Annotated in this window: 801 protein-coding genes, 7 tRNA genes, 11 pseudogenes and 2 riboswitches (2 of these 821 cut by a window edge); of the genes and pseudogenes, 472 read left to right on the top strand and 347 right to left on the bottom strand. The window is 72.4% G+C overall.

Annotated elements, in window-relative coordinates; genetic code table 11:
* Positions 1 to 272 carry the start of a helix-turn-helix domain-containing protein gene (locus OG896_RS15590; protein WP_329365946.1) on the bottom strand. It extends 964 nt beyond the left edge of the window, so only the first 272 of its 1,236 coding nucleotides appear in the window; the start codon lies at positions 270 to 272; its stop codon lies beyond the left edge, outside the window.
* A 547-nt stretch (positions 273 to 819) separates the two neighbouring features.
* On the opposite strand from OG896_RS15590, the gene OG896_RS15585 reads away from it, so the two are divergent.
* From OG896_RS15585 to OG896_RS15575, 3 genes are all read left to right on the top strand, one after another.
* Complete coding sequence (locus OG896_RS15585) at positions 820 to 1,002, top strand: hypothetical protein (RefSeq protein WP_328467855.1); 183 nt, start codon at positions 820 to 822, stop codon at positions 1,000 to 1,002.
* Positions 1,003 to 1,229: 227 nt separating this feature from the next.
* The gene (locus OG896_RS15580) at positions 1,230 to 3,185 is read left to right on the top strand and encodes an alpha/beta fold hydrolase (protein WP_329365943.1); all 1,956 of its coding nucleotides are present in this window, start codon (positions 1,230 to 1,232) and stop codon (positions 3,183 to 3,185) included.
* Positions 3,172 to 3,747 carry a hypothetical protein gene (locus OG896_RS15575; protein WP_329365941.1) on the top strand — a complete coding sequence of 192 codons (576 nt, stop codon included), beginning with the start codon at positions 3,172 to 3,174 and terminating at the stop codon, positions 3,745 to 3,747. The genes OG896_RS15580 and OG896_RS15575 overlap by 14 nt, the downstream gene beginning before the upstream one ends.
* Position 3,748: 1 nt before the next feature.
* Here OG896_RS15575 and OG896_RS15570 read toward each other — a convergent pair whose 3' ends face one another.
* The 6 genes and pseudogenes from OG896_RS15570 to egtA form a co-directional block, all read right to left on the bottom strand.
* Complete coding sequence (locus OG896_RS15570; RefSeq protein WP_329365940.1) at positions 3,749 to 4,558, bottom strand: class I SAM-dependent methyltransferase; 810 nt, start codon at positions 4,556 to 4,558, stop codon at positions 3,749 to 3,751.
* Positions 4,559 to 4,648: 90 nt separating this feature from the next.
* Complete coding sequence (locus tag OG896_RS15565; RefSeq protein ID WP_329365939.1) at positions 4,649 to 5,479, bottom strand: SAM-dependent methyltransferase; 831 nt, start codon at positions 5,477 to 5,479, stop codon at positions 4,649 to 4,651.
* A 100-nt stretch (positions 5,480 to 5,579) separates the two neighbouring features.
* Positions 5,580 to 6,566, bottom strand: coding sequence for an L-histidine N(alpha)-methyltransferase (gene egtD / locus OG896_RS15560; RefSeq protein ID WP_402447361.1), 987 nt, complete (start codon positions 6,564 to 6,566; stop codon positions 5,580 to 5,582).
* A gap of 375 nt (positions 6,567 to 6,941) precedes the next feature.
* Positions 6,942 to 7,481 (bottom strand): annotated as a pseudogene (locus OG896_RS15555) (hypothetical protein); the annotation flags it as partial.
* Positions 7,481 to 8,983 (bottom strand): ergothioneine biosynthesis protein EgtB, encoded by a 1,503-nt coding sequence (gene egtB, locus OG896_RS15550; protein ID WP_329365937.1) that lies wholly within the window; start codon positions 8,981 to 8,983, stop codon positions 7,481 to 7,483. The gene egtB and the pseudogene OG896_RS15555, both read right to left, overlap by 1 nt.
* Positions 8,984 to 9,001: 18 nt before the next feature.
* On the bottom strand, positions 9,002 to 10,333 hold the full coding sequence (egtA, locus tag OG896_RS15545; RefSeq protein WP_329365935.1) for an ergothioneine biosynthesis glutamate--cysteine ligase EgtA: 1,332 nt from the start codon (positions 10,331 to 10,333) through the stop codon (positions 9,002 to 9,004).
* Positions 10,334 to 10,751: 418 nt separating this feature from the next.
* Between egtA and OG896_RS15540 the strand changes: the two genes are divergently transcribed.
* The 4 genes from OG896_RS15540 (at position 10,752) to OG896_RS15525 (ending at position 15,441) form a co-directional block, all read left to right on the top strand.
* Positions 10,752 to 11,771, top strand: coding sequence for a polyprenyl synthetase family protein (locus OG896_RS15540; RefSeq protein WP_328467869.1), 1,020 nt, complete (start codon positions 10,752 to 10,754; stop codon positions 11,769 to 11,771).
* A 332-nt stretch (positions 11,772 to 12,103) separates the two neighbouring features.
* Positions 12,104 to 13,384, top strand: a complete 1,281-nt coding sequence (locus OG896_RS15535; RefSeq protein WP_329365933.1) for a LolA family protein — start codon at positions 12,104 to 12,106, stop codon at positions 13,382 to 13,384.
* Positions 13,385 to 13,436: 52 nt separating this feature from the next.
* Positions 13,437 to 14,456 (top strand): ABC transporter ATP-binding protein, encoded by a 1,020-nt coding sequence (locus tag OG896_RS15530; protein WP_329365931.1) that lies wholly within the window; start codon positions 13,437 to 13,439, stop codon positions 14,454 to 14,456.
* On the top strand, positions 14,443 to 15,441 hold the full coding sequence (locus tag OG896_RS15525) for an ABC transporter permease (RefSeq protein ID WP_329365929.1): 999 nt from the start codon (positions 14,443 to 14,445) through the stop codon (positions 15,439 to 15,441). Before OG896_RS15530 ends, OG896_RS15525 begins: the two co-directional genes overlap by 14 nt.
* Here OG896_RS15525 and rarD read toward each other — a convergent pair.
* The gene (gene rarD, locus OG896_RS15520) at positions 15,431 to 16,468 is read right to left on the bottom strand and encodes an EamA family transporter RarD (RefSeq protein WP_329365928.1); all 1,038 of its coding nucleotides are present in this window, start codon (positions 16,466 to 16,468) and stop codon (positions 15,431 to 15,433) included. The genes OG896_RS15525 and rarD overlap by 11 nt on opposite strands.
* A gap of 121 nt (positions 16,469 to 16,589) precedes the next feature.
* On the bottom strand, positions 16,590 to 17,450 hold the full coding sequence (locus OG896_RS15515; protein ID WP_329365927.1) for an SDR family oxidoreductase: 861 nt from the start codon (positions 17,448 to 17,450) through the stop codon (positions 16,590 to 16,592).
* A 107-nt stretch (positions 17,451 to 17,557) separates the two neighbouring features.
* Between OG896_RS15515 and OG896_RS15510 the strand changes: the two genes are divergently transcribed.
* On the top strand, positions 17,558 to 17,920 hold the full coding sequence (locus OG896_RS15510) for a winged helix-turn-helix transcriptional regulator (protein WP_329365925.1): 363 nt from the start codon (positions 17,558 to 17,560) through the stop codon (positions 17,918 to 17,920).
* Between the two features lie 90 nt (positions 17,921 to 18,010).
* Here OG896_RS15510 and OG896_RS15505 read toward each other — a convergent pair whose 3' ends face one another.
* The 3 genes from OG896_RS15505 to OG896_RS15495 form a co-directional block, all read right to left on the bottom strand.
* A complete protein-coding gene (locus OG896_RS15505; protein ID WP_329374031.1) occupies positions 18,011 to 19,021 on the bottom strand; it encodes a 2-oxoacid:ferredoxin oxidoreductase subunit beta in 1,011 nt (336 codons plus the stop codon).
* A 130-nt stretch (positions 19,022 to 19,151) separates the two neighbouring features.
* Positions 19,152 to 21,182, bottom strand: a complete 2,031-nt coding sequence (locus OG896_RS15500; RefSeq protein ID WP_443057251.1) for a 2-oxoacid:acceptor oxidoreductase subunit alpha — start codon at positions 21,180 to 21,182, stop codon at positions 19,152 to 19,154.
* A 230-nt stretch (positions 21,183 to 21,412) separates the two neighbouring features.
* Positions 21,413 to 22,072: a response regulator transcription factor gene (locus OG896_RS15495; RefSeq protein WP_328474390.1), complete on the bottom strand. Its 660-nt coding sequence runs from the start codon at positions 22,070 to 22,072 to the stop codon at positions 21,413 to 21,415.
* A gap of 160 nt (positions 22,073 to 22,232) precedes the next feature.
* Here OG896_RS15495 and OG896_RS15490 point away from each other — a divergent pair, with 160 nt between their 5' ends.
* Both OG896_RS15490 and OG896_RS15485 read left to right on the top strand, forming a co-directional pair.
* Positions 22,233 to 23,189, top strand: a complete 957-nt coding sequence (locus tag OG896_RS15490) for a quinone oxidoreductase family protein (protein ID WP_329365921.1) — start codon at positions 22,233 to 22,235, stop codon at positions 23,187 to 23,189.
* Positions 23,190 to 23,258: 69 nt separating this feature from the next.
* A complete protein-coding gene (locus tag OG896_RS15485) occupies positions 23,259 to 23,807 on the top strand; it encodes a GNAT family N-acetyltransferase (RefSeq protein ID WP_329365920.1) in 549 nt (182 codons plus the stop codon).
* 206 nt (positions 23,808 to 24,013) lie between these two features.
* Here OG896_RS15485 and OG896_RS15480 read toward each other — a convergent pair whose 3' ends face one another.
* Positions 24,014 to 24,544: a GNAT family N-acetyltransferase gene (locus tag OG896_RS15480; RefSeq protein WP_329365918.1), complete on the bottom strand. Its 531-nt coding sequence runs from the start codon at positions 24,542 to 24,544 to the stop codon at positions 24,014 to 24,016.
* A 52-nt stretch (positions 24,545 to 24,596) separates the two neighbouring features.
* Here OG896_RS15480 and OG896_RS15475 point away from each other — a divergent pair, with 52 nt between their 5' ends.
* Positions 24,597 to 24,935, top strand: a complete 339-nt coding sequence (locus tag OG896_RS15475) for an MBL fold metallo-hydrolase (protein ID WP_329365916.1) — start codon at positions 24,597 to 24,599, stop codon at positions 24,933 to 24,935.
* A gap of 33 nt (positions 24,936 to 24,968) precedes the next feature.
* Here OG896_RS15475 and OG896_RS15470 read toward each other — a convergent pair whose 3' ends face one another.
* A complete protein-coding gene (locus OG896_RS15470; RefSeq protein WP_443057049.1) occupies positions 24,969 to 26,318 on the bottom strand; it encodes a sensor histidine kinase in 1,350 nt (449 codons plus the stop codon).
* 183 nt (positions 26,319 to 26,501) lie between these two features.
* Complete coding sequence (locus OG896_RS15465) at positions 26,502 to 27,710, bottom strand: sensor histidine kinase (protein WP_329365914.1); 1,209 nt, start codon at positions 27,708 to 27,710, stop codon at positions 26,502 to 26,504.
* A 294-nt stretch (positions 27,711 to 28,004) separates the two neighbouring features.
* On the opposite strand from OG896_RS15465, the gene OG896_RS15460 reads away from it, so the two are divergent.
* From OG896_RS15460 to OG896_RS15400, 13 genes are all read left to right on the top strand, one after another.
* Positions 28,005 to 28,394 (top strand): NADH-quinone oxidoreductase subunit A, encoded by a 390-nt coding sequence (locus OG896_RS15460; protein WP_328467895.1) that lies wholly within the window; start codon positions 28,005 to 28,007, stop codon positions 28,392 to 28,394.
* The gene (locus OG896_RS15455) at positions 28,385 to 29,104 is read left to right on the top strand and encodes an NADH-quinone oxidoreductase subunit B (RefSeq protein ID WP_329365911.1); all 720 of its coding nucleotides are present in this window, start codon (positions 28,385 to 28,387) and stop codon (positions 29,102 to 29,104) included. The genes OG896_RS15460 and OG896_RS15455 overlap by 10 nt, the downstream gene beginning before the upstream one ends.
* Positions 29,101 to 30,039 carry an NADH-quinone oxidoreductase subunit C gene (locus tag OG896_RS15450; RefSeq protein WP_329365910.1) on the top strand — a complete coding sequence of 313 codons (939 nt, stop codon included), beginning with the start codon at positions 29,101 to 29,103 and terminating at the stop codon, positions 30,037 to 30,039. Before OG896_RS15455 ends, OG896_RS15450 begins: the two co-directional genes overlap by 4 nt.
* Positions 30,036 to 30,998, top strand: coding sequence for an NADH-quinone oxidoreductase subunit NuoH (nuoH, locus tag OG896_RS15445; protein ID WP_328467901.1), 963 nt, complete (start codon positions 30,036 to 30,038; stop codon positions 30,996 to 30,998). The genes OG896_RS15450 and nuoH overlap by 4 nt, the downstream gene beginning before the upstream one ends.
* A 3-nt stretch (positions 30,999 to 31,001) precedes the next feature.
* Positions 31,002 to 31,640 (top strand): NuoI/complex I 23 kDa subunit family protein, encoded by a 639-nt coding sequence (locus OG896_RS15440; RefSeq protein WP_329365908.1) that lies wholly within the window; start codon positions 31,002 to 31,004, stop codon positions 31,638 to 31,640.
* Entirely contained in the window at positions 31,637 to 32,266 is a 630-nt protein-coding gene (locus OG896_RS15435; protein WP_329365906.1) for an NADH-quinone oxidoreductase subunit J family protein, read from the top strand. The genes OG896_RS15440 and OG896_RS15435 overlap by 4 nt, the downstream gene beginning before the upstream one ends.
* On the top strand, positions 32,266 to 32,658 hold the full coding sequence (gene nuoK / locus OG896_RS15430) for an NADH-quinone oxidoreductase subunit NuoK (RefSeq protein ID WP_328467907.1): 393 nt from the start codon (positions 32,266 to 32,268) through the stop codon (positions 32,656 to 32,658). The genes OG896_RS15435 and nuoK overlap by 1 nt, the downstream gene beginning before the upstream one ends.
* On the top strand, positions 32,655 to 34,682 hold the full coding sequence (locus tag OG896_RS15425) for an NADH-quinone oxidoreductase subunit 5 family protein (protein WP_329365904.1): 2,028 nt from the start codon (positions 32,655 to 32,657) through the stop codon (positions 34,680 to 34,682). Before nuoK ends, OG896_RS15425 begins: the two co-directional genes overlap by 4 nt.
* Positions 34,683 to 34,689: 7 nt before the next feature.
* Positions 34,690 to 36,255, top strand: coding sequence for a complex I subunit 4 family protein (locus OG896_RS15420; RefSeq protein WP_329365902.1), 1,566 nt, complete (start codon positions 34,690 to 34,692; stop codon positions 36,253 to 36,255).
* Complete coding sequence (locus OG896_RS15415) at positions 36,255 to 37,910, top strand: NADH-quinone oxidoreductase subunit N (RefSeq protein WP_329365900.1); 1,656 nt, start codon at positions 36,255 to 36,257, stop codon at positions 37,908 to 37,910. The genes OG896_RS15420 and OG896_RS15415 overlap by 1 nt, the downstream gene beginning before the upstream one ends.
* A 161-nt stretch (positions 37,911 to 38,071) precedes the next feature.
* Positions 38,072 to 38,932, top strand: a complete 861-nt coding sequence (htpX, locus tag OG896_RS15410) for a zinc metalloprotease HtpX (RefSeq protein WP_329365899.1) — start codon at positions 38,072 to 38,074, stop codon at positions 38,930 to 38,932.
* A complete protein-coding gene (locus OG896_RS15405; protein ID WP_329365898.1) occupies positions 38,929 to 39,321 on the top strand; it encodes a YccF domain-containing protein in 393 nt (130 codons plus the stop codon). The genes htpX and OG896_RS15405 overlap by 4 nt, the downstream gene beginning before the upstream one ends.
* A 111-nt stretch (positions 39,322 to 39,432) precedes the next feature.
* The gene (locus tag OG896_RS15400; RefSeq protein WP_329365896.1) at positions 39,433 to 39,960 is read left to right on the top strand and encodes a peroxiredoxin; all 528 of its coding nucleotides are present in this window, start codon (positions 39,433 to 39,435) and stop codon (positions 39,958 to 39,960) included.
* Between the two features lie 169 nt (positions 39,961 to 40,129).
* Here OG896_RS15400 and OG896_RS15395 read toward each other — a convergent pair whose 3' ends face one another.
* The 3 genes from OG896_RS15395 to OG896_RS15385 all read right to left on the bottom strand — a co-directional run bounded on the left by OG896_RS15395 (position 40,130) and on the right by OG896_RS15385 (position 45,055).
* Complete coding sequence (locus OG896_RS15395; protein ID WP_329365895.1) at positions 40,130 to 43,879, bottom strand: caspase, EACC1-associated type; 3,750 nt, start codon at positions 43,877 to 43,879, stop codon at positions 40,130 to 40,132.
* Positions 43,876 to 44,289, bottom strand: coding sequence for a hypothetical protein (locus OG896_RS15390; protein ID WP_329365894.1), 414 nt, complete (start codon positions 44,287 to 44,289; stop codon positions 43,876 to 43,878). The genes OG896_RS15395 and OG896_RS15390 overlap by 4 nt, the downstream gene beginning before the upstream one ends.
* A gap of 277 nt (positions 44,290 to 44,566) precedes the next feature.
* Positions 44,567 to 45,055: a YajQ family cyclic di-GMP-binding protein gene (locus tag OG896_RS15385; RefSeq protein ID WP_328467921.1), complete on the bottom strand. Its 489-nt coding sequence runs from the start codon at positions 45,053 to 45,055 to the stop codon at positions 44,567 to 44,569.
* 209 nt (positions 45,056 to 45,264) lie between these two features.
* Between OG896_RS15385 and OG896_RS15380 the strand changes: the two genes are divergently transcribed.
* Together OG896_RS15380 and OG896_RS15375 are read left to right on the top strand one after the other, a co-directional pair.
* A tRNA-Tyr gene (locus tag OG896_RS15380) sits at positions 45,265 to 45,346 on the top strand.
* A 107-nt stretch (positions 45,347 to 45,453) separates the two neighbouring features.
* Positions 45,454 to 45,951: a hypothetical protein gene (locus OG896_RS15375; RefSeq protein ID WP_329365892.1), complete on the top strand. Its 498-nt coding sequence runs from the start codon at positions 45,454 to 45,456 to the stop codon at positions 45,949 to 45,951.
* Between the two features lie 60 nt (positions 45,952 to 46,011).
* Here the strand turns inward: OG896_RS15375 and OG896_RS15370 are convergent, their stop codons facing one another.
* Both OG896_RS15370 and OG896_RS15365 read right to left on the bottom strand, forming a co-directional pair.
* On the bottom strand, positions 46,012 to 47,316 hold the full coding sequence (locus OG896_RS15370; RefSeq protein WP_329365889.1) for a HEAT repeat domain-containing protein: 1,305 nt from the start codon (positions 47,314 to 47,316) through the stop codon (positions 46,012 to 46,014).
* Positions 47,317 to 47,492: 176 nt separating this feature from the next.
* On the bottom strand, positions 47,493 to 47,714 hold the full coding sequence (locus tag OG896_RS15365; RefSeq protein ID WP_329365887.1) for a DUF6011 domain-containing protein: 222 nt from the start codon (positions 47,712 to 47,714) through the stop codon (positions 47,493 to 47,495).
* 79 nt (positions 47,715 to 47,793) lie between these two features.
* Here OG896_RS15365 and OG896_RS15360 point away from each other — a divergent pair, with 79 nt between their 5' ends.
* On the top strand, positions 47,794 to 48,336 hold the full coding sequence (locus tag OG896_RS15360; RefSeq protein ID WP_329365885.1) for an AAA family ATPase: 543 nt from the start codon (positions 47,794 to 47,796) through the stop codon (positions 48,334 to 48,336).
* A gap of 80 nt (positions 48,337 to 48,416) precedes the next feature.
* Here the strand turns inward: OG896_RS15360 and OG896_RS15355 are convergent, their stop codons facing one another.
* The 4 genes from OG896_RS15355 to OG896_RS15340 form a co-directional block, all read right to left on the bottom strand.
* The gene (locus tag OG896_RS15355) at positions 48,417 to 49,079 is read right to left on the bottom strand and encodes a hypothetical protein (RefSeq protein ID WP_329365883.1); all 663 of its coding nucleotides are present in this window, start codon (positions 49,077 to 49,079) and stop codon (positions 48,417 to 48,419) included.
* Positions 49,080 to 49,370: 291 nt separating this feature from the next.
* Complete coding sequence (locus OG896_RS15350) at positions 49,371 to 50,429, bottom strand: ABC transporter substrate-binding protein (RefSeq protein WP_329365881.1); 1,059 nt, start codon at positions 50,427 to 50,429, stop codon at positions 49,371 to 49,373.
* A 114-nt stretch (positions 50,430 to 50,543) separates the two neighbouring features.
* Positions 50,544 to 51,548: an ABC transporter permease gene (locus OG896_RS15345; protein WP_329365879.1), complete on the bottom strand. Its 1,005-nt coding sequence runs from the start codon at positions 51,546 to 51,548 to the stop codon at positions 50,544 to 50,546.
* Between the two features lie 29 nt (positions 51,549 to 51,577).
* On the bottom strand, positions 51,578 to 52,375 hold the full coding sequence (locus OG896_RS15340) for an ABC transporter ATP-binding protein (protein WP_329365877.1): 798 nt from the start codon (positions 52,373 to 52,375) through the stop codon (positions 51,578 to 51,580).
* A 279-nt stretch (positions 52,376 to 52,654) separates the two neighbouring features.
* On the opposite strand from OG896_RS15340, the gene OG896_RS15335 reads away from it, so the two are divergent.
* From OG896_RS15335 to OG896_RS15315, 5 genes are all read left to right on the top strand, one after another.
* Complete coding sequence (locus OG896_RS15335) at positions 52,655 to 53,935, top strand: transposase domain-containing protein (RefSeq protein WP_329365875.1); 1,281 nt, start codon at positions 52,655 to 52,657, stop codon at positions 53,933 to 53,935.
* A 281-nt stretch (positions 53,936 to 54,216) separates the two neighbouring features.
* A complete protein-coding gene (locus OG896_RS15330) occupies positions 54,217 to 57,369 on the top strand; it encodes a sensor histidine kinase (protein ID WP_329365872.1) in 3,153 nt (1,050 codons plus the stop codon).
* Between the two features lie 72 nt (positions 57,370 to 57,441).
* Positions 57,442 to 57,864 (top strand): roadblock/LC7 domain-containing protein, encoded by a 423-nt coding sequence (locus OG896_RS15325; protein WP_328468007.1) that lies wholly within the window; start codon positions 57,442 to 57,444, stop codon positions 57,862 to 57,864.
* Positions 57,865 to 57,913: 49 nt separating this feature from the next.
* On the top strand, positions 57,914 to 58,273 hold the full coding sequence (locus OG896_RS15320) for a DUF742 domain-containing protein (protein WP_402447201.1): 360 nt from the start codon (positions 57,914 to 57,916) through the stop codon (positions 58,271 to 58,273).
* A gap of 52 nt (positions 58,274 to 58,325) precedes the next feature.
* Complete coding sequence (locus OG896_RS15315) at positions 58,326 to 59,093, top strand: class I SAM-dependent methyltransferase (protein WP_329365869.1); 768 nt, start codon at positions 58,326 to 58,328, stop codon at positions 59,091 to 59,093.
* 119 nt (positions 59,094 to 59,212) lie between these two features.
* Here OG896_RS15315 and OG896_RS15310 read toward each other — a convergent pair whose 3' ends face one another.
* Positions 59,213 to 59,875, bottom strand: coding sequence for an NAD(P)H-binding protein (locus tag OG896_RS15310; RefSeq protein ID WP_329365866.1), 663 nt, complete (start codon positions 59,873 to 59,875; stop codon positions 59,213 to 59,215).
* Between the two features lie 9 nt (positions 59,876 to 59,884).
* Positions 59,885 to 61,240 carry an amidohydrolase family protein gene (locus OG896_RS15305; RefSeq protein ID WP_329365864.1) on the bottom strand — a complete coding sequence of 452 codons (1,356 nt, stop codon included), beginning with the start codon at positions 61,238 to 61,240 and terminating at the stop codon, positions 59,885 to 59,887.
* A 367-nt stretch (positions 61,241 to 61,607) separates the two neighbouring features.
* On the opposite strand from OG896_RS15305, the gene OG896_RS15300 reads away from it, so the two are divergent.
* The 8 genes from OG896_RS15300 (at position 61,608) to OG896_RS15265 (ending at position 66,894) form a co-directional block, all read left to right on the top strand.
* A tRNA-Thr gene (locus tag OG896_RS15300) sits at positions 61,608 to 61,680 on the top strand.
* 46 nt (positions 61,681 to 61,726) lie between these two features.
* Positions 61,727 to 61,799 (top strand) — tRNA-Met (locus tag OG896_RS15295).
* An 84-nt stretch (positions 61,800 to 61,883) separates the two neighbouring features.
* Complete coding sequence (gene rpmG, locus OG896_RS15290; RefSeq protein ID WP_004571794.1) at positions 61,884 to 62,048, top strand: 50S ribosomal protein L33; 165 nt, start codon at positions 61,884 to 61,886, stop codon at positions 62,046 to 62,048.
* A gap of 248 nt (positions 62,049 to 62,296) precedes the next feature.
* A complete protein-coding gene (locus OG896_RS15285) occupies positions 62,297 to 62,788 on the top strand; it encodes a MaoC family dehydratase N-terminal domain-containing protein (protein ID WP_329365862.1) in 492 nt (163 codons plus the stop codon).
* Positions 62,788 to 63,216 (top strand): MaoC family dehydratase, encoded by a 429-nt coding sequence (locus OG896_RS15280; protein ID WP_329365861.1) that lies wholly within the window; start codon positions 62,788 to 62,790, stop codon positions 63,214 to 63,216. The genes OG896_RS15285 and OG896_RS15280 overlap by 1 nt, the downstream gene beginning before the upstream one ends.
* 363 nt (positions 63,217 to 63,579) lie before the next feature.
* The gene (locus OG896_RS15275; protein ID WP_329365859.1) at positions 63,580 to 64,125 is read left to right on the top strand and encodes a TetR/AcrR family transcriptional regulator; all 546 of its coding nucleotides are present in this window, start codon (positions 63,580 to 63,582) and stop codon (positions 64,123 to 64,125) included.
* 119 nt (positions 64,126 to 64,244) lie between these two features.
* A complete protein-coding gene (locus OG896_RS15270; protein ID WP_329365857.1) occupies positions 64,245 to 65,738 on the top strand; it encodes a DHA2 family efflux MFS transporter permease subunit in 1,494 nt (497 codons plus the stop codon).
* Between the two features lie 100 nt (positions 65,739 to 65,838).
* A complete protein-coding gene (locus OG896_RS15265; RefSeq protein ID WP_329374027.1) occupies positions 65,839 to 66,894 on the top strand; it encodes a UDP-N-acetylmuramate dehydrogenase in 1,056 nt (351 codons plus the stop codon).
* A 168-nt stretch (positions 66,895 to 67,062) separates the two neighbouring features.
* On the opposite strand, the gene OG896_RS15260 is transcribed toward OG896_RS15265, so the two are convergent.
* On the bottom strand, positions 67,063 to 68,097 hold the full coding sequence (locus tag OG896_RS15260; RefSeq protein ID WP_329365855.1) for an adenosine deaminase: 1,035 nt from the start codon (positions 68,095 to 68,097) through the stop codon (positions 67,063 to 67,065).
* Between the two features lie 140 nt (positions 68,098 to 68,237).
* Positions 68,238 to 69,488, bottom strand: a complete 1,251-nt coding sequence (locus OG896_RS15255; protein WP_329365853.1) for a pyridoxal phosphate-dependent aminotransferase — start codon at positions 69,486 to 69,488, stop codon at positions 68,238 to 68,240.
* A 163-nt stretch (positions 69,489 to 69,651) separates the two neighbouring features.
* On the opposite strand from OG896_RS15255, the gene OG896_RS15250 reads away from it, so the two are divergent.
* The 3 genes from OG896_RS15250 to nusG all read left to right on the top strand — a co-directional run bounded on the left by OG896_RS15250 (position 69,652) and on the right by nusG (position 71,182).
* Positions 69,652 to 69,724: transfer RNA gene (locus OG896_RS15250), tRNA-Trp, on the top strand.
* Between the two features lie 106 nt (positions 69,725 to 69,830).
* Complete coding sequence (gene secE / locus OG896_RS15245; protein WP_202235495.1) at positions 69,831 to 70,112, top strand: preprotein translocase subunit SecE; 282 nt, start codon at positions 69,831 to 69,833, stop codon at positions 70,110 to 70,112.
* Between the two features lie 89 nt (positions 70,113 to 70,201).
* Positions 70,202 to 71,182, top strand: a complete 981-nt coding sequence (nusG, locus tag OG896_RS15240) for a transcription termination/antitermination protein NusG (protein WP_329365851.1) — start codon at positions 70,202 to 70,204, stop codon at positions 71,180 to 71,182.
* Positions 71,183 to 71,294: 112 nt separating this feature from the next.
* On the opposite strand, the gene OG896_RS15235 is transcribed toward nusG, so the two are convergent.
* From OG896_RS15235 to OG896_RS15225, 3 genes are all read right to left on the bottom strand, one after another.
* The gene (locus tag OG896_RS15235; protein ID WP_329374025.1) at positions 71,295 to 72,032 is read right to left on the bottom strand and encodes an SGNH/GDSL hydrolase family protein; all 738 of its coding nucleotides are present in this window, start codon (positions 72,030 to 72,032) and stop codon (positions 71,295 to 71,297) included.
* Between the two features lie 352 nt (positions 72,033 to 72,384).
* Positions 72,385 to 73,047 (bottom strand): DUF1707 SHOCT-like domain-containing protein, encoded by a 663-nt coding sequence (locus OG896_RS15230; protein ID WP_329365850.1) that lies wholly within the window; start codon positions 73,045 to 73,047, stop codon positions 72,385 to 72,387.
* 47 nt (positions 73,048 to 73,094) lie between these two features.
* Positions 73,095 to 73,745, bottom strand: coding sequence for a hypothetical protein (locus OG896_RS15225; protein ID WP_329365849.1), 651 nt, complete (start codon positions 73,743 to 73,745; stop codon positions 73,095 to 73,097).
* Between the two features lie 228 nt (positions 73,746 to 73,973).
* On the opposite strand from OG896_RS15225, the gene OG896_RS15220 reads away from it, so the two are divergent.
* The 7 genes from OG896_RS15220 to OG896_RS15190 all read left to right on the top strand — a co-directional run bounded on the left by OG896_RS15220 (position 73,974) and on the right by OG896_RS15190 (position 77,592).
* On the top strand, positions 73,974 to 74,837 hold the full coding sequence (locus OG896_RS15220) for a helix-turn-helix domain-containing protein (RefSeq protein WP_329365847.1): 864 nt from the start codon (positions 73,974 to 73,976) through the stop codon (positions 74,835 to 74,837).
* Between the two features lie 5 nt (positions 74,838 to 74,842).
* Positions 74,843 to 75,067, top strand: coding sequence for a DUF397 domain-containing protein (locus OG896_RS15215; RefSeq protein ID WP_329365845.1), 225 nt, complete (start codon positions 74,843 to 74,845; stop codon positions 75,065 to 75,067).
* Between the two features lie 91 nt (positions 75,068 to 75,158).
* Entirely contained in the window at positions 75,159 to 75,428 is a 270-nt protein-coding gene (locus OG896_RS15210; RefSeq protein ID WP_329365843.1) for a DUF397 domain-containing protein, read from the top strand.
* A 92-nt stretch (positions 75,429 to 75,520) separates the two neighbouring features.
* Positions 75,521 to 75,733: a DUF397 domain-containing protein gene (locus tag OG896_RS15205; RefSeq protein ID WP_329365840.1), complete on the top strand. Its 213-nt coding sequence runs from the start codon at positions 75,521 to 75,523 to the stop codon at positions 75,731 to 75,733.
* 136 nt (positions 75,734 to 75,869) lie between these two features.
* Positions 75,870 to 76,532, top strand: coding sequence for a hypothetical protein (locus tag OG896_RS15200; protein WP_329365838.1), 663 nt, complete (start codon positions 75,870 to 75,872; stop codon positions 76,530 to 76,532).
* Positions 76,533 to 76,978: 446 nt separating this feature from the next.
* Complete coding sequence (locus tag OG896_RS15195) at positions 76,979 to 77,341, top strand: hypothetical protein (protein ID WP_329365836.1); 363 nt, start codon at positions 76,979 to 76,981, stop codon at positions 77,339 to 77,341.
* The gene (locus OG896_RS15190) at positions 77,338 to 77,592 is read left to right on the top strand and encodes a type II toxin-antitoxin system RelE family toxin (protein WP_329365834.1); all 255 of its coding nucleotides are present in this window, start codon (positions 77,338 to 77,340) and stop codon (positions 77,590 to 77,592) included. Before OG896_RS15195 ends, OG896_RS15190 begins: the two co-directional genes overlap by 4 nt.
* Positions 77,593 to 77,653: 61 nt before the next feature.
* On the opposite strand, the gene OG896_RS15185 is transcribed toward OG896_RS15190, so the two are convergent.
* On the bottom strand, positions 77,654 to 78,070 hold the full coding sequence (locus OG896_RS15185) for a VOC family protein (protein ID WP_329365832.1): 417 nt from the start codon (positions 78,068 to 78,070) through the stop codon (positions 77,654 to 77,656).
* A gap of 127 nt (positions 78,071 to 78,197) precedes the next feature.
* Between OG896_RS15185 and OG896_RS15180 the strand changes: the two genes are divergently transcribed.
* The 13 genes and pseudogenes from OG896_RS15180 (at position 78,198) to OG896_RS15120 (ending at position 95,154) form a co-directional block, all read left to right on the top strand.
* Positions 78,198 to 79,247, top strand: a complete 1,050-nt coding sequence (locus OG896_RS15180) for a helix-turn-helix transcriptional regulator (protein ID WP_329365830.1) — start codon at positions 78,198 to 78,200, stop codon at positions 79,245 to 79,247.
* Positions 79,248 to 79,374: 127 nt separating this feature from the next.
* Complete coding sequence (gene rplK / locus OG896_RS15175) at positions 79,375 to 79,809, top strand: 50S ribosomal protein L11 (RefSeq protein WP_103886934.1); 435 nt, start codon at positions 79,375 to 79,377, stop codon at positions 79,807 to 79,809.
* 111 nt (positions 79,810 to 79,920) lie between these two features.
* Positions 79,921 to 80,646, top strand: a complete 726-nt coding sequence (gene rplA / locus OG896_RS15170) for a 50S ribosomal protein L1 (protein ID WP_202235500.1) — start codon at positions 79,921 to 79,923, stop codon at positions 80,644 to 80,646.
* A gap of 213 nt (positions 80,647 to 80,859) precedes the next feature.
* Entirely contained in the window at positions 80,860 to 81,738 is an 879-nt protein-coding gene (locus tag OG896_RS15165; protein WP_329365828.1) for a hypothetical protein, read from the top strand.
* Positions 81,735 to 82,649: a hypothetical protein gene (locus OG896_RS15160; RefSeq protein WP_329365827.1), complete on the top strand. Its 915-nt coding sequence runs from the start codon at positions 81,735 to 81,737 to the stop codon at positions 82,647 to 82,649. The genes OG896_RS15165 and OG896_RS15160 overlap by 4 nt, the downstream gene beginning before the upstream one ends.
* A gap of 414 nt (positions 82,650 to 83,063) precedes the next feature.
* A complete protein-coding gene (gene rplJ, locus OG896_RS15155; RefSeq protein WP_329365825.1) occupies positions 83,064 to 83,606 on the top strand; it encodes a 50S ribosomal protein L10 in 543 nt (180 codons plus the stop codon).
* A 127-nt stretch (positions 83,607 to 83,733) separates the two neighbouring features.
* Entirely contained in the window at positions 83,734 to 84,120 is a 387-nt protein-coding gene (gene rplL, locus OG896_RS15150) for a 50S ribosomal protein L7/L12 (protein ID WP_328468062.1), read from the top strand.
* Between the two features lie 556 nt (positions 84,121 to 84,676).
* Complete coding sequence (rpoB, locus tag OG896_RS15145) at positions 84,677 to 88,162, top strand: DNA-directed RNA polymerase subunit beta (protein WP_328468064.1); 3,486 nt, start codon at positions 84,677 to 84,679, stop codon at positions 88,160 to 88,162.
* A gap of 92 nt (positions 88,163 to 88,254) precedes the next feature.
* Entirely contained in the window at positions 88,255 to 92,154 is a 3,900-nt protein-coding gene (locus tag OG896_RS15140) for a DNA-directed RNA polymerase subunit beta' (RefSeq protein WP_328468066.1), read from the top strand.
* Positions 92,155 to 92,416: 262 nt separating this feature from the next.
* On the top strand, positions 92,417 to 93,961 hold the full coding sequence (locus tag OG896_RS15135) for an MFS transporter (protein ID WP_329365821.1): 1,545 nt from the start codon (positions 92,417 to 92,419) through the stop codon (positions 93,959 to 93,961).
* Between the two features lie 11 nt (positions 93,962 to 93,972).
* Positions 93,973 to 94,605, top strand: a complete 633-nt coding sequence (locus OG896_RS15130; RefSeq protein WP_329365819.1) for a TetR family transcriptional regulator — start codon at positions 93,973 to 93,975, stop codon at positions 94,603 to 94,605.
* An 80-nt stretch (positions 94,606 to 94,685) separates the two neighbouring features.
* A pseudogene (locus tag OG896_RS15125) lies at positions 94,686 to 94,784 on the top strand (DUF1707 SHOCT-like domain-containing protein); the annotation flags it as partial.
* A 211-nt stretch (positions 94,785 to 94,995) separates the two neighbouring features.
* A complete protein-coding gene (locus tag OG896_RS15120) occupies positions 94,996 to 95,154 on the top strand; it encodes a DUF4190 domain-containing protein (RefSeq protein WP_329374023.1) in 159 nt (52 codons plus the stop codon).
* A 55-nt stretch (positions 95,155 to 95,209) separates the two neighbouring features.
* On the opposite strand, the gene OG896_RS15115 is transcribed toward OG896_RS15120, so the two are convergent.
* From OG896_RS15115 to OG896_RS15090, 6 genes are all read right to left on the bottom strand, one after another.
* Positions 95,210 to 96,355 carry a M48 family metalloprotease gene (locus tag OG896_RS15115; protein WP_329365818.1) on the bottom strand — a complete coding sequence of 382 codons (1,146 nt, stop codon included), beginning with the start codon at positions 96,353 to 96,355 and terminating at the stop codon, positions 95,210 to 95,212.
* Between the two features lie 36 nt (positions 96,356 to 96,391).
* Positions 96,392 to 96,883, bottom strand: coding sequence for a Pycsar system effector family protein (locus OG896_RS15110; RefSeq protein ID WP_329365816.1), 492 nt, complete (start codon positions 96,881 to 96,883; stop codon positions 96,392 to 96,394).
* Complete coding sequence (locus tag OG896_RS15105; RefSeq protein WP_329365814.1) at positions 96,880 to 98,022, bottom strand: PE-PGRS family protein; 1,143 nt, start codon at positions 98,020 to 98,022, stop codon at positions 96,880 to 96,882. The genes OG896_RS15110 and OG896_RS15105 overlap by 4 nt, the downstream gene beginning before the upstream one ends.
* Positions 98,023 to 98,194: 172 nt before the next feature.
* Positions 98,195 to 100,306: a hypothetical protein gene (locus OG896_RS15100; protein ID WP_329365812.1), complete on the bottom strand. Its 2,112-nt coding sequence runs from the start codon at positions 100,304 to 100,306 to the stop codon at positions 98,195 to 98,197.
* Complete coding sequence (locus tag OG896_RS15095; RefSeq protein ID WP_329365810.1) at positions 100,303 to 101,217, bottom strand: hypothetical protein; 915 nt, start codon at positions 101,215 to 101,217, stop codon at positions 100,303 to 100,305. Before OG896_RS15095 ends, OG896_RS15100 begins: the two co-directional genes overlap by 4 nt.
* Positions 101,218 to 101,377: 160 nt before the next feature.
* The gene (locus tag OG896_RS15090; protein ID WP_329365809.1) at positions 101,378 to 102,112 is read right to left on the bottom strand and encodes a Crp/Fnr family transcriptional regulator; all 735 of its coding nucleotides are present in this window, start codon (positions 102,110 to 102,112) and stop codon (positions 101,378 to 101,380) included.
* 362 nt (positions 102,113 to 102,474) lie between these two features.
* Between OG896_RS15090 and rpsL the strand changes: the two genes are divergently transcribed.
* The 4 genes from rpsL to tuf all read left to right on the top strand — a co-directional run bounded on the left by rpsL (position 102,475) and on the right by tuf (position 106,831).
* Positions 102,475 to 102,846, top strand: coding sequence for a 30S ribosomal protein S12 (gene rpsL, locus OG896_RS15085; protein WP_014144289.1), 372 nt, complete (start codon positions 102,475 to 102,477; stop codon positions 102,844 to 102,846).
* A 2-nt stretch (positions 102,847 to 102,848) separates the two neighbouring features.
* Complete coding sequence (gene rpsG, locus OG896_RS15080; protein WP_073492360.1) at positions 102,849 to 103,319, top strand: 30S ribosomal protein S7; 471 nt, start codon at positions 102,849 to 102,851, stop codon at positions 103,317 to 103,319.
* A 38-nt stretch (positions 103,320 to 103,357) separates the two neighbouring features.
* Positions 103,358 to 105,487: an elongation factor G gene (fusA, locus tag OG896_RS15075; RefSeq protein ID WP_329365808.1), complete on the top strand. Its 2,130-nt coding sequence runs from the start codon at positions 103,358 to 103,360 to the stop codon at positions 105,485 to 105,487.
* A 150-nt stretch (positions 105,488 to 105,637) separates the two neighbouring features.
* Entirely contained in the window at positions 105,638 to 106,831 is a 1,194-nt protein-coding gene (tuf, locus tag OG896_RS15070) for an elongation factor Tu (RefSeq protein ID WP_329365806.1), read from the top strand.
* Positions 106,832 to 106,907: 76 nt separating this feature from the next.
* Here the strand turns inward: tuf and OG896_RS15065 are convergent, their stop codons facing one another.
* The 3 genes from OG896_RS15065 to OG896_RS15055 all read right to left on the bottom strand — a co-directional run bounded on the left by OG896_RS15065 (position 106,908) and on the right by OG896_RS15055 (position 111,055).
* Positions 106,908 to 108,707 (bottom strand): hypothetical protein, encoded by a 1,800-nt coding sequence (locus OG896_RS15065; RefSeq protein ID WP_329365804.1) that lies wholly within the window; start codon positions 108,705 to 108,707, stop codon positions 106,908 to 106,910.
* Positions 108,704 to 109,411: an ABC transporter ATP-binding protein gene (locus OG896_RS15060; RefSeq protein ID WP_329365802.1), complete on the bottom strand. Its 708-nt coding sequence runs from the start codon at positions 109,409 to 109,411 to the stop codon at positions 108,704 to 108,706. The genes OG896_RS15065 and OG896_RS15060 overlap by 4 nt, the downstream gene beginning before the upstream one ends.
* Before the next feature lie 219 nt (positions 109,412 to 109,630).
* Complete coding sequence (locus OG896_RS15055; RefSeq protein ID WP_329365800.1) at positions 109,631 to 111,055, bottom strand: ricin-type beta-trefoil lectin domain protein; 1,425 nt, start codon at positions 111,053 to 111,055, stop codon at positions 109,631 to 109,633.
* A 561-nt stretch (positions 111,056 to 111,616) separates the two neighbouring features.
* On the opposite strand from OG896_RS15055, the gene rpsJ reads away from it, so the two are divergent.
* From rpsJ to truA, 32 genes are all read left to right on the top strand, one after another.
* Positions 111,617 to 111,925: a 30S ribosomal protein S10 gene (gene rpsJ / locus OG896_RS15050; protein WP_014144312.1), complete on the top strand. Its 309-nt coding sequence runs from the start codon at positions 111,617 to 111,619 to the stop codon at positions 111,923 to 111,925.
* Between the two features lie 14 nt (positions 111,926 to 111,939).
* Complete coding sequence (gene rplC, locus OG896_RS15045; RefSeq protein ID WP_103886919.1) at positions 111,940 to 112,584, top strand: 50S ribosomal protein L3; 645 nt, start codon at positions 111,940 to 111,942, stop codon at positions 112,582 to 112,584.
* 5 nt (positions 112,585 to 112,589) lie between these two features.
* Complete coding sequence (rplD, locus tag OG896_RS15040) at positions 112,590 to 113,252, top strand: 50S ribosomal protein L4 (protein WP_328468086.1); 663 nt, start codon at positions 112,590 to 112,592, stop codon at positions 113,250 to 113,252.
* Complete coding sequence (rplW, locus tag OG896_RS15035) at positions 113,252 to 113,614, top strand: 50S ribosomal protein L23 (protein WP_402447255.1); 363 nt, start codon at positions 113,252 to 113,254, stop codon at positions 113,612 to 113,614. The genes rplD and rplW overlap by 1 nt, the downstream gene beginning before the upstream one ends.
* A gap of 47 nt (positions 113,615 to 113,661) precedes the next feature.
* A complete protein-coding gene (rplB, locus tag OG896_RS15030; protein ID WP_202235516.1) occupies positions 113,662 to 114,498 on the top strand; it encodes a 50S ribosomal protein L2 in 837 nt (278 codons plus the stop codon).
* Between the two features lie 12 nt (positions 114,499 to 114,510).
* Entirely contained in the window at positions 114,511 to 114,792 is a 282-nt protein-coding gene (gene rpsS / locus OG896_RS15025) for a 30S ribosomal protein S19 (protein ID WP_202235517.1), read from the top strand.
* A 47-nt stretch (positions 114,793 to 114,839) separates the two neighbouring features.
* On the top strand, positions 114,840 to 115,187 hold the full coding sequence (gene rplV / locus OG896_RS15020; RefSeq protein ID WP_328468094.1) for a 50S ribosomal protein L22: 348 nt from the start codon (positions 114,840 to 114,842) through the stop codon (positions 115,185 to 115,187).
* Positions 115,187 to 116,026 (top strand): 30S ribosomal protein S3, encoded by an 840-nt coding sequence (gene rpsC, locus OG896_RS15015; RefSeq protein ID WP_328468096.1) that lies wholly within the window; start codon positions 115,187 to 115,189, stop codon positions 116,024 to 116,026. The genes rplV and rpsC overlap by 1 nt, the downstream gene beginning before the upstream one ends.
* A 5-nt stretch (positions 116,027 to 116,031) precedes the next feature.
* Positions 116,032 to 116,451, top strand: coding sequence for a 50S ribosomal protein L16 (rplP, locus tag OG896_RS15010; protein ID WP_093786106.1), 420 nt, complete (start codon positions 116,032 to 116,034; stop codon positions 116,449 to 116,451).
* On the top strand, positions 116,451 to 116,675 hold the full coding sequence (gene rpmC, locus OG896_RS15005) for a 50S ribosomal protein L29 (RefSeq protein WP_328468099.1): 225 nt from the start codon (positions 116,451 to 116,453) through the stop codon (positions 116,673 to 116,675). Before rplP ends, rpmC begins: the two co-directional genes overlap by 1 nt.
* Positions 116,675 to 116,965: a 30S ribosomal protein S17 gene (gene rpsQ, locus OG896_RS15000; RefSeq protein WP_328468101.1), complete on the top strand. Its 291-nt coding sequence runs from the start codon at positions 116,675 to 116,677 to the stop codon at positions 116,963 to 116,965. The genes rpmC and rpsQ overlap by 1 nt, the downstream gene beginning before the upstream one ends.
* Positions 116,966 to 117,081: 116 nt before the next feature.
* A complete protein-coding gene (gene rplN / locus OG896_RS14995; RefSeq protein ID WP_103886911.1) occupies positions 117,082 to 117,450 on the top strand; it encodes a 50S ribosomal protein L14 in 369 nt (122 codons plus the stop codon).
* Positions 117,451 to 117,453: 3 nt separating this feature from the next.
* Entirely contained in the window at positions 117,454 to 117,777 is a 324-nt protein-coding gene (rplX, locus tag OG896_RS14990; RefSeq protein ID WP_328468103.1) for a 50S ribosomal protein L24, read from the top strand.
* A 1-nt stretch (position 117,778) separates the two neighbouring features.
* Positions 117,779 to 118,360, top strand: coding sequence for a 50S ribosomal protein L5 (gene rplE / locus OG896_RS14985; protein WP_329365791.1), 582 nt, complete (start codon positions 117,779 to 117,781; stop codon positions 118,358 to 118,360).
* 2 nt (positions 118,361 to 118,362) lie between these two features.
* On the top strand, positions 118,363 to 118,548 hold the full coding sequence (locus tag OG896_RS14980; protein WP_093713218.1) for a type Z 30S ribosomal protein S14: 186 nt from the start codon (positions 118,363 to 118,365) through the stop codon (positions 118,546 to 118,548).
* A 130-nt stretch (positions 118,549 to 118,678) separates the two neighbouring features.
* Entirely contained in the window at positions 118,679 to 119,077 is a 399-nt protein-coding gene (gene rpsH / locus OG896_RS14975) for a 30S ribosomal protein S8 (protein WP_328468109.1), read from the top strand.
* Positions 119,078 to 119,098: 21 nt separating this feature from the next.
* Positions 119,099 to 119,638 carry a 50S ribosomal protein L6 gene (gene rplF / locus OG896_RS14970; protein ID WP_328468111.1) on the top strand — a complete coding sequence of 180 codons (540 nt, stop codon included), beginning with the start codon at positions 119,099 to 119,101 and terminating at the stop codon, positions 119,636 to 119,638.
* A gap of 2 nt (positions 119,639 to 119,640) precedes the next feature.
* On the top strand, positions 119,641 to 120,024 hold the full coding sequence (gene rplR / locus OG896_RS14965) for a 50S ribosomal protein L18 (protein ID WP_328468113.1): 384 nt from the start codon (positions 119,641 to 119,643) through the stop codon (positions 120,022 to 120,024).
* Between the two features lie 42 nt (positions 120,025 to 120,066).
* On the top strand, positions 120,067 to 120,672 hold the full coding sequence (gene rpsE / locus OG896_RS14960; RefSeq protein WP_031524774.1) for a 30S ribosomal protein S5: 606 nt from the start codon (positions 120,067 to 120,069) through the stop codon (positions 120,670 to 120,672).
* Positions 120,672 to 120,854, top strand: coding sequence for a 50S ribosomal protein L30 (gene rpmD / locus OG896_RS14955; protein WP_031524772.1), 183 nt, complete (start codon positions 120,672 to 120,674; stop codon positions 120,852 to 120,854). The genes rpsE and rpmD overlap by 1 nt, the downstream gene beginning before the upstream one ends.
* A gap of 2 nt (positions 120,855 to 120,856) precedes the next feature.
* The gene (gene rplO / locus OG896_RS14950) at positions 120,857 to 121,309 is read left to right on the top strand and encodes a 50S ribosomal protein L15 (RefSeq protein ID WP_402447262.1); all 453 of its coding nucleotides are present in this window, start codon (positions 120,857 to 120,859) and stop codon (positions 121,307 to 121,309) included.
* A 194-nt stretch (positions 121,310 to 121,503) separates the two neighbouring features.
* On the top strand, positions 121,504 to 122,820 hold the full coding sequence (gene secY / locus OG896_RS14945) for a preprotein translocase subunit SecY (RefSeq protein ID WP_328468115.1): 1,317 nt from the start codon (positions 121,504 to 121,506) through the stop codon (positions 122,818 to 122,820).
* Positions 122,820 to 123,491: an adenylate kinase gene (locus OG896_RS14940; protein ID WP_329365785.1), complete on the top strand. Its 672-nt coding sequence runs from the start codon at positions 122,820 to 122,822 to the stop codon at positions 123,489 to 123,491. Before secY ends, OG896_RS14940 begins: the two co-directional genes overlap by 1 nt.
* A 154-nt stretch (positions 123,492 to 123,645) precedes the next feature.
* Positions 123,646 to 124,482 (top strand): type I methionyl aminopeptidase, encoded by an 837-nt coding sequence (gene map, locus OG896_RS14935; protein WP_329365783.1) that lies wholly within the window; start codon positions 123,646 to 123,648, stop codon positions 124,480 to 124,482.
* A gap of 198 nt (positions 124,483 to 124,680) precedes the next feature.
* On the top strand, positions 124,681 to 124,902 hold the full coding sequence (gene infA, locus OG896_RS14930) for a translation initiation factor IF-1 (protein ID WP_003956442.1): 222 nt from the start codon (positions 124,681 to 124,683) through the stop codon (positions 124,900 to 124,902).
* 42 nt (positions 124,903 to 124,944) lie between these two features.
* Positions 124,945 to 125,058, top strand: coding sequence for a 50S ribosomal protein L36 (gene rpmJ / locus OG896_RS14925; RefSeq protein WP_003956441.1), 114 nt, complete (start codon positions 124,945 to 124,947; stop codon positions 125,056 to 125,058).
* A gap of 187 nt (positions 125,059 to 125,245) precedes the next feature.
* Positions 125,246 to 125,626 carry a 30S ribosomal protein S13 gene (rpsM, locus tag OG896_RS14920; protein ID WP_328468121.1) on the top strand — a complete coding sequence of 127 codons (381 nt, stop codon included), beginning with the start codon at positions 125,246 to 125,248 and terminating at the stop codon, positions 125,624 to 125,626.
* Between the two features lie 69 nt (positions 125,627 to 125,695).
* On the top strand, positions 125,696 to 126,100 hold the full coding sequence (gene rpsK, locus OG896_RS14915) for a 30S ribosomal protein S11 (RefSeq protein WP_006376016.1): 405 nt from the start codon (positions 125,696 to 125,698) through the stop codon (positions 126,098 to 126,100).
* A gap of 26 nt (positions 126,101 to 126,126) precedes the next feature.
* Entirely contained in the window at positions 126,127 to 126,753 is a 627-nt protein-coding gene (rpsD, locus tag OG896_RS14910) for a 30S ribosomal protein S4 (protein ID WP_328468123.1), read from the top strand.
* Positions 126,754 to 126,883: 130 nt separating this feature from the next.
* Positions 126,884 to 127,906 carry a DNA-directed RNA polymerase subunit alpha gene (locus OG896_RS14905; RefSeq protein ID WP_093786121.1) on the top strand — a complete coding sequence of 341 codons (1,023 nt, stop codon included), beginning with the start codon at positions 126,884 to 126,886 and terminating at the stop codon, positions 127,904 to 127,906.
* Between the two features lie 201 nt (positions 127,907 to 128,107).
* On the top strand, positions 128,108 to 128,629 hold the full coding sequence (rplQ, locus tag OG896_RS14900; RefSeq protein ID WP_329365777.1) for a 50S ribosomal protein L17: 522 nt from the start codon (positions 128,108 to 128,110) through the stop codon (positions 128,627 to 128,629).
* A gap of 186 nt (positions 128,630 to 128,815) precedes the next feature.
* The gene (gene truA, locus OG896_RS14895) at positions 128,816 to 129,691 is read left to right on the top strand and encodes a tRNA pseudouridine(38-40) synthase TruA (protein ID WP_329365775.1); all 876 of its coding nucleotides are present in this window, start codon (positions 128,816 to 128,818) and stop codon (positions 129,689 to 129,691) included.
* 52 nt (positions 129,692 to 129,743) lie between these two features.
* Here truA and OG896_RS14890 read toward each other — a convergent pair whose 3' ends face one another.
* Positions 129,744 to 131,258, bottom strand: coding sequence for a hypothetical protein (locus tag OG896_RS14890; RefSeq protein WP_329365773.1), 1,515 nt, complete (start codon positions 131,256 to 131,258; stop codon positions 129,744 to 129,746).
* A gap of 76 nt (positions 131,259 to 131,334) precedes the next feature.
* On the opposite strand from OG896_RS14890, the gene OG896_RS14885 reads away from it, so the two are divergent.
* The 4 genes from OG896_RS14885 (at position 131,335) to glmM (ending at position 135,945) form a co-directional block, all read left to right on the top strand.
* Entirely contained in the window at positions 131,335 to 132,957 is a 1,623-nt protein-coding gene (locus OG896_RS14885) for an ABC-F family ATP-binding cassette domain-containing protein (protein WP_329365771.1), read from the top strand.
* A gap of 413 nt (positions 132,958 to 133,370) precedes the next feature.
* Entirely contained in the window at positions 133,371 to 133,814 is a 444-nt protein-coding gene (gene rplM / locus OG896_RS14880) for a 50S ribosomal protein L13 (RefSeq protein WP_103886886.1), read from the top strand.
* Between the two features lie 39 nt (positions 133,815 to 133,853).
* Positions 133,854 to 134,369 carry a 30S ribosomal protein S9 gene (gene rpsI / locus OG896_RS14875; RefSeq protein ID WP_328468134.1) on the top strand — a complete coding sequence of 172 codons (516 nt, stop codon included), beginning with the start codon at positions 133,854 to 133,856 and terminating at the stop codon, positions 134,367 to 134,369.
* Between the two features lie 217 nt (positions 134,370 to 134,586).
* The gene (gene glmM, locus OG896_RS14870; protein WP_329365767.1) at positions 134,587 to 135,945 is read left to right on the top strand and encodes a phosphoglucosamine mutase; all 1,359 of its coding nucleotides are present in this window, start codon (positions 134,587 to 134,589) and stop codon (positions 135,943 to 135,945) included.
* Positions 135,946 to 135,990: 45 nt separating this feature from the next.
* On the opposite strand, the gene OG896_RS14865 is transcribed toward glmM, so the two are convergent.
* The gene (locus OG896_RS14865; RefSeq protein WP_329365765.1) at positions 135,991 to 136,965 is read right to left on the bottom strand and encodes a DUF389 domain-containing protein; all 975 of its coding nucleotides are present in this window, start codon (positions 136,963 to 136,965) and stop codon (positions 135,991 to 135,993) included.
* A 99-nt stretch (positions 136,966 to 137,064) separates the two neighbouring features.
* Complete coding sequence (coaA, locus tag OG896_RS14860; RefSeq protein ID WP_329365763.1) at positions 137,065 to 138,066, bottom strand: type I pantothenate kinase; 1,002 nt, start codon at positions 138,064 to 138,066, stop codon at positions 137,065 to 137,067.
* Positions 138,067 to 138,271: 205 nt separating this feature from the next.
* Between coaA and OG896_RS14855 the strand changes: the two genes are divergently transcribed.
* Together OG896_RS14855 and OG896_RS14850 are read left to right on the top strand one after the other, a co-directional pair.
* Positions 138,272 to 138,640, top strand: a complete 369-nt coding sequence (locus tag OG896_RS14855; RefSeq protein ID WP_329365761.1) for a holo-ACP synthase — start codon at positions 138,272 to 138,274, stop codon at positions 138,638 to 138,640.
* 116 nt (positions 138,641 to 138,756) lie between these two features.
* The gene (locus tag OG896_RS14850; protein WP_329365759.1) at positions 138,757 to 140,196 is read left to right on the top strand and encodes an NAD(P)H-hydrate dehydratase; all 1,440 of its coding nucleotides are present in this window, start codon (positions 138,757 to 138,759) and stop codon (positions 140,194 to 140,196) included.
* On the opposite strand, the gene OG896_RS14845 is transcribed toward OG896_RS14850, so the two are convergent.
* Positions 140,193 to 141,170, bottom strand: a complete 978-nt coding sequence (locus tag OG896_RS14845; RefSeq protein WP_329365756.1) for an RNA polymerase sigma-70 factor — start codon at positions 141,168 to 141,170, stop codon at positions 140,193 to 140,195. The genes OG896_RS14850 and OG896_RS14845 overlap by 4 nt on opposite strands.
* 861 nt (positions 141,171 to 142,031) lie before the next feature.
* Between OG896_RS14845 and alr the strand changes: the two genes are divergently transcribed.
* The 4 genes from alr (at position 142,032) to OG896_RS14825 (ending at position 145,576) form a co-directional block, all read left to right on the top strand.
* Positions 142,032 to 143,189: an alanine racemase gene (gene alr / locus OG896_RS14840; protein WP_329365754.1), complete on the top strand. Its 1,158-nt coding sequence runs from the start codon at positions 142,032 to 142,034 to the stop codon at positions 143,187 to 143,189.
* 131 nt (positions 143,190 to 143,320) lie between these two features.
* A complete protein-coding gene (locus tag OG896_RS14835) occupies positions 143,321 to 144,589 on the top strand; it encodes an alpha/beta fold hydrolase (RefSeq protein WP_329365752.1) in 1,269 nt (422 codons plus the stop codon).
* 11 nt (positions 144,590 to 144,600) lie between these two features.
* Positions 144,601 to 145,209, top strand: a complete 609-nt coding sequence (tsaE, locus tag OG896_RS14830; protein WP_443057044.1) for a tRNA (adenosine(37)-N6)-threonylcarbamoyltransferase complex ATPase subunit type 1 TsaE — start codon at positions 144,601 to 144,603, stop codon at positions 145,207 to 145,209.
* Between the two features lie 190 nt (positions 145,210 to 145,399).
* A complete protein-coding gene (locus OG896_RS14825; protein WP_329365751.1) occupies positions 145,400 to 145,576 on the top strand; it encodes a hypothetical protein in 177 nt (58 codons plus the stop codon).
* A 10-nt stretch (positions 145,577 to 145,586) separates the two neighbouring features.
* Here OG896_RS14825 and OG896_RS14820 read toward each other — a convergent pair whose 3' ends face one another.
* Positions 145,587 to 146,105 (bottom strand): hypothetical protein, encoded by a 519-nt coding sequence (locus tag OG896_RS14820; protein ID WP_329365749.1) that lies wholly within the window; start codon positions 146,103 to 146,105, stop codon positions 145,587 to 145,589.
* A gap of 147 nt (positions 146,106 to 146,252) precedes the next feature.
* On the opposite strand from OG896_RS14820, the gene tsaB reads away from it, so the two are divergent.
* The 4 genes from tsaB to OG896_RS14800 are packed head-to-tail and all read left to right on the top strand — an operon-like array spanning position 146,253 to position 148,939.
* Positions 146,253 to 146,918 (top strand): tRNA (adenosine(37)-N6)-threonylcarbamoyltransferase complex dimerization subunit type 1 TsaB, encoded by a 666-nt coding sequence (gene tsaB, locus OG896_RS14815; RefSeq protein WP_329365747.1) that lies wholly within the window; start codon positions 146,253 to 146,255, stop codon positions 146,916 to 146,918.
* Between the two features lie 47 nt (positions 146,919 to 146,965).
* Positions 146,966 to 147,517, top strand: coding sequence for a ribosomal protein S18-alanine N-acetyltransferase (gene rimI, locus OG896_RS14810; RefSeq protein ID WP_329374016.1), 552 nt, complete (start codon positions 146,966 to 146,968; stop codon positions 147,515 to 147,517).
* Between the two features lie 25 nt (positions 147,518 to 147,542).
* Positions 147,543 to 148,682, top strand: a complete 1,140-nt coding sequence (tsaD, locus tag OG896_RS14805) for a tRNA (adenosine(37)-N6)-threonylcarbamoyltransferase complex transferase subunit TsaD (RefSeq protein WP_329365745.1) — start codon at positions 147,543 to 147,545, stop codon at positions 148,680 to 148,682.
* Positions 148,679 to 148,939, top strand: coding sequence for a hypothetical protein (locus tag OG896_RS14800; RefSeq protein ID WP_329365743.1), 261 nt, complete (start codon positions 148,679 to 148,681; stop codon positions 148,937 to 148,939). Before tsaD ends, OG896_RS14800 begins: the two co-directional genes overlap by 4 nt.
* Here OG896_RS14800 and OG896_RS14795 read toward each other — a convergent pair.
* The gene (locus OG896_RS14795; protein ID WP_329365741.1) at positions 148,929 to 150,122 is read right to left on the bottom strand and encodes a class I SAM-dependent methyltransferase; all 1,194 of its coding nucleotides are present in this window, start codon (positions 150,120 to 150,122) and stop codon (positions 148,929 to 148,931) included. The genes OG896_RS14800 and OG896_RS14795 overlap by 11 nt on opposite strands.
* 245 nt (positions 150,123 to 150,367) lie before the next feature.
* Here OG896_RS14795 and groES point away from each other — a divergent pair, with 245 nt between their 5' ends.
* Positions 150,368 to 150,676, top strand: coding sequence for a co-chaperone GroES (gene groES / locus OG896_RS14790; protein ID WP_033177833.1), 309 nt, complete (start codon positions 150,368 to 150,370; stop codon positions 150,674 to 150,676).
* A gap of 134 nt (positions 150,677 to 150,810) precedes the next feature.
* Positions 150,811 to 152,433, top strand: coding sequence for a chaperonin GroEL (gene groL, locus OG896_RS14785; RefSeq protein WP_329365739.1), 1,623 nt, complete (start codon positions 150,811 to 150,813; stop codon positions 152,431 to 152,433).
* 119 nt (positions 152,434 to 152,552) lie between these two features.
* Here the strand turns inward: groL and OG896_RS14780 are convergent, their stop codons facing one another.
* The 4 genes from OG896_RS14780 to OG896_RS14765 form a co-directional block, all read right to left on the bottom strand.
* On the bottom strand, positions 152,553 to 153,326 hold the full coding sequence (locus OG896_RS14780; RefSeq protein WP_329365737.1) for an SDR family NAD(P)-dependent oxidoreductase: 774 nt from the start codon (positions 153,324 to 153,326) through the stop codon (positions 152,553 to 152,555).
* 46 nt (positions 153,327 to 153,372) lie between these two features.
* Entirely contained in the window at positions 153,373 to 154,026 is a 654-nt protein-coding gene (locus OG896_RS14775; RefSeq protein ID WP_329365736.1) for an MOSC domain-containing protein, read from the bottom strand.
* Positions 154,027 to 154,043: 17 nt separating this feature from the next.
* The gene (locus OG896_RS14770; RefSeq protein WP_329365734.1) at positions 154,044 to 154,820 is read right to left on the bottom strand and encodes a GNAT family N-acetyltransferase; all 777 of its coding nucleotides are present in this window, start codon (positions 154,818 to 154,820) and stop codon (positions 154,044 to 154,046) included.
* Positions 154,821 to 155,069: 249 nt separating this feature from the next.
* Complete coding sequence (locus OG896_RS14765) at positions 155,070 to 156,143, bottom strand: aminotransferase class V-fold PLP-dependent enzyme (RefSeq protein ID WP_329365732.1); 1,074 nt, start codon at positions 156,141 to 156,143, stop codon at positions 155,070 to 155,072.
* An 84-nt stretch (positions 156,144 to 156,227) separates the two neighbouring features.
* Here OG896_RS14765 and OG896_RS14760 point away from each other — a divergent pair, with 84 nt between their 5' ends.
* The gene (locus tag OG896_RS14760; RefSeq protein WP_329365730.1) at positions 156,228 to 157,256 is read left to right on the top strand and encodes a LysR family transcriptional regulator; all 1,029 of its coding nucleotides are present in this window, start codon (positions 156,228 to 156,230) and stop codon (positions 157,254 to 157,256) included.
* Positions 157,257 to 157,597: 341 nt separating this feature from the next.
* Here the strand turns inward: OG896_RS14760 and OG896_RS14755 are convergent.
* A pseudogene (locus tag OG896_RS14755) lies at positions 157,598 to 157,879 on the bottom strand (WhiB family transcriptional regulator); the annotation flags it as partial.
* A 514-nt stretch (positions 157,880 to 158,393) separates the two neighbouring features.
* Between OG896_RS14755 and OG896_RS14750 the strand changes: the two are divergent.
* The 4 genes from OG896_RS14750 (at position 158,394) to OG896_RS14735 (ending at position 163,408) form a co-directional block, all read left to right on the top strand.
* Positions 158,394 to 159,005, top strand: coding sequence for a response regulator transcription factor (locus tag OG896_RS14750; protein ID WP_003948568.1), 612 nt, complete (start codon positions 158,394 to 158,396; stop codon positions 159,003 to 159,005).
* Positions 159,006 to 159,637: 632 nt separating this feature from the next.
* Positions 159,638 to 160,255, top strand: a complete 618-nt coding sequence (gene shbA, locus OG896_RS14745) for an RNA polymerase sigma factor ShbA (RefSeq protein ID WP_328468178.1) — start codon at positions 159,638 to 159,640, stop codon at positions 160,253 to 160,255.
* Between the two features lie 351 nt (positions 160,256 to 160,606).
* Positions 160,607 to 162,106, top strand: a complete 1,500-nt coding sequence (gene guaB, locus OG896_RS14740; protein WP_329365728.1) for an IMP dehydrogenase — start codon at positions 160,607 to 160,609, stop codon at positions 162,104 to 162,106.
* A gap of 180 nt (positions 162,107 to 162,286) precedes the next feature.
* Entirely contained in the window at positions 162,287 to 163,408 is a 1,122-nt protein-coding gene (locus OG896_RS14735; protein WP_329365726.1) for a GuaB3 family IMP dehydrogenase-related protein, read from the top strand.
* Between the two features lie 101 nt (positions 163,409 to 163,509).
* On the opposite strand, the gene OG896_RS14730 is transcribed toward OG896_RS14735, so the two are convergent.
* Positions 163,510 to 164,151: a hypothetical protein gene (locus tag OG896_RS14730; protein ID WP_329365724.1), complete on the bottom strand. Its 642-nt coding sequence runs from the start codon at positions 164,149 to 164,151 to the stop codon at positions 163,510 to 163,512.
* 187 nt (positions 164,152 to 164,338) lie between these two features.
* Positions 164,339 to 165,625 carry a nucleotide sugar dehydrogenase gene (locus OG896_RS14725; RefSeq protein WP_329365723.1) on the bottom strand — a complete coding sequence of 429 codons (1,287 nt, stop codon included), beginning with the start codon at positions 165,623 to 165,625 and terminating at the stop codon, positions 164,339 to 164,341.
* A 326-nt stretch (positions 165,626 to 165,951) separates the two neighbouring features.
* On the opposite strand from OG896_RS14725, the gene OG896_RS14720 reads away from it, so the two are divergent.
* From OG896_RS14720 to OG896_RS14695, 6 genes are all read left to right on the top strand, one after another.
* The gene (locus tag OG896_RS14720) at positions 165,952 to 167,658 is read left to right on the top strand and encodes a glycerol-3-phosphate dehydrogenase/oxidase (RefSeq protein WP_329365720.1); all 1,707 of its coding nucleotides are present in this window, start codon (positions 165,952 to 165,954) and stop codon (positions 167,656 to 167,658) included.
* Positions 167,659 to 167,718: 60 nt separating this feature from the next.
* Positions 167,719 to 169,491 (top strand): serine/threonine-protein kinase, encoded by a 1,773-nt coding sequence (locus OG896_RS14715; protein ID WP_329365717.1) that lies wholly within the window; start codon positions 167,719 to 167,721, stop codon positions 169,489 to 169,491.
* A gap of 181 nt (positions 169,492 to 169,672) precedes the next feature.
* The gene (locus OG896_RS14710; RefSeq protein ID WP_329365715.1) at positions 169,673 to 171,520 is read left to right on the top strand and encodes a serine/threonine-protein kinase; all 1,848 of its coding nucleotides are present in this window, start codon (positions 169,673 to 169,675) and stop codon (positions 171,518 to 171,520) included.
* Between the two features lie 150 nt (positions 171,521 to 171,670).
* On the top strand, positions 171,671 to 173,827 hold the full coding sequence (locus tag OG896_RS14705; RefSeq protein ID WP_329365713.1) for a protein kinase: 2,157 nt from the start codon (positions 171,671 to 171,673) through the stop codon (positions 173,825 to 173,827).
* A gap of 274 nt (positions 173,828 to 174,101) precedes the next feature.
* Positions 174,102 to 175,739, top strand: a complete 1,638-nt coding sequence (locus OG896_RS14700; RefSeq protein WP_329365711.1) for a succinic semialdehyde dehydrogenase — start codon at positions 174,102 to 174,104, stop codon at positions 175,737 to 175,739.
* Between the two features lie 38 nt (positions 175,740 to 175,777).
* Positions 175,778 to 177,673, top strand: coding sequence for a GMC oxidoreductase (locus tag OG896_RS14695; RefSeq protein WP_443057250.1), 1,896 nt, complete (start codon positions 175,778 to 175,780; stop codon positions 177,671 to 177,673).
* 335 nt (positions 177,674 to 178,008) lie between these two features.
* On the opposite strand, the gene OG896_RS14690 is transcribed toward OG896_RS14695, so the two are convergent.
* Positions 178,009 to 178,275: a chorismate mutase gene (locus OG896_RS14690; protein WP_329365707.1), complete on the bottom strand. Its 267-nt coding sequence runs from the start codon at positions 178,273 to 178,275 to the stop codon at positions 178,009 to 178,011.
* A gap of 387 nt (positions 178,276 to 178,662) precedes the next feature.
* Between OG896_RS14690 and guaA the strand changes: the two genes are divergently transcribed.
* Both guaA and OG896_RS14680 read left to right on the top strand, forming a co-directional pair.
* Complete coding sequence (guaA, locus tag OG896_RS14685) at positions 178,663 to 180,267, top strand: glutamine-hydrolyzing GMP synthase (protein ID WP_329365706.1); 1,605 nt, start codon at positions 178,663 to 178,665, stop codon at positions 180,265 to 180,267.
* A gap of 207 nt (positions 180,268 to 180,474) precedes the next feature.
* Positions 180,475 to 180,948: pseudogene (locus OG896_RS14680) on the top strand (DoxX family membrane protein); the annotation flags it as partial.
* Between the two features lie 37 nt (positions 180,949 to 180,985).
* Here OG896_RS14680 and OG896_RS14675 read toward each other — a convergent pair.
* Both OG896_RS14675 and OG896_RS14670 read right to left on the bottom strand, forming a co-directional pair.
* Positions 180,986 to 181,213, bottom strand: coding sequence for a hypothetical protein (locus OG896_RS14675; protein ID WP_329365702.1), 228 nt, complete (start codon positions 181,211 to 181,213; stop codon positions 180,986 to 180,988).
* Positions 181,210 to 182,679: a PspC domain-containing protein gene (locus OG896_RS14670; RefSeq protein WP_329365700.1), complete on the bottom strand. Its 1,470-nt coding sequence runs from the start codon at positions 182,677 to 182,679 to the stop codon at positions 181,210 to 181,212. Before OG896_RS14670 ends, OG896_RS14675 begins: the two co-directional genes overlap by 4 nt.
* A 156-nt stretch (positions 182,680 to 182,835) precedes the next feature.
* Between OG896_RS14670 and OG896_RS14665 the strand changes: the two genes are divergently transcribed.
* Both OG896_RS14665 and OG896_RS14660 read left to right on the top strand, forming a co-directional pair.
* A complete protein-coding gene (locus tag OG896_RS14665) occupies positions 182,836 to 184,137 on the top strand; it encodes an ATP-binding protein (protein WP_329365699.1) in 1,302 nt (433 codons plus the stop codon).
* Complete coding sequence (locus OG896_RS14660; RefSeq protein WP_328468210.1) at positions 184,134 to 184,817, top strand: response regulator transcription factor; 684 nt, start codon at positions 184,134 to 184,136, stop codon at positions 184,815 to 184,817. The genes OG896_RS14665 and OG896_RS14660 overlap by 4 nt, the downstream gene beginning before the upstream one ends.
* A gap of 43 nt (positions 184,818 to 184,860) precedes the next feature.
* Here OG896_RS14660 and OG896_RS14655 read toward each other — a convergent pair whose 3' ends face one another.
* A complete protein-coding gene (locus OG896_RS14655; RefSeq protein ID WP_329365696.1) occupies positions 184,861 to 185,178 on the bottom strand; it encodes a hypothetical protein in 318 nt (105 codons plus the stop codon).
* A 275-nt stretch (positions 185,179 to 185,453) separates the two neighbouring features.
* Between OG896_RS14655 and OG896_RS14650 the strand changes: the two genes are divergently transcribed.
* On the top strand, positions 185,454 to 186,485 hold the full coding sequence (locus OG896_RS14650; protein WP_329365694.1) for a hypothetical protein: 1,032 nt from the start codon (positions 185,454 to 185,456) through the stop codon (positions 186,483 to 186,485).
* 82 nt (positions 186,486 to 186,567) lie between these two features.
* On the opposite strand, the gene OG896_RS14645 is transcribed toward OG896_RS14650, so the two are convergent.
* Positions 186,568 to 187,788: a MerR family transcriptional regulator gene (locus tag OG896_RS14645; RefSeq protein WP_329365684.1), complete on the bottom strand. Its 1,221-nt coding sequence runs from the start codon at positions 187,786 to 187,788 to the stop codon at positions 186,568 to 186,570.
* A 7-nt stretch (positions 187,789 to 187,795) separates the two neighbouring features.
* Entirely contained in the window at positions 187,796 to 188,416 is a 621-nt protein-coding gene (locus OG896_RS14640; RefSeq protein WP_329365682.1) for an HAD family hydrolase, read from the bottom strand.
* A 316-nt stretch (positions 188,417 to 188,732) separates the two neighbouring features.
* Between OG896_RS14640 and OG896_RS14635 the strand changes: the two genes are divergently transcribed.
* A complete protein-coding gene (locus OG896_RS14635) occupies positions 188,733 to 189,641 on the top strand; it encodes a transglutaminase-like domain-containing protein (protein WP_329365681.1) in 909 nt (302 codons plus the stop codon).
* 122 nt (positions 189,642 to 189,763) lie between these two features.
* Complete coding sequence (locus OG896_RS14630; protein WP_329365675.1) at positions 189,764 to 190,600, top strand: class I SAM-dependent methyltransferase; 837 nt, start codon at positions 189,764 to 189,766, stop codon at positions 190,598 to 190,600.
* A 4-nt stretch (positions 190,601 to 190,604) separates the two neighbouring features.
* Here the strand turns inward: OG896_RS14630 and OG896_RS14625 are convergent, their stop codons facing one another.
* A complete protein-coding gene (locus tag OG896_RS14625) occupies positions 190,605 to 191,864 on the bottom strand; it encodes an NlpC/P60 family protein (RefSeq protein ID WP_329365673.1) in 1,260 nt (419 codons plus the stop codon).
* A gap of 318 nt (positions 191,865 to 192,182) precedes the next feature.
* On the opposite strand from OG896_RS14625, the gene OG896_RS14620 reads away from it, so the two are divergent.
* Positions 192,183 to 192,542, top strand: a complete 360-nt coding sequence (locus tag OG896_RS14620; RefSeq protein ID WP_329365671.1) for a hypothetical protein — start codon at positions 192,183 to 192,185, stop codon at positions 192,540 to 192,542.
* A 5-nt stretch (positions 192,543 to 192,547) separates the two neighbouring features.
* Positions 192,548 to 193,345, top strand: a complete 798-nt coding sequence (locus OG896_RS14615) for a class I SAM-dependent methyltransferase (RefSeq protein WP_329365669.1) — start codon at positions 192,548 to 192,550, stop codon at positions 193,343 to 193,345.
* 106 nt (positions 193,346 to 193,451) lie between these two features.
* Here the strand turns inward: OG896_RS14615 and OG896_RS14610 are convergent, their stop codons facing one another.
* Together OG896_RS14610 and OG896_RS14605 are read right to left on the bottom strand one after the other, a co-directional pair.
* Complete coding sequence (locus OG896_RS14610; protein ID WP_329365667.1) at positions 193,452 to 194,525, bottom strand: C40 family peptidase; 1,074 nt, start codon at positions 194,523 to 194,525, stop codon at positions 193,452 to 193,454.
* Positions 194,526 to 194,532: 7 nt separating this feature from the next.
* Positions 194,533 to 194,687: riboswitch (cyclic di-AMP (ydaO/yuaA leader) on the bottom strand.
* Between the two features lie 191 nt (positions 194,688 to 194,878).
* Positions 194,879 to 196,006 carry a C40 family peptidase gene (locus OG896_RS14605; protein WP_329365665.1) on the bottom strand — a complete coding sequence of 376 codons (1,128 nt, stop codon included), beginning with the start codon at positions 196,004 to 196,006 and terminating at the stop codon, positions 194,879 to 194,881.
* Positions 196,007 to 196,262: 256 nt separating this feature from the next.
* Between OG896_RS14605 and pcrA the strand changes: the two genes are divergently transcribed.
* Positions 196,263 to 198,719: a DNA helicase PcrA gene (gene pcrA, locus OG896_RS14600; RefSeq protein WP_329365663.1), complete on the top strand. Its 2,457-nt coding sequence runs from the start codon at positions 196,263 to 196,265 to the stop codon at positions 198,717 to 198,719.
* Positions 198,720 to 198,898: 179 nt separating this feature from the next.
* On the opposite strand, the gene OG896_RS14595 is transcribed toward pcrA, so the two are convergent.
* Together OG896_RS14595 and OG896_RS14590 are read right to left on the bottom strand one after the other, a co-directional pair.
* Entirely contained in the window at positions 198,899 to 200,377 is a 1,479-nt protein-coding gene (locus OG896_RS14595; protein WP_329365661.1) for a M23 family metallopeptidase, read from the bottom strand.
* 139 nt (positions 200,378 to 200,516) lie between these two features.
* The gene (locus tag OG896_RS14590) at positions 200,517 to 201,542 is read right to left on the bottom strand and encodes an esterase/lipase family protein (RefSeq protein WP_329365659.1); all 1,026 of its coding nucleotides are present in this window, start codon (positions 201,540 to 201,542) and stop codon (positions 200,517 to 200,519) included.
* 362 nt (positions 201,543 to 201,904) lie between these two features.
* Between OG896_RS14590 and OG896_RS14585 the strand changes: the two genes are divergently transcribed.
* Positions 201,905 to 202,312 carry a cobalamin B12-binding domain-containing protein gene (locus OG896_RS14585; RefSeq protein WP_328468237.1) on the top strand — a complete coding sequence of 136 codons (408 nt, stop codon included), beginning with the start codon at positions 201,905 to 201,907 and terminating at the stop codon, positions 202,310 to 202,312.
* A 42-nt stretch (positions 202,313 to 202,354) separates the two neighbouring features.
* Here the strand turns inward: OG896_RS14585 and OG896_RS14580 are convergent, their stop codons facing one another.
* Together OG896_RS14580 and OG896_RS14575 are read right to left on the bottom strand one after the other, a co-directional pair.
* Positions 202,355 to 203,914, bottom strand: a complete 1,560-nt coding sequence (locus OG896_RS14580) for a DUF5691 domain-containing protein (protein ID WP_329365656.1) — start codon at positions 203,912 to 203,914, stop codon at positions 202,355 to 202,357.
* Between the two features lie 116 nt (positions 203,915 to 204,030).
* Complete coding sequence (locus OG896_RS14575; RefSeq protein WP_329365654.1) at positions 204,031 to 205,383, bottom strand: SWIM zinc finger family protein; 1,353 nt, start codon at positions 205,381 to 205,383, stop codon at positions 204,031 to 204,033.
* 159 nt (positions 205,384 to 205,542) lie between these two features.
* On the opposite strand from OG896_RS14575, the gene OG896_RS14570 reads away from it, so the two are divergent.
* The 5 genes from OG896_RS14570 to sucD all read left to right on the top strand — a co-directional run bounded on the left by OG896_RS14570 (position 205,543) and on the right by sucD (position 213,100).
* Complete coding sequence (locus OG896_RS14570; protein WP_329365653.1) at positions 205,543 to 206,727, top strand: ATP-binding protein; 1,185 nt, start codon at positions 205,543 to 205,545, stop codon at positions 206,725 to 206,727.
* Entirely contained in the window at positions 206,724 to 209,471 is a 2,748-nt protein-coding gene (locus OG896_RS14565) for a DUF5682 family protein (protein WP_329365651.1), read from the top strand. The genes OG896_RS14570 and OG896_RS14565 overlap by 4 nt, the downstream gene beginning before the upstream one ends.
* Complete coding sequence (locus OG896_RS14560) at positions 209,468 to 210,718, top strand: VWA domain-containing protein (protein WP_329365650.1); 1,251 nt, start codon at positions 209,468 to 209,470, stop codon at positions 210,716 to 210,718. The genes OG896_RS14565 and OG896_RS14560 overlap by 4 nt, the downstream gene beginning before the upstream one ends.
* 303 nt (positions 210,719 to 211,021) lie before the next feature.
* Positions 211,022 to 212,194, top strand: coding sequence for an ADP-forming succinate--CoA ligase subunit beta (gene sucC, locus OG896_RS14555; RefSeq protein ID WP_329365648.1), 1,173 nt, complete (start codon positions 211,022 to 211,024; stop codon positions 212,192 to 212,194).
* A gap of 21 nt (positions 212,195 to 212,215) precedes the next feature.
* Positions 212,216 to 213,100 carry a succinate--CoA ligase subunit alpha gene (sucD, locus tag OG896_RS14550; protein ID WP_329365645.1) on the top strand — a complete coding sequence of 295 codons (885 nt, stop codon included), beginning with the start codon at positions 212,216 to 212,218 and terminating at the stop codon, positions 213,098 to 213,100.
* A gap of 34 nt (positions 213,101 to 213,134) precedes the next feature.
* Here sucD and OG896_RS14545 read toward each other — a convergent pair whose 3' ends face one another.
* Entirely contained in the window at positions 213,135 to 214,559 is a 1,425-nt protein-coding gene (locus OG896_RS14545; protein WP_329365643.1) for a hypothetical protein, read from the bottom strand.
* A gap of 155 nt (positions 214,560 to 214,714) precedes the next feature.
* Here OG896_RS14545 and OG896_RS14540 point away from each other — a divergent pair, with 155 nt between their 5' ends.
* Positions 214,715 to 216,763, top strand: coding sequence for a cell division protein PerM (locus tag OG896_RS14540; protein WP_329365641.1), 2,049 nt, complete (start codon positions 214,715 to 214,717; stop codon positions 216,761 to 216,763).
* A 43-nt stretch (positions 216,764 to 216,806) separates the two neighbouring features.
* On the opposite strand, the gene OG896_RS14535 is transcribed toward OG896_RS14540, so the two are convergent.
* Positions 216,807 to 217,688 carry a hypothetical protein gene (locus OG896_RS14535; protein WP_329365639.1) on the bottom strand — a complete coding sequence of 294 codons (882 nt, stop codon included), beginning with the start codon at positions 217,686 to 217,688 and terminating at the stop codon, positions 216,807 to 216,809.
* A gap of 237 nt (positions 217,689 to 217,925) precedes the next feature.
* On the opposite strand from OG896_RS14535, the gene purN reads away from it, so the two are divergent.
* Both purN and purH read left to right on the top strand, forming a co-directional pair.
* Complete coding sequence (gene purN / locus OG896_RS14530) at positions 217,926 to 218,549, top strand: phosphoribosylglycinamide formyltransferase (RefSeq protein ID WP_328468259.1); 624 nt, start codon at positions 217,926 to 217,928, stop codon at positions 218,547 to 218,549.
* On the top strand, positions 218,546 to 220,129 hold the full coding sequence (purH, locus tag OG896_RS14525; protein WP_329365638.1) for a bifunctional phosphoribosylaminoimidazolecarboxamide formyltransferase/IMP cyclohydrolase: 1,584 nt from the start codon (positions 218,546 to 218,548) through the stop codon (positions 220,127 to 220,129). Before purN ends, purH begins: the two co-directional genes overlap by 4 nt.
* A gap of 506 nt (positions 220,130 to 220,635) precedes the next feature.
* Here purH and OG896_RS14520 read toward each other — a convergent pair.
* Entirely contained in the window at positions 220,636 to 221,316 is a 681-nt protein-coding gene (locus tag OG896_RS14520) for an RDD family protein (protein ID WP_329365636.1), read from the bottom strand.
* Between the two features lie 201 nt (positions 221,317 to 221,517).
* Between OG896_RS14520 and OG896_RS14515 the strand changes: the two are divergent.
* The 5 genes and pseudogenes from OG896_RS14515 to OG896_RS14495 form a co-directional block, all read left to right on the top strand.
* Positions 221,518 to 222,394, top strand: a pseudogene (locus OG896_RS14515) (bifunctional methylenetetrahydrofolate dehydrogenase/methenyltetrahydrofolate cyclohydrolase); the annotation flags it as partial.
* Between the two features lie 12 nt (positions 222,395 to 222,406).
* On the top strand, positions 222,407 to 222,823 hold the full coding sequence (locus OG896_RS14510) for a DUF3017 domain-containing protein (RefSeq protein ID WP_329374014.1): 417 nt from the start codon (positions 222,407 to 222,409) through the stop codon (positions 222,821 to 222,823).
* A 663-nt stretch (positions 222,824 to 223,486) separates the two neighbouring features.
* Entirely contained in the window at positions 223,487 to 224,344 is an 858-nt protein-coding gene (locus tag OG896_RS14505) for a helix-turn-helix transcriptional regulator (RefSeq protein WP_329365634.1), read from the top strand.
* 240 nt (positions 224,345 to 224,584) lie between these two features.
* A complete protein-coding gene (locus OG896_RS14500; RefSeq protein ID WP_329365632.1) occupies positions 224,585 to 225,574 on the top strand; it encodes a malate dehydrogenase in 990 nt (329 codons plus the stop codon).
* A gap of 519 nt (positions 225,575 to 226,093) precedes the next feature.
* Complete coding sequence (locus OG896_RS14495; protein WP_329365630.1) at positions 226,094 to 227,599, top strand: LCP family protein; 1,506 nt, start codon at positions 226,094 to 226,096, stop codon at positions 227,597 to 227,599.
* 30 nt (positions 227,600 to 227,629) lie between these two features.
* Here the strand turns inward: OG896_RS14495 and pdxR are convergent, their stop codons facing one another.
* Complete coding sequence (gene pdxR / locus OG896_RS14490; protein ID WP_329365628.1) at positions 227,630 to 229,114, bottom strand: MocR-like pyridoxine biosynthesis transcription factor PdxR; 1,485 nt, start codon at positions 229,112 to 229,114, stop codon at positions 227,630 to 227,632.
* A 49-nt stretch (positions 229,115 to 229,163) separates the two neighbouring features.
* Between pdxR and OG896_RS14485 the strand changes: the two genes are divergently transcribed.
* A complete protein-coding gene (locus OG896_RS14485) occupies positions 229,164 to 229,676 on the top strand; it encodes a carboxymuconolactone decarboxylase family protein (protein ID WP_329365625.1) in 513 nt (170 codons plus the stop codon).
* Here the strand turns inward: OG896_RS14485 and OG896_RS14480 are convergent.
* From OG896_RS14480 to trpS, 3 genes are all read right to left on the bottom strand, one after another.
* Positions 229,654 to 230,532: a hypothetical protein gene (locus OG896_RS14480; RefSeq protein ID WP_329365624.1), complete on the bottom strand. Its 879-nt coding sequence runs from the start codon at positions 230,530 to 230,532 to the stop codon at positions 229,654 to 229,656. The two genes, OG896_RS14485 and OG896_RS14480, sit on opposite strands and share 23 nt — an antisense overlap.
* A gap of 478 nt (positions 230,533 to 231,010) precedes the next feature.
* On the bottom strand, positions 231,011 to 231,583 hold the full coding sequence (locus tag OG896_RS14475) for a 2'-5' RNA ligase family protein (RefSeq protein WP_329365621.1): 573 nt from the start codon (positions 231,581 to 231,583) through the stop codon (positions 231,011 to 231,013).
* A 129-nt stretch (positions 231,584 to 231,712) separates the two neighbouring features.
* Positions 231,713 to 232,726, bottom strand: a complete 1,014-nt coding sequence (trpS, locus tag OG896_RS14470) for a tryptophan--tRNA ligase (protein ID WP_329365619.1) — start codon at positions 232,724 to 232,726, stop codon at positions 231,713 to 231,715.
* Between the two features lie 189 nt (positions 232,727 to 232,915).
* Between trpS and rocD the strand changes: the two genes are divergently transcribed.
* Positions 232,916 to 234,172, top strand: a complete 1,257-nt coding sequence (rocD, locus tag OG896_RS14465; RefSeq protein WP_402447374.1) for an ornithine--oxo-acid transaminase — start codon at positions 232,916 to 232,918, stop codon at positions 234,170 to 234,172.
* Between the two features lie 507 nt (positions 234,173 to 234,679).
* Here the strand turns inward: rocD and OG896_RS14460 are convergent.
* Complete coding sequence (locus OG896_RS14460) at positions 234,680 to 235,441, bottom strand: decaprenylphospho-beta-D-erythro-pentofuranosid-2-ulose 2-reductase (RefSeq protein WP_328468289.1); 762 nt, start codon at positions 235,439 to 235,441, stop codon at positions 234,680 to 234,682.
* A 16-nt stretch (positions 235,442 to 235,457) separates the two neighbouring features.
* On the bottom strand, positions 235,458 to 236,825 hold the full coding sequence (locus tag OG896_RS14455) for an FAD-binding oxidoreductase (protein ID WP_329365616.1): 1,368 nt from the start codon (positions 236,823 to 236,825) through the stop codon (positions 235,458 to 235,460).
* A 288-nt stretch (positions 236,826 to 237,113) separates the two neighbouring features.
* Here OG896_RS14455 and OG896_RS14450 point away from each other — a divergent pair, with 288 nt between their 5' ends.
* From OG896_RS14450 to OG896_RS14435, 4 genes and pseudogenes are all read left to right on the top strand, one after another.
* Positions 237,114 to 237,623, top strand: a complete 510-nt coding sequence (locus tag OG896_RS14450) for a phosphatase PAP2 family protein (protein ID WP_329365615.1) — start codon at positions 237,114 to 237,116, stop codon at positions 237,621 to 237,623.
* Positions 237,620 to 238,573, top strand: a complete 954-nt coding sequence (locus OG896_RS14445; protein ID WP_329365613.1) for a decaprenyl-phosphate phosphoribosyltransferase — start codon at positions 237,620 to 237,622, stop codon at positions 238,571 to 238,573. The genes OG896_RS14450 and OG896_RS14445 overlap by 4 nt, the downstream gene beginning before the upstream one ends.
* 118 nt (positions 238,574 to 238,691) lie before the next feature.
* Positions 238,692 to 239,195, top strand: a complete 504-nt coding sequence (locus OG896_RS14440) for a GtrA family protein (protein WP_329365611.1) — start codon at positions 238,692 to 238,694, stop codon at positions 239,193 to 239,195.
* Positions 239,183 to 240,007, top strand: a pseudogene (locus tag OG896_RS14435) (YihY/virulence factor BrkB family protein); the annotation flags it as partial. The gene OG896_RS14440 and the pseudogene OG896_RS14435, both read left to right, overlap by 13 nt.
* 43 nt (positions 240,008 to 240,050) lie before the next feature.
* Here OG896_RS14435 and OG896_RS14430 read toward each other — a convergent pair.
* Complete coding sequence (locus OG896_RS14430) at positions 240,051 to 241,502, bottom strand: D-alanyl-D-alanine carboxypeptidase (RefSeq protein WP_443057040.1); 1,452 nt, start codon at positions 241,500 to 241,502, stop codon at positions 240,051 to 240,053.
* Positions 241,503 to 241,641: 139 nt separating this feature from the next.
* Between OG896_RS14430 and OG896_RS14425 the strand changes: the two genes are divergently transcribed.
* Positions 241,642 to 241,956 carry an SCO4848 family membrane protein gene (locus OG896_RS14425; RefSeq protein ID WP_329365609.1) on the top strand — a complete coding sequence of 105 codons (315 nt, stop codon included), beginning with the start codon at positions 241,642 to 241,644 and terminating at the stop codon, positions 241,954 to 241,956.
* A gap of 38 nt (positions 241,957 to 241,994) precedes the next feature.
* Here OG896_RS14425 and OG896_RS14420 read toward each other — a convergent pair whose 3' ends face one another.
* From OG896_RS14420 to OG896_RS14410, 3 genes are read right to left on the bottom strand one after another with little or no spacing between them, the layout of a single operon-like run.
* Positions 241,995 to 242,468, bottom strand: a complete 474-nt coding sequence (locus OG896_RS14420; protein WP_329365607.1) for a hypothetical protein — start codon at positions 242,466 to 242,468, stop codon at positions 241,995 to 241,997.
* 3 nt (positions 242,469 to 242,471) lie between these two features.
* Positions 242,472 to 243,782, bottom strand: coding sequence for an AAA family ATPase (locus OG896_RS14415; protein WP_329365605.1), 1,311 nt, complete (start codon positions 243,780 to 243,782; stop codon positions 242,472 to 242,474).
* Between the two features lie 26 nt (positions 243,783 to 243,808).
* Positions 243,809 to 244,630, bottom strand: a complete 822-nt coding sequence (locus OG896_RS14410; RefSeq protein WP_329365603.1) for a helix-turn-helix domain-containing protein — start codon at positions 244,628 to 244,630, stop codon at positions 243,809 to 243,811.
* Positions 244,631 to 245,589: 959 nt separating this feature from the next.
* Between OG896_RS14410 and OG896_RS14405 the strand changes: the two genes are divergently transcribed.
* Together OG896_RS14405 and OG896_RS14400 are read left to right on the top strand one after the other, a co-directional pair.
* Positions 245,590 to 247,983 (top strand): DNAJC11 domain-containing protein, encoded by a 2,394-nt coding sequence (locus tag OG896_RS14405; protein WP_329365601.1) that lies wholly within the window; start codon positions 245,590 to 245,592, stop codon positions 247,981 to 247,983.
* Positions 247,984 to 248,123: 140 nt separating this feature from the next.
* Positions 248,124 to 249,902, top strand: coding sequence for an enoyl-CoA hydratase-related protein (locus tag OG896_RS14400; RefSeq protein ID WP_329365599.1), 1,779 nt, complete (start codon positions 248,124 to 248,126; stop codon positions 249,900 to 249,902).
* A 57-nt stretch (positions 249,903 to 249,959) separates the two neighbouring features.
* On the opposite strand, the gene OG896_RS14395 is transcribed toward OG896_RS14400, so the two are convergent.
* The 4 genes from OG896_RS14395 to OG896_RS14380 form a co-directional block, all read right to left on the bottom strand.
* Positions 249,960 to 250,772 carry a TetR/AcrR family transcriptional regulator gene (locus OG896_RS14395; RefSeq protein WP_329374008.1) on the bottom strand — a complete coding sequence of 271 codons (813 nt, stop codon included), beginning with the start codon at positions 250,770 to 250,772 and terminating at the stop codon, positions 249,960 to 249,962.
* A 19-nt stretch (positions 250,773 to 250,791) separates the two neighbouring features.
* A complete protein-coding gene (locus OG896_RS14390) occupies positions 250,792 to 251,367 on the bottom strand; it encodes a thiol-disulfide oxidoreductase DCC family protein (RefSeq protein ID WP_443057039.1) in 576 nt (191 codons plus the stop codon).
* A gap of 157 nt (positions 251,368 to 251,524) precedes the next feature.
* Positions 251,525 to 251,947, bottom strand: a complete 423-nt coding sequence (locus OG896_RS14385) for a hypothetical protein (protein ID WP_328468322.1) — start codon at positions 251,945 to 251,947, stop codon at positions 251,525 to 251,527.
* Between the two features lie 341 nt (positions 251,948 to 252,288).
* A complete protein-coding gene (locus tag OG896_RS14380; protein ID WP_329374005.1) occupies positions 252,289 to 255,006 on the bottom strand; it encodes an MMPL family transporter in 2,718 nt (905 codons plus the stop codon).
* Positions 255,007 to 255,180: 174 nt separating this feature from the next.
* Between OG896_RS14380 and OG896_RS14375 the strand changes: the two are divergent.
* Positions 255,181 to 255,888, top strand: a pseudogene (locus OG896_RS14375) (response regulator transcription factor); the annotation flags it as partial.
* A gap of 206 nt (positions 255,889 to 256,094) precedes the next feature.
* Positions 256,095 to 257,741, top strand: coding sequence for a sensor histidine kinase (locus OG896_RS14370; RefSeq protein ID WP_329365597.1), 1,647 nt, complete (start codon positions 256,095 to 256,097; stop codon positions 257,739 to 257,741).
* 72 nt (positions 257,742 to 257,813) lie between these two features.
* Here OG896_RS14370 and OG896_RS14365 read toward each other — a convergent pair whose 3' ends face one another.
* The gene (locus OG896_RS14365; protein WP_329365595.1) at positions 257,814 to 259,028 is read right to left on the bottom strand and encodes an MFS transporter; all 1,215 of its coding nucleotides are present in this window, start codon (positions 259,026 to 259,028) and stop codon (positions 257,814 to 257,816) included.
* Between the two features lie 86 nt (positions 259,029 to 259,114).
* On the opposite strand from OG896_RS14365, the gene OG896_RS14360 reads away from it, so the two are divergent.
* Positions 259,115 to 259,729, top strand: coding sequence for a MarR family winged helix-turn-helix transcriptional regulator (locus OG896_RS14360; protein ID WP_329365593.1), 615 nt, complete (start codon positions 259,115 to 259,117; stop codon positions 259,727 to 259,729).
* Positions 259,730 to 259,763: 34 nt separating this feature from the next.
* Here the strand turns inward: OG896_RS14360 and OG896_RS14355 are convergent, their stop codons facing one another.
* Positions 259,764 to 259,916 carry a DUF7737 domain-containing protein gene (locus OG896_RS14355; RefSeq protein ID WP_329365591.1) on the bottom strand — a complete coding sequence of 51 codons (153 nt, stop codon included), beginning with the start codon at positions 259,914 to 259,916 and terminating at the stop codon, positions 259,764 to 259,766.
* Between the two features lie 221 nt (positions 259,917 to 260,137).
* Between OG896_RS14355 and OG896_RS14350 the strand changes: the two genes are divergently transcribed.
* Together OG896_RS14350 and OG896_RS14345 are read left to right on the top strand one after the other, a co-directional pair.
* Positions 260,138 to 260,530, top strand: a complete 393-nt coding sequence (locus OG896_RS14350; RefSeq protein ID WP_329365590.1) for a hypothetical protein — start codon at positions 260,138 to 260,140, stop codon at positions 260,528 to 260,530.
* Positions 260,530 to 262,986 (top strand): DUF4132 domain-containing protein, encoded by a 2,457-nt coding sequence (locus OG896_RS14345; RefSeq protein ID WP_329365588.1) that lies wholly within the window; start codon positions 260,530 to 260,532, stop codon positions 262,984 to 262,986. The genes OG896_RS14350 and OG896_RS14345 overlap by 1 nt, the downstream gene beginning before the upstream one ends.
* 76 nt (positions 262,987 to 263,062) lie before the next feature.
* Here the strand turns inward: OG896_RS14345 and OG896_RS14340 are convergent, their stop codons facing one another.
* From OG896_RS14340 to OG896_RS14320, 5 genes are all read right to left on the bottom strand, one after another.
* The gene (locus OG896_RS14340; protein ID WP_329365586.1) at positions 263,063 to 263,836 is read right to left on the bottom strand and encodes a succinate dehydrogenase iron-sulfur subunit; all 774 of its coding nucleotides are present in this window, start codon (positions 263,834 to 263,836) and stop codon (positions 263,063 to 263,065) included.
* Entirely contained in the window at positions 263,836 to 265,590 is a 1,755-nt protein-coding gene (gene sdhA, locus OG896_RS14335; RefSeq protein WP_329365584.1) for a succinate dehydrogenase flavoprotein subunit, read from the bottom strand. Before sdhA ends, OG896_RS14340 begins: the two co-directional genes overlap by 1 nt.
* A 28-nt stretch (positions 265,591 to 265,618) precedes the next feature.
* Positions 265,619 to 266,101: a succinate dehydrogenase hydrophobic membrane anchor subunit gene (locus tag OG896_RS14330; RefSeq protein ID WP_328468341.1), complete on the bottom strand. Its 483-nt coding sequence runs from the start codon at positions 266,099 to 266,101 to the stop codon at positions 265,619 to 265,621.
* Positions 266,102 to 266,104: 3 nt separating this feature from the next.
* Positions 266,105 to 266,485 (bottom strand): succinate dehydrogenase, cytochrome b556 subunit, encoded by a 381-nt coding sequence (gene sdhC / locus OG896_RS14325; RefSeq protein ID WP_202235655.1) that lies wholly within the window; start codon positions 266,483 to 266,485, stop codon positions 266,105 to 266,107.
* A gap of 159 nt (positions 266,486 to 266,644) precedes the next feature.
* Complete coding sequence (locus tag OG896_RS14320) at positions 266,645 to 267,202, bottom strand: 2-oxo-4-hydroxy-4-carboxy-5-ureidoimidazoline decarboxylase (protein WP_329365578.1); 558 nt, start codon at positions 267,200 to 267,202, stop codon at positions 266,645 to 266,647.
* Positions 267,203 to 267,579: 377 nt separating this feature from the next.
* Here OG896_RS14320 and OG896_RS14315 point away from each other — a divergent pair, with 377 nt between their 5' ends.
* The 3 genes from OG896_RS14315 (at position 267,580) to OG896_RS14305 (ending at position 271,283) form a co-directional block, all read left to right on the top strand.
* Complete coding sequence (locus OG896_RS14315) at positions 267,580 to 268,251, top strand: RNA polymerase sigma factor (protein WP_443057038.1); 672 nt, start codon at positions 267,580 to 267,582, stop codon at positions 268,249 to 268,251.
* A gap of 9 nt (positions 268,252 to 268,260) precedes the next feature.
* Entirely contained in the window at positions 268,261 to 269,331 is a 1,071-nt protein-coding gene (locus tag OG896_RS14310) for a hypothetical protein (RefSeq protein WP_329365576.1), read from the top strand.
* A 371-nt stretch (positions 269,332 to 269,702) separates the two neighbouring features.
* Positions 269,703 to 271,283 carry an acyl-CoA mutase large subunit family protein gene (locus OG896_RS14305; protein WP_329365574.1) on the top strand — a complete coding sequence of 527 codons (1,581 nt, stop codon included), beginning with the start codon at positions 269,703 to 269,705 and terminating at the stop codon, positions 271,281 to 271,283.
* Positions 271,284 to 271,491: 208 nt separating this feature from the next.
* Here the strand turns inward: OG896_RS14305 and OG896_RS14300 are convergent, their stop codons facing one another.
* The 3 genes from OG896_RS14300 to OG896_RS14290 form a co-directional block, all read right to left on the bottom strand.
* Complete coding sequence (locus OG896_RS14300) at positions 271,492 to 272,181, bottom strand: TetR/AcrR family transcriptional regulator (protein WP_329365573.1); 690 nt, start codon at positions 272,179 to 272,181, stop codon at positions 271,492 to 271,494.
* A 97-nt stretch (positions 272,182 to 272,278) separates the two neighbouring features.
* Positions 272,279 to 273,649, bottom strand: a complete 1,371-nt coding sequence (locus OG896_RS14295; RefSeq protein WP_329365571.1) for an alpha-2,8-polysialyltransferase family protein — start codon at positions 273,647 to 273,649, stop codon at positions 272,279 to 272,281.
* Positions 273,649 to 274,686 carry a glycosyltransferase family 2 protein gene (locus OG896_RS14290; RefSeq protein ID WP_329365569.1) on the bottom strand — a complete coding sequence of 346 codons (1,038 nt, stop codon included), beginning with the start codon at positions 274,684 to 274,686 and terminating at the stop codon, positions 273,649 to 273,651. Before OG896_RS14290 ends, OG896_RS14295 begins: the two co-directional genes overlap by 1 nt.
* 185 nt (positions 274,687 to 274,871) lie before the next feature.
* Between OG896_RS14290 and OG896_RS14285 the strand changes: the two genes are divergently transcribed.
* The 5 genes from OG896_RS14285 to OG896_RS14265 all read left to right on the top strand — a co-directional run bounded on the left by OG896_RS14285 (position 274,872) and on the right by OG896_RS14265 (position 281,843).
* Positions 274,872 to 276,179 (top strand): DUF6716 putative glycosyltransferase, encoded by a 1,308-nt coding sequence (locus OG896_RS14285; protein WP_329365567.1) that lies wholly within the window; start codon positions 274,872 to 274,874, stop codon positions 276,177 to 276,179.
* 226 nt (positions 276,180 to 276,405) lie between these two features.
* The gene (locus OG896_RS14280; RefSeq protein WP_329365565.1) at positions 276,406 to 277,737 is read left to right on the top strand and encodes an acylneuraminate cytidylyltransferase; all 1,332 of its coding nucleotides are present in this window, start codon (positions 276,406 to 276,408) and stop codon (positions 277,735 to 277,737) included.
* A 134-nt stretch (positions 277,738 to 277,871) separates the two neighbouring features.
* Complete coding sequence (locus tag OG896_RS14275; RefSeq protein WP_328468362.1) at positions 277,872 to 278,804, top strand: N-acetylneuraminate synthase family protein; 933 nt, start codon at positions 277,872 to 277,874, stop codon at positions 278,802 to 278,804.
* A gap of 92 nt (positions 278,805 to 278,896) precedes the next feature.
* The gene (locus OG896_RS14270) at positions 278,897 to 279,955 is read left to right on the top strand and encodes a hypothetical protein (protein WP_329365563.1); all 1,059 of its coding nucleotides are present in this window, start codon (positions 278,897 to 278,899) and stop codon (positions 279,953 to 279,955) included.
* 460 nt (positions 279,956 to 280,415) lie between these two features.
* Positions 280,416 to 281,843, top strand: coding sequence for a glycosyltransferase (locus tag OG896_RS14265; protein ID WP_329365561.1), 1,428 nt, complete (start codon positions 280,416 to 280,418; stop codon positions 281,841 to 281,843).
* A 61-nt stretch (positions 281,844 to 281,904) separates the two neighbouring features.
* Here OG896_RS14265 and OG896_RS14260 read toward each other — a convergent pair whose 3' ends face one another.
* Positions 281,905 to 282,759 (bottom strand): DUF3152 domain-containing protein, encoded by an 855-nt coding sequence (locus tag OG896_RS14260; protein ID WP_329365559.1) that lies wholly within the window; start codon positions 282,757 to 282,759, stop codon positions 281,905 to 281,907.
* Positions 282,760 to 283,036: 277 nt separating this feature from the next.
* On the opposite strand from OG896_RS14260, the gene OG896_RS14255 reads away from it, so the two are divergent.
* The 12 genes from OG896_RS14255 to OG896_RS14200 all read left to right on the top strand — a co-directional run bounded on the left by OG896_RS14255 (position 283,037) and on the right by OG896_RS14200 (position 296,759).
* Positions 283,037 to 283,717 carry a response regulator transcription factor gene (locus tag OG896_RS14255; RefSeq protein ID WP_329365557.1) on the top strand — a complete coding sequence of 227 codons (681 nt, stop codon included), beginning with the start codon at positions 283,037 to 283,039 and terminating at the stop codon, positions 283,715 to 283,717.
* Positions 283,718 to 283,742: 25 nt separating this feature from the next.
* Entirely contained in the window at positions 283,743 to 285,230 is a 1,488-nt protein-coding gene (locus OG896_RS14250; RefSeq protein ID WP_443057249.1) for an ATP-binding protein, read from the top strand.
* A complete protein-coding gene (locus OG896_RS14245; RefSeq protein WP_329365553.1) occupies positions 285,227 to 285,823 on the top strand; it encodes a hypothetical protein in 597 nt (198 codons plus the stop codon). The genes OG896_RS14250 and OG896_RS14245 overlap by 4 nt, the downstream gene beginning before the upstream one ends.
* 262 nt (positions 285,824 to 286,085) lie before the next feature.
* Positions 286,086 to 286,604, top strand: a complete 519-nt coding sequence (locus OG896_RS14240; RefSeq protein WP_329365551.1) for a MarR family winged helix-turn-helix transcriptional regulator — start codon at positions 286,086 to 286,088, stop codon at positions 286,602 to 286,604.
* Complete coding sequence (locus OG896_RS14235) at positions 286,595 to 287,842, top strand: MFS transporter (RefSeq protein ID WP_329365549.1); 1,248 nt, start codon at positions 286,595 to 286,597, stop codon at positions 287,840 to 287,842. Before OG896_RS14240 ends, OG896_RS14235 begins: the two co-directional genes overlap by 10 nt.
* 317 nt (positions 287,843 to 288,159) lie before the next feature.
* Positions 288,160 to 289,467, top strand: a complete 1,308-nt coding sequence (locus OG896_RS14230; protein ID WP_402447426.1) for a M20 family metallopeptidase — start codon at positions 288,160 to 288,162, stop codon at positions 289,465 to 289,467.
* A gap of 154 nt (positions 289,468 to 289,621) precedes the next feature.
* Positions 289,622 to 290,650, top strand: coding sequence for a BMP family lipoprotein (locus tag OG896_RS14225; protein ID WP_328468381.1), 1,029 nt, complete (start codon positions 289,622 to 289,624; stop codon positions 290,648 to 290,650).
* 306 nt (positions 290,651 to 290,956) lie between these two features.
* A complete protein-coding gene (locus tag OG896_RS14220; RefSeq protein WP_329373999.1) occupies positions 290,957 to 292,567 on the top strand; it encodes an ABC transporter ATP-binding protein in 1,611 nt (536 codons plus the stop codon).
* A complete protein-coding gene (locus OG896_RS14215; RefSeq protein ID WP_329365547.1) occupies positions 292,564 to 293,679 on the top strand; it encodes an ABC transporter permease in 1,116 nt (371 codons plus the stop codon). The genes OG896_RS14220 and OG896_RS14215 overlap by 4 nt, the downstream gene beginning before the upstream one ends.
* Positions 293,676 to 294,968, top strand: coding sequence for an ABC transporter permease (locus OG896_RS14210; RefSeq protein WP_329365545.1), 1,293 nt, complete (start codon positions 293,676 to 293,678; stop codon positions 294,966 to 294,968). Before OG896_RS14215 ends, OG896_RS14210 begins: the two co-directional genes overlap by 4 nt.
* Entirely contained in the window at positions 294,965 to 295,462 is a 498-nt protein-coding gene (locus OG896_RS14205) for a cytidine deaminase (protein ID WP_443057035.1), read from the top strand. The genes OG896_RS14210 and OG896_RS14205 overlap by 4 nt, the downstream gene beginning before the upstream one ends.
* A gap of 13 nt (positions 295,463 to 295,475) precedes the next feature.
* Positions 295,476 to 296,759 carry a thymidine phosphorylase gene (locus OG896_RS14200; protein ID WP_329365542.1) on the top strand — a complete coding sequence of 428 codons (1,284 nt, stop codon included), beginning with the start codon at positions 295,476 to 295,478 and terminating at the stop codon, positions 296,757 to 296,759.
* 99 nt (positions 296,760 to 296,858) lie between these two features.
* Here OG896_RS14200 and OG896_RS14195 read toward each other — a convergent pair whose 3' ends face one another.
* Complete coding sequence (locus tag OG896_RS14195; protein WP_329365540.1) at positions 296,859 to 297,641, bottom strand: alpha/beta hydrolase; 783 nt, start codon at positions 297,639 to 297,641, stop codon at positions 296,859 to 296,861.
* Positions 297,642 to 297,741: 100 nt separating this feature from the next.
* Here OG896_RS14195 and OG896_RS14190 point away from each other — a divergent pair, with 100 nt between their 5' ends.
* Complete coding sequence (locus OG896_RS14190) at positions 297,742 to 298,905, top strand: adenosine deaminase (protein ID WP_329365538.1); 1,164 nt, start codon at positions 297,742 to 297,744, stop codon at positions 298,903 to 298,905.
* A gap of 92 nt (positions 298,906 to 298,997) precedes the next feature.
* Positions 298,998 to 299,309 carry an ATP-binding protein gene (locus tag OG896_RS14185; RefSeq protein WP_329365536.1) on the top strand — a complete coding sequence of 104 codons (312 nt, stop codon included), beginning with the start codon at positions 298,998 to 299,000 and terminating at the stop codon, positions 299,307 to 299,309.
* Between the two features lie 250 nt (positions 299,310 to 299,559).
* On the opposite strand, the gene OG896_RS14180 is transcribed toward OG896_RS14185, so the two are convergent.
* From OG896_RS14180 to OG896_RS14165, 4 genes are all read right to left on the bottom strand, one after another.
* Entirely contained in the window at positions 299,560 to 300,057 is a 498-nt protein-coding gene (locus OG896_RS14180; RefSeq protein WP_328468395.1) for a VanZ family protein, read from the bottom strand.
* Between the two features lie 134 nt (positions 300,058 to 300,191).
* A complete protein-coding gene (locus OG896_RS14175; protein ID WP_329365534.1) occupies positions 300,192 to 300,863 on the bottom strand; it encodes a hypothetical protein in 672 nt (223 codons plus the stop codon).
* Positions 300,863 to 302,521: a HAMP domain-containing sensor histidine kinase gene (locus OG896_RS14170; protein WP_329365532.1), complete on the bottom strand. Its 1,659-nt coding sequence runs from the start codon at positions 302,519 to 302,521 to the stop codon at positions 300,863 to 300,865. The genes OG896_RS14175 and OG896_RS14170 overlap by 1 nt, the downstream gene beginning before the upstream one ends.
* Positions 302,518 to 303,195 (bottom strand): response regulator transcription factor, encoded by a 678-nt coding sequence (locus OG896_RS14165; RefSeq protein ID WP_328468401.1) that lies wholly within the window; start codon positions 303,193 to 303,195, stop codon positions 302,518 to 302,520. The genes OG896_RS14170 and OG896_RS14165 overlap by 4 nt, the downstream gene beginning before the upstream one ends.
* 404 nt (positions 303,196 to 303,599) lie before the next feature.
* On the opposite strand from OG896_RS14165, the gene OG896_RS14160 reads away from it, so the two are divergent.
* On the top strand, positions 303,600 to 304,379 hold the full coding sequence (locus OG896_RS14160; protein ID WP_329373995.1) for a SigE family RNA polymerase sigma factor: 780 nt from the start codon (positions 303,600 to 303,602) through the stop codon (positions 304,377 to 304,379).
* 115 nt (positions 304,380 to 304,494) lie between these two features.
* Here OG896_RS14160 and OG896_RS14155 read toward each other — a convergent pair whose 3' ends face one another.
* The gene (locus tag OG896_RS14155) at positions 304,495 to 305,145 is read right to left on the bottom strand and encodes an ATP-binding protein (RefSeq protein ID WP_329365528.1); all 651 of its coding nucleotides are present in this window, start codon (positions 305,143 to 305,145) and stop codon (positions 304,495 to 304,497) included.
* A 111-nt stretch (positions 305,146 to 305,256) separates the two neighbouring features.
* Here OG896_RS14155 and OG896_RS14150 point away from each other — a divergent pair, with 111 nt between their 5' ends.
* A complete protein-coding gene (locus OG896_RS14150; protein WP_329365526.1) occupies positions 305,257 to 305,649 on the top strand; it encodes a hypothetical protein in 393 nt (130 codons plus the stop codon).
* Between the two features lie 65 nt (positions 305,650 to 305,714).
* Here OG896_RS14150 and OG896_RS14145 read toward each other — a convergent pair whose 3' ends face one another.
* Genes OG896_RS14145 through deoC form a run of 3 tightly spaced genes read right to left on the bottom strand, consistent with a single transcriptional unit; the run spans position 305,715 to position 309,094 of the window.
* Positions 305,715 to 306,617: an aldehyde dehydrogenase family protein gene (locus OG896_RS14145; RefSeq protein ID WP_402447437.1), complete on the bottom strand. Its 903-nt coding sequence runs from the start codon at positions 306,615 to 306,617 to the stop codon at positions 305,715 to 305,717.
* Positions 306,614 to 308,104 carry an aldehyde dehydrogenase family protein gene (locus OG896_RS14140; RefSeq protein WP_329365524.1) on the bottom strand — a complete coding sequence of 497 codons (1,491 nt, stop codon included), beginning with the start codon at positions 308,102 to 308,104 and terminating at the stop codon, positions 306,614 to 306,616. Before OG896_RS14140 ends, OG896_RS14145 begins: the two co-directional genes overlap by 4 nt.
* 6 nt (positions 308,105 to 308,110) lie before the next feature.
* Entirely contained in the window at positions 308,111 to 309,094 is a 984-nt protein-coding gene (gene deoC, locus OG896_RS14135; RefSeq protein WP_328468411.1) for a deoxyribose-phosphate aldolase, read from the bottom strand.
* A gap of 718 nt (positions 309,095 to 309,812) precedes the next feature.
* On the opposite strand from deoC, the gene OG896_RS14130 reads away from it, so the two are divergent.
* The 11 genes from OG896_RS14130 to OG896_RS14080 all read left to right on the top strand — a co-directional run bounded on the left by OG896_RS14130 (position 309,813) and on the right by OG896_RS14080 (position 324,793).
* Positions 309,813 to 310,487, top strand: a complete 675-nt coding sequence (locus OG896_RS14130; protein WP_329365522.1) for a PH domain-containing protein — start codon at positions 309,813 to 309,815, stop codon at positions 310,485 to 310,487.
* Between the two features lie 236 nt (positions 310,488 to 310,723).
* Positions 310,724 to 311,116 (top strand): DUF1508 domain-containing protein, encoded by a 393-nt coding sequence (locus OG896_RS14125; protein ID WP_329365520.1) that lies wholly within the window; start codon positions 310,724 to 310,726, stop codon positions 311,114 to 311,116.
* 122 nt (positions 311,117 to 311,238) lie between these two features.
* A complete protein-coding gene (pstC, locus tag OG896_RS14120; protein WP_329365518.1) occupies positions 311,239 to 312,258 on the top strand; it encodes a phosphate ABC transporter permease subunit PstC in 1,020 nt (339 codons plus the stop codon).
* Between the two features lie 90 nt (positions 312,259 to 312,348).
* Complete coding sequence (gene pstA / locus OG896_RS14115; protein WP_329365517.1) at positions 312,349 to 313,878, top strand: phosphate ABC transporter permease PstA; 1,530 nt, start codon at positions 312,349 to 312,351, stop codon at positions 313,876 to 313,878.
* A complete protein-coding gene (locus OG896_RS14110) occupies positions 313,875 to 315,572 on the top strand; it encodes a phosphate ABC transporter substrate-binding protein PstS (protein ID WP_329365516.1) in 1,698 nt (565 codons plus the stop codon). The genes pstA and OG896_RS14110 overlap by 4 nt, the downstream gene beginning before the upstream one ends.
* Positions 315,569 to 318,064, top strand: a complete 2,496-nt coding sequence (locus OG896_RS14105) for a hypothetical protein (RefSeq protein ID WP_329365515.1) — start codon at positions 315,569 to 315,571, stop codon at positions 318,062 to 318,064. Before OG896_RS14110 ends, OG896_RS14105 begins: the two co-directional genes overlap by 4 nt.
* Positions 318,065 to 318,333: 269 nt before the next feature.
* Positions 318,334 to 319,437 carry a substrate-binding domain-containing protein gene (locus tag OG896_RS14100; RefSeq protein WP_329365514.1) on the top strand — a complete coding sequence of 368 codons (1,104 nt, stop codon included), beginning with the start codon at positions 318,334 to 318,336 and terminating at the stop codon, positions 319,435 to 319,437.
* A gap of 85 nt (positions 319,438 to 319,522) precedes the next feature.
* Complete coding sequence (locus tag OG896_RS14095; RefSeq protein WP_329365513.1) at positions 319,523 to 320,650, top strand: hypothetical protein; 1,128 nt, start codon at positions 319,523 to 319,525, stop codon at positions 320,648 to 320,650.
* 114 nt (positions 320,651 to 320,764) lie between these two features.
* Entirely contained in the window at positions 320,765 to 322,240 is a 1,476-nt protein-coding gene (locus OG896_RS14090) for a hypothetical protein (protein ID WP_329365511.1), read from the top strand.
* 532 nt (positions 322,241 to 322,772) lie between these two features.
* Positions 322,773 to 323,723 carry a sortase gene (locus OG896_RS14085; protein WP_329365510.1) on the top strand — a complete coding sequence of 317 codons (951 nt, stop codon included), beginning with the start codon at positions 322,773 to 322,775 and terminating at the stop codon, positions 323,721 to 323,723.
* A 110-nt stretch (positions 323,724 to 323,833) separates the two neighbouring features.
* Entirely contained in the window at positions 323,834 to 324,793 is a 960-nt protein-coding gene (locus OG896_RS14080; protein ID WP_329365508.1) for a phosphate ABC transporter ATP-binding protein, read from the top strand.
* 58 nt (positions 324,794 to 324,851) lie between these two features.
* Here OG896_RS14080 and OG896_RS14075 read toward each other — a convergent pair whose 3' ends face one another.
* From OG896_RS14075 to OG896_RS14065, 3 genes are all read right to left on the bottom strand, one after another.
* Positions 324,852 to 326,534 (bottom strand): phospho-sugar mutase, encoded by a 1,683-nt coding sequence (locus tag OG896_RS14075; protein ID WP_329365506.1) that lies wholly within the window; start codon positions 326,532 to 326,534, stop codon positions 324,852 to 324,854.
* Between the two features lie 117 nt (positions 326,535 to 326,651).
* Entirely contained in the window at positions 326,652 to 327,461 is an 810-nt protein-coding gene (locus OG896_RS14070; RefSeq protein WP_328468437.1) for a purine-nucleoside phosphorylase, read from the bottom strand.
* Between the two features lie 184 nt (positions 327,462 to 327,645).
* A complete protein-coding gene (locus OG896_RS14065; RefSeq protein ID WP_328468439.1) occupies positions 327,646 to 328,083 on the bottom strand; it encodes a gamma-glutamylcyclotransferase in 438 nt (145 codons plus the stop codon).
* Positions 328,084 to 328,435: 352 nt separating this feature from the next.
* On the opposite strand from OG896_RS14065, the gene OG896_RS14060 reads away from it, so the two are divergent.
* The 6 genes from OG896_RS14060 to OG896_RS14035 all read left to right on the top strand — a co-directional run bounded on the left by OG896_RS14060 (position 328,436) and on the right by OG896_RS14035 (position 334,452).
* Entirely contained in the window at positions 328,436 to 329,884 is a 1,449-nt protein-coding gene (locus OG896_RS14060; protein ID WP_329365503.1) for an NAD(P)H-quinone dehydrogenase, read from the top strand.
* Positions 329,885 to 330,015: 131 nt separating this feature from the next.
* Positions 330,016 to 330,345, top strand: coding sequence for a hypothetical protein (locus tag OG896_RS14055; RefSeq protein ID WP_329365501.1), 330 nt, complete (start codon positions 330,016 to 330,018; stop codon positions 330,343 to 330,345).
* The gene (locus OG896_RS14050) at positions 330,345 to 331,853 is read left to right on the top strand and encodes a C2 family cysteine protease (RefSeq protein WP_329365500.1); all 1,509 of its coding nucleotides are present in this window, start codon (positions 330,345 to 330,347) and stop codon (positions 331,851 to 331,853) included. Before OG896_RS14055 ends, OG896_RS14050 begins: the two co-directional genes overlap by 1 nt.
* Positions 331,854 to 331,981: 128 nt before the next feature.
* Complete coding sequence (locus OG896_RS14045) at positions 331,982 to 332,578, top strand: hypothetical protein (RefSeq protein WP_329365498.1); 597 nt, start codon at positions 331,982 to 331,984, stop codon at positions 332,576 to 332,578.
* 262 nt (positions 332,579 to 332,840) lie between these two features.
* Positions 332,841 to 333,338: a hypothetical protein gene (locus OG896_RS14040; RefSeq protein WP_329365496.1), complete on the top strand. Its 498-nt coding sequence runs from the start codon at positions 332,841 to 332,843 to the stop codon at positions 333,336 to 333,338.
* A gap of 187 nt (positions 333,339 to 333,525) precedes the next feature.
* The gene (locus OG896_RS14035; protein WP_402447458.1) at positions 333,526 to 334,452 is read left to right on the top strand and encodes a DeoR/GlpR family DNA-binding transcription regulator; all 927 of its coding nucleotides are present in this window, start codon (positions 333,526 to 333,528) and stop codon (positions 334,450 to 334,452) included.
* Positions 334,453 to 334,574: 122 nt separating this feature from the next.
* Here OG896_RS14035 and OG896_RS14030 read toward each other — a convergent pair whose 3' ends face one another.
* Complete coding sequence (locus OG896_RS14030) at positions 334,575 to 335,231, bottom strand: TetR/AcrR family transcriptional regulator (RefSeq protein ID WP_329365492.1); 657 nt, start codon at positions 335,229 to 335,231, stop codon at positions 334,575 to 334,577.
* Positions 335,232 to 335,351: 120 nt separating this feature from the next.
* On the opposite strand from OG896_RS14030, the gene OG896_RS14025 reads away from it, so the two are divergent.
* Positions 335,352 to 336,866: an MFS transporter gene (locus OG896_RS14025; RefSeq protein ID WP_329365491.1), complete on the top strand. Its 1,515-nt coding sequence runs from the start codon at positions 335,352 to 335,354 to the stop codon at positions 336,864 to 336,866.
* Between the two features lie 129 nt (positions 336,867 to 336,995).
* On the opposite strand, the gene OG896_RS14020 is transcribed toward OG896_RS14025, so the two are convergent.
* Positions 336,996 to 338,756, bottom strand: a complete 1,761-nt coding sequence (locus tag OG896_RS14020) for an acetyl/propionyl/methylcrotonyl-CoA carboxylase subunit alpha (RefSeq protein ID WP_329365489.1) — start codon at positions 338,754 to 338,756, stop codon at positions 336,996 to 336,998.
* A 437-nt stretch (positions 338,757 to 339,193) separates the two neighbouring features.
* On the opposite strand from OG896_RS14020, the gene OG896_RS14015 reads away from it, so the two are divergent.
* On the top strand, positions 339,194 to 339,631 hold the full coding sequence (locus OG896_RS14015; protein WP_329365487.1) for a hypothetical protein: 438 nt from the start codon (positions 339,194 to 339,196) through the stop codon (positions 339,629 to 339,631).
* A gap of 117 nt (positions 339,632 to 339,748) precedes the next feature.
* On the opposite strand, the gene OG896_RS14010 is transcribed toward OG896_RS14015, so the two are convergent.
* From OG896_RS14010 to OG896_RS13995, 4 genes are all read right to left on the bottom strand, one after another.
* Entirely contained in the window at positions 339,749 to 340,360 is a 612-nt protein-coding gene (locus OG896_RS14010; RefSeq protein ID WP_328468462.1) for a Maf family protein, read from the bottom strand.
* A gap of 42 nt (positions 340,361 to 340,402) precedes the next feature.
* A complete protein-coding gene (gene mmpB / locus OG896_RS14005; protein ID WP_328468464.1) occupies positions 340,403 to 340,537 on the bottom strand; it encodes a morphogenic membrane protein MmpB in 135 nt (44 codons plus the stop codon).
* 170 nt (positions 340,538 to 340,707) lie between these two features.
* On the bottom strand, positions 340,708 to 340,923 hold the full coding sequence (locus OG896_RS14000; RefSeq protein WP_443057033.1) for an acyl-CoA carboxylase subunit epsilon: 216 nt from the start codon (positions 340,921 to 340,923) through the stop codon (positions 340,708 to 340,710).
* A 44-nt stretch (positions 340,924 to 340,967) separates the two neighbouring features.
* On the bottom strand, positions 340,968 to 342,557 hold the full coding sequence (locus OG896_RS13995; protein WP_329365484.1) for an acyl-CoA carboxylase subunit beta: 1,590 nt from the start codon (positions 342,555 to 342,557) through the stop codon (positions 340,968 to 340,970).
* A 184-nt stretch (positions 342,558 to 342,741) separates the two neighbouring features.
* Between OG896_RS13995 and OG896_RS13990 the strand changes: the two genes are divergently transcribed.
* Positions 342,742 to 343,614 carry a biotin--[acetyl-CoA-carboxylase] ligase gene (locus tag OG896_RS13990; protein WP_329365482.1) on the top strand — a complete coding sequence of 291 codons (873 nt, stop codon included), beginning with the start codon at positions 342,742 to 342,744 and terminating at the stop codon, positions 343,612 to 343,614.
* Between the two features lie 100 nt (positions 343,615 to 343,714).
* Positions 343,715 to 345,154 (top strand): adenylate/guanylate cyclase domain-containing protein, encoded by a 1,440-nt coding sequence (locus tag OG896_RS13985; RefSeq protein WP_329365480.1) that lies wholly within the window; start codon positions 343,715 to 343,717, stop codon positions 345,152 to 345,154.
* A gap of 62 nt (positions 345,155 to 345,216) precedes the next feature.
* Here the strand turns inward: OG896_RS13985 and OG896_RS13980 are convergent, their stop codons facing one another.
* The 5 genes from OG896_RS13980 to OG896_RS13960 all read right to left on the bottom strand — a co-directional run bounded on the left by OG896_RS13980 (position 345,217) and on the right by OG896_RS13960 (position 347,770).
* Positions 345,217 to 345,630 (bottom strand): NUDIX hydrolase, encoded by a 414-nt coding sequence (locus OG896_RS13980; protein ID WP_329365478.1) that lies wholly within the window; start codon positions 345,628 to 345,630, stop codon positions 345,217 to 345,219.
* A 185-nt stretch (positions 345,631 to 345,815) separates the two neighbouring features.
* Positions 345,816 to 346,322, bottom strand: a complete 507-nt coding sequence (locus tag OG896_RS13975) for a DUF6907 domain-containing protein (protein WP_329365476.1) — start codon at positions 346,320 to 346,322, stop codon at positions 345,816 to 345,818.
* Positions 346,319 to 347,185 carry a helix-turn-helix domain-containing protein gene (locus OG896_RS13970; RefSeq protein WP_329365475.1) on the bottom strand — a complete coding sequence of 289 codons (867 nt, stop codon included), beginning with the start codon at positions 347,183 to 347,185 and terminating at the stop codon, positions 346,319 to 346,321. Before OG896_RS13970 ends, OG896_RS13975 begins: the two co-directional genes overlap by 4 nt.
* 83 nt (positions 347,186 to 347,268) lie before the next feature.
* Positions 347,269 to 347,370, bottom strand: a tRNA-Cys gene (locus OG896_RS13965).
* Positions 347,371 to 347,374: 4 nt separating this feature from the next.
* Positions 347,375 to 347,770, bottom strand: a complete 396-nt coding sequence (locus tag OG896_RS13960) for a hypothetical protein (RefSeq protein WP_329365473.1) — start codon at positions 347,768 to 347,770, stop codon at positions 347,375 to 347,377.
* A 268-nt stretch (positions 347,771 to 348,038) separates the two neighbouring features.
* Between OG896_RS13960 and OG896_RS13955 the strand changes: the two genes are divergently transcribed.
* Both OG896_RS13955 and OG896_RS13950 read left to right on the top strand, forming a co-directional pair.
* Positions 348,039 to 348,713, top strand: a complete 675-nt coding sequence (locus OG896_RS13955) for an XRE family transcriptional regulator (RefSeq protein WP_329365472.1) — start codon at positions 348,039 to 348,041, stop codon at positions 348,711 to 348,713.
* Positions 348,714 to 348,727: 14 nt separating this feature from the next.
* Positions 348,728 to 348,814: pseudogene (locus tag OG896_RS13950) on the top strand (tat (twin-arginine translocation) pathway signal sequence domain-containing protein); the annotation flags it as partial.
* Between the two features lie 193 nt (positions 348,815 to 349,007).
* Here OG896_RS13950 and OG896_RS13945 read toward each other — a convergent pair.
* Both OG896_RS13945 and OG896_RS13940 read right to left on the bottom strand, forming a co-directional pair.
* On the bottom strand, positions 349,008 to 350,162 hold the full coding sequence (locus tag OG896_RS13945) for a GGDEF domain-containing protein (protein ID WP_329365470.1): 1,155 nt from the start codon (positions 350,160 to 350,162) through the stop codon (positions 349,008 to 349,010).
* Positions 350,163 to 350,262: 100 nt separating this feature from the next.
* A complete protein-coding gene (locus OG896_RS13940) occupies positions 350,263 to 351,078 on the bottom strand; it encodes an enoyl-CoA hydratase-related protein (protein WP_329365468.1) in 816 nt (271 codons plus the stop codon).
* Positions 351,079 to 351,256: 178 nt separating this feature from the next.
* Between OG896_RS13940 and OG896_RS13935 the strand changes: the two genes are divergently transcribed.
* Positions 351,257 to 351,925: a hypothetical protein gene (locus tag OG896_RS13935; protein ID WP_329365466.1), complete on the top strand. Its 669-nt coding sequence runs from the start codon at positions 351,257 to 351,259 to the stop codon at positions 351,923 to 351,925.
* 24 nt (positions 351,926 to 351,949) lie between these two features.
* Here OG896_RS13935 and OG896_RS13930 read toward each other — a convergent pair whose 3' ends face one another.
* From OG896_RS13930 to OG896_RS13915, 4 genes are all read right to left on the bottom strand, one after another.
* Positions 351,950 to 352,504 (bottom strand): GNAT family N-acetyltransferase, encoded by a 555-nt coding sequence (locus OG896_RS13930; protein WP_329373989.1) that lies wholly within the window; start codon positions 352,502 to 352,504, stop codon positions 351,950 to 351,952.
* 22 nt (positions 352,505 to 352,526) lie between these two features.
* Positions 352,527 to 353,255 carry a lasso peptide biosynthesis B2 protein gene (locus OG896_RS13925; RefSeq protein WP_329365464.1) on the bottom strand — a complete coding sequence of 243 codons (729 nt, stop codon included), beginning with the start codon at positions 353,253 to 353,255 and terminating at the stop codon, positions 352,527 to 352,529.
* The gene (locus OG896_RS13920; RefSeq protein ID WP_329365463.1) at positions 353,248 to 355,065 is read right to left on the bottom strand and encodes an albusnodin/ikarugamycin family macrolactam cyclase; all 1,818 of its coding nucleotides are present in this window, start codon (positions 355,063 to 355,065) and stop codon (positions 353,248 to 353,250) included. The genes OG896_RS13925 and OG896_RS13920 overlap by 8 nt, the downstream gene beginning before the upstream one ends.
* A gap of 85 nt (positions 355,066 to 355,150) precedes the next feature.
* On the bottom strand, positions 355,151 to 355,318 hold the full coding sequence (locus OG896_RS13915; protein WP_443057032.1) for an albusnodin family lasso peptide: 168 nt from the start codon (positions 355,316 to 355,318) through the stop codon (positions 355,151 to 355,153).
* 197 nt (positions 355,319 to 355,515) lie between these two features.
* On the opposite strand from OG896_RS13915, the gene OG896_RS13910 reads away from it, so the two are divergent.
* Both OG896_RS13910 and hutH read left to right on the top strand, forming a co-directional pair.
* The gene (locus tag OG896_RS13910; protein WP_329365462.1) at positions 355,516 to 356,823 is read left to right on the top strand and encodes a helix-turn-helix transcriptional regulator; all 1,308 of its coding nucleotides are present in this window, start codon (positions 355,516 to 355,518) and stop codon (positions 356,821 to 356,823) included.
* Between the two features lie 126 nt (positions 356,824 to 356,949).
* Positions 356,950 to 358,506, top strand: a complete 1,557-nt coding sequence (gene hutH / locus OG896_RS13905; protein ID WP_329365460.1) for a histidine ammonia-lyase — start codon at positions 356,950 to 356,952, stop codon at positions 358,504 to 358,506.
* 170 nt (positions 358,507 to 358,676) lie between these two features.
* Here the strand turns inward: hutH and OG896_RS13900 are convergent, their stop codons facing one another.
* Together OG896_RS13900 and OG896_RS13895 are read right to left on the bottom strand one after the other, a co-directional pair.
* Entirely contained in the window at positions 358,677 to 359,621 is a 945-nt protein-coding gene (locus OG896_RS13900) for a glycosyl hydrolase family 18 protein (RefSeq protein ID WP_329365458.1), read from the bottom strand.
* A gap of 322 nt (positions 359,622 to 359,943) precedes the next feature.
* Complete coding sequence (locus tag OG896_RS13895) at positions 359,944 to 360,285, bottom strand: hypothetical protein (RefSeq protein ID WP_329365456.1); 342 nt, start codon at positions 360,283 to 360,285, stop codon at positions 359,944 to 359,946.
* A 393-nt stretch (positions 360,286 to 360,678) separates the two neighbouring features.
* Here OG896_RS13895 and OG896_RS13890 point away from each other — a divergent pair, with 393 nt between their 5' ends.
* The gene (locus OG896_RS13890; RefSeq protein WP_329373985.1) at positions 360,679 to 362,007 is read left to right on the top strand and encodes a L,D-transpeptidase; all 1,329 of its coding nucleotides are present in this window, start codon (positions 360,679 to 360,681) and stop codon (positions 362,005 to 362,007) included.
* 138 nt (positions 362,008 to 362,145) lie between these two features.
* Here OG896_RS13890 and OG896_RS13885 read toward each other — a convergent pair whose 3' ends face one another.
* Together OG896_RS13885 and xylB are read right to left on the bottom strand one after the other, a co-directional pair.
* On the bottom strand, positions 362,146 to 363,261 hold the full coding sequence (locus OG896_RS13885) for an ROK family transcriptional regulator (RefSeq protein ID WP_329373983.1): 1,116 nt from the start codon (positions 363,259 to 363,261) through the stop codon (positions 362,146 to 362,148).
* 216 nt (positions 363,262 to 363,477) lie between these two features.
* Entirely contained in the window at positions 363,478 to 364,890 is a 1,413-nt protein-coding gene (xylB, locus tag OG896_RS13880; RefSeq protein WP_329365454.1) for a xylulokinase, read from the bottom strand.
* A 92-nt stretch (positions 364,891 to 364,982) separates the two neighbouring features.
* Here xylB and xylA point away from each other — a divergent pair, with 92 nt between their 5' ends.
* From xylA to OG896_RS13865, 3 genes are all read left to right on the top strand, one after another.
* Positions 364,983 to 366,164, top strand: coding sequence for a xylose isomerase (xylA, locus tag OG896_RS13875; protein ID WP_328468500.1), 1,182 nt, complete (start codon positions 364,983 to 364,985; stop codon positions 366,162 to 366,164).
* A gap of 352 nt (positions 366,165 to 366,516) precedes the next feature.
* Complete coding sequence (locus OG896_RS13870) at positions 366,517 to 367,992, top strand: ABC transporter permease (RefSeq protein WP_329365451.1); 1,476 nt, start codon at positions 366,517 to 366,519, stop codon at positions 367,990 to 367,992.
* Between the two features lie 204 nt (positions 367,993 to 368,196).
* On the top strand, positions 368,197 to 368,880 hold the full coding sequence (locus tag OG896_RS13865; protein WP_329365450.1) for an ABC transporter ATP-binding protein: 684 nt from the start codon (positions 368,197 to 368,199) through the stop codon (positions 368,878 to 368,880).
* 46 nt (positions 368,881 to 368,926) lie between these two features.
* On the opposite strand, the gene OG896_RS13860 is transcribed toward OG896_RS13865, so the two are convergent.
* Positions 368,927 to 369,277, bottom strand: coding sequence for a winged helix-turn-helix transcriptional regulator (locus tag OG896_RS13860; protein WP_329373981.1), 351 nt, complete (start codon positions 369,275 to 369,277; stop codon positions 368,927 to 368,929).
* 287 nt (positions 369,278 to 369,564) lie between these two features.
* Here OG896_RS13860 and OG896_RS13855 point away from each other — a divergent pair, with 287 nt between their 5' ends.
* Positions 369,565 to 370,260, top strand: a complete 696-nt coding sequence (locus OG896_RS13855) for an NADPH-dependent F420 reductase (RefSeq protein ID WP_329365448.1) — start codon at positions 369,565 to 369,567, stop codon at positions 370,258 to 370,260.
* A 120-nt stretch (positions 370,261 to 370,380) separates the two neighbouring features.
* The gene (locus OG896_RS13850) at positions 370,381 to 371,547 is read left to right on the top strand and encodes a cystathionine gamma-synthase (protein ID WP_329365446.1); all 1,167 of its coding nucleotides are present in this window, start codon (positions 370,381 to 370,383) and stop codon (positions 371,545 to 371,547) included.
* Between the two features lie 139 nt (positions 371,548 to 371,686).
* Here the strand turns inward: OG896_RS13850 and OG896_RS13845 are convergent, their stop codons facing one another.
* From OG896_RS13845 to OG896_RS13835, 3 genes are all read right to left on the bottom strand, one after another.
* A complete protein-coding gene (locus OG896_RS13845) occupies positions 371,687 to 371,884 on the bottom strand; it encodes a hypothetical protein (protein ID WP_329365444.1) in 198 nt (65 codons plus the stop codon).
* On the bottom strand, positions 371,881 to 372,405 hold the full coding sequence (locus OG896_RS13840; protein ID WP_329365443.1) for a sigma factor-like helix-turn-helix DNA-binding protein: 525 nt from the start codon (positions 372,403 to 372,405) through the stop codon (positions 371,881 to 371,883). The genes OG896_RS13845 and OG896_RS13840 overlap by 4 nt, the downstream gene beginning before the upstream one ends.
* Positions 372,406 to 372,496: 91 nt before the next feature.
* Positions 372,497 to 373,009 (bottom strand): MarR family winged helix-turn-helix transcriptional regulator, encoded by a 513-nt coding sequence (locus OG896_RS13835; RefSeq protein WP_328468514.1) that lies wholly within the window; start codon positions 373,007 to 373,009, stop codon positions 372,497 to 372,499.
* 201 nt (positions 373,010 to 373,210) lie between these two features.
* On the opposite strand from OG896_RS13835, the gene ilvA reads away from it, so the two are divergent.
* The 3 genes from ilvA (at position 373,211) to OG896_RS13820 (ending at position 376,591) form a co-directional block, all read left to right on the top strand.
* Positions 373,211 to 374,431 (top strand): threonine ammonia-lyase, encoded by a 1,221-nt coding sequence (gene ilvA / locus OG896_RS13830; protein WP_329365440.1) that lies wholly within the window; start codon positions 373,211 to 373,213, stop codon positions 374,429 to 374,431.
* A gap of 214 nt (positions 374,432 to 374,645) precedes the next feature.
* A complete protein-coding gene (locus OG896_RS13825; protein WP_329365438.1) occupies positions 374,646 to 375,731 on the top strand; it encodes an ATP-binding cassette domain-containing protein in 1,086 nt (361 codons plus the stop codon).
* A complete protein-coding gene (locus OG896_RS13820) occupies positions 375,728 to 376,591 on the top strand; it encodes an ABC transporter permease (protein ID WP_328468520.1) in 864 nt (287 codons plus the stop codon). Before OG896_RS13825 ends, OG896_RS13820 begins: the two co-directional genes overlap by 4 nt.
* A gap of 157 nt (positions 376,592 to 376,748) precedes the next feature.
* Here the strand turns inward: OG896_RS13820 and greA are convergent, their stop codons facing one another.
* Positions 376,749 to 377,246 (bottom strand): transcription elongation factor GreA, encoded by a 498-nt coding sequence (gene greA, locus OG896_RS13815; RefSeq protein WP_328468522.1) that lies wholly within the window; start codon positions 377,244 to 377,246, stop codon positions 376,749 to 376,751.
* 379 nt (positions 377,247 to 377,625) lie between these two features.
* Between greA and OG896_RS13810 the strand changes: the two genes are divergently transcribed.
* A complete protein-coding gene (locus OG896_RS13810; RefSeq protein WP_329365436.1) occupies positions 377,626 to 378,147 on the top strand; it encodes a hypothetical protein in 522 nt (173 codons plus the stop codon).
* Between the two features lie 60 nt (positions 378,148 to 378,207).
* Here OG896_RS13810 and OG896_RS13805 read toward each other — a convergent pair whose 3' ends face one another.
* Complete coding sequence (locus OG896_RS13805; RefSeq protein ID WP_329365434.1) at positions 378,208 to 378,636, bottom strand: DUF4307 domain-containing protein; 429 nt, start codon at positions 378,634 to 378,636, stop codon at positions 378,208 to 378,210.
* Between the two features lie 130 nt (positions 378,637 to 378,766).
* On the opposite strand from OG896_RS13805, the gene mca reads away from it, so the two are divergent.
* The gene (gene mca, locus OG896_RS13800; RefSeq protein WP_329365432.1) at positions 378,767 to 379,639 is read left to right on the top strand and encodes a mycothiol conjugate amidase Mca; all 873 of its coding nucleotides are present in this window, start codon (positions 378,767 to 378,769) and stop codon (positions 379,637 to 379,639) included.
* A 38-nt stretch (positions 379,640 to 379,677) separates the two neighbouring features.
* Positions 379,678 to 379,896, top strand: a complete 219-nt coding sequence (locus OG896_RS13795) for a hypothetical protein (RefSeq protein ID WP_443057031.1) — start codon at positions 379,678 to 379,680, stop codon at positions 379,894 to 379,896.
* Between the two features lie 18 nt (positions 379,897 to 379,914).
* Here OG896_RS13795 and OG896_RS13790 read toward each other — a convergent pair whose 3' ends face one another.
* The 4 genes and pseudogenes from OG896_RS13790 to OG896_RS13775 all read right to left on the bottom strand — a co-directional run.
* Complete coding sequence (locus OG896_RS13790; protein ID WP_443057248.1) at positions 379,915 to 383,091, bottom strand: tetratricopeptide repeat protein; 3,177 nt, start codon at positions 383,089 to 383,091, stop codon at positions 379,915 to 379,917.
* Between the two features lie 462 nt (positions 383,092 to 383,553).
* Positions 383,554 to 385,002: an RNA polymerase sigma factor gene (locus OG896_RS13785; protein ID WP_329365430.1), complete on the bottom strand. Its 1,449-nt coding sequence runs from the start codon at positions 385,000 to 385,002 to the stop codon at positions 383,554 to 383,556.
* 123 nt (positions 385,003 to 385,125) lie between these two features.
* On the bottom strand, positions 385,126 to 385,482 hold the full coding sequence (locus tag OG896_RS13780; protein WP_329365429.1) for a YciI family protein: 357 nt from the start codon (positions 385,480 to 385,482) through the stop codon (positions 385,126 to 385,128).
* A 211-nt stretch (positions 385,483 to 385,693) separates the two neighbouring features.
* Positions 385,694 to 385,786: pseudogene (locus tag OG896_RS13775) on the bottom strand (Uma2 family endonuclease); the annotation flags it as partial.
* Between the two features lie 165 nt (positions 385,787 to 385,951).
* Between OG896_RS13775 and OG896_RS13770 the strand changes: the two are divergent.
* A complete protein-coding gene (locus OG896_RS13770) occupies positions 385,952 to 387,985 on the top strand; it encodes a thioredoxin domain-containing protein (RefSeq protein ID WP_329365427.1) in 2,034 nt (677 codons plus the stop codon).
* 56 nt (positions 387,986 to 388,041) lie between these two features.
* Here the strand turns inward: OG896_RS13770 and OG896_RS13765 are convergent, their stop codons facing one another.
* From OG896_RS13765 to trhA, 3 genes are all read right to left on the bottom strand, one after another.
* Positions 388,042 to 388,671: a TetR/AcrR family transcriptional regulator gene (locus OG896_RS13765; RefSeq protein ID WP_329365426.1), complete on the bottom strand. Its 630-nt coding sequence runs from the start codon at positions 388,669 to 388,671 to the stop codon at positions 388,042 to 388,044.
* Positions 388,672 to 388,676: 5 nt separating this feature from the next.
* Positions 388,677 to 390,353, bottom strand: coding sequence for an MFS transporter (locus OG896_RS13760; protein ID WP_329365424.1), 1,677 nt, complete (start codon positions 390,351 to 390,353; stop codon positions 388,677 to 388,679).
* 183 nt (positions 390,354 to 390,536) lie between these two features.
* Positions 390,537 to 391,235 carry a PAQR family membrane homeostasis protein TrhA gene (trhA, locus tag OG896_RS13755; RefSeq protein ID WP_329365422.1) on the bottom strand — a complete coding sequence of 233 codons (699 nt, stop codon included), beginning with the start codon at positions 391,233 to 391,235 and terminating at the stop codon, positions 390,537 to 390,539.
* 238 nt (positions 391,236 to 391,473) lie between these two features.
* On the opposite strand from trhA, the gene OG896_RS13750 reads away from it, so the two are divergent.
* Positions 391,474 to 393,357, top strand: a complete 1,884-nt coding sequence (locus OG896_RS13750; RefSeq protein ID WP_329365421.1) for a phosphoenolpyruvate carboxykinase (GTP) — start codon at positions 391,474 to 391,476, stop codon at positions 393,355 to 393,357.
* A 108-nt stretch (positions 393,358 to 393,465) separates the two neighbouring features.
* On the opposite strand, the gene OG896_RS13745 is transcribed toward OG896_RS13750, so the two are convergent.
* Entirely contained in the window at positions 393,466 to 394,677 is a 1,212-nt protein-coding gene (locus OG896_RS13745) for a pyridoxal phosphate-dependent aminotransferase (RefSeq protein ID WP_329365419.1), read from the bottom strand.
* 115 nt (positions 394,678 to 394,792) lie between these two features.
* On the opposite strand from OG896_RS13745, the gene OG896_RS13740 reads away from it, so the two are divergent.
* Positions 394,793 to 397,060 carry a KAP family P-loop NTPase fold protein gene (locus OG896_RS13740; RefSeq protein WP_329365417.1) on the top strand — a complete coding sequence of 756 codons (2,268 nt, stop codon included), beginning with the start codon at positions 394,793 to 394,795 and terminating at the stop codon, positions 397,058 to 397,060.
* A 31-nt stretch (positions 397,061 to 397,091) separates the two neighbouring features.
* On the opposite strand, the gene OG896_RS13735 is transcribed toward OG896_RS13740, so the two are convergent.
* Both OG896_RS13735 and OG896_RS13730 read right to left on the bottom strand, forming a co-directional pair.
* Positions 397,092 to 398,684 (bottom strand): N-acyl-D-amino-acid deacylase family protein, encoded by a 1,593-nt coding sequence (locus OG896_RS13735; protein WP_329365415.1) that lies wholly within the window; start codon positions 398,682 to 398,684, stop codon positions 397,092 to 397,094.
* A gap of 118 nt (positions 398,685 to 398,802) precedes the next feature.
* Complete coding sequence (locus tag OG896_RS13730) at positions 398,803 to 400,086, bottom strand: alanine racemase (protein ID WP_329365413.1); 1,284 nt, start codon at positions 400,084 to 400,086, stop codon at positions 398,803 to 398,805.
* Positions 400,087 to 400,355: 269 nt separating this feature from the next.
* Between OG896_RS13730 and OG896_RS13725 the strand changes: the two genes are divergently transcribed.
* The 3 genes from OG896_RS13725 to OG896_RS13715 all read left to right on the top strand — a co-directional run bounded on the left by OG896_RS13725 (position 400,356) and on the right by OG896_RS13715 (position 402,891).
* A complete protein-coding gene (locus tag OG896_RS13725; protein WP_443057247.1) occupies positions 400,356 to 401,468 on the top strand; it encodes a sugar kinase in 1,113 nt (370 codons plus the stop codon).
* Positions 401,465 to 402,346: an IclR family transcriptional regulator gene (locus tag OG896_RS13720; protein WP_329365410.1), complete on the top strand. Its 882-nt coding sequence runs from the start codon at positions 401,465 to 401,467 to the stop codon at positions 402,344 to 402,346. Before OG896_RS13725 ends, OG896_RS13720 begins: the two co-directional genes overlap by 4 nt.
* Positions 402,347 to 402,447: 101 nt before the next feature.
* On the top strand, positions 402,448 to 402,891 hold the full coding sequence (locus tag OG896_RS13715; protein WP_328468562.1) for a RidA family protein: 444 nt from the start codon (positions 402,448 to 402,450) through the stop codon (positions 402,889 to 402,891).
* 121 nt (positions 402,892 to 403,012) lie between these two features.
* On the opposite strand, the gene OG896_RS13710 is transcribed toward OG896_RS13715, so the two are convergent.
* Positions 403,013 to 404,437, bottom strand: a complete 1,425-nt coding sequence (locus tag OG896_RS13710) for a chitinase (protein ID WP_329373977.1) — start codon at positions 404,435 to 404,437, stop codon at positions 403,013 to 403,015.
* A 362-nt stretch (positions 404,438 to 404,799) separates the two neighbouring features.
* Here OG896_RS13710 and OG896_RS13705 point away from each other — a divergent pair, with 362 nt between their 5' ends.
* The 11 genes from OG896_RS13705 (at position 404,800) to OG896_RS13655 (ending at position 414,213) form a co-directional block, all read left to right on the top strand.
* Positions 404,800 to 405,648, top strand: a complete 849-nt coding sequence (locus tag OG896_RS13705; RefSeq protein WP_329365408.1) for a hypothetical protein — start codon at positions 404,800 to 404,802, stop codon at positions 405,646 to 405,648.
* Positions 405,649 to 405,660: 12 nt separating this feature from the next.
* Complete coding sequence (gene cpaB, locus OG896_RS13700; protein WP_328468566.1) at positions 405,661 to 406,395, top strand: Flp pilus assembly protein CpaB; 735 nt, start codon at positions 405,661 to 405,663, stop codon at positions 406,393 to 406,395.
* A 118-nt stretch (positions 406,396 to 406,513) separates the two neighbouring features.
* Positions 406,514 to 408,103, top strand: coding sequence for an AAA family ATPase (locus tag OG896_RS13695; RefSeq protein ID WP_329365406.1), 1,590 nt, complete (start codon positions 406,514 to 406,516; stop codon positions 408,101 to 408,103).
* On the top strand, positions 408,100 to 408,687 hold the full coding sequence (locus tag OG896_RS13690; RefSeq protein WP_329365405.1) for a TadE/TadG family type IV pilus assembly protein: 588 nt from the start codon (positions 408,100 to 408,102) through the stop codon (positions 408,685 to 408,687). Before OG896_RS13695 ends, OG896_RS13690 begins: the two co-directional genes overlap by 4 nt.
* Complete coding sequence (locus tag OG896_RS13685) at positions 408,684 to 410,018, top strand: CpaF family protein (protein ID WP_328468573.1); 1,335 nt, start codon at positions 408,684 to 408,686, stop codon at positions 410,016 to 410,018. The genes OG896_RS13690 and OG896_RS13685 overlap by 4 nt, the downstream gene beginning before the upstream one ends.
* A gap of 53 nt (positions 410,019 to 410,071) precedes the next feature.
* Complete coding sequence (locus OG896_RS13680; RefSeq protein WP_329373975.1) at positions 410,072 to 410,992, top strand: type II secretion system F family protein; 921 nt, start codon at positions 410,072 to 410,074, stop codon at positions 410,990 to 410,992.
* 22 nt (positions 410,993 to 411,014) lie between these two features.
* Positions 411,015 to 411,905 (top strand): DUF5936 domain-containing protein, encoded by an 891-nt coding sequence (locus OG896_RS13675; RefSeq protein WP_329373973.1) that lies wholly within the window; start codon positions 411,015 to 411,017, stop codon positions 411,903 to 411,905.
* Positions 411,906 to 412,093: 188 nt separating this feature from the next.
* Positions 412,094 to 412,348 (top strand): hypothetical protein, encoded by a 255-nt coding sequence (locus OG896_RS13670; protein WP_329373971.1) that lies wholly within the window; start codon positions 412,094 to 412,096, stop codon positions 412,346 to 412,348.
* Positions 412,349 to 412,350: 2 nt separating this feature from the next.
* Complete coding sequence (locus OG896_RS13665) at positions 412,351 to 412,932, top strand: pilus assembly protein TadG-related protein (RefSeq protein WP_329373969.1); 582 nt, start codon at positions 412,351 to 412,353, stop codon at positions 412,930 to 412,932.
* 32 nt (positions 412,933 to 412,964) lie between these two features.
* Entirely contained in the window at positions 412,965 to 413,543 is a 579-nt protein-coding gene (locus OG896_RS13660; RefSeq protein WP_329365403.1) for a hypothetical protein, read from the top strand.
* 7 nt (positions 413,544 to 413,550) lie between these two features.
* Complete coding sequence (locus tag OG896_RS13655; RefSeq protein WP_402447513.1) at positions 413,551 to 414,213, top strand: OmpA family protein; 663 nt, start codon at positions 413,551 to 413,553, stop codon at positions 414,211 to 414,213.
* Between the two features lie 132 nt (positions 414,214 to 414,345).
* On the opposite strand, the gene OG896_RS13650 is transcribed toward OG896_RS13655, so the two are convergent.
* Positions 414,346 to 414,696, bottom strand: a complete 351-nt coding sequence (locus OG896_RS13650) for a DUF192 domain-containing protein (protein WP_329365401.1) — start codon at positions 414,694 to 414,696, stop codon at positions 414,346 to 414,348.
* 67 nt (positions 414,697 to 414,763) lie between these two features.
* Here OG896_RS13650 and OG896_RS13645 point away from each other — a divergent pair, with 67 nt between their 5' ends.
* Positions 414,764 to 415,483 carry a prepilin peptidase gene (locus OG896_RS13645; RefSeq protein ID WP_329365399.1) on the top strand — a complete coding sequence of 240 codons (720 nt, stop codon included), beginning with the start codon at positions 414,764 to 414,766 and terminating at the stop codon, positions 415,481 to 415,483.
* A gap of 149 nt (positions 415,484 to 415,632) precedes the next feature.
* Here the strand turns inward: OG896_RS13645 and mgrA are convergent, their stop codons facing one another.
* Entirely contained in the window at positions 415,633 to 416,676 is a 1,044-nt protein-coding gene (gene mgrA / locus OG896_RS13640; RefSeq protein WP_329365398.1) for an L-glyceraldehyde 3-phosphate reductase, read from the bottom strand.
* A 214-nt stretch (positions 416,677 to 416,890) separates the two neighbouring features.
* On the opposite strand from mgrA, the gene OG896_RS13635 reads away from it, so the two are divergent.
* The 4 genes from OG896_RS13635 to OG896_RS13620 all read left to right on the top strand — a co-directional run bounded on the left by OG896_RS13635 (position 416,891) and on the right by OG896_RS13620 (position 421,950).
* Positions 416,891 to 417,652: an isoprenyl transferase gene (locus tag OG896_RS13635; protein ID WP_328468587.1), complete on the top strand. Its 762-nt coding sequence runs from the start codon at positions 416,891 to 416,893 to the stop codon at positions 417,650 to 417,652.
* A 171-nt stretch (positions 417,653 to 417,823) separates the two neighbouring features.
* A complete protein-coding gene (locus OG896_RS13630) occupies positions 417,824 to 419,143 on the top strand; it encodes a PhoH family protein (RefSeq protein ID WP_328468589.1) in 1,320 nt (439 codons plus the stop codon).
* A 419-nt stretch (positions 419,144 to 419,562) separates the two neighbouring features.
* On the top strand, positions 419,563 to 420,246 hold the full coding sequence (locus tag OG896_RS13625) for a transglycosylase SLT domain-containing protein (RefSeq protein ID WP_329365396.1): 684 nt from the start codon (positions 419,563 to 419,565) through the stop codon (positions 420,244 to 420,246).
* Between the two features lie 135 nt (positions 420,247 to 420,381).
* The gene (locus tag OG896_RS13620; RefSeq protein ID WP_329365394.1) at positions 420,382 to 421,950 is read left to right on the top strand and encodes an AI-2E family transporter; all 1,569 of its coding nucleotides are present in this window, start codon (positions 420,382 to 420,384) and stop codon (positions 421,948 to 421,950) included.
* Positions 421,951 to 422,004: 54 nt separating this feature from the next.
* Here OG896_RS13620 and OG896_RS13615 read toward each other — a convergent pair whose 3' ends face one another.
* The 11 genes from OG896_RS13615 to OG896_RS13565 form a co-directional block, all read right to left on the bottom strand.
* A complete protein-coding gene (locus OG896_RS13615) occupies positions 422,005 to 424,494 on the bottom strand; it encodes an ABC transporter permease (protein WP_329365392.1) in 2,490 nt (829 codons plus the stop codon).
* Positions 424,491 to 425,159: an ABC transporter ATP-binding protein gene (locus tag OG896_RS13610; RefSeq protein WP_329373965.1), complete on the bottom strand. Its 669-nt coding sequence runs from the start codon at positions 425,157 to 425,159 to the stop codon at positions 424,491 to 424,493. The genes OG896_RS13615 and OG896_RS13610 overlap by 4 nt, the downstream gene beginning before the upstream one ends.
* Before the next feature lie 59 nt (positions 425,160 to 425,218).
* On the bottom strand, positions 425,219 to 425,743 hold the full coding sequence (locus OG896_RS13605; protein WP_329365390.1) for a PadR family transcriptional regulator: 525 nt from the start codon (positions 425,741 to 425,743) through the stop codon (positions 425,219 to 425,221).
* 98 nt (positions 425,744 to 425,841) lie between these two features.
* Positions 425,842 to 426,069: a toxin-antitoxin system HicB family antitoxin gene (locus OG896_RS13600; RefSeq protein WP_329365388.1), complete on the bottom strand. Its 228-nt coding sequence runs from the start codon at positions 426,067 to 426,069 to the stop codon at positions 425,842 to 425,844.
* Between the two features lie 15 nt (positions 426,070 to 426,084).
* A complete protein-coding gene (locus OG896_RS13595; protein ID WP_329365386.1) occupies positions 426,085 to 427,029 on the bottom strand; it encodes an SPFH domain-containing protein in 945 nt (314 codons plus the stop codon).
* A gap of 229 nt (positions 427,030 to 427,258) precedes the next feature.
* Complete coding sequence (locus tag OG896_RS13590; protein WP_329365385.1) at positions 427,259 to 428,716, bottom strand: catalase; 1,458 nt, start codon at positions 428,714 to 428,716, stop codon at positions 427,259 to 427,261.
* A 201-nt stretch (positions 428,717 to 428,917) separates the two neighbouring features.
* Complete coding sequence (locus OG896_RS13585) at positions 428,918 to 431,131, bottom strand: SpoIIE family protein phosphatase (protein ID WP_329365383.1); 2,214 nt, start codon at positions 431,129 to 431,131, stop codon at positions 428,918 to 428,920.
* A 67-nt stretch (positions 431,132 to 431,198) separates the two neighbouring features.
* Entirely contained in the window at positions 431,199 to 431,897 is a 699-nt protein-coding gene (locus tag OG896_RS13580; protein ID WP_443057028.1) for a class I SAM-dependent DNA methyltransferase, read from the bottom strand.
* Between the two features lie 304 nt (positions 431,898 to 432,201).
* A complete protein-coding gene (fomD, locus tag OG896_RS13575; protein ID WP_329365381.1) occupies positions 432,202 to 432,888 on the bottom strand; it encodes a cytidylyl-2-hydroxypropylphosphonate hydrolase in 687 nt (228 codons plus the stop codon).
* 23 nt (positions 432,889 to 432,911) lie between these two features.
* Positions 432,912 to 434,309 (bottom strand): class II fumarate hydratase, encoded by a 1,398-nt coding sequence (locus OG896_RS13570; protein ID WP_443057027.1) that lies wholly within the window; start codon positions 434,307 to 434,309, stop codon positions 432,912 to 432,914.
* 235 nt (positions 434,310 to 434,544) lie between these two features.
* Entirely contained in the window at positions 434,545 to 434,943 is a 399-nt protein-coding gene (locus OG896_RS13565) for a hypothetical protein (RefSeq protein WP_329365380.1), read from the bottom strand.
* A 140-nt stretch (positions 434,944 to 435,083) separates the two neighbouring features.
* Here OG896_RS13565 and OG896_RS13560 point away from each other — a divergent pair, with 140 nt between their 5' ends.
* Positions 435,084 to 435,482 (top strand): YybH family protein, encoded by a 399-nt coding sequence (locus tag OG896_RS13560; protein WP_329365378.1) that lies wholly within the window; start codon positions 435,084 to 435,086, stop codon positions 435,480 to 435,482.
* A 40-nt stretch (positions 435,483 to 435,522) separates the two neighbouring features.
* On the opposite strand, the gene OG896_RS13555 is transcribed toward OG896_RS13560, so the two are convergent.
* From OG896_RS13555 to OG896_RS13525, 7 genes are all read right to left on the bottom strand, one after another.
* Complete coding sequence (locus OG896_RS13555) at positions 435,523 to 436,698, bottom strand: methyltransferase domain-containing protein (protein ID WP_329365376.1); 1,176 nt, start codon at positions 436,696 to 436,698, stop codon at positions 435,523 to 435,525.
* Positions 436,699 to 436,966: 268 nt separating this feature from the next.
* Complete coding sequence (locus OG896_RS13550; RefSeq protein ID WP_329365374.1) at positions 436,967 to 437,800, bottom strand: helix-turn-helix domain-containing protein; 834 nt, start codon at positions 437,798 to 437,800, stop codon at positions 436,967 to 436,969.
* Complete coding sequence (locus OG896_RS13545; protein WP_329365371.1) at positions 437,790 to 438,311, bottom strand: DUF6879 family protein; 522 nt, start codon at positions 438,309 to 438,311, stop codon at positions 437,790 to 437,792. The genes OG896_RS13550 and OG896_RS13545 overlap by 11 nt, the downstream gene beginning before the upstream one ends.
* Positions 438,295 to 438,507, bottom strand: coding sequence for a hypothetical protein (locus OG896_RS13540; RefSeq protein ID WP_329365369.1), 213 nt, complete (start codon positions 438,505 to 438,507; stop codon positions 438,295 to 438,297). Before OG896_RS13540 ends, OG896_RS13545 begins: the two co-directional genes overlap by 17 nt.
* A 182-nt stretch (positions 438,508 to 438,689) precedes the next feature.
* The gene (locus OG896_RS13535; RefSeq protein ID WP_329365367.1) at positions 438,690 to 439,937 is read right to left on the bottom strand and encodes an amidohydrolase family protein; all 1,248 of its coding nucleotides are present in this window, start codon (positions 439,935 to 439,937) and stop codon (positions 438,690 to 438,692) included.
* Positions 439,938 to 440,016: 79 nt separating this feature from the next.
* Entirely contained in the window at positions 440,017 to 441,447 is a 1,431-nt protein-coding gene (locus OG896_RS13530; RefSeq protein ID WP_329365365.1) for an MFS transporter, read from the bottom strand.
* A gap of 321 nt (positions 441,448 to 441,768) precedes the next feature.
* Positions 441,769 to 443,325 carry an amidase gene (locus OG896_RS13525; RefSeq protein ID WP_329365363.1) on the bottom strand — a complete coding sequence of 519 codons (1,557 nt, stop codon included), beginning with the start codon at positions 443,323 to 443,325 and terminating at the stop codon, positions 441,769 to 441,771.
* Positions 443,326 to 443,497: 172 nt separating this feature from the next.
* Here OG896_RS13525 and OG896_RS13520 point away from each other — a divergent pair, with 172 nt between their 5' ends.
* Positions 443,498 to 444,502: an Lrp/AsnC family transcriptional regulator gene (locus OG896_RS13520; protein ID WP_329365361.1), complete on the top strand. Its 1,005-nt coding sequence runs from the start codon at positions 443,498 to 443,500 to the stop codon at positions 444,500 to 444,502.
* 44 nt (positions 444,503 to 444,546) lie between these two features.
* On the opposite strand, the gene OG896_RS13515 is transcribed toward OG896_RS13520, so the two are convergent.
* The 3 genes from OG896_RS13515 to OG896_RS13505 form a co-directional block, all read right to left on the bottom strand.
* Complete coding sequence (locus OG896_RS13515) at positions 444,547 to 444,771, bottom strand: DUF397 domain-containing protein (protein WP_329365359.1); 225 nt, start codon at positions 444,769 to 444,771, stop codon at positions 444,547 to 444,549.
* Positions 444,768 to 445,604 (bottom strand): helix-turn-helix domain-containing protein, encoded by an 837-nt coding sequence (locus OG896_RS13510; RefSeq protein ID WP_329365358.1) that lies wholly within the window; start codon positions 445,602 to 445,604, stop codon positions 444,768 to 444,770. The genes OG896_RS13515 and OG896_RS13510 overlap by 4 nt, the downstream gene beginning before the upstream one ends.
* Before the next feature lie 359 nt (positions 445,605 to 445,963).
* Entirely contained in the window at positions 445,964 to 447,619 is a 1,656-nt protein-coding gene (locus tag OG896_RS13505; RefSeq protein ID WP_329365356.1) for a fumarate hydratase, read from the bottom strand.
* Positions 447,620 to 447,876: 257 nt separating this feature from the next.
* Here OG896_RS13505 and OG896_RS13500 point away from each other — a divergent pair, with 257 nt between their 5' ends.
* Together OG896_RS13500 and OG896_RS13495 are read left to right on the top strand one after the other, a co-directional pair.
* Entirely contained in the window at positions 447,877 to 448,596 is a 720-nt protein-coding gene (locus OG896_RS13500; RefSeq protein WP_329365354.1) for a DUF1707 SHOCT-like domain-containing protein, read from the top strand.
* A gap of 427 nt (positions 448,597 to 449,023) precedes the next feature.
* On the top strand, positions 449,024 to 449,377 hold the full coding sequence (locus OG896_RS13495) for a WhiB family transcriptional regulator (protein ID WP_402447546.1): 354 nt from the start codon (positions 449,024 to 449,026) through the stop codon (positions 449,375 to 449,377).
* A gap of 80 nt (positions 449,378 to 449,457) precedes the next feature.
* Here OG896_RS13495 and OG896_RS13490 read toward each other — a convergent pair whose 3' ends face one another.
* Complete coding sequence (locus OG896_RS13490) at positions 449,458 to 450,855, bottom strand: hypothetical protein (RefSeq protein ID WP_329365353.1); 1,398 nt, start codon at positions 450,853 to 450,855, stop codon at positions 449,458 to 449,460.
* Positions 450,856 to 451,336: 481 nt separating this feature from the next.
* Entirely contained in the window at positions 451,337 to 452,368 is a 1,032-nt protein-coding gene (gene glpX / locus OG896_RS13485; protein ID WP_328468631.1) for a class II fructose-bisphosphatase, read from the bottom strand.
* A 215-nt stretch (positions 452,369 to 452,583) separates the two neighbouring features.
* On the opposite strand from glpX, the gene OG896_RS13480 reads away from it, so the two are divergent.
* Positions 452,584 to 453,066, top strand: a complete 483-nt coding sequence (locus OG896_RS13480; RefSeq protein WP_402447665.1) for a DUF4245 domain-containing protein — start codon at positions 452,584 to 452,586, stop codon at positions 453,064 to 453,066.
* 98 nt (positions 453,067 to 453,164) lie between these two features.
* On the opposite strand, the gene OG896_RS13475 is transcribed toward OG896_RS13480, so the two are convergent.
* From OG896_RS13475 to xseA, 3 genes are read right to left on the bottom strand one after another with little or no spacing between them, the layout of a single operon-like run.
* A complete protein-coding gene (locus OG896_RS13475) occupies positions 453,165 to 453,407 on the bottom strand; it encodes an exodeoxyribonuclease VII small subunit (RefSeq protein WP_328468635.1) in 243 nt (80 codons plus the stop codon).
* 10 nt (positions 453,408 to 453,417) lie between these two features.
* A complete protein-coding gene (locus OG896_RS13470) occupies positions 453,418 to 453,801 on the bottom strand; it encodes a cupin domain-containing protein (protein ID WP_329365350.1) in 384 nt (127 codons plus the stop codon).
* Between the two features lie 50 nt (positions 453,802 to 453,851).
* Entirely contained in the window at positions 453,852 to 455,063 is a 1,212-nt protein-coding gene (gene xseA / locus OG896_RS13465; RefSeq protein ID WP_329365348.1) for an exodeoxyribonuclease VII large subunit, read from the bottom strand.
* 59 nt (positions 455,064 to 455,122) lie between these two features.
* On the opposite strand from xseA, the gene OG896_RS13460 reads away from it, so the two are divergent.
* Positions 455,123 to 456,118 (top strand): 4-hydroxy-3-methylbut-2-enyl diphosphate reductase, encoded by a 996-nt coding sequence (locus OG896_RS13460; RefSeq protein WP_329365346.1) that lies wholly within the window; start codon positions 455,123 to 455,125, stop codon positions 456,116 to 456,118.
* A 30-nt stretch (positions 456,119 to 456,148) separates the two neighbouring features.
* Complete coding sequence (gene ppgK / locus OG896_RS13455) at positions 456,149 to 456,886, top strand: polyphosphate--glucose phosphotransferase (protein WP_328468643.1); 738 nt, start codon at positions 456,149 to 456,151, stop codon at positions 456,884 to 456,886.
* Here the strand turns inward: ppgK and OG896_RS13450 are convergent.
* Entirely contained in the window at positions 456,807 to 457,418 is a 612-nt protein-coding gene (locus OG896_RS13450) for a DUF6542 domain-containing protein (RefSeq protein WP_329365344.1), read from the bottom strand. The two genes, ppgK and OG896_RS13450, sit on opposite strands and share 80 nt — an antisense overlap.
* A 211-nt stretch (positions 457,419 to 457,629) precedes the next feature.
* On the opposite strand from OG896_RS13450, the gene ychF reads away from it, so the two are divergent.
* Positions 457,630 to 458,718 carry a redox-regulated ATPase YchF gene (gene ychF, locus OG896_RS13445; RefSeq protein ID WP_329365342.1) on the top strand — a complete coding sequence of 363 codons (1,089 nt, stop codon included), beginning with the start codon at positions 457,630 to 457,632 and terminating at the stop codon, positions 458,716 to 458,718.
* A 516-nt stretch (positions 458,719 to 459,234) separates the two neighbouring features.
* Here the strand turns inward: ychF and OG896_RS13440 are convergent.
* The gene (locus tag OG896_RS13440) at positions 459,235 to 460,089 is read right to left on the bottom strand and encodes a helix-turn-helix transcriptional regulator (RefSeq protein WP_329365341.1); all 855 of its coding nucleotides are present in this window, start codon (positions 460,087 to 460,089) and stop codon (positions 459,235 to 459,237) included.
* A gap of 187 nt (positions 460,090 to 460,276) precedes the next feature.
* Between OG896_RS13440 and OG896_RS13435 the strand changes: the two genes are divergently transcribed.
* The 3 genes from OG896_RS13435 (at position 460,277) to OG896_RS13425 (ending at position 461,682) form a co-directional block, all read left to right on the top strand.
* Positions 460,277 to 461,059, top strand: coding sequence for an SDR family oxidoreductase (locus OG896_RS13435; RefSeq protein ID WP_329365340.1), 783 nt, complete (start codon positions 460,277 to 460,279; stop codon positions 461,057 to 461,059).
* Between the two features lie 181 nt (positions 461,060 to 461,240).
* Complete coding sequence (locus tag OG896_RS13430) at positions 461,241 to 461,456, top strand: 4-oxalocrotonate tautomerase family protein (RefSeq protein ID WP_329365338.1); 216 nt, start codon at positions 461,241 to 461,243, stop codon at positions 461,454 to 461,456.
* A 91-nt stretch (positions 461,457 to 461,547) separates the two neighbouring features.
* Positions 461,548 to 461,682, top strand: a complete 135-nt coding sequence (locus tag OG896_RS13425; protein WP_329365336.1) for a hypothetical protein — start codon at positions 461,548 to 461,550, stop codon at positions 461,680 to 461,682.
* Between the two features lie 370 nt (positions 461,683 to 462,052).
* Here OG896_RS13425 and OG896_RS13420 read toward each other — a convergent pair whose 3' ends face one another.
* Positions 462,053 to 462,901: an MmyB family transcriptional regulator gene (locus OG896_RS13420; RefSeq protein WP_329365334.1), complete on the bottom strand. Its 849-nt coding sequence runs from the start codon at positions 462,899 to 462,901 to the stop codon at positions 462,053 to 462,055.
* A gap of 68 nt (positions 462,902 to 462,969) precedes the next feature.
* On the opposite strand from OG896_RS13420, the gene OG896_RS13415 reads away from it, so the two are divergent.
* Positions 462,970 to 463,953, top strand: coding sequence for an aldo/keto reductase (locus OG896_RS13415; RefSeq protein WP_329365332.1), 984 nt, complete (start codon positions 462,970 to 462,972; stop codon positions 463,951 to 463,953).
* A gap of 152 nt (positions 463,954 to 464,105) precedes the next feature.
* Here the strand turns inward: OG896_RS13415 and OG896_RS13410 are convergent, their stop codons facing one another.
* A complete protein-coding gene (locus OG896_RS13410) occupies positions 464,106 to 465,482 on the bottom strand; it encodes an MFS transporter (RefSeq protein ID WP_329365330.1) in 1,377 nt (458 codons plus the stop codon).
* An 86-nt stretch (positions 465,483 to 465,568) separates the two neighbouring features.
* Between OG896_RS13410 and OG896_RS13405 the strand changes: the two genes are divergently transcribed.
* Positions 465,569 to 466,483 (top strand): LysR family transcriptional regulator, encoded by a 915-nt coding sequence (locus tag OG896_RS13405; protein WP_329365329.1) that lies wholly within the window; start codon positions 465,569 to 465,571, stop codon positions 466,481 to 466,483.
* A gap of 532 nt (positions 466,484 to 467,015) precedes the next feature.
* Positions 467,016 to 467,366, top strand: a complete 351-nt coding sequence (locus OG896_RS13400; RefSeq protein ID WP_329365327.1) for a LysR family transcriptional regulator — start codon at positions 467,016 to 467,018, stop codon at positions 467,364 to 467,366.
* A gap of 95 nt (positions 467,367 to 467,461) precedes the next feature.
* Here the strand turns inward: OG896_RS13400 and OG896_RS13395 are convergent, their stop codons facing one another.
* From OG896_RS13395 to OG896_RS13380, 4 genes are all read right to left on the bottom strand, one after another.
* Positions 467,462 to 468,154 (bottom strand): SDR family oxidoreductase, encoded by a 693-nt coding sequence (locus OG896_RS13395; protein ID WP_329365326.1) that lies wholly within the window; start codon positions 468,152 to 468,154, stop codon positions 467,462 to 467,464.
* A gap of 234 nt (positions 468,155 to 468,388) precedes the next feature.
* Positions 468,389 to 469,171, bottom strand: a complete 783-nt coding sequence (locus tag OG896_RS13390) for an antibiotic biosynthesis monooxygenase (protein WP_329365325.1) — start codon at positions 469,169 to 469,171, stop codon at positions 468,389 to 468,391.
* 133 nt (positions 469,172 to 469,304) lie between these two features.
* Positions 469,305 to 470,435 carry a ferritin-like domain-containing protein gene (locus OG896_RS13385; protein WP_329365323.1) on the bottom strand — a complete coding sequence of 377 codons (1,131 nt, stop codon included), beginning with the start codon at positions 470,433 to 470,435 and terminating at the stop codon, positions 469,305 to 469,307.
* 27 nt (positions 470,436 to 470,462) lie between these two features.
* Positions 470,463 to 471,263, bottom strand: a complete 801-nt coding sequence (locus OG896_RS13380; RefSeq protein WP_329365321.1) for a DJ-1/PfpI family protein — start codon at positions 471,261 to 471,263, stop codon at positions 470,463 to 470,465.
* A gap of 269 nt (positions 471,264 to 471,532) precedes the next feature.
* Here OG896_RS13380 and OG896_RS13375 point away from each other — a divergent pair, with 269 nt between their 5' ends.
* The 5 genes from OG896_RS13375 to OG896_RS13355 all read left to right on the top strand — a co-directional run bounded on the left by OG896_RS13375 (position 471,533) and on the right by OG896_RS13355 (position 475,883).
* The gene (locus OG896_RS13375; protein WP_329365319.1) at positions 471,533 to 472,300 is read left to right on the top strand and encodes a cupin domain-containing protein; all 768 of its coding nucleotides are present in this window, start codon (positions 471,533 to 471,535) and stop codon (positions 472,298 to 472,300) included.
* Between the two features lie 74 nt (positions 472,301 to 472,374).
* A complete protein-coding gene (locus OG896_RS13370; RefSeq protein ID WP_329365317.1) occupies positions 472,375 to 472,920 on the top strand; it encodes a DJ-1/PfpI family protein in 546 nt (181 codons plus the stop codon).
* Between the two features lie 290 nt (positions 472,921 to 473,210).
* Positions 473,211 to 473,942, top strand: a complete 732-nt coding sequence (locus tag OG896_RS13365; RefSeq protein ID WP_329365315.1) for an HAD family hydrolase — start codon at positions 473,211 to 473,213, stop codon at positions 473,940 to 473,942.
* 26 nt (positions 473,943 to 473,968) lie between these two features.
* On the top strand, positions 473,969 to 474,634 hold the full coding sequence (locus OG896_RS13360; RefSeq protein ID WP_329365314.1) for a type 1 glutamine amidotransferase domain-containing protein: 666 nt from the start codon (positions 473,969 to 473,971) through the stop codon (positions 474,632 to 474,634).
* A 307-nt stretch (positions 474,635 to 474,941) separates the two neighbouring features.
* Positions 474,942 to 475,883: a LysR family transcriptional regulator gene (locus OG896_RS13355; RefSeq protein WP_329365312.1), complete on the top strand. Its 942-nt coding sequence runs from the start codon at positions 474,942 to 474,944 to the stop codon at positions 475,881 to 475,883.
* 126 nt (positions 475,884 to 476,009) lie between these two features.
* Here OG896_RS13355 and OG896_RS13350 read toward each other — a convergent pair whose 3' ends face one another.
* Positions 476,010 to 477,554 carry an MFS transporter gene (locus OG896_RS13350; RefSeq protein ID WP_329365310.1) on the bottom strand — a complete coding sequence of 515 codons (1,545 nt, stop codon included), beginning with the start codon at positions 477,552 to 477,554 and terminating at the stop codon, positions 476,010 to 476,012.
* 148 nt (positions 477,555 to 477,702) lie between these two features.
* Complete coding sequence (locus OG896_RS13345) at positions 477,703 to 478,611, bottom strand: oxidoreductase (protein ID WP_329365309.1); 909 nt, start codon at positions 478,609 to 478,611, stop codon at positions 477,703 to 477,705.
* 171 nt (positions 478,612 to 478,782) lie between these two features.
* Between OG896_RS13345 and OG896_RS13340 the strand changes: the two genes are divergently transcribed.
* From OG896_RS13340 to OG896_RS13310, 7 genes are all read left to right on the top strand, one after another.
* A complete protein-coding gene (locus tag OG896_RS13340) occupies positions 478,783 to 479,667 on the top strand; it encodes a LysR family transcriptional regulator (protein ID WP_329365308.1) in 885 nt (294 codons plus the stop codon).
* Between the two features lie 471 nt (positions 479,668 to 480,138).
* Positions 480,139 to 481,350, top strand: a complete 1,212-nt coding sequence (locus OG896_RS13335; protein WP_329365306.1) for an ROK family transcriptional regulator — start codon at positions 480,139 to 480,141, stop codon at positions 481,348 to 481,350.
* On the top strand, positions 481,347 to 482,228 hold the full coding sequence (locus tag OG896_RS13330) for a carbohydrate ABC transporter permease (RefSeq protein ID WP_329365304.1): 882 nt from the start codon (positions 481,347 to 481,349) through the stop codon (positions 482,226 to 482,228). The genes OG896_RS13335 and OG896_RS13330 overlap by 4 nt, the downstream gene beginning before the upstream one ends.
* Positions 482,225 to 483,109, top strand: a complete 885-nt coding sequence (locus OG896_RS13325; RefSeq protein ID WP_329365302.1) for a carbohydrate ABC transporter permease — start codon at positions 482,225 to 482,227, stop codon at positions 483,107 to 483,109. Before OG896_RS13330 ends, OG896_RS13325 begins: the two co-directional genes overlap by 4 nt.
* A gap of 10 nt (positions 483,110 to 483,119) precedes the next feature.
* Positions 483,120 to 484,427, top strand: coding sequence for an ABC transporter substrate-binding protein (locus tag OG896_RS13320; RefSeq protein WP_329365299.1), 1,308 nt, complete (start codon positions 483,120 to 483,122; stop codon positions 484,425 to 484,427).
* Positions 484,428 to 484,511: 84 nt separating this feature from the next.
* Entirely contained in the window at positions 484,512 to 485,630 is a 1,119-nt protein-coding gene (locus OG896_RS13315; RefSeq protein WP_329365297.1) for a glycoside hydrolase family 15 protein, read from the top strand.
* Positions 485,627 to 487,873, top strand: coding sequence for a glycoside hydrolase family 31 protein (locus tag OG896_RS13310; RefSeq protein WP_329365295.1), 2,247 nt, complete (start codon positions 485,627 to 485,629; stop codon positions 487,871 to 487,873). The genes OG896_RS13315 and OG896_RS13310 overlap by 4 nt, the downstream gene beginning before the upstream one ends.
* Before the next feature lie 228 nt (positions 487,874 to 488,101).
* Here the strand turns inward: OG896_RS13310 and OG896_RS13305 are convergent, their stop codons facing one another.
* A complete protein-coding gene (locus tag OG896_RS13305; protein WP_443057246.1) occupies positions 488,102 to 489,883 on the bottom strand; it encodes an alkyl/aryl-sulfatase in 1,782 nt (593 codons plus the stop codon).
* A gap of 331 nt (positions 489,884 to 490,214) precedes the next feature.
* Here OG896_RS13305 and OG896_RS13300 point away from each other — a divergent pair, with 331 nt between their 5' ends.
* From OG896_RS13300 to OG896_RS13270, 7 genes are all read left to right on the top strand, one after another.
* Positions 490,215 to 491,291, top strand: a complete 1,077-nt coding sequence (locus OG896_RS13300; RefSeq protein ID WP_329365291.1) for a hypothetical protein — start codon at positions 490,215 to 490,217, stop codon at positions 491,289 to 491,291.
* 93 nt (positions 491,292 to 491,384) lie between these two features.
* Positions 491,385 to 492,086 (top strand): GAP family protein, encoded by a 702-nt coding sequence (locus OG896_RS13295; RefSeq protein WP_329365289.1) that lies wholly within the window; start codon positions 491,385 to 491,387, stop codon positions 492,084 to 492,086.
* A gap of 49 nt (positions 492,087 to 492,135) precedes the next feature.
* Positions 492,136 to 492,546 carry a YidH family protein gene (locus OG896_RS13290; protein WP_329365287.1) on the top strand — a complete coding sequence of 137 codons (411 nt, stop codon included), beginning with the start codon at positions 492,136 to 492,138 and terminating at the stop codon, positions 492,544 to 492,546.
* Between the two features lie 12 nt (positions 492,547 to 492,558).
* Positions 492,559 to 494,250 carry a SulP family inorganic anion transporter gene (locus tag OG896_RS13285; protein ID WP_329365286.1) on the top strand — a complete coding sequence of 564 codons (1,692 nt, stop codon included), beginning with the start codon at positions 492,559 to 492,561 and terminating at the stop codon, positions 494,248 to 494,250.
* 5 nt (positions 494,251 to 494,255) lie between these two features.
* Complete coding sequence (locus tag OG896_RS13280; RefSeq protein ID WP_329365284.1) at positions 494,256 to 495,542, top strand: DUF2254 domain-containing protein; 1,287 nt, start codon at positions 494,256 to 494,258, stop codon at positions 495,540 to 495,542.
* Positions 495,543 to 495,629: 87 nt separating this feature from the next.
* Positions 495,630 to 496,103 (top strand): very short patch repair endonuclease, encoded by a 474-nt coding sequence (locus OG896_RS13275; RefSeq protein ID WP_329365282.1) that lies wholly within the window; start codon positions 495,630 to 495,632, stop codon positions 496,101 to 496,103.
* 11 nt (positions 496,104 to 496,114) lie between these two features.
* Positions 496,115 to 497,464: a DNA cytosine methyltransferase gene (locus OG896_RS13270; RefSeq protein WP_329365281.1), complete on the top strand. Its 1,350-nt coding sequence runs from the start codon at positions 496,115 to 496,117 to the stop codon at positions 497,462 to 497,464.
* Here OG896_RS13270 and OG896_RS13265 read toward each other — a convergent pair.
* Genes OG896_RS13265 through OG896_RS13255 form a run of 3 tightly spaced genes read right to left on the bottom strand, consistent with a single transcriptional unit; the run spans position 497,392 to position 501,436 of the window.
* On the bottom strand, positions 497,392 to 498,291 hold the full coding sequence (locus tag OG896_RS13265) for a DUF6339 family protein (RefSeq protein ID WP_329365280.1): 900 nt from the start codon (positions 498,289 to 498,291) through the stop codon (positions 497,392 to 497,394). The two genes, OG896_RS13270 and OG896_RS13265, sit on opposite strands and share 73 nt — an antisense overlap.
* A complete protein-coding gene (locus tag OG896_RS13260) occupies positions 498,288 to 499,292 on the bottom strand; it encodes a hypothetical protein (protein ID WP_329365279.1) in 1,005 nt (334 codons plus the stop codon). The genes OG896_RS13265 and OG896_RS13260 overlap by 4 nt, the downstream gene beginning before the upstream one ends.
* On the bottom strand, positions 499,289 to 501,436 hold the full coding sequence (locus OG896_RS13255) for a helix-turn-helix transcriptional regulator (RefSeq protein WP_329365278.1): 2,148 nt from the start codon (positions 501,434 to 501,436) through the stop codon (positions 499,289 to 499,291). The genes OG896_RS13260 and OG896_RS13255 overlap by 4 nt, the downstream gene beginning before the upstream one ends.
* Before the next feature lie 138 nt (positions 501,437 to 501,574).
* Here OG896_RS13255 and OG896_RS13250 point away from each other — a divergent pair, with 138 nt between their 5' ends.
* The 4 genes from OG896_RS13250 to OG896_RS13235 are packed head-to-tail and all read left to right on the top strand — an operon-like array spanning position 501,575 to position 513,847.
* A complete protein-coding gene (locus OG896_RS13250; RefSeq protein WP_329365276.1) occupies positions 501,575 to 506,824 on the top strand; it encodes a DEAD/DEAH box helicase in 5,250 nt (1,749 codons plus the stop codon).
* A complete protein-coding gene (locus OG896_RS13245; RefSeq protein ID WP_329365274.1) occupies positions 506,821 to 508,740 on the top strand; it encodes a UvrD-helicase domain-containing protein in 1,920 nt (639 codons plus the stop codon). Before OG896_RS13250 ends, OG896_RS13245 begins: the two co-directional genes overlap by 4 nt.
* Positions 508,737 to 511,985 (top strand): helicase-related protein, encoded by a 3,249-nt coding sequence (locus OG896_RS13240; protein WP_329365273.1) that lies wholly within the window; start codon positions 508,737 to 508,739, stop codon positions 511,983 to 511,985. The genes OG896_RS13245 and OG896_RS13240 overlap by 4 nt, the downstream gene beginning before the upstream one ends.
* On the top strand, positions 511,982 to 513,847 hold the full coding sequence (locus tag OG896_RS13235) for a DUF1998 domain-containing protein (protein ID WP_329365272.1): 1,866 nt from the start codon (positions 511,982 to 511,984) through the stop codon (positions 513,845 to 513,847). Before OG896_RS13240 ends, OG896_RS13235 begins: the two co-directional genes overlap by 4 nt.
* A gap of 79 nt (positions 513,848 to 513,926) precedes the next feature.
* On the opposite strand, the gene OG896_RS13230 is transcribed toward OG896_RS13235, so the two are convergent.
* The 5 genes from OG896_RS13230 to OG896_RS13210 all read right to left on the bottom strand — a co-directional run bounded on the left by OG896_RS13230 (position 513,927) and on the right by OG896_RS13210 (position 518,539).
* Entirely contained in the window at positions 513,927 to 514,976 is a 1,050-nt protein-coding gene (locus tag OG896_RS13230; RefSeq protein ID WP_329365271.1) for a DNA cytosine methyltransferase, read from the bottom strand.
* 154 nt (positions 514,977 to 515,130) lie between these two features.
* Positions 515,131 to 516,153: a DNA cytosine methyltransferase gene (locus OG896_RS13225; protein WP_329365269.1), complete on the bottom strand. Its 1,023-nt coding sequence runs from the start codon at positions 516,151 to 516,153 to the stop codon at positions 515,131 to 515,133.
* Between the two features lie 298 nt (positions 516,154 to 516,451).
* Positions 516,452 to 517,270 carry an SAM-dependent methyltransferase gene (locus OG896_RS13220; RefSeq protein WP_329365267.1) on the bottom strand — a complete coding sequence of 273 codons (819 nt, stop codon included), beginning with the start codon at positions 517,268 to 517,270 and terminating at the stop codon, positions 516,452 to 516,454.
* A 154-nt stretch (positions 517,271 to 517,424) separates the two neighbouring features.
* Complete coding sequence (locus OG896_RS13215) at positions 517,425 to 517,676, bottom strand: DUF397 domain-containing protein (protein WP_329365264.1); 252 nt, start codon at positions 517,674 to 517,676, stop codon at positions 517,425 to 517,427.
* Entirely contained in the window at positions 517,673 to 518,539 is an 867-nt protein-coding gene (locus OG896_RS13210) for a helix-turn-helix domain-containing protein (RefSeq protein WP_329365261.1), read from the bottom strand. Before OG896_RS13210 ends, OG896_RS13215 begins: the two co-directional genes overlap by 4 nt.
* Before the next feature lie 309 nt (positions 518,540 to 518,848).
* On the opposite strand from OG896_RS13210, the gene OG896_RS13205 reads away from it, so the two are divergent.
* Together OG896_RS13205 and OG896_RS13200 are read left to right on the top strand one after the other, a co-directional pair.
* A complete protein-coding gene (locus OG896_RS13205) occupies positions 518,849 to 519,301 on the top strand; it encodes an ATP-binding protein (RefSeq protein ID WP_329365259.1) in 453 nt (150 codons plus the stop codon).
* A 138-nt stretch (positions 519,302 to 519,439) separates the two neighbouring features.
* Positions 519,440 to 519,820: a hypothetical protein gene (locus tag OG896_RS13200; protein ID WP_329365257.1), complete on the top strand. Its 381-nt coding sequence runs from the start codon at positions 519,440 to 519,442 to the stop codon at positions 519,818 to 519,820.
* Positions 519,821 to 519,862: 42 nt separating this feature from the next.
* Here OG896_RS13200 and OG896_RS13195 read toward each other — a convergent pair whose 3' ends face one another.
* From OG896_RS13195 to OG896_RS13160, 8 genes are all read right to left on the bottom strand, one after another.
* Positions 519,863 to 521,941 (bottom strand): TOMM precursor leader peptide-binding protein, encoded by a 2,079-nt coding sequence (locus OG896_RS13195; RefSeq protein WP_329365255.1) that lies wholly within the window; start codon positions 521,939 to 521,941, stop codon positions 519,863 to 519,865.
* The gene (locus OG896_RS13190) at positions 521,934 to 523,355 is read right to left on the bottom strand and encodes a hypothetical protein (protein WP_329365253.1); all 1,422 of its coding nucleotides are present in this window, start codon (positions 523,353 to 523,355) and stop codon (positions 521,934 to 521,936) included. Before OG896_RS13190 ends, OG896_RS13195 begins: the two co-directional genes overlap by 8 nt.
* Entirely contained in the window at positions 523,352 to 524,860 is a 1,509-nt protein-coding gene (locus OG896_RS13185; protein ID WP_329365251.1) for a hypothetical protein, read from the bottom strand. The genes OG896_RS13190 and OG896_RS13185 overlap by 4 nt, the downstream gene beginning before the upstream one ends.
* Entirely contained in the window at positions 524,857 to 526,053 is a 1,197-nt protein-coding gene (locus tag OG896_RS13180; protein WP_329365249.1) for a thiopeptide maturation pyridine synthase, read from the bottom strand. Before OG896_RS13180 ends, OG896_RS13185 begins: the two co-directional genes overlap by 4 nt.
* Before the next feature lie 81 nt (positions 526,054 to 526,134).
* Positions 526,135 to 527,076 carry a lantibiotic dehydratase C-terminal domain-containing protein gene (locus OG896_RS13175; protein ID WP_329365248.1) on the bottom strand — a complete coding sequence of 314 codons (942 nt, stop codon included), beginning with the start codon at positions 527,074 to 527,076 and terminating at the stop codon, positions 526,135 to 526,137.
* On the bottom strand, positions 527,070 to 529,937 hold the full coding sequence (locus tag OG896_RS13170; protein ID WP_329365246.1) for a lantibiotic dehydratase: 2,868 nt from the start codon (positions 529,935 to 529,937) through the stop codon (positions 527,070 to 527,072). The genes OG896_RS13175 and OG896_RS13170 overlap by 7 nt, the downstream gene beginning before the upstream one ends.
* Positions 529,937 to 531,346, bottom strand: coding sequence for a hypothetical protein (locus OG896_RS13165; protein ID WP_329365244.1), 1,410 nt, complete (start codon positions 531,344 to 531,346; stop codon positions 529,937 to 529,939). The genes OG896_RS13170 and OG896_RS13165 overlap by 1 nt, the downstream gene beginning before the upstream one ends.
* Entirely contained in the window at positions 531,343 to 532,362 is a 1,020-nt protein-coding gene (locus OG896_RS13160) for a hypothetical protein (protein WP_329365242.1), read from the bottom strand. The genes OG896_RS13165 and OG896_RS13160 overlap by 4 nt, the downstream gene beginning before the upstream one ends.
* Positions 532,363 to 532,585: 223 nt before the next feature.
* Between OG896_RS13160 and OG896_RS13155 the strand changes: the two genes are divergently transcribed.
* The gene (locus tag OG896_RS13155; RefSeq protein WP_328468733.1) at positions 532,586 to 532,777 is read left to right on the top strand and encodes a thiomuracin/GE37468 family thiazolyl RiPP peptide; all 192 of its coding nucleotides are present in this window, start codon (positions 532,586 to 532,588) and stop codon (positions 532,775 to 532,777) included.
* A 150-nt stretch (positions 532,778 to 532,927) separates the two neighbouring features.
* Here OG896_RS13155 and OG896_RS13150 read toward each other — a convergent pair whose 3' ends face one another.
* The 8 genes from OG896_RS13150 to OG896_RS13115 all read right to left on the bottom strand — a co-directional run bounded on the left by OG896_RS13150 (position 532,928) and on the right by OG896_RS13115 (position 542,811).
* On the bottom strand, positions 532,928 to 533,425 hold the full coding sequence (locus tag OG896_RS13150) for a hypothetical protein (RefSeq protein WP_329365241.1): 498 nt from the start codon (positions 533,423 to 533,425) through the stop codon (positions 532,928 to 532,930).
* A 1-nt stretch (position 533,426) separates the two neighbouring features.
* Positions 533,427 to 536,798 (bottom strand): CHAT domain-containing tetratricopeptide repeat protein, encoded by a 3,372-nt coding sequence (locus OG896_RS13145; protein ID WP_329365240.1) that lies wholly within the window; start codon positions 536,796 to 536,798, stop codon positions 533,427 to 533,429.
* Positions 536,788 to 537,774, bottom strand: coding sequence for a hypothetical protein (locus OG896_RS13140; RefSeq protein ID WP_329365238.1), 987 nt, complete (start codon positions 537,772 to 537,774; stop codon positions 536,788 to 536,790). The genes OG896_RS13145 and OG896_RS13140 overlap by 11 nt, the downstream gene beginning before the upstream one ends.
* 125 nt (positions 537,775 to 537,899) lie before the next feature.
* Positions 537,900 to 539,465: an AAA family ATPase gene (locus OG896_RS13135; RefSeq protein WP_329365237.1), complete on the bottom strand. Its 1,566-nt coding sequence runs from the start codon at positions 539,463 to 539,465 to the stop codon at positions 537,900 to 537,902.
* A 145-nt stretch (positions 539,466 to 539,610) separates the two neighbouring features.
* Entirely contained in the window at positions 539,611 to 540,225 is a 615-nt protein-coding gene (locus OG896_RS13130; protein WP_329365235.1) for a hypothetical protein, read from the bottom strand.
* Positions 540,222 to 540,455 carry a hypothetical protein gene (locus OG896_RS13125; protein WP_329365234.1) on the bottom strand — a complete coding sequence of 78 codons (234 nt, stop codon included), beginning with the start codon at positions 540,453 to 540,455 and terminating at the stop codon, positions 540,222 to 540,224. Before OG896_RS13125 ends, OG896_RS13130 begins: the two co-directional genes overlap by 4 nt.
* Entirely contained in the window at positions 540,452 to 542,224 is a 1,773-nt protein-coding gene (locus OG896_RS13120; RefSeq protein ID WP_329365231.1) for a hypothetical protein, read from the bottom strand. Before OG896_RS13120 ends, OG896_RS13125 begins: the two co-directional genes overlap by 4 nt.
* Positions 542,225 to 542,277: 53 nt before the next feature.
* On the bottom strand, positions 542,278 to 542,811 hold the full coding sequence (locus OG896_RS13115; RefSeq protein ID WP_329365230.1) for a hypothetical protein: 534 nt from the start codon (positions 542,809 to 542,811) through the stop codon (positions 542,278 to 542,280).
* Positions 542,812 to 543,033: 222 nt separating this feature from the next.
* Here OG896_RS13115 and OG896_RS13110 point away from each other — a divergent pair.
* Positions 543,034 to 543,765, top strand: a pseudogene (locus OG896_RS13110) (caspase family protein); the annotation flags it as partial.
* Between the two features lie 404 nt (positions 543,766 to 544,169).
* Here the strand turns inward: OG896_RS13110 and OG896_RS13105 are convergent.
* The 7 genes from OG896_RS13105 to OG896_RS13075 form a co-directional block, all read right to left on the bottom strand.
* Entirely contained in the window at positions 544,170 to 544,400 is a 231-nt protein-coding gene (locus OG896_RS13105) for a hypothetical protein (protein WP_329374595.1), read from the bottom strand.
* A gap of 727 nt (positions 544,401 to 545,127) precedes the next feature.
* The gene (locus OG896_RS13100; protein WP_329365229.1) at positions 545,128 to 549,597 is read right to left on the bottom strand and encodes a CHAT domain-containing protein; all 4,470 of its coding nucleotides are present in this window, start codon (positions 549,595 to 549,597) and stop codon (positions 545,128 to 545,130) included.
* A gap of 50 nt (positions 549,598 to 549,647) precedes the next feature.
* A complete protein-coding gene (locus OG896_RS13095; RefSeq protein ID WP_329365227.1) occupies positions 549,648 to 550,301 on the bottom strand; it encodes an RES family NAD+ phosphorylase in 654 nt (217 codons plus the stop codon).
* Positions 550,302 to 550,304: 3 nt separating this feature from the next.
* Positions 550,305 to 550,988, bottom strand: coding sequence for a hypothetical protein (locus tag OG896_RS13090; protein WP_329365225.1), 684 nt, complete (start codon positions 550,986 to 550,988; stop codon positions 550,305 to 550,307).
* Positions 550,985 to 552,163: a hypothetical protein gene (locus tag OG896_RS13085; RefSeq protein WP_329365223.1), complete on the bottom strand. Its 1,179-nt coding sequence runs from the start codon at positions 552,161 to 552,163 to the stop codon at positions 550,985 to 550,987. Before OG896_RS13085 ends, OG896_RS13090 begins: the two co-directional genes overlap by 4 nt.
* Positions 552,164 to 552,265: 102 nt before the next feature.
* Entirely contained in the window at positions 552,266 to 553,462 is a 1,197-nt protein-coding gene (locus OG896_RS13080) for an ROK family transcriptional regulator (RefSeq protein WP_329365221.1), read from the bottom strand.
* Between the two features lie 51 nt (positions 553,463 to 553,513).
* A complete protein-coding gene (locus OG896_RS13075; RefSeq protein ID WP_329365219.1) occupies positions 553,514 to 557,092 on the bottom strand; it encodes an alpha-N-acetylglucosaminidase TIM-barrel domain-containing protein in 3,579 nt (1,192 codons plus the stop codon).
* 535 nt (positions 557,093 to 557,627) lie between these two features.
* Here OG896_RS13075 and OG896_RS13070 point away from each other — a divergent pair.
* The 7 genes from OG896_RS13070 to OG896_RS13040 all read left to right on the top strand — a co-directional run bounded on the left by OG896_RS13070 (position 557,628) and on the right by OG896_RS13040 (position 566,383).
* Positions 557,628 to 558,482, top strand: coding sequence for a heparin lyase I family protein (locus OG896_RS13070; RefSeq protein WP_329365217.1), 855 nt, complete (start codon positions 557,628 to 557,630; stop codon positions 558,480 to 558,482).
* Between the two features lie 178 nt (positions 558,483 to 558,660).
* Entirely contained in the window at positions 558,661 to 560,685 is a 2,025-nt protein-coding gene (locus OG896_RS13065; RefSeq protein WP_329365215.1) for an outer membrane protein assembly factor BamB family protein, read from the top strand.
* A 161-nt stretch (positions 560,686 to 560,846) separates the two neighbouring features.
* Positions 560,847 to 561,944 carry a substrate-binding domain-containing protein gene (locus OG896_RS13060; RefSeq protein ID WP_329365212.1) on the top strand — a complete coding sequence of 366 codons (1,098 nt, stop codon included), beginning with the start codon at positions 560,847 to 560,849 and terminating at the stop codon, positions 561,942 to 561,944.
* 113 nt (positions 561,945 to 562,057) lie between these two features.
* Positions 562,058 to 563,362, top strand: coding sequence for an ABC transporter substrate-binding protein (locus OG896_RS13055; protein WP_329365210.1), 1,305 nt, complete (start codon positions 562,058 to 562,060; stop codon positions 563,360 to 563,362).
* A gap of 142 nt (positions 563,363 to 563,504) precedes the next feature.
* A complete protein-coding gene (locus OG896_RS13050) occupies positions 563,505 to 564,401 on the top strand; it encodes a carbohydrate ABC transporter permease (RefSeq protein ID WP_328468771.1) in 897 nt (298 codons plus the stop codon).
* On the top strand, positions 564,398 to 565,345 hold the full coding sequence (locus OG896_RS13045) for a carbohydrate ABC transporter permease (protein ID WP_329365209.1): 948 nt from the start codon (positions 564,398 to 564,400) through the stop codon (positions 565,343 to 565,345). Before OG896_RS13050 ends, OG896_RS13045 begins: the two co-directional genes overlap by 4 nt.
* Before the next feature lie 405 nt (positions 565,346 to 565,750).
* Positions 565,751 to 566,383: a cyclase gene (locus OG896_RS13040; RefSeq protein WP_329365207.1), complete on the top strand. Its 633-nt coding sequence runs from the start codon at positions 565,751 to 565,753 to the stop codon at positions 566,381 to 566,383.
* Positions 566,384 to 566,493: 110 nt separating this feature from the next.
* Here OG896_RS13040 and OG896_RS13035 read toward each other — a convergent pair whose 3' ends face one another.
* Complete coding sequence (locus OG896_RS13035; protein ID WP_329365205.1) at positions 566,494 to 568,746, bottom strand: RICIN domain-containing protein; 2,253 nt, start codon at positions 568,744 to 568,746, stop codon at positions 566,494 to 566,496.
* A 559-nt stretch (positions 568,747 to 569,305) separates the two neighbouring features.
* Between OG896_RS13035 and OG896_RS13030 the strand changes: the two genes are divergently transcribed.
* The 4 genes from OG896_RS13030 to OG896_RS13015 all read left to right on the top strand — a co-directional run bounded on the left by OG896_RS13030 (position 569,306) and on the right by OG896_RS13015 (position 576,024).
* A complete protein-coding gene (locus tag OG896_RS13030) occupies positions 569,306 to 570,652 on the top strand; it encodes a ricin-type beta-trefoil lectin domain protein (RefSeq protein ID WP_329365203.1) in 1,347 nt (448 codons plus the stop codon).
* A 279-nt stretch (positions 570,653 to 570,931) separates the two neighbouring features.
* Positions 570,932 to 571,876 carry an ABC transporter ATP-binding protein gene (locus OG896_RS13025; RefSeq protein ID WP_329365201.1) on the top strand — a complete coding sequence of 315 codons (945 nt, stop codon included), beginning with the start codon at positions 570,932 to 570,934 and terminating at the stop codon, positions 571,874 to 571,876.
* Positions 571,873 to 573,264 (top strand): ABC transporter permease, encoded by a 1,392-nt coding sequence (locus OG896_RS13020; protein ID WP_329365199.1) that lies wholly within the window; start codon positions 571,873 to 571,875, stop codon positions 573,262 to 573,264. Before OG896_RS13025 ends, OG896_RS13020 begins: the two co-directional genes overlap by 4 nt.
* A gap of 6 nt (positions 573,265 to 573,270) precedes the next feature.
* The gene (locus tag OG896_RS13015; RefSeq protein WP_329365197.1) at positions 573,271 to 576,024 is read left to right on the top strand and encodes a phosphoesterase; all 2,754 of its coding nucleotides are present in this window, start codon (positions 573,271 to 573,273) and stop codon (positions 576,022 to 576,024) included.
* A 151-nt stretch (positions 576,025 to 576,175) separates the two neighbouring features.
* Here the strand turns inward: OG896_RS13015 and OG896_RS13010 are convergent, their stop codons facing one another.
* Complete coding sequence (locus OG896_RS13010; protein WP_329365195.1) at positions 576,176 to 578,476, bottom strand: ATP-binding SpoIIE family protein phosphatase; 2,301 nt, start codon at positions 578,474 to 578,476, stop codon at positions 576,176 to 576,178.
* 284 nt (positions 578,477 to 578,760) lie between these two features.
* Here OG896_RS13010 and OG896_RS13005 point away from each other — a divergent pair, with 284 nt between their 5' ends.
* Positions 578,761 to 579,294 (top strand): EF-hand domain-containing protein, encoded by a 534-nt coding sequence (locus tag OG896_RS13005; protein WP_329365193.1) that lies wholly within the window; start codon positions 578,761 to 578,763, stop codon positions 579,292 to 579,294.
* Positions 579,295 to 579,441: 147 nt separating this feature from the next.
* Here the strand turns inward: OG896_RS13005 and OG896_RS13000 are convergent, their stop codons facing one another.
* Positions 579,442 to 580,416, bottom strand: a complete 975-nt coding sequence (locus tag OG896_RS13000; protein WP_329365191.1) for a methyltransferase domain-containing protein — start codon at positions 580,414 to 580,416, stop codon at positions 579,442 to 579,444.
* 314 nt (positions 580,417 to 580,730) lie between these two features.
* Between OG896_RS13000 and OG896_RS12995 the strand changes: the two genes are divergently transcribed.
* The 3 genes from OG896_RS12995 to OG896_RS12985 all read left to right on the top strand — a co-directional run bounded on the left by OG896_RS12995 (position 580,731) and on the right by OG896_RS12985 (position 587,195).
* A complete protein-coding gene (locus tag OG896_RS12995; protein ID WP_329365190.1) occupies positions 580,731 to 583,037 on the top strand; it encodes a carbohydrate-binding module family 20 domain-containing protein in 2,307 nt (768 codons plus the stop codon).
* A 151-nt stretch (positions 583,038 to 583,188) separates the two neighbouring features.
* Positions 583,189 to 586,284 carry a glycoside hydrolase family 15 protein gene (locus OG896_RS12990; protein WP_329365188.1) on the top strand — a complete coding sequence of 1,032 codons (3,096 nt, stop codon included), beginning with the start codon at positions 583,189 to 583,191 and terminating at the stop codon, positions 586,282 to 586,284.
* A gap of 128 nt (positions 586,285 to 586,412) precedes the next feature.
* Positions 586,413 to 587,195, top strand: a complete 783-nt coding sequence (locus OG896_RS12985; RefSeq protein WP_328468798.1) for a ferritin-like domain-containing protein — start codon at positions 586,413 to 586,415, stop codon at positions 587,193 to 587,195.
* A gap of 93 nt (positions 587,196 to 587,288) precedes the next feature.
* Here the strand turns inward: OG896_RS12985 and OG896_RS12980 are convergent, their stop codons facing one another.
* Entirely contained in the window at positions 587,289 to 587,780 is a 492-nt protein-coding gene (locus OG896_RS12980; protein ID WP_328468800.1) for an 8-oxo-dGTP diphosphatase, read from the bottom strand.
* Positions 587,781 to 587,975: 195 nt separating this feature from the next.
* Between OG896_RS12980 and OG896_RS12975 the strand changes: the two genes are divergently transcribed.
* The 6 genes from OG896_RS12975 (at position 587,976) to OG896_RS12950 (ending at position 596,573) form a co-directional block, all read left to right on the top strand.
* A complete protein-coding gene (locus tag OG896_RS12975) occupies positions 587,976 to 588,494 on the top strand; it encodes a DinB family protein (RefSeq protein ID WP_329365186.1) in 519 nt (172 codons plus the stop codon).
* 26 nt (positions 588,495 to 588,520) lie between these two features.
* Entirely contained in the window at positions 588,521 to 589,543 is a 1,023-nt protein-coding gene (locus tag OG896_RS12970) for a DUF4190 domain-containing protein (protein ID WP_329365184.1), read from the top strand.
* A gap of 208 nt (positions 589,544 to 589,751) precedes the next feature.
* Positions 589,752 to 590,504, top strand: coding sequence for a GntR family transcriptional regulator (locus tag OG896_RS12965; RefSeq protein ID WP_328468808.1), 753 nt, complete (start codon positions 589,752 to 589,754; stop codon positions 590,502 to 590,504).
* A 322-nt stretch (positions 590,505 to 590,826) separates the two neighbouring features.
* Complete coding sequence (locus tag OG896_RS12960) at positions 590,827 to 591,015, top strand: SPOR domain-containing protein (protein WP_328468810.1); 189 nt, start codon at positions 590,827 to 590,829, stop codon at positions 591,013 to 591,015.
* Positions 591,016 to 591,131: 116 nt separating this feature from the next.
* Positions 591,132 to 593,783, top strand: a complete 2,652-nt coding sequence (locus tag OG896_RS12955; protein ID WP_329365181.1) for a SpoIIE family protein phosphatase — start codon at positions 591,132 to 591,134, stop codon at positions 593,781 to 593,783.
* A 237-nt stretch (positions 593,784 to 594,020) separates the two neighbouring features.
* Positions 594,021 to 596,573 carry a SpoIIE family protein phosphatase gene (locus OG896_RS12950; RefSeq protein WP_329373958.1) on the top strand — a complete coding sequence of 851 codons (2,553 nt, stop codon included), beginning with the start codon at positions 594,021 to 594,023 and terminating at the stop codon, positions 596,571 to 596,573.
* Between the two features lie 62 nt (positions 596,574 to 596,635).
* Here the strand turns inward: OG896_RS12950 and OG896_RS12945 are convergent, their stop codons facing one another.
* The gene (locus OG896_RS12945; RefSeq protein ID WP_329365179.1) at positions 596,636 to 597,352 is read right to left on the bottom strand and encodes a PspA/IM30 family protein; all 717 of its coding nucleotides are present in this window, start codon (positions 597,350 to 597,352) and stop codon (positions 596,636 to 596,638) included.
* 140 nt (positions 597,353 to 597,492) lie between these two features.
* Positions 597,493 to 599,691, bottom strand: a complete 2,199-nt coding sequence (locus tag OG896_RS12940) for a TPM domain-containing protein (protein ID WP_329373956.1) — start codon at positions 599,689 to 599,691, stop codon at positions 597,493 to 597,495.
* Between the two features lie 645 nt (positions 599,692 to 600,336).
* Here OG896_RS12940 and OG896_RS12935 point away from each other — a divergent pair.
* On the top strand, positions 600,337 to 602,439 hold the full coding sequence (locus OG896_RS12935; protein ID WP_329365177.1) for an ATP-binding protein: 2,103 nt from the start codon (positions 600,337 to 600,339) through the stop codon (positions 602,437 to 602,439).
* Complete coding sequence (locus OG896_RS12930) at positions 602,436 to 604,004, top strand: ABC transporter substrate-binding protein (protein WP_329365175.1); 1,569 nt, start codon at positions 602,436 to 602,438, stop codon at positions 604,002 to 604,004. Before OG896_RS12935 ends, OG896_RS12930 begins: the two co-directional genes overlap by 4 nt.
* Positions 604,005 to 604,057: 53 nt before the next feature.
* Here OG896_RS12930 and OG896_RS12925 read toward each other — a convergent pair whose 3' ends face one another.
* From OG896_RS12925 to OG896_RS12910, 4 genes are all read right to left on the bottom strand, one after another.
* On the bottom strand, positions 604,058 to 604,831 hold the full coding sequence (locus OG896_RS12925) for a succinate dehydrogenase/fumarate reductase iron-sulfur subunit (protein ID WP_328468822.1): 774 nt from the start codon (positions 604,829 to 604,831) through the stop codon (positions 604,058 to 604,060).
* Positions 604,828 to 606,747, bottom strand: a complete 1,920-nt coding sequence (locus OG896_RS12920; protein ID WP_329365171.1) for a fumarate reductase/succinate dehydrogenase flavoprotein subunit — start codon at positions 606,745 to 606,747, stop codon at positions 604,828 to 604,830. Before OG896_RS12920 ends, OG896_RS12925 begins: the two co-directional genes overlap by 4 nt.
* Position 606,748: 1 nt before the next feature.
* On the bottom strand, positions 606,749 to 607,543 hold the full coding sequence (locus OG896_RS12915; protein ID WP_329373954.1) for a hypothetical protein: 795 nt from the start codon (positions 607,541 to 607,543) through the stop codon (positions 606,749 to 606,751).
* A 274-nt stretch (positions 607,544 to 607,817) separates the two neighbouring features.
* Positions 607,818 to 608,105 (bottom strand): hypothetical protein, encoded by a 288-nt coding sequence (locus OG896_RS12910; protein ID WP_329365169.1) that lies wholly within the window; start codon positions 608,103 to 608,105, stop codon positions 607,818 to 607,820.
* A 413-nt stretch (positions 608,106 to 608,518) separates the two neighbouring features.
* On the opposite strand from OG896_RS12910, the gene OG896_RS12905 reads away from it, so the two are divergent.
* The 12 genes from OG896_RS12905 (at position 608,519) to OG896_RS12850 (ending at position 624,551) form a co-directional block, all read left to right on the top strand.
* The gene (locus OG896_RS12905; protein ID WP_329365167.1) at positions 608,519 to 610,339 is read left to right on the top strand and encodes an ABC transporter family substrate-binding protein; all 1,821 of its coding nucleotides are present in this window, start codon (positions 608,519 to 608,521) and stop codon (positions 610,337 to 610,339) included.
* A gap of 224 nt (positions 610,340 to 610,563) precedes the next feature.
* Complete coding sequence (typA, locus tag OG896_RS12900) at positions 610,564 to 612,429, top strand: translational GTPase TypA (protein ID WP_328468830.1); 1,866 nt, start codon at positions 610,564 to 610,566, stop codon at positions 612,427 to 612,429.
* A 391-nt stretch (positions 612,430 to 612,820) separates the two neighbouring features.
* Entirely contained in the window at positions 612,821 to 614,455 is a 1,635-nt protein-coding gene (locus tag OG896_RS12895) for a peptide ABC transporter substrate-binding protein (RefSeq protein ID WP_329365164.1), read from the top strand.
* A 78-nt stretch (positions 614,456 to 614,533) separates the two neighbouring features.
* Positions 614,534 to 615,457: an ABC transporter permease gene (locus OG896_RS12890; protein ID WP_329365162.1), complete on the top strand. Its 924-nt coding sequence runs from the start codon at positions 614,534 to 614,536 to the stop codon at positions 615,455 to 615,457.
* Positions 615,450 to 616,382: an ABC transporter permease gene (locus tag OG896_RS12885; protein WP_329365160.1), complete on the top strand. Its 933-nt coding sequence runs from the start codon at positions 615,450 to 615,452 to the stop codon at positions 616,380 to 616,382. Before OG896_RS12890 ends, OG896_RS12885 begins: the two co-directional genes overlap by 8 nt.
* Before the next feature lie 11 nt (positions 616,383 to 616,393).
* Positions 616,394 to 617,419, top strand: coding sequence for an ABC transporter ATP-binding protein (locus tag OG896_RS12880; protein WP_329365158.1), 1,026 nt, complete (start codon positions 616,394 to 616,396; stop codon positions 617,417 to 617,419).
* On the top strand, positions 617,412 to 618,515 hold the full coding sequence (locus OG896_RS12875; RefSeq protein ID WP_402441906.1) for an ABC transporter ATP-binding protein: 1,104 nt from the start codon (positions 617,412 to 617,414) through the stop codon (positions 618,513 to 618,515). Before OG896_RS12880 ends, OG896_RS12875 begins: the two co-directional genes overlap by 8 nt.
* Positions 618,516 to 618,792: 277 nt before the next feature.
* A complete protein-coding gene (locus OG896_RS12870; RefSeq protein ID WP_329365156.1) occupies positions 618,793 to 620,433 on the top strand; it encodes a peptide ABC transporter substrate-binding protein in 1,641 nt (546 codons plus the stop codon).
* Between the two features lie 67 nt (positions 620,434 to 620,500).
* A complete protein-coding gene (locus OG896_RS12865) occupies positions 620,501 to 621,424 on the top strand; it encodes an ABC transporter permease (protein WP_329365154.1) in 924 nt (307 codons plus the stop codon).
* The gene (locus OG896_RS12860) at positions 621,417 to 622,415 is read left to right on the top strand and encodes an ABC transporter permease (protein WP_329365152.1); all 999 of its coding nucleotides are present in this window, start codon (positions 621,417 to 621,419) and stop codon (positions 622,413 to 622,415) included. The genes OG896_RS12865 and OG896_RS12860 overlap by 8 nt, the downstream gene beginning before the upstream one ends.
* An 11-nt stretch (positions 622,416 to 622,426) precedes the next feature.
* Complete coding sequence (locus OG896_RS12855; RefSeq protein ID WP_329365150.1) at positions 622,427 to 623,497, top strand: ABC transporter ATP-binding protein; 1,071 nt, start codon at positions 622,427 to 622,429, stop codon at positions 623,495 to 623,497.
* Positions 623,466 to 624,551, top strand: coding sequence for an ABC transporter ATP-binding protein (locus OG896_RS12850; RefSeq protein ID WP_328468847.1), 1,086 nt, complete (start codon positions 623,466 to 623,468; stop codon positions 624,549 to 624,551). Before OG896_RS12855 ends, OG896_RS12850 begins: the two co-directional genes overlap by 32 nt.
* Positions 624,552 to 624,693: 142 nt before the next feature.
* Here OG896_RS12850 and OG896_RS12845 read toward each other — a convergent pair whose 3' ends face one another.
* From OG896_RS12845 to OG896_RS12820, 6 genes are all read right to left on the bottom strand, one after another.
* On the bottom strand, positions 624,694 to 625,893 hold the full coding sequence (locus OG896_RS12845) for an ABC transporter ATP-binding protein (protein ID WP_329365147.1): 1,200 nt from the start codon (positions 625,891 to 625,893) through the stop codon (positions 624,694 to 624,696).
* 21 nt (positions 625,894 to 625,914) lie between these two features.
* Positions 625,915 to 626,985, bottom strand: a complete 1,071-nt coding sequence (locus OG896_RS12840) for an ABC transporter ATP-binding protein (RefSeq protein ID WP_443057022.1) — start codon at positions 626,983 to 626,985, stop codon at positions 625,915 to 625,917.
* A gap of 52 nt (positions 626,986 to 627,037) precedes the next feature.
* Positions 627,038 to 628,015, bottom strand: a complete 978-nt coding sequence (locus OG896_RS12835) for an ABC transporter permease (protein ID WP_329365145.1) — start codon at positions 628,013 to 628,015, stop codon at positions 627,038 to 627,040.
* Positions 628,016 to 628,151: 136 nt separating this feature from the next.
* A complete protein-coding gene (locus OG896_RS12830; protein ID WP_329365144.1) occupies positions 628,152 to 629,909 on the bottom strand; it encodes an ABC transporter substrate-binding protein in 1,758 nt (585 codons plus the stop codon).
* A gap of 100 nt (positions 629,910 to 630,009) precedes the next feature.
* On the bottom strand, positions 630,010 to 631,044 hold the full coding sequence (locus OG896_RS12825; RefSeq protein WP_329365142.1) for an ABC transporter permease: 1,035 nt from the start codon (positions 631,042 to 631,044) through the stop codon (positions 630,010 to 630,012).
* A 541-nt stretch (positions 631,045 to 631,585) separates the two neighbouring features.
* Positions 631,586 to 633,811 (bottom strand): S9 family peptidase, encoded by a 2,226-nt coding sequence (locus OG896_RS12820; RefSeq protein WP_329365140.1) that lies wholly within the window; start codon positions 633,809 to 633,811, stop codon positions 631,586 to 631,588.
* Positions 633,812 to 634,071: 260 nt separating this feature from the next.
* Here OG896_RS12820 and OG896_RS12815 point away from each other — a divergent pair, with 260 nt between their 5' ends.
* The 4 genes from OG896_RS12815 to OG896_RS12800 all read left to right on the top strand — a co-directional run bounded on the left by OG896_RS12815 (position 634,072) and on the right by OG896_RS12800 (position 638,338).
* A complete protein-coding gene (locus OG896_RS12815) occupies positions 634,072 to 634,266 on the top strand; it encodes a hypothetical protein (RefSeq protein WP_328468859.1) in 195 nt (64 codons plus the stop codon).
* 84 nt (positions 634,267 to 634,350) lie between these two features.
* Complete coding sequence (mshB, locus tag OG896_RS12810; protein WP_329365138.1) at positions 634,351 to 635,247, top strand: N-acetyl-1-D-myo-inositol-2-amino-2-deoxy-alpha-D-glucopyranoside deacetylase; 897 nt, start codon at positions 634,351 to 634,353, stop codon at positions 635,245 to 635,247.
* A complete protein-coding gene (locus tag OG896_RS12805; protein ID WP_329365136.1) occupies positions 635,244 to 635,681 on the top strand; it encodes a DUF6113 family protein in 438 nt (145 codons plus the stop codon). Before mshB ends, OG896_RS12805 begins: the two co-directional genes overlap by 4 nt.
* Positions 635,682 to 635,833: 152 nt before the next feature.
* Positions 635,834 to 638,338 carry a hypothetical protein gene (locus tag OG896_RS12800; RefSeq protein WP_329365134.1) on the top strand — a complete coding sequence of 835 codons (2,505 nt, stop codon included), beginning with the start codon at positions 635,834 to 635,836 and terminating at the stop codon, positions 638,336 to 638,338.
* A 103-nt stretch (positions 638,339 to 638,441) separates the two neighbouring features.
* Here OG896_RS12800 and OG896_RS12795 read toward each other — a convergent pair whose 3' ends face one another.
* From OG896_RS12795 to OG896_RS12780, 4 genes are all read right to left on the bottom strand, one after another.
* A complete protein-coding gene (locus OG896_RS12795; protein ID WP_329365132.1) occupies positions 638,442 to 639,407 on the bottom strand; it encodes a hypothetical protein in 966 nt (321 codons plus the stop codon).
* Between the two features lie 13 nt (positions 639,408 to 639,420).
* Positions 639,421 to 640,578, bottom strand: a complete 1,158-nt coding sequence (locus tag OG896_RS12790; RefSeq protein WP_329373947.1) for a sensor histidine kinase — start codon at positions 640,576 to 640,578, stop codon at positions 639,421 to 639,423.
* 139 nt (positions 640,579 to 640,717) lie between these two features.
* Positions 640,718 to 641,458 carry an ABC transporter permease gene (locus OG896_RS12785; RefSeq protein WP_329365130.1) on the bottom strand — a complete coding sequence of 247 codons (741 nt, stop codon included), beginning with the start codon at positions 641,456 to 641,458 and terminating at the stop codon, positions 640,718 to 640,720.
* Positions 641,455 to 642,426 carry an ABC transporter ATP-binding protein gene (locus OG896_RS12780; protein WP_329365128.1) on the bottom strand — a complete coding sequence of 324 codons (972 nt, stop codon included), beginning with the start codon at positions 642,424 to 642,426 and terminating at the stop codon, positions 641,455 to 641,457. Before OG896_RS12780 ends, OG896_RS12785 begins: the two co-directional genes overlap by 4 nt.
* 195 nt (positions 642,427 to 642,621) lie before the next feature.
* Between OG896_RS12780 and OG896_RS12775 the strand changes: the two genes are divergently transcribed.
* Positions 642,622 to 642,951 carry a nuclear transport factor 2 family protein gene (locus tag OG896_RS12775; protein ID WP_329365127.1) on the top strand — a complete coding sequence of 110 codons (330 nt, stop codon included), beginning with the start codon at positions 642,622 to 642,624 and terminating at the stop codon, positions 642,949 to 642,951.
* A 58-nt stretch (positions 642,952 to 643,009) separates the two neighbouring features.
* Positions 643,010 to 643,615, top strand: a complete 606-nt coding sequence (locus tag OG896_RS12770) for a response regulator transcription factor (RefSeq protein ID WP_328474462.1) — start codon at positions 643,010 to 643,012, stop codon at positions 643,613 to 643,615.
* A 163-nt stretch (positions 643,616 to 643,778) separates the two neighbouring features.
* Here OG896_RS12770 and OG896_RS12765 read toward each other — a convergent pair whose 3' ends face one another.
* Positions 643,779 to 644,681 (bottom strand): transglutaminase-like domain-containing protein, encoded by a 903-nt coding sequence (locus OG896_RS12765; RefSeq protein WP_329365126.1) that lies wholly within the window; start codon positions 644,679 to 644,681, stop codon positions 643,779 to 643,781.
* A complete protein-coding gene (locus tag OG896_RS12760; RefSeq protein ID WP_443057020.1) occupies positions 644,678 to 645,673 on the bottom strand; it encodes a GNAT family N-acetyltransferase in 996 nt (331 codons plus the stop codon). Before OG896_RS12760 ends, OG896_RS12765 begins: the two co-directional genes overlap by 4 nt.
* A gap of 108 nt (positions 645,674 to 645,781) precedes the next feature.
* Here OG896_RS12760 and fdxA point away from each other — a divergent pair, with 108 nt between their 5' ends.
* Positions 645,782 to 646,102 carry a ferredoxin gene (gene fdxA / locus OG896_RS12755; protein WP_033319951.1) on the top strand — a complete coding sequence of 107 codons (321 nt, stop codon included), beginning with the start codon at positions 645,782 to 645,784 and terminating at the stop codon, positions 646,100 to 646,102.
* A 109-nt stretch (positions 646,103 to 646,211) separates the two neighbouring features.
* Positions 646,212 to 647,318: a succinyldiaminopimelate transaminase gene (gene dapC / locus OG896_RS12750; protein WP_329365122.1), complete on the top strand. Its 1,107-nt coding sequence runs from the start codon at positions 646,212 to 646,214 to the stop codon at positions 647,316 to 647,318.
* A 123-nt stretch (positions 647,319 to 647,441) separates the two neighbouring features.
* Here the strand turns inward: dapC and OG896_RS12745 are convergent, their stop codons facing one another.
* Positions 647,442 to 648,395: a heavy metal transporter gene (locus OG896_RS12745; protein ID WP_329365121.1), complete on the bottom strand. Its 954-nt coding sequence runs from the start codon at positions 648,393 to 648,395 to the stop codon at positions 647,442 to 647,444.
* Positions 648,396 to 648,576: 181 nt separating this feature from the next.
* On the opposite strand from OG896_RS12745, the gene dapE reads away from it, so the two are divergent.
* The 3 genes from dapE to OG896_RS12730 all read left to right on the top strand — a co-directional run bounded on the left by dapE (position 648,577) and on the right by OG896_RS12730 (position 651,680).
* Entirely contained in the window at positions 648,577 to 649,644 is a 1,068-nt protein-coding gene (gene dapE / locus OG896_RS12740; protein ID WP_329365120.1) for a succinyl-diaminopimelate desuccinylase, read from the top strand.
* 109 nt (positions 649,645 to 649,753) lie between these two features.
* The gene (locus OG896_RS12735; protein WP_329365118.1) at positions 649,754 to 650,833 is read left to right on the top strand and encodes an alpha/beta hydrolase; all 1,080 of its coding nucleotides are present in this window, start codon (positions 649,754 to 649,756) and stop codon (positions 650,831 to 650,833) included.
* Between the two features lie 16 nt (positions 650,834 to 650,849).
* Entirely contained in the window at positions 650,850 to 651,680 is an 831-nt protein-coding gene (locus tag OG896_RS12730) for a TIGR00730 family Rossman fold protein (RefSeq protein WP_329365116.1), read from the top strand.
* Between the two features lie 29 nt (positions 651,681 to 651,709).
* Here OG896_RS12730 and folP read toward each other — a convergent pair whose 3' ends face one another.
* Entirely contained in the window at positions 651,710 to 652,522 is an 813-nt protein-coding gene (gene folP / locus OG896_RS12725) for a dihydropteroate synthase (protein ID WP_329373944.1), read from the bottom strand.
* Between the two features lie 159 nt (positions 652,523 to 652,681).
* Between folP and OG896_RS12720 the strand changes: the two genes are divergently transcribed.
* Positions 652,682 to 653,179, top strand: a complete 498-nt coding sequence (locus OG896_RS12720) for a cell division protein DivIVA (protein WP_329365115.1) — start codon at positions 652,682 to 652,684, stop codon at positions 653,177 to 653,179.
* Positions 653,172 to 653,759, top strand: a complete 588-nt coding sequence (locus tag OG896_RS12715; RefSeq protein WP_329365114.1) for a DNA-3-methyladenine glycosylase I — start codon at positions 653,172 to 653,174, stop codon at positions 653,757 to 653,759. Before OG896_RS12720 ends, OG896_RS12715 begins: the two co-directional genes overlap by 8 nt.
* A gap of 51 nt (positions 653,760 to 653,810) precedes the next feature.
* On the opposite strand, the gene OG896_RS12710 is transcribed toward OG896_RS12715, so the two are convergent.
* On the bottom strand, positions 653,811 to 654,593 hold the full coding sequence (locus tag OG896_RS12710; RefSeq protein ID WP_329365112.1) for an enoyl-CoA hydratase-related protein: 783 nt from the start codon (positions 654,591 to 654,593) through the stop codon (positions 653,811 to 653,813).
* Positions 654,594 to 654,839: 246 nt separating this feature from the next.
* Here OG896_RS12710 and OG896_RS12705 point away from each other — a divergent pair, with 246 nt between their 5' ends.
* The gene (locus OG896_RS12705) at positions 654,840 to 655,007 is read left to right on the top strand and encodes a DUF3117 domain-containing protein (RefSeq protein WP_073493047.1); all 168 of its coding nucleotides are present in this window, start codon (positions 654,840 to 654,842) and stop codon (positions 655,005 to 655,007) included.
* Between the two features lie 54 nt (positions 655,008 to 655,061).
* Here the strand turns inward: OG896_RS12705 and OG896_RS12700 are convergent, their stop codons facing one another.
* Positions 655,062 to 655,730 (bottom strand): O-methyltransferase, encoded by a 669-nt coding sequence (locus tag OG896_RS12700; RefSeq protein WP_329365109.1) that lies wholly within the window; start codon positions 655,728 to 655,730, stop codon positions 655,062 to 655,064.
* A 162-nt stretch (positions 655,731 to 655,892) separates the two neighbouring features.
* On the opposite strand from OG896_RS12700, the gene sigE reads away from it, so the two are divergent.
* The 4 genes from sigE to OG896_RS12680 all read left to right on the top strand — a co-directional run bounded on the left by sigE (position 655,893) and on the right by OG896_RS12680 (position 658,968).
* Entirely contained in the window at positions 655,893 to 656,654 is a 762-nt protein-coding gene (gene sigE / locus OG896_RS12695; RefSeq protein WP_329365107.1) for an RNA polymerase sigma factor SigE, read from the top strand.
* Positions 656,651 to 657,511, top strand: a complete 861-nt coding sequence (locus OG896_RS12690; RefSeq protein WP_329365104.1) for an anti-sigma factor family protein — start codon at positions 656,651 to 656,653, stop codon at positions 657,509 to 657,511. The genes sigE and OG896_RS12690 overlap by 4 nt, the downstream gene beginning before the upstream one ends.
* A gap of 163 nt (positions 657,512 to 657,674) precedes the next feature.
* Positions 657,675 to 658,193: a sec-independent translocase gene (locus OG896_RS12685; protein ID WP_329365102.1), complete on the top strand. Its 519-nt coding sequence runs from the start codon at positions 657,675 to 657,677 to the stop codon at positions 658,191 to 658,193.
* Between the two features lie 160 nt (positions 658,194 to 658,353).
* Positions 658,354 to 658,968: a hypothetical protein gene (locus OG896_RS12680; RefSeq protein ID WP_329365100.1), complete on the top strand. Its 615-nt coding sequence runs from the start codon at positions 658,354 to 658,356 to the stop codon at positions 658,966 to 658,968.
* 58 nt (positions 658,969 to 659,026) lie between these two features.
* Here OG896_RS12680 and OG896_RS12675 read toward each other — a convergent pair whose 3' ends face one another.
* The 3 genes from OG896_RS12675 to OG896_RS12665 are packed head-to-tail and all read right to left on the bottom strand — an operon-like array spanning position 659,027 to position 662,258.
* Positions 659,027 to 660,196, bottom strand: coding sequence for an Mrp/NBP35 family ATP-binding protein (locus OG896_RS12675; protein ID WP_329365098.1), 1,170 nt, complete (start codon positions 660,194 to 660,196; stop codon positions 659,027 to 659,029).
* 33 nt (positions 660,197 to 660,229) lie between these two features.
* Positions 660,230 to 660,850 (bottom strand): DUF1003 domain-containing protein, encoded by a 621-nt coding sequence (locus tag OG896_RS12670; protein WP_329365096.1) that lies wholly within the window; start codon positions 660,848 to 660,850, stop codon positions 660,230 to 660,232.
* Positions 660,840 to 662,258: a magnesium transporter MgtE N-terminal domain-containing protein gene (locus OG896_RS12665; RefSeq protein ID WP_329365095.1), complete on the bottom strand. Its 1,419-nt coding sequence runs from the start codon at positions 662,256 to 662,258 to the stop codon at positions 660,840 to 660,842. Before OG896_RS12665 ends, OG896_RS12670 begins: the two co-directional genes overlap by 11 nt.
* 176 nt (positions 662,259 to 662,434) lie before the next feature.
* On the opposite strand from OG896_RS12665, the gene OG896_RS12660 reads away from it, so the two are divergent.
* Positions 662,435 to 663,157 (top strand): hypothetical protein, encoded by a 723-nt coding sequence (locus OG896_RS12660; protein WP_329365093.1) that lies wholly within the window; start codon positions 662,435 to 662,437, stop codon positions 663,155 to 663,157.
* A 53-nt stretch (positions 663,158 to 663,210) separates the two neighbouring features.
* Here OG896_RS12660 and OG896_RS12655 read toward each other — a convergent pair whose 3' ends face one another.
* From OG896_RS12655 to OG896_RS12645, 3 genes are all read right to left on the bottom strand, one after another.
* The gene (locus OG896_RS12655) at positions 663,211 to 663,762 is read right to left on the bottom strand and encodes a hypothetical protein (protein WP_329365091.1); all 552 of its coding nucleotides are present in this window, start codon (positions 663,760 to 663,762) and stop codon (positions 663,211 to 663,213) included.
* 28 nt (positions 663,763 to 663,790) lie between these two features.
* A complete protein-coding gene (locus OG896_RS12650; RefSeq protein ID WP_443057018.1) occupies positions 663,791 to 664,726 on the bottom strand; it encodes a DMT family transporter in 936 nt (311 codons plus the stop codon).
* A 64-nt stretch (positions 664,727 to 664,790) separates the two neighbouring features.
* Positions 664,791 to 665,936 (bottom strand): magnesium and cobalt transport protein CorA, encoded by a 1,146-nt coding sequence (locus OG896_RS12645; RefSeq protein ID WP_328468917.1) that lies wholly within the window; start codon positions 665,934 to 665,936, stop codon positions 664,791 to 664,793.
* A 420-nt stretch (positions 665,937 to 666,356) separates the two neighbouring features.
* On the opposite strand from OG896_RS12645, the gene OG896_RS12640 reads away from it, so the two are divergent.
* The 4 genes from OG896_RS12640 to OG896_RS12625 all read left to right on the top strand — a co-directional run bounded on the left by OG896_RS12640 (position 666,357) and on the right by OG896_RS12625 (position 669,549).
* Positions 666,357 to 666,944 carry a suppressor of fused domain protein gene (locus OG896_RS12640; RefSeq protein WP_329365089.1) on the top strand — a complete coding sequence of 196 codons (588 nt, stop codon included), beginning with the start codon at positions 666,357 to 666,359 and terminating at the stop codon, positions 666,942 to 666,944.
* 72 nt (positions 666,945 to 667,016) lie between these two features.
* Positions 667,017 to 667,655 (top strand): DUF6758 family protein, encoded by a 639-nt coding sequence (locus OG896_RS12635; RefSeq protein ID WP_328468920.1) that lies wholly within the window; start codon positions 667,017 to 667,019, stop codon positions 667,653 to 667,655.
* 194 nt (positions 667,656 to 667,849) lie between these two features.
* Positions 667,850 to 668,713, top strand: coding sequence for a PHP domain-containing protein (locus tag OG896_RS12630; RefSeq protein ID WP_329365086.1), 864 nt, complete (start codon positions 667,850 to 667,852; stop codon positions 668,711 to 668,713).
* A gap of 227 nt (positions 668,714 to 668,940) precedes the next feature.
* Positions 668,941 to 669,549, top strand: coding sequence for a MarC family protein (locus OG896_RS12625; protein ID WP_328468924.1), 609 nt, complete (start codon positions 668,941 to 668,943; stop codon positions 669,547 to 669,549).
* Between the two features lie 97 nt (positions 669,550 to 669,646).
* Here OG896_RS12625 and OG896_RS12620 read toward each other — a convergent pair whose 3' ends face one another.
* The 3 genes from OG896_RS12620 to OG896_RS12610 all read right to left on the bottom strand — a co-directional run bounded on the left by OG896_RS12620 (position 669,647) and on the right by OG896_RS12610 (position 672,783).
* Complete coding sequence (locus OG896_RS12620) at positions 669,647 to 669,787, bottom strand: hypothetical protein (RefSeq protein WP_200823142.1); 141 nt, start codon at positions 669,785 to 669,787, stop codon at positions 669,647 to 669,649.
* A 93-nt stretch (positions 669,788 to 669,880) separates the two neighbouring features.
* Entirely contained in the window at positions 669,881 to 670,810 is a 930-nt protein-coding gene (locus tag OG896_RS12615; RefSeq protein ID WP_329365082.1) for an alpha/beta fold hydrolase, read from the bottom strand.
* A 275-nt stretch (positions 670,811 to 671,085) separates the two neighbouring features.
* A complete protein-coding gene (locus OG896_RS12610; RefSeq protein WP_329365080.1) occupies positions 671,086 to 672,783 on the bottom strand; it encodes a DEAD/DEAH box helicase in 1,698 nt (565 codons plus the stop codon).
* Positions 672,784 to 673,194: 411 nt separating this feature from the next.
* On the opposite strand from OG896_RS12610, the gene OG896_RS12605 reads away from it, so the two are divergent.
* On the top strand, positions 673,195 to 673,935 hold the full coding sequence (locus OG896_RS12605; protein WP_328468929.1) for a ferritin-like fold-containing protein: 741 nt from the start codon (positions 673,195 to 673,197) through the stop codon (positions 673,933 to 673,935).
* Between the two features lie 719 nt (positions 673,936 to 674,654).
* Here OG896_RS12605 and OG896_RS12600 read toward each other — a convergent pair.
* The 4 genes from OG896_RS12600 to OG896_RS12585 form a co-directional block, all read right to left on the bottom strand.
* Positions 674,655 to 674,927 (bottom strand): hypothetical protein, encoded by a 273-nt coding sequence (locus OG896_RS12600; RefSeq protein ID WP_329365077.1) that lies wholly within the window; start codon positions 674,925 to 674,927, stop codon positions 674,655 to 674,657.
* A 290-nt stretch (positions 674,928 to 675,217) separates the two neighbouring features.
* Positions 675,218 to 675,448 (bottom strand): DUF3107 domain-containing protein, encoded by a 231-nt coding sequence (locus OG896_RS12595; RefSeq protein WP_329365075.1) that lies wholly within the window; start codon positions 675,446 to 675,448, stop codon positions 675,218 to 675,220.
* A 191-nt stretch (positions 675,449 to 675,639) separates the two neighbouring features.
* Positions 675,640 to 676,314, bottom strand: a complete 675-nt coding sequence (locus OG896_RS12590; protein ID WP_328468953.1) for a TetR/AcrR family transcriptional regulator — start codon at positions 676,312 to 676,314, stop codon at positions 675,640 to 675,642.
* Between the two features lie 191 nt (positions 676,315 to 676,505).
* Complete coding sequence (locus OG896_RS12585) at positions 676,506 to 676,865, bottom strand: hypothetical protein (RefSeq protein WP_329365073.1); 360 nt, start codon at positions 676,863 to 676,865, stop codon at positions 676,506 to 676,508.
* A gap of 167 nt (positions 676,866 to 677,032) precedes the next feature.
* Between OG896_RS12585 and OG896_RS12580 the strand changes: the two genes are divergently transcribed.
* The 7 genes from OG896_RS12580 (at position 677,033) to moeZ (ending at position 686,480) form a co-directional block, all read left to right on the top strand.
* Positions 677,033 to 678,076, top strand: coding sequence for an alpha/beta fold hydrolase (locus OG896_RS12580; protein ID WP_329365071.1), 1,044 nt, complete (start codon positions 677,033 to 677,035; stop codon positions 678,074 to 678,076).
* A gap of 8 nt (positions 678,077 to 678,084) precedes the next feature.
* Positions 678,085 to 679,578, top strand: a complete 1,494-nt coding sequence (locus tag OG896_RS12575; protein ID WP_329365069.1) for a DUF3152 domain-containing protein — start codon at positions 678,085 to 678,087, stop codon at positions 679,576 to 679,578.
* Between the two features lie 239 nt (positions 679,579 to 679,817).
* Positions 679,818 to 681,470: a DUF3492 domain-containing protein gene (locus tag OG896_RS12570; protein WP_329365067.1), complete on the top strand. Its 1,653-nt coding sequence runs from the start codon at positions 679,818 to 679,820 to the stop codon at positions 681,468 to 681,470.
* Between the two features lie 731 nt (positions 681,471 to 682,201).
* Positions 682,202 to 683,047: a hypothetical protein gene (locus tag OG896_RS12565; protein WP_329365065.1), complete on the top strand. Its 846-nt coding sequence runs from the start codon at positions 682,202 to 682,204 to the stop codon at positions 683,045 to 683,047.
* A 245-nt stretch (positions 683,048 to 683,292) separates the two neighbouring features.
* Positions 683,293 to 684,195 carry an NAD-dependent epimerase/dehydratase family protein gene (locus OG896_RS12560; protein ID WP_328468965.1) on the top strand — a complete coding sequence of 301 codons (903 nt, stop codon included), beginning with the start codon at positions 683,293 to 683,295 and terminating at the stop codon, positions 684,193 to 684,195.
* 130 nt (positions 684,196 to 684,325) lie between these two features.
* Positions 684,326 to 685,165, top strand: a complete 840-nt coding sequence (locus OG896_RS12555) for a spherulation-specific family 4 protein (RefSeq protein WP_329365061.1) — start codon at positions 684,326 to 684,328, stop codon at positions 685,163 to 685,165.
* A 136-nt stretch (positions 685,166 to 685,301) separates the two neighbouring features.
* Positions 685,302 to 686,480 carry an adenylyltransferase/sulfurtransferase MoeZ gene (gene moeZ / locus OG896_RS12550; protein WP_103884379.1) on the top strand — a complete coding sequence of 393 codons (1,179 nt, stop codon included), beginning with the start codon at positions 685,302 to 685,304 and terminating at the stop codon, positions 686,478 to 686,480.
* A gap of 114 nt (positions 686,481 to 686,594) precedes the next feature.
* Here moeZ and OG896_RS12545 read toward each other — a convergent pair whose 3' ends face one another.
* Complete coding sequence (locus OG896_RS12545) at positions 686,595 to 687,683, bottom strand: hypothetical protein (RefSeq protein WP_329365058.1); 1,089 nt, start codon at positions 687,681 to 687,683, stop codon at positions 686,595 to 686,597.
* Complete coding sequence (locus OG896_RS12540) at positions 687,671 to 688,342, bottom strand: hypothetical protein (protein ID WP_329365056.1); 672 nt, start codon at positions 688,340 to 688,342, stop codon at positions 687,671 to 687,673. Before OG896_RS12540 ends, OG896_RS12545 begins: the two co-directional genes overlap by 13 nt.
* A gap of 309 nt (positions 688,343 to 688,651) precedes the next feature.
* Between OG896_RS12540 and OG896_RS12535 the strand changes: the two genes are divergently transcribed.
* On the top strand, positions 688,652 to 689,224 hold the full coding sequence (locus OG896_RS12535; RefSeq protein ID WP_329365054.1) for a hypothetical protein: 573 nt from the start codon (positions 688,652 to 688,654) through the stop codon (positions 689,222 to 689,224).
* A gap of 86 nt (positions 689,225 to 689,310) precedes the next feature.
* Here the strand turns inward: OG896_RS12535 and OG896_RS12530 are convergent, their stop codons facing one another.
* Positions 689,311 to 691,983 carry a lysylphosphatidylglycerol synthase domain-containing protein gene (locus OG896_RS12530; RefSeq protein WP_329373940.1) on the bottom strand — a complete coding sequence of 891 codons (2,673 nt, stop codon included), beginning with the start codon at positions 691,981 to 691,983 and terminating at the stop codon, positions 689,311 to 689,313.
* Between the two features lie 554 nt (positions 691,984 to 692,537).
* On the opposite strand from OG896_RS12530, the gene OG896_RS12525 reads away from it, so the two are divergent.
* The 6 genes from OG896_RS12525 to nudC all read left to right on the top strand — a co-directional run bounded on the left by OG896_RS12525 (position 692,538) and on the right by nudC (position 703,748).
* Positions 692,538 to 692,993: an MGMT family protein gene (locus OG896_RS12525; protein ID WP_402442623.1), complete on the top strand. Its 456-nt coding sequence runs from the start codon at positions 692,538 to 692,540 to the stop codon at positions 692,991 to 692,993.
* A gap of 226 nt (positions 692,994 to 693,219) precedes the next feature.
* A complete protein-coding gene (locus OG896_RS12520) occupies positions 693,220 to 696,636 on the top strand; it encodes an ATP-dependent helicase (RefSeq protein ID WP_329365050.1) in 3,417 nt (1,138 codons plus the stop codon).
* A 143-nt stretch (positions 696,637 to 696,779) separates the two neighbouring features.
* Positions 696,780 to 697,565, top strand: coding sequence for a hypothetical protein (locus OG896_RS12515; protein WP_329365048.1), 786 nt, complete (start codon positions 696,780 to 696,782; stop codon positions 697,563 to 697,565).
* A 73-nt stretch (positions 697,566 to 697,638) separates the two neighbouring features.
* The gene (locus OG896_RS12510) at positions 697,639 to 701,088 is read left to right on the top strand and encodes a UvrD-helicase domain-containing protein (RefSeq protein ID WP_329365046.1); all 3,450 of its coding nucleotides are present in this window, start codon (positions 697,639 to 697,641) and stop codon (positions 701,086 to 701,088) included.
* Between the two features lie 130 nt (positions 701,089 to 701,218).
* Positions 701,219 to 702,664, top strand: a complete 1,446-nt coding sequence (locus tag OG896_RS12505; protein WP_329365044.1) for a M20/M25/M40 family metallo-hydrolase — start codon at positions 701,219 to 701,221, stop codon at positions 702,662 to 702,664.
* 136 nt (positions 702,665 to 702,800) lie between these two features.
* The gene (gene nudC, locus OG896_RS12500; RefSeq protein ID WP_329365042.1) at positions 702,801 to 703,748 is read left to right on the top strand and encodes an NAD(+) diphosphatase; all 948 of its coding nucleotides are present in this window, start codon (positions 702,801 to 702,803) and stop codon (positions 703,746 to 703,748) included.
* A gap of 58 nt (positions 703,749 to 703,806) precedes the next feature.
* Here nudC and OG896_RS12495 read toward each other — a convergent pair whose 3' ends face one another.
* The 7 genes and pseudogenes from OG896_RS12495 to OG896_RS12465 form a co-directional block, all read right to left on the bottom strand.
* Complete coding sequence (locus OG896_RS12495) at positions 703,807 to 704,667, bottom strand: SAVMC3_10250 family protein (protein WP_329365040.1); 861 nt, start codon at positions 704,665 to 704,667, stop codon at positions 703,807 to 703,809.
* Between the two features lie 133 nt (positions 704,668 to 704,800).
* Entirely contained in the window at positions 704,801 to 705,358 is a 558-nt protein-coding gene (locus OG896_RS12490) for an isochorismatase family cysteine hydrolase (RefSeq protein WP_329365038.1), read from the bottom strand.
* A gap of 170 nt (positions 705,359 to 705,528) precedes the next feature.
* A complete protein-coding gene (locus OG896_RS12485; protein ID WP_329365036.1) occupies positions 705,529 to 706,014 on the bottom strand; it encodes a MarR family winged helix-turn-helix transcriptional regulator in 486 nt (161 codons plus the stop codon).
* A gap of 124 nt (positions 706,015 to 706,138) precedes the next feature.
* On the bottom strand, positions 706,139 to 706,276 hold the full coding sequence (locus tag OG896_RS12480; RefSeq protein ID WP_329365034.1) for a hypothetical protein: 138 nt from the start codon (positions 706,274 to 706,276) through the stop codon (positions 706,139 to 706,141).
* A pseudogene (locus OG896_RS12475) lies at positions 706,273 to 706,641 on the bottom strand (GrpB family protein); the annotation flags it as partial. The pseudogene OG896_RS12475 and the gene OG896_RS12480, both read right to left, overlap by 4 nt.
* 361 nt (positions 706,642 to 707,002) lie before the next feature.
* Complete coding sequence (locus OG896_RS12470) at positions 707,003 to 707,626, bottom strand: RraA family protein (protein ID WP_329365032.1); 624 nt, start codon at positions 707,624 to 707,626, stop codon at positions 707,003 to 707,005.
* 128 nt (positions 707,627 to 707,754) lie between these two features.
* Entirely contained in the window at positions 707,755 to 708,009 is a 255-nt protein-coding gene (locus OG896_RS12465; RefSeq protein ID WP_329365030.1) for a mycoredoxin, read from the bottom strand.
* A gap of 297 nt (positions 708,010 to 708,306) precedes the next feature.
* Between OG896_RS12465 and OG896_RS12460 the strand changes: the two genes are divergently transcribed.
* From OG896_RS12460 to OG896_RS12440, 5 genes are all read left to right on the top strand, one after another.
* Positions 708,307 to 710,541, top strand: coding sequence for an ATP-dependent DNA helicase UvrD2 (locus OG896_RS12460; RefSeq protein WP_329373938.1), 2,235 nt, complete (start codon positions 708,307 to 708,309; stop codon positions 710,539 to 710,541).
* 137 nt (positions 710,542 to 710,678) lie between these two features.
* The gene (locus tag OG896_RS12455; protein ID WP_402441977.1) at positions 710,679 to 711,062 is read left to right on the top strand and encodes a hypothetical protein; all 384 of its coding nucleotides are present in this window, start codon (positions 710,679 to 710,681) and stop codon (positions 711,060 to 711,062) included.
* A 194-nt stretch (positions 711,063 to 711,256) separates the two neighbouring features.
* The gene (locus OG896_RS12450) at positions 711,257 to 711,628 is read left to right on the top strand and encodes a WhiB family transcriptional regulator (RefSeq protein WP_402442625.1); all 372 of its coding nucleotides are present in this window, start codon (positions 711,257 to 711,259) and stop codon (positions 711,626 to 711,628) included.
* Positions 711,625 to 711,966, top strand: a complete 342-nt coding sequence (locus OG896_RS12445; protein WP_329365029.1) for a hypothetical protein — start codon at positions 711,625 to 711,627, stop codon at positions 711,964 to 711,966. The genes OG896_RS12450 and OG896_RS12445 overlap by 4 nt, the downstream gene beginning before the upstream one ends.
* A gap of 168 nt (positions 711,967 to 712,134) precedes the next feature.
* A complete protein-coding gene (locus tag OG896_RS12440) occupies positions 712,135 to 712,353 on the top strand; it encodes a hypothetical protein (protein ID WP_329365027.1) in 219 nt (72 codons plus the stop codon).
* A 1-nt stretch (position 712,354) separates the two neighbouring features.
* Here the strand turns inward: OG896_RS12440 and OG896_RS12435 are convergent, their stop codons facing one another.
* Together OG896_RS12435 and OG896_RS12430 are read right to left on the bottom strand one after the other, a co-directional pair.
* Entirely contained in the window at positions 712,355 to 713,704 is a 1,350-nt protein-coding gene (locus OG896_RS12435) for an ABC1 kinase family protein (protein ID WP_329365026.1), read from the bottom strand.
* 22 nt (positions 713,705 to 713,726) lie between these two features.
* Entirely contained in the window at positions 713,727 to 715,259 is a 1,533-nt protein-coding gene (locus OG896_RS12430; RefSeq protein ID WP_329365024.1) for a ThiF family adenylyltransferase, read from the bottom strand.
* A 274-nt stretch (positions 715,260 to 715,533) separates the two neighbouring features.
* On the opposite strand from OG896_RS12430, the gene OG896_RS12425 reads away from it, so the two are divergent.
* The 4 genes from OG896_RS12425 (at position 715,534) to OG896_RS12410 (ending at position 719,505) form a co-directional block, all read left to right on the top strand.
* Complete coding sequence (locus OG896_RS12425) at positions 715,534 to 716,145, top strand: M48 metallopeptidase family protein (RefSeq protein ID WP_328469012.1); 612 nt, start codon at positions 715,534 to 715,536, stop codon at positions 716,143 to 716,145.
* Between the two features lie 197 nt (positions 716,146 to 716,342).
* Positions 716,343 to 718,034 (top strand): TerD family protein, encoded by a 1,692-nt coding sequence (locus OG896_RS12420; RefSeq protein ID WP_329365020.1) that lies wholly within the window; start codon positions 716,343 to 716,345, stop codon positions 718,032 to 718,034.
* Between the two features lie 6 nt (positions 718,035 to 718,040).
* Positions 718,041 to 718,724 carry an AIM24 family protein gene (locus OG896_RS12415; RefSeq protein WP_328469016.1) on the top strand — a complete coding sequence of 228 codons (684 nt, stop codon included), beginning with the start codon at positions 718,041 to 718,043 and terminating at the stop codon, positions 718,722 to 718,724.
* A 16-nt stretch (positions 718,725 to 718,740) separates the two neighbouring features.
* On the top strand, positions 718,741 to 719,505 hold the full coding sequence (locus OG896_RS12410) for an AIM24 family protein (RefSeq protein WP_329365018.1): 765 nt from the start codon (positions 718,741 to 718,743) through the stop codon (positions 719,503 to 719,505).
* A 137-nt stretch (positions 719,506 to 719,642) separates the two neighbouring features.
* Here OG896_RS12410 and OG896_RS12405 read toward each other — a convergent pair whose 3' ends face one another.
* Both OG896_RS12405 and OG896_RS12400 read right to left on the bottom strand, forming a co-directional pair.
* A complete protein-coding gene (locus OG896_RS12405) occupies positions 719,643 to 720,173 on the bottom strand; it encodes an NUDIX hydrolase (RefSeq protein WP_329365016.1) in 531 nt (176 codons plus the stop codon).
* A complete protein-coding gene (locus OG896_RS12400; RefSeq protein WP_329365014.1) occupies positions 720,170 to 721,717 on the bottom strand; it encodes a zinc-dependent metalloprotease in 1,548 nt (515 codons plus the stop codon). The genes OG896_RS12405 and OG896_RS12400 overlap by 4 nt, the downstream gene beginning before the upstream one ends.
* Positions 721,718 to 721,916: 199 nt before the next feature.
* Here OG896_RS12400 and OG896_RS12395 point away from each other — a divergent pair, with 199 nt between their 5' ends.
* The 4 genes from OG896_RS12395 (at position 721,917) to OG896_RS12380 (ending at position 725,132) form a co-directional block, all read left to right on the top strand.
* Positions 721,917 to 723,020, top strand: coding sequence for an SDR family oxidoreductase (locus tag OG896_RS12395; RefSeq protein ID WP_329365012.1), 1,104 nt, complete (start codon positions 721,917 to 721,919; stop codon positions 723,018 to 723,020).
* Between the two features lie 103 nt (positions 723,021 to 723,123).
* The gene (locus tag OG896_RS12390) at positions 723,124 to 723,609 is read left to right on the top strand and encodes a molybdenum cofactor biosynthesis protein MoaE (RefSeq protein ID WP_329365010.1); all 486 of its coding nucleotides are present in this window, start codon (positions 723,124 to 723,126) and stop codon (positions 723,607 to 723,609) included.
* A gap of 179 nt (positions 723,610 to 723,788) precedes the next feature.
* Positions 723,789 to 724,049, top strand: coding sequence for a hypothetical protein (locus OG896_RS12385; protein ID WP_329365008.1), 261 nt, complete (start codon positions 723,789 to 723,791; stop codon positions 724,047 to 724,049).
* 9 nt (positions 724,050 to 724,058) lie between these two features.
* On the top strand, positions 724,059 to 725,132 hold the full coding sequence (locus tag OG896_RS12380) for a YlbL family protein (RefSeq protein WP_329365006.1): 1,074 nt from the start codon (positions 724,059 to 724,061) through the stop codon (positions 725,130 to 725,132).
* 78 nt (positions 725,133 to 725,210) lie between these two features.
* Here OG896_RS12380 and OG896_RS12375 read toward each other — a convergent pair whose 3' ends face one another.
* Positions 725,211 to 725,771: a PPA1309 family protein gene (locus OG896_RS12375; protein WP_328469033.1), complete on the bottom strand. Its 561-nt coding sequence runs from the start codon at positions 725,769 to 725,771 to the stop codon at positions 725,211 to 725,213.
* A gap of 132 nt (positions 725,772 to 725,903) precedes the next feature.
* On the opposite strand from OG896_RS12375, the gene OG896_RS12370 reads away from it, so the two are divergent.
* From OG896_RS12370 to OG896_RS12350, 5 genes are all read left to right on the top strand, one after another.
* Positions 725,904 to 728,936: a UPF0182 family membrane protein gene (locus OG896_RS12370; RefSeq protein WP_329373934.1), complete on the top strand. Its 3,033-nt coding sequence runs from the start codon at positions 725,904 to 725,906 to the stop codon at positions 728,934 to 728,936.
* Positions 728,937 to 728,978: 42 nt separating this feature from the next.
* Positions 728,979 to 729,055: transfer RNA gene (locus tag OG896_RS12365), tRNA-Met, on the top strand.
* Positions 729,056 to 729,309: 254 nt separating this feature from the next.
* Positions 729,310 to 731,181, top strand: coding sequence for a tetratricopeptide repeat protein (locus OG896_RS12360; RefSeq protein WP_443057014.1), 1,872 nt, complete (start codon positions 729,310 to 729,312; stop codon positions 731,179 to 731,181).
* A gap of 455 nt (positions 731,182 to 731,636) precedes the next feature.
* Positions 731,637 to 731,713 (top strand) — tRNA-Met (locus OG896_RS12355).
* Positions 731,714 to 731,938: 225 nt separating this feature from the next.
* Positions 731,939 to 733,210, top strand: coding sequence for a HEAT repeat domain-containing protein (locus OG896_RS12350; protein WP_329365004.1), 1,272 nt, complete (start codon positions 731,939 to 731,941; stop codon positions 733,208 to 733,210).
* Here the strand turns inward: OG896_RS12350 and OG896_RS12345 are convergent.
* Positions 733,176 to 733,586: a Fur family transcriptional regulator gene (locus OG896_RS12345; protein ID WP_329365002.1), complete on the bottom strand. Its 411-nt coding sequence runs from the start codon at positions 733,584 to 733,586 to the stop codon at positions 733,176 to 733,178. The two genes, OG896_RS12350 and OG896_RS12345, sit on opposite strands and share 35 nt — an antisense overlap.
* 154 nt (positions 733,587 to 733,740) lie before the next feature.
* Between OG896_RS12345 and OG896_RS12340 the strand changes: the two genes are divergently transcribed.
* Positions 733,741 to 735,201 carry a catalase gene (locus OG896_RS12340; protein ID WP_329365000.1) on the top strand — a complete coding sequence of 487 codons (1,461 nt, stop codon included), beginning with the start codon at positions 733,741 to 733,743 and terminating at the stop codon, positions 735,199 to 735,201.
* A 109-nt stretch (positions 735,202 to 735,310) separates the two neighbouring features.
* Here OG896_RS12340 and OG896_RS12335 read toward each other — a convergent pair whose 3' ends face one another.
* Entirely contained in the window at positions 735,311 to 735,703 is a 393-nt protein-coding gene (locus tag OG896_RS12335) for a CBS domain-containing protein (protein WP_328469041.1), read from the bottom strand.
* A gap of 127 nt (positions 735,704 to 735,830) precedes the next feature.
* Positions 735,831 to 736,628, bottom strand: a complete 798-nt coding sequence (gene hisN / locus OG896_RS12330; RefSeq protein ID WP_329364998.1) for a histidinol-phosphatase — start codon at positions 736,626 to 736,628, stop codon at positions 735,831 to 735,833.
* Positions 736,629 to 736,823: 195 nt separating this feature from the next.
* Here hisN and OG896_RS12325 point away from each other — a divergent pair, with 195 nt between their 5' ends.
* A complete protein-coding gene (locus tag OG896_RS12325) occupies positions 736,824 to 737,378 on the top strand; it encodes a TetR/AcrR family transcriptional regulator (protein WP_329364997.1) in 555 nt (184 codons plus the stop codon).
* A 180-nt stretch (positions 737,379 to 737,558) separates the two neighbouring features.
* Here OG896_RS12325 and OG896_RS12320 read toward each other — a convergent pair whose 3' ends face one another.
* The 4 genes from OG896_RS12320 to OG896_RS12305 all read right to left on the bottom strand — a co-directional run bounded on the left by OG896_RS12320 (position 737,559) and on the right by OG896_RS12305 (position 741,324).
* Positions 737,559 to 737,882, bottom strand: coding sequence for a DMT family transporter (locus OG896_RS12320; RefSeq protein WP_328469047.1), 324 nt, complete (start codon positions 737,880 to 737,882; stop codon positions 737,559 to 737,561).
* Between the two features lie 104 nt (positions 737,883 to 737,986).
* Positions 737,987 to 738,988, bottom strand: coding sequence for a ribosome small subunit-dependent GTPase A (gene rsgA, locus OG896_RS12315; RefSeq protein ID WP_329364994.1), 1,002 nt, complete (start codon positions 738,986 to 738,988; stop codon positions 737,987 to 737,989).
* 8 nt (positions 738,989 to 738,996) lie between these two features.
* Positions 738,997 to 740,355: a 3-phosphoshikimate 1-carboxyvinyltransferase gene (gene aroA, locus OG896_RS12310; RefSeq protein ID WP_329364993.1), complete on the bottom strand. Its 1,359-nt coding sequence runs from the start codon at positions 740,353 to 740,355 to the stop codon at positions 738,997 to 738,999.
* A 255-nt stretch (positions 740,356 to 740,610) separates the two neighbouring features.
* A complete protein-coding gene (locus tag OG896_RS12305) occupies positions 740,611 to 741,324 on the bottom strand; it encodes a M50 family metallopeptidase (RefSeq protein ID WP_329364991.1) in 714 nt (237 codons plus the stop codon).
* Positions 741,325 to 741,525: 201 nt separating this feature from the next.
* On the opposite strand from OG896_RS12305, the gene OG896_RS12300 reads away from it, so the two are divergent.
* The 7 genes from OG896_RS12300 to def all read left to right on the top strand — a co-directional run bounded on the left by OG896_RS12300 (position 741,526) and on the right by def (position 747,514).
* On the top strand, positions 741,526 to 742,341 hold the full coding sequence (locus tag OG896_RS12300; RefSeq protein ID WP_329364989.1) for an SOS response-associated peptidase: 816 nt from the start codon (positions 741,526 to 741,528) through the stop codon (positions 742,339 to 742,341).
* A 91-nt stretch (positions 742,342 to 742,432) separates the two neighbouring features.
* Positions 742,433 to 743,092: an alpha/beta hydrolase family protein gene (locus OG896_RS12295; RefSeq protein ID WP_329364988.1), complete on the top strand. Its 660-nt coding sequence runs from the start codon at positions 742,433 to 742,435 to the stop codon at positions 743,090 to 743,092.
* A gap of 418 nt (positions 743,093 to 743,510) precedes the next feature.
* Complete coding sequence (locus OG896_RS12290) at positions 743,511 to 744,143, top strand: sigma-70 family RNA polymerase sigma factor (RefSeq protein WP_328474474.1); 633 nt, start codon at positions 743,511 to 743,513, stop codon at positions 744,141 to 744,143.
* On the top strand, positions 744,140 to 744,460 hold the full coding sequence (gene rsrA / locus OG896_RS12285) for a mycothiol system anti-sigma-R factor (protein ID WP_329364986.1): 321 nt from the start codon (positions 744,140 to 744,142) through the stop codon (positions 744,458 to 744,460). The genes OG896_RS12290 and rsrA overlap by 4 nt, the downstream gene beginning before the upstream one ends.
* A gap of 270 nt (positions 744,461 to 744,730) precedes the next feature.
* Positions 744,731 to 745,639 (top strand): HD-GYP domain-containing protein, encoded by a 909-nt coding sequence (locus OG896_RS12280; protein WP_443057012.1) that lies wholly within the window; start codon positions 744,731 to 744,733, stop codon positions 745,637 to 745,639.
* A gap of 125 nt (positions 745,640 to 745,764) precedes the next feature.
* Complete coding sequence (locus tag OG896_RS12275) at positions 745,765 to 746,769, top strand: tetratricopeptide repeat protein (protein WP_328469062.1); 1,005 nt, start codon at positions 745,765 to 745,767, stop codon at positions 746,767 to 746,769.
* A 121-nt stretch (positions 746,770 to 746,890) separates the two neighbouring features.
* Positions 746,891 to 747,514 (top strand): peptide deformylase, encoded by a 624-nt coding sequence (gene def, locus OG896_RS12270; RefSeq protein ID WP_329364984.1) that lies wholly within the window; start codon positions 746,891 to 746,893, stop codon positions 747,512 to 747,514.
* Between the two features lie 35 nt (positions 747,515 to 747,549).
* Here def and OG896_RS12265 read toward each other — a convergent pair whose 3' ends face one another.
* From OG896_RS12265 to OG896_RS12230, 8 genes are all read right to left on the bottom strand, one after another.
* Complete coding sequence (locus OG896_RS12265; protein ID WP_329364983.1) at positions 747,550 to 748,341, bottom strand: hypothetical protein; 792 nt, start codon at positions 748,339 to 748,341, stop codon at positions 747,550 to 747,552.
* Positions 748,342 to 748,541: 200 nt separating this feature from the next.
* The gene (locus tag OG896_RS12260; protein ID WP_329364982.1) at positions 748,542 to 749,195 is read right to left on the bottom strand and encodes a hypothetical protein; all 654 of its coding nucleotides are present in this window, start codon (positions 749,193 to 749,195) and stop codon (positions 748,542 to 748,544) included.
* A 177-nt stretch (positions 749,196 to 749,372) separates the two neighbouring features.
* Entirely contained in the window at positions 749,373 to 749,684 is a 312-nt protein-coding gene (locus OG896_RS12255; RefSeq protein ID WP_329364980.1) for a hypothetical protein, read from the bottom strand.
* Positions 749,685 to 749,707: 23 nt separating this feature from the next.
* On the bottom strand, positions 749,708 to 750,433 hold the full coding sequence (locus OG896_RS12250) for a hypothetical protein (RefSeq protein ID WP_329364978.1): 726 nt from the start codon (positions 750,431 to 750,433) through the stop codon (positions 749,708 to 749,710).
* On the bottom strand, positions 750,433 to 752,553 hold the full coding sequence (locus OG896_RS12245; protein ID WP_329364977.1) for a hypothetical protein: 2,121 nt from the start codon (positions 752,551 to 752,553) through the stop codon (positions 750,433 to 750,435). The genes OG896_RS12250 and OG896_RS12245 overlap by 1 nt, the downstream gene beginning before the upstream one ends.
* A 212-nt stretch (positions 752,554 to 752,765) precedes the next feature.
* Complete coding sequence (locus tag OG896_RS12240) at positions 752,766 to 753,842, bottom strand: ribonucleotide-diphosphate reductase subunit beta (RefSeq protein ID WP_443057245.1); 1,077 nt, start codon at positions 753,840 to 753,842, stop codon at positions 752,766 to 752,768.
* Positions 753,842 to 756,448, bottom strand: a complete 2,607-nt coding sequence (locus OG896_RS12235; protein ID WP_443057010.1) for a ribonucleoside-diphosphate reductase subunit alpha — start codon at positions 756,446 to 756,448, stop codon at positions 753,842 to 753,844. Before OG896_RS12235 ends, OG896_RS12240 begins: the two co-directional genes overlap by 1 nt.
* Before the next feature lie 189 nt (positions 756,449 to 756,637).
* Positions 756,638 to 756,700: riboswitch (cobalamin riboswitch) on the bottom strand.
* Between the two features lie 186 nt (positions 756,701 to 756,886).
* Positions 756,887 to 757,024: a hypothetical protein gene (locus OG896_RS12230; protein ID WP_328469078.1), complete on the bottom strand. Its 138-nt coding sequence runs from the start codon at positions 757,022 to 757,024 to the stop codon at positions 756,887 to 756,889.
* Positions 757,025 to 757,113: 89 nt separating this feature from the next.
* Between OG896_RS12230 and OG896_RS12225 the strand changes: the two genes are divergently transcribed.
* Positions 757,114 to 758,079 (top strand): helix-turn-helix domain-containing protein, encoded by a 966-nt coding sequence (locus OG896_RS12225; protein WP_329373926.1) that lies wholly within the window; start codon positions 757,114 to 757,116, stop codon positions 758,077 to 758,079.
* 121 nt (positions 758,080 to 758,200) lie between these two features.
* Here the strand turns inward: OG896_RS12225 and mctP are convergent, their stop codons facing one another.
* The 3 genes from mctP to OG896_RS12210 form a co-directional block, all read right to left on the bottom strand.
* Entirely contained in the window at positions 758,201 to 759,841 is a 1,641-nt protein-coding gene (mctP, locus tag OG896_RS12220) for a monocarboxylate uptake permease MctP (protein WP_329364971.1), read from the bottom strand.
* The gene (locus OG896_RS12215; protein ID WP_329373924.1) at positions 759,838 to 760,032 is read right to left on the bottom strand and encodes a DUF3311 domain-containing protein; all 195 of its coding nucleotides are present in this window, start codon (positions 760,030 to 760,032) and stop codon (positions 759,838 to 759,840) included. Before OG896_RS12215 ends, mctP begins: the two co-directional genes overlap by 4 nt.
* 259 nt (positions 760,033 to 760,291) lie before the next feature.
* Positions 760,292 to 761,062, bottom strand: coding sequence for a GntR family transcriptional regulator (locus OG896_RS12210; RefSeq protein WP_329364969.1), 771 nt, complete (start codon positions 761,060 to 761,062; stop codon positions 760,292 to 760,294).
* 316 nt (positions 761,063 to 761,378) lie between these two features.
* Here OG896_RS12210 and OG896_RS12205 point away from each other — a divergent pair, with 316 nt between their 5' ends.
* From OG896_RS12205 to OG896_RS12190, 4 genes are all read left to right on the top strand, one after another.
* Positions 761,379 to 762,674 carry an extracellular solute-binding protein gene (locus OG896_RS12205; RefSeq protein WP_329364967.1) on the top strand — a complete coding sequence of 432 codons (1,296 nt, stop codon included), beginning with the start codon at positions 761,379 to 761,381 and terminating at the stop codon, positions 762,672 to 762,674.
* A 96-nt stretch (positions 762,675 to 762,770) separates the two neighbouring features.
* Positions 762,771 to 763,790 (top strand): carbohydrate ABC transporter permease, encoded by a 1,020-nt coding sequence (locus OG896_RS12200; protein WP_329364964.1) that lies wholly within the window; start codon positions 762,771 to 762,773, stop codon positions 763,788 to 763,790.
* Positions 763,787 to 764,614 (top strand): carbohydrate ABC transporter permease, encoded by an 828-nt coding sequence (locus OG896_RS12195; RefSeq protein WP_329364962.1) that lies wholly within the window; start codon positions 763,787 to 763,789, stop codon positions 764,612 to 764,614. Before OG896_RS12200 ends, OG896_RS12195 begins: the two co-directional genes overlap by 4 nt.
* Positions 764,611 to 766,149 carry a glycoside hydrolase family 3 protein gene (locus OG896_RS12190; RefSeq protein ID WP_329364960.1) on the top strand — a complete coding sequence of 513 codons (1,539 nt, stop codon included), beginning with the start codon at positions 764,611 to 764,613 and terminating at the stop codon, positions 766,147 to 766,149. Before OG896_RS12195 ends, OG896_RS12190 begins: the two co-directional genes overlap by 4 nt.
* Before the next feature lie 126 nt (positions 766,150 to 766,275).
* On the opposite strand, the gene nagB is transcribed toward OG896_RS12190, so the two are convergent.
* Positions 766,276 to 767,061, bottom strand: a complete 786-nt coding sequence (nagB, locus tag OG896_RS12185; RefSeq protein WP_329364958.1) for a glucosamine-6-phosphate deaminase — start codon at positions 767,059 to 767,061, stop codon at positions 766,276 to 766,278.
* Positions 767,062 to 767,196: 135 nt separating this feature from the next.
* Between nagB and OG896_RS12180 the strand changes: the two genes are divergently transcribed.
* Positions 767,197 to 768,273 (top strand): SIS domain-containing protein, encoded by a 1,077-nt coding sequence (locus OG896_RS12180; RefSeq protein ID WP_329364956.1) that lies wholly within the window; start codon positions 767,197 to 767,199, stop codon positions 768,271 to 768,273.
* Between the two features lie 67 nt (positions 768,274 to 768,340).
* On the opposite strand, the gene OG896_RS12175 is transcribed toward OG896_RS12180, so the two are convergent.
* The gene (locus tag OG896_RS12175) at positions 768,341 to 769,123 is read right to left on the bottom strand and encodes an SDR family oxidoreductase (RefSeq protein ID WP_329364954.1); all 783 of its coding nucleotides are present in this window, start codon (positions 769,121 to 769,123) and stop codon (positions 768,341 to 768,343) included.
* Between the two features lie 154 nt (positions 769,124 to 769,277).
* On the opposite strand from OG896_RS12175, the gene OG896_RS12170 reads away from it, so the two are divergent.
* Together OG896_RS12170 and OG896_RS12165 are read left to right on the top strand one after the other, a co-directional pair.
* Entirely contained in the window at positions 769,278 to 769,871 is a 594-nt protein-coding gene (locus tag OG896_RS12170) for a TetR/AcrR family transcriptional regulator (protein WP_329364952.1), read from the top strand.
* 346 nt (positions 769,872 to 770,217) lie between these two features.
* Complete coding sequence (locus OG896_RS12165) at positions 770,218 to 771,669, top strand: sensor histidine kinase (protein ID WP_329373922.1); 1,452 nt, start codon at positions 770,218 to 770,220, stop codon at positions 771,667 to 771,669.
* 160 nt (positions 771,670 to 771,829) lie between these two features.
* On the opposite strand, the gene OG896_RS12160 is transcribed toward OG896_RS12165, so the two are convergent.
* Together OG896_RS12160 and OG896_RS12155 are read right to left on the bottom strand one after the other, a co-directional pair.
* On the bottom strand, positions 771,830 to 772,087 hold the full coding sequence (locus tag OG896_RS12160) for a WhiB family transcriptional regulator (protein WP_037913060.1): 258 nt from the start codon (positions 772,085 to 772,087) through the stop codon (positions 771,830 to 771,832).
* A 324-nt stretch (positions 772,088 to 772,411) separates the two neighbouring features.
* Positions 772,412 to 773,380: a diacylglycerol/lipid kinase family protein gene (locus OG896_RS12155; protein ID WP_329364949.1), complete on the bottom strand. Its 969-nt coding sequence runs from the start codon at positions 773,378 to 773,380 to the stop codon at positions 772,412 to 772,414.
* A 48-nt stretch (positions 773,381 to 773,428) separates the two neighbouring features.
* Here OG896_RS12155 and OG896_RS12150 point away from each other — a divergent pair, with 48 nt between their 5' ends.
* The gene (locus OG896_RS12150; protein WP_329364947.1) at positions 773,429 to 773,890 is read left to right on the top strand and encodes a hypothetical protein; all 462 of its coding nucleotides are present in this window, start codon (positions 773,429 to 773,431) and stop codon (positions 773,888 to 773,890) included.
* A gap of 336 nt (positions 773,891 to 774,226) precedes the next feature.
* Here OG896_RS12150 and OG896_RS12145 read toward each other — a convergent pair whose 3' ends face one another.
* The 4 genes from OG896_RS12145 to OG896_RS12130 all read right to left on the bottom strand — a co-directional run bounded on the left by OG896_RS12145 (position 774,227) and on the right by OG896_RS12130 (position 777,551).
* Positions 774,227 to 775,207, bottom strand: a complete 981-nt coding sequence (locus OG896_RS12145) for an RNA polymerase sigma factor SigF (protein WP_329373920.1) — start codon at positions 775,205 to 775,207, stop codon at positions 774,227 to 774,229.
* Between the two features lie 226 nt (positions 775,208 to 775,433).
* The gene (locus OG896_RS12140) at positions 775,434 to 775,847 is read right to left on the bottom strand and encodes an anti-sigma regulatory factor (protein WP_093740726.1); all 414 of its coding nucleotides are present in this window, start codon (positions 775,845 to 775,847) and stop codon (positions 775,434 to 775,436) included.
* A 155-nt stretch (positions 775,848 to 776,002) separates the two neighbouring features.
* Complete coding sequence (locus tag OG896_RS12135; protein ID WP_329364945.1) at positions 776,003 to 776,584, bottom strand: GNAT family N-acetyltransferase; 582 nt, start codon at positions 776,582 to 776,584, stop codon at positions 776,003 to 776,005.
* Positions 776,585 to 776,636: 52 nt separating this feature from the next.
* Complete coding sequence (locus tag OG896_RS12130) at positions 776,637 to 777,551, bottom strand: 1-aminocyclopropane-1-carboxylate deaminase/D-cysteine desulfhydrase (protein WP_329364943.1); 915 nt, start codon at positions 777,549 to 777,551, stop codon at positions 776,637 to 776,639.
* 208 nt (positions 777,552 to 777,759) lie between these two features.
* Here OG896_RS12130 and OG896_RS12125 point away from each other — a divergent pair, with 208 nt between their 5' ends.
* Positions 777,760 to 778,653: a MurR/RpiR family transcriptional regulator gene (locus OG896_RS12125; protein WP_329364941.1), complete on the top strand. Its 894-nt coding sequence runs from the start codon at positions 777,760 to 777,762 to the stop codon at positions 778,651 to 778,653.
* A 131-nt stretch (positions 778,654 to 778,784) separates the two neighbouring features.
* Here the strand turns inward: OG896_RS12125 and OG896_RS12120 are convergent, their stop codons facing one another.
* Positions 778,785 to 780,806 (bottom strand): N-acetylmuramoyl-L-alanine amidase, encoded by a 2,022-nt coding sequence (locus tag OG896_RS12120; RefSeq protein WP_329364939.1) that lies wholly within the window; start codon positions 780,804 to 780,806, stop codon positions 778,785 to 778,787.
* Between the two features lie 218 nt (positions 780,807 to 781,024).
* Between OG896_RS12120 and OG896_RS12115 the strand changes: the two genes are divergently transcribed.
* Both OG896_RS12115 and trxA read left to right on the top strand, forming a co-directional pair.
* Positions 781,025 to 781,444 (top strand): MerR family transcriptional regulator, encoded by a 420-nt coding sequence (locus tag OG896_RS12115; RefSeq protein ID WP_329364937.1) that lies wholly within the window; start codon positions 781,025 to 781,027, stop codon positions 781,442 to 781,444.
* Positions 781,445 to 781,560: 116 nt separating this feature from the next.
* The gene (gene trxA, locus OG896_RS12110) at positions 781,561 to 781,875 is read left to right on the top strand and encodes a thioredoxin (protein ID WP_329373919.1); all 315 of its coding nucleotides are present in this window, start codon (positions 781,561 to 781,563) and stop codon (positions 781,873 to 781,875) included.
* 106 nt (positions 781,876 to 781,981) lie between these two features.
* Here the strand turns inward: trxA and sodN are convergent, their stop codons facing one another.
* Positions 781,982 to 782,377 (bottom strand): superoxide dismutase, Ni, encoded by a 396-nt coding sequence (gene sodN / locus OG896_RS12105; RefSeq protein ID WP_103884447.1) that lies wholly within the window; start codon positions 782,375 to 782,377, stop codon positions 781,982 to 781,984.
* A 134-nt stretch (positions 782,378 to 782,511) separates the two neighbouring features.
* Here sodN and sodX point away from each other — a divergent pair, with 134 nt between their 5' ends.
* The gene (gene sodX / locus OG896_RS12100) at positions 782,512 to 782,937 is read left to right on the top strand and encodes a nickel-type superoxide dismutase maturation protease (RefSeq protein WP_328469130.1); all 426 of its coding nucleotides are present in this window, start codon (positions 782,512 to 782,514) and stop codon (positions 782,935 to 782,937) included.
* Here sodX and OG896_RS12095 read toward each other — a convergent pair.
* On the bottom strand, positions 782,841 to 783,473 hold the full coding sequence (locus OG896_RS12095) for a CGNR zinc finger domain-containing protein (protein WP_329364926.1): 633 nt from the start codon (positions 783,471 to 783,473) through the stop codon (positions 782,841 to 782,843). The two genes, sodX and OG896_RS12095, sit on opposite strands and share 97 nt — an antisense overlap.
* An 82-nt stretch (positions 783,474 to 783,555) precedes the next feature.
* Between OG896_RS12095 and OG896_RS12090 the strand changes: the two genes are divergently transcribed.
* A complete protein-coding gene (locus OG896_RS12090; protein ID WP_329364924.1) occupies positions 783,556 to 784,338 on the top strand; it encodes a class I SAM-dependent methyltransferase in 783 nt (260 codons plus the stop codon).
* 134 nt (positions 784,339 to 784,472) lie between these two features.
* Here OG896_RS12090 and OG896_RS12085 read toward each other — a convergent pair whose 3' ends face one another.
* The 3 genes from OG896_RS12085 to OG896_RS12075 are packed head-to-tail and all read right to left on the bottom strand — an operon-like array spanning position 784,473 to position 787,276.
* Entirely contained in the window at positions 784,473 to 785,225 is a 753-nt protein-coding gene (locus tag OG896_RS12085) for an amino acid ABC transporter ATP-binding protein (protein ID WP_329373917.1), read from the bottom strand.
* A gap of 52 nt (positions 785,226 to 785,277) precedes the next feature.
* Positions 785,278 to 786,300: an amino acid ABC transporter permease gene (locus OG896_RS12080; RefSeq protein ID WP_329364922.1), complete on the bottom strand. Its 1,023-nt coding sequence runs from the start codon at positions 786,298 to 786,300 to the stop codon at positions 785,278 to 785,280.
* A 1-nt stretch (position 786,301) separates the two neighbouring features.
* The gene (locus OG896_RS12075) at positions 786,302 to 787,276 is read right to left on the bottom strand and encodes an ABC transporter substrate-binding protein (protein WP_329364920.1); all 975 of its coding nucleotides are present in this window, start codon (positions 787,274 to 787,276) and stop codon (positions 786,302 to 786,304) included.
* Between the two features lie 422 nt (positions 787,277 to 787,698).
* Between OG896_RS12075 and OG896_RS12070 the strand changes: the two genes are divergently transcribed.
* The 3 genes from OG896_RS12070 (at position 787,699) to OG896_RS12060 (ending at position 790,690) form a co-directional block, all read left to right on the top strand.
* The gene (locus OG896_RS12070) at positions 787,699 to 788,913 is read left to right on the top strand and encodes an NAD(P)-dependent malic enzyme (RefSeq protein ID WP_329364919.1); all 1,215 of its coding nucleotides are present in this window, start codon (positions 787,699 to 787,701) and stop codon (positions 788,911 to 788,913) included.
* A 179-nt stretch (positions 788,914 to 789,092) separates the two neighbouring features.
* The gene (locus tag OG896_RS12065) at positions 789,093 to 789,647 is read left to right on the top strand and encodes a Uma2 family endonuclease (protein ID WP_329364917.1); all 555 of its coding nucleotides are present in this window, start codon (positions 789,093 to 789,095) and stop codon (positions 789,645 to 789,647) included.
* An 80-nt stretch (positions 789,648 to 789,727) separates the two neighbouring features.
* Positions 789,728 to 790,690 (top strand): zinc-binding dehydrogenase, encoded by a 963-nt coding sequence (locus tag OG896_RS12060; RefSeq protein WP_329364916.1) that lies wholly within the window; start codon positions 789,728 to 789,730, stop codon positions 790,688 to 790,690.
* On the opposite strand, the gene OG896_RS12055 is transcribed toward OG896_RS12060, so the two are convergent.
* The 3 genes from OG896_RS12055 to OG896_RS12045 all read right to left on the bottom strand — a co-directional run bounded on the left by OG896_RS12055 (position 790,680) and on the right by OG896_RS12045 (position 793,005).
* A complete protein-coding gene (locus tag OG896_RS12055) occupies positions 790,680 to 791,735 on the bottom strand; it encodes a PadR family transcriptional regulator (RefSeq protein ID WP_329364915.1) in 1,056 nt (351 codons plus the stop codon). The genes OG896_RS12060 and OG896_RS12055 overlap by 11 nt on opposite strands.
* Before the next feature lies 1 nt (position 791,736).
* Positions 791,737 to 792,672, bottom strand: coding sequence for a DUF4097 family beta strand repeat-containing protein (locus OG896_RS12050; protein WP_329364914.1), 936 nt, complete (start codon positions 792,670 to 792,672; stop codon positions 791,737 to 791,739).
* 150 nt (positions 792,673 to 792,822) lie between these two features.
* Positions 792,823 to 793,005, bottom strand: coding sequence for a DUF6104 family protein (locus OG896_RS12045; protein WP_328469150.1), 183 nt, complete (start codon positions 793,003 to 793,005; stop codon positions 792,823 to 792,825).
* 470 nt (positions 793,006 to 793,475) lie between these two features.
* Here OG896_RS12045 and OG896_RS12040 point away from each other — a divergent pair, with 470 nt between their 5' ends.
* The 12 genes from OG896_RS12040 (at position 793,476) to fxsT (OG896_RS11985) (ending at position 815,364) form a co-directional block, all read left to right on the top strand.
* Positions 793,476 to 795,563 carry a VMAP-C domain-containing protein gene (locus OG896_RS12040; protein ID WP_329364910.1) on the top strand — a complete coding sequence of 696 codons (2,088 nt, stop codon included), beginning with the start codon at positions 793,476 to 793,478 and terminating at the stop codon, positions 795,561 to 795,563.
* A gap of 36 nt (positions 795,564 to 795,599) precedes the next feature.
* Entirely contained in the window at positions 795,600 to 796,622 is a 1,023-nt protein-coding gene (locus OG896_RS12035; RefSeq protein ID WP_328469154.1) for an AAA family ATPase, read from the top strand.
* Between the two features lie 7 nt (positions 796,623 to 796,629).
* Positions 796,630 to 800,205 carry an SAV_2336 N-terminal domain-related protein gene (locus OG896_RS12030; RefSeq protein WP_329364907.1) on the top strand — a complete coding sequence of 1,192 codons (3,576 nt, stop codon included), beginning with the start codon at positions 796,630 to 796,632 and terminating at the stop codon, positions 800,203 to 800,205.
* A 271-nt stretch (positions 800,206 to 800,476) separates the two neighbouring features.
* Positions 800,477 to 800,680, top strand: coding sequence for an FxSxx-COOH cyclophane-containing RiPP peptide (gene fxsA, locus OG896_RS12025; protein ID WP_328469158.1), 204 nt, complete (start codon positions 800,477 to 800,479; stop codon positions 800,678 to 800,680).
* Between the two features lie 263 nt (positions 800,681 to 800,943).
* Positions 800,944 to 802,203 carry an FxsB family cyclophane-forming radical SAM/SPASM peptide maturase gene (locus OG896_RS12020; protein WP_329364904.1) on the top strand — a complete coding sequence of 420 codons (1,260 nt, stop codon included), beginning with the start codon at positions 800,944 to 800,946 and terminating at the stop codon, positions 802,201 to 802,203.
* The gene (locus tag OG896_RS12015) at positions 802,200 to 803,717 is read left to right on the top strand and encodes an aKG-HExxH-type peptide beta-hydroxylase (RefSeq protein ID WP_329364902.1); all 1,518 of its coding nucleotides are present in this window, start codon (positions 802,200 to 802,202) and stop codon (positions 803,715 to 803,717) included. Before OG896_RS12020 ends, OG896_RS12015 begins: the two co-directional genes overlap by 4 nt.
* A gap of 96 nt (positions 803,718 to 803,813) precedes the next feature.
* The gene (fxsT, locus tag OG896_RS12010) at positions 803,814 to 806,822 is read left to right on the top strand and encodes an FxSxx-COOH system tetratricopeptide repeat protein (protein WP_329364900.1); all 3,009 of its coding nucleotides are present in this window, start codon (positions 803,814 to 803,816) and stop codon (positions 806,820 to 806,822) included.
* Between the two features lie 57 nt (positions 806,823 to 806,879).
* Positions 806,880 to 807,257 (top strand): CU044_2847 family protein, encoded by a 378-nt coding sequence (locus OG896_RS12005; RefSeq protein WP_328469166.1) that lies wholly within the window; start codon positions 806,880 to 806,882, stop codon positions 807,255 to 807,257.
* Complete coding sequence (locus OG896_RS12000) at positions 807,254 to 808,324, top strand: AAA family ATPase (protein WP_329364897.1); 1,071 nt, start codon at positions 807,254 to 807,256, stop codon at positions 808,322 to 808,324. Before OG896_RS12005 ends, OG896_RS12000 begins: the two co-directional genes overlap by 4 nt.
* A complete protein-coding gene (locus OG896_RS11995; RefSeq protein ID WP_329364895.1) occupies positions 808,321 to 810,303 on the top strand; it encodes a magnesium chelatase in 1,983 nt (660 codons plus the stop codon). The genes OG896_RS12000 and OG896_RS11995 overlap by 4 nt, the downstream gene beginning before the upstream one ends.
* Positions 810,290 to 811,756, top strand: a complete 1,467-nt coding sequence (locus tag OG896_RS11990; protein ID WP_329364893.1) for a CHAT domain-containing protein — start codon at positions 810,290 to 810,292, stop codon at positions 811,754 to 811,756. Before OG896_RS11995 ends, OG896_RS11990 begins: the two co-directional genes overlap by 14 nt.
* Entirely contained in the window at positions 811,753 to 815,364 is a 3,612-nt protein-coding gene (fxsT, locus tag OG896_RS11985; RefSeq protein WP_329364890.1) for an FxSxx-COOH system tetratricopeptide repeat protein, read from the top strand. Before OG896_RS11990 ends, fxsT (OG896_RS11985) begins: the two co-directional genes overlap by 4 nt.
* A gap of 175 nt (positions 815,365 to 815,539) precedes the next feature.
* Here fxsT (OG896_RS11985) and OG896_RS11980 read toward each other — a convergent pair whose 3' ends face one another.
* The 4 genes from OG896_RS11980 to OG896_RS11965 form a co-directional block, all read right to left on the bottom strand.
* Complete coding sequence (locus OG896_RS11980; RefSeq protein WP_329364888.1) at positions 815,540 to 819,412, bottom strand: multifunctional oxoglutarate decarboxylase/oxoglutarate dehydrogenase thiamine pyrophosphate-binding subunit/dihydrolipoyllysine-residue succinyltransferase subunit; 3,873 nt, start codon at positions 819,410 to 819,412, stop codon at positions 815,540 to 815,542.
* A 236-nt stretch (positions 819,413 to 819,648) separates the two neighbouring features.
* The gene (locus tag OG896_RS11975) at positions 819,649 to 820,845 is read right to left on the bottom strand and encodes a HAMP domain-containing sensor histidine kinase (RefSeq protein ID WP_329364886.1); all 1,197 of its coding nucleotides are present in this window, start codon (positions 820,843 to 820,845) and stop codon (positions 819,649 to 819,651) included.
* Positions 820,842 to 821,555 carry a response regulator transcription factor gene (locus OG896_RS11970; protein WP_329364884.1) on the bottom strand — a complete coding sequence of 238 codons (714 nt, stop codon included), beginning with the start codon at positions 821,553 to 821,555 and terminating at the stop codon, positions 820,842 to 820,844. The genes OG896_RS11975 and OG896_RS11970 overlap by 4 nt, the downstream gene beginning before the upstream one ends.
* 74 nt (positions 821,556 to 821,629) lie before the next feature.
* Complete coding sequence (locus tag OG896_RS11965) at positions 821,630 to 822,406, bottom strand: spermidine synthase (RefSeq protein WP_329364882.1); 777 nt, start codon at positions 822,404 to 822,406, stop codon at positions 821,630 to 821,632.
* Between the two features lie 146 nt (positions 822,407 to 822,552).
* Here OG896_RS11965 and OG896_RS11960 point away from each other — a divergent pair, with 146 nt between their 5' ends.
* Together OG896_RS11960 and lon are read left to right on the top strand one after the other, a co-directional pair.
* A complete protein-coding gene (locus OG896_RS11960; RefSeq protein WP_329364880.1) occupies positions 822,553 to 823,497 on the top strand; it encodes a class I SAM-dependent methyltransferase in 945 nt (314 codons plus the stop codon).
* Positions 823,498 to 823,936: 439 nt separating this feature from the next.
* On the top strand, positions 823,937 to 826,360 hold the full coding sequence (gene lon / locus OG896_RS11955; protein WP_329364878.1) for an endopeptidase La: 2,424 nt from the start codon (positions 823,937 to 823,939) through the stop codon (positions 826,358 to 826,360).
* Positions 826,361 to 826,524: 164 nt separating this feature from the next.
* On the opposite strand, the gene OG896_RS11950 is transcribed toward lon, so the two are convergent.
* The gene (locus OG896_RS11950; RefSeq protein ID WP_329364876.1) at positions 826,525 to 827,415 is read right to left on the bottom strand and encodes a lysozyme; all 891 of its coding nucleotides are present in this window, start codon (positions 827,413 to 827,415) and stop codon (positions 826,525 to 826,527) included.
* Positions 827,416 to 827,681: 266 nt separating this feature from the next.
* Here OG896_RS11950 and OG896_RS11945 point away from each other — a divergent pair, with 266 nt between their 5' ends.
* Complete coding sequence (locus OG896_RS11945; RefSeq protein WP_329373915.1) at positions 827,682 to 828,104, top strand: MarR family winged helix-turn-helix transcriptional regulator; 423 nt, start codon at positions 827,682 to 827,684, stop codon at positions 828,102 to 828,104.
* A gap of 367 nt (positions 828,105 to 828,471) precedes the next feature.
* On the opposite strand, the gene OG896_RS11940 is transcribed toward OG896_RS11945, so the two are convergent.
* The gene (locus tag OG896_RS11940) at positions 828,472 to 829,227 is read right to left on the bottom strand and encodes a protein phosphatase 2C domain-containing protein (RefSeq protein WP_329364874.1); all 756 of its coding nucleotides are present in this window, start codon (positions 829,225 to 829,227) and stop codon (positions 828,472 to 828,474) included.
* 333 nt (positions 829,228 to 829,560) lie between these two features.
* Here OG896_RS11940 and OG896_RS11935 point away from each other — a divergent pair, with 333 nt between their 5' ends.
* The 5 genes from OG896_RS11935 to OG896_RS11915 all read left to right on the top strand — a co-directional run bounded on the left by OG896_RS11935 (position 829,561) and on the right by OG896_RS11915 (position 835,594).
* Complete coding sequence (locus tag OG896_RS11935) at positions 829,561 to 832,539, top strand: nitrate- and nitrite sensing domain-containing protein (protein ID WP_329364872.1); 2,979 nt, start codon at positions 829,561 to 829,563, stop codon at positions 832,537 to 832,539.
* An 89-nt stretch (positions 832,540 to 832,628) separates the two neighbouring features.
* On the top strand, positions 832,629 to 833,084 hold the full coding sequence (locus OG896_RS11930; protein ID WP_329373914.1) for a roadblock/LC7 domain-containing protein: 456 nt from the start codon (positions 832,629 to 832,631) through the stop codon (positions 833,082 to 833,084).
* Positions 833,085 to 833,182: 98 nt separating this feature from the next.
* Entirely contained in the window at positions 833,183 to 833,530 is a 348-nt protein-coding gene (locus OG896_RS11925) for a DUF742 domain-containing protein (RefSeq protein WP_329373912.1), read from the top strand.
* Positions 833,511 to 834,119 (top strand): GTP-binding protein, encoded by a 609-nt coding sequence (locus tag OG896_RS11920; protein ID WP_328469194.1) that lies wholly within the window; start codon positions 833,511 to 833,513, stop codon positions 834,117 to 834,119. The genes OG896_RS11925 and OG896_RS11920 overlap by 20 nt, the downstream gene beginning before the upstream one ends.
* Positions 834,120 to 834,328: 209 nt before the next feature.
* Positions 834,329 to 835,594, top strand: coding sequence for a styrene monooxygenase/indole monooxygenase family protein (locus OG896_RS11915; RefSeq protein WP_329364870.1), 1,266 nt, complete (start codon positions 834,329 to 834,331; stop codon positions 835,592 to 835,594).
* An 8-nt stretch (positions 835,595 to 835,602) separates the two neighbouring features.
* Here the strand turns inward: OG896_RS11915 and OG896_RS11910 are convergent, their stop codons facing one another.
* From OG896_RS11910 to OG896_RS11900, 3 genes are all read right to left on the bottom strand, one after another.
* Complete coding sequence (locus OG896_RS11910) at positions 835,603 to 836,961, bottom strand: C40 family peptidase (RefSeq protein ID WP_329364868.1); 1,359 nt, start codon at positions 836,959 to 836,961, stop codon at positions 835,603 to 835,605.
* Between the two features lie 306 nt (positions 836,962 to 837,267).
* The gene (locus tag OG896_RS11905; protein WP_443057009.1) at positions 837,268 to 838,914 is read right to left on the bottom strand and encodes a chitinase; all 1,647 of its coding nucleotides are present in this window, start codon (positions 838,912 to 838,914) and stop codon (positions 837,268 to 837,270) included.
* A gap of 146 nt (positions 838,915 to 839,060) precedes the next feature.
* A complete protein-coding gene (locus OG896_RS11900) occupies positions 839,061 to 839,315 on the bottom strand; it encodes a hypothetical protein (RefSeq protein WP_328469200.1) in 255 nt (84 codons plus the stop codon).
* Between the two features lie 103 nt (positions 839,316 to 839,418).
* On the opposite strand from OG896_RS11900, the gene OG896_RS11895 reads away from it, so the two are divergent.
* Complete coding sequence (locus OG896_RS11895; protein ID WP_329364866.1) at positions 839,419 to 840,126, top strand: TetR/AcrR family transcriptional regulator; 708 nt, start codon at positions 839,419 to 839,421, stop codon at positions 840,124 to 840,126.
* A gap of 377 nt (positions 840,127 to 840,503) precedes the next feature.
* On the opposite strand, the gene OG896_RS11890 is transcribed toward OG896_RS11895, so the two are convergent.
* On the bottom strand, positions 840,504 to 841,394 hold the full coding sequence (locus OG896_RS11890) for an AurF N-oxygenase family protein (RefSeq protein WP_329364865.1): 891 nt from the start codon (positions 841,392 to 841,394) through the stop codon (positions 840,504 to 840,506).
* A gap of 254 nt (positions 841,395 to 841,648) precedes the next feature.
* Here OG896_RS11890 and OG896_RS11885 point away from each other — a divergent pair, with 254 nt between their 5' ends.
* The 3 genes from OG896_RS11885 to OG896_RS11875 all read left to right on the top strand — a co-directional run bounded on the left by OG896_RS11885 (position 841,649) and on the right by OG896_RS11875 (position 845,326).
* Positions 841,649 to 842,776 carry a ferritin-like domain-containing protein gene (locus OG896_RS11885; protein ID WP_329364864.1) on the top strand — a complete coding sequence of 376 codons (1,128 nt, stop codon included), beginning with the start codon at positions 841,649 to 841,651 and terminating at the stop codon, positions 842,774 to 842,776.
* A 108-nt stretch (positions 842,777 to 842,884) separates the two neighbouring features.
* Positions 842,885 to 844,123, top strand: coding sequence for a CapA family protein (locus OG896_RS11880; RefSeq protein WP_329364862.1), 1,239 nt, complete (start codon positions 842,885 to 842,887; stop codon positions 844,121 to 844,123).
* A gap of 183 nt (positions 844,124 to 844,306) precedes the next feature.
* The gene (locus OG896_RS11875; protein WP_402442076.1) at positions 844,307 to 845,326 is read left to right on the top strand and encodes a polysaccharide deacetylase family protein; all 1,020 of its coding nucleotides are present in this window, start codon (positions 844,307 to 844,309) and stop codon (positions 845,324 to 845,326) included.
* On the opposite strand, the gene OG896_RS11870 is transcribed toward OG896_RS11875, so the two are convergent.
* Both OG896_RS11870 and OG896_RS11865 read right to left on the bottom strand, forming a co-directional pair.
* Positions 845,304 to 846,794, bottom strand: coding sequence for a penicillin-binding transpeptidase domain-containing protein (locus OG896_RS11870; RefSeq protein ID WP_329364860.1), 1,491 nt, complete (start codon positions 846,792 to 846,794; stop codon positions 845,304 to 845,306). The genes OG896_RS11875 and OG896_RS11870 overlap by 23 nt on opposite strands.
* The gene (locus OG896_RS11865; RefSeq protein WP_329364858.1) at positions 846,791 to 848,332 is read right to left on the bottom strand and encodes an FtsW/RodA/SpoVE family cell cycle protein; all 1,542 of its coding nucleotides are present in this window, start codon (positions 848,330 to 848,332) and stop codon (positions 846,791 to 846,793) included. The genes OG896_RS11870 and OG896_RS11865 overlap by 4 nt, the downstream gene beginning before the upstream one ends.
* Before the next feature lie 175 nt (positions 848,333 to 848,507).
* Here OG896_RS11865 and OG896_RS11860 point away from each other — a divergent pair, with 175 nt between their 5' ends.
* Together OG896_RS11860 and OG896_RS11855 are read left to right on the top strand one after the other, a co-directional pair.
* A complete protein-coding gene (locus OG896_RS11860) occupies positions 848,508 to 849,182 on the top strand; it encodes a pentapeptide repeat-containing protein (RefSeq protein ID WP_329364857.1) in 675 nt (224 codons plus the stop codon).
* A gap of 176 nt (positions 849,183 to 849,358) precedes the next feature.
* On the top strand, positions 849,359 to 849,823 hold the full coding sequence (locus OG896_RS11855) for a hypothetical protein (protein ID WP_329364856.1): 465 nt from the start codon (positions 849,359 to 849,361) through the stop codon (positions 849,821 to 849,823).
* Between the two features lie 130 nt (positions 849,824 to 849,953).
* Here OG896_RS11855 and OG896_RS11850 read toward each other — a convergent pair whose 3' ends face one another.
* Together OG896_RS11850 and OG896_RS11845 are read right to left on the bottom strand one after the other, a co-directional pair.
* Positions 849,954 to 850,190, bottom strand: a complete 237-nt coding sequence (locus tag OG896_RS11850; RefSeq protein ID WP_329364854.1) for a hypothetical protein — start codon at positions 850,188 to 850,190, stop codon at positions 849,954 to 849,956.
* A 147-nt stretch (positions 850,191 to 850,337) separates the two neighbouring features.
* Positions 850,338 to 851,345: a helix-turn-helix transcriptional regulator gene (locus OG896_RS11845; RefSeq protein ID WP_329364853.1), complete on the bottom strand. Its 1,008-nt coding sequence runs from the start codon at positions 851,343 to 851,345 to the stop codon at positions 850,338 to 850,340.
* 210 nt (positions 851,346 to 851,555) lie between these two features.
* Here OG896_RS11845 and OG896_RS11840 point away from each other — a divergent pair, with 210 nt between their 5' ends.
* Both OG896_RS11840 and OG896_RS11835 read left to right on the top strand, forming a co-directional pair.
* Complete coding sequence (locus tag OG896_RS11840) at positions 851,556 to 852,701, top strand: Gfo/Idh/MocA family protein (RefSeq protein ID WP_329364852.1); 1,146 nt, start codon at positions 851,556 to 851,558, stop codon at positions 852,699 to 852,701.
* Between the two features lie 191 nt (positions 852,702 to 852,892).
* On the top strand, positions 852,893 to 853,324 hold the full coding sequence (locus OG896_RS11835) for a hypothetical protein (RefSeq protein ID WP_329364851.1): 432 nt from the start codon (positions 852,893 to 852,895) through the stop codon (positions 853,322 to 853,324).
* Positions 853,325 to 853,735: 411 nt separating this feature from the next.
* Here the strand turns inward: OG896_RS11835 and OG896_RS11830 are convergent, their stop codons facing one another.
* Both OG896_RS11830 and OG896_RS11825 read right to left on the bottom strand, forming a co-directional pair.
* Positions 853,736 to 854,680 carry a 5-dehydro-4-deoxyglucarate dehydratase gene (locus OG896_RS11830; protein ID WP_329364849.1) on the bottom strand — a complete coding sequence of 315 codons (945 nt, stop codon included), beginning with the start codon at positions 854,678 to 854,680 and terminating at the stop codon, positions 853,736 to 853,738.
* Positions 854,681 to 854,883: 203 nt separating this feature from the next.
* Positions 854,884 to 856,035 carry a right-handed parallel beta-helix repeat-containing protein gene (locus OG896_RS11825; RefSeq protein ID WP_329364847.1) on the bottom strand — a complete coding sequence of 384 codons (1,152 nt, stop codon included), beginning with the start codon at positions 856,033 to 856,035 and terminating at the stop codon, positions 854,884 to 854,886.
* Positions 856,036 to 856,265: 230 nt separating this feature from the next.
* Here OG896_RS11825 and OG896_RS11820 point away from each other — a divergent pair, with 230 nt between their 5' ends.
* From OG896_RS11820 to OG896_RS11805, 4 genes are all read left to right on the top strand, one after another.
* Positions 856,266 to 857,612: an ABC transporter substrate-binding protein gene (locus OG896_RS11820; RefSeq protein WP_329364845.1), complete on the top strand. Its 1,347-nt coding sequence runs from the start codon at positions 856,266 to 856,268 to the stop codon at positions 857,610 to 857,612.
* A gap of 105 nt (positions 857,613 to 857,717) precedes the next feature.
* A complete protein-coding gene (locus OG896_RS11815; protein WP_329364844.1) occupies positions 857,718 to 858,680 on the top strand; it encodes a carbohydrate ABC transporter permease in 963 nt (320 codons plus the stop codon).
* 5 nt (positions 858,681 to 858,685) lie between these two features.
* Positions 858,686 to 859,561, top strand: coding sequence for a carbohydrate ABC transporter permease (locus OG896_RS11810; RefSeq protein WP_329364843.1), 876 nt, complete (start codon positions 858,686 to 858,688; stop codon positions 859,559 to 859,561).
* A gap of 69 nt (positions 859,562 to 859,630) precedes the next feature.
* On the top strand, positions 859,631 to 860,314 hold the full coding sequence (locus tag OG896_RS11805; protein ID WP_329364841.1) for a hypothetical protein: 684 nt from the start codon (positions 859,631 to 859,633) through the stop codon (positions 860,312 to 860,314).
* Between the two features lie 88 nt (positions 860,315 to 860,402).
* On the opposite strand, the gene OG896_RS11800 is transcribed toward OG896_RS11805, so the two are convergent.
* The gene (locus OG896_RS11800) at positions 860,403 to 861,119 is read right to left on the bottom strand and encodes a type 1 glutamine amidotransferase (protein WP_329364839.1); all 717 of its coding nucleotides are present in this window, start codon (positions 861,117 to 861,119) and stop codon (positions 860,403 to 860,405) included.
* A gap of 369 nt (positions 861,120 to 861,488) precedes the next feature.
* Here OG896_RS11800 and OG896_RS11795 point away from each other — a divergent pair, with 369 nt between their 5' ends.
* Positions 861,489 to 862,964: a polysaccharide pyruvyl transferase family protein gene (locus OG896_RS11795; RefSeq protein WP_329364837.1), complete on the top strand. Its 1,476-nt coding sequence runs from the start codon at positions 861,489 to 861,491 to the stop codon at positions 862,962 to 862,964.
* A gap of 51 nt (positions 862,965 to 863,015) precedes the next feature.
* On the opposite strand, the gene OG896_RS11790 is transcribed toward OG896_RS11795, so the two are convergent.
* Positions 863,016 to 864,290: a sensor histidine kinase gene (locus tag OG896_RS11790; protein WP_329364834.1), complete on the bottom strand. Its 1,275-nt coding sequence runs from the start codon at positions 864,288 to 864,290 to the stop codon at positions 863,016 to 863,018.
* Complete coding sequence (locus tag OG896_RS11785; protein WP_329364832.1) at positions 864,287 to 864,949, bottom strand: response regulator transcription factor; 663 nt, start codon at positions 864,947 to 864,949, stop codon at positions 864,287 to 864,289. Before OG896_RS11785 ends, OG896_RS11790 begins: the two co-directional genes overlap by 4 nt.
* 148 nt (positions 864,950 to 865,097) lie before the next feature.
* On the opposite strand from OG896_RS11785, the gene OG896_RS11780 reads away from it, so the two are divergent.
* From OG896_RS11780 to OG896_RS11750, 7 genes are all read left to right on the top strand, one after another.
* Entirely contained in the window at positions 865,098 to 866,138 is a 1,041-nt protein-coding gene (locus OG896_RS11780) for an ATP-binding cassette domain-containing protein (protein ID WP_329364829.1), read from the top strand.
* The gene (locus OG896_RS11775; protein ID WP_329364827.1) at positions 866,135 to 867,724 is read left to right on the top strand and encodes an ABC transporter permease subunit; all 1,590 of its coding nucleotides are present in this window, start codon (positions 866,135 to 866,137) and stop codon (positions 867,722 to 867,724) included. The genes OG896_RS11780 and OG896_RS11775 overlap by 4 nt, the downstream gene beginning before the upstream one ends.
* Complete coding sequence (locus OG896_RS11770) at positions 867,721 to 868,647, top strand: ABC transporter permease (protein WP_329364826.1); 927 nt, start codon at positions 867,721 to 867,723, stop codon at positions 868,645 to 868,647. Before OG896_RS11775 ends, OG896_RS11770 begins: the two co-directional genes overlap by 4 nt.
* A 241-nt stretch (positions 868,648 to 868,888) precedes the next feature.
* Positions 868,889 to 870,076, top strand: a complete 1,188-nt coding sequence (locus OG896_RS11765; protein ID WP_329364824.1) for an ABC transporter ATP-binding protein — start codon at positions 868,889 to 868,891, stop codon at positions 870,074 to 870,076.
* The gene (locus tag OG896_RS11760) at positions 870,073 to 870,834 is read left to right on the top strand and encodes an ABC transporter permease (RefSeq protein ID WP_329364822.1); all 762 of its coding nucleotides are present in this window, start codon (positions 870,073 to 870,075) and stop codon (positions 870,832 to 870,834) included. The genes OG896_RS11765 and OG896_RS11760 overlap by 4 nt, the downstream gene beginning before the upstream one ends.
* 14 nt (positions 870,835 to 870,848) lie before the next feature.
* Entirely contained in the window at positions 870,849 to 871,499 is a 651-nt protein-coding gene (locus OG896_RS11755; protein WP_402442639.1) for an ABC transporter permease, read from the top strand.
* 206 nt (positions 871,500 to 871,705) lie between these two features.
* On the top strand, positions 871,706 to 873,835 hold the full coding sequence (locus OG896_RS11750; protein ID WP_329364818.1) for a protein kinase domain-containing protein: 2,130 nt from the start codon (positions 871,706 to 871,708) through the stop codon (positions 873,833 to 873,835).
* Between the two features lie 15 nt (positions 873,836 to 873,850).
* Here the strand turns inward: OG896_RS11750 and OG896_RS11745 are convergent, their stop codons facing one another.
* The 3 genes from OG896_RS11745 to OG896_RS11735 all read right to left on the bottom strand — a co-directional run bounded on the left by OG896_RS11745 (position 873,851) and on the right by OG896_RS11735 (position 876,205).
* A complete protein-coding gene (locus OG896_RS11745) occupies positions 873,851 to 874,351 on the bottom strand; it encodes a DUF1990 domain-containing protein (protein ID WP_329364816.1) in 501 nt (166 codons plus the stop codon).
* Between the two features lie 77 nt (positions 874,352 to 874,428).
* Positions 874,429 to 875,286, bottom strand: a complete 858-nt coding sequence (locus OG896_RS11740; protein ID WP_329364814.1) for a maleylpyruvate isomerase family mycothiol-dependent enzyme — start codon at positions 875,284 to 875,286, stop codon at positions 874,429 to 874,431.
* Between the two features lie 211 nt (positions 875,287 to 875,497).
* The gene (locus OG896_RS11735; protein ID WP_329364812.1) at positions 875,498 to 876,205 is read right to left on the bottom strand and encodes an NAD(P)-dependent oxidoreductase; all 708 of its coding nucleotides are present in this window, start codon (positions 876,203 to 876,205) and stop codon (positions 875,498 to 875,500) included.
* Positions 876,206 to 876,323: 118 nt separating this feature from the next.
* Here OG896_RS11735 and OG896_RS11730 point away from each other — a divergent pair, with 118 nt between their 5' ends.
* The gene (locus OG896_RS11730; RefSeq protein WP_329364810.1) at positions 876,324 to 877,064 is read left to right on the top strand and encodes a TetR/AcrR family transcriptional regulator; all 741 of its coding nucleotides are present in this window, start codon (positions 876,324 to 876,326) and stop codon (positions 877,062 to 877,064) included.
* 113 nt (positions 877,065 to 877,177) lie between these two features.
* On the opposite strand, the gene OG896_RS11725 is transcribed toward OG896_RS11730, so the two are convergent.
* The gene (locus OG896_RS11725; RefSeq protein WP_329364808.1) at positions 877,178 to 878,107 is read right to left on the bottom strand and encodes an NADP-dependent oxidoreductase; all 930 of its coding nucleotides are present in this window, start codon (positions 878,105 to 878,107) and stop codon (positions 877,178 to 877,180) included.
* A 73-nt stretch (positions 878,108 to 878,180) separates the two neighbouring features.
* Between OG896_RS11725 and OG896_RS11720 the strand changes: the two genes are divergently transcribed.
* Entirely contained in the window at positions 878,181 to 878,564 is a 384-nt protein-coding gene (locus tag OG896_RS11720; protein ID WP_329364806.1) for a winged helix-turn-helix transcriptional regulator, read from the top strand.
* A gap of 99 nt (positions 878,565 to 878,663) precedes the next feature.
* Here OG896_RS11720 and OG896_RS11715 read toward each other — a convergent pair whose 3' ends face one another.
* Positions 878,664 to 880,511: an FG-GAP-like repeat-containing protein gene (locus OG896_RS11715; RefSeq protein ID WP_329364804.1), complete on the bottom strand. Its 1,848-nt coding sequence runs from the start codon at positions 880,509 to 880,511 to the stop codon at positions 878,664 to 878,666.
* Positions 880,512 to 880,589: 78 nt separating this feature from the next.
* On the bottom strand, positions 880,590 to 881,354 hold the full coding sequence (locus tag OG896_RS11710; protein WP_329364802.1) for a hypothetical protein: 765 nt from the start codon (positions 881,352 to 881,354) through the stop codon (positions 880,590 to 880,592).
* A gap of 402 nt (positions 881,355 to 881,756) precedes the next feature.
* Here OG896_RS11710 and OG896_RS11705 point away from each other — a divergent pair, with 402 nt between their 5' ends.
* Together OG896_RS11705 and OG896_RS11700 are read left to right on the top strand one after the other, a co-directional pair.
* A complete protein-coding gene (locus tag OG896_RS11705) occupies positions 881,757 to 882,854 on the top strand; it encodes a hypothetical protein (RefSeq protein WP_329364801.1) in 1,098 nt (365 codons plus the stop codon).
* Positions 882,855 to 882,898: 44 nt separating this feature from the next.
* Complete coding sequence (locus OG896_RS11700; RefSeq protein ID WP_329364799.1) at positions 882,899 to 883,396, top strand: hypothetical protein; 498 nt, start codon at positions 882,899 to 882,901, stop codon at positions 883,394 to 883,396.
* A 65-nt stretch (positions 883,397 to 883,461) separates the two neighbouring features.
* Here OG896_RS11700 and OG896_RS11695 read toward each other — a convergent pair whose 3' ends face one another.
* The 3 genes from OG896_RS11695 to OG896_RS11685 all read right to left on the bottom strand — a co-directional run bounded on the left by OG896_RS11695 (position 883,462) and on the right by OG896_RS11685 (position 886,404).
* Positions 883,462 to 884,991 (bottom strand): NHL domain-containing protein, encoded by a 1,530-nt coding sequence (locus tag OG896_RS11695; protein ID WP_329364797.1) that lies wholly within the window; start codon positions 884,989 to 884,991, stop codon positions 883,462 to 883,464.
* Positions 884,992 to 885,160: 169 nt separating this feature from the next.
* Complete coding sequence (locus OG896_RS11690; protein WP_329364794.1) at positions 885,161 to 885,832, bottom strand: hypothetical protein; 672 nt, start codon at positions 885,830 to 885,832, stop codon at positions 885,161 to 885,163.
* Entirely contained in the window at positions 885,829 to 886,404 is a 576-nt protein-coding gene (locus OG896_RS11685) for a DUF6907 domain-containing protein (protein ID WP_329364792.1), read from the bottom strand. The genes OG896_RS11690 and OG896_RS11685 overlap by 4 nt, the downstream gene beginning before the upstream one ends.
* A gap of 441 nt (positions 886,405 to 886,845) precedes the next feature.
* Here OG896_RS11685 and OG896_RS11680 point away from each other — a divergent pair, with 441 nt between their 5' ends.
* The 3 genes from OG896_RS11680 to OG896_RS11670 all read left to right on the top strand — a co-directional run bounded on the left by OG896_RS11680 (position 886,846) and on the right by OG896_RS11670 (position 888,268).
* Positions 886,846 to 887,709: a helix-turn-helix domain-containing protein gene (locus tag OG896_RS11680; RefSeq protein WP_329364790.1), complete on the top strand. Its 864-nt coding sequence runs from the start codon at positions 886,846 to 886,848 to the stop codon at positions 887,707 to 887,709.
* Positions 887,688 to 887,903, top strand: coding sequence for a DUF397 domain-containing protein (locus tag OG896_RS11675; protein WP_329364788.1), 216 nt, complete (start codon positions 887,688 to 887,690; stop codon positions 887,901 to 887,903). Before OG896_RS11680 ends, OG896_RS11675 begins: the two co-directional genes overlap by 22 nt.
* Positions 887,904 to 887,992: 89 nt before the next feature.
* Positions 887,993 to 888,268, top strand: a complete 276-nt coding sequence (locus OG896_RS11670) for a DUF397 domain-containing protein (protein ID WP_329364786.1) — start codon at positions 887,993 to 887,995, stop codon at positions 888,266 to 888,268.
* A gap of 60 nt (positions 888,269 to 888,328) precedes the next feature.
* Here the strand turns inward: OG896_RS11670 and OG896_RS11665 are convergent, their stop codons facing one another.
* Positions 888,329 to 888,895 carry a TetR/AcrR family transcriptional regulator gene (locus tag OG896_RS11665; protein WP_329364784.1) on the bottom strand — a complete coding sequence of 189 codons (567 nt, stop codon included), beginning with the start codon at positions 888,893 to 888,895 and terminating at the stop codon, positions 888,329 to 888,331.
* Positions 888,896 to 889,046: 151 nt separating this feature from the next.
* Here OG896_RS11665 and OG896_RS11660 point away from each other — a divergent pair, with 151 nt between their 5' ends.
* Positions 889,047 to 890,516, top strand: a complete 1,470-nt coding sequence (locus tag OG896_RS11660; RefSeq protein WP_329373907.1) for a DHA2 family efflux MFS transporter permease subunit — start codon at positions 889,047 to 889,049, stop codon at positions 890,514 to 890,516.
* Positions 890,517 to 890,785: 269 nt separating this feature from the next.
* Here the strand turns inward: OG896_RS11660 and OG896_RS11655 are convergent, their stop codons facing one another.
* A complete protein-coding gene (locus OG896_RS11655; protein WP_329364782.1) occupies positions 890,786 to 892,447 on the bottom strand; it encodes a TlrC/CarA/OleB/SrmB family ABC-F type ribosomal protection protein in 1,662 nt (553 codons plus the stop codon).
* Positions 892,448 to 893,091: 644 nt separating this feature from the next.
* Here OG896_RS11655 and OG896_RS11650 point away from each other — a divergent pair.
* The gene (locus OG896_RS11650) at positions 893,092 to 893,631 is read left to right on the top strand and encodes a class IV adenylate cyclase (protein WP_329364780.1); all 540 of its coding nucleotides are present in this window, start codon (positions 893,092 to 893,094) and stop codon (positions 893,629 to 893,631) included.
* Positions 893,632 to 893,714: 83 nt separating this feature from the next.
* Here the strand turns inward: OG896_RS11650 and OG896_RS11645 are convergent, their stop codons facing one another.
* The 6 genes from OG896_RS11645 to OG896_RS11620 all read right to left on the bottom strand — a co-directional run bounded on the left by OG896_RS11645 (position 893,715) and on the right by OG896_RS11620 (position 898,860).
* Positions 893,715 to 894,260 carry an HAD domain-containing protein gene (locus OG896_RS11645; protein WP_329364777.1) on the bottom strand — a complete coding sequence of 182 codons (546 nt, stop codon included), beginning with the start codon at positions 894,258 to 894,260 and terminating at the stop codon, positions 893,715 to 893,717.
* Between the two features lie 27 nt (positions 894,261 to 894,287).
* Positions 894,288 to 894,899 carry a class I SAM-dependent methyltransferase gene (locus OG896_RS11640; RefSeq protein ID WP_329364775.1) on the bottom strand — a complete coding sequence of 204 codons (612 nt, stop codon included), beginning with the start codon at positions 894,897 to 894,899 and terminating at the stop codon, positions 894,288 to 894,290.
* A gap of 58 nt (positions 894,900 to 894,957) precedes the next feature.
* Positions 894,958 to 895,872, bottom strand: coding sequence for an aminoglycoside phosphotransferase family protein (locus OG896_RS11635; RefSeq protein ID WP_329364773.1), 915 nt, complete (start codon positions 895,870 to 895,872; stop codon positions 894,958 to 894,960).
* Positions 895,873 to 895,964: 92 nt separating this feature from the next.
* A complete protein-coding gene (locus OG896_RS11630) occupies positions 895,965 to 896,714 on the bottom strand; it encodes a hypothetical protein (RefSeq protein ID WP_329364770.1) in 750 nt (249 codons plus the stop codon).
* 173 nt (positions 896,715 to 896,887) lie between these two features.
* The gene (locus tag OG896_RS11625) at positions 896,888 to 897,517 is read right to left on the bottom strand and encodes an HAD-IA family hydrolase (RefSeq protein ID WP_329364768.1); all 630 of its coding nucleotides are present in this window, start codon (positions 897,515 to 897,517) and stop codon (positions 896,888 to 896,890) included.
* Positions 897,514 to 898,860, bottom strand: a complete 1,347-nt coding sequence (locus OG896_RS11620) for a helix-turn-helix domain-containing protein (RefSeq protein ID WP_329364766.1) — start codon at positions 898,858 to 898,860, stop codon at positions 897,514 to 897,516. Before OG896_RS11620 ends, OG896_RS11625 begins: the two co-directional genes overlap by 4 nt.
* A gap of 346 nt (positions 898,861 to 899,206) precedes the next feature.
* Here OG896_RS11620 and OG896_RS11615 point away from each other — a divergent pair, with 346 nt between their 5' ends.
* From OG896_RS11615 to OG896_RS11595, 5 genes are all read left to right on the top strand, one after another.
* Positions 899,207 to 899,785 (top strand): toll/interleukin-1 receptor domain-containing protein, encoded by a 579-nt coding sequence (locus tag OG896_RS11615; RefSeq protein ID WP_329364763.1) that lies wholly within the window; start codon positions 899,207 to 899,209, stop codon positions 899,783 to 899,785.
* Positions 899,786 to 899,947: 162 nt separating this feature from the next.
* Positions 899,948 to 901,387 (top strand): TIR domain-containing protein, encoded by a 1,440-nt coding sequence (locus OG896_RS11610; protein WP_329364761.1) that lies wholly within the window; start codon positions 899,948 to 899,950, stop codon positions 901,385 to 901,387.
* On the top strand, positions 901,384 to 903,195 hold the full coding sequence (locus tag OG896_RS11605) for an SPFH domain-containing protein (protein WP_329364760.1): 1,812 nt from the start codon (positions 901,384 to 901,386) through the stop codon (positions 903,193 to 903,195). Before OG896_RS11610 ends, OG896_RS11605 begins: the two co-directional genes overlap by 4 nt.
* 106 nt (positions 903,196 to 903,301) lie before the next feature.
* Positions 903,302 to 904,486 (top strand): DUF2332 domain-containing protein, encoded by a 1,185-nt coding sequence (locus tag OG896_RS11600; RefSeq protein ID WP_329364758.1) that lies wholly within the window; start codon positions 903,302 to 903,304, stop codon positions 904,484 to 904,486.
* A 52-nt stretch (positions 904,487 to 904,538) separates the two neighbouring features.
* Entirely contained in the window at positions 904,539 to 905,396 is an 858-nt protein-coding gene (locus OG896_RS11595; protein ID WP_329364757.1) for an alpha/beta hydrolase, read from the top strand.
* Here the strand turns inward: OG896_RS11595 and OG896_RS11590 are convergent.
* Both OG896_RS11590 and OG896_RS11585 read right to left on the bottom strand, forming a co-directional pair.
* Entirely contained in the window at positions 905,384 to 907,669 is a 2,286-nt protein-coding gene (locus OG896_RS11590; RefSeq protein WP_329364756.1) for a tetratricopeptide repeat protein, read from the bottom strand. The two genes, OG896_RS11595 and OG896_RS11590, sit on opposite strands and share 13 nt — an antisense overlap.
* Positions 907,666 to 908,079 (bottom strand): hypothetical protein, encoded by a 414-nt coding sequence (locus OG896_RS11585; RefSeq protein ID WP_329364754.1) that lies wholly within the window; start codon positions 908,077 to 908,079, stop codon positions 907,666 to 907,668. The genes OG896_RS11590 and OG896_RS11585 overlap by 4 nt, the downstream gene beginning before the upstream one ends.
* A gap of 171 nt (positions 908,080 to 908,250) precedes the next feature.
* On the opposite strand from OG896_RS11585, the gene OG896_RS11580 reads away from it, so the two are divergent.
* Positions 908,251 to 908,469 (top strand): DUF397 domain-containing protein, encoded by a 219-nt coding sequence (locus tag OG896_RS11580; RefSeq protein ID WP_329364752.1) that lies wholly within the window; start codon positions 908,251 to 908,253, stop codon positions 908,467 to 908,469.
* 44 nt (positions 908,470 to 908,513) lie between these two features.
* Positions 908,514 to 909,695, top strand: a complete 1,182-nt coding sequence (locus OG896_RS11575) for an MFS transporter (protein WP_329364750.1) — start codon at positions 908,514 to 908,516, stop codon at positions 909,693 to 909,695.
* A gap of 89 nt (positions 909,696 to 909,784) precedes the next feature.
* On the opposite strand, the gene OG896_RS11570 is transcribed toward OG896_RS11575, so the two are convergent.
* Entirely contained in the window at positions 909,785 to 910,387 is a 603-nt protein-coding gene (locus tag OG896_RS11570; protein WP_329364748.1) for a TetR/AcrR family transcriptional regulator, read from the bottom strand.
* Positions 910,388 to 910,574: 187 nt separating this feature from the next.
* Between OG896_RS11570 and OG896_RS11565 the strand changes: the two genes are divergently transcribed.
* The gene (locus OG896_RS11565; protein WP_443057006.1) at positions 910,575 to 911,450 is read left to right on the top strand and encodes an NAD(P)H-binding protein; all 876 of its coding nucleotides are present in this window, start codon (positions 910,575 to 910,577) and stop codon (positions 911,448 to 911,450) included.
* Between the two features lie 679 nt (positions 911,451 to 912,129).
* On the opposite strand, the gene OG896_RS11560 is transcribed toward OG896_RS11565, so the two are convergent.
* Positions 912,130 to 912,606, bottom strand: coding sequence for a MarR family winged helix-turn-helix transcriptional regulator (locus OG896_RS11560; RefSeq protein ID WP_329364747.1), 477 nt, complete (start codon positions 912,604 to 912,606; stop codon positions 912,130 to 912,132).
* Positions 912,607 to 912,674: 68 nt separating this feature from the next.
* On the opposite strand from OG896_RS11560, the gene OG896_RS11555 reads away from it, so the two are divergent.
* Positions 912,675 to 913,598, top strand: coding sequence for an alpha/beta hydrolase (locus OG896_RS11555; protein WP_329364745.1), 924 nt, complete (start codon positions 912,675 to 912,677; stop codon positions 913,596 to 913,598).
* A 784-nt stretch (positions 913,599 to 914,382) separates the two neighbouring features.
* Here OG896_RS11555 and OG896_RS11550 read toward each other — a convergent pair.
* Positions 914,383 to 915,255 carry an alpha/beta fold hydrolase gene (locus OG896_RS11550; protein WP_329364743.1) on the bottom strand — a complete coding sequence of 291 codons (873 nt, stop codon included), beginning with the start codon at positions 915,253 to 915,255 and terminating at the stop codon, positions 914,383 to 914,385.
* 200 nt (positions 915,256 to 915,455) lie between these two features.
* Entirely contained in the window at positions 915,456 to 916,022 is a 567-nt protein-coding gene (locus OG896_RS11545) for a hypothetical protein (protein ID WP_329364742.1), read from the bottom strand.
* Positions 916,023 to 916,183: 161 nt separating this feature from the next.
* Between OG896_RS11545 and OG896_RS11540 the strand changes: the two genes are divergently transcribed.
* From OG896_RS11540 to OG896_RS11515, 6 genes are all read left to right on the top strand, one after another.
* Positions 916,184 to 916,963, top strand: coding sequence for a VOC family protein (locus OG896_RS11540; protein ID WP_329364740.1), 780 nt, complete (start codon positions 916,184 to 916,186; stop codon positions 916,961 to 916,963).
* 366 nt (positions 916,964 to 917,329) lie between these two features.
* Positions 917,330 to 917,860 carry a SigE family RNA polymerase sigma factor gene (locus OG896_RS11535; RefSeq protein WP_329364737.1) on the top strand — a complete coding sequence of 177 codons (531 nt, stop codon included), beginning with the start codon at positions 917,330 to 917,332 and terminating at the stop codon, positions 917,858 to 917,860.
* Positions 917,857 to 918,372, top strand: a complete 516-nt coding sequence (locus OG896_RS11530) for a PASTA domain-containing protein (protein WP_329364735.1) — start codon at positions 917,857 to 917,859, stop codon at positions 918,370 to 918,372. Before OG896_RS11535 ends, OG896_RS11530 begins: the two co-directional genes overlap by 4 nt.
* A gap of 66 nt (positions 918,373 to 918,438) precedes the next feature.
* Positions 918,439 to 918,651 (top strand): hypothetical protein, encoded by a 213-nt coding sequence (locus OG896_RS11525; RefSeq protein WP_329364733.1) that lies wholly within the window; start codon positions 918,439 to 918,441, stop codon positions 918,649 to 918,651.
* A gap of 77 nt (positions 918,652 to 918,728) precedes the next feature.
* Positions 918,729 to 919,502: a VOC family protein gene (locus OG896_RS11520; RefSeq protein WP_329364731.1), complete on the top strand. Its 774-nt coding sequence runs from the start codon at positions 918,729 to 918,731 to the stop codon at positions 919,500 to 919,502.
* Positions 919,499 to 920,269, top strand: a complete 771-nt coding sequence (locus tag OG896_RS11515; protein WP_329364729.1) for an alpha/beta fold hydrolase — start codon at positions 919,499 to 919,501, stop codon at positions 920,267 to 920,269. Before OG896_RS11520 ends, OG896_RS11515 begins: the two co-directional genes overlap by 4 nt.
* A gap of 61 nt (positions 920,270 to 920,330) precedes the next feature.
* Here the strand turns inward: OG896_RS11515 and OG896_RS11510 are convergent, their stop codons facing one another.
* Complete coding sequence (locus OG896_RS11510; RefSeq protein WP_329364727.1) at positions 920,331 to 920,837, bottom strand: DinB family protein; 507 nt, start codon at positions 920,835 to 920,837, stop codon at positions 920,331 to 920,333.
* A gap of 192 nt (positions 920,838 to 921,029) precedes the next feature.
* On the opposite strand from OG896_RS11510, the gene OG896_RS11505 reads away from it, so the two are divergent.
* Positions 921,030 to 921,905, top strand: coding sequence for an ABC transporter ATP-binding protein (locus OG896_RS11505; RefSeq protein ID WP_329364725.1), 876 nt, complete (start codon positions 921,030 to 921,032; stop codon positions 921,903 to 921,905).
* Positions 921,902 to 922,746, top strand: the 5' portion of a protein-coding gene (locus OG896_RS11500) for an iron-siderophore ABC transporter substrate-binding protein (RefSeq protein WP_329364723.1). 175 nt of this gene lie beyond the right edge of the window; the window shows 845 of its 1,020 coding nt (coding positions 1–845); it begins with the start codon at positions 921,902 to 921,904; its stop codon lies off the right edge, out of view. Before OG896_RS11505 ends, OG896_RS11500 begins: the two co-directional genes overlap by 4 nt.

The raw sequence follows: 922,746 nt of genomic DNA, 5'->3' as shown, positions 1-922,746 counted from the left end.
TCCTTGTCCTCCTCGGCGACCGCGGGGTCGATGCGCGCGGCGATATGCACGCGTTCACGCACCGGGCTACCGGTCGTGAGCTGCCGTACCGGCAGGTCCAGGGCGTGCGCCAACCGGTCGATCTCGGCAAGGGTGACCTGCGCCCGCGTGCCGAGCTCGATGCGGTGGAGGGTCGGCTGGGAGAGACCGGCGAGTTCGGCGAGGGCCCGCTGGCCGTATCCGGCCCGCTCGCGCTCACGGCGGATTCGCCGTCCCACAGCTACCAGATCCACTGAGCACCTCCTTGCTTGAATCAATTCTACTTCGGTGATTCACGCTGTCCATCCGTATGTCTACCAGGGGGGTACGACAGCGCGTGTGCCGGTCGTGTCGTGAGAGGGCGGCGTCGTGCGCCCGAGCGTCAGGCAAAGGCGGGGGCGAGGCGGCGTCAACTCAGATGAATATCAAGTTGTTTGTCGTTCACATCAGTTGACCTTTGCTCGGCGGGTGGGCGATGCTGAACGGCGTCGCCGCCGGCAGCCCCTCCGCCGTACGGCGAGGGGACGCGGAGACGCGTGACGGGCACGGAACGTGCAGGGAGCGGCAGGAGCGCGCCCCTCGCCGGTCGCGCGGCCGCCGCCGTGGACGCGTCCTGTGTACGGTCCGGCCACGGCGCGACCGCACCGCCGCTCCTCGGCCGGGCCCGACCTGGGCCCACCCGGCCCCACGTGGTCGGAGCCGGTCCGGGACCGGAATCCGCCGGCCGGAGCCGGGAGCGGTCCGGGTCCCGACCGCAACGGCGGCCGGCCACCCCGGCCGGCCACGACCGAAGGAGAACCCGTGTCCCCTCTCGCCGCGAAGGCAAACGACAGCACCGCCCTGGCCGCCGTCCCGCTCCGCGCCACCGACGTCCAGCGGCTGGCCAACACCGAGGTCGCGCCCATCCTGTCCGTCGTCCTGGTGACCTGCTCCGTCAGCGTGTCCATCAGCGTCTCCGGCGGGACCGAGCCGACGGGCATGTAGCGGCGGGCCCGCCGTACCGGGCCGGGCGATGCCACCCGGCCCGGTCCGGCGTGCAGCTCCGATCGCGTGCGCGGAACGTCGGCGTCCTCCCGCGTCCTCCCGCCAACACCCGGCAACTCCCGCCCCCGCCAAGCTCCTTGCGGCCCGGGCGAACTCCCAGCCGAACTCCCAGCCGAACTCCGAACTCCGAACTCCGAACTCCGAACTCCGAGTGAAGGGGAAGACCCGTGCCGAGACTCCGGCGGATGCTGCGTGCCGCGGTGGCACCTCCCACGGTCGACCGCGGCACCGCGCTGACCGTCATGGAACGGCTCGGCGCGGTCAACCACCTGGTGGCGAGCCTGGAGTACCTGGTCACCCCCGAGGACCGCCGCCCCGGCGGCCTCAACGACTGGCAGGTCGCCCGGGGCCAGTTCGCGCGGTGGCCGCGCCCGGCCCGTGCCGCGCTCGACGTGGTGGGCCGGCCCGCCGTGACGCGCGCGCTGCACGGCGCCCGCGTCGCCGCGGCCGGCGCGCTGCTGCTGCCCCTGCCGCGCCGTGGCCGGCTGGCGGCCGACCTGGTGCTCACCGCCGCGTCCCTCGCGCTCTACCCCCGCAACCACTACGGCACCGACGGGGCCGACCAGGCCGCCTTCCTCGTGCAGACCGCGGCGGCGGTCGGGCGGGCCGCGGAGGACCGGCCCCGTACCGTCGACGCCTGCCTGTGGTTCGCGGGAATGCAGTCGGTGCTCTCCTACACCGCCTCCGGCTGGGTCAAGGCGTCCAGCGAGACCTGGCGCAGCGGCCGCGCCCTGCCCGGCATCCTGCGCACCGTCTCCTACGGCGAGGAGCGCGCCTGGCGGCTGGTCCGCGACCACCCGCGCGCCGCCAAGGCGGTCTGCACCTGCGTGGTGGCCCTCGAATCGTCGTTCCCCGCCGTCCATCTGGCCCGCGGCCGGGCGGCCAGGCCGATGGTCGCCGCCGCGGCCGGCTTCCACCTCGCCAACGCCGGCGTGATGGGCCTGGGCCGCTTCCTCACCGGCTTCTGCTCGCTGCACCCGGCGGTGCTGTACGTCACCGGCCCGCGCGAACGTGTCCTCGCCGACGGCCGGGTGCAGCGGCGCGACGACACCTTCCCGGTCGCCGCGGGCGCCGCGCTGGCCGCGGCCCTGACCGCCGGGGCGCTCGTCCACGCCAGGGACCGGCGGACCGTGCTGCGCGGCCGTGGCGACGAGCGGCGGTTCACCACCGCCGCGGGCACCACGCTCGTCCACCGCCGGATCGACCCACCCGGTGGCCGTCCGGCCCCGGACACCCCGGTCGTGGTGGTCAGCGGAGCGCTCGCGGAGTCCCCCGAACGGGCCGAGTGGCTGGTCCGCGAACTCGCCGAACGGCACACCGTGGTGACCTACCACCGGGCCGGCCAGGCCGGTAGCGCCGCCGTGCGCGGGCCCCGCCCGGGCACCGGGCTCGACGGCGCCGCGGCCGACCTCGCCGACCTGGTCCGCCACACCGCGGCGGGCCGGCCGGCCGTGCTCGTCGGCCACGGCCTGGGCGGTCACATCGCCGCGTCCGCCGCCACCCGCCTGGACGGGCACCTGTCGGGCCTCGTCCTCGTCGACCCCCACCACCCCGACGACGCCCCCCGCCAGGACCCGGACGCGGGCGACGGCGCCGCGGGCGGTGGCGGCGACACGGGCGGCGGCGGGGCAGGCGGTGGCGGTGACCGTGGCCGCGACCCCGATCACCGCGAAGTCACCGCGCTGCTGGACCAGATGGCCGTCTCCCTGCGCCTCGGCCTGGGCCAGCTGCTCCGCGACCCGGACTGGCTGCGCCTGCTGCCCGAGGACGTCCGCGGCCTCGCCCGCGCACACTACCGCGACGCCGCCGGCTGGAACGCGGCGCGCCAGGAGTGGCGGGCACTGCGCGCGGCGCGGCGGCGGACGGGTACGGCCGCCGTCCCGGCCGCCGCCGTGCCCACCTGCCTGATCCTGTGCGAGCCGGGCGGCCCGCCGCCCGACGCCAGGCGCGCCCTCCAGGAGGAGTACGTGCGCCGCGCCCCGCACGCGGTCGTGCACGCCGTGGACGCCCCGCGCGAACAGGTCCTCGCCGCCCGGGCCTCCGCCCGCGCCGTCGCGGAGTTGGTGGCTGGGGTCGCCGCGGCGAGCCTCCCGCGGGGGAGGGCCGCCGATGTCCCCGCTTAGCGGTGGAGGGCCGGCCGGCGGGCGGGACCTCGCGGGCGCGGCGGCGATCGCGGCGCTCGCGGCCTGGTTCGCCGCCACCGTCCTGAGCCAGCACCCGCGCCCGGAGTTCAACCGGCTCGCCGTCCTCGACGGCACCGGCGCCGTCATCCCCAACTGGCGCTTCTTCGCGCCCGAGCCGGCCCGCCACGACTTCCATGTGCTGTTCAGGACCGAGGACGCCGAGGGCCGGGCCACCCCGTGGCAGGAGGGCTCCGCGATCACCCCGCGGCGACCGCTGCACATCGTGTGGTTCCCCTCCCGCCGCCGGGAGAAGGCGCTCTACGACCTGTGCCACGAACTCGTGGCGGTCATGCGGCAGTTCGGCGGCGACCTGACCCTCGCACCGGCCTACCGGATGCTGCGCAACTCCGTCGCCCGCACCGTCTCGAGCCTGCCCGGGGACCCGCCTCGCGGCTTCCAGTTCGTGGTCGCCCGGCACACCGGCCACGACCCCGGGCACGACCCGGACTACCTCTTCGTCTCGCCGTACATCCCCTACACCCCGGACGCGCCCTACGCGTGAGTCAGGACGTGGTCGCCCAGGCCAGCAGCGCGGCGTGCGGCAGGGACAGCGCGCCGTCCCGGGTGCGGAACTGCGCCGACAACTCGTCGTAGTGGCGGCGTACTTCCGCGACGGTGCCCGGGGGAAGGGCGTGCAGGATCTGGCCGATGGTGGCGATCCCGGCGGCCGGACCCGACCACCAGACGTCGGGGTCGACCACGTGGTCCCAGCGCAGCGTCGTACAGCGGGCCCCGGTCAGCCCGGCCGCCGTCAGCAGTCCGGCCAGACCCTCCTCGGTGCGGGGGAAGTCGTCCTCGGCGGCGAGCGCGGGTACGGAGGACGGCCGGGCGGCGCCCGCCGCTTCCAGGGCACGGCCCAGCAGCGCCTGCCCGGGGGCGGGCGGCGCGGCCCAGATCGTGACCGCGACCCGGCCGCCGGGGCCGGCCACCCGCCGCAGGTCGGCGAGCGCCGCCGCCGGGTGCCCCACGTGGTTGAGCACGAAGTTCGCCACCACCGCGTCGAACTCGCCTTCCGCGAACGGCAGTCCGGGCAGCAGCCCGTGCCGCACATCCGCTTCCGGCACCGCTCGCGTCGCCCGCTCGACCATGCTCGGCTCCGCGTCCACCGCGCAGACCTCCGCGCCGCGGCGCACCGCCAGCGCTGCCGCGGTGCCGGGCCCGGTGCCGACGTCCAGCACCCGCACGCCCGCGCCCACCCCGGCGGCGTCGAGCAGCTTGGGCACGGCGTGCGCGCACAGCATGCCGAAGCTCCGCGCGTACGCCTCCGCCCGGCCGGCCCATGCCTCCCGCTCGAACGCGTCGAAGTCGCCCACCGCACACCTCCGTGCCGTACCGAACTGGTCCCCGAACGCCTGTGGTTGATCACTTTAGAGGAGGGATACGACACTCCACGCCACTCGCGTTCAACCCCGCTCGGCCACCAGGAACGCGCCCTCGGCCGGACGTTCGGACCCCCGCCCGTACGCGGCCGCCAGTGCCGCCTTCCCGTGCGCGGTGACCGTCCAGCCGTGCCGGGTCAGCCACGCGTCCGGCGGTTCGGCGAGGCCGCCCCGCCACAGGTCGCTGATCGGCCGGAACTCGTCCCCGGTGCGGGTCTGCCGGACCATCCGCGCCAGCCCGCCGCCGTGCGTGAACGACAGCACGCTGCCGGGCGCGGACAGGTCGCCGACCGTACCCAGCACGGCCGCCGCCTCGTCGGCCGTCAGATAGACCAGCAGCCCCTCCACCAGCCACGCAGTGGGCGCCGCCGGGTCGAACCCGGCGGTCCGCAGCGGCCCCGCCCACTCCCCGCGCAGATCCACCCCGACCACGGCCCGCCGGCAGCGCGGCACCGCGCCCGCCCCGGCCAGCACCTCCTCCTTGAAGCCCACCATGTCGGGCAGGTCCAGCTCGAACACCCGCAGCCCGTCCGGCCATTGCAGCCGGAACGCCCGCGTGTCCAGCCCCGCCGCCACCAGCACCACCTGCGCCCGGCGGCCGTCCGCGACCGCTGCGCGCAGGTAGTCGTCGAAGAACCGCGTGCGCAGCACCACCTGTTCGGCCATCACCCGCCCGGTCGGCGACTCCCCGCCGGGCCCGTCCGGCGGCCGGCCCGCCGCGTCCGCCGCCCGCACGAACGCCGCGGCCAGCGGGTCGTCGAACAGCCGGTCCGCCCGCCGGCTCTCCGCCGCCCGCACCCGCGCGGTCCCGATCGCGGTCCGCCCCACACCCGCCGGTACTCCCGTCCGCTCCATGCCCGGCCAACTCACGCACCCCGCCCCGGTGTTCCCGTCGGAGGACCGGAACATCGGGGCGGGGGAGCGGCGGGCGGGTCGAACGGCCCTGCCGGGCAGGTCAGTTGGGGACGGCGAGGAGGAGGGCGAAGCGGGCGGCGGGGTCGGTCCACCAGTGGCGGACGGTGAAGCCGCCTTCGTGGAGTTCGGCGGTGAGGGACTCGCGGCGGAACTTGCAGGACAGTTCGGTGCGCACGTCCTCACCGGCCGCGAGGTCGAAGGAGAGGTCGAGGTCGGGGATCTTGACGGTCTGCGCGACCCGCGACCGCAGGTGCATCTCGATCCGCTCGTCCTCGGCGTTCCAGACGGCGACGTGCTCGAACGCGTCCGGGTCGAAGTCGGCACCGAGCTCGCGGTTGAGGACGTGCAGCACGTTCTTGTCGAACTCCGCGGTGACGCCTGCCGCGTCGTCGTAGGCGCGGACCAGCACCGCCGGGTCCTTGACCAGGTCGGCGCCGAGCAGGAGCACGTCGTCGCTGCTGAGCGAGCGGGCGAGGGTGCGGTAGAAGGCGGCGCGCTGCGGGCCGTCGAAGTTGCCGATGGTGCTGCCGAGGAAGGCGAGCAGGCGCGGGCCGGGTTCGTCGGAGAGCGGGATGCCGCCCTCGAAGTCGGCGACGGTGGCGGAGACGGTCAGCCCCGGGTAGTCGGCGCAGATCGCGCGCCCGGCCTCTTCGAGGGCGGAGGCGCTGACGTCCAGGGGCGCGTAGCGGCGCAGGGTGCCGGCGGCGGTGAGGGCGTCGAGCAGCAGCCGGGTCTTGCGGGAGGAGCCGGAGCCCAGCTCGATCAGGGTGGCCGCGCCGGTGGCCGCGGCGATCTCCGGCGCCCGGCGGACCAGGATCTCCTGCTCGGCCCGGGTCGGGTAGTACTCGGGCAGCCGGGTGATCTGCTCGAACAGGTCGCTGCCGCGCTTGTCGTAGAACCACTTCGGCGGCAGGGTGCGCGGGGCGGCGGTGAGGCCGCCGGTCACGTCGGCGTGCAGCGTGTCGGTGAAGTAGCCGGCCGGAAGCCGGTCGTCGAGGGTGAAGCGGCTCTGGTTCTCGGCGCTCATGAGGGTGGTGTCCTTGCGTTCGGGGCGCAGCGCGATGACGCGGACGCCTTCCGGGGTGGCCAGGAGCAGGGAGCGGTCGGGGACTTCACGCCATTCGCCGAGCAAGTCCCCTGCCGCGTCGTCGGGTTCGGACGCGACGACCACCGCGCCCGGACCGAGCCGGTACCAGAGCGTGTCGCCCCACGCGCTGGCGGCGATGGTACGGCCGTCGGTGAGCAGGAAGTTGAGCCGTGCGGTGGGCCGGGCGGCGGCGACCTCGCGGACCACCGCGGCCAGCGCGCCGCCCGGCGGCTCGCCCCGGCGCAGCCGGCCCGCGAGCATCGCCCACAGCAGCGCGGAGTCCGAACGCGCTTCCAGGGCGAGCAGTTCGGCCGGGTCCAGCCCGGTCGGCAGCCGGGTCCAGTCCGGCACGGCGCCGTTGTGGCTGAAGAGCCAGCGCCCGTCCCGGAAGGGCGCGGCCGCCGACTCGTCGGGCGTGGTGCCCTCGGTGGCCGACCGCACCGCGGCCAGGACGGCACCGCTGCGGATCACCCGGGCCAGCTCGGCGAAGTTCGGGTCGGCCCAGACCGGAAGCGCCCGCCGGTAGCGCGCGGGCACGGCCGGCCCCTCGTCGCCGGGCCGCTCGGGACCGGGCGAGCCGTCCGCCGGCGGCGGCCCGTACGACACGGGCGCACCGGGCTCAGTGGGTCCGCCGGGCTCAGCGGGCCCAGCGGGCTGACCGGGCACACCGGGCCCACCGAGCACGCCGGGTGAGGGCTCCGGCGGGTACCAGCCGACCCCGAACCCGTCGGCGTTCACCGTGCCGTGCCGCTGCCGGCGCGGCTGCCAGGACTGCTCGTACAGCCCCCGCGGCGGCTCGACGAGCAGCCGCGCCAGCGTCAACGGCGGCCCCACGTAAGCGAGATGGCGGCACATCAGGCGGCCCCTCCGCCCGCCGGACCCGAACCGCCGTGATCCGCGGCCGCGTCCGCCGGGCCCGTGACGTCCCTCGCCGTGCGGAACCCGGCGAAGATCTGCCGCCGGATCGGGTAGTCCCAGTTCCGGAAGGTGCCGCGGCAGGCCACCGGGTCCACCCCGAAGGCGCCCCCGCGCAGCACCTTGTACTCCGGGCCGAAGAAGACCTCGGAGTACTCCTTGTAGGGGAACGCGGCGAAGCCCGGGTAGGGCGTGAAGTCCGAGGACGTCCACTCCCACACGTCGCCCACGAGCTGCCGGGCGCCGCTGGGCGCCGCGCCCTCGGGGTAGCTGCCCACCGGGGCGGGCCGCAGATGGCGCTGGCCGAGGTTGGCGTGCTCGGGACCGGGGTCGGCGTCGCCCCACGGGTAGCGGCGCGAGCGGCCGGAGAGCGGGTCGTGCCGCGCCGCCTTCTCCCACTCCGCCTCGGTCGGCAGCCGCCGGCCGGCCCACCGCGCGTAGGCGTCGGCCTCGTACCAGCACACGTGCAGCACCGGCTCGTCGGCCGGCACCGCCTCCACGTGACCGAACCTGCGGCGTATCCAGCGGTCGCCGTCGCGGGACCAGAACAGCGGCGCGGTGAGCCCCGCGTCCTGGACGTGCCGCCAGCCCTCGGGCGTCCACCACTGCGGGTCGCGGTAGCCGCCGGCCGCGATGAAGTCGGCGTACCGCGCGTTGCTGACCGGCACGGTGTCCAGCCAGAACGGCGCCACCGGCACCTCGTGCGCGGGCAGTTCGTTGTCCAGCGCCCACGGCTCGGTGCTGGTGCCCATCGTGAACGGGCCGCCGGGGACGAGGACTTCACGCGGCAGCGCGGCCGCGTCGGCGGGTGCGGGCGGCGGCGCGGGCGCGTCCAGCACGGCCGGCCCCGACCTCAGCTGGTGGGTGGCGAGCATCGTCTCGCCGTGCTGCGCCTCGTGCTGGGCGAGCATCCCGAAGACGAAGCCGCCCGCCAGCAGCCGCTCGGGGTGCGCCGGGTCGGTGTCGATGCCGGCCAGCACGTCGAGGGTCTCGTCGCGTACCTCGGCGACGTAGCCGCGGGCCTCCGCCGGGCCGAGCAGCGGCAGCGCGGGGCGGTCGGCGCGGGGGTGCCGGAACGCGTCGTAGAGGTGGTCCAGGTCGGGCCGCACCCCGGTGCGCCGACCCGCCTCGCGGATCAGCCACAGCTCCTCCTGGTTGCCGATGTGCGCCAGGTCCCACACCAGCGGCGACATCAGGCGGGAGTGCTGGGCGACGAGGTCGTCGTCGGTGACGGAGTCGGTGAGCAGGCCGGTACGGTGCCGCGCGGCCTGAAGCGCGGCGAGCGCGCGGGTGGCCGGGTCGGCGGGCGCCGCGACCGGCCCGCCGCTCGGAGCCGCCGGGTTCTCCGGGGCTGGAGTGGCGGAAGGGTCTGATGAGTCGGATGCGGCTGAAGTGGTCCGGTTTTCGGCAGTGTTGCGGTGCGGAGTGCGAGGGTCTGTCACGACTAGCCTTCCGGAGGGTCAGGCGCGGCTCAACGCGTCCAACTGGTCGTGGGCCGGACATCGGCCGCGTTCTGGATAGCGCTCGGCGAAGTCGGAGACGGCCCGCCGCAGGGTCGGGGAAGCGCCGGGGCGCGCGAGGGCGCTCTCGGCGGCGGCGAAGCAGGCGCGGGCCGCCTTGGCCAGTTCGGGGTCGGCCAGGCCGACCCGGGCGGCGCGACGCCAGACGAGATCGGAGGGGAGAGGGTCACCATCCGTGCTGAGCGGTTCGGTGGCCGCGTACGCGGTCTCGGCGGCGACCGGATCGTCCAACAGGGTTGCCGCGAGCACGGTCGGCACGATCCACTGCTCGCCGTCCTGCGCGTCGGTCATCCGCAGCTCCAGCCAGCCGCGCGGGCGGACCGGCGGGAAGAGAGTGCTGAGGTGGTAGTCCAGATCGGCGACGGTGGGCCGCCGGACCCCCGGGGCGCCGCGCACCCACTGGCGGAAAGTGAGCCCAGGAGGCGCGGACCAGTCCTCAAAAGCAGCTCTTACCGTGCCGACGTTCGAGCCGAGGTCAGAGCCGGATTCCGAGTCTGCGCACTCCTGGCGGATGCACAGCACCCTGGCGTCCAGGGCGTACCGCGCCCAGGCGGCCCGCGGGTCCTCGTCCAGCCCGTCGTGGTGCGGCTGCCGGGTCCTGCCGGGGTCCATCAGGGCCCAGTTGGCCTGCCGGGTGGACACCCAGCCGGTCGGGCGGCCGTCCCGGAAGGGCGAGTTCGCGAACGCCGCGACCATCACCGGGCCGATCCGGTGGGCGAGCGCCCAACGCCTGCGGTAGCCGGCCACGCCCTCGCTGTCGTCGCCGCTGTCCAGGTTGACCTGCAACGACGCCGTGCGGCGCATCATCGTACGACCCCAGGGGCCCTCGCGGTCGAAGAAGCGTTCCATCGCCCGGTAGCGGGGATGGTCGAGGACCCGGGGCGGTTCGCGGTGGGGGTCCATGCCGTGTCCGACGAGCACCAGTCCGGCTCGTTCGACGGCTTCCCTGAGGGTGGCGAGGTCTTCTGCCATCGCCTTCACGCACCCCGCGAGGGTGGGTGCGGGTGGAGAGCTCAGCTCCACCTGGCCACCCGGTTCACGGGTGAGCCTGCTGCCCCGGGGCAGTGCCCCTGGGGCCTCGACCGGCGCGAGCGCCGCGTCCAGTCGTTCGACGGGTATCAGTTCGCGTGGATCGGAGCGGTCCTGGACGAGCCACTCCAGCTCCACGCCGGTCCGCTCGGGCGGGCCCGTCTTGAAGCACACCCCGCGTACGTGGGCTTCCGCCCCGTCCTCGGTGAGGTCTTCACCACGGTCGGCACGCTTGGTAGCCATCGGTCCACCTCCTCAGTTCTTCTGTCGGGTGTTCATCCGAAGCGAGGACATGTCACATGTTGCTGTCGAGAGTGTAGTTCGCCATGGTGCGTGGCGGTCTTACGTAATGATGAACGGGCATGCGGTCAAGCATTCGATATCGGCCGAGTATTCCCCTGTCCGCGCGCTTCACTCTTTCGTGTGGGTCATATATGAATAAACCAGGTGATCGGGATTATACGGGCGGTGATCGTCCGTAGCTCGTCGCAGGGCGATGCCCCGGCGGTGATCAACACCTGACCGGCTACCCTGCCGGTAGGAGCAGTCGCAGGTCCCCGTCCCCGGATGGAACCCGCGGAAGTGCCCCGGTCGTCGTAGCCGCGTAGCCGCCCAAGCCCAGACCCCGCCAGATGCCAGACCAGCGACAGGAGTACCCCTCGTGACCGTCGTCGGGCCCTTCGGGCTGAGCGTGTGGGACGAGAACCTCGATGCCGACGTCCAGGCTGGTCTCGCAGCCGTGGAGGAAGGGCTGCTGGAGGCGACCAAGAGCGACGTCCCCTTCATCACCGACACGGCCAGACACCTTCTGCAGGCCGGCGGCAAGCGCTTCCGGCCACTCCTGGTGATGCTCGGGGCCCAGTTCGGCGACCCGCACGCGCCCGGCGTGGTGCCGGCCGCCGTCGTCGTGGAGTTGACCCACCTCGCCACCCTCTACCACGACGACGTCATGGACGAGGCGGACGTACGGCGCGGGGTGCCCAGCGCCAACTCCCGCTGGGGCAACTCGGTTGCCGTGCTCACCGGCGACTTCCTCTTCGCCCGCGCCTCCCACATCCTCGCCGACCTCGGACCGGAGGCGGTGCGGGTGCAGGCCGAGGCGTTCGAACGGTTGGTCACCGGGCAGATCATGGAGACCGTCGGCCCGCGCGACGGCCGCGACCCGCTCGACCACTACCTGGAGGTCATCGCGGGCAAGACCAGCTCGCTGATGGCGGTCTCCGGGCGGTTCGGGGCGATGATGTCCGGCGCCGACGAGTCGGTCGTGCACGTCCTCACGCAGTACGGCGAGCGGATCGGCGCGGCGTTCCAACTCGCGGACGACGTGCTGGACATCGCCAGCGACAGCCACGAGTCGGGCAAGACGCCCGGGACGGACCTGCGCGAGGGGATTCCGACGCTGCCGGTCCTGCACGTGCGCAGGTGGCACGCGCAGGGGAAGGGGTCGGCGACGCCGGAGGACCGGCGGCTGAACGAACTCCTCGACGGTGACCTCACGGATGATGTGCTGCACGCGGAGGCGCTGCGCCTGCTTCGGGCGCATCCGGCGTTGGAGCAGGCTCGACGGGACACGGTGCGGTACGCGGATGAGGCGCGGGCGGCGCTGGCGCCTCTTCCGGATCTTCCCGCGAAGGCGTCTTTGGCGGCGCTGTGCGATGCGGTGGTCCACCGCGCCGGTTGAGGGGGCCCAAGGCTCTCCAGGGCGGGTGGTTCCGTCGGTTGGGGGACCGCCTCTCGGTGGTGGGTGGTTGCGCGCGCAGTTCTCCCCCGGGGCTTCGCCTGGGTGGTGTCCCCACGCGCCCCTGGGTGGTGCGGTTCCCTCCGTGAAGAGGGGCACCCACGGAGGGAGTGTCATACCGGGGGCGTAGGGAGGGGCGCGACCCCGGAGGGATGCGCGGGGGGCGGGGGTTTGGTCGTATGGGGGTGCCCCATTTCACGGCGGACTGGGCGACAATGGCCCGGGTAGTGGGACACGTGCGAGTAGGCCGCCGCTCACGACGGAGGTAGGACGCAATGGCACTGATCCAACCGATCGGGCGACCCGAACCGGACGAGCCCGACGAACCGCGTGGCCGCGGCCGGAAGATCGCGCGCTACACCGTGCCGGTCGCCGTGGCGGGCGTGGCGGTGGCGACCATCACCCTGGTCCCGGCGCTGGCGGACGCGGGCGACCCCTCGCTGCCGAAGATCACCACCCAGCAACTGCTGACGAAGATCGCGGCCTCGAACACCCGGACCGTCGACGGCACCGTGAAGGTGAGCACCGACCTCGGCCTGCCCGACGCGCTCTCGGGGGGCGCGGCGGGGAGCCTGCTGTCGGGCGCGGGCGGCGCCGGCAAGGGCGGTTCGTCCTCGGCGGCGCCGCAGAGCCGGCTCGCCCAACTGCTCGCCGGCACCCACCAGCTGCATGTCTCGGTCGACGGCCCGGACCGGCAGAAGGTCTCGATCATCGAGCCCACCGCCGAGTACAGCGTCATCCACAACGGCACCCAACTGTGGGCGTACGACAGCGCGTCCGACCAGGCGTACCACTCGGCCCTGCCCGCGGCCGCGCCGGACCAGCAGCCGTCGCAGCTGCCCGAGGGCGTGCCGACCACCCCGCAGGCCGCCGCCGAGCAGGTGCTGAAGGCGGCGCGGGGCATCGCCTCGATCACCGTCGACGGCACCGCACGGGTGGCCGGCCGCAGCGCGTACGAACTGGTGGTCACACCCGAGCACGCCGACACCACCACGGTCGGGAGCATCCGGATCGCGGTGGACTCCTCCACCGGGGTGCCGCTGAAGTTCACCCTCGTCCCGAAGGGCGGCGGCAAGGCGGTCTTCGACATCGGCTTCACCAAGGTCGGTTTCGGCGCGCCGGCCGCGAGCACCTTCTCGTTCAGCCCGCCCAAGGGCGTGAAGGTGACCGAGGGCAAGACGTCCGGCGCGCGCCCCGGCGACGTCGGCAACGGTTCGCAGAACTCCGTGCCCGGCGCCGCCGAGCCGACCGTGCTCGGCACCGGCTGGGACTCCGTCGCGGTGATCGACACCGGCGCCCTGGCCTCCGCGGGCAAGGCGGCGGACAGCGGCGCGGGCTTCGGCTCGGACGGCAAGGGCAAGGCCGGTTCCGGCCCCGGCGGCGGCGACCCGCAGTCCCTGCTCAACAGCTACGGCACCAAGGTCACCGGCTCCTTCGGCAGCGGCACGGTCTTCCACACCCGCCTGGTCAACGTGCTCCTCACCGACAAGGGCAAGCTCTACGTCGGCGCGGTCACCCAGTCCGCGCTGACCGCGGCGGCCGACGCCGCGAAGTGACGCGTGCGGCCGGACCCGGGCGGGCAGCGGACCGGGGGAGCGAGGGAGCGTGATGGCGAAGCCGGCCCAGGCGGCGGCGCGGGACGAGTCGGCGGCGCGGGTTGAGACGGGGCCGCGGGCTGAGGCGGAGGCCCCGGGCGAGGTCGTGATCGAGACCCGCGGCCTCGCCAAGCGCTACCACGGCACCCTCGCCGTCGACGGCCTGGACCTGCGGGTGCCGCGCGGCAGCGTCTTCGGCTTCCTCGGGCCGAACGGCTCGGGCAAGACCACCACCATCCGGATGCTGATGGGCCTGATCGAGCCGACCGCGGGCACCGCCCGGGTACTGGGCCGCCCGATGCCGCGCGCCGCCCGCTCGGTGCTGCCCCGGGTCGGCGCGCTCATCGAGGGCCCGGCGCTGTACGGCTTCCTGTCCGGCCGCGACAACCTGCTGCGGTACGACGCGGCCGACCCGACCGCCGACCCCCGCACCCGCCGGGCCCGGGTCGGCGCCGCCCTGGACCGGGTGGGGCTGGCCGCGGCCGCGGGGAAGAAGGCCAAGCAGTACTCGCTCGGCATGAAGCAGCGCCTCGGCCTTGCCGCGGCGCTGCTCCAGCCGCGCGACCTGCTGGTGCTGGACGAGCCGACGAACGGCCTCGACCCGCAGGGCATGCGGGAGATCCGCGCCCTGGTCAGGGAGTTGGCCGCCGACGGCACGACCGTCTTCCTCTCCTCGCACCTGCTGGACGAGATCGAGCAGGTCTGCACGCATGTCGCCGTGATGGCCCGCGGCCGGCTGATCACGCAGGGACCGGTCACCGAACTGTCGGCCGGCAGCCGCGGGCGGCTCGCCGTCATCACGCCGGACCCGGCCGACGCGACCCGGGTACTGGCCGAGCACGGCGTGACCGCCCTGGCCACCGACGGGCAGCGCGTCACCGGCGAACTGCCCGCCGACCCGCCCGACCTCGCGGAGCTGAACGCCGCCCTGGTCGCGGCATGCGTCCGGGTGCGCGGCTTCGGCCTCGAACGCGGCTCGCTGGAGGACGCGTTCGTGGCGCTGACCGGGGAGGGCTTCGATGTCGCGGGCTGAGACGGCACCGGAAGGCGCCGGCACGGACACGGCTACGGGCGCGGGTACGGATACGGATACGGGTGACGGTGCCGCGCGGGACCGTACCGCTCGGAACCCCACCGCGCCGGAGCCGGACCGCGGCTCCCCCCGGGCGCCGCGGCTGCTGTGGTCCCTCGGGTTGTTCCGCTCCGAACTGGTCACCGTGTTCCGGCGCTGGCGCACCCTCGCGCTCTTCGCGGTGCTGGCGGGTGTGCCGGTGCTGGTGGGCATCGCGGTCCGGATCGAGACCCGCCACGGCAGCACGATCAGCGGCGGTTCCAACGGCGACGGCGGCCCCGCGTTCATCCAGCAGGTCAGCAACAACGGCCTGTTCCTCGCGTTCACCGCGCTCGCCGCCACCCTGCCGTTCTTCCTGCCGATGGCGATCGGCGTGGTCGCGGGCGACGCGATCGCGGGCGAGGCGAGCGGCGGCACCCTGCGCTACCTGCTGGTCGCGCCCGCCGGGCGGTCCCGGCTGCTGCTGGCCAAGTACGCCTCGGTGCTGGCCTTCTGCCTGGTGGCCACGCTGGTCGTCGCCGTGTCGGGCCTGGTCGTCGGTTTCGTGCTCTTCCCGGTCGGCGACGTGACCACGCTGTCCGGCACCACCCTCCCGCTCTCCCAGGGCATGCTGCGGGCCCTGCTGATCGCGGTCCTGGTGGCCGGGTCCCTGGTGGGCATCGCCGCGCTCGGGCTGTTCGTCTCCACCCTCACCGACAGCGGGATCGGCGCCATGGCGGCCACCGTCGGGCTGCTGATCACCGTGCAGATCGTGGACACGATCCCCCAGCTGCACGCGGTCCAGCCGTACCTCTTCCCGCACTACTGGCTGAGCTTCGCCGACGTCCTGCGCGACCCCGTGCCGTGGGACGCGATCGGGAAGAACCTCGGCCTCCAGGCCCTGTACGTGGCCGTGTTCGGGTCGGCCGCGTGGGCGCGCTTCACCTCGCGGGACGTCACCGCGTAGCCGGGCCGGCGGTCGTCGTCGGGTTCGCGGGACCGCTCGCGCTCTCGTTCCCGTCCGCGGGTCCCTCCGCGGGTCCGTCCGTGGGCTCGGCCGCGGGTCCGGCCGCGGGTCCGTCCGTGGGTCCGGCCGCCGCGCCGGCGAGCGCGAGCCGGCCCCGGCGGGCGGTGCGCAGGGCGTCCCAGGTGAGCACCGCCAGCGCGGCCCAGACCAGGAAGAACCCGGCCCACCGGTCCGGCGGCATCGTCTCGTGGAAGTACAGCACCCCGATCAGGAACTGGGAGACGGGGGTGAGGTACTGCATCAGGCCGATCGTGGAGAGCGGCAGCCGGGTCGCGGCCATGCCGAAGAAGATCAGCGGTATCGCGGTGACCAGCCCGCAGGCGGCGAGCAGCGCGGCGTGCCCCGGACCGTGGTGGGTGAAGGTCGAGTGCCCCTGGGCGCCCAGCACCATCAGGTAGGCGAGCGCCGGCAGGAACTGGACGCCGGCCTCGGCGGCGAGCGACTCCAGCCCGCCCATCGCCACCTTCTTCTTGATCAGCCCGTAGCCGCCGAAGGAGAAGGCCAGGGTGAGCGCGATCCACGGCAGCCGCCCGTAGCCGACGGCCAGCACGACCACCGACAGGCAGCCGATGCCGACGGCCGCCCACTGCACCGGCCGCAGCCGCTCGTGCAGCACCAGCACGCCGAGCGCGATGGTGACCAGCGGGTTGATGAAGTAGCCGAGCGCCGCCTCGACCACATGGCCGGCGTTCACCGCCCAGATGTACACGCCCCAGTTCACCGTGACCGCGGTCGCCGCCGAGGCGATCAGCGCCATCCGCCGCGGCTGCCGGACCAGTTCGGCGATCCACGCCCAGCGGCGCAGCGCCAGCAGGATGACGGTGGCCACCCCGAGCGACCACACCATCCGGTGCGCCAGGATCTCCAGGGCCCCGGCCGGCTCCAGCAGCGGCCAGTACAGCGGGAAGAGGCCCCACAGCCCGTACGCCGCGAAGCCGTAGCCCAGTCCCACCCGCTGCTCGCCCATTCGCCCGCCCCTCCCGACGCCGCACGGCACTGCCGACGTTAGCGGGCGGCGGCTCGGCCTGTCATGGCCATATCGAACTGTGGTCATGACAGGCCGGGTGCCGCACAGCGAGGGGCGAGGGTCAGCCCTTGAGCGCGGCGGCCACCGACTGCGGCATCGGCGTGGTCGGGCGGCCGATCAGCCGGGACAGCTCGCCGCTGGTGCCGGCGAGCAGGCCGCGCCCGATCGCCCGGTCGACGTCGACCAGCACCTCGGCGAACGACGCCGGCAGGCCCGCGCCGACCAGCACGTCCAGATACTGCTCGGACGAGACGTTCTGGTAGACGATCTCCCGGCCGGTCGCCGCCGAGACCGCCGCCGCGTACTCCGCGAAGCTCCACGCGGTGTCGCCGCTCAGCTCGTACACCTTGTTCTCGTGGCCCTCGCCGGTGAGGACCACGGCCGCCGCGGCCGCGTAGTCCGCCCGCGCCGCCGAGGCCACCCGGCCCTCGCCCGCGCTGGCGACCACGGCGCCGTGCTCCAGCACCGTGCCGAGGTTCTGCGTGTAGACCTCGGTGTACCAGCCGTTGCGCAGGAAGGTGTGCGGCAGCCCCGAGTCGAGGATCAGCTGCTCGGTCAGCTTGTGCTCCTCGGCGAGCGCGAAGTCCGCCGCCGGTCCGCCCAGGATGCCCGTGTACGCCAGCAGGCCGACCTCCGCCTCGCGTGCGGCGTCCACCACGGCGGTGTGCTGCGGCAGCCGCCGGCCGACCTCGCTGCCCGACACGAACAGCACCCGGTCGCCCGCCTTGAACGCCTCCTTCAGCGTCGCCGGCTCGTCGTAGTCCGCGACCCGCACCTGCACGCCCTTCGCGGCCAGGTCGGCCGCCTTGCCCCGGTCCCGTACGACCGCGGCGACGTCCCCCGCCCCCACTCCGCGCTCCAGCAGGTCCTCGATGACGAGCCGGCCCAACTGCCCGCTGGCCCCGGTGACGACGATGCTCATGCTGTTGCTCCCGTTCTGCGGTGATATGCGGATCTCTCCGGCTTCCCCGCCACCGTAACGCGAACACTAACTGTGGGAAAGTACCTACCTTGGCGTACGGTACCTACATGAAGGTAAGTGAAGCGGCCAGGGCCGGCTGTCCCGAGCGGGCCGTCCTCGAACACGTCACCAGCACCTGGGGCGTCCTCGTTCTCGTCCAGCTGTCCGACGCGGGGACCCTGCGCTTCAGCGAGCTGCGCCGGCGGATCGGCGGGGTGAGCGAGAAGATGCTGGCGCAGACCCTGCGGACCCTGGAGCGCGACGGTTTCATACGCCGCCGGGCCCGCCCGGTGATCCCGCCCCACGTCGACTACGACCTCACCACGCTCGGGGTCCAGGTCGCCGAGAAGGTCGGCGCCCTCGCCGAGTGGACCGCCCGGAACGTCACCGCCGTCACCGCGGCCCAGCAGACCTACGACGCGGCACTCTGACGCCACGCCGGAACGCGACCGCCCCGCGGTGCCGGGCGGTGCCGGCGGGGCGGGGCAGGTGCGGAACGGGGCGGGTTCAGCGCGCTGGGGCTAGTCGGTGACGGTCCAGGTGTCGGTGCCCGCGAGGAGGCCGGCGAGGTCGCCGGGGCCCTGGCGGGTGGTGGCCGCTTCGAGCTGCTCCGCCATGTCCGTGTCGTAGACGGCGCGGGTGGTGTCGCGGAAGACGCCGATCGGGGTGGCGGTGCCGGGGCCGAAGGCGGTGCCGTCGGTGAGGCGGGACAGGGCGAAGGCGTTGGTGGGCGAGGGGGAGTGGGCGTCGTGGACCAGGACGTCCGCCTCGTTCTCGGCCGTGACGTCCACGATGCCGAGGTCACCGGTGCGCGGGTCGCGGACGATGCCGCGCGAGCCCTCGGGGCCGAAGCGGACGGGCGCGCCGTGCTCCAGCCGGATCAGCGCGCTCTCCGCGGTGCTCTTGTCCTTGAGGACGTCGAAGGCGCCGTCGTTGAAGATGTTGCAGTTCTGGTAGATCTCGACGAGCGCGGTGCCCTCGTGGACGGCGGCGGCGCGCAGTACCGACTGGAGGTGCTTGCGGTCGGAGTCGATGGTGCGGGCGACGAAGGAGGCTTCGGCGCCGATCGCCAGCGACAGCGGGTTGAACGGGGCGTCGAGGGAGCCCATCGGCGTGGACTTGGTGATCTTCCCGACCTCGGAGGTGGGGGAGTACTGGCCCTTGGTGAGGCCGTAGATCCGGTTGTTGAAGAGCAGGATCTTCAGGTTCACGTTGCGGCGCAGCGCGTGGATGAGGTGGTTGCCGCCGATGGACAGCGCGTCGCCGTCGCCGGTGACCACCCACACGCTCAGGTCGCGCCGGGAGGCGGCCAGGCCGGTGGCGATGGCCGGGGCGCGGCCGTGGATGGAGTGCATCCCGTAGGTGTTCATGTAGTACGGGAAGCGGGAGGAGCAGCCGATCCCGGAGACGAAGACGACGTTCTCGCGGGCCAGGCCCAGCTCCGGCATGAAGGACTGGACGGCGGCGAGGATGGCGTAGTCACCGCAGCCGGGACACCAGCGCACCTCCTGGTCGGACTTGAAGTCCTTCATGGTCTGCGGGCCGCCGGCCTTGGGCACCAGCGACAGCGCCGTCGCGCCGGCGAGCGGCCCGACAGCGGCGCCGGCGGACGCACGTACGGAGGCGCCGGCGGCACCGCCGGCGCGTGTGGCGGCGGGAGTCTCAGACATCCGCGTTCTCCTTCGCGATGGCCTGCGCCAACTGCTCGGCCTTGAACGGCAGTCCGGTCACCTGGGTGTAGGAATGGGCGTCCACGAGGTACTTCGCCCGGAGCAGGTGCGCGAGCTGGCCGAGGTTCATCTCCGGCACCAGCACCTTGTCGTACCGGGCCAGCACCGCCCCGAGGTTGGCCGGGAACGGGTTGAGGTGGCGCAGGTGGGCCTGCGCGACCTGGCCGCCCTCCCGGCGGATACGGCGGACCGCGGCGGTGATCGGCCCGTAGGTCGAGCCCCAGCCCAGCACCAGGGTCCGCGCCGAGCCGCCGGGGTCGTCCACCTCCAGGTCGGGCACCGCGATGCCGTCGATCTTCGCCTGGCGGGTGCGGACCATGAAGTCGTGGTTGGCCGGGTCGTACGAGATGTTCCCGGTGCCGTCCTGCTTCTCGATGCCGCCGATGCGGTGTTCGAGGCCCGGGGTGCCGGGCACCGCCCAGGGTCGGGCCAGGGTCTCCGGGTCGCGCAGGTACGGCCAGAAGCTCTCCGTGCCGTCGGCCGCGGTGTGGTTCGGGCCGGACGCGAACTCCACCCGCAGGTCCGGCAGTTCGGCGACGTCGGGGACGCGCCACGGCTCCGACCCGTTGGCGAGGTAGCCGTCGGAGAGCAGCATCACCGGGGTGCGGTAGGTGATCGCGATCCGGGCGGCCTCCAGCGCGGCGGTGAAGCAGTCCGCGGCGGTGGCCGGGGCCACGATCGGCACCGGCGCCTCGCCGTTGCGCCCGTACATCGCCTGGAGCAGGTCGGCCTGCTCGGTCTTGGTCGGCAGGCCGGTGGACGGCCCGCCGCGCTGGATGTCCACCACCAGCAGCGGCAGCTCCAGCGACACCGCCAGGCCGATCGTCTCGGACTTCAGCGCCACCCCGGGCCCGGAGGTGGTGGTGACCGCCAGCGACCCGCCGAACGCGGCGCCCAGCGCCGCGCCGATGGCCGCGATCTCGTCCTCGGCCTGGAAGGTCCGCACGCCGAAGTTCTTGTGCCGGCTCAGCTCGTGCAGGATGTCCGAGGCCGGGGTGATCGGGTAGGAGCCGAGGAACAGCGGCAGCCCGCTGCGGCTCGACGACGCGATCAGGCCGTAGGCGAGCGCGAGGTTCCCCGAGATGTTGCGGTAGGTGCCGGCCGGGAAGGCGCTGGCGGCGGGCGCGACCTCGTAGGAGACCGCGAAGTCCTCGGTGGTCTCGCCGAAGTTCCAGCCGGCGCGGAAGGCGGTGACGTTCGCCTCGGCGATGTCCGGCTTCTTCGCGAACTTCTTGCGCAGGAAGGACTCGGTGCCCTCGGTCGGGCGGTGGTACATCCAGGAGAGCAGGCCCAGCGCGAACATGTTCTTCGCGCGCTCGGCGTCCTTGCGGGCCAGGCCGCTGTCCTTCAGCGCCTCCAGGGTCAGCGTGGTCAGCGGCACGGGGTGCACCGCGTACGCCGCCAGCGAGCCGTCCTCCAGCGGGCTGGCGGCGTATCCGACCTTCGCCATCGCGCGCTTGGTGAACTCGTCGGTGTTGACGATGACCTCCGCGCCCCGCGGCAGGTCGGCCAGGTTCGCCTTCAGGGCGGCCGGGTTCATCGCCACCAGCACGTCGGGGGCGTCACCCGGGGTGAGGATGTCGTGGTCGGCGAAGTGCAGCTGGAACGACGAGACGCCCGGCAGCGTGCCCGCGGGGGCCCGGATCTCGGCCGGGAAGTTCGGCAGCGTGGACAGGTCGTTGCCGAACGACGCCGTCTCGGAGGTGAAGCGGTCGCCGGTGAGCTGCATCCCGTCACCGGAGTCGCCGGCGAACCGGATGATCACCCGGTCGAGCCGACGGGTCTCCTTGTCGGAGGTGCGCTGTTCCCCGCGCTCCGCGAGCCCTCCGCGCTCTTCGAGCTCCCCGAGCTCCCCGAGTTCCTTGAGGCTCCCGAGCGCTTCGGCTTTCCCGACCGGGGAGCCGAGAGCGGTACCCGGGCCCTCGTGTTCCTCGTTGATGGGGCTGCTGACCTGGCTGGTCACTGAACGGACCTCCTTCGCGGCGGCACGGCGCAGAGCCTGTCCGGTGGCCTCCGCCCGGGTGGCACCCGACAGGCTCTCACCGGTCATCGTACGTCGGTAAGGGTCGCCTTCCCGGTACGTCCCGGCATCTGGTAGCCGGGCGCACGGTGGTGCCCGCACCCGGCTGCCCGCCCCTGCGCAGCGCTGTTGCCCGTCCCGCCGTCAGACGGCCGGTCGGCGATTCCGGAAATTCACGAGTTCAAATAGGTCAGCACCGCCAGCACCCGGCGGTGATCTCCCTCACTCGGCGCGAGCCCGAGCTTCAGGAAGATGTTGCTCACGTGCTTCTCCACGGCGCCGTCGCTCACCACGAGCTGCTTGGCCACCGCCGAGTTGGTCCGGCCCTCGGCCATCAGGCCCAGCACCTCGCGCTCGCGCGGGGTCAGCCCGGCCAGCACGTCCTGCTTGCGGCTGCGGCCGAGCAGCTGCGCGACCACCTCGGGGTCCAGCGCGGTGCCGCCCTCGGCGACCCGGACCACCGCGTCCACGAACTCGCGGACCTCGGCCACCCGGTCCTTGAGCAGGTAGCCCACCCCGCGGCTGCTGCCCGCCAGCAGCTCCGTCGCGTACTGCTCCTCGACGTACTGCGACAGCACCAGCACCCCGACGCCCGGGTGCTCCTTCCGCAATTGCACGGCGGCGCGCACCCCTTCGTCGGTGTGCGTCGGGGGCATCCGCACGTCGGCCACCACCACGTCGGGAGGCGCGCCCTGGTCGGCCAGTTCGCGCACCGCCTTGATCAGCCCCTCGGCGTCGCCGACCCCCGCGACCACGTCATGACCCCGGTCGGTCAGCAGCCGGGTCAGTCCCTCCCTGAGCAGTACCGAATCCTCGGCGATGACGACCCGCACTCTGTCCTCCACGGTCTTCAGCTTCCCCCGTCCGAACCGACTCCCCCAGCATCCCAGCATCGGCGGCCCAATGAGGAATACGGTGCGGGGTGGGCAAGGTTGCGCCCGGCGATCAGAGGCAGCTGCCCATGCGGGCGGGGGCCCAGGGAGAGGAGAACGTGTGCGCGCGGTCGGTTTCGACGTCATCGGCGGTCCTGAGGTGCTCAAGCCCGTGGATCTGCCCGCCCCCGTGCCCGGCCCCGGTCAGCTCCTGGTCCGGGTCGCGTACGCGGGCGTCAACCACGACGAGATGCGGCACCGGCTCGGGGACTTCGGCACGCCGCGGCGCACCACCGTGCCCGGCTTCGAGGTCTCCGGCGAGGTCGCGGCGGTCGGCCCCGGCGTGACCGGCCTGGCGGTCGGCGAGCAGGTCGCCGCCTACCTCCCCGACGGCGGCGGCTACGCCGAGTACGCCCTCGCCCCCGCGGACTTCGCCTTCCCGCTCGACGGGATCTCGCTGCGCGACGGCGGCGGCGCCGGCCTGACCCTCACCGCCGCTTACGGCATCCTCGCCGGCGCCGCCCGGCTGACCGCGGGCGACACCGTGCTGATCCACGCCGCCGCCGGCGGCATCGGCTCGGCCGCCGCGCAGATCGCCCGCGCCCTGGGCGCCGCGGCGGTCTACGGCACGGTCGGCTCCCCGGCGAAGGCCGAGTACGCCAAGCGCTTCGGCTACGACGCGGTCCACCCGCGGGACGCCTTCGCCGAGGCGGTCCGCGAGGTCGACGTGGTGCTCGACCCGATCGGCGGCCCGACCCGGCTCGCCTCGCTGCCGCTGCTCGCCCCCTTCGGCCGCCTCGCCCTGTACGGAGAGGCCGCCCGCCACCCCGACCTCACCCTCCCGCTGCTGCCGCTGTGGCAGAACAACCGCTCGCTGGCCGGCTACCACATCGCCGACCTCGCCCGCCGCGCCCCCACCGCCGTCCGCTCGCACGCCCTGGCCGCGCTGTCTCTGCTGGCCTCGGGCGCGATCCGGCTCGACGTCACCTCGGAACTCCCGCTCGACCGGGCGGCCGACGCCCACGAGGTCCTGGCGGCGGGCCGCGGCACCGGAAAGGTGCTGCTGCGGGTCGCGTAGCCTCCGATGAAGCCGGCGGTCCGCGACGAGGCGGCCGGCGTACCGAGCCGATCGACCCGGGAGTTGGGCATGGAACGCGTGACGGAGCGGCTTCTGCTCCGGGGGTGGCGGGACGAGGACCTGGTCCCGCTGGCCGACATCTACGCCGACCCGGAGGTGATGCGGTTCATCGGCGCCGGTGCCACCCGCACCTACGAGCAGACGGCCGCGAGCTTCGCGATGCTGCGGCAGGAGTGGCGGGACCGCGGCTACGGCATGTTCGCCGTCGAGGTCCGGGCAACCGGTGAGCTGGCCGGCTGGGTCGGCATGACGGTGCCGGCCTTCCTGCCGGAGATCCTGCCCGCCGTGGAGATCGGCTGGCGGCTGGGCCGGGCGCACTGGGGGCGCGGATACGCCACCGAGGCCGCGCGCGAGGCGCTGGCGTACGGCTTCGACGAGGCCGGCCTGGACCGGATCGTCAGCGTCTGCAACGTGGAGCACCACGCGTCGCGGCGGGTGATGACCAAGCTGGGCATGGTGCTCGACCGCCGCACCACGGTCCCCGCGCACGGGACGCCGGTGGACGTCACGGCGATCACCCGGGCGCAGTTCACGGCGGCGCGGGCCGCCGGGGCGTGACGCGGGCCCCCGGCGGCCGGGTTCCGGCGGCGGGGCGGCAACGGCGCCGCCCGGGTGGGCGGTTGGCGCGCCTGCGGCCGGACCCGCTCGATCGCGGCGAGGTCGATGGCCGGGGCGTCCCGCGCCGGGCGAGCCGGACCGGCGCCGACGGCCGGGCCGGGGCCAGTCCGTGCGGTCTTGCCGGCGTACCCGCCGGCTCGCCGTCCTTACCCGGTCGCCGCCGTGAGGTCGTGGGCGAAGGTGACGCGGTCCAGGCCGGGGCCGTCGTAGTCGGGGTGGACCGAGGGGGCGGCGTCGGGGGAGCCGGGGAGTTCAGTGAAGCCGATCCGGGTGTGGAAGGCGCGGGACGCGGCGTTCGCCGGGCTGGTGATCGCGTGCACCTGACGGCAGTGGCGGGCCCGGGCGAGGGCGAAGAAGCGGTGGTAGAGCGCGGTCGCGATGCCACGGCCGTGCAGCGCCGGATCGACGCCGACGAAGTGGATGTAGGCGATGTCGGGCCGGTCCTGGGAGAGGAAGCCGACGAGGAACGCGGCGAGTTCGCCACTGGGGCGCTCGGCGACATGGCTGGTGCCGGTGAAGTGCTGGAAGTACAACCGCGGCAGCAGCAGGGCCCGCTCCCGTGACCCCGTCTCGCCGCCCAGCCCTCCCCACCACTGGTCGAGTACGGCCAGTACCCGTGCGTGGTCCTCGACGCGGGGGTGACGCAGGGCCAGCCCGCCGGGAAAGTCGTCGGTCATCCCTCCAGTCTCCCAGCAACCCCCGCCGAGCGGCGCGCCGGAACCCGTGGGCGTGGACGATCGGCGCCCGGCACCGCGCCCGCACCCCGCGCCCGCCCCCTCACCCGCACCTCCTCACGGCGGGCGGACCCTGACCGTGCTGCACCTGCCCGGCCACACCCCCGGGTCGGTCGCCCTGCTGGAGGAGCACACCGGGACGCTCCACTCCGGTGACGTCGTGTACGACGGCCACCTCGTGGACGACCTGCCCGAGTCGGACCCGGCGGCCTACCGCCGCAGCCTGGAGGTCCTCGCCCGGCTGGACGTGGCGGTGGTGCACCCGGGCCACGGCCGCAGCTTCGACCGGGCCCGGCTGCGCCACATCGTCACGCGCCACCTCGGCGGGCGGTAGCCGGGCGGACTCCCCCCGGCCGGCCGCGGCCGGTCACACCCGCCAGGGCAGCTCCGCCGCGATCCGGGTGGGACCGCCCGGCGGGGAGTCCACCACCAGCACCCCGTCGACCGCGTCGAGGCGCTCCGCCAGGCCGGCCAGGCCCGAGCCGGCGTCCACCGACGCCCCGCCGCGGCCGTTGTCGTAGACGTGCAGCATGAGCCGGTCGTCGGTCTGCCAGACGTCCACGGAGGCGCGGGAGGCGCCGCTGTGCTTGCTGACGTTCTGCAGGAGTTCGGAGACCGTGAAGTAGGCGATGCCCTCGATCGCGGGCACCGGCCGGGCCGGCAGGTCGACGGTGACCGAGACCGGCACGGTGCAGCGGGCGGCGACCGCCGAGAGCGACGGGCCCAGGCCGCGGTCGGTGAGGATCGCCGGGTGGATGCCGCGGGCGAGGTCGCGCAGCTCCTGGAGGGCCACCTTCACCTCGCCGTGTGCCTCCTCGACCATGGCCGCGCCGGTCTTCGGGTCCTCCAGCAGCTTCTCCTTGGCCAGGCCCAGGTCCATGGCCAGGGCGACCAGCCGGGCCTGGGCGCCGTCGTGCAGGTCGCGCTCGATCCGGCGCAGGTCCGCCGCCGCGGTGTCCACCACCGCGCCGCGGTCCGACTCCAGCTCGGTGACGCGGTCGGCCAGCCGGGACGGGCCGAGCAGCCCGCTGACCAGCATCCGGTCCACGTGCGCCATGCCCCGCACCACCCACGGCAGCAGCGCCACCAGCGCCAGCCCGATCACCACGCACAGCAGCAGGTCCGCGGGGGTGTGCAGCCACCAGCCGTGGTGGCGGTCGCCGTCCCCGTAGACCTGGAGGCCCTGCCGGCCGAAGTAGACCGGGAAGACCCAGCGCCACAGCGGGTAGGTGAGCAGCCCCCAGCCGTAGGTGAAGAAGCTGATCGACACGCAGAAGGTGAGGACGCCCCACGGGAAGTGCAGCAGGCAGTAGATCGCGTGCCGCCAGTTGACGCCGCTGCCGAGCTGGCCGCCCAGCCACGGGAGGAAGCCGCGGCTCTTGGTGCGGACCGGGCCGGGCTCCTCGACGTCGAGCCAGAGCAGCGAGCGGGCCCGCGCCCGCTCGACGTAGCCGACGGCCCGGCAGCCGCCGAGGGCCAGCACCAGCACCGGCAGCCCGATGAAGGTGATCAGCAGGCCGGCGCCCAGCGACAGCATCGTGACCGTCCACACGAAGCCGATCAGGCACATCGGGAGGTTCAGCAGGAGGTACGCGAGTTCCCGCCAGGTACGCGCCTCGACGGGCGCGCGCAGTGCGGTGGGCAGCCGGTGCTCTCGCTCGGCCGGCTGGTTGCCGTACGCCATGGTCGGGACCGTCCTTTCGGTACTGCTGGTCATACCGACCACAGTGCCCGGGCCGGAGGCGCGCGCCCATGGTGCGGATCGGCGTCTTGGGGGTGGGGATTTCCCTACCTATCGCCGAGGCGTGCCGCTGCTCCACGCCCGCGGGCCTGCCCTCACTGCCCTGCCGGCGCGGCCCTCGCGGCACTGCCCGGCCGGCGCGGCCCTCGCGGCACTGCCCTACCGGCGCGGCGCGGCCTGCGTGCCGAACTCCCGGTCCCGCCACGGCAGCTCCGCCGTCACCATGGTCGGCCCGCCCACCGGAGAGGCCACCACGAACAGGCCGTCGACGGAGTCCAGCCGCTCCGCGAGCCCGGCCAGGCCGGACCCGGAGCTGACGTCCGCGCCACCCTGCCCGTCGTCGCGCACCTGGATCATCAGCCGGTCGCCCGAGTGCCACACGTCGACCGACGCGGTACGGGCCCGGCTGTGCTTGCTGACGTTCTGCAGGAGTTCGGAGACCGTGAAGTACGCGATGCCCTCGATCGCCTCGGCGGGCCGGGCCGGCAGGTCCACGGTGACCGAGACCGGCACGGTGCAGCGGGTCGCGACCGAGGACAGGGCCGCGTCCAGGCCGCGGTCGGTGAGGATCGCCGGGTGGATGCCGCGGGCGAGGTCGCGCAGCTCCTGGAGGGCCACCTTCACCTCGCCGTGCGCCTCGCCGACCATCTTCGCCGCCGCCTCGGGGTCCTCCAGCAGCTTCTCCTTGGCCAGGCCCAGGTCCATGGCCAAGGCGACCAGCCGGGCCTGGGCGCCGTCGTGCAGGTCGCGCTCGATCCGGCGCAGGTCCGCCGCCGCGGTGTCGAAGACCACCCCGCGGTCGGACTCCAGCTCCGCGATCCGCTGCTCCAGCTCGTCGGAGGGCTGGAGCAGCCCGCGGGCCAGTGCCCGGTCCACCGTCGACATGGCCCTGGCCAGGTAGGGCAGCACCGGCCACAGCACGAACAGCGAGGTGAGCGTCACCGCGAAGGTGACGATGCCCCACGGCAGCCGGATCGAGAAGTAGAGCGCGTGCCGCCAGGCCACCGGGTCCTTCAGCGACGCCCACAGCCAGGGCAGGAACCCGCCCAGCGTCTTCTTCCGCAGCGGCCGCGGCTCCTCCACGTGCACCCCGAGCAGCTTGCGCACCCTGGCCCGCTCCAGCTTGCCCAGCAACCGGCAGCCGCCCAGGCCGAACGCCAGCAGCGGCAACCCGATCACCGTCACGGACAGGCCGGCGCCCAGCGACAGCGTGGTCACCACGTAGATGAAGCCGATCAGCGACATGAAGAGGTTCAGCAGGAGATTCGCGATCTCCTTCCACGTCACGGCGTCGAAGGCGAACCGGGCCGGGGGCAGCGGTTCGGACGTCGAGGTCGCGGAGCTGCGCGGGGCGGGCGAGGTGTCCATGGGTCAAGCCTGCCGTTCCGGCGGGGGCCCGCGCCATGGGGTGCGCGCTCCGGCGTGTGGTGGGGTTATCCCCCGTATCCGCTGGAAGCGGCCCGGCGGTGCGGGTTGAGTGCATTCGCCGGGGCTCGTCCCGGGGCTCGCACCGCGGTCCCTTCGGCCGCCCGCCGCGGTCCGGCCGCCCTCTCCTCCGTCATCCGTGGACGGCTGCGTCCGCCGGTGGGACCAGGGCCTAGACTCCCTCCGTATAAATCGTCTAAAGATCCATCCGGATCGCTGGACATCGCTGGTCAACGAGTGAACGAGGGGCGGACGGACGTGGACTACTTCCACGGCTACTCGGTCGTCGGTCTGGTCGCGGTCGTCGGCGTGCTCTTCGTGACGGTCTCGTTCACGGCCGGGCGGCTGCTGCGGCCTGACGTGCCGACGCGGGAGAAGCTGCTCACCTACGAGTGCGGCGTCGACCCGGTCGGCGAGGACTGGGCGCACACCCAGATCCGCTACTACGTGTACGCGTTCCTCTATGTGATCTTCGCGGTGGACGCGATCTTCCTCTTCCCGTGGGCGACGGTCTTCGCGGCCCACGGCTTCGGCGGCACCACGCTCGTCGAGATGTTCGTCTTCCTCGGCTTCCTCGCGGTCGGGCTGCTCTACGCGTGGAAGAAGGGCGTGCTCGAATGGACGTGACCCTGCCCGACCCGGCGCAGCCGGCCCCGCCCAGGGTGGCACTGCCCGAGCCCCGCCGGCTCGGCCCGCTGGCCCGGCTGGCGCCCGAGCCGATGAAGGTCGTGCTCAACTGGGGCCGCCGCTACAGCCTGTGGGTGTTCAACTTCGGGCTCGCCTGCTGCGCGATCGAGTTCATCGCCGCGTCCATGGCCCGGCACGACTTCATCCGGCTCGGCGTGATCCCGTTCGCGCCCGGCCCGCGCCAGGCCGACCTGATGGTGGTCTCCGGCACGGTCACCGACAAGATGGCGCCCGCGGTGAAGCGGCTGTACGAGCAGATGCCCGAGCCGAAGTACGTCATCTCCTTCGGCGCCTGCTCCAACTGCGGCGGCCCGTACTGGGACTCGTACTCCGTGACGAAGGGCGTCGACCAGATCATCCCGGTGGACGTCTACGTGCCCGGCTGCCCGCCCCGGCCCGAGGCGCTGCTCCAGGGCATCCTCAAGCTCCAGGAGAAGATCGCCCGGGAGTCGCTGGGCGAGCGGTACGGCCACGGGCCGGCCGCGCGGCCCTCGACCGCCGCGCTGACCAGCGGCCTCGTCACACCGCCGCCGCCCCCGGCGCCGTCGCCCCCGCCGGCTGCCTCGGACTCACCCGGGGACGGCTCGGGGAACGCCGGCCCGGGGAACGCCGGCCCGGAGGCGGACGGACCGGAGGCGGGGGAGCGGTGAGCGCCTTCGAGCAGCTCCCCGAGGGCGCGGCCGAGGTCTTCGGCGAGGGCGCGACCGCCGAGGAGGCGTACGGCCTGCTCACCGTCGACGTCCCGCCCGCCGGGTGGGTGGCGGCGCTGACCGCGGCCCGGGACACCCTCGGCTGCACCTTCTTCGACTGGCTCAGCGCGGTGGACGAACCCGGCACCGGCTTCCGGGTGTGCGCCCATGTCGTACGGCTCGAACGCGGCGTCGGGCGGCTGCTGGTGCGGACCACCGTGCCGCACGACGCGGCCGAACTGGCGACCGCGACCGGGGTCTACGCGGGCGCGGGCTGGCACGAGCGCGAGACCCACGAGATGTTCGGCGTCGCCTTCACCGGGCACCCGGGGATGGCCCCGCTGCTGCTGCCCGAGGAGTTCGAGGGGCACCCGCTGCGCAAGGACTTCGTGCTGGCCGCGCGGGTGGCCAAGGCGTGGCCGGGCGCGAAGGAGCCGGGCGAGTCCCACGACGGCGGTCCGAAGCGGCGGCAGATGCTGCCGCCGGGCGTGCCGGACCCGAACGAGTGGGGCCCGTTGAAGGGCCAGCTGCCGCCGGCGCCGGCCCGCCCTGCGCGGCGCGCGGGTGCCGCGGGTGCGGGTGCTGGTGCGGGTGCCGCGGGTGCGGGGGAGCGGCCCGCCCGCAGGACCCGCAGCGCGGGCGACGGCTCGGCGAGCCAGACCCCGTCCCGCCCGGCCCGGACACCGCGCCCGGCCACACCGGATGCGCCCTGGCAGAAACCGGCGGAGCAGCCTCCGGCGGACCAACCGCCCGCCGAGCAGCCCCCGGCCGAGCAGTCTCCGGCGGAGCAGCCACCCGCCGCGCAGCCCCCGGCGCCGCCCGCCCGTGACGAACCCCCCACCGCCGAACCGCCCACCGCCGAACCGCCCACCGACGAAGGAGGCCGTACCCCGTGAACGACACGCTCCATGTCGTCCTGCGGCTGGTCGCCGTCCTCGTCGTGTTCCTGGTGCTTCCGCTGGTGGTCGGGCAGACCGAGCACAAGGTGATGGCGCACATGCAGGGCCGGCTCGGCCCGATGTACGCCGGCGGCTTCCACGGCTGGGCCCAACTCGTCGCCGACGGCGTGAAGTTCGCGCAGAAGGAGGACGTGGTCCCGGCCGACGCGGACCGTCGGATCTTCCAGCTCGCGCCCGCCGTCGCCCTGTTGCCGTACCTCCTGGTGCTGATCGTCATCCCGGTCGGGCCGCACGGCTTCGTCGGGGAGGCGATCGACGCCGGGCTGTTCTTCGTGCTCGCCGTGATGGGTGTCGGCGTGCTCGGGTCGCTGATGGCCGGGTGGGCGTCGGCGAACAAGTTCTCGCTGCTCGGCGGTCTGCGCACGGCCGCCCAGCTGATGGCGTACGAACTGCCGATGCTGCTCGCCGCCGCGTCCGTGGCGATGGCCGCGGGCACCTTGTCGCTGCCGGGCATCGTCGAGTCGTACCACTGGTGGTGGACGCTGTGGCAGCTCATGGGCGGCCTGGTGTTCTTCACCGCCGGGCTCGCCGAGTTGCAGCGGCCGCCGTTCGACATGCCGGTGGCCGACTCGGAGATCATCTTCGGCGCGTACACCGAGTACACCGGGCTGCGCTTCGCGCTGTTCCTGCTCGCCGAGTACGCCGGGATCGTGGTGCTGTGCGCGCTGACCACGGTGCTGTTCCTCGGCGGCTGGCACGGGCCGTGGTCGGGCAGCGTCGGCTGGCTGTGGACGCTGCTGAAGACCGGCGTGCTCGCCTTCGTGGTCATCTGGCTGCGGGTGAGCTACCCGCGGCTGCGCGAGGACCAGTTGATGAAGTTCGCCTGGACCGTGCTGATCCCGATCTCCCTCGTCCAGATCGCCCTGACCGGCGTCGTCAAGGTGGTGACCTCGTAAGCCATGCCTCTTCCCGGCTCCGGTCTGGCCAAGGGCCTGGCCGTCACCCTGCGCACGATGACGAAGAAGACCGTCACCGCCCGCTATCCCGACGCGCAACCCGAACTCCCCCCGCGCAGCCGCGGCGTGATCGCGCTGTTCGAGGAGAACTGCACGGTGTGCATGCTGTGCGCCCGTGAGTGCCCCGACTGGTGCATCTACATCGACTCGCACAAGGAGACGACGCCGCCCGCCGCGCCCGGCGGCCGTGAGCGCAGCCGCAACGTGCTGGACCGCTTCGCGATCGACTTCTCGCTGTGCATGTACTGCGGCATCTGCATCGAGGTGTGCCCGTTCGACGCGCTGTTCTGGTCCCCGGAGTTCGAGTACGCGGAGACCGACATCCTCGAACTCACCCACGAACGCGACAAGCTGCGCGAGTGGATGTGGACGGTGCCGGCGCCGCCCCCGCTCGACCCGGCGGCGGAGGAGCCGAAGGAGATCGCGGCGGCCCACAAGGCGGCGGAGAAGGCGGCGCAAGCGGCGGCGCAGGAAGCGGCGCAGGAAGCGGCCCAGGCGGCGGCTGAGGCGGCGGACCGGTCCGCGGACCAGGCTGCCGACCAGGCCCAGGCGCCCGACGAACCCGGGGAGGACGCGTCGTGAACGTCCACCACAGCGCCCTCGCGCACCACGGCTTCCTCTCGCCCACCGGTGTCGAGATCACCTTCCTGCTGGTCGGCCTCGCCACCCTCGGCGCGGCCGTCATCACCGTCACCACCCGGCAACTCGTGCACGCGGCACTCTGGCTGGTGGTCGCGCTCGGCGGCATCGCGGTGGAGTACCTGCTGCTGACCGCCGAGTTCATCGCCTGGGTGCAGGTGCTGATCTACGTCGGCTCGGTCGTCGTGCTGCTGCTGTTCGGGCTGATGCTCACCCGGGCGCCGATCGGCCACTCGCCCGACGCCGACTCCGAGAACCGCTGGGTCGCCCTCGCGGTGGCGGTCGCCGCCGCGGCCACCCTGGTGTGGGTGGTGGTGGACGCCTTCCGCAGCACCTGGATCGACGTCCACCACGCCGCCGGGCAGAGCGCCACCAAGGTCACCGGCACCAGCCTCTTCCGGTTCTGGGTGCTGCCGTTCGAGGCGCTGTCGGTCCTGCTGCTGGCCGCCCTGGTCGGCGCGATCGTGCTGTCGAAGCGCGGGCCCGACGCGGTGCCCCCTGGCGGCGCGAACGGCCCGGCCGTACCCGGCTCCGGCGGCCCCGCCGCCCCGAACGGCAAGGACCGCTGATGCACCTCGTCTACCCCGCCGTGCTGGCCGCCCTGCTGTTCTGCGTCGGCCTGTACGGGGTGCTCGCCCGGCGCAACGCGATCCTCGTCCTGATGTCCGTCGAGCTGATGCTCAACGCCGTCAACCTCAACCTCGTCGCCTTCGACACCTGGCTCGGCGACCGGCTGCACTCCGGGCAGGCGCTCACCCTGTTCACCATCACCATCGCCGCCGCGGAGATCGGGATCGGCCTGGCGATCGTGCTGCTGGTGCACCGCAACCGCGGCACCGCCGACATCGACCGCCTCACCGACCTGGCCGACCCCGGGCAACCCCTCGGCGTGCCCGGGCCCCCGGAACCGGGCCCGGCCACCGCCTCCGGCCACGACGAGAAGGCAGAGGCCACCGCGTGACCCTGACCGCCCTTGCCGCGCTCGTCCCCGCACTGCCCTTCCTGGGCGCGGCCGCCGGACTCCTGCTCGGCCGGCGCGCACCCGGCTTCGTACGCCCGCTGGCGGTGCTGCCGACCGCGGTCTCCTTCGTGCTCGCCGCGATCGTCGCCGCCCGGCAGGGCACCGGAGCGGCCACCGACGCCTCGCACCGGCTGACCGTCACCGGCTCCGTGCCGATCGACCTCTCGCTGCACCTGGACGGCTTCTCCGTCCTGATCGCGCTGCTGGTCGGCCTGGTCGCCACCTGCGTGCAGGTCTACTCCGTCTCCTATCTGCGCGACGACCCGCGCTACCCCTCCTACGCGGCCGTGGTCTCGCTGTTCACCTCCGCGATGCTGCTCGTCGTCTACTCCGGCGACCTGATGGTGCTGCTGGTCGGCTGGGAGGTCATGGGCATCTGCTCCTACTTCCTGGTCGGCCACTACTGGGAGACCGAGGCGGCCCGCTCGGCCTCGATCAAGGCGTTCCTGGTCACCAAGCTCGGCGATGTGCCCTTCCTGATCGGCGTGTTCGCGCTCGCCGCGGACGCCGGCACCTTCCGGATCAGCGGCATCCTGCACGCCGCCGCCGACGGGCGGCTGCACCACCCGACGGTGGTCGCGCTGCTGCTGCTCGCCGGCGTGGCCGGCAAGTCCGCGCAGTTCCCGCTGCACACCTGGCTGCCCGACGCGATGGCCGGCCCCACCCCGGTCTCCGCGCTGATCCACGCCGCGACCATGGTGGCCGCCGGCATCTACCTGGTGGCCAGGCTGCTGCCGGTGTTCACCGCGTCGGCCGCCGCGCTCGTCGTGCTGGCCGTGATGGCCGCGGTGACCATGGTCGGCTCGGGCCTGGCCGCGCTCGCCCAGGACGACATCAAACGGGTCCTCGCCTACTCCACGATCGGCCAACTTGGCTACATGGCGGGCGCGCTGGCCGTCGGCGACCGCGACGCCGCCGTCTTCCACCTCCTGTCGCACGGCGCGTTCAAGGCGCTGCTCTTCCTGGGCGCGGGCGTGGTGATCCACGCGGCGGGCACCAACTCGCTGACCGCGATGTCCCGTACGGGCGGGCTGCGCAAGCGGGTGCCCGACGCGATGTGGACGATGGCCCTCGCGCTGGCCGCGCTCGCCGCCCTTCCGCCGCTGTCCGGCTTCTTCTCCAAGGAGTCGGTGCTGCGCGCCGCCGAGCACGCCTCCTCCGGCGACACGGCGCACGTGCCGTCGGCGGTCGGCTGGACCGTGCTGGTCGCCGGGCTGGCCGCGGCCGTCCTCACCGGCGCCTACGCCACCCGCCTGTTCCTCCTCGCCTTCCTCGGCAACGGCCCGGCCGCCCCCGACCACGGACGGCAGCCGTTGCCGATGACCGCCGTGCTGTGGGTGCTGGCGATCCCCACCCTCGCCTTCGGCGGGCTCACCTACCGCAAGCTGCCCGACTGGTTCGGCGGCGGCACCCCGCTCGGCCCGACCCTGGTCACCTCCCTCCTCGGCACCGGGCTCGCCCTGGTGGGCGTGCTGATCACCTACGGGGCCTGGAAGGCGGTCGCCGCCACCCGCCGGGCCGTGCCGATCGGCGCGGTCGTCTCCGAACCGCCCGGCACCGGCAGCGCGCTCACCGACCACCTGGACGCGGACTCCGAACCCGCCCTGATCGAGGCCGAGGCCGAGGACAGCCACAAGGAGGTCTACGGCGACGTCGCCACCGCGCACGACCCCGGCGACCCGGGCCGGCTGCTGCTCGGCCCGCTGCACGCATCCGCCGCGCACGGCTTCCGCCTCGACGCCCTCTACACCGCGGTGTTCGTCCGCCCGGTGCTGGCCGCGGCCGCGCTGGTCCGCTTCCTGGACCGGGACGTCGTGGAGACCTGGGTACGCGGCGCCGCGGGCACCCCGAACCTGCTCGGCGCGGCCGTCCGCAAGGCCCAGACCGGAAACGTCCAGACCTACCTCAGCGCGCTGCTGGCCGGTGCGGTCGTCCTCGCCGTCCTCGTCGCCGTCGGAGGCTGAGCCCGAAGTGAACGACACCGCCCTTCAGTACATCCTCGCGGCGATCCTCGTGCTGCCGCTGCTCGGCGCGGTCGGCGCCCTGCTGCCGCCTCCGCCCGGTCTGCGCGGCCGCGGCCCGGACCAGGCGGTGCTGCGGCACGGCGTGACCGTCACCGGTGCGGTGCTGGTCCTCGCGATCGTGCTCGCCGCCGGCTTCGACCACGACCACCCGGCGAAGATGCAGGCCACCACCGACCTCAACTGGATTCCCGCGCTGCGCATCCACCTCCACCTCGGTGTTGACGGCATCTCGCTGCCCCTGCTGGTGCTGACCGCGTTGCTGACCTTCCTGTGCGCGCTGTACTCGTACTTCAAGATGCCGGACGGCCCGCGGCCCCGGGCCTTCGTCGCGCTGCTCCTGCTGCTCGAAGGCGGCACGCTGGCCAGCTTCGCCGTCCTCGACCTGATCCTCTTCTTCCTCGCCTTCGAGACCGTGCTGGTCCCGATGTACTTCCTCATCTCCCGCTGGGGCGGCGCGAACCGGGAACGCTCGGCGCTGCGCTTCATCGTCTACACCCTTCTCGGCTCCGTGATCATGCTGCTCGGCCTGCTCCTCATCGGGGTGAAAGCGGGCACATTCGACATGGTGGCACTCGCCACTGACAACGGGTCACACCTCAGTCACACCACGCAACTCGTCGCGGTCCTCGCGATCGGTCTCGGCCTCGCCGTGAAGGCCCCGATGTGGCCGCTGCACAGCTGGCTGCCCGACGCCCACACCGCCGCCCCCACCGTGGGCTCGGTGCTGCTCGCCGGGGTGCTGCTGAAGATGGGCACCTACGGCCTGGTCCGCGTGGTGCTGCCGATCGCGCCCGGCGGGATGCGCACCTTCGCCCCGTACCTGGCGGCCTTCGCGGTCGTCGGCATCATCTACGGCTCGCTCGCCTGCCTCGCCCTGGTCCGGCAGGGCAACGGCGGCGACCTCAAACGGCTCATCGCCTACTCCTCGGTCGGCCACATGGGTTTCGTGCTGCTCGGCATCGCCTCCATGAACCCCACCGGCGTCAACGGCGCCCTGTTCGCCAACGTCGCCCACGGCCTCATCACCGGCCTGCTCTTCTTCCTCGTCGGCGCCCTGAAGGACCGCTACGGCAGCAGCGACCTCGACCAGCTGGCCGGCCGCACCGGCGCGGCCCTCTACGGGCGGGCGCCCCGGCTGGGCGGACTGCTGGCCTTCGGCGCCGTCGCCTCGCTCGGGCTACCGGGCCTGGCCGGGTTCTGGGGGGAGATGCTGGCGATGTTCGGCGCCTTCAAGCCCGGCGCCGGGCTCAGCCGTCCGGCGTATCTCACCTTCACCGCCGTCGCCGCCTTCGGCACCCTGCTGACGGCCGCCTACCTGCTCACCGTGGTCCGCCGGATGTGCATGGGCGACCGCGACACCGCGCGGGCCCAGCCGGCCCTGGCCGACGTACGCGGCTACGAGTTCGCCGCGTGGACACCGCTGGCCGCGCTCACCGTGCTGGCCGGGCTGTGGCCCGCGCTGCTGCTCGGCCTCACCGATCCGGCCGTACGCTCCCTGCTCGGAGGAAGCTGATGACCTCCCTCGGCGCGATCCCCGCCGCGCTTCCGGGTGCGATCGCCACCGCGGGCCCCGCCCACAGCCCGGCCCCCGGCCTGGTGCACGGCCCCGGGTTCGCGCTGGCCTCCTCGCTGACCGAGTCCGTCGACTGGAGCGCGGTCGCCCCGGCCGCGATCCCGGCCGCGCTGGCCGTCGTGCTGCTGGTCGCCGACCTGTTCCTGCCGCCGCGCCGCAAGCAGCTGCTGGCCTGGGTGACGGTCGCCGGGCTCGCGCTCGCGCTGCTCTCCCTGATCCCGCTGCGGGCCGGCCACCACGCCACCTTCTGCCGTACCGACGTCACCGGTGGCGGCTGCTCGTACACCGCCGACCGCTTCGCGCTCGTGGTGCAGGTGCTGGTGCTCGGCGGGGCGCTGCTGACCGCGCTGCTGTCCGCGCCCGCGGTCGAGGAGGAGCTGCCGGCCGGCGAGTTCTGGTTCCTGCTGCTGGCCTCCGCGGCCGGCGCCACCCTGCTGCCCGCCTCCCGCGACCTGGCCACGCTGATCGTCGCGCTGGAGGTCACCACGCTGCCGTCGTTCGCCCTGGTCGGGCTGCGCCGCGGCGACCGGCTGAGCAGCGAGGCCGCGCTGAAGTTCTTCCTCACCTCGGTGACCGCCACCGCGGTGTCGCTGCTCGGCGTCAGCTTCCTGTACGCCACCACCGGCACGCTCTACCTGGACCGGATCGGCCGTACGCTCGGCCACGAACCCGGCCAGCTGCACACCCTCGGCAAGGCCGGTGCCGCCCTGACGCTGCTCGGCTTCGCCTTCAAGCTGGCCGTGGCGCCCTTCCACTTCTGGGTGCCCGACACCTACGCGGGCGCCCCGCTGCCGGTGGCCGCCTACCTCTCGGTGGTCGGCAAGGCGGCCGGTTTCTCCGGCCTCATCCTGCTCACCACGCTCGCCTTCCACCCGTACGCCGGCACCCTGGGCCCGGCGATGGGCGTCCTCGCCGCGCTGACCATGACCGTCGGCAACGTCGGCGCCCTGCGGCAGCGGCCCGACGCCGAGCGCGGCGCCGTACGCCTGCTGGCCTGGTCGTCGATCGGGCAGGCAGGCTACCTGCTCGTGCCGCTCGCCGCCGAGGCCGCCGGCCGCCCCGCGGGCTACCACGTCGGCACCACCGTGGCGTACGCCCTGATGTACGCGGTGGTGAACCTCGGCGCCTTCGCCGTCGCGGCCCTGGTCAGCCGCGGTGCGCCGCGCGGCCGGCTGACGGACTACCGCGGCCTGTACGCGTCCCGGCCCGCGGCCGCCCTCGCGCTCGCCTTCTTCCTGCTGTGCCTCGCCGGGCTGCCGCCCGGGCTGATCGGCCTGTTCGCGAAGGTGGCCGTCTTCTCCACGGCCGTCGACGCCCAGCACGGCTGGCTCGCGGTGATCATGGCCGTCAACGTGGCGATCGCCCTCGTGTACTACCTGCGGTGGACGGCGCTGCTGTTCGGACGCGCGAAGAGCGGGCAGGAAGGGGACATGGACGGCACGGTGGGCACGGTGGGCGACGCGGCGGGCCTCGCGACGGCCGCACGTACGCCCTTCGCCCTGGCCGCCGCCATCGCGCTCGCCGCGGCGGCCGGCGTGGTGCTGTCCGGCGCGCCCCAGATCGTGCTGCGCTACGCGGAAGGGGTGCTGCTGTGAGCGCCGCCGCGGGCGCCGCAGGTGGGACGGGTCGCCGACGCGGATCGGACGGTAGCGCTGCGTGCGCGCGGGGGAACCAACGGCGTCCGAGTCGCGTTGACCAGTGCAGGAGGTTTTCCTGAAGGGGGAGATCCCCCCGACGCACACTTTGGAGGGCGCACGTGCACCGCCGGCACAACGGGCTGAAGACCGCCGTACTCCTCGGCGGGCTGTCCGCACTCATCCTGGTCATCGGCGCGTTCTTCGGCCGGACCGGGCTCATCGTGGCGCTCGTCATCGCCCTGGGCACGAATGCGTACGCGTACTGGAACAGCGACAAGCTGGCGCTGCGGGCCATGCGCGCGCGCCCGGTCAGCGAGTTCGAGGCGCCCGAGATCTACCGGATCGTGCGCGAGCTCTCGACGGCCGCCCGCCAGCCGATGCCGCGGCTGTACATATCGCCCACCGAGGCGCCGAACGCGTTCGCCACCGGCCGCAACCCGCGCAACGCGGCGGTCTGCTGCACCGAGGGCATCCTGCAGATCCTCGACGAGCGCGAGCTGCGCGGAGTGCTCGGCCACGAGTTGAGCCACGTCTACAACCGGGACATCCTGATCTCGTCGGTGGCGGGCGCGCTCGCATCCGTCATCGTCTTCGTGGCGAACTTCGCCTGGCTGATCCCGATCGGCCGCTCCGACGACGACGACGGCCCCGGCATCCTCGGCATGCTCCTGCTGATGATCCTCGGCCCGATCGCCGCCTCCGTGATCCAGCTCGCCGTCTCCCGCTCGCGGGAGTACGAAGCGGACGCCTCCGGTGCCCGCCTCACCGGCGACCCGCTCGCGCTCGCCTCCGCGCTGCGCAAGCTGGACGCCGGCACCCAGCAGCGCCCCCTGGCGCCCGAACCCCGGCTGGAGACCACCAGCCACCTCATGATCGCCAACCCGTTCCGCCCGGGCACCGCCTCCAAGCTGTTCTCGACCCACCCGCCGATGGCAGAGCGCATCTCGCGCCTGGAAGAGATGGCAGGTCGTAACCGATGAAGACGATCCTGAACGTGATCTGGCTCGTGCTGTGCGGGCTGTGGATGTGCCTGGGCTACTTCCTGGCCGGGCTGATCCTGTGCATCACCATCATCGGCATCCCGTTCGGCATCGCGGCCTTCCGGATCGGCATCTACGCCTTGTGGCCCTTCGGCTACACGGCGGTCGAGCGGCGCGACGCCGGAGCCGGTTCCTTCGTCGGGAACGTGCTGTGGCTGATCCTCGCCGGCTGGTGGCTGGCACTCGGCCACATCGTCACCGGGATCGCGCTGTGCGTCACGATCATCGGCATCCCGTTCGGCCTCGCGAACTTCAAGCTGATCCCGCTGTCGCTGATGCCGCTGGGCAAGGAGATCGTGCCGACCGATCAGCCGTTCGCCACGCGCTGAGCGGGCGCGGGACGGGGCGACCTACGGCGGGGCGCGGGGTCGGGCGTGCGGTGAACGGACCGTCGCCCGGGCCCGTACTCTCCTAGTCCAGCCCTTACCGAGGAGATCGCGATGACCCTGCAAGTCGGCGACAAGGCACCGGACTTCACCCTCCCCGACCAGTCGGGCACGGGGGTGACGCTCAGCGAGCGGCTGCGGGAGAAGGTCGTCGTCCTGTACTTCTACCCCAAGGACAACACCCGCGGCTGCACCGCCGAGGCGTGCAGCTTCCGCGACGGCTACGAGAGCTTCACCGACGCCGGTGCCGAGGTGATCGGCGTCAGCTCCGACACCGTCGAGTCGCACGAGAAGTTCGCCGGGCGGCACGAACTGCCCTTCACCCTGCTCTCCGACCGCGACCGCGCGGTCCGCAAGCAGTACGGCGCCACGACGCTCGGCGTCGTCCCCGGCCGGATCACCTTCGTCATCGACCAGGACGGCACCGTCCGGCACGCCTTCTCGTCGATGATGAACATCGGCGGGCACGTGGACGACGCGCTGGCGGTGGTGAAGCGGTTGCAGGGGGAGGGCGCCGCCGCGGGTGAGGGCTCAGGTCCGGGTGCAAGCGCCGGCTCGGGCGAGGCCGGGAGCGGGGAGTAGCGGAGCGCGGAGGCGGAGACGGAGGCCGGCGTGGGTGCGTGGACGCCCAGCCGGCATCTCGCGCCGCCTAGCTCGTGCGCTTTCGCAGCTCAGCGCCATCTCCTGGCGCGGTTCGTAACGCGTGATCGCCACGGAACCACGACTCCGGGGTGATCACGGCGTTGAGCCTTCAGGGGCGTGGTGGACGAGGTAGTCCGATCGTGTGGTCGTACAGGTGCCAGGCGGGTACGCGCAGAGCGCCACCGCCACCGCCGTCTCCGGTCGCGAGTAGTTGCCGCCGCCGGAGCATCAGGCGGAGATGACGGCCTGCGTCGGTCGCGACGTCGTGTCCGAGGTCGAGGAGAACTGCCCGCGTACTCTGATCGCTTCGGGTCACGGCATCGGCTTGGTGGCCGTTCACCGCGGCATCGAGCTCGACGGTCGATCCGGGTTGGCTGGACAGCAGGGTGTACAGCCGTTTCAGCAGTTCGTTGTATCCGTCGTGGTCGGCTCGGTCGGGCGCCTCCGTTGACGCAGAGGCCCGGAACAGGGCAGCGCCGATTCCGCCACGTTGCTGCCAGAGGCCGGCATCGCCAACGACGATCAGGTGTGAGCGAGCACGGGTGATGGCGACGTTCCACAGGTTGAGCTGTCGGTCGATCCAGCCGATCGCACCGGGGTGCATCCCCTCACCCGCGACCAGGGAGAAGATCACGACGTCGCGTTCGCCACCCTGGAAGGTGTGGACCGTTCCGGTGCGGACCCGCTCCGGATCGTAATCACGGAGGCGCCGCTGCAGCGCTTCCTCCTGGGCCTTGAAGGGGGTGACCACCCCGATGGATGCTTCGGGAGGCAGATCTTGGAGCAGGCTCCGGACGAAGCTCGCCACCTTGGTGATCTCGCCCTCATTGACCCAGGAGCTACCCGAGCGTGGCCTTGCAGCCGGAGCTCTGACATCTGACCAGAAGAGCGCTGGTCGGTCCAGCGACGGGCGCGATCGGACGTCAGTGAGAACGGTCAGCTGGCCGTCGTAGAAGAGACGGTTGGAGACTGCGGCGATCGCTGGATGGCAGCGGAAGTGCTCGTCCAGGAGCATGCTCGTGCCTGCGGCCCGCTCTGCGGCGTGGAAGGCACTGTGTCGCCGGTAGGCGAGCTGGTGGCGCTCGAGCCAGTCCGAGCGTAGACCGCTTCCCCGCCGGATCACCGATTCGTGCTCCGGGCCGATCTTGGCGATGTGCGGAAGTTGCATGGCATCGCCGATGATCAATGCTCGACGTGCCCGAAACAGCAGGGGAAGTACATGGGGGATGGCACACTGGCTGGCCTCGTCGACGATCACCAGGTCGAAGAGGGCGGCATCCGGCGGGAAACGCCGGGCAGAGAGGCTGGTCACCGCCCATCCTCGAACCGAGGGCAGCACGGACTTGACCGCGGGCCAGTCACTCCCGCTGGCGTCGCGAGCGGTCAGCAAACCCATGATCGCCTGCCGCCCGGTACGGGCCGCCGTCCGTACCGCGCTGTCGAGCAGTATGCCGCTGGCCGAGCGCACCCCTGACTCGACGTTGTCGAGTTTCTCGGTCAGCAGGGCGTCGTCCAGGACGGTCGATGTGCGCTCGCGTCCTCTGCGCCAATCCTGTTCGGTCGTGGCGAAATCCGCCAGAGCAGAGCAGACTTCGGCGGTCGGCCGCCCGGCGGGCGCGATCCCGACCCGGCGCAGCAACCGCTTGCGGCGCCTTTCGCCGAAGAACCAGGCACGTGCCAGTCCTGCAGCTTGACGGGCCAAGCGCTCCGGATCGTCAACACCCAGCAGCTCGACCAGATCGCGGACCGGGGTGCCGAGTCGATCAGCATGCTGTTCTCGTGCCTCGCCAGTCCGGCGCAATGCACGCTCGGCACTTGCGATCCGGGCGAACTCCTCCTGTAGCTGGGAAAGTTGGTCGGCCGCGACGTCGACCGCCAACTCGGCGGTCTTGGTATTGCGTTCCGGCGCGGGAACCTCCAGCAGCTTGCGCAGAGTCGCGGCTTCGATCTCCCGGTAGTCGACCTCACGCCCGGTCGACCCGGTGCGCACGACGCTTCCCGGCGAGTGCTGTTCGCAGCGTCGCCAGACCTCGTCCACAGCCTGGTTGTTGGTGGAGGCGATCAGCACCCGCTCGCCAGCTGCCAGGGCCGTGGCGACGAGGTTGGCCACCAGCTGGCTCTTGCCGGTTCCGGGGGGTCCGGTGGCCACGGTGAGTCGACGCGTCATCGCCGACCGCAGTACGGCTGACTGCGCCTCGTTGGAGGGCAGCGGTGTCACCAGCCGGACCGATTCCGGTTTCCGCTCGTCGGACGCGGAGCGTTCTTCGGGTATCGGGGAGAGCGCTGCGAGCGAGGTCCGCCCGATCTCGGAGATCTTCTTGGCGATGCTGTCGAAGTCGGCCAGCAGCTTCTTGGTTGCCTTCGAGTCCCGGGGTGCCAGGAAGAGCACGGCGGAGTTTCGTGCACCATTGCCTGGTGTGCGGATGTCGATCCGGTCGGCCAACTGATCGGGGCGAGGCTCTTGGACGCAGGGAAGCTCGTACTCCTGCATCAGGAGATTGTGGACGTCCACGGCCATTCGGTCATGCTGCCCCGCGTGCCAGGTGGGCTGGTAGGTCTCCGAGAGTTCTGCGGCTTCCTCTTTGCCGAGCCATTCCTCGGCGAAGCGTGGATGCGGGACGACCGGCCCGTAGGGCTTCAGGCGGGGGCTGCCCTCGTGGTGCACCACCTCGACTCGGCGCACCAGGAGCGGAGCGAACTTCGGGGCGGACCAACTCCTGCCGTTGCGCGGGCCGTTGATGAGAACAGCGGGGTAGCCGGCCCAGAGGTCGGCATCCTGGGCTGCGGCGGCCTCGATCAGGTCCGCAGCCTCGGAGGGTACTTCGGTGCAGTCGTCCTCATCCAACTCGCCGGACAGCAGGCGCTCTGATCCGGTGAGGCAGACGTACGAGGTGCCGTGGTCGTGAACGGACATGAGCGGAGTGTCTGCCTCGTCCGACAGCACGCACTCCCGGTAGTAGGTGAGGAGTTCGGACCAGCCCGGCTGGCTCCGGCCCGGCGTTGCCGCCTTGGGGCTCTGCGTGGTCGAAGGAGTCTGGGAGGGAGCCCGCCGGGTGAAGGGTGCGAGTCGCGGAGCGCTGCCGACAGGGCAACTGGCGAGGATCATCCGATCGTCGACGCCGTGGGCTGACTTGACCGGAATCTGGCTTGATCCCTTGGCGCGCATGCGTCGGTTGACGTAGTCGAACAGCTCGCCAACGGAGACTTCGCCGGTCCCGCTCTTGCTGACCTTGCCGGTCCGCAGGGCTTCGACGACCTCCGCAGTGAAAGCCGACGGCTCGACTACGCCATTGGTCTGGGCGCCGCTGTAGGAGTCCTCACCCGCTCGTGAGGATGAGAGCACATAGACACCGTGGCTGCGCAGTGGTGAGTCCTCGCCGGACTTCGCGGCCGCAGGAGCGGACCGATCCGTTGTTCGCAGGCCGACCGCGAAGCCACCGCTCCGGCAGCAGTCGATCATTACGACCTTCTGCCTCGCCCAGCAGGCTTCCAAGCGCTCGTTGACGAAGCCCGCACCGACCGCGGTCGCGGCGACCCGGTCGTAGTCGGTGTCCTTGGCTACGAAATGGAATTCGCCGCCCGCGCTGGCGGAGAGCCTGGTGCCGTGACCGGAGATGTAGAGCAGCGCAAGTTCGTCCTGATCACAGCCTTCGAGGAACTCGCTGATCTCGTACTGCATGTCGTCCGCGGTGAGGTCGGCGGCCGTCTTCACGGAGACGAAGGCGCCGATGCTGCGGTGCTCGAGCACTTGTGCCAGGTGCCAGATGTCGGCCTGGGTGGACGGCAGGGAGCCGAAGCGGCCGTCATCGTAGTTCTCGTTGGCGATCAGCAGCGCGCGGCGGCGCACCAGGCGGGTCACTCCTGCCCGCCTTCAGGAGCGGCGGGCTCGTCGGCATGGTCGAGGAAGGCGCGAATGATGCGCTCCTGCGCGTCGTCGGGGCGACCGGTCACGGTGATTGACCGGTCTCCTTCGGTGATCTCCACCTTGCGGTGGCGGTCCTTGGCGCACCATTCCTTGATCAGCTCGATCAGGACACGCGAGGCCGGCCTGACCGCTGCAGCCGCAACGCCAAGCGCGGTGATCTCCGAGACCACTCCGCCTTTACGGCCGTCATGCGTGGGTGCGCCTTCCTCGGCGGTCAGGAACGTCGTCTCGGCGGCACCAGCCCGGTGGAGTGCGTCTTGCAGATCCCGGGTGAGGCGTTCCTGGCGGAGCGTGTCGCCGTCGGCGAGCACCTCCAGCCGCCACAGCGGTTGCTCCTGACTCACGCTGTCCCCCTTGCTCGATGCCGGCAGGCGACTTGACGGGCTGAGGACAGGTTACGCCGACGGTTCATTCTGGGTGATCAGCCGATCACTGGCTGATCCGCCATCGACGTCCAGAGCCAAGCCCTCCGAGGCGTCGACCGTTCTCGACACCTACGCCCCCTGCGGCCCAACGACGAGGGCACAGCGAGGGCGGCGGTGGAGTCGGTCCTCGCCGGAATGCCCTCGTTGTGCCCTGTGGCCGCCTAGCTGACGCGTTTCCGCAGGTCAGCGCAGTGTTCTAGCGGTAGTTGACGAACTGGAGCGCGAAGTCCAGGTCCTTGCCCTTGAGCAGGGCCTGCACGGACTGGAGGTCGTCACGGCTCTTGGAGCTGACCCGCAGCTCGTCGCCCTGGACCTGCGCCTTGACGCCCTTCGGGCCCTCGTCCCGGATGATCTTCGCGACCTTCTTGGCGTTCTCCTGGGAGATGCCCTCTTCGATCGTGGCGAAGATCTTGTACTCCTTGCCGGACAGCTGCGGCTCGCCCGCGTCCAGCGACTTCAGCGAGATCCCCCGCTTCACCAGCTTGGTCTCGAAGACGTCCAGGATCGCCTTCACGCGCTCCTCGGAGTTCGCCTCCAAGAGGATCTTCTCGCCCGACCAAGCGATCGACGCGCCCACGTTCTTGAAGTCGTAGCGCTGCGAGATCTCCTTGGCGGCCTGGTTGAGGGCGTTGTCGACCTCCTGCCGCTCGACCTTCGAGACGATGTCGAAACTGGAGTCGGCCATCTTCAGTGGGCTCCTTGACTGTGTTCATCGGTACGTCGGTTCCATCACTTCCGCGACGGCCCAACCCGGCACCGCCACCGGCCCAGCCTAGTCACCCGCGCCCCCGATGCCCTGATCAATCCGGTGGCGAACCACCCCTCTGCATCAGGTATCGTTTACCCCGTCGCCACGACCCCCGGCCCCCCAGGCCGGCCCGAGGCACATCTCATGGCGGTATGCCCGAGCGGCCAATGGGAGCGGACTGTAAATCCGTCGGCTTAGCCTACCGTGGTTCGAATCCACGTGCCGCCACACCATGAAGAGGCCCCTCACCTGCGCTCGCGCGGGGGAGGGGCCCTTTGGCGTATCGGGGCTCCTCCCGGCTCGCCGTGGGGGTCGGCCCACCGCATCCTGGGTCCATGAGCGAGCCAACGCCGGGGCAGGACCCCGGTCCGGAGCGGAAGGAGCCCCGCGGAGGGCCAGCCGCGGGGCCGGCGCCCGAGCCGCACGGACATGTGCACCCTCCTCCGCCGCGAAGGAGGCGGAAGCGGCCGTGGGTCCTGCTCGCCGCGGCCGTGGTCTTCTTCGGCGGCATCATCGCCATCGCGGCCGTCGTCCGCGGTGACGCGGGCAAGTCGGTCACCGTGAGATACCGCGTCACTGGCACCGCCCGCGACGTGACCATCGGGTACCCCACCTGGCACGACGACACCATCTCGACGACCAAGGTGACGGCGAAGACGCTGCCGTGGCAGAAGGAGTTGACGACGAAGAGTTTCGTCAAGGGCGGCTCGCTCTCCCTGACCCTGGGACCGGGCGGCGGCACGGCGACCTGTTCCGTCGTGGTCGACAACGGCAAGGCGCACACGGCCACCGCGACCGGCCCCTCCGCGACGGTCGACTGCAACGGCTTCTGACCCCCCCACCCCTCCGGTCCCGATCCGAACGCCCGTGGCACGGAACGCCCTGCCCGGCCTTCAGATGCCGTACGCGCCCGGCGGCACCCCGTGTGCCGCCGCGTACGGGGTCAGCGCGATGACCCCGGTCCCGCGCGAGGGCGTGTCAGGCCCGATGGCGGGTTCGAGGGCGAGCGGGCTCACCCCCAAGGTGCGGGCGATGTCCGGTGCCATCTCGTACGCCTCGTGCGTCCACGTGTCCTCGTCCTCCTCGCTCTCCTGGGCCGGGTCCCATTCGGGCCGCAGGCCCACTTTCGTGCGGTGCTCACGTTCGAACGCGAGGGGCTCGCCGAGGGTCAGCAACTCGTCGTCGGCCTCGCCCGATTCGCAGTAACGCCGCACCACGGCGCCGCGCTCGGCGACGAGCCAGGCGGAACCGTCTCCCTGGCCTCCCCAGTAGTACGCCTGGGCCTGGCCGTAGCGTGCGCTCAGTTCGGTGCACAGGCGCAGGACGTCCGCGCTCCGCTCCTCGTGGCACGGGCTGCACCATGCGCCGAGGACGAGGGTCCAACCGTCGAGCTCAGGGGTCACGAAGACCCGGGAGTAGGCGGAGTCGTCGTGGCAGTGGCCGTCGGAGTCGATGACCTCGTGGGCGAGCTTGAAGGTCGCGGGCCTGGGGCCGGTCAGGCCCAGGGCCGCCATGACTCCTGCCTGGTCCCCACTCGGAACGGCGATCCAGTGGTTCCAGCAGGCCCAGATCCCCGTCGGTCTGTCGTCCCGGAGCCTGATCCTGATGAGCCGTTCGACCGCGGCCACGTCAGCGGCGGACAGCGCCGCCTCCCCGCCGATGTCCGCGAGCACGGTCAGCGCCCGCGCCCGCAGCCGGCCCGGTCCGCGCCTGCGGATGTCCTGGAGCAGCGGTACCACCTCCTGCCCGTGGTGGACCAGCAGGAACTGCGCCTTCCTGGCGATCTCCGGGTCCGGGTCGGCGAGCAACGGCAGCACGGACGGGAGTGCGGTCCGCCCGGCTTCGTCGCATCCCCGGACGCCTTCGACAGCCGCGGCCCGGATGAACGGCTCGTTGCTCGCGAGCGCCGTCCGGTAGTGGTCGAGAGCGGCCGGGCCGAAGGAGGAGAACGCGTAGCCCAACCGACTCCGGGACGCCTCGGCAGGCGCCGACCGGAATCCCTGCCACAGTCCCTCCAGCGCCCCGCTGCCGATCCGTTGGAGCACTTCGCGGATCTGCCGCGGCCCCACCGGGGAGTCGCCGTCCGCCAGTTCCCGCACCAGCGGCTCCACCGCTTCCGCGCCCAGCGCCACCAGGGCGTTCGCGGCCGCCTCACGTGTGTCGTCCGACGCGAGGCCCCGTATCGGATCTGTCGCCACTCCGGCCCCCTCTGCCTGCCCGTGATCGTCCCCGGCTTCAGCATCGCGCACGGGTCCGACACTCGGCCGCCACCGATTCCGCCACCGCCGCTGACCCCGATGTCGCTGTGACCGTCGGGGCAGAGGAGACCGGCTCCGACGAGCGCGGAGGACCCCGGAGAACCGGTGCGGCGGGCTCAGAGGCCGGGGATGCCCTCCTGGTCGACCTCGAACCGGCCGGGGCGCCGCACACTCGCGTTCCCGCCCAACTTGCGCCGGCAGTTCTCCCCGAGCCCCCATGCGCGGCTCTCCGCGTCGGACAGCGGATGCCCGCACATGCCGCAGAGCACCACCCGCCGCCCGGCAGCCGCCAGTTCCTCGTCGGTGGCGAGGCCGGGGAGCGGGGCGTCGGAGGGCATGAGGACAGTGTGCGCGATACCCCGGCCGCCGCGGGAATCCGGTCGCGCCGGACGGGTGGTGCCTGGCAGGCTCGGCGGCGTGGATCACGCGGAGGTGTTGCTCATCGGCGGGCGGGCCGGCGTCGGGAAGTCGACGGTGGCGTGGGAGGTTTCGGCGGGCCTGCGGGGAGCGGAGGTGCCGCACGCGGTGGTGGAGGGCGACTTCATGGGGCAGGTGCACCCGGCGCCGGAGGGGGACCCTGACCGCTCGCGGATCACCGAGCGCAATCTGGCGGCGCTGTGGGCGAACTACGCCCGGCTCGGCTACCGGCGCCTGGTCTACACGAACACGGCGAGCGTGCTGCCCGAGTCGGCCGCGATGTTCACCCGCGCGATGGGCGCGGACCTGCGGATCGTACGGGTCCTGCTCACCGCGTCCGACGCCACCGCCACCGCGCGGCTGACGGGCCGCGAACTCGGTTCGGAGCTGGAGCGGGAGGTGGGCAACAGCATCCGCAAGGCCCGCCTCCTGGACGAGCGGACCCCGGCGGACGCCGTACGCGTGGCCACCGACGGCAGAACGGTCACCGACATCGCCCGCGAGGTGCTCGCCGCCACGGGCTGGATCACCGCGCGGAGTTGACGGGATCACCGCGCGGAGTTGACGGTGGCCGCGCGGAGTTGCCGGCGCCGCGCGGAGCTGGCAGCGCCGCACCGCAGGTCTCAGACGGGCGTGCCGCCACCGGTGCTGACGGTGTGGCGGACCTTGTCCACGGCCTTCTGGTAGAGCGCGGAGGCGAGTTGGGGCGAGTCGCCGGCGATCTGGAAGAACGTGTAGCCGACCAGGACCGGGCCGACGCGCCCGAACGCCATGTACCCGTTGACCTGCACGCCGCTCAACTTCCCTTCCATACGCGTCGCCGTGCTCTCGCCGCCGCCGAAGTGGATCGGCTTCAGGGTGAGGGCGAGCCGGGTGCCGCCCTCGGTGAGGGTGAGGTCGCGGCAGGAGGTGAGCGCGGCCTTGGCCCGTGCGTAGACGGCGCCCTCCTTGGCCGACGTGCCCGCGGTCAGCTCTTCGCTCAGCAGCGGCCCGGTCTGGCCGCCGCTGAAGTCGGCCTCCTGCGTCCCCGCTCCGGGCGGCGCTTCCAGCACCTTCACCAGCGCCGGGCAGCCGGAGATCCCGTCGCCGCCGACGCCGCCACCGCCGCCGGTCGAGTCCGCACCGCTCAGCCCGGTGTCCCCGGGGGTCAGCAGCGCCGCCTTCAGCTCGGACGGGCTCGGTGCCGGCCCCTCGCCGCTCCGCGCCCCGGTGGCGGCCCCCGCGGTGTCGGCGGCCACCGTCCCGCCGAGGACGGCCGCAGCGGTGAGCACCGCGGCCGTACACATCAGACGGTTCCTGCGCACCCCGTGTCGACGACGCGTCCCCAGCATGGCGTCTCCCTAGGACTCGGCACCCGGTCCACCTTCCCGGCCAGTGTGCGCCGACCCCCGCCGCACCGCATTGTCAGAGCCCCCGGCCGCCCGGCCGCCTGGGTTCATGACACTCCGTGACGGTACGGTCGCCCCGGTCGCGGCCACCTGTCTTCTGGCTGACGGCCCTGACGGCCCTGACGGCCCTGACGGCCCTGACGGCCCTGACGGCACCGGCGGCCCCGGCGGTTCTGACGGCCCCGTCGGTCAGGACGCTGACTTCTCCTGCGCCGCCTTCTGGACGTACTCGTCGGTGTAGGTCTTCGCCAGGTCGATCTTGTGACCCTTGACGGCCGGGTCGATCGCGTTCAGCACCCGCAGTACGGTCTGCGGCGCGTCGGCCGGCATCTGGCCGGTGGGGTTGTACATGCCCATCTCGTTGGCCAGCGCCTGGATGTACTGGTCCTTGCCGCTGCCGGAGTAGAAGTCGGCCGGGACCTGGGCGGTGATCTGCGCGGCCGAGTGCGACTCCATCCACTGGAGCGTCTGGTAGATCGCGTTGACCATCTTCTGCGTGGTGTCCTTGTGGCTGTTCGCCCACGCCGTCTGGACGGTCAGCGCGGTGCCCGGGTACGGGCCGCCGAGGGCGGCCTTGGTGCCGGCGGCCGTGCGCATGTCGGCGACGATCGTGCCGAGGTGCTTCTTCAGCAGGGTCGAGATCGTCGGTTCGGTGGTGACACCGGCGTCGACCCGGTTGTGCTGGAAGGCCGCCACGAAGGTGGGCCCGGCGGCCACGGCCACCAGATGGGTCTGGGCCAGCGGGATGTTGTTGTGGACCGCCAGGTAGGAACCGATGTTGGAGCTGGCCGAACCGAGCGAGGTCACCCCGACCGTCTTGCCCCGCAGGTCCGCCGGGGACTTGAGCGACTTCTCGTTCGCGCGGGTCATCTCGACCATGCCGGGCGCCTGGAGCAACTGGACGACCGCTTCGGTGTTCTTGCCCTTGGCCTGGAGGTCGAGGTTGTGGTCGAAGAACCCGATCATGCCCTGGACGTCGCCCTTGAGCAGCGCGTCGGAGACCTGCGGGGTGCTCTGCAGGTTGTCGATCTTGACGTCCAGCCCCTGCTTCGTGAAGTAGCCCATCCGCTCGGCCAGGATGAGCGGGAGGTAACTCTGGTTCGCCTGGTTCGACAGGGCGATGGTCACCTTCGTCAGGGAGCCCTCGCTCGCCGCGTCAGTGCTGCCGGACTTGTCGTCCGAGCAGGCCGTCACCCCTGTAGCCAGGAACGTCGTCGCGGCTATGAGAACGATCTTCTTGCGCCACATGAGCCTTGCTTTCTTCTCGGGAGCGGACGCGCCGCCGGCCGTCTTCGGCCGTGCCGCGTTCCGCCGGTCATTGCGGGGTGGACATGCGTCAGGGAGTTCACGTCGATCGCCGGGTCAGGCTCCCGCGCCGGACCGCTGCGGACGCGGTTGCCACCGCAGCAGGCGCCGTTCGAGGAGCGTGATCAGGCCCTCGGCGGCCAGGGCGAACGCGGCGGTGATGACCAGGCCCGCGTAGACGCCGTCGGGGTCGAAATTCGCCTGCGCCTGGAAGATGAGCAGCCCGAGGCCCTGCTGCGCCCCGAGCAGTTCCCCCACGATCGCGCCGGTGACCGCGAAGCCGAACGCGACGTGCAGGCTGGTGGTGATCCAGCTCAGCGCGGACGGGACGACGACCTGCAGGGTCACCTTGGCGTTCCCGGCGCCGAGGATGCGGGCGTTGGCGATGAGGTTGCGGTCCACCTCGCGGGCGCCCTGGAAGGCGTTGAAGAACACGCCGAAGAAGACCAGCACCGCCGACAGCGTGACCTTGGAACTGATCCCGAGGCCGAACCAGATCGCGAACACCGACCCGAGCAGGATGCGCGGTATCGAGTTCAGCGTCTTGATATAGGGAGCGAAGACGTCGGCCAGGAAGCGCAGCCGACCCAGCAGGATGCCGAACACGACGCCGAGGGTCACGCCGATCCCGAAGCCCATCAGCGTCTCCTGGAGCGTCACCCACACCTGGTCCCACAGCGAGCCCTGCGAGGTGCCGTGGCGTACCCAGTCCCACAACTTCGAGCAGATGCCGGACGGTTCGCCGGTGTAGAACCTGTCGATCGTTCCCGCCGAGGCGAGCCACTGCCACAGCCCGACGAACAGGGCGAGGACGAGGACCCGGGTCAGGTTGACCAGCACGTGGCGCCGCAGCCGTTGCCGCCGGGCCGTGGACCCGGTTCGGGCCTCGCTCTTCGACGGTTCGGTGCGGGCGGTGCGGTCCGCGGCGTCACCTGCGGCATCACCCGTGGCTTCCCCCGCGACGTCGCCGGCCGCGTCACCGGTCGCGCCCTCGGCCGTACTGGTGGTGTCGGGATCGGCGTCCGCCGTATCGGCAGTGGACCGGGGACCGTGCACGTTCATGCGCTCTTGCCTCTTCCGGCGGGGGTGGGTCAGGCCGCGGTCTCGGGCGTCGCGGTCACGGTGCGGCGGTAGGCGACCTGGACCTCGTCGCGCAGCGATTCCCAGATCCGCTCGTGGAGCTTGACGAAATCGGGGGTGTGCCGGATCTCGCGTGGATTCCTCGGCCGGGGGAGGTCGATCTCGAAGGTCTCCTTCACGGTGGCCGGTCCCGCCGTCATGACCACGACCTTGTCGGCGAGCGAGATCGCCTCCTCCAGGTCGTGGGTGACGAACACCACCGACGGGCGGGTCTGGTCCCACAGGGAGAGGAGCTCGTCCGACATGATCTGGCGGGTCTGCACGTCCAGGCCGGCGAACGGCTCGTCCATGAGGAGCACGCGCGGCCGGTTGATCATCGTCTGGGCGAGTGCGACCCGCTTGCGCATCCCGCCGGAGAGCTGGTGCGGGTGGTACCGCTCGAACCCCGTCAGGCCCACCCGGCCTATCCAGTCGGTGGCCTCGGCGTGTGCCTCCCGGCGTGACGCGCCGCGGAAGCGGGGGCCGGCCGCCACGTTGCCGAGCACCGTCTTCCAGGGGAACACCGCGTCGGTCTGGAAGACGAAGCCGACGTCCTTCCCGATGCCGTCCACCGGGCGGCCGTCGATGAGCACCTCGCCGGTGTCCGGCCGGTCCAGGCCGCAGATCAGCGACAGCGTGGTCGACTTACCGCAGCCGGTGGGACCGACGACCGCGGTGAACTCGCCGGCCGCCACCGAGAAATTGACGTCGCGCAGGACATCGTGATTGCCGCCCTGCGGCGTGTTGAAATGTTTGGTCACATTGCGCATCACGATAGGAGGCGTCGTCGGTTGCGGCGATGTGACCGACCCATTGGTGTCTGCACGCTGGGATTCGCTTGTCACGCGAGTGAGGCTGCCAGAACCCGGCGCGGGACAACAACCTCGCCGAACAAGGGTCCACTGACTTAAGCGCGGGCAGGGCGCCTATCTGCGGCTCCTCTCCGCACGACGACCTCCCCGTGTCCGGAGAAAATCCGCAAAGTGTGCTTTCTGTGCATTGTCGACGATGGTTAGACGCGGCGCGTTCTTCGGAGGTAACTTCTAGCGATGACGTTCCGTTATCTCGGCATACCGTCTGAAACCCCCCTTCCGGACCGGCTTGCGCTGCGCATGCTCGTACAGACTTTCCGGCCGGAACTAATGGATCGGCTGGTGGACAAAGCCGAGCGGAGAGAGCGCCGCAGACGGCTGCTGCCCGCGCGGCTCATGATGTATTTCGCTCTCGCGATGTGGCTCTTCGGGACCTCTTCCTACGAGGAGGTGCTCGCCAAGCTGACCGGCGGCCTCCCGGAGATGTTCCAGGACGCCGGTGACCTGGCCTCCGCCGCCGCGATCGCCCGGGCCCGCATGCGGCTGGGCGTCGAACCGCTCAAGGAACTCTGCGCCCACGTGGCCGCGTCGGCCGGGCAGCCGGGACCGCCGGGCACCGAGCGGGTGTTCGCCTTCGAGAGCGTCGCCATGGAGGTGCCGGACACGCCCGCGAACCGGGCCGCGTACGTGCTGCCCGGCGTCGACGGGGAGGCGACGGGCGAGGCGACGGGGGACGGCGAGCGCGGCGACGGCGCCGACCGCGGCGACCGGACGAAGAGACCTACGAAGGGCCGCGCCCTGGACGTGTGGCTGGTCTCGCTCACCGAGTGCCGGATGTGCCTCTCCGTCGCCTCGGCGATCGCCCCCAGCCCGGAGTTGGGCATCGAGGGCATCATCGCCGAATGGCCGCACGACCTCCTCGGCGCGGGGGCGCTGGTGGTCGGCGAACGTGAGGCGGTCCCCACGGCGATGTGGAACGCGCTGGCCGCGGCCGGCGCCCATCAGATCTGGCGGCTGGACGGCCGCACCGACACCGCGCACCTCCTGCCGGTGGTGCGCGCGCTGCCAGACGGGTCGTACCTGTCGAAGCTGCCGCCGGACGGCCGGGCCGCGGGCGCGGAGCCGGGTGCGGAGTTGGGGACGGAGTTGGGTGCGGAGTTGGGTGCGGGGGCCCTCGTCCGCGTGGTGCCGTGCGGACCCTCCGCTTCCGCTCCCGGCCGGTCGCGGGGACCGGCCGGGAGCGCTCCGGTGCTGGTCACGTCGTTCCTCGACGATTCGGTGACGGCGGGCGAGATCACGGCCCGGCACGAGAGTGTGGCGGAGATGTGCCGAAACGGTGTCGGCCGGTTCGCCGATCAGATCGCGGGGCTGCGGGTGGTATTGCGGTCGAAAAGTCCCGAACTCGTCCGGCAGGAAATATATGCGATGCTCTGCACGTATCACGCCGTCGGGCACCTGCTATCCCCGATGCATTCGGCGGACCAGCTTTCGGTCGAAGCGCGCGGACGGACGGTGTGACCGGGGGAGACCTCTTAAGTCAGTAGCGAGATCCTTTGCTCCCGCGGGCGTGCGTGTGCTGCAATGAGGTCCCCGACCAGCGCGCGGAAGTAACGCGCCGGCGACTTGGTGTGTACCTGAGTCGAGCGCTTGTTGTGGTGAACCGAATGACCGAGCGCCGCCGCGTCATGCTGCGACGTTATGAGGGTTGAGGGTTAGTAAATGGAAGACCAGGGGCCTCGCGAAGCCGGCTATCCGTTGACGTGCGGGGACCGCTTGGCGCAGCACAATGTGGCGATGCCGTGACAACGGCACGGAGATCCCGTTCCGCTTCCGCACCGAAGTGGATCACCGCCACCGGCGGAAAGGTCCTCGCCCGGCTGCACGTCAAGCGCCACCTGGGCGACTGGCGGCTCCGCAGCCGCATGCTGGTCCTGGTGCTGGTCCCGCTGATCGCGATCATCCCGCTCGTCGGTGTGCGCGTGGTCTCCGAGGTCGGCAGCCTCCGGTCCGCGGCGCACATCCAGGGGCAGACGCAGCTCGCCCGGCAGATCTCCACCCTGGTCGGCGCGCTCGACGACGAGCGCGACCTCACCGAGGTCGCGCTCAACGGGTCGGGCGTCGCCCGGGACAAGGAACTGACGGCGGCCCAGCGGACCACCGACGCGCAGGTGCGGGAGTTCGACGAGAGCCTGCGCCGGCAGCAGGACAGCGTCGACGCCCTGCCCGCCATGGTGCGCCAGCTCGGCGCGCGCGGGGAGGCCCGGCTCGGTGACCTGAGCCCGCTGCGTGCCTCCGCGCAGGGCCTCGCGGCCGGCGCCGGCACGCCGACCTTCAGCGCGTACAGCACGATCATCGGCGACCTGCTCGACTTCAGCGACCAGCTCGCCGCGGTCAGCTCCGATCACACGCTCGGCAGCCTGGTCGCCACGCTCTCCTCGATCGAGCAGATCGAGCAGCAGACGTCGAGCGAGCGCGGCTACCTCGTAGACGTGCTGGACAGCGGCGGCTTCACGCTGGAGCAGAAGGAGAACATCGAGCAGGCGCAGTTCGAGACGGCCGGCGACGCGCTCGCCAACAACGCGCCGACCTCGCTCCTCAACCTGTACCAGTCGACGGTCAGCGGCGACAAGGTCGGTGCGGCCGACGGCACCGTCCAGGCGGTCTCCACCGCCGCGCAGGAGGACATCCCGCTCGCCGACCTGGGGATCAGCAAGGCCACCGCGTTCAACCAGCTGACGGACAAGCTCGACGCGGTGCGGATCGTCAAGCGGCAGGCCGTCGCGGACATGAACGACCGCGCCTCGCACCTGCTGTCGGCCGGGCGGACCCAGCTCTACGAGAACATCGCGATCATCGTCGCGGTGGTCGCGCTGTCCTTCCTCGGCGCCCTGGTCCTCGCCAGGTCCGTCGTACGCCCGCTGCGCCGGCTGCGCGTCTCCGCGCTGGACGTCGCGGACAACCGGCTGCCCGAGGCCGTGCGCCGGCTTCGTGACGTGGAGCCCGCGGAGACCGACGAGCCGGTGCAGGTCCAGCCGATCGAGTTGCAGACGCAGGACGAGGTCGGCCAGGTGGCGCGCGCCTTCGACCGCGTGCACTTCGAGGCGGTCCGGCTCGCCACCGAGCAGGCGAGGATGCGCAGCAACGTCAACGCGATCTTCACCAACCTCTCGCGCCGCAGCGAGAGCCTGGTGCTGCGGCAACTCCAGCTCATCGACGACCTGGAGAACAGCGAGCAGAACCCGAGCCAGCTCGCCAGCCTGTTCCAGCTCGACCACCTCGCGACCCGGATGCGCCGCAACAACGAGAACCTCCTGGTGCTCGCCGGCGAGGAGCAGAGCCGCCGCTGGAACCAGCCGGTGTCGCTGTTCGACCTGGTCCGCGCCGCCACCGCCGAGGTCGAGCAGTACGAACGCGTGATGCTGTACGAACTGCCCGACGTGGCGGTGGCCGGCCATGCCGCGACCGACGTCGTCCACCTGGTGGCCGAACTCATCGAGAACGCCACCGCGTTCTCCGGCCCCGAGACCCAGGTGCTGGTGGGCGCCAAGATGCTCACCTCCGGCGATGTCGTGCTGGACATCGCGGACGCGGGCATCGGCATCCGGCCCGAGGAGCTGAACCGGATCAACCGGCGGCTCGCCGAGCCGCCCGTGCTCGACGTGGCGACCTCCCGCCGGATGGGTCTGTTCGTCGTCGGGCGGCTGGCGGCCAAGTACGGCATCCAGGTGCGGCTGACCGGGTCCGGCCGGACCGGCCTCAACGCGCTGATCCGGATACCGCCGGCCCTGCTGCTGCCGGTCAGCGAGATCGACGCGGGCATGGGACCGGCGTTCGACCAGGCCACCATGCGCCCCGGCCCGTACGACCTCCCCGAGCCCGGCACGCTCCCCGCCCGGGGCCCGTCGGCGGCGGTCGGCGACCCGCGGTTCGGCGACCCGCGGGCCACTGACCCGCGGTTCGGCGACCCGAGGTTCGACACTTCCTACGGTCCGGCGGTGGAGACCGGTGCGGGCGCGCGGCGCCTTGAGGAGGCGCCGTCCGGGCGCCACTCGGGTCCGCCCGACGGCGGCTTCCCGTGGTTCAACGAGGAGGAGCAGGCGGCGGGGCAGTCCGGCCACGGATTCTCCTGGTTCGCGCAGCCGGTCGAGGAGCACCCGCTTCCGGGCGGTATGGACGGCCGGCCGGCGATGGAAGGACCTCCGCAGGCCGGGTCCCACGTGGCGGGCAGTCACGCGGCGGGCACCCACGCGGCGGGCGCCCGCATACCCGACGCGCCGCAGGCCGGCCGGCACGCGTACCCGGACCCGGCGCCCGGCGGCCACGGGTCCGAGCGGCTGCCGATCTTCGAGTCGACGAGGTCGGGGTGGCCCGGCCAGGAGAGCGGCCAGGGACAGCCGGACCGCGGGCAGCCGACCCGTGGTCTGCCGGACCCCGGCCGGCCGGCGATGGGCGGGCCGCAACCGGCGCAGCCCGGGCCCGCCCCGCTCCCGCAGCGGCCCCAGCCCCAACCCCCGCGGTCCGCGCAGCCCCAGCCGCAATCCCAGGCACAGCCGCAAATCCAGCAGTCCGCGCAGCCGCAGCCCCAGCCGCAGCCTCCCCGGGACGGCGCCCACCCGTCGCCTTCGTGGGCGCGGCCCGACACCAGCCCGCGCCCCGGGGCCGGCGGAGAAGCCGGGCCGTCGACCGGCGGTTCGGTGGTCGGAGGTTCGACCGCTCAGGGACTGCCCCGGCGCGTGCCCTTCGGCAACCTCGCCCCCGGCGCGGGGGCACGCGACAGGGCGGCACAGCCGCACGCGGCGCCGGTCGCACCGCGCCAGGCCGACCTGATGCGAGAGCGGCTGTCGAGCTTCCACCAAGGCGTCAGGCGAGGGAAGGACGGCACCGAGCGCGGCGACGGGTCCGAGCGTGACGACGGGCGCGGCCGGTCACCGGGCGGATCGGGTCCGGTATGAGCGGGTCGCCGTCCCCTCTGCCCGCAGCGCCCTCGGCCGATGTCCCCCGCAGCATAGGAAGCAGCCACACCCATGAGCGATCTGAGCACCGAAGCGCAGAACCTGAACTGGCTCATCGCCAACTTCGTCAAGCAGGTGCCGGGGGTCGCGCACGCGGTGGTCGTCTCCTCGGACGGAGTTCAGCTGCTGGCCTCGGCGTCCATGCCCAAGGACCGGGGCGACCAACTCGCCGCGATGGCCTCGGGACTGGCGAGCCTGACGCAGGGGGCGGCCACGCTCTTCGAGGCCGGCGCGGTCACCCAGACCGTGGTGGACATGCTGAACGGTTTCCTCTTCCTGACCTCGATCAGCGACGGCTCCGTCCTGGTGGTGCTCGCCGCGCCCACCTGCGACATGAAGGTCGTCGGTTACGAGATGACCTTGCTGGTCGAACGGACCGGCGACGTGCTCACCCCCGCCGTGCGCCGAGAGCTGCAGAGCGCGCTGGCCGGCTGAGGCCCGGCGCGATCAGCCGTCCGCGTCACACCCGGAAGGATGTGCGTTCGTGAGTGCAGACCGCAGGCGCAACTCGTCGCCCTTCGTACGCCCGTACGCCGTCACGCGCGGACGCACCACGGCGCGGACCGACTTCGCGCTCGAGGCGCTGGTCAGCACCACCGCACGCGCCTGGGAGAACGGGGTACGGCTGTTCCCCGAGCAGCAGGCGATCTGCCGGCTGTGCCTGAACCTGACCTCGGTGGCCGAGATCTCCGCGCTGCTGCACATCCCGCTCGGCGTCACGCGCGTCCTGGTGGGCGACCTGGCCGAGAGCGGCCTCGTCAACGTCCAGCAGCCGGGCCATGAGGGGGGACGGCCGGACGTCACCCTGCTGGAGAGGGTGCTCACCGGCCTGCGCGGCCTGTGAGTTCCCGCCCGGCGCCCACCTTCCCGGGCCACGCGACAACCTAGGGAGTGCCATGTCCCAACTGCCCGAGCTCGCGGTGTCCTTCGGTGCCGCGGCGCAGGACTACGACCGCTACCGGACGGCGCCGCCGGCCCAGGCGCTCGACTGGCTGCTGCCCGCGGACTGCGCCTCGGTCCTCGACCTGGGCGCCGGCACCGGCCTGCTGACCCGTCAACTCGCCGACCGCGCCGCCGAGGTCGTGGCGGTCGAGCCCGACGCCCGCATGCGCGAGGTGCTGGCCGCCGCCTGTCCGCGGGCGACGGTGCTGGAGGGGACCGGCGAGCACATCCCGCTGCCCGACGCCCGGGTCGACGCGGTCACGATCTCCGCGGCGTGGCACTGGATGGACCCGGCGGTCGCGCTCCCGGAGATCGCCCGGGTGCTCAAGCCGGGCGGGACGCTCGGCATCCTGTACACGCGCCGGGACCGGCGGGTGCCGTGGCTCGACCGCCTGGACGCCTACGTGCACGACGAGATGGGGACCGACGACCGGGTCGGCGACCTGATCGGGCGGATGAACGACGGGCCGTGGCTGCCGGACGGCGTGCCCTTCACCGAACCGGAGCCCCACGCCGACACCTGGACCGCCGCGATGAGCGCCGAGGAGGTGACCGCCATGTTCGCCACCTACAGCAGGTTCATCGCGCTGCCGGCCGACCGGAAGCGGGAACTGGCGGCCCGGATCGAGGCGAAGGTCCGCGAGACGGCGGAGATACGGGACGACCTGGTCCGGCTGCCCCTGGTCTGCTACTCCTGGCGCACCCGGCGGACCGGCTCCTGACGCGCGGACCCTTCCTGGAGCGCGCACAGTCCCCCTGACTCAGGGACCCTCTCCTGACTTAGCGGGGCTCCGGACCGCGTGACCCGGCCCCTGACTCCCGCCGACTCCCGGTCACGGCACTAGCTGCCGGACGCCACCGCGCGCACCGCCTCCGCCACCGGGTCGGGCCCCGCGATCAGCTCCAGGGTCAGCCCGGCCGTGCCCGGCACCGTCAGCAGCTCCGCCAGCACCGCCGCCACGTCGTCCCGCGGCACCGAGCCGCGCCCGGTGGACGCGGCGAGGTGGACCCGTCCGGTGCCGCTGTCGTTCGTCAGGGCACCCGGGCGCAGGATCGTCCACTCCAGCCCCTTCCGGGCCCGCACCGCGTCGTCCGCCGCGCCCTTCGCCCGCAGGTATGCCGTGAAGACCGGGTCCACACCGGTCGCCTCCGCGTCCGCGCCCATGGACGAGACCACCAGGAAGCGCCGTACCCCGGCCCGCTCGGCCGCGTCCGCGAGGAGCACGGCCGCGCCCCGGTCCACCGTCTGCTTGCGCTCCGCCCCGGAGCCCGCGCCGGCGCCCGCCGCGAACACCGCCGCGTCGGCGCCTTCCAGCACCGCCGCCACCTGCTCCAACGTCGCCGACTCCAGGTCGAGTACGACCGGTTCCGCGCCCACCGCCCGCAGGTCGTCAGCCTGGGCGGCGTTCCGGATCAACCCGGCCGCGCTGTCCCCGCGCCCGCTCAGCAGCCGTTCGAGCCGCAGCGCGATCTGTCCGTGTCCACCAGCGATCACCGTACGCATGCCGCGACGCTACGCCTCGCGGTGCGCCTGACGCGGGAGGTCGAGGGTCGCGTCGCCCGCCGAGTCGCAGTACTCGCGTACCGCGCTGGTCCGGGAGACCACCCGGCCGCGGTGGATCACGATCCGGCTGTAGGCCAGCGAGAGCACGCCGGCCAGGCTCTCCCCGCGCACCGCGAGCAACTCGGCCGGGAAGCCCGCCTCCACGCGTACCTCCGGCAGCCCGAGCACCGCCCGGGCCTCGGCGCTCACCAGGTCGTACGCCCGCGGGGGAGGGCACTCGCCGTGCGAGGCCAGCAGGTAGGCCGCCTCCAGCGGGTCGCCGCGGCCGACCGGGTTGGCCAGGTCGCAGAGCGCGCCGCTGCCCGCGGTGACCCGTACTCCCGCCGCGCGCAGCGCGCGGACGGCGGTGAGCGGCGCCAGCGGGCGGACGGAGGCGGCGGCACGGGCGGCCGGGGTGTCCGGCGCGGGCGCGCAGCGGTCCAGGGCGCCGCAGCCGCCCTGGGGGAGTGCGACGACGGAGACGCCCGCGGCGGCCAGCCGGTCGGCGGTGCGCGCCACCCCGTCAGGACCCTGCGCGGCCAGGCCGTGGCAGGGGCCGAGGGTGACGCCGGGCCGCAGCCCGCCGGCCATCGCGGCCAGCCGGGCCATCCGCGCCGGGTCGTCGGCGGCGGTGTGCAGGTCGACCGGCAGCCCGAACTCGGCGGCCAGCGCCAGCACCGCCTCGGTGTAGCCGCTCGGGTCCGGGTCGAGGTCCGGGCAGCCGCCCACCGCGGAAGCGCCCATCTTCAGCGCGTCCCGCAGCATCGCCAGGCCGTCCGCCCCCGCGGCGCCGGTCAGCACCCTGGGCACGGCCACCGCCTGCACGTCGAGCAGCCCGCGCAGCGACTGCCGGGCCTGGAGCACCGCCTCCAGCGAGCGCAGCCCGCGGACGTCGCCGATCCGTACGTGGCTGCGCACCGCCGTGGCGCCGTGGCCGAGTTGGAGCAGCGCGGCCTCGGTGGCGCGGCGCTGGACGTCCTCGGTGTCGCCGGAGGGCGGGCCGCCGGCGGTGAGCGCAAAGTCCAGGTGCGCGTGCGGCTCGGCGGGCGCGGGCAGCAGGAGGTAGCCGCGCAGGTCGATCCGGGCACCGCGCTCGATCCGGCCGCCCCGGTCGGGACGGTCGGGACGGTCGGGGGTCCGCTCGCCGCCGAGGCCGCCGCCGCGGTCGGGGCGTTCCGCGGACACGGCGAGGCTGCCCGCGGTGCCCACGGCCTCGATCCGCGAGCCGCTCAGCCGGACGTCTACGGTCCGGCCGTCGGTGAGGCGGGCGCCGCACAGCAGCAGGGTGGCGGTCTCCGCGGTGGTGCCGCGGGAACTGTCGGTCATCGCGCTCCTCCGGTACGGGCCTTGCGAGCGGTGGGAGGCAGGATCACGGGACAGGAAGACGGACGATCATCTGCAGATCACGGAAGATGATCGGTGAGCAGGACATACGGCATGATCACGCACTCCGAGCGTAGGGCGCCGGACGGCGAGGTCCTGGCAGGAGCGCATTAGTCGTACCGGCCGGGGTCGCGCCAAACGTCCTGCGCACGGGCCGGTTCACCGGCCGCGCACCGGCCTGGGCGCGGTACGCGAAAGGGTGCCGACAGGCCCCGGGCGAGGCGCGGTTCGGGTGTCCGCCAGGTCCGATGTGCCCTGCCGGATACGGATTTCACGTATCGCTGCGGAGCGTGTAATGTCTTCCTCGCTCGCCCCAATAGCTCAGTCGGTAGAGCGTCTCCATGGTAAGGAGAAGGTCTACGGTTCGATTCCGTATTGGGGCTCTGATGGATCGCACCCCCGTCGTTTCGGCGGGGGCCGGTTCGTCGAGGCGGCGTAGCTCAGTCGGTAGAGCAAGCGGCTCATAATCGCTGTGTCACCGGTTCAAGTCCGGTCGCCGCTACTCTCCGTAGCCGATTGCGGGTTCGGTCCCTCGATCGGCTACTCTTTCTGTGTTCATAACACCCGTTCGTCAAGGAGCACTCACGTGGCCGCCACCGACGTCCGCCCTAAGATCACGCTGGCCTGCGTGGAGTGCAAGGAGCGGAACTACATCACCAAGAAGAACCGGCGCAACGACCCGGACCGTCTTGAGATGAAGAAGCACTGCCCCCGCTGCAACGCCCACACCGCGCACCGCGAGACCCGCTGACCCAGGCGGTCCCTCTCCCAGTGCCGCCGAGGCGGGGCTGTTCGCGGCAGGCCGCCGGTACCCTACGGTTCCGGCAGACCGCGACTTCGGGCTCCGCAGCGGCGGAAGCCCGGGCCAAGTCCGGCTGAAAGCTTTACCGTGAGGCCGTTCCCGTATTCCGGGGGCGGCCTCACGGCATGTCCCGACCCGCGCCGGCTCCCTCGCGCCGACCGCACTCCCGCCGACCCCATCCGTATCCGGAGGTAACGATGGCCCTCGACCCGTCCTTCGTGGGGCGGAGCTATCCGCCCAGTAGCGTCTACGAGGTCGGCCGGGAGAAGATCCGCGAGTTCGCCGAGGCGATCGGCGACCCGAATCCGGTGTACGTCGACGCCGACGCGGCCAAGGCGCTCGGCCACCCCGACGTGATCGCGCCGCCGACGTTCCCCTTCGCGATCAGCTACAAGGCGGCCGGCGTGGTGGTCCGCGACCCCGAACTCGGCCTCGACTACAGCCGGGTGGTGCACGGCGACCAGAAGTTCTCCTACCGCCGTCCGGTTCGGGCCGGCGACCGGCTCACGGTCACCTCCACGATCGACACGATCAAGTCCCTTGCGGGCAACGACGTCATCGAGATCCGCGGGGAGATCCACGACGAGTCCGGCGAGCACGTGGTGACCGCCATGACCAAGCTGGTGGCCCGCGCGGCCGAGCCGGACGACGCCGACGTGAGCGGCAGCGACAAGAGAGGGGACGTGTGATGGCCGCGGCAATCGCCTACGACGACGTCGAGGTCGGTACCGAGCTGCCCGCCCGGGAGTTCCCGGTCAGCCGGGCGACCCTCGTGCAGTACGCCGGCGCCTCGGGTGACTTCAACCCCATCCACTGGAACGAGAAGTTCGCCCGCGAGGTCGGGTTGCCCGACGTCATCGCGCACGGCATGTTCACGATGGCCGTCGCCATCCGTGTCGTCACCGACTGGACGGTCGATCCCGGCGCCGTCGAGGAGTACGGCGTCCGCTTCACCAAGCCGGTCGTCGTCCCCAACGATGACCAAGGCGCCACCGTGCACGTCGCCGCGAAGGTCGCGGCCAAACTCGATGACCGCCGCGTCCGGATCGACCTCGTCGCCACCTCCGACGGCCAGAAAGTCCTCGGCATGTCCCGTGCGGTGGTCCGCCTCACCTGACCCCCGGGCGCCCCCGCCCCCTCCGCCGAAGTCCCACCCCCCGGTGCCCGGTGCGGTGCCCTACGGTTCGTCCCCGGCTCACGGCCGGTGGTGGGTTGCCCCGTTCCCGGGGTGGCTGGATGCCGCGGAGGAGCCGCACATCCCCAGGGGCGCGGGGAACTGCGCGACAAGCCCACCACCGGCAGGCGGGCAAGCACGCACCGCACGGGGCACCCACCCAGAGCCGGCGGTCAGACGAGGACGAGGCAGCCACCCCGCAGGGGACCACACGGAACCACGACGGCGCACCCCCTCCCCGCCGACACCCCACCCGCCGAGTTGACTAGTAAGTGATTGACCACTAACTTAGTCCCCATGGCAAGGATGAGCGCCGAAGACCGACGCGCCAGCGTCATCAGCGCGGCAATGAGCGAGTTCGCCCAGGGCGGCTACAAGGGCACGTCCACCGAAGCGATCGCCCGCCGCGTAGGCGTCTCCCAGCCGTACCTGTTCCGCCTGTTCCCCAACAAGCAAGCCATGTTCATCGCGGCCGCCGAACAGTGCCTCACCCAGACCCGCGAGGTCTTCGCTCACGCCGTGGAGGACGTCCCCATCGAGGGGCGGCTGCCCGTGATGGCCGCGGCGTACCAGCAACTCCTCCGGGACGACCCGGAGAAGCTGCTGATGCAGATGCAGATGTACGCGGCGGTCGCGGCGGCCGAAGCCGCCGGCGACCACGACTTCGGCTCGACCCTCAGGACGTCCTGGCAGCAGATGTGGGACGAGGTCCGCACCGCGCTGGGCACGGACATCGACGAGACGACGCAGTTCTTCGCGTACGGAATGCTGATCAACACCTTCGTCTCGTTGGGCTTCCCGCCGGGTCACCGGAACTGGGAGGGCTTCTACGTGGAGGCGAGGCCCGAGTGACCGGGGCCGAGCGGCCCCGGTGCCGGCGGGCATATTTTTTTGACCTCGTAACTTAGTGACCAATAACTTACTATCGAGCGCGGCACCTACTGCCGGCGAACGCAACAGGGGGTAGCACGATGAGTACCGCAGAGCAGCAGCCGCAAGGCCGTACGGAGGCACCGGCACCGGACGGGAAGAAGGGGCCGGGGCTCGGGTGGGCCCTGGTCATCACGAGCGTCGCGGGTTTCATGGCCGCGCTGGACAACCTGGTCGTCACGACCGCGCTGCCCTCCATCCGCAAGAGCCTCGGGGGAGCGCTGTCGGACCTGGAGTGGACGGTGAGCGCGTACACCCTCACCTTCGCGGTGCTGCTGATGTTCGGCGCCGCGCTCGGCGACCGCTTCGGCCGGCGCCGGCTCTTCCTCGTCGGGATCACCATCTTCACCGGCGCGTCGGCCGCCGCCGCGCTCTCCTCCGGCATCGACGCGCTGATCGCCGCACGGGCGCTGCAAGGCGTGGGCGGCGCGATCATGATGCCGCTCACCCTGACCTTGCTGACCGCGGCCGTCCCGAAGGAGAAGCGCGGGATGGCGTACGGGATCTGGGGTGCCGCCAACGGCCTCGCGGTCGCCTGCGGCCCGCTGATCGGCGGCAGCCTCACCCAGCACATCTCCTGGCACTGGATCTTCTGGCTGAACGTCCCGATAGGCCTGGCCCTGCTGCCGCTGGCCCGGCTGAAGCTGCGCGAGTCCTACGCGCCCGACGCCCGGCTGGACTTCCGCGGCACCGTACTGATCAGCCTCGGCCTGTTCGGCATCGTCTACGCCCTGGTCAGCGCGAACGACCACGGCTGGAGCAGCGCCCGGGTGCTGGCCGGACTGATCGGCGGCGGCATCCTGGTGGCGGCGTTCGTCCGGCACGGCTTCACCGCGAAGCGGCCCATGGTGCCGATGCGGATGTTCGCCAACCGCGGCTTCGCGGCGACCAACGCGACCAACATGCTGATGTTCATCGGCATGTTCGGCTCGATCTTCCTGCTCAGCCAGTTCCTCCAGACCGTCGTCGGGTACGGACCCACCGAGGCGGGGCTGCGGATGCTGCCCTGGACCGGCATGCCGATGATCGTGTCGCCGTTCGCGGGCTACCTCGCCGACCGGATCGGCGGGCGGGTGGTCGTCGCCACCGGGCTGGCCTTCCAGGCCATCGGCCTCGGCTGGTACGCGTCGGTGGTCTCGACGGACGTCTCCTACGCCGCGCAACTGCCCGCGCTGATCATCAGCGGCGTCGGGATGGCGCTGTTCTTCGCCCCCGCCACCACCCTGATGATGGGCGCGGTGAAGGAGTCGGAGCAGGGCATCGCCTCCGGTACGAGCAACTCGCTGCGCGAGGTCGGCGGGGCGCTCGGCATCGCGATGCTCAGCACGATCTTCTCCTCGCACGGCGGCTACCAGTCCCCGACGGCCTTCGTGAACGGCATCACCCCGGCCCTGTGGGTCGGCGCGTCGGTCCTGGCGCTCGGGATGGTCGCGGCGCTGTGCAACCCGACGCGTCGGGCGCTCGCCGCGAAGGGCGAGGCGCCGGGCGCGGAGGGCCCGCGGGACGCGGCCGAGCCGGAGCTGAGCGCGCGGTAGAGGTAGATCCCGGCCCGGGGGCAGCCGGACACGGAGCCTGCGTTCCACGCGGGGAACAGAACGTTCCTCGCGGGGAACGTAGGCTTTCCGCGTGGATGTCGTGGATACAACGGAGAACGCCCGGCTCGCGCCGCTGACCACCTTCCGGTTGGGCGGCCCGGCCCGGCGGCTGGTGACCGCCAGGACCGACGAGGACGTGGTCGCGGCGGTACGCGAGGCGGACGCGCGCGGCGAGCCGGTCCTGCTGATCGGTGGCGGCAGCAACCTGGTGATCGCCGACGAGGGCTTCGAGGGCACCGCCGTCCGGATCGCCACCCGGGGCGTGGAGCTGCAGGGCACCGCCCTGGAGCTGGCGGCGGGCGAGGTGTGGTCCGACGCGGTGACCCGGACCGTCGAGGCGGGCCTGGCCGGGGTGGAGTGCCTGGCCGGCATCCCGGGCTCGGCCGGTGCGACACCGATCCAGAACGTGGGGGCGTACGGCCAGGAGGTGTCGTCCACGATCACCGAGGTGGTCGCGTACGACCGGCAGCGCGGCGAGGTCGTCACGCTGCCGAGCGCCGAGTGCGCGTTCGCCTACCGGTTCAGCCGTTTCAAGGCGGACCCGGCGCGGCACGTGGTGCTGCGGGTGCGGTTCGCGCTGGAGGACGCGGGCGGGCTGTCGGCGCCGCTGAAGTACGCCGAGACCGCGCGGGCGCTCGGCGTCGAGGCCGGCGACCGGGTGCCGCTCGGCAGGGCCCGCGAGACGGTGCTGGCGCTGCGGGCGGGCAAGGGGATGGTGCTCGATCCCGCGGACCACGACACCTGGTCCGCCGGGTCGTTCTTCACGAACCCGGTGCTGAGCGCGGCCGAGCACGCGGAGTTCCTGGTGCGGGTGAAGGAGCGGCTCGGCGCGGAGGTCATTCCGCCCGCGTATCCGGCCGACGCCGACCATGTGAAGACCTCCGCGGCCTGGCTGATCGACAAGGCCGGGTTCACCAAGGGGTACGGCACCGGGCCGGCCCGGATCTCCACGAAGCACACGCTGGCGCTCACGAATCGTGGTGCGGCCACCACGGCTGACCTGCTGGCGCTCGCCCGTGAGGTCCGTGACGGCGTCCACGACGCGTTCGGCGTCACGCTGGTCAACGAGCCGGTGTTCGTCGGCACGGCTCTCTGATCGCCGGGGCCTGATCGCCGGGGCCTGACCAGCGGGCCTTGACCGCCCCGGGCCGCCCCGTCCTGCCGGTTCCCGCACCTCGCGGTCGTGACGGGTTGCGCGCGCGGTTCTCCCCCCGGAGCCTCGCCTGGGAGGTGCCCCCACGCGCCCCTGAGGGACCCCGGAGGGTCAGGGGGCCGCCCACTGGGTGATGCCGGACAGGAGTCGGTCGCGGACGTCCTTGGGGGCACGGGAGGCGCGGACCGACTGGCGGGCCAGCTCCGCCAGTTCGGGGTCGGAGAAGCCGTGGGCGTCGCGGGCGAGGTCGTACTGGGCGGCGAGGCGGGAGCCGAAGAGGAGGGGGTCGTCGGCGCCGAGGGCCATGGGCACGCCGGCGTCCCAGAGGGTGCGCAGGGGGACGTCCTCGGGTTTGTCGTAGACGCCGAGGGCGACGTTGGAGGCCGGGCAGACCTCGCAGGTGATCCCGGAGTCGGCGAGGCGGCGCAGCAGGTAGGGGTCCTCGGCGGCGCGGACGCCGTGCCCGACCCGCTGGGCGTGCAGGTCGTCGAGGCAGTCGCGGACGCTGGACGGCCCGGACAGCTCGCCGCCGTGCGGTGCGGCGAGCAGGCCGCCCTCGCGGGCGATGGCGAAGGCCCGGTCGAAGTCCCTTGCCAGGCCGCGCCGTTCGTCGTTGGACAGGCCGAAACCGATCACGCCCTGGTCGGCGTAGCGGACCGCGAGGCGGGCCAGCGTGCGGGCGTCCAGCGGGTGCTTCATCCGGTTGGCGGCCACGATGACGGCCATGCCCACCCCGGTGTCGCGGGAGGCGGTCCGCACCGCGTCGAGGATGATCTCGATGGTGGGGATCAGCCCGCCGAGCCGGGGCGCGTACGAGGTCGGGTCGACCTGGATCTCCAGCCAGCCGGAGCCGTCGGCGGCGTCCTCCTCCGCGGCCTCGCGCACCAGCCGCTGGATGTCCTCGGGCGTGCGCAGGCAGGAGCGGGCGATGTCGTAGAGCCGCTGGAAGCGGAACCAGCCGCGCTCGTCGGTGGCGCGCAGCTTCGGGGGTTCGCCCGAGGTCAGCGCCTCCGGCAGGTGCACGCCGTGCTTGTCGGCCAGCTCCAGCAGAGTGGCGGGCCGCATGGACCCGGTGAAGTGCAGATGCAGATGTGCTTTGGGCAGCTCGCGGATCTCGCGTGCCGTCGTCCCTACCTCGCGTGCCATCTGTAGATCCTGCTATACGTCGGCCCCCGCCCGGAACCATTTTCTCCGAACGGGGGCTTGCCCGAAAACGCGAACGGGTGCGAACGGGCACGGAAGGCGCGCGGAACGCGCCCGGAAGCGGAGGGCGCCGAAGCAGCGGACTAGTCGGTGGCCTCGCCGAGCAGCTTCTGAATCCGGGAGACGCCCTCGACCAGGTCCTCGTCGCCGAGCGCGTAGCTCAGCCGCAGGTAGCCGGGCGTGCCGAACGCCTCACCGGGCACCACCGCGACCTCGGCCTCGTCGAGGATCAGGGCGGACAGCTCCACCGAGGTCTGCGGGCGCTTGCCGCGGATCTCCTTGCCGAGCAGGGCCTTCACCGACGGGTAGGCGTAGAAGGCGCCCTCGGGGACCGGGCAGAGCACGCCGTCGATCTCGTTGAGCATCCGGACGATGGTCTGCCGGCGGTGGTCGAACGCGGCGCGCATCTCGGCGACCGCGGACAGGTCGCCGCTCACCGCGGCGAGCGCGGCGACCTGCGCCACGTTGTTGACGTTGGAGGTGGCGTGCGACTGGAGGTTCGCGGCGGCCTTGACCACGTCCTTGGGGCCGACGATCCACCCGACCCGCCAGCCGGTCATCGCGTACGTCTTGGCGACGCCATTGACCACCAGGCACTTGTCGCGCAGCTCGGGCACGATCGCGGGCAGCGAGGTGAACTTCGCGTCGCCGTAGACCAGGTGCTCGTAGATCTCGTCGGTGAGCACCCACAGGCCGTGCTCGACCGCCCAGCGGCCGATCTCCTCGGTCTCGGCCTCGCCGTACACCGCGCCGGTCGGGTTCGACGGGGAGACGAAGAGCAGCACCTTGGTCCGCTCGGTGCGGGCCGCCTCCAGCTGCTCGACCGACACCCGGTAGCCGGTGGTCTCGTCGGCGACGACCTCGACCGGCACGCCGCCCGCGAGCCGGATCGACTCGGGGTAGGTGGTCCAGTACGGAGCGGGCACGATGACCTCGTCGCCCGGGTCGAGGATCGCGGCGAACGCCTCGTAGATCGCCTGCTTCCCGCCGTTGGTGACCAGGACCTGCGAGGCGTCCACCTCGTAGCCGGAGTCGCGGAGCGTCTTGGCGGCGATGGCGGCCTTCAGCTCGGGCAGGCCGCCGGCCGGCGTGTAGCGGTGGTACTTCGGGTTCCGGCACGCTTCCACGGCCGCCTCGACGATGTAGTCGGGGGTGGGGAAGTCGGGCTCGCCGGCGCCGAAGCCGATCACCGGACGCCCGGCGGCCTTGAGGGCCTTGGCCTTGGCGTCCACGGCCAGCGTCGCGGATTCGGAGATCGCCCCGACGCGGGCCGATACCCGCCGGTCGGTGGCGGACGGTGCGGAGGGTGTGGCGGAGGGAGTGGCTGCGCTCATGACTGCATCGTCCCAGACCCGGCCCGGGCCCGGCACCTGTGTTGGCCGGGCCCGTTCGGCTCTTTCGGGTGCAAGGCGTTCGACGGGGCGGCCCGGACCACGTACACTCATCGGTCGGTGGCCTTCCCGTCGTACCGTTGCGGTACGTTGGGGGTGTCAGCGTAGGGTCGTAGCTCAATTGGCAGAGCACTGGTCTCCAAAACCAGGGGTTGTGGGTTCGAGTCCCTCCGACCCTGCTCCACACGTCCGACGGTGGGCGTGGGCGCAGGTAGCAGACAGAAGCACTCGCCGTACCGCGCGACGGGCGCGGCATGGCCACGACCCGGAGTCAGGTGAGGACGAGTGACTGAGATCACGGACTCCGTTGAGGTCCCTGCTGAGGACGACAAGGAGACCGACAAGAAGCCCCGCCGCGGTGGTAAGCGCGGCAAGAAAGGCCCGCTCGGTCGTCTCGCGCTCTTCTACCGTCAGATCGTCGCCGAACTGCGCAAGGTCGTCTGGCCGAGCCGCAATGACCTGTCGACGTACACCACTGTGGTGATTGTGTTCGTTGTCGTCGTCATCGCGTTCGTCAGCGTGGTTGACTACGGTTTCGAGAAGCTTGTCTCGTACGTCTTCGGATGAGCCTTCCCTCGTAACCGCGGCCCGCTCCGGATTCCACGGCGGCGAGCCGTATGTCCCACCCTTTGAGAAGTCAGGAAGAAGCAGTCACCGTGTCTGACCCGAACGTGCACGATGCCGACGTCGCCGACGAGTCCGTGCAGGACGAGGACTCCGCACTCGACATCGTCGACGCTGCCGACGGCGACATCGACGAGGCCGAGGCTGCGGACCTGGCCGCGGGGGAGCCTGCCGAGCAGGGCGCGGTGCACGACGTGGACCCCGAGGCCCCCGAGAAGGCCGAGGAAGCCGCTGACGACGACCTGGGCCAGGCGGACGCGGTAGCCGCGAACGCCGCCGCTCACGCCGAAGAGGCTGACGACGAGGCCGAGGACGAGGTCGAGGACGACGAGGCGGAGGACGGCGCTGAGGACGACGCCGACGCCGAGGAGGCCGCTGACGCTGCCCCCGCCGCCGAGCCGGTCGACGCGGTCGCCGCGTTCCGCGAGGAGCTGCGCACGCTGCCCGGCGAGTGGTACGTCATCCACACCTACGCCGGCTACGAGAACCGCGTGAAGTCCAACCTTGAGCAGCGCGCCGTCTCGCTCAACGTCGAGGAGTACATCTACCAGGCCGAAGTGCCCCAGGAAGAAGTAGTCCAGATCAAGAACGGCGACCGGAAGACCATCCGGCAGAACAAGCTCCCCGGCTACGTTCTGGTTCGCATGGACCTCACCAACGAGTCCTGGGGCGTCGTCCGCAACACCCCCGGCGTCACCGGCTTCGTCGGCAACGCCTACGACCCCTACCCGCTGACGCTGGACGAGATCGTCAAGATGCTCGCCCCCGAGGTGGAGGCCGCGGCCGAGGCCGCCGCGATCGCCGAGGGCACCGCCCAGCCGCGCAAGGTCGAGGTCCAGGTGCTGGACTTCGAGGTCGGCGACTCGGTCACCGTCACCGACGGCCCCTTCGCCACCCTCCAGGCGACGATCAACGAGATCAACCCGGACTCCAAGAAGGTCAAGGGCCTGGTCGAGATCTTCGGCCGCGAGACCCCGGTCGAGCTCAGCTTCGACCAGATCCAGAAGAACTAGCCCCACCCGCCTTCCGAAAGAACCCCCGGCCCACGGATTTCCGTAGCCCGGGGGTTCTTTGGCGTGCGGGGGTTCTTCGGGTGGCGCGTGGGCGGTCAGGACGCGTGGGTGGTCAGGAGGCGTCGGTGGTCAGGACCGGGAGGTAGCCGTCGGCGTGGCCGGTGGCGGTGGGGTGGTAGGACTCCCAGGTCGGGCTGATGACCAGGGAGTGCAGCCAGTCGTCGCCGGAGCACAGCTCGTGGCCGTTGAAGGTGGTGCGCACGTCGCCGAAGGTGAAGCCGTGCGCGGCGGCGCGGGCGGCGATGGTGGAGTCGATCAGGTCGGCGGCCTCGTTGAGCTTGTTGTGCTTGGTCGCGCTGAGGCCGAGGCAGAGCGTGTTGAGCTTGTACAGGTGCGGGTAGTCGAGGACGACGACCTTCGCGGAGGGCGCCTTCGCGCTGATCGCGCTGTAGACGGCGTCCAGCCGGCCCGGAAGCGTGTTCTGGATGTAGCTCTCGGCGGTGTTGACCCGGCTGACGCAGGTGTCGTCGGACCCGGTCACGCAGGTGGTGATCACGTCGGAGAAGCCCGCGTCATCGCCGCCGACGGTGACGCTCACCAGACCGGTCGAGGCGTTCAGAGAACCGAGCTGGTTGTTGATCACGTCCGTGGTCACCGCACCGGAGCACGCGGCGAACGTGAACGAGGACGGGCTGTGCGCGCCGGCCCACAGGGCAGGGTAGGCGCTGTTGCTCCGGTGGCAGTCACCACTGGAACTGATGTAGTTTCCGGCGCCGTTGCCGGCCGCGTACGAGTCGCCCAGTGCGACGTACGCCGGTCCGGCAGCTTGCGCAGGGGCCGCCAGCAACATCGCTGCCACCAGGGCGAATGCCACGGCGGCAAGGGCGGTCAGGGACTTGGTCAGTCTCACGAAACCTCCAAGGGCAGGATCGCTGCGACACCTTGGTACCGCGCGGTAGCTTCGCTTGGGAAGTGTCCATGCCAAGAATTCTCCCCGCGTAGACCTGAGTGTCAGTCAGTGGTACCCGAGAAGCAGGTGTGTTGGGGAGCGGCACGTGAGACGCGTGGGGGCGCACTGGGGTGTTAGGGGGTCGTGCTGGGGTACGGGGTTGCGGCAGGGCGATGCCGGGCGCCGTGCCGAAGGTTCAGCCTGGGGTGCGAGGTTGTGGGAATGCGCCAAAGGGCGGCGCCGTGCCGACGGTTCAGCCGTCGGTCCGCTGCTTGCGGCGGGAGACCACTTCGGTGAACGACCGCCGGGGCGGCCGCGCGGTGATGTCGCCGCCGCGGGACTCGCCGGCAAGCCGTACCCGCAGGATCGTCGGGCTCTCCGGCTCGGCCGGGCGGATCTTGATCTCGCCGCTGCCGCGTTCCAGCCCGTCGGTGTCGACGACGATCCCCGGCCTGGTCACCAGCAGCAGGTTCCCGCCGACCCGCAGATTGAGGTCCACGTCAAGGGTGTTGTGGGTGATGACCGCGTCCGTGAAGTCGAGCTTCGCCTCGCAGAACATCAGACGGATCTCCATCCGGCGCGGCACCAGCCAGCGGCCGGCCCGCGAGACGTCCCCGAACCGCTGGTCGATCCGGATCAGCTCGGCGGCCTGAGGCGGCATCCCGTCGGAGGGCAAATCCGCGGTGAGCCGGGCGAGTTCGCCGACGGTGCGCGAGGACAGCGCGGCGTCCAGCCGCTCGTCCAGCTCCTCCGCGGTGATCCGCCCGTCGCCCGCGGCCACTTGGAGGATCTCCACGACCTGGTCCCGTTCCCGATCGGACGCCCGCAGATCCGGTGCCCGCAGGTCCGGCGCCCGCAGGTCCGGCGCCGCACTTCGCCCGGGTACTCCATCGACGGGCCCGGCTTCATCAGTCATGCGGGCAATTCTGCTGCGCGGACCGAGGCCCGGGCAACGTACGGCGTTCAGGTGCAGCGGGTGAGTTCCAGGGCGAGTTGGGAGGCGAGGAACCAGGGAGCCGCCTCCCGGTCGCCGTAGGGCATGTACGTGTCCGCGGAGTTGACCAGGGCGCCGGTGGGGGAGGGGGTGACGAAGCCGCCGAAGACGCCCCAGACACGGGGTTTGCGGGAGCGGACGTAGAGGGGCGCCGCGAGGTGGGGGCAGTGGCGTACGGCCAACTCCGCGCAGGGGTGGCAGATCGGCGGCTTCGTGGTCAACGTGCCCTCGATCGGCTCCGGTTCGGCGCAGCCCTCCTCTCCCGGCGGCGCGGCCGGCATCAGAAAGAGCCAGCCCTTGGCCGTACGGTCCGCCGGCCCCCCGCACACCTGGCACAACTTGCACAGCGCGGCGACCCGTTGGCGGTGGGAGCTCATCGCGCGGTAGTCGGGCCGCCCGACCCCCACGGCCTCACCCATCCGGGCCCACAGCACCCCGTGCCCGTCCCGATCCGCGGCGACCTCGTCCTCGTACGCCAACCCCGAACCGTCCGGCTTCACGACCAGCCCCGCGGTGCTGACGGATTCCCCGCTCCAGCGGGCCACATACGGCACGGGCAGTTCCCGGGGCCCCCACGTAAGGAGGCCGGGCGGGGCGGAAGTGGTCGCGGTACGGGGCATGGGTAGCTCCTTTGTGCGAGGGCGGCTGGGTGGCTTTCGCGGGGTGCGTGACCTCCGACCCCTCCAGACTGCGCAGTTTGCGATGGGCGGCGCAACGAAATCCGCTCGTTTCACTGCGAAGCGCATAGTCGGTTGCATATGCTCTACGTGACTCGTTAAGTGCTCTGCGTCAGATTCGTCGGGCTCGCGGAGCGTTCGACTGCACTCACTGCTTGGGGAGGACGACTCATGGCGGCGCCAACAGGGCCCACTGTTCGACGCGTACAACTAGGCGCGGAACTGCGTAGGTTGCGCGAGAAGGCCGGGCTCACCCTGGTCGACGCTGTGGATGGACTGGCCCTGTCAACCACGAAGGTCCATCGTGTGGAGAACGGCCTGACCGCGTTCAAGTCGACTGCCGAACTGCGTCTGCTGCTCGATCGCTACGGCGTTGAGGACGAAGAGGACATCGAGTTCCTGGTCGAGATCCAGCGGGACTCGCTCAATCGCGGTTGGTGGTCGCAGTATCGGAGTGTGCTGCCGTCCGGCATGGAGATGTACGTCGGTCTGGAGACCGGCGCGCGCACTATCCGGGCATGGCAACCAACCGTGGTGGTGGGCCTCTTGCAGACCGAGGGTTATGTCCGCGAGATGCTCCAAGCGGCGAAGCCCGTTGAGGAAACGACGACCGAGTTCGTCGAGCGCATGATCCAACTGCGGATGGAACGCAAGGAGCGGCTGATCGGCAGGGCCAACGGCCTGGAGCTGTGGGCCATTGTGGACGAGGCCGCGTTGCGCCGGGTGATTGGCGGACCGGACACGATGCGGGAGCAGTACGAGGAGATCATCCGCTTGACGAAATTGGATAATGTGACGGTTCAGATCCTCCCGCTGGCCAGCGCCACCTATCGCTCCAGCGTCAACTTCACCCTGCTGGAGTTCGGCGATCCGAAACTCACGGTTGTTCAGACCGACGTGCCGGAGGGATCGAACGTCAGCGACAAGGACACGACGACTTGGGCCTACACCCGCAGGTTCGACGCTTTGCGAGCTGGCGCCCTGCCTCCGGGCGAGACGCCGACCTTCCTGCACCGACTAGCCGGAAAGATCTGATCACTATGACGCACCGCACGGCCCCTGACCTCGCGCTCGACGTTGACTGGTTCACGTCGTCCTACAGTCAGGAACAGGGCAACGCCTGCATAGAGGTCGCCGATCTCGCCCCCACCGGGCAGGTGGCCGTGCGGGACTCGAAGGACAAGGCCGGCCCGGCCCTGTTCTTCCCGACGGAGTCGTTCGCCGCGTTCGTGGATGCCGTGCGGGACGGTAGTTTCGGCGCTTGACCGTAGGGCCGGATCTGGCCTAGGTCCGGTGCGTGACCCGACCTCACACTGTGGGGGCGGGTCATTTCGCATGCGGATCGAGGAGGTCGCGGTGCCTAAGCGCGTCGCTCCTGAAGGCGCCTGGTTCAAGTCGTCCTACAGCGGAGAGACGGGCAACAACTGCGTGGAGGTTGCTGCCTGGTTCAAGTCCTCCTACAGCCAGGAAACGGCCAACGCCTGCATAGAGGTCGCCGATCTCGCCCCCACCGGGCAGGTGGCCGTGCGGGACTCGAAGGACAAGGCCGGCCCGGCCCTGCTCTTCCCGACGGAGTCGTTCGCCGCGTTCGTGGCTGCCGTGCGGGACGGTTGTTTCGACGCTTGATCGGAGGGCCGAATCCGGCCTCGTCCGGTGCGTAGCCCGCCCTCACACTGTTGGGGGGCAGGTCAGTTCGCATACCGATCGAGGAGGTCGCGGTGCCGAAGCACGTTGTTCCAGAGGGCGCCTGGTTCAAGTCGTCCTACAGCCAGGACAACGGCACCAATTGCGTCGAGGTCGCCGATCTCGCCTCCACCGGGCAGGTGGCCGTGCGGGACTCGAAGGACAAGGCCGGCCCGGCCCTGCTCTTCCCGACGGAGTCGTTCGCCGCGTTCGTGGCTGCCGTGCGTGGTGGGCGGTTCGGCGGCTGAGCCGCTCGGGAAGCGCCCCCTCCCTTCCACTTTCCGACAACTGCCCTCCCAGAACAAGACTGCAGTTTTCACGGTCAAACCAGGACACTTGCTCGCGGGGGCGGTGGCACGCGCCGCTTCCGACGGGAGGTGCCGTATGGCAGAGATCTGGGACCCGCACGGCAGCCTGCACCGGATGCTGTGGATCGGGGGAGCGCAGTGGTGCGGGAAGAGCACCGTGTCCGAACTCCTCGCCCGTGAACTCGGGTTGACGGTGTACCACTACGACTACCACGATGCTCGCGGCCACCAGGACCGCAGGGTCGCGCGGCGGGTCGCGCGGGGGGAACCGCTGGGGGAGCGGACACCCGACGAGAGGTGGGTGGGCCGGAGTCCGCGGGAGATGGTCGAGGAGACGCTGGCCGGGTTCCCGGTGCGGTTCGCGTGGGTGCTGGACGACCTGCGCGCGCTGTACACGGGCCGCCCGGCGATCGCCGAAGGCTGGGGGTTGCGGCCGGAGTTGGTCGCGCCGCTCCTCGACTCACCCGGGCGGATGGTCGTGCTCGTCCCGACGGAGGACTTCCGGCAGCACCAGATCCGTACGTTCCCGCGCGCGGGCCGGCTCGGCGTTACAGTCCGCGACCCCGACCGCGCGCAGGCCAACCGGGTCGCCCGTGACCGTATGGTCGCCGAGGACGCGGCTCGCCACGCCCGCCGGCTCGGCATCCGCGTCATCGAGATCGACGGCTCGCTCGACGCAGTGGGGGTGGCCGCGGAAGTGGCCGAGCAGTTCGCGCCGTACCTGGAGCTGTACGCGTAGGGCTGCCGGTTGTCGGAGGTCGCGTTGCGGCGGGCCGGTCGATGACCCGAGGCTGACGTGGTGCCGCCGTGGTGAAGCGGAACGTCTACTTCACGGCGCGCCGTCGGCGCGTTCGGCGAACAGGTGGTCCGCAAGGTGCGCGCGGGCTTTCCGTACGGTCACCGTGTCCTCGGTCGTGGAGTAAGCGTGCGCGCATCCGTGTACACGGGCTTCGGTGTGCGTGAGCTGTGGCCGAGTCCTTCGCTAGGTGAGCCAAGAGGCTCGGAATAAGGCTCTCATAGTCTAGAATGTGTGCCACGCCGTGGCGGCCATCCGGCAGTTCGGCCGTGTTGATCCGCGTGGGCCGGAAGTCGGCTCCGCTCACGGCCGACCGGCACACTGGAGGAGCCTTGAGATCGATGATCGCGCCATCGGAGAATGGTGCGGGCGGCGAGCGGGAGGACCACATGCCTGAGACGGATGCCTGGCGGGAAGCCGTTCGGGAGGCGGCGGAGGAACTCGGGCACCGTGACCCGGGTATCCCGCGCACCGTCGCCGGCATCCAGGATGCCTTGCGGCAAGAGCTTCGCGACGAGTTCCTCGCGGAGTTGGGGGCGCTGTCCGACGGTGTCCCCTTCGAGGTGTTCCTGGACCACTGGTGGACGCAGGTCGTGGTGGACGCCGCCACCGACGAGCAGGGCCGGGATGCCGCGCTGGATTTCGCGGACCTGGCGGTGTCGCTGCGCATCCTGAGCGACGGGCGTCCTCCGGTGCCCGCGGCCGAGGTCGAGGCCCTGATCAATTCCTTCGGCACGGCGGAGGCCCAGTGAGGTACACGATCATCTGGGAACGCGCGGCCAAGGACGGGATCAACCGACTGCGTCAGAGGGACGGCGACGCGGTGAAGCCGTTCGTCCGGGCCATCAACGGCTTAGCCGTGAACCCGGAGCCACCGGAGAGCAGCAAACTCGGCGGGTCGCGCGTCCGTCGGCTGCGCGTCGGCAGATACCGGGCGACTTACGAAGTCGACGGCGACAGGATTGCCGTTCACCTGGTCCTGGTGGGCAGCGTCCCCGCGTAACTGCCCTTCGGGCGCAGGAGTCAGGGTGGAATCCCGCCTCGGCCCAGCCGCACCCGGGCCGCTACTCCCCGGACGGCCGGCCGAACTTCGCGAGGGCGGCGTCGGTGACGGGGGTGAAGAAGTTGACGAGGTTGCCGTCGGGGTCGCGGAAGAGGAGTGCGCGGTTGCCCCAGGGCATCGTGGTGGGCTCGTTGACGAAATCCGCTTCGTCGATGAAGCCGGCGAGGTCGCGGTAGATGGCGTCCACGTCGTCGACGAGGAACTCGATGATGACGCTGCGGTTGGCGGCGGGCTCGGCGGAGCCGGGGGCGAAGAGGGGGACGGTGCGGGTGCTGCCGATGGCGAGGGTGGCCGCGGAGGTGCGGATCTCGGCGAAGTCCTCGGTGGCCCAGTCGGCCGGTACCCCGGTGACGCGCTCGTAGAAGGCGACGAGGCGGGCGATGTCGTGGGTGATGACGCGGATCGAGACGAGGTTCATGGGGTCGCTCCGTAAGTAGTCGGGGGCCGTCGGTGGCGGCGGGTTCGGCACCGGTCGGTGCCCCTGACCACACGCTAGGACGGATACCGGGCAGAATCCGCCCGCTATCCGGGGGAGAATCGGGGGCATGGCCCGACCCATCGCCCGCGTGCTCACCCTGCTGGAACTCCTCCAGTCCGGCGGCATCCGCACCGTGGGCGAGCTGGCCGACCGGCTCGGCGTGGACGAGCGCACCGTGCGGCGCTACGTCGACCACCTGCTCGACCTCGACGTGCCCGTCGAATCGGTCCGCGGCCGCTACGGCGGCTACCGGCTCGGCCCCGGCTACCGCATGCCCCCGCTCATGCTGAACGACGACGAGGCGCTCGCCGTACTCCTCGGCCTGGTGGCGGGGCGCCGGGCCGGCCTGACCACGGCCGCGGGTGCGGGCGCGGGCGCGGGCGCGGCGAGCGAGGCGGCGGCCGGCGAGACCGCGGCGGCCAAGATCCGGCGGGTGCTGCCCGAGCGGCTCCGGGCCCGGCTCGACACCGTGCTCGGCTCCCTCGCCTTCACCGGGCCGGGCGGCGAGGAAGCGGCGGTGCCGGACACCACCGTCCTGCTCGCGCTCGCCGACGCGGTGAGCCACCACCGCCCGGTCGCCCTCCGCTACACCACCGCCGGCGGCCGGCGCGGCGAGCGCACCCTGCGCCCGTACGGCCTCGTCGCCCACGCGGGCCGGTGGTACGTCACGGGCGCGGCCGAGCCGAGCGGCGAGGACCGTACGTTCCGGTTGGACCGCATCGCGGACGTACGCACCCTGCCCGGCGCGTTCGAGCCGCCCGCCGACGTCGATCCGGCCGCGCGCGTGCTGACCGGCCTCGCCACGGCGCCGTACCGGTACGAGGTGGTGCTGCGGATCGCGGGCACCACCGAGCAGATCCGCACCCGCCTGCCCGCGTCAGTCGCGGTCGTGACGGCGCCGCCGACCCCGCCGACCTCGGCGAGCGGCCCGGACGACCCCGCCCACTGGCCCCGCGTCGAGCTGCACGTGGAACGGCTGGACTGGCTGCCCGGCGTACTCGCCTCGCTCGACCTGCCGTTCGCCATCGAGCGCCCCGACGAACTCCGCGCCCTGGTCACCGCCCTGTCCGACCGCCTCCACCACTCGGCCCACCGCCCCCCGCCCGGGGTGACGTAACCGCATCGCGGCCGCCGCCGCATGGTGCCGGGGCTTACGATTTCAGGGCGCGCCCCGATACCCGCTATCGTGGTGCGGTATGCCTGCTCGCAGGCATGAACACTCTCAACAAGACCCGGAGAGAGCAATGCCTCCCAAGAAGAAGAAGGTCACGGGGCTGATCAAGCTCCAGATCAACGCCGGTGCGGCCAACCCGGCGCCGCCGGTGGGCCCCGCGCTGGGCCAGCACGGCGTGAACATCATGGAGTTCTGCAAGGCCTACAACGCGGCCACCGAGTCGCAGCGCGGCATGGTGATCCCGGTGGAGATCACGGTCTACGAGGACCGTACCTTCACGTTCATCACCAAGACCCCGCCGGCCGCGAAGCTCATCCTGAAGGCCGCGGGCGTGGAGAAGGGCTCCGGCGAGCCGCACGTCAAGAAGGTCGCCTCGCTCAGCCGTGAGCAGGTGCGGGAGATCGCCACCACCAAGCTCCCCGACCTGAACGCGAACGACCTGGACGCCGCGGAGAAGATCATCGCGGGTACGGCTCGTTCCATGGGCATCACCGTCCAGGGCTGACGCCTCGCTCACGGGTACCCGCCGACGCGGCGGCCCGGAGCACCCCCCGGCAGTGAGTGGCAGGGCCTGCTCGGCTCGGACCACGACTCCAAGACAACGTAGGAGCAGCAAGTGAGCAAGCGCAGCAAGTCTCTCCGCGCTGCGGACGCCAGGATCGACCGGGAGCGCGTGTACGCGCCCCTGGAGGCCGTCCGTCTCGCCAAGGAGACCGCGACCACCAAGTTCGACTCGACCGTCGAGGTCGCCTTCCGCCTGGGTGTGGACCCGCGCAAGGCCGACCAGATGGTCCGTGGCACCGTGAACCTTCCGCACGGCACCGGCAAGACCGCCCGGGTCCTGGTCTTCGCGACCGGTGACCGTGCTGCGGCCGCGGAAGCCGCGGGAGCCGACATCGTCGGCTCCGACGAACTGATCGACGAGGTGTCGAAGGGCCGGCTCGACTTCGACGCCGTCGTCGCCACCCCGGACCTGATGGGCAAGGTCGGCCGGCTGGGCCGCGTGCTCGGCCCGCGTGGTCTGATGCCGAACCCGAAGACCGGTACGGTCACCCCGGACGTGGCGAAGGCGGTCACGGACATCAAGGGCGGCAAGATCGAGTTCCGCGTCGACAAGCACTCGAACCTGCACTTCATCATCGGCAAGGTCTCGTTCGACGAGACCAAGCTGGTGGAGAACTACGCGGCGGCGCTGGACGAGGTCCTGCGTCTCAAGCCGTCCGCGGCCAAGGGCCGTTACATCAAGAAGGCGGCCGTCTCCACCACGATGGGCCCGGGCATCCCGCTCGACTCGAACCGCACCCGCAACCTCCTCACCGAGGAGGACCCGGCCGCCGTCTGACGGCAGCCAGGTCGCGCGTCAGCGCGGTAGCCGGGTCCCCGCCCGGCCGCACCAGTGGCACCAACCGCACCACGGCACCACCGCAGCACCACGGCGCCCCGCTTCCCCCGGTATCCACCGGGCGGAGCGGGGCGCCCGCCGTTTACAGTGGGGCGCTCACCCGTGACGCAGGGGCACGGGGAGCATGGGGCAACCAGGGGTGGGGACCACGCGATGAGATCAACCACGGCTGTCTGCTGCGCTGTCGCCGCGGCAGCACTGCTCGCCACGGCAGGCTGCGGCGGCACCACGCACCACGCGGCGGGGGACCGCCACACGGCCGCGGCCCCCGCGAAGGGCGCGGCGAAGGACACCGGGACCACGCCCCCGGCCGGCGACAGCGCGGCGAGGGCCGCCCTGACGGCAGCGGCAAAGCTGGCGGAGTCGAAGAAATCCGCGGACATCACGCAGACCATGGACCTGTACGGCAAGCGCACGTCGGCGAAGGGCAGTTACACGTGGGGGACCGGCGAGGCGCGTAGCGACACGATGGTCGATGCCGCCAAGCTCGGCTTCCAGAAGCTCGTCCACACCGATCAGATCGAGGCGCGGCAGATCGGCACCGCCACCTACTACCGCATCGACCCGCAGCCCAGCGGCCCGCTCCAGGGCAGGCACTGGCTGAGGATCGACCTGTCGGCGTACCTGGGCGCGGCTGCGGCGAACACCGACGCCGAGGACGCGGCCAAGGGTGATCCGGCCGTCGCGCTGCGCCGGCTCGCGGCCTCCACCGATCTGCGGACGGTCGGACCGGCGACGGTCGACGGCAGGCGGACGACGCACTACCGCGGCCACGTCCCCGCGTCCGCGGCCATGAAGAAGCAGGGCCTCGTGGAGCCGCCGCTCGAGGACGTGTGGCTCACGCCCGACGGCACGCTGGTCCGCGTCCGGCAGGACGTCAGCTCGGTGATCACCACCCTGGACTTCACCAGCTTCGGCGGGGTCAAGGAGATCGCGGTTCCGCCGGGCTGGGACACCGCCGACAGGACCGACGAGGTCGCGGCACAGCGCCAGAAGGCGCTGCACCCGTCGACCCCGGGCGCGACGTCGTGAGAACCGCCCGCGCCCTCCCGCTCGCCCTCACCGGCACCGCCGTCGCCCTCGCCGCACTGACGGCCTGCGCCGGATCGAGCAGCCCCGGCAACCGCGCCCACACCGGGCAGCCGACCGCGGCCACGTCCGCCGCTCCGTCGTCCCACCCGGCTCCCCGACCCGCCTCCGCCGTGGCCGCGCTGAAGCAGGTCCAGGCCCGGCTCGCCCAGGTGCACTCGGTGCGGGAGGACTCCTCCGACGCGTCGGGCGCCCTCAGTTGGCGGGAGAAGGGGGTGAGCGACTGGTCGCACGGCACCGTCGACGACACGGTCGTGACGTTCACCGACTCGGTCGAAAAGGCCGTCCTTCAGCAGTTCGGCGTGAGCCACAGCCTGGAGACCAGGTCGGTGGCGGGCACGAGCTACGTCCGCATCGGGCCGCAGGAGGCGGCGAAGAACGGCGGCCGGACCTGGGCGAGGTCGGCGGGCGGCGTGGGGGCCTTGGCGATGCTCCAGACGGTTCCCCAGCAGGGAGACGCCGGCCCCGCGGGGATCGTGTCGAAGCTGCTGGCGGTGCCCGGCGTGCACAGCGTGGGGACCGAGACCGTAAGCGGTGTGCGGGCGGTCCACTACACCGGGACGCTGACCGCGAAGCCGCCGACCCGCGACGCCGACGGGAAGCTGGTCATGGCCCCGGACACCCTGCATCAGGACATGCAGGCGGCCAACCTCACCCGGGAGAAACTGGACGTGTGGGTGTCGGTCGAGGGGCCGGACAAGGGACTGCCGGTCCAGGAGTCGCTGTACGGCACGGCGCCGCACCACAGCAGCGACACGGTCTCGATCCTCGCCCACTACTCTGGCTTCGGGCTGAAGGTGCACGTGGTCGCGCCTCCCGCGAAGGACTGCGTGGACGCCTTCGCGTTGCGGTAGCCGGCCGCGAACGACCGTACTCCGCCGGGGCCCGCGGCCTGTTCCGTACCGGCCCCGGCGGAGGCGGAGGCGGAGGCGAGGTGCTCCGGGGCGGCGCCGTTCCCGTGCCGGGCGCCTCGGAAACCCTTGTCGAAGAGAAGGATTTGCCCGACGGGCTCCCGCTCCCGTACTCTCAGCACGAAGCCAAAGACCGCAGGTTGTCGTCGTGCCCGTCATCGGGTGGGGCGGCCGAAGGAATCCGCTGAGTGCGGACGGCCCGCGTAGGTGATCGGACCAAGACCTCCGGAAGTGCTGAAGCACTTTCGTCGAGTTCCGCCCCGTGCGCCTGCGCTCGGGGCGTTTGTGTTGTCGCGCCAGTCACGTCCCCTTCGTCAACCGGGCGGTCCGCAATCACCCGGAAGGAGGCCGAGACTCATGGCGAGGCCCGACAAGGCTGCCGCGGTTGCCGAGTTGACGGATCAGTTCCGCTCCTCGAACGCCGCAGTGCTGACCGAGTACCGCGGTCTCACCGTGGCGCAGCTCAAGACGCTGCGCCGTTCGCTCGGTGAGAACGCCACGTACGCCGTGGTGAAGAACACGCTGACCAAGATCGCGGCCAACGAGGCCGGGATCAGCACGCTCGACGACCTGTTCGCAGGTCCGTCGGCCGTCGCCTTCGTGACCGGTGACCCGGTCGAGGCGGCGAAGGGTCTTCGCGACTTCGCCAAGGACAACCCCGCTCTCGTCATCAAGGGCGGTGTCCTTGACGGTAAGGCGCTGTCCGCCGACGAGATCAAGAAGCTTGCGGACCTCGAGTCCCGCGAGGTTCTGCTCGCCAAGCTGGCGGGCGCCATGAAGGCCAAGCAGTCCCAGGCTGCCGCGCTCTTCCAGGCGCTCCCGTCGAAGTTCGTCCGCACCGCGGAGGCGCTTCGGGCCAAGAAGGCCGAGGCCGAGGCAGAGCAGGGCGGTGCCGAGTAACTCGGCTCGCACAATGACCGCCGCCTGACCCGTATCCGTACGGAGCGGGAGCGGTCGCCGCGGGCCCGATGTATGCCCGCCGACATGTACACCACGGCACCAGCCGAATGAATGGAAGGACGCCATCATGGCGAAGCTCACCCAGGACGAACTGCTCGCCCAGTTCGAGGGCCTCACTCTCATCGAGCTCTCCGAGTTCGTGAAGGCGTTCGAGGAGAAGTTCGACGTCACCGCCGCCGCCCCGGTCGCCGTCGCCGCTGGTGGTGGCGCTGCCGCCGCCGTCGCCGACGCGCCGGAGGAGAAGGACGAGTTCGACGTCATCCTCACCGCCGCCGGTGACAAGAAGATCCAGGTCATCAAGGTCGTGCGCGAGCTGACCTCGCTCGGCCTGAAGGAGGCCAAGGACCTCGTGGACGGCGCCCCGAAGCCCGTCCTGGAGAAGGTCACCAAGGAAGCCGCGGAGAAGGGCAAGGAAGCCCTCGCGGGCGCCGGCGCCTCGGTCGAGGTCAAGTAACACCTCACCGCGCTTCTGCTCCACCCGCCGTAGGGCGGCCACCCGATCGGGTGGCCGCCCTCGGTCGTTTTCGATCTCCGCGAGGCTTGGGCCTTGACGGATGGCACGCAGCGCGCAATTCTCAGGACGCGCTGCCACACGCGGTCACCCGATCCCGCACACATCCGCCGCACACTTCTTGGCGAGCCGGATGCATGGATCGTCGGCGAACCGGGAATGGATGCGATGGTGGTTGAGTGACCGGTTCCGGCCGGGCGCGCAGCAGGCAGGACAGGATGACGGAAGCGGCACCCGGGCTCCGAGGGCCGGGCGACGCGGACGATGAGACAGGCGGAGGGGGCGACGATTCGGTACTCCGAATCTCAGCCTGGACATCAGTGGGCCAAGTGGCTACACTGACCCTTTGCGCTGCCTGTTAGCTGCTGCCTGGCCCGTCACCAGGGGTATGCCCGTGTCCGAGCACTCGTGAGGAAGCCTGTCATCAGGGCTTTTCTCTTCCGCTCGGGTTCGGTCCGGTACGCGCGTAGTGAGTCCGAGCCCTCGGAAGGACCCCCTCTTGGCCGCCTCGCGCAACGCCTCGACCACCAATTCGAACAACGGCGCAAGCACCGCCCCGCTGCGCATCTCTTTCGCGAAGATCCGTGAACCGCTCGAAGTTCCGAACCTCCTCGCGCTCCAGACCGAGAGCTTTGACTGGCTGCTCGGCAACGCCGCGTGGAAGGCCCGTGTCGAGGCGGCCCTGGACAGTGGGCAGGACGTCCCCAGGAAGTCCGGTCTGGAGGAGATCTTCGAGGAGATCTCCCCGATCGAGGACTTCTCCGGGTCGATGTCCCTCACGTTCCGTGACCACCGCTTCGAGCCGCCGAAGAACTCGCTCGACGAGTGCAAGGAGCGCGACTTCACCTACGGCGCCCCGCTCTTCGTCACCGCCGAGTTCACCAACAACGAGACCGGCGAGATCAAGTCCCAGACCGTCTTCATGGGCGACTTCCCCCTGATGACGAACAAGGGCACCTTCTGCATCAACGGCACCGAGCGTGTCGTCGTCTCGCAGCTGGTCCGCTCGCCGGGTGTCTACTTCGACAGCTCCATCGACAAGACCTCCGACAAGGACATCTTCTCCGCCAAGATCATCCCGTCCCGGGGTGCCTGGCTGGAGATGGAGATCGACAAGCGCGACATGGTCGGTGTCCGCATCGACCGCAAGCGCAAGCAGTCGGTCACCGTCCTGCTCAAGGCGCTCGGCTGGACCACCGAGCAGATCCTCGAGGAGTTCGGCGAGTACGAGTCGATGCGCGCCACCCTGGAGAAGGACCACACCCAGGGCCAGGACGACGCGCTGCTGGACATCTACCGCAAGCTGCGCCCGGGCGAGCCGCCGACGAAGGAGGCCGCCCAGACCCTGCTGGAGAACCTCTACTTCAACCCGAAGCGCTACGACCTGGCCAAGGTCGGTCGCTACAAGGTGAACAAGAAGCTCGGCAGCGACGCGCCGCTGGACGCCGGCGTGCTCACCACCGACGACATCCTCGCCACGATCAAGTACCTGGTGAAGCTGCACGCCGGTGAGACCGAGACGGTCGGCGAGTCGGGCCGGTCGATCATCGTCGAGACCGACGACATCGACCACTTCGGCAACCGCCGCATCCGCAACGTCGGCGAGCTGATCCAGAACCAGGTCCGTACGGGTCTCGCCCGTATGGAGCGGGTCGTGCGCGAGCGCATGACCACCCAGGACGTCGAGGCGATCACGCCGCAGACCCTGATCAACATCCGGCCGGTCGTCGCCTCCATCAAGGAGTTCTTCGGCACCAGCCAGCTGTCCCAGTTCATGGACCAGACGAACCCGCTGTCGGGCCTGACGCACAAGCGCCGGCTCAACGCGCTCGGCCCCGGTGGTCTGTCCCGTGAGCGGGCCGGCTTCGAGGTCCGTGACGTGCACCCGTCGCACTACGGCCGGATGTGCCCGATCGAGACGCCGGAAGGCCCGAACATCGGTCTGATCGGCTCGCTCGCCTCCTACGGCCGGGTCAACGCGTTCGGCTTCATCGAGACGCCGTACCGCAAGGTCGTCGACGGCCAGGTCACCGACGACGTCGACTACCTGACCGCCGACGAGGAGGACCGCTTCGTCATCGCGCAGGCCAACGCGCCGCTGACCGAGGAACTGCGGTTCGCCGAGTCCCGCGTGCTGGTCCGCCGCCGTGGCGGCGAGATCGACTACATCCCCGGCGACGACGTCGACTACATGGACGTCTCGCCGCGCCAGATGGTGTCGGTCGCGACCGCGATGATCCCGTTCCTGGAGCACGACGACGCCAACCGCGCCCTGATGGGCGCGAACATGATGCGCCAGGCCGTGCCGCTGATCAAGGCCGAGGCGCCGCTGGTCGGCACCGGCATGGAGTACCGCTGCGCGGTCGACGCCGGCGACGTGATCAAGGCCGAGAAGGACGGTGTGGTCCAGGAGGTCTCCGCCGACTACGTCACGGTCACCAACGACGACGGCACGTACACCACGTACCGGATCGCCAAGTTCTCCCGCTCCAACCAGGGCACCTCCTTCAACCAGAAGGTCGTCGTGGACGAGGGCGCCCGCGTGGTGGCCGGCCAGGTGCTCGCCGACGGCCCGTCCACGGACGAGGGCGAGATGGCCCTCGGCAAGAACCTGCTGGTCGCGTTCATGCCGTGGGAAGGCCACAACTACGAGGACGCGATCATCCTGTCGCAGCGCCTCGTGCAGGACGACGTGCTCTCCTCGATCCACATCGAGGAGCACGAGGTCGACGCCCGCGACACCAAGCTGGGCCCCGAGGAGATCACCCGGGACATCCCGAACGTCTCCGAGGAGGTGCTGGCCGACCTCGACGAGCGCGGCATCATCCGGATCGGTGCTGACGTGGTGGCCGGCGACATCCTGGTCGGCAAGGTCACCCCGAAGGGCGAGACCGAGCTGACCCCGGAGGAGCGGCTGCTGCGCGCGATCTTCGGCGAGAAGGCCCGCGAGGTCCGCGACACCTCGCTGAAGGTGCCGCACGGCGAGGTCGGCAAGGTCATCGGCGTGCGCGTCTTCGACCGTGAGGAGGGCGACGAGCTGCCGCCCGGTGTCAACCAGCTGGTGCGCGTGTACGTCGCGCAGAAGCGGAAGATCACCGACGGCGACAAGCTGGCCGGCCGGCACGGCAACAAGGGCGTCATCTCCAAGATCCTGCCGGTCGAGGACATGCCGTTCACCGAGGACGGCACCCCGGTCGACATCATCCTCAACCCGCTCGGCGTCCCGTCCCGGATGAACCCGGGCCAGGTGCTGGAGATCCACCTCGGCTGGCTCGCGAAGCAGGGCTGGGACGTCTCCGGTATCGCCGAGGAGTGGGCCAGCCGGCTCGACGCCATCGGCGCCGGCCGGGTGGAGCCCGACACCAACGTGGCCACGCCGGTCTTCGACGGCGCCCGCGAGGACGAGATCGTCGGTCTCTTCGAGGCCACGGTCCCCAACCGCGACGGCGACCGGATGGTGAAGTCCTCCGGCAAGGCCCGGCTCTTCGACGGCCGCTCCGGCGAGCCGTTCCCGGAGCCGATCTCCATCGGCTACATGTACATCCTCAAGCTGCACCACCTGGTGGACGACAAGCTGCACGCGCGCTCCACCGGTCCGTACTCGATGATCACCCAGCAGCCGCTGGGTGGTAAGGCGCAGTTCGGCGGGCAGCGATTCGGCGAGATGGAGGTGTGGGCGCTGGAGGCTTACGGCGCCGCGTACGCACTCCAGGAACTGCTGACCATCAAGTCCGACGACGTGCTCGGCCGCGTGAAGGTCTACGAGGCCATCGTCAAGGGCGAGAACATCCCCGAGCCCGGCATCCCCGAGTCCTTCAAGGTGCTCATCAAGGAGATGCAGTCGCTCTGCCTCAACGTGGAGGTGCTGTCCAAGGACGGCATGTCCATCGAGATGCGGGACACCGACGAGGACGTGTTCCGTGCGGCGGAGGAGCTCGGCATCGACCTGTCCCGGCGCGAGCCGAGCAGCGTCGAAGAGGTCTGACGGGCCGGCCCGTCCGGTCTCCAGCCGGACGGGCTCTCCCGCGACCCGTTCAGACCATTTGAGAATCAACCCTGAGAGGGATTGACGACACAGTGCTCGACGTCAACTTCTTCGACGAGCTGCGGATCGGCCTGGCCACCGCGGACGACATCCGGACCTGGTCGCACGGCGAGGTCAAGAAGCCCGAGACCATCAACTACCGCACCCTCAAGCCGGAAAAGGACGGGCTCTTCTGCGAGAAGATCTTCGGCCCCACCCGGGACTGGGAGTGCTACTGCGGCAAGTACAAGCGCGTCCGCTTCAAGGGCATCATCTGTGAGCGCTGCGGCGTCGAGGTCACCCGCGCCAAGGTGCGTCGTGAGCGGATGGGCCACATCGAGCTGGCCGCGCCGGTCACCCACATCTGGTACTTCAAGGGCGTGCCCTCGCGCCTGGGGTACCTGCTCGACCTCGCCCCGAAGGACCTGGAGAAGGTCATCTACTTCGCGGCGTACATGATCACCTGGGTGGACGACGAGCGCCGCACCCGCGACCTGCCCTCGCTGGAGGCCCAGGTCTCCGTGGAGCGCCAGCAGGTCGAGCAGCGGCGTGACGCCGATGTGGAGGCCCGGCAGAAGAAGCTGGAGGCCGACCTCGGCGAGCTGGAGAACGAAGGCGCCAAGGCCGACGTCCGCCGCAAGGTGCGTGAGGGCGCCGAGCGCGAGATGAAGCAGCTGCGCGACCGCGCCCAGCGCGAGCTGGACCGGCTCGACGAGGTGTGGGCCCGCTTCAAGAACCTCAAGGTCCAGGACCTGGAGGGCGACGAGCTGCTCTACCGTGAGCTGCGCGACCGGTTCGGCACGTACTTCCAGGGCTCGATGGGTGCCGCGGCGCTGCAGAAGCGCCTGGAGTCCTTCGACCTGGACGAGGAGGCCGAGCGCCTCCGCGAGATCATCCGCACCGGCAAGGGCCAGAAGAAGACCCGCGCCCTGAAGCGGCTCAAGGTGGTCTCCGCGTTCCTGCAGACCACCAACAAGCCCGGCGGCATGGTGCTGGACTGCGTCCCCGTGATCCCGCCGGACCTGCGTCCGATGGTCCAGCTCGACGGTGGCCGGTTCGCCACCTCCGACCTGAACGACCTGTACCGCCGTGTGATCAACCGCAACAACCGCCTGAAGCGCCTGCTCGACCTCGGTGCCCCCGAGATCATCGTGAACAACGAGAAGCGGATGCTCCAGGAGGCCGTCGACGCGCTCTTCGACAACGGCCGCCGCGGCCGCCCGGTGACGGGTCCCGGCAACCGTCCGCTGAAGTCGCTCTCCGACATGCTCAAGGGCAAGCAGGGCCGGTTCCGCCAGAACCTGCTCGGCAAGCGCGTGGACTACTCCGCGCGTTCGGTGATCGTCGTCGGCCCGCAGCTCAAGCTGCACCAGTGCGGCCTGCCCAAGGCCATGGCGCTGGAGCTCTTCAAGCCGTTCGTGATGAAGCGCCTGGTGGACCTCAACCACGCGCAGAACATCAAGTCGGCCAAGCGCATGGTCGAGCGCGGCCGCACGGTCGTGTACGACGTGCTGGAAGAGGTCATCGCCGAGCACCCGGTGCTGCTGAACCGTGCGCCGACCCTGCACCGGCTGGGCATCCAGGCGTTCGAGCCGCAGCTCGTCGAGGGCAAGGCCATCCAGATCCACCCGCTGGTCTGCACCGCGTTCAACGCGGACTTCGACGGCGACCAGATGGCCGTGCACCTTCCGCTGTCCGCGGAGGCGCAGGCCGAGGCCCGCATCCTGATGCTGTCCTCGAACAACATCCTCAAGCCCGCCGACGGCCGCCCGGTCACCATGCCGACCCAGGACATGGTGCTCGGTCTGTTCTTCCTGACCACGGACTCCGAGGAGCGCGAGGTCAAGGGCGAGGGCCGGGCGTTCGGCGCCACCGCCGAGGCGATCATGGCCTTCGACGCGCGTGAGCTGTCGATGCAGGCGCGGGTGGACATCCGCTTCCCGGTGGGCACCGTCCCGCCGCGCGGCTGGACCCCGCCGGAGCCGGTGGAGGGCGAGGAGCCGTACCAGGTCGGTGACAGCTTCCGGCTGCGCACCACCCTGGGCCGGGCGCTCTTCAACGAGCTGCTGCCCGAGGACTACCCGTTCGTGGACTACGCGGTCGGCAAGAAGCAGCTCTCCGAGATCGTCAACGACCTCGCCGAGCGGTACCCGAAGGTGATCGTGGCGGCGACGCTCGACAACCTGAAGGCGGCCGGCTTCCACTGGGCGACCCGCTCGGGCGTCACCGTGGCCGTCACCGACATCGTCGTGCCCGAGGCGAAGAAGGGCATCATCGCCTCCTACGAGGCGCTCGACGAGAAGGTCCAGAAGCAGTACGAGCGCGGCCTGATCACCAAGCAGGAGCGCTCGGACGAGCTGATCAACATCTGGACCAAGGCGACCAACGAGGTCGCCACGGCGATGAACGCCAACTTCCCGAAGACCAACCCGATCTTCATGATGGTCGACTCGGGTGCCCGCGGGAACATGATGCAGATGCGTCAGATCGCGGGTATGCGTGGTCTGGTGTCGAACGCCAAGAACGAGACGATCCCGCGTCCGATCAAGGCGTCCTTCCGCGAGGGCCTGTCCGTGCTGGAGTACTTCATCTCCACCCACGGTGCCCGTAAGGGTCTGGCCGACACCGCGCTGCGTACCGCCGACTCGGGTTACCTGACCCGTCGTCTGGTGGACGTCTCGCAGGACGTGATCATCCGCGAGGAGGACTGCGGCACCGAGCGCGGTCTGAAGCTGCGGATCGCCGAGCGGGCCGAGGACGGCACGCTGCGCAAGGCGGAAGACGTCGAGACCAGCGTGTACGCGCGGATGCTCGCCGAGGACGTCGTGGTGGACGGCAAGGTCATCGCCCCCGCCAACGTCGACCTGGGCGACGTGCTCATCGACCAGCTGCTGCGGCACGGCGTCGAGGAGGTCAAGACCCGCTCGATCCTCACCTGCGAGTCGGCCGTCGGCACCTGCGCCTACTGCTACGGGCGCTCGCTGGCCACCGGCAAGCTGGTGGACATCGGCGAGGCGGTCGGCATCATCGCCGCCCAGTCGATCGGTGAGCCCGGTACCCAGCTGACGATGCGTACCTTCCACACCGGTGGTGTGGCCGGTGACGACATCACGCAGGGTCTGCCGCGTGTGGTCGAGCTCTTCGAGGCGCGCGTGCCCAAGGGTGTCGCGCCGATCTCCGAGGCGGCCGGCCGGGTCCGGGTCGAGGAGACCGAGAAGACCAAGAAGATCATCGTCACCCCGGACGACGGTGCCGACGAGATCGCCTACCCGATCTCCAAGCGCGTCAAGCTCCAGGTCGGCGAGGGCGATCACGTCGAGGTGGGCCAGAAGCTCACCTACGGCGCGACCAACCCGCACGACGTGCTGCGCATCCTCGGCCAGCGCCAGGTCCAGATCCACCTGGTGCAGGAAGTGCAGAAGGTCTACAACTCGCAGGGCGTGTCGATCCACGACAAGCACATCGAGATCATCATCCGGCAGATGCTGCGCCGGGTGACGATCATCGAGTCCGGCGACGCGGAGCTGCTGCCGGGCGAGCTGGTCGAGCGCGGCCGGTTCGAGACCGAGAACCGTCGCGTGGTCTCCGAGGGCGGTCACCCGGCCTCGGGTCGTCCGCAGCTGATGGGTATCACCAAGGCCTCGCTGGCCACCGAGTCCTGGCTGTCGGCCGCCTCCTTCCAGGAGACGACCCGGGTGCTGACGGACGCGGCGATCCACGCGAAGTCGGACTCGCTGCTGGGTCTGAAGGAGAACGTCATCATCGGCAAGCTCATCCCGGCCGGTACGGGTCTGTCCCGCTACCGCAACATCCGGGTGGAGCCGACCGAGGAGGCCAAGGCCGCGATGTACTCGGCCGTCGGCTACGACGACATCGACTACAGCCCGTTCGGCACCGGCTCCGGCCAGGCGGTGCCGCTGGAGGACTACGACTACGGCCCGTACAACGGCTGAGTGGTGGGCCTGACGGTCTGAAGGACCGCGGTACGAAGGAAGGGCGGTCGCCCCGGGACTCCGGGGCGGCCGCCCTTCTCGTGTGCCCGGGGGGCGCGCGTGGGGCTGTGTGGGCCGTGCGTGGCGCCGTGCGTGCGGCCGGGCCGGCCGGTTGGGCCCGGGGTGCCGTCGGGGCGGAGATAGATGCGTGTTACCGTTATCTCCGTTGTCATCATCTGATGACATCAGTGGGTGACAACCGACCCGGGAGAGCGACGGCATCGTGTCGATCAGCGGAGACATAGCAAGCGGGCCCGCCGGGCCCGGGGCCCTACCGCGCGGGCTGCGACTGCGCCTGCTCGGGCCGACCCTGGTGATCGTCGGCTCGCTGATGTCGGTCGTCTCCAGCCTGGGCGCCCCGCTGATCCCCACCATCGCCCACGCCGACGGCGTCTCGCTGAGCACGGCTGAGTGGCTGCTGACCATCACGCTGATGACCGGCGCGCTCGCCACGCCCCTGATGGGCCGGCTCTCCGACGGGCCCCGGCAGCGCGAGGTGATCCTCGCCGCGCTCGGCTCGGTGGTGGCCGGCTGCGTGGTCGCCGCGCTCTCCAACGGCTTCGCCATGCTGATCGTGGGCCGCGGCCTGCAAGGGGTGGGGCTTGGCCTGCTGCCGGTGGCGATGGCCGTCGCCCGGCGCAACCTCGCGCCCGAGAAGTCACGGCAGGCGATCGCCACGCTCTCGGTCACGGCCGCGATCGGCGCCGGGCTCGGCTACCCGCTGACCGCGCTGATCGCGGAGACCTTCGACTTCCGGGGCGCGTACTGGTTCGGCGCGATCACTGTCGGCTGCGCGTTCCTGCTCGCCGCCTTCGTGCTGCCCGGCCGCGCCGAGGTGCCCACCCGGCGGTTCGACACCGTGGGCGCGACCCTGATCAGCCTGGTCGTCGTCGGGCTCTCGGTGGCGCTCAGCGAGGCGGGCGGCTGGGGATGGACGTCGGCCCGCGCGCTGGGCCTCTTCGCCGGCAGCCTGGTGCTGCTCGCGGTGTGGATACCGTACGAGCTGCGCACCACCGACCCGTTGATCGACCTGCGGCAGGTCAAGAACCGCTCGGTGCTCACCGCCGACACCGGCGGGTTCCTGATCAGCGTCGCGATGTACCTGCTGCTGCCGGTCGTGGTGGAGTTCGTCCAGGTCCCGGCGTCCCAGGGCTACGGCTTCGGGGCCTCGCTGGTCGTCTCCGGCCTGGTACTGGTGCCCTACGCGGTGACGAACTTCGTGGCCAGCCGCTTCCTCGGGATGTACGAACGCCGGTTCGGCACGCGGAGCATGATCCCGCTCGGCTCGCTGATCTTCGCCTTCGGCACCGGCTTCTTCGCGCTGGAGCACTCGCACCTGTGGGAGGCGTTCGTGGTCTCCGGGATCGCCGGCTTCGGCATGGGGTTCACCTACGCCGCGATGCCCGGCTTCATCGTGCGCGCGGTGCCGGCCGGCGAGACCGGCAGCGCGACCGGCTTCTACCAGGTGCTGCGCAGCATCGGCCTGACGCTCGGCAGCGCGCTGTCGGCGGCCGTGCTGATGGCGCACACCCACGCGGGGAGCGCGCTGCCGGAGGTGTCGGGGTTCCGGATGGCCCTGATCATCGCGTCCGCGCTGGGCGTGGCCACGGCCGTCATCAGCTTCGTGCTGCCCGGGCTGGGGGCCGGCCGCCGGGTCGCGTCGGGCGCCCCGGCCCCGGCGGCGGTCGTCCCTATGATGGAGGAGGAGGCCGAACTCGCCGGCTCCGGCTACATGACCGTCGACGACCGGACTTCTGACACCCGCTGAGGAGGACCAGGGTGAGCGCCGAGCACGCGGTGCCCGAGCGGCCGCGGGCGGGCCGGGCCCGGGACGCCGCCGCCAGCAAGCAGGCCCTGCTGCGGGCCGCGCAGGAGCTCTTCGGGCAGAAGGGCTTCGAGCGCACCACGATCCGGGAGATCGGCGAACGCGCCGGTGTGGACGCGGCGTTGATCGCCCGCTACTTCGGCAACAAGGCGGAGCTGTACGTCGCCGCGGTGGTGGCCGAGGACGCCGCCGCGCGCATGCCGGCCGACTTCCGGGGGCTGGCGCAGATCACCCACACCCTGGTCACCAGGTCCGACGAGCGCGGGCCCGGCCCGATCCTCCAGGCGCTCATCCGGTCCGACACCTCCCCGGAGATCCGGGTGGCCGCCGGTGACCGGATCGCCCGCCGCGTCGTCGAGCCGCTGGCCGCCGACCTCGCCGACCGGGACCTGGACCGCGCCCGGCTGCGCGCGGAGATCGCCGTCTGCGCGCTGTACGGCATCAGCCTGGGCCGCTCGCTCGGCTGGTTCGAGGAGATCCGTTCGGTCCCCAAGGACGAACTGGTCGCCCTGGTCACGGAAGCGCTCAGCGCGCTCGCCACGCCGGGAGCCGATGAGGAGCCGGGCGGCGTTCCCGGCGACGGCTAGCCGTCGCCCGCCGTCGCGCGATTCCCGCAACCGCACCGCGATTCCTCCCGCGGACCGCCGTTTTGGGGCATCCTGGAGGCATGCTGGCCGGTGACGCGGATCGTGAGCACGCGGTGGACATCCTCAAGGAGGCGTACACCGAGGGCCGGTTGAGGCCCGAGGAGTACGACGAGCGGATCGGCTGGGCGTACCAGGCACGCACCTACGCCGACCTCGACCGCATCACCGCGGACATCCCCCACGCTCCGGCGCACCGGGCCCCGCCGCAGCCGTATCCGCCCGTCCCCCTCACCTTCGCGCCGGTCCCGCGCACCAACAGCGCGGCCACCGCCGCCCTGGTCTGCGGCATTCTCGGCTTCCTGACCCTGCGTCACCTCGCTTCCGGCGGTCATCTGCGGCCACGTCGCCAGGGGCCAGATCCGCCGCACCGGCCAGCACGGCGACGGGCAGGCCACCGTCGGCCTCGTCCTCGGCTACCTCGGCCTGGCCGGCCTGCTCGCCTTCATCAGCCTGATCGCCGTCCTCCTCGCCTTCGCCCCAGGCCCCTGACACCGGTCCCCTGACGCCGGGCGGCCGCCCCCCTCCGGCGGCCGCCCGGCGCCGATCAGCGGGCGGGCTCCAGGTAGGGCCGCAGGTGGTGCAGCCGGGTGTGGTAGTCGGGGTGCGAGGACAGCAGCCTGGTGAGCAGACCGCCTTCCGTGGTCGCGGCCGTCGCGCCGTGTGCCGGCAGGGCGAGGGTTGCGGTGCGGGGGTCCCGACGGCTCTGCGACTGCATGGTCTGGAGGACCTCCGCGAGCATCGGCCCGAAACCCAGCGCTGCCGCGTGCTGGTCGGCGCGCAGCTCGGCGCGGCGGCCGACGGCCGCCAGCAGGTACGGGGCCACCAGCAGCGGGAGCACGACGAACCAGTACGACACGGCGAGCGCCACCACGAACCCGGCCGCCATGATCAGCAGCAGGAACGTCAGGCAGCCGTTGACCCGCCGGAAGAAGCGCGCCACCGCGCGGACCGCGGCCCAGGCCAGCCGGCCCGGCGTCGCGTACCACTGGCCGAGCAGCGACGACCAGGCGTGACCGCCGGTGTGGTGGCTGAGCTCGTGGGCCAGCACGGCCGCGAGCTGGCCGTCGGGCAGGGTGAGGGAGAAGCGGGTGACGCCCACGATGTGGCCCGCCGCCGAGAGGGCGTTGAGGTCGTCGCGGTCCTCGACCCACAGGTGGTACGCGCGGCCCTCGACGCCGGCCAGCGCGGCCACCTTTCGCCACTGCGGCTCCAGCCGGTGCCACTCCGACGGGGTCGGATAGCGCAGTCCCAGCAGGTGGCGGGCGATGAAGCTCTCGGTCGGCGGGTGGAAGACCAGGGCCCCTGAGGCCAGCCAGGCGGCCACGATCACCCAGTCCGCGCGGGGGAGGACGGCGTGCGCGATGCCGGCGACGAGGATCAGGCTCACCAGGAAGCTCGGCAGGTGGAGGAGGAGCTGGCCCAGCGCGGTGGCGTCCGCTCCGCGCTGCCGCCTGGTGAGGTGCACCCGCCCCGGCGCGGCACCGGCCGTCCACGGCTGCTGCTGCCGCGGAAACGGTGGAACGACGGGTCCGGGGGGTGGCGCGGCCGTGGTGGTGGCCGTGGAGGGCCGCGGTGGCAGGCCGCCGGGGTAGGGAGGCGGCGATGGCCGGGCGCCCGTGGGGTAGCGCGGCGGCATGGATGGGCCGCGGCTGTCGGGCGGGTCGTCGTCGGTGGCGGACGGGGTGGTCATGCGATGTGCCTTCCGATCGGGCGTCGCGGGTGTCGGTCAGCCGAGGAGCAGGGCGCTGGGCAGCAGCACCGCGCCCGCGGCATAGGCGATCAGCCCCACACGTATCCAGGTGTGCTTGGTGCCGACGATGCGGCTGGTGGCGGAGAGGGCGTCGATCAGGCCCGCGTCCGCGGCGGCGTCGGTGTCCGCCAGCGCGCGCGGCAGCACGTCCTGGGCGACCGCCCGCCGGATGTCGTCGAAGTAGGTCAGCGGGCGGCCCGGGGCCCACAGGTCGCTGCCGTAGCGGGGTGTGATCGCCAGCAGCAGGGCCAGCAGGCAGCCGGCGAGCGACGCGATACCGGACCACCACAGGAACTGGTCCGCGGTCGCCAGCCGGGTCGGCGTCCAGCCGTGGGCCGCCAGCAGCGCGCCGACCAGGCCCGCGGTCATGCTCAGCGCACCGAGCAGGACCGATGCCTTGTTGTCGGCGTGGGAGATCTCGGAGCGCAGCTCGGCGAGTAATCGTTGGCCCGCGGTGGCGCTGCTCACGACTCGCCCGTTTCCGGCTCGTTCGGGCCGCTGGGTCCACTCGGCTCGCTGGACCCATGGGGCCCGCTGGGCGGTGGTGCGTCGTGGGGTCGGGTCCACGGCAGCACGCCGGGCATGGGCGGCGGGGCCTTGGTGGCGCCCGGCAGATTGCGGGTGAGCACCTCTTCGATGATCTGGGCGGCGTGCTTGTTCATGTCCTCACGCTGGTACTCCTCCAGGCCGGCGCTCTTGAGCACGTCCAGGGCGACGTTCACCTGGCTCTGGATGAGGGCGAGCTGGTCCTGGCGCAGGCTCTCCATCACCAGCCGGGAGTCCTCCGGGTGCCGGGCGAGGTGGAACGCCCAGGACCGCACGCCCTCCTGCTGGAGGTAGTACTGGTAGAACTCGATCTTCTCCGCTTCCAGGCTCTGGCGTTCGATCTCCCCGCGCCCCTTGAGCATCGCCAGCTCGTGTTCCTGCTCGGCCTGAGCCGTCGTGCGTTCCGCCTGGAGCCGGCTCTCGCGCATCGCGAGCGCGTGCGAGGCGCTGAGCTTCTCGTCCGCGTAGCGCGTCTGGCGAAGCTCGCGCTGGTGTGCCAGCGCGTCGTCGTCCACGTGCAGGCGCAGCATCCAGTCCACCCGCAGCCCGGCATCGCCGCCCAGCGGCCCGGTCGTCTCGACGGCGCGCCGCACGGCCTGTTCGGCGGCTGAGGAGCGGTCGATCGGCAGTGCCCGGGTGTGCGGGCGGGCGAGTTCTTCGAAGCGCCGTTCCAGCAGCGTCGGCACGTGGCGCTCGCCGCTGGCGACGAAGAGGTCGGGCCGGACGACCTGCCAGCTCAGCTCCAGTTCCGCGGTGAAGTGGAAGGCGTCGTTGTCGCTCGGCAGGCGCAGCGAGGACGCGCAGCGGTGGATGCCCACGTCCACCTCGTACACGGCGGAGTACCGCTTGGTGGCCATCTCCGAGCGGGTCGGCCGGTGCGGTGGCATGAAGACGTCGTAGCCGCCCTTGCCGGTGGTGAACACCAGGGCGTTGTCGATCCGGCTGTAGAGCTTGCGGTACTCGAATCGGGCGAGTTGGCGCACCACCAGGACCGGGTCGGACAGATCGCTGTGTCGGTCGGCGCCCTGGTCCCAGTCCGGGGGGCGGCGGAAGTCCGCCATGGTTCGTCGCTCCTTGTCGTCGCGGGTGGCGAGGTGTCGGGATGTCGCGGGGGTCGGCGTGCCGTGCGCGGTCTTCGTCGTCGTTCGCCGGTGCGGTCGTGCCGTCGTGCCGTCGTGCCGTCGTGCCGTCGTGCCGTGGTGCCGTCGTGCCGTCGTGCCGTGCGCTGCCGCGCTACAGGGCGGCGAGCAGCCGGCCCGCCACTTGCGGCGGTTGCCCGCCGTGCGGTGCCGGCAGCGTGCGCAGCAGGTGGCTGAGGCGCTTGCGGTCGTCGGCGGTCACCGCGATCGCCGGGAGCAGGCCCAGCAGCGCGGACTCCACTGTCGGGTCGGTGTCGGCCTGATGGACCCAGCGGCGAAGCGCCTGCAACGCGTCGCCGGTGTACGACAGGTCGCCGAGGGCGGCGCGCCACAGCGCCGAGAGGTGCCGGTCGTCCGCCGTGCCGCCCGACGCCGCCGCTTCGGCGTGCCAGCGCAGGAGGAGCAGGTCGTCGGTGTGCTCGCAGGCGAGGACGAACGCACGAAGCGTGACCCGGCGTACCGGTGGCTTGTCGTGGACCAGTTCGGCCAGTTCGGAGAGCACCCGGCTGCGGGTGTCGGCCGCCGGCGCGGTGAGCAGCAGGGCGATCGACTCGGCGATCTGCTCGGCCTCCTCGTCGTCGCCCTCGGCCCGGGCCGCGTCCGCGAGCGCTTCCAGCGCCTCTTCGGGCATCTCCGCACCCACGAGCGCGTACGCGCGGATCGCCGTCCACCGCAGTCGCTCGTCGGGCTGCTCCCGGTCACACCAGGCCCGCAGGATGCTGGGCACGTTGGGGGCGCCCAGGCTGTGGGCGAGGGCGAGGGTGTTGGCCGCGACGAGGCAGAAGCGGTACCGCCTGGCACCGGCCCAGCCGTGCACGAGAAGCGCCATTGCCGAGGGCAGGTCGGCGTAGGTCAGCACCGCCGCGGTCACCGCGGCGCGGGTACGGACCAGTGGACGGCCGTCGTCCGCGAGCCGGCGCAGCCAGTGGATCAGGGCGGGCCGGGCGGACGGGTAGCTGGTCCACACCTCGCGCAGGAGCACGATCGCGGCCAGCGGCTCCTCGAAGCGGGCCTTGTACTGGCTGACCGGGCCCCACTCGGTGTGCTCCATCTCTTCGTAGCCGCGCGCGCGGGCCAGGCGCAACCGCTTGGTGATGGAGGTGCCGAAGACCGGGATCAGCGGCCGGACACCGGGGTGTTCGGTCCGCTGGAGAGCCGCGTGCAGCTCGTCGCTCAGCTCTGCGGCCAGGGCATAGGGGGCCTCGTCGAAGGCGGCGAGCGCGATCAGGAACGCCTTGTCGCGCAGCGGGGTCTCCTCGTCCCCGAACCACTCCTGCACCTGGTCGGTAACGGCAGCGGCCTGGAAGGAGCTCAGTGTCTGCTCGGTCAACTCGCCGCGGGCGTAGGCCGCCAGTGCCTCCGCGAACCTGGCGGCCTCGCGAAGCTGGTGGTGGCCGTGGGCGACGAAGTCCTGGGCGGGCTCCAGCGCGAGCAGCATCCGCTCGCGCTGCGCGTCGCCGACACGCCGAGCCAGGTGGGCTCGCAGGACGGCATCCGGAGCGGGCGGCTGCCAGGGCATCGGCCGGACCCCGGACAGCGAAGCCGCCAGACCGATCGTGACCACGAGATAGGCGTCCTCCTTCACCAACTCCTCCCGGACACCGAGCAGGTCGATGTCCCGCAGCGGATGGTCCCGGTCGGTGGTCAGGTCGCACAGCAGGTATCCGCGGGCACCCGCGCCCAGTTCGTCCTTGAGCGCCGTGGGCCGGGTCTTCGGGTCGAGCGCGCGGACGGGAGCCGCGCCCAGCGTGTGCAGCAGCATGAGCGCGGCGCTGCGGCGGCCGGTGTAGGGGGCGCCGGACAGCACGAGCACGCGATCGTCGCGCAACCGGGCCAGGGCGGCGTCGACGTGTTCGGTGTCGGCGACGAACACCTCGGCCAGTTCGGCCAGTTCGGACGGCGGGAGCTCGCCGGAGGTGTGGGTGGAGGAGCCGAGGCGGAAGTGGTTCTCGACCTTGCTGCCCATGATCAGGTCGCCGTGCAGCCGGCCGCCGGTCATCCCGATCTGGTCGCCGGCGGTGAGTCCGCCGCCGAATGCGGTCGGGGCGTGCAAGTACAGCTCGCGGCGGGCGACCCAGGGGTCCTGCGGGCGGTCGTCCTCCTCGGCGGGCTGGTCCTCGCCGGCCTCCTGCTCGTCAACCGGCGGCTCTTCCGGCTGCGGCTCTTCCGGTGGGTCCGGCCGGTCCTTGGCGTGCGGCTCGCTCATCGGCGCTCGCCGCCGGAGTCCCGGTGGACGCTGCCCATGATCACGTCGCCGGTGACCTGGCCACCGCTCACGCCGATCTGGTCTCCCGCGACCTGGCCGCCGCCGAAGGTCTGGGAGCCGCCGTCGAAGGTGAAATGGACGCCGACGTCAGCGGCCTGGGGGCGCCGCCGGGGCTGTGGCTGCGCCTGTTCCCCCGGTTCCGCCCGTTCCCCCGGGCCCACCCGTTCCTCCGGGCTCACCCGTTCCTCCGGCAGCGCCGGCTCCCCCCGCGCCCCCGAGCGCTCCCTCCCCACACCGGCGTCGTCGCGGTCGCCGCCGTGCCCGCCGGGCACCGGTCCGTACAGCCAGGCGTCCAGCCGGTCCTCCTTCACCGCCACGGCGACGCGATGGAACTCCTCCTTGGCCAGGCCCCGATGGCCGTGCCGGACCACCCCCTCGTAGACCGGCGCCGAGACGCACAGCACGCAGTCGGCCGTCTCCCGCTGCCGTAGCGCCTCCCGCAGGACGTCGGCGTCGAGCAGCCGGCACGCCTGGTTGAGGTCGTGGCCGACGAGACCGCCGACCGTGCTGCCCTGCGGATCGTGCGCCACCTCGCCGGAGGCCAGCACGATGCGCAGCCGCATCTGGGTGCTGCTGGCGGCGAAGCGGTTGTAGGCGCGAAGCGCGTCGGGTGTCTCCTTCAGCAGCGCGCGCAGCAGCCGGGCCTTCGAGACGTCGCCGCTGATCAGGATGATCAGCCCGTCGCCGCGGTCCTCGCGGTACTGCTGGGTGCGCTCCACCCCGGCCGCGGCGAGGCTGTCCGCCACGACGCTGTCGAGGCCGCGCCGCAGGAACGCCTGCTCCATGTCGTCCCGCCGGCTGAAGCGCTCGATGTCGAAGAGCAGGATGGTGCGGTTCACGGGTTCGGTCATGGCCGCCTCTCACGAACTCGACTGTGCGTGCCGACTCTCCCGCACCGCACTGACAGTCGGGAGGGACGCCGACACAGACGATCTGTGACCGAGTGCACACAACGGGGCTCCGGCCTGTGGCAGCCGCCGTCCGCTGCTCGCCGCTGCTCGCCGAGACCGACTACTCGCCGCGGCCGATCCGGCGCAGTTGTTCCGGCCGGACGATGATCAGACTGCGGCGGCTGGTGCGGACGATGCCGCGCTCGCGCAGGTCCTTGAGCAGCCGCGCGACGGCCTCGCGGGAGGCCCCCACCGAACCCGCCAGATCGTGCTGGCTCAGGCCGGTGGTCAGCCGCAGCCCTTCCGGTACCTGCGTGCCGTGGGTGCGGGCCAGTTCCAGCAGCAGGATGGCCAGCCGCTCCCGTACCCCGAGGGCGCCGAACTCCACCCGCCGGCGGTCGCTGGCCCGGGTGCGGTCGGCGGTGAGGCCCAGGAGCTTCAGGGCGATGGCGGGTGAGGCGGCCAACTGGGCCAGGAACCGGTCGCGTTCGACGGTGACCGCGTTGACCTCCTCCAGCGCGGTCACGGTCGCCGAGCGTGGCCGCCCGCTGACCGCGGACGCCTCGCCCACGATGTCGCCGGGGCCGCGGAGGGCGAGCAGCGCCTGGTATCCGTTGACCGCGGAGCGCGTGACCTTGGTCCAGCCGGTGAGCACCAGCAGCACATGGGCGGCCGGCTCGTCCTGGTGGACGAGGGTCGATCGCGCGGGGTAGACGAGCGGGCGGCCGAGGGCCAGCAGCGCGACGCGGTCGTCCTGCTCCAGGCGGGCCAGGAAGGGAATCCGGTCGTCCAGCGTGCTGGGCTGCTCCGCCCAGCCGGGAGAGGTGCTTCGGCCGGCGTCACCGGTGACAGTCATGAGCGAAGCTCCCCCGAATCGCGGCGGTACGAGGCCGCAGCACCCTAGCGCAGCGCGCGGCCCCGGGGAGCGGAACGGCGTCGGCGGGCGGCCGGTGGAAGCCGCCTCCACCAGGGTCAAGGGGTGAGGTGCATTTGTTTTGACCGTAGCCGATGCGGTAGGTACGCTCTCATCTTGTGCCTGGGGTGTGCCCGGGTCCTTGTGCGTGCCATGTGACCGGACGAGGACACCGAGGCCGCGGCGCCCGACCAAACGCACTTTCCGTTCCTTCGGATACGTGCGGGGTCCGCGACACACCCGACCGCGTGGGTCGGTCCCCAGGTTAGTTTTATCGAGATCGGCACACAGAAACCGGAGAAACGGTGCCTACGATCCAGCAGCTGGTCCGAAAGGGCCGGCAGGACAAGGTCGAGAAGAACAAGACGCCCGCGCTGAAGGGTTCGCCCCAGCGCCGCGGCGTCTGCACGCGTGTGTACACGACCACCCCGAAGAAGCCGAACTCGGCTCTCCGTAAGGTCGCGCGTGTCCGTCTGACCAGCGGTATCGAGGTCACTGCCTACATCCCGGGCGAGGGCCACAACCTTCAGGAGCACTCCATCGTGCTCGTGCGCGGCGGCCGTGTGAAGGACCTGCCGGGTGTTCGCTACAAGATCATCCGCGGTTCGCTCGACACGCAGGGCGTGAAGAACCGCAAGCAGGCCCGCAGCCGCTACGGCGCCAAGAAGGAGAAGTAAGCATGCCTCGTAAGGGCCCCGCCCCGAAGCGCCCGGTCATCATCGACCCGGTTTACGGCTCCCCGCTGGTGACCTCGCTGGTCAACAAGATCCTCCTGCACGGGAAGCGCTCCACCGCCGAGCGCATCGTGTACGGCGCTCTCGAGGGCGTGCGCGAGAAGGCCGGCGCCGACCCGGTCATCACGCTCAAGCGCGCTCTGGAGAACATCAAGCCGACCCTTGAGGTCAAGTCCCGCCGCGTCGGCGGCGCGACCTACCAGGTGCCGGTCGAGGTCCGTCCGGGCCGCCAGAACACGCTGGCGCTGCGCTGGATGGTCGGGTACTCCCGCGCCCGTCGCGAGAAGACCATGACCGAGCGACTGATGAACGAGATCCTCGACGCCAGCAATGGCCTCGGCGCCTCCGTGAAGCGCCGCGAGGACACGCACAAGATGGCCGAGTCCAACAAGGCCTTCGCGCACTACCGCTGGTAGTCACCACCCCCATCGAAACCGAGAGAAGACTGAGCCACATGGCCACCACTTCGCTTGACCTGGCCAAGGTCCGCAACATCGGGATCATGGCCCACATCGACGCGGGCAAGACGACGACCACCGAGCGGATTCTGTTCTACACCGGTGTCTCCTACAAGATCGGTGAAGTCCACGACGGCGCTGCCACCATGGACTGGATGGAGCAGGAGCAGGAGCGCGGCATCACCATCACGTCGGCCGCGACGACCTGTCACTGGCCGCTCGACGATGTCGACCACACCATCAACATCATCGACACCCCCGGCCACGTCGACTTCACCGTCGAGGTGGAGCGTTCGCTGCGCGTCCTCGACGGCGCCGTGACCGTGTTCGACGGTGTCGCCGGTGTGGAGCCGCAGTCCGAGACGGTCTGGCGTCAGGCCGACCGTTACGGCGTGCCCCGCATCTGCTTCGTCAACAAGCTCGACCGCACCGGCGCGGAGTTCCACCGCTGCGTCGACATGATCGTGGACCGCCTCGGCGCGGTGCCGCTGGTCATGCAGCTTCCGATCGGCGCGGAGGCCGACTTCAAGGGCGTGGTCGACCTCGTCCAGATGAAGGCCCTGGTCTGGTCGCTCGAAGCGACCAAGGGCGAGATGTACGACGTCGTCGACATCCCGGACACGCACGTCGAGGCGGCCGAGGAGTGGCACGGCAAGCTGCTCGAGGCTGTCGCCGAGCACGACGACGAGATGATGGAGCTGTACCTGGAGGGCCAGGAGCCCACCCAGGAGCAGCTGATGGCGGCCATCCGCCGGATCACGCTCGCCTCCAAGGGCAGCGCGGACTCGGTCACCGTCACCCCCGTGTTCTGCGGCACCGCGTTCAAGAACAAGGGCGTGCAGCCCCTGCTCGACGCGGTCGTGCGCTACCTCCCGTCGCCGCTGGACGTCGAGGCCATCGAGGGCCACGCCGTCGGTGACGCCGACGAGATCATCAAGCGCAAGCCGTCGGACGACGAGCCGTTCTCCGGTCTCGCGTTCAAGATCATGAGCGACCCGCACCTGGGCAAGCTCACCTTCGTCCGGGTCTACTCGGGCCGCCTGGTGTCGGGTACAGCGGTGCTGAACTCGGTCAAGGGCAAGAAGGAGCGCATCGGCAAGATCTACCGCATGCACGCGAACAAGCGTGAGGAGATCGAGTCGGTGGGCGCCGGCGACATCATCGCCGTGATGGGTCTGAAGCAGACCACCACCGGTGAGACGCTGTGCGACGACAAGAACCCGGTGATCCTGGAGTCGATGGACTTCCCGGCGCCGGTGATCGAGGTCGCGATCGAGCCCAAGTCCAAGGGCGACCAGGAGAAGCTGGGTGTCGCCATCCAGCGGCTCTCGGAGGAGGACCCCTCCTTCCAGGTCCACTCGGACGAGGAGACCGGCCAGACCATCATCGGCGGCATGGGCGAACTGCACCTCGAGGTGCTGGTCGACCGGATGCGGCGCGAGTTCCGGGTCGAGGCCAACGTCGGCAAGCCGCAGGTCGCGTACCGCGAGACCATTCGCAAGACGGTCGAGCGCATCGACTACACCCACAAGAAGCAGACCGGTGGTACCGGTCAGTTCGCCAAGGTGCAGATCATGCTGGAGCCGCTGGAAGGCGGCGACGCGACCTACGAGTTCGTCAACAAGGTCACCGGTGGCCGCATCCCCCGCGAGTACATCCCCTCGGTGGACGCGGGTGCGCAGGAGGCCATGAAGTTCGGCATCCTGGCCGGCTACGAGATGGTGGGCGTCCGCGTCACCCTGCTCGACGGCGGCTACCACGAGGTCGACTCCTCCGAGCTGGCGTTCAAGATCGCCGGTTCGCAGGCGTTCAAGGAGGGTGCCCGCAAGGCGAGCCCCGTGCTTCTCGAACCGATGATGGCCGTCGAGGTCACCACCCCCGAGGACTACATGGGCGACGTCATCGGCGACCTCAACTCCCGCCGTGGCCAGATCCAGGCCATGGAGGAGCGCAGCAGCGCCCGGGTCGTCAAGGGCCTGGTTCCGCTGTCGGAGATGTTCGGCTACGTCGGTGACCTGCGGTCCAAGACCTCGGGCCGGGCCAGCTACTCCATGCAGTTCGACTCCTACGCCGAGGTTCCGCGGAACGTCGCAGAGGAGATCATCGCGAAGGCCAAGGGCGAGTAGTACCCCTCGGTACCTCGTTTAGGCTTGACAGCAGGCTTTCGGGGTGTTTCCGGCACAATGTGTCGGAAACGCCCCCGGGTCGGCATTCCAGCAAAGATCACCTGGCGCCGATGAACCAAGGCGTACAGATCCACTCCCAGGAGGACCCCAGTGGCGAAGGCGAAGTTCGAGCGGACTAAGCCGCACGTCAACATCGGCACCATCGGTCACATCGACCACGGTAAGACCACGCTTACCGCGGCGATTACCAAGGTGCTGCACGACGCGTACCCGGAACTCAACGAGGCTTCGGCCTTCGACCAGATCGACAAGGCTCCTGAGGAGCGCCAGCGCGGTATCACCATCTCGATCGCGCACGTCGAGTACCAGACCGAGTCGCGTCACTACGCGCACGTCGACTGCCCCGGTCACGCGGACTACATCAAGAACATGATCACCGGTGCCGCGCAGATGGACGGCGCGATCCTGGTGGTCGCCGCGACCGACGGCCCGATGCCGCAGACCAAGGAGCACGTGCTGCTGGCCCGCCAGGTCGGCGTGCCGTACATCGTGGTGGCCCTGAACAAGGCCGACATGGTGGACGACGAGGAGATCCTGGAGCTCGTCGAGCTCGAGGTGCGCGAGCTGCTCTCCGAGTACGAGTTCCCGGGCGACGACCTGCCGGTCGTGCGCGTCTCCGCGCTCAAGGCCCTCGAGGGCGACAAGGAGTGGGGCGAGAAGCTGCTCGGCCTGATGAAGGCCGTCGACGAGTCGATCCCCACCCCCGAGCGTGACGTCGAGAAGCCGTTCCTGATGCCGATCGAGGACGTCTTCACGATCACCGGTCGTGGCACCGTCGTCACCGGTCGTATCGAGCGCGGTGTGCTCAAGGTCAACGAGACCGTGGACATCATCGGCATCAAGACCGAGAAGACCACCACCACGGTCACCGGCATCGAGATGTTCCGCAAGCTGCTCGACGAGGGCCAGGCCGGTGAGAACGTCGGTCTGCTGCTTCGCGGCATCAAGCGCGAGGACGTCGAGCGCGGCCAGGTCATCATCAAGCCGGGCACGGTCACCCCGCACACCGAGTTCGAGGCGCAGGCGTACATCCTGTCCAAGGACGAGGGCGGCCGCCACACGCCGTTCTTCAACAACTACCGCCCGCAGTTCTACTTCCGTACCACGGACGTGACCGGCGTGGTGACCCTCCCCGAGGGCACCGAGATGGTCATGCCGGGCGACAACACCGCCATGACGGTCTCGCTGATCCAGCCGGTCGCCATGGAGGAGGGCCTGAAGTTCGCCATCCGTGAGGGTGGTCGTACGGTGGGCGCCGGCCAGGTCACCAAGATCAACAAGTAAGTCCTGCGGGCTCGTCGAGCCGTAGCCGAGGTGCCCCACTCCGCTTGGAGTGGGGCACCTTCTTGCGTGCGGAGGGTCAGCGCAGGAGCTTGTTCGCTGCCGCGCTCGCCGCGTAGGCGATGGCCGCCGTGAGGAGCACCGTGACCGTCAGCACGGTGGCGGGGGCGCCGTGGGAGAGCGTGAGCGCCAGTACCGTCACCGCGACGAGCGGCCCGGCCGCGTACCACGCCAGGTAGATGAGGGGCCCGGGGGAGCCGATGGGGGAGCCGCCGCCGAGGAACATGAGCTGGGTGCGGGCGGGGCCGCGGCAGGCGCCGTAGAGCGCGGCGGCGGTGAACGGGAAGGCGCACAGCGGCAGGTAGAGCAGGGCGATCGGGGCGCCGTGCAGCGCGAAGGGCACCGCGGCGAGCAGGCCGAGGACCGCGCCCACGACGGCCGGCACGATGCCGTGTTGCAGCATGAGGCTGCGCAGCCGGTACGGCGACCAGGCCGCGCGGCGCAGGTCGTCGGTCTCGACCCGGGCGGACTCGGCGAGCGCGCCGACCGCGAGGTAGCCGCAGACCAGGCCGACCACCAGGCCGACCGGCCGCCGCTCGCCGCCGAGGTCGGCGCCGAGCCCGGCCGCGGTCGCGGCGGCGGCCGTCCACAGCACGGCCCGGCCGACCCGGCCGGGCGCGCGCAGCAGCGTCAGGGCGTCGCGCCAGACGACGGCGAGGTGCCGGGCCCAGCGCCCGCGCGGGGGCGGCAGCCGGACCATGCGGGTGGCGTCACCGCCGCCGGCCTCCAGCAGGGCGAGCTTGGCGGCGCGCAGTTCGAGCGACCAGGCGACCGAGGCGACGGTGGTGGCGGTGGCGGCCCTGGCCCGCAGTTGCCCGGTCGGTACGGCGGCGGCCTCGCGGTGGGCGAGCACGACCGCGGCGGCGGTGGCGGCCAGCAGCAGCGCCAGGGCGGCCGGCCAGCCCGGCACGCTGCCGCCGCAGGCGCGGACCACCGGCTGGGCGGCCCAGCCCCACGGCCCCGACCACAACTCGACCCACTCCAGCGGCCGGACCCGGTGCCCGGAGCCGGCCAGCCCGGTCTGCGCGCCGAGCGCGGCCAGCAGCAGGACGGCGGGCGCGGTCCAGCGCCGTACGGTCCTGGCGCGGTCCGGGCGGCGCTCCACGGCCATGCCGAAGGCGACCGCGAGCAGGGGCAGGCAGACGGCGGCGGGCAGCGCGGCCGGCAGGGCCTCGCCGATGGACGCCTGGCCGGTGACGCGCAGCGCCACCGCCCCCGCGACGCCGCCGAGCACGCCGGGGATCAGCGCGAGCCAGGCGGAGAGCCGGAACCACGGCCGCAGCACCGCCGCGCGCCGCACCGGCTGCGCCAGCAGCCAGCCCACGGCCGGGCCGGGCAGCACCACCGGGCCGCGCCACAGCGCGTCGCGGGCCGAGACCAGGAACAGCAGCAGGCTCAGCGCGGTGAACAGGGCGGGCAGGCCGCGGGTCAGTCCGGCGCCGAAACCGCCGTAGTCCGTCCCTTCGTCGAGGCCGCGCAGGAAGTGCACGGCCAGCCCGCTGCCGTAGCCGACGACGGCGAGCAGCACGGAGTAGAGCAGCACCGCCAGGTCGCGGCCCTGCCGGCGGCGGTGGGCCTTGCGCTTGGTCCGCAGCCAGGCGAGCGTCTCGGTGGTGCGGTCGTCGTCGGCCTCGCTCCAGCCGCCGGAGGCGTAGGTGTCGGGGTCGTCGGCTGCCGGGTCGTCGGGTGCGAGCTCGCCGGGTACGGGGCTGTCGGGTACGGGGCTGTCGGGCGCGGGGCTGTCGGTCATGTCGGCGTCGTGGTCCGCGAGTCCGGGCCCCTCGGGGGTGTCCGCCGAGGCGCGGCTGCTGCCGGTCATGCGCCCGCGCCGAGCTGCCGCAGCACGTCGGCCGGCGGGCCCTGGGCGGCGACCCGGCCGTCCTCCAGGGCGACCAGGTGGTCGGCGACCGCCTCGGCCAGCTCGGCCTGGTGGGTGGCGAGCAGCACCGCCACGCCGCTCTCCTTCTCGGCGACCAGCAGTTCGGCCAGCCGCTGCCGGGCGTCGGGGTCGAGCCGCTGCTCGGGCTCGTCCAAGACCAGCAGGTCCCGCGGGCGGACCAGCGCGGCGGCGAGCAGCAGGGACTGCATCTGGCCGGAGGACAGGGCGCCGGGCAGCGCGTCCGCGTGGTCGGACAGCCGGCGGTCGGCGAGCACCTGGTCGATCCAGCCGGCCGCGTCGTCGACGGCGTGCGCGACCGTCACCAGTTCCAGGTGCTCGCGCACGGTGAGGTCGGGGTAGCAGGCCACGGTGTCACCGACCACGGCGACCCGGGCGCGTACCTCCGGGTCGTCCTCGCTGATCGGCCGCCCGGCGAAGAGCGCCTGGCCGCTGGTGGGGGCGTCGCGGCCGGACGCGATCCGCAGCAGCGTCGACTTGCCCGACCCGTTGTGCCCGAACAGCGCGGTGCACTTCCCGGCGGTCACATCCAGGTCCAGCGGCAGCAGCGCCTGCCGCTTCCCGTAGTTCCTGCTGACCTTCCGCAGACGCAGCAGGGCACCCGAACCCTGGGCCTTCACCGCCATCGCGGGCCTCCCTGCACTAGGTGGATTCCCGTGACCCTAGTACGGCCGGCTGCGCAGGCGGCGGGGCGTGTCAGTTTCGCGACCGGCCGCCCCCGGTGCGGAGCGGTCGCCCGGCGAGCGCCGGACCGGGCATCGGTGCGGGCCGGTGCCAGTCATGGCCCGACACCCACAGCGGTGTGCCGAGGACGCCGGCCGCATGTCGCCGGGCCTTCCGCACCCTCACGGTTTGGCCCGGACCCACTTCTGGTTGGAGGTGCCGGCGCAGTCCGCCAACTGCAACTTGGTCCCGTTGCCGGTTCCCTTGTTGACCGCGGCCACGCACTTGTTGGCGAGGATGCTCACCAGATCGCCGCCCGTGGTGGTGTTGAGGGTCCACACCTGGGCCGGGCCGCCGTTGCAGTTGGCCAGCTGGACCGTGGTGCCGGCGGCCGTGTTCGCGTTGGCGACGTCCATGCACAGTCCCAGCGAGTGGATGGTGCCCCGGTAGTCGGCCTTCCCGTCCAGGACGAAGGTCCACTGCTGCCAGGCGGCGCCGCTACAGTCCCACAGCTCCAGCGGCTTGCCGTCCTTGCCCCCCGGCGCGACGCCGTCCGTCACCGTGATGCACCGGTGGGAGCCCTGGCCGACCAGCTCGACGGCCGAACTCCCGCTGGCGGGCGGCGTCGTGTGCTTGGTGCCGCTGCCGCCCCCACCGCTGCTTCCGCCGCCGTGGCCCCCACCGCTGCTTCCGCCGCTGCCGCCTCCGCCGCTGGTGCCGCCGCCTCCGCGGGCCGGGGTGTCCTGCGGGGTGGTGGGCGCCGCCGCACTCGGGGTGGTGGCGGCCGGCTGCGGCGGCGCGGGCGCGGAACTCGGGCTGGGGAGCACACTCGCGGTGCTCTGCTGGACGAGTGGCGTGGCCCGGCTGCTGAGGGCGGGCGCATGGGTGAACCAGAGCGCGACGCCGACGATGACGAGCCCCAGGCAGAGGGTGAGGGCGGTGAAGAGCCAGCGGGGCAGGACGCCGCGCTGGACGTAGGCGCCGTCCACGGTCAGCGGGCTGACCCCCGAGCGGGACACCGACAGCCGGTACGGCCGGTTCTGCTTGGCGCCGATCCAGATGATCTGGCGGGGCTTCAACGTGGCGGCGACGAAGGCCGCTCGGCCCGGCTCGATACGGACGTTGGACGGGACGATCTCGTAGCCGAGCTGGTCGCCGTTGTCCTCGCCGTTCACGGAGGCGGTGAGGGCGGTGTTGCCGAGGTTGTCGACAGCCAGCTTGGGCCGTCCCCGGAAGCGCCCCTTGACGGTGTGCGGGACGAGTTCCGCGCGCACCTCGACGAACGGCGTCACCGTGATGTTGCCCTCGGGGACGGTGGTCGCCTCGGGCTGCTCGGACGGGGTGATCTGCACGGCGTAGGGGTGCGGCCCGGCGGTGGCGTCGGGGGTGCGGGGCGGCGCGACCGTGAGCTCGACCGTGCCCGTGGTGCCCGGGTAGAGGCGGAGGGTCGCCGGTTCGGCGGTGATGTAGGGCGCGAGGTCACCGACGACGGTGAAGCGGTACTCGTCGACGACGTCGCCGGTGTTGCGGATGCGAAGGCGCACGGCCGCGGTGCTGCCCGCGTCGACAGTCGTGGACGGGGGCTCCAGGGAAGTCCATAGGCTCACCTTGGAAAGTTACCCGGGCGGGCGGGTATCGGGACAGAGCGCCAATAGGCCACGATTCGCGCCTCAAAGCGCCTGCCGCGCGCCCCTGTTGACCGCCGCCCGCGCGGGCGGGGCGGACACCGGCGAGGCGACGGCCCCGCGCGGGCGGTGATCGGGACCTGTCCGGACCCGCCCCGCCCAGGTTTGGGTGTTCCGGGCCACGGGGTAAGCTACCCGGCTCGATTGGCGTCCGGTGCGTCCGGTATGGCAGACTACCCAAGTTGCTCGGTCGAGCGCCGATGTTGCGCGCCTCCCGTCGGGAGGACCGGAAGCGAGTCCCACAGTACTCGTCGTCCTTATCTGCCCTCCGGGCAGCGCTGGGGCGGACGTACGGGAATCTTCCGGGAAGTGTCAACGCGGCTCCGATCAGGCATCCGGTGGGTGAGATCTCCCACGCAAATCCCTGGTGCAGGGCCTTTCCGCATGCGGAAAGTCATGTGCGAGAGACGCGACACGCCCGACCGCGTGGGTCGGACAAGCGGATGCCAGAGCGTAAAAAGAGACAAGGACTACGGAGTAGCCATGGCGGGACAGAAGATCCGCATCCGGCTCAAGGCCTACGACCACGAGGTCATCGACTCTTCGGCGAAGAAGATCGTCGAGACGGTGACCCGTACTGGTGCGCAGGTCGCGGGCCCGGTGCCGCTGCCCACTGAGAAGAACGTGTACTGCGTCATCAAGTCGCCGCACAAGTACAAGGACTCGCGCGAGCACTTCGAGATGCGCACGCACAAGCGCCTGATCGACATCCTCGACCCGACGCCCAAGACCGTTGACTCGTTGATGCGCCTGGACCTGCCGGCTGGCGTCGACATCGAGATCAAGCTCTGAGAGGCGCGGAGAAGATGACCAAGCAGATCAAGGGCATCCTGGGCGAGAAGCTCGGCATGACCCAGGTCTGGGACGAGAACAACCGTGTCGTCCCGGTGACCGTGGTCAAGGCCGGCCCGAACGTTGTGACCCAGGTGCGTACGAACGACGCCGACGGCTACGAGTCGGTCCAGCTCGCCTTCGGCGAGATCGACCCGCGCAAGGTGAACAAGCCCCTCAAGGGCCACTTCGCCAAGGCCGACGTCACCCCGCGCCGCCACCTCGTGGAGCTGCGCACGGCCGACGCCGCCGAGTACACCCTCGGCCAGGAGATCACCGCCGAGGTGTTCGAGGCCGGTGTCAAGGTCGACGTGACCGGCAAGAGCAAGGGCAAGGGCTTCGCCGGTGTCATGAAGCGCCACAACTTCAAGGGCCTCGGCGCCGGCCACGGTGTCCAGCGCAAGCACCGCTCTCCCGGCTCCATCGGTGGCTGCGCCACCCCGGGCCGCGTGTTCAAGGGTCTGCGTATGGCGGGCCGCATGGGCAACGAGCGGGTCACCACCCAGAACCTGACCGTTCACGCCGTTGACGCGGAGAAGGGCCTGCTGCTCATCAAGGGCGCGGTTCCCGGTCCGAACGGCGGCCTCGTCCTGGTCCGCAGCGCGGCCAAGGGGGCCTGAAGGATATGAGCACCAGCATCGACATCCTGTCGCCCGCGGGCGACACCGCCGGGACCGTAGAGCTCCCGGCCGAGATCTTCGACGCCAAGGTCAGCATCCCGCTGATCCACCAGGTCGTCGTCGCGCAGCTTGCCGCGGCCCGCCAGGGCACGCACAAGGTCAAGACGCGTGGCGAGGTCCGCGGTGGTGGCAAGAAGCCGTACCGCCAGAAGGGCACCGGCCGCGCCCGTCAGGGCTCGACCCGCGCACCGCAGTTCGCCGGCGGTGGCGTCGTGCACGGCCCCGTGCCGCGCGACTACTCGCAGCGCACGCCCAAGAAGATGATCAGGGCCGCCCTGCGCGGTGCCCTGACCGACCGCGCCCGGCACAGCCGTATCCACGTCGTGACCGGCATCGTCGAGGGCGAGACGCCGTCGACCAAGGCCGCGAAGACGCTGCTGGGCAAGATCAGCGAGCGCAAGAACGTGCTGCTCGTCGTCGAGCGGGCCGACGAGGCCGGGTGGCTGTCCGCCCGCAACCTCCCCCAGGTGCACATCCTGGAGGCCGGCCAGCTCAACACGTACGACGTGCTCGTCTCCGACGACGTGGTCTTCACCAAGGCCGCCTTCGACCGGTTCGTCAGTGTCCCCGGTACCGGCGCCGCCGAGACCGAAGGGAGCGACGCCTGATGGCCGAGCAGACCGAACTGACCGAGGTCACCGACCAGGTGCCGGCCGCCTCGATCACCAGCAAGACCTTCACGGACCCGCGCGACCTGCTGATCAAGCCGGTCGTCTCCGAGAAGAGCTACGCGCTGCTGGACGACAACAAGTACACCTTCGTCGTCGACCCGCGCGCCAACAAGACCCAGATCAAGCAGGCCGTCGAGGCGGTCTTCCAGGTCAAGGTCACCGGGGTCAACACGATCAACCGGCAGGGCAAGCGCAAGCGCACCCGCACCGGTTTCGGAAAGCGCGCCAACACCAAGCGCGCCATCGTGACCCTTGCCGAGGGCGACCGCATCGACATCTTCGGCGGCCCGGTCTCCTAACGGGGATCGGTTCGAGTCGAAGTCCGGAATATTCCGAGGACTGAGAAATGGGTATCCGCAAGTACAAGCCGACGACCCCGGGCCGTCGTGGCTCCAGCGTCGCCGACTTCGTCGAGATCACGCGGTCCACGCCGGAGAAGTCGCTGGTCCGCCCGCTGCACAGCAAGGGCGGCCGTAACAACGCCGGTCGTGTGACCGTTCGCCACCAGGGCGGTGGCCACAAGCGCGCCTACCGAGTGATCGACTTCCGTCGGCACGACAAGGACGGCGTGCCCGCCAAGGTCGCGCACATCGAATACGACCCCAACCGCACCGCGCGCATCGCGCTGCTGCACTACGCGGACGGCGAGAAGCGCTACATCCTCGCCCCCGCCCGCCTGCAGCAGGGCGACCGGATCGAGAACGGCCCCAGCGCCGACATCAAGCCGGGCAACAACCTGCCGCTGCGCAACATCCCGGTCGGTACCACGATCCACGCGATCGAGCTGCGGCCCGGTGGCGGCGCCAAGATCTCCCGCTCCGCGGGCGCCTCGGTGCAGCTGCTGGCGAAGGAAGGCAACATGGCCACCCTTCGCATGCCGTCCGGCGAGGTCCGGATGGTCGACGTCCGCTGCCGCGCCACCATCGGTGAGGTCGGCAACGCCGAGCAGTCGAACATCAACTGGGGCAAGGCCGGCCGCATGCGGTGGAAGGGCGTTCGCCCGACCGTCCGCGGTGTCGCCATGAACCCGGTGGACCACCCGCACGGTGGTGGTGAGGGCAAGACCTCCGGTGGTCGCCACCCGGTCTCGCCCTGGGGTCAGAAGGAGGGTCGTACTCGTTCTCCCAAGAAGGCGAGCAACAAGTACATCGTCCGCCGCCGCAAGACGAACAAGAAGCGCTAGGAGCGGGTTTAGATGCCGCGGAGTCTCAAGAAGGGGCCCTTCGTCGACGACCACCTGATCAAGAAGGTGGATGTCCAGAACGAAGCAGGCACCAAGAACGTCATCAAGACCTGGTCCCGCCGCTCGATGATCGTCCCGGCCATGCTGGGCCACACGATCGCGGTGCACGACGGCCGTAAGCACGTCCCGGTGTTTGTCACTGAGTCGATGGTCGGCCACAAGCTCGGCGAGTTCGCGCCGACCCGCACCTTCCGCGGTCACGAGAAGGACGACCGCAAGGCGCGGCGTCGCTGACCAGCGGCGAGAAGCGACCGACCATGACAGACACTGAAGGGACAACCATGGAAGCCAGGGCCCAGGCGCGGTACATCCGCGTCACGCCCATGAAGGCCCGCCGCGTGGTGGACCTCATCCGTGGCATGGATGCCACGGAGGCTCAGGCGGTCCTGCGTTTCACGCCGCAGGCCGCGAGCGAGCCGGTGGGCAAGGTGCTCGACAGCGCCATCGCCAACGCCGCGCACAACTACGACCACACGGACGCCGAGTCGCTGTTCATCAGCGAGGCGTACGTGGACGAGGGTCCGACCCTGAAGCGGTTCCGGCCGCGCGCCCAGGGCCGCGCCTACCGCATCCGCAAGCGGACGAGTCACATCACCGTGGTCGTTGCCAGCAAGGAAGGGACCCGGTAATGGGCCAGAAGGTTAACCCTTACGGGTTCCGGCTCGGCATCACCACGGACTTCAAGTCCCGGTGGTACGCCGACAAGCTCTACAAGGACTACGTCAAGGAAGACGTCGCCATCCGCCGGATGATGACGCAGGGCATGGAGCGGGCCGGCATCTCCAAGGTGGAGATCGAGCGCACCCGTGACCGCGTCCGCGTCGACATCCACACCGCCCGGCCGGGCATCGTCATCGGCCGTCGCGGCGCGGAGGCCGACCGTATCCGCGGTGACCTGGAGAAGCTGACCGGCAAGCAGGTCCAGCTGAACATCCTCGAGGTCAAGAACCCCGAGATGGACGCGCAGCTGGTGGCCCAGGCGGTCGCCGAGCAGCTCTCCTCCCGGGTCTCCTTCCGCCGTGCCATGCGCAAGAGCATGCAGGGCACGCTGAAGGCCGGCGCCAAGGGCATCAAGATCCAGTGCGGTGGCCGTCTCGGCGGCGCCGAGATGTCCCGCTCGGAGTTCTACCGCGAGGGCCGGGTGCCGCTGCACACCCTGCGGGCGAACGTGGACTACGGCTTCTTCGAGGCCAAGACCACCTTCGGCCGGATCGGTGTGAAGGTGTGGATCTACAAGGGCGACGTGAAGAACATCGCCGAGGTCCGCGCCGACAACGCCGCGGCCCGTGCCGGCAACCGCCCGGCCCGTGGCGGTGGCAACGAGCGTCCGCAGCGCCGCGGTGGCGAGCGCGGCGGCCGTGGTCGTCGTCCCCAGACGGACGGTGCCGCAGCGGCCCCCAAGGCCGACGCGCCCGCTCCTGTCGAGGCGGCGGCTCCGGCTGCTGAGACCCCCGGAACGGAAGGCTAAGTACCATGCTGATCCCCCGTAGGGTCAAGCACCGCAAGCAGCACCACCCCACCCGGCGCGGTATGGCCAAGGGCGGCACGGAGCTGGCGTTCGGCGAGTTCGGCCTGCAGGCCGTCACCCCCGCCTACGTGACCAACCGGCAGATCGAGTCCGCTCGTATCTCCATCACCCGCCACATCAAGCGTGGCGGCAAGGTCTGGATCAACATCTACCCGGACCGCCCGCTGACGAAGAAGCCGGCCGAGACCCGCATGGGTTCCGGTAAGGGTTCGCCGGAGTGGTGGATCGCGAACGTCAAGCCCGGTCGGGTGATGTTCGAGCTGTCCTTCCCGAATGAGAAGGTTGCGCGCGAGGCGCTCACTCGTGCCGCGCACAAGCTTCCGATGAAGTGCCGCATCGTGCGGCGCGAGGCAGGTGAGTCGTGATGGCGGCCGGTACCAAGGCGACCGAGCTGCGCCAGCTTGGGGACGAGGACCTCGTCGGCAAGCTGCGTGAGGCCAAGGAGGAGCTGTTCAACCTCCGCTTCCAGGCGGCCACCGGACAGCTTGAGAACAACACCCGGCTCAAGACCGTCCGCAAGGAAATCGCCCGGATCTACACCCTCATGCGTGAGCGTGAGCTCGGCATCGAGACGGTGGAGAGCGCCTGATGAGCGAGAAGAATGTGACTGAGACCCCCGCCAGTGACGCGCGCGGCTTCCGCAAGACCCGTGAGGGTCTCGTGGTCAGCGACAAGATGGACAAGACCGTTGTGGTCGCTGTCGAGGACCGCGTGAAGCACGCGCTCTACGGCAAGGTCATCCGCCGCACCAACAAGCTCAAGGCACACGACGAGCAGAACGCCGCAGGCATCGGCGACCGCGTCCTCCTGATGGAGACCCGGCCGCAGTCCGCGACGAAGCGCTGGCGTGTCGTGGAGATCCTCGAGAAGGCCAAGTAACCCAGTAATTCCTGCGGGGATTCCCTCGCAGGACGGTTCCGCCAGGCTCGGCGGGCGCCACGCAGGTCAGCTTGCGTGGCGCCCGCCGGGAACCGGCAGACAAACAGGAGACAGACGTGATCCAGCAGGAGTCGCGACTTCGTGTCGCCGACAACACTGGTGCCAAGGAGATCCTTTGCATCCGTGTTCTCGGTGGTTCGGGTCGCCGCTACGCGGGCATCGGTGACGTCATCGTCGCCACCGTCAAGGACGCGATCCCCGGTGGCAACGTGAAGAAGGGCGAGGTCGTCAAGGCGGTCATCGTCCGGACCGTCAAGGAGCGCCGTCGCGCCGACGGCTCGTACATCCGCTTCGACGAGAACGCCGCCGTGCTTCTCAAGAACGACGGCGACCCCCGCGGCACCCGTATCTTCGGCCCGGTGGGCCGTGAGCTGCGCGAGAAGAAGTTCATGAAGATCGTCTCGCTCGCGCCGGAGGTGCTGTAACCGATGAAGATCAAGAAGGGCGACCTGGTCCAGGTCATCACCGGCAAGGACAAGGGCAAGCAGGGCAAGGTCATCGTGGCCTTCCCCCGCGAGGACCGGGTCCTGGTCGAGGGTGTCAACCGGGTCAAGAAGCACACCAAGGCCGGCCAGACCGACCGCGGTTCGAAGACCGGCGGGATCATCACCACCGAGGCGCCGATCCACGTCAGCAACGTGCAGCTGGTTGTTGAGAAGGACGGCAAGAAGGTCGTGACCCGCGTCGGCTACCGCTTTGACGACGAGGGCACCAAGATCCGCGTTGCCAAGCGGACCGGTGAGGACATCTGAGATGACTACTGCAACTTCAGGTGCCGCTACCACCAGCACCGCTCCGCGTCTCAAGACGCGCTACCGCGAGGAGATCGCGGGCAAGCTGCGTGAGCAGTTCGACTACGCGAACGTCATGCAGGTCCCCGGTCTCACCAAGATCGTGGTCAACATGGGTGTGGGCGACGCCGCCCGCGACTCCAAGCTGATCGAGGGCGCGATCCGCGACCTCGCCACGATCACCGGCCAGAAGCCGCAGGTCACCAAGGCCCGTAAGTCCATCGCGCAGTTCAAGCTGCGTGAGGGTCAGCCGATCGGCGCGCACGTCACGCTGCGCGGTGACCGGATGTGGGAGTTCCTGGACCGCCTGCTGTCGCTGGCGCTGCCGCGTATCCGCGACTTCCGGGGCCTGTCGCCGAAGCAGTTCGACGGCCGGGGCAACTACACCTTCGGTCTCACGGAGCAGGTCATGTTCCACGAGATCGACCAGGACAAGATCGACCGGGTCCGGGGCATGGACATCACCGTGGTCACCACGGCGACCAACGACGACGAGGGTCGTGCCCTCCTTCGTCACCTCGGCTTCCCGTTCAAGGAGAACTGACCGTGGCGAAGAAGGCTCTGATCGCTAAGTCGGCTCGCAAGCCCAAGTTCGCTGTGCGCGCGTACAACCGCTGCCAGCGCTGTGGCCGGCCGCACTCCGTCTACCGCAAGTTCGGCCTGTGCCGCGTGTGCCTTCGTGAGATGGCCCACCGTGGCGAGCTGCCGGGCGTGACCAAGAGCTCCTGGTAGTCCTCTCCCGGACATCAGGACCCGATCCACTACGCCGTAGGTCCCCGCACCACACCCGCTCCCGGCTCAAGCCGGGGGAGAGGGACGGAGCAGACAGGAAACCCCGGCGAGAGAGGCCCAGGGCCAACTCATGACCATGACCGACCCCATCGCAGACATGCTGACCCGTCTGCGGAACGCTAACTCGGCGTACCACGACGAAGTCGGGATGCCGTTCAGCAAGATCAAGTCGCACATCGCGGAGATCCTCCAGCAGGAGGGTTACATCACCGGCTGGAAGGTCGAGGAGGCCGAGGTCGGCAAGAACCTCATCCTCGAGCTGAAGTTCGGCCCCAACCGCGAGCGCTCGATCGCCGGCATCAAGCGGATCAGCAAGCCGGGTCTTCGGGTCTACGCAAAGTCCACCAACCTGCCTCGGGTGCTGGGCGGCCTGGGCGTGGCGATCATCTCCACGTCGCACGGTCTGCTCACCGGCCAGCAGGCGCAGAAGAAGGGCGTGGGTGGGGAAGTCCTCGCCTACGTCTGGTAACCGGGAAAGAGAGGTAGAGCAATGTCGCGCATCGGCAAGCTGCCCATCTCGGTTCCCGCCGGAGTGGACGTCACCATCGACGGCCGCACGGTTGCGGTGAAGGGCCCCAAGGGCTCCCTCACCCACACCGTTGCCGCGCCGATCGAGATCGCAAAGGGCGAGGACGGCGTGCTGCTGGTCACCCGCCCCAACGACGAGCGTGTCTCGAAGGCCCTGCACGGCCTGTCCCGCACGCTGGTGGCGAACATGATCACCGGCGTGACCGCGGGCTACAGCAAGTCCCTTGAGATCAGCGGAGTCGGGTACCGCGTCCAGGCGAAGGGCTCCAACCTGGAGTTCGCGCTGGGATACAGCCACCCGATTCTCGTCGAGGCCCCCGAGGGCATCTCCTTCAAGGTCGAGTCCCCGGTGAAGTTCTCCGTCGAGGGCATCGACAAGCAGAAGGTCGGCGAAGTGGCCGCCAATATCCGCAAGCTGCGGAAGCCTGACCCGTACAAGGCGAAGGGCGTCAAGTACGCCGGCGAAGTCATCCGCCGCAAGGTCGGAAAGGCTGGTAAGTAGCCATGGCATACGGTGTGAAGATCGCCAAGGGCAAGGCGTACAAGGGTGCGGCGCTCAAGCGGCGCCACATTCGGGTCCGCAAGCGCGTCAACGGTACGACCGAGCGCCCGCGCCTGGTGGTGACGCGGTCCAACCGCGGCATCGTGGCGCAGGTCATCGACGACCTCGCGGGCCACACGCTCGCGTCGGCGTCGACCCTCGACGCGTCCATCCGCGGCGGCGAAGGCGACAAGAGCGCCAAGGCGAAGCAGGTCGGCCAGCTCGTGGCCGAGCGTGCGAAGGCCAAGGGCGTCGAAGCTGTCGTATTCGACCGTGGCGGCAACCAGTACGCTGGGCGGATCGCCGCCCTGGCGGACGCCGCCCGCGAAGCCGGTCTGAAGTTCTGACCGGTTCCGTTAGCTAGCGGATAACGAAGAGAGGTAATTCCAATGGCTGGACCCCAGCGCCGCGGAAGCGGTGCCGGTGGCGGCGAGCGACGGGACCGTAAGGACCGGCGGGACGGCGGCCAGCAGGCCGAGAAGACCGCCTATGTCGAGCGGGTCGTCGCGATCAATCGCGTCGCCAAGGTTGTGAAGGGTGGTCGTCGCTTCAGCTTCACCGCGCTGGTCGTGGTGGGCGATGGTGACGGCACCGTCGGTGTCGGCTACGGCAAGGCCAAGGAGGTGCCGGCCGCCATCGCCAAGGGTGTTGAGGAGGCCAAGAAGCACTTCTTCAAGGTCCCCCGTATCCAGGGCACCATCCCGCACCCGATCCAGGGCGAGAAGGCCGCGGGCGTCGTCCTGCTCAAGCCGGCTTCCCCCGGTACCGGTGTGATCGCCGGTGGCCCGGTGCGCGCCGTGCTGGAGTGCGCGGGCATCCACGACGTGCTGTCCAAGAGCCTCGGCTCGGACAACGCGATCAACATCGTGCACGCCACGGTGGCCGCGCTCCAGGGCCTTCAGCGGCCCGAGGAGATCGCCGCCCGCCGCGGTCTGCCGATCGAGGATGTCGCGCCGGCCGCGCTGCTGCGCGCCCGAGCCGGGGTCGGTGTGTGATGGCGCGCCTGAAGGTCACGCAGACCAAGTCCTACATCGGCAGCAAGCAGAACCACCGTGACACCCTGCGTTCGCTCGGGCTCAAGCGCCTGCACGACGTCGTGGTCAAGGAGGACCGCCCGGAGATCCGCGGCATGGTCCACACCGTCCGCCACCTCGTCACGGTCGAGGAGGTCGACTGATCATGGGTGACAACCCGATCAAGGTGCACAACCTCCGTCCGGCTCCGGGCGCCAAGACCGCCAAGACCCGTGTGGGTCGCGGCGAGGCGTCCAAGGGCAAGACGGCCGGTCGTGGTACCAAGGGCACCAAGGCCCGTTACCAGGTTCCGGAGCGCTTCGAGGGCGGGCAGATGCCCCTCCACATGCGCCTCCCGAAGCTCAAGGGCTTCAAGAACCCGTTCCGCACCGAGTACCAGGTCGTCAACCTGGACAAGCTCGCCGCCCTCTACCCCGAGGGTGGTGAGGTCACCGTTGCCGACCTGGTCGCCAAGGGTGCCGTGCGCAAGAACCAGCTCGTCAAGGTGCTCGGCGCCGGCGACGTCTCCGTGGCTCTGCAGGTGACCGTGGACGCGGTCTCCGGCTCCGCCAAGGAGAAGATCACCGCGGCCGGCGGTACCGTCACCGAGCTCGTCTGAGCCGGATGTGCAACCCGACCGGGGACGCCCAGTACCTCAGGGCGTCCCCGGTCGTTCATTTCTGTGAATTTTCCCTGGCCGATGGGTCATTCCTACCGGGGCCACGTCGCCGGTAAGGTGGCCGAGCCCCTATCCGTCAGAAATCTCACCAGAGACCGTCCTTCCGCCGTGGCGCGGGGGGTGCAGGAGGCACCGTGCTCACCGCGTTCGCCCGGGCGTTCAGGACGCCCGACCTGCGCAAGAAGCTGCTCTTCACGCTGGCCATCATCGTGGTGTACCGGCTGGGCGCGCACGTCCCGGTGCCCGGTATCGACTTCGGCGTCGTCAATGACTGTGTGAAGCAGACGAAGGGCAACAACAGCCTCTTCGGTCTGGTCAACATGTTCAGCGGCGGAGCTCTGCTCCAGCTCACCATCTTCGCGCTCGGGATCATGCCGTACATCACGGCGAGCATCATCCTGCAACTGCTGACCGTGGTGATTCCGCGGCTGGAGGCCCTGAAGAAGGAGGGGCAGGCCGGCACCACCAAGATCACGCAGTACACCCGGTACCTGACGGTCGCGCTGGCGATCCTGCAGGGCACCGGTCTGGTGGCGACCGCCCGCTCCGGCAACCTCTTCTCGACCTGCTCCAAGGGCAACGACATCGTCCCGAACCAGTCGATCTTCACCACCGTCACCATGGTGACCTGCATGACCGCGGGCACCGTGATGATCATGTGGCTGGGCGAGCTGATCACCGACCGCGGTATCGGCAACGGCATGTCGATCCTGATGTTCGTCTCGATCGCGGCCGGCTTCCCCGGCTCGCTGTGGGGCATCAAGGTCTCCGGCACCATCGCGGGCGGCTGGGTCGAGTTCCTCGCGGTGATTCTGATCGGCCTGGTCATGGTCGGCCTGGTGGTCTTCGTCGAACAGGCCCAGCGCCGTATCCCGGTGCAGTACGCGAAACGCATGATCGGCCGCCGGTCCTACGGCGGCACCTCGACGTACATCCCGCTCAAGGTGAACCAGGCCGGTGTGATCCCGGTCATCTTCGCCTCCTCGCTGCTCTACATCCCGGCGCTGATCGTGCAGTTCTCCGGGTCGACGGCCGGCTGGGCACAGTGGATCGAGCGCAACTTCACCAAGGGTGATCACCCGGCGTACATGGCCGCGTACTTCCTGCTGATCGTCTTCTTCGCCTTCTTCTACGTCGCGATCTCCTTCAACCCCGAAGAAGTAGCCGACAATATGAAGAAGTATGGTGGGTTCATCCCGGGTATCCGGGCCGGTCGCCCCACCGCTGAATACCTGAGTTACGTGCTCAACCGCATCACGTGGCCCGGTTCGCTGTACCTGGGCCTGATCGCCCTCGTTCCGACGGTCGCGATCGCGATCTTCAACGGGAGCAACGGCAACTTCCCTCTGGGTGGCACCAGCATCCTCATCATCGTCGGTGTGGGTCTGGAGACCGTGAAGCAGATCGAAAGCCAGCTCCAGCAGCGTAACTACGAAGGGTTCCTCCGCTGATGCGTATCGTCCTGGTCGGGCCGCCCGGCGCAGGCAAGGGAACGCAGGCCGCGTTCCTCGCCAAGAACCTCTCGATCCCGCACATTTCCACGGGCGACCTGTTCCGCGCCAACATCAACCAGGGCACCGACCTGGGCAAGCAGGCGAAGGCGTACATGGACGCCGGCGACCTGGTGCCCGACGAAGTCACCATCGGCATGGCCGAGGACCGGCTGGAGCGCCCGGACGCCGCCGGCGGCTTCCTGCTGGACGGCTTCCCGCGCAACGAGCACCAGGCGCGGGCGCTGGACGCCTACCTGGCCCGGCACGACATCGCGCTCGACGGCGTGCTGGACCTGGAGGTCCCGGAGGAAGAGGTGGTCAAGCGGATCGCCGGCCGCCGGATCTGCCGCAACGACAGCGCGCACGTCTTCCACGTCGAGTACAAGCAGCCGAAGACCGAGGGTGTCTGCGACGAGTGCGGCGGCGAGCTGTACCGGCGTGACGACGACGCCCCGGACAAGGTCCGCAACCGGCTGGAGATCTACCACCGCGAGACCGAGCCGATCATCGACTACTACAAGAAGCAGGGCCTGGTGGTGACGATCTCCGCGCTCGGCGCGGTGGCCGACGTCACCGGGCGGGCCATGGCGGCCCTGCGCGCGGACGCGGACAGCGAGCAGAGCGCGTAGCCCACCTGGTACCGGCCCGGCCGGTACGCGTACCTCCCACGGCCGTGGTGCCCCGACGGGCGCCACGGCCGTATGGTTGGTGGAGGCAAGGACTTACCGCAGCAACGACTTACGGCAGTAGCGACTCACGGCAGCAAGGAAGGCATCAGCCGCGATGGTGGAGCTGAAGACCCCGGAGCAGATCGCCAAGATGCGGGAGGCCGGTCTGGTCGTCGCGGCGATCCACGAGGCGACCCGGGCGGCGGCCGTACCGGGCGCCAGCACCAAGGACCTGGACGAGGTCGCCGCGAAGGTGATCGCCGACCACGGCGCCAAGCCCAACTTCCTGGGCTACGGCGGCTTCCCCGGCAACATCTGCACGTCGGTCAACGACGTGGTGGTGCACGGCATCCCGGACGCCGTGACGGTGCTCAAGGACGGCGACATCCTCGCGATCGACGCGGGCGCCATCGTCGACGGCTGGCACGGCGACGCGGCCTTCACCTGCCTGGTGGGCACCGGACACGCCCCGGAGCTGGCCGAGTTGAGCCGGGTCACCGAGGAGTCCATGTGGGCCGGCATCGCCGCCTTCCGCAAGGGCAGCCGGCTGGACGACATCTCGCAGGCGGTCGAGTCGTACATCCGCCGCCAGCCGCGGCCGTCCTCGGGCAAGTACGGCATCGTGGAGGGGTACGGCGGCCACGGCATCGGCACCCAGATGCACATGGACCCGCACGTGCTCAACTACGTCACCAAGAAGCGCGGCCGCGGCATCCGGCTGGTGCCCGGGCTGTGCCTGGCGATCGAGCCGATGGTGACACTCGGCACACCGCACACCCACGTGCTGGAGGACGAGTGGACCGTCAAGTCCGACGACGGCTCCTGGTCCGCGCACTGGGAGCACACCATCGCGCTCACCGAGCAGGGCCCGCTGGTGCTCACCGCCCCTGACGGGGGCAAGGCCAAGCTGGCGGAGTACGGCATCACCACCGCCCCCGACCCGCTTCGTTAGCGCCTTCTCGACTCCGGCCGGCTGAACCCGTCCTTCGGCTCGCCGGCGAGGGGTGGCCTCCGCGCGTAACGATCACGCTCGGTGGGCATACATCTCGATTCGTGTTTCAGCGGCGCTTGCCGTAGACTCATATGTCGGCCCCGCGTGTCTTCCGGCATGTCCGGAGCCGACCCCGGTAGCCGATCCCGAAAGCAGGACATGGCCAAAAAGCAAGGCGCCATCGAGATCGAGGGCACCGTGATCGAGTCTCTGCCGAATGCGATGTTCAAGGTGGAACTGCAGAACGGTCACAAGGTCCTCGCGCACATCAGCGGCAAGATGCGGATGCACTACATCCGAATCCTTCCGGATGACCGGGTCGTCGTGGAGCTGTCTCCCTACGACCTGACGCGCGGACGGATCGTCTACCGATACAAGTAACCCGCTTGTAGATCTCACCACGACCCGGAGAACCTCAGTCCCATGAAGGTCAAGCCGAGCGTCAAGAAGATCTGCGACAAGTGCAAGGTGATCCGCCGTCACGGCCGGGTCATGGTCATCTGCGACAACCTGCGCCACAAGCAGCGCCAGGGCTGACGCCCGCCGACCACCCCTGCACCAGCAGAACTTCGCGCGACGCACCACGCGTACATACGCAGTTCCCATCCCCGTCCGGTACGGGGATGACACCCCCGGTGGAGGCCGGGGACCCGTTCCGTACCTGGTACGGCGGAAGGGAACCCGGAACTGCGGAAGACCTCCGAGAACACCAGGAGCCAAGCACATGGCACGCCTTTCAGGCGTTGACCTCCCGCGCGAGAAGCGCGTGGAGATCGCCCTCACCTACGTCTTCGGCATCGGGCGCTCGCGCGCCCAGGAGATCCTGAAGAACACCGGTGTGAACCCCGACACCCGCGTCCGCGACCTTGCCGAGGAAGACCTCGTCAAGATCGGCAAGTGGGTCGACGAGAACTACACGACCGAGGGTGACCTCCGCCGTGAAGTCCAGGCCGACATCCGCCGCAAGGTCGAGATCGGCTGCTACCAGGGTCTGCGCCACCGTCGGGGCCTGCCGGTCCACGGCCAGCGCACTCACACCAACGCCCGCACCCGCAAGGGCCCGCGTCGCGCCATCGCCGGTAAGAAGAAGCCGGGCAAGAAGTAGTCCGACAGCCAGACCCCATCAGCGGTCTTCGCTGTAGGACCGATCACCTCCACCGGGAGAAGTTGACACATGCCTCCTAAGGGCCGTCAGGGCGCAGCCAAGAAGGTGCGCCGCAAGGAAAAGAAGAACGTCGCTCACGGGCACGCCCACATCAAGAGCACGTTCAACAACACCATCGTCTCGATCACCGACCCTGCCGGGAACGTGATCTCCTGGGCCTCCGCCGGTCACGTCGGCTTCAAGGGCTCGCGCAAGTCCACCCCCTTCGCCGCGCAGATGGCCGCCGAGTCGGCTGCCCGCCGCGCGCAGGAGCACGGCATGCGCAAGGTGGACGTCTTCGTCAAGGGTCCCGGCTCCGGCCGCGAGACCGCGATCCGCTCCCTCCAGGCCACCGGCCTCGAGGTGGGTTCGATCCAGGACGTCACCCCGACCCCTCACAACGGCTGCCGCCCGCCGAAGCGCCGCCGCGTCTGACCAGCTGATACAGGAGAACTGAGACAATGGCGCGTTACACCGGGGCCGACTGCAAGCGATGCCGTCGGGAGAAGCAGAAGCTCTTCCTCAAGGGAGCTAAGTGCGAGAGCGCGAAGTGCCCGATCGAGATCCGTCCTTACCCCCCGGGTGAGCACGGACGCGGGCGCACCAAGGACAGCGAGTACCTTCTCCAGCTTCGCGAGAAGCAGAAGTGCGCGCGTATCTACGGTGTCCTCGAGAAGCAGTTCGTGAACTACTACAAGGAAGCGAACCAGAAGACCGGCAAGACCGGTGAGAACCTTCTGCGCATCCTCGAGACCCGCCTCGACAACGTGGTGTACCGGGCCGGCTTCGCCAAGTCCCGTGACCACGCCCGTCAGCTGGTCCGGCACGGACACATCACCATCAACGGCCGCAAGACCGACATCCCGTCGGCGCGCGTGGCCGTGAACGACATCGTCGAGGTCCGCGAGCGCTCTCGTAACCTGACCCCGTTCGCGGTGGCGCAGGGCGAGGCCGGCGACAAGACCGTGCCCGCGTGGCTCGAGTCGAACGCCGGCAAGCTGCGGATTCTGGTGCACAGCATGCCCGAGCGCCAGGTGATCGACACCCAGGTGCAGGAGCAGCTCATCGTCGAGCTCTACTCGAAGTAGTAGTCGAGTAGAAGTTCGCAGGTGGGGGGTGGTGCGGCGGCCGTTTCACGACGGTTTCGCCGCGCCACCCGTACCCTCGTAGTACAGGGGGCGTCAAATAGCGGGCGCCCACGACTGAAGGACCGAACACATGCTGATCGCTCAGCGTCCCTCGTTGACCGAAGAAGTCGTCGACGAGTTCCGCTCCCGGTTCGTGATCGAGCCGCTGGAGCCGGGATTCGGCTACACCCTCGGCAACTCCCTGCGTCGTACGCTCCTCTCCTCGATCCCGGGTGCGGCTGTCACCTCGATCCGGATCGACGGGGTCCTGCACGAGTTCACCACCGTGCCGGGCGTCAAGGAGGACGTCACCGACCTCATCCTCAACATCAAGCAGCTCGTCGTCTCCTCGGAGCACGACGAGCCGGTCGTGATGTACCTGCGCAAGCAGGGCCCGGGTGTGGTCACCGCCGCCGACATCGCGCCGCCGGCCGGTGTCGAGGTGCACAACCCCGACCTGGTGCTGGCCACGCTCAACGCCAAGGGCAAGCTGGAGATGGAGCTGACCGTCGAGCGCGGTCGCGGCTACGTCTCCGCGGTGCAGAACAAGCAGCAGGGCCAGGAGATCGGCCGTATCCCGGTCGACTCCATCTACAGCCCGGTGCTCAAGGTCACCTACAAGGTCGAGGCGACCCGTGTCGAGCAGCGCACCGACTTCGACAAGCTGATCGTCGACGTCGAGACCAAGCAGGCCATGCGGCCGCGTGACGCCATGGCGTCGGCCGGCAAGACCCTGGTCGAGCTGTTCGGCCTGGCCCGCGAGCTGAACGTCGACGCCGAGGGCATCGACATGGGTCCGTCCCCGACGGACGCCGCCCTGGCCGCGGACCTGGCGCTGCCGATCGAGGAGCTGGAACTCACCGTCCGCTCCTACAACTGCCTCAAGCGCGAGGGCATCCACTCGGTGGGAGAGCTGGTGGCCCGCTCCGAGGCGGACCTGCTCGACATCCGCAACTTCGGTGCCAAGTCGATCGACGAGGTCAAGGCGAAGCTGGCCGGTATGGGCCTGGCCCTCAAGGACAGCCCGCCCGGATTCGACCCGACCGCCGCCGCCGATGCCTTCGGCGCCGACGACGACGTGGACGCGGGCTTCGTGGAGACCGAGCAGTACTGACCGTCTCCGACGGTTGACGTGTGACGTGCCCCGAAGGGGCGCGTGGGGATACCTCCCGGGCCGCCAGGCCCAGGGGGAGGACCCCGCGCCCCTTCGGGGAGCCCCGAGGCGCGAGCCTCGGGTACTGACGAGCCGGCGGCCGCCGGCTCGCACTGACATCGGTACCTGACACGGCCGGTGCAGCGTAGAAGGAGAAGGACCATGCCCCAGCCCGCTAAGGGCGCCCGTCTGGGCGGGAGTGCCGCGCACGAGAAGCTGCTGCTCGCGAACCTCGCGAAGTCGCTCTTCGAGCACGGCCGGATCACCACCACCGAGGCCAAGGCGCGCCGGCTGCGCCCGGTCGCGGAGCGGCTGATCACGAAGGCGAAGAAGGGCGACATCCACAACCGTCGCCAGGTGCTGCAGCAGATCACCGACAAGGGGATCGTGCACACCCTCTTCACCGAGATCGCGCCGCGGTACGAGAACCGCCCGGGTGGCTACACCCGCATCACCAAGATCGGCCCCCGTCGCGGCGACAACGCCCCGATGGCGGTCATCGAGCTGGTGGAAGCCCTCACCGTGCAGCAGAACGCGGTGGGCGAGGCCGAGGCCGCCACCAAGCGCTCCGCCAAGGACCGCGCCGGTGACGAGGCCCTGGCCGACGTCAAGAAGGACGCGCCGGTCGAGGACGCCGCGCCCGAGGCCGACGCGGCCGCGGACGAGGAGTCCAAGGACGCCTGAGCGTCCTGACGGTTCCCCGGATCTCCGAGGACCGACGAGCGGGCCCGCACCCTCCGGGGTGCGGGCCCGCCGCCGTATGGCGAGGGTGAGGGCGGTGCGCGCCGTGGCGTGGGCGCGGGCCGAAGCAGGTGGCACAGGCACCGGACGGGGCACCGGACCCGGGGCACGAGGCGCGAGGAGCGACGGGTGAGCGAGGGGCCGGCGGCCGGATTCGTACGGGTCAGGTTGGATCTCGGGTACGACGGGGCGGACTTCTCCGGGTGGGCGAAGCAGCGCAGCCGGCGGACGGTGCAGGGGGAGCTGGAGTCGGCGATCGGCACGGTGCTGCGGCTGCCGGACCCGGTCGAGCTGACGGTGGCGGGCCGCACGGACGCGGGGGTGCACGCGCGCGGGCAGGTGGCGCACGTGGACCTGCCGGCGGAGGTGTGGGAGCGGGAGAGCGGGAAGCTGCGGCGCCGGCTAGCCGGGCGACTGCCGTGGGATGTGCGGGTGTGGGGGGTGGCGCGGGCGCCGTCCGGGTTCGACGCGCGGTTCTCGGCGGTGTGGCGCCGCTACGCGTACCGGATCGGGGACCACCCGGGCGGGGTGGACCCGCTGCTGCGCGGCCATGTGCTGTGGCACGACCGCCCGGTGGACGTGGACCTGATGAACGACGCCGCGAAGCTGATGCTCGGCGAGCACGACTTCGCCGCGTACTGCAAGAAGCGGGAGGGCGCGACCACCATCCGCACCCTGCTCGACCTGTCGTGGGAGCGGACCGCGGACGGCCTGGCGGTGGCGACCGTACGGGCCGACGCCTTCTGCCACAACATGGTGCGGGCGCTGGTCGGCGCGATGATCCTGGTCGGCGACGGGCACCGGCCGGTCGGCTTCCCGGCGGAGGTGCTGGCCGGACGGGAGCGGCACTCGGCGGTCAACGTGGTGCGGCCGCACGGACTGACGCTGGAGGAGGTCGGCTACCCGGCGGACGAGCTGCTGGCCGCGCGCAGCCGGGAGGCCCGCAACATGCGGACGCTGCCCGGCTGCCTGGAAGGACCCGGGGTGCCAGGGCCCGCGGTGTGAGGAGCTGGGGTGTAAGGACCCGCCTCCTGGAGGTGGGTCCTTACCCGCGTCCTTACTGCTTGTTCGCCTGGGCCTGCGCCGCGTCGCGGCCGCGCTGGACGATCCGCTGGAAGGCGAAGTCCGAGGCGTCGTTGGCGGCCTGGGTGCCCGTGGTGTTGCCCGTGGTGAGGGTCTTGCCGTTCTTGAAGCCGGCGATCGCGAAGTAGGCGTACCGGCCGACCGAGTTCGAGGTCATCTGGCAGGCCACGGCGTGGCAGAAGTCGGAGATGCCGCCGCCGTTGAGCGGGGCGACGTACTGCGCGACGTTGTGCACCTTGGTGGCGCGCGCCTCGTCCGCGAAGACCGCGACGCCGACGGTGACGGCGATCTGGCCGTTGGTGTACGTGGCGCGCAGCAGCTTGGTGCAGCCGTTGGAGGCGAGCACGCCGGACAGCTGGCCGCCGGCCGCCGAGGAGCAGCTGGTGGTGCTGGCGCTGTTGGTCTTGACGTAGGTGCGGCCGCCGAGCACGAACTGCTTGCCCGGGAAGAGCGACGCCGGGGTGATGGGCGCCTTGTCCTTCGCCGCCGTGGAGAGGAAGTCCAGCGGGTTCGCGGGCGGCGGCGGGGCCACCGAGGAGAACGACGGCTCGGGCGGCAGCGGCTTCTGGCTGGCCGTGCCGCTCCCCGACGCGCTCGGGTCGGCGATGGCGTGGCCCGAGCTCTTGCCGGACATGACCACGGCGGTGGCCACACCTCCGGCTATCACCGCCACCGCGACGATCCCGCCGACCAGCATCATGACCCGGCGCCGCCGGGCCGCCCCGCTGGCCTGCTCCTCGGCCAGGGCGCCCCAGTCCGGCGTCCCCGGCTCCGAGGCCGGGCCGGGCCCCCTCGCGGGTGCCGGGCCGGTCGAGGGCGCCCCCGGCCCGGTGCCGCCGCCCGCGCCGGGACCACCCGGAGCGCCCGGCCCACCGGTGCCTTGCGGGCGGGGGAAGCCGTATCCGCCCTGGGAGGCAGGGGGTGCGGCGGGGTTGCCCGCGGTTCCGGGGGGCTGCTGCTGGGGGAAGCCGTATCCGCCCTGGCCGCCGGGAGGTGTGCCGGGGTTGCCCTGGGCGGGGGGTGGCTGCTGTTGCGGGAAGCCGTACCCGCCGGCCGGCTGGCCCGGCCGGCTCTGAGGGCCGCTCTGGGCGGGGCCGGGGTTCTGCGCCGGGCCGGGGTATTGCGCCGGGCCGGGGTTCTGGGCCGGGCCGGGCGGCGCCGGGGCGGCCTGCGTGGGGGTGTGCGGGGGCTGCTGCCCCGCGGCTGCCCCACCACCGGGCCGGCCAGGGCCTCCGGGGCCATCGGGGCCGCCCGGCCGGAAGCTGTAGGGGCCGTCGGGGGTGGCGCCCCCGGGTGCCGTGGCGGCAGGGCCCTGGGGGTCCTGCTCCGCCTCCTCCCGGGGCCGCGCGTGCTGCGGCGGGCCTGCGAAGCCGCGCCGGGGGTCGGATGTGCGGGAGGGGATGACACGTCCCTCCAGGACCTCGCGGGGGCCGTCGGAGGCTTGGTTACGGGGTTCCTGCGGGGGCTGCTGCCCCGGCCCTTCACTCATGTGGCGCATCATATTGCCGCCGAGGCCCCGGAAAAGGACTTGGGGCAGGTCCGTGGAGGCAGGGAGAATCCGGGCCATGGGTCATGTGGAAGCCGCGCACATCGAGTACTACCTCCCGGACGGCCGGGCGCTGCTCGGCGACGTCTCGTTCCGGGTCGGCGACGGCGCCGCGGTGGCCCTGGTGGGCCCCAACGGCGCGGGCAAGACGACACTGCTGCGGCTGATCTCCGGCGAGCTGAAGCCGCACGGCGGCACCGTCACCGTCAGCGGCGGCCTCGGCGTGATGCGGCAGTTCGTGGGCAGCGTCCGCGACGACCGCACCGTCCGCGACCTGCTGGTGTCCGTCGCGCACCCCCGTATCCAGGCCGCCGCGAAGGCCGTCGACGCCGCCGAGCTGGCGATCATGGCGCAGGACGACGAACCCGCGCAGATGGCGTACGCCACGGCGCTGAGCGAGTGGGCGGAGGCGCGCGGGTACGAAGCGGAGACGCTGTGGGACATGTGCACCATGGCGGCGCTCGGGGTGCCGTACGACCGGGCGCAGTGGCGCGAGGTGAAGACGCTCTCCGGCGGCGAGCAGAAGCGGCTGGTGCTGGAGGCGCTGCTGCGCGGCCCCGACGAGGTGCTGCTGCTGGACGAGCCGGACAACTACCTGGACGTGCCGGGCAAGCGCTGGCTGGAGGAGCAGATCGCGCAGACCCGTAAGACCGTGCTGTTCGTCAGCCACGACCGCGAGCTGCTGTCGCGTACCGCGGAGAAGATCGTCAGCGTGGAGACGGGCCCGGCCGGGTCCACCGCGTGGGTGCACGGCGGCGGGTTCGACACCTTCCACGAGGCCCGCAAGGAGCGGTTCGCCCGGTTCGAGGAGCTGCGCCGCCGCTGGGACGAGGAGCACGCCAAGATCAAGGCGATGGTGCTGCGGCTGCGGCAGCAGGCGGCCATCAGCCCCGACATGGCCTCCCGGTACCACGCGGCGCAGACCCGGCTGCGGCGGTTCGAGGAGGCCGGCGCGCCGCAGGAGCCGCCGCGCGAGCAGGACATCCGGATGCGGCTCCAGGGCGGCCGGACCGGGGTGCGCGCGATCACCTGCGAGCAGCTCGAACTGACCGGCCTGATGCGGCCGTTCGACCTGGAGGTGTTCTACGGCGAGCGGGTCGCGGTGCTGGGCTCCAACGGCTCGGGCAAGTCGCACTTCCTGCGGCTGCTGGCCGGGGACACGTCCGTCGCGCACACCGGGGTGCACAAGCTGGGCGCCCGGGTGGTGCCCGGGCACTTCGCGCAGACCCACGCCCATCCCGAGCTGACCGGCCGCACCCTGGTGGACATCCTGTGGGCCGAGCACGCCCGCGACCGCGGCCGCGCGATGTCCGTGCTGCGGCGGTACGAACTCGAGCGGCAGGGCGACCAGCCCTTCGACAAGCTGTCCGGCGGCCAGCAGGCCCGCTTCCAGATCCTCCTGATGGAGCTCCAGGGCACCACCGCGCTGCTGCTGGACGAGCCGACGGACAACCTGGACCTGGAGAGCGCGGAGGCCCTCCAGGACGGCCTGGAGGCGTACGACGGCACGGTCCTCGCGGTCACCCACGACCGCTGGTTCGCCCGCGCCTTCGACCGCTACCTCGTCTTCGGCTCCGACGGCCTGGTCCGCGAGACGGCGGAGCCGGTCTGGGACGAGCGCCGCGTGGACCGGCCGCGCTGACCCCCCGGGGGTGGTGCGTTCTGTCGGTCGAGGGACCACCTGTCGGTGGGTGGCTGGTCGCGCGGTTCCCCGCGCCCCTGGGTAGGTGCGGCTGCTCCCGGCCTGCCCCACAGCGCCGCGCAGCCCACCAGCGGCAGGTGGTCCCTCGACCGACAGCACCACGCACCCTGGAGGGTCGCCCCCGGCCCCCGCAGGGGATCGTTTTGACCCGGCAGGGACCACACGGGTATTCTGCGATGTCGTTATGCGTATTGGCTTGCTCTATCTCACGTGAGAGGCCCTTACGCCGGTCCACCGGGCCGATGACCAGCGGTAGGCCCATGGGTTGCGTCCCCTTGTGTCTCCAAGGCTGTCGTGATCGCCGGGTGGCCTTGTCAGGACCAACTCACCGAAGATAGCGAAGGCTAACGACCGTGCGTACGTACAGCCCCAAGCCCGGCGACGTTCAGCGCCAGTGGCATGTCATCGACGCGCAGGACGTCGTCCTGGGTCGCCTGGCCACCCAGGCCGCGACTCTCCTGCGGGGCAAGCACAAGCCCATCTACGCGCCCCACGTCGACACCGGTGACTTCGTCATCATCATCAACGCCGACAAGGTGCACCTGTCCGGGAACAAGAAGACCCAGAAGATGGCCTACCGCCACTCCGGGTACCCCGGCGGCCTGCGCTCCGTGCGCTACGACGAGCTGCTGGCCAAGAGCCCGGAGAAGGCCGTCGAGAAGGCCGTCAAGGGCATGCTCCCCAAGAACACCCTGGGCCGCCAGATGCTCACCAAGCTGAAGGTCTACTCGGGCGACCAGCACCCGCACGCTGCCCAGCAGCCGGTGCCGTTCGAGATCACCCAGGTCGCGCAGTAGTCCCGGCCACCTGCTACCAGAAAGAATCTGAGGAGAATCGTGGCTGAGACCACCGCCGAGACCGTCGTCGAGGGCGAAGAGTCCTACGACGAGATCACGACCTTCGAGTCCGAGGCCGTCGAGGGGGAGTACACCTCCGAGTCGCTCGCCTCCCGCTTCGGCGACCCGCAGCCGGCTGCCGGCACCGGCCGCCGCAAGCGCTCGATCGCCCGCGTCCGGATCATCCCCGGCAGCGGCAAGTGGAAGATCAACGGCCGCACCCTTGAGGGCTACTTCCCCAACAAGGTGCACCAGCAGGAAGTCAACGAGCCGTTCAAGGTGCTCGAGCTCGACGGTCGCTACGACGTCGTCGCCCGCATCTCCGGCGGCGGCATCTCCGGCCAGGCCGGTGCGCTGCGCCTGGGTGTCGCCCGCGCGCTCAACGAGGCGGACGTCGACAACAACCGCGGCCCGCTCAAGAAGGCCGGCTTCCTGACCCGTGACGACCGCGCGGTCGAGCGGAAGAAGGCCGGTCTGAAGAAGGCCCGCAAGGCGCCGCAGTTCAGCAAGCGCTAGTCGTCCCGACGGGGGAGTCGGGCGTTCCGCTTCACCCCCGTTCGGCGCGCAACGCAACGCCCCGGAGGCACATCGGTGCCTCCGGGGCGTTCGCATGATGAGCTAGGGGCGTATATGTGTGCTTGTACGACCCAGCGGCACCGCGACACCCAGCAGTACCGCGGCACACCGCAAGCACCGCAAAGCAGAGCCGCCGCATCGCATCGGAGGAAACACTGTGGGACGACTCTTCGGCACCGACGGGGTGCGGGGCATCGCCAACGCCGACCTGACCGCGGAGCTGGCGCTCGGGCTGTCGGTCGCGGCGGCGCATGTACTGGCCGAGGCGGGCAGTTTCGCCGGACACCGGCCGGTGGCCGTGGTCGGGCGCGATCCGCGTGCCTCGGGTGAGTTTCTGGAGGCCGCCGTGGTGGCCGGCCTGGCCAGCGCGGGCGTGGACGTCCTGCGCGTCGGTGTGCTGCCCACTCCCGCGGTGGCGTATCTCACCGGCGCGCTGGGCGCCGACCTCGGCGTGATGCTCTCCGCCAGCCACAACGCGATGCCGGACAACGGCGTCAAGTTCCTGGCCCGCGGCGGCCACAAGCTCGACGACGAGCTGGAGGACCGGATCGAGTCGATCTACGAGGAGCACCGCACCGGCGCCCCGTGGGTCCGCCCGACCGGCGCCGGCGTCGGCCGGGTCCGCGACTACGACGAGGGCTTCGACCGCTACGTCGCCCACCTGGTCGCGGTGCTGCCGAACCGGCTCGACGGCCTGAAGATCGTGCTCGACGAGGCGCACGGCGCGGCCTCCCGGGTGTCGCCCGAGGCGTTCTCCCGGGCCGGCGCCGAGGTGATCACCATCGGCGCCCAGCCCGACGGCCTCAACATCAACGACGGCTGCGGCTCCACCCACCTCGACCTGCTCAAGGCCGCCGTGGTCGAGCACGGCGCAGACCTGGGCATCGCCCACGACGGCGACGCCGACCGCTGCCTGGCCGTCGACGCGGCCGGCGAGGAGGTCGACGGCGACCAGATCCTCGCGGTGCTGGCGCTGGCGCTGCGCGAGCAGGGCACGCTGCGGGAGAACACCGTGGTCGCCACGGTGATGTCCAACCTCGGCTTCAAGCTGGCGATGGAGCGCGAGGGCATCACCTTCGTGCAGACCGCGGTCGGCGACCGCTACGTGCTGGAGGCGATGAAGGAGCACGGCTACGCGCTCGGTGGCGAGCAGTCCGGCCACGTCATCGTGCTGGACCACGCCACCACCGGCGACGGCACCCTGACCGGGCTGCTGCTGGCCGCCCGGGTCGCCGCCACCGGCCGTTCGCTCGCCGACCTGGCCACCGTCATGCAGCGGCTGCCCCAGGTGCTCGTCAACGTCCCCGACGTCGACAGGAGCCGGATGTCCCGCGCGCCCGAACTGGCCGTCGCCGTCACCGAGGCCGAGGCCGAACTCGGCACCACCGGACGGGTCCTGCTGCGCCCCTCGGGCACCGAGCCGCTGGTGCGGGTGATGGTCGAGGCCGCGGACATCGACCACGCGCGCACGGTGGCCGGCCGGCTGGCGGACCTGGTCAAGGCGACGCTCGGGTAGTGCCCGGGCCCGGCGGACGGGTACGCGTACGGGCCCGGCGGAAGGTCAGCGCGGGGCCCGGCCCGGGCCGCGCCGGGTGAACAGGCCCTTGGGATACCGCTGCACGTTGCTCGCCCAGTACCACTTCTGGGCGAGCAGCGTCAGCGTGCCGGCCATCGCGATGCCCGCCAGGTTCAGCGCGAGCTGCACGGTGGAGCCCCAGACCTCGTGCCAGTCGGTGTACGAGATGGCCAGCGCGGCGTTCGCGGCGGCCGGCACGGTGGTCACCGAGATCGCCACGCCGACCAGCGCGCCGGACTTCGCCGACGTCAGCGACAGTATTCCGGCGATTCCGGCGAGGAAGGCCACCATGAAGGAGTCCGCGGTCGGCTGCCAGATGAACTGGGTGGCCGGGTGCGGGGCGGAGAACTTCGCCTGGGTGAACAGGCCGACGGCGTTCAGGATCTCCGCGAAGGCGCCGGTGAGCAGCACCGCCAGCGGGAAGCCGATCAGCAGCGCCACCAGCGAACGCCGGGCCAGCGCCGCGTCGCGCCGGACCAGCGACGTGCAGAACCCGGCCAGCGGGCCGAACTCCGGGCCGACCACCATCGCGCCGACGATCAGGATCGAGCTGTCCAGCATCACGCCGTAGGCGGCGAGCATGGTCGCCACCGTCAGGAACGCCAGATAGGTGACGGTCAGCGAGGACTCCTCGTGGGTCTCCTCGACCAGGGACTCCCACAGCACGGCGTCGGCGCCCTCGCCCGGTGCCTCGTCCTCCGCCCGGTCGGCGCTCTTCGAGAGCGTCAACTCGACCGGCTCCACCGAGATCGAGCCGGTCTCGCTGATGCCGAGCTCGCGCAGCGCGGCCAGCAGCGGGTCGGCCGCCTCGCGGGCCACCTCGCACGTCAGCAGGTCGCCGGGCGGGTCGAGCGCGGCGCCGCGCAGCCGGGTCAGGTGGGTGGCGCCGACGGTGTTCCGTACCAGGTCGCAGACCTGCTCGGTGCGGTCGGACGGCACGATCAGCCGCAGATGAAGCACGGGTTGCTCTCCGTCGGGTAGCGCGGGGTGGGAGGGCCGGGGGGCGGGTCCGCCGCAGTGGGGCGGGGTGGTTCTGGGCGGCTGCCGGGCGCCGGCCGGTCAGAGCTTGCGCAGCCTCAGCCGCTGGACCTTGTGCCCCTCGCCCTTGCGCAGCACCAGCGTGGCGCGGCTGCGGGTGGGCAGCACGTTCTCCTCCAGGTTCGGCTGGTTGATGGTCCGCCACATCAGCCGGGCGTAGTCCAGCGCCTCCTCCTCGGGCACCTGGGTGTACTTGCGGAAGTACGAGTCCGGGTTCTGGAAGGCGGTCGCGCGCAGCTTGCGGAAGCGGTCGAGGTACCACTGCTCGATGTCCCCGGTGCGCGCGTCGACGTACACGCTGAAGTCGAAGTGGTCGGCGAGGCCGATCCGGGTGCGGCCGTCCTTGCCGGGCAGCGTGGGCTGGAGGACGTTGAGCCCCTCGACGATCAGGATGTCCGGGCGGCGCACGGTCAACCGCTCGCCGGGCACGATGTCGTAGCTCAGGTGCGAGTAGACCGGCGCGGTGACCTCGGGGCGGCCGGACTTCACGTCCACGACGAAGCGGGTGAGCGCGCGGCGGTCGTAGGACTCGGGGAAGCCCTTGCGGGCCATCAGCCCGCGCCGCTCCAACTCGGCGTTGGGCAGCAGGAATCCGTCGGTGGTGACCAGTTCCACGCGGCGCGGGGGCCGCACGGCGCCCCCGGACGGGGCCTGGGGGAGGGCGAGCAGGGCGCGCAGCACCCGGGCGGTGGTGGACTTGCCGACCGCGACGCTGCCGGCCACCCCTATCACGAACGGCGTGCCGGGCTGCACGCCGGCCGGTCCGGCCGCCGCGCCGAGGAAGGTGTTGAGTGCGCCGCGCAGCCCGCTGTGCGCGGCGATGTACAGGTTCAGCAGCCGGGACAGCGGCAGGTAGACGTCGACCACCTCCTCCAGGTCGACGACGTCGCCGAGCCCGCGCAGCCGCTCCACCTCCTCGGCGGTGAGCGTCAGCGGCGTATGGTCGCGCAGCGCGCTCCACTGGGCGCGGGTCAGGTCGACGTAGGGACTCGTGGCGGCGGCGAGCGGCGGCGTGGTCGGCACCGGGCCATTGTCCAGTGGCCGCGGGCCGGCGGTGCCGCGGGGGCGGGTGCGGACGGCGTTCAGGTCGCCCGCCGCGCCCTAAGCTGACCTCCATGGACGGCAGCACGCGGCAGGGCGGTCCGGTCGGGACGGCGCCCCGGACCGCATCCCGGACCGCATCCCGGACGGCACTCGGTACGGTCCCCGGCACCGCAGCGGGCGCGGCGTGATCGTCGGCGTCGGCATCGACGTTGCCGAGATCCAGCGCTTCGAGGCGGCTCTGGCCCGCACCCCGGGCATGGCCGGACGCCTCTTCACCCCGGCCGAGTTGCTGCTGCCCTCCGGCGCCCCGCGCGGGTCCGCCTCGCTGGCGGCCCGCTTCGCCGCCAAGGAGGCCCTCGCCAAGGCGCTGGGCGCGCCCGCGGGCCTGCAGTGGCTCGACGCGGAGATCACCACGTCCCCGGCCGGCCAGCCGCACCTCGCCGTCCAGGGCACCGTCGCCGCCCACGCCGCCGCTCTCGGCGTCCGCAACTGGCACGTCTCGCTCTCCCACGACGCGGGCATCGCCTCGGCCGTGGTCATCGCCGAGAGCTGAGACCGCGACGGCTCACCTCGGCCGGGCCCCGGAGCGGGCACCACGGGTCGGCTTGGCGTGGCAGGGAGTTCGGCTGCTCCGTAAGCTCGGGAGGGGCGCCGAGCGGAAGGTTGCTGATGAGGTACGGGCACAGTGTGGAGACCGTGCGGCGGGGCGAGGCGGCGCTGATGGCGCGGGTGCCGGAGGGCGCGCTGATGCAGCGCGCGGCGGCCGGGCTGGCCACCGCGGGCGCGGACCTGCTGGGACGGGTCTACGGAGCGCGGGTGGCGGTGCTGGTGGGCAGCGGCGCGAACGGCGGGGACGCGCTCTTCGCGGCGGCGCGGCTGGTCCGCCGGGGCGCGGCGGCGACCGCGGTGCTGCTGAACCCGGAGCGGGCGTACGCCGAGGGGCTGGCGGCGTTCCGGGCGGCCGGGGGACGGGCGGTGACGGCGGACGAGGGTGCGCGGGCCGTCGCGCGGGCGGACCTGGTGCTGGACGGCGTGACCGGCATCGGCGGCAAGGGCGGGCTGCGGCCCGAGGCGGCCGACCTCGCGCGGGCCGCCCAGGACGCGCGGGCCGCGGTGCTCGCCGTGGATCTGCCCAGCGGGGTGGACGCCGACACCGGCGAGGTGCACGGCCCGGCGGTGCGCGCGGACGCGACCGTCACGTTCGGCACGTACAAGCCCGGGCTGCTGATCGACCCGGCGGCGGGGTTCGCCGGGGCGCTGCGGCTGGTGGACATCGGCCTGGACGGCGACCTCGGGGCGCCCGAGTTGGCGGCGCTCCAACACGCCGACGTGGCCGCGCTGCTGCCGCGGCCGAGCGGGGAGAGCGACAAGTACCGGCGGGGCGTGGTCGGGGTGGCCGCCGGGTCGGAGCGGTACCCGGGCGCGGCGGTGCTCGCGGTGTCCGGGGCGCTGCGCGGCGGCGCGGGCGCGGTGCGGTACGCCGGGCCCGGCGGGGCGGCGGTGCTGGCCCGGCACCCGGAGACCCTGGTGTCGGCCGGATCACCGCGCTCCGCGGGGCGGGTGCAGGCGTGGGTGGTCGGGCCCGGGCTCGGCGACACCGCGGACGCGCACACCGCGGTGGGCGACGCGCTGGCCGCGGACGTGCCGATCCTGGTCGACGCGGACGGGCTGCGGCTGCTGACCCCCGAGGCGGTCCGGCGGCGTACGGCGGCCACCGTGCTGACCCCGCACGCCGGGGAGGCGGCGGCGCTGCTCGGCTGGGCGCGCGAGGAGGTGGAGGGGCGGCGGCTGCACGCGGTGCGCGAGTTGGCCGCGCGGTTCGGGGCGACCGTGCTCCTCAAGGGCTCCACGACCCTGGTGGCCGACCCGGACCCGGCCCGCCCGGTGCGGGTCAACGCGACGGGCAGCGCGTGGCTGGCCACGGCCGGCAGCGGCGACGTGCTGTCCGGGCTGACCGGTTCGCTGCTCGCGGCCGGCCTCGCGGCCCAGGACGCCGCCTCGGTCGGCGCCTACCTGCACGGCCTGGCGGCCAGGCTGACCGAGGTCCCGCTGACCGCGCTCGACCTCGCCGACGCGCTGCCCCGCGCCTGGCGGAACGTGTCGGGCTAGGGCTTGCCGCCGTCAGACCCGGGGGACCAGGTCGCGGTCGGGTCGCCTGGTCCGCGCAGCCCGCTCAGCTTGTCGGGGTTGACCTGGAAGCGCAGCTCGCTGATCAGGCCGTCGGTGACTTCGAAGGTCAGCGCGCCGACGGGGTGGCCGCCGAGGGTGAACAGCACGCCGGGCTGCCCGTTGATGCCGGCCGCCCGCACGACGACGTCGGCCAGTTCCGGCTTGGCGAGCACCCCCAGCATCCAGCGGGCGACGCGGTCGGGCCTGCGCAGCGGCCTGGTCGCCGCGGTGACCTTTCCGCCGCCGTCGGACCAGGAGGTCACGTCGGGCGCGAGCAGTTCCATCAGCGCGTTGACGTCGCCGCCCGCGCTGGCGGCGAGGAACCGCTCGGTCAGTTCCCGCCGCGCCGCCTGGTCGACGTCCTCGGTGTCGTAGCGGGGGCGGCCGGCCTGGACGTGGTTCCTGGCGCGGTGTGCGGTCTGCCGTACGGCCGGCTCCGTACGGTCCAGGAACCCCGCGATCTCGCCATAGCCGTAGCCGAAGACGTCGTGCAGCACGAACACCGCCCGCTCCAGCGGGCTCAGCGACTCCAGGACCACCAGCATCGCCATCGACACCGAGTCCGCGCGTTCGGCGTGTTCGGCCGCGTCCGGGCTCGCCAGGCCGGTCAGCAGCGGCTCCGGCAGCCACGGTCCGACATACGTCTCCCGGGTGGCACGCGCCGACGTCAGGCGGTTCAGGCACAGATTCGTGACGGTGCGCACCAGATACGCCGTCGGGCGCTCCACCCTCGTACGGTCCACCGCCGCCCACTTCAGCCAGGCGTCCTGCAGCACATCCTCCGCGTCCGCCACGCTCCCGAGCATCCGGTACGCCGTCGAGAAGAGCAGCGCCCGGTCCCGGGTAAACGGCTCCACCGCCGCCCCCCCGACCACCTCGCCCTCCCCCGACTCCCCCTCAAAAAACCCGCGCATACGCCCACGCTATCCCGACCCCCGAGCAACCGGCCCCCGGCGGGTATCTGGGGCAGGCCCGGGTGAGCCGCACTTATCCGGGGACGCGGGGAACTGCGCGCGCAACCGGTCACCGGCGGGTGCTCGGCGGCGAAGCCGGAACTGTCGCGGCGGGGTGCCGGGGGACCCGCGGGTACACGCGGCGAGCAGCCACTCCCCAGGGGCGCGGGGAACTGCGCGCGCAACCGGTCACCGGCGGGTGCTCGGCGGCGAAGCCGGAACCGTCGCGGCGGGGAGCCGGGGGACCCGCGGGTATACGCGGCGAGCAGCCACTCCCCAGGGGCGCGGGGAACTGCGCGCGCAACCGGTCACCGGCGGGTGCCCGGCGCCGAGGCCGGAACCGTCGCGGCGGGGTGCCGGGGGACCCGCGGGTATACGCGGCGAGCAGCCACTCCCCAGGGGCGCGGGGAACTGCGCGCGCAACCGGTCACCGGCGGGTGCTCGGCGGCGAAGCCGGAACCGTCGCGGCGGGGTGCCGTGGCCCGTTTCTGCGGCGGGAGCCGAATTGCGGGGTGCCGTCGCCCGTTTCTGCGGCGGGAGTCGAATTGCGGGGTGCCGTCGCCCGTTCCTGCGGCGGGAGCCGAATTGCGGGGAGCCGTCACCCGTACCCGCGGCGGGAGCCGAATTGCGGGGAGCCGTCACCCGTACCCGCGGCGGGAGCCGAGCTGCGGGGTGCCGTCACCCGTACCCGCGGCGGGAGCCGAACCGCGGGGCCCGGGCCTGCGACACTTGCACGTGCGCAACGCGCAAAACCGCACCCGGACCGACGCCCGACAAGAAGATTCCGCACCGCACCCACAAGTCACCGCAAGGACCACCGCCATGGACACCGACTCCGCCGTCGCCCCCGCGCTTCGCGCCACCGCACGGATCGACCTCGCCGCGCTCCGCTCGAACGTGGCCGCGCTGCGCGCGCACGCGCCCGGCGCGGCGTTCATGGCCGTGGTGAAGGCGGACGCGTACGGCCACGGCATGGTGGCGTGCGCGCGGGCCGCTCAGCAGGCCGGCGCGGAGTGGCTCGGCGCGGCCACCCCGCAGGAGGCCCTCGCGTTGCGGGCGGCCGGCCTCGGCGGCAGGGTGCTGTGCTGGCTGTGGACCCCCGGAGGGCCCTGGCAGGAGTGCGTGGAGGCGGACATCGACGTGACGGTCAGCGCCCGTTGGGCGCTCGACGAGGTGGTCGCGGCGGCCCGCGCGGCGCACCGCACCGCACGGGTCCAGCTCAAGATCGACGCGGGCCTGGGCCGTAACGGCGCGCAGCCCGCCGACTGGCCGGACCTGACCCGCGCGGCACGCGCCGCCGAACGGGCCGGCGCGATCCGCGTCACCGGCGTGTGGTCCCACTTCTCGTGCGCCGACGAGCCCGACCACCCCTCGATCGCGCGCGAGCTCGGCGTGTTCCGTACCGCCCTCGCGCAGGCCGCGGAGGCCGGGCTCGACCCGGAGGTGCGGCACCTGGCGAACTCGCCCGGCACGCTCACCCTCCCCGAGGCCCACTTCGACCTGGTGCGGCCGGGCGTGGCGATGTACGGCATCTCGCCGGTGCCGCAGATCGGCGGCCCCGCGGACTTCGGGCTGCGCCCCGTGATGACGCTCGCGGCCCGGCTCGCCTCGGTCAAGCGCGTCCCCGGCAACCACGGCGTGAGCTACGGCCATATGTACGTCACCCCGGGTGAGACCACGCTTGCCCTGGTCCCGCTGGGGTATGCAGACGGTGTACCGCGGCATGCGTCGGGCAGCGGCCCGGTGCTCGTGGCCGGCAAGTGGCGGACGGTGGCGGGACGGGTGGCGATGGACCAGTTCGTGGTGGACCTCGGCGGCGACACCGCGGCGCCGGGCGACGAGGCGGTGCTCTTCGGTCCGGGCGACGCGGGCGAGCCCACCGCCGAGGACTGGGCGCGCGCCTGCGGCAGCATCGCGTACGAGATCGTCACCCGGATCGGCCCGCGGGTGCCGCGCGTGTACGTGGGCGAGGTGGCATGAGCGGCCAGGCCCAGGGGGCGCGGTCGGCGGGCTTCCGCGCGCCGGCGTGCATCGATCGGGTCCAGTGCGCCCCCACGTCCGGCCGGCCCGGCCGGAGTGCCGCCTCCGCACCGACGGGGAGTGGCTGACCGATGGCGGAGGGAGCGGGGATGAAGTGGGAGCGGGCCGGGCTGGTCGGCGCCGCGATCGGCGTGGTGGCGGCCGGCGCGGCCGCGGGCGTGGCGATCGAACGGGCCACCGTCGGCCGCGGGATGCGCCGCCGCGCGCAGCTCGCGCTCGATGCCGCGGGCCCGTACGGCAGCCTGCGCGGCACCCCTGGCGTCGCGGTGGCCGAGGACGGCACCGAGCTGTACTACGAGGTGGACGAGCCGCCGCCCGCACCGGAGCCGGAGAGCCCGCCGCCACCCGCCAGGTCCGCCCGTCCCGCCAATCGCGGCTGGCTGCGCGCCCGCCGCGCCGAGTCCGACGCCGAGTCCGGGGCCGGGCCGGAGGCCGAAGGGGCGCCGCAGCCGCCGGTCACCGTGGTCTTCTCGCACGGGTACTGCCTCAACCAGGACTCCTGGCACTTCCAGCGGGCGCTGCTGCGCGGCGCGGTGCGGGCGGTGTACTGGGACCAGCGCAGCCACGGCCGCAGCGAGCGCGGCCGGGACCAGCTCGCGGGCGAGCCGGCCACCATCGACGAGCTGGGCCGCGACCTGAAGGCGGTGCTCGACGCGGCGGTGCCGCAGGGCCCGGTGGTGCTGGTCGGGCACTCCATGGGCGGGATGACGGTGATGGCCTTCGCGGACCAGTTCCCGGAGTACGTCCGCGAGCGCGTCGCCGGAGTCGCGCTGATTTCCACTTCGGCGGGCAAGCTCGCCGCGGTGCCGCTGGGTCTTCCCGCGGTCGGCGCGCGGGCCTTTCGGGCGCTCGCGCCCGGCATGCTGCGGGTGATGGGCCGCCAGGCGGAGCTGGTGGAGCGCGGTCGGCGGGCCACCGCCGAGCTGTTCGCCGGCGTCATCAAGCGCTACAGCTTCGGTTCCAGCGACGTCGATCCGGGCGTGGCCCGCTTCGCCGAGCGGCTGATCGAGGGCACCCCGATCGACGTGGTGGCCGAGTTCTACCCGGCGTTCACCGAGCACGAGAAGAGCGAGAAGCTCGCCGCGCTCGCCGGCCCGCCCGCGCTGGTGCTGGCCGGCGACAAGGACCTGCTGACGCCGAGCGCGCACAGCGCGGACATCGCCGAGAAGCTGCCCGGCGCCGAGCTGGTGGTGGTGCCGGGCGCCGGTCACCTCGCGCTGCTGGAGCAGCCCGAGGTGGTGGGGGCCGCGCTGGCGGGGCTGATCGCGAAGGCCGCGGACGGCGTGCGCGCCCCCGTACCGCAGCGGCTGCGCGACCTGACGGCCACCATCGACGCGTAGCATTCGCCTTCATGGGCAAACCGCACGACCCTTATCCCGCGGCCGCGGGCACCGCAGAAGACGCGCACGCGGTCCGGATCACCGTACGCACCGCGGATCACATGCGTGAGCTGGGCAGACGGCTCGCCGCGCTGCTGGTTCCCGGCGATCTGGTGCTGCTCACCGGTGAGTTGGGCGCCGGCAAGACCACGCTCACCCGCGGGCTGGGCGAGGCGCTCGGCGTGCGCGGCGCGGTCACCTCGCCGACGTTCGTCATCGCCCGGGTGCACCCCTCGCTCACCGGCGGACCGGCGCTGGTGCACGTCGACGCGTACCGCCTCGGCGGCGGCCTCGACGAGATGGAGGACCTGGACCTCGACGTCTCCCTGCCGGAGTCCGTGGTGGTGGTGGAGTGGGGCGAGGGCAAGGTCGAGGACCTGTCGGACGCGCGGCTCCAGGTGGTGATCGGCCGCACGATCGGCGAGGAACGGGACCACGCGGCGGGCGGGGAGCCGCCCCACCCGGGCCCGGACGACGCCCTCGGGCCGGAGCCGGAGGGCGCCGACGACACGCGCGAGGTGACCGTGATCGGAATCGGGCCGCGCTGGGTCGGGCAGGACCTCACACCGCTGGTCTTCTGAGCGGCCGAGCGAGCGGCCGACCGAGCGGTCCGCCGAGCAGTCGGACCCGCGGTCGGCCATGCGGTCCGCCGAGCCGGAGGTTACGCCGACAGGCTGTCGGGAAGATGTTGCGCGAGGGTGGGTGGCCGTGGTGTGCTGGTAGCGGACACCTGCTTAGGGTTGCCTAACTTCTCTTCCCGGGGAGGCGCGCATGACGGCCCACGACGACGCTGCTGCACAGGCCCCGGCGCCTGCTGTGCCCAGGGTGCCCACGGTGCGGGACGTCCTCGCGTCCTGCGCCGCCGCGCGCACCGTCTCCACCGCTCCCTGCGACCCCGCCGAGCGGTCCGAGGACGAACCGGCCGACGGCCCGGCCCCGTCCGCGTAGGTTCGCGGGACTACGGCACCACGGCCACGAGGGAGCCCATGGGCGCGTGCCGCCAGAGCGCGGCGGCGTCGGAGGGCGCCTCGCGCATCACGGCGCCGGGAGCGCCCGCCCCCGCCCCCGCGTCCGCACTGGAGCCGAACCCGACGTTCGCTCCGTTGGTGGACGCGAACAGCACCACCTCGCCGCCCTCGCGGGCGAAGACGCGGTGCGTGCCGCGCGCGGGGGCGACGGTGCCGCCGCGCACCCCGTAGGTCCGCAGCACACCCTCGTGCGCGTCGACGAGCCACACCCGGTGCCGCCCGAGGCTGTAGACGACCCGGGCGCCGTGCCCGGAGCCGGCGGGGAGCGCGGTGGGCGCGGGGTCGGGGGAGGCGGCGGAGCCGGGCGCGGAGGTGGCGGTCCTGCCGGGTGCGGCGCCCGGGTGGTGCCGCGGCGGCGCGCCCACCGCGGCGGCCGTGAGCATCCCCACCGTCGCGAGCGCCGCCGCGAGGAACCCGGCCGCCGCGACCCCCGAACTGATCCGCACCACGGCCGCCGTCCTCCCGCCGGATCGACGTGCCGCCGAACCGACTGTCATATACGTGTAATGAGGCTTTTGTCGGAATTGAAAGTAGCAGTCGCACCGCTCGCCCCCCTGGCGCCCCGCCGCGCCCCGCGTGCGCCGTAGGCTGGGGGCGTGCTGCTGCTTGCCTTCGACACCGCCACACCCGCTGTCACCGCCGCCCTGTACGACGGGGAGAGGGTGCTCGCCGAGTCCACCGTGATCGACGCGCGCAGGCACGGCGAACTTCTCGTACCCGCCGTCGACCGGGTGCTGGGCACCGCCGGCCGCGCCCTCGCCGATGTCACGGGCGTGGTCGTCGGCACCGGCCCGGGCCCGTACACCGGGCTGCGGGTCGGCCTGGTCACCGCCGCGTCCTTCGGCGACGCCCTCGGCGTTCCGGTGCACGGCGTCTGCACGCTGGACGGGCTGGCCTGGGCGGCCGGCGAGGCGGGCCTGGACGGGCCGTTCGCGGTGGCCACCGACGCGCGCCGCAAGGAGGTGTACTGGGCGCGGTACGACGGCCCGCTGCACCGGGTGGGCGAGCCCGCCGTGGACCGCCCGGCCGACATCGCCGCCGAAGTCGCGGGGTTGCCCGCGGTCGGCGCCGGCGCCGCGCTCTACCCCGACGTCTTCACCGACCACCGCCCCGACCCCGCGCACCAGTCGGCCGGTGCGCTCGCCGCGCTCGCCGCCCACCGGCTGGCCGCGGGCGAGACGTTCCCGCCGGCCCGGCCGATGTACCTGCGCCGGCCCGACGCCCAGGTGCCGGCCGGCTACAAGGCGGTACTGCCGAAGTGACCGAGCGAACCGGCGGCGCCCCCGCGGGCGGCGCCACCCTGCGCGCCATGCGCTGGTGGGACCTGGACGCCGTACTCGCCCTCGAACACGAACTCTTCCCCGAGGACGCGTGGTCGCGCGGCATGTTCTGGTCCGAACTCGCCGATGCCCGGCACCCGTCCGCCAGCCGCACCTACGTCGTCGCCGAGGAAGCCGTCGAGGAAGCCGTCGAGGAAGCCGTCGAGCAGGCCGGGGCGCAGGCCGCCCCGGACCCGCCCGGCGCCGCCCCGGCCGGCACCCCGCGGATCGTCGGCTACGCCGGTTTCGCGGCGATCGCCGGCACCGGCGACGTGCAGACCATCGCCACCGCCCGCGACCAGTGGGGCAGCGGCCTCGGCGGCCGGCTGCTCACCGAGCTGCTGCGGGCCGCGACCGCCGCCGAGTGCCACGAGGTGCTGCTGGAGGTGCGGGTGGACAACGCCCGCGCCCAGCGGCTCTACCAGCGCTTCGGCTTCGAGCCCATCGGCGTGCGCCGCGGCTACTACCAGCCCGGCAACGTGGACGCGCTCGTGATGCGGCTGGCCGATCCCGCGCAGACCTTCGCCGCCGACCTTCGTTGAGGAATTCTGAGGATCTGAGGAACTGATGGCTGACGAACCCCTGGTCCTGGGTATCGAGACCTCCTGCGACGAGACCGGCGTCGGCATCGTCCGCGGCCACACCCTGCTCGCCGACGCGGTCGCCTCCAGCGTCGACGAGCACGCCCGCTACGGCGGGGTGGTGCCCGAAGTCGCCAGCCGCGCGCACCTGGAGGCGATGGTCCCCACCATCCAGCGCGCCCTGAAGGACGCCGGGGTCAGCGCCCGCGACCTCGACGGCATCGCGGTCACCGCCGGGCCCGGGCTGGCGGGCGCGCTGCTGGTCGGCGTCTCGGCCGCCAAGGCGTACGCCTACGCGCTCGGCAAGCCGCTGTACGGGGTCAACCACCTCGCCTCGCACATCTGCGTCGACCAGCTCGAACACGGCGCGCTGCCCGAGCCGACGATGGCCCTGCTGGTCTCCGGCGGCCACTCCTCGCTGCTGCTCGCCCCCGACATCACCAGCGACGTCCGCCCGCTCGGCGCGACCATCGACGACGCGGCCGGCGAGGCGTTCGACAAGGTCGCCCGGGTGCTCGGCCTCGGCTTCCCCGGCGGGCCGGTGATCGACCGCTACGCCCGCGACGGCGACCCGCGGGCGATCGCCTTCCCGCGCGGCCTGACCGGCGGCCGCGACCCGATCTACGACTTCTCCTTCTCGGGCCTGAAGACCGCCGTCGCCCGCTGGGTCGAGGCGCGCCGCCGGGACGGCGAGGACGTACCGGTCGCCGACGTGGCGGCGTCCTTCCAGGAAGCCGTGGTCGACGTGCTGACCCGCAAGGCCGTCCGCGCCTGCAAGGACAACGGCGTCGACCACCTGATGATCGGCGGGGGAGTGGCCGCCAACTCCCGGCTGCGCGCGCTCGCCCTTCAGCGGTGCGAGGACGCCGGCGTCCTGCTGCGGGTGCCGCGCCCCGGGCTGTGCACGGACAACGGCGCCATGGTCGCCGCGCTCGGCGCCGAGATGGTCGCCCGCGGCCGCTCGGCCTCCACCCTGGACCTGCCGGCCGACTCCTCGCTGCCGGTCACCGAGGTCTCGGTGCCCGGCCACACCCACGACGAGCAGCACCCCCACGACCACGGCCACGCACATCCCCACGACCACGACCATGTGCACGAGTTGAGCAAGGACAACCTGTACGGATGACCGTCACGCTGATGTGGGAGGCGGCCGCGGCCGACGACCGCGGCGCCGAACTCCTGGACTGGGCACGGCGGCAGGAGCTGTCCGGCGCGCCCGAGCGGGTGGAGTACCTGACCGCGCCCGGCGACCGGGTGCTCGTCATCACCTGGTGGGACGCGCCCTACGGCGCCGAGCTGCCCGAACTCCCGGACCCGCCGGCGGAGTTGGTCCGCCGTCAGGTGCACCGCTGGCGGTTCGTGTCGGTCGCGGTCAGACCCTGATCCGGCCGTCCCACGCCACCGGCTCGCCGACCAGCATCGCCGGCGCCCCCGCCATCCGGGTCAGGAACACCGTCGCCTCGTGCGGCCCCCGCGGCCGTACCCGGCGCCTCAACTCCTCGGGTTCCATGGCGAATCCGCGCTTCTTCACGGTCAGCCGCCCCACCTCGCGCTCCCGCAGCAGCGCCTTGAGCCGCTTGAGCCCGAACGGCAGCGCGTCCCGGATCTCGTACGCCGCCGCGTACGGCGTCGGGTGCGGCGCGTCGCCGGTCACGTACGCGATGGTCGGGTCGATCAGCCCGCCGCCCACCTCGTCCGCCACCAGGGCGACCAGGTGCGCGCGGATCACCGCGCCGTCCGGCTCGTACAGGTACCGCCCCACCGGCCGCACCGGCGGGTCCGGCGGCAGGCCGCGCGCGGCGAGGTCCGCCCCGCCCGGCAGCAGCGTGGCGCGTACGGTGCCGGGCGCGGTGCCGAACCACAGCGCCGCCTCCTTCACCTCGCCCCGGTCCGAGACCCACTCCGCCTCCGCGTCCTGGGGCACCGCCTCGTGCGGGATGCCCGGCGCCACCTTCACCGCGGCGTGCGGGACGGTGCGTGCCGCCGCCAGCGCCCAGGACAGCGGCGGGGAGTACGCCTCCGGGTCGAACGTGCGGCCCCGGCCCGAGCGGCGCGCCGGGTCCACGAACACCGCGTCGTACCCGGCGGTGTCCACCTCCGCGACGTCCGCGCAGCGCACCTCGATCCGGTCGGCCAGGCCCAGTCCGTCGGCGTTCGCCCGGGCCACCGCGCAGGTGAGCGGGTCGCGGTCCACCGCCAGCACCTCGATGCCGGCGCGGGCCAGCGCGACCGCGTCGCCGCCGATGCCGCCGCACAGGTCGGCCAGCCGCCGTACGCCCAGCGCGCGGAAGCGCTCCGCCCGGTGCGCGGCGACCGACGCGCGGGTCGCCTGCTCGACGCCGTCGGGCGTGAAGTACATCCGCGCGGCGTCCTCGGCCGCGAACTTCGCCGCGGCGCGCTGCCGCAGCCGGCTCTGCCCGAGGGCGGCGGAGACCAGCGCGATGTCGTGGGTGCGCCGCAGCCGGGTGGCGGCCGCCAGTTCGTCGGCGGGGTCCAGTTCACGCAGCTCGGCGAGCAGGGCCTGCCCCTCGGGGGTGAGCAGCGCGTCGAAGTCCTCGGGATTCACCCGCCCATTGTCCGCGCCCCGGGCGAACCCCCTTGGACGGGGCCGCGGGTACACCCGTATGTGCGGCGCCGCTGGCACTCCGCTTGACCGAGTGCTAAGCGCGTCCTAGTCTCGGTTCTGGCACTCGGCACCGCTGAGTGCCAGAACTCAGCGACGGGCAGGTCCGGCACCCGCGACGACGGGCCTACCAGGTCGCCGACCCAGACAGACACTCCCGTGAGCCCTTTGAAGGGGGAGGTCGGATCGTGACGACCGCCAGCACCAAGGTTGCCATCAAGCCGCTTGAGGACCGCATCGTGGTCCAGCCGCTCGACGCCGAGCAGACCACGGCCTCGGGCCTGGTCATTCCGGACACCGCCAAGGAGAAGCCCCAGGAGGGCGTCGTCCTGGCCGTGGGCCCGGGCCGCTTCGAGGACGGCAACCGGCTGCCGCTCGACGTCGCCGTCGGCGACGTCGTGCTCTACAGCAAGTACGGCGGCACCGAGGTGAAGTACAACGGCGAGGAGTACCTCGTCCTCTCGGCCCGCGACGTTCTCGCGATCATCGAGAAGTAATTTTCCGGCTTCACCACCAGCCGTGATCCCGCCCCGGATTCTCCGCGCCCTCTTCCGGCCGGGGCCGGGGCGGTTTCGTTGACCGTCCTCACTGACTGACGACGACATACGAGTAGACGAGGTAGTTCGCAGGCATGGCCAAGATCCTTAAGTTCGACGAGGACGCCCGTCGCGCCCTTGAGCGCGGTGTCAACAAGCTCGCCGACACCGTGAAGGTGACCATCGGCCCCAAGGGCCGCAACGTCGTGATCGACAAGAAGTTCGGCGCCCCGACCATCACCAACGACGGCGTGACCATCGCCCGCGAGGTGGAGATCGAGGACCCGTACGAGAACCTGGGCGCCCAGCTCGTCAAGGAGGTGGCGACCAAGACCAACGACATCGCGGGTGACGGCACCACCACCGCGACCGTGCTGGCGCAGGCGCTGGTCCGCGAGGGCCTGCGCAACGTCGCCGCCGGCGCCTCCCCCGCCGCGCTGAAGAAGGGCATCGACGCGGCCGTCAAGGCGGTCTCCGACGAGCTGCTCTCCTCCGCCCGCGCGATCGAGGGCAAGGAGGACATCGCCGCCGTCGCCGCCCTGTCCGCGCAGGACAAGCAGGTCGGCGACCTGATCGCCGAGGCGATGGACAAGGTCGGCAAGGACGGTGTCATCACCGTCGAGGAGTCCAACACCTTCGGGCTCGAGCTGGACTTCACCGAGGGCATGGCCTTCGACAAGGGCTACCTGTCGCCGTACTTCGTCACCGACCAGGAGCGGATGGAGGCCGTCCTCGACGACCCGTACATCCTCATCCACCAGGGCAAGATCGGTTCGATCCAGGACCTGCTGCCGCTGCTGGAGAAGGTCATCCAGGCCAACTCCTCCAAGCCGCTGCTGATCATCGCCGAGGACGTCGAGGGCGAGGCGCTCTCCACCCTCGTGGTCAACAAGATCCGCGGCACCTTCAACGCGGTCGCGGTCAAGGCCCCCGGCTTCGGTGACCGCCGCAAGGCCATGCTGGGCGACATCGCCACGCTGACCGGCGCCACCGTCATCGCCGAGGAGGTCGGCCTCAAGCTCGACCAGGCCGGTCTCGACCTGCTGGGCTCCGCCCGCCGGGTCACCGTCACCAAGGACGAGACCACCATCGTCGACGGTGCCGGCGACAAGGCCGAGATCGAGGGCCGGGTCGGCCAGATCAAGGCCGAGATCACCACCACCGACTCCGACTGGGACCGCGAGAAGCTCCAGGAGCGCCTCGCGAAGCTGGCCGGCGGCGTCTGCGTGATCAAGGTCGGCGCGGCCACCGAGGTCGAGCTGAAGGAGAAGAAGCACCGCCTGGAGGACGCGATCTCCGCGACCCGCGCGGCCGTCGAGGAGGGCATCGTCTCCGGCGGTGGCTCCGCGCTCGTGCACGCGGTCAAGGTGCTCGGCGACAACCTGGGCAAGTCCGGCGACGAGGCCACCGGTGTCGCCGTCGTGCGCCGCGCCGCGGTCGAGCCGCTGCGCTGGATCGCCGAGAACGCCGGCCTGGAGGGCTACGTCATCACCTCCAAGGTCGCCGAGCTCGACAAGGGCCACGGCTTCAACGCCGCCACCGGCGAGTACGGCGACCTGGTCAAGGCCGGCGTCATCGACCCGGTGAAGGTCACCCGCTCCGCCCTGGAGAACGCGGCGTCCATCGCCTCCCTGCTGCTCACGACCGAGACCCTGGTCGTCGAGAAGAAGGAAGAGGAGCCGGAGGCCGCTGCCGGCGGTCACGGCCACAGCCACTGACGCACACCCGCGTCCGAGGCCCCTTGAGGCCCCGAGGGCCCGCCACCCCGTTCACGGAGTGGCGGGCCCCGGTCGTTCCCGCGGGCGGGTTCCCGCGGTGGCCTGCCCTCGCCGCGCGGTCAGCCCTTCGGGTCGAACCGGCCGGTCCGGCTGGAGGCCGCGCCGAAGAGGGCCGGCGGCACATGGCGGGCGAGCGAGACCGCCACCTTGTAGCGGGCCGACGGCACGCTGATCGTGCGGCCCCTGGCCAGGTCGCGCAGGGCGGTGGCGACGACCGCGTCCGCGTCGAGCCAGGCCCACGACGGCAGCCGGGAGGCGTCCATGCCGGCCCGGGCGTGGAACTCGGTGCGCACGAACCCCGGGCACAGGGCGAGGAAGCGCACCCCCGAGCCGCGCAGTTCGTGCGACAGCCCTTCGGTGAACCGCACCACCCACGCCTTGCTCGCGCCGTACGTGCCGCGCGGCACGTAGGCCGCGACCGAGGCGACGTTCACCACGAAGCCGCGCCGCCGCTCCCGCATCCCCTCCACCGCGGCCGTGGTCAGCCGCAGCACCGCCTCGCAGTGCACCTTGATCATCCGCACCTCGTCCTCGACGGGCACGTCGAGGAACGTGCCGCCGTGGCCGAACCCGGCGTTGTTCACCAGCACGTCCACCGGCCGGGCGGAGTCGCGCAGCCGCGCCTCGACCGCCTCGATCCCGGTGTCCGTCGCGAGGTCGGCGGCCAGCACCTCCACCTCGACGCCGTGCCGCTCGCGCAGGTCCGCCGCGAACCGGGCGAGCCGGTCGGCGTTCCGGGCGACCAGCACCAGGGCGTGATCGTCGGCGGCGAGCCGGCGGGCGAAGGCCGCGCCGAGGCCCGCGGTCGCCCCGGTCACCAGAGAAGTCGTCATACCGCCACCCTAGAAGGGCCGGGCCGCGCCTGGCGCCCCGCCGCGGTCAGCGGTCCAGCCGCCGCCGGATCTGCGCCCGGTCCGCGGCCGGGAAGGCGGCCAGGTCGACCAGCAGCGGCAGCAGTTCGGGCTCGCTGGTCACCGCGCGGAACGCCACCGCCACGGTCACCTCGTGCGCCGGCCGGTCCACCACGTCCACCGCGTCGCCCGCGCTGACCTCGCCCGGCTCGATCACCCGCAGATACGGTCCCGGCCGCGCGGCCCGCACGAACCGCCGGGTCCACCCGCCCTCCGCCAGCCATCCGGCGAAGGTCGCACACGGGATGCGCGGGCAGGACACCTCCAGCAGCGCGGAGCCGATCCGCCAACGCTCCCCGATCAGCGCCGCGTTGACGTCGATCCCGGCCGTGGTCAGGTTCTCCCCGAAGGAGCCGTTGGGCAGCTCCCGGCCCAACTCCTGCTGCCAGCGGTCCAGATCCTCCCGGGCGTACGCGTACACGGCCTGGTCGTCGCCGCCGTGGTGCTTCACGTCGTACACCCGGTCACCCGCGAGCCCGACCGCGCCGGTTCCCTTCGGACCAGGCGCCGCCACGGCCACCGGACCGGGCACCGGCTGCTTGTCGATGCCGGTCGCGGGCAGCTGCTTCCACTGATTCGGCTGCGGCCGACCGATGTTGACGGTCAGCACCTTCCGGTCCATCGCCCGCCGCCCCTTCGTCAGTCCGCCGCGAGGATGTACGGCGTGGTGACGGCCAGCGCGGCGAAGCCCAGCCGCTCCAGGATCGGCCGGCTCTGGTCCGAGGCGTCCACCTGGAGGTAGCGGCAGCCGCGCGCGGCGGCGATACGGGCGCGGTGCGCGACCAGCGCGCGGTAGACGCCGCGGCCACGCCACTCCTCGACGGTGCCGCCGCCCCACAGGCTCGCGAACTCCGTGCCCGGGTGGAACTCCATCCGGGCGCCGCACACCGGCCGCTCGCCCGCCATCGCCACGGTCATCTCCACGTCGGGACCGCCGACTTCGGCCAGCAGCCGCTCCCTCAGGCGGGCGGATTCCGTGCCGAACGCCTGGTCGTGCACGTCCGCGATCAGGTGCACGCCCGCCGCGTCCGTCACCGGCTCCAGCCGGACCCCCTCCGGCACCGGGGTGTCCGTCGGCAGCGCCGCGATCTCCGCGACCATCAGGGTCTCCGGGGGTTCGGCGACGAACCCCGCGGCGGTCAGCCGCTCGGGGAGGTCCGCGGGCAGGTCGTACGAGTACAGCTTCCACTCGAACTCGCGGCCCTTGCCTTCGGGGGAGCGCAGCCATGTCCGCTGCGCGGCGATCGCCCGGTCCGCCTTCGCGCCCTCCTCCGCGGTGAACCCCGACCACACGACTCCGGCCCACCCGTTCGGGCCGTCGCCCTCGACCAGGCGCACGACCCCCTCCGCCGTCACCGGTCCCGCCCCCCGCCGGATCTGGCCGTCAAACGTCTTCCGCAGCTGCCCCATGTCCATCCCCGCACTCTAGGGGGCCCCTGTCCCCCCGGGCTGCCCCTTTTTCCCCGTCCCGGGACCTCGCGGCCGGTGGGTGGTTGCGCGCGCCGTTCTCCCCTAGAGCTCCGCCTGGGAGGTGCCCCCACGCGCCCCTGAGTAAGTGCGGCTCGCCGCGTGCTCGCCCCGGGGGACCCGGGCACGTCCGCGCAACCGGCCACCGGGAGGTGGCCGGAGCCGACAGCACGAGGCACCCCGGGGGTCAGGGGCCCCTCAGGGAGCAAGGGCGTTCAGGACCCGCTCCACGTCGGCTGACGTGTTGTGGAGGTGGACCGCCAGACGGATGGCGCCGAGGGGCGCGGAGAAACGGATGCCGGCGGCGGAAAGGCGGCTCGGGTAGGAGGAGGGCGCCCCCGGCACCGAGACGATCGCCGAGTCCCCCGGCACCGCGGGATACCCGAGCGCGGCGAACCCTTCGCGCAGGCGCGCCGCGAGCGCGAGGTCGTGGGCGCGGACGGCGTCCACGCCCAGCTCGGCGAGGAGCGAGAGGGACGCGGCGGCACCGACGAACGGCAGATACGCCGGGCGGGAGTCGAAGGCGTGCGCGGCGGCCGCGAACCGCTCGATCGGGCCGTAGCAGTTCGCCCAGCGGTCCGCCGCGGCGTACCACCCGGCGGAGCCGGCGGACAGGGCGTCCTCCGCCCCTTCCCGCACCGTGAGGAAGCAGGCCCCGTGCGGGCTCACCAGCCACTTGTAGCCGTGGGCCACCACGAAGTCGTAGTCGTCGGCGCACAGCGGCAGCCACCCCACCGACTGGGTGCCGTCGATGAGGACGCGGGCCCCGGCCGCCGCGGCGGCCGAGCGGATCGCCGGGAGGTCGGCGACCCGGCCGTCCGCGGACTGCGCGCCGCTGACCGCGACCAGCGCGGTGGAGGGCCGGACCGCGTCGGCGATCCCCTCCAGCGGCACCAGCCGCAGCTTCAGGTCCGCGCGGGCCGCGAAGGGCTGGACCAGCGAGCTGAAGTCCCCCTCGAAGGCGACCACCTCCGCCCCGGCGGGCAGCGCGGCGGCGATCAGGCCGACCGCCTCGGCGACGGTACTGGCCAGCGCCACCCGCTCGACGGCGACGCCGACCAGCCCCGCGTACGCGGCCCGCGCGGCGGCCACCGCGGCTTCGTATCCGTCGAGGTCGGGCCGGCCGGCCGCCCACGCGTCGACGGCGGACCGCAGCGCGGCGGCGGTACGGGCCGGCGCCAGCCCGTGGCTGGCCGTGTTGAGGTACCCGGGCGCGATCCCCGCGTACTCGGAGCTGACGATTTCCTGGAAGCGGGAGGCGTCGGTGTCCATGACTCCTGAGCCTGACGGCTCCTCGTCCCAAAGTCCATCAACGATGTCTGTCGTGTGCATCCAAGCTCCGCTTATGGTTGTGGGGTGATCGAGGCACGACATCTACGAGTGCTGCGCGCGGTGGCCCGTACCGGTTCCTTCTCCGCCGCGGCCCGCGAACTGGGCTGTACCCAGCCGGCGGTGAGCCAGCAGATGAAGGCGCTGGAGGGCGCGGCGGGCACCCCGCTGCTGGTCCGCGGTGCCCGCGAGATGCGGCTGACGGAGGCCGGCGAGGTGCTGGTGCGGCATGCGGCGGGCATCCTCGCCGGGCTGACCGCGGCCGAGGAGGAGGTCGCGGCGATCGCCGGGCTGCGGGCCGGACGGGTCCGGCTCGCCTCCTTCCCCTCGGGCAGTTCCACGCTCGTGCCGGCCGCGGTGGCCGATCTGCGTGCCCGCCATCCGGACACCCGCGTCTCGCTGGTCGAGGCGGAGCCGCCCCGGTCGGTGGAGATGCTGCGGGCCGGCGACTGCGACATCACGCTCGCCTTCCGGTACGTGGACCTGCCGACCCCGGCCGAGGAGTCCTGGTCGGACCTGGTGGTGCGCCCCCTGTTCACCGACCGCCTGGTCGGCCTCGTCCCCGAGGGCCACCGGCTGGCGAAGGCGGGAACGCAGACGGGGGCGGAGCCGGGAGCCGGGACGGAGAGCGGGGCGCCGACAGCGGCGGTGGCCGACACGCGTGCCGCCGCGGGCCCGCACGGCTCCCGCGCGGGCGGGGCGCCCGTGCCGTACGCGGAGCTGGCCGCCGAGCAGTGGATCGCCGGCTGCCCGCGCTGCCGCCGACACCTGGTCGAGGTCTGCGAGCGGGTCGGCTTCACCCCCCGGATCGACTTCGCGACCGACGACTACCCGGCGGTGGTCGGCCTGGTCGCCGCCGGTCTGGGCGTGGCCGTGCTGCCCGAACTCGCCCTCGCGGCGGTGCGGACCGACGGGGTGGCCGTGCTGGAGATGGCCCCCGCGGTGGAGCGCGAGGTCGTGGCGCTCACCCTCCCCGACCTCGCCCACGTACCGGCGGTGGACATGATGCTCACCCGGCTGAGCCGGGCGGCGCTTCGTTCCCGAGTCCCCCGATGACCCCCCTCCGATGACCGAGCCCCCCGACACCCCCGGCGGGGCCCGTGGGGACCCCGTCTGAAAAATCGATTCTTCGGAACGGTCGCGGTATCCCGCGGTCAGTAGATGCGCACCGGTTCGGTGTCGCGGTCGGGCTCCATGCCGAGGTCGGGCTCGCCGTCGTACGGGTCGTAGTCGTCGTGGGCGTCGTGGCCGGCGTGCGGGCCGTCCTCGTCGGCGTCCGCCGCGGCTTCGGCGGCGTCGGCCTCCTCCAGGTCCGCGTCGGCATAGCGCTCGTACCGCTTGCGCTCGCGGTCCCGCTCACGTTCGCGCTCGCGTTCGTCGTCGTCCCGGTCGTTGGCGCGGTGGCGCGAGCGGCCCATCATGGCCTCGCGCTCGTCCTCGGTGAGCCCGCCCCACACTCCGTACGGCTCGCGTACGGCCAGTGCGTGGGTGGCGCACTCCGCGCGGACCGGGCAGCGCATGCACACCTCCTTGGCGGCGGCCTCGCGCGCGCTGCGGGCAGCGCCGCGCTCGCCCTCGGGGTGGAAGAACAGCGAGCTGTCGACGCCGCGGCAGGCGGCGACGAGCTGCCAGTCCCATAGGTCCGCGTTCGGGCCGGGAAGGCGGGAGAAGTCTGCCATTGCTCATCCCCTCGAAGCGTGGGTGACGGCCTGGGAGGTCGGCTTCGCTCAGCCGTACGTCCGACCGTACATCTACTGTCGTAGTAGATGTAAATATGACTCATCGCCAATCTAGCGGCGATTACCCCACGCACCAGAAAAGAGCCGCCAAACAGTGCAAATTCCGGCATAAGACCCGTTTGGCAGAATTCGCGAACCCGATCGCTGCGCCGCGCGGGTGGCGCGTCACCCCTCGCGCGGCTGAACCAGGCCGCCCGTCGCCTCGGAAATCACGGCCGCCTCGCCCATCTGACCTGCGACATGGTCGATCCGTACACGCATGATCACGTAGAGTGCACACGACTGCGATCCGACGTCGTAACTCTTTCGGGTGAGGGTCGTTGAGTGTGGCGGAAGCGGTTGGCGGGATCACGTGATTCGGGCACTTGCCCGAGCCGTCAGCCCCAACGGTGAAGATTCGTACTTCGTACAGCCTGGAGGCACAAGTGACGCGGTTCAGCTGCGGAGGGCGGTCATGACTTCCGTCCTCGTCTGCGACGACTCCCCGCTCGCCCGAGAGGCCCTGCGCCGCGCGGTGGCCACCGTGCCCGGCGTCGAGCGCGTTACCACCGCGGCCAACGGCGAGGAAGTCCTCCGCCGCTGGGGTGCCGACCGCTCGGACCTCATCCTGATGGATGTCCGCATGCCCGGCCTCGGCGGCGTGGAGACGGTACGGCGGCTGCTGTCCGCCGACCCCGGCGCCCGCATCATCATGCTCACCGTCGCCGAGGACCTGGACGGGGTGGCGCTCGCCGTGGCGGCCGGCGCCCGCGGCTACCTGCACAAGGACGCCTCGCGCGCCGAACTGCGGGCCACCGTCACCCAGGCGCTCGCCGACCCGACCTGGCGGCTCGCCCCGCGCCGGCTGCGCTCGGCCGAGATGGGCGCCGCGCCCACCCTGACCGCCCGCGAGATCCAGGTGCTCGAAGGGATGAGCCACGGCCGCTCCAACGCGGAGATCGGCCGCGAGCTGTTCCTGTCCGAGGACACCGTCAAGACGCACGCCCGACGGCTGTTCAAGAAGCTCGGTGCCTCCGACCGGGCGCACGCGGTCGCCCTCGGCTTCCGCTGGGGCCTGGTCCGTTAGGGCCGTGTCCCGGTGGGTGTCGGCGGGTCCATTCGGTCGCCCGGACCCCCGGCCGACCTCGGCGAACTCCCGTGGAACTGCCGCGGGAACGCCGGGAAGTCACCGGCGGGTCCTCGGTTTCCCGGGGGAGGACGCATGCTTGACGTATGGACTTCCTCGGGGATCGGTGGGGGCCGGGTATGGCGGAGATGACGGCGGCGGGCGCGCGAGCGCGGCCGTCCGTGCCCGCTCCCGGTGTGAACGGCGGGCCTGACGCCGTGCGGAGCGCGCCTTCCGGTGCGGCTTCCGCGGCTTCGGCAGCCTCGGCTGCTCCGGCGGTGCCGGGCGCCGTGCCAGGCGCGCGGTCGTCCGTTGCCGCGCGCGGCACTTCGTCCGGGGCGCCGTCCGCGGCGCGGTCCGGAACCGGGTCCCCGGCAGGGGCCGGAACCGGGGCCGGAACGGGCGTCGCGACCAGCGTCGCGACCGGCGTCGCAACTGGCGTCGCGACCGGGTCCGATGCCGCGGGCGACTCCGTCCCGGAGGCCGGGTCGGGGGCTCCGTCGGATGCCCTGCCGGGCGGACCGCATAACGCTTCGGTGCAGAAGTACGGCCGCGATGCGGCGAATCGTCCGGTGGCGAGGCACCATGGGGGGATGCGTGACGACGACCCCCCGGCCATCGGTGCCCTCGTTCGTCGCGCGGTCGACGGGGATCAGCGGGCCACCCACGACCTGCTCGCCGCCGTTCACCCCCTCGCCGAGCGCTACTGCCGGACCAGGCTGTCCCGTCTGCCCGGTGACGCGCGGCACTTCGTGGACGACCTCGCCCAGGAGGTCTGCCTCGCGGTGCTGTGCGCGCTGCCCCGCTACCGCGACCTCGGCCGCCCGTTCGAGGCGTTCGTCGTATCGATCGCCGCGCACAAGATCGCCGACCTCCAGCGGGCCGCGATGCGCGGCCCCGGCGCCGCGGTGCCGTCCGACGAGATGCCGGAGAAGCCGGACGACTCGCTCGGGCCCGAGGAGCGCGCGCTGCTCAACAGCGACGCGGCGTGGGCCCGCAAGCTGCTCGCCCGCCTCCCCGACCACCTGCGCGAGCTGGTGCTGCTGCGGGTCGCGGTGGGCCTGAGCGCGGAGGAGACCGGGCAGGTGCTGGGCATGTCGCCGGGTGCCGTCCGGGTCGCCCAGCACCGCGCGCTCAGCCGGCTGCGGGCGATCGCGGAGGAGTCCGGCGCGGTGTCGGCCGAGACGGACGCGTCGGGCCTGAGCGCGTAGCCGTTCCGGGTACAGCGGTCTGAGCGGGTTCAGCGGTTCCGGGGCCGACCGGCGGTCCGGGAGGGTCGCTCGGGTTGAGTCGTTCCGGGGTGAGTTCCCGGGTCGGTCGTTCCCGCTCACGCGTTCCGGGGGCGCTCGTTGCCGCTCCCGCGTTCCCGGGCGGCCGTCCGCGGGCGGCTGTTCGCGGGGAGCCGCCGTTCCGGGGCCGGGGCGCCCGCGTCCCCGGGCGGTGCGAGCGACGCGCGGGGGTGGCGAAGCCGACAGACCGGGCGGCTCCGGGCGGTCAGGGGAATAGCGGCAAAGCCACTACCATTGAACAACTCGCCGGGCAAGACCATTCGGGAAGGTGTCATGTCGCTGAACGCCGACGGAGTAGCCGAGAAGTTCGCCACGCTCGGGCTCACCTACGACGATGTGCTGCTGCTCCCGGGGGCGTCCTCGGTGCTGCCGCACCAGGTGGACACCTCCTCCCTGATCTCGCGGAACGTCCGGGTGAACATCCCGCTGCTCTCCGCCGCGATGGACAAGGTCACCGAGGCGCGGATGGCGATCGCGATGGCCCGCCAGGGCGGCGTCGGCGTGCTGCACCGCAACCTCTCGGTCGAGGACCAGGTCAGCCAGGTCGACCTGGTCAAGCGCTCCGAGTCCGGCATGGTCACCGACCCGATCACGGTCCGGCCCGACGCCACCCTCGGCGAGGCCGACGCGCTGTGCGGCCGGTTCCGGATCAGCGGCGTGCCGGTCACCGACGAGGCCGGGCGGCTGCTCGGCATCGTCACCAACCGCGACATGGCCTTCGAGTCCGACCGCAACCGCCAGGTCCGCGAGGTCATGACCCCGATGCCGCTGGTCACCGGCAAGGTCGGCATCTCCGGCACCGACGCGATGGCGCTGCTGCGCCGGCACAAGATCGAGAAGCTGCCGCTGGTCGACGACGAGGGCCGGCTCAAGGGCCTGATCACCGTCAAGGACTTCGTCAAGGCCGAGCAGTATCCGCACGCCGCCAAGGACGCCGAGGGCCGGCTGCTGGTCGGCGCGGCCGTCGGCGCCAGCCCCGAGGCGCTCGACCGGGCCCAGGCGCTGGCCGCCGCCGGTGTCGACTTCCTGGTGGTCGACACCTCCCACGGCCACAACAGCAACGCGCTGGACTGGATGGCGAAGATCAAGTCCAGCGTCCAGGTCGACGTGGTCGGCGGCAACATCGCCACCCGCGACGGCGCCAAGGCGCTGCTCGACGCGGGCGTCGACGGTGTCAAGGTCGGTGTCGGCCCCGGCTCGATCTGCACCACCCGGGTGGTCGCCGGCATCGGTGTGCCCCAGGTCACGGCGATCTACGAGGCGGCGCAGGTCTGCATCGACGCCGGTGTCCCGGTGATCGGCGACGGCGGCCTGCAGTACAGCGGCGACATCGGCAAGGCGCTGGCCGCGGGCGCGAGCAGCGTCATGCTCGGCAGCCTGCTGGCCGGGTGCGAGGAGTCGCCCGGGGAGCTGCTGTTCATCAACGGCAAGCAGTTCAAGTCCTACCGCGGGATGGGCTCGCTCGGCGCGATGCAGTCGCGCGGGCAGGCCCGGTCGTACTCCAAGGACCGTTACTTCCAGGCCGACGTCTCCTCCGACGACAAGCTCGTTCCCGAGGGTGTCGAGGGGCAGGTCGCCTACCGCGGTCCCCTCTCGGCGGTCCTCCACCAACTGGTCGGCGGGCTGCGGCAGACCATGGGGTACGTCGGCGCGGCGGGCATCGCCGAGATGGAGTCCAAGGGGAAGTTCGTCCGCATCACGGCCGCGGGGCTCAAGGAGTCCCACCCGCACGACATCCAGATGACCGTCGAGGCCCCCAACTACCACGGCTGAACCCGGACGGGACCGCCCGGGTCGCCTGGTTGCCGATCTGCCCGGACCTTGCGGTCCGGGGGTGGCCTGTCGCGCAGTTCCCCGCGCCCCTGGATCACTGCGGCTGCTTCCGGGGCAGGCAACCCACCCGGGGGGACCCGTCATACTGGGCTGCGCAGGACGTACAGAGAGGCGTAGGACGTGACTGAGATCGAGATCGGGCGGGGCAAGCGGGGCCGCAGGGCGTATGCGTTCGACGACATCGCCGTGGTGCCCAGCCGGCGGACCCGGGACCCCAAGGAGGTCTCGATCGCGTGGCAGATCGACGCCTACCGGTTCGAGCTGCCGTTCCTGGCCGCGCCGATGGACTCGGTGGTCTCCCCCGAGACGGCGATCCGGATCGGCAACCTGGGCGGCCTCGGGGTGCTGAACCTGGAAGGGCTGTGGACGAGGTACGAGGACCCGGAGCCGCTGCTCGCGGAGATCGCCGAGGTCGACGACTCCCGGGCCACCGCGCGGCTCCAGGAGATCTACGCCGCGCCGATCCGCGAGGAGCTGATCGGCCAGCGGATCAAGGAGGTGCGCGACGCCGGGGTGACCACGGCGGCGGCGCTGTCGCCGCAGCGTACGGCGCAGTTCTCCAAGGCCGTGGTGGACGCGGGCGTCGACCTGTTCGTGATCCGCGGCACCACGGTGTCGGCCGAGCACGTCAGCGGGTCGCACGAGCCGCTGAACCTGAAGCAGTTCATCTACGAGCTGGACGTGCCGGTGATCGTCGGCGGCTGCGCCACGTACACCGCGGCGCTGCACCTGATGCGGACCGGGGCCGCGGGCGTGCTGGTCGGCTTCGGCGGCGGGGCCGCGCACACCACGCGGAACGTGCTGGGCATCCAGGTGCCGATGGCGACCGCCGTCGCGGACGTCTCGGCGGCCCGCCGGGACTACATGGACGAGTCCGGCGGCCGGTACGTACACGTCATCGCGGACGGCGGCTTCGGCGCGAGCGGCGACCTGCCCAAGGCGATCGCGTGCGGCGCGGACGCGGTGATGATGGGCTCCCCGCTGGCCCGCGCCACCGACGCGCCCGGCCGCGGCTTCCACTGGGGCATGGAGGCGGTCAACACCGAACTGCCGCGCGGCAAGCGGATGAACCTCGGCACCGCCGGGACCACCCAGGACATCCTGCTCGGCCCGTCGCACGCCCCTGACGGCTCGATGAACTTCTTCGGCGCCCTGCGCCGCTCGATGGCCACCACCGGCTACTCGGACCTGAAGGAGTTCCAGCGCGTCGAGGTCACCGTGTCGCCGACCCACCACCGCTGAGGCCGGGAGCGCCGGAGCCGGAGCCCCCGACCGGGAGCACACGAAGGGGCCCGTACCGCGTCCGCGCGGTACGGGCCCCTTCGTCATGCGGTGGTGGCGGCTCAGCTTTCGCCCATCCGCTTGGCCAGGCCGAAGGCGGCGAGCGCGGCGAAGATCAGGAAGAAGACCCGCATCGCGCCGAAGTCCGACTTCCACGCCTTGAAGAGGGTGCCGAAGTGGTGGAAGAGCAGCTGGCTGACGGAGAGGTCCCCGCCCTGCTGGCTGATGTAGTGGCTGATGACCAGCGCGCCGCCGAAGATCTCGCCGAACATCACCGAGAGCAGCGCGAGCACGATCGCCACGAACGGGAGCGCGAGGTTGCGGCCGCCGACCTTGCCCATCGCGACGCCGATCAGCGCGCCGACCGCGAGCGCCGCGTAGCGGAACTCGACCGTGGTGCCGTCGCTCTTGGCCATGGCGCGCAGCAGCCCGCCGTAGGCGAGCGCCGCGACGATGGCGACCACGACGCCGGCCACGATGCCCAGGCCCACGTTGTCGCGGTGCTGGGCGACCGCCGGCGGCGGGTAGGCGTTCGGGTTGAAGGCGGGTGCGGCCTGCGGAGCGCCGTATGGGTTCTGCGGCTGGTTCTGCGGCTGGCCGTACGGGCTCCCGGCCGGCGGCTGGCCGTAGGGGCTGCCGGGCGGCTTCGGGGCGAACGGGTTCTGGCCGGACGGCTGTTGCGGAGGTGGGAAGTTGGCGCTCACGAAAGGTTCCCCCGGGGACGGAAGCGGGTATCGCACAAGGTTGCGCAGGTGCGAAACAGTGACGCCGAAATCTAGCAGGGGGGGATGACAATCGGACAAGATGCTTCATCTGCTCGTTACAGGACCACGACAAGTGTGCGCAACCTCCGCCCCACGGGACCCTGTTGTCCCGTCCCGGGCCCGGGGCCTACAGCCGGGCCGCCGCTCCCGCGGGGGTCGCGCCCCTGGTGTCCAGCAGGAGTTGGGCCTTGACCGCCAGCCCCTGGAGGTCGTAGGTGCGGTGGTGCTGGAGCAGCAGCGTCAGGTCGGCGTCGGCGGCGGCCTCCCACAGCGAGTCGGCGCGCGGCACCGGATGGTCGAGAACGCGCCACTGCGGCACGTACGGGTCGTGGTAGCAGAGTTGGGCGCCCAGTTCCATCAGCCGGGTGCCGATCTCCCGGGCCGGCGCGCCCTCCTGGTCGGCGAGGTCCGCCTTGTAGGTGACACCGAGCAGCAGCACCCGGGCGCCGCGCAGCGACTTGCCGTGCTCGTTGAGCAGGGCCGCGGCGCGCTGCACCACGTAGCGCGGCATGCGGCCGTTGACCTCCTGGGCGAGTTCGACCATGCGCAGCGGGTGGCCGGGGGTGCGCGGGCGGCCGGTGCCGCCGCCGGTGCCGGTGGCGAAGTGCGGTGCCGCGTTGGGGTCGAGGGGCACCGCGTGGCCGCCGACGCCGGGGCCCGGGCGGAACGCCTGGAAGCCGAACGGCTTGGTCTCCGCGCAGCGGATCACGTCCCACAGGTCGACGCCGAGGTCGTGGCAGTAGACCGCCATCTCGTTGGCGAAGGCGATGTTGACGTGCCGGTAGTTGGTCTCCAGCAGCTTGACCGCCTCGGCCTCGCGCGGGCCGCGGGCGCGTACCACCCGCTCGCTCAGCCGGCTGTAGAAGGCGGCGGCCGCCTCGGTGCAGGCGGGAGTGAGGCCGCCGACCACCTTGGGGATGTGGGAGAGCGGGAAGTCGCGGTTGCCGGGGTCGAGCCGGCCGGGGGAGTAGGCGAGGTGGAAGTCGCGGCCGGCCCGCAGCCCGCCGGCCTCGATCAGCGGCCGCAGGTACTCCTCGGTGGTGCCCGGGTGCACCGCCGACTCCAGGACGACGGTGGTGTGCGGGCGCAGGTGCCCGGCGAGCGCGCGGGCGGCGGCGGCGATCGCGGTCAGGTCCAGCGCGTGGTCCTCGCCGAGCGGGGTAGGAGCGCAGATCACAGCGGTTCTGACCCGGCCGAGCACCGCGGGGTCGCTGGTCGCGCGGAAGCCGCCGGCCAGCATCCGGCGCAGTTCGGCCGCGGCCAGGGTGCCCGGCGGCACCCGGCCGGCGTTGATGTCGGCCACGACGGCCGGATCGGGGTCGTAGCCGATGGTGCCGATACCGGCGGCGGTGGCCGCCTGCGCGAGGGGGAGACCGGTATGGCCCAGTCCGAGTACGGCGAGGTCTGCGGGCATCGTTGCGGGTCCTCTCCCTGGAGCCGACCCTCGGTGAGACACACAAAGAGGCTCACAGATGGTTTTAAAACAGGCTAACCAGACAAATCACTGATATGACCACACGGCGCGCCGGGCAGCGCTGGCCGGTCGGCGCGGGTGCGGTCACTATCGAGAGGGAGCGGGTAGGTACGCGGCGGCCCGGTCCGACCGCGCCACCAGCCGCGGAACGCGCTGTGGCGGCGACGCCACGGCACCGATCGGCAGGCGGCAGCGCGACACCGCGCGACAGCGAGCGACACCGAGACACCGAGCGACACCGCAGCGACGCAGTCACGGAGGCACGGATGCGTACGACATCACTCGGCCCGGCGGAAAGGGCCCAGGCTCTCGCCCGGATGGCCGAGCACGAACTGGACATCCTGGTCGTGGGCGGCGGCGTGGTCGGCGCGGGCACCGCGCTGGACGCCGCCACCCGCGGCCTGTCGGTGGGCCTGGTCGAGGCCCGCGACTGGGCGTCCGGCACGTCGAGCCGGTCGAGCAAGCTCATCCACGGCGGCCTGCGCTATCTGGAGATGCTGGACTTCGCCCTGGTCAGAGAGGCGCTGAAGGAGCGCGGCCTGCTGCTGGAACGGCTGGCCCCGCACCTGGTCAGGCCGGTGCCGTTCCTCTACCCGCTCCAGCACAAGGGCTGGGAGCGGCTCTACGCGGGCTCCGGCGTGGCGCTCTACGACGCGATGTCGATCTCCTCCGGGCACGGCCGCGGCCTGCCCGTCCACCGCCACCTCAGCCGCAAGCACGCGCTGCGGATCGCGCCCGCGCTGCGCAAGGACGCCCTGGTCGGCGCCCTGCAGTACTACGACGCCCAGGTCGACGACGCCCGCCTGGTGATGACGCTGGTGCGCACCGCGGCGTCGTACGGCGCGGTGGTGGCCAACCAGGCCCGCGTGGTCGGGTTCCTGCGCGAGGGCGAGCGGGTGGTCGGCGCCCGGGTCGAGGACCTGGAGGCCGGCGGCGAGTACGAGGTCAGGGCCCGTCAGGTGGTCAACGCGACCGGGGTGTTCACCGACGACACGCAGGCCCTGATCGGCGAGCGCGGCCAGTTCCACGTCCGCGCCTCCAAGGGCATCCACCTGGTCGTGCCGAAGGACCGCATCCACTCCAGCACCGGGCTGATCCTGCGGACCGAGAAGAGCGTGCTCTTCGTCATCCCGTGGGGCCGGCACTGGATCGTGGGCACCACCGACACCGACTGGGACCTGGACAAGTCGCACCCGGCCGCCTCCAGCGCCGACATCGACTACCTGCTCGAACACGTCAACTCGGTGCTCGCCACCCCGCTGACCAGGGACGACGTCCAGGGCGTGTACGCGGGCCTGCGGCCGCTGCTGGCCGGCGAGTCCGACGCGACCAGCAAGCTGTCCCGCGAGCACACCGTCGCCCACCCGCTGCCGGGCCTGGTGGTGGTGGCCGGCGGCAAGTACACCACCTACCGGGTGATGGCCAAGGACGCCGTGGACGAGGCCGTGCACGGCCTGGACCGCAAGGTGGCCGGCTGCTGCACCGAGGAGGTGCCGCTGCTCGGCGCCGAGGGCTACCAGGCGCTGTGGAACGGCCGGGCCCGCACCGCCGCCCGTACCGGCGTGCACGTCGCCCGGGTGGAGCACCTGCTCAACCGGTACGGCACGCTCGCCGAGGAGGTGCTGGCACTGATCGACGAGGACCCCGCGCTCGGCGAACCGCTGCCCGCCGCCGACGACTACCTGCGCGCCGAGATCGTCTACGCGGCCCAGAGCGAGGGTGCCCGTCACCTGGAGGACGTGCTGACCCGCAGAACGCGTATCTCGATCGAGACCTTCGACCGCGGCACCGGAAGCGCGCGCCCCGCCGCGGAGTTGATGGCACCCGTGCTGGGCTGGGACCAGGCGCAGATCGACAAGGAAGTCGAGTACTACGAGAAGCGGGTCGAGGCCGAGCGCGAGTCGCAGCTCCAGCCCGATGACCAGACCGCGGACGCCGCTCGGTTGGGCGCGCCCGATATCGTGCCTCTCTAGGCGCCAAGTTCGCCTGGGCGCAAGACGGGAGGCGCCCGCGGGGGACCGGAAGGGCACGACATGAATGGGGCCGGACACGGCGACGAAGGGCGGCTCGTCGCGGGCCGCTACCGGCTGCTCGAACGCATCGGCCGGGGTGGGATGGGCACGGTGTGGCTGGCCGAGGACGAACTCCTCGGCCGGCGGGTGGCGGTGAAGAAGCTGCACCCGCCGCAACCGCACATGGACGACGAGGAGATGGCCACCCTCTTCGAGCGCACCAGACGCGAGGCCCGGGCCGCCGCGCGGATCAGCCATCCCAACGTGGTGGTCGTGCACGACGTGGTCGACGACGCCGGGCTGCCGTCGATAGTGATGGAGTACGTCCCCTCGGTCACCCTGGGCGAACGGCTCAAGGCGCAGGGCCCGTTGGAGCCGGCCGAGGCCGCCCGGGTGGGCCGCGGCATGGTCGCCGCGCTGCGCGCCGCCCACCGCGCCGGGGTGCTGCACCGCGACGTGAAGCCCGGCAACGTGCTGCTCGGCGAGGACTCCCGGATCGTCCTCACCGACTTCGGCATCGCCCAGGCGTCCGGCACCTCGACCCTCACCCGCACCGGCGAACTCATCGGCTCCATCGACTTCCTGAGCCCGGAGCGGATACGCGGCGTCCTGCCCGGGCCCGAGTCGGACCTGTGGGCGCTGGGCGCGACCCTGTACCAGGCGGTCGAGGGCATCTCGCCGTTCCGCCGCCCCACCGCGATCGAGACCGCGTACGCCATCGCCGAGGAGCCGCTCGAACCGCCGGGCAAGGCCGGGGTGCTCGCCGACCTCATCGCCGGACTGCTCGTCAGGGACCCGCAGCAGCGGCTGTCGGCCGAGGATGCCGAGCGGATGCTGCGGCTGCCGGCCGCGGAGACGGACACCGCGGAGGTGGAGCGCGAGCGGTTCGGCGCCGAGCAGTCGCCCCGCACCGGGACCACCGTCGTCACACCGCTGGGCACGGCCACGGCGGCCGGCCCGCAGCAGGGCGCGGACGCCGCTCAGGAGCACCCTGGCGGTGCTGCGGGAGCCGCGGGCGGCCCGGGGGCGCCGCCCGGCCCGGGGGAGCCCGAGCCGGGCGGGCTGGGCCGGGACGACGACACACCGCGGAGCCCGCAGCACAGCGACTCGCTCGCCTCCCACCGGTCGGGCACCGCCCCGCGCCGCCGGCGCCGCGCCCTGCCGTGGATCGCGGCCGTCGCCGTGGCCGCCCTGGCCGCCGGCGGCGCGCTGTACGCCGTCCACCGCTCCCACAGCGGCGGCGCGGACGACTCCGCCGTCGGCAGTCCGACACCGACCGCTCCGACCAGCGCCCCGGCTCCCACCACGGCCCCCGCGCCGACCACACCGCCGCCGCCGAAGCTCCCGGCCGGCTACCGGCTCGCCACGGAGCAGCACGACGGCTACGACTACTCCTTGCCCGTGCCCGAGGGGTGGACCAGGTCCACGCCGAACGGCAGCGACGAGGTCGACTGGCTCACCGCCGACGGGCTGGTCGGGCTGAAGGTCAACGCGCTGCCGTTCGGCAGCACCGACCCCCTGGAGCACTTCGAGGAACTGGAACCGCAGACCGAGAAGCAGGTCGACGGCTACCACCGCAAGCGGATGGACCGCACCCTGGTCCTCGGCGAGCGGGCCGCGCTGTGGGAGTTCACCTTCAAGGGCAAGATCCGCGACTGGCACGCCATCGACATGGGCTTCGGCAAGCCGGGTGGCACCGAGTACGCGATCTACCTGTCGGCCCCCGAGGCCCAATGGCAGCAGTGGCTACCGGTGTTCAACAACGCCGTCGCCGGATTCCGGGCCAAGGACTGACCTGCGGGGTTCGCAAGCACCTTCCCCGTTCGGGGATGATGGGTAGCCGAACCGCCCGACAACCGCCGCCGGTGAAGCCGTTGGCGGCTGCCGCCATCCGGCACGCGCGCAGGCGAGCACCGGTGCGCGCCGCCACCCCGGGAACCAGGCACCCACCCGGAAGACACGACAGAGGGATTCCATGAGCGAGGACGAAGGTACCGACGGACGCCTGCTCGCCGACCGGTACCGCCTCGGTGGCGTGCTCGGCAAGGGCGGCATGGGCACCGTGTGGCGCGCGGTCGACGAGACGCTCGGCCGCAGCGTCGCCGTGAAGGAGCTGCGCTTCCCCGGCAACGTGGACGAGGACGAGAAGCGCCGGCTGGTCACCCGCACCCTGCGCGAGGCGAAGGCCACCGCGCGCATCCGCAACACCGGCGCCATCACGGTCTTCGACGTCGTCAAGGAGGACGACCGGCCGTGGATCGTCATGGAGCTGGTCGAGGGCCGCTCGCTGGCCGACGCGATCCGTGAGGACGGGCCGCTCTCCGCCCGGCGCACCGCGGAGATCGGCCTGGTGCTGCTCGACGTGCTCAAGGCCGCGCACGCGGAGGGCATCCTGCACCGCGACGTGAAGCCGTCCAACGTGCTGCTCGCGGAGACCGGCGACGACGAGGAGGGCCGGGCCTCGGGCAGCGGGCGGGTCGTGCTCGGCGACTTCGGCATCGCGCTGATCGACGGTGACCCGTCGGTGACGTCCACCGGCATGCTCGTCGGCGCGCCGTCGTACATCTCGCCCGAGCGGGCCCGCGGCCAGAAGCCCGGCCCGCCCGCCGACCTGTGGTCGCTCGGCGCGCTGCTGTACGCCTCCGTCGAGGGCCACCCGCCCTACGACAAGGGCTCCGCGATCGCCACCCTCACCGCGGTGATGACCGAGCCGGTCGGGCCGATGCGCAACGCCGGGCCGCTCGCCGAGGCGATCAACGGGCTGCTGGTCAAGGACCCGGACCGGCGGCTGGACGACGCGGGCGCGCGGCGGCTGCTCAACGCCGTGGTGAACGCTCCGGAAGAGCCGGTCGAGCCGGCCGCCGACCCGACCAGCGTGATGCCGATGCCGTCGGTGCCACCCACCGTGGGTACCGCGATCGACCCCCAGCCCGTGCCGACGGACGCGCCGCCCGCCGCCCGCAAGGCCGCGATCGACCAGGCCAGGGCACGCGAGGCGCTGCGCGCGCTGCGCAAGGCGACCGACCGGAAGGTGCCCGCGGGAGCGGGTGCGGCGGCCCCGGCCGGACCGGCGCGCGCGCCGCTGAGCGACGTGGTGCCGCGCCGCACCATGGTGATCGTCATCGCCTTGGTGGTGCTGGCGCTGCTGGGCACCGTGATAGGCATCGCGATAGCCAACTCCGGTGGCGGCGACGGCAAGAGCGGCAAGGGCGCGTCCGGCGGCTCGCCGAGCACATCCGCCCAGGGCACCGACGAGAACGCGGCCAAGGAGAAGGGCCAGAGCCAGGACCCCGACGGCGCGGCCGGGTCGCCCAGCACGGCCGGCACGGCCGCCTCCACCACCCCGCCGGCCGCCGGGTCCGGCACCGACGCCCTCCCCCAGGGCTGGCACACCTTCAAGGACTCCGAGGGCTTCTCGATCGCGCTCCCCGCGGGGTGGAAGCGGGTCGGCGACGACGGCTACGGCGTCGGCTCGCGCTTCAAGGGCAGCGGCGGCGAGAACCTGCTGGTGGACTGGACCCACAGCCCGGGCAAGAGCGCCCTGCACAACTGGCAGGTCTCGGCGGCCGCCGCGCCCGGGCAGATGAAGAACTACCACCAGATCAAGGTGGCTTCCGCGGACTACCGTGACTACGACGCCGCCGACTGGGAATACACCCGGCAGCAGAACGGCAAGGCCGTACATGTCCTGAACCGCGGCATGGTGACGGACAAGAAGCACGGCTACGCCCTGATGTACACCACCCCGGCCGGCGCGTGGGGCAGCGACGTGAACCAGCACAGGCTCACGACCTTCTTCAGTACCTTCAAACCGGCCAAGTAGGCGGGGCGAAGCACGTAAGGTGAGTGCGTGTGGACTGTCCGCAGCCGGATACGGACCGACTCGCCGTCGGAAGTGTCCGGACCTGAAAGGGCCTGACCGTTTCGGGTGCGCGGGCGGATGAGCGAACGGGCGGGCCGGAAGGGGGGCGCCGTGGAGGAGTACGCAGGACGGGTGCTCGCTGAGCGCTACCGGCTGCCCCGGCCGCCCGCCGACGAGTTCGAACTCGTCGAGAGCCGCGCCTTCGACACCTACAGCGGCCAGGAGGTCCTGGTCCACCAGGTGCTGCTGCCCGAGGTGGTCAGTGCCGACCCCGGCGAGGAGGGCCCCGGCGGGTCCGACGGCGCCGAGGGGCTGGACGAGAGTGCCCGGCGCGCCCTGGAGGCGGCCCGCACCGCGGCCGCCATCCCCGACCACCCGCGGCTGGTCCAGGTCTTCGACATCTTCGTCGAGGACGGCAGCCTGTGGATCGCGAGCGAACTGGTGTCCGCCCGGTCGCTGGCCGCGTTACTCGCCGAGCGCCCGCTGGACGCCTACCGCGCCGCCGAGGTCGCCTCCGACGTGCTGACCGCGCTGCGCGCCCTGCACGCCACCGGCTGGACGCACCGCAACGTCACCGCGAGCACCGTGCTGGTCTGCGACGACGGCCGCGCGATGCTCGCCGGCCTGGCCGCGGGCGCCGCCCAGGAGGCGCTGTGCGGATACGACCCGGTGCCCGAGCAGGTGCTCGCCGGCGGCACCGACGCGGACCCCGACGACTGGCACGGCCCGCGGTCCGCGCTGGAACAGGAGCGGGCCCGGCAGAACCGCATCACCGTGGTCGGCGCCGTCACCGAGCGCTGGGCGCCCGAGCAGGCGCACGAAGTGCACGAGAACTGGCGGCTGTCCCCGCCGGTCGGCCCGGCCGCCGACCTGTGGGCGCTCGGCTCGCTGCTGTTCCGCAGCGTCCAGGGCCACCCGCCCTTCCCCGAGGAGAGCGCGGCCGAGCTCGTCCAGCTGGTCTGCGCGGAGCCGCCGGCCTTCGCCGAGGAGTGCGGCCCGCTGCGGCCGATCGTGGAGTCGCTGCTGCGCCCGGACCCCGAGGAGCGGCCGGAGGCCGAGGAGCTGGGCGGCTGGCTGCGCTCGCTGATCCGCTCCGCGCCCGAACCCGACCTCGGCGTCAGCACCGTGCAGGTGCCCACCGACCCGGCGAAGCTGCCGGTGAAGCGGCGCCGGGGCGAACTGGTCCGGCGGCGCCGGCGGAAGGCGGCCGCCGAGGAGGCCGGCGCCCCGCACCGCAGGCACGCCCGCGGCAAGCAGGCCAAGGTGGGCCGCCCGCCGAAGCCGCCCAAGCCCGCCAAGCTGCCGAAGGCGCCCGGTGCCACGACCGCCCTCGGGATGTCCGGCACCGGTCCGGCCCCCGCCGCGCCGGTCGCGCCGGCCGCGTCGATGGAAGCGACCCGCCCGGCCAAGGCGGCCCGGCAGCCGCGCCCGTCCGTGCCGGCCCAGCCCACCGCCGGCCGTAGCGGCCCGCGCACCGCGGCCCGCCCGCACATCCACGAGGAGGACGTCGTCTACCGGCGTCCCGACGGCAGCGACGACTCGCCGCGCCGGCTCGGGGTGCGCTTGCTGATCGCGGTGCTGGTGATCCTCGCGGCCGCGGTGGCGTACGCCCTGCTGGTGATGCCGCACCGCGGCGACTCCTCCGACGGCGCGAAGGCCGACCGCAGCGTGCCGGCCCGGATGCCGAACCCCGGTGCGGGCAAGGGCGACGGCAAGGGGGACGCCTCCACGGCGCCGTCCACCGGCACCTCCGCGCCCGCCGGCAAGTCCCCGACCAAGCCCGCGAAGACGGCGCCCGCCTCCCCGTCGGGACCCGCGCTCGGCCCCGGCTACGCGCTGCGGCACGACACGGCCGGCTTCTCCGTCGCGGTGCACACCGGCTGGCAGCGCTCGGGCCCCAACGCCCAGGACGAGGTCACCTACTCCGGCGACGACCTCCAACTCACCGTGGTCCCCGGCCGCGACAAGTCCTCCGCGCGCGGCACCGACCCGGTCGCCTACCAGCTCAACGAGCCGGAGCTGTCCGACTTCCGCTCCTCGTCCTGGTCCTCCGCGTCGGGCCTGCAGTCCCTGACGCTCGACGGCCACCCGGCGGCCGAGGGCGAGTACACCTACCGCAACTCCAGCGGCCAGGGCGTGTACGCGCGGAACCTCGCCATCCTGATCGACGGGAAGTACCACATCGTGCTGGTCACCGGCCTGGACAACCAGCGGGCGGCGGTCCAGCAGGCGTTCGACAAGGCCGTCCAGACCTACACCGCGAACTGACCCCGGCCCGGCCCCAGGCCCGACGGTCCGTCAGCCCGCCGCCCGTCCGCGGTTCCGCTCGTTCGCCGGTCCGTGCGTGCGCCCGCCGCCGGTCGTTCGCCTGCCGTCCTTCCGTTCGCCCGCTGGACCGTCGTCCGTCCGCCCGCCTGTTCGACCGTGCTGACCTGCGAAGATCACCACGATGCCATTGCGCGCTGGCGTGGTTGCAGAAGTCACGGAGAAAAAAGCTACTGATGGGTACCCACGGCGGGCCGGTCGCCGTACCCTCACCGGCATGACGGATTCGCCGGAAAGCGTGACACGCAGTGCCTCCCTCACCGACGGCAGCACCGACAACCCCGTCGCGCCGCAGCCCGCCACCGCACGCGGCCCGCGGGATGTCGTCACCCCCGACCTCGTCGCCCGGCTGACCCGGGGCGTGCTCGGCTCCGGCCGCACCGCCGGCCACACCCCGCTGACCGGCGACAAGCTCGCCGACCTGCCGGAGGCCACCCCGGACGACGTCGCCGAGGCGTACCGCCGCGCCCGCGCCGCCCAGACCGGCTGGGCGGCGACCTCCGTACGCGAGCGCGCCCGGGTGCTGCTGCGCTTCCACGACCTTGTGCTCGCCCGGCAGGCCGAAGTCCTCGACCTGATCCAGCTGGAGACCGGCAAGGCACGGCTGCACGCCCACGAAGAGGTGCAGGTGGTCGCGATGGCCGCCCGGCACTACGGCTTCAAGGCGCCCGCCTACCTCAGGCCGAAGCGGCACACCGGCGCCGTGCCCACCCTCACCAAGGCGCTCGAAGTGCGCCAGCCGCGCGGGGTGGTGGGGCAGATCGCGCCCTGGAACTACCCGCTGGAGCTGTCCGTCGGCGACGCGCTGCCCGCCTTCGCGGCGGGCAACGCGGTGGTGATGAAGCCCGACACCGAGACCGCGCTGACCGCGCTGTGGGCCCGCCGGCAGCTCATCGAGGCCGGGCTGCCCGAGGACGTCTGGCAGATCGTGATCGGGGACGGCCCGGTGGTCGGCCCCGCGGTGGTCGAGCACGCCGACTACGTCTCCTTCACCGGCTCCACCCGCACCGGCCGCGAGGTCGCCCAGCGCGCCGCCGCCCGGCTGGTCGGCGCCTCGCTCGAACTCGGCGGCAAGAACGCCCTGCTGGTGCTGCGCGACGCCGACCTGGACCGGGCCGCGGCCGGCGCGGTGCGGGCCTGCTTCGCCTCCGCCGGGCAACTGTGCATCTCCATCGAGCGGTTGTTCGTGCACGAGTCGGTCGCCGACGCCTTCACCGCGAAGTTCGTCGAGCTGACCCGCTCGCTGCGGCTCGGCACCGCGCTGGCGTACGGCGCGGGCATGGGCTCGCTGGTCGGGCCGCGGCAGCTCGACGTGGTCACCCGGCATGTGGACGAGGCCCGGGAGAAGGGCGCCACGGTGCTCACCGGCGGCCGCCCGCGCCCCGACATCGGCCCGTACGTCTACGAGCCGACGGTGCTGACGGGCGTCGAGGCCCCGATGGCGGTGTGCGCCGAGGAGACCTTCGGCCCGGTGGTGTCCGTCTACCGCTTCCACGACGAGGACGAGGCGGTCGAGCGCGCCAACGCCACCGAGTACGGCCTCAACTCCAGCGTGTGGACCCGCGACGTCCGCCGCGGCACCGCGCTCGCGGCCCGGCTGCGCTCCGGCACGGTCAACGTCAACGAGGCGTACGCGGCGGCCTACGGCAGCGTGCGGGCGCCGATGGGCGGCATGAAGGACTCCGGGCTCGGCCGCCGGCACGGCTCGGAGGGCATCGTGAAGTACACCGAGGCGCAGACCATCGCGGTGCAGCGGCTGATGCCGATGGGCCCCGCGTTCGGCATGAGCGACGAGAAGTACGCGGCGCTGCTCAACGCCTCGCTGCGGCTGATGAAGGGGCTGCACATCCGCTGAGCGCGGCCCGGCTCCCGACCGCGCCGGTTTCCGACGTGATCCGACCCGACCCGACCCGCTCGACGACCGATCATCCTCCGGAGGACCAGGTGGCACAGGAAGACGGCTACGACTACGACGTCATCGTCGTCGGATCGGGCTTCGGCGGTGCGGTGTCCGCGCTGCGGCTGACCGAGAAGGGCTACCGGGTCGGCGTGCTGGAGGCGGGCCGCCGCTTCACCCGCGAGGAGCTTCCGAAGAACTCCTGGGACGTGCGCAACTACCTGTGGGCGCCGTCGCTCGGCCTCTACGGCATCCAGCGCATCCATGTGCTGGGCAAGGTGCTGGTGCTGGCCGGCGCGGGCGTCGGCGGCGGTTCGCTGAACTACGCCAACACGCTGTACGTCCCGCCGGCCGCGTTCTTCCAGGACCGGCAGTGGGGCGCGATCACCGACTGGCAGCAGGAGCTGGCGCCGTACTACGACCAGGCCAAGCGGATGCTCGGGGTGCGGCTCAACCCGACGATGACGCCGTCCGACGTCCATCTGAAGTCCGCCGCCGAGAAGATGGGCGTGGGGGAGAGCTTCCACCTCGCGCCGGTCGGGGTGTTCTTCGGCGACGGGCGGGACGCCTGCGGCGGCGAGGGAGCCGGCGGCGCGGGCGACGGGACCGGCGGGCCGGGCGCGGCGCCCGGCGAGGAGGTCGCGGACCCGTACTTCGGCGGCGCCGGGCCGCGCCGGCGGGCCTGCGTCGAGTGCGGCGAGTGCATGACCGGCTGCCGGCACGGCGCGAAGAACACGCTCAACGAGAACTACCTCCACCTCGCGGAGCGGGCCGGCGCCGAGATCCGGGCGATGACCACCGTCGTCGAGCTGGCCGACGACCCGGCGGGGGGCTACCGGGTCACCACCGTGCCCACCGACCGGCGCAGGAAGGGCGCCCGCGGCGTGCTGCGGGCCCGCCAGGTGGTGGTCGCGGCCGGCACCTACGGCACCCAGACGCTGCTGCACGCCATGCGCGACTCCGGCCGGCTGCCGCGGATCTCGGCCCGGCTGGGCGAGCTGACCCGGACCAACTCCGAGGCGCTGGTGGGCGCGCAGACCTCCGCGTCCCGCTACCGCAAGCGCCACCCGGACCGCCCGCTGGACTTCACCCGGGGCGTGGCCATCACCTCGTCGGTGCACCCGAACGACCACACCCACATCGAGCCGGTCCGCTACGGCCGCGGCTCCAACGCGATGGGCAACCTGTCGATCATGGCCGCGCCGTACCGCGGGAAGCTGCCGCGCTGGGCGGAGTTCGCGGTCAACTACCTGCGGCACCCGGCGGTCGCGTTCCGTTCGCTGTCGAACTTCCGATGGTCGGAACGGACGATCATCGGACTGGTGATGCAGACCAGCGACAACTCGCTGACCACCTACCGCAAGGACAAGGGCCTGGGCAAGGGGCTGCTGACGGCACGTCAGGGCCACGGCGCCCCGAACCCCGTGCACATCCCCGAGGGCGCGCGGGCGGCCGAACTGATCGCCGAGGAGATCAACGGCTTCGCGGGCAGCAACGTCGGCGAGGCCACCGACCGGCCGATGACCGCGCACTTCCTGGGCGGCTGCCCGATCGGCGCGGACGCCGACCACGGCGTGATCGACCCGTACCACCGGCTGTTCGGGCATCCGGGCATCCATGTGGTCGACGGCGCCGCGGTCTCGGCGAACCTCGGCGTCAATCCCTCGCTGACGATCACCGCACAGGCCGAACGGGCGATGTCGCTGTGGCCGAACAAGGGCGCGGCGGACCCGCGGCCGTCCCAGGGCGAGGCGTACCGCAGGATCGCCGCGGTCGAGCCGGAATCCCCGGCGGTGCCGGCGGACGCGTTCGGCGCGCTGCGGCTCACGCTGCTGCCGATACCCCGAGTTCCTCGGGCGGAAGAAGCGCCGCGGGTGCCCAAAACGCCCTGAACACGCTGTAATGTGTCACTCGCAGAGCGGCCGGTCCCGGGCGTCCCCGGGAACCGACCGCCTCTTTAGAGTCGTGACCGGGCTGCTGTCCCCTGCCGTCCGGCCACTCGCACCGATGCGAGGTCCCACGGCGGCCACATTGCCGCGGCCGCCTCATCGCACCGGCTCACACCCCGCCTAGCTGCGTCTAGGCGGTGTCCATTTCCACGCGTGGTGTTGGGTTACCGCCCCTGGCTGGCACGGACATCACCTCCAACGAAGGGGCCGTCGGCCGGTCACGTGCCGTTCGGGTGATCCCCCTCGAAAGGGGAACCTCGCCCGTCGCGGTCATACCGTCATACCCGACCCCGGCCCAGTTCCAGCAGGGTCATCGCGAGCGCGGTGCCGGGGCGGCCGAGGGTGTCGCCGTACGCCCGCAGCACCTCCATCTCGCGGGCCAGGTGCAGCCGCCGGCCGCCGGCGCCCATCCGGGCCCGCTGCACCTCCTGCGACACCGCGACGCGCTGCCGGACGAGTTCGATGATCCGCGCGTCGAGGTCGTCGATGCGCTGCCGGGCCTCGGCGATGATCTGCTCGGTGTCGGAGGGAAGGGTCTCGGTCACGGTCTGCTCCTCGGGTCGGTGGCACGTCGGTCACGACCCGGGCCGCGGTCCGGGGAAACGACAGGCGCCCCGGGCCGAGTGGCCCGGGGCGCCTGGAGGTCGCTTGCGTCAGCTCACGCGACGCGACCATGGCAGCCGGACCAGCCGGTGCCATAGGTAAACGCGAAGGTGTGCGTGTGCATGGCGCCCAGTATGGACCACCGACCGGGTGCGCGCGCAAGGCGGTGCGCGGGCGGTGCGGTGGGGGCTGCGTCGGACGGTGTGGCTCTGGGCGCGCGGGGCGGGGTGGCGGGCGGAAGCGGCTTGGGCGGCGGGCACCGTCGGGGGAGCCGCCCGGCGCTGGGTAGACTGGCGGCACACTCCCGCACCCTCGCCGGAAGGCCGCCCGTGTCCTCAGCGACCCCAGCCGACCCCGCTCCCGACGGCGCCGCCGCCACCGACACCGTCCTGGTCGTGGACTTCGGCGCGCAGTACGCCCAGCTCATCGCCCGCCGGGTGCGCGAGGCGCGGGTCTACAGCGAGATCGTGCCCTCGTCCATGCCGGTCGCCGAGATGCTGGCGAAGCGGCCGAGCGCGATCATCCTGTCCGGCGGCCCCTCGTCGGTCTACGCGCCGGGCGCGCCCAGCCTGGACCGCGAGCTGTTCGAGGCCGGAGTACCCGTCTTCGGGATGTGCTACGGCTTCCAGCTGATGGCCACCTCACTCGGCGGCACCGTCGACAACACCGGCGCCCGGGAGTACGGCCGGACCGCGCTCGAGGTCTCCAAGCCCGGCTCCACCCTCTTCGAGGGCACCCCCGCCCAGCAGTCGGTGTGGATGTCCCACGGCGACGCCTGCTCGGCCGCGCCCGACGGCTTCACCGTCACCGCGAGCACCGACGTCGTCCCGGTCGCCGCGTTCGAGAACGACGAGAAGCGGCTGTACGGCGTGCAGTACCACCCCGAGGTGATGCACTCCACACACGGCCAGCAGATCCTGGAGCACTTCCTCTACCGCGGCGCCGGCATCAAGCCGGAGTGGACCACCAGCAACGTGGTGGACGAGCAGATCGCCGCGATCCGCGCCCAGGTCGGCGACCGGCGGGCGATCTGCGGACTGTCCGGCGGGGTGGACTCCGCGGTCGCCGCCGCGCTGGTGCAGCGCGCCATCGGCGACCAGCTGACCTGCGTCTACGTCGACCACGGCCTGATGCGCAAGGGCGAGACCGAACAGGTCGAGAAGGACTTCGTGGCCGCCACCGGGGTGCGGCTGAAGGTCGTCGACGCCTCCGAGCGGTTCCTCGCCGCGCTCGCCGGGGTGTCCGACCCGGAGCAGAAGCGCAAGATCATCGGCCGGGAGTTCATCCGGGTCTTCGAGCAGGCGCAGGCCGAGATCATCGCCGAGGCGCCGGACGACCAGCCGGTGGAGTTCCTGGTGCAGGGCACCCTCTACCCGGACGTGGTGGAGTCCGGCGGCGGCACCGGCACCGCCAACATCAAGTCCCACCACAACGTGGGCGGCCTGCCCGAGGACCTCCAGTTCGCTTTGGTCGAGCCGCTGCGCAAGCTCTTCAAGGACGAGGTGCGGATGGTCGGGCAGGAGCTCGGCCTGCCCGACGAGATCGTCCAGCGGCAGCCGTTCCCCGGCCCGGGCCTCGGCATCCGTATCGTCGGCGAGGTCACCAGGGACCGCCTCGACCTGCTGCGCGAGGCCGACGCCATCGCCCGCGAGGAGCTGACCGCGGCCGGCCTGGACCGCGACATCTGGCAGTGCCCGGTGGTGCTGCTCGCCGACGTCCGCTCGGTGGGCGTCCAGGGCGACGGCCGCACCTACGGCCACCCGGTGGTGCTGCGGCCGGTCTCCTCCGAGGACGCCATGACCGCCGACTGGTCCCGGCTGCCGTACGACGTGCTGGCCCGGATCTCCACCCGGATCACCAACGAGGTCGCCGACGTGAACCGGGTCGTGCTCGACGTCACCAGCAAGCCGCCGGGCACCATCGAGTGGGAGTGAGCGGGCGCCGCCCCCGGACGGTCTCGCGCCAGGGGGCGGTCCGCTGCGGCAGCAGCTGCGGCAGCAGGTGCGGCGGCCGGTGCGGCGGGCCGGGAAATGTCCCGCCGGGTTGAGTCACAGCCCGCCGGTATACGTATGACCCCCTGACGCCGCTGCAACGGAAGACGACTTCCACCCCACCAAGAGCGGCGGGAGAGGCGGGAGACGATGCTGGAGATGTGGCGGGAGACCGCACGTCGCTACGCACTGCTGCCGTTGCGGATCTTTCTCGGTGTGACGTTCACCTACGCCGGGCTCGACAAGCTGACCAGCAACACCTTCTTCACCGACTCGGCGAACGGCTCGCTGCTGCAGACCCTGCACGGCGTGCGGGACTCCGCGGCGATCCCGGCGATGGTCGACCTCGCGCTGAAGGCACCGCACGGCTTCGGATACGCGATCGCGCTCGGCGAGCTGGCGGCCGGTCTCGGCGTGCTCTTCGGGCTGCTCGGCCGGGTCGCCGCGCTCGGCGGCGCGCTGATCTCGCTGAGCCTGTGGCTGACCGTGAGCTGGTCCACCACGCCCTACTACTACGGCAACGACCTCGCCTACCTGATGGCCTGGCTGCCGCTGGTGCTGGCGGGCACGCCCTACCTGTCGCTCGACCTGCTGATCAGGAAGCGGCGCACCGGTGCGGGCGCCGGCGCCGCCGTCGCGGGGGCGGCCGGACCCGCGGCGGCTACCGCCGAGGGGATCGACGCTTCCGCAGGGCCCGTACGGTCCGCACCCCCTGCGTGACGACCCCCGTCGCCACCACCAGGCCGAGGCAGGTGCCCGCGACGGGGATCGACAGGTTGGGGTCCGAGAGGTTCCCCACACCGGCCACGTCGAGGAAGAAGGCCACCGCCAGGCCGATCAGGACCAGGCCCATCACCAGGGCGGTCGGTTCAAAACGGTGCCGCTTCACCGGACCACCCGCAGATCTCCGACGCCGACCTTGACTGTGAGGTCGATGGTGCCGGTCGACGGGGTGCCCGGCCTCGGGCTGTAGACCTCGGTGTCGTGGGTGCCGCTCCTGATGTTCACTCCGCTGTGGCTCTTTCCCGGCAGCAGCACGTCGCCGACGCCGATGTGGTAGGTCAGGACCACCGTGGCGTTCGGCGGCAGCTTCACTTCCGCCTCGCCCACGTGCACGTCCAGCCGGGTGCTGACCGTGCGGTTGCCCAGGGACACGGTCCGCAGGTCGAGGACGCCGTCGCCCGCGCCGCGCACGTACGACGGTTGGATCGCGGTCGTGGTGGTCGGGGTCCAGCGGCTGGTCCACCCCTCCTGGTCCTTCGGCAGCGAGGCGGCGCCGATCAGGCCGGCGATGGTCAGCAGCGACCAGAACGCGGTCAGGCCGCGCGGCCGCCCCGCGAAGGACGCGATCAGGTAGGCCACGCCGAACACTCCCAGCGCGGACGCCAGTCCGATCTCCACGCTGCTGCCCACCGACGTCCGGTGCACCGCCACGCAGGTGCCCACGCCCGCGGCCGTCGCCGCCAGCAGGAAGGCCACCAGGCCGAACGGCCACTGGCGTTCCTTGCGGGTCTTCCTCTTCCGCTCCCGCCACGCCTGCCGGTCCGCCGCCTGGTACGGCCCGTCGTCCGGGCCCCACAGGTAGGGCGGCGCCTTCGTCAGCGGGTCGCGCCACCAGGACGGGGCGCTGCCGGGCTCGGGCGGCGCCTGCGCGGCGGGCGGTGCGTCGGCGACGGCGCTCGCCGCCGCGAGCGGGGTCTCGCCGGCCGCCTGCATCCTGGTCCGCTGCTGCGACCAGTACACGGCGGCCACGGTGGCGGCCAGCAGGATCAGGGAGAACGCCTGGTTGGCGCCGTTGCCGAGCATCGAGGCGTACAGACCGCAGCCGACCAGTGCCATCAGCACGGCGGTCAGCGGCGCCCCCTCGATCCGGCCGGAGAGCAGGCGGTGCGCCTCGCTCTCCTCCTCGTCCTCCTGCGGGATGACCAGCCAGCCCAGGCCGTAGATGATCAGACCGATGCCGCCGGTCAGCGCGAGGACGGCGAGCACGATACGGAAGATGACCGGGTCGACGCCGAAGTAGCGGCCCGCGCCGTGGCAGACGCCGGCCAGCACCTTGTCCTTGCCGTGGCCGCGCCGGAGTTGCGGGCGGCTGTCGTCGGAGGTGCCCTCGCCGTCGCCGTCCTTGCCGTCGTCCCCGTGCGAGGCGCGGGTGCTGCCGGACCGCGTGCCGGTGTCCGTGCCGCCCGCGTCGGTGCCGCGGTCGTCCCGGGTCGCGCCGGCCGGCCGCGGGGCCTCGTCCGCGGGCGAGGGGGGCGGCGCACCGGCGCCCTCGTCCCGAACCTCGCCGCGGACCTCGTCCCGGTCCGTGGCCCGGTTACGGGCCGCGCTCGTCTCGGTGGGGTCGTCGGTCATGGACACCATGGTCGCCCGTCCGCCGCCGTACCGGCACCCGCCCCGACCCTGGTACGACCCTGATCCCGCCCCGGACGCTCCCTGGGGGTCGGGCCGGGCAATCCTCGGGGGTTCACCCTGATGCCCGCGAGGACGTGCTTGTGTGACGATCGGGGTATGTCAGCCAGCACCCCGCCGCCGCCCGGACCGTCCGGCGGCGTCTCCGGAGCGTCCTTCCTCACCCCGCCCGAACCGGCGGGGTCCGGTGTGCGCAAGCTCTACCGCAGCTCCGAGGGCCGGATGGTCGGCGGGGTGGCGCGCGGGCTGGCCGGCCACCTCGGGCTGCCCGTGCTGTGGGTACGGGCCCTGTTCGTGCTGCTCGCCGTCTTCAACGGCATCGGCATCCTGCTCTACGCGGTGTTCTGGTTCTTCGTGCCGCTCGGCGTCGGCGGTGTCTCCGAGGCCAAGGAGCCGCGCGACGCCCGGTCCTGGCTGGCGGGCAAGCGTCCGGACAAGGGTCAGATCATGGCCCTGATCGCGCTGGCCGGCGGCACCGGCATCCTCGTGGACAACCTCAACCTCGGCGCGGCCAACCGCGCGGTGTGGCCGCTGCTGCTGATCGGCGCCGGCGTCGCGCTGGTGTGGCGGCAGGCCGACAACGCCCGCAAGGCGCGCTGGGTCGAGATGAGCCACGGCAAGCGGTTCTGGCCGCTGGTACGGGCCGCGGGCGGCATCGTGCTGGTGATCGCCGGGGTGACCGGCTTCATCGTGGTGCGCGGTTCCGGCAGCCACCTCGGCGGCATCCTCCAGGCCGCGCTCGCCGTGCTGGTCGGGGTCGCGCTGATCGCCGGGCCGTATCTGGTGCGGATGACGCAGGACCTGTCCGCGGAGCGGCTGATGCGTATCCGCGCCCAGGAGCGCGCGGAGGTCGCCGCCCACGTGCACGACTCGGTGCTGCACACGCTCACGCTGATCCAGCGGCACGCGGAGGAGCCGCGCGAGGTGGCCCGGCTGGCCCGGGCCCAGGAACGCGAGTTGCGCGCCTGGCTCTACCGCCCCGAGGGCACCGGCCGCGACGACGAGCCGACCACGCTCGCCGACGCCGTACGGGCCGCCGCCGCGGAGGTGGAGGACGCGCACGGCGTGCCGGTGGAGGTGGTCTGCGTCGGCGACTGCCCGCTCGACGAACGGCTGGCGGCGCAGATGCAGGCCGCGCGCGAGGCCATGGTCAACGCGGCGAAGTACGGTGGCGACGGCGCGGTCCAGGTCTACGCCGAGGTCGAGGAGGCGAAGGTGTTCGTCTCCGTACGCGACCACGGTCCCGGTTTCGACCTCGACCAGGTTCCCGGCGACCGCATGGGCGTAAGAGAATCGATCATCGGACGGATGCGGCGCAACGGCGGCGAGGCCCGGTTGCGGGCCGCGCCCGGCGGCGGCACGGAAGTCGAACTCGAGATGGAGAGGGTGGCGGTGGCATGACTACGCCCACGGGAGACGAACGACGGGTCCGGGTGGTCCTCGTCGACGACCACCGCATGTTCCGCACCGGGGTGCAGGCGGAGATCGGCGTCACCGCGGAGACCGGGGTCGAGGTGGTCGGCGAGGCGGCCGACGTGGACCAGGCGGTCACCGTCGTCAACGCGACCCGGCCGGAGGTGGTGCTGCTCGACGTCCACCTGCCCGGCGGCGGCGGGGTGGAGGTGCTGCGGCGGTGCGCGGCGCTCAGCGCGGACCCGGACCGGCCGGTGCGCTTCCTCGCGCTGTCGGTGTCCGACGCGGCGGAGGACGTGATCGGCGTCATCCGCGGCGGCGCGCGCGGCTACGTCACCAAGACCATCACCGGACCCGACCTGGTCGACTCGATCTTCCGGGTGCGCGACGGCGACGCGGTCTTCTCGCCCCGGCTGGCCGGCTTCGTGCTGGACGCCTTCGCCTCCACCGACGCCCCGCCCGTCGACGAGGACCTGGACCGGCTCACCCAGCGCGAGCGCGAGGTGCTGCGGCTGATCGCCCGCGGCTACGCCTACAAGGAGATCGCGAAGCAGCTGTTCATCTCGGTGAAGACCGTCGAGTCGCATGTCTCCGCGGTGCTGCGCAAGCTCCAGCTCTCCAACCGGCACGAGTTGACGCGCTGGGCGACCGCCCGGCGGCTGGTCTGAGCGCGCGGGTCGCGAAGAGCGGGCCGGGCCGGGCGGCGACGGCTCACTCGTCCTCGTCGGTGGGCCAGACCAGGACGTAGTTGGGGGTGTGCGCGGTGCGCTCCTCCACCGGGGTGTGCACGGAGTCCATGGGGACGTCGTCCGGCACTGCGCAGCGGCTGAGGTGGATGCCGGTCAGGCACCCGTCGCACCAGAAGGACGCGTAGCCGACGCGGTCGGCGGGCAGACCGCAGAAGGTCAGATTCAGCTCGCGGGCACCGCAGTTGGGACAGCGGACGTCCGGCGCCGTGCGCGGCAGCCGGTCGTAGCGCTGCTGGAAGGCTGCCATCCAGTCGCCCCAACTCGCCTTCAGGGCTTGCATCGGTGGTTCTCCCGTCGGGTCGGCTCATCGGGCGAGCGTAGACACTACGCCGGTGCGGGGCGGCGACGGTCGGAATGCCCGAACCGTGACCTTCGGCGGCGCGGGGAACGGCGATTGGTCATTTATGCCGGACAAGTTCTCACAGAAACTTCACAGCTCGTGCAACGTGTGCGGGCGCGGGCCCGTCAAGCAGGGTGAGCCACAAGGCTCTTGATTCCTCTCGTCACGGCGGCCGGGCCTCCCGGCCGCCGTGACGCTGCTCAAGCGGAGAATCCATGCGTATACGCGCAACCGCGGCCGTCGCAGTCGTCTCGGGCGCACTGGCCCTGACTGCCGTCGCGATCCCGGCCGCACAGGCGACCGGCGCTTCCGGCGCTTCCGGCGCTTTTCCGGCCCACGGCGGCTGGGCGTCCGCCCACCGGTTCGCGGTGGGCACCTCGGCCGCCGGGCCGGAGGCCAGGTCCGCCGCCAAGCCGGCGGTGAAGGAAGCCACTTCGGCCGCGACTTCGGCCGCTGCCTCGGCCGCGACCGCCGCCGCCGAGCCGTACCCGCTCGCCGTGACCTTCTCCCAGCTCAAGGTCGACAACGGCAAGCCGGCCGTGGTCGTCGGCACGACGAACACGGTGCACGTGCCCTTCAGCTTCACCCTCACCGCCACGAACGTCGACGTCCGCGCCGCCGACTTCTACGCCGGCGTCGACCTCTACCGCGGCTCGGCGAACACCCCGAGCAACGACCTGTTCGGTGACAACCCGCCGAAGTGCAGCGTCACTTCCTCCACCAGCTCCGCGAACTCCGTGGTCACGGTGGAGAGCTGCAAGGGCACCGTGGACATCTACCCGGGCCAGGACCTCACCTTGAAGGACGCGGGCACGGGCTGGCACTCGGTGGCCTGGGCGGTCGCGCTCAACGGCCAGGACGGCGACAACCCGGACCCGAGCAAGATCGGGCAGGCCGCGCTCACCGGCCAGCACGCGCCGGCCATCCAGCGCTACGCGACGCTGACCGCGAGCGCCAAGCCGAAGCCGGTGAAGAAGGGCGGCACCGTGACCGTCACCGGCAAGCTCAGCCGCGCCAACTGGGACACCCACAAGTACGCCGGCTACACCGGCCAGCCGGTCAAGCTGCAGTTCCGCAAGAAGAACAGCAGCACCTACACCACGCTCAAGACGGTGAAGACCGACAGCCACGGCAACCTGAAGACCACCTACAAGGCGACGGCCGACGGCTACTGGCGGTTCTCCTTCGCCGGCACGTCGACCACCCCGGCGGTCTCGGCCGCGGGCAGCCACGTCAGCCTCAAGTGAGCAGGGCGCCCCGGCCGGTTGACGGTCCGGGGCGCCCCTGAGGTGATTCCTGACGGATTCCTGACGGGAGTCCTGACGGAAGTTACGGCGTGGCGGGGGCGACCACGTCCGCCACCACGCAGCTCACGTTGTCGGGGCCGCCCGCGCCGTTCGCGAGAGCGATCAACGCGCGGGTGGCCTCGTCGGGTTCGGCCTCCTCCATCAGCACCCGGCGGATGTCGGTCGGCTCGGCGACCACCGGCAGCCCGTCGGAGCACAGCAGGTAGCGGTCGCCGGGCCGCGGGGCGTGCAGCTTCAGGTCGGCGGTGGGCGGCGGGCCGTCGGACAGCAGTGCCCGCAGCAGCAGGGACCGGTCCGGGTGGGAGGCCGCCTCGGCCTCGGTGAGCCGGCCGTCGTCGATCATGGACTGCACGAGGGTGTGGTCGTGGGTGATCCGGAACAGCTCGCCGTCGCGCAGCAGATACGCCCGGCTGTCGCCGATGTGCACCAGGGCGAGGTGGGTTCCGGTCCACAGCATGGCGGTGAGCGTGGTGCCGACGGGGGCCGTGCCGGGTGCGGGTGGTGCGGGTGGTGCGGACGGTGCGGATGCCGGTACGGGTGCGGGTGCCGCGGTCCCGACCGCGCGGGCCGCTGCCTCCACCGCGTCCTGGAGGACGTTGAGCAGGTTGCCCGGCGGGAGCGGTGCGCCCGTGTCCAGGTCGGCGAGCGCCTCGATCGCGGCCGCGCTGGCCGGGGCGCCGGCCGGCCCGAAGCCGTCGGCGACCGCGAGCAGGCGGTCGCCCGCGTACACCGCGTCCTGGTTGCCGGGCCGGACCAGACCGGTGTCGGAGCGGGCGGAGTAGCGCAACGTCAGAGTGGTGTCGGGCATGGGTGCGTTCCCTTCTGAAGGGCCAGGTGTTCGGGGGCCGTGCTCTTGGGTGTCGGGCGTTTGGGTGTCGGGCGTTTGGCGGCCGGCTGCTCCGGCGTCCGGCGCGCGGTCGAGGTGGGCGAGCAGGAAGCCGGCGAGGTCCCGCCGCGCGGCGGTCTCCGCCTCCACCTGCGCCCAGTACCCGCGTATCTCCTGGGCGGCGGCCGCCTCGGTGGCGCACGCGCACACCCGCTGGATGCGGGCCAGCGGCATGCCCAGCCGGCGCAGCCACGCCACCAGCCGGGCCCGTTCGAGCTGTTCGGGGGCGTAGAAGCGGTAGCCGGTGTCCGGGTCCACCCGGGCCGGGGGGAGCAGTCCGAGGTCGTCGTACAGCCGCAGCGCCTTCGGCGAGAGCCGGGCCGCCTTCGCGAAGGCGCCGATGGTCAGCAGGTCCATGCCCGGGTCAGGCCGCGGCCGCGACGTGGGAGGCGATCCGCTCCCGCGTCGTCGCGTTGTCCGTGTGCAGCACCGCCGACATGCCGAGCGCCTGGGCCGCCTCGACGTTCGCCGCCAGGTCGTCCACGAAAAGGCAGTCGGCCGGGCGCGCCCCCAGCCGCTCGCAGGTCAGCGTGAAGGCGCGCGGATCGGGCTTGGACCACCCGATCTCGTGCGAGTAGACCACCGCGTCCGCGCTGCCCACCAGCGCCGCGAAGCCGTACCGCTCCTCCTCGCGCTCCCGGGCGCCGACGAAGCTGTTGCTGAGGATGCCCAGGGTGCAGCTGCCCTGCAACTCCCGTATGTACGAGATCAGTTCGGTGTTCGGCGTGCCCAGGTACCCCGTCCACAGGTCGGCGAAGAACGCGTCGGTCCGGGCCGGGTCGAGGCCCAGCTCGGCGCTGACCGCGGCCCGGGTCTCCGGCTCGGTCATGGCGCCGGACCCGCCCGCCGTCCACACCTCCTCCAGCCGCTGGTCCACCGCGCCGGCCGGCAGCCCCAGCCGCCGCTCCCAGGCGGCGTCCCAGCCGGTGCGCGGGGTCAGTTCCAGCACCCCGCCGATGTCGAGGATCAGGCACGCAGTGGTCATCCCGGTCGTCCTTCCGATGCGTGGCCGGGCGGGCGGCCCGGGGAACCGGCCTGGTCGGCGGCCGGTACGACCACGATGGGCCCTGTCCCAGGGGGAAGGTCAAGCACGGCTCTGTGGGGCGCCCGGTCGCCATCCGGTGGGCGCCCGGCCGATGCGTGCCCTCGGGCCGCCCCCGGATCGGCCTCGGGCCGGCCTCGGCCCAACCCCTGGACAGTGCGGCCCGGTTTTTGGCACGGTGGGGTGCGCCGACCCACCCTTCGAAAACGTGGCCGATGGTCGACGTCACAGTCGAATGCCGCAGGCAGGGGGCTCCACCATGACCGCAGACCGCCTCGCCCCAGAGGAAGCCGCCTTCTACGCCTCGCAGAGCAGCTTCTCCGACCCCGGCGAGCTGGTCGGCTGGTACACCGACCTCCCCAGGGACGTCGGCGAACTCGCCCGGGTGGTGCGGGACGTGATGGTCCACCGGGTCGAGGGCGGCCAGTTCGGGGTGCCGATCGCCGAGGACCGGATGCGCGACGACGCGGAGACCCGCTACGTCGACGACATCCTGCGGCTGGTGGTGAACCGCAACGGCGCGCCGCTGGTGGAGCGGCGGGAGTTCGCCGACCGGTTCGTGGGGATCTGCCGCGACTTCACCCTCCTGCACGTCTCCCTGCTGCGCCACGTCGGCATTCCCGCGCGGCTGCGCTCCGGGTTCGCCGACTACTTCGGCGACGACGGGTTCCACTTCGACCACGTCGTCACCGAATACTGGGACGACCAGCGCGGCTGGCTGCTGGCCGACGCCCAGATCGTCGACCCCGAGCGGTACTCGATGCCGTTCGACCCGACCGATGTGCCCAGGGACCGCTTCCTGGTCGCGGGCAAGGCGTGGCAGCTCATCCGCGCCGGCGGGGCGGACCCGAAGTCCTTCGGGCTCCACCTGCCGGAGGGGCCGATGGTGGGCGCGTGGTTCGTGGCCGGCAACGTCAGGCTCGACCTGGCCGCCCTCAACAAGGTCGAGACCCTGCTGTGGGACGTCTGGGGGACCGGCGCGGGGTCGGACGACGAGATGGGCGACGAGATCCGCGACCTCTACGACACCGCCGCCCGCGTCACCGGCGACGAGGTGCCCTTCGCCGAGGCCCGCGCGCTCTTCGCGGAGCACGACGGGCTGCGCACGCCGTCCACCGTGCTGTCTCTGGCCCCCTTCAACGGCCCCAGCCGGGTCGCCCTGCGCTGACGGTCCGCTCTGCGCTGAAGACCGGCCTGCGCTGACGGCCGGCCCCGCACTGACAGCCGACCCGGCGCGCGGGTCCGGCCGCCGGTGATCCTCGCCTCCCACCCGACAGAGAGGTACTTGACATGGTTCAGGTGTACGAGGACCGGCGGCTCGCCGGCTCCTACCACGCGGGAAACGACATGCCGGACGCTTCGCTCCGCGCCTGGGCCGGACTGATCGCGGACTGCGCTCCCGTCCCGGCGCCGCGCGTGCTGGAAGTGGGCGCCGGCACCGGCATGTTCGCGGCGGCGCTGGCCCGGTGGACGGACGCGCGCCTCGTGGTGGGCGTCGAGCCGTCGCCCGCGATGCTCGCCGAAGCGCATCGGCTGCACCCGGCCGCGCACCGCCCGGACCGCCTGCACTTCGCGGCGGGCCGCGCCGAGGCGGTGCCGCTCCGCCCGCGCTCGGTCGACCTCGCCCTGCTCTCGCGGGTGATCCACCACCTGCCCGACCGCCGCGCCTGCGCACGGGAGTTGGCGCGGGTGCTGCGGCCCGGCGGGGTGGTGGTCGTCCGGACCACCTTCCGGGAGCGGCTGGACGCCGTCGTCTACACCTACTGGCCGCGGCTGCTCGACATCGACCGCGTCCGTTTCCCCGCGGAGGCGGACGTCCGCGCGGACTTCGCGGCGCACGGGTTCGACGTCGTACGGATCAGCTCGCACGCCGAGCCGGTCGCCGCAGGCCTGCGGGCGTACCACCAACGGCTGGTGACGCGCCCGCAGTCGAAGTTCACCCACCTCACCGAGGCCGAATTCGCCACGGGGCTGGCCCGGTTGGCCGCTGACGCGAAAGCAGAAGCCGAAGCCGAAGCCGAGGCCGAAGCCGCAGCCGCAGCCGGAGCCGGAGTGGACGCCGAGCCGCTCGTACGGCCGCGCCCCGTGTCGGAGCGCTACGACGTGGCGGTGTTCCGGCTCCGTTAGCCGGTCACGCGGGGCGGGTGGCGCCGGCGAAGGGCATCTCGGAGATGGGGGCGATCCGGATCGGGGCGCCCGGGTGCGGGGCGTGGATCATCTCGCCGTGGCCGATGTAGAGGCCGACATGGGAGATGCCGGAGTAGAAGAAGACCAGGTCGCCCGGGCGTAGTTCGGACTCGGCCACGCGGGTGCCGGCGTTGATCTGGGTGTAGGTGGTGCGCGGCAGGGAGACGCCCGCGGCCCTCCACGCGGCCTGGGTGAGGCCGGAGCAGTCGTACGAGCCGGGCCCGGTGGCGCCCCAGACGTAGGGCAGCCCGATGGCGCGGTAGGCGAACGCGACGGCCTGGGCGGCGCGCGCGGAGGGTGCGGGCGAGGCGTCGAGCGGCGGCCGGGAGGTGCCGCGGGTGGCGGTGCCCGAGCCGGGGGCGCCGGAGCGGTTCGCGTCCGCGCCGCCGTCGGAGCCGTCGACGGTGGCGCGCTGGGCCGGCGTGAGGGAGTCCAGCAGCACCTGCGCCTGGTGCAGCGCGGTCTGCACGGTCCGCTTGCGGTCGGCGAGTTGGCCCTGTGCGGCCTTGAGGGTGGCGAGCTTGCCGTCCGCCTCGGCGCGGGTCTGCTCGATGTCCCTTCGCTGCCCGGCCAGTTGGGCGAGCGTGGCGGCCTGCCGGTCGCCCATCCGGTCCAGCGCGCCGACCTGGGCGAGGTACGTCTCGGGCGAGGAGCTGAGCGCGAGTTGCAGGGCGGGGTCCAGCGTGCCGGAGCGGTACTGCGCGGTCGCGATCGAACCCAGCCGGTCCCGGGTCGTGTTGAGCTGCGCGGTCTTGCGGGCCAGCTCGGCCTGGAGGTCGGTGACCGCCGCGCGGGCGGTGGCGGCCTTCTGCCGCGCGCCGTCGTACTGCTGCGTCGCCGCCTCCGCCTGCTGGTAGAGCGCGTCGACCCGCGCCTTGACCGCCGTGACGGAACCGGCCGGGCCGTTCGCGCCGTTCGGGCCGTTCGCGCCGTCGGCTTCCTTCGCGCCGTCCGCGCCGTCCGCTCCGGACGCCGTCGTGGCGCCGGCGGCCGGGCCCGGTTCGGCCTGCGCACTCTCGCCGAGCAGGCTGACGGACGCGGCCGACACCAGCGCCAGCGACAGCGCGGCGCGGGCGGTCGCCCGTGAGACGAGCGGTGGCCGGGCGGCGGTGCGGTCCGTGGCGCGGTCCGTGACGCGGTCAGCGGTGCGGGCGGCGGGGACCGGGCCGCGGCGGTGGCGACTCCGGCGACTGTGCGAGGCCATGCGGCCGTCACTCCTTCGGCAGGGCGGGCCCGGCGGCGCCGCGTTACGGGGGGACGCGGCACCGCCGGACGTCGGCAGGGCGGCCGTGCCGCCGACGTACCGACGGCGAAGGGAACCGGCCACCTGCCAGTGACGCTAAACCTGCCCCGGGGGCCGTCCGGGGCAGGTGTCCGGGACTGCCCGCTTTCCGCCGCGGCCGACCGGATTCGACCGCCGTTCGACGGGTGACCCGCCCGCATCCGGGCGCCCGCCGACCGAAGCCCGCGATACGGCACCCCGCCCGCCGCGCGCTGCTATAAGCGCCGTAGGGTCCGGCCCATGGACACCCTCATCAATGTCTTTGTCGGGCTGCACATCATCGGCATCGCGGCGCTGCTGGGCGGCTTCCTCACCCAACTCAAGGCGATGGGCCGGGGCAGCGCCGAGCCGCGGTTCGTGCCCGGCATGCTCTACGGGGCCGGCACGATGCTCGTCACCGGGGTGGCGCTGGTCGGCCTCGCACACGCCGACGACCGGCACCTCAGCAACGTGAAGCTGGGCATCAAGCTGGTCGTGCTGCTGGTGATCCTCGGGCTCGTCTACGTCAAGCGCGACGAGGAGAAGGTCGACGCGGCCTCCTTCGGCGCGGTCGGCGGCCTGACCGTCGTCAACATCTTCATCGCCGTGCTCTGGACCTGACCGCGATGACCGGCATCTCCTACGACCGCGCCACCGCCGAGCAGTACCGGCTGGCCCGCGAGGTCCCGCGCGCCGGGCTGGCCGCGTGGCGGGCGGCGATCGAGGCGGCGGTCGAGGCAACGGCTGAGGCGGCGGTCGAGGCGACGGCTGAGCGCACCCCCGGGCTCACCCCCGGGACGACCGTGCTCGACGTCGGCGCCGGCACCGGCGGTTTCGCGGCCGCGCTGCACGACTGGTTCGGCGTCCACGTCGTGGCGGTCGAACCGGCCGAGGCGATGCGCGCGCTCATCCCGCGGGCCCCCGCGACGGACGGCCGCCCCGGCATCGAGGCCCTGGCCGGCCGGGCCGACGCGCTGCCGGTGCCGGACGGCGGCGCGGACGCGGCCTGGCTCGGCTCGGTGCTGCACCACATCCCCGATCTGCCCGCCGCCGCCCGCGAGTTGCGCCGCGCCCTGAAGCCCGGCGCGCCGGTGCTGATCCGCAACCTCTTCCCCGGCCGGGCCGACCGCGACCTGCGGGTCCGCTTCTTCCCCGAGACGGTGGCGGAGATCGACGGCTACCGGACGGTGGACGGCGTCTGCGCCGACTTCGCGGCCGCCGGGTTCGTACGGCGCCGACTGGTCGCCGTACCGCAGGAGAGCGCGCCGAGCCTCGGGCACTACGCCCGCCTGCTGCGCCGGGACACCGACTCCAAGCTGCGGGCGCTGAGCGACGAGGACTTCGAGCGCGGCATGGCACGGCTGCGGGCGGCCGATCCGGCGGCGCCGGCGACGAGCTGGATGGACCTGCTGGTGCTGGCCTGAGCCGGGGGGTGGGGCACGAAGGCCATGAGTAAGGGCCGGTCTCCTGGAGACCGGCCCTTACCCATTACGTGCTGACGTGGCCTGCGTTCAGCCGCCGCACGCCCGCTTACGCGATGCGGCGGGCCGCCGCGAACGGCATCCAGTCCATCGGGGCGACCTCGACCGTCGCGCCCGTGTGCGGGGCGTGCACGATGTTGCCGTTGCCGATGTAGATCCCGACGTGGCTGATGCCGGAGTAGAAGAACACCAGGTCGCCCGGGCGCAGATCGGCCTTGGAGACCGCGGTGCCGTCCTTGACCTGGTCCCAGGTGGTGCGCCCGATGGTGATCCCGGCGGCGTGGTAGGCGGCCTGGGTCAGCCCCGAGCAGTCGTACGAGTCCGGGCCGGTGGCGCCGCGGTAGTACGGCTTGCCGCGCTGGGCGAGCGCGAACTGGATCGCGGCGGCGGCGCGGCCGGACGCGGGCCCGTTGTACTTGTAGGTCGAGCTGGAGCCGGACGACGAGGACGAAGACGAGGACGACGAAGAGGTCGACGTCTTGGGCTGCATCGCGGCGAGCTTCCTCTTCTGCTCCGCGTTGAGGCTGTTGAGCAGTTTCTGCGCGGCGGCGAGCTTCGTCTGCAGGTTCTTCTTCTGCGTGGCGAGCGTGCTCTGCGAACCGGTCAGCTTCTTGAGGCTCGCGGTGGCCTGGGCCCGCTGGACCGACGCCTGCTCCTGCTGGATCTTGAACGTCTTGAGCGCCTGCTCCTGAGTGGCGGTCATCCGGTCCAGCAGGTGGTTCTGCGAGAGGAAGCTCTCCGGGTCGTCGGAGAAGAGCAGCTGCGTGGTGGCACCGAAACCGCCGGTGCGGTACTGCTCGGCGGCGAACTGCCCCAGCACCCGCCGGGACTCGTTCATCTGCTGGGTCTTGTCGGCGACCTGGGCGAGCAGCTGGTTGGTCTTGGTGCGCTGCGCCGCCGTGTCCTCCTGGGCCTGGTCGTACTTCTGCGTGGCGACCTCGGCCTGCTCGTTCAGCGAGTCGACCTGCTTCTTGACCTCGGCGATGGAGGGCTTCGCGGGCGCCGCGTTCGCGGTCTCGCTCATCAAGGTGACCGAGGCCAGGGCCGCGGTGGTGATACCGACGGCGGCCCGTGTGCCGGTCGACGCGAGTATCGGGGTACGCGGCTTGCGATGCGACGCCAAGGAGACGACTCCTTCCGGGTACCGCCGACCGGGTTAGCTGACGGGTTCGGGCGGGGAAGGTCGCCCTACGGGTCGAACGCTCGTCGCGTCCACCCCGATTCACCCCAAAGTGCCTGTGGGTCCCCGGTTCCGGCCGCCGGCCGGATTAGGCGGAGATGGTTCGCTGCCGGACCTTCGCCGACGGGAGGCGGACCACCTAGCGGGCTACCGTAGTCAACTTCGCCGGGTCTTGGGAAGTTTGGATTGCAATGTGACCGAAATCGCTTTGTGACCTTGGGTTTTGCCGGATACTTCGCCCCGGCGCCTTATCGGTCATCCGGGTCATCCGGTGGCGACCCGGTCGGGATGCTCCATTACGGACGGACAGCCCCGTAGAAGGGCATCTCGGTGATCGGGGCGATCTTCACCACGGTGCCGGTGTGCGGGGCGTGGATCATCTCCCCGTTGCCGATGTAGAGGCCGACGTGGCTGACGTCGCTGTAGAAGAAGATCAGGTCGCCCGGCTGAAGGTCGGCCTCCGACACCCGGGTGCCCACGTCCACCTGGTCGTAGGTGGTGCGCGGCAGGTCGATCCCGGCGGCCTTGTAGGCGGCCTGGGTCAGCCCCGAGCAGTCGTACGAGTCCGGGCCGGTCGCGCCCCACACGTACGGCTTGCCGATCTGCTTCCGGGCGAAGGCGATGGCCTGGTCGGCGGCCGAGGAGTTGACCGGCGCGACGGGCGCGTCGGTGCCCTTGGCGGCGGCGGCCTTCGCGGCGGCCTCCGCCTTCTGCTTCTCCTGCGCGGCGAGCTTCTTCGCCTTCTCCTTCGCCTCGGCCTCCTGCTTGGCCTGAAGCTCCGCCAGCCGCTTCTTCTCCTGCGCGTTGAGGCTGTTGAGGAGCTTCTGCGCCGCGCCCAGCTTCGTCTGCACGTCCTGCTTGGCGGACTTGAGCTGCCCCTGCTGCGCGGTCAGCGAGGCCAGGCTCTTGGCCGCCTCGATCCGCTGCTGGGTGACCGCGACCTGCTGGGTCTGGTAGTTCTCGACCGCCGCCTGCTGCCGCTTGCCCATCACGTTGGCGAGGTGGATCTCGTTCGCGAGGTCCTGCGGGTTCTCCGACAGCAGGTAGCGGGTGGTGGTCAGGTCGCCGCCGCTGCGGTACTGCGCCGCCGCGAACTCGCCCAGCACGCGCCGCGAGTCGTTGAGCTTCTGCGTCTTCTGGGCGACCTGCGCGAGCAGCTTGTTGACCTTGGTGTTCTGCTGGTCGGTCTGCTCCTGCGCCTGGTCGTACTTCTGGGTGGCGGCCTCGGCCTGCTGGTTGAGGGAGTCGACCTGCTTCTTGACCGTGCTGATCGACGGCTGCCTGGGCTTGGTGGGAGCGGGGGTGGCGCTCGCGCTCTCGCTGAGCAGCGTCACAGTGGCCAGTGCCGCCGTGGTGAGCCCCACGGCGGCACGCGGACCGGGGGTGCTGAGTAGCGCGGTACGAGCCTTACGGTGCGTCGCCATGGCGCGCGGACTCCTCTCGGACGCTGCCGGTTCCGGCTGGTGCGGCACGCTAGCCAACGCCCGGCGCGCCTGGGAAGGGCGATGTCCGATAGGCCCGATACCTTTTCGTAATCTTTTGCCGAAGCGGCGCGGTCGTCACGCAGCGTGGTAATCGGGCTACCCGGGAGGCCGCTTTCCGGCAGGCCCGGGCGCCGAGCACGTGGACTTCGGCGGACGGCGGTGGACTGTCGGTGCGGGCGCCTAGACTCGGGAGGCGATGAGCAGCCTCTTTGACGACAACTTCCTGGCCGGTATGGACGCGGCCCACGGGCCTTCCGACGGCGAGCAGCCCCCGCCGCCGGAGGACGGCCCCGGTGGCGAGGACGTCCCGCACGACCTGTTCCAGGGGCGGTACGACAGTCCGCCCGCGCACGACGCGCACTACCGCAACGGCGCGGCGCGTCCCGTGCTCGACCCCGCGCAGCTCCTCGTGGGGCTCAACGAGCAGCAGCGCGCCGCCGTCGAGCACCACGGCGGGCCGCTGCTCATCGTCGCCGGCGCCGGCTCCGGCAAGACCCGCGTGCTCACCCACCGCATCGCCCACCTGCTCGGCGCCCGCGGCGTCCACCCGGGCGCGATCCTCGCCATCACCTTCACCAACAAGGCCGCGGGCGAGATGAAGGAGCGCGTCGAGGAACTGGTCGGGCCGCGCGCCAACGCCATGTGGGTGTCCACCTTCCACAGCGCCTGCGTGCGCATCCTGCGCCGCGAGTCCAAGACGCTCGGCTTCACCTCGTCGTTCTCGATCTACGACGCCACCGACGCGCGCCGGCTGATGGCCCTGGTCTGCCGCGACCTGGACCTCGACCCCAAGCAGTTCCCGCCGAAGTCGTTCAGCGCCCAGGTCTCCAACCTCAAGAACGAGCTGGTCGACCACGAGACGTTCGCCGCCAAGGCGGAGAACCCCTTCGAGCGGAAGCTCGCCGAGGCGTACGCGATGTACCAGGCCCGGCTGCGCGACGCCAACGCGCTGGACTTCGACGACATCATCATGACCACGGTCAACCTGCTCCAGGCGTTCCCCGACGTCGCCGAGCACTACCGGCGGCGCTTCCGGCACGTCCTGGTCGATGAGTACCAGGACACCAACCACGCCCAGTACACCCTGGTCCGCGAGCTCGTCGGCACCGGCGACGAGGCCGCCGAACTCTGCGTCGTCGGCGACGCCGACCAGTCGATCTACGCCTTCCGCGGCGCGACGATCCGCAACATCCTCCAGTTCGAGGAGGACTACCCGCAGGCCCGCACCATCCTGCTGGAGCAGAACTACCGCTCCACCCAGAACATCCTCAACGCCGCCAACGCCGTCATCGAGCGCAACGCCGGCCGCCGCGCCAAGAACCTGTGGACGGAGTCCGGCGAGGGCCCCGTCATCACCGGCTACGTCGCCGACCAGGAGCACGACGAGGCGCAGTACGTCGCCGAGGAGATCGACCGGCTCACCGACGCCGGCGACGCCCGCCCCGGCGACGTCGCGGTCTTCTACCGCACCAACGCCCAGTCCCGTGTCTTCGAAGAGATCTTCATCCGGGTCGGCCTGCCCTACAAGGTCGTCGGCGGCGTCCGCTTCTACGAGCGCCGCGAGGTCCGTGACGTCCTCGCCTACCTGCGCGTCCTCGCCAACCCCGAGGACGCCGTGCCGCTGCGCCGCATCCTCAACGTACCCAAGCGCGGCATCGGCGAGCGCGCCGAGGCGATGATCGACGCGCTCGGCCGGCGCGAGCGGATCTCCTTCCCGCAGGCCCTGCGGCGGGTCGACGAGGCGTACGGCATGGCGGCGCGCTCGGCCAACGCGGTCAAGCGCTTCAACACCCTCATGGACGAGCTGCGCACCGTTGTGGAGTCCGGCGCGGGCCCGGCCGTCGTCCTGGAGGCGGTGCTGGAACGCACCGGCTACCTGGCCGAGTTGCAGGCGTCCACCGACCCGCAGGACGAGACCCGGGTCGAGAACCTCCAGGAACTCGCCGCCGTCGCGCTGGAGTTCGAGCAGGAGCGGGAGGGCGAGGAGACCGGATCGCTCGCCGAGTTCCTGGAACGCGTCGCCCTGGTCGCCGACTCCGACCAGATCCCCGACTCGCCCGAGGGCGAGGAGGACACCGGCGGCGTGATCACCCTGATGACGCTGCACACCGCGAAGGGCCTGGAGTTCCCGGTGGTGTTCCTCACCGGCATGGAGGACGGCGTCTTCCCGCACATGCGCGCCCTCGGCCAGGCCAAGGAGTTGGAGGAGGAGCGCCGGCTGGCCTATGTCGGCATCACCCGCGCCCGCCAACGGCTCTACGTCACCCGGTCGATGATGCGCAGCGCCTGGGGCCAGCCCTCCTACAACCCGCCCTCCCGCTTCCTGGAGGAGATCCCCGAGGCGCTCATAGAGTGGAAGCGGACCGGGCAGTCCTCCGGCGGTGGCGCCGGGTCCAAGGCGGCCGCGTCCGTCGCGTCCTCCATCGGCGCCCGCGGGCGCTCCGGCACCGGCGGGTTCGCCACGAAGCGCTCCGTCGGGGACCGGCCGGTGATCTCGCTGAGCGTGGGAGATCGCGTCACCCACGACCAGTTCGGGCTCGGCACCGTGGTCGCGGTCACCGGGCGCCCCGGTGACGAGAAGGCGACGATCGACTTCGGGGACGAGCGGCCCAAGCAGTTGCTGCTGCGCTACGCGCCGGTGGAAAAGCTCTAGCGAAGGTAAGGGGGCTCCCTCCGTGCCTGGCGCGGGAGGAGCCGCACTTGCTCAGGCGCGCGCGGGGGCACTTCCCCTGGCTCCGCCGGGGGCACCCCCATCCAGGCCAAGCTCTGGGGGGAGAACGGCGCGGCAAGCCACCCGCTCAGCGCAAGGTCCCTCGACCCGTGGAACCGGGACTACCTCGGGTCCAGCCCGTGGGAGAGAAGCCAGGGGAGGGGGTCGATGGGGGTGCCGCCGTGCGGGCGGACCTCAAGGTGGAGGTGCGGCCCGGTGGTGTTGCCGGTGTTGCCCGAGTAGGCGATGACCGTCCCGGCCTTGACCGTGCCGGAGCGGATCTTCGTGCTGCTCAGGTGGCAGTACCAGGTCTCCGTGCCGTCGGGCGCGGTGACGATCGCCATGTTGCCGTACGAACTGTTCCACTGGGTGCGCACGGTGCCGTCGGTCACGGCCATCACCGGGGTGCCGACCTGCACCGGGAAGTCGATCCCGGTGTGCAGCGCCATCCAGTGCTCGCCGGACTGCCCGAAGTACGCGCTCAGCCCCTTCTGCTTCACCGGCAGCACGAACTTCGGCCGCAGCGCCTCCTTGCGGGCCGCCGCCGCCTCCGCGGCCTTCTTCGCCGCGGCCTGCCGGTCCTTGAGGTCGACCCGCTCCTGGGAGCGGCTGGCGCGGCTGGCGAAGTCGTCGGCGTCCCGGCTCACTCCGGACAGCTGCCGGTCGAGCTGGGTGGTCGGAGCCTTGCCCGCGGCCTCGTCGGTCGTCGTCCTCGAGGTGTCCCGGGCGACTCCGACCCCGCCGAACGCCGCCGCACCGACCGCCGCCACGCCCATCACGGCCACCGACGGCACCCCGACGGTCAGCAGCGCCGAGCGCTTGGCCGGCTTTCGGCGGCGGCTGCGCGCGGTGGGCACCTCGTCGTCGGTGAAGTCGTGCCGTACGGGTTCGTCGTCGTCGGGCGTGCCGAGCGCGAACTCCTCGCCGAGCAGCGCGGTGTCGTCGGGCGCCGTCTCGGGCGCGACGGGCGACACGGTCGCCATCGTGGCCGTGGCAGAGCCCGGTTCCGCGGCCGGCTGGTAGCCGGACCCGTACGCGGTGGCGGAGTAGCCGGCGGGCGCTTCGTACGCCTCGGAGGTCGCGAACGGCGCGGACACCTGCTCGTAGACGCCGGTGTCGCCGCTGCTGTCGTACCCGTAGCCGTACCCGTAGGCCGGGTAGGCGCCGGACTCCCACTCCTGCTGCTGCGGGTAGGCCGGCTGCTGGGTGGTCTGCCAGGCGGTCGTGTCGTACGTGCCGGTGTCGTAGTACGTCGTACCGGTGCCGGTCGTGGTGCTGGTCGCGGCGTACGGGTCGTACGTGGAGAAGCCGCCGGTGTCGTAACTGCCCGTGTCGTAACCGCCGACGGCGTACGTGCCGGTGTCGTACCCGTTCGGGTCGTAGCCGGGCTGCGGCTGCTGGGCCGCGCCCTGGTCGTAGCCGTAGGCGTACTGCTGGTCGTACGGGGCGGCGGCCTGCTGCGGGATCTGGGCGTAGCTGTAGCTGCCGGTCGTGTCGTCCGCGTAGGTGGTGCCGACGGTCGGGTAGGAACCCGAGGAGTAGGCGTCGTACGCGTGGGCGTCGTGGTCGGAGGCGTACTCCGACGGGTGACGTTGGTTCACCGCCAGCTTCTCTTTCGCCTAGGCAGCAGGAGAATTAGCGGCGACTGTAGCCCTCCGTACCGGCTGCGGACAATCTTCTGGCCGGACCTGGCGCCCGCCTTGCCCGGTGTTCGGTTGATATTCGACCGTTATGTGTCCGTTATGCGGCGTCGATCGCGTCGGGCAGCGGCCCCGGACCGGACAGTGCCTGCCTGATTTCGGCGGCCACCGAGCCGTGCACGGGGAGGGCGAGGTGGCCGATCCCGCGCACCTTGATGTTCGCGGTGGAAAGGTCCGGGTGTTCGAGGCGCGCCGACTCGGCGGGGATCATGAACTCGTCGAGGTCGCTCCAGAAGGCCACGAACCGGGTCCGGCAGCCCGGGGCGGGGCCCGCCAGCTCCGCCAGCACCGGCGAACCCGGCCGCATCTGGCGGGCCAGCGGGTGCGGTGCGAGCGCGGGCACCGCGCGCGTGCCGGAGTGCGGGGTGCCCATGGTGACCAGGTTGCGCACCCGGGCGTCACCGCCCAGGCACTGGACGTAGTAGCGGGCGACCAGGCCGCCCAGGCTGTGCCCGACGATGTCCACCTGCGCGTGCCCGGACTCGGCGCAGACCCGCTCGATGTGCGGGCCGAGCATCGCGGCGGCGGTGCGGATGTCGCCGGTCAGCGGGGAGTAGTTCAGCGCCTGGACGCGGGTCCAGCCGTGCCGCAGCAGCGAGCGGCGCAGCAGGGTGAAGGCCGAGCGGTTGTCGACGAAGCCGTGCAGGAGCAGGACCGGGGGCTGGTCGCGGCCTTCGGAGGGGCCCTCGGAGGGGCCCCGCCCGCGGCGCTCGGTGCGGCTCTCGGCGGGGAGCGGTGTGGCGCCGCGGGGGCGCCGTGCGCGGGTGGCCCCGGAGCTGTCGGAGCTGTCGGAGCTGTCGGAGCCGTCAGGGCCGTCCTGGTCGTCCGGCGGGCGCGGTGGCGTGGGGATGCGCTCGGGCAGTATTCCGGTCGGATACAGCAGCAGGTGCCCGGCGAAGAGGGCGAGGTCGATGGCGGCGACCTTGGCCAGCTCGGCGCTGTGCCCGCTCCACAGTGAACTGGTCCACAGCGCGTGACCGGGGATGCGGTTCCAGTGGCTGTCGCCGGGGGGCTCCTCCGGTGTCGGCCCCGGCTCCGGCTCGCTTTCCGAGGACTGGGCTGCCATGGCCCACCTCCCGTCGCGGCGCCGCGGGGTCGTCGTCGACCCCGGGTGCCCTCAGCGGGAGCCGGAGCGGATGCCGCACCGCCGCGCCCTGCGGCTTGATACGCGGTGATGCGGCGTCCTGGCTGCGGCTCTCGAAGGAACGAGCCGGGCGTCCCCGCGGCTCCCGGCGTGTCCCGCGCCGGCCGCCGTGGGCAGCCCCGACCCTTTGGTGAATGTGTCCCACTGTGTGATTTCCCCCTCCCCGCCCCACGTAAAACTGTCGGGTGCGGCGCGTGGGCGCTAACGTTCGTTTACGCGGTACAGCTCGCTCACTCTGCGCCACCGCACCCGGTGTGCCGCATCCCATGATCATGGAGGCAGTTATGGGAGTGTCCGGACCGATCCGCGTGGTGGTCGCCAAGCCGGGGCTCGACGGCCACGACCGCGGAGCCAAGGTGATCGCGCGTGCGCTCCGCGACGCCGGCATGGAGGTCATCTACACCGGGCTGCACCAGACGCCCGAGCAGGTGGTGGACACCGCGATCCAGGAGGACGCCGACGCGATCGGGCTCTCCATCCTCTCCGGCGCCCACATGACGCTCTTCGCCAAGGTGGTCGAGCTGCTCCGCGAGCGCGACGCCGCCGACATCAAGGTCTTCGGCGGCGGCATCATCCCCGAGGCCGACATCCCCCCGCTCACGGAGCTGGGCGTCGCCGCGATCTTCACCCCCGGCACGTCCACGGGCGAGGTCGTGGCGTGGGTCAAGGCGAATATCGGGCAGGCCGCCTGACGGGACCCTCCGGGGCGCCTCGCTCTGGCACCCCTGGGCACGTCAGGCCGCCCCCAACTCCTCGGCCATCAGCGCGCGCAGGCGCAACGTGGTGGTCAGCCGCTGGAACGCCTCCGACCAGTAGGCGGTTGCGCCGGGGGAGCCGTTGGGGGCCTCCTCGGCGGCGGCGCTGAGGAGGGCGACCTGCTCGGCCGCGGCGGGGTCGAGGCAGCGTTCGGCGAGGCCCATCACCCCGCTGAAGCTCCACGGGTAACTCCCGCCGTCCCGGGCGATGTCGAGCGCGTCGACCACCGCGCCGCCGAGCGGCCCGCTCCACGGCACCGCGCACACCCCGAGCATCTGGAACGCCTCGGACAGACCGTGGGCGGCGACGAACTCCGCGACCCAGCCGGCCCGTTCGTCCACCGGGAGGATCGCCAGCAGCTTCGCGGGGTCGCCGATCGCCGCCACCGGACCGCCCCGCGCGGACGGGGCGCCGAGCAGGGCGCGGGCCCAGGCGGCGTCGCGTTGGCGTACGGCCGCTCGGCACCAGGCCGCGTGCAGGTCGGGCTGCCAGTCGTCCAGCACCGGGAGGGCGACGATCTGCTCCGGGGTGCGCCCGCCGAACCGCGCCGGCCAGGTCGACAGCGGGGCGGCGTCCACCAACTGGCCCAGCCACCAGGAGCGTTCGCCCCTTCCGTTGGGCGGCTTCGCGGCCACCCCGTCCCGCTCCATGGCCGCGTCGCACTCGTACGGCGCCTCGACGGTGATGCCGTCGGGGCCGAGCGACACGCAGCTACGGGCGCGGGCCGCCATCCGCCCGGCCAGCGCGGAAGCGGGCAGCGCGGAGAGCAACTCGGCTGCCGTGGCACGTACGTTGCGGCTGCGGTCCGCCAACGAGGACTCCAGGAACGGTTCGTCCGACGGAGACAGGCCGGTACGCAGCGCGTCCATGAACATCAGCCGGTCCTCGGCGCGTTCGCTGCGCCAGGTGGAGACGAGCAGGGCCAGCGCGCCCGCCGCGTCGGTCTGGCGCAGCCGGGTCAGCAGGGCGACCCGCTCGGCGAACAGGCCCTCATCCCAGAGCCGTTGTTGTGCCGCCTCGTCGCCGGCCGCTGACGCCGCACCCACCGCGCCGCCGCCCGCCCGCAGCGCGAACTTCCACTCCGGGTTCAGCTCCGCCAGCCACAGCGCCCGCGGGCCCGCGAACGCCAGGGCGTCCGCGCGCAGGTCCGTGCGGGCCCGGGCGATGTCCAGGAGTGCGGGCAGCAGCGCGGGGGGTGCGGCGAAGCCGCGGACGCGGGCCGTCGCCAGCCACTGCGGCAGCAGTTCCAGCAGGTTGGGCGCTGTGCCCTGCCGGCTGCGGCCGGTCTCGGTCAGCATCATCTCCAGCCGGCGCCGGGCCGCGTCGGGCAGCTCCGGGCGCGGGTCCGGCGCCACCGTCTTCGGCCGCTGCCCGGCGACCCCCGGCCGCAGCCCGGCCCGGCGCCGCACCACGCCCACCGCGGCGGCGTCCAGCAACCCGACCGCCGCTTCCTCCGCGTCCCCCACGACCCCCGTGGGCCGGCGCCGCTCCGTGCCCAGCAGCGCGCTGCCCACCAGGTCCTCCCACGTCCCACCCATCGGGTTCCCCTTCCTGTCCACTGCTTGCGTCTCAACAGGGCCGGTGCTGCGGTCTCTTCGGTCTCCCGGGTCTGCCGGGTCTCCTCCTCGGTCGCGCGGCGGGCGCGCGGCGGCGGTCAGGGCAGGACGGGGGTGGGCGTGGGCGTGGACGGGGACCACGCGGTGAGCGGCTTCGCCCCGGTGGGGGTGAGTTCGGCGAAGAGGGTGAGCGGGTGTCCGCCGGACAGGGCGGCCAGGCGCCAGGGCGCGGGGCCGTTGAGCGGGATGGCGTCGGTGCCCGCCGCGTCGGCGAGTTGCCAGCGGTCGGGCCCGGGTATGGGGACGACGTCGCTGAGCAGGACCGGCCAGGCGTCCAGCCAGGGGTCGTCGGCGAGGGCGGCGCCGTACGCGTCGAGCGCCGGGCCGATCGGGGTGCCGGGCGGGACGGCCGCCGGGGGAGTGGTGGTGGTCCCGTGCGGGCCGAGCGCGGCACGGAGCGGGACCGCCGACGGGTGGTAGGCGAGGTCGGCCTCGATCATGACGCCGACCGGCAGGGCGAGTTGGGGCGCGCGGCCGGCGGCTCCGAAGGACAGTACGAGGGCGAACCGCCCGGCCGCGCTGTCGCGCAGCCAGATCCGGCGGGTCGTCAGATCCTCGGTGGTGTCGTACTGGGCGAGGACCAGCCAGTGCCCCCGCACGGTCGGCCCCGCGAGCAACTCGGCGCTGTCCACGGTGAATCCGACCCGCGCCCGCACGGTGTCCACCAGCGGACCCGGCAGGCCCTCGCGGCCGAGGAACCCGCGGGCGAGCAGGTGCAGCAGCGCGGTCTCCTCCAGCATGCGGGACGGCCAGTCACCGCCCGACGCCGGTATCGCGCCCAACTCCCGCACCCGCGTGGCCAGTCCAGGCGCCTGGGCGTCCACCATCCGGGCCGCCGTCTCGTCGAACGAGCGGTGCCCGGCGCGGTCGGCCCCGGCCAGCCCGCCGCGCAGCAGATCGGCGAGCCGCTGCTCCAACTCGGCGGCGCCGCCCTCGACCCGGACCGCCCGCCGGTCGGCCCGCCGCCTGGCCGCCTCCGGGTCCGCGGGCCCGGACGCACGCGGCGCACCGGCGCCGGCGGCATCGGCCTCCTCCTTCTTACGCCGCGCGGCCACCCACTGCTCCACCCACTCCGGCTCCGAGCCCGCCGCGCCGGCCGTCGCCATCGGCCCGTCCGCGCCGCCGGCCCACAGCAACAGCAGCGCCAGCGCGTGCTTGCATGGGAACTTCCGGCTCGGGCAACTGCACCGGTACGCGGGCCCGCGGGTGTCCACCGCCGTCTGGTACGGCTTGCTGCCGCTGCCCTTGCACAGCCCCCACACCGCCGTGCCCGCCGTCCCCGTGCCGGACCACGGCGCGGGCGTGGCGAGCTTCGCGCCGGCCTTCCGTGATGCGGCGTCAGGCGCGAGCGCGAGCACCTGATCCACCGTCCACCGCGTTTCCGTCTCCATGCCACAGACCGTAGAACCCGCCACTGACAATCGTCATGACCTGCGGAAATAGCGCTGGGTGACCGATTGTCAGTGGTCGGGTGCATCGTGGAGACCACACCGAACGAGCACGGGGCCGAAGGGTCCCGCGCAAGCGAGTGGGGGAGAACCGTGTCGCTCATGTCCGAAACCAGCAGCACCACCGCCGGTCCCGAGCCGGTCGCGCCCGGCGGCGGCTCCGGCACCGCTCAGGCCGGTCCTGACGGCAGTGCCGCGCCCGGCTTCGAGCAGGCCCTGCGGCCGCACGCGGAGGACACCTTCGCGGGAGAACTCGCCGCGCTCGCCGCCGCCGACGACCGCACCCGCCCGGCCCGCTGGAAACTGTCCCCGTGGGCGGTCGCCACCTACCTGCTCGGCGGCACCCTCCCGGACGGCACCGCGATCACCCCGAAGTACGTCGGCCCGCGCCGCATCGTGGAGGTCGCCGTCACCACCCTCGCCACCGACCGCGCGCTGCTGCTGCTCGGCGTGCCCGGCACCGCGAAGACCTGGGTCTCCGAACACCTCGCCGCCGCGATCAGCGGCGACTCCACCCTCCTGGTCCAGGGCACCGCGGGCACCCCGGAAGAGGCGATCCGCTACGGGTGGAACTACGCACAACTGCTCACCCACGGCCCCACGCCCGACGCCCTCGTGCACAGCCCGGTGATGCGCGCGATGGCCGAGGGCCGGATCGCCCGGATCGAGGAGCTGACCCGCATCCCGGCCGACGTGCAGGACACCCTCATCACCATCCTCTCCGAGAAGACCCTGCCGATACCGGAGTTGGGCACCGAGACCCAGGCCGTGCGCGGCTTCAACATGATCGCGACCGCCAACGACCGCGACCGCGGGGTCAATGAACTGTCGAGCGCCCTGCGCCGCAGGTTCAACACCGTGGTGCTGCCGCTGCCCGCCACCGCGGAGGAGGAGGTGGACATCGTCTCCCGCCGGGTGGACCAGCTCGGCCGCGGCCTCGACCTGCCCGCCGCCCCGCGCGGCGCCGACGAGATCCGCCGCGTGGTCACCGTCTTCCGCGAACTGCGCGGCGGCGTCACCGAGGACGGCCGCACCAAGGTCAAGTCGCCCTCCGGGACGCTCTCCACGGCCGAGGCGATCTCCGTCGTCACCGGTGGGCTCGCGCTCGCCGCGCACTTCGGCGACGGGGTGCTGCGCGCGAGCGACATCGCCGCCGGAATCCTCGGCGCGGTCGTCCGCGACCCGGCCGCGGACCGGCTGGTCTGGCAGGAATACCTCGAAACGGTGGTCCGCGGGCGCGACGGCTGGAAGGACTTCTACCGGGCCTGCCGCGAGGTGTCCGCATGACCGCCCCCGGCGGTGAGGCGGTCGCGGTGCGGTCGGCCGCCGTCATGGCCGCAGCCACGGCCTCTGTCGAGTCCGCCGCGCCGGATGCCGCACCCGCACCCGACGTCGTGGCCGGCGCGGTCACCGGTCCGTCCCCGTCGCGACTGCCCGCGGCCCGGCGCGTCCGGGCCGCCCGCGGCGCGGACGACGTGCTGCTGCTGGGGGTGCGGCACCACGGACCCGGTTCGGCGCGGGCGGTGCGTGCCGCGCTGGACGCGTACCGCCCGGCGGCCGTGCTGATCGAGGGACCGCCGGAGGCCGACGCGTTGACCGCGCTGGCCGCGGACCCGGCGATGCGGCCCCCGGTCGCGCTGCTCGCCCATGTGGCCGACGATCCGGCGCGCGCCGCGTTCTGGCCGTTCGCCGAGTTCTCCCCCGAATGGGTGGCGATGCGGTGGGCGGCCGAGGCGGGCGCCGCCGTACGGTTCATCGACCTCCCGGCCGCGCACACCCTGGCCCTGCGCGCGGCCGACCCGGCCGAGGACACCCCCGCCGATCCCGCACCCGAAGCCGATCCCGCACCCGAAGCCGATCCCGCACCCGATTCCGGTTCCGAAGCCGCGCCCGATTCCGGCTCTGATTCCGGCTCCGACGCCGCGGCCGTACGGATCGACCCGCTGGCCGTGCTCGCCGAGACCGCGGGGTACGACGACCCGGAGCGCTGGTGGGAGGACGCGGTCGAGCACCGGGGCGGCGGCGCGGACGACACCGACCCGCTCGCGCCGTTCGCCGCCGTGGCCGAGGCGATGGCCGCGATCCGGGCGACCTACGGCGACGGCGGCGACCCGCGCGACCCGCTGCGCGAGGCGCACATGCGGCTGCGGCTTCGGGAGGCCCGCCGGGCGTACCCGCGCACCGCCGTGGTGTGCGGCGCCTGGCACGTCCCGGCGCTCGCCGCGCCCGTCCCGGCCACCGCCGACCGGCAGCTGCTCAAGGGCCTGCCGAAGGCCAAGGTCGAGACGACCTGGGTGCCCTGGACCCACCGCAGGCTCGCCCGGGCGGGTGGATACGGCGCGGGGATCGACTCGCCGGGCTGGTACCAGCACCTGTTCACCGCGCCGGACCGCCCGGTCACCCGGTGGATGACGAAGGTCGCCGGGCTGCTGCGTGCGGAGGACCTGCCGGTCTCCTCGGCCCATGTCATCGAGTCGGTGCGGCTGGCCGACACGCTCGCGGCGATGCGCGGCCGCCCGCTGGCCGGACTCGGCGAGACGGTCGACGCGGTGCGGGCGGTGATGTGCGACGGCTCGGAGGTGCCGCTCGCGCTGATCCGGGACCGCCTCGTGGTCGGCGACGTGCTCGGCGAGGTCCCGCCGGACGCCCCCGCGGTGCCGCTCGCCCGCGATCTCGCCCGCGAGCAGCGCCGGTTGCGGCTGAAGCCGGAGGCCCTGGAGCGCGAACTCGACCTCGACCTGCGCAAGGAGACCGACGCCGACCGCAGCCGGCTCCTGCACCGGCTGCGGCTGCTGGGCATCGACTGGGGCGAGCCGGGCACCGGGCGAGGCGGCAAGGGCACCTTCCGGGAGACCTGGAAGCTGCGCTGGGAACCGGAGTTGGCGATCCGTGTCGCCGAGGCCGGGATCTGGGGCACCACGGTACGGGCCGCGGCCGGCACCCGCGCCCAGGAGGTGGCGGTCGCCGGGGCGACACTCGCCGACGTCACCTCGACCGCCGAACTGTGCCTGCTGGCCGGGCTGTCCGACGCCTTGCCGACGGTGATGCGAGTGCTCGCCGACCGCGCCGCGCTGGACGCGGACGTCGCCCACCTCGCGGCGGCGCTGCCCGCACTGGTCCGCGCGGTCCGGTACGGAGACGTCCGCGGCACCGACTCCGCGGCCCTCGCCCGGGTCGCGGCCGGGCTCGCCGAGCGGGTCCGGATCGGCTTCCCCCCGGCCTGCGTCAACCTCGACCAGGACGGCGCCGCCGCACTGCGCGCCCACATGGACGAGGTCCACCGTGCGATCGCCCTGCTGCCCGAAGCCGAATCCGAGCACGGACCCGAGCGTGTGACAGAGCGCGGACACGAGCCCAAATCCGGGCAGGTAACCGAGCCTGCGGAGAAGGCGGAGCCCGGGCCCGCCCCCGAACCCGGACCGGCGCCCCCTTCCACCGGCGGCCTGCGGGACCGGTGGGCCGGGATGCTGCGGGCGCTCGCCGAGCGGGACGGCGCGGTGCCGGGGCTGCTGCGCGGCGCCGCCGCCCGGCTGCTGCTGGACGAGGGCCGGCTGGACGCGGCCGAGGCGGCCCGGCTGATGGGTCTCGCCCTCTCGCCGGGCACCGGCCCCGCGGAGGCGGCCGGCTGGGTCGAGGGCTTCCTCGCCGGCGGCGGGATGCTCCTCCTGCACGACGAACGGCTGCTCGGCCTGGTGGACGGCTGGCTGGCCAGGGTGCCGCAGGACGCGTTCACGGACGTACTCCCGCTGCTTCGGCGGACGTTCGCGGAGTTCGAACCCGGAGTGCGGCGCTCGGTCGGCGAGTTGGTGCGGCGCGGACCGGCCGCCGTACACCGGCCGCGGGCGGCGGCGGACGGCACCGGGGAAGCGGGGCTGCCCGGCTTCGGCCCCGACCTGGACCGGGCCCGCGCGAACACCGCGGCCAGGACCGTACGGCTGCTGCTCGGCCGCGCCGGGACCACCGGCCCGGCCGAACTGGAGGACGACCAGGACCCGGCGGAGCCGGACGACCGAGGGGGAGCGCACGCATGACGCACACACCACACCCGACCGGACCCGGCACCAGCACCGGCATCGACACCGCACCCGGCACCGGCATCGACACCGCTTCCCGCCCTCCGTATGCCGCCGATGCCGACGAGCGGCTGCGGCGCTGGCGGCTCGTCCTCGGTGGCGGCGCGGCCGAGGGGACCGGTTGCGAGCTGAGCGGCCGGGACGCGGCGATGGACCGTACGCTCGGCGCGCTCTACGGCGGCGGCAGGTCCGGCCAGGGGGAGAGCGGGGGAGCGGAGCGGTCGGCCGGCCTGGGTGGTTCGGCGCCCCGGGTGGCCCGCTGGCTGGGTGACATCCGGACCTACTTCCCCAGTTCCGTCGTCTCGGTGATGCAGCGCGACGCGATCGACCGGCTCGGCCTGTCCGCGCTGCTGCTGGAGCCGGAGATGCTGGAGGCGGTCGAGGCGGACGTCCACCTGGTGGGCACCCTGCTGTCGCTGAACCGGGCGATGCCGGAGACCACCAAGGAGACCGCCCGGGCGGTGGTGCGCAAGGTGGTGGCTGACCTGGAGAAGCGGCTCGCGACCAGGACCCGGGCGACGCTGACCGGAGCGCTGGACCGTTCGGCGAAGACCTACCGGCCGCGCCACCGCGACATCGACTGGGACCGCACCATCCGGGCCAACCTCAGGCACTACCTGCCCGAGCACGGCACCGTCGTGCCCGAGCGGCTGGTCGGCTACGGCCGCGCGGACCAGGCGGTGAAGAAGGACGTCGTGCTGTGCATCGACCAGTCCGGCTCGATGGCCGCGTCCGTCGTCTTCGCCTCCGTCTTCGGCGCCGTGCTCGCGTCCATGCGGTCCATCGACACCAAGCTCGTGGTCTTCGACACGGCCGTGGTCGACCTCACCGACGCGCTCGACGACCCGGTGGACGTCCTCTTCGGCACCCAGCTCGGCGGCGGCACCGACATCAACCGCGCGCTGGCGTACTGCCAGTCGCTGATCACCCGGCCGGCCGAGACCGTCGTGGTGCTGATCAGCGACCTCTACGAGGGCGGTATCCGTGACGAGATGCTCCGGCGGGTCGCGGCGATGAAGGCGTCCGGTGTGCAGTTCGTGGCGCTGCTCGCGCTGTCCGACGAGGGCGCACCGGCATACGACCGGGAGCACGCCGCCGCGCTCGCCGCCCTGGGCGCCCCGGCCTTCGCCTGCACTCCCGATCTCTTTCCCGAGGTCATGGCCGCCGCGATCGAGAAACGTCCCCTCCCCATACCGGAAGCCTGACTCCCCGGGCACCCCCTTCCGTGCGGCGGGGCCACTCCTCGGCAGGCTGTGACCGTTCTCACCGCCTCCATGTGAGGCACGATTTAGGACGTCACGGCCCACGGCGATAACCTGCAAGACGGACATGCCGCGTACTCGGTCACCGTGTGCGCTTCCCTTGTGACTGCGCACAGTCGCCTTGCCCGTAGCGGCACGCCCAGCCGATCAGGCGGCGCTGTACTTCCGGCGGCAGCCGCCTGCGAGACGCTGAATTCCGGGCCCCCGCCCGAGGAATCCAGAAGACCATAAGGGAGACGGACGCGCGTGGACCTGTTCGAGTACCAGGCGAGGGACCTCTTCGCCAAGCACGGTGTACCGGTGCTGGCCGGTGAAGTCATCGACACGCCTGAGGCGGCGCGCGAGGTGGCGGAGCGGCTGGGCGGCCGGGCGGTCGTCAAGGCACAAGTCAAGGTGGGCGGCCGCGGCAAGGCCGGCGGTGTGAAGCTCGCCGCGGACCCGGCCGACGCGGTGGCGAAGGCCGACGCGATCCTCGGCATGGACATCAAGGGCCACACGGTCCACAAGGTCATGCTCGCCCAGACCGCGGACATCAAGGAGGAGTACTACGTCTCCTTCCTGCTGGACCGCACCAACCGGACCTTCCTCGCGATGGCCTCCGTCGAGGGCGGCGTCGAGATCGAGGTCGTCGCCGAGGAGAACCCCGACGCGCTCGCGAAGGTCCCGGTCGACGCGCTGGAGGGCGTGACCCCGGAGAAGGCCGCCGAGATCGTGGCTGCCGCGAAGTTCCCGGCCGAGATCGCCGACCAGGTCGCGGACGTGCTCCAGCAGCTGTGGACCGTCTTCGTCAAGGAAGACGCCCTGCTGGTCGAGGTCAACCCGCTGGTGAAGACCGGCGAGGGCAAGATCGTCGCGCTCGACGGCAAGGTCTCGCTCGACGAGAACGCCGCCTTCCGGCAGCCCGAGCACGAGGCGCTGGAGGACAAGGCCGCGGCCAACCCGCTGGAGGCCGCCGCCAAGGCCAAGGGCCTGAACTACGTCAAGCTCGAAGGCCAGGTCGGCATCATCGGCAACGGCGCGGGCCTGGTCATGTCCACCCTGGACGTCGTCGCCTACGCCGGTGAGGCGCACGGCGGCGTGAAGCCCGCCAACTTCCTCGACATCGGCGGCGGCGCCTCCGCCGAGGTGATGGCGAACGGCCTGGAGATCATCCTGGGCGACCCGGACGTCAAGTCCGTCTTCGTCAACGTCTTCGGCGGCATCACCGCCTGCGACGAGGTCGCCAACGGCATCGTGCAGGCCCTGGCGCTGCTCGCCTCCAAGGGCGAGGAGGTCACCAAGCCGCTGGTGGTCCGTCTGGACGGCAACAACGCGGAGCTGGGTCGCAAGATCCTCTCGGACGCCAACCACCCGCTGGTGCAGCGCGTCGACACGATGGACGGCGCGGCCGACAAGGCCGCCGAGCTGGCTGCGAAGTAAGGGAAGAGGACTCAAGACACCATGGCTATCTTCCTGACCAAGGACAGCAAGGTCATCGTCCAGGGCATGACCGGCGCCACCGGCATGAAGCACACCACCCTGATGCTGGGCGACGGCACCAACATCGTCGGCGGCGTCAACCCGCGCAAGGCCGGCACCACCGTCACCTTCGAGCAGGGCGACGTCCCGGTCTTCGGCTCCGTCAAGGAGGCCATGGAGGCCACCGGCGCGGACGTCACCGTGATCTTCGTACCGGAGAAGTTCACCAAGAGCGCGGTCGTCGAGGCGATCGAGGCCGAGATCCCGCTCGCGGTCGTGATCACCGAGGGCGTCGCCGTCCACGACACCGCCGCCTTCTGGGCGCTCGCCCAGTCGAAGGGCAACAAGACCCGGATCATCGGCCCGAACTGCCCCGGCCTGATCACCCCCGGCCAGTCGAACGCGGGCATCATCCCCGGCGACATCACCAAGCCGGGCCGGATCGGCCTGGTCTCCAAGTCGGGCACGCTGACCTACCAGATGATGTACGAGCTGCGTGACATCGGCTTCTCGTCCGCGGTCGGCATCGGCGGCGACCCGATCATCGGCACCACGCACATCGACGCGCTCGCCGCGTTCGAGGCCGACCCCGACACCGACCTGATCGTGATGATCGGCGAGATCGGCGGCGACGCCGAGGAGCGGGCCGCGGCCTACATCGAGAAGAACGTGACGAAGCCGGTCGTCGGCTACGTCGCGGGCTTCACCGCGCCCGAGGGCAAGACCATGGGCCACGCCGGCGCCATCGTCTCCGGCTCCTCCGGCACCGCGCAGGCGAAGAAGGAGGCCCTGGAGGCCGCGGGCGTCAAGGTCGGCAAGACGCCGTCCGAGACCGCGCGGCTGGCGCGGGCCATCCTGGCGGGCTGACCGAACCCGCCACCGGGCCCGGACCGGGCCCGGCTCAGTGGTTCACGGCGGCGCGGGTCCGCTTCCCGGAAGGGAGCGGACCCGCGCCGCCGTGCTGTGCGGGGCCGGGCCGGTCGCCACTCCGGGCGGGAGCGTGCGCGCCCGGGCCCGACTGCCGTGCACGGTGCGCCGATTGGTGCGCCGGGGTGAGGATCACCGCGACCGTGGTGGCCGCCGCGATCGCCGCGGTCAGGGCGTACGCCCCGACGGTACGATGCCGCGCCCCGCGCTCGCTCGCGGCCCGCACGCCGTCGGGGAGGTCCGGCGGCTCGGCGACGGAACCGGAGTTCGAGCCCGAGTCCCCGCCGGGGCCGGCGTCCGCGCCAGCGCCGGAGTCCGGGCCGGAGTCCGGGACGGCGCCGCCGTCGAGCAGTGCGCTGAGCCGCGCCGGCAGCACCTCCTCCGCGAGGTCCGGTACGGCTTCGGTCAGCGTCTCGCGGGCCGCGATGATCCGGGCCGCGGCCGCCTCCTCGCTGGCCTCCACCTCCGCTGCCGCCGCCGGCAGATCGAGCCCGAGCCCGTCGTGGAGCAGGAGCGCCTTGCGCTGGGTCGGGCGGAGCGTGAGCAGGGCTGCCGCCAGCGGGTCGTCGGGGGTACGCGGCCGGGTCCGGTGCCCGCCCGCCCACGCGGGCACCCACCGCTGCCAGGGCGCCAGCGCGTGGTCGTACGCGGCCGCGCGCAGCCAGCCCACCGGGTCGCTGTCCCGCGCCACCTCGGGCCACCGCTGCCAGACCAGGTCGTACGCGTACGCCACGGACCTCCGCGCCTGGGACGCGTCACCGGTGAGCAGGTCCACCTGGCGCAACAGGGCGCCGGCGGCATGCCGGTAGAGGGCGTCGAAGGCGTCGTCGGGGGTGGCATCGGCGGGAAGGCCGAGGTCCGGTGCCGGGATCGGGGCGGGGGTGGGCGACGCGGCTTCGGATACGTACGGTGCGGACGCGGGCGCGGATTCGGGCGCGGATTCGGGTGCGGGTGCCGTCACCACCTCGGCGTCGAACGGCACTTGAGGTGCCGTCAGGGTGGCGGCGCCGATGGCGGTCGGAGCGGCGGCCGCCACGAGTGCAGCGGACCGGGGGGCCGTACGGGCTGCCGCGCCCGCGCCCACGGGGGTCCTGGCGGGGCCGCCTGCCGCGCGGGGTGCGCGGGTGTCCGCGCCCGCGTACGTGCGGTTGCCCGCGACCGCCGCCTTCTTCCGGTCGGCTTCCCGGCCGGCCTTCCGCCCGCCGCGGCCCGCCCCCGGGCCCGACCCGGCGGTGGCGGCCTTGTCCGTGCCCTGACCGTCGTCCGCGGCGGGCGCCGTGCCCTGACCATCGCCTGCGGGCGTACCCGTGCCCGCGGGCGCCGCCGGGCGGGTCGAGGGGCGGGGCCGGGCGGACCTGGCCGCGGCCGACCGTTTGCGGGACTTGCGCCGCGAACTCATCGGACCGCCTTCCGCCGGGCCCCCGCCGCACCGGTGGCGTCCATCCGTTGACATGACGGTCCGAAAAAATGACACATAGGGCACATCATGGCCGACACGTCGGCTTTTCGCCTTCTCCCGGGGCGAAACGGGTGTTCCTGTCACCATGGGTGGCCGTGACGCAGACGAGCGAGCCGCTGACCGCTTCCGTATCCGCCCCGCCGCCGCGCTGGGCCGCGCTCCGCGTGTCCGCGCTGGCCGCGGGCGCGGTCGCCGCCGGGCTGGGACTCGGCGGGATCGCCGCCGCCGTGCTGATGCTGTGGATCGGTTCGCCCTTCCCCGACACCAGTCTCGGCGGCGCCCTGCACGTGGGCGCCGACCTGTGGCTGCTCACGCAGGGCGCGGACCTGGTGCGTACCGACACGCTCTCCGGCGACCCCGCGCCCGTCGCCGTGGCGCCGCTGCTGCTCAGCGTGCTGCCCGCGTGGCTGGTCTTCCGCGGCACGTCCTCGGCCGTGGCCGCCGCGGTCGACGGCAAGGACGCCGACGGGCCGGAGAGAGCCACCGGCGAAGACGGCTCCGACGGTCACGCGGGCGCGAGCGGCCCGGCTGCCCACGGCGGCTCGCCCGGCTCGCCCGGCGACGACCCCGACGGACGGCTCACCGGCTCGGCCCGGCTGCGCGCCGCCGCCGCGGTGACCGGGTGGGTGCTCGCCGGCTATCTCACCCTCGCCGCGATCGTCGTCGTCTACGCCACCGGCGGTTCCGTCCACGTCGATCCGCTCACCGCCCTGTACGTGCTGCTCTTCTCCGGCACCGCGGCCGGCTGCGGGGCGTGGGCGGGCTGCGGGCGGCCCGGGCCGGAACGGCTGCCGCTGGACCGCTTCCGCGGCGCCCGCCTCCACCGGGTGCACCGGGCCTACGCCGAGGAGGTCGGCGCGGCGGTGCGGGCCGCGGCCATGGCCGGCGCGCTGCTGGTGGCCGGCGGCGCCCTGATCGGCGCGGCCGCGCTGGTCTGGCACATGGGAGCGGTCGGCCAGACGTACCAGCAGCTCAGCGCGCCGCTGGTGGGGCGGGTCTCGGTGCTGCTGCTGGCCGTCGGCCTGGTGCCCAACCTCGCGGTGTGGGCGGCGTCGTACGCGCTCGGGGTCGGCTTCGCGGTCGGCACGGGCACCTCGGTGGCCCCGACCGGCGCCTCCGGCCACCTGCTGCTGCCCGGTTTCCCGCTGCTGGCCGCGCTGCCGGACCGCGGTACGTCCTGGGTCGGCTGGACCACGCTCGCGGTCCCGGCGCTGGTCGCGCTCGCGGTGGCGTGGTTCGTCGGGAACGACGCCTGGCCGGTGTGGAGCACGGTCCGTGTCACGGCCGGGGCCTCGCTCGTGCTGGGCGCCGGGTTCGCGGTGCTCGCCGCGTGGTCGGGGGGTGCGCTCGGCCTGCGCAGGCTCGCGGACTTCGGGCCGGCCTGGTGGCTGGCGGGGGCCGCGGCGGCCGGGTGGACGCTGGTGATCGCGGTGCCGGCCGCGCTGGTGCTGCGCTACCACGTGGCCCATCCGCCGCACCCGTGGCGGTCGTTGGTCGGTGAGCTACGGGTGCCCCGGCCGCGGATGCCCGACGTGTCGTGGGCGCGGCTGCGCAGGTCGGCGGGGAGCGGTACCGGCGAGCAGGGCCCGAGCGAAGCGGTGTCTCCGGCGCCCCCGGGCCCGCCGGCGCAGGGCGCCCCCGCGTTCGTGCCGAAGCCGGCCCCGTCCGCGCCGACCGCCTTCCCGCCGCCGCTGCCCGGCCTCGCCCCGACGCGGTCCGACCCGCTGCCGTGGCCCAACCCGGCCCCGTTGCCGCTCTTTCCGCCACCGCTGCCCGACCTGCCGCCCTCAGCGCCCCCCGCGCCTCCGGCCCCGCCCGCGGCCCCGCCGACCCCGGTCCCACCCCGTCCGGCCGACCCGCCCGCGGAACCGTCCACCCGTTCCGGAGCCGAACCGCCCGTGCAGGAGCCCGTGAAGTCGCCCGCTAATCCGCCCGAGCAGGAGCCCGTGAAGTCGCCCGCGGAACCACCCGTGCAGGAGTCCGTGAAGTCGGCCGCGGAACCCCCCGGGCAGCAGCCGGCCGCTGACCCACCCGCAGAGCCGGCCACCGATCCGTCCGCGGATTCACCCGCCGAGCCCTCGGTCCCACCGGCGCCGCCGGCCGAACCCCCGCCCGCCGGGCAGCCCGAACCCGACGGGCTCTAGGCCCGACCCCTGAGCGATGGCCGGACGGCGCCGGCCCTGGCGGTCAGTCCCGCAGGGCGGGCAGGCCGCGCAGCGGGGAGGGCAGGAGTTTCTGGCAGGCGTGCGAGGCCGGAGCGGTCAGCGCGTCCGACTTGCAGTCGTAGTAGTCGCGGTAGGCGATCTGGAAGCCGTAGGTGGCGCCGACGATCGCGAGGGTGAGCGCACTGGTGATGACGCCGGTCCAGGCCGCCGTGAGGAAGGAGCGCTGGGCGTCCGGGCCGGGCGCGGGCGGCGCCGGGCGGGGGGACTGGGTGGCGTCGGCGAGCGCGGAGGCGGCCTGGGCGCGGGCCTTGGCGCGGTCCTCGGGGGACATCCGCAGCGCGCTGACGCCCCAGTAGAGGGCGAGCGCGCCGAGCAGCAGACCCAGCGGGGTCCAGCCGAGCAGCGAGAAGATCAGCCCCCAGCCGCCGCAGATCAGGGCGTACCGCGAGCGGCGCTGGGCCGGGTCGGTCGGGTCGAAGCGCGGGCCCTGGCCCTGCGGCCCGGTCGGTCCCTGCTGGTCCCCGGGTCGGCGGGCGAACGGGTCCGGCCGGCCGGACTGCGGCTGGCGGCTGCTCCACTGGTGGCCCCACGCCTGCGGGGCGCCGTGCGGGTGCTCCGGCCCGCCCTGCTGCCCGTGGTCGCCCGAGCCGTGGTCACCTGAGCCGTGGTCGCCCGAGCCGCCACCGGAACCGGTGCCGCCCGAACCCCCGGAGCCGGACCCGGAGCCGCCGGACCCACCTGCCCCGCCACCCTGATGCCCGGGGTCGCCGGAGGGCTGCCTGGGCTGCCACGGGCGGTCCGGGGCACCCTCGGGCGGGGGCGCGAACGGGTTGTCCCGCCGATCGCCCTCGGGCGCGCGCAGCGCGAGTTCAATGCGGCCGCTGCTCATGATGTGATGCGCCATCCCCTTGGGCTCGACTCCTGTCGCGTACGTGTTCTCCCCCAGACGCTACCGCCCGCAGGCTCCCCCGTCCCGTGGGGGCCGTCCGGAGTGCCGGTATCGTTGCTGACGGTCGGCGCACTCGTAGGGTTCCCCGAATTCGAGCGGCCCCGGTCTCATAGAAACATCCAAGCAGCCCGAAATACAGCCGCCAGGGTCCCCGTTCGCGGGATTCCCGCACGCCCGAGAGAGGCCCCCTCCGTGGCCGCCCGCACTCCTGCTCGTCTCGTCGTCCTCGTCTCCGGTTCCGGCACCAACCTCCAGGCCCTGCTCGACGCCATCGACGCCCACCCGGCGTACGGCGCGCGGATCGTGGCGGTCGGTGCGGACCGCGAGGGGATCGCGGGCCTTGAGCGGGCCGAGCGCGCCGGGCTGCCCACGTTCACCGTGCGGGTGCGGGACCACGCCGACCGGGCCGGCTGGGACGCCGCGCTCGCCGAGGCCACCGCGGCGTACGACCCGGACCTGGTGGTCTCGGCCGGCTTCATGAAGATCGTCGGCCCGGCGTTCCTGGCCAGGTTCGGCGGCCGGTTCGTCAACACCCACCCGGCGCTGCTGCCCAGCTTCCCCGGTGCCCACGGCGTGCGGGACGCGCTCGCGTACGGCGCCAAGGTCACCGGGTGCACCGTCCACTTCGTCGACGACGGCGTCGACACCGGCCCGGTCATCGCCCAAGGCGTGGTCGAGGTCCGGCCGGACGACACGGAGGAAGCGCTCCACGAGCGCATCAAGGAAGTCGAGCGACGGCTGCTCGTCGACGTGGTGGGACGCCTGTCGCGTGACGGCTACCGCATTGAGGGACGAAAGGTTTTGATTCCGGCATGAGCGCCACCTCCCAGGACACCCCGCAGGACCGCGGGACGCAGCGGCCCATCCGCCGCGCGCTGATCAGCGTCTACGACAAGACCGGTCTGGAGGAGCTGGCCCGCGGCCTGCACGCGGCCGGCGTCGAACTGGTGTCGACCGGCTCGACCGCCGGGCGGATCGCCGCCGCCGGCGTGCCCGTCACCAAGGTCGAGGAGCTGACCGGCTTCCCCGAGTGCCTGGACGGCCGGGTGAAGACCCTGCACCCGCGGGTGCACGCCGGCATCCTCGCCGACCTGCGGCTGGAGGACCACCGCAGGCAGCTCGACGAGCTGGACGTCAAGCCGTTCGAGCTGGTCGTGGTGAACCTCTACCCGTTCCGCGAGACCGTCGCCTCGGGCGCGAGCCCCGACGAGTGCGTCGAGCAGATCGACATCGGCGGCCCCTCCATGGTCCGGGCCGCCGCCAAGAACCACCCCTCCGTCGCGGTCGTCACCAGCCCCGCCCGCTACGCCGACGTGCTCGCCGCGGTGGGCGACGGCGGCTTCGACCTCGCCGCCCGCAAGCGGCTGGCCGCCGGGGCGTTCCAGCACACCGCCGCGTACGACGTGGCCGTGGCCTCCTGGTTCCTGGACGGCTACAGCGCCGACGACGAGTTCCCCGCCTTCACCGGCGCCACGTACACCCGCCTCAACACCCTTCGCTACGGCGAGAACCCGCACCAGGGCGCGGCGATCTACACCGACGGCAGCGGAACCGGCCTGGCGGGCGCGGAGCAGTTGCACGGCAAGGAGATGTCGTACAACAACTACGTCGACACCGAGGCCGCCCGCCGGGCCGCCTACGACCACGACGGCGTCTGCGTGGCGATCATCAAGCACGCCAACCCGTGCGGGATCGCGGTGGGCGCCGACGTCGCCGACGCGCACCGCAAGGCGCACGCCTGCGACCCGCTCTCCGCGTTCGGCGGGGTCATCGCGGTCAACCGTCCGGTGTCCGTGGCCATGGCCGAGCAGGTCGCGGAGATCTTCACCGAGGTGATCGTCGCCCCCGCCTACGAGGACGGCGCCGTCGAGGTGCTGGCCCGCAAGAAGAACATCCGCGTGCTGCGCTGCGCCGACGCGCCCGCCGCCACCACGGAGCACCGCCCGATCGAGGGCGGCGTCCTCGTGCAGGCCAAGGACCGGCTCCAGGCCGACGGCGACGACCCGTCCACCTGGACCCTCGCGACCGGTGAGCCGCTGTCCGCCGCCGAACTGGCCGACCTCGCGTTCGCCTGGCGGGCCTGCCGGGCGGTCAAGTCCAACGCGATCCTTCTGGCGAAGGACGGGGCGACCGTCGGGGTCGGCATGGGGCAGGTCAACCGGGTCGACTCGGCGAAGCTGGCGGTGGAGCGGGCCGGGGTGGAGCGCGCCGCGGGTTCCTACGCCGCCTCCGACGCGTTCTTCCCGTTCCCCGACGGGCTTGAAGTGCTGACCGCCGCCGGCGTCAAGGCGGTGGCCCAGCCGGGTGGGTCCATCCGTGACGAGGCGGTCGTCGAGGCTGCGAAGAAGGCCGGGGTCACCATGTACTTCACGGGTACCCGCCACTTCTTCCACTGACCTCGCGGGGGCGGTGCCCCTGACCCCCCGGGTGCCCCGCTCCCGCCCGTCTCGGGACCACCTCCCGGTGAGTGGCTCGTCGCGCCGTTCCCCGCGCCCCTGGGACGGTGCCCCTTGCGGTCGTGCCTTCACCTTGCGGTGCGTTGTGGCCGGTCGCGCAGTTCCCCGCGCCCCTGGGTATGTGCGGCTCCCGCCGCGAAAGGAGCCGCACCAAGTGAGGCGCGCTGTGCAGCGGAGGCGCGCCACAAACAAGGGGCGCGGGGAACTGCGCGACCAGCCCATGACCGGGGGGAGGTCCGGGGAGCCCCCGCAAGGGGCAGACTGTGCGGACGCTCAGCGCGTCAACGGAACGGGCTCAAGCACACGGGAGGGGGCGCCCCCGAAAGGAGCGAGGTTCGTTCCACGGAAGAGCCGCACAAGCCCAGGGGCGCGGGGAACGGCGCGACGAGCCACCCACCGGGAGGTGGTCCCGGAACCGGGGGTCCGGGGGCACCCGGTGGGTCCGGTCAACCGTTGTCACGGATAACCACGGTGTGGACCATTTTGTCCGCCCAGGTCTGGTGCTTCTCGTCCCAGAGGGGCCAGAGGAAGCCGAGGCAGCAGGGCAGCGAGTCGAGTGCGTGGAGGATGCGGCGGCCGAAAGCGCGCCAGAACCCGAGCGCGGAGCCGTCCGCCTCGCGCAGGAGCCGGATGCCGACGATGCGCTTGCCGGGGGTCTGCCCGGTGCGGCCCTCGCGGTAGGCGAGGAAGAGGAGCGCGGCGAGCGACAGCAGCGCGCCGACGAGCATGAGCATGGCCGAACTGGTGGGCACGCTCGGGGTGGTGCACTGCGACCGCGGGATGTCGTGGTCGTCGCAGGTGTTCCACGCGTCGACCAGCTTGCTCGCGAACCGGCCGTAGCCGGCGAAGAACAGGCCGCTCGGTATGAGGTTGAACATCAGCCCGTCCAGCAGCATGGCGCCGAGGCGGGCGCCCCAACTGGCCGGCGGCGGCATGCCGGGCGGGAGGTTGCTCGGGGCCGGGTAACCGTACGGACCTGCCTGGTAGCCGGGACCGGCACCGTAGGGCTGGCCGCCCTGGGGGTACGGACCCGGTCCGTACGAGGGTTGGCCGGCCGACGGCGGTTGCCCGAAGGGCTGCGGAGGCGGGTCACCGTACGGGTTGGCAGGACCGGGGGGCTGGCTCACGAGCGGATTCCTTGGCAGCAGGGGACGGGCGTGCGCGCACATCGTCGGGCCCGGGCGGGGGAGCGCGCAAGGGGCAGGCTTGCCCGGTTTGGCCGGACCGGTCTCGTTCCGCGCCGCGCCCGCAGGCCCTGCGGAGCCCGCCCGGTGTCCGGTTCGCGGGCGGATTGGTCGCCCGCCGGGCAGATCCGCGAGTATGGAGCCATGACCGCCCAGATTCTCGATGGCAAGGCCACGGCCGCCGCGATCAAGTCCGAGTTGACCGTCCGCGTCCAGGCGCTCAAGGACCGCGGTGTCCAGCCCGGTCTCGGCACCCTGCTGGTCGGTGACGACCCGGGCAGCAAGTGGTACGTCGCGGGCAAGCACCGCGACTGCGCGCAGGTGGGCATCGGCTCCATCCAGCGCGAACTGCCGGACACCGCCACGCAGGAGGAGATCGAGGCGGTCGTCCGCGAGCTCAACGCCGACCCCGAGTGCACCGGCTACATCGTGCAGCTGCCGCTGCCCAAGGGCATCGACACCAACCGGGTGCTGGAGCTGATGGACCCGGAGAAGGACGCGGACGGGCTGCATCCGATGAGCCTGGGCCGCCTGGTGCTCGGCGTTCCCGGGCCGCTGCCCTGCACGCCCAACGGCATCGTGGAGCTGCTGCGGCGGCACGACGTCGAGATCAACGGTGCGCATGTGGTCGTGGTCGGCCGTGGCATCACCGTCGGGCGGTCGATCGGGCTGCTGCTCACCCGCAAGTCCGAGAACGCCACGGTGACGCTCTGCCACACCGGGACCCGGGACCTGTCGGCGCAGTTGCGGCAGGCCGACATCATCGTGGCCGCGGCGGGCGTGCCGCACATCGTCAAGCCGCAGGACGTCAAGCCGGGCGCGGCCGTGCTCGACGTCGGCGTCAGCCGTGACGAGAACGGCAAGATCGTCGGCGACGTCCACCCGGGTGCCGCCGAGGTCGCCGCGTGGCTCTCGCCGAACCCGGGCGGGGTCGGGCCGATGACCCGCGCGCTCCTGCTCCAGAACGTCGTGGAAGCGGCCGAGCGCACGGCGGCGGGCCATGTCGGCTGAGGCGGCGGGCCTTCCCGCGGAGGTGCCCGACGGCACCGCGCGTTCCGTGCCGCGCGAGCCCGGCGGGCGGCCCGAGGCCACGCGTGGCATCGCCCGGCCCGAGGGTGGGGGCCGTGCGGCCGGCAGCGACGCGCCCGCGCCCGCCCGGCAGTGGCCGATCATCGTGGTCATCGCCGGGGCGATCATCGGGCTCATCGTCACCGCGGCCGGGGCGTTTCGGGCCGGCACGGTCCTGATCGGGGCGTCGCTGCTTCTGGGTGCCGTGTTGCGCTGGGCGCTCACCGCTGTCGGGATGCTCGCGATCCGCAGCAGGTTCACTGACGTGATCACCTACGGGATTCTCGGTGCGGCGATCGTTCTGCTCGGGCTCATGGCCCAGCCGGACCCCCTGATCCGGATTCCGTTCCTGGAGGACGTCATTCACTTCTCTGTGCGCTGAGCTTGGCCCTGTCCCCCCGAAGTGGGTGGTCCTGTCGGTTCCGGGACCACCCCCCGGTGGGTGGCTTGTCGCGCCGTTCCCCGCGCCCCTGGGTGACTTGCGGGTCTTCCGGGGAACGAACCTCGCTCCTTTCGGGTGCCCCCTACCGCGTTCTTGAGCTTGTTCTGTTGGCGGGCTTGACACCCGCAGGGTCTGCCCCTTGCGGGGGTCGCCGGATCTTCCCCCGGTTGATGGCTGGTCGCGCCGTTCCCCGCGCCCCTTGTTTGTGGCGCGCCACCGCTGCACAGCGCGCCTCAGTTGGTGCGGCTCCTTTCGCGGAAGAACCCGCAGCTTCCCAGGGGCGCGGGGAACTGCGCGACCGGCCACAACGCACCGCAAGGTGAAGGCACGACCGCAAGGGGCACGGTCCCAGGGGCGCGGGGGACTGCGCGGTCAGCGGGTTGCCGGACGGCGGGCGGGGGCAGGCTGACAGCGCGGGGTGGCGGAGCCGGGGGAGGGGCGCCCTTGGGGCGCTCGCTTAGCACGGTGGGGGCTGAAACGGTGGGGGTCGGGGGAAAGTCGTCCGGTTGAGGGAACGTCGTCCTAGCGTGGCCGGGAAACGGGGTCGGGTGAGGGCGAGGGGTTGCCGTGGGGCAGTGGGAGCCGTTGGCGCACCGTATTCCGATGGACGTGCGGCGGCTTGCCACGCAGCTTCGCCGGATGAAGGACCGCAGCGGCCTGACGGTGCCCGCGTTGGCCGCGCGGACCGCGCAACCCGTGGAGACGTGGGAACGGGTCCTGGCCGGACGGCAGTTGCCGCCGCTGGACGCGGTGGAGGTGCTGGCCCAGGCGAGCGGAGCGGACTACGCCCGGGTCGGCGAGCTGTGGCGGCTGGCGGAGAAGGCGAGCACCGGTACGGGTGACCGGGGCAGGGGCAAGGCGGTGCCGCACCCCGACCCGCTGGACCCGCTCGGCGCGGAGGAGGGGCTGCCGGGGCGCCGCCGGCAGTTCCTGCTGCTGGCCACGGTCGCCCTGCTCGCGGTGGGCGCGCTGACCGCGGTCCTGCTGACGGCGGGACCGAGCACCGGCCGGGCCCCCGCGGGACAGGCGGACCCGTCGCTGACGGCGCCCGCCGCACCCGGCGCCTCCGCACCGGCCCACGGGCACGGGGGCGGCGGCACCCCGCGGTCGCCGGGCCCGGGCGGCACCGCCACCGCGGGAACGGGCGACCAGAACCCCGGGGGCGTGGACCAGCCCCTCACCGGCGGCGGCGAACCGTCGGCGTCCGGCGCGGGCCCGAACGGATCGACGGGCTCGGCCGGAACCTCCGCCACCGGCACCCCGGGCGGCAAGGGCGCCCCCGCCACGACCCCGCCCGCGGCGGGCGCGAACGGCGGCGCGGGCGGCGGCACCGCCACGGGCGGCGGCTCCGCCGACCCGCCCTCCGCCCCGCCCACGAGCGCCGGCCCGACCCCGGACCCCAGCCCGTCCCACTCCCCGTTCTGCCTCGGCCTGATCCTGCTCGGCGTGTGCGTCGGCTGACGATCCGGCTGACGGCGCCGCGCCGTACGACCCGGCCCCGTACGGCGCACGTACCGCCGTCGGTGACCCGGGCCACAGGAGGCAGCGTCATCTCCGCGCGCGGCGCGCGATAGCCTGGCGACTGGCTCTCTTGACGCCGAGAGATCCACGTTCGGGGCCGCTCGGGCCACTGCCGGGGCGACCGAGTACCCGCCAGTACCACCCGCAGCACCACCCGAAGCAGAAGGCCAGGAGAAGGCAATGACTCGCACTCCCGTCAACGTCACCGTCACCGGAGCGGCCGGCCAGATCGGCTACGCCCTCCTCTTCCGTATCGCCTCGGGCCACCTGCTCGGCGCGGACGTGCCGGTGAAGCTCCGGCTGCTGGAGATCCCGCAGGGCCTCAAGGCGGCCGAGGGCACTGCCATGGAGCTGGACGACGCCGCCTTCCCGCTGCTGCACGGCATCGACATCTTCGACGACCCGAACGCCGCGTTCGACGGCGCCAACGTGGCCCTGCTGGTCGGTGCCCGCCCCCGCACCAAGGGCATGGAGCGCGGCGACCTGCTGGAGGCCAACGGCGGCATCTTCAAGCCGCAGGGCAAGGCCATCAACGACCACGCGGCCGACGACATCAAGGTCCTGGTCGTCGGCAACCCGGCGAACACCAACGCGCTGATCGCGAAGTCCGCGGCCCCCGACGTACCCGCCGACCGCTTCACCGCGATGACCCGGCTGGACCACAACCGCGCGCTCGGCCAGCTCGCGAAGAAGACCGGTGCGGCCGTCGCGGACATCAAGCGCGTCACCATCTGGGGCAACCACTCCGCGACCCAGTACCCGGACGTCTTCCACGCGGAGATCGCGGGCAAGAACGCCGCCGAGGTGATCAACGACGAGCAGTGGCTCGCCGACACCTTCATCCCGACCGTCGCCAAGCGCGGCGCGGCCATCATCGAGGCCCGCGGCGCCTCCTCCGCCGCCTCGGCCGCCTCCGCCGCCCTGGACCACGTGCACACCTGGGTGAACGGCACCGCCGACGGCGACTGGACCTCCATGGGCATCGTCTCCGACGGTTCCTACGGCGTCCCGGCCGGCCTGATCTCCTCCTTCCCGGTGACCACCAAGAACGGCTCGTACGAGATCGTCCAGGGCCTGGACATCAACGCCTTCTCCCGGCCGCGCATCGACGCGTCGGTGCAGGAGCTGGCGGAGGAGCGCGACGCGGTCCGCGGTCTCGGCCTGATCTGATCCACCGGGGGCCGCCGGACCGGCACGCCTCCGGTCCTGGCGCCCGGCACGCCGGTTCCGTATGGCCCCGCCACTCATCCGTTGAGGGGCGGGGCCGTACGCGTCCGCACCCCCGTGGCGCTGTCGGGTTGGTCACAATGCCTGGGCGATACAGGCGAATCGCCCCCAAATGACCACCCCGAATGTGGAGACGGGGTGAAGGAACGCTGTGAAGTCGTGAGCGGACTGCAACCCGGCGCGGGTTTGGTGGGTCTCTGTTGGCGTTCCTGCCAGGTGTGTTCCGTTCGAGGTTGCGGGGAAACGCGTATGACCAGGTCCTCCAGTGGTTCGCGGAGGCACGCCCCGGGGCGCCCGGGGAGCGGCGCCGTGCCGGGGGCCGGCGGGGCGCCAGAGGACGGCACGCCGCCCGGGGCGGGTGCGCCGGGGCCGGCCGGCGGCGGGCGTGCCGCGGCTCGCAGGAGCCAGCGGAGGCGGGGCAAGCGGGGCGGCCGGCGGGCCCTGAAGATCGTCGGCCTGACCATGGGGTTCGTGCTGCTGCTCGGCTGCGGCGCCGCCGCCTACGCGTATTTCAAGCTGTCCGGCAACATCAAGTCCGACGACCTGTCCGCCAACGGCAAGAACGGCGCCGGCACGGAGAAGCCGGACGCGTTCGGCCGCACCCCGATCAACCTGCTGGTGATCGGGTCGGACCAGCGCACCGACGCGGGCGACAAGAAGCTCGGCGGCGCCGCCGACTCCAGCGGCGCCCGTGCCGACGTGGAGATGGTGGTGCACATATCCGCCGACCGTTCCAACGCGACCGTGATGAGCGTCCCCCGCGACCTGGTCGCCAGCTGGAGCGGCTGCCACGACAAGGGCCACCCCAGCATGGGCCCGCAGACCGACCAGAAGATCAACGCGGCGCTCAACGGCGGCCCGGGATGCAGCGTGGACGCCGTGCACCAGCTCACCGGGATACCCATCGACCACTTTATGATGGTCGACTTCAAGGGGGTGGTGAAGATGTCCAACGCGGTCGGCGGGGTGCCCGTCTGCGTCGACAACAACGTCTACGACCCCTACAGCCACCTGAAGTTGAAGAAGGGCAACCACGTGCTCAAGGGCGACGCGGCCCTGGAGTTCCTGCGTACCCGGCACGGCTTCGGCGACTCCAGTGACAGCCGCGGCCGCACCGTCGCACAGCACATCTACCTCAACTCGCTGGTCGGCACCCTCAAGAGCCACGGCACGCTGAGCAGTCCGACCAAGCTGTGGAAGCTCGCCAACGCCGCCACCTCCGCACTGACCGTGGACAACGCGCTCGACACGCCGACCAAGTTGATCGGCCTCGCGAACGACCTCAACAAGGTCCCGCAGAACCGGATCACCTACGCCACCCTGCAGACCTACGACACCAAGGTGAACGGCGTCGACGAGACGCTGATCAGCAAGCCGAGCGCGCCCGCGCTGTTCCGTACCATCATCGACGACCAGTCGCTCACCACGGGCAGCGGCGCGAAGACGAAGGCGGCGGCCACGCCGACGGTGGCGCCCGGCACCATCGCCGTGCAGGTGCAGAACGGCTCGCGGGCCATCGGCCGGGCCGGCGCGATCGCGCAGGAGCTGATCGGCAAGGGCTTCAGCCCGCAGACCAGCTCGGGTGACGGCCCGGACACCACGACCACGTCGCTCAGCTACCCGGCCGGCGAGCAGGCGCAGGCCCAGACCGTCGCCAAGGCGCTCGGGCTGCCGTCGAAGGCGGTCAAGCAGGGCACCGGCAACGGGATCGTGCTGCTGCTCGGCACCGACTGGACCACCGGCACGGTGTACCCGGGCGGCAAGTCCGCCTCGACGCCCTCCGACAGCAAGGCAGCGCTCGAGGGCGCCAACTCCAAGCTCAGCAAGTGCGCGCAGGTCAGTACCTTCGACGATGTCATCGGCCTGAACGCGGCCGGGCAGCCCACCTCCTCCGACCACACCTACGGCAGCACCTCGCCGACCCACGCCTACGCACTGAGCCCGAACATCAAGGACTCGGCGCCGTAAGGGCGTCGGGGCGCCGGTGGCTGGTCCAGGTCAGCCGCAGAACTCCGCGAGCACCTCGCACAGCAGGTCCAGCGCCCCGCCGAACGCGTGCTCGGGCGGGGTGGCGTAGCCGATCACCAGCGCGGGTCGGGCGGCGGTACGGGCACCCAGCAGGTCCAACCCGCCCAGCGCGAGACCGCGTTGCCGGGCCCGCTCGGTCAGCTGCTCCAACGGGCCCGCCGTCGGCGGGAGTTCGACGACCGCGTGCAGCCCGGCGGCGATGCCGGAGACCCGGACCGACGGCACCCGCTCGCCGAGCGCGGCCACCAGCCGGTCCCGGCGGGCCCGGTAGCGCAGCCGCATCCGCCGCACGTGCCGGTCGTGCGCGCCGGACCCGATGAACTCCGCGAGCGTCAACTGGTCGAGCACCGGCGAGTGGTGGTCGGCCATCCGCTTCTCCCGGACCACCGCGTCCATGAGGTGCGGCGGCACCGTGATCCACGCCAGCCGCAGCCCGGGCGCCAGGCTCTTGCTCGCGGTGCCTGCGTACACCACGTGTTCGGGCGCCAGGCTCTGCAGGGCGCCGACGGGCTGGCGGTCGTAGCGGAACTCGCCGTCGTAGTCGTCCTCGAAGACCAGGCCGCCGGTGGCACGAGCCCAGTCGACGACCGCGGTGCGGCGCGCGGGCGACAGCGGGACGCCGGTGGGGAACTGGTGCGCGGGCGTGAGCAGCACCGCGTCCACGGTGCCGTCGAGGCGTTCCACCCGGGCGCCGTCGCCGTCCAGCGGCAGCGGTACGGTCTCCAGCCCGGCGGCCCGCAGCAGCGTGCGGGTGTCGGGGAAGCCCAGCTCCTCCACCGCGATACGGCGCCCGCCGCGGGCGCGCAGCACCCGGGCGAGCAGGCCGACCGCCTGGACGAAGCCGGTGCAGACCATCAGCAGTTCGGGGTCGGCCCGCACGCCCCGCACCCGGGCCAGATACGCCGCGAGCGCCTCCCGCAGCTCGGGCCGCCCGCGCGGGTCGGAGTACCCGAACGCCTCGCTCGGCGCCGCGGTCAGCGCCCGGCGTGCGGCGGCGCCCCAGGCGGCCCGGGGGAAGGCGGAGACGTCCGGCGAGCCGGGCCACAGCGAGTACGGCAGCCGTACCGCGTCCGGCACCATCCCCGGCGGCCCCTCGGCGGCGCGCGCCCGGGCGGCCCCGGCCCGTACCGGCGGCGTGGCCTGGCGCGCCGCGACCGCCGTGCCCGACCCCTGCCGCGCGGTCAGCCAGCCCTCCGCGACGAGCTGCCCGTACGCGTCCGCCACCGTGTTCCGCGCCAGGCCCAGATCGCGGGCGAGCGCCCGGCTCGACGGCAGCCGCGTGCCCGGCGCGAGCCGCCCGTCCCGCACCGCCTCGCGCAGCGCCGCCTCCAGCCCCGCCCGCGCCCCCGCCCCCTGATCGCGCTGGGCGGCGAGGTCGAGCAGCAGGTCGTATCCGCCCGCGCGGCCAGGCGCGGCGCGGCGCCCCTGCTCCCCGGAAGTGGCCCGTGCAGTCATACGGCAAGTGGACCACGGGACGGAGCCACTTCGCGGCTACGTTGGCGGTATGAGCACTTCCGAGCAGACCTCTTCCGCCCCGGCCCCCGGCGCCGCCGGTGACGCCACCGTGGCCCCGCCGCCGCGCCGGATCGACCTCAACGACAAGGCGCCGGACTTCTACCAGGCGATGTTCGCGCTGGACAAGGCCGCGTCCGCCGGGCTCGACCCGGTCGTGCGCGAGCTGGTGCGGGTGCGCGTCTCGCAGCTCAACGGCTGCGCGTACTGCGTCGACAAGCACAGCGCCGACGCCCGCGGGCTGGGCGTCACCGAGCAGAAGCTCACCGGGCTGACGGTGTGGCGCGAGACCCCGTTCTTCACCGCGCGCGAGCGCGCCGCCCTCGCGCTGGCCGAGGCCGTCACCGAACTGGGCGCCCACGGTGTCCCCGACCCCGCCTACGACGGTGCCGCCGCGCTCTTCGACGAGGACGAGCTGCCCCGGCTGATCGCCCTGTGCGTGACGATGAACGCCTGGAACCGGATCGGCGTGACCTGCCGGCTCAGCCCCGTGACCCGAGCCTGACGCCCTGCGGCTCGGCGTCGGCGGCCTCCGCCGGCGCCCCGCCCTCCCCGTAGCGGGCCAGCGCGAGCCCGCCGGCCACCGCCAGCACGAACCCCGTGACGGCCGCCGGGGCCCAGCCGGCCCGGGTCCTGTCGTGCAGCGCGAGCACCCCGACCAGTGCGGGGCCGACCGTCTCGCCCAGCACCATCCCCGCGGTGGCCGCGGTGACCGAGCCCTGGTGCAGCGCCGAGGTCAGCAGCAGGAAGGCGGCGCCGCCGCCGACCAGCAGGGCGTACGACGCCGGGTTCGTGACCAGCGCCCGCGCCGTGACCGGGTCGAGCAGCCGCACCGCGACCTCCACCACGCCGAAGCCGAAGCCCGCGCCCAGGCCGAGCAGCGCGGCCCGGAACCGCTGCGGCAGCCTCCCGGCGGGTAGCGCGCCCAGCGCCAGTACCGCGAGTGCGGTCGCCAGGATCGCCCAGCGCAGGGTGCTGCCGCCGTGGCCCGAGCCCTCGCCGCCCGAGGCCAGCGCGAGCAGGGCCAGCCCGCCGCAGACCGTGGCCACCCCGGCCCACTCGCCGCGGGCGAGCCGCGTGCCGAGCAGCGGGCTCGCCAGGACCGCGGTCACCGCGAGGCTCGCGGCCAGCGCGGCGCCCACCGTGTACACCGGCAGGCCGCGCAGGGCGATGACTTCCAGTACGAAGCCGGCGCAGTCCAGGGCGAGGCCGGCGATGTACGGGGTCTGGCGGGCAGCGGCCACGAGCAGCCCCGCGGCGCCGCGGCCCTCTCCCGCGACCCGTGCGGCCATCGCTTGCAGTGCTGTTGCCGCGCCGAAACACACCGCGGCGCCGAGCGCCGCGACCAGTCCGATCCCCATTCGCCGATGTTACGGCGCCCCCGACCCCCCGGGTGCCCCGGTCCCGCCCGTCTCGGGACCATCCCCCGGTGGGTGGCTTGTCGCGCCGTTCCCCGCGCCCCTGGGCAACTTGCGGGTCTTCCGCGGAACGAACCTCGCTCCTTTCGGGTGCCCCCGTACTGCCTCCTCGGCCGGGTTCTGTTGGCGCGTTGAGCGTCCGCAGAGCTTGCCCCTTGCGGGGGTCTCCGGATCTTCCCCCGGTGAGGGGCTGGTCGCGCAGTTCCCCGCGCCCCTTGTTTGTGGCGCGCCTCCGCTGCACAGCGCGCCTCACTTGGTGCGGCTTTTTTCGCGGAGGGAGCCGCACATACCCAGGGGCGCGGGGAACTGCGCGGCCAGCCACAACGCACCGGCACTGTGAACGTGGCGGGCAAGCACCCCGAAGGGTCGCGGGGAACGGCGCGGGGACCCACCAGCGGTCCGGGGTGCCCGGGGGGGCTCGTTACCGTGGGGCGGTGACGCGGCGGCCGTGTTGGTGGGGGAGCGGGGGGAGGTCTTCCGCGCCGAAGGGATAGACGCGGAGCTGCCGCCAGACGTCGTCGGGGCCCTGTTCGTAGAGGGCGAAGCCGGACGCGGTCCACTCGGCGGCGAACCCCGCCAGCTCGGCCTGCGCCCGATCCATCGCATCCTCGGCGATGCCGTGCGCGATGGTGACGTGCGGGTGGTAGGGGAACTGGAGCTCGCGGGCCACCGGCCCGGACCGCACCTGCTCCTGGAGCTCACCGCACGCGGCATCCCCCTCGGCGATCCGCACGTAGACCACCGGGGAGACCGGCCGGAAGGTCGCGGTGCCGTCGAGCCGCATCACGAACGGCCGCCCGTACGAGGCGACCCGGGAGAGGTGCCGGCCGAAGCCGGGCAACTCCTCGCGGGCCACCTCCGTCGGCGGGAGGAGCGTCACATGCGTGGGGATCGCGAAGGCCGCGGGGTCACCGAACCCGGCCCGCCGCTCCTGCAACAGCCGTCCGTACGGCTCCGGGACCGCGATGGACACGCCGATGGTGGTGGTACCCACTGCGTTCACCTCTTTCCCGGGTCGCCTCACGGTCGTGCTCGTTCGTCCTGCTCAGTGTCGCGCGCATGCCGAGGAACCGGACAGCGACGTGCGTCACAACCCGATCCACCCGGCCGTACGGCCGGTACTTCAGTGCTTCGCCGGCAGGAAGCCGATCCGGTCGTACGCCAGCGCCAGCGTCTCGGCGGCGACGGCCCGTGCCTTCTCGGCTCCCTTGGCCAGAACGGAGTCCAGCGTCTCGGGGTCTCCCAGATACTCCTGCGTGCGCTCGCGGAACGGTGTGACCCACGCCACGAAGATCTCCGCGAGGTCGGTCTTGAGCGCACCGTAGCCCTTGCCCGCGTATCGCTCCTCGAGTTCGGCGATTCCGGTGCCAGTGAGGGCGGAGTGAATCCTGAGCAGGTTGCTGATGCCCGGCTTTTCCGTTTCGTCGTACCGGATGACCGTGTCGGTGTCCGTGACCGCGCTGCGGAACTTCTTCGCCGACACCTTCGGCTCGTCGAGCAGGTTGACCAGACCCTTGGCGGAGGCCGCGGACTTGCTCATCTTCGCGGTCGGGTCCTGGAGGTCGTAGATCTTCGCGACCTCGCGCACGATGTGGGCCGCGGGCAGGTTGAAGGTCTGGCCGAACCGCCCGTTGAACCGCTCCGCGAGGTCCCGGGTCAGCTCGATGTGCTGCCGCTGGTCCTCGCCGACCGGCACCGCGTCGGCCTGGTAGAGCAGGATGTCGGCGACCTGGAGGATCGGGTACGTGAACAGGCCCACGGTGGTGCTGTCGGCGCCCTGCCGGGCCGACTTGTCCTTGAACTGCGTCATCCGGGACGCCTCGCCGAAGCCGGTGATGCAGTTCATCAGCCAGCCGAGCTGCGCGTGCTCGGGCACGTGGCTCTGCACGAAGAGCGTGCAGCGCTCCGGGTCCAGGCCCGCGGCCAGCAGCTGCGCGGCCGCCAGCCGGGTGTTGGCGCGCAGCGTCGCCGGGTCCTGCGGCACGGTGATCGCGTGCAGGTCCACCACCATGTAGAAGGCGTCGTGGGTGTCCTGCATCGCGACGTACTGCCGGATCGCACCCAGGTAGTTGCCCAGGTGGAACGAGCTGGCAGTGGGCTGGATGCCGGACAGGGCACGAGGTCGCAGGTTGGCCATACCTCCATTCTCTCAGGCCGCGGGCCCGCGCCCACACCCCCGGGCGATGCCGTCGATCCTTCGACGCACGGGCGGGTCCGCGGGAGGTTTCACCGGGACGGCGGTGAGCGACGATAGAAACGAGGGCACCACCCCCGCCCCGCTCCAGGCCCGGCCTGGCTCCTGACGCATGACGAACGGAGTACGCACGTGACGAACGACGAACCCGGCACCTCGGCTTCCGGCAGCGCCCCGGCTCCCGACAGCACCACGACCGACCGTGAGATCGCGGTCGTCGAGGAGTACAGCGCGCACAACTACCACCCGCTGCCCGTCGTCGTCGCCTCCGCCGAGGGCGCGTGGGTGACCGACATCGACGGCCGCCGGTACGTCGACATGCTCGCCGGGTACTCGGCGCTCAACTTCGGCCACGGCAACCCGCGGCTGATCGCCGCGGCGAAGGCGCAGCTGGACCGGGTGACGCTCACCTCGCGGGCCTTCCACCACGACCGGTTCGGCGAGTTCTGCCGGGGGCTCGCCGAGCTGTGCGGCAAGGACATGGTGCTGCCGATGAACACCGGGGCGGAGGCGGTGGAGACCGCGGTGAAGACCGCCCGCAAATGGGGATACCAGGTCAAGGGCGTGCCGGACGGCCGGGCGAAGATCGTCGTCGCCGAGGGGAACTTCCACGGCCGCACCACCACGATCGTCAGTTTCTCCACCGATCCCGAGGCCCGCGCGGACTTCGGCCCGTACACGCCGGGCTTCACGATCGTCCCGTACGGCGACCTCGCCGCGATGGAGGCCGCGGTCGACGACGACACCGTGGCGGTGCTGATCGAGCCGATCCAGGGCGAGGCCGGCGTTCTCGTGCCGCCGCCCGGGTACCTCGCCGGGGTGCGGCGGCTCACCCGCGAGCGCGGGGTGCTCTTCGTCGCCGACGAGATCCAGTCCGGCCTCGGCCGCACCGGCCGCACGTTCGCCTGCGAGCACGAGGACGTGGTTCCCGACGTCTACGTCCTCGGCAAGGCGCTGGGCGGCGGGGTCGTCCCGGTCTCCGCGGTGGTCGCCTCCCGGGACGTGCTCGGGGTCTTCCACCCGGGCGAGCACGGCTCCACGTTCGGCGGGAACCCGCTGGCGTGCGCGGTGGGCATCGAGGTCGTCGACATGCTGCGGACCGGGGAGTACCAGCAGCGGGCCGCGGAACTCGGTGACCACCTGCATCGCGAGCTCGCGGCGATCGCCTCCGGCGGGGCGGTCACGGCGGTGCGCGGGCGCGGGCTGTGGGCCGGGATCGACGTCGATCCCTCCCTCGGGAGCGGGCGCGCGCTCACTGAGCGGTTGCTTCGGCGGGGGGTGCTCGCCAAGGACACCCACGGGTCCACGATTCGGCTCGCGCCCCCGCTGACCATCTCCAAGGAGGATCTCGACTGGTCTTTGGGGCGGCTTCGCGATGCCTTGACCTGACCCCCCGCAGCGGGTAGTCCCGCCCGTCCCGGGACCATCTCCCGGTGGGTGGCTTGTCGCGCCGTTCCCCGCGCCCCTGGGTAACTTGCGGGTCTTCCGCGGAACGAACCTCGCTCCTTTCGGGTGCCCCCTACCGCGTTCTTGAGCTCGTTCTGTTGGCGGGCTTGACACCCGCAGGGCCTGCCCCTTGCAGGGGTCGCCGGATCTTCCCCCGGTGAGGGGCTGGTCGCGCAGTTCCCCGCGCCCCTTGTTTGTGGCGCGCCCCCGCTGCACAGCGCGCCTCACTTGGTGCGGCTCTTTTCGCGGAGGGAGCCGCACATACCCAGGGGCGCGGGGAACGGCGCGACAAGCCACAGCGCGCCGGCACTGTGAACGCGGTGGGCAACCACCCCGAAGGGGCGCGTGGGGGTACCTCCCAGGCGAAGCTCTGGGGGAGAACGGCGCGAGAAGCCACCCACCGGGGGGGTGGTCCCGGGACGGCGGGGGCGGGGACCCCGGGGGGTCCTGTTACCGCGGAGTCGTGATGCGGCGGAAGAGGGGGCGGGGGAGGTGGCGGAGGGCGGACATGACGGGGCGGAGCCGGCCCGGCACCCAGATCACCTCGGCCCGGCGCCGCAAGCCGGACTCGATCGCGGCGGCAACCACCTCGGGTGTCGTGGCGAGCGGCGCGGCGGGCAGATGCGCCGTCATCCGAGTCCGCACGAATCCGGGCCGTACCGCCATGACATGGACCCCGCAGGGGTGCAGCGCGTCGCCGAGCCCCTGGGTGAACGCGTCGAGCCCGGCCTTGCTGCTGCCGTAGATGAAGTTCTCCCGCCGGGCGCGCTCCCCGGCGACGGAGGAGAGGACGACGAGGGAGCCGTGCCCCTGGCGCTGGAGCGCCGCCCCGCAGATCAGGGACGCGGAGACCGCCCCGGTGTAGTTGGTCGCGGCCACCCGTACGGCCGACAGCGGCTCCTGCTCGTCGCGCGCCTGGTCCCCGAGCACGCCGAAGGCGACCAGCACCATGTCGATGTCGCCCTCGGCGAAGACCTTGCCGAGGACCTCCTCGTGCGAGCCCGGGTCGAGCGCGTCGAAGCCGGTGACGTGCACGTCGGCGCCGAGCGCGGACAGCTCGGCCGCGGCGGCGTCCAGCGCGGGGGAGGGCCGCCCGGCCAGGTGCACCCGCCGGGTCCTGCGGGCGATCAGCCGCCGCGCGGTGGCCAGCCCGATCTCGGAGCCGCCGCCGAGCACCAGCAGGGACTGGGGAGCCCCGAACGCGTCCTTCATGAGCGAACTCCCTACGTCACAGCGCGAGCCGCCGCGCCAGGTCCGAGGTGATGGCGCCGCGCGGGTCGTAGCGGGCGCGCAGGGAACGGAAGTCGTCCAGCCGCGGGTACATCCGGGCGAGCATGTCGGGCCGCAGCCGGGAGTCCTTGGCGAGGTAGACCCGGCCGCCGGCGGCCGCGACCGCCTCGTCGAGCTCGTCGAGGAGCGCGCCGAGCCCCGGCAGCCCCGCGGGGATGTCCAGCGCGAGGGTCCACCCGGCCATCGGGAAGGAGAGCCAGCCCGGATCGCCCGACCCGAACCGTTTGAGCACCGCGAGGAACGACGGGCAGCCGCGGGTGCTCAGCCGGCGCACCACCGAGCGCAGCGTCTCCTCCTGGCCGTGCCCGACCACGAACTGGTACTGCACGAAGCCGGCCCGGCCGTAGACGAGGTTCCAGTCCGGCAGGCCGTCCAGCGGGTGGAAGAAGGTGGCGAGCTTCTGGAGCTGGCCGCGCCGCTCGCGGGGCGCCTTGCGGTACCAGAACTCGTTGAACAGCCCGACGGTGGTGCGGCCGAGCAGCCCGTCGGGCGCGGGGCGCGGCGGGGCCGGCAGCCGGCGCGGGCGGAACGCGAGGGGGGCGCGGCGGGCCCGCTCCGGCAGCGCTTCGAGCGGGGCGTGGTCGCCGCGGGTGAGCACGGCCCGGCCGGTGCGGGCGCCACGGGCGAGCAGGTCGATCCAGGCCACCGAGTAGCGGTAGTGGTGGTCGGCGGCGGTCATCCGGGCCATCAGGTCGTCCAGGTCGGTGGCCCGCTCGGTGTCCACGGTCATCAACGACGTCTCGACCGGCAGCAGTTGGATTGTGGCGGCCAGCACCACCCCGGTCAGGCCCATCCCGCCGGCGGTCGCCCAGAACAGCTCCGGCTCCGCCTCCGGGGTCACCAGCCGGGTCTCGCCGTCGCCGGTCAGCAGTTCGAAGGCGAGCACGTGGCGGCTGAAGGAGCCCGAGACGTGGTGGTTCTTGCCGTGGATGTCGGCGCCGATCGCGCCGCCGACGGTGACGTAGCGGGTCCCGGGGGTGACCGGCACGAACCAGCCGAGCGGCAGCAGCACCTCCATCAGCCGGTGCAGCGACACCCCCGCGTCGCACGTGACCACGCCGCCGACGGCGTCGATCTCGTGGATACGGTCCAGCGCGGTCATGTCCAGCACCGCGCCGCCCGCGTTCTGCGCCGCGTCGCCGTACGCCCGGCCCAGGCCCCGGGCGATGGCGCCGCGGCCGTCGCAGGCCCGTACCGCCTCGACGACCTCCTCGTACGTGCCCGGGCGCAGCAGCCGGGCGGCGGTCGGGGCGGTGCGGCCCCAGCCGGTGACGGGGGTGGTGGCCGGCGCGAGCGGTACGGGCATGTCCGTGAACGTACCGCCGGCCAACCCGGAGGAATGCCCTATTGGGTGAGGTTCGACGGTATATGCGGCTTTTCTCACCGTAACGGTCGATCGGGAGGGGTAAGCGCGAGTGCCGCACGGTAAGCATTCGCAGTCCGATGGCCGAATCGTATGACTCACGCGCCGTGCGCGACGCGCACGGCGCACGCGACCCAGGGGACCCAGGGGGCGTGCACCCCGCACGCGACCCGGGGGGCGCGGCCGGCCATCGGCGCGAAGCCCGACCGAGGAAGCGAGGAGGTGCGGCCGGTGTTCCGCCCGGATCACGACCTGCTGACCGTGCTGCGCGGCTGCGGCCGGCAGCCGTACGCCGCCGCCGCGGCAAGGGGGCTATCGATGGCCGGCGAGCACGGCGCGGTCTGGCTCGCCGCCGGGCTGGCCGGCGCGGCGGCCGACCCGGCCCGCCGCGGCGCGTGGCTGCGCGCCACCGCCCTGGTGGCCGCCTCGCACGCCGCGAGCATGGCCGTCAAGCGCGTGGTGCGCCGCCCGCGCCCGCAACTGCCGCCCGGCGCCGCGCCACTGGTGCGCACCGCCGGCCGGCACAGTTTCCCCAGCTCGCACGCCGCCTCCTCCGCCGCCGCCGCGCTCGCCTTCGGCGCGCTCGCCCCGGCCGCGCCCTTCCGCCCGCTCGCGACCGCGATCTGCCTGTCCCGGCTGGTCGCGGGCGTCCACTACCCGACCGATGTCGCCTTCGGCGCGCTGCTCGGCGCGACCACCGCCCGCCTCGGGCGGGACTGGACCCACAGGGGTGTGCGATGAGTGAACCCGCCACCGTCATCGAGCAGTCGGCGCCGCCGGCGCTCGCCGTCCCCGGCACCGGCTGGACCCTCGCCACCGGGCTGCTGCGGGCCGCCCGGCCCCGGCAGTGGGTGAAGAACGGGCTGGTGCTCGCCGCGCCGTTCGCCGCCGCCCGGCTGCTCGACCTCGACGAGGCGATACGGCTGGCGACCGCGCTGGTGCTCTTCATCGCCTGCTCGGCCGCGGTCTACCTGATCAACGACGCCCGCGACGCGGAGGCGGACCGGGCCCACCCGGTGAAGTGCCGCCGCCCGGTCGCCAGCGGCCAGGTCCCGGTCTCCGTCGCCTACACCGCCGGCGGCCTGCTCGCCGTCCTCGCCCCCGCCGTGGGCGCGCTCGCCTGCAACGGCCACACCGCAGCGCTGCTCGCCGCGTACGTGGTCATGCAACTCGCCTACTGCCTGCGGCTGAAGCACATGCTCGTGGTCGACCTCGTCATCGTCACCACCGGCTTCCTGATGCGGGCCATGGCCGGCGGGCTCGCCCTGAACATCGATCTCTCCCGCTGGTTCCTGATCACCTCCGGCTTCGGCGCGCTGTTCATGGTCGCCGCCAAGCGGTACTCCGAACTCGTCCTGATGTCGCAGCGCGACGGCGACCTGACCGCCACCCGCGCGCTGCTCGGCGAGTACACCATCGGCTATCTGCGGTTCGTCTGGCAGCTCGCGGCGGGCGTGGCCGTGCTCGCCTACTGCCTGTGGGCGCTGGAGAGCAGCGGCGGCGAGCACGGCCTGCTGCCCTGGCGGCAGTTGTCGATGGTCCCCTTCACCCTGTCGGTGCTGCGTTACGCGGTCTTCGCCGATGTCGGCGCCGCCGGTGAGCCCGAGGACGTGGTGCTGCGCGACCGCCCGCTGCTGGTGATCGCCATGGCGTGGAGCGCGCTGTACGTGCTCGCGGTGGTCAATTCGTGAGGCGGCGGGTGGGGCGGCCGGTGGGGCGGGTCTCGTCGTGCGCGGGCTGAGGGGGTCCGCGCGGCGCGAGGTGAGGGGGGCCGCGCGGCGCGAGGTGAGGGGGGCCGCGCGGCGCGGGATGTGGCCGGAGTTGATGGGGTTCGCGCTGGCCGGAGGGGCCGCGTACGCCGCCGACCTTGGGCTGTTCGTGTGGCTGCGCGGGCCGGGCGGGATGGGGCCGCTGACCGCGAAGTCGCTGTCGTTCCTGGCCGGCTGCTCGGTGGCGTACCTCGGCAACGCGCTGGGCACCTACCGCGGTCGCGGCCCGGTCCGGGGCAGCCGGGCGCGGCGGTACGGCGCCTTCTTCGCGGTGAACCTCGCCGGGGCGCTGGTGCAGTTGGCGTGCCTGGGCTTCTCGCACTACGTCCTCGGCCGCACCTCGGCGCGCGCCGACGTGGTCTCCGGCGCGGGGGTCGGGATGGTGCTGGCCACCGCGCTGCGGTTCTGGGGCACCCGGACGCTGGTGTTCAGCTCCGCCGCCCGCGGGGACGGGCCCGGCCGGCGACGCCCGGACGAGGGACCCGCGCAGCCCGCGGGCGTGCAGGCCACGGGGGAGGGTAGCCGCCCGACATGGACTGGTTGACCCGGCTGCCGTGGATCGGCCCGCACATCGCGCGGGCGATGCGCACCCACGCGTGGCGGGCGTTCGCGCACCTGCAGACCGTGCACTGGACGCGGCTGGCCGCCGCGATGACCTTCACCAGCTTCCTGTCGCTCTTCCCGCTGCTCGCGGTGGTCGCCGCGGTCGGCGCCGCCACCTTGTCGGATCACCAGCTCGACACGCTGGAGCACAAGATCTCCCAGCAGATCCCCGGCATCGCCGACAAGCTCGACATCAACAGCCTGGTCTCCAACGCCGGCACCATCGGCGTGGCGGCCGCCGCCGCGCTGGTGTTCACCGGTATCGGGTGGGTCGGCTCGCTGCGCGACTGCCTGCGCGCGGTGTGGCGCAAGGACGACGAGGAGCGCAACCCGGTCAAGGCCAAACTCTTCGACGGCGGGGTGCTGCTGGGCCTGGGCGCGGCCGCGCTGGTCTCGCTCGCGGCCTCCGGCTTCGCCACCGCGGCGGTCAACTGGACCGCCGACCGGGTCGGCCTGGACCACCACGGCCCGGGCCGGGTGCTGCTCACCGTCGTCGGCTACGTGCTGGCGATCGTCGCGGACTTCCTCATCCTGGTCTACCTGCTGACGCTGCTGCCCGGCGTCGACCCGCCCCGCCGGGCCGTCGCGGTGGCGGCGCTGATCGGGGCGGTCGGCTTCGAGATGCTCAAGGTCGGGCTGAGCGGCTATCTGCGCGGGGTCGCGGGCAAGAACGTCTACGGCGCCTTCGGCACCCCGATCGCCCTGCTGCTGTGGTTCAACTTCATGGCGAAGCTGCTGCTGTACTGCGCCGCGTGGACCGCGACGCAGTACGGCGAGGTGGCGCCGCGGGGCGCGGTCAGTGCTTCCGGGGGGAGCGGGGACGGCGCCGGATCGCCGGGCGGTCCGGAGAAGTCCCTGGCTGCTGCGCCTTCGTCTGCCCCTGCGTCTGCTCCTGTGCCTGCTCCTGATCCGGCGCGGTCCGCTGAGCGGGGGGAGACGCCTGGAGCGGAAGGTCCCGCGCCGCGCTCGGGCTCGCACCGCTGGGAACCACCGCGGACGGAAGCGGACGGCGACGCCGCACGACGATGATCACCGCGGCCAGTACCACCAGGGTCGCGGCGGTGATCCCGGCCGCCGTCCACAGCCCGCGGGACGACGAAGAGGAAGAGGACGACGCGGCGGCGACCGCGGTCCGCCCGTCCGTCGCGACGGACGACGGCGCCGACGTCTTGGACGCGGGCACCTGGCTCAGGGGAGGCACCAGGGTGCCGACCGGCTTGACCGTCGGCGCGGCCTTGAAGCCCCAGTCCAGCAGCGATGCCGCCTCGCGGTAGACCGCGTTGTGCCCCGACACCGCCGGGTCCGGGTGCATCACGGTGACCAGCAGCTTGCGCCCGCCGCGTTCGGCGACCCCGGTGTACGTGGCGCCGGCGTTCGTCGTGTCGCCGTTCTTCACCCCGGCGATGCCCGGGTACGGTTTCACGTCGTAGTCACCGCTGAGCAGGCGGTCGGTGTTCTGGATCTGGAAGGTCTCCCGGGTCTTGCCCGGCTGGCCCTTCTTGGGGTGCTTGACCTTCTTGTAGTCGCCGGGGAACTTCGCGGTGACCGTCGAGCAGTACTCGCGGAACTCGGGGAGCTGGAGCCCCGCGCGGGCGAACAGCGTCAGGTCGTACGCGCTGCTGGCCTGGCCGGGCATGTCGTAGCCGTCCGGCGAGACCACGTGGGTGTCGTCGGCCTGGAGTTCGTGCGCCTCGGCGTTCATGTCGGCCACGGTCGCCGGGACGCCGTGGTTCATCGCCGACAGGACGTGCACCGCGTCGTTGCCCGAGCGCAGGAACACCCCGAGCCACAGGTCCTTCACGGTGTAGGTCAGGTTCTCCTTGATCCCGACCAGGCTGCTGCCCTCGCCCATGCCCTTCAGGTCCGAGGGCACCACCTTGTGCACGGTCGACGCTGGCAGCTTCGGTATGAGCATGTCGGCCAGCAGCATCTTCAGGGTGCTGGCCGGGGCGAGCTTCCAGTGCGCGTTGTGCTCCGCGAGGACGTCGCCGGTCTCGGCGTCCGTGACGATCCACGAACGCGCGGTGATGCCCTTCGGGAGCGCGGGCACACCCGCGGCCGCGTTCACCTGCGTGCCCGGCAGGCTCAGCCGGTCGCCGCCGACCTTCGACATCACCGCCGGCGGGCTGGGCGTCTTCGGCTTGGCCGGCGCGGCCTGCGCGGTGCCGGCCAGCACGGTCCCTCCCAGCAGGAGGGCGGTCAGGGACGCCGCGGACGCTTTCAGGGCTGAGGTCACTGTCTTGGCCACCCGCAGAACGTACCGGGCCCGGCCGCCCTCCCGCGCCCCCGGGCCCCGCGCCCGTCACGTGACCCTTCGCACGCTCGCCGCCCGGAACCCCCGCACCCCGCCCGTCATCCCTCCCGGCAGCCCGCCCATACTGGTACGTATGAAGCTCAGCCGCCGCGTCTCCTGGTTCCTGGTCGCCTTCGGCGTGTGGTCCTGGATCGTCTGGACGACCTTTGTGAAGAATCTCTGGAAGGACACCAGCGGCCTCGCCTTCCACCACGGCGACCACTCCCACCCGACCGCGTACTTCTGGATTCACCTCGCCCTCGCGATCACCTCCACGATCCTCGGCACCGCGATCGGCGTCCTCGGCATCCGCGGCCTGCGGGCGCTGCGCCGCGAACGGGACCGCGCGGCGGGCGAGCAGCCGCAGGACCTGCGGGAGCAGCAGTCCGAGCGGGCAGCCGCCCGCTGATCCCTGATCGACGGGTCAGTGGCGGGTCGGCGCCGAGGTCACGCGTAACAGGACAGCAGCTCGTCCAGCGTCCAGATGGTCGCCTCCACCCCGGACGTACGGTCCAGATAGCGGTCCCGCTCGATCAGGATGTTCAGGTCGCCGCAGCCGAGCCCGTTGGAGGCGTGCTCGACCAGCGTGCTGCCGGTGCGGCCTCCCTGGATCAGCGCCTGCAAGTGCGCAGCGCCCCACTCTACCTCGTTGAGCGCCCAGGGAGCGTCGCCCTTGACGACCGCACGCAGCATCGCCGCGAAGAGCTCGGCACAGGTACGCCGCTGACGGCCGTCGGCGAGCTGGGCTATGTGGTTGCCCGTCTCGATGATCGCGGTCACCGGGAGCAGCAGGTCGCAGTCGCGTGCCTCACGCTTGGCCTGGTACTCCTCGACCACTTTCGCGTGATCCTGGCACTTGCCGGGGATCTTCAGCAGGTTGCAGAGGACGGAAGTGTCGACGAACTCGACCCTGCGTGCCATACGTCACCCGATCCCCAGCAGCCGGTCGAACTCGGTGTAGTCGCGATCGCGGGGCGGGCGGGTTTCGAGGCGTCCCCGCGTGACCACCTCGCCGAGCGAGCCCGCTGCCATGGCCGCGGGATAGCCGTCGAGTTCGGTGAGCCGGGTCAGGCGGCTGGTCCCCGTGTCGGGATCGCGCCAGCAGACCACCACGCCCTCGTGATCCTCGGAATCGAGTGCGGAGAGCAGCGCCGGGCTGTGCGTGGTGATGAGCACCTGGGTGCTGTTGGCCGCACCGGCCTGGCGGACCAGCCCGAGCACCTCGGACGCCTGGGACGGATGGAGGCCGTTTTCCAGTTCCTCGATCACCAGCATCAGCGAGCGTTCGTCCCGCTCGGTGGTGGAAGGCCCCAGGTCGAGCCCGCCACCACCGGTGAGGAGCGAGGTCGTGATGGCCAGGAAGCGGAGCATCCCGTCGCTCATCTCCCGGGCGGGTGTGAGGCCGAGCGGGCCCTCGTTGAGCGCGATCATGACGTCGCCGAGTTCGGAACGGGTGACCGCGAGTGTCTCGATCTCGTGATCGGCGAGGCCGCGCAGCAACTCCACCAGGCGCCCGAAGAGGGGCCCGTCGGTACGCTCGATGTTCCCCACCGCGGCCGACAGGTTCTCGGCGGTACGGCGCAGGCTGCTGTCGCGTGAGGGGACGTACTGGCGCATGAGGTGGGGGACGGGGTCGAGGTGGAAGACGCCCTCCAGCGTGGAGATCATCGTCTCGGCGCACCGCACGGCGTACTTGCCGCCAGGCGTCTCACCGTCGACGCGCAACGGGAGCTGCGCCGTCAGAAGGCGGGAGCCGCGGAACCGGAGTTGCGGGTCCCGGCCCGGTTTTCCGTTGTGCCAGGTGGCCACCACATCGCCGTGCTCCGCGTTCGACTCGCGGCTCACCAGCATGTCCTGGCGGCCGTCGTCGGTCCGGGCCGTCAGCCGCTCCTCGATGATCTGCACCTCGGGCTCGACCTGGACGGTCACATCGAGCTGGATCGGTCCACGCTTCGTCCGCACGCTGCACCCGAGCGAGAAACGGTCGGAGCCGTGCGGGACGCACCCTGCCAGTCCGCCCCGGACCGCGCCTTCCGGACCGCGCCGGCTCTCCAGCGCCTCGGCGATGTCCTCGCCCCGGGCGAGCCGGGACAGCACTTCGAGACCGTCGAGCGCGTTGGACTTCCCGCTGCTGTTGCGACCGATGAGAGTGGTCAGCGGGGCAAGGGGGAGGACCTGGTCGCGAAAGCTCTTGAAGGCGGTCAGCCGCACCTCTTCGATGCCCTGGACGTTCACGCGATTCAAGCTACCCCAGCGGGTCATCAGGCGGCCCTTTCCGTGGGGGGTGGGGTGGGGCGGCAGTCGGCGCAGCGGGTGGTGGGGTCGTGGGTGCGGAAGGCGCGGTCGCAGCCGTCGCAGGTGTGGAGGGGGGCCGGGCGGCCGGTTGGCAGGGGTGCGGGTGGGAGTGGGGGTGGCAGGAGGGCCGTCAGGCGGTGGGCGAGGAAGCGGCCCGGGTGGTGGACGGGGCCGTGCGGCAGGCCGGAGGTCAGGGCGCGGGTGACCTGGTCCGGGTCGGCGAGGCGCTCCAGCCAGGTGTCCACGGCGGGGACCAGGCGCGCGATGTCGCGGGCGGGCAGCAGCAGGCGGGGGTCGGCGAGCCGCAGCCGGGCGAGCAGGTCGGCGGCGGGTCCCCGGGTGGGCGCCCGCACGGGCTCCTCGGCGGGGATCGGCGTCGGGCGGGCCGTGGAAGTCGGCACGGGTGCTTCCGGGCCGATGCCGCCTCCTCTGCCTCCTCCGCTCGGTCCGCCTCCTCCGTCCGGTTCGGGCGGCTGCGGGGGCCAGGGGTGGCCGGGCTCCGGGCGGTCGTACGCGATCGTGCGGCTGGCGAACCGGCCGCCGCCGATCAGGAAGCGGCGCCGCTCCAAGTAGCCGGTGGCGACAAGCTCGTTGAGCGCGCGGCGGATCGTGATCTCGCCCTCGGGGAAGCGTGCGGTGAGCGCCTTCACGGTCACCGGGGCACCGTCGGGCAGCGACAGGATGTACACGCCGAGCCCGATCGCGAGGGCGGACAACCCGGTGTGCTGGGCCAGGTGGTTGCCGATCACCGTGAAGTTCTCGGTGTGGCGGTGCCGGACGTGGATCACCCCGGAGTACGGAGTGCCGTCGGGGAGTGGGGACGCGGACAGGGGCGCGTTAGACTGAGGGTCAGCCATCGGGAAGGTGTGTCTTCCTGGTTGGTCAGGCCCTCGGACCAGGATTGCCGTCCTGCCGGGGGCCGAAGTCGTTTCGGTGGGTGGGGCGCTGCCGGTGGTGCGGAGTGGCGGCGCCGTTAGCGGCGACCGTACCGCATCCATCCGACAATCCTGACGGTATGTCACCCGTTCGGGTTAATGGTCGGATGCGGGCCGGGGGAGCCCCGACTGCGGGGACGGCAGGGGTGGTTGGTGGTTCTTTCACCTGGTCCTTTAGGTACCTCGCGACCGGCCGGTACCGGGGCCACCGCAACGTGTGCGGCCACGCCCCGGACGTGGATCGCCGCCGCGAACTCGCTACGGACGCGCCCCCTGCGGGCCTTCGTCCATGACCACTTCCGCCCGCACCGTCTTGCCGACCTCGCGCGACGAGACACCCCACGCCCGCGCCGGCGCCTGCACCGGCAGCAGCCCGCGTTCGGGCCCGAGGCATGGGCCGCGTTCGTCGCGTACGCCGCCGAGCGGGCCCGAGCGCAAGGGCGTCAAGTGCCGGACGGGTCCGCCCGAGAGGTGAGTTGAACGTTTCAATCACGTCAGGTGTGACCGGGTGAGGTCGCACGGCGAGGCGCGGCGTAGACGACTTCCTTCCTGGGCATTGCCCGGATCGAAAGCACGGGTCTAACCTGGCGCACGAGTTGAACCGAATCAACTGCACCGGGTCGTCTCCGCGTGCCGTCCAGCGTCCGATGCCGACGAAGGAGCGGGACGGACGGTGCCCCGTGTCGGGTTCCGTGACGGGTTCCGTGTCGGGTTTCGCGACGGCGCCGGGACGACGGCCGACACGGACGACCGTTCGCCTGCTCGGCTCGCCGCTTCGTCGCTTCGCCGCTTCTCCGCCAGGAGGCACCCGTATGGTCACGCGCAGAACGTTCCTGTCCGGCTCGGCGGCCGCGGCGGTGGTCGGCGTCGGTGCGGAGCCCGCTGCCGCCGAGGCCCGTACGCCGGCGGGCGCCGGGTCGATGCGCCCGATCGACCGGCAGGCCGTGGTGGCCCGCCACCGCGTGGTCCGCGGGAAGCTCGACACGCAGAGCCCCCTGCAAGTCGGCAACGGCGGGTTCGCGTTCGGCGTCGACGTCACCGGGCTGCAGACGTTCGTGCCGTTCAACACCCTGTCGGACTGGGGCTGGCACAGCTTCCCGCTGCCGCCCGGCCAGGAGCCGTCCGACTTCCGCGGCCAGGTCTGGGACACGCACGGCCGGCCCGTCGACTACCCCATTCCCAACCCGGACCAGCCCGAACTGTCGGCGTGGCTCTACGCCAATCCGGCCCGCCTCAACCTCGGACGTATCGGCATGGAGCTGACCATGCCCGACGGCCGCGCGGCCACCGCCGACGACCTCACGGCCGTCCACCAGGAACTCGACCTGTGGACCGGCGTCCTCGACAGCCGGTTCGAGATCGCGGGCGAACCGGTCCACGTCCGTACCTGCTGCCACCCCGACCACGACACGATCGCCGTGCAGATCGACTCGCCGCTCGTCGCCACTGGGCGGTTGGCGGTGCTCCTCGACTTCCCGTATGCCGACGGGCAGGAGTTCGCGGCGTACGTCGGTAACTACGGTGCACCGGACGCCCACACGACGACGGCGACGACGCGCGGGCACGACCGCGCCGACCTCACGCACCGGCTGGACTCCACCGAGTACCACGTCGCGCTCGCCTGGGAAGGCCAGGGCGCGTTCACCGCGCTGGGCGCCACCACCGGCGAACTCGCCATCCGTACCGCGCGGTACGGCACCGACGGCCACTGGGCCGACGTCACCGGCATCCTCGCGCCGCTCGTCGCGGACGACTCGCTGACCCTGCTGGTCAACTACCTGAACCTCGGCGACCCGGCGCCCGGCCAGGCCAAGCGCCTGGAGGTCGGCTACACGTACGCGGGCCAGGACCACGACATCGTCGTCCCCGACGGCCAGACCCTGTCGATCGGAGCGGCGGCCGACCGGCACCGCTACCGCCTCGCCGCCGGCGGCCGTACCGACCGGCTGCGGTTCACCTGCACCTACGCGCCCACGCCGGTCGGATCGGTGCCGACGTCGAGCGCGAGCTTCGCGGCGAGCACCCGGGCCTGGCGCCAGTACTGGCTCTCCGGCGGGGCGATCGACCTGTCCGCGAGCACCGACCCGCGCTGGGAGGAACTGGAGCGGCGCGTCGTGCTCTCCCAGTACCTGATGCGCGTCAACGAGGCGGGCTCGCTGCCGCCGCAGGAGGCCGGGCTCGTCAACAACGGCTGGAACGGCAAGTTCCACATGGAGATGTACTGGTGGCACGGCGCGCACTGGGCGCTGTGGAACCGCTGGCCGATGCTCGACCGCAGCCTGGACGTCTACGAGCGCTTCCACCGGTCGGCGCGTGAACGGGCGCAGTTCCAGGGCTTCGGCGGCGCGCGCTGGCCGAAGTGCACGACGGCCGACGGGCGCGAGTCGCCGCACGTCATCCACGCCCTGCTGGTGTGGCAGCAGCCGCACCCGCTCTTCCTCGCCGAGATGGACTACCAGGCGCACCCCGACGAGAGCACGTTGCACAAGTGGCGCGACATCGTCTTCGACACCGCCGACTTCCTTTCCTCCTGGGCCTTCTGGGACGAGGCCACGAGCCGTTACATCCTCGGCCCGCCCATGTACGTCGTCTCGGAGAACACCGACCCGAGGACCACGCAGAACCCGACGTTCGAACTCGCCTACTGGCGCTTCGGGTTGCGGATCGCGCAGCAGTGGCGCAAGCGCCTCGGCCTGCGCGACGATCCGCGGTGGCAGCGCGTCCACGACAGGCTCGCGCCGCTGCCGGCGCAGGACGGGGTGTACGTCCTGCACGAGGGCGTCCAGGACATGTGGACGCAGTGGAACTACGAGCACCCGGCCCTGATCGGGCCGTACGGCTGGCTTCCGGGCGACGGCGTGGACGTGCCCACGATGGCCCGCACCGCCGAGAAGGTCTTCACCGGCTGGCAGTTCGACCAGACCTGGGGATGGGACTTCCCGATGCTCGCGATGTGCGCCGCGCGGCTCGGCCGCCCCGACGACGCCGTGGACTTCCTGCTCCACCCGGCCGCGGGCTTCCAGTTCGACGACGCCGGCCTGGCCACCGGCGGGCCGTTCCCCTACTTCCCCAGCAACGCCGCGCTGCTGTACGCCGTCGCCTTCATGGCCGCAGGCTGGGACGGCGCCCCCGACCGCCACGCCCCGGGCTTCCCGTCCGACCGGAGCTGGTCGGTGCGCTTCGAAGGGCTGCAGTCCGCCTTGTGAGTTCAGGGCCGAGGGGCGCACCACCGGTCAGGTGATTCCGGGGGCGGGTCCGGGCGGTTGGGCGGGTCGCCGCGCCTGGCACGGTCCATGATCGCCTACGCCGACATCTCGGCCTCGGCTGTCGGCGGACGGAGGCGGTCATGGACATCCTGCTGGTGGCGAGCGCGTTCAACAGCCTGACGCAGCGCGTGTTCGCGGAGTTGGGGGACCGCGGGCACCGGGTGGCGGTGGAACTGGCGCTCGGGGACGAGGCGTTGCGCGAGGCCGTCGCGAGCCACTCGCCCGAGCTGATCGTCGCACCGATGCTCAGGACGGCGATCCCGCGGGACATCTGGTCGGCGTACACCTGCCTGATCGTCCACCCGGGCCCGGTGGGGGACCGCGGACCGTCGTCGCTGGACCGGGCCGTCACCGAGGGGGCCGAGGAGTGGGGGGTGACGGTCCTCCAGGCGGTCGCCGAGATGGACGCGGGCGACGTGTGGGCGTCGGTGGCCTGCCCGGTGCCCCCGGTCGGCAAGAGCGACCTGTACCGCAACGAGATCGGTGACGCGGCGGCCCGAGCGGTGATGCTGGCGGTCGAGCGCGTCGCCGCCGGGAGCTATGTGCCGCGCCCGCAGCAGGCAACTTCCGCAACTTCCGCAACTTCCGCAGCTCCCGCAGCTCCCGCAGCTCCTGGTGCCGAAGGGCCCGCCGAACCCGCCGCCGCCGGACCGGGGGCGCCGCGGTCCCGGCCCTACCTCGACCAGAGCGAGCGGCGGATCGACTGGACGGCGGACCCCACCGAACTGGTGGTGCGGAAGCTGCGGGCGGCCGACTCGCAGCCCGGCGTGCTCGACGACCTGCTCGGGGTGCAGTGGTACCTGCATGGCGGGCATCCCGAGGACGTCCTGCGCGGGCGCCCCGGGACGCTGCTGGCCACCCGTGCCGGAGCCGTCTGCCGTGCGACCGTGGACGGAGCGGTGTGGCTTCCCGAACTGCGGCCCCGCCGCAAGCCGGGCGGGCCCGCCACCTTCAAGCGGCCGGCCGTACTCGCCCTCGGGGACCGGATGCCCGCGCTGCCCGAGTCCGCCGTCCCGCTGTGGCTGCCCCGGGAGCGGCGGACGTACAGCGACATCCGCTACGAGGAGGACGGGCAGATCGGTTTCCTGCGGTTCGCCTTCCCCGGCGGCGCGATGAGTACCGACCAGTGCCGGCGGCTGCTCGCCGCCCACCGTTTCGCCTGCTCGCGCCCGACCACCGTGCTGGTGCTGGGCGGCGCCAGGGACTTCTTCTCCAACGGCATCCACCTGAACGTGATCCAGGGCGCCGCTGACCCGGCCCAGGAGTCCTGGGAGAACATCAACGCCATGGACGACCTCGTCGAGGCGCTGCTGACGACCCCGGACCGGCTGGTCGTGGCCGCGCTCGCCGGTAACGCGGCAGCCGGCGGAGTGCCGCTCGCGCTGGCCGCGGACGAGGTCTGGTGCCGCGCCGGGGCCGTGCTCAACCCCCACTACCGCCTGATGGGGCTGCACGGTTCGGAGTACTGGACGTACACGCTGCCCCGCCGGGTGGGGGACGCGCAGGCCGAACGGCTCATGCGGCAGGCCCTGCCGGTGACCGCCGCCCGCGCGCGCGACCTCGGCCTCGTCGACCTCGTGCTCGACAGCACACCCGCGCAGTTCGGTGCGGCCGTCGCGGAACGTGCCGCACGTCTGGCGTCGGCGCCCCGCACGCAGCAGCGCGTCGTCGAGAAGAAGGCGCGGCGGGAACGGGACGAGGAGACGCTGCGGGCCCACCGCGAGCGGGAACTGGCCCGGATGCGGCAGACCTTCTTCGACCCGGACGCGCCGTACCACGCGCTGCGCAGTGCCTTCGTCACCAAGCAGCGCCCCGCGCGGACCCCTGAGCATCTGCGCTGCGGGAACACGGCGGACTAGGGCCGGCCGCAGGCGGGTCGGGCGCCGGCGGCGGGTGGGTCGGGCGCCGTTCGGCGGTCAGGCGCGGCGTTTGCGTCTACTGGTGGGGGTGGGCGGCTTCGGTGGGGTGGGGAGGGGGGTTTTGCCGATGGTGGGGAGGATGAAGTCCTGGATCAGGCCCTTGGCGTCGCGGACCAGGGGGCGGAAGGCCCGGTAGCGGGAAAGGGTGATGATCCGGGCGACGAACGGGGTGGAGCGGCGGACGAACTCGCGGGTGCGGGCGGTGTCCTCGGTGCGGTCGAAGACCCAGTACAGGACGACGACCATCAGGTGCAGCCACAGCAGGTCGGGGAGGAGTTCGGCGAGTTCCGCGTCGAGTTTGGGGGCGAGGTCGGAGCCGGTCAGGACGTCGCGGAAGAGGGCGACGGCGGTCTCGCGGGCCGGGTGGGACTCGTTGGAGAACGGGCTGAGCGAGCTGTCCGGGTCGGCGGCGGTGCGGAAGAACTGCGCGGCGAACTCGTGGTACTCCGCCGCGCAGTCCAGCCAGGAGGCGAGGGTGATCTCCAGGCGCCGCGCGAAATCCCGCTCCCCCTCCATGCGGGATGTCGCGTCGCGCGCGTGGTCGTGCGTCATCAGGTCGTAGAACCCCTGGATCAGGAATTCCTTCGACTCGAAGTAGTAGTACGCGTTGCCGACCGAGACCCCGGCCTCCTGGGCGATCGCCCGCATCGTGGTCTTGTCGTAGCCGCGCTCCTGGAACAGCCGCATCGCCGTGGCGAGGATCAGCGCCCGGGTCTGCTCGCTCTTGCCCGTCTTCGGCCTGGCCCGGCCGCCGGGCAGCGGCTCGGCCTCGCCGGTGTCGGCGGCCTTCGCGGTGGTGCGGTCGTTCATGTCCTCCACCCGGGTGAGCCTATCCGGGGGCGGGGCCGCAGCCGTCCGTGCAGGTGCCGTCGTGCTCCCCGGCGCCGGTGCGGGTGCCGGTGCGTGAGGTGGGCGCGGAGTCGGGGCCAGGCTCCGGGTTCGGCTCCGGGCTCGGCCCGGGCGCCTGGCTCCATCCGGTGACCCGGTCGTACGTCCAGCCGGGCGCCATCCCGTACGTCACCTTCCCCGGCGGCCTGGCCGGCCGGTGGGCGAGCGCGCCGTGGCTGGTCGTACCGCGGTACTTCGCCGCGCTGAGCACCGCGGCCCGGGCCAGCCGTCGCCCGGCCGGCCTGGTCAGGGTGTGCGCGAACTCGCGGTGCCCGGCCAGCGCCCACAGGCAGACGATGAACGCGTTGTCGCCCCGGTAGACCTGGCCCTGGTCGCCCACCGCGGTGATCTCCTTGGCCGTGGCGGCGTGGTCCAACTCCGGGAAGCGGCGCAGCGCTTCGCCCGACCCGGTGGGCACCAGGTCGATCGGCACGAGCTGCCGCTGCCGGGCCAGCCAGTCCGCGACGAACGAGCACAGCTTGCAGCGCGGGTCGTACAGCACGGTCAGCCCGCGCAACGGCCGGCGGGGGATCGCCCGGCGGGGGACCGGCCGGCGTCCGCTCCCGGTCGCGCTCCCACTCCCGCTCCCGGTCCCACTCCTGCTCCCGGTCACGCGTGCCGCGGCCGGCGGCCGGTACGGCTCCGCCCGGCGGGCCGCGGTGTCGGCGGCCATCTCAGGCCCCCGCGGGCTTGGGCGCCCACGCGGTCGGCGTGGTGTCGTCCGGCTCGATCGGCGGGTACTGCTCGCGGTCGCTCAGGCCGCGCCGCCGGAAGCGGTTGAGGACGTAGACGTTGCCCAGGTGCATGGCGCCGAGCACCAGCAGGACGACGCCGAGCTTGACCGACAGCGCCTCGAAGACCTCACGGGCGTCCTCGATGGTGTCGGTGGTCTTCAGGTAGAGCGCGACGAAGCCGAGGTTGACCAGGTAGAAGCCGACCACCAGCAGGTGGTTGACCGCGTCGGCCAGCTTCTCGTCGCCGTGCAGGACGTCGGACAGGAAGAGCCGGCCGTTGTGGCTGAGCGTCCGGGCCACCCAGACGGTCAGCGTGACGCTGATCGCCAGGTAGATCACATAGGCGAGGACGGTGAGGTTCATGACGCATTCCACCCCTGGGAGAGTGCTCTTGAACGTGTTCAAAACTCTGACAGCAAGGATGCTAGCCCTGTTCTTGAACGTGTTCAAGACTGCCAAGTGCCGTCACTGCGGGACTGGGTGACGGAGTGACGGTCTTGCCGGGTGGCGGGGCGGGGCAGACGAAAGCGGCCCGGCTCCTTCGGGGAGGGAGCCGGGCCGCGTCGGGCGGGTGCGGGAATGCCGCGCCGAGGTGGATGGGCGCGGGAATGCCGCGCCGAGGGACGAGGCGATCGAGCGCGGTCGACCGTCGACACCGGGTCCAAGTGCCCGGAGGCGAGACAGCGGTTGGGAAGGGGGGCCGTTCAGTCGGAGTGGGCGAGTTCCAGGTCGACGTCTCCGTCGCCGTCGCGTTCGTGGTCGGTCAGCCGGACGGTCGCGGGGAAGGGCGGGTAGCCCATGGTGAGGAGGGTGTAGCTGCCCGGGTAGAGGTTGGCGAAGGCGTAGGAGCCGTCCTCGGCGGTGCGGGCCTCGGCGACCTGGTGGCCGTCGGCGTCCCGCAGGACGACCTTCGCGTCCTCGACGGGGCCGCCGTCGGCGCGGCGTACGGTGCCGGTGAGCGAGCCCGTGCCGGTCAACACCAGGTCGCAGTCGACCTGGTGGCCGGCGGTGAGCACGCTCGCGGTCTGCGGGTGGTGCCCGGGGGCGCCCGCCACCAGGACGTAGGAACCGTTGCCCGGGGCCGGCAGCGAGAAGGCGCCGTCCGGGGCGGCCTGGGCCCGGGCGGCCTGGCGGCCGTCCGAGGCGATCAGGGTGAGCTCGGCGCGCGGCACGGGCAGCCCGGCCGCGCCGGTCACCCGCCCGCGCACCAGCGGACCGGGGGCCGGGGTCGGGCCGTCGTCCGGGGCGACCGCGACCCCCGGCGCGGCGGCGGTCGCGAACCCTTCGGCCTCTTCCTCGGCCGGCTCGACCGCCAGATGCGGCAACCGCTTGTCCAGCCACCTCGGCAGCCACCAGTTGGCCGGGCCGAACAGGTGCATCAGGGCCGGCACCAGCACCGTGCGCAGGATGAAAGCGTCCAGCGCCACCGCCCCGGCCAGACCGATGCCGAACATCGCCAGCACCCGCTGGCCGCTGAGCACGAAGGCCGCGAAGACACAGATCATGATGACGGCCGTGGAGTTGATCACCCGGCTGGTCTCGGCGAGGCCGACCCGTACCGCCCGCGCGTTGTCCCGGGTGTGCACCCACTCCTCGTGCATCCGGCTGACCAGGAACACCTGGTAGTCCATCGACAGGCCGAAGAGCAGCGACAGCATGATCACCGGCAGGAAGGCGTCCACCGGTCCCGCCCGCCCGGCGAGCGCGCCGCCCCAGCCCCACTGGAAGACCGCGACCAGCACCCCGAAGGAGGCCGCGGCCGCCACCAGGTTCATCACGGCAGCGGTCAGCGGCACCACCAGCGAGCGGAACGCGAACAGCAGCAGCACGAAGCCGAGCGCGATGATCACCCCGATGAACAGCGGCAACTTGCCGTACAGCACCGTGGAGAAGTCCTCGAACATCGCGGTCTGGCCGCCGACGTACGCCCGCATGGTGCTGCCCTTCTCGGCCGCGGGCACCACGTCGTCACGCAGGTGGTCGATCAGGTCGGACGTCGCCTTGTCCTGCGGGGAGGTGGTCGGCACCGCCTCCACCAGCGCGACCTTCTGGCCGGCCTTCATCGGCATCTGGGCCGCGTAGGCGATGCCGTGGGTGGCGCGCAGATGCGTCACCAGGCCGTCCAGCGCCGCCTGGTCGCCGGCGGACGGCACCTCGGCGAGGATCGTCAGCGGGCCGTTGAAGCCGGGCCCGAAGCCCTCGGCCAGCATGTCGTACGCCTTGCGGGTGGTGGTGCCGGCCGGGTTGTTGCCCTGGTCGGAGGAGCCGAGCCGCAAGGACAGCGCCGGGATCGCCAGCGTCGCCATCACCACGACCGCGACCGCCGCGAGCGAGCGCGGGTGCCGCTGGAGGAAGCCCGACCAGCGCGCCGCCGGGCCGTTGACCTGCTCGACCTGCGGCCCCGACGCGGCCAGCGCTCGCCGCTGCCGGCGGCTGAGCACCCGCAGGCCGAGCAGGCCGAGCAGCGCGGGCAGCAGCGTCATCGCCGCCGCCACGGTGATCACGACCGTCAACGCGGCCGCCACCGCGACACCGTTGAGGAAGGTCAGCCGCAGGGTGAACATGCCCAGCAGCGCGATGCACACCGTGCCGCCCGCGAACAGCACGGCCCGCCCTGAGGTGTTGAGGGCGACGACCGCCGCGTCCTCCGGGCTGCGGCCGCGCAGGATCGCCCGCCGGTGCCGGGTGACGATGAACAGCGCGTAGTCGATGCCGACGCCCAGCCCCACCAGCGTCGCCAACTCCGGTGCGAAGTCGGCCACATCCATGCCGTGGCTGAGCAGGATGATCGCCGAGGACGCGATGCCGATGCCGAACAGCGCGGTGACGATCGGCAGCAGCATCCCGAACAGCGAGCCCAGCGCCAGGAAGAGCACCACCCCGGCGGCCGCGATGCCGATGCCCTCGGCGAGTTCGGGCAGCGGCTGCTCGGCCTGGGCCGGCTTGGCGCCGCCGACCTCGACCCGCAGCCCGGGCGCCCGCGCCGCGTGCGCGGTGTCGATCAGCGACTGCGCCTGCCCGTTGGACAGTTCGCCGCCGATCTTGGTGTACGTCACGGTGGCGTACGCGGTCCGGCCGTCCTTGCTGATCTGCGCCGCGCCCGCCGGGTCGTACGGGCTGACCACCGCACCGACGTCCTTCTGGTGCGCGATCCGCGCCAGCGCCGGGGTGATCCGCTGCCGCACCTGGGCGTCGCGCACCGAACCGGAGTCCACGTGCCACACCACGGTGTCGGCCTCACCGGACTGCTCGGGCACCGCCTTGCCCATCAGGTCGAGCACCTTCGCGGACTCGGTGCCCTTCAGCGAGAACGCGTTGGAGTACGCGTCCCCGGCCATCCGGCCCGCGCCGCCCACGATCAGCAGCGCGGCCGACCACAGCAGGATCACCCACCACTTGTGCCGGAAGCACCAGCGCGCCACACCCGCCACGTCACATCCCCCATCGTCGGTCGACGTCGCATCCGAACCCCGAACGGCCCGTCCCTTCAGCGTCCGTGGCCGCGCACCCCCTCACCAAGCCGAACCGCGTTCTCTCAAGGAACTCCAAAGTTCGCCGCCGTCCGCCCGCCACACCGCCCACGGATACTGAGGGGCATGGACGCCACCGTGCTCATCGTCGAAGACGAACCCGGTATCGCCGACATCCTGCGAATCACCCTGAAATACAACGGATTCACGGTATACGAGGCGGCCACCGGCCGGCAGGCGCTGGCCGCCGCCCGGGAGCACCGGCCGGACCTGGTGCTGCTCGACGTGATGCTGCCCGACGGCAACGGCTTCGAGGTGTGCCGGGCGCTGCGCGAGGAGCGCGCCGCCGAAGGCGCGGGGCCGGACGGCGACCGGACCGACGCGCCCGCGGTCATCTTCGTCACCGCCCGCGACGCCCCGCGCGACGTCGTGGCCGGACTCGCCCTCGGCGGCGACGACTACATCACCAAGCCCTTCGGGGTCGACGAAGTGGTGGCCCGGGTGCACGCGGTGCTGCGCCGCACCCGCCGCGACCCGCTGCCCGCCGCGCGGGTGCTGCGCCACGGCGACCTGGAACTGGACGAGGCCACCTACACCGTCCGCCGAGCCGGACAACCGGTCGAACTCACCCCCACCGAGTACAACTTGCTGCGGCACCTGCTGCGCAACGCCGGCCGCATCCTCACCAAGGAACAACTCCTCCAGCACGTCTGGCGTTACGACACCGCGGTGTCCTCCACCGTCGTGGAGACGTACATCTCCTATCTGCGGCGGAAGTTGGACCGGTTCGGGCCGCCGCTGATCCAGACCAGGCGCGGGGTCGGCTACGGCATCTGCACGGCGCCGGGCGCGGCCCGCGATGTCCTTCGGTCGGGTGACCCGCGTCAAGCAGGTGACGGGCGTCAGGCCGGTGACGCGGGGCACGCCGATGGCGGGCGTCGGTCCGGCGACACGCGTCGAGCCGGGGACGCGTCCGGCGACGTGTCCGGCGACATGTCCGGGGACCTGTCCGGGGACCTGCCTGGGGACGGCGGTGCGGCGTGAGGGCGGCGGCGACGGTGTGGGCGCGCTGCGGGTTCTGGCCGCGCCCGCACTCGCTGCGCGGCCGGTTCACCATCGCCAACGTGCTCTTCCTCGCGGTCGGGCTGGTGCTTGCCGCGGCCGCGAGCATCGCCGCCACGTACGTGGTGCTGGTCGGCGAGATCGACGACTCGTTGAAGTCGTCGCAGTCGACCATGGCGCACGCCTCCCTCGACGCCAGCGGGCTACGGCAGTTGTGCACGCTCGCCGACGTGCTGGGCGGCAAGGGCGGCGGCTCGGCGGTGGCCAGGACGTTCCAGCAGGACCTGCTGATCGTGCTGGACCCGCACGGCAGGCCGGCCACGATCTGCCAGAACGGCGCGACCCCGGTCGACGCCGAACAGCGGTCCCTGGCAGCCGCGTTGCCTGACCCGCGGAAGCTGGCGAGCGGGGGCGCGGTGACCGTGCACGGCGGCGGCAGGAAGTACCGGGTGGTCGGGGTGCGGCTGGCCGACGGCACCATCGTGGTGCGGGGCATGCGGCTGAGCGGGGTGGACCACGCGGTCGGCGAGCTGCTGGTCGTGGAGGGCTGCGTCGGGGTGGTGCTGCTGACGCTGCTCGCGGCCGGCTCGCTCACCGCCGCCCGCCGGCGGCTCAGCCCGCTGGAGGACATGGTGGAGACCGCCTCCGCGATCTCCGAGGGCGACCTGTCCCGGCGGGTGCCGGAACCGACCGCCCGGCACGGCTCGGAGGAGGTCGAGCAACTCAGCGGCTCGCTCAACGCGATGCTCCAGCAGATCGAGACCGCGCTCACCGACAGCGAGCGCGCCACCGCCCAGTTGCGGCAGTTCCTCGCCGACGCCTCCCACGAACTGCGCACCCCGCTGGCGTCCGTACGCGGCTACCTCCAGCTGTACGAGAAGGGCATGCTCGACGCCGACGAGCAGGACCGGGCGCTGCGCCGGGTCTCGGCGGAGGCGTTGCGGATGAGCCGCCTGGTGGACGAACTCCTGGCGCTGGCACGGCTGGACGACCGCCCCGCGCTGCGGCTCGGCCCGGTCGACCTCGCCTGCCTGGTCCGGGAGGCCGCCGCCGACCTGGCCGCGCAGCAGCCCGAACGGCCGCTGACGATAAGGGTGTTGGCTTCTCCCGCGACGGTCGCTCCCGCAGCGGTCGCTCCCGCAGCGGTCGCTCCCGCAGCGGTCGCTCCCGCGACGGTCGCTCTTGGGGTGGCCGGCGCCGGAGCGCCCGACGCCGGAGCGGCCGGCGCCGAGACGGCGGACGCGGACCTGCCACCGGTCCTCGGCGACGAGGCCGGGCTGCGGCAGATCATCGGCAACCTGCTGGGCAACGTCCGCGTGCACACCCCCGCGGACGCCCCGGTCACGGTGGAGGTCGCCGCCCACGGCACCGACGAGGTACGGCTGTCGGTGAGCGACCGCGGCCCCGGGCTCGCCCCTGCCGATGCCCGCCGCGTCTTCGACCGCTTCTTCCGGGCCGCGCCCGACCGCGCCCGCGACACCGGCGGCGCCGGCCTCGGCATGTCCATCGTGCACGCGCTGGTCCAGGCCCACCACGGCGAGGTCACCGTGCGGACCGCACCCGGCCGCGGCCTGACCGTGGAGGTCACACTGCCCGCGGTGAGCAGGCAACTCGCGCCCGCGTGAAGGCGAGTGCGCGGACCGGGCCGCGGGCGGGGGGGCCTGAACCGTTCCGCGCGCGGGGGGAGCCCGGGGCGCTCATGCGGCGGGCACCGGCTCGGCCGGCAGCGCGCGGGCGGCGCGGACCCCGGGCACGGCCGCGGTGCCCAGGCACGCGGCGGCGACGAGGGCGGCCGAGACGTACAGGGGCGCGGCCGGGCCGAAGGAGTCGGCGGCGAGCGGCGCGACGGCGTACCCCACGGGCATCGCGGCCAGCGACAGCAGCCAGTCGTACGACGTGACGCGGGCGAGCACCCCGGCGGGCACCGACGCGTAGACGTAGGTCTCCCAGACCGGGGTGAGCAGGCCGAGCGCTGCCAGGGCGAGGCCGTAGGAGGCGACCAGCAGCCACGCGGGCGCGCCGGCGGCGAGCAGCGCCAGCGGCAGCGCGTACGTGGCCAGGCCGAGGTTGCCGGTGAGGATCGGGCGGCGCAGCCGGACGCGGGAGGCGAGCAGCGAGCCGAGCAGCAGACCGACCGAGCCGGCTTCCAGGACCGCCACCCAGACCCCGTCGCCGCCGGCCTCGCGGTGCACCACGAGCGGGCCGAGCGTGGCCAGTACGGCCGCCGCACCGTTCCAGATCCCGTGCGCCACGAGGCTGGTCCAGTACCAGTCGCGGGAGCGCACCTCGCTCCAGCCCTGGACCAGGTCCTTGCGGATCGACCGCCGGGGTATCCGCTCGCGCCGCACCCGGATCACCGCGAGCATCGAGGCGCTGGCCGCGAAGGACGCCGCGTCCAGTACGAAGGCCCAGCCGGGTCCGGCGGTGAAGATCAGCGCGCCCGCGACGGCCGGGCCGGCCAGCCGGGTGGCGTTCGCCGCCGAGGCGGTCAGCGCGTTGGCCCGCAGCAGGCCGGCGGCGCCCACGGTGCCGTTGATCAGCGGCCCGGTGGTCGGCATCGCGAAGGCGGAGGCGGTGCCGCCGATCGCCTCGGCCACCGCGATGTGTGCCAACCGCGGTGACCCGCCGATGAGTTCGAGGCCCACCAGGAGTTGTGCGGCGCACCGGACCAGGTCCGTGACGAGGGCGACCTTGCGTGCGTCGAGCCGGTCGGCGACCACCCCGCCCAGCGGGAGCAGCAGCAGGCGCGGCACCATCGCGCAGCCCAGCACGAGGGCGAGCGCGGAGGGCGAGCCGGTGGCCCGGCTGATCGCGATGGCCAGGGCGGCGGGGACGACGGCGTCGCCGAGCGCGGACAGGGTGCGTCCGGCGAACAGCAGGCGGAAGGCGCGGAGTCGGAGGGGGTGCGTCACGTCCGCAGGGTATTTCGGCATCGAATCTTTCGTCAACGAATATTTCGCTGACGATGGACTACGGTCGACCGGCATAGGATGCCGCCATGACCCCCGCCTCCGACGTCCCGCCCGGGCCGCCCGGGCCACCCGCGCTGCCCGCGGCGCCCGCGCGTCCCGCGCCGCCCGCTCCGGCGAAGCGGCCCCCGCGCGCCGGGAGTGCCGCCCGGGACTGGACGGACGGGCACGTCGCGCGCTGGGAGCCGGTGCTGCCCGGCCTCGACCCCGACATCGAGGGCGCGGTCACCCGGGCCAAGGCGCTCACCGACCACCTGCGCCGGGTGCGGGAGCGCTCGCTGGTCGACTTCGGCCTGCACAAGCACGAGTTCGACACGCTGCACACCCTCGCCGGCCGCGGCGGCCGCGCCGCCCCCTCCGAACTCGCCGCCGACCTGAAGATGGCCCCCGCCTCGATCACCGGGCGCCTGGACGGCCTGGAGCAGCGCGGGTTCGTGCGCCGCAGCCACTCCGCGGAGGACCGCCGCCGCGTCGACGTCGAACTCACCGAGGAGGGCCGCGCCGCGTGGCTCGGCGCGCTGGACGTCGTCGGGCACGAGGAGTACCGCCTGCTGGGCACCCTCAGCCCCGCCGAACGCCGCACCCTGTCCGACCTGTTGCGCCGGATCATGGTCGTGGCCGAGGACCCGGACGACGGGTCGTAGGCACACCCGGACCCGGGGGCCAGGCGCGCGGGACTCAGACGGACGCTGCTGCGCGCGGCAGTTGGCGCAGGGTCGACGGATCGGTGATCGACGCGTCGTCCGCCAGCAGGAACGCCTTGGAGAGCGCCACCGCCAGCAGCCCGCCGTCCTCCTCGAACGGCAGGAGCAGCCGGGCGGGCGCGCGCACCGCCCGCACGTCGACCGGGTCCGGCTTGCCGTCGCACAGCCGGTCGTGGAACCAGCGGGCCGCCGTGCGCAGCTCCGGGTCGTCCGGACCGGCGGTCAGCCGCCCGACGGCGGCAGGCTATGCGCGGCCACCGACACCGACCACCGGCAGTGGCCGGCCGCAGCAGCCACCGACTTCCGCTGCCAGGAGGCGTGTCGGTGGGGGCATCTAGGGTCGGTTCCATGGCAACGGTGACCTTCGTCGACGAGACGACATCCGGTGGGCGGAGCGGCTCCTGGGGGCTGGAGATCGCGGAAGAACGGCTGACGGTGGGGGAGTTGATACGCAGGAGGGTCTTCCAGGAGGTCGCGGAGTACCACGCGGCCGGGTCGGAGGTCTTCCGCGGCCTCGTCCAGCCGTCCGACGCCGAAGTGGCCCTGAACGGCTACCGGTTGCGCACCCCGCGCCGGATCGACCCGGAGCAGCAGTACGAGTTGGCCCGCACCGCCTTCGGGCGCAACGGCTTCCTGGTGCTCGTGGGGGACCGCCAGGTCGAGGAGTGGGACCAGGAGATCGACCTGCCGCTCGGCACCGAAGTGGTCTTCCTCAAGCTCGTTCCGCTGGTGGGTGGCTGATGGCGGTCTTCGGCGAACTCGTGGTGGAGGTCCGGCGGCACGCCGCCGAGCGGAACATGGGCCTGCTGGCCGGCACGCTGGTGCGGGCGGTCACGCAGTCCGGCCGGCTGTACCCCGGCATGGAGAAGCCGATCGAGGCGGTCGGGGAACTGCCGGACGACGACCGGCGCCGCCTGGTCGGCGCGCTGGTCGACCGGCACCGGGCCGGCGCCGACACCGACGAGGTCCGCGACCTGGTGCTCCAACTGGTGACCCTCCTCGCCCAGGGCCTCGGCGAGGACACCCTCGCCACCGAACGGTCGCTGCGCCTGGACCGGTACGCCCACACGCACAGCGTCTGGTACGGCGACGAGCTGGCCGTCCTGGTGGCGGCCGAACTCGCCGCCGGGCGGACCCTGCCGCCCCCGGTGGTCGGCGTCGTACGGCGCAGCGCCCTGGTCGCCTACCGCAGCGGCCCGCTGTCCGCGCTGGCGAAGAACCTCGCCGAGCCCGCGCTGAACATCGGTGAGCCCTGGGCCGAGGCCGCGCTCGCGGATGCGGCCGAACTCGGCCCGTCCTGGGTCGAACTGCTGCGGCACGCGGCCACCGCGACCGCCGCGCGGCCGAACGGGGCCTGGGAGAAGAAGGGCCGCGCCCTGCTCGACCCGCTCGACCCGGACGCCGTACGGGCCCGCGTGACCGGCTGGCTCGCCCGGGTCGGCCGCCCGCGCACGCTGCCGTACGAGGAGCAGGCGTACGCCCCCGCGCAGAACGACCTGTTCGACCCGTACAACGCCAACGCGCTGCGCGGCCTGACCTGGCTGCTGTCGCTGCTCCCGCCGCACCCCGACACCGCCCGCGCGCTCGGGCGGCTGGTCGAGACGTCGCTGCGCAAGGTGCCCGGCACCGGCCCGCGCAACCCCAAGGTCGCCAACGCCGCCGTGCTGGCGCTGTCCAGGACCGAGGGCGAGGCCGCGCTCGCCGAACTCGCCCGGCTCGCCTCCCGCGTCACCTTCAAGGGCACCCTCAAGCAGCTCGACACCGCGCTGGAGACCCGGGCCACCGCGATGGGCCTGAGCCGCGAGGAGGTCGAGGAACTCGCCGTCCTCTCCTACGGGTTGACCGAGGTCGGCCGACTGCCGCACGAGCACGGTGAGTTGGCGGTGACCGCCGGGAAGGCGGTACTGACCTGGCGGAACGCCGCCGGCAAGACCGTGAAGAGCCCACCCGCGCCGCTGAAGCGGGAACAGCCCGAGCTGATCGCCGAGTTGAAGGCGTCCGCGAAGGACATCGACAAGATGCTCAGCGCGCAGGCCGAGCGGCTGGACCGGCAGTTCCTGGCCCGCCGCACCTGGGCGTACGCCGCGTGGCGCGCGAGCTACCTCGACCACCCGCTGGTCGGCACCCTCGCGCGGCGCCTGCTGTGGACGGTCGACGGCCGTGCCTGCGGCTGGGCGGACGGCGGGTTGCGCACCCTCACCGACGACGCGCTCGGCCCGGTGGACGCCGCCGCCACCGTCGAGCTGTGGCACCCGGTGGGGCGGGAGCCGGCCGAGGTGGTCGCCTGGCGGGACTGGCTGGAGCGGCACGAGATCACCCAGCCGTTCAAGCAGGCCCACCGCGAGGTGTATCTGCTCACCGATGCCGAACGCGCCACCCGGACGTACTCCAACCGGTTCGCCGCGCATGTGCTGCGCCAGCACCAGTTCCACTCGCTGGCCGCGGTCCGCGGCTGGCGCAACAAGCTGCGGCTGATGGTCGACGACACCTATCCGCCCGCCGTGCGCGAGCTGCCGCGGTGGGGACTGCGGGCCGAGTACTGGATCGAGGGCACCGGCGACGAATACGGCGCGGACACCACGGAGTCCGGGTCCTACCTGCGGCTGAGCACCGACCAGGTGCGCTTCTACCCGGCCGGCGCGCCGGAGAACTGGGCGCACGCCGGCGGCGGCGGTTACGGGCAGGGCCGGCGGCAGACGCCCGCCGAGGCGCTGCCGCTGGAGGAGGTCCCCGCGCTCGTGCTCAGCGAGGTGCTGCGCGACGTGGACCTCTTCGTCGGTGTGGCCAGCGTCGGCAACGACCCCACCTGGCAGGACGGCGGCCCCGGCGGCCACTTCCAGGCGTACTGGCACAGCTACAGCTTCGGCGAGCTCTCGCAGACCGCCGAGAGCCGTCGCGACCTGCTCACCCGGCTGGTGCCGCGGCTGGCGATCGCGGACCGGTGCAGCGTGGAGGGCCGGTTCCTGCACGTACGCGGCGAGCGGCACACGTACAAGATCCACCTCGGGTCCGGGAACATCCTGATGACGCCGAACGACGCGTATCTCTGCATCGTGCCCACGTCCGCGCCGGGCGCGCCCGGTGTCGGCTACCTGCCCTTCGAGGGCGATCGCACCCTGGCGGTGATCCTCAGCAAGGCGCTTCTGCTCGCCCGCGACACGGAGATCACCGATGCGACGACCCTGAGCCAGCTCTGAGCCGACGCCGAACCCCTGGTGTGCTCGGCTCCTTCGCACGGAAGGAGCCGAGCACACCAGGGGCGCGTCAAAAGGATCAGAAACGGCGGGTGATCAGGGCGCGCTTGACTTCCTGGATCGCCTTCGTGACCTCGATACCGCGCGGGCAGGCGTCCGTGCAGTTGAAGGTGGTGCGGCAGCGCCAGACCCCGTCCTTGTCGTTGAGGATCTCCAGCCGCTGCTCACCGCCCTCGTCGCGGGAGTCGAAGATGAACCGGTGCGCGTTGACGATCGCGGCCGGGCCGAAGTACTGCCCGTCGTTCCAGAAGACCGGGCAGGCCGACGTGCACGCGGCGCACAGGATGCACTTGGTGGTGTCGTCGAACCGCTCGCGGTCCGCCGCGGACTGCAGCCGCTCGCGGGTCGGCTCGTTGCCCGTGGTGATCAGGAACGGCATCACGTCGCGGTACGCCTGGAAGAACGGGTCCATGTCGACCACGAGGTCCTTCAGCACCGTCATGCCCTTGATCGCCTCGACGGTGATCGGCTTCTCCGGGCTGACGTCCTTGATCAGCGTCTTGCAGGCCAACCGGTTCTTCCCGTTGATCCGCATCGCGTCCGAGCCGCACACGCCGTGCGCGCACGAGCGGCGGAAGGTCAGCGACCCGTCGATCTCCCACTTGACCTTGTGCAGCGCGTCCAGCACGCGCTCCTTGGGGTCGACCTGGATCTGGTAGTCGACCCACTCGGCCTCCGCGGAGACCTCCGGGTTGAACCGGCGCACCCGCAGGGTGATCGCGATCAGGTGGTTTCCGGTGACCTCGGCCGCGTCCAGGGCCGCCGAGTGCTTGTCGACCGTCGGGGTGCTCATCAGTACTTACGCTCCATCGGCTGGTAGCGGGTCTGCACGACCGGCTTGTAGTCGAGGCGGATCGACTCGGAGCCGTTCGCGTCCACCTCGCGGTACGCCATCGTGTGCCGCATGAAGTTGACGTCGTCGCGGGTGGGGAAGTCCTCGCGGTAGTGGCCGCCGCGGGACTCCTTGCGGGCGAGCGCGGAGACCGCCATCACCTCGGCGAGGTCGAGCAGGTTGCCCAGCTCGACGGCCTCCAGCAGGTCGGTGTTGAACCGCTTGCCCTTGTCCTGGATGGAGACGTGCAGGTAGCGCTCGCGCAGCTCGGCGATCTTCTCCACCGCGGTCTTGATGGTCTGCTCGGTGCGGAAGACCATCACGTTGGCGTCCATGCACTCCTGGAGCTCCAGGCGCAGTTCGGCGACCCGCTCGTTGCCGGTGGAGTTGCGCAGCCGCTCGACCTGCGCCTCGACCCGCTCGGCCGGGTTCTCCGGCAGCGGCACCAGGTCGTTGGCGTGGGCGTACTCCGCGGCGGCGATGCCGGAGCGGCGGCCGAAGACGTTGATGTCCAGCAGCGAGTTGGTGCCCAGCCGGTTCGCGCCGTGCACGGAGACGCAGGCCACCTCGCCGGCCGCGTACAGGCCCGGCACCACGGTGGTGTTGTCGGAGAGCACCTCGCCCTGCACGTTGGTGGGGATGCCGCCCATCGCGTAGTGCGCGGTGGGCTGGATCGGGATCGGGTCGGTGTACGGCTCGATGCCCAGGTACGTGCGGGCGAACTCGGTGATGTCCGGCAGCTTCGCGTCCAGCTGCTCCGGCGGCAGGTGGGTCAGGTCGAGGTAGACGTGGTCGCCCTCGGGGCCGCAGCCGCGGCCCTCGCGGATCTCGGTGTAGATCGCGCGGGAGACGACGTCGCGCGAGGCGAGGTCCTTCATGACGGGCGCGTACTTCTCCATGAAGCGCTCGCCGTCCTTGTTGCGCAGGATGCCGCCCTCGCCGCGGGCACCCTCGGTGAGCAGGATGCCCATCCGCCAGATGCCCGTCGGGTGGAACTGGAAGAACTCCATGTCCTCCAGCGGCAGCCCCCGTCGGTAGATCGCGGCCTGGCCGTCGCCGGTGAGGGTGTGCGCGTTGGAGGTCACCTTGAAGAACTTGCCGGTGCCGCCCGACGCGTAGATCACCGCCTTCGCCTGGAAGACGTGGATCTCACCGGTGGCCAGCTCGTACGCCACCACGCCGGACGACCGCTGCACGCCGTCGACCTCGGTGAGCAACTGGTCCAGGACGTAGAACTCGTTGAAGAACTCCACGCCCTCCTTGACGCAGTTCTGGTAGAGCGTCTGGAGGATCATGTGGCCGGTGCGGTCCGCGGCGTAGCAGGAGCGGCGCACCGCGGCCTCGCCGTGGTTGCGGGTGTGGCCGCCGAAGCGGCGCTGGTCGATCCGGCCTTCGGGCGTCCGGTTGAACGGCAGGCCCATCTTCTCCAGGTCGAGGACCGCGTCGATGGCCTCCTTCGCCAGGATCTCGGCGGCGTCCTGGTCGACCAGGTAGTCACCGCCCTTGATCGTGTCGAAGGTGTGCCACTCCCAGTTGTCCTCCTCGACGTTGGCCAGTGCGGCGGCCATGCCGCCCTGGGCCGCGCCGGTGTGGGACCGGGTCGGGTAGAGCTTGGTCAGGACGGCGGTGCGGCTGCGCTTGGTCGACTCGATGGCCGCGCGCATACCCGCGCCGCCCGCGCCGACGATGACGGTGTCGTACGTGTGGAATTGCATGGGGGTCGCTTCCCTGTCCGGCCCTGGCCTAGCGGATGTTCGGGTCGAAGGTGAAGATCACCAGCGACCCGAGCGCGATGGTGAACGCCACAGCGGTGAACAGAATGGTCTTGAGCCAGACACGGGTGTTCGGCTGCTCGGCGTAGTCGTTGATGATCGTGCGCAGGCCGTTGCCGCCGTGCAGCATGGCCAGCCAGAGCATGGCCAGGTCCCAGTACTGCCAGAAGGGCGACGCCCAGCGGCCCGCGACGAACGCGAAGCCGACCTTGGTGACACCGCCGTCGAGCACCAGCTGGATCAGCAGGTGGCCGAGCACGAGCACCACGAGCACCACACCGGACAGCCGCATGAACAGCCAGCCGTACAGCTCGAAGTTGGTGCGGCCGCGGCGCGGCGTGCGCTTGGTCCTGGCCCGCGGCGGCTCGATCACCGGCGCCGGGTTCTCCGGGCTGTAGGAGATGCTGGAGCCGGTCAGTTCGACGGCGTCCTTGGGGGAGACTTCAGTGGCCATGGGTCAGCTCCCGAACAGGACTCGGGCGGCGTGGCCGAGTACCGGGTAGATCGCGCCGAGCATCAGGACGATCCACAGGCCCATCACGGTCCAGAACATCTGCTTCTGGTAGCGGGGGCCCTGGGTCCAGTAGTCGACGGCGATGATCCGCAGACCGTTCAGCGCGTGGAAGAGGATGGCGGCCACCAGGCCGTACTCCAGCAGGCTGACGATGGGCGTCTTGTAGGTCGCCACGACCTTGTCGTAGTCCTCGGGCGATACGCGCACGAGCGCGGTGTCGAGGACGTGGACGAACAGGAAGAAGAAGATGAGGACACCGGTGACTCGATGAGCCACCCACGACCACATGCCTTCCCGGCCGCGGTACAGCGTTCCAGCCGGCACGGAAAATACCCTCCGGGAGCGGGACGAGGGCTGCCGGCTTCTTGTCGGTCACGCCCGGCCGGGTACGGTCCACCGGCCCCGGCCATCGTAGCGACGTGACCTGTGCCTCGTACTGCGGGGTAGTGCTTGTGTGATCGATCCCGCACGGTCGGGTGAACGCTACGGCCGGTGCGCGTCCACCAGGGCGGACGGTCGGAGGGTGCCGGGACCCGCTGCCAGCCGCAGCAGCCGGGCCCGGGTGATCCGCCTCAACTGCTCGGCGGTGACGGCCGACTCGTGGTCCGCGTCGTGGCCGAGCCGGGTGCGCAGGCTGGCCATGGTCTGGTCGAGGGCGGCGGCCGGGTCGGCCGCGTCCAGGGCGATCACGAAGACATGGCCGAACTTCGCCTCGTAGGCGGCGTGGGCGGCGCGCAGCGCGGTGTGCACGGCGAGCCCGCCGCGGTCCGGCAGCGGGGTGGTGTCCTCACCCAGCAGCGCCTCGGCGACATCGGCGGGCGCCAGGTCGTACGCCGCCTCGTCGGCCGCGGCGAGCAGCGCCTCCACCGTCGGGTACGGGCGGTGGGTGGCCATCCGGCGGGCCCAGCGGTGCGAGCCGCAGCAGGTGAGCAGGGCCGTCTCGGCGTCGGCGGCGGGCACGCCGTTGAGCAGGCTCAGCCCCTCGGGCGGCGTGTCGCTGGACAGCGGGGCTCCTGGATCGCGAGGCGGTCGCGCCGGCACGGGGGGTCGTACGGCGCGCGGTTCGGGACGCGGGGCGAGGCGCGTGACAGGGGGCGTGACATGGGGCGTTACGGAGGGCACGGCAACTGTAGACGCGGCTGGGGCCCGATCGGTTGGCCCGATCTGCGAATTCACCCGTACGAGCAAGGGGCGCGGGGTGGACCCGGGCGCGGCGCGATCGGGAGACCGGGTCCGGTGCGGCCGGTTCGCTGCGGTCGGTCCGGCGTGACGACGGCCGGGGGCCGCCTCCCCCCACAGGAGCGTCCCCGGCCGCCGACTTGTACGGCGTATGCGGGACCGAAAGTGTCACCGGCCGTCATGGGGCAGGATGGTGGCTGTTCACGGGGGACCAGGGGGTCGAGGGGGCGGGGCCGGACGTGGATCTGGAGACCGCGGTGAGCGCGGCGCAGGGCGGTGACGAGACCGCGTTCAGGGTCCTGTACCGCGCGGTGCAGCCGCAGTTGTTGCAGTACGTACGCAGCCTGGTCGGCCCGGGCGACGCGGAGGACGTCGCCTCGGAGGCGTGGCTGCAGATCGCCCGCGACCTGCCGAGCTTCCGTGGCGGCGGTAGCGGTATCCGCGGTTGGGCGGCCCGGATCGCCCGCAACCGGGCGCTGGACCACATCAGGGCGCGCAGCCGCCGCCCGGTCGCCGGGGCGGGGGTGGACGAGCTCGTCGCGCTGCCGGGCCGGGCCGACACCGCGGGCGAGGCGCTGGACGCGGTCGCCACCGACCGCGCGCTGGCCGCGATCGTGGCGCTGCCGCGCGAGCAGGCCGAGGCGGTGCTGCTGCGGGTGGTGATGGGCCTGGACTCCACCAGCGCGGCCCAGGTGCTGGGCAAACGCGCCGGCTCTGTGCGGATGGCCACACACCGGGGGCTGCGCAGGCTGGCCGAACAGCTCTCGGTGGTGCGCGAGGACCGGGAGGATGGTGCCCGCGGGGCCGGCGGGGAAGCAGTGGGGGAACCGGAGGGGGAAGCAGAGGGGGGAGCGGCGGTGCGGACCGGCGCGACGTTCTCCGCGCCCACGGCAGGCCCTAGGGCCCGATGAGGAAGTGGCATGAGTGACGACGGACGGGCGGCGGGGGTCCCGCGCCCGCGGCGGCCCGAACGACCGCCGGGCGCGGGCGGGATGGGCGATTCGTGCTGTCCGGATGCTTCGGACGGTTGGGGTGGCCCTGACGGTTCGGATGGTTGGGGTGGTCCGGATGCTTCGGATCATTCGGACGGCTGGCGCGACTTCGGCGGCCCGGACGTCCTGGCCGGATTCGGCGGCGCCGGGTTCGGCGGCGGGCCCGGACGGCCCGAGGCGTCCGGCGGCCGCGCGGACTGGCTGACCGGCGACGCTGCGGAGGCGCTGCTGTCCGGCCGCCGGGTGCCGCTCGCGGACCGCAGGGCGGCGGGCGAGGCGGAGCGGTTGGCGCTGCTCCTGCTGGCGGCCGCGGCGGACCCGGGCGTCCTCCACCCGCTCGACCCGGGGCGCGAGGAGGCGGCCCTGGCCGCCTTCCGCGCGGCGCGCGCGGCGGGCCTCGGGTCGGCCGAACCGATCCTCGACGGGGTGCCGCCGGTGCCGATCGCGGGCGGGCCGGTGCCGGGCGGGCCTGCCGCGGGCGACGCGCTGCCGGAGCCCGTGGTGGTGGGCGGACGCGCCGCGGACCAGGTCCGCGCCGGGTCCGTACGCTCCGCGCGCCTCGTGCCGGTGCGGCGGACGCGGAGCGGGCGCTCCACCCGGATCGTGCTGGCCGCGGCGGCGTCGGTGGTCGCGCTCGGCGGGGTCGCGGTCGGCGTGGCGGCGACCGCAGCGCGCGGCGGCGGCCGGGAGCCGGTGCGGCCGGCCGGCAGCAGCGCGCCCGTGTCCGTCGCGTCGGACGGTTCCGGCCCGCCCGACACCGGCGTCTCGGGTGCCACCGGCCGGCGCGCCGTGATCCCCGGGGAGGTGCCCGACCCGGCCCGTACGACGCCCGGCCCGCCCGCGCGTACCGCCCTGCCTCCCGACGCGGACCGGGACACTCTCGTGCCGCCGGGACACGGCGACCACGGGCGCGGGAAGGGCGCCGCGAACCGCCTGAAGCACGGCCGCCACAAAGGCTGGGGCCGCGGCCACGCGGTGGCGTCGGGCGCGGCGCGCTGACCCGCGGCGGACCGCCCGTCCGCGGCGGTGGGTGACACTTCCGGGGCTCGCGCCGCCGTAAGGAGTGGGCCGACTGGTCATCGGCCCGGTGGACGCCGGCTCTCCCCGTGCCGGTGTCCACGACACAGAGCGCGGCCGGGTGCGTTTTTCCCCCTGCCCGGCCGCGCTCGCCGTTCGCGGGGCGCCGCGAGCGTCGCGCGGCGGGCCCCGGCGCGCAGCGCGCCCACTCCGGCGACGCGCGGCATCCGTCCCCTTTCGCTCCCCACGCCGTAAGGTCCGTGGGCGAGCCGGTCTGTTCACGCGCCCGCCACCCCACGTGGCGCGGACGCGGGCACACCCCCACCGAGCCGGCGGAGGCGGAGGCGGAGAGCATGACGCGCGAGTCGGAGTCCGGTCTGCCGATCGAGCCGGTGTACGGCCCGGAGGACCTGGACGGCTGGGGCCCCGCCGAGCGGCTGGGCGAACCCGGCGGGTACCCGTTCACCCGCGGTGTGTACCCGTCGATGTACACCGGCCGGCCCTGGACGATGCGGCAGTACGCCGGGTTCGGCACCGCCGCCGAGTCCAACGCGCGCTACCGGCAGCTCATCGCCCACGGCACGACCGGCCTGTCGGTCGCGTTCGACCTGCCGACCCAGATGGGGCACGACTCCGACGCCCCGATCGCGGCCGGCGAGGTCGGCAAGGTGGGTGTGGCGATCGACTCGATCGACGACATGCGGGTGCTCTTCGACGGCATCCCGCTGGACCGGGTGTCCACGTCGATGACGATCAACGCGCCCGCCGCCCTGCTGTTGCTGCTGTACCAACTCGTCGGCGAGGAGCAGGGCGTGCCGGCCGGGAAGCTCACCGGCACCCTCCAGAACGACGTGCTCAAGGAGTACATCGCGCGCGGCACGTACATCTTCCCGCCCAAGCCGTCCCTGCGGCTGACCGCGGACATCTTCGCCTACTGCCGGGCGGAGATCCCCCGCTGGAACACCATCTCGATCTCCGGCTACCACATGGCCGAGGCGGGCGCCTCGCCCGCGCAGGAGATCGCCTTCACGCTCGCCGACGGCATCGAGTACGTCCGCACCGCGCTCGCCGCCGGGATGGACGTCGACGACTTCGCACCGCGGCTGTCGTTCTTCTTCGTGGCGCGCACCACCATCCTGGAGGAGATCGCGAAGTTCCGTGCCGCCCGGCGCATTTGGGCGCGGGTGATGCGCGAGGAGTTCGGGGCGAGGAACCCCAAGTCGCAGATGCTGCGCTTCCACACCCAGACCGCCGGGGTGCAACTCACCGCGCAGCAGCCCGAGGTGAACCTGGTCCGGGTCGCCGTGCAGGGCCTGGGCGCGGTGCTCGGCGGCACCCAGTCGCTGCACACCAACTCCTTCGACGAGGCCATCGCGCTGCCCACCGACAAGTCCGCGCGGCTCGCGCTGCGCACCCAGCAGGTGCTCGCGTACGAGACCGACGTGACCGCCACCGTGGACCCGTTCGCGGGCTCCTACGTGATGGAGCGGATGACCGACGACGTCGAGGCCGCCGCGCTCGAACTGATGGGCCGGATCGAGGACGCGGGCGGCGCGGTGCGGGCGATCGAGCGGGGCTTCCAGAAGTCCGAGATCGAGCGGAACGCCTACCGGATCGCCCTGGAGACCGAGGCGGGCGACCGCGTCGTGGTCGGCGTCAACCGCTTCACGCTCGACGAGGAGGAGCCGTACGAGCCGCTTCGGGTGGACCCGGCGATCGAGGCGCAGCAGGCGGCGAGGCTGGCGAGGTTGCGGGCCGAACGTGACCAGGGCGCGGTCGACCGCGCCCTGTCGGTGCTCTGCGAGGCGGCGGCCGGCACGGACAACGTGCTCTACCCGATGCGGGAGGCGTTGCGCTGCCGCGCGACCGTGGGGGAGGTCTGCGACGCCTTGCGCGGTGTGTGGGGGACGTACGTCCCGACGCCGGCGTTCTGAGGGTGCGCGGGGGAACCAGGGGGATCGGGGAACCAGCGGCGCGGGGAACTGCGCGCTCAGCCGTCGTCGTGGCGCGGGTCGCCACCGGCCCAAGGGGGCTGTCGCTGTCGTAGCCGGGCCCCCGGCCGGTGGATGGTTGCGCGCGCGCTTCCCCGCGCCGCTACGGGTCAAATACACCTAGGGGGCGCTCCCGAAGGGGCGAGGCGGGTCAGCGCGTGGCGTACGTCAGGACGCGGTCGCCGAGGAGGGACTCGACGGAGTCGAGGAGGGCCAGCGCGTCTTCCGCCACCGTGCCCGGAGGGCACCCCGCCCGGGAGCGCTCACCGATCTCGCGGAAGAGCTGCTCCTGCGCCCAGCCGAGCTGGGAGGCGACCAGGCGCGGCGTGGGGTCGCCCGGCTCCGCACCGGTCTCGCCGGCGAGCGTCTCGGCGAGCGCGTCGACCATCTCGCGGGTGGTCGAGTCGAGGCGGGCGGAGAGCGTGGGCTCGGCGCGGACCATCTCCAGGAAGCGGGCGAAGCCCTGGGTGAGGCCGACCATGCGGTCACCGTGCCGCAGCTCGCCGCGCAGGGTGGCGAGGACGGCGCCGGCGGCGGACTGCCCGGGCGGGCGGTCCCGGACCATCTCCACCATCCGCTGCGCGGACGCCTCCTCCGGGTAGAAGACCAGGTCCTCCTTGGAGGGGAAGTACGTGTAGACGGTGTTCACGGACACTTCGGCGGTGCGGGCCACCTCGGCGATCGTCACCCGGGCGAAGCCGTGTTCGAGGAACAGCCCGGTGGCCACCTCCGCGATGTGCCGCCGGGTCTGGCGCCTCTTCTCGTCGCGCAGGCCGACCGCGAGGATCGCCTCGGCGCGCGTCGGCTGTTCGCGCAGACTCCCACGGGTGATGTCGCTCACTGTTCCATCGTAGGGCAGGGCGTATGAGCTCCCGTGTCCGTTAATCGGGGCGCCCGGCCGTCGGCGGCCAGGCACCCCGAGATCATCCGGCGACCGCCTACCCGAGCGCGGCCTTCTTCAGTGCGCGGGCGCCGCGGGCCACCTGGCGGACGGCGCGCACCCGCGGCACCAGCGAGCGTCGGGCCGGGAGCGCGCCGGGCAGGCCGAGCGAGGTCAGCCGGCGGCGCTTGAAGTACGGCGCGACCCCGGAGCCGAGGTGGTCCTCGAGCCACGCCTCGGCCTCCGCCCGCAGGTGCGGGTACGCCTCGGCCTGCATGCAGTAGCCGACGGCGTGCAGCAGCGGGGTGAGTTCGGTGTCCACCTGCCGCGGCGAGGGCGGGGTCCAGCCGCGTACCGCGTCCGGGTCGGACACCTCGGGGAGGAGCGCGTGCACGAGGGTCACCGGCACCCGGTTGCTGTTCTGGTACGGCGAGAGCCGGTCGAGCAGCAGCTTGGTGCCGCTGCGGGCGACCGGGATGCCGTAGAGCGCGGACGCGGTCAGCAGCGCGGTGGAGAAGCAGCCGGCCACCAGGGCGGGGCGGGCCCGCTGGTAGACCACCTCGGCGAGCACCGGGGAGTCCAGCACGGTCAGTTCGGCGCCGAGCTTGCGCGCCTCCTCCCGCAGCGGCTCCAGCCAGTGCGAGGGCGCGGTCGGGTGCGGCTTGAAGACGAGCCGGCGGTGGCCGAGGGCGACCGCGCCGCGCACCAGGGACAGGTGCAGCTTCTCCTCCTCCTCGACGCTGAGGATGCCCAGCGCCGAGAGGTACTGGCCGAGCAACAGGGCCGCGTCGCGCGGCAGTTCGTCCACCGGGTCCGGGCCGATGCCGTGTCCGCGGGTGGCTTCGGCCACCTCGGCGAGCACCTTCGTGAACTCCGAGCTCGGCACCACCCGCGAGGGCACGCCGAACTCGCTGAGCAGCAAGGGCTCCAGGCCCGGCACCAGGTCGAGGTGGAGCAGCGCGTCGATCCGGGTGTCCACCAGCAGCCCGAGCTTGTTGCGGGTCGGGCCGTACGACATCAGGCCGTCGGCGTAGACGGTGATCGGGGCGCCGGTGAAGACCTGTGCGAAGGAGAGCGCGGGCGCGACCTGGATGGACTCCACGACCAGGTCGAGGTCGTCGTCGCCGAGCTGCCACAGCTGCCGGAAGTACCGGTCCCACATGGGGACTTCGTCGGTGCGCGGGGCCCAGCCGCCGGGGTGCATCGGGCGGATCGCGTCGTTCCAGGACACCACCCGGTCGAATCGGGTGCGCAGCGGCTCGAAGCCGGGCGCCCGGTCCGGGGCGTCGTGGGTCTCGGGTACGGCGGCGTTGTTGCTGACCACGAGGATGCGGCGGTCGGCGGGCGGCACGGAGCCGGCGTCGATCGCGGCGGCGAGGGTGGCGATCCCGTACAGGGTCGAGGCGAGGAGGAGCTGGGTGCGGGCCATCACGCGACCGCCGATCCGCTGGTCGCGTTGTCGCGTACGTCGGCGTCGCTGTCCGCGGCGGGGCCGGAGTGGTCGGCTCTGGCCGCGGTCCGCCCGCGCAACCGGCGGACCCGGGCGCTGCGTTCGGCATCCATCGAGTCCAGCGCGTCGGCGAGCAGGTCCGCGGGCAGCCGGCCGAGCGCGGCGGCGGAGAGCGTCTTCAACTGCCGGGCCAGCGCGGGCTCGAACCGGTCGATGTTGTCGAGGTGGTGGGCGATGATCGCGCAGTAGGTGCGGATCGCCTTGGGCAGGAACCGCTCCTCGTCGGGGTCTCCGGCGAGTTCGGCTATCACCTGGTCGAAGGAGCGGACGAAGTCCAGCTGCCGCTCGTCGCCGATCTGGGTGAGCGAGGTGTTCACCCCGCGCCGGTAGTGCACGCCCAGCAGGCCCACCACCGCGCAGGACCTGGCCTCCCGGTGCAGCCGCCAGATCCACGGCCGGTCCTCGGCGGTGCGCAGGTGCGCGGGCATGTGCACCAGGCCCTGCTCGACGATCCGGCGGTGGTAGGCGCCGGCCCAGGAGTAGGGGTAGTCCACGAGGGTCGGGCGGTCGGCGGGCAGGATCGCGGCGCGCGGGTCGATCCGGGCGTTGCGGCGGCCGTGCGGGGCGCGGATCACGTTGCGGCTGGACCCGGTGCACTGCACGTGGTCGGTGCGCAGGAAGTCCACGTCCAACTCGTCCATGGCGCGCACCAGTTGCGGCAGGTAGCCGGGGGCGAGCCAGTCGTCGCCGTCCATGAAGGTCAGATACTCGCCCCGGGCCTCGTCGATGCCCGCGTTGCGCAGAGCCGCGACACCGGTGTGGTCGCGGCGGATGATCCGGGCGCCCGGCAGCGAGCCGGCGCCCTCTTCGAGGAGTTGCGGAGTCCGGTCGGTCGACCCGTCGTCCATCAACAGGAACTCGAAGTCGTGCCGGGCGTTGGCACGCAGACTCCGCAGCGCATCGGGGACGAATGGCTGCACATTGAAAAACGGCACGATGACGGAGAGCTTGACCACCCGATTACCTTAAGCCGCCGTTCGGCTCGGTACTTTGCCGATTGCGTACTTCCAGGTAAACGGAATATGGCGAGCAGGTGATTCACTCGCGACGGATGACCACTCGCAAAGTAGCGGCATTCTGTTTACCTGCCGTTGGCCTTCGATTAGCCCATTCCACCCACCCGCTTCCTACTGTCTGCGATGTGCCAGAACGTACGTCAGGGCCCTTGCGGGTCACGGTGATCGCCGATTCGGACACCCGCTGGAAGTGGGGTGCGCTGACCGCGCGCCGGATCGCCCCGGATGCGCGGCTCGACGCCCGCCTCCTGCGCGGCCGTGCCACGCCCACTCCGCGCCAGCTCGCCGAACTCGGAATTCCCGCCGACTCGATGACCGAGCAGACCGCCGCGGAGATCCTCGCCGAGACCAGCGCCGACAACTGCGATGTGCTCGTCATCTCCTGCGTGGGCGGCACCATCCAGTGCTTCCTGCACGGCTTCGACCGCGCCTGGCGCGGCCACCCGCGCCGCCCGGTGGTGGTCACCGGCTACGTCGGCGTGGTCTACGAGAAGCTCGCCGACGGCCTGCTGCTGCGGGCCGGCGCCGACGTGGTGCTCGCCAACAGCACCGACGACGCGCTGCGGTTCCGTTCCGTGTACGAAGGGGTCGGCTTCCCGACCGGCGCGATCGTGGAGACGGCGCTGCCGTTCCTCGACGGCGCACCGTACCGGCCCGACGGCAGTCGGCCGTTCACCGTCACCTTCGCCGTGCAGCCGTCCGCGCCCGCCGAGCGCCCCGAGCGGCTGTACCTGCTGCGCCGGGCGGTCGAGCACGCCCGCCGGCACCCCGAGCGCGAGGTGCTGGTGAAGCTGCGCAGCATGCCCGGCGAGCAGACCACGCACATCGAGGAGCACCCCTACCAGCACCTGATGGAGTCGCTGGAGCCGCCGGCGAACGTCTCGCTGGTCTACGGCGCGATGGGCGAGGTGCTGGACCGCACCGACCTGCTGGTCACGGTCAGCTCCACCGCCGCGCTGGAGTCGCTGCACCGCGGCATACCCACCGCCATCCTCACCGACCTGGGCATCCGCGAGCCGCTCGGCAACCACCACTTCCTCGGCTCGGGCTGCCTCGCCTCCTGGGACCAGCTCGACGACGGCGAACTGCCCAAGCCCGACCCCGAATGGACCGCCGCGCACGGCGTGGCCACCGGCGACCCGTACGCCGACCTGCGGGCCCGCGTCCAGGGCTTGGTCGCCGCCGGCCGGCTGCCGAGGCTGACGCCGTACTACACGCTGCGCACCGCCCCCGGCTACCTGCCGGGCATCCTCGCCCGGCAGGGCCTGGACCCCGAGGGGCTGCCCGCCGTGCGCGCCGCAACCGCCGGCGGAGCCGGCAGCAACCGGGTGCGCAAGGCCGCCCGCCGGGTGCTGCGCAAGTCCGCGCGCACCGCCTACCGCCAGGGCGTGCAGCGCGTCGCCCCGGCCATCCGCCGCTGGGGCCAGCTGTGAGCCGGCCAGCGGTGGGCCGGCCCCGCACCGCGATGCCGACGCCCGCGATCCCCGCTGGACGGCGGCCTGCTGGACGGCGGACCGCGGGACGGCGGACCGCGGGACCGGTGCGGAACGGCGGCCGCCCGGCCGCCGGCGCGCCCCTCGACCCCCGCACCGCACGCGCCCTCGCGGCGCACCATGCCGCGACCGCGGCCCGTATGACCCCCACGACAGGAGCCGCACGATGACCCAGACCATCACGCCGGCGGGGGAGCCACCCCGCGCCCCGGCAGGCGACGCCCGGGTCCTGGCCGTCATCCCCGCCCGCGGCGGCTCGAAGGGCGTGCCGGGCAAGAACGTGGCGACGGTCGGCGGAGTGCCGCTGGTGGCCCGGGCGGTACGCGCCTGCACCGCCGCCCGCCGGATCAGCGCGATCCTGGTCTCCACCGACGACCCGGCGATCGCCGAGGTGGCCCGGGCGGCCGGCGCCGAGGTGGTGCTGCGGCCGGCCGCGATCGCCGGCGACACCGCGACCAGCGAGGCCGCGGTGCTGCACGCCATGGACGCGTACGAGGCGATGAGCGGCGCCGCCGCCGACGTGGTGCTGCTCGTCCAGTGCACCAGCCCGTTCATCACCGGCGACGAACTCGACGGCGTGATCGAGGCGATCACCGACGGCGGCGCCGACACCGCCCACACCGTCGCCCCCTTCCACGGCTTCGTCTGGCGTGCGGACGGGGCGGACGTGCCGGACCTGGCCGCGGGCGCGAACGCGGGCGCCGGCATAGCCGCGGGAACCGGCACCGCGACCGCCGGCGCCGGTTCCGGCACCGGCGCGGACTTCCGCGGCAACGGCGTCGGCGTCAACCACGACAAGGCCACCCGCCCGCGCCGCCAGGACCGCCCGCAGGACCTGCTGGAGACCGGCGCCGCCTACGGCATGCGCGCCGACGGCTTCCGCGCCGCCGGCCACCGCTTCTTCGGCCGCACCAGCCTGGTGTGGACCGACCCGGCCCGGGTGCTGGAGATCGACGAGCCCGCCGACCTGGACCGGGCCCGGGCGCTCGCCCCGGTGCTCGACGCCGGCGCCACCACCCCGCGCCGCGACGACGTGGACGCGGTCGTACTCGACTTCGACGGCACCCAGACCGACGACCGGGTGCTGATCGACTCCGACGGCCACGAGGCGGTCACGGTGCACCGGGGCGACGGCCTCGGCATCGCCGCGCTGCGCCGCGCGGGCGTGCCCGTACTGATCCTGTCCACCGAGACCAACCCCGTCGTGGCCGCCCGCGCCCGCAAGCTCCAGGTGCCGGTGCTGCACGGCATCGACCGCAAGGACCTCGCGCTCAAGCAGTGGTGCGAGGAGCAGGGCATCGCCCCCGAGCGGGTCCTGTACGCGGGCAACGACGTCAACGACCTGCCGTGCTTCAGCCTCGTCGGCTGGCCCGTCGCCGTGGCCGGCGCGCACGACGTGGTGCGTGCCGCGGCCCGCGCGGTGACCAGCACGCAGGGCGGGTACGGCGCGATCCGCGAGATCGCCGCCTGGCTGCTCGGCCCCACGCTCGCCCGCTGAGCCCGCCACCTCGCCTGGCCCGCCAACCCGCTTGCCCCGCACCGGACTTGTCCCCTTTCTCGTCCGCCTTCTCGTCCCCGGGCCATCCGGCCCGTGCCACCCCCCTGTCCCAACCCCGTAGTGAAGGAACAGCCGTGACCACCTCCCTCCCCGCCAACCTCCGCGCTGTCGGCTCCCGCCACATCGGCAACGGCCAGCCCGTGTACGTCACCGGCGAGATCGGCATCAACCACAACGGCGACCTGGAGAACGCGTTCGCCCTGATCGACGCGGCCGTGGCCGCGGGCTGCGACGCGGTCAAGTTCCAGAAGCGCACCCCGGAGATCTGCACCCCGCGCGACCAGTGGGAGATCGAGCGCGACACCCCCTGGGGCCGGATGACCTACATCGACTACCGGCACCGGGTCGAGTTCGACGAGGACGGCTACCGCGCGATCGACGAGTACTGCCGCAAGCGGGGCATCGACTGGTTCGCCTCCCCGTGGGACGTGCCGTCCGTGGAGTTCCTGGAGAAGTTCAACGTGCCGGTGCACAAGGTCGCTTCGGCCTGCCTCACCGACGACGAGCTGCTCCAGGCGCTGCGCGCCACCGGCCGTACCGTGGTGCTGTCCACCGGCATGTCGACGCCGAAGCAGATCCGGCACGCGGTGGAGGTGCTCGGCAGCGACAACATCGTGCTGTGCCACGCCACTTCGACCTACCCGGCGAAGCACGAAGAGCTCAACCTGCGCATGATCAACACCCTCCAGTCCGAGTTCCCGAACGTCCCGGTCGGCTACTCCGGCCACGAGGTCGGCCTGCAGACCACGCTCGCCGCGGTCGCGCTCGGCGCGGTCTTCGTGGAGCGGCACATCACCCTCGACCGCGCCATGTGGGGCTCGGACCAGGCCGCGTCCGTCGAGACCCAGGGCCTGGAGCGCCTGGTCCGCGACATCCGCATCATCGAGACCTCGCTGGGCGACGGCGTCAAGAAGGTCTACGACGGTGAGCTGGGCCCGATGAAGAAGCTGCGCCGGGTGCCCGGGGTGGTGGCCGAGTCCGAGCAGTCGGTCGACGCCACGGTCTGAACGGTCCGCTGCCCCGCGCCCCCGGGTTCGCCGAGGGGCGCGGGGCGGAGTTGACGGCGGGATCGTGCACCCGCCCACCGAAAGGAACCCTCATGGCCGACCGGCCCGCCCCACCGGGTGCCGTCGCGCTCGTCGAGTCGCCCGTGCAGCTGCTCAACGTGCTGGAGTGGGGCCACGTCCGCCCGCCCGCCGCACCCGGTGAGCGCGCGGAACCCCTCACCATCGTGGTGCTCTCGCCCGCCGACCCCACCAGCCGGGGCCAGTTGAAGCGGATGGCCGAACTCGCCCGGGACGAGGGCGCGTTGGTGCGGTGGTACGAAGCGCGGGGCGGCCGCGGCGGGTTGCTGCGCACCGCGTGCGCGCTCGCGCCGACGCTGCTGCGGGTGCGGCGGCTGGTGATCGGCGACCCGTTCTCCCGGCTGGTCCAGGTGCTGCTGCCGCTGTGCCGGGCGAAGGACATCACGGTGGTCGACGACGGCACCGCGACCATGGAGTTCACCGAAATCCTGGCTCGTGGCGGGAAGTTGGTGCGCTGGCACCGCAGCGGGCGGCGCCGTTCCCCGGCGGACGTGGCCTTCGGCGTCTTCGCGCGCACCGCGCGGCGCCGGCTCACCCCCGGCCGGCGGCACCGGATCGAGCTGTTCAGCGCGATGCCGGCCACGCCGCCGCCCGGGATGGCGGTGCGGGCCAACCGGTTCGCCTGGACCCGGGGGCGGTTCGGGCCGCCGCGGACGCTGGCCGGTACCGACCTGATCGGCACGTCGCTGGTTGAGACCGGTGTGGTCGATCCCGAGCGGTATCTCGCGGTGGTGCGCGGGCTGGCCGAACGGCACGGTGCCCGGCGGTACTTCGCGCATCGGCGGGAGGCGCCGGCCAAGTTGCATCGGCTCGCCGCGGAGACGGGGCTGGAGATCGTGCGGCCGGACCTGCCGCTCGAACTGGTCGCTCGGCGCGGGCCGATCGGGCGGTCCGTGCTGTCGTTTCCTTCGACGGTCGTCCACACGTTGCCGCTGGCGCTGGCCGGAACCGGGGTGACGATCACCGTCTGCGACATCGATCAGGAATGGCTCACCACGGCGGCTTCGCCCCGCGCCCACACCTTCCTGTCCGACATCACGGACAAAGCCCGCACCCTCCACAACCTGACGTGACCAGGGCGCCCCGACCCGCCCGGGGTGCTGTGCCCTGTCGGTTCAGGGACCACCTGCCGGTGGGTGGCCGCGCGCGCGGTTCTCCCCCAGAGCTTCGCCTGGGTGGGAGCCCCCCGGCGGAGCCAGGGGGAGTGCCCCCACGCGCCCCCGGGTTGGTGGCCCTCTTTTCGCGGAGGGAGCCGCACACATCCAGGGCCGCGGGGAACGCCCCCAGAGGGGGTACCCCCCCAGCGACCAGCCACAGCGGACCGCGAGGTCCCGGCACTCGCAGGACGGGGCAGCCCGGAGGGGACCCCACCCACCGGCTGGTGGTCCCTGAACCGACAGGACGGGGAAACCCGGGGGGTCGCGTTCGTTCACTTGGAGGGGGTCGGATACGGGAATGGCGGAGCCCTCAGCCCGGCCGACGCTGCGCGTGGCAATCGTGACGGATGGTGTGTTGGACGGTGACTCCCGAGCCATGCGCGTGGCGGCGGCAGCCGACTCCGCGGGGTACGGCGTCACGCTGATCGGAGCGGGCCCGGCGACCGCGGCCCCGCGGGGCGTGGCCGTACGCGAGGTGACCGTCGGCTCCCCGCTCGGCGGCTACCGGGAGCGCCGCCCGCGCCCGGGCCTGCGCTGGCCGCTGGCCTACCGCGGCGCGGAGTCGTACGAGCGCCGCACCGCCCTGCTCGCCGCACACCGCTCCCTGCACGCCACCCGCGCCGCCGAACTGGACGTGGTGCACCGCCCGTTGCCGCTGCAAGCGTTCGCCAGGGCCGGCCACGGCCTGACCGCGGTGCGGCTGGCGGTACGGGCCGGGTGGACCGGACTGCGGGCCGCGCAGCACCGCGCCGCGGTGGAGCGCCGCCGTACCCCGGACGCACGGCTCGACGACCTCGTCGCCGAACTCGCCCGCCTGCTGCGCGGACGGCGGGCGTGGCGGCGGCTGGACCCGGGCCTGCTGGACCAGGAGATCGGCTACGGGCCGGTGCTCGACGAGGTCCGCCCGCACCTGATCCACGCGCTCGGGCACCGCGCGCTGGCCCTGGCGATCCGGGCCGCGCTGCGCGCGGAGGGCGCCGGGCACCGGATCGAGGTGGTGTGGGACGCGCCGCCGCGTATCCCCGCCGCCACCCGCCGGGCCGCCGTCGCCGACGACGCGCTGCTGCGCTCGTACGCCCGCGAGGCCGACGGCGTGGTCACCGTCGGCGACCGCCTCGCCGGCGAACTGCTGGTGCGCCACGGCCTGTCCACGCTGCCCACGGTGGTCCGCAACACCCCGCCGCTGGCCCGGATCGCCGACCGCCGCGACTCCGGCGTACGCGCCCGCTGCCGGCTCGGCCCCGAGGTGCCGCTGCTGGTGCACGCCGGTCCGGTCACCCCCGACCGCGGCCCGTTCACGGTCGTCGAGGCGCTGCCCAAGCTCTACGACCTGCACGCCGCGTTCGTGGTGCCCGACCCGGACCACCCGCACCTGGCGGAGTTGCGGGACCGCGCCGCCCAACTCGGCGTGCACGCCCGCCTGCACGTGGTGCCGTACGTCCCGGTGCCGGAGGTCCCCGCGTTCCTGTCCTCGGCCGACATCGGGGTGCTGCCGGTGCACCAACTCCCGCATCATCAGACGGTTCTGGCCACCCGCTACTACGAATACGCGCACGCCCGGCTGCCGGTGGTCGTCTCCGACGTGCGGGCGATGGCCGCGGCCACCCTCGAAGTCGGCAACGGCGAGGTCTTCCGGGCCCGCGACACCGCCGACTTCGTGCGCGCGGTCGGCGCGGTGCTCACCAACCCGCGCCGCTACCGCAAGGCGTACGACCGGGTGGAGGTGCTGCGCCAGTGGTCCTGGCAGACCGAGTCGGCGCCGCTGCTCGACCTGTACGCCCGGCTGCTCGGCCCGTTGCGCTGACCGGTGGCCCGGGCCGTTGCGCTGACGGGTGGGCGGGTCCGCCCGGCCGGCCCCGGCGTTCTCAGGCGACCGGCGGGCCCTGGATGTAGTGGCCGTCCGTGTCGTACGGCCAGGCGTTGGCCTTGCAGCCGTGCAGGCCGTCGATCTGCTGCATCATCACGGGGGCGAGTTTGCCGGGGCCGGGGCAGCCCTCGTGGCCGTGGCCGATGCGGTGGCCGACCTCGTGGTTGATGATCAGGGCGCGGTAGTCGTGGATCGGGCCGCTGAACTCGGGCGAGCCGAGGAGCCAGCGCTTGAGGTTGACCACGACGGTCGCGCCGACGTCGCAGTTGACCTCGCCGTGGGTGTGCAGGCCGGCGGCGCCGCAGATCTTGTCCACCGTGTCGGGGGTGGCGATCTTGATGACGAAGTCGGCGGGGCCGGAGGAGACCAGCTGGAAGCCGTCGTGGCCGTCGTCGGTCCAGCCGCGCGGGTCGGCGAGGATGCCCTGGATCTCCTTCGCAGCGGCCGCGGAGGCCACGCCCGTGCCGCCCTCGACCTGCACTTCGTAGCGGCGGATGTTGCCGTGCCCGGCCGCCTTCGCGGAGGCGTCGGCGGTGCTGAAGTCGCCCGAGCCGTGTTCCGGGACCGTGGGCGTACCGGGCTTGGCCGGGGAACTCACGGCGGGGGAACCCGCGGCGCGAGCGGCCTTCGACGGTGCGGGCTCGCCGGCACCGCCCGTGGCCGCGCCGGTCGGGACGCCGCCGGCGGTCGCCGAGGTACCCGCGTGGGCCTGCCCGCCCGAGCGCACCGTGACGAGCGTCACCCCGAGCAGCGCCAGGAAGATCAGCCCGAACAGCAGGTACGCCCCGCGGCCGAGGGACGTCCTCCCGCCGCCGTGCGCGCCGGCCCCCCGCTTCCGTGCCCTGCTTCCCATTCCCGGTCCTCTCCGATCGACGATGCCGCGGCGCGCGCCGGCGGTGCGAAGGGGGAGGGGGGCCTGGCAACCGCGCACCGTGCGTGCGGACTTCAGGCTCGCGGCCGTAGATGATGACGCTTGGCCCATTCGGTCACGAACGCGTCACGACCTGTCGGATGTCGCCTGCTGGGGGCGGTTGGCGGGTCCGCGATCCATGTGACCGTTCTGCAACAGTTGACGCGCGAAGGGGGTCCGGCCGGGCCGCCCGCCGGAGGGCGTGCACATACTGATGCGCGTGTCCCGCGTCCTGCTGATCGAAGACGACCCCGCCGTGCGGCGGGGCCTGGAGTGGGCGCTGCGGCACCGCGGGCACACCGTCACGGCCGCGCCCACCGGCGAGGAGGGCCTGGCCCTGCTCCGCCCGCACCGGCCCGACGTGGTCGTGCTCGACCTGATGCTGCCCGGCATCCCCGGGCTCGACGTCTGCCGCCGGATACGCGAGAGCGACCAGGTCCCGATCATCATCGTGACCGCCCGCGGCGACGACGTGGACGTGGTGGTCGGGCTGGAGGCGGGCGCCGACGACTACGTGGTCAAACCGGTGCGGGCCGGCGTGCTGGAGGCCCGGATACGCGCGGTGCTGCGCCGTACCGCCCCCGATGCGACCGGCAGCACCCGGCCGGTCCCGCGGACGTACGGCGACCTGGTCGTCGACCGCGCGGCCATGGTGGTCACGCACCGCGGCGAGCCGGTGCCGCTCGCCCCGTCCGAACTGCGCCTGCTGCTGGCCCTGTCGGCCTCGCCCGGCCAGGTGCTCAGCCGCCAGCAACTGCTGGAGCAGGTCTGGGAGCACACCTACCACGGGGACGTCCGGCTGGTGGACGCCTGCGTGAAGCGGCTGCGCGGCAAGCTCGGCGACAACCCCGGCTGCATCGAGACCGTACGCGGTTTCGGCTACCGCTTCCGCGCGGTGTGAGGGCGGCCGGACGCCCATGGTCAGGATGCCCGGCGCGGTACGCAGCCTGCGCTTCCGCCTCGTCGCCGGCTTCGGGCTGATCGCCGTGGTGAGCGCGCTCGGCACCGGCGCCCTGACCTTCCGCGAGGCCCGTACCGGGGTGCTCCAGCAGAGCCAGGACACCGTCGTCAACCAGTTCCGGGACAGCGTCGACGCGTTGACGCCCGGCATCCCGTCCCGGCCCCGACTGCCCGAACTGGCCTCGCTGGTGGACAACCTCGCCTCGACGCACCGCTCCCAGCACTGGCGGGTGCTGGCCACCTACGGCGACCTGCGGGCCCCGTCCCGGGCCGGCGACTCCTTCCCCGAACTGACCGCGTCGCTGCGCCAGTCGGTACGCACCCGCCAGGTGGCCGTCTTCCAGCGCGTGCACACCGGCGGCGGCTCCTCGCTCGTGGTCGGCCTGCCCGTCGTCTACGGCGCCGGCGACGGCACCCGGGTCGGGTCCGGGCTGGCGCTCTACCTCGTGGTGCCGCAGACCACCGAGCAGCGCTACGTGACCGCGCTGGTCAGGGCCGTCGAGCGCGCGGCGCTGCCCGCGCTGTGCCTGGCGGTCCTGCTGGCGCTGTTCGTCGCCCGCGGCGTGCTGCGCCCGGTCCGCGCGCTGCGCCAGGCGACCCGCAGGATGGCCGCCGGGCACCTCGACACCCGGCTCAGCGTCAACGGCTCCGACGAACTCGCGGACCTGTCCACGGCGTTCAACGAGACGGCGGTCGCGCTGGAGCGTTCGGTGTCGGAGCTGCGCCGGATGGAGGCCCAGGCCCGCCGGTTCGTCGCGGACGTCTCGCACGAACTGCGCACGCCGCTGGCCGCGATGTCGGCGGTGACCGACGCGCTGGACGAGGAGGCGCCGCGTCTGGAGCACGGCACCGCCGAGGCCGTCCAGCTCATCAGCGAGGAGACCGAGCGGCTGGTCCGGCTGGTGAACGACCTGATGGAGGTCTCCCGGTTCGACGCCGGCGCGGCCGAACTCCACCTCGACGAGATCGACCTGGCCGAGTCGGTGCGGCGCACGCTGGCCGCGCGCGGCTGGCAGGACCAGGTGGTGCTACGGCTGCCCGCGCCCGGGGAGTTGCGGATGCCGGTCGACCCGCGGCGCTTCGACGTTGTGGTGGCCAACCTCGCCGGCAACGCGCTGCGGCACGGCGCGGCCCCGGTCACGGTGTCGCTGGAGAAGGGTTCTCACGGGCCGGACGGTCGGGGCGGCGGGTGGGTGCGGCTGGTCGTGGCCGACCGCGGGCCCGGGATCGCGCCGGAGGCGCTGCCGCACGTCTTCGACCGCTTCTACAAGGCGAGTTCGGCGCGGACCCGGAGCGAGAGCAGCGGACTCGGGCTGGCGATCACCGCGGAGAACGTGCGGCTGCACGGGGGCCGTATCCGCGCCGACAACGCGCCCGGGGGCGGCGCCGTCTTCACGGTGGACCTGCCGGGCCCGCGGGACGGGTCCGCCGCGCGCCCCGGGCGGGACGCGTGAACGGGCCCCGCGCGGGCGCGATGACCGCGCTCGGGGCCGCGGCGGCCGTACTGCTCGCCGGCTGCGGGGTGCCCACCACCGGCGTCGTCGACGTGGGGGAGCCGGCGAACGGGCTCGCCACGGCGCCGGCCGCACGCTCCGAGGCGGTCGCCTTCTTCCTGGACGGCGAGCGGCTCCAGGCGGCCGGGCTCAATGTGTCGGGCGAGTCCGATCCGGTGACCGCGGCGGTGGACCTCCTCTTCGCCGGCCCCGCCGCGGTGGGGCGGCCCGACCTCACGACACGGCTGCCCCAGCCGCCGGTCACCGCCGACGTGCGGACGGAGGGCCGTACGGTCACGGTCCGGCTGCCCGCCGGCGTGCGGCGACTCGACCCGCTCGCGATGCGGCAACTGGCGTGCACCGTCGTGGTGGCCTTCCCCGCGGCCCTGTCGCTACCCGCATGGCCCCCGCCCTCGGGCGAAGCCGCACCTCAGCCCACCACGGCACCCGTCCGGGTCGAGGTGACCACCCCCGGCTGGCATCTCGCACAGACCGCCCCCACCTGCCCCCCACCCTCCCTCCCCTTCGCCACCTCCACCAAGCCCCCTTCGTAGCCCTATCGCCCTCTGAGGTTCAGCCGCGCGCGACGGCCTCGTACGGATGGACCCGCGCGGACGAGGACAGTACGAGCGCGAAGGAGCCGAGCGATCTCCCCAACGGCGAGCGGAGTCGAACGGACCTCGACACTGTCCGCCGCATGAGCGCGTTGGAGGAATCACGTCGACCCCGAGCAGGCCGTGCCTTCCGGGCGGACGCTCCCGCACGGCCCCGGAAATGTTTTGACGGTGCTTATATAAGTGCTGTTACATCGTGGGCATGGCGAGCAGAGAACCGGCGACCGGCCCCGCGGCGTACGACCCCTCCGAGGAGAGCGTGTGGCGGCCGCTGCGGCTGCTGCTCGGCTCGATGGACGACGACATCGCCCGCGTCTACGCCGACGCCGCGCTCGACGGCATCCGGCCCACCCATGTGATGGAACTGCTGCGGCTGCACGCCCGCGGCCCGATGACCATCACCGAGCTGGCCGCCTCCGTGCACCTGACCCACTCCGCGGTCAGCCAGAAGGTCGCCGCGCTGCGCAAGGCCGGGATGGTCCGTACGGTGCCCGGGGCGGACGCCCGCACCAAACGGGTCGCCCTCACCGCGAAGTCCCGCCGCATCATGCCCCGGCTGGCCGCGGAGTGGCAGGCCACCGAACAGGCCCTGGTCGAGCTGGAAGCCGAACTGCCGTACCCGCTCAGCCGGGTGGTGGCCGACATCGGGCAAGCCCTGGAGCGCCGCAGCTTCCACGACCGGATCACCGCACTGCTCGCGCGGGACCCGGCATGGCAGTGAGGCACCTGCTGGTCGACACCACCCCGCTGCGCGTCTCCCCGGCGTTCCGGCGGCTGTGGACCGGCCGCGCGCTGTCCGGCTTCGGCGGGCAGATGACGCTCGTCGCCGTCATGTACCAGGTGTGGCAGTCGACCGGCAGCACCGTGTGGACCGGCGCCGTCGGCCTGGCCCAGGCGATCCCGGTGGTCGCCCTCGGCCTGCCGGCCGGCGCGGTCGCGGACCGGGTGGACCGGCGCCGGCTCTGCCTGGTGATGGCCGTCGGCCAGGCGGCCTGCTCGGTGCTGCTCGCCGTCCAGGGGCTCGGCGGGCGCTTCCCGGCGGCCGCCGTGCTCGGCCTGGTCGCCGTGCAGTCGTCGTTCGGCGCGTTCTCCGGACCCGCGTCCGGCACGTTCCTGCCCCGGCTGCTCCCGAAGGAGTCGCTCGCCGCCGGACTCGCCCTGAACCGGGTCGCGTTCCAGGGGCAGATGCTCCTCGGCCCCGCGCTCGGCGGCCTGGTGATCGGCGCCTGGGGCGTCGGCGGCTGCTACCTGGTCGACGCGCTCTCCTTCACCGCCGGCCTCTACGGCCTGATCGGGCTGCCCGCGATGCTCCCCGGTGACGAACCGGCCCGGCCCGGACTGCGCGGTGTCGCCGACGGCCTGGCCTTCCTCGCCCGCACCCCGGCGGTGCGCGGCGCCCTGCTCACCGACCTGGCCGCCACCGTGCTGTCCATGCCGATCAGCCTCTTCCCGCTGGTCAACGCCGAACGCTTCGGCGGCAACCCGCGCACCCTCGGGCTGTTCCTCACCGCGGTCGCGGTCGGCGGGATCGGCGCCTCCGTGCTGTCCGGGTCCTTCACCCGGCTACCGCGCCCCGGCCTGGTGATGCTCTGCGGGTCGGCGCTGTGGGGCGTCGCGCTGACGCTCTTCGGCCTGTCGACGCGGCCATGGGTGGGGCTGGCCTGCCTGGTGGTGGCCGGCGCCGCCGACACGGTCGCGGTGGTCTCGCGCGGCACCATCGTGCGGCTGCACACCCCGAGCGCGCTGCTCGGCCGGGTCGGCGCGGCCGAACAGATCGTCGGCCAGGCCGGCCCGGACCTCGGCAACATGCGCGGCGGCCTGGTCGCGCACGCCTGGTCGGGTACGGCCGCGCTGGTCAGCGGCGGCGTCCTGTGCGTGGCCGCGGTCGCGATGGTCGCCGCGCGCACCCCGGGCCTGCGCCTGGCCCCCACCCACCCGGTCGACGCCCCTACGACCTGACCCCCGCTGGCACCCGGCCGCCCCCGAGCCCGGCGCCACCCCCGAGCCCCGGCCGCCCCGAGCCCGGCGCCACCCCGGAGACGTGCCCGGCCCGCGCCCGGACGCGCGCCCCGCCGTCCGGCCCCGTTCGCGCCCCCATCCCCGCCCCCGTTCCCGCCACATCGCTGTAACACCGGAGCCGTAAGGTGTGGGGCCGCACGTGTGAGGCGCCCTCAACGGTGCCGCGTTGCCTCGCGTCCACTCGTTCGTTGAGCGACTATGGATGTGTTCATGCCCGAACCCCAAAAGGGAGGGCATACCCCAGAGGATGACCAGGTATGCGCCGATCGGGCGACTCTTTCTCCTCCCAGCCGACACCGTCAAACATCATTTTTTCCCGATCACCCGATGAGGAGCAGGTCGTGGGGCATACCCTGAGCCGGGTGGAAGACTCACCCGCAGCGCCGTCCGGCGCGCATGCCGAGGCCGTACTGACCGATGCGCTGCGTGCCGAACTGATCGCTTTCCGCCGCGACCTGCACCGCCACCCCGAGCTCGGCCGGCAGGAGTTCCGTACCACCGAGCAGGTCAGAGCCCGCCTGGAGCGGGCCGGGCTGAGCCCGCGCGTGCTGCCGGCCGGCACCGGACTGGTCTGCGACATCGGCTCCGCCGACGACGGCCGGCCGCGGCTCGCGCTGCGCGCCGACCTCGACGCGCTGCCGGTGCCGGACACCAAGGCGGTCCCGTACCGCTCCACCGTCGAGGGCCGCGCACACGCCTGCGGGCACGACGCGCACACCACGATCGTGCTCGGCACCGGCCTGGTGCTCGCCGAACTCGACCGGCAGGGGCGGCTGCCGCGCCCGGTGCGGCTGGTCTTCCAGCCCGCCGAGGAGGTCATGCCCGGCGGCGCGCTCGACGCGATCAAGGCCGGCGTGCTCGACGGGGTGGAACGCATCCTCGCGGTGCACTGCGACCCGAAGGTCGAGGTCGGCCGGATCGGGCTGCGGGTCGGCCCGATCACCTCGGCCGCGGACAAGCTGAAGCTGTCGCTGGACGGCCCCGGCGGCCACAGCGCGCGGCCGCACCTGACCACCGACCTGGTGATGGCCACCGCGAAGCTCGCCACCGAACTGCCGGCCGCGCTCGCCCGCCGGGTCGACCCGCGCTCGGGCCTGAGCATCGTGTGGGGCCGGATCGAGTCCGGGCACGCGGCGAACGTCATCCCGCAGCACGCCGAACTCGAAGGCACCGTCCGCTGCCTGGAGCTGGGCGCCTGGCACGACGCCCCCGACTTGGTGCACGAGGTGATCGACCAGGTCGCCGCGATGTACCGGGCCAAGTGCGAGATCACCTACCAGCGCGGGGTGCCGCCGGTGGTCAACGAGGCGACGTCGGTGGAACTGCTGCGCGACGCCATGGTGGGCCGGTTCGGCGCCCACAGCGTGGAGGACACCGAACAGAGCCTGGGCGGCGAGGACTTCTCCTGGTACCTGGAGCACGTGGACGGCGCGCTGGCCCGGCTCGGTGTGCGGCCGGTCGGCGACACCGCCAAACGTGATCTGCACCAGGGTGACTTCGACATCGACGAGGGCGCCATCGCGGTCGGCGTGGAACTGTTCACCGCCGCTGCGCTGCTGTCCTGACTGGCGGTGAAGCCCCGGCTACCGGGGCTTCACCTGGTCGAAATGCGTCGATCCGATAACGGGTCTTCATGCGGTCTTTACCTGGGATCTACGCGCGTTAAGCTCCGGCTTAGCCAGCGCCGGATGGGGCGCTTTCGAACTGAAGGGGACCCTCTTGCGCCGGGTATCCAAGATCGCTGCCGCGGGCGTGGTGTCCGCGGCCCTCGCGCTGACCGCCACCGCCTGCGGCAGCAGCTCCACCGACAGCGGCAGCAAGGACAAGGGCGTCGGCATGGCCTACGACGTCGGCGGTCGTGGCGACCACTCCTTCAACGACTCCGCGGCCCGTGGCATGGACAAGGCCACCAAGGAGTTCAAGCTCGGCGAGAAGGAGCAGACCGCCAGCCAGGACGAGACCGAGTCCGACCGCGAGGAGCGGCTGGACCAGCTCGCCGGGGCGGGCTACAACCCGGTGATCGCGGTCGGGTACACCTACGGCGACGCGGTCACCGCGATAGCCAAGAAGTACCCCGACACCACCTTCGCCATCGTCGACTCCGTGGTGGCCGCGAAGAACGTCGACAGCATGGTCTTCGCCACCGAGCAGAGCTCGTACCTCGCCGGGGTGGCCGCCGCGCTGAAGACCAAGACCAACAAGGTCGGCTTCATCGGCGGCGTGCACAACACCCTGATCGGCACCTTCCAGGCCGGCTTCGACCAGGGCGTCAAGGACACCAAGCCCTCGGTCCAGGTCACCGACCAGTACCTGTACGAGACCGACTCCAAGGGCTTCGCCGACCCGGCCGCCGCCACCGGCAAGGCCAAGGGCATGCTCGACAAGGGCAACGACGTCATCTACACCGCGGCCGGCCTGTCCGGCGACGGTTCGATCCAGACGATCGCCGGCAAGCCCGGCACCTGGGCGATCGGCGTCGACTCCGACCAGTACCAGGACCCGGCGCTGGCGAAGTACAACAAGCAGATCCTCACCTCGGCGGTGAAGAACGTCGATGTGGCCGTGTACGACCTGATCAAGTCGGTGCACGACGGCAAGCCGAAGACCGGCACCAACACCTACGACCTCGCCAACGGCGGTGTCTCGCTGTCCACTTCGGGTGGCTTCATCACCGACATCCAGGCGCAGCTCGACGCCGCCAAGCAGAAGATCGTCTCGGGGGCGATCAAGGTCAAGTCGACTCCGTGACCCACCCCGGGGTCACGCGGTGGCCCACCCGGGTCGCTCGCTGACCCGCTCCGGGTGAACCGGTAGTCCACGGCAGGACCGCAGCGCGGAGGCTCGGCAGGGGGGTTGCTCCGGCACCCCCTTGCCGGGCCTTCCTCTTGCCGTTCCCTTGCCGTCTCGTTGCCGTGGCTGCCCGCCTGCTGTGGATCTCTGCCGCAACGCGCGTAGATTCACCTCGGCGCGATACCTTCACCCCCACGTTCTGCCCGCCCGAGCTTTCCCCGAGGGGAGTGCGCCATCAACGCGTCCACGAGTCCACCCGCGCCGATCCCGTCGCAGCCGCCGCAACCCGGCAGCGCGGCCGCGGTCGAGCTGCGCGGCATCACCAAGCGCTTCCCCGGGGTCGTCGCCAACCACGACATCGACATCACCGTGCGCGGTGGCACCGTGCATGCCCTCGTGGGCGAGAACGGCGCCGGCAAGTCCACCCTGATGAAGATCCTCTACGGCATGCAGAAGCCGGACGAGGGCACCATCGCGATCAACGGCGAGCAGGTCTCCTTCGGCGACCCGGGCGCCGCGATCGCCCGCGGCATCGGCATGGTGCACCAGCACTTCATGCTCGCCGACAACCTGACCGTGCTGGAGAACATCGTGCTGGGCAGCGAGAAGCTGCACGGCATCGGCGGCCGGGCCAAGGCGAAGATCACCGAGATATCCGACGCGTACGGCCTGGGGGTGCGGCCCGACGTCCTCGTGGAGGACCTGGGCGTGGCCGACCGCCAGCGGGTGGAGATCCTCAAGGTCCTCTACCGCGGCGCCCGCATCCTCATCCTCGACGAGCCCACCGCGGTCCTGGTGCCGCAGGAGGTCGACGCGCTCTTCGAGAACCTGCGCGGGCTGAAGTCCCAGGGCCTGACGGTCATCTTCATCTCGCACAAGCTCGGCGAGGTGCTCTCGGTCGCCGACGAGATCACCGTCATCCGGCGCGGCACCACCGTCGGCAGCGCGGACCCCGCGCACACCACCGCCAAGCAGCTCGCCGAACTGATGGTCGGCAGCGAACTGCCCTCGCCGGAGACCCGCGAGTCCACCGTCACCGACGAGGCGATGCTCAGCGTCGCCGGCCTGCGGCTGGCCGCGGTCGACCCGGAGGGCGTCGAGCGCATCCTGCTGGACGACGTCGGGTTCACCATCCACAAGGGCGAAGTGCTCGGCATCGCGGGCGTCGAGGGCAACGGCCAGGCCGAACTGGTCGAGGCGATCATGGGCATCCGCGCGCTGGACGCCGGTTCGCTCGTGCTGGACGGCCGGGACATCACCACCGTGCCGACCCGGCGCCGCCGCGAGGACGGCATCGGCTACATCCCCGAGGACCGGCACCGGCACGGCCTGCTGCTGGAAGCGCCGCTGTGGGAGAACCGCATCCTCGGCCACGTCACCGAGCAGCCCAACAGCCGGGGCTTCCTGATCGACCCGGCCGCCGCCCGCCGCGACACCGAGCGGATCGTCCGCGAGTACGACGTGCGCACCCCCGGTATCGAGGTCACCGCGGCCTCGCTGTCCGGTGGCAACCAGCAGAAGCTGATCGTCGGGCGCGAGATGAGCCACCTGCCGAAGCTGCTGATCGCCGCGCACCCGACCCGGGGCGTGGACGTCGGCGCGCAGGCGCAGATCTGGGACCAGATCCGCGAGGCCCGCCGCGAGGGCCTGGCGGTCCTGCTGATCTCCGCGGACCTGGACGAGCTGATCGGCCTGTCCGACACGCTGCGGGTGATGTACCGGGGCCGGTTGGTCGCGGACGCCGATCCGTCGACGATCACCCCGGAGCAACTGGGTTCGGCGATGACCGGCGCCGCGTCCGGCCACCTTGAGCGGCAGACCGGGGACGCCGGTCCGGCCGGAGCGGCCGAGCCGGCCGGGGGAGAGGACCGATGAAGAAGTTCGACAAGGACCGCGCCCTACTGGGGATCGCCGCGCCGGTGCTGGCCGTGGTCAGCGCGCTGGTGGTCACCGCGCTGGTGCTGCTGGCCACCGGCAAGGAGCCGTTCCACGCGTTCAACGTGATGGCCACCTACGGCAGCAAGTCCAACAGCCAGGTCTACATCCTCAACAAGGCCACCACGTACTACCTGGCCGGCCTCGCGGTCGCCGTCGGCTTCCGGATGAACCTGTTCAACATCGGTGTCGACGGGCAGTACCGGCTGGCGGCGTTCTTCGCGGCCGTGGTCGGCGGCGCGCTGTCCATCCCGGGCATCGTCGAGGTGCCCGTGATCATCCTGACCGCGATGGCGGTCGGCGCGGCGTGGGCGGCGATCGCCGGCGTGCTGAAGGTGACCCGCGGGGTCAGCGAGGTCATCTCCACGATCATGCTGAACTCGATCGCGGGCATCGTGATCGGCTACTTCCTGCAAGGCGGCCGGCTCGGCGTGCTCGACAAGAACGCCAACATGGTGTCCACCAAGCCGATTCCGGTCTCCAGCCACCTGTTCAGCTTCAAGACCGCCACCGATCCGATCTTCGGCTTCATCGTCTTCGCGGTGCTGGCCGGCGTCGTCTACTGGTTCCTGCTCTCCCGCACCCGCTTCGGCTTCGACCTGCGGGCGGTCGGCCGCTCGGAGTCCGCGGCCGAGGCGAGCGGGGTCAGCGTCAAGCGGATGGTGATCAGCAGCATGCTGATCTCCGGCGCCATGGCGGGCCTGGTCGGCATGCCGACGCTGCTCAACCAGTCCTACGACTACGGCACCGACTTCCCGACCGGCATCGGCTTCACCGGGATCGCGGTCGCCCTGCTGGGCCGCAACAACCCGATCGGCATCGGCGTCGGCGCGCTGCTGTGGGCGTTCCTCGAACGCTCCTCCGCGGGCCTGGAGTTCCAGGGGTACGACAAGGAGATCGTCGGCGTCATCCAGGGCGTGATCGTGCTCGCGGTGGTCATCGCGTACGAACTGGTGCGCCGCTACGGCCTCACCCGGCAGCAACGCCAGGTCGGCGCGGAACTCGCCGCGGCCGGCGCGGGCAGTGACGACAAGCAGGAGGTCGCGGCATGAGTGCCACCACGACTCAGACGCCGCCGCCCGCCGCGCCGCGGGTGAAGCCCGCGGGCCGGGCGAACGGGCGGATCAAGCTCACCCTGCCGGTGGTCCTGCTGATCATCGCGGGCGCGCTGATCGCGGTCTCCGCGGTGCGCGCGGTCACCGGCGCGGAGGACGTCACCTCCTCCGGGCAGGTCGCGGGCGCGCTGGCCAGCGCGGTGCCGATCGGCCTGGCGGGCCTGGCCGGCCTGTGGTCGGAACGGGCCGGGGTGGTCAACATCGGCCTCGAGGGCATGATGATCCTCGGTACGTTCTTCGGCGCGTGGGCGGGCTGGCAGACCAACGCGTGGGTCGCGGTGCTGGCCGGCGTCCTCGGCGGCGCCCTGGGCGGCCTGGTGCACGCGATCGTCACCATCACCTTCGGGGTGGACCACATCGTGGCCGGTGTCGCGATGAACATCCTCGCCGCCGGCGTCACCTCCTACCTCGCCAAGCGCTGGTTCAACGTCGGCGAGGCCGCGCGCAAGGGCGGCACGCCCAAGCAGTCGCCACAGCTGGACAACGCCAAGCAGTTCACCGTGCCCGGCCTCTCGCACTGGCTGGACAGCGTGGAGAAACACCACTGGTTCGTCATCTCCGACCTCGCCGGGATGATCGGCGGCCTGGTGACCGACATCTCCGCGATCACGCTGCTGGCCATCGTGCTGTTCGTGGCGACGTTCTTCATCCTGTGGCGCACGCCGTTCGGGCTGCGGCTGCGGTCCTGCGGCGAGAACCCGGTGGCCGCCGAGTCGCTGGGCGTCAACGTCTACACGTACAAGTACGCCGCGGTGATCATCTCCGGCGGGCTCGCCGGACTCGGCGGGGTGTTCCTCGCCATGAGCACGCACTTCTACCTCGAAGGGCAGACCGGCGGCCGCGGCTACATCGGTCTGGCCGCGATGATCTTCGGCAACTGGCGGCCGGGCGGTCTGGCCATGGGCGCCGGGCTCTTCGGCTACGCCGACAGCCTCCAACTGCGCAACGGCGGCCCGTCGGTGCACGCGCTGCTGCTGCTGATCGCGGTGCTGCTGCTGGCCATGGCGGTGTGGAAGTTCTACCGCGGCGCGCGGATCGGCGCGGCCGTGGCGCTGGGCTTCGCGGTGCTGCTGGCAGTCTGGTACATGCTGACCGACTCCGTGCCCGACGAGATCGTGGAGGGCACGCCGTATGTCGTGACGCTGCTGGTCATGGGCCTGTCGGCACAACGGCTACGGATGCCGAAGGCGGACGGCCTCCCGTACCGGAAGGGGCAGAGCGGATGACGGACGACACCGGAGGACCGGCCGAGGGCGGGTTCGACGGGCGCGGCGGGGCCGGGCCGCTGCCGGGGACCGGCGCGCTGCCGGCCGCCGCGGCGGTGCCCGGGCCCGACGTGGACTGGAAGGCGCTGCGCAGCGCCGCCCGGGAGGCCATGGAGCGGGCGTACGCGCCCTACTCGGGCTTCCCGGTCGGCGCGGCCGCGCTCACCGACGACGGCCGCACCGTGGTCGGCTGCAACGTGGAGAACGCCGCCTACGGGGTCGCGCTGTGTGCCGAGTGCGGGCTCGTCTCGGCGCTGCACGCCTCCGGCGGCGGCCGGCTGGTCGCCTTCTCCTGCTCCGACCTGCGCGGCGACCTGCTCATGCCGTGCGGGCGCTGCCGGCAACTGCTGTGGGAGCACGGCGGCCCCGAAATGCTCGTCGACACCCCGCGCGGGGTACGGCCGATGAGCGATGTCCTGCCCGACGCCTTCGGACCCGAAGACCTCAACCGCTAGGAACCCCCGTTTCATGGACGCCATTTCCGTCATCCGTGCCAAGCGCGACCGCGGCCGGCTCGGCGACGAGCAGATCGACTGGGTGATCGACGCCTACACCCGCGGCGAGGTCGCCGACGAGCAGATGTCGGCGCTGGCCATGGCGATCCTGCTCAACGGCATGGACCGGGCCGAGATCGCCCGCTGGACCGCCGCGATGATCGCCTCCGGCGAGCGGATGGACTTCTCCGGGCTGGCCCGGCCCACCGCCGACAAGCACTCCACCGGCGGGGTCGGCGACAAGATCACGCTGCCGCTGGCACCGCTGGTCGCCGCCTGCGGCGCGGCCGTGCCGCAGCTGTCCGGGCGCGGCCTGGGCCACACCGGCGGCACCCTCGACAAGCTGGAGTCCATCCCGGGCTGGCGGGCCTCGCTCGGCAACGACGAGATGCTCGCGGTCCTCGCCGACGTCGGCGCCGTGATCTGCGCCGCCGGGGACGGGCTGGCGCCGGCCGACAAGAAGCTGTACGCGCTGCGGGACGTGACCGGGACCGTCGAGTCGATCCCGCTGATCGCCTCCTCGATCATGTCCAAGAAGATCGCCGAGGGCACCGGCGCGCTCGTCCTGGACGTCAAGGTCGGCTCCGGCGCGTTCATGAAGTCCCTCGACGACGCCCGCGAGTTGGCGTCCACCATGGTCGGGCTCGGCACCGACCACGGGGTGCGCACCGTCGCGCTGCTCACCGACATGTCCACCCCGCTCGGCCGCACCGCGGGCAACGCGCTCGAAGTACGCGAGTCCGTCGAGGTGCTGGCCGGCGGCGGCCCCGCCGACGTCGTCGAGCTCACCCTCGCGCTCGCCCGCGAGATGCTCGACGCCGCAGGGCTGGCCGACGCCGACCCCGCCAAGGCGCTCGCCGACGGTTCCGCGATGGACGCGTGGCGCCGGATGATCAAGGCGCAAGGCGGCGACCCCGGGGCCGCCCTGCCCGTCGCCCGCGAGCAGCACGTCCTGGCGGCTCCCGCGAGTGGCGTTCTCACCGTGCTCGACGCCTACGCCGTCGGCGTCGCCGCCTGGCGGCTCGGGGCCGGCCGCGCCCGCAAGGAGGACTCCGTCCAGGCGGGTGCGGGTATCGAACTGCACGCCAAACCGGGTGATGTGGTCACCCAGGGCGCCCCTCTCCTCACCCTCCACACCGACACCCCGGAGAAGTTCGAGGGCGCCCTGGAGGCGTTGAACGACGCCTTCTCGATCGCCCCGGCCGGCACGTCCTTCACCCCGCCGCCGATCGTCCTCGACCGCATCGCCCGCGCATGACGGTGTGCTGACCCCCCGGGCTGCCCGTCCACGCCGTCACGGGACCGCGAGGTCCCGTGGCACGCGGGACGGGGCAGCCGGGCGGGTCGGGGGCGGGCTTCACGCCCTCAGGGAGCGGCCGAAGCCCGAGGCCAGGGGCATCCGCAGACCCAGGGGCGGCGGAGCCGCGAGCGCGTCGGCGACGGGACGCGCGAAGGGCCGCTCCAGGAGGGAGCCGAGGACGAAGTCCGCGGTGAGCGCGAAGACTTCCGGCCGGTGGTGGTGCAACCCGTGCCCATCGGTGTGCACCTCGAACCTGCACACCTCGCGGTTGACCTTCTTCGCCCGCTCGGCGAGCCCGTACGACAACTCCGGGTCGGTCGTGGCGTCGTCGGTGCCGTGCACGATCAGCACCTGCCGCCCGTTGAGCTGCTTCACCGGCTCCGGCTCGGGCCCCTCCGGCAGCCAGGGTGCGAGCGCGACGACGGAACGCACGGCGGAGTGCCCGCCGGCGTGGAGTGCCGCCCGCGCGCCCATGTCCAGCCCGACCAGGCACACGGGCACGTCGCCGTAGCGGCGCACCGCCTCGCTGACCGCCCACTCCGCGTCCTCCGCGGGGTGCGCGTGGCCGCCGTTCCAGCCGCGGAAGCGGTAGTGCACGACGTGCGCCGCCACCCCGTCGGCCGCGCCGGCCCGTACGAGGTGCCGGGCCAGCGGCCATATCGCGGCCGCGGCCATCGGAGAACGCCGGCGGGTGCTCAGCGCGTTGCCGCCCGGCAGCGCGAGCACCACCGCGCGTACGGTCGGCACTTCGGCACGCTGCTCGCGCTGCCGGGGCACGAGACCGGGTGCGACCTGCCGCCCGAGTCGCGCGCCACGTGCCGGTAATGCTTGCGAAGCCATGGCGCAACGATGGCAGACAGGAGGGTGTGCGTTCGATGGCCAAGCGGAAAATAGTTGGCCCGAACACGATATCTACGCGCGTAGGGGCTATCGTTCGGTCATGGAGAACGCCACACCGAACCTCCCCGCGGGGGAGCAGATCCGCCGTGCCCCGAAAGTCCTGCTCCACGACCACCTCGACGGCGGGCTGCGGCCCGGCACGATCGTGGACATCGCGCGAGCGACCGGATACCGAGCGCTGCCCGAGACCGACCCGGACAAGCTCGGCCGTTGGTTCCGCGAGGCGGCCGACTCCGGCTCCCTGGAACGCTATCTGGAGACGTTCACGCACACCTGCGCGGTGATGCAGACCCGCGACGCGCTGGTCCGGGTCGCGGCGGAGTGCGCCGAGGACCTGGCCGCCGACGGCGTGGTCTACGCCGAGGTGCGGTACGCCCCCGAGCAGCACCTGGAGGGCGGGCTCACCCTGGAGGAGGTCGTCGAGGCGGTCAACGAGGGCTTCCGCGAAGGCGAGCGGCGCGCCCGCGAGGATGGCAACCGGATCAGGGTCGGCGCCCTGCTGACCGCGATGCGGCACGCCGCCCGCTCCCAGGAGATCGCCGAACTCGCCAACCGCTACCGGGACCTGGGCGTCGTCGGCTTCGACATCGCCGGCGCCGAGGCGGGCTTCCCGCCCACCCGGCACCTGGACGCGTTCGACTACCTCAAGCGCGAGAACAACCACTTCACCATCCACGCCGGCGAGGCGTTCGGGCTGCCGTCGATCTGGCAGGCCCTCCAGTGGTGCGGCGCGGACCGGCTCGGCCACGGGGTGCGGATCATCGACGACATCACGGTCGACGACGACGGCGTGCACCTGGGCCGGCTCGCCTCCTACGTCCGCGACAAGCGGGTGCCGCTGGAGATGTGCCCGACCTCCAACCTGCAGACCGGCGCGGCCTCCTCCTACCGGGAGCACCCGATCGGGCTGCTGCGGCGGCTGCACTTCAGGGTCACGGTCAACACCGACAACCGGCTGATGTCCGGGACCAGCATGAGCGAGGAGTTCGCCCACCTGATCGAGGCGTTCGGATACACCTTCGACGACATGCAGTGGTTCACCGTCAACGCGATGAAGTCCGCGTTCATCCCTTTTGACGAACGACTCGCCATGATCAACGAGGTGATCAAGCCCGGATACGCCGAACTCAAGGCCGAGTGGCTGTTCGCACCGGGTGTCGCCGTACCGCCCGTGGCCAGCGGTTCCGCCGCCGGGCGGGGCTGATCGGAGCGGTGGCGCGGCGTGACCCGCCAAAAGGTCACGGCCGCGCCATGCCGCTTGCACACGACGCGTTCGGCTGACTACGTTCCGACGTCATGCAGACCCTCACCAAGAAGACCCTCACGACCGCCGCCCTCGGCCTGGCTGTCACCGCCGCCGCGGCCGGTACCGCCTCCGCCGCCGGCCTGGTGCAGTCGAGCGACGCCCTCGCGCCGGTCGGCTCGGCCGCCAACCTGGTGCCCGGTGCCACGTCCACGGTGTCCGGTGCGCAGACCGCGCTCAGCAACGGGACGACAGCGCTGCCGACGGGTTCGGCGAGCAACCTGCTGCCGTCGAACAACCACGTCTCGGGCAACTCCCTCGGCCCGGCCACCGGCCTGCTCGGCGGGCTCCCGGTCGGGGGCTGACCGCTTCTCGGGGTGCCCTGACCCTCCCGGGCGCCCCGGTCCGCCGGTTGCGGGACCTCGCGTCCGGCGGTGGCCGCTCGTGCGCCGCGCTCCGCGCTCCTGAGTCCGTGGCCGTCCTTCCGTGGAAGGACGGCCACGGCAGGAGGCGCGGAGCGCTGTGCTTTCCGAGCTTTCCGAGGGCTTCGCGCGCACCCGGGCGACCCGCGCACCTTTGCCGCAGCGGACCCTGGCGGTCAGCCGACCCTGGCGGTCAGGGCACGCTCGCGGGCACGGGCTCGCGGGCCGGGGGAGCCGGCTCGGTCGTGCGCAGGAGGCGGCGCCTGGCCGCGGGAACGACCAGCAGGTGGGCCGCGGCGACGCCCACCGTGTTGAGGATCAGCGCGTCGATGTCGAAGATCTGCCCGGGAACCATCGTCTGGGAGAACTCCAGCAGCATCGACACCATCAGACCGGCGAAGACCGTACGGACGAAGGACGCGAGCGCCGACGCCTCCGCGCGCCCGCCGGCCATCGGCAGCAGGACGCCGAGCGGCGCCAGCAACCCGAGCCCCGCGCCGAGCCGCTGGGCGGCCTCGACCGGGCCTCTCGCGAGGTCGTCGCGGATCGTGTCGAGCGGCCGCAGGTTGGGCGCGGACACCCAGGCCACGTAATGCGGCCGCAGCAGCAGCCACCCGATCAACACCAGATACGCGGCGGTGAGCAGCAGCCCGGCCGCGCGCACCCTGAAGACGAAGCCGTCGTGCCGCACGTTCTCGATGACGTCCGGGCCGTGCGTGCCGGTTCCCGTTCCGCTACCGCGACACGCCTTTCACCTGCGTGATCCCGATCACAAGGTGCTCCCGGGACCGGCGGGCGACGCCCCGCCGCCCCGCGCCCGGGCGGTCAACTGACGGGCGTGCCCGCGCTGTCCGCCGCGTCGGAGCGGGTGCGCAGATCCGGCGTGCACGTGTACGAGCGCAGCTTGCTGTCCGGCCCGGGGCCGCCGAGGACCACCGAACCGCCGGGCGAGATCAGCGGATCGGCGGCCAGCGTGCAGACGATCTGGGCGAGCGCGAAGGACGGCAGGTCCTGCGGCCGGTCGTTGAGCAGCAGCGCGTCCTTGTGGTCGCCCTGCCCGGTCGCGAAGACCTCAAGGGTGCCGGGCACCGCCGTGGAGAACCCGCCCTTGCTCTCGGCGGTGCGCGGGCTGATCTGGAGCTGGGCGAGGAGCAACCTGACCTCGTTGAAGCGGTCGATCCGGCCGTCCCGCACTTCGACGCTGCGGCTGACCGGTGTGACCTGGGTGTTGCAGACCAGGTAGATCTTCTCGGCCATCGCGTCCGGTCCGGGGGTGGCGGGCGCCTTGGGCGGCGCGCAGGCCACCCGGGAGGGCGCGGGGCCGTCGTCCACCGGCACGGTGGTGGTGCGGATGCCGCACCCGGCCAGCGCGGTCAGCGCGGCGCACGAAGCCGCCAGAACGGCCACGGACCCGCGCGGGGTGCGTATCCGGCCACCGGGGCGCACCCGCCGCCCGCCGGGCCGTGTGGCGCCCGCCGGAGCGTTCCTCGCCGTCATCACGCGCTCCCCGCCGGCCCGTCGGTGCCGCCCGCGCGGTCACCCGCGCCGTTCCTGCCGGCCGAGCCGGCGGTTCCGGCCCCCGCGGGCCCGTCGCTCCCGCCGTTCCCGCCGCCCGCCCGGCTCGCCTCGGTGGCGCCGCTCGGGCCGCGCCCACCGCCGCCCGCGCCCTCCGCGCCGTCCTCGCCCTCGTCCGCCCGCGGCCGTACCGGCATGCGCAGCGTGAACACGGCGCCGCCGTGCGGGCCGTTGGCGGCCGTGATGTCGCCGCCGTGGATGTGGGCGTTCTCCATCGCGATGGACAGGCCCAGGCCGCTGCCCTCGGAGCGGGCCCGGGAGGCGTCGGCCTTGTAGAAACGGTCGAAGACGTGCGGCAGCACGTCCTCGGGGATGCCGGGGCCGCGGTCGGAGACCACGATCACGATCTCGCCGTCCTCGCCGCCCTCCCGGCGCAGGGTGACCCGTACCGGGGAGCCGCCGTGCTTGAGCGCGTTGCCGATCAGGTTCGCCATGATCACGTCGAGCCGGCGCGGGTCGATGGTGGCCAGCAGCCCGCGCGGCGCGTCCAGTTCCACCGAGTCCAGCCAGGCCCGCGCGTCCATGCACGCCATGATCATGTCGGCGACGTCGACCTCGTCGACCCGCAGCTTCGCCGTCCCGGCGTCGAACCGGGTGACCTCCATCAACGTCTCCACCAGTTCGTTCAGCCGCCGGGTCTCGCTGACCACCAGCCGTACCGCCGGGGCGATCATCGGGTCCAGCGCGTCCGCCTCGTCCTCCAGCACGTCGGTGACCGCGGTGATGGCGGTCAGCGGGGTGCGCAGCTCGTGCGACATGTCGGCCACGAAGCGGCGGCTGGCGGCCTCGCGGGCCCGCAACTCCTCGACCCGGCCCTCCAGCTGCTCGGCGGCGTTGTTGAAGGTCCGCGACATCTCGGCGAGTTCGTCGGTGCCCGACACCTTCAGCCGGGTGTCCAACTGCCCCTCGCCGAGCCGCTTGGCGGCCTCGCCCAGCCGCCGCACCGGGCGCAGCACCGCGGAGCCGGCCGCCTGCGCCAGCAGGGCCGCGCCGATCAGGGCCAGCAGCGTGGCGATGCCCAGCGACCACGCGAGCGAGTTGAGGTCCTTGCGCTCGGCGTCCAGGGACTTGAGCATGTAGCCGGTCGGGCCGTTGTCGTTGATCCGCGCGCCCGCCACCAGATAGGGGTGGTCCTCCAGCGAGATCCGCTCCCAGTGCAGGTGGTAGCGGTCGTCGTCCTTCGTGTGCTTGGTGTTCACCGCCCGCACCAGCGACGCGGGCACGTCGTCCATCGAGAACGTGCTCCCGTCCGACTGCTCCGCGCACCGCCCGTCGGCCGAGGAGTCGATCAGGATGACCTGATACGTGTCCGGGCCGCCGATCCGGTTCGCGGCCATGCCCAGCGACTCGCAGGTCGGCTGCACCGGCAGCGAGGCGGCGTTGCGCTGCAACGAGTCGCGGAAGTCGTCGAGCGCGCTGTTCTGCGCCCGCGTCAGCACCGCGTCGCGGTTGAGCCAGTACGCGATGCCCGACACCGACACCGCCGCGGTCAGCGCCACCAGCGCGAACACCGCGATCAGCCGCAGCCGCAGGCTGGTCCAGCGCAACAGCCAGAACGGGCTGCCTTGGGCACGGCTCACTGAGGCGTGTCCAGGCGGTAGCCGACACCACGGACGGTACGGATCAGGGTCGGCGACGACGGTACGTCCTCGATCTTCGCGCGTAGCCGCTGCACGCAGGCGTCCACCAGCCGCGAGTCGCCGAGGTAGTCGTGCTCCCACACCAGCCGCAGCAGCTGCTGCCGCGACAGCGCCTGGCCCGGCCGCCGGCTCAGCTCCAGCAGCAACCGCAGCTCGGTCGGCGTGAGCTGCAGGTCCTGGCCGTCCTTGGTGACGGTCATCGCGCTGCGGTCGATCACGATCGCGCCGAACGCGGCCGAGTCGGTGCTGTCGCGCTCGCCGCGCCGCAGCACCGCGCGGATACGCGCGTCCAGCACGCGCGGCTGCACGGGCTTGATCACGTAGTCGTCGGCGCCGGACTCCAGGCCCACCACCACGTCGATGTCGTCGCTGCGCGCGGTGAGCAGGATGATCGGCAACTGGTCGGTGCGCCGGATACGCCGGCACACCTCGAAGCCGTCGATCCCGGGCAGCATCACGTCCAACACGATCAGGTCAGGGCGCTGCTCCTTGAGCAGTCTCAGCCCGTCCTCGCCCGTCGCAGCGGCCACCACGCGGTGACCCTGACGGGACAGGCCGAGTTCGAGACCCGTACGGATGGCGTCGTCATCCTCGATCAGCAACAGGAAAGGCACGGGCGCCATTGTTGCCTACCCGGGCAGGTGAGCGGGAAGGGGTCTCGCGGCATGGTTGTGCTCTCGTTGCAGACGGTGCCCCGTTTTCCGGTTGGGCACCGTCGTGGGTCGAGCCCACCGAGCGGCACCGAGACAGCCGGTCCGGGAGGTCCCGCACATACCCAGGGGCGCGGGGAACCGCGCGACCAGCCCCTACGGGCAGGTGGTCCCTCGACCGACGGAACGGGGCACCCGGGCGGGTCCGCCCAGCCACTTCGCGGGAGCCTCTGTGACGGGTCTGTGACACTCGGCGGACAGCCCGATGAAACTGGCCCGGCAGTCTTATGCCCATCGGAAGAACGCGACGCCACAAAGGCATCGACGCCGAAGACCACGCGGCAGGTTCCACCAACGGGGGCGCGATGATGAACGCACTGCACAGCACCACCACAACCGCAGTTCACACCGCGCACGCGCACCCCGGGTTCCGGGCCACGGAGATGTCCGGTGCTGCGAGCGGACGGGGGTACGTTCGCAGCACCGGACGCGCGACCACCTACCAGGCGCCCCGCCCGCGCCCCGCGCACATCGCGCCGGTCGACTCGGCGGAGCCCACCGACACCGCCACCGCGCCCGGCGCGGAGCGGGTGCCGGCGCAGGCCGGTACGGCACACTCCGCCGAGGCGGAGGCCGCGTTCACCGCATACGTGCAGGAGCGCCGGGCCTCCCTCTACGCCACCGCCTACCACCTCACCGGTGACCGTTTCGCCGCCGAGGACCTGTTGCAGAGCGCGCTGTTCTCCACGTACCGCGCCTGGGACCGGATCAGCGACAAGGCGGCCGTCGGCGGGTACCTGCGGCGCACCATGACCAACCTGCACATCAGCGCGTGGCGGCGGCGCAAGCTCAACGAGTACCCGACGGAGGAGCTGCCCGAGACGGTCGGCGACACCGACGAGATGGGCGGGACCGAGCTGCGGGCCGTGCTGTGGCAGGCGCTCGCGCGGCTGCCCGAGCAGCAGCGCACCATGCTGGTGCTGCGTTACTACGAGGGGCGTACCGACCCGGAGATCGCGGACATCCTCAACATCAGCGTCGGCACCGTGAAGAGCAGCATCTGGCGGTCGCTGCGGCGCATGCGGGAGGACGAGGCGCTGAGCTTCGGGCACAGCGAGGAGGACGCTTTCGGGGAGCTCGTCGCATAGTCCGGGGGGACACGGGGGACTGGGCCGGACGGCACGGAGGGGTGCCGTCCGGCCCTTACCCGTGCGTGCGGCGCCCCTGGCTGCCGGGTGGCCCGCGGGCGACCCCGGGGAGCGGTCAGCTGGGGACGGACGGCGCCGTGGTGGTGGTGCGGGCGGGCCGGGCGGAGTCCATCGCGGCGATACGGGAGAGGGTCTCGCGCTGGTCGCACGGCGTGCAGCCGAACCCGACCTGGCGCCCCACGATCGCGCGCTCCGCGCGGAAGAGGTGCCAGCCGCGCCGCATCAGGAAGCGCACCGACTTGCGCCCCTCGCGCAGGTCGCGCAGGAAGCGGCGCCACGCGGTCGTCGCGGGACTGCCGCGCAGGCAGATCGCGTCGGCCAGCAGCCCGAGTTCGCGGCAGCGCCCGACGATCTCGGCCGCGAAGATGCCCTCGGCGACGAAGTAGGGCGCCCCGGCGAGGTCCAGCCGGCTCCATCCGCTGATCGCGCTGGCCGAGATGTCGTAGCGCGGGGTGTCGGCGCTGCCGCGTTCGCACAGCTCGCCGATCGCGGCGACGGCGGCGTCCGCGTGCCAGGAGCCCGGCGCGTCCCAGTCGACCGCGTCGCCGCCGGGCAGCAGCGGGAGGGTCGGGTCGCCGTCCTCCTTGTAGAAGTCGTCGAGCGCGAGCACCGGCAGCCCGGTGCGGGCGGAGAGCGAGGACTTGCCCGAGCCGGACGGCCCGGCCAGCAGGATCACACGGGAACGGGGAGGTGGACTCACGGACAACGATTCTCCCGCAACCCCGCCCGGAGGGATGACCCGCGGTATGACAACTACCGTTCGCGGTCATTGCGTTACGCTGCGACAGCAACCACTACGTCGACAGGAGCCCGTTCCATGCCCTCGCTGCGCACCGCCCTCGTTCTCACGCTGACCGCCGCGGCGGCCGCGGTCGCCGTACCCGCGGCCACCGCCGTCGCCGCGGACGCCCCGGCGACGCTGCCCGACCTCCAGGGCGCCACCGGCACGCTCCCCACCTCCGGGATCACCTCCGCGCTGCCCACCCAGTCCGTGACCGGCGCCCTCGCCGACGGCGTCGCCCCCGTCCGCGACCTCAAGCTCGACCCGCTCAACAACACCACGGTCGACCCGCTCACCAACGGAGTCGGCTCCCAGGTCGCCGACTTCCGTCCCGTCTCCACCACCGACGCCACCGCCCCCCTCACCAACGGCGGCTCCCTGGGCACCCTCCCCCTCGTCGGCCCCGTCACCGGAGCCGTCACGCGCTGACGCCGGGAAGCGCGGCGCCGTCCTGCCGAGCCCGAAGGGACCCGCGGGCGCGGGGACCTGAGGTGTCACACCCCCATGGGGTGCCAGACCGTTTTGGTCTCCAGCCAGGCGGTCAGGCGGGAGGTGCCCGGGTCGGTGAGCCAGTTCTCGGTCGGGGAAGGGCGGCGGACGCGTTTGAGGTTGTCGGCCGCGGCGGCCTCGAGTTCGGCGGCGAGTTGGGGGGACGCGCCGGTGAGGTCGATCGCGTTGACGTCCTGGTGGGCCGCGAGGGGCGCGGCGATCTCGGCGGTGCGGCCGGAGAGGATGTTGACGACACCCGCGGGGACGTCGGAGGTCGCGAGGACCTCGCCGAGGGAGAGCGCCGGCAGGGGCGCGTGCTCGGCGGCGACCACGACCGCGGTGTTGCCGGTGGCGATCACCGGGGCGAGCACCGAGACCAGCCCGAGCAGCGAGGAGTCCTGGGGGGCCAGCACGGCGACCACGCCCGTCGGCTCGGGTGTGGACAGGTTGAAGTAAGGACCGGCAACCGGGTTGGCACCCCCTACCACCTGAGCGATCTTGTCCGTCCAGCCCGCGTACCAGACCCAGCGGTCCACCGCCGCGTCCACCACGGCCGCCGCCTTCGCCTTGGACAGCCCCTCGGCGTCGGCGACCTCGCGGACGTACTGCTCCCGCCGCCCCTCCAGCATCTCCGCGACGCGGTACAGCACCTGCCCGCGGTTGTACGCGGTCGCGCCCGACCAGCCCGCGACCGCCTTGCGCGCGGCGACCACCGCGTCCCGCGCGTCCTTGCGGGAGGCGAGCGGCGCGTTCGCCAGCCACGCCCCGCCGCCCCGGCCACCCTTGGAGTCCGTCACCTCGTACACCCGGCCGCTCTCGGAGCGGGGGAACTTGCCCCCGACGTACAGCTTGTAGGTCTTGAAGACGCTCAGCCGCGCCGCGCCTTCAGAACGCTCGGACACCGTCATCGGTCGAGCTCCCCTTCTTCCTCGCCACGCCCGCTCGTCGACTCGCCCGGCTCGGCGAGATACGCCGCCAGGCCGTGCCGGCCGCCCTCCCGGCCGTAGCCGGACTCCTTGTAACCGCCGAACGGTGAGGTCGGGTCGAACTTGTTGAACGTGTTCGCCCACACCACCCCCGCCCGCAGCTTGCTCGCCATCGACAGGATGCGCGAGCCCTTCTCGGTCCAGATCCCCGCGGACAGCCCGTACGGGGTGTTGTTCGCCTTCTCCACGGCCTCGGCGGGCGTGCGGAAGGTCAGCACCGACAGCACCGGGCCGAAGATCTCCTCCCGGGCGATCCGGTGCGCCTGGGTCACCCCGGTGAACAGGGTCGGCGCGAACCAGTAACCGGACTCGGGCAGTTCGCACCGCGGCGCCCACCGCTGCGCGCCCTCCGCCTCGCCCGCCTCGGCGAGCGCGGTGATCCGGGCGAGCTGCTCCGCGGAGTTGATCGCCCCGATGTCGGTGTTCTTGTCCAGCGGGTCGCCGACCCGCAGGGTGCTCATCCGCCGCTTCAGCGCGTCAAGCACCTCCTCCTGCACCGACTCCTGGACCAGCAGCCGCGACCCGGCGCAGCAGACATGGCCCTGGTTGAAGAAGATCCCGTTGACGATGCCCTCGACGGCCTGGTCGACCGGGGCGTCGTCGAAGACGATGTTCGCCGCCTTGCCGCCCAGCTCCAGGGTGACCTTCTTCCGGCTGCCCGCGACCGTACGCGCGATCGCCTTGCCGACCTCCGTCGACCCGGTGAAGGCCACCTTGTCCACGCCCTCGTGCGCGACCAGCGCCGCGCCCGCGTCGCCGTAACCGGTGAGGATGTTGACGACCCCGCGCGGCAGGCCGGCCTGGCGGCACACGTCCGCGAAGAACAGCGCGCTCAGCGGGGTGGTCTCGGCGGGCTTGAGCACCACGGTGTTGCCCGCGGCCAGCGCCGGCGCGACCTTCCAGGCGAGCATCAGCAGCGGGAAGTTCCACGGGATGACCTGCCCGGCCACGCCCAGCGGCCGCGGGTCGGGGCCGCAGCCGGCGTACGCCAGCTTGTCCGCCCACCCCGCGTAGTAGAAGAAGTGCGCGGCGACCAGCGGCAGGTCCACGTCGCGGGTCTCGCGGATCGGCTTGCCGTTGTCCAGCGACTCCAGCACCGCCAGTTCCCGCGAGCGCTCCTGGAGGATGCGGGCGATCCGGAACAGGTACTTGCCGCGCTCGGCGCCCGGCAGCGCCGACCACGTGCCGAACGCCTTGCGCGCGGCCCGCACCGCCCGGTCGACGTCGGCCTCGCCGGCGTGCGCGACCTCGGCGAGCACCTCCTCGGTGGAGGGCGAGACCGACTTGAAGACCCGGCCGTCGGCGGCCTCGGCGAACTCGCCGTCGATGAACAGCCCGTACGAGGGCGCGAGGTCGACGACCGCGCGGGACTCCGGCGCGGGCGCGTACGCGAACTTCTGGTGTGCCATGAGGGATCAGTCCACCGTGACGTAGTCGGGACCGGAGTACCTGCCGGTGCTGAGCTTCTGCCGCTGCATCAGCAGGTCGTTGAGGAGGCTGGAGGCGCCGAACCGGAACCACTCCGGCGACAGCCAGTCGTCGCCGAGGGTCTCGTTCACCATCACCAGGTACTTCACCGCGTCCTTCGCGGTACGGATGCCGCCGGCCGGCTTCACCCCGACCTGGACGCCGGTGGCCCGGCGGAAGTCGCGGACCGCCTCCAGCATCACCAGGGTGTTCGGCGGAGTGGCGTTCACCCCGACCTTGCCGGTGGAGGTCTTGATGAAGTCCGCGCCCGCCAGCATCGCCAGCCACGAGCAGCGGCGGATGTTGTCGTACGTGGACAGCTCGCCGTTCTCGAAGATCACCTTCAGGTGGGCGCGGGTGCCGTCGGCGCGGACGCAGGCCGCCTTCACCGCCTGGATCTCCTCGAACACGTCCAGGTAGCGGCCGGACAGGAACGCGCCGCGGTCGATCACCATGTCGATCTCGTCCGCGCCCGCGGCGACCGCCTCCGCGGTGTCGGCGAGCTTCACGCTGCGCGCGGCGCGGCCGGAGGGGAAGGCGGTGGCCACGGCGGCCACGTGCACCTCCGGGCCGCCCGCCGCGGCCAGCGCGTCCTTCGCGACGCCGACCATGTCGCCGTAGACGCAGATCGCCGCGACCCGCGGGGCGGTGCGGTCGGTCGGGTCGGGCCGCACGCCCTTCGCGCACAGGGCGCGGACCTTTCCGGCGGTGTCCGCGCCTTCCAGGGTGGTCAGGTCGATCATCGAGATCGCCAGGTCGATCGCGTACGCCTTCGCGGTCGTCTTGATCGAACGCGTACCCAGGGCTGCCGCCCGCGCTTCCAGGCCGACGGCGTCCACGCCGGGCAGGCCGTGCAGGTAGCTGCGCAGGGCCTGGGGGGAGGAGGTCACGCCGTGCAGGTCTGAAGGGGGCGGGAGAACTTCGGAGGACATGGTCACCACATCACCATATCTACGCGCGTAACCTCCCCGCCAGTCCCTGCGGGCGGCCGGGCGGGACCGAAGGTCCCTGACCGTGCCGGCCGTATGCCGGACCTTCTGCGGGGTGGGGGGATTCCGGCTGTTGTGGGTGGTGTTGCGGGATTGCGGGTTTTCGGTGGGGTGGTGGGGGTCCGGCTGTTGTGGGTGGTGTTGCGGGATTGCGGATCTTCTGTGGGGTGGGGGGCCGACTGTTGTGGGTGGGTGCCGGCCAGATGTCGGACCTTCTGCGGGGTGGGGGTCCGGCTGTTGTGGGTGGATCTTCTGTGGGGTGAGTGGGATGCCGCGGAGGGTGCGTGGTGCTGTGGTGTGCCGGACCTTCGGCCGGTGGGTCGCCGGTCGTGCAGTCCCTCCCCCAGGGCTTCGCCTGGGTGGTGCCCAGCGCCCCTGGCAATGCCGCGGGTCCCCCCGGGGCAACCACGTGGGAAGCCGCACTTACCCAGGGGCGCGGGGAACTGCGCGACCGGCCACGACCCTGCCCGACTGTGGACGCGGTGAGCAACCACCCCAAAGGGGCGCGGGGAACTGCGCTCCCCCAGCGCTTCGCCTGGGCGGTACCCCCATCCGCCCACCACTCAGAGGTGGTCCCTGAGCCGACAGAACGGGGCAGTCCGGGGGGTCAGGCTCGCTCGGTTCGCACGGGGGGTGGGGGGATCAGGCAGAATCGGAACTTATGACGAGTCCCAAGAACGACCGCTCGGGGACGGCCACCGCCGGAGACGGGCAGCCGAAGTACGCCGACCGGGCCTACCGGTCCGTCGCCGGAGTCGTCGGCGGTGTGCTGCTCCTCGTACTCGCCGGCTGGCTCGGCGGCGACGCGGTCGCGCGCGGCACCGGCCACACCCCGTGGCTGGCGCTGGCCGCCCTGCTCTGCGCGGTGCCGCTGATCATCGCGTTCAGCCTCCGCCCGGTGGTCTACGCGAACGACGACCGGGTCCGGGTGCGCAACCCGTTCCGTACCATCACGGTCCCGTGGTCCGGCGTGGACAGCATCCGCTCGGCGTACTCGACCGAGCTGCTGGCCGGCGGCCGCAAGTTCCAGATGTGGGCGATCCCGGTGTCGGTGCGGGCCCGCAAGAGCGCCGCCCGGCAGACCGCCCGGGCGCAGTCCGGCGACCCCCGTGAGTCGGTCGGTGTGATGCCGCGCCGCCACCCCGGCCAGCCCGGCGCCGACGGCACCTTCCGCGCGCCCTCCGACCGCGCGGTGAACGAGCTGCGCGAGCTGGCCGACCGGCACCCGGTGAAGGACGACGAGCGCCCGAACCCGGTGATCCGCTGGTGCTACGAGATCATCGCGCCCTCGGTGGCCGGCGCGGTCGTGCTGATCGTCCTCGCCGTCATCGGCTGACGTCCGGCCGCCCCGGGAAGGCGAGGCGCCCCCGGCCGGAAAGCCCATACCGTGCGGTCCTTACGGTCCGTGAACGAGGGGCAACTTCGCGGTGAAGTATCCCGCGGTGATCCTGTGAAGCCCCACTGAGTCAACCTTTCGCAAATACATTGCCGGTGCCGTGCGCGGTGCTGCGTGCGGCCCGTGCCGTGCGTGAGGTGCAGGGGCGGGGGGAGCCGACAGGGGCGGGTGGGGCGATGACCGGCGACAGCCGGGAATTCGGGGTCGGTGGCATCGGAACCCGGTGCCGGATCGACATCGACGAGGACGGTCGGTACGCGTGGCGGCTGACCGCCAGCAACGGGCGGGTGATCGCGCACGGCGCCACCAGCCATCCGGACGACCGGGCGTGCCGGGCGGCGTTCGAGGCGCTGTGCGAGCAGGCCGCGCTGCTCACCGGCAGCGTGCAGCACGCGGCGGAGTCCAGCGGCTGGGTCTGGCGATTAAGGGACCGTGACGGGCACCTGCGGGCGGTGTCCGCGCGGGCGTACGAGCGCCACTCCACCTGCCAGGCCGCGTACGACCGGTTCCGGGTGCTGCTGGTCGGCCTGGGCGCCGTCGAGTCCGTGCCGTGGGGCGACGTGCACTGAGCCGCCCGGCGGGGCGGCGGCCGGCCGGGGTTGAACGCGGGTGAACGGAAGTTGCCCCTACGGGTGCTGTCGTTCACACATCCGTGCGGGCCCGGCCATGGCACACCGTGAGCGTTCGTGCGGTGACGATACGAACGCAGGCTCGACCGGCCGGGCCGGACGGCGCCGAGGACCGGGCCCGCCGGCTGCACGCCGACTCCGGCCTGCCCGACCGGCTGTTCCGGGGCGTCGCCCGCGGCGGCGGCGGGCTGGTGCTCGCGGTGATGCTGCTGGTCGGCGGCTTCCTGCTGTACCGGGCCTGGCAGGCGCTGCGCCGGGCCGGCTTCAGCTTCCTGACCACCGCCGCGTGGGACCCGGACGCCGGCCACTTCGGGATCGCCGCGGTGCTCACCGGCACCGTGCTGATCGCCGCGGTGGCCGTGGTGATCTCGGTGCCGCTGGCGATCGGCACCGCGCTGTACATCGCCGAGTACGCGCCGGCCCGGCTGCGCCGCACCCTGGTCAGCGTGGTCGACCTGATGGCGGCGGTGCCGTCGGTGGTCTACGGGCTGTGGGGGCTGTTCTTCCTTCAGGGCAAGGTGATCGGCCTGTCCCGGTGGCTGTCGACGTACCTCGGCTGGTTCCCGCTGTTCAAGGTCGACGGCGCCGACCCGCACGACCCGCTGGCCACCGCCACCGTCTACACCGCGTCCACGTTCATCGCGGGGATCGTGGTGGCGATGATGGTGACGCCGATCATCTGCTCGGTGATCCGCGAGGTCTTCTCGCAGGCCCCGGTCGGCGAGCGCGAGGGCGCGTACGCGCTGGGCGCCACCCGCTGGGGGATGATCCGCTCGGTGGTCCTGCCGTTCGGCACCGGCGGCATGATCGGCGGCACCATGCTCGGCCTCGGCCGCGCGCTGGGCGAGACGATCGGCGTCTACCTGGTGATCTCCCCGGTGTTCGCGATCCAGCCGCACATCCTGCAGAGCGGCACCAGTTCGGTGTCGTCACTGATCGCGCTGCGGTACGGCGAGGCGAGCCCGTTCGGGATGTCCGCGCTGATGGCCGCAGGGCTCGCGCTGTTCCTCATGACGCTGGTGGTCAACTTCGCCGCGTCCTCGATCGTCGCCCGCAGCCGTTCCGGTGCCACCGCCGAGTAGCCGGCCGCGCGGTCCGGCCCGCGCGGCCGGCCGCGCCGCCCGGCACGCGAGCAAGCCGAACGACCGGCGCCGTCAGGAGAGGCAATCCGCATGACCACGGACACCACCAACGCCGCCACCGAGGCGGCGCCCGGCCCGCCCGGCGCCCTGCCGCCGGACCTCGCCGCGCCGCCCGCGGCCACCACCACCCTGCCGGGCCCGGCCGGGCCGGCCGCCGAACGGCGCCGCTCCACCAGCACGGTGCGCCGGACCGACGTGTTCTCCGCGGTCGGTGCCGCGGCCGCGTCGCTCGCCCTGACCTGGCTGTTCTTCACCCGCCTCGCGCCGTTCAGCGGCGGCCTCGGCTTCGTGGTGTGCGCGTACGCGCTGTTCCTCGCGCTCTACGCGCTGCTGGTGTCGTACGACGAGGACGGTCCCACGGTGCGCGACCGGATCGCGTCGGCGATCGTGCACAGCCTGGCCGTCCTCCTGCTGGTCGCGCTGGGCTTCGTGCTCGTCTACACGCTGTGGTCCGGCCGCGAGGCGCTGCCGCACCTGAACTTCTTCACCCAGGACATGCGCAAGGCCGGGCCGCTGGACCCGCTGAGCGTCGGCGGTATCCGGCACGCGATCGTCGGCACGCTGATCCAGATCGCCATCGGCCTGGTGCTCACCGTGCCGGCCGGCCTGCTGTGCGCGGTGTTCCTCAACGAGGTGCCCGGCCGCTACGCGCGCTTCGTGCGGACCGTGGTCGAGGCGATGACCGCGCTGCCGTCCATCGTGGCCGGCCTGTTCGTCTACGCCACCGCCATCCTGGCGGTCGGCCTGGACAAGTCCGGCTTCGCGGCGGCGCTGGCGATCTCGGTGATGATGCTGCCGATCATCATCCGGGCGTCCGACGTGGTGATCCGGCTGGTGCCGGGCACCCTGCGGGAGGCGTCGTACGCGCTGGGGGCGCCGCGCTGGCGCACGGTGTGGCACGTGGTGCTGCCGACGGCCCGGTCCGGGCTGACCACCGCGGTGATCCTGGGCACCGCCCGCGGCGTCGGCGAGACGTCCCCGGTGCTGCTCACCGCGGGGTTCACCGCGGTCACCAACTACCAGCCGTTCCACAACCCGATGGTGTCGCTGCCGCTGGCCGCCTTCGAGTTCGTGCAGTCGCCCCAGCCGGCGATGATCGCCCGCGGTTTCGGCACCGCGTCGGTGCTGGTGGTGCTGGTGCTCGCGCTGTTCGTGGCGGCCCGGGTCGTCGGCGGGCGCGGACCGGGCGAGTTGACCCGGCGCGGCACCCACCGGCGGGTGGTCGCGTCCCGGCGCGACCAGGAGCGGTTCGCCCGGCGGGCGGCGACGAGCGCGGGCGGACGGGCGGAAGCGGGCGAGGTACGGACCGAGGCGCTGTGGCGGACCGCGCGGGCCGGCTCCGCCGCGCCCGCCGTTCGCGCCGCGCCGGGCGACCCGGGTGAACCCGGCGGCCCGGGTGAACCCGGCGCCTCCACGGCACCTGGCGCCTCCTCCGTGCCGACCGTTCCAGCCGCGCCCGGCGGCCCGGACACCCCACGTCCCCCCGACACACCAGCCACCACCGATCAGGACCAGGAACACCCCGACCAGGGCACCGCACAGGGAGTTGACGGATCGTGAGAAGGATTCGGGCGGCGGCAGCGGCTCTCGCGCTGCTGATCTGCTCGCTGCTGGTCCTCGGACAGGGCCCGACCGCCTCGGCGGCCACCTACGCGCGGATCAGCGGCGCGGGCTCCACCTGGAGCCAGAACGCCATCGACCAGTGGCGCCGCAACGTCACGCAGTACGGCATGACCATCGACTACGCCGGCACCGGCTCCTCCGACGGGCGCCAGCAGTTCCGCAACGGCACCGTCGACTTCGGGGTGTCCGAGATCCCGTACGGGATGACCGAGTTCGGGGTCCGCGAGGCCCCGCCGACCCGCGGCTACGCCTACATGCCGATCGTGGCCGGCGGCACCGCGTTCATGTACAACCTGCAGATCGGCGGGAAGCGGGTCACCAACCTGCGGCTGAGCGGCGACACCGTCAGCAAGATCTTCACCGGGAAGATCACCAACTGGTCGGACCGGCAGATCGCCGCCGACAACCCCGGCCTGACCCTGCCCAGCCGCAAGATCATCCCCGTGGTCCGCTCCGACGGCTCCGGCACCACCGCCCAGTTCACGCTGTGGATGTCCAAGGAACACGGCGCCGTCTGGAACGACTACTGCCGGCGCGTCGACAAGCCGGTGCCCTGCGGCCTGACGTCGTACTTCCCGACGGTCCCCGGCTCCGGCTTCATCTCGCAGTCCGGGTCGCTCGGGGTCTCCGGCTACACCCGGCAGAACTACGCCGACGGCGCCATCACCTACGTCGAGTACTCCTACGCGGTGACCACCGGCTTCCCGGTCGCCAAGATCGAGAACGCGGACGGGTACTACACCGAGCCGACCGCCTCCAACGTCGCGGTCGCGCTGACCCAGGCGCAGATCAACGACAACAAGAGCTCGTCGCAGTACCTGACGCAGATCCTCGACAACGTCTACCACTACAAGGACGCGCGCACGTATCCGCTGTCCAGCTACAGCTACATGATCCTGCCGACGAAGGTGGAGGACGGCCTCACCACCGACAAGGGCAGGACGCTGGGCGCGTTCGGCTACTACTTCCTGTGCGAGGGCCAGCGGCAGGCCGAGCCGCTGGGCTTCTCGCCGCTGCCGATCAACCTGGTGCAGGCCGGCTTCGACCAGCTCAGACGGATTCCCGGGGTCGAGGTCCAGAACATCAACCTCAAGGGCTGCGACAACCCGACCTTCTCCACCAACGGCACCAACACCCTGGCGAGGAACGCGCCGTTCCCCAAGTCCTGCGACAAGGCCGGGCCGACGCAGTGCTCCGACGGCACCGGCGGTGCGAGCAAGACCAGGACGCCGGTGAAGTCGTCCGCGTCGGGCGGCAACTCCACGGCCGGCTCGGCCTCGGGCGGCGGCGCGAACAGCGCCGGCACCGGCAGCAGTTCGGGCACCGCCTCGGGAAGCACCGCGGGGGCGGGCCCGGCGGGCGGCACCTCGGGCGGGGGCACCGCGACCACCACGGCCGGCGGCACCTCCGGCGGCGTCGACCCCGACACCGGCCAGGCGATCGGCGACGCCGGCGGCTCCGGCGACGGCGGCCAGGACATCGCCGCATCGACCGTGCCGGTGGGCGCCGACTCGTTCTGGGGCCTGCGGACCTGGCTGATGGGCCTGTCCGCGCTGCTGCTGCTCCTCGTCGTGATCGCCCCGCCGGCCGTCGCCCGCCGGCTCACCGCCAGAGCGGGAGGGCGCAAATGACCGCGCGCGACACCCGACCCCGGGCGAACCGGGGGCTGTTCGTACGCCTCGGCGGGCTGGGGTGCGCCCTGCTCGCCGCCGTCGGCCTGGTGCTGCTGCCGCTGCCGGCGGCCGGCACGGCGCACGCGGACGACGCCGGCAGCGGGTCCGCCGTGACGAAGTCCGGTACGAAGGGCACCTGGGACGACTTCACCTCTCTGAAGGTGACCGTCGAGCAGACCAGGGAACTGCGCGGCCAGGGCCTGAAGGTCAACTGGACCGGCGGCGCCCCGACCGCCATGGCCGACTCCAGCAGGTACGGCTACAACTTCCTCCAGATCATGCAGTGCTGGGGCGACTCGCCGGACGGACCCACCCGCGAGCAGTGCGAGATGGGGACGCCGTCCGGCGGCATCGGCCCGTCCCAGACGGCCAGGCGCGAGGTCGGCTTCACGGTCGGCACCGGGCGGTACGACCCGCAGGAGACGACGTACACCAGCGGGCAGCAGACCCTGCCCTTCCAGCCGGTGAAGGGCGCCGCCACCACCAACATGAACACGTACTTCAGCACGTTGACCAGCAACGAGCAGGACTACGCGCCCACCGGGGCCGACGGCACCGGCTCGGTCGTCTTCAGCCTGACCGACGCGGACTACCTCGGCTGCGGGCAGGTGCTCAAGGACGGCGTGCCGCCCGAGCCGTGCTGGCTGGTGGTGGTTCCCCGCGGCACCCACGAGCCCGACGGCTCCACCCCTGACCTCGGCGACGGCGGCCTGGTCACCTCGCCCCTGTCGGCGACGAACTGGGCCCAGCGGATCGTCTTCCGGCTGGACTTCGCACCGGTCGGCGCCTACTGCCCGATCGGGCAGAAGGAGCGGATGACCACCGGGTCCGAGCTGGCCGACGAGGCGATCACCTCGTGGCAGCCGACGATGTGCACCGAGGACAAGATCACCTTCGGCTACGAGTTGCAGAGCGACGATGTCGGCCGCGGCCAGATCGCCCACCCGAGCGACGGCTCGGCGGGCCTGGCCTTCATGGAGTCGCCGATCTCGCCGCCGCCGGACGGCCCGGCGATCGTGTACGCGCCGGTGGCGGTCTCCGGCCTGGTGATCAGCTACAACGTCGAGGTCGCGGGGTCGACCAAGATGGTGCCGAGAATCCGGCTGGATGCCCGGCTGGTCGCCAAGATGCTGACCCTTTCCTACCAGTGGGACGTGCCGGGGCCGGACATCCCGCGTGGAAAGCTGTCGGCGCAAAACGCGGAGGGTCTTTCCAAGGACCCGGAGTTCCTGAAACTCAATCCGGATCTCGGGAACGACCCGGGTTCCAGCCAGATCGAGGGTATCGCGCTCCCGCAGAGCTCCGGCGACTTCACCGCGGAACTATGGCGCTGGCTGCGTTCCGACCCGGACGCGAAGAGTTTCCTGGCGGGAAAGCCGGACCCTTGGGGAATGACGATCAATCCCTATTTCCTCTCGTTGAAACCGGCCACGTCCGCCATCGCGGACTACCCGAGGCCCGATCCGACGTCGTACACGCCGTCCGCCCAGTACCCGAACCTGCTGATCGACAGCACCGCGACCAATCCGTACAACGCCGACCTGCACGGCGACGCGACCAGGGTGCTGTCCGCGGCGCAGCCCGGCGCGACGGGCGCGGACCTCACCGCCCAGCCGCCGAAGCTCCAGACCGGTATGTCCCTGCCGGGGAAGTTCTTCTCCTTCGGTGTGACCGACGCGGCCACCGCCTCCCGCTACCGGCTCGGCGTGGCCGAACTGCTCAACCCCGCCGGCCAGTGGGTCTCCCCGACCACCGACGCCCTGACCAAGGCGGTGGCGGGCTGGAAGGCCGGCTCCACCAAGGGTGTGCTGGACGCGGACCCGGGGCTGAAGACGCCGGGCGCCTACCCGCTGGCCACGGTCACCTACGCGGCCGCATCCGTCGGCCAGGACGCCGCCGCGCGCAAGGACTACGCCACCATGCTGCGGTACGTCGCCGGCCCCGGACAGACCACCGGCATCGGTCCCGGCCTGCTCCCGCCCGGCTACGCGCCGCTGCCGGCCGCACTGCGCGACCAGACGCTCACCGCCGCGTCCGAGCTGGTCACCGGTGTGGTGCCCTCCTCGTCCGGCGGCTCAGGCGGTGGTTCCGACGGCGCGTCGGGCGGCGGTTCGGGGCTCTCGGGCGAGTCCGGCGGCGGACCGGGCGGCGGCACCGGTACGGCCGGCGCGACGGCGGGCGGCACCGCGGGCGCCACGCCCTCGTCCTCGCAGTCCGCGTCCCCGGCCGCGCTGAAGAACGGCTCCGGCGGTCCCTCGAACGGCACACCCGTGGCCAAGACCGGCATCACCCCGGGCGCGGTGCTCGGCGCGGTGCGCTGGGTGCTGCTGATCGTGCTGATCGCGGGCATCGCCGCCTCGCTCGGCGGACCGCTGCTGATGCGCGCGGGCGGCATACGCGGCGCGGGCCGCTCCCTGATACCGGCGCGCTTCCGGCGGAGCACGGCATGAGCGGGCCGCCGTCCGCCGCCGGGAACGCCCGCCCGCCGCGGGACCTGCGCGCCCCGTGGAAGGAAAATCGAGATTACTTCTGCCGCCCTTCTGTTCACTTTACCGGGGCTTTTGATTTGGTTGCCGCGCGGAGATGAAGTGGGCAGAGTATTCGGTGTCCGGCCCGGCCGGATGTTCCAGGGAATAGCGCACTGCCCAGGGAACGGGGAATTGCGTGGTTCCCGGCACGTCACACCTGAAATTCCATCCGCCTCATACGGAGGAAGCAAGTGAACGTGAAACTCGCCAAGCGGGCGGCGATCGCCGCGGGCGTCGCCGCACTGAGCTTCGGACTGGCCATGCCCACCGCGCAGGCCGACCCGGGCAGCGACCCTGTCACCGGCAGCAACTTCCGTGAGCTCGTCGGCGTCGGTTCCGACACCACGCAGGACGTGCTCAACGGTCTGGCCAACGAGGTCCAGGACCCGGACCTCGACCCGGCGTCGCTGTTGATCGCCTCCTACGACGCGGTCGACCCCGCCACCGGCGCGGTGCACGGCAACATCACCACCCGGGCCGGACACTCCCCGGTGCAGCGGCCGAACGGCTCCGGCGAGGGCGTCAACGGCCTCGCCGCCGACATCACCGCCGGCACCAACAACTTCGACTTCGCGCGTTCCTCCAGCGCGCCCAGCCACCCCGCCTCCGACGGCATCAGCGGCACCTGGGTTCCGTTCGCCCTGGACGCGGTCACCGTGGCGGTCTCCGGCACCAGCACCCTGCCGGCGAACTTCACCACGCAGCAGCTCACCCGCGCCTACAACTGCCAGGACCCGGCGACCGGCAACCCGCTGGCGGCCGGTCAGTTCCCCGTGATCGGCGGCGTGACCGTGCACCCGCTGGTGCCGCAGGCCGGCTCCGGCACCCGGAAGTTCTGGGCGGCCACCCTCGGCTTCAACGCCACCACCCTGCCCTCCTGCGTCAAGGACACCGACAAGGACGGTGTCTCGGTCGAGGAGCACGACGGCAGCTCGCTGAAGCGCACCGTCGCCGCCGACGGCGCCGAGGACATCGCCCCGTTCTCCATCGCCCAGTACATCGCGCAGAGCAACAGCGCGGTGACCGGGGTGCGCAACCGCATCCACGGCGCGCAACTGCGCTCGATCGACAACGTCGCCCCCGTCGTCAGCAGCAAGTTGAACACCTCGTTCCCGATCCACCGCGACGTCTACAACGTGTTCCAGACCTCCCGGCTGACCGAGCCGGACATCGCGCAGGCCTTCGTCGGCCCGAACTCCGATGTCTGCGCCAGTACCGACGTCATCCAGGAGTACGGCTTCGGCACCCTCACCGACTGCGGCAGCACCAGCGTGACCGGCGCGCTGATCCTCTGACCTGACCCGTCGTACCACCGCCGGGGCCGGGCACCCGTTCGCGGGTGCCCGGCCACCCCTCGGACCTCCAGGGAGAAGACCACCGATGAACCGAAGACTGTACGGCGCGCTGGTCGGCGCGCTGACCGTGCTCCTGGGCGCCGGCGCCGCGCTCACCACGAGCGGCACCGCGAGCGCGTGGACCGCGACCCGGGCCGCGACGGCCGGGCCCAAGGTCACCCTCACCGCCCGCGGTGACAGCCTCACCGACAGCTCGCCGTTCAGTTCCGTCTCGGTCGCCCGGGCCTGCCCGGCCGGCTACCAGGACAACCTCGCCGTGTACCTCGTGGTGCCCGACGGCCGCGAATCCGCGCTCGCGGCCAACCTCACCGACGGCGCCCCGTACAGCGGCGACGCCGTCACCACCCGGCCGCCCGCCCAGCCGGGCCCCGGCGTCCTGGTGCGGTCGATCGCCTCCGCCTTCCAGACCGTGCACGTGCCCGTCGCCGACGGCGTCTACCCGATCCACGTGGTGTGCGGCAACGCCGACCACTCGGACTTCCCCGACCGGCCGTCGGCCACCGGCTTCGTCCGGATCACCGGCAGCACCTTCGCCGTCGACGACCTGCCCGCGCCGGTCGAGACCACGCTGCGGCTGTCCGGCGATCCGGCGGGCCACGTCCAGGCCGGCAGCCCCTTCACGCTGACCGCGCACGTCGGCCCGAAGGCGAGCGGCACGGTCCGGTTCACCACCGACAACACCACCCCGATCGGCGATCCGGTGCCGGTGGTGGACGGCACCGCGCGCGTCACCGCGCCGGCCAACGCCACCGCCGCGGTACGCCGTTACGTCGCCACCTTCGTGCCGTCCGACCCGATCGGCTACGCGCAGGACGTGGCGGTCTTCTCGTACTCCTTCACCTCGGCGCCCGGCATCCAGGTCACCGACGCGGACGGCGACCCGCTCGGCGGCACCCCGCGCCTGGTGCCCGGCAGGCACATCGAGGTCTCCGCGCAGGGCTTCCTGCCCGCCGCGCAGGAGCAGGTCGACCCGCGCGTCAGCGGCGCGCTCGCGCTCTTCCCCGCGGTCACCACCGACACGGCCGGCTCGGTGAGCGGCTACGACCTCCAGGTGCCGTGGCTGATCGCCGACGGCACCCACACGCTGACCCTCCAGGGCAGGACCAGCCACCTCTCGGTCACCTTCACCTTCACCACGAAGTGGCGGTCATGACGGGCTGACCCGCACGAACCGCACCACTGGCCGGGCACCCCACAGGTGCCCGGCTGCCGCCGTGGACACGGCGGCACCGCACCGCCGACCGCACCCCCGAGGGGACGAGGAGAGATGAAACGAAGAATGCACGCCGCAGTGCTGAGCGTGCTCGCACTGATCCTGGGCACCGGAGCGCTGGTGTTCACCACATCGGGGGCCGCGCACGCGGACATCAACGGCACCGTGACCCTCACACCGAGCAGCGGCACCGTCACCGACAAGCCCTTCGTCACCGGGCTGTCGCTGTCGGCGGGTTGCCCGGCGCCCTACCAGGACGCGCTGCGGGTCTCGCTGATCACGCCGGACGGCCTGACGAAGGCCCTGCTGGTCGTCAAGGACGGCGCCCCGTACACGAGCGTGCCGGCGGAAGTGACCCTGCCGGCCACCGCGCCCACGGGTGACGCCTACGTCTCCATCAGCACCGCGCTGCGGACGGTCGCCGACGGCACCTACCCGCTCACCGTGGAGTGCGGTCTCGCCACCCCGGCCACCGACCAGGCGCTGCGGACGTACACCATGGCCATCGAGATCACCGGGCAGAACTGGGCGGTGAAGCAGACCGCGCCGGCTACACAGACCACGGTCACCCTCACCGAGAGCCCGGTCGGCCACGCCCAGGTGAACAACAAGGTCGCCCTCACCGCGAAGGTCCAGCCGGCCGACGCGGCGGGGCGGGTCCAGTTCCTGCGGGACGGCACCAGCCAGATCGCGACCGCCACCGTGGCCGACGGCACGGCGACGGCGCAGCTCCCGGCGCTGGCCAACCCGGCGCTGGTGCCGCTCGGGGCGATCTTCGTGCCGGACGACAACACGAAGTACACGCAGAGCTCCACGACGGTGAGTTACGCGATCGTCGACGAGCCCGACGTGACGGTGCTCGACGACACCGGCAACGCGCTGAGCGACACGCCGAACCTGAAGGGCGGCCAGAAGATCGCGGTGACGGCCACCGGGTTCCTGCCGGCGCCGTCCGGCAGTTCGGGGGAGAGCGTGGACCTCACGCTGGACGGTGCCGCGGCGACGCCCGCCACCGCGCCCGCCGACAGTGCCGGCGCCGTCGACAACCTCGCCTACACGCTGCCGGGTTCCGTTGCCGACGGCAGTCACAAGCTGACGCTCACCGGGCACACCAGCGGCGTCGCGGTGGACTTCCCGTTCACCGTCGGCGCGGCGGCGAGCACCGGCGGTACGACCGCGGGGGACACGTCGGGTGACACCTCGGGGGACTCGTCCGGCAGCACGGCCGGTGACACCGCCGGGGACTCCTCGGGCGCCACGGCCGGCGACACATCCGGGGACGCCTCCGGCGCTTCGGGCGGCGCCACCGGTGGGGACTCCGGTGGCGACATCGGCGGCGGGTCCGGCGACAGCGGTGGTACCAGCGGCGGCACCTCCGGCGGCGGCGGAACGCTCGCGGCCACCGGCGCCACCGGGGTCCTCCCGCTGACCGGGCTCGCCCTGGTGCTCGCCGCGGGCGGCGGCTACGCCGTCCACCGGGTGCGCCGCAACGGCAAGTTGCTCAGCTTCGGCCCGAGCCCGAGGGACTGACCCACCCAGCCGGGCCGGCGCGGCGCGATCCGGGGCGACCCGGTCCGAGCCCCGCCGACCCGGCGGATCAGGTCCCCACTTGCCGTACCCGGCACGGCGATCAGCCCGCGCTACGGGTCCCCGCGCGCCGTCGACCGTCGGCGTGACTCTCCAACCACCGCACGCCTGCCCCGGCGGGTCGGGGCCTCAACTGCTCTGGCCCGCATGGCGATCTGCCCGTCTTACGAAGTTTCCGCGCGCCGTCGACCGTCGGCGTGACCTTCCAACCACCGCACCCCTGATCCGGCGGGTCGGGGCCCCAAGTGCTCTGGCCCGCATGGCGATCTGCCCGCCTTACGAAGTCCCCGCGCGCCGTCGATCGTCGGCGTGACCTTCCAACCACCGCACCCCTGATCCGGCGGGTCGGGGCCCCAAGTGCTCTGGCCCGCATGGCGATCAGCCCGTCTTACGAAGTCCCCGCGCGCCGTCGACCGCCGACTCGCCTCCCAACCACCGCACCCCACCGCCCGATCCGCATCGAAGGAGCGCACCCGTGGCCGTCGTCTCACCGTCGCAGCCTCAGGCCGGGCCGCCGTACCCGCCGTCGCGATCGCGGGCGGAGCCGGCGTCGGAGCCGCCGTCCGGCAGGGGCGGCGGCGGCCGGCCGGACCCGTGGCTCGCGATCCCGGGCGCGGCGCTGACCGTCCTGGCCGCGCTGCTGCTCGGCTTCGCCGCGAACCTCACGGTGCTCGGCCACATCGAGCACGCCCGCGCCCAGCAGACCGGATACGACCGGCTGCGTGCCGAACTCGCCCTGGGTACCGCCCCGGTGGGACCGAAGGACGCGCGCGGCAAGGAGGTGCGCGACGGCGCCCCGGTCGCGATGCTGCACATCCCCGCCATCGGCCTGCGCGAAGTCGTTTTCCAGGGCACCACCTCCGGCGTGCTGATGTCGGGGCCGGGCCACCTGCGCAACACCCCCATGCCCGGCCAGGCCGGCACCAGCACGATCATGGGACGGCAGTGGGGCTACGGCAGCCCCTTCAACCACCTCGCCCGGCTGCACGCCGGCGACCCGATCACTGTCACCACCGGCCAGGGCCACGCGCGGTACAAAGTGACCGACGTACGCCGGGCCGGCGACCCCACTCCGCCCCAACTGACCTCGGGCGGTGGACGGTTGACGCTGGTCACCGCGACCGGTGGGCTCTACACGCCGCACGGGGTGCTGCGGGTCGACGCCGACCTGGTCGGCACCGCGCAGCCCGCACCGGCGACCGGCGGCGCCGTCTCCTCGGCCGAACTGCCGCTGTCCGGCGACCCGTCGGCGTGGCTGCCGGTCCTGCTGTGGCTCCAGGCGCTGCTGCTCGCCACGGTCGCGGTGAGCTGGGCGCACCGCCGCTGGGGCAGCTGGCAGAGCTGGATCACCGGGGTGCCGGTGCTCACCGCCCTGGTCATCGCGCTGTCGGGCGCGGCCACCGAACTGCTGCCCAACCTGCTGTGACCCGCCCTGTCGTGACCCGCCTTGCCGTGACCCGCCTTGCCGTGACCCGCCCGGGCCGGGCGCGGTCCGCGCCGCCCGCACACCGCTCCGTCTGAGGGGATCGCCACTCGATGTCAGCCACCGACAAGACCGTTCCGCTGCCGCCCGTACCGGCGTCGCCCGCGCCACCCGTATCGCCCGCGTCGCCCGCGTCGTCGGCGGCGGGACCTGGGGGACCTGCGGGGACGGCCACCGGCGGCGCGCCGTTCGCCGGCGCGGCCGTGCTCGCGCCGCCGCCGTCCGGGGCGGGTTCGCGCTCCGCCACGCTGGAGGCCCGCGACGTGTCCGCCTGGTTCGGCGACCACAAGGTCCTCGACCAGGTCTCGCTCACCATGCCCGCGCAGCGCGTCACCGCGCTGATCGGCCCGTCCGGCTGCGGAAAGTCCACCTTCCTGCGCATCCTCAACCGGATGCACGAACTGGTCGGCACCGCCGCACTGGCCGGCCAGGTGCTGCTGGACGGCCAGGACATCTACGACCGGGGCCGCCGGATCACGCACGCCCGCCGCGAGATCGGCATGGTCTTCCAGAAGCCCAACCCCTTCCCCGCGATGTCGATCTACGACAACGTGCTCGCCGGGCTGCGGATGAACGGGGTCAAGGCCGACCGCTCCGCGCGGGACGCCCTGGTCGAGGAGTGCCTGACCAAGGCCGGGCTGTGGCGCGAGGTCGCCGACCGGCTGCGGCAGCCGGGCGGCGCGCTGTCCGGCGGGCAGCAGCAACGCCTGTGCATCGCCCGCGCGTTGGCGGTGCGCCCCCGGGTGCTGCTGATGGACGAGCCGTGCTCCGCACTCGACCCGACCTCCACCCGGCGGATCGAGCAGACCATCGGCGAGCTGTCCGACGAGGTGACGATCGTGATCGTCACCCACAACATGCAGCAGGCCGCCCGGGTTTCCCACCAGTGCGCGTTCTTCCTCGCCGAACAGGGCACCCCCGGGGCGGTGGTGGAGCACGGCCCCACCGACGCGATGTTCAACCACCCCCAGGACCCGCGCACTTCGGACTACGTCCAGGGCCGCTTCGGCTGAGGCGAGAGCCCGACGCCAGGTTCCGACGCCAGGCCCTGACGCAGGGCGACCGCGGCGCTCAGATGCCGGCCGCGGTCGCCAGGTCGCGCTTGAGGGCGGCGAGCAACTCGGCCGCGGCGGCGCGGGCCTGGGGCAGGGCCGAGGGCTCGGGCACCGGCACCACCGCTTCGAGGTAGCACTTGAGCTTGGGCTCGGTCCCGCTGGGCCGGACCACGACACGGGCGCCGTCGACCCCGGGCCCGGCCAGGCGGTAGCGCAGGCCGTCGGTGGGCGGCAACTCCGCGGAACCGGCGGCGAGGTCGTCGACCCCGGTGACGGCGAGGCCGGCCAGCTCGGTCGGGGGGTGCGCCCGCAGGCGTTCCATGGCCGCGCCGATCAGCGACAGGTCGGCGACCCGGGCCGAGAGCTGGTCGGTGGCGTGCAGCCCGTGGGTGAGGGCGAGTTCGTCGAGCAGGTCGCCGAGCGTGCGGGAGTCCCGCTTGAGGTCGGCGGCGAGTTCGGCGATGAGCAGCGCGGCGGTGATGCCGTCCTTGTCACGGACCCCCGCCGGGTCGACGCAGTAGCCGAGCGCTTCCTCGTAGCCGTACCGCAGGCCCGGCACGCGGGAGATCCACTTGAAGCCGGTGAGGGTGTCGGCGTAGCCGAGGCCGGCGCGGGCGGCGATCTTCGACAGCAGCGAGGAGGAGACGATGCTCGCCGCGAAGGTGTCCCGGCCGGGGACGGCGGCGCCGCGCCGGACCAGGTGGAGGGCGAGCAGCGCGCCCAGCTCGTCGCCGCGCAGCATCCGCCAGCCGCCGGGGGCGGCCGGGTCGGGTACGGCCACGGCGCAGCGGTCCGCGTCGGGGTCGTTGGCGATCACCAGGTCGGGGCGGTGCGCGCGGGCGGTCTCGAAGGCGAGGTCCATCGCACCGGGTTCCTCGGGGTTCGGGAACGCCACGGTGGGGAAGTCCGGGTCGGGTTCGGCCTGCGACGGCACCACGGCGGGCGCGGGGAACCCGGCCCGGTCGAACGCGGCGAGCAGCGTCCGCAGGCCCACACCGTGCAGCGGCGTGTAGACCGTCGACACCTCGCGCGGGCCGTCCGGGGCGACCACGCCCACCGCGCGGTCCAGGTACGCCGCCACGACGTCCTCGCCGAGCACCGTCCAGCCGTCCTCGGGCGTCGGTACGGTCTTCAGCGGGCCGACCGCCGCGATCCGCTCGGCGATCTGCGCGTCCGCGGGCGGCACGATCTGCGAGCCGTCGCCCAGGTAGACCTTGTAGCCGTTGTCCTGCGGCGGGTTGTGGCTCGCGGTCACCATCACCCCGGCGGCCGCGCCGAGGTGGCGGATCGCGAACGCCAGGACGGGGGTGGGCAGCGGGCGTGGCAGCACCGCCGCGGCCAGGCCCGCGCCGGTCATCACGGCGGCCGTGTCCCGCGCGAAGCGTTCCGACTTGTGCCGGGCGTCGTACCCGATCACCACGAGGCCGGGGCCCTGGTCCGCCGGGCGGGTGTCCTGTACGTACGCGGCCAGGCCCGCCGCCGCGCGCATCACCACGGCGCGGTTCATCCGCATCGGGCCGCCGCCCATCGCGCCGCGCAGCCCGGCGGTGCCGAACTCCAGGGTGCCCCGGAAGCGGTCCGCGAGGTCCGCCCGGGCGTCCTCGTCCCCGCCGTCCGCGGCCCGTACGAGGGCTTCGAGTTCCGCCCGGGTGTCGGGGTCGGGGTCCTCAGCGATCCACTGCGTGGGCTCGAACCGCACGTCGGTCCTCCTTTGTCCGTTCGTCTGCCCTCGATCGCCGGGCGGGCTCGCTCGTGCTCGGGCCGGTCCGCCTCTTTGCCCTCAATCGCCGGGCGGCTTGGTTCTTGCTCGGGTGGGTCAGAGTCGGCCCAGGACTTGGTGGAGGAGGGCGCCCATGCGGGCGGCGGAGACCCGGCCGGCTTCGAGGACCTCCTCGTGGTTGAGGGGCGCCCCGGTCATCCCGGCCGCGAGGTTGGTGACGAGGGAGATCCCGAGGACCTCGGCCCCCGCCTCGCGCGCGGCGATCGCCTCCAGGGCGGTGGACATCCCCACGAGGTCACCCCCTATCGCGCGGACCATGCCGATCTCCGCGGGGGTCTCGTAGTGCGGGCCGGGCAACTGGACGTAGACACCCTCTTCGAGGGAGGGGTCGACCTCCTGGCACAGCGCCCGCAGCCGCGGCGAGTAGAGGTCGGTGAGATCGACGAAGCGCGGCCCGCGCAGCGGGGAGGTGGCCGTCATGTTGATGTGGTCGCTGATCAGGACGGGCTGGCCGGGCCGGTACCCCGGGCGGAGCCCTCCGCAGCCGTTGGTGAGCACGATCGTCTTGCAGCCGGCCGCGACCGCGGTACGGACGCCGTGCACGACGCTGTCGACGCCGCGCCCTTCGTACAGGTGGGTGCGGCCGAGGAAGACGAGGGCGCGCACCTCGCCGATCCGTACCGAGCGGACCTGCCCGGAGTGCCCGGCGACCACGGGCGCCGGGAACCCGGGCAGATCGGTGATCGGTACCTCGTGGTCGTGGGTGCCGAGTTCGTCGGCGGCGGGCACCCAGCCCGAGCCCATGACGAGGGCCACGTCGTGCGTGTCGGCGCCGGTCAGCTCGCGGAGGCGGGCAGCGGCGGCATCGGCCGCGGCGTAGGGATCGGGTTCTGCGGAAGCGTTCACGCGGATGAGCGTAACCCGTGTTTCCCTACGCGCGTAGACGCCGCAGAAACATGACGTCCGGAAATCGGATCTTCCGACAATTGACGACCGGGGTGGGCTCGGCCACCCGGGTGGCCGGAGTGCGGCGGCCCGGTGCGGTGGACGGCGCGTGGACGGCGCGTGGACGGCGGCTCCGCGGGGTGCCTCAGCAGGGCCGCTTGCGCAGCTCCATCACGTAGTCGTACGGCGCGCCGGCGGACTCGGCGGCGTCCGCGAGCTCGCCGAGGTAGCGGGCGGAGGGCAGGCCGCCCTCGTAGTCGTTGAGGACGTACAGCCAGGCCGCTTCGTCGCCGTCGAGGGTGTGCACGCGCAGGGTCGTCCGCCGGTAGATGCCCAGCGGTACGCCCTCCCACCGGTCCATGGACTCCTCGTCCACCTCGGCGATGTCGTACAACCCGATGAACACCTGGTGGCCCGGCGCCTCCACGACCGTGGCCAGCGCGCCCTCCCAGCCCATCTGCTCGCCGCCGAAGGTCAGTCGCCACCCGTCGAGCCACCCGGTGCCGCGCAGCGGGGAGTGCGGGGCGCGGCGCGTCATCAGCCGCGCGTCGAGGTTGCTTCCGTAGGCGGCGTAGAGCGACATGGTCACGAGAGTACGGGAGCGGGGTTCGCGCGGCGTAAGGAGCGGACGCGGTGTCCGTGTGCGATCCGGGGGGCGGGCGGCTGCGACGGGCCTTTGCCGGTGCCCGCGGCGCGACCTGCGACGTCGCCCGGGAGGTGGTCCGGGAGGTGGCTCGGGAGGTGGGCCGCGAGGTGGTCCGCGAAGCCGCCGCGAGCCCGCCCGCCAGGCCGCCCGTTTTCGTACGGCGGCGGGCCTGGGGCGGGCGCCCGTCGTGGCGCCGTCGTGGCCCCGTCGCGGTGTCGCGCGCCCGTACCACTGCCCCGCCGCCGTACGGGCAGGACCCTGGCGGCGAGCGCTTGGCACGTGCGGGACAATGGGGTACGTGACTCGGATCGTGATCATCGGTGGCGGACCCGGCGGCTACGAAGCCGCGCTCGTAGCGGCGCAGCTCGGCGCGGAGGTGACCGTCGTGGACACCGACGGCTTGGGCGGGGCGTCGGTGCTGACCGACTGCGTGCCGTCCAAGACCCTCATCGCCACGGCCGAGGTGATGACGACGTTCGACTCCTCGTACGAGGAGCTGGGCATCATCGTCGCCGACGACACGCCGCCGCTGGACCGTTCGGCCCGGGTGGTCGGGGTGGACCTCGGCAAGGTGAACCGCCGGGTGAAGCGGCTCGCGCTCGCCCAGTCGCACGACATCACCGCCGCCGTGACCCGGGCCGGCGCCCGGGTGATGCGCGGCCGGGGCCGGCTGGAGGGCTGCCCGACCGCCGAGGGCACCCGCTGTGTCGTGGTCGAGGCCGCCGACGGCAGCAGCGAGCGGCTGACCGCCGAGGCGGTGCTGATCGCGACCGGGGCCCGCCCGCGCGAGCTGGAGGACGCGCTGCCCGACGGCGAGCGCATCCTGAACTGGACCCAGGTCTACAACCTCGACGAGCTGCCGGAAGAGCTGATCGTGGTCGGTTCCGGCGTCACCGGCGCGGAGTTCGCGGGCGCCTACCAGGCGCTCGGCTCCCGGGTCACGCTGGTCTCCTCCCGCGACCGGGTGCTGCCGGGCGAGGACCCGGACGCCGCCGCCGTCCTGGAGGACGTCTTCCGCCGCCGCGGCATGAACGTGATGGCCCGCTCCCGCGCGCAGTCCGTGAAGAGGGTCGGCGACCGGGTCGAGGTGGCACTCTCCGACGGCCGGATGATCAGCGGCACGCACTGCCTGATGGCGGTCGGCGCGATCCCCAACACCGGCGGGATGGGCCTGGAGGAGACCGGCGTCAAGCTCACCGACTCCGGGCACATCAAGACGGACAAGGTCTCCCGCACCAGCGCCCCCGGCGTCTACGCGGCCGGCGACGTCACCGGCATCTTCGCGCTCGCCTCGGTCGCCGCGATGCAGGGGCGGATCGCGATGTACCACTTCCTCGGCGACGCGGTGGCCCCGCTCAACCTCAAGACCGTCTCCTCCAACGTCTTCACCGACCCGGAGATCGCCACCGTCGGCTACACCCAGGCGGACATCGACGCCAAGCGGATCGAGGCGAACGTCGTCAAGCTGCCGCTGCTGCGCAACCCGCGGGCGAAGATGCAGGGGGTCCGCGACGGCTTCGTCAAACTCCTCTGCCGCCCCGGCACCGGCATCGTGGTCGGCGGCGTCGTGGTCGCGCCCAAGGCGAGCGAGCTGATCCACCCCATCTCGATCGCCGTCGACAACAGCCTCACCGTCGAGCAGATCGCCAACGCCTTCACCGTCTACCCCTCCCTCTCCGGCTCCATCGCGGAGGTCGCCCGCCAGCTCCACACCCGCAAGACCGGCCACGGCGGCTGAAGTCCCCCTCACCCGGCGTCACATGCCGATCACGGCTGTCCCGATCCCGTAACACCCGCCCCCGACCGCTCCCTTGCCGCGCTTCCACGCCCCTACGGTGACACCACATGGCGAACACCGGGGGGTAACGCATGGGGCAGAAGCAGGAAGATCCGGGCGAGACACCCGAGCAACTGAAGCAACGCGCCACCGACTTGCGGGACTGCGCCCGTACCGCCCGCAAGCTCGCGGGATCGATGGGTCCCTACCTGGACAACGCGGTGGGCCAGGCCAAGGCCGGGATCTGGCACGGGCCGTACGCCACGAGCACCACCTCGATGCTCGTCGCGCGCAAGACCACACTCCACCGGATGGCGTCGGACCTCGTCGCCGACGCGTCCCGCTGGGAGACCGAGGCGCAGGCGCTCGACGACCAGGCCGCGGCGAAGAAGAAGCAGCAGTCCGCGAAGGGGGGCGGCTGATGGGGTTCGCGGGATTCGACACCGAGAAGATCGGCACGCTGGCCGGCGGCCTGGAGAAGGCGAGCCAGGGCGCGGGCCCCCTGCACCGGCAGGTCGCCATGGTCCTGACCCGCGCCAACGGCCTCCTCAACGGCAGCAAACCGGTCACCACCAGCGCCTTGCTCCAGCCGCTCGTCGGCGACCTGATGGGCGGTCTCTTCTTCGGCGGTTACCGCTGCATGCCGGGCACCCTGACCGGTGAACTCGACGACACCCAGGCGTCGATGAAGCGCCGCTGCGCCCAACTCGGGGGTGTGCAGAAGCTCGTCGACGACGGATACGACGTCGACCCGTCGCTCTACTTCGACGACGAGAAGCCGCCGGACCAGAAGAAGATCAACACCGCGCTGACCGACCTCGCCGAGCTCAACGGCAAGAACGCCGGTGACACCGACGGCCGTTCCGACCTGGAACGGATCAAGGGCGACCTCGACGGCCTCACCCCGACCGAGCTCGACGCGTTCCTCGACAAGGTCCCGGCGGGCGACCTGGCCCACTTCAACGACGTGGCCACCCACACCGGCAACAGCGGCATCTGGCCCTTCCAGCACTCCAACGGCCTTCCCTCGGGCGAGTACCGCGACTTCACCAGTTCCCTGCTGAAGAAGGCGGGCCCCACGCACTGGCCCAAGATCGAGGCGGCCTTCCCGGTCCAGCCGGGCTTCGACACGACGGACGCGTGGCTGGAGGGCCAGAACTCCCAGCAGGAACAGGGCGTTCACGGCATGCACTACGGCACGCCGCAGGACCCGCTGTTCAAGACGCCTGGGACGGTCGATGCGTCCGGCGCCCATCAGGGCCAGATCGGAGACTGCTGGTACATGGCCTCACTGGAGGCGACCGCGCAGGCTGACCCGAAGTTCATCGCCGAGGGCGTCAAGCAGAACCCCAACGGGACGGTGAACGTACGGATCTGGGACAAGGACGGCAAACTGCACTGGGTCACGGTCACCCCTGACATTCCGATGGACAGTGACAACAACCCGGTGTCCGCCTACGGCGCGGACGAGAGCTGGCCCGCCTACTACGAGAAGGCGTTCGCCCTGATGTACGCGGGTGACACAGGCGGCGCGCCGGACGACCACCAGGGCGACCCGCTCTACGACCGGGCAGAGCAGGGCGATTACGGCGCCACCGAGTGGGACTTCACCGACAAGGCGCCGCCCTATGTCACCGGCAGCAAGTCGAAGTCGATCGGCGGCGGCTTCGACGGCGTCAAGAAGGCCTATCAGTCGCATCACCCGGTCATCGTGGCGACCCCGTCCGAGGACGAGCTCAAGAAGAAGAACCTTGACCCGAGTTGGGACGGGAACTATGTCACGCGGCATGTCTACTACGTGAAGGGGTTCGACGCTCAGGGCAACATGCTGCTCGGCAACCCCTGGGGGCCGGGCAATGACGTCACGGTCACCCCCGAGCAGTACAAGGAGTACTTCGAGACCCCGCAGCAACTCCAGGTGGGCAAATGATCTCCTCCTGGTCGAAGGCGATGCGGGGGCTCGGCCTGGTCTGCTTCTGTCTCCTGCCTGTCGGCTGCGGCCCCTCCGGTGGGGGTCACGATCATCCGTCCTCCCCGGCTCCCATGACGCCAGTGGCCATGGACCCCGGACCGGAGTGCGTGGGGGGCGGCGCCGCCAAAGGGCTGCACCTGTTCAGCCAGGCCGCGACAGCGCTGCCGGGCGGAACGAGTGTGACGTACGCCGAAGGACACGCGGACGGCACCCACCGCACCGCGGAGTTGACGACCGGCTCCACTCGGCTGACGGTGGAGCCCGCGCAGCGAGTCGACCTGGGCGGCCACACGTACACCGTCGCTCAGATCTGCACCTACCGCGTCGTGCTGACCGGTCCTGGGCTGCACGCGCCCACCGAACGGGGAGAGAAGATGACCGACTGGCCGATGACCCGGGACGGCATGCTGTCGCTGGCCTGGCACACGCCCAACAGCAGTACCGGGGGCGACCAGGTGGTCGTCACCGACATCGAGTCCGGCCCGCTGCGGTGCGCCGTCCACGTCGTGCACGACAGCCGACCGGCCGGCACCTTCCGCGACGTGCCCGTCGGCGGCACCATCGAGTTCGCCGGCCGGCTGTGGAAGGTCGCGTCCATCGACACCGGAAACATGGCTGTCTCCGTCGCCTCAAGAGACTTCAAGCCGGGCCATGTCACGCTCAAGGAACTCGGTGGCGCGTAGGGCGGGTTGGTGGTGGGGGGCCGGACAGGTGGGGAAGGGAACGCAGGGTCGGGTGGGGGCGTTTGGCCGTCTGGTGGTGGGTGGCTGTCTTGCTGCGGCCGCGGCCGCGTGCGGCGGTACGGGAGCGGGGAGCGAGCATTTGCCCCGTCCTTCCGCTTCGGTCACCCCGGACCCGGGGCCGGTCTGTGTCGGTGACCTGAGTCCGGTCGGCGGGCTGCACATCCTGCGCGGGGGAGGGGCGGCCCTGCCGGGCGGTCGGTGGGTGACGTACGCGTCGGCGGCCGCGGACGGCAAGAGCCGTACCGCGGTGCTGACCCAGGGCGGTCGCAAGACCACCGTGGCTCCGCGGCAGAAGGTCACCCTCGGCGGTGGCGTCTACGTGGTCGCTCAGATCTGCACCTACCGGGTGGTCCTCACCGCGCCCGGCAAGAACCTCACGGAGCAGGAGAAGGACATGGCCAAGTGGCCCAGCATCGACAACGGCCGCTGGACGCTGCGCTGGCACGTTCCCGACACCGGCCCGGACATGAGCGTGGTCGCCGACAACTTCGCCGAAAGTCCTCCGAGTTGCTCGATCGGCGTGGCTTCCAAGGGGCAGTACCTCGCCTCGTATCGGGATCTCCTGGTCGGTGACACGGTCGAGATCGACGATCGGCGCTGGCAGGTGGCGTCCATCGACGCCGGGAACATGGACGTCGCCATCGACTCCCCGGACTTCGCACCCGGCCGGGTGCGGCTCAGGGAACTCGGTGGCGCGTAGGGCGGGTTGGTGGGGGGTGGTGGGTTCCGGACAGGTGGGGAAGGGAACGCACGGTCGAGCTATAGCACTTGACGGTCTGTTTTGTGCACGACTTCCATCAACGGGTGCAAAACGCTGAAACCGTCCGGTCGTTGGCGTTACTGTCGGTTCCGTGTTCGCTGCAGAACGTCGTCAGTTGATTCTGGAAATGGTGCGGGCTAACGGAGCGGTGTCGCTGCGGGAGCTCGCCCGGGTCGTCCAGACGTCCGAAGTGACCGTGCGCAGGGACGTACGGGCGCTGGAGGCGGAAGGACTGCTGGACCGCCGGCACGGCGGTGCGGTGCTGCCGGGTGGCTTCACCAGGGAGTCCGGCTTCCCGCAGAAATCCCATCTAGCGACCGCGGAGAAGACGGCCATCGCCGATCTCGCGGCCGGCCTCGTCGAGGAGGGCGAGGCGATCGTGGTCGGTGCTGGTACGACCACGCAGGAACTGGCCAGACGGCTGGCGCGGGTGGCCGGGCTGACCGTGGTCACCAACTCCCTGCTGGTGGCCCAGGCGCTGGCGCACGCCAACCGTGTCGAGGTGGTGATGACCGGGGGCACCCTGCGCGGCTCGAACTACGGGCTGGTCGGCAGCGGGGCCGAGCAGTCGCTGCACGGGCTGCGGGTGTCCCGGGCGTTTCTGTCCGGCGCGGGGCTGACCGCCGAGCGCGGGCTGTCGACGTCCAACATGCTCGCCGCGAGCGTGGACCGGGCGCTGGTGCAGGCCGCCTCGGAGGTGGTGGTGCTCGCCGACCACACGAAGCTCGGCGCCGACACGATGTTCCAGACCGTGCCGACCGACCAGATCACCCATCTCGTCACCGACGAGCCCGAGCCGGACGACGAGCGCGCCGGCACGGAGTTGCAGGCGCTGGCCGACCGGGGGGTGCAGGTCACCGTCGCCTCGCTGCCCGGGAGCGGGTCCAGTGCGGCGGTGGCCGCCGCGGCGGCAGCGGACGGGCTGGCGTCCGGGCGCGGGTTGCCCGGGCCGCGGCGGCACCACCCGCTGCGCGGCGCCCCGCCGTTGGGCGCGGGTCCGGTCGGCAACGGGGAGAGCCCCACGCCCCGGCTCGCCGACGTCCGCCGCCGCTGAGCCCTGGGCCCTGCGTGAACCCTGCGCGCTGAACCCTCAGCCCTGAGCCACGCGCCCCATGCCCCTGAGCGGCTCCCCTTCCGTGAAAGGAGAGCCGCTCAGAGGCGCGGAAGGCCACCCGCTCAGCGGGACCCGGCGTGCGCGTCGGACGCGGCCGGGACCGTCGCGGCGGGACGACGCTCCCCGGCCGAGGCCACCGCCGGTGCTCCCGCCGGCGACCCTGCCGACGCCTCCGCGGACGGCCTCGTACGGATGCCCTCCATCATGATGCTCATCAGCCGCTGGAAGACCCCCTTCTCCGTGGAGTCCTTCTCCGCGGCCTGCACCACCGCGTACGTCAGCTTGAGCAGGTCGCCGATGCGGATGTCCTCCCGTACCGCGCCCGCCTGCTGCGCACGGGTCAGGAGTTGCCCGCCGGACTCGCGCAACTTGAACTTGCACGCGGGCATCTGCGTGTCGGACGCCTCACCGATGGCCGCGGCCATGCCGCGGTACGCCGACGAGTGCGCCGCCATCGCGTACAGCCATGAGGTGAGGGCCTCGGTCGGGTCGTCCGCGGACATCAACTCGATGGAGCGAGCGCCGAGCGCGTCGATCTCGCGGACGAAGACCGCGTTCATCAGGCTGTACCGGTTGGGGAAGTGCCGGTAGAGCGTGCCGATGCCGACGCCCGCGTGCCGGGCGATGTCCTCCAGCGCGACATCGGTGCCGTGCACGATGAACGCCTGCCGGGCCTCTTCGAGCAACCGGTCGTAGTTGCGTTGCGCGTCTGCCCGCATCGTCGGTCCCGCCTCCACTCCGGAATATCTCGCCGAAAGCGATTGTAGTTCCGGAGGAAGCCTCCGTATAGTTTTCGGAGGAGACCTCCGTTTACTCTCTCCGCTGGAGGCTTACTCACCATGTCCACGCCCACGACGCGTGACTCCGACAGCACCAACAGCACCGGAGGAACAGACCTGACCCACAGCACCCAACAGGCCGGCAGCGCCACCACCGGTGCCGTCCCCGCCCCCACCCGGCAGCCGTCGTCCCCCGCGAGCCGCCACCCGTACCTCGTCCTCGGTGCCATCGTCGGCACCCAGCTGATGATCCTGCTCGACGCCACCGTGGTGAACGTCGCGCTGCCCGGCATCGGCACCCACCTGGGCTTCTCGGCCACCGGCATGTCGTGGGTGCTCAACGTCTACACCCTCGCCTTCGGCGGCCTGTTGCTGCTCGGCAGCCGAATAGGCGACCTGATCGGCCGCCGTACGGCGATGGTGTGGGGCGTCGCCGCCTTCACCGTCGCCTCGATCGCGGGAGGGCTGGCCAACGACGCGACCACCCTGCTGGTCGCCCGCGGCTTCCAGGGGGCCGCCGCAGCGCTGGCCGCGCCCAGCACCCTGGCCCTGATCGCCACGTCGTTCAGCGAGGGCACCGAGCGCAACCGGGCGCTGAGCGTGTTCTCGGCCGTTTCCGGCGCGGGTTCGGCGATCGGCCTGACCGCCGGCGGCATCCTCACCGACCTGGGCTCCTGGCGCTGGGTGTTCTTCATCAACGTGCCGGTCGGCGCCCTGATCATGGTGCTCGCACCGCGCTTCATCAACGAGACCGCCCGCCACCGCGGCGGCCGCTTCGACATCGCGGGCGCGCTGACCGGCACGCTCGGCATGGCCACCTTGGTGTACGGCTTCATCCGGGTCGGCGAGAGCAAGTGGACCGACGGACGGGCGCTCGCGTCGTTCGTGATCGCGGTCGCGCTGCTCGGCGCGTTCCTCGTCAACGAGACGCGGGTCGAGCGCCCGCTGGTGGTGCTGCGGCTGTTCGCCGACCGCAACCGGGCCATCGCCTACAGCGTGATGCTGCTGGTGCCGGCCGGGATGTTCGGCGTCTTCTACTTCAGCACCCAGTACCTTCAGACGTATCTGCACTTCAGCCCGTTGAAGACCGGCTTCGCGTTCCTGCCGCTGGCCGGGCCGCTCTTCGTCGCCGCGCGGCTCGCGCCGCGCATGATCGGCAGGTTCGGCGCGAAGACGGTGGTGAGCATCGGGCTGCCGATCAACCTGGCGGGCACGATCTGGATCACCCAGCTCGGCCCGACCGACGGCTACGCGGCCGGACTGCTCGGCCCGCTGATGCTGGTCGGCTTCGGGGTCGGCTGGACGATGATGCCGCTCAACACCTTCATCCTCTCCGGCGTCCAGCCCCAGGACGCGGGCTCCGCGTCCGGCCTGCTCCAGACGATGCAGCAGATCGGCGGCAGCCTCGGACTGTCGGTGCTGGTCACCGTCTTCGGTACGGTCTCCCGGCACGCGCACGGCAACGCGTTCATCAACGGCGCCACCGCCGCGTTCACCCTGGCGGCGATCTTCGTCTCGGCCGCGGTGGTGATGGTGTTCCTGCTCAAGGCGCCTCCGAAGCCGGCGCTGCGCTGAGCGGGAGCGGCGGCGCGCCGCGGGCGCGCCGCCGGGGCCCGACCGTATGACGTGCGGCGGGCGGCGGCTGACACCAGGTCAGCCGCCGCCCGCTTCCGCGTGGGCGCGCCATGCGCGCCCCGCCCTGCCTCAGTCCTTGATCTCGCAGATGACCGCGCCGGAGGAGATCGAGGAGCCGACCTCCGCCTTCAGGCCGACGACGGTGCCGGAGCGGTGCGCGTTGAGCGGCTGCTCCATCTTCATCGCCTCCAGCACCACGATCAGGTCGCCCTCGGAGACCTGCTGGCCCTCCTCGGCCGCGACCTTCACGATGGTGCCCTGCATCGGCGAGGCGAGCGTGTCGCCTGACACGGCGGCGCTCGCCTTCGCCGCGGCCCGCCGCTTCGGCTTGGCCCCCGCGGCCAGCCCGGTACGGGCCAGCGTCATCCCCAGGTGCGCGGGCAGCGACACCTCCAGGCGCTTGCCGCCGACCTCGACCACGACGGTCTCGCGCCCGCCGGACTCCTCCTCGTCGGCCGCCGCGCCCTTGAACGGAGGGATGGTGTTGTCGAACTCCGTCTCGATCCACCGGGTGTGCACCGTGAACGGGCCGCCGTCCGTCGGCGCGAACGCCGGGTCGACGACCACCGCGCGGTGGAACGGGATCGCGGTCGCCATGCCCTCGACGGTGAACTCGCCCAGCGCGCGGGCGGCCCGCTGCAACGCCTGCTCACGGGTCGCCCCGGTCACCACCAGCTTCGCCAGCAGGGAGTCCCAGGCCGGGCCGATCACGCTGCCGGACTCCACGCCCGCGTCCAGCCGTACGCCGGGACCCGAGGGCGGGGTGAAGACGGTGACGGTGCCGGGCGCGGGAAGGAAGTTGCGGCCCGGGTCCTCGCCGTTGATCCGGAACTCGAAGGAGTGGCCGCGGTGCTCCGGGTCGTCGTAGCCGAGCGCCTCGCCGTCGGCGATCCGGAACATCTCCCGGACCAGGTCGATGCCGGAGACCTCCTCGGTGACCGGGTGCTCCACCTGGAGGCGGGTGTTCACCTCCAGGAAGGAGATGGTGCCGTCCTGGCCGACCAGGAACTCGCAGGTGCCCGCGCCGACATAGCCGGCCTCGCGCAGGATCGCCTTCGACGCGCTGTAGAGCTGCGCGTTCTGCTCCGGCGACAGCCAGGGCGCCGGGGCCTCCTCCACGAGCTTCTGGTGCCGGCGCTGCAAGGAGCAGTCACGGGTGGAGACCACCACCACGTTGCCGTGCGTGTCGGCCAGGCACTGCGTCTCCACGTGCCGGGGCCGGTCCAGGTAGCGCTCCACGAAGCACTCGCCGCGGCCGAACGCGGCCACCGCCTCGCGCACCGCGGAGTCGTACAGCTCCGGGACCTCCTCCAGCGTGCGGGCGACCTTCAGGCCGCGGCCGCCGCCGCCGAAGGCCGCCTTGATGGCGATCGGCAGGCCGTGCTCCTTCGCGAACGCGACGACCTCGTCCGCACCCGACACCGGGTCGGGGGTGCCGGCCACCAGCGGGGCGCCCGCTCGCTGGGCGATGTGACGGGCCGCCACCTTGTCGCCCAGGTCGCGGATCGCCTGCGGCGGCGGGCCGATCCAGGTCAGCCCGGCGTCCAGCACCGCCTGGGCGAACTCCGCGTTCTCCGACAGGAACCCGTAGCCGGGGTGCACCGCGTCGGCGCCCGACTCCGCCGCGGCGGCCAGCACCTTGCCGATGTCGAGATAGCTGGTCGCCGGGGTGTCACCACCCAGCGCGTACGCCTCGTCGGCAACCCGGACGTGGACCGCGTCCCGGTCCGGCTCCGCGTACACCGCGACACTGCCGATACCGGCATCCCGACACGCACGAGCGACACGGACAGCGATTTCACCGCGGTTGGCGATGAGCACCTTGCGCACGATGGCTCCCTCCTTGGAACAAGCAGAGTTTAGGCAATGGCCACACTTGAAACCGAGGCACCCCTACACGTGAGGTTGCCCACACAGAGGGTGATCCAGGGGCCCGGAGAACCCGTGGAAAGCCTGCTCATTCCAAGGTACGGCGCGGGTTGGCGCAATGTCCCGCACTCCCGTGTGTGGAACGGGTCTCGCATGTCGGCCGACCTGGGACGCGCCGATCCTTTGTGGAGTTCCTACGAAGAGAGCACGGAAACTTTGCTGCCGTCCGTTCCCTGACGAGTGGTTGTGCCCGGGCCCTTGCCGCCGCGCATACCCGTGAGTAGCCTGCGAGCCGCGGGGTACCTGGGGTAACTCCCCGGAAAATCCCGGCGAGTCGGGGCGCGGTAGGGCTTCGGCTCGCAAGGACCACCCGGACGGACCATGACAAGGGGGACGATGTGCGCAGAGGTATAGCCGTGGCCACCGCCGTGGTGCTCGTGCTCGACGCCCTCACCATCGCTGCGGTGAACTGGATACTCGGGCTGGCGGTTCGCCGCCAGCAGATGTCCCTCGGCGGGCTGCCGACCCACGCGATGGAGGTCGGGTCGTGGGTGGCGGGCGGGATATTCGCGCTCTTCCTGCTCGGCTGCGCGGCGCTGGTTGCCCGCATCGCGCTGCGCGACCGGATGGCCGGCAGGGTCGGCCGCATCGTGCTCATCGTCTGCGCCGTCATCCACGGGGTGGTCGGCGCCGCCGTGGTCGGGCTCGTCGGGTGGTACGCGTTCGTGGTGATGATGGTGATACTCGCGCTGCTCGTGGGCACGTTGCTGCTCTACGCGCCCGACCAGAACGGTACCGACGAGAACGGCGCCGTCGAGGCGGTCCCGGCCACCTAGCGAGGCGTCGGCCGCGTAGCGAGGCTTGGCCCCATCTCTGGCGCCACCTCCGCCCCCGGCTCTACGCCCACCCCCGGCCCCACCTCTACCTCCGGCTCTACGCCCACACGTCGGCGGTCACGCCCACAAGTCGGTGATGGGGATGCCCAGCTCGGCCAGGAGGGCGCGCAGGAGCGGGAGGGAGAGCCCGATGACGTTGCCCGGGTCGCCCTCGATGCCGTCGACGAAGGGGGCCGAGCGGCCGTCGAGGGTGAAGGCGCCGGCGACGTGGAGGGGTTCACCGCTGGCGACGTAGGCCGCGATCTCGGCGTCGTCCGGGGTGCCGAAGTGCACCGTGGTGGAGGCGGTCCGGGACAGCCGGCGGCCGTCGGCCGTGTCGATGACGCAGTGCCCGGTCTGGAGCACCCCGCTACGTCCGCGCATCGCGTGCCAGCGCTGCGTCGCCTCGGCCGCGTCCTTCGGCTTGCCCAGCGCGCGACCGTCGAGTTCGAGCACCGAGTCGCAGCCGACCACCAGCTCGCCGCCGTCCAGCCCACCGCCGTCCGCGACCGCCGTCGCCTTCGCCTCGGCCAGCACGCGGGCCAGTTCGGCGGGGGAGGGCGCGGTGATCGCCTCCTCGTCGACGCCGGAGACCACCACCTTGGGGTCGAGCCCGGCCTGTCGCAGCAGCCCGAGACGGGCGGGCGAGGCGGACGCGAGGACGAGGGCGCGGCGGGGCGAAGAGGTCACCGGGCCATCGTAGAGAACGCCGGGAGCGCGACCGCCGCCCGCTCACGCATGCCAGGCGGCCAGCGCCATCACCATGACCGCCGCCACCGCGAGCACCAGCATCGCCCGGCGCAGCATCACCTGAGCCCGGCGCAACTCCTCGTCGCGCTTGCGCGGTTGATCATCGGACCACAGCATGCCGTCAAGGGTGGACCGTCGCGCGGACGCGCGCCTGAGTACGAGTACTCACTGCGCGGCCCGACGCACTGACCGCCCCACCCGTCCCACGGGCCCCTGCGGTCAGGCGCCCTGCACGGTCAGGCGCCCTGCACGGTCAGGCATCCTGCACGGTCAGGCATCCTGCACGGTCAGGCCGGCCACACCGAGGTGCGCCACGCCGTCGGGCCGGGCCGGGGCGCGGCGCCCGGCACCGTACGGGCCGGGTCGGACCACGCGCTGCGCGCGCCCGTCCGGCCGTCGCCGCCACCGTCGGAGTCCAGGGCGGCGGCGCGCGCCTGGACCAGCGCGACGACCGCCGCCAGCTCCTCCGGGGTCGGCCGGCCCCGCTCCACCTTGATCATCATCCGTACGGTCCTCCTTCGCGGGTCCGGCTGCCCGGCTGCCGTTGCTACAGCGGGATGTTGCCGTGCTTCTTCGGCGGCAGGCTCTCCCGCTTGTTGCGCAGCGTCCGCAGCGCCTTGACGAGCTGGGCGCGGGTCCTGGACGGCTCGATGACCGCGTCCACGTAGCCGCGCTCGGCCGCGACGTAAGGATTCAGCAGGGTGTCCTCGTAGTCGGTGATGAGCTGCCGGCGCAGCGCGTCGGCCTCCTCCGGGGTGGCCGCCTCGGCGAGGGTGCGGCGGTGCAGGATGTTGACGGCGCCCTGCGCGCCCATCACGGCGATCTGGGCGGTGGGCCAGGCGAGGTTGAGGTCCGCGCCCAGGTGCTTGGAGCCCATCACGTCGTACGCGCCGCCGAACGCCTTGCGGGTGATGATCGTGATGAGGGGCACGGTCGCCTCGGCGTACGCGTAGATCAGCTTGGCGCCGCGGCGGATGATGCCGTCCCACTCCTGGCTGGTGCCGGGCAGGAAGCCGGGGACGTCGACGAAGGTGACCACCGGGATGTTGAAGCTGTCGCAGGTCCGCACGAAGCGCGCGGCCTTCTCGGAGGCGTTGATGTCCAGACAGCCGGCGAACTGCAGCGGCTGGTTGGCGACCACGCCCACCGGCCGGCCCTCGATCCGGCCCAGGCCGGTGAGGATGTTCGGCGCGAAGAGGGCCTGCGTCTCCAGGAACTCGCCGTCGTCCAGGACGTGTTCGAGCACCTTGTGCATGTCGTAGGGCTGGTTCGCGGAGTCCGGGATGAGCGTGTCCAGCTCGCGGTCCTCGTCGGTGGACTCCAGGTCCGCCTCGGCCGGGAAGGCGGGCGGCTCCTCCAGGTTGTTGCTCGGCAGGTAGGACAGCAGCGCCTTGACGTACTCGAAGGCGTCCTTCTCGTCGCCGGACAGGTGGTGGGCGTTGCCGGAGGTGGTGTTGTGGGTGCGCGCGCCACCCAGCTCCTCCATGCCGACGTCCTCGCCGGTCACCGTCTTGATCACGTCGGGACCGGTGATGAACATGTGCGAGGTCTGGTCGACCATCACCACGAAGTCGGTGATCGCCGGGGAGTAGACCGCGCCGCCCGCACACGGGCCGACGATCAGGCTGATCTGCGGGATCACCCCGGAGGCGTGGGTGTTGCGGCGGAAGATCTCGCCGTACATGCCGAGCGAGGTGACGCCCTCCTGGATGCGGGCGCCGCCGGAGTCGTTGATGCCGATCACCGGGCAGCCGGTCTTCAGCGCGAAGTCCATCACCTTGACGATCTTCTCGCCGAACACCTCGCCCAGCGCCCCGCCGAAGACCGTGAAGTCCTGGGAGAAGACCGCCACCGGGCGGCCCTCGACGGTCCCGTAGCCGGTGACCACCCCGTCGCCGTACGGGCGGTTCGCCTCCAGGCCGAAGTTGGTCGAGCGGTGCCTGGCCAGCTCGTCCAGCTCGGTGAAGGAGCCGTCGTCCAGCAGCAGTTCGATCCGTTCCCGGGCGGTCAGCTTGCCCTTGGCGTGCTGCTTCTCGACGGCCCGCCGCGAACCCGCGTGCGTCGCCTCCTCGATCCGGTGGCGCAGATCGGCGAGCTTCCCCGCGGTCGTGTGGATGTCGTACTGCGGCTCGGCCATGGAAGCGGCTCTCCTGCTCTCGGCGGGTCGTACGCGTACGGTCAGCGCGCACGTGACTGGCGAGTAACGCTGCTGAGTAGCGTAGTGGTGACGCAGACGAACGAGCAGTGCGGCGTTCACCACATCGCGTGCGGGGCGGCGGGCGTGGCGTGGTTCCCGCGGGCGGTGCTCATAGGGTGGGGGCATGACGTCCAGCCGCTGGTCCGACCTGGAACGGCCGCCGCTCAACGCCGGCGCCCTGCGCAAGGCGGTGGTCACACCGGAAGCGGTATGGACCTCGCTCGATGTGGTGGAAGCCACTGGCTCGACCAACAGCGACCTGTCCGCCCGGGCCGCCGACGGCGCGCCCGAGGGCGCGGTGCTGGTCGCCGAGGAGCAGACCACCGGGCGCGGCCGGCTGGACCGGCGGTGGAGCGCACCCGCCCGGTCCGGACTGTTCTTCTCGGTGCTGCTCCGGCCGGGTGAGGCCGCCGCGACCGCCGACGGCATCCGCAAGCCGGTGCCCGTCCACCGCTGGGGCTGGCTGCCGCTGCTCGCCGGTGTCGCCACCGCCACCGCGCTGTCCCGCGCCGCGGGTGTCGACACGGCACTCAAATGGCCCAACGACCTGCTGCTCACCGTTGACGGCGAGGAGCGCAAGGCCGGCGGCATCCTCGCCGAGCGGGTCGGGGAGACCGCGGTCGTCGTCGGCATCGGGCTGAACGTGTCGCTGCGCGCCGAGGAACTGCCGGTCGGCACCGCCACCTCGCTCGCCCTCGCCGGCGCCCCCGGCACCGACCGCGACCCCCTGCTGCGGGCCGTCCTGCGCTCCCTCGGCGACTGGTACGACGCCTGGCGGGCGGCGGGCGGCGACCCGGCCGCGTCCCGGCTCCAGCAGACCTACGCGGCGGGCTGCGCCACCCTCGGCCGCCAGGTGCGGGCCGAGCTGCCCGGCGGCCGGGACCTGTCCGGCACGGCGGTCGCGGTCGACGGCGACGGGCGGCTGGTGATCGCCGGGTCGCACGGCGAGCAGGCGGTCGGCGCCGGCGACGTGGTCCATCTGCGCCCCACCGGGTGAGAGTGAGCCAGGGCACACCTGCCGTATCGTTGAGGGGCTGCGTCGTCTCGATGATCGGAAGGGCTGTGCGCAGGGACTCTTCAGGGGCCGGGCGGTAGACGTGGACAACGACAGCCCCCCGCCGAATGCCTCCGGCGGTGAAGCCGCCTCCGACGGTGCGCGTGCCGCGTCCGGCGGTGATTCGGCGTCCGGCGATGCCCGGGCCGAGGGTTCTGGTGGGGCCGCGGGTTCAGGCGGTGCTGAGGGTTCGGGTGGTGCTGAGGGTTCGGGTGGTGCTGAGGGTTCGGGTGGTGCCGAGGGTTCCGGTGAAGCGGCGGGGGGCGGCGAGCCCGCACTTTCCGGTGGACCGGAAGACGGCGCGGACGGCGGCGGGGGAGAACCGGACGGCGGCGGGGGAGCCGGCGAGGAAGCAGACCCTGGCGAGAACCAGGACGAGAACCAGGACGAGGACCCGGACCAGGACCAGGACCAGGACCAGGACCAGGACCAGGACCAGGACCTCGGCGAGGCAGGGGTGGAGTCCGGGGAGCACCCGCTGGCGCTGCGGTTGGAGCAGCTGATCCTCGGCGCGCCGCGCCGCTACACCCCGTTCCAGGCGGCCCGTACCGCGGGCGTGTCCATGGACCTGGCCTCCCGTTTCTGGCGGGCGATGGGCTTCGCCGACATCGGCCAGGCCAAGGCGCTCACCGAGGCGGACGTCCTGGCGCTGCGCCGCCTGGCCGGGCTGGTCGAGGCGGGCCTGCTCAGCGAGTCGATGGCGATCCAGGTGGCGCGGTCCACCGGGCAGACCACCGCGCGGCTCGCCGACTGGCAGACCGACTCCTTCCTGGAGGGCCTGACCGAGCCGCCCGAGCCGGGCATGACCCGGGCCGAAGTGGCTTACCCGCTGGTCGAGTTGCTGCTGCCCGAGCTGGAGGAGTTCCTGATCTACGTGTGGCGCCGGCAGGTCGCGGCCGCCACCAGCCGGGTCGTACAGTCCGACGACGAGGAGGCGGTCGACCGCCGGCTCGCCGTCGGCTTCGCCGACCTGGTGGGCTTCACCCGGCTCACCCGCCGGCTGGAGGAGGAGGAACTCGGCGAGCTGGTCGAGGCGTTCGAGACCACCGCGGCGGATCAGGTCGCCGCGTACGGAGGACGGCTGATCAAGACGCTCGGCGACGAGGTGCTCTTCGTCGCCGACGACCCGGGGACCGCAGCGGAGATCGGTATCCGGCTGATCGAGACGATGACCGGCGACGAGACGATGCCCGCGCTGCGGGTGGGGATGGCGTTCGGCACGGTCACCACGCGGATGGGGGACGTGTTCGGGACGACCGTCAACCTCGCGTCCCGGCTCACCTCGATAGCGCCACGCGACGCCGTCCTCGTGGACGGGGACTTCGCGGAGGCGCTCGGCGCGGCCGGGGAGGCCCCGCTCTCCGAGGCCGACGTCGACGCGACCGCGGAGAAGTACCGCTTCGCCCTCCAGCCGATGTGGCGCCGCCCGGTCCGAGGGCTCGGCGTGGTCGAACCCTGGCTGCTCTCTCGCCGAGAGGCCTGACCCGATCCCCCCCGGGTGCCCTCGTTCCCGTCGCTTCCGGGGGCACCCGCCGGAGGGGGTCCCTACCTGGCGAGAACACCGTCCAAGTACGCCTGCACAGGCGCGAAGAGCCCGTAGGGAACGTATTCGGCGATCTCGGAGTGCGCACACCAGGCCAGCTCCGCCAGTTCGTCGTCGTCAGCGACACGTGCGGTGCCCGCTACGACGTCGCAGGCGGTGTACGACATCAGCCGGTGCGTCTTCGGATGGACCCGCTCGCCGATCAGCCGGACGGCTACGACGTGCAGACCGGTCTCCTCAAGCGTCTCCCGAACGGCGGCTTCCTCCGGCGACTCTCCCGCCTCGATCGCTCCGGCCGGGAACTGCCAGGAGAGCTGTCCCTCGGCGATACGTCGACGGACCATCAGGACACGGCCCTCATGGGCGATGATCGCCGCCGAGATACCCGGGCGCTCATCGGTGGGTTGATCGGTCACGATTGTTCCTCCAAAGCCGCGATCACTGGCGGGAGATGACGACGTGTAACGCCTGGGGCCGGCCAGTTCGTAAAGCGTCATGCTGCCCTTGGTCTTCGCTGTTCGGTGATGTCAGCAGAACGAACCGCGCTCTCGCCGCGTGCGCGCACCTTCGGAAGGATGACGGCACCGCCGTATGTCCCAGCTCACGAGGGCTGTTTCGTGGGCTTGCGTTGGTGGCTGGCCCAGTCCTCGTGGATGGTGCGGAAGGCGGGGAGGACGTCGTGGGCGAGGAAGTCGGTGTGGGCGCGTAACCGGGCGATGAGCGCGGCGAGTTCGGCGGGTTCGTGGCAGGTCGTCGTGTGGTTCTGGGTGATCTGGACGAGGAGGACGGGGGTGAGGGGGTCGTCGGGGCGGGCGTGGTCGGGGTGCGGGTGGCATTCGATCTCGCAGAAGTACGACGCGATGCCGTCGTCGGCGTCCGGGTCGTCGTCGCTTTGGCTGACGAGGGGCGTGGCCAGGGCCGTGAACGGGAAGTGGTGCACGATGTCGGTGAGGGTGAGGCTCAGGGCGCGCGGGTCGAGGTCGGTCTCGCTGGGGTCGTCGTCCGCCCAGGCGGGCAGGTAGCCGTAGGCCGTGGTGCCGTTGGTCGTGGTGATCCGCCAGGTGCGTGCTCGGCTGGTCGTACCCAACGCCGAGGCGTCGGTGCTCATCGGTGGGGCTCCATCGCGGTGTGTTCGGCCAGCGCGGTGCGGAGGAAGGTCAGCGAGTCCGTCGGCGTGAGGGCGGTGTCGCGGAGCAAGTCGTAGGCGAGGCGCAGCGGTTCGACGTCTTCGGGTTCCTCCACGAGGTGGCCGCTCCAACTGCTTTGCGTGTACGCCACCACGTGGCCGTCCTGGAAGAAGATCAGCTCCAGGCAGCTGCGGATGTGGTGCGGGCCGGTGCCGAACGGGACGACGTGCAGGGAGACATCGGGCTGCTGGGCGGTCTCGATGAGGTGTTCCAGTTGGGCGGTCCACGTCCGGGGGTCGCGGGCTTTGCGCCGCAGCACGGCTTCATCGATCAACGCGCGGTAGTGGACGGGGTTCGGTCCGGTCAGACGGTCTTGCCGCTTCAGCCGTGCGGCGACCTGGGCGCCCAACTCCTTGACCCGGTGCGGGCGGACGGTGCTCAGTTGCTCCTCGGCGTACGCGCGGGTCTGGAGCAGGTACGGCACGGCGCTGACGGCGTACTCCTGGACGCTCACCGCGTCCGCTTCCAGGGGCGCCAATCCGAGGAACGGTCGGTCCTTCGCCTCGCGTTTGGCCAGGTGCCACAGCTTCACCAGGAGGTCGCCCGTGCCGTACACCTTGTCCAGCGCGGCAGCCGCTTCAAGGGTGCCGAGACGTTGCCCCCGCTCCAGCCGGTGCAGGTACGACTGCTCGTACATGCACAGCCCCGCGAGTTCCATCAACGTCAGCCCCGCCTGCTGCCGCCGACAGGCCAGCTCGCTGGCGTACAACTCCCGCGCGGATAACCACTCCCAGTCGATGACGACCTTGCTCCCGCTCCCGCCGCTTACGCTGCTTCCGGCCATACGGAATTCCTCTCTACGGTGATGGTCGTGCTGGTGCTATGTGCCCCGGGGGCCACGGGAATTCCGCGTGCCGGGGCGCCATGTCCCCTCGTCCGGACTCGAACCGGAGTCATCGGGCCTGCCCGCACGCATGAACGGAGAGTGTGCGGTGCCGCCCGGGCTCTTCCTGACTGAGCTACAAGGGGGAGTTCATGAATCAAGGGGGCGACCGGGTGCCACCGGTGGCAGGTCCAGCAGCGCACCACGGCTGTCGGCAACGCGCAGCGCGTCCGACAACGCCGTGCACAAGTGCGTCACCATGCCGTGGAGTTCGGTCTCCGACGGAGCCGCCTCCCGCAGCGTCTTACGCACGAAGCCCAGCAACTCCGAGCCCATTCCGAGCTGCACCGACTCCATCTCGTCCGCCAACCGCCACAAAGCCGATGCCGTGTCGCGCTCAACCGAGGGCAGGTAACACGCCTGTCCGTTCGGCCCGGGCCAGGGCAGCAATCGCAGACTCACCGTGCAGCCCCCGACTGCGTTGAGATCGCGACACCAATCAGAGCAGTGCGCGGCGCCGGCCACCAACGCCTGACGGGTTTCCACATGTCGGCCTGCCTCCCAGGTGCGTCACACCCCGCGCCGCGACAGCGGCATCCGGGGCTGTGTCAGTCCATGGTGAAGACCCGTCAGGGACTTTTGTTTCCAGGTCGGGAGACAGTCCAGACGTCTGGCCGCTATCGTAGAGAACGCCCAAACGACCCAGGGGTAAGTATTGAATACGTACCTGCGATCTGCTATGCAGTCGGCGAGCATGTCGCCGCGACAGCTTGCGCTTCGAGTTGGCGTTTCTGGCAAGACCGTTGAACGATGGGTGGCTGACGCGGAGCTGATCCCGCACGCCAGAAATCGGGAAGACGTATCCTCTGTGCTGGGAGTTGACCAGGATATGCTGTGGCCGAAAGCGGTGAAAAATCGAATCAAGACGGGTGGCGACCAGGAGATTGTTCGCTCTTACCCCTACCGCTCGGCGTGTCCGTCGACGGTTTGGGGGGAGCTGACCGCCAACGCTGCAGATGATCTTTTCTTCGCCGGCTACACGAATTATTTCCTTTGGTTGGATCAACCGCATTTCGTTGCAACTCTGCTCGGGAAACTCGACAATGGATGTCGAGTCCGTTTTCTGCTCGGAGATCCCGAAGGTGAGGTCACGCGCAGTCGAGAGCGGGTGGAAGAGGTTGCTCTCAGCGTGTCGACGCGGATTCGCATCACCCTGGAGCACATAGAGAAACTCGGATCGCACCAGGGGCTTGAGGTCCGGTACTCGGCGACGGAAGACGCGGTGAACCACGTGTCCTTGTCCGTGTTCCGATTCGATGGCGAAGCCCTCGTCACTCCGCATCTCGCTCGATTGGTCGGGCATGACTCGCCCCTTCTTCACCTGCGAAAGCTGAGCACAGGGGGACTCTTCGATCGTTTCGCTGAGCACGCCGAGGAGTTGTGGTCAAGGGGTGTCCCCATTGACGCGACGAAAGCAGTGCGGAACTGACTCCGGCCGGTCGGCTCCGGTCACCTCTCGCCGTCTACCAACGACGTAGGGTGCCCGGAGCGTCCGAACTGGCCCGCCGCGCGCGGGAAGCGCTGGCCTGAGATGCCGATCGGCCGGCCGGCGAAGGGACGCATCGTGGTTCCGGAACCGTGTCGTCCTGCTTCAGCGCAGCGAGAACGCCACGTTCGTCCGTAGGTCCGTAGATCCGGAGGCTCGGCCGGCTGCCGGGGGCCGTGCGTGCCCCCCACCGGCAGGTGGTCCCTCGGCCGGACGGAACCCGGGGCACCCCGGGGGTCAGGGGCGCCGTCCACGGAGCCTGCGGCGTTCGCCTTCGGGGCGGGACGGGGGGGAGTCGGCGAGGCGGACCACCGGGTCCTGCGGGCCCTCACGGCCCGCGACCACCGGGTAGTCCGCGCGGAGCGCCTTCGCCCGGTACTGTGCCGCGTCCGCCAGACGGAAGAGGCGCCGGGCGGAGCGGACCGGTCCGATCGGGTCACCGGTGGAGGCGAGCCCGCAGGCCACTCCGTCACCGACTTCCAGTTCGGCGGCGCGGCGGCACAACTCGTCGGCGGCGCGTACGACTTCGTCGGCGGTCTGCCCCACCGCGACGAGGCAGAACTCGTCCCCGCCGAGCCGTGCCGCGAGACTCCCGGGAAGCATCGCGCCGCAGAGCGAGAGGAGCGAGCCGAATCGTTCCAGCAACCGGTCGCCGACCGCGTGCCCGAGCCGGTCGTTGACCCGCTTCAGCCCGTTCAGGTCGCACACCACCAGGCTCACCACCGCGCCCTGCTCCCGGTGCAGCTCCAGCGCCTCGTCCAGCCGCACGTCCACCGCCCTGCGGTTGCCGAGGCCCGTCAACGGATCGGTGAACGCGAGGAGTTGGACTTCGGCGAGGCGTTCGGTCTGGGCGATCCCGGACGCGATCAGCGCCGCCAGCACCGTGGCGAAGTCGGCGTCCGCGCGGTCGAAGCCGGCCTCGCCCACCCGCCGCGCGACGTACAGCTCGCCCCAGGCCCGCCCGTGCAGCACGATCGGCGCGACCACGCAGCTGCCCCGCCCGCGCCGCCGCAGCGCCGCGGCCCGGCCCCAGCTTCCTCCGCCGGGGGACGTACCGGTCGCGTCCTTCGTCTCCACCCACGCGTGCGGCTCACCGCCCGCGGCCCAGGTGCCGTGCAGGAACTCGGCGATCTCCGGGAAGTCGTGCACCGAGTACGACTCGTCGGCCGGCTCCGCCTCCTCGCCCGGGGCCAGGTCGCCGTCGTTGACCAGGACCCGCAGCCGGCCGGTCTCCCGCTCCCACGCCGAGACCGCGGCGAAGGTGCCCTGCATCGCCAGCCGGGCGCGGCGCGCCCCCGCCCGGACCGTCGCACGCGGGGTCTGCGCCGTGGCCAGCGCCTGTGCCAGCTCGACGACCGCCCGCAGCCGCACATCGGCTGTACCTTCCGCCATCACCCCAGGCTAGGCACGTTTGCCCCGCCTTGACGCTCGACCGGCCCCGCACTGAGCCGAACGGACCTCCCCGATTCCCGCCGCCCCGGCTGCGGCGGTGTCAGAGCCCGGGCCAGGCGGGCCGGCGCTTCTCGTTGAACGCCGCGACCCCCTCCGCCCGGTCCGCCGAGAACGCGACGGTGCGCCAGGCCGCGTCCTCGACCTCCAGGCCGGTCCGCAGGTCCAGCCCGTGGCCGACCCGCAGGGCCTGCTTGGCGGCGCGCAACCCCACCGGGGAGTTCCCCGCGATGCGCTCCGCGAGGGCGAGAGCGACGGTACGGGCCTGGCCCGCGGGCACGAGCTGGTCGACCATGCCCAGCTCCAGCGCTTCGGCCGCCGGGACGCGGCGCGCGGTGAAGACCAGTTCCGCGGCCCGGGCGGCGCCCACCCGGCGCGGCAGCAGTTGGGTGCCGCCGCCACCGGGGATGACCCCCACGGACACCTCCGGCAGCCCGACCACCGCGGACTCGTCCGCGACGATGAGGTCGCAGGCGAGGGCGAGTTCGTACCCGCCGCCCAGGGCGAACCCGCCCACCGCGGCGATCGCGGGCATCGGCAGGTCGAGCACGCCGCCGTACGCCGCCCGTGCGCGCGGGCGCTGGCGCAGCAACTCGGCGTCGCTCAGCGAGTTCCGCTCCTTCAGGTCCGCTCCGGCGCAGAAGGCGCGCTCGCTCGACGAGGTCAGCACCGCCACGCTCACGGCCGGGTCCGCGGCCACCGCCGCGCACGCGGCCGCGATCGCCTCGGCCATGCCCGTCGACACCGCGTTCATCGCCTTCGGGCGGTCCAGCACCACCTCGGCGACACGGTCCCCGTGCCGGCGCACCACCACGAAGTCCCCGAACCTCCGCGTGCCCTCTTCCACTTGCTCGCCCATTCCGCCCGTCCCTCCCGCGCTCGGTTAACGATCGCAAACCTCCCGCCATCCTCGCACGCCACCGCGTCCGCCCGCCGCCGTTCCCGGCGGAGCCTCCGGAGTGGCTTTACGGGCCCGCGCCGGGTGGTGAGCATGGAACCGCACGGCGCCGCGTGGGCGCCGGAGGGGGGCGGGCGGCGTGAACAGGTGGCAGCGGGTCTCGGTCGCGGCGGTGACCGCGTCGGCGGTCGCGGGGTGGGTCGTGTTGTGGCTGGTGGTGGCCGACCGCGCGTGGGAGGCGCCGGCCCGGATCACGCTCACCGTGACCGCGGCCGCCCTGCTGGTGGCCGTGCTGACCGCCCTGCCCCTGCGCAAGGGGGAGGACCTGGGCGAACACCTCGGCGCGTCCGCGGTGGCGCTCGCCCTGGTCTGGAGTTGCGCGGCCTCGACCGCGTGGAGCACGCACGCGCTGCGGGAGTGGGGCGACTCCCCCACGAAGGTCCGCGCGACCGTCACCGCGTGCCGCCGGGACGGCACCGTGGTGAACCCGGACGTCGGTTCCAGCCAGGACGTGTACTCCTGCGTCTACCACTGGAGCGTCGACGGCCGCTCCCACCAGCAGCGCCGCGACGCCGCCCGCCGCTACCCCGACGGCACGGTCGCGTACGTCCACGTGGACACGTCGGGCGCCGCGCGCAGCCACAGCGTCACGAACATCGTCTTCGCGCTCCTCGCCGCCGCCGTGTCCGGCGGCCTCCTGCTCTTCGGCCTCGGCGCCTTGGCGGTGGACCTCCGCGACCGGCGCCGTGAGGACCGCCGCCGGGGCCGCCGCGAGGACCGCGGCCAGGACCGCCGGGGCGGCGGGTGACAGGGAAGGAGCTCGTCCGGGTCCTCAGCGAGACGCGGAGACTGGCGAAGCGATGGCCGACGGGCCGGTGAACTCCGAGGCCAGAGCGTCCATCACGAGCTCGTCGCACACCTGGCCGAGCCAGTACCCGGCTTGGCGGATCGGGCCGACGTGCCGGAAGCCGGCCTTCTCGTACGCGCGGATCGCGCCCGCGTTCGGCGCGAGGACCTTCAGCCAGACCATCCGCAGGTTGGTGACGTGGAAGGCGTAGTCGAGCGTGAGCCGGGTCGCGGCGGTTCCTGTGCCCTGGCCGCGGGACTCCGGGGCCAGCATGATGACGAACTCGGCGGTGCGGACGCTGTGGTCGGGCAGCAGGGTCGCGACCCCGACCGGGAGCGGCTGGTCGTCGGCGAGGTCGTAGACGGTGAAGCGGATGTTCTCGCCGCGCAACTGGTGGGCCATGCCCTCGGTGCGCGCCTCCAGTGATTCGGGGGCCTGACGCCCGTAGCCGACCAGGAGCGCGGGGTCCTGCTCCCAGCGCCAGTACGTCTCGACGAGGTCGGCGCGGTAAGACCCGAGTCCGCAGGTCTCGGTGCGCAGCCAGATGATCGGGTCGGTCGGGTCAGAGGGGCTGGCGATGACGGTCTCCGATGGTGAGCACGGGGGTGTAGGCGCAAGTCGAGGACGGCTCGGCGACGTCGGCGCCGTCCTCAGTCTGCACCCATGCGTGCAGCCGTATCGGGTCGGACGCGATGCCGTGGCACCAGCGCACGCCGAGACGTCGGGCGCCCAGCAGCAGAACCGCGGCAACGGATTCCTCCAGGCACGCAGTACGGCCGGGGAAGTACCATCCGGCGCGCCGGACGGCTTGGACGGCTCCGGTTGCCTGCTCAAACGTCGCAGGTCGGACTGTCCGCGCAACGGAGGTGGTCAGGAGCGCGACGGTGCGCCACATGCTGTCGTGGCCACGGCGGGTGATGGCGAAGGCGGTGGTGAGCGCGGTCGCGGCGGAGAGTGTTCCGGTGAGCGCGACCCGGGGCGGTCGGTTGATGCCCGCGGGGTGTTCGGTGCTGCCCCAACTGGCTCGAGCCGAGCGGGCGCGCAGCGCGGGCGGCCAGGGGGCCGGGTCGCGCGTCGGTGTGAGGAGGCCCAGAGCGAGGAGCCGGCGGGCGAGGGCGGGGTCAATGGCGTCGAGGACACCGGTGTGCGAGGTGGCGCCCCATTGGGATGTGGCCGGAGGCTGGAGGGCCTGGACGCGGCTGGTGCGGTAGTTGATGAGGACCAGGGCGTGGCCGAAGTCGACGGCACGGACGTGCCGGGGGCAGGTGGCGAACACGGGCAGGTCATCCACGGCGTTCTCCTTCGCGGGGGCGCAACCAGGTGGGAGGAGCGTGTTCGACGGCGCGGAGCCACGCTTCGGCGGCCAGTGCCTGCTCCAGGGCCGCCAGCGACATCGGGATGCCGGCGGCGGCCTGGGCGAGGTGGGCGCGCAACAGGCCCGGGTCCAGGAGGCCGAAAGCCGCGAGACGGCCGTCGGCCAGGGCGTCGAGGCCGGGCAGGTTGGCGCGCAGCCCGGTGTAGTGGTCCGCGTTGAAGCTGCCCTTCGTCACCCTCGCGGCGAGGGCGGCCGGTAGCACGCCGTCCATGGCCCGGACGAGGACGGGCTTGTAGGCGTGGATCGGGGGCCGGGCCCGGATCTCGGTGCGCAGTACGGCATCGACGACGCGCGGGTCGAGGAACGGGTTGTGCAGTTCGATGCCAAAGGCGGCGGCGAGTTGGGCGTCGGCGGCCCCGGTCCGGGCAACCTCTCGGACCTCGTCCACCAAGATTCTCACCGCGATGTCGAGGCCGGGCAGTGGATCTTCGGCTGCGGCGGCTTGGCCGACGGCGCCGGTCAGCAGGCGGACGGCATCGTCTGTGGCCCAGCCAGGCAGCGGTAGCGCAGGGAACCACGCGACGTCACCCCGCCCGGCTGTGCCCGCCAGCGGGGCACGCTCCTCAAGGGCACCGGCCAGGTACGTCATGGCTCGGGCACGGCTGGTGCGGGCGAGGGTGCGAGCGTCGCGAAGCAGCGGGATCACCGGGCTGTGGCGGAGTCGGGCCCAGCCCGCGGCCTCGGTGGTGGCGCGCCGGCAGCGGCGGTGGCTCAGCAGGTCGGCGAGGTGGGCGGGCGGTACGAACAGGACGCTGTCGCCGCCGTCGCCGGTCAGATGGGTGCGGCTGCCGAACCGTTCACCCATCCAGCGCAGTTGTCCTTCGAGACGGGCCCGGGTCAGGGTGGACGGGGCAGGTTCGTCGGTGGCCGGGACGGCGGTGATGTCGGTGTAGGGCAGGTGCTCGGCGCCCAGGGGGAGCAGGTGGTGGGCGAGCCGCGGGTGATGGGCGGCGGCCTGGCGTGCGTATGTGAGATCGGCGCCGGTCGTCTGGCCGTCCGGGTGAACCGTGACCGCGTTCAGCGCCCCGTCTCCGGGCCGGGCGGTCGCGGCGAGCAGAGCGAGTGTGGAGGAGTCCAGGCCACCCGACAGGTCGCACGTCAGGTTCGGATCGGCCGCGACCCGCAGCCGTACGGCGTCCTCCAGTACGGTGCGCAGCCGGTTGTGGGCGGGGCCCGGGAGGGGATCGGGTCGCCACGTCGACGTACACCGTAGGTCTCGGCCCGGGGCGAGCTCGATCCGGGCGCCGGGCGGGAGTTGCCGGACGCCGGTGAAGAACGACCTGTCCCCGACCGCCGCAGGGATGTGCGGCAGGAACACGGCGATCGCGAGCCGCACCGGGTCCACCTCGGCAGCTGTGAGCTCCGCCAGGGCGCGCGCCGAGCTCGACCAGGCCCAACCACCCTCGTAGCGGGCGGCGTAGAGCGGCAGCGCTCCGGCCGGATCGGTATGGACGACCGTGCGCTCTCCGCGCTGCTCCACCACCGCGTACGCGCCCGACCACCGCCAGGCGATGTCCGGGTGCGCCGGTCGGCCGACCAGGGCCCGCAACTCGGCGTCGGCGGCGCCGCACGAGCCCAGCAAAGTCACCGTGCCGTCGCGTGACGTGCCGAATGACCGGGCCGCCGCCGGGCCGGTCTGCCAGAGCAGTGGGTCGGGGTCGAGACGAGCGGCGCCGGCAGGGCACAGCCCGTTCCCGGACCCGTGCGTGAATCCTCCGAAGATCACAACAAACTCCTTCCCAGGTCCGAACGGTCGGCCGTGCGGTGGGGCACCCCGTGATCCCGGGGTGCCCCACCGCACGGGTGGTCGGTCAGGCGCAGTTGTACGCGCGGCGCTTGTCCTCGCTCTGGCCGCCGCCTTGGCCCTGGGTCAGGGTCACGAGGTCACCGAGCTCGACGAGCATCGGCCCGGGCTGCGGGGACGCGGGGGTGGTGGGGTGGTCCGTACGGTCGTCCATGACGATTCCCTCCATACGCATGGGCGGATGATGACCGCCAGGTGATTCCCGGCGGGTGCTGCCCCACCAGGACACCGCCGATCCGAGTCCCGACCGAGTCAACTCCCCCCGCGCGCAATCCGTTTGCGCATCACGCACACGATCTCGACCGGCTGTAACCGCCCGGCTACCGTGAGCGGGCTGATGTGATGCCCGAGGGGTTCTCAAAGGGGGCGGCCATGCGTGCTCAGGTGCCGGACTGGAACTCCCCGCGGGTCCATGAACTCATCGCGGATGGTGACGTCGGGGGCCTGATTCGCTGGGCCCGCCAGGAGCGTGGCTGGCGGCAGACCGACCTCGGCAGGGCCGCCGGCTACTCCGCCTCGGCCGTCAGCCGCCTTGAGACCGCTGAGCGGCCGGCGACCGACCTGGACATGCTCAAGCGCTTCGCCGATGCCCTCGTCATCCCTGCGGGGGTACTTGGCCTACTTCTCGGTGTCGCCCCACCTCGGGCCATTACAGTTGCCAGCGCCCAGCGCCCGGCCGTATCCGAGGAGGACCCGATGAGACGCCGGTCCCTCCTGGCCGCCGGCCTGGTCCTACCGGCACTCGCCCTCGACCATCTCGATGAGGCCCTCGCGCTGCTGCCCGCACCTGCCTCCGCGCCGACCGCGGACCGCCTGGCGCTCCGATACCGCCAGGCACGTGCCCTCTTCAACCGCGGCGCTCACGCGGAACTGATCGAGGCGCTCCCCGACCTGCTGGCCACCGCCGAGGCCTGTGCCGACCAGGGCGAGGCGGTCGGCTACGCCCGGCTCGCCGCCTGCTATGACCTGGCGACCGAGACCCTGTCCAAACTCGGCCGCCACGACGCGGGCCGGATCACCGCCGACCGGTCCAACACCTACGCGCGCATCTCCGGTGACCCCCTGGCCGGTGCCGCGTCCGCCCGCGCCTTCAGCATCGTGCTGCGCCACGAGAAGCGCGCCGCCACCGCACAACGCGTCACCCTCCACGCCGCCGCCCAGGTCGAGGCCACCGGACTGACTACTCCCGCACAGGCCGGGACGTTCGCACAGATGCTCTGCACGGTCGCCTATGCCGCCGCCGACGCCGGAGACCGTGACCGCGCCCTGGAGATGATCCGGGACGCCGAACGTGCCGCCGCCCTTCTCCCGGAACGGCTTGGCTCGCCGACCTTCTCGGTCACCCCCGCCTCCGTGGCCCTCTACAAGGTCGGCGTCCTGTGGTCCCTCGGCGACGCCGGGGCGGCTGTCCACGCGGGCCGCAACCTCCATCCGGGCCAGTTCGCCACCGCCGAGCGCCGCGGCCGGCTCCACACCGACATGGCCCGCGCCTGGTGGCGATGGGACAAACCGGAGCAGACCGTCCACGCCCTCCTCGCCGCCCACCGCACCGCCCCCGCCGAGGTCCGCGACCGCCCCAGTATCCGTGCCATCGTCGCCGACCTCGCCCGGCGCCACCCCCGAACCGGCGGTGTCCGCGAACTCGTCGCCGCGATCCGGCCGTCCGCTGCCACCTCGTAGCGCCACGGCTTGCGGCCGGCTGAGGACGGTCGATGGGGAGGCCGGGGCTGCGCGCCGGTGCGGGTCGGGGCGGCAGGTCGGGGCGGCGGGTGACAGGGAACGATTCAGTGCTTAGGGTTTGTGAATATGGATATGCAGAACGTGGTGGTGCTGGGCGCGCACGGCACGGAAGCGGAAGACGTCACAGCCGTCGCCCGCGGCAACGCGCGGATCGAGGTCGGCGCGGAGGCGCTGGAGGGCGTCGCGCGAGCGCGCGACGTGATCGACGCGCTCGCCGCGAAACCGGAACCGGTCTACGGCGTCTCGACGGGCTTCGGCGCGCTGGCGGTGCGCCACATCAGCCCGGAGCTGCGCGCCCAGCTGCAACGCAGCCTCGTACGGTCGCACGCCGCGGGCATGGGCCCGCGGGTGGAACGCGAGGTGGTGCGCGCGCTGATGTTCCTGCGGCTGAAGACGCTGGCGTCGGGCCGTACCGGGGTGCGCCCGGTGGTCGTGGAGACGATGGCGGCGGTGCTGAACGCGGGCATCACCCCGGTCGTGCACGAGTACGGCTCGCTCGGCTGCTCCGGCGACCTCGCGCCGCTCGCGCACTGCGCCCAGGTGCTGATGGGGGAGGGCGAGGCGGAAGGGCCGGACGGCGTGGTGCGCCCCGCGGCGGAGCTGCTCGCCGAGCACGGCATCGAAGCGGTCGAGCTGCGCGAGAAGGAGGGACTGGCCCTCATCAACGGCACCGACGGCATGCTCGGGATGCTCGTGATGGCCTGCGCGGACCTGGCGGGGCTGTTCACCGCGGCCGACGTCACCGCCGCGCTCACCCTCGAAGCGCTGCTCGGCACCGACCGGGTGCTCGCGCCCGAACTGCACGCGATCCGCCCGCACCCCGGGCAGGCGGCCAGCGCGGACAACATGCGCAGGGTGCTCGCGGGCTCCGGCCTGACCGGCCACCACCAGGACGACGCGCCGCGGGTGCAGGACGCGTACTCCGTGCGGTGCGCGCCGCAGGTCGCCGGGGCCGGGCGGGACACCCTCGCGCACGCCCGGCTGGTCGCGGACCGCGAGCTGGCCGCGGCCATCGACAACCCGGTGGTGACGGAGGCCGGCACGGTCGAGTCGAACGGCAACTTCCACGGCGCCCCGGTCGGTTACGTGCTGGACTTCCTCGCGATCGCCGCGGCCGACCTCGCGTCGATCGCGGAGCGGCGTACGGACCGGCTGCTCGACAAGAACCGGTCGCACGGGCTGCCGCCCTTCCTCGCCGACGACCCGGGCGTGGACTCCGGGCTGATGATCGCGCAGTACACCCAGGCGGCGCTGGTCAGCGAGATGAAGCGGCTGGCGGTGCCCGCGTCCGTCGACTCGATCCCCTCCTCGGCGATGCAGGAGGACCACGTGTCCATGGGGTGGTCCGCGGCGCGGAAGCTGCGGACCGCGGTGGACGCGCTCACCCGGGTCATCGCGGTGGAGATGTTCGCGGCCACCCGGGCGCTGGAGATCCGTACCACCGGGACCGAGCTGCGCCCGGCGCCCGCCACCGCCGCCGTGCTCGCCGCGCTGCGCGCCGCCGGGGTGCCCGGGCCCGGGCGGGACCGCTTCCTCGCGCCCGACCTCGCGGCCGCGGAGTCCTTCGTCCGCCACGGCTCCCTGGTCCGGGCCGCGGAGAGCGTGACGGGGCCGTTGGCCTAGTGCCGTGACCGCACCAGCCGGGGGCGGGCGTCCGGACCCGCGGCCGGGTTCGGGTCCGGGTCCGCTCCGGGAGAGCGTCCGGACCCGCATCGCCGGCATGCGGGTCCGGACGGGTCAGGGTGCGCCCGCCGTCGTCCTCGGCGTCAGATCCTCCGGGTCCTTCTGGTCCTTCAGATCTTGTTGAAGATCTTGGAGTAGGCGTACCCGGTCGGCTTGTCGTACTGGTCGACCTCCCAGAAGGCCAGTTCCTGCACGCCCTTCGACGCGGCGAAGCTCTCCAGCGTGGAGGCGTTCGCCTGGGTGAAGTCCTCGTCGTCGTCGTTCTGCCCGGCGATCGGGGTCAGGCCCATGCGGGCCCAGTTCTGCGCGGCCGAGCCGCCGTAGATGCTCGCGAACTGCTTCTCGGCGGCGGTGGCACCGGACTCCGCGTCCGCAAGGGCGTTCTCGCCGTCGCCGAAGTCCATGGTCATGAGGTTCACCGCGCTGGTCTTCACCCCCGCCGACTGCGCGTTCTTCAGCAGCGTGGTGACGTCGGACTCCATACCGTCCGGGTCCACGGCCACCGTCCAGTCGATCTGCACGGACGGGTCGGCCTGCTGGAGCGCCGCCAGGGCCTGGTCCCGCCGGGCGTTGGCGTTGCCGTTGGCGAGGGTGTCGCCCTCGATGTCGAAGTCGAGCCGGGTGACGCCGTAGGTGCTGACCACCTTCTGGTAGGCCGCGGTGAGACTGGAGACCGAGGTACAGGTCTGGGCGAGTTCCTTGCTGCCGGCGCCGCCGAAGGACGGGATCACGTTGCCGCCGGCCGACTTCACCGCGTTGATCTGGGAGCTGAAGGCGCCGACCGAGTCCCCGCCGTCCTCCCACTGGAGGGTGCAGCCGGACTTGGAGGTGAGGAAGGCCAGCGTGTAGTTCTTCAGCCCGCTCGCGCTCTGGTCGGCGGCCATGTCCTTGGCGGAGGAGGAGTCGATCTGCAGGTACGGCGCCGCGAACTGTGCGGGGAGCGCGGTCGGGGCCACGGCGGCGGCGTGGGCGCCGGGGGCCGCGGCGAGCAGCGCGAGCACCGGGGCGACCGCGGCCGCGGCGACGAGTGCGGGGCGGACGGGTGACTTGGCCATGGTGAAACCTCTCGGGAGGCGGAGGAGACAGTGGGGGAGCGCAAGACCGCAGGGGGTGACAGGTTAGGAAAGCTTCCTAACCATGAGTCAGCATGGTTGGGCCGTTGGCTGGTGCACGTCAAGACCCGGAGTTCAGATAAATGAATCGCGGCCACCCTCTTGACCGAGGTTTTGCCTGCCGCGGGGTCCGGGGTCCGGGGTCCGGGGTCCGGTCCCGGGGCCCGGCGCGTGGCGGCGCGTGGCCGGGGCGTGGGGCGTGGCGGCGCGTGGCCGGGGCTGGGCGGTGGGCGGGGGAGGGCGGGCTCGGCGGAGAGCCGCCGGCTTACTCCTCCGGGTCGGCGTCCTCCGCCGCCTCGGCGACCTGCAAGGCGTGGCGGGAGCGGCGGGTGGCGTTGACGACGAGCCCGGCGCCGGCGAGGAGGAAGACCGCGCCGCCGATGACGTAGGGCTTCGTGTCGATCATGCCGGTCTCGGCGAGCGACCCGGCGGGCGCCGCCTGCGTGGTCGTGGCGGGGGTCCGGGCGGAGGTGGCGGCCGGCGTCGTGGCCGCGACGGTGGAGGTGGCCGCGACGGTGGCGGTGTCCGCGTGTGCCGAGGGGACGAAGTAGAGCGCGGCCAGCACGGCAGCGGCGGCCACGGCGACGTACGGGCGGGGCGAGGCCATCTGATCCCCCAGCGGATGCGGCGAGTTGACCGTAAGGGCCGATCGTAGTGACTGGCGGCGGCCGGTGGGAAGCGGCGGGTCGGCCCGACGGGGATTCGCCGGCGGTTCGCGGTGCGTGGCGGGCGGGCTACGGAATGCCGCGGAAAGCCGCGTGACGGTCATCACGGGGAGTACGTGTCAAAGTCCACAATTTCCATCGGAAAGGACATACCTGGCGCCGAGGCTGTTTCCATGGATGGCGGAAGAAGCCCCGCGCCGATCGTTTCGGCCTGCGGGCGACCCCGATCATGGGAGAGACGCGTGACGCCGCCCGACACCGGAAAATCCCCCGCCTCCGCAGAGGACGGCCCCGCCGAGCACGGCCCGACCGGAGCAGTCCGCCGGAAGCGCACCGTGTTCCGCCGCGGCACCCTCGCGGCGCTCGCGGTGGTGGCCGGCGGCGCGGTGGCGCTGACCGCGTGCGGCCACGGCGACAGCGGCAAGGACAGCAGCCAGAACGCGGCCGCGTCCGTCTCCCCGACGACGAGCGCCACCTCCGCCGACCCCGGCTCCAGCCCCACCACGAGCCCGACCACCAGCCCGCAGACGCAGGCCCGGGAGGACGCGGCGGCGGCCAAGCACACCTCGACCGCGAAGATCACCATCTCGCCGAAGTCCGGCACCACCCAGGCCGCGGTGAGCGGCGCGGTGAAGGTGAGCGTCACCGGCGGCAAGCTGACCAAGGTGACGATGACGGCCACGTCGACCGGCCACACCGTGGCGGGCAGGATATCCGCCGACGGCACCACCTGGACGCCGAACGCGACGCTCGCGCACGGCCTCCAGTTCCGGATATCCGCCACCGCCAGCGACTCGCAGGGACGTACGACCTCCACGCAGGCCACGTTCGGCACCAAGGCGGCCACCGGCAGCTTCGTCGGGTACTTCACCCCGGAGGACGGCTCCACGGTGGGCGTGGGCATGCCGGTCTCGATCAACTTCAGCAAGGCGATCTCGTCCGCCGACCGGGCCGCCGTGCAGCGCGGGATCTCCGTGCAGTCCAGCAGCGGGCAGCAGGTCGTCGGCCACTGGTTCAGCTCCACTCGGCTCGACCTGCGGCCGCAGAGCTACTGGCAGGCCGGCTCGCACGTCACGCTGAACCTGAACCTGGCGGGCGTCGAGGGCGCCCCGGGCGTCTACGGCACGCAGCACAAGACGGTCGGCTTCGACGTGGGCCGCTCGCAGGTCTCCACGGTGGACGCCGCCACGCACATGATGACCGTGGTCCGCGACGGCAAGGTGATCCGCACCCTGCCGATCTCCGCCGGCGGCGACGGGCACACCACCTACGACGGCCAGATGGTCATCGAGGAGAAGGACCAGACCACCCGGATGAACGGCGCGACGGTGGGCTTCACCGACGACGACGGCAAGGGCGAGTACGACATCCCCGACGTGCCGCACGCCATGCGGCTGAGCAACTCCGGCACGTTCATCCACGGCAACTACTGGTCCGACAAGTCGATCTTCGGCACCGCCAACACCAGTCACGGCTGCATCGGGCTGAGCGACGTCAAGGGCGGCAAGGACGACACGACGGACGCGGCGTGGTTCTACAACAACTCGCTGATCGGCGACGTGGTCGTGGTGAAGAACTCGCCCGACAAGACCATCCAGCCCGACAACGGCCTCAACGGCTGGAACATGTCGTGGAGCAAGTGGGTGGCCGGCTCCGCGCTGTGAGCTGAGCCGAGCCCGGGCAGGTAGCCGGCCGGGCAGCAGACCGTACGGGAGCGGCCGTACGGGAGTGCGCCGGGCGAAGTGAGCCGGGCGGTACGGGTCGCGTCTCGGGGGCGCGGCCGGTACCGCCCGGCTCGCTTGTCAGTCCAGGGCGGTGTGAATCCAGGCGGCCGGGTCGTCCAGGACGGCCCGCACCGCGCTGTAGGCGGCGCCGCGCAGCACGCCGTCGCGGCCGAGCCGCGAGGTGACCACGTCCTCCGGGCGCCACTGGCGGTCGGTGACGCGGGCGGCCAGTTCGCGGCGCGCGCCGGGCAGCAGCCAGGGCGCGAGGTCCGCGAGCGGGCCGCCGACCACCACGGCCTGCGGGTCGAGGAGGTTGACGGCGCCGCTCAGCGCGATGCCCAGGGCCGCGCCGGCGTCCTCCAGGGCGCGGATCGCGGCGGGGTCGCCGGCCGCCGCGGCGGTGCGTAGCTCCCTCGGGGTGCCGGCGCCCGCGGACCGGAGCAGGGCCTCCTCGCCGGCGAAGGTCTCCAGGCAGCCGTGCGCGCCGCACGAGCACAGCGGCCCGTCCGGGTGGACCGGGACATGGCCGAGCTCGCCGGCGAAGCCGCGGGCGCCGCGGAAGAGCCGGCCCTCCACGATGAGGGCGGCGCCGATGCCGATCTCGGCGGAGACGTGGACGAAGTCGGCGAGGCGGTCATGGCCGCCGAGCCAGAGTTCGGCGAGCGCGCCGAGGTTCGCCTCGTTCTCCACGACGGTCGCGTGCGGGCCGAGCGCGGTGGCGACGGAGACGTCCTCCCAGCCGAGGTTGGGGGCGCGCAGTACGGTGCCGCGGTCGCGGCTGACCAGGCCGGGGACGGCGACCGTGGTGCCGACCGGGCGCAGCTCCATCGCGGCGGCCTCCTTGGCGACCTGCGCGGTCAGCTCCGCGAGTTCGGCCAGCACGGACGCGGCCGGGCGGCCCCGGTTCGCGGCGGGGGACTCGGTACGGCAGCGCAGCTCGCCGCGGAGGTCCACCACGCAGGCGGCGAGGTGGTCGATACCGATCTCCGCGCCGATGCCGGCGGGGCCGGTGTCGGACAGCGCGAGGGCGGTGCCGGGGCGGCCCACGGTGCCGGGGCGGCGGGCTCCGCGCTCCTCCAGCAGGCCCGCGGCCAGGAGTTCGTCCACGAGCGTGGAGACGGTGGCCCGGGTGAGGCCGACCTCGGCGGCGATGGTGGCGCGGGTGAGGTCGTCCTCCGTGGCCAGGGCTCGCATCACCAGGGAGAGGTTGCGGTGGCGTAGTTCCGATTGGGCGCCGGTGCGTTTGACCACGGTTCTCCTTTCACGCCGTGCCGTCCACAAAGTATGTGCGGCCCCTCCGGGGGCTCCTCCCCGCCCACCCGCCCGCTGCTGGCCGAGGGCACGCTCCCGGGCCCCCGCCGCGGGGGTTCCGACATTCGCCCTTCCGCCCCGCGGCAAGCGCCTGTGACGTCAGGCGCCCACCAACGGCAGCGCTGCCCGCAGCCGTTCGAGCGTCGCGTCGTCGCGTTCCGTCGCCGGGAGCAGCTCGCCCCGGTCGGTGCCCCAGCGCGCGGCGACCGCGGCGGGCTCCTCGCCGGTGAGGAGGACGGCCGCCTGGACCGCCGCGCCGAGGGCGACCAGCTCCGAGGCGACGGGCACCTGGACCGCCCGCCCGGAAAGCCTCCGTACGGTCTCCCGCCACGCGGCCCCCCGTGCGCCGCCGCCGATCAGCAGGATCGGCTGGTCGCCGGGGTCCGCCCCGTCGACGGCGAGCACGAGGTCGAGCGCGGCGAGCAGCGCGTACACCGCACCGTCGTAGGCGCCTTGGAGCACCTGCCCGGCGGTGGTGTCGTGCCGGACACCGGTGAGCAGGCCGGAGGCGTACGGCAGGTTCGGGGTGCGCTCGCCGTCGAGGAAGGGGAGGAAGGCGACCGAGCCGCCGGGGTCGACCTGCTCGCGGTCGCGGCCGAGCAGCGTGGCGACCTTGTCCACGGCGAGCGTGCAGTTCAGCGTGCAGGCCAGCGGCAGCCAGGCCCCGTCGGCGGCGGCGAACCCCGCGACGGTGCCGGAGGGGTCGGCCGGGCGCTGCCGGGCGACCGCGTAGACGGTGCCGGAGGTGCCGAGGCTGAGCACCGGCCGCCCCGGGGCCAGCCCGAGGCCGAGGGCGGCGGCTGCGTTGTCGCCGGTGCCGGCGCCGACCAGCGCGCCGGGCCGTACGCCGGCGCCGTCCCGTACGGTGCCGGCCTGCTCGCCGGGCCCGAGCACCGCGGGCAGCAGCTTCGGGTCGAGCCCGACCTCGGCGAGCAGCGCGTCGTCGTACGCCCCGGTGCTCGCCGCCCACCAGCCGGTGCCGGAGGCGTCGCCGCGGTCGGTGACGGCGGTGCCGCTCAGCCGCTCGGTGAGGAAGTCGTGCGGCAGCCGGACCGCCCGCGCGGCCGCGGCCGCCTCGGGTTCGTGGGCGCGCAGCCACTCCCACTTGGCGATGGTGAAGCTCGCGCCGGGCACCGAGCCGACCCGCTCGGCCCACCACGCGGCGCCGTGCCGTTCCACCAGCGCCTCGGCCTGCGGGGCGGAGCGGACGTCGTTCCACAGCAGCGCGTCCCGCACCGGGCGGCCCCGCTCGTCGAGCACGACCAGGCCGTGCTGCTGGCCGCCGACCGAGATCGCGTCGGCCCGCGCCGCGTACGGTCCGAGCTCGCCCAGCGCTTCCTGGAGGGCGTTCCACCACACCTCGGGGTCGGTCTCGCGCCCGGCGCCGGTGCTGACGGTGTGCGCCGCCTGGCCGCGGGCGAGCACCTCGCCGCTGTCGACGTCGACCGCCAGCACCTTCGTGGACTGCGTCGAACTGTCCACGCCGAGCACGATCTGCCCTTGTCGCGCCATGTGATCCCGGTCCTTTCGCGCGGTTCCTACTTCCCAACCCTGGGCTCGCATACTAATTTGTTCAACAGTCTGACGAATAGGAGCCGACCGCAATGACTTCCGAGACGAACCTCACCCCCACCCCCGCCGACAAGTTCACCTTCGGACTGTGGACGGTCGGCTGGCAAGGCCGCGACCCGTTCGGCGACGCGACCCGCGCCCCGCTCGACCCGGTCGAGTCGGTGAACCGGCTCGCCGAACTGGGCGCGTACGGCGTGACGTTCCACGACGACGACCTGATCCCCTTCGGCTCCTCCGACGCCGAGCGCGACGGCCACATCAAGCGCTTCCGGCAGGCGCTGGACGCCACCGGCATGAAGGTGCCGATGGCCACCACCAACCTCTTCACCCACCCCGTCTTCAAGGACGGCGGCTTCACCTCCAACCTCCGCGAGGTGCGCCGCTTCGCGCTGCGCAAGGTGATCCGCAACATCGACCTGGCCGTGGAGCTGGGCGCCGAGACCTACGTCGCGTGGGGCGGCCGGGAGGGCGCGGAGTCCGGCGGCGCCAAGGACGTCCGGGTCGCGCTGGACCGGATGAAGGAAGCCTTCGACATCCTCGGCCAGTACGTCACTGAGCAGGGCTACAACCTGCGCTTCGCGGTGGAGCCGAAGCCGAACGAGCCGCGCGGCGACATCCTGCTGCCGACCGTCGGCCACGCGCTGGCGTTCATCAACTCGCTGGAGCGCCCCGACATCGTCGGCGTCAACCCCGAGGTCGGCCACGAGCAGATGGCCGGGCTCAACTTCCCGCACGGCATCGCCCAGGCGCTGTGGCACGGCAAGCTCTTCCACCTCGACCTCAACGGCCAGACCGGCATCAAGTACGACCAGGACCTGCGGTTCGGCGCCGGCGACCTGCGCTCGGCCTTCTGGCTGGTCGACCTGCTGGAGCGCGGCGGCTACGAGGGCCCGCGACACTTCGACTTCAAGCCGCCGCGGACCGAGGACATGTCCGGCGTGTGGGCGTCGGCGGCCGGCGGCATGCGCAACTACCTGATCCTCAAGGAGCGGGCCGCCGCCTTCCGCGCCGACCCGGTGGTCCAGGAGGCGCTGCGCGTCTCCGGCCTGGACGAGCTGGCGCAGACCACGCTGGGCGCCGACGAGTCGCTGGCCGACCTGCTCGCCGACCGCAGCGCGTACGAGGACTTCGACGCGGACGCGGTGGCCGAGCGCGGGATGGCCTTCGAGGCGCTCGACCAGCTCGCCATGGACCACCTGCTCGGCGTGCGCTGAACCGTACGACCGCTGCACGTCCCCGGTCGGACCGGCGGACCGGCCTGCCGGCCCGTACGCCGGTCCGGGCAACGGACAAGAGTCCCGGACCAACCTGGGGACCGGCTGTGAACAGGCCGTGCGCGGCCTGTTCAAGGAAGAAATCACCTTCCGCTCAGCCGGACCTCATCTCCACGTGCTCTTTCTCAAGCCCCCCTCACTTTCGCCTCACCGCGCCCTCACCGCCGATTCCTAGCGTTGCGCGGCAGTGGGAGCAGGGGCGGACGCCTCGCCCTCCTCGCGTTCGCCCCCGCTCTCCGCACCTCACCCCGGTGCACTCCACTGCCTCTCTCTGCCAAACACGAGGAATCGGATGTTCTTCACGTATCTCCGGCGCGAGCTGCGCCGCCGGCGCAAGGCGGCGCTCGTGGTCGCGCTGGGCCTCGCGCTCGGCATCGGCCTCGTCATCACGGTCGACTCGGTCTCGTCCGGCATGGACCAGGCCCAGGGCAAGGTGCTCAAGTCGCTGTACGGCCTGGGCACCGACATGACGGTCACCAAGGCCGCGCCGGCCGCCGGCACCGGTTCCACCACCCGGCCCAAGTTCGACTTCGACGCGAACAGCGACGGCAAGTCGCAGAGCAGCGACCGGGTCACCGTGCAGGGCTTCCAGACCCTGTCCTCCTCGGTCGTCAGCAGCGTCGGCAAGCAGAAGAACGTCGCGGGCGCGGTCGGCGGGCTCAACCTCCAGGTGCTGAAGATCAACGGCACCTTCACGCCCGGCCAGTTCCAGCAGCGCCAGAGCACCTCCGGCGCGGGTGGCGGGCCCGGCGGCGGCTCCGGCGGCAGCGGCGCGCCGCAGGGCGAGGTCAAGGGCGGCGGCGCGCAGTTCGACGCCAACAGCTACACGCTCTACGGCGTGGACGTCTCCAACCTCTCGCTCGGCCCGCTGACCTCCTCCAAGATCACCTCCGGCACCACCTTCACCGCGGCCGACGCCGACGCGAAGGTGATGGTCGCCGACTCCGCGTACGCCAAGCAGAACAAGCTCAAGGTCGGCTCAACCGTCACCGTCAAGGGCACCAAGTACAAGGTGATCGGCATCGCCACCGCCGACAGCGGCGACGCGGCGGCCAACCTCTACCTGCCGCTGAAGCAGGCGCAGACCCTCTCCTCCTCGGCGAACAAGGTCACCACGGTCTACGTCAAGGCGGCCGACTCCAAGCAGATCTCGGGGGTCAAGTCGGAGATCCAGAAGAACATCTCCGGCACCACCGTCACCACCTCCGCCGACCTCGCCTCCACCGTCTCCGGGTCGCTGTCCACGGCGTCGTCGCTCGCCACGAACGTCGGCAAGTGGCTGTCCATCGCGGTGCTGATCGCCGCGTTCCTCGTCGCCGGGCTGCTCACCTCCTCGGCGGTCAGCCGCCGCGTGCGGGAGTTCGGCACGCTCAAGGCGCTCGGCTGGAAGAGCGGCCGGGTCACCCGGCAGGTCATGGGCGAGGCCCTGGTCAACGGCCTGATCGGCGGCGTCCTCGGGATCGCGCTGGGCCTGGCCGGCGCCTTCGCCGTCACCGAGATCAGCCCCAGCCTCACGGCCCAACTCGGCTCCTCCGCCTCCTCCGGCGGCACGGGCGGGCCCGGCGGCGGGGGCCCCGGCGGCTTCGGCGGCGGCGCCCGGCAGGCCGCGTCCAAGACGCTCGACGTCGCCCTGAGCGCGCCCGTCAGCGCCGGCACCATCGTGCTGGCCGTGGGGCTCGCCATCGGCGGCGGCCTGATCGCCGGCGCCTTCGGCGGCTGGCGCGCGTCCCGGCTGCGCCCGGCCGACGCGCTGCGCCGCGTCGAGTAGCCGCGGCTGTGATCGGCCGCCGATCGGCCGCGCCGCCCGCTGATCGACCCCGCTGATCGGCCTCGCTCGTCGGCCCCGCCACCCGGCCACCCGGCCACCCGGCAACCCGGCCGCTCCGCCGCGTGACCCCGGCCGTCCGGCCGCTCCCGGGGCCTCTCACCCGGCGGCCACCCCCACTTCCCTTCCGCTCCCAGGAGTCCACCCATGTACCAGCTCAGCGGCGTCACCAAGCGCTATCGCCGGGGCAAGACCAACGTCGACGCCCTGCGCGGCATCGACCTCACCATCGTCGACGGCGACCAGGTCGTCATCCAAGGCCCCACCGGCGGCGGCAAGTCCACCCTGCTCCAGATGCTCGGCGCGCTGGACCGGCCCACCTCCGGCTCGATCGAGTTCGACGGCACCGACCTGGCCAAGCTCAGCGAGGCACGGCTGACCAAGGTCCGCTCGGAGAACATCGGCTTCATCTTCCAGAGCTTCAACCTCATCCCCACGCTCACCGCCCAGGAGAACGTCGAGACCGCGCTGGTGCCGCTCGGGGTCCGCCCGTCGCTGCGCCGCACCCGCGCCGCGGCCGCCCTGGAGTCGGTCGGACTCGGCGAGCGCCTCACCCACCTGCCGTCCGAGCTCTCCGGCGGCCAGCAGCAGCGCGTCGCCATCGCCCGCGCCCTGGTCAAGGAGCCCAAGGTGCTGCTCGCCGACGAGCCGACCGGCAACCTCGACGAGGGCACCCGCGACGACATCATGGCGTTGCTCGAAGGGCTGTGGCGCGACCGCGGCCTCACCTTCATCCTGGTCACCCACGACTCCACCATCGCCAAGCGCGCCCCCCGGCTGGCCACCATCCGCAAGGGCACCCTCACGGTGCGCGAGTCCACCCGCAAGTGAGCCCCCGGGGCGGCGCCGCCGCCGGTCGTCGGCCCGCCGCCGGTCGTCAGCTCGCCGCCTGCCCGGCGGCGCGCTCCTGGGCTTCGAGCAGTTCCTCGCCGTGCTCCCGGGTCCAGCGGCCCATCGCGCGCAGCGGGCCGTCCACCAGGCTGGTGCCGAGCGGTGTGAGGCCGTAGTCGACCCGGGGCGGCGCGGCGCGGAAGGCGCGGCGCTCCACCAGGCCGTTGGCGAGCAGGCGGCGCAGCGACTCGGTGAGCACCTTGTCGCTGATCCCGCCGGCCAGCGCCCGCAACTCGGCCCGGCGCAGCGGTCCTTCGCTGAGCCCGGCGAGGATCACCGGGTCCCAGGTGTGGGCGAACAGCTCGGTGGCCGCGCGCAGCCGGCAGTCCACGAGCAGCCGCTCGCAGGAGGCGTCCCCGGGGTTCCGGCTGGTGGGGGCGCCTCGGTTCTCCCGGGCGGAGTGCGGGGCCCGGGTGCCGGTCGCCGGTTCGGCCGTCACCGGTGCGGCGGTCGTCGGTGCCGTGGTCGCCGGTGCGGTGGTCGTCGGGGTGGCGCGGTCGTCGTCCATCGTGCCGCCATGGTCCCGCATCCGTTTCCTACCGTCCGGTGCGCGTCGGTTTTCCTACGGTGGCGGTCCCGCGGCGGCCTCGACCCGCAGGCCGCCCACACCTTCGGGAGCACACGATGAGGATCGGGATTCTCGGCACCGGAAACCTGGCGACCGCGCTGGGGGCGGCCTGGGTACGGGCCGGGCACGACGTGGTGGTCGGCGGCCGTTCGCACGAGAAGGCCGCCGCGGCGGCGGCCGCGATGGGCGCCGGTACGGTCACCGGTGACCCGGGCCGTGGCGGTACGGCCACCGGCGGCACCGCCCGCGCGGGGGCCACCCCTGCTGAGGCCGTCGCCGGGCAGGACGCCGTGCTGCTCGCCGTCACCTGGACCGGGGTGCCCGACATCCTGCGCGCGGCGGGCGCCGCCGGCGGCGCGCTGTCCGGGACCGTGCTGATCGACCCGGTCAACGCGGTGGACCACGGCGTCGGCGAGCACCTCGTGGCCGACGGCCGGGCCGCCGCCGAGCACATCGCGGAACTCGCCCCGGGCGCACACGTGGTCAAGGCGTTCCACCTCTTCCCCGCGGACCAGTGGTCGCCCGGCCGCGCACCGGTCACCGTACCGATCGCGGGCGACGACGAGGCGGCCCTGCACACCGCCGCCGGCCTCGTCCGCGACGCCGGCGCCGAGCCCGCGGCCGTCGGGCCGCTGCGCCGCGCGCGCCAACTGGAGGAAGCGGCGGGCCTGGTGATCGCCCTGGTCTTCGCCGGGCACGACCCGGGCGCGGCCGTCCCCCACGTGCCGGCCCGCGCCACCGCGCGGGCCTGAGCCGCCCCGGCCGCCGGGCGCGGACCCGCCGGGTCGGAACGGGGGCGCGCGCCACGCCGTACGATCCGGCGCGTTGCGCCGATCAGCGGGTCACGGTGCCCGGCGGCTACGCTCGGCGGCATGAACGATAGCCCTCACCACCCGCGTGCGCACCAGCACTTCGAGACCCTGGCGATCCACGCCGGCCAGCCGGCCGACGCGCAGACCGGTGCGGTGGTCACGCCGATCTACCAGGTCTCGACGTACAAGCAGGACGGCGTCGGTGGACTGCGCGGCGGTTACGAGTACAGCCGCTCGGCCAACCCGACCCGCACCGCGCTCGAACAGAACCTCGCCGCCCTCGAAGGCGGCAGCCGCGGCCTCGCCTTCGCGTCCGGCCTGGCCGCGGAGGACTGCCTGCTGCGTACGGTGCTGACGCCCGGCGACCACGTGGTCATCCCCAACGACGCCTACGGCGGCACCTTCCGGCTCTTCTCGAAGGTCGCCGAGCGGTGGGGCGTGCGGTGGTCGGTCGCCGACACCTCCGACGTGCAGGCGGTACGCGACGCCGTACGGCCGGAGACGAAGCTGATCTGGGTGGAGACGCCGTCCAACCCGCTGCTCGGCATCACCGACATCGCCGCGCTCGCCGGGGTGGCGCACCAGGCCGGGGTGCGGCTGGTGGTCGACAACACCTTCGCCAGCCCCTACCTCCAGCAGCCGCTGGCGCTGGGCGCGGACGTGGTGGTGCACTCCATGACCAAGTACATGGGCGGGCACTCCGACGTCGTCGGCGGTGCGCTGGTCACCTCCGACGCCGCGCTCGGCGAGGAGTTGGCGTACCACCAGAACGCGATGGGCGCGGTGGCCGGGCCGTTCGACGCGTGGCTGGTCATGCGCGGGATCAAGACGCTCGCGGTGCGGATGGACCGGCACAGCGAGAACGCCGGGCGGATCGCGGAGATGCTGGCGGGCCACGGCAAGGTCACCCGGGTCTACTACCCCGGGCTCGCCTCGCACCCCGGGCACGAGGTCGCGGCGAAGCAGATGCGGGGCTTCGGCGGGATGGTGTCCTTCCAGGTGGCCGGCGGTGAGGAGGCGGCGGTCGCCGTCTGCGACCGTGCGGAGCTCTTCACGCTCGGGGAGTCGCTCGGCGGGGTGGAGTCGCTCATCGAGCACCCGGGGCGTATGACGCATGCGTCTGTGGCCGGTTCCGCGCTCGAGGTTCCGGCGGACCTCGTCCGTATCTCGGTCGGCATCGAAGCGGTGGACGACCTCATCGACGATCTTCGCGGCGCGCTCGGCTGATCCACCCGGGTGCCCCGGTCCGACGGTCGAGGGGCCACCTGCCGGTGGGGGTGCTCGCGCGGGGGGGTGCTCGCCGTGTCCAAGGGCAGCCCCCCAGGGGGTGGTCCCGGCGCCGGCAGGGCTGGGGCACCCGGGGGGTTCAGGCGAGGAGGAGCACTGCCGTGGTGGCCGCGGCGAGGAGGACCGTGCAGAGCGCGTAGCGCACGATGCGGCGGCGCCGTAGGAGCCGGCGGCCCCGCGCGGCGGCGCGCTCCGCGAGGTCGGAGGGCACCAGCGGGTGCGGGGTGTCGAGTTGCCGCCGCAACTCGTCCTCGCGCCGGTTCGGCGGCGCACTCACCGTCCGACCGCCGAGGCCGTACGGGACCGGGACCGGGACCGTGCGGCCCGGGGGCCGACCCGGGCCGGCCGGCTGCGCAGCCTCGCCCCGCTGTGCGCGGCGATCTCCCCGACCCGTTCGACCCCCATCCCGAGCAGCGCCGCGGTCTGCTCCTCCCCGATCCCCTCGAAGTACCGCATGGTGATGATGAGCCGCTCGCGCGCGGAGAGCCCGTCGAGGGCGCCGCCGCGCAGGCGGCGCCAGGGCCGGTAGGCGTACCGCACGAACAGCTCGGTGCGCGCCCGGTCGTAGGGGTCGTCGCCGTCGAGCAGGTGCTGCCAGTCCGCGTAGAGCCGGGCGAGCGCGGCGGTGAGCAGCCGCTCGGCGGCGGCCCGGTCGCCGGTGAGGAGGAGGGCGGAGTGCAGCAGCCGTCCGCCCGCGCCCGCGACGAACGCCGCGAACTCGGCGTCCCGGCGGGTCCCCGCGACCGCCCGGCGCTGACGCCCTGGAGTGCGTCCTGGAGTGCGCCCTGGAGTCCCCACGCGGCCATGGGACGGCACGCGCGGGCCCGGGGTCAATACTCGTGCGTGACCCGGGTCACACCGGTTCGGCGGCGCCGGTGCGGGGGTGCGCTCAGCGGCCGACGATGTCCTCGCCGCGGTCCGGCTCGCCGCGCTGCCCGAACCCGGAGTGCCAGTCGGCAAGCGCGATGTTGAAGCGGCCCAGCAGCTCGGTGAACAGCTCCCGTTCCCGCGGCGACCAGTCCTCGGTCACCTTGGCCATCAACTCCCGCCGGGAGTCGCGTACTTCGCCCAGCCGACCGCGGCCGCGCGGGGACAGCGCGAGGACGACCGCACGTCCGTCCTCGGGGTGGGAGGTGCGCTTGACCAGGCCGGTGTCGACCAGCGGCGCGACCTGGCGGGTGACCGTGGAGGAGTCGATGCCCATCGCCTCGGCGAGTGCCTTGACGCCCATCGGGCCCTCGTGGTCGAGCCGGTTGAGCAGGAGGTAGGCGGCGCGGTCCATGGAGTTGCGGGCCCTGCCGACACCGCCGAGCCGGGTCTGCTCGGCGCGGCGGGCGAAGAGGGCGACCTGGTGCTGGAGGCTCTCAAGGAGTTCGGTCGAGGTCTCCGGAGGGTTGGACATGACCTTGAAGCTCGCGTTCTGTCGGTCCGGTGGAGTACCGGTGAGGGTTCCGGTCGAAGTGGGATGAGCGGGAGGTACGGCGCGGGTACGGCGGGAAGTTGGGAGAAGAGTACGCGGCCACGGTCACCGCGGGGAGCTTCTGTCGACTTCCCGGGCAAAGGGTTGGCCGGGATCGCGAGGTCGGACTGCGAGACTGGGCGCATGGACAACAATCGGCTCCGGTCGATCACCCTGGATGACGTGCGCGGAGCCCACAAGATGCTCTCCGGGGTCGCCCGGATCACCGCGATGGAGACCTCCCGCCACTTGTCGTCGCTGGTCGGGGCGCCGGTGCATCTCAAGTGCGAGAACCTCCAGCGCACCGGGTCGTTCAAGATCCGCGGCGCGTACGTGCGGATCGCCGGGCTGCGCCCGGAGGAGCGCGCGGCCGGCGTGGTGGCCGCGAGCGCCGGCAACCACGCGCAGGGCGTCGCGCTCGCCGCGTCGCTGCTCGGCGTGCGCTCGACGGTGTTCATGCCCATGGGCGCCCCGCTGCCCAAGGTGGCCGCGACCCGCGACTACGGCGCCGAGGTCCGGCTGCACGGCACGGTCGTCGACGAGACGCTGCGGGCGGCGATCGCGTACGCGGAGCGGACCGGCGCGGTGTTCATCCACCCCTTCGACCACCCGGACATCATCGCCGGGCAGGGCACGGTGGGCCTGGAGGTGCTGGAACAGTGCCCCGAGGTGCGGACCGTGGTGGTCGGCGTCGGCGGCGGCGGGCTGGTGGCGGGGATGGCGGTGGCGATCAAGGCACTGCGGCCGGATGTGCGGGTCGTCGGGGTGCAGGCGGCGGGCGCGGCGGCGTATCCGCCCTCGCTCGCGGCGGGGCGGCCGATAGCGCTGGGCTCGGTGGCGACCATGGCGGACGGCATCATGGTCGGCCGGCCGGGCGACGTGCCGTTCGCGCTGGTCAAGGAGCTGGTCGACGACGTGGTGACGGTCTCCGAGGACGACCTGTCGTCGGCGCTGCTGCTGTGTCTTGAACGGGCGAAGCTGGTGGTGGAGCCGGCCGGGGCCAGTTCGGTGGCGGCGCTGCTGGCGGCGCCGCGGTCCCTCGAGGGCCCGGTGGTGGCGGTGCTGTCGGGCGGGAACGTGGACCCGTTGCTGATGCAGCGCATCCTGCGGCACGGCATGTCGGCGGCCGGCCGCTACCTGTCGCTGCGGCTGCGGCTCACCGACCGACCGGGCGCGCTGGCCGGGCTGTTGAGCACATTGTCAGAGGCGGATGCCAATGTGCTCGACATCAGCCACATGCGCACCGACCCGCGGCTCGGCCTCACCGAGGCGGAGGTCGAGGTGCACCTGGAGACGAAGGGGCCCGAGCACCGCGCGGTGGTCGCGACGGTCCTGGAGGACGCCGGCTACCGGGTGATCGGCTGAGCGGGCGGCGCGGCCCGGGAAAACCGGTTGACGCGATATATCGCGTCTGGCATGCTCGCGGACTATCGCGAAGACGCCCGTCGACCGATGAGTTCCGGTCGGCGCACCGGTCGAACGGGCACGAGGCAGCGGGCCCGGCCGCGGGCACGCGGCTGCCGCCCCGGTACGCGTCCCGCGTACGCGCACACACAGATCACCGACGGGAGCGAAAGACATGGCGGGCGCCATCTACGCCGAAGGTCTGGTCAAGACCTTCGGAGACGTCAGAGCACTGGGGGGAGTGGATCTCGACGTGCCGGAAGGCACCGTCCTCGGCCTGCTCGGGCCCAACGGCGCGGGGAAGACCACCGCCGTCCGGGTCCTGACCACACTGCTCCGCCCCGACAGCGGCAAGGCCGTCGTCGCGGGCATCGACGTGCTCAAGCACCCCAACGAGGTCCGCCGGCACATCGGGCTGTCCGGCCAGTTCGCGGCCGTCGACGAGTACCTCACCGGCCGCGAGAACCTGCAGATGGTCGCGCAGCTCTACCAGCTCGACGCGAAGCGGGCCAAGGCGCGCGCCGACGAACTGCTGGAGCGGTTCAACCTCGCCGACGCCGCCAACCGCGTCTCCAAGACCTACTCCGGCGGTATGCGCCGCCGGCTCGACCTGGCCGCCGCCCTCGTGGTCAGCCCGCCGGTGATGTTCATGGACGAACCCACCACCGGGCTCGACCCGCGCAACCGGCAGCAGTTGTGGGAGGTCATCCAGGAACTGGTGGCCGGCGGCACCACCTTGCTGCTCACCACGCAGTACCTGGAGGAGGCCGACCACCTCGCGCACGACATCTGCGTCATCGACCACGGCCTGGTGATCGCCCGCGGCACCTCCGACCAGCTCAAGGCGCAGACCGGCGGCGAGCGGATCGAGGTCGTCGCCCACGACCAGGGCCGGATCGAGGACACCGTGGCCGTGCTGGTCCGGCACGGCAAGGGCGGCCGGGACGCCGTCACCGTCGAGCAGCACACCCGCAAGGTCACCGTGCCGGTCGCAGGCGGCGCCAAGCTGCTGGCCGAGGTGATCCGCGACCTCGACGCCGAGAGCATCGAGATCGACGACATCGGGCTGCGCCGCCCCACCCTCGACGACGTGTTCCTCTCCCTCACCGGGCACACCGCCGAGGAGTCCGAGGCGCAGGCCGCGGAGGCCGCCGAACGCGCCGGCTCCGACTCCGGCTCCGGCTCCGGCTCCGGCTCCGGTTCGGCATCCGGCTCCGGTGACGACCAGCAGGCCGCTTCGGCGAAGGAGAGCACGAAATGAGCGCCGTCACCGGCACCCCCGAGACCCCGCACGCCACCCTCGCGCCGACCCCGCGCGGCGGCGTGCTGGGCTCCCTGCACGACTCCCTGGTCGTCGCCAAGCGCAACCTGCTGCGGATGATGCGCATCCCCGAGGTCGTGATCTTCGGCCTGTTCCAGCCGATCATGTTCGTGGTGCTGTTCAGCTACGTCTTCGGCGGCTCGGTCGCCGTCGGCGGGTCGTCCAACGCCTCCGACTACCGCAACTTCCTGATGGCGGGCATCTTCGCGCAGACCGTCACCTTCGCCACCGCGGGCGCCGGCGCGGGCATCGCCGACGACATGCACAAGGGCCTGATCGACCGGTTCCGCTCGCTGCCGATGTCGCGCGGCGCGGTGCTCACCGGCCGTACCCTCGCCGACCTGGTGCAGACGGCGCTGACCGTGGTCGTCCTCGCCTGCGTCGGACTGCTGGTCGGCTGGCGCATCCACAACGGCGTGCCGAAGATGTTCGGCGCGTTCGCGCTCCTGCTGCTGCTCGGCTACGCCTTCTCCTGGATCGGCGCGCTGATCGGCCTGTCGGTGCGCACCCCCGAGGCGGCCACCTCCGGCGGCCTGGTCTGGCTCTTCCCGGTCACCTTCGTGTCCAACGCGTTCGTCTCCCCGGAGAACATGACGCCGTGGCTGCGGCACATCGCCGAGTGGAACCCGTTCAGCGCCACCGTCCAGGCGAGCCGCACGCTCTTCGGCAACCCGGGCGTGGTCAAGTCCTCGGCCTGGCCGATGGAGCACCCGGTGTGGGCCTCGCTGGCCTGGTCGGTGGTCATCGTGGCGATCTTCCGCACCCTCGCGGTGCGCAAGTACCGCTCCGCGGCCTCCTAGCCGGTCCCGTACGAGGCCGTACGCGGCCCGTACGCAGGCCGTACGCGCCGGTGCGCCCGCGCCCCGGACGTACGCCGTACACGTACGCAGCCCCGGCCGTCACCCGACGGCCGGGGCTGCGTCATGCGTGCCGCGAGGGCGGCGCCGCGCGGAGGGCTCAGCCCTGGTACGGCTTCACGTCGAGGACCTTCACCGCCGCCGTCTTGCCGTTCGGCAGCTCGTACGTGGCGTCCTCGCCCTTGCGCTTGCCGGCCACACCCCGGCCGAGCGGCGACTGCGGCGAGTACGTGTCGAGGTCGCTGCCGACCCCCTCGCGCGAGCCGAGCAGGAAGGTCAGCGTGTCGTCCGGGTCGCCGTCGAACGCGATGGTCACCACCATGCCGGGCGCCACCACGCCGTCGTCGGCCGGCGCCTCGCCGACCTTCGCGGTCTCCAGGATCTGGTTGAGCTGCCGGATGCGCAGCTCCAGCTTGCCCTGGTCCTCACGCGCCGCGTGGTAGCCGGCGTTCTCCTTGAGATCGCCTTCCTGACGGGCTTCCTCGATCTTGGCGACGATCTCGGCGCGGGCCGGACCAGACAGATGCTCCAGCTCGGCCTTGAGCTGGTCGTACGCCGCCTGGGTGAGCCAGGTGACGTTGTCGCTGGTCTGGGTCACAGGTGCTCCTCGTCGGTACTGTCATGCGGTGTGCGTATGCGTGTCCCTTTCCGGTGAACAAGTGCATTGCCAGCCGGTGCAGGGACGAAACCACGAGCCTAACAATTCCTGACCGGCGAGGCGGCCTCGTCCTGCCGGTCCGCGGCCACTCGGCGGCCGGCGGGCGGGTCCCGGGCGCGTCCCGGTCGGGCACCGGGCGGGGCCCCGGGCGCGTCCCGCACGCGCCTCGAACGCGTTTCCGGGCCTCGTGGAGCCCTTCTGGCGCGTGCCGCTCGGCGCGCGGCCGACATGCGGCGGCGCCCCCGGCCGGGTGCGGGGAGATATGCCCCACATGCGGTTACATCGTGCGGAGCGACCGTACTGCGCGAAGGGTGGCAGCGTGCCGGACAGCCCGAGCCGGGACACGGCTTACACGACCCTGGGCGTGCCGCGGCAGCGCCTGCTGTTCGGCGGCGTGTACGGGACGGTGCTCGCCAGTTCCCTCGCGTCCGCCCTCGACCACGACACCGGCCAGCCCAACCCCGGCTACGACGCGCTGTGGATTCTGCTGGCCGCGGTCACGGCGGCCGCGGCCCACGGTTACGCGCACACCATCTCCCACTGGTCGGCCGGCGGCGGCAAGAAGGCCACCGTCGAGACGCTCCGGTCGATGCGGGACGAGTGGCCGCTGGTCGCCGCCGTGATGCCGACGCTGTTCGTGCTCCTGGGCGCGTCCGCCGGGTGGTGGAGCGAGAGCGGCGGCACCAGCGTCGTCCTGATCGTCAACACCGCGACGCTCTTCGGATGGGGGCTGTGGGCGGCCCGCGCGGCGGGTCAGGGCTGGGGGCCGTCCTGCCGGGTCGGCGGCGTGGACGTGCTGATCGGCCTGTTCATCGTGGGCGCGAACGTGCTCAGCCACTGACGGGAGCGGGGCCGGGCGGCCGGCCCGGGGCCTGCCCTTCGGCCGTCCTCCGGCTGCTCGTCAGCTGTTCTTCGCGGTCTGGCAGCCCACGAGTTCGCCGGTGGTGCCCAGCGCCGTGGTGCGGAGCGTCACGATCGTGTCGACGTCCTTGGCGTGCTGGGTGATCCGTACGTCCTTGCGCCCGACCTCGTTGTGGTCGGTGTCCTGGGAGCGGACCGTGCAGATCGCGACGGTGCCGGCGCCCTTGTGGACTTCGAGGTGGATCTGCAGGGAGTGGTCGGTCACCGCCTTGAAGGAGACGACCTGCGCGCTGATCTTGTTCCCGGTCAGCGAGTGCCAGGCGAAGTAGCCGATGCCGACCGCCAGGAGCGCGCCCAGCACGACCGCGGCCCTGCGCAGGGCGCGGTCCTTGCGGGCGTCCGCGTCCGGGTCGCCGCCGTAACGCCCTTCGGGCAGCGCGGGTGCCGGGCCAGGCTGCACGGCCGTCATGATCGTCCCTCCGTCGGGGAACCGCGGAATTATTCGCCCCCGTCTCCCGTCACTATAGGGAGGTTCCCCCGGGTGACTTCGGAGGGGGTTCGACACTGTTGTGAAGACCGGAGACCTAAGGAAGCCAGCCTTGACCGATCAGCTTCGACTGATGGCCGTGCACGCCCACCCCGACGACGAGTCGAGCAAGGGTGCGGCCACCATGGCCAAGTACGTGTCAGAGGGGGTCGACGTGCTGGTGGCGACGTGCACCGGCGGCGAGCGCGGCTCCGTGCTCAACCCCAAGCTCCAGGGCGACGCCTATATCGAGGAGCACATCCACGAGGTCCGGGCCAAGGAGATGGACGAGGCCCGGCAGATCCTCGGCGTGAAGCAGGCGTGGCTCGGCTACGTGGACTCGGGGCTGCCCGAGGGCGACCCGCTGCCGCCGCTGCCCGAGGGCTGCTTCGGCCTGGAGGACGTGGACACCGCGGCCGGCGCGCTGGTGAAGCTCATCCGCGAGTTCCGGCCGCAGGTGATCACCACCTACGACGAGAACGGCGGCTACCCGCACCCCGACCACATCATGACCCACAAGATCTCGGTGGTGGCGTTCGAGGCGGCGGGGGACCCCGAGCGCTACCCCGAGGCGGGCGAGCCCTGGACCCCCTCGAAGCTCTACTACAACCAGGGCTTCAACAAGGCCCGCACGCTCGCCCTGCACGAGGCGCTGCTCGCCCGCGGCCTGGAGTCCCCGTACGAGGACTGGATCAAGCGGTTCGAGGAGTCCGACCGGCCCGAGCGCAACCTGACCACCCACGTGCCGTGCGGCGACTTCTTCGAGATCCGTGACAAGGCGCTGCTCGCCCACGCCACCCAGATCGACCCCGACGGCGGCTGGTTCCGGGTCCCGATGGACGTCCAGCGCGAGGTCTGGCCCACCGAGGACTACGAACTCGCCCGCTCCCGGGTGGACGTCTCCCTGCCCGAGGACGACCTGTTCGCGGGCGTTCGCGGGGCCTGACCTCCGGGGCCTCGCGGGCCTGAGCAACAATGGAGGGCGTGACTGACTACCACGCCCTCCACCACCTTGTCCCGCTCGCCCAGGAGCTCGACAAGAACAAGGTGACCCCAGGGCTGCTCGGGTTCGTGGTCTTCGCCGTGATCGCGGTGGGCCTGTGGGCGCTGATGAAGAACATGAACAAGCAGATGAAGAAGATCGACTTCGAGGAGCAGCCGGCTCCCGACACGAAGCCGAAGATCCCGGCGGCGCGGGAGTAACCGCGCGGCGGCCCGCCGCTACGTCGGGACCGCCATCACCATCCGGGCAGACCTCGTCGGGGTCATGCCCAGCCTCCACGCGTCCCAGGGCGACCCGGGGACGATGGAACCGCGGGCGAGCAGCAGCAGGTGCGCCTCGGCGTACTCCGTGAGATCGGGGTCGCGCTCGGGGAAGGACTCGGCCAGCAGCGCCTGGAGCTCCTCACGGGCCCGGGTGGTGCCGTCGGGCCCGGCCGGGTCCGGCGGCAGCAGCGGCAGCACCGTGGCCCGCAGGAAGACCGCCCAGTCGTGGCCGCGCCGGTCCCCGAGCGAGGCGAAGAGCTCCGCCGCCTCGTCCAGCAGCGTCAGCGCCTCCAGCAGCCGCCCGTTCCCCGCGTCGATCACCGCCAGCTCCACGCACGACCACGCCTCGCCGTGCTCCACCCCGATCCGCCGGAAGTCCTGCCGGGCGTCCTGGAGCAGCTGCCGGGCGAACCCGCTGTTGCGCAGGTTCCCGGTGCGGGCCGCCCGCTGGTCCCGGGTCACCCGCGCGGAGTGGTGCCGGGCGCACGCCAGCCCGTAGACGTCCCGCATCCGGGAGAACATGCTGCGCGACCGCTCCAGGGTGCGCAGCGCCGCGTCGGTGTCGCCGCTCTCCTCCAGCGCGTGCCCGAGGTAGTACAGCGTCCACGCCTCGCCGCGGGCGTCCTCACTGGTCCGGTGCCGCTGCACCGCCTCGTCCAGGTCGCGGGCGGCCTCCCGCGCCTCGCCCCGCATCAGCCGCGCACGGGCCTGCTGGGTGAGCGTCCACGCGGTGCCGCGCGGGTCACGGGCCAGGGCGTACGACCGCCCGGCCGCGCGCAGTTCCTCCTCGCCCTCCGCCAGCCGGCCCAACCGCAGGTAGACCTGGCCGAGTTGGAGGTGCGCCCAGGCCTCGCCCTGCACGCTCTCGTTCTCCCGGTGCAGCGCCAGCGACTCCTGGAGCAGCCCGAGCGCCTGCCCGACCTGGCCCATGTCCCGCAGTACCGCGGCGAGCGCGTGCAGCGTCCAGGCCCGGTCCTCCTCCAGCCCGGGCGCCGCCTGGATGTCGACGGCCTCGCGCAGCCGCAGTTCGGCCTCCCGCAGGTTGCCCTGGTGGTGCAGGGTGATGCCGAGGCTGTCCAGCGCGCGGGCGGCGCCGGCCGGGTGCTCGGCCTCGAAGTACAGGTCCACCACCGCGCTGAGGGTGGACTTCGAACGGTCCAGCTCGCCGAGCTGCCGGGCCGCGATGCCGGTCCGCCACTGCACCGACCGCACCAGCACCGAACGGTCGTCCTCGGTGCCCGAGCGCAGCCCCGCGGCCTGCTGCGCCTGGGCCATCTCGCTGATCTCGCCCAGCCGGTACAGGTCGCCGCGCAGCAGGCAGTAGTCGCACAGCGCGCCCAGCAGCGCCTGCACGGCGGACTGGTCCACCCCCGCGGTGTCGCGCAGCGCGGCGGTGATGAACGAGGACTCCTCGTCCAGCCAGCGCAGCGCGAGTTCGAGGGAGGCGAAGCCGTGCGGCCCGAACCGGCCGGCCCGGGTCGAGGTCTTCCCCTCGACCAGCCGGATCACGGTGTCGGCCAGGTCGGCGTAGGAGCGGATCAGCCGTTCGTGGGCGGCGGCCCGCTCGACCGGGTCCTCCTCGTCGAGCAGCCGCTCCGCGGCGAAGGCCCGGACCAGGTCGTGCGGCCGGTAGCGGCTGCCGCGGACGTTCTCCAGCAGCCCGGCGGCGGCCAGTTCGGCCAGCCGGCGGCCGGCCTCCTGCTCGTCGGTGGCCAGCAGCGCCGCGGCCGCGGCCGCCCCGAAACTGGCCCGGCCGGCGAGCGCGAGGCGGCGCAGCAGGCGGCGGCCCGGCTCGGGCTGGTCGTGGTAGCGCAGCGCGAGCACCCGGTCGACCGGGTCGCGCGGCCCGAACACCTCGATGTCGTCGGCCAGTCCGGCCGCGCCGCCGTGCTCGGCGAGCCCGGAGGCCGCGATCCGCAGCGCGATCGGCAGGCCCGCGGTCAACTCGCGCAGCCGCTCGGCCTGTTCGGGCGGCGCGGTGTCGGTACCGGCCGCGTCGGCGATCTCGCCGAGCAGTTCGAAGGTGTCGTCGAGGTTCAACGGGCCGACCGGCAGGTGATGCACGACCGCGCCCGGCAGATCCGGGTCGAACGGCTCGGCGGAGGTGACCAGCACCAGGCTCTCGGAGCGCTCCGGCACCAGCTGCCGGATCTGCTCGGCGTCGGCCGCGTCGTCCAGCACGATCACCACCGGCACGCCGGTCAGGTGCTGCTGGTACTGCTCGGCGAGGCGGCGCATGTGCTGGCCCTGGTCCTGCCGCTCCGGCCGCTCCCGGAAGAGGAGCTGGTCGCGGGGCGCGCCGAGCCGGTTGAGCAGGTGCAGCAGCGCGTCCCTGACCGGCAGCGGCGCGGCGCCCGCGCCGCGCAGGTCCACCACGCACGCGCCCTTGAACTGGTCCTTCAACTCCCTTGCCGCGCGCACCGCGAGGGCGCTGCGGCCACCGCCGGCCGGGCCGTGCAGGACCACGACCGTGGGGCGTACGGCAGTTGACGCGCGGGCCTGGTGCACCCACTGCGCGATCTGGGCGAGGTGGCCGCGCCGCCCGGCGAACGGCCCCTCGGTCTCCGGAAGTTGGCCGAACGACTGCTCCAGGACCGCCCGGGCCCGGGCGGCGGCGCTGCGATCCCCGCCGCGCCGCGCCTTGGTGGCCGCGGCCCGCTCCGGTACGGGCGGCGGCACCGGTGCGGGCGGGGCCGGGGAAGCGGGTGCGGGCGCGGGCCCGCGGGTGGGCGGCGGCGCGGTCGCGCGCGGCGGCTCGGGCGCGGCGGTGCGCTGCCTGGCGATCGATGGGGCACCCGCGCCGGATACGGAGCCCTGCGTGGAGCCCTGTGCGGAGCTCTGTGCGGAGCCGGATGCGGAGCCCGGTGCGGCCGGCCGGGCGTCCAGCACGAACGGCCTTATCCCGCGCTGCTCCACCGCCGCCAGCCACGCCGACCTGGCCTGCGCGGCGCCGGCGGGCAGCGCCTGGTGCGCCCGGAGGGTGCGCAGCGCCGCCACGCAGAAGGTCGCGGCGCCGGTGGCGAGGCCGGTGATCACGGCGGCGCCGGCCGACAGCCCGTGCCCGAGGTCGAGGCCGAAGGCGACCACCGCGGCCACGATCGCGGCGAGTCCTGGCACCGAACCGGGCGCCATCGCCGAGACGTTGGAGGCGGCCCGGCCCTCGCGCAGCGCCTTGCGGTAGGCGGTGTACTCCTCGGGAGCGGCACCCGCAAGGTCGTCCAACTGCTTCCGGCCGCGCGCCAGCAGCGCCCGCGTGTCGCCCGCGGGGCTCCCGGCGCCGGCGCCCCGCTCGGCCACCGTTCGGCGCAGCAGCCGCTCCACCTCGGCCCGGTCCGCCGCCCGCAACGCGATCCGCGACTCCGCCACATGCCCTCCCGTTACCTACCGGCCCCGTGGTGAACACACTCCACGGGTAGTAGGAGGTTCCCGTACCGGGCCCGCCTCAACCCCCCGTTTCCGGCGCACCGTTGACAAGCACCCGGAGCCCACCGCGCGCGCCGGGCGGACGCAGGCGCCACCGGGCGTGGTGCCGGACCGGTGGCAGGCGCTGCGGCGGAGCCGGTACGGGCGCGCGCACGGTGCGGGCCGCGGGCGTCAACTGCCGTGCGGCTGAACCCCGTTGTCGGCGGCAGCGGTGGCGCGCTTGCCTGCTTCCCTGCCCGGTTCCGGCGCCGGCTCCACCTCGGTCTTCGCGCCCGCTTCCGCCTCTGCGCCCGCCTGCGCCGACCGCCGCAGCAGCAGGGCCCGTTCGGCGTTGTTCCGGGTCGACTCCGCGGCCCGGGCGAACTCCTCGCGCGCCTCGGCCGCCCGCCCCAGCCGCAGCAGCAGGTCCGCCCGTACGGCCGGCAGCAGGTGGTAGCCCTCCAGCGCGCCCGAGTCGGCGAGCGCGTCGGCCAGTTCGAGGCCCGCGGCCGGGCCGCGCGCCATGCCGACCGCCACCGCGCGGTTCAACTCGACCACGGGGGAGCCGGTACGGGCGGCCAGCATCCGGTACAGCCCGGCGATCCGGTCCCAGTCGGTGTCCGCCGGGTCGAGCGCGCTCGCGTGGCAGGCGGCGATCGCGCCCTGGAGCGCGTACGGCCCCGGCGCCACGCCCCGCTCCCGCGCCGCGGCGTTCGCCCGGGCCAGCGCGGCGAACCCGCGGCGGACCAGCAGCATGTCCCAGCGCCGCCGGTCCTGGTCGGCCAGCAGGACCGGCTCGGCGCCGCCGCGCGCGGCCGACCGCGACGCCTGGATCTCCAGCAGCGCGGCGAGCCCGTGCACCTCCGGCTCGGCCGGCATCAGCCCCGCCAGCACCCGGGCCAGCCGCAGCGCGTCCTCGCACAGCGCGGGACGCGTCCAGTCGTCGCCGGCGGTCGCCGAGTAGCCCTCGTTGAAGACCAGATAGACCACTTCGAGGACCGACGCGAGGCGCTGCGCCCGCTCCGGCCCGTAGGGCACCTCGAACGGCACCCGCTCCTTCGCGAGGGTGCGCTTGGCCCGGACGATCCGCTGCGCCACCGTCGGCTCCGCGACCAGGTACGCGCGGGCGATCTCGTCCGTGGTCAGGCCGCCCACCAGCCGCAGGGTCAGCGCGACCCGCGCCTCCTGGGACAGCACCGGGTGGCACGCGGTGAACACCAGCCGCAGCAGGTCGTCCTCGATCGCGTCCGGGTCCTCCGCCCGTGCGAACGCCTCCTCGACGTCCGCCGGCCCGGGCCCGGTCTCCTGCTCGCGGGCGAGCAGCCGCAGCTTGCGGGCGAACGTCTCGTCCCGGCGGATCTGGTCGATCGCCCGCCGCTTGGCGGTGGTCATCAGCCACGCGCCCGGGTTGCGCGGCACCCCCTCGCGCGGCCACTGCTCCAGCGCGGCGACCAGCGCGTCCTGGGCGAGTTCCTCCGCCGTGTCCAGGTCCCGCACCAGCCGGGCCAGCCCGGCCACCAGCCGCGGCGACTCGATCCGCCACACCGCGGCCACAGCCCGATGCGCGTCCCGTCCCGGGTCCGTACGGGACCGGGCGTGCCCGTCCACCGCCGCTTGCCCCTGTCCCTCTTCCTCCGTCATACCGTCATACCGCCACACCCGCCGCCTGCCGTGCCCGCCGTCGTCGCCGTGCTCGCCGTACCGACCCATGACAGCAGCCGGGGGCGCCCGCGCACGGCAGGCGCCCCCGACGCGCGGATCGCGTTACTGCGGCTCCACAATCTGCCGGATCTCCGACGACAGCTCCCACTCGTCGTCGTGCACCGACAAGAAGCGGGACGCCCACTCCAGGGCCTCCTCCTGCGACTTCACCTGCACGATGCAGTAGCCGCCGACGATCTCCTTGGCCTCGGTGAACGGCCCGTCCAGCACGGTCTGCTTCCCGCCGGACAGGTGCAGCACGGTGCCCTCCTCGGCGGGCCGCAGCCCCCCGGTGTCCAGCAGCACCCCGGCCTTGGCCATCTCGTCGATGAGCTTGCCCATCTCCGTCATCATCTCCGCGCTCGGCCCCGCCGCGGGCGCCTTCGAGGGGTCCACCTTGACCAGCATCATGTAGCGCATCTCGTGCTCCTTCGGTCCGTCCGGAGATCCTCCGGCCGCGGGACTTCTTCCCGCTCCCACCAGTGCGTCGAGCGGACCACCCCGGAATCGACACGCCCGCGGAACTTTTTTCCGGGCGGTCGTCGAAGACCGGGCACGCGCCCGGAAACAGCACATACCGGTGGACCAGCGCCACGGTCGCCGGCGCCCGCTCGACCCGCCAGTGGAACGGAATGCCCGCGCACTGCTCGGCCGACCACGAGTCGTACTGCTGGGCCGTGATCCGCTCGTGCATCCACGCGGGCACGACCCTCCCGGCACTCATCGTGCGCTTCCCGGTCCTCCTGGTCTCCGGCGCCGTCCGACGGCAGCGTGCGCAGCGTACTGGCCAGGGACGCGCGACGCGGTGACGGTGGGTCGTGGAGCGGCCGTCACGACACCTCCACGTCGGCGCGCGCGGAGGGTCGTGGCGGCGTGAGAAAGTGGCCGGGTGAACCGACTTGGTGACGCGACGTCGCCGTACCTGCTTCAGCACGCGGACAACCCGGTGGACTGGTGGCCCTGGGGCGACGAGGCGTTCGAGGAGGCCCGCAAGCGGGGGGTGCCGGTGCTGCTGAGCGTGGGGTACAGCAGCTGCCACTGGTGCCATGTGATGGCGCACGAGTCGTTCGAGGACGAGGCGGTCGCCGCCTACCTGAACGAGCACTTCGTCGCGGTCAAGGTGGACCGGGAGGAGCGCCCCGACGTCGACGCGGTCTACATGGAGGCCGTGCAGGCCGCCACCGGCCAGGGCGGCTGGCCGATGACCGTCTTCCTCACCCCCGACGGCGAGCCGTTCTACTTCGGCACCTACTTCCCGCCCACCCCGCGCGGCGGCATGCCCGGGTTCCGGGAGGTGCTGGAGGGCGTGGTCGCCGCGTGGCGGGAGCGCCGCGAGGAGGTCGGCGAGGTGGCCGGCCGGATCGTACGCGAACTGTCCGAGCGGTCCGGGGCGTATGGCAACGCGACCGGCGGCGTGGGCGAGAGCGAACTCGCCGCGGCGCTGCTCGGCCTGACCAGGGCGTACGACGAGACGCACGGCGGCTTCGGCGGCGCCCCGAAGTTCCCGCCGTCGATGGCGCTGGAGTTCCTGCTGCGCCACCACTCCCGTACCGGCGCCGAGGGCGCCCTGCGGATGGTCCGCGACACCTGCGAGGCGATGGCCCGCGGCGGGATCTACGACCAACTCGCGGGCGGCTTCGCCCGGTACAGCGTGGACGATGCGTGGGTCGTGCCGCACTTCGAGAAGATGCTCTACGACAACGCGCTGCTCACCCGCGTGTACGCACACCTGTGGCGGACCACCGGCTCCGACCTCGCCCGCCGGGTCGCCCTGGAGACCGCGGACTTCATGGTCACCGAACTCGGCACGGCCGAGGGCGGGTTCGCCTCCGCGCTGGACGCGGACAGCGACGACGGCAGCGGCCACGGCGTCGAAGGGGCCTACTACGTCTGGACGCCCGCCCAGCTCGCCGACGAACTCGGCCCGGCCGACGGCGAGTTCGCGGCCGGCTACTTCGGGGTGACCCCGGAGGGCACCTTCGAGGAGGGCGCCTCGGTCCTCCAACTCCCGCAGGGCAACGGCGTGGTGGACGCCGACCGGGTGGCCTCCGTACGCGACCGGCTGCTCACCGCCCGGGCGCGGCGGCCCCGGCCCAGCCGGGACGACAAGGTGGTGGCCGCCTGGAACGGGCTGGCCATCGCCGCGCTCGCCGAGACCGGCGCCTACTTCGACCGGCCCGACCTGGTGCAGGCCGCGGTCGACGCCGCCGACCTGCTGGTACGCGTCCACCTCGACCCCGATGGACGGCTGCTGCGCACCTCCCGCGACGGCGCGCCCGGCACCAACGCGGGCGTGCTGGAGGACTACGGCGACGTCGCCGAGGGCTTCCTCGCGCTCGCCTCCGTGACCGGGGAGGGCGCCTGGCTGGACTTCGCGGGGCTGCTGCTGGACGGGGTGCTCGCGCATTTCACCGCGCCCGACGGCACGCTCTACGACACCGCCGACGACGCCGAGGCGCTGATCCGCCGCCCGCAGGACCCGACGGACAACGCGGTGCCCTCCGGGTGGAACGCGGCGGCGGGCGCCCTGCTGTCGTATGCCGCGCACACCGGTTCCGAGCGGCACCGCACCGCGGCGGAGCGGGCGCTCGGCGTGGTCGGGGCGCTGGCCGCCCGCGCACCCCGCTTCGTCGGGTGGGGGCTCGCGGTGGCCGAGGCGATGCTCGACGGGCCGCGGGAGGTCGCGGTCGTCGGGGCGGTCGGGGACCCGCTCACCGACGAGTTGCACCGCACCGCGCTGCTGGGCGCCGCGCCCGGCGCCGTGGTGGCGATCGGGGAGGAGGGGTCGGAGGAGTTCCCGCTGTTGCGGGGGCGCCCGACCAGAGGAGGGCGCGCGGCGGCGTACGTCTGCCGCCGCTTCGTCTGCGACGCCCCCACCTCCGACCCCCGCGCCCTGCGCTCCCAACTCCGAGTGGACGCCTGACCCCCCGGTGCCCCCGTCTCCGTAGGCACGGTCCCGGGGGCGCGGGGTGGTTCAGGTCAGGTCGGCGGGATGTCGAGACCTCGGCGGAGCAACCCGAGGGTGCGGTCGAGCAGTTCGATCATGTCCTCGGACCGGTGGTGCTCGATCCAGTACATCGTGGTCTCGTGGATCGCCCCGAAGACCGCCGTCGTGAAGACCCGGACCTCCAGGTCGTCCGCGGGCCGCCCGGTCCGCTCCGCGATGATCCCGCCGAGCAGCCGCCCGGTCGTGGACATCGACTCGTGCGCGCGGGCGCGGATCGCCGGCACGTCCCGGACCAGTTCCTCGCGCCGGACCATCTCGTCCCGCGCCTGCGGGTCGTCGAGCATGCGGCTCAGCACCTCGTGCATCACGTGCCGCACGGAGGCGAGCGCCGGCTCGTCCACCGGGCGGGTGCGCAGCACCCTCGCCATGTCGTCGTCGTACTCGTCCGTGAGGACGATGTCCTCCTTGGTGGGGAAGTAGCGGAAGACGGTACTGGGCGACACGTCCGCCTCCGCGGCGATCTGGTCGACCGGCGTCGCGTCGTACCCCTGCTCGGCGAAGAGCCGGTACGCGGCCGTGCGGATGGCCTGCCGGGTTTTGACCTTCTTGCGTTCCCGCAGGCCGGGCGCGGGCACGTCGGTGGGGGTCGTACGAGGGCACATGCCGCTCATTGTCGGGCATCGGTGGCCTTGGGAGCCATGGGCGCGGGCGCGCCCTGCGGTACGTCCTGCCGTGCGTCCGGCGCGGTGGCCTGGCCGGATGCCTGGCCGGACGCGTTGCCCGCGGCCTTCCCGGATGCCTGGCCGGGGGCCGCCGGCGTGCGCGTGTCGGGCAGGAAGACCGCGACGAGCGCGGCCGCGGCCAGCGCGGCGGCGCCGCAGACCACGATCGCCAGGTCCATGCCGTGGACGTAGGCCCGGTCCGCGGCGGCGGCGAGCGCGCGGTCGCCGAGCTTGGCGGCGACCTGGTGCGCGCCGACCACGGAGTCCCGTGCGGTGCGGGCCGCCGCGCCGGTCAGCCCGGTGGAGCCGAGCCGGTCGCGGTAGCCGGAGGCCAGCACGCTGCCGAGGATCGCGACGCCGACCGCGGAGCCGGTCTGCCGCAGCGTCTGGAGCAGCCCCGAGCCGCTGCCGGCCCGGTCGCGGGGGAGCGCGCCGAGCGCGCCGTCCATCGAGGGCACGATGGCCAGGCCGAAGCCGAGCCCGGCGATCGGCTGCCAGGTCGCGCAGGCGCCGTAGCCGTCGCCGCTGCCGGTGGTGGCCCCGAGGAAGGCGGCCGCGGCGAGCAGCAGCAGCCCGGTGGCGATCACCGGCCGGGGGCCGAACCGCCGTACCAGGCCGGCGCTGAGCCGGGCGGCGACCATCAGCCCGCCCATCATCGGCAGCAGCCGCAGGCCGGTGCCGAAGGCGTCGTAGCCCAGCACGGTCTGGAGGTAGGACGGCAGCACGAAGAGCAGGCCGGTGAGGATGAAGCTGACCAGGGTCGCGGCCACTGCGTTCCACAGGAAGCCGCGCTGCCGCAGCAGCGACAGGTCGAGCATCGGCCGCGACACCCCGCGCTCGCGCAGCACCAGCGCGGCGATCAGCAGCACCGACCCGAGCAGCGAGCCCAGCACCAGCGGGTCGGCCCAGCCGCGGTCGGGGGCCTCGATGATGCCGTAGACCAGGGCGCCCAGGCCCGCGGCCGCGCACACGGTGCCGACCGGGTCCACCCGTGGCGCGGCCGGGTCGCGGGTCTCGGGGAGCAGCAGCACGCACGCCACGATGCTGATCGCGACCAGCGGGATGTTGATCAGGAAGACCGAGCCCCACCAGAAGTGCTCCAGCAGCGCGCCGCCGATGATCGGGCCGAGCGGCATGCCGAGCGCCATCGAGGTGCTGGTGATGGCCACCGCCTTGGGCCGGTCGGCCGGGCCGAACAGCGACGGGATCACCGACAGCGCCAGCGGCATCACGAACGCCCCGCCCAGGCCCATCACGGTACGGGCCGCGATCACCGGCCCCGGGCTGTGCGCGAGGGTGCCGATCATCGAGCCGGCGAGGAACACGACCAGGCCGGCCACCAGCATCCGGCGCCGCCCGAACCGGTCGCCGAGCAGGCCCGCGGGCAGCATCGCGGCGGCGAAGACCACGGTGTACGAGTCCACGATCCACTGCAGGTCGCCGGTCCCGGCGTGGATCTGCCCGGCCATGCTCGGCAGCGCCACGTTGAGGATCGTCATGTCGAAGCTGAGCACGAGGGTGCTGGCGACCAGCGCGCCGAGCGCGAGCCATCTCCTGGGGTCGGCGCCCGGCTCGTGGGTGTGGGGCGCTGCTGCGGAGGGTGTTGCGGACGGTGCCGACACGAGATCTCCCGCGAGTAGATGTCAAATGAGAGTGACTACTAAAAAATAGTAGCTGTCACTCCGGACATGCGAAAGCCCCGCACTCCCGTGGGCGGGGAGTGCGGGGCGTGGCGGGTGCGGCGGGTCGGTTCCGGTGGGGCGGATCTGGCGGGGAGGGTTGTGGCGGGACCGGGTCCGGCTGGATCAGTTGTGGCTGTAGGCGACCAGCGAGATGCCGACGTAGTGGACGATGAACGCCGCCAGCGTGAAGGAGTGGAAGACCTCGTGGAAGCCGAACCAGCGGGGTGAGGGGTTGGGCCGCTTGAAGCCGTAGACCGCCGCGCCGGTGCTGTAGAGGATGCCGCCGACGACCACGCAGACCATCACGGCGACGCCGCCGGTGCGCATGAAGTCCGGCAGGAAGAAGACCGCGACCCAGCCGAGCGCGATGTAGCAGGGCGTGTAGAGCCAGCGGGGGGCGCCGACCCAGAAGACCCGGAAGGCGATACCGGCCAGCGCGCCGGCCCAGACCAGCCACAGCAGCAGCTCGGAGGTGGCTCCGGGCAGCAGCAGGATCGTCAGCGGCGTGTAGGTGCCCGCGATGATCAGGAAGATGTTCGCATGGTCAAGTCGTCGCAAAATTCCGGCACCGCGCGGGCCCCAGTTGCCGCGGTGGTAGAGCGCGCTGACGCCGAAGAGGGCGCAGGCGGTGACGGTGAAGACGGCGCAGGCGATCCGCCCGCGGGTGCTCTGCGCGAAGGCCGTCAGTACCACGCCGGAAATGAGTACCGCGGGGAACATTCCCGCGTGCAGCCACCCCCTGAGCTTGGGTTTCGTGAGCTTGGGCAGGTCGACCGAAGCAGCGGGGGAGGCTGCGTCGTCGGTCTCGTCCACGGCGGTCATACCGCGGATGATACCTACGCGACCGTAAGTTACCCGTAAGTAGTATGACCGCCCTCCGAGTGGTAATGCTCACGCTGGGTGGTCTGGACAGAATCATTTCGCCGGGACCACACTCATATGAGTGCGGTCGGCACCGGATGAGCACTCCACGAACGCGTCCGGGCCGCAGCCCCCAAGGGGCCGAGACAACACCCTCACACCACGCCGGTCTGTGCGGACCCGGCGGGACGGAGCGATCGTGGCGCGCGGCAATGCGGCTCCCACCAACCATCAGGAACTGATCAACTGGGTCGGCGAGATCGCCGAACTCACCCAGCCCGACGAGGTCGTGTGGTGCGACGGCTCGGAGGAGGAGTACCACCGGCTCGCCGGGGAACTCGTCGCCAAGGGCACCTTCACCAGGCTCGACCCGACCCTGCGCCCCAACTCGTACTACGCGGCATCCGACCCCACCGACGTGGCGCGGGTCGAGGACCGGACCTTCATCTGCTCGCGGCGCGAGGCCGACGCGGGCCCGACCAACCACTGGAAGGCGCCCGCCGAGATGCGGGAGATCTTCACCGGCCGGAAGGGTGACCACGGGCGCGGCGACACGAGCGGCGGTGCCGGCACGAGCGGCGAGAGCCCTGAGGGCGGTGAGGGCGGCCTGTTCCGCGGCGCCATGCGCGGCCGGACCATGTACGTGGTGCCGTTCTGCATGGGCCCGCTCGGCTCGGAGCTGTCCGCGATGGGCGTGGAGATCACCGACTCCGCCTACGTCGCGGTGTCCATGCGCACCATGACCCGGATGGGCCGCGCGGTGCTCGACGAACTCGGCACCGACGGCGCCTTCGTCAAGGCCGTGCACTCCGTCGGCGCCCCGCTGACCGACAAAGCGGCCGACGTGCCGTGGCCGTGCAACGCGACCAAGTACATCTCGCACTTCCCCGAGGACCGCGAGATCTGGTCCTACGGCTCCGGCTACGGCGGCAACGCGCTGCTCGGCAAGAAGTGCTACGCGCTGCGGATCGCCTCGGTGATGGCCCGCGACGAGGGCTGGCTCGCCGAGCACATGCTGATCCTGAAGCTGACACCCCCGCACGGCGAGGCCCGGTACGTGGCCGCGGCCTTCCCCTCGGCCTGCGGCAAGACCAACCTCGCCATGCTGGAGCCCACCGTCTCCGGCTGGAGCGTGGAGACCATCGGCGACGACATCGCCTGGATGCGGTTCGGCGCGGACGGCCGGCTCTACGCGATCAACCCCGAGGCCGGCTTCTTCGGCGTCGCCCCCGGCACCGGCGAGCACACCAACGCCAACGCGATGAAGACCATGTACGGCAACTCGGTCTTCACCAACGTCGCCCTCACCGACGACGGCGACGTGTGGTGGGAGGGCATGACCGAGCAGCCGCCGGCCCACCTCACCGACTGGAAGGGCAACGACTGGACGCCGGACAGCGCCACCCCGGCCGCCCACCCCAACGCCCGGTTCACCGTGCCGGCCGCCCAGTGCCCGATCATCGCGCCCGAGTGGGAGGACCCCAAGGGCGTGCCGATCTCGGCGATCCTCTTCGGCGGGCGCCGCGCCTCCGCGGTGCCGCTGGTCACCGAGTCCTTCGACTGGCAGCACGGCGTCTTCCTCGGCGCGAACGTCGCCAGCGAGAAGACCGCCGCCGCCGAGGGCAAGGTCGGCGAGCTGCGCCGCGACCCGTTCGCGATGCTGCCGTTCTGCGGCTACAACATGGGCGACTACTTCGGCCACTGGGTCAAGCTCGGCAAGGAGCACGACCCCGCGAAGCTGCCGAGGATCTACTACGTCAACTGGTTCCGCAAGGACGCCGACGGGCGCTTCGTGTGGCCCGGGTTCGGCGAGAACAGCCGCGTGCTGAAGTGGATCGTGCAGCGGCTGGACGGCCAGGCGGAGGGGGTGCGCACCCCCATCGGCGTGCTGCCGGCCGAGGGCGCCCTCGACACGGACGGGCTGGGCCTGTCCGCGGCTGACCTCGAACTGCTGCTGAGCGTCGACCGCGACATCTGGCGGCAGGAGGCGGCGCTCATCCCGGCCCACCTGGAGACCTTCGGGGAGCACACCCCGCCGGAGCTGTGGACGGAGTACCGCTCGCTGGTCGAGCGGCTGGGGTAAGCGGTGAGGGGCGCGGGGGATGGACCCCGCGCCCCTGCGAAACGGCTCGTACGGCTGGAGTTCTTACGGCTGGAACTCCTACGGCTGGAACTCCTACGGCTGGAGCGCTTACGGCTGGCTGTAGCCGTCGAGGAAGCGGCCGATCCGGCCGACCGCCTCGCGCAGGTCCTCCGCGCGCGGCAGCGTGACGATGCGGAAGTGGTCCGGCTCGATCCAGTTGAACCCGGTGCCGTGCACGATCATGATCTTCTCCGCGCGCAGCAGGTCAAGCACCATCTGCCGGTCGTCCTTGATCTTGTACACCTGCGGGTCGAGCCGCGGGAAGGCGTACAGCGCCCCCTTCGGCTTGACGCAGGTGATGCCGGGGATCTCCATCAGCGCTTCGTACGTGGCGTCGCGCTGCGCCCGCAGCCGGCCGCCGGGCAGGACCAGGGAGTTGATCGACTGGTGGCCGCCGAGCGCGGTCGCGATGGCGTGCTGCGCCGGCATGTTCGCGCACAGCCGCATGTTCGCGAGGATGGTCAGGCCCTCGATGTAGCTGCCGGCGTGCTTCTTCGGGCCGCACACCGCCATCCACCCGCTGCGGAAACCGGCCACGCGGTACGCCTTCGACAGCCCGTTGAAGGTGAGCGTGAGCAGGTCGGGGGCGATCGCGGCGGTGGGGGTGTGGGTGGCGTCGTCGTAGAGGATCTTGTCGTAGATCTCGTCGGAGCAGACCACCAGGCGGTGCCGGCGGGCGATGTCGGTGATGCCGCGCAGCAGCTCGTCGTCGTAGACGGCGCCGGTGGGGTTGTTCGGGTTGATCACCACGATCGCCTTGGTGCGGTCGGTGACCTTGCGCTCGATGTCGGCGAGGTCCGGCATCCAGTCGGACTGCTCGTCGCAGCGGTAGTGCACCGCGGTGCCGCCGGCCAGCGAGACCGAGGCGGTCCACAGCGGGTAGTCGGGGGCGGGGACCAGCACCTCGTCACCGTCGTCGAGCATCGCCTGCATCGACATCTGGATCAGTTCGGACACGCCGTTGCCGAGGTAGATGTCCTCGACCTCCAGCGGGATGCCCTTGGTCTGGTAGTGCTGCATCACCGCGCGCCGCGCCGACAGCAGCCCCTTCGCGTCCCCGTAGCCATGCGCGTCACCCAAGGTGCGCAGCATGTCCTCCAGGATCTCCGGCGGGCAGTCGAACCCGAAAGGCGCCGGGTTGCCGGTGTTCAGCTTCAGGATGCGGTGCCCGGCCGCCTCCAGCCGCATCGCCTCCTCAAGAACCGGACCCCGGATCTCATAACAGACGTTCGCGAGCTTCGTGGACTGAATCACCTGCATGTCGGTCACCTTACGGCGGCGTCACGGGAGCCGCGCGGTGTTTTCCACCACGTGGACTCCGGACGGATTTCGCCGGGCCCGCCCCTGGGGCGTCCAGGGCTGGAAGACTCGGGGGATGGCGATCCAACCGCCGCACGGCGGCCGGCCCGGGCCCGCCGCGCCCGGCACGGTACGGATGGGGGAGGGCGCCCGCAGCGGGCTGGTGCTGCTCAACGACGAGCCGGTGACCGGCGCCGAGGACGACGAACTGGGTGCCCGGTGGGTGGCCGAGCAACTGTCCGCGCTGCTGCTGGCCTCCCGGCGCTCCACGCCCTTCACCCTCGCGCTGGAGGGCGGCTGGGGGATGGGCAAGAGCAGCCTGATGCGGCTGGTCGACGCCAAGCTCCAGGACACCGACGGCGTGCACACCGTCTGGTACAACGCCTGGAGCTCGACCGGGGCCGACGCGCTCGAAGGGCTGATCAAGTCCGTGCTGGCGCAGTTCGACCCGAACGTCCTGCGCCGCGCGCTGCGCCGGTTGCAGGGCGGCAGCGGCCTGGCCAGGGTGGTCCGCGCGCTCACGCTGGTGGCCGCGGGGCCGCTGGGCGTGGCGGGCATGGTGGACGCGCTGTGGCGCGCCCTGTCGGTGGACGCCACCGCGCGCAACCGGATGCGGGACGCGCTGCGCAGGATGGTGGCCGACTGGACGGCCGCGCCGCGCCCGGGAGCCCCCGGCAGGCTGCTGGTGATCTTCATCGACGACCTCGACCGCTGCTCCCAGGAGACGGTGCTCGCGCTGTGCGAGGCGCTCAAGGTCTACCTGGACGTGCCGGGCCTCGCCTTCGTGATCGGCTGCGACCGCGAGGCGATGAGCGAGGAGGGCATGCTGCGCAACCTCACGCCGGCCGGCGCGGCCTTCATGGAGAAGATCTTCCAGACCAGCTACCGCATCCCCGCTCCCGGCAACCGCGACATCCAGCGCTACGTATGGAGCTGCGCCGGGCGGGCCGGCATCGCCGACCTCCTCGACCAGCAGCTGGTGGAACTGCTGGGCTACCGGGCCGCCCGCAACCCGCGCCGGGTGAAGACCCTGGTCAACGGCCTGCTGCTGGAGGCGAACCTCAACCCGAGCTGGTCCGACCTGAGCACCGAGGCGGTCATCATCACGCTGCTGCTCCGGTACCTCTACATGGACTTCTACCGGTTGATGACCGCGCAGAACGAGCCCGGCTCGCAGCCCGAGGTGGTGGACACCTTCTTCGAGTACTGCGCGGTCCGGACGCTGCTGCGGGCCGGTTCGCACTGGTCGGCGCGGGACGCGGAGCGGGTCGAGGGCTTCCTGGCCCGGTACGCCATGGCGCCGCCGGAGGGGGAGGACCAGCACGACCGCGAGGACACCCTGCGCGTGCTGGAGGGCGAACTGCCCGACCGGTTCCCCGCGTTGGCCATCGACCAGACGTTCGTGTCGCTGCTGTGGGGGCTGCGGGAGCTGGAGGGCGCGGAGCTGGTGCTCCAGCGGCTGCGGGAAGGGATGGACCGCCCGCTGGAGCCGCTGCCGCCATCGCCGTCCGAGCCGCCGGCGGGGTGGGTCGCGCCGGCGATGGTGGGGCTGCCGGACAGCGGCGAGCCGACGATGCTTCCGGGGGCGCGCGGGGAGCCCGGATCGAGCGTGCCCGGTGGGGACCGTCCCGGGGCCGGCCGGCCGAGCGGGGACTCGCCGAGCGGGAACCCGCCGGGCGAAGACGGGTCGGGCGAAGACGGGTCGGGCGGCGACCGGCCGGTCGGGAACTGGCCCACTGGGAACCGGCCGGGCGGGAACCGTTCGACAAGCACGCCGCAGGCGTCGCCGCGCACCACCACGCAGCCGCCCGCGGCCCGGCCGGCCGGGCCGGTCGATCCGGTCAGCCCCGCGCTCGACCCGCAGGACACCGAGACCTTCCCGGTGGACTATCCGCTGCCCGCCGGGTACGCCCAGCGGATGCCCTCGTCCCTGTCCCCGGGCGGCGACGGGCGGGGCGCGCGGCCCCCGGTCGTGGTGGTGGCGGGCTTCACCTCGGGCGCCGCGGGGGCGGTCGGTTTCGCGCTGCGCCGCGGCGGTCTTGACCACGACTTCGACTTCTACGAAGAGCTGTGGCCCGACGTGCTCGCCCGCGAACCGCGGGCCGTGCTGTGCCATGTCGCCGCGTTCGGCACCCCCGGCCGGGGCTTCGAGCTGATCCGGGGCGCCCGCGACGACGGCTACCGGGGCGTCGTCGTCTTCTACACCCCGACACTGACCCCGAACGAGCGGCTGGCCGCCGACCGGCTCGACGCCGAGATCACCAACGACCCGGACCAGGCGGCCGCCCTGCTGTGGGCCGGGCTGCGGCGACCGCAGACCGGGCCGCCCGCCGCCTCCGGCTGAGCGGCACCGCCCGACCCCTCCCGTCCCCGCCTCACCCGCGCCGGCCGCCGCGCGCCGGCGACCTGCGCACCGAGCGCCCGGCGAGCACCCCCGTACGCCGGCCGTCGGCCATCACGAACCGGCCGTCCACCAGCACGTACGGAATGCCCGTCGGCAAGGTGCGCGGGCGCTCGAAGGTGGCGCCGGCCGCGACCGTGTCCGGGTCGAAGAGGACCAGGTCGGCGCGGTAGCCGGTGCGGACCAGGCCGCGGTCGGGCAGCCGCAGCCGGGCCGCGGGCCGCCCGCTCAGGTGCGCCACGCACTCCTCCAGCGTCAGGACGCCCAACTCCCTCACGTAGCGGCCGAGATACGCCGGGAAGGTGCCGTAGGCGCGGGGGTGCGGTTTGGCGCCGCGCAGGATGCCGTCGGAGCCCGCGGTGTGCGCGCGGTGGCCCATGATCGTACGGACGTTGGCCTCGTCGCCGACGTGCTGAAGGATCGTGGTGCCCAGGCGGTCGTCGAGCAGGAGGCGGCGGGCGGTGGGCCAGCCGTCCACCCGGGTGCCGATGCGGGGGGACAGGGCGGGGTCGGTGACGCCCGAGATCTCGATGGTGGACCAGTCGACGGGCACCCCGTGGCAGCCGTCGGAGCCCTCGACCTCCAGGGCGCGGCGGATCGCCTCGGCCGCGGTGTCGTCCCGCAGCCGGGCGAGGGTCGCCTCCGGACCGCCCTCCGCGGCCCAGCTCGGCAGCAGCGCGACCAGCGTGGTGCAGCCCGGGGTGTACGGATACGTGTCGAGGGTGACGTCGACTCCCGTGTCCAGGGCGCGGTCGAGCAGGGCCAGCAGCTCGGGGGCACGGCCGGTGTTCTCGTCGAAGTTCATCGTGGCGTGCGCCAGGTGCAGGGCGCACCCCGAGGCGCGGGCGAGCGCGAGCATCTCCTCGTACGCGGTCAGCGCGCCGGCGCCGTACGACCGGTGGTGCGGGCAGTAGTAGCCGTCGTAGGCCGCCACCACCCGGCACAGCTCGGTCAGTTCGCTGTCGGAGGCGTACATCCCCGGGGTGTAGGTGAGGCCGGAGGACATGCCGACGGCGCCCTCGGCGAGGCCGCGCGCGACCTCCTCCTTCATCCGGTCCAGCTCGGGCTCCGTCGGCGGCCGGTCCGCCCAGCCCATCACCATCGCCCGCACGGTGCCCTGCGGCACCAGGTAGGCGGCGTTCACCGCGATGCCCTGGTCCAGCCGGTCCAGGTAGCCGCCGACGCTGCGCCAGGTGAACTCCGCGTCGGCGCCCGGACCGTTCCACCCGGCGATCTGGGTGCGCAGCTCCTTGAGGGTGACGTCGTCGACCGGGGCGTACGACAGGCCGTCCTGCCCCAGCACCTCCAGGGTGACGCCCTGGGCGGCCTTCGCCTCGTGCGCGGGGTCCTCCAGCACCGCGAGGTCGCTGTGCGCGTGCATGTCGATGAAGCCCGGGGCCAGCGCCAGCCCGTCCGCGTCCACCACCAGCCGCCCGCCGAGCCGCGCCCCGCCGTCCCGCTCCCGCCGGATCTCCGTGATCCGCCCGCCGTCCACCCCGACGTCGGCCCGGTACGAGTCGCCGCCCGACCCGTCCACCACCCGCGCCCCGCGTACCACCAGCTCCATGAACAGCCATCTTCCCTTACGAATCGAGCGTTTCGGGCGGGCGGCCCGCCCCCGCGGCCCCGGGGCCGCCGGGTCACGGGCGGCGAGGGGCGGGCCGTACCAGCGGGTCGGAAACGGGTCAGAAGAACGTGCGGACGTAGGACGTGACCGTGCCGTCCGCCCGGGCGACTGGGATGAGCACCCACTTGTCGAATGTGGTGCAGGGGTGGGACACGCCGAGTGCGACCCAGTCGCCGACCTCCAGGCCGTCCTCGGGCGGGACGCGCAACCAGGCGTGCTGGTCGGAGAGTTTGACCACCTCCAGCCCGTCCGGCGCGGTGCGCACCGCGCCGTCGCGGGCCGAGCGGACCGTGCGGGGCGTCGGCAGCCCGAGGTCGTAAGGGGCGTCCCGCTTGCCCGCGTTGAGGAACGCCTGGTCCGGTGCGGGCCGGGAGACGACCTGCGCCCACAGCCGGAAGGCGGGCTGAAGGTCGCCGTCGTCCGGCACCCGGTTGAAGGGCGTGATCCGCCGGTAGTGGTCGTCGTCGTGGGTGACGTACGCCCCCGAGCGCAGCAGCCGCAGCGCCGGACGGGACAACTCCGGTACCTCCGCGAAGACTTCGGCGACCGCGTCGAACCACGCGGAGCCGCCCGCGCTCACCACGATCTCGGTGGCGTCCGCGAACCGGCCGGCCCGGTCGAGCGTTTCGGCGAGCGCCACCAGCCGGCGCAGGTAGGCCCGTACCCGCTCCGGATCGGCCGCGGGCACCTCGCCCTCGTACCCGGCCACGCCCACCAGCCGCAGCGTGCCGACCGCCGACACCGCCGCCGCGACCGCCTCGGCCTCGCGGTCGGTGCGCACCCCGGTCCGCGCGCCCTGCCCGGCGCCGAGTTCGACCACGACGTCCAGCTGCCGCTGTACGCCGGCCGCGCGCAGCGCCGCGTCCATCAGCTCGACCCCGCGCAACGAGTCGACGTAGGTGATGAGCTGGAAGTCGGGGTCGGCGTCCAGTTCGGCGCCGATCCAGCGCAGCGCGGCCGCGTCGACCAGTTCGTTGGCGAGGAAGATCCGCGGCACCCCGAACGCCCTTGCCACCCGCACCTGGTGCGGCACGGCCAGGGTGATCCCCCAGGCGCCGTGGGCGAGTTGGCGGGCGAAGAGCTGCGGCGCCATGGAGGTCTTGCCGTGCGGCGCGAAGACCAGGCCGTACTTGTCGGTGTACTCCTCCAGCGCGGCCAGGTTGTGCGCCAGGGCCTCCTCGGACAGCACGAGCAGCGGCGTGCCGAAGCCGCCGTCGAACAGGCTGCGGCGCTGCGCGGCCAGCTCGCCCACGGTCAGCCCCTCGGCGTCCGGCGGAAGCGCCTTGAAGCGATGGTCGATCCGCTCGGCGTCCAGTGCCGCGATCCGCTCGTCGATGTCCATCCACCCTCCCGGGAAGCGGCCCGGCGGTGCCGGTGCCGCGTCGTACGGCCGTTGCATCCTGTGCAACGTCCGTTGCGTATTCTGTTTCAAGCTGTCTAACATCCTGGTCGGCGCGGGGTCAACGGCGTCCGGACCGGCCGGCCCGATGATCCGCCGGCTCCGATCCGGCCCCGTCCGCCCGCCCGAGCCCGTACCGACGAGGAGCGGAGACCCGCGTGACCGCAACGCCGAGCGCCGAACGTGTCGATGTCGTCTGCCTGGGCGAGTCCATGGTCACCTTCGTACCCTCCCGGCCGGGACCGCTCGCCGACGTCCCCTCCTTCCACCGTGCCATCGGCGGCGCCGAGTCCAACGTGGCCTGCACGCTCGCCCGTGCCGGGCACACCACGAGCTGGGTGAGCCGGGTCGGCGCGGACGGCTTCGGCGACCACCTGGTGGACACCATCGCCGCGGCCGGGGTGGACGTCGGCGCGGTGCAGCGCGACCCGCGCCGTCCCACCGGCGTCTACTTCCGCACCGCGCAGGAGCGCGCCACCACGGCGGCCGGGCCGTCCGAGCGCGCCGAGGTCGTCTACTACCGCAAGGGCTCGGCCGCCTCCGCGCTGTCGCCCGCGCTGGTCCGCCGGAGCGACGTGTGGGCCGGCCGGGTGCTGCACCTGACCGGCATCACCGGTGCGCTCTCCGCGAGTTGCCGCGCCCTGATGGCCCGCCTCACCCACCGCGAACCGGGCCGCCCGCTGGTCTCCTTCGACGTCAACCACCGCCCGGCGCTGTGGCACGACGCCGACCCGTGGCAGCTCGCCGAACTGGCCCGAGGCTGCGACCTGGTCTTCGTCGGGGAGGACGAGGCGCAGGCGGCGTGGGGCCTGCCGGACGCGGACGCGGTACGGGCCGCACTGCCGGAGCCGGCGATGCTCGTGGTCAAGCAGGGCGCGGCCGGGGCGACGGTGTTCACGTCCGCGGGGGCGGAGCTGCCGGAGGGGCTGGGGGATCTGGGGGACCTGAGCGGCCTGGGTGACCTGGACGGTTCGGGCGGCGCGGGTGCTTCGGGCGGTTCGGGCGGGCCTGGCGGTGATGCGGGGCGGGGCGGCATCCGGCTCCAGGTGCCGGCGCCCGCCGTGGAGGTGGTCGCGCACGTCGGCGCGGGTGACGCCTTCGCCGCCGGGTTCCTGTCCGCCACGCTGCGCGGGCTGCCGCTACGGGACCGGATGCGGCACGGCCACCTGCTGGCCGCCGCCGCGCTGACCGTCGCCGACGACCTGGCGGTTCCGCCGGACCGGGCCCGTACCGACGCGTTGGCCGCGCTGGACGACGCCGCATGGGGCAGACTGCGGCTGGGCCCGGGGTGGACGCGGGACGCGGGCGGAGAGGTGCCGGGATGAGCCAGACCGTGGACCGGGCGCTGAGCATCCTGCCGCTGCTCGCCGAGGGGCCGGCCGGGCTGGAACAGGTCGCCACCCGGCTCGACGTGCACAAGTCGACCGCGCTGCGGCTGCTGCGCACCCTGCACGAACACGGCCTGGTCTACCGCCAGCAGGACCAGCGCTACCGGCTCGGCGCGCGGCTGTTCGCGCTCGCCCAGCAGGCCGTCGAGGCGCTGGACATCCGGGAGATCGCCCACCCGCACCTAGCCGCGCTCAACGAACGCACCGGCCACACCGTGCACCTGGCGGTGTACGAGCAGGGCGAGGTGGTCTACATCGACAAGGTGGACAGCCGCTATCCGGTGCGGATGTACTCCCGAGTCGGCCGCCCGGTCGCCATCACGGTGGCCGCCGTCGCCAAGCTGCTCCTCGCCGACCTGCCGGAGCCCGAGCGGCGGGCGGTCGCCGAACGGCTGGACTACCCGCGCTACACCGCCCGTTCGACGCCGGACGCGGCGGCGTTCCTCGCCGAGCTGGCGCGGGTGCGCGAGCAGGGCTGGGCGAGCGACCTCGGCGGCCACGAGGAGTCCATCAACTGCGTCGGCGCGCCGATCCACGGCCCGGACGGCCGGGTCTGCGCCGCGATGTCGCTGTCCGCGCCCAACGTGGTGGTCGGCGCCGACGAGTTGCTGCGGCTGCGCCCGCTGATCCTGCGAACCGCGCACGCGGTGGGCGAGGAACTGTGCGGCAGGCACGGGAGCGAGCGCGACGAGCACGAAGAGCCCGACGGACGTGACCGCCCCGACGAGCGTGACCGCCCCGACGACGCCGTACACCTCGCGGACCACCACGACGCGGACCACGACGCGGACCACCACGACGCGGGCCACGACTGACACCACGGCCCGCGCCACGGCCACGCCACGACCGACACCACGTCTCCCGACCCCCCTACGACTCCCCTCCCCGACGAACCGAGCAACGAGGACACCGACGCATGAGCGACCAGCCCGAGACCGGCACCGACCGGCTTCCGCGCCTGACCAAGACCGCGATCACCCCGCCCACGCACACCGCGCCCCCGGCGAAGTTCTCGCACGGCGTCCGCAAGGGCAACATCCTCCAGGTCGCCGGCCAGGTCGGCTTCCTGCCCGCCGTCGAGGGCCAGGCCCCGACCCCGGCCGGCCCGACCCTGCGCGAGCAGACGCTCCAGACCCTGGAGAACGTCCACTCCGTGCTGACCGCCGGCGGCGCGAGCTGGGAGGACGTGGTGATGGTGCGGGTCTACCTGACCGACACCGCGCACTTCGCCGAGCTGAACGACCTCTACAACGCCTACTTCGCCGACCTGGAGCAGCCGCCCGCGGCCCGCACGACGGTCTACGTCGGCCTGCCCGCCGGCCTGCTGATCGAGATCGACGCGCTGGCCGTACTGGGCTGAACCGCGGCTTCTTCCCACGGCGAAGGGAGCGCCCCAAGTGCGGGGCGCTCCCTTCGTGTTGCGCGGTTGGTGCAGACGTGCCTACGCGCCTATGTGCAGACGTTCAGACGTGCAGACGCGCCTACGACATCGCGTGGACGTGGGCGCCCACCGTGTTGGACCAGGAATTCCCGTTGGAGGCGTCCCAGTTCGTGGACCAGGTCATGGCGCCGCGAATGGTGGGCCACTTGGCCGAGGGGTGGAAGGTGCCGCAGTTGGTGCCGCTGGCCAGGCAGTCGAGCGCGTTGTCGACCACCGACGGCGAGACGTACCCGGAGCCGGCCGCGCTGGTGGAGGCGGGGGTGCCGATGCCGACCTGGGACGGGTCGAGCCCGGCCTGGATCGCGGTGCAGGCCAGCGTGGTGATGAAGTCCACGGTGCCCTGGCTGTAGACCCCGCCGTCGCAGCCGTTCATCGAACCGCTGTTGTAGTACTGCGTATTGACGACGGTGAGGATGTCCTTGATGTTCAGCGCGGTGGCCAGGTAGTCACTGGACGGCGACAGCATGTCGATGGTCTGCGGCGCCATCGTGATGATCAGCCCGGAGCCCGCCTTCGCGCTGAGGCTGCGCAGCGCCTGCGACATGTAGGTCGGGTCGATCCCGTTCTCCAGGTCGATGTCCACGCCGTTGAAGCCGTACGTCTGCATCAGGGTGTAGACGCTGTTGGCGAAGTTCGTCGCCGAGGCGGAGTCGCGCACCGAGATGGTGCCGTCCTGCCCGCCGACGGAGATGACCACCTTCTTGCCCGCCGCCTGCTTGGCGGCGATGTCCGCCTTGAACTGCGCCTCGCTGTAGTTGAGCGAGGGGTCCAGGGAGAAGCTGACCGCGCCGGGCGTGGTGGTGGCGGTCGCGAAGGCCACGGCGATGATGTCGTACTGGTTCTGCACCTGCGCGATGGTCTGCACGGTCGCGCCGTTGGAGAAGTCCTGCCAGTACCCGGTCACCGCGTGCTTGGGCAGGTCGCCGGCCGGCGGGCTGGTCGGCGGCGTGGTGGGGGGAGTGGTGGGCGGCGTCGTCGGGGGCGTGGTCGGCGGGGTGGTCGCGGTGCCGCCCGGGCCGGACAGGGTGACATCGTCGGCGTAGTAGGCGGGTTGGCCGTACCAGCCGTGCGTGTAGACGGTCACCGAGGTGGTGCTCGCGCCGGTGGTGAAGTTGACGCTGAGCTGGGAGTAGGAGGAGGCGCTCGGCGTCCAGGTGGACGGGTCGGTGCCGCCGGTGCCGGTCGCGCCGAGGTAGACGTACGACCCCTGCACCCACGCGCTCAGCGTGTAGGCGGAGTTGGGCTGCACGCTGATGGTCTGCTGGCACTGGGCGGTGTCGCTGCCGGACGGGGTGGCCTTCAGCGCGCTCGACCCGGAGTGCACCGGGGTGGAGACGGCCGCACCGCTGCCGGCGGAGCAGGTCCAGCCGGAAAGGCCGCTCTCGAAGCCGGAGTTGGCCACCAGATTGGTGGTGGCGGCGGAGGCGGCGCCCTCCGTGACGAGCGCGACGCCGGAGCCGATCACGGCCGCGGCGCTCAGCCCGGCGATCAACCGGCGCTTGAGGGTTGCTCTCGACTTCGCATGGCTCGCTCGATTCGCGTGCGATGCACGTTCCACGACTGCCTCCTGGGGGCAAGGAGTTGGGGGGTGGTGGGGTGTGCGGGTGACCCGGGTGCCCACGGATGGCATGGACACACGTAGTAGGGAGAAAGTTGGTCCAGACCAATCCGGTTGTCAAGACCTCTGATGGACACCGGTCGTTCACCTCGTTCGATCCGCAACTTTCCGCGCCCAACTCGCTACACATCGATAAGCTGACGACCGCGTACGGCCAGGCGGACCCCACTCGACCCGGACCGCCGCGCGCAGATGGGGAGGGGTGCCGCATGCCGAGCGTCATCACGGTGACCGCGGACGACCTCGCGCTCCCACTGGAGGAGCAGGTGGTGCGCACCTCCACCGCGCTGGACATGCACGGCCACCTGGTCGCGCTCGCCCCGGCCGAGGCCGACGACCCGGCCCGGCGCCGGATGCACACCGTCCGCTCCGCGCTGGAGGGCGACCGGATCGCGATCGTGCCGCTGGCCCTGCCGCCGCTGGCCCGCACCCTGCTCGGCGAGCAGTTACGGCAGCTGTCCGGCACCGACCTCGGGCCCGGCGTGCTGGCCGGCGCCGCCCGCCTGCTGTCGTACTACCTGCACTCCGGCGCGCTGCTCGCGTCGGTCAGCAAGCTGGACCGGGTGCCGGTGAGCGTCGGCAGCCACGTCAAGTCCCTCGTGCCCGGGCGGCACTTCGCGGTGATCGCGCACCCCGAGCCGTACCTGGGCGAGGCCGACGCGGAGCACGTGCCGCCCGGGCCCGGCTACCAGACGCAGCTCGCGGTGGCCGGAAACGGCCTGGACCCCGGCTGGGTGGCCGGGCCGCTCGCCGCGGCCTGGCGCACCCAGCATCTGCGCGAGGTTCCGCTGCCGCCCGACTCGGCGCGCTGGTGGGGGACTTCACGGCTGGTCGAGTTCACCGCGTACATCGCCGACGTCGGCATGCTCTACCAGCTCGTCACCTCGGTGCGGCGCGACACCTGCACCTGGTGCGGGCTCGAAGTCATCGGCGACCAGTGCCTGTTCTGCGCCACCCGGATCAACGACCGCGGCAACCCTGCCAAGCACGCCGCCCGTCCGCCCGGCACGGCGGTCGAGACACCGCGCCGCCCCCAACTCGAACCCCACAAGCGATAGGTCCACCCGCACATGAACTCACGTCAGCGCCGTGGCGTCGTCCTCCTGGTGGTCTCCGTGGTCTGCGCGGTGGCCGCCTTCGCCGGGGTGCTCGCCGTCGTCAGCAACGCCCGCTCCCAGGTGGGCCAGAAGGTGACGGCGTACGAACTGTCGTCGGACGTGCCCGCGTACACCGCGCTGGACTCCTCCAAGGTGCACCGGATATCGATGCCGAAACGGTGGCTGCCGGACACCGCCGTCCGCGACCTCGGCGAGTTCCAGGGGAAGATCGCCGCGGTGCCGCTGAAGAAGGGCTCGCTGCTGGAGTCCGACATGGTCGCCGCCCGGCCCGAACTCAAGCCCGGGCAGATGGAGATCGCCATCATGATCGACGCGGAGACCGGCGTCGCGGGCAAGATCACCCCCGGCGCCCGGGTGAACATCTTCGCCACCTTCGCCGGCCGCAAGGACACCGACCCCGACGTCTCGAAGATCATCGTGGCCGGCGCGCAGGTCCTCGACGTCGGCCAGATCAAGGCGTTCGACAAGAACGAGGACGCGCAGCGGCTGTCCGAGGAAGGCGTCCCGATCACCTTCGCGCTCGACGCCCAGGACGCCCAACGCGTCGCGTACGCCGAGTCGTTCGCCGAACACGTCCGGCTCGCCCTGGTCGCCCCCGGCGACACCGCGGCCCCGCCGGACAGCGACCGCACCTACACGCTCTCCGGCGACACGTCGGCGGCGTCCACGTCGGGAGCCGCGCGATGAGGCCGGGCGCGGTCGGACCGGGCGCGGTCGGGCCGGGCGAGACGAGGCCGGGCATGGTCGGGCCGGGCATGGTCCGGCCGGGCGAGACGAGGCCGGGCGCGGCCATGGGAGGGCCGAGATGACCGTACGCATCCTCGCCGGCACCGCCGACGCCGACGCCGCCCGCGCGCTGGTCGGGCTGCTCGGCCAACTCCCGGGCGCCGAACCCGCCCCCGCCCTGCCCAACTCCACCGCGCTGCTCGACGCCCTCGCCCGCGCCGCCGAGGCGGGCGTCGACGAGCTGCCCGAAGTCGTCGTCGTGCACGACCTGATCGGGCCGATGCCCGCGCTCGACCTGGTGCGGGACGTGGCGCTGCGCTTCCCCGCGGTCGGCGTGGTGCTGCTCACCGCCGACCCGAGCCCGGCGATGCTGGCCTCCGCGATGAACTCCGGCGCCCGCGGGGTGATCGGAATGCCGCTCGCCTACGACGAGTTGGGCGCCCGGGTGGAGGCCGCCGCGTCCTGGGCGGAGGGGGTGCGCCGGCACCTCGCGCCGGGCCGGGCCGCGCTGCCCGCCGTCGCCGGCGGCACCCTGGTCGCGGTGGCCGGCGCCAAGGGCGGTGTCGGCACCACCGTCATCGCCGTCCAACTCGCCCTGGCCGCACACGCGTCGGGCCGCTCCACCGCCCTGGTCGACCTCGACCTGCAAGGCGGCGACGTCGCCTCGTACCTCGACGTCCAGTTCCGCCGCTCCATCGCCGACCTGGCCGACATCGCCGACGTCTCCTCGCGGGTCCTGAACGACGCGATGTACGTCCACGAGTCCGGGCTGGCGCTGCTGCTCGCCCCCGCTGACGGCGAGCGCGGCGAGGACGTCACCGACCGGGCCGCCCGCCTGGTGCTGACCGCCCTGCGGCAGCGGTACGAAGTGGTCGTCGTCGACTGCGGCACCCAGGTCACCAGCGCCAACGCGGTCGCCGTCGAGACCGCCGACACCGCCGTGCTGGTCACCACCCCCGACGTCGTCGCCGTGCGCGCCGCCAAGCGGATGGTGCGGATGTGGGACCGGTTGCAGATCCGCAAGCCCCAGGACACCACCGCCGCGGTCAACCGGCACACCCGGGGCAGCGAGATCCAGCCCTCGCTGATCGGCCGGATCACCGGCTCCAGGATCGCCGAGTCCGCCATCCCGGCCGGCTTCCGCGAACTCCAGCCCGTCATCGACGCGGGCCGGCTGCACGACCTCGACGCGCGCTCCACCGTACGCACCGGAATCTGGTCGCTGGCGGGGGAGTTGGGCCTGGTCACCGGCGCGACGCTGCCGGCCGGGCGGTCCGGGAAGCGGCTGCGCCGGGCCGACCGCGACCGCGGCCAGGTCACCCTGGAGACGCTGGGCATGACCCCGGTCATCCTGATCACCCTCATCCTGGTCTGGCAGGCCGTGCTGGCCGGCTACACCTTCACCCTCGCGGGCAACGCCGCCGACCAGGCCGCCCGCGCCGCCGCCGTCGGCGCCGACTACCGTGCGGCCGCGGCCAGTGACCTCCCCGGCGCCTGGGCCTCCGACATGCAAGGACCCACCGCCGACCGCTCCCAGGACGGCCAGGTCTCCGTCACCCTCGGCCTCAAGGTCCCCGTCCTGTTCCCCGGCGCCATCGACTTCCCCGTCACCGTGCACGGCCACGCGAGCACCGTGGACGAGACGGCCGGCGAGGGGACCACGCCATGACGACGCGGCGGGAGCGGCACGGCGAGCGGCACGGCGGGCGGGCTGGTGGGCGACTCGGCGGCACGTTCAGCGAGCGGTCCGGCAGGCCGTCCGGCAGGACGCTCCGCGAGCGGCACGGCGAGCGGTACCGCGGGCGGATCGGCGGGCGGCACGGCGAGCGGCACGGCGAGCGGCACGGCGAGGGGCACGGCGAGCGGTACCGCGGGCGGATCGGCGGGCGGCGCCCGGCCGGCCAGGCATCCCTGGAATACCTCGGCATGCTGCCCTTCCTGCTGCTCATCGCACTCGCGGGCATCCAGCTCGGCATCGCCGCCTACTGCGGCTCGCAGGCCGGCACCGCGGCGCGGACCGCCGCACGTACCGCGGCGCTGCCCGACCCGCAGGGAGGCATCGACGCCGGCGCCCGGGCGGGCGAGGCCGCGGTCAGCGGCTGGGTCCACCCGGACATCGGATGGCCGGTGAACGACGCGCAGAGCGTCACCGCGGAGGCCACCGTGGACATCCCGTCCGTGCTGCCCGGCGTGCACCTGTTCGGGCCGGTGCACCGCGACGCGACCATGCCGAAGGAGGACTGGACGCCATGAGCCTGCGTGCCCGCCTCGCCGTCGAAGAGGCCACCCCGCAGACCCAGGAAGGCCACCTCGTGGCCGTCTACCGGGCCAAACTGCTCCAGGAGATCGACCTCGCCGAGATGTCGGCGCTCGCCGCCGCCGAGCGCCGCGCCCGGCTCGAACGCGTCCTCGGCCACATCATCAGCCGCGAGGGCCCGGTGCTCTCCAGCGCCGAACGCGCCGCGCTGATCCGCCGGGTGGTCGACGAGGCACTGGGCCTGGGCATCCTCGAACCGCTGCTGGAGGACCCCTCCGTCACCGAGATCATGGTCAACGGCCCGGACCGGATCTACGTCGAACGCGGCGGCCGGGTCGAGCTCGTCCCGGCCCGCTTCTCCTCCGCCGACCAGCTCCTGCAGACCATCGAGCGCATCGTCTCCACCGTCAACCGCCGCGTGGACGAGTCCAATCCGATGGTCGACGCCCGCCTGCCGTCCGGCGAGCGCGTCAACGTCATCATCCCGCCGCTCTCGCTGACCGGCCCCACCCTGACCATCCGCCGCTTCCCGCGCGCCTACACGCTCCAGGAACTCATCGGCCTGGGCACCCTCGACGAGCACATGCTGCTCCTGCTCTCCGGGTTCGTCCGCGCCAAGTGCAACATCATCGTCAGCGGCGGCACCGGCTCCGGCAAGACCACCCTGCTCAACGCGCTGTCCGGGCTGATCCCCGACGGCGAGCGGATCATCACCGTCGAGGACGCCGCCGAACTCCAACTCCAGCAGGAGCACGTGATCCGGCTGGAGTCCCGCCCGCCGAACGTCGAGGGCGAGGGCCGCATCACCATCCGCGACCTGGTCCGCAACTCCCTGCGGATGCGCCCCGACCGCATCATCGTCGGCGAGGTCCGCGGCGGCGAGACCCTCGACATGCTCCAGGCGATGTCCACCGGCCACGACGGCTCCCTCGCCACCGTGCACGCCAACTCCGCCGAGGACGCCGTCCTGCGCCTTCAGACCCTCGCCTCCATGAGCGAGGTCAAGATCCCCTTCGAGGCGCTGCGCGACCAGATCAACTCCGCGGTGGACGTGCTGGTCCAGCTCCAGCGGCACGTCGACGGCACCCGCCGGATCGCCGAGATCGCGGTGCTCTCCTCCCGCGGCCGCGACACCTTCCGGCTCACCTCCGCCACCCGCTTCCGCGCCGAACCCCTCGGCGTCGACCGCATCGTCCGCGGCTGGTACGAACACCACCCGCTGCCACGCGAGATCGGCGACCGCCTCTACCTGTCCGGCGAGCACATCCCCGCCGCGTACGGTGTCGGCGCCACCGAACTCGAACTCGACAGCCGGGAGGCGAAGTGACCCTCGCGCGAACCCAGTTCGCCAGTACCCAGTTCGCCTCCGGGCCCTACCCGCTGTTCGTGCTCGGCGTCGCCACCGTCGCGCTCGCCTTCGGTGTCTGGGGCCTGCACGCCTGGTGGGGCGGCCGCGCCGACCGCGCCGCGCTGGTCGAACGCCTCGCCGGCGACTTCGACGACGACGGCCCCCGGCGGCCCGCCTTCGCCGCGCTGGACCGCCGGGTGCGCCGCTACGCCTGGGGCCGCCGGCTGGCCGGACGGCTCGCCGCCACCGGCACCAACCTCACCCCCGGCCAGTTCACCGCCGCCGTGACCGGCGTCATCGCCGCCGCCTGGATCGTCGCCGCGACCCTGCTCGCGCCGTTCTTCGGCCCGATCGCCGCACTCCTGGCCGGCTGGGCCGGCTTCTCCTTCCTCGCCTGGCGCCGCCGGGTGCGCACCGAACGCTTCATCGCCCAACTCCCCGAACTCGCCCGGGTACTGGCCAACGCCACCCAGGCCGGCCTGGCGCTGCGCACCGCGGTCTCCATGGCAGCGGAGGAGCTGGAGGCGCCCGCCGGCGAGGAGTTGAAGCAGGTCGCCGACGCCATGGCGCTCGGCCACTCCGTCGAGGACGCCCTCGGCGAACTCCAGCAGCGCCTGCCCAGCCGCGAGTTGGTGGTCCTGGTGTCCACCCTCGTGCTGTCCAGCCGGGCCGGCGGTTCCGTCGTGGAGTCCCTGCGCAACCTCACCGTCACCCTGGAGGAGCGCAAGGAGACCCGCCGCGAGATCCGTACCCAGATGTCCCAGGTCACCGTCACCGCCTACGCGGTCCCGGTGATCGGCATCGGCTCGCTGCTGCTGCTCAACCGCATCATGCCCGGCTCGCTCAGCGCCATGACCGGCTCCGGCATCGGCCGGATCTGCGTCCTGGTCGCCCTGGCCCTGTACGTGGTCGGCTTCGCGCTCATCCGCCGGATGTCCCGGATCGACGTGTGAGGAACCTGCCACGATGACCCTGATCGGACTCGGCCTCGCCGTCCTGCTCGCCGCCGCCCTGACCGGCGTCGTCTACGGCGTCGGCCTGCTGCGCGCGGACACGAAACTCCCCGACGACCTCGCGCTCGCCCTCGAAGTCGGCCGCACCCGCACCACCCGCACCGGCAACGCCATCGACCGGGTCGGCATGCGCTGGGCGCCCATGGTGCTGCGGATGATGGGCCCCGCCCGGATCGCCAAGATGCGCGCCCGGATCGACCACGCCGGCCACCCGTACGGCCTCACCGTCGAGCGCTACGCCGCCCGCCGCGCCGTCTACGGCTTCCTCGGCGGCCTCGCCGCCCTGGCGCTGTTCAGTCGCGGCAACTGGTTCCTGGCGCTCCTCCTGCTCGGCTACGCCTGGTGGTGGGCCGACCTCGGCATCTGGCTCGCGATCCGCCGGCGCCGCGACGACATCGAGCGCACCCTGCCGGACTTCCTCGACGTGCTCGCGGTCGTGGTCAGCGCCGGGCTCGGCTTCCGCCAGGCCCTCGAACGCGTCAACTCCGTCTACCAGGGCCCCTGGTCCGACGAAGTCCGGGTCGCCCTGCGGCAGATGGACGTCGGGGTCAGCCGCCGCGACGCCTTCGACCAGCTGCGCAAGCGCAACCGCAGCGACCAGGTGGGGCAGTTCGTCACCGCGCTCCAGCAGGGCGAGGAACTCGGCGCCCCCATCGCGCGCACCCTGCTCCAGATCGCCACCGACATGCGCCGTACCGAGGCGCAGAACGCCCGCCGCCGCGCGGCCCGCATGGTCCCGCGCGCGACAGGCGTCATCACGATCCTGCTCGTCCCGGCCACCATGATCCTGCTCATCTCGGGCACGATCATCGGCTCCCAGATTCACTTCGGTGACCTCTTCGGGGGCGGGTGAGCCGTTGTTTTGCGTGAACGGGGTACGACACAGCGTGAGTTCGCGTCATGCTGGCTCAGAGGGCGCCGACGTGCCCGGTATGAGCAGCAGGACCAGCGAAAGGCGGTGCGCCGTGCCCCCCGAGCCCGACCGGCCGGAACCGGCCGCCGTGACCAGGAGCCAGGTGATCAGGAATGGGGCGAGCAATCGTGAACAGGTGGGTTCTCCAGCACTACACGGACGCCGAGGTCTGGCTCCGCACCCGCACGGACCGTCTGACCGCCCGCCTCGCCGCCCGCACGGCGACCCGCTCGGACCGCGGCCAGACGTCCTTCGAATACCTCGGGATCGCGGTGGTGATCGCGGTGATCATCGGGGTGCTGGCGGGGACGACGGATATCGGTACGAAGATCAAGAGCGCCATCGAGAAGGCCATCAACCGGATCTCCAACGGCGGCAAGTAGGGCTGCTTCGCGACGACCGCGGTCAGACGGTCGGCATCTACATCGTCGCCATCGCCGCGCTCTTCTTCCTGGCCTTCGCGTACTTCGCGGTCGGCCAGGCGGCGGTGACCCGCAACGGAGCGCAGACGGCGGCGGATTCGGCGGCACTGGCGGCGGCTCGCCAGAACCGCGACGACGTCCAGGTCGCGTTCCTCGCTGCCCTGAAAGGCGGCGACGTCACGGTGCTCGGCCGGCTGCTCGACAGCGCCGGCCTGGACGACCAGAGCGCGTGCGGAGCCGCTTCCGACTACGCCGACGCGAACCACGCGACCGTCAACGACTGCGTCCCGCTGTCCGGCAAACCGGGGTACACCATCACTGTGACCACCAAGGGCCCCATCGGCGATTCGGTGATCGACAGCACCAAGAGCACGCACGCGAAAGCAACCGCGACCGCCGTGGTCGAGCCTCGGTGCAGCCTCGGTTCCAAGGACGGGGACATCCTCAAGTTCAGCTGTGACAACGGTTCGCTCGCGATCAACCCCAAGGCGGACGACTTCACACTGGACCTGTCGGACTTCTACTCGGTCCGCCTGACCAAGTGACCACCGAACGAGCAGTGAGGGAACGGGGAACGATGGCATACGGGCGCAGGGCGACGACCGCAGTGGCTTGTGCGGTCGTCGCCGCCATCACGCTGGCGGGTTGCGGCGGGGGAGGCGGGGACAAGAAGGCGGACGACAAGCCCTCCGCCTCGGCGAGCGCCGCCAAGAACACCCCGGGCGCGGAGGGAAGTTCGCCGTCTGCGACTCCTACCCAGGTCCTTGCCCAGATCAAGGGCGAGCAGGACATCGAGGTCACCATCAACTCGGCGATCCGTGACTCGGACGGATTCGTCACAGTCCAGGGCGCAGTCACCAACAACGGCACGGACACCTTTGACGCCGACGCCTGGGTGGGGAACGAGACGGCGTTGGCCCCTTCCGGCGCCTCCGTCGCGGGAGCCGTACTCGTCGACGAGGCGGGCAAGAAGCGTTACTACGTCCTGCGGGACACCGAGGGCAAGTGCCTGTGCACGATGAAGCTGCTCGGAATCGAACCCAAGGAAACTCGCCCCTTCTTCGCCCAGTTCCCCTCCCCACCCGAATCCACCACCTCCGTCGAGTTCGAACTCCCCACCATGCCCCCCGCCAAGATCTCCATCTCCGAGGGGTGACCCGGCCGTGACCCGCACACCCCACCCCCGTCGGACCGTCGCCGCGGCCGGCGCCTCCGCCGCGGCCGCGCTGATCCTCGTGTGCGCCACCCCCGCCGGCGCGGACCCGAACCCGCCGCCGACCGCGGGCGACCCCACGCCCTCCGCCCCCGTGCAGATCGACCCGAAGTCACCGGACCTGAAACTCCCCGAGGGCGCCACGCTGGCCCCGCCGAAGGTCCTGGACATCGTCTCGGTGACCGACCAGGGCTCGGTGTCCGCGAGCCAGCCGGAGGAGCGGCAGGAGACGTCGAACACGACGGTGACGTACGCCCTGCAGGCCGAGGTGCTGTTCACGAAGGACAGCGCGAAGCTCTCGGCGACCGCGACGTCCCGTATCCAGGCGATCGCGGGTGACATCAACGCGCAGCACGTCACCTCACCCATCCGTGTCTTCGGGTTCACCGACAACCTGGGCAGCAGCGAGCACGGCGACGTGCTGTCGAAGCAGCGGGCCACCGCGGTCTACAACGTGCTGGCCGCGCAACTGGCGACGCTGGGCGACCCCGCGCACACCTTCCAGGTCCGCGGCTACGGCGAGCAGTACCCGATCGCCGACAACTCCAGCGAGAGCGGCCGTCGCGAGAACCGCCGGGTGGAGATCACCTTCACGCCACCCGCGTCGTCGTAGGGAGCACCGGCCCCGGGCGCGGTAGCGTGTGAGTCCCCCCCTCGGGCCGGTTCGCGCTCCCCCCTTGCGAACCGGCCCGTTCCCGTTTCCGCGTACCGGGAGTCCGACCCGCGACGCCGCCAAGGCCCGTCCTCAGTCCGGCACTTCCAGCGTGACGCCCTTCACGATGCCCCACCGGGCGAAGGCACCCGCCTCGGCCTCCAGCACGTGCCGGGCCCGCAGCCGGGGGCGGCCGACACGGCCGGGCGGCATGGTGCGGACCGCGAGGACGCGCAGCCGCCGGTCGAGGTAGGCCACGTCGATGGCGAACCGCATCCGGACGGTGTGGATGCTGGACGCGGGGGTGAGCAGCAACGCGCCGTCGAGCCCGTCGCGGCCCAACAGCCCCCGGGTACGGGCGCGGTAGGAGGCGGCGACCCGGAGCGCCACCTCGGTGCCCGGCGTGCGCAGCAGGCCCTCGCCGTCCTGCCAGCGTCGGCGCATGGTCCGTCTCCTCCCCGTCCGCCCGGCCCCTCCCGAACGGCGCGACCGCCCGTGTACGGTCGGCCCGGTGCATGTCTATCTGATCGTGGGCGCCGCCGTCTGGGGAATAGCGAGCGGGCTGCTCCTGCCGCGCGCCGCCTACCGGTTGGCGGTCCCCGCCGACGAGCCCTGGGCGGCGGCCTGCCCGTCCGGGCACCCGGTCGGCGGCTGGCTCGGCCCGGCCCGCTGCGGTCGGTGCCCCGAGGACCAGCGGCGCCACGGACCCGGCCACGGTGCCGCGCTGGGCTGCGCGCTGGTCTGCGCGGCACTCGCCTGGCGGGTGGGCGGGCACCCCGAACTCGCCGTCTGGCTGCTGCTGGTACCGGTCTGCGGGGTCCTCGCCCGGGTCGACCTCGCGGTCTTCCGGCTGCCGGACGTCCTGACCCTCCCCGCGCTCGGGCTCACCGCGCTCCTGCTCGGCGGCGCCGCCCTGCTGCCCTCCCACCACGGCTCCTGGACGCGTGCCCTGATCGCCGCGGTGGTGCTGGGGGTCCTCTACGCCGTGCTGTTCTTCGTCAACCCGGCCGGCATGGGCTTCGGCGACGTGAAACTAGCACCCACCCTCGGGCTGGTCCTGGGCTGGTACGGCTGGGGCGCCGTGATCACCGGCACGTTCGCCGGGTTCCTGCTCGGGGCGGTGGTCGGGCTCGTCCTCATCGCCACCCGGCGGGCCACCCGCAAGACCGCGATGCCCTTCGGCCCCTTCATGCTCGCCGGCGCCCTGACCGCACTGCTCCTGGTGCCCTGACCCGTCAGCCCGCGGCCGTCAGAGGCTCCCGTCAGCCCCTGCCCTCAGCGCCCCCGCCGTCAGAGCCCCCCGCCCTCAGCGCCCCGCCCTCAGCGCCCCCCGCGCCCGGGTGCCCCTGAACCGGCGGAACAGGGGCACCCGGGGTCCGGCTACGCGTCGCTGCTGACGCTCCAGAGGTTCACGCCCTCCGGCTCCACGGCGTGCCGGTCGATCTCCGCCAGCTCCTCCGCGGTCAGCGGCGCCGCCCCGACCGCGGCGACGTTCGCCTCCAGCTGCCCGACGGACGACGCCCCGATCAGCGCCGAGGTCACCCGCGGGTCGCGCAGCACCCAGGACAGCGCGAGCTGCGCCAGGGACTGGCCGCGGGCGGCGGCGACGTCGTTGAGGGCGCGCAGCCGCGCGATCGTCTCGTCGTTGACCAGCGCGGGGTTGAGCGACTTGCCCTGCGCGGCCCGGGAGTCGGCCGGGATGCCGCCGAGGTAGCGGTCGGTGAGCAGGCCCTGGGCCAGCGGCACGAACCCGATGCAGCCCATGCCCTCCTCGTCGAGGACGTCCAGCAGCCCGTCGTCCTCGATCCAGCGGTTGATCATGGAGTACGACGGCTGGTGGATCAGCGCCGGCACGCCCAGCTCACGCAGGATGCGCGCCGCCTCGCGGGTCCGGTCCGGCCCGTAGGAGGAGATGCCGACGTACAGCGCCTTGCCCTGCTGGACCGCGGTGGCCAGGGCGCCCATCGTCTCTTCGAGCGGGGTGTCCGGGTCGAAGCGGTGGGAGTAGAAGATGTCGACGTAGTCCAGGCCCATCCGGGACAGCGACTGGTCGAGCGAGGCGAGCAGGTACTTGCGGGAGCCCCACTCGCCGTAGGGGCCCGGCCACATGTCGTAGCCGGCCTTGGAGGAGATGACCAGCTCGTCGCGGTAGGGGCGGAAGTCCTGCGCGAAGAGGGTGCCGAAGTTGGCCTCGGCGGCGCCGTACGGCGGGCCGTAGTTGTTGGCCAGGTCGAAGTGGGTGATCCCGAGGTCGAAGGCGCGGCGCAGGATGGCCCGCTGCGAGTCCAGGGTGCGGTCGTCGCCGAAGTTGTGCCACAGGCCGAGCGAGACGGCCGGGAGCTTGAGGCCGCTGCGTCCGGTGCGGCGGTACTCCATCGAGTCGTAGCGCTCGTCGGAGGCGCGGTAGAGGTTTCGGATGTTCACGTCCTCTGCTTATCACGCGCGGTTGAAGGATCTACTACGCGATACCGCCCGCCCGCGCGGTCGCGCCGCCGCTCACGGCCCCGCCGCGCCACCGTCCGGCGCCCGTATCCGGCCCCGTCCGCGACCTGCGGCTGCTCGACCCGGTTCGTCCGTACGGCTGTTCGCGCAGTAGTGTGGCCGCTCGGGCGACGAGCACATGAGGGGCTGGTACGCGATGAATCTGCGCGACCTGGTGTACGGGTTGTACTCCCGCCGGGTGGAACGCCGGATCGACGTGTCGCAGACCCCCAAGCACATCGGCGTGATCCTGGACGGCAACCGGCGCTGGGCCAAGGCGTCCGGCGGCAGCCCCGAGCAGGGCCACCGGGCCGGCGCGGACAAGATCGCCGAGATGCTGGGCTGGTGCGAGGAGACCGGGGTCGAGGTGGTCACCCTGTGGCTGCTGTCCACCGACAACCTGGACCGGCCGGCCGACCAGCTGGTGCCGCTGCTGGGCATCATCGAGGACGCCGTCACCGAACTGGCCGCCGCGGGCCGCTGGCGGGTGCACCACGTGGGCACGATGGACCTGCTGCCCGCGCGCACCCAGAGCGTGCTGAAGGAGGCCGAGCAGGCCACCGACGGCCAGGAGGGCATCCTGGTCAACGTGGCGGTCGGCTACGGCGGCCGGCAGGAGATCGCCGACGCGGTCCGCTCGCTGCTGCACGAGCACGCCGGGCGCGGCACCTCCATCGAGGACCTGGCCGAGATCCTCGACGTCGAGCACATCGCCGAGCACCTCTACACCCGCGGCCAGCCCGACCCCGACCTGGTGATCCGCACCTCGGGCGAGCAGCGGCTGTCCGGCTTCATGCTGTGGCAGAGCGCGCATTCGGAGTACTACTTCTGCGAGGTCTTCTGGCCCGCCTTCCGCAAGGTGGACTTCCTGCGGGCGCTGCGTGACTACGCGGCCCGGCATCGCCGCTACGGAGCGTGATCGCCTCCACCGGAGGGGTGAGCGTTGCGTGGCGAGGCGGTGACCGTCGGGTGACTGTCGTATGCATCCGCATGCGAGCGGCTGATGCAGGGCATATCACTGGCAGACCGGCATCCGGACCTTGGCTGCCGGACCGCAAGACTCACCTCTCCCGAGGGGGTTCGTCCACACGTGGTGACCAGCAAGAATCGCCGTGATCACGACCGGCGCACATATGTACTCGACACCAGCGTGCTGCTCGCCGACCCCAACGCCTTCACCCGTTTCGACGAGCACGAGGTCGTGCTGCCGGTCGTCGTGGTGACGGAGTTGGAGGCCAAGCGCCACCACCCCGAACTCGGCTACTTCGCCCGCCAGGCGTTGCGCACGCTCGACGAGTTCCGGATCAGGTACGGCAGGCTCGACGCGCCGATTCCGATCGGCGACATCGGTGGCACGCTCAGGGTCGAGCTCAACCATTCGGACCCCGGGGTGCTGCCCGCGGGTTTCCGGCTGGGTGACAACGACTCGCGCATCCTCGCCGTCGCCCGCAACCTCCAGGCCGAGGGGTACGACGTCACCGTCGTCTCCAAGGACCTGCCGCTGCGGGTGAAGGCGTCCTCGGTCGGCCTGCTCGCCGAGGAGTACCGCGCGGAGCTCGCCATCACCTCCGGCTGGACCGGGATGGAGGAGCTGCAGATCGGCGCCGAGGACGTGGACGCCCTCTTCGCTCAGGAGGTCATCGATCTGCCCGACGTGGCGGATCTGCCGGTGCACACCGGGCTGGTGCTGCAATCAGAGCGCGGCAAGGCGCTGGGCCGGGTCACCGAGGACGGCCGGGTGCGCCTGGTGCGCGGCGACCGGGAGGCGTTCGGCATCCACGGCCGCAGCGCCGAGCAGCGGATCGCGCTGGATCTGCTGCTGGACCCGGAGGTCGGCATCGTGTCGATGGGCGGGCGGGCCGGCACCGGCAAGTCCGCGCTGGCGCTGTGCGCGGGCCTGGAGGCGGTCCTGGAGCGCCGCCAGCACCGCAAGGTGATGGTCTTCCGCCCGCTGTACGCGGTCGGCGGGCAGGAGTTGGGCTATCTGCCGGGCAGCGAGGCGGAGAAGATGAGCCCGTGGGCCCAGGCCGTCTTCGACACCCTCGCGGCGGTGACGTCGAAGGAGGTCATCGAGGAGGTGGTGGCGCGCGGCATGCTCGAAGTGCTGCCGCTCACCCACATCCGGGGCCGCTCGCTGCACGACGCGTTCGTGATCGTCGACGAGGCCCAGTCGCTGGAACGGAACGTCCTGCTGACCGTGTTGTCCCGGATCGGGGCCGGCTCGCGGGTGGTGCTCACCCATGACGTGGCCCAGCGCGACAACCTCCGGGTCGGGCGGTACGACGGAGTCGTGGCGGTGGTGGAGAAACTGAAGGGGCATCCGCTCTTCGCCCACGTGACGCTCAGCCGCTCCGAGCGGTCGCCGATCGCGGCACTCGTCACCGAGATGCTGGAGGAGACCGGCGGCTGAGCAATGGCCGTATCTGTCCGATAATCAGGCGAGTTGAGGCTGCTGCGTCCGGGAAACCGGGCGCAGCAGCTTAGCGTTCGGGGGGTGTGCGTGCAGGGATTTACCTCCGTCCGTAGCATGTGAAGTTTGCCACTCAACCGGAAATTGCCGCACGGCGTCGGAGTACGGCAGGGTGTGAGGCTGTCAGGCCCCGCTCATGGCACTCCCGTACCCCTCGGGGCGCGGGAACGCGTCACCCACAAGTCCACATCGACGCCATGAGCCGCCCGAGCATCACGCGGACCCCGCAAGGGACTTCGCACCGGGCCAGTACCCCCGTGACCGCCCGGCCCGTACGGCGGACCGGCCCAGGGGGACCGCGCCAGGGGCACGATTCCGTCCGTGCGGTCACCAAGCGGGCGATTCCGGAAGGAAACCGTGTGAGCCGGATCTCGGTCCGGGGACTCGCGGTGGCGTCAGCCACTGCGGTCACCACAGTGGGCGCCGTGGTAGGCGTCGCGTCGGGCGCAGACCAGGGCAGCGGCACAGCCGACCAGCCCGTCGAAGCCGCGGGCACGACCACCCTCCTCGCAGACATCCCCGCCGGCCAGCAGGTGCAGCAGGCGTCGTTGACGGAGCAGGTACAAGCTCAGTCGGACGCCGCAGACGCCTCGGCCCGGCAGTCCGCGGAGCAGGCAGCCCGCGTCCAGGCCGCGAAGGACGCCGCCAGCAAGAAGAAGGCGGACGACGCAGCGGCGGCCAAGGCGGCCAAGATCAAGGCGGAGTCCGGCAAGGGCGACTCGAGCGCGACCTTCTCGGTACAGGCCTCGTACACCACCGCACAGGTGCAGGCCATGGCGCAGCAGATCGTCGGCAGCGGCCAGTACATGTGCTTCTCCAACATCGTGACGCACGAGAGCGGCTGGGACTACACCGCTCAGAACGCGTCCAGTGGTGCCTACGGTCTGGTACAGGCCCTGCCCGGCTCCAAGATGGCCTCGGCGGGCGCCGATTGGCGGACCAACCCGGCCACGCAGATAAAGTGGGGCCTGAACTACATGAACAGCCGCTACGGCAGCCCTTGTGACGCCTGGCAGTTCTGGCAGGTCAACCACTACTACTAGAATCCGGCGCCGGACCGGCAGCCGCGTCGCGCCACCGATCGGGCCACTACCGTGGCCGGGTCAACCCTGATCCCGGGTAACGTCGTCTTGCACAGCAGTGCCACAGAGGGCCGACGGGTCAGGGGGAGAACAGCGATGCCGGACAAACGCCACTGGAGCGCCACGCTCGCGTCCGGTCTGGCGAATCTCGCCGGGCGACTGGACGAACGACACGCCACTGTTTCCGCGCGCGACGCGGAGCACCGGGGGGCCGCGACCACCGCGGCCCCCTCTGCCGTGCCCGCCCAGCCGGAGCCGGCCCGGCCCGAGGCCGGCGTCGCGCAGCCGCCGGACCCGGCGGCGGCCGGCGCCGCCGACCCGGCGTCAGTTCCCGCGCAGGCGGCGGCATCCGACCCGCCCGCGCCGCCGCGCACCGCGCCGGTGCCGAACCCGGTCGCGGTGGTGCCGTGGAGCATGCGGGTCGCCGCCGAGATCGGCTGGCGGCTGCTGGTCCTGGCCGGCACCGTGTGGGTGCTGATGCGGGTGATAGGCGCGGTCCGGCTGCTGGTGCTGGCGTTCGTCGCCGCGCTGCTGATCACCGCGCTGCTCCAGCCGTTCGTGGCCCGCCTGAAGCGGATGGGGGTACCGCGCGGGCTCGCCACCGCCATGGTCTTCATCGGCGGCTTCGTGGTGATGGGCCTGGTCGGCTGGTTCGTGGTGTGGCAGGTGATGGACAACATCGACAGCCTGTCCACCAGCCTCCAGGACGGTATCGACCAGGGGAAGAAGTGGCTGCTCAACAGCCCCTTCCACGTCACCGACGACCAGATCAACCAGGTCGCCAACAACCTCAGCAACGCGATCGGGCACAACACCAAGCAGCTCACCGACGCGGGCCTGCAAGGCGTCACCGTCATCGTGGAGTTCCTGACCGGCGTGCTGCTGGCGATGTTCAGCACCCTGTTCCTGCTCTACGACGGGCCGAACATCTGGAACTGGGTGCTGCGGCTGTTCCCGCGGGACGCCCGGGCCGGACTGGCCGAAGCCGGCCCGCGCGCCTGGCGCACCCTGACGCTGTACGTGCGCGGCACCGTGATCGTGGCGATGATCGACGCGATCTGCATCGGCATCGGCATCTTCTTCCTCGGCGTGCCGATGGCGGTGCCGCTGGCGGTCGTCATCTTCGTGTCGTCGTTCGTGCCGCTGGTCGGCGCGGTCGCCTCGGGCGCGGTGGCGGTGGTCGTCTCGCTGGTCACCCAGGGGCCGTTCACCGCGCTGCTGGTGCTGCTCGTGGTGCTCGCGGTGCAGCAGATCGAAGGGCATGTGCTCCAGCCGTTCATCCTCGGCCGCGCGGTGCGGGTCCACCCGCTGGCCGTGGTGCTGTCGGTGGCGGCCGGGTCGATGATCGCCGGGATCGGCGGGGCGATCAGCGCGGTGCCGCTGGTCGCGGTGAGCAACACGGTCGTCGGCGTGCTCAGGGCGCGGGCGAAGTCGGGTTCCGAGGGCGAGACCGGGACCGGGACGTCCCCGGCTGCACCCGCGCCGGACGCCGAGCCCGCCCAGGAGGCGGCGGACCCGTCCTCGGCCCCTGGCCCCGACGCGGACCCCGCCCCGGAGACGGCTGCGGAGGGGCGCGCGACGGCGGATACCGACACCGACACGGACACCGGCACCGACGAGGACGAGCTCGACGCGCGTGAACTGGCGGACGACGGCGTGAAATAGGGGCGCGCGGGAGGGAATTCCGACCCCCCACCACGCGCCCCGTCGGGACGCGCCCTACTCCGTGCGGAGCCCGTCCGCCCGCATCAGCCGCCACAGCGGCGGCATGCTGAGCAGCGTCACCGCGAAGATGACCCCCGCCCCGACCCCGGTCATCGTGGCGACGCTGACCCAGTCGGTGTGGAAGGGCCGCTCCACCATCGCGAGCAGCGCCGCGCCGAACCCGATGCCGGCCGCGACGGCGAGCACCAGCCCCAGCACCACCGGCACCGCCGCCTGCCACAGCACCGACCACGCCAGCACCGAGCGCCGGGTGCCGAACGCGACCAGCACCGCGAGCAGCTTCTTGCGCTCGCGCAGTTGCTCCAGCATCGTCACCAGCAACCCCGCGCCTATCAGCCCCATGGTGAAGACCGCCCCGGCGAGCAGACCGCGGTGGATCTGCGTGAAGCTGGCCTTCGTCCGCGTGTCATACAGGGTGTAGATGGACATGTCGACACCGAGGCGGGCCACGGCGTTGCGCGCCCTTTCGATCGCGTCGGGCTGGTCCGGGTCGAGCACGACCGCCAGCTGCCCGTCCAGGTACTTGAGCGACGAGCTGTCGATCGCCTCCGGAGTGGCGAGCACGCCCCACGTGTGCGCGCCCGTGGCGTCCGCGCGTGAGTGCACGCTGACCGCGGTGGCCGGGATCTGCCACAGCCGGGGCTTGCCGCTGTAGGCGTTGCCGTCCGGTGTGTTGAGGTCGAGCTTCCCGCCGGGCCTGGCGTACTTCTGGTAGTCGCTGTCGGTGCCGTCGCCCGGCGGCACCAGGAACACGCTGCCGGGCCGGCAGGTGGTGATCCGCGCCATCTGCCGGAGCGCGGTGCAGTCGCCGACGCTGATCGCCAGGTCGGGGTACTGCGTCTCGTCGTTCCTGGGGAGTTTGCTCGCGTCCGGCCCGGTGGCGTCGCCGTGCACGTAGCCGTAGACCTGCTTGACGCCCTGCGCGGCGGCGATGGACTTCGCGTCCGCGTCGAGCTGCGCGCCGCTCGCGACCATGCCGTTGACGGCGGCCTGGGCGCGGTTGGTGTCGGCGCCGGTGGACCGGACGTAGTCGCCGCTGACGCCGTTGAAGAGCATCTGGAGCGCGATCGCGCCGGCGACGGCGATGGTCACCCCGCTCACCATCCGGGCAGACGCGCTGCTGCTGAGCTGGAGCCTGCGGGTGGCCAGCTGCCAGGCGATCGGCCCGCCGCGCAGCCGCCCCACGACGGCCTCCACCAGCCACGGCAGCACCGCGGTCACCCCGAAGAGCAGCAGGACGGCGCCGGTCGCGACCTGGTACTCGTTGATCCCCGAGCCCCCATGGACCTTGCCGAACAGCGGTACCAGCAGGGCCAGTCCGACCGCGGGCAGCAGCAGTCGCCACCACAGCCGGCGGCGCCGGCCGACGGCGTGCCGTACGACGCCCAGCGGCTCGATCGTGGTGCCGCGCAGGCTGGCCAGGGTCACCGCGATCGACGCGATCGGCACGGCGAGCACGATCAGTACGGTCAGCGCCGGGTTCGGCGTCAGGTCCGAGGAGAACGCGGAGATCGACATGACGCTGATCTTCGAGGCGAGCTGTCTGCCGATCAGGAACAGCGCCCCGCCGAAGAGCAGCCCGAACAGCGCCCCGAACACCGCCTCGCCGGCCGCGATCCGGTGGGTCATCCGGATGTCCGCGCCGACCAGCCGCAGCGCGGCCAGCCGCCGGTCCCGGCGCTCACCGCCGAGGCGCACCGCGGTGCCGATGAACACCGCGACCGGCAGCAGCAGCACCACCAGGACGATGACCAGCAGCAGTTCGAGCGTCGGGCCGAGCGGCTCCGACTGGTCGGCGAGGCCGAAGCCGGTGATCCGGTCGGCGTTGCCGACCAGGTAGCGGGAGTCGTGGGGGACCAACTGGTCGCTGCCGGCGTAGTAGTACAACTCCGCCGGGCCGGTGATCCCGGCCTTCCCGATGGTGCCGGTGATCGTGTACGGCAGGCGCTCGCGCAGCAGCGGCGCGGACGCCAGCAGCTTCTTCAGCGCGGGCGACACCACCATCTGCCCGTTGCCGGGCCAGCGGGTCAGGCCGGGCGGCAGTTGCGCCTCCGCGCCCTCCGGGTGCACCAGGGCCCCGCCGATGTCGTGGTCGCGGTACGTCGTCTGGGCGTCCGCCCGCAGCAGGCTGTCGGCGGTGGGATGGGCGACGTAGGTGGCGTTGGCGGGCTGGCGGGCGTTCTCCTTCTCGCTGCGGGTCTGCATCATCGCCGGTACCGCCGCGGTCAGCAGCAGCAGTGCCACCCCGAGCCCCACCCCGACCGCGGTGAGCATGGTGCGGGTCCACCCCTCGCGCCCGCCGCTGATCGCGAAGCGCGCGCCGAGCGCGAGGTCGCGCAGCCATGTGCGCAGGTCGGCGGAGTGCTCGGGCGGGCGCCCCGGGTGTCCTGGGTCTCCTGAGCGTCCCGGGCTGCGCGGGCCGCCGCCGGTCGCGTCGAAGCCGGCGAACGGCTCGAACCGCGCGCTTCCGTGCTGGGTGCTCATGACACCCGTTCCATGTCGCGCGACTTCCCGTCCCGCACGACGATCTCCCGGTCGGAGTACGCGGCCACCCGGGGTTCGTGGGTGACCAGGACGACGGCCGCGCCGGTGTCGTGGGCGGCGTCGGTGAGCAGCCGCATCACGCGCTCGCCGTTGAGCGAGTCCAGCGCGCCGGTCGGCTCGTCCGCGAAGACCACCCGGGGGTCGTCGACCAGGGCGCGGGCGACCGCGACCCGCTGACCCTGCCCGCCGGAGACCTCGCCGGGCCGCTTGCCGGAGACGTCGGAGACCTCCAGCCGCTCCAGCCACTGGGCCGCCTTCTCCTCCGCGACGCGGCGCTTGACGCCGCTCAGCCGCATCGGCATCGCCACGTTCTCCAGGCAGGTCAACTCGGGGACGAGCTGGCCGAACTGGAAGACGAAGCCGAAGTCGGTGCGGCGCAGCGCGCTGCGCTCCCCGTCGGACATCGCCGACAGCTCCTGCCCGCGATAGCGGACCTCGCCGGAATCGGGCCGCACGATGCCGGCGAGGCAGTGCAGCAGCGTCGACTTGCCGGACCCGGACGGGCCCATCACCGCGACGACCTCGCCGGCGCGGATGGTCAGGTCCGCCCCGTCGAGGGCGGCGGTGGGTCCGTACGCCTTGCGTATCGCGATCGCCCGCAGCAGCGGTTCGGTCGAGGCGCCCTGGTCATGGGTGCCCGGACGGTTGTCGGCTTCTCCAGCGCTCACTTGGCAACCTCCGCGGCGAGTTGGTCCAGTCGGGCCGCGGTCAGTTCCAGCCACCGCAGGTCGGCTTCCAGGTGGAACAGGGCGTGGTCGCAGATGAGCTGGTCGGCGAGGTCGCCGTCCTTCTTGCGACGGGTCAGCTCGCGCATCAGCCGCAGGTGTTCGGCGCGCTGGGTGTCCAGCAGGTCCACGGCGGACCTGCCGGTCAGCAGGGCCAGGACGACCTTGGTGTAGAGGGTCGTCTGGAGGTAGGGCTCGGGCTTCTCCGGTTGGGCGAGCCAGTCGGCCACGTCGGTGATCCCGGCGTCGGTGATGGCGTACCGCTTGCGTTCCGGGCCGCCGCCGGGCTCTATGCCGTCCACCTCGACCAGGCCGTTCTTCAGCAGCCTGGCCATCGTGGAGTAGACCTGGCCGTAGGCGAGCGGCCGATCGTGTCCGAAGCGTTCGTCGAAGGCGCGCTTGAGGTCGTAACCGTGGCGCGGCCCGGACTCCAGGAGTCCGAGCAGGGTCTGGCCGATTGACATGCCGAGCAGACTACACCATGGGTATACATCACGTGTATACCCACTGTGCATAACTCTTCGGCTCGGGTGTTTCCGCAGGTAAGGGCGGTTCTATGGTCTCAACGGGGGTCGGTTGGCGGCTCCTTCGCCGGGCGCCCGCGGCGCGGGATCGGCCGGGCGGCCGGCGGCATCCGGCCCGCCTCGGTCAGTGCCCGCCGGAGCAGGTACTCGATCTGCGCGTTCGTGCTGCGCAACTCGCCCGCCGCCCACGCGGCGAGCGCGTCGTGGACGGCCGGGTCGAGCCTGAGGAGCACCTGCTTGCGGGAGGGGCGGCTGGGTTCGGTCACTGGCTGCGGTCCGCCTTACTGGTAGAGCGTGCCGGTGTTCAGCACCGGCTGGGCCGCCCGCTCGCCGCAGAGCACGACCAGCAGGTTGCTGACCATGGACGCCTTCCGCTCCTCGTCCAGGATCACGATGTCCTGCTCGGCGATCCGCGACAGCGCCGACTCGACCATGCCCACCGCGCCGTCCACGATGGTCTGCCGGGCCGCCACGATCGCCCCCGCCTGCTGCCGCTGCAGCATCGCCGAGGCGATCTCGGCGGCGTAGGCGAGGTGCGTGAACCGCGACTCGATGATCCGCACCCCCGCCGACGCCACCCGTGCGGCGATCTCCGTGGAGAGCCGCTCGGTGATCTCCTCGCTGTTCTCGCGCAGCGACAGCCCGTCGGTGTCATGGCTGTCGTACGGGTAGCGCGTCGCGATGTGCCGTACCGCGGTGTCGGTCTGGATCGACACGAACCGCACGAAGTCGTCGACCTCGAAGACCGCCTGCGCGGTGTCCTTGACCTGCCACACCACGACCGCGGCCAGCTCGATCGGGTTGCCGTACGCGTCGTTGACCTTCAGGACGGCCGTCTCCTGGTTGCGCAGCCGCGTGGAGACCCGGCGCCGGCTGGTGAACGGGTTCACCCAGCGCAGGCCGTCCTGCCGGATCGTCCCCTGGTAGCGCCCGAACAGCTGGCACACCCGCGCCTGCCCCGGCGCGACCTGGGTCAGCCCGAAGAGCAGCACGAAGGCCACCACGGCCACCACGATGCCGACCGTCACCAGCGCGACCGCCGTCCCGCCGCCCGCCCTGGCGCCGACCACCGTCAGTGCCACCCCGGCCGCTATCACCAGCAGCGCGATCAGCAGGAACGGCAGCCCCGGCATCCCCGCCGCCCGACGCTCGGACACTCTCGGCGCCGGCATCTCCGGGACGTCGCTCTGCTCGGCCGGAGCCGTCCCCTGTGGTTGCTCGGACATGAGATCCACCCCGTTCTTGTGATTCCCTGCACTTATCTAAGTGATATCATAAAAACGCGAGGCGGTCACGGTTAAGGCATGGCCGGGGCCGGCACGCGATGCAGCCCCGGAGCACGGGGGGGACACGTGTTCCGGGGCTGCGCTCTTACGGTGGGTCCAGGCGAGAACGGACCGATCCTGGGCCGATCCTGACGGTCGGCGGGTTCTGGCGGTCAGCCGGTCTTGCTGGTCAACGGGTCTTGACGGCCTGGGCGATCCGGTCGCCGACGGTCTGGTCGATGCTGCGCCAGTACGCGAAGGCGCGTTCCAGGACGGGCGCGCTGACCCCGTCGGACAGATGCCCGGCGACATTGCCGACCAGCCGGTCGCGCGCCGCGTCGTCCAGCACCTCGCGCACCAGCGTGCCCGGCTGCCCGAAGTCGTCGTCCTCGCTGTGCGGCGTGTACGCCTCCCGCACCATCTCACCGGCCGACTGCCACCCGGCGATGTCCCCGTACGCCTGCGCGGACGCGGCCGGCCCGCCGTAGGAGTTCGGCGCATACGGTGCCCCGGTCCTGGCCGGCTCGAACCGCATCGGGCCGTCCTTGGCGTAGGAGTGCACCGGCACGTGCGGGCGGTTCGGCGGGAGCTGCTGGTAGTTCGGGCCGATCCGGTAGCGGTGCGTGTCCGGGTAGGAGAACAGCCGCCCGAGCAGCATCTTGTCGGGGGAGGGGCCGATCCCCGGCACCATGCTCGACGGTTCGAACGCCGCCTGCTCGATGTGGATGAAGTAGTCCTCCGGGTTGGTGTCCAGCGTCATCCGGCCGACCTCGATCAGCGGGTAGTCGCCATGCGGCCACACCTTCGTCAGGTCGAACGGGTTGAACCGGTAGTCCGCCGCGTCCTCGAACGGCATGACCTGCACCCGCAGCGTCCACGACGGGTGGTCGCCCCGCTCGATCGCCTCGTACAGGTCCTGCCGGTGGAAGTCCGCGTTCTGCCCGGCCATCGCGTCCGCGTCGGACTGGGTGAGGAAGTCGATGCCCTGGTCGGTCTTGAAGTGGTACTTCACCCAGAACTTCTGGCCGGCGCCGTTGATCCACATGTAGGTGTGCGAGCCGTAGCCGTTCATGTTCCGGTAGGTCTTCGGGATGCCGCGGTCCCCCATCAGCCAGGTCACCTGGTGCGCGGACTCCGGGGAGAGCGTCCAGAAGTCCCACTGCATGTCGTTGTCGCGCAGGCCGTTGTCGGGGCGGCGCTTCTGGCTGCGGATGAAGTCCTGGAACTTGATCGTGTCCCGGACGAAGAACACCGGGGTGTTGTTGCCGACCAGGTCGTAGTTGCCGTGCTCGGTGTAGAACTTCAACGCGAAGCCGCGCGGGTCGCGCCAGGTGTCGGGGCTGCCCTGCTCACCGGCGACCGTCGAGAACCGGGCCAGCATCCGGGTGGAGCGGCCCGGCTGGAACAGGTCGGCCTTGGTGAACTGGCTGACGTCGTTGGTCACCTCGAACCGGCCGTACGCCCCGCTGCCCTTGGCGTGCACCACCCGCTCCGGGACCCGTTCCCGGTTGAACTGGGCCATCTTCTCGATCAGGTAGTGGTCCTGCAGCAGGATCGCGCCGTCGGGTCCGACGGTCAGCGAGTGCTCGTCGCTCTCCACCGGGATGCCGGCGTTGTCGGTGGTGGGCGGGATGTTCGACGTGCTCATGGAGTGTCCTTCCGGGTCCTCCTGGGCCGATGCCGCATCAGGACACCGGTCATCGTCTCGCGGTCCGCTACCCACCCTCGCACCGAACATTCCGCGCGGCATGCCGGCTCAGGGCGCTCAGGCCACGGCGGTGACGGCTCCCCCGCGAAGTGGGTCGCGCCGGAATGCGGGCACTGAGCCCCCGGAGGTGAAGGCCGGCAATCAGGGCAGCGGGAGCTCGAACCAGACGACCTTGCCGGCGCCCAGACGGGTGGCGCCCCAGCGCTGGGCCATGCGGTTGACGAGGTAGAGGCCGCGGCCGCCCTCCTCCTCGGGAGCGGCGTGCCGCATCCGGGGGAGCAGCGGGGCATCGTCGCCGACCTCGCAGCGCAGCACGTCGGTGCGCAGCAGCCGCAAGGTGACCGGGCGTTCCGCGTACCGCACCGCGTTGGTGACGATCTCGCTGACCAGCAGCTCGGCGGCGTCGACCTGGTCGTCCAGGCCCCAGCGCATCAGCGCCTGGCGGACCAGCCGGCGGGCGCGTCCCGCGGTCTGGGCCTGCGGCTCCAGGAACCAGTACGCGACGTCGCTCGGCGCGATCCCGGCGAACCGGGCCGCGAGCAGCGCGATGTCGTCGTCGCGGTCACCGGGGCCGAGGATCTCCAGCACCTCGTCGCACAGCGGCTCCAGGGGCGGCGGGGAGACCACGGTGGCGGCGTCGTGCAGCCGCTCGCGGAGCAACTCGATGCCGCCCCAGACGTCGCGGGTGCGGGACTCCACCAGGCCGTCGGTGTAGAGCAGCAGCGTGGCCCCGGCGGGCGCGGGCAGCTCCACGGCCTCGAACGGCACGCCGCCGACGCCGATCGGGGCGCCCGGAGGCACCCGCAGCACCTCGGCGAGACCGTCGGCGTGCAGCAGTACGGGCGGCGGGTGACCGGCGTTGGCCACCACCAGGCGGTGCGCGATCGGGTCGTACACGGCGTAGACGCAGGTGGCCATCCGGTCCTGGCCGAGCCGCTGGGCCTGCTCGTCGAGGTGGTAGAGCACCTCCTGCGGGGCGAGGTCCAGCCCGGCGAGGGTCTGCACGGTGGTGCGCAGTTGGCCCATGATCGCCGCCGAGGTCATGGAGTGGCCCATCACGTCGCCGACCACCAGCGCGACCCGGCTGCCGGGCAGCGGGATCGCGTCGTACCAGTCGCCGCCGACCCGCGCGGACTCGGCGGCCGGCAGGTAGCGGCTGGCGAGCTGCACACCGGTCGGCTGCGGCAGCGAGTCCGGCAGCATCTCGCGCTGGAGGGCGTCGGCGATGTACGCCTCGCGGCCGTAGAGCACCGCCTTGTCGACGCCGAGCGCGGTGTGCGTGGCGAGTTGGGCGGCGACCAGCAGGTCGTCGGACTCGAACGGCGGCCGGTCCGCGCGGCGCAGCAGCACCGCGGCGCCGATCACCCGGCGGCGGCCGCGCAGCGGGGCCAGCAGCGCGCGACGGCCGACCGGCAGCGGGCCCGGGGGGTTGCCGAGGAGTTCGGCGAGGGCGTCCGCGGCCCGCGGCGAGTCCGCGAAGACCGGGCGCACCCCGCGCAGCACCTCGGCGAGCGGACCGTCGAGCAGCACCCCGATGGTCTCGGGGGCGCCGCCGGACGGGGTCTCCAGCGCCGGCAGCTCGCCGACCGGCATGTCCGGGGTGTCGCCGGGACCCTCCAGGCCGCCGTCGGCCCGGCGCAGCCGCAGCCGCAGCGGACCCGAGGGGCGCTCGTCGCCGACCGGGAGCGGCTCGCGCAGGTAGACCAGGATCGCGTCGGCGAACGCGGGCACCGCCGAGCGGCACAGCCCGAGCAGGATCTCGTCCAGGTCGAGGCCGCGGGCGATCCGCCGGGTGGCCGCGCCGACGTACCGCAGCCGGTCCGCCTCGGGGCCGGTCTGCACCGGCATCGGGATGCGCATGCCCACCGAGTCCTCGTCCGCGGTGTGCCCGGCCGCGGTGTGGCCGGCCGCGTCCAGCGGCGTGCCCCGCGGCGGTGTGCTCACAAACGAGCTCAACGCCTCGCTCCCCTCCGTCACTGCCGGCACCCATCCCGTGTCGTGCGCCGGGGCGGGGGACTGCGCGGGCCCCTCGGGCTGGGCCCCGCCGCGCGCCTCGCCCGGCGCCGTTTCCGCGCGGTGCTGCCCGGCCGCCGGGGCACCATCGCTCCGCCGTGCACTGTACGCCCCGGGCCGGGTGGGCGCGGCGGGCTCGGTGGTCTGCTCGTCGTGCGCGCGGGCGGCGGGCGGGTGCCCCGCGTGGTCGTGGTCGTGCGCCTCGGACCCGGCGGCGCTCGGCGCCGCGGTCGTGTCGTCCTGGGCCGGCGGCGCCGATTCGCGCACGCCGAAGCTGCCGCGCGGGTCCTGCGGGGACGGCACGGTGTGCGGCCGGGGTGGGCGGGGCGGGTCCGTGGTCACGCGAGTGGGTCCATCCGTCGGTGCTCCGCCGCGGCCAGCGCGAGGCGGGGCTCGGGCCTGGTCTGGGTCAGGCGCGTCGGCAGTAGAGGAAGATCTGCTCCTCCGGCGGCACGTCGGTGCTCGCCGGCGCGTACGTGTACGACATCTCCTTGATCACCTCGAAGCCCGCGTCCACCACGATCTCGCGCAGCTCGTCCTTCAGGTACCCCGAAACCCGCACGGTGTGCCCGAGGAAAGGGATCGGTACGTCGTCCACGTCCGCCTCGACCATGCCGAGCGCCAGCAGACCGCCGGGCTCCAGCAGTTCGCGGACGGCGGTCAGCGTGGCCGGGATCTCGGCCCTGGGCAGCATCAGCAGGGTGAAGAACGCCGCGATCGCGGAGAAGCCGCCGGTGGCCAGCGGCCCGCCGTCGACCAGGTCCGCCACGTCCGCCTGGACGAACTCCGCCTCGGGGACGTTCGACCGGGCTCTGGCCAGCATGCCGGCGGACAGGTCCACTCCCGTCACCCGCATGCCGGCCTCGACGAACTGCCGGGCGGTCGGCAGGCCGGTCCCGCACCCGAGATCGAGCACCCGGGCGCCGGACGGCAGCTCGGCGATGAGCCAGCTGCCCGCGGTGATCTGGCCGTCCTTGTGCGGGAACGCCTCGTCGTACCGGTCGCCGATGGCGTCGAACGCCTCGGCCTGGCCGGTACGGTCCCGCCCCGACGCCGCCGCGGGGTTGTCGGACGGCGTGCCAACGGGCTCGTAACCGTCGGTATCCACTGCTCAGGGCCTCCCTGGCTGCTGTGACTGGTGTGACGGACGGGGCTGGAATGGGACCGGGGTGAAGCGGTGACGGGAAGGGTGGGTCCGGTGGGGCGTTGTTTGGCATATGCACAGGAGCGGCACTCGTTTGTACCCCCGTGACGTGGCGTCAAACTCTAGGCCGTGCCGGGCAATTGCGCAGGCTTCCGGTGGACGATCCTACGGTTGACGGCCCGGGGCGCGCCAAGGGGATCATGACCGGCGCCCGGACCTGCGCGCGCGCCCCCCGTCTTCGCTGGTCCCGCGCTCCCTGCTTCCGGGCTCACACCGCGGGGCGGTCCCAGTCGGACGGCAACTCGGGCACCGGCCATGACGGGTCGGGCCGCCAGTCCTGCCAGCGGTCGCGGAAGGGCGGGTCCCAGGCCCTGATCGCGCGCACCGCTTCCCGGCCGGCCTGCCGGACCCGGGCGGCCAGCTCGGCCGGCATCAGCCCGTCGGCCTGCGCCTGCGCGAACTCGTCCTCGTCCCGCCAGTACCAGTTGCGGTCCGGGTGGACCGAGATGTCGAGGAAGTGGTCTTGCGAGTCCACCCCCGCGGACCAGCGGTTGAGCGGCTCCTCCAGATTCACGTACCAGCTTCTGAACTGCCAGTCCTGCTCCCAGAACAGCCACACCGACCAGGGTTGACCCGGCCGGGCCAGCTTCAGCACTCCCGAGCCGAACCACTCCTCCACCACCCGGGTGCGGGGCTTGGTGTACCGGGTGGCCAGCGGCTCCTGGTACAGCGGAGTGCCGTCGGCGAGCACCGGCTTGATGCAGCGGGTGCCCGCCGCCAGCCACACCACGAGCAGGTCCGGCTCGTCGCGCACCACTGTCACCGGGCGGCAGATGTGCACCTCGTCCGTGCCGTTGCCGCGGTAGCGCCACAGCACATGGTCACCAGGGGCCCAGCGGCCCGGCCGCGGCGCGTTCGATCCGTCCGGTTGCGTGGTGTCGAGGTCGGCTGTCATGAACAGAGTTTACGGAAGGCGTGTTACGGGTGGGTCATTCGCAGCACGTCCAGCGCCTCGTCGAGCTGCGCCTCGGAGAGCTCGCCGCGCTCCACGTACCCCTCCTCGATCACCACCTGCCGGATCGTCTTCCGCTCCGCCAGCGACTTCTTCGCCACCTTCGCGGCTTCCTCGTAGCCGATGTAGCGGTTCAGCGGGGTGACCACGGACGGCGAGGACTCGGCGTACTCCCGGGCCCGCTCCGGGTGCGCCGTGATGCCGTCGATCGTGCGGTCCGCGAGCAGCCGCGAGACGTTCGCCAGCAGCCGTACCGACTCCAGGACGTTGCGGGCGATCACCGGGAGCATCACGTTCAGCTCGAAGTTGCCCGCGGCGCCCGCGACGGTGATCGCCGTGTCGTTGCCGATCACCTGCGCGGCCACCATCAGCACGGCCTCCGGGACCACCGGGTTGACCTTGCCCGGCATGATCGACGAGCCCGGCTGGAGGTCGGGCAGGCTGATCTCGGACAGCCCGGTGCGCGGGCCCGAGGCCATCCACCGCAGGTCGTTGGCGATCTTCGTCAGCCCCACGGCGATCGTCCGCAACTGGCCGGACGCCTCCACGATGCCGTCCCGGGCGCCCTGGGCCTCGAAGTGGTCGCGCGCCTCGGTCAGCGGCAGGCCGGTCGCCCGGGCGACCTCCGCGATCACCGCGGCCGGGAACCCGGGCGGCGTGTTGATCCCCGTCCCCACCGCGGTGCCGCCCAGCGGCAGCTCCGCCAGGCGCGGCAGCGACGCCTCCAGCCGCTCGACGCCGTACCGCACCTGCGCGGCGTACCCGCCGAACTCCTGCCCCAGCGTCACCGGCGTGGCGTCCATCAGGTGGGTGCGGCCCGCCTTCACCACGCCCGCGAACTCCGCCGACTTCGCCTCCAGGGACTCCGCCAACCGGGTCAGCGCCGGCACCAGGTCGCCGGTCACCGCCGCGGTCGCCGCGATGTGGATCGAGGACGGGAACACGTCGTTGGACGACTGGGAGGCGTTCACATGGTCGTTCGGGTGCACCTTGCGGCCCAGCCGCTCGGTGGCCAGCGCGGCGATCACCTCGTTCGTGTTCATGTTGGACGACGTGCCCGAGCCGGTCTGGAACACGTCGATCGGGAACTCCGCGTCCCACGTCCCCGCGGCGACCTCGTCCGCCGCCGAGGTGATGGCCGCCGCCATGTCGGCGTCGATCACGCCCAGCTCGGCGTTCACCTTCGCTGCCGCGGCCTTGATCCGGGCCAGTGCCTGGATGTGCGCGCGGCTGATCCGCTGCCCTGAGATCGGGAAGTTCTCCACGGCGCGCTGGGTCTGCGCGCCCCACTTCGCCGCCGCGGGAACCCGCACCTCGCCCATCGAGTCGTGCTCGACCCGGAAGTCGTCCATACCGTCGTCCATACCTCCTACAGTGCCTCGCCCCCTGCCTTTGTTCCCCCGGACGCGCCCGTGCGCGGCCAAGCCCGGCAGTGGTCTCCGGGTGCCTTCAGCGTGCCGCCGTCCTCCCGCTGGCGTGCCTCCGGCGCGCTCCCGTCGTGGTCCCGTCGTGCAATGGATCACCCCGCTCTCTGGCGTGCATGTGCATTCCGCCCTGCCCCGGCCGCCGCCAGGGGTGCGCTGCGCGAACGGGCGGAACTCAGTCCTCCCAGTCGAGTTGGGATTCCGGTATGCCGATGCCTCGGCCGTAGGCGGCGACCTCGGCGCGTCCCGCCGGGTCGCCGCGCGGGTAGCGGAACACGCGGCCGGCGAAGACTACGAACGCGTCGGCCGCGGTGTTGTAGTTGACGTACCAACCCCCGCTCGGCGCGAGGCAGTCGGCCAGCGCCGCGGCCAGCCGCTCCGCTTCCGCTTCCGGGGCGCGGAAGTCCAGCAGCGTCCACTGGGTCGGCTGCCCCTCGGCCGCACCGGTCACCGCGATCCGCCGCACCGTCGACACCTGCAAGGGCACGCCGTCGAGCGCCGACCCGACCCGAAGGCTCTCCCCGATCAGGACCCCACGCAGCATCTCGCCGACCTCTCCCTGCTGACCGTTCATCCGCCCACGCACCTCCAACACCATCGATCTCTCCGACTCCTTCGCCCGCTTACCTCCACATTTCCGAGCGTATGTGCGAACCGGTGCGCCAGGGAAGAGGAACCGTGCATGATTCGCTCGTTTGAGCGAATATGCGAAACGTGCAACCACCCACTCCGGGCTCCGCGCCCGCCCTCGAAGCCCGACTCACGGCCTTCCTGAGGCGATACGAACGGGCCAACAACAGCCATCGGATCGACCGCGTGCTGCCGATGATCGCGGAGGACGCCGTCTACTGGTTCACCGACGGCTCCTTCCACGGCGTCCCCGAGATCGCGACGGCGATCCAGCGGACCTTCGACGCCATCCAGGACGAGAACTACGAGATCCGCGACCTCGAATGGCTTGTTCTCGGCGCCGAACACGCCGTCTGCCGCTACCGGTTCCGCTGGACCGGAACGGTTGACGGCCGCTCCCGATCCGGTCAGGGCCGGGGCACCAACCTGATCGTCAGACGCGATGGCGAGTGGAAGATCCTCCACGAGCACCTGAGCGCGTGAGTGTGCCGCCGCCCTACGGATGCGGCGCGGTCCTTCCGGGTCACTGCTCCGCGACGGGGCGGTCCGCCGTGTCGAGCCACACGTGCGAACCGTGCGGCGTGACCGTCAGGCCGAAGCGGTCGATGGTCAGGTGGTCCCGGGAGCGCCACCAATGGACGGCGGACTCGACCTCGTCCCACAGCCGGCGGGGGCCGAACTGCCAGACCGGCGAGGCCAGTTGACCGTCGCGGAAGACGACGACCGCCCAGGAGGGGTCAGCCAGGCCGTAGAACCAGACGGGGCGGGTGTCGCCGCGCTTCTCGGCGGCGGCCTGGACGCAGCCGGGCACCCGTAGCCCGAGGACGAAGGGGACGGTGCCGGAGCCGTCGCCGAGCAGGTCCTCCTCCGTGAGGGTCGTGGTGGACGGGTCGGCCAGGTCGGTGCCCTCCGGTGGGACGCGGTCGCCGTGCCGGAGGGCCGTCCGCTGGGCGCGCATCTTCATGAACTCCACCCGGCGGGTGAAACGCCCCGAGGCCGCCCCGTCCGCGACCTCCAGCCGGACCACGGCGTCGGCGTTGCCGAAGCGGGTGCCCCACGGGGCGACGATCACCCCGCCCGGCGCCGTCTGCTCCACCCACGCGTACGGGATCTCGCGCACCCCGCAGGTCGCGATGATCCGGTCGTACGGTGCCCGCGCCGGGTGCCCGGCGAACCCGTCGCCGCTGATCACGGCGGGGCGGAACCCGGCGCGCTCCAGGGTGCCCCGGGCTGTTGCCGCCACGTCCGGGTCCACCTCGACGGTCGTCACGTGCGCGTCGCCGAGCCGGTGGGACAGCAGCGCGGCGTTCCACCCCGTGCCGGTGCCGACCTCCAACACGGTGTTGCCGTCGGCCACTTGCAGGTCGCCGAGCATGGCTGCCACGACCGACGGCATCGAAGCGGAGGAGGTGGACACGCGCCCTGGTGCGGTCCCTTCGTGCTCCCCGTCGTCCCACTGCGTGACGACGGGCACGTCCGCGTCGGCGAACGCCCGCCACGCCGCCGGGTCCTGCGTGCGCACGACGGGTACGGCCCTGCGTTCGGCCATGTCGTACGGCCACATCAGGTCCGGCAGGAACGCCGAACGCGGCACCGCCCGGAAGGCGTCCTTCCACCCGGGTGCCAACTCGTCGCCGCGCCACGCGGGCAACGGCCGGCCCGCCGCGGACCGGCCTCGCGCGCCTTCCACCGCAGTCACTTGCGGTGCGTTCCGTCCCCGGGCGGCGTCGTCCCGTCCGGACTCGGCGGCTCCTCCGGCGGCGTCCACGGCGTCCCCGGGTGCCCATCGCCCCCGTCGCCGGCGGTGGCAATCGTCATGCTGTTTTCCACCTTCACCACTCCTTCGTCTGTCGGTCAGGTGAACGCGGAAGCGGTCCCGTTGCTCGGGCCGTCCCGCCTTGGTCGCTCGTCCACGGTAGAAGTCCGGAGCAGGTTTTCTCGACGGTATTTCCGTGTTCGGGTAAAGATCATGAGCGGAATCCGCCGGCCCACTCGGAAAGGCGTTTCCTCGCCCGCTCGCCGAAGAACGCATACTCGGTGTACGCGCCGAACTCGCCCTGGTAGACGGATACATCGCGATGGTCGCGGAAGATCATCGCGCCGGTCACCGTTTCCACGGTTGCTATCCGGGCATCGTAAATCGTGAACGTATTCAGTGGCGCCACAGGCATGTGGCGCTCCAAGGGGATGACGCCCAGTCGTATGTTCGGCCGGAGGCTGAGGGATGCCAGACGGTCGATCTGCGCGGCCATCGCTGAGGCGGGCAGGAAGGGCCAGCGGACCGCCTGTTCCGTCAGGACGAAGGTGAACTGCTTGGTGGGATCGTGCAGAACGGCCTGCCGTTCCAGCTTCTTGGCGATCGCCTTGCTGTGGTCGCCTGGAACGTGGGCGAGGCTGGCTCGTACGTATTCGGGGGTGGCAAGCAGCCCGGTTATCATGGAGAGGAGGAAGTAGCGGAACTCCGTGGTGGATTGCTCAAGCGCGGCCAGTTCGTTCTGCTTCTTCTCCAGGCCGGTTCGCCGCTGCGACCAGATGTCCTGCCATTCGGAGTTGGCAATTCGGGCAAGAGCGGTGATCCGGTCCACGAGATCCGGGGACGCGTCCAACGCCCTGAGGATCAGGTCTACGTCCACCGGACTGGGGGTGAGCTTTGCGCCCTCGATATTGCTGATCTTCGTCTGGGAGAGATGGCAACGGCGAGCGAGCCGGACTTGGGACAGCCCGGCTCGCTTGCGTAGTTCTCTGAGCGTTTCGGCCAGGTCGTACCTGGACTGGGTCAGCCCTCCGGGATCAAACGTCAAGGCCCTTCACGTACTCCTCGAAGGGCACCGCCTCGGCCAGTGCGACGCGCTGGTACTCGACGAAGGGTGCCACGTCTCCCGTATGGACTTCGCGGTTGATCTGCGTCCCGTCGGGCGCGTAGTTCATGAGGACGACTTCCGACCTGTCGAACATCCAGAAGTCCTGCACTCCGGCCAGCGGATCAGGACGACCCGTCACATCCATGATGCGGATGTCCTCGCCGGCCCACACATGTGGCAGGTAGTACATGAACTCGTACCGCAGATAGACGGAGAGCGGTCGCGTGACGATGTGCACGCGTCCTTTCGTCCTGCCCTCGCGGCGGACCCTCCGCAGATCCTCCGTGTACTCGTTCGTATGGGTGTGGGGATCGATGCGCGCACCGGCGAGGAAGGCGCTGATCTCGGCCTCCTCCTGCGCGACGTTGTACACCGGTAGGGTTTCGAGCCGCCACGCCTCGAAGCGGAAGTCACGGAACCTGGCGTCCCAGGCTTCACCATCCAAGAGCACGAACGGCCTCCCTCAGAACGCTTTCCGGGATCTCGACCAGGCCCTCGCCGGCCGCAGGGGTGAACACGTCCGTCAGAGCGCCTTGGACGACGAACGAGCCGTTGACGGTCCGGTAGACGTTGGGACAGTCATTCTGACTGCACTCGCCGGTGCCGGTGCCGGTGCCGGTGAGGCGGGTGAGTTCCTCGCGCGCCATGCCAAACCCCCTGTCGCAGAACCCGGTTGGGTCGATATCCAGAACAGTAGGAGAAGCGGACCGAGGCCGTCCATGCGGCACTGTCGATATTCGCGTTGTCGGGTAGTTGATCTTCACCGAGGCCCGGCCCGGAAGCCGCCGGGCTTCGCGGGGCTCGGGCCGGGCGCATGGGGCGGGTCGGGTCAGGCGGTGAGGGTGTCGGTGTCCTTGTAGGTGACGCCGTCCTTCATGACCAGCAGGACGTTCGCGGGGTCGCCGAGGGAGCCGATGTCCTCGAGCGGGTTGCCGCGGGCGATCACGATGTCGGCGCGCTTTCCGGGTTCCAGGGTGCCGATCTCGCCCGCGCGTCCGAGGAGTTCGGCCGCCTCGCTGGTCCCGGCCAGCACCGCGCCCATCGGGGTCATGCCGCACTCCACCAGGTACCCGAGTTCCCGCAGGTTGGTGCCGTGCTCGGCGATGCCGCAGTCGGTGCCCATCGCGACCCGCACCCCGCGCTCGATGGCGCGCGGGATGTGCCGGCGCGCGACCTCCTGCCAGTGCTTCTTCTTCGCGTACGCCCAGGGCGCGGCCTTCGCCGGGTCCGGGTCGGTGTTGGCGGTGCTGAGGGTCGGGACGAGGAAGGTGCCCTGCGCCAGCATCAGGTCGATGGCCTCGTCGTCGATCTCGTAGCCGTGCTCGATGCTGGCGACGCCGCCGCGGACGGCGTTGAGTATCCCGTCGCGGCCCTGGGCGTGGGCGGCGACCTTCTTTCCCCGGTGGCCGGCGGCGATCTGCGTGATGGTGCGGATCTCGTCCTCCAGGAAACCGTCGTCGTCGGGCTGGTCGGTCGGGCTCCACACGCCGCCGGTCGCCGCGATCTTGACGCAGTCGGCGCCCTGCCGCAGCACCTCCCGTACCGCGTTGCGGCACTCGGCGATTCCGTCGGCGAGCCGCGCCATGCCGTTGGCGCTGGGGCGGCTGTCGTTGCCGGCCCGGAAGTCGCCATGGCCGCCGGTCGGGCTGAGCATGGAGACCGCGACCAGCAGCCGGGGGCCGACCAGCAGACCGGATTCGACCGCCCGCCGGTGTCCGGCGTCGGCGCCGCCGAGGTCCCGCGCGGTGGTGACGCCGGCTTCGAGCGTCTGCTTCATCCGCGGCCCGGACAGGAAGGTGAGCAGGGTGTGCGGCATGGTGGCGAGTTCGGCGTGGCTCAGCGCCGAGGTCCCGGGGGCGGCCATGTGGACGTGGCAGTCGATGAAGCCCGGAAGGATCGCGTCGCCGCGTACGTCGATGCGCCGGGTGCCGGCCGGGACGGAGCACTCCCCGGTCGGGCCCGCCCACCGGACGAGCCCGTCCTGGACGAGCACCGCTCCGTCGCGTACCGGCTCACCCCCGGTGCCGTCGATGAGCAGGCCGTTGTGCAGGAGTACGGAGGTGGAGGGGGCGGGCATGCTGGGGTTCCTTCCCTGGAGTGGGCGCGCGAGGGCGGGTCGGTGGGGCAGTCAGGCAGCGGGTCAGCGGGTCAGCGGGTCAGTCGACGGATGACCGGGGGCGGGCCACGACCGTCGCGGAGACCGCGACGAGGATCGAGACACCGGCGCAGCACCACCACACGGTGGTGTAGGCGTGGATGGTCGGGATCTCGGTGCCCTTGAAGGTGATGGCGGTGAGGATGGCCGCGAAGATCGCTCCGGCGACCGAACCGCCCACGGTCTTGGCGGTGTTGTAGATGCCGGTGGCGATGGAGGTGCGCTCCTGCGGACTGGACTCGACGATCAGGACCGGCATCGCGCTGAGCGCCAGGCCGACGCCCAGGCCGTTGATGATGTTCACCACGACGAACTGCCAGGGCTTGTCGTGGGCCTCGATCAGGAAGACGTAGCCGATCGCCATGAGGACTCCGCTGACGGCGAGGACAGCGCGGCCGCCGAGGAGTTTGAAGAGCCGGGAGGCGAACAGCGAGGCGACGAAGGCCATCACACCGGACGGCAGCATCAGCCACGCGATCCCCAGGGCGTCGTACCCGAATCCGTAGCCGAGCTTGTCACCGGGGGAGGAGACGAAGAGGACCGCGGCGGTCTGGGCGCCGAAGAGCGCGATGCCGAGCAGGAAGCTCGCCGCGTACACGGGGAACAGGGTGCGCCGCACGGAGAGCCGGATGTCGACGATCGGTTCGGCGACGCGGAGTTCGACCAGCACCCAGGCGACCAGCGTGAGGGCGGCGACGGCGAACAGCGTCATGGTGTACGTGTCGGTCCAGCCCCACTTGGGGCCCTGGGAGATGCCGAGCAGCAGGGTGGCGAGTCCGACGCTGAGGAGTCCGGCGCCGACCCAGTCGACCTTGCCCTGGGCGCGCACCTTCGACTCGGGCACGAGGAAGAAGACGACTCCGGCGCACAGGACGGTGACGGCGGCCGGAATCCACAGCACGCCGTGCACGGAGGAGATGGCCTGCCGCAGCAGTCCGGCGACGACCATGCCGGCGCTGGCGCCGAAGGTCAGCGCGCCGACGAGCATGGCGATGGCGCTGCGGCCGCCCGCGGTGTCCAGCCGGTCCCGGACCAGGCCGATCTCCAGCGGCAGCAGCGCGGCGAGCGGGCCTTGCAGGACCCGGCCGACCAGCAGCACCTCGAACGAGGGCGACAGGGCGACCAGGACCGAGCCGGCGGCGAGGCACAGGACGGCGATACGGAGCAGCCGTCTATGGCCGTACATGTCCCCGAGGCGGCCGAACAGCGGCACGGAGACCGCGGCGGCGAGGAGCTGCGCCGCGTTGACCCAGTTGAGGTCGCCCGCGCTGACGTGCAGTACGGAGCCGAGTTCCGGCAGCAGGGCCGGCATCATGCCCTGGATGATGCCGCTGGTCAGCTCGACGAAGACCAGGAAACCCACGACCGCGGCGACACGGGCGCCGTCGAGGCCGGGAGCGTCGGCGCCCGCGGTGGGCTGGGTACGCAACATGGGTTCTCCACTTGGGCACGGCCGCGCGCGCAGGCGACACGGCAGAGGGTGAGGTGAGGGTTTCGGGGTTTCGGGCGGAGCCGGGGGCGCCGCTTTCCGGGTGGCCGGGATCGGCGGGCCGGTGCTGGAGCGGCAGGTGCAGGTGCAGGTGTTGGAGCGGCCGGGGTCGGCGGGCGGCGCTGGGTGACCGGGGTGACCGGGGGTGGCCGGGGTCGGCGGGCGGTGCTGGGTGACCGGGGGTGGCCGGGGTCGGCCGGTCGGTTCCGGAGTGGCAGGTACTGGAGTGGCCGCGGTCAGGAGGCGGTACTGGGGTGGCCGGGGTCAGGCGGCCGGCTGCCGGCCGGCGTCGTTGAGCATGCGGGACACGGCCCTGATCACGGCCAGGTCGGCCGGTCCCGCGGTGATGCCGAGCGCGGCCAGCGCGGCCTCGGCACCGTCGCCGTCGCCGGGTGCGCGCGCGGGTGGCGCGGCGGGCACGGGTTCCGGCCGGGTGTGCTCCGGGTCCCGGAGCGGGGCGGGCCGTTGCCGTGGGTCCGGCGCGGCCCGGCGCAGATGCCAGGTGGTGGCGGACTGGAAGGCCTCGCCCGCGGCGATCAGGGTGTGCTCGCCGCCGCGACGAGCGACCAGTTGGAGGGAGAGCGGGAGCCCGGCCGGGTCGGCGCCCATGGGCAGCGCGAGGGCCGGGAAGCCGGTGGGGTTCCACACCGCGGTGAGGTTGAGCTCGTCACCGGGCGCGGTCTCCTGGGTGTACGGGCGCGCGCTCGCGGGCCAGGTCGGGGTGGCGATCAGGTCCACACCTCCGGGTCCGTCCATCCGCTCCAGCAGCAGCGCGGTGAGCCGTTCGCGGTTGTGCTGGACGCGCAGGTAGACGTGGGCCGGCAGGAGCGCCCCGGCGGCGGCCAGCCGGCGAAAGCCCCGGCCGTGCCCGTCCCAGTCGGCGGCGAGCCGCTCGCCGTGGACGGCGAACGCCTCGGCGAGCATGGTGACCGCGTTGACGGCGAGCAGCGCGCCGAACTCCGGAAGCTCGAACTCCCGTACCTCGGCGCCGAGTTCGCGCAGTGTCCGCAGCGCGTCCTGGAACGCGGCGCGGCACGGCGGCGTGATCGCCGGCCCGTCGAGCAGCCCGAACGGGACGCCCACGCGCAGCCCGCGCACTCCTTCGGCGGTGGGCGTGCGCGGCGCCTGCCCGGTCATCGCGTCCAGCAGGAGCCCGCAGTCGCGGGCGCTGACCGCCATCGGGCCCAGTACGTCCTGGGAGGGGCTGAGCGGCACGCAGCCGTCGTTGGGCAGCAGCCCGGAGGTGGTCTTCAGGCCGGTGGCGCCGCAGAGCGCGGCGGGCAACCGCACGCTGCCGGCCGTGTCGCTGCCGAGGGCTCCCAGGAAGAGCCCGGCGGCGATGCCCGCGCCGTTGCCGGTGCTCGATCCGCCGGTCCACCGCTCCGGGTCCCACGGGTTGCGGGGCACCGGGAACGGATGGGCGGGGTCGGGGCGGCCCATGGCGTACTCGACCATGGTGGTCTTCCCGAGGACCACCGCTCCCGCCGCGCGCAGCCGGGCGACGGCCGGCGCGTCGCACCCGCGCCACCAGAGCGGGTCGTGGACGGGGCTCTGCGCGGTGGGCGACCCCTCGACGGTGGCGAGGTTGTCCTTGACGGCGAGCGGCAGCCCGTGCAGGGCGCCGCGCTCACCCGCCGGGACACGGTCGGCGGCGTCGGCGGCCGCGAGCGCCTGTTCCGGGAAGCGCGTCACGTACACACCGAGCAGCGGATCGAGCAGTTCGGCGTCGGCGAGCGCGGACTCGACGAGTTCACGGCTGCCGACGGTGCCCGACTGCAGAGCCGAGGCGGCCTCGGCGAGGGTGGCGAAAGGCTGCGGCACGCGGCACCTCGGGGCTGGGGATGTGGCTGGATTCACTGGATTCGGTGAAGTACGGCGATGCTAGTCTCCGATCAGAAAGCGGCCCCGGATTGCATGTTTCTGTCAGATGCCAAGGCTGAATCCGGTTTTTTCCCACAGCGCCCCGGGGGCACGGACCCCAAAGGACTCCTTCATGGCTGAAAACCTGCCCTCGCTCAGCGAGCTGGACCTCGCCCTGGTCAACGCCCTGCAGATCAATCCACGCGCGCCCTGGATCGACCTGGCCAAGGCGCTGGACGTGGATGCCGCGACCGTGGCCCGGCGGTGGGAGCGGCTGCGGGCGGCCGGGCACGCCTGGGTGACGGCCTACCCGTACGGCGGTTCCGGCGCCGGCGCGCTGATCGAGATCGACTGCGCGCCCGGGCAGGCCGGAGCGGTGGCGGAACTGCTGTCGGCGGACCCGCACGCGGTGACCGTGGAGCACGCGGCGGGCGGTCGCGACCTGCTGGTCACCGCGATGGCCACCAGTTTCGGCGCGCTGTCGGGCTACATCGTGGACCGGCTCGGCACGATCCCCGGGATCACGGCGACCCGGGCGCACCTGGTCACCCGCAGCTACACGGAGGGCAGCGTGTGGCGGCTGACCAGTCTGAGCCGCTCGCAGCAGGAGGTGCTGGCCGCTTCCCGCCGGTCGGCCCTGGGGGACGGGCAGCCGCTGCCCGAGTACGCCGAGCTCGTCACGGCGATAGGGGAGAACGGCCGGATGTCGCTGAGCGAGCTGGCCGCGGAGCTCGACGTGTCGGTGAACACGGCGAGCCGCCGGCTGAACCGGCTGCTGGAATCGGGCCGGCTGGTGCTCCGCTGCGACCTGGCCCGCTCGCTGTCCGGTTCACCGGTCGCGGTGACCTTCTTCGGCTCCGCGCCCGCCGAGCACCTGGACGCCACCGCGCGCGAGCTGGCCAAGCTCCCGGAGATCAGGCAGTGCCTGGGGCTGGCCGGGCCGCAGAACCTGATCGCGACGGTCTGGGTCGCCTCCCTGGTCGACGCCCAGGCCCTGGAGGTGCGCCTCGCCACCACCCTGCCGCATCTGCGCATAGTCGACCGTGCGGTCGCGCTGCGTGCGGTCAAGCTGATGGGACGCCTGCTGGACCCGGACGGCCGCGCGATCGGGTTCGTGCCCATCAACCTCCTGGAGTGACAGCCGGCCGCGCGCTCACGATCGCGGTGGCGCGTCAGCCGCGGTCAGACGCTGGGGAGTTCGCCGGTGCGTATCGCGGTGATGAACGCGGTCCAGGCGGTGGGCGTGAAGGCGAGAGCGGGACCGTGGGGGTTCTTGGAGTCGCGGACGGGGACGGTGCCCTGCACGGCGAGGCGGGAGGGCGCCCACTCGACGCAGTTGCCGCCCTCGCCGCCGCTGTAGCTGCTCTTGATCCAGGCGGTGCCGGTGGGGTCGGGGGTGTGGCTCATCTGGTGTGCTCCTCCGCGATGCTTCGGATGAGGGACAACGAGTCCTGCGGGGACGCGGCCGCGGCGCGGAGCCGGTCGTACGCCGTCCTGGCGCTCTCCACCGCCTCCGCGGACTCGTCCACATGTCCCGCGTTGCGGGTCTCGGAGTACACCACCCGCGTCCCGTCCCATGACGACAGTAGGATAAAGGGCGCGGAAGATGTCGGGGCTCCCGCCGAGAAGGGCAGGACCTGCACGGTGATGTTCGGGTTCGCCGCCCGCAGCACCAGGTGCTCCAACTGCGCGGCCATCACGGCCCGTCCGCCGACCTCCGTGCGCAGCACCGCCTCGTGCAGGATCACCCACAGCAGCGGTGGCCGCTTGCCCTCCATCACGCGGTACCGCTGCCGCCTCGCCTCGACCCGCGTCTCGATCTGCCCGTCGTCCTCGCGGGGGTTGGCCGCGCGGAAGGTCGCCTCCGCGTACTCCGGAGTCTGCAACATGCCCATCAGTAAGGTGCTTGAGTAGTCGCAGATCTCCTTCGCGCCCTGCTCCAGCTTCACGTACGGCACGAACCAACCCGCGTGGCCGCGCTCGGTCACCCGCTCCCGTAACCGCGTGAAGAAGCCCGACGTCCCGAAGATGCGGTCGCACGCCTTCACGAACTGCTCCGACGCGAGGAGCTGCCCGCTCTCCACCCGGGTCACGTAAGGCCGTTCGTACCCCGTCTGCTCGGCGAGCTGCTGCTGCGTCAATCCCAGGTGCTCCCGGGCGAATCTGACCTCCTGGCCCAGATACGCCGCGCCGTCCTTCCGGCCTTGCTGCCACCGGTCCTTCTCCTGAATGTCCGTCACTTCGGCACCCCCGAAACGTCGATGGTTCCGAACCGTTCGGAACCAGTTCACCCCTGGTCGGCCAGGGCCGTCCCCGCAAAGCTGACCGAGACGGGCCGACCTCGGAAGGACGATCGTCCGATTCCCTCCGCATTTGAGAGCTTATGGGCCGATCGAGCCCGCAGGGAAGGAAAACGAACGCAATTAGCTCTTTCGAGCTAACGTTCGATATCCGCCGCTCCGTCATGCCTCCCCGACACCTCGTCATGTCCTCCCACACCGCCTGGACATGCCGCGGCCCCCGCCCTCCGGGGTGAGCCGGGGGACGGGGGCCGAGGTCGAGCGGGGAAGCGGTCGAGCGGGGAAGCGGGGGAAAGGCGTCAGGCGCCCGGGCGGACGGGGATGGAGGTGAAGGTGGGGGAGGGGGCGGGGTCCTGGAAGAAGTCGTTGCCCTTGTCGTCGACGACGACGAACGCCGGGAAGTCCTCGACCTCGATCTTCCAGACGGCCTCCATCCCGAGTTCCGCGTATTCGAGGACGTCGACCTTCTTGATGCAGTCCTGAGCGAGGCGGGCCGCGGGGCCGCCGATGGAGCCGAGGTAGAAACCGCCGTGCGCGGCACACGCGTCGGTGACCTGCTGGGAGCGGTTGCCCTTGGCGAGCATGACGAACGAGCCGCCGGCGGCCTGGAACTGCTCGACGTACGCGTCCATGCGGCCGGCCGTGGTGGGCCCGAAGGACCCGGAGGCGTATCCCTCGGGGGTCTTCGCGGGGCCCGCGTAGTAGACGGCGTGGTCGCGCAGGTACTGCGGCATCTCCTCGCCCGCGTCCAGCCGTTCCTTGATCTTGGCGTGCGCGATGTCGCGCGCGACGACCAGCGGCCCGGAGAGCGAAAGCCGGGTCTTGACCGGGTACTTGGTCAACTCGGCGCGGATCTCGTCCATCGGCCGGTTGAGGTCGATGCGGACCACGTCGTCGTCGAGGTGCTCGTCGGTGGTCTCCGGCAGGAAGCGCGCCGGGTCGGTCTCCAACTGCTCCAGGAAGACACCCTCCGCGGTGATCTTCGCGAGCGCCTGGCGGTCGGCGGAGCAGGACACCGCGATCGCCACCGGGCAGGACGCGCCGTGCCGCGGCAGCCGCACCACGCGCACGTCGTGGCAGAAGTACTTCCCGCCGAACTGCGCCCCGATCCCGATCTTCTGGGTCAGCTCGAAGACCTGCTGCTCCAGCTCCTTGTCCCGGAAGCCGTGCCCGGCCGGGGACCCTTCGGCGGGCAGCTCGTCGAGGTAGTGCGCGGAGGCGTACTTCGCCGTCTTCAGCGCGAACTCCGCGCTGGTGCCGCCGACCACGATCGCCAGGTGGTACGGCGGGCAGGCGGCCGTACCCAGCGAGCGGATCTTCTCCTCCAGGAAGCGCATCATCGACGCCTCGTTCAGCACCGCCTTCGTCTCCTGGTAGAGGAAGGACTTGTTGGCGCTGCCACCGCCCTTCGCCATGAACAGGAACTTGTACGCGCCGCCGTCGGTGGCGTACAGCTCGATCTGGGCGGGCAGGTTGGAGCCGGTGTTCTTCTCCTCCCACATGGTCAGCGGGGCCATCTGGGAGTAGCGCAGGTTCAGCTTGGTGTACGCGTCGTAGATGCCGCGGGAGAGCGCTTCCTCGTCGCCGCCCTCGGTCAGCACCTGCTGGCCGCGCTTGCCCATCACGATCGCGGTGCCGGTGTCCTGGCACATCGGGAGCACGCCGGCCGCCGCGATGTTCGCGTTCTTCAGCAGGTCCAGGGCGACGAAGCGGTCGTTCGGGCTGGCCTGCGGGTCGTCGAGGATGCGGCGGAGCTGGGCGAGGTGGGTCGGGCGCAGGTAGTGCGAGATGTCGTGCATGGCCTCGGCGGCCAGGCGCCGCAGCGCCTCGGGCTCCACCTTCAGGAAGGTGCGGCCGTCCGCCTCGAACGTGCTGACGCCTTCGGCGGTGACCAGGCGGTACGAAGTGGGGTCCGCACCGAGCGGAAGCAGATCCGTATAGGTGAACTCGGGCATATGCGGCAATCCTCACTCGGCTGCGTCGACGCTGAAGCATATTCAGAGTAATTCCCCCGCACCCCGCCTCCGCCGCGGGGCCGGGTCCCCCGGCGGAGGGCCCGCCGGGCGTCGCGGGGCCCTGGCCGAGGTGGTACGGGGCGCCCTCGCCGAAGCCGGTGCGGGCCGATTTCCCGCGCCCCCTAAGGGAGCGCTCAGGGGGCCCTCGGGGTAGTCGCGATCTATCGCGTCTGTGGACGGCTGTGTACGGTGGTCGGGTGGACGAATCGCCGCTCCAGAAGCGCTCGCAGCCCGCGGAAACGCCCGACCGCCCCAGCCCGGCGACCAGCCCCGCCGCCCCGGCGGTCCCGCAGACGGCCGGCGGCGCCCTGCGAGCCTCGGACGCCGACCGCGACCGGATCGCCGACATCCTGCGCGAGGCCCTCGCCGAGGGCCGCCTCGACGCGGAAGAGCACTCCGAGCGGCTGGACCGGGTCTACGCCGCGAAGACCGTCGGCGAACTGGAGCCGCTGGTAGGGGACCTGCCCGCGGGCCGGGTGACCGCCGCGGCGGCGCCCTCGGCCGCGGCGCGCTCGTACGCGGGCGAGCCGCTTGGCGAGAACCCCACCCTGGTCGGCATCCTCAGCGGGGCGGAACGCAAGGGCCGTTGGCGGGTCGGCAACCGGATCACCGCGGTCGCGGTCATGGGCGGGATCGAGATCGACCTGACCGAGGCGACGTTCACCTCGCCGGAACTGGTCATCCACTGCACCGCGGTCATGGGTGGCATCAGCATCAAGGTCCCGGAGAACGTCACGCTGCAAGGCAGTGGCGTGATCGGCATCATGGGCGGCGCCGACGTGCGGGCCTTCGAGGCCCCCGACCCGCACGCGCCGACGGTCCGGGTCGTGGGCGTCGCCTTCTGGGGTGGGGTCGAGGCCAAGGCCAAGCGCGGCAAGAAGGTCGTCGACTGGGCGAAGAAGCGGCTCGAAGGCTGACGGTGGTGGCCGCGGTGACGGCGTACGTGGGTGACGGTGGCGGCCGGTACGGCACGGCCGGACGTCACTTGACCCGGTTTTCTGGTCCGTTCCGACCGACCCGACACGGCTGACGCCGCCCTGACGCGGACGCCGGCCCGCCCCTCCCTTGCGGCTCGCACGCGAAGCCCGGCTCCGACTCCTCGCCCCAACTCCCGCCCGCCCCCGGCATTCCGGACGACCCGGGCGGCGCACGCCGGAGCGATGGTCGTACGCGGGAACGAACACGGTGCGCATGAAGTCGCGCACAGCGGGTAGGGGAACGGCACGCCGCCGCACGGCAGCTCCGCCCAGCTTCGCCCGGGCGCCGGGCAGCGACGGGCAAGCGTGGCAATCTCCCCCAGAGCCGCGCCTGGGGGACCCCCAACGCCGTCGTCAGGAGTTTCCCGTGCTTCAACCGATCGAGCCCGCCACGGACCTCACGCTCCCGCCCGGACACCCGCGGGATCTGGGCGGCCCCTGGCACTCGGAGGCCGCCTGCCGAAGCGACGAGGCGGGGCTGTTCTTCGCTCCGTCGAAGGAGCCGACGGCGGCCCGCCTGTCGCGCGAGGAAGCCGCCAAGCGGGTCTGCGCGCGGTGCCCGGTGATGCTCGAATGCCGTGAACACGCCCTGCTCCAGCCGGAGCCGTACGGAGTGTGGGGCGGCATGACCGCCGCCGAGCGCCGCGTGGTGCTCGCCCGCAGGCGCCGTCGCGAGGTCGAACTCCAGCACGCGGCCCCCCGCATCGCCGCCGCCGGCTGAGCACCGCCGGCCGCGGGTGGCGGTCGGCGGTGCCCACAAGGAGTTGTCCAGGGAGCCGTCCAGGAGTCGTCCAGGAGCCGTCAGGACACCAGCGAGGACCGTAGATCGCCCATCGGGACGGAGAAGACGATCCGCTGCCGTACCACCGTGCCGGTCGTCGGGTACGTGCCGTCCGGGGCCGCGGCCCACTCCGTCTGCGCCCAGACCTGGTTCTGGTCGGCCATGAAGGTCATCCCCTCCGAGTGTTGTGCCCAGGAATGCTCGGCGGCGGTGCCGGCGCTGGTGCTGCCGCCGGTCGAGGTGGTCTCGTGTGCCGCGGTCTGCGCTCCGGTGGCAGGCAGCGGAACCCGCCATGGAATGCCGTGTACCCCCGGACTGCCCAGCGAATCAGCGGTGTAGACGACTCTCTCGCCGTTCTCGGTCTGATTCAGCGTGCCTTGGATGCCGACGATGTCCGTGTCGTACACGTCGATCGGATCGGCGTGGCCGGCGCTGTTCACGGCGATGGGCATCAGGCGGCTGGTCGGCGCGAGCTTGTAGCGCCAGATCCGGGAGGTCGCCCCGACCGTACCCGAGGAGACCCACTCGTTGGCGACCAGCGTGTAGGGGTCCTGCGACCGGTCCATGGACAGCCCGTCGAAGCAGGGCAGCCGGTCGGCGCTGTGGTCGTTGTAGGAGCAGGCCGAGGTGACGCCGTACGACCCGATGGCCGGCCAGAAGTACTGGTAGCCGTGGGCCGACACCTGGCTGCCGTTGTGGCCGATCCAGGAGGCGTTGGTGTTCGCCTGGTAGATGTGCTTGGTCGAGAAGACGTAGATCGCGTTGTGGTGCGGGTCGCCGTCGAGCGACGCGGTGACCAGCAGCTTGTCGCCCCACCACACCATGCCGCCCATGTGCGAGGGGAAGCGGGTGAAGTTCGTGCCGCCGGCGGTGGGGATGACCGGCAGCACCCACCGGTAGCCGAGCTTGTTCGGCGACCCGTCGGTGTCGTTGATCACCGCGATGCGCCCCATGGCGGTGGTCTTGGGGGCGCTGGCCCAGCCGGAGAGCAGCACGCGGTCGGTTCCCCACAGGCCGTCGCTGTCGGCGTCGCCGGAGGAGGTCATGCCCTGCGGCGAAAAGCTCTGCGTGGCGGCGTCGCCGGCGTCCCAGCAGTAGGCGCTGCTCGCGGTCGGGGTGAGGGGCACGGTGTCCTTCTCGTCGGCGGTGCAGTCGCCGCCGGTGACCGTGTGCAGGTGGTGGTTCACGGTGTTCGCGATGGTGTGGATGCTGCTGTTGGCGAAGGTGTCGTCCATCGCCTGCTGCGACGCGTCCGACACGCGGTGCACCGTCAGTTCGAGTTTCGCCGCCGCCGCGGCCGAGGCGCGGACCGCCTTGCCCGGGGTTCCGGGCGACGCGCTCGCCGAGCCCGCGGCGCCCAAGGAGGCGAGGCCGAGCGCGAGCGCCGCGATCCCCACCGCCGTGACGCGGCCGGTCAACCGCCACCTGCCCGCCCGGGACCGCCCCTCGCGGGTCCCCGTCCCGGTCCTTGTCCCCCTCGTCGTCCCTGTCTTCCCTGCCTTTGTCTCCGGTGCTCTTCCGTCCCCGTCGACACGCTTCACTGGTACGCCTCTCCGTCGCCTTCAGTCGGGCGGACGGATGCCCCCGCGTCCAAGTTCCCCACGTGGACACCCCCCGGCGAAGGGGAACGCTATCGCGCCGGGTGGCAGCGGTGAAGGGCGTCACGGTCGGGTGCGGGACCGGGGCCTCACGTACATACGTACGCACGCACGCACGCGTACGCGTGGCCGAGGGACGCAGGCGGCCGGCGACGCGGGCGCGCCACCCGTCGCGACGGATGGCGGGCAGCGCCCGGCCCGGCTCGCCTGGCGTCCTCTTCCCCTACCGGGGCGGTCGGTCGGCGGTCGGTCGGCCGTGAACAGGCGGGGAGCAGGCGGGGAGCAGGCGGGGAGCAGGCGGTCAGTTCGCCCGGTCGAAGTCGATCGCGCTGTACGCCCGCAGCTTCGACAGCCGGTGCACCGAGTCGATCTGCCGGATCGTGCCGGACTTCGACCGCATCACCAGGGAGGAGGTGGTGGCCGTCTCCGCCCGGTAGCGCACGCCGCGCAGCAGTTCGCCGTCGGTGATGCCGGTCGCCACGAAGAACACGTTGTCGCCGCTGACCAGGTCCGTGGTGTGCAGCACGCGGTCCAGGTCGTGGCCCGCGTCCAGCGCCTTGCGCCGCTCCGCGTCGTCCTTCGGCCACAGCCGGCCCTGGATCGTGCCGCCCATGCAGGCCATCGCGCAGGCGGTGATGATGCCCTCCGGGGTGCCGCCGATGCCCAGCAGCATGTCGACGCCGGTGCCTTCGCGGGCCGCCATGATCGCGCCCGCCACGTCGCCGTCCGCGATGAACTTGATCCGCGCGCCGGTCTCCCGGATCTGCCGGGCCAGCTCGTCGTGGCGCGGCCGGTCGAGCACCACGACCGTCACGTTCTCGGGGGCGATGCCCTTCGCCTTCGCCACCCGGCGGATGTTCACCGCGGGCGGCGCGGTGATGTCCACGAACTCGGCCGCCTCCGGGCCGACCACCAGCTTGTCCATGTAGAAGACCGCCGACGGGTCGTACATCGTGCCGCGGTCGGCCGCCGCGAGCACCGACACGGCGTTCGGCATGCCCTTGGCGGTCAGCGTGGTGCCGTCCACCGGGTCCACGGCGACGTCGCACTCCGCACCCGTGCCGTCGCCGATCCGCTCGCCGTTGTAGAGCATCGGCGCTTCGTCCTTCTCGCCCTCGCCGATGACGACCACGCCGTTCATCGACACGGTGTGCACGAGGGTGCGCATGGCCTTGACGGCGGCGCCGTCCGCTCCGTTCTTGTCGCCTCGGCCCACCCAGCGGGCCGAGGCCATCGCGGCGGCCTCGGTGACCCGGACCAGTTCCAGGGCGAGGTTGCGGTCGGGTGCCTCCGGACTCACTTCGAGCTGCGGAGGCAAGTGCTGTTCGGTCATCACGCGCACCTTTCTGTACGGGGACGGCCGGAAAATGAGGGTGCTGCGACCTTATCGGGTGAACTGCAAATCTGAGCAGGGGACATGTCACATGAGCAGCCGCCAACTCTTCGGGTACCCGGCGGACGGGCCGCAAACGCCCATGGGGGACGATAGGGCGCGTGGCAGCGGACAAGCGTGGTGGCAACAAGACGATCCGGGACCTGGTCCTGTCGATGCTCGTGCTCGGGGTCGTCGTCTACCTGATCTATCTGTTCATCCCGCACGACTCCAAGGAGACCCCGGTCAAGACGGAGACCGTCGGGTACAGCGTGGAGCTCAAGCAGGCGAGGCGGGACGCGCCCTACCCGGTGGCCGGCCCCGAAGGGCTCAGCGCGAAGTGGCACGCCACCTCCGTCACGTACTCCGCGGGCGACCGCCGCAACGTGACCTGGCACCTCGGTTTCATCGACCCCGACCAGCAGTACGTGGCGCTGGAGCAGTCCAACGGCGACCCGACCGGGTTCATCAGCCAGGTGACGATCAACGCGCACCGCGACGCAGGACGTACGGTCGCGGTCGGCGGGGCGAGCTGGCAGTACTACACCGGCGGGCGTTACGACGCGCTGGTGCGCGAGGAGAAGGGCGTCACCACGGTGGTGCTCGGTACGGCGCCGGACGCCCAGCTCCAGCGGTTCGCGGCGACCCTCAAGCCGTAAGCGGCTTCCGGCCCGCCGGCGCCCTCAGGCCGTGGGCCGGACCTTGCCGTGGGCGGGGCCTTGCCGTGGGCCGGACCTTGCCGTGCGCGGGTGGGGCGCTATTCGGGCTCGGCGCTCTCCGCCTCTTCGGGGTCCTCCGCTGCCAGCGCGGCGTCCAGCCGGGCCCGGGCGCCCTCCAGCCAGCGCCGGCAGACCTTCGCCAGCTCCTCGCCCCGCTCCCACAAGGCGAGCGACTCCTCCAAGGTCGCGCCGCCCGCTTCCAGGCGGCGCACCACGTCCACGAGCTCGTCGCGGGCCTGTTCGTAGCCGAGTACGGCGCTGGTGGATTCCTCGTCTGCCATGCCCGCAAGCCTAGGGCGTACCGCGGACACTCCCGGGCGGCGCGGAGCGAGGTCGCTCCGGGGACCGGATCTCCAGCATCAGGCACCCCGTCCTCGTCCGGTAGGGGCCGTGCGGCATGCCCGGGGGGCGGGAGGCGTAGTGCCCCGCGGTGAAGGTGCGGCCGAGGGTGAGGTCCTCCAACTCGCCCTCCAGCAGGTACACCTCCTCGTAGTAGGGGTGCCGGATCACGCCCGCCGCGGAGGTGTCGAGCCCGGGCTCCCAACGGGCCAGCCGGGTCTGCTCGACCGCCGGATCGGGCCCGGCGGACAGCGGCCGCTCGCTCACCCCGGGCGCGCCCTCGGCCGCGCGCCACGGCACCCCCGCCGTGTCGTGGAACTCGCGCTCGTCCTTCATCGCCCGCCCTCTTCCGGCATCAGCCCGCCCTCTTCCGCTCGGTTCGCGCTTCAGTTCCCCTGGACCCGCACCGTGAAGTCGCCGTCCGCGACGCGGGCGCGCAGCGTGTCGCCGTCGGCGACCTCGGCCGGGTCTCGGACCGCCGCGCCGTCCTCGCGCTGGAGGACCGCGTAGCCGCGGCGGAGGGTGGCCGCGGGGGAGAGGGCGACGACGCGGGCGAGGGTGTGGGTGAGATCGGCGTCGGCCCGGTCGAGCAGGTGCCCCAGGGTGCGCCGGGCCCGGTCCACCCGGTCGGCGACCTCCGCCTCGCGCTGCTCGACCATCCGGTACGGCGCCGCGAGGGCGGGACGGCTGAGCGCCGCCTCAAGGCCGCGCTCCTCCCGGTCGAGGATGCCGCGCAGCACCCGCAGCGCCCGGTCCCGTACCAACTGGACGCGGGCCAGCTCCTCCCGCACGTCCGGCACGATCCGCTTGGCGGCGTCCGTGGGGGTGGACGCGCGCAGGTCGGCGACCAGGTCGAGCAGCGGCGTGTCCGGCTCGTGCCCGATCGCGGAGACCACCGGGGTGCCGCACGCCGCGACCGCCCGCACCAGCCGCTCGTCGGAGAACGGCAGCAGGTCCTCCACGCTGCCCCCGCCGCGCGCCACCACGATGACGTCGACCTCCGGATGGGCGTCGAGCTGCTGCACCGCCTCGACCACCCGGGGGACCGCGGCCGCGCCCTGCACGGGGACGTTCCGCACCTCGAAGCGGACGGCGGGCCAGCGCAGCCGCGCGTTCTCCCGTACGTCCCGCTCGGCGGCCGAGGCGCGGCCGGTCACCAGGCCGATCAGCCCGGGCAGGAACGGCAGCGGGCGCTTGCGGTCCGCCGCGAAGAGCCCCTCGGCCGCCAGCGACTTCTTCAACTGCTCCAGCCGCGCCAGCAGTTCGCCCATCCCGACCGGCCGGATCTCGCTCGCCCGCAGCGACAGAGTGCCCCGCGGTCCGTACCACTCCGGTCTGGCGTGCACCACGACCCGCGCGCCCTCGCCGACCACGTCGGCCACCTGTTCGTACACCGCGCGGTAGCAGGTCACGGACAACGACGTGTCGTGCGACGGGTCGCGCAGCGTCAGGAACACCACCCCGGCACCCGGGCGGCGGGAGAGCTGCGTGATCTGGCCCTCCACCCACACCGCGCCGAGCCGGTCGATCCACCCGCCGATCAGCCGCGACACCTCGCCGACCGGAATCGGCGCTTCCGCCGAGGTGTTCAGAGCCATACCCGCACCTTAGTGCGCCCCGCCGACACCCCACCCCGCCCCGGAGGCGGCCCCGTACGATGGACCGCATGACCTCTGACTCCACCCGCCGTGTCCTCCTCGCCGCCCCCCGCGGGTACTGCGCGGGTGTGGACCGTGCCGTCATCACCGTCGAGAAGGCGCTGGAGCAGTACGGCGCCCCGGTCTACGTCCGCAAGCAGATCGTGCACAACAAGTACGTGGTGCAGACCCTGGAGAAGAAGGGCGCCGTCTTCGTCGACGAGACGGAGGAGGTGCCCGAGAACGCGATCGTGATCTTCTCCGCGCACGGCGTGGCCCCGGTCGTGCACGAGGAGGCCGCCCAGCGCAGCCTCGCCTCCATCGACGCGACCTGCCCGCTGGTCACCAAGGTGCACAAGGAAGCCGTCCGCTACGCCGGCGAGGACTACGACATCCTGCTCATCGGCCACGAGGGCCACGAAGAGGTCGTCGGCACCATGGGCGAGGCGCCCGAGCGCATGCACCTGGTCGACGGCCCCGCCGACGCGGCCAAGGTGAAGGTGCGCGACGAGTCCAAGGTGGTCTGGCTCTCGCAGACCACGCTCTCGGTCGACGAGACGATGGAGACCGTGGACGCCCTCAAGGAGCGCTTCCCGCGGCTGGTCTCGCCGCCGAGCGACGACATCTGCTACGCCACGCAGAACCGCCAGGTCGCGGTGAAGCAGATCGCCGCCGACGCCGACCTGGTGATCGTGGTCGGCTCCCGCAACTCCTCCAACTCCATCCGGCTGGTCGAGGTCGCGCTGCAGGCCGGCGCCGGCGCGTCGTACCTGGTGGACTTCGCCGAGGAGTGCGAGGACGGCTGGCTGGAGGGCGTGCGCACGGTCGGCGTGACCTCGGGCGCGTCCGTGCCGGAGGTGCTGGTCGACGGGGTGCTGGAGTGGCTGGCCGCCCGCGGCTTCGACGACGTGTCGGTGGTGACCTCCGCGCAGGAGTCCATCCAGTTCTCGCTGCCGAAGGAACTGCGCCGGGATCTGCGTGCGGAGGCCGTCCAGCGGGAATCGGCCAAGAGGTGAGCGGTTCCACCCACCTTTAACCTGGGGGCCATGAACATGTTCGGTGTGGACATCGGCGGTACGGGAATCAAGGGCGCTCCGGTCGATCTCGACCGGGGCGACCTGTCGGACGAGCGGCACAAGGTGCCCACCCCGCAGCCGGCGACACCGGAGGGTGTCGTCGAGGGCGTGGCCGAGGTGGTCGAGCACTTCGGCCACAAGGGCCCGCTCGGCGTGACCTTCCCCGGCGTCGTGGTGGACGGCGTGACCCGCACCGCCGCCAACATGGACAGCGGCTGGGTGGGCGTGGACGCGCGGAAGCTGATCAGCGAGCGGCTGAGCCTTCCGGTGGTGATCCTCAACGACGCGGACGCCGCGGGGGTCGCCGAGATGACCTTCGGGGCCGGCCGCGGCCGCGGCGGCACCGTCATGCTGCTCACCCTCGGCACCGGGATCGGCAGCGCGCTGTTCGTGGACGGGCACCTGGTGCCCAACACCGAGCTGGGCCACCTGGAGCTGCACGGCCACGACGCGGAGAAGCGCGCGTCGGTCAAGGCCCGTGAGGACGAGGATCTGAGCTGGGAGCACTGGGCGCACCGGCTGAAGAAGTACCTCGCGCACGTGGAGATGCTCTTCTCGCCCGACCTGTTCGTGATCGGCGGCGGGGTGAGCCGGAAACCCGACAAGTTCCTGCCGCTGATCCACGGGATCAGCGCGGAGATCGTCCCCGCGGAGTTGCAGAACAACGCGGGGATCGTCGGCGCCGCGATGGCTGCCGCAAAGCTCTGACCGCCACGATCGCGGCGGCGAGCACCGTACCGGTGTAGAGCCAGCCGGTCATCAGGGCCAGGCCGGTGAAGACCCCGACCACGTGCCCGAGCAGGCTGCCGTCGCCGCTGTCGGCCGTCAGGGTGATGCCCACCGCGAACGCGATGGGCGCCGCCACCGGCGCCGCCACCAGGTCGTACGGCCGGACGTACACCGCCGCGGCGATGCACACGGCGATGAAGACCAGCCCGAAGAGGACGCCGGGGCCGTCGAAGAGCAGGGAGTCGGCGGCCCCGCCGAGCACCGTCACCACGGTGGTCAGGGCGCCCGTGCCGAGGCCGGTCAGGCGGGGGCGGGGGCGGGGCAGGGTCCGCAGCCGGTGCGCGGCCGCCGCGAGCCGGTTGCTCGGCCGGGGCGGCGCGGACGCGGATGGCGTGGCCGAGGCCGCGGTCGATCCGGACGCCGCCGCCGAGGCTGCCGGCGCCGCCTTCGGCGGGAGGGCGGCGGGGACCTGGCGGGCGGTGGTGCTCGTACGCGCAGTGTGTTGCTCCACCTACTCAACGTAGGCGGGTTGCGCTGGTCGCGCAGGTCCGGGACACGCGGATTCGCTCGCCTGGGCCCTCTGTTCGAAGTGCTCCGTTCGAGTGAGGCGGGGTTGACGCGGGGGTGGTGGGCGGTGGTCGGGTGGGCGTCCCGCCGGTGGTGCGGCGGCCCGTAGACTGGTCGGCGCCAGCCCCCACCTCCTGCCCACGGGAAGTCGTCACGTGTCGCTCTCCATCGGAATCGTCGGCCTGCCGAATGTCGGCAAGTCGACGCTCTTCAACGCCCTGACCAAGAACGACGTGCTGGCGGCCAACTACCCGTTCGCCACCATCGAGCCCAACATCGGCGTGGTCGGCGTGCCCGACCCCCGGCTGCACCGGCTCGCCGAGATCTTCGACTCGGCCCGGGTGCTCCCCGCCACCGTGGACTTCGTCGACATCGCCGGCATCGTCCGCGGTGCCTCGGAAGGCGAGGGCCTGGGCAACAAGTTCCTCGCGAACATCCGGGAGTCCGACGCGATCTGCCAGGTGATCCGCGCCTTCAAGGACGAGAACGTGGTCCACGTGGACGGCAAGGTCTCGCCCCGCGACGACATCGAGACGATCAACACCGAGCTGATCCTCGCCGACCTGCAGTCCGTGGAGAAGGCGATCCCGCGCCTGACCAAGGAATCGCGGATGCAGAAGGACAAGGCGAAGGTGCTGGCCGCGGCCGAGGCCGCGCAGACGATCCTCGCCGCCGGCGACACCCTCTTCGCCCACGGCATCACGAAGGACACCGAGCAGGGCGCCCTCCTGCACGAGCTGCACCTGCTCACCACGAAGCCGTTCCTCTACGTCTTCAACGTCGACGAGGACGAGCTCACCGACGAGGCGTTCAAGGACGAGCAGCGCGCCCTGATCGCCCCCGCCGAGGCGATCTTCCTCAACGCCAAGCTCGAAGCCGACCTGGCCGAACTCGACGACGCCGAGGCCCTCGAACTCCTCCAGTCCGTCGGCCAGGAGGAGCCCGGGCTCGCCACCCTCGCCCGGGTCGGCTTCAACACCCTCGGGCTCCAGACCTACCTCACGGCCGGCCCCAAGGAGTCCCGCGCCTGGACCATCAAGCGCGGCGCCACCGCCCCCGAGGCGGCGGGCGTGATCCACACCGACTTCCAGAAGGGCTTCATCAAGGCCGAGGTCATCTCCTTCGACGACCTCGTGACCACCGGCTCCGTCGCCGAAGCCCGCGCGAAGGGCAAGGCCCGCATGGAGGGCAAGGACTACGTCATGCAGGACGGCGACGTGGTGGAGTTCCGCTTCAACGTGTAGCCGCATCATTTGCTGCATGTGCGCTGATTTCGTCGAATGTGCAGGTCGGAAGGGGTCGGACTCGGGCGAGTCCGACCCTTCTGCGTTCCGGTGCCGGCTTCTGGGCGCCTCGCGGCGGTCGCTTCAACCGCCCGGGTGTACGGGCGAACGTGGAGTGTCGCTTTCACGTGCCGCGCTATTGAAGCGCTGATCCGCCGGATCGACCGCAGGCTTGAGCGGGGGCCTTGCCTTCCCGTGCTGGTTCTGTGCTGGCTTGAGCCTCGCAGAACCGCGTTTTCGCAGGTGAGACGTCTTGAGGACGTCCACGGTGGGGCCGCACAGGAGCGTCAGGTCCTCGGGGTCGGAGGGGGAGCGGTGCACGGGCCGGCGGCAGCCTGAACGGCGACGTCGCCGTGTGCGTCGTGGCGGGGTGCCGGTCAGCGGGTGAACACGGTGCGCCGTCCGGGCTGCGCTCCGTTGGTCGTCGCGTCGATGTGGGCGGAGCCGGTCGGCGGGTCGGTCATCTTCCCGTGCCCTTCATGCGGGCGTGGACGTTGTCATATCTTGCGTGCCGATGACGGAGAGCAGGCTCAGCTGGGCCGCGCCTTCGGTGCCGGGTGGGGCGCTGAACCACAGCAGGCGCTGGCGTCCGTCCTCACTGAACAGGCTCTGGCAGTCCAGCTCGATGACGCCCAGGGCGGAATGGACTATGCGTTTGTGGTCGGTTCGCCGGAGGGCGACGTCGTGGGTGTCCCACAGGGTGGCGAACTCCCGGCTGCGTCCGCGCAGCACGGCGACCATCCGGGTCACCTCGGTGTCGCTGCCGCGGCGGGCGGCGACCGCCTGGAGGTCGGCGACGAAGACCCGGGAGTGGTGGGGGTGGTCCTCGGGCGGGTAGAGGGTCCGGGCCTGGGGGTCGGTGAACCAGCGGTGGACGAAGCTCGCCTCAAGACCGCGCAGTGCCGGGGGCCGGCCCACGAGTGCGGCGGCCAGCGGGTTCTGGACGAGGGTTTCGTGCAGGTCGGTGATGACCTGGGCAGGAGTGGTGGTGAGCTGGTCCAGCAGGCCGAGCAGACCAGGCTGGACATGTGCGGTCGGGCCGTGCGCCGCCGGGGGGATCGGACGGTCGGCGAGGTGGAACAGATGGTCGCGTTCGTCGCCGTTCAGCCGCAGCGCCCGGGCCAGCACGGCCAGGACCTGGGCCGAGGGCTGGGCGCCGCGTCCGCGTTCCAGCTCGGTGTAGTAGTCCGCGGACAGCCCGGCCAGATGGGCTACCTCCTCGCGCCGCAGACCGGGCACCCGGCGCCGCGGGCCGGTGGGCAGGCCGACGTCGGACGGGCGGACCCGGCCGCGCCGGGACTTGAGGAACGCGGCGAGTTCGGAATGGTTCACGTCTCCTATCGTCGCGCCCACCGGTGGACGCGAGCCAGGGGATGGCAACCCCTGGGTGCGGACAGCCCTGGCTGGGGCGGGCACGCCGAACCACTCTGGAGCCACGAGCGGGGCACCGCACCGACGCCCCTGGCCGTGATCCCTCTGTCGCGGCATCCCCTTTCCCGCACCTCCAGCAGGAGTGTTCATGTCTGCCCAGGAACCCGTGGACCGCCACGCCACGCCCGATCCCCGCGCCGATCGGCTCCGCGTCGCCATCGTCACGGGCGGCTCCCGCGGGATCGGCCGCGCGACGGTGAGCCGACTGGCCGCCGACGGATTCGCCGTCGTGGTCGGCTACGCGGGCAACCGCGAACTGGCCGAGGCCGCCGTCAAGGACGTCACCGCCGGCGGCGGCAGCGCGATCGGTGTCCAGGCGGACGTCGCCGACGAGCAGCAGATCTCCGCTCTGTTCGCCACCGCGGAGGCCGAGTTCGGCGGCGTCGACGTCGTCGTCCACGCGGCCGGCCGGGTTTTGCTGGCACCCATCGCCGAACTGGACCTGGCGGAGCTGGACGCGCTCCACCGCACCAACATCCGCGGGACCTTCGTCGTCGCCCAGCAGGCCGCACGGAAGATCCGCAGCGGTGGCGCGGTCGTCACCTTCTCCACGTCCGTGGTGGGCCTGGCCTTCCCCGGATACGGCGCCTACAGCGCCAGCAAGGGCGCCGTCGAAGCACTCACGCTCATCCTCGCGCGGGAGCTGCGCGGCCGGAACATCACCGTCAACGCCGTGGCCCCCGGCCCCACCGCCACCGATCTGTTCCTCGACGGCAAGGACGATCAGACCATCGCCCGGCTGGCCGCCCAGCCCCCACTGGAGCGCCTCGGTACCCCCGCCGACATCGCCGAAGTCGTCGCCTTCCTCGCCTCCCCGGCCGGCCACTGGATCAACGGCCAGATCATCCGCCCCAACGGCGGCATCATCTGACGGCCCCGTGCCCGGTGTCGGCACCCGGCTGATACGCCCCCACGGACCCCAGCCCCGACGGAGGTGAAGTCCTCTCCGCGATCGCCGCCGGCGTCCGCGCCGAGTTCTTCCGCCGCGTCGGGCTGGACGACCTGCTCACCGCAGGCCGCTCCCCGTAACCACAAACCGAAAGAGAACCACCATGCCGTTCGCGAACTTCAAAGTCCCTGCCGGAACCCTCGACGAGAAGCAGAAGGAGACGATCGTCACCCGTACCACCGAGCTGTACGTCGAGATCTACGGCGAACGCGCCCGGGCCAACACCATGGTCCTGGTCGAGGAGGTCATCGACGGCGGTTGGGGCATCGGCGGCAACGTCCTGACCCTGTCCATGCTCCAGCAGCCCACCGAAGACTGACGACCCGGGATGATCCACGGCTGGGGTCAAACCGTCGCCGCGACCGGCCCCAGCCCCGACCGGGCCGCCACCCGGTCGGCCGGATCGGGGCTTGCCGGCCGCACAGCCGCAGGCGTGGAGCCGCTACCTCGAACTGGCCCTGGACGGGCTCCGCGTCACCGGCGCTCGCGAACTGCCGCATCCACCGGGGGAGCTGCACCTCGGTGGGCGTTCCGGCAAGAGCTGACCTGCGGACGCCGCCGTCGTCCTGCGCCGCGTGGCACGCTCCCGCGTCGTGCGGACGTCGGGGACCGGACCGGCCACCGCACCGCATCGCACCGCATCGCACCGCCCACCGATCCGTTCGGCGACGTGATCGGCTCCCACCGCTGGTTCGACGTGGCCGCGCTCCTCGGGCCGAGGCACCGGCAGGAGGGCCTGGCGAGGTCCGGGTGCCTGGCCGGAGGGCCGACTCCGTCGAGGTGGCTCTCCGCCGCACGCGCCAAGTCATACGGCGCGGCCGTCACCGCGGCCGGGGGGCGCGTCACGCTCGCCCAGCGGAGTGCGGGCGCAACGCACCGCTCGAGAAGTCGGCGGCGGGTTCGGGGGGCCAGTGATCAGGGGGTGGGGCGGGGGCGGCGGAGGAGGGCTTCGACGCGGGGGCGGTCCTGCGGGGAGGGGGTGCAGGTGACGACCTTGTGCTCGGGGTTGTCCGCGAGTTGGAGCACGACGTGGTGGAGCGTGAACTCGCCGAGCTCCGGATGACGCAGCCGCTTCGTGCCCGAGCCGACGGTGTCGACCTTGTGCTGCGGCCACCACGCCCGCACCTCCGGGCTCACCGCGTGGAGGCGTTCGAGCAGGTCGGCGAAGCCGGGGTCACCCGGGTGCCTGGCCGCGGCCGTGCGCAGCCGTCCGAGCAGCGCCGACGCCTCCTCCTCCCAGTCGACGACGATCCGCCGGGCCTCCGGGTCCGCGAACATCCACCAGAGCATGTTGCGGGTCTGCGGCGGCCGGGCCGGCCAGTCGGTCCAGAGCACCCGGGCGGCCCGGTTGGACGCCAGCACGTCCCAGTGCCTGCCGGTGACATAGGAAGGGCACGGGTCGAGCCGGTCGACGAGGGAGACGACGGCGGGCGGAAGCGTCTCCATGGCGGCGGAGGTCTGCTCCGGTTCCGGCGGGGCGCCGTGGACGAGTTGGTGGACGTGGGCCCGCTCGCACACGTCGAGTCGCAGCGCCGCGGCCAGCGCGTCGAGGACCTGCCGGGAGGGCCGTACCTCGCGGCCCTGTTCCAGGAAGGCGTAGTAGGTCGCGGAGATGGACGCGAGCTGGGCCACCTCCTCGCGGCGCAGGCCGCGGGTCCGGCGCCGGGTGCCCGGTGGGAGGCCGACGTCGGAGGGCTGGAGCCGTTCGCGGCGGGAGCGGAGCAGATCGCCCAACTCCCTTGCCTGGGTCACCGTATGGGGCATCCTGGCACTCTCGTTACTAGGAAAGACGTCCTATGGATGGCGCTGGGGGACGCGGTTACGGTGACCGCATGGACAATCGAATCATCGGGCCGGAAGGGCTCACCGTATCCGCTGTCGGACTCGGTTGCATGGGGATGTCCCAGGGCTACGGAGCGGCCGACGACGCCGAGTCGATCGCGGTCCTGCAGCGCGCCGTCGACCAGGGGGTCACCTTCCTGGACACGGCGATGAGCTACGGCAGCGGCCACAACGAGGAGTTGCTCGGCAAAGCCCTGGCCGGCCGGCGCGACCAGGTCGTGCTGGCCACCAAGTTCGGGATCGTCCGCAGCCCGGAGGGGGTCCGGGTCGACGGCCGCCCGGAGAACGTCCGGCGCCACTGCGAAGCCTCGCTGGCCCGGCTCGGGACGGACCGCATCGACCTGTACTACCAGCACCGCGTCGACCCGCAGGTCCCGATCGAGGAGACGGTCGGGGCGATGGCCGAGCTTGTGGCCGAGGGCAAGGTCCGCCACCTCGGGCTGTCGGAGGCGAGTCCGGAGGAACTCGAACGGGCCGCCGCCACCCACCCGATCAGCGCCGCGCAGTACGAGTGGTCGCTGTGGTGGCGCGACATCGAGGACGACGTGCTGCCCACGGCCCGCCGGCTGGGCATCGGGATGGTTCCGTACAGCCCGGTGGGCCGCGGCTTCCTGGCCGGGCCGGTCAGCGTGGACGGTTTCGGGGCCGGCGACTTCCGGCAGAACGACCCCCGGTTCCAGGCCGAGAACCTCAAGCAGAACGAGGCGATCGTCGCCGAGGTGCGGTCGCTGGCCGCGGCGCGCGGGGTGACGCCCGCTCAGCTCGTGCTCGCCTGGCTGCTCGCGCAGGGCGACGACGTCGTCCCGATCCCCGGGACGCGCCGGGCCGAGCGGGTCGAGGAGAACGCCAAGGCGGCCGACGTCGAGCTGTCCCAGGACGACCTCGACCGGCTGGAGGCCGTCGCCCCGCGCGACGCGTGGGTGGGCGACCGCCAGTCCTTCGCCGCGCACCGCGTGGTGCGGACCCCGGTCTGACGCGCTGCCCGGTCCACCCGACCGGTCCGGTCTGCCCGGCCGGTCCGGTCGAACGTGCCCGACGTGCCGGACGTGCCCGTGCCCGTGCCGGCCCACCGTGATGGTGGGCCGGCACTCGCGCGCGTGCGGCTGTCCGTCCGGTACGGCCGCTGTCACGCGGTGGCCGGCACCGGTCGCGGCCGGGCGAGGACGACGACGCCCAAGGCGAGGACGGCACCCGCGGCCAGCACGATCCCGGAGTCGTGCAGGGTGGACAGGGTGCCGAGCACGGCGACGCCCAGCGCGGACCCCGCCTGGCGTCCGGCGTTGAGCGCGCCCTGTCCCGTCGCGGCCAGGTGGGAGGGGGCGGCGCCCGCCATGTCGGCGGTGGCCGCGGGGATGGCGAGGGTGCTGCCGAAGCCGAGCACCACCTGCATGCCGATGATCATCCCCAGCGGCGTGTGCGTCCCGGAGAGGGCGAGCAGGAGTCCGGAGACCACGTCGAGGCCGAGGCCGGCGAGGAGCACCGGCCGGGCGCCGGCACGCGCGACGATCCGTCCGGCGTAGAACGGCATGAAGCACATGGGGAGCGTCATCGGGAGGAAAGCCAGGCCGGTCTGCAGGGCCGACAGGCCGCGCTCCAGGACCATCCACTGGGTAAGCGCGAACAGCACGCCGTAGAAGACGAAGGACGCCATGGCGCCGGCCATCAGGTCGGCCTTGACCCGGGTCAGCCCGATCAGCGCCGGCGGCAGGATCGGGGCCTCGGCCCGCCGTTCGGCGACGACCAGCAGCACGAAGGCGATCAGGGCGCCGCCCAGGGCCAGCAGCGGAGCGGGCCGGCCCCACCCGGAGGTGCCCGCGTCCACCAGTCCGAAGGTGAGCGCGCTCAGCCCGGCGACGGACAGCAGCAGCCCCGCGCGGTCGACCGGCCTCGGCTCGTTCTGCGGCCGGTGCCCACTCAGTCCGCGCGCCAGCAGCAGCGTGGCGAAGGCGATCGGCGGGTTGACGAGGAACACCAGCCGCCAGCCGCCGAGTTCGACCAGCGCGCCGCCCAGCACCGGCCCCAGGATGAGTCCGATGCTGCTGATGGCGGCCCAGGCGCCGATCATGCGGGACCGCTGCGCGGCATCCGGGAACAGGGCGGACAGCAGGCCGAGGGACGCGGGGACCAGCCCGGCCGCCGCGACGCCGAGCAGCGCCCGTCCGCCGATCAGGGTGCCCACGTTGGGCGCCAGGGCGCACAGCAGCGAGATGACGCCGAAGGCGGCGAGCGCGCTGCGGTAGATCCGGCGCGGCCCCCACCGGTCGGCGACTGCGCCCGCGGCCAGCAGCAGCCCGGCGAAGACGACGGTGTACGCGTCCACCGCCCAGGGCAGCGCCGCCGCGGAGGCGTGCAGGTCGTGCCGTGCGTCCGGCAGGGCGACGTTGAGGATCGAGGTGTCGAGCAGCACGAGGAAGTTGCCGACCACGATGCCCGCGAAGTGGCCGTTCGGGCCCCTCCGTGCGGGTTCGTCCACGACGGGAGTCTTGCCACTGGTCAGAGTCATGGCATCAGCGTCGCGAAGTCCGCCGGGGTGCGACCAGGCTGTCTTTTCGATGGCGCCATCGGACTTCTCGATGGCATCATGGAGAAGTGGACCAACGACATCTTCGCGCCTTCGTCAGCGTCGCCGACCTCGGGGGCATCTCCGCAGCAGCCGAGCGGCTGGGTTACGCGCAGTCCACGCTGAGCGTTCAACTGCAGCGGTTGGAGCGCGACTTGGGCGCGAGCCTGTTCAACCGCAGCAACGCCGGGGCGGCGTTGACCGAGGAGGGGCAGCGGCTGCTGCCCTACGCCCGCGAGGCGCTGAACCTTGAGGACGAGATGCGCCGGGTGGTGCGGAGCGGCCGGCCGCGGCTGCGCATCGGGGCACTGGAGACCCTGGCCGGCGAGTGGCTGCCGGACATCCTCGCCGCCCTGGCCCAGGGGGCGGCCGGCCCCGAGGGCGCCGCCGAGGTGAGCATGGTGGTCGCCCGGCGGGCGCAACTGGAGGATGACCTCGCCGCCGGCCGGCTCGACCTGGTCTTCGTGTTCGACAACGGGGTGCCGACCATAGGGCCGCACGCGGTCGTGGGCCATGACCGCACCGTCCTCGTCGCCGGCCCGGGCCATCCGCTCGCCAAGGTGCCGCGCATCTCCCAGGGGATGCTGCTGGAGGCGGAGTTCCTGATCGCCGAGCCTGGTTGCACCTCGCAGATGCTCGTCGACCGCTTCGGGCAGGACCTCACCTCGCGGACCTGCGTCAGCATGGTCACGGGGTCGCTGGCGGCGCTGCGCAGGCTCGCCTGCCACGGCCGCGGGGTCGCCCTGATGCCGCACCTGTCCGTCGTCGGCGACCTCGAGGACGGGGAGCTGGTCGAGCTGGACGTGCGCGAGGGGCTGGCGCCGGTGAGCATCGAGGCGCGCTGGCGGACGGGGCTGGGCCCGGCCGAGGCGCCCATGCAGGCCGTGCTGCGGCTGGCCCGCCGCCACCAGCCGCCGTCCCGCCCCCTCGCCGAGACGGCCTGAGACCACCGGGGCGCCCGGAGGCGGCTCGGGGCGCCGGACGGTCGGGCGGTCCAGGGACGGCTCACAACCGCCGAGCCCGGCCCGACGCACCCCGACACGGTCCGACAATGTCCGATACTGAGCATTCTCTGATGCCGCAGTGAAAGCAGAGAGCTTTGTTGCCGAAGTGAATCCAGAAAGGTCATTTGGTCGGTTTTCCGTCGGCGACGCCCCGGGCGACCTGCGGGTTGCGACGATCCCCTATGTGGTTCATCACCTTTTTCGGATTCCTCCGACTGCCCCCTGTGCTATAGGGCCGGATGCAGTCGGAGGCATTTGAATAATCCTTGCGATATACCTTGCGGAAGGTTTATCGTATTCGGGTCAAGCGTGACTGGAACCCCCGCTACGCGGGGGCACACAGCAACGGGGGCTTGTCTTGATCGTGCACATGGAACCTTCAGCGGCGACCGACGACGACCGCCGCGCGCCCGACGGGCGCATGCCCCTCCGCGTCCCGCCCCGTGATTCCGGGCCTCGCATCCTGGAATCAATGGCGACCGACCATGGGGGAAACTTGCAGGTCTATCATCTGATGGCATTTCGCGAAGTGGCGAACGAACTCAGCTTCACCAAGGCCGCCGAGAAGCTCCACTGCGCCCAATCCACGGTGACCAGCCAGATCAAGGAGTTGGAGCGATCCCTCGGAGCCGAACTCTTTCACCGGGATCGGCGGCCGATCGAACTCACCTCGGCCGGAGCACTGCTCCAGGCACGACTGGGACCGATCCTGCGTTCCGTCGAGAAGGCGAACGCGGAGGTCCGCGAAGTCAAGCAGGCGGTGATGAAGCAAGGGCGCGCGGTGGGGAGGCCGGCCGTCCATCCTTCGCCTGAGGTCTGCTGAGCCACGGTACGTACACGCCGCCGTCCACTTCGTGCTGGACGGCGGCGTGTCGCGTGCCGGGGCCGGTCCGACGCCTCCGGCCGCGAACGGCCCGGTCAGACCTGGCCGATGGGCCGCATCTGGATGTGGTTGACGTCCATCCCCTCGGGCTGGTTGAGGGCGAAGAGGATGCTCTCGGCGATGTTCTCGGCGGTCAGCGCGGGGCCCTCCGGCGTGCCCCCGCGGTGGTCCCAGAACGGGGTGTCCACCTTGCCGGGCGCGATCAGCGTCACGCCGACGCCGTCGTTGGTGACGGCCATCCGCGTGTTCTCCGCCAGGGCGTGCGCGGCCCACTTGGTGACGGAGTAGAAGTTGCCGGGCGTGTTCTTGACCCCCGCCACCGATCCGACGATGACGATGCGCCCCCGGGTGTCCTTGAGGTACGGCAGCGCCTCCCGGATGACCAGCGCGGGCCCGAGCACGTTGGTCATCAGCATGGCCCGCATGGCCTCGGGCACGTGGTCGGCCAGGGTGCCGGGGAGGGAGAAGCCGGCGTTGACGATCACGTTGTCCAGGCGGCCCCACGCCTGGGCGGTCGTCCTGACCGCGGTCTGCACGTCGTGCGGGTCCGAGGTGTCCCCGGGGATGGTGATCAGGTCGTGCCCGGCGTCCTGCTCAGCCGCGAAGTCGCTCAGCTTCTCCGGGTCCCGGCCGGTGATCGCCACCATGTGACCCTCCTTCAGCAGCCTGCGGGCGGTCGCGGCGCCGATCCCCGAACTGCCACCGGTGATCAGGGTGACGTTGGCCATCGTTGCTCTCCTCGTTCGTGGTAAGCGTTCGTGGTGGGAGTTCGTGGTGCGCGCTCGTGGTGGGCACTCGCGGTGGGCGTCGCCGCCGATCCATGCGACACGGCCGCCCCAGGGCCCTGACGGGTCGGGACGGCCGTCGTCACACACTCCGAACGGCGGCGGTCGGTGTGGACGCGAACAGCTGATGGTGCGTCAACGTGCTTTCCCGGCGGTGCTGAACGGTGCGGGAACCGGTCAGCGTCCCTGAAGCCCAGGATAGCGACCGGTGTTGACCCACTCCGCGATTGCCGGCTTGTCCTCGATCCCCACGTACTCGATGCGCACGCCCATCAGGTCGGGAGCGGTGATGAGGGCGAACGGAGTCTCGCCCTCGGCGGGTCGGAAGTACGCGTCCACGCCGATGCCGGACGCCTCCAACCACGCCACGCGGGCCGCCATGTCGGGCTCCCACACGCCGTAGTACAGGACCTTCCCGGCGTGCTCGACGGACATGATGCCGTCGCCGTCGGCCTGGATGAGTTCGTACTGCGGCTCCGTGGTGCGGGAGAAGGCAGCGGTCATCTTGCCCGGGGCGCCCGTGCCGCCCTGCTCCAGGTACGGGATCTCGAAGGTGGCGGGTTCGGCGAACTCGATGCCGAACCACTCCGTGTACTGTTCCACGGCCTTGGCCAGGTCGGGCACCACGACGCCGATGTGGAAGCAGGACGCGGGCAGGACCGGCTTGGCCTCCGCCGGCCGGTACACCTCCACGGCCGGCGGCTCCTCCAGGCACTCCAGGAGCCGGGGTATGAAGGCCGCCAGGTAGTCGGTGTGCTTGTGGGCCTCCAGGGCGTTCTCGTCCGCGTACTCCTCGATGACCAGGCGCTCGCCGGGCCGGTCCGCGGAGACGACGTAGTCGAAGCGCAGGCAGCCTGGCTCGTTGGCGCGGATGTCCCGCTCCAGTTGGGCCATCAGCGCGTCGAGGTGTGACTCGGTGCCGGGCTTGATGATCTGGCGTGCGGTCGCGGTGATCGTCACGATGGGGAATCCTTCCAGGGGTCGGGTGGGTGCGTGCCGGGTCAGGCCCGGCGGGCTCGGCGCGGCTCTGCTGGGCGGGGGAGCGGTCGAGGCTGCCCGTCCCGGCTCGCCACCAGGCGTGTCACGGGGTGTCTCACAGGGTGTTGAGGAAGCGCGGTCCGTAGAAGACCGGCTCGGCCAGGTCGGTGTAGTGGTCCAGCGCCCGGAACTCCTCGGGGTACAGCTCCGCCAGCCGCGCCACCGCGGTGGGGGGGATCTGGTTGCGCATGATGGTGAAGCACGAGCGGACCCGCATCTGGTCCATCTGGGTCACGGCGGCGCCCAGCGAGGGCCACCAGGTCTCCACCGGCCCGTTCCACGAGGTGTCCAGCGCCACCAGCATCTGGGTGTAGGCGTCGTCGAAGCCGTCAAGCTCCTTGCGCACCTCGGCCTCCCGCGGGTCGAGGGCGAGCACCGCCTCGTAGCCGTCCGCCGGCACGGCCAGCGTGTTGATGACGACGGGCCAGGCGATCTCCTCACCGCTGAAGAAATCGGCCTCGGTCTCGCGGGTGATGGAGACGCCGTCCTGCGGGACGTACCGGCGCCCGTAGCGCAGCTCGGCGAAGCGGGCGTAGTGCGAACCCTCCTTCTGGAAGTCCTCCTTCACGGTCTCCACCGTGCCCACGCCCTGCCCCTCGCCCTGTTCGGTGATGATGTCCAGGGCCCGCAGGAACGAGCCCACCGGGTCCTTGTCATCCTTCTCGAACGTGGGATAGCCCAGGTTGCCGCCGACCTGGTTGGCCGGCCCGCCGCGGCGCACCGCCAGCTCCACCGCGTCCGCGTTGCGGACGACGGCCTCCCGCACGGCGTCGTAGAAGGAGCCGATCGTGGGGTAGGCCGACCCGCGCTGGCGCGAGTTGAGCATGAACTCCGGGGCCTCCAGCCGCATGAAGGACTCCAGGCTGGCGTTCGACAGCTTCGCCAGCCGGGGCCGCAGGTCCGGGGCGGTGCCCCCGGGCAGCCCGCCCCGCCCCGCGTACGGCGGGTTCAACCCCTTGATGTCGGGACTGCCGCCGAGCGCGGCCACCATGTTGGAGGCGATGGCCATGTGGACCATCTCCTCCATCAGCACGCTGCGGATGGTGTTGTACGACGGGTAGTTCTGTACTTCCAGCGAGTACATGGCCGCGCAGTACAGCGGCATGGTGGCGTGCTCCAGCGCGATCGCGGTCTGCAGGGCGCCGCGTATCCAGCTGAGGTCTCGGAGTTCGACGGGCGTGGGCATGTGACGGCTCCAGGTCTGCGGGTCGGGTCAGGCTTCCGCGTTCTCGTCCAGCGGCGGGTAGAGCATGGGCTGGAAGAAGTCCTGGAACGACTCCTCCAGCGAGGGGTTCTGGAAGAACTCCGGCCCGGTCTCCTCGAAGATCACGTCGCCGATCCCGCCGAGCGTGTCGAACATCATCGAGACGATCGTTCCGACCTCGCGGCCGAAGTAGTGCGCCACCAGGGCGACCGCGCCGCCGTTGACACCGTAGGAACCGGTGAAGGTCCAGATCCGCGAGGCGGGGTTGGCGATCCACATGTGGCGGGCCTTCGAGACGTTGAAGCCCTCGCCGCGCAGCCCGCGCGCCACCGCGGCCACGCAGGTCAGCGGCTCGTCGTTGACGATGCCGGAGCGGGCGATCACGCCCACGCCGGAGCAGTTGGCGGCGATGACCTTGCCGGCCTCGTGGTGCCGGCGGATCAGCTTCTGCACCCGGTCGTTGGTCAACAGCGCGCCGGAGCCGACGCCGCCGGGGATGTAGAGGATGTCGAAGAGCTCGTCGTCGTTGAGCACGGAGTCCGCCACAACGTTGGTGCCCATCTGCATCTTGACGACGCCCGGCTCCAGCGAGACCAACCTGACGTCCAGGTCGCGGTTGGCGGATTCCCGCTGCCAGGGGGCGATCCCGCCGTTGAGGACCATCGCGGCCCCCTTGAAGATCTCCAGCGGGGTGATCGTGTCCTGCTCGGAGCAGGACTCGTAGCCCAGCACACCGATCGAGTTGATCTGGACGGGCGCGTTGTTCCGTGGTGCGGCCTGGCGACCGCGGGCGGGCATGGGTGTAGTCACGGTTTTTCTCCCCTGTCGAGTCGGTGAGGACGCCGATGACCGCTGCTTGCGGGGAAGGGCCGGCGCCTTTCGGAAAGGAACCCTGCCGCACGATCCGACCGGCCAACAAATAAGAATGCGCGGGGATGGGCATTGCGACTTCCGGGGACCACGCGGCGGTTATCGGGGACTGCCGCTCCCGCTATTTGAGCCCGCCTCGGTCGGCCGTCTAGCGTCCACTCTCGGACCGGGGGGTTCACCAACCGACCGACAGATAGGACGAGCAGCGCATGTCCGAGATGATGCGCGAGACGCAGCCGGCCGACCTGCTGGTGCGGATCGACCCCGGCCCTCGCGACTTCGCCGCACTGAACGAGGCGGTCCGCAAGGGTTCCCGCGTGGCGAACGAGCACCTGGACGACGACGAGCACCTGAACGAAGTCATCCCGAAGCCGTGGGGGCTGGAGTACCGCGTCTTCGTGGACGACTTCATCGACGTGTGGAACCTGAGGATCAACTCGGGCGAATCCACGTCGATGCACGTCCACCCCCGCAAGCTGACCTACCTCCTGTGCCTGGCGGGAGAGGGGGTCACGGACACGCTGACCGGGCAGGTCCCGCTCTCCGCCGGCACGATCCTGCGGATCGGCGGGGGCGCGTTCCACTCGTCCAGGAGCCTGGGTCCCGAACCGCTGTGGCTCATCGAGGTCGAGGCACCGCGGAACAAGTTCGACCTGATCCGGTTGCGCGACAACTACGACCGGCAGGGCACCGCCTACGAGCAGGACTACACCGAGTCCCCGGACCTGCCGGCCAAGCCGATCTCCTACCTGCCGCAGGCCCGGCTCCGCGACCGCAGCCCGGGGGCGGAGTTCGCGTTCTCCATCCGGGCCGGCATGGACATCTTCTACCGGCGCCAGGAGCAGGACCTGTTCCACATCGCGCTCGGGCTCACCGGTGTCGTCACCGGCGAGATCGACATCCTCGTTCCGGTCCGGAGCGACCTACGGCGTCCCACGCTCGACCAGTACTACCTCTCCATCGCCAACTCCGCCTGACCCGGTGCCCTGCCGCAGCGACCTGCCGCAGGGACCCGGCCCGCAGACCCGACCCAGAGAGAAGGACACCGATCATGCCCAGTGCCGTCATCATCACCGGTCCCGGCTTCCAGGACCACGACGTCGTCTACACCTACTACCGGCTCATGGAGGAGGGCTGGACGGTGGACGTGGCCACCAAGAACGGCGCCCACGTGGTCGGCAAGTACGGTATCCCGCTGCCGATGGACAAGACCGCCAAGCCGCTGGTCTCCTTTGACCAGCTCGACGCGGACACCTACGACGCGGTGATCCTCACCGGCGGCCACGAAGCCCCGGACCGCGTCCGCCAGGACGCGCACGTGCTGGAGTTCCTGCGCACCATGGACGCCCGGCAGAAGGTCGTCGCCGGTCTGTGCCACGGCCCGTGGATCATGGTCTCCGCCGGTGTCCTCAAGGGGCGCAGGGCCTGCGCCTACATCGGGCTGCGCGACGACGTGATCAACGCCGGCGCGGACGTCGTCGACTCCGACGTGATCGTGGACGGCCACATCATCACCTGCTCGTACTACGCCTACGTGGGCAAGTTCATGCAACTGGTCTTCGAGACCGTCGCCAAGAACCAGGTGGCGGCGGCCTGAGTTCCGGGCCCCCGCCGCCTCGCACGGGGACGGGCGTCTCCCACCCCGGTCCGGCGCCCGCCCCCGTGCACCCTCTGGTACCGCGTCGGCGCTTGCCGTGACGGGTGGGCAGGAAACCCGCCGGCGCCGACTCCCGCGGCTCCGACCGGTGGAACCGGTGCACGAACCGCCCATGCACCGCGTCCAACCCACCAGCCCACGACCCGACCCCGGCAGCACCCCCGTGAAAACCCCGACACCCGACCTGCCCGCCCGTCACGGCACACACCGTTGCGGTACTAGGAGACACCGTGCTGATACTCGACTTCGACGGCGTCATCGCCGACGCGTTCACCGAGTGCGCCCTCGTGACGTACTACGCCGACCACGACCCCGACACCGTGGCGGACAAGCCGATCGACGAACTGGTCGCCGCGCTGCCGGCCGGGTTCCTGGCCCGCTTCCGCACCGTGCGCGGCTACGCCCGCATCCTTGGCGACTTCATGACCGCCCGTGAGACCGCCGCCGAGAGCATCCGCGGGGTCGAGGACTACGACCTCCTGCTGACGGGTATCCCGCCCACGAAGCTGGCCGGACTCGTCAGGGGCGCGACCGCGGTCCGCTCCGCGCTTCGCGCGCGGCAGAAGGACGCCTGGCTGGACATGCACACCGTCTACCCCGGCGTGGACCGACTGCTGCGCCGTCACCAGGGCAGGGGCACCTCGATCGTGACGGCCAAGGACGCGGCGAGCGTGTGGGAGATCCTGGCCCACCACCAGTTGGAGAACACCGTGGTGCAGGTCGTCGGCGAGTGCTCCGACAAACGCGCGGCCGTACGGGAGATCGCCCTCAGCGACGGACTCCCGTCCTCCGCCGTGACGTTCATCGACGACCACATCACCAACGCCCTGGCCGTCCGCGACACCGGCGCCACCAGCCTGTGGGCCTGGTGGGGCTACCACACGCCCGACCACGTCGAGCAGGCCATCAGCCGCAGGCAGCGGCGCGTGTACCTGCCCGAACTGACCACCCTGACCGCCTGATCCCCGTAACCAGAAGGACATTCGCCATGCCCAAGGTACTGTTCGCACTCACCTCGCACGGCCGGCTGGGCGACACCGGTCGCAACACCGGCTTCTACGTGCCCGAGGTCGCCCACCCGGCCCGGGTCTTCCAGGACGCCGGCTGGGACATCGCCTTCGTCTCCGTCGCCGGCGGGAAGCCGCCACGCGACGGGATCAAGCCCGATGACACCGTGACCGCGGAGTTCCTGGCGGCCAACGGCGACGCCCTGTCCGACACGCCGTCGGCCGACGCGCTCAGCGCCCGCGACTACCAGGCCGTCTACTTCGCCGGCGGCCACGGCACCATGTGGGACTTCCCCCACGCGACCGTCCTCACCCGGCTCGCCGCGGAGATCTACGAGCACGGCGGGATCGTCGGCGCCGTCTGCCACGGGCCGGCCGGCCTGGTCAACCTCACCCTCTCGGACGGCTCCCACCTGGTGGAGGGCAAGCAGGTCTCGGCGTTCACCAACGAGGAGGAGGAGGCCGTCGGCCTGACCGGTGTCGTTCCGTTCGCGCTGGAGTCGGCCCTGGTCGACAAGGGCGCGAAGTTCACCAAGACGGACAACTTCGCCGAGCACGCCGTCGCCGACGGCCGGCTCGTCACCGGGCAGAACCCGGCCAGCGCGGCCAAGGTGGCGGAGCTGATCCTGGAGCAGTTCGGCGCCTGACCGCATCCGAACCCACCGGCAGGCGGAGACCTGCGCCCCGTCGTGACGGCCGGGGCGCGCGGGTCCCGCCTGCCGGTGCCGTTTCCGCGCCCGCTTCCCGGCTCCGGTTCTGCCCTCCCGGCTCCGCGACCGAGCCTCCCGAAACCCTCCGAACCACGTCATCGGGATCTCTGATAACGATTGATGCCGCCCAGAATGATTGATTTTATCGAATAGCACTCAGAACGAAGGTGAAACACATGCATGTCGCCGTGGACATCGCACGCATCAGCATGGTCGGTCATTCCGTCGCAGAGGGGTCGGACACGTGCAACTGGGTTGGCTGCAGACGTTTATCGCTGTTTACCATACCGGCTCCTTCACGAAGGCGGCACAGAAACTCGGCATCACCCAGCCGGCCGTTACGCAGCATATCCGGGGACTGGAAAGCAAGTTCGGCAAACCGCTTTTCGACCGCACCCCGCAGGGCGCCGTTCCCACCTCCGAGGGAATGGCCCTGGCCTACGAGGTGCAGGCCCCCATGGCCAACCTCGACGCGGCCATCTGCCGGCACTTCGACACCAGCCCCAGCAGCAGACCGGTGCGCCTCGGCGGCCCCGCCGAACTGGTGACCGCGAGGCTCATGGCCTCGATCAGCGAACTCATCGCGTCCGGCCTGGACATCCGGATCAGCTTCCGGGAAGCGCCCGACCTCCTCGAAGACCTCAGGACCGGCCACATGGACATGGTCGTCTCCACCGTCCAGCCGCGGATGCGCGGGGTGGACTCGGTGGCGCTCATCGACGAGGAACTCGCCCTGCTGGCATCGCCCCAGGTCGCCGAGACCATCCCCTCCGGTGCCCTGGCGGTCGACGGGCCGCGAGCGCTGGAGAAGTTGCCGATCATCGCCTACGGCGAGACGTTCCCCATCATCGACCACTACTGGCGCAGCGTCTTCGACGCCCCGCCGCCGCGGGTGCCGTCGGCGGTCGTCCCCGACCTCCGCGCCGTCATCGCGGCGGTCTGCTCGTCCGCGGGCATCTCGGTCATCCCCACGTATCTGTGCGCCGACGAACTGGCGGCGGGCCTGCTGGTACCGCTCTGGGAGCCGGACATCCCCCCGCTCAACACGTACCACCTCGCCACACGGCACGGAGCCCTCGCCGATCCGCGCCTGGCCCGGCTCCACGACCACCTGGTGGCCGCGGCCCGGAACTGGGAGCTGAACCCGGAACCGCTGGCCCCCGGGCGGATGTCGGGCCGGACGTAGCGCGCCCCGCTCCGGGGATGCGACAGGAATCGCGCTCCGGGTCGTCTCTGACTTGCGGAGGGCCGGCCCCGGCTGGTCAGGCCGGGGCCGTGCCGTAAGTCGTCGGGGGGTGGTGTCGGATGAGCGCTACGGGAGCCGTGAGGCTGGAGGGTTGGCGGGCAGGAAGAGGGCCACGCCGAGGGTGGTGACCACCAGCACGGCGGCCCCGACGACCAGGCTGATCCGCATCCCCGTCATGAAGTGGGCGGAGTCGGCGATCAGCGCACCGAGCAGGGCGACTCCGATCGCGCCGCCGAACTGCCGGGCGGCGCTGAGTACTCCGGATGCGAGGCCGGCCCGCTCGTGCGGCACCGACTCCAGCATCACCGACGTCAGCGGCGGGATCGCGAGTCCGCCGCCGATGCCGAGCGGCACCAGCAGGGCCAGCAGCACGGGGGTCGGGGTGTCCTGACGGACGAGGAGCAGGCCCAGGATGCCGGCTGTCTGGATGACCTGACCGAGGATCAGCGGGAGGCGCGGCCCGTACCGGTTGGTCAGCTTGCCGGCGAGCAGGTTGACCAGGGTGGTGAAGGCCGTCATCGGGATGAACATCAGTCCCGCGGTGAGCGCCGAGGCTCCGCGGTGCTCCTGGAAGAAGATCGTGAAGACGAAGACCAGGCCGTAGTAGCCGAAGTTCAGGGCCAGACCCGCGCTGGTGCAGACAGCCACCGAGGGGATGCGGAACAACGTCAGCGGCACGGCGGGATCACTCTGCCGGGACTCGACCAGGAGGAACGCGGTGCCGGCGAGTACGGCGAGCAGGAAGCCGCCGATCGTCGTCGGGCTCGTCCACCCGCCCGACCCTCCGGTGATGACGGCGAACACCAGGGCCGCCAGGGCGATGACGGCGGTGACCTGGCCGGCCGGGTCCATCGGGGAGCGTCCGCGAGGGGAGCGGGGCGCCCGGAGCATGCCGACGAGCGCGAAGACGCCGACCGGCAGGTTGACGAAGAAGATCCACCGCCAGCCGAGCCCGGTGGTGAGCGCGCCGCCGACGACCGGGCCGGCCGCGACCGCCACACCACCACCCGCGGTCCACAGGGCGATTCCGCGAGCGCGCTGGGCCGGGGAGTCGTACGCCTGGCGCACCAGGGCGAGCGAGGCCGGCATCATCACAGCGGCTCCGGCGCCCTGAATCGCCCGCGCGGCGATGAGCACAGTGAGGTTGGGCGCCAGCCCGCACAGCGCGGACATCAGGGTGAAGACGGACAGCCCGATCGTGAAGGCGCGGCTCGCGCCGATCCGGTCGGAGATGGCACCGGCCGACAGGAGCAGGGCCGCGAAGAGCAGGGTGTACGCGGTGACCACCCACTGCAGTGCGGAGACCTGGCCGTCCCACTGCTGCCCGATGCTCGGCAGGGCGACGTTGACCACGGTGGTGTCCAGCGTGATGACGAAGAAGGCCAGGCAGGCAACCAGCACCGTGGACCGGAGACCCAGGCCCGGCCGGTTGTCGGCTGCCGCGGGGCCGGACGCGGCACTACCCTTCAGGTCGGCCGCGGGCTGCCTGCTCGCAGGGGTCCCTCCCAAGTGCGCAGGCGGCGAGGCGAGTCGGTGGAAGTCGCCGGTCTCTTCGGTCCCTCCACCGGGGAGCGCCGCTCCCTCGTCGCGCAGGTCACCGTTGCGGTTCATGGACTTTCCTTCCAGGTCTTTCCGGTGCTCGGTGTGTTGCGCATTGCGGTGTGCGGGTGCGGGGACGGGCGCCGTTGCGGGTGCGTGGGCCGGTGACGGTGCGGGGGCCGGTGTGGAGGCCGAGCCGCCTGGGCTGGGCGCCGCCCCCTCACTCCCCGTCGAAGTCGGTGCCCCGGCTGACCGCGTCCCAGGCCGCCGCCTCCTCGCCGGCGGCCTTCGACTGGGCGGCGATGGCGTCGGCGGCGTCGTTGCCGAGGGCCAGTCGCAGCGGGGTCCGCTCGGCGGCCAACGCGGTCAGGATCGCCGCGGCGGCCTTCTCGGGGTCGCCGGGCTGCTTGCCGTCGCTGTCCGGGAGACCGGCGCGGACCGGGCCGACCGTCTCCGCGTACGCGTCCAGGGGCGCCGACTGCTGGAGCGCACCGCCGCCGGCGAACCCGGTCCGGAACGCCCCCGGCTCCACGATGAGCACCTTGATCCCGTGCGGGGCGACTTCCAGGGCCAGCGCCTCGGACAGCCCCTCCAGAGCGAACTTGGTGGCCGAGTAGGCGCCGACCCCGGGGAAGGAGAACCGGCCGCCCATGCTGCTCATCTGCACGACGGCGCCCGAGCCCTGCCGGCGCATGTGCGGGAGCACGGCGCGGGTGAGCGCGGCCGGGCCGAAGAAGTGCAGGGCCATCAGGTCGCGCAGTTCGCGGTCGGTGGTTTCCTCGACGGCGCCGAGATGTCCGCGGCCGGCGTTGTTGACCAGTACGTCGATCCGCCCGTACCAGAGGATCACCTCGGCGACGACGGCGGTGATGCGGGCCGGGTCGGTGACGTCGAGGGCGACGGGGACGACACGGCCGGGGTGCGCGGCGGCGAGTTCGTCGAGGGATTCGGGGCGGCGGACGGCGGCCACCACGGTGTCGCCGGCGGCGAGCGCCACCCGCGTGATCGCCTGCCCGAAACCGGAGTTGGCGCCGGTGATCAGCCAGACCTTGCCGGTCGCGGAGCGGGTGCCGGTGTCGGCGGCGGTGTCGGCGGCGGAGTCAGCAGCGGTGCGGGCGTTGTCGCTCATCGGGATCTCCAGGGTGGTTCCGGAAGCCGACCGGGCGCCGGCCGGCGAACACGGCCGAGGTGGTGTCCCGGCGTGCGTCTCCATTACGGCCCCCGCCCGGCCCCGCCGTCCAAGACAGAGATCGACACGATCCATAAGGAGCGTTTATCGCCGCTGGTTATGCTCTCGCCCATGGACTTGCGGCAGTTGAGCTATCTCGTGGCGATCGCCGAGGAGGGGAACCTCGGCCGGGCCGCGGCGCGGCTGTACGTGAGCCAGCCGGCCCTGTCGTCCGCGCTGCGGAAGCTGGAGGCAGAACTCGGCGTCCTCCTCTTCGAGCGGCACTCCGGCGGCGTGAACCAGACCCCTGCCGGGCGCGACGTGGTGACCGAGGCACGCCGGACCCTGCGCCAGGCGGACCGCGTCCTCGCCGTGGCGGAACGCCACCGCTGCCAGGAGAAGGCGGTGCTTCGGGTCGGCTTCGAGGCAAGCGGCGCAGGCGAGTTGACCACCCGGGCCCGGGCCGAGTTCGCCCGCCGCAATCCGGGCGTCCGGGTGGAGCCGAAGCGCTTCGACTGGGGCCAGGAGGCGGCCGCCCTGCGCGACGGCCGGGTGGACGTCGCCTTCGTCTGGCTGCCCACCGACCTCACCGACCTGCACACCGAGGTGGTCCACACCGAACCCCGGGTCGTCGGCCTGCCCGCCGGGCACCCGCTGGCGGGACGTACGGGCATCGGCATCCTGGAGGTCAAGGACGAGCCGCTGCTGTGGACGGAGCGGGCGCCGCGCGAGTGGGTCGACTGGTGGGCGGTGAACCCCAGACCGGACGGCTCCGCACCGCGATGGGGTCCGAAGAACGACAACGTCGAGGAGATGCTGGAGCAGGTCGCCGAGGGCACCGCGGTCTGCTTCGCCCCGGCGAACATGGCGCTGTACTACGCCCGCCCCGACCTGTCCTGGGTCCCGCTCACCGACGTCGAACCCCTGAGGGTCGCCCTGGCCTGGTGCAAGGGCTCGAACAGCCCCCTCGTACGGGGCTTCGCCGAGGTGGTACGCGAACTCGCCGCCGCTCTGTAGCAGGCGTCAACGCACGCCGCCACCACGGAAATACCTGGCCGGGGCCCTGATCGGCGGGTGGCGCCTCCCGTTCTGACGGCCGTGGACGTCGCGTGGCGTCGGCCGCGCGGGAGTACGACGCAGGGTCGTCGCCGGCTGCACCGGTCCAGGCCGGACCCGCGCCCGTCCGGCCCGGACCCGCGCCCGTCCGGCCCGGACCCGGACCCCCGCTCCGTGCGCACCCGCGCGTCCCCGTCGGCCCCGTCCGCGCTCCCGCTCCGTGCGCACCCGCGCGTCCCCGCCGGCCCCGTCCGCGCCCCCCGCCGCGCGCGTCCGCGCCCCCGCCGGCCCCGTCCCCACCCCCGACCTGCCCTGATCCACCCCGCCCGCACCCACCCGGGGATTGACAGCGCCGCCGCCCCGACTTAAATTTGCGACTAAATTTACTTGCCGAAGTTACTACTAGTCGCCAACGGAAGGGGGTTGGGAAGCGTGTCCACCACCGTCCCCACCTCGCCTCGCGGTCTGTCACGCACGGCGGTGCTGGCACTGCTGGGGCGGAGCGGGCCGCTGAGCCGCGTGGAGATCGCCCGCCGGCTCGACCTCAGCCAGGCCACGGTCACCCAGATCACCAAACGCCTGCTCCTGGAGGGCCTGATCGCCGAGGCGGGCTCGGTGCCCTCGGTCGGCGGCCGGCCGGCCATACGGCTCGCCGTGGTGGCCGACGCGGGGCGCGCCGTGGGAATCAAGGTCGCCCCCGACCACGTCACCCTGGTGCACGTCACCCTGGACGGCACGGTCAGCGGTGCCCTCACCCACCCCTTCGACGCGGTCGACGACGACGCCGCCGATCGGCTCATCGCCCTCCTGGGGCCCGAGCTGACGCAGCCCGCGGAGAAGCCACGGCTGCTGGGCGTGGGAGTGGGCGTCCCCGGCCGGGTCGATCCGGCCGGGATCGTCGACTCGCCGACCCTCGGCTGGCATGCGGTGCCGCTGGGCCGGACGCTGTCACGGGCACTGGGGCTGCCGGTCCTGGTGGACAACGACGTGAACACCGTGGGCGCCGCCCAACTCCTGTACGGGCACGGGCGGGGCCGGGACGACTTCCTGGTGCTCACCCTGGGTCACGGCGTCGGTCTCGCCGTGGTCGAGCGGGGCGCGGTGCGGCGCGGCACCACCGGCGCCGCGGGTGAGATCGGGCACGTTCCGGTGACCGACAACGGGCGGCTGTGCCAGTGCGGCAACCGCGGCTGCCTGGAGGCGTACCTCGGCTTCGCGGGACTGCTGCGTACCGCCGTCGAGCACGACCTGCTCGAACCCGGCGACCGGCCGGAGTCGCTGATGGCCCTGGCCGAGGCGGGGGAGAGCGCGGCGCTGGAACTGCTGCGCGGAGCCGGCCGGCTGCTCGGGCGCACCCTCGCGGGCGTCGCCAACGTGCTGGACCCGGGCGCGGTCGTCGTCACCGGGGAGGGCGCGGCCTTCTGGCCGTACCTGCGGGACGGATTCGAGCCGGCCCTGCGCGGCCACCTCTTCCGCCCCACGAACGGGCTGACCGTGATCACCGACGACTGGAACGACCAGGCGTGGGCGCGCGGCGCCGCCGCCGTCGTGCTGTCCGCGCCGTTCGGCGGCGACGCCCCCGGCGAGGGACCCGCGGAAGCGGTCCGAGCCCGGATGGGCATGGTCGGCGGCGGGGCGTCATGAACACCCTGCGCGGTCCCCGCAAGGCGGCCCTGCTGGCGCTGCTGCTGGCTCCGAGCCTCGTGCTCATCCTGGCGTTCGTGCTGGGCCCGATGTTCGGCTCGCTGTGGATCAGCCTCCACGACTGGAACCTGCTCAAGCCGATGCGCTGGACGGGGCTGGCGAACTACCGGGACGTGCTGCGCGACCCGGCCACCTGGAAGGCGTTCCGCCACACCCTCCTCTACGTCGTCGGGTATCTGCCCCTGGTCTACGTCGGCGGGCTGCTCATCGCGCTGGGCCTGAACCGGGCGATGCGCGGCCGCAACCTGCTGCGCGGGATCTACTTCCTTCCCGTGGTGACCAGTTGGGTCGTGGTGGCCCTGGTCTGGAAGTGGATTCTCAACCCGGAGTCCGGCGCCTTCAACACGGTGCTCGGCTGGTTCGGCATCCACGGCCCCGGCTGGTGGACCGACCCGGACTGGGCGATGGCCTCGGTCGTCCTGGCCTCGGCCTGGAAGGACCTGGGCTTCGTGATGGTGATCCTGCTGGCCGGGCTCCAGGCGATCCCGCAGGCCGTCCACGAGGCGGCGATGATCGACGGCGCCGGCTCCTGGCACCGGTTCCGGTACGTCACCTTCCCGCTGCTGGCGCCGTCGACGCTGTTCGTGGTGATGATCTCCGTGATCAACGGCTTCCAGGTGTTCGACCAGGTCTTCGTGATGACCGGCGGCGGACCCGCCGGCGCCACCACGACCGTGGTCTCCGCGGTGTACGACGACTCCTTCCGCTACGGGCGGATCGGCTATGCCAGCGCCCTGAGCTGGGTGCTGTTCGTCGTCATCCTGCTCGTCTCGCTGGCCCAGAGCCGGCTGCAGCGAAAGGTGGTGGACGCCCAGTGACCGCGACGACCCCCCGGGTGCGCCCGCACGATCTGGTGGAACCCGAGCCGAGCGCGTCCCGCGGGGCACGTCGCCGCTCCGGCGCGGCCCGGATCGGGGTGAGCGCCGTCCTGGTCGTCGGCGCGCTGTGCATGCTCTTCCCGTTCGCCTGGATGGTGCTCACCGCGTTCCAGCCGGACGGCTCCCTCGGGTCCGCGCCTTCGCTCCGCCATCTGACCGGCGGCAACTTCGGCACGCTGACCTCGGCCATGCCGTTCTGGCGCATCCTGGGCAACTCGCTGTGGATCTCGGTGCTCTCCACCGCCGTCCAGCTCGCGACCAGCACGCTGGCCGGGTACGCCTTCGCGCGCTTCCACTTCCGCGGTCGTGACGCCCTGTTCATGATCTACCTGGCGACCATGATGATCCCGCAGCAGGTGCTGCTGGTCCCGCTGTTCGTGGAGATGAAGCAGCTGGGCCTGATCGACACCTACGCCGGGATTCTGCTGCCCGGCCTGGCCTCCGCCTTCGGCACCTTCCTGATCCGCCAGGCGATGCTCTCCGTCCCCCGTGAGCTGGAGGAGGCCGCGCTGGTGGACGGCGCGGGCCATCTGCGCATCCTGTGGACGGTGGTGCTGCCGCTGGTGCGCCCCGCGCTGGCGACCTTCACCGTGTTCGGGTTCATGGCCTCCTGGAACAACTTCCTGTGGCCGCTGGTGGTCACCCGCTCCCCGGAGCTCTACACCCTGCCGCTCGGGCTGTCCGCGCTTCAGGGCCAGTTCACCACCCACTGGAACGTGGTGATGGCGGGCTCGGTGGTCAGCGTGATCCCGATGCTGCTGATCTACCTGGTCGCGCAGAAACACGTGGTGCGTTCGATCGCCACCACCGGACTGAAGTAGGCAGGCCCCGATGAGTATTCCCGCCCCGCGCCGGGCCGTACGCCGGCTGCTGCGCCCGGCCGCGCTCCTGACCGCCGTCGTCGCCCTGGTGGCCGGCTGCGCGCACGGTTCGGTGACCCGTACCACGACCGGGGACGGCCGGCGGATCGTGCACTACATGACGTTCACCGCCGCGCCCGACCACCTCAAGGACCTGGCACGGCTGGCGAAGTCCTTCGAGCGGTCCCATCCGGGCATCGACGTCCAGGTCCAGAGCGCGCCGTTCGACCAGTACTTCACCCAGTTGCAGACGAGTGCCGCCGGTGGCACCGCCCCGGACGTCTTCGAGCTCAACCAGGACGAGTTCGCCTCCTTCGCGGACTCCGGAGCCCTCGCCGACCTCGACTCCCGGGTCCGCGCCGACGCGGTGGCCGGCCACTTCTCCGCGTCCTCGCTGGCCGGCTTCCGCTACGACGGCCGGCAGTACGGCCTGCCGTCCAGCTTCTCCACCGAACTCCTCTTCTACAACAAGAAGCTCTTCGACGCGGCGGGCGTGGCCTATCCCACCGCGGACTGGACCTGGCAGGACGAGCAGCGGGCCGCACGGAAGATCGCCGCCCTCGGCCACGGCGTCTTCGGCGACTACCAGAACACCACCTACCTGGAGTTCACCAAGGCCCTGGCGCAGAACGGCGGCAGCTTCCTGTCCGAGGACGGCACCCGGGTCGCCTTCGACAGCCCGCAAGGCATCGCCGCCGCACGGTGGTTGACCGGCAAGGTCGGCAGCACCATGCCCACCCAGGCGCAGATGGGCGGCAGCACCGACTACGACACCAGGCTCTTCGAGGAGGGGAAGCTCGGCATCTGGCACAGCGGCTCCTGGTTCTTCCCCAACCTCGCCGCCGTCCACGGCCTGAGCTGGGACGTCGTCCAGGAACCCGCGGCGAGCACCGCCACCCCGGCCGAGTCGGTCTTCCAGAACTCCCTCGCGATGTCGAGCCAGTCGAAGAACGCCGACGCCGCCTGGCAGTGGATGCGCTACCTGACGACCTCCCAGGAAGTCGCCAAGCTGCGCATCGACACCTCCTGGGAGCTTTCCCCGGCGACGGGCGCGAGCCTGCGGAAGAGCTACCTGGCGCAGACGCCGCCGACCAACCGCGCCGCCGTCTTCGAGGCGCTGAAGCACGTGGCGCCCTCCCCCCAACTGGTCCACCAGGCGCAGATCGCGGACATCGTCACCAACGAACTCCAGGCCGTCACGACCGGTTCGGCGACCGTCGAGAAGGCCCTCGCCACGGCAGCCCGCCAGGTCCAGCCACTGCTGTCGCACGACGACTGAGCCCCGTACCGCCGCACCTCCGTACCGCCCCCCACCTCCGCACTGCCCGCACCTCCGTACCACCCGTACTCCAGGAGAGACCCCGTGCCCGACCCGCACGCCCCCGACCATTCCGCTCTGCTGCGCCGCAGCATCGAGGTGATCACCGGCAATCAGCACCCCTCCGGCGCCTACCCGGCCTGCCCGGAGTACGAGGTGTACCGCTACTCCTGGCTGCGCGACGGCTCGTTCGTCGCCGAGGCGGCATCCCGGGCGGGGGCGGCCGGCAGCGCGGACGCCTTCCACCGCTGGAGCGCGAAGGTCCTCACCGACCGGTCCGCGCGCATCGAGAAGCTCGTCGCCGCGGTGCGCCGCGGCGAGCAGCCGGCCGAGGGCGACCGCCTGCCGACGCGCTACACCCTCGAAGGCGAGGACACCGGCGAGGTGGGCTGGTGGGACTTCCAACTCGACGGCTACGGAACGTGGTTGTGGGCGCTGACCGAGCATCTCGCCCGGCACCAAGGGGATCACGCGCCGTACCGCGAGGCGGTCCGGCTCACCATCGGCTACCTGGCCGCCAGTTGGGCGACGCCCTGCTACGACTGGTGGGAGGAGTACGCCGACCAGGTGCACGGGGCCACCCTGGGCGCGATCCGCGGCGGCCTGCACGCGGTGCGCGCGTCGGGAATGGCGGCCTCGGTCGGCCTGGACGACGTGTGCGCCGACACCGTCGACGCCATCGACGCGATGATCGAGGAACGCGGCCTGTTCGACGGCCACCTGGCCAAGTGGCTGGGCAGCAAGCAGGTCGACGGCAGCCTGCTGGCGTGCCTCACCCCGTTCGGCAACGTCCCGCTCGACGGGCCCGTCGCCCGCGCCACCGTGCACGCCGTGGAACTCGACATCGCCCAACCCGGCGGCGGCGTCTACCGCTACCTGGGCGACACCTTCTACGGCGGCGGCCAGTGGCCGGTGCTCGCCGGCTTCCTCGGCTGGCACTACGCGCGCACGGGCCGCAGGGACGACGCCCTGCGCGAGCTGGACTGGATCGCGGCCCAGGCCACCGCCGAGCACCTGCTGCCCGAACAGGCCCCCGGCGTAAGGCTCCAGGCGCCGCGCCGGCTGCCCGAATGGGAAGAGCGCTGGGGGCCCAACGCCACCCCGCTGCTCTGGTCCCACGCCATGTACCTGATCCTCGCCGACGAACTGGGAGTCACCCCGTGATCCGCCACCGCCCGCACGGCTCAGGCCACCCCTACCAGCCCACCGACGACCAGCGTGTCCCCGCCACCCCGCTGGCCGGACAGGGGTTCGAGGTGCGGGCCTCCACCGGCCCGCAGGTCACCGCCGTGGTCTGCGAATGGCTGACGGAGGACCGTGCCCTGCTGCTGACCGCCGCCGTGGAGAGCGGCGAGGAGCAGGGCGCCGCGCCGGTCGGCGACTCAGGCGGCGACAGCGACAGCCACCTCGCCGCGGCCGCCTCCGGCGCCGCGCGCCAGGACCGCAAACGGTGGGTGGCCCGCCCGGAGCCGCTGGCCGAGGGCGCGTCCGCGCGCTACCGGTTCGTCGCCACGCACGCGGACGGGCGTACGCACAGGACGAGTTGGTACAGCGTCAGCCCCGCCGTCTGGCACGAGGGCGCCACCGGGCTCACCGTCACCGGGGCCGCCGCGAGCCGCCTGGTCGAGGGCAGCACCCGCACGCTGACCGCGGGCGACGGCACCCCGCTGCGGGTCCGCTTCGCGCTGCGACTGGCGCCCGCCGAGCACGTGGTGGGCTTCGGCGAGCGCTACGACGCGGTGGACCAGCGCGGCCGCTCCCTGGACGCGCAGGTCTTCGAGCAGTACAAGGGCCAGGGCTTCACCAGCCGCAGCTACCTGCCGATGCCCTTTGCCATGGTCGTCGGCGGCGACGGGTGGGGCTTCCACGTCCGCACCTCACGCCGCACCTGGTACGACGTCGGCGCCGCAGAAGGCGACCGGCTGTGGATCGAGGCCGAAGTGGGCCCGGACGGCGTGCTCGACACCGCCGGCTACGCCGGCCGCGCCGACCAGGTGCTCGGCGCCTTCCTCGACGAGACCGGCCGCCCCGAACGGCTCCCCGACTGGGTGTTCGGCCTGTGGGCCAGCGGCAACGAGTGGAACACCCAGGCCCGGGTGATGGCCGAGATGGACACCCACCGCGAACTGGACATCCCGGTGCGGGCCCTGGTCATCGAGGCGTGGAGCGACGAGTCCACCTTCACCGCCTTCCGTGACGCCCGCTACGACGTGCACGAGGACGGTTCGCCGCACCGGCTGGCCGACTTCGCCTTCCCCGCGGAGGGCGCCTGGCCGGACCCCAAGGGCATGGTCGACGAGCTCCACGCGCGCGGCATCAGCGTGCTGCTCTGGCAGATCCCGCTGATGAAGATGCGCCCGCACCCGACCGGCCAGGCCGCCGCCGACGCGCGCGCGATGATCGAGAACGGCTACGGCGTCCTGGAGGAGAACGGCGCGCGCCCCTACCGCAACCGCGGGTGGTGGTTCCCGCTCGCCCTGATGCCGGATCTGACCGATCCGCGGGCCCGCGCGTGGTGGCTGTCGAAGCGCCGGTACCTGGTCGACGAGATCGGCGTCGACGGCTTCAAGACGGACGGCGGCGAGCACGCCTGGGGCGCCGACCTGCACTACGCCGACGGCACGGCGGGCGACGCGGGCAACAACCGCTACCCGGTCGAATACCCGCGCGCCTACGGGGAGTTGCTGAAGGAGTGCGGCAAGGCGCCGGTCACCTTCAGCCGCGCCGGCTTCACCGGTTCGCAGACCGCCGGCGCCTTCTGGGCCGGCGACGAGGACTCCACCTGGGCCGCCTACCGGCACTCGGTCAACGCCGGAATCACCGCCTCCGCGTGCGGCATCCTCTACTGGGGCTGGGACCTGGCCGGCTTCTCCGGTGACGTTCCGGACGCCGAACTCTATCTGCGGGCCACGGAGTTCTCCACGTTCGTCCCGATCATGCAGTACCACTCCGAGTTCAACCACCACCGCCTGCCGCTGCGTGACCGCACCCCGTGGAACATCGCCGAACGCTCCGGCGATCCGCGGGTGCTGGAGGTCTTCCGCCGCTACGCCAAGCTGCGCGAGCGCCTGGTCCCCTACCTCGTCGCGGAGACCGAGGCGGGGCTCGCCGAGAACAAGCCGCTGATGCGGGGACTGTTCTTCGACCACGCCGACGACCCGGCCATCTGGGATCACCAGGACCAGTTCCTCCTCGGGTCCGCGCTGCTGGTCGCCCCGGTCACCGAGCCCGGTGCCACCGGTCGCAGCGTCTACCTGCCGGCCGGCGACTGGGTCGACGTGTGGACCGGCGAGCCCGTCACCGGCGGCGGAGTCATCGAGCGGCACGCGCCGTTGGGCACCATCCCGGTCTTCGCGACCGCCGCCCGCTGGCCGGACCTCGGCCCCCTGTTCGCCGAGCCGGCCTGACAGCTCCCGCCGTCAGGCCCATCGCCGGTGGGAGCTCACACCTTGAGGACTTCCACGGTGGGGCCGCACAGGCGAGCCAGGTCCTCGGGGAGGCTGATCGAGTACTTCCCGCTACCGCGCATGGGGCCGATCCTGGCAGCGGTAGCAATTCTTGCTCACATGACGCCGGGCCCGCCCTGAAAGGGGGCGGGCCCGGCTTCGTGCTTCGTGCTTCGAGGAGCCGTCGGGTCAGGGGGTGACGATGGCGAAGTCGGGGTCGGGGGCGGAGAGGTGGCTCAGGAGTTCGGGCAGCTTGCCGGCGTCGCCGGTGACCTGCACGCCGTCCTGGGCGGCGAGGTCCGCGGGGGCGGTGGCGCCGGCGAGCAGGGCGCGCAGGTCCGCTTCGGTGAGGGTGACCTCGACCTGCGGGTCGGCCCCGGCGGACCCGGTGCCGGTGGTGTGGGTGAGGACGCCGTTGCGCAGATGCAGGGTGACGGGGTCCTGGCCCTTGATGTTCCAGCGCACCGCGATGTCCGCGTCCCAGCTGCGCGGGCCGTCCACGCGGATCGCGAGGGAGTCGAAGAGCTGGTCGAGGGTCAGCGCGGCCAGCATGTCGGGCGAGGTGGTCGTGATGGGGGTGCCGACCGAGCCGTCCCGCAGTTCCAGCGCGCCCATCAGGTAGAAGTTGCGCCAGGTTCCGTTCTCGCTGCCGTAGCCGAGCTGCTCCAGCGCGTCCGCTTGCAGCTCGCGGGCGCCGGCATGGCCGGGGTCGGCGAACAGCACGTGGTCGACCACCTGGGCCACCCAGCGGAAGTCGCCGTCGGCGAAGGACTCCCGTGCCCGGCGCACGACCTCGTCGGCGCCGCCCATGAACTCCACGTACCTGCGGGCCGCCTCGACCGGGGGGTGCTCCCACAGGTGGGCCGGGTTGCCGTCGAACCAGCCCAGGTAACGCTGGTAGATCGCCTTGGTGTTGTGGCTGACGGAGCCGTAGTAGCCGTGCGTGTGCCAGGCGCGTTCCAGGGCGGGCGGCATCTGCATCTCCTCGGCGATCTCCAGGGCGGTCAGGCCCTGGTTGAGCATGCGCAGCGTCTGGTCGTGCAGGTACGCGTACAGGTCGCGCTGCTCGGACAGGAAACGCGTCAGCTCCTCCCGCCCCCACACCGGCCAGTGGTGGGAGGCGAAGGCGACGTCCGAGGAGCCCGCGAACAGCGTGACCGCCTCGGTGAGGTAGGCCGCCCAGACGTGCGGGTCGCGGACTTCGGCGCCGCGCAGGGTCAGCAGGTTGTGCAGGTTGTGGGTGGCGTTCTCGGCCATGCACAGGGCGGAACGGTCCGGGAAGTGGATGTTCAGCTCGGCCGGCGCCTCGGTGCCCGGAGTGAGCTGGAAGACCATGCGGATGCCGTCCACGGTCTCGGTCTGCCCGGTGCGGGTGATGTCGTGCGTCGGCGGGATCAGCGTGACCGCACCGGTCGAGGTGGTCTGGCCCAGTCCCGCGCTGATCTGGCCGCGAGGGCCCTTGGGCAGGGCGGCGCCGTACATGTAGGCGGAGCGGCGGGACATGGCGGTGCCGGCGTAGACGTTCTCGCTGACCGCGTGCTCCAGGAAACCGAGCGGGGCGAGGATCGGTACGCCGCCGGCGATGTCCTCGTCGGTGACGACTCCGCGCACCCCGCCGAAGTGGTCGACGTGGCTGTGGGTGTACAGCACGCCGGTGACGGGGCGGTCGCCGCGGTGCTCCCGGTACAGGGCCAGGCCCGCGGCGGCGGTCTCCTCGGTCAGCAGCGGGTCGATGACGAGGATGCCGCGCTCGCCCTCGACCAGCGTCATGTTGGACAGGTCGAAGCCGCGGATCTGGTAGATGCCCTCGGTCACCTCGAACAGGCCGTGGTCGGCGCAGAGCCGGCCCTGCCGCCACAGGCTCGGGTTCACGGTGTCCGGGCAGTCCCCGTCCAGGAAGCCGTACGCGGTCAGGTCCCACACGGTGCGTCCGGTGCCGTCGGCGATCAGGTTGTCCCGCGCCGTGCCCATGAAGCCGCGCCTCGCGTTCTCCAGGTCCCGCGTGTCGTCGAAGGGCAGTCGCGCCGTGACCTGCTGGTTGGCGGCGGCGATGGTCGGCTGCGCGGGCTTGGGCTCGGTCTGCTCGGACAACGCGGACTCCCTTGCTGGCGGGCAATGGTGACGGCCGCACGGCCGGCACGAACGCCTCCACCCTCCGCCCGGCGGCCACCGCCATCGACCGCAGGTGCTCCATCCGGGGTAACCGGTGAGGGCGCACGTGTACGGGCCCGCGTCGGCGGCGACACACCTGTTCGGCGGAACGTCCCACACCGGCCGCCGGGCGGCACGGTCTCATGTGGGCATGCCGATCACTCTCCCCCCGCGCCGCGGAAGCGGCACCTACCGTCGCCGGGCGGCCGTCCGGGCCGTGCTGGGCGTCACCGCCGCCGCCGCCCTCGCGGGCGTGTGCTTCGCCGCGGTCAGTCCCGGCGCTGCCGCGGCCGAGGGCGACGTGGCGACCAGCACCCTGGCCGACCTGACCGTCTCCGACGTGCCCGTGGCCGGGCTGACCGCGTTCCACGGCGTGTTCGGCACGGCGGGCTCTGCCCCGGACGCGGGCCTCGACGAGGGAGACTTCTCCGACCCCTCCGGAGTGTTGCAACACCTCACCGTCCACGGGAACGGGGTCGCGCTGACCGACGCGGAGCCGGAGAAGAACTACGCGCAGGCGCAGGCGTCCGGCTTCACCCTGGCCCTGACCCGTCCCGACTTCCTCAGCGTGGGGTCGCTCGACTCCTACACGGAGTGCCTCCCCGCGCCGGTCGGCCCGCTCGCCCTCGCCTACGCCCACACGGACTCCGACGAGATCGACGTCCTCGGCCACGAGGTGCCCCCGGGCACCACGCGACTGGACGTCACCGGCGCCGAACTCGGCGTCGACAGCGTCAGCACGGCCACGCTCACTGTGGTCTACGACCGGTTCGAGGACCCGTCCGGCGGGGCCTACCAGCCGGTGTCCTCCGCACGCGCCGGCCTGGACATCACGATCACCGGCACCTTCCGCGACACGGACGGGGCCGTCGCCTACGACGGTCCGGTCACCCGCCTGGAACTCGGCCACGTCGCCGTGACCTGCGAGGCCCCCACGCCGACGGACACGGGTACGCCGACGGTGACTCCGACGGATACGGGTACGCCGACGGTGACCCCGACGCCGACCGACACGGGTACGCCGACGGTCACGCCGACCGACACCGGTACGCCCACGCCTACCCCGACGGACACCGGTACCCCCACCCCCACACCCACCGGCACGGGCACGGGCACCCCCACACCCCCCACACCCACGCCGACCGGTTCCGAGTCGTGCCCGCCCAGTACGACGCCGAAGCCGCACCACCCCGGTGGCGGTGGATACGGGCGGCACGCGGGCGCGTAGGCGTCCTGCCCGGCTCTCCGCCGGGCCGCTCACCCACGTGGGTCCACCGGGTCGCGGCATCCGGTGGGCTCGCGGAGCGTGAGGAGCGTTCCTGTGACCGGAGGGCGTGGTGCCGTGGGTGACGCGATCGGGCAGATGCTGGCGTCCGCCGTGGGGATCGCCATCAGCCCGTTGCCGCTGATCGCGGTGATCCTCATGCTGGCCACGCCGAAGGGACGCGCCAACGGCATGGCGTTCACCGCCGGGTGGATCGTGGCGCTCGCCGTGCTGGTCACGGTGGTGGTGCTGGTCGGCTCGGGCGGGGACGCCTCCCATGGCGACGGTGGGCCGGGGCGCTGGACGTACTGGCTCAAACTCGCGCTCGGGCTGGTGTTCCTGGTGCTGGGCGCCGGGCAGTGGCGCCGGCGTCCGCGCGAGGGACAGGAGGCGGCGCCGCCCGGGTGGATGCGGGCGATCGACGGTTTCTCGCCCGCCAAGTCCGCCGGTCTGGCCGCGGCGCTCGCGGTGGCCAACCCGAAGAACCTGGTCCTCGCGATCGGCGGCGCCGTCTCCATCACCGCCTCCGGCGCGAGCACGGGCGGCAAGACCATCGCCGCCGTCCTGATGGTGCTCGTCGCGTCGCTGTGCACCCTGTTGCCGCTGGGCACGTACCTGCTGGGCGGCAGCCGGTCCGAGGCCGTACTGGGGGAGTGGCGCACCTGGATGGCCCGGCACAACGCGGCGATCATGACCACGGTGCTGGTCGTCCTGGGCGCCAAGTACGTCGGCGACGCGATCAGCGGTCTGACCCGGTGAGCGCGAGCAGCGGTGCCGCGGCGGCCCCGGCACGCGAGAGCGGCCGCTGATGGCCGGGGACGACGACCCGGCCACCGGGTCCGGACGTGACGACGCCCACCGTTCGACCGCGGAGGGCGCGTGGTGGGAGCGGGGCGAGGAACCCGACTACCGGGCCACCATGGCCAACGAACGCACCCTGCTGGCCTGGTCGCGTACCGCGCTGGCGTTGCTGGCCGCCTCGTTCGCCGTCGTCAAACTCACCGTCGTCACCCCGCGCGGCCTGCGGCTGGCGCTCGGCGCCTATCTCATCGCCCTGTCGGGCGGCGTCACGGTCACCGGATACGTCCAGTGGCGCGTCCGCCAGGCCAGGATGCGCCACCGGCTGCCCCTGGGCCGCGTCGTGAGCCCGCCCGTGCTCACTGCCGCGCTGCTGGTGCTCGCCGGTTTCGTCGTCGCGGTCATCGTCGTCGCGTCGTGAGGAGGTGGATCGGTGGCCGTACGACCGCACCCGCTGGTCCGCGTCCGGTCGACGCTGTCCGGCATGAGCGGCCCGGGCGCCCGGGGCGACCTGCTCGGCGCGCTGACCGCCTGGGCCCTGATCGTCCCGGAGTGCGTGGCGTACGCGCAGATCGCGGGGGTGCCGCCGCAGAACGCCTTCTACGCCGCGCCGGTCGCCCTGGTCGCGTACGTCCTGCTCGGCCGCTCCCGGTTCCTGATCATCGGGGCGACCTCCGCGGCGGCGGTGCTGTCGGGTGCGACGGTCGCGGACATCACGTCGGACCCGAAGCGGGCGGTGGGCCTGTCAGCGGCGCTCGCGGTGATCGCCGGCGGTGTGCTGCTGGCCGCGGGGCTGGCCCGGCTCGGGTTCGTGACGAACTTCCTCGCCGAACCGGCGCTGTACGGCTTCCTGTTCGGGATGGCGCTGACCATCGTGGTCCGCCAGGCCGCGAAGATCGTCGGGGTGTCCAGCGGCGACGGGCAGTTCTTCCCCCGCCTGTGGACGCTGCTGCGGCACCTGCCCGACTGGTCGCTCGCCTCGCTGGCCGTCGGGGCCGCGGCACTGGCGGCGCTGTTCGCGCTGGAGCGCTACGTCCCCAGGCTCCCCGCGTCCCTCGTGGTGCTGGTCGTGGCGCTGGCGGTGTCCGCGGCGGCCGGGCTGGAGGACCACGGGGTGGAGGTGGTCGGGAAGATCCCCTCGGCCGTACCGGTGCCCCACCTGCCCGGTATCCCGGCCGCGGACTGGTGGAAACTGGTCGGCGGGGCCTGCGGGGTGTCGCTGGTGGTGTTCGCCGAGGCGTTCAGCATCGCCTCGCGGTTCGCGCGCGAGCACGGCGACGAGGTGGACGGCAACCGGGAGATGGCCGCGGTCGGATTCGCGAACGTCGCGGTCGGCTTCGTCCGCGGCTTCGCCGTCTCCGGCAGTGCCTCGCGCAGCGCCGCCGCCGAGTCCGCCGGCGCCCGCTCCCAGCTGACCTCGCTGATCGCCGCCGTGCTCATCCTGCTCACCGGCGCCTTCCTCACCCCGCTCTTCACCGACCTGCCCGAGCCGGTGCTCGGCGCGATCGTGATCGTCGCCGTCCGCGGCTTCCTGTCCACCTCCGAACTGCGGCGCTACGCCCGAGCGGACCGGGCGAGCCTGGGGGTGGCGCTGACCGCGCTGGCCGGGGTGCTGCTCTTCGACCTGCTGCCCGGGCTGCTGCTGGCGGTGGCGCTGTCGCTGGTGCTGTTCATCGCCGCCGCCAGCACCGCGCACCTGTCGGTCCTGGGCCGGCTGCCTGGCGGCCGGCTGTACGGCGACGCCGCGCAGCACCCCGGCGCGACCACCGTCCCCGGGGTCCTCGCCACCCGGCTGGACGGCGCCTTGTTCTTCGGCAACGCCGACCGCACCCGGCTGGGCCTGCTCGCGCTGGCCTCGGCCGCCCACCCCCGACCCCACACCGTCGTCCTCGACCTGGGTGCGAGCTACCACCTCGGCGTCCCCGTCCTGGACACCCTGGACGAGCTGCGCGCCGCCCTCGACCGTCAGGGCAGCGCTCTGCACCTCGCCGGTCTGCGCGCGGTGGCCCGCCCCGCGTTCGACCACCACCGGCTCGCCGCCCGGCTCGGCCCCGACGCCGTGCACGCCACCGTCGAGGACGCCATCGCCGCGGTCGCCCGGCCGCCGGCCGGATCGCAGAAGTGAGGGCCATGCGCAAACCGCTGTCCGCCACCGGTCGCCGCCGTTCCCGCCGCTCACCCCGCGCGGCGTGGCCCAACCGCGGCCTGGCCGTCGTGCTCGTGGCCGCCGGGGCGCTGCTGGGCTGGTGGCTGCCGCACCTGGAACGGACCAGGAACCTCGGCGGCCTGTCCTACGACGCGTCCGCCGCGCAGGCCACCCTCGGGGCGATCGCGTCGGGCATCATCACCCTCACCGGTTTCGTGCTGACCGCCGTCACCCTGGTCATCCAGTCCGTGCAGAGCATGTCGTCCCGGCTCGCCGGGGTGCTGGGCTTCTTCGAGCGTTCGCTGGTGCTGTTCGGCGCGCTGACCGGCACGGCCGTGTACTCCCTCGTCGTCCTCGCGCAGGTCCGCGAGCACCATGTGCCGGACCTGGCGGTCACGTTGGCCATCGTCTTCGTCGTCCTGTCCACGGGCACGATCCTGCGCACGCTCGCCGGGCTGCGGGAGATGATCACCGGCGGCGGCCTCGTACGCGCGGTCGGGCACCGGCTGCACGAGGCACTCGACCGCGTCTGGCAGGACACGGCAGCAGCGGAGCCGTCCACAGGGCCGGCCGCCGGGCCCGAACCGGAGAGTGCCGTGGTCACCGCGACCGCCGGCGGCGTCGTCCAGCGCATCGACGGTCCCGCCATCGCGGCGGCCGCGGCCGGCAGCGGCCTGCACGTCACCTGCCTGACGGCCGTCGGCAGCTTCGTCGAACCCGGCGAGCCCCTCCTGCGCGTCACCCCCGGGCCGCCGGCCGAGTCCGACGCACGACGCCTGGTCCGCGCCGTACGCCTCGGGCCCTCCCGCCGTATCGACCACGACCCCGCGTACGGGCTGCGCCTGCTCGTCGACGTCGCGATCCGGGCCCTGTCACCCGCCGTCAACGACCCGACCACCGCGGTCCAGGCCCTCGACCAGATCGAAGCGGCCCTGCTGCGCCTCGCCCCCCGGCCGCTCGGCCCGGCCACCCTCCGCGACCGCGACGGCGCCGCCCGCGCCACCATCCCCCGCCCCGGCTGGAGCCAGCTCCTCGACCTGGCCCTCGCGGAGATCCTCGGCTACGGAGCCGGCTCCCTCCAGGTCCAGCGCCGCCTGCGGGCCCTGCTCGACACGGTGCAGCGGACCATCCCGCCCGCCCGCGCCGCCACCCTCACCCCCTACCGCGCCATCCTGGACCGCGCCGCCCGCGCCTTCCCGGACCCGACCATGTCCGAAGCCGCCACCACCCCCGACCCCCAGGGCATCGGCGGCCCCGCCCCCACCCGATGACCCCCGCCCCCGGCCGCGGCGCCCGGGCAGGGCCGCCTTTCGGTCGAGCGTGCTCGTGGTGTGGTCGTCCGCGGCAGAATGGGGATCATGGCCCAGTTGGAGACGTCTCCGAAGATCCGTGCTCGCATGAGCAAGCAGCGCAGCCGCGACACGGACATCGAGATGAACCTTCGCAGGACACTCCATGCCGCTGGGCTCCGGTACCGGCTCCACCGCAAGCCGTTGAAGGGCGTGCGCCGGGAGGCCGACATTCTCTTCGGGCCGGCTCGCGTCGCCGTCTTTGTCGACGGCTGCTTCTGGCACGGCTGCCCTGAGCACGTGACATGGCCGAAGAACAACGCGGGCTTCTGGCGCGAGAAGATCGAGAAGAACCGTGCTCGTGACCGTGACACCGATGCCCGTCTCGCGGAGGCCGGTTGGGCGTCGGTGCGGGTCTGGGAGCACGAGGACGCGGTTGCGGCCGCCGAGCGGATAACCACCCTGGTCCACGAACGTCGCGGGGGTGTGGGGCGGCCGAACGGGCCCGGCCACTCCGCACTGCGCATCCACGCCGACCGTTAGACTTTCCCCCTATGGCCAGCCCAGACGCAGTTGCTCCATTCCTTGAGAATGCGTACATTCTGGATCTTTTCGCGGGTCCGGGTGGCCTTGATGTAGCCGCGCACATGCTCGGGGTGCCCTCACTCGGGATCGAGTGGGACCGGAATTCCTGTGAGACGCGATACGCGGCGGGTCTCCCGACGTGGCATGCGGACGTCAGTGCGGTGCGGCGGGACAGGTTCCACGAGTTGCCGAAGGGATTGACCGTGCTGGCCGGCGGGCCGCCCTGTCAGACGTACTCAGTGGCAGGCCACGGGGCCGGCCGGAAGGCGCTCAAGGAGGTGGAGGGGTTCATCCGGGCGTTGGTGGACGGGGTCGATGACAGCGCGATCGATGCGCAATTGGACGAGCTGCACGGTGACCCTCGCACCGCCCTGGTCCTGGAACCTCTTCGATACGCGATCAAGGCGCTCACCTGCCCCAACCGGGACGGACGACCTTTCGACGTGATCGTCTTGGAGCAGGTACCCGGTGTCAAAGCGCTGTGGGATGTCTACGCGGAGGTCCTGAGGGCGGGACTGCCCGGTAGGGGCGGCGAGCGAGTCCGGTACAACGTCGCCGAGGTCACGACATTGCAGACCGAGGCCTACGGTGTTCCGCAGACGCGTCGCCGTACGATCCTCATGGCCCGGTTGCTCGAGCACGGCACTCCCAGGCTGCCCGTCCCCACGCACCACACCTACAAGCCGCGGATTCCTGAGCAGGTCGGGGCCGAGGACACGCCGACCGTGGTGGAGTCCGGGCAGACCGCATTGCCGATGACCGAATTCGAATCTCCGCTCAGGCCGTGGGTCTCCATGGGCGAGGTGCTGGAGCCCGCCGGCCGCGGGACCCCCTTCTCTGTCGTGTCGAACTACGGCAGTGGCGGAGATCCCAAGATGCGCGGCATACGCAGTGACAAGCAGCCGGCCTTCACCGTCACCGGAAAGGTCTCTCGCAATGCCGTGTGGCGTGGGGACGGCACTCCGCACAGCCCTGATCGTCTGACTGTTCCTGAGGCGGGCATCCTTCAGACCTTCCCGCCCGACTACCCCTGGTCGGGAGGCGATCAGTCGCAGCAGGTGGGTAATGCCGTGCCCCCGCTGTTCGGCATGCACGTGCTCGCGGCCGCGCTTGCATTGGGGCTCCCGCCCGAGGAAAGGCTGCGGGAGCAGTGGCCCGAGGTCGCCGTCGAGGATCGTGCCACGCTCCGCAAGGAGGGATGTGGGGTTTCCGACGGGTGCGGTCCCAACTGCCCCAAGTCCGTGGATCAGTCTCCTTCGCGGTCCTCCGACTCGTCCCGTCCCCGCACCGGCGCGTCCGCGAAGAGATCGGAGAAGTAGTCGACCAGCGTGCCCACGGAGCTTTCCGGCGCCGGCTCTTCCTGGGGGCCGACCGGGAGCGCGGACCGTGACACCTGGCGGGCGGACTCGGCCTCGGCGATCCAGTCGAGCAGCGGACGGGACTCCCGTTCCGCGTCAGGAGCGATGACGTCGTACATCAGGGTTGCGGCGGAGGCATTGACCGCTCCGACCAAGGCGTTTACCTCGCGGCCGGTGGCGATCACACCTTTCGCGACCAATCGGACGATCGCCTGGGCCGTGGGACGGTGGTTGATCACGGACATCCGCAGGGCGGTGTTCAGGATGTCCTGGTTGCCACAGGCCGTGACGACGGGTTCGTAGTCCGAGCCGTCACGGAACAGTTCGGCAGCCCACCAGAGGCGGGCGAACACCTGCTTGTGGTACTGACCTCGGAAGCGCTCGGCGGTCACTTTGGCGACCTTGCCGTCCTTCGGTTCCGACAGATGCCGCCACACCGTGTAGTCGGGGGCGACCCCAAGGGCGAGGTAGTTCCAGAAACCGGTGTCGGCTGCCTCGCGACGGGTGAGTCGGAGAACAGCATGCAGGCGGGGAGCGAGCCAGGCATCGGCCTGAGTGGTCTTGAGCCCGCGGTTCCGGCAGTAGGCCATCGCGTCCTCGGCCAGGTCGCGGACGGGCAACAACTCTCCGCGTCGGTCACCGTGCGGCAAGGGTTCGGTGACCTGGTTGAGCCTGATGCTCGGCACGTCCTCGCGGCCGGTGAGCAGACCTTCGGTGAGGAAACCGGTGGCCTCGGAGTTCGGGAGCAGCGCGAGGCGCTCCGGGAAATGACTGGGCCGCCCGATCATGCGTCGTTCCCCTGGGTGAGTCGTTCGAGGTCACGGATGGTGGTGGAGAGAGTCCTGGGGACACCGGCACGCCGGGAGGCGGCGAAATGGATTCGGGGTTGGAGATCCCCCCAGCCGGTTGCGGACGGGCCGGTGCGGGCAGCGTGGACTTCGTGCAGGGCCTCCTCCGCCCCGCGATCGGGATACATGTCGGGAAGCATTTCCCGGAGCACCTCTCCCTGCCAGCCGTGCGGGAACAGCGGGGCGCCGTCCTCCTCGATCTCCAAGTCGCCCACGGCGGAGTGGAAGACGGCGGTCCAGACCTCGGAGCACATCTGGGCGATGAGGAGTTCCCGGACGGTCTTCTCCGCGCCGCTGCCACCATCCGCGCCGATCAGGTCTCCGAGCCCGTCGAAATCCGTGTTGACACGTACGAGGGGAATGCGTCCCGTGGTGTCGACCAGCCAAGGGGAGTCCTTGAAGCGCTGCAACCTGCTTGGGCCTGACGCGAAACCGACCATCCTGACGTCGAGTTCGCGGGCGAGTGAGGGAGCGGCCTCGATGACATCGACGAACCACTCCATGTCGGAGGTGCCGATCACCCGGCCGTGGACGCCGTCGACGGTGGCGACGACGTGCAGAGCAAGAGAGGCACGGTCGAGGAGGTCGCAGCGATGGAGGTACAGCTCGGCAGTCCGCTCGCGACCGTCGGGGGAGACCGGGGACAACTCCACGGACGTACGCGAGTTGGTGGCGCGCTCGGTCAGGACGGCAAGCACCTTGACGTCATGCCAGGGCCCTTCGGGGTCCACCGCCTTGGCCGGGAGCCGGGCAGAGACGCGGAGTCGCGCCTCTGTCCATTCGGGGCGGTCCTCATCGGGACCGAGGGCCACGACGCGTTCGACCGTGGAGATGTACTTGCTCTCCACGTCCTCCCAGGGCTCGCCCTCGGCCTTGAGTTGGGCGCTCTCGACACGCCAGGACAGATTGCCGGTCAGCCGACGGTAAGGGTAGACCTTCATGCCTGCTCCCCCTTTCCGACGCGCAGTTCCACGACAAGCCCAGTGAGTTGGGCTCTCACCGGGTGACGGGAAACGTCGGTGACACCCCTGAAGACGGCCTTTCGGCTGCCGGATTGCAGGTTCAGGGCCCCGTCGACGACCTCGCAACCGCTGACGGCGACGAGTTCCTTCCACGGCGCCGCGGGACGAGGGCCGGATCGCACGTCGAACTTGGCGATCGGGGTGACCGGGCGGTCCGGGTCGACGCTCGCCGGCACCCGCAGGTCGACCGTGACCGACCAGGCTCCGGTCTCGTCGATCAGCGCGTCCACGTTGTCCAGTTCGGGCAGGGCCGTTCCTGCGGCGGAGCGCGTCTTCTGCACGGAGCCGCCGCCCACCTTGAGTCGGCCGGCGATCTTGGCCTCGCCCCCGCTTCGGCTCTCGGCCCGGGGAACAGCGACCAGTTCGCGCACCGCGCTGTTGGCAGCGGTGGTCAGGGCCGCGATGCGTCGGTAGGCAGAGGGGGAGTAGGCGAGGCGGAGTTCCTCGGTCTGACCCCACTTGTCGTGCTCGGGTGGTTCGGAGGCGCGAAGGAACTCCTCGGCGGCCTCGGCGCCAGGGGCGTCCGGTCCCGCCGCCCGGCCGGCGAGAAGAATCGCCTGGAAGGGGTTGGTGCCGACAGGAACATTGCCGACGGCGCTGTCTCTGACGGTCATGCGGTTCCCTCGCATGGAGACCAGCCGGTTCGGGCGCCCATCGGCGTCCTCGGCGTGGGTGACCAGGAGCACGGCCTCGTGAGGCACGCTGCCTCGCGCCTTTCCGCCGTGCAGAGGCACGTTCACATGGACGGTGGTGCGGGCGACCTGGCCCGGACCGGTGAGACGGTTGACCGTGTTGCCGTCCAGGAACGCTCGCAGGGCGCGTGTTCGGGAGGGCTGTGTGACGGCAGGGTCCACTCGCTCCTCGGCGATGAGCACCTCGCCGTTGCGGTATGTGCGGATCGATGCCTCGAGGTGCGGTTTGTGGTTCTCGCCGCCGGTCATTGCGGCCCAGAAGTTGCGACCGAGCGCATCGACGAGCCGAGCGTGAATGCGATGGACGGAGTCCTCGTCCTCGGTGGTCTCATCCTCGTCGACGGTGCCTATGGGAGTTGCCAGGCTGGCGACGTCGTGAGCGCCGACGATGAGGAAGGAGGTCCCGGGGGCTGCGCTCTCCCGGGTGAGGTGGAGCTTCTCGACGGTTTCGTCGTCGGCCCACCAGGAACGGGCGACATCGGTGGATCTGGCGTCCGGATCGGGACGTCCGAACCAGGCAGGTCCCGCAAACTCTCGACCGTCGACCTCGCGCCAAGGGAGGTCGAGCCGACCGATCAGACGACGTTCGGTGCGCCCCTCATGAGGCGTGGAGAGGGTGGAGTTGATCAGAACGAGGCCGAGCCGGCTGGTGGCCCAGAGGGTGGCCTTGCCCAACCCGTAGGAACCGCCTGCTCCGTGGTCCTGCTTGTGACTGTCGAGTTGCCTGCGGACCACGGCCGCGAAGAGTCCGTCGTCGTAGTCGCCACCGGTCAGGCCGGTGGCGTTGTAGTCATCGACGCGCAGCAGCACCAAGCGGTCGTGCTGGTACATGTCGCGCAGCCCTCCCGCGATCGTGCGGGCGACCTTGCCCTGCTTGTCGTTGTCGGTGGTGAGTGCCTTGTAGTGCGGGAGCAACCCTTCCCAGTCGATGGCCTCACGGAACCGGGCAAGGGCTTCGCCTGTGAGTTCGTGCAGGGTGTAGCGAACCCGAACGGGTTCCCCGGGGTCGAGGCGTGCGTCGAGGCTGTTCTGGGTGGCCTCGCGCGCGAGGATCGACACGTCGGCTTCGAAGGCGAACGCGGCGGCGTTGCCGTACTCGCGGCCGCCGTCGGCGTGTGCCGGCCGGTGATACCAGGAGACCGGAAGCCCGACATGGGCGTCGGTGCTGCGGGTGTGGATCGTCGCCAGGTCGGTCCCGAGTGCCTTGGCGATGCGCTGGATGGTCTCGTCCCGCGGGACCGAGCGGCCCACGATCCAGGCCGACACGGCTGCTCGGGTCATGCCGAGTTCCTCCGCCAGATCGGCTTGGCTCTTCCTGGCGTTCTTGAGCTGGCGTGCCAGCCAGGGACCGAAGTCCTCAGCTGCCTCCATACCCCACCTGCTTCCACTCGTGAGATCGGGTGAGGGCCACCGTACCGCAGGACAGTTGACGACGCGCCGGCCTGTCAAAAGTTCGTTGACGCGCGGTCCGCACCCGCTCGGGTGATCTGTCGACCGATCGGAAAATGGATGACGAAACTCCGCTTTGGGCATGCCAAAGCCACTGATTTCCGAGTGCAGGACGAAGCGGTTCGAGGCGACAAGGCGGAGCGACAAGCGCTTGCGCAGCGGCGGGAGTTCGTGGTTGAGTTTCGGACCGTCAGCTCCGGAACTGATCGGAGCAACAACACTCTCCTGGGGCACTGTTGTGCCTTCTTCCTCGCCTGCCCCACATGGCGAGGGGCAGGGAGGGAGCGATATCGGATCTTCCCCCGGCGCGGTCCGGAGTATCCGCATGCACACTGCCTCGCACGAAAGAGGGAATCCCTCTCCGCTCGTCCACCGCGGAACTCCTCGATGGACGGCCGTACGGATCGGAATTGCTTCTCCGCAGTACCTCGCACCTTCCTCGTGAAGTTCCGACGAAAGCGAAAGCGCAGTACCCGAGCCAAGCCGACCACTGACGGGCGTTCACGCTCGCTGGTCCCTTCCCACCCCATCGTTGAAGTGGAAGCATCCGTGGCGCAGACTTCCGTGATCCGTACCGTCGTCGAACAGTCCTCTCGTGTCCTGGAGACCTACCGTGTCGATCCGGGCCTGATCCCCGAGCACGCCAACGGCGAACGCCGCATCACGCAGGGCGGCTACGGTGACCGCCAGCTTTTCGAACTGGTCCAGAACGCTGCCGACGAGATGAGTGACGAGCCCGGCGGCCGGATTCACGTCGTGCTCACGGACACTCACCTGTACTGCGCCAACCAGGGAAACCCCGTGACCCCCGAGGGTGCGGAGACCATCCTGCGGATGAGCATGTCCCGTAAGCGCGGTGGGCAGATCGGTCGCTTCGGAGTGGGCGTCAAGTCGGTCCTGGTGGTGACCGACACCCCCGAATTCTTCAGCCGTGACGGCAGTTTCGGCTTCGATCGCGCCTGGTCCTACGAGCAGATCCGGAACGTGCCCGGTGTGCGCGAGAGGCACGGGGACCAGTTCGAAGCGCCCGTACTGCGTATGGCCCGTGAACTGGACATGGCAGCCGAACGCCTCAGGGACCAGGTACTGGACGAACTGTCCGAGTGGGCGACCACGGTCGTCCGACTGCCACTGCTGTCAGGCGCGGCCGACCGGTTGGGCAAGGACATGCACGGGCACCGAGGGGCGGCCGGCCACGAGACCCGTGCGGAGTTTCCCTCCGGCTTCCACCTCTTCTCCCCGCACGTGGGCCCCTTGGTCCTGGAGGACCGGCGACCCCGCCCGATCGCCCGTCGAGCACTGCGCGCCGAGCAGGACGGCACTCTCCGCACGATCCACGAGGAGCGGGTGGGCAGGCTTCCGGTCACCTCACAGTGGCGGGTCTTCACCGACACACACGAGCCGACTGCGGCCGCCCGCCGCGACGCCGGCGAGCTGCACGATCGCGTTTCCATCGATGTGGCCTGGGCCGTTCCTGCCTACCGAACGGACGAGAGGACAGGTCTGCTCAGTGCTCCCGACGCTCGTGGCCGGGGCCGCTTCTGGTCCTTCTTCCCGACAAAGTACGAGATGACGCTCAGCGGCATCCTGAACGGTGCCTGGAAGACCAACGAGGACCGCCAGAACCTCTTGGACTCCTCGCCCTTCAATGTGGAGATGATCCAGGTCGCGGCCCGTCTGGTGGTCGAGTCGTTGCCCGCCCTTGCCCCCGCCGAGGACCCCGGGGCGTACCTTCCACTGCTGCCCGGGCGTACCAAGGCCGTCGAGGTGATCAGTTGGGCCGACGGCCTGCTCACCGAACAGATCTGGGCCGCGGCCGCGGTACGTCCGTCGCTGCCCGACCAGGACGGAGTCCTGAGGACTCCCGGCGAGTTGAGGATTCACCCTGACCTGGGGAAGGACACCACCGCGCAACTCCGGTGGTTGCGGAACTGGCACGCGTACGCCGGGCGTCCTCGTGACTGGGTGCACCCTTCGGTCGAGGCCACGGATCTGAGATCCGGCAAGATCCAACACATCCTCGGGGCGGCGGGTCGACAGCGGTCGTCGGTCGTCGAGTGGTTGGAGGCGCTGGTCTCCGACGGTTCGGCGAAGGCTTCGGAGATCGCGATTCGGATCGTCGCGGACATGATCGAATCCAAGGCATCCTGTGCCGCGGAGGCCCGCAAGGCCGCGATCGTGCTCACCGAGGAACACGGCATGGTCGCCCCGGTGGGGGGCGTGGTCTACCGGCGTGCCGAGGAGGACGGTCTGCGGGAGTCGCTGGTCTACGTGGATCGCGCCTTGTCCGACGATCCTTCGCTCTCCTCGGCCCTCACCGTCCTCGGCATCCAGGAGGCCGATGTTCGGGGACGATTCGTGAGCGTTCTCGACCGCGGATTCTCCTCGTACGGCATGCAGGAGTGGAATCGGTTCTGGGAGCTCTTCCATCGGGCAGGTGCCTCCGTGGTGGGCCACGAGGTCACCGAGCGGGTGCCTGCGCCGATGAACACCTTGATGGTGCGCACGGCGGACGGCCGCTTCCGTACCATGCACGACTGCCTGCTGCCCGGCGTCGTCGTCACCGCGGAGAGCGATCCCGGGGTCGCTGTGGACATGCAATTCCACTCCGACGACGCGTCCTTCTTCCGCGAGTTGGGTCTGCTGGACCGTCCGACCTCCGGGCACCGGCCCGAGACGGAGCCCTGGTTCGAGGAGTACCGGGCGGCCGCGCATGAGGCGTACTGCGACAAGCTCGACAGTCGGGCGAGCCGGCCGACCCTCGCAAGGACCAAGGTCGAGGGGGCGCCTGTCGGCGGGTCCTTGCACCTGCTGCCCCGACTTTCGGAACCGGCCCGCGCCGCTTTCCTCCATGCGTTGCCCGAGGACGCGCTGGTCGAGAACTGGACGCTCCAGATCGGTGCCCAAACCAGTACCCGTCGGACAGCCCAGTCCCCGATCCGGTGGATGCTCGCCCGTCACGGTCGGGTCCGGACGTCGCAGGGGCCGAAGCCGCTCCGCGACGCCGTCGGCCCGCAGCTCGACGGATACCGTGACGTGCTCCCGGTGGCATCGATCAGCCATGAAAAGGCGCGCAAGCTCGGACTGGCGGCAAGTGTCGAGAAGGTCCGTCCCTGGCAGTGGGAACAGCTCCTGCGGAAGCTTCAGGAGAGCGAGGACGACGCGTTCGTCGGCTCCACCTACGCACTGTTGACCCGCCTGGAGGTCGATTTTCCCGAGGACTCTCCGACCCGGTGCCGGATCGGCGACGTCTGGGGCGGCCGGGAGGACGGCGAGATCGCCGTCGCGGCGAACCGGGACGAGTACAGGTCGCTGCGGGCCGAACGGATTCCGGCGCTGCTGATGCCGAACCGGGAGTCAGCCGAACTCATGGTCGAGCAGTGGGGGATGCTTCGCCATGACGATGTCATCAGCCGTGAGACCCGTCATGAGTCGACCGTGGACGCGGTCCCGCTCCCCGAGGAGTTCCCGACGCTGCGCCGGCGGATGGGGACGTCCGTCAGCATGTACTCGCTGCTGCGTTGTTCCACGCTGGAAGAGGTCGTCCGTACCCCGCACGGCGCACGGGTCAAGGCTCTGGAGAGCGCCCGCCAGGGCAACGTCATCAAGGTGCTGGACTCGCTCGACCGGCCGGCCGTCCTCCGGGTCGTGGACCGCGAGTTGACCCTGCGGTTGGGCGAGGACGGCTGTCGCGCCGTGCTGGAAGCCCAGGTCCGGCAGGAGCAGGACGTAAAGGTGCGCTCCGCGCTGAAGGCGATCCGTGAGGCGGCGGACGTGACGGCCAAGCTGGAACTGCTGATCGGCGCCGAGGCTTTGCGCGACCGGTTGCCCGCCGGGTTGATGGAGGCCGAGCGTCAGGCGCCGGACGGGCAAGAGCCCACCGGGCTTCGGATTGCGCAGATGGCTTTCAATGCGCACGGCGACACCGTGCTCAAGACCCACGCCCGTGACATCCAGGAGCGCTTTCCGAGCGCCCCGGCGTCGTACACCGGGGGCTCGGCGGCCGTCTCCTTCGTCTCTGACCTCGGTCTGCCCGCGCCTTTCGCCGGTTACCGAACGCCTACCCTTGACCAGAGCCTGATGGTGGAGGGGCCCCGTGACTTCCCGCGCCTGCACGACTACCAGGAACGACTGGCCCTCAACATCTTCGAGATGCTCGACCGGTTGGCCCCTCAGCGCGCCATGCTGTCGCTGCCCACCGGCGCGGGAAAGACACGCGTCACCTCCGAGGCCGTCATCCGCTGGGTGAAGCAAGCCGGTGAGCTCAAGGGGCCGATCCTGTGGATCGCCCAGACCGAGGAGCTGTGTGAGCAGGCTGTGCAGAGCTGGCAGTTCGTCTGGAGCAAGGCCGGCCCGCAGACCCGGCTGACGATCAACAGATTGTGGACCTCGAACGAGGCGGCCCCGATTCTCGACGGTCCGCAGCTCGTCGTGGCCACCGATGCCAAGCTTCAGCAGTGCCTGGACACGGACCGGTACGCCTGGCTGCGGCAGGCCGCCCTGGTCGTGGTGGACGAAGCCCACACGGCGACCAGCTCGCGCTACACCGAGATCCTGGGCCTGCTCGGCCTGACCCAACACCGGACCGAGCGGCACCTGCTCGGCCTCACCGCCACCCCGTTTCGCGGTCACAACGAGGAGGAGACCCGCCGACTGGTCAACCGGTTCGGTGCGCGCCGGCTGGACGAGGGCGTCTTCCCCTCGGACGACGCCTACGGCCATCTCCAGAGCCTGGGGGTGTTGGCGCAGGTCGAGCATCGGGAGCTGACCGGAGGCACCATCGAACTGTCCCGCCAGGAACACGAGAGCGCCCGGCAGTTCAGCCTGTTGTCGAAGGCGGCCGAGCAGCGGCTGGCTGACGACCACGACCGCAGCCGTCGTATCGTCGAGGAGATCGCGAAGATGGAGAAGGACTGGTCGGTGCTGGTGTTCGCCACCTCGGTGGAGCACGCGAAGTACCTGGCGGCCCGGTTGAAAGACCACGACATCACTGCTTCCTCGGTGGACGCCACCACCTCCGACAGCGACCGCCGTGCGCGGGTCAGGGACTTCCGCGACAAGAAGGTGCGGGTACTCACCAACTACGGCGTCCTCAGCCAGGGCTTCGACGCCCCCGCGACCCGTGCGGTCGTCGTCGCCCGGCCTGTCTACAGCCCGAACGTGTACCAACAGATGATCGGACGCGGCCTGCGTGGTCCCCTCAACGGCGGCAAGGACACCTGCCTGATCCTCAACGTCCGCGACAACATCAGGAACTTCGACGATGCTCTCGCCTTCACCAAGTTCGAGCACCTGTGGAGCAAGAAGTGACCGTCTCCGACAAGGACGACCCCAGCCTCACGTCCGAGCAGCAGGCGGTCGTGGACCAACCCTGGGACGTCCGTCTGTTGGTCACCGCCGGAGCCGGCGCGGGCAAGACGCACACGTTGGTGCGCCGCTTGGACGCTCTGGTCGGCCACGCGGACCCGGACGAGGCCATCGAGGCATCCGAGTTGCTGGTCCTCAGCTTTTCCCGCGCGGCGGTCCGTGACCTGCGGGACCGGATCGCCCGGCACGGCGAGCACGCACAGCGCGTACGTGTCCAGACCTTCGACTCCTGGGCCTACTCTCTGCTGACGCAGGCGTACCCGGACGGGCAGTGGGCGACGCTCGCCTTCGACGAGCGCATTCGGGCGGCCACCGACGCCATCGAGAAGGGGGCATTGGAGTCCGTGGAGGCGGGGCTTCCCCTGCACGTGATCATCGATGAGGTGCAGGATCTGGTCGGTGTCCGCCGGGAGATGGTGGAGTCGCTGCTCGACCGGCTCCACGAGTCCTGTGGGTTCACCCTGGTCGGCGACCCTGCCCAGGCGATCTACGACTTCCAGATCGAGGACCCCGAGGAGTATGCCGACCGCGCCGACCTCTTCCTCCGTTGGGTTCGCGCCTCCTACCCCGACGACCTCGTGGAGCTCAGCCTGACGCAGAACTTCCGCGCGGCCACGCCCGAAGCGCGTACCGCTCTCGCACTCGGGCCGGCAGTCCAGGGCATCGGCAGGGCTCCCGAGGGTGCCGACGCGGCGGCCGAAAGGCTGCACGGGGAACTGCGCGAACTGCTGTTGGACGTTCCCGATCTGGGCGGGCTCACCGATGCGTTCACCCTCGACTCGCTTCGGTCCTTCCCGGGTACCTGCGCGATTCTGACCCGCGACAACCGACAGGCACTCGTCCTCTCGGAGTTGCTGCACACCCGAGGCGTCCCGCACGCCCTGCAGCGTTCGCTCCGGGACCAGCCGGCGCCGCACTGGGTTGCCGAGTTGCTGCGCCGGACCGAGGCCGTCACGCTCACCGAGGCGCGGCTGCGTGAGCTGCTCGGCGCGATACCGCTGTTGCCCGAGAGCACCCGGCCGGAGCAGGTGTGGCGGTCCCTGCGCAAAGTGGCGCGCGGCACGGGCCGAAACACGCTCGACGTGATGCGATTGCGACGAATCGTGGCGGAGCGTCGCCTCCCGGACGAACTGGTCGACCCCGAACCTTCTCGGCTGATCGTGTCGACGGTGCACCGTTCCAAGGGCCTGGAGTTCGACCGTGTGGTGCTGCTCACCCCGCCCACCATGGCCGAGTTGCGCAGACGCCGCAGCCAACTCGACATGCCCGCCGAGGCGCGGGCGCTGTATGTGGCGATGACCAGGGCCCGAGAGGATCTGTACCGGGTCGCCGCACCGGAGACCGTGACAGTGCTCAAGCACCGACAGACCGACCGCTGGTACCGGGGAGTTCCGAACTCGCGCCACAGTTGGCGGCGCGATGGCATCGAGGTGCGAGCCGGTGACGTCTGCGCCGTGGAACCGGCAGACGCCTCGAACGACGCCACCGGCGCTCAGTCGTACCTGCTGGAGCGCGTACGGTCGGGAGACGCGGTGTCGTTCCGCCTGCGTGACTCCCTGCCCATGGGCCCGGAGCAGAGCCCCCGATACGCGCTGCTGCACGAAGGACGGGAGATCGGCGAGGCGTCCGAGGTCTTCAGGAGCGAGCTGTTCGCCGTCCTGAAGGTCGGCGCTGCCTGGGAGATCCGTTGGCCCGAGGAGATCGTCGACCTGCGGGTCGACTGCCTGGAGTCCGTCTCGGGCAGCGCCGCTGCCGGGGTCAACGCGGGGCTGGGTGACCATGGGGTGTGGATCGCCCCACGCGTCAACGGAATCGGACGGTTCCGGCGGTTGGCCGGGGTCGAGGAGGAGGGGGAATGACGATCCACGCAGGTCGGCACGCGGCGCACTACGAGGTCCGCGAGGGATTGGTGGCCCGACTGCGTCGGGAGCTGCTGGGCCCCGATGCACACCACTCTGCCGAGGGCCTCGCCGAGGTGCTGGACCAGGATGCCCCGATCACCCGGTACCCGGTGGGGGTACTGTTCCCGCGCCCTGCGGACACCGAGGCAGGCCGGCGCCTCCGGGAGGACGCCGAGGAGGAAGCGGGCCTGGACGAAGAGCCTGTGACCAGGGTGGACGGCCTCGACGAATCAGTCTCGGTCGCGGAACGGCCCAACGCCGGTGACCGGCGTCCGTCCACCGTCGGTCTGACCTTCGCCGTCGACAGCTCCGTGTGTCGGGAGATCGTGATCTCGGCACGTGCCGCCGTGTACGAACCCGAGGACGCCGGAGGTCGCAAGGTCTCCGCTCTTCGCAGCGAGGCACGCACCACCTCTGATCAGCGGGAACGGTGGCGTCGGGTGGAGTTGGACCTGCCGAGCACGAGCGTCGATGTGACCTGCCCGGGGCGTGGCGCCTCGCGCGACCTGCTGAACGGCACGGCACGCCTCGAAGTGCACGTACGCCGTCCGTCCCGGGAATCCGACAACGTCACCGTCACGGCCACGCTGGTGAATGTGCGGAAGGTGGGTGAGCGGGAACTCCAGGACGCCTTCGCGCTGTTCCAGGCCGGGTTGACCGTCCGGGCCGCAGACGGGGCAAGCGTCTTCGTCGAACGGCCCGCTGCACCCTCGACCCTTGACCCCGAACTGGCGACCAGCCGACTGCTGCACCGGCACGCACCCACCTTCGCCACCGGCCATGGCTGCGCAGCGGTGTGGGAATGGAAGGCGCCGCCGATCGGTGTCGCCGAAGTCGAGCGTGCCGCGGTGGCAGAGGTCCGCACCGAATTCATCCCGACCCACGAGGTGCTGCTCACCGACTCCAACCCGGAGATCGACGACGACGCACTCACCATGCTGGGCCTGGCGGAGGCCACCGACGCGGAGGTCATCGCCGCCCTGGAGGGGCTGGCGGCAGGCTATGAGGAGTGGATCGCCCGTAGGGACGCCGAGGCCGCCGGGCTCGCGGGCACCTCCTACGAAAATGCCGCGAAGGCCCAGCTCAAGGCCTGCGGGGAAGCCCTGGAACGGATGCGTGAGGGGATCGGTCTGCTGCGTGACAAACCGGACCTGATGTCGGCGTTCCGTCTGGCCAACCGCGCAATGGCGAACCAGCGGGCGCGTAGCGCTTGGATCAAGGAAGGGTGTGTCGGCGAGCCGGAGCCGGCCTCGGCACGCTGGCGTCCGTTCCAGATTGCCTTCATGCTCTTGTGCCTGGCCGGAGTGGACGATCCCGGTCACCCCGATCGGGGAGTGTCGGACCTCCTCTGGTTCCCCACAGGTGGCGGCAAGACCGAGGCGTACCTGGGCCTGATCGCGCTGACCATCTTTCTGCGCCGCATGAGGCTCGGCGCTGCCGGTGGTGGTGTCACCGTCCTCATGCGCTACACGCTTCGTCTGCTGACCCTCCAACAGTTCGAACGCGCCGCGGTCCTGGTCTGCGCCATGGAGGAAATGCGCCGGGAGAACCCCGCCGAGTTGGGCCACGAGGAGATCTCCCTGGGCATGTGGGTGGGCCGCTCCGCCACCCCCAACTCCCTGGAGAGTGCTGCCGGACAGCTTCTCGCGGCCCGTTCGGGCAAAGTGCTCCAGAAGGAGAACCCGGTCCAACTGCACGCCTGTCCCTGGTGTGGAACCGCCCTCGATGCGCGTCACTACACGGTGGACACGGACGCGGTGCGCATGCACGTGCGCTGTTCCGGCACGGACTGCGCGTTCTCCGGGGGACTGCCCGTGCACCTGGTCGACGAGACCGTGTACCGGGCCCGGCCTTCCCTGGTGATCGCCACCGTCGACAAGTTTGCCTCGATGCCGTGGCGGGCGCAGACCGCTGCCCTCTTCAACCGGGACAGGCAGGACTCCACGCCGCCTCCCGAGCTGATCGTGCAGGATGAGTTGCATCTGATCTCCGGCCCGCTGGGCACCCTCACCGGCCTGTACGAAACGGCCGTGGACGTGCTCGCCGCCCGCCCGAAGGTGATCGCTTCGACGGCGACCATCCGCCGGGCCACCGAACAAGGCAAAGCCCTGTTCTCGCGTGAGGTACGGCAGTTCCCCCCCGCGGGTCTGGACTCCCGTGATTCCTGGTTCGCGGTGGAGACCCCGGCCGGCGAGAAGGCGTCCCGCCGCTACGTGGGCCTGCTCGCTCCGGGCACCAGTCAGTCCACCTTGCTGATCCGCACCTATGCCACCCTGCTGCACGAGGCGACGCGTCTCGACACCACGCCGAAGGTGTCCGACGCGTATTGGACCCTGGTCGGCTATTTCAACAGCCTGCGCCTACTGTCCGCCGCCGAACTCCAGGTTCATGACGACGTGGTTGCCCATCTGGAGCACTTGGCCGAGCGCGACGACGCGGTCCCCCGTTCCATCGACAACTACTCCGAACTGACCAGTCGGGTGGACGCGAGCGAGATTCCGGCCCGGTTGAAGCAGATCGAGCGGCGGCTGCCAGGCAGCGACGTGGTGGACGTGCTCCTGGCCACCAACATGATCGCAGTCGGTGTGGATGTGGACCGGCTCGGTCTGATGGCCGTCATGGGCCAGCCGCAGACCACCGCTGAGTACATCCAGGCCACCAGTCGCGTCGGCCGTGCCCACCCCGGTCTGGTCGCGGTGATGCTGAACGCGAGCCGCTCCCGGGATCGTTCCCACTACGAGAACTTCCAGCACTACCACTCCGCGCTCTACCGCGAAGTCGAGTCCACATCGGTGACCCCGTTCTCCGCCCGTGCCCGCGACCGCGGACTGCACGCGGTGATCGTCGCGCTTGCTCGCATCCTCATCCCGGCCGCTCGCCCCGACGAGGCCGCCGGGGACATCGACCGGTTCCGCGACGAGCTCCGGGAGCGCGTCCGCCCGAGGATTCTCGAGCGGGTCGAGGCCGTCGCCCCGGAGGAACTGCTGCACGTGGCCGATGCCTTCGATGAGTTCGTCGACTGGTGGTACCAGCGGGCGGAGTCATTCGGTGCCCTGTACTACGAGCCGAAGCGTGGACACCGCACCCCCTCCTTGCTCAAGCCCTACGACGACGCCTTGGAGGACGTCGAGGCGTGGGAGACCCTGTGGTCCCTCCGCGATGTCGACGCCGAGTCCGCCCTGTTCATGGAGGCATCCCGATGACCCCGCCCCCTTCTCGCCGCCGGCGCGGCCTCGACGGTTCCGCCGCACCTGCCCGCACCTTGCCCCGCCGTGGCTCGATGCGGCGAGCCCAAGCCATCACCACCTACGGAGTGGGGGCGCTGATCGCGGTGGAGCAGGAGTCGTTCATCGTGACCGGCATCGACGGAGCCGAGCAGTACTGGCCCCGAGACGAAGCCCCGGTGATCCACGAGCCGCGTCTCGCCCGCGTGCTCGGGGTGGACCATTTCCGCCTTCCACCCGCATCGGACGACCGCAGCCGCGACGGTGTTCGGGTGCGCCGCTTCCCGTTGTGGCATCACTGTCCGGAATGCCACGCGCTGGACCACGTGCGGAGCTTCAACTCCCCTCCGGGGAAGAACGAGTGCGGCCAATGCTCCGAGACACTGGTTCCCTCCCGCTTCGTGGTGGCCTGCGAGGACGGACACATCGCTGACTTCCCGTACTGGAAGTGGCTCCACCGCGGCCGACGCGGCGACGGCGGAGGTGGCTTCTGCGGTGGCCGGATGAGTCTGCACTCCTCGGGTCGCACCTCCTCGCTCCGTTCGGTGGTGCTCTCCTGTTCCTGCGGGGTGGCTGAGGTGTCCATGGAAGGCTCCTTCAGGCGTGGTGCCCTCAAGGATCTGAACATCCACTGTGAGGGCCGACGCCCCTGGCTGAAGGACGCACCCGAACTGCCCTGCTCCCGGTCGCCTCGGACCCTTCAGCGTGGTTCGTCCTCCGTGTGGCAGCCCGTGGTCCGCTCCGCGCTCTCGATCCCGCCGTGGAGCGACACGCGGGTGAACGCCTTGGACGAGCATTGGGACGCCCTGCGGGCGTATTCCACCGTCGCCGAGATCGAGATCTATCTGAAGGGTGCGTTCAAAGGTGCGCCTTTCCCCATGAGCGCCGACAAGGTCCTGGAGCTGCTGACAGCGATGGAGGCCGAGGACTCCATCGGCGAGGAGGGGCCTGACGTCGACCAGGAGCGGCGCTATCGGGCCCTGCGCGACATCGAGTACGAGCGGCTCTGCGCGGGTCACCCTGAGGGCTCGGACAGCCACGCCGAACAGTTCGTCTGTGAGCCCCCGGTCGGTGACGGGAAGCCTCTGGTCGGGACCGGCCTGATCGCTCCGATGTCGGTGAAGAAGCTCCGCGAGGTACGTGCGCTCAAGGCCTTCACCCGGGTCATCGACCCCGAGACCTCGTCGGAGGGCCATGAGGCGGACCTTTCCCTCGTCCCCACCCGCTGGCTCCCCGCGACGGAGGTGCACGGCGAGGGCGTCTTCCTGCGGCTCGACGAGGAAAAGCTCGACGTCTGGGCGGAGTTGCCCAGGGTCGCCGCTCGCGTGGAGGTGATGCGTCGTCGACATCAGCGAGTCCTGGCGGAGCGCGCCTCCGACCCCACTCGCGTCCCGCTCTCGCCTGCCAGTCCACGCATGGCCCTGCTGCATGTCCTGGCACATGTGATGATCAACGAGTGGAGCCTGGAGTCCGGTTACCCCTCCGCTTCGCTCCGCGAGCGGATCTACTCGGGCGACGAGATGGCCGGTGTGCTGATCTACACGGCCACCAGTGACTCGGCCGGGAGCCTCGGCGGTCTGGTCACCCAGGGTGAGCCCGACCGTCTTGCGCGGGCCGTCCGCTCGGCGGTGCATCGCGCGGAGTGGTGTTCCGCCGACCCGCTCTGTCTCGAGACCGGTGTTTCAGGTACCGGGGGCACCAATATGGCTGCCTGCCACGCCTGCGTGATGCTCCCGGAGACCAGCTGCGAACACAACAACGGTCTTCTCGACCGGGCCCTCCTCGTCGGTACCCCGGAGGACCCGTCGCTCGGATACTTCGCGCACCTGCTCGTCCCGTGAACACCGGGCTGTGACACCGGGGCGGGAGGGAACAGAATGCCCTCCCGCCCCGGTCTCCACCGCATCGTTCACGGAAAAATCAGAATCCGTCGTATCCCAGGGCAACCCTGCCCTGGGCCGGCAGCGGAAGATCGAGCGCAGCGGTGAGGATGTGGGCGGCAAGGAGGGGGGGAATGGCATTGCCGATCTGCTGGGCGATGGCGTTCCCCTTCCACGGGTAGAAACGGGGGAATGTCTGAAGAAGGCCCGCTTCCTCGCTCGTGAACCGGCCTTCGTGCACCACACCGTTGGTCACGGAGACCACCCGGTTGCGGAAGATCTTCCCCGTGACCGTGAATGCGGGGTCCTTGTCGGTGCGCCGGCCCCGTGCCTTGGGATCTCCACCGGTGCCGTAGTTCGAGATCACCGTGAAGTTCGAACGGTCGAGGGCCTGTCCCATGGAAACCCAGGTGGCGAGTGACGTCTGCGTCGCGGCACCCCCTTTCCGGTAACGCTGGTGGGTGGGTTCCGGCAGTCGGGCCGCCACGATCGGATCGCCGGGGACTCGATATCGGGCCACAAGGATCGCGCGACGGCGGGTCTGCGGGACGCCGTATTCCTCTGTGTGGAGGACTCGCGGTTCGGCCACGGAGTAGCCGCGCGTACGCAGGATCTCGGCCATGCGCTTCCAGACGGGCAGGACCGCAGGGACCTGTTCAAGGACGATGGCTTCGTAGGGCCTTCCCTGGTCGAGCGCTGTCAGAGCCCACCGCAGCGGCTCCAGGACCAGACCGGTGCGTTTGTCGCCGTCGATCAGTGCCGCATCCGACCGGACGTCCTTGCCCTGCGCCATGGCATCGATGAACCCGAGGACCTCGTCGAGGGCCCGTCGTCCGGCTCCTGTTCCGGCGACAGTGAACGACTGGCAAGGAGGCCCGCCTGTGAGGATGTTGGCCTCGGGGAACGCCTCCGGTCCGAAGTCGCGGACATCACCCTGCACCGTGCGCAGGTGAGGATCTTCGGGCTTGAGGTCGCCCTCGAAGGCACGGCGTGTCGCGCAGGCATCGGTATCCCACTCGATTCCGGTCACAGGAATGCCGAGACACTGAGCCGCCACATCCAGTCCGCCGGGTCCGGCGAAGAGATCCACGGCCTCGTATCGGCGACTCACTGGCGCTCCTGTCTGTCATGTTCGGTACGAGGACGGGCTCGCGTAGGGGTCCGTGGAGCGCCGTAGGTCTCTCGCCAGGAGGTTCGTTCACCGGCGGGCTCACAGGTTACCCCCGGGCCGCCGCCCCGCTTGATCAGTCTGCGATGGTCGAGCCGTGTGGGTGACGATGACGAGGCTCCAGCGCGGCTCTGATGGCAAGCCCGAGCGCTCGGCCCACGGGGGGCGGTGAGGCGTGGCCCACCTGCCGATAACGCGCCGTCTTGCGACCGGCGAACGACCAGTTGCCAGGGAAACCTTGCAGCCGTGCCGCTTGTTCGACGGTCAGCGCTGCCATGCCCTTGACGCCGAGTGAGAGGTCCCAAGGGAAGTCGGGCCCCGGGACCGTGTCCGCGACAGTGCCGCCGTTCACGCGCATGCGTGCCCAAGCGCGTTTCGTTCCGGTCGGTCCCAGATCGGCCCCACCGCGATTCCAGGAGCCACCCACCAGGGTCGGGGCCACCCGATCGGCCTGTGCGGCCCAGGCAGCGGCATGCTGCCAACCGCGCTCTGCCATGGAGGCCCCAAGAGCCCCACCCACGGTGAGAGGCGGTTCCGTGTCGGGCGCCGGTGCGATGAAGCCGTCGATCGCGTTGTCCTTGAAGGCCACCAGGACGCCCTGCTTCCGGTCCTGGGGTACTCCATGGTCCATGGCGTTGAGCACGAACCAACGGTGTCGGTACCCGAGGTGTTCGAGCTCAGCGGCGACGTACGCGCGGATCGGCTCGTATTCGGGTCTGAAGACGAGAGCGGGGACGTTCTCGATCAGCAGGGCACGTGGCCGGACGCCGTGCATGAGCATGATCGTCGATGCGAGTATGCGAATTTCCTCATCGTCGTCTGCGCGGCCCACTGCGGCACTCGCTTTCACCCGCGGCAGGCCGCCCGCCAAGAGGTCCACGTCGTACGTCTCCTGGTGGTCCACGGGATCGAAGTCCAGGAGGTCGGCTTCGAGGGTCTGCCACGCGGGGCGATTCAGACGCAGCGTCTCACAGGCCACGGTGCGGTTGTCCAGAAGCAACACCGGTTCGAAACCGGCCTGTTCAAGGCCGAGTGCCAGGCCACCGGCACCGGCGCACACGGCGAGACAAGTGAGGCGTTCGACACCGGACTCCGTCATGACCACCGTTCATGCAAGCAGGGCAAAATCCCCTGGACCCACCGACAGGCTACCCGGCCCGCCCTCGGTCCCATGTGGGTTTCGCAGCTCGGAGGTCATGACGCCGGGTGGTCGCAGGGACGGAAGACGGGGAGCGACCAGCACAGGACGGACCAGTCCCGCGACCCATGGGACGCGCTCCTCGGCGTCCCCGTCTTCTCGGTGGTTCAGCCGGTCTGTAGAACAGTTCTCGGCGATGTCGGATGCCCGCCCTGGTGGCGCTCAGCGGGGCGGGGCGGATGCGTCGGGTGGGTTCGGGTCAGCGTTTGATGCCCACGCCTGCGAGCAGGCTGATCTCGGCGTCCGCGATCTCGGCACCGGGGGTGGCGGCTTCGGTGGAACGCCAGCGGTGGCAGCAGCAGATGCCGGGGTCGATCAGGTCGAGCCCGTCGAAGAAGCGGCGGACGTCGCTGTGCGAGCGGAACTGCACCGGGGAACCGGACTTCGTGTAGACCTCCGCGACCCTGTTCCAGGTGACGGGGTCGAAGTCGGGCGTGCAGTGGTTCATGGCGAGGGCGCTGCCCGCCGGGAGCGGGTCGAGCAGGCGGTGGACGATGGCGTACGGGTCGTGCGGGTCGGTGATGAAGTGCATGAGCGCGTTGAGGGAGAGCGCGATGGGCTGGTCGAAGTCCAGGACCCCCGCGTCCTCCACGGAGCTCATCAGCGCGTCGGGGTCGGTGATGTCGGCCTCGACGTAGGCCGTGCGTCCCTGGCTGGTGCTGCGCATGAGGCGTTCGGCGTACTTCAGGACGAGCGGGTCGTTGTCCGCGTACACCACGCGGGCGTCGCTCGCGACGGACTGGGCCACCTGGTGCAGGTTGGGCTCGGTCGGTATACCCGTGCCGATGTCGAGCCACTGGCGGATGCCGTGCTCCTGGGCCAGCACCCGGGTGGCCCGGTGCATGAACGCCCGGTTCTCGCGCGCGGTCACGTAGATACCGGGGTGGGCCTGGGCGGCGACCAGGGCGGCTTCCTTGTCGATCTCGAAGTGGTCCTTGCCGCCGAGGAAGTAGTCGTACATCCGGGCCGAGTGCGCCTTGCTCGTGTCGAGGTCGCGGCCGGCCTGCCTGGTGGTCATGTTCTCCCCTTCATGCGTGTGTCTGTCGGCCCGCGGGCCGTGGACGGGACCGGTGTCGTCGTCCCCCCCGGGCCCGCGGGCCCGGGGGCGGGACCGGTGTGGTCGTCCCTTCCGCTCACCGTCGGGTCGCCCGGCGGCTCCGCTCACCGTCGGCTCAGCCGGCGGCCAGGTGGTCGGCCAGCCCCTCCTTGACGCCGCGGACGAACGCGGCGATCTCCTCCGGCGTGTAGATCAGCGCCGGGCCGGCCGGATCGGTGGACTGCCGTACGGCCACGCGGCCGTCGGCGAGTTGCTTGGTCTCGACACACTGACCGCCGTTCGGCCCGCTCCAGGGGCGCTCCCAGCCTTGTTCCCCGAGATCGCGCGCCGGCATGCCGTTGTAGACGCTCTCGTCGGTCATCGTCATGAGTACTCCTTGCGCATGCGGTTCAAGAGGGTCTTGCTGTCCTCGGAAGACGTCAGCAGCGCCATGCGGTTGTGTGCCTCGAGATGGGAGACGACGTCCGCGCGCTGGTCAAGGTAGACGGAGGCGGAGAGAAGCTCGCTGTAGACGATGTCGGGCAGTTCGGGTTCCTCGAACCGGAAATAGGTGAACGGGGCGCACGCTCCGACATGCGCGCCCGCACTGAAGGGCACGATGTCGAGGCTGACGTGCGGGAGTTCGGAGGCGTCCAGCAGCCGTTCGAGCTGCTCGCGCATCACGTGCGGGCCGCCCACCACCCGGTGCAGGACCGATTCGTCCATGACCACCCACAGCGTGGGGGCGTCCGCCCGCTCCAGCAGGCTCTGGCGGCGCAGCCGCAGCTCCACCCGGCGTGCGAGCTCCTCCTCGCTGTCGTTGGGGAACCCGCCGCGCAGCACGGCGCGGGCGTAGTCGTGGGTCTGCAGAAGGCCCGTGACGTACTGGGGTTCGTACGTGCGGAGGGTCTTGGCGCCGGTCTCCAGGCTGACGTAGGCGGTGAACCAGCTGGGGACGGCGTCGCGGTAGGAGTGCCACCAGCCGGGCTTGTTGGCCTGCTCGGCCATGTCGACGAACTCGTCGATCTCCTGGCGGTCCGCGCCGAACGTCTGCAGGAGCTTCTCCGCGTAGAGCGGCTTCAGGGCGACCTCGGCCTTTTCCAGCCGGCGGATCGTCAGGGGGGTCACGCGCAGGGCCTTCGCCGCGTCCTCCAGCGACACACCGGCGCCCAGCCGCATGTCCTGCAGCCGACGGCCGAGGATCATCCGCAGGACCGTCGGCGCGCTGGTGCCGGAACGGGCTTCGCTCACGCCCAACCCCCTGAGTGATCGTCAACAAAGCCATTCTTACAGCCATTTGATGATGACACCAGAGTGATACAAGCGCTGCTGAGATTATCAGGGAGTCGGTTGCAGCGTGAGCTATCGCACGCGCATAGTGGACCTGTGAGCGGTCAAGGCACAGTAATGACGCAGATTCCGGTGCCGGAGAGCACGCGTGATGTCGATCCCGTCGTCGGCCCCCCACCGCTGGTCACGTGCCTCGTCGCACCGCTCGCGCCGCAGTCCCGTATCCCCTCACCGCGCCCCGCCCCCCGGAGGCGCTGGAAGGCGACACCCGTGACTCTGTCCACGCCCTCCCCTCCGGCCCCGGCCTTAGCCGGGACCGTGCCGTGCCGGGAGTACTGGTTCGGCCTGCCCGCCCTGCGTTCCAGCGTGAGACCCGCCCGCGACACCGTGCGGGACCGGCTCCGCGCGTGGCAGCTGCCCGACGACACCTGCGGCGACGCGGTGCTGCTGGTCTCCGAGTTGACCACGAACGCCGTGCTCCACACCGGCAGCGGTCAGGTCCTGTGCGGCCTCACGCTGACCGGCGACCAGCGGCGCCTGCGGATAGAGCTGCACGACGAGGGCCGTACTCCGGTCCTCCCGCCCGAGCACCGCGCCGGCCCCGGCGAGGAGAGCGGGCGAGGGCTGTTCCTCGTCCAGCAACTCGCGGACACCTGGGGCTCCGCACGCTCGACGCGGGCCGAAGGAAAGGTCGTCTGGGCAGAGTTGACGGCCCACCCGTGACGCTGTGGGGAACGGTCGGCCGCCGCACCGGACCGGTCGCGCCGACCCGCGGCAACGACCGCACGCTCCCGCCGCGTTCACCGTTGCGCGCGGCGGAACCCCTCCCACTCCTCCTCGTTCTGCTCGCGGAAGGTGCCCATGACTCCTCACGATGACGCCGCTTCTTCCGTCGTGCTGTACGTGTGCGCCGACCGAGCCCGGTGCGCGCCCGGGGAGGCCACGCAGCGCGCGCGGATCGAAGGGCACGCGTTCGCCGAGGAGCGCGGACTGACGATCTCCGAGGTCATCACCGACCCGTACGGCGAGTCCGACCCGGCCCGGCGCAGCGGGTGGCGGCGGGTGAGACAGCTGGCACAGACCGGCCACGTCGGCACGGTGCTCGTCCGCTGGCCCAGCGCCATCGCCCCGGAGTCCGCGCACGAGCTGCGGACCCGCGAGGCCGAGTGGCTGCGCGCCCAGGGTGTGCATGTGCGCTACACCTGGGCGCCCTTGTCGTCGGGGTGCTGCGAGACCGGCTGACGCCACTGGCCGGTCGGCGGCCGGCCTGCGGCCGGTGGCCGGTCAGGGGAACGGATGAGGGTGGGGGTTGATCTCCTCGGGGAGCCGGCGGGGGGTGTGGCCGAGGGGGTGCGGGGCGGTCAGGACACGGTCGAGTCCGGCGATCCGGCGCAGGTGGTGCCCGAAGGTCATCGGGAGCAGGCCGGGCACGAGGACCTTGACGCAGGAGAGGTCGGACGCGGCGTGCACCGGGGTGGTCTGGTCGACGACGATCGCTTCGAGGCCGGACGCGGCGAACCGGCCCACCACCTCGTCGAGATCCGCGCGCAGGTCGGCGTGGAGCGGCCAGGCGTAGTGGTCGGCGAGTTCGCGCAGGTCGCGGCGCTCCTGGGGCGGGCGGCCGCCGGGGGCGAGCAGGAAGTCGAGGCGGCGGGCGGCGATCGGGTCGCAGTGGAGCAGCGCGTGGTCGTCCATCAGGCGGACCTGCTCGGGGTCCTCGCGCATCCGGGCGGCGTCGGCCACGCGCTTCGGGTAGATCAGCCGGTACGCCTCGATGGCGGTGACCAGTTCGTGCAGCGCGCCGAAGACACCCCGTTCGGGGTCGAGCCCCGAGCCGCCGGCGCACAGCACCCGGGGGCGGGGCGCCGCCGGTTCGCTGCCGGGAGCGGAGGCCGGTCGGGCGTCCACGGCGGCGGCCCAGAAGCAGGGGATGCGCTCGGCGCCGGTCACGTCGAAGACCTCGACGCGGTAGCCGGTGCGCTCCTGGATACGGTCGGCGAGCAGCCCGATCCGCCGGTCACGCGCGGAGCGCAGGTCGAGTGCGGGCGCCGGGAGCCGGGCGTACCAGGTGAGCAGGAACGCGTCGCGCTCGGCGAGTTCGAGCAGGCCGTACAGGGCGGCCTCCTCGACGCAGCCGCCGAGCGCGCAGCCGTTGGAGATCTCGGAGACGAACGGCCGGGCGGACCGCGGGTGATGCCGGCCGAGCCGGTAGTACACCAGGCTCTCGGGGACCAGGACCGGCTGCTCGCGGGTGAGGGAGTGTCCCCAGACCCAGGGCAGCACGAGGTCGGGGTGGTAGGGCTGGAAGGGGAAGCCGGGTTCCTGGTAGCGGTGGGGTTCGTGGCCGCCGGTGGTCGCCGGGTCCAGTACGGCGCCGGGGTGCCGGGCGGCGAGTTCGCGGTGGCTGCCGCGTACCACGGTGCGCCGGCCGCCGGGGCGGCCTCCGCCGAGCCGCTCCAGTGCCTCGGCGATCGCGGTGACCCGGGCGGTGCGGAAGTCGAGCGCGCGGCCGTAACCGCCGTCGACCGACTCGGGCGGGCCGACCTTGGCCTCGGCGAACGGCAGCGTGTGCAGTCCGCGGGCGCGCAGTCCCTTGAGGACGCCGGTCTCGTCGTCGGCGTAGCGGGCTTCCAGTACGGCCCGCTCCGCGCGCAGGTTCCTGACCCGGGTGACCGCCGGGTCCGGCTTGGGCCGGGTGACGCGCGGGATCGTGGCGTCGGCGGGGGAGTCGTCGGGCAGGCCGCCGCACTCGGGGCAGAGGGGGTCGGGCAGGAAGCGGTGCCGGGTGATCTCCAGGTCGCTGAGGCGGAGCATGGTGACGGTGTGCCCGGCGCCGGCGGTGGCGGGTGCGGCGGTGGATACGGTGGTGGGCGCCGCGGTGGTCGCGGCCGGGGGTGCCGCTGAGGTCGCCTCGGCGGTCGCCGCGGTGCTGAGCTGGTTCAGGGCGAGTCGCGCGGCGAGGTCGGCGGCGATCGGGGTGAGCAGGGGCGAGACCGTGCCGGTGAGGCGGTTGCCGTAGGTGGCGTGCAGGGCCGCCGCTTCGGCGGCGTCGTCACGTGCCCCGGCGCGGCGGGCGGCGAGGCATCGGTGGCAGCCCGGCGTGCCGGGGCGGACCAGCGGGCCGATGACCACGCGGTCCAGTTCCGCGACGACGAGCAGGAACGGGGCGCCGGCGGCGGCCAGTTCAGGCGTGTGCGCCGCCGCCGCGTCGGGTGTGTCGGCGGCCAGGAGCCGTACGTCGCTCAGGAGCTGCGCCTCGCTCCGGGGCCGCGCCATCGCGCCGGACCGGCGGACGAGCGCCTGGCCGAGCAGGCCGCCGTCGTGGTGCGTCCGGGGGAAGGTCGCCAGGAGGCCGTCAGTCATCGCAGCGCACCGTTCGTAGCAGGTAGGGCAGGATCGCGGTGGCGGCCGGATCGTGGTCGAGCGGCACGATCAGCGCGCCGTGCGTGGGGCCGCGCAGGTCGCGAAGCGCCGCCGCCACCGCCTCGGTGAACGTGCCGCCCGAGCCGAGTCCCCGGGGCGCGCCCGGTCCCCGCGCGGATACGGCGGCCGCCGGCACCAGGTGGGCCGTGCCGCGCTCGGGGGACCACGCCCACAAGGAGGGCCCGCCGGGCCCCGGGACGAACCGCCGCGGGTCGAGGGCGAGCAGCGCGTACAGCGCCAGGGCGCGCGACGCGGTGCGCAGGCGCGCGGTGGTGAAGTCGGTTCCCGTGGCGTGGACCTGGTGCTCGGCCCGGCCGGTGCGCGGGTCGCGGACCAGGGCCCGGGAGGCATGCCGGGGGAACTGCGGCAGCTCCCCCTCGTCCAGGTCCGCGAGCAGTCCGGCGCGCGGGTCGATGCAGCCGGCCGCGCGCCGGGAGAACTCCTCGGGGCCGACGGCCGGGCCGTCGCGCAGGGCGGTGATTCCGGCGAGGAACCGCGCCTCGGACTCCGGCGCCGCCGGCAGCGCGCCCGGGTGGGGACGGTAGGCGTGGCGGGTGGTGGTCAGGGTCGCGGTGTCCAGCCGGACGAGCGGTTCCGGCTCGGCCGCCGCTTCGGTGGAGGAGTCGAGGAAGGCCCGCTGGAAGCGGTACGCCAGCAAGGTGGCGGCGAACTCGGCACCCTCGGAGGGGTGTTGGGGGAGCGGAGTGGCGGCTTGCGTGCCGTGCACGCGCAGCCGGGCGCCGAGCCAGCCGCCGGCGGCGCGGTCGGGACCGGGGGAGAGCGTCGGGCCCAGCCACCAGGACTCCGCGTCATGGACGGCGGCGGCGAACCACAGGCCGTGCGCGCGGCAGTCCTCGTCGAGCCGGGCGACGGAGGGCGGATCGTCGCCCGCCGACAGGAGCAGCAGCGCGTCATGGCCGCCGGCCGCGATCGCGGTCGCAGCCGCCGCGTGGTCGGCGACCGGCGTGACGGCCGGCAGGCCGGTCAGCCGCAGCGCGTCCGTCAGCGCGCCGACCGCGGCCGGCGCCCCGAGGACCAGCACCCGCAGCCGCGAGTAGGCGGCGGTGCGCCGCTCCGGGCCGGGGGCGGCCTGGTCCGTCAACAGGCCGTGGCTGTCGATGAGTCGAAGGACGCGGAGCACCATGGCGCTCCGGGCCGCGTCGAGGCCGCCGACCAGCTGTCCCACCGTGCGGGTGCCGTCCAGGAACGGAGCGAGCCGGTCCAGCCAGTCGGCGATGCCGGGGGCGGCGATCAGGTCGGTGCCCTGGCTGGAGCGCACGTAGACGGTGCCGCTGCCGCTCGGGGTCAGGAAGGCGTCGGCGCGCAGGAGGGGCGCGGAGTCGTAGGTGATCACGGTGTCCTCGGCCGGGGAGGGGTCGGTACGGTCGGGTGGAGCAGATGGCAGGCCGGTGTGCCGCTGCCGCGTTCCTGGCCGAGCAGAGCGGCGAGCAGCGTGGTGCGGTCGGGGGGCGTACGGGCGGGGTCGGCGCGATCCGGGTGCCTATGGTCGGGGTTCGTACGGTCGGGGTGCGCGCCCAGCAAGGCGTCGGCGGCCGCGGTGTCGACGTCGCAGCGGAGCCCGGCGCCGAGTCCGGCGCGCGCGGCGGCCAGGCCGATCCGCTGGCCGATGACGCCCGCCCGCAGGTTGAGCATCTGGTACCAGCGGTCGCCGTGTTCGGGATAGCCCGACTCGTAGTCGCCGGTCACCAGCACCGCGCAGGCCGCCTCGTAGCCGGCCAGCTCGCCCGGCCCGCCGGGTGGGAACAGGTTCCGGGGCGTGCCGTCCCCGGTGACCGGTACGAGCCGGCCCGTGCCCGGGTCGCGCCGGTGGCAGCCGGCCGGAAGTCCGGTGACGCGGTGGGCGACGACGTACAGGTCGCAGCCGGCGGGGGCGGCGTGGTCCAGGGGGATCGGGCGGGCGGCGTCCGCCAGGACGGTGAGCAGGACGGCCAGCGGAACCGGGACCGGTTCGAAGCCGGAGCGGGCCGAACGGCGGCGCAGCAGCGGGGCGTCGGGCGCGATCGCGCCGGGCGTCCGGGCAGTGACCACGGCGTGGACGCGCTCCGCTTCGGGGTCGAGGCCGAGCAGGCGGCCCAGTTCCCCGCCCGCGAACCGGGCGTGCGCCGTCGGCGCGGCGCCGGCCGACTCCAGCAGGGTGAGCGCCTGCCCGGTCAGCACGCCGGTGTCGAGCGCCTGCAGCCGGTGGCCGAACGGGCCGTAGCGGGCCAGGTTCGCGTCCAGCCGGCTGGTGATCAGCAGGACCGACTCGGGCTGCTCGGGCGGCGGCCGGTCCAGCGCGCGGGTGAGGTCGGCGCGCAGGTCGGCGCGGGAGAGGAGTTCGAGTGCGTGGGCCGACGGCAGGTAGTGGCAGAGCCCGGCGGCGCCGGCCGTGTACACCTCGGCCGGATACGTGCCGCCGCCGGACGGCACCGGCCGGCCGGCACCCACGCCCGCGCCGGTCCAGTCGACCCGGGTGACGCCGTTGAGCAGCGCGAGGAGGGCGCCCAGGCGCTCCGCGGAGGCGGCCGGATCGCGGTCGGCGGAGGGCGCATCGGGTTCGGTGGAAGGCGAGTCGGGGCCGGCCGGGGGCGGGGGGAGGACCGGCGGGAACGGCAGGGGGAGGACGGGCGCGCCCGGGTGGTGCTTGGGCGGGGCGCTGCCCGCCGCCGGGTCGATGGCGGGCAGCACCCGGCCGTACCGCGCGTGGTAGCGGCGGGCCGCCGTCCCTCCGGTGTCGGCGGGCGGCGGGTAGGACGGGTGGGCCGCGTCGGACAGGTCAGCCGGGTCGGACGCGTCGGACAGGTCGGCCTGGTCGGACGGGTCGGCGTCGGGCCCGGGAGCCGGTGGCGCGGTCCTCATCCGTGCGTCCGCGCCGCCGCGGTGGCGCGCTCCGGCGTACCGGGGGTGCCCGCCGCGGTGGCCAGCACCAGTTCGAGCGCGCTGACCCCGTAGACCTCCTCCACCGCGTCGGCCGCGAGGTGGCAGAGCAGGTAGCGGGTCAGGCCGGGCAGCCCGAGACGGGAGAGGTGGAGATAGGTGTAGTTGAGCATCAGGCGGTAGCGCAGGAAGCGCGGGTCCCGGTACATCATCTGCTTGTACGTGGCGCTGCCGCTGATCGCCCGGTGCAGCGGGCTGGCGGTGAGCAGTCCGCCGATGCCGTTCTCCTCGTCGGTCGGGATCTCCGCCTCGGGGATCTCGCCTGCCTCGTACAGCGCGGTCCAGCGGCTGCCCAGCGGGTCGATCGCGGCCACCCAGCGCCGCAGCGCCGCCGCCTGGTCCGGCCCGGCCGCGGTGCCCGGCGGCTCGGGTTCGGCCCCGGCGGTGTCGAAGGCCGCGACCACGGCGCGCACCTGGTCGGTGAGCACCGCGCGGTTGGCCGCGTACCGCTGCGCGAAGGCGTCCCGCACCTGGGGGCCGACCGTGCTCAGGTAGCCCTCGGCGTGCGAGCGGAAGGAGACGAACCCGCGGCGGATCGAGGGGTCCTGCGGGTGCCGGCAGAGCGTGTGCGCGGTGGCGAGCATCAGGCGCAGGGCCAGCGTCTCGCGCGGCAGTCCCGCGGCGACGGCCTCCAGGTGCTCGAACATCAGGTCGTTGGTCCGCTGGTAGAAGAGGGCCAACTCGTCGGCGCCGACCGGACAGCCCAGCACGTCGACCCGGCGGTCGTGCTCCTCCCAGGTGATCGCGTGGTCCTGGTGGAAGGGGGTCAGCGGGCCGGGTTCCCGTTCGGCCGCGGCGAGGCGGCGGTGCAGCGGCAGCAGGGCGGCCTCGTCGAGGGGGGCCGCGGACGGCCGCGTGGCCAGATATCCGCCGATCAGTTCGGCGACGGCGGGCTCCACCAACTCGGCGAAGACGGCCGGCGTGGCCTGGACCACCAGCCGCAGATGGGGACCGCGGCGCCAGTGCCGCAGCACGTAGGCCGAGGCGACGTGACCGGCGCAGCGCTCGATCACCGGCCGTACGGCCTGGAGGATCAACTGGTCGGTGTCGTCACCGAAGTACGCGATGTGGGCCGCGCGCCACTGCGGCTCGTCGGTCGGCGGGATGGCTGCCACGGGGGTCCCTCCTTCGTGGTTCTCTGCGGTCCGGGCTCGTTGCCACGGGCTTTCGTCAGCCTGTCGCTACGGGGGCCGGCCTTACGGTGGTGCGGCGCCGTCGTGGCGCGCGGGGCCGCCGGCGCCCGTCAACTCCGCCACGGCCAGCAGCGCCAGGCCGCGCAGGGTCGCCTCCTGGCCGAGCCGCACGTCGAGGCGGTTGCAGGCCAGGTGGGTCAGATGGCCGGCCAGCCGGTCGGGGAGGGCGGACCGCCGCTGCGCGTTCCGGCAGGCCGCGAGCCACTGGTGCACCGGGTCGGCGCCGGCCTGGCCGGCGGCTTCCGCCGGTGCCTGCGCGCGGGCCGCGCGGGCGACGGTGAGCAGGGCGGCCCGCCGGTCGCCGTACCGGGCCAGCAGGTCCGGCGCAACACCCGCGTCCAGGCTGCCGGTCAGCAGGGCGAAGCAGTGCGCCGCCCGCCGTGCCGGGCCCCACCCGGCCAGCACCGCGGCGACGGCCAGTTCGCTGCAGGTGGCGAACGCGTCCTCGACGGCCCGCAGCGCGGCGCCCCGGCCGTACTTGCCGTGCTCCGGCCGGTAGGGGTGGAAGGCGAGGCTGTCGTGAGGAGCCAGGGTGCCGGGTTCGCTCTCCGGCTCCTGGGCGGCCAACTGACGTGCCAACGCCTGGTATTGGCCCTCCGTCATGGCCGGTGACGGCGGCCGGGCGCGGAAGAACGCGGCGGCGTGCGCGTCCAGCGTCGTGCGTACCGCGGGCTCCGCCGCCGGCGTGGTGAGGCGTACCCGCAGGCGCAGGTGCGGACCGCCCTGCCAGTGGCGGAGGAAGAAGAAGCGGTCGGCCAGGCCGCGTCGGCGCAGCTCCGCGACGGCGTCGGGGAGCAGCGCGCGCACCACCAGGTCGAGCGGGTGCCCGGTGAACACGTGGGCGCTGACCCAGCGGTCCTCGGGTTGCGGGTCCGATGCCGGGGCCGGCTGAGACTCCGGCTTCGGGTCCGGGTCCGGTACGCCTCCGGGCGGGCCGGTCAGCATGTCCGCGCCTGCCGGTCCGGCAGCGGGAGCGGGGCGGCGGGCAGCTCGACCACGAACTCGGTCGCGTACCGGCGGCCGTCCCGGTGGGCCGGAGCGTCGTGGAGGTCGGGCACGGCCTCGGTGAGCAGCAGCGGGCGGCCGGTGGCGGCCGCCCGCTCGAAGACGCGGAGCAGATGGGCGTGGGCGAAGTCGACGTACACCGGCTTGCGGTCCTTGTCGTGCAGCGCGGGGCCGGTGAAGCCGTCGGCGGGGCGTGGGGTGAGGGTGCGCAGGAAGCAGCGCTGCGGCAGGCCGAGCGCGGCGCGCCAGGTGTGCACGCGGACCAGGTAGGCCGCGTCCGGCTCCCCGGCGGCGCGGGCCGGCGCCCGTCCGCGGTCGACGAACCAGGTCGCCCGGCGCAGCACCACGGCCCCCAGGGCGAGCCGGGGCATCCTCGTCCAGCCCGCGTCGGGCGCCGCCCCCGGGTCCGTACCCGGTGGCGCAGTCCGCTCCGGCGGGAGCAGCTGCCACAACTGCGGCCAGTCCGACCAGAAGGCGTAGGAGGTCTGACCGAACGCCTCCGCCAGCAACCGGGCCGGCAGCGGGAGCAGCGGCGTGGCGAGCAGGCCCAGGTGCAGCGGCCGTACGACGCGGCCGGAGGCGCGGTGGAGCAGGTGGAGGCGGCGGGTGCGGGGGTCGTGCACGACGTCCAGGTCGGCGGGGCGGATCAACCGCTCGGGGGGCCGGTGCGAGGTGGCGCCGTCCAGGTCGATCGCGTAACGGGTGGCCGCCGCCCGCTGGTTGAGGGCACTGCCGAAGGCGGCGTCGAACTCGACGTGGAGCGGGGTGCCCGCGGGAACGCCGTCGGGAAGCCCCTCGTGGGCAGCCTCGGGGCAGCCGGGGTCGGGTGCGGCAGCGTCGGGTGCGGCAGCCTCGGAATCGACCTCCTCGGGTTCGGCCGCTCCGGCCGCCGCGTCGAGCAGGCGGGCGATCCGGGTCCGGCCGGTCCCATGCCCGCAGGTGACCGTGTTGAGCACCAGGCCGAGCCCGGCGGACGGGTCGTCGGGCAGGGTCTGGACGTAGTAGGCGTGGTGGTCGCCGGAGGTGTCCGGGTCGGGCCAGGCGCCGCACAGTTCGCCGACGGCCTGGGGTGCGAGACGGACGGTGCCGTCGTGCGCGGGCGCAGTACCGGCGATCAACTGGCGCAGCTCGTCCAGCCGTTGAACGTCGCGCTCGCTCGGAACGTGTGCCCCGGGTGCGGCCCACCAGGCACCGAAGTCCTGGAGGAAGCGGGTGAAGGGCTGCCGGAAACCGGGGCCGTACGCGGTCAGGGCGCGCTGCCGGAGAGCTTCGCGCGGCGGTGCGAGCGTGTCGAACGGGGCGAGCAGCGCGGGTATCCGTGCCAGGTCGGCGAGCGCCGTCTGCCAGCCGGCGGGATCGAGCACGGCGGCCGTGCCGACCGTGACGGTGTGGTGGAAGTACACCGGCCCGCGGTCCAAATCATCGTTCGGGCCGATCAGTTGGAGGCGCCGGGCGGCATCCGTGGTGTGCCGGCGCAGGGCGGCGGCGAGGTCCCGGTGGGAGCCGGGCGCGGCGGCCCGGGCGGCGTCGATCCCGTCGCGGATGGCGCGCAGGTCGTCGAGCAGAGGGGTGAGGCGGTCGCGGTGCCGCGGTGCCGGCAGGTGGCGGCGGAGCCAGTCGTCCAGCGAGGCGGCGTCGAGTTCCTGGTCGGGCAGGCCGAGCCGGACCTCCAGCAGGCCGAGCCGGACCAGCCGGGCGATGACGGCGTCGGCGGCGGAGCCGGGGGAGTCGGCGGCGGGGGAATCGGCTGAGTCGGCGGGGGAATCGGCTGAGTCGGCGGGGCCGGTCGTGGCGCTCCCCGGGCCGGGCGCGCCGAGCAGGGCGCGCAGCCGTACGGGGCTGGGCTCCTCGTGGACCGCCGCCAGGATCGCGGCCAGCGCGGGTGTGGCGGGCAGGGCGCGTACCTCGCCGGACGGGCCCGGCGCGGTGAACAGCCACCGCTCACCCTCGGGGGAAGACACCGGTGTGGCCGACGGGTTGACGCGCAGCCGCACGGCGGCGCCCAGTTCGGGCACGTGGGCGAGGGCGGCGGCGATCCGGGACAGCGGCAGCAGACCCGCCTCGGCCACCTCGGCCCGGACGGAGCTCTCCAGCCGCACGCCGGCGCCGGCGTCCGCCTCCCAGCGGCCGAAGCCGACGGCGGCGAAGGTGGTCAACGGGCTGGGTTTGGCCATCGCGCGGCCCGCGTACTTGGCCAGCCGCACGGCCGCCCCGTCCAGCGGGCGCCGTTCGGGCGTGCCGCGCTCGCCCCAGCGCAGCAGGTCCTCGTACAGGTCGGGGCTGGCGTAGTCGAGACCGGTGGCGAACGCCCGGTCCTGGACGAGCGCGGCGAGGGCGGCCGCCGCCGACCGGGTCTCGACCGGTAGGACGCTGCCCAGTTCGGCGAAGAGCTCCGCCCGGGTGCGACGCAGATCGGCGTGGTGGTGGAGGCGCTCGGCGAGCGCGGTGCCGAGTACGTCCGGCGGGGCCGCCGCGCCCAACAGCGGTCCGATACGGGCGCCTTGGTGCACGGCGCGGCGCAGGCCCACCAGCCGGGCCTTGAAGGGGCGGGCCGGCTCGGTGCCGATCAGGGCGTACAGCGCGTCGCTCAGCCGGGCCGCGTCGACGGTCAGCCGCTGGTCCAACGACGCGACGCGGACGGCGAGTTCGGTGCTGCGCGGGATGCGGGAGGTGTCGAGCGCGGTGGTCGGCAGCCCGGCGGTCCGCACCCCCACGGTCTGGTCGGCCGGGGCCGGAACGGGGGCGGGCGCAGGGGTGGTGAGCGCGGGGCGACCGGTCGAAGGCGGCGTGTTCCGGCTCATCAGAACACCACGGGGATACGGAAGGCGGCGCCCGGGCGTGCCGTGCCGACGGCCACCTGGAAGAGCACGGTCTCCTCGCCCGAGGCCGCCCCGAGCAGGCGTTCGGCGCTTGCGGCGTCGTAGCCGTTGTGGACCCGGGCGGACAGGCCGTGCCGCGCCGCGACCACGCAGAGCAGGTGGGCCACCGCCCCCGTGACCAGGTGCAGCCTGCGGAAGGCGTCGGTGCCGTGCCGCGCGACGGCGGCACCGCGCCGCACGGCGAGGTACGCGGTGCAGGAGGTGGAGCGGAAGTTCATCGACACCCGGCCCTCGGTCTGCCCGATCCGTTCGAGCAGCGGCAGCGGGTCGTCGGCGTGGACCTGGCGCAGGCGGCCGCCGCCGTGGACGTAGTGGCCCGGGGAGGTGCCGGCGACGCGCCGGAGCAGCAGGTGGCAGGAGAAGCCGGTGAACGGCGCCGCGGCGAGGGCGGTTTCGAGATCGGTGAGCAACTCCCTTGGGGCGGGCACGGGTTCGGGGTCGAAGAGCGCGGCGCCGGAGTGGCGGGCGCGGAGTACCGAGGCCAGGTCGGGTGGCGGCCAGGCCGCCCGGTCGGCCGTGGGCGCCGCCGGTCCCAGGATCTCCAGGTAGCCCATGGGGTGTTCAGCCATGGCCGGCAGCCGGTTCGCGCAGAGGCCGTGCAGCGTCTCCCGGTCCTGGCCGGGCCGGGTGCGCAGGCCGAGCGCGGTGGCGACCAGGTGCACCGCGCCCAGCAGCATCCCCGCCTCCTGGGCGCACAGCCGCGGGGCGTAGTCGCCGTAGAGCCGGGCCGTCCGGGCGAACCGGCTGGTGATCACGACATACCGCGAGGTGCCGGGTCCGCCGTCTCGATCATCGCCCGACGAACCTGGCAGCAGCACGAGTTGGTGGTGGAGCGGATCGAACCGGAAGGCCGCGGTGGGGGTGAGCAGGGTGAGCTCGCTCGGGTAGCGGCACCGCGCGGAGGCCACCGCGCGGTGCAGCGGCCAGCCGCCCGGGGTCAGGTCGTGCTGGAGCAGGCCGTAGGAATAGTGCAGCAGCGCGGCGAGGACGGCCGGGTCGGCGAGGGTGGCCGGGGAACCGGGGGAGGGCGCCAGGTGGAGCGGCGGCGGCGCCAGCGGGAGGCGCGGCCCGGGCGGGAGCGGGTCGGGCTCCGCGCCGGCCGTTCCGGGTGCCGGGTGTCCCGCCGCGAGCGTGGGCGGGATGGCCCGGCGGGAGTAGACCGCGTCCGCCCAGAGCGACGAGGGGAACGGGTCCTCGGTCGCGAAACTCCTTGCGGTGGTGGGGGTTCCGGGGGTTCCGGGGGGCTCGGGAACCGTACCGGCCGTGCCGGCCGGCGCGGTTGGACCGGTCCCCGCGGCCGTGCCGGTCCGGCCGGCGGCCCCGCCGGTCACCGCGCCTCCGCGCCGAGGAAGCGGCCGGTGGGCAGATCCAGGACCGCGGCATCGGTCACCAGTGACGGGTCGGCGCCCTCGCCGGTGCCGTCCAGGCCCGCCACCCGGTGCAGCAGGTGCAGGCAGAGTTGGTTGGCGGCGAGCGCCGCCACCGGGCCCCCGAGGTACGCACTCGGCTCCGGCGGGTGCGCCGGACCGCCCGAACCCGTGGCGCCGGTCGCGCCGTGATCGGGCCCACCATCCCGCGGTTCCACGGGGGTTGGAGGTTCCGAGGCGTCCTCGGGAACGCCCACCGAACTGATCACCACGCGGTCGCCCCGCCCCACCGCCTGCCCGTACAAGAGCCCGCCGCGGGACGCCAGCGCGCGGGCCCGGCCCGCCGGTTCCGGGTCCCACGCGTCCGAGCCGAGCAGCACCACCCCGGCGTTCGCGGGCGGTTCGGAGGTCTCCGCGCCCACGGCTTCGTAGCGAAAGCACCCGCCCTCCTGCTGGAGCAGCGCCACGCACGCGCTCAGCCGGGCCGTCTCCCTCGCGGCATCCGGACCCTCGTCGGCCTCGCCGCGTCGCAGGCGGACATGGGCCACCCCCGAGGCGAGCAGGGCGAGGACCAGCGCCCGTGCCATCCGCCCGCTGCCGACCACCAGGGGAGCGCAGTCGCGGTACCGCTCGAAGCGGTGCTCGGGCGAGTCCGCGCGCGCCGCGACGAAGTCGATCAGCGCGGCGTGGTGGGCGCGTATCCGCGGGGTCAGGCCGTGCGGAAGATCCGCCGTGGCGTCGCGTACGAAGCCCTCCCGGGCCAGCAGTTCCACCAGGGTGCGGACGTGCCGCGCGGCCTGTGGCGGGAGGTCGGCGGTGAGCTGGTCCAGGTCGCTGCCGCCGTCCAGGAACGGCCGCAGCCGTTCCAGCCACGGGTGGATTCCCGGCAGCGCGAAGGCCGCCGTGTGCCGGGGTCCGCTGATCACCACGCCCCGTTCGGAGGGCAGCAGATGCGTGTCGGGAAGCAGCCTCGGCCTCATCGCCACCTCCATCGGGGTTCCGCGGCGGGAACGTGTTCTCGCGGGCGGAAGGCGCGGGGAGGCGCCGGACGAAGCCGTGCCCACGACCTCCGGGCGGCCGACACTAGCTCAGCTCAATGGTCTAGTCCATCCCCTTCACAGACCCCATTCGTCACGCTAGTGTCCGAACTGGGCGCCCGAACATGCGTGTTGATGCTCCATTAGGTTCGAAAGGAGGGCTCTGATGAACGAGAACAGCAACGGCTCACCCTCGCTTGCTGCGGCGGTCGCCGACCTCGCGCTGGACCTCGACTTGGACTCGCTGGCCGGGGACGAGCACAGCCAGTCGCTCACGGCGGGCCACGGTATGACGGAGGCGAGTGCGTCCTTCTGCTGCGCGCCGCCGCCGAACTGCTGTAACTGCAGCTGTTCGTGAGTCGGTAGCGCGTGCCGGGCGGAAGGTCGCCCGGCACGCGCGTCGGCCCGGTGCCGGCCGGCCTCGCGCCGGTCGGCCCGGTGCCGGCCGGTCTCATGCCGGTCGGCCCCCGTGCCGGTCGACTCCCCGCGCGTTCAGCTCCTCGCGTGCTCAGCGCTCGCGGTTCATCAGGCTGAGGACGGCGCGGACGAGCGCGGCCAGCGCGGAGTCGGACAGCGGTTTCGTCTCCAGCCGGAACTCCACGGTGGTGCGGCTGTTGTCGCGCTTGAAGCGGAAGGCGACGTGCAGGCGCAGGAAGGCGAGGACCCCGGCGAGGACCGCCAGGTCGGGGAGGAGGTCCTCGCCGCCCATCTGGTCGTCCTCCGGCGGGTCGTCGAGGATCTCCGCGACCAGGTCCCGCGCGGCCTCCTCGCGTACGAGCGCGGCCAGCACGCGGCGGGCGGCGGCCCCGGGATCGTCCGGCCGAAGCGGCGGGGCCCCGGCGCCGGCCTGGGCGAAGAGCTCCTCAAGGACCTGCTGTGCCTGCATCGTGTCCGTCACGCCGGTGGGGAAGGCCCGGCCCAGCTCGTGGGCGGCCTCCTCCAGCGCCAGCAGCGCGGCGCGGTCCGGCAGGGCGGCGGCCCGCTCGGCGTGGACGTCGTCGCCCATGTCAACTCCAGTCTCCGAGCGGGACGAACGCCGCCCAGTGGTAGGGATGGGACAGGTAGCGGCGGTCCTCGTCGGCGAGCATGCGCCGCTGCGCGTCCCACAGGGCGCGCCACAGCGGGCGGCCGTCCATCACCGCACCGGTCACCTCGTCGAGCAGGGCCGCGGAGCTGGTGCGGTCCACCTGCCAGATCGGGGCGAGGACCGTGCGGGTGCCACCGCGCAGCAGGGCGCGGGGCAGGCCGGTGAAGTCCTCGCCGGGATGGTCCGGTTCGTGCCAGCCGACCGAGCAGGCGCGCAGCACCACGCGGGACGGGGTGCGCGACCCGCTCAGGTCGCGGGCGCGCAGGAAGGTCCGCCGGGCCCGCTGCGAGGCGGGATCGGCCTGCCGGCTGGGCCGGTCGGTGCCGTCGGAGAGCAGCAGGGCGGAGTTCTCCGGGTCGCTGTGGTCCTGGTGGCCGTGGCAGGCGATGTAGGCGAGGTCGGCCCGCGCGATGTGGTCGAGGACCTCCTCCGGGGTGGCCTGCGGTCCGGTGAGGGCGGACAGCCGCCAGCCCCGGCCGGCGGGAAGCGTGTCGGCCTCGAATCCGTTGCCGCCGCCCCGCAGGTCCTCCTCCGCCGCCACCCGTACGCACAGCGCGCTGCCAGAACCGGCCGGCGGTGCGGCGCGCAGCGCGGCCAGGGCCGAGATGCTCGGGATGTACACCAGCGCCGCCTGCTCGACGCAGTACCGGCCGTCCGGCAGCCGCAGCGCGCCCAGCGGCAGCACGGACAGCGGCCCGTGCGGCGCCACGCACAGCAGCCCGCGCCCCTCCAGCAGGTCCTGGAACGGCATCAGCCGGGCGGCGAGCCCCTCCAGGGGCAGCGGGGACGGCCGCCGCGGTCTGATCGGGGGGACGGGGGGAAAGGCGGAGCGGTCGCCGTCGACCGTGCGGCGGATCTTCTCCGCGGCGGCGTGCAGTTGCGCGCGTCCGACCCGGATGCGGTGCCACCGCAGGGTGTCCTCACCGGACGCCAGCACGAAGCAGAACGTCTCGGATTCGCCGGTGAAGTACGAGGCCAGCACCATGCCCTCGGCCGGAGCCGCCTCGTTGAGCAGCCGCGACGCCTCGGCGAACCCGGCGGGCCGTGCGGTGCGCAGCCGTACGTACTCCGGGACGAACGGCTCCAACTGCTCGTACAGCAGGCCGAGCGCCCCCGCGCACTCGCGCCAGGCCCAGGCCCGGTCCGGCCGCTCCCCGCCCGCCAACCGCCGCTGCGCGGACAGCAGTCGCCGTTCCTCCGCCCACACCCGCTGCGGCACCTGCGGCGGCTCGGCCAGCGGCATCCGTGCGAGGTCCTCCACGACCCCGCGTGCCTTCGTCTCCTCGTGCAGGTCGAACGCGAGCAGGTCCGGCGGGCGGCCGTCGGGCAGCGGCAGGTCGTCGCCGTGCTCGAACAGCAGGGACAGCAGGGCCTCGTAGAGCCGGAGCACGAGCCCCGCCGCCTGGTCCGCGTCCTGGAGCACCGGATGCGACTCCCGTGCGCGCAAGCGCAGTTCGCGGTGGTGCCACAGCACCTCGAAGGCCCGCCGGTGCCCGCCCGGCACCCGCAGCAGCAGCCGGGCCAGCCCCAGCGGCAGGTCCGGGTCCGGGAGCCGGCCGTGCGCGTCGTACGAGGCGAGGACCTCCTCCGCCAGCCGCGCCGCCACCAGCGGGCCACGGACCTCGGCGACCGCCTCGCACACCGGCACCGTCAGGTCCTGCAACGTGAGGAGCGCGTCCCGCTCGATCGCGCGGCGCAGCCCTTCCGCGAGCCGGTCCGCGAGCTGCTCCCGCCGCCGGGGATCGCGCTCGACACGGCACAGCCGTTGCAGCGCCAGCAGGCGGGTGTCCGGCAGGTGGTTGGCCCCCGCGGGAAAGAGCCGGAGCATGCGCTCGCGCAGCCTGGCGAGGGCGAAGGAGAGCGAATCGTGGAAACCCTCCGCGGGCAGCAGCCGGGTGAGCGGCATGCGCGTGCGCAGCCGCTCGGGAAGCCGCTCCGGCTGCCGCGCGTGCCCGGGGTCCCCGGACACGTACAGGGCGTAGCGGTAGCACTCGGCCGCGCCCTGGTGGCGGTCCTCGGACAGGTCCATATCGCCCATGGTGACGAAGAGTTCGCCGAAGCAGGGGTAGGTCGAGCCCGCCGCCTCGAAGAGGCCCTGCACCAGATGGGACTCCAGCGTGAACGTGTCACGCGGCAGCCGCGGATCGGTGCCGGAGAACAGCAGCCTGGCCAGCGTGCAGCGCAGCGACACCGCGTTCAGGGCGCCCGCCCCCTGCTGCTCGGCACGTTCCAGCTCGTTGCCGAGCAGCTCGAACGCCTCCCACTGGCGGTCGTTGCGCTCCAGGCAGGAGGCCAGGCCGTACACCGCCGAAGCGCGCACCGCCGCGCGCGTCGACGTCTGCGGCAGCTCCAGCAGGGCGCGGTAGGCGTCCGCCGCCGCCCCGAGCGCACCGACGGCCTCCGCCACGCGGGCCCGGCAGCCGAGCAGATCCGACCGCGCGGGCACGAACGACCGTTCCGCGTCGTCCAGACCCGCCGTCAGCGCCTCCGCCCGTTCCAGCGCGGGCACGGCCTCCCGGTAGTGGTGCAGCGCGATGAGGGCCTGCGCGAGCTGGAAGCGCAGGGCCGCCTCCTCCACGGCGGTGACCTCCGGCTCCCGGTCCACGGCGGCGGCCGCCTGCCGCAGCACCTCGGCCCGGCGCGGCGGATCGCCCATCGCCATGTACACCGAGGCCAGTTGCAGGTAGGTGTTCACCAGCGAATGCGCGTCGCCCACCGCGTGCTGGAGCGAGAGCGCGTGGGCCGCGTGGTAGAGCGCCCTGCGGTGCCGGCCCTGCCCGAGCAGGTGGTTCGCCCAGTCGGCGCGGGCCGTGGTCCGGCTCGGGCCGTGGTCGGTGAGCAGTCCCAGCGCGGCGATCGCGTGGGCGTTGCCGCTCCGGTCGGCGTTCCACTGCGCCAGCAGCCGCGTCGCGGCCCGCACCGGCTCGTCCGGAATCAGGGCGCGCTGCCCCTCCAGCACGCGGTAGGCACCCAGCACGCCCCGCGCGGCGCAGGCGCGGCGCAGCAACCCCGGGAACCCCTCCCCGCCGGCGGACCCGCCCGCCGGTCCGGCGGCGGGAGCCGTCACCGCCAGGGCCTCGCAGCGCTCGGCGAGGAACACCGCCAGCTCCGCGAAGGTCCCTCGCCCGAAGGAGCGGTCCGTCTCCGCCTGCTGCCGCAGGACGGCCGCCGTCTCCTCGTGCCGGCCCGGTGGGATACGCCCGAAGTGGGCGAGCACCTCCTCGTACGTGGGGGCCGACAGGGCGCGCAGCGCGAGCTGCACGGGCAGCACATCCCGGTCCTCATCCGGCATCGTGCTCCCCCTTCCGGCCATGCCCGCCGAGTCCCGACAGGGCCTCCTGGTACGGGCCCGGGTACTCGGAGGCGCGGGCGCGCAGCCGCAACTGCTCCCACGGCTCGCGCAGGCTCCGCTGGCCGCGCTCGGCCTCCGTCTCCAGCAGCATCGCCTCGAACCCGGCCTCCTGCTCCCGGGTGCGCCGTTCGAGGAGGGTCGGCTGCTGCACGGCGGCCAGCACCGCCGATCGAGGAGCGAGGCGGCGCAGGCGGGCCAGCACCTCGTCCCGCTCCCGTGCGGGACCGACCGCGACGCGGATACGGGCCAGTTGCTCCAGCAACGCTCCCGCCAGGGGCAGTCGGTCCTGCTCCAGCAGCGCCGCCGCCCGGTCGAACGGGTCGAGCGCGTCCTTGGCCTCCCCGAGGGCGACCAGCGCCGCCGTGTGCAGCAGCAGCCGGTCCGTGCCCAGCGGCTCCTCGCCGAGGCGCTCCCGGATCTCCCCGTCCGCCGCGGTGCGCAGTTCGAGGAAGCGCAGCTCGTCGGCCCGTTGCCGGCGCAGGTCGCGCACCGCGATCAGCCGGTTGTGGGCCATCGCGGCACGCTGCGAACCCGCCGGGTACGGCGACGTGTGCGGACCGACGTTCTCGAATCCGCTGACCACGTGGGCCAGCAGCCACATCGCCATCTCGGGCCGCTCCGCCGCCGCGTAGGCGCAGGCCGTGTCCACCCACGCGCCGCGGCGCCGGGGACCCGCACTGAGCGCCGACAGCAGCGCCGTCGCCGCCGCGAAGACCTGCCCGGCGCGCAGCAGCGCGACGCCCAGCAGATGCTCGTGCACCGGACCGCGCGTCGCGACCTCGAAGAACGGTTCCAGCGCGCCCATCCGTTCCCGAAAGGGCGCCTGCGGCACCGGCAGCCGCTCCACCCACTCGCGCGGCAGCTCCTCCGGGTCGAAGGGAACCTCCCACCCCAGCACCGCGGTTGCCTCACGCAAGCCCGTCACCCCCGTCCGGAACGCGACCTCTGTCCTTCGATGACCAGTGTGCCCGAGCACGTACCCCGCGGGCGCGGAGCCGGCGGATGCGGGGCCGGCGGACGCGGTACGGGGCGGCCCGGGGCTCACTCGTCCATGAACACGATCCGGCGGGCCGGGCCGGAGGTGCCGGGGGCCGTGATGGTCGACACGCGGCCGGCGGGGACCGCGCGTTCGCGGCCCCAGGCGCGGATCTCCTCGATCTGCTCGGGGTTGAGCCGGCTCAGCGGCACGGTGTTGGCGAAGGCGTCCAGGAGGTAGGAGGGCTTGAGCCGGTCGGCGCCACCGCATCGGAACGCCTCCTCGCCGACGTCGTGGAGGGTGGACTCGATGTCGGACCCCGCGAAGCCCTCCGACAGGTCGACGAGCCGGTCCACCTGCTCCGGGTCGGGGTCGGCCCGCAGATAGCGGTGGTAGTAGACCTCGATGATCTCCTTGCGGTCCTGACTGTCCGGCAGGTCCACGAAGAACAGCTCGTCGAACCTTCCCTTGCGCATGAGTTCGGGCGGCAGGCTGCGGATGTCGTTGGCGGTGGCCACGATGAAGGCCCGCGACCGGGACTCCTGGAGCCAGAAGAGGAACTGCCCGATGATCCGCTGCGGTACGCCGGACATGTCGTCCCGGCCCGCCAGGCCCTTCTCGATCTCGTCGATCCACAGGACGCACGGCGCCACCCGGTCCGCCATGGCGAGGGCCTCCCTGAAGCGGCCTTCGGACTCGCCGAGGTACTTGCCGTGGATGCTGGCCATGTCGAGCCGGTAGAGCGGGAGTTGCCACTCGTGGGCGATGGCCTTGGCCGACAGCGACTTGCCGCAGCCCGGAACTCCCACCAGCAGGACGCCCCGTGGCGGCCGCAGTGCCGTGTCGCGCAGGTCGGCGTGCATCATGTCGTGCTTGCGGGCCAGCCACTTGCGCAGGTTGGTGAGGCCGCCGATCGTGTAGTCGCCCTCCTTGAGCTGGACGCGTTCGAGCCCGGTGAGGTCGGAGAAGATGCGGTCCTTCGCCTGGGCCAGCCCGAGGACGTCGCCCTTCAGGATGGAGCCCTTGGCGGCGATGGTGGCCATCAGGTTGATGCACTCGGCCTCGGTGACGCCGCAGAGGAACTCGGCCGCGCGCCGGGCGTCGTCCTGGTCCCACTCGATCGGGATGTGCCCCTGGTGGTCGCCGAGGAAGCCGGTCAGCGCGTCGTACATCTCGTCGGTGTCCGGCAGGTCCAGGTGCAGGCTCATGCCGAGGCGCTGAAGCCCGCTCCAGATGGGCGCGTCCGTGATCAGCACGATGCTGCCGGAGTTGTTGTCGGCGAGCCGGGCGAGTTCGGCGATGTGCCGGGTGACGGGAGTGTCGTCCTCGAGGTGGTCGGGATCGACGAGGACCACGGTCGCGTTCGCCCGGCCGCTGAACTGCTTCGCGGCGAAGTCCATCGCGCCGACCAGCGAACGGTCGTCGTGCACGGGGGCGTTGGTGCGCAGGTCGCGCAGCCCGGTGGCCCGCGTGTAGATCCAGAACGGCATGGTGCTGCGGCGCGGCTGGTTGGCCGCGTCCCGCAGCAGCCGCAGGGCACGCTGCTGCTCGATGGAGCGCATACCGATCACGGGCACCCGGGCGGAGATGTAGCTGTCGAGGTGGGCCAGGCTTTCGGAGTAGTTCGACATGCGGGCCTTCGGTCGCGTGGGCGGAGTTGCGGGCGGGGGGCTGCGTCGGCGGGGTCTGCGGGGGCCGGGTCACGTGGGCAAGCGGCGGGGGCGGGAGGCGGGCCGCGTGAGCAAGTGGCCTGGCCAGGAGGGGAGTTCGGTCGGCTCAGTCGGTGATCACCCGGCGGCGCGGGCGGGCTGCGGGATCGACGGCCCACGGGTCCGGGTCCGGGACCGGGACCGCGTTCGGGTCCGCCTTCCCGCGGGCCGCGGCCTTCCCGGGAACGGGCGGGCCGGCCGGGAGCGCGGCGGTCAGCGGGTTGTCCCGGAAGGTGCGCCGGCGCTGCTCCACCCAGCGGGGGTCGGAGCCGTTCTCCGCGGCTGCCAGGTCCAGGGAGCGCTCCAACTGGTCCTGCAGATCACGGATCTGGCCGTCGACCATGTCCGTCAGCCGGGTGCGCGTCGTCTCGGGCAGCCCCGGGTGCCCGGCGACCGCCCGTACGGCCCGCAGCCCGTTTCTGGCCTGGGCCAGCGCGCGGCCCGCCGAGAACTCGTCCGACGCCGCGAGCAGCGCCGCGACCAGCCGGTCGGCCCAGGTGGTGAGCCGGGTGTCGAGCGCCCGGCTCAGGTGCTCCGCCAGCCGCTCCCAGGTCTCGGCCGGAAACCGGTCGTCGGCGAGCGGCGGCAGCGCGCCGGGGGCGACCGGCTCCTCGGCCGCCCAGCGCCGCAGGAACTCCACCCACGTCTCGTACGGCCCGCCGTGCCCCCAGTACGCGTTCACACCGAGCCGCCGGGCCTGCGCACGAGGGTCTCGCCCGGCGGGAGCGGCTCCCAGTCGGGCAGGCCCTCGACGACCCTGCGGACCCGGCTGGTGACACGTTCCCCGGTTCTCCGGCCGGCGGAGGAGGCCCACGGGGAGCCGCCGCCGGACGGCGACCAGGCGGTCTCCCCGGGCGGCCTGCGGGGCGGGGGCGGTTCGGTGGGGTACGGGCCGGGGCCGGTGGTGCTCACGATGCGGGTCCCTCCTTGGCTACGGTGCGGCCCTCGAAGGGCGAACCGCTGTGAACAGCGGTGCCCAACGACTTGATCATCTCCCGGCAGCGCGGCTCGACGTCCTCGGCCGTGCGCAACTTCTGCTTCCAGTCGGTGAGTTCGGCGGAAGCGGCGCGCAACTGGTGGACGGACTCCAGCTTGGCCTTTTCGAGGATCGTGCGGGCGTTGTCCTGGAGCCGGCGGGCGGCCTGGGCGCCGTTGTACAGGACCAGGCCCCAGACGCCGCCCACGACCACCGAGATCACCAGGGCGACCGGCATGCTGAAGGCCCCGACGACCACCAGGATGCCGAGGATCACGAGCGCGAGCGGCGCCGCCTTCCGCACCCACGGGAAGGCGTACGAGGCGACGAAGGGCGCCATGTGCTGGTCCCAGTGCGCGGTCAGCGACTGCTCCAGGTCGGCCATCGGCCGGGTGAACGTACCGTTCCACTGCGGGAGTCGGAACGTCTGCGCGGCCACCGTGCACGTCGTGCCGAACTGCGCCTGGACATCCGGCGGCACGGCGGCACGGTAGTCGCGGGTGAATCCGGCGTGCGCCTGCAGGAACCACTCGTGGCAGGCGGCGACGGCCAGTTGGCGGGTGGCCTGCGAGGTGCCGAGGGCCGCCGGGTTGAGCGCGGCGGTGGTCTGCACGGTCAGGTAGTCGAGCGTCTCGTCGTACGAGGCGGAGTCCGCGTCGGCTGCCTTGCGGGCGGCGTCCAGGTCGCCGCCGTGGTCGATGACCGCGTGGTTGAAGGCGAGGTCGCGGCGGAGCGGCAACTCCTCGTTGTCGTACCCGGAGACGAGCCGGTCGAGGATGTCGTCCACCGCGTCCTCGATCCGCTCGGTGGGCCGGCCGACGTGGTCCATGATGGCCTGGTACTTGTCGAGCACGGCCTGCTGGGCGCGGGCCCGGCCGAGGACGCTGCCGAGCTGCGGCCACTGCGGGCTGACCTGGGCCAGGCGCGGGAACTCGGCCACCGCGGACGGCCGGGCGAGCGAGTCGATCTCGTCGCGCCAGCGGGTGATCTGCCGCCGCTGGGAGTCGTCGTCGTCCATGAACTGCTCGCGCCAGCCGGCCAGTGTCGTGTCGAGCAGTTCACGGCCGGCGAGCCCGAACGCGCCCTGGGCGATGGACTCCAGGATGACGGCGAACTCCCGGCCGAGCGCGGCCGGGTCCTGGGCGATCAGGTAGTGGCGCAGCCAGCGCACGGCCGCCGCCCTGCGCTCCTGCCGGCGCAGCACCAGGGCGAAGAACAGCGAGGTGCGCTCCGGAGAGCGCCGGAACGCCTCGTCCACGGCCTTCTCGCACAACGTGCGGTCGTCGGCCGACCAGGAGGCCAGCGCCACCAGGGCGGGCGCCAGCCAGTAGCGCGGCGTCTGGATCATCAACTGGTCGCTGACGAGGCGGACGTTGTCCTCGGACACCAGGCCCAGGTCGAAGGCCTGGAGCATCCCGACCGCGGTGCGGCGCACCGTCTTGTGGTGGCCGAACTCGTGGTCGACCTGGTCCTGGATCACGCCGACGCGGGTTTCGGCGCGCTGGACGTTGGCGGTGAGCTGTGCGGTCCTGACGAAGGCGAGGAACTCGTCGCGCAGTTGCTGGAGTTCCGTGCGGGTCTGCTGCTGGTGGGACTCGACGGCCGCCACCTGGCCGGAGACGGAACCCACCTGCTCGCTGAGCCGGACCACGAGGTTGCTGACCTGCTGCACCTTCCGATGAAGGGCGTAGTCCACCTCGGACATGCGGTTTCTCTCCGATCACACGGTTCGGGTCGGGGGCGTCGGCAGCGGGTGGGTCAGGGACGGACCACGGTCCCGTCGTCGAGGACCGGCAGGAGCAGCCCGCCGGGGTAGACCTCGACGAAGGCGTAGCCGCCGGAGCGCACCAGCATCCGGGCGGCCGCGAAGGGTTCGGGCACCGCCTCGAAGGGGGTGAAGTGCCGGACGATCTGCTGGAAGAGGTTGAGTTGATGGTCGACGTACGGGGGGCCGAGGCGGCAGACGGCGAAGAAGCCGACGGGGGCCTCGCCGTAGCCGGTCTCGTACTGGTCGCGAATCCACTCGGCCAGTCGCTTGCGCGCGGTCTCGTCGAAGCCGGCGTCGAGGCGGCCCACCGCGTCGCGCAGGTCCTGCGGGCGCGGGGCGAGGGCCGCACGGCGCGGCGGGACGTGGGGCCCGGTCCGGCCGACGACCCGGCCGGAGGAGGGCCCGGTACCCGTCCCCTGCTCGGTGCGGCGCAGGAGGTCCGGCGACACGGCAGGCGGCGACATCGCGGGCGTCGCCGCACCGCCGCTCTGCACGATCCGCCGTGGCCGTTCCAAGTGACCCATGTGTCCCCCGACGTGAGTGAAGGCGTTCGCCGTCTCCGCGGTGCGTGCCCTCTTCAGCTTCAGCGTGGCGGCTGCGAGAGACGAAGACTAGTGACGCTGCGTCAATTCTGCGACCGGAAGCGCGGCTTCACGGTCGAATAACCGAATTGCGCCCAGGATTCGCCCGGTCGGCGCCCGGCTCGCTCGCGCGAGCGGCGCGACGCGGCTGGCAGACTGCCCACCATGGGGTCGATCCATGCGTTCATGACGGGCGTCAACGCCTACCCTGCGCACATCGCCAAGCCGCTCACCGGCTGCGTCAACGACATCACCGAGGCCCGTCGGCTCCTGACGGACCGCACCCGGGGCGCCGCCCGGGTGCGGGTCCTGCTCGACGGCGCGGTGACGGTCGCGGCGGTGGAGGACGGCATCCGTACGTTCCTGGGGGCCGCGGGCCCGGGGGACACGGCGCTCTTCTGGTTCTCCGGGCACGGCACCGAGGCGGTCGCGTCGGGCGCGGACCTGCTGATCGAGGCGACGGGCCGGAACCAGGCGCTGGTCTGCGCGGACGGCCCGCTGCTCGACAAGCGGCTGGGCGCACTGCTCGGCGAGGTCGCGGGCCGCGGCGCCCATGTGGTGGCGGTGCTGGACTGCTGCTACTCCGGCGGCGCCACCCGGGACGACGCGGAGGCGGCGGGCACGACCGCGCGCTTCGCGCCACCGCCGCCGCGGTGGGGGGAAGGGGAGACGGCGCGGAGCGTGGCGCGCGAGGACATGGCGGGGGATGCGGCCCAGGGAGTGACGCGGGACGTGGAACTGTCCCAAGTCACTTCGCGGCACCTGCTGTTGGCCGCGAGCAGGCTCGATCAGCTCTCGTACGAGGGGGAGTTCGACGGGCGCCGGCACGGTGTCTTCACGCACGCCCTGCTGGGCGCGGCCCGGACTGCGGGCCCGGACACCACGTACCGGCAGTTGCTGGCCGCGGCCGATGCCCGGGTCCAGCGTGCCGGCGGCGGGCAGCGGCCGGTGCTGTATCCCGAGGCACCCGGCGTCGCCGATCTGCCCTTCCTCGGCGGCGCGGTCGCGGGAGCGACGGGGGACCACCTGCTGCGCTTCGGGGCGCACGGCTGGGAGGTGGACTGCGGCACCGGCCACGGGTTGCGGGACGGCGCCGGGGCCGAGGGCACGGAGTTCAGCGTGGTGGACACGGGCTGGGCGGGCGAGCCGAACGGCCCGATCAGCTCGGACAGTTCGGACAGCCCGAACCGTGCGGGAGGGGAGGACGGTACGGCGCCCGGTGGGGTACTGCGGGCCCGCGTGGTCCGCGCCGACCGCACCCTCGTGGACCCGGTGGACTGGCTGCCCGACACGGCGCGGGTCTATCCGGTGGTGCTGTCGGCGCTGGCGTCGGCGCCGGCGACCGTGAGCGTGGCAGCGGACGGGCTGCCGGGCGCGGCGGAGCGGCTGGCGGCGGCCGTCGCGTCGGCCGGGCCGGGCGGCGGACCCTCGCCGCTCCTCCATGTCGTCGACGCGCCCGGGGACAGCGGCGACCCGCACTTCCGCGTGGTGGCGCGGGACGGGTTCGCGTCGGTGCTGGACCGGGACGGCACCGCACTGGTGGACCCGCTGCCGTTCGGCGAGGACCCGGCCGGGAACGGGGCCGGCGACCCGGACCCGCGACGGCTCGCCGCGTGCCTGACGCATCTCGCGGGGTGGCGGCGGCTGCGGGACTTCACGTCGCGGCCCTCGGTGCTGGACAACCAGGTGCGCGTGGAGATCGTTCCCTGGGACGCGCCCGACGGGCCGGCGCTCGTCCCGGACGGCCGGGGCGAGATCGTCCGCGCGTACGGCGCCGGGTCCGCCGAACGGCCGCGCGAGCCCTGGGTCTCGATCCGGCTGCACAACCGCTCGCAGCGCCCGCTGTGGTGCGTCCTGCTCGACCTGACCGACAGCTACGCCGCCGACTCCGCCCTGTTTCCGGGGCACTTCATCGGCCCGGGCCGCACCGGCCACGCGCTGGACGGCGACCCGGTGCAGCTGTCGCTGCCGCCCACCCGGCCGCTCGTCCCGGGAGCCGAGGTCCGGGACTGGCTCAAACTCATCGTCGCCGAAGGCGAGTTGAACACGGTGCCGTTCCGGATGCGGGCATGGGACCCGGCCCGCGCGGTCAGCCGCGCAGACGGTGCGGGGCCGAGGACCCGGGGACCGCGGGAGTCCTCCGGTTCGAAGGCCCGGACCGTTCCGGTGGCCGGCGCGAGGCCGGACGCGTCACCGGCGCCGTGCCCGTCCGCTGGGCCACGCGCACCATCGCCCTGCGGACCGTGGTGCCCTGGGGCCCTACTGGCCCAGGTGCGTGAACCCCGCCCAGGCGCTCAGGTCGTCCGGGTCGATGTGCCGGGTGCGTTCGGCGAGGGACGCGGGCAGGGAAGCGGGCAGCTCCCGGGCCGGATCGAGCATCCACAGCTGACCCCGGCGCAGTGCGGTCGCGGGCGGCTCCCCCTCGGCGCGCAGGTAGTGGTGGACCAGGAACATCAGAACGGACGTCGCCTCGTCCGGCACCGGCCACAGCGAACCGATGACCGACCGGGCGCCGGCCACCAGGAAGGCGGTCGCCAAGCTGTACGCCTCGTTGTGGCCGCGCCCGGAGACATGGCTGCGGCACGCGGCGAGCAGGACGAGGCCGAGCCCGCTGCCGCCCGTCGCGCCCGTGGCCTCGGTGAGGTCCTCGGCCGCCAACTCGCCTCCGTGGAGGGTGAGATGGGCGGTGTGGCGGGTGTCCGCCGAGATGGCGGCATGGCAGGCCAGGTGCAGTACGGCGCCCTCCTCGACCCCGGCGCCGCCCGCGACTCCTGCGCTCCCCGCGACCCCTGCGCTCCCCGCGGCGGCGGCCCCCGCGTCGGCGGCGGCCCCCGCAACCCCCGCCGCCTCGCCCGTCAGCCAGGCGAGCACCTCCGCCGGCGTGCCGGGTCCGTCCGACGCTCCGCCCTCGCGGTGCCCGAGGAACCGGCCGCGCGGGTAGAAGGCCCGCTGCACAGCGTCGGCCTCCTCGCCCGCGTACCGCAGATCCCCGGTGGGGTCGCCCACGACGAGCGCGGCACCGGTGTGGGCGGCCGGCGGACGGGCGGCCACATCGCACAGGAGCCGGGCGGAGGCGGCGTACGAGATCTCCGCGTCGTGCAGCGCGTACCGGCGCCGCCCGTCCGGCCCCTGCCGCCATGCGGCGTGCCAGGGCACGAGCCCCAGGGTCCCCATCGGCACGAGGACGAGGCGCGGGACGCGACCGGTCCGGGTGGCGAACACGTCGAGCAGCGGCCGCATCCCCGCGTACCAGGCCCACCCGCACACCCGGTCGAGGCGGCCGCGCAGTGACGCGGTGGCCGAGGAGGCGGACGCGTGGCCGGGCACCGGCCCGAGGTCGCGGCCGGAGCCGGAGCCGGAGCCGGACCAGGACCCCGGCCCGAGACCGCCGTTGCCCGGTCCGGGCGCGTCGCCGGAGCCCGCCACCGGGGCCCGGACGTAGTCCCGCAGCGCCGCCGCGTCCGCGGCCAGGGTCGGCAGCGGAACGGCGTGCACGGCGCCGGTCGAGGTGACGACCACGGCGCTGCCGGGGGTGTCGTCCGTCGCCGGGACCAGGTAGACCAGCGCGTCCTTGCGCAGGGTGCGCAGCGCGGCGGCGATCTCGTCCGGGTCGGGCGGGTCGAGCAGGCCGTCCTGGACCGGGTCCGTCCCGGTGAGGGCGGCGAGGACGCGGCGACGCAGGCTGCTGGGCACGGCGAGGGGCGCCTGGACAGCGGTGAGGGGGTCGTCCGGGTCGGCGGGGCCGAGGCCCGCGGCGCTCCACTCGGCGGCGAGGTCGTCGCGGCCCGCGGCGACGAGTCGTTCGGGCACCGTACGGGAGGTGGTGGCGGCGTGCAGGACGAGGCCGCGGCAGGCGTCGAGGGCCCGGACGGCCTGCTCGGGAACGTTGTCGCGCAGGCACCAGCCCGCGACCTCGAACGCGGTGTCGGTGGCCTGCACCACGGCCTGGGCGGCGTGTTCGGTGCCCGACTGGAGCAGCGCGGCCCACGCGTGGCCGCGCAGCGCGTCGAGCCCGACCCGGCGGCCCGCTCCGCGGTCGTCGCCGCGCAGCTCGCCGCGGGTCCGGTAGGCGCGGCCGAGGGCGAGACCGGCGAGCGCGTACAGGCGGTGGTCGGGGCCGCCGGCCAGCGCGAACGCCGACTCCAACAGGGCGATTCCCTGGGAGAGATGGCGGGCCCGGGCGGTGGGCAGGCGCTGGACCTCGGCGAGCGCGCAGTGCCCGGAACCGAGGCAGTGGGCGTACCGCAGCCGGCTGTCACTGCCCTCGTCGGCCAGGTCGTGGGCTTCCTTGAGCAGTTCCATCGCCTCGGCCAGCGCGTCCGCGTCCTGCCGGTCGGCGGCCCGGGTGAAGCGGGCGATCGCGTTGTCGCCGAGCACCCACGTCCGGTGGTCGCGCGGCAACTGCTTCGCCGCGGAGCAGAGTTGAGCGATGGACGGGCGGCCGACGAGCGGCGGTGCGGTCGGGGCGCCCAGGGTGCGGGCGGCGTGGTCGCGGACGGAGCGGGCGTTCTCCAGGAGCGTCCAGACCTCGATGCGGGACGGGTCCTCGGGGTCGAGCGCCGCGTGTGCCGCGAGCATCGCGGCGAGGTGGCCGTCCGCGGCGGCGAGGTCGCCGCGCTGGGCGGCGGCCTGGGCGTCGACCGCGGCCTGCTGCGTGTCCAGCATCCGGCGCAGGTAGGGGGTCACCCGGGGGTCGTCCCGCAGTCGCTGCCACTGGCCCCGGGCCGCCACGCCGTCGTCGCCGGTTGCCGCGGTCTGCCCCCGGGTGGCCGTGGCGGTGAGCCGGATGAGGTCGATGCCGAGACCTCTGCCGTCGGTGCCGCCCGGCGCGCCCGTGGCGGGCTCCGCGCGCGCGAGGTGGTCCAGTACCTCGTCCATGCCGCCGGCCGAGCGGGAGTCGCTGCCGACAAGGAGGGCCTGCGCGGCGACGGCGTGGGCCCGGCGCTGCCACTGCGGATCGTCCTGGCCGAAGCTGAGGACGCAGTCGATCAACTCGGCCTTCTGCGCGGCGGTGACGTGGGTGCCGTGCGGGTCGACGAGCATCAGGCGCGGCAGCAAGGAGGCGGCGAGGTGGGCGCGTTCCTCGTGCGACTCCAGGGCGCGGAACCGCGCGTACTCCACGTCGAAGGCCCTGGCCCGCCGGCCGTCGCTGTCGACGCTGCCGAACATGCCGGGGAAGCCCTGGTCCCCGTTGCCGAAGTCCAGGAAGGTGCGCCCCTGTTCGATGTCGCCCAGCAGGCTCCGGTACGCCGCGAGCGCGCCGTCGAGGCGGAAGGCCTCCGGCACGTCGTCCGGTGCTTCGAGGGTGACGCCGTGCGCGTTCTTCAGCATGGAGCGGGCCCAGAAGCCGGTCAGCTGCGTCATCTTGCGCAGGTCGTCGTCGAGTTGCCCGCCGGTGAGGACCAGGTCCGCGCCTTCGGCCGCGTCCCGCAGCCGCCGCGGATCGGGGTCCTCCAGGTAGCGGTTCTGCTGGAAGACCGCGAGGAGCAGAGCGGTGACGGTGACCGGGCCGTCGCGTTCCGGCACCCACGCGTCGACGGCCCGCCGGATGAGGGCGATCGCCCGGTCCTGTAGGGCCTTGTCGCCCCGCACGCCGCCGCGTTCGTACAGCAGCCGTCCGAAGCTGTCGAGGTACAGCGGCAGCAGCCGGTCGACGTCGGCCGGATCGGCCAGCAGCCCGGCCAGTTCCACCTCGGCCGCGGCGGCGTGCGCCTGGTCCTTCCAGGTGGCCCAGATCAGGAACCGGATGAAGGCGCACCGGATCTCGGCTTCCCAGGCCCAGGGCGGGGCTTCGCCCGCGGTCCGGGTCGCTTCGAGCACGGCCGAGTCGAACTCCCCTCGGGAAAGCTCCAGTTCGGCCCGGTCGCGGGTCATCCGGCCGTGGCCCAGGAGGGCCAGGGCGCGGCTGTAGCGCAGGAACGGCAGGTCGATGCCGGGCGGGGCGGCGTCCAGCACCGTGCCGTAGAGGCGGGCCGCGGCCGCCGCGTCGGCCGGGTCGGAGCACACCTCGCAGCGCTCCAGGTGCAGGTAGGCCCGGGACACCGTCAGCTCCAGGGCGTCCTCATCCGGGGGCGAGGCTTCCTCGTCGCCGGGGAGCGCGTCGCCGGGCAGCGCGCCGTCGGCTTCCTCGTACCGCCGCAGGGCCTCGTCGAGCAGTTCGGCGCGCCGCCCCGCCGGGCCGTCGAAGTCCTGGAAGCGCTCCTTGGCGCAGACCGCGAGCAGGTGGAGCCCCAGGAAGCGGGCGAGGCCGTCGCGTTCGTCGAGTTCGCCGCGTTCGTCGCGATCGGCAAGGCCGGAGATCCCGTCGCGCAGCAACTCCTCCGTCTCGTCGAGGAGTTCGGCGCTCGGTTCGGCTTCGTACTGGCAGCGGCGGACATGCCCGAACTCGATCCGCCACACGGCCCACTCGCCGTCGTCGCCGGGCGCCCGGAAGGCCAACCCGAATGCCTCGGCGGCCAGTTCCAGGTCCTCCGGCCGGCCCTCCAGCAGCCACAGGCGGTAGCTGAGCGTGCCGGCGCGGGCGCACAGGACGGGCGCCGCGGGAGCGTCGGAGGCGGTCGCGGCGAGGGTGGCGAGGATCTCCTCGCGCCCGGCACGCAGCTCGTCGCCGTCCTCGTACGCGTCCTCGTCCTCGTACGCGTCGTCGCCGGACTCGTACGCGTCCTCGTCCTCGTACCTGTCGGTGTTCGCGTTCTCGTCGGGAGCGGGTGTCGGGTTCTGCGCGGTCACGGTGACGAGGGTCCCAGGATTCCGCGGAGAGAGGGGGCCAAGTGCTGCTTTCAGGGCGCGAGTTGGACGTAATAGGGCCGGAGCACGGCGTTGAGCCACTCCCGCCCCTGCGCGGTGTCGAAGTCGACGGTGCCGCCTTCGTCGATCCGCAGCGCGTCGGCCGGGACGCGGTCGCCGAACAGCATCACCGAGCGGTCCGCCGGTTCCCGCTTGGAAGCCCACACCAGCCCCTGCGCCCACGGCTCGGTCTGGCGGCGGAGCCAGTGCGCCCAGTCGCGGGTGTACGGGTACTCCTGCGCCTCGGTGTGCACGAGCCAGGTGTCCTGGTGGACGGCGGCCAGGTCCTGCGCGCTGACCAGCGGCAGGACGCGCAGGTCGGCGGTGAGCCGCAGCGCGCTCAGCCGGCGCCCCTGCACCGCGCGGCGCGGCAGCAGCCGGGGCCCGCCCGCGGGGTCGAAGGGCAGCGAGCGCAGCAGGGTCTCGCAGACGGCCGCCGTCGCGCTCAGCCCGGCGTACAGGTATCCGTACGGATCGCAGGAGGTGGCGTCGAACCGGCCTCCTCCGTAGAGGCAGTGCGCGGGCTTCGGGTTGAAGCCCTCGGCCGCGCGGTGGGAGCCGTGGATACGGTGCAGCAGCGTCCCGCGGGGCAGCGTCACCTTGCCGGGGGTACCCGTCATCGCTTCGGGCGGGCGGTAGTTGGGCACGGGCTACTCACTCTCCAGCAGGAACCCCGCGACGTCGACGAGCCGCCGGTCGCCCCCGGTGCCGAGCAGCCGTACGGGGCTGGTGCCGAGCCACGCGTTGGCCGACAGCCACCAGTCGGCGGCGCCCCACGGGTCGCGGTCGGCGGCCAGCAGCGCGTTGACCTCCCGCACGACCGGCCGGGGACGGACGCCCTCGGTGAACTGGAAGCACGGCAGCCGCAGTTGCCCGCCCACCCCGGGCAACCGGATCAGATCCGGGGCGAAGGGGTCGCTGCCGTGCTCCAGCACCGTCCCGGCGTCCAGCGCGGGTTCGGCGAGCAGCCGCGCGCGCACCGGGCCGAGGACGGGCCCGACCATGCGGTGCCCGTCGACCAGCAGCACCGCGAGGTCCTCGGCCGCGAAACCCTCCACGAGCAGCGGCCCGTCCACCGCGCCGCCAGGGACCAGCCGGGCCTGCGCCTCCTGCCCGAACACGTCGGGCAGCCGCTCGCGCAGCAGATCCGCGGCATCGCCCGCCGCGGCGCGGCGCAGGCCGGGAGGGCGGTCCGCGTCGCGCACCACGCCGAGCAACGCGGCCAGCCGGGCGCGCAGGTCCGGTCCGAGGCGCCCCTCGACGAGGTCCCAGCGTGCCGCCGCGGCGGCGAGGACGACATACGGGCCGCCCGGCCCGGCCGGGTCCTGGCTCATCCGTCCACCCCCGTGACCTCCGTGCCGGCCAGCAGCCTGACCAGGAGGTCGGCGCGGTCGTGGCGGCGTACGACGAGATGGACGTCCCAGTCGGCGCCCCGGGCGAGTTCGGCCTCGACCGCGGCCCACAGCGCGCCGAAGCTCTCCGACGGGGTCAGGCCGCCGCGCCCGGCACCGAGCAGCGGCAGGCAGATCGAGCGCAGCGGCGGCTCGTACCGCGGCGCCTCCTCGGCCAGCACCGCGAAGACCCGGGCGACTCCTCTGGTGATGTCGGCGGGCTGCACCTGGTAGTCGTTGGTCTCGGGGCGGGGTACGGCCAGGGCCACGTGGTAGATACGGCGGATGCCCTGACGGCCGAGCTCGCCCCCGGAGGTGACGGCGACGGTGCCCGGCCGGGCTTCCCGGCCGGCCGGTGCGTGCCGGGCGGTCCACCGCCGCAACTCGTCCTCGATGCGGTCGTCCACGAGCCCGCCGATGGGGTCCCGGCGCGCTCCCGCGCGGCGCAGCGTCGCGGAGACGGACGACTTGTAGGGCGGGGGCAGCACGAAGTAGGTGTTCGACGGTGAGACGACCACGTCGATGTCGCGCAGGAGGTCGACGGCGTGGACGTGCACCGTCACGGCCACGGTGCGGTGGTGCACCCGCACGCGCAGGGCCCGGTGCGCGGCGGGGACGCGGTCGTACGCTTCGGGCCCGAGCGGATGCTCGACGGTGCCGGTGCCGGTGCCGGTGCTGGAGCCGGAACCGGTCCCGTTCGTGGCCCCGGCGTCCCGCGGCGCCCGCTCCGCGAGCCGGACGACGAGTTCCGCGACCTGCCCGAGAACGATCAACTCGTGGTGCTTGCGGAAGCGTTCGACGCTCACCCCGTACACCTGGGCGGCGCTCCTGCGCCGGTCGCTCGCCGGCCAGTCCCGGGTGCCAGGGAAGAGGCCGAGGCTGTACTCGGCGGCGGCCTGGAGCGTGCCGCCGTCCAGCCGGGAGACGGCCAGGCGCAGCACCCGTTCCACCGCCCCGCCCGGCCCCTCGCCGCCCTCCCGCGGAACCGGAACGTCCCGGGCGATCCCGGTGAGGGCGGGCACGTCCAGCGTGCGCAGCCTGACGACGCCGGCCCGCCGTACCTTCCGCACCTCCGCGAGGACCTCACCGTGGTCGGGCACGCGAGGAAGCGGGGACATGACGGCCAGCATCGCACCGGCGCCGCGCGGCTCACAACCCTGAGGCGCCGCCCACCGCCGGCTCCCCGCCGGCTCCCCGCCGGCTCGGGACAGGACGAGGCGTCAGGTCAGCGCGGCGGCCCAGACCTTGTCGGTGCACAGCTGGATGGCGCCGGAGACGACCGCGTCCTCGGCGAGCGCCGACAGGGAGACCCGGGGGCAGACCAGGACGCGTTCGGCGAGATGCTCCGCGATGGCGTCGGCCAGCACCGGGCCTGCCCGGGCCACCCCGCCGCCGATCACCACCGCGCCGGGCGCCAAGGCGAGGACCACGGGGGCGATCGCCCTGGCGAAGGTGCCCGCGATGTCGTCGACGACGGCGAGCGCGGCCCGGTCGCGGCGGGTGGCCGCGGTGAAGACGGCGGCGGCCGGGTCGGTGCCGGCCGCGATCTGCGTGGCGAGGACGGACCGGGGGTGCGCGGCGGCCGCCTCGACACCGCGCCGGCCGATCGCCTCGGACGACAGCCGGCTCTCCAACTCGCCGCGCCCGCCCGCCGTGACCAGGCGGGCGCTCTCCCCGATGAACCCGATCTCGCCCGCCGCGCTCCGCGAACCCCGGTGCAGCCGGCCGTCGATCACGATCCCGGCGCCGAGGCGCTCACCCCACTGGACGGCCAGCAGCGTCCCGTCCGGGTCGTCCTGCGCGCGGGCCAGCGCGAGCGCGGCGAGGTTGGCGTCGTTCTCCAGGTGGACGGCGCAGGGCACGACGGCCCGGACCCGCTCCACGATCGCCAGCGACGGCCAGCCCGCGACGCTCGGCGCGAGCTCCACCGTGCCGGTCGCGGCGTCGATCAGTCCCGGCGAACCCGCCGCGGCCGCGGCCACCGACCCGGCGTCGACCCCCGCCTCGGCGAGCGCGGACCGTACGGCGGCGTCCATCGCGGACAGGACGTCGGCCGCGCGCGACCGGCCGACGACCTTGCGGACCGTCGCCAGACGGCGCCCGCTGACCTCGGCCACCACCGCGGTGACCCGGTGCGGCCCCACGTCGATCCCGAGCACGGGACGCGACCGGCCGTCGAGCGCGAAGCGCGTGGCCGGCCGGCCGACCGAGCGGTCCTCGGTGCCCGGTACGGCGACCAGCCACGCCCGCTCGATCAGCAGGTCGACGGCCTGCCGCACGGTGGGCCGGGCCAGCCCGGTGCGGTCGGCGATCTCGGCGATGCGCAACGGCACCGGCACGGCCCGCCGTACCGCGTCGAGCACCGCGATGCGGTTGAGCTCGCGCAGTACGGCGGTGCCGGTGGCGCCGTGCGTCACGTGCCGGCCTCCCGGATTCCGGCGCCCGCGGGCGGCACGGCGTCAGTAGCGTCAGTTGGCGGCGGCCCGCACGGTCACCTCGCTCAAGTGAAACGTGCCGTTGGCCGAGTTGGACAGGCCGACCACCCGTACGTAGCGGGCCCGGGCGTCCATCGCGTAGCTGTCCCCGGCGTCGGCGGCCACCGCGGTCGAGAGTTTACCGCCGAGCGAGAACCAGTGCGTGCCGTCCGTGCTTCCCTCCAACAGGTAGGTGTAGTACCGCTTTCCGTCCACGTAGGTGCGCACGTTCACCGACGAGAGCCGCTGGTCCGAGCCGAGGTCGACCTGCCACCAGGTGCCGGCGTCGCCGATCACCCCGCCCCAGTACCGCTGGTTGGTCCGGTCGCCGTCGTCGGCCGCCGACGGCGGGCTGCCCGCCTCGGAGGAGAGCGCGGTCGCGGGCCGGCCGACGCTCACCACCGGGTCCCCTGAGGTGTCGCGCGGCGTGGAGGCGGAGACGGTCAGGCCCTGGAAGACGGCGTATCCGCTCTGGTGGGTGTTCTGGTTGACGGCCGAGAAGTCCACGCCCGCGTCCTCGGCCGGACTCATGCCGGGCACGGTCGCCGATCCGACCACCGCCCAGTTCGTGCCGTCGGTGCTGCACGCGCCGGTGACCGTGTCGCCGGCCCGGCTGATCCGGACGTACGCGGGTGCGGTGAGCCCGTCGTCCTCCAGGTAGTGGTCGAGCCGGCCGTCCCCGTCGGAGTCCCAACTCAGCATGCAGCCGTGCTCCGGAGTGACCGCCAGCGTCGCGTACCCGCCGGAGCCCGGCGCGGACAGGTCGGAGGAGACCACCAGGCCGGCCCGGGCGTAGGGCGCGCTGTCGCCCTGCGCCCGCACCTGCGTCGTCACCGACGTGCGGTCGGCGAGGAGCCCGGGGCGGTAGACGGTGCCGTACTCGTCGGAGCCCTTGTACTGGTCGGCGCCGCCCCCGGCGAGGGCGAGCGTGGACCCGCTCTGGGCCACCGTCAACGGTGTGGTGGCGGTGGTGCGGTACGGGTCGGACACGGGTCCGGCGACGAGCACGCCGCTGCCGGCCGTGGCCGCGCCGTGCGCGCTGCCCGAGGCCCAGGTGACCCGGGCGGACAGTCGCGCCACCGTCGTGGGGGTGGCGCTCGCGGGGATCGTCACGTCCCAACTCCGGCTCGCCGTACCGTTCACGGGCACGGTGGTCGAGGCCGGCCCGCTGACCGGCCGCACGCGGTACCCGGCCGGCGCCCGCAGGACGAAGTCGGGCTGCCCGGCGGCGCGCACCGGGTTGCCGTTCGCGAACGTCGCCGTCACCCGGACGGTGCCGCGCGGGGCCGCGCCCGACTGCGCCGAGTCGAGCGCCAGGGTGCCCGAGGGGAGGTCGGCGACCCGTTCGGCGAGCGCGTGCGCGTCGCCGGCCGGGGTGCTGCGGTACTGCGTGGTCTTCTCGTCCCACTGCTCGGCGACGGCGATCCAGTCGATGGCCGGCGCCGGTTCGCCGGTGCGCAGCGACTGGTCGAGGCCGTCGAAGTACTTCTGCCACCGCGGCAGGTAGTAGTCGCCGACCAGGCCGTTCCACTCGCGGGCGGCGTAGTCCTGGATCACGCCGGTCTTCGACCACTGGGTGAGCAGGGAGCGCGCGTCGTACTGCAGCGCCGCCGCCTCGGCCGGCGAACCGGCCTGCGCCGCGGCGTCCGCCTGCCAGGAGCCGAACAGGAAGTCGCCGTCGGTGCCGAGCAGTTGGTCGAGGAGCTTCATCTCGCCGGTGAACGTGCCGGTCAACTGCTCGAAGAGCGCTCGGTCCTGGGCGGAGTAGGCGGTGCGGATCTTCGGCAGCAGGGTCCGCCCGTCGTTGGCGAGCACCTGCCGGGCGAGGTCGACGACGTCGTAGCGGTACGCGGTGCTCGTCCGCAGCGACGGGCGCACCGCGAGCAAGTCGCTCAGGGCCACGCGCAGTTGCGCGGGGTCGTAGTCCACCGAGCCGCCGCTCCTGGTCAGTGACGGCTGCAACTCGTAGACGCCGGTGACGTGTTTGGTGTCATTGGTGGCCGGCCAGGAGTAGACGGTGTCGGCCAGGATGCCCCAGGCGGCGGTCGCGTGCGGGTCGCTCCCGCCGTACCGGGCGGTGGCGTAGTCGGCGAACCACGGGTGGACGTCGACCGCGGTCGGCTCCCAGGCCAGGTCGGAGAAGAACTCCACGGCCGCGGGGTTGTTGTCGATGGCCTCGGGCATCATCGCGATCCCGTTCAGCGCCGTGCCCGGCCGGGCCAGCCACTGGTGGAACTTGGTGGTCCATGTGGTCAGGCTGGTACCGAGGTTGGTGTGGCCGCCGAAGTTCCAGATGGTGCCGAAGGCGTAGGGCACCCCGTCGAAGTCGTGGTCCCGGTCGGTGATGTTCGGCTGGTCGGAGTTGCCGTCCACGACGAGCATCTTCGACTGGTCGACCGCGGTGAGGGTGGCCTGCAACGGGTTGTTCTCCCAGCCCAGGATGGCCCAGATCGCGTCGGGGTGGGCCTTCTCCAGGGCGTCCTGCACGGCGCGGGAGGCGTCCGGGATGTCCACGTCGCCGGCCTGGCCGCCCTCGTGCAGCAGGTCCATCTTGTACATCGTGCTCGGTCCGAAGAGCCGGGTCTGCGCCTGGTAGAACTCCGCGGCCACGGCGGCGAAGTCCGCACCGGTGGGGTCGAGCCAGTCCGGCCGCTTCAGGCCGTTCCAGGTGCCCTGCGCGATGGTGTGCGCGCCCGCGTTCTTCTGCGCGAACTCCGGTGGCACGGTGCCGTAGTAGCCGGGCAGCACGGGGGTCATGCCGAGCGAGCGGAGCCGGGAGGTGATCTGCCGGCCGAGCGCGGCGCGGGAGTCGATCAGCTCCTGGGGGATCGGACTGCCGAGGCAGCACAGGTTCTGCAGCATCCACCACGACTGGTGGCCGGGTTGCGGAATCCACGAGCGCATCTCGGCCGCGGTGTAGCCGAACTTCTCGAAGGTCTGCTCGTACACCGCGTCCTGGCCCTCGTAGACCAGGACTTCGTTGATCCCGTCCAGCGCGAGCACGTCGATCCGGTGCTGCCACTGGCTCCACGTCATGTACGGGCCGCTGTACCCCTCGTTCGTGTCGTTGAGCGCGAACCGGTGGGCCACGACGGCGTCACCGGTGAGCGGGGCCTTGGGGAGCGGGAGGTGCGCCGGGAGGTGCGCCTGGTCGCCGTCGAGCGAGAAGTCCGCGTGCACGACGTCGTGCAGATACGTGCCGAAGCCGCGCAGCGCGGTCGCCGGGGTGGTGCCGCTGACTGTCAGGTGGCCGCCCAGCGCCTCGACCCGGTAGCGGTCGGCGCCGCCGGACAGTTGGCGGAGGTCGACCTGGGCGGCGTGGGCCGTGCCGAGCAGGCGGACCAGCGCGTCATGGGCCGACGCCATGGCGGAGGCGGCGGCGGAGGCGTCCGAAGCGGAGGTGGGAGCGGGGGAGGAGGCGGGGGCGGCGTGGGGGGCGGCGGCCGAGGTGGGGGTGGCCGGCGCGGCAGCCGCCACGGCGGTACCCGGCACGGCGATGAGCGCCGCGCCCGCGGCCAGCACGGACAGGGCGGCGAGCGCCCGGCGGTAGGGACTGCGGATGCCGGCGATCACGGCCTGGCTCGCATTACGAAGTGTCTCTTCCTATCCATGCGAATAGTTGAGCGGTTCATGCCATTTAGCGTCAAGAGACTGCACAGGCACCGCGGGGACGAGTTTCGGCCGATCCTCGCCCGCCGCGCCGTCGCGCCCCCTCGGTCGCCGCGGCCGGTCCACGGGCGAGGGTGCGCGCCCGCATGCCTGCCGTCGACCCTTCGTTCCATGTCGTTTCCCATCGAACGAAGGCCGCGGGATGTGGGGCGTGTCTTGGATTCGATGATGGAAGGCAGTGTATGTCACGAATATGGAAGCCTTAGGGCCCGTGATGACCTTGGATGTGATGGATGTGTGTCGCCAGTCTTTCGATATCGATGAACGGCGTGTCACCATGCAGCCAACGCAAGTGCACTCGATATGCATTCGAGTGATGTCGCTTGAGCGCCGAGAATTCACGGTTCGGTTGCTTCGGGTGACCGTTGCCGCGTTGCGGAGTGGCGTTGGCGTCCTCACGACCGGCTCCACCCGCCGTGCCGAACTGTCGAGGGGTGAGATGACCAAGCTGCGCAAGATGTCGACCACGTGGTGCGCGGGAGCTCTGCTGGCTCCCGTCCTGCTGTGCCATGCCGCGCAGGCCGACGAGAGAACGACCGCGTGCGCCGGCGCCGCGGCCACGTCGGCCGCCGGACCGACCGCCACCGAGATCCTGCAGGTGAACTACGAGAGCGGCACCCTGGATTCGGGGGTGCCGGGCCTGACCACCACGCACGCCACGGCCCCCGACGCCTCCGCTGTCGTGCGGCCCGGAGACGACAGCTCGTACGCGGTCCAGCACAAGGTGACGCTCGACGACCCGGGATACGTCTCCGACGGCGCCCCGCGCAGCGAGAGCGCCACCGACCAGCTGAAGAACGGGCAGTTCAACGTCGGCGACGTGCAGCGCTACGAGTTCAGCGTGCTGCTCAAGGACTGGCAGCCGTACACGGCGGGCGACAGCGAGACGGGCGACATCGTCTTCCAGGGCAAGTACGGAGACGCCCAGCCCCCGGCGTTCTACCTGATGACGAAGCGCAACGCGATCGCGTTCAGGTCGCCGCAGATGGACCGGCAGTCGACCGTGGTGCCCGACTTCCGCCCCTACGTCGACCAGTGGATGAACTTCCGCGTGGACGCGGACTGGACCACCGACGACACCGGCTACTTCAGGGTCTCCGTGCAGCTCCCGGGCCAGTGCGACTACGTCCCGGAAGCCGCGTGGGAGGACATCCGCACGTATCAGCCCGCGAAACCGACCGACCACGGCTACCTCAAGTGGGGCCTGTACCGGCCGTCGGAGTCGATCGCGAACGGCGACGTCCCCACGCGGATCGTCGAGCACGACGACATCCGGGTCTTCGACCTGTCGTGACGCGCGTCCGTGCCAGGCGCCCGCACCGGGCGCTCGCAGCGCGCGTCCGTGCCCGCTCGTCCAGGGACGCCGACCCGCTCCGTGCGGCGGCGATCCGAACCCGCGACATGAGTTCCCAGAGTTCGCAGAGTTCGCAGATTTCCCAGAACCCCCAGATCCGACACCTTCAGGAGTACAGATGACCGACCACGCTTCCCTGAGCAGGCGCCGACTGCTCCAGGCCGGCGGCGCGTTGGGGCTGGCGGCGGCCGCGGAGTCCGTCCTCGCCGGCCGGGCCGACGCCGCGACCGCCGGGCGGGCCCGGACGACGGTGACCGACCTGGGCCCGGGTCTCGTCCAGTTCTCGCTGATGAGCGGGCTGCTGGTCGGTGACACCGTCTACGTCGGGTCACGCAACCTGGACCCCGCCTGCGTGGTCGGGTTCGACCGGTCGACCCGGAAGGTGGTGGCGCACACCCCCATCGACGCCGAACCCGAGCCCTCCATCCAGGCGCTCGCGGCCGACCCCGCCGGCCGCTACCTCTACGTCGGCGTCCTGCTCAAGGCCGACCAGGGCGGGCCGAACCTCTTCCGCTGGGACCTCACGGCGCCGGACCGGCCCGCGGTCGCCGTCGGCCGGACCGAGGACCGGGACATCCGCGATCTCGCGGTCGCCCCCGACGGCACCGTCTACGCGGTGGGCGGCCTGCCGGGCAAGGCGCCCGCCCTGTGGGAGTACGACCCGGCCACCGGCGCCGTCACGAACCTCGGCGTCCCGGACCCGAACGCGACGCTGGCCAGGGCGGTCGCGGCCTCGCGGGACGCCGTCTTCTTCGGCGCGGGCAGCATCCTCGCCGGCGGGGGCGGCGCGAGCCGCGCGTCGCTGTTCGCCTACGACCGGGCGGCGCGCACCTTCGCCTCGATCGTGCCCAAGGAGATGGAGCAGGACCCCAGCATGCGGGAACTCGCCGTCATGGGGGACCAGTTGCTGGCCAGCACCTCGGGCGCCGTGGAGCCGGGGAAGATCGCCGTGATGGAACTGAAGGACCTGTCCTCCTACACCCTGGTGACCACGCAGAGCGACACCATCAAGTCGTTCACCTGGGACGACGACCGGGTCTACTTCGCCACCGAGTCCGGGGTGCAGGCGTACACGAAGGCGGACCGGACGATCGCGCCCGTCACGTTCTCCGGGCCCGACCTCGGCGAGATCTGGGGCCTGGACCGCGTCGACGGGGACCTGGAGGTCGTCTCGGGCTACGGCTTCGTCGCCGAGATCGACCTGGCGGCGAAGACGTCCGTGGTCACTGACCTGCTGGCGGCCGGCGCGCCCGCCGGCCCGCAACTGGGCATGGGCATCGCGGCCGGCGGCGGGTACGTCTACGTCGGCGGCAACGGCGGTGTCGCCCGGCACGACCGCAGGACCGGGGAGGTCGTCAACCTCCTGGTGCCCGGCGAGGCCAAGGACGCCGAGGTGATCCGGGGCAGCCTGTACACCGGCCAGTACGACGCGCAGGGCATCTGGCGGTACGACCCCGCCGCCCGGAACGCGCAGCCGCACCAGGTCGCGGACTTCCCCAGCCAGCAGAACCGCCCGCTGGACACGTCCTGGGACCTGGCCAACCAACTGCTCCTGGTGGCCGTGCAGTCCGACACCGAGGGCGGCGGCGCCCTGTGGACGTACGCGCCGAGGACCGGGAAGTCGGCCTCCTACGTCAACCCGATCGACGACGTCCAGATGGTCCGGGCGGTGGCGAACGAGGGCGGGGTCGCGTACCTGGGCGGCGACAACGCGGCCGCCGGGGGACCGGCGCCCGCCGTCGTCGCCGTCGATCCGGTGACCGGGCGGGAGCGGTGGCGGATCGACCCGCGGCAGCCCGCGGGGGTGGCCGCGCTCGCCGTGCGGGGCCGGTACCTGTACGGGCTGGGCAGGAAGGGCGGGCTGTTCGTCATCGACGTCAGGACCCGCACGCTGGTGCACACCGCCGATGTGAGCGCCGTCTGCACGGGGTTCGCCGCCATGGTCGTCAACCGCGGTACGGTCTACGGGGTTTCGGACACGACGCTCTTCCGCGTCCACCCGCGGACGTTCGCGGTCAGCGCCGTGGTCGCCGGCATCGACGGCGCCTGGTACAGCGGCCCGCACGTCAACGCCCAGGGCGGTCTGCTCTACACCCTGCGCGGCCGCAACCTCGTCGAGGTCGACGACCGGCCGGCCGGCTGACGGGTCGCCCGCTGACGGGGAGCGCCCGCTTCCCGCTGTACGCCGAGCCGTGGCCGGCGGCGAAAGCCGCCGGCCCCCCGGCCGTATCGACCTTTGATTGATATCTTTCGGTTGTCGAGTGAAGGTGGACGGCTCACGCTCGTGCCGAGAGAGGACTGAACGTGTTGGCTGAGGAACGGCGTGAGGCGATTCTGCGTGCTGTGGAGCGCCAGGGTTCGATCACCGTGAAGGAGCTCGCGGCGGAGATGGGCGTCTCCGCCGTCACGCTGCGCCAGGATGTACGGGAACTCGCCGGCCGCGGGCGGCTCACGCGCGTGCACGGCGGTGCGAGGGCGCTGGCCCCGGCCGAGCCACCCGCCGCCACCGCTGCCACCGCATCCACCGCGGGCCCGGCGCCGGCCGGTGAACGGCATGCCGTCGGGCTGGTGGTGCCGCCGGGCGGCTACTACTACGCGGAGGTGATCCGCGGCGTCCAGAACGCGGCCCGCCCGCTCGGCGTCCGCGTCGTGCTGGCGGTCTCCGGGGAGTCGCTGGCGGAGAACCAGGAACAGGTGCGCCAGCTCCTGGCCGGCGGCGTCGACAGCCTGCTGCTGATGCTGCACTCGGGGCTGCGCCCGCTCGACGAGGCCGAGGAGTGGCTGAGCGGCCTGGACACACCGGCCGTGCTCGTGGAGCGCCGGGTGGGGCTGCGGGCCGGGCAGTTGGAGCAGGTGGCCTCCGACCACGCCTACGGCGCGGCCCTGGCGGTGCGTCACCTCGCCGGGCTCGGCCACGACAAGGTGGCCCTGGTGGCCCGGGTGGAGAGCCCCAACACCCCGCTGCTCAGCGCCGGTTACGCCGACGCCGTGGCGGCGATCGGGCTGACGCCGTGGCCGGAGTACCTCATCGACACCAGCGGCGACGCCACCGCGGCCGACGCGCGCTTCGAGGAGGTGGTGCGGGCGGTGGAAGCCGGCGAGGTCAAGGCGGCGCTGGTGCACAACGACATCGACGCCATCGCCCTGGTGGGCATCCTGCGCGCGCGGGGGCTGCGGGTGCCGGAGGACCTGGCGCTGGTCACCTACGACGACGAGGTGGCCGAGTTGAGCGATGTGCCGCTGACCGCGGTGGCCCCGCCCAAGCAGGCGGTGGGGGCGTGGGCCCTGGACCTCGCGCTGCGCCGCCGGGCCGACCCTTCCGCGCCGCTCGCCGAGATCCTGCTCCGCCCGCAGCTGCGGGTGCGGGCCTCCTGCGGTGCCGACCGGCAGGCCGGCACCTGACCGACGAATAGCGTTTGCTTTCGTTTTCTTCATTCGAAATCATATGCATTGACTGGCTGTCGTGTGTAGCGAATACTTGCGGTGACACCCAAGCGAACGATCGGTGGCACATCATGTTTCGTAGCCGACTGGCAGCCCTGGCCTGCTCCGTCGCGGCACTCGGCCTGCTCGTCACGGGATGCGGGAACTCGGACGGCGGCGGGTCCGCGGCGGGCAAGGACACCGGGAAGGTCACCTTCTGGTCCTTCGTCAAGGGCTCCGACAAGGTCGCCGCGGCATTCAACCGGACCCACCCGGGCATCAAGGTGAGCTTCGAGTCGATGCCCTCGGGCCAGGAGTACTACTCCAAGCTCACGAACGCGGTCCGGGCCGGCACCGTCCCGGACGTCGCGGTGGTGGAGTACCCCCAACTGCCGCAGTTCGCCACCCAGGGCATGCTGGAGAGCCTGCCCGGGTCACTCGGCTCGCTGGTCAGGACCGACTTCCCGGCCTCCGTCCAGCGGCTGGTCCAACTGGGCGGCAGCACCTGGGGCGTTCCCCGTGACGCGGCGCCGCTGATGCTCTACTACCGCAAGGACTTCTTCGCGGACCACAAGATCTCCGTCCCCACCACGTGGGACCAGTACCGGGACATGACGCAGCAGGTCAAGAAGGCCGATCCGAAGGCCCGCGGCGGCGTGTTCTACACCGACGACCCCAGCCTGTTCACCGGCCTCGCCTGGCAGGCCGGCGCGCGGTGGTTCGGCACGGACAAGGACGCCTGGAAGGTGTCGCTCGACGACGCGGCCTCCCGCAAGGTGGCCGACTTCTGGGGCGACCTCGCCCGCAAGGACCTGGTCAGCTCGCTGAGTTCGCTCGACCCGTTCTGGACCAGCGTGCAGCAGAGCCGCACCGTCGCCTACGTCTGCGCGAGTTGGTGCGCGGGCTCCCAGCAGGCGACCGTCGCCGACCAGGCCGGCAAGTGGTCGGTGGCACCGGTCCCGACCTGGGACGGCAAGCCGGCCTCCGCCATGTACGGCGGCTCGTCGTTCGTCATCCCCAAGGGCGCCGGGAACAGCGCGGCCGCGGCCGAGTTCATCAAGTGGATCACCACCGACCCGCAGGGCATGAAGGCGTGGGTCTCCGGCGGCACCAGCAGCATGTTCCCCGCCGACCCCAAGCTCGTACCGGTCACCAAGGCGGCCTTCCCCACGACCTACTTCGGCGGCCAGGACGTGTACGCGGTGGCCGGCGCGTCCTATGACGCCGTCAAGCCGGGCTGGACGTGGGGTCCCGACATGGGCACCACGAACACGGCCATCGTCGACCAGCTTCCGAAGGTCGCCGAGGGCAAGGCGAACCTCTTCGACGTCCTCAAGGGCGCGCAGCAGGACACCGCCAAGGACATCCGGCACCGCGGGATGAAGCTCACCCCGTAGCACCCGCGGCGCGCGGGCCCGTCCGGCCGCCGGACACCCGCCCGGTCCCCGGGCGCCGGTGCTGCTCCCGCACATCCGCCCGGGCCCCCGTCCCGTCCCCGCCCCGCACCCCCTCCGCGCTCTCCCGTCGAGAAAGGCCGGTATGGCCAGCCCGTCCGTCCGTGCCCAGCGCCGTACCGCCGCGCTGCTCCTGGCACCGTTCTTCGTCCTCTTCAGCGCCGTCGTGCTCGCCCCGCTGGTCTACGCCGGCTGGCTGAGCCTGTTCACCACCCGCACCTCCGGCCTCGGCTTCGGCGGCACCCAGCAGGTCTTCGCCGGCCTGGACAACTACACGCGGGCGCTCTCCGACCCGGCGTTCCGGAACGGCTTCCTCACCATCGCCGCGTACGCCGCCGTCTACCTCCCGGTGATGATCGGCGGCGCGCTCGTCCTCGCCCTGCTGCTGGACTCGGCCCTGGTCAAGGCGCGCGCCTTCTTCCAGCTGGCGCTGTTCCTCCCGCACGCGGTGCCCGGCCTGATCGCGGCCCTCATCTGGGTCTACCTCTACACGCCGGGACTGAGCCCGGTGATCGACCTGCTCGGGTCGGCCGGCCTGCACGTCGACTTCCTCTCGGCGGACAACGCGGTGTTCTCCGCGGCCAACATCGCCGTCTGGGAGTGGATCGGCTACAACATGGTCATCTTCTACGCCGCGCTCCAGGCGGTGCCGCGCGAGACCCTCGACGCGGCGCGGCTCGACGGTGCCGGCGGCATCCGCACCGCGCTGTCGATCAAGGTGCCGATGATCCGCCCGGCCATCGCGCTGGCCGTGCTGTTCACCGTGATCGGGTCGGTCCAGCTCTTCACCGAACCGAAGGTCATCTACAGCGCCTCCAGCGCGATCGGCAGCAGCTGGACGCCCAACATGTACGTCCAGACCGCCGCGTTCACCCGCGACGACCTCGGACTGGCCGCGGCCGCCTCGCTGCTCATCGCGCTGTTCGCCGCGGCCCTGTCGTTCCTCGTCACCCGCTTTCCGCGCCGCAGGAGGCAGCCATGACCGAGCCCACGACGCTCAGCGCGCCGCCCGCCGCGGCCCCGGCGCCGACCGGCGGGAAGCCGCCGGTCCGGCGCGGGCCGCGCCGACCCGGCAGCCGTCCCTCGCTCCTGCTGTCCAGGGCCGGGGTGACCGCGATGCTGGGGCTCGCCGCCCTGTACACGCTGCTGCCGATGCTCTGGCTGGTCCTGTCGTCCACCAAGAGCCGCCAGGACCTGTTCGCCACCAACGGATTCGCGCCGGGCCGCCACTTCGCGCTCTTCGGCAACCTGCGGTACCTGTTCACCACCGAGGACGGCATCTACCTGCGCTGGATGGGCAACACCGTCCTGTACGCGGGCGTCGGCGCGCTGCTGGCGACGGTGCTCAGCGTCGCCGCCGGGTACGCCTTCGACAAGCTGGCCTTCCCCGGCAAGGAGAAGCTCTTCGCCCTGGTCCTGCTGGGCGTGATGGTGCCGGGCACCGCGATGGCGATCCCGCTGTACCTGATCGCCGCCAAGGTCGGCCTGGTGAACACCTACTGGAGCGTGTTCGTCCCCGGCCTGGTGTTCCCGTTCGGGGTCTACCTGGCCCGGGTCTTCAGCGCGTCCTACGTCCCCGGCGAGGTGCTGGAGGCCGCCCGGGTGGACGGCGCGGGCGAGTTCAGGACCTTTCGCCGGATCGCCTTCCCCATGCTCGCGCCCGGCTCGGTGACGATCTTCCTCTTCCAGTTCACCCAGATCTGGAACAGCTTCTTCCTGCCCCTGGTGATGCTGTCGGACAAGAAGCTCTACCCGGTCAACCTCGGCCTGTACGTCTGGTACTCCTCCGCGCTGTCCGAGGGGCACCCGCAGGACTACCTGCTGGCCGTGGTCGGATCGCTGGTCTCGGTGGCCCCGCTGGTCGTCCTCTTCCTGATGCTCCAGCGCTACTGGAAGTCCGGCATGACCGCCGGCGCGGTGAAGTAGCCGGGCGGGAAGCCCCCCGCGGACGTCGAGCGGTCCGGGGGCGTCGTCGACGAAGCAGCCGGCCCCGCCCTCCCCGCTCTCCTCACACGTCACGGTGGCCCTTTCAGCCACACGCGTTTCCGCGTGCATCGCTCCCGCACCACGGCCGCCGGGCATCGGAAAGCGCAGGCGGCTCGCCCTCGCCCGCCCGGGGCGACCTGGTCGAACGCCGCACGGCGCGGCCCGGGGGAGGGCGGGACAACGGCCGAAACGCCCCCTTAACCACGGAGGTCGGCAGATGGATATTCCGACGTGGGTCACCGTGAACATGTCATGAACCTGACGACCGCCTCGGTGCCCGGTCCCCCATCCCCCCACAGCCCCGGCCTCGACGAAGCGGCCGGGGTCCCGGAACAGGAGAGACACATGCGCACCAGTTATGCCCTGCCCGTGGCCGCGCTCGGCGTGGTCGCCGCGCTCGGGCTGCCCTCCGGCGCGGCGTCGGCCGCCGACAACCCGCTGAGCCTGGCCTGCCAGGCCACACCGCCGATCGTCTCCGCGGAGACCTTCACCATCGACGCGGGAGTCAACGGCACCGCGCCGGCTTCCGTGGCCGCCGGGAGCGCCTTCACCGTGTCGCTGGCCCCGGACGCGATCACCGTTCCCTCGTCCGTCAACGGGAACACCGTGAACTCGATCAGCTCGCTGAAGCTGACCGCGCCGGTGCCGGCGAACGCGACGCTGACCGGCGAGTCGCTCAGCGGCGGTTCCGGGCTGGGCTCGGGCGCCCCGTCGGTCTCGGTGAGCGGCGGCACCATCGCGCTGACCGTGCCCGGCCCGATCAGCGGCGGCAGCACCTTCACGCTGCCGACGCTGAACCTGGACCTGACCGCCGGCGCCTCCGGCACCACCGTGCAGACCCAACTCGCCGGCAGCAGCTACTCCAGCCCCGGCCTGACCTTCACCGCGAACGTGACCTCCAGCATCTTCACGGTGAACGCGCCGACCGCCTGCTACCCCTCGCCGAACCCGGTGCTGACCTCGACGACCGTCTCCTGACAGCCGCGCACGGCACGGGCGACGGGCCCGGCACCGACGACCTGGTGCAGGCCGTCGGCGCCGGACCCGTCGCCCTCGACCGCACTACGCGGTCGCCGCGCCGGTGCTCGTCACGGCCCCGAGGTCAGATAGGTCACCGTGGTGCCGCCGTTGACCTGGCCGCCGGAGTTGTTGATCACATGGCTGATGGTGCCGCTGCCGCCCAGCGAGACGGTCACCATGTCGTGGAAGGACGATCCGCTGCCGGGCACCTCGATGGCGCGGTCGGCCACCACCGACGGGTTGGTGCTCATGTAGCAGTAGACGCCCAGCCCCCACGCCTGGTGCGAGGTGACCGAGTCGGCCACCTTGTAGGAGGGGTAGCCGTTCTCCCCGCCGCCTGGTGTCCAACTGGCGTTGTTCGGCACGTCGTAGGGCATCTCGGACTGGTAGAAGTACGTCCGCCCGCCGTTGCCCTTCCACAGCGTCTGGTACTGCTGGTAATGCTCGACGGCCAGGCCGTACATCGTGACGTTGTTGCCGTTGACCACCAGCCCGTTGGCGGCGGTGTTGGTGTTCCAGCCGACGGTGCCGCCGTTGCCGTGGTCGGCGCGCCAGATCCACAGGTCGCTGCCGATGGTGTTCGCGCTGTTGACGACGAGGGACTGGGTGGCCTTCCCGGCGACGTCGCCACCGACCCGGAAGAACACGTCCTGCAACGTGGTCGGGTCGGCCGCGTGGCTCGCCGAGGCGCCGGCCGGGCCGATCTGCACCAGCGAACTGCTGTTGGTGGTGCCCGCGCTGACGATCAGCCCGGCGATGTCGATGCCGTCCACGTCGGCGGTGGTGATCGCGGTGACGCCGTTGTCGGGCATCAGCGTGGCCAGGCCCAGGCCGAGCACCACGGTGTCCGGGCGGGTGATGTTGATCGGCGCGTTCAGGTGGTACACGCCGGGGGTGAAGAGCAGGTTCAGCCCGGAGGAGAGCGCCGCGTTGATGGTGGCCGCGGTGTCACCGGACTTGACCACGTAGAACTGGGTGATCGGGATCGAGGTCCCCGGCGTCGAACCGCCGGTCCAGTCCGGGCCGGTGGCGTTGGTGCGCAGGCTCGGCACCATGACGTTGTACAGGCCGGTCGAGTCCGTGTAGAGGTACGGCTTCTCGCGCACCGTCGGGGACTGGCCGACCGTGGTGTAGGTCGGGAACGACTGGGCGGGGGCGCCGTTGTCGCCGACGAAGACCATGTTCCAGTTCGACCCGGCCCAGCTGCCCATGGAGGTGTCCTGGGTCAGGAACTGCTGCTGGGTACCGGAGTTGACCTGGCCGGAGACCCGAGAGTCGCCGATGAACCCGCCCGAGGACCAGTTGCTGCTGTTGTTCCCCGAGGTGTTGTCGTCCAGGATCATGTTGCCGTGCACGTCGACCCGCCGGAACGGGTCGGCCTGCGAGACGGCGTACTCCAGCGTCCCCGAACTGGGCGTGTCGGAGAGGTTCTCCACGTCGCGCCAGAAGTTCTGGGTGGCGTTGCCGCCCGACCAGCCCGCGTCCACGTGCACCCCGCCGCCGGTCAGCGAGACGTCGTCGGGCGACGCCCCCAGGCCGGCCACCTGGGTGTAGAAGCCCACCGGGACGTCCACGTTGTAGCTGCCCGGCGTGAACAGCAGCGCGTAGCGGTTGTTGCCGAACTGGTTGGACTGCTGGGAGCTGTAGACCGAGTTGATGGTCGACTGGATCGACGACGACGACATCGACGGGTCGAAGATCTTCACGTTGGGGCCGAGGTCGGGGTTGTTCGGGTTGGTCGGCGGGGGAGTGCCGCCGGTGCCGCTGCCCGAGTCGTTCAACGCGAAGGACTGCGCGCCGCTGCCGTTGCAGGTGTACTGCTGCAGCTGCACCGAGTCCGCGGTCGAGGCGCTGGGGACGTCCAGGCACAGGCCGCTGTAGTGGTTGACGAAGTGGTAGGAGCCGCTGCTCTCCTGGACCGGCTGCCACTCCTGGCTGCTCCAACCCCCGTTGGACCACAGGTGGATGAGCGCGCCGTTGGCGGTGGACGGACCGTCCACGTCGATGGCGGGCTGCGCGCCGTTGGCGTTGACGATCGTGTAGTAGCCGGAGTCGGTGGCCGGTTTGAGCTGCCACTGCTGAGCGGTGCTGCCGTTGCAGGTGTACTGCTGGACGGCGGTGCCGTTGGCGGTCGCGGCCGCCGCCGCGTCCACGCACTTGCCGCTGTTGCCGGCCACCAGGTTGTACCAGGTCGAGGGGGAGACGGCGGCGTGCGCGCTGGCCGCGCCGACCGTGGAGAGCGCGGCGGCCACGAGTACCGCGGCCGCTCCGGGTCCGACCGCGCGACGCGCCGTCCGGCCCAGTTTCAAGAAACGTTTCATGACGCCCTTTCCCAGCGGGGTTCGTGTTTCTGAAACAAGAAGTGCGGCACATCCCGGACCAGCGCACCCCCGCGACCGTGGTGGCGCGCGTGCGGCTGATGAACGTCCGGCCTCTCAGCAATGTGTGTTTCATGAAAGAAGCAGAGCCGTTGCGGGCATGTCAAGACATTGGTCTGACACCGCACGTCAGCGGTGCCGAGGCACGGGGGACCAGGTGATCTCCCCGGCGGGTGCGGCCACGGGTGCCACCCGGCGGCGCGGGTCCGTCCGCCCGGCGCCGATGGTCAAGTCTTCATCTTCTGGACGCTGTTGAGGTCCGGTACGGCCGGGCGGCGGGACTGGACGGCAGGTGTCTACAGCTTGTGAACGCACAGGTCGGGGCGGGGTGGCGGGTCAACCGCGGTGCGCGGGCGCTGACTCGGCGGTACGGCCTGAACGCATCCGGTCAGGAAGGTTTGCTTACAGAAGCCTTGACGCGGTCTCGCGTTCCGTCGCAGACTCCGGTTCTGCTCGGCCGAGATGAAACACCCCCCCACCACCGGCCCACACGGAGCCACGCATGCGTCCCAGACACGGCATCGCGTCCCTTGCCACGATGGCCCTCGCCTCCGCAGCCGCCTTCCTCGGCGCTGCGGGCCAGGCCCACGCCGACACCGGCCTGCCCGCCCACTTCGCCGCCCCCTACCTCCAGATCGACGGCAACACGGCCAACGACATGGCGTCGGACATGAACGCCACCGGGCTGAAGTACTACACGCTCGCCTTCCTCACCCCGAAGTCCGGCTGTACCGCGGAGTGGGAGGCCAGCGGCGACTCGGTCGGCGCGTACACCTCGCAGATCAACGCGCTCAAGTCGGCCGGCGGCACCGCGATCATCTCCTTCGGCGGGGCCGAGGGCGGGGAACTCGCCCAGACCTGCACGTCGGTCTCCTCGCTCACCGCCGCCTACGCCAACGTCGTCAACACCTACGGGATCACCCGGCTCGACTTCGACATCGAGGGCGGCACGCTCGGCGACACCGCGTCCAACCAGCGCCGCAACCAGGCGCTCGCCGCGCTCCAGGCGCAGAACCCGGCGGTGCAGGTGGCCTACACCCTCGCCGTCGCCCCGAACGGCCTGCCCTCCCAGGAGTACGGCGTCCTCACCGACGCCAAGAGCAAGGGCGTCAACGTCAGCGCGGTCAACATCATGACGATGGACTTCGGGGACGGCGAGAACGCGCTCAACGACGCCGAGTCCGGTGCCCGCGCCACCGCGGGACAGCTCGCCGGCCTCTACGGCATCTCCACCTCGGCGGCCTACGGCCGGCTCGGGCTGACCCCGATCGCGGGCCAGAACGACGACAACGAGTACTTCTCGCAGTCCGACGCGCAGACGCTGGAGAGCTTCGCCGCGTCCAACGGCGTGCAGGAACTGTCGTTCTGGGAGGTCGACTACTACGACAAGGGCGTCGGCTACGCCTACTCCCGGATCTTCAACCAGCTGACCGGCGGCGGGGGCGGCACCCCGCCGGGCGGCGGCACGACCGGCCGGATCACCGGATACGGCGGCAAGTGCGTGGACGTGGCGTCCGCCTCCAGCGCCAACGGCACGGCGGTGCAGCTCTACGACTGCAACGGCACCAACGCGCAGCAGTGGACGGTGGGTTCGGACGGCACCCTGACCGCGCTGGGCAAGTGCATGGACGTGGCCGCGGCCGGCACCGCCGACGGCAGCCAGGTGCAGCTGTACGACTGCAACGGCACCGGCGCGCAGGTCTGGCAGCACCAGTCCAACGGCGAGCTGCTGAACCCCGCGTCCGGCAAGTGCCTGGACGCGACCGGCCCCAGCTCGGCCAACGGCACCCGGCTGCAGATCTGGACCTGCGCCGACAGTGCCAACCAGCAGTGGACCCTGCCGAGTTGAGCTGACGCCAAGCCGCGGCCCCGGCTCCGGGGCCGCGGTCGGGGCCGGCCCGGCCGGGGAGCGTCCACCCGCCCCTCGGCCCGGGCCGGCCCGCAGTCGTGCCCGGATCACCACCGGCCCTGACCAGCGGCTTTCACGCGTGGTCGACCCGCTGTCACGGCGCCGGCATCGGAGTGCCGGAATCCGGTCGCCGGGTGTTCCGCAAGTGTTCAACTCGACGTCCGTGGCGGCGCTGTGTGCGGTCCCTAGGGTCCCTTGAGGCTCAGGAGGAAGGGACTCATGGACACACCCCTCGCGGTCCGGGCACGTGGGATCACCAAGTGCTTCGGCGATGTCGTCGCACTCGACGGGATCGATCTGGATGTGGCGCAGGGTCAGATCCACGGCCTGGTCGGGCCGAACGGCGCGGGCAAGACCACCCTGCTCGGCCTGCTGCTGGGCCTGGCCGTCGCCGACGGCGGGCGCCTGGAGATCCTCGGCGCACCGGTCGGGCGGGCGCTCGCCGCGCCCGACGGCGTCGCCGGCTTCGTCGACGGACCCGGCCTGTACCCCTCCCTCACCGCCCGGCAGAACCTCGCCGCGCTGGTCGCGCTGCGCGGTCACGACCCGCGGACCGGCGCGATCAGCGACGTACTGGACCAGGTCGGGCTCACCGACGTCGCCGACGACCGGGTCCGCGGCTACTCCCTGGGCATGCGCCAGCGGCTCGGGCTCGCCGCCGCCCTGCTCACCAGGCCCCGGCTGCTCGTGCTCGACGAACCCTCCAACGGCCTCGACCCGGCCGGGAAGAGACACGTCCACGGGGTGCTCACCCGGCTCGCGGCGGACGGCACCGCCGTGGTGGTCTCCAGCCACCGCATGGACGACCTGGAGGCGCTCTGCTCCGAGGCCACCATCCTCGCCACCGGGCGGGTGGTCTTCTCCGGCCCGCTGAGCAAGCTCGCCGCCGAGAACCGCGAACTCGACTACCGGCTGCTCAGCTCCGACCTGCCGGCCGCCCGCCGGCTGGCCGCCGACACCGCCGGGATCACCGTCGTGGACGACGCCCGCGCCTGGCGCGGCGCCGAAGCGCTCGTCGTCCGGGCCCTGGTGCCCGCGCTCGACGAACTGGTGGCCGGGCTGGTCCGGTCCGGCGTCGCGGTGCGCGAGCTCGCCCCCGTCTCGTCGCCGCTCGAAGCCGCGTTCCTCGCCCTCACCGAAGAAGAAGAGGAGGCCGGCCGATGACCGCGCCGCCGACGACCGTGGACACGGCCGCGACCGCCGCCGACGACGGCGGAACCGCCGTCGGGGTGCGCCCCGTCTCGGTGGCGCGTGCCTACCGCTTCGAACTGGTCAAGCTGGTCTCCCAGTGGCGCGTCCGGCTGCTGGTCCTCGTCTGCTGGATCGCGCCGGCCCTCTTCGTCGCCGCGGTGAGTGAGCAGAGCACGCTCCCCTCCGACACGCTCTTCGGCCGCTGGATGCACGCCACCGGGTGGGCCGGGCCGCTGGTGGTGCTCGGGTTCGCCGGCAGTTGGGCGCTCCCGCTGCTGACCTCGCTGGTCGCCGGCGACGTCTTCGCCGCCGAGGACCGGCTCGGCACCTGGCGCCACCTGCTGGTGGCGGTGAGGTCGCACCGACGGATCTTCGCGGCGAAGGCACTGGCCAGCCTCACCGTCATCCTGCTGCTCGTGGTCGGGTTGACCGCGTCCGGTGTGGTCGGCGGCCTCGCGGCGGTCGGCAACCACCCGCTGGTCGGTCTCGACGGCCACCTGCTGTCGCCGTCGTCCGCCGCCGGGAACGTCCTGCTCGCCTGGACCTGCGCGCTCGCCCCGACGCTGGCGCTCGCCGCGATCGGCCTGCTCGGGTCGGTCGTGCTGGGCCGGTCCCCGATGGGGCTGCTGCTGCCCGCGCTCGTCGCGCTCGCGATGCAACTGGCCCAGCTCCTGCCGCTGCCCGTCGCCGTACGCCTGGCGCTGCCCGGCTACGCGTTCATCGCCTGGAACGGCCTGTTCACCAGCCCGGCGCAGGTCGGGCCGCTGCTGATCGGCATCGCGGTCAGCCTGGTGTGGGCGGTGGCCGCGACGGCGCTGGCCTATCTGCTCTTCCTGCGGCGCGACTTCACCAACCTGACCAACGACGGCTCCGGACGCCGCGCGATCACCGCCGGGCTGCTGCCGCTGGCCGGACTGCTCGCCGTCACGGTCGCGGTCGTCGCCGTCGCGACCCCCTCGACGGGCTCCGGCATCGACCGGAACAAGCTGCAGCGGTCGGTCGCCACGGCCTTCGGTCACCTGTACCGGATGCAGACCGAGCAACTCAACCGCCCCGCCGTCACCGAGGCGCAGTTGCGGGTCACGGCGGCGTGCGACAAGAGCGACGGCCATGTCGCCGCCAAGGGCGCGGGCAACGACTGGCGCTGCGTCGTCACCTGGCACCTCCCCGGCGTCCAGGCCCCGGGCACGGCCGTCTACCAGCTCGACGTCACCTCCGACGGGCGGTTCGTCGCCGACGGCGACGGACCGAAGGAAGTGAACGGCTACTTCCTGGTGCGCTCCCCGACCGGCGACGCGCCGAACCCGCTCTGGCAGTTCGACGGCAACGTCGAACTGCTCCACGCCACCTCGAAGGGATAGCACCTGATGCAGGTAACACGCCGCCGAAGGCGGGCCGAGAAGGCGCATGTCGTCTTTCTCGGCCGGCGCATCGGCCGCCGGACGATCCTGGTCACGGCGGGCCTGACCACGCTCGCGCTGGGCGCCACCGGCACCGCTTTCGCCCAGACGCACCAGTTCGGCACCGAGCAGGTCGGCCAGACCACCGACAAGGGCCAGGTCATCTCCAGCGACCAGTACCTCGCGCCGTACGGCGACCGCCTCGTCATCAACGACGGCAAGATCATGTCGTCCTCGGTCAGCCCGGACGGCACCCACCTCGCGGCCTCGGTCACCGATGGCGACGGCGCGCTGACCATCGTGGACCTGAAGACCTGGAAGGTGCAGCAGCTCGTCGGCAACAACGCGGCGGCGAACCTGCGGATCAGCGGCAACGACGTGGGCCAGGAGGGCCCGTCGTACTCGCCCGACGGTTCGCAGCTGTGGCTGGGCCAGACCGACGGCTACACCCGCTTCACCGTGAACGCCGACGGCACCCTCGCCGACCCGGTGTCCGTCAAGATCCCGGCGGACGGCGCCAAGCACGCCCTGGTCGGGGCGGCGGTGTTCTCGGCCGACGGCTCCACCGTGTACTCCGCGGTCAACGGCCAGAACCGGGTGGTCGCCATCGACGCGGCGACCGGCGCCATCGAGCAGAGCTGGGCGGTCGGCAACGCGCCGCGCGACCTCGTGCAGGTCGGCGGCAAGCTCTACGTCAGCAACGAGGGCGGCCGGCCGGCGAAGAGCGGCGACACCACGCTCAACTCCTACAACACCCAGGTGCCGGCCAGCCCGGTGACCGGCGCCACCACCACCGGCACCGTCAGCGTCATCGACCTGGCGAAGCCTGCCGCCGCCCCCGCGACCATCAACGTCGGCCTGCACCCGACCGCGCTGTACGCGAAGAAGGGCACGGTGTTCGTCACCGACACCGCGAGCAACGACGTGGCGGTCATCGACACCGCCCGCGGCAAGGTCGTCCAGACCATCTCCACCAAGCCCTGGCCGGAGGCGTCGGTCGGCTACGAGCCCGACGCGGTCACGCTCACCGACGACGGCCACCTGCTGGTGACGCTCGGCCGCGCCAACGCGATCGCCGTCTACAAGTACCGCACCGCGCAGGAGCCGGTCAGCTACGTCGGCCTGCTCCCGACGGACTACTTCCCCGCGGAGATCACCACCGTCGGCAAGCAGGTGGTCGTCTCCAACACCCGCGGCATCGACTCCCGCCGCCCCACCACCAGCGCCGGGCACGGCACCCACGACACGACGTCCAGCCTGACGCACTTCACGCTGCCGAACGACCGCGTGATCAGGGCCGAGACCGCCAAGGTCTTCCAGCAGAACGGCTGGACCAGCAGCGACGTCAAGCTCGCCAAGGGCCACAAGGCGAAGGCGGTGCCGGTCCCGGCCCGGCTGGGCGACCCGTCGACGATCAAGCACGTCTTCCTGATCGTCAAGGAGAACCGGACCTACGACCAGGTCCTCGGCGACATGCCGCAGGGCGACGGCGACCCGGCGCTGACGGAGTTCGGCGAGAACGTGACGCCCAACCAGCACGCGCTGGCCACGCAGTTCGGGCTGTACGACAACACCTACGACATCGGCACCAACTCCGCCGAGGGCCACAACTGGCTGATGCAGGCCGACGATCCGGAGTACACCGAGTCCTCCGCCGGTGAGTACACGCGCAGTTACGACACCGAGGACGACGCGCTCGGCCACCAGAAGAGCGGCTTCCTGTGGACCGGCGCGCAGGCCGCCGGGAAGACCGTGCGCGACTTCGGCGAGTTCCAGCAGTTCCTGACCAAGCCGGCCGACGCGAGCTGGCAGAACCTGTACTGCGACGCCAGGAACATGAACGCGACCGGGCAGCCGAGCGGTTACACCCTCGACTCCTCCTCGCCGATCCCGTCGCTGAACAACGTCTCGCTGCCCACCTTCCCGAAGTTCGACACCAGCGTCCCGGACATCTACCGGGAGCAGATCTGGCAGCAGGACTTCGAGAAGAACGGTCCGGCGAACCTGAACATGTTCTGGCTCTCCAGCGACCACACCGGCGGTCCGGCCAGCCCGGCCGCCCAGGTCGCCGACAACGACCTCGCCGTCGGCCGGATGGTCGACACGATCTCGCACAGCAAGTACTGGAAGGACTCGGCGATCTTCGTCGTCGAGGACGACTCCCAGGCCGGCCTTGACCACGTCGACGGCCACCGCGCGCCTATCCAGATCATCAGCCCCTACGCGCAGCACGGCGTGGTGGACGACCACTACTACTCGCAGATCACCATGGTCCGCACCATCGAGCAGATCCTCGGCATCCACCCGATGAACCAGAAGGACAGCGCGGCCAGCCCGATGACGGGCGCGTTCCGGGCCAAGCCGGACGACACCCCGTTCACGGCGCTGCCCAACCGGACCTCGCTGACCGCCGGAGTGACCACCCCGCCGTCCTGCGGCGTGGACACCCCGGCACCGCAGGACCCCAAGGCGGCGGCCGTGCCGTCGGTGAGCGTGCCGGCGGCCGAGAAGACCGTGGCGGCCCAGTGGAACGCCTGGAAGTCGAAGCAGCGGCTGACCGGCCCCAACGCCGTGCCCGACTACGCCCCGCCGGCCCAGATGAACCACTTCACCTGGTACCAGACGCACAACTGGGCGAAGCCGTACCCCGGTGAGAGCAAGATCTACGCACCGGACGCCGTACCCGGCGCCTACATCCCGTCGGCGGACAACGACGACTGACACCGACGACTGACACCGACGACTGACACCGACGACTGACACCGACGACTGAGACCGACAGCGTCGAAGGGCCCCCGGACGGCAGCACGCCGTCCGGGGGCCCTGTCGCGGCCACGGGCGGGGGCGGCGGCGGAACGGGGCGGGGGAGCAGTCAGCGGGGGGTGAGGAGCTGCTCGGTCCAGATGGTCTTGCCCTCGGGGGTGTAGCGGCTGCCCCAGCGGTGGGTGAGCTGGGCGATCAGGAACAGCCCGCGGCCGCCCTCGTCGGTGAGGCGGGCGCGGCGCAGGTGCGGCTGGGTCTGGCTGGGGTCGGAGACCTCGCAGATCAGCCGCTGGTCCTTGATCAGCCGGACGGTGATCGGCGCGCCCGCGTACCGGATGGCGTTGGTGACCAGTTCGCTGACGATCAGCTCGGTGCTGAAGGCCAGTTCGGTCAGGCCCCAGGCGGTGAGCTGGTCGGTGACGCCGGAACGGACCTCGGCCACCGCCTCGGGGTCGGCGGTCACCGTCCACCCGGCGGTCCGGTCGGCGGGCAACTCGCGGGTGCGGGCCAGCAGGAGGGCCTGGTCGTGGTCGGGGGCCGGGTCGGAGAGGCGGCCGAGCAGCTCGCGGCCGGCGTCCGCCATCGAGCGGCCGCTCGCCGCCGCCGACCGCGCGACCTCCGCGACCGCCGCCTGCCGGCGGTGCCCGGCCGGGTCGTCGCGCGGTGCGGCGCCGTCGCTGTGGAAGACCAGGACGTCTCCGGCGGACAGCAGCAACTCGGCCATCTCGAAAGGCCCGTTGCCGGTGCCCAGCGGCGGGCCCGCGGTGACCTCGACCTGCTCGGCGACCAGCGGTTCGGCCGCCGCCGGCGGTTCGGCCCCGGCAGGCGGTTCGGCCCCGGCAGGCGGTTCGGCGGCGTCGGGTCCGGCCGGATCGGGTGCGGCGACCTGGCCGGGCCCGGCGGCCCCTCCCCGTACCAGGACCGGTCCCGGGTGCCCCGCCGACGCGATCAGGCAGCGGCCGGTGAGCGGGTCGTAGGTCGCGTAGACGCAGGAGGCCCCGCGCAGCGCGCCCTCGATACCGGTGTGGACCGGGTCGCGGTCGTCGGTGTTCGCGAAGCGCACGACCAGGTCGTCGAGGTGGCTGAGGAGTTCGTCGGGCGCCGGGTCCAGGTCGGCGAGGGTGCCCACCGCGGCGCGCAGCCGGCCCATCGCGGCGGTCGCGCCGAGCCCGTGCCCGGGCACCCGCCCGACCAGGAACGCGACCCGGGCGGAGGACAGTTCGATGACGTCGAACCAACTCCCGCCGATGCCCTCGGGGGTGCCGCCGGGCACGTACACGCCGGACGTCTCGGCCGCCGTGCTCTCCTCCACCACCCTTGGCAGCAGGCTGCGTTGAAGGGTCTCGGCGGTACGGCGCTCCTTGGTGTAGCGGCGCGCGTTGTCGATGCTCAGCGCGGCCCGCGAGGCGACCTCGTCGGCGAGGCCGGCGTCGTTCTCGTCGAACGGGCGGCGCCGGCCGGTACGCCAGAGCAGCACGGTGCCCAGGACCAGGCCGCGCGCCTGCACCGGCATCAGCAGCAGCGACGTGGCGCCGGGCGGGAGGAACAGCCGGGACCGCTCCTCCTGCGCCGCCAGCAGCGACCGCAACTCGGTGAGGTCGGGCAGGAAGCCCGCGGCGCCGCGCCGCACCTGCTCGCTCGCGACGTCGCCGACGGTCAGGGTGGCGCCGCGCGGGTACAGCTCCTGCGGCCACTCGCCGACCGACGCCACGGCCACCCTGCTCAACGGGGTCGCGCCGGTGAACGGGGCGGGCTCCTCGCCCTGGAGCACCGAGAGCGTCAGGTCGACCGCGGCCAGATCCGCGAAGGCGGGCACGAGGACGGCCGCCAGGTCCTCCGCGTTGCGGGTGATGTCCAGTGACCCGCCGATCGCCGCCGCGGACGCGTACCGCAGGTCGGCCCGCTCCGACGCGCTGACGCCCGCGGTGGCCAGCCGCGGGCGTCTCAGCGGGCCGTCCTCGGCGCGCGGCTCGGTGTCCTCTGCGCTCGGGCCGGGGTCCTGCGCCGCGGCGCCCGGCTCGGCCCGGTCCGGGCCCGGCGGCCCGCCCTGCGCCATCCGCAGCAGGAAGTGCGCGCCGTGCGTGCCGTCCGGCACCAGGACGGACACCCGCAGCCGTACGTGCAGCGTCCCGCCGCCGGGCCGCAGCAGCACCACCCCGCCGGTGTTCTGCCGGCCGCCGAGCGCGCCCGACGCCAGCACGGACCAGGTCCCGGGGTCCTCGAACAGGTCCACGACATCGCGGCCGCGCAGCGCGTCGGGGCTGCATCCGAGCAGCGCCGCCGCCCGCCTGGTGCAGCTCACCACCGTCTTGCGGGCGTCCACCACCAGCGCCGCGTCGCCTCGCGACCGGCGCGCCGGTCCCTCCGGCCCGTCGGCGTCGCCTCGCCGCCCAGGCCCGCTCGAACCCATACGCCCATTGAAACCCGGGCGCCGACCGCCCGCGCGCCGGGCGTGCCACCGCGCCCGGCAGCGCCCGCCGCCCGCCGCGGGCCCGGGAGCGCCGTACGCGAGCCCCGTGACCGCCGTGCGGAGCCTCCGTGCGCCGGCTCCGCCGGGTTTGTCCCGGGAGGCTCACTCATTGCGGTGAAGCCGGGCCGTTCCCGGGCCGGGGCGGCACGGAGGCTCGCACAGTGGAACCGCAGAGTCTCCGGGGGTCCCCGGTGCCCCCGGATTCCGACGGAAGGCGGGACAGGATGCGCACCGAAGCGGTCAACCGAGTCAAGCTGGTCTTCACGCTGTTCGACGCGGACGGCAACGGATACCTCGAACCCGACGATTTCGACCTGATGAACCGGCGCGTGGCCGAAGCGGCGACCGCCTCCGACGACGCCGCCAGGGCCGCGATGGCGTCCGCCTTGCAGCGCTACTGGACCACGCTGGTCACGGAGTTGGACGCCAACCAGGACGGCCGGATCAGCTACGAGGAGTTCCAGGCGTGCGTGCTCGCGCCGGAGCGGTTCGACGACGCGATCGCCGACTTCGCCCACGCCCTGGCCGCGTTGGGCGATCCGGACGGCGACGGCCTGATCGAACGCCCGCTGTTCGTGGCGCTGATGACCGCGATCGGCTTCCGGCTCCCCAACATCCACGCGCTGTTCGACGCGTTCGCGCCCGACGCGGCCGACCGGGTCGCGGTGCCGGTCTGGGTGGAGGCCATCAAGGACTACTACCACCCGCTCAAGGGCGGCATCCCCGCCGACCACCTGGTCGGCGCCCCGGCCGTCTGAGGAGCTGCCCGGGGAGCTTCCTGAGAGCCGTACGAGAGCCGATCGGGGGCGCGGCCGCGGCCCGCCCGCGCGAGGGCCGTGCGGGGGCCGCGCCGGTGGCCGGACGGCGCCCCGCGCGGCCCGCCGGGACCGTGGGGCCGGCGGGTGTCACAGCACCCGCCGGCCCCACGCCGCGAACACCGCCACGGACAGGTCGACGAAGTCAGGCGCGTCCATCTCCCGGTAGGCCGCCTCGAAGTCGGCGTCGCGCGCCAGGCCCGCCGCCACGATCCCCTCGCGCGCCTGCTCCAGGGTCATCTGCCACCACCGTGTCTCGGCCCCGCCGCCGTACACGACCTGTAGCCGCGGGTCGATGCCGACCTCGCCGAGTCCGGCCCGCTGCAAGGGAACCGGCAGGCTCCGGGCCCACGCGGTGTGGGAGCCGAGCGCGCGCTCCAGGTGGTCCCGGAAGGCACGCATCACGGTGCAGTACGCCGCGTGCGGGGAGTCGAGCACCGGGAACGACGCCGGCTCCTCGACCAGCAGCACCCCGCCCGGCTTGAGCCAGCTCGCCAGCCGCGCCACCGCCCGGTCCGGGTCGGGCAGGTGCAGCAGGACGAAGCGGGTGTGCACCACGTCGAACGACTCCGGCGGGAAGTCCTCGGTGTACATGTCGTGCCGCAGCACCCGTACCCCGGACCCGGACAGATCGCCCAGGAAGGCGGTGTCCAGGTCGGTCACGGTCACCCGGGCGCCCTGCCCGGCCGTCCAGCGGGCCACCGACCCCGCGCCGCCGCCGACCTCCAGCACGTCGTCGCCGGGCTTCAGGCCGAGCGCGGTCAGCCGGGACCGGGTGGCCTCGTCGAGCACGGACTCCAGCAGCTGGAGACGGCCGCGCTCGCCGTCGACGGCGTGGCTGAACATCCCGTCCCGGTAGCGCTCCTGGCTCCAGACCGGAGCGCCGGTCCCGGGTCCGGCCCCGGGTCCGACGGCCAGCTCGGCTCCGGGCTCGGATCGAGACTCGGGCTCGGATCGAGGCTCGGGAACGGACTCGCGCTCGGCCTCGGCGAGGGTGCGGGGCTCGGTCCGGTCTCCGGCGTGGCCGTCCTGCAGGTCAGGAGCGGGCGTCGTATCTGCGTCCATGCCCGCAACCGTGGCAGCCGTACCGGGCCGTCCTCGGTGATTTCCCGGTAACCCACCTCAAAAGGTGATTCTCCCCGGCCTGCCCTGGACCGCACTGCGCAAGCTTTCTGCAACACCAGGAAAGTCGTTGCAGAACGTCTTGACGGGGCTGCCGGTCCGGAGCATGGTCTACCTCGCGTTCAACCGTCGTGCCTACCGCGGCGGTTGGCTCCGGGGGCCCACGGGAGGGCCACCGGGCCGCTCGTCCGAGGCGCGTCGGAGCCGGGTGGTCGCGTACGCATGCCGCAGTCCTCCACCATCAGCGGGAGCCATCCATGCTTCGCTCACCAGACCGCGCCGATCCCCCCCACCGCGCGGAGCCGCCCTGCTTCGAGCCGCCCTCCTCGGAGCCGCCCTCCTCGGCGTCGCGCCACGCCGAGCCGCACGGCGGCCGGCCGCGGACTCCGCGGCGCGGGGGCCGACAAGGCGTCCGCCGGGCCCTGTTCGCCGCCGCCGCCCTGGTGGCCGGCGCCGTCGTCCCGCTCGCCGCCGTCCAGGGCACCGCGCACGCGGGCCCCGCCACCACCGCGGCCGCGAGCGGCGGCAACGGCAGCGACGTGACCGCCAACCTCTTCATGTGGAACTGGCCGTCGGTCGCGAACGAGTGCACCACCCAACTCGGCCCCAAGGGCTACGGATCGGTGCTCGTCGCCCCGCCGCAGGACTCGATCCGGCTGTCCGGCGCGCACCCCTGGTGGGAGATCTACCAGCCGGTCGGCTACGACCTGAACAGCCGGATGGGCACCGAGGCGCAGTTCCAGTCGATGGTCACCGCCTGCCACGACGCGGGCGTCAAGGTCTACGCCGACGCGGTGATCAACCACATGTCCGGCAACGACCAGGCCAGCACCGACTCCTACGGCGGCGACAGCTTCAACGTCGGCTCGAAGTCCTACGGCCAGGTCCCCTACGCCTCCTCGGACTTCCACACCTCCCCGGCCAACTGCCCCAACGCCGACATGGCCATCGACGACTGGAACAACCAGACCCAGGTCCAGGAGTGCGACCTGTCCAACCTCGCCGACCTCTACACCGAGACCGACGACGTGCGCGGCAAGATCGCCGGATACCTCAACAAGCTGATCGGCTACGGGGTCGACGGCTTCCGGGTCGACTCCGCCAAGCACATCAACCAGTCCGACATGGCGAACATCGAGTCCCGGCTCTCCGACACCGAGTGGGGCGCGCGGCCGTACGTCCTGCAGGAGGTCGCGCTCGGCAGCGGCGGCAACCTCGCGCCCGCCGCGTTCGAGTCCAACGGCAGCGTGATCGGCTTCGACTACGCCAACGCGATGAAGGCGCAGTTCCAGGGGAACATCGCCAACCTCAAGACATTCGGCCAGAGTTGGGGCCTGGAGCCGGCCGACAAGGACGGCGCGATGGTCACCAACCACGACACCGAGCGCAACGGCAGCACCCTGAACTACAAGAACGGCTCGCAGTACACGCTGGCCACCGAGTTCATGCTCGCCTGGGGATACGGCGCCCCGACGGTGTACTCCGGCTTCGCCTTCAACAGCTCCGACGACTCCCCGCCGGCCGACGGCAACGGCTACGTCACCAACACCGACTGCTCCTCCAGCGCGTGGGTGTGCACCGACCGGGTGCAGGGCATCGCGAACATGGTCGGCTGGCACAACGCGGCCCAGGGCGGGCAGGTCGCCAACTGGTGGGACAACGGCAACAACGCGATCGCGTTCAGCCGCGGTGACCAGGCGTGGATCAGCCTGAACAACAGCGACTCCGCGGTGACCGCCACCCTCACCACCGGCCTGGCCGCGGGCACGTACTGCGACGTCATCCACGGCGACCTCACCTCCTCCGGCGGTTGCAGCGGCTCCACCGTCACCGTCGGCTCGGACGGCACCGCCTCGGTGACCGTGCCCGCGCACGACTCCGTCGCGCTGTACCGGGCCGGCACCTCGACGACCACCCCGCCCACCACGCCGCCGACGACGCCCCCGACCACCCCGCCGGCCGGCACCGTCACCGAGACCTTCCACGAGTCCGAGGCCGCGCCCGCCGGCCAGCAGGTCTACCTGGTCGGCTCCGTCTCGGCGCTGGCCGGCTGGGACACCACCCAGGCGATCCCGCTGGACTCCACCGACGGCACCGACTGGACCGGCGCGGTGAACCTCCCGGCGAACACGTCCTTCGAGTACAAGTACATCCTCAAGGACGCGTCCGGGAACGTGACATGGGAGCCGGGCAACAACCACACCGCCGACACCGGCAGCGCCGGCGGCACCCTGGACGACACCTGGGGCGTCCAGTCCTCCGGCGGCGCGAACCAGGTCGCCGTCGCCTTCCACGAGGCGGAGTCCGCGCCCGCCGGCCAGAAGGTCTACGTGACCGGCTCGATCCCGGTGCTCGGCGACTGGGCCCCCGCCCAGGCGATCGCGCTCAGCTCCACCGACCAGGCGCACTGGTCCGGCACCGCGAACCTGCCGCCGAACACGTCCTTCGAGTACAAGTACATCCTCAAGGACGCCTCCGGGAACGTGACATGGGAGTCGGGCGCCAACCGCACCGCCGGCACCGGCGGTTCGGGCACGCTCACGCTCAACGACACCTGGAAGTAAGGCGCCTGGAAGTCCGCCAGCAAGGCAGTCGCCCCGCGACGGGCCCGGACCGGCGCGTGTCCGGGCCCCGTCGCGCGGGCCTCGCCGAAGGCACCCCACGCCGACGGCACCTCGCCCTCCCTCGCAGATCCCCCCCACCCGGAAGGCAGTCATGCATATGCCGCTCCGCCCGTCCGACGCGCCCCCACCCCGCCGACGCCTGCTCACCGTCGCCGCCGCCTGCGCGGGCCTGCTCGCCGCCGCGGTCGCCTGGACCTCCCCGCCGGCCGGCGCCGCGACCGCCCCCGGCGGCCCCGGCTCCGCCTCCAGCTGGAACGAGCCGCTGGGCACCCAGGGCTACGCCACCGCGATCGGCCCGGACTCCAAGGTCTGGTACCTGCTCGCCAACGGCGCGCTGCAGAACGTGTACTACCCGCAGACCGACAACCCGGACACCTACGGCCTCCAGTTCTACGTCAGCGACGGCTCGACCTTCACCGACGACGAGATCGGCTCCACCACCCACCAGGTCGCCCTCGCCGACCCGAGGTCGCCGACCTTCACCCAGACCAACACCGCCACCTCCGGCGCGTACACGATCACCAAGACCTACGTCGCCGACCCGGCCCGCTCGGTGATCCTGGTGCACACCACCTTCACCAACAACTCCGCCACCCCGCTGGCGCTCTACGCGGACTACCTGCCCCAACTGGACAACCAGGGCAACGGCAACAGCGGCGGCACCGACGCCGCCAGCGGCGACCTCACCGCGTCCAACGGACCGGTGGCCAGCGCACTCGCCGCCTCCGTGCCCTTCACCACCGCCTCCACCGGCTACGTCGGCACCGCGAGCAGCGGCAGCACCCAGCTCACCGGCGGCCACGAACTGTCCACCCCCTACAGCGCGGTGCCCAGCCCCGGCCACATCGAGCAGACCGCGGGCATCCCGGTCGCCGCCTCCGGTTCGACCACCTTCACCATGGCGCTGGCCTTCGGCGCGACCACCGCCGCGGCCGTCTCGGACGCCTCCGCGTCGCTGGCAGCCGGCTTCGCCGCCACCGAGGGCGCCTTCCAGTCCGGCTGGCACGACTGGTGGGCCGGCCTCGACTCGCCGCCGGCGTCGGTCGCTTCGAGCCCCGACCTGCTCACGCAGTACGAGATCTCGCTGATGGAGCTGAAGGCCGACGAGGACAAGACGTACACCGGTGCCTTCGTCGCCTCGCCGTCCACCCCGTGGGGAGCGTCGGTCGGCGCCGACGGCGGCGGGCAGCACGGCTACCACCTGGTGTGGACCCGCGACGAGTACCAGATGGCCTCCGCGCTGCTGGCCGTCGGCGACAAGCAGGACGCGAGCGACGCGCTGACGTACATCCTCGACTACGAGATGTCCGCGAACGGGCAGGTCAAGCAGAACACCTGGCTGAACGGCAACCCGATGTGGGGCGGCAACCAGCAGGACGAGCAGGCCGATCCGATCATCCTCGCCTACCAGTTGGGCCGCACCGGCGCCGCGGACTTCGCCAAGGTGAAGCTGCTGGCCGCCTTCATCGCCGCCCACGGCCCCACCACCGGGCAGGAGCGCTGGGAGGAGAACGGCGGCTACTCCCCGGCCACCATCGCCGCCGAGATCGCCGGCCTGGTCTGCGCCGCGCAGCTCGCCACCGCCAACGGCGACACCGCGGACGCCACTTCGTGGCTGGCCACCGCCAAGGACTGGGCGTCGAAGGTGGACAGCTGGACCTACACCACCAACGGCTCGTACGGGAACGGCAGTTACTTCCTGCGGATCACCCCTGACGGTCAGCCGGACTCCGGCGCCACCATCGGCCTGGCCAACGGCGGCGGCAACCACGACGACCGGACCGTGGTCGACCAGAGCTTCCTCGACCTGGTCCGGCTCGGGGTGCTGGCCCCGAAGTCCACCGAGGTGACGAACACCCTCGCCGTCGACGACGCGCAGATCGCCGTGCAGACCCCCGAGGGCGCCATCGACCACCGCTACGGCTTCGACGGCTACGGCGAGACCGGCTCGGGCGCGGACTACACCGGCGCCGGCACCGGGCAGCCCTGGCCGGTGCTCACCGGCGAGCGCGGCGAGTACGAGGTGGCCGCCGGCGACCTCACCGGCGCGCAGTCCGCGCTCGGGACCATGGCCGGCGCCGCCGCCGACCACCAGATCTCCGAGCAGGTCTGGGGCGGCAGCACCGGCGCCAACGGCTTCACCTTCGGCAAGCCGGACAACTCCGCCACCCCGCTGATGTGGGCGATGGCCCAGTACGTGCGGCTGGCCGTCGACATCTCCGCCGGCCAGGACGTGGACACGCCCACCGCCGTCTGCCAGACCTTCGACGCGTGCGCGGCGCCGCCCACCGAGGCCCCGGCCGCGCCCACCGGCCTCGCGGCCACCGCGGTCCGCACCACCGGCGTCACCCTGTCCTGGACCGGCGACGCGCGCGCGGCCGGCTACCAGGTCTACCGGGCCACCGGCAGCGGCACCGCGGCCCTGGTCGCCACCACCGCCGACACCACCTACGCCGACAGCGGCCTGGACGCCGCCACCGGCTACACCTACTACGTCACCGCCTCCAACAACGTCGGCACCTCGCCCGCCTCGGCGAGCATCCACGTCACCACCAAGACGCCCGGACCGCCGCCCCAGGCCCCGACCGGCCTGAAGGCCACCGCCACCAGCACCACCGCCGCGCTGACCTGGCAGGCCGCCACCGACACCTCGGGCGGCACCGTGGCCGGCTACCGCGTCTACCGCGCCACCGGCAGCGGCACCACCGCCCTGGCCGGCACCACCACCGGCACGACCTACACCGACACCGGCCTCACGCCCACCACCGCGTACACCTACACCGTCACCGCCTACGACACCGACGGCAACGAGTCCGACGCCTCCGCCGCCGTCACCGCCACCACCACCGCGAACAACGTCGAGGTGATCGACCTGACGGTGCCCGCCGCCACCGACCCCAGCGGCAAGACCGTCTACCTCGCCGGCACCCTGTCCGCGCTCGGCGGGGGCGCCGCCGACTGGGCACCGGACGGGATCGCCTTCACCCGCGTCGACGCCACCCACTGGACCGCCACCGTCAAGGCCGCCGGGCCCACCACGATCCAGTACAAGTACACGCTCGGCGGTGCCTGGGCGAACAACGAGGAGACCGCCGGCTGCGCCTACGTCGGCAACCGCACCCTCGTGATCGACGGCGGCACGCAGCACGACACCGTCGCGAACTGGGAGGGGTACGGCGGCTGCTGAACCGGCCCGCCGCACGGTCCCGCGGGAGTCACCCGGATGGGCGAACCGCGGGGCCGATGCGGTTGCGGACCGGCCGGGGCCAACCTTGACTGGCGCTGATACCTGCTGGGCGGCGAGAGGGGTACGGGATGCTTTCGGTGCGCGGGCTGTTCACCTCGATCGTGGACGACGACGACGCCTACCGGCTCTTCTGCTCCATCGCGGCCAGCGGCGAGGCCCAGGGCGGCTGGGAGAACGGCCGGATCGCCGCGCTGGTGCCCCCCTCGCAGCGGGAGCTGGCCCCGAAGATCGCCCGGCACGGCGCCGACGAGGACAAGCACGGCCGGATCTTCAACGCGCTGCTGCGCAAGCGCGGGCTGGAGCCGGTGCCGGTGCCGGCCGACACCGACTACACGATGCTGCTGGAGCGGGCCGGTATCGGGCTGGCCCACACCCGGCTGCGCGCGGACCAGCCGCTGACCGAGCAGGACATCGTCACGTATCTGGCGCACAGCCGGGTCACCGAGCAGCGCGCGTCCGAGCAGATGGCGCTGCTGCTCAGGTACTTCGCGGAGCACCCGGAGGTCGGCCGCGCGGTCCGGGCGATCTCGCACGACGAGGACAACCACCTCGCCTACTGCCACGAGGAGTTGCTGCGGTTGGCTGCCGCCGGGCACGGCCGGGTCATCCACCGCGTGCTGCGCGAGTGCGCGCACGCGGAGATCCGGGTGCACCGCGACGTGAGCCTCGCGGTGATGGCCCGGATGGGCCGCATCCTGCGCTGGCCGGCGCCCACCGCCGCGCTGATCCGCTTCGGCATCCACCTCACCTACCTCTACGAGCGCGTGCACGGTTGGCGCCGCATGACGACGCTCACGATGCCCCTGCGCCGCGACGCCCTCGGCAGCGCCCCCGTCCCCGCGCGAGCCTGACCCACCCGGGCGAGGCTCCGGGGGAGGAACGGCGCGAGTAACCCCGCACCGGCAGGTGGTCCCTGAACCGACAGAACACACCACCCCGGCGGGTCAGGGCACCGTACGGATCGTGGCGGAGGCGACGTGTTCGTTGTCGTCGGAGAAGACGATCTCCGCGTCGAGGGTGCGTCCCGCCAGCACCTGGGGAACCCAATGGCGGGCGTCGTCCCACATGGAGTCGAGCGGCAGCGCGTCCACCGGCACCCAGAGCGGCGCGATCTCGCGGGTCTCGGCGGCCTCCCCGAGCACGCGGGACGTGGTGAACGCGGTGACCCACATGTCCCAGGCCGGCCGGGCCGGAAACCGCCAGTCGACGACGGCCGCGGAGCGCAGGTCGGCCGCGTCGACCACCAGCCCCGACTCCTCGGCCACCTCGCGCACCGCTGCCTCGGCCGCGCTCTCGCCCGGCTCCACGTGCCCGCCGAGACCGACCACCTTCCCCGCGCCGAGCCCCGTCTTCTTGCGCCCGAGCAACACCTCCGTACGGCCGTCGGCGCCGTCGCGCAGGCAGAAACACAGGCAGGTGTGAGTACGTTGGTCCATCCGTCGGATCATGGCGCACCTTCCCCTGACGCCACAACGCGCCCCCCTGCCGCCCGCCGGCACGCGGTGACGTACGCGCGCAGATCGGCCGGCGGGAGGCCCGCGCCCGAGCCACCGCGTTCGACCCGCACGCCCCTGACCCGCAAGGCTCCGCCTGCCGTTCGGCGGCCCGCCGTGCTCCTCTAGGCTCCTGCCATGACCAGCGAGATCGAGGACGTACGTGTCGGGCCGCCGAACTTCGGGACGGAGCGCGAGATGCTGCGGGCGTTTCTCGACTACCACCGGGCCACGCTGGCGATGAAGTGCGCGGGGCTCGGCGACGAGGAGCTGCGGCAGCGCTCGATGCCGCCGTCCACGCTGTCGCTGCTGGGCCTGGTGCGCCACATGGCGGAGGTCGAACGGGCCTGGTTCCGGCGGGTGTTCGAGGACCACGACGCCCCCATGGTGTGGTCGCGGGAGATCGACTTCCAGGCGGCGTACGACGCGAGCGGTTCGACCCGGGCCGAGGCGTTCGGCGCGTGGGAGGCGGAGGTCGCGGCCTCCCGGCGGATCGAGGCGGCGGCCGCGTCGCTGGACGTGGCCGGATACCAGCCCAGGTGGGAGGAAGAGGTGAGCCTGCGGATGGTGATGGTGCACGTGTTGCTGGAGTACGGACGGCACAACGGCCACGCGGACTTCCTGCGCGAAGGAGTCGACGGGACGGTGGGGGCGTAGCGGTAAGGGGATCGTAAACTCCCCTGGTGGACATATCTCCGCCGCCGTCCCCTGAGGACCAGCCGCCGCCGCCCGGGGGATACCCGGCCGGCCCCCCGCCGCCGCCCCCCGCCCCCGATCCGCCCTACGGCGGCTCCTCCTCGCCGTACGGGTCCGGCCCGCCGTACGGCTATCCGCAGACGCCGTACGCGCAGCCCTCGCCGTACGGCGGCGACGGCCAGTCGCCCTACGGCGCCGGCCCGGGGCCCTACCAGCAGCCGAACCCGAATCCGTACGCGGCTCCGGGCGGGCCGGGGATTCCCGGGCAGTACACCGCGTATCCGGGGCCCGGCGCGGGCTGGTACGCGGCGAACCGCACCACCAACGGGCTGTCGATCGCCTCGCTGGTGACGTCCTTCACCTGCGTTCCGCTGCTCGGCCTGGGTCTTGGCATCGGCGGGTTGAAGCAGAGCAAGCGGCAGGGGCAGCGCGGGCGCGGCCTGGCCATCGCGGGCATCACGATCAACTCGATCACCACCCTGCTGACCGCGCTGCTGATCACGCTCGGCGCGCTCGGCGTGCTGGACGACGACGGCAACACCAAGGTCCAGGACATCAAGGCCGGCCAGTGCTTCAACACGGTCGGGCACTCGCTCAAGGAGTTCGAGGGGGGCGCGAAGGTGTCCCGGACGGTGAACGTGGTCGACTGCGCCAAGGCGCACGACGCCGAGGCGTTCTACACCTACACCCTCGACCCGAGCACGAGCGGTTCCTATCCGGGCGTCGACGCGATCACCAGCCAGGCCCAGGCGACCTGCGGCAAGCAGATGAGCGAGTACCTGGACGGCGGGTCGCTCCAGGACGGCATGCGGCTGTTCTTCTTCGGCCCGCAGAAGTCGCTGTGGGCCACCGGCGACCGCTCGGTGACCTGCTTCTTCGGCGACGCCGACGCCAAGGTGACCGGTTCGGTGCGGGGCGGGTCGGACGGCAAGGGGTCTGACGGCTCCTCCGACGGCGGGTCCTCCGACGGCGGCTCGTCCGACGGCGGCGACTCGGGGGTGGGCGTCTGATCCGTCCCTGATCCGCCGGCCGCGTGAAGGGCGGCGGGGCGCGCGAGCCCGGCGGGAGCGTGACGGGTGCGGCGTACGAGCACGGTGGGAGGTCCGTACGGGCTCCGATCCGGGCTCCCGCACGTCGGGTGACGTTCAGGGGAGAGCTTGCGGTCGTGCACCGAGGGTTGCCAAGCTGTCGCACACAGTCAACCCCTGGGAGGGGCACGTGGCCTTCGGTGAGCAGCCTGCCTATCTGCGCGTCGCCGGGGATCTGCGGCGGAAGATCCTCGACGGCACGCTGCCGCCGCACGCCCGCCTGCCCTCGCAGGCCCGCATCCGCAGCGACTACGGCGTCTCGGACACCGTGGCCCTGGAGGCGCGCAAGGTGCTGATGGCGGAGGGCTACGTGGAGGGCCGTTCGGGCTCGGGCACCTACGTGCGCGAGCGGCCCGAGCGGCGCAGGATCGTGCGCAGCGGATTCCGGCCGACCGGTCTGCCGAGCCCCTACCGCCAGGAGCAGGCCGACGAGGAGAGCAAGGGCACCTGGGAGTCCCGCAGCGTGCAGGACTCCGCGTCCGCCGACATCGCCGAGCGGCTGGGCGTCCAGGTCGGCGACCGGGTGATGCGCACCCGCTACCTGTTCCGCACCGAGGGCGAGCCGTCGATGCTCTCCACCTCGTGGGAGCCGCTGGCGCTCACCGCCCGCACCCCGGTGCTGCTCCCGGAGGAGGGGCCGGTCGGCGGGCAGGGCGTGGTGCCCCGGATGGCGGCGATCGACGTGCTGGTCGACCACATGTCCGAGGAGGTCGGCGCGCGGCCGGGGCTGGCCGAGGAGACCTCGGCGCTGGGCGGCGTGCCCGGGCACATCGTGATCGAGATCCGCCGCACGTACTACGCGTCGGGGCGGCCGGTGGAGACGGCCGACGTGGTGATCCCGGCGGAGCGCTACCGGGCCGTCTATCACCTGCCCGTGCGCTGAGGCCGTAGGGCTAGGGCGCCCCGCACCGCGCCGCGGGGCGCCGCGGGGCGCTGGCTGCGGGGTGCTGCGGGGTGTCGGCCCCGCCGCGCCCCGCGCCGTATGTCCGCGCCGTACGGACGCGCCGTATCGCCGTGCCCGGAAGGGGCGCTGACGGAGCGTCAACTTCAGGTCGAACGAGTGGCCGGATCGGTACCTCTTCGTGTCATTCCGTGCCCGCCGGGTGAACCCCGGGCGTAGGGTCGGGCATATGCGCATCGCCGATTCCGCCAGCACGGGACCGGCCGGGATGCGGCGGTCTCGGCGCGAAGGAGGGGGCGGCGTAGTGACGTCGGAGTTCGGTTGGGTCCTCATACGGCAGGACGAGGGCGGCAACCGCTACCGGGTGGGGCGGTATGCGACACGCGCGGAGGCCGAGCGGGTCGCCGAGACGCTGACCTACCCCGCCGCCCCGTCGGCTCCGCCGCAGGTGTACGTGATCGAGCAGGTCGTGCCCCGCGCGGCCGAGGCGTGACGGCCCCTTCCGCGCACACCTGCGCAGAAAGGGGCAATATCGGGTAAGAGAGGGTAAACCTCTCTTGGAGGTCGGGTGCGCGCACACCCGACCCGACCCGGTCGGGGGTGCAACGTATGAGCGCCAGCGGCGACGACCCCGGGGCGCCGCCCGGCCGCGCCCCCCGGCCCGTACCGCCGCCGCCCGAACCGCCCTCCGCACCGCCGCCCGTACCGCCCTCCGCGCCGCTCCCCGGCCAGGAGCCGGACGCCGCCGGCGGGCCGCGCGCCTCCGGCACCCTGCTGGACGCCCTCCGGGTGGCCGTCGTGATGCTGGACACCAGCGGCCGGGTGCTGCTGTGGAGCCCGCTGGCGGAGGACGTCCTGGGCTGGGCGGGCGAGCACATCGTCGGCCGCAGGGTGGGCGGACTCTTCGGCCCGCCCGAGCCGTTCCCCGGTGCCGCGGACACGGGGGAGGAGGGGACCGCCGGCGCCGGGCCGTCCCGCCCCGGAGCCCGGAACCCCCTTCCCCCGGACGCGTCCGAGGGCGACGGCCGGCCCGAGCAGATCCTCGGCGAACTGCTGCGCACCGGCCGCTGGAACGGCATCCTCTCGCTGCGCCACCGCGACGGCCACACCGTGCAGGTCGACACCCGCGCCAGCCTGCTCGTCGACGGCGACGGCCGCCCGTTCGTGCTCGCCGCCCTCGCGGAGACCAGCCGGCTGCGCACCCTGGAACACGACCTCGCCGCCCTGGACTCCCTGTTCGACTCCTCCCCGCTCGGCGTCGCGATCCTCGACCGCGACCTGCGCTACGTACGGGTCAACGACGCGCTCGCCGCCATGAACGGCATGCCGCCGGCCGACCACGTCGGCCGCAGCGTCGAGGAGATCCTCGACGCCGACACCGCCCGCGAACTGGCCGCGCTCCAGCGCCGCGTGCTGCACACCGGCCGGCCGGTGATCGACGTGGTGGCGCCCGCCCCGGGCGGCCGCGGCCACCGCTCGCTGTCGTACCACCGGCTGGTCGACCGGGCCGGGCGGGTCCTGGGCGTCAGCGCCACCGTGATCGACGTCACCGAGCGGGTGCAGGCCGCCGAGCGGGCCGAACGGGCCCGCCGCCGCCTCACCCTGCTCAACGACGTCGGCTCGCGGATCGCCGGCGTGCTCGACGTGCGCCGGGTCGCCGAGACCATCGCCGAAGCGCTGGTGCCCACCTTCGCCGGCTACTCCGGGGTGCTGCTGCACGCGCAGGTGGCCGGCGGCGGCGACCTGCCGACCGCCGGGTTCCGGGAGACCCAGCCGCTGCGCCAGCTCGGCGTCGGCGCCGAGCACTGGACCCCGCAGGTCGAACGGATGCTGCGGCGCGGCCAGTCGATCGGCTTCACCCGGCACTCCGTCTTCGGCACCGTGCTGGCCGGCGGCGAGCCGCGGCTGCTCGACGGCGACGACCAGCTGCGCGCCACCACCTACCCCGACGACCCCAAGGTGGATGCCGCCCTGGAGTTGGGCCTCCACTCGATGCTGGTGCTGCCGCTGCGGGCCCGCGGAGTGGTGCTCGGGCTGCTGGTGGTCGCCCGCGACCGCGGCCGCGAGCCCTTCGACCGCGACGACCTCGCGCTCGGCGTGGACCTCGCCGACCGGGCCGGCACCGCCCTGGACAACGCGCGGCTGTACGTCCGCGAGCGCGAGGGCGCGCTGACCCTCCAGCGCAGCCTGCTGCCGCGTACCGTCCCCGAGCCGCCGGGCGTCAACATCGCCTACCGCTACGTGCCCGGCAGCAGCGGCGCGGAGGTCGGCGGCGACTGGTTCGACGTCATCCCGCTCGGCGGCGGCCGGCTCGCCTTCGTCGTCGGCGACGTGATGGGCCACGGCCTGGTCGCCGCCGCCACCATGGGCCGGCTGCGCACCGCCGTCCGCACCCTCGCCGGCCTCGACATGCCGCCCGACGAACTGCTGCGCCGGGTCAACGAGCTGGGCGACGACCTCGCCCAGAACCGGACCGAGGGCTGGATGGCCACCGCGGTCTACGCCGTCTACGACCCCTCCACCCGGCGCTGCGCCATCGCCCAGGCCGGCCACCCGCCGCCGGTGCTGGTGGAGCACCAGGACGACCCGGACCGCTGCTACGCCCGGCTGCTGGACCTGCCCACCGGGGTGCCGCTCGGCGTCGGCGGGGTGCGCTTCGAGACCACCGAGCTCGACGTGCCCGACGGCGCGGTCCTGGTGCTCTACACCGACGGGCTGGTCGAGGCCCGCGGCAAGGACATCGGCCAGGGCATCGAGCGGCTGCGGTCGACGCTGTGCCGCCGGCTGGGCTCCCTGGAGGACGCCTGCGACGACCTGCTGGCCACGATGGACCCCGACCGCGAGCCGGACGACGTGGCGCTGCTGATGGCCCGCCTCGGCGGCCTGCCGGCCGGTTCCACGGCCGCCTGGACCTTCCCCGCCGAGGCGAGCGCGGTCCGGCTGGCGCGCCGCCGGGTCCGCGACACCCTGGCGTCCTGGGGCCTGGCGTCGCTGACCGACGTCACGGTGCTGCTGGTCAGCGAACTGGTCACGAACTCGCTGCGGTACGCGCACGGCCCGATCGGGGTGCGCATGGTGCGCGGCGGCTCGCTGCTGGTGGAGGTGTCGGACCCGCTGCCGGACCCGCCGCGCGAGCGGGTGGCGGCCGAGGACGACGAGGGCGGGCGGGGCCTGCAACTGGTGGCCGGGGCGTCCCGGCGGTGGGGGACGCGGCACGGCTCGCTCGGCAAGACCGTCTGGTTCGAACTGGCTCTGCCGTGACCGGAGGGCGCCGCCGGGGCGCCGAAGGGCACGATGGTTGCGAGCGACTGTGCCGGGTATGCCGAAGAGGCGGGAGCGAGAGGTGCGACCGTGGTGTTCCGGGGACGGCCCCCGCGCCCCAGGAGCCGAGATGATGCTGTGATCGACAAGACCGTGTGCTGGACGGTCGCCATGCTGAATACTCGGGTCCAACCGGTCCATGTGTGCTGAGCTGGAGGGGTCGGGCGAGTGAGCGACATGCCAGCAGGGGCGGTTCCGCCCGGCGACGACGACGCGGACGCGGCAAAGGCCGGCGTCTGGCAGTCCAGCCCGCCCGGGTCCCTGTATGACTACATACGCGTCGCCTCCTTCTCCCTCGACGCCGAGGGCCGGATCGACCAGTGGAGCGAGCGCGCCACCGAGTTCTTCGGGCTGACCGCGGCCGAGGCCGTCGGCAAGGACCCGATCGCCGCCTTCGCGCCGCCCGACGTGCAAACGCGCGCGCACCAGCGGCTGGCGAAGATCCTCGACGGCCGCGAGTGGCAGGGCCTGGTGCCGTACCGCGACGCCTCCGGCGCCGAGGGCCGCGCCGAGGTCTACGTGATGCCCGCCGACCACGGCGCGCTGTGCCTGGCGGTCGACGTGGCCGCGCTGCGCCAGATCGAGACCGATCTGGCCGCCTCCCAGGCGGTGTTCGGGCAGTCCCCGATGGGCTTCGTGCTCTTCGACACCCACCTGCGCCTGGTCCGGGTCAACGACCGCTTCGCCGCGGTCTTCGGCCGCCCGAACGAGCAACCGGGCCGCGGCCCGCAGGACTTCCTCTCCCGGGTGGAGGCCGACCGGCTGTCCGCCGCGCTGCGGCAGGTGCTGGAGACCGGCGACGCGGTGCTGGACATGCCGCTGGTCGGCACCGTGCCCGGCGACCCGGCCCGCCGCCGCTGGTCCATCTCGCTGTACCGGCTGCACAGCAACTCCGGCCGCCCGATCGGTGTCGCGGGCCTGGCGATGGACGTCACCGGCCGGCAGCGCGCCGAGCGCGAGGCCGCCCACGCCCGCCGCAACCTCGCGCTGCTCAACGAGGCCGGCTCGCGGATCGGCACCTCCCTCGACCTGGAGACCACCGCCCGCGAACTGCTCGACGTGGCGGTGCCGCACTTCTGCGACCTCGCCTCCGTCGACCTCTACCAGGCGCTGCTGTCCGGCGCCGAGGACCTGGCCGGCACCACCGACGGCAGCGGCGAGGTCCGCCGGGTCGCCTTCGCCAGCTCGGTCTCCGACGCCCCGGTGGCGATGGCCGGCGACGACGACGTCGAACCCAGCGAGGGTCCGGTCTCGGTCGGCTCGGTGCACCGCTTCCGGTTCGGCTCCGCCAGCGCCCGCGCGCTGCGCACCGCCCAGCTCCAGGTGCTCGACGGCGAGGGCGGCCACGACCTGGGCGGCACCCCGCTGGTGCAGTCCACCCTGGTGGTGCCGATGGTGGCCCGCGACACCGTCCTCGGCCTGGTGCAGTTCTCCCGGGCCAAGGGCAGCGAGCCGTTCACCGAGCGGGACCGGATGCTCGCCGAGGAACTGGCCGCCCGCGCCGCCATCTTCCTCGACAACGCCCGGCTCTACCGCCGCGAGCACGAACGCGCGCTGATCCTCCAGCGCAGCCTGCTGCCGCCGGACGACCCGGAGGCGACCGGCCTCGACATCGCCTGCCGCTACCTGCCCGGCAGCATGGAGACCGAGGTCGGCGGCGACTGGTTCGACGTCATCGAACTGCCCGGCCACCGCACCGCGCTGGTGGTCGGCGACGTGATGGGCCGCGGCCTGCGCGCGGCCGTCGCGATGGGCGAACTGCGCACCGCCGTCCGCACCCTGGCGATGCTCGACCTCGAACCGGCCGAGGTGCTGGGCGCGTTGGACGAGGTCGCCGAGGGCCTCGGCTCCTCCTCGGCCGGCCGCACCCGCCGCTCGAAGAACCCCGCCGACGTCGACCTCGCCGAGGTCTACCTCGCCACCTGTATCTACGTCGTCTACGACGCGGTGACCCGCCGGTGCACCATCGCCAACGCCGGGCACCTGCCGCCGGTCGTGGTCGAGCCCGGCGAGGACCCGCTGCTGCTCGAAGTGCCCCGGGGGGTGCCGCTGGGCGTCGGCGGCGAGCCCTTCGAGGAGGTCGAGGTGGAGCTGGCCGAGGGCGCCCTGCTCGCCCTCTACACCGACGGCCTGGTCGAGTCCCGCAACCACCCGCTCGACGAGGGCCTTGACGCCTTCCGCGCCTCGCTGGCCGGCCCGGCCCGCCCGCTGGAGGACGTCTGCGACCACATCCTGGCGACCCTCGACACCGCCCACGGCGAGGACGACATCGCGCTGCTGATGGCCCGTATCCGCGGGCTGCCCGCCGAGCAGGTCGGCGACTGGACGCTCGCCCCGCAGCCCACCTCCGTCGCCAAGGCCCGCGAACTCGCCCGCGACCAGCTGCTGGAGTGGGGACTCGACGACCTCGTCGACACCACGGAACTGCTCGTCAGCGAGCTGGTCACCAACGCGCTGCGGCACGGCTACGGCGACATCCGGCTACGGCTGCTGCTGGACCGCACCCTGGTCTGCGAAGTGTGGGACAACGCGCTGATGCAGCCGCGCCGGCGCCGCGCCCGGGACACCGACGAGGGCGGGCGCGGCCTGCAACTGGTCGCGATGCTCAGCCAGAGCTGGGGCAGCCGCCGCACCCACCGCGGCAAGACGGTCTGGTTCGAACTGGCCCTGCGCGGCGGCCAGCCGGGCTCCGCCGGGCCGTCCGTGGACGACCTGCTCAGCATGTTCTAGGGCGCTGTACGGGTCTGTACGGGTCCTTACGGTTCCGTGCGGCGCTGTCCGGTGCCGCGCCGTCAGGCCGCGCCGGACTTCAGCCGGGCCAGGCGGGCGTCGATCTCCGCGCTGTCGCCCGCCGCGTCCAGGGACTCGAACTGGGCGTCCAGCGAGGAGGCGGCCAGCTCCTGACGGCCCTGCGCCCGGGCTTCCTCGCGCCGCACCTTGTCCTCGAAGCGGCCCAACTCGCTCGTCGGGTCGAGGACGTCGACGCTCTTGACCGCGTCCATCATGGTGTTCCGCGCGTGCGCGCTACGGGAGCGGGCGACCAGTTCGTCCCGCTTGGCCTGCAACTGCCGCAGCCGCTCCCTCATGTCGTCGAGGCCGCCGCGCAGCTGGTCCACCACCTCGTTCTGCGAGGCGATCACCGGCTCCGCGGTGCGCGCCTCCTTCTCGGACTGGAGCTGGCGGCCGAGCGCCACCTTGGCGAGGTTGTCGAACCGGTCGGCCTCCGCGCCGCCGCCTGACGCCCGCAGCTCGTCCGCCTTGCGGCTGGCCGCGGCTGCCTTGCCGCCCCACTCCGCCGCGGCGGAGACGTCCTCGGCGTGGTCCTGCTCCATCATCCGCAGGTTGCCGATGGTGCCGGCGACGGCGTCCTCGGCCTCCTTGATGTTCTCGGTGTACTCCCGGATGAGCTGGTCGATCATCTTCTGCGGGTCCTCGGCCTGGTCGAGGAGCGCGTTGATGTTCGCCTTGGCGAGCTGCGCCACCCGGCCGAGGATCGTCTGCTTCGTCATGGCTACTCCTTGACTGACCTGGGGTCCTTCGTTCTTCGGGTCCCGCGTCCGCGAGGTCCCGCGGATGCGGGGTGTGCCGTGCGTGCCGTGCGTGCGGCGGGAGCGGGGCCGGCGGACCGGGGCCTGCCGGCCGGACGGCCCTAGAAGCGCCCGCCGCCGCCCATCCGGCCGCGGGTCCCGCCGCCGCCGAAGCTGCCGGGGCCCGCGCCGCCCCCCATCCCGCCGCCGTACCCGCCGTACCCGCCCATGCCGAAGCCGCGGGTCCGGCCGCCGCCGAGCAGATCGCCGAGCAGGATGCCGCCGAGCACGGCGCCGCCCACCCCGCCCATGCCGCCCGCGCCGCCGTGACCGCCGCGCCCGCGCCGCCCGCCGAAGCCGGTGACGTCCTCCTGCGCGTAGGTCTGGGCCTCGCGGGCCAGCCGGTCCGCCTCGCGGGCGTGCTCCAGCGCCTCCTGCGGCTCGCTCGCCGCCAGCGCCTCCGCCCGCCGCAGCCGGCGCTCGGCCTCGGTCAGCCGGGTCCTGGCCTGGCTGCCGATCGCGCCGCGGTGCGTGGTGACCACGTCCCGGGCCGCCGCGACCTCGCTGCGCGCCGCCAGCAGCGCCTGCTCCAGCAGCGCCGAGGCCCGGCGCTGCCCGGCCTCCTGCTCCCGGGCCCCCGCCAGGGCCCCGTCGAGCGCGGCGTCCGCCTCCTCGACCCGCCGCAGCGCCGCGATCGGGTCCGGCCGCCCGGCCGCCAGCTCCGTACGCACCGCCGAGAGCACGCTCTCCGCCCGCGCCACCCGCCCGCGCAGTTCCGCGTGCGCGGGCCCGGAGGGATACGCCGGCGCCGGTCCGCCGCCCGTTCCCGCCGGATCGCCGCCCGCCGGAGCGTTCAGCCAGTCGGCGGCGCCCGTACCCGAGGTGGTCGGCCCGCTGCCGGGGCCGTTCCCGTACGGGCCCGCCGGCGGCTCCGTGCTGCCGCCCGGGGCCGGGCCCGCGCCCAGGATCGCGCGGGCCTCGGCGAGGTCGGCCTCGGTCTCGGCGAGAGCCTCGGCCAGCTTCGTGTCGGCCGCGTGCAGCTCCTGCTCCCTTCGGGTGACGGAGTCCGCGAGCATGGTGGCCTGGTCCAGGGCGCCCTCGGCGGCGCGGACGAAGACCGCGGCCCGGCCGTGGTCGGAGCCGATCGCGGTGTGCGCCTGCTCCAGGCTGGTCCGGGCGAAGTCCAGCCGGTCGCGGGCCTCGGCCGGGTAGCCGGCCACCGGTTCCAGCGCCGAGTCGGCGTACCGCTGCGCCAGCGGGCCGAGCGCGGCCGCCGCGGCGTCGATCCTGGCCGGCAGCGCCGCCGCCTTCTCCTCGGCCCGCGCCAGCACCTGCGGGGCGTTGGCCTCCATCGCACGCAGCTTGTCGAACGCCTCCGACTCCGCGTCCAGCCGCCGGTTCGCCTGGGTACAGCGCGACAGGATCTCGTCGAGCATCTGCCGCCGGGTCTCGTCGTCCTCGGGGTAGGCGTCGTCGAGCTTCTGCCGCAGCCGGAACGCCGCGGTCAGCTCGCCCTTGGCGTACTCCACCGCCTCGCCGAACGGCTGCGCGGCGTCCTCGCCGAACTGCGCCGCCGCGAACCCCACGTCCTCCTGGCTGGTGCGCACCGCGTCGTCCGTGGCCACCAGCAGCTCCCGCGCCTGCGCGTCCAGCTCCGGCAGCGGGGTGACCGGCACCGGCTGCTTCGGCCGCGCCCGCCACTCGCTCGCGCCCTGCCCCGCCGACGTCCGCACCGGGCGCTGGTGGGCGGCCCGCCTGCGGTACGCCCAGATGCCCAGCATCAGCGCCGCGCCCAGCGCGACCACCGGAATCCACACCGAGCCGGACGAGCGGCTGCCCGTGCCGCCCGGGTCCGCCGCGCCCGGGGTGATGGCCGGGGCGGTCACCGGGTGGCCGTCGAGCACCGCGTCGTAGCCGGTCGCCGCGCCGACCGCCGCGCCCGCCCAGTCGTCGTGCCGCAGCGCGGGCTCGATCGCCTGGTCGCCGACCTCGTCGATCTGCCGCTGGGTGAGTCCCGACTCCTGGTCCGCCGACACCGCGTACTGGCGGTCGTGGGTGGCCACCGCCAGCAGGACGTCCCTGCGGCCCAGGCCGTTCTTCACCGCGGTCGCGTTCGCCCAGTCCTGCGGGGAGGCGCCGGAGAAGCCGTTGACGTAGACCGCGAAGAGCTGGAGCTTCTGCCGGTCGTAGAGCTGGTTCAGCGCGGCCTGCACCTCCGCGGTCCGGCCCTGGAGCGCGCCCACCCTGTCGGTGACCTGGCCGGTCCTGGCCAGGGGTATCGGGGCGTCGGCGACCGCCCGCAGCGGCAGCCCCGCGCCCATCGCCAGTACGGCCAGCGCCACCAGCGCGGCGGCCGACGACTTACGTTTGTGGCGCACCGCGTTGCCTCCCGCTGTCCGCGCCACGGCCCACCGCGTGGCTCTTTTCGGGAGCGTATGTGCGGCTTATGCGTCGCGCGACCGGGGAGCCGTCCCGAGCCCGATACCGTGCCCCGCCCGTGCCGCGGGACACGCCCTGGCGGAAATTCCCCGAAAGGGGGAGGGTTTCCGGTTTTCGGGACGGGTCCCGTTCGGGCCGGTCTACTCTCCCTATTCCATCGATGGGGGATTTCCTCCGGCCCCGGAGGAGGATTCCCGTCCGGGACGGAAACGCGCGCCCGCGTGGATTCCGCACCGGGCGACCCGGGACTCCCCCTGGTTCACCGGGGCACGGGTGCCCAGGATTCCGCGGGATTCGCCGGGAGCGCCCGGGGAATCCCGAGCCATTCCGGAATTCGGTGCCAATGGTGCCCCGGGAAGGCTGCGGATATTCCGGCGGACCGGATGCCCGGAGCACCATTGGCACCGAATTCCGGTCGGCCAGGGCGAACCGCGGACTCGGTGGGCCAGGGCGACCCGGAACATCCGGTGCATCCGATGGGGGCGGGTCCGGCACGGTGCCGGTCCTGACGGCGGGAGACATGGGACATGACGGACGGCAGGCTGTACGGCCGCGTGCGGGTGGTGGAGTTCACCGGGGACGCGCTGAGACGCTCGGGCGTCCCCGCCCGGCCGCTGCCGATCGTGCTGCTGGTCGGCCCGCGCGGCAGCGGCGGCTCGGTGCTGCTGGACCGGCTGTGGACGGACTTCAGCGGGCGCTGCCTGAGCGTCCGGCTCGACCTGGGCCGGGCCGAGGCGGTCGAGGACATCGTGCTGGCCGCGATCCAGGGCTGGGGCCGCCGGGTCCCGGGCATCCGCCCGATCCGCTTCTGCCGCACCCGGATGCTCTTCAAGGCGCTGAGCTTCGTGGACGCCGGCGGCGGACGGGCCGCGTTCGAGGCGTATCTGCGGGCCGGCCCGCAGGACGCCGCCGCGCACGCCGCGCTCGACGGCCTCGCGGCCCGGGCCGCGCCGCTGCTCCCCGCCGACCAGCAGGTGCTGCTGTCGGCCACGGCCAGGGCGCTGGGCCTGCTGCTGTCCGCGGTCGGCCGGCGTCGGCGCGGCGACGCCAAGGCCAGGAGCTGGCTGAAGGACCACGCCCCCGGCGTCGGCAGCGCGGAGGACCGGCTGTGGGAGATCCACCGCCGCCACCACGGGCGCAGCGACGCGCCGGACGCGGCCCGCACCGCGCTGAAGACGGTGTGCGCCGCCCTGCTGGCCGACCTGCGCACGGACTTCAACCGGCGCTCGCTGCGCGGCCAGCGACCCGCCAACTGCCTGCTGATGCTGGACAACGCCGGCAGCCGGGCCGGCGAGCTGTTCCTGGAACTGCTCGCCGAGTGCCGCCGCGAGAGCCACCGGGCCCGCGAGCGGCCCGACCCCGCGCTGGTGGTGGCCGCCCGGCGGGGCCGGGCGCACACCGCGATGGCGCCGCTCGCCTCGACCGACGACCGGCTGAGCTTCGCCGTCCGGCACCCCGCCGCGCCCGCGGGCGAGGACCACCCGGTGTGGTGGTACCCGATCCGGCTCACCGGCCTCGGCCGCGAGGACGTGGTGGTGATGTGCGGCAGCAGCGTGCTGGGCAGCCAGAAGCGCGACGCGAGCCACCTGAGCGACCTGACCGACGGCCACCCCGAGGCGGTCGATCGGCTCGCCCACCTGCTGGCCCGGCCCGAGGCGGCCGGGGACGACCCGCGCCGGCTGCTGGACCGGCCGCTGCCCGCCGCCGAGTACCTGACCGACCACTGGAGCGCGCCGGCCCGCCCCACCCCGCCCGGGTCGGCGGAGGGGCCGGAGGACGGGGACGCCGGAGCTCCGACCGTGGCCGCCTACCTGCTGCGCCGCATCCTCGCCGACGACCACGTCGACGGGCCGGACGGCGGCATCGGTCCCGACGGCGGCTCGCTGCTGGACACCATGGCGGTGCTCGCGCTCACCCCCGGTCTGCGGCTGGGCGCCGGCACCGCGGCGCTGCACTTCCTGGGCTGGACCCGGTTCGACGCCGCCACCGCCCGCCGCCGGCTCGGCGCGGCGCTGTGGCTGGCGGAGGCGCCCGACCCGCTCGACGGAGCGGCCGAACCGGACCCGAACGGCGCGCCGGACGCTGCCGTCGGCCCCGCCGCCCGGCTGCACCCGCTGGCCGCCCTGCTGCTGCACCGCCGGCTCGCCGCGCTCCCCGAGGTGTGGGACGGCGCCCACCAGGGCTACGCCGCCCACTACTCCGGCGCCCACGACGCGCCGCTGCGCCACCACCACCTGCTCGCGCAGGCCACCCCGTCCCGCCGGGAGCCGCTGACCGCGGTCGCCGGTTACCTGGAGCGGGAGTACGACCGCTGCGCGTCGCCCGAGAGCTGGCAGGTGATCCTGCGCCAGGTGACCGCGGCCCCCAACCGGCTGCGTACGGACGGCGATCCGCGTACCTACGTCACCGCGCTCGCCGGGCGGCCCGACCCGCGCGACCGCAACCGGACCATCAGCCGCCTGGTGACCGCGCGATGGCTCTACGGCGACCGGTCGTTCGACCCGCGCCACCACCTGGCCGGGCTGATCTCCGCCGAGTACGGGAACCTCGCCGCGATCTGCGGCGGCAACGAGGCGCTGTTCCAGGAATCCGGGAAATACCACCTCATCGAGGAGGAGTGGGATCGATGAGAGTGCCGCGCATGCTCCGAGTCCCCGAACAGTGGTACGGAAATCTGCCCCGCCCGATGCGGATCGGCGTGGTGGCGGCGGTCGTCACGGGTCTCGTCGCGGGATCGTTCGGCGTGTTCGCGCTCGTCGACCACTTCCGGAACCAGCCGTGTATGCGCGGCGGTGCGACCGCCGTCACCCAGCACGGCGCGAACGGCGAGTGCGTCGGCATCACCGACGGCTCGTACCCGTTCGACACGCGGTTGAAAGGCGTCGAGCAGGCGATCCGGAAGGAGAACCGGGACGTCACCCGCGAACACCCGAAGGACTACGTCAGCGTGGTGGTGCTGCTGCCGATCTCCGCGCACAGCGGCAGCATCATGGCGATGTCCGCCGTCGTCGAGCAGGTGCGCGGCGCCTACACCGCGCAGTACTACGCCAACCGGCAGAACGTCGAGGGCGTCGCGCCGTACATCCAGCTGCTGATCGCCAGCGACGGCTACCAGGCCAACCAGTGGAAGGCGGCCACTTCCGCGATCGAGCACGCCACCGCCCAGCACGTGGCGGCGGTGACCGGGCTCGGCCTGAGCCTGGACGGCACCCGCAGCGCGGTGCGCGAACTGACCGCCCGGAACATCCCGGTGGTCGGCTCCAGCATCACCGCCGACAGCTTCAGCGACATCAAGAACTTCGTCCGGGTCGCCCCGAGCAACGAGGACAACATGGCCGCCGCACTGTCGTACGTGCAGGCGGCCACCCGCGCGGTGCTGGTCGAGGACGGCAACGCGGGCGACAGCTACGACGCCACGCTGGTCAGCGGATTCCGGAAGTTCGCCGCGATACCGCGCCACCGGATCGTGGACGTGGAGCCGTTCGACACGACCAAGCGGGACCGGGCCACGTCGGAGTCCGAACAGGCCGAGGCCGAGCAGGAGGTGGCCACCCGGATCAGCCAGATGGCGCTGGACATCTGCGCCCAGCAGCCCGCGGTGGTGCTCTTCGCCGGGCGCGGCCAGGACGTCGGGGTGCTGGTGCACGCCTTCGCCAGCACCTGCCTGGACAAGTCGATCGAGATCGTCAGCGGCGACGACATGTCGAACCTGGCGATCACCCCGCAGTTCCGGCACGACCTGAACGGCCATGTCACCGTGGACTACGCGGGCGTCGCGCACCCCGACGAGTGGACGTCGGCCCACGACCCCGCGGCGGCGCGGGACGAGCAGGACGGCGCCCGCGGCTTCCGCGCCTTCGACCAGACCTTCCAACGGCTCTTTCCCGGCGGCACGTTGACCGACGGCAACACCATGACGGCGTACGACGCGACACTGACCGGGGTGTCCGCGGTCCGGCTGACCGAGCAGCGGCAACCGCGCGCCGACGCGGTGGCGGGCGAACTCGGCGCGCTCCAGGGCGCGCACCAGGTGCTCGGCTCGAGCGGCCCGATCCGGTTCACCGCGAACTACCAGACCAGCCGCACCGGCAGCAATCCGGTCGGCAAGGCCAGCCCGATCCTGCGGCTGGGCCGGGACGGCAACCCGCAGGTGCTGAAGGTGGCGTGGCCGGCGGCCGCGCCACCCGTCGGATGAACTCCCTGAGCGGGAGCGACCGTCGGGGCGGCGCGGCCGTGCCGAGGTCCGGCCTACTGGCCGCGCCGGCGGATCTTCGCGCCGAGCCACACCAGCGGGTCGTACTTGCGGTCGACGGCGCGCTCCTTCAACGGGATCAGCGCGTTGTCGGTGATGTGGATGTGCTCGGGGCAGACCTCCGTGCAGCACTTGGTGATGTTGCAGTAGCCCAGGCCGTGGTCGTCCTGCGCGGACTCCGCCCGGGTCGGGCCGCCGTCCGCGGCGGCGGCGTCCAGCGGGTGCATGTCCAGCTCGGCGACCCGCATCAGGAACCGCGGCCCGGCGAACGCGCTCTTGTTCTCCTCGTGGTCGCGCACCACATGGCAGGTGTCCTGGCACAGGAAGCACTCGATGCACTTGCGGAACTCCTGCGAGCGCTCCACGTCGACCTGCGCCATCCGGTACTCACCGGCCGCCACGCCCTTCGGCGGCACGAACGCGGGTATCTCGCGGGCCTTGGCGTAGTTGAAGGACACGTCGGTGACCAGGTCGCGGACGACCGGGAAGGCCCGCAGCGGGGTGACCGTCACCGTCTCGTCCCGCGCGAAGACCGACATCCGGGTCATGCACATCAGCCGGGGCCGCCCGTTGACCTCCGCGCTGCACGAACCGCACTTGCCCGCCTTGCAGTTCCAGCGCACCGCGAGGTCGGTCGCCTGGGTGGCCTGGAGCCGGTGGATGATGTCGAGCACCACCTCGCCGTCGTTCACCTCGACGTCGTAGTCCCGCAGCCCGCCGCCCTCGGCGTCGCCCCGCCACACCCGGAACCGGGCCGTGTAAGCGCTCACGCGTCCAACTCCTCGTCCGTCAGGTACTTCAGCAGCTCGTCCCGTTCGAACAGGTCGAGCAGGTCGGGCCGGATCGGGCTGGTCGGGCGGCGGCGCAGGTCCACCGCGCCGCCGGCCGCGTCCGACAGCTCGCACACCAGGTTGACCTTGCGCCAGGTGCGGTCCATCTCCGGATGGTCGTCGCGGGTGTGGCCGCCGCGGCTCTCGGTACGCTCCAGCGCCGCCCGCGCCACGCACTCGCTGACCAGCAGCATGTTGCGCAGGTCGATCGCCAGGTGCCAGCCCGGGTTGAACTGCCGGTGTCCCTCCACCCCGGCCCGCGCCGCCCGTTCGCGCAGCACCGCCAGCCGGGAGAGCGCCTGCTCCATCTCCGGGGCCCGCCGGATGATCCCGACCAGGTCGTTCATCACCTGCTGCAACTCCTGGTGCAGGGTGTACGGGTTCTCCACGGGACCGGCTTCGGCCCCGCTCCCCGCCGCGCCCGCGGCGTCGAACGGCCGCAGCGCCTCCGCCGCGGCCTCGTCGATCTGCGCGCCGTCCGCGACCGGCCGGCCGTCGCCGAGGCCGGCCGCGTACCGCGCCGCGTGCAGCCCGGCGCGGCGGCCGAAGACCAGCAGGTCGGACAGGGAGTTGCCGCCCAGCCGGTTGGAGCCGTGCATCCCGCCGGCCACCTCGCCGGCCGCGAACAGTCCCGGCACGCCGGCCGCGGCCGCGGTGTCCGGGTCCACGTCGACCCCGCCCATCATGTAGTGGCAGGTCGGACCGACCTCCATCGCCTCCGCGGTGATGTCGACGTCGGCCAGCTCCTTGAACTGGTGGTGCATCGACGGCAGCCGGCGGGTGATCTCCTCGGGGCTGAGCCGGGTGGACACGTCCAGGAACACCCCGCCGTGCGGGGAGCCGCGGCCGGCCTTCACCTCGGAGTTGATCGCCCGGGCCACCTCGTCGCGCGGCAGCAGCTCCGGCGGTCTGCGGTGGTGGTCCGGGTCGGTGTACCAGCCGTCGGCCTCCTCCTCGCTCTGCGCGTACTTCTCCTTGAACACGTCCGGCACGTAGCCGAACATGAACCGCTTGCCCTCGCTGTTGCGCAGCACCCCGCCGTCGCCGCGTACCGACTCGGTGACGAGGATGCCCTTCACCGACGGCGGCCAGACCATCCCGGTCGGGTGGAACTGGATGAACTCCATGTTGATCAGCGGCGCCCCGGCCAGCAGCGCCAGCGCGTGCCCGTCGCCGGTGTACTCCCAGGAGTTGGAGGTGACCTTGAACGACTTGCCGATGCCGCCGGTGGCCAGCACCACCGCGGGCGCGTCGATCACGAACAGCCGGCCCGACTCGCGGACGTACCCGAAGACCCCGGCGACCTCGCCGCCGGGGCCCTTCAGCACGCGGGTGACCGTGCACTCCTGGAAGACCTTCAACCGGGACTCGTAGTCGCCGCTGACGGCGTGGTCCTCCTGCTGGAGCGAGACGATCTTCTGCTGGAGGGTGCGGATCAGTTCCAGGCCGGTACGGTCGCCGACGTGCGCCAGCCGCGGGTACTCGTGGCCGCCGAAGTTGCGCTGCGAGATCTTCCCGTCCGCGGTGCGGTCGAACAGCGCGCCCCAGGTCTCCAGTTCCCACACCCGGTCCGGGGCCTCCTTGGCGTGCAGCTCGGCCATCCGCCAGTGGTTGAGGAACTTCCCGCCGCGCATGGTGTCGCGGAAGTGCACCTGCCAGTTGTCGCCGGAGTTGACGTTGCCCATGCTCGCCGCGATGCCGCCCTCGGCCATCACCGTGTGGGCCTTGCCGAACAGGGACTTGCAGATCACCGCGGTCCGCAGTCCCTGCTCCCGTGCCTCGATCGCGGCGCGCAGCCCCGCGCCGCCCGCGCCGACCACGACCACGTCGTACGCGTGCCGTTCCACATTCGTCATCTCAGAAGAACCTCGGATCGTCGAATACGCCGCTGGACACCAGGTACACGTACAGGTCCGCGACACCGACGCTGATCAGCGAGGACCAGGCGAGCAGCATGTGGCGGCCGTTGAGCACTCCCACCCATCCCCACAGCCGGTAGCGCACCGGGTGGGCGGAGAAGTGCCGCAGCTTGCCGCCGATGATGTGCCGGCAGGAGTGGCAGGAGAGGGTGTACGCCCAGATCAGGCCGACGTTCACCAGCAGCACGAGGGTGCCGAGGCCGGCGTGGCCCCAGTTGCCGTGCCGGTCGCGGAAGGCGAGCACCGTGTCGTAGGTGAGGATGCCCGCGACCACCACGGCCAGGTAGAAGAAGTAACGGTGGACGTTCTGCAGGATCAGCGGCAGCCGGGTCTCGCCGCTGTACGACGCGTGCGGTTCGGCCACCGCGCAGGCCGGCGGGGACAGCCAGAACGACCGGTAGTACGTCTTGCGGTAGTAGTAGCAGGTCAGCCGGAAGCCCAGCGGGAAGATCAGCACCAGCAGGGCGGGCGACAGGCCCCACCAGTTCCCGAACAGGTGCCAGTCGGCGCCGCCGTTCATGTCCGTGCAGTTCGAGGCGAGGCACGGCGAGTAGAACGGCGACACGTACGGCGCGGCGTAGTAGTGGCTGTTCGCGAACGCCCGCCAGGTCGAGTAGCCGATGAACGCGGCCAGGCCGAGCGCGCTGACCAGGGGCGGCAGCCACCATCGGTCCGTTCTCAGGTGCGGCGCGGATATCGCCGCGCGGCCGGGGCTGCCGACGCCGTGGGCGATCCGCGCGGGGGCGGCCGCCGGCGGCGGGGACGGCGAGGTGCTCGGTGGGGTGCTCGGGGTGCTCGGGGTGGTTCCGGTGGACAAAGGTGACTCCGCGGGGGATGGCAAGGGGCGCACCCGCCGCGAGGCGGCGGGCCGGGGCCGGGAGGGCCGCGGGAGCGGTCGCCGGCGTCACGCGCCGGGGCCGCCCGGGGAGGGGAGAGGGGGATTCGTCGGCGGCCCGGGGGAGCGGCCGCGGCCGGCCGTCCGTACGGACTCGCGGCCGGCGGCAGGGTCAGGGCGCGTGCCGGTAGGGAGAGCCGAGCCCCTCGTCCTCGGCGTCCGCCCACAGCCCGCGGTCGTACGGCGCGTCCGGGATCGAGACGATCTCCAGGGTGCGGCGGTCCGCGGCGGCGGGCACCGACTCCGTCAGCAGGGCCAGGCTGTCCCGCAGATGGTCCGCGGTCGCACGCACCCGGCGCATGTCCAGGGTGTCGCCGGCGTGCTCGTCCAGCCGCGCCACGCAGCGCATCAGGTCGTCCAGCCGCCGCTGGACCGAAGTCAGGTCGTCGTGCAGGGACATGGAGCGCCCTCGCCATCTGTCGCCGTGCGAAGTGGGGAAGCAGCGCTTGAGAGTGTCGCGTGTCACACCTGCTCTTGTGAAGACCGCTGCACCGACCGTGTGCGGCCCGGGGCGGGAGCCCGCCGGGCGGCCGGTGGCGCGGCCGACGGCGCGGCAGGTGACGTGACAGGTGGTGCGACGGTGACGCGACCGGCGGTCGACCTGGTGCGTACGGCGGTCGGCGGCGGTTTCTGAGCCGTCCGGGTGGACCCCGGGCGCAGGTGCGTCGTGTCACGGGTCGAAAGGGGCACAGGTCTTCTTGCAGTGAGGGCCGGGCCCTCACTCTTCCCGTCCCCGTGCTTCAGGCCGATCGATGACGTCCCGGTCGTGCGCCCCAGAGCGGCGCCGGCCGGGCCGCGGAGGTGTCCGAGCCCATGAACCGCAGCGCGAAACCGACCGCCGTACCGCCGGCCGCCCCGGAACGGCGCCGTCGTGCCGTGTCGACCACGGCATGTGTCGCCCTGGCGCTGGCGGTCGGCGCCACCGCGCTGACCGCCTGCTCCTCGTCCGGGACCAAGGCGGCCGGCACCGCCGGCACCGATGTGGCCGCGGTCTCCCGCGCCGGGGTGCGCGACGGCGGCTCCCTCACCTGGGCCGTCGACGAGATGCCGAAGACCCTCAACGCCTTCCAGGCCGACGCGGACGCCGGCACCGCCACCGTCACCGGCGCGACGCTGCCGGCGATGTTCCGGCTGGACGCCCACGGCGCCCCCCGGCTCGACCGGGACTACGTGACCGCGGCGAAGGTCACCGCCCAGGACCCGCGCCAGGTCGTCACCTACGACCTCAACCCGAAGGCGAAGTGGAGCGACGGCCGGGCGATCGGCGCGGACGACTTCACCTCGCAGTGGAAGGCGCTCGGCGGCAAGAACACCTCGTTCTGGACCGCCCGCAACGCCGGCTACGACCGGATCTCGGCGATCGCCCCCGGCGCCGGCGCCCACCAGGTCAAGGTCACCTTCGCCACTCCCTACGCGGACTGGCGCTCGCTCTTCGCGCCGCTGTACCCGAAGACGGTGACCGGCAGCGCGGACTCCTTCAACGACGGGGTGCGCACCGCGCTGGCGGTGTCCGCCGGCCCGTTCACGGTCAAAGCGGAGGACGCCAAGGCCGGCACCGTCACCCTCGCCCGCAACACCCGCTGGTGGGGTGGCCGGGCCAAGCTCGACCAGATCGTGCTGACCGCGACGCCGCGCGACAAGCGCCCGGCGGAGCTGGCCGCGGGCAAGCTGGACGTGGCCGAGATCGACCCGGGCGAGCTGAAGGCGGCCAAGGGCACCAAGGGCGTCGGGGTGCGCACCGCCCCGGACGACGCGTACGCGCAGCTCGCGCTCAACGGCAGCTCCGGTCCGCTCGCGGACGAGCGTGTCCGGCACGCGGTGGCCCGCGCGATCGACCGGAAGAAGATCGCCGCAACCGTGCTCAAGCCGCTCGGACTGCCCGCGGAGCCGCTCGGCAACCACCTGGTGCTGCCCTCGCAGGCCGGGTACAGCGACCACAGCTCGGCGCTGGGCACCGCGGACGCCCAGCAGGCCGCGGCGCTGCTGGCCGACGCGGGCTGGCAGCGGCCGGCCGCCGGCAAGACCGGTGACAAGGCCGCCGGGCCGGCCGCCGGCTCGGGCCGTACCTCCGCGTCCGGGGCGCTGACCGTGGTGGAGCCGGCGCGGGCGGTGACGAAGGACGGCAAGGGGCTGACCATGCGGTTCGTCCTGCCGGCCGACTCGCCGACGCTCGACGACGTGGGCGGGCAGATCGCCCGGATGCTGTCGCAGATCGGCATCCGCACGGAGATCAGCAAGGTGGACGACGACAGCTTCTTCCAGGACCACATCGCGTCCGGGGACTTCGACCTGGCGCTGTACTCCTGGCCCGGCACCGCGTTCCCGGCCACCGATGACACGCCGATCTTCGCCAAGCCGGTGCCCGCGCCCGACGGGTCGCTCGCCGTCGCCGAGAACTACACGCGGGTCGGCACCGACCAGATCGACCAGCTCATGGCCCGGGCCGGCTCCGAGCTCGACTCCGGGCAGGCCCGCAGCCTCACGAACCAGGCGGACGAGCGGATCTGGGCGGCGGCCGCGTCGATCCCGCTCTACCAGCGCCCCGAGGTGGTCGCGCTCAGGACGAACGTGGCGAACGCCGGGGCCTTCGGGTTCCAGACCCCCAGCTACCAGAACATCGGGTTCCGGAAGTAGCGGCTACGGCGCCCCGGCCCTCCGGGGTGCCCGTCCCGTTCCCCGTGCCCGTCGACGACCGCGGCTCCCTCCGATCCCGCCCCGGAGGGAGCCGCGGTCGTCAACGCACCGCGTAGCTCCCCGTACCATGGGGTGAGGCCGTGGCGTGACCCTGCCCGGCGGGCGATTCGCGTCGAAGGAGAAGGCGCGACGCCATCCACGATTCCGGGAGAAGCGCCGCATTCATGTCCACGCGCCACGACATCCGTAACGTCGCCATCGTCGCCCACGTCGACCACGGGAAGACGACCCTGGTGGACGCCATGCTGAAGCAGGCCGGGGCGTTCGCCGCGCACCAGCATCTGGACGACCGGATGATGGACTCCAACGACCTGGAGCGCGAGAAGGGCATCACCATTCTCGCGAAGAACACCGCTGTCCGGTACCACCCGAAGGACGGTGGCGACCCGGTCACGATCAACATCATCGACACCCCCGGCCACGCCGACTTCGGCGGTGAGGTCGAGCGCGGCCTGTCCATGGTGGACGCGGTGGTGCTGCTGGTGGACGCCTCCGAGGGCCCGCTGCCGCAGACCCGCTTCGTGCTGCGCAAGGCGCTGTCCGCCCGGCTGCCGGTGATCCTGTGCATCAACAAGACCGACCGCCCCGACTCCCGGATCGACGAGGTCGTCAACGAGACGTACGACCTGTTCCTGGACCTGGACGCGGACGAGGACCAGATCGAGTTCCCGATCGTCTACGCCTGCGCGCGGGACGGCATCGCCTCGCTCACCAAGCCGGACAACGGCACGGTGCCGGCCGACAGCGACAGCCTGGAGCCGTTCTTCTCCACCATCCTGTCCACCGTCCCCGCGCCGACCTACGACGAGCAGGCGCCGCTTCAGGCGCACGTCACCAACCTCGACGCGGACAACTTCCTCGGCCGTATCGCGCTGCTGCGGGTCGAGGAGGGGCACCTGAAGAAGGGTCAGACGGTCGCGTGGATCAAGCGCGACGGCACCATCTCCAACGTGCGCATCACCGAGCTGATGATGACCGAGGCGCTGACCCGCAAGCCCGCGGAGTCCGCCGGTCCCGGTGACATCTGCGCGGTGGCCGGCATCCCGGACATCATGATCGGCGAGACGCTGGCCGACCCGGAGAACCCGATCGCGCTGCCGTTGATCACGGTGGACGAGCCGGCCATCTCGATGACGATCGGCACCAACACCTCGCCGCTGGTCGGCAAGGGCGGCAAGGGCCACAAGGTGACCGCGCGCCTGGTGAAGGACCGGCTGGAGCGCGAGCTGGTCGGCAACGTGTCGCTGCGGGTGCTGCCGACCGAGCGCCCGGACACCTGGGAGGTGCAGGGCCGCGGCGAGCTGGCGCTGGCGATCCTGGTGGAGACGATGCGCCGGGAGGGCTTCGAGCTGACCGTCGGCAAGCCCGAGGTGGTCACCCGGGAGATCAACGGCAAGGTGCACGAGCCGATCGAGCGGATGACCATCGACTCGCCGGAGGAGCACCTGGGCGCGATCACCCAGCTGATGGCCTCCCGCAAGGGCCGGATGGAGACCATGACCAACCACGGGTCGGGCTGGATTCGGATGGAGTGGATCGTGCCGTCCCGCGGCCTGATCGGATTCCGGACGGAGTTCCTCACCCAGACCCGCGGCACGGGCATCGCGCACTCCATCTTCGAGGGCCACGAGCCGTGGTTCGGCGAGCTGCGCACCCGCAACAACGGCTCGCTCGTCGCGGACCGGGCCGGCGTCGTGACGCCGTTCGCGATGACCAACCTCCAGGAGCGCGGCGTACTGTTCTGCGAGCCGACCACGGAGGTCTACGAGGGCATGATCGTCGGTGAGAACTCGCGCTCCGACGACATGGACGTGAACATCACCAAGGAGAAGAAGCTCACCAACATGCGGTCTTCCACCGCGGACGTCACCGAGTCGATCGTGCCGCCGCGGAAGTTGTCGCTGGAGCAGTCGCTGGAGTTCTGCCGCGACGACGAGTGCATCGAGGTCACTCCGGAGACGGTCCGCATCCGCAAGGTCGTCCTCGACCAGAAGGAGCGCGGCCGCGCGGCCGCTCGCGCCAAGCGCTAGATCTGTCACCGAAGGGGCGCTGGGAGTCACGTCCAGCGCCCCTTCGGCATGACCTGCGCCGTTTGTTCGCCGTCCGTTTATCGGACACAAGTGGTCGTTAGTTAGATCACATTTCCGATTTGTGCGTGTCTGTATACGTTCCGGATTGTCCGGATTTCAGGACGGTGTAGGCGCGGCCTCGTGACCTGGGCGTGATCACGGCTGCACGGCGGCCCTCTTCCGTAGCGGATAGTGGATCAGGTTGAGCTCGGGTCAATGGGTCACGCGCAGCCACTGCCGCGCCGACTCACGAGCACAGAAGGTCGCAGTCGCTGTCAGGGGTGTCAGGGGGCGCTCGGCCTTCTCACACATCGACACATGTATCGACAGTGACTCCTGAGGAGGCATACCCATGCGCGGTGCCAAGAGCGCCAAGTGGGTCGTAGGAGCGGCGGTAGTCGCGCTGGCCGCGACCGCCTGCGGTTCCGGAAGCTCGGACAAGGCCGGCGGCTCGAACGACGGGATCGTCAGGGCCTGGTGGGGTGACCCCCAGAACCCGCTCGAGCCCGCGAACACCAACGAGGTGCAGGGCGGCAAGGTCCTGGACATGATCTTCATGGACCTCAAGGAGTACGACCCGAAGACCGGCAAGGCCAACCTCGAGGCGGCCCAGTCGATCGACACGACCGACCAGCAGAACTTCACCATCAAGCTCAAGCCGGGTCTGAAGTTCTCCGACGGCACCCCGGTCACCGCCAGCTCCTTCGTGGACGCGTGGAACTACGGCGCGCTGCTCACCAACAAGCAGCTCAACGCGTACTTCTTCGAGGACATCGAGGGCTACGACAAGGTGCACCCGGACAGCGGCGCGCCGACGGCGAAGACCATGTCCGGCCTGAAGGTCGTGGACAGCAGCACCTTCACCGTCAAGCTCACCCAGAAGTTCTCCACCTGGCCGGACCGGCTCGGCTACAAGGCGTTCGCGCCGCTGCCGAAGTCGTTCTTCACCGACCACGCCGGCTACCTCAACAAGCCGGTCGGCGACGGCCCGTACAAGGTCGAGTCCTACACCAAGGGCTCCAGCATGAAGCTGGTCCCCAACCCGTACTACACCGGGCCGAGCAAGCCGAAGAACAAGGGCGTGCTGCTCAAGGTCTACACCGACTCCAACACCGCCTACGCCGACCTGCAGGCCGGCAACCTGGACGTGCTGGACGACATCCCGGCCGAGCAGCTCACGCACGCCAAGTCCGACCTGGACGGCCGCTACCTCAACCAGCCGGCCGGCATCATCCAGACCGTGTCGTTCCCGCTGAACCAGAAGGCGTGGAACGCGCCCGGCATGGACAAGGTCCGGCTCGGCCTGTCGATGGCGATCGACCGCAAGACCATCACCCAGAAGATCTTCCAGGGCACCCGCACCCCGGCCGGCGACCTCACCTCGCCGGTGCTGGGCGCGGCCGGCGGCTACAGCGCCACCATCGCGGGCGACTCGGTGACGTACAACCCGGCCAAGGCGCGCGAGCTGATCAAGGCGGGCGGCGGCATCCCCGGCGGCCACATGACGATCGGCTACAACGCCGACTCCGGCTCCCACAAGCAGTGGGTGGACGCGGTCTGCAACAGCATCAACAACGTGCTGGGCGACAACAAGGCGTGCGTGGGTGCCCCCACCGGCACCTTCGCCGACTTCCGGAACCAGATCACCAAGGGCCAGATGACCAACCCGTTCCGGTCGGGCTGGCAGATGGACTACCCGCTGATCGACGACTTCCTGACGCCGCTGTACGCGACCGGTGGCAGCTCGAACGACTCGCACTACAGCAACCCGAAGTTCGACGCGCTGATCAAGCAGGCGAACGCCGAGCCGGACACCACCAAGGCGACCGAGCTCTACCAGCAGGCCGAGAAGCTGCTCTTCACGGACATGCCGGTGATCCCGCTCTGGTACCAGAACGGCGAGGCGGGCTGGTCCAAGCGCGTGTCCAACGTGACCGAGAACGCGTTCAGCTACCCCGTCTACACGGACATCACGGTCAACAGCTGACCTGATGCCGTGCCGCGCCCGCCCCGGCGACCCCGGGGCGGGCGCGCACCACCGTCTGGTCCGATCCATGGAGGACACATGGGGCGCTACGTCATCAGGCGACTGCTCCAGATGGTGCCGGTCTTCATCGGCACGACGTTTCTGATCTTCGTCATGGTCTACGCCCTCGGCGACCCCGTGGCGGCCATGTTCGGCGACAAAGCGCCCGACCCGGCCACCGCGGCGCAGATCAGGCACGCGATGTACCTGGACCACTCACTACCGGCCCAGTACATCCACTACATGAAGCAGATCTTCACCGGTGACTTCGGCACCTCGGCCAGCGGCCAGCCGGTCACCGAGCTGATGGGTACCGCCTTCCCGGTCACCATCCGGCTGACCCTGGTCGCCTTCGCGATCGAGGCGGTGGTCGGTGTCGGCCTGGGCCTCGTCGCGGGCCTGCGGCGCGGCCGGTTCGCCGACTCCGGTGTGCTGGCGTTCACCCTGGTCGTGGTGGCGGTCCCCACCTTCGTGACCGGCTACCTGCTCCAGTACTTCTTCGGTGTGAAGTGGCACGTGGCCAACCCCGCGGTCGCCGAGGGCGCCCCGATCGGCGACCTGATCATGCCTGGCCTGGTGCTGGCCGGCGTCTCGCTGGCGTATGTGGCCCGGCTGACCCGCACCTCGGTCGCGGAGAACTCCCGCGCCGACTACCTGCGTACCGCGGTCGCCAAGGGCCTGCCCCGGCGGCGCGTGGTCACCGTGCACCTGTTGCGCAACTCGCTGATACCCGTGGTCACCTTCCTCGGTACCGACCTCGGCGCTCTGATGGGCGGCGCGGTGGTCACCGAGCGGATCTTCAACATCCACGGCGTCGGCTACCAGCTCTACCAGGGCATCCTGCGGCAGAACCCACCGACGGTGGTCGGCTTCGTCACCATCCTGGTGATCGTCTTCCTCGCCGCCAACCTGCTCGTCGACCTGCTCTACGCGGTCCTGGACCCGAGGATTCGGTATGTCTGAGATGACCGACAGCCACTCGGTGGTCAACGGCGTCGCCACCACCCCCCAGCAGCCCTCCGATCAGGGCAAGGAGCGCGAGAAGGCCCGCAGCCTGCGGTCCGACGCGTTGCACGACCTCAGCCGCAAGCCGATGTTCTACATATCGGGCCTGCTGATCCTCTTCCTGATCTTCATCTCGCTGTGGCCGGGCGTGCTCGCGAGCGGCAACCCGCTCTCCTGCGACCTGGCCAAGTCCCAGATGGGGGCCACCTCCGGGCACCCGTTCGGCTTCGACACCCAGGGCTGCGACGTCTACACCCGCACGGTGTACGGCGCCCGCGCGTCGGTGTCGGTCGGCATCTTCTCCACCCTCGGGGTGGCGGTGCTCGGCTCGCTGCTCGGCGGCCTCGCCGGGTTCTTCGGCGGCTGGTGGGACGCGATCCTCTCCCGGATCAGCGACGTCTTCTTCGGCATCCCGATCCTGCTCGGCGGCGTGGTGTTCCTCTCCGTGGTCAAGGGCGGCACCGTCACCACCGTGTCGATCTTCATCGTGCTGCTGGGCTGGCCGCAGATCGCGCGTATCGCCCGCGGCGCGGTGATCACCGCCAAGCAGCAGGACTACGTGCAGGCCGCCCGCGCGCTCGGCGCGAGCAACACCCGGATGCTGCTGCGGCACATCGCGCCCAACGCGCTCGCCCCGATCATCGTGGTGGCCACCATCGCGCTGGGCACGTTCATCTCGCTGGAGGCGACGCTGTCCTTCCTCGGCGTGGGCCTCAAGCCGCCGGCCGTCTCGTGGGGCATCGACATCTCCCAGGCGTCCAGCGAGATCCGCAACGCGCCGCACATGCTGCTGTGGCCGGCGGGCGCGCTCAGCATCACCGTGCTGGCGTTCATCATGCTCGGCGACGCGGTCCGCGACGCCCTCGACCCCAAGCTGCGCTAGGAGGCGTCACGTTGACTGTCACCGACGAGAGGGCGGGCGCCGCGGCGCCCGCGTCCACCACTCCGCTGCTGGAAGTACGCGACCTGCACGTGGAGTTCCACACCCGTGACGGGGTGGCCCGCGCCGTCAACGGCGTCGACTACTCGGTGAACGCCGGTGAGACGCTGGCGGTGCTCGGCGAGTCCGGCTCCGGCAAGTCGGTCACCGCGCAGACCGTCATGGGCATCCTCGACATGCCGCCCGGCCGGATCACGCACGGCGAGATCCTCTTCCAGGGCCAGGACATGCTGAAGATGTCCGCCGAGCAGCGCCGCCGGATACGCGGCCGGAAGATCGCGATGATCTTCCAGGACGCGCTGTCCTCGCTCAACCCGGTGCTCAGCGTGGGCTACCAGCTCGGCGAGATGTTCCGGGTGCACCAGGGGATGTCCCGCAAGCAGGCCAGGGCCAAGGCGATCGAGCTGATGGACCGGGTGCGCATCCCGGCCGCGAAGGACCGGATCGGCGACTACCCGCACCAGTTCTCCGGCGGTATGCGCCAGCGGATCATGATCGCGATGGCGCTGGCCCTGGAGCCGGACCTGATCATCGCGGACGAGCCGACCACGGCGCTGGACGTCACGGTGCAGGCGCAGGTGATGGACCTGCTCGCGGAGCTCCAGCGCGAGTACAACATGGGCCTGATCCTGATCACCCACGACCTCGGGGTGGTCGCGGACGTCGCCGACAAGATCGCGGTGATGTACGCCGGGCGGATCGTGGAGAGCTCGCCGGTGCACGACATCTACGGCGCGCCCGCGCATCCGTACACCAAGGGCCTGCTCCAGTCGATCCCGCGGCTGGACCAGAAGGGCCAGGAGCTGTACGCGATCAAGGGCCTGCCGCCCAACCTGACCCGTATCCCCGGTGGCTGCGCGTTCCACCCGCGCTGCCCGATCGCGCAGGACGTGTGCCGTACCGAGGTGCCGACGCTGCACACCGTCGGCGCCGAGCGGGGCAGCGCCTGCCACTTCTGGAAGGAGACGATCGGTGACTGAGCCCACTTCCCGTGAGCGCGCCTCTCGTGCGCCCGCCGCCGGCGAGCCCGCCGTCCGCGAGCCCATCCTCCGGGTCCGCAACCTGGTCAAGCACTTCCCGCTGACGCAGGGCATCCTCTTCAAGAAGGAGATCGGCGCGGTCAAGGCCGTCGACGGCATCTCCTTCGACCTGTACGCGGGGGAGACGCTCGGCATCGTCGGCGAGTCCGGCTGCGGCAAGTCCACCGTGGCCAAGCTGCTGATGAACCTGGAGCGGGCCACCTCCGGCGAGGTGTTCTACAAGGGCGAGGACATCACCCGGCTCTCGGGCCGGGCGCTGAAGGCGGTGCGCCGCAACATCCAGATGGTCTTCCAGGACCCCTACACCTCGCTGAACCCGCGGATGACGGTCGGCGACATCATCGGCGAGCCCTTCGACATCCACCCCGAGGTGGCCCCGAAGGGCGACCGCCGGGCCCGGGTGCGCGAGCTGCTGGACGTGGTCGGGCTCAACCCCGAGTACATCAACCGCTACCCGCACCAGTTCTCCGGCGGCCAGCGGCAGCGGATCGGCATCGCCCGCGGCCTGGCCCTCAACCCGGAGATCATCATCTGCGACGAGCCGGTCTCCGCGCTGGACGTCTCGGTGCAGGCACAGGTGATCAACCTGATGGCGAAGCTGCAGGACGAGTTCGGCCTGTCCTACATCTTCATCGCGCACGACCTGTCGATCGTGCGGCACATCTCCGACCGGGTCGGCGTGATGTACCTGGGGCGGATGGCGGAGATCGGCACCGACACCGAGATCTACGAGCACCCGACCCACCCCTACACGCAGGCGCTGCTGTCCGCGGTGCCGGTGCCGGACCCGAAGGCGCGCGAGCACCGGGAGCGGATCATCCTCTCCGGCGACGTGCCCTCGCCCGCCAACCCGCCGTCCGGCTGCCGGTTCCGCACCCGCTGCTGGAAGGCGGAGGAGCGGTGCGCGCAGGAGACGCCGCTGCTCGCGGTGCCGGAGGTCTTCGCGGGCTCCGACAGCCCGGCCGCGCACGAGTCGGCGTGCCACTTCGCGGCGGAGAAGGACGTAGTGGGCAGCGCGTCCGCCGACGCCGCCTGACGCACCGTCGCACACAGCCGGCGCCGGCCCGCTGCGCGAGCCGCCGCCGTATAACACCCGGGAGCGCCCCGGTCCGCCTTGCCGCGGGCCGGGGCGCTTCGGCGTGCACGGGTTCCGCGACCGCCCGGGCGCGGCCAACCGGGTGAACTTCCGCCGCCCGGCCACCTCCTGACCCGCACTTTGGGCCCACGACACGGGAGCGAAGAAGTGCGGTCGTGTCCGTATTGGGGTGTCATGAGTACTCACATGCCATTTGTGACCCATGAGGAGGCGTTCGATGCGCGGAGCCACACGCGTGAGGTGTGCGGTGGGCGTGCTGGCGGTCGCGCTGGCCGCCACGGCCTGCGGCGGCGGAAGCAGCGGCGGCAGCAGCGGCGGTAGCAGCAACGGGATCGTCCGCGCCTCCTGGGGAGACCCGCAGAACCCGCTGGAGCCGGCCGACACCAATGAGGTGCAGGGCGGCAAGGTGCTCGACATGGTCTTCCGCGGCCTGAAGAAGTACAACCCGAAGACGGCGAAGGCCGAGAACCTGATCGCCTCGTCGATCACCAGCACCGACGCGCAGAACTTCGACATCAAGATCAAGCCGGGCTTCAAGTTCTCCGACGGCACCCCGGTCACCGCCGACTCCTTCATCAACGCCTGGAACTACGGCGCGCTGCTGAAGAACGCCCAGCTCAACGCCTTCTTCTTCGAGCAGATCGACGGCTACGACAAGGTGCACCCGGACGCCGCCGGCGCCACGGCCACCGCTACCAAGCTCTCGGGTCTGACGAAGGTGTCGAACACCGAGTTCAAGGTGAAGCTCAACCAGAAGTTCTCGCTGTGGCCGGACACCCTCGGCTACGCGGCGTTCTACCCGCTGCCGCAGTCGTTCTTCACCAACCACGCGGCCTGGCTGAAGAAGCCGATCGGCGACGGGCCGTACCTGATCCAGAACTACACCAAGGGCACCCAGATGTCCCTGCGCAAGTGGGACGGGTACACCGGGCCGGACGCGGCCGTGAACAAGGGCGTCGACCTGCGGGTCTACACCGACAACAACACCGCGTACACCGACCTGCAGGCCGGCAACATCGACCTGGTCGACGACATCCCGGCCTCGCAGCTGAAGAACGTCAAGTCCGACCTCGGCAGCCGCTACATCAACGAGCCGGCCGGCATCATCCAGACCATCGCCTTCCCGCTGTACAGCAACCGCTGGTCGTCGGCGAAGTCCGCGATGGTCCGGCAGGGCCTGTCGATGGCGATCAACCGCAAGCAGATCACCCAGCAGATCTTCCAGAACACCCGCACCCCCGCCACCGACTGGACCTCGCCGGTGCTCGGCAGCGCGGGCGGCTACAAGGCCGGGCTGTGCGGCCAGGAGTGCACCTACGACCCCGCCAAGGCCAAGCAGCTGATCGCGCAGGGCGGCGGCCTGCCGGGCGGGAAGATCACCATCGGCTACAACGCCGACACCGGCTCGCACAAGGAGTGGGTGGACGCGGTCTGCAACAGCATCAACAACGTGCTGGGCAACAACAAGGCGTGCGTGGGCGAGCCCACCGGCACCTTCGCCGACTTCCGGAACAAGATCACCAACAAGCAGATGACCAACCCGTTCCGGTCCGGCTGGCAGATGGACTACCCGCTGATCCAGGACTTCCTGCAGCCGCTGTACTTCACCAACGCCTCGTCGAACGACTCGCACTACAGCAACCCGCAGTTCGACAAGCTGGTCAACCAGGCGAACGCCGACAGCGACACCGGCAAGGCGATCAGCACCTTCCAGGACGCGGAGAAGCTGCTGGTCAAGGACATGCCGGCGATCCCGCTGTGGTACCAGAACGGCAGCGCGGGCTACTCCTCGAACCTGAGCAACGTCCTCCTCAACCCGTTCAGCGTCCCGGTCTACAACGAGATCAAGGTCAAGTGAGACCGGCCGGAGGCCGCACCGGGTCGCCCCGGTGCGGCCTCCGCCCACTCCCCGTGCAGGAGGCCCCATGGGACGCTATGTGATCCGGCGGCTGCTCCAGATGATCCCGGTGTTCATCGGCAGCACGTTCCTGATCTTCTTCATGGTCTACGCGCTCGGCGACCCGGTCGCCGCGCTCTTCGGCGAAAGGGCACCCGACCCGGCCACCGCGGCCCAGATCCGGCACGACCTGTACCTCGACCACTCGCTGGGCGCCCAGTACCTGCACTACATGAAGAACATCTTCAGCGGGAACTTCGGCACCGCCTTCAACGGCCAGTCGGTGACCTCGCTGATGGGCAGCGCCTTCCCGATCACCATCCGGCTGACCATCGTGGCCATCATCTTCGAGATCATCATCGGCATCGCCCTCGGCGTGATCACCGGCATGCGGCGAGGCAAGCCGGTCGACACCGGGGTGCTGCTGCTGACCCTGGTGGTCATCTCGGTGCCGACCTTCGTCACCGGCTACGTGCTCCAGTACATCTTCGGCGTGGAGCTGAAGTGGACCAGCCCCTCGGTGTCACCGAGCGCGCCGTTCAACGAACTGATCCTGCCCGGGCTGGTGCTGGCCCTGGTCTCGCTCGCCTACGTCACCCGGCTGACCCGCACCTCCATCGCCGAGAACACCCGCGCCGACTACGTGCGTACCGCCGTCGCCAAGGGCCTGCCCCGGCGCCGGGTGATCATCCGGCACCTGCTGCGCAACTCGCTGATCCCGGTGGTGACCTTCATCGGCACCGACATCGGCGCCCTGATGGGCGGCGCGATCGTCACCGAGCGGATCTTCAACATCCACGGTGTCGGCTACCAGCTCTACCAGGGCATCCTGCGCAACAACGCGCCGACGGTGGTCGGCTTCGTCACCATCCTGGTGCTGGTCTTCCTGCTGGCCAACCTGCTTGTCGACCTGCTCTACGCGGTCCTGGACCCGAGGATTCGCTATGCCTGAACCGATCGACCCGAACGAAGCGGTCGACCCCAACCAGGCCATCGCGCCGACCAGCGGCTTCGGCGGCGGTATGGACCTGGCCGCCACCGACGCGGAGACCCTGGAGAAGCCGCCGGGGGAGGGCCAGGAGGGCGGCCCGGCCGCCAAGCCCCGCAGCCTGTGGTCCGACGCCTGGCGCGACCTGCGGCGCAACCCGATCTTCATCATCTCCGCGCTGATCATCCTCTTCCTGATCTTCATCTCGATCTGGCCCGGCACCATCGCCACCCAGGACCCGCTGAAGGCCAACCTGGCCAGGGCGCAGGAGGGTTCGTCCCCCGGGCACCCCTTCGGCTTCGACAACCAGGGCCGCGATGTCTACACCCGGGTGGTGTACGGGGCCAGGGCGTCGGTCACCGTCGGCGTGTGCGCCACCGCCGGCGTGGTCATCCTCGGCAGCGTGCTCGGCGGCCTCGCCGGGTTCTTCGGCGGCTGGTGGGACGCGGTGCTCTCCCGGATCAGCGACGTGTTCTTCGGCATCCCGGTGGTGCTGGGCGGCCTGGTCTTCCTGTCGGTGGTCACCAACTCCACGGTGTGGCCGGTGGTCGGGTTCATGGTGCTGCTGGGCTGGCCGCAGATCGCGCGTATCGCCCGCGGCTCGGTGATCACCGCCCGGCAGAACGACTACGTGCAGGCCGCACGCGCGCTCGGCGCCGGCAACTCCCGGATGCTGGTACGCCATATCGCGCCCAACGCGGTCGCCCCGGTGATCGTGGTCGGCACCATCGCGCTGGGCACGTACATCGCGCTGGAGGCGACCTTGTCCTACCTCGGGGTGGGCCTGAAACCGCCCACCGTCTCGTGGGGCATCGACATCTCCGACGCGTCCAACGAGATCCGCAACGCGCCGCACATGCTGCTGTGGCCGGCCGGCGCGCTGAGCCTGACGGTGCTGGCGTTCATCATGCTCGGCGACGCGGTCCGCGACGCCCTCGACCCCAAGCTGCGCTAGGAGGCGTCGCGATGCCAACAGGTGGCACAGGAGCCACGGACGCGGCGGTGGTGGCGCCCGGGCGGCCGCCCGGCGACGGCGGCCCGCTGCTCGACGTACGCGACCTGCACGTGGAGTTCCGGACCAGGGAGGGCACCGCGAAGGCGGTCAACGGCGTGGACTACTCGGTGAACGCCGGGGAGACGCTGGCGGTGCTCGGCGAGTCCGGCTCGGGCAAGTCGGTCACCGCGCAGGCGATCATGGGCATCCTCGACACGCCGCCCGGCTTCATCACCAGCGGCGAGGTGGTCTTCCAGGGCCGGGACCTGCTCAAGCTCGGCACCGAGGAGCGGCGCCGGGTCCGCGGCGCGAAGATGGCGATGATCTTCCAGGACGCGCTGTCCTCGCTCAACCCGGTGCTCAGCGTCGGCGAGCAGCTCGGCGAGATGTTCCGGGTGCACCACAAGGCGTCCCGCAAGGACGCCCGCGCCAAGGCGATCGAGCTGATGGAGCGGGTCCGCATCCCGGCCGCCCGCGAGCGCGTCAAGCAGTACCCGCACCAGTTCTCCGGCGGTATGCGGCAGCGCGTGATGATCGCGATGGCGCTGGCCCTGGAGCCGGACCTGATCATCGCGGACGAGCCGACCACGGCGCTGGACGTGACGGTGCAGGCGCAGGTGATGGACCTGCTCGCGGATCTGCAGCGCGAGTACAACATGGGTCTGATCCTGATCACCCACGACCTGGGGGTGGTCGCGGACGTCGCCGACAAGATCGCGGTGATGTACGCGGGGCGGATCGTGGAGACCTCGCCGGTCCACGACATCTACCGGGCACCGGCCCACCCGTACACCAAGGGCCTGCTCGACTCGATCCCGCGGCTGGACCAGAAGGGCCGCGAGCTGTACGCGATCAAGGGCCTGCCGCCCAATCTGCTGCACATCCCGCCCGGTTGCGCCTTCAACCCGCGCTGCCCGCGCGCGCAGGCCGTGTGCCGCACCGACGTGCCCCCGCTGTACCGGGTCGACCAGGACCGGGCGAGCGCCTGCCACTTCTGGAAGGAGACCCTGGATGACGACAGCCTCCCGTCCGCAGACGCCTGAGCGGCCCGTGCCGCCCGACCCCTCCGGGCGCGAGCCGATCCTGACCGTCCGGGGCCTGGTCAAGCACTTCCCGCTGACCCGCGGCATCCTCTTCAAGAAGCAGATCGGCGCCGTCCAGGCCGTCGACGGCGTCAACTTCGACCTGTACGCGGGGGAGACACTCGGCATCGTCGGCGAGTCCGGCTGCGGCAAGTCCACCGTGGCCAAGCTGCTGATGAACCTGGAGGAGCCCACCGCGGGCGAGATCGTCTTCAAGGGCGAGGACATCACCAAGCTGTCCGGGCGGGCACTGAAGGCGGTGCGCCGCAACATCCAGATGGTCTTCCAGGACCCCTACACCTCGCTGAACCCGCGGATGACGGTCGGCGACATCATCGGCGAGCCCTTCGACATCCACCCCGAGGTGGCCCCGAAGGGCGACCGGCGGCGCCGGGTGCAGGAACTGCTGGACGTGGTCGGGCTCAACCCCGAGTACATCAACCGCTACCCGCACCAGTTCTCCGGCGGCCAGCGGCAGCGGATCGGCATCGCCCGCGGCCTGGCGCTGCGCCCCGAGATCATCGTGGCCGACGAACCGGTCTCCGCGCTGGACGTCTCGGTGCAGGCGCAGGTGGTCAACCTGATGGAGCGGCTGCAGGACGAGTTCCAGCTGTCGTACATGTTCATCGCGCACGACCTGTCGATCGTGCGGCACATCGCCGACCGGGTCGGCGTGATGTACCTCGGCAAGATCGTGGAGATCGGCTCGGACGAGCAGATCTACGAGCACCCGACCCACCCGTACACGCAGGCGCTGCTCTCGGCGGTGCCGGTGCCCGACCCGGAGGCGCGCGAGCACCGGGAGCGGATCATCCTGGCCGGCGACGTGCCCTCGCCGGCCAACCCGCCGTCCGGCTGCCGGTTCCGCACCCGCTGCTGGAAGGCCCAGGAGATCTGTGCCGAGAAGGAGCCGCCGCTGGCGGTGCCGGAGGTCTTCCGCGGCACGGCGGGCCCGGCCGAGCACCCCTCGGCGTGCCACTTCGCCGAGGAGAAGCAGATCGTCCCGCCGGAGTGAGAGCCACCCGTGCGATGCCGAACGCCAGGGCCGTGTCCGGGATTCCCCGCAGGGAGTCGGGACACGGCCCTGGCGTTCGGTACCGCACGGGCCCGCGGTGGCCGTGGCCACGGTCAGGCGCTCAGGAGTCGGGCGGTCAGGGTCAGGCGGACTCCTCCGACGCGGAGGCCACCGCGTTCGACTCCTCGGCAGCGGCGAGCGCGGGGTCGAGCACTATGTCCTCCTCGCGCGCCGTGACCGTCGGTTCCTCGGGGAAGTGGCAGGCGGTCATGTGGCCGTCCACGCTGTCGCCGAGCTGCACCAGCGGCGGCTCCTGCTCGGCGCAGACGTCCTGCGCCTTCCAGCAGCGGGTGCGGAACCGGCAGCCGGACGGCGGGTTGATCGGCGAGGGCACGTCGCCGGCCAGCCGGATGCGCTCGCGGCCCTTGTCGTCCGGGTCCGCTTCCGGCGCCGCGGAGAGCAGCGCGTGGGTGTACGGGTGGCGCGGCTTGGTGTAGATCGAGTCGCGGTCGCCGATCTCCACGATCTTGCCCAGGTACATCACCGCGATGCGCTGCGAGAAGTGCCGCACGATCGCCAGGTCGTGCGCGATGAACAGGAACGCGATGCCGAGTTCCTTCTGCACCTTCTGCAGCAGGTTCACCACCTGCGCCTGGATGGAGACGTCCAGCGCGGAGACCGGCTCGTCGGCCACGATCAGCTTCGGGTTCACCGACAGGGCGCGGGCCACCCCGATGCGCTGTCGCTGGCCGCCGGAGAACTCGTGCGGGAAGCGGTTGTAGTGCTCGGGGTTGAGACCGACGGTCTCCAGCAGCTCGCGGACCCGCTTCTCCCGGCCGCCGGCCGGGTTGATCCCGTTGATCTCCATCGGCGCGGAGATGATGTTGCCGACCGTCTGCCGCGGGTTGAGCGAGGCGTACGGGTCCTGGAAGATCATCTGGATCTCGGACCTGATCGGCGCCAGCTGCTTGCGGGAGGCGTGCGTGATGTCCTGCCCGGCGTACTCGACCCGGCCTGCCGTCGGCTCCAGCAGACGGGTGACCAGTCGTCCGGTCGTGGACTTGCCGCAGCCGGACTCACCGACCATGCCGAGCGCTTCGCCCTTGTCGATGTGGAAGTCGACACCGTCGACCGCCCGGACGTCCCCGACCCGGCGCTGGAACACGAAGCCGCCGTGGATCGGGAAGTACTTGCGCATGCCGGTGACGTCCAGCAGCCGCTCGCCCGGTTCCGGGCGCTTGACCGGCACGGCCGTCTCCGGCGCCGCGCCGGCTTCCTCCGTCACCGCAGCCGCGTCGGCCGTAGCGCCCTTCTCCAGGCTCGGCTTCTGCTGTTCACTCATTGCTGGTTCCTCGACTCCCGGTCAGCGCAGCCGCGGCTGGATCTGCTCGATGAAGATGTCACGCTTCTGCTCTGCGGTCAGGTGGCACGCGGAGCCCCGTCCGTCCGGCAGCTGCGGCCGCTCCGTGCTGCACCGGTCGCCGCCGACCGTCTCGGCGAAGGCGCACCGGGGATGGAACGGGCAGCCCGACGGCGGGTTCAGCAGGCTCGGCGGGGTCCCCGGGATCGGTGCCAGCGGCACGTCCACCGAGGCGCTCAGCCGCGGGATGGAGCCCAGCAGGCCCCATGCGTACGGGTGCTCGGGGGACTTCAGGATCTCCCGGGTGGTGCCGCGCTCCACCGCCCGGCCCGCGTACATCACGACCACGTTGTCCGCGGTGTTCGCGATGACCCCCAGGTCGTGGGTGATCAGGATGATCGCGGTGCCGGTCTCCTGCTGGAGGTCCTTGAGCAGGTCGAGGATCTGGGCCTGCACGGTGACGTCGAGCGCCGTGGTGGGCTCGTCCGCGATCACCAGCTCCGGGTCGCAGACCAGCGCCAGCGCGATCATCGCGCGCTGCCGCATACCGCCGGAGAACTGGTGCGGGAAGTCGTCCACCCGGGTCTGCGGCTGCGGGATGCCGACCCTGGCGAGCATCTCGATCGCCCGGTTCCGGCCCTCCCGCTTGGAGGCGCCGGTGTGCTTCATGAACGGCTCGGCGATCTGCCGCCCCACCGTGTAGTAGGGCGACAGCGCGGTGAGCGAGTCCTGGAAGATCATCGACATCTTGTTGCCGCGCAGCCGCTCCAGGGTGCGGTTGCTCGCCCCGGTCAGCTCCTGGCCGTCGAGCGTGATCTCGCCGCTGATGGTGGTGTTGCGCGGGTTGTGCAGCCCGAGGATGGCCAGGTTCGTCACCGACTTGCCCGACCCGGACTCGCCGACGATACCGAGCGTCTCTCCGCGTTCGAGGTCGAACGACAGCCCGTCGACCGCCTTGACGGTGCCGTCCTCGGTCGCGAACCGCACGTAGAGGTCGCGGACGGAGAGGAACGGGTCGGTGCTCAGCGAACCCTTGGGTTCGGGTGCGGGGTCCGGCTTGGTCACTGTGGTCACTTCGGGGCTCTCCTCGGGTCCGGAGCCTGGTGCGGTAGGGGGTGCGCCGGGTTCATGCGAGCCGAATCCGTGGGTCGATGAGGGCGTAGCAGGCGTCGACGATGATGTTGAAGACGACGATGGAGGTGGCGCCGATCAGCATCACGCCCATCTCCAGCGGCAGGTCCTGCTGGGTGACGGCCGAGACGGCGAGGTTGCCCAGGCCGTGCAGGCCGAAGGTGGCTTCGGTGATGATCGCACCGCCGAAGACCGACCCGAGGTCGATGCCGAAGATCGTGATGATCGGGCCCATGGCGCCGCGCAGCGCGTACCGCAGAAAGACGTAGCGGGCGCCCATGCCCTTGGCCCGGGCGGTCCGTACGTGTTCCTCGGACAGCTGCTCGACCATCAGGGAGCGGGTCTGGCGGCTGTAGTTGGACCAGAAGATGACCGACATCACCAGGCAGGGCAGCACCATGCCGGAGAAGGAGGCACCCGGGTTGCTGGTCCAGCTCGGGTCACCACCGCGGTTGAGCCAGCCCAGCTTGTAGGAGAACGCGTAGATGGCGAGCGGGCCGATGAAGAAGATCTGCACCGACTGGCCCAGCAGGGACACCGAGCTGGCGGCGCGGTCGAAGATCGAGCCCTGCTTCCAGGCGGAGATCAGACCGAGGCCGACGCCGACCACGAGGAAGGTGAAGGAGCCGCCGATGGCCAGCGACAGGGTGGTGGGGTAGCGGTCCTTCAGCAGCGACCAGACCGGGGTCTGGTTGTTGAAGGAGAGCCCGAAACACGGTGCCGGGCAGTTGCCCATCGGCAGGTGACGGCCGCCGAAGATGCCGATCAGGTAGTTCCACCACTGGACGATGACCGGCTTGTCGAGACCGAGGTTCTTGTGGATCTGGCGGATGTTCGACGGCGTGCAGTTCTTGCCGCAGGACAGCAGTGCCGGGTCGCTCGGCAGGGCGAAGAACAGCAGGTATGTCACCAGGCTGATCAGTACGAGGATGACTGCGGCGCCTAGCACCCGGCGGGTGAGGAAACGGAGCATGGGGTCGGGCTCTTCCGTAGGGGGGCCGCGGGTGGCGGCGCCGGTCGAGAGCGGGAGGGATCGGGTGGAGCTTTCGGCTCGCGCCGGTGGCGCCGGCCCCGCGATGGTGCCGCGGGGCCGACGCCGGTGGTGCCGACTACTTCACGTAGATGGTGTTCGGGTTGATCGTGCCGTAGGCGGAGTTGTAGCTGACGCCGCCGAGGCCCTCGCCGTAGATGTTGTAGTACTTGTCGTACAGGTACGGGATCTCCGGCGCGTCGGTCTTCATGATCGTCTCAGCCAGCGTCTGCCACTCGGCGGCCTGCTGGTTGAGGTCCGTGATCTTGCTGATCCGGTCGATCTCGCTGTTGACCTTCGGGTCGTTCAGGTGCGAGTAGTTCGGGTCGTCGTCCGCGATCAGCCGGCCGTCCTGGGTCGGCGGGATGACGGTGGAGGCGTTCGGCCAGTCGCTGCCCCAGCCGGTGCGGTACAGGTCGTACGGGTTGTCCTTCTTGCCGATCAGCGTGTAGTACGCGGTCGGGTCGATGGCCTTGGCGTCCAGCGTGATGCCGGCCTTGGCGAAGGAGTTCTTCAGCGTGGTGGCGACGTTCGCCCAGCGCTGACCGGAGTTGGAGTACGCGAAGGACAGGTGCAGGTCCTTGACGCCCGCCTCCTTGAGCAGCTGCTTGGCCTTCTCGGGGTCGCCGAGCGGCTTGGTCAGCTTGCCGTACGGGTCGGACGCCTTGAAGCCGGAGACCGTCGGGCCGATCAGGTTGGTGCCGAGCTCACCCTGCTGCGGGCCACCGAGCGCGGTCTGCACCTGCTGCATCGGGAACGCGTAGATGATCGCCTGGCGGACCTTCACGTTCGTGATCCGCGAGACGTTGATGTTGAACACGTCCACGAACGGCTGGTAGTTGCTCTCCAGCCGCGACTTGTACTGCGAGCCGGCGAGCACCGACATCTGCGTCGGGTCGGCGGACTGGACCAGCGAGACGGCGTTCTTGTCGCTGCCGCTCTGCTGCTCCAGGCGCTGGGTCAGGCCGGGCTGCTCGACACCGAGCTGGATGTCCCACTTGTCGGGGAACGCACCGCGGATCGGGTCGGTCTTCGGGTCCCAGTACTTGTTGCGGGTCAGCTCCAGGGCCTTGCCCGGCTTGTAGCTGCTGACCACGTACGGGCCGTCGGAGAACGGCGCGGTGTCGTACTTCGGGCCGGTGTCCTTGGCCTTCAGGATCGGGCCGGAGCCGGAGAGCGCCATCGCGTACGGGGCGTCGGCGTGCGGCGCCTTGAAGTGGAAGACGATGGTCTTGTCGTCCGGGGTGGCCAGCACCGAGTCCGGCAGCGACTTGCCGCCCTGCGGGCCGCCGTAGACCTTGCGGAAGTCCGTCGAGCCGGTCAGCCACTGCTGGACGTACTGCGGGCCGGCGGTCTCGAAGCTGGAGAACAGCCGCTCGATGCCGTACTTCACCTGGTCAGAGGTGATCGGCGTGCCGTCCTGCCACTTCAGGCCGTCCTTGAGGTGGAACGTCCAGGTCTTGCCGCCGTCCGAGGAGGTGCCGGTGTCGGTGGCGAGGTCGCCCACGAGGACCGTCTTGCCGGTCGTCGGGTCGATCTTGTAGTTGGTCAGCTGGCGGCTGAAGAGCTGGCCGATGACCTGCTCCTGGTTGACGTACGCCTCGGCCGGGTCCAGGTGGTTGATGCCGGCCGGCTCCAGGTCGATCGCGGTGCCGCCCTTCTTCGCCCCCGCGACAGCCGGCGCCGGGCCGACCGAGTCGGCCGCGGTGCCCACCGTGATGGCCTGCACCTTCGCAGTGGTGGCGGCGGTCGAGCTGCCGCTGCTCGGGTTGTCGGACCCGCCCCCGCCGTTGCCGCTACTGCATGCGCTCAGGGCCAGAGCCCCCACCGACAGCACAGCTGCGGCGCTATACGCCCTACGCTTCTTCATCTATTCCTGCCTGTCATCGAACTGGCCTTGCCGCTCCCCGGGACCGGCGAGACGACGTGGACACTCATCAGCGGATGGTCTTGGGATCGAGAGCGTCCCGGATTGAGTCCCCGAGCAGGTTGAAGGCGACGACGAAGATGACCATCGCGATGCCGGGGAAGAACATGTAGGTGAGGTCGGACTGGTAGTTCGCGGCCGCGTCCTGGAACATCAGTCCCCAGTCCGGGGTCGGCTGCTGCATGCCGACGCCGAGGAAGGACAGACCCGCTTCGGCCGTCACGTTGACCGGCACCAGCAGGGTGGACTGCACGAGGATCGTGGTCCACAGGTTGGGCAGCAGCTCCTTGCGGATGATGCGGCCGCTGGACGCTCCGGAGAGCTTGGCCGCCTCGATGTACTCGCGTTCCCGGAGCGACAGCACCTGTGCCCGCACCAGGCGGCCGAGCGACATCCACCCCAGGATGAACTGCACCAGCACCAGCGCGGTGAACCGCAGGTAGGTGGGCTCGCCGGCACCCGGCTTGACGAACAGCGAGAGGATCACCGGCGTGAAGGCGATGAAGAACAGCTGCTGCGGGAAGGACATCATCAAGTCGGAGGCCCGGCCGACGAAGTAGTCCGTGCGCCCGCCGATGTAGCCCTGCACCAGGCCGACCACGACGCCGAGGACCACCGAGAGGATCGTCACGCACACCGCGACGCCCAGCGAGGTACGGATGCCGTAGATCAGCAGCGCCAGCACGTCGCGGCCCAGGCGCGGCTCGATGCCGAACCAGTGGGTGCCGTCGATGCCACCGTTGGGCTTGATCGGCAGGCCGTAGGCGTTGAGCAGGCCGTCGTCCTGGCCGTAGAGCGAGTACGCGTTCTGGCCGTACAGCTTGACGATCAAGGGCGCGAAGATCGCGACCAGGATGAAGATCGCCACGACGACGGCGCAGAGCATGCCGATCTTGTCGCGCTTGAACCTGATCCAGGCAAGCTGCCGCGGCGACCGGCCCACCAGTTCGGGTGCCTGGTGCTGCCCGGGGTCGGGGTTGCCGCCCTCTGGGTCGAGAGTGAGGCTGCCGGCACTCTCAGCGGCAGCCTTACTAGGACTTGTCATCACACTTCCCCGGGACCGAAAACGTGCGTACAACGCCGATGCGCAACGCGTGTTGAGCGGGACTTTCGCAATGGAATCAACTTCCAGTCAAGGGGGGAAGGAGGGAAGAAAGCTTGTTGTTTGGCATCTTGAGCGAAGGTTTTGCAGATTGGTGTCCGTACGTGCTTGACATCTGATATTTGAAACGGGCAAAACGGATATTTTTGGACGTAGCGCGTTTACATGCAAGCAACTTTTCTGTCGCAGCTCCGATATACGGACCGAGCAGTCTGAACAACGTACGGCCGTGCGGGTGCCGTAGGCCGGTCGGGGCTCGTGATGATGTGGTCCCCGGCCGGCCGTTCCCCCTAACCTCGCCGTCCTCCCCATGGCCGGAATGGTGTGAGCATTCCTTCCGGTTCGTATGCACGCCGAAGCCCCGGACGCGATGTGTCCGGGGCTTCGGGCGGGATCTTCGGTGCTGCGCTCCGCGGGTTCTCCGGCGGTCCGGCCGGCGGGTGGGGCGGCGTCCGTGGCCGCGGCCGCGGCTGCGGCCGGCGGGCTATCCGTGCGGGCGGCCGCTGAGGGCGCGCTTGAGGAAGTCCACCTGGAGCAGCAGCAGGTTCTCGGCTACCTGCTCCTGGGGGGCGGTCATGTGGGTGACCCCGGACAGCGGCAGCACCTCGTGCGGCCGGCCGGCCGCCAGCAGCGCGGTGGACAGCCGCAGCGAGTGGGCGACCAGGACGTTGTCGTCGGCGAGGCCGTGGATCACCATCATCGGCCGGGCCGGCTCGGCGGCCTGCACCAGGCCGCCGTCGCCCACCAGCGAGTTCGCCTCGTAGACCTCGGGCTGCTCGCGGGGGTCGCCGAGGTAGCGCTCCATGTAGTGCGTGTCGTACAGCCGCAGGTCGGTGACCGGGGCGCCGACCACCGCGGCGTGGAAGACGTCCGGACGGCGCAGGGCCGCGAGTCCGGCGAGATAGCCGCCGTACGACCAGCCGCGGATCGCCACCCGGCCCAGGTCCAGCGGATACCGCTCGGCGACCGCGTGCAGCGCCGCCACCTGGTCGGGCAGCGAGATCCCGGCGAAGTCGCCGGCGATGGACTTCTCCCACCGGGGCGAACGCCCCGGGGTGCCGCGGCCGTCGGCCACGATCACCGCGAAGCCCTGGTCGGCGAACCACTGCGAGACCAGGTGCGGGTTGTGCGCCGCGTACACCCGCTGGCCGTGCGGGCCGCCGTACGGGTCGAGGAGCACCGGCAGCGGGCCGTCGTCCTCGCTCCAGCCGGTCGGCAGCAGGACCGCGGTCGGGATGCGCAGCGGCCCGGCTTCCAGCAGGCGGGGCCGCGCGGTCAGGGACGGGGTCTCGGCATGGGAGGCGATCCGGGCGACCTCGGCGCCGTCGCGCAGCACCCGGGTCACCGCTCCGGGGCGGTCCAGGGTGGAGGTCGTCAGCACCGTCAGGCCGCCGCCGCGCACCGCGGTGTGCACCCCCGGTTCGGTGGAGACCCGGACCGGGGCGGCGTCCGTGCCGCGGTGGTCCACCCGGTAGACGTGCACCTCGCCGATCTCCGGCTCGGCCGCCGTCTCACCGGAGGAGGCGGTCACCAGAATATCCTCGGCGCCGGTGTCCAGCACCGCCCGCAGGTGCAACCCCGGGCCGGTCAGCGTCCTTTCGCCCACCTTCAGGGCACGTGCTCCCGATGTGTCGGTGATCGTGACCAGCTCGCCGGCCGGGGTGCGGACCGGCACACCGGGGAAGAGATCCAGCCAAGTTGGATCTTCCTCGACGGCCACCGTCTCGGTCGCGCCGGTTTTACGGTCCACGGTCAGATATGCCTGCGCGCGCTGGTCCCGGGTCTGCACCAGCAGCAGCGCCGGGCCGGCCGCCGACCAGTGCACCGACGCGAGGTACGGATAGCGGTCCCGGTCCCACTCGACATCGGTGCGCGAGCCGTCCAGCGTGAACAGGGCCAGCGTCACCTCCGCGTTGGGCGTGCCCGCTTGCGGGTAGGCCACCTCGACCGGCGGCCGGTCCGGGTATGCGGGCTGCGAGATCCACCAGCGCTGGACCGGTGCCTCGTCCACCCGGGCGACGAGCAGCGCGCTGCTGTCCGGCGCCCACCAGAAGCCGCGGGTGCGGTCCATCTCCTCGGCCGCGACGAACTCCGCCAGCCCCCACGTCACCGACGCGCCGTCAGGCTCGGCGAGCGCGCGGTCGTCGGCCCCCGCGCCATCGGCGCCGACCACCCGCAGCGCGCCGCCCGCCGCGTACGCCACCCAGCGGCCGTCAGGGGACGGCCGCGGGTCCACCACCGGGCCGGGCACCGGCAGTTCGCGCACCGCGGGCACGCCGCCGCCGGTGCCTGCGGCCGCCTTTTCGGCTGTCCCTTCGGCGGCCGTCTCCACGGCGGTCAGATCCGCCACGAACAGCCGCCCCGACAGCGCGAAGGCGGCCAGTTCGACCGCCTGGTCCACGGCGAAGGCCACCACGCCCGCGGAGCCCTCCCGGCTGCGCTCGCGCCTGGCCCGCTCCGCCGCGGGCAACTCCTCGTCCGCACCGCCCAGCACCGCGGCGGGATCGGCCACCAGCCGCTCCACCGCCGCCGTGTCCGCGCCGCCCTCCGCCAGGTCCAGCACCCACAGCAACTGCTCCCGCTCGGTGCCCGACCGGGAGCGCACGAACGCCACCCGGTCCCCGCCCGGCGCGACCGCGAAGGCCCGCGGCGCCCCGAGAGTGAACCGCTGTGTCCTCGCGTGCTGCCGTGGGAATGAGAGGTACGTCATACCCGCGACCCTAGAGGGTGGCACCGACAATCGCCCCTGTATTAGCGCCCGGCGCCGCCCGCGCCGCCCTGACCTGGCGGTCCGGCGCCGGCCCACCCGCCGTACCGGGCACGGCCGTTGGCTGGATCTGGTCATGCGCCCCCGCGTGCTTCCGTGCTCCGACATATGCGGTCGCACGGAAAGTTATGATCCGTAGCCGTGGGTGGGTAATAAGCATGTGGCAACTGACATGGACCCTGCGTATGAGGAGGTGAGCCGCTGTGGCACTCTCGATTTCGGCGGTGCTGCTGCTGCTAGTCATCGTGTTCCTGCTGATCCGCCGATCGGGACTCAAGGCGGGACACGCGGTGGCCTGTACGTTGCTCGGCTTCTACCTTGCCAGTTCCTCGTGGGCGCCCCAGATCACCGACCTCACCAGCAACGTGGCGCAGACGATCTCCAACATCAAGATCTGACGGTCATACCGGCGGGTAAGCGGACGGCGGGCAGCAGCGGCGGCCGCTGCCCGGGTCCGGTGGGCGGAGCCGTAGGCTTCGACCATGACCGATGCTCCCGACGGCCCTCCTGAGCGGCGCCTGCTGTTCGTCCACGCCCACCCGGACGACGAGACGATCAACAACGGCGCCACCATGGCCAAGTACGCGGCCGAGGGGGCCCTCGTCACCCTCGTCACCTGCACCCTCGGTGAGGAGGGCGAGGTCATTCCGCCGGAGCTGGCCCATCTCGCCGCGGACCGCGACGACACCCTGGGCGAGCACCGGATCGGCGAACTGGCTTCCGCCATGGCCGCGTTGGGCGTCACCGACCACCGCTTCCTGGGCGGCCCCGGCCGCTACCGGGACTCCGGGATGATGGGCGTCGCCCAGAACGACGATCCGGCCTGCCTGTGGCGCGCCGACCTGGACGAGGCGGCCGGCCACCTCGCCGACGTCATCCTTGAGGTGCGCCCCCAGGTCCTGGTGACCTACGACGACAACGGCGGCTACGGCCACCCGGACCACATCCAGGCGCACCGCGTCGCCATGCGCGGCTACGAACTCGCCGCCGACCGCGGCCACCGGGTCGACCGCGTCTACGAGATCTGCACGCCCCGCTCGGTCGTCCAGGCCGGCTTCGACCGGCTCGCCGCCGAGGGCCGGGACTTCCCGTTCAAGGGCGTCGCGACCCCGGACGACGTCCCCGGCGTGGTCGACGACGCGCTCGTCACCGCGTCGGTCGACGGCTCGGCCTACGCCGACCGCAAGACCGCCGCGATGCGGGCGCACGCCACCCAGATCGCCGTCGACGGCCCCTTCTTCGCGCTCTCCAACGACCTCGGCCAGCCGTTCTTCGCCGTCGAGTACTACCGGCAGGTGCGGGGCGAGTCCACCGGCCGCGCGGACGACCTGTTCGGCGCGGAACCCGAGTCCGCCGAGGCGCCGGGCGGCGCGCGATGAGCCGCCCCGCCGCCGGCCGCGGTCCGGCCCCGTCCCGTACGCCGGTGATCCGGCCGCTGTCCAGCAACCCGCGGGGGACGCAAGGCGCCCGGATCGCCGGGTACTTCGGCCTCGCCGTGCTCGCGGTGGCCATCGCGGTGGCCGGCGCCCTCGTGCAGGCCGCCTGGGAGCCCGGTGGGCTGCTGCTGGCGCTCGCCGGGTGCGTGGCGGCCTTCTACGGCGGCGGGAAGCTCACCGGCACCCGCCTGGGCACCGTGGTGCCCGCCGCGGTCTGGCTGGTGTGCGTGATCCTGCTCAGCGGCTCCCAGCCGGAGGGCGACTTCCTGCTCGCCGCCGGCATCGGGCCGTACATCTACCTGCTCGGCGGGGCGTTGTCGGCGGTGATCTGCGCCACGCTGCCCCAAGTACCCTCATCCGGCACGAATAGGGCCTGACTTGGCGGGCAGGGGCCGACGCATGGTTGGGTGTGCCCCAGCGTTCCGCCGGACCGCAGTCGCCTCCGCGCACAGGTCGGTATGGTGGGTGCGCCGGCGAGCCGCCTGCCAAGTGATGTGTCGGGCGGCGTGGCTAACCGGGAGAGCCTCCTTTGAGTCGTGAAACTGACAGTTCGTCCTCCGGTCCCCAGGGACGCGGCGGTGCCGCGTACCCGTCAGGGACCCCGCCTTACGGCCCCCGCCCCTTCCCGTCGCTGCACCCGCAGGAGCGGCCGCGTCCGGCCGGCCAGGAGCAGGACGGCGCCGAAGCGGCCGAGCAGGGCACCGACGCGGACGCGGCCGGCGAGCCCAGGACCGAGACGACGCTGACCACCCGGATCAGGATCAACATCCCCGGCTCCCGGCCGATCCCGCCGGTCGTCATGCGCACCACCGTCGAGGAGGGCGCCGCGGCCCCCGCGGCCGGACCGCAGGGCGCGGGTGCCCCGGACACCGCGGCCCCGGGCACCGCGGGCGCCTCCGCCGGTGAACCTCCCGCCGACGGCGGGCAGGGCGGCGAAGCTCCGCAGGAGCGGGCCGAGAAGAAGGAGAAGACCAGCGACTGGTTCGCGCCGCGCAAGCCGGTCGGCCCCACGGGCTCGGGTACGGGCTCGGCCGCCGGTACGAGCGCGGGTTCCGCTCCGGGTACGAGCTCCGGTTCCGGCTCGGCCGCGGGTTCCGGTGCGGGTGAGGGCTTCCCGGGTGAGGGTTTCCCCGGCGACGGCTTCCCGGGTGAGGGTTTCCCGGGCGGCGGCCCCGGCTTCGGCACGGACACCGGTACGGCTCCCGGCAGCGGTTCCGGCCAGGCCCCGACGGGCTTCCCCCCGGGCGCGGGGGCGACCGGCGACGGCTTCTCCGAGGGCTTCTCCGGCGACGGCTTCCAGGGCGACTTCCCGCGTGGCGGTGCGCCCGGCAACGGGACGGCCGGCGGCGGCTTCACGGTGCCGCCGGTGCGGTCCCCGGGCGGCGGCGACGCACCGGACGCCGGGTCCCCGGTCGCGGACGGCTTCTTCGGCGCGGGCACCCCCGCCGGGGGCACCCCGCGCGCGGACGACCCCTTCGCGGGGCCGTACGACGAGCAGTTCGCCGAGCCGTTCACCGACTCCGACACCGGTACGCAGCAGATTCCGCAGGCGTTCCTGCCGCCGCCGGTGGGCTCGCCGTTCGACGACGCCCCGGCCGCGCGCGGCCCGCACGACACGCCGTCGGGCGGGTTCGCCTCGCCCTTCGAGACCCCCGCGGGCGCCGAGGGCCGCGCCGAACCCGGCTCCGGGCCGGCGCCGTTCGGCACCGAGGACTTCCCGCCCGGGGTGCCGCGCGGCATCCCCACCGACCCGTTCGCGCCCGGCGGCGGCGCCGCGCCGCTGCCGCCGCCCGCCGGGGCCACCACCGGCCCGGCCACCGGCGACATGCGGGTGCCGCCGATCGGCGGCGACACCGGCGAGCACGCCATCCGCCCGCCGGCCCCGGCCGGTTCCGAGCCGCCCCGGCGGATGGACGCCGGCGACACCCTGGTCGGCGGCATCCCGCCGGTGCCGTCGGGGGAGGGCCCCGGCCGCGCCGCGGGCGGCCCCGGAGCAGTGCCGCCGCCCGGACCCGGCGCCCCCGGGTCCGTCCCGCGGCCAGGACCCGCGGCGCCGTCCACACCGGCGAAGTCGGCCAAGCCGGTCAAGAAGGGCCGCTCCAAGCTCGCGCTGCTCGGTGTCGCGGTCGTCGGCGCCGCCGTCCTCGCGTACGGCGCCGGGCTGCTGATGAACCACTCCGACGTGCCGAAGGGCACCACCGTGCTCGGCGTGGACATCGGCAACACCAGCCAGGCGACGGCCGTCAAGAAGCTGAACCACGCGCTCGGCAACCGGGGCACCGCGGCGCTCACCGTCACCGTCGACGGCAAGCAGCACTCGCTCAAGCCGTCGATCGCGGGCCTGTCCATCGACACCGACGCCACCGTCCGCAAGGTGGCGCACTCCGACTACAACCCGGTCTCGGTGGTCGGCTCGCTCTTCGGCCGGACCCAGGTCACGGACCCGGTGATCGTCGTCGACCAGGACAAGCTCAAGGCGGCGCTGACGACGGTCGCGGGGCCGTCGAGCAAGGGCACGGACGGCATGGTGCGCTTCACCGGCGGCAAGGCCGTCGCGGTGCCCGGCAAGCCCAGCCAGTCCGTCGACGTGAACGCCGCCGCGACCCAGGTCTCCGCGGCCTACCGGCTGCGGGCCGAGTCCGGCCGCAACACCCCGATCGACCTCCGGGGCACCACCGTGCAGCCGAAGGTCACCCAGGCGACGCTGGACAAGGCGGTCAACGGCTTCGGCAAGACCGCGATGATGGGCCCGGTGCACATCCTGGCCGGGGGCAAGGACCTGCCGTTCAACAAGACGCTGCCGCAGTTCCTCACCATGCAGGCCACGCCGGACGGCCAACTCGCCCCGCACATCGACCTGAAGGCGCTCCAGGCGCTGTACGGCAACTCCTTCGACGGGGTGCTGCTGAAGCGCGGCAACGGTTCGAAGACCGCGGTCACCCCGCAGGACGTCGCCACCGCGCTGATCCAGGCGCTGAACTCCAAGACCGTCGCCGGGCGCAGCGTGACGCTCCAGGACGCGGTCCAGCAGTAGGAGCACGCGGGAGCCGGCAAGAGCCGTCAGGAACCGGGCGAAGCCGCCCCTCGGCCGGCCCTCGCGGGCCGGCTCCCGCGGGCGGCTCCCCGGGTCGGGCCCCTCAGCCGCGCTGCCACCAGTGGCGCCTGCGGCGGGGGGCCAGCGCGTGGATGGCGGAGCGCAGCTCGGCGAAGGCCACCACGGTCGCCGGCGCGTCGGGTCCGTCCGCGCCCGGCAGCGCCACCCCCAGGCAGAGCAGCTTCAACTGCTCGTCGGGCAGCGGCAGGGCGGCGAAGACCGGCGAGCCGTCGAAGCCGGTGGGCAGCGGACCCGACCAGGTCAGCGGCGCGTCGGGGGCGGCCCGGCGCACCTCGCCCGCCAGCAGCGCCTGCGGCCGGTCGGGGTGCGCGGAGGCGCCGCTGTCGTCGGCCTCGTGACCGAGGACGTACGCGGGCAGCGGGTCGTCGCCGATCGCCGCGATGTCGTCGGGCTGCGCGGCGAGCCCGTCGGTGATCTCCTGGGTGTCCCAGCGCCAGCCCTTGCGTTCGGCGTGCAGGTGCAGGTCCACGGTGGGCATCACCGCGACCCCGAGGCCGTCGAGCACCGTCCAGCGCTTCGCGAAGCCGCCCATCACCAGCTCGTCGAGCGGCTGTTCCGGGTCGGTGAGGTCGCCGCGCAGCGTCCACTGCCCGATCTCGAAGCGGGTGCGGGGCGCGGCCGTGACGAGGTACTGCCGGATGACCTCGTGGTCGCCGCCGGTCTCGATCAGGTCGTTGTACCAGAAGGCGGTGGCGAAGCTCAGGTCCGCGCGGGCCGCCTGGAACGGCAGCGTCGCGCGGGCGGCGACCTGGAGTACGGAGTCCGGGACGAGGCCGCCGGCGACCACCGCGGCCGAGTGGGCGAAGCCGGGTTCGCCGAGGTCCGGTGCGGCGGCGCCGTGCTCGGGCTCCGCATCCGCGGTCGCGTCGACGCCCTCGCCGTCGGTGCCCGCGGCGGGCGCGGCTCCGGCGGCTCCGGCGGCTTCGGGATCTTCGGGGATCGGCTGGCTCGGCGCGGGGATCTCGGGGATCTCGGGGGTCTCGGGCACAGCCCGGACCCTACTACTCGCCGTTCGGCGGCTGTTTCGCACCCACCGGCGCCGCGGCGAGCGGCACCGTCGCGGTGAGCGTGAAGCCGCCGTCACCTGCCCGGGAGGTCTTCAGGCTGCCGCCCGCGAGGATCAGCCGCTCGCCCAGCCCGGTCAGGCCGTTGCCTGGCGGGCAGGAGTCGTCCGGCCCCCGCCCGTCGTCGGAGACGGTCAGCGTCGCGCTGCCGCCGCCCGTCTCCAGGGCCACCACACAGGTCGTCGCGCCGCTGTGCCGTATGACGTTGGTCGCCGCCTCGCGCAGCGCCCAGGCCAGCGCGCCCTCCCCGGCCGGGGTGAGGCCCTCGATCCGGTCGGGCACGTGCAGCCGGGCCGAGACGCCCGCCGCGGCCAGCGCGCTGCGGGCCGAGGCGACCTCGGCGGCCATGGTGGGGCGCCGGTAGCCGCTGACCGCCTCGCGCACGTCCACCAGCGCCTGGCGGCTGACCGACTCGATGTCGGCGACCTGCTGGGCGGCGTCCCGCGGCCGGTCCGGCAGCATCCGTCCGGCCAGTTCGCTCTTCAGGGTGATCAGCGACAGCGAGTGCCCGAGCAGGTCGTGCAGGTCGCGGGCGAGCCGCAGCCGCTCCTCGGTCGCGGCCAGCTGCGCCACGGTGTCCCGGGCGGAGCGCAACTCCCGCATGGTCCGGACGAGCTGCTGCACGCCGATCATCGCGAAGCCGCCGAGCAGGGCGGGCACCAGCAGCGACGGGTAGAGCGTGCCGTGCGGATCGACGACCGCCCCGGTCGCGGCGAGCAGCGCCGCCGAGAGCGGGACCGCCCACCGCGAGTCCTTGCCGGGCAGCGCCGCCCCGCACGCCACCCCCACGTACACGAACAGCACCAGCCAGTTCTTGCCGAGCAGGGCCGACAGCGCCAGTGCCAAGGAGGCGAGCGCGACCAGCAGGGCGTACACCCAGGGCTGGGGCGGCCCGGGGTTGTTGGTGCGGAAGAAGGCCAGCACCAGGTACCCGGCGACGAACACGATCAGGCCGAAGGCGGCCGGGACGGCGGCGGCGAGCGAGTGGCCGCCGTCGGCCAGGTCGCTCACCGGGGAGGCCAGGTAGAGCAGCCAGATGCCGATCCACATCAGCTTGATCATCGCCTGCCTGCGGTTCTCCGGCGGCCGGCCCATCGGGCTGGTGTCGGCGTCCTCCACCTCCTGCCGCCACTTCGGCCACGGCTCGCCGCCGTCCTCGGCTACGGCGCCGGGACCGCCGCCCCGCCGGGCGCCGTCCCCGGCGCGGCGGCGCCACCACTCGCCGGTCATACGGTCACGCCTTCCGGGTGTCCTTGCGGTAGAGCCAGGCCGCCGCCCCCGCGAAGAGCAGCAGGTAGACGACGAGGACGCTGACGTCCTTGACGTGCGGGGCGTTCCCCACCTCGATCGCCTGGCTCAGGGCCACGTACGGCCGCGCCGGGAGGTAGCCGGCGAGGTTCTGCAACCACTGCGGGAAACTGTAGATCGGCACCCACAGGCCGCCCAGGACCGCCAGGCCGAAGTAGAACAGCATGGAGATCGGCCGGGCCACGTCGGCGGTGGCCAGATAGCCGATCGCCACCCCGAGCGCGGCGAAGACCAGGCTGCCCGCCCAGGTGCTGAAGGCGATCGCCACCCACTGCCAGGTGTCCATCCGGACGCTCTTCACGAGTCCGCCGATCAGCAGCACGACCAGGATCGACGGCAGGCTCACCGTGGCCGCCGACGCCACCTTCGCGGTGACGTAGCCGCGGCCGGGCAGCGCGGTCAGCCGCAGCTGCCGCACCCAGCCCTTCTCCCGCTCCCGCGCGATCCGTTCGGCGTTGCCCATCAGCACCGCCGTCATCGCGCCGAACGCGGCCATCGAGACCATCAGGTAGGCCACCGCCGACAGCCCGTGGTCGCCGACGGTGTCGCTCTTCTTGTAGCTCAGGCTGATCGCCAGGAAGAGGAACGCCGGGTAGAGCACCGAGAAGAACATGAACTTGCGGTTCCGCAGGGTGCGGGTGATCTCCAGCCGGATCAGCGTCGTCATCGCTGCCCTGCCTCCTCTGCGTTGGTCGCCGCGTCGGTGATGGCGAGGAACGCCTGCTCCAGACCGAGCCCGGCGACCTCGAGGTTGCGCGGGTACAGGCCGAGCCCGTACACCGCGTGCATGGTGGCGTCCGCGTCGTTGGAGCGGATGCGTACGGTCGGGCCGGTCACGTCCAGGCCCACCACGTTCGGCAGGGCGCCGAGCGCCTGCTCGTCGATCCCGTCGGCCAGGTCGAAGGTGATCCGGCGGGCCCCCGCGCGCGCCTTGATCTCCGCCGCCGTGCCGTCCGCGATCAGCCGGCCCCGGTGCAGGACCAGCACGCGGTCCGCGATCGCGTCCGCCTCCTCCAGGTAGTGGGTGGCGAACAGCACGGTGCGGCCCTGGTCGACCTGCGCACGCATCGTCGCCCAGAACGCCTGCCGCGCGCTCACGTCCATGCCCGTGGTCGGCTCGTCGAGCACGATCAGGTCGTTCGCGCCGGCCGTGGCCATCGCGAACCGGACCCGCTGCTCCTGGCCGCCGGAGAGCTTGTTCACCTTCCGGTCCCGGATGTCGGTGAGGTCGGCGGCGGCCAGCACCTGGTCCACCGGGTACGCCTTCGGGTGCAGGTCGCAGGCGAGCCCCACCAGCTCGCGCACCGTGACCTCCTCCATCAGCCCGCCGCTCTGCAGCATCGCGCCGACCCGGCCCTTGGCGATCGCCTGCGTCGGGCTGGTGCCGAACACCTTCACCTCCCCGCGGTCGGCGTTCTTCAGCCCGAGGAGCAGGTCGAGCGCGGTGGACTTGCCGGCGCCGTTGGGCCCCAGCAGCGCCACCGTCTCGCCGGGGTGCAGCTCCAGGCTCACCTCGGCGACCGCCTGGACGGCCCCGAAACTCCTGCTCACGTCCCGGAAGCTCACCACGGGTTGCCCCGGGCCGCCGGCCCCGTCCTGCTGTTGCGTGGTCGTGCTCACTGATGCTGCGGTCATGGCACCACTGTGGTCCGAGGGGGAGGCCCGGCGGCAGTGTGTACGGTCGTGACATCCGCATGACAGATGTCATACGGCGCCGCTGACGCGAACGGCTCCCCGCCGGTTTCCGGTTCGCCCCGGCCGGTTCCCGGACCGCCCCCCGGTCGGCCCATATGGTGCGTGACCTGGCCCGCGGGCCCTCGTTGAGCGGGCATGACCAGCGCCGAGCCCCTGCCGATCCCCATCGCCGCGGCCCTGGAGGCGGCGAGCGCGGGGAACACCGAGGACTTCCTTGCCGCGTTCGCGCCGGACGGGGCCGTGGACGACTGGGGCCGGATCTTCCGCGGCCACGACGCGGTCCGGGAGTGGAGCGACGCCGAGTTCATCGGCAAGCAGGTCACCCTGCGGGTCACCGGCACCCGCACCGAAGGCGACACCACGACGGTCTCCGCCGAGGTCGGCGGCAACGGCTTCAACGGCCCCTCCGACTTCGCCTTCACCGTCTCCGACAACCACATCGCCCTCATGCGCATCACCGGGTGACGCCGCTCCCGGGCCGGACCCCGCCGAGCGGAGCCGCTACCCTGCCGGGGTGACGGGGATGATCCGAGTGCTGCTGGCCGACGACCAGTCGATGGTCAGGGAGGCGCTGGCCACGCTGCTCGGGCTGGAGGCGGACATCGAGGTCGTCGCGCAGGTGGCGCGGGGCGACGAGGTGGTGGCCGCCGTGCTGGAGCACCGGCCGGACGTGGCGCTGCTGGACATCGAGATGCCCGGGATGACCGGGATCGAGGCGGCGGGGCTGCTCCGGAAGGCGGCGCCCGGGGTGAAGGTCGTCATCGTGACCACCTTCGGCCGGCCCGGATACCTGCGGCGCGCGATGGAGTCGGGGGCGGAGGCGTTCCTCGTGAAGGACGCGCCCGCCGCGCAACTCGCCGACGCGGTACGGCGGGTGCTCCAGGGGGAGCGGGTGATCGACCCCTCGCTGGCCGCGGCCGCGCTGGCCGAGGGCGCGGACCCGCTGACCGGGCGGGAGCGGGAAGTGCTCAACGCCGCCGCCGACGGTTCGGTGAACGCGGAGATCGCCCGGCGGCTGCTGCTGTCCGAGGGCACGGTGCGCAACTACCTCTCCACCGCGATCCAGAAGACCGGCGCGCGCAACCGGGCGGAGGCCGTCCTCATCGCCCGCGAGAAGGGGTGGCTGTGACCCGCCCGGCCGCCCCGTGCGGTCGGTTCGGGGACCACCTCTCGCTGGTGGGTCGCGCGCGGTTCTCCCGCAGTTCTTCGCCTGGGTGGGGGCGCCCCGGCGGGCACCGGGGGAGCGCCCCCACGCGCCCCTGAATCTGCTCGGCTCCTCCCCGAAGGGAAGGTCAGTTGAGCCGGGCCCGCGCGGCACGCGCCTGCGTGCGGATGGTCGCCGCGGTCTCCGGGTCGAACGAGCCGATCACCTCGGCGTATTCCTCCATCTCTGCCGCGCCGCCGAGGAAGTCGCCCATCTGGACGAGGACCTGGGCCCGTTCGTAGCGCAGGCGGGCCGGATGGCGGGGGAGGAGCAGCGTCAGGTCGAGGGTCCACAGCTGGACGGGGAGGCGCTCGGGCCGGGGCGCGGCCCAGGCCCGGATGTTGTTGAGCACGCGGCGGACGATGTCCAGCGTGTCGGCCGGCGCGGGCGCGGCCATCGCGCGGCCGCCCGCCCCCGTACCGGATCGGATGCCGCCGACCGAGCCCGACATGAGCCGTTCGGCGTCCGGCCCGGACAGCACGCGGCCCGCGTCGAAGGGGTCGACCAGGACGTACGGCGCCGGGCCGTTGTCGAACTCGGCGCCGAACTCCGCGCCGAACTCCGCTCCGTGCGGCTCCAGTTCGCCGAGCGCCACCACGAAGTGCCCCGGCAGCCCCACCCCGTGCACCGGCGCCCCCGCGCGCCGCGCCACCTCCATCCACACCACCGACAGCAGGATCGGCAGCCCGCGCCGCCGTCGCAGCACCTCCTGGAGCAGCGACGACGACAGCAGCCCGTAGTCCGCGGGCGTGCCGTGGAAGCCGTGCCCGGCGCCCAGCACCCGCCTGAGCGCCTGGGCCCAGTCCTGCGGCGTGGTGGAGCCGTACGGGAGCAGCCCGGCGAGCCGGTCCAGTTCGATCTGGGCCAGGTCCGCCACCGGGCCGTCCAGCGCCGGGTCCGCCTCCGCGCCGATCAGCAGGCACAACTCCGCCAGGTCGGGCCGCTCCTCGCGGGCGGCCGCGGCGAACCGTTCGCGTACCGAAGCCGTCATGCCGGGGGGCGCCGGTAGTGGTAGCCGTGGTGGTCGGTGAAGCCGAGCCGGTCGTAGAGCGCGCGGGCGGCCGCGTTGTCCGCCTCGACCTGGAGGTACGCGGCGGTCGCCCCCTCGTCGTACGCCCGCCGGGCGAGCGCGCCCATCACGGCGGTGGCCAGGCCGCGCCGGCGCTGGTCCGGTGCCACCTCGACGGCGCCGAACAGCGCCCAGGGCCCCTCGACCACGGCCCGGCCGATCGCGCCCGGCGCGGTGGCGAACCAGACCGACGGCCCGCCCGAGACCACCTGGAGCGCGGCGTCGGCGAGTTCGCCGGTGCGGTGGTACGAGGCGAGCCAGGCCGCGTCCGGGGTGCGCGACAGCTCCACCGGGCGGCCGGCGGCCTTCGCCAGGGACGTCAACGGCGCGAGCGGGGCGGTACGGACCAGGGTGTCCGCCTCGCGCACCCACCCCGCGCGGTCCAACTCCACCACGTAGGGCGAGGAGTCCGGCACCTGGAACAGCGGCACGAGCCCGCGCTCCTGGTACCACCGTGTCACCGCGGCGAGCGCTTCCGCCGGCGGCATCCCCGGGTCGCCCGTCAACAGCACGGAGTTCGCGCGGCGGGTGAAACCGCCCGCCGCGCGCAGCACCCAGCCGCCCAGCGGCGCCGACTCCACCGGCGGCCAGGCCCGCGACGCCACCGCCTCGATCTCCTCGGCCGTCACCGCGGGCACTCCCGGCCTGCTCCGGCCCCTGTCACGCCGCTCCGGAGCGGGCGGCACCACCTTCCCCGCCACCAGTGTCTCCTCCTCGATCCGCACCGTCTCTCCGGTCCGCCGAGTGACGCAGACCACTCCCGTATTCCAGGATGCGAGAACACCGACCGTATCGGTGAACATAGGATGCCCGTCGGCGACCTCGACCAACTGCCGGACCGAGACGCGTTTTCCCACGTCAGCGGGGGTAATGTGGATTTCGAGTCGAGCTCCGGACGAGAAAACCCCTCGCATGCCTGCCCCTCCTGTTCGGAACGTGCCCAGGAACGGAGATACTAGGTGTGGGCATCGACGACGCCGCGCTCCCGCGCGAGATGAGCCCTACCGAGGAGGAACGACAGCGTGACCTACGTCATCGCGCAGCCTTGTGTCGACGTCAAGGACAAGGCGTGCATCGAAGAGTGCCCGGTCGACTGCATTTACGAGGGCTCCCGGTCCTTGTACATCCATCCGGACGAGTGTGTCGACTGCGGCGCGTGTGAGCCGGTCTGCCCGGTGGAGGCGATCTTCTACGAGGACGACACCCCGGAGGAGTGGAAGGACTACTACAAGGCGAACGTGGAGTTCTTCGACGAACTCGGCTCGCCCGGTGGCGCCTCGAAGCTGGGTCTGATCGAGCGCGACCACCCCTTCATCGCGGAACTGCCCCCGCAGAACCAGTGACCCGGTGACAACCCCCCGGGGCTGACACCGCCGGGCCCCGTCCGGCAGCGCACCGCTGCCGGCACGGGGCCCGGTGTTCTGCGCCGCCCGCACGAACCACCCTGCGAGAGTGAGCACGTTGAGCATCTCCGCCCGCCTTCCGGTCTTCCCGTGGGACCGCCTGGAGCCGTACAAGGCCACGGCGGCCGCGCACCCCGACGGTGTGGTCGACCTGTCCGTGGGCACCCCGGTGGACCCCGTCCCCGAGGTGATCCGGCAGGCGCTGACCGCCGCCGCGGACAGCCCCGGCTACCCGCTCACCTACGGCACGGCCGCGCTGCGCGAGGCCGCCGCGCACTACCTGCGCACGTGGCACGGCGTCAGCGGCGCGGACCCGGCGCACATCCTGCCGCTGATCGGCTCCAAGGAACTCGTCGGCTGGCTGCCCACCTTGCTCGACCTGCGCGAGGGCGACCAGGTCGGCTACCCTGCGCTCGCCTACCCGACCTACGAGATCGGGGCGCTCATCGCCCGGGCCGAAGCGGCCGGCTACGACGACCCGGTCACCGATCTCGACCCGGCCCGCACCCGGCTGCTCTGGCTCAACAGCCCCTCCAACCCGACCGGTCGGGTGCTGTCCGCCGCCGAACTGCGCCGGATCGTGACCTGGGCGCGCGAGCACGGCATCCTCGTCGTCTCCGACGAGTGCTACATCGAACTCGGTTGGGAGGGCACCGAGCCGGTCTCGGTCCTGCACCCCGACGTGTGCGGCGACACCCACGACGGCCTGCTCGCCGTCCACTCCCTGTCCAAGCGGTCCAACTTCGCCGGGTACCGGGGAGCTTTCCTCGCCGGCGACCCCGCGGCCGTCGCCGAACTCCTCGCGGTGCGCAAGCACGCCGGGATGATCGTGCCGCAGCCGGTGCAGGCGGCGATGGTCGCGGCCCTGGGCGACCGCGAGCACGCGGTCGACCAGAAGGCGCGCTACGCCCGGCGCCGGGCCGCGCTGCGCACCGCCTTCGAGGCCGCCGGGTTCCGGGTCGAGCACAGCGAGGCCAGCCTCTACCTGTGGGCCACCCGCGACGAGGACTGCTGGCAGACCGTCGGGGACCTGTCCAAGCAGGGCATCCTCGTCGCCCCCGGCGAGTTCTACGGCCCCACCGGGCAGAACTTCGTCCGTATCGCCTTCACAGCGACGGACGAGCGGGTGGCCGCCGCGGTGGAACGGCTCGGCTGACCCTCCGGGGTGGTGCGTTCCGTCGGGTGAGGGACCACCTGGTGGTGGGTTGCGCGCGCGGTTCCCAGTGCCCCTGGACTCGCCCGGGTACTCCCGGGGCGCCCGGGCGGGTCGGGGCGGGAACTACCGCGCGACGGTGATCCGTACCAGCGTGTCCACGGCCGGCGCGGAAGCACCCTTGGTTCCGGACGGGTCCGACGTCTTCTGCCACCCCTTGCCGGACTTCTTCGCCTGCCAGCGCATGTCCCCGAAGCTCACCTGCTCCACCTTCAGGTCGTGCGCGTGCGCCACCGCCCACTGCGCCAGCGCCCAGCCGCGCTGCTTGCCGGCGCCGGTCGTGGAACCGCCCGGCGGCACCGACGGCACCGCCACGGTGCGCGGGTCGCTGTCGTCCCGCGGCCGCACCTGGCTGCCGAACTCCCGCTTCAGCAGGGCCGTCACCTTCTCGGTGTCGCCCAGCCGCCCGCCGGCGCTGTACGCGGTGTTCGCGCCGGTGGTGCAGCTCAGCGCCGCCTCGTCGCGCCCGGTCAGCGCGGCGGCCACCATCGTGGCGTCCGTCTCGTGCTGCGCGTACGCCTCCGGGTAGCCGCTGCGCTGCACCCGCTGCGCGGCCACGGTCACCGGCAGCCGGGTGTAGTTCGGGATCTTCACCAGGCTGTCGAAGAACGCGTTCGACGCGTACACCGGGTCCTGGATCTGCTGGGCGGTGCCCCATCCCTGCGAGGGGCGCTGCTGGAAGAGGCCGAGCGAGTCGCGGTCCCCGGTGTCGAGGTTCACCAGCCGGGACTCCTGCATCGCCGTGGCGAGCGCTATCGTCAGCGCGCGCTCGGGCAGGCCGCGCGAGATCGACACGGCCGCGATCGTCGCGGCGTTCGCGGCCTGGTCCTGGTCGAGGGTCAGGTCGTTGCCGTCGGTCTTCACGGTGCAGCCGGCGGCCGCCGGGTTCTCGTGGTTCTCGAAGCGGTACGCGAGGTAGCCCGCGAGGGCCAGCAACACGATGAAACCGGCGGCGAACCGCAGGCCGCAGCCGCGGCCGCGCTTCTCTTCTTTGCTCGCTGGGGACGGCGACTCGGGCACGGCCGAACCCTACCGAATGTGAGCGCCCCGATCCGCCGGGTCGCCCCGTCAGGTCGGTCCAGGGACCCACCTGCCGGTGGGAGCCCGTCGCTGGGGGCACCCCCTCCGGGGGAGTCTCCCGCGCCCCTGCCCGTGTGCGGCTCCTCCCGTCGCACCCGCGGGCACCGCCTACGCTGGCGGGATGGGAACCGTGTTGGACTTGGAGCAGGACGTCGCCGGGTTGACAGCTCAGCTCGTGGACGTGGAATCGGTGAGCCGGGCGGAGGGAGAGCTGGCCGACCTGGTGGCCGCGGCGCTGGCGGCGCAACCGCATCTGCGGGTGGACCGGGACGGAAACGCGGTGGTGGCCAGGACCGAGCTCGGCCGTACCGAACGGGTCGTGCTGGCCGGCCACTTGGACACCGTCCCGATCGCCGACAACCTGCCGTCGCGGCTGGACGCCGACGGCGTGCTGTGGGGCTGCGGCACCTCGGACATGAAGGCGGGCGTCGCGGTCCAGCTCAAACTCGCCGCCGGACTGCGGGAGCCCAACCGCGACCTCACCTTCGTGTTCTACGACGCCGAGGAGATCGCCGCCGAGTTCAACGGGCTCAAGCGCCTCGCCGAGCGCCATCCGGAGTGGCTCGCCGGGGACTTCGCGGTGCTGATGGAACCGACCGACGGCCGGGTGGACGGCGGCTGCCAGGGCACGCTCCGGGTCCGGGTGCAGACCACCGGCCGCCGCGCGCACTCCGCCCGCAGCTGGCTGGGCGAGAACGCCATCCACAAGGCCGCGCCGATCCTGGCCCGGCTGGCGGCGTACGAGCCGCGCCGGGTGGAGATCGACGGCCTGGTCTACCCGGAGGGCCTCAACGCGGTGCTGATCGAGGGCGGCCACGCCGGGAACGTGATCCCGGACACCTGCGCGGTCACCGTCAACTACCGCTTCTCCCCTGACCAGAGCGAGGCCGAGGCGCTGGACCGGGTGCGCGAGGTCTTCGACGGCTTCGAGGTGGTGCTCACCGACAGCGCCCCGGGCGCGCTGCCCGGCCTGTCCCAGCCGGCCGCGGCCGCGTTCGTCGCGGCGATCGGCACCCCGCCGGCGGCGAAGGAGGCGTGGACGGACGTGGCCCGCTTCTCCGCGCTCGGCGTGCCCGCGGTGAACTACGGCCCGGGCGACCCCACCCTCGCCCACACCCGCGAGGAGAACGTCCGGATCGCCGCCGTCCAGGAGGCCGAGCGCAAGCTGCGGGAGTGGCTCACCCCATAGTCCGGGCGGTCCGAGCAACCGAACTGGGGTGCGCGCGCATCCTCCCATCCGCCATGGTGTGATCGGATACGCCCGATCCGGGCGAAGTTCGGGGGGAGAGGACACGGTCATGGGGCTGACCAGCACGTGGTTCGCCGTGGTGCTCCTGATCGCGGCGGTCGGCGCGGTGGTGGCCGCGCTCCTGCTGTGGGCGAGGGTGCGCGGCCCCCGCGTGGTGCGCACCGTGGCCCGGGTGGGCATGATCCTGCTCTGCCAGGCCACCGCGATCTGCCTGATGATGGTCCTGGTGAACAACCAGTACGGCTTCTACGCCTCCTGGGCCGACCTACTCGGCGACGCCAACAGCGGCGGTGGCGGCACCGCCTCCGCCGCCCACCCGGCCGTGACGCCCGCCGTACCCGACTACCACGTGGTGTTCGGCTCGTACTCCGCGGGATTCCGCCGCGCCACGGTGCGCGGCTGGCACTCCGGCAGCAAGGGCGAGGTGATCGTCTGGCTGCCGCCGCAGTACACCGCGAAGGGGTACGCCCACACCCGCTTCCCGGTGATCGAGGTGCTGCACGGCATACCCGGCACGCCGCACAGCTTCCTGCGCGGCATGCGGATCGGCCGGATCATGGCCGGCGAGATCGCGGCGGGCCGGGCCGAACCCGCGATCCTGGTGCTGCCCACGATCACCCCGGACCGGGTGGACACCGGCTGCGCGGACGTGCCGGGCAAGAGCAAGGTCGCCACCTGGCTCACCGACGACGTGCCGACCACCGTCGCGGCCAACTTCCGTACCCTGCCCGGCCCCGCCGGCTGGGCGGTGATGGGCATATCCACCGGCGGCTACTGCGCGGCCCGGCTCGCCCTGGACTACCCGCACCGGTTCGCCGCCGCGGCCGCGCTCGCACCCGACGACCCGGCCCACGGGGTGCGCAACCCGCTGTGGCTGGCCCGCAACAGCCGCCCGGCGGCCCACATCCTGGTCGAGTCCAGCCTCCAGGACCGGGAGAGCCCGCCGAAGTTCGCCGACGCGATCGCCGACGCGGTACGGCCGCCCGGCACCGTCAGCACCGTCCAGCTGACCGCGGGCGGGCACAACTGGAAGACCTGGAGCCGGATGTTCCCCGGCGCCCTGACCTGGCTCAGCGGGCGGCTGGAAGCGCCGCGAGCGGTGCCTTTGGCACCGTCGACGGCACCCTGATGCGTACGCTGCGGGTATGACAACAGACGCAACCGACTCCGACGACGCGGGTGGGAACGCCGGTGACTGGCAGGACGCAGCAGCCGCGGCCAACGCCGCCGCCGAGGGCCGCCCGGAGGGCAAGGGCTGGCCGGAACGGCACACCGGGCCGGTGATCCGCCGACGTGGACAGGTGCTCTCCGGCACCACCGACCAGCGCCTGCTGGACAGCCGCGGCGCCACCGACTGGGTGCACAGCGACCCGTGGCGGGTGCTGCGTATCCAGTCCGAGTTCGTGGAGGGCTTCGGCGCGCTCGCCGAACTCGGCTCGGCGGTCAGCGTGTTCGGCTCCGCCCGCACCCCGGTCGACTCCCGCGAGTACGACGCCGGGGTCCGGATCGGCCGCGCCCTCGCGGAGGCCGGCTTCGCGGTCATCACCGGCGGCGGCCCCGGCGCCATGGAAGCGGCCAACAAGGGCGCGCTGGAGGCCGGCGGGGTCTCCGTCGGCCTCGGCATCGAGCTGCCCTTCGAGCAGGGGCTCAACCCCTACGTCGACATCGGCGTCAACTTCCGCTACTTCTTCGTCCGCAAGACCATGTTCGTCAAGTACGCCCGCGGGTTCGTGGTGCTGCCCGGCGGATTCGGCACCCTCGACGAGCTCTTCGAAGCGCTCACGCTCGTCCAGACCAAGAAGGTCACCCGCTTCCCGATCGTCCTCTTCGGCACCGAGTACTGGGGCGGGCTGGTCTCCTGGGTCCGCCAGACCCTCGTCGCCGAGGGCAAGGCGTCCCCCGCCGACCTCGAACTCTTCCACGTCACCGACGACGTCGACGACGCGGTCGAAAGGGTCACCAAGGAAAGCGCGTAAGCGGGGCGCCCCTGACCCACCCCGGAGGGTCAGGCGAGCCCCCTCCGGGCCACCCGGGGTTCGCTCGCACCGGAGATCGCCGCGACCATCTCCAGGACCTGCCGGGTCTCCGGCACTTCGTGGACCCGGTACACCTGCGCCCCCAGCCACGCCGACACCGCGGTGGTCGCGAGCGTGCCGATCAGCCGCTCCTTGACCGGCCGGTCCAGCGTCTCCCCGACGAAGTCCTTGTTGGACAGGGAGACCAGCACCGGCCACCCGGTGGCCGTCATCTCGGGCAGCCGCCGGGTCGCCTCCAGCGAGTGCCGGGTGTTCTTGCCGAAGTCGTGCCCGGGGTCGATGAGGATGCCGTCGCGCCGCACCCCCAGCTTCTCGGCGCGCTCGGCGAGCCCGACGGTGACCCGGAGGATGTCGGCCATCACGTCGTCGTAGCCGATCCGGTGCGGCCGGGTCCGCGGCCGCACCCCGCCCGCGTGGGTGCACACCAGCCCCACCCCGTACCGCGCGGCCACCTCGGCCAGTTCGGGATCGACCCCGCCCCACGCGTCGTTGAGCAGGTCGGCGCCCTCCTCGCAGACGGCCCGCGCCACCTCGTGCCGCCAGGTGTCCACGCTGATCACCACGTCGGGGTGGCGGCGCCGCACCTCCGCGACGAACCGGACGGTGCGCCGGATCTCCTCGTCCGCCGACACCTCCTCGCCCGGCCCCGCCTTGACCCCGCCGATGTCGACGATCGCGGCACCCTCGGCGATCACCCGCGCGACCCGTTCGAGCGCCGGCTCGTCGGTGAAGGTGGCGCCCTGGTCGTAGAACGAGTCGGGCGTCCGGTTCACGATCGCCATGATCACCGGCTCCCGCTCACCGAATTCCCGGCTGCCCAGCCGAAGTCCCACGGTCACTCCTCATCTCAGACTCATGCGATCGTGGCACGATCGTGCCTGACATGGAGGACCCGCCGATCCGGACGGCAGGTCCCTGGGCCGTACCCCGGGAGTATCGACGTGTTCTGGTTCATGCTCATCGCGCTCGTCGCGGTGGTCGCCGCGGTGGCGCTGGCCGTACTCGGCGACGGCGGCGCGCTCAAGGACTCCCAGCCCGACCGGCTCGAGGACCGGCTGCCTCCCGACCGCCCGCTGGTCCGCGCCGACGTGGACGCGGTCCGGCTGCCGGTGGGCCTGCGCGGCTACCGCATGCTCGACGTGGACGAGGTGCTGGAGCGGCTCGGCGCGGAGCTGGCCGAACGCGACGCCCGCATCGCCGAGCTGGAGGCCCACCTCGCCGGCGCCCACGCCGGCGCGCACCGCTACGACACCTCCGCCGCGCCGGGCACGTCCCCCCAGACCGCCCCCGGCGCCCCGTACGGGAGCGGCGGCGGCAACGGGCAGGGATACGGCCACGGATACGGTGGCGGGCCCGGCAGCGGCTACGCAGAGCCCGCCGCCCGTCCCGACCGGCCGGTGGCCGGCCCCGACGACCTCCCGGGCGGCACGGGTGAGTGACGGCACCGCCATCCCCGGCCCCGACGGCCTGCTCCGCTGCCCCTGGGGCCTGTCCACCCCCGACTACCTGGCGTACCACGACGAGGAGTGGGGCAAGCCGGTGCACGGCGACGACGCCCTCTTCGAGCGGATCTGCCTGGAGGCCTTCCAGTCCGGGCTGTCGTGGATCACGATCCTGCGCCGCCGCGAGACCTTCCGCGCCGCCTTCCGGCACTTCGCCATCGACAAGGTCGCCGCGTTCACCGACGAGGACCGGACCCGGCTGCTCGCCGACCCCGGGATCATCCGCAACCGCGCCAAGGTCGACGCCGCGATCTCCAACGCCGCCGCCGCCCGCGAGGTCCGCGACACCTACGACGGCGGCCTGGACGCCCTCGTCTGGTCCTTCGCCCCGGACCCCGCGAGCCGCCCCGCCCCGCGCACCCTCTCCGACGTCGCGGCCACCACCCCCGAGTCCACCGCGCTCTCCAAGGACCTGAAGAAACGCGGCTTCCGCTTCGTGGGCCCGACCACCGCGCACGCCCTGATGCAGGCGTGCGGCCTGGTCAACGACCACCTGGCGGACTGCACGGCCCGCTGACCCGACCGTCGCCCCGGCCACTCGGCGCCCCTCGGGTCAGCGCCCTTCGGGTCAGCGCCCCTCGAACCTCGGCTTCCGCTTCGCGACGAACGCCGAGACCGCCTCACGGTGGTCCGCCGACGCCCCCGCCCGCGCCTGGAGGGTGTCCTCGTGGGCGAGCGACTCCTCCAGCGTGTGCGACGCCCCGTACGCCAGCGCCTCCTTCATCGCGGCGTACGCGACGGTCGGGCCGTCGGCGAGCGCCCGGGCCACCGCGACCGCGGCCTGGGCCAGCGCGGGTGCCGGAAGCACCTGGTGCACCAGGCCGAGCGCCAGCGCCTCCTGCGCGGGCACCGGCCGCGGGAACATCAGCAGCTCCGCGGCCCGCGCCTGGCCGACCAGCCGCGGCAGCGTCCACGACATCCCGGAGTCCGTGGACAGCGCCACCCCGGCGAACGCGGTGGTGAAGGACGCCGTGTCCGCGGCGAGCCGGTAGTCCGCGGCGAACGCGAACCCCGCGCCCGCCCCGGCCGCCACCCCGTTGACCGCGGCGACCACCGGCTTGGGCATGGTGGCCAGGGCGGTGACGATCGGGTTGTAGTGCTCGGCGACCGTCGCCAGGCCGCCGCCCGACTCCAGGATGCCGACGTGCTCCTTGAGGTCCTGTCCGACGCAGAACGCCCGGCCGGTCGCGGTGAGCAGCACGGCGCGCACCGCCTCGTCGGAGCCCGCGGTCCGCAGCGCCTCGCGCAACGCGTTCTTCGTATTCGTGTCGAGTGCGTTCATGGCCTCCGGTCGGTTCAGGGTGACCGTCGCCAAGCCGTCCTCGACCTCGTACAGCACGCTCTCGCCCATGCCAGAACCCCTTCGTCGCGGCAAGTGTCCTGGCCAGGATGCCGGACCCGATGAGGGTCCGACATGTGACGTACATCAAACCGCGCCAGGCCCGGAAGCGGCCCGACCCGGCGAAATAGCCGGGTTTGGGGGATCGGAATGTACAACGGAGTGCTACGGCTATTGGTCATCAGGTCGACTGATGCGGGATAATGGCCGAGAACCAATGTGTTCGAGTCCGAGCTGGTTTCAGGAAGGGGAACGAGCATGGCGGCCATGAAGCCGCGGACGGGTGACGGCCCGCTCGAGGTGACCAAGGAGGGGCGGAGCATCATCATGCGCGTTCCGCTGGAGGGCGGCGGGCGGCTGGTAGTAGAGCTGACCCCGGACGAGGCGGACGCCCTGGGCGATGCGCTGAAGAAGGCCATCGTCTGAGACCAGCGGTCCCGAATCGTCACGGCCACGTACGTCCCACGTACGTGGCCGTGCTCATGCGCGGCGGATGGCGCAGAGGAGGCCGTCGTCCGTGGGCAGCAGGACCGGGGCCAGCCGCGGGCTGTCCCGGACCGCCCGCATCAGGTCGCGCAAGTGCAGGGACTCGGCGTCCTGGTGGGAGGCGTCCAGCGCGCGGCCCTGGGCGAAGGCGCCCTCGAAGCAGAGCACGCCGCCGGGGCGCAGCAGCCGCAGCGACTCGTCGAGGTAGTCCAGGCACTCCAGCCGGTCGGCGTCGCAGAAGACCAGGTCGTACCCGCCGTCGGTGAGGCGGGGCAGCACGTCGAGGGCGCGGCCGCAGATGAAGCGGGCCCGGTTGGCGGCGACCCCGGCCTCGCGGTACGCCTCGCGGGCGAGCTGCTGGCGGTCGGGTTCGGAGTCCACGGTGGTCAGCACCCCGTCGGGCCGCATGCCGCGCAGCAGGTGGATGCCGGAGACGCCGGTGCCGGTGCCGATCTCGACCACGGACTTCGCGTCGCAAGCCCCGGCGAGCAGTCGCAGGGCCGCGCCGGTGCCGGGGGAGACCGCGCGCAGCCCCTCCGTACGCGAGCGGGCGCGGGCGCGTATCAAGGCGTCGTCCTCGGCGACGAAGGCGTCCGCGAACGCCCAGCTCGCCTGCCGGTTGCCGGTAATGGCCGCTCCCCTTGTCCGGTGTTCTCCTTGCAATTGCGCCGCCCGGGCGACTGTATCCGTTGCCGCCGGGAACCTGCTGATGGGACCGGGCGTTAGAGAACACGGGTGGCAACAGCCCCCCGCGGGGATGGAGCGGCAGCCCCCTCTCCGCTTTGGCAACAGCGCACTTATCCGGAGCTAACGGGCGAGGTGGATATGGTAGGGGCTCTACTGGAGACCACCAGAGCCGACAGGGGAGGTGCGGCTGCGGCCGGTGACCGAGGAATGCTCGACCGCTTCCGAAAGTCCGCCGGACAGCCGAAATCCGTGACCGACACAGCTGATGACCGTTCACCCAGGACCGACTCCGCGACCGCGACGTTCGCTACCGACGGAGACGGCCAGACGTGGACGCCTCCTTCCTGGGAGGAGATCGTCAGCACGCACAGTGCCCGGGTGTACCGGCTGGCCTACCGCCTGACCGGGAACCAGCACGACGCGGAAGACCTCACCCAGGAGGTCTTCGTGCGGGTCTTCCGCTCCCTGTCCACCTACACGCCCGGCACTTTCGAGGGCTGGCTGCACCGCATCACCACGAACCTCTTCCTGGACATGGTGCGGCGCCGGCAGCGCATTCGTTTCGACGCTCTCGGCGACGACGCGGCTGAGCGGCTGCCCAGCCGCGAGCCGTCCCCCGCGCAGCACTTCAGCGACACCCACTTCGACGCGGACGTCCAGCAGGCGCTGGACACCCTCGCGCCGGAGTTCCGGGCCGCCGTGGTGCTCTGCGACATCGAGGGACTGTCGTACGAGGAGATCGCCGCGACCCTCGGGGTGAAACTCGGCACCGTGCGAAGCCGCATCCACCGCGGCCGCTCGCACCTGCGCAAGGCTCTGGAGCACCGGGCGCCCGGAGCGCGCCCGGCGCCCGCGTTCGCTGCCACCGCGTCCAAACCCCTGGAGGGCGGGAGAGCGTGAGCAGCAGCGGTTCAGGCGAGCAGCACCGTCCCCAACGTCCTGCACCCGCCGAGCAGCACCTCGGTGACCGACTTTCCGCCTTCGTCGACGGCGAGCTGACGGACGACAGCCGGGACCGGGTGCTGGCCCATCTCGCGACATGTACGCAGTGCAAGGCCGCCGCCGCCGAGCAGCGCCGGCTCAAGAGCGTGATCGCCGGCTCGGAGCTGCCGGCCATATCGGCCGGTCTGCTGGCGCGGCTACAGGGACTGCCGGCCATGGACGGCCAGGACGGCCCCGGTGGCCCGGCGCGGCCCGAGGGCCTGTCGGCCGACGAGGCGGGCAGCGTCGGCCACCGTCGCGGCCCGTTCGACGGCGGCTTCTTCGGCTCGCGGCCGACGGTTCCCGACTCGGTGCTCTCCGACCCCGGCAGGTCCGACACCGGTCGCCCCGGCTCCGGCCTGGCCCGATCAGGGGGCGCGCGGCGCGAGGAGTTCTCCTTCCTCGGCCCGGCCGCCGATCTGCTGCCGGCCGGTGACGGGCGCGGCCGCGGCTTCCGGGTCCACGACAGCACCTCCCGGGGCCGGCGTTTCGCCTTCGCCGCGGCCGGTGCCTTCTCGATGGCCGCGATCGCCATCGGCAGCGCGCTGCCGATGGAGGCGGCGATGGACAGCGGCGCCCGGCCGGACGACGGCCCCGCGGTCAGCCCGCTCAGCGCCGGCCAGGTCTCCGACACCCGCGGCACCATCCCGCGCGGCGTGCTCAGTTCGGACCGCGAGGAGCAGCGGCGCGAGCGGATCGTGGTCGCGTCGGCCACCTCCGTGCCGTTGATACCGCCGGTCCAGCAGGCGTCGAACGGCTCGTTCCCGCTGCGCTGAGCGGTGGTTCGGCGTCGGGCACCGCCCGGTGTCAGCGCAGGTCTTTACCGGGCGGCAGCATAGTGTTGGCCACAGCCACTCCCGTATCGCTTGCTCGGGCAGGTACCGTGAATTCCGCCGGTCCCTGCCCACGCCGGCCGTGGACGTCTCAAGGAGCTGCAAGGTGTTCTTCGACATAGGCCCGCTGGAGCTGGTCGCGATCGTGGTCCTTGCCGTGCTTGTCTTCGGCCCGGACAAGCTGCCGAAGCTGATCCAGGACGCCATGGCCTTCATCCGCAAGGTGCGGGAGTTCTCCGACAGCGCCAAGGAGGACATCCGCCGCGAGCTGGGGCCGGAGTTCAAGGACTTCGAGTTCGAGGACCTCAACCCGAAGACCTTCATCCGCAAGAACCTGATCAACAGCGAGAACGACGAGTACGGCCTCGGCGAGCTGAAGGACCTCGGCAAGAGCCTCGACCTGCGCAAGGACCTCACCGACGTCACCGACCTGCGCAAGGACATGGCGGAGGTCACCGACGCGGTCAACGGGGTCAGGACGGGCGTCAACGGCTCGTCCTCGTCGTCAGCCTCCGCGGGGACGGCTTCTTCCGGTGCCGGCTCCGCGGACTCCGGCGGCACCCCCGACCGGCTGAAGAAGCTGGGTCAGGACGAGCCGCCGCCGTACGACTCCGACGCGACCTGATCCGGGGAGCGTCAACCCGAATCCACGTTTTCACCCGATTGCATGGCCGTTGTCCGTGTGTTCGGCATCACCCCACGCCGTTTCGCGCCCCGAACCCGCCCATGGTCGGGCAAGATGGCATGTCGCCCAGGAGGGCGGTCATCGAGGAGGCGCGACCCATATGGAGACGAAGACCGGCACGCAACAGGGGGCGGTCGAGGGCTACCTGTTGGCCGACTTCCCCTGGTACGGGCTGGACCAGGCATTCACCGGGCCCCGGTGGCTCGGTCTGCTCGGCACCAGCGCGGACGGGACCGTCGAACACGGAGCGACCGGACACGGCGACGAGCCGTCGCTCAAGGCCGAGGCCGCCGACCCGGAGGGCCAGAAGTTCGCGGTCGTGGTCACCGTCGCCCACCGGCCGCTGCGGCGCAGCGCCGACGGCACCGGTGTGATGGAGGCCACCTCGGTCTCCTCAGCGGCCTGGCTGGCCGGCTCCGGGCTGCTCTCGGCGACCTGGCCCACCCGGATGGACCGCGCGCTGCGGCAGGACTGGCTCGACCAGCAGACCTCGGCGGCGTGGGAGCTCGCGGACGAGCTGACCGGACCCGGATGGTCGTCCCTGACCCTCCCCGTCGACGGCGTCCCCACCCCCTTCCACTACCGCGAGTCGGAATACGGCTGGGTGATGGCCGGCTCCGCCGCGGGAGTGCACCTCGGGGCGTACGGCCGCAACATGTCCGCCTACGGCCTCGCGCTGGCCGCCATCCCCGACCTCACCGCGTACGCGGGGTAACCGGACCCACCCGGCTGCCCGTCCGCGGAGTCACGGGACGGGCAGCCCGGGGGAGCCGTCAGAACTTGTTGCGCGGGGTGATCCCGAGCGACATCCCCGCCAACCCGCGCTCGCGGGCGGAGAGCTTCGCGGCGATGCCCCGCAGCGCCGCCCCCGCGGGGGACTCCGGCGCCGTGAGGACCACCGGCCGGCCGTCGTCGCCGCCCTCGCGCAGCCGCACGTCGATCGGGATGCGCCCGAGCACGGGCACCGTGGTGCCGGTGGTGCGGGACAGCCCCTCGGCGACCCGGTCGCCCCCACCCGTGCCGAACACCTCGACGACCTCGTCGCAGTGCGGGCACGGCATCCCCGCCATGTTCTCCACGACGCCGACGATCTTCTGGTGGGTCTGCACGGCGATCGACCCGGCCCGCTCGGCGACCTCCGCCGCCGCCTGCTGCGGGGTGGTCACCACGAGGATCTCCGCGTTCGGCACGAGCTGCGCGACGGAGATCGCGATGTCGCCGGTGCCGGGCGGCAGGTCGAGCAGCAGGACGTCCAGGTCGCCCCAGTAGACGTCCGCGAGGAACTGCTGGAGCGCGCGGTGCAGCATCGGCCCGCGCCACACCACCGGCGCGTTGCCGGGGGTGAACATGCCGATCGAGATGACCTTCACACCGTTCGCCGACGGCGGCATGATCATGTTCTCGACCTGGGTGGGACGGCCCTCCGCGCCGAGCATCCGCGGCACGCTGTGCCCGTAGATGTCCGCGTCGACCACGCCGACCTTCAACCCGTCCGCGGCCATCGCGGCGGCGAGGTTCACCGTCACCGAGGACTTGCCGACCCCGCCCTTGCCGGAGGCGATCGCATAGACCCGGGTCAGCGAGCCGGGCTGGGCGAAGGGGATCTCCCGCTCGGCCTGGCCGCCGCGCAGCGAGGACGCCAGCTCGCGGCGCTGCTCGTCGCTCATCACGTCCAGCGCCACCCGCACCGACGTCACCCCGGCCACGCCCTGCACCGCTGCCGTGACCCGGCCGGTGATCTCGTCCCGCATCGGGCAGCCGGACACGGTGAGGTAGACGGTGACGGCGACCGAGCCGTCGGCGGCGATGTCGACGGATTTCACCATGCCGAGTTCGGTGATCGGCTTGTGGATCTCCGGGTCGTCAACGGTCGCCAGCGCGGCGCGTACAGCGTCGTCGGTGGGGGTGCCGGTCGGGGTAGAACCGTGCAGAGCGGTAGCCATACGCACGAGGATACGGCGGTCCCGAGCGGCCCTTCAGCGGCCCCGGCCGTCGCCTTCGTCACTGCGCGGGCGGCGCTGGTCACCATGCCGGTCCTGGCCCTGCCGCTCGTTGCGCCGCTCGGCACGGTGCCGCTGCTCGTCGATCTCCTTGACCAGGTCCTGGAGTTCCGAGCGAATCCAGTCCCGCGTGGCGACCTCGCCCAGGCCCATCCGCAGGGCGGCCACCTCCCGGGTCAGGTACTCGGTGTCGGCGATGTTCCGTTCGTTCTGCTTGCGGTCCTGTTCGAGGTTGACCCGGTCCCGGTCGTCCTGCCGGTTCTGCGCGAGCAGGATCAGCGGCGCCGCGTAGGACGCCTGCAGCGACAGCATCAACGTCAGGAAGATGAAGGGGTAGTGGTCGAACTGGAAGTTCCGTGGCGCGAAGACGTTCCACAGCACCCAGACGATGATGATCACCGTCATCCAGACGATGAACCGTCCGGTGCCGAGGAAGCGCGCCACCCGCTCGGAGAGCTTGCCGAACGCGTCCGGGTCGTAGGACGGCAGCAGGCTGCGGCGCGGCTCGCGCGGCTGGTCCAGCCGGTTCTTGCGCGGCCGTCCGGTCGCCGTGGCCCCCGCCGGGTGGCGGGTCCGCTCGCGCTCGTCAGCGGCCATCGGGTGCCTCCGCGCGCTCGTCCGTGCCGCGCTCGTCCGTGCCGCGACCTTCGCCGTCCCCGTCGCCGTCCATGCCGCTGTCCGTGCCGCCCTCCGCGCCGTACAGCGCGGTCTCCCGCCAGTCGTCCGGCAGCAGGTGGTCCAGCACGTCGTCCACGGTCACCGCGCCGACCAGCGAACCGCTCTCGTCCACCACCGGCGCGGAGATCATGTTGTACGTGGCCAGGAAGCTCGTCACCGACGGCAGCGCGGTGTCCGGGCCCAGCGGTTGCAGGTCGGTGTCCACGATCGCGCCGAGCAGGGTGAAGGGCGGGTCGCGCAGCAGCCGCTGGAAGTGCACCAGGCCGAGGTACTTTCCGGTCGGGGTGTCGTCCGGCGGCCGGCACACGTACACCTGGGCGGCCAGCGCGGGGGACAGGTCGGGGTTGCGGATACGGGCCAGCGCGTCGGCCACGGTCGCGTCCGGGCGCAGCACGATCGGCTCGGTGGTCATCAGCCCGCCCGCGGTGCGCTCCTCGTACGACAGCAGCCGCCGTACGCCCGCGGCCTCCTGGGGCTGCATCAGGGTGAGGAGGCGTTCCTGCTCGTCCGCCGGCAGCTCGGCGAGCAGGTCGGCGGCGTCGTCGGGGTCCATCGCCTCCAGCACGTCGGCGGCCCGCTCCTCCTTGAGCTTGCTGAGGATCTCCACCTGGTCGTCGTCCGGCAGTTCCTCCAGGACGTCGGCGAGCCGGTCGTCGTCGAGGGCGGCGGCCACCTCGCCGCGGCGCTTGGGCGACAGGTGGTGCAGCACGTTCGCCAGGTCGGCCGGGCGCAGCTGCTCGAAGGTCGCCACCAGGTTCTCCGCGCCCTGGCCCTCCTCGGCGAGCGAGAAGCCGCTCACGGCCGACCAGTCCACGGTCAGCGCCTCGCCTCTGCGGCGCAGCGCCCCGCTCTTGCCGCGCCGCACGAAGACCTTGTCGATCTCCCAGTCCCGCCGGGAGGGCAGCTGGGTCATGGACACATCGAGCACGGTGACCTCGACGGACAGGGCCTCGTCGGCGGCGGAGCGGGCCACGGCGGTGGGGGTCTCGGCGGGGGAGCCCGACTCGTCGGTGGCCAGCCGCACCCTGCGGTCCAGCAGCTCGCCCAGCACCAGCGTCTCGGTCGGCCGCTGCTCGAAGCGCCGCATGTTCACCACGCCGGTGGTGATGACCTGGCCGGACTCCACGCCGGTGACCCGGGTCATGGGCAGGAAGATCCGGCGCCGGCTGACCACCTCGACGACCAGGCCCAGCACCCGGGGCGGGCGCCCTCCGACGCGCAGCATGACGACCACGTCGCGCACCCGCCCGACCTGGTCGCCGTTCGGATCGAAGACGGCGACCCCGGCCAGGTGCGAGACGAAGACCCGAGGGGCGCCTGCCGCCATGGTGGGGGCCTCCTACGGTCCGCGGAGGGCTGCTCCGGTGCCTGCGGGCCACACCCGCCGCACCCGCTCAGGCTACTCCGGGCCGATCTTGCCTGCCCCATGGGATGGTCCCCGGGAGTAACCCTGCGGTAGCTTCGAGGCCGCCCGCAGCCGCCGTCCCTGGAGGAAGAGAACCCGTGCACCACGGCCGCAGGACTGTCGCCGCCGCCCTGACCGCGCTCGGCGCGAGCGGTCTGCTCACCGGCTGCCTGGGCTTCGGGGGCGACCCCGACGCGGGCACCAACGGGGTCGGCAAGCTCCCGGCGCAGACCATCGAGCAGAAGGCGAAGTCCGCCGCCGCGGGCGCCGCCGCCGTACGGCTGGCCGGCACCGTGGTCAGCGGCGGCCGGACCTACCGCCTCGACATGCGGCTGCGCACCAACGGCGGGGTCGGCGAGGTCAGCAGCAAGGGCGACACCTTCCAGCTGCTGCGGGTCGACGACGACCTCTATCTCAAGGCCGGCGCCGACTTCTACGGTGACGGCGGCAGCGACAAGGACAGCAAGGCCGCCGCCGCGAAGCTCAACGGCAAGTACGTCAAGGTGCCGCAGAACGACCCCTCCTACCAGCAGTTCTCCGGGTTCACCGACAAGAAGACGCTGCTCGCCGACCTCTTCGTGCTGGACGGCACGGTCAAGACCGGCGCCCACCGCAAGGTCGGCTCCACCAAGACCATCGCGCTCGAAGGCACCAAGGGCGGCTCGCTGGACGTCTCCCTCAAGGGCACGCCCTACCCGCTGCGCTACGAGCGCGTCGGCGGCGCGGGCACCCTGACCCTCTCGGACTGGGGCCAGGACTTCACCCTGGCCGCCCCGGCCAAGTCCGAGGTGCTGGACTACGGCAAGACCGTCGGCAAGTAGCGCACCCGCTCGCCTCGACTCGCCTCGTCGCCCCGGGCCGGCCGGGTCCGCGGTCAGGTCCTGCGGCGCCGGGCGAGCAGCTTCGGCAGTCCCGCGGGCGCGGGGGAGCGGGTGGTCGCCGAGGTGGCGACGGGGGCCACGGCGCCGGAGGTGTCGGGCATCGCACCCGGGTGCTCCGGCACGCTCCCGGTCGGCGCCAGCCGGAAGACCTGGCACTCGGCCGCCCACCGCGACGGCACCGACTCGGCGTCGACCGCGTTGAGCCGCTTGCCCTTCAGCTCGCCGACGGCGGCCTCCCACGGCTCGCCGTGCGGCGCCAGCACCTCGACCCGCGCGGACCAGGTGACCAGCCGCCCGCCCTTGTCCTTGCTGCGTACGGTCACGGTCGCGGTCCCGCCGTCCACCAGGTCCGGCACCGGCTGCTCGCCGGGCCCGGCGACGAGGTGCAGGCCCCCGTCCAGCCACAGGTGCCACACCGCCTGGCCGTTGACCCAGACCAGCCCGGACTTCTTCGTGGCCTCCTCCACCAGGGCCGACAACTCCTCGTCGGCGGAGGGCACGGCGGAGGGCGCGGGGGAGGCGGGCGGCGTGGACGGCGTCGACATGTGCCCAGGTTAGTGCCCCGGTCAGGGCCTAGCGGCGGCGGTCGGAGAGGATCACCAGGGCCAGACCGCCGAGGATCACCAGCAGCGCGGGATACGCGGCCGCCGGCGGGGTCTGGCCCAGCCACAGCCCCGCGATCAGCGCGGCCCCCGGGGTCTCCAGCAGGATCGCGGTCGAGGTGGTCGACGGCCCCAGGCCCCGCACCACCCGGTTCAGCAGCGAGTGGCCCAGCAACTGCGCCGCCACCGTCAGCGCGGCGATCTTCAGCCAGGTCTCCCCGTCGTACCCGGCCAGCGCCGACCCGGAGACCAGGCACGCGCACAGCAGGGCCACCGCCGTGGTCGTGTAGCAGACGAAGGTGTACGCGGTGGTCGTCGCGGTCCGCCGCACCTCCGAGCCGAGCAGCATGTAGACGGCCGCGGCCAGCCCGGCGCCGAGCGCCAGCGCGTCGCCGACCAGCGCCCGGCTGTCCGTCGACAGGTCGATCCCGGTGAGGATCAGCACGCCGACGACCGCGAGCGCGGTGCCGCCCCACACCAGCCGCGGCGGGCGGTGGCCGCGCAGCCGCAGGATCAGCGTGGTCCAGATCGGCGTCGTGGTGCACAGGGCGGTCGAGGTGGCGACCGACGTCATGTTCAGGCTCGGCAGCCACATCCCGAAGTGCGCGGCCAGCACCAGCCCGGCCAGCGCCGACAGGCCCAGCGCGCGCCGGCCCATCCGCCGCAGCTCGCCGCGGTGCCGCCACAGAGCCACCGGGCTGAGCACCCCCACGGCCATCGCGTTCCGCCAGAAGGCGATCGCCAGCGCGGGTGCGGCCGTCGCCGCGATCAGGGGGGCCGAGAAGGACACGCCCGCGATCGCCACGCCCAGCAGCGTCAGGTCCACTCCACGCCCGGCCTCGGGCGCTTTCTCGTCCACCGCCGATGCCGCACGGGGCGGGATGGCGGTGCTCTCGGGAGTGGTCACCGCACAAGCGTACGGGCCCGCCGCGGGCCGGCCGTACCACTCCGGAGGGGACTCCGGGGCGCCCCTACAACCATCCGTTGCGGCGGAAGCCCCGGTGGATCGCGTAACAGATCGCCAGGGTCGCGGCGAGCACGACGGGATAGCTGTACTTCCAGCCGAGCTCGGGCATGTGCTTGAAGTTCATGCCGTACACACCGGTGATCATGGTCGGCACCGCGAGGATGGCCGCCCACGCGGTGATCTTGCGCATGTCCTCGTTCTGCACGACGGTGGCCTGCGCGAGGTTGGCCTGGAGGATGGAGTTGAGCAGGTCGTCGAACCCGGTGACCTGCTCGTGCACCCGCGCGACGTGGTCGGCCACGTCACGGAAGTACTTCTGGATCTCCGGGTCGATCAGCCGCATCGGACGCTCGCCGAGCAGTTGCATGGGTCGCAGCAGCGGGGACACCGCCCGCTTGAACTCCAGCACTTCCCGCTTGAGCTGGTAGATCCGCCCGGCGTCGCCACCGCGCGAGGTCTTCCCGTTGTCGGCGGAGAAGACGTCGATCTCCACCTCGTCGATGTCGTCCTGCACCGCCTCGGAGACGGCGAGGTAGTCGTCGACGACCTGGTCCGCGATCGCGTGCAGTACGGCCGAGGGGCCCTTGGCCAGCAGCTCCGGGTCGTCCTCCAGCCGGTGCCGCAGCGCGCGCAGCGACCCGTGCCCGCCGTGCCGGACGGTGATCACGAAGTAGCGTCCGGTGAAGACCATCACCTCGCCGCTCTCCACCACCTCGCTGGTGGAGGTGAGCTCGGCGTGCTCGACGTAGCGGATCGTCTTGAAGACGGCGAACAGCGAGTTGTCGTACCGCTCCAACTTCGGCCGCTGGTGGGCGTGGACGGCGTCCTCGACCGCCAGCGGGTGCAGGCCGAACTCCTCGGCGATGCCCGCGAACTCCTGCTCGGTGGGCTCGTGCAGCCCGATCCACACGAAGCCGTCGCTGCCGTCGCACTGCGGGCCGGGCCGCCCGGCGCGCACCATCTTCAGCGCCTCGTGCGGGTCCGTGACGTCACCGTGGCGCAGGCCGTCGCGGTAGACCGCGCAGTCCACGATCGCGCTGGCGGCGCGCGGCTCCGGGACGGGGTCGTACTCGTAGGACGTGGTGGTCCTGCGCAGGGTCGGCCGCAGGGCAGGACGGACTACTGCGCGCAGGTCGCGGATCATCGACATGGCAAGCTCCTTCACGGACTGGCCGACGGCATGGCGCCGCACTGAAATGCAGATCAGGGCGTGGTGATCGCAGGCAGTTCAGGGCGCTCTTCCGCTGTCGCGGGCTCCGCGGGAGCTGTGCCTCCCCCTCGCATCCGACGGGGGTGGACCGCGACTCGCGAGGTGACGCGTTTTGGACCCGGCCAGCCGGGTAGAGAACGCGTGACGTGCGAGTACTGCGGGGAATTCAGCGCGCGAAATGGCATACGGAAGAGCTGCCGGTACTGCACGGTCGACTCGGATCCATGTCAGTCCCCACCTCCTCCGGTCGATCCCCGCTGAGGGATGTCCTTGGTGCGCGAGTGAACGCCCTACCTTAGCAAGTCCGAGCACCTCCTCGGTGCCGCCTTACGGGTTCTGTACGCGTTCTATGCTCGCCGTATGGCTGATGTCCTGGCGCTCGTCGAAGCGCGGCTGTCCGATGTCCTCGGCGCGCCCGACGCCCGCGCCGCGGTCACCTTCGTCGGCACCGACCGGGTCGAGGTGCTCCGCTACACCACCGGTGACCTGGTGCGATACGCCACACTCGGGATGTCCGCGCAGCCGATGGCCGACCCGCTCGCCACCGTGGCGGACCCGCTGCGCGGGCCGCGCGGCGAGCTGCTGCTCACCGTCCGGGCGGGGCTCGCCGACACCGACAAAGTGCTGCGCCCGCTGGCCGTGCTCGCCGCCTCCCCTCAGGTGGAGGGCCTCGTCATCGCGCCCGGCGGCTCCCTCGACACCACCGAGCCGCTGTGGCCGGGGGCGCCCTTCTCCGCGGTGCTCGTCGCCGAACCCGGCGGCCTCGTGCCGGACCTCACGCTCCCCGACCCCCTCGACCCGGTCCGCTTCTTCCCGCTCCTGCCGATGACCCCGGCCGAGGCAGCGTGGAAACGCGTGCACGGTGCCGCGGCGCTCCAGGACCGCTGGCTGGCCCACGAGACGGATCTGCGTGACGCCCTGCGGAAGGCGGTGCCCCTGACCTCCTAGGGTGCGCGGCGGCGGGTCCGGACGGGTGATCGTCCTTGACGTGGGGAGGGGCCAGGAGGACCGTGGGGATCTATGAGGGGCGAACCCAGTTGCCCGAAGTGCGGTGGCAGGGTCCGTGCGCCCGGACTCTTCGCCGATTCCTGGCAGTGCGATGTGCACGGGACCGTGTATCCGCTCCAGCCGGTGGTGCCTCCCAGTGTCGAAGCGCTCGGCGTCGTCGTGAACCGCTCCCAGGTGCCGGTCTGGATGCCCTGGCCGCTGCCGGTCGGCTGGCTCTTCTCCGGAGTGGCCGCCGCCGGTGACGACCGCAGCGGCGGCCGTGCCACCGCCGTCTCCTGCTCGGGGCCGGGGCCGCTCGGCGGTCCCGGTGAACTCATGCTCGTGGCAGAGGAGTTGGGGGTCGGGCTCGGCGCGCGCTTCGCCGGGATCGACGGGCCCGACCCCGGTCCGAACATGTGCGTGGACATGCCGCCGCACGCGAAGGTCCTCGCGGCCGGGCGCCCCACGCCCCTCTGGCACGTCGCGGGCGTCCCCGACGACCGCGTGGTCTTCGCCGGCGAGGCCCGCGGGCTCTGGCTGTGGGCCATCGTCTGGCCCGAGCAGACCGGGCTGCTGATGTACGACGAGCTCGTCCTCACGGATTTGCGGGACGCCGGCGCCGAGGTCGACCTCCTGCCGTGCGGTGCGCTCGCCCCCCGCCTCATCGCGTAGCGGTGCCCCTGACCCTCCGGGGTGGTGTGTCCTGGCAGTGGGGGGACCACCTGTTGGTGGTGGGCTGCGCGCGCCCCTGGATCTGCCCGGGTGTTCCGGGGCGAGCACGGTGGGAGCCGTACGACAGAACGCACCACCCGGGCGGGTTATCCTGGCGACGGCCACCCAACCCCCAGCCACCCGCGGAGCGAGTCGTGCGTATAGACCTGCACACCCACTCCACGGCTTCCGACGGCACCGACTCGCCGGCCGACTTGGTGCGGAACGCCGCGGTCGCGGGGCTGGACGTGGTGGCGCTCACGGACCATGACACGGTCGGCGGCTACGCCGAGGCGACCGCCGCGCTGGCGGGGCTGGAAGCACCCGGGGACCTGACGTTGGTGACCGGCGCCGAGCTGTCCTGCCGGATCGACGGGATCAGCATGCACATGCTGGCGTACCTGTTCGACCCGGCCGAGCCGGAGCTGTACCGCGAGCGCGAACTCGTCCGGGACGACCGGGTGCCGAGGGCGCAGGGCATGGTCGCCAAGCTGCGCGAGCTGGGCGTGCCGATCACCTGGGAGCAGGTCGCCCGGATCGCCGGGGACGGCTCCGTGGGCCGTCCGCACATCGCGACCGCGATGGTCGAGCTGGGCGTGGTCGACAGCGTCTCGGACGCCTTCACCGAGCAGTGGCTGGCCAACGACGGCCGCGGGTACGTCCCCAAGCACGAGCTCGACCCGTTCGACGCGGTGCGGCTGGTGAAGGGCGCGGGCGGGGTGACCGTCTTCGCGCACCCGGGGGCGCACAAGCGCGGCGAGACCGTGCCGGAGGCGGTGATCGCCGAGCTGTCCGCCGCCGGGCTCGACGGCATCGAAGTGGACCACGTGGACCACGACGACGCGACCAGGGCGCGGCTGCGCGCGTTCGCCGCGGAGCACGACCTGCTGGCGACGGGTTCGAGCGACTACCACGGCGACCGCAAGACGGTCCGGCTCGGAGCGTGCGTCACCGATCCCGAGGTGTACCGGGAGATCGCGCGCCGGGCCACGGGCGCGGTGCCCATCTCGGCGGTCTAGCGGGTCGGATTCTCCGGGTCGGCTCTCCCGGGTCGGCCCCTGCCCTCGCTCCTGCCCCTGCCCACGGCTCGCGGGACCTCGCGGCGCCGCGCGGAACCTCGCGTTCCGCGGTGCCCGGTCGCGCAGTCCCTCCCGTCCTCCCGTCCTCCCGCCGGCTCCGTCGGGAGACGCCCCCACCCTCAGCGCCCCCCTTCGGGGCGCGCTCGTACGTTCAGAAAGCCTGCCGCATGTTTGACATCACCTTGTTCGGGTCCGTGTTCTTCACCCTGTTCGTGATCATGGACCCGCCCGGCATCACGCCGATCTTCCTGGCGCTGACGTCGGGGCGCGCGACGAAGGTGCAGCGGCGGATGGCGTGGCAGGCCGCGTCCGTGGCGCTCGGGGTGATCGCCGTGTTCGGCATCTGCGGCCAGCAGATCCTGGACTACCTGCATGTGTCGGTGCCCGCGCTGCGGGTGGCCGGCGGACTGCTGTTGCTGCTGATCGCGCTGGACCTGCTGACGGGCAAGGCGGACGAGCCGACGCAGACGAAGGACGTGAACGTGGCGCTGGTGCCGCTGGGCATGCCGCTGCTGGCCGGTCCGGGGGCGATCGTGACGGTGATCCTCGCGGTGCAGCACGCGAACGGCTTCGGGCAGCAGCTCTCGGTGTGGGTGGCGATCGTGGCGATGCACGCGGTCCTGTGGCTGACCATGAGGTACTCGCTGGCGATCATCCGGCTGATCAAGGAGGGCGGGGTGGTGCTGGTGACCCGGCTGTCGGGCATGCTGCTGTCCGCGATCGCCGTGCAGTCGGTGGCGAACGGCATCTTCGGCTTCATCCACGGCGAGGGCTGACCCTCCGGTCCCGGACGGGACCACGCACCCGGCCCCGGACAGACGAAAGCGCCCCGTACATCCATTCGGTACGGGGCGCCGTTACGTGGGCCTGCGATCAGTCCGCGGGGCGGATGTAGATGCGCTGGCCGAGAGCGGCGGCCTGCTGCACGATCCTGTCGACAGCGTTGGCGTCCACGACGGTGCTGTCCACGGCCTCACCGTTGACGTCGTCGAGTCGCATGATCTCAAAGCGCATGGGGCTTCTCCCTTCGTCGCGCGTTACATGTGTGGTCAACGAACACCCCCTTCAAAACATTCCCTAGGCTAACGAAAAACTTTCCGACCTTGACTACTTGCTGGTGAGGGAGTCCTTCTGCTGCCCCTCGACGTCCTTCCAGAAGGCAACCAACGCGGCCGCGGTCTCGGCGGGCCGCTCCGCGTTGGGCGAGTGTCCGGCGTCCTTGATCACGACGCGCCGCGCGCCGAGGCGTACCGCCATCTCGTCCAGCCACGGCACCGGCCAGGCGTAGTCCACCTCGCCGGAGAGTACGAGTTTAGGGAGCGGCAGCGCCGCCAACTCCGCCACTCGATCGGTTTCGGACATCAACTGTCGTGCGGTGGCGAGCAGTTGCTCGGGTACGGTGCCCAACCAGCGGCGGTGCAGGAAGTCCTCCAGCCACGTCGGGGTGCGCCCCTCCGCGTCCCCGGCGCTGTCCGCCTCCGCCCCGGCGTCCATCGCCCGCATCGCCTGCCAGGCGGTCTCCATGTCCATCGTCGGCAGATGGTCGAGCAGCAACTGCGTCCGCACCTGCTGGTGCGCCTCGATCGCGGCCGGACCCGAACTCACCAGCGCCAGCGAGGCGTACGGCACGGAACGGTCGGAGAGCAGGGCGGCCCGTACGATGTGGCCGCCCAGCGAGTGGCCCAGCACGTGCAGGGGCGCGTCCGTGCCGTACGCCTCGGCCACGGCCACCGCCTGCGCCTGGACGTCCGCCGCCAACTCGCTCCGGGCGTACGCCTTCTCGTCTCTCGGGCCGGCCGACTCGAACTGCCCGCGGCCGTCCACCGAGACGGCGTGGAATCCCGCGGCCGTCAACGGCGTGATCAGGTCGAGGAAGTCTTCCTTGCTTCCGGTGAAGCCCGGGATCAGGAGGACGTGTCCACGTCTTTCCGCCCCCTTGGCGGGGGCGCCGTCCAGCACCGCGAACGATCCCCGCGAGGTTTTCATCTGGCGCGAGACCACGTTCGTCGGCAGCTCAAGGGTGCTCGGTCGGCTCATGCAGTGAGATTACGCGGCTCACATGTCCAAGACGTTGCGGTTGGTGGGGGCGTGACCCCCCCCGAGTGCCCCTGTTTGCGGTTCCCGGGACCTTGCCGGTGGGTGGGTGGCTTTGACCCTCCCGGGGGTGACCCGTTCCGTTGGCACCGGGACCTTGCGGTGGGTGGCTTGTCGCGCCGTTCTCCCCCAGGCGAAGCTCCGGGGGAGAACCGCGCGGGCAACCCGCCACCGGCAGGTGGTACCTCAACCGGCAGGATCGGGCCACCCCCGGGGGGTCAGGCGGTGGGGGTCTTGCGGGTGCGGCGGCGGGGGACCTTGACGGGTTCCTCCGCGGGAGCGGCATCCGCGGGGGCGGTCTGCTCGGGGGCGTCCGGGGAGATCGCGGTGGCGGTGGCCGCGCGGCTGCGGGTGCGCCGCCGGCGGGGCTTGCGCGGCTCGTCGGCGTCCGGGGCGTCGGCCGTCGCGACGGCGACGGGGACGGCCTCGGTGGCGGCGGCGATCACGGTCTCGCCGGCGACGGCGGTGCCACCGCGGGTGCGGCGGCGCTGCCGCGGGGTACGGGTGCGGGGCGCGCGCTCCTCGACCGGGGCCGCGGGAGTGCGGTCACGGCCGGCGGGGCGGCGGCCGCGGCCACCGGTCTCGCCGAGGTCCTCGACCACTTCCGCGTCGAGCCCGGCACGGGTCCGCTCGGCCCGAGGCAGTATCCCCTTGGTGCCCGCGGGAATCCCGAGCAGCTCGTAGAGGTGCGGAGACGTGGAGTAGGTCTCCTCCGGGTCATTGAAGGTCAGCTCCAGCGCCTTGTTGATGAGCTGCCAGCGCGGGATGTCGTCCCAGTCGACCAGGGTGATCGCGGTGCCGGAGGCGCCGGCCCGGCCGGTGCGGCCGATCCGGTGCAGGTAGGTCTTCTCGTCTTCCGGCGTCTGGTAGTTGATCACGTGGGTGACGCCTTCGACGTCGATACCGCGTGCGGCGACGTCGGTGCAGACGAGGACGTCCACCTTGCCGTTGCGGAACGCGCGCAGCGCCTGCTCACGGGCGCCCTGACCGAGGTCGCCGTGCACCGCGCCGGAGGCGAAGCCGCGCTTCTCCAGCTGCTCCGCGACATCGGCCGCGGTCCGCTTGGTGCGGCAGAAGATCATCGCCAGGCCGCGGCCCTCGGCCTGGAGGATGCGGGAGACCAGCTCCGGCTTGTCCAGGGAGTGCGCGCGGAAGACGTGCTGCGTGGTGTTGGCCACGGTCGCGCCGTGATCGTCGGGCGCGGTGGCGCGGATGTGGGTCGGCTGCGACATGTAGCGCCGGGCCAGGCTGATCACGGCGCCGGGCATGGTCGCGGAGAAGAGCATGGTCTGGCGCCGCGCGGGCAGCATGGCCATGATCTTCTCGACGTCGGGGAGGAAGCCGAGGTCCAGCATCTCGTCGGCCTCGTCGAGGACGAGGGCGCGGACGTGCTTGAGGTTCAGCTTCTTCTGGCCGGACAGGTCGAGCAGGCGGCCGGGGGTGCCGACGACCACGTCGACGCCCTTCTTCAGCGCCTCGACCTGCGGTTCGTACGCCCGCCCGCCGTAGATCGCGGTGACTCGCACCGCGCGGACCTTGCCGGCGGTGAGCAGGTCGTTGGTGACCTGCTGGCACAGTTCGCGGGTGGGGACGACGACGAGCGCCTGCGGCGCGTCGGTGAGCTGCTCGGGCGTGGCGCGGCCGGCCTCGACGTCGGCGGCGACGGTGACCCGCTCCAGCAGGGGCAGGCCGAAACCGAGCGTCTTGCCGGTGCCGGTCTTGGCCTGGCCGATGACGTCGTTGCCCGCGAGGGCGACCGGGAGCGTCATCTCCTGGATCGGGAAGGGGGTGGTGATGCCGACGGCCTCGAGGGCTTCGGCGGTCTCGTCGAGAATTCCAAGGCTGCGAAAAGTCGTGGTGGTCAGGATGTTGCCTCTTCTGTGAGACGCGGCACTGGCGGCGAGGGGGTCGAGCAAGCCGGCACGTCGGGTGCGACGAACCGGTCACTGACCGCGCAGAGGTGTCGTACGGCCATAGGTCGGCCGTTTAGGCGCGGGACCGCTGCCCTCGCTCAAGCCGCGAGTGGGCCCCTCCCGATGACGGGAAGGCGGTCGGTTCGGAGCCGATCGGGCCACCGACCGGGCATCCAGGTGTTGCACACGTGGCCCGTCGTAGGTCGATGCCAGGCCGACTGTCGACGGGTGCATTACCACTCTACCCCGGAAACACGTAGCTGCACCCGATCAAATGTTTCGTTCGGGACGTCATCGGGTCACGGCGGCCTCTCGGCGGCCACCGCCGGGCGGCGTACCGGGGCGGCCGCGACAGGGCGGGTGAAGCCGTCACCGGGGGCGTCCGCGGCCGCGGACTTGGCTATTGTGCCCAGCATGGACACGCCTGCTGAGACGCCCACCGACCACCAGCCGACCGTTACCGGCATCGCCGCCCAGGACTGGGCCGCGGCGTCCGCGCAGCCGCAGTACCGCGCCGCCGTCGTCGACCTGCTCGGCGCGCTGGCGTACGGCGAGCTCGCGGCGTTCGAACGGCTCGCGGAGGACGCGAAGCTCGCGCCGACGCTGGAGGACAAGGCGGAGCTGGCCGCGATGGCGTCCGCCGAGTTCCACCACTTCGAGCAGTTGCGGGACCGGCTCGCGGAGATCGGCGAGGCGCCGCACGAGGCGATGGCGCCGTTCGCCGCGGCGCTCGACGGCTTCCACCGCCAGACCGCGCCGTCGGACTGGCTGGAGGGCCTGGTCAAGGCGTACGTCGGTGACTCGATCGCGTCCGACTTCTACCGTGAGGTCGCCGCGCGGCTGGACTCCGACACCCGCACGCTCGTGCTCGCGGTTCTCGACGACACCGGGCATGCCACCTTCGCGGTGGAGAAGGTGCGCGCGGCGATCGAGGCGGAGCCGCGGGTCGGGGGACGGCTCGCGCTGTGGGCGCGGCGGCTGATGGGGGAGGCGCTGTCGCAGGCGCAGCGGGTGGTCGCGGATCGCGACGCGCTCTCCACGATGCTGGTGGGCGGGGTCGCGGACGGGTTCGACCTCGCGGAGGTGGGGCGGATGTTCTCGCGGATCACGGAGGCGCACACCAAGCGGATGGCTTCGCTGGGGCTTGCGGCGTAGTCGTTGCCCCTGACCCCCCGGGGTGGTGTGTTCTGTCGGTTCCGGGACCACCTGCCGGTGGGGGGCTTGTCGCGCCGTTCCCCGCGCCCCTGGTTTTCCTCGGCTCCTTCCGCCAAAGGAACCTCACTCCCTCCGCGGTGCCCCGGTAGCGCACGCTCGGCCACGCCCAATCCCGGGCCGAGCACCCGCCGGGCCCAGGCCCATCACCCGGGTTTCCGGATCACCTGCTGTGGGCTGCTGGTGCCTGGGGCTTCTCTGGGGGAGTTGCCCGCGCGTCCTGAGGGGGTGCCCCTTGCGGTCGTGGCTTCACCACGTGCCGGTGGTGGGTTGCGCGCGCAGTTCTCCCCCAGAGCTTCGCCTGGGAGGTGCCCCCACGCGCCCCTGGTTTTGCGCGGCTGCTTCCGTGGAGGGAGGGCGCCTCTCAAGAGGCGCGGGGAGATCTCTCAGGGAAGCCCCGGGGAGCAGCAGACCACCGGGAGGTGGTCCGGCAAGGCGGGGGCAGGGGCTGGGTGCGGCGGGTGGACGGCCCGGGATTGGGCGTGGCCGAGCAGGCGGGAGTCGGGCACCGCGGAGGGAGGGAGGTTTCTTTCACGGAAGGGCAGTGCAAAACCAGGGGCGCGTGGGGGCACCTCCCAGGCGAAGCTCTGGGGGAGAACGGCGCGACAAGCCCGCCACCGGGGGGTGGTCCCGGAACCGGCGGAACGCACCGCCTCGGGGGGTCAGGGGCTCAGGATTTTGGCGTGGCGGCCGCGGCGGGGCGGGCGGGAGAGGACGCTGAGGAGGGCCGCGGAGGTGAGGAGAGCCGCGGGGAAGGTGGCCTCGGGGTGGCTGCCGCCGACGATGCTGTAGGTGACGAGCCCGCCGACGAGTGCGGCGGCCGGGCCGGTCGCGAGGACCAGGGGGGAGGCGGGGAGCCGGAGCGGGAACATCCGGCTCGCCGTCCAGGCGGCCAGCAGCCCGAGGGCGGCGAAGATGACGGCTTCCCACAGCATCGTGAAATCCCTCCGGTGGCACGTACGGAACGGGACCGGTCCGTACGTCTCCTACCCCACCGTCCACCGGCGCAAAGCGCTCTCACCCGTCTGCTCCGGGATCGAACACCTCGGCGGCCAGTTGGGCGCGGCGCCAGGGGTGGCCGGGCCGGATCGGCGTGCCGCTCGGCGGAGTTGGCGGCCGGGCGTGGCGGCGCGTTCGCCAACTCGCGGGAGTGGCCGGCCCGGGGCAAGGGAGAAGCCGCGCCCCCCGGTGGGGGCGCGGCTTCAGGGCCTGCGGTGAGGCGCGGTCAGAGCGCGGCGCCGAAGCCGACGCGGCGGGTGGCGGGCTCGCCGATCTCCACGTAGGCAAGGCGCTCGGCGGGGATCAGGACCTTGCGTCCGTGCTCGTCCACCAGGCTCAGCAGCTTGCTGGTGCCGGACAGCGCCTCGGCGACGGCGGCTTCCACCTCAGCCGCCGACTGCGCGCTCTCGATGTTGATCTCGCGCGGCGCGTGCTGCACGCCGATCTTGACCTCCACGGCTTGGATACCTCCGATGGTCGGGCGGTGTGCGCGGTCGAATCGCGCCGTACGCAGCAAAGACTAGCCCCGCCCGACCGGCGGTACCGGCACGGCGGAAACGCCGTGAGCGAACAGGCCCGCGGCGGTGCGCGACGAGCACGTGCGGGGCCGGACCCGAAGGTCCGGCCCCGCACGTGGTGGAACAGGGTTCAGCGCGCGTCCTCGGAGCCCTGCTCGGGCCGGTGCTCGCCCTCGGCCCCGTGCAGCGGGAACCCGGCGATGCCGCGCCAGGCGAGCGAGGTCAGCAACTGGACCGCGGTGTCGCGGGGCACGTCGCTGCCGCTGGCCAGCCAGTAGCGGGCCACCACCTGGGAGACGCCGCCGAGGCCGACCGCGAGCAGCATGGACTGCTCGGTGGGCAGCCCGGTGTCCTCGGCGATGACCTCGCTGATCGCCTCCGCGCACTGGAGCGCGACCTTGTCGACCCGCTCCCGCACCGCGGGTTCGTTGGTCAGGTCGGACTCGAAGACCAGCCGGAAGGCGCCGCCCTCGCCCTCGACGTAGGCGAAGTACGCGTCCATCGTCGCTTCGACGCGCTTCTTGTTGTCCGTGGTGGACGCCAGCGCCGTGCGCACCGAGTGCAGCAGCGACTCGCAGTGCTGGTCGAGCAGCGCGAGGTAGAGCTCGAGTTTGCCGGGGAAGTGCTGGTAGAGCACCGGCTTGCTGACCCCGGCCCGCTCGGCGATGTCGTCCATGGCCGCGGAGTGGTAACCCTGTGCGACGAACACCTCCTGGGCCGCGCCCAGCAGCTGCTCGCGCCGAGCCCTGCGGGGCAGGCGGGTGCCACGCGGCCGTGCCGCCTGAGTCTGCTCGATGGCTGTCACGCCGCCTCCCAGTTCTGGTGGTGAAGGTACGAATGAACACCGCGATGGCCATCGTACTTTTCAGTAACGACCCTGTGCGCCGTGCGGACGGACATTCTCACTTCCTGGGACCTGCGGGCGGAAGTCCCGACGGGTCCCTCCGGTCCCGGCCGCCCCGCGGCGGTGCACCGGCGCGGGGCGCGGGGGCGCCGTCAGCGGTAGTCGTCCTCGTCGTGGGCGACCGTACGGCGCTGCTCGGCGGCGTCCACCGGGTCGGCCTCGGTGGCCTGGTCGGCGGGGCGGGCGGTGATCCGGTCGTCGCGCTGCTGGAGCAGTTCGGCGCGCTGCTCCGCGGTGTCCGCCTCGGGTTCCTCCAGGCCGAGGTCGGCCGCCTCCTGCGCGGCCTCGGCGGCCTCCGCGGCCTCCGCCTCGTCCATCTCGCCGATCCCGTCCCGCTCGTCCCGCTCGTCCGCGCGGTCGGACTCGTCCGGTGCGGCGAGCCTGCCGCGGGCGGCCGGCCCCCCGGCGCCGCCCTCAGGGCTGCCACTGGTGCTGCCGGTCTGGTCGGACATTGCCCCTCCTCGTGCCGGAACGCGCGATACCGCCACGTTCGAGCCTAGGAGCAGGTGCGCGCCCGCGCAGTGCGGGACGGCGGCTTTCCGCCGCTCGCCTGTCGTTTCCGGCCGCATGTGGCCGCGAACACTCGGCCGTTGACGTGATCGTCTCGTAATATTGCCGTATGCCCTCGACCGATCTTCCCCGCGCGGCCGTAGCACCGGCGTCCGTACCACCGGAGGGGCCGCATCTGGCGGCAGGCGAGACGGTGCGGACCGTGGGGCTGCCCGGGCTCAGCCTGGTGGTGCGGTCACGTACCGACGGCGGAGGTGAGCCCGCGCTGTGCGTGCACGGCCTCGGCGGCTCCTCGCAGAACTGGTCCGCGCTGATGGCCCGGCTCTCCGACGTGGTCAGCGCGGAGGCCCCGGACCTGCCGGGATTCGGCCATTCCCCGCCGCCGGACGACGGCAACTACTCGATCCCCGGGCACGCCAGGGCCGTGATCCGGCTGCTGGAAGCGGACGGGCGCGGGCCGGTCCACCTGTTCGGCAACTCCATGGGCGGCGCGGTCGCCGTCAAGGTCGCCGCGGCCCGCCCGGACCTGGTGCGCACCCTCACCCTCATCTCGCCCGCGCTCCCCGAGGTCCCGCCGCAGCTCACCGCCTGGCCCACCACGCTCACCGCGGTCCCCGGCGTGCTCCGGCTCTTCACCCGGCTGACCCGGGACTGGAGCCCGGAGCGCCGCACCGCCGGCCTGCTGGCGCTCTGCTACGGCGACCCGGGTGTGGTCGACGCGCAGGCCCGCGAGGACGCCGCGGCCGAGTACGAACGGCGGTTGCACCTGCCGTACTTCCGGGACGCGATGGTCCGCTCCATCCGCGGGCTCGCCGACGCCTACACCCTCGGCGGGCAGCACGCGCCGTGGCGCCAGGCCGAGCGGGTGCTCGCGCCGACCCTGCTGGTCTACGGCGGGCGGGACAAGCTGGTGTCCATGAGGTCCGCCCGCCACGCGGCCCGTGCCTTCCGCGACCGGCGGCTGCTGCTCATCCCCGGCAGCGGGCACGTCGCGATGATGGAGTACCCGGGGCTGGTCGACCGGGCCTTCCGTGACCTGCTGTCCGACGTGGCCGCGCGCCGGCGCGACGCCGGCGGCCCGCGGCAGCTCGGCGGCCTGGCGGGTGCGGGCATGGGCAGGGGTCCGAGTACCGACGCGGCGACCAGGAGCTGATCGAGGGCGTGGGGAAGCACAGCGCGACAGACGGACAGGACGACCGGGACAGCCAGGACCGCTGGGAACCGGACCGCTGGGAACAGGACCGCTGGGAGCAGCGGATACCCGACTCCGGCGGTTTCGTCAGCGGCGGCCCGATCCCCCCTGCCACCCCCGGCACCGGACGCCGCCGCCGCGGCCCCGCCGACGACAGCGACTACTTCGCGCCGCTGAGCCCGTACGGCCTGGACGGCCCGGAAGGCCCGGACGAACCGCGGAGCCCGCGCGACCCGGCCGAACCGCCGCTGCCGTACGACCCGGACGACTCGTCCGGCTCCCGCCCCGGCCACCCCGATCGGCCCGACCGCCCCGAGCATCCCGAGCACAACGCCTGGGGCACCCCCGGTGCCTGGTCGGCCGCCCGGTCCGGCCGCCGCGACCTGCCGTTCGACCCGGTCGAGGAGTGGGCCGAGGACTGGGCGCCGTACGACACCGCGTCCGCGCTCAGCTCGCCCGCCGCCCACGGCTCCCTTCCCCGGCACGGCCAGGTGGGGCGCGTGATGCCGCGGCCCCGGCAGGAGTTCGTGGATGCCTTCGACCAGCCGTCGCCGCGCCTCGTGTCGCACCCGCCGCCCGGCACCGCCGGCTCAGCCGCCTCGGGCGACGAGGGCGGCAGCGGCACGGACGACTCCGCGGCGCCCGCCGCGTCCGGGGCCGCGGGCCGCGGCAGGACCCGCGCGCTCACCGCCGTCGCCGCCGCCACCGCGCTGGCCGCGATCGCGGTGCTGGCCGGCACCCAGCTGCACCGCGGCCACCGCACCGAGGAGGACGCCGCTCCCGGCGGCGACTCCGGCCCCTCGGCGGAGGAGACCTCCGCCGCGCCGTCCACCCCGTCCGCGGCGCCCGCGACCGCGAGCCCGGCGTCGTACGACGAGCAGATGGCCAGGCAGTATCCGCTCGACCCGCACCTCAGCCTCTCCGGCGCCTTCACCACCGTGCCCGGCCACCAGGCCGCCCCCGGCAAGGGCAAGGTGATGCGCTTCCGGGTCGACGTCGAGAAGGGGCTCGACCTCGACCCCCGGCTCTTCTCCGACGCCGTCTTCACCACCCTGAACGACGCGCGCAGTTGGGGTCACGGCGGCACGATGACGTTCGAACGGGTCTCCTCCGGCCCCGCCGACATCGTCGTCACCCTCGCCAGCCCCGGCACCACCGCCAAGTGGTGCGCCAAGTCCGGCCTCGACACCACGGTCGACAACGTTTCCTGCGACGCCGCGTCCACCCCGCGCACCATGATCAACGCGTACCGCTGGGCCCGGGGCGCCGCGACGTACGGCCCGGACCGCATGCACGCCTACCGGCAGATGCTGGTCAACCACGAGGTCGGCCACCGCCTCGGCCACAACCACGTCGGCTGCCCCCGCGAGGGAGCCCCCGCCCCGGTGATGATGCAGCAGACCAAGTTCCTGTCCCTCGACGGCGGCCCGACCTGCACCCCCAACCCCTGGCCGTTCCCGTAGCCGTTCCCCTGGCCGCGGCCCCGTCCGGCGCAGCACAAGCCGGGTAAACGGCGGCCGCGCGCGGAAGTTACGCCCCTTCACCCCTTTTGGTGGCAGCGCGGACAACCGTCCACCGAAGCACCGTTGTCCCGGCATAGCGTGCTTCGCGCCGGACGGGCACAGCCACCGCATCATCGAACCGCGCAGCACCCCGACCCGGCAGCGACCGTACATCCGGCACGCCGAGAGGGGGCGCACTCGTGCGCATCGCACTACTCACCGAGGGTGGTTACCCGTATGCGCGAGGTGAAGGAGGTGCGTGGTGCGACCGCCTGGTGCGCGGTCTCGCGCACCACGAATTCGATGTGTACGCGCTCAGCAGATCGCCGCGGACCGAGGCCGGGGGCCGGGTGGACCCGCCCCCGCCGGTCAAGCGGGTCAGGGCCGAGCGGCTGTGGGGCGAGCCGCCGGCCCCGGTGCGGGGCGGTGGCCGGGCCGAACGGAAGGCCAGGCGGGCCGCGTTCCGCTGGCACTTCGGGGACCTGGCCGCCGCGCTCGCGGGTGCCGCGGACAGTGCCGGCCGGGGCCGTCCGGCGCGCGGCCGCGACCGCGCCGACCGGTTCGCCGCGGGGCTGTACGGCCTCGCCGAACTGGCCGCCGAGCACGGCGGACTGCCCGAGCTGATACGGAGCGAGGACGCCCTCACCGCCCTGGAGACGGCCTGCCACGCACCCGGCGTACGCCCCCTGCTCGGGGACATCGGCGTCACCGAACTCCTCGCGGTGGCCGCGCTGCTGGAGCACCAGCTGCGGCCGCTGTCGCTGCCCTGGTACGGCCCCGGCGAGCTGGGCTCCGCCGACGTGTGCCACGCCGTCTCCGGTGGCCCCGCCACACTGCCCGGGCTGCTGGCCAAACGCTTCTGCGGTACGCCGTTGATCGTCACCGAGTACACCGTGCGGGTGCGGGAGGCGCTGCTGGCCCACCGCGCGGCCGGGCTGACCCCCGCGGTACGGGTCCTGCTCGGGGACTACCACCGGCTGCTGGCCGGCGAGTCCTACCGGCAGGCCGCGCTCGTCACCCCCGGCTCCACCCATGTGCGCCGCTGGCAGGAGCGGTGCGGCGCGCCCACCGACCGTATCCGCACCGTCCACCCGGGCATCGACGCGGGGCGCTTCGCCAGGGCGGGGGAGGAGTCCGAGGAGGAGGCGCGGCGGCCCGCCGCGCGGGCCGAACCCACGGTCGTCTGGGTGGGGCGGGCCGACCCCGCGAAGGACCTGATCGCGCTGCTGCACGCCTTCCACGCGATACGCGCGGAGGAGCCGCGGGCCCGGCTGCGGGTCTTCCACGCCCCCGTCACCGACGAGCGCTGCGCCGGGTACCTCGGGCACTGCCGGAGCCTGGCCGCGCAGCTCTTCCCTGACGAGGCGGCCCACCCGCACGCCGTCGGCGAGAGCCCGGTCGCCTTCGAGGAGATCGGGTCTCCTGGCGCGCCCGAACCCGCGGACGCCTACGCGGCGGGCGACGTGGTGCTGCTCAGCAGCAGCGCGGAGGGTTTCCCGCTCAACCTGGTCGAGGCGATGTTCTGCGGCCGCCCGACGGTCTCCACGGATGTCGGCGCCGTGCGCGAGGTGATCGGCGGCACCGGGCTGATCGTGCCCCCGCGGAACCCGCGGGCGCTCGCCGACGCCGCGCTCGAACTCCTCCGCGGACCCGAGCGGGCCACCCGCCTCGGCGCCGCCGCACGCGAGCGCGCGCTCGCGCTCTTCACGGTGACCACCTGCGTGCACGCCTTCCGCGACGCCTACCTCTCCGTCGTCGCCCGCCACCCCGTCCCCCGCGAGCCCCTCCACGACGCCACCGGCGCCCCCCGACCCTTCGTCGCCCCCGCGGAAGCCCTCACCCCGTGCCGCTAGGAGCCCCCATGCCACCCCGAGACGAATCGCTTCTGCAATCCCCAGGCGAATCGATTTATCAATTCCCCACCCCCCGCCCCCTCCCCCCGGCCAGTCGCACTCCGCTCGTGCCTCACGAGGCTGCGGCCGTGGGTGCCTTGTCGGTGGGGGGTTCTCCAGGGGGCGCGGGGAACTGCGCGAGCAACCGGCCACCGGCGGGTGATCGCACGGCGGCCGTGCCCCACGAGGATGCGGCGGTGGGTGCCTTGTCGGTGGGGGGTTCCCTAGGGGGCGCGGGGAACTGCGCGAGCAACCGGCCACCGGCGGGTGATCGCACGGCGGTCGTGGGCGGTGACGGCGAGAGCGTCGTCCCGCCGGCGGGTGGTCGCGCTGCGGTCGTGCCCTGTGAGGGTGTGGGCGTGGGTGCCTTGTCGGTGGGGGGTACGTCAGGGGGCGCGGGGAACTGCGCGAGCAACCGGCCACCGGCGGGTGATCGCGCGGCCGGCGCGGGCCGTGACGGCGAAAGCGTCCGGCCACCGGCGGGTGGTCGCGCTGCGGCTGCGGGCCGGGATGGCGAGAGCGTCGTCCCGCCGGCGGGTGGTCGCGCGGCGGGCGCGGGCCGTGACGGCGAGAGCGTCCGGCCGCCGGCGGCCAGCCGCGCCGCGGGCGTAGGGCGGCCGGAGGGGAAGGGGGCGCCGCGGCGCAGGGGCCCCGCGGACCCGGTCCGCGGGGTGATGCACCACCACCACGCGATGATCGCGGGCGCAGCCGACCCGTGGGAGGTGGCCGCGGGCCTGGAGGCCCGGGGCGTCACGGACGTGGACGCACGGCGCCTGCGCCACCGCGACGTCTTCGGCCTCGCAGAGGAACTGTTCGCCCGGGTCCCCCGCACACCCCCGCGGAGCGCCCCCACCCCCGCGACCCGCACCTTCGTGCGGCCGCGCCCCCGCGACCTCGCCCTGCACCTGCTGCCGGCCGCGGCCTGCACCCTCGCCGCGGCCCTGCACGCCCCGGGCGCCGTCGCGGTCGCGGTGCTCGCCGGCACCGCGTGGCCGGCGCTGAGCCGGGGACCGTTACGCGTCCCCGGCCGCGCGGCGACCCGCGTACCTGCGGCACTGTGCGCCGTCGCGCTGCTCGCCCTGGCCCGCTGCGGCCCGGACCCGGTCGGCACCGGGACCCTCGCCGTACTCGCGCTGACCCTGCTCCCGGCGGCAGCCCTGGCCCGCTGGTTCGCGTCGAGCGCCCGCGCCCAACTCGCCCCCAGCCACGGCCTCGCCGACTTCGCCGACGCGGTCCGCCCACGGCTGATCGCGGCCCTGGCCGGATACGCCGCGACCCTGCTCGTCCTGCTCGCCGTCCTCGGCTCGCTCCGCGGCTCGGCCGTCGGCGCGCTGCTGTTCGCGGCCCGCCTGCTCGCCGTGCACGGCGCGCCGCGGACCGCCGCCGCGGGCCTCGCCGTCGCCGTGGCCGCCCAGGCCCTGCTGCCGACCCTGCTCCCGGCGGGCCCCGCCGAGGCCGTCGCCTGCGGCGCCGCCGCCCTGGTGCTGGCCGCGCACTCCCTCCACCTCGTCCCGCGCGCCTCGGCCCACCGCATCTGACCTGCTATATCACCAACCAGGAGAACCCTCGTGAGCACGCACCACCCGTCCGCCCGGACCACTCCGGAAGCGATCACCCCGGAATTCCCCGGGACCCCGTACCCGTACGGCCGCCCACCGGCGGCGCCGACCTGGGGGGCCGTGCCGGTCGGCCCGTTCGCGATCCCCGTCCCGCCGCCCCCGGTGCGGCCCGCGCCGGCGGGCAGCCGTACGGTCGCGGGGCGCCGGACCCGGCGGGGTGTGCGATGAGGGTGCTGCTGCTCGGGGCCGACGGTTTCATCGGCCGCCACGTCGCGGAACGCCTGCTGGCCGACCCCGCCTGCCAACTGACCGCGCTGGGCCGCAGCGACGACGCGGACGTGCGGTTCGACCTCGCCTCGGGCGCGCCCGGGGTGCTGTCGCGGTTCGTGGACGCGGTCCACCCGGGGGTGGTGGTCAACTGCGCCGGCTCCACCCGGGGCAACGCCCGCGACCTGACCCGGCAGAACATCGTGGCCGTGGCGACCGTCTGCGAGGCGCTGCGCCGCAGCTCGGTCGCGGCCCGGCTGGTGCAGGTCGGCTGCGGGTCGGAGTACGGCCCCTCGCCGGTCGGCTCGTCCACCGGCGAGGACGCGTCGCCGCGGCCGGGCGGCCCGTACGGCGTGAGCAAGCTCGCCGCCACCGAGCTGGTGCTCGGGTCGGGCCTGGACGCCGTGGTGCTGCGGGTGTTCAGCCCGGTCGGGCCGGGCACGCCGACGGGAGCGCCGCTGGGCCGGGTCGCGGAGGCGCTGCGCCGGGCGATGCAGAACGGCGACGGCGAGCTGAAGCTCGGCGGGCTGAGCGCGCAGCGCGACTTCGTGGACGTCCGCGACGTGGCCAGGGCCGTGCACGCCGCTTCGCTGTCGGCGGCGCAGGGCGTGGTGAACATCGGCAGCGGGCGCGCGGTGCGGATGCGGGACATGGCCGCGGCCCTCGCCCACGTCGCCGGGTACGACGGTGCGCTGCGCGAGCTGGACGACCCGCCGAACGCCGCGCCGTATCCGGACGGCTGCGGGTCCTGGCAGCAGGCCGACGTGCGTACGGCCCGCGACCGGCTCGGCTGGCGGCCACGGATCGGCCTGGAGGAGTCGCTGGCCGATGTGTGGATGGAGGCGGCATGCCGCGTCTGAACCCGTTCCCGCGCAGTGATCCGTCGACCCGCGGCGACCCCCTGGCCGCCCCGCGCGGCCGATCGGACCTGTCGTCGTCGCCCGGCCGGCCCGGTCGGCCGCGTCCGGCGCCTCGACGTCAGGCCCTTCGATGTCCGATCCGCCCGTCTCCGACCTGTCCGGGGCCGGGGCGCCCCGGGCCGACCCGTCAAGGTTCCACCCGGTCAGGGGCGAGCGGTCCGGTGCCGCGCCGGACCGCCCGGCCCCGGCCGTACCCGGAGCCAGAACCGGCTTCGGGGTGCCGCTCTTCGCGCACCCGCTGGTCGCGCCCGCGGAGTGGGCCGAACTGGCCCGGCCGGGCGCGCCGGTGGACTGGGCCGCCTTCGACGTGTCGTCCGGCCCCGGCAGCCGCGCGGACGCCCTCTGCGCCGAGGCCCTCACCCGCGTCCGTGAGAACGCCGTACCACTCCTCGGACGGCTGGACGCGGTGTACGGCACCAGGCCGTACGGCGAGCTGGTCGCGGACGCCTCGCGCTACCGGGACTGGTACCAGGTGGACGGCTTCTACGTGGACCGGGCGCCCACGCTCCGCGCCGAGGTGGCGCAGTGCCGCCGGGCCACCGCGACTCTGCGAGCGCTGCTGCCGGAGGGTGGCCGGGTGGTGCTCGCGCCCGGCGCGCACCCCTACCCCGGCTATGCCGAGTTCGCCGACCAGCTGGTGGTCTTCGCCGGGCCGTGGACGCGCTACCGCTGGTCGGAGGTGCCCGCGTGGACGGCGGAGTACCCGCCGGGGCGGTTCGCGCACCTGGTGCACGGCCTGCCCGCCACGCACCTGGACGCCGCGCTGCGGGTCGCCCGCTGGCAGGGCGCGGGCACCGTGTACATGACCGACCGCACCGACCGGGACGGCGCGGACCCCTGGGCGGGCCTGCCCGGGTACTGGAACGAAGCGGTACGCAGGGTGCGCGAGGAGCCGCCGCCCAGCATGTGACCAGGTTTCGTCTCGGCTTTCGGACCGGGTGTCTTGGAATGAAGAAGGGCGTGGCAGTGTTACAGGGCCAGGACGTGCGGGCGGCCGCCCGTACCTACTGTCCGATGACCTACCCAACCGTATTGCTGAGGTCCCTGTGTCGCTGCCACCCCTGGTCGAGCCGGCCACCGAACTCACCGTTGACGAGGTCCGCAGGTATTCGCGCCACCTGATCATCCCGGACGTCGGGATGGACGGGCAGAAGCGGCTGAAGAACGCGAAGGTGCTGTGTGTCGGGGCCGGCGGCCTCGGTTCGCCCGCGCTGATGTACCTGGCGGCGGCGGGCGTCGGCACGCTGGGCATCGTCGAGTTCGACGAGGTCGACGAGTCGAACCTGCAACGCCAGATCATCCACAGCCAGGCCGACATCGGCCGTTCCAAGGCCGAGTCCGCCCGGGACACCGTCAAGGGCATCAACCCGTACGTGAACGTGATCCTGCACGAAGAGCGGCTCGAAGCCGAGAACGTGATGGAGATCTTCGCGCAGTACGACCTGATCGTCGACGGCACGGACAACTTCGCCACCCGCTACCTGGTCAACGACGCCTGCGTGCTGCTCAACAAGCCGTACGTCTGGGGTTCGATCTACCGCTTCGACGGCCAGGCGTCGGTCTTCTGGTCCGAGTACGGCCCCTGCTACCGCTGCCTGTACCCGGAGCCCCCGCCCCCCGGCATGGTGCCCTCCTGCGCCGAGGGCGGCGTCCTCGGCGTGCTGTGCGCCTCGATCGGTTCCATCCAGGTCACCGAGGCGATCAAGGTGCTGGCCGGCGTCGGCGACCCGCTGGTCGGCCGGCTGATGATCTACGACGCCCTGGAGATGACCTACCGCCAGGTCAAGGTCCGCAAGGACCCGAACTGCGCGGTGTGCGGCGAGCACCCGACGGTCACCGAACTGATCGACTACGAGGCGTTCTGCGGCGTCGTCTCCGAGGAGGCCCAGGAGGCCGCGCTCGGCTCCACGATCACTCCCAAGCAGCTCAAGGAGTGGATCGACGACGGCGAGAACATCGAGATCATCGACGTCCGGGAGCCGAACGAGTACGAGATCGTGTCGATCCCCGGCGCGAAGCTCATCCCGAAGAACGAGTTCCTGATGGGCTCGGCCCTCGAACACCTCCCGCAGGACAAGCGGATCGTGCTGCACTGCAAGACGGGCGTGCGCAGCGCGGAGGTGCTGGCGGTGCTGAAGTCCGCGGGCTTCTCCGACGCGGTGCACGTCGGCGGCGGCGTCATCGGCTGGGTGAACACGATCGAGCCGGACAAGCCGGTCTACTAGGCCGGACGGTCCAGACAGTAGGTCCAGACAGTAAGGGGCGGCACCCTGAGGTGCCGCCCCTTACTCATGCCCTGCCGCTCATGCTGTTTCACCCATGCCGTGCCCGCGGGTGGTTCAGCGGTTGATGGACTGGATCTCCTGCACGGTGACCTGCCTGGGCTGCTGGATACGGCCGTCGGGCAGGGCCGCGCCGCCGCCGTCCGAGCCGGTCCAGCTGACGCTCCAGGTGGCGGTGACGTCGAGGTCGAACGGCCCGGTCGCCTGGGTGGACCTGAGGTAGGTCACACCGCACGGCGGATCGGCCTTCGGGTTCCCGTTGTAGTCCGCGCCGACTGTCCCGTCCCCCGCGATCGGGCAGTCGCCTGATGCCGGGTACACCGTCGCGTCCGACGTTCCCGGGTCGATGTGCACGCTCGTCGGGCTCGCGGTGGTCTCCGCCCAGATCTGCTGCCCGCCGCCGAGGTCCACCGACGCCCGCACCTTCACCGGCGTGTACTTCTCGTCCAGCCGCACCCAGGTGGGCAGGTTGACGGTCTGGGTGTTCACCGGGTTGGTCTTGATCGTCACGCCGGGCACCTGCGTGTGCGCGTACGCGATCTTCGACAGCATCTCGGACGTGATCACGTTCGGCGTGCCGGCGGGCGGGCGCTGCCCGTTGGGCACGAAGAAGGGGATCGTGGAGTTGCAGGCGAACTTGTCCAGGCTGTTCGGGGCGTCCGGGTTCTCCACCGGCCCCCAGAACATGCCCTTGCCCTGCTGGTCGATGTTGAAGTCCTTGTAGCCCTTGCCGCTGCCGTCCCAGGTGTAGTTGCTGTCGTAGTGCTTCTTGTACTGGTCCATGGCTTCGAGGGCGTAGTTCGCCTGCCCCGGCACGTTGGTGGCCTTCACCCCGTCCAGGACGTTCTTCTTGAACGTCACCGGGTCGGCTATCGGGCCGATCCAGCAGGGCGGCGGCGTCCAGTGCACGTCGACGGACGTGAGGGGGTGCGAGTTCCCGCCGGGGGAGCCGGAGGGGTACGTGACGCTGACGGCTCCGGCACCGGCGGTGAGGGTGCCGTTCTTGCTGTCGCCCGACGTATGGCTCGTCGGGGTGTCCTTGGACGTGCCGGTGTAGGCGTAGCCGGGTCCGGCTGCGGCGAGGACGACCACTCCGGCGAGCACCAGGCCGCGCCGCGCCGTTCTCTTGGCGTTCACTGCTTGCATTGGAGTGCCTTCTCCTTCACGGTGACTTCGCGCGCCTGCCAGACCGCCTTCGCGGTGGGGAGTTTGACCATGACGATGTCCCAGGACACGTAGTTCCGGTCGCTCGCCCCGGTCACGTGCACCTTTCCGCCGACGACTTCCTTGCTGTACAGCTTCGACTGGTCGTTGCAGAGCTTGACCTCGACGGAGGCGCCGCCGCTGCCCATCGTGAAGGTGGGCCCGTAGTAGCGGTCGGTGCCGGTCATCGTCAGCTTCTGGTCGACGTTCTGCTGGACGTAGCCCTGGGCGTAGGTGAGGGCGCTGTCGGCGGAGTACCCGAGCAGGCCCGGGTCGCTCTTGTTCTGCTTGGTGACCGCGTGGTCGATCGCCTGGATGTAGTTGGCGGCGCCCGAGAGCGCGGCGGCCTGGTCGGCGTTCTTCGGTGTCGCCCACTGGAACTGGGCCTTCAGGTCGGCCGGGAGCTTCAACGTGGGGTCGATCCGCAGGGACGCCCCGTTCGCCTCGCTCGGTGCGGCGGTGGACGCCGAGGGCGATGCCGAAGTGCTCGGTGACGTCGAGATCTTGTCGCCGCCGCCGCCGGAGCCGCCGCCGCAGGCGGTCAGGGTGAGGGCGGTGGCCGCCGCGAGTGCGGTGGCGGTCACTGCGGTGCGTGCGCGCATCGTGGAGAGCTCCCGATCGGTCGTCGCAAAGGGAGCCACCGGGTCCGCGGCAATGACGTACACCCGAGTCTGGTCCCCGTATCCAGGCTTTCACCGTATCGAAGCGGAACAGCCTGTTCGAGGGCGGTGCAGTGCCTATTGGGTCACGGACGTGTCACGCCGTCAGCAGCCGCCGCATGCACGGAGTTCACGGGATTTCCCCGGACGAAGGACAACCCTTCCAGGACACAGACGGTCTTACGGGGTGTCAGATCGCTTATTGGATAAGAGTGGTCTATCACCACACATCTCACGAAAGGTCAGGCAGTCATGCAACTCGCGCGTACCCGTACCCGTACCCGGAGCTCGGTCCGCCGGCTCGCCCTCACCGCCGTCGCGCTCGGTCTCGCCGTCGCCGCGCCCGCGGCAGCCGCCCAGGCGAGCACCACCCACGGCACGCACCCGGCCGCGCCCACCCAGTCCGCGGGCAGCGTGCACGGCGACCACACCACCGGCGCCGAGGTGCCGCAGGCTGCCGGGTCGGTCCGCTCGGGCGACCCGCAGTCGACCGTCGACCGCGTCGCGGACTTCTACGGCGCCTACATCGACGTGGTGTGGGACGCGCGCAACGACGACCTGCGCAACGGACTGCGCGAGCACTACCTGACCAGCGGTTTCCGGACGAAGCTGGCCGCGTGGGAGGCCGCGCAGCACGCCGACGGTGTGCTGCGCGCCCAGGACAACCCGATCGGCTGGCAGGTCACGGCCGACGGCGGCGGCGCCGGCCACGCCTTCAGCACCGTCCGCCTCACCTGGGGCAACCCGAGCAGCCCGTACTACACGTACCTGAAGGTCCAGTCCGACCTCGCGACGAAGCAGATCTCGGACATCGAGGACCAGTGAGCCGCCGATCCTGCCGACCGGGTCGTCCCGCCGGCCGGCAGGACGGCCACCGTCCCGGTCCCCGTTGACCGGTCCCCGTTCCGGTCCTACAACTCGCCCTTGCGGCTGAGGTGCGTGAAGGCGAGCCAGCCCGGCAGCACCGGCAGCCAGAAGGTCAGCAGCCGGAAGAACAGCACCGCCGGGGTGGCCACCTCCTTCGGCAGCCCCGCCGCGATCAGGCCGCCGGTCAGCGCCAGTTCGACCGCGCCGACGCCACCCGGTGTCGGCGCCGCGGACCCCAGCGCGTTGCCCGCGAGGTAGACCACCGCGATCGTCGCGTAGCTGAGGTTGCCGTCGAAGGCCCGTACGCAGCCGTCCAGGCACAGCACGAAGGTCACCGTGACCATCAGGGTGCCGCCGATGCCGGTGAGCAGCTTCGCCGGGCGCTGGAGCACGTCCAGCATGCGCGGCACGACGCCCGCGAACAGCGCGCGGACCCGGGTCGAGACGAACTTCCGCAGCGCGGGCACCGCGGTGACCACCAGCACCAGCACGCCCGCGGTCAGCAGCCCCGCCATGACGGTCCTGGACGGCGACAGCGACGGCGTCTTCTCGGTGCCGGTGATGAAGCCGAACGCCATCAGCAGCACGATGTGCGAACCGAGCCCGACGAGCTGCGAGGCGCCCACACTGGCCACCGCGAGCCCGGGCCGTACCCCCGCCTTCTGCAGATAGCGGGTGTTCAGCGCCACCCCGCCCACCGCGGCCGGCGCCACCAGCTTCACGAACGACCCGGCGACCTGCGCCATCACCGTCCGCGGCCACGACAGCCGCTCCGGCACGAAACCGGACAGCGCGCCGGCCGCGGCGACGTAGCTCGCCGCGGAGCCGACCACGGCGACCAGCGCCCACTTCCAGTCCGCGTGCACGATGGCGTGGCCGATCGGCACCGACGAGAGCTGGGAGAGCAGGAAGTACGCGGCGAAGGCGCCCGCGATGACCGTGATGAGGGTGCGCGGCTTGATCCGCTCCAGCCGCACCGGCTCGACGGGCGCCTGCGGGCGGATCAGCAGCACCTGCTGCCTGATCCGCGACAGCAGGTCCTCCTCGCGGATCTCCTCCAGCGCGTCCTCCATGGCGCGCTTCTCCGCCTTGGTCTCGGCCTTCCGCTCCGCCTTCGACGGTGTCTTGGCCGCCGAGCCGTCCGGCTCGGCGGCCACCGTGGCGGTGCTCGGCGCCGGCTCGCGAGCGGGGTGCGCCCTGCCGCGCTCCCTGGCCTCCTTGTCCGCGGCCAGCGCGGCGAGCACCGCTTCGCGCTCCCGCACCGCGCGGGCCCGGTTGAGCATCTTCAGCTCGCCACGGGTGGAACGGCTCAGCGCGATCGGCTGCAACAGCGGCAGCGACGCGGCGACCGCGTCCGGACCGAGCACCGACAGCGCCGCGCCCACCGCCCGCGCCGGGCCGACCCGCAGTGCCATGGTGGTCAGCAACTGCGCGATGTCCATCCGCAGCAGGATGTCGCCGGTGGCGATCTCGCCGCCGCGCAGGTCGGTGAGGAAGACCGTGCCGCTCCGGTCCACCAGCAGGGACTCGCCGACCAGCCGCCGGTGCGCGATCCGCCGCGACTGAAGGGCGCGCACCTGCTTCCACGCCTCGCGCATCAGGGCGTCGGTGATCTCGTCGTCGTCCAGCGCGTCCAGGCGGCGGCCGCCGATGTGCTCGTAGACGAGCATCACCGCGTCGGGGCCAAGTTCCGAGGTGGCGATCAGCTTCGGCGCGTTGGCGCCGGCCGCGATCGCCGCGTAGGCCAGCAGCGCCTCCTGCTCCAGCGCCTGCCGCAGGGACAGCAGGCTGCGGCGCTGGGTGATCCCGCCGACCAGCGACATCCGCCGCCAGGCCCGGTAGAAGAAGCCGTGCGCCTGCTGCTCGCGGTCCACCACGGTCACGTCCAGCGGCGGACCGTCCTCCAGGGTGACCAGGTAGGCGCGGCCGCGGTCGGAGTCCGCGCTCTCCGGGCCGGTCTCCACCACCCGGCGCGCGGTCAGCGGCGCGAACCCGACCCGGCGCAGGCCCGCGAGCAGGTTCTGGCCGGTGGGGCGGACGTTCGGCGAGCCGACCGCGTAGATCGTGCCGTTGGCGACGGCCCAGCCGATCAGCAGGGTCAGCGCGATGGAGAACGGCGTGGTGTAGCCGCCGGCCAGCACCGCGAACGCGTCCAGCAGCAGGACGAACCACAGCGCGACCCGCCAGCGCGGGCGTCTGGCCATGCCGGAGGCGGTGACGTAGGCGATCACCGGGGCGAGGTAGCCCTGCACCGGGTCGGTCATGCCCAGACCGGTCGGCGCGCCGTGCGAGAGCGCCTCGCGGATCGAGCCGGGGGCGGCGTTGGTGACCCACAGGTCGGTGGCGAGCGCGGCGCCGTGCGCCAGTACGGCCGCGAGCACGCCGTCCGCGATCCGCAGCCCGTCGCGTCTGACCAGCCGCTCCACGGCGAACGCCACCGGCACGATGAGCACCGCCACGCTCGCGGTGGTGCCGGTGAACGAGGAGAAGAAGTCGGGCGCCCGCATGGCGCCCTTGGTGATGTCGGTCTCCAGGCCGTTGGTGGTGGCGTGGGCGAAGCCCGCGATGGCGAGCACCACCCCGATGCCCAGCAGGCCCATGAAGAAGCGCACCAGGTCGGCGGGGCGGTGCACCCGGGCGGCGAGCAGCGGCTCGTCCACGGACACGGCCTGCCGGGTCGCGCCGGCCGGTTCGAGCGGCGCGCCGTCGGCGGGCAGGTCGCCGCCGGACGGGTCCTCGGGGTCCGGTGCGGACCAAAACGGTTCTTCCGGTGCCAGGTGCGAGCCGTGCGGTTGGGGGGCGGGCGGCTGCGCGGGGTGGTCGGAGCCGGCGGGGTGGTCGGGGGCGCCGCGCGTGGACCCGGTGCCGCCCAGGTCGTCCGGGTAGCCCAGGTCGCCCGGGTCGTCAGCGCCGTCCGAGCTGCCCGACCCGTCCGTGCCGGAGTCGCCGGAGCCGTCCGAGCTGCCGTTGCCGCCCGAGCCGTCCGAGCTGCCGGAGTCACCTGAGCCGCCGGAGTCACCTGAGCGACCCGAGCCGCCGGCCACCGCCTTCGCGCCCCGGTCGCTGTCCTCGCTCACCGCGACCCGCGGCTCAGGGGCGGACGGGGACAGCGCTCCAGGAGCGCCGGCGGCCTCCACGGCCTCGCCGGCGCCCTGCTTGTCCCCTGTTGTCTCTTCTTGGTCTCGTATCACCAGTCACCGCCCGGACGATGGTGGCATGCGCTGTGCACGTACGGAGCCGTAGCCCCCCGGTGTCGGCGGTGTGCGGCAGGATTGGCCGGGTGAGCGAGGAGAGCGGTGCGACCGGGGCGGGCGAGCTGGGCCCGTACGCGGAGAAGGTGCTGGACGCGGTGGACCTGATTCCGCCGGGCCGGGTCATGACGTACGGCGACGTGGCGGAGTGGCTGGGGGAGGGCGGGCCGCGTCAGGTCGGCCGGGTGATGGCGGAGTACGGGGCGGTGGTGCCGTGGTGGCGGGTGGTGCGCTCCGACGGGGTGCTGCTCGCCGGGCACGAGCAGCGCGCCCTGGCCGCGTACCGCGCGGAGGGCACCCCGCTGCGGACGGTCGGCCCCGCCGCCCAGGGCCACATACCGCGCCTGGACATGCGCGCGGCCCGCTGGGACGGGCTCTCGCCGGACGGCACGCGCACGCCGGACGGCCCCGGGCGGGCGCCCGGCGCCGGCCCCGAGGGCGCGCCCGGGTCTGCGGGTGGCGCGAGCGGCGGATGACGGCCGGAGGGTCATGTCATCCAGCTTCCGCCATGCGGAGGCAACACATGCCGCGACCAGCCCGTACGGAGTACATTGCCTGACCACCACGAAACCGGCGAACCACGTGAACCCCTCTTCCCCACTTCCTCGCGTTTCCCCTGGCGGCGCCCCCGCGGCGCCCGGCTGGGAGGACCGGACCGCCGACGCCCGTGCGACCCGCCCGGGCGTCGGAGGCTACCGGCTGGTGCGCGCGCCGGCGGTGTCCGCCGCGCCTCCAGTGCTGGACGCATCCCAGCGCGCTGTGGTTGAGCACGGGCAGGGACCTCTCCTGGTGCTCGCCGGCCCCGGCACGGGGAAGACCACCACGCTGGTGGAGGCCGTGCTGGCGCGGGTGCGGGCCGGCACCCCCGCCGACCGGGTGCTCGTCCTGACCTACGGCCGCGCCGCCGCCGTCGAGTTGCGCGACCGGATGGCCGCCCGCGCGCAGGCCGTGACCGGCAGCGCCACCGCCGCGCCGCAGGCCACCACCTTCCACTCGTTCTGCTACGGGCTGCTGCGCGCCCACCAGGACCCGGACCTGTTCGCCGAGCCGGTGCGGCTGATGTCCGGGCCCGAGCAGGACCTGATGGTCCGCGAACTGCTCGCCGGACAGGCCCGGCTCGCCCGCGAGGGCCGCGCCAAGGTGAGCTGGCCCGACGACCTGCGGGCCGCGCTCACCACCCGCGGCTTCGCCGACGAGGTGCGCGCGGTGCTCGCCCGCACCCGCGAACTCGGCCTCGCCCCCCGCGCGCTCGCCGACTTCGCCCGCCGGATCGGCCGGCCCGACTGGCTCGCCGCAGCCGCCTTCCTCCAGGAGTACCTGGACGTCGCCGACCTCCAGGGCGTCATCGACTACACCGAACTCGTGCACCGCGCGGTCCGGCTGGTCCGGCGGCCCGAGGTGCACACCGAGCTCGCCGGGCGCTACGACGCGGTCTTCGTCGACGAGTACCAGGACACCGACGCCGCGCAGGTCCGGCTGCTGCACGCGATCGCCGGGCAGGGCCGTACCCTCGTCGCCTTCGGTGACCCCGACCAGTCGATCTACGCGTTCCGGGGTGCCGACGTGAACGGCATCCTCGACTTCCCCGCCGCCTTCCCCGACCGGGCCGGCCGCCCCGCCCCGGTGCGCGTGCTCACCGGCAACCGCCGGGCCGGCGCCGCGCTGCTCGCCGCCACCGGACGGCTGGCAGGCCGGATGGCGCTGCCCCGCCTGCCCGCCGCGGCGGCCCGCGCCCATCGCGCGCCCACCGCCCACCGCCCCGGCGGCGCCCTCGCGGTGCGCACCCACCCGACGCCCGGGGCCGAACTCGACGCCATCGCCGACGCCCTGCGCCGCGCCCATCTCGAAGACGGCATCCCGTGGTCGGACATGGCGGTCCTCACCCGCACCACCTCCGCGCTGCCCACGCTGCGCCGCGCGCTCGCCTCGGCCGGTGTCCCGATCGACCTCGCCCCGTCCGCGACCCCGCTGCACGCTGACCCCGCCGTCGCACCGCTGCTGCTGGCGCTGCGGGTGGCGGCGGAAGCGGCGGCGCCCGCGGCGGCGCGCGGGGACATGGCCGAGCCGGAGGCCGTGGGGGAGGCCGGGACGGAGGCCGTGGAGGAGGCTGCGGAGGAGGCCGTGGAGGAAGGCGATGCCGCGGAGGAGGGCGGGACCGGGGACGCGGACGGGCCCGAGCCCGTAGCCGTATCCGTATCGGCGGACGGGAGCGGGGACGGGAGCGGGGACGACGGCTCGGAAGGGGACGCTCTCGGGCTCTCCGTCGAGGACGCCCTGACGCTGCTCACGTCGCCGCTGGGCGGCATGGACTCGGCGGACCTGCGGAAGCTGGGGCGCGCGCTGCGCGAGGAGGAGCGGGCGGCGGGTGTGGCGGTGCCGCGTCCCTCGGACCTGCTGATCGCGGAGGCGGTCGCGCGGCCGGAGCGGCTGGCGACGCACGACGCCTCGTACGCGCGCGGCGCGCGGCGGATCGGGGCGCAACTGGCCGCGGCGCGCGCGGGGCTCGCGGCGGGCGGCACCGTGGAGGACGCGCTGTGGGCGCTGTGGAACGGTTCGGCGTGGCCGGGCCGGCTGGAGCGGGCGGCGCTGCGCGGCGGTCCGGCCGGACGGAACGCCGACCGCGATCTGGACGCGGTGTGCGCGCTGTTCGAGACGGTGGCCCGGGCGGAGGAGCGCACCGGGGGCCGCGGCGCGCTGAACCTGATCGACGAGCTGTCGTCGTTCGACATCGTGGCCGACACGCTCGGCGGTCGCGCGGTCCGGCCCGAGGCCGTACGCCTGATGACCGCGCACCGCGCGAAGGGCCTGGAGTGGCCGCTCGTGGTGGTGGCGGGCGTGCAGGAGGGCGTGTGGCCGGACCTGCGCCGCCGCGGCTCCCTGCTGGAGGCGGACCGGATCGGTGGTGACGGCCTCGCGCCGCCACTCACCCCGGGCGCGCTGCTGGCCGAGGAGCGCCGGCTGTTCTACGTCGCGGTGACCCGCGCGCGGGACCGGCTGCTGGTGACGGCGGTGAAGTCCGCAGCGGACGACGGCGACCAGCCTTCCCGGTTCCTCGCCGAACTCGGCGTGGAACCGGTGCACGTGGGCCACCGGCCGCGCCGCCCGCTCGCGGTGGCCGCGCTCGTCGCGGAGTTGCGCGCGACCACCGTGGACCCGGCCGTGTCACCCGAACTGCGTGACGCCGCCGCCCGACGACTGGCCCGGATGGCCTCGCTCACCGACGACGGCCACGCGCTGGTGCCCGCCGCGGACCCCGAGCGCTGGTGGGGCGTGTACGAGCCGACCCGGTCGGCCGTGCCGGTCCGCGACCGGGACCAGCCGGTCGTGCTGTCCGGCAGCGCGCTCGACCAGCTCGCCAACACGTGCGCGCTGCAGTGGTTCCTGGGGCGCGAGGTCAAGGCCGAGCCGCCGTCGACGGCCGCGCAGGGCTTCGGGAGCGTGGTGCACGTCCTCGCCGACGAGGTCGCCTCCGGCCGGGCCCCCGCCGACCTCGACGTGCTGATGGCGCGGCTGGACTCCGTATGGGACGCGCTCGCGTTCGACGCGCCCTGGAAGTCCCGGCAGGAGCGGGAGAACGCCCGCGCCGCGCTGGAGCGCTTCCTGCGCTGGCACGTCATGGAGCGGGGCCGCGAGGCGGTCGCCGGGGAGCACGCGTTCGACGTGACGCTGGAGGCGGGCGACGCGCAGGTGCGCATCCGCGGCAGCATGGACCGGGTGGAGACGGACGCCGAAGGGCAGGCGTACGTCGTGGACTTCAAGACCGGGCGGGCCAAGCCCACCGCGAAGGAGGTCGCCCGGCACCCCCAACTCGCGGTCTACCAGCTCGCCGTCCGCGAGGGGGCCGTCGACCCGCTCTTCGGCGGGGCCCGTCCGCACCCCGGCGGCGCCGAACTCGTGCAGCTCCGGCTCGGCGCCACCCGCAAGGAGGGCGGCGACGCGCTCCCGGCGGTGCAGCGGCAGGAGCCCATCGAGGGGGAGTGGGCCCAGGACCTCCTCGCCGAGGCGGCCGGGCGGGTGCTGGACGAGCGCTTCACACCCGCGGCCGGCCAGCACTGCGCGCACTGCGCCTTCCGCTCGGCCTGCACCGCCCGGCCGGAGGGCCGGCACGTCGTGGAGTGAACGCCAGGGGTGGGTGTGACGGCCTGTGGATAACCCACAGCACGCTGTCGCAGCCGGACGCTATGGTCTGTGTACGGAGCAAGGGGATTCCGGGTGCCCGCCGCCACCAGCGCGGGCCCCTGGGGGGATGCAAGGGGGCGGCCGTGGCGGCCACACGTAACTTCTGCGCGGCGGTGCTCGGCACCGCGGTGGCCGTGGCGGTGCTGACCGGCTGCGGCGGGGACACGGACGCGGGCGGCGCGCCGATCGTCGTACCGGCGGCCACCACCGCCGAGACCGGGGCGTTCGCGGGGGAGAGCGCCGACCAGATCTTCTCGAAGGCCGAGGAGGCGATGGACTCCGTGACGGCCGTGACCGTCGACGTCGTCCTCTCCGACGACGAGGGTGACGCGCACATCACCGCCGCGCTCACCGCCTCCGGAAAGTGCGCGGCCTCCCTCGAGAACGACGGGGAGGACCCGGTCCAGGTCATCGGCATCCACGACGCGTACTACCTGAAGGCCGACGCCTCCTACTGGGAGGACCAGGACGACAGCCACGGCGACGTACTGGCCCGGGCCTTCGCCGGGAAGTGGGTCAGGCTGCCCGCGCAGGAGCAGGAGGCGGACGACCTCGACCAGTTCTGCAAGCTGGACTCCCTGCTCGCCTCGGTCGAGGAGGGCGACGAGGTGACCGGCAAGGACGCCCCCGCCAGCCGCTACGGCCGGGCCGTGGTCCCGCTCCACGAGCGCGACGACGACGGCACCACGAACACGGTGTACGTCGCCGCCGACGGCACGCCGTACATCCTCGGCCTGGTCAGCACCGACGGCGGGGGGAGCCTCCGCTTCAGCGACTTCGGCAAGGCGCCGCGGATATCCGCGCCGCCGGCCAAGGACACCGTCGACCTCTCCTCGGTGGGCAGCGACGCTCCGCACCTGTCGGTCTGACTCGGTCTGACCTGCCCCCGAACGGACGGGCCGGCCGGTGAAACGTGTCGGCCCGGCCGGATAGCCTCGCTGGGTGGCAAACCCTCTCCACCACCCTGATCAGCTCAAGGAGCTGCTGGGTATCCCGTTCACCCCCGAGCAGATGGCGTGCATCACCGCGCCGCCCGCTCCCGGGGTGATCGTGGCCGGGGCGGGCTCGGGGAAGACCACGGTGATGGCCGCGCGGGTGGTGTGGCTGGTCGGCACCGGACAGGTCGCGCCGGACCAGGTGCTGGGGCTGACCTTCACCAACAAGGCGGCCGCGGAGCTCTCCGAGCGGGTGCGGCGGGCGCTGGTGCGGGCGGGCATCACCCCGGGCGAGGCGGACGGCCCGCCCGACCCGGCCCTGGACCCGGACCAGGTGCCGGGGGACCCGCAGATCTCGACGTACCACGCGTTCGCCGGGCAGTTGCTGAAGGACCACGGCATGCGGATCGGGCTGGAGCCGACCGCGCGCCTGCTCGCCGACGCCACCCGCTTCCAGCTGGCGGCGAAGGTGCTGCGGGCCGCGCCCGGCCCGTACCCGGCGCTGACCAAGGGGCTGCCCACGCTCATCGGCGACCTGCTCGCGCTGTCCGGCGAGCTGTCGGAGCACCTGGTGCCCGCCGAGCGGCTGCGCGCCCACGACACGCGGCTCGCCGCGCGGCTCGGCGAGCTGGACCCGGGCACGCGCGGCTACGCCTGGGTGAAGGAGGTGGCGCACGCCACCGCCGCCCGCCGCGACCTGGCCGAACTGGCCGCCGCCTACCGGCAGGAGAAGAAGGGCCGCGACCTGCTGGACTTCGGCGACCAGATCGCGCTGTCCGCCGAGCTGGCGCAGGGCCGCCCGGAGGTCGGCGCGCTGCTGCGGGACCAGTACCGGGTGGTGCTGCTGGACGAGTACCAGGACACGTCGGTGGCGCAGCGGCTGCTGCTCGCCGGGCTGTTCGGGGGCGGCACCGGGCATCCGGTGACCGCGGTCGGCGACCCCTGCCAGGCGATCTACGGCTGGCGCGGCGCGTCCGTGGCGAACCTCGACGACTTCCCCCGGCACTTCCCGTACGCCGACGGGCGGCCCGCCGACCGCTACTCGCTCAGCGAGAACCGCCGCTCCGGCGGCCGGCTGCTGGACCTCGCCAACACCCTCGCCGTCGAACTGCGCGCCCGGCACGAAGGCGTGGAGGCGCTGCGCCCGGCCCCCGGCGCCGAGCGCGACGGCGTCGTACGCTGCGCGCTGCTGCCCACGCAGGCCGAGGAGACGACGTGGCTCGCCGACTCCGTCGCCCACCTGGTGCGCACCGGCACCCCGCCCGGCGAGATCGCGGTGCTGTGCCGTACGGCCGCGCACTTCGCCGACATCCACGCGGCGCTGGTGGCCAGGGACGTGCCGGTCGAGGTGGTCGGGCTGTCGGGGCTGCTGCACCTGCCCGAGGTGGCCGATCTCGTCGCCACCTGCGAGGTGCTGCACGACCCGACCGCCAACGCGGCCCTGGTACGGCTGCTGACCGGACCGCGCTGGCGGATCGGCCCGCGCGACCTGGCGCTCCTCGGCCGCCGGGCCCGGCTGCTGGTGCGGTACGGTCCCGGGCCCGGCGCCGGTGCGGACGGCGAGGGGCCGGACCGGCTCGCGGCGGCCGTGGAAGGGGTCGATCCGGCCGAGGTGGTGTCGCTGACCGACGCGCTGGAGACGTTCCTCGACGCCGAACCCGGCGACGAGCTGCCGTTCTCCGCCGAGGCACGGGTGCGGTTCGCGCGGCTGGCCGCCGAGATAAGGGAGTTGCGTAGGGCGCTCGCCGACCCGCTGATGGACGTGCTGCACCGGGTGCTGGCCGTCACCGGGCTCGAAGTGGAGCTGGCCGCGTCCCCGCACGCGCTGGCCGCCCGCCGCCAGGAGACCCTCAACGCGTTCCTCGACGTGGCCGCGTCCTTCGCCGGGCTGGACGGGGAGGCGACGCTGCTGGCCTTCCTCGGGTTCCTGCACACCGCGGCGCAGTACGAGAAGGGCCTCGACAGTTCGCTGCCCGGCGGCGACGACACGGTGAAGGTGCTCACCGCCCACAAGGCCAAGGGGCTGGAGTGGGACGTGGTCGTGGTGCCCGGGCTGGTCGCCAAGGGCTTTCCCAGCGAACGCGGACGGGAGCTGTGGCCGCTGAACGCGAAGGTGCTGCCGCACGGTCTGCGCGGCGACTCCGCCACCCTCCCCGACGTGGAGGCGTGGACCCGGGCCGGGCTCGACGGTTTCCGCGCCGCGATGAAGGAGCACCAACGCGTCGAGGAACTGCGGCTCGGGTACGTCACCTTCACCCGGCCGCGCTCCCTCCTGCTCGGCTCCGGGCACTGGTGGGGGCCGACCCAGTCCAAGCCGTTCGGGCCGTCCGCCTTCCTCGACGCCCTGCGCGCGCACTGCGAGGCCGGGCACGGCGAGATCGAGGTGTGGGCCGAGCCCCCGGCCGAGGACGCCGACAACCCGGCCCTCGCCTCCGCCACCGAACCCCCCTGGCCGCTGCCCCTCGACCCGGCCGCCTTCGAACGGCGCCGCCATGCCGCGAAGACCGTCCGCGCCCAGATCGACGCCACCCGCCCGGACGCCTCCGACACCCCCCTCCCCCCGCAACCCACCCGCGCCACATCCCCCCGCCCCTCCCTCCCCCCGCAACCCACCCGGGGGAAAGGCCACCCCACCCCCGACCCCACCGGCGCCCCCCACCTCGCCGATCCCCCGCTCCCTCCCGACGACTCCCGCCTCGTCTCCGCCTGGGACCGCGACCTCACCGCCCTCACCGGCGAACTCCGCCGCGCCCGCGCCACCGTCCACGACGTCCCCCTCCCGCGCACCCTCACCGCCACCCAGCTCATGCGGCTGGCCGCCGACCCGGACGGCCTCGCCCGCGACCTGGCCCGCCCCCTGCCGCGCCCGCCGGCCCCCGCAGCCCGCCGCGGCACCCGTTTCCACGCCTGGGTCGAGTCCCGCTTCGAGGCCCGCCCGCTCTTCGCCCCGGAGGACCTGCCCGGCATCGAACCCGGCGACGACATCGCCGACGAGCAGGACCTCGCCGCCCTCAAGGACGCCTTCCTGCGCACCCCGTACGCCGAGCGCACCCCCTACCGCGTCGAGGCCGCCTTCACCCTCACCCTCGCCGGCCGCCTCGTCCGCGGCCGCATCGACGCGGTGTACCGGGAACGTACGGACGCCGTGCGCGCGGATGCCGTGGCCGCCGACGCCGGTGCCGCCGAGCCGTCCGGCCACGACGCGGACCCGTACACGTACGAGATCGTCGACTGGAAGACCGGGCACCGGCCCGACGCCGCGGACCCGCTGCAGCTCGCGATCTACCGGCTGGCCTGGGCTGAGCAGCAGGGCGTGCCGCTGGAGCGGGTGCGGGCGGCGTTCCTGCACATCCGCACCGGCACGCTCCTGCGGCCCCCGGACCTGCCCGACCGGGCCGCGCTGGAGCGGCTGCTCAGCCCCGATCCGCCGGACCGGGCCGAGGAACCGCCGCACTGACAGCGGGCGGGCGCGGGGCGCGGGGGTGCGTCGGCGGGATCGGGCGCGGGGGTGCGTCGGCGGGGTCGGTGGCGGGGTCGGCGGCAGGCGGCGGAGCAGGGCCGACGACGCGGCCGGTACGCTGAAAGCCATGCGTACGACCCCGGACAACGCCGTCCACCCGCACCCCGCCGACCCGGCCCCGTACATCGCCGAACACAGCGCCGCGTTCCTCGCCGCGCTGGGGGACTGGCTCCGTATCCCGTCCGTCTCCGCGAACCCGGACCACGCCCCCGACGTACGCCGCAGCGCCGAGTGGCTCGCGGCGGCGCTGACCGACACCGGCTTCCCGGTGGCGGAGGTGTGGGAGACCGAGGGCGGTGGCCCGGCGGTCTTCGCCGAGTGGCCGAGCGGCGAGGCCGACGCGCCCACCGTGCTCGTCTACGGGCACCACGACGTGCAGCCCGCCGCGCGCGAGGACGGCTGGGCGACCGACCCGTTCGAGCCGGTCGAGCAGGACGGGCGGCTGCGGGCACGCGGCGCCGCGGACGACAAGGGCCAGGTCTTCCTGCACACCCTGGGCCTGCGCGCGCACCTGGCGGCGACCGGCCGCACCGCTCCGGCGGTGAACCTGAAACTGCTGGTCGAGGGCGAGGAGGAGTCCGGGTCGCCGCACTTCGGGCCGTTGATCAGGAAGCACGCCGACCGGCTCGCCTGCGACACCGTGATCGTCTCGGACACCGGCATGTGGGCCGAGGACACCCCGACGGTGTGCACCGGCATGCGCGGCCTGGTGGACGGCCAGATCGACCTGTACGGGCCGGACCAGGACATCCACTCGGGCTCGTTCGGCGGCGCGGTGCCCAACCCCGCCACGGAGGCGGCCCGGCTGGTCGCCGCGCTGCACGACGAGGACCGGCGGGTGTCGATCCCCGGTTTCTACGACGGTGTGGTGGAACTCACCGACCGGGAGCGGGCGCTGCTGGCGGAGCTGCCGTTCGACGAGGCGGGCTGGCTGCGTACGGCCAAGTCGCACGCGGCGCTCGGCGAGCACGGCCACACCACCCTGGAGCGGATCTGGGCCCGGCCGACCGCCGAGGTCAACGGCATCCACGCCGGTTACGGCGGCCCGGGCGGCAAGACCATCGTGCCGTCCACCGCGGAGATCAAGTTCTCCTTCCGGCTGGTCGCGGGGCAGGACACCGCCCGGGTGCGGCAACTGGTCACGGACTGGGTGGCGGCCCGGCTGCCCGACGGCATCCGGCACGAGATCCGCTTCTGGGGCGACGGCACCCGTCCGTGCCTGACCCCGCTGGACCACCCCGCGCTGCGCTCGCTGGTCCGCGCGATGGGCCGCGCCTTCGGCCAGGAGATCAGGTACACCCGCGAGGGCGGGTCCGGGCCGGCCGCCGACCTCCAGGACGTACTGGGTGTTCCCGTACTGTTCCTGGGAATTTCCGTGCCGTCCGACGGTTGGCACTCCGTGGACGAGAAAGTGGATCTCGACCTGCTGTTCAAGGGCGTCGAGACCGCGGCGCACCTGTGGACGGAGCTCGCCGCGGACTGGGCGGCCGAACCGTGGCCGAGCAGCCGGTGAGCGGCGCGGGCCGACGGCGCAACGGGCACCTCGCGCCCGCTCGCGTGGAACCCGTACCGCCCGTACGGCCGGCACCGCTCGTACGGCAGGCATCGCAGGCATCGCAGGCACCGCAAAGGGGAGTTGGGAAGACGCCTTGACCGAACTCGACGCGACATCGAAGCCGCTGAGCCTCACCTACACCGGGGTGGACCGCGCGGCCCACCATCGGCTCGACGAGGCATGGCTCGCGGCTGCCTGGAGCCACCCCACCACCCGCGTCTTCGTCGTCTCCGGCGGCCAGGTGCTGGTCGAGGACACCCCCGACGGCGGCGCCGAACTCGTCATGACCCCGGCGTTCGACGCCCCCGAGACCGAGCAGCACCGCTACTTCCTCGGCATCGACGAGGAGGGCGTGCGCTACTTCGCCCTGCAGAAGGACACCCTGCCCGGGCGGATGGACGAGGCGGCCCGCCCGGCCGGACTGCGCGAGGTGGGCGGGCTGCTCGCCCCGATCGAGGCCGGGCTGATGGTGCACGCCGTCGCGCTGGAGAACTGGCAGCGCATGCACCGCTTCTGCTCCCGGTGCGGCGAGCGCACCGTCATCGCCGCCGCCGGCCACATCCGCCGCTGCCCCGCCTGCGGCGCCGAGCACTACCCGCGCACCGACCCCGCCGTGATCATGCTCGTCACCGACGACGAGGACCGCGCCCTGCTCGGCCGCCAGGTGCACTGGCCCGAGGGCCGCTTCTCCACCCTCGCGGGCTTCGTGGAACCCGGCGAGTCCATCGAGCAGTCGGTGCGCCGCGAGGTCTTCGAGGAGGCCGGCGTCACCGTCGGCGACGTCTCCTACGTCGCCAGCCAGCCCTGGCCGTTCCCGTCCAGCCTCATGCTCGGGTTCATGGCGCAGGCCACCTCCTCCGAGATCCACGTCGACGGCGAGGAGATCCACGAGGCCCGCTGGTTCTCCCGCGAGGACCTGCGCGCCGCCTTCGAGTCCGGCGAGGTGCTGCCCCCGTTCGGCATCTCGATCGCGGCCCGGCTGATCGAGCTGTGGTACGGCAAGCCGCTGCCGAAGCAGGGGGGAGCCGCGGCGGTGCGGTAGCCGCGGGTGTGCGTCCTGCGAGCCTGGCGGGTCGGCGGGCGGGCCACTGGCCGGTGCGCTACGGCAGGTCGTGCGCGTACTCCACGTACAGCGGGCTGGCGATCACCACTCTGCTGAAGGCGGCGGCGGCGGTGTCGCCGTCGCCGGGCGGGTAGGCGAGGTCGGCGGTGACGCGCGCGTATCCCCGCGTCCAGGCGGCGGTGGGTGCGGAGGCGCGGCGGTCGAGCCAGTCGACGAGTTCGGCGGTGCCCTGGTGGAGGTGGCCCAGCCTGGACAGCTGTGTGGGTGGGGAGTCCGCCTGGAGGACCGGCAGGTCCTGGTGGCCGAGGGTGTCGAGCGTGTCGTGGGCCTGGCCGCCTTCGCGCCTGAACCACGCCCGGCTCCTGGTGACCTCGCTGTAGGCAGGGGGGCGGGAGGCGGCGCCGGACGTCCATGCCGTGCCGCCGGTGGCGTACTCCGTGACGATCCTCGCGGCGGGCGGCGGCTCCTGCCGTGGCGGCGGGGCCGGCAGCAGCAGGTGCTCGGCGGAACCGTGCATCAGCAGGCGGACCTTGCGGCCGGAGGCGTCCAGCGGGTCGTAGCCCTCGACCGGGTCGGCGGGGTCGAGGAAGACCACCATGTGGCTGAACGGGTCGTCCAGCAGCATGTCGTTGAGCGGGGCCTCGAACCAGATCCACTGACCCGGGCGGTGCTCGGCATCGGTGAACCAGCGCGCGTGGCTCTCGATCTGCTCGGTCACCCGCCGCAGATGGTCGAGGCGCTCCCGCTCGTCGTTCGTGGCGGCGGGGGACACGTCCACGCCGACCAGGGGCGTGGAGACCTTCAGCGCCATCTTGAGCCGGCCACTGAAGCGGCGCCGGGCCAACGGGACGAACTGCCGTAACTTCGCGTCGGACAGGTAGACCAGTTCGCTCAGCATGGATTCAGGCTAGGCGAAGGTTTGACCTGCCGTCAGGCACTAAAGCGACGAGGGCCGCGCCTCGGGGGGCGCCGGGGGAACGCGCCCCGGTCGCCGCCATGGGCGCGGCCCTCGGTCCGAGGTCCGGACACCGTCACTTGGCGAGGACGTCCAGGACATCCTGGGTGCTGCCGACCTCGGCGATGCGCGGGAAGACGTTCGCCACGCTGTGCTCGTGCGTGGACAGGTCCCGGTCGGTCATGGCGTCGACGGGCAGCGTCACATGGAAGCCCTGCTCGTGCGCGTCCCGGGCGGTGGACTCCACGCCGCTGCCGGTGGCGATGCCCGTGACGACCACCTGAGTGACGTCGAGTGCCCGCAGCCGGTCGACCAGGCCGGTACCGGTGAAGGCGCTGCGCGCGTGCTTGGTCACGAGGATGTCCTCGGGCTGCCGGTCCAGTTCCGGGATGAGGTCGGTCCAGCCCTCGGGGAACGAACGGGTGCCGGGGCGGCCCTGGTCGGTTCGGCCCGACGGTGCCCCCGCCACGTTGACGAGGACGACGGGGAGGCCGCGGTCGCGGAACACCCGCAGCAGCTCCGCCGAGCGGTCGACGATCCCGGTGACGGGGTGCGCGAGCGGCAGGGTGACGATGCCGGCCTGGAGGTCCACGACGATGAGCGCGGTCTTCGGGTCGAGGGTGGTGATGGGCATGCGAAGTCCTTCGGAGTGGCGGGGTGGTGAGGTGCCGACAAGCCGGGTGAGGGCACGCCGGAGCGGCGGTGGGGCCGGGACGACGGAGGTGGAGCGGCGGAGCGGTGCCGGGGAGGCGGGAGCGGGACGGCGGAGGTCGAGCGGTGCCGGGGAGGCGGGAGCGGGACGGGTCAGGGCGACTGGGCGAGCCGTCGGAGCAGGTCGGTACAGGAGGCGAGCCGCGCGACCTCCTCGGCGGAGAACCCGGCCCCGATCGCCTGCGTCAGCCAGTCCTCCTTCGCCAGCCGCCCGGTACGGAACTTCTCGCGCGCGGTCTCGGTGAGGCTCAGTACGGTCTTCCGGCCGTCCCTCGGGTCCGGCGAACCGCTGATCAGCCCGGCGTCCTCCAGGACGCCGACGATCTTCGCCATCGACTGCGGGCGGATGCCCTCGGCGCGCGCCAGTACGGTCGCCGTCGCCGCTCCGTCGCGCTCGATCCTGAGCAGGACCGACGACTGGGACCGGGTGAGGTCGCTGCCGTGTCCCTGCTCGCGGAGCCTGCGGGTGAGCTGCCCGAGAACGACGCGCAGCTCACCGGCGAGGGCCGCCGGGTCAGACGCCGACGACGGCTCCCGCTCCGGTTCCGGTGCACGCTCCGGCGCACGCTGATCGTCCATGTTCTGCAGGCTAGCATTCTCTTCAGCCAACTGCACAGTTGGCTGTCGAAATTGCCCAGAGTGCCGATGACGCGTGCCTGCGGGTGGCGCCGCCGCCGTACCGGAGAGCGACGGAGGTCCGAGGCTAGCCGGGGCTCCACGCGTGACCTGTTCGCCGCCACTCCCGCGCACCGGTCATCAACACGCTGACCAGGCGCTCCTTCTCCTCGACGTATCCCTGCCGCTCGTACGCGAACTGGGCGGCGAGCGTCCGCTTGATCACCCCGTACCGGCGCGCGGGCCTCCGGGTTCGCGATCAGGAAGTCCCGGAACAGGCGGTAACTCGTCGGCGAGCGGGGAGCCGGCGGCCACGGCGTGCAGGTGGTGCGTCCGCTTTCCGTCCGCCATCTTGCGGAGGAACATGTGCCCCTCGTCGGCCGCGAACGACCCGGGGCGGTACTCGTACCCGATCCGTGCCAGCGGCTCCACCCGATCGGCCACTGCTGCCAGTTCGTCGAGAACCGCCATCACGTCGATGGTCGGCTTCGCGCACAGCCCGGGCACGCTGGTCGACCCCACGTGCTCGATCGCCCGTGCGCCCGGCAGGGCGTCCGCGAGCAGGTCGCGCTCGGCGGCGAACCGGCGCGGCCACCGTGACCTCGCCCGCCACCACGTCGGCTCGCGCGCCGCCCTGTGCCGGTTGCCCGTCGTGGCGGGGCACTCCGGCGCGGACCGTGTACCCGCCCGCGGGCAGCGACAGCGAGAAGAAGCCGGTCGGGCTGGTGAAGGGGGCCGCCAAGCGGAGCATCCTGGGCTCGTCCGGTGTCACGGCGACGAAGAAGGAACCGAGCGGCTCGCCTGTCGCGGTGCGGGCCACGCCGCGCACCACGCCCTCCCGATTTCCCCGCATTCCCCCACCGTCCCACGTCCGCGCCCCGCGGGTGCCGGTGCGGGCCGGGTACGGCGGGAGGCCGGTTGACGGTGGACGGCCGGGGTGGGTGCGGCCGGGTCAGTCCTGGTAGCCCTGGGCGGCGAGGATCTGGTCGATGCGGGAGCGGTGCGCCGCCTCCCACATGTCGAGGGTCTCGGCGGACTCCTTCGCCAGCTTCGCGCGGGCGTCGGCGAGCAGACGGGCACCCCGGTCCCGGGGCGCGACAACGACGCCCTCCTCGTCGGCCACCACGATGTCGCCGGCGTTCACCTGGACACCGCCGCAGGTGACCTGGGCGTTGAGGGGCTCGACGGCGGCCTTGCCGCCCGGGATGGGGAGCACGCCGCGCGCGAAGACGGGGAAGCGCATGTCGCGGATCTCGCCGAGGTCGCGGATCACGCCGTCGATCACGAAGGCCGCGATCCCGTTCCGCTGGGCGACCGCGCAGACGTTGCCGCCGGCGACCGCGTAGTCCACGTCTCCGGCCTCGACGACGATGACGGAGCCGGCCGGGGCGCGGTGGATGGCGGCGTGCAGCATGAGGTTGTCACCGGCCGGGCACCGCACGGTGAAGGCCGGACCGGCCACCCGCGGCATCGACGGCCACAGCGGCCGGATGCCGATGTCCATGACCTGCTCCCGGCCGAGGAGGTCGGCGAGCGTGGTCGGCGGTATGTCCTGGAACCCGGCGGCGTCGTCCATGATCCCGAAGGTAGCACCGGCGCGGGGCGGCCACGGAGGGTCCCGGGCGGTCTCCTGGGAGCAGGCGGTCAGGCGCCCCCGGGCGCGGCGGGGCGCCTGGGGGCGTGCCGTACGTCAGGCGCTGAACGTCAGGCGCTGAGCGCCTGGGAGACCTGGGCGAGGCTGGGGTTGGTCATCGTGGACTTCTTGCCGCTGGGCGCCACGACCAGAACGGTCGGCACCGTCTGGTTGCCGCCGTTGGCCTCCTCCACGAACTTCGCCGACTCCGGGTCCTGCTCGATGTTGATCTCGGTGTAGGCGATGCCCTCCCGGTCGAGCTGGCTCTTGAGCCGGCGGCAGTAGCCGCACCAGGAAGTGCTGTACATGGTCACGGTGCCGGACATGTGGTGATCCGCTCCTCGTCCAGGGGTCCTCGGGGTCCTCCATCCGGCAACGCCGGACGAGGTGTCGTCATTCCTCCGAACGTCCGGGGCGCCGCGTGCATTCCGCCCTCTCCGGTCCCGCTACGGCCCCGCTACGGCCCCTGCTCCGGCGCTGCTCCGGCGCCGCTTCGATGCCGCCGCCGCGCCGCGGACCGTACACCGGACGGGCAAGCCTGTGGATAACTTCGCCGGGGTGTCGCCGGAACCTGGCACAGTGGCGGTGTGACTGCGACAACCCACGACTCGCTCTTCCCCGCGATGCCCGACTCCGCGGACGCGGTGCTCGACGGACTCGACCCCGAGCAGCGCGCCGTCGCCACGGCACTGCACGGCCCGGTGTGCGTGCTGGCCGGCGCCGGCACCGGCAAGACCCGTGCGATCACCCACCGGATCGCGTACGGAGTGCGGTCGGGCATCCTCCAGCCCTCGACGGTGCTCGCGGTGACGTTCACCGCGCGCGCGGCGGGGGAGATGCGCGGGCGGCTGCGGCAGCTGGGTGCGGGCGGGGTGCAGGCGCGGACGTTCCACTCCGCCGCCCTGCGGCAGTTGCAGTACTTCTGGCCGCGGGCGATCGGCGGCGAGATGCCGCGCATCATGGACCGCAAGGTGCAGCTCGTCGCGGAGGCGGGCGCCCGCTCCAGGATCAGGCTGGACCGCAGCGAGCTGCGGGACGTGACCGGCGAGATCGAGTGGTGCAAGGTCACCCAGACGGTGCCGGAGGAGTATCCGGCCGTCGCCGCCAAGACCTCGCGCGACGTGCCGCGCGACCCGGCCGAGGTCGCGCGGATCTACGCGACGTACGAGCAGTTGAAGCGCGACCGCGGCCTGATCGACTTCGAGGACGTGCTGCTGCTGACCGTCGGCGTCCTCCAGGACCGGCCGGACGTGGCGGACACCGTCCGCTCGCAGTACCAGCACTTCGTGGTGGACGAGTACCAGGACGTCAGCCCGCTCCAGCAGCGCCTGCTGGAGCTGTGGCTCGGCGGCCGGGGGAATCTGTGCGTGGTCGGCGACGCCTCGCAGACGATCTACTCGTTCACCGGCGCCACCCCGGACTTCCTGCTCGGCTTCCGCACCCGCCACCCGGACGCCACCGTGGTCAAGCTCGTCCGGGACTACCGCTCCACCCCCCAGGTCGTCGGCCTGGCCAACGGCCTGCTCGGCCAGGCCCGCGGCCACGCCGCCGCCCACCGGCTCGAACTGATCTCGCAGCGCGAGCCGGGCCCCGACCCGGTCTACACGGAGTATCCGGACGAGCCGGCCGAGGCCGAGGGCGCCGCCCGCCGGATCAAGGACCTGATCGACTCCGGGGTGCGCCCCAGCGAGATCGCCGTGCTCTACCGGATCAACGCCCAGTCCGAGGTGTACGAACAGGCCCTCGCCGACGCCGGGGTGCCCTACCAGCTGCGCGGCGCCGAGCGGTTCTTCGAGCGCCCCGAGGTGCGCGAGGCGGGCATGCTGCTGCGCGGCGCGGCGCGCGCGGCCGCCGACCCGGGCGAGGAGCGGGAGACCATCCCGCAGCAGGTGCGGGCGGTGCTCAGCTCGCGCGGCTGGGCCTCGGAGCCGCCCGCGGGCTCCGGCGCGGTGCGCGACCGCTGGGAGTCGCTGGCGGCGCTGGTGCGGCTGTCGGAGGACTTCACCGCGGCCCGGCCCGCCGCGGAGCTGTCCGACTTCGTCACGGAGCTTGACGAGCGGGCCAACGCCCAGCACGCCCCGACGGTTGAGGGCGTCACTCTCGCCTCGCTGCACGCCGCGAAGGGCCTGGAGTGGGACGCGGTGTTCCTCGTCGGCCTGACCGAGGGCACCTTGCCGATCACCCACGCCAAGACCGACGAGCAGATCGAGGAGGAGCGCCGGCTGCTCTACGTCGGGGTGACCCGCGCCCGTCTGCACCTGTCGCTGTCGTGGGCGCTGTCGCGCTCACCCGGCGGGCGCGGCGGTCGGCGGCCCTCCCGCTTCATGGACGGACTACGGCCGGGGTCCGCGCCGCGCGGCGCCCGGGGCGGTGCCGGCGGCCAGGGCGGCGCCGAGCGCGGCTCGGGCGGCCGCAGCAGGCGCCGCGGCCCGGTGCTGTGCCGGGTGTGCGGGCGCACCCTGTCCGAAGCCGGCGAGATCAAGCTGATGCGCTGCGAGGACTGCCCCTCCGACCTCGACGAGGCGCTGTACGACCGGTTGCGCGGCTGGCGGATGGAACAGGCCAAGGCGCTCGGCCAGCCCGCCTACTGCGTCTTCACCGACAAGACGCTGCTGGCCATCGCCGAGGTCAGGCCGTCCGACGAGCAGGGGCTCTCCGCGATCCCCGGCGTGGGCGCCCGCAAACTCGACAAGTTCGGCGCCGACGTGCTGGCGCTGTGCACCGGAGTTCCCCTGGACGAAGCCGACGAAGCCCAGGACAGCGCGGAATACGACGCTCCGGACGAAGTACCGGAAGAGGCCCTTCCGGCCAACTCGCAGGAGGGCGCGGAATCTTCTTCGGAAGAAGCCGAAAAATAGTTTGCGCATCGCGCGGGAGTCCTCATAGCCTGCGTGAGCACGGTCGAGAACGGGTCTTCCAAGAGCCGCCAAGACTGTGATGTACTAGGCAAGTCCGGTCCACTGCCCTTACGAGACGCCGAGAGGAGGCGAGCACAGTGAGCAGCAACATCACCATCACCAAAATGACCGATCGTCCGGTCATGGCAGCCGCCTGCTCGCTCGACGTCTCCGTGGTCTCGCTGCATGGCAGCCGCCGGTCCCTCGCCTCTGCTCTGCTGCCGGTCCTGCCGGTGCGTGAGCACAGTGAGCGACCGACCGGGGCGCCCGCGGTAGCGGCGGCGAAGGCACAGGCGACCGCCTATGCCTTTACCTCTGCGGCTGCCGGCGCCGGCGCGACGAGCGCGAAGGCTGCCAAGGGCGGTGCCAATGGTGTCAAGGGCGCCATTGCCGCCGGACTGGTGATCGGACAGCAGCAAAAGAAGACGCAGCACGGTATGTGGGCCTTCCGCGGGCCTGAACCCTGGAGTGATCCAACCTGACATCGAGTCAGGTCGGCACCCTCAGGGCCGCGGAATCCCACACCGGGAACCGCGGCCCTTCTGTTTTCTCCACCCGGAGATCGCTGTCTACGCAGACAGACACAACCGAAGACCGGCCCACCGGCCGGACCGACAGACGAGGAACGAACACCGTGCATTCCGCCCCGCACGACACGTCCGGACTTCAGCCCGACCTGACCGGGACGCCCACCGGCGACCTCACCGACCACCCTCCCCTCGGCACTGCCGTCGGGGACCCCAGCGCAGACCCTCCGGAGAACACCTTGCTGCCCCTCACCGAGCTCGACGACGAGATCGAGCGACTCGGCGTGCCCGTCCCCTGCCGCACCTACGACCCCGAGGTCTTCTTCGCGGAGTCGCCGGCGGACGTGGAGTACGCCAAGTCCCTCTGCCAGACCTGTCCGGTCCGCGAGGCGTGCCTCGCCGGCGCCAAGGACCGCCGCGAGCCCTGGGGTGTCTGGGGCGGCGAGCTGTTCATCCAGGGCGTCGTGGTTCCCCGCAAGCGGCCGCGTGGCCGTCCGCGTAAGAACGCCGTCGCGGCATGAGCACTCGCGCCATGTTCCGCACCCGGCCCGGCACGATCGACCGGCCCTTGACGCATGACCCGAAGCACCGCAACTCCAAGAATCAGGCCCCGATGACGACTTCCCGCACCGATCAGCTCGCACGTACTTCCGACGCCTTCGCGTCGACCCAGAACAGGAACCTCGAGATGCAACTCATGCCAGAAGCCCTGGCTCGTGCCCATATGCAACAGCGACTGCGCGAGGCCGAACAGCAACGTAGGTCGCAGCGCCTGCTCACCGCCCGCCGGCTCCAGCGCCGTGCCGAACGCGCCTCGATGCGCGCCCGGCGCGCGCTGGCCATGGCGGTCATGCAGTAGCCGGCGCACGCGACAGCCCTCGCGACGTGACCGGGATGCCGTAACGGCACACCGGAAACCTCGAAGCAACGCTGACCACGTACGATCCCGCGGGACCGGTCCGACCAGGACCGGTCCCGCAGTGCGTTATCGCGACAAAACCGGCTTCCGCGGAGGTATCGTCACCCAGTGGATCAGAAACCCTCTCAGGCCACGACGACGGGCACACCGTCCAGCACACCGCGCACGTCCGGGACGGCCTGCGGTCGCTGCGGCGCCACTGCCGAGGGCCTTCCGCTGACCTGGACCTGCTCCGTCGAGAACGGGCGCCGCGTCTACTTCTGCGACACCTGCGCCCGCGAACACCTGCGCAGCATCGAGGGGCGCCTCGACTCCGCCTGGTGGTAGCTCACGCCGACGCCGCGGTGCCCTCCGGGTCGAACCCCGGCAGCCACTGCTGCAACTCCGCACGCAGCCGCACCTCGGCGCCGAGCTGGCACAGCACCCCGACCGTGCTCAACGTCACCCGGTGGATCAGCAGATACGACGGCGGCAGGTTCAACTGCTTGCCCAACTGGTGCGCCGGCGACCGAGGATCGGCGATCCGGGCCGCCTGCGCCCGCATCCACGCCCGGTCGAACCGGAACTCCTCCCGCCCGGCCGGCTCGATGATCGGCCGCAGATAGTCCAGTACCGCTTCCGCGTCGAGGGTGATCGTCGGCTTGACGAAGCCCTCCGCGCGCAGCATGCGGTACACCTCCTCCGCGTCGTCGGCCAGCGCCAGCCGCAGCGCGGTGCCGATCGGCAGCGGCAGGCCCTCCGGCAGCCGGTCCACCGTGCCGAAGTCCAGCACCCCCAGCCGCCAGCCCTCCGCCGGGCCGTCGTCGACGAGCAGGCGGAAGTTGCCCGGGTGCGGATCGGCGTGCAGCAGCCCGGTCCTGGCCGGGCCGGCGAACAGGAAGTGCGCCAGCAACTGTCCGGCCCGGTCCCGCATCTCCCGGCTTCCGCCCGAGATCACCTCCGACAGCGGCACCCCGTCCATCCACTCGGTGACCAGCACCTGGTCCGCCTGGTGCACCACATCCGGTACCTCGACATCGGGGTCCCCGGCGAACTCCTCCGCGTGTGCGTGCTGGGCCGCGGCCTCCAGTTCGTAGTCCAGCTCCTCCGCGACCCGGGCCCGCAACTCCGCGAGCAGCGGCTTCACGTCCATTCCCGGCACCAGCGGGCCGAACAGCCGCGCCACCCGGCCCAGTTGCGACAGGTCGGACAGCAGCGCGTCCCCGGCCCCCGGATACTGGACCTTCACCGCGACCTTGCGGCCGTCACTCCACACCGCCCGGTGCACCTGCCCGATCGACGCGGCCGCGGCCGGGATGTCCTCGAACGACGTGAACATCGAGCGCCAGTCCTTGCCGAGCTGCTCGGACAGCACCCGGTGCACGGTGCGGGCCGGCATCGGCGGAGCGGCCTCCTGGAGCTTGGTGAGCGCCGCGCGGTACGGTCCGGCGACGTCCTCCGGAAGTGCCGACTCGAACACCGACAGGGCCTGCCCGAACTTCATCGCGCCGCCCTTCAGCTCCCCGAGCACCTTGAAGAGCTGTTCGGCGGTGCGCTCCTGCAACTCGGTGGCGACCTCGTCGGCCGGCCGGCCGCCCAGCCGCTTGCCCAGCCCGAGCGTGGCCCGCCCGGCGAAGCCCAGAGGAAGCGCGGCCAGCTTCGCGGTGCGAGTCACCGCCTTGCGCGGAAGATCAGACATGCGCCCCCTCATTTCCCGTCGGTCACATGGCCATTGTGCCTCCCTCCGCCGCCGCCCGGCCGTGACGATCTCGACTTATCGCCTGTGGCGAGCGCTCCCGGGACCCCGCGGCCCCGCTGCCGGGGCCCTCCCCACCCGCAGCAGCGGTCCCGCATGCGCGCCCCGCCGTCGCCCGTGTCCCCGGGCCGGTCCCTGCCCCGAGCCGTGGCCGTACGCCGGTCCCCGTCCACGCCCCGGCGGGTGCGGCGGGCCCGGCCGCGTGGACCTCGGCACGGTGGGTTTCCGCGGTGCCGCCCCCGCTTCCGGCGCTCTGGCTGCCGCCGCCCCCGCTTCCGGCCTCCCGACTCACGGCGCCACCACCTCCGACGCTCGCCGTCGGCGCGTCGGCGGTGATCGCTCCTCGCGCCCCCGGCGCGCCGACGGTCCGCCGCCGCGCCGCCGCCCCGCACCCGCAGCGGCCGTCCGCGGTCAGCGCCCGCACCCGGGTGGACAAGCGGGACAGTGACAGCTCCACCCGGGCGCCCGCGCTCGGCGGCACCCGCCCGTCCAGGTGGGCCAGCACATGCGCCGCCGCCAACCCCGCCACCGCCGTGGCCAGCGCGATGTCGCAGGCCGGGACCGCGGACGGGCGTCCGGAGCGCAACTGGGCCAGCACCCGGGGCAGGGCCGGATCGCGGTCGGCCAGCGCCAGCAGCTGGCACTCCCCGCAGCCGCTCCGCCCGGGCAGCACCAGCGGCCCGACCAGGCCGGTGCCCTCCAGCACCCCCGCGTAGAGGTGTGGCACTCCCGAAGCCACCAGGCGGCGCGCCTGGGCCGCGTCGGGTGCGTAGGCGAGCAGTCCGTCCCGAGGGGCGACCACGGTGAGCGCGCCGCCGCCCGCCGCCCCGGCACCGCTTGCGCCGACCGCTCCCGGCGCCCGCGAGGCGCCACCCGGTCCGGCTCGGCCGTGCCCGCGGGTCACCCCGGGCGCGGCGCGGCGGACCGCACCCCTTCCCGCGGCATCGCGCCGCTCACCCACCTGCTCGGCGGGGAAGCCCGCCGGGCCGATGTCCCACGGCTCGACCCGCCCCACGTCGACGACGTCCACCGCCCCCACCCCTGCGGCCGACAGCACGGACGCCACCGCGGCGCCCACCCGGCCGGCCCCCAGCACCCGCACCCGCGACGCGCGCCGGTGCCGTATCCGCAGCGCGCCCGCGCCCGGGCCCGGGTGTACCACCGACAGGGCCGCGAGGTCCGGGCGCAGCCGGTCCAGCATGTCCGTGCGGTGCCGCAGCGCCCCGGACAGGTCGGAGTGCGCCGAGGCGTCGTCCAGCACGCCGCCCTCCGCCAGCAGGCCCAGCAGGTGCCGGACCCGGTCGGGCCCCAGGCCCAGCGCCTCCGCCTCGCGGGCCAGCACGTCCGCGCTCCGCGTGCCGTCCAGCAGCGACAGGAACCCGGCCGACGGTCCGTCCACCGGCTCGAGCACCACCGCCCGCTCCGGGTCCACCCCGAACTGCACGCACTCCCGGTCCCGCCAGCTCCTGCGCAGCGCGCTCTTCAACATCAACCGCATGGCTCGGCCCTCCTCGCCTGCCGGGCGCGTCCGAGCACACCCCGGGCGCGCCACCGCGCCCGCGCCAAAGCCCGCTCGGACATACCGCCACCGAATCGCCCAATCACTCTCAGTGACTGATATCTCCACCATGCCCGAAAAACTCACCAGGCCGGAGAAGTTATCCACAGGCTGTGAGGGATAGTCGTTCAAGATGCGTACAAAGCGAGGTGATTCCCGCGGCAACCGGCCCGGGGGCGGGACTTCCCCCACGTACAGCGGGTAACGTCGAGATGTGTCCGCCGATCCTGCCCATGACATCGCAGACCAGCCCGCCCGCGGCACCCGGGCGGGCGAGCCGGGCGGAGCGGGTGGCCCAGGCATGACAGGCCCGGTGGAGGTGCGCCGCAGTGCCCGTCGCCGCCGTACGGTGTCCGCCTATCGGGACGGCGACCGTACGATCGTTCTCCTGCCGGCTCGGATGTCCGCGGCCGAGGAGCAGCGCTGGGTGACGGTGATGCTGGAGAAGCTCGCCGCTCAGGAGAGCCGCCGGATGCCCGGTGACGACGAACTGGCCGCCCGCGCCGAGCGCCTTTCCGAGCAGTATCTGAACGCCCGGGCCGTACCCGACACCGTACGCTGGGTCACCAACCAGAACTCCCGGTGGGGGTCGTGCACCCCGGCCGAAGGCAGCATCCGGCTGTCCCACCGCCTTCAGGGCATGCCCGAGTACGTCATCGACTACGTGCTGCTGCACGAACTCGCGCATCTGCTGGTGCCCGGTCACGGCCCGCAGTTCTGGAAGCTGCTGGAGAGCTACCCGCGCACCGAGCGCGCCCGCGGGTTCCTGGAAGGCGTCGTCGCCGTCGACCGCCTGCCGCACGCGCCCGCTCCGCGCGAGGACTGACCGGCCCCGGCCCCGCGGCCGCGCGCACCCCCGTCACTCCGTCACCCCGTCGGGACAAGCCCGGCGCCTTACCGGTACAAGCTGGTGATGGCCGGTTCCGATGCGAGCCGTTAGCCTGACGCAACGCACAAGGACGACGGGCGCGTACGAAGCGGCGCGACGAGCCGGACGACAAGCGGAATGGGGGAAGGTCGCGCATGGCCAGGGAGTTCCAACGTGGCCACAAGGCCAAGATCACTGATCTGACCGCCGGCAGGGATCTCTATGTCGGCGTGCAGATCACTGCTCCCGGCCTCACGTTCGACATCAGTTGCTTCGGGCTCGACGCCGCCGAACAGCTCTCGGACGACCGGTACTTCGTGTTCTTCAACCAGCCGAAGTCGCCCGAGGAGTCGATCCAGCTCCTCGGCGCGCAGGCCGGCGACACCGAGTCCTTCCGGGTCACCCTCGACCGGATTCCGGACGCGGTGCGGAAGCTGTCCTTCACCGCCACCATCGACGGCGACGGGCAGATGTCGCAGATCTCGCCCGGCTACATCCGGCTGGTCGCGGGCGGCGAGGAGGTGGCGCGGTACGCCTTCACCGGTGCGGAGTTCAGCACCGAGCGCGCGGTGATGCTCGCCGACGTCTACCTCAAGGACGTGTGGCGCTTCGCCGCGGTCGGGCAGGGCTTCGACGGGGGACTCGACGCGCTGCTGCGGAACTTCGGCGGCGAGGTCGCCGAGGAGGAGCCGGCCGCTCAACAGCCGCAGGGCGCCCCGGGGTTCGCCCCGCCCGCCGGCGCGGCGGCCCCCGCACCCGGTTTCGCGCCGCCGCCAGGGCCCGCCGCGGGCACCCCGCCGCCGCTCCCGGCGCCGGCCGCCGTGCCCGCCCCCGCGCCGCCGCCCCCGGTCCAAGTCCCACCGCCGGCACCCGCGTTCGGCGCGCCGCCGGTCGGCCCCACCCCGCCGGCCGCCCCCACCCCTCCGCCGCTGCCCGGAGCCGGCGGCCTCTCGATTCACCAGGCGCCCACCATGGTCGGGCCGTTGAGCACTCCGCCCGCCCAGGCGCCGCCCTTCGGCCAGGTCCCGCCGCCCGCGCCGCCGCCCCCCTTCCCCGGGCAGGCCGCTCCGCCGCCCTTCCCGCAGCAGCCCGGGCCGCCGGCCCAGTTCGGCCGACCCGGCCCGCCCGGACCCCCGATGGGCGGCCAGAGCGGATACGCCGTGCCGCCGACGCCCACCCTGGGCGCGGGCCTCACCGTCTCCATGCAGAAGTACCGCGAGCAGCCCACCGGTCAGCGCTGGACGCAGCAGAACCCGAAGATGATGCGCGCCGACCTCGGCCAGGGCACCGGACAGCCGGTGCTGGCCCGTCAGGGCGCCATGGTGCTCTACCAGGGCAAGGTCGACTTCGCCTACAAGGGCGCGGGTTTCAGGGGCCGCGTCGTCGGCAACATGACCGGCCAGGAGATGCAGCTCATGCGCTGCACCGGCGGCGGCCAGGTCTTCTTCGCCGAGAACGCCGCCTACCTGCACCCCGTCGAGCTCCAGGGCGACGCGATCTGCGTCTCCGCGGAGAACGTGCTCGCCTTCGACGAGGGGCTCCAGTACGAGGTGCGCAGGATCGAGGGCCACGGCATCCCCGGCGGCGCCCTGTTCACCATGCAGTTCCAGGGCACCGGCACCGTGATCGTCAAGACCCACGGCACCCCTGTGGTCCTCCCGGTCACCCCGACCACCTACGCCGACAGCAACGCGATCGTCGCCTGGTCGGCGGGTTCCCAGGTGATCGTCTCCAGCCAGGTGCGGCTGCGCAGAAGCGTCTACCCCGGCCACAGCGGCGAGACCGTGAACCTCCAGTTCCGCGGCGCGCCCGGCAACTTCATCGTCGTCCAGCCCTACGAGGTGTGACCCGCCATGGACCAGCAGATGATCGCGGGTTACGCCCCCAAGCCGGTCGCCGCCCGGATGGAGAACCACGGCTCCTCCATGCTCAAGGTCGCCATGGCCACCGGCCAGGACCTCTACGCCCGCACCGGCTCGATGATCGCCTACGAGGGCTTCATCCAGTACGAGCCGAACCCGCCGGCGGTACGGCAGATGGCCGCGTCGTGGCTGACCGGTGAGAGCGCGCCGGTGATGAAGTGCACCGGCGACGGCCTGCTCTACCTGGCCGACTACGGCGCCGACGTGGTCTGCGTCAACCTGGACAACGAGTCGGTGTCGGTCAACGGCACCAACCTGCTGGCCTTCGACGCGCACCTGCAATGGGGCGTCGAGCGGGTCAAGGGCCTGGCGAAGTTCGCCGGCCAGGGCCTGTTCAACGTCGCGGTGTCCGGCACCGGTTGGGTCGCGATCACCTCTCGCGGCACTCCGATCGTGGTGGACTGCGGGTCCGGCGCCGACGAGACGTATGTCGACCCTGACGCCCTGGTGGCCTGGTCGTCGGGGCTGAAGATGAAGGCCAAGCGCAGCTTCAAGGCGTCGTCGCTGATCGGGCGCGGCAGCGGCGAGGCGTTCCAGATCGCGTTCTCCGGCCAGGGCTTCGTGGTCGTCCAGCCCAGCGAGGACAGTACCGACCGGCTCCGGGCCCGGGGCTGAGGGGGAGCGACACATCATGCAGAGCCCGCTTTTCGCCTTCACCGAGGTCCAGAACCAGGACCACTACAGCCTGCAGAACTCCTATCTGCTGCGGGTCCGGCTGGACGGTGACACCGGCCCGGACTGCCTCGCCCGCAAGGGCGCGATGGTCGCCTACCAGGGCATGATCGAGTTCGACGGGGAGTACCAGTCGCACTTCCAGCGCAGCGCGGCCCGCGCGACCGGCGAGGGCCTGGACCTGATGCGCTGCTCCGGCCAGGGCACGGTGTACCTGGCGAACCTCGCCCAGCAGATCCACATCCTGGATGTCGACCACGACGGTCTCACCGTCGACAGCGCCTACGTGCTGGCGCTCGACTCCGGCCTGCACTGGGATGTCATCGCGGTCGACAGCCAGTACGGCCTGGCCGGCACCGGGCAGTACAACGTCGCCATCGCCGGGCAGGGCAAGGTCGCCCTCATGACGTCCGGCAAGCCGCTGATGCTCCCGGTCACCCCGAACACGTACGTGTCCTGCGACGCGGACGCGGTCGTCGCCTGGTCGACTTCGCTGCGGGTCCAGATGCAGGCGCAGACCAGCAGTTCGTCGGTGTTCCGGCGGCGCGGCAACACCGGCGAGGGCTGGGAGCTGAACTTCGTCGGCCAGGGCTACGTCTTGGTGCAGCCCAGCGAGATGATGCCGCCGCAGAACGTGGAACTGCACGGCCTGCGGGCGCAGTACGGCGTCGGGGCGCAGGGCGCGCAGGGCGCCAACCAGGGGAACGTGTGGGGCGGTCGCTGAGCCCCTGAGGAACTGCGCGGTAAGGGGCACCGACCCAGGGTCGGCGCCTCTTACCGGTCTCCGATCGCCGGTCTCCCGCCGGCCGGTCCGTCTCCCGCCGGCCGTGGCGCTCTACCCGTCCGGCCGGACCGCGCTCCTCAGAGCAGCGCCCTGGTGCGTGCCACGAGGGTGCGGACCGACCGGTCCGGCAGCTCGGCGACCTCGTCGAAGGTGAACCAGCGCAGCGCGAGCGACTCGTCGCTGATGGACTCGACGGCACCCGGGGGAGCCACCGCGGCGTACTGGACGTCGAGGTGCCAGGCGCACGGCACCAGGTGGCGGTCGAGGTTGACGGGTCCGGGCACCAGGAGATCGAGCCCCCGGATGCCGGACTCCTCGGTGCCCTCGCGCAGCGCGGCACCCGACAGTGAGGTGTCGGCGGGCTCGCAGTGGCCGCCGGTCTGCAGCCACAGCTTGAGCTTGGCGTGCAGGGTGAGCAGGACGTGCTGCCGCTCGGCGTCCAGGATGAGCACGCTGCCGGTGAGGTGCCCGGCCTTGCAGAGCTTCTCCATGCCGTCCGAGTGGGCGGCCAGGTGCGCCAGGTACTCCCGGCGCAGCTCGTCCTGACCGGCGTCGGGGGCGTGCCAGCTCTCCAGGACGCCCACCGCGTCCTTGTGCAGGGTGCTCACTTGCCGGTGTCGCCGTCCTTGTCGTCGGGGCGCTCGGTGTCCGTGCTCTCGGCGTCCGCGCTCGCGTCCTTGGCCGAACCGCCGTCCTCGGTCTCTGCGGGCTTCTCCGGCCCGGCGGGTGTATCGGCCGCGCTACCGCCTGCGGTGCCCTTGGTGCCCTTGTCCAGGCTCGTCTCGGGGCCGCTGCCGGTGCCGCCGGCGGCCTCGCCGAGCAGCTTGTCGAGTTCGGAGAAGTCGATGACGTCGCGGTGTACGAAGCCGTCCGGGTCGTCGAGGTCCGCCGCGGTCGGCAGCATGTCGGGGTGCGCCCACAGCCCGTCGCGTCCCTCGACGCCACGGGCGTCGGTGAGCGAGGCCCACAGCCGGGAGGCGTCGCGCAGCCGACGCGGCCGCAGCTCCAGCCCGATGAGGGTGGCGAAGGTCTGCTCGGCCGGGCCGCCGGTCGCCCGGCGGCGGCGCAGCGTCTCGCGCAGCGCGCCCGCGGACGGCAGGTGCGGGGCGGCGGCCGCGTGCACGACCGCGTCCACCCATCCCTCGACCAGCGCGAGGGCGGTCTCCAGCCGGGCCAGCGAGGACTTCTGCGCCGGGGTGTCCTCGGGCTGGAACATGCCCTGCTGCAACGCTTCCTGAAGCTGCTCGGGCTGCGTGGGGTCGAGCTGACCGACGGCCTCTTCCAGGCGTGCGGTGTCGACCTTGATGCCGCGCGCGTATCCCTCGACGGCGCCGAACAGGTGGGCTCGCAGCCAGGGCACGTGGGCGAAGAGCCGCTGGTGGGCCGCTTCGCGCAGGGCGAGGTACAGCCGCACCTCCTCCTGGGGGATGCCCAGGCCCTCGCCGAACGCGGCCACGTTGGCCGGCAGCAGGGCGGCCTTGCCGGCCGGGCCGAGCGGCAGCCCGACGTCGGTGGAGCCGACCACCTCGCCGGCCAGGGTGCCGAGCGCCTGCCCGATCTGGGAGCCGAACATCGCGCCGCCCATGGAGCGCATCATGCCGAGCAGCGGGCCGGTCATGGCCTGCATCTCCTCGGGCAGGACGTCGCCCATGGCGCCGGCCACCCGCTCGGCGACCGGGTCGACGAGGTCCTTCCACACCGGCAGGGTCGCCTCGACCCATTCGGCGCGGCTCCAGGCCACGGCGGTGTTCGCGCCGGACGGCAGGGACGTGGCGCCGTCGAGCCACAGGTCGGCGAGGCGGACCGCCTCCTGGACCCAGTCGCGGTCGGCGCGGCCGACGCTCGCGTCCTTCACGCCGTCCGGGGTGCCCTGGGCGACGGTCTGGCGGGCGATGTCCTTGGCCATGTCCCAGTTCACGGGACCGCCGTCGTAGGAGAGCATCTGGCCGAGCTGCTGGAAGGCCGCGCCCAGGTCACCGGGGTTCAGGGAGCCGAACATCGCCGCGAGCGGGTTGTCGCCGCCGCCCGGGCCGAAGGGGTTGTCGCCGCCGAACCCGAACGGGTTCGGCTGGCCGCCCTTGGGCTGCTTGCCCTCGTCCCCGTCCTCGGGCTCCTCGGGAGGGACGCCGAATCCGAATGGGATGTCACTCACGGGATTCCTCGGATCTGTGTCGTGATGGGCTGTGTCGGGGGCCGGTTCGTGGTGGGCTGGAACTCTGGCTGCCGGTGGTGCGGCGGTTGTCGGGAGGTCTTGCTGGCCCGGCCCGGTGTGATGGGCTCTACCTCCAGCGTAGACACCCGTCCGGCAGGATGGCGCTGTACGTATCTGAGACAACCGTGGGAGACACCCGGTGAGTTCCCCAGAAGCACACGTTCGCCCAGAGCGGAGCCCCGGTCGGGCCGGGTCCGGGCCGGTGGTCGCGATCACTGGCGCGGCTTCCGGGGTGGGGCGCGCGCTGGCCATGCGGCTCGCCGAGTCCGACCAGGTCAGGAAGGTCGTGGCGATCGACGAGCGGCGCGGCGACGTGCCCGGGGCGACCTGGCGGGTGCTGGACGTGCGCGACCCGGCGATCGCCGAGAAGCTGCGCGGCGCGTCGGTCGTGGTGCACCTCGCGCTCGACCTCGACCTGGAGTCCGACGCGAAGGCCCGCTCGGCGTTCAACGTGCGCGGCACCCAGACCGTACTGACCGCGGCCGCCGCGGCCGGCGTGCACCGCGTGGTGCTGTGCACCTCGGCGATGGTCTACGGCGCCCAGGCCGACAACGACGTGCCGCTCGCCGAGGACGCGCCACTGCGGGCGACGTCCGAGGCGAGCTTCGTGGACGACCTGCTGGAGATCGAGCGGCTCGGCCGCCGTGCCCCGCGCGCCCACCCCGGCCTGAACGTGACGATCCTGCGGCCCGCGGTCCTGGTGGGCGACACCGACACCGCGCTGACCCGGTACTTCGAGTCGCCGCGGCTGCTGGTGGTGGCGGGCAGCCGGCCGTGCTGGCAGTTCTGCCATGTCGAGGACTTGGTGTCGGCGCTGGAGTTCGCGGTGCTGGAGAAGGTCGACGGCGAGATGGCGGTCGGCTGCGACGGCTGGCTGGAGCAGGAGGAGGTCGAAGAGCTGTCCGGCGTCCGCCGGATGGAGCTTCCGGCCGCGGTCGCCTTCGGCGCGGCCTCCCGGCTGCACCGACTGGGCCTGACCCCGTCGCCGGCCGGCGACCTCGCGTACACCATGCACCCCTGGGTGGTCAGCGGGCGCAAGCTGTACGAGGCGGGCTGGCGGCCCCAGTGGTCCAACGAGCAGGTGCTCGCCGAACTGCTCGCCGAGGTCGAGGGCCGCAACTCCGTCGCCGGGCGCCGCCTGGGACGCAAGGACGCCACCACGCTGGGTGCCGCGGGGGCGACCGTCGCCCTGATCGGCGCGGCGGCCGTGGTGCGCAGCGCCCGCAGACGCCGCGGCCTGTGACATCTGACGGCTGGTGAGCCCTGACGGCCCCCAACGATCGACGGTAATGGAATACTGTTTCCGCATCGCGGTATGAGCGGGGGAGTGAGGCAGGATGGAAGGCATGGCATCCGTATCCGGCGCACCCGGTGAGCCCGCGTCCTTCGGGGGCGCGGCCGACGACGGACCGGTCGTCCGCCTGCTCGCGATCCGCGACACGCCCCTGTCGGTGGACGAGGTCTTCGCCGCGGTCGGCGACGACGCCGCCGGTGGCACCGCGCTGTTCGTGGGCACGGTCCGCGACCACGACGGCCGCCCCGACGCCCAGGTGACCGGGCTGTCGTACTCCGCGCACCCCACCGCCGAGGCCGAGCTGCGCCGGGTCGCCGAGAAGGTCGCCGCGGACTTCCCCGTACGGGCGCTCGCCGCCGTCCACCGGGTCGGTGACCTGCGGGTCGGCGACATCGCGGTGGTCGTCGCGGTCGCCTGCCCGCACCGCGGCGAGGCGTTCGCCGCCAGCCGCCGCCTGATCGACGACCTCAAGCGCGAGGTGCCGATCTGGAAGCACCAGACCTTCGCGGACGGCGAGCAGGACTGGGTCGGCGCGTAGCTTTCCTCGCCGAAGGGCGGCCCTCGGCGAGGCGGCGAGCCGGCGCCGAACACCCTCCGTTAGTGGTACTTCGGGTTGCGTAACCCCGCGCCCCGGCCGAACGTTGACTCACCGAGTGGTTAATCTGCTCATAGGTCTGATTAATCTCGTTTGGGTCATAGGGGATCGGGGAGTTCGCAGTGGGAGCACTCACTTGGTTGCTCATTCCGGTGGCCGCCGCGGTCGCCGCCGCCATCTGGGCCCGCTGGGCCGCCCGCCGGCGCAGCCTCGGCGACGGCGCCTCGCTCGCCGGTTACGAGCGGTTCCGGCAGGCCATGCAGACGTCCTCGGTCACCCCGGCGGCGGCCGGCGGCGCCCCGGTTTCCGCCGTCGACGGGGACATCCCGGCGGAGGACGAGGAGGATTCACCCCGCGGGCCGGTTGTCGGACCGGTCCCGTAGGGTCAGGGCATGTCACGCCGCACCGCGACGCTGCTCGCCTCGACTCTGACGCTGATAGCGCTGCTGTGCGTGGCGCTGGTGACACCGACTCCGTACGCGGAGATGTCGCCCGGGCCGACCGTGAACACCCTGGGCAGCTACGGCGGCGAGAAGGTCATCGACATCTCGGGCCACAAGACGTATCCCACCAGCGGCAACCTGAACATGACGACGGTCCGCGTCACTGGTGCCGACTACCGGATGAACCTGGTCGAGGCGGTGCTCGGCTGGGCCCGGCACGACGACAAGGTCGTCGAGCACGACACCCTCTATCCCAAGGGCCAGACCGCCGAGCAGGCCGACCAGGAGAACGCCGAGGAGTTCAGCCAGTCGCAGGACAGCGCCAAGGTCGCCGCCCTGGAGGAGCTGAAGATCCCCGTGCAGTCCCGGGTGATCGTCGCCGCCGTGGTCAAGGGCGGCGCCGCCGAGGGCCTGCTGCACGCCGGTGACGTGATCAAGGCGGTGGACGGCCACCAGGTCACCGCGGCCGACCAGGTGGCGACCTTCGTCACCAAGCACACCCCGGGTGAGAAGACCGTGTTCACCGTGGTCAGGGCGGCCGACGTGAAGAAGAAGGCGCCGCCCACCCAGCAGGTGACGATCACCACCCGCACCTCCGACGACGAGGGCGCCAAGCGCGCGGTCGTCGGCATCCAGGCCGGCGTGGAGCACCTGTTCCCGTTCACCATCGACATCCGGCTCGCGGACGTCGGCGGCCCCAGCGCCGGCATGATGTTCGCGCTCGGCATCATCGACAAGCTCAGCCCGGGGGACCTCACCGGCGGCGCGTTCGTGGCCGGCACCGGCACCATCGACGACAACGGCAACGTCGGCCCGATCGGCGGTATCAGCCTCAAGACGATCGGTGCGCGCGACAAGGGCGCGAAGTACTTCCTCACCCCGGCCGACAACTGCGAGGAGGCCGCCAAGGACATCCCCGGCGGCCTCACCCTGGTCAAGGTGAAGACCCTGGACGACGCCATGGCGGCCCTGAAGGACATCCGCGACGGCGACGTCTCGAAGCTGCCGAGCTGCAAGAGCTGACCGCCGGGGCGGCCCTCCCGCGCCCGGCCCGTCCCGCTTCCCGCGGCCCCGGCAACCTAGGCGCTCAGCCGCCCTCCCTCACTCCTCGAAGGTCGCGCTCAGCGCGTCCGCCAGCCCCGGCACCAGGTCCTTGCCGGTCAGCACCTCCGTCTCCGAGTCCTTCGCGCGCAGCCGCACCGCCGACTCCCGCGTCCCGTCGCGCAGCACGCCGACCGTCATCCGCACCTCCTGCCGTTCCGGGTGCGCGGCGACCCAGGCGGCCAGCGCCTTGTCGTCCAGGTCGTCGGGGATGGCCGCCTCGGCGGACGGCGGCAGCATCAGCCGCTCCACGGTGAGCGCGCACCCGGCGATCACCTCGGGCCAGGCGATGGTGGCCAGGAACTCGTCGAGCGCCTGGCCGGCCGGCAACTCGTCCTGCTCGATGGGGGTCAGGCCCTCGGCCGCCGAGTCGGCGGCGTCCAGCCCGAGTTGGTCGGCGAGCGCGGGCTCCCGGGTGCGCAGGTGCGCGGTGTCGACGAGGGCGAACAGCCGGGCGGGCCGGTCCCAGCCGAGGCCCGACGCATAGGTGTCGATCTCGAGGACGGCGCGGGTCAGGGGGTTCGCCGCGAGCGGCGAACCTTCGGTCGCAGTGTTGGACATGTCAGTATCCTCCCCCTTCTCCGACCGGAATCGGGAACCGGCCAATGCGTCGATAAGTTGCACCTGTGGGAGTCCGACTCGGGGCACCCCGAGATCGCCGACCACTTCGAGGTGCGCACCGTGGTATTCGAGATGCCGGAACGCGACGGAGACGGAGGGGCGCCCGCACCTCGCTTCACCGTCGGCCGCCCGTCGCGCAGCGCCCGTACGCTGCTCGTCACCGTGGCCGTGCTGGCCCTGCTGATGATCGCGTTCGTGATGTTCGCCGGCTTCTGGACGGACCTGCTGTGGTACCGGTCGGTGCACTACTCCTCGGTGTTCGGCACGGTGCTGTGGACGAAGATCGCGCTGTTCTGCGCCTTCGGGCTGCTGATGGGGCTGGCGGTCGGCGCGAACATGTTCCTGGCGCACCGGCTGCGCCCGCCGCTGAGCGCGATGTCGCCCGAGCAGCAGAACCTCGACCGGTACCGGATGGGCATCGCGCCGTACAAGAAGTGGGTGCTGCTCGCGGTCAGCACCGTGGTCGGGCTGGTCGCCGGCGGATCGGCCACCGGTCAGTGGCGGTTGTGGCTGCTGTTCGTCAACGCGACGCCGTTCCACACCAAGGACCCGCAGTTCCACAAGGACGTGTCGTTCTACACCTTCGACCTGCCCTGGTACCGCTTCCTGCTGGCCTTCTGCTTCGCCGTCGTGCTGCTGTCCCTGCTGGCCGCCGTCCTGGTGCACTACCTGTACGGGGGGCTGCGCATCACCTCGCCCGGCGCCCGCGCCACCACGGCCGCCACCGGGCACCTGTCGGTGCTGCTCGGGCTGTTCGTCTCCCTGAAGGCGGTCGCCTACTGGCTGGACCGCTACTCGCTCGCGGTGAAGTCCAGCGGGATCAAGGCCACCGACAACTGGACCGGCCTGCGCTACGTCGACGCCAACGCGTACCTGCCGGCCAAGACCATCCTGTTCTCGATCGCGGTGATCTGCGCGCTGCTGTTCTTCGCCACCCTGTGGCGCCGCACCTGGACGCTGCCGACCGTCGGCTTCGGCCTGATGGTGCTGTCCGCGATCCTGATCGGCGGCCTGTACCCGGCGATCGTGCAGAAGTTCCAGGTCCAGCCGAACGAGGCCGCCAAGGAGGCGCCGTACATCCAGCGGAACATCGACGCCACCCGCGCCGCGTACGGCATCGACGACACCGTGGAGTCCGACTACAAGGGCACCAGCAAGGCGTCGAACGCCAAGCTGCGCGCCGACGCGGGCAGCGCGGCATCCATCCGGGTGCTCGACCCCAACGTGGTCTCACCGACCTTCCAGCAGACCCAGCAGTCCGGGAGCTACTACTCCTTCCCCTCCACCCTGGACGTCGACCGCTACACGGTCGACGGCAAGGAGCAGGACACCGTGGTCGGCGTCCGGGAGCTGAACGTGAAGGGCATCCCGGAGAACAACTGGATCAACGACCACTTCAAGTACACCCACGGCTACGGGATGGTCGCGGCCAAGGGCACCACCGTGACCGGCAACGGGGCCGGCTCGACCGCCGGTTCGACCGCCGGCTCCGGCAACGGCACTGACACCGGCTCCGGCGCCGGTTCCGGCGCGTCGAGCGACTCCGACCACACCGGCCAGCCGGTCTACACCGAGCAGGGCCTGCCCACCGCCGGCGCCCTCGGCCCGTACACGCAGCAGATCTACTTCGGCGAGCAGACCAAGCAGTACTCGATCGTGGGCGGCCCCACCAAGGAGCTGGACTACGCGGAGAAGAAGCGCGAGGTGACCACCACCTACCGGGGCAACGGCGGGGTCAGCCTCGACAACCCGGTCACCCGGGCCGCGTACGCGGTGACGCTCGGCGAGCCGAAGATCCTCTACTCGGGCGCGATCGGGCACGGTTCGCAGATCCTCTACCACCGCACCCCCAAGCAGCGCGTCGAGGCGGTCGCGCCCTGGCTGACGATCGACGGCGACCCGTATCCGGCCGTCGTCGGCAAGCACGTGGTGTGGATAGTCGACGCCTACACGACGAGCGACAACTACCCGTACGCCTCGCGTACGACGCTGGGCAACACCACCGCGGACTCCCTCACCGACAACCAGCGGTCGGTGGTGGCCCGGCAGAACCGGGTCAACTACATCCGCAACTCGGTGAAGGCCACCGTGGACGCCTACACCGGCGCCGTGACGCTCTACCAGTGGGACGCCAAGGACCCGGTGCTCAAGACCTGGATGAAAGCGTTCCCGCACACGGTACGGCCCAAGAGCGCGATCCCGGCCGCGCTGATGGCGCATCTGCGCTACCCGGAGGACCTGTTCAAGGTGCAGCGCCAGCTGCTCACCCAGTACCACGTCACCAAGGCCGCGCAGTTCTACACCGGCAGCCAGGTCTGGCAGGTCCCGAACGACCCCGCGTCCAAGTCGGGCAAGGCGGTGCCGCCGTACTACCTGAGCCTGAAGATGCCCGGCCAGAGTGCGCAGAGGTTCTCGCTCACCTCCACCTTCACGCCCGACGGGCGCGGCAACCTGGCGGCGTTCGTCGCGGTGGACTCCGACGCGACCAGCCCGGACTACGGGAAGATACGCCTGCTGGAGACGCCCACCGACGACCCCGTGGACGGGCCGCGGCTGGTGCAGAGCAAGTTCAACTCCGACTCCGCCTACGCCCAGCAGATCTCCCGGCTGCGCGGCAAGGACTCCACCATCGAGTACGGCAACCTGCTCACCCTCCCGCTGGACGGCGGGCTGCTGTACGTGGAGCCGGTCTACCTGCGCGGCGCGAACGTCGACTACCCCCTGCTGAAGAAGGTGTTCGTCAGCTTCAACGGGCGCAACGCGTTCGACGACACCCTCGACCAGGCGCTGGACTCCCTCTTCGGCAGCGGCGGCGGCACGTCCACCGGCCCGACGAGCCCCACCGGCCCGACCGGTCCCGCGAGCCCGGGCGGGCCGACCGCCTCGCCGCCGGGCAGCTCCGCCGACCCCCAGGTCGAGGCGGCCCTGACGAAAGCCCAGAAGGCGTACGACGACGCGCAGACGGCCATGCGGAAGAACGACTGGACGGCGTACGGCGAGGCGCAGCGGCGCCTCGGCAAGGCGCTGCGGGAGGCCGAGCGGGCCGAGAAGGCGGCGAAGGCCGTCAACCCGGCGAAGGCCGCCAAGCCTTCGAACGCGGGCTGATCAGGTGACATCCCGCGCCGTGGTACGGTTGGCACACAACGACGCGGGGTGGAGCAGCTCGGTAGCTCGCTGGGCTCATAACCCAGAGGTCGCAGGTTCAAATCCTGTCCCCGCTACCACGACGGCTCGGGGTCTCAAGGGACCCCGGGCCGTTTTTTCGCGCCCGCCGCCAGGTCGCGGGGCGCCGCTCCGTTTAGGTGAGAACCAGACTTACCGTCAAGGGAGTTCGGGTCACTTCACTTGTTCGTGTGACATCACGTTTACGGTGTTTGGCCTGACGCCTTGTCGGGAAGTCGATAAAACGCCGAAGTGACCAAGCGGGGTGCGGTATACCAGGTGTACGCCGCTGACAGGTGGTGCGACCATGGGGCTTATGGGGGACGGTGCAGGACTGCTGAACACTCGTCAGAACCGTGAGGAGCGGGAGCCGACGGGCCGGAAGGCCGTGACCGTGGCCGAGTTGCTGCCCGCGCCCCGTAGCGCCGAGCCCGCGCAGGAGTCCGCGGGCGCCCCCGACGACGCCTCGGCCATGGCGCCGGCCCTGCTCGGTGACCTGCCCGACGAGGACACCCTCGCGATGCGCGAGGAGGCCGAGATCGAGGCCCGGCACCGGGTGGCCGCCGACGCGGGCGACCCCGGCGCGATGAGCGCGCTCGGCACCCTGCTGCTGCGCCGTGGCGACCTCGACGGCGCGGAGCCCTACCTGCGGGGCGCCGTCCAGGACGGCGACCGTGCCGCCGCCAACAACCTCGCCCTGCTGCTGCACCAGCGCGGCTGCGCCGAGGAGGCCGCCGGCTGGTGGCGGATCGCCGCCGTCGCCGGCTCCGCGCCCGCCGCGCACGCCCTCGGCCGCCACCTGCGCGAGCGTGGCGACGAGCCCGGCGCCGAGTACTGGCTGCGCCAGTCCGCCGAGGCCGGCCACGCCCTGGGCGCGTACGCCCTCGCCGACCTGCTCGACCACCAGCGGGACGTCGCCGCCGAGCGCTGGTTCCGCAGCGCCGCCGAGCAGGGCCACCGCGAGGCCGCCTACCGGCTGGCCCGGATCTGCGCGGTCCGCGGCCAGGAGCGCGAGGCCGAGCAGTGGTACCGCCAGGCCGCCGCCAAGCGGCACCGCCGTGCCGCGCTGCGGCTCGGCACGCTCCTGGAGGAGCGCGGCGAGACCAAGGAGGCCGAGCGCTGGTACCTGACGGCCGCCCGTGACGGCGAGGCCCGCGCCGCGTGCGCGCTGGGCTTCCTGCTGCGCGACGCCGGCGACGTCGACCTGGCCGCGACCTGGTGGCGGCGTGCCGCCCAGGCCGGTGACGGCAACGCGGCGAACGCGCTGGGCGCCCTGCACGCCCAGGAGGGCGAGACGCAGACCGCCGAGCGCTGGTACCGCACCGCCATGGAGGCGGGCGACGTCAACGGCGCGTACAACCTCGGCCTGCTCTGCGCGGGCAACGGCCGGGCCGCGCAAGCCGAGCAGTGGTACCGCAAGGCCGCGTACGCCGGGCACCGCGAGGCCGCCAACGCGGTCGCCGTGCTGCTGCTCCAGCGCGGGGACGCGGCCGGCGCGGAGCCGTGGTTCTCCAAGGCCGCGGAGTCCGGCAGCATCGACGCGGCCTTCAACCTCGGCATCCTGCACGCCTCCCGCGGTGAGGACGCCACCGCGCGGCGCTGGTACGAGCACGCCGCCGCGGCCGGACACGCCGAGGCCGCGCTCCAGGTCGCGATCGCGCTCCAGCGCGAGGGCGACCAGCACGCCGCCGAGCGGCATCTGCGCTGCGCGGCCGGCGGCGGCAGCCCCGAGGCGGCCTTCCGCCTCGGCACGCTCCTCGACGGTCATGAGGAGGGGCGCACGGAGGTCGCCGAGGAGGCGGAGGAGTGGCACGAGCGCGCGGCGCGCCAGGGGCACCGCCGCGCTCAGGTGCGGCTCGGCATGGGCGCGGCCAAGCGGGGTGACGTGGTCGAGGCCGCGCACTGGTACCGGCTCGCGGCCGAAGCGGGGTCGCGCAACGGGGCGTTCAACCTCGGGTTGCTGTTCGCGCGGGAGGGGAGCGAGCCGGAGGCCGCGCTCTGGTGGACCCGTGCGGCGGAGGCGGGGCACGGGCGGGCGGCTTTGCGGATGGCGCTGCTTTCGGCGCGGCGTGGGGACCTGCCGGCCGCGCAGTCGTGGTGTGCTCGTGCGATCGACTGCGGGCCCCCGGAGGTGGCGGAGCGGGCGGCGCGGCTCACTGCGGCGGTTTCCCACGAACTCACTGCGTGATCGCTGGGGCGGTCCGCCCGGGGTGGCTGGTGCTGTCGGCTCCCGGACCACCTGCCGGTGGGGGGCTGGTCGCGCAGTTCCCCGCGCCCCTGGGGTGCTGCCCCTGGGGGTTGCCTTTTTGGTGGGGGGTGGTCGGTTCTTCGCCAGGGTTTCGCTTGGGAGGTGGCTTCCCGTGCCCTTGGGTGGGTGCCTGTTGGGGTGGCGTTGTTGGTGTGCGGTGGGTGGGGGGCTGGTCGCGCAGTTCCTCGCGCCCCTGGGTGGGTGCCCCTTGGGGTTTCGGGTTTGCCTTGCGGTGGGGTTGTTGGTGTGCGGTGGGTGGGGGGCTGGTCGCGCAGTTCCTCGCGCCCCTGGGTGGGTGCCCCTGGGGGTTGCCTTTTTGGTGGGGGCGGAATGAGGGGGATTGGGGGAGGGATTTGGTGGGGTCGGTGGGGCGGGGTATGGTGAGGGAACAACGACGCGGGGTGGAGCAGCTCGGTAGCTCGCTGGGCTCATAACCCAGAGGTCGCAGGTTCAAATCCTGTCCCCGCTACCACGTAGGACGTAAGCCCGAAAGCAACTGCTTTCGGGCTTACGTGTTGTTCGGGCAAAGTCCGGGTGAAGCTGCTTGGTGGGGGCCGGGTGGGGCGGGACGATGGGGGTGGAGAGTCGCGCAAGGCCGGGAGGCGGGTTGCTGCGCAGGCGGCGTCGGGCAGAGGCGGTTGACGTATCCGCGGAGCGGGCCGCGGAGGCGGCGCGGTGGGCCGCGTGGTGCGGGCGGGTGGTGGAGGGGCGGCGCCCCGAGGACGTGAGGGCGCTGCTGGCGCGGCTGCGCGGGGCCGTGGAGCGGGGAACCCCGCAGACGCGGAGTGCGGCCGTGGAGGCGCTGGGGCGGGCGCCCGCAGGGCTGTTGACGTTGCTGGACCGGCACGCGCGGTGCCCGGAGCGGGTGCGTACGGTGCCGGCCGCGGCGGAGGCTGTCGTACCGTCATCCGATCTGCTCGGCGGGCTCGTTGCGTCGCTGGAGGCGGACGGGCGGGTGCGGCAGGCGGCGGTGGAGGCGCTGGCCGCGTTCGGGGGGCCGCTGCCCGCGGCGGCGCTGGCGGTGCGGGCGGTGGACTGGGTGCCGCAGGTCGCTGCGGGGGCGCGCGGTGCGCTGCTGGCGCGTACCGCCCCGGACGAGGCGCCCGCGGTGGTGGGCGTGCTGCTGAGGGTCGGGGAGAGGCGGCGGGCGCAGGGCCTGCTCGCCGGGTACCGGTCGGTGCTGGGCGAGCCGGCGCAGTGCCGGGCGGTGCGGGTGCTGGCCGGGCACGCCGATCCGCCGGTGCGCCGCTTCGGTGTCGAACTCGCCCTGGACCTGGGGGAATACGTCCGCGGCGACCTGCTGCGCACCGCGCTGCACGACAGCGACCAGGTGTGCCGGCGGCTGTGCGCGCAGCGGCTGCTGGAGCTGGACCCGGAGCAGGCCGGGCGGCTGTTATGGGCGAGTGGTGCGGGAGTGCGCGAGCTGGCGGTCTCGGTGCTGCCCGCGGACGTGCCGGCCACGCGGCTGGTGGCGCCGCTGGCGGATCGGGCCAGGATGGTGCGGGCGCAGGCCCGTTGGAAGCTCTACCAGCGCGGTGAGCCGCCCGCGGAGGTCTACCGCAAGCAGTTGCGGAAGGCGGTGAAGGCGGCGGACGCCGCGCCGGGGCTGCTGGCCGGGCTCGCCGCGGGCCTGGGGGAGTGCGGCGACGCCGCGGACGTGGGGGCGCTGGCCCGGCTGCTGCCCGACCCGCGTGCGGCGGTGCGCAGGGCGGCGGCGCGCGCGGTGGGACGGCTGGCCAAGCCGTACGAACTGGTGCCGCTGCTCGCCCCGTTGGCCAACGATCCGGACCCAGGTGTGGCCAGGGAGGTGTTCGGGGGGCTGGCGCGGGTGCCGCACGACGTGCCGCCGGAGACGCTGTGGATCGGCCGGACCCGGACCGAGCCGGCGGTGCGCCGGCTGGCCGAGCGGATCGGCGTACGGGGTGGGCGAACGGCTATGCGCAGTCCGGGCAGAGCCCGCGGTAGGTGACCTCGGCGGCGGAGACGGTGAAGCCGAAGCGCTCGTCGACGGGGAGGGCGGCGAGCGGGTCGCCGGTGGGGTGGACGTCGCGCACGGTGCCGCAGTCGGCGCACACCAGGTGCTGGTGCGGGTGGTGCGCGTTCGGGTCGTACCGCTTGGCGCGGCCGTCGGTGGTGACCTCGATGATCTCGCCGATGCTCACCATCTCGCCGAGCGTGTTGTAGACCGTCGCCCGCGAGATCTCGGGCAGGCGGGCGATGGCGCGGGCGTGCACCTCGTCGGCGGTGAGGTGCACGTGGTCGCCGTCGAGCACCTCGGCCACGACGCGCCGCTGGGAGGTCATCCGCCAGCCGCGTTCGCGTAGTCGTTCCAACAGGTCGCTCATGTGTCCCAGCCTAACAGTCGGGGTCCTGAAGACGACATGGTCCACAGATGACTCTCGTCTTGACTTGGACAATGTCTATCGTAGGATCGAGTCTGACACCGGCTGAGAGGCCCGGCGGCGGCCGAGGGTCAGCCCGACACCAGGGAGACATGACGTGACTGCTCAGGAGACGGCTCCGCTGACCACGGAGTCCGGCGCGCCCGTTGCGGACAACCAGAACAGCGAGACGGCCGGCCTCGGCGGTCCGGTGCTCGTGCAGAGCCAGCACCTGCTGGAGAAGCTCGCCCACTTCAACCGCGAGCGCATCCCGGAGCGCGTGGTGCACGCCCGCGGCGCGGGGGCGTACGGCACCTTCACGCTGACCCGCGACGTGTCGCAGTGGACGCGCGCGAAGTTCCTCTCCGAGGTGGGCAAGCAGACCGAGACGTTCCTGCGCTTCTCCACCGTGGCGGGCAACCTCGGGGCGGCGGACGCGGTGCGCGACCCGCGCGGCTTCGCGCTGAAGTTCTACACCGAGGAGGGCAACTACGACCTCGTCGGCAACAACACGCCGGTGTTCTTCATCAAGGACGCCCTCAAGTTCCCCGACTTCATCCACACCCAGAAGCGCGACCCGTACACCGGCTCCCAGGAGCCGGACAACGTCTGGGACTTCTGGGGGCTGAGCCCGGAGGCCACCCACCAGGTGACCTGGCTCTTCAGCGACCGCGGCATCCCCGCCTCCTACCGCCACCTCAACGGGTACGGCTCGCACACCTACCAGTGGAGCAACGAGGCGGGCGAGGTCTTCTGGGTGAAGTACCACTTCAAGACCGACCAGGGCATCAGGAACCTCAGCGCCGAGGACGCCGCGCGGCTGGCCGGCACCGACCCGGACTCCCACCAGCGCGACCTGCGCGAGGCCATCGAGCGCGGCGACTTCCCGAGCTGGACCGTGCAGGTCCAGGTGATGCCGGCGGCCGACGCGCCGGGTTACCGCTTCAACCCGTTCGATCTCACCAAGGTGTGGCCGCACGCTGACTACCCGCCGATCGAGATCGGCCGGCTGGAGCTGAACCGCAACCCGGAGAACGTCTTCGCCGAGGTGGAGCAGTCCGTCTTCAGCCCGGCGCACTTCGTGCCCGGCATCGGCCCCTCCCCGGACAAGATGCTCCAGGGCCGGCTGTTCGCCTACGGCGACGCGCACCGCTACCGGGTCGGCGCCAACGCCGACCACCTGCCGGTGAACCGCCCGCACGCCACCGAGGCACGCACCCACGCCCGTGACGGCCACCTGTACGACGGCCGGCACAAGGGCGCCAAGAACTACGAGCCGAACAGCTTCGGCGGCCCCGTCGAGACCGGCCGCCCGCTGTGGGAGTCCACCGCCGTCGCCGGCGCCACCCAGTACGGCGCCGCGCCCTCGCACGCCGAGGACAACGACTTCGTGCAGGCCGGCGACCTCTACCGGCTGCTCGACGAGGACGCCAGGACACGCCTGATCGACAACCTCGCGGGCGCCCTCGCCCAGGTCTCGCGCGAGGACATCGTCGAGCGGGCGATCGCCAACTTCCGCCAGGCGGACGCTGACTACGGCAAGCGGCTGGACGCCGCGGTCCAGGCCCTTCGCGGCTGAACCAGCGCTTGACCGTAAAACCGGAGGGGGCCGGACGCCACGGGGCTCCGGCCCCCTCCGGGGTATCCGCCTGCCACGAGCCCGACAGGCGTTATGCGTCCTTCGGGCCCTACGCCGGCACCGCGGACCGGGCCGGCGCCCACAGGCGGATGATGTCGCGGACCGAGACCACGCCCACCGGCTCGCGGCCGTCCAGCACGATCAGGTGCCGGAAGCCGCCGTGCACCATCGCGGCGGCGGCCTCCTCCAGGGTCCACGCCGGTGCGGCGAAGACGACGTCGGTCGTGGTGTGGGCGTGGGCGTGCTCGTCGTCGGGATCGAGGCCGGCGCCGACCGCGTCGAGGATGTCGCGCTCGGTGAGGATGCCGAGGCCGCAGGTGTCGGTGTCGAGGACGATGGCCGCGCCGACTCGGCGGGCGGACATCAGGCGGGCGGCCTGGCGGAGGGTGTGGGCGGGGCCGATGGTCAGGACCACCGTGCTCATCGCGTCGCGGACCAGCATGTGGGGGCACCTCCAGAAAGGGGGTGAGCCGTCCGCGCAAGCCTGCCGTGGCCTTCCGTGAACGGTTTCACATATTCACAAGCGGGGGTATTCTCATGTTCACATGCTGTTCCGCGTGAGGCAAGGGTCAGGAGCGTCCCAAGTACCCCAGCAGCTCCTCGTGCAACAGCCCGTTCGACGCTGCCGCGTTGCCGCCGAACGGCCCCGACTCGCCCTCCAGCGAGGTGAACCGGCCGCCCGCCTCCCGCACGATCACGTCGTTCGCCGCCATGTCCCAGACGCTCAGCTCCGGTTCGGCGCAGATGTCCACCGAGCCCTCGGCTACCATCATGTACGGCCAGAAGTCGCCGTACCCGCGGGTCCGCCAGCAGTTCCGGGTCAGGTGCAGGAAGCCCTCCATCCGGCCCGCCTCCTCCCAGCCGTGCAGCGAGGAGTACGCGAACGAGGCGTCCTCCAGCCGGCCGACCCGTGAGACGTGCAGCCGGGTCGCCGAGGTCAGGCTGCGCCCGGTGTACGCGCCGCCGCCCTTCGCCGCCCACCAGCGCCGGCCCAGCGCGGGCGCGGACACCACGCCGACCACCACCTCGTCGCCGCCCTCGCCGCGCACCGCGAGCGAGATCAGCGTCGCCCACACCGGCACGCCGCGCACGTAGTTCTTGGTGCCGTCGATCGGGTCGATGATCCACCGCCGGGCGCCGCCGCCCTCGCTGCCGTACTCCTCGCCGAGTACCGCGTCCCGTGGCCGGGCCCGGCCCAACTGGCTCCGGATCAGCTCCTCCGCGGCCCGGTCGGCCTCGGTCACCGGGGTCAGGTCCGGCTTCGTCTCCACCTTGAGGTCGATCGCCTTGAACCGCTCCATGGTCGTGGCGTCGGCGGCGTCGGCGAGCACATGGGCCAGCCGCAGGTCGTCGTTGTAATCGGGCATGTGCCGAACAGTATCGATTCGGCCAGGTCCGCGGCCATCACGTCCACGGCGCCTGCGCGGGCCCGCGGGCGGGACCGCCGGGCCCGGCCCGACACAGACCGTCGCGGAGCCTTGACAGCGCGTCGGCCCGCGTCAATTCTTTCGGCACGCCCGCTGCCCGCGGCCCACGACGCTTGCGGTATTGGGGAGGCAACGATGCCTACCGTGCGCGAATCGCTCCTCGAAGCGGCGTTCACCGCGCTCGCCGACCGGTCGTGGACCGAGGTCCGGATGGTCGAGGTGGCCGCGGCGGCAGGAGTCTCCCGGCAGACCCTCTACAACGAGTTCCACAGCAAGGACGGGCTGGCCCGCGCACTGGCCCGGCGGGAGACCGACACCTACCTCGCCGGCGTCGACGAGGCGCTCGCCCGCGCCGAGCGGGACGGTGGCGACGCCGGCGAACGGTTCGCCGCCGCGGCCGGCTGGACGCTGCGCCACGCCCGCCGCAGCCCGCTGGTCCGCGCGGCCCTCGCCGGCGACCGCACCTCGCACCCGCCGCTGCCCGACCTCGCCGACGCGCTGCGCGCCCGCGCCGCCCTCTCCCTGACCCGCGCCTTCCCCCGGCTGCCCGCCGACGACATCGCCTGGGCCTGCGACGCCGCCATCCGCCTCACCGTCTCCTACGTCGTCGCCCCCGCCCCGAGCGACGAGGACGCCTGCGTGCGGATCGCCCAGCTGGTCCGCAGCCTGCTGGCCCGGCACCGCAGGTGACGGGACGTCAGGAGACGTGCTGATGGCGGACCTTGGCGGGACGTCAAGCCTGGGACCGGCCGTTGACGTGACGTCAGGTGCGCGCGGCAGCGGTTCGGCCGGGCGCCGTGCGCGGGTGGCTCCGGGGCCGCGGGCGGCGCGGGGGCAGTGGCAGGAGCGAGGTCGGCGGCAGGCGCGAGGTCAGTGGGAGGAACCGGAGATCTGCAGGCCGATCACTCCGAGGATCACCAGCGAGATCGACACGAGCTTCAGCGCGGAGACCAGGTCACCGAGGAAAGCCATGCCGTAGATCGCGGTGCCGGCCGCGCCGATGCCGGTCCACACCGCGTACGCCGGTCCGACGTCGAGCTTCTTCAGGGAGAGGGTCAGCAGGCCGAACGAGCCGAGGGCGAACAGGCAGAAGGCCACCGTCGGCCACAACCTGCTGAAGCCGTGGGACAGCTTCAGACTCACCGCGAATCCTGTCTCGAAGAGCCCCGCGACCACCACGAGAAGCCAGGGCATCGGGTGTGCCTCCGTATCCGTATCCGTCGTTCCGCCGTGCGTCGCACGCCTGTGTTCGCAGCCGATCATCACACAGCCGGGCCGGGGAACCGATGGGGGTACCGTCAGTCTCCTTCGTGCGGCTCACGTGTCGCCAGCAACCGCCGCAGCGAGTCCAGTCGGGCGGGCTCGGCATGACCTGCGGCTACCCACGCGTCCAGCGCGCAGTCCGGCTCGTCGTGCGAACAGCCGCGCGGGCAGCCCTCCGTGCCCGGCACCAGGTCGGGGAAGGCCAGCACCACCCGGGACGGATCGATGTGCGCCAGGCCGAAGGAACGCACCCCGGGAGTGTCGATCACCCAACCGGAGTCGCCCGGCAGCGGCAGCGCGAGTGCCGAGGTGGTGGTGTGCCGGCCGCGGCCGGTGACCGCGTTGACCACGCCGGTGGTCCGCTGCCGCTCCACCAGCGCGTTGACGAGCGTGGTCTTGCCGACGCCGCTGTGTCCGACGAGCGCGGTGACATGTCCGGCCAGCCGCCGGCGGATCTGGTCCACCCCGCCGCTCAGGAAGTCCTCCCGGTTGGTGACCACGTACGGCACGTCGAGCGCGCCGTACGTCTCCAGCAGCGGCTCGGCCGGCGCGAGGTCGGACTTGGTGAGCACCAGCAGCGGGGTCAGTCCCGCGTCGTAGGCCGCGACCAGGCAGCGGTCGATCATCCGGGGGCGCGGCTCGGGGTCGGCGAGCGCGGTGACGATGGCGAGCTGGTCGGCGTTGGCGACCACCACCCGTTCGTACGGGTCGGTGTCGTCGGCGGTGCGGCGCAGCACCGAGGTGCGCTTCTCCACCCGCACTATCCGGGCCAGGGTGTCCTTGACGCCCGACAGGTCGCCCACCACGGCCACCCGGTCGCCGACCACCGCGGACTTGCGGCCCAGCTCGCGCGCCTTCATCGCGGTGACCTCGCGGTCGTCCACCAGGACGGTGAGCCGTCCGCGGTCGACGGTGAGCACCATGCCCTCGGCGGCGTCCTCGTGCTTGGGGCGGATCGAGGTGCGCGGGCGGGTGCCCCTGCTGTTGGGGCGGACCCGGATGTCGTCCTCGTCGGGGTTCTTGCCGTAGCGGCGCATGGCGGCCGTCAGCCCCGCCCCGGCCCGGTGCCGGCGGGCCCGGGCGCGGCCCCGGGCCGGGCCAGCATGCCCGTCCACAGTTCGGCGAAGTCCGGCAGCGTCTTCGCGGTCGTCGCGATGTTCTCCACCTCGATGCCGGGCACCGCCAGACCGAGCACCGCGGCCGCCGTGGCCAGCCGGTGGTCGTCGTAGGTGCGGAACACCCCGCCGTGCAGCGGGCGGGGGCGGATCAGCAGGCCGTCCTCGGTCTCGGTGACGTCGCCGCCCAGGCCGTTGAGCTCGGTGGCGAGCGCGGCCAGCCGGTCCGTCTCGTGCAGCCGCAGGTGGGCGATGCCGGACAGCTCCGAGTCGCCGTCGGCGAGCGCGGCGACCGCCGCGATCACCGGAGTCAGCTCGCCGACGTCGCTCAGGTCGGCGACGAGCGGGCGCAGCCGGCCGCTGCCGGCGAAGGTCAGGCCGTGGTCGGTCAGCTCGCAGGAGCCGCCCATCCGGGTGAAGATGTCGCGCAGCGCGTCGCCGGCCTGCGAGGTCAGGCGCGGCCAGCCGGGCACGGTGACCCGGCCGCCGGTGACCAGGGCCGCGGCCAGGAACGGCGCCGCGTTCGACAGGTCGGGCTCCACCGTCAGGTCGCGGCCCAGCAGCGCGCCCGCGGCGACCCGCCACACGTTGGCGGTGCCGCCGTCCTGCGGGGCGTCGACCTTGGCGCCGGCCTTGCGCAGCATGTCGACGGTCATCCGGATGTGCGGCAGCGACGGCAGCCGGTGGCCGGTGTGCCGCAGCTCCAGGCCCTTGTTGAAGCGCGGGCCCGACAGCAGCAGGGCGCTGACGAACTGGGAGGACGACGACGCGTCGACGTCCACCGCGCCGCCGGACAGCGACCCGACGCCGTGCACGGTCAGCGGCAGCGAGCCGCGGCCCTCGTCGTCGACCCGGGCGCCGAGCGCGCGCAGGGCGTCGATGACGCCGTGCAGCGGGCGCTCGTACGACCGCGCGTCGCCCTGGAAGCGGACCGGGCCGTCGACGAGCGCGGCCACCGGGGGCAGGAAGCGCATCACGGTGCCGGCGTTGCCGACGTCGACGGTGGCCGGGCCGTGCAGCCCGGCCGGGATGATCCGCCACGCCTCGCCGCCGTCGGGGTTGACCGTTTCGTCGATCTGCACGCCCATGGCCCGCAGCGCGTCAGCCATCAGCATGGTGTCGCGGCTGCGCAGCGGGCGGCGCAGCCATCCGGGTTCCGCGGACAGCGCGGCGAGCACCAGGGCGCGATTGGTCACCGACTTCGAGCCCGGTACCTGGACGGTCGCGTCCACGGCAGCGGGCGCGGTCGGGGCCGGCCACAGGTCGGTCTGCGCGGTGCTGTCGGTCATGGGCAGCAAGCCTAGTGGCTCGGGTACGGGGAGATAAGTCGGCGAAAGCGGCGAAATCCGCTGGAAACAGGGTGCGGCTACCCTCGGCCCCGCCAGGTCTCTGCCGTGTGGCCCGCGGTGAGGAGGCGCGCCCCGGGACCGCCGATCCGGGCACCGGCGCCCGGGACGGTCCCGGATACGGCCCCGGGCTGATGACCTGATCAGCGGCCACCGTCGGATCGGCCCGGCCCGCGCCGGCCCGGCCCGGACCCGTTCCTACCGGATCAGCAGCCAGCGGCCGCCCGCGAACAGCGAGCACAGCGCGACGACGTAGAACAGCAGCAGCCACAGGGCCGCCGGGGTGTGCGTCAGCCGGGCGAGCTGGTCGGCGTCGGAGGAGCCGCTGCGGTCCCTGCGCCGGGAGCCCTGGAGCTCAGCGACCGGCCGCGCCCCGCCCAGCAGCAGGAACCACACCACCAGGTACGCGAACGCGGCCTGCACCTGCGCGTCGGTCAGCCAGGACACCAGCAGGAACAGCGCGCCGGTGACGACGACGGTCAGCACCCCGTACGCGTTGCGGATCATCACCAGCATCACCAGGAGCAGCGCGGTCGCCCCCCACAGCAGCGCGGTGATGTGCCCGGCGGTCAGCAGTCCCGCCCCGGCCAGGCCGAGCAGCGGGGGAGCGGTGTACCCGGCGGCGGCGGTCAGCACCATGCCCGGGCCGTGCGGCTTGCCCTTGGAGACGGTCAGGCCCGAGGTGTCGGAGTGCAGGCGTATGCCCTGCAGCCGGCGGCCGGTCAGCAGCGCGATCAGGCCGTGGCCGCCCTCGTGCGCGATCGTCACCGCGTTGCGGGTGACGTGCCAGGCGCCGCGCACCACCACGGCGGCGAGCGCGATCAGCGCGGTCGCCCCCACCAGCCAGTGCGAGGGGTCGGGCTGCGTACCGGTCAGCCGGTCCCACATCTCGGTGATGCTCGCGACGTTCATGCGGTGCTCGTTCCTCTCGCTTCTCCCGCGGCCCCGGCGGTGCCGGTTCGGTAAGGGCCGGGCGGTCGGGCCGGGTTGGGGGTCGGGTCGCCGGTCGGGTGGTCGGGTCGGACGGTCGGTCGGGTCGTCGGCGGGATCGTCCCGGCCGGATCGTGCGGCCGGGCTGTCAGTCGGGCCCGCGGTCGTGGCAGTGTGGCAGTCATGTGCGGTCGATATGCGGCGAGCCGGAAACCCGAAGATCTCGTCGACCTCTTCGAGGTCCAGCGGTGGGACCCCACCGAGAGCCTCGCGCCCGACTGGAACGTCGCTCCGACCAAGGACGTCTACGTCATACTCGACCGACCTGTGCGGGACTCCGGTTCCCCCGATCCGGTACGACAGCTACGGCCGCTGCGCTGGGGCCTGGTGCCGTCCTGGGCGAAGACCCCCGACGTCGGGGTGCGGCTCATCAACGCCCGCGCCGAGACCGCCGCCGAGAAGCCGTCCTTCCGCCGCGCGCTCGCCGCCCGCCGCTGCCTGGTACCCGCCGACGGGTACTTCGAGTGGGTGACCGGCGTCCAGGAGCGGCAGCTGGAGGAGGAGGGCCGCAAGAAGCGCTCCCGCAAGCAGCCGTACTTCGTCACCCCCGCCGACGGCTCGGTCTTCGCGATGGCCGGGCTCTACGAGTTCTGGCGCGACGGCACCCTGCCCGACGGCCACCCGCGCGCCTGGTGGGCCACGTGCACCGTGCTCACCACCGAGGCCGAGAGCACCGACCTGGCGGGATACGACGGCACCGGTCCGCGCGCGCTCCACGACATCCACCCGCGGATGCCGCTGATGATGACCCCGGACCGCTGGAACGCCTGGCTGGACCCGGGCACCACCGACCCCGACGTGCTCCAGGACCTGCTCTCCGCCCCGCCCGCCGGGCTGCTGCGGGCCCACCCGGTCGGCACCGCCGTCAGCAACGTGCGGAACAACGGACCGGAGTTGGTGGTGGAACTGCCGGCGCCGGAGGAGGAGATGCTCTTCTGATCCGCGGCGCTCCGGGTCTGGTCCGCGCCGCTCCCGGCCGGGGCGGGCGCCGTTCCCCCGCGCCGCGCCGGGGCTCTGGCAGGCTTGGCGGGTGGACACCCCTGACGCCGAACTCGTCGACACCCCAGCGGGCCCGGCCCGGATCACCTGGCACCGCCCCGAGGGCCGGGCGCGCTGCGTGCTGGCCCTCGGGCACGGCGCGGGCGGCGGCATCACGGCCCGCGACCTGGCCGCGCTGGCCGCCGCGCTGCCCGAGCGCGAGGTGAACGTCGCGCTGGTCGAGCAACCCTGGAGGGTCGCCGGGAAGAAGATCGCACCGGCGCCCAGGACCCTGGACGTCGGATGGACCGCGGTGTGGCCGCGGCTGGCCGCGCCCGGGCTGCCGGTGGTGGCCGGCGGGCGCAGCGCGGGGGCCCGGGTGGCCTGCCGCACCGCCCACCCGCTGGGCGCGGCCGCCGTCCTCGCGCTGGCGTACCCGCTGCACCCGCCGGGCAAGCCGGAGAAGTCCCGCTACGAGGAGCTGGCCGGCGCCGCCGCCGTACTGCCGCTGCTCGGGGTGCAGGGCGGCGCGGACACGTTCGGGCGGCCCGAGGAGTTCCCGGCGGACCGCCGGCCGGTGGAGGTGCCCTACGGCGACCACGGCTTCGTGGTGCCCAAGCGGGCGCCGGTCACCCAGGAGGCGGCACTCGCCCTGCTGACCGGAACCGTCGCGGAATGGCTCACCGGGCTGGGGTTCGCCGCCCCGGCGTGAACGCTCTCCACCCGGCGTGGTAGGCCGTGCGGGCGCAGTTCTCCTTCCCGGGAATGACGACAGCGCGCGCGCTGTTGTGCGTGTCGACAGGGACCGCGCCGGCGGTACCACACAGGGTGAGAGAGGCAGCCGCATGGTTTCAGCCGCATGCCGGTCACGCGAGGAGGCCGCCGCACAGGTGAGCGCGCAGTCCGCGCCGCTCAGCGCCGGTCAGGCCGCCGCCGCGCCGTACCTGGACTGGACCCGGTGGCCGGAGCAGGACCGAGGCAAGGGCACGACCAGCACGTCCACCACCCGTGCAATATCCTCCCAAGCGGGCGGGTCCACTTCTGGGCGCGCCGGCGTTATCGAGGAGGTGGGTCCGGTCACCGGCACCGACGACAGCACGGCGAGCACCGCGGGTGCGTCCGGTTCGGGGGTGCCACCCGTGCCTACGGCCACGGGGGCGGCACAGGAGACCGAAGCGCAGCGCAGCCGGCGTTTCGAGCGGGACGCGCTGGAGTTCCTCGACCAGATGTACTCGGCCGCACTGCGGATGACCCGCAATCCGGCCGACGCTGAGGACCTGGTGCAGGAGACCTACGCGAAGGCGTACGCGTCCTTCCACCAGTTCCGCGAGGGCACCAACCTCAAGGCGTGGCTGTACCGCATCCTCACCAACAGCTTCATCAACTCCTACCGCAAGAAGCAGCGCGAGCCGCTGCGCAGCGGCTCGGAGGAGATCGAGGACTGGCAGCTGGCGCGCGCCGAGTCGCACATGTCGACCGGCCTGCGCTCCGCGGAGTCCCAGGCGCTGGACCATCTGCCGGACTCCGACGTGAAGACGGCGCTCCAGACCATCCCCGAGGAGTTCCGCATCGCGGTGTACCTCGCCGATGTCGAGGGCTTTGCCTACAAGGAGATCGCGGACATCATGGGTACTCCCATCGGCACCGTGATGTCGCGGCTGCACCGCGGGCGTCGCCAGCTTCGCGAACTGCTGGAGGACTACGCCCGGGACCGCGGACTCGTCCCCGCGGGCGTGGCAGATGAGAAGGGCGCGGATTCATGAGCTGCGGAGACGCACATGAGACGGACTGCTCCGAGGTGCTCGACCACCTCTACGAGTACCTCGACGAGGAGATGTCCGACGATGCCTGCACCAAGTTCCGGGAGCACTTCGACGAGTGCCACCCGTGCCTGGAGAAGTACGGCCTGGAAGTCGCGGTCAAGAAGCTGGTGAAGCGCTGCTGCGGCTCCGACGACGTACCGAGCGACCTGCGCTCCAAGGTGATGATGCGGATCGAGCTGGTCCGGCGCGGCGAGGCCGTGCCCGAACAGGACGCGCTCAGCGCCGAGATCACCACGACCGAGGCACCCTCCGCGTGACCGCCGGGCCGGTCTGGCAGCCCGGCCCGCGCACCGCTCCGCACCCGCCCCGAACCTGCCGCCACCGCCCGAACTCGCGGCCGCCTGAGGGCTTTACGCCCTACCACGCGACCGTCTGGACGCCGTCAAGCCGCTCGGCCGTACATCACTCCTACGGGTGAGTGGTGGTCCCCCCTTCCGGCGTAATGGCGGCAAAACCCTCATAGCCGCCCGCTACGGCCCTATCCTCCTGAGTCTCGTACATCTTCGTACGGACAGGAGGCTGTCGCCGTGTCACCCGCGCACCGCCGCTCGCAGCCGCCCGCGGTCTGCTGGGGTTCCGCCTGTGCCCGCCGGGTCCGGCAGGAGGCGCAGCAGGCGACCGTACAGGCCCTGCTGCAGGCCCTGGAACTCAAGGACCCCTACACCAGGGGCCACAGCGAGCGGGTCGGCAGGCTGGCCGCGCTCATCGCCCGCGAACTCGGCGCGCCCGCGGCCCGGGTGGAGGCGGTCCGGCTCGGCGGCACCCTGCACGACATCGGCAAGCTCGCGGTGCCCACCGGGCTGCTGCGCAAAAACGGTCCGCTGACGGACGAGGAGCGACGCGTGGTCCAACTCCACCCGGTCGACGGCGACGGGGTGCTGCGCGGCATCTCCGTGCTCGGAGAGGCCCGCCCCGCGGTTCTGCACCACCACGAGCGGATCGACGGCACCGGGTACCCGTACGGCCTCGCGGGCGGGCGGATTCCGGAGGCTGCCAGGATCGTGGCGGTGGCCGACGCGTTCGACGCGATGACGTCCACGCGCACCTACCGTTCGGCCCGGCCGCACGCGCCCGCGATGGCCGAGTTGCGGCGGTGCGCCGGCACGCAGTTCGACCCGATGATGGTGGAGGCGCTGGCGGGTGCGCTGGCGGCGCGGCCGCGGTTCGCGGTGCCCGCGGTGCCGGCGGCGCCCGTCGTTCCCGACCCGGTGGCCGTACGCGACGGGCGCGACGTATCCGGCGTATTCGGTGCACCGGCCGAACCGACCGCACCAGCCGCACCGGTCGAACCAGGCGCACCGGCCCGGCTCCGGCCGCTGCCGGCGCTGTGCGGGGCGACCGCGGCGGTCGAGGGACCCCTGCTGGCCAGGGTGCCCGCGCACCCTCCGACCTGGGCATGGTTGGATGCCGGTGCGAAGGGCAAGGGAGTCGGGTGAGGCCCGCGTTCCGCAAGCGGCGGGCTCGGGCTGAGACAACGGCCAGAATGTGCAAGGTTGGTGTCGTACAGGGTGGTACGGGCCGCATCGGGCCGACCGGCTGAGCGGGCAGGCGGGATACGACGTTGAAGATCTTCGGAAGAGTGCGGCACCGGCCGTCGCCCACGTGGCGCCAGGCCACCGACCGGGCGTTCACGCTGATCGACGACGGTCGCTACGAGGACGCCGGCGCGCTGCTCACCCGTGCCGCCGATCTGGAGCCCTGGCTCTCCGAGTCCTGGTACAACCTCGCGCTGCTGCACAAGTTCCGGCACGACTGGGCGCAGGCCCGGATCGCCGGGCTGCGCGCGGTCGCGCTGCTGGACCGCCCGGTCGGCGCCCCGGACTGGTGGAACCTCGGCATCGCCGCCACCGCGCTCCAGGACTGGCCGCTGGCCCGCCGCGCCTGGCAGGCGTACGGGCTGCGGATGCCGGCCGGGACCGCCGAGCGCACCGGCGAGGAGTCCGTGCGGCTGCCGCTCGGCAGCGCCGCGGTGCGGCTGTCCCCGGAGGGCGAGGCCGAGGTGGTCTGGGGCCGCCGGCTCGACCCGGCCCGGATCGAGGTGCTCTCCATCCCGCTGCCGTCCTCCGGCCGCCGGTGGGGCGAGGTGGTGCTCCACGACGGCGTGCCGCACGGCGAGCGTGCCACCGAGCGCGGCTCCGGTTCCTCGGTCTACCCGGTCTTCGACGAGATCGAGCTGTGGGCGCCTTCGCCCGTGCCGACCTGGCTGGTGCTGCTCGAAGCCGGCACCCAGGCGGACCGCGACGCCCTGGAGCGGCTGGCCGCCGAGGCCGGATACGCCGCCGAGGACTGGTCGTCCTCGGTCCGGCTGCTGTGCCGCACCTGTTCCGAGAGCCGGATGCCCACCGACGACGGCTCCTCCGCGACGCGCGACCCGCACGACCACGGCGAGCCCGGGCATCCCGGTCACCTCAGCCACCTCAGCCCCGCCGGGGAGGAGCCGGGCTGGACGCCCGAGCGGGAGTGCGGCATCGCCGCGCCGGCCGGCCTGGTCCGCGGGCTGCTCGAAGGGTGGGTGGCCGACAGCCCCGACACCCGGGACTGGCGGGACCTCGAAGAGGTGTGCTGACCCTCGAAGCGGTGGGCGTCGACGTGGTGTGCCGAGCATCACGACGGCGGCATCGCGCCCTTGCGCGGTCCCGTACCCTGGGAAGGATCACTTACAGGTTCCGGGAAGGCGTACGGCGGAGATGTCCCAGCAGCACACCGAGCAGCAAGTCGACTTCGTCGACGACGTGACCGACGCGGCGGACCGCGAGTCGGCCCACCGCGAGCGCGGCACCGCTCGTCCCATCACGGTGGTCGGCAACCCGGTGCTGCACCGCGAGTGCAAGGACGTCACCGCCTTCGACGACAGCCTGCTCGCCCTCGTGGACGACATGTTCGCCTCGCAGCGCGCCGCCGAGGGGGTCGGCCTCGCCGCCAACCAGATCGGCGTCGACCTCAAGGTCTTCGTCTACGACTGCGCCGATGACGACGACGTCCGCCACGTCGGTGCGCTCTGCAACCCCGTCCTGGTCGAACTCCCCGCGGACCGGCGCCGCCTCGACGACTCCAACGAGGGCTGCCTGTCCGTCCCCGGCGCCTACATGGAACTCGCCCGCCCCGACTACGCCGTCGTCCGCGGCCAGGACCTCCAGGGCAACCCGGTCGTCCTCCAGGGCACCGGCTACTTCGCGCGCTGCCTCCAGCACGAGACCGACCACCTCTACGGCCGCCTCTACATCGACCGCCTCTCCAAGCGCGACCGCAAGGACGTCATGCGCCAAATGGCCGAGGCCACCCCGAAGTTCGAGACGGTCCCCAACGACTGACCCGCCCCCCGTGGCCCCTTCGCGTCCTCCTCGCGTCAGCGGTTGACGGTCTGGTCTTCGCGCACGGTGACCTGGAACTGCTTGCTGGACTGGCCGTTGGGCAGCCCCGGGGCGCTCGGCGGGCCGTCGGGGTCGGCAGACGGGGTCCACGTGACCTCCCACACGACGCTCGCCTTCAACGGGTAACCGCCGTTCGGCGACGCCTTGTCGTAGGTGACGTTGCACCCCGCGTCCTTGGTGTTCACGCTGTACTTCCCGCCCGACGCCTTCAGGTCGTACGTGCAGTTCTGCGGGTCCGCGTACTGCGTCCCCGCGTCCACCGTCAGCCGCACGGGCACGGCCGTGGTGGTCGCCGCCACGTGAATACCGAAGGCCGGGTTGTCCAGACTCGCGGTCACCCACACCTTCGGCAGCGCCTTGTCGAACGCGATCTCCGTATCCAGGTTCACGAGTTGGTTCTGGGCGATGGGTCGCAGCGTGATATCCGGCTTCGGCAGAATCGTCCGATTGAACGCGAGCCCGGCAAGCGTCTTGGGGTCGACGGTCGGAATGTCCGGCGTGGACGGCTGGTCGGGGGCGATCCACTTCCACGGGTCGAGGGCGGCGCAGGCGTCGGCCTTTGAGATGTCGGGAGTGACCAGTTGATACCAGCCGCCCTTGTCACCCTTGTGGTAGTCGTTCGCGCCGTAGTCGCTCGCCATCTGCGCCCAGGCTGATTGCGCCGACGTGTAGTGGCTGTTGATGTAGTCCGAGAACTGCTTCGGAGTGAACTCGGGCTCGTACCAGCACGGCGGGGGGGACCAGTTGGAGGTGGCGGGCGCGGTCATCGGTACGCCGGCTCCGTGGTAGCTCTTCTTGTAGCTGACCTTGGACTGGATCGTGGTGGGTGCCGAAGGCGGCTTCGGATCGTCCGACTTCGGAGGTGGGTCCGACGACCACCCAGTGCCTGCCTGACTTGGCGCCCCGAGCAGCACAACTCCGCAGGCGGCGGAGAGCACTACGGTTGCTGCCCGAAGCGCTCGCTTGCTCAGCGCTTGCACTGTGTCGCCCCCTTCTGGTTGTTGTATGTCGTGGTGTGCCAGATGCCATCCGTTCCCTTGAGCATGCGCGAGGTGTGGAAGACGAAGTCGGTGATGCTCGGAGTGGTCATCACAGCCTTCCCGGTTTTGAGATTCTTGTCGTAGGCGGCGGACTGGTCCTCGCAGAAACTCACCGCGGCAACGGTGGAACTGCTCACCGTTACCTTGCGGTTGTAGATCTGGAGCGTGCCGGTGATCGAGCGGTCATCCTTCTTGCCCGCATCGATGGAAGCGCTCCAGCCCTCGGAGGCGTCCTGGGTGACGTACTTCGTGAAGACCGGAAGCGTTTTGTCGAGCTTGGTGATTGCGAGGTAGATCGCTTGCACCGCGTACCCCTGGTCCCGTAGCACCGCGTCTTTGGTCGGGTCACCGGTCTTGTCCGGGGCCACTACGATCTTGAAATCGCTCGGGAAGTCGAACGTCGGCGCGCTGGGGTCCGCCGCGGGCGTCGTCGGTGGGGCCGTGGTTTGCGACGCAGTCGTATCACTGGGGGTCGGGCTCGACGCGATCTTCTTGTCGTGGCCGCCGCCGCACGCCGTGAGGAGGAGGGCTGCTGCCGTGAGGGTGCCCGCAGCCGCGCTGAACTTGGTTCGGGGTGCCATTGTGTTGCCAGTCTCCCGTGGTCAGTGTGCGCAGACGTGACGGGAGTGACGGGCATGGCCGCGCCGAGGAGTTGGTGTGTGCAGAGCCCCCCCGGGCCGGCCCCCCTTCACGGTGGCCACATTCTGCAACGTTCGGTGCCCTACGTTAGCTGTCGTCACGTAGTGCGTCCACGACGGTCAGGCCGGCAGGGCGAGTTGACGCCGTTCCGCGTCGGCCTCGGCCTGGGTGACCTCCTTGGGGTGGCCGTCGCGTTCCTTCTTGACGTATGCGGCGAAGGCCCGCGTCTTCGTGCTGGTGCCACGGGCGTTGCCGGACAGGTCGGTGGCCCAGGTGACGGCGGCGGCACCGACCCACACGTCGCCCTTGCCGCCGGCCATCTGCTGGTCGGCCGTGTGCAGGGCGTTCGCCACGGAGTCGAGGTCGCGTTCCACGACCGTGTAGAGGGTGTTGAGGGCCTGCCACATGGGGCTGGGGACCTTGTCGCTCATGGAGTTCGTCCGTCCGCTCTCGGTCACTTCTTCTTCATCGGGAGGGGTTTCAAGGTGCCCAGCGTGGGCGGGAGATCACTGCCCTGGCAGCCCAGCGCGGCGGCGACCTTCACCGCGGGGGAGTACAGCAGGCGGACGCCGGCCTCGCGCTTTTCGGCGCTGCCGACGGCGTCCAGGCCCATGGTGTCTGCTTCGGCCGTGATGTAGAAGGCGCGGCTTGTCGATGCCAGCGCGCCTGGAAGAGGGCACGTGAAGCTCAAGTAGGACGTGTTGTCGAACGACGAGGCGCCGTACGCGAGATCGTATTCGGTCTGGTCGGGTTCACTGCCCGCGGATTTGTCATGAGGGTTTCGTTGCCACCACTGAAAGGTGATCTCCAGGCCCGACGACACCAGTCCTCCGACCACACCGAGGAGACACAGATCGAGTTGCTTCTGGTCGCTGGTGTCGTCAAGGTCCGCGCGGAGCGCGCTCGCGACTTGCTTGACTGTCCGTTCCTCGGCGGCGAGCGCGGGGTACAACTGCTTCTTCCCGGTGATTTTCCGCAACGCCGCGATCCCCTGTGCATCGAAGGAGTGACCACAGGCGCTCTGCATGCTGAACGGAGGATGGGCTGAGGCGGCTGGCGCGGCCTTCTTCGAGCTGCAGCCGACCATCAGCGAAGCGCCGAGCGCGACGAGTACGGCCACAGCAGTGACGCCGTGGCGACGGGATGTGTGAATTCCGATCATCATCGGTTCCTGTCCCATCAGCTGGTCTCCGGCAGGTTGCCGCCTTGTTCCTGGTCGAGGCTTCCTGTGTCGTAGCCGATCAACTGCGCCTGGCGCAGTGCCGAGTTCAATTGGGTCAATTGATCGTTGCTCCAGTGCTTGGAGTGGCCATCGTCGACGAGTTGCTGGGCGGGAACCCAGGACCCCTGCCTGCCGGCGTAGTAGACGCCGGCTGCCTTGCCCTGCCGCACATCGGCCAGGTTGCGGTGCTGGGAGTCCGAGTAGTCGCCGATGTTCTTGCTGATCTGGTCGTCGATCTGGTCGTGGACGTCGTCGGTGACGAGCGGGACGATCGTGGCGCCGATGCCGGACTCGGGTTCGGGTGCGAAGGCGAAGACGCCGCCGGTGATGAGGCCCGCGACCATCTGCTGTCGCTCGGAGCGCTTGTCGACGCTCTCGTTGAAGTCGGCGTCCTGCTTGTCGCCCTTGGCCTTGTACTCGTCGATCCAGCCGCGGTCCATGATGCCTTGGAGTTGGGCGCCTATGCGGATGGCGTTCTGGCTGTCGGTGCTTTGCACCTGGCCGTTCTTGTCGATGACGGGAGGGTGGGCGTTCAGCACCGAGGTGGTGTACGCCTGCTGAGCGTTGGTCACCGAGGTGTAGGCGTCGTCGTCGTGGGCGAGAGTCCCCAGGAATGTCTCCAGGTGGGCTCCGTCGAAGTGCGCCCGGTCCTTCGGCGGCCTGCCGCTGCTCGTTCCGCTGTAGACCGAAAGGTCGTTGTCGTCGTCCAGTCCCCAGTCCACGTCGTCGATGTACGCCGCCGTGATGCGGCCGAGGCTCGGGCCGATGCCGGACTGGCGGGCGAGGAGGTCGGCGCCGCTGTCACGCGTCTTGACCTTGTCCGTGCCGGTCGCCTGCTGGCCGTAGCGGTTGACGACCTCGGTCATCACCTTGGCGGTGTCCTTGGTGCGGTGGAGTTGGGGTGGGTTGGCGTCATAGGGGGAGCCCATGGTCGCCGACTCCAGTGCGTGGCCGAGGGACTTGTAGCCGGCGATGGTCTTCGCGGAGTGGCTGGTGGTGGAGTCACCGGGCCAGTTGCGGGTCTCGGTGAGGTAGTCGAAGTTCTTGCTGTTCTCGAAGAAGGTGGTGGAGGCCGCGGGGTTGTGGCCGAGCGCTTCCATGAATCCCGTCATGGGGTCCGTGCCGCCGTCGTTGGCGGCGCCGTAGTGCATCCGGTCGTAGATCATGTCCGGCTGGTCCCAGGGAAGGACGTCCTTCTCGAGGACCTGCTTTTGCAGGCCGCCGGTGACATCGCTGGTGTTCGCCTTCTCGAAGGCGATCAAGGACGTCCCGTAGCTGTCGAGGAACGTCGTGTCGTAGGTGCCGTTGCGCATCAGGTCGCTCATCACCTGGAAGCCGTAGACGTGCTGGTCCGGTCCGTCACCGACGTCCGTGCCGCCGAGGGAGATCATGGTCTTCTTCCACTGCCGCATGGCCGGGTCGTCGTTGCGGGTCGCGGTGGCCAGGGTGGTGCCCATCGACTTCTCCAGGCCGCCCAGGAGCTTTTCCCGCTCCTTCTGGTCGGCTGACAGGCCGACGTTGCTCCGCGGGTTGGTCGTGAACTGCCGTGGGTCGGTGACGGCCGCGTAGAACCGCAGGGTGCCGGCCGGGCCGAGTCCGGTGGCGAACCGCTCGGCGAAGTCAGGGTTGTTCTCGTGCAGTGCCAGGAGGTCGTTGAGCTGCTCCAACTGTGCGTTGCTGAGCTTGCTCGGGTCGGATGTGGCGAGTTTGGCGAGCTTGACGGCCTGCGCGGAGTCGCGGCGCACCTGAGCGGGCGAGGAGGTGTCCACCATGCCGTCGTCGATTTCGACCATGTGCTTCGAGCCGGGATACGGCTGCTCCGTCTGCTGGGCCAGGAAGAGCCGCTGCCGCAGCATGGGGAGTTGGTCCTGCGCCCACGACAGGTGCCTGGTCACCGCGGCGAGGGTGGAGGTGTCCAGTCCGAGGTAGGTGGCCCGGCTCATCCAGTCGCGCACCACGGGTTGGGCGCTCGTGGTGCCGTCGTGGCCGGTGTGGCTGTTGATCGTGGTGATGAACGTGTGCAGTTGCTTCGGATCGATTCCGCTGAACGTGCTGCCGTCGTCTGCGCGCCGTGACATGGCGAGCCCCCCCGGGTTGCCATTGGTTGCCATTGTTCGGTCTCGTACGCAGGAGGTTAGAACACGGGTACGGAGAGTGTCCAAGGTGGCTGATGGGAGGCGATGGGACGGGCGATGGGAGGAGAAAGGAGGACGGCCCCGCCCAGCAGGACGGCCCCGCCCAGGACGACGGCCCCGCCCAGCAGGGCGGGGCCGTCACGGCAGGTGCGGGGTCAGAAGTCCTCGTCCAGGGAGACGGTGCCCTCGACGGCGACCTGGTAGGCGGAGGGACGGCGTTCGAAGAAGTTGGTGAGTTCCTGGACGCCCTGGAGCTCCATGAAGGAGAAGGGGTTCTCCGAGCCGTAGACCGGGGGGAAGCCGAGGCGGGACAGGCGCTGGTCGGCGACGCACTGGAGGTACTCGCGCATGGAGGCGGTGTTCATGCCGGGCAGGCCGTCACCGCACAGGTCGTGCGCGAAGAGGAGTTCCGCCTCGACCGCCTCACGCATCATATCGGTGACCTGGTCGCGCAGTTGGGCGTCGAAGAGTTCGGGCTCCTCCTTGCGTACGGTGTCGACGACGTCGAACGCGAAGGACATGTGCATGGTCTCGTCACGGAACACCCAGTTGGTGCCGGTGGCCAGGCCGTGCAGGAGGCCGCGGGAGCGGAACCAGTAGACGTAGGCGAAGGCGCCGTAGAAGAACAGGCCCTCGATGCAGGCCGCGAAGCAGATCAGGTTGAGCAGGAAACGGCGGCGGTCGTCGCGGTCGTCGAGGCGGTCGACGGTCTCCACGGAGTCCATCCAGCGGAAGCAGAACTGCGCCTTCTCACGGATGGACGGGATGTTCTCGACGGCGGCGAACGCGGCGGCGCGGTCGTCGGGGTCGGGCAGGTAGGTGTCCAGCAGGGTCAGATAGAACTGGACGTGGACGGCTTCCTCGAAGAGCTGGCGGGACAGGTACAGCCGCGCCTCGGGGGAGTTGATGTGCCGGTAGAGGGTGAGCACGAGGTTGTTGGAGACGATGGAGTCCCCGGTGGCGAAGAACGCCACGAGCCGTCCGATCAGGTGCTGTTCGGCCGGGGAGAGCTTGGCGAGGTCGGTGACGTCGGAGTGGAGGTCGACCTCCTCGACGGTCCAGGTGTTCTTGATGGCGTCGCGGTAGCGCTCGTAGAAGTCGGGGTAGCGCATCGGGCGCAGGGTCAGTTCGAAGCCCGGGTCGAGCAGGTTCTTCACGGCGGGGGAGGTCCCGTCCACGGTCCCGCTCGTGGTCCCGTTCGTGGTCCCGTTCGCGGTGGTGTCGGTGGTCATTACTGGCATGCCTCGCAGGACTCGGGGTTCTCAAGGGAGCAGGCGATCGCGTCGGCGTCGGCGATCACGGGTACGGCGGCGGGCGCGGGTACGGACGCGGACGCGGCGGAAGAAGCGGAAGCCGCGGAAGAGGCCCCGGAAGCCCCGGAAGCCCCGGAACCCCCGGAAGAAGCCGCGCGGGCGATCCGGGTGGCCGGCCGCGACCGCAGGTAGTACGTGGTCTTCAGCCCCCGCTTCCACGCGTACGCGTACATCGAGCTGAGCTTCCCGATCGTCGGCGTCTCCAGGAACAGGTTCAGCGACTGGCTCTGGTCGAGGTACGGCGTACGGTCCGCGGCCAGATCGATCAGCGCGCGCTGCGGCAGCTCCCAGGCGGTGCGGTACAGCTCCCGCACCTCCGCCGGAATCCAGTCGAAGCCCTGGACCGAGCCGTTGGCCTCCCGCAGCGCCTCCCGGGTCCGCGGGTCCCACAGGCCCAGCCGCTTGAGGTCGGCCACCAGGTAGGAGTTGACCTGGAGGAACTCGCCGGAGAGCGTCTCGCGCTTGAAGAGGTTGGACACCTGCGGCTCGATGCACTCGTAGACGCCGGCGATGGAGGCGATCGTCGCGGTGGGGGCGATCGCGAGCAGCAGCGAGTTGCGCAGGCCGGTGGTGGCGACACGGGCGCGCAGCGCGGTCCAGCGCTCCGGCCAGTGCGGGGCGGCGCCGAAGTGGTCGGGGTGCAGCACGCCGTCGGAGGTACGGGTCTGGTCCCACGCGGGCAGCGGGCCGTTGCGCTCGGCGAGGTCGCAGGACGCCTCGTAGGCGGCGAGCATGATCCGCTCGGAGATCTTCGTGGACAGCGCGCGGGCCGCCTCGGAGCCGAAGGGCAGCCGGAGCCGGAAGAAGACGTCCTGCAGCCCCATGATGCCCAGACCCACCGGCCGCCAGCGGGAGTTGGAGCGCCCGGCCTGCTCGGTCGGGTAGTAGTTGATGTCGACCACCCGGTCCAGGAAGGTGACCGCGGTGTGCACGGTACGGTCCAGCCGCTCCCAGTCGATCGCGTCGTCGATGCCGTCCGCGCCGCCCGCCGTACCGTCCCGCGGTGCGATCACGAACGCGCCCAGGTTCACCGAACCCAGGTTGCACACGGCCGTCTCGGAGTCGTCCGAGACCTCCAGGATCTCCGTGCACAGGTTCGAGGAGTGCACGGTCCGGCCGGGGCGGGCGGTCTGGTTCGCGGTGCGGTTGGCGGCGTCCTTGAACGTCATCCAGCCGTTGCCGGTCTGCGCGAGGGTGCGCATCATCCGCCCGTACAGCTCGCGGGCCGGGAGGGTACGGCGGGCCAGGCCGGCCGCCTCGGCGCGGCGGTAGGCGGCGTCGAAGTCGGCGCCCCACAGGTCGACCAGCTCGGGGACGTCGACGGGGGAGAAGAGCGACCAGTCCGCGTCGGCGTCGACCCGGCGCATGAACTCGTCCGGGACCCAGTGCGCGAGGTTGAGGTTGTGGGTGCGGCGGGCGTCCTCGCCGGTGTTGTCCCGCAGTTCGAGGAACTCCTCGATGTCGGCGTGCCAGGTCTCCAGGTAGACCGCGGCGGCTCCCTTGCGGCGGCCGCCCTGGTTCACCGCGGCCACCGAGGCGTCGAGGGTCTTCAGGAACGGCACGATGCCGTTGGAGTGCCCGTTGGTGCCGCGGATCAGCGAACCGCGGGCGCGCACCCGGGAGTAGGGGATGCCGATGCCGCCGGCGTGCTTCGAGAGGCGGGCCACCTCGTGGTAGCGGCCGTAGATCGAGTCCAGCTGGTCGAGCGGGGAGTCCAGCAGGTAGCAGGAGGACATCTGCGGGTGGCGGGTGCCGGAGTTGAAGAGGGTGGGGGAGCTGGGCAGGTAGTCCAGCGCGCTCATCAGCCGGTACAGGTCGGCGACTTCCTCCAGCGCGCGGCCGCCGCCCACCTCGGGCCCGCCGCCTGCCGTGGCCGGGCCGCCGGGCGCGGTGACGCCGTCGTCCTCGGCGAGGCCCGCGGCGACCCGCAGCATGAAGTGCTGCGGGGTCTCGATCACCTGGCGGGTGATCGGGTGCCGCAGCAGGTAGCGGCTGTGCAGGGTGCGCAGGCCGAAGTAGCCGAAGCGGTCGTCGGCGCGGTCGGCGAGCGCCTGGTCGACCAGCGCGTCCAGCCGGGCCGCGTGGGCGGCGACGAAGGCGGCGGTGCGGTCGCCGACCAGGCCCTCGCGGTGGCCGACCGCGATGGAGGTGGTGAAGGAGACCGCGCCCTGGCCGGCCGCCTCCTCGGTGATCGCCGCGCTCAGCAGGCGGGCGGCGAGCCGGGAGTACACCGGGTCGTCGGAGATCAGACCGGCGGCGGCGTCGATGGCGAGGGTGCGCAGTTCGGCGCGGTCGGCGCCGGTGCTGCGGCCGCGCAGGGCGGCGGCGGTGACCCGGCCCGGGTCGGCGTCGGGCAGGTCGGCGGTCAGTTCGACGAGCATGCGAAGGAGTTCGGCGCCGGCACCGTCCGCGGGCTCCGGCACCCGCGGCCGGCCGGGGGGAGCGGTGGCGGGGGCCGCCGAGGAGGTGGCGGCGGTGGGCGCGGGGGCGGTGGGCGCGGTGGTCACGGTGGTGCTCTCCCTCATACGCGGCGGCGGCCGCGCGGAGAGCGACGAGAGGCATGGCGGGGCCGTTTTCCGGCACGCCGCCGTGCGCCCGTCGACCCAGTCCACGAGGCCCGGACGGATTCCTCCCCTTGAGCCCGGCGGCTCGGGAGGCACCCCCGCGCACAAGGCACGCGGGAGCGTGTCGGCCGGCAGGCGATCGGGCTGTACGGGGCGCTGGGCGCGCGACCGTTCACCGTTGCGGGGCAGCGCCGGATTTTCACCGGCTTCCCCTGCGGCAACGGGGTTGAGCATACATGTAGTGGCGCCCACCGCAGGCACCCCCACATGTTGTGTCGCGCTGTCAATCTCATGGTGGCCCGAGCGCGTTGTCGGGCCGCATGCGGCCGCGGCCCCGCCGTCTGGCGGGGCCGCGGAAGGGCCTGGGCGGGCCCCGGTCGGGCGGGCGCGGGAGGGGTCTCAGAGTTCGGCGCGCTTGCGGTCCGCCTCCCGCAGTTCGCGAGTGATCTTCGCCTCGTGGCGCAGACCGAGGACGGGGACGAAGGTGAGGGCCAGCAGAAGGCCGAGGAGAGCGGCGATGTCCAGGAGTACGGTCATGGGTCAATCGTGCTCGCGCCGCTTACGGTCGAACAGTGGCAGCACTGCCGTACTACCGCAACATGCTGCCACGTGGCAGGCTGGACGACATGTTGCGCAACGTGGCGACCGTGGTCCTGGACGGGGTTCACCCCTTTGAACTCGGCGTGGTCTGCGAGGTCTTCGGGCTGGACCGCAGCGAAGAGGGTCTGCCGGTCTACGACTTCTCGGTGGTCTCGGCGGAGGGGCCGCGGGTGGGGACGCACGCCGGGTTCGAACTGGTGGTGGCGGAGGGCCTGGACCGGCTGGACGAGGCCGACCTGATCGCGGTGCCGGCCGGCGACTCGTACAACATCCGCACCTTCCCGCAGCCGATGCTCGACGCGTTGAACCGCGCGGTCGAGCGCGGCGCGACCGTACTGAGCGTGTGCTCGGGGGTGTTCGTGCTCGGCGCGGCCGGGCTGCTCGACGGGCGGCGGTGCGCGGCTCACTGGCGGCACGCGGAACGGCTCGCGCGGCGCCACCCGAAGGCCGAGGTCGAGGCCGACATGCTCTACGTCGACGACGCCGGCGTGGTCACCTCGGCCGGCACGGCGGCGGGCATCGACGCGTGCCTGCACCTCGTCCGCAAGGAGCAGGGCAGCGCGGTGGCGAACGGTATCGCCCGGCGCATGGTGGTCCCCCCGCACCGCGAGGGCGGCCAGGCGCAGTACGTGGACCGGCCGCTGCCCCGGGCGCAGAGCGACACCGTCACCGGGGTGCTCTCCTGGATGGAGCGGCACCTCGACCGCGAGGTGACCGTCGAGGAACTGGCGCTGCGCGCCCACATGTCACCGCGGACCTTCGCGAGGCGCTTCCAGCAGGAGACCGGGACCACGCCGTACCGCTGGTTGCTGGGGCAACGTGTCCTGCTCGCACGGGAGTTGCTGGAGGGGACCGACGCGACCGTCGACTCCGTCGCGGTCCGGGCGGGGTTCGGCAACGCGGCCACCATGCGGCACCACTTCGTCCGGTGGACCGGGACGACGCCGCAGGCGTACCGGCGCACCTTCCGCACACCGAGCCCCTTGGCGTAGGTCGCCGGACCGTCCGCCGGTGGGTGGCTGGTCGCTGGGGGTGCCCCCTCCGGGGGAGTTCCCCGCGCCCCTGTGTATGTGCGGCTCCTTCCGCGGAAGGAGCCGCACAAGGGGACCGCGACTACGCGGACGGGGCGGGCTCGGGGGTCAGGGGCACCCCCGGAGCGCCGGGCTCGCCCGGTTCGGCGGTGTAGTCCGACAGGACCGTCTCATCGGTGCCCGCGGGTGCCTTCACCGCCCGCAACACCAGCGTGAGCACCACCGCGATGACCACGTTGAGCACGAACGCGGTGAGCCCGATGTACCCGATCTTGCCGATCCACGGAATCGTGTCGGAGTTCCCGCCGAAGTGCGACTGGCTCGGGCTGGACTGGTCGTACGCCTTCCAGGTGCCGTAGGCCATGCCCGCGGCCCAGCCGGCCAGCAGCGCCCAGCGGTGGAACCAGCGGGTGAAGAGCCCGCCGACGATCGCGGGCACCGTCTGCAGAATCCAGATCCCGCCCAGCAGCTGGAAGTTGATCGCCACGGTCTTGTCCATCGACAGCACGAAGACGAGCGCGCCGACCTTCACCACCAGCGAGGCGAGCTTGGAGACGCGGGTCTCCTCCGCGGGCGTGGCGTTCGGGCGGATCAGGTCCTTGTAGATGTTGCGGGTGAAGAGGTTCGCGGCGGCGATGGACATGATCGCGGCGGGTACCAGCGCGCCGATCGCGATCGCGGCGAAGGCGACCCCGGCGAACCAGCTCGGGAAGACGTTCTCGAAGAGCTGGGGGATGGCGAGTTGGGCGTTGTAGCCCTTGACGTTCTTGCCGACGCCGTCGGCGACCGCCATGAAGCCGAGCATCGCCAGCAGCCCGAGCATCAGCGAGTACAGCGGCAGGATCGCGGTGTTGCGCTGGATGACGGTGCGGCTCTTGCCGGAGAGCACCGCGGTCACCGAGTGCGGGTAGAGGAACAGCGCCATCGCGGAGCCCAACGCGAGCGTGGCGTAGGCCCATTGGGCCTGCGGCGCGACGGTCAGCGAGCCGTGCGGCTTGCCGGTGGCGGGGTTCTTCACCGCGTACGCGGCGCCCGCCTTGTGGAAGATGTCGCCGAACCCGCCGAGCTTGTACGGGATGTAGATGATCGCCACCGCGATCACGATGTAGATCAGCGCGTCCTTGACGAACGCGATCAGCGCGGGTGCCCGCAGCCCGGAGGAGTAGGTGTACGCAGCGAGCACGCCGAAGGCGATCAGCAGCGGCAGGTCCTTGACGAACCAGTTGGTCGAGTCGCTGCCGCCGACCCCGACCACGTCCAGCACCGCCTGGATGCCGACGAGTTGGAGCGCGATGTACGGCATGGTGGCCACGATGCCGGTGAGCGCGACGGCCACCGACAGGCTCTTGGAGCCGAACCGGCCGCGGATGAAGTCCGAGGAGGTCACATAGCCGTGCTTGCGCGAGACCGACCACAGCCGCGGCAGGAAGAGGAAGACCAGCGGGTAGGCGATGATCGTGTAGGGCACCGCGAAGAAGCCCGACGCTCCGGCGCCGTAGATCGCGGCCGGCACGGCGATGAAGGTGTACGCGGTGTACAGGTCGCCGCCGAGCAGGAACCAGGTCACCCAGGTGCCGAAACTTCGGCCGCCCAGCCCCCATTCGTCCAGGTGCAGCGCGTTGTCCGCGCGCCGCCAGCGCGCGGCCATGAAGCCCATCGCCGTGACGGCGACGAAGAAGAAGATGAGGATGCCGAGCGCGACCCCGTCGACGTGGTTCTTCACTTGGCCGCACCTCCCTTGCGGCTGCGTGCGTCACGCCGGACCAGCACGTAGGCGGAGTAGGTGAGCACCGCCGAGACCGGCACCCAGGCGAGCTGGTACCAGTAGAAGAACGGGATGCCGATGAAGGTGGGGGTCAGCCGTGAATAGGAGCTGACCCAGAGCGTGCTGACGAGCGGAATGAGCAGGCAGATTCCGGCGACGACCCGCGCGGGCGTGACCGCCGGTCGTGGTCCGTCCGCCGGTCGGCGCGGCTGGGGTACTTGTGTCGGCGCGGTCGGCACAGCTGGTGCTCCCGTCCCCTAGAGCGATCAATGTGGTGCGCAGGAATCTAGGGGAGGGGAGTGACAGGCGTCACTACCTGTGCGGATATCAGCCGTACGAGGGAACGCCGAAGCGGCCCGCCGGCGGGTCCGGCGGGCCTTCGTACGACAGCATTCGGATCGGTGGGGCTCAGTCCGTCGGGCGGTTGAGCCGCGCGACGAACTTGTACCGGTCGCCGCGGTAGACCGACCGCACCCACTCCACCGGTTCCCCCGTGGTGTCCACGGAGTGCCGGGAGAGCATCAGCATCGGCAGCCCGACGTCGGTGCTCAGCAGCCCGGCCTCGCGCGGGGTGGCCAGCGAGGTCTCGATGGTCTCCTCGGCCTCGGCCAGCCGCACGTCGTAGACCTCGGCGAGCGCGGTGTAGAGCGAGGTGTACTTCGCCAGGCTGCGGCGCAGCGCGGGGAAGCGCTTCGCGGACAGGTGGGTGGTCTCGATCGCCATCGGCTCGCTGTTGGCCAGCCGCAGCCGCTCGATCCGCAGCACCCGGCCGCCGGCCTTCATGTCCAGCAGCCCGGCCAGCCGGTCGTCGGCGGTGATGTAGCCGATGTCCAGCAGCTGTGAGGTGGGCTCCAGGCCCTGCGCGCGCATGTCCTCGGTGTAGGAGGTGAGTTGCAGCGCCTGGGAGACCTTCGGCTTCGCCACGAAGGTGCCCTTGCCCTGGATGCGCTCCAGCCGGCCCTCGACCACCAGCTCCTGCAGCGCCTGCCGCACGGTGGTGCGGGAGGTGTCGAACTCGGTGGCCAGGGTGCGCTCCGGGGGCACCGGGGTGCCGGGCGGCATGGTCTGGGTGATGTCCAGGAGATGGCGCTTGAGCCGGTAGTACTTCGGCACGCGGGCGGTGCGGCCGGCGGTGCCGTTCCCCGTGGGCTCCGCGCTGCTGCCCGTGTCGCTGTCCATGCCGTGTACTCCCGACTGCCGTCGTACTGCCGTCACCGGCTCCTCCGTTGATCGCGGTCACATGGTGGCACGGGCTCCCCTGCCGGAGGGAGGCGGTGGGTGGCTGATGCCCTTCAGGTGTCGGTCCGATAACAGGTCCGACGGGTGTTCTTATACACCCTTGACACCCCTAAAGGTCTAGGCCAAGCTCCGGGTACTGGTCTAAACCATTAACGACCAATCCCAGACCCACGAGCAGGACGCGGCTGCAATGCGCGTGCGGCAGCCGACATTTCGGGCGGTGGGGGGAGTTTCGGGCATCCTTGAGGAGGGTGGCATGAGGCGCAAGCTCATCGCTGCGATCGGTGTCGCGGCAGTGCTGACCGGAGTCGCGGCCTGTGGTGGCAGCAGCGACAAGTCCGATTCGGGCAAGGGGAGTTCGGCCGGGCCGGCCGATTTCAAGGGCAAGACGCTCAACGTGTGGCTGATGAGCGGCTCCAACCCGCCCGGGTGGACCAAGGACATCACCGCCGCGTTCGAGAAGCAGTACCCCGGTGCGAAGCTGAAGATCACCGTCCAGCAGTGGGACGGCATCCAGCAGAAGCTCACCACCGCGCTGTCGGAGAGCACCCCGCCGGACGTCATCGAGGTCGGCAACACCCAGACCCCGTACTACGCGGCGACCGGCGGCCTCAAGGACCTCACCAGCGTCAAGGCCGACATCGGCGGCAGCGACTGGGTGCCGGCGCTGAACGGCTCCGCGGTCTACAACGGCAAGCAGTTCGCCGCCCCGTGGTACTTCGCCAGCCGGGTCGTCGTCTACAACAAGAAGATCTGGTCCGGGGCCGGCATCACCACGCCGCCGAAGACCCAGGACGAGCTCTTCTCCGACCTGGACAAGATCAAGGCCAAGGGCACCAAGGACGCCTTCTACCTGCCCGGCCAGGACTGGTACGGCTTCGACGGCTTCCTGCTGGACGCCGGCGCCGACCTGGTCAAGAAGGACGGCGACAAGTACACCGGCAACCTGGACACCCCCCAGGCCGCCGCGGCGATCAACCTGTACAAGAAGGTGAACTCCTACGGCACCGCGCCGAAGGACAAGGACGAGGCCACCCCGCAGCAGTCCGACGTGTTCGCCAAGGGCGACGTCGGCGCGTTCCTCGGCCTGGGCTGGGAGGCGGCCGGCGCCATCACCAAGAACCCGGCGCTGAAGGACCAGGTCGGCTTCTTCGCCTTCCCGGGCAAGACGGCGGACAAGACCGCCAGCGTCTTCGTCGGCGGCTCCAACCTGGCGATCTCCCAGGCGAGCAAGAACCCCGAGCTGGCCCAGGACTTCCTGAAGATGGCGATGTCCGACCAGTTCGAGGGCGAGCTGGCCAAGGAGGGCGGCGTCGTCCCGAACAAGGCGAGCCTCGACTCCAACCTGACCGGCAACGAGTTCGGCACCGTCTCCGCGGCCGCCGCGGCCAACGGCGGCACCACCCCGCTGATCCCGGCGTGGGGCAACGTCGAGAACGCGCCCAACCCGATCACCACCCTCTTCATGACCGGCGTGCTCCAGGGCCAGTCCCCGAGCGCGGCCGCCAAGAAGGCGGACACCGAGATCGACAAGCGGCTCAGCCAGCAGTAGTCACCCGGTCCGGGTCCCGGCGCCCGCCGTCCTGAGCGGCGGGCGCCCGGGCCCGGCACAGCGCCTTGCAGCGGACGGTACGAGGAAGAGGGAAGCATGGCCGCGCAGTACAAAGGGACGCAAGTACGGGGCCCCGACGAGGGAGCGGCCATACCCGGGCCCTCCGGCGCGCGCACCGCGGGACAGCCGCCGGCCGGTCGTCCCAAGACGCGGTCCGTCGGGGGCGCGGTCGTCGGCCGCTCGGCGCCGTACCTGCTGATCCTGCCCGCGCTGGCGGCCACCGTGCTGCTGCTGGGCTACCCGCTGGTGCGGAACGTGATCATCTCGTTCCAGACCCTCAACGCCTTCCAGCTGATCCAGCACACCACCCAGTGGACCGGGTTCGGCAACTACAAGGCCCAGCTGACCAGCGCCGACTTCTGGCACACCACCGAGCGGTCGGTCTTCTTCACCCTCGCCAACGTCGCGCTGATCATGGTCGGCGGCACCCTGATCGGACTGCTGCTGTACCGGCTCGGCAAGCGGATGCGGCTGCTGCTGTCGATCGGGATGGTGCTCGCCTGGGCGATGCCGATCGTGGCCGGCACCACCGTCTACCAGTGGCTCTTCGACACCCGCTACGGCGTGGTCAACTGGTCCCTGAACAAGCTCGGCTGGCACTCGATGCAGGGCTACAACTGGTTCGGCCACCAGCTGTCCACCTTCGCGGTCATCACCCTGATGATCGTCTGGCAGTCGCTCCCGTTCGTCGCGCTCAACCTCTACGCGGGCCTGACCACCATCTCCGGGGAGATCTTCGAGGCGGCCCGGATGGACGGCGCGGGCGCCTGGCGCTCCTTCAGCTCGGTGCTCTTCCCGATGCTCAAGCCGTTCTTCCTGAGCACCGCGTTCCTCGAGGTCATCTGGGTGTTCAAGGCGTTCACCCAGGTCTACGCCCTCAACTCCGGCGGCCCCGAGGGCCTGACCGAGACGCTGCCGGTCTACGCCTACGTCCAGGGCGTCAGCGGCCAGCACTACGGGACCGGCGCGGCGATCTCCGTACTGACCATCCTCATCCTGCTGGTGCTGATGTCCTACTACTTCCGGATCATGTTGAAGCAGGAGGACGAGCTGTGAGGCGCTCCACGTTCGGACGGCTGTGGCCCAACGTCGTCGCGGTCATCCTCTTCGTCTTCTTCGTCTTCCCCGTCTACTGGATGCTGACGACGGCCTTCAAGCCGGACCTCGACATCATCTCCACCACCCCGGTCTTCGTGCCCGTCCACGGCACCATGTCGCACTTCGACAAGGCCGTGCACGCGGCGGGCTTCTGGACCCTGGTGCGCAACAGCCTCACCGTCACCATCGGTTCGGTGCTGCTGTCGCTGGTGGTGGCGACCGCGGCGGCGTTCGCGGTGGCGCGGATGCGCTTCCGCGGCCGCAAGGCGTTCATCCTCATCGTGATGATGGCCCAGATGGCGCCGTGGGAGGTCATGACGATCTCCGTCTACCTGATCGTCCGCGACCAGGACATGCTCAACAGCCTGGTCCCGCTGACCTTCTTCTACATGATGATGGTGCTGCCGTTCTCCATCTGGACGCTGCGCGGGTTCATCGCCGCGGTGCCCAAGGAACTGGAGGAGTCGGCACTGATGGACGGCTGCACCCGGTTCCAGGCGTTCGTCCGGGTGGTGCTGCCGCTGCTGGCGCCGGGGTTGATGTCCACCTCGCTGTTCGGCTTCATCACGGCGTGGAACGAGTTCCCCCTGGTGCTCATCCTCAACAAGGAGAGCGGCCAGACCCTGCCGCTGTGGATCACCCAGTTCCAGACCAACTTCGGTGACGACTGGGGCGCTACCATGGCCGCGTCCAGCCTGTTCACCATCCCCGTGGTGATCGTCTTCCTGTTCCTCCAGCGCAGGGCCGTCGCCGGTCTGACAGCCGGGGCGGTGAAGGGATGAGCCCCATCGCCCACACCGACGACCTCGGCGGCGCCACCGGCCCGCACCCGGACACCGTCACCGCGGACGCGCTCGCCGTCCTCCAGCCCGGCTTCGCCGGCACCACCGCGCCCGCGTGGGTGCTGCGGCTGCTCGGCGAAGGGCTCGGCTCGGTCGGCCTGTTCGCCCGCAATGTCGAGTCACCGGAGCAGGTGGCCGCGCTCACCGCGCAGTTGCGGGAGGTACGCCCCGACGTGCTGGTCGCCGCCGACGAGGAGGGCGGCGACGTCACCCGGCTGGAGGCGCGCGGCGGTTCGTCGTTCCCCGGCAACCTCGCGCTCGGCGCGGTCGACGACCTGAAGCTGACCCGCGCGGTCGCCGCCGAACTCGGCCGCCGGCTGGCCGCCTGCGGCGTGAACTTCAACTGGGCGCCGTCCGCCGACGTCAACTCCGACCCGGGCAACCCGGTGATCGGGGTGCGCTCCTTCGGCGCCGACCCCGAACTGGTGGCCCGCAACACCGCGGCCTACGTGGAGGGCCTGCAGTCCGCGGGCGTCGCCGCGTCGGTCAAGCACTTCCCCGGCCACGGCGACACCGCGGTGGACTCGCACCACGCGATGCCGCGGATCGACGTGGACCTCGACACCCTGCGGGCCCGCGAACTGGTGCCCTTCCGGGCGGCGATCGCGGCCGGCGCCAAGGTCGTGATGAGCGCGCACATCCTGGTGCCCGCGCTCGACCCGGACCTGCCCGGCACGCTCAGCCCGGCCGTCCTGGGCGGCCTGCTGCGCGCCCCCCGCGAGGAGGGCGGCCTCGGCTACGACGGGCTGGTGGTCACCGACGGCATCGAGATGCAGGCGATAGCGGCCACGTACGGGATCGAGCGCGGCACCGTGATGGCGCTGGCCGCGGGGTGCGACGCGATCTGCGTGGGCGGCGGGCTGTGCGACGAGCAGACCGCGCTGGACCTGCGCGACGCGATCGTGGCGGCGGTACGGGACGGCTCGCTGCCGGCCGAGCGGCTGGCCGACGCGGCGCGCCGGGTGAGGGAATTGGCCGCCTGGGCGGTCGCACAGCGGTCGGGTGCGGCGGAGGGGAGCGCACCCGACTCCGACATCGGCCTGGAGGCGGCCCGCCGGGCCTTGCGGATCACCCGCGCCGAGGGCTTCACCCCGCTGGACAACCCGCCCTACGTGGCGGCGTTCACCCCGATGGCGAACATCGCGGTAGGCGACGTGACCCCGTGGGGAGTCGCCGCGGAACTGGAGCGGCTGCTGCCCGGCACCCGCACCGGCACCTACCGCACCGACGACGTCACCGAACTGCTCGCCGCGGCCGGCGACCGCAGGGTGGTGGCCGTGGTCCGCGACGCGCACCGGCACGCGTGGATGGCGCGGGCGCTGGACGGGCTGCTGGCCGCCCGCCCGGACACGATCGTGGTGGAGATGGGCGTGCCCCAGGCCCCGCCGGTCGGCTCGCTGCACATCGCCACGCACGGCGCCGCCCGGGTCTGCGGCGAGGCCGCGGCGGAGGCGATCGTCGGCCGCGAGGCGTAGCGCGGGCAGGCGGCGGCCGGGAAGGCGCCGGATACGGCAGACGCCGCGGGCTCCGGGAAGGAGCCCGCGGCGTCCGGTCGTCACGGACGGCCCGCGGCGGCCGGGCCGGGCGCGGGGTGCCGCCGGTTACAGCCCCTGCCAGTCCGGCTTCGCGGCGAAGGTGGCGCGGAAGTACGGCGCCAGCTTCAGCTTGGACGCGGCGGCCTCGTCGACCACCACCGTCGCGTGCGGGTGCAACTGCAGCGCGGAGGCGGGCACCACGGCGGCGACCGGGCCCTCCACGGTCTGCGCGACGGCCTCGGCCTTGCCCTCACCGGTGGCCAGCAGCACCAGGTGCCGCGCCTCCAGGATGGTGCCGATGCCCTGGGTGATCACATGCTGCGGCACCTGCGCGATGTCGCCGTCGAAGAAGCGGGCGTTGTCCACCCGGGTCTGCTCGGTGAGGGTCTTGATCCGGGTGCGGGAGGCGAGCGAGGAGCAGGGCTCGTTGAACCCTATGTGCCCGTCGGTGCCGATGCCGAGCAGCTGGAGGTCGACCCCGCCGGCCGCCGCGAGCGCCTCGTCGTACGCCGCGCAGGCCGCCCGTACGTCGGTGGCGGCGCCGTCGGGACCCATGAACGACTTCGAGGACAGGCCGAGCGGGTCCACCACCTCCCGCAGCACCACCGAGCGGTACGACTCCGGGTGGCCGGCCGGCAGGCCCACGTACTCGTCGAGCTGGCAGACCCGGGCCCTGGAGGCGTCCACGGCGCCGGAGCGCACCTTGGCGGCGAGCGCCTGGTAGACCGGCAGCGGGGTGGAACCGGTCGCCACGCCGAGCAGTGCGTCGGGCTTGCGGCGCAGCAGGGCGGCCATGGCCTCCGCGATGAGTTCGCCGCCCGCGGCGGCGTCCGGCACGATGACAACTTCCACGCTGGGCCTGCCGTTCTCAAGAAGGATACATGTGGTATAGACCAATCTATCAGATTGGGCCACTCCGGTGGTGCGGCGGGGGGCGTCCTGTGTTCGACTGGTGGAGGTCGGACGGGTGGGATGGAGGCGGTGGGGATGTCGGCTTCTGCGTCGTCCCCGGCCCCGCGCGCGGGTGAGCCGGGCTGGATCATGTTCGGTGAGATCGCCGAGCAGCCGGAGGTGCTGCGCCGGGTCCTGGCCGAGGCCGCGCCCCAGGTGCGCCGGACCGCCCACCGGATCGCGGCCCGGCGGCCCCGGTTCGTGCTGCTCAGCGCCCGCGGCACCTCCGACCACGCGGCGCTGTACGCGAAGTACCTGATCGAGGTGGAACTGGGCCTGCCCTGCGGGTTGACCTCGATGTCCACCGTCACCGCGTACGGGGCCACCCCGCACCTGGAGGACGTGCTGCTGGTCAGCGTCAGCCAGTCCGGCGGCTCGCCCGACCTGGTCGCCACCACGCGGGCCGCCCGCCGGGCCGGCGCGATCACCCTCGCGGTCACCAACAACCCGGACTCGCCGCTGGCGGAGGTCGCGGAGTTCCACCTCGACATGCTGGCCGGGCCGGAGAAGGCGCTGCCCGCGACGAAGACGTACACCGCGGAACTCCTGGTGCTCTACCTCTTCGTCATGGGCCTGCGCGACGACGACGGGGCGGCCGCCGCCGTGCTGCCCGACCTCGTGCAGGAGGTGCTGGACCGCTCCGCCGAGGTGCGCGCGCTGGCCGGGCGGTACCGCTTCGCCGAGCGGATGGTGATCACCTCGCGCGGATACGGCTACCCGACCGCGAAGGAGGCCGCGCTGAAGCTGATGGAGACCAGCTACATCCCCGCGCTCGCCTACTCCGGCGCCGACCTGCTGCACGGGCCGCTGGCGATGGTCGACAACATCTCCCCGGTCATCGCGATCGTCACCGAGGGCCGGGGCGGCGAGGCGCTGCAGCCCGTGCTGGACCGGCTGCGCGGGCGGGGCGCGGACCTCGTGGTGATCGGCCCCCGGGTCCAGGTCAAGGCGGCCACGGGCGGCTTCGGGCTGCCCACCGGGAGGCTGCCGGAAGCGCTCCAACCCGTGCTGGAGATCGTCCCGTTGCAGCGGCTCGCCTACGAGGTGGCGGTCGCGCGCGGCCAGGACCCGGACGCGCCACGGGCGTTGGCGAAGGTGACCGAGACCCGGTAGCGGGGCGGCCCCCGGTGGACGTGCGCCTGGGGGTGGACGCGCGCCCGGCGCAGGCGCGTTCCGCCGGTCAGAGCAGGGAGCCGCCGGTCGCGTCGAGCCAGTGCCCGGTGATCCAGCGGGCGGCGTCGGAGGCGAGGAACGCGACGGCGTCGGCGACGTCCTCGGGGGCGCCGACCCGCTTGAAGACGGAGTAGCCGGCGGCCTGTTCCCAGGCGGCGTCGGAGGTACGGATGACCGGCGCGGTGTTGTCGGTGTCGATGATCCCGGGCGCGATCGCGTTGACGGTGATGCCGCGCGGCCCGAGCTCCTTGGACAGGTCGCGGGTGAAGACGTCGAGCGCGGCCTTGGACATGGTGTAGGCCATCAGTTCGGGCATCACCGCGTTGTGGGTCAGACCGGTGGAGACGTTGACGACGCGGCCGCCGTCGCGCAGCCGGGACAGCGCGCCGCGGGTGAGGAAGAAGGGCGCGCGGGTGTTGACCGCGAAGACCCGGTCGAACTCGGCCCGGTCGATGCGGGCGAAGGGGCTCGCCACGCCGATGCCGGCGTTGTTGACGAGGATGTCCAGCCCGTCCGCGGCCCGGTCGAAGGCCGCCCACAGCGCTTCCGGGGCGTCGGGGTCGGCCAGGTCCGCGCCGAGCGGGAAGGCGGCGCCGCCAGCCGCCTGGATCGCGGCGACCGTGGCGTCGGCGGCGGCCTTGTTCGTGCCGTAGTGCACGCCCACCCTGGCGCCGTCGCGGGCCAGCCGCAGGGCTATGCCCCGGCCGATGCCGCGGCTGCCGCCGGTGACCAGGGCGGTCCTGCCGGTGAGCGGTCCGGGGCCCGCCGCCGTGGCTGTGCCGGAGCGCACGGCCGTACCCGTACCCGTGCCTGTGCCTGCGCCCGTGACCGCCGCCGTACCCGTGTTCGTCATTGCCCGCACCCGATTTCTCTATCGATCGCTACAGAATGACCTGCGACGGGACCGTACCACATTGTCTAGCGGTCGCTATAGAATGTGGGGCATGGTTTCCACCCGGCCCCGCGGCCGCCCCCGCGCCTTCGACCGAGAGGCCGCCCTCGACCAGGCGGTGCGCGCCTTCTGGGAGCACGGCTACGAGGCCACGTCCGTCGCGGACCTGACCCGCGTGATGGGGATCGGCGCGCCCAGCCTCTACGCCGCGTTCGGCGACAAGCGGGCCCTCTTCGCTGAGGTCGTGGACGTCTACGCCGCCCGCTACGGAGCCTTCGGCGAACGCGCGCTCGCGGAGGAGCCGACCGCCGCTGCCGCCGTGGCCCGCCTGCTGCGGGAGGCGGCGGTCGAGTACGCGGACGAGGCCCATCCGCGCGGCTGCCTCATGATCAGCGCGGCCGCGAACTGCACGACCCCGGAGGTGCGCGACGCGCTCCGGGCCCGCCGCGAGGCCAACGTCGAGGCGATCCGGGTCCGGATCGCGGCCTCCGTCGACGCCGGCGAGCTTCCCCCGGACACCGACGCCAACGCCCTCGCACGCTACGTCGGCGCCGTCATCCAGGGCATGTCCCAGCAGTCCCGTGACGGCGCCACCCGTGAAGAGCTGTCCGCCATAGCCGAGTTGGCCCTGCGCGCCTGGCCGTGAGAACACTTCGGGCCGCGGTGCCGGGAGAGGACCCTCAACCTCTCCAGCACCGCAGCCCGGAGCTGCCGTCGGCACCGTGGTCGGACGGGTGTGCGGTGCCCTTCCGACCCGATAGGGCCGACCAGTGAGGCGTCAGGCGTAGTCAGGGCAGAGAACGCCGTGGCCTCGATCCGTCCTCCTGTGCGGGGAGGGCGGAGGTCTACTTATCGGTATTGTGGACTAGACCAGTCGGCCTTGTCCATGGGTGTGCCACCGATTCCGTCCGTGAATTCCCGGTCGGACGCGCCGTGAAACGCGCCGAACCTCACAGCTTTCGCAGGGAGGTACGCTCACAGGCGTGCCCTCCATGAACGACCTCGTCCGCGAGCACACCGGCCTCGACTCATCCGATCTCGAATGGCTGCATCTGCTCGTCTCGGAGTGGCAGTTGCTCTCCGACCTGTCCTTCGCCGACCTGGTGCTGTGGGTTCCCACCCGGGACGGCACCCGGTACGTCTCGGTCGCCCAGATGCGCCCCAACACCGGCCCCACCTCCTACCAGGACGACATGGTCGGCCACCTGGTGCCCCGCGGCCGGCGCCCGCTGCTGGACGCGGCGCTGGACGAGGGGCGGATCGTCCGCGAGGGCGACCCGGAGTGGCGGGAGGAGGTGCCGGTGCGGGTGGAGTCGATCCCGGTCCGGCGCGACGGCCGGGTGCTGGGGGTGATCGCCCGCAACACCAACCTGCTGACCGTGCGCACCCCGAGCCGGCTGGAGCTGACCTATCTGCAGAGCGCTTCCGACCTGGCGCAGATGATCGCCGCGGGGTCCTTCCCGTTCCCGGCCGAGCAGGTGGACATGGACGCCTCGCCGCGGGCCGGCGACGGGCTGATCCGGCTGGACGCCGACGGCCTCGTGCAGTACGCCAGCCCGAACGCGCTGTCCGCCTACCACCGGCTCGGCCTGGCCGCCGACCTGGTCGGCCACCACCTGGGCCGGGCCACCGCCGAACTCGCCCCGGACCGCGGTCCTGTGGAGGAGGCGCTGGTGAAGCTCGCCAGCGGCTGGGCGCCCCGGGAGTTCGAGGTCGAGGCGGGCGACGGGGTGATCCAGTTGCGCTCGATCCCGCTCAAACCCAAGGGCGTGCACACCGGTTCGCTGGTGCTGCTGCGCGACGTCACCGAACTGCGCCGCCGCGAGCGGGAGCTGATCACCAAGGACGCCACCATCCGGGAGATCCACCACCGGGTGAAGAACAACCTCCAGACGGTCGCCGCGCTCCTGCGGCTGCAGGCCCGCCGGATGGACTCCGAGCGGGCCCGTGAGGCGCTGGACGAGGCGGTGCGGCGGGTCGGGTCGATCGCGATCGTGCACGAGACGCTGTCGCAGAACCTCGACGAGAAGGTGGAGTTCGACGAGATCGCCGACCGGGTGCTGGCGATGGTGGCGGAGATCTCACCCGGACGGGTCACCACCCGGCGCGGCGGCAAGTTCGGCATCCTCACCGCGGAGACCGCCACCCCGCTGTCCATGGTGCTGACCGAACTCGTCCAGAACGCCCTCGAACACGGCTTCGGGCCGGGGGAGTCGGGCACCGTGGAGGTCACCGCGACCCGCGGCCGCGACCGCATCACCGTCACCGTCCAGGACGACGGGCGCGGCCTGCCCCCGGAGTTCGACGCCCAGCGGGCGGGCAACCTCGGCCTCCAGATCGTCCGCACCCTGGTGGTGGGCGAGTTGGGCGGCACCTTCGACATGCTCCCGGCCCCGGCCGGCCCCGGCACCCGAGTGACCCTCGAACTGCCGTTGGACGCCTGACGGTTGAGAACGCCGCCGGCCCGCCGCACGGCCGGCAGGACAACACGCGGAAGCCCCGTACCCATCCGGTACGGGGCTTCTCGCGATACTGCGTGCTGCGCGTATTGGCAGGTGCTGCGCGCTGCGGCTCGGGGCTAAGGCTTCTGGGTCGTCCGGTCTCTCAGGCGCTGGCGTTACGGGCCCGGTTGCGGGCGGCGCGGCGCTTCATCGCACGACGCTCATCCTCGCTGAGGCCACCCCAGACACCGGCGTCCTGACCGCTCTCCAGCGCCCACTGAAGGCACTGGTCCATGACAGGGCAGCGGCGGCAGACGGCCTTGGCTTCCTCGATCTGCAGCAGCGCAGGACCGGTGTTGCCGATGGGGAAGAAGAGCTCGGGGTCTTCCTCGCGGCAAACGGCGCGGTGACGCCAGTCCATGGCTGCTCCAACTCCTTGTGTGACAAACAGGTTGCTTGTGAATGTGAACGCTTTCACGAATCCCCCCACAGGGAACGGGACGCCACCCAGCCTTCGCTGGCTGGTGCGGTCCCGCTTGGTGTGAGGTAGGAGATTCGGGCTCTCATGGGGGCCGTTTGTCGGCCGTCCCGATCGCCAGTAAGAGACTCGCAAACCTCGGCTGGAGATACAACCCCTTCAGGGAAGTTTTTTTGGATTCCTCGGTGTCGCCTCGGTCACAGCCGTACTTCCATGGGGTGCGGGGCAGCCTAAACGTTCGAGTAAAAGGACTTTAGGCTCTTCGACTTACACAATCACACGCAGTGCACGGCGTACGCCTGTGAAGGTTGCGTTCGTACGCAGTCCCAGGTGGTCACCGTCGACCTGGAAGGGCAGCGGCGCCTGCGAATGCAAGGTGAAGTCCGTCAGATCGTGCAGCGCCACCGCGTACTTGCCCCGGGGCCCGCGCTCCGGGGTGGAACGGAGCAATTGCGCCGCGTAACGGGCACCCGCGACCGTGGACATCTTGGTGACGCCCAGCAGGTCGAGCGCGGTGTCGAAGGACGCCCCGGGGGAGGCGTACACCGGTTTGTTGCCGAGGTACGTCCACGGGGCGGTGTTGCAGATTATGGCGGTGGACAGCTCGTCGATCGGCTCCTGGTCGGGCTGCTCCAGCGTGATCGTGCCGTGCCGGCGGTGCGGGTCGGCCATGAACTGGCGGGCCACCTGCCGCAGGTACAGCGCGTGCGTGGAGCGTTTGCCCAACTCCCGCTGCTGCTCGACCCGTCCGACCACGCCCGCGTCGAAGCCCAGGCCCGCGCAGAAGGTGAACCAGCGCGGCGGTACGCCCTCGTCCTCGCTGCCCCGGGTGCCGCTCACCAGGCCCAGGCCCACGGTCCGGGAGGAGCCCGCGCGCAGCGCGTCCAGCAGGGCGCCGGTGGCCTCCACCGCGTCGTTGGGCAGGCCCAGGGCGCGGGCGAAGACGTTGGTCGAGCCGCCGGGGACCACCGCGAGCTGCGGCAGGGTCTCCGGGTCGGGGCCGTGGTGGAGCAGGCCGTTGACCACCTCGTTGACGGTGCCGTCGCCGCCGAGGGCCACCACGAGCTCGACCTCGCCCCCCTCCGCGGCTCTCCGGCCCAGGTCCCGCGCGTGCCCGCGGTACTCGGTGGTGGCCACCTCCAGCTTCAGATCGCTGGACAGCGCGGTACTGATCACGTCGCGGACCCGCGCGCTGGTGGTGGTGGCGGCGGGGTTGACCACGAGAAGAGCACGCATGCTCGACAGCGTACCTACGGATTTTCACGCCGGGCTACGCTGGCACGTGTGAGCCAGAAGACGACGAAGCGCAAGGAGTCCGGCGCGGGCGGGGCAGACGGCGTGGCCGCCGGCCCCACGGCACAGGTGCCGCCGGCCGGGCCGCCGCCCCTGCGGCTGACCGCCGCGGCCGCGGTGGCGGGGCTGGAAGGGCTCTCCATCGCCGCGTGGGGCGTGACGATGTTCTTCGGCGGCAGCAGTGACGTGCTGCCCGGGTTTCTCGTGCTCGCCCTCGCCGCGCTTCCGCTCCTCGCGGCGTACGGGCTGCGCCGGGCCCGTCGGTGGAGCCGCGGGCCCGCGCTCATCGTGCAGCTCGTCGCGCTCCCGATCAGCTGGAACATGGTGCGCAGCGACGGCGCCGGGTTCGTCGCCTCCGGCGCGGTGCTCGGGGTGCTCGCGCTCGCGGGCCTCGTCCTCCTCGTCCACCCCGCCACCACCGACGCACTCGGAATCAACAGGACCGCCGCCTAGGGCCTTGCCGGCCCGGCCTGAGCGGACCCTCCGGCGTGGTGGGTGCGGTCGGCCGAGGGACCACCTGGCGGCGACGGGCCTGTCGCGCGGTTCTCCCCCGGAGCTTCGCCTGGGTGAGGGTGCCCCCGGCGGAGAGCCAGGGGGAGCGCCCCCACGCGCCCCTGTGCATGCGCGGCTCCCAGCGTGCTTGCCCCGGAGGGACCCGGGCGTGTCCAGGGGCGCGGGGAACTCCCCCCAAAGGGGGCACCCCCAGCGCGCAGCCACCCGCCGGCAGGTGGTCCCTGGACCGACGGCACACACCACCCCGGGGGGTCCGCTCGGCCCGCCCGGCAAGGGCTACTCGTCGATGAGGAGCTTGTCGCGGAGCTGCGCGAGGGTGCGGGCGAGGAGGCGGCTGACGTGCATCTGGGAGATGCCGACCTCCTGCGCGATCTGCGACTGCGTCATGTTCCCGAAGAACCGCAGCAGCAGGATCGTCTTTTCACGCGGCGGGAGTTGCTCCAGGAGCGGCTTGAGGGACTCGCGGTACTCGACCCCCTCCAGGGCCTCGTCCTCGGAGCCGAGCGTGTCGGCGACGGCCGGCGACTCGTCGTCGGTGTCGGGCACGTCGAGCGAGAGCGTGCTGTACGCGTTCGCGGACTCCAGCCCCTCCAGGACCTCCTCCTCGGAGATCTTGAGGTGCTCGGCGAGTTCGTGCACGGTGGGCGCGCGCCCATGCCGCTGGGACAGCTCCCCGGTGGCGCTGGTGAGCGCCAGCCGCAGCTCCTGGAGCCGGCGCGGGACGCGGACCGCCCAGCCCTTGTCCCGGAAGTGCCGCTTGATCTCGCCGACGACCGTGGGCGTGGCGTACGTGGAGAACTCCACCCCGCGGTCGACGTCGAACCGGTCGACGGACTTGATCAACCCGATCGTGGCGACCTGGGTGAGGTCGTCCAGCGGCTCGCCGCGGTTGCGGAAGCGACGGGCGAGGTGCTCGACCAGCGGGAGGTGCATCCGCACCAGCTGGTTGCGCAACTCGGCCCGCTCCGGCGAGCCCTCGGGCAGCTTGCCCAGCTCGACGAAGAGCGCGCGGGCCCCCGAGCGGTCGTGCGGGTCGTGCTGCTCGGCGGACTCGCCCGCGGCGGGCTCCTGTTCGGGCCGCTCGGACTGCTCCGGCCGCTCCGGCTGGTCCGCTTGCTCCGCCTGCTCGGGCTGTCCCGGCTGGTCCGGTCGTCCCGGTTGCTCGGGCCGGGTCGGCTGGTCGGGCTGCTCCGCCGATGCCGCGTGCTCGTGCTGATCCATCCGGTCCGCCTGCTCCGCCTGCTCCGACGCGTCCATCACTTCCCTACGGTCCGTCCGGCCCCGGGCCAGGCCGGGGTCGGGGTCCGCCGCCCCGGGATCGGGGTGCGGTCTTGCCGACGGCCGCGGCGGCCCACCCGGCCCGGCGCCCACGGGGTCCGGCTGCTGGGCCGGCACGGAGGCATGCCCGCGCGCCGCGGGCACGTCGTGCTCCGCGGGTGGGCCGGGGGTGTCTGCTGGGCTCACGACGGCCGCCTCACATGCCTCACGACAGCCCGGGTACGGCGCCGCGCTTCTTGTGCAGACTGATGCTGACCGTCCGGTCCTCCGCGACGGTGGAGTCCACCTCGCCGGCCAGCGCGGAGAGCACCGTCCAGGCGAAGGTGTCGCGTTCCGGTGCGCGGCCGTCGGTGGTCGGCGCCGACACGGTGACCCACAACGAGTCCCCGACCAGCCGGAACACGCAGCTCAGCACCGAACCGGGGACGGCCTGTTGCAAGAGGATCGCGCACGCCTCGTCGACGGCGATCCGCAGATCCTCGATCTCGTCGAGGGTGAAGTCCAGCCGGGCCGCGAGTCCGGCCGTGGCCGTCCGCAGTACCGACAGATACGCTCCCGCCGCGGGCAGCCGGACCTCGACGAAGTCCTTCGACCCGGGCTCGCCTGCGATCTGGGACACCCACACCTCCAAGGTGGCACACAGTGATTGCTCTGGTTCGCAGCGACGCTACCGCGATCCGTACCCGGCTGTCGCCCGGACGGCGCACGGCCCCTTCCCATTCTGTCACCGATCGTAAGCGTACGGGTACGGAACGTGGAGTGCGCGCTGCCGACTCAACGCGCATGAGTCGGCGTCTGATTGGACGATGGGATGGTCGCACCGGTTGCAGTGATCGCTGATCCGGTGATCTCCGCTTCGGCGCGCGTGCCGGCCCGGGCCGCCAGCGCGTGCAGGGCGGGTCCTGACAGGCGCTGGACCGTCCACTCGTCCTGCGGCAGCGCGCCGATCGACCGGTAGACCCCGAGCGCCTGCTCGTTCCAGTCGAGCACCGTCCACTCGAAGCGCTCGTAGTCGCGCTCGACGCAGATCGCCGCCAGCGCGGCCAGCAGCGCCTTTCCGTGGCCGCCGCCGCGCATCTCCGGGCGGACGTACAGGTCCTCCAGGTACATGCCCGGCTTCCCGGTCCAGGTGGAGAAGTTCCGGAACCACAGCGCGAACCCGGCCGGTCCGCCGCCGTCGCCCTCGCCGTCGGGCTCCGCCATGAGCGCGGAGGCCACCGCGTCGGGGCCGAACAGGGCGTCCCGCAGTTGCGCCACGGTCGCCCGCGCCTCCTGCGGTGCCCGCTCGTACGCGGCCAGTTCGCGGATCATCGCCTGGATGGCGGGGACGTCTTCGGGGGTCGCGGCGCGGATCATGCCACCAGATTACGACCGTACGGTGTGAGCGGTGCAGGAGCGTCCGGTTCGCTCATCCGGTGATCACGGCGGCGACCCGGGTGCCGGGCGGGAAAGCGCCCTCCTCGGCGAGGTGGAAGACGGCGTACAGCGTCTTGGCGACGTAGACGCGTTCCAGGTCCCTGCCGTCCAGGGCGTCGCGGTGCCGGGCCGCGAAGCCGGCGGCGAAGGCGTCCAGCGCCGGGGTGGTACGGGCGAAGCCGCCGCAGTGGAAGCGGTCCGCCACGCTCCAGTCGCCGCGCCGCCCGCCGAACGCGTCCTGCTGGAGCCGCAGCACCTCCTCGGTGAGGAAGCCGCCACGCAGCACCGCGACGCCGACCGCGCGGGCCGGCGCCGGCAGTCCGGCGGCCAGTCCGGCCAGGGTGCCGCCGGTGCCGCAGGCGACCGCCACCACGTCGGCGGCCGCGCCGATCTCCCGGCCGAGCTCCGTACAGCCCCGCACCGCAGGGGAGTTGGAGCCGCCTTCGGGGAGCACGTGGGCGGGGCCGTACCGCTCCAGCAGCGGGGCCAGGACGTCCGGCTCGGTCTTGCGGCGGTAGGCGGCGCGGTCGAGGAAGTGCAGCCGCATGCCGTCGGCGGCGGCGCCGGCGAGCGAGTCGTTGAGCGGGCGGCCGGCCAGTTCGTCGCCGCGCACCACGCCGACGGTGCGCAGGCCCAGCAGTCTGCCTGCGGCGGCGGTGGCGCGCAGGTGGTTGGAGTAGGCGCCGCCGAAGGTCAGCAGGGTGTCGTGGCCGGCCTCGACGGCGGCGGCCAGATTCGGGGCGAGCTTGCGGAACTTGTTGCCCGGGAGCAGGGGGTGGGCCAGGTCGTCCCGCTTGAGCAGCAGGTGCACTCCGTGCCGGGCCAGCCGCTCGTCGGCGACCTCCACCAACGGAGTCGGCAGCCGCCCTCCAGGGTGACCCGGGGGCAGCGGTACGGATACGTTCACCCACCCATTCTCCCGGGCGCCCCTCCGAGCAGGTGCGGCTCCCACCGTGCTCGCCCCGGAGGGTCAGGTGGAAGTGTCACCCGCATGGGTGACACCTGACGGCGCGTGGCAGCCGTCGCAAGAACCGGAGTTTTCTTGGCGCACCTGCTCCCACAAGCGGGATTCACGGTGCATCCTTACTCCCGTGCCGGAAAAGGACCCGAGACCCGTGAGGTCCGCAGCGGAGGGAGCCACTGCGGCCAGTGACGCGGGAGACGCGCTCACCGCGACCGTGCGCGGGCTGCTGCCCTCGCTCACCCCGGCCGCCGCGCGGATCGCGGCGCTCATCGTGCGCGACCCCGCCCAGGTGGCCCGCAGCACCATCTCGGAGTTGAGCGCGCTGGCGGGCACCAGCGAGTCCTCGATCGTGCGTACCGCCCGCGCGCTCGGTTTCGCCGGCTACCCCGAACTGCGGCTCGCGCTCGCCGCGTCGGCGGCCCGGCAGAGCCCGCGCTCGACGCTCTCGGCGGGCATCACCCCGGACGACTCGGCCGGCGAGGTGATCGCCAAGCTGGTGCACACCGAGTCCCAGGCGGTGCTGGAGACCGCCACCCAGCTCGACCCCGAGCAGCTCACCGGCGCGGTCAAGGCGGTATGCGGGGGAGGGCAGTTGCACATCGCCGGGGTCGGCGCCTCCGGGCTCGTCGCGCAGGACCTCCAGCAGAAGCTGGCCCGGGTCGGCCGGCCCTGCCACGCGCACGGCGACTCGCAGTCCGCGCTCACCAGCGCGGTGCTGCTCGGCGCGGGCGACGTGTTCCTGGCCGTCTCGCACTCCGGCGAGAGCCGCGATGTGCTCGAACCGCTGCGCCGCGCCTCCGCGTTGGGCGCCACCACCGTGGTGATCACCAACCACCCGATGTCCTCGGCCGCCCGGCTCGCCGACTTCGTCCTGGTGTCGGCGGGCCGGGAGACCACCTTCCGGCCGGGCGCGATGGCCAGCCGGATCAGCCAACTCGTGGTGGTCGACTGCCTGTTCGTGTGCGTGGCACAGCGCACCTTCGACCTGTCCAGCCGTGCGCTGCGGATCACCCACCAGGCGCTGGAGAGCGACCGGGCGCGCTGACCTCCCGCGCACCCGGCCGCTCCCGTCGTTCCGGTCCTTCGACGTCGTGACGTCACGGTGAACCGACGTCCGGCCGTCGGCCTCGCCGCCGCTCGGCCGCCGCCGGCCGCCGGTTCACCGCGGTCCTGACGTCACTTCGCCGGCACCACGTCCACGTCGTCCGCGCTCACGAACGCCATCCGGTGGTTGTAGACGATCTCGTACACCTTGGTCTTGCCGATGAAGTCGGTGCGGTCGTGCGGCGCGGACCCGTCGTAGTAGATCGCGAAGTACGAGTCGGTGTTCACCGCCGGGCCCGACGCGACGTACGACTGGCCGGCCGCGATCGAGTACTTCTTCGCGGGGGTCTGCGGGCGCGGCGCGGTGCCGCCCTCGAAGGCCACGAAGTCCGCCGGGTAGACCGACGCCTCCGGGTACGCCGTGGTGTAGACGGGGATCGTGGCGCGCCCGGCCTTGGGCACGATCCGCTCGGCCTTCACCGGCACGGTGGTCGGGTGCTGGGCGGTGTCCTGGAGCCACGCCTCCTGCCCGCCGTACCAGATGGCGGTCCAGCCGGGCCGGCGCTCGGCGACCACGTACTGCTCACCGGCGGGCGCCTTGTCGCCCCAGTCGTTCATCGCGTTGGTGCCCGCGCCGGTCGGATGCAGGTAGGGGTCGGCGAGCAGCGGCGCGCTCGTGCTCGGCGCGGTGTACAGCGGCACGAAGCTGGACGGCGTGTCGCTGGAGGTCACCGGGCAGTCGAAGCTGCGGTACGGGCCGGGGAACTGCTTGTAGCCCTGCACGTCGTCGCAGTACGTGGTGGTCTGCTTGTTGTTCTGGTAGCCGGGCTTGATCGCGACGATGTCGCTGCCCTTCTTCGCGGTGGCGTGGATCGGCGCGCCGAGCAGGTCGAAGAAGTGCTCCCAGTCCCAGCCCGGTCCCGGGTCCCAGTGCTGGGTGGCGATGCCGGTCTCGGTGCCGCCGGGGATGTTGTCGTGGCCGAGGATGTGCGCACGGTCCAGCGGGATGTCGTACTTCGCCGCGAGGTACTTCACCAGGTTGGCGGTCGACCGGTAGAGGTCCTCGCTGAACCAGGCGGCGCCGTGGGTGGCCCACGCCTCCTGCTCGATGCCGATCGAGTGCTGGTAGAAGGAGCGGTTGGCGCTGTCCCAGGCGATGTCCTTGTCCGGCGTCATCTGGGTGACCAGGCCGTCGGAGGAGCGCACCACGTAGTTCGCGCCGGCCGCGTAGGTCGGGTCGCGGAACAGGTCGAGGGTGCCGTCGTAGGTCTCGTCGGTGGTGTGCAGCGTGATGTAGCGGATGTCCAGGCCGCCGTTGGGGCGGTCGGCGATGTCGTGGCTGCCGTAGTCCCCGAGGTCGCTGGGGTCCAGCAGGGTGTAGGCGCCCGGGATGGAGTTGCACGTCACGGACTTGGGGCATTCGGGCTTCTGGTCGCTCACCGGCGGGGTGACGTCTTTCAGGCCCAGCTTGCGCACGTCGTTCCGGTTCGGGTGCAGCCCGCGCACCGGGGCCAGCGTGATCTGCTGGCCGTCCTCGGTGGTCCGGGTCTCGCCGGTGCGCATGGCGCTCCAGGCGCCGTCGGCGAACGCCTGCGCGACCTTGTCCTCGGTGGACTGGCCGTAGCGCGCCGCGGCGGCGTACCAGCCGTCGACGGTCCGCGGCAGCTTGCCGTGGCCGTAGCTCCTGGCGTACGAGGCGAGCAGCGCGGCGCCGCCGCGGATGTTCTGCGTCTCGTCGCTCCGCACGGTCGCGGTGTCGGTGCCCAGCAGCGCGGCCGCGGCGGCCGCGGTGTGCTCGGCGGGCGCCTTGAGCAGGTCGGCGTAGCGCGGGGACTGGGTGGTCAGGCCGTCGGCGTCGAGTTCCTTGGTGGTGAGGTCGGTGAGGTTCATCGGGCCGTAGCCCGCCTCGGCGTTCTCCTGCCCGGCGTGGTCCTCCCACCGGGTCTCGTAGAACGACACCGCTTCGAGCACCGGCGCCGGGACGCCGAACTCGGCGGCGGCCGCGGTGAATTCGGCCTGCCGCGTGGACTGCGGGTCGGCGGCGCGCGCGGTGGTCGTGGTGACCGCGGTCACCGACAGGCCGGCCAGCAGCGACATCGCCGCGACCAGCGTGGCCGCTCTGCGCCTGCGGGGGAGGTTGAGGGGGTGGTGCATCCAGGCTCCTCGCGTTCCGGATGGGCGTGCATGGAGAGAAGTGCTGGGCCGCAGCCTGGCGAGGTCGGCTGGCAGTAAGCAACCTCCTCGACGTAAATCCTGAAAGTTTTCTTCAGAGCCGGGGGTGCGGGTCGGTGCGAGTCGGGTGATTCCGGGCCGCGCGCCGCCGCCCGCCGGGGCTGGCCTTGACGCATACGTCAAGGTCTACGGTCGTTCGCATGCGCATCGGTGAACTCGCGGACCGGGCGGGCACCACGACCCGTACCCTCCGCTACTACGAATCCCTCGGGCTGCTGCCGCCCGCCGGGCGGGCCGCCAACGGCTACCGCTCCTACGACGACGAGCACGTGCGGCTGCTGGCGCAGATCCGCACCCTCCAGGACTTCGGCTTCGGCCTGGAGGAGACCCGCCCCTTCGTCGAGTGCCTGCGGGCCGGCCACGAGTCCGGCGACACCTGTGCGGACTCGCTGGCGGTCTACCGGCGCAAGCTCGCCGAACTGGACGCCTGCGTCGAGCGGTTGCGGTCCGTACGCGACCAGGTCGCCGCGCAGCTCGCCCGGGCGGAACTGGCCGCGGGGGCCGGCGAGGAACCGATGTGCGAGCTGGGCCCACCGACCGAGAGGACCACGTCGCCATGACCATCGCCACCGGCAGCACGCACGGCACCGGCAGCACGCACGCCACCGGCAGCACGCACGCCGGCCCGCACGTCACCGGGAGTGCCGGCACGACCGCCGGTCATCCGCACCCGGGCGTGCCCGTCACCACCGACGCGACCTTCGCCGCCGACGTGCTCGCCGCCGACCTGCCCGTGCTGGTCGACTTCACCGCGTCCTGGTGCCCGCCGTGCCGCATGATCGCCCCGGTGCTCGCGGAGATCGCCGTCGAGGAGGCCGAGCGGCTGCGGATCGTCCAGCTCGACGTGGACGCCAACCCGGCCACCCAGGCCAAGTACGGCGTGCTGTCCATGCCGACGCTGATGCTCTTCCGGGCCGGCGAGCCGGTCAAGGTCCTGGTGGGCGCGCGGCCGAAGCGGCGGCTGCTCCAGGAGCTGGCCGACGAGATCTGAGCGCCGCCGCAGACGACGACGGCCCCGATCGTGTGACACCCACGTAAACGTGAGGAACGTCACACAGACGGGACCGTCGGTCGTCTGCGGGTGGCGCGGCGGGCGGTCAGGCCTGCTTGGTCTCCCAGAAGATCTTGTCGATCTGGGCGATCAGGTCGAGGGCCTTCTGGCCGGTCGCCGGGTCGTTCGACGCCTTGGCGGCGCTGAGCGCCTTCAGGGTGTCATTGACGAGCTGGTGAAGCTGCGGGTACTTCTCGAAGTGCGGGGCCTTGAAGTAGTCGCTCCACAGCACCGAGACGTGGTGCTTGGCGAGTTCCGCACGCTGCTCCTTGATCAGGACAGCGCGGGTGCGGAAGTCAGCGTCCTCGTTGGCCTGGTACTTCTCCTGCACCGCCTTCACGGACTCGGCCTCGATGCGGGCCTGAGCCGGGTCGTACACGCCGCACGGCAGGTCGCAGTGTGCGCTTACCTTCACCTTGGGCGCGAACAGGCGAGTGAACATGGCCGTCCTTCCTCGTGATCGTCTTTCAGGTGCGACATTACTCCCTGGGGTAGTCGTTTTCCCGGCTGCCCCAGGTGGCTTAGGACAAAAGTCTGGTGTCACCCTGGGGGAAGAAACGAACCTGGAGGCGGAGGATGCGGGAGCAGGGGGCGAGGCTGTCATGGCAGCTCGTCGAGGTCACCGGTCCGTCGATGGCACCGACACTGCTGCACGGCGACTGGCTGCTGATCCAGAAGGTGAGCAGCGGAGCCGAGCAGGTACGCGAGGGGGACGTCGTGGTGATGCGGCATCCCCTCCAGCAGGACCTGCTCATCGTCAAGCGAGCGGTCGAGCGCCGCGAGAGCGGCTGGTGGGTGATGGGAGACAACGCCTTCGTCGCCAACGACAGCCGGGAGTTCGGCACCGTGCCGGACGAGCTGGTGCTGGCCCGGGCCAGAGGCCGGTTCCGGCCGCCGGGTGAGCTTCAGCGCTCGGTGGCGGGGGTCGCGTCCTGGGCGGCGTCGTGCGTGCGCCCGCTGCGCGCCGACCGGTCGTTCTCCAGGCGCTTGCGGGCCCGGTAAGCCGCCACGTTCGCGCGGGTGGCACAGCGGTCGGAGCAGTACCGGCGCGAACGGTTTGTCGATGTGTCGACGTATGCGTTGCGGCAGGGGGCTGCTTCGCAGATTCCCAGCCGGTCCACGCCCAACGAGGTGACCTGGACCGCCAACCCCATGCAGGCGCTTGCCGAGTAGGCGGCCGCGGTGTTCACCGCGTGATCTGCCAGGTGCATATGCCAGTCGGGCCGGCCGGTCTCCTCGTTGACGGTCGTGTGCCCGGAGATCTGCGGGCTGACCGGGAACTCCAGCATCAGCGCGTTGAGCAGGTCCACCGCACGGACCTCGTCCTGCTCGTCGGCCGCCTCGAAGATCCCGCGCAGCCGGGTCCGCACCGCGCGCAGCCGTGCGACGTCGCTCTCCACCACCCGCGCGGCGAGCTGGGTGCTGTTCCCGCACAGTTCCCGGACGGTGTCCGTCGAGTTCAGGGTGTCGGTGCCGCGCCGCGGCTCCTCGGTGTTCACCAGGCGCACGGCGTAGTCCGAGTAATAAGCCAGTTCCACTTGTGGTCCTTACTGGTCACGGTCTAGGCTCTGTAATAGCCGCTTGGGCTACCAGGGTATTACATGCAAGGAGGGGTTCGGAGTGTCCATCACATCCGAGAGCGCCAGGAGCGATCGGCACGGCACGGACTGGGCCGCCTGGCAGCGGAGCTGGGATCGCCAGCAGGAGTGGTATCTGCCCGACCGGGAGGAACGCTTTCGGGTGATGCTCGACATGGTCGAGGCGACGGTCGGCGACGCGCCCAGGGTGCTGGATCTCGCCTGCGGTACCGGAAGTATCACGGACCGGCTGCTGCGGAGGTTCCCGCAGGCGCGCAGCACCGGGGTCGACCTCGACCCGGCGCTGCTCATCATCGCCCGCGGGTCCTTCGCGCAGGACGACCGGACCTCCTTCGTCACCGCCGACCTCAAGGACCCGCACTGGCCGGACGCCCTCCCGTACGACTCCTACGACGCGGTGCTCACCGCGACCGCGCTGCACTGGCTGCACTCCGACGAGCTGAGCGTGCTCTACGGGCAGTTGGCGGGGCTGGTCCGGGCCGGTGGGGTGTTCCTCAACGCCGATCACATGCCCGACCCCGGCACGCCCCTGATCAACGCGGCGGAGTCCGCGCTGCGGCACGCCCGAATGGAGCGGGCGCGCGCGGAGGGTGTGCTCGGCTGGGCCGAGTGGTGGGAGCTCGCCGCGGCCGAGCCGGCGCTCGCCGAGGCCACGGCGGAGCGGTTCCGCATCTACGGGGAGCACGCCGACGGGGATACGCCGTCCGCGGGTTGGCACGCGGAGGCGTTGCGCTCCGCCGGGTTCCGGGAGGCCCGTGCGGTGTGGGCTTCGCCCTCCGACGCGATGACGCTGGCGCTGCGGTAGGGCGGTCCCCCCGGGGCGGCGCGTGCCCCCGGCGGCGCCAGGGGGAGTGCCCCCAGCGGCCCTTCGGGGCGCACCCTCCTTCCGCGGAAGGAGGGCGACCCCCAAGGGGCGCGCGGGGGCACCGCAGGGGTGCGTCACAGCACCTTGGAGAGGAAGGCCTTCGTGCGTTCGTGCTGGGGGTTGCCCAGCACGTCACGGGGGTGGCCGGACTCCACGACCTGGCCGTCGTCCATGAAGACCAGCGCGTCGCCGACCTCACGGGCGAAGCCCATCTCGTGGGTGACGACGATCATCGTCATGCCGTCCTCCGCGAGTCCGCGCATCACGTCGAGCACGTCGCCGACGAGTTCGGGGTCCAGCGCGGAGGTCGGCTCGTCGAAGAGCATCAACTTGGGCTCCATGGCGAGCGCCCGGGCGATCGCCACCCGCTGCTGCTGCCCGCCGGACAGCTGGGACGGGTAGCTGGCCGCCTTGTCCGCCAACCCCACCCGGTCCAGCAGGCGCTGGGCCCGCTCCCGGGCCACCGCCCTGGTCTCCCGGCGGACCTGCACCGGGCCCTCCATGACGTTCTCGATCGCCGTGAGGTGCGGGAAGAGGTTGAAACGCTGGAAGACCATCCCGATGTCGCGCCGCTTGGCGGCCACCTCGCGGTCCCGCAACTCGTAGAGCTTGCCGCCGTGTTCGCGGTAGCCCATCAGCTCGCCGTCGACCCACAGCCGGCCGGCGCTGATCTGCTCCAGGTGGTTGACGCACCGCAGGAACGTGGACTTGCCCGAGCCGGACGGCCCGATCAGGCAGAACACCTCGCGCGGCGCCACCTCCAGGTCGATGCCCTTGAGGATGTGCGCGGCCCCGAAGGACTTGTGCACCGCCTCGGCCCGCACCATCGGTTCGACGCCGGACTTCACCAGCCCGGCGCCCTTGCTGGGGGTGCTCATCTCAGGCCACCTTCGGTCGGCGCACGGTGGTCAGGTTGCTCATGACCTTCTGCCACGGGGTCGGCGGCAGCGAGCGCTGCGAACCGCGCGCGTACCGCCGCTCCATGTAGTACTGGCCGACGCTGAAGACGCTGGTCAGCACCAGGTACCAGATCGAGGCGACGAAGTACATCTCCATGATCGCGGTGGTGTCGCTGCCGATGTTGGTGGCGGCGCGCAGCAGTTCGGTGTACTGCACCACCGACACCAGCGACGAGGTCTTCAGCATGTTGATGAACTCGTTGCCGGACGGCGGGATGATCACCCGCATCGCCTGCGGCAGGATGATCCGGCGCATCGTCTTCGCGCCGGTCATGCCGAGCGCCTGCGACGCCTCCGACTGCCCCACGTCCACCGACTGGATGCCGGCCCGGACGATCTCGGCCATGTACGCGCCCTCGTTGAGGCCCAGGCCCAGCAGGGCGGCCACGAACGGGGTCATCACGGCGGTGGTGTCGTTCTTGTACACCGGCATCAGGTTGATGGTGTGGAAGATCAACGCGAGGTTGAACCACATCAGCAGCTGCACGTACACCGGAGTGCCGCGGAAGAACCAGATGTACAGCCACGCGACGGCGCCGGTCACCGGGTTCTTCGACAGCCGCATCACCGCGAAGAGCACGCCGAGCACCAGGCCCATGGCCATGGAGCACACCGAGATGAGGATGGTGTGCCACACGCCCTGGAGGATGGTGTGGTCGAAGAGCCGGCCGCGGACGGTGCCCCACAGGATGTCGCCCTGGGAGAAGGCGTAGGCGAGCCAGCCCAGCAGGGCGAGCACGACCAGCCCGGCCACCCAGCGCCCGTAGTGGCGCACCGGGATGGCGCGGATCGGCTCGTACGGCACGCCGGCCGGCGGCGCGCCGGCCGGTTCGCCGGGCGGGGTCTGCGGCGGGGACTTCTGCGGCGGGGTCTTCTGCGACGTGTCGGACGGGGGGTTCGCCGGGGTGTCGGCCGGTTCGGGGCCGGCCACTGCACCGGTCATGTCAGGAGCCGCCGTTGATCGCGGCGGTCTTGATCGCGCCGCTGTCGGCGTTCCACTTGTGCAGCACCTGGGCGTAACTGCCGTCCTGGATGATCGCGTTCATCGCCTGCTGGAGGACGTCCCGCAGCTGGCTGTTGCTCTTGTCGAGCGCGATGCCGAACGGGCCGGCGTCGGCCGGGGAGCCGGCGATCTGGAAGTCCTTGCCGTTGCCGGACTTCTGCGCGATGTACGCGGCCACCGGGGTGTCGTTGAGGTCGGCGACCGCGCCGCCGGCCTTGACCCGGGTCTGCGCCTCGGCGTCGGTGTCGAACGCCTGGATGTTCAGGCCCTTCGAACCGCAGGCCGTCTTCTGCTTCTTGAACGCGTCCTCGTAGATCGTGCCGCGCTGGACGGCGACGGTCTTGCCGCACACGTCGGCGAGCGAGCTGATGTTCTTCGGGTTGCCCTTCTGCACGAGCAGCGAGGAGCCGGACATGTAGTAGTCGACGAAGTCGACGCCCTTGCCGGTCTTCTTGCCCTTGTCGTCCAGTCCCTGCTGGCGGTCCTTGGTGTCGCTCATAGCGGACATCACGATGTCCTCGCGGCCGGTGTAGAGCGAGGTGATCAGACCGTCGAACTGGCCGTTGGTGAACTCGAGCTTCACGCCCAGCTGCTTGGCCAGCGCGGCGCCGATGTCGGGGTCTATCCCGATGATCTTGCCGTTGGAGGTCTGCTCCATCGGCGCGTACGAGGCGTCGGTGCCGACCTTGATCACGCCGGCGTCCTGGAACTTCTTCGGCAGCTTCGCGAAGAACGGCGCCGCAGACGTGCTGGTCGAGGACGCACCACCGGACGAACCTCCCGACGAGCTACCGGAGTCGTCCTTCTTGGTCTGGTCGCCGCACCCGGTGAGCACCAGGGCGCCGGCGACCGCGAGGGCGGCGACCGCGGTGAGGCGAGTGAGGGGGGTCGAACACCGAGGGGAGCCTGCGGTCATCGCTGTGTCCTCCAACGAAACGAGCGTGTTACCTGCGGTCGGTCCTTGGGCGCCAGGGGCACGCATCTTCGAGTGCCGCCACCCAGTGTGATCTGTGCATCTTGCCATCCGGACAGCGCCAGGCAGGGTTCTCGTTGTGTCAAAATCGGATAACGGGCCATCCCCGGGCTGCCATCGGGCCGGCACACCAAGGCCGGACCGCGATGGGGGCCGTGTCGATCGTTTTGCACTCGTCATCGGAAACCTGCTTCCGGTAGAACGGGTCCTTCACCCCTCATCCGGGGCCTATGGCGTGCGTGCGGCGCGCCTGGTGCTGCCCTGTCACCCCGGCTACTCGTACCCGGTGGCAGCGGCGCCGAGCCCACCTCTCCCCACACCGGGGCGAGCACTCACCCTCACCTTCTCGACCAAGGGGTCACACAGTGGCAGCGGAGATCGTCAATCCCCGAAACGGTACGGACACCGCCGAAGCGGACGAAGACTTCCCGATCGACCCGGTGTTCGCGCTGCACCGCGGCGGCAAGATGGAGGTGGTCGCCACCGTCCCGGTCCGCGACGCCGACGACCTGTCGCTCGCCTACACGCCCGGCGTCGCCGAGGTCTGCACGGCGATCGCCGAACGGCCGGAACTCGTGCACGACTACACCTGGAAGTCGCAGGTCGTCGCGGTGGTCACGGACGGCACCGCGGTGCTCGGGCTGGGCGACATCGGGCCGGAGGCGTCGCTGCCGGTGATGGAGGGCAAGGCGATCCTCTTCAAGCAGTTCGGCGGCGTGGACGCGGTGCCGATCGCGCTGGCCTGCACCGACGTCGACGAGATCGTGGAGACCGTGGTGCGGCTCGCGCCGTCCTTCGGCGGGATCAACCTGGAGGACATCTCCGCGCCGCGCTGCTTCGAGATCGAGCGGCGGCTGAAGGACGCGCTGGACATCCCCGTCTTCCACGACGACCAGCACGGCACCGCGGTGGTCACCCTCGCGGCGCTGCGCAACGCGGCCACGTTCACCGGCCGTTCGCTCGGCGACCTGCGGGCGGTGATCTCCGGCGCGGGGGCGGCCGGCGTCGCGATCGCGAAGATCCTGCTGGAGGCGGGGGTCGGCGATGTCGCGGTCACCGACCGCAAGGGCGTGGTGCACGCCGGCCGGGACGACCTCAACGCGGTGAAGCGCGAGGTGGCTTCGTATACGAACAAGGCGGGGCTGACCGGTTCGCTCCAGGACGCGCTGGTCGGTGCGGACGTCTTCATCGGCGTCTCGGGGGGCACCGTGCCGGAGGAGGCGGTGGCGCGGATGGCGGAGGGCTGCTTCGTCTTCGCGATGGCCAACCCCACGCCCGAGGTTCACCCGGACGTGGCGCACAAGTACGCGGCGGTGGTGGCCACCGGGCGCAGCGACTTCCCCAACCAGATCAACAACGTGCTCGCCTTCCCCGGCATCTTCGCGGGTGCCCTCCAGGTGCGGGCGTCGGCCATCACCGAGACGATGAAGCTCGCGGCCGCGGAGGCGCTGGCCGCGGTGGTCGCCGGCGAACTGTCCGCGGACCGGGTCATCCCCTCCCCGTTCGACCCGCGGGTGACCCCGGCGGTCACCGCGGCGGTCGCGGCGGCGGCCCGGGCGGAGGGCGTGGCCAGGCGCTGAGCCCTCCGGGCCGGGTGGCCGGGCGGTCGGTTCGACGGGGGAGGAGCGCCTGCGGCACGCCTCCCCCTACCGCCCACTCGAACGGGTGATTCAGTTCGCGGGCGCGGGCGTCGGGGATGCGGGGTGCGGTAGACCGGGTGGGAAAGTGTCGTCGTACGTCGGGCGTGTGAGGAGGACCGTTGACCGCAGAGCCGGAGCCGTATGCCGTCGGTGATCCTGAGACCGCATTGAAGTACGCGATCCAGCACATCCGGGGGGACCGGGTGCAGATCGTCGAGGGTGTGATCGATCCGGTGGCGCCGAGCTGGGACCACGAGTTCGTGGCATCGTCCATCAGGGAGCAGATCGCCGGCGCGTTGCGTGAGTTGGGCTGTGTGGCGGGGTCGGGGAATCTGGACCTGCCGGGGAGCAGCAACTGGTATGTCCCGGATCTCGCGGTGGTGCCGCACGCGTTGGCCAAGGGGGCCGGTGCGCTGCTGCCGGAGCAGACGCTCCTCGTGGTCGAGGTCACCTCGGAGTCGAACGGCGAGACCGACCGGATCGCCAAGCGCCGAAGGTACGCCGAGTACCGCGCGCCGCTGTACCTGCTCGTGGATCGGCAGGAGCGCACCTGCACCTTGTTCGCCGAGCCGGGTCCGCTCGGGTACACCGAGGTGCGCGGACCCCACCCGTTCGGGTCGCCGGTGCGGTTGCCGGGGCCTTTCGATGTGGAGCTGGACACCGGGGGTTTTTGAGGCGGGGCGGGCGGGGGAAGGGGCTCGGGTCACATCGGGGGTGCTTCCGTACTGGTGGGTAGGGGGCCTAGGGTCGGGGGATGTTTGCCGTGTATGCCGGGCGTATCGATGCGGAGCAGCCGCTGCGGGGGCTGGAGTCGGGAGAGCGGCCGGAGCCGCCGGAGCGGCCCGGGTGGACGAGGGTGAAGGTGCGGGCCGCCTCGCTCAACCACCATGACCTGTGGTCACTGCGCGGGGTCGGGCTGAGCGAGGAGAGCCTGCCGATGATCCTCGGCTGCGACGCGGCCGGGGTGGACGAGGACGGCAACGAGGTGGTGCTGCACTCGGTGATCGGCCAGACCGGCCACGGCGTCGGCCCGCGCGAGCGACGCTCGATCCTCACCGAGAAGTACCAGGGCACCTTCGCCGAGCAGGTCTCCGTCCCGACCTGGAACGTGCTGCCCAAGCCGCCGGAACTCTCCTTCGAGGAAGCGGCGTGCCTGCCCACCGCGTGGCTGACCGCCTACCGGATGCTGTTCACCAACGCCGGGGTCCGGCCGGGCGACGCGGTGCTCGTGCAGGGCGCGGGCGGCGGCGTCGCCACCGCCGCGATCGTGCTGGCGAAGGCGGCCGGCCTGCGCGTCTACACCACCAGCCGCAGCCCCGCCAAGCGCGCCAGGGCCCAGGGGTTGGGCGCCCACGGCGCGTACGAACCGGGCGCCCGGCTGCCGGAGCGGGTGGACGCGGTGATCGAGACGGTCGGCGCGGCCACCTGGTCGCACTCGGTGAAGTCGCTGCGCCCCGGCGGCACCCTGGTGATCTCCGGGGCCACCAGCGGTGCCAACCCGCCGGCGACCGAACTCAACCGGATCTTCTTCCTGGAGTTGAAGGTCGTCGGGTCGACCATGGGCACCAAGGAGGAGCTGGAGGACCTGCTCGGCTTCTGTGCCACGACCGGGGTGCGGCCGGTGATCGACTCGGTGCTGCCGATGGACCGGGCCCGGGAGGGCTTCGAACGCCTGGCGGAGGGCGAGGCGTTCGGCAAGGTGGTGCTCACGACGTAGGCCCGTGGCCGTGCAGCGCGGCGGAGATGTGCGCCGCCGCGGCCGACAGGTGGCGCCGTACCTCGCGCAGCTGGCGGTCGGTGACACCGAGGTCCCGGGCGGTGTCGCGGATGTCGTCGCGGAAGTGGTCGAGGAGCCGTTCGAGGTCGCGGCGCGGGTCGTCGGAGGGCGGCAGGCCGTCGTCGGGTTCGGTGTCGCGGCCGTCGGCACCGGCAGGCGGTGCGGGCGGCGCCGGTGCGGCGGGCGGGGCCGGGGGAGAGTGCGGAGTCGGCGGCGCGGGAGGCGTCGGAGCGCCGGATGCCGCGGGCGCGGGCGCCGGCGGCGACGGCGGGGGAGAGGCCGGCGGCTGCCCGAACTGGCCCAGCTCGCGGGTGAGTTCGGCGAGCCCCTCGCGCAGCCCGCTCTGCCAGTCACCGCCCTTCGCGTGCGACTGCACCTGCTCCTGCACCTGCCGTGCGATCCGCTGCATCTCGTCGCGCGCGGTGTCCATCGCGTCGCGCGCGGCCTCGCGGGCGGCCTTGGCCTGGCGGCGGGCGTCGCGCGCCTCCTCCTTGGCCCGGCGGCTCTCCTCCTTCGCCCGCTTGGTCTGCTCCTTCCACTGCCGCTGCGCGTCGCCGAGCCCGTGCCGGCCCGAGCCGGTGTGGCCGTCGGGCCCGGTACGGGCCTGCTGGGCCGCGGCGCGGACCTCGCGGCGCAGGTCCCCCGCGGCGCCCCGGACGTCCTCGCGGATCTCGGCGGCCAGCGAGGAGACCGACTCGCGGATCTCGGCCTCCAGGCCGGCGATCTCGTCGGCGCGGGAGGCGAGTTCGGCCCGGCCGTCGGCGGTCAGGGCGTACACCTTGCGGCCGCCCTCGGTGGAGTGGGTGACCAGGCCCTCCTGCTCCAGCTTGGCGAGCCGGGGGTAGACGGTGCCGGCGGAGGGCGCGTACAGGCCCTGGAAGCGCTCCTCCAGCAGGCGGATCACCTCGTAGCCGTGCCGCGGGGACTCGTCGAGCAGCTTGAGCAGGTACAGGCGCAGGCGGCCGTGGGCGAAGACGGGGGGCATGTCAGACGTCCTTCCGCAGCGAGGGGGTGTCGCCGCTCGTGTCGCTCGGCCCGCCGGAGCCGGACGGTTCCGCCGGTCCTGCCGCTTCTGCGGGTCCCGCCGGTCCTGCCGGGCCCGCCGGGTCCTCCAGCGGTGGGCGGCGCAGCAGCGCCAGCGACCCGGAGACCGTGGTGGCCTTGAGCCGCGCGGTGCCGCTGCCGATGATGCCGGTGATGCGCTTGGCGCCCCAGTTGCCGGAGACCCGCAGTTCCTCGAAGGCGCAGAAGACGTTGCCGCTGGTGGTGTTGACGTCGACCTCGGCGTCGCCCGGTTCGGGGATGCGCAGCGCGATCTCGCCGGAGACCGTGGTCAGCCGCACCTCGCCGCCGCCGGACGGGTCCAGGTCGAGCACCATGTTGCCGCTCACCGAGTCCGCCTTGACCTCGCTGCTGCCGTCGACCACGGTCAGGTTGCCGGAGACGGTGCTGAACCTCAGGTCGCCGGAGAGCGACTGCGCCTCGACGTTGCCGCCGACGGTGTGCGCCTTCACCGAGCCGCTGAGGCCGACCAGGGTGGCGTCGCCGTTGACCCCCTGCACCGTGGTGGCGCCGCTGATCCCGGAGACCACCGAGTTGGCGCCGACCACACCGACCTCGACCCTGGTGTGCTGCGGCACCGCGAGCGAGATCTCCGCGCGGCGCGCCCAGCCCTTGCGGTCCCACCACTTGGAGAACGCCTTCCACTCCATGTCGTCGTAGCCGACGCTGAGGGTGCCGTCCTCCAGCCGCACCTTCAGCGGCGGGCCCTCCAGCTCGGTGATCTCCACCCGGGCCGGGCCGTCGTCGGTGCCGACGACGTTGATCGCGCCGTTGACGATCCGGACCTTCAGGGTGTCGATCAGCTCGTCGAAGACGAACTTCTCCGGTTCGGCGACGTGCCGCTCCGACGTGCCGCTCATCTTGCCCCTCCTCGGGTGCCCGCCCAACGCAACATATCGCGTCTTCTGAGAGACACGATATATCGCGTGCTGCGCAAGTCAAGCGGTTGTCGTCGGGAACCCGCGTTTCGGACCGGAACCCGGGGTCGGGAAGGGCCCGCGGGCTGCCGGCTACTCGTCCTCGTCCTCGTCGTCGAGCCGGGCCAGCCAGGTGGCCAGCCGCTCGACCGGCACCTCGAACTCGGGGTTGAGGTCGACGAACTCGCGCAGCCGGTCGGCCAGCCAGTCGAAGCTCACCTCCTCCTCGCCGCGCCGGTCTGCCAGCTCCTCGATACCGCGGTCGGTGAAGTACAAGATCTGCTCCGGAACAGGGGTGGGACGGGCGACGGACGGGCAGGAAAAACGCAGCAACCACCGGGGCGGCGAGCCGCCCGGGGCGGGCCGCGAGGCCGGCGGCCCGCGTGGCCCGCACACCGTCAAGGATAGGCAGTGTCCGGGAAGGCCCCCATGCAGGTCGGGCGGGCGATAACCTTCCTTGCACTACCCGGCAGTGGGGGGAATGAGCGCGTGCGGACGTCGGCGATCGGCCAGCAGGCCGCGGTATGCGGCGCGGCGCGCGCCCTCGTGCGGACCACGGGGAGCACGGCGACGGCGCGGACCGCGGGGTCACGGCCCGCGGGGACCACGCGGACCACGGCCACGGCGCGGTCCGCGGGGATGCGGCCCGCGGGGATGCGGCCGGTGGGGGTGTCGCGGCCCCTGGGGCCGATGGGAGTCGCCGTCCGCGCCGCCGCGTGCGCCGATGGCGGGGCAAGGGGCGCACGGTGACGTCCGGGGGCGCATCGGAGCAGCTTGGCCAGGCTGCCGAGATCCTGGTCCCGCTCGCCGAGGAGGCCACCGTACGCATTCACGGCGCGGAGGCCGGGAATCCTCTCCTGGGCAGTGGCTTCTTCGTCGCGCCCAACTGGGTGCTCACCTGTGCCCATGTCGCGAGGGCCGAAGGGGAGGTGACACTCGTGGGCGCGCCGCGCAAGGAAGTGCGCGTCGGCTACCGCGACCAGCTCCTCGCGGGCGTCGTCGAGTGGGCCCAGCCCTCCGGCCCGGCCTCCGGCATCCCCGGCCAGAACCAGGGCCAGGACGCCGGATACGGCGGCGCGGCGGCCGGCTTCGGCCCCGGCGGTCGCGGCCCGTCCGGCTGGTCGGCCCCCGATCTGGCGCTGATCCGGCTGGTCGACCCGCTCGACCATCCCTGCGTGTGGCTCACCGAGCGCACCGCCAAGGGCTACACCACCAACCCGGTCGCGTACTTCGGCTGGCTGCCGCTCGGCGGCATCCTCATGCCGTACAGCGGCCGGTGCGTGATCAGCGGTCAACTCGGCGCCGGTGGCGGCGGGTTGCTTCGGCTGAGCAACGACGACGAGATGCCGCAGGGCCTGTCCGGCGGGCCGGTGGTGGACCTGGTGCGCGGCGAGGTGATCGGCGTGCTACAGGCCCGCCGGGCCGAGCGGGACGGCGGACTCGCCGTCAGCATCCAGCAGTTACGCCTCCTGCCGACCGCCGAGAACCCGGCCGACGACCTGTACCACCGGGTGATGACCGCCCACGACCTCTACCACGCCGACCACCACAAGTTCCTGCTCAACCGGGACTTCTACGGCTGGACCGAGGCGCACAGCGAGATCGGCGCCGCCGCCGGCCGCGCCCTGACCCCCGGCCGCCGCACCACCCTGCTCGGCCTGCTCGCCCAACTCCCGCCGCCCTCCGGCGCCCGCGCGCTCGGCGACCTCGTCACGGAGGTGCGCGGCGGCGCCGGCCAGGGCTTCGCGGTCGCCCCCCGCGCCTGGCGCGACGGCCTCGGCCTGCTCTACGACCTGCGGCGCGGCTCCGAACTGGAGGCGGTGCTGCGCTACGCGGTGCTCGCCGCCACCGCAGAACGCCCGCAGTCCGCCCAGGAGTCCGACGAGCGGGAGCTGTGGGAGTGGGCCCAGTCCACCGCGGCCGACCAGGGCCTGAGCATGCTCTTCCGCAACTCCCTGATAGGGGAGCGGATGTCGCGGCTGCGGGCGCGTGGCGCGGAGGTGCCGTCGCAGGCAGGGACCGAGCCGGCGCTGCGGGCGCGTGGCGAGGCCCAGTTGGAGATCATCCCGCGCGGCTGGGAGCCGGACCGCTTCGACTGGCGGGTCACGGTGTCCCCGGAGAGCGGCGAAGTCGACTGCGTGCACGAGGACTTCCACGGCACCGCGGTCGCCGACCTGCCCGCGCGGCTGGCCGCGCCGCTCGCCGAGGCGTTCCGCCGCTGCGACGAGCCCGGCTATGTCGCCGCCCTCCAACTGGCCGTGCCCGGCTCGCTGATGGCCTTCGCCGCCGACACCTGGCGGCTCGATCCGGACGGCACCACGCTCGGTGCGGTCCGCCCGGTCGTGGTGCGCCGCACCGACCCGCCGTCGGACACCGACCCGGCCGTCGCCGAGGAGCGGCTCAGCCGCTGGCAGACCCTGCACCGCCGGCTGCCCCGTACCGAAGTGCTCGACTGCCTCGACTCGCAGCAGCAGCCGCTCCCGGAGGACGCCGAACTGCGCTCCCGGCCACGGGAGATGCTGCCCGTGCTGTGCCGCAGCGGCGCCACCGCCCCGGAGGCGTTGCACCGGCTGCTGCGCTGCGGCTACTCGGTGGCGCTGTGGCGGCGCGACGAGATCGAGTCCCAGCGGATCTGCTCGGACCTCCACCGCGGGGTGCCGCAAGCCGTCCACGCCGCCCGGACGGCCGCCGGCCTGCCCGCCCAACTCGCGGGCCTGCGCGCCGCCGTCGCCAAAGGTGTGCCGGAGATGTTCTGGTCGGGCGGGCTGGCGCTGCTCTACGACGATCCCACCCGACCCCTTCCAGGAACCGACGAGCTGCTGGAGACTCCATGACGAACACCGACGCCCGGGATCGACGGGGGTATCGCGATGAGTGACGGGACCGAGTCCGGCGCGGCCGGCGAATGGCTCATCTACCGCGGCACCGGCGAACCCCACACCGGCATGGACGGCCTGCCGGAGCCGCCGCCGTGGCGGGACTTCGACGGCGGCCCGCTGGTCGGCAGCGGCCCGGGCCCGGACAGCTCCTCGGCCCGGCGGCTGGGCGCGTACCGGCACATGGCCGAGATGCACCGGCCCAGCCCGGAGGAGCTGGAGATGGTCAACGCGGCGCTCTACCTGCGCCGCCCGCTGCTGGTCACCGGCAGCCCCGGGGCCGGCAAGAGCACCCTCGCGCACGCGGTCGCGTACGAACTGGGCCTGGGGCGGGTGCTGCACTGGCCGATCGTCAGCCGCAGCACCTTGCAGGACGGCCTGTACCGGTACGACGCGATCGCCCGGCTCCAGGACACCCAGATCGCCGCGAACTCCGGCACCGTGCCGCCCGGCGGCATCGGCAGCTACATCCGGCTCGGCCCGCTGGGCACCGCGCTGCTGCCCACCGCGCAGCCCCGGGTGCTGCTCGTCGACGAGCTCGACAAGAGCGACATCGACCTGCCCAACGACCTGCTGAACGTGATGGAGGAGGGCGAGTTCGGCATCCCGGAGCTGGAGCGGCTGGCCGAACGCGAGCCGCAGGTCGACGTGTTGACCGACGACGGCAGCCGCGTCACGCTGCGTGAGGGACGGGTGCGTTGCCGGGCCTTCCCGTTCGTGATCCTGACCAGCAACGGGGAGCGGGACTTCCCGCCGCCGCTGCTGCGCCGCTGTATCCACCTGGAGCTGGGCCGGCCCGACCACGAACGGCTCTCGACCGTGGTGCGCGCCCACCTCGGCGACGAGGCCGCGACCGTCGGCGACGACCTGGTGCAGCGCTTCCTGGAGCGCTCGCGCAGCGAGCTGCTCGCCACCGACCAGCTGTTGAACGCGATATACCTCACCCACCACGCGGCGCCGCCGTCCCGCGCCCGGCTCGCGGACATGCTCATCCAGCGGCTCGACAGGCCCAGGTGAGGCGATCATGGCCGAGAGGGGCCCCGGACGGCAGCCCGACGACGACCGTGCCGACGACGACCTGACGGCGCGCACCGCGCCGAACGGCGGCACGCACGGTGGCCCGGAGAGCGGCCCGGCCGACGGCCAGGAAAGCAGCCAGGAGAGCAGCCAGGAGACCAGCTCGGAGAGCATTTCGGAGAGCGGTTCGGGCGCCGGCCCGGGCGAGGACACGGGCGAGGACACGGGCGCGGCCACGGGCTGCGGCACCGACCCCGATGACCGCGCCGCCGCGCGCGCCACGGACCCGCTGACCCGGGTGGTCAGCGCGATCAGCCGGGCCGGCCTCGACCCCGACCCCGCCGAGATCGCCGACGCCCTGTGGCTGGCCCGCTGGTCGCGCCCGACCGCGCGGCCCGACCCCGAGACCCTGGTCGGCCCGCACAGCGGCAGCCCCGGCGCCGGCGTGGAGTACCCGCGCGCGCACCGCCCCGACGGCACCGACGGCGCCGGCACCCGCCTGGTCCCCCCGGCCCAGCCCCCACCGGTCCACGTCCCCCCGGAAGACCGCGTGATCAGCCTCTACCCCGGCGAGGGCTACCCCGGCCAGGTCGGGTCCACCCCGGCCGGAGCCGCGCTCGGAGTGGCCGTGCCGGAGGCGGGCACCCTGCCCCAGCTGCTCGAACTCCAGTCGGCCCTGCGCCCGTTGCAGCGCTACCGCAGCCCGGCCCGCCCGCTGCGGGTGGAGCTGGACGAGTCCGCCACCGCCGAACGCGCCGCCCGCGCGGGCGGGTTGCTGCTGCCGGTCTTCCGCCCGGCCTCGCACGGCGACGCCGCGATGCAACTGCTCATGGACACCTCCTCCTCGATGTTCGTGTGGGAGCGGATGCTGCGCGAGCTGAGCAGCGTCTTCGAACGCCTCGGCGCCTTCCACGAGGTGCACGTCCGCTACCTGCACGCCACCCCCGACGGCACGCTCGGCGTCAGCGGCCGCTTCGACCCCGAACCGGCGAGCCTGCGCTCCGCCGAGCAGCTCAGCGACCCCACCGGCCGCCGGATCACCCTCATGGTCAGCGACTGCGCCGGCCCGCTGTGGCGCTCCGGGCAGGCCCACCGGCTGCTGCACCGGCTGAGCCGGCACGGCCCGGTCGGCGTGCTCCAGCCGCTGCCCGCCCGGCTGTGGAGCCGCACCCTGCTGCCCGTCTCCTACGGGGTGCTGCACCGCGCCGAGGGGATGCTGCTCGCCTCGCCGCTGCGGTTCTCGCCCGGCGCGACCGGGGTGCCCGCCGCGCCCGACGCGCTGCCGGTGCCCGTACTGCCGCCCACCGCCGCGGCGTTGGGCGCGTGGGCCCGGCTGCTGGCCGGGATGGGCGCGGGCGAGGTGCCCGCGGCCGTCGGCTGGGTGCGCGCCGACCAGCCCGCGGTCCGGGTGCGGCCGCGCCGGGCGACGGTGCCGGTGCCCGCGCTGGTCCGCCGGTTCCGCGCCGCCGCGTCGCCCGCCGCCGCCCAACTCGCGGTCTACCTCGCCGCGGCCCCGCTGTTCCTGCCGGTGATACAGCTCGTGCAGCGCACCATGCTGCCCGACTCCGGCCCCGCGGAGCTGGCCGAGGTGCTGCTCAGCGGCCTCGTGGTGCGCAAGAGCGGCGACGACCAGCGGTGGTACCACTTCGCGCCCGGCGTACGGGACGCGCTGCTCGGCCCGCTCGGCGTGGACGAGGCGCGTCTGGTGCTCAAGCACTGCTCGGAGTACGTCGAGCAGCGGTTCGGCAAGTCCGGCCCCAACTTCCCCGCCCTGGCCATCACCCAGCTCGCCGAGGGCCCCGGCGACCCGACCGCGGACGCCGCGGTGCGCTCCGCCGTCCAGCACGCCGCCCGCGGCTTCGGGCCCGACGGGGCCGGGTCCGGGTCGGGGGCCGGCCGGGGCGGCGAGGACGGCACCATCACGGAGTCGCGGCAGCCGTTCGCGGAGGTCGCCGCGCGGGTGCTGGAGCGCTTCATGCCGCTGCCCGACGACGGCACCGCGCCCAGCCCGTACTCCGACCCGTACGAGGCGGTGCAGTCCTCGACGGTGGTGCAGCGCGCCCGGGACCTGGCGGACCGGTTCACCGCCGAGGGCATGGTGCAGAACCTGCTGGACGCGGTGGCGATGCTGCGCCGGGCGGCCGCGGAGGAGCGGGTGCGCGGCCTCGACCCGGAGCTGTGGACCGAACTGGCCCAGCAACTCCTGCGGTTGTGGCGGCTGCGCGGCGGCACCGACCTGCTCGGTGAGGCCCGCGAGGCGGCCGAGACCGCCGCCGCCCACCACTCCTCGCTGCCGGCCCGCGCGGTGCGCGCCCGGGTGCTCCAGGCCACCGCCCAGGAACTCGCCGCCATCGGCGACAACCGCGGCGCGCTCGAACTGCTCCAGCGCGCCGACCGGGAGTTCACCGCCGTGTGCGCCGCGCCCGGCCTGGACTCCGCGAAGCAGCTCGACGCCACGCTGGAGCGGGTCGCGGTCCTGGAGGAGCAGTGGGCGATCAGCGGTGACACGGCGCTGCTCCAGGAGACGGTCGGAACGCTGGAGGCGGTCGCCGACTCCTGGTCGCCGCAGCGCCCCCGCCCCAGCGAACTCTCCCTCGCCCTCGGGCGCGCGCTGCTGCGGCTGGCCGACGCCGCGGGCAGCCGGGAGCGCAAGCAGACCTACGCGCAGCAGGCGGGCCGCAGTTACGCCGGCGCGCTGATCGCGCTGCGCCGCGAGCAGGCCGCGCCGGAGGCCGTCACCGCCGCGACGCTCAGCCTGGTGGACGCCGAACTCCTGTCCGGCGGAAGGCTGGTGGAGGCGCAGCGGCTGGTGGACCGCGCCCTCGGCGAGACCCGCGACCGGTTGCAGCGGGCCGCGATCCTGGCCCGGGCCGGCCGGATCAGGGTGGCCCGGCACGCGGAGGGCGGCCCGCCCGGCGAACTGGAGGCGGCGGCGGGCCGGTTCGAGGAGGCGTGCCGGCTCACCCCGCGCGACCGGACCGAGTACCGCGACCTGGTGGCCGAGTGGGGCGCGGCGCTGCTGGCCCGGTCGGAGCTGCCCGGCGGCTGGACGTTCGTCAACCGGGCGGTGCTGGTGCTGCGGGACTGCCGGATGGAGACACCCGAGTCCGACCCGCAGCAGCCGGAGCGGCTGCTGATGCTGGGGCGCGCGTTGATACTGCGCTACCGGGCCGAGCAGGAACTGGTGGACCTGCGCGAGGCCGAGCAGGTGCTCGGGCTGGCCGCGCAGGGCGCCGACGGGGCGGATCTGGCCGCGCGGATATGGTTCGAGCTGGGCGAGTCGCACCGGCTGGTGCCCCAGCACTCGCGCCGGCCGGAGCGCCTCGACCAGGCCGCCGAGGCGTACCGGAAGGCCGCCGCCGCGGCCTCGGACGCCGCCCGCTCCTCCGCCGAGCCCGAGCCGATGGTGCGGCTGGCGGCCAGGGCGCACCACTGGCGCGGCGACGCCTACGAGACCGCCCGCCGGCCCCGCGCCGCCGTGGACGCCTACCGCGCGGCCCTGCGCCAGTGGCGCCAACTGCCCGACGACGGAGGCGAGGAGGGCCGGGACACCGGCGCGCGCCTTGACGCGCTGACCAGTTGACCGCCGAGTGACCGCCGCGTGGGCGCCCCATGAGCGGCGCGCGATCCGGCGGCGCCCGCGCAACCACCCTGTTCCGTAAGGTGATGGGCCGGTGGGCGCGGTAACGGTGGCGACAGCGTGCGCCCGGAGGGGCACCATGGACGTGACGGGCGGTGGGGACGGAAAGGCGCGGGAACAGCGGCACGAGCGGGAGCAGCGGTACCAGCAGTACCAGCGGTACAGCGGGGGACCTGGGGACAGCGGGACGACCGGACGGCTTGGGAGGCGCGCGATGGAGGAACGACCCTACGGCGGCGCGGAGGCGTACAGCGACCCGGCGCTTCGCGAGGCCGGAATCGACCTGCTCGGCATGGACCTGGAGTCGCTGCGCACGGTACGGCACCCGGTACTGTCCGCGCTGGTCAGCGATTTGCGGGAGCGGGTGGCCGCGCCGGGCAGTGAGGCGCTGTGGGGGTTCGACAACGACACCCCGTGAGCGCCTCCGCGCGCCGGCCTGCTTTTGGACGCGCCCCGGAAGGGATACGGCCAATTACCCGTCCGGGTGTTTGCTGCCCGGCGATCGGCGGGAACAACCGCGAGGGCCGGTGGGAAGTCCCTCGGTGGCCCACGCCCGGGGGAGGTGATGACGTGCGGCACACTGCCGGGGCACCCCGGCGGTCCGGCCCGGTCGGCGCCGCCCCCGCCCCGGGTCGACCAGGAACCGCGCCAGGAGCCGCGCGAGGAGCCGCGCCCGGGCCCATGACCGCGCCGGCACCGGCACCCGCGCCGGACCCCGCACCCGCACCCGTATCCGTGGCGGAGCCCGCGACCGTATCCGGACCCGCTCCCGAACCGCCGTCGCCGATCCGGCAGTTCATCCTCAAGACGCACAGCCGGTGCAACCTCGCCTGCACCTACTGCTACCTCTACGCGGGACCCGACCACACCTGGCGCGACCGCCCCCGGGTCCCCGCGGACGAGGTGACCGCGCGCACCGCCGCCCGGATCGCCGAACACGCCGCCGCGCACCGCCTCACCGACGTCTCCGTGGTCTTCCACGGCGGCGAACCGCTGCTCGCCGGGGCCGGACGCCTCGCCGCCGACCTCGACGTGATCCGCGCCGCGCTCCCGCCCGGCTGCGCGGTGCACGGCAGCGTGCAGACCAACGCGACCCTGCTCACCCGCGACCGCGTCCGTACCCTCGCCGACGCCGGACTGCGGATCGGCGTCAGCCTCGACGGCGGCCTGCCCGGCCACAACCGCGAGCGCGTGGACCACGCCGGCCGCCCCTCCTGGCCGGCCGCCGCCGCGGGCCTGCGGCTGCTCGCCGCCCACGCGCCCGAGGCGTACGGCGGGGTGCTGTGCGTGGTCGACCTGCGGCACGACCCGGTCGAGGTCTACGACTCGCTGCTGGCCTTCGACCCGCCCGCGATCGACCTGCTGCTGCCGCACGGCAACTGGACCAGCCCGCCGCCCGGCCTGCCCGCACCGGCCGACGACCCGGCACCGTACGGCCGTTGGCTGACCACCGTCTTCGACCGGTGGTGGGACGCGCCCGAACGCCGCACCCGGATACGGCTGTTCGAGGAGTGCGTCGCGCTGCTGCTGGGCGTGCCCGCCGCGATCGAACGGCTCGGCCTCCAGCCGTTCACGGCGGTCGTGGTGGAGACCGACGGCGCCATCGAGCAGGTCGACTCGCTCAAGTCCGCCTACGAGGGCGCCGCCGCCACCGGTCTCGACGTCTTCCGCAACAGCTTCGACGACGCCCTCGCCCACCCCGGTGTCGCCGCCCGCCAGGCCGGCCTCGCCGCCCTCGGCGCCACCTGCCGGGCCTGCGCCCTGGTCACGGTCTGCGGCGGCGGACACTACGCCCACCGCTACCGGGCCGGCGCCGGCTTCGGCAACCCGTCGGTGTACTGCGCCGACCTGGCCCGGCTCGTCCGCCACACCGCCCACCGACTCGCCCAGGCGGCCGACACCGGATTCGGCCGCCCCACGACCCGGGAGACCATCCGGTGAACCCGCCCGGCACCACCACCCCCGCACCCGCCCCCGCCGACAGCGCCCTACCCGACGAGATGCTGCCCGTACTCGGCAGCACCGGCAGCACCCCGCAGCTGCTGGCCCTGCTCGTCTCGCACCAGCACGCACGCCGGTTGCTGACCCTGCGCGCCCTGCTGGAGGCGGTCATGGACGCGCCCGCCGGCGTCCTGCCGGCCGGCACCGCCGACCGCGTGCTGCGCGACTGGCGGCTGCTGGAGGCCGCCGACCGCGCGGACAGCGCCGCGACCCGCCAGGTCGTGCAGTATCCGCACACCGGAGCCTGGGCCGAGCGGTGCCTACGCGCGTTGACCCGGCCCGGGCAGGCGCACCGCGCCGTCGAGGAACTGCCGCACCTGGCCGGGCTCGCGGTGGCCGCCGCCGCCCGCGCGGGCCTGCGCTTCACCGTCGACGTCCCGCTGCGCGACGGCGAGCTGCGGCTGCCCACCCTCGGCGGCCACCGCCCGGCCCTCCTCCCGGCCGCCGGCTCGCCGGCTCCCGGCACGCCCGCGCCCCGCATCCGCGTCATCGGCGAGCCCCGCCGGCTCTGGCTGGTCCCGCTGCCGCCCGACCCCGACCCCGACCCCGCCCGGGCCTCCGGCCAGGACCTCGACACGCCCGGACCGCTGCCCGGCTCCGTCGAGGTCCGCCTGGGCGCCGACGGCATCTGGCGCTCCGCCGCCCCCGGTTGGCGCCCGCTCCAGGCGCTGCGGCACCCCGACGGCCGCGCCGTGCTGATCGACGACGTGGACCCGTACCGCGACGAGGAGCGGCGCACCAACCCCTACGGCCTGGACATCGCCGACCGGCTCGACCTCGGCGGGCACGCCGCCTGGCGGACCGCGTGGCGCGACGCGCGGCCGTGGCTGCGGCTGGGCGGCCCCACCCGGGCGGCCGAGGTGGGCGCGTTGCTGGACTGCGTCGTGCCGCTGGCCGGCGCGCCCGGCGCGCAGTGCAGCGCCACCCGGGGCGAGGCGTTCGGGGCGCTGCTCAGCAGCACCCCGCGCGACGGCCTGGAGCTGGCCGCGACGCTGGTGCACGAACTCCAGCACGCCAAGCTGCTGGCCGTCTCCCAACTGGCGGTGCTGCACACCGCGGACGACACTCCCGGCTACTTCGCGCCCTGGCGGCCCGACCCGCGGCCCTTCGACGGGCTCTTCCAGGGCGCGTACGCCCACCTCGCACTCGCCGACTTCCACCTGCGGGCCGCCAAGGCGCTGATCGACCCGGCCCGCAGGGACGCCGCCTGGGCCGACCACTGCCGCTGCCGCGAGCAGGTCGGCGCCGCGCTGCCGCAGCTCCTCGGCGCGCGGGCGCTCACCCGGCAGGGCCGGGCTCTGGCCAACGCGATGGCGGCGCATCACACTCGGCTCAAGGAGCACGCTCCGCCGGACGGCCACCTGGCCCGCGCCACCGCCTACGTCGAGACGGCCCGGGTCATCTGGCGGCGCCGACGGGCGCAGATGACCACGAACGGGCGCGAACCGGCATGACGACACGTCAACGGGGGAGCATTCGGTGTAGTTTCTGGCGCAGCCACCTGTCGCACCGTCAGAGGACTACGCGCGTACAACGAGGGAGTCGGTCGCATGGCCGGAGGGCGGAACACCGCTTCATCAGCAGCCGGGCGGGGGCCCGTGACGATCAGCTTCGCGGGGTACAACCGGGCGTGGGCGGCGTGGATCGCCAGCCGGCTGGAGCGGCACGGCCTCCAGGTGTCGATGCAGCGCTGGGACGTCATTCCGGGGGCCAGCATCGAGCAGGGGCTGCGCGACCTGCTGCTGTCCGAGGGCCGGGTGCTGGTGGTGCTCAGCGAGTGGTACTTCCGGCTCGGCCCGCGTGACCCGGACGAGTGGAACTCGGCGCTGCGCGAGGTGGTCCCGGAGAACAGCGACCGCTTCGCCGCGGTCTGCGTCACCGCCGCCGCGCTGCCCAGCGCCGCCGCCGCGCTGAGCGCGGCCGACCTGTGGGGCCTGGGCGCGGTCGAGGCCGAACGCCGGGTGCTGACCCGGCTGGGCATCACCCCGCCGCGCACGTCGCCCAGCGACACCCTCATCGGCCTGGGCGGCCCCCGCTTCCCGCTGGAGCAGCCCGCGGTCTGGGGCGGCGTGCCGCGCCGCAACACCCGCTTCACCGGCCGCGAGGCGCTGCTGTTCGGGCTGCACCAGGAACTCACCTCCGCCGAGCCCGGCGCGGGCGTGGCCACCCTGCACGGCCTGTCCGGCGTCGGCAAGACCCACATCGCCACCGAGTACGTCTACCGCTTCGGCTCCGAGTACGACGTGGTGTGGTGGGTGCGGGCCAGCGAGCGCGGCACCCTGCGCGAGAAGCTCGCCGGCCTCGCCCCGGCCCTCGGCCTGGTCACCGGCCGGGAGTACGGCGAGCGGCTGCGCGCGGTCCGTGACGCGCTGCGCCGCGGGGACCCGTACTTTCGCTGGCTGGTGGTGCTCGATGGCGCCGACCAGCCCGAGGAGATCCACGACCTGGTGCCGACCGGGCCGGGACACGTGCTGATCACCTCGCAGAACCGCGAGTGGGGCGAGCACAACAGCGCGCTGATCGAGGTGCCGGTCTACGACCGCGACGAGTCGGTGGCGTTCGTGCGCCGCCGCGCTCCCCGGCTCGACCTCGCCGACGCGGACAAACTCGCCGACGCGCTGGGCGACCTGGCGCTGGCGCTGGACCAGAACGCGGGCGCCCTCAACGACTCGAACATGCCGGTCGACGAGTACATCGGGATGCTCCGGCACGGCGCCGACGTGGAGTCCGGGCTGAAGGTCGCCGCCGACTTCCAGATGACGTACTTCACCGCGTTCTCGATACTCCTCAACCGGCTGCGCGAGGACAAGCCCGAAGCCGTCGACTTCCTGCGGCTGTGCGTGTTCTTCGCGCCGGGGCCGATCCCGATCCGGCTGCTGCGCGACCTGCCGATCCGCGACGTGCCCGAGCAGCTCGCCGGGCTGATGGACGACCCGCTGCTGTGGAATTCGGCGGTCAGCAAGCTCGCCCAGTGGTCGGTGATCCAGTCCGACCCGCCCGAGACCGACAACGAGGAGTCCGTCGGCACCAACGAGGTCATCCAGATGCACCGGCTGGTCTACCAGGCGGTGCGGGCCGACATGCCCCAGGAGGAGCAGAGCCTGTACTCCCGGGTGGTCCGCAAGCTGCTCGCCGCCGCGGACCCCGGCCGCCCCAACGACACCCGGCTGTGGCCGCGTTACGCCGAGATCGTCCCGCACCTGGAGGCGTCCCACGCGCTGGAGTCCACCAATCCGGACATCCAGCTCACCGTGCTGAACTGCCTGCGCTACCTCTACCTGTCCGGCGAGTACCGCACCGCGCAGCGGATCGCCGCGACCGCCGCCGAGACCTGGCCCCGGCTGCTCGAACCCAGCCACCCCCGGCTGTGGGACCTCGCCCACCACCAGGCCAACGCGATCCGCGCCACCGGCGACTACGAGACCACCGAGGCCATCGACCGCCGTGCCTACGAGCAGTTGAGCCGCGACCGCGGCGACGGCGACCTGCTCGCGCTGCGGGCCGGCGGCGGCCTCGCGGCCGACCTGCGCGCGCTGGGCCGCTACGACGAGGCGCTGGCACTGTCGGTGCGGGTCCGCGACGGCTACCAGGAACTCGTCGGCGGCCAGGACTCCCGCACCCTCGTCGCCCAGAACAACATCGGCCTGACCCTGCGCCTGCTGGGCCGCTACTCCGACGCCTTCCGGCTGGACCAGGTGACGATGGAGGCGCTGCGCGAGCTGCTGCGCGACCGCCACAACTGGACGCTGTCGTCGGAGAACTCCTACGCCCACGACCTGCGGCTGCTCGGCCGCTACGAGCAGGCCACGTCGGTGCAGGAGCGCAACGCGGAGATCCACCGCACGGTGCTCGGCGCCGACAACCCGCAGACGCTGCGCGCCGAGCACAACCTCGCGCTGTGCTACCAGCGCGGCGGTGACCGGCCGCGCGCCGCGAACCTGCTGGCCCGGCTGCTGGAGCGCTGCGACCGGGTGCTCGGCGACACCGATCCGCTGACCGTGCGGGTGGCGGCCACCTTGTCCACGTTCGAGCGCGAGCACGGCGACCTGGACCGGGCCCGCGAGCTGGGCGAGCTCGTACTGGCCCGGTACCGGCAGCAGTTCGGCGACGGCCACCCGTACTCCGCGGGCGTGCTGGCCAACCACGGCCTGCTGCTGCGGGCGGCCGGCGAGCGCCAGCAGTCCCAGATCGAGGTCGAGGACGCGCTGGTCGCGATGACCCGCGTGGTCGGGGAGAACCACCCCTGGTCGCTGGGCTGCGCGCTCAACGTCGCGGCGGCCCGCAACTTCAGCGGCGACCCGGAGAGCGCCGTGGAGCTGAGCCGGATCACCGCCGACAAGGCCGCGGCCGGGCTCGGCAAGGAGCACCCGCTCACGCTGTCCTGCCGGATCGCGCTCGCCACCGACCTGCGCAACCTGCGCAAGCGCCAGGAGGCCGACAAGGTCGAGGAGGAGGCGCTCGAAGCCCTCTCCCGCACGCTGGGCCCGCAGCACCCGCACACGATCTCGGCCCGCTCCCGGAGCCGTCCGTACTGGGACTTCGAGCCGTTCAGCTCCTGACCGGGCCACGCCCGCCGTGACCCGCGCACGCCACAACCGCCATGGGGGACGAGGAACATGTCCATAGTCAGCGGCCCGCCCGCCACCTCGGGCGCGCCGCCCGTCTACGTCCAGGTCGAGCCGGGCCCGGCCGCCGTGCCGGGTCCGGTCGGCCCCGCCGAAGGGGTGTACTCCGGCGAGACCCGCGGCAACCCCGCACGGCGCGTCGCCGAGCTGTCCCGCGACGTGTACGAGGACGGCATCGCGCTCGCCTGCCGCTGCGCGGAGATCGCCGCCACCCGCTTCCGGGCGCTGCCGGACGGGACCCGGCCGGACGAGGTCGAGATGCAGGTGGGCATCAAGCTGGACGCCTCGCTGGGCGCGTACGTCGTGCAGAGTTCGGCGGAGGCCCAGTTACAGGTGACGTTCCGCTGGCAGTCCGGCACCGCGTCGTGACGGCCGGGACGGAGCGGGGCGAGGCGGAACAGGGCGACGCGGGGCAGGGCGACGCCGGACAAGGCGACGCCGAAAAGAGCGACGCGGGGCAGGGCGCACCCGAGCAGGGGGACCCGGGGCGCGGGGGAGACGGCGGGCCGCCGCGGGGGATCGCGATCCTGCCGTACAGCTACGTCGTCGGCCAGGACGAGTTGAAGCTCGCGCTGGAGCTGAACTACATCGCGGACGCGATCGGCGGGGTGCTGATCTCCGGCCAGCCCGGCACCGCGAAGTCCACCGTGGTCCGGGCGTTCGCGCTCATGGCCCGCGGCCGGCTGCCGGTCACCCTCACCATCGACGCGACCGACGACCGCGTACTCGGCGGCTGGGAGCTGAACGCGCTGCTGCGCGGCGAGACGAGGGAGCAGCCCGGACTGCTGGAGGCCGCCCACGCCGACGGCCTGCTCTACATCGACGAGGTCAACCTGCTCAACGACCACGTCGTCAACATCATCCTCGACGTCTCCTCGACCGGGGTGCTGTCCGTGCAGCGCGAGGGCATCGACAAGGTGATGAGCGTCAACTTCGGGCTGGTCGGCACGATGAACCCCGAGGAGGGCGGGCTGCGGCCCCAACTCCTGGACCGGTTCGGCCTGATGGCCACCGCGCAGCCGCTCGACGCGGACCAGCGGCACGCCATGCTCCGCGCGGTGCTGCGGTTCGACGAGGAGAGCGGCGACCCCGGCTCGGCCTGGCTCGCCGAGGGGCACCGGCTCGACCGGGAGCTGCGCGAACGGCTCCTCGCGGCCCGGGCCCGGCTCTTCGACGTCGAGGTGCCCGACGCCGTGGTCCGGCGCTGCGCCGACATCGCCGCGGCGCTCCAGGTGGTCGGCCACCGCGGCGAGGTGGTCATGCTCCAGGCTGCCCGCGCGCACGCCGCCGCCGAGGGTGCCCCCGCGGTGACCGCCGCGGACCTGCGGGCGACCGCGCCGCTCGCCCTGCGGCACCGCCGGCCCGAGAGCACCCACGGCGGCTCCGCCGACTGGACCCCCGACGACCTCGCCCGCCTCGACGACCTCCTCGCATGACCCCGCCCGACACCTCGCCGCCCGGCACCACGCCCCCTGACGCCACGCCCGCCGGCAGCACGCCGTACGGCACCACGCCCGCTTTCGACCGCCTCCTGCGCGTCCTCGCCTGCGCCGCCGCCGACCCCCGCCTCACCGGCGTCCTCCTCTTCGACGTCCCGCCCGAGCTGGCGGCTCCGGTCGCCGGCGTGTTCGCGTCGACGGCCATGGACGCGGTCCCGCGAGGGGAGCCGGCCGGCATCCGCAACGGCCTTCCCGGGCAACGGGGTTCGGCCGCGGCCGGAGGGCCGGTGGTGCGGTTGGGCGCCGGGGTGCGGGAGGACGACCTGTGGTCGCGTACGAGGCTGCGGCCGGCGGGCGGCCGGATCACGTTGGAGGTGCTCGGCGGCGACCTGGTGGAGGCCGACCCCGCCGCGCCGCCGCGGGTCGTGGTCGTGTCGGACCTGGCCCGGTTGCCGCTGCCCGGGCTGCGGGCGGCGGTCACGGTGCTGGGGGCGGACGTCGCGGCCGTCGAGCGGCACGGGGTGAGCGAGGTGTGGCGGCCGCGGGCCCGCTGGCTCGCGTTCTGCCGTACGGAGGACGCGGGCCGGGTCTCCCCGCACCTGCTGGACCGCTTCCCGCTGCGCCTGGCGGTGCCCGACCTGCGGCTGCCCGCGGACCCGGTGGCCGCCTGGCGGGCCAGCGGCGTACGGCAGGCGCTCGTGCGGCTCGCGGCGCGCGCCGCAGCCGGCGGCAGGGCCTGTGGACCGCCGCTCGATGAGGGCGCCCTCGCCCGCGCGGCCGACCTGGCGCCGGGGGAGCGGCGAGCCGTCGCGCTGGCCCGGATCGCCCGCGCGCTGGCCGTACTCGGCGAGGCCCCCGCCCCGGCCACCACCGCGGAGCACGTCACCGAGGCGGCCCGCCTGATCGGGCTCGCGCCGGGCGGCGCCCACCGTCCCACGCCCGGCAGCCCCGAGGAGCCCGCCGAGCCGCCGCGCGACGAGCCCCTGCCGCCCGCGGAAGCGGCGCCCGCCCGCCCCCCGCGCGGCTCCGAGCCCGGCACCGCCACCCGCACCGCCGAACTGCCCGCACCCGGGCCGGAGGAGCCGCTCGGGCCGCTCGCCGACCACGCCCCCGACCCCCCGGGCGGCGACCCCTACCCGGAGGACGAGGCCGAGCCGCTGCGGGAGTTCGCGCCGCTGCGCGCGGCGTGGCGCCGCGACGCGGGCCCGGCGGCCGACCGCGGACCGGTCACCGGCATCCGCCGGGCCACCGACCTGCGGGACCTCGCGCTCGTGCCCACCGTCATCGAGGCGGCCAAGCACCAGTGGCTGCCCGGCCGCACCCGCCGCCGCGGCGACGGCGTCGTGATCAGCCCCGCCGACCTGCGCAGCCACGCCCGCGCCGTGGAACCCGAGCGGATGCTGGTGCTGCTGCTGGACCACACCAGCCGGCCCGAGTGGGAGTGGCCGCAGGCGCTCGCGCCCTACGTGCAGTGGGCGTACGCGGCCCGTGCGACCGTCGCCGTCGTCGAGGTCGGCGGCGCGTCGGCCGCCGACGAGCTGCGCGCGCAGACCTTCCACGCCCGCAACGTGCTCGACCCGCGGCTCGCCGAAGCGCTCTACCGGCCGCCGGGCCGGGCCACCCCGCTGGCCCACGGGCTGCTGCTGGCCGCCCAGTTGGTGCGCCGCGCGTTCCAGCAGCAGCCGACCGCGCTCGCCGAGGCGTGGCTGGTGGTGGTCAGCGACGGCCGCGGCAACGTACCGCTGCGCACCAGCCTCACCGGCCGGCACGACGGGCCGGTGGGCCGGCGCGGGGTGCAGGACGCGCTCGCCGCCGCGGGCCAGTTGGGCGCGCTGGGGCGGATGCGGCTGCACTGCGTCGTGCTGGACACCGGCGCGCAGCCGTACGCCGAGCTGCCGTTCGAGCTGGCCGACGCGCTCGGCGGGAGCGTGGTGGCCGGCCCCGGAACGCGGGGGGACGCCGATGCCGCCCTCTGACCGGATGCGGCGGGCCGCCGAATGGCTCACCGGAGGCCGCGCGGTGGGCCCGGGCAGCGGCCCGCGCAGCCCCCGGCCGGAACGGCTGCCCGCGCCCCGCCCGGCGCGGGCACCGGAGGCCGCCGTGCCCGACGGCGCGCCCGACGTGCTCGGCAGCGTCGCCGCCGACCCCACCGAACGGCTGCCGGACGGGCTCGCCCAACTCCGCGTGCAGCGGGTGCGATCCGGCGACGACGAGCCCGCCTACCTGCTCACCGGCGCCTGCGGCGGACCGCCCACCCGGCCGTACCTCTCGCGCGCGCCCCAACTGCCGCCCACGAACATCAACCTGGACCGGGTGCGCGCGGGCGGCGCCGTACCCAGCCAGTTCTACCGCGCCGTGCGCCACTGGTCGCACCGGCAGCGCCCGCTGGTCGGCTGGCTCAACGAGCAACGGGACCGGCACGGCACCGCGTTGCACCTGGTGATCTGGGACGACACCGCGTACGAGATCCCGTGGGAGATGCTGCTGCTCAACGACGACGGCGGCACCGGGCCCGACCTGCCGCTCGGCGCCGCCGTGCCGGTCGCGCGCTGGACCACCATCAGGGAACTCCAGCGCCCGCTGCTCGACGAACCCGCGCACTGCTCGGGACGGGTGGTCGGCTACTTCGACGAGCGGATGCGCCAGGACATCGGTGCCTTCTCGCCCTTCGAGCACGAACCGCACACCGACGTCGACGGGTTCCTCGACTGCCTCGACGAACGCCGCCGCGGGAACGGGCCGTCGGCCGCGCCCGGCACCCCGGACCGGACGGGCGGCGCGGCGGGGGAGTGCGGCGCCGCGCCCACCGGGCCCGGCGGCGCGCCTGACGCACCCGCCGCACCTGACGCACCCGCCGCACCCGGCGCGGACCCCGGGATCGGCCTGGTCTACATGGGCTGCCACGGCACCCACGGCAAGCGCATCGACGACCTGACGGCGGGCATGCTCACCTGGTACGAGATGGACGAGCCGGCGATGAGCGCGCTGCGCGGCGGCAGCGGGACGGGCGGCACCCTGGTGTGCCTCAACGTCTGCCACTCCGGCCGGCTGGTGGACAACAGGGGCGGCGGTGAGGACGCGTTGCGCGGCTTCTCCGAACTCTTCCTGCGCAAGGGCGCCAAGGCGTGCATCGCCACCCGCGGCGAGGTCGAGGAGACCGAGGCGCGGGCCCTGCTCGGGCACCTGGTCGAGCACGCCCGCCGCTCTCCGGACCAGCCGCTCGCCCACATGCTCCGCGACTTCCGGGCCCGCGCGGTCAAGGATCTGCCCCGCCAGATCCCGCGCACCCAGGAAGCCGGCGGCGGCCAGGACGTCGAAGCCCAGCGCCGCGTGCTCTCGCTGCTCCACCACTTCATGTACGTCTACTACGGCCACCCGCAGACCACCCTCCAACTCGCGCCCCGCCAACCGGGATCGGCGGCACCGTGAGCGGCGAGGGCGCGCGGCTGCGCGTCGAACCCGTCGTCGGCCGGCCCCGCGTCGCGGAGGCGGGCCGCGGCTACCTCGTCACCGTCGACCTGCGCAGCACCTGCGACCCCGACGCATGGCCGTACGAGCAGGAGGAGTTCGCCTTCGGGATCGCCCTGGACGGCAGCCCGCACCTGGTCTGCGAGGCGCTGGGACACCCGTCCGTGGTGCTGCACCGCTTCGGCGGCACCTACGGCCCGGCGCGGTTCGTGGTCACCGCGGGCGCCGAGCCGGGCCCCGCGCTGCTGCGGCTGTCGGTCTTCAACGCCCACGGGGTGCCGGTGCGTACGGCCGGGCTGCCGGTCGAGGTGGTGGCGGCGGGCACGGGACCGGCGGACGGCGCGACCGAGGGCGTCCCGCTGCGGGTGGCGGCGGGCGAGGGCGAGGGCGAGGCCGCGGGCGGCTACGGCGAAGGGGCTTACGGCGAAGGGCCGTACGGGGGGCTGACCCCGCCGCCGGTGGCCGCCGCGCCCGAGACGGCACCCGAGCCCGCACCCGACGCCGAACCCGAGCCGGACACCGGCCCCGAGCCGGAACCCGATGCCGAGCCCGCCCCCGCCCCCGACGACGCCCCGCACTCGCGCGTCACCATCAGCTACGCCGGCACCGACCGGCCCTGGGCGGTGTGGATCGCCCACCGCCTCGAACGCCAGGACGTCCAGGTGTCGATGCAGCGCTGGGACGTCGCCGCCGGCGCCGCCGGTGCCGCCGTCGAGCAGGGGCTGCGCGACCTGCTGCTGTCCGGGGGCCGGGTGCTGGTGGTGGTCAGCGAGTGGTACTTCCGGCTGGGCCCGCGTGACCCGGACGAGTGGAACTCGGCGCTGCGCGCGGTGATGCCGGACCACAGCGACCGCTTCGCCGCGGTCCGCGTCACCGCCGCGGAACTGCCCGCGGCAGCAGACCTGTTGGGGGTCGTGGACCTGCGGGACATGGACGAGGTCGAGGCGGAGCGGCGGGTGCTGGCCCGGCTGGGCGTCCCGTCGCGGCGCACGTCGCCCGACGACACCCTCGGCGGCTCGGGCGGCTGGGGCGCCCCGCGCTTCCCGCTGCGGCCGCCCGCGGTCTGGGGCGGGGTGCCGCGCCGCAACTCCCGCTTCACCGGCCGCGAGGACGTGCTCGCCCTGCTCCACCGCCGGCTCACCGAGGCCCCGCCGGGCGCGGCGGTCAGCGCGCTCATCGGCCTGTCCGGCGTCGGCAAGACCCACGTCGCCGCCGAGTACGTCCACCGCTTCGCCGGCGAGTACGACGTGGTGTGGTGGGTGCGGGCCAGTGAACGCGGCGGCCTGCGCGAGCAGTTGGCCGGCCTGGCCCCCGTCCTCGGCCTGGTCACCGGGCGGGAGTACGGCGAGCGGCTGCGCGCGGTGCGGGACGCGCTGCGCCGGGGGGACCCGTACTTCCGCTGGCTGGTGGTGCTGGACGGCGCCGACCAGCCCGAGGAGGTCCACGACCTGGTGCCGACGGGGCCGGGGCATGTGCTGATCACCTCGCAGAACCGGGAGTGGGGCGAGCACAACAGCGCGCTGATCGAGGTGCCGGTCTACGACCGCGACGAGTCGGTGGCGTTCGTGCGCCGCCGCGCGCCCCGGCTCGACCTCGCCGACGCGGACAAACTCGCCGACGCGCTGGGCGACCTGGCGCTGGCATTGGACCAGAGTGCGGGCGCGCTCGACGACTCGAACATGCCGGTCGACGAGTACATCGGGATGCTGCGCCGCGGCGCGGACGTGGAGTCGGGCCTGAAGATCTCCGCGGACTTCCGGATGACGTACTTCGGAGCGTTCTCGATCGTGCTCGACCGGCTGCGCGAGGACACGCCGGAGGCCGTCGACCTGCTGCGGCTGTGCGTGTTCTTCGCGCCGGGGCCGGTCCCGGTCCGGCTGCTGCGCGACCTGCCGGACCGCGGCGCGACCGGCGACGGCATCGCCCCCGAACTCGCCTGGCTGACCACGGACCCCGAGCGGTGGGACGCGGCGATCGGCAAGCTCGTCCAGTGGTCGGTGATCCAGTCCGACCCGCCGGACACCGACAGCGAGGAGCCGGCCGGCGCCGCCGAGGTCATCCAGATGCACCGGCTGGTCTACCAGGCGGTACGGGCCGACATGCCGCCGGAGATCCGCGACCGCTACGCCGGGGTGGTCCGGGACGCGCTGGTCGCCGCCGACCCCGGCCGCCCCAACGAGCCCGCCCGGTGGCTGCGTTACGCCGAGATCGTGCCGCACCTGGCGGCGTCCGGCGCCCTGGAGTCCGCCGATCCGGCCGTCCAGACCACCGTGATCCGCTGCCTGCGCTACCTGTTCCTGTCCGGCGAGTACGGCGCCGGCCTGCGTATCGCCAGCCGCGCCAACGAGCACTGGCCGCAACTGCTCGACCCCGGTGACGCCCGGCTGTGGGATCTCGCCCACAACCGCGCCAACCTGCTGCGCGCGCTGGGCGAGTACACCGAGAGCGAGGCCCTGGACCGGGACGCCTACGAACGGCTGCGGGCCGACCGCGGCGACGCCGACCTGCTGGTGCTGCGCGCGGCCGGCAGCCTCGCCGCCGACCTGCGCCACCTCGGGCAGTACCGCGAGGCGCTGGACTTCGCCGAGCTGGTGCGCACCGGCTACGCCCGGATCGGCGACGAGGCGGGGGAGTTGACCGCACAGAACAACACCGCCGTCACCTTCCGCCTGCTCGGCCGCTACGGCGACGCGCTGGCCCTGGACGCGCGGACCCTGGACGCGCAGCGGGCCCGGCTGGGCGCCCGCCACTCCCGCGCCCTGTCGTCGGAGGACTCCTACGCCCACGACCTGCGCCTGCTCGGCCGGTTCGAGGAGGCGCTGCGGGTCCAGGAGGGCAACTGCGCCCAGCACGCGGAGGTGTTGGGCCCGGACAACCCGCAGTCGCTGCGGGCCGAGCACAACCTCGCGGAGTGCCAGGGCCAGGCCGGCGACGGGCCGAGGGCGTGCGCGACGCTCGGGCGGCTGATGAACCGGTGCGAGCGGGTGCTCGGCGACACCGACCCGCTGACGCTGCGGGTGGCCGCGTCGTACTCCTGCTACGAGCGCGAGCACGGCGACCTGGACCGGGCCCACGAGCTGGCCGCCGCCGTACTGGCCCGCTACCGGGGGCAGTTGGGCGACGGGCACGCCTACACCGCGGGCGCTCTCGCCAACCACGCGCTGGTGCTGCGGGTGGCGGGGGAGCGGGAGGAGGCGTGCGAGCAGGCCGAGGCCGCGCTGGCGGCGATGGCGCGGGCGGTCGGCGCCGGGCACCCCTGGACGGTCGGCTGCGCCCTGAACGCCGCCGTCGCGCAGGGGGAGACCGGCGACCCGGCCGCGGTCGGGACCGCCCAGGACGCGGCCGCCCGCGCCGAACAGGCCCTCGGCGCCGCCCACCCGCTGGCCGTGCTGTGCCGGCTGGCGCACGCCGCCGCCCTGCGCCACGCGGGCCGCGCCGACGCGGCGGACGCCCTCGACCAGGAGGCCCTGCGCGCCCTCACCGGCGCCCTGGGGCCCGGCCACCCGCGCGCGGCGGCGGCCAGGGCCCGCGCCCTGCCGTTCTGGGACTTCGAGCCGTTCAGCGCGTAGTCCCGCAGGCCCGCAGTCCCGTAGCCCCGCAGTCCCGCAGGCCCGCAGTCGTGTCGGCGCGCAGGCGCGGCCACCGCGACGGCCGACGGCCCCGTGCCCGGGAAGGGCAGGGGGCCGCCGGCCGTCAGGTGCGGGCGGCTGCGCGGAACCGGAGGGACCGCGCGGCCGCCGCCGGTCAGATCTCGAAGACCTCGCTGACCAGGTTCTGCTGCTGCTCCTGGTGCCGCTTCGCCGAACCCACCGCGGGCGACGACGAGGACGGCCGCGAGACGCGGCGCAGCCGGTCCGCGTTGTCCGGAGCGGCGCCCAGCACCAGGTCGAGGTGGTCGATCAGGTTCAGCGCGATGAACGGCCACGCGCCCTGGTTGGCCGGCTCCTCCTGGGCCCAGACGAACTTCTGCGCCTTGGTGAAGGGCGCCAGCGCCTGCTGGATCTCCGCACCGGGCAGCGGGTAGAGCCGCTCGATCCGGATGATGGCCACGTCGCCCGCACCGCGCTTGTCCCGCTCGGCGATCAGGTCGTAGTAGACCTTGCCGGTGCAGAAGACGACCTTGCGGACCTCTTCCGGCTTCACCGTGGTGTCACCGATCACCGGCTGGAACTGGCCGGTGGTGAAGTCCTCGGCCTTCGACGCCGCCGCCTTCAGCCGCAGCATCGACTTCGGGGTGAAGACGATCAGCGGCTTGTGGTGCGGGTTGTGCACCTGCCAGCGCAGCAGGTGGAAGTAGTTCGCCGGGGTGGTCGGGAACGCGACGGTCATGTTGTTCTGCGCGCACAGCTGGAGGTAGCGCTCGATCCGGGCCGAGGAGTGGTCCGGGCCCTGGCCCTCGTAGCCGTGCGGCAGCAGCAGCGTGACGCCGGAGGTCTGGCCCCACTTCTGCTCGGCCGCCGAGATGTACTCGTCGATGATCGAGGAGGCGCCGTTGGCGAAGTCGCCGAACTGGGCCTCCCACATCACCAGCGACTCCGGGCGGGCCAGCGAGTAGCCGTACTCGAAGCCCATCGCGGCGTACTCGCTGAGCAGCGAGTCGTACACGTTGTAGCGGGCCTGGTCCTCCGACAGGTACAGCAGCGGGGTGTAGTCCTCGCCGGTCACCCGGTCGATGAGCACCGCGTGCCGCTGGCCGAAGGTGCCGCGCCGGGAGTCCTGGCCGGCCAGCCGGACCGGGGTGCCCTCCAGCAGCAGCGAGCCGATCGCCAGCGTCTCGCCCATGCCCCAGTCGATGGTGCCGTCCTCGACCATGGCCGCCCGGCGCTGCAGCTGCGGCAGCAGCCGCGGGTGCACCGTGACGTGGTCGGGGATGTTCACCTGGGACTCGGCGATCCGCTTGACGACCTCGCTGGAGACCGCGGTCGGCACCGCGACCGGGAACTCGGCCTGGTTGTCCTGGCTCGGGCTCTCCGGCGGCGCGGCGACGGCCTCGCGCACCTCGGTGAAGACCTTCTCCAGCTGGCCCTGGTAGTCCTGCAGCGCCTGCTCGGCCTCTTCCAGGGTGATGTCGCCACGGCCGATCAGCGACTCGGTGTAGAGCTTGCGCACCGAGCGCTTCTTGTCGATCAGGTCGTACATCAGCGGCTGGGTGAAGGCCGGGTTGTCGGACTCGTTGTGGCCGCGGCGGCGGTAGCAGATCAGGTCGATCACGACGTCCTTGTTGAACGCCTGCCGGAACTCGAAGGCCAGCCGCGCCACGCGGACCACGGCCTCCGGGTCGTCGCCGTTGACGTGGAAGATCGGCGCCTCGATCATCCGGGCCACGTCGGTGCTGTACATCGACGAGCGCGCGGACTCCGGGGCGGCGGTGAAGCCGACCTGGTTGTTGATCACCACGTGCACGGTGCCACCGGTGCGGTAGCCGCGCAGCTGCGACATGTTGAGCGTCTCGGCCACCACGCCCTGGCCGGCGAAGGCCGCGTCGCCGTGCAGCGCGACCGGCAGCACCGTGAAGTCGGTGCCGGCCTTGTTGATGACGTCCTGCTTGGCGCGGGCGATGCCCTCGATGACCGGGTCGACGGTCTCCAGGTGCGAGGGGTTCGCGGCGAGCGAGACGTTGATCTGCTCGCCGTCCAGGCCGGTGAAGTTGCCCTCGGCGCCCAGGTGGTACTTCACGTCGCCGGAGCCGTGCATCGACTTCGGGTCGAGGTTGCCCTCGAACTCGCGGAAGATCTGCGCGTACGACTTGCCGACGATGTTCGCCAGGACGTTCAGCCGGCCGCGGTGGGCCATGCCGATGATGACCTCGTCCAGCCGGGACTCGGCGGCCGCGTCCAGCACCGCGTCCAGCAGCGGGATGACCGACTCGCCGCCCTCCAGCGAGAACCGCTTCTGGCCGACGTACTTGGTCTGCAGGAACGTCTCGAACGCCTCGGCGGCGTTCAGCCGGCGGAGGATGCGCAGCTGCTCCTCGCGCTCGGGCTTGGCGTGCGGGCGCTCGATCCGGTCCTGGATCCACTTGCGCTGCTTGGGGTCCTGGATGTGCATGTACTCGACGCCGACGGTCCGGCAGTACGAGTCGCGCAGCACGCCGAGGATGTCGCGCAGCTTCATCAGGGACTTGCCGGCGAAGCCGCCGACCGCGAACTCCCGCTCCAGGTCCCACAGGGTCAGCCCGTGCTCCAGGACGTCCAGGTCCGGGTGCTTGCGCTGGCGGTACTCCAGCGGGTCGGTGTCGGCCATCACGTGGCCGCGCACCCGGTAGGAGTGGATCAGCTCGAAGACCCGGGCGGCCTTGGTGACGTCGTCGTCGTGCGCGGTGTCGATGTCGGTGCGCCACCGCACCGGCTCGTACGGGATGCGCAGCGCGGCGAAGATGTCGTCGAAGAAGTCGTTCTCGCCGAGCAGCAGCTGGCTCATGATCCGCAGGAACTCGCCGGAGGCGGCGCCCTGGATCACCCGGTGGTCGTAGGTGCTGGTCAGCGTCATGACCTTGGAGATGCCCAGCTTGTTCAGGGTGTCCTGCGAGGTGCCCTGGAACTCGGCCGGGTAGTCCATGGAGCCGACGCCGAGGATCATCGACTGGCCGGGCATCAGACGCGGCACCGAGTGCACGGTGCCCAGCCCGCCGGGGTTGGTCAGCGACGCGGTGACGCCGGAGAAGTCGTCCATGGTGAGCTTGCCCGAGCGGGCCCGGCGCACGATGTCCTCGTACGCCTGCCAGAACTCGAAGAAGTTCAGCGTCTCGGCCTTCTTGATGGCCGCGACCACGAGCTGGCGGTCACCGTTCGGCTTCACCAGGTCGATGGCCAGGCCCAGGTTGACGTGCTCGGGCTTGACCAGCGTCGGCTTGCCGTCCTTCAGCGCGAAGGAGTGGTTCATCGCCGGCATCGTCTTCAGCGCCTGCACCATGGCGTAGCCGATGAGGTGGGTGAAGGAGACCTTCCCGCCCCGGGCCCGCTTGAGGTGGTTGTTGATGACGATGCGGTTGTCGAAGAGCAGCTTCACCGGGATCGCCCGCACCGAGGTGGCGGTGGGCAGCTCCAGGGAGGCGTTCATGTTCTTCGCCACGGCGGCGGCCGGGCCGCGCAGCGGCACGTACTCCGTCTCGGCGGCGGCGGGCGCCGCGGCCGGGGCGGCGGCGGGCTTGGCCGCGGGGGCCGGCGCCGCGGGCTGCGCCGCGGGAGCGGGCTGAGCCGGGGCGGGAGCCTGCGCGGCCGGCTTGGCGGCGGCCGGGGCCGGCGGGGCCGGAGCGGCGGGCGCGGCGGGGGTCGCCGGCGCGGTAGGAGCCGCCGGAGCCGGGGCAGGCGCCGCGGCGGCCTGCGGGCCGGCAGGCGCGGAAGGAGGCGTGGAACCGGGCACGCCCGCGCTGGCGCGGGCGGCGGCGCCCGAGGCACCGCCCTGGCCCGCGGGAGCGGCCGGAGCGGCGGAGCCGTCCGGCTTGTAGTCGGCGAAGAAGTCCCACCAGGCTCGGTCTACCGAGTTCGGGTCCTGGAGGTACTGCTGGTAGATCTCGTCCACGAGCCACTCATTCGGGCCGAAACCCGCTGCGGGGCCCTCGCCCTGCGCTTCGTGGTCGGTGGAGACACTAGAGCTATTGGGGGACTGTGGCGACACGGCGGCAACCGCCCTCTTCCGCTTCACAAGATGGTGGACAGCGGGAATAAAGGCTACGCCTACCTGACCCGTTCACGCAGTTTAGGGGGCCAGTCGTCGCGCAAGTCACACCCGAAGACTGGTTTCGGGACGGATCGTGGCGGGAAAGTGGTCCCTCTTGTGGGTTCGCCGGGCCAGTGGTCTATGCCATCCGCCCGGTCTGCGGCGGCGTCGCACGTCACCGCCATGCCGCCGCGTCAACGCGGCTGCGGCGGCATCCCCGGGAGGGTGACGTGGATGCGGCAGCCACGCGGGGATTCGGCCACCTCGATCCGGCCACCGTGCAGATCCACCGCCCAGCGGGCGATCGCCAGGCCGAGACCGGTGCCGCCGTCCGTGCCCGGATGTGAGCCCCGGTGGAAGCGGTCGAAGACCCGGACCCGGTCCGCCTCGGGGATGCCCGGGCCCTCGTCGCGCACCTCCAGGTCCAGGCTGCCCGGTGCCGACCCGCCGCGGGCCCGCACGGTGACCCGGCCGCCGGGCGGGCTGTGCTTCATCGCGTTGTCCACCAGGTTCGCCACCACCTGGTGCAGCCGCTCCCCGTCGGCGTACGCCACCAGCTCCGGCGGCGACACGTCCAGGTGCAGCGGCACGTCCGCGCGGGCCCGGGTGAGGGTGCCGCCGGCCTTGCCGCGGTCGGCGCCCAGGCTGGCGGTCTTCAGCACCGCCGACAGGTACGGCCACACCTCGAACCGCTTGGCGTCCAGCCGCACCGCCCCGCTGTCCAGCCGGGACAGGTCGAGCAGCTGGCTGACCAGCTTGCCCAGCCGCTCGGTCTGCTGCAGGGCCAGCCGCATGGTCTCCGGGTCGGCGGCCGAGACGCCGTCCACCACGTTCTCCAGCACCGCGCGCAGCGCCGCGATCGGCGTCCGCAGCTCATGTGAGACATTCGCCACCAGCTCCTTGCGGTGCCGGTCCACGGCGGCCAGGTCGGCGGCCATCCGGTTGAAGGTCTCGGCGAGCTCGCCCACCTCGTCGCGGCGCACCCGGGCCACCCGGCGGGTGTAGTCGCCGCCCGCCATCGCCCGCGCCACCGCGGTCATCTCGCGCAGCGGCGCGGTCAGGTTGGTGGCGACGATCTGCGTGATCAGCAGCGAGGCGATGATCGAGAAGATCGTGATCACCCGGATCTCGGTCCGCGAGTGGATCGCCAGCGTCACCAGCAGCGTGGTGATCATCACGGAGGCGATCACCAGCGCCTGCAGCGCCGCCTTGATCGAGCGGGTCGGGTCCCAGGGCCGCAGCGCCTCCCACAACTGCCGCAGCCACCCGCGGACCACCTGCCGGCCGCGCAGCACGACCGCCGGCACCCTGCCCCGGGCCGGTCCCGAGCCGCTCAGGGCCCGCGCCGGGTTCCGGGTGCGCGCAGGGTCCCCGGTGGGCCCCTGGCTCATGGCGCCGGGTTCTCCAGCGCGTAGCCCACGCCGTGCACGGTACGAATCCGCTCGGCGCCGATCTTGCGGCGCAGCGCCTTGACGTGGCTGTCCACGGTGCGGGTGCCGGACGCGTCGGTCCAGTCCCACACCTCGGCGAGCAACTGCTCGCGGGAGAGCACCGCCCGGGGCTGGTGGGCCAGGCACACCAGCAGTTCGAACTCGGTCGGGGTCAGGTGCACGTCGCTGCCGCCGACCCGGACCCGGCGCTGGGTGTGGTCGATCTCCAGGTCGCCCAGGTGGATGCTGGCGCCCCGGACGGTGGAGGCCGCGTCGGCGGCCCGCTCCACCCGGCGCAGCAGGACGTGCACCCGCGCGGCCAGTTCGCGCATGGAGAACGGTTTGGTCATGTAGTCGTCGGCGCCGACGCCGAGGCCGACCAGCATGTCCGTCTCGTCGTCGCGCGCGGTGAGCATCAGCACCGGAACGGGCCGGTCGGCCTGCACCCGCCGGCAGACCTCCAGCCCGTCGTACCCGGGTAGCATCACGTCGAGCACCAGCAGGTCGGGTTGCCAGGCGTGGGCCGCGTCGACCGCGGACGGCCCGTCGCCCGCGGTGCGGACCTGGAACCCCTCGGCCTGGAGGCGGGCCGCGATGGCCTGAACTATCGTCTGGTCGTCCTCGACCACCAGAACCCGGCGCTGCGCGCCTGTTGTCTGTGCGCTGTCCACTTCCGCTTCCGCCCCACAAGCTCGTCCGTTACCGGCAGCGTACGGGGCGGGCCGCTGCCCTGACTATGACGCCTTCACGCCTTGACGGCTACATGCACCACATCGGGCACGCCACGCGCGACCGGAACCTCAAGGCTGCGCACCCCGGTGTACCCCGCCCCCTTGAGTGCGGTCTCGAAGGCGGCCGAGGGCTGCGCGGACCACACGGCCAGGACACCGCCGGGGCTGAGCAGCTCCCGGCAGTCGTCGAGGCCGCTGGGACTGTAGAGACTGCCGTTGTTGTCGGTGACTGTCCAGTCCGGGCCGTTGTCGATGTCCAGACAGAGCGCGTCGTAGCTGCCGGCGGGCGGGCGCGCGCCTGCGCCGGCGGGCTCCGTACCGGACCGCTCGCCGGGCGCCGTCCGCAGGTAGGCCGGCAGGTCCGCGGTGATCAGCCGCACCCGCGGGTCGTCCAGCGCGCCGTCGGTGTGCGCCGCGAAGTGGCCGGCCCGGTGCCAGTCGATCACCGCCTGCTCCCGCTCGACCACGTCGATCCGCGCCCAGCGCGGTTGGCCGGCGGCCTGGGCCAGCGAGAAGCCGACGCCGAGCCCGCCGATCAGCACGCTCGGCCGGTCCCGGCCGGCCGGCAGCGCGTCCAGCGCCACGTCGACCAGCAGCCGCTCCGAGCGGCCGTCGGAGGTGTCCATCAGGAAGGTGCCGTTGGCGATGATCTCCAGGTGCGCGCCGCGCCGGCGCAGCACCGCCTCCCCGTACGGGCCGTCGCGCCGGTCCAGCACGACCGGTCCTTCGCCGGTCAGGAGGCCGGGACCAGGGGTCGGGAAGCGCGGGTCACGCGTGTTCAAAGCCGCCATGACCCCATTTTGACGGACCCGCGGCAAACCCATGGCCGGACGTCGGCCGCCGCGCCATCGGGCGTTCAACTCCCGTACCGGAGGACTTCCGTTGTTCTGTGCCCGCAGATGGTCCGGGCCCCTGGGGCGCGGCGTAGGTTCCGGCCATGTCGCCCATTCTGAACAGCCCGATGGCCAAGCGGCTCCTGCGCCCTGCCACGACGCTCGTCGACCAGCGCGTCCAGCGCCCCGTCTCCCGGCTGCGCAAGGAACTGGACGCCCTGCGGCGGGAGGTGAAGGAGCTGGAGCAACTGCGCCGGCAGGTCGGCGAGCTGCGCGGCCAGGAGTACGCGGTCGGGCTGCTCTTCGACCGCACCGGCCGCAGCGGCCCCCGGCTGCCCACCGCGGCGCAGATCGACACGCTGGTGGCCGAGGTGGCGAAGGTCAGCGGGACCGACCCGAAGGCGGCCCGGCGCAACGTGACGGTCGCGTTCCGCAACGTGATCGCGCTGGAGGCGCTGGCGGTGGGCCGGCTCGCCGGCTCCACCCAGAACGTCTGCGGCAAGCTCGCCACGGTGCCGCTGCTCGACCCGCCCAACGCGGAGGTGCTGGAGATCGGCACGCTGTACGGGCTCTTCTCGGCGACGATGCTGCGGATGCTGCACCGCGCGGGGATAGAGCCCGAGCTGACGATCGTGGACCCGCTGGTCGGTACGCAGCTCCAGCCGGGCGGGCTGGAGGGCCTCGACCCCACGGGTACGCCGGTCCGGCTCGACGTGGTCCGGGCGAACCTGGCGCTCGGGGGGAAGGCGGGTGAGCGGGCCCGGGTGCAGGTCGGCTTCTCCGGCGACCCCGACGTGCGCGCGGCGGTCTCCGACCGCGAGTACGGCGTGATCGTCATCGACGGGGACCACTCCGCGCAGGGCGTCACCGAGGACCTCGAGTGGGCCGAGACCATCGCGGCCCCGGGCGCCGTCGTGGTCCTCGACGACTACGGCGACAACAAGTGGGCCGGCGTCCAGGAGGGCGCGGACGCCTACCTCGCCGGCTCCACCCGTTTCGACCTGGTCGGACGCGTTTCCACCTCGGCGTTTCTGCGGGCGCGGGACTGACCCACCGGGGTGCCCCCTTCTGTCGGCTCCGGGACCACCCGCCGGTGGGGGGTTGCGCCCGCCGTTCCCCGGGCCCCTGGATTCGTGACGGCTCTTCCGCGAAAAGAGCGTTGTCGCAGGCTCGGGGGGTACGGGGATGCCCCCGGAGGGGCCGCACCTGTGGATTTCGGGATCTTGCGCCCGGTGGCCTGCTGAGCGCGCAGTTCCCCGCGCCCCTGGGGGTGGTTGCTCGCCGCGGAGAAGCCGCACCAATTCCAGGGGCGCGGGGAACTGCGCGACCAGCCCACCACCGGCCGCAAGGTCCCGGAGCCGACGGGAACCCCCCTCCCGGGGGGCGCGGGGTGCCCTGATCGCTCAGGGCGAACGTGGGGCCGGGAACACGGGCGGAGCCCTTTGCATTGAGTCAGGTGTACTCAACTTGCTTGCAAAGGGAGCGATCATGGCGTTTGAGCCGAAGAGTTCCAACCTCACCCTCCCCGTACTGCCGCTCGACGGCGAGGTCGTGCTGCCCGGCATGGTCGTACCGCTCGACCTGACGGACAGCGAAGTGCGGGCCGCGGTGGAGGCCGCCCAGGCGGCCCACACCGGGGACGCGCCGGGCAAACCCCGCGTGCTCCTGGTGCCGAGGGTCGATGGGAATTACGCGGCCGTGGGCACCCTCGGGACGGTCGAGCAGGTCGGGCGGCTGTCCGACGGCGACCCCGGCGCGGTGATCAAGGGCCGCTCGCGGGTGCGGATCGGCGCGGGTACGACCGGACCGGGTGCGGCCTTGTGGGTGGAGGGCACCGTGGTGGAGGAGCCCGCGCCGCAGGGGGCGCCGGGCACCGTGGCCGAGCTGATGAAGGAGTACAAGGCGCTCGCCACCAGCTGGCTGCGCAAGCGCGGCGCCTGGCAGGTGGTCGACCGCGTGCAGCAGATCGACGACGCCGGGCAGCTCGCCGACAACTCCGGCTACTCCCCGTTCCTGAGCGTGGAGCAGCGCGTGGAGCTGCTGGAGACCGCCGACCCGGTGGCCCGGCTGAAGCTCGCCACGCAGTGGCTGCGCGACCACCTCGCCGAGCAGGACGTCGCCGAGACGATCCGCAAGGACGTCCAGGAGGGCATGGAGAAGCAGCAGCGCGAGTTCCTGCTCCGCCAGCAACTGGAGGCGGTCCGCAAGGAGCTGGCCGAGCTGAACGGCGACCCCGACAACGAGACGGACGACTACCGGGTCCGGGTGGAGTCCGCCGACCTGCCCGAGAAGGTCCGCGAGGCAGCCCTGAAGGAGGTCGAGAAGCTGGAGCGCTCCTCGGACGCCTCCCCGGAGGGCTCGTGGATCAGGACCTGGCTGGACACCGTTCTCGAACTGCCGTGGAACACCACCACCGAGGACACCTACGACGTCGCGGGCGCACGGGCCGTGCTGGACGCGGACCACTCCGGCCTCGACGACGTGAAGGAGCGGATCACCGAGTACCTGGCGGTCCGCAAGCGCCGGGCCGACCGCGGTCTCGGCGTGGTCGGCGGTCGTCGCGGCGGCGCGGTCCTGGCGCTGGTCGGGCCGCCCGGGGTCGGAAAGACCTCGCTCGGCGAGTCCGTGGCCCGCGCGATGGGCCGCGAGTTCGTCCGGGTGGCGCTCGGCGGCGTCCGCGACGAGGCCGAGATCCGCGGCCACCGCAGGACGTACGTGGGCGCGCTGCCCGGCCGGATCGTGCGCGCGATCAAGGAGGCCGGGTCGATGAACCCGGTGGTGCTGCTCGACGAGGTCGACAAGGTCGGCTCGGACTACCGGGGCGACCCGGCGGCCGCGCTGCTCGAAGTCCTCGACCCGGCGCAGAACCACACCTTCCGCGACCACTACCTGGAGGTCGAACTCGACCTGTCCGACGTGGTGTTCCTGGCCACCGCCAACGTGCTGGAGGCCATCCCCGAGCCGCTGCTGGACCGGATGGAGCTGGTCCGGCTCGACGGCTACACCGAGGACGAGAAGGTCGTCATCGCCCGCGACCACCTGCTGCCCCGCCAGCTGGAGCGCGCGGGCCTGGCCGCCGACGAGGTGAGCCTGGACGAGGACGCGCTGCGCCGGCTGGCCGGCGAGTACACCCGCGAGGCGGGCGTGCGGAACCTGGAGCGGACCGTGGCGCGCCTGCTGCGGAAGATCGCCGCGCAGCACGAACTGGGCGACCGGGAACTGCCGTTCGCGGTCGGCCCGGGCGACCTGCGGGCCCTGATCGGCCGGCCGCACCACGTGCCCGAGGCCGCGCAGGACCCGGAGGAGCGGCGTACCGCCGTACCGGGCGTGGCCACCGGCCTCGCGGTCACCGGCGCGGGCGGCGACGTGCTCTACATCGAGGCGTCGCTGGCCGACCCGGAGACCGGCGGGTCCGGGCTCCAGCTCACCGGCCAGCTCGGTGACGTGATGAAGGAGTCCGCGCAGATCGCGCTCTCCTTCCTGCGCTCGCGCGGCGCGGAACTGGAGCTGCCCGTCGGCGACCTCAAGGACCGCGGCGTCCACCTGCACGTGCCGGCCGGCGCCGTGCCCAAGGACGGCCCGAGCGCGGGTGTCACCATGACCACCGCCCTCGCGTCCCTGCTGTCCGGCCGCCGGGTCCGTACCGACGTCGCCATGACCGGTGAGGTGTCCCTGACCGGCCGGGTGTTGCCCATCGGCGGGGTCAAGCAGAAGCTGCTGGCCGCGCACCGCGCCGGGATCACCACCGTGGTGATTCCCAAGCGCAACGAGGCCGACCTCGACGACGTCCCCGCGGAGATCCTCGGCGTGCTCGACGTCCACCCGGTCAGCGACGTCCGCCAGGTGCTGGCGCTGGCCTTGGAGCCGGCGGAGGCGGACACCCCCGCCGAGGAGGTCCCGATCGCCGCGTGACCACCTTCCGGTGGTGGGTTGCGCCCCGCCGCCGCGGTTGCTCGCCGTTCCCGGCCGCAGGCCGGTGGCCTGCCGAGCGCGCGGTTCCCCTCGCCCCTGTTGGTGCGGCTCCCTCCGCGAGGAGGGAGCCGCACCTGTCACGGGGCGCGTGGGGTACCTCCCCGCTAGCCGTTCGCGAGAGCCTGGAGCCCGGAGATCGGGCCGTTGAAGTAGTCCTGGTCACCGGGGAACGTGCCGGAGTCGGCGTGCTGCCAGAACGTGTAGAAGCCGTAGCCGCCCGGCAGGGTCCCCGCGCTGGAGGAGTACTTGGCGATCCAGAACGGGCTGGTGGTCGCGAACCCGCTGTTGTTGCCGGTGCAGGTCGACCACCAGTCGTAGGTCGAGTAGATGACCGGGTAGACGCCTTCCTTGGCGTGGTACTCGTTGGCGAACGCGTGAATCCAGCTCACCATGCTGGCCTGGCTGAGGCCGTAGCAGGTGGCGCCGTAAGGGTTGTACTCGATGTCCAGCGCGCCCGGCAGGGTCTTGCCGTCGGCCGACCAGCCGCCGCCGTGCGCGATGAAGTAGTCCGCCTGCGTCGCGCCGCCGGAGGTGTCCGGCGTGGCGAAGTGGTACGACCCGCGGATCATGCCGACGTTGTAGGAACCGTTGTACTGCTGGGCGAAGTCGGGGTTCGTGTACGAGGTGCTCTCGGTCGCCTTGATGTACGCGAACTTGCCGCCGTTCGCCCACGCGGTCGCCCAGTTGACGCTGCCCTGGTAGGCGGAGACGTCCATGCCGGGGGTCTGGGTCACCATCGGGGAGACGGTGCCGGACGTGGCCGAGCCGTGCGCGCTGGAGCCCTCGTGCGCCGCGACGGTCGAGCCCATCCAGTCCAGTTCCGGGTGGGTGAGGTGGCCGGCGCTCGGACCGGTGCCGGTCGCGGTCGCCGCATGGGCCGCGCCGGGAGCGGTGAACGCCAGGGTGAGGAGGGAGACGATCAGGCCGGCGAGAACCGCGAGCCGGGTTCTGGCCGAGCCGTTGCCGTGCACGACGGAGAAGACTCCGTGGGACATGCGTGCCTCCAGGAGGGGCAGGTGGGGGACTCGCATGACCATGGTGTGGTCATGACAGAACTGACGGTACGTTGGGCGCTACGCGCGTGGAAAGAGGGACCGGTAACCGCCGTTGGTCTACGCCTGCGAAATACTTGACGTGCTGCGGAAACCACCGTCTGTGAAGAAAACTTTCAGCCGTTGAAAGCGGGGCCCCTGTGACCCAAGCGAACCGCGCCGCGTGCGATGCCGGCGGCACGGGCGGAACGGAGCCGCCCGGCGACGGCGTGGCGGGCGCGCTGGAGCGCGAGTTGACCGTGCTCTTCCGCCGGGCCAGGGCCGCCTCCGGCGACCTGGCCCGCGCGGTGCACCCTGGCCTGGAAGCCGCGGCCTACGGCATCCTGGTCCGGCTGGACGAGGTCGAGCCCGAGCGGGCCACCGACCTGGCGGCGTACTTCGGCGTCGGCAAGGCCACCATGAGCCGGCAGTTGCGCGCGATGGAGGACCTGGGGCTGGTCGCCCGCGAACCCGACCCCGCCGACGGCCGCGCCTACCTGATGCGGCTGACCGGCGAGGGCCGGGAGCGGTTCGCCCGGGTGCGGCGGCTGCGCCGCGAGCGCTACCTCGGGCAGCTCGCCGCCTGGGACCCCAGCGACGTGGCCGAACTCGCCCGCCTCCTGCACCGCCTCAACGCCACGCAGTCCGGGTAGCGCGCGGGCCGGTCGCCCCCCGGGCGGCGCCGACCGGCCCGCCCCGCCGGGGGCGGCTGCGGGCTCTCGCCCGGGAGGTGCTGCGGGCCTCGCTCGTACGTGGCTGTGGGTGCTCGCCCGGGAGGTGCTGCGGGCCCCGCTCGTACGTGGCTGCGGGCCTCGCCCGTACGCGGCTGCGGACCCTCGCCCGTACGCGGCTATGGGTGCTCGCCCGGGACGTGGCTGCGGACCCCCGCCCGTACGCGGCTATGGGTGCTCGCCCGGGACGTGGCTACGGGCCCCGCTCGTACGTGGTTGCGGGTTCTCGCCCGGGACGCGGCTGCGGACCCCCGCTCGTACGTGGCTGCGGGCCCCCGCCCGTGCCGGGCTACAGCTCGATCAGTACGGCTGTCGCGTCGTCGTGCTGCTTGCCGGGCGGCGGCTGCTCGGTCTCCAGCGCGCGCACCCGGGCGAACAGCCGCTCCGGGCCCGCCTTGCGCAGCAGCGCGAAGGTGCCCGCCCAGTCGTCCACGGCGTAGTACTCCACCGCGCGGGTGGCGCCGTCGGTGAGCGCGGCCAGCGCGGTGACGTCGGCGCGCGGCAGCCGGCCGGTCACGGCGCGGGTCGCCGCCGACGGGTCGGCCGCGGCCGTGAAGAAGCCGCCCTCCTGGTTCCGCAGCGGCCCGACCCGCACCCCGGTCGCCCGCAGCCGGTCGATCCGGTCGTCCAGGACCGCCGTCACCACCCCTGCGGTGTCCTCGACCAGCAGCACCGAGTCGGACAGCACCAGGTACTCCACGTCCGCCTCGTCCCAGCGGGCGACGACCACCGTGGCCTGCGGCGTCAGCGGGTGAGAAAGATCACAAGTGCCGCGGTGCGCCTCGGCGGTCCGCGCGATCGCGTCGGCCAGGCAGTCCGCCAGCTCCGACTCCCGCCGCGCCAGGGCCAGTTCGAGCAGCGCGCCGCCCAGCCGGGCGGTGAACCAGGGCACCGAGTGCACGCAGCCCCCGTTGTCCGGCGGCGGCGTCACCCCGTCCAGCACCACCACCACGCCGCCGGCGCCGGACGCCGGAAGCGCCACCGCCGCGAAGTCCTCGTTGGGCACGCCCGTCGTCCCGGGCTCGGTCGCCGTCTCGATCCGCATGGGGCCAGTCTCGCAGCCGGTTGGTCCGTACCACCGCGACGCGCTGCTGTGCGCGGGCATCCTGCCAAAGCGGAACGGTGTGTGCCAGCGGCGACGGGTGCCGGGCGGAGGGTGCCACCCGTACCGGACTTGTCGGTCAACTCACCTGTGCGATTCACTCGTTCGGGTGTCCGGGGAGGGGACGCCTGGCCCCCGAACCCGCTGGCCTGCGAGGGTCTGAGGGATTCTGCACGTATCCCGGGGACGATCCCGGGCCCCCGCGACTCGTGATTGCGAGCACCGACAGTGCGTGAACGACGTCTCCGACGGCGCGAACGGCGGGTCAGGCAGCGCATGCTCGCCGCCCTGCTGGTCTGCGCGGCCATCGTCCTGGCCGCGGCCGCGCCCGGGGTCGCCCTCGCCGTGGGAGACCTGTCGGCCGCCCAGGACGCCGTCGGCGACGCCCGACTCGCCGTCCGCGCGACCGCGTTGGCCGCCGACCTCGCCGACGAGCGGGACGACCTCGCGGTGTCCGTCGCGGCCGGGCAGCCCGCCACCCCGACCGCCGACCAGCAGCGCACCGACCGCCAGGTCGCCGACGTCACCGGCGGCGGCCGCCTCTCCGCGGACCTGCGCACTGCGCTCGCTTCGCTGCCCGCCGTCCGCAGGTCCGCCCGCGCCGCCTCCTCCGCGCCGGCCGCCGTCGCCGCCTACCAGCCGCTGGTCGACGCGGTCGGGCGCGCCGCCGGACCGGTCACCGCGCCGCTCGGCCGGGCCACCGCGGCCGCCGCCGTGCAGCGCGGCCTGCTCGTCGCCGGACTGACCGCCGGCGGCGACCAGCACGGCCTGGTCGCCGACGCGCAGGCCGCCCGGCTCCAGGAGCAGGCCGCCCTCGCCGAGTTCCACGCGACCGCGCCCGCCGGGGTCCGTACCGACTACGACCAGACCGTCACCGGCGCCGACACCGCCGAGGCCGACCGCGACCTGAACCAGCTGCTGGGCGGCGGCGAACTCACCTCCGCCGACCGCGACTTGGGCGCCAAGAAGGTCGGTACCGCGCTCGCCGCCCGGCTCTCGCTGATGCGCGGCGTCGAGTCCTCGGCCGCCACCGACGAGGCCGCCACCGCCGCCTCGCACCGCGACCACGAGGTCACCGTCCTCGAACTGCGCGCCGCACTGGCCGCGTTGTGCCTGATCCTGCTGCTCGCCGTGCTGGTCACCCTCTTCCGCACGCTCACCCGCCCGCTCGCCGCCCTGCACCGCTGGTCCCGGGCGGACCCGGAGAGCGGCCAGGGCGCCGAGGTGATCGGCGCCGACGAGTTCGCCGCCGTCGCCCGCCGGATCAACGCCCTCACCCACGAGGCCCAGGCGCTGCGCACCCGCGCCGGCGAACTCGCCGCCGAGCGCTCCGAGTCCGCCGCCGCCCACACCGCGCTGGCCGCCGAGCACCAGGCGGCGCTGGTGGCCCGCGCCGAACTCGCCCGCACCCGGGACGACCTGATGCGCTCCCGCGAGGAGATCGCCGAGCGCCTCAACCGGGCGACCGCGCGCAACGCCGTACAGGTCGTCCACGTCAACCTCTCGCTGCGCACCCTCGGCCTGATCGAGCGCCAACTCACCCTGATCGAGGGCATGGAGGAGCACGAGCAGGACCCGGAGCGGCTCGCGACGCTGTTTCGCCTCGACCACCTCGCCACCCGGATGCGCCGCAACAGCGAGAACCTGCTGGTGCTCACCGGGACCGAGCACAGCCATGGCGCCGCCGCCCGCCCGGTCCCGCTGATCGACGTGGCCCGCGCGGCCCTCTCCGAGGTCGAGCGGTACGAACGCGTCCGCATCCTGGCCATGCCCGAGGCGGACGTGGCCGGCCGCGCGGCCGACGACGTCAGCCACCTCATCGCCGAACTGCTCGACAACGCCGCCGCGTTCTCCGCGCCCACCGCCGAAGTCCGGCTCAACGGGTGGGTGATGGAGAGCGGCGAGGTGATGGTCGCGGTCGAGGACTCGGGCATCGGGGTGCCCCCGGAGCGGATCGACGAGCTCAACGCGTTGCTGGTCGACCCCGACCCGGCGCCGCCGAGCGCGGCGGCCGGCCTCGGCCTCTACGTGGTGGCCCGGCTCGCCCACCGGCACGGCGTCCGGGTCCAGTTGCGCCCGCACGCGAACGGCGGCACCACGGCCGTCGCGGTGCTGCCGCGGCTGCTGGTGCCCACGGTCGACCCGCTCGCCCGGGTGCTGCCCGGCCAGCGCGGGGCGTCGCCCGAGCCGGGGTACGGCGCGGTGCCGGACGCGGACGCGGGATACGGCGCGGGGCTCGGCGGGGATTACGGCGCGGAGTACGACGCAGTGCCCGGTGGGGAGTTCGGTGCCGGGCTCGGCGCGGAGCACGGCGCGGGCGGCGGGATTCCCGTGCCCGCACTGCCGTCGGAGACCCGGCCGCCGGTCGAACAGCCCTTCGTGGAGGCGCACTTCGCCGAGCAGGGCACGCAGCACGCGCAGCCCGAGCAGCCCGAGCAGCCCGCACCGCTCGCACCGCCCGTGGCGTCGGCACCGCCCGAGCCGTCCTCGGCGGAGCAGCCGCCGGGCGGGCTCCCGCCCCTCGCCCGGCGGGTCCGCCAGCAACCGGCGCCCGACCACCCCGTGCCCGGGCAGCAGACCGCCGAACCGGCCCTGCCGCAGGCGCCGTTGCCCGAGCGGCAACCGCCCGGGCAGACGCCCGCCGCCTTCTCGCTGCCCGGGCAGCAGACTACCGACGCCCCTGGGCCCGACCTCGGCGACCCCCCGGCCGAGCCGCGGGTCCGGGTCGAACGTCTGCGCGTCCCACCTGCGCGGATGTCCTCGACGGGGTTGCCGGACATGCAAGTGCAGCCGCTTACGGCTGAACCCGCGGCCGCCCCCGAGCCCCCGCTCGCGCCCCGGCCGGCCGCCGAACCCCCGGCCGGGAGCGCACCCGGGGCCGTACCGCCGGGCGGCGCCGTACCGCCCGCGGGGCACGTACCGTCGGTCGAGCACGCGCGTGCCGAGTACGCGCCGCGGCATGCCGCCACCGCGCCCCCGCCGCCTCTGGACCCCGGGGCGGACGGGGCCGACGGGACGCTGCCGCGCCGGGTGCGGAAGGCCAGCGGGATACGGGCCGCCGCGCAGGACGGCAGGCGCCGCACCGAGCCGTTGGACGCGGAAGGGCTGCGCCGCAAGCTGGCCGGGTTGCAGCGCGGTCTGCGGGACGGCCGCAGGGACGCCGAGTTGGAGACACGAGGGGCCACGGAGACAACGGCGGCACGGCCCGCCACGGCAACCAGTCCGGGAGACACCGTCGAGGAGGCGACCCGTTGAACGCGGTCCGCACGCAATTCAGCACCACCAGCTCCACCAGTACCCACGGCACCGGCGCCCACTCGGGCACCGGCGTCCACTCCGACGCACTGAGCCACGATGCCCGCAACCTCCAGTGGCTGCTGGCGAACTTCGTCGACGAGGTGCCCGGCGTCCGCTCGGTCGCCGTCGTCTCCTCCGACGGTCTGCTGCTGCTCAGCTCGGAGCCCGACCCGGTCGCGCCCCGGCAGGCGGCCGGGCCGACCCGGATCTCCGACGTCCGGATGGACCTGGCCGCGGTGGTGTCCGGGCTGGCCTCGCTCACCATGGGCGCGGCCCGCCTCATGGACGGCGGCAAGGTGCGGCAGACCACCGTCGCGATGGAGGACGGCATGCTGTTCGTGATGTCCATCAGCGACGGCTCGCTGCTGGGCGTGCACGCCGGCGCCGAGTGCGACCTGAGCGTCATCGCCTACCACATGGCCCTGTTCGTCGGCCGGGCCGGCCACGTGCTGACCCCGTCGCTGCGCGGCGAGTTGCGGCAGGCGATGGAGGGCGGCCGGTGATCCGACCGGCCGGCCCGTCCGGCCCGCCCACCGCCCCGCCGACGGCCTCCCCGGGCACCGCGGCGCGGCAGCGCGAGGGCGACCGCCGCACCTCCCGCGTGCGGCCGTACGCGCTCACCGGCGGCCGTACGCGTTCCGAGCATCTGCTGCTGGTCGAGACTTTCGTGGCTACGATCGAGCATCCGGACGAACAGCCCGCCCTCACGAGGGGCGACTGGGCGGAGCGGGTGATGCCCGAACTGCGGGCGATCGTCGAACTGTGCCGCGCGCTGCGGTCGGTGGCGGAGATCTCCGCACTGCTGCGGATACCGCTCGGTGTCGTCCGGGTCCTGATCAGCGACCTGGCCGACCAGGGAAGAATTCGCGTGTACGGCACCGGGTACGGTCCCGGTGGACCCGATCGCGCGCTGCTCGAAAGGGTGCTCAGTGGACTTCGCAGGCTTTGACCAGCAGGAGGGCTTGCGGGACTGGCAGACCACGCGCGACCGCGCACCGGTCTCCACGAAGATCGTCGTCGCCGGCGGTTTCGGCGTGGGCAAGACCACGTTCGTGGGCTCCGTCTCGGAGATCACCCCGCTGACCACCGAGTCGGTCATGACCCAGGCCAGCGAGGCGCTGGACGACCTGGCGGCCACTCCGGAGAAGACCACCACCACGGTCGCGATGGACTTCGGCCGGATCACGCTCGACCGGGACCTGGTGCTCTACGTCTTCGGCACGCCGGGCCAGCAGCGGTTCTGGTTCATGTGGGACGACCTGGTACGCGGCGCGATAGGAGCGGTGGTGCTCGCCGACACCCGGCGGCTGGCGGACTGCTTCCCCGCGCTGGACTACTTCGAGAGCACCGGTCTGCCCTACACCGTGGCGGTCAACCAGTTCGAGGGCACCGCGGCCTACGGGCCCGACGACGTGCGCGACGCGCTGGCCGTGCCGCACCACATCCCGGTCCTGGTCATCGACGCCCGCGAGCGGCGCTCCGTGGTCGACGCGCTGCTCGCGCTGGTCACGCACGCGATGGCCGAGCAGCCGCTGTGACCTGACGCCGCGGAGGTCCGGACGGCGGGTCAGGACCGCGAGCCCGGACGGCGGGTCAGGACCGCGAGCCCGGACGGCGGGTCCGGCGGGGCGGGCCCGGGCGGCAGGCCCGGACCCTGTGGCCGCGCGGCCCGGGCCGGTAGGTTGCCGTGCGGGCGGGTACGGGTGTGTGCACGTCAGTCGGACAGCGAAGAAGCGAGCGAGTCGCCATGCGCAGCATTCTCATCGTCGGAGCCGGTCAGGCCGGGCTCCAACTCGCCCTGGGCCTACAGGCGCGGGGCTACCGCGTGACCGTCATGACCAACCGCACCGCGGACGAGATACGCACCGGCCGGGTGATGTCCACGCAGTGCATGTTCGCCGGCTCGCTGGCCCACGAGCACGACCTCGATATCGACTTCTGGCGTCAACAGGCCCCTGACGTCACCGGGTTGGGCGTCTCGGTGACCGCTCCCGACGGCACCCGCGCGATCGACTGGCTCGGCCGGCTCGACGGCACCGCCCAGTCGGTGGACCAGCGGGTGAAGATGTCCGGCTGGCTGGAGACGTTCGCCGAGCGCGGCGGCAAGGTGGTCGTGCACGGCGCCGCCGTCTCCGACCTGGACTACTTCGCCCGCGCCTACGACCTGGTGCTGGTCGCCGCGGGCAAGGGCGAGCTGGTGTCGATGTTCGGCCGGGACGCGGACCGCTCGCCGTACGACGCCCCGCAGCGCGCGCTCGCGGTCGCCTACGTGCACGGCCTCGGACCCCGGCCGGAGCACCCCGAGGTGCGGGCGGTGCGCTGCAACCTGGTGCCGGGCATCGGCGAGTTCTTCGTGATCCCCGCACTGACCACCTCCGGGCCCTGCGACATCCTCTTCTGGGAGGCCCTCCCGGGCGGTCCCGCGGACGTCTTCGCGGGCGTCAAGGACCCCGCGGAGCACCTGCGGCTCACCCTCGACCTGATGCGGCGCTACGTCCCGTGGGAGCACGCCCGCGCCGGCGGCGTCGAACTCACCGACGCCGGCGGCACCCTCTCCGGCCGCTTCGCCCCGACCGTGCGCCGCCCGATCGGCGAACTTCCCTCCGGCGCACTCACGTTGGGCGTCGCCGACGTCGTGGTCGCCAACGACCCGGTCACCGGCCAGGGTTCCAACAACGCGTCCCGGTGCGCGGCGATCTACCTGGAGCGGATCACCGCGCACGGGGACCGCCCGTTCGACCGCGCCTGGATGCAGGCCACCTTCGACCGGTACTGGGAGGCGGCGGCGCCGGTCACCAAGTGGACCAACGCGATGCTGGCGCCGCCCCCCGAGCACGTCCTCGGCCTGATCGGCGCGGCCGGTGAACTCCAGCCCGTCGCCGACCGGTTCGCCAACGGCTTCGACAACCCGGCCGACTTCGAGGAGTGGTTCTACGATCCGGAGCTCGCGCAGGGCTACCTCGCGCGGGTCGGCACGTCGGCAGCGGCGGGCGGACCCGCCGAACAGGGCTGAGCCGGCGGCTACTTCGCCGACTTGCCGCCGTCCGAGGAGTCCTTGCCGGAGCCGTCGACGGTCCCCTTCGCCGGGGGCTTCGCGGAGCCCTCGCCCGAGGACGTGGCGGAGCCCTTCCCCGAACTCTTCGCCGAGGACTCCTTCGAAGACGTCTTCGAGGACTTCTTCGAGGACTTCTTCGAGGGCTTCTTCGCCGGCTTCGCCGGGGCCTTCGTCTCCGCGGCGATCGGAAGCGGCTGCTCCGCGTTCTTCGGGATGGACCTCGGCCGGTAGCCGCTCACCGGCTGCTCGCCGAGGTCGGGCCGGACCGCGCCGAGGATCGGGTTGGCCGCGATCGGCGAGACCTTGACGTACGACCCCGGGCGCGGCGCCTGGATGACCAGGCCGTCGCCGATGTACAGCGCCACATGCGAGGCGCCCTTGAAGTAGATCACCAGGTCACCCGGGCGCAGCAGGGCCAGCGGCACGTGCGGCAACTGCGCCCACTGCTGCTCGCTGGTGCGCGGGATGACGGTGCCCGCGTGCGCCCACGCCTGCGAGGTGAGCCCCGAGCAGTCGAAGGAGTCCGGCCCCTGCGCCCCCCACACGTACGGCTTGCCGAGCTGGTCGAAGGCGTACCCGATGGCCCGGTCACCGGCCTGCGAGGGCGCCCGCAGCGCGGGGTCGCCGCCCAGCGCCTTGGAGTCCATCAGCTCCCGCTGGGCCTTGTCGGTGTCCTCCTGCTCCAGCTTCTGCAGTTCGGCGATCTGCACCCCGGTCAGCCCGGCGAGCATCTGCTCGACCTGCTTGAGGTGCGCCTGTACGTCCTTCTGCTTCGTCCCGGCGACGGTCTGCGCCTGCTCGGCGGTGTCGAGTGCCTTCTGCGCCTGCGTGTTGAGCGTCTTCAGCTTCGCCTCGCCGGAGGTGAGCTGCCCGAGCACGCTCCGCTGCTGCTGCGCCATCTGCCCCAGGACGTGCCGCTGCCCGAAGAAGTCCTGCGGGGTCTGCCCGCTGAGCAGCGACAGATACGGCGACACGCCGCCGTTGCGGTACATCTGAGTGGCCATCAGTCCGAGCTGGGCCCGGCTGTCGGCGACCGCGGACTTCTGGTCCGCGAGCTGCTTGTCGATCTTCCGGGCCGCCGTGCGCTTCTGGTCGGCGGTCTCCTTGGCCTGGTTGTACGCCTCGGTGGCCGTCTCGGTCTGCTGGTAGTACGTCTGGAGCTGGGTCAGGAGCGTGGAAAGCGGCACCTGTCCGGCCGGCGGGTCGTGCGGCTGGGCGGCGGCCTGCTGGGCGGCGGGCAGCGACAGCGCCGCGGCGGCGGCGAGCAGCGTGCCGCACACCACGGCCGAGCGGAACCACGAGCTGGGCTGACGGGCCACTGACATTCCCTCATCTCCCCATGACCGGCGGGTAACAAGCAGCGCCAGTAGCCAATCATGGATTGTCATATCTTCGACAGAGGTACGGGCCGAATCTCCGCGGAACGGTCACCCGCACGGCCGAGGATTCGACGCGGAGCCATCCGCGGGTCACCCGTCGTCCACCCGCCATCATCCGTCATCTCCGGCCCGGCAGGGGACTGCCCGCGACCCTGTGAGCAGGGGTCGCGGGCAGCTGTGCCGTCCCGGGGGCAGCTCCGGGGCGGCGGCTCGCCCCCCAGGCCAGGCGGGTCCTGTCAGCCGGGACCCGGCTCAGCCGAAGTAGCTGTCGAAGTTGTGCGAGAACGCCCAGCCGCTGTAGCCGTCCCAGTTGATCGACCAGGTCATCAGGCCGCGCAGCCCAGGCCAGGAGCCGTGGGTGGTGTACGAGCCGCAGTTCGTCTTCTTCGTCAGGCAGTCGAGCGCCTGGTCCACCTGATCGGGTGACGTGTAGCCGTTCCCCGCGTTGACGGACGCGGGCAGGCCGATGCCGACCTGCGAGGGGGCGAGCGCCGGGAACATGTTCGAGGTGTTGCCCGCCACCGGGAAGCCGGTGAGCAGCATGTCCGTCATGGCGATGTGGAAGTCCGCGCCGCCCATGGTGTGGTACTGGTTGTCCAGGCCCATGATCGGCCCGGAGTTGTAGTCCTGGACGGTGAGCAGGGTCAGGTCGTCGCGCAGCGCGTAGATCACCGGCAGGTACGCCCCGCAGCGCGGGTCCTGGCCGCCGAACGGACCCGTGCCGTAGTACTGGTAGCCCATCTGCACGAAGAACGTCTCCGGCGCCATGGTCAGCACGAAGCCGCTGCCGTACTTCGCCTTGAGCGACTTGATCGCCGCGATCAGGTTGACGATGGCCGGGGTGGTCGGGTTCTTGAAGTCGGTGTCGCCGGTGTTGAGCGAGAGCGACTGGTTCTCGAAGTCGATGTCGACGCCGTCCAGTCCCCACTGGTCGATGATCGAGCTCACCGAGGAGACGAACGCGTCGCGCGCGGCGGTGGTGGTGAGCTGGACCTCGCCGTTGGCGCCGCCGATGGACAGCAGCACCTTCTTGCCCGCGGCCTGCTTCGCCTTGATCGCGGCCTTGAAGTCCGCGTCGGACTCCACCGACGGGCACTCGCTGACCGAGCAGCGGGTGAAGTGGATGGTCCCGGAGGTGGGGGAGTCGGTCTCGCCGAAGGCGAGGTCGATGATGTTCCAGTCGGCGGGGACGTCGGCGAGCTTGGTGTAGCCGGAGCCGTTGGCGAACGTTTCGTGCAGGTAGCCGACCAGCGCGTGGGTGGGCAGGTCGCCGGAGGGCGGGGAGGTCGGCGGCGTCGTCGGGGGAGTCGTCGGCGGGGTGGTGGGCGGCGTCGTCGGGGGCGTGGTGGTGCCGCTGCCCGGGCCCTGGAGCGAGATGTCGTCGGCGAGGTACGAGGGCTCGCCGTACCAGCCGTGCACGTAGACCTTCGCGGTGGTCTGCGTCGCTCCGGTGGTGAAGGACACGCTCAACGGGGCGTAGCCGGCGCCGGTGCTCGCGGTCCAGGTGGAGGTGCCGCCGTCCACCCCGAGGTAGACGTAGGAGCCGTCGACCTGGGCGGACAGCGTGTAGGCGGTGTTCGGGGCGACGGTGACGGTCTGGGCGCACTGGCCGGTGGCGGAGGCGGACGGGGTGCCCTTCAGGGCGTAACTGCCGCTGTGCGCCTGCCCGGTGACGGCCTGGGCGCCCGCGTCGCAGGTCCAGCCGGACAGGGTGCCGGACTCGAAGTCGCCGTTGGTCAGGAACTCCCCGGCGCTGGCGGACGGGGCGAGGGCGACCATGCCGCCGACGGCGAGCGCGCCGGCGAGGGCGGTCGCGGCGGCGGCGAGGGCGCGCCTGCGGGTGGGGGAGCCGGTGCGCACGGTGGGCCCGTGCGGATCGGGTGCGGTGGCGGTGGGCATGGGGGGATGCTCCTTCGGCGAGGAGTGCTCATGTCACCGGGTAGCAAACAGGTCCAGACCAATTCCGTCAATGGTCCGGACCAACATTCGCCGCCAGGGGCACCCCGAACCCGCCACCACGGCACGGCACTTCCCCCCGCCGGCCCTCACCGCCGCTTCGACCACGGCCACTTGGGGCGGTTCGGATGCGGGCTGCCCTCCGGGTCGTACACGAACACCCACCGGCTGCCACGGCCCTCGCCGCGCTCCCGGTGGTACACGTGCACCTTCTCCGGGCCGCCCTCAGGAGCGGGCACGGGCACCCGGTAGTCCAGCGGGGGCTGCCCGGTCATCCCCACCATGACCTCCAGCACCCGACCGTCCAGCGGCCCACCGACGAACTCGGTCTTCTCGTGTCGCACGGCCCCACACTCCCACGACCACCGGCGGACCCACGACAGGCAACGCAGGTCGTTACGACCTGGGACGCGATGGCGAGCGGATCGGGTCGTTAGGCTGCCGGGTATGAGCAGCAGCGCGGTGCCCGCCTACCGCCGGATGAGCGTGGAGCAACGCCGCGAGCAGCTGCTCGCGGCGGCGCTCGACCTCTTCGGGCACCGCCGCCCCGAGGACGTCTCGGTCGAGGACGTCGCCGCGGCCGCGGGCGTCTCCCGCCCGCTCGTCTACCGCTACTTCCCCGGCGGCAAGCAGCAGCTCTACGAGGCCGCCGTCCTCGGCGCCGCCGACGAACTCATCGGCCGCTTCGGCGTCCCCGCCGAAGGCCCGCCCACCCAGCGCCTCGCCGACGCCCTCGACCGCTACCTCGCCTACGTCGACGAACACGACGCCGCCTACGGCGCCCTCCTGCGCGGCGGCAGCGTCGTGGGCACCAGCCGCACCGACGCCATCGTCGACGGCGTACGCCGCCGCGCCGCCGAACAGGTCCTCCTCCACCTCGGCGTCACCGAACCCGGCATCCGCCTGTCCATGATGGTCCGCTCCTGGATCGCCTCCGTCGAAGCCGTGTCCCTGCTCTGGCTCGACAACGGCAAACAACCCCCACTCCCCGAACTCCGCGGCTGGCTGGTCGACCACTTCACCGCCCTCCTCGTCGCCACCGCCGTCACCGAACCGGAAGCAGCCCAGGCAGCCGCCCTCGCCCTCTCCCAAGAAACCCCCACCAGCCCAGGCCACCAACTCCTCACCCGAGTCACCACCCTCTTCACCCCCTGACCCCCACCCCCAAGGCCCCCCACCCGCAGCCCGCACAGCACCCCACCCCAGCGGTCACGGCCCCCCACCCGAGCCGGCACGGCATCCCCCCCACCCGCAGCCCGCAGGGCACCCCCCACCCCAGCGGTCACGGCACCCCCCACCCGCAACCCGCAAGGCACCCCACCCACCCCACCCCCCCACGCCCCCACCCCCCACCCCATGCGGCGCCCATAGCGGGAGCGAGGACGGACCGGAGCGGGGGCGAAGGGGGCGGGGTTCGAGACGTTCGTATATTTGTGGCGCGAGGAGTACGGCAAAGTCACGAAAACCCCGCAGGCGCCGTAAATATGCAGTCTCGAACCCCGCCGCCGCAGCCCCAGCGACCGCACCAGGACCTACAGCAACCCCGAAGCCTTCCACAACGGCTTCGAAGCCCCCCGCAACAACCCGATCTCCTCGAAGAAGTCCATCAACCTCTTCGCCGAGTGCCGCATCATCTCCTGACGGTGCCCACTCTCCCGCACCGCCGCCACCGCCTCCGCCGGATCAAGCCCGACATTCGCATACACCTTCGGACTGATCAACGACCGCGCGATCACCCGCGCCGCCTCCGCCGACATCGCCCGCGTCAGCCCGACCTCCCACCGCGGCGCGGTCACCATCTGCCGCCGCAACTCCTCCCGCGCGTACCGGATATGCCGCGCCTCCTCCACCACATGAATCCGCGTCACACCCCGCACAAACGTCTGCACCCGCTCGTCCGGAAACGTCAACCGCTGCATCCAGTCCAGAATCTCCTCCGCCAGCAACGTCCCGGTGAACGACCCCGGCGTGGTCGAGAACGTCTTGAGCACCCGCCCGAGCGAATGATCCAACCTGCTCGGCCCGTACACCGGCGTCCCGAACTTCGTCACCGCCCGAGCGAACATCTTGGAGTGCCGGCACTCGTCCGCGATCTCGGTGAGCGCGTAGCGCACATGCGCACTCGTCGGATCGAGCGAATACGTGTGCCGGAGCAGCAGTTGCATGAGGATCGTCTCGAACCACACGCCCGACGCGCACAGCGACGACGCCTCGTGCCGGGACAGCGCCAACCGCTGCTCCTGCGGCATCCGCCGCCACAACGGGGTGTCGTAGAGCGAGACCAGCTCGGGCGGCCAGAACCAGGCGCCGTCCTCGAACGGCGCCTCCCAGTCCAGCTCGATGTCAGGGTCGAAGGAGTGCTTCGCCGAGGCCGACAGCAGCCGCTCCGCCGTCTTCTCCCGGTCGATGAGGGTCGCGTCCATGGTCAACCGGCCTCCGCCGCATGAGGGTTACCTGGGGTACGGTTCTTATGAGACTCTGTGTCAACAAGCCCGTCAAGCCCTCGCGCGGCAACGGTGGCGAGTCGGACCGCGCGGACCGGAGCAGACCGACCCGGACCGACCCGGACCGACCCGGACCGACCCGGATCGACCCGGACCGGCCGGGGCCGGTCCGGTCCGGTAGTCGCCGCGAGCGAGGGCGCGGACACCAGCAGCCGCCCGATCGGAGTGTGTCGATGTCGACGGAAGGTCTCTACACGCAGCCGCCCACCGAGTGGACCTGGCAGGTCCCGGCCCAGGGCGCCGCCCGCTTCTCGTGGGAGTACGACGACGGCCGCGACCGCCTGCTCGCCCTGTACCAGAAGGGCAAGGACAAGCAGTGGGACGCGGTGCGCCGGATCGACTGGGACCTGGAGGTCGATCCGTACGACCCGCTCGGCACGCCCGACGAGGCGATGACGCTGTACGGCACCCGGTACTGGGACGCGATGAGCGAGCGCGACCGCGGGCTGCTGCGGCAGCACTACACCTCCTGGCAGTTCAGCCAGTTCCTGCACGGCGAGCAGGGCGCGATGGTCTGCGCGGCGCGCATCGTGGAGTCGGTGCCCGACCTGGACGCGAAGTTCTACTCGGCCACCCAGACCATGGACGAGGCCCGGCACGCCGAGATCTACGGCCGGTTCCTGCACGAGAAGGTCGGGATGCTCTACCCGATCAACGACAACCTCCAGGCGCTGCTGGGCGACACCCTGCGCGACTCCCGCTGGGACATGCCGTACCTCGGCATGCAGGTGCTGATCGAGGGGCTGGCGCTGGCCGCGTTCGGGATGATCCGCGACACCACGGACAAGCCGCTGCCCAAGCAGATCCTCGCCTACGTGATGCAGGACGAGGCGCGGCACGTCGCGTTCGGCCGGATGGCGCTGCGGGACTACTACAAGCAGCTGTCCGACGCCGAACTGCGCGAGCGCGAGGAGTTCGTCATCGAGGGCTGCTACCTGATGCGGGACCGGCTGCGCGGCACCGAGGTGCTGGCGAACTTCGGCATCCCGCAGGCCGAGGCGGTCGAGATGACCGAGCAGTCGGAGTTCCTGCACCTGTTCCGGAAGCTGCTCTTCAGCCGGATCGTGCCGTGCGTGAAGGACATCGGGCTGTGGGGGCCGCGGCTCCAGAAGGCGTACGTGGACCTGGGCGTCTTCGACCTGGGCGACTCCAACCTGGACCTGCTGATGAGTCAGGACGAGGAGATCGCCGAGCAACTGGACGCGGAGCGGTTCGCGGCCGAGGAGGCCGCCCGGGTCGCCGAGGTGACGGACGCCATCGCCCAGGGCGGTGAACCGGCCGGGGTCGCGCCCCGGACATAGCGGCCCCCGTCATGATCACGGACGCGCTAATCGTATGTTTATGTGATGAATGCTGGTCCGAGATCATCGCGCCCCGGGCGCCGTGCCACCAGGCGCACCCCGCCCCACGTGCCGGGGGAGAGCCCGCAGCACGGCGAGGACCGGACGCCGCCGCCCGGCGCCCGGTCCGACCGGCGCCGCACCGCCCGCCGGGCCAGGGCCCGGCGGCGCCGGAACGCGGCGCTCGGCCTCGCCGGGCTGCTGGCCGCCGTCACCGGCACGCTGTACCTGGTGCACGGAGCCGGTGGCGGGCAGGCCGCCGCGAGGTCCGGCACCGGGAGCGGTCCGTCCGGGGAGCCCGCCGCGGCCGGCCAGGGCGCCTCCGCCGCACCCTCGGCGCGCGGCGGCAACCACGCGGGTACCGGAACCGACGGCACCCTCACCCTCGCCTTCGCCGGCGACGTCCACTTCACCGGCCGCACCGCCGGCCGGCTCACCGTCGACCCCGCGCTCGGCCCGATGTCCGCGCAACTGGCCGCCGCCGACTTCTCGATGGTCAACCTGGAGTCCGCGATCACCACCCGCGGCACCCCGCAGGCGAAGATCTACCACTTCCGCACCAGCCCCGCCGCCCTCACCGCGCTGCACGACTCCGGCGTCGACGCGGTCACCATGGCCAACAACCACGCCGTGGACTACGGCCCGCAGGGCCTGGCCGACTCCGTGGCCGCCAAGCACGCCTCACCGATCCCGGTGATCGGCATCGGCGCGAACCAGGCCGAGGCGTACCGCCCGTACACCGAGACCGTGCACGGCGTGCGGCTGGCGGTGCTGGCCGCCAGCCAGGTCTACGACATCACCAACTCCGACTTCCGGGCCGGTCCCGCCACCCCCGGCATCGCCTCCGCGCTGGACCGGCCGCGACTGCTGGCCGCCGTCCGCGCCGCGAAGGCGCACGCCGACGTGGTGGTGGTCTACCTGCACTGGGGCATCGAGGGCGAGAGCTGCCCGGTCGCCGACCAGAAGTCGATCGCCGCCGACCTGTCCGCGGCCGGTGCCACCGCCGTGGTCGGCACCCACGCCCATGTGATGCTCGGCTCCGGCATGCTCGGCCCCACCTATGTCGCCTACGGCTTCGGCAACTTCCTCTGGTACGGCTCCTCGCCCTACCCGCACTCCGACGACACCGGCGTGACCACGATCACCGTCACCCGCGCCGGCAAGGTCACCGGGGCGCGCTTCACCCCCGGGACCGTCGGCGGTGACGGGGTGCCGAAGCCGCAGACCGGTGCGGCAGCCGCCGGGATCACCGACCGCTACGGGCAGTTGCGGCGCTGCTCCGGCCTCACCGCCCCGCCCGGCGGGTAGTGCGAGGTCACCGTCCCGGCGGCACCCGGTCCGTGGGTATTGGTCCGGGTTCTGTAACGGTGCCGGTGCTGCCGCTCGGGCACGGAACCGTACGGTGGGTGACGGCATCTATCCGATCGCGGACCGGGCGGCGACCCGGTCGCGCCAAGGAGCCGAGCGAGACGGAAAGCGGGCGGGGTACACATGACGGCACGGGGACGGATACCGGAGCAGCCGCCGTACGAACCGGGCGGGAACGGGGCGGGCGGCTCCGACGGGAACAGCGGCCCCTACGGGAACGACGGCGGCTGGAACGGCGGACCCGAGTGGAACGGCGGCCCCGGCTGGAACAGCGGGCCGCCGCAGCGCTCGCGGGCGAAGTCCGCCCCGCAGGTGGTCGCGATCGCGCTGGCCGTCGCCGTCGTGGTACTCGCCGCCGTCGTCACCGCGATCGTCGCGCCCGGTTCCGGCAAGCACTCCTCCGCCGCCGACGACCCGAAGGCCCCGCAGAACTCCGCGCATTCCGGCTCCACCGGCACCGCGGGCACCGGCAAGACCGGCGGCGGCTCCGGCGGCAAGGGCGGCCACTCGACGGCTCCCGGCCACCACTACCCGCTCGTGCCCGACTCGATCGTGCACGCCGCCGAGACCCCCGGCAAAGCCGTCAACATCACCATCGACGACGGGCCCGACCCGTTCTGGACGCCGAAGGTGCTGGCCGTGCTGAAGAAGCACCACGTGCACGCCACCTTCTGCATGATCGGCCCGCAGGCCCGTGACAACCCCGCCACGGTCCGCGCGGTCGTCGCCGCCGGCCACCGGCTGTGCGACCACACCGTCCACCACGACGAGGGCATGGACAAGAAGCCGGTCGCCTACCAGGAGTCGGAGATTCTGGACGCGCTGAACATGATCGAGCAGGCGTCCGGCGGCGCCCGGGTGTACTACTACCGCGCCCCCGGCGGCGCCTTCACCCCGGCCAGCCGCGCCTTCGCCGCCCAGCACGGCCTGCGCCCGCTCGGCTGGAACATCGACACCAAGGACTACGAACGCAAGGGCGTCGGCACCATCGTCAGCACCGTCAAGTACGAGATCGGCAACGGCCCGACCATCCTCTTCCACGACGGTGGCGGCGACCGCTCGCAGACCGTGGCCGCGCTCGACCAGACCCTGACCTGGTTGCAGAGCCAGGGCTACGCGTTCAGCTTCCCGCAGGTGAACTGACCCCCGCCGCAGGCTCCTTGAGCACCGCCTCCATCACCGCGCGGGCGATCGGCGCCGCGTTGCCGCCGCCGGAGATGTCCGCCCGCACCGCGTCCGCGTCCTCCACCACCACCGCGACCGCCACCGCCGCCCGGCCGCTGCCGGGCGGTTTGGCGTAGGACAGGAACCAGGCGTACGGCGTACCGGCGTTGGCCAGGCCGTGCTGCGCGGTGCCGGTCTTCCCGCCGACCACCGCCCCCGGGATCGCCGCGTTGGTCCCGGTGCCGTCGGTGACCACCGCCTCCATCAACTGCTGCAGCGCCGCCGCCGTCCGCGTGCCGACCGCCTGGTGCAGGGTGTGCGGCCGGGTCTCGGACACGGTGGTCCCGGCGTGGTTGGTGACCCGGTCCACCAGGTAGGGCGCCATCAGCCGCCCGCCGTCGCCGACCGCGGCCGCCACCATGGCCATCTGGAGCGGCGTGGCGGTGGTGTCGTACTGCCCGATCGAGGAGAGCGCCACCTGGTCCGGGCTCATCGTGGTGTCCACGTTGCTCTTCGCGACGCTCGGTGGGACGCGCAACTCGTTGTCGTTGAAGCCGAACAACTCCGCCTGCGCCACCACGTCCTGGGCGCCCAGGTCCGCGCCGAGCTTCGCGAACACCGTGTTGCACGAATAGCGGAAGGCGTCGTACACGCTGGCGTCGCGGCAGCCCGGGCCCTCGTTGGTCAGCGCGACATTCGTGCCGGGCAGCCGGTACGGGTCGGGCGAGTCGGTCGGCGCGCGCAGGTCGGTGACCTCGCCGCCGGCCAGCGCGGCCGCCGCCGTGACCACCTTGAACGTCGACCCGGGCGGGTAGGTCTGCCGGATCGCCCGGTCCAGCATCGGCTGTTCGGGGTCGGCGTTGAGCCGCTTCCAGGCCGCCGTCACCGAAGGGCCCGCACCCGACAGCAGACCCGGGTCGTAGGACGGCGAGGAGACCAGCGCGAGGATGCGCCCGGTGGCCGGGTCGAGTGCGGCCACCGCGCCCCTGCGCCCGGCCAGCCCGTCGTACGCGGCCTGCTGCGCGGCCGGGTCGATCGTGGTGTGCACGTCGCCGCCGCGCTGCCGGGCGCGGGTGATCTCCCGCCACAGCGGCTGCTCGTGCAGCACGGGGGAGGTGCCGTCCAGCAGGCCGTTCTCGGTGCCCTCCAGCAGGGTGGCGCCGTAGGTCTGCGACGCGAAGCCGGTGACCGGCGCGTACAGCGGGCCGTCGGCGTAGGTGCGGATGTACCTCAACTGGCCGCTGGTGGACCGCGATCCGGTGACCGTGCGGGTGCCGGCGAGGATGTCGCCGCGCGGCCGGGCGTACAGCGCGATGTCGGCGCGCCGGTTGGCGGGGTTCGCGGCGTGGCCGCCGGCCTCGACGAGCTGCACCCGGGTGGCGTTGGCGAGCAGCGCGAGCAGCAGCAGGAAGCAGAAGGCGGCGGCGTGCCGCACGCAGCGGTTCACGCCGTGCTCCCCGCGCTCCCCGCGCTCCCCGTGCTCCCCGGGGTTTCCGGGTTCTTTGGCCTCGCGGGCGGCGGGGTGTCGGGGCCGGCCGTTCCGGCTGTTCCGGCTGTTCCGGTCGTTCCGGCCGGCGCGGGCTGTTCGGGCTCCGGGCGGCGGGCCCGGTCGCTGATCCGTACCAGCAGCGCCACGATCAGCCAGTTGGCCACCACCGACGAGCCGCCCTGCGCCAGGAACGGCATCGCCATGCCGGTCAGCGGGATCAGGTCCATCACCCCGCCGGTGACCACGAACACCTGGAGCGCCAGGATCGACGCCAGGCCCGCCGCCAGCAGCCGCCCGAACGGGTCGCGGGTGGCCAGCGCCGCCGCGAACCCCCGGGCCACCAGCAGCGCGTACAGCCCCAGCAGCGCGCACAGCCCGGCGAGCCCCAACTCCTCGCCCGCGGTGGCCAGCACGAAGTCCGACTTCGCGGCGAATCCCACCAGGTACGAGGAGCCCTGGCCGAGCCCGGTGCCCAGCGCCCCGCCGTTGCCGAAGGCGAACAGCGACTGGGCGAGCTGGCTCGGGCCCTGCCCGGCGGCGATCGACGCGAACGGGTGCAGCCAGTCCTGCACCCGCGCGTGCACGTGCGGTTCGGTCCCGCCCACGGCGGCCGCGCCGGCCGCCGCCAGCAGCAGCCCCACCGCCGTCCAGCCGGTCCGCCCGGTCGCCACGTACAGCATCACCACGAACAGGCCGAAGAAAAGCAGCGAGGTGCCCAGGTCGCGCTCCAGCACCAGGACGCCGACGCTCGCCAGCCACACCGCGATCACCGGCCCCAGTACCCGCCCGGTCGGCAACTGCAGCCGCCGCAGCCCCTTCAGCCCGCCCGCGACCGGCAACGGGCGCCCGGCGTACGCCAGCGCCGCGCGGTTCGCCGCCAGGTAGCCCGCGAAGAAGATCGCCAGCAGCACCTTCGCGAACTCGCCCGGCTGGATGGAGAACCCGGCCGCCCTGATCCAGATCCGCGCCCCGTTCACCGCGGGGAACGCGATCGGCATGACCAGCAGCGCCAGGGCCGCGGTCACGCTCACGTACGTGTACCTCGCCAGCACCCGGTGGTCGCGCAGCGCCAGCACCGCGACCGCGAACAGGCCCACCCCCAGCGAGGACCACACCAGTTGGGCCGGCGCCGCTCGCGGGCCGAGCACCGGCTCCAGGTCCAGCCGGTAGACCAGCACCAGGCCCAGGCCGTTGAGGAGCACCGCGATCGGCAGCAGCAGCGGATCGGCGTACCGAGCCCGCGCCCGCACCGCCACATGGGCCAGCAGCGCGAGCCCGCCCAGCCCGCCGCCGTACGCCAGCGCGTCCTTGGGCACCGCGCCGCTGCGGGCCAGCCCCACCTCCGCGTAGCCGTAGACCGAGATGCCCACCGCCGCGACCAGCAGGCACAGCTCCACCCCGCGGCGGGCGGCCGGGCGCGGCCGCGCGGCGCCGTGCGGGGGCACCGGGCGCGGCGGCCCGGGCGGGGGAGGAGCGGTCGCCGACGTTGCGCTCATGGGCCGTCACGCTAGCAACCGGCGACCGCTATGTCCGTTAAGTCGGATGCCGCGCCCCGTGCCGCGCCCGCCCGGCGCCTGCCGCTTGACCCGCCCGGCGCCCGCCTGCCGCCGGCCCCCACGTCCGCCCGGCGCCCGCCTCCCGCTGTCGGTGCCCGGCCCTAGGGTGGCCGCCATGACCCCCGCAGACGCCCCCGACGCCCCCGACGACCTCGCCGACCTGCCCTACGCCGAGCTGCTGCGCCCGCACGCCGGTCCGCTGGAGGTCGAGGGCGACTACGACACCGTGCACTTCGACCGGATCGACTTCCCCGCCCGCAGCCGCGCCACCGGGTCCCGCTTCCTGGAATCGGCCGTCACCGACTGCTCCTTCGCCGAGACCGACCTGCGCGGCGCCCGGATGAACGACCTGTGGGCGTCCGGCAGCCGGCTCACCGGCGTCTCGCTCGCCGAGAGCAACTGGCTGGACTCCGCGCTGATCGGCTGCTCGCTGGCCGGGGTCGAGGCGTTCGGCTCGGTGCTGCGCCGGGTGGTCTTCCGCCGCTGCAAGCTCGACTCGGTGAACCTGCGCGCGGCCCGGCTGCACGACGTGGTCTTCGAGGACTGCGTGCTGCGCGACGTCGATCTCGGCGAGGCCCGGCTGGACGGGGTGGCCTTCCCCGGCAGCCGGTTGGAGCAGGCCCGCCTCGGCCGCGCCGAACTGAAGCGGACCGACCTGCGCGGCGCCGTCGGCATCGACCTCGCCGACGGGTACGAGAGCCTGCGCGGCGCGGTGATCAGTTCGGGGCAACTGCTGGACCTCGCACCCGCCCTGGCGCAGACTCTCGGCATCACCGTGAAGGACCGCTGACCGGCCGCAACAGGCGTCCCGGGACACCCGTTCCGCCACCCCTGGTGACAGCCTTGACAGGTGCTCTGTTGCGCGATCGCGCCATTGCGGATTCCGGCCGGTCGGCGGGCATTGTCCGGATCACCCGCTTCCTGGTTCGCTCTTCTTACCGCCCCCGGCGAGAAGGGAACGACTCAGTGCAGGAGATCGAGTTCCGGAGCGCACACCATCTGTGTGTCGAGACGGACCCGGCGCTGTGCGTGCCCTGCCAGGAGCGGCTGGATCGGCAACTCGCCTTGCTTCCCCGGGTATACGGCGAGTTGGAGGTCGCGCTCGTACCGGCGCCGGACTCCGGCGACCGAGAGACCGGCACTGCCCGGCCCGGCATCCCCCTGAACGGGCCGGCTGTCGAGGCGCGCGCCGCTGTACGAGGCACTCTCGCCTCCTGGGCCGATCTGATTGTCGAGGGCCGGACCGTTCGCCTCCCCCTGCGGACGGTACCGGCCCTCGCCGCATTCCTGCGCCGGCATCTGGGTTGGCTGGCCGTACACCCGGCCGCCGACGACGCCGCCACGGACATAGACGCGGTACTCCGCGAAGCCCTGCGGATACTGCGCTTCCCCAGCTTCCCCGCCGTGCCCACCGGCATCGGCGCCCGCTGAACCCCCAGCCCGAGACTTCCTGCGGAGCCGTCCCCCCATCACCGCGGCCCCCCACACGCAGGAAGCGCTGTACGGCCCGTGAACCATCTCGGGCCGTACAGCGCGGGGGCCGCGGGGGACGATCGGAGCTCTAGGACGGCGGGAACCAGATGGTGGGAGAGAGCACCTTCTGGTTGGTGCCGCTGTCGGAGTCGCTCGACGTGAGGGTCGCGGACTGTACCGCGGTGGTGTGCGGGGTGCTGACGGCTGGCGGAGCCACGGGGGGAGCACCAGCGGCGACGGCGACACCCGTGCCGCCGATGGAGCCGAGTGCGAGCGCCAATGCAGCGACGGCGGGCGCGTGGGCCCTGAGCCATTTACGCGACATCGGATTCCTTAGCAGTCAAGGCCGGGGGCAGCCTGAAGTGGTTCCTGAGCCCAAATGCGCATGAGCCTGCTCCAGGATGCCAATGCCGACAAGTGGAGTGCCATCTTCCGATGGTGCGAAAGTACGCCATGGCGTGAATGCGCACATTCAGATCAGATCGTTGCTGGCTGCAAGTACGCCGGCCTGGAATCGGCTCTCCGCATCAAGATAGCGCATCACCTCTGACACCAGGCGACTCACTGTGCGCAGGGATACCCCCAGTTTCCTGGCGATGCGCTCATCGGTCAGGCCATTCGCGAGCAGGCGCAGGGTGGTGCGGTGCTGCTCGGTCAGTTCGTGCTCGTCGTCCGGGCTGGTCGACGTCTTGGCCGTGTGTGGCACGGCACGCAGCCAGCAGTCCTCGTACATCGCGAGATAGGTGCGGATCAGGGTCTGGCCGCGAATGACCACCGCCGGGCCCTCCGGGTTCGACGGATCGGACGTCATCAACGCGCTGTGCTCATCGGCCACCAGGAGGTCGAAAGGCACTTGCGGAATGAGCCTGACCTCCGCTCCGAGTGCCGTGAGATCGCTGAGGTATTTACGCTGCCGCGGTCCGGAATTAACGCTCTGCCCGTAAATCGCGCGCACCCTGATGCCGTGGTCGATGAATGCGCGGTCGGTCTCCAGTGAATTCTCCAGGAATTCCGGCGGAGGCAGCGGACCCGGATGCATGGACGAGACGACTTCCGAGATGGTGGCGGCGAAATCGAGCACGAACTCCCGGCGGCGGGCCGGCCCGCTGAGCACCTCCACCTCGACGTCGGCGGGCTCCCTGGTCACCATGGGGCGGTACCGCTCCATCAGCGTCTCGGCCGCCTTGACCACGGCGGTCAGCTCGTCACGCTGCGCGAGGAGGGTCTCGCGCTGCTTGGCCAGCAGCCCCATGAGCGCCGTGTCGGGCTCGACGGAGTCCGTCTTGCCCGGCCGCCAGCTCGGCCGCACCAGCCCGAGGTCGTCCAGCTCGCGCCAGCCGGCCGCGGCCTCCTCGTCGGCCAGGCCCAGGCTCGCGTTGACCGTCTCGCGCTCGCAAGAGCCGTTGGCCAGCAGCGCCCGGTATATCGCGAGTCCGATACCGGCCGCGTCCGCGTCTCCACGTCGTGCCACACCGGCCACGTCCGCTCCCCCTCACTTCACACCCTGTGTTGCCCCGGCGGGCTCGCGCGGTTCCCGAGTCGACGCCCGTAGCGACTTTAGCAATGGATACGTCAGGTGCCAGAGGCGCTGCTTCGGCCTTCCTTTGTCGGCCGACGGCGCACCACCCCATAATCGATCACACGACCGCCGAACGCCACCTTTCCGATGGACGGCAGAAAGAGGTTCCCGATGGCAGAGCCGGGCCTTTCCGACGGCCCCCTTCCGGCGCGGAGCCGGTCGGCGGGACGGCCGGTGCCCGTGGTGCTCGTCGGCGCGGGGAAGGTCGCGCACGCCGCGCATCTGCGGGAGGTGCGGGACCTGCCGGGGGAGCTGCGGCTGGCCGCCGTCGTGGAGACCGACCCGCGGCACGTCGACGCGCTGCGGCACTCCGGGTTCGGCGGGGTCCCGGTGTGCGGGTCGGCCGAGGAGGCGGTGCGGGCCGGGGCACGGGGCGCGCTGGTGTGCACGCCGTGGTGGACGCACCGCGAGGTGGTCGCGGAGTGCCTGGCCGCCGGGCTGCCGGTGCTGTGCGAGAAGCCGGTGAGCCTGGACCCGGCGGAGATCGACGAGCTGGCCGCGGCCGAGCGGCGCACCGGACTGCCGGTCGCGGCCGGCTACATGAAGCGGCACGACCCGGTGGTGCGGCTCTTCGTCGACCACTGCCGCGACCGCCTCGACCAAGCCCGCCGCTTCACCGTGGACATCCACGACCCGAACGCGCCGCACCAGGTCGCGCACCTGGTGCCGTACGACCCGCCGCCCTTCGGCCCGCAGCCGCCGCCGGCCCGGGAGGCGCTGGCCCGCGCGCTCGGCCCGGGGTCCACCGGCGCGCAGCGGGAGGCGTACGCTCGCGGGCTCGGCGGATCGCTGATCCACCAGGTGAACCTGGTGCACGCGGCGCTGGCCGGCAGCGGCCGGGAGCTGTACGGATCGCTGCTGCACGCCGATCTGTGGGCCGGGGGCGCCGGCGTGAGCTGCCGTTGGCGCCCCGACGACGCGCTGCTGGTCGACATGACCCATCAACGGCTGCCCAAGCACCGCCGCTATCGGGAGGTGCTGGAGTTCACCGCGGAGGACGGCGTGGCCACCCTCACGCTGCCCTCGCCGTGGGCGCGCGACGAAGCGGCCACGCTCACCGTCGAGAGCTGGGACGCCGGGCGCGGGCTGGCCGAGCGCCGCGTCCACACCGCGGAGCCCGGGCACACCGGGTTCCGGCGGCAGCTCATGGCCTGGGCGCGGCAGCTGAGCGGGGAAGGGGACACCGCGCTGCCCGGTCTGGCGGATGTGCGCCAGGACGCCCGGGCGGTGCGTGAGGCGGCCCTGCGGCTGAGCTGACCTGAGGCGGCGCGTGAGGCGATCCCGTGGCCGGGCTGGCCCGAGGCGGCGCGTGAGGCGATCCCGTGGCCGGGCTGACCTGGGGCCGTGCGCGGGCGATCCCGTGGCCGGGCCGCCCCGCGGGGCGCGTGGAGATCCGGGTTCGGGGTACCCGCCGGGTCAGGAGCTCCTTCACACGGAGGTGACGGCACATGCTGATCCTGGGACTTCTGCTCCTCGCCTGCACCGCGGCGTTCGTCGGACTCGCGATCGCGGACAACATCTCGGGCGGCCCGCACTACGACGTGAGCATCCTCGGTCACCACATCGCGTCCATGAACGGGCTCGCGATCTTCTGCGCCGGACTCGCGCTGGCCCTGATCTTCGGCCTCGGCTGCATGATGGCGATGACCGGTGGGCTGCTGCACCGCCGCAAGGCGCGCAGGAACCGTGCCATCCGGCGTGACGCGGCCGCCACTGCCCGCGAACGGGACACGCTGGCGGCGCGGGTCGGCGACGAGGACGCGGCGGCGGGCGCGCCCGCCGGGGCCGGGACGGCCGCGGCCGGCACCGGCGAGGGCTCGCACCGGGTCGACGCGCCATCCCGTCCACGGCACCACGCGCGGCATCTGTTCGGGCACTGAGCGCGCACAAAACGGCGGCCCCGGGGAAACCCGGGGCCGCCGAACGATGCGGTGACGGCCCCGGGGGGGGATGGGGGCCGCCACGCAGGTCCTACGTTACGCGTCTTCGGCGGGTGGTGTGGCGAAGCACGGCCATTCGGCGTGGCGAATTCGCGGCATCACCGAAAAAGACGGCAGCCGGGCCGGCGACCACGGGGGGAGTCGCCGGCCCGGCCGGTCCTGTGGGCCGTCGCCAGTCGTCGGGCGCGACCCGCGCGCGACGATCAACATGCAGGCCCCATCCTGGACTTCGAAGCTGTCGTCGTCAACGGAGGTAAACCGGACAGGCGGTGCTTTTCATCCTGGCTCAAAGATGGCTCGACAGCGCCGCGATGGCGCGCTCGGCACCGCCCGCGCAACCGTTCGCCGTGCTCACCGCCGGGCGCGGGCGGGCTGGGCGGCGGCCAGCGCGCGCCCGGCCGCGGTGATCCGGGCGAGTTCGGCGAGGTCCGGCTCGGCCGGGTCGAGCAGGGGCGGGCGCACCCCGCCGACGTCCAGACCGCCCTGGCGTACTCCCGCCTTGACCAGGGCGACCGCGTAGCCGGGCACCCGGTCGCGCAGCGCCACCAGCGGGCGGAAGAAGGTGGCCAGCAGTCCCTCGACGAGGTCGCCGTCGCCGCTCTCCACCGCCCGGTGGAAGGCGGTCGAGATGTCGGGTGCGAAGCAGAACACCGCCGAGGAGTACAGCTCCACGCCGATCTCCCGGTAGGCGGGCACCGAGACCTCGGCGGTGGGCAGGCCGTTGAAGAACCGGAACGGCTTGCCCTCGCCCCGCTCGCGCAGCGCCTGCCGGACCGAGGTCACGATCCGCGCCATCAGCTCCAGGTCGCCGTAGCCGTCCTTGATGCCCACGACCCGCGGCAGCAGGGCGACTTCGGCGGCCGAGGCGGGGTCGAGGACGGCGGTGCCGCGGTGGTAGACGATCACCGGCAGGTCGGTCGCCGCCGCGACCTGCTCGACGTAGCGGACCAGCCCGGCCGCGGGGGAGCGCACCAGGTACGGCGGCATCAGCAGCAGGCCGTCCGCGCCGGCGGCGCGCGCCGCGCGGGCGAAGGCGCGGGCCAGCGGGAGCGGGCCGCCGGCGCCCGCGTAGACCGGCACCCGCCCGCCGGTGGCCTCGACCGCGGCGCGTACCGCCAGGGCGTACTCCTCGGGCTCCAGCGCGTGGAACTCGCCGGTGCCGCAGGCCACGAAGACGCCGCCGGCGCCGGCGTCCAGGCCGGCGCGGACGTGGCGCGCCAGCAGGTCGGGGGCGACCTGCCCGGTGGGGGTGAAGGGGGTGACGGGGAAGAACAGCACGCCGTGGAAGAGGGACACGTCGTTGGCTCCTTGCGGTTCAAAGGTGGGCTCGGGGACCGTGCGGGCGGCCGGTTCACCCGCGGTGCCGGACCTCGCGGCGGGCGGGTGGCCGCCCGCGCGGTCTCGCTCCCGGAGCTGCGCCCGGCGGCTTCGGCCGGGTGCCCGTGGGTGCGTGCTCCTCCTCCCGGCGGACGGGTCCTCGCCGGGAGGAGGAGTGGGGGTCAGCTGCTCGGGGTGACCGTGATGTCGGTCAGGCCCTTGCCGCCGCTGGAGCTGTTGGAGTCGTAGACGACGTTCTGGTCGTCGTCGGCGCACTTCTTGTTGTTCGTGACGTTGATGCCGTAGCCGTCGGAGGCGGTGACGGAGAAGGTGTTGCCGGCGAAGGTGTTGCCGCAGCCGTAGGGCGACTGCGCGGTGTGGGTCTGGAAGCCGTCGAGGTAGGGGTGGGAGACCTTGTTGCCGTCGATCCGGTAGCCGTCCCCCTTGGCGTCGATCGTGGAGTCGGCGGAGTTCTCGTTCTGCTCGCCGGTGCCGTCGAAGGTGTTGCCGCTGACCACGCCGTTCTTGGTGCCCTCCTTGATGTCCAGGCCCTCGGCGGCGACGTTCGGGCCGATCCGGTTCTTCAGCACCTGCACGTCGTCGGAGGCGTCCACGCCGCTGGAGCCCGCGTAGCAGGCCCAGTTGCTCTTCGCCGAGCCGATGTAGACGCCCTCGCCGTAGCCGGGCTGGTTCTGGCCGGTGTCGTGGACGTAGGAGTTCTCGATCACGCCGTCGGAGCTGCCCTTGCGGAAGTGGACGCCCTCGTCGCCGATGTTGCGCACCTCGACGCCGTCGATGGTCACGTGCGGGGCGGCGTCCATGACGATGCCCTTGCTCGCGGTGTCGACGGTGAAGCCGGTGAGGTGCCAGTAGGCGGCGCCGTCGAGGTACAGGCCGTAGCCAGTGCCGCCGGTCGGGCAGGACGAGGCCGGGGTGGCGGCGGATGCGGCGCGGGCGGCGGTGGGGGACGCCGCCCGCGCGTTCGTGGCGACCGCGGACGGGCCGGTGTACTCCGAGCTGTGCAGGACCGCTTTGGCGCTGCCGACCAGGGTGATCGGCTTCGACGAGGTGCCCGCCGTGGTGGCGACGAACTTGCCGGTGTACGAGCCGTCGGCGAGCTGGATGGTGTCGCCCGGCGCCGCCGCGGCGAGGGCCGCCACGAGCTGGTCGGAGGTGGACACGGAGACCGTCGCGGCGTGGGACACGGCGTGGGACGAGGCGGCGGGGCGGGCGGCGTCGGCCGCGGTCGCGGACGCGCTGCCGCCCGCCGCGACGAGCCCGCCGGTAGCGGCGAGCGCGGCCAACGCGGTGGTGAGCAGGGGTCGGTCGGGCATGTGGGGTGCCTCCCGGATCGATGGCGTGCCGGCGTGATCGAGTTCATGTGCATGAATTCAAGTCGCAATACTGAACCATTGCGACGTCTGGTGAAGCTAGGGTGACTGTCCGTCCGCGTCAAGAGGGCTGCGCAAACGTGTCGGAACCCTTGACCGGGCCGCCGCCTCGCCCTAGGGTCCCGGCTATTCCTGGATGTGGACATGATTCCAGTACATGAACGGAGTGGACGATGAGCGCGCCCCGTACCAGCACCACAGGCAGCATCCGCCGGCGACGAGCCCTTCCGATGGCGGCCCTCGCGATCACCCTCGTCACCGCCTCCACCGCGCTCACCGCGTGCGGCGGGGGGTCCGGCGGCGGCTCGGCGTCGGGCCCGTTGAAGGTCTGGGTGCGCGGCGCGGGCGACTCGCAGAAGGCCTACCAGATGGTCTTCGACGGCTACACCAGGAAGACCGGCGTGAAGGTCCAGCTCTTCATGACCAACACCGACTTCGAGACCAAGCTCAACGCGGCCGCCGCCGCCCACAAGCTGCCCGACGTGGTGATAGACGACGGCTCCCAACTCGGCGCGTTCAAGAGCCAGGGCATCATCACCGAGGTCGACCAGGCGAAGATCAGCGGCGCGTCCCAGGTGAGCGGCGCCGCGTGGAAGTCCGTGGCGGACGACCAGGGCAAGACCTACGGCGTGCCGTTCTCCGCGCAGGCCAACGTCCTGCTGGTGCGCAGCGACTGGCTGAAGAAGGTCGGCATGCAGCCGCCGAAGACCTGGGCCGACCTGGAGAAGGTCGCCGAGGCGTTCACCACCCAGGACCCCGACGGCAACGGCAAGAACGACACCTACGGCCTGGCCGTGCCCGGCTCCACCCAGCGCGGCTACCTCTCCTGGTTCTGGTCGAACTTCCTCTACCAGGCCGGCGGCAACTTCCTGGAGCCCACCGGCAGCGGCGGCTTCCGCTCGGTCGTCGACTCGCCGCAGGCGGTGCGGGCCGCGCAGTTCCTGGAGAAGCTGTACTGCACCGACAAGGTGGTCCAGCCCGGGGCGCTCAACAACCTGACCACCGACACCAACAAGGCGTTCCAGACCGGCGTGGCCGGCATGTACCTCACCGGCCCCTACGCCTACGCGACCATGGACGCCACCGCCGTCAAGGGGAAGTACGACGTGGTCGCCCCGCCGGCCGGGCCCAAGGGCACCGGCAGCCTCGCCGAGGGCACCACCGTCTACGCGATGGCCGGCTCCAAGCGCGCCGCCGACTTCGACGCGCTCGCCTCGTACATGGTCTCGCCCGAGGCGCAGAAGACCGGGATGACCGGCGTGCCCACGTCCACCATCGTGCGGCTGCCGATCAACACCACCGTCGATCCGGCGACCGTGCACGCGGGCGACCCGCGCTGGCAGGTCGCCCAGCAGGTCTACGCGAAGAGCTCCACCTACGAGCCGGTGAGCGCCCCCGGTTGGGAGACCTACCGCAGCGACGCCTCGGAGAGCCTCAACAAGATGCTGTCCGGTTGCGGCGACCCCGGCAAGACGCTGGCAACGCTCGACTCCCAGTACCGGTCGCTGCTCAAGAAGTAGCCGGTGCCCGCCCGCCGGTACCCCGAAGCAGCGGACGCCCGCGGCACCGATGCCCGTAGCAGACGACGGCAGAAGACGACGGCAGAAGAAGACGGCAGACGACACATGGCCCTGACCAAGGACCGGCCCGGAGGCAGCCCGCGCAGCGGCCGCCCCCGGTTCCCGGCCGGCAACCGCAACCCCTCCGCGCCGCGCGCCCTGCCCAGGTGGCCGCGGGTGGCCACCCCCTGGCTCTACCTGGCGCCCGTACTGGTCCTCTTCGGCGTCTTCAAGTTCTGGCCGACGCTGTGGGGGATGTACCTCAGCTTCTTCGAGGTGCGTCCCTACCTGGGCAACAGATGGGTCGGCTGGGACAACTTCAGCACCGCCTTCCACGACGCGGCGCTGCGCTCGGCGGTCGAGCACACCGTCGTGGACGCGCTGGTCACGGTGGCCGCCTCGGCGCTGCTCGGCTTCGGGCTCGCGCTGCTGCTCGAAGGCCCGGCCCGGCATCTGCGCATCCTGCGCACGGCCGCGTTCCTGCCGGTGGTCACCGCGATGGTGGCCGTCGCCGAACTGTGGAACACCATCCTCTACCCCGGCGGCTACGGCACCCTCAACTCCCTGCTCGGCCATGTCGGCCTGGGCCCGGAGCCGTTCCTGTCCTCACCGCACTCCTCGCTCGCCTCGGTGATGCTGATCCAGGTGTGGAAGAGCGCCCCGTACGACATGGTCATCTTCGTCGCCGGACTGGCCGGCATCGACCGGCAGTTGTACGAGGCCGCGGCGATCGACGGGGCCGGCGCGTGGCACCGGCTGCGGCACGTCACGCTGCCGTCGCTGCGCCCGGTGACCACCATCGTGCTCACCCTCGGCATCATCCGGGGGCTGCGGGTCTTCACCGAGATCTACGTCCTGACCGGCGGCGGCCCGGCCGGCTCCACCGAGACCATCGTCACCTACACCTACAAACAGGGCATCCAGAACAACCAGTTGGGGATGGCCTCGGCCGTGTCCACCGTGCTGTTCCTGGTCACCGTCCTGCTGACCTGCCTCACCTTGTGGTGGCGCAGGCGCAAGGAGGCATGAGCGGCATGAGCGCCCCCACCACCGCGCTGGGCCTGCGGATGCCCACCAAGGCGTGGACCCGCACCGCGGTCCGTGTCGTGCTCTACGCCGCGGTGCTCTTCGTCTTCGTGATGCCGCTGTGGACGATGGTCGCCACCGTCTTCAGCGGCACCACCCTCAAGACCGGCCAGATGGCCCTCTTCCCCGGGCACTTCACCCTCGCCAACATCCGCACCGCCTTCCGGTTCGGGGTCGGCCGGGGGCTGCTCAACTCGGTGATCGTCACCGGCGTCGGGCTCTTCCTCCAGGTCACGGTGAGCGCCTTCGCGGCGTACGCGCTGGCCCGCAAGAAGTTCCGCGGCCAGGCCGTGGTGCTGCTGGCGATCCTCGCCACCATGATGATGCCGGAGGAGGTCATCGCGATCCCGCTCTACCTGGTGCTCGGCAAGGTCCCCGACCCGCTGGGCGGCAGCGACCTGCTCGACTCGTACTCGGGGCTGATCCTTCCGGTGGTCGGCTGGGCGCTGCCGATCTACGTGCTCACCGGGTTCATGAAGACCATCCCGGCCGAACTGGAGGAGGCCGCCCGCGTCGACGGCGCCCGGGACCTGCGGATCTTCTTCCAGATCATCCTGCCGCTGTGCCGGCCCGCGCTGGGCACCTGCGCGGTGTTCGGCTTCCTGATGATCTGGGACCAGTACCTGCTGCCGCTGCTGGTCGCCTCCACCCCGCACATGTACACGATGACCCTGGTCGTCACGAGCCTGTCCTCCAGCCAGGAGCAGGGCGAGGGGGTGCGGATGGCGGCGTCGCTGATGCTGATGATCCCGAGCGTGCTGGTCTACCTCGGGCTCCAGCGGCTCTTCGAACGCGGCATGCTCAACGGCTCGTTGAAGGGGTGAGCCGCGGTGGCCGAGGTCTCCTCGGGTGGTACGGTCCCCGGATCGTGCCGAGTGGGGGGAGTGGGGGGAGTGACGGCGATGAGGAGCCGGATCGGCCGGATGGCGGTCTCGGCGGTCGTCCTGGGAACCGTGGCGGTCGCGTCGGCCGGGTGCGGCGGCGGGTCGTCGGGCGCGGGGAAGAAGCTGGACCCGTCCGGGCTGGTGAAGCTCGGGGACGAGGTGGCGGCCGGGAAGACCACGACGTGCCCGGTGCCGTACCGGATGGACAAGGCCGCCAGGAGCGCCGGGCTGACCGGGCACGCGGCGCTCATGCGGGACAAGGACGCGGTGAGCGCGGACACCGAGAAGGGCGCCGATCCGACGGCGCCGGTGGCCAAGGCGCACGGCGTGGTCGTCTACTGCAACTACACGATCGGCGCGCAGGAGACGGATCTGACCACGGTCGCCACCCGGACCGACGACCCGGCGGACGGCAAGGACCCGGCGCTGTCCATGACGCTTCCGCTGATCGCGTCCCGGGCGCACCTGCCGAACTCCCGGTTGGCGGCGTACTTCGCCAAGTGCCTGGCGGCTAAGCCCGGTACGCCGGTGCTCACCCCGTCCGGCAACGTCGCGGTGGTGACGCTGCCCGCGACGTCGGGGAACATCCTGCTGATGGTGGACGTGGTCGACGACGACGCCGGGCACATCGCGCTGCCGGCGAAGTCCGTGGCGCCGCTCGCCCGCTCGCTGGCGGAGCAGGCCCGCTGGTAGTCCGCGACGCGCCCGGACGCGTGCACGTGCGCGTGCGTCCGGGCGCGTGTCCGCGGGTACGTCCGGGTGGCCGCCGCTTCGCGCCGCGTCACGCCGCCGCGGCCACCGCCTGCCCGGCGAAGCGCAGCGCCACCTCGCGCCAGACCGCCGCGGACTCCGCGTCCGCGGCGAGGGCGGCGCGGTGCAGGGTGTCGCGGTCGGCGCCGTGCCGGGCCAGCCGGTCGGTGTCCCACCCGCTGATCCGCTCGGCGTCCGCCTCGGGGTGGAACTGCACGCCCCACGCGCGCTCGCCCAGCCGGAACGCCTGATACGGGCAACCGTCGGTGGAGGCGAGCCAGGTCGCGCCCGGCGGGAGCGCGGTGATCGCGTCCACGTGGTTCTCGATCGCGTGCGGCCGCGCCGGCAGCCCGGCGAACAGCGGGTCGTCCGCGGCCTCCTGGCGGAGCGTCAACTGCGTGCTGCCGAACTCCGGTTGGCCGTGCTCCCCGCGCACCGCGCCGCCCGCGACCTGCGCGAGCAACTGCCCGCCCAGGCAGATCCCGAACACCGGCAGCCCGAACTCCACTGCCTCACAAGCCAGTTCACGGGTCCGGGCCAGCCACGGCGCCCGCGCGTCGTCGTCCGGCAGGTAGCCGCCGCCGAGCACCACCAGTGCCTGGTGGCGCGGGCGCAGCCGCTCGGGCAGTTCCTCTCCCGCGTAGCCGCGCACCACGTCGAGCGTCAGCCCGCCCTCGTCCAGCCAGCGCTCCCACCGCCCCGGCCCACCGGTCGGAGTGTTCTGCACCACCAGCGCCGTAACCGCCATCCCGCGACCCGCCCTTCTCTTCTTCTCTTCGTGCTGCTCTCTTCGTGCTGCGCCTCCCCTCCATCCAAGCTCATCCCCGTCCCGGGCCCGTCCCCGGCCCTTCCCCGGCCCGCCTCCCGGGCACCCTCTGCCGGGGGTGCGTGCGGCTTGGGCGCACAGACGAGGCACAAGTAATGCACAGTTCATGGATCGATCTTTGCCGCACCAAGGATTTCCCTGTGAGACGCCATGGGTTTCTCTGTTCTTCCCCATGATTTCGTATAGGAATTCAAAGTGCCGTGGGGTATCGTCCCCGCTCGGAGGTCGGCCCCGGACGTGCGTCGCGCCAGGTGAGAGCTGTCCCCTGTCCGAAAGAGCGAGGGGTGGCACGTGAAGCGCATACTCATCCGGTCCGGGAAGAGCCCGTTCCACGCCGCCACGCACGCCGAGTTCCTGCACCAGGACCTTTTCGGCACGAACTCCGGCAACCTGCTGTTCAGCGACGCGGTGCACCGGATGCTGCTGACCCCCGACACCGAGGTGGTCTCGAACGGCATCAGGACCGACGCGTCGGAGCAGCGGGCCGCGCGGATCAACGACGAGTACGACGTCTTCGTGGTGCCGCTGGCCAACGCCTTCCGGCCGAGCTTCCGCGCCTCGCTGGACCGGCTGTCCGCGCTGATCGAGCAGTTGACCATCCCCGTGGTGGTGGTCGGGGTCGGCGCCCAGGTCGGCGCGGACTACGACCTCGGAACGCTCGGGCCGATGGAGGAGTCGGTGCGGCGCTTCGTGCGGGCCGTGCTCGACCGCTCCGCCTCGATCGGGGTGCGCGGCGAGCTCACCGCGTCGTACCTGCGCGGCCTCGGCTTCGACCAGGTCGACATCATCGGCTGCCCGTCGATGTTCCTGCACGGCGACGTCTTCCCGGTGCCCTCCGACCCCGGCACGATCGGCCCGGACGCGCGGATCGCGATCAACCTGTCGCCGGACGCGATCCCGGTCGGCGACATCGGCGGCCTCGCCCGGTACGCCTTCGAGCGCTTCCCGGCCCTGACGTACTACGCGCAGAACCTGGTCGACGCCGAACTGCTCTTCTGGGGCGACACCTCGGCCGAGGCCGGCCGGCACGACTCCTTCCCGCTCCAGCTCACCCACGAGCTGTTCCGGGCGGACAAGGTCCGCGTCCCGCTGGACCCCCGGACCTGGCTCGACGAACTGGCGGGCCACGACTTCGCGTACGGCACCCGCATCCACGGCAACATCGCCGCGCTGCTGGCCGGCACCCCCGCGGTGGTGCTCACGCACGACTCGCGCACGCTCGAACTGTGCCGCTACTTCGACCTGCCGCACCGGATGCTCACCGACGTCCCCGCGGACACCGACCCCGCCGAGCTGTACGAACAGGCCGACTTCAGCGGGCTGCTCAACGGCCACAAGGAGCGCTTCACCCACTACACCGACTTCCTCGACCGCAACGACCTGGCGAACACCTACTCCCACGGCGACGCGGGCGCGGCCTTCGACGCCCGGCTGGCCGGCACCGAACTCCCGCCGTCCGTCAGCCTCTGGGACGGCGCCGACGACGGCGCGCTGCGCTACCGGTTCGCCCGGCTGCGCGAGCAGATCGCCACGGACCGGGCCGCCGCGGAGCGGCGCGCGAACGACCTCGCCAGGAAGAACCGGGAGTTGCAGAAGCGGGCCGCCGCCGCGGAGAAGCGGCACGTCACCGCGGAGAAGGAGGCCGCGGCGCTGCGCAAGCGGGTCGCCGCGGTCGAGAAGCGGATCAACGGCATCGAACGGCGGGCCCTGGTCCGGATCGGTCCGGCCCTGCGCCGGCGGGTGGCCAAGCAGAAGCCCGGCGGCTGAGCCCGAGCGCGGACCCCGGCCCGTACCTGTACCGCCCCCGGCGGCTGCCGGTCAGCGTGATCCGGCCGGCGCGTCCTTGCCGGCCGGGCCGCCCGCGTCACCCGGGCCGCTCGCGTCCCCGGGTGGGAAGTCGACGCGCACGGTGAGGCCGCCGGTGGGGTGCGGCGTGGCCGTGAGGGCGGCGGCGTGCGCGGTGGTGGCGGCGCGGACGATGGCCAGACCCAGGCCGTGGCCGTGGTGGGCGTCGTCCGTCCGGGCGCGGGTGCGGGGCGTGCCCAGCCGCTGGAAGGGCTCGAAGAGGCGATCGAGGTCGGCCTCGGGGACCACGGGGCCCGAGTTGGCGACTTCGAGGCAGGCGCGGCGGCCGGCGGAGACGGCGGTGCGAACCCGGAGGTCGCCGCCGGGGTGGTTGTGGCGCAGTCCGTTGTCCACGAGGTTGTCCAGCAGGATCTCGACGAGGCCGCGGTCACCGGAGACCGGGGCCTCGTCGAGGGCGGCCTCGACCCGGATGCGCAGGCCGGCGGCCTCGTCGCCCCGGCGGGCCAGCACCCCCGCCGCGACCTCGGCGAGGTCGAAGTCCTCCCGCCGCCGCACCCCGCGCTCCCCGGTGGCCAGCGTGAACAGCGCCTCCATCAGGCGGGCTTGCTGCGCGCCGAGCAGCAGGGCCTGCTCGCACGCGGCCCGCAGGGTCGCCGCGTCGGCGTCCGGATCGGCCAACGCGACCTGGAGCAGGGTGCGTTCGGCGGCGAGCGGGGTGCGCAACTCGTGCGAGGCGTTCGCGACGAAGTGCCGCTGCGCGGTGAAGGACGCCTCCAGCCGGGCGAACAGGTCGTCCAGGGTCCGGCCGAGCTGCGTGAACTCGTCGCCCGAGCTGCGGATGGCGAGCCGCCGCCCGAGGCTGGCCGCTGACATCTCCCCGGCGGTCGCGGTGATCGTGCGCAGCGGCCGCAGCAGCCACCCGGACAGCAGCCAGCCCAGCCCCACCGACAGCGCCACCAGCGCCACCAGCGCGATCACCGACCCGGTGACGTACCGGTCCATGTCCCGCCCGCGCTGCGTCTCGGCGAGCGAGGCCCGGCCGCCGCCCAGGATCGGCAGCACGGGCCTGGAGCCGTCCGGAAACGGCGGCACGTCCGGGCCCGGCGCCTTGACGGCCGAGGACGATCCCACGAACAGGTTCGGAATGGCGAGCAGCAGCACCCCGGAGGCGAGGAAGAGGGCGCCGTAGAGCACGGCGAGCCGCATCCGGAGGGTACGGGGCCGCGGCAGCAGCCGGGTCACCCGCCGTGGCCGGCCGCCCGGCGCGGCCGTCGGCGCGGCGCTCACGACTCCTCGATCCGGTAGCCGCCCTCGCGGACGGTCGCGATCAGCGGCGGGTCGCCGAGCTTCAACCGCAGCCGCCGGACGGTGGTCTTCACGGTGGTGGTGAACGGGTCGACCGCCTCGTCCCAGACCCGGTCGAGCAGCTCCTCCGCGGAGACGGCGGCGCCGCGGGCGCCCAGCAGGCACTCCAGCACGGCGAACTCCTTGGGGCTGAGGTCGAGCCGGCGCCCGGCCCGGAAGGCGGTGCGGCGGTTCGGGTCGAGCAGCACCCCGCCGCCGGCCAGCACCGGCGGCAGCGCGGGCGTCGAGCGGCGGCCCAACGCCCGTACCCGAGCGACCAGTTCGGCGAAGTCGAACGGCTTGGGAAGGTAGTCGTCGGCGCCCAGCGCGAGCCCGTCCACCCGGTCGCTGACGGCCGCCGCCGCGGTGAGCATCAGCACCCGGCTCTGCGCCGGCCCCTCCGCCAGCCCCCGGCAGATCTCGTCCCCGTGCACCCCGGGCAGGTCGCGGTCCAGGACGACCACGTCGTAGCGGGTCACGGCGAGCCGTTCCAGCGCCTGCGTGCCGTCCAGGGCCACGTCCACCGCCATGCCCTCGCGGCGCAGCCCGGTCGCCAGCGCCGTCGCCAGCACCTCGAAGTCCTCGACCACCAGCACTCTCATGCGTCCACGATGCCAGCCGCCCGGTGTCAGCGAGGTGACGGCGGCCGTCACCTCGCCGTCACCGCCCGCGCCGTACAACCGGTGCCGACAGCGCGGGTACGCCGCCGGACGGCGGTGGCGGCGCGCGCACGGAGGGAGACACGTCGCCATGGGCGAGGTGGGAGTGGCCGTCAGGGCCCTGCGCAAGCGATACGGGGCGACCGCGGCCCTGGACGGGATGGAGTTCGGCGTCGAACCGGGCCGGGTCACGGGCTTCGTCGGGCCGAACGGCGCCGGCAAGTCGACCACGATGCGGGTGGTGCTCGGCCTGGACACCGCGGACGAGGGCACCGCCCTGATCGGCGGCCGGCCGTACCGCGCGCTGCGCCGGCCGATGACGCACGTCGGCGCGCTGCTGGACGCCGCCGCGCTCCAGCCGGGCCGCCGGGCCCGCGACCACCTGATGTGGCTGGCCCGTTCGCAGGGCATCGGCGCGCGCCGGGTGGACGAGGTGATCGGGCAGGTCGGCCTCACTGCGGTCGCGGGCCGCCGCGCGGGCGGCTTCTCGCTCGGCATGCGGCAGCGGCTGGGCATCGCGGCGGCGCTGCTCGGCGACCCAGGGGTGCTGATGATGGACGAGCCGTTCAACGGCATGGACCCCGAGGGCATCGTGTGGCTGCGCGGCCTGCTGCACACGCTGGCCGATCAGGGCCGGGCGGTGCTGATCTCGACCCACCTGATGAGCGAACTCCAGGACACCGCGAGCCATGTGGTGGTGGTCGGCCGCGGCCGGGTCGTCGCGGACACGTCGGTGGCCGACCTCCTCGCCGCCGCCTCGGCCGGCGGTCACGTCACGCTGCGCACGCCGCGGCCGGACCGGGCCGCCGAGGTCCTCACCGCGGCGGGCGGCACCGCCGTCCCGGCCGGTACGGGCGCGCTGCACGTCTCCGGGCTGCCGGCCGAGGAGGTCGTCGCCCATCTCACCCGCGGGGCCGTCCCCTTCGCCGAAGTCACCGCGCACCGGGCCACGTTGGAGGACGCGTACATGCGGCTGACCAGGGACGAGGTCGAGTTCAGCGGAACGGACCCGGGCGGAGGTCAGGACCGGGGCGGCGCACGGGATGCGCGCGGCGGCCAGGACGTACGCGGCGGTCAGGACGTACGCGGCGGTCAGGACGTACGCGGCGCTGGCGAGGGGGAGCAGGCGTGAACGGCTTCCCGCTGACCGTCCGCGCCGAGTGGACGAAGCTGCGCACCGTACGCGGCTGGGTGCTCGCCCTCGTGGCCGCGCTCGTCGTGGTCGTGGGTATCGGCTACGCCTCGGCCGACGCGACCCGGTCCGGCGGCTGCCCGGGCATGAAGGTGTGCGGGCCGCCGAAGGGGCCGGGCGGGGTGGCCGTCGTGGACGACTTCACCTTCGTCCAGCGGCCGTTGGGCACCGACGGCACCCTGACCGCCCGGATCACCTCGATGACCGGGCGGATCGCGGCGCGCACCCCGGACGGCACCGGAACCCCCGACCTGGAGGCGTGGGCCAAGGCCGGCCTGATCGTCAAGGCGGGCACCGCGCCGGGCAGCACCTACGCGGCGGTCATGGTGACCGGCAGCCACGGGGTGCGCATGCAGAGCGACTTCACCCACGACACGGCGGGCCCCGAGGTCGCCGCGCCTTCCGCCGCAGCCCCGCGCTGGCTGCGCCTGACCCGCGCGGGCAGCACGCTGACCGGCGCCACCTCGCCCGACGGCACCCACTGGACGACGGTCGGCACCGCGACCCTGCCCGACCTGCCCGCGACCGCCCGGGTCGGCCTCTTCGTCACCTCCTCGGCGCACATGGAGGTGGACCGGCACGCGCTCGGCAGCAGCGCGATGAGCGCACCGACCCGCGCGACGGCCGCGTTCGACCGCGTCACGCTGAGCGGCGGCGGGACCGGCGGGACCGGCGGGAGCGGCGGCACGGGAGGGAGCGGCACCGGCGGCAGCTCCACCGCGCAGGCGGCGCACGGCTGGCAGACCACCGAGGTCGGCGGCGACCCGCTCTCCGCCTCCCTCTCCGCCGCCACCCACCGCACCACCGCGAACGGCGAGGTCTTCTCCGTCAGCGGCTCCGGCGACATCGCGCCCGCCGTGGGCGGCCAGGTCTTCGGGGCGCGCAGCATCGAGCGCGGGCTGGCCGGCACGTTCGCGGGGCTGCTCGTCGTGGTGGTGGTCGGCTCGTCGTTCGTCACCGCCGAGTACCGGCGCGGCCTGATCCGCACCACCCTCGCGGCGCAGCCGCGCCGCGGCCAGGTGCTCGCCGCCAAGGCGGTGGTGGTCGGCGCGGCGGCCTTCGCGGTCGGGCTCGCCGCGTCCGTGCTGACGCTCGTGCTCACCCTCCACCGGCTGCGCTCCAACGGGGTCTTCATCCTCCCGGCGAGCTTCGGCACCGAGACCCGGGTGGTGGTCGGCACCGCCCTGCTGGTCGCGCTGGCCGCGGTCCTCGCGCTGGCCGTCGGCACGATCCTGCGCCGCGCGACCGGCGCGGTCACCGCCGTCGTCGCCGGGGTGGTGCTCCCCTACATCCTCGCGATGACCGCCCTCCCGGACGCCGCCGCGGACTGGGTGCTGCGGGTGACGCCGGCGGCCGCGTTCGCCATCCAGCAGACGACGCTCCGCTACCACCAGGTCGCCAACGTCTACGCGCCGTCGGACGGTTACTACCCGCTGCCGCCCTGGGCGGGGCTGGCCGTGCTGTGCGGCTGGACCGCGGTCGTACTCGCCGTCGCGTACGCGCTGCTGCGCAGGAGGGACACATGAGAACGGCACCCGGCGGGCCCGAACTCCCCGCGCCGGAAGGCGAATCCGTGCCATCCGCGACACCCGGGGCATCCCGCGCGCCTGAACGCCCCGGTGGGCCGCCCGCCTTCCGCGCACCCGCCTTCCGCGCACCCGAGTCCCGCGCCCCCGCGCCCCGCTTCGAACCCCTGCGGGACGCGGTGCGCGCCGAGTGGACGAAGGTGTGGACGCTCCCGGGCACCCGGCCGCTGCTCGGCGCGCTCGTCCTGCTGACCGTCGCGCTGGGTGCGGTGGCCGCGGCGACCGTGTCGTTCCACCCAGGCACCGACGCGGCGAAGGTCAGCCTGACCGGGGTGCAACTCGGCGAGGCGGTGGCCGCGGTGCTCGGTGCGGCGATGATCGCCGGCGAGCACTCCACGGGGATGCTGGGCAGCACGTTCGCCGCGATGCCGCGCCGGGGCACCGTACTGGCCGCGAAGGCGGCGGTGCTCGCCGCGATGGTGCTGCCCGCGGCGCTGCTGTCGGTCGGCGGGTCGCTGCTGGCCGGGCGGCTGCTGCTGCCCGCGGCCGCGCGGCCCGCGCTGTCGGCGACCGACGGCTCGGTGCTGCGCGCGGGATTCGGCTCGGCCCTGTGCCTGGTGCTGGTCGCGCTGCTCGCGCTCGGTACCGCTGCCGCCGTACGCGACCCGGGCACGTCGATCGGCGCCGTGCTCGCGCTGCTCTATCTCTTCCCGATCACGGCCGCGCTGGTGGCGGACCCGCACTGGCAGCGCCACCTCCAGCAGATCGGTCCGTCCAGCGCGGGGCTCGCGGTGCAGACCACGGTGCCGGCCGTGCTGCACACCCAGCCCATCGGACCGTGGGCCGGGCTCGGGGTGCTCGCGTGCTGGGCGGGCGCGGCGCTGCTCGCCGGGACGGCGGTGCTGCGCGCACGGGACGCGTAGCGGGACGCGCGGCCGGCCGTACGGTGGTACGGCCGGCCGTCGTCACCCAGCGTGATAACCGTCACGGTCGGAAGTCACGCGGCGTGGCATGGTGCAGTCGTGGCGGGGCATAAGACCAGCCGCCTTGGCCAATTCCAAACTCCTGTAATACTCGCGGTCTAGACTCTGCCCGCGACGGCTTGTGCGTTCGTGCCCGGGAGCAGGCCGCACCGATGCCCAATCCCGGAGGGGACACGGACTTTTGATACAGATCGAGTCGATAACCAAGCGGTATCCCGATGGCACGACAGCGGTCGACAACCTGTCGTTGGAGATACCGGACAGCTCCATCACCGTGCTGGTAGGGCCCTCCGGCTGCGGCAAGACCACCACCTTGCGCATGATCAACCGCATGGTGGAGCCGAGTTCGGGCCGCATCCTGCTCGACGGCGCCGACATCCACCAGCAGCCGGTGAACGCGCTGCGCCGGTCGATGGGGTACGTCATCCAGAATGCCGGCCTTTTCCAGCACCGCACCATCCTGGACAACATCGCCACCGTCCCGCGCATGCTCGGCTGGGACAAGAGCCGGGCCCGCAAGCGCGCGTCCGAGCTGATGGAGCGGGTCGGCCTGGACTCCTCGCTCGCCAAGCGTTATCCGTACCAGCTCTCCGGTGGCCAGCAGCAGCGCGTCGGGGTGGCCCGGGCGCTCGCCGCGGACCCGCCGGTGCTGCTGATGGACGAGCCGTTCTCCGCGGTGGACCCGATCGTGCGCAAGGTGCTCCAGGAGGAACTCCTGCGCATCCAGGAGGAGTTGGGCAAGACCATCGTCTTCGTCACGCACGACATCGACGAGGCGATCCGGCTCGGCGACATGATCGCGGTGCTGCGCACCGGCGGCAAGCTCGCCCAGTTCGCGCCGCCGGACGAGCTGCTCTCCCACCCGGCCGACGCCTTCGTCGAGGACTTCCTCGGCACCGACCGCGGGGTGCGGCGGCTGTCGTTCTTCACCTCCGCGGGCCTGGAACTCACCACCGTGCCCGTGGTCCCGGTCGACGCCACCGCCGCGCAGGTCGCCGAGCGGACCACCGCCGACACCCCGTACCTGCTGGTCACCGACGCCGACGGCAAGCCGCTGGGCTGGGCCGAGCCGAAGGATCTCGCGGGCGGCGCCGACAGCGTCCCGGCCGCCGATCTGATCAGCTACGGGCGGCCGTTCGAGTTCGGCCGCGAGTCGTTGCGGGACGCGCTGGACTGCGCGGTGCTCTCGCCCACCGGGTGGGCGGTCGCGGTCGACGACACCGGGCGGGTGGTCGGGGTGACCTCGCAGGCCACCATCGGCGCGGCGATCCGCTCCGCGCACGCGGAGCGTGAGGGCGCCGGCGGGGCGGGCGGTGGCAGGAGCGGCCCGGCCGGCCGTGACTCCAAAGCGGTGCGAGTCGCCCCATGAGCAGCGGCGGCAACGGATTCTTCGATCTTCCCAGCGACCTCCAGCACTCCTACGCCGGATTGATCGGCGTGCACCTTCAGGAGTCCCTGATCCCGGTCGGTATCGGCCTCGCGGTGTCGCTGCCGCTGGCCCAGGCGTGCGTGCGGTTCCGGTGGCTGTACCCGCCGGTGCTGTGGATCACCACGATCCTCTACGCCATCCCGTCGATCGCGTTCTTCGTCTTCCTGATCGACTACACCGGCGACAGCGCGACCACCGTGATCATCCCGCTGACCATCTACAGCCTGGTGATCCTGCTGCCGTCGATCGTCGACGGCGTCAGATCGGTGCCTCCTGAGACGCTGGCGGCCGCCGAGGCGATGGGCTTCAACTCCTTCCAGCGCTACTTCCAGGTGCAACTGCCCATGGCGGTGCCCGCGATCTTCGCCGGGCTGCGGGTGGCCACGGTCTCCAGCATCAGCCTGGTCAGCGTCGGGACGATCATCGGCAACCAGGGCGGCCTCGGCAACCTGCTCGGTGACGCGCTGGCCTACCACCGGTCCAACCTCGCGGTGACGTCGGTGGTGTCCATCGCGATCCTCGGCGTCGTGATCGACCTGCTGCTGATCGGCGTGCGGACGCTGCTCACTCCCTGGATGCCGCGTGGCCGCAAGGCCGCGCGCCGGGCGAGCCTCGCCTCCGCCGTCGAACCCGCCACGTCCGGTGACGGTGGCGGCCACGCGGACGGTCCGGCCGAGCTGGAAGGCGCGGCCAGGTGAACATCTTCCACTTCATGAACGTGTTCTTCAGCGACAGCGCGCACTGGCACGGCGAGTACGGCGTTCCGCACCGCCTCGAAGAGCATCTCGGCTACACCTTCGAGGCGTTGGCCATCGCCGCCGCCATCGCGCTGCCGATCGGCCTGATCACCGGCCACACCGGGCGCGGCGGCAACGCCCTCGCGCTGATCGCCACCGCGGGTCGCGCGCTGCCGAGTTACGGTCTGCTGGTGCTGATGTTCTTCTGGCTCGGCATCGGTCTGGTCCCGGTGATGATCCCGCTGATCGCCCTCGCGGTCCCGCCGATACTGGTCACCTCCTACGAGGCGATTCGCACGGTCGACCCGGCCCCGGTGGACGCGGCCCGCGGCATGGGCATGGGGCCGATGGCGGTCCTCTTCCAGGTCGAGGTGCCCGCCTCGCTCCCGCTCATCATCAGCGGCCTGCGCTCGGCGACGATCCAGGTCGTCTCCACCGCGGCGATCGCCGCGACGGTCAGCCTCGGCGGCCTCGGCCGGTACATCGTGGACGGCCTCTACCAGCGCAACTACTCGACGGTGGTGGGCGGTGCGACCCTGATCGCGCTGCTCGCGCTGGCCATGGTCGGGCTGATCTGGCTGATCGAGCGCCTGGTCGTCTCCCCGGGGGTGCGGCGCAGCAACTGAGGCTGAGCGCCACGGAGTTCACTGCCACGGGCCGGTTCGCACCTCACGCGGACCGGCCCTTCGGCGTCCCCGGCGGCGACCTGCCGGGGCTCGGCGGCACCCGGGGGTGGTGCGGCGGACCGGAGTTGGGGCGCGTGGGGCGGGGCGATTCCGTTACGGTGCGGGGTGGTTGGGCTGGCGGGGGAACGCTCGGGAGGGACGTAGAGGTGCGAGTCGTAGCGGACCGGTATGAACTGGTGGCGTTCGTGGGACGGGGCGGGATGGGGGAGGTGTGGGAGGGCCGGGACCGGGTGATCGGGCGCCGGGTGGCGGTGAAGCTGCTGCCGGACCACCAGCACGGCCTTGCCGCGGACCTGTTCTTCCGGGAGGCGCGCACGGCCGGCGGGCTGAACCACCGCGGCGTCGTCACCGTTCACGACCTGGGCCGCGACCCGAGCGACGGCGCGCTCTACCTCGTGATGGAGTACGTGAGCGGGCGGAACCTCGCGGTCGTGCTGCACGAGGACGGCCCGCCCGCGCCCGCGCTGAGCGTCGAATGGGCCGCCCAGACCGCGGCCGCGCTGGCCGCCGCGCACGGGGCGGGCGTGGTGCACCGGGACCTGAAGCCCGCGAACCTCATGCTGACCGCCGAGGGCGAGGTCAAGGTCCTCGACTTCGGTATCGCCCGCTTCATGGCCGCCACCGACAAGTCCAGCCAGGTGATGGGCACGTTGGCGTACATGGCGCCGGAGCGGTTCGCGGAGCAGTCCGGGGACGCGCGCAGCGACCTGTACGCGTTCGGCTGCGTGCTGCACGAACTGCTCACCGGGAAGCCGCCGTTCACGATGAGCGACCCGGTGTCGCTGATGACCGCGCACCTCACCAGGCCGCCCGGGACGCCGAGTTCGCTGCGCGCCGGGCTTCCCGCCGCCCTCGATGCCCTGGTGCTGCGGCTGCTGGCGAAGCGGCCGGAGGACCGTCCGCAGTCGGCGGCCGCCGTCCACGACGAGTTGCGGGCGCTGGACCTGGCGTCGGTGCGGGTGCCGACGCCCACCACGCCCGACATACCCGTGGCTCCCGCCGCTCCCCCCTCTCATACGCCCGCTCCCGCGCACCAGTTGCCGACCCAGACGGGTACACCGTTCGCACCGCCGGCCTCCCCGCCGGCCTCCTCGCCCGCCTTCCCGCCGGGGGCCGGCGGGGCCCCGGCGACCGACGCGCCCAGGGCGTTCGGGCGGCGCGGCGTCCTGTGGCTCGGCCTGGGCGGGGCCGCCGTGGTGGCCGGCGGCATCGGGATCGCCCTGAAGGCCGGCGGCCACACCCCGCCGAAGCCCGAGAAGAAGGTGGACCCGTGGGAGTACGCCGTCGAGGGTCCGACCACTGATGACAAGCCGCCGCGGTTCACCGTGGCCGGCGGTGTGCTGTACGTCTCCACCGAGGAGACCGTCGTCGCCCTGGACGCGCGCACCGGGCGCAAGCGCTGGAAAGGCCCCGCCGACTTCTCCCGGGAGTACCGGTTCAGCGACCCCCTGACGGCCGCCGGCGGGGCGGTGTACGCGGCCGGGCAGGTCGGCACCACGTACGGCCTGGGCGCATTGGACGCGCAGGGCCGGAAGAAGTGGTTCTGCGCCTTCGGCGACACCGGCGACGCGCCGGTCGTGGCCGGCGGAATCGTCTACTTCACGGCGTACGGCCACGCGTACGCCGTGCACGCGGACAGCGGGCGGAAGCTGTGGGACCACCCGCTGGGGGACAAGGACTCCGGCGCTCTGGCGGTGGCCGACGGCACCGTGTATGTCAGCGGCGGCAAGGCCCTGTACGCGCTGGACGCGACCGGCGGCGCCAAGAAGTGGGCCTTCCCGCTCAGCTCCGGAGCACGCCCCGACCAGCCGCCCGTCGTGTCCGGCGGAGTCGTGTACGTCCTCGACGACGCCACGACCCTCTACGCGCTCCACGCCGCCGAGGGCACCAGGAAGTGGTCGCTGAAGTTCAACGGGGAGAGCATCCGCGCGGCGGGCGACACGCTCTACCTCACCGGCGGCGACGATCTGGGCAACGGACTGGTCCACGCGCTCGACTCGTCGACGGGGAAGAGGAAGTGGGGCCACGTGGTGAAGACCAGCCAGGAGTACCCCACGCAGATCGCACTGGCGGGTGACCTGGTCTTCGTCGCCAGCACCGAGGACAAGGACGGCACCGTCTACGCCGTCGACACCGGTGACGGCTCGCAGCGCTGGTCCACCGCGACACTGGAAAAGGTGGGCGGCGACATGGCCGCCGCCTACGGCTTCGTGTACACCTCCGTCAACGGCCGCGTGCTGGCGCTCGACGCGGCCACGGGTGAGCTTCCCGCCTGAACCCGGGCTACGGGCTTAGCGCCCGCGGGATGCCCGGCGCAGCGCCCTGCCGTACTGGTCGGCCGCGACGCGCTGCCCGAGGCGGCCGAGCGGGCCGGCGGCGCGCAGGTACCAGGCGGCGGGACGGCTGTAGGCGTGCACCGTGAAGTCGACCGAGCCGTCCGGGTGCCGGCGCAGGACGAAGGACTCCTCACCGCACTCCGGGTGCCCGGGCAGCGTCCCGTACCCGAAGCCCGTGCGGTCGGCCTCGTTCAGCGTCCACACCACCTGGCACGGCGCTTGCAGCGGGCCCATCCGCACCGTCACCCGCACCCCGGGCGCGGCGTCCGGGGTGCCCGCGGGCACGTCCAGCAACGGGGTGCCCCGGTGCATCTCCCACCCGAACAGCGCGCGAGCCGCCGCGTCGTACGTCCCGACCCCCAGCCGGGTCCGCACGGTCAGCCCGTGAAACCCCGCGGGCGCCGCGGGCCCCTCCGGCGCCGTCATCCCCACGGACGAGTAGTCGACCTCCCACACCCACCGAACGTACCACCGCCCCCACCGCACCCGGCCGGTGCGCCGCGGCAGCGGAAATCGGTCGGACGCGGTGGGGCTCAGCGGACGATGGAGACGATCTGGAGGGCGGCGCGGGCGAGGTGGGGGGCTCCTTGGAGGTGGGCGGAGGACAGGGCCGTGGTGGGCTCGATGCCGCGGGTGCACAGTCGCCAGGCGGTCTCCGCGTCCAGGTGGACGGTTGCGGCGGGTGGGCCGGCGGGGGCTTCCGCGAGCGACCAGCGGGTGGTCGCGGTGGCGGTGGCGGTCCAAGTGCCGCCGGGCGGGCCGTCGATGACCACCTGGACCTGTGTTCCCGCCGTCGCCGGGGTGGCGCTGAGCGTGTGGGGCAGGGCGCGCAGGAAGGTGTCCAGGACCGCGGCCAGGGGACGCGTCGCGGTGTCCGTGTCCAGGCCGACCGCGTGGCGGATCTGCTGGCGGTGGGTCCAGTACTCGGTGAACTCCCGTGCGACGTCGAGCCAGTTGGGCGCGGCGGGCATGGCCCCGGCCCAGGACACGCCCAGCCCCATGGCGTCGAGGTCGGCCGCCTCGAACCGCCGGACGACCTGCGTGCCGGCGCGTTCCAGCGCCCCGACGAGCGTCGCCGAGTCCGTATCGGCGTGGAGGTCCACCCATTGCTGGTTGGCGCGATGGATGAAGGCTTCCAGCGTCTCGCCGGGCCCGAAGGCGGGCCGGAAGCCGGGGGTGGCCCAGCCGAGGCGGCCCCGGTAGTCGCCGAGGAGGTGGGCGGCGAGATCGCGGACCGTCCAGCCCGGCACCACCGCCTTCTCCCAGTCGGCCGGCACCAGCGTGCGCAGGAGATCCAGGAGGGAGGCCAACTCCGTTGCGAACAAAGGGCGCACGTCGATCGGCGTGCCGAGCCACGAGGTGTCGGAATCGCTGCCGAGTGGAGTTCCCATCCCCGAACCCTGGCATCCCGAGGCGGGGCCTGCCACGGAATTCCCGGGCCCCGAGCGACCGCGGCAGGCGCGTCGGCGTACGAGCGTCGCCGCCTCGCCGGCGCGCGAACACGGCCTCGCCACGTCCACGACATCCCCGGCGGTTCCGGGACGCGGACGCGGCCTCGCGCAGGCCCCCGCGCAGAGCCCGTCCGCATCGTGCGCCGGGCGTTCAGTAGCCGATGGTGAAGCGGCGCTGCACGAAGCGCGGCAGCTCCGCCTCGTCGATCAACGCGACCGCCGCGTCCTCCACGGAGATGCGGCTGCGGCCGTCGGCGTCCTGGACCACCTGGTCGCCGCCGATCCGGAAGCGGCCGGTCCGCTCGCCGGGGGCGATCTCCTCCGCGGGGCTGAAGTAGGTCCACAGCCGGTTCGACGTCCGCAGGACGGTCAGGGCGTCGCGGTGGCCGCGCACCGCCGCGGCGTATTCGCGGGGCAGCCCGAGCCGGTCGAGGCCGGGGTTCAGCAACTCGTCCGAGTCCGCCCGCACCACTCCCGGCTCGACTTCGAGGCTGCCGGCGCCGCCGATCACGATGAGCCGGGTCCGCGGACGGGTCTCCAATGCCTTCAGCAGGGCCCGCGCCGCCGTCGCGTAGACGGTCGGGTCGGCGACCGAGCGCCGCAAGGTGTCCGCGAAGTCCTTGGCGGCATTGCCCGGTTGGAATCCGCTGATCAGGACGTCAAGTCCGGGCAGGGCGGCGGCGATGCTCTCCGGGTCCAGGACGTCGACGCTCGTCCAGGTGATGTTCTCCCGACGCTCCTCGCGCTGCGCCTGGCCGGCGTCCCGGCTGAACGCCTTGACGTGGTGGCCGCGGTCGAGGGCTTCGCTGACGACCCGGCCGCCGATGGTGCCCGTGGCTCCGATGACTCCGATGTGCATGTTGGTTCTCCCCGGTGCATGCAGAAGCGGAACGCCACGGTGGTGACGCCGTGCGGAAACTATACGCCGTGCAGCTTCTGTACGGGGTGAAGTAACTCGACGCTGTAGAGTGCCTGTTGTGACAGTCACGGGCAGCAGCGGAAGGCGCGAGCGGCTACGGGCCGAGACGACGGCCGAAATCAAGAAGGTGGCCCTGGCGTTGATGGCCTCGGGCGGCCCGGACGCCATCACCCTGCGGGCCATCGCCCGTGAGATGGGTATGACCGCCAACGCCATCTACGGCTACTTCCCGACCAGGGACGACCTGGTCACCACGCTGATCAACGACGTGTACACCGCGTTGGCCGATGCCGTGGACACCGCCTGGGACGCCGCGCCCTCCGCGGAACCCGCCGTCCGGATCGAGGCATGGGCCAACGCCTTCCGGGCCTGGGCCCTGGCCAACCCCGAGGGCTTCCGCCTCATCTACGGCGACCCCGTGCCCGGCTACCAAGCCCCCGAGGGCGGCGCCGCCCCGGACGCCGCCCGCCGGGTCTGCACCGGCATCACCGCCCTCGCGGCAGCCGCCTGGCCCCACGCCCGGCAGCACTACCAGGACAGCGACTTCGACTGGGCCGACTTCGACCCCGGGCTGCTGGCGAAAGTGCGTCCCGCCTTCCCCGAGTTGCCGCCCGCGGCCGTCGCCCTGGCCCTGCGGATCTGGGGGCACCTGCACGGACTGGTGTCACTGGAGGTCTACGGCCACATGCGCACCCAGACCACCAGCCCGGAGAAGCTCTTCCGCGAGGAACTCGCCCAGCTCGTCAGGACGTTGGGCATCGGCGTCGACCGCGACTTCGGAAGGGCGGGCCCCATCTGAAGGGCGGGCTCCGTCGGAAGGCCAGGCCCCGTCTGAAGGGCAGGCTCCGAAGGCTCACGCTGAGGGCGGGGTGGGGCGGGGCGGGGTGCGATGGGGGCAGCCCCGCGCCGAAATCAGACGGTGAGGACGAGCTTGCCCTGGAGGTGGCCGCCCTCCAGCAGCCGGTGCGCGTCGGCGACACGCTCGAACGGGAACGTCTCCTGCACGTGGACCCGGAGCCTGCCCTGTTCGACGAGCGCGACGAGCCCTCGCAGGGCGACCGGATCGGGGTCGACCGCGATGCCGCTGAAGCGGATGCCGGCCGCCTCGTACGCGGCGGCGAGCGCGGTGTCCTCCTCGGCGACCGCCGTCACCAGGTGACCGCCAGGGCGCAGCACGCCGAGTGACCGTTCGGCGGTGTCGCCGCCGATCGTGTCGAGCACGACGTCGACGTCGCGGACCGCCTCGCTGAAGTCGACCGCCGTGTAGTCGATCACCTCGTCGGCGCCGAGCCCTTCGACGAACGCCCGCTTGCTCCGGCCGGCGGTCGCGATCACGTACGCGCCGAGCGCCTTCGCGATCTGGATCGCGACGTGGCCGACCCCGCCACCGCCGCCGTGGACGAGGACACGGTCGCCCTCGGTCACGCCGCCGAGGTCGACGAGGCCCTGCCAGGCCGTCAGCCCGACGACCGGCAGCGCCGACGCCTCGACATGCGAGAGCGACGCCGGCTTGCGTGCCAGGTGCAGCGCCGGGGCCGCCACGGCCTCGGCGTACGCGCTCGCCGCCCGCGGGAACAGCGGCATCCCGAACACCTCGTCGCCGGGCCGGAACCGCCACGTCTGCGGCGCCTCCTCGACCACGCCGCTGATGTCCCAGCCGAGGACGAACGGCGGCCGGCCGATCAGCGGGAACTCGCCGGCGCGCAGGCGCGCTTCCAGCGGGTTCAGTCCGATCGCCTTGACCCGGACGAGCACCTCGCCCGGGATCGGGCGGGGCTCGGGCGTGTCCACGACGGTGAGCACCTCGGGACCGCCGAGCGTCTGCTGGGTGATGGTTCGCATGACTCTCCTGGCTCGGAAGGGGGGAGCACCCAGGCTAGGTTTCCGACCGGAACCCGCAGGTACCTTTGGCCCCATGAGCGGTTTCGGTCCCCCCGGTGATCTCTTCCTCGCCGACTGCCCGGCACGTCTGGCGGTCGAGCTGATCGCCGACAAGTGGACGGTGGTCGTGCTCTACGGACTCAGCAAGGGCCCTGTTCGGCATGGCGAGTTGATCGAGCTGATCGGTGGCATCTCCCGCAAGATGCTCACCCAGACGCTCCGGCGGCTCGCCGCGCACGGCCTCGTCCGCCGCCACGCCTACGCCGAGGTGCCGCCCCGCGTCGAGTACGAACTCACCCCGCTCGGGGCGACGTTGATCGAACCGATCCACATGCTGACGGAGTGGGCGAGGGCGAACGGCGACGCGGTGCTCGACGCGCTCGACGGCGCTTCCGAGCAGGCCGCCCCGGGCGCGTGAGGGTGCGCCGGGGCGCCCGGGCCGCGCCGCACGGCCGAGTGAGGGGAGACCTTCACCGCCCCGACCTCGCTCACGCCTGCGCGCACCCCAGTTCGCGGGTCATCGGGTCCTGAAGCGCCGGAAGAGGTTGCGGGCCACGTAGACTCCCGGCCCGCCGAAACCGACGATGTCGACACGCCCGTCACCGGTGATGTCGGTGAGGAAGCGGGGGTGGCGGTCGACCCGCCAGGCGCCCGCGTCGTCGTCGTATCCGAAACCTCGGCACACCAGTTGGGCCTGCTCGAACCGGCCGCCGCCGCGGCTGTGCGACACCCAGACCCCCTCGTCACCGAAGCCGACGATGTCCGGGCTGCCGTCCCCCGTGACGTCGGTGAGGCACCGGAGGTGCTTCCCGCCGGTCCATCCCTGGGCGAGCCCGAAGTCGTTCAGCACGAGTTTCGAGGGCTCGAACGTGCCGTCGCCGCGCCCGCGGGCCACGACCACGCCCTGCGGGCCGAACCCGACGAGGTCCAGCGCTCCGCCACCGGTGGTCCTGACCAGGTACCTGGGGTGCTCCTCGACCGAGCTCCACCCCTGGTGGACGCCGAAGTCGTCGAGGACGTAGAGAGGTTCGGCGAACGCCCCGTCCTCGTCCTGGAGTGACACCCAGACGCCGTCGTCGTGGCAGCCGACGATGTCGAGCCGGCCGTCGCCGGTGGTGTCGGCGAGGAAGCGGGGATGCTTGCCGACGAGCCACCCGCCGGCCTGCGGGCCGTGGCCGAACGCCTTGAGGACCGGCTCGTCGGCGAGGGGTGTGAACGTGCCGTCCTCGTTCTGGAGTGAGATCCGGACGCCGTCGTCGTGGCAGCCGACGATGTCGAGTCGGCCGTCGCCGGTGGTGTCGGCGAGGAAGCGGGGATGCTTGCCGTCAACCCACCCGCCGGCCTGCGGGCCGTGGCCGAACGCCTTGAGGGCCAGCTTTCCGCCCGTGGGCGTGAACGTCCCGCTCTCGCTCCGAAGGGAGACCCGGACACCGTCGGCGGCCAGCACGACGATGGCGGACCTGCCGTCGCCCGTCGTGTCCGCGAGGGTCCACAGGTCTTTGGGACTCGGGGAGGGCGGGGGCGAGTGCAGGACGCGCTCGCTGTCGCCGAAGGTGCCGTCGCCTCCGCCGGACGAAGTGACCGCCCCCTTGGCGGGTTTGATTCCGACGATGTCCGGCCGTCCGGTTCCGGTGGTGTCGGCGAGGAAGCGCGCACCGAGGCCGGCCCACCGGTCCGGTCGGCCGTTGGAGGAGGGGACGGCCTCGTCGGTCTTCCAGCCGCCTGCGGCCTGGTCGCTCCCGAACTGATCGAGGACCAGCAGCATGTCGCTGAAGGAGGGCTTCGCGTCGGGTGCCGGCCGCAGCGCGGTCGAGGGGGCCAGCCGCCAGGACCGGCGGCCGTTCCAGTGGTCCAGCGGTGCGAAGCGCAGCACGGCGTCGCTGGTGCGCTCGGGCTCGGCCGTGACGAACCGCCACCGCTGGCTCTCCGCGCCGTCGTCGTACTCGCGCAGGACGATCCGGGTGTCGTCCGCTCCGGGTTCGGCCAGGTCGAGAACGGCGCCGTCGGTCGCGCCCTCGATGAAGTAGAGGCCCGCCTCGCCCTCGACGGGGACGAGGTGCCACTGCTGGCCCTGCCTGCCGGCGGTGGCGGCCCACTGGCGGACGCCGCGGTCCGCGGCGGCAGGGTTGTCGAGCACCTTGCCGCTGACCGCGTTGCGGATCACGTATGCCTGGTCGTCGTGTTCCCGCCCGCCTTGCGCGGCCTGCACGGGGCTGAGCTGCCACTGCTCCGGGCCGGGGCCGGTATCGGGGAAGTCGCGGACGACGAGCGCCCCGTCCGCGCCCGGCGCGGCCCTGGCGCCGAGGGTCTTCCCCGTGGCGGCGTTGACGATCTCCAGTTTCAGTTCTTCCGTGGGCACGGGCATCGTGGTGCCTCTTCCAGGCGGTGCGGGCGTTGATGTGGAACGGGCGTCGGCCCGGGACGGGTGTGGCGCGGCGCCGGCTCACGTGAAGACGTGGTGGTACGGGACGTTCCACTCGTTGGGCAGTCGCGGGTAGAACGTGTTGATGACCGTCCCGGTGAAGTCCCCGCCCCAGTTGTAGGTGAGGCGCACCTCGCTGTCGGCCGTCACCGCGTGGTCCTTGAACCCGAGGATGGCGTCGGGGTGGGTGATCGGCACGAAGGTGATGCCGCCCCACGGCGTTACGGTGACGACCCAGAGCTGGGTGTCCTCGGGCGCCCCGTTCTTCCCGCGCCACTTGTCGCCCACCTTGTCGGGCAGGCCCACCTGGACGGTGTCCGCGGCGCTCTTGGGGGCCTCCTGGTGGACGGTGACGCGCCTGCGCTGCGGCTTCGGCGCACCGTCGTCGCCGCGGCCCAAGCCGGCTCCGCCCACGCCGGCCCCGCCCACGCCGGCCCCGCCCGCTCCGGCTCCGCCCACGCCGGCGGGCGGGGGTGGCACCTGGCCCGCGGCGCTCTCGATGAAGTACAGCGGTCGCTGCCCGAAGAAGCCGCCGGGGGTGATGTACCAGAGATGGCCCTCCGCGTCTTTGGTGGCGGAGTCGAGCGCGGTCGCCAGCTTGACCCCCTTGTCGTGGCTCGCCTCCTTCAGTTCGGCGGGCCGCAGGTAACCGCCGTTGAAGGCGTGGACGAGCATGACCGGACGATTCTCGATCAGCGCTGCCACGATCGCGTTGTCGTAGCTGTTCACCGCCACCGGGCCGCCGACCACCAAATTCGCCATCGCCGTGCGTTCTTGGGTGTACATCGCGGAACCTCACCTGTTCTGAATGGGGGAGAACAATACGTCGGGCGCTCGTTGCAGGATTCTCACGCGGAATGACCACAGGCCACATCGCCATCGGGCGAAGGAATTCGGGCAGCGCACGGACGATCGAGGAACATCCCTCGCCCACGGGAATGATCGAGGCCACAGTACGGGCAGGTGGGGTGGCCGAGAAGTCATCTTTCGGGTGACCGCCGTGAGGAAAGGTTCCGCCTCCCGCAACGCACCGGCAGGCGCCAAACGTTGACCACACGATTGAGTGTGATGCGTGCATTCGCCTTCCCCGGCAATGGGGGCCGTGATACTTTCGATCGTCCGAACGTGCGCGGGTTCCTGGTTCCCTTTCGCCGAGCGCGGTTCGACCGGATCAGTCAAGGACGGGAAATGCCTTCCAACGCGTACAACCTGGAACGGGCCAAGCGCCAGCCGCTGACCAAGAAGAACTTGCGGGAACTCGGCATCGCGCAGGCCCCGGAGTCCATCCTGGGACACCCCAGCCTGGTATATGTCGATGAATACGGTGTGCGGCACAGGCCCGTCGGGTTCTCCGTGAACAAGTTGGGTTTCGGCGATTTCACCGGCAGCTTGGCGTTCGATCTGGGCTGGCTCGCCTACATGAATCTCGGGGAGCCGCTGATCGAGGAGCGGCGCGACATCAGCCAGCCTCCGCCCGACACCTTCTCCTCGCGGACCTACGTCAACCGCAGCCAGTCCGAGATGACCTTCACCGACTCGGTCGACTTCACCGTGTCGAACGGCGCCACCTGGTCGCTCCAGGGAGACTCCAAGCTCACCTTCGGCGGCAGCGTCAGCGCGCAGCTCCAGTTGCAGCTTCAGCTACAGCTCGGACTGAACCTCCAGGCGCAGCTTCAGGCGCAGCTGAAGAACGAGATGACGAACAAGAACACGAACACGATGACCAACAAGAACAGCAAGGACAACGTGGGCGTGGACAACGCCAACGCCATGGACATGGGCATGACCAACGGGGTGACCAACACCGCGACGGGCTCGGTGACAGGGTCGACGGCGTTCACGACCACCGGCAGCGCCTCCGGTACCGCCGGGCTCAACGCCGCGCTGGCACAGGGCGTCGCGGCTTCTGTCGGCGGTTCCCTGTCCACCAGCTGGGCCTCGAAATCACAGATCTCGGGGAAGGTCCCCCCGGGCTCCCGGGTGGAGACCCTCGTGACACAGCGCCGTACCCGCAAGCAGTACACGTACGAGATCCCGGTGACCTTCTCCGGGCTGATCGCGGTGCAGTACGACGTTCCGGTGGCGGTCCTGGCACCCCCGCAGCGCGGGGACTACCCCGGCCTCGACCAGCTGGTCGCCCGCGACATCGGCGACGTCGGCCTGGCCGGCGGCGGCTTCCGGATGAAGGGGCTGGCCGAGGTCGTCTCCGCCCTGGAGGTCCACCACACGATGTTCGACGGCGAGAGCCTGACCGACAGCCGGCGCGAGCTGTACAAGCAGCCCTGACCGCACGTGCGGCACCGCCACGACGACGACCAGAGGTGACGATCATGGTGTTCGACAACATCTTCCGCTTCGCGGGCCAAGGCGCGGGGCTCTTCTCGGTGATCCCCGATCGGGACAAGCCGCAGCCGGGAGCGGGCGTCGACTTCGAGGACGCCGACGACGCCACCTACGACGACACGACCACGAGCCTGTACACCAGCGCGATCCACGGGGCTTCCTCCCGGGCGAAGATCGTGCAGGAGCAGTCACCCGAGGCGCGGGTCGTCCTGGGTTTCCTCGGCGCGTTCATCCGCAACACCCAGGCATCGGCCGATGCGCAGGCCCAGTACGCCCAGCAGCCCAGCTCGGTGTCCGCGGCGGCTGCCGCCGGAATGCAGGAGTCGAGCGCGACGGTGAAGGGCCAGAGCGACCTCAGGAAGCCCGAGGACCTGAACGACATGCCGAAGAAGAGCGAGTGCATGCAGCCCAAACCGGCGACCCCCGAGGCCAAGAAGCCCGAGGCGCCCAAGGCGAGCGCCGAGAAGCCGGGCCGCTCCGAGTAGTCCTCGTCCCGAGGGGTCAGGGGCGGCCTTGCCCCTGACCCCTCGTTCGTGTGCCGATTCGCGGGTCAGACGGAGAGCAACTGCCACTGCCGGTCGCGGGGGTCGCCCTCCGTCACCGTGTGCTGCTTGACCGCCGCGGGGGCGTTGGTGCCGACGCGCAGCAGCAGACCGCTGTTGCGGTTCGCGATCTCGAACACCCTCGGGCTGTCGGTCACGGAGCCCACCGGGAGCATCCGCCACTGCTGGTGGTGGGCGTCAAGGCCCTCGTAGGCGCGTTGCGCGACCACCGCCCCGTCTGCCATGCCCGCTCCGACGACCTCCAGGACCTTGCCGCTGCGCACGTTCTCGATCGTGTACAGGACCTCGCCGTCGTCCTGGCCCGCCACGACCAGCCGCCACCGCTGGTGTTCCCGGGGGGCGGCGAGGGACTGGTGGATCTCGGCCCCGTCCTTGGTGGACTCGCGCAGGACCCCCATCCGCAACCGGCTCCGGACGTTGGCCCAGCAGGCCACCGTGCCCGAATCGGGCAGCCCGGCCATCATCTCCGACGCGATCTTCCGGACCCTGTCGTTGGCGTGGTCGGCGATGTAGAGGGCGTCGACGCAGTCCACAGCGACCCCGTACGGGTTGCGCAACTGGGCCGAGGCGGCTGGGCCGCCGTCGCCGGCGGAGCCCGCGGTGCCCGTGCCGGCGGCCGTGCTGATCGTCCCGTCAGGAGTGATCCTCCGGACCCGGTTGTTGCGGTGGTCGGAGAGGTAGAGGGTGCCGGTGCTGTCCACCGCCACCCCCACGGGGAAGTTCAGCTGGGCCGAGGCGGCTGGGCCGCCGTCACCGCCGGAGCCCGCGGTGCCCGAGCCGGCGACCGTGCTGATCGTCCCGTCGGCCGTGACCTTCCGGACCCGGTTGTTGTCCGCGTCGGCGATGTAGAGATCGCCCGCGCTGTCCACCGCCACCCCGTACGGGCGGTTCAGCTGGGCCGAGGTCGCCGGGCCGCCGTCTCCTTTGAAGCCCGTGGTGCCCGAGCCGGCGACCGTGCTGATCGTCCCGTCGGCCGTGACCTTCCGGACCCGCTGGTTGTGGTACTCGGTGACGTAGAGGACGCCGGTACGGTCCACCGCCACCCCCAGCGGGAGGTTCAACCGGGCGGCGGTCGCCGGGCCGCCGTCACCGCTGAAGCCGGCGGTGCCCGAGCCGGCGACCGTGCTGATCGTCCCGTCCTTCGTGATCTTCCGGACCCGGTGGTTGCCGGCGTCGACGATGTAGACGTTGCCCGCGCTGTCCACCGCCACCTCGCGCGGGCAGTTCAACTGGGCAGAGGCGGCAGGGCCGTTGTCCCCCCGGGAGCCGGCGACGCCGTTCCCCGCGACCGTGCTGATCCTCCCGTCGGTCGTGATCCTCCGCACCCGGTGGTTGCTGTAGTCGGAGAGGTAGAGGGTGCCGGCGCCGTCCACCGCGATCCCGTACGGACGGTTCAACTGAGCCGAAACAGCGGGCGCGTTGTCCCCTGAGAATCCCGCGACCCCGGTCCCCGCGACCGTGCTGATCGGAGGGTCGGATCGTTCGCCACCTGTGGCTTCCGTCTGGGCAGTGCTCATCGCCATCCCTTCGCCGTTCGCTGACCGCCGGCTACGAGCGGTTGTCGACTCATTCCAGAAAGTCACAAGGGTGTCGGGCTGGCAAGATCCCCTGCGGGTGGTCCTCACGGAGCAGGTTGACGAGAGACCTGTGCCATCCGACCCCGTGGGCGTACCGGGGTGCGGCGGCCTACGGGGTGGATCGCGGGTGGCGGGCGTCGGGGTCCAGGTGGTCGGGGGTGCAGTCGCGGAGCTGCATGGCCAGTTGGGACGCGAGGACCCAGGGGATGAGGGAGTCGCCGTAGGGGACGAGGGCGGGGCCGAGGGGTTGGGGGCGGACCTCGCCGGGGCCGGACGGGGGACCGTAGAGCATGCCGTGCACGCCGCCGAGCCGGGGCCGGGCGACGCGGACGGCGGTGTGGGTGCGCCGCAGATACGGGCACAGGCGGAGCGAGGCGAGCGCGCAGGGGCGGCACACCGGGGGATGGGTGGCGCCCATCTCCTCGGGCCAGCCCGGCCAGTCGTCGTGGTCGTCGCCGAGCAGCCACAGCACCCCGCGCTCGTCCCGGTCGGCGGGCCCCGCGCACACCTGGCACAACATCAGCCGCATCGCCCGCCGTTGGCGCGCCGGGTGCACCGCGCCGAACCTGGGCCGGCCGCGCCCCCGCGCCAGCCCCGTGCGCAGCCACAACGCGCCCTCGCGGTCCCGATCGTGCGGCGTCTCGTCCAGGTACGCGATGCCGCACCGGTCCGGTCGCAGCGTCACCGCCCCGGCCGTACGGTCCTCCGCGCTCCACGTCGTGATGTAAGGGACCGCGGGTACACCGGAGTTGTCGGCGCCGGTACGAAGGTGGGCGCTCATGTGCGGCTCCCCACGAGGTGGACGGCCCCGGCGTCCGCGCCGTCGCCGTGGGCCGCCGCCCAGTCCGCCCGCGCCGCGACCAGCGCCGGATGCACCTCGTACGCCAACCGGTCCGCCTGCGCGCGCAGTTGGGCCACCAACCGCAACACGTCGTCCGGGCCCAGGTCGCTCAGCCAGCACTCGGGCGTGAGGTTGAGGTTCACCGTCGGCACGCGCGGGTCCGGGTCGGCCGCGAACGGTACGCAGTCGATGCTGCCGCACAGCACGTGCAGGTCGGCGGGTTCGGCGCCGTCGTGCCCGGTGCGCCGCGCGTTCCGTACGGTCTGGCCCTCGAAGTCGGCGTAGTGGTGCACGTCCACCAGCCGCGCGGCCAAGTGCTCGATCGGCACGTCCACTTCGCTGGGGTCCTCCGTCGCCCACGGCGGCAGATACCCGCTCACGGTGTGCCGGCTGGTCGTGGTGATCCGCCACTCACGTGCCTGCGGCGCCCCGGCCACCGGTAAGGCTTCGCCGCCCTTCCTCGGGCCGTCCGGCAACGTCAGCGCGGTGGTGTCCACGGTGGTGGGTTCCATCTGCAATTTCCCTTTCTGCGCGATTTTTTCCGGAGCGAGCTTTCCGAGTGCCCGCGCGTGCTCATACGTACGGGTGAAGGGCTCGCCCTGCGTGCCGCCCCCCGGGCTCCCCACGCGGGCGTCCCGCGCCCCGGAAACGGCTTCCGCCGAGGCGACTTCCGAGGGCCGCGCCCGCCGTACGCTGCACGGTTCCGCCGTCCACAGCCCCCGGTTGCCCGGGCGGCTCAGCGACAGCAGCCCGGGAGATCTGCGCATCACCTCGCCCAGGTCGCCGGTGCGGGTGTCCACCACCCAGGTCCCCTCGGGGTACGGCATCGTTCGCTCCCGCGTCTCCGAGCCGCCCACGCTCTGTGTTCAGCCACTCACACAGTGGCCGAACAACCACTAGCCTCGGAAGCATCGTCGGACTACATCGGCACGGTAGAGAGGTTGGTTTGCCGCATGACCGAGCCCAAACAACTCGACCCGTTTCAGAGCCCCTACGCGTTCTACGGTTCGGAGCTACGCCGACTGCGCGAAGAAGCGGGTCTCACCCAAGACGCCCTGGGGAAACTGGTGTTCGTCTCGGCGGCATACATCGGGCAAATCGAAACCACCATCCGCAAGCCGCAGTTGGACTTGTCGATCCGCCTCGACGGTGCACTCGGCTCCGGCAAGCACCTGCAACACCTGTGTTTGATGGCGAAGAAGTCCAAGCCGCTCTACACCGGCGGCCACGCCAGCTACTTCGCCGAGGCGGCCTACCACGAGGCTCGCGCGTCGGCGATCGCGGAGTACGCGCCCACGCTGGTGCCGGGGCTGTTGCAGACGGAGGGGTACATCCGAGCTGGCATCAAGGCGACGCGGCCGCGCGCCCAGGTGCCAGAAGTCGATGAAGTCGTCAATGCGCAGCGAGAGCGGGCCGCGCTTCTCAACGACCCTGCACGGCCCGAGTTTTGGGCGATCCTGCACGAGACCGTCTTGCGCATGCCCGTTGGCGGTTCTGCCGTCATGGCGGAGCAACTGCGCTCGATTGCGGCGCTGGTGCGTGCGGGGCGCGTCATTGTGCAGGTGCTGCGCTTCCAGGACGGCGCCCACGCGATGATGGCCGGGATGGTGTCACTGATGTCGTTCGATGATGCCCCCGATCTCGCCTATACGGAGGGCGTGCATTCCGGGCAAATCATCGACGAGAACGAAGTTGTTGGCCTGTACTGGAAGTCGTACGATCTCGCTAGGGCTGTCGCTCTGTCCCCGGAGGCGTCCCTGGCCCTGCTCGACTCGGCGGCTGAGGAGTACGCGCGATGCACACCACCCCTGACCTGAGCGCCGCCCGTTGGCGCAAGTCCACCTACAGCAACGCCAACGGCGGTAGCTGCGTGGAGGTCGCTGACGACTTCCCGGGGGTCGTCCCCGTACGCGACTCGAAGGACCCCCAGGGCCCCGCGCTCGCGTTTTCCGCTGACGCGTGGGCCTCGTTCGTCGGGGCCGTGCGGGCGGGGGAGTTCCCGGCCGTCTGACCGTGGCCGGATCGCCCTCTTGCCGGTGAGTGACCGGGGCGCGACGCTGCACGCGTACCGTCCCGGCCCACCCGCGGAGGAGCGTACGCATGCACACGGAACGGGAGTTGAGTCGCGCCGAATGGCGTAAGTCGTCCCACAGCAACGGCAACGGCGGCAGTTGCGTCGAAGCCGCGGCCGTATGGCGGAAGTCCTCCCACAGCAACGGGGACGGCGGCTCGTGCGTCGAGTTCGCTCCGCACGCCGACGGGGTCGTCCCCGTGCGTGACTCGAAGGACCCGGACGGCCCGCAGCTGACGTTCACCGCCGCCGCGTGGACCTCGTTCGTGGACGCCGTCCGCGCGGGCGAACTCCCCACCGTCTGATCTGGTCCTGGTGGAAGCGGAGCGTCGTCCGGCCCCGGCCTGCTGCCGACCGGGTCGGGGTCACAGCAATCGGTCGACCAGCCCGTCGACGTATTCCGGGGTGAGCGGCACGATGCCGAACAGGACGCGGATGTACATCGGGGCCAGGATGTGGTCCAGCACGGTGAACGCGTCGGGTGCCTGTTCGCCACGGTCGTGGGCGCGATCGAGCATGGACTGCAGTTGACGGGTGCGTTCGGCGCGCAGGTCGTCACCGGCCCGCCGGCCCTCTTCACCGTTGTTGGACAGGGCGAAGGCCAGGCGCAGCAGTGCCGGGCCGTCGGGTCCGGTGATCTCGCGGGCCACGTTGGCCGCGTAAGTGTGCAGGTCGCCGGCGAGACTCCCGGTGTCGGGCATCGGTGACTGCGCGTTGAGGCGGGTGAGTGCCACGTCGGTGAGCAGGGTTTCCAGCCTGCCCCACCGGCGGTAGATGCTGCTGTCGGCCACGCCCGCGCGGGCCGCGACGTCGCCGACGGTGAAGTTGCCGTAGCCACGCTCGCTGATCAGGTCGGTGACGGCCTGGTGCACCTCCGCGCCGACACGGGCGCTGCGCCCGCCGGGCCGCCGGGCTTGCTGTCGCTCGCTCATCCCCTCACCTTAACGCAGTCGGGACTTGCGTTTTCGCGGAGCCCTCCCTATAGTCGCCTTAACGCAGGCGAAGACTGCGTTAAGGCGCTCAGGTGTATCGCCCCCCACGTCGACCGTGACCGGGCGCACCTGACGATCGAGAGGAATCCTCATCACCGCATCACATGCGACCGTAGGCAGCCGATCGAACCGGGCCGTGCTGCTCACGGTGACCTGCCTGGGTCAGTTCATGGTCCTGCTCGACAACACGATCGTCGGAGCGGCGCTGCCCGACATGCAGGACCGGCTGCACACGCAGCTGACCGGTCTGCAATGGATCGTCGACGCGTATGTACTGCTGGTCGCCATGCTGCTGCTGTCCGGAGGCATCTTCGCCGACCGGTTCGGCCGCAAGCGGGTGTTCCTGACCGGCGTCGGGGTGTTCACGCTCGCGTCCGTGCTGTGCTCGGTCGCGCCCTCGCTGGGGTGGCTGATCGCCGGAAGGGTCGTGCAGGGCATCGGTGCCGCGGCCCTGAGCCCCGCCTCACTGGCCCTGCTCGTCGCCGCCTATCCCGTGCCGCAGGAACGAGTCAAGGCGATCGGACTGTGGGCCGGATTCAGCGGAATCGGCATGGCCGCGGGCCCCGTGGCCGGCGGCGTGCTGACGGAAGCCTACGGCTGGCCCGCCATCTTCCTGGTGAATCTGCCCATCGGCGGGTTCCTCCTGCTGATCGGCCTGCGCCACCTCGGCGAGTCCCGCAATCCGAGCGCCCCCGCGATCGACATCCCGGGCACGGTGCTGTCCGCCCTGGCGGTGGGGGCGCTGACCTACGGGCTGATCGAGGGCGGTGCCCGCGGCTGGACGTCGCCGGTCATCCTGGGCAGCTTCGCCGCAGGGGTGATGCTCCTCGCCGCCTTCTTCGCCGTCGAAGCGCGCCGCTCCGCTCCGATGCTGCCGCTGCGGCTGTTCCGGCAGCGCCTGTTCACCGTGTCCAACACCGCCATGGTCGTGGTGGGGTTCGCGCTCATGGGCTCGTCGTTCTTCTTCTCCCAGTTCTTCGTGTACGTCCAGGGCAGCTCGATCCTGCGCGCCGGCCTACAGACCCTCCCCGTCTCCCTCGCCATGGTGATCGTCAGCCCGTACGCGGGCCGGATCGCCGCCCGGCGCGGCTTCCGCGTCGTGGTCACCGCCGGCCTGGCCCTGGCCGGCCTGGGACTGCTCGCGCTCGGCACGGTGCACGCCGACACCGGCTACGGGAACGTGTGGTGGCGGCTGGCACTCGTCGGCATCGGCTTCGCCCTGACCCTGTCCCCCCTGACGGGAGCCGCCATCCAAGCCGTCAGCCCGCAGGAAGGCGGCCTCGCGTCAGGCATCAGCAGCACCACCCGGCAGATCGGCGGGGTGCTCGGTGTGGCGGTGCTCGGAGCAGTCGTCCGCACCCGGCAATCCGGCGGCGCCTCCTTCGAGACCGGCCTCGACAGCGCCTTCCTCACCGCCGGCGCCATCACGTTGGCCACCGCCGTGTTCACCGGCCTGTGGCTGGCGCGGTCCACGTCCGCAGAGGGCTCCGCGGCGCCGCGACGTTCCACCGATCCGGGTGCGGTCGCCACCTCGAACGAGGCATCCGCGAACAGCCGTTGACGACAACAGCCGCCTCGGATGGCCGCCGTGCCGAGCCGGGAGCGCCCGCGGCCCAGCCGATGCGTGGTCGGCAGGCCGAGCCCAGCCGACGCGTGGTCGGCTGGGCTCGGCCTGCACTCCCCGGGCCTGGCCTCCCCGGGCCTGCACTCCCCGGGCCTGGCCTCCCCGGGCCTGGCCTCCCCGGGCCTGCACTCCCCGGGCCTGGCCTCCCCGGGCCTGGCCTCACCCACCCCTGACCGAGCGTCACTCCGATTGCGGAGGGCCAACTGTCACGTCGCCGTTGCCTCGGGAGAACAGGGCCGAGGCGGTGCGACGTGGCCGGCGTCCAGTTCCACGTGCCTGCCGGTGAAGCGGGTTCGCATGCGGCGGTCGTGGGTGACGACGACGACCGCGCCTTGGTAGCGGGCCAGGGCTCCTTCCAGTTCTTCGACCAGGACGGGGGAGAGATGGTTGGTCGGCTCGTCCAGCAGCAACAGGTCGACGGGTTCGCTGACGAGTCGGGCCAGTTCGATCCGGCGCCTTTGTCCGTAGGACAGCTCGCCCACCTTCAGGCGCAGGTCGGCAGGGCTGAACAGGCCGAGGGACAGCAGATGGTCGAGGTGCTCGTCCAGTTCGCCTCCGCGGCCGTGGGCGAACGCCTGTGGGATGGTCAGGCCAGGCGGCCACGGTGTCTCCTCCTGCCTCAAGTGCCCGACCCGGCCCCGCGTGCGCACCGTCCCCTCATCGGGCTGCAACTCACCCGCCAGCACCCGCATGAGCGTCGTCTTGCCGGCCCCGTTGGGCCCGGTGACCAACAGCCGCTCCTCGCCGCCGATCCGCAGCGAAGGTACGTGCAGCCGGTCCTCGACACGGATGCCGGTGAGTTCCGCCGCGGCCTGCGACGTCCGACCGTCGGCGGTGGTCATACGAGCGGCGAAGACCAGCGGTTCGGGCGGCGGCGCGACAGGATCGTCCGTCAGCCGTTCGACCCGCTCCTTCGCATTGCGGATACGGACCATCGCCCCGTGACCACGGCCGCGGGCACGGAAGCCGCCGTGGCCGAACACGGCGAACGGCAGCTTGCGAGGCACCGCCTCCAGCCGTGCCACGTTCGTGGCGGCCAGCTTGCGGTTGCGAGCCAGCTCCGCGCACCAGTCCGCGTACTCCTGCAGGCGGCGCCGCCGCTCGGCGGCCTTGGCGGCAAGGTAGCCGTTGTAGCCGTCGCCGTGACGCGTCACCTTGCCCTCGCCGATCTCCAGGATCGTGGTGGTGACCCGTTCCAGGAACACCCGGTCATGGGTGACCGCGAGCACCGTGCCGCGATGCGCCCGCAGGTGCGCCTCCAGCCAGCCCACCGCCTGGTCGTCCAGATCGTTGGTCGGCTCGTCCAGCAGCAACAGTTCCGGCTGGGACGCCAAGGTCGCGGCCAGCGCCAGCCGTGATCGCTCACCGCCCGACAGCGTGCCCAGGGCCCGATCCCGAGCCAGACCCGGCAGGCCGAGCCCGTGCAGGGCGACGTCCACCCGGGCATCGGCCTCGTAGCCGGCGCGCGCCTCGTACTGGGCGACCGTTTGGGCGTAGGCGTCCAGCGCGGCGGTGAGCTCCGCCCCCGCCAAGCCCTTGAGTCCGGCTTCGGCGTGGTGCATCCGCGCTTCGAGTTCACGCAGGTCGGCAAGAGCCATGTCCACCGCGTCCTGGACGGTGGCCTCGGGGGGCAGGGCCAACGACTGGGCCAGATAGCCCGAGCCGCCCGGTGCGATCACGGTCAGTTCGCCGTTGTCCGGCCGGTCCTGCCCGGCGATCAGTCGCAACAGGGTTGATTTTCCGGCTCCGTTGTCGCCGATGATGCCGGCCCTCTCGCCCGGCTTGATGCTGAAGGACACGTCGTCCAGCACGACGTGGTCGTCGTAGCGGCGGGTGACGTTCTGAAGAGATAGCTGCGCGGTAAGCATGGATTCCCCTGTTCTCGGCCGGGCCGATCGGCACGGGTGGACGGACGCCTCCGCGCACGCCGGAAACACTCCGCGGTAGGCCGGACAGACGGCATCACGGGAGGAACGGAAGCACGGATGAGAACGCGCGACGACGGAGCCAAGCTCAACGCGGCCGCACGGGGGATATCACAGAGAACCCATGCGCAGCACCATAGGAGTTAGTCCATGGGGCTGCAAGCCGTTTTTTCCGGTGAGGTGGCAAAAGGTGCGGCAGAGGCGGGGCGAATCCCCGCGGTGGACCGGCGACGACGAGTACGCCTACGCCTACGGCCCGGGCGCGGACGGCAACCGGCGCGGACGGCACGGGAGGCCGGATGGCGGGCCAACTCGGTCGCCGACTGCCCCGACCAGCGTGCCGCCCCGCCGGCCGTACGCGAGTTCGTCCGGCGGACGCGCGAGGTACGCGGCGTCGCCGCGTGAACGTACGGCGCGGAACCCTCGGGTGGGGAGGTCAGCGGGGCCCGGGTCGCGCGGGCGAACTCCCCACCGTCCGACCGTTGCTCGGGCAGGCGGTCGCCGCGGTCATCTCTGGAGAGGCAACGCTGAAAAAGCGCACTGTGGTGTTCTGGGTGCTCCGCCCCGATCCACAGGAGGTCATGCGTATGGGTACGACGGCGATCGAGTTCGAGGCGAAGCTCCTCGGCATCGACCCCGAGGAAATCCGCACCAGGCTGCTGGAAGCCGGTGCCGAGCACGCCGGGGACCGGCTTCAGCGGCGCTACGTCTACGACATCCCGGGCAGGTCCGGGGCGTGGGTGCGGCTGCGGGACAACGGGGAGACCGCGACGTTGTGCGTGAAGGAGATCCTGAGCGACGCGATCGACGGGGTCCGGGAGACCGAGACGGCCGTGAGCGACTTCGACGCCACGCACGCCATTCTCGGCAAGCTGGGCTACCTGCCGAAGGCGTACCAGGAGAACCGGCGGTCGTCCTGGACGGTGCTCGGCGCGTCGGTCGAGCTCGACCACTGGCCGCGCATCCCTCCCTACCTGGAGATCGAGGGGACCAGCGGCGACCACGTCCACCGCGTGGCCGAGGCCCTCGGGCTGCCCGTGGACGAACTCACCAGCGAGAACACGACCGCCGTCTACCGCCGGTACGGCATCGACATCGAGTCGATCCCCCGGCTCACCTTCGAGTGAGGGAGGCAGCCCCGTGGCCTTCTGTTGTCGGACAGCCGGAGATCAGCAATGGTCACCGGCTGTCCGACCCCGAGTTCGGACACTCAGGCCGCTTCGGTGGCCGCGGTGATGTCGGCAGCCCATTCCAGCGCGGTGAAGACGTGTTCGGGCTGAAGACCGACGTGGTGTTCGGGCTGGATCAGCAGGGTCGCGTGCCCGGCCGCGGTGCGGTCGGCGGCCCACTCGTGGTCCAGCGCGGTGAAGTCGTCGTCGATCCACGCGGCCGGTGCGATGCCGAGACAGGTGTCGACGTGGTCGCGCTTCCACAGGTAGCCGTCGGGGTGGCTGGTGGTGATCGGCAGCCGGGGCAGGTCGATGTACTCGAAGACCGGCAGGCCCAGCAGCGGGCCGATCACACCGGGCGCGTCCGCGCGCCAGCTGGTGCACCACACCGGGCGGATGAGGCCAGTGGCGATGGCGTCGGTGATCATCGGGCCGTGGTGGTGGTTGAGCCAGACCGTGACCGGGTCGGGACGGCCGGTCATGCGGACCTGGTGGCGGGTGTGGGTGGCTGGGGTGGTTTTGTCCTGCGCGGGGAACGGGACGAGGACGCCGTCTATGTCCAGCAGCAGGTACGGGATCTGGTGCACGGTGCCTCCCGGAAGGTGGGTCGGCCGTCAGGGTTTGCGCGCGGTGATGAGCAGGGTGGTGGGCCAGGGGGCGTCGGCGGGCGCGAACAGGTCCTGCGTACCGGTGACCAGCAGGCCCGCCCGGTTCAGGGCGCGGGCCCAGGCTCCGGGGTCGATGTCCCAGTGCTGGACGCTGCCGGTGGTCCCGTTCGGGAGCGTCACCTCGGTCAGGGTGCGCGCGGTGGCGGGCAGGGCGCCGGTGCGGTGCGGGTGCGCTACGGCGAAGGCCAGGACTCCGCGCCGGGCCAGGCGGCGTGAGCACAGGGCGAGGATCTGGGAGGGTTCGGTGGTGCCGATCGCGCCGAAGACCGAGACGATCGCGTCCAGGCGGGTGGCGCTGCGGGTGAGATGGAGCGTCGCTCCGGCGCGAACGAACCGGGCGCCGGTGTGGCCGTAGTGGGCTCTGGCACGGCGGATCTGCCCGGCTGAGCGGTCCACGCCGGTGACGATCGCCCCCGCAGCCGCCAGATGGGCGCTGTTGCGGCCCGCGCCGCAACCCAGTTCCACGATCCGGCGGTCGCTCAGATCACCGCCCAGGATCTCGGCCCCGGGACCGATGCCGGGCCGCTGGGTCCACTCCAACCGCTGTGGCGCTGCCAAAGGCCCTGGAGGGCTGTCCGCCGGCTTCGAAGCCGCGTGGGCGTCCCAGGTTTCCATCTCATGGTTCCAGGAGCCGTGCGGCGCTGTGGAGGTGGCGGCGGACCACCGTGATGTACGCCTCGTCCGAGGTCGGGTCGTTGATCCAGCGCAGGGCCTGCTCCATGAACCACTCGATCGCCCAGACGCGGTGCCATCCCAGTGCCCACGCCTGCGGGGCCAGGCCGCCTCGCGTGGACAGCGCGCAGCGGTTGCCGCCCGCCACGACGTAGGTCTCGATGAAGGCGCGCAGCCGGTCGGGGTCGGCGTTGTCGATCGTGCCGTGCCAGGACGCGAGGTCGAGCAGGCCGGGGCCGTTGAAGGTGCGGGCGAAGTCCAGCAGATGCCAGCCGTCGGCTTTGATGTGGAGGCTGGTGGGGTGGAACTCGGAGTGCACCCAGCCCCACGGGGCGACGGTGGTGCCCTCGGCCCGCTTGGCGGCGGCACCGTTCAGCGCGTGCAGCATCTCGGCGATGTCCTCGGTGCCCTCGGTCCACCGGCCGGCCTCCCGCAGATGCCGCAGATGGCCCAAGGCCAAGCCTGGCAGAGCAGCCAGGGCGTCTTCGTCGAGAGCGGGCACCAGTGTGCTCGGTGCGGCGGCGTGCAGGGTGACCGCGGCCGTGACGCCGTCCGCGTCCTGGGCCTCGCGGACGGGCTCGCCCAGGTCCTCGATCACCATGCCCAGAACCCCGTCGCGGACCAGCGAGCCGGCGATGTCCGGCACCGGGATACCGGCGGTCGCGGCGGCGCGCAGGAACCGGTCCTCGGCCGTGAACGGCTCGGCGGCGTACTTGTAGATCGCGGTGGCGCCGTCGGGGAAGGTCAGGCGTTCGACCCCGGAAAGGGACCACACGCGGATCGGGCTGCGAGTCGGGGTCGGGCTGCCGGCGGCCGAGCAGACGGCGGCCAGGAGGTCAGTGATGTGCTGGGTGTCCACGAGCGTGCTCCGAACGTGCGAGACGGGAAAGGGCAGTTGGGGTGCGGGGCGGCGGCGCCTGCCGCCCCGCACCGGTGGGCCGACGTGACGGATCAGGCGGCGGTCACGCGGTACGACTCGATCTGCTCGATCCACTCGGACTTCATCCCGGCCAATTCCACCGCGAAGTCGGCCATGGAGGTGCCGTAGGCGGCGACGACGCCGCCGGACTGGTCGGGGACGGACTGGCAGCCGTGCACCAGCCGGCCGCCGAGCGCGGTGTGGGCCTTGATGCCCTCGATGCGGCGGTACTCGTTGAACCAGCCGCCGTGGTAGACCTCGTCGAGCATCTGGCCGTCGGTCTCGCTGAGGTCGAAGACGACCCCGGTGGCGGAGGGGAAGAACCAGCAGGGGCCGACGTTGGAGATGTGTCCGTCCAGCTCGACCTTGTTCAGGGCCATCAGCGTCGCGGCCTGCCGCAGCATCGCGAGGTGGCCGGCGGTGAAGTCCGGCAGGCCGAGGGTGACCAGGTGCTCGTCACGGAACAGGTAGGAGTACACCTGCCAGGCGATGGCCAGGACCTCGCCGGCGTCGCCGGTGGAGCGGGCGTGGTCCTTGATGAAGTCCAGTGCCATCTGCTCGACGGCCGCGGTCTCGGTCTCGTCCGCGGCCAGCAGCCCGTCCCTGACGGTCTGCCAGTCGATCACGAGCCAGGAGCTGATCTCGAAGCGGAAGAAATACTCCGCAGGGTCGATGGTGATACGCGTGCCGTCCACGGTGATGCCGGGCAGGCGGTTCCAGCGCGGGTCGAACGCCTCGGGCAGTTCGACCGTGATCGTGGTCGTGTCGACGGTGGTGGTCACCTGTGTCTCCGATCCGGGTGGGCACCCCCAGCAGGGGTGCTGTGCGGCTTGGGCCGCCGCCCCGGAGCGGGGAACCCTGTCTGCTCCGAGGCGGCGGGAGAACCACCATCGCGCCCCGGCCGGGTCCGTATCCGCAGCCGGACTGCGGCCCCGCAACCCGGCTGCGGATGGGTCTAGACCTCGTGGGTGAGCCGCAGCCCGAGGGCGGCTTCCATCTGCGCGATCGTGTCCGCCGGGTCTACCGCCAGGATGGTGGCGACCCCGAGTTCTTCGGCAGGAGGAAGGTTGCGGGCGGTGTCGTCGACGAACACGCAGGCGTCGCCGGGCAGATCCATCAGGCCGAGCATGACCGCATACAGTTCCGGGTCGGGCTTGCGCAGTTGGTAGTCCTCGGAGATCAGCACCGTGTCGTAGTTCGCGGCCAGGTCGTAGCCTGCGTAGACGTCATACGGACCGGTGCCCAGGCTGTTGGAGAAGATCCCGACCTTGACTCCGGCCGCACGGGCCGCTTGGGAAGCGGCGATCACCGTCGGCTCCGGGTGCAGGTCTTCCAGCACGCGCCCGAGGAGATTGGCGCCGTCGATCCCCAGCAGTGCGGCTGTCCGCTCGTTCCACTGGATCTGGGTGATCGCCCCGCGTTCCAGGTCCGCGTACAAGGCCGCGCCTTGCGGGTCCTTGGCGATGACCGACAAGAACGTGCCTTCCGGCAGGCCGGCCCGCCGGTCGAAGGCCAGTGCGCACGCGGCCACGCTGGTGGTCAGCACCCCACCGAAGTCGAGGATCAGCCCCGTGCGGCCCTTCACGCTGCACTCCCAATGGCCTTCAGCAGGGTCCTGGTGTCGATCAGGTGCTCGCTCAGGCTCCGCGTTCCCGCGGTCTTGTTGTCCCGCAAGGTCCGGTGCAGGTCGGTGACCCGCCGCAGCGTCCCCCGGTGCTGGACCTGCTCGACCAAGTCCAGGGCCGCGTGGCCGTCTTCGCATGCCTGCTCGACGTGGCCGGCCCCGGCATGTGCCTCCGCGCGGGAGATGAACGCGGTGCAGCGGTGCCGCAGCATCTCCGGCGACAGCCGCACGAGCGCCTGGTCCAGCGACGGCAGCGCCTCATCGAAGCGGCCCAGCCGCGCCAGGTCACTGCCCTCGTAGGCATCCGCTTTGGACAGGTCGAACCAGGCGATGCCGCCCCACCGTTCGTCATCCATGGACCCGGACAACAGTGTGCGCGACGCCTCCATCGAAGACCGGAAGCCGTACTCGTCGCCGGTGGAGGAGTACATCTCCGAGGCGACCGCGTTCGTCCACGCCCGCATCCGCACCGACGCCCCCCGCTTGGCGGCCTCCACCGCGGCCAGCGCGTAGTCCAGCCCGCCCTCCGGATCGCCACCGTAGGAGGTGCCGAATGCCCGGCCGGCCAGGATCAGCGCGGACAACTCTGCGCTGCCGATCTCCTTCGCGATCCGGAACCCCAAGTCCATGTAGGCGTCGGCCTGTTCCTGGTCACCCAGGTCCAGTGACAGCAGGACGGCAGCCAGCGACGCCATCTCGACCATATGGGCCAGCAGCGAGTTCCGCAGACGAGCCGGTTGGGTCTTCGGTTTGAGCGAGGTCACCAACTGGAGCTGGCCATGGGCGACCGGGACGAGGGTGGAGGCCGGGAAGGACTTGTACGACCGGCGGTAGCTGGCGCCGATCGACCGCAACTCGTCCACAGTCGCCTGGTCCACGGCGCCACCAGCCGGTCGGCTGACCTGGGCCTGAGCGTCCGGGGAGAGCCCGGCGACGGCACCGGTCAGACCTGCCAGGGAGCCGAGGGTGAAAGTACGTCGACGCACAATCTCAGAACTTTCCGGATCGGGCGCAGTCGCGCGGGGGGAAGGCGGAGAAAGCAGATGTGATCTGGACGACTGTGCTATCACAGCAGCTCCGGCGTACCGAACGTCGAACGCCAGCACGTAATCGACAGCCAGCCCCAACACCTGAGCGATCCGTTCCGCCAAGCCCACACTGTCCAGCGCGATCACGCCACGCTCCACCTGCGACACCCAGGACTCCGAACGGCCGATTCGCTCCGCGAGATCCCTCTGGTGCCAGCCCTTGCGACGGCGCCCCTTCTCGATCCGTCCACCGATCGTACTGTCGATGCCCGCCACAGGACGCCCCCAGACGCCGTGATTACTCCACCACGTAGAGCAACCGTACTCACGACGGCATGCCGCCGGCAGCGGAACGACCCGCCTCCATCCGAGTGGAGAGGGCGTCTACATGGAAGGGCGCCGAGGTGCGGCGGCTGATGCGAGAGCACGGCGCCGCTGCGTGAGCTGCCGACACCCCGGGTTCGCTCAGCGAGCCGATGGGGCAGAACCAGGGTCGGCGGCCTGCGGGGTGGGGGACGGGTGGACGAGGGCGGGGCGAGGCGGCGGAGATGGGGCGGCGCCGTGCGGGAAAGGGTGGCGCTTTTCGCGGTCGGGCCGAGGGCCACTCCAGTACGCTCGGCTGATGGCTTGGGCGAATCTGCTCGTAGCGGTTGCCGCGATGGCAACTGGCGTGGTGGCGACGTATTTCACCTACGTCACCCTCAGGGGTCAAATACGGCGCCGCCATGATCCCCCGGCGGCGCCGGCGGTTGACGGTTCCGCGCCCTCCTCCGAACCCGCACCTTCCTCTTACGACGTGTTCATCTCGTACGCCGAGGCGGACGAGCCGCACGCCGTCCGGTTGGCCGAAAAACTTCGCCTCCGCGGGATTCGGATCTTCCTGGCGAAGTGGATCGGCCCCGGGCTGGTGGAAATCCTGGAGAAGGAGCGCGCGCTGCTGGGTTCGGCGAATGGCGTACTGATCTTCAGCAGGGCGACGACGGGTGATCCGCGGATCATGGACGAATACGCCGCACTGCTCCAGCGGGTGCACTCCGGGGCGCGCAGGTTCGTCCCGGTGCTGGCCGAGCCGGTGGAACTGCCGCCCTTCGCACGGATTCGGGTGCCGTTGGACCTGGCGTGCGGCGACGCCGAGTACGAGACGCGGGTGGACCTGCTGGTCCGTGCGCTGCGGCCGACCGAACTGGGCGCGGGCTCCTGACCGTTCGGCCGAGGGCGTGCGCCGGCGCGGTGGACGAGTGGCGGCGCCTGCCGAACTCCACCGCTGAATTTCCTTTGGGAACCGCCGGGTTGCTGGATTTCCTCCTACCATGGAGGAGGAGGGCGGGCAGGATTGCGGCGTAGCGGGCAGGGGGGCGGCCGAGTGATCGACGTGTTCATTTCCCACGCGCCGGGTGACAGCGAATGGGCCGAAGGGTTCGCCAAGCGGCTGAACCGGCCCGACATCCGGATCTTCCTCGATCGATGGAGTCTGGACTTCGGCGACGTGCTGGTCCACCGACTCGACGCGGCGATTCGCAGCGCCTCCCACGGAATAGCGATCATCAGCCCGGAATCCGTCGGCTCACCGCGCGTCATGGAGGAGTACGCCGCCCTCGCCCACGCCTCCGCGGAACGCCAACTCCGTTTCATTCCCCTACTGATAGGCGACGTGGCACTTCCGCCGTTCGCCGCCAACCGCGTCTGGCGCGACTTCCGCGAGATCACCGATCACCAGTACGACGAGAAAGTCGACGAGATCGCCGCCGTCATCCTGGGCGAGGCCGCGCCCGACCGGGTGGCGGCAGCCGAGGAGAACCTCGCGGCGTCCCAACCGGCGCCGCCGCGCCCGCTCACCGAACCGCCCGAGCACTCCTTCGTGGTCTGCTACGCGGGCGCCGACGCCGAGTACGCCGGGGAACTCGTGCGGCAACTCCGCGCCGGCGGGCTGCCGGTGTGGTCGATCGGCGACTTACGCCCCGGCGACGCCCACTTCTGGACGGTCCGCCGGCAACTGCGGTACGCGGTGGGGATCGTCGTCCTGATGTCGCCCCAGTCGCAGGACTCCGACGACGTGACCCGGATGATCCTCGAAGGGCAGCAGCACGGGCGCCCGTTCGTGCCGATCCTGCTGCACGGTGAGCGCAACTTCCACCTGGCCAACACGTGGTACGTCGACGCGCGGGACGGCCGGCTGCTCGGCGAGGGCGAACTGGCCCTGCTGGAACGGCTGGTGGCCGCCGGGCCGGACGGCGGTGCGCCGGACGGTCCCGACGTGGACCCGGTGGCCGTCCTCCCGCAGCCACCGACCCGGCCTTCGGTGCGGGCCGTGCGCGTGCCGGCGGCCACCGGACTCAGCCGCCTGGACACGTACCTGGCGGAGAAGGAGTACACCCACGCCGACCTGCTGACCACCTCGCTGCTGCTGGAGGCCGCGAACCGGGCCGGCGACGGCTGGCTCCGCGCGCGGGACGCCCACGCCCTCCCGGCGGAGCTGCTGGCCGGGGTCGACGCCGTGTGGGCCCGCCACTCCCACGACCGGCAGGGGCTGCGGGTCCAACGCGGCCTCGCGCGGGTCCGCAGGGGACGGCACGCGGAGTTCCTGAACCTGTCGGTGGCGTGCGGCTGGCGGCGGGCGGTCGACGACGTCGTGCCGGCCGGCTACCAGGAGTTCGCCGACCGCGCCGGGCCCGGCCGCCGCGCCGGCTTCTTCCCGACGCTCCGCAATCCGCAGAACGAGCACTTCGCCGACTGGTACGACCAGTGGAGCGCCACAGCGCTGGCGGTACACCTACGCCTGGACGAACGGGGAACCCTGCAATGATCACGACGATCGTCATCCTCGTGCTCCTGGCCGCGGGCGCCGGGTATGTCGGCGTGATCGGGCGCGTGGTGGTACCGCCCGGCCATGTCGGCATCGTCCGGCGGCGGTTCGGCCCGTCCGATCCCGTGTTCAGGCGGGTCACCCCGTACGACAAGCGGGGCCTCCAGGCGCGGGTGCTGCCCACCAACGGCTCCAGCTGGCTCGTCCCGGGTCTGTACACGGTGGAGATCGTGCCCAGGGTGGACATCCCGGAGGGCAGCATCGGCGTGGTCACGGCGGTGGAGGGCCGCAGCCGTCCGGCCGGCCAGCCGCTCGCGCGGCAGGTGGAGTGCGACAACTTCCAGGACGGGCCGGGGTTCCTGCTCGGCGGCGGTGAGCAGGGCCGGCAGGCCAACACGCTGGCGGGCGGCCAGTCGTACTACATCAACACCATGCTCTTCACCGTGGAGACCGAGCCGCGCACGTACGTACCCCCCGGCACGGTGGGCGTGGTGGAGGCCAGGGCGGGCGGCATCCGGCCGCCGCACCGGCCGTTCGGCAGGCACGTGGAGTGCAACAGCTTCCAGGACGGACACGCGTTCCTGTCCGGTGGCGGCGAGCAGGGCCGGCAACTGGCGATCCTCGGCGGCGGTGCCTACTACGACATCAACCCGGCCCTGTTCAAGGTGACCACCGTCGCCAACGTGCGGGAGTCCCGCGACGGCCTCACCGTCGAGAGCCTCCAGGAGATCGCCATCCCGATCGGTGCGACCGGGGTGGTGGTCACCCTCGACGGCGCCGAACCCCCGCGGGACGGTGCGGCGGAGACCGTGGCGCCGCGGGTGGAGGGGCACGGCAGCTTCCGGCTGCCGTGGGTGTTCCTGGCGGCCGGGGGCCGCCGCGGTGTGCAGCAGGAGACGCTCGGCGAAGGCGCCGTCTGCGCGCTCAACCCCTGGTTCGTCAGGGTCATGCTGATCCCGACCCGGCTGCTGATCCTGGAGTGGACCAAGAAGACCGGCGCGGAGGCGCAGCGCAACTACGACGCCGAACTCGAACAGATCACCGTGACCATCCAGGGCCACCGGGTCAACGTCGAGATGAAGCAGAGCCTCCAGATCCCGGAGAAGGCCGCGCCGGTGCTGGTCAGCCAGTTCGGCGGCACCACCTCGGGAATCGGCGGGCTGTCCCACAACCCGGCGCCGGTCCAGCGGTTCGTCGAACGGGTCCTCGGCGCCACCGTGGAGTCCTACTTCAGCGAGATCGCCGCCGCCACCACCATCCAGGAGTTCCTGAGCAGGTACGCCGAGACGCGCACCGACCTCACCGCCCAGGTCCGCAACGCCCTGCTGGTGTGGGGTGTCGAGGCCAAGGGCACCACGCTGGGCGAGTTCCAGCCCGAGGACGCCAGCATGAACGAGGCGATGAAGCGGGAATTCCTCGCCGAGATGAACAACCGTTTCCTGATGGCGAAGTTGGAGGGCGCCGGCACCGCGGACGAGATCGACGAGATCGAGTCGCGGAAGGACCGGAGGCGTGTCGCCATGCAACTGGAGGCGGAGTTGCAGGCCGAGATCGACGCGCTCGGGCCCGAGAACGCGGCGGTCATCCGGATCGTACGGGAGTTCGCCCAGTTCCAGGTCCCCGAGTACATCGGCGGCGGCGACATGGCGGGCCTGGTCCAGGCACTTCCGATGGCGAACATGCGGGACATCCTCGGCAGGCTCCGCGAACTGCGCTCCGACCACCAGGTCGGCCGCGGAACGGCTGCGCCTATGCTCGACCAGAAGGCCGGGTTCCAGGGGGAGGCGGAAGAGGCCGCGTCGGAGTGAGTGCGGGGTGGGCGTCGGTGTCGGTGCCGGTGCCGGTGTTCCACACGGGCACGGACGGGGTGCGGACAGGGCGCGGACGGCGGCGGAGCGGGGCGGGAGCGTTGGCGTGAGTGACCCTCGGCGCGAGGGCGAAGTCGGGCGGCTGCGGCGGCTGTTCGGGGTCTTCGGTGCGATCCAGGGCGCCGGGCGCTCCCCGGTGTACGCGGCGCTCAGCGAAGGCGTCGTGGGTGACGGTGACTTGCTCGCGCTGCTGCTCGACGCGCCGGCGGACCAGCGCCGGCCCAGCCTTCTGTTCGCGGCGGTGAACCTGCTGCTGGCGGGCGGCCGGGGCGCGGAGTTGGCCGCGTACTACCCGATCCACGGGGGGAGCCAGGCGGTCGACGGCCAACTGGTGCCGGTGTTCGTGGCGTTCTGCCGCCGGCATCGTGACGAGCTGGCCCGGCTGCTGTCGGAGCGGTCCACCCAGACGAACGAGATCCGGCGGTGCGTCGCGCTGCGGCTCGGCGTCGATCACGTCCAACGCCATTGGCCGGGGCCGGTGCACCTCGTCGAGGTCGGTGCGAGTGCGGGGTTGAACCTGCTGTTCGACCGCTACGACTACCGGTTCGACGGGGGAGCGGCGACCGGCTGCGACGGTTCGCGGGTCGTGGTGTCGTGCGAGGTGAGGGGTGGGGAGTTGGGCGAGGTGAAGGGGGAGGCGCGGGGCGCGACTGGTGCGGGCTTCTTCCGGGCGGCGCCGCCGATCGTACGGCGGCTCGGTATCGACCAGCACCCGATCGACCTGTCCGACCCCGGCGCCCGGGCCTGGCTGGAGGCGTTCGTCTGGCCCGAGCAGACCGCCGAACTCGCCACCCTGCGCGGCGCCTTCACCCTCGCGGCGGCCACGGCAGCCGCGAGCGTCGTACGGGGCGACGCGACCACGGACACCGCCCGTATCCTCGGCGAACTGCCGGGCCGCGAGCCGGTGGTCGTGTTCACCGCGTCGCTGCTCAGCTATCTCACCGCCCAGGCGCGTACCGCGTTCGTCGCCCAACTCCGGCAGGCCGCCCAACGGCGCCCGGTGGCCTGGGTGTTCGCCGAGGCGCCAGGGCTGCTGGCCACCACCGGACTCGACATCCCCGCCCTGCGCGGCCCCCTCGCCCGCCGCAACACCCTCTACCTGGTCGGCGCGAGCCTGCGCGGAGCCGCCCCGGACCACGACCGCTCCCTCGGCCTCGCCGACCCCTACCTGCGCTGGATCTCCCCGGCCCGCACCCCCGCGGACGACTTCTCCTGGGTCCCCCCGAGCTGACCCGACCCCGCCCCGAACACCCTTGCGGGACAACGGAGTTAGGGTGCCCCGGGTGAGCAGCGAGATTCCCTACCGGCCGCTTCCGCTCGACCAGTCGGACGTGCGCTACGCGTACGGCCCCGACTCGGTGCTGCGGCCGGGCGTGCCCGCCGGCGAGACGATCGCCTTCGACTGGACCGGCAGCGCGATCTACCCGGGCACCGTAAGGAAGTTCTGGGTCCACGTGCCCAGCACCTACGACCCTTCGGCGCCGGCGTCGTTGATGGTGTTCCAGGACGGCTGGTGGTACCTGGACCCGGACGGGCAGGTGCGCGGCGCGACGGTCCTGGACAACCTCGTGCACAGCGGCGACATCCCGCCCACCATCGGCGTGTTCGTCGACCCCGGCTTCTTCCCGGACGCCGAGGCCCCGAAGAACCGCAACCACGATTACGACGCCTTCGACGACCGCTACGCCACCTTCCTGCTGACCGAGATCATCCCCCAGGTCACCGCGCGCTACGCCATCGCCGAGGAGCCGGAACGCTGGGGCATCTGCGGGGGCAGCAGCGGCGGCAACTGCGCCTTCACCGCGGCCTGGTTCAGGCCCGACAGGTTCCGCCGCGTCATCGGCTGCCTCTCCAGCTTCGCGCAGATGCCGGACGGCAACCCCTACCCCCGGCTCCTCCCCGACACCCCCCGCAAACCGCTGCGCGTCTTCCTCCAAGCCGGCCACCGCGACCTGCGCTGGAACGCACCCGAACGGAACTGGCTCGCCGAGAACCTCCGCGTCGCCGCCGCCCTGGCCGAAGCGGGCTACGACTTCCACCTGGTCCTCGGCGACGGCCCCCACACCCCCAACCACACGGGCGTCCTCCTCCCCGACGCCCTCCGCTGGCTGTGGCGGGAGAGCCTTCCTCAGTCGGAGTAGAGCGCCCGGACCCGGATCACGTCGGGGTCGTTCACGCCGTATATGCCCTCGGCGGCAGTGAGGTTGGCGCGCAGCAACTGCTGTGCCTCGTCGTGTTCGCCGGCCGAGGCGAGGCGTTCCGCGAGGAGGATGCGGGCTTTGGTCGTGAGGGGGTGCTGGGGACCCAGGAGGCGTTCGCGGCCCGCGGTGGCGTCGCGCATCATGAGGACTGCTTCGCGGTGGCGCCCGTCCAGCATCAGAGCCCAGCTGAGGACCAACTTGGCGGAGTACACCAGCGGGTGGTCCGGGCCGTGCAGGCGGATACGGGCGTCCAGGGCACGCCGCGCCGCGGCCTCGGCCTCCTCGGGGGCGGCTGTGTGAAGCAGGCCGAGGGCGTAGTTGCTGTAGGCGATGACGGTGACGGGGTGTTCGGAGCCGAGTGCGCGCTCGCAGCCGGCGACCGTCTCGGGCCCCTCGCGTACGAAGGCGTCGGTGTGGCCGGTCTCGGCGAGGAACTCCAGGTTCAGGGCCCGGCTCCTGAGGGTGTCGACGTGGTCCTCGCCCAGGGCGCGGCGCTGGCCTTCGATGGCGCCGCCGAGCCAGGCCAGGCTCTCGTCATGCCGTCCGAGGAGGTAGAGCGGCAGGCTCAGCAGCGCGGCGGTGCGCAGAGTGTCGGGGTGTCCGGCACCCAGGACGGCGGTGCGCTCGTGATGGACGTGACGCAGCAGTCGCTCGGCTTCGGCGAGTCTGCCCAGCCGGCGGAGCGCATCCCCCTGCTGGTGACGGGCGCCGAGGGTGTCGGGGTGCGTTGCCCCCTGGAGACGCTGAGAGGTGTCACCGGCGAGGGTGGTGAGGGCGATCGCGGCGGCGTAGTCGCCGGTTTCATGGACGCGTTGGGCGACCTGTAGGGCGATCCCGAGGGCTGGGGAGACGGTGGCCTCGTCGACGTGTCGCAGCAGCGCGGTGATGTGCGGGGTGATGAGCCTGAGCTGCTCGGTGTCGACGGGCACCGGGTCCTGGGCCGGGAGGACCGCTCGCAGGAGGTCGGTGGCGACGCGGACGTAACCGGCGCGCTGCGGCGCGGGGATACCGCCGTGCACGCTCTCCAGCAGGAGGCCGTGCAGTTGGATGCAGCGGACCGCACCGGGGCCCGCGCACTGGGTGGCCAGCGAGTGATCCAGCAACCCCCGCAGTGCTGACTCCAACTGGTCCACTGGGAGCGGAGGTTCGAGCGATTCCAGGTCGGCCGCGGCGACGGCGCCGCGGCCGAGGACCGTCAGGGGAAGGGGGTCCGCGGCGAAACAGGACAGGAGTCTCAGCAGTGTGGTGGCCTCGGGCAGACCTTGGGCGGTGAGGCCGTCCAGGGTGAGCTGCCAGGTTCGGGACACCAGGTGCCGCCCGTCCTGTGCGTGCGCGCCTTGGTCGATCAGCCCGGCGGCGTCGTCTTGCAGGCGATCGTGGTAGTCGCTCATCGTCCACGACTCCAGGAGTTGGTGGGCCAGATAGGAACCGGCGAGGTTCAATGCCAGCGGAAGGCAACCCAGCCGCTGGGCCACGGACTTCGCATCCTGGATGCTTCCCGCATCCGGGGCGAGATCACACAACACCTGCGCGGCGTCGTCCAACGGCAGAACGTCGAGCCGGTGCAGGCTGGCACCGTGCCACAGCGCCGCCGTGGAGCGGCGAGAGGTCACCAGGACCGTTCCGGCAGCGCTCGCGCGCAGCCAGCCGCCCTCCTCCAGGAGACTGGGCTCGTCGGCGTTGTCGATGACCAGCAGCCAGGGCTGGGGGGAGCGTTCCAGGTAGTGCCACACCAGGTCGGCGGCGGCGCGCTGGCCGAGCTGGGCCGCGGCCACCTCCCCCGGAGCGGCGCCGCGGTCGGCGGCAACCGCGAGCATCGCCGCGCGGAGCGTCGTACGATCCGAGGCACTCACCCACAGCGCCACTCGGTCCTGGTTGAGGGCCTCCTGAAAGGCCCAGTGTGCAAGCGAGGTCTTTCCGCAGCCGCCCATGCCGTGGACGACGTGGATGCCTCGGCCCTCGCGGATGGCCGTCGTGAGCGCGGCTCGCAGGTGTGATCGATTGCGGAGGATCTTCGGGACCCGTTCGGCCAGGGCGACACGTACGGAGTCCGGCCCGGGCCAATGGCCGCCGGTGGTGGGTTGTGGGTAGTGGTGATGGTGCTCGGTGATCAGCTGATCGCGGGCGGCCTGATAGACACGCCCCTGTTCGGACGCGTGGCCTTCGACGGAGGTGCGGGACGCCGGGACGTCGTCCGGGCCGGCCGGGTTCACGCCTCGGTGATGTGCTGGTCGCGGCCCGCCTGGTACACCCGGCCGTGTCCGGTCGCGGTCGCCCGCATCCGCACTCCCTCGGCAGCGGTCGGAGCCTGGGGGCTGACTTCCTCCAGCAGAAGCCGCAGTTGATCGGCCACACCGGGATCGGCGGCCAGCAGTCTGCGGAGCCTGCCCTGCCATTCAGCGCGCAACTCGTCCTCGGACCGGTCGTCATGGGCGGCGCGGGCCGCGAGCAGATCCACCCGCGTGGCCTCCAGTTCCGCGTCGACGGCATCCGCTCGATCGGGATGGACCCGCTGCCACAGGGCGACAAGGCCCTCGCGGGTGCGCTGCCAGCCTTCGGTCGCCATCAGCGTGACCACCGTGCTTCCCGCGGTGGCCGCCAGCGCAGTGATCTCCGAATCCATCCAACCCTCCACCGCAGCCTGACTCCGCCGTACCCAGTCCATCAGTTCGCGGTGCCGGGGGCTGGGCGCCCGGTGATTTTGGCTCACAATCGCCCCACGGATCAGCTTGTGCAGGACCCCCGGGTCGGGTTGTGTGGCAACGCTCGCCATCATCCCAAGGCGGAGGTACTTGTGGCTGACGTGAACTTCGAGACCGCGCTCTGGCGCAAGAGCAACAACAGCGGCGACACAGGATGCGTCGAGGTCGCGCTGAACACCCCTTCGATCGGCGTCCGCGACACCAAACAACAGGGCACCGGACCCATACTCTCCTTCAGCCGCTCGGCATGGACCTCCTTCGTGGAGGGCCTGCGCGAGGGGGATTTCGAGGCCGAGGAGAGCACGACCTGAGCGCCAGCCCGCAGAACCGTACGACCAAGCCGGCGGACCCACCCGTGACCACCATCGGCCGGGTCGGTCCGCTGCTTGCCTCCACCGGGATCTCCGTCACCGGTGACGGCGCTTTCATGGCCGCGGCCCCGCTGCTGGCCGCTTCCCTCACCCGCAACCCGCTGGCGATCTCCACGGTCACCGCGGCCTTCTACGTCCCCTGGCTGCTCGTCGGCCTGCCCGCCGGGGCACTCGCCGACCGCTGGCCGCGCCGGACCGTCATGGTCACGGCCGACCTCCTGCGCGCCGTGGTCCTGGGTGCCCTCGCCGTGGTCGTGGTGAGCGGCCACGCCACGCTGCCACTGCTCGCCGCGGCGATCCTGATCGTCGGTGTCGCCCAGTGCTTCTTCGACGCCTCCTCACAAGCCGTCATCCCCCTGCTGGTCGGCCGCAGCAAGGAAGCACTCACCCAAGTGAACGGGCGCTACTGGGCCATCGACACCATCGGGCGTTCGCTGGCCGGGCCGCCACTCGGCTCCGGCGCCTTCGCGCTCAGCGCCACCGTGCCCTTCGCCGCCGACGCGGCCTCCTTCGTATGTTCCGCCGCCTGCATCAGCCGTCTGCCGAAGATGGCCCCCGGCGCGCAGCACACCGCTTCGCTCATCACGGCGATCCGGGCCGGGCTCCGACACCTTCTTACGACCCCTGACCTGCGCATGCTCGCGGCGAGCATGGCCGCGTACAACTTCGCCTACAACCTCTCCATGGCGACCTTCGTGCTGTACGCGACCAGCAGCCTGCATGTCGCGACGGCCGGTTACGGCGTCCTGCTCGCGGTCGCCGCGCTCGGCGGAGTCGCCGCGGGCTGGCGGGCCGCCCCGCTGACCCGCCCGCTCAGCTACCGGCAAATGATGGCCATCGCCAGCGTGTTGCAAGCCGTCGCCTGGAGCGGCATCGCCGCCGTTCCCAACGCCTTCGCCGCGGGAGCCTTCCTGGCGCTGCTGGGAGCCGCTTCCACCCTCACCAGCGTCGCTGCGGGCTCTGCACGGCAGGCGCTCACCCCCGATGACCTCCTCGGGCGAGTGGTTTCCGCGTTCCGCCTCTTCGGCGTCGGAGCCGCGGGGTTGGGCGCACTGACCGGGGGCCTCGTCGCCCGCGAAGCGGGTCTGCGCGCACCGATCTGGGGTGCCGCCGTACTGCTGCTGGCCGCTGCTGTCGCGCTGCGACCATGGCGACGGCCCAACTGACCCCTCTGTGAACAGCCGTTGCCGCGGTCGCCCGAGGCCGGCTCCGGTTCGACCGACAGCCCGCAGCTGTCGCGTAGGGCGACAGCCCGCTATCGGAGTCGGGCGAAGGCGTGGTCGGCGTCGGCGACGGCCTCGGGGTGGACGTCGTCGGCGGCGCGGCCGTCGGCGATCTTCTGCCAGTTGGCGCGGGCGAGGACGCGTTGGACGGCGAGGACCTGGGCCGCTTGCAGCCGTGCGCGGATGTCGGGGCCGGGATCGAGGGCCGACGCGAGGGCCTGCTCGTCGTCGAGCAGGTACTGGGTGAGCCGTCCCGCCAGGCTCGGGGTGGTGAACACCAGGCGGTGGAACTCCACCACCGCGGGATGGTCGCTGAGGCCGGTGACGGGTTCGTGGCGGTCGAGGCCGGCCCGGAAGTGCCGGTGCAGCGCCGTCACGGGGGAGACACCGGGCCCGCGGGCGCGTACGACGCGCGCGGCCTCGCCGTTGTGGTCGGCGAACCGGTGCAGTACGAGGTCCTCCTTGCTGGGGAAGTACCGGAAGAGGGTGGGCTTGGAGACCTCGGCCACCGCGGCGATGTCGCTGACCGAGACCTGGTCGAATCCGTGCGTCAGGAACAGGGTGATCGCCGCGTCGGCGATGGCATCACGGGTCCGCGCCTTCTTGCGTTCGCGCAGCCCTGTCGGCTCGGTCATGGGAGCAGTGTATCAACGTGTAACCGGGTTGTGTTTTTAACCGAGTAACGGTTTGATGCGGGGCGTGACTCCTTCAGACATCTCCGACGCGGGCTGGGACGGTTCCCGCGGCTCCGCGCGCCTGCCCAAGGACCGCGGCGAGGCACTCACGACCCGAAACCCGACCCGAAACCCACCCCGAAACCCCATGCCACCGGTGCTCGTCACCGGCGCCACCGGCCGGATCGGGCGCGGCGTCATCGACCGGCTCGTGGCCGCGGGCATACCGGTCCGCGCCCTCACGCGCCGGACCGAAGCGGCGGCGAAGCTGCCCGCCGGCGTCGACGTCGTCACCGGTGACCTCACCGTGCCCGCGTCCCTCGACGGGGCGCTGCGCGGCATCGGCGCCGTCTTCCTGCTGTGGACCGCGCCACCGACGACCGCCGCGGCGGTCGTCGAGCGCCTGGCGACCCACGCGCGGCGCGTGGTCCTCCTCTCCTCGCCGCACCGGACACCGCACCCCTTCTTCCGTCAGCCGAACCCCATGGCGGTGCTGCACGCCGAGATCGAGCGACTCCTCGCGGCGGCCGGAATCGAGTCGACGATCATCCGCCCGGGGATGTTCGCCTCCAACGCGACGGCCTGGTGGGCGCCCGCCCTCCGCGCCGGCGACGTCGTCCGGTGGCCTTACGGCGCCGCCGAGACCGCCCCCGTCGACGACCGCGACATCGCGGCCGTCGCGGCGCGGGTGCTGTACGAGGACGGCCATGCCGGAGGCGACTACGTCCTCACGGGCCCCGAGTCGCTGAGCCAGGCGGCGCAGGTGCGCATCATCGGAGACGTCCTGGGGCGCCCGATCAGGTTCGAGGAGCTGTCGCCGGACGAGTTCCGCGGTGAGACGGAGGGGAAGGCGCCGCGCGCGGTCGTCGACATGCTGCTCGCCGCATGGGGCGCGACGATCGGAAGGCCCGCGTACGTCACCTCGGCGGTCGCCGACATCCTCGGAGCGCCGCCGAGGTCGTTCGCCGGGTGGGTCGCCGACCACGCCGACGCGTTCGAGCGCGCCCCGATCCCGTCGAGCTGAAGTCGACGGGATCGGGGCGGAGTTGACGTGGCCTCGGGGGAGCGGGCGGTCGGCCGGGCCTACACCGGCGGCCGGTCGGCGGTCACCCGCACCGCCCGCACAACTGCTCGCGCCGCACCGCGGAACGGGACGTCGCGGACACCCCCGGCACGGGCGCCCAACGGCCGCGGTGCGCGCGGTGCTGCGGCGGGCCGTACGGCGACTGCCAGGCCGGCCGGTCGGTGCGGTCCGGGCCGCCCCGTACGCGGAACGCGCCGTTCAGCCGGGAGTACTCGGACGAACACCTGCGGCAGCGGAGGGGGAGGGGTGGCGGGCAGACGAAGGTCGGCGGGCAAGTGGGGAGGACCACAAGGTACTTGGACATGGAGAGACACCGGTTCCAGTGAGAGGACCGCAGCGGAAAGGAGCGCGGCGCACAGCGGCGACGCGCGACGGATCAGCGCTCGGGGGTGCTCACTTGGTGTACAACGGCTCGTCCTCGACCGGGAGACTGCGATGGCTGCGGGCGGAAGCACCGTAACGGCACGCGGATGTGCGGCTCCAGTGGTTTTCGGGCGCCCGGCCGACCGCGCCCGCCGACCGCGCCCGCCGGGCGGACTCGGGTGTGCCCGGCGCCCGGCGCCCGGTGCGCGTCCGCCTCGCGCCCGACCGGCGGGCGGAGTGACCCGCGGGAGGCGCGTCAGCCCGTGGGTGTGCCGATCTGCTCGCGCTCCAGGCCGGAACGCAGTACCGACAGGGCCTGCGCGGCAGCCGTCATGGCGGACGCCTTGCGCGCGTCCGCGGTCAGTTCGGCCAGCCGCTCGGTGAAGGTCTCTTCCGCCGCGTCGACCAGTTGCCGGCCGTCGTCCGTCAGGGCCAGCAGCGAGGACCGGCGATCGGACGGATTCGGTCGCCGAACGGCCCAACCCTGCTTCTCCAGCCGGTCGACGGTCTTGCTGGTCGCGCCGATGCCGATGGCGAATTCGGCGGCCAGGTCCGCCACTCGGGCCCCGGGGTGGTCGCGCAGGTAGCGCAGGGCCTCGAACTGCGAGGTGACGATCTCGTGTCGCTCGCGGAGGCGGTCGTTGAGGGCGTTGTACAGACGCGTCTCGCATCGGACCAGGTCGGAGAAGAAACCCGGGAGGTCGACCGTCTCGCCGCTCGCTTTGGATGTCACGGCATGTAGTCTACGTTAGATTCCACGGCATATAGTTCTGTGGAAGCTATCCGCGACAGGAGAAGACGATGAGCAAGGAACAGCGTGCGCGGGTCGACGCGATGCTGCGGCAGCCGCGGCCCGAGGGCCCGCGGTCGGTCGAGGCGATCCGAGCCGGTTTCGAGGAGCTGATGGCGCAGATGGTGGTGCCGGACGGCATCCGCAGCGTGCGGACGGCGCTCGGCGACCGGCCCGCACTCCATGTCGAGCCGGACAGCGGGGCGAGGGCCGGGACGATCCTGTACTTCCACGGCGGCAGCTGGGTGTTCGGCTCCCCCGAAACCGCGCTGTCGCTGACGGGGCACCTCGTGGCCAGGACCGGCTTCGGGGCGTACTCGGTGGACTACCGCCTCGCCCCCGAGCACCCGTTCCCGGCCGCGATCGAGGACGCGCTGAGCGCCTACCGCGCCCTCCTCGACAGCGGTCGGGACCCTTCGGGCATCGCGTTCGCCGGGGACTCGGCCGGCGGCGGCCTCAGCGTCACGACCTGCCTGGCCGCCCGCGACGCGGGCCTGCCGCTGCCCGCCGCCCTCGTGATGTTCTCCCCGGGCGTCGACGCGACCCGCACGGGCGAGAGCATGGACACCAAGGAAGGCATCGACCCGATCTTCACCCGCGCGTCCGTGGAACACACCGCGGCCATGTACCTCGCCGGGCAGGACCCGCGCCAGCCCCTGCTCAGCCCGGCCGTCCTCGCCGACCTGACCGGCTTCCCCCCGATGCTCATCCAGGTCGGCACCAACGAGATCCTGCTGGACGACTCCACGCGACTGGCCACGCGTGCGAGGGCGGCCGGCGTGGACGTCATCCTGGATGTCACCGCCGACGTGCCGCACGTGTTCCAGGCGTTCGCCGGCGTTCTCGACGACGCCGACCTGGCGCTGGACCGCGCGGCCCTGTTCCTCACCCAGCACGTCCGTACGCCCGACGCGTCGGCCGCGTCAGCCGGGTGAGCCCCGGAGCCGTCCGGTGATACGGCGAGCGGGCCCGGGCGGGCCGGAGGGGCGGGAAGGGCGAGGGTCGGCCGGAGGGCGTCGGACGCGGGTGCAGGCGCGGACACCGATACGGATACGGATACGGGTGCGCCGCGCGACGCGGTGACGGTCGCGGGGAGCGGTGACGCGAACGCCGTGGACGGCGTCCGCGCGGTGACGGGTTGCCGCGGCCCTCCGCCAACAGCCGCTGCCGCGGGCGCCGTTGCGGGTTCCGCTGAGGTCGAGGTCCACGGCAGTGGATCGGCGAGGCCATCAGCATCGAGGAGCAGGTCGTGGCGGACCGGGAGCGGCTGTTCGGCGCGGAGCACCCCGACACGGTCGAGGCGGCCGGCGCTCTGGAGGAGCGGAAGGGGCCGCGCTGGTTCCGGTGACGGGGCGCCGCCGCCCGGGCGCCCCTTGATACGGGTTTCGGTCCGCTGAAGGGTTCGCGCCGCCCCGTGCCGCTCGCGCGCCGGGCGCCGTACGGGACGCCGGGCCGCACACCGGGCCTTGCACCGGGTGACCGCGAGCGGCGGCCGGGTGGCCCTCGACGATTTCGGCACCGCTACGGGTCGCCGGCGTCGCCGCGTTCGTTCCCGATCCACCAGCGCAAGATCGACGGATTGAGGGTGACCGGCGATCCGCCCGCCCACATCCGGCGTGCCGGCCGCCGACCTGGCCGCCGACCCGGCCGCGGTCCTGCGCCGGTCCCGGACCCAGCCCGGTGGCTGACGCGACCCCGCACGCCGGCGCCGGGAACGCGTCAGGCCAGGTGCCCGGTCAGCTCGGTCACGATGTCGTCGAACGCGTTGAGCATCAGCGAAAGGTGACCCTCGGTCGGTTCGAGGTGGACGGTGGCACCGGTCAACCGGCTCGCCAGCCAGCGGCCGTGGGCGTAGGGCACCATCCGGTCCTCGGCGCCCTGCCAGACCGAAACCGGAGTCTTGACGGCGCCGAGATCGAAGCCCCAGTCACCGACGAAGGCCAGGTCGTCGTCGCGCCAGCCGGCGATGCCGCTGGACACGGCCGCCCGGAACGTCGCCGCCGTGTAATCGGCGAACTCGTCGGTGAGCGCCCTGCGGTCCACGTCGGACACCAGATCGCCCAACGCGGCCGCGATCTGGCCGGCTTGCACCTCGGCCAGGCCGGGAACCTGAGCGCTCAGAAAGGCGGTCAGCGGCCCCGCTCCGGCCACGGCCGCCCCGAACTCCTCGATGTTCTCCGCGCCCATGCCGCCCAGCCAGTCGAGGCCCTCGACGCCGTGCGGGGCGACACCGGCCACGGTGGCGGCGGCGAGGCACCGGCCGGGCAGCAGCGCCGCGCAGGCCAGAGCGTGCGGGCCGCCGCCGGACCAGCCGACGGTCAGGAACCGGTCGGCGCCCAGCTCGTCCAGGATGGCGGCGACGTCGACGGCCACCGCGGCGACCGTACGGCCGGGCTGCGGCGACGAACCGGCGTATCCGGGCCGGCTGTGGACCACGACCCGCAGGCCATGCCGCGCAGCGGTCGCGACCATCGGCTCGAAGAGCACCGCCGCGGACGGCGTGCCGTTGTGCAGAACCAGGGGCGTGCCGTCCGCGGGACCGGCCACCAGGTATTCCAGTGTCCGGCCATCGGCGAGCTGGAGGTTCGTCATGGGGAGAACCTACGTCAGAAACGCGCGGACCCGCCGGGGGCGGGCGCCCCTGGCACACCGCCCCAGCGCGTCACGGCGGATCGCCCTCGTCCACCACGCCGTCCGCAAGGTCCAGGAGATCCACTCCAGCGGTCACTGACCGCCGCTCGGCGTCCCGGACGGAGTCACGCACCGGAACCGCCGGCAGCACCGGGCACGGCTCAGCGGTAGTCGATGCCCGAGTTCGCCTCGCTGCCCGGCCCGTCCGCCGTGGCGTTCCCGGTGTCCCGCGCGGTCGCCGTACCGCTGCCCGTACCGCTGCCCGTACCGCCCCCGCCCGCCGCGCCGCCCGGGCGGCGCACGCCCGTGTTCGCTTGGCCCCCGTCGCTCGCGCTCGCCGCACCAGTGCGGGTCGCGGTGTCGATCGGGCCGGCCGCCCGTAGTTCCTCGACCGCGCGGGCCAGGGCGCGCGCGAAGTCCTCGTCGTGCTCGGCCGCGTCGTCGAGCGCGTCGGTCAGCCGGCGGCGGGTGCGCTCGCTCGGCTCGGGCCGGCCGGCCTCGGCCTCCTGCCGGGCCCGCTCCAGCGCCGGATCGGCGCCGAGCCGGGCGCTGACCAGTTCGTGCAGACGGTCCATGCCCGCGTCCAGGCCCCGGTCGACCTCGGTGTCCGCGCGCCTGCCCACCCGTCCGGCCTTGCGGACCAGCCACGCGAACAGGTACCCGACCGCGATCTCCACACCCGTCACCACGACCCCCTCGCCCAACTGCCGTACGCCGTAGGTCCTCACGACGGTACCCGGGAAACGGCGCCCGGACCCGGGGCGCGGCCGGCCTCCGGCCGGTGCTCCGGCATTCCGGGCATCCGGCGGGCGCGACCGCGTGTCGAGCCGTGGAGCGGGGTCCGTGAGGCGAGTCTGGTCGTTCCGGAATCCCACCAGAAGGGGCGAAAATGCCCGAAGTGACCACTCCGTACAAGACCGGTACCCCGTGCTGGGTCGATCTGATGGCGAAGGACCAGCAGGCCGCGCTGGACTTCTACCGCGACCTGCTCGGCTGGCAGGGCGAGGTCGGCTCGGACGAGTTCGGCGGGTACACGGTCTGCGAGTTGAACGGCAAGGCGGTCGCCGGCATCGGCAAGGCGATGGCGGCCGAGGGCACGGCCGTTCCGCCGACCGTGTGGACCAGCTACCTCGCCACCACCGATGCCCAGGCCACCCAGGACGCGATCGTCGGCGCGGGCGGCACCCTGATCGCCCCGGTGATGGACGTGGGCTCGCTCGGCAGGATGCTGATCGCCGCCGACCCGCAGGGCGTGGTGTTCGGCGTCTGGCAGCCCGGCGAGTTCTTCGGCGCCCGGATCGTCAACGAGGCCGGCGCGCTGCTCTGGAACGAGCTGCACACCCCCGACGTGCTCGCCGCCACCGCGTTCTACGGCGAGGTCTTCGGCATCGAGATCAAGCCGATGGACGGCGCCGACGACTACTGGGAGCTGCGGGTCGGCGACCGTACCGTCGGCGGTGCGTCGCTGCTCGACAACGACCCGCCCGGCACGCCCGGGCACTGGCTGGCCTACTTCGCGGTGGACGACACCGACTCCACGGTGGACGCGCTGGTCAAGCGTGGTGGGACCGTTCTCGCCCCGCCGTTCGACATGGTGGCGGGCCGGATGTCGGTCGTCACCGACCCCCAGGGTGCTCCGTTCGCCCTGCTCAAGCCGACCCCGATGTAGCCCGAGCCACCCGTTCCACCTGCTCCACCCGTTCCGCCCGCTCCGCCCGCCGGACCTGCTCCGCCCGCCGCCCGCACCACCCGGCGCCCCCCGCCGGACCTCCGGTGCGGGCGGCGTTCGGCGCCCGCCCTTTCCCGCGCTGCCGCCCGCACCCCCCAACCGGCCCCCCAGCCGCACCCCTTGTGACGCAGGTCTCAACGAAGCGGTGCAGCAGCCGGGGACGCCCCGCCGTCAATGGGGGGACAGGAAGGGAGGGACGGTGTGGCTCTGGCAGCCAAATGGAACGCGCCGCTTTCCGAGGCGGTGCGCACACGTCGGCTCGGTCGGCGCGGCCGATCCGATCCGGCGTCCGCGACGTCGTCCGGCATGGACCCGGAGGAGGATTTCCACTCCTACGTCGCCGCCCGCTCGGCGGTGTTGTTCCGCGGCGCCCTGGTCCTGACCGGAAGCCGGGAGGCGGCCGAGGACCTGGTCCAGGAGACCCTGGAGCGCGCCTGCCGCCGCTGGCGCACCATCGCCGCCAAGGACGTACCGGACGCCTACGTGCGGCGCATCATGGTCAATCTGGCCAACGACCGCTGGCGGCGCTTCCGCCGGGTCGTACCCCAGCAGGACGCGGGTGACGACCGGGCCGCCCCGGGGGACGAGTACGGGCGCGTCGACAGCCGGGACCAGCTGGTCCGCGCCTTGCAACGTCTGCCGATCGGCATGCGCACCGTCGTGGTGCTGCGCTACTTCCACGACCTCTCGGACGCCGAGATCGCCGAGGACCTGCGGATCTCGCCGAGCGCCGTACGGTCCCAGCTCACCCGCGGCCTGGAGAAGCTCCGGGCCCAGATGCCCGCGCTCGCCGAACCTCCGTCACCGCGGTCCCGGAAAGGAAACCCCATCCGATGACCGGCTACGCATCGCCGTCCTCAGGCGGCCCTGACGGTGACACCCACGTCGACCCCTTCGAACAGGAACTGGTGACCGCCTTGAACGACTTCTCCCGCACCTCCCCCGCGCCTCACTTCGACGCCACCGGCATCAGGAGCCGTGTGCGCCGCAAGCGGGCCGGCTTCATCGCCGCCGCCTCCGCGGCCCTCATCGTGGTCGGCGGCGGCACCGCCCTGGCCACCGTCGGCACCGGTTCGCACGCCACGCACTCCGCCGCCGCCCACGGCACCCCGACCCCGACCGCGGTCAAGGGCAACGACACCACGGTGCCGTACGTCAAGCCGTTCGACCTGGGGGGCATGAACCTGGACATGGCCAAGGAGGCGCTGGCGCACGGCGACCTCACGGTCGGCAAGGTCACCTACCGGGCGGTTCCCGCGTGCAAGCCGGGCGCGGTCATCGCGGTCTCGCCGCTCAGCCCGACGGTCCTCCATGGCGGCGAGAAGGTCGATCTGACCCTCTGCCGCTGACCGAGGGCCCCGGGTCGGCGCGTTCACCGTGCGGGGCTTCACCCTGCGGCGGGCTCACTCTGCGGCGTGGCGCAGGATCGGGTCGAGCGGTCCGGTGGGACGTCGTTGCTGGAGGCCGGACTCGACGAGGCGTTCGTGGTGGCCGGCGCGGTGACGCTGGGCGGGGCCGTACTCACCGGGTGGTGGCTGGTGCGGTCCGGGACGGCGGACGGCCAGGGGGACTCCGCGGGCGGCCGGCCTCCGGGTAACTCGGATGCGGCCGGGCCGGACCGCTCCTAGGCTGCGGCGGGAGGGGCGGACACCGCGCCCCGCCGGCCGTGGCCGGTCCGCCACCGGAACCGGAGAAGCCCAGTACCATGACGTCCTCGCTCTTCGCCCTCTGTATCGACGCGACCTCGCCGCCGCGCCTCGCCCGCTTCTGGTCCGCCTTCCTGGGCCGGGAGTCCGCGGACGACCCTGACGGCGGCGGCATCGTGCTGCCGCCCGCCGACGACACCGGCTTCCGTATCCGCTTCCTCCCCACCGACCAGCCGAAGACCAGCCAGAACCGGGCGCACTTCGACCTGACCAGCACCTCCCCGGAGGGGCAGCGGCAAACGGTGGCCAGGGCACTGGAGTTGGGCGCGCGGCACACCGACGTCGGCCAACTCCCCGAAGAGGGCCATGTGGTGCTGGCCGACCCGGAGGGCAACGAGTTCTGCGTCATCGAGGCGGGCAACAACTTCCTCGCCGGCTGCGGCTTCATCGGGGCACTGGCCGGCGACGGCACCCAGGCGGTCGGCTACTTCTGGAGCAAGGCCCTTGGCTGGCCCCTGGTCTGGGACCAGGACGAGGAGACCGCGATCCAGTCGCCGCACGGCGGCTCGAAGTTCACCTGGGGCGGCCCGCCGCTGATGCCGAGGTCCGGCCGGGACCGGGTGCGCTTCGACCTCGCGCCGCCCGCCGACGGCGACCTCCACGCCGAGGTCGAACGCCTGCTCGCGCTGGGCGCGACCCGTCTCGACACCCCCGGGACCGGCACCGTCGGCGTCACCCTGGCCGACCCCGACGGCAACGAGTTCCGCGTACTTCCACCAGTGGCGAAATCGGGAGGCGCTGCCAGCACGCGGGACCTAGGGTCGGGCGCATGACGCTTGCGCATGGTGTGACGGGGGACGGGCCCGCGGTGGTGCTGCTGCACTCCGGGGTGTGTGACCGGCGGATGTGGGAACGGCAGGTGCCCGCGCTGGTGGCCGCCGGATACCGCGTGGTGGCCTGCGACTTCCGCGGGTTCGGCGAGTCGCCGCTGCCGGGGGAGCGGCACAACGACGCCGAGGACGTCGTGGAGTTGATGGACGTCCTCGGCATCGGGCGGGCCGCGCTGGTCGGGTCGTCGTACGGAGGACACGTGTCGCTGGAGATCGCCGCGCGCCGCCCGGAGCGGGTGGCCGCGCTGGCGCTGCTGTGCCCGGGGCAGCCGGGACACGAACCCAGCGCCGAACTGCGCGCGATCGGCGAGCGGGAGGACGCGCTGCTGGAAGCGGGCGAGATCGCGGCGGCCGTGGAGCTGAACGTGGAGACCTGGCTGGGGCCGGACGCCGGCGAGGAGGCCCGGGCCGCGGTGCGGACAATGCAACAACGCGCGTTCGACGTGCAGTTGGCCGCGCCCGAGGGGGCCGGGCGCAGGGAGGTGGCGGTCGATCTGTCGGCGGTCGGCGCGCCGTGCCTCGCGGTGTCGGGCGGGCAGGACGTGACCGACTTCCGGGAGATCGGGGCCCGGCTGCCGAAACTGCTCACCGGCGCCGACGTTCGTCATGTCGAACTGCCCTGGGCCGGGCACTTCCCCGGCCTGGAGCGGCCCGAGGAGGTCACGGAGCTGGTGACCGGGTTCCTGCGGGAGACGTACCCCGCGGTCTGACCGCGGTCCGGCTCGCGGCGTGACTCGCCGTCCCATCGCGGCCGAGGGGCGCGCCGTACGTTCAGTCGCCGGTGGTGCCGTCGGCCAGTTCGCGCAGGACGTCGATGTGGCCGTTGTGCCGTGAGGTCTCCTCGATGAGGTGCATCAGCACCCACCCGAGGGTGACGTACGTTCCGTCCCGCGTCGGGCGCTTCGCGGTCGTCGCGAGGTCGGTGGCGGCGACCAACTCGCGGTAGCGCGCGCTCTGTTCCTCGTACGCGCTGATCAGTTCCGGGAGTGGGGTGCGCGCGCCGATCCGCATCTCCCGGTCCGGGTCCTCGTCGGTCCAGGGGCCCTCGGTGTCCTCCTCCCCGAGGAACATCACCTGCACCCACCAGTACTCCACCCACCGCAGATGGCTGAGCAGCCCGCCCAGCGTCATCAACGGCGACCCCGGCAGCGGAGCCTTCGCGGCGTCCTGCGCCGACGCCCCCGCGCACTTGGCGACCGCCGTGGCGCGCGCGTAGTCGAGGAACGTCGTCAGCATCGTGCGCTCGTCGAAGGCGGGTGGCATGTCGGTACGGGTCATGCCGTGATGATCCCACCTGCCCGGCCCGGTGATCCCCCCTGCGCGGCCCCCGTGTTCGAGGCCGCCGCGTTCGAGGCCGCCCCGGCCGGGGTCGCCGCGTTCGAGGCCGCCCGCTTCCCGCCGAGCACCCCGCGATCCCCGCCGGGGACCCCCTGACCATGGGCGAAGTAAAGTAAGGCTATCCTAACTCGCGTGAGAGTTGGGGAACGTTCCGAGAAGTCGGCGCCGCCGCGCCGTGGTCATGAGCTGTCGGCCGCGGACGTGACCGTGGCGTACGACGGCACCGACGTCGTCCACGGCGTCGCGATCACGCTGCGGCCCGCCGAGGTCGCCGCGCTCGTCGGGCCGAACGGCAGCGGGAAGTCGACGCTGCTGCGTACGCTCGCCCGCCTCCAGGACCCGCGCACCGGAACGCTCACGCTCGACGGCGGCACCGAGGCGGCCCTGGACGGCAGGGTGCTGTCCGCGCGCGAGTTCGCCCGCCGTATCGCCCTGTTGACGCAGGGCCGGCCGACGCCGAGCGGGCTCACGGTGCGGGACGTGGTCGAGTTCGGCCGCTACCCGTACCGGGGCCGCTGGGGCCGGCCGGACCCCGGCGGCACCGCGGCGGTGGACCGGGCCCTCGCGCTGACCGGCCTGGAGAGCCTGGCCGGCCGCGGCGTGGACCACCTCTCCGGGGGGCAGCTCCAGCGGGTGTGGCTCGCCGGCTGCCTCGCCCAGGAGACCGGCGTGCTCCTGCTCGACGAGCCGACGACCTACCTCGACCTGCGCTACCAGGTCGAACTCCTCGACCTGATCCGCGACCTCGCCGACGACCACGGCATCGCCGTCGGCGTGGTCCTGCACGACCTCGACCAGGCGGCGGCCGTCGCCGACCGGATCGCCCTGCTCCACGACGGACGGATCGTCGCCGACGGCACCCCCGACGAGGTGCTGACGCCCGAGCGCCTCACCGAGGTCTACGGCATCCGGATCAACGTGGACACCGACCCCGCGACCGGTCGGCTGCGCACCCGCGCGGTCGGCCGCCACCACGCACGAAGCGAAAGGCACCACACCCCCTCATGAGACGTCTCCCCGCCGTCGCGGCCCTCTCCGCGACCCTCGCCTCGGTGCTCGTCCTCGCCGGCTGCGGCACCACCGAGCACTCCACCGACTCCTCGGACTCCGCCGGTTCCCCCTCCGCCGCGTCCGCCGGCGGCTCGGCGACGCCGGCCGGCCCGGTCACGCTCACCGACGCGTCCGGCGCGACGGTGCACCTCGACCACCCCGCCACCCGCGTGGTCGGCACCGAGTGGGACGTCGTCGAGGACCTCGTCGCGCTCGGCGTCGCCCCGGTCGGCGTCGCGGACGTCAAGGGCTACACGGACTGGGACAAGGCCGCCCCGCTGACCGGCTCGCCCAAGGACATCGGCACCCGCGGCGAGCCGAGCACCGACGCGATCGCGGCCCTCACCCCCGACCTCGTGGTGGCGACCACCGACCTCTCGCCTTCGGTGCTGAAACAGTTGCGCAAGGTCGCCACCGTCCTGGTGGTGAAGCCCGCCGACGCCGCCGACCAGATCGGCACGATGACCGACGACCTCGACCTCATCGCCCGCGCCACCGGCACCACCACGAAGGCGACGGCCGTGAAGGCCGCCTTCCAGGACAAGCTCGCCACGGGCCGCAAGAAGCTCCAGGACGCGGGCCTGGCCGGGAAGAAGATCGCCTTCGCCGACAGCTACGTCGTGTCCAACCAGGTCTCGGTGCGCGCCTACACCAGCGGCTCCCTGATCGGCGCCGTCAACGAGCAACTCGGCCTGCAGAACGCCTGGACGGTCAAGGGCGACAAGAGCTACGGCCTGGCCACCACCGACGTCGAAGGGCTCACCGGCCTCGGCGACGTGTCGTTCGCCTACATCCAGAA

The sequence above is a fragment of the Streptomyces sp. NBC_00669 genome (genome assembly GCF_036226785.1).
GTDB lineage: Bacteria > Actinomycetota > Actinomycetes > Streptomycetales > Streptomycetaceae > Actinacidiphila.
The sequence above is the reverse complement of the archived record's forward strand: the minus strand, read 5'-3'. Positions and strand labels throughout refer to the sequence as shown.

Coding starts and splice junctions, on each gene's coding strand:
- OG896_RS14710 (WP_329365715.1), top strand. CDS start 169,673: ATGAGCGAGGACGAAGGTACCGACGGACGCCTGCTCGCCGACCGGTAC.
- pstA (WP_329365517.1), top strand. CDS start 312,349: ATGACCACGGACACCACCAACGCCGCCACCGAGGCGGCGCCCGGCCCG.
- OG896_RS13565 (WP_329365380.1), bottom strand. CDS start 434,943: ATGAACGGTCAGCAGGGAGAGGTCGGCGAGATGCTGCGTGGGGTCCTG.
- OG896_RS12390 (WP_329365010.1), top strand. CDS start 723,124: ATGGCATCCGTATCCGGCGCACCCGGTGAGCCCGCGTCCTTCGGGGGC.
- rplO (WP_402447262.1), top strand. CDS start 120,857: ATGGGTGACAACCCGATCAAGGTGCACAACCTCCGTCCGGCTCCGGGC.
- OG896_RS12825 (WP_329365142.1), bottom strand. CDS start 631,044: ATGACAAGTCCTAGTAAGGCTGCCGCTGAGAGTGCCGGCAGCCTCACT.
- OG896_RS15230 (WP_329365850.1), bottom strand. CDS start 73,047: ATGACTGATGAAGCCGGGCCCGTCGATGGAGTACCCGGGCGAAGTGCG.
- OG896_RS14725 (WP_329365723.1), bottom strand. CDS start 165,625: ATGCCCGCAGACCTCGCCGTACTCGGACTGGGCCATACCGGTCTCCCC.
- OG896_RS15530 (WP_329365931.1), top strand. CDS start 13,437: ATGGCGAAGCCGGCCCAGGCGGCGGCGCGGGACGAGTCGGCGGCGCGG.
- OG896_RS12535 (WP_329365054.1), top strand. CDS start 688,652: ATGCAACTCGCGCGTACCCGTACCCGTACCCGGAGCTCGGTCCGCCGG.
- OG896_RS13515 (WP_329365359.1), bottom strand. CDS start 444,771: ATGAGCCACACCCCCGACCCCACCGGCACCGCCTGGATCAAGAGCAGC.
- OG896_RS11570 (WP_329364748.1), bottom strand. CDS start 910,387: ATGACCGAGCCGACAGGGCTGCGCGAACGCAAGAAGGCGCGGACCCGT.
- OG896_RS14485 (WP_329365625.1), top strand. CDS start 229,164: ATGAGCACTTCCGAGCAGACCTCTTCCGCCCCGGCCCCCGGCGCCGCC.
- OG896_RS12905 (WP_329365167.1), top strand. CDS start 608,519: ATGAACCGCAGCGCGAAACCGACCGCCGTACCGCCGGCCGCCCCGGAA.
- OG896_RS14385 (WP_328468322.1), bottom strand. CDS start 251,947: ATGAACCTCACCGTCCTCGCCTATGTGATCTACCTGGCGATCAGCGTC.
- OG896_RS15215 (WP_329365845.1), top strand. CDS start 74,843: ATGACGCACCGCACGGCCCCTGACCTCGCGCTCGACGTTGACTGGTTC.
- OG896_RS13735 (WP_329365415.1), bottom strand. CDS start 398,684: ATGGAGCTGGTGGTACGCGGGGCGCGGGTGGTGGACGGGTCGGGCGGC.
- OG896_RS14590 (WP_329365659.1), bottom strand. CDS start 201,542: ATGGCAGCCCAGTCCTCGGAAAGCGAGCCGGAGCCGGGGCCGACACCG.
- OG896_RS11520 (WP_329364731.1), top strand. CDS start 918,729: ATGACGTCCTCGCTCTTCGCCCTCTGTATCGACGCGACCTCGCCGCCG.
- OG896_RS11715 (WP_329364804.1), bottom strand. CDS start 880,511: ATGCCCGTGCCCACGGAAGAACTGAAACTGGAGATCGTCAACGCCGCC.
- OG896_RS12895 (WP_329365164.1), top strand. CDS start 612,821: ATGCGCGGTGCCAAGAGCGCCAAGTGGGTCGTAGGAGCGGCGGTAGTC.
- OG896_RS12490 (WP_329365038.1), bottom strand. CDS start 705,358: ATGCCCATCACCACCCTCGACCCGAAGACCGCGCTCATCGTCGTGGAC.
- OG896_RS13040 (WP_329365207.1), top strand. CDS start 565,751: ATGCGCACCAGTTATGCCCTGCCCGTGGCCGCGCTCGGCGTGGTCGCC.
- OG896_RS12225 (WP_329373926.1), top strand. CDS start 757,114: ATGTTGCGCAACGTGGCGACCGTGGTCCTGGACGGGGTTCACCCCTTT.
- OG896_RS11725 (WP_329364808.1), bottom strand. CDS start 878,107: ATGCGAACCATCACCCAGCAGACGCTCGGCGGTCCCGAGGTGCTCACC.
- OG896_RS12645 (WP_328468917.1), bottom strand. CDS start 665,936: ATGTCGATGATCCGCGACCTGCGCGCAGTAGTCCGTCCTGCCCTGCGG.
- ilvA (WP_329365440.1), top strand. CDS start 373,211: ATGGACAACAATCGGCTCCGGTCGATCACCCTGGATGACGTGCGCGGA.
- OG896_RS12160 (WP_037913060.1), bottom strand. CDS start 772,087: ATGGACTGGCGTCACCGCGCCGTTTGCCGCGAGGAAGACCCCGAGCTC.
- rplQ (WP_329365777.1), top strand. CDS start 128,108: ATGCCCCAGCCCGCTAAGGGCGCCCGTCTGGGCGGGAGTGCCGCGCAC.
- OG896_RS14035 (WP_402447458.1), top strand. CDS start 333,526: ATGGTGCGGGCTAACGGAGCGGTGTCGCTGCGGGAGCTCGCCCGGGTC.
- OG896_RS11910 (WP_329364868.1), bottom strand. CDS start 836,961: ATGTCAGTGGCCCGTCAGCCCAGCTCGTGGTTCCGCTCGGCCGTGGTG.
- OG896_RS14260 (WP_329365559.1), bottom strand. CDS start 282,759: ATGGGAAGCAGGGCACGGAAGCGGGGGGCCGGCGCGCACGGCGGCGGG.
- OG896_RS14570 (WP_329365653.1), top strand. CDS start 205,543: ATGTCCGAAACCAGCAGCACCACCGCCGGTCCCGAGCCGGTCGCGCCC.
- OG896_RS13225 (WP_329365269.1), bottom strand. CDS start 516,153: ATGACGGAGTCCGGTGTCGAACGCCTCACTTGTCTCGCCGTGTGCGCC.
- OG896_RS13685 (WP_328468573.1), top strand. CDS start 408,684: ATGAGCCTGCGTGCCCGCCTCGCCGTCGAAGAGGCCACCCCGCAGACC.
- OG896_RS13730 (WP_329365413.1), bottom strand. CDS start 400,086: ATGGACATCGACGAGCGGATCGCGGCACTGGACGCCGAGCGGATCGAC.
- OG896_RS13410 (WP_329365330.1), bottom strand. CDS start 465,482: ATGACTCTGACCAGTGGCAAGACTCCCGTCGTGGACGAACCCGCACGG.
- rplB (WP_202235516.1), top strand. CDS start 113,662: ATGGGTATCCGCAAGTACAAGCCGACGACCCCGGGCCGTCGTGGCTCC.
- OG896_RS11755 (WP_402442639.1), top strand. CDS start 870,849: ATGAACGTGTTCTTCAGCGACAGCGCGCACTGGCACGGCGAGTACGGC.
- OG896_RS15565 (WP_329365939.1), bottom strand. CDS start 5,479: ATGGAGCGGACGGGAGTACCGGCGGGTGTGGGGCGGACCGCGATCGGG.
- OG896_RS13290 (WP_329365287.1), top strand. CDS start 492,136: ATGGCCGGGGACGACGACCCGGCCACCGGGTCCGGACGTGACGACGCC.
- OG896_RS14045 (WP_329365498.1), top strand. CDS start 331,982: ATGGACCCCGGACCGGAGTGCGTGGGGGGCGGCGCCGCCAAAGGGCTG.
- dapE (WP_329365120.1), top strand. CDS start 648,577: ATGGGAACCGTGTTGGACTTGGAGCAGGACGTCGCCGGGTTGACAGCT.
- OG896_RS12975 (WP_329365186.1), top strand. CDS start 587,976: ATGACCAGCGAGATCGAGGACGTACGTGTCGGGCCGCCGAACTTCGGG.
- rplE (WP_329365791.1), top strand. CDS start 117,779: ATGACTACTGCAACTTCAGGTGCCGCTACCACCAGCACCGCTCCGCGT.
- OG896_RS14000 (WP_443057033.1), bottom strand. CDS start 340,923: ATGATGATCAAGGTGGAGCGGGGCCGGCCGACCCCGGAGGAGCTGGCG.
- rplV (WP_328468094.1), top strand. CDS start 114,840: ATGGAAGCCAGGGCCCAGGCGCGGTACATCCGCGTCACGCCCATGAAG.
- OG896_RS12165 (WP_329373922.1), top strand. CDS start 770,218: ATGAACGACCTCGTCCGCGAGCACACCGGCCTCGACTCATCCGATCTC.
- rplX (WP_328468103.1), top strand. CDS start 117,454: ATGAAGATCAAGAAGGGCGACCTGGTCCAGGTCATCACCGGCAAGGAC.
- OG896_RS14445 (WP_329365613.1), top strand. CDS start 237,620: ATGAGTGAACCCGCCACCGTCATCGAGCAGTCGGCGCCGCCGGCGCTC.
- OG896_RS11995 (WP_329364895.1), top strand. CDS start 808,321: ATGACCCCGCCCGACACCTCGCCGCCCGGCACCACGCCCCCTGACGCC.
- OG896_RS12265 (WP_329364983.1), bottom strand. CDS start 748,341: ATGACCGCGCCCGCCACCTCCAACTGGTCCCCCCCGCCGTGCTGGTAC.
- OG896_RS13620 (WP_329365394.1), top strand. CDS start 420,382: ATGCCGGACAAACGCCACTGGAGCGCCACGCTCGCGTCCGGTCTGGCG.
- OG896_RS12730 (WP_329365116.1), top strand. CDS start 650,850: ATGACAACAGACGCAACCGACTCCGACGACGCGGGTGGGAACGCCGGT.
- OG896_RS13035 (WP_329365205.1), bottom strand. CDS start 568,746: ATGAAACGTTTCTTGAAACTGGGCCGGACGGCGCGTCGCGCGGTCGGA.
- trhA (WP_329365422.1), bottom strand. CDS start 391,235: ATGACCGCCGTGGACGAGACCGACGACGCAGCCTCCCCCGCTGCTTCG.
- aroA (WP_329364993.1), bottom strand. CDS start 740,355: ATGACCGACAGCACCGCGCAGACCGACCTGTGGCCGGCCCCGACCGCG.
- OG896_RS14615 (WP_329365669.1), top strand. CDS start 192,548: ATGACCGGCATCTCCTACGACCGCGCCACCGCCGAGCAGTACCGGCTG.
- OG896_RS14580 (WP_329365656.1), bottom strand. CDS start 203,914: ATGGGTGGGACGTGGGAGGACCTGGTGGGCAGCGCGCTGCTGGGCACG.
- OG896_RS12460 (WP_329373938.1), top strand. CDS start 708,307: ATGCCCGACTCCGCGGACGCGGTGCTCGACGGACTCGACCCCGAGCAG.
- OG896_RS12435 (WP_329365026.1), bottom strand. CDS start 713,704: ATGTCTGATCTTCCGCGCAAGGCGGTGACTCGCACCGCGAAGCTGGCC.
- OG896_RS13975 (WP_329365476.1), bottom strand. CDS start 346,322: ATGAGCACCGACGCCTCGGCGTTGGGTACGACCAGCCGAGCACGCACC.
- OG896_RS12470 (WP_329365032.1), bottom strand. CDS start 707,626: ATGGACGACGCCGCCGGGTTCCAGGACATACCGCCGACCACGCTCGCC.
- OG896_RS13820 (WP_328468520.1), top strand. CDS start 375,728: ATGAGCGCCGTCACCGGCACCCCCGAGACCCCGCACGCCACCCTCGCG.
- OG896_RS14200 (WP_329365542.1), top strand. CDS start 295,476: ATGGACGCCATTTCCGTCATCCGTGCCAAGCGCGACCGCGGCCGGCTC.
- OG896_RS15350 (WP_329365881.1), bottom strand. CDS start 50,429: ATGTGGCGCAAGAAGATCGTTCTCATAGCCGCGACGACGTTCCTGGCT.
- OG896_RS11990 (WP_329364893.1), top strand. CDS start 810,290: ATGCCGCCCTCTGACCGGATGCGGCGGGCCGCCGAATGGCTCACCGGA.
- OG896_RS12890 (WP_329365162.1), top strand. CDS start 614,534: ATGGGGCGCTACGTCATCAGGCGACTGCTCCAGATGGTGCCGGTCTTC.
- OG896_RS13605 (WP_329365390.1), bottom strand. CDS start 425,743: ATGTCAATCGGCCAGACCCTGCTCGGACTCCTGGAGTCCGGGCCGCGC.
- OG896_RS14800 (WP_329365743.1), top strand. CDS start 148,679: ATGACCGTCACGCTGATGTGGGAGGCGGCCGCGGCCGACGACCGCGGC.
- OG896_RS12680 (WP_329365100.1), top strand. CDS start 658,354: ATGGAGACGAAGACCGGCACGCAACAGGGGGCGGTCGAGGGCTACCTG.
- OG896_RS13870 (WP_329365451.1), top strand. CDS start 366,517: ATGTTCTTCACGTATCTCCGGCGCGAGCTGCGCCGCCGGCGCAAGGCG.
- OG896_RS15575 (WP_329365941.1), top strand. CDS start 3,172: ATGTCCCCGCTTAGCGGTGGAGGGCCGGCCGGCGGGCGGGACCTCGCG.
- rplD (WP_328468086.1), top strand. CDS start 112,590: ATGAGCACCAGCATCGACATCCTGTCGCCCGCGGGCGACACCGCCGGG.
- OG896_RS14185 (WP_329365536.1), top strand. CDS start 298,998: ATGCAGACCCTCACCAAGAAGACCCTCACGACCGCCGCCCTCGGCCTG.
- OG896_RS12230 (WP_328469078.1), bottom strand. CDS start 757,024: ATGACCGTACTCCTGGACATCGCCGCTCTCCTCGGCCTTCTGCTGGCC.
- rpsG (WP_073492360.1), top strand. CDS start 102,849: ATGCCTCGTAAGGGCCCCGCCCCGAAGCGCCCGGTCATCATCGACCCG.
- OG896_RS13280 (WP_329365284.1), top strand. CDS start 494,256: ATGCGCAAACCGCTGTCCGCCACCGGTCGCCGCCGTTCCCGCCGCTCA.
- OG896_RS11735 (WP_329364812.1), bottom strand. CDS start 876,205: ATGCACATCGGAGTCATCGGAGCCACGGGCACCATCGGCGGCCGGGTC.
- OG896_RS12080 (WP_329364922.1), bottom strand. CDS start 786,300: ATGACCGGTGCAGTGGCCGGCCCCGAACCGGCCGACACCCCGGCGAAC.
- OG896_RS13825 (WP_329365438.1), top strand. CDS start 374,646: ATGGCGGGCGCCATCTACGCCGAAGGTCTGGTCAAGACCTTCGGAGAC.
- rpsE (WP_031524774.1), top strand. CDS start 120,067: ATGGCTGGACCCCAGCGCCGCGGAAGCGGTGCCGGTGGCGGCGAGCGA.
- rplF (WP_328468111.1), top strand. CDS start 119,099: ATGTCGCGCATCGGCAAGCTGCCCATCTCGGTTCCCGCCGGAGTGGAC.
- OG896_RS11720 (WP_329364806.1), top strand. CDS start 878,181: ATGAGCGGTTTCGGTCCCCCCGGTGATCTCTTCCTCGCCGACTGCCCG.
- OG896_RS11700 (WP_329364799.1), top strand. CDS start 882,899: ATGGTGTTCGACAACATCTTCCGCTTCGCGGGCCAAGGCGCGGGGCTC.
- OG896_RS13480 (WP_402447665.1), top strand. CDS start 452,584: ATGCTCGTGCTCGGGGTCGTCGTCTACCTGATCTATCTGTTCATCCCG.
- OG896_RS14665 (WP_329365699.1), top strand. CDS start 182,836: ATGTCAGCCAGCACCCCGCCGCCGCCCGGACCGTCCGGCGGCGTCTCC.
- OG896_RS13745 (WP_329365419.1), bottom strand. CDS start 394,677: ATGCAGGTGATTCAGTCCACGAAGCTCGCGAACGTCTGTTATGAGATC.
- sucD (WP_329365645.1), top strand. CDS start 212,216: ATGGCTATCTTCCTGACCAAGGACAGCAAGGTCATCGTCCAGGGCATG.
- OG896_RS14440 (WP_329365611.1), top strand. CDS start 238,692: ATGTGGCCGGAGTTGATGGGGTTCGCGCTGGCCGGAGGGGCCGCGTAC.
- ppgK (WP_328468643.1), top strand. CDS start 456,149: ATGAACATGTTCGGTGTGGACATCGGCGGTACGGGAATCAAGGGCGCT.
- OG896_RS13915 (WP_443057032.1), bottom strand. CDS start 355,318: ATGCGTATGGAGGGAATCGTCATGGACGACCGTACGGACCACCCCACC.
- OG896_RS12870 (WP_329365156.1), top strand. CDS start 618,793: ATGCGCGGAGCCACACGCGTGAGGTGTGCGGTGGGCGTGCTGGCGGTC.
- OG896_RS15515 (WP_329365927.1), bottom strand. CDS start 17,450: ATGAGCATCGTCGTCACCGGGGCCAGCGGGCAGTTGGGCCGGCTCGTC.
- rplP (WP_093786106.1), top strand. CDS start 116,032: ATGCTGATCCCCCGTAGGGTCAAGCACCGCAAGCAGCACCACCCCACC.
- OG896_RS13330 (WP_329365304.1), top strand. CDS start 481,347: ATGAACACCCTGCGCGGTCCCCGCAAGGCGGCCCTGCTGGCGCTGCTG.
- OG896_RS14670 (WP_329365700.1), bottom strand. CDS start 182,679: ATGACCGACGACCCCACCGAGACGAGCGCGGCCCGTAACCGGGCCACG.
- OG896_RS14160 (WP_329373995.1), top strand. CDS start 303,600: ATGAACGCACTGCACAGCACCACCACAACCGCAGTTCACACCGCGCAC.
- alr (WP_329365754.1), top strand. CDS start 142,032: ATGGACACCGACTCCGCCGTCGCCCCCGCGCTTCGCGCCACCGCACGG.
- OG896_RS12240 (WP_443057245.1), bottom strand. CDS start 753,842: ATGACCACCGACACCACCGCGAACGGGACCACGAACGGGACCACGAGC.
- OG896_RS14055 (WP_329365501.1), top strand. CDS start 330,016: ATGGGGCAGAAGCAGGAAGATCCGGGCGAGACACCCGAGCAACTGAAG.
- OG896_RS14235 (WP_329365549.1), top strand. CDS start 286,595: ATGGCAGTGAGGCACCTGCTGGTCGACACCACCCCGCTGCGCGTCTCC.
- OG896_RS14535 (WP_329365639.1), bottom strand. CDS start 217,688: ATGGCGCATCACATCATGAGCAGCGGCCGCATTGAACTCGCGCTGCGC.
- OG896_RS13695 (WP_329365406.1), top strand. CDS start 406,514: ATGACCGTACGCATCCTCGCCGGCACCGCCGACGCCGACGCCGCCCGC.
- OG896_RS13650 (WP_329365401.1), bottom strand. CDS start 414,696: ATGCGCCGACGCTGGCAGGACGGCGAGGGCCTGCTGCGCACGCCGGGC.
- OG896_RS14150 (WP_329365526.1), top strand. CDS start 305,257: ATGCCCTCGCTGCGCACCGCCCTCGTTCTCACGCTGACCGCCGCGGCG.
- OG896_RS13470 (WP_329365350.1), bottom strand. CDS start 453,801: ATGAAGGACGAGCGCGAGTTCCACGACACGGCGGGGGTGCCGTGGCGC.
- OG896_RS12180 (WP_329364956.1), top strand. CDS start 767,197: ATGTCGGCTTCTGCGTCGTCCCCGGCCCCGCGCGCGGGTGAGCCGGGC.
- OG896_RS13635 (WP_328468587.1), top strand. CDS start 416,891: ATGAATCTGCGCGACCTGGTGTACGGGTTGTACTCCCGCCGGGTGGAA.
- OG896_RS15440 (WP_329365908.1), top strand. CDS start 31,002: ATGCCTCTTCCCGGCTCCGGTCTGGCCAAGGGCCTGGCCGTCACCCTG.
- OG896_RS12545 (WP_329365058.1), bottom strand. CDS start 687,683: ATGCAAGCAGTGAACGCCAAGAGAACGGCGCGGCGCGGCCTGGTGCTC.
- OG896_RS14060 (WP_329365503.1), top strand. CDS start 328,436: ATGGGGTACGTGACTCGGATCGTGATCATCGGTGGCGGACCCGGCGGC.
- OG896_RS15100 (WP_329365812.1), bottom strand. CDS start 100,306: ATGAGCGAGCCGCACGCCAAGGACCGGCCGGACCCACCGGAAGAGCCG.
- tsaD (WP_329365745.1), top strand. CDS start 147,543: ATGGCTGACGAACCCCTGGTCCTGGGTATCGAGACCTCCTGCGACGAG.
- OG896_RS13085 (WP_329365223.1), bottom strand. CDS start 552,163: ATGTCCCCGCTTCCTCGCGTGCCCGACCACGGTGAGGTCCTCGCGGAG.
- OG896_RS12305 (WP_329364991.1), bottom strand. CDS start 741,324: ATGAACGTCGCGAGCATCACCGAGATGTGGGACCGGCTGACCGGTACG.
- rpsQ (WP_328468101.1), top strand. CDS start 116,675: ATGAGCGAGAAGAATGTGACTGAGACCCCCGCCAGTGACGCGCGCGGC.
- OG896_RS13200 (WP_329365257.1), top strand. CDS start 519,440: ATGACTCCTCACGATGACGCCGCTTCTTCCGTCGTGCTGTACGTGTGC.
- groL (WP_329365739.1), top strand. CDS start 150,811: ATGGCCAAGATCCTTAAGTTCGACGAGGACGCCCGTCGCGCCCTTGAG.
- OG896_RS13145 (WP_329365240.1), bottom strand. CDS start 536,798: ATGCCGGATGAGGACCGGGATGTGCTGCCCGTGCAGCTCGCGCTGCGC.
- OG896_RS13215 (WP_329365264.1), bottom strand. CDS start 517,676: ATGACGATGACCGACGAGAGCGTCTACAACGGCATGCCGGCGCGCGAT.
- OG896_RS12845 (WP_329365147.1), bottom strand. CDS start 625,893: ATGAGTGAACAGCAGAAGCCGAGCCTGGAGAAGGGCGCTACGGCCGAC.
- OG896_RS14635 (WP_329365681.1), top strand. CDS start 188,733: ATGACCGCAGACCGCCTCGCCCCAGAGGAAGCCGCCTTCTACGCCTCG.
- OG896_RS14770 (WP_329365734.1), bottom strand. CDS start 154,820: ATGGACATGGGGCAGCTGCGGAAGACGTTTGACGGCCAGATCCGGCGG.
- OG896_RS12245 (WP_329364977.1), bottom strand. CDS start 752,553: ATGTCACGGCGCGCAGACGACGGCAGCACGTTCAGCGGAATCGATCCG.
- OG896_RS13855 (WP_329365448.1), top strand. CDS start 369,565: ATGAGGATCGGGATTCTCGGCACCGGAAACCTGGCGACCGCGCTGGGG.
- OG896_RS14240 (WP_329365551.1), top strand. CDS start 286,086: ATGGCGAGCAGAGAACCGGCGACCGGCCCCGCGGCGTACGACCCCTCC.
- OG896_RS12620 (WP_200823142.1), bottom strand. CDS start 669,787: ATGCGCTTTGAGATCATGCGACTCGACGACGTCAACGGTGAGGCCGTG.
- OG896_RS12980 (WP_328468800.1), bottom strand. CDS start 587,780: ATGGACCAACGTACTCACACCTGCCTGTGTTTCTGCCTGCGCGACGGC.
- fusA (WP_329365808.1), top strand. CDS start 103,358: ATGGCCACCACTTCGCTTGACCTGGCCAAGGTCCGCAACATCGGGATC.
- rpmJ (WP_003956441.1), top strand. CDS start 124,945: ATGAAGGTCAAGCCGAGCGTCAAGAAGATCTGCGACAAGTGCAAGGTG.
- OG896_RS14850 (WP_329365759.1), top strand. CDS start 138,757: ATGAGGTACGGGCACAGTGTGGAGACCGTGCGGCGGGGCGAGGCGGCG.
- hisN (WP_329364998.1), bottom strand. CDS start 736,628: ATGCCCGATTACAACGACGACCTGCGGCTGGCCCATGTGCTCGCCGAC.
- OG896_RS13050 (WP_328468771.1), top strand. CDS start 563,505: ATGGCCAGCCCGTCCGTCCGTGCCCAGCGCCGTACCGCCGCGCTGCTC.
- OG896_RS13725 (WP_443057247.1), top strand. CDS start 400,356: ATGGTCACCTTCGTACCCTCCCGGCCGGGACCGCTCGCCGACGTCCCC.
- OG896_RS13995 (WP_329365484.1), bottom strand. CDS start 342,557: ATGGCCGAGCCGCAGTACGACATCCACACGACCGCGGGGAAGCTCGCC.
- OG896_RS11540 (WP_329364740.1), top strand. CDS start 916,184: ATGCCCGAAGTGACCACTCCGTACAAGACCGGTACCCCGTGCTGGGTC.
- OG896_RS15060 (WP_329365802.1), bottom strand. CDS start 109,411: ATGGCGGTGAAGGCCCAGGGTTCGGGTGCCCTGCTGCGTCTGCGGAAG.
- OG896_RS14270 (WP_329365563.1), top strand. CDS start 278,897: ATGGCCGACCGGCCCGCCCCACCGGGTGCCGTCGCGCTCGTCGAGTCG.
- OG896_RS12325 (WP_329364997.1), top strand. CDS start 736,824: ATGCCTACCGTGCGCGAATCGCTCCTCGAAGCGGCGTTCACCGCGCTC.
- OG896_RS13885 (WP_329373983.1), bottom strand. CDS start 363,261: ATGCGAGCCCTGGCCACGGAGGACGACCTCACCCGCGCCACCATCGCC.
- OG896_RS15355 (WP_329365883.1), bottom strand. CDS start 49,079: ATGTGTACGGCCGCGGTGCTCACCGCTGCGGCCGTCCTCGGCGGGACG.
- OG896_RS12055 (WP_329364915.1), bottom strand. CDS start 791,735: ATGCCCCCCGTCTTCGCCCACGGCCGCCTGCGCCTGTACCTGCTCAAG.
- OG896_RS14400 (WP_329365599.1), top strand. CDS start 248,124: ATGGACATCCTGCTGGTGGCGAGCGCGTTCAACAGCCTGACGCAGCGC.
- OG896_RS14565 (WP_329365651.1), top strand. CDS start 206,724: ATGACCGCCCCCGGCGGTGAGGCGGTCGCGGTGCGGTCGGCCGCCGTC.
- OG896_RS13275 (WP_329365282.1), top strand. CDS start 495,630: ATGGCCCAGTTGGAGACGTCTCCGAAGATCCGTGCTCGCATGAGCAAG.
- OG896_RS14715 (WP_329365717.1), top strand. CDS start 167,719: ATGAATGGGGCCGGACACGGCGACGAAGGGCGGCTCGTCGCGGGCCGC.
- OG896_RS12555 (WP_329365061.1), top strand. CDS start 684,326: ATGTCCGATCCGCCCGTCTCCGACCTGTCCGGGGCCGGGGCGCCCCGG.
- OG896_RS15365 (WP_329365887.1), bottom strand. CDS start 47,714: ATGCCCTCCGACGCCCCGCTCCCCGGCCTCGCCACCGACGAGGAACTG.
- OG896_RS13000 (WP_329365191.1), bottom strand. CDS start 580,416: ATGGACGCAGATACGACGCCCGCTCCTGACCTGCAGGACGGCCACGCC.
- OG896_RS13835 (WP_328468514.1), bottom strand. CDS start 373,009: ATGTCCAACCCTCCGGAGACCTCGACCGAACTCCTTGAGAGCCTCCAG.
- OG896_RS13505 (WP_329365356.1), bottom strand. CDS start 447,619: ATGCCCGAGTTCACCTATACGGATCTGCTTCCGCTCGGTGCGGACCCC.
- OG896_RS14330 (WP_328468341.1), bottom strand. CDS start 266,101: ATGGCCACTGAAGTCTCCCCCAAGGACGCCGTCGAACTGACCGGCTCC.
- OG896_RS12780 (WP_329365128.1), bottom strand. CDS start 642,426: ATGACCGCAGCATCAGTGAGCACGACCACGCAACAGCAGGACGGGGCC.
- OG896_RS12380 (WP_329365006.1), top strand. CDS start 724,059: ATGTCACGCCGCACCGCGACGCTGCTCGCCTCGACTCTGACGCTGATA.
- OG896_RS13430 (WP_329365338.1), top strand. CDS start 461,241: ATGCCGTTCGCGAACTTCAAAGTCCCTGCCGGAACCCTCGACGAGAAG.
- OG896_RS12930 (WP_329365175.1), top strand. CDS start 602,436: ATGAGAGTGCCGCGCATGCTCCGAGTCCCCGAACAGTGGTACGGAAAT.
- OG896_RS13895 (WP_329365456.1), bottom strand. CDS start 360,285: ATGGCCTCGCCCCGCCCGTACGTCGCCGTGGCCGCCGCTGCCGTGCTG.
- OG896_RS14395 (WP_329374008.1), bottom strand. CDS start 250,772: ATGAACGACCGCACCACCGCGAAGGCCGCCGACACCGGCGAGGCCGAG.
- OG896_RS14500 (WP_329365632.1), top strand. CDS start 224,585: ATGACTCGCACTCCCGTCAACGTCACCGTCACCGGAGCGGCCGGCCAG.
- OG896_RS13400 (WP_329365327.1), top strand. CDS start 467,016: ATGGCGACCGACCATGGGGGAAACTTGCAGGTCTATCATCTGATGGCA.
- OG896_RS11935 (WP_329364872.1), top strand. CDS start 829,561: ATGCTCGCCGCCCTGCTGGTCTGCGCGGCCATCGTCCTGGCCGCGGCC.
- OG896_RS12995 (WP_329365190.1), top strand. CDS start 580,731: ATGCTTCGCTCACCAGACCGCGCCGATCCCCCCCACCGCGCGGAGCCG.
- OG896_RS13090 (WP_329365225.1), bottom strand. CDS start 550,988: ATGAGCCAGGACCCGGCCGGGCCGGGCGGCCCGTATGTCGTCCTCGCC.
- shbA (WP_328468178.1), top strand. CDS start 159,638: ATGCGTGACGACGACCCCCCGGCCATCGGTGCCCTCGTTCGTCGCGCG.
- OG896_RS11860 (WP_329364857.1), top strand. CDS start 848,508: ATGACCCCCGCAGACGCCCCCGACGCCCCCGACGACCTCGCCGACCTG.
- OG896_RS12855 (WP_329365150.1), top strand. CDS start 622,427: ATGCCAACAGGTGGCACAGGAGCCACGGACGCGGCGGTGGTGGCGCCC.
- OG896_RS12675 (WP_329365098.1), bottom strand. CDS start 660,196: ATGGCTACCGCTCTGCACGGTTCTACCCCGACCGGCACCCCCACCGAC.
- OG896_RS13305 (WP_443057246.1), bottom strand. CDS start 489,883: ATGGGCACGGCGCGGGACAACCTGATCGCCGACGGCACCGGACGCACC.
- OG896_RS13780 (WP_329365429.1), bottom strand. CDS start 385,482: ATGCGCTACATGATGCTGGTCAAGGTGGACCCCTCGAAGGCGCCCGCG.
- OG896_RS13320 (WP_329365299.1), top strand. CDS start 483,120: ATGAGTATTCCCGCCCCGCGCCGGGCCGTACGCCGGCTGCTGCGCCCG.
- OG896_RS12785 (WP_329365130.1), bottom strand. CDS start 641,458: ATGACGACGCTGATCCGGCTGGAGATCACCCGCACCCTGCGGAACCGC.
- OG896_RS13340 (WP_329365308.1), top strand. CDS start 478,783: ATGGACTTGCGGCAGTTGAGCTATCTCGTGGCGATCGCCGAGGAGGGG.
- OG896_RS12835 (WP_329365145.1), bottom strand. CDS start 628,015: ATGCTCCGTTTCCTCACCCGCCGGGTGCTAGGCGCCGCAGTCATCCTC.
- OG896_RS11670 (WP_329364786.1), top strand. CDS start 887,993: ATGCACACGGAACGGGAGTTGAGTCGCGCCGAATGGCGTAAGTCGTCC.
- OG896_RS14405 (WP_329365601.1), top strand. CDS start 245,590: ATGGTCACGCGCAGAACGTTCCTGTCCGGCTCGGCGGCCGCGGCGGTG.
- OG896_RS12370 (WP_329373934.1), top strand. CDS start 725,904: ATGCCGGAACGCGACGGAGACGGAGGGGCGCCCGCACCTCGCTTCACC.
- OG896_RS13420 (WP_329365334.1), bottom strand. CDS start 462,901: ATGCCCCATACGGTGACCCAGGCAAGGGAGTTGGGCGATCTGCTCCGC.
- OG896_RS14480 (WP_329365624.1), bottom strand. CDS start 230,532: ATGGGGATCGGACTGGTCGCGGCGCTCGGCGCCGCGGTGTGTTTCGGC.
- OG896_RS11960 (WP_329364880.1), top strand. CDS start 822,553: ATGTCGCCCATTCTGAACAGCCCGATGGCCAAGCGGCTCCTGCGCCCT.
- OG896_RS11760 (WP_329364822.1), top strand. CDS start 870,073: ATGAGCAGCGGCGGCAACGGATTCTTCGATCTTCCCAGCGACCTCCAG.
- OG896_RS13260 (WP_329365279.1), bottom strand. CDS start 499,292: ATGAAGGTCTACCCTTACCGTCGGCTGACCGGCAATCTGTCCTGGCGT.
- xylA (WP_328468500.1), top strand. CDS start 364,983: ATGACTTCCGAGACGAACCTCACCCCCACCCCCGCCGACAAGTTCACC.
- OG896_RS15095 (WP_329365810.1), bottom strand. CDS start 101,217: ATGACCGAACCCGTGAACCGCACCATCCTGCTCTTCGACATCGAGCGC.
- OG896_RS13300 (WP_329365291.1), top strand. CDS start 490,215: ATGCCGATCACTCTCCCCCCGCGCCGCGGAAGCGGCACCTACCGTCGC.
- OG896_RS14545 (WP_329365643.1), bottom strand. CDS start 214,559: ATGAGTTCGCGGCGCAAGTCCCGCAAACGGTCGGCCGCGGCCAGGTCC.
- OG896_RS14890 (WP_329365773.1), bottom strand. CDS start 131,258: ATGAGTGAAGGGCCGGGGCAGCAGCCCCCGCAGGAACCCCGTAACCAA.
- OG896_RS15510 (WP_329365925.1), top strand. CDS start 17,558: ATGAAGGTAAGTGAAGCGGCCAGGGCCGGCTGTCCCGAGCGGGCCGTC.
- OG896_RS14765 (WP_329365732.1), bottom strand. CDS start 156,143: ATGGACACCGACGCCTCCCGCTTCCAGGAAATCGTCAGCTCCGAGTAC.
- OG896_RS11780 (WP_329364829.1), top strand. CDS start 865,098: ATGGGCGAGGTGGGAGTGGCCGTCAGGGCCCTGCGCAAGCGATACGGG.
- OG896_RS14360 (WP_329365593.1), top strand. CDS start 259,115: ATGACCCCCGCCTCCGACGTCCCGCCCGGGCCGCCCGGGCCACCCGCG.
- OG896_RS14425 (WP_329365609.1), top strand. CDS start 241,642: ATGAAGCTCAGCCGCCGCGTCTCCTGGTTCCTGGTCGCCTTCGGCGTG.
- pdxR (WP_329365628.1), bottom strand. CDS start 229,114: ATGACTGCACGGGCCACTTCCGGGGAGCAGGGGCGCCGCGCCGCGCCT.
- OG896_RS14560 (WP_329365650.1), top strand. CDS start 209,468: ATGACGCACACACCACACCCGACCGGACCCGGCACCAGCACCGGCATC.
- OG896_RS11875 (WP_402442076.1), top strand. CDS start 844,307: ATGACGGCACGGGGACGGATACCGGAGCAGCCGCCGTACGAACCGGGC.
- OG896_RS12775 (WP_329365127.1), top strand. CDS start 642,622: ATGACCAGCGCCGAGCCCCTGCCGATCCCCATCGCCGCGGCCCTGGAG.
- OG896_RS12805 (WP_329365136.1), top strand. CDS start 635,244: ATGAGCCGCCCCGCCGCCGGCCGCGGTCCGGCCCCGTCCCGTACGCCG.
- OG896_RS11800 (WP_329364839.1), bottom strand. CDS start 861,119: ATGGCGGTTACGGCGCTGGTGGTGCAGAACACTCCGACCGGTGGGCCG.
- OG896_RS11555 (WP_329364745.1), top strand. CDS start 912,675: ATGAGCAAGGAACAGCGTGCGCGGGTCGACGCGATGCTGCGGCAGCCG.
- OG896_RS13720 (WP_329365410.1), top strand. CDS start 401,465: ATGAGCCAGACCGTGGACCGGGCGCTGAGCATCCTGCCGCTGCTCGCC.
- OG896_RS15505 (WP_329374031.1), bottom strand. CDS start 19,021: ATGAAGGACTTCAAGTCCGACCAGGAGGTGCGCTGGTGTCCCGGCTGC.
- OG896_RS14660 (WP_328468210.1), top strand. CDS start 184,134: ATGACTACGCCCACGGGAGACGAACGACGGGTCCGGGTGGTCCTCGTC.
- OG896_RS11530 (WP_329364735.1), top strand. CDS start 917,857: ATGACCGGCTACGCATCGCCGTCCTCAGGCGGCCCTGACGGTGACACC.
- OG896_RS15525 (WP_329365929.1), top strand. CDS start 14,443: ATGTCGCGGGCTGAGACGGCACCGGAAGGCGCCGGCACGGACACGGCT.
- OG896_RS13395 (WP_329365326.1), bottom strand. CDS start 468,154: ATGGCCAACGTCACCCTGATCACCGGTGGCAGTTCGGGGATCGGCGCC.
- OG896_RS13175 (WP_329365248.1), bottom strand. CDS start 527,076: ATGCTGACCGGCCCGCCCGGAGGCGTACCGGACCCGGACCCGAAGCCG.
- OG896_RS13945 (WP_329365470.1), bottom strand. CDS start 350,162: ATGGCGGAAGGTACAGCCGATGTGCGGCTGCGGGCGGTCGTCGAGCTG.
- OG896_RS15315 (WP_329365869.1), top strand. CDS start 58,326: ATGTCCCAACTGCCCGAGCTCGCGGTGTCCTTCGGTGCCGCGGCGCAG.
- sdhA (WP_329365584.1), bottom strand. CDS start 265,590: ATGCAATTCCACACGTACGACACCGTCATCGTCGGCGCGGGCGGCGCG.
- OG896_RS15285 (WP_329365862.1), top strand. CDS start 62,297: ATGGCCCTCGACCCGTCCTTCGTGGGGCGGAGCTATCCGCCCAGTAGC.
- OG896_RS11740 (WP_329364814.1), bottom strand. CDS start 875,286: ATGGGAACTCCACTCGGCAGCGATTCCGACACCTCGTGGCTCGGCACG.
- OG896_RS14495 (WP_329365630.1), top strand. CDS start 226,094: ATGGGGTTCGTGCTGCTGCTCGGCTGCGGCGCCGCCGCCTACGCGTAT.
- OG896_RS12190 (WP_329364960.1), top strand. CDS start 764,611: ATGAGCCCCATCGCCCACACCGACGACCTCGGCGGCGCCACCGGCCCG.
- OG896_RS14090 (WP_329365511.1), top strand. CDS start 320,765: ATGAAACGAAGAATGCACGCCGCAGTGCTGAGCGTGCTCGCACTGATC.
- OG896_RS12615 (WP_329365082.1), bottom strand. CDS start 670,810: ATGAGCCGACCGAGCACCCTTGAGCTGCCGACGAACGTGGTCTCGCGC.
- OG896_RS14305 (WP_329365574.1), top strand. CDS start 269,703: ATGACGCGCGAGTCGGAGTCCGGTCTGCCGATCGAGCCGGTGTACGGC.
- OG896_RS15235 (WP_329374025.1), bottom strand. CDS start 72,032: ATGTTGCTGGCGGCCCCTGCGCAAGCTGCCGGACCGGCGTACGTCGCA.
- OG896_RS13570 (WP_443057027.1), bottom strand. CDS start 434,309: ATGGACGACGGTATGGACGACTTCCGGGTCGAGCACGACTCGATGGGC.
- OG896_RS13185 (WP_329365251.1), bottom strand. CDS start 524,860: ATGAGGACCGCGCCACCGGCTCCCGGGCCCGACGCCGACCCGTCCGAC.
- OG896_RS13530 (WP_329365365.1), bottom strand. CDS start 441,447: ATGTTGCGTACCCAGCCCACCGCGGGCGCCGACGCTCCCGGCCTCGAC.
- OG896_RS11785 (WP_329364832.1), bottom strand. CDS start 864,949: ATGAGAGTGCTGGTGGTCGAGGACTTCGAGGTGCTGGCGACGGCGCTG.
- OG896_RS15065 (WP_329365804.1), bottom strand. CDS start 108,707: ATGACCGGCAGCAGCCGCGCCTCGGCGGACACCCCCGAGGGGCCCGGA.
- OG896_RS12205 (WP_329364967.1), top strand. CDS start 761,379: ATGAGGCGCAAGCTCATCGCTGCGATCGGTGTCGCGGCAGTGCTGACC.
- OG896_RS15115 (WP_329365818.1), bottom strand. CDS start 96,355: ATGACCACCCCGTCCGCCACCGACGACGACCCGCCCGACAGCCGCGGC.
- OG896_RS14195 (WP_329365540.1), bottom strand. CDS start 297,641: ATGGCTTCGCAAGCATTACCGGCACGTGGCGCGCGACTCGGGCGGCAG.
- OG896_RS12990 (WP_329365188.1), top strand. CDS start 583,189: ATGCATATGCCGCTCCGCCCGTCCGACGCGCCCCCACCCCGCCGACGC.
- OG896_RS11940 (WP_329364874.1), bottom strand. CDS start 829,227: ATGCGGATCGAGACGGCGACCGAGCCCGGGACGACGGGCGTGCCCAAC.
- OG896_RS14250 (WP_443057249.1), top strand. CDS start 283,743: ATGCCCGGCGCGGTACGCAGCCTGCGCTTCCGCCTCGTCGCCGGCTTC.
- OG896_RS12320 (WP_328469047.1), bottom strand. CDS start 737,882: ATGCCCTGGCTTCTCGTGGTGGTCGCGGGGCTCTTCGAGACAGGATTC.
- OG896_RS11510 (WP_329364727.1), bottom strand. CDS start 920,837: ATGACCCGTACCGACATGCCACCCGCCTTCGACGAGCGCACGATGCTG.
- OG896_RS11675 (WP_329364788.1), top strand. CDS start 887,688: ATGCACACCACCCCTGACCTGAGCGCCGCCCGTTGGCGCAAGTCCACC.
- sodN (WP_103884447.1), bottom strand. CDS start 782,377: ATGTTCACTCGCCTGTTCGCGCCCAAGGTGAAGGTAAGCGCACACTGC.
- OG896_RS13155 (WP_328468733.1), top strand. CDS start 532,586: ATGAACGAGAACAGCAACGGCTCACCCTCGCTTGCTGCGGCGGTCGCC.
- OG896_RS13150 (WP_329365241.1), bottom strand. CDS start 533,425: ATGGGCGACGACGTCCACGCCGAGCGGGCCGCCGCCCTGCCGGACCGC.
- OG896_RS12790 (WP_329373947.1), bottom strand. CDS start 640,578: ATGGGCCGGCCGCCGGAGAACCGCAGGCAGGCGATGATCAAGCTGATG.
- OG896_RS15340 (WP_329365877.1), bottom strand. CDS start 52,375: ATGCGCAATGTGACCAAACATTTCAACACGCCGCAGGGCGGCAATCAC.
- OG896_RS14650 (WP_329365694.1), top strand. CDS start 185,454: ATGCGTATACGCGCAACCGCGGCCGTCGCAGTCGTCTCGGGCGCACTG.
- OG896_RS12060 (WP_329364916.1), top strand. CDS start 789,728: ATGTTTGCCGTGTATGCCGGGCGTATCGATGCGGAGCAGCCGCTGCGG.
- OG896_RS14940 (WP_329365785.1), top strand. CDS start 122,820: ATGCGTATCGTCCTGGTCGGGCCGCCCGGCGCAGGCAAGGGAACGCAG.
- OG896_RS14030 (WP_329365492.1), bottom strand. CDS start 335,231: ATGCGGGCAGACGCGCAACGCAACTACGACCGGTTGCTCGAAGAGGCC.
- OG896_RS12300 (WP_329364989.1), top strand. CDS start 741,526: ATGTGCGGTCGATATGCGGCGAGCCGGAAACCCGAAGATCTCGTCGAC.
- tsaE (WP_443057044.1), top strand. CDS start 144,601: ATGGGCAAACCGCACGACCCTTATCCCGCGGCCGCGGGCACCGCAGAA.
- OG896_RS13805 (WP_329365434.1), bottom strand. CDS start 378,636: ATGACGGCCGTGCAGCCTGGCCCGGCACCCGCGCTGCCCGAAGGGCGT.
- OG896_RS11840 (WP_329364852.1), top strand. CDS start 851,556: ATGGCAGAGCCGGGCCTTTCCGACGGCCCCCTTCCGGCGCGGAGCCGG.
- OG896_RS11605 (WP_329364760.1), top strand. CDS start 901,384: ATGATCACGACGATCGTCATCCTCGTGCTCCTGGCCGCGGGCGCCGGG.
- def (WP_329364984.1), top strand. CDS start 746,891: ATGTCCCAGCAGCACACCGAGCAGCAAGTCGACTTCGTCGACGACGTG.
- OG896_RS12655 (WP_329365091.1), bottom strand. CDS start 663,762: ATGTCGACGCCGTCCACGCCGCCCGCCTCCCCCGCGCCCTCCGCCGTG.
- OG896_RS15345 (WP_329365879.1), bottom strand. CDS start 51,548: ATGAACGTGCACGGTCCCCGGTCCACTGCCGATACGGCGGACGCCGAT.
- OG896_RS12210 (WP_329364969.1), bottom strand. CDS start 761,062: ATGGACAGCGACACGGGCAGCAGCGCGGAGCCCACGGGGAACGGCACC.
- OG896_RS13460 (WP_329365346.1), top strand. CDS start 455,123: ATGGACCGCATGACCTCTGACTCCACCCGCCGTGTCCTCCTCGCCGCC.
- OG896_RS11550 (WP_329364743.1), bottom strand. CDS start 915,255: ATGACGAACCTCCAGCTCGCCGATGGCCGGACACTGGAATACCTGGTG.
- OG896_RS12485 (WP_329365036.1), bottom strand. CDS start 706,014: ATGGACGATCAGCGTGCGCCGGAGCGTGCACCGGAACCGGAGCGGGAG.
- OG896_RS13045 (WP_329365209.1), top strand. CDS start 564,398: ATGACCGAGCCCACGACGCTCAGCGCGCCGCCCGCCGCGGCCCCGGCG.
- OG896_RS13740 (WP_329365417.1), top strand. CDS start 394,793: ATGGCGATCCAACCGCCGCACGGCGGCCGGCCCGGGCCCGCCGCGCCC.
- OG896_RS12020 (WP_329364904.1), top strand. CDS start 800,944: ATGACCGCGCCGGCACCGGCACCCGCGCCGGACCCCGCACCCGCACCC.
- OG896_RS15180 (WP_329365830.1), top strand. CDS start 78,198: ATGGCCCGACCCATCGCCCGCGTGCTCACCCTGCTGGAACTCCTCCAG.
- OG896_RS13475 (WP_328468635.1), bottom strand. CDS start 453,407: ATGGCAGACGAGGAATCCACCAGCGCCGTACTCGGCTACGAACAGGCC.
- OG896_RS12600 (WP_329365077.1), bottom strand. CDS start 674,927: ATGCTGTGGGAAGCCGTCATCTTCGCCGCCCTCGGGCTGCTGGCCGCC.
- OG896_RS14065 (WP_328468439.1), bottom strand. CDS start 328,083: ATGTCGCTCTACGCCGCCTACGGAAGCAACCTCGACGCGCGGCTGATG.
- OG896_RS12670 (WP_329365096.1), bottom strand. CDS start 660,850: ATGGCCGCTGACGAGCGCGAGCGGACCCGCCACCCGGCGGGGGCCACG.
- OG896_RS11915 (WP_329364870.1), top strand. CDS start 834,329: ATGCGCAGCATTCTCATCGTCGGAGCCGGTCAGGCCGGGCTCCAACTC.
- sigE (WP_329365107.1), top strand. CDS start 655,893: ATGGTAGGGGCTCTACTGGAGACCACCAGAGCCGACAGGGGAGGTGCG.
- OG896_RS13535 (WP_329365367.1), bottom strand. CDS start 439,937: ATGCCCGCCCCCTCCACCTCCGTACTCCTGCACAACGGCCTGCTCATC.
- OG896_RS12585 (WP_329365073.1), bottom strand. CDS start 676,865: ATGTCCGACCAGACCGGCAGCACCAGTGGCAGCCCTGAGGGCGGCGCC.
- fxsT (WP_329364900.1), top strand. CDS start 803,814: ATGGCCGGAGGGCGGAACACCGCTTCATCAGCAGCCGGGCGGGGGCCC.
- OG896_RS11705 (WP_329364801.1), top strand. CDS start 881,757: ATGCCTTCCAACGCGTACAACCTGGAACGGGCCAAGCGCCAGCCGCTG.
- OG896_RS15195 (WP_329365836.1), top strand. CDS start 76,979: ATGCCTGAGACGGATGCCTGGCGGGAAGCCGTTCGGGAGGCGGCGGAG.
- OG896_RS13540 (WP_329365369.1), bottom strand. CDS start 438,507: ATGGCGCGCGAGGAACTCACCCGCCTCACCGGCACCGGCACCGGCACC.
- OG896_RS12625 (WP_328468924.1), top strand. CDS start 668,941: ATGTTTGACATCACCTTGTTCGGGTCCGTGTTCTTCACCCTGTTCGTG.
- rimI (WP_329374016.1), top strand. CDS start 146,966: ATGCGCTGGTGGGACCTGGACGCCGTACTCGCCCTCGAACACGAACTC.
- OG896_RS12075 (WP_329364920.1), bottom strand. CDS start 787,276: ATGACCGCAGGCTCCCCTCGGTGTTCGACCCCCCTCACTCGCCTCACC.
- OG896_RS12495 (WP_329365040.1), bottom strand. CDS start 704,667: ATGCTGAGCGAACTGGTCTACCTGTCCGACGCGAAGTTACGGCAGTTC.
- mshB (WP_329365138.1), top strand. CDS start 634,351: ATGACCGATGCTCCCGACGGCCCTCCTGAGCGGCGCCTGCTGTTCGTC.
- folP (WP_329373944.1), bottom strand. CDS start 652,522: ATGGCGATCGTGAACCGGACGCCCGACTCGTTCTACGACCAGGGCGCC.
- OG896_RS13235 (WP_329365272.1), top strand. CDS start 511,982: ATGACCCCGCCCCCTTCTCGCCGCCGGCGCGGCCTCGACGGTTCCGCC.
- OG896_RS14780 (WP_329365737.1), bottom strand. CDS start 153,326: ATGACGACTTCTCTGGTGACCGGGGCGACCGCGGGCCTCGGCGCGGCC.
- rplL (WP_328468062.1), top strand. CDS start 83,734: ATGGCGAAGCTCACCCAGGACGAACTGCTCGCCCAGTTCGAGGGCCTC.
- OG896_RS11655 (WP_329364782.1), bottom strand. CDS start 892,447: ATGCTTACCGCGCAGCTATCTCTTCAGAACGTCACCCGCCGCTACGAC.
- OG896_RS14295 (WP_329365571.1), bottom strand. CDS start 273,649: ATGGCCCGCACCCAGCTCCTCCTCGCCTCGACCCTGTACGGGATCGCC.
- OG896_RS12865 (WP_329365154.1), top strand. CDS start 620,501: ATGGGACGCTATGTGATCCGGCGGCTGCTCCAGATGATCCCGGTGTTC.
- OG896_RS15415 (WP_329365900.1), top strand. CDS start 36,255: ATGACCTCCCTCGGCGCGATCCCCGCCGCGCTTCCGGGTGCGATCGCC.
- OG896_RS13170 (WP_329365246.1), bottom strand. CDS start 529,937: ATGAGCCGGAACACGCCGCCTTCGACCGGTCGCCCCGCGCTCACCACC.
- OG896_RS14620 (WP_329365671.1), top strand. CDS start 192,183: ATGGACACCCTCATCAATGTCTTTGTCGGGCTGCACATCATCGGCATC.
- rpsH (WP_328468109.1), top strand. CDS start 118,679: ATGACCATGACCGACCCCATCGCAGACATGCTGACCCGTCTGCGGAAC.
- OG896_RS15385 (WP_328467921.1), bottom strand. CDS start 45,055: ATGGCCGACTCCAGTTTCGACATCGTCTCGAAGGTCGAGCGGCAGGAG.
- OG896_RS14700 (WP_329365711.1), top strand. CDS start 174,102: ATGACGGATTCGCCGGAAAGCGTGACACGCAGTGCCTCCCTCACCGAC.
- OG896_RS15255 (WP_329365853.1), bottom strand. CDS start 69,488: ATGAGCGCAGCCACTCCCTCCGCCACACCCTCCGCACCGTCCGCCACC.
- OG896_RS11825 (WP_329364847.1), bottom strand. CDS start 856,035: ATGCCCGACCGACCCCTGCTCACCACCGCGTTGGCCGCGCTCGCCGCT.
- rpmC (WP_328468099.1), top strand. CDS start 116,451: ATGGCGGCCGGTACCAAGGCGACCGAGCTGCGCCAGCTTGGGGACGAG.
- OG896_RS13900 (WP_329365458.1), bottom strand. CDS start 359,621: ATGGCCAAGTCACCCGTCCGCCCCGCACTCGTCGCCGCGGCCGCGGTC.
- OG896_RS12030 (WP_329364907.1), top strand. CDS start 796,630: ATGGCCGAGAGGGGCCCCGGACGGCAGCCCGACGACGACCGTGCCGAC.
- OG896_RS12760 (WP_443057020.1), bottom strand. CDS start 645,673: ATGCGAGGGGTTTTCTCGTCCGGAGCTCGACTCGAAATCCACATTACC.
- OG896_RS14350 (WP_329365590.1), top strand. CDS start 260,138: ATGGCAACGGTGACCTTCGTCGACGAGACGACATCCGGTGGGCGGAGC.
- OG896_RS12910 (WP_329365169.1), bottom strand. CDS start 608,105: ATGTCCCTGCACGACGACCTGACTTCGGTCCAGCGGCGGCTGGACGAC.
- OG896_RS11615 (WP_329364763.1), top strand. CDS start 899,207: ATGGCTTGGGCGAATCTGCTCGTAGCGGTTGCCGCGATGGCAACTGGC.
- OG896_RS12155 (WP_329364949.1), bottom strand. CDS start 773,380: ATGCGTGCTCTTCTCGTGGTCAACCCCGCCGCCACCACCACCAGCGCG.
- OG896_RS15470 (WP_443057049.1), bottom strand. CDS start 26,318: ATGACCAGCAGTACCGAAAGGACGGTCCCGACCATGGCGTACGGCAAC.
- OG896_RS15090 (WP_329365809.1), bottom strand. CDS start 102,112: ATGACTGTCACCGGTGACGCCGGCCGAAGCACCTCTCCCGGCTGGGCG.
- OG896_RS13790 (WP_443057248.1), bottom strand. CDS start 383,091: ATGGCGCCCGGTTCGGTGCCAGGACTCGCCGCGATCGTGGCCGCGGTG.
- OG896_RS13435 (WP_329365340.1), top strand. CDS start 460,277: ATGTCTGCCCAGGAACCCGTGGACCGCCACGCCACGCCCGATCCCCGC.
- OG896_RS14310 (WP_329365576.1), top strand. CDS start 268,261: ATGAGTGACGACGGACGGGCGGCGGGGGTCCCGCGCCCGCGGCGGCCC.
- OG896_RS12665 (WP_329365095.1), bottom strand. CDS start 662,258: ATGGCGGCAGGCGCCCCTCGGGTCTTCGTCTCGCACCTGGCCGGGGTC.
- rpsD (WP_328468123.1), top strand. CDS start 126,127: ATGGCGCGTTACACCGGGGCCGACTGCAAGCGATGCCGTCGGGAGAAG.
- OG896_RS11835 (WP_329364851.1), top strand. CDS start 852,893: ATGCTGATCCTGGGACTTCTGCTCCTCGCCTGCACCGCGGCGTTCGTC.
- OG896_RS11965 (WP_329364882.1), bottom strand. CDS start 822,406: ATGGCGGCTTTGAACACGCGTGACCCGCGCTTCCCGACCCCTGGTCCC.
- OG896_RS14585 (WP_328468237.1), top strand. CDS start 201,905: ATGGGAGTGTCCGGACCGATCCGCGTGGTGGTCGCCAAGCCGGGGCTC.
- sodX (WP_328469130.1), top strand. CDS start 782,512: ATGCGGGAGCAGGGGGCGAGGCTGTCATGGCAGCTCGTCGAGGTCACC.
- OG896_RS13970 (WP_329365475.1), bottom strand. CDS start 347,185: ATGGCCGGAAGCAGCGTAAGCGGCGGGAGCGGGAGCAAGGTCGTCATC.
- map (WP_329365783.1), top strand. CDS start 123,646: ATGGTGGAGCTGAAGACCCCGGAGCAGATCGCCAAGATGCGGGAGGCC.
- OG896_RS12420 (WP_329365020.1), top strand. CDS start 716,343: ATGGCCAGGGAGTTCCAACGTGGCCACAAGGCCAAGATCACTGATCTG.
- OG896_RS14885 (WP_329365771.1), top strand. CDS start 131,335: ATGGGTCATGTGGAAGCCGCGCACATCGAGTACTACCTCCCGGACGGC.
- nuoK (WP_328467907.1), top strand. CDS start 32,266: ATGCACCTCGTCTACCCCGCCGTGCTGGCCGCCCTGCTGTTCTGCGTC.
- OG896_RS14655 (WP_329365696.1), bottom strand. CDS start 185,178: ATGCAAGCCCTGAAGGCGAGTTGGGGCGACTGGATGGCAGCCTTCCAG.
- OG896_RS12115 (WP_329364937.1), top strand. CDS start 781,025: ATGCGCATCGGTGAACTCGCGGACCGGGCGGGCACCACGACCCGTACC.
- OG896_RS12640 (WP_329365089.1), top strand. CDS start 666,357: ATGGCTGATGTCCTGGCGCTCGTCGAAGCGCGGCTGTCCGATGTCCTC.
- OG896_RS12565 (WP_329365065.1), top strand. CDS start 682,202: ATGATCGCGGGCGCAGCCGACCCGTGGGAGGTGGCCGCGGGCCTGGAG.
- OG896_RS12145 (WP_329373920.1), bottom strand. CDS start 775,207: ATGGACGCGTCGGAGCAGGCGGAGCAGGCGGACCGGATGGATCAGCAC.
- OG896_RS14505 (WP_329365634.1), top strand. CDS start 223,487: ATGGACGTGCGGCGGCTTGCCACGCAGCTTCGCCGGATGAAGGACCGC.
- OG896_RS12765 (WP_329365126.1), bottom strand. CDS start 644,681: ATGACGGCTTCGGTACGCGAACGGTTCGCCGCGGCCGCCCGCGAGGAG.
- OG896_RS12850 (WP_328468847.1), top strand. CDS start 623,466: ATGACGACAGCCTCCCGTCCGCAGACGCCTGAGCGGCCCGTGCCGCCC.
- OG896_RS11695 (WP_329364797.1), bottom strand. CDS start 884,991: ATGAGCACTGCCCAGACGGAAGCCACAGGTGGCGAACGATCCGACCCT.
- deoC (WP_328468411.1), bottom strand. CDS start 309,094: ATGTCCTCCGAAGTTCTCCCGCCCCCTTCAGACCTGCACGGCGTGACC.
- OG896_RS12235 (WP_443057010.1), bottom strand. CDS start 756,448: ATGAGGGAGAGCACCACCGTGACCACCGCGCCCACCGCCCCCGCGCCC.
- OG896_RS12770 (WP_328474462.1), top strand. CDS start 643,010: ATGATCCGAGTGCTGCTGGCCGACGACCAGTCGATGGTCAGGGAGGCG.
- OG896_RS15535 (WP_329365933.1), top strand. CDS start 12,104: ATGGCACTGATCCAACCGATCGGGCGACCCGAACCGGACGAGCCCGAC.
- OG896_RS11515 (WP_329364729.1), top strand. CDS start 919,499: ATGACGCTTGCGCATGGTGTGACGGGGGACGGGCCCGCGGTGGTGCTG.
- cpaB (WP_328468566.1), top strand. CDS start 405,661: ATGAACTCACGTCAGCGCCGTGGCGTCGTCCTCCTGGTGGTCTCCGTG.
- OG896_RS15220 (WP_329365847.1), top strand. CDS start 73,974: ATGGCGGCGCCAACAGGGCCCACTGTTCGACGCGTACAACTAGGCGCG.
- OG896_RS14420 (WP_329365607.1), bottom strand. CDS start 242,468: ATGGCACGCAGGGTCGAGTTCGTCGACACTTCCGTCCTCTGCAACCTG.
- OG896_RS13025 (WP_329365201.1), top strand. CDS start 570,932: ATGGACACACCCCTCGCGGTCCGGGCACGTGGGATCACCAAGTGCTTC.
- OG896_RS13360 (WP_329365314.1), top strand. CDS start 473,969: ATGCCCAAGGTACTGTTCGCACTCACCTCGCACGGCCGGCTGGGCGAC.
- OG896_RS15485 (WP_329365920.1), top strand. CDS start 23,259: ATGGAACGCGTGACGGAGCGGCTTCTGCTCCGGGGGTGGCGGGACGAG.
- rarD (WP_329365928.1), bottom strand. CDS start 16,468: ATGGGCGAGCAGCGGGTGGGACTGGGCTACGGCTTCGCGGCGTACGGG.
- trpS (WP_329365619.1), bottom strand. CDS start 232,726: ATGGCCAACCTGCGACCTCGTGCCCTGTCCGGCATCCAGCCCACTGCC.
- OG896_RS13350 (WP_329365310.1), bottom strand. CDS start 477,554: ATGAACCGCAACGGTGACCTGCGCGACGAGGGAGCGGCGCTCCCCGGT.
- OG896_RS13240 (WP_329365273.1), top strand. CDS start 508,737: ATGACGATCCACGCAGGTCGGCACGCGGCGCACTACGAGGTCCGCGAG.
- OG896_RS13520 (WP_329365361.1), top strand. CDS start 443,498: ATGGCTGAAAACCTGCCCTCGCTCAGCGAGCTGGACCTCGCCCTGGTC.
- OG896_RS14345 (WP_329365588.1), top strand. CDS start 260,530: ATGGCGGTCTTCGGCGAACTCGTGGTGGAGGTCCGGCGGCACGCCGCC.
- OG896_RS12710 (WP_329365112.1), bottom strand. CDS start 654,593: ATGGGCGAGAGCGTGCTGTACGAGGTCGAGGACGGCTTGGCGACGGTC.
- OG896_RS13850 (WP_329365446.1), top strand. CDS start 370,381: ATGAACGATAGCCCTCACCACCCGCGTGCGCACCAGCACTTCGAGACC.
- OG896_RS12735 (WP_329365118.1), top strand. CDS start 649,754: ATGGGGCTGACCAGCACGTGGTTCGCCGTGGTGCTCCTGATCGCGGCG.
- OG896_RS13940 (WP_329365468.1), bottom strand. CDS start 351,078: ATGGGCGAGCAAGTGGAAGAGGGCACGCGGAGGTTCGGGGACTTCGTG.
- OG896_RS13910 (WP_329365462.1), top strand. CDS start 355,516: ATGCGTGCTCAGGTGCCGGACTGGAACTCCCCGCGGGTCCATGAACTC.
- rsgA (WP_329364994.1), bottom strand. CDS start 738,988: ATGCGCCGCTACGGCAAGAACCCCGACGAGGACGACATCCGGGTCCGC.
- OG896_RS14210 (WP_329365545.1), top strand. CDS start 293,676: ATGAGTGCCACCACGACTCAGACGCCGCCGCCCGCCGCGCCGCGGGTG.
- OG896_RS15260 (WP_329365855.1), bottom strand. CDS start 68,097: ATGGCACGCGAGGTAGGGACGACGGCACGCGAGATCCGCGAGCTGCCC.
- OG896_RS14125 (WP_329365520.1), top strand. CDS start 310,724: ATGACCGGCGACAGCCGGGAATTCGGGGTCGGTGGCATCGGAACCCGG.
- OG896_RS12705 (WP_073493047.1), top strand. CDS start 654,840: ATGGCGGCCATGAAGCCGCGGACGGGTGACGGCCCGCTCGAGGTGACC.
- OG896_RS12945 (WP_329365179.1), bottom strand. CDS start 597,352: ATGACGAAGCAGACGATCCTCGGCCGGGTGGCGCAGCTCGCCAAGGCG.
- rpsK (WP_006376016.1), top strand. CDS start 125,696: ATGCCTCCTAAGGGCCGTCAGGGCGCAGCCAAGAAGGTGCGCCGCAAG.
- OG896_RS13345 (WP_329365309.1), bottom strand. CDS start 478,611: ATGAGCGACAACGCCCGCACCGCTGCTGACTCCGCCGCCGACACCGCC.
- OG896_RS15375 (WP_329365892.1), top strand. CDS start 45,454: ATGAGCGAGCCAACGCCGGGGCAGGACCCCGGTCCGGAGCGGAAGGAG.
- OG896_RS14105 (WP_329365515.1), top strand. CDS start 315,569: ATGACCGCGCGCGACACCCGACCCCGGGCGAACCGGGGGCTGTTCGTA.
- OG896_RS14080 (WP_329365508.1), top strand. CDS start 323,834: ATGTCAGCCACCGACAAGACCGTTCCGCTGCCGCCCGTACCGGCGTCG.
- rpsJ (WP_014144312.1), top strand. CDS start 111,617: ATGGCGGGACAGAAGATCCGCATCCGGCTCAAGGCCTACGACCACGAG.
- OG896_RS13865 (WP_329365450.1), top strand. CDS start 368,197: ATGTACCAGCTCAGCGGCGTCACCAAGCGCTATCGCCGGGGCAAGACC.
- xseA (WP_329365348.1), bottom strand. CDS start 455,063: ATGGCTCTGAACACCTCGGCGGAAGCGCCGATTCCGGTCGGCGAGGTG.
- rplC (WP_103886919.1), top strand. CDS start 111,940: ATGACCAAGCAGATCAAGGGCATCCTGGGCGAGAAGCTCGGCATGACC.
- OG896_RS12360 (WP_443057014.1), top strand. CDS start 729,310: ATGGGGGACGGTGCAGGACTGCTGAACACTCGTCAGAACCGTGAGGAG.
- OG896_RS15185 (WP_329365832.1), bottom strand. CDS start 78,070: ATGAACCTCGTCTCGATCCGCGTCATCACCCACGACATCGCCCGCCTC.
- OG896_RS14630 (WP_329365675.1), top strand. CDS start 189,764: ATGGTTCAGGTGTACGAGGACCGGCGGCTCGCCGGCTCCTACCACGCG.
- OG896_RS13030 (WP_329365203.1), top strand. CDS start 569,306: ATGCGTCCCAGACACGGCATCGCGTCCCTTGCCACGATGGCCCTCGCC.
- OG896_RS13160 (WP_329365242.1), bottom strand. CDS start 532,362: ATGAGGCCGAGGCTGCTTCCCGACACGCATCTGCTGCCCTCCGAACGG.
- OG896_RS11665 (WP_329364784.1), bottom strand. CDS start 888,895: ATGAGCGAGCGACAGCAAGCCCGGCGGCCCGGCGGGCGCAGCGCCCGT.
- OG896_RS15165 (WP_329365828.1), top strand. CDS start 80,860: ATGAGATCAACCACGGCTGTCTGCTGCGCTGTCGCCGCGGCAGCACTG.
- OG896_RS12580 (WP_329365071.1), top strand. CDS start 677,033: ATGCCCTCGACCGATCTTCCCCGCGCGGCCGTAGCACCGGCGTCCGTA.
- OG896_RS15275 (WP_329365859.1), top strand. CDS start 63,580: ATGAGCGCCGAAGACCGACGCGCCAGCGTCATCAGCGCGGCAATGAGC.
- OG896_RS13220 (WP_329365267.1), bottom strand. CDS start 517,270: ATGACCACCAGGCAGGCCGGCCGCGACCTCGACACGAGCAAGGCGCAC.
- OG896_RS12885 (WP_329365160.1), top strand. CDS start 615,450: ATGTCTGAGATGACCGACAGCCACTCGGTGGTCAACGGCGTCGCCACC.
- OG896_RS15105 (WP_329365814.1), bottom strand. CDS start 98,022: ATGGCGGACTTCCGCCGCCCCCCGGACTGGGACCAGGGCGCCGACCGA.
- OG896_RS15325 (WP_328468007.1), top strand. CDS start 57,442: ATGAGCGATCTGAGCACCGAAGCGCAGAACCTGAACTGGCTCATCGCC.
- OG896_RS11690 (WP_329364794.1), bottom strand. CDS start 885,832: ATGAGCGCCCACCTTCGTACCGGCGCCGACAACTCCGGTGTACCCGCG.
- OG896_RS14835 (WP_329365752.1), top strand. CDS start 143,321: ATGGCGGAGGGAGCGGGGATGAAGTGGGAGCGGGCCGGGCTGGTCGGC.
- OG896_RS14455 (WP_329365616.1), bottom strand. CDS start 236,825: ATGCCCGTACCGCTCGCGCCGGCCACCACCCCCGTCACCGGCTGGGGC.
- OG896_RS12445 (WP_329365029.1), top strand. CDS start 711,625: ATGAGCACTCGCGCCATGTTCCGCACCCGGCCCGGCACGATCGACCGG.
- OG896_RS13005 (WP_329365193.1), top strand. CDS start 578,761: ATGCGCACCGAAGCGGTCAACCGAGTCAAGCTGGTCTTCACGCTGTTC.
- OG896_RS15335 (WP_329365875.1), top strand. CDS start 52,655: ATGACGTTCCGTTATCTCGGCATACCGTCTGAAACCCCCCTTCCGGAC.
- OG896_RS13990 (WP_329365482.1), top strand. CDS start 342,742: ATGACGTCCAGCCGCTGGTCCGACCTGGAACGGCCGCCGCTCAACGCC.
- OG896_RS14905 (WP_093786121.1), top strand. CDS start 126,884: ATGCTGATCGCTCAGCGTCCCTCGTTGACCGAAGAAGTCGTCGACGAG.
- rplJ (WP_329365825.1), top strand. CDS start 83,064: ATGGCGAGGCCCGACAAGGCTGCCGCGGTTGCCGAGTTGACGGATCAG.
- OG896_RS13385 (WP_329365323.1), bottom strand. CDS start 470,435: ATGCCCACGCCCGTCGAACTCCGAGACCTCAGCTGGATACGCGGCGCC.
- rpmD (WP_031524772.1), top strand. CDS start 120,672: ATGGCGCGCCTGAAGGTCACGCAGACCAAGTCCTACATCGGCAGCAAG.
- OG896_RS14145 (WP_402447437.1), bottom strand. CDS start 306,617: ATGACGGTGTCCGAGCGTTCTGAAGGCGCGGCGCGGCTGAGCGTCTTC.
- rpsC (WP_328468096.1), top strand. CDS start 115,187: ATGGGCCAGAAGGTTAACCCTTACGGGTTCCGGCTCGGCATCACCACG.
- OG896_RS12170 (WP_329364952.1), top strand. CDS start 769,278: ATGGTTTCCACCCGGCCCCGCGGCCGCCCCCGCGCCTTCGACCGAGAG.
- OG896_RS14775 (WP_329365736.1), bottom strand. CDS start 154,026: ATGGACCGGAAGGTGCTGACCGTCAACATCGGTCGGCCGCAGCCGAAT.
- OG896_RS13690 (WP_329365405.1), top strand. CDS start 408,100: ATGACGACGCGGCGGGAGCGGCACGGCGAGCGGCACGGCGGGCGGGCT.
- OG896_RS12260 (WP_329364982.1), bottom strand. CDS start 749,195: ATGGCACCCCGAACCAAGTTCAGCGCGGCTGCGGGCACCCTCACGGCA.
- OG896_RS15200 (WP_329365838.1), top strand. CDS start 75,870: ATGGCAGAGATCTGGGACCCGCACGGCAGCCTGCACCGGATGCTGTGG.
- OG896_RS13715 (WP_328468562.1), top strand. CDS start 402,448: ATGAGCGACCAGCCCGAGACCGGCACCGACCGGCTTCCGCGCCTGACC.
- OG896_RS13615 (WP_329365392.1), bottom strand. CDS start 424,494: ATGAGCACCCAGCACGGAAGCGCGCGGTTCGAGCCGTTCGCCGGCTTC.
- OG896_RS13065 (WP_329365215.1), top strand. CDS start 558,661: ATGACCGACCACGCTTCCCTGAGCAGGCGCCGACTGCTCCAGGCCGGC.
- OG896_RS14340 (WP_329365586.1), bottom strand. CDS start 263,836: ATGAGCACCCCGACGGTCGACAAGCACTCGGCGGCCCTGGACGCGGCC.
- infA (WP_003956442.1), top strand. CDS start 124,681: ATGGCCAAAAAGCAAGGCGCCATCGAGATCGAGGGCACCGTGATCGAG.
- OG896_RS14265 (WP_329365561.1), top strand. CDS start 280,416: ATGCGCGTGGCGGCGGCAGCCGACTCCGCGGGGTACGGCGTCACGCTG.
- xylB (WP_329365454.1), bottom strand. CDS start 364,890: ATGGCGCGACAAGGGCAGATCGTGCTCGGCGTGGACAGTTCGACGCAG.
- OG896_RS13020 (WP_329365199.1), top strand. CDS start 571,873: ATGACCGCGCCGCCGACGACCGTGGACACGGCCGCGACCGCCGCCGAC.
- OG896_RS15455 (WP_329365911.1), top strand. CDS start 28,385: ATGGACGTGACCCTGCCCGACCCGGCGCAGCCGGCCCCGCCCAGGGTG.
- OG896_RS11585 (WP_329364754.1), bottom strand. CDS start 908,079: ATGGATTCGGAGATCACTGCGCTGGCGGCCACCGCGGGAAGCACGGTG.
- OG896_RS12505 (WP_329365044.1), top strand. CDS start 701,219: ATGCGTACGACCCCGGACAACGCCGTCCACCCGCACCCCGCCGACCCG.
- OG896_RS12410 (WP_329365018.1), top strand. CDS start 718,741: ATGCAGAGCCCGCTTTTCGCCTTCACCGAGGTCCAGAACCAGGACCAC.
- OG896_RS12120 (WP_329364939.1), bottom strand. CDS start 780,806: ATGCACCACCCCCTCAACCTCCCCCGCAGGCGCAGAGCGGCCACGCTG.
- OG896_RS11815 (WP_329364844.1), top strand. CDS start 857,718: ATGGCCCTGACCAAGGACCGGCCCGGAGGCAGCCCGCGCAGCGGCCGC.
- OG896_RS13120 (WP_329365231.1), bottom strand. CDS start 542,224: ATGTCCGAGGTGGACTACGCCCTTCATCGGAAGGTGCAGCAGGTCAGC.
- guaB (WP_329365728.1), top strand. CDS start 160,607: ATGTCGCTGAACGCCGACGGAGTAGCCGAGAAGTTCGCCACGCTCGGG.
- OG896_RS13765 (WP_329365426.1), bottom strand. CDS start 388,671: ATGTGCCCTCGTACGACCCCCACCGACGTGCCCGCGCCCGGCCTGCGG.
- rsrA (WP_329364986.1), top strand. CDS start 744,140: ATGAGCTGCGGAGACGCACATGAGACGGACTGCTCCGAGGTGCTCGAC.
- OG896_RS13115 (WP_329365230.1), bottom strand. CDS start 542,811: ATGGGTCACTTGGAACGGCCACGGCGGATCGTGCAGAGCGGCGGTGCG.
- OG896_RS11905 (WP_443057009.1), bottom strand. CDS start 838,914: ATGCCCACCGCCACCGCACCCGATCCGCACGGGCCCACCGTGCGCACC.
- OG896_RS13135 (WP_329365237.1), bottom strand. CDS start 539,465: ATGTCGAACTACTCCGAAAGCCTGGCCCACCTCGACAGCTACATCTCC.
- OG896_RS14605 (WP_329365665.1), bottom strand. CDS start 196,006: ATGGCGACGCACCGTAAGGCTCGTACCGCGCTACTCAGCACCCCCGGT.
- OG896_RS15465 (WP_329365914.1), bottom strand. CDS start 27,710: ATGGACACCTCGCCCGCCCCGCGCAGCTCCGCGACCTCGACGTCCGAA.
- fxsA (WP_328469158.1), top strand. CDS start 800,477: ATGGAGGAACGACCCTACGGCGGCGCGGAGGCGTACAGCGACCCGGCG.
- OG896_RS14190 (WP_329365538.1), top strand. CDS start 297,742: ATGGAGAACGCCACACCGAACCTCCCCGCGGGGGAGCAGATCCGCCGT.
- OG896_RS14130 (WP_329365522.1), top strand. CDS start 309,813: ATGACGAGTCCCAAGAACGACCGCTCGGGGACGGCCACCGCCGGAGAC.
- mmpB (WP_328468464.1), bottom strand. CDS start 340,537: ATGCTGTGGTCCGATGATCAACCGCGCAAGCGCGACGAGGAGTTGCGC.
- OG896_RS14720 (WP_329365720.1), top strand. CDS start 165,952: ATGCGTACGACATCACTCGGCCCGGCGGAAAGGGCCCAGGCTCTCGCC.
- glpX (WP_328468631.1), bottom strand. CDS start 452,368: ATGACCGAACAGCACTTGCCTCCGCAGCTCGAAGTGAGTCCGGAGGCA.
- OG896_RS13415 (WP_329365332.1), top strand. CDS start 462,970: ATGGACAATCGAATCATCGGGCCGGAAGGGCTCACCGTATCCGCTGTC.
- OG896_RS11650 (WP_329364780.1), top strand. CDS start 893,092: ATGGGTACGACGGCGATCGAGTTCGAGGCGAAGCTCCTCGGCATCGAC.
- hutH (WP_329365460.1), top strand. CDS start 356,950: ATGGATATGCAGAACGTGGTGGTGCTGGGCGCGCACGGCACGGAAGCG.
- OG896_RS11680 (WP_329364790.1), top strand. CDS start 886,846: ATGACCGAGCCCAAACAACTCGACCCGTTTCAGAGCCCCTACGCGTTC.
- OG896_RS14825 (WP_329365751.1), top strand. CDS start 145,400: ATGACGGCCCACGACGACGCTGCTGCACAGGCCCCGGCGCCTGCTGTG.
- OG896_RS13255 (WP_329365278.1), bottom strand. CDS start 501,436: ATGGAGGCAGCTGAGGACTTCGGTCCCTGGCTGGCACGCCAGCTCAAG.
- OG896_RS14640 (WP_329365682.1), bottom strand. CDS start 188,416: ATGACCACTGCGTGCCTGATCCTCGACATCGGCGGGGTGCTGGAACTG.
- OG896_RS13070 (WP_329365217.1), top strand. CDS start 557,628: ATGACCAAGCTGCGCAAGATGTCGACCACGTGGTGCGCGGGAGCTCTG.
- OG896_RS13375 (WP_329365319.1), top strand. CDS start 471,533: ATGTCCGAGATGATGCGCGAGACGCAGCCGGCCGACCTGCTGGTGCGG.
- fomD (WP_329365381.1), bottom strand. CDS start 432,888: ATGACAGCCGACCTCGACACCACGCAACCGGACGGATCGAACGCGCCG.
- purH (WP_329365638.1), top strand. CDS start 218,546: ATGAGCGCCACCTCCCAGGACACCCCGCAGGACCGCGGGACGCAGCGG.
- OG896_RS12035 (WP_328469154.1), top strand. CDS start 795,600: ATGAGTGACGGGACCGAGTCCGGCGCGGCCGGCGAATGGCTCATCTAC.
- OG896_RS11535 (WP_329364737.1), top strand. CDS start 917,330: ATGGACCCGGAGGAGGATTTCCACTCCTACGTCGCCGCCCGCTCGGCG.
- OG896_RS13270 (WP_329365281.1), top strand. CDS start 496,115: ATGGCCAGCCCAGACGCAGTTGCTCCATTCCTTGAGAATGCGTACATT.
- OG896_RS13595 (WP_329365386.1), bottom strand. CDS start 427,029: ATGTCCGAGCAACCACAGGGGACGGCTCCGGCCGAGCAGAGCGACGTC.
- OG896_RS12540 (WP_329365056.1), bottom strand. CDS start 688,342: ATGCGCGCACGCACCGCAGTGACCGCCACCGCACTCGCGGCGGCCACC.
- OG896_RS12920 (WP_329365171.1), bottom strand. CDS start 606,747: ATGACGAATGTGGAACGGCACGCGTACGACGTGGTCGTGGTCGGCGCG.
- lon (WP_329364878.1), top strand. CDS start 823,937: ATGGCGTTTGAGCCGAAGAGTTCCAACCTCACCCTCCCCGTACTGCCG.
- OG896_RS13010 (WP_329365195.1), bottom strand. CDS start 578,476: ATGGGTTCGAGCGGGCCTGGGCGGCGAGGCGACGCCGACGGGCCGGAG.
- OG896_RS15280 (WP_329365861.1), top strand. CDS start 62,788: ATGGCCGCGGCAATCGCCTACGACGACGTCGAGGTCGGTACCGAGCTG.
- OG896_RS13055 (WP_329365210.1), top strand. CDS start 562,058: ATGTTTCGTAGCCGACTGGCAGCCCTGGCCTGCTCCGTCGCGGCACTC.
- OG896_RS14280 (WP_329365565.1), top strand. CDS start 276,406: ATGACCCAGACCATCACGCCGGCGGGGGAGCCACCCCGCGCCCCGGCA.
- OG896_RS12605 (WP_328468929.1), top strand. CDS start 673,195: ATGGACACGCCTGCTGAGACGCCCACCGACCACCAGCCGACCGTTACC.
- OG896_RS12050 (WP_329364914.1), bottom strand. CDS start 792,672: ATGAGCGGCACGTCGGAGCGGCACGTCGCCGAACCGGAGAAGTTCGTC.
- OG896_RS13265 (WP_329365280.1), bottom strand. CDS start 498,291: ATGATCGGGCGGCCCAGTCATTTCCCGGAGCGCCTCGCGCTGCTCCCG.
- pcrA (WP_329365663.1), top strand. CDS start 196,263: ATGAGCAGCCTCTTTGACGACAACTTCCTGGCCGGTATGGACGCGGCC.
- OG896_RS14750 (WP_003948568.1), top strand. CDS start 158,394: ATGACTTCCGTCCTCGTCTGCGACGACTCCCCGCTCGCCCGAGAGGCC.
- OG896_RS15305 (WP_329365864.1), bottom strand. CDS start 61,240: ATGACCGACAGTTCCCGCGGCACCACCGCGGAGACCGCCACCCTGCTG.
- OG896_RS15270 (WP_329365857.1), top strand. CDS start 64,245: ATGAGTACCGCAGAGCAGCAGCCGCAAGGCCGTACGGAGGCACCGGCA.
- OG896_RS11850 (WP_329364854.1), bottom strand. CDS start 850,190: ATGTCGCGTAAATGGCTCAGGGCCCACGCGCCCGCCGTCGCTGCATTG.
- OG896_RS12200 (WP_329364964.1), top strand. CDS start 762,771: ATGGCCGCGCAGTACAAAGGGACGCAAGTACGGGGCCCCGACGAGGGA.
- OG896_RS15480 (WP_329365918.1), bottom strand. CDS start 24,544: ATGACCGACGACTTTCCCGGCGGGCTGGCCCTGCGTCACCCCCGCGTC.
- OG896_RS11865 (WP_329364858.1), bottom strand. CDS start 848,332: ATGAGCGCAACGTCGGCGACCGCTCCTCCCCCGCCCGGGCCGCCGCGC.
- OG896_RS15405 (WP_329365898.1), top strand. CDS start 38,929: ATGAAGACGATCCTGAACGTGATCTGGCTCGTGCTGTGCGGGCTGTGG.
- OG896_RS12345 (WP_329365002.1), bottom strand. CDS start 733,586: ATGAGCGACCTGTTGGAACGACTACGCGAACGCGGCTGGCGGATGACC.
- egtD (WP_402447361.1), bottom strand. CDS start 6,566: ATGAGCGCCGAGAACCAGAGCCGCTTCACCCTCGACGACCGGCTTCCG.
- OG896_RS11820 (WP_329364845.1), top strand. CDS start 856,266: ATGAGCGCGCCCCGTACCAGCACCACAGGCAGCATCCGCCGGCGACGA.
- OG896_RS12135 (WP_329364945.1), bottom strand. CDS start 776,584: ATGATCCGCGCCGCGACCCCCGAAGACGTCCCCGCCATCCAGGCGATG.
- OG896_RS11895 (WP_329364866.1), top strand. CDS start 839,419: ATGAGCAGCAGCGCGGTGCCCGCCTACCGCCGGATGAGCGTGGAGCAA.
- OG896_RS12375 (WP_328469033.1), bottom strand. CDS start 725,771: ATGTCCAACACTGCGACCGAAGGTTCGCCGCTCGCGGCGAACCCCCTG.
- OG896_RS15225 (WP_329365849.1), bottom strand. CDS start 73,745: ATGCCCCGTACCGCGACCACTTCCGCCCCGCCCGGCCTCCTTACGTGG.
- rpsS (WP_202235517.1), top strand. CDS start 114,511: ATGCCGCGGAGTCTCAAGAAGGGGCCCTTCGTCGACGACCACCTGATC.
- egtA (WP_329365935.1), bottom strand. CDS start 10,333: ATGGCTACCAAGCGTGCCGACCGTGGTGAAGACCTCACCGAGGACGGG.
- OG896_RS11770 (WP_329364826.1), top strand. CDS start 867,721: ATGAGAACGGCACCCGGCGGGCCCGAACTCCCCGCGCCGGAAGGCGAA.
- OG896_RS14845 (WP_329365756.1), bottom strand. CDS start 141,170: ATGCGCGGGTTTTTTGAGGGGGAGTCGGGGGAGGGCGAGGTGGTCGGG.
- OG896_RS13015 (WP_329365197.1), top strand. CDS start 573,271: ATGCAGGTAACACGCCGCCGAAGGCGGGCCGAGAAGGCGCATGTCGTC.
- OG896_RS13590 (WP_329365385.1), bottom strand. CDS start 428,716: ATGAGCACGTCGAACATCCCGCCCACCACCGACAACGCCGGCATCCCG.
- OG896_RS13660 (WP_329365403.1), top strand. CDS start 412,965: ATGGCATACGGGCGCAGGGCGACGACCGCAGTGGCTTGTGCGGTCGTC.
- OG896_RS15400 (WP_329365896.1), top strand. CDS start 39,433: ATGACCCTGCAAGTCGGCGACAAGGCACCGGACTTCACCCTCCCCGAC.
- OG896_RS12935 (WP_329365177.1), top strand. CDS start 600,337: ATGACGGACGGCAGGCTGTACGGCCGCGTGCGGGTGGTGGAGTTCACC.
- OG896_RS11565 (WP_443057006.1), top strand. CDS start 910,575: ATGCCACCGGTGCTCGTCACCGGCGCCACCGGCCGGATCGGGCGCGGC.
- OG896_RS12085 (WP_329373917.1), bottom strand. CDS start 785,225: ATGGTGCGGGCCGAGGCGGTGCACAAGTCCTTCGGGGCCGCGCACATC.
- OG896_RS13195 (WP_329365255.1), bottom strand. CDS start 521,941: ATGACTGACGGCCTCCTGGCGACCTTCCCCCGGACGCACCACGACGGC.
- OG896_RS14645 (WP_329365684.1), bottom strand. CDS start 187,788: ATGGACCTGCTGACCATCGGCGCCTTCGCGAAGGCGGCCCGGCTCTCG.
- OG896_RS12560 (WP_328468965.1), top strand. CDS start 683,293: ATGAGGGTGCTGCTGCTCGGGGCCGACGGTTTCATCGGCCGCCACGTC.
- OG896_RS11975 (WP_329364886.1), bottom strand. CDS start 820,845: ATGAGCCAGGGGCCCACCGGGGACCCTGCGCGCACCCGGAACCCGGCG.
- OG896_RS11950 (WP_329364876.1), bottom strand. CDS start 827,415: ATGTCCCACGGAGTCTTCTCCGTCGTGCACGGCAACGGCTCGGCCAGA.
- OG896_RS15310 (WP_329365866.1), bottom strand. CDS start 59,875: ATGCGTACGGTGATCGCTGGTGGACACGGACAGATCGCGCTGCGGCTC.
- OG896_RS14025 (WP_329365491.1), top strand. CDS start 335,352: ATGTCCACGCCCACGACGCGTGACTCCGACAGCACCAACAGCACCGGA.
- OG896_RS14460 (WP_328468289.1), bottom strand. CDS start 235,441: ATGAAGGACGCGTTCGGGGCTCCCCAGTCCCTGCTGGTGCTCGGCGGC.
- OG896_RS12005 (WP_328469166.1), top strand. CDS start 806,880: ATGTCCATAGTCAGCGGCCCGCCCGCCACCTCGGGCGCGCCGCCCGTC.
- rplK (WP_103886934.1), top strand. CDS start 79,375: ATGCCTCCCAAGAAGAAGAAGGTCACGGGGCTGATCAAGCTCCAGATC.
- OG896_RS12860 (WP_329365152.1), top strand. CDS start 621,417: ATGCCTGAACCGATCGACCCGAACGAAGCGGTCGACCCCAACCAGGCC.
- OG896_RS14140 (WP_329365524.1), bottom strand. CDS start 308,104: ATGGCACACCAGAAGTTCGCGTACGCGCCCGCGCCGGAGTCCCGCGCG.
- OG896_RS12940 (WP_329373956.1), bottom strand. CDS start 599,691: ATGGGCGCGGGGCTGCCGCTGCGGGCGGTCGCCGACGCCCCGATACCC.
- OG896_RS11810 (WP_329364843.1), top strand. CDS start 858,686: ATGAGCGCCCCCACCACCGCGCTGGGCCTGCGGATGCCCACCAAGGCG.
- OG896_RS12950 (WP_329373958.1), top strand. CDS start 594,021: ATGCCAGCAGGGGCGGTTCCGCCCGGCGACGACGACGCGGACGCGGCA.
- OG896_RS12430 (WP_329365024.1), bottom strand. CDS start 715,259: ATGCGGTTGATGTTGAAGAGCGCGCTGCGCAGGAGCTGGCGGGACCGG.
- typA (WP_328468830.1), top strand. CDS start 610,564: ATGTCCACGCGCCACGACATCCGTAACGTCGCCATCGTCGCCCACGTC.
- OG896_RS11885 (WP_329364864.1), top strand. CDS start 841,649: ATGTCGACGGAAGGTCTCTACACGCAGCCGCCCACCGAGTGGACCTGG.
- rplW (WP_402447255.1), top strand. CDS start 113,252: ATGGCCGAGCAGACCGAACTGACCGAGGTCACCGACCAGGTGCCGGCC.
- OG896_RS13705 (WP_329365408.1), top strand. CDS start 404,800: ATGCCGAGCGTCATCACGGTGACCGCGGACGACCTCGCGCTCCCACTG.
- OG896_RS14175 (WP_329365534.1), bottom strand. CDS start 300,863: ATGACGGCGAGGAACGCTCCGGCGGGCGCCACACGGCCCGGCGGGCGG.
- OG896_RS13370 (WP_329365317.1), top strand. CDS start 472,375: ATGCCCAGTGCCGTCATCATCACCGGTCCCGGCTTCCAGGACCACGAC.
- OG896_RS13250 (WP_329365276.1), top strand. CDS start 501,575: ATGACGAAACTCCGCTTTGGGCATGCCAAAGCCACTGATTTCCGAGTG.
- OG896_RS14230 (WP_402447426.1), top strand. CDS start 288,160: ATGCGCCGATCGGGCGACTCTTTCTCCTCCCAGCCGACACCGTCAAAC.
- OG896_RS12335 (WP_328469041.1), bottom strand. CDS start 735,703: ATGCTGGTCCGCGACGCGATGAGCACGGTGGTCCTGACCATCGGCCCC.
- OG896_RS11710 (WP_329364802.1), bottom strand. CDS start 881,354: ATGTACACCCAAGAACGCACGGCGATGGCGAATTTGGTGGTCGGCGGC.
- OG896_RS12820 (WP_329365140.1), bottom strand. CDS start 633,811: ATGACGTACCTCTCATTCCCACGGCAGCACGCGAGGACACAGCGGTTC.
- rplR (WP_328468113.1), top strand. CDS start 119,641: ATGGCATACGGTGTGAAGATCGCCAAGGGCAAGGCGTACAAGGGTGCG.
- OG896_RS14575 (WP_329365654.1), bottom strand. CDS start 205,383: ATGGAGACGGAAACGCGGTGGACGGTGGATCAGGTGCTCGCGCTCGCG.
- OG896_RS13785 (WP_329365430.1), bottom strand. CDS start 385,002: ATGACGGAGGAAGAGGGACAGGGGCAAGCGGCGGTGGACGGGCACGCC.
- OG896_RS12635 (WP_328468920.1), top strand. CDS start 667,017: ATGAGGGGCGAACCCAGTTGCCCGAAGTGCGGTGGCAGGGTCCGTGCG.
- OG896_RS14625 (WP_329365673.1), bottom strand. CDS start 191,864: ATGGCCTCGCACAGTCGCCGGAGTCGCCACCGCCGCGGCCCGGTCCCC.
- OG896_RS12985 (WP_328468798.1), top strand. CDS start 586,413: ATGCTTTCGGTGCGCGGGCTGTTCACCTCGATCGTGGACGACGACGAC.
- OG896_RS14215 (WP_329365547.1), top strand. CDS start 292,564: ATGAAGAAGTTCGACAAGGACCGCGCCCTACTGGGGATCGCCGCGCCG.
- OG896_RS12955 (WP_329365181.1), top strand. CDS start 591,132: ATGAGCGCCAGCGGCGACGACCCCGGGGCGCCGCCCGGCCGCGCCCCC.
- OG896_RS12415 (WP_328469016.1), top strand. CDS start 718,041: ATGGACCAGCAGATGATCGCGGGTTACGCCCCCAAGCCGGTCGCCGCC.
- OG896_RS14205 (WP_443057035.1), top strand. CDS start 294,965: ATGACGGACGACACCGGAGGACCGGCCGAGGGCGGGTTCGACGGGCGC.
- rpsM (WP_328468121.1), top strand. CDS start 125,246: ATGGCACGCCTTTCAGGCGTTGACCTCCCGCGCGAGAAGCGCGTGGAG.
- OG896_RS12465 (WP_329365030.1), bottom strand. CDS start 708,009: ATGTCCGGCACCGTGACCATGTACAGCACTTCCTGGTGCGGCTACTGC.
- OG896_RS12250 (WP_329364978.1), bottom strand. CDS start 750,433: ATGGGACAGGAACCGATGATGATCGGAATTCACACATCCCGTCGCCAC.
- OG896_RS14095 (WP_329365513.1), top strand. CDS start 319,523: ATGAACCGAAGACTGTACGGCGCGCTGGTCGGCGCGCTGACCGTGCTC.
- OG896_RS11890 (WP_329364865.1), bottom strand. CDS start 841,394: ATGGACGCGACCCTCATCGACCGGGAGAAGACGGCGGAGCGGCTGCTG.
- OG896_RS12255 (WP_329364980.1), bottom strand. CDS start 749,684: ATGAGCGACAAGGTCCCCAGCCCCATGTGGCAGGCCCTCAACACCCTC.
- OG896_RS14050 (WP_329365500.1), top strand. CDS start 330,345: ATGGGGTTCGCGGGATTCGACACCGAGAAGATCGGCACGCTGGCCGGC.
- OG896_RS11685 (WP_329364792.1), bottom strand. CDS start 886,404: ATGGAACCCACCACCGTGGACACCACCGCGCTGACGTTGCCGGACGGC.